This is a genomic window from Bradyrhizobium sp. 4 (assembly GCF_023100905.1).
Classification (GTDB): Bacteria; Pseudomonadota; Alphaproteobacteria; order Rhizobiales; family Xanthobacteraceae; genus Bradyrhizobium.
The window spans coordinates 4372629-5273594 of the sequence record NZ_CP064686.1; the positions used below are offsets into that span (position 1 = coordinate 4372629).

Annotated in this window: 915 protein-coding genes, 10 tRNA genes, 9 pseudogenes and 1 riboswitch; of the genes and pseudogenes, 417 read left to right on the forward strand and 517 right to left on the reverse strand. The window is 63.8% G+C overall.

What is annotated here, in order from left to right:
* Positions 1-136 precede the first annotated feature (136 nt).
* On the forward strand, positions 137-1546 hold the full coding sequence (gene glnA / locus IVB45_RS20490; RefSeq protein WP_007603494.1) for a type I glutamate--ammonia ligase: 1410 nt from the start codon (positions 137-139) through the stop codon (positions 1544-1546).
* A 318-nt stretch (positions 1547-1864) separates the two neighbouring features.
* Here glnA and IVB45_RS20495 read toward each other — a convergent pair whose 3' ends face one another.
* Both IVB45_RS20495 and IVB45_RS20500 read right to left on the reverse strand, forming a co-directional pair.
* The gene (locus IVB45_RS20495; RefSeq protein ID WP_027567222.1) at positions 1865-2638 is read right to left on the reverse strand and encodes a gamma-glutamyl-gamma-aminobutyrate hydrolase family protein; all 774 of its coding nucleotides are present in this window, start codon (positions 2636-2638) and stop codon (positions 1865-1867) included.
* A 91-nt stretch (positions 2639-2729) separates the two neighbouring features.
* Positions 2730-3434, reverse strand: a complete 705-nt coding sequence (locus IVB45_RS20500) for a hypothetical protein (protein WP_247356256.1) — start codon at positions 3432-3434, stop codon at positions 2730-2732.
* A 135-nt stretch (positions 3435-3569) separates the two neighbouring features.
* On the opposite strand from IVB45_RS20500, the gene IVB45_RS20505 reads away from it, so the two are divergent.
* Positions 3570-4706, forward strand: a complete 1137-nt coding sequence (locus tag IVB45_RS20505) for an AI-2E family transporter (RefSeq protein ID WP_247356394.1) — start codon at positions 3570-3572, stop codon at positions 4704-4706.
* 6 nt (positions 4707-4712) lie between these two features.
* On the opposite strand, the gene IVB45_RS20510 is transcribed toward IVB45_RS20505, so the two are convergent.
* From IVB45_RS20510 to IVB45_RS20535, 6 genes are all read right to left on the reverse strand, one after another.
* Positions 4713-5009: an antibiotic biosynthesis monooxygenase family protein gene (locus tag IVB45_RS20510; RefSeq protein ID WP_027518288.1), complete on the reverse strand. Its 297-nt coding sequence runs from the start codon at positions 5007-5009 to the stop codon at positions 4713-4715.
* 102 nt (positions 5010-5111) lie between these two features.
* On the reverse strand, positions 5112-5348 hold the full coding sequence (locus tag IVB45_RS20515) for a hypothetical protein (protein ID WP_027567226.1): 237 nt from the start codon (positions 5346-5348) through the stop codon (positions 5112-5114).
* A 57-nt stretch (positions 5349-5405) separates the two neighbouring features.
* Positions 5406-6638: a GGDEF domain-containing protein gene (locus IVB45_RS20520; protein ID WP_247356254.1), complete on the reverse strand. Its 1233-nt coding sequence runs from the start codon at positions 6636-6638 to the stop codon at positions 5406-5408.
* A gap of 229 nt (positions 6639-6867) precedes the next feature.
* Entirely contained in the window at positions 6868-7347 is a 480-nt protein-coding gene (rpsI, locus tag IVB45_RS20525) for a 30S ribosomal protein S9 (RefSeq protein ID WP_007603485.1), read from the reverse strand.
* A gap of 1 nt (position 7348) precedes the next feature.
* Positions 7349-7813 (reverse strand): 50S ribosomal protein L13, encoded by a 465-nt coding sequence (gene rplM, locus IVB45_RS20530; RefSeq protein WP_007603484.1) that lies wholly within the window; start codon positions 7811-7813, stop codon positions 7349-7351.
* Positions 7814-7971: 158 nt separating this feature from the next.
* Positions 7972-8400, reverse strand: a complete 429-nt coding sequence (locus IVB45_RS20535; RefSeq protein ID WP_007603483.1) for a PaaI family thioesterase — start codon at positions 8398-8400, stop codon at positions 7972-7974.
* An 86-nt stretch (positions 8401-8486) separates the two neighbouring features.
* On the opposite strand from IVB45_RS20535, the gene IVB45_RS20540 reads away from it, so the two are divergent.
* The 4 genes from IVB45_RS20540 to IVB45_RS20555 all read left to right on the forward strand — a co-directional run bounded on the left by IVB45_RS20540 (position 8487) and on the right by IVB45_RS20555 (position 11898).
* On the forward strand, positions 8487-9311 hold the full coding sequence (locus tag IVB45_RS20540) for an enoyl-CoA hydratase (protein WP_247356252.1): 825 nt from the start codon (positions 8487-8489) through the stop codon (positions 9309-9311).
* Between the two features lie 118 nt (positions 9312-9429).
* A complete protein-coding gene (locus IVB45_RS20545) occupies positions 9430-10014 on the forward strand; it encodes a CoA-binding protein (protein ID WP_247356251.1) in 585 nt (194 codons plus the stop codon).
* Between the two features lie 138 nt (positions 10015-10152).
* Complete coding sequence (locus IVB45_RS20550; RefSeq protein WP_027567230.1) at positions 10153-11433, forward strand: O-acetylhomoserine aminocarboxypropyltransferase; 1281 nt, start codon at positions 10153-10155, stop codon at positions 11431-11433.
* Positions 11434-11553: 120 nt separating this feature from the next.
* Positions 11554-11898: a hypothetical protein gene (locus IVB45_RS20555; RefSeq protein WP_247356249.1), complete on the forward strand. Its 345-nt coding sequence runs from the start codon at positions 11554-11556 to the stop codon at positions 11896-11898.
* A gap of 13 nt (positions 11899-11911) precedes the next feature.
* Here the strand turns inward: IVB45_RS20555 and IVB45_RS20560 are convergent, their stop codons facing one another.
* Entirely contained in the window at positions 11912-12994 is a 1083-nt protein-coding gene (locus IVB45_RS20560) for a COX15/CtaA family protein (protein ID WP_247356247.1), read from the reverse strand.
* A 93-nt stretch (positions 12995-13087) separates the two neighbouring features.
* Here IVB45_RS20560 and IVB45_RS20565 point away from each other — a divergent pair, with 93 nt between their 5' ends.
* Positions 13088-13309, forward strand: coding sequence for a DUF2842 domain-containing protein (locus IVB45_RS20565; RefSeq protein ID WP_247356245.1), 222 nt, complete (start codon positions 13088-13090; stop codon positions 13307-13309).
* A 21-nt stretch (positions 13310-13330) separates the two neighbouring features.
* On the opposite strand, the gene IVB45_RS20570 is transcribed toward IVB45_RS20565, so the two are convergent.
* Entirely contained in the window at positions 13331-14374 is a 1044-nt protein-coding gene (locus IVB45_RS20570; protein WP_247356243.1) for a polysaccharide deacetylase family protein, read from the reverse strand.
* A 126-nt stretch (positions 14375-14500) separates the two neighbouring features.
* On the opposite strand from IVB45_RS20570, the gene IVB45_RS20575 reads away from it, so the two are divergent.
* Positions 14501-15682 carry a GNAT family N-acetyltransferase gene (locus tag IVB45_RS20575; RefSeq protein ID WP_247356240.1) on the forward strand — a complete coding sequence of 394 codons (1182 nt, stop codon included), beginning with the start codon at positions 14501-14503 and terminating at the stop codon, positions 15680-15682.
* 182 nt (positions 15683-15864) lie between these two features.
* On the opposite strand, the gene IVB45_RS20580 is transcribed toward IVB45_RS20575, so the two are convergent.
* A complete protein-coding gene (locus tag IVB45_RS20580; protein WP_247356234.1) occupies positions 15865-18129 on the reverse strand; it encodes an exopolysaccharide transport family protein in 2265 nt (754 codons plus the stop codon).
* 203 nt (positions 18130-18332) lie between these two features.
* Between IVB45_RS20580 and IVB45_RS20585 the strand changes: the two genes are divergently transcribed.
* From IVB45_RS20585 to IVB45_RS20595, 3 genes are all read left to right on the forward strand, one after another.
* Positions 18333-19466 (forward strand): glycosyltransferase family 4 protein, encoded by a 1134-nt coding sequence (locus tag IVB45_RS20585; RefSeq protein ID WP_247289422.1) that lies wholly within the window; start codon positions 18333-18335, stop codon positions 19464-19466.
* A gap of 120 nt (positions 19467-19586) precedes the next feature.
* Complete coding sequence (locus IVB45_RS20590) at positions 19587-21137, forward strand: undecaprenyl-phosphate glucose phosphotransferase (protein ID WP_247356233.1); 1551 nt, start codon at positions 19587-19589, stop codon at positions 21135-21137.
* 86 nt (positions 21138-21223) lie between these two features.
* Positions 21224-22480: an O-antigen ligase family protein gene (locus IVB45_RS20595; protein ID WP_247356232.1), complete on the forward strand. Its 1257-nt coding sequence runs from the start codon at positions 21224-21226 to the stop codon at positions 22478-22480.
* Here IVB45_RS20595 and IVB45_RS20600 read toward each other — a convergent pair.
* The gene (locus IVB45_RS20600; protein WP_247356392.1) at positions 22449-22925 is read right to left on the reverse strand and encodes a MarR family transcriptional regulator; all 477 of its coding nucleotides are present in this window, start codon (positions 22923-22925) and stop codon (positions 22449-22451) included. The two genes, IVB45_RS20595 and IVB45_RS20600, sit on opposite strands and share 32 nt — an antisense overlap.
* 146 nt (positions 22926-23071) lie before the next feature.
* Here IVB45_RS20600 and IVB45_RS20605 point away from each other — a divergent pair, with 146 nt between their 5' ends.
* Positions 23072-24268 (forward strand): FAD-dependent monooxygenase, encoded by a 1197-nt coding sequence (locus tag IVB45_RS20605; protein ID WP_247356231.1) that lies wholly within the window; start codon positions 23072-23074, stop codon positions 24266-24268.
* 96 nt (positions 24269-24364) lie between these two features.
* Here the strand turns inward: IVB45_RS20605 and IVB45_RS20610 are convergent, their stop codons facing one another.
* From IVB45_RS20610 to IVB45_RS20620, 3 genes are read right to left on the reverse strand one after another with little or no spacing between them, the layout of a single operon-like run.
* The gene (locus IVB45_RS20610; RefSeq protein WP_247356230.1) at positions 24365-25549 is read right to left on the reverse strand and encodes a saccharopine dehydrogenase NADP-binding domain-containing protein; all 1185 of its coding nucleotides are present in this window, start codon (positions 25547-25549) and stop codon (positions 24365-24367) included.
* Positions 25550-25563: 14 nt separating this feature from the next.
* Positions 25564-26346 (reverse strand): DUF169 domain-containing protein, encoded by a 783-nt coding sequence (locus IVB45_RS20615; protein WP_027567242.1) that lies wholly within the window; start codon positions 26344-26346, stop codon positions 25564-25566.
* 57 nt (positions 26347-26403) lie between these two features.
* Positions 26404-27153 carry a YdcF family protein gene (locus IVB45_RS20620; RefSeq protein WP_247289414.1) on the reverse strand — a complete coding sequence of 250 codons (750 nt, stop codon included), beginning with the start codon at positions 27151-27153 and terminating at the stop codon, positions 26404-26406.
* A gap of 183 nt (positions 27154-27336) precedes the next feature.
* Between IVB45_RS20620 and IVB45_RS20625 the strand changes: the two genes are divergently transcribed.
* The 3 genes from IVB45_RS20625 (at position 27337) to IVB45_RS20635 (ending at position 29228) form a co-directional block, all read left to right on the forward strand.
* Positions 27337-28278, forward strand: coding sequence for an acetamidase/formamidase family protein (locus tag IVB45_RS20625; protein WP_247356229.1), 942 nt, complete (start codon positions 27337-27339; stop codon positions 28276-28278).
* A gap of 200 nt (positions 28279-28478) precedes the next feature.
* On the forward strand, positions 28479-28676 hold the full coding sequence (locus tag IVB45_RS20630; protein ID WP_007603456.1) for a hypothetical protein: 198 nt from the start codon (positions 28479-28481) through the stop codon (positions 28674-28676).
* Positions 28677-28748: 72 nt separating this feature from the next.
* The gene (locus tag IVB45_RS20635; RefSeq protein ID WP_027567245.1) at positions 28749-29228 is read left to right on the forward strand and encodes a GcrA family cell cycle regulator; all 480 of its coding nucleotides are present in this window, start codon (positions 28749-28751) and stop codon (positions 29226-29228) included.
* A gap of 330 nt (positions 29229-29558) precedes the next feature.
* Here the strand turns inward: IVB45_RS20635 and IVB45_RS20640 are convergent, their stop codons facing one another.
* On the reverse strand, positions 29559-31115 hold the full coding sequence (locus tag IVB45_RS20640) for a porin (protein ID WP_247289410.1): 1557 nt from the start codon (positions 31113-31115) through the stop codon (positions 29559-29561).
* Positions 31116-31518: 403 nt separating this feature from the next.
* On the opposite strand from IVB45_RS20640, the gene IVB45_RS20645 reads away from it, so the two are divergent.
* Positions 31519-32025 carry a MarR family transcriptional regulator gene (locus tag IVB45_RS20645; RefSeq protein ID WP_007603453.1) on the forward strand — a complete coding sequence of 169 codons (507 nt, stop codon included), beginning with the start codon at positions 31519-31521 and terminating at the stop codon, positions 32023-32025.
* Positions 32026-32035: 10 nt separating this feature from the next.
* On the opposite strand, the gene IVB45_RS20650 is transcribed toward IVB45_RS20645, so the two are convergent.
* From IVB45_RS20650 to IVB45_RS20660, 3 genes are all read right to left on the reverse strand, one after another.
* Positions 32036-33148, reverse strand: coding sequence for an alpha/beta hydrolase (locus IVB45_RS20650; RefSeq protein WP_247356228.1), 1113 nt, complete (start codon positions 33146-33148; stop codon positions 32036-32038).
* A gap of 264 nt (positions 33149-33412) precedes the next feature.
* Positions 33413-34384, reverse strand: coding sequence for an SDR family NAD(P)-dependent oxidoreductase (locus IVB45_RS20655; protein ID WP_027567249.1), 972 nt, complete (start codon positions 34382-34384; stop codon positions 33413-33415).
* Positions 34385-34530: 146 nt separating this feature from the next.
* The gene (locus IVB45_RS20660) at positions 34531-35439 is read right to left on the reverse strand and encodes a dihydrodipicolinate synthase family protein (RefSeq protein WP_247356226.1); all 909 of its coding nucleotides are present in this window, start codon (positions 35437-35439) and stop codon (positions 34531-34533) included.
* Between the two features lie 331 nt (positions 35440-35770).
* On the opposite strand from IVB45_RS20660, the gene IVB45_RS20665 reads away from it, so the two are divergent.
* Positions 35771-36010 (forward strand): hypothetical protein, encoded by a 240-nt coding sequence (locus IVB45_RS20665; RefSeq protein WP_007611067.1) that lies wholly within the window; start codon positions 35771-35773, stop codon positions 36008-36010.
* 330 nt (positions 36011-36340) lie between these two features.
* Positions 36341-37141, forward strand: coding sequence for a tetratricopeptide repeat protein (locus tag IVB45_RS20670; protein WP_249800018.1), 801 nt, complete (start codon positions 36341-36343; stop codon positions 37139-37141).
* A 6-nt stretch (positions 37142-37147) separates the two neighbouring features.
* Here the strand turns inward: IVB45_RS20670 and IVB45_RS20675 are convergent, their stop codons facing one another.
* Together IVB45_RS20675 and IVB45_RS20680 are read right to left on the reverse strand one after the other, a co-directional pair.
* Positions 37148-37840, reverse strand: coding sequence for a hypothetical protein (locus IVB45_RS20675; protein ID WP_247356390.1), 693 nt, complete (start codon positions 37838-37840; stop codon positions 37148-37150).
* Between the two features lie 122 nt (positions 37841-37962).
* Positions 37963-38066: transfer RNA gene (locus IVB45_RS20680), tRNA-Leu, on the reverse strand.
* 947 nt (positions 38067-39013) lie between these two features.
* Between IVB45_RS20680 and IVB45_RS20685 the strand changes: the two genes are divergently transcribed.
* The 6 genes from IVB45_RS20685 (at position 39014) to IVB45_RS20710 (ending at position 41421) form a co-directional block, all read left to right on the forward strand.
* A complete protein-coding gene (locus IVB45_RS20685; protein WP_247356224.1) occupies positions 39014-39244 on the forward strand; it encodes a hypothetical protein in 231 nt (76 codons plus the stop codon).
* 546 nt (positions 39245-39790) lie between these two features.
* Positions 39791-39922 carry a hypothetical protein gene (locus IVB45_RS39085; RefSeq protein ID WP_346015281.1) on the forward strand — a complete coding sequence of 44 codons (132 nt, stop codon included), beginning with the start codon at positions 39791-39793 and terminating at the stop codon, positions 39920-39922.
* A 220-nt stretch (positions 39923-40142) separates the two neighbouring features.
* Positions 40143-40295 carry a hypothetical protein gene (locus tag IVB45_RS20695; protein WP_247356223.1) on the forward strand — a complete coding sequence of 51 codons (153 nt, stop codon included), beginning with the start codon at positions 40143-40145 and terminating at the stop codon, positions 40293-40295.
* Positions 40296-40423: 128 nt separating this feature from the next.
* Positions 40424-40603 carry a hypothetical protein gene (locus IVB45_RS20700; protein ID WP_247356222.1) on the forward strand — a complete coding sequence of 60 codons (180 nt, stop codon included), beginning with the start codon at positions 40424-40426 and terminating at the stop codon, positions 40601-40603.
* A gap of 84 nt (positions 40604-40687) precedes the next feature.
* Positions 40688-40852 carry a hypothetical protein gene (locus IVB45_RS20705; protein WP_247356221.1) on the forward strand — a complete coding sequence of 55 codons (165 nt, stop codon included), beginning with the start codon at positions 40688-40690 and terminating at the stop codon, positions 40850-40852.
* A 344-nt stretch (positions 40853-41196) separates the two neighbouring features.
* Positions 41197-41421 (forward strand): hypothetical protein, encoded by a 225-nt coding sequence (locus tag IVB45_RS20710; RefSeq protein WP_247356220.1) that lies wholly within the window; start codon positions 41197-41199, stop codon positions 41419-41421.
* A gap of 353 nt (positions 41422-41774) precedes the next feature.
* Here the strand turns inward: IVB45_RS20710 and IVB45_RS20715 are convergent.
* The 7 genes and pseudogenes from IVB45_RS20715 to IVB45_RS20745 form a co-directional block, all read right to left on the reverse strand.
* A pseudogene (locus IVB45_RS20715) lies at positions 41775-43022 on the reverse strand (caspase family protein); the annotation flags it as partial.
* A 501-nt stretch (positions 43023-43523) separates the two neighbouring features.
* Positions 43524-46667, reverse strand: coding sequence for a multidrug efflux RND transporter permease subunit (locus IVB45_RS20720; RefSeq protein ID WP_247356219.1), 3144 nt, complete (start codon positions 46665-46667; stop codon positions 43524-43526).
* A gap of 1 nt (position 46668) precedes the next feature.
* The gene (locus IVB45_RS20725; RefSeq protein WP_247356389.1) at positions 46669-47946 is read right to left on the reverse strand and encodes an efflux RND transporter periplasmic adaptor subunit; all 1278 of its coding nucleotides are present in this window, start codon (positions 47944-47946) and stop codon (positions 46669-46671) included.
* A gap of 801 nt (positions 47947-48747) precedes the next feature.
* The gene (locus IVB45_RS20730) at positions 48748-49113 is read right to left on the reverse strand and encodes a hypothetical protein (protein ID WP_247356218.1); all 366 of its coding nucleotides are present in this window, start codon (positions 49111-49113) and stop codon (positions 48748-48750) included.
* 219 nt (positions 49114-49332) lie between these two features.
* On the reverse strand, positions 49333-49572 hold the full coding sequence (locus IVB45_RS20735; protein ID WP_247356217.1) for a hypothetical protein: 240 nt from the start codon (positions 49570-49572) through the stop codon (positions 49333-49335).
* A 90-nt stretch (positions 49573-49662) separates the two neighbouring features.
* Positions 49663-50049 carry a hypothetical protein gene (locus IVB45_RS20740; protein WP_247356215.1) on the reverse strand — a complete coding sequence of 129 codons (387 nt, stop codon included), beginning with the start codon at positions 50047-50049 and terminating at the stop codon, positions 49663-49665.
* Between the two features lie 141 nt (positions 50050-50190).
* Positions 50191-51444 carry a sodium:proton antiporter gene (locus IVB45_RS20745; protein WP_247356213.1) on the reverse strand — a complete coding sequence of 418 codons (1254 nt, stop codon included), beginning with the start codon at positions 51442-51444 and terminating at the stop codon, positions 50191-50193.
* Between IVB45_RS20745 and IVB45_RS20750 the strand changes: the two genes are divergently transcribed.
* Together IVB45_RS20750 and IVB45_RS39090 are read left to right on the forward strand one after the other, a co-directional pair.
* Positions 51443-51709, forward strand: coding sequence for a hypothetical protein (locus IVB45_RS20750; RefSeq protein WP_247356211.1), 267 nt, complete (start codon positions 51443-51445; stop codon positions 51707-51709). The two genes, IVB45_RS20745 and IVB45_RS20750, sit on opposite strands and share 2 nt — an antisense overlap.
* Positions 51710-52089: 380 nt before the next feature.
* Positions 52090-52188: pseudogene (locus IVB45_RS39090) on the forward strand (hypothetical protein); the annotation flags it as partial.
* An 82-nt stretch (positions 52189-52270) separates the two neighbouring features.
* On the opposite strand, the gene IVB45_RS20755 reads toward IVB45_RS39090, so the two are convergent.
* The 10 genes from IVB45_RS20755 to IVB45_RS20800 all read right to left on the reverse strand — a co-directional run bounded on the left by IVB45_RS20755 (position 52271) and on the right by IVB45_RS20800 (position 66896).
* Positions 52271-54448, reverse strand: a complete 2178-nt coding sequence (locus IVB45_RS20755) for an adenylate/guanylate cyclase domain-containing protein (RefSeq protein WP_247356209.1) — start codon at positions 54446-54448, stop codon at positions 52271-52273.
* Positions 54449-54793: 345 nt separating this feature from the next.
* Positions 54794-55429, reverse strand: a complete 636-nt coding sequence (locus tag IVB45_RS20760; RefSeq protein ID WP_247356206.1) for a response regulator transcription factor — start codon at positions 55427-55429, stop codon at positions 54794-54796.
* A gap of 153 nt (positions 55430-55582) precedes the next feature.
* Entirely contained in the window at positions 55583-56200 is a 618-nt protein-coding gene (locus tag IVB45_RS20765) for a response regulator transcription factor (protein WP_247356205.1), read from the reverse strand.
* A 109-nt stretch (positions 56201-56309) separates the two neighbouring features.
* Positions 56310-57452: an ATP-binding protein gene (locus IVB45_RS20770; RefSeq protein ID WP_247356204.1), complete on the reverse strand. Its 1143-nt coding sequence runs from the start codon at positions 57450-57452 to the stop codon at positions 56310-56312.
* Between the two features lie 662 nt (positions 57453-58114).
* Positions 58115-58927: an outer membrane beta-barrel protein gene (locus IVB45_RS20775; protein WP_247356203.1), complete on the reverse strand. Its 813-nt coding sequence runs from the start codon at positions 58925-58927 to the stop codon at positions 58115-58117.
* A 212-nt stretch (positions 58928-59139) separates the two neighbouring features.
* Positions 59140-59706, reverse strand: coding sequence for a hypothetical protein (locus IVB45_RS20780; protein WP_247356202.1), 567 nt, complete (start codon positions 59704-59706; stop codon positions 59140-59142).
* Between the two features lie 98 nt (positions 59707-59804).
* A complete protein-coding gene (locus IVB45_RS20785) occupies positions 59805-61052 on the reverse strand; it encodes an arginine deiminase (RefSeq protein WP_247356201.1) in 1248 nt (415 codons plus the stop codon).
* A gap of 23 nt (positions 61053-61075) precedes the next feature.
* Entirely contained in the window at positions 61076-62509 is a 1434-nt protein-coding gene (locus IVB45_RS20790) for a basic amino acid/polyamine antiporter (RefSeq protein ID WP_247356200.1), read from the reverse strand.
* Positions 62510-62676: 167 nt separating this feature from the next.
* Positions 62677-65790 (reverse strand): efflux RND transporter permease subunit, encoded by a 3114-nt coding sequence (locus tag IVB45_RS20795; protein ID WP_247356199.1) that lies wholly within the window; start codon positions 65788-65790, stop codon positions 62677-62679.
* The gene (locus tag IVB45_RS20800) at positions 65787-66896 is read right to left on the reverse strand and encodes an efflux RND transporter periplasmic adaptor subunit (RefSeq protein WP_247356198.1); all 1110 of its coding nucleotides are present in this window, start codon (positions 66894-66896) and stop codon (positions 65787-65789) included. Before IVB45_RS20800 ends, IVB45_RS20795 begins: the two co-directional genes overlap by 4 nt.
* A gap of 384 nt (positions 66897-67280) precedes the next feature.
* Here IVB45_RS20800 and IVB45_RS20805 point away from each other — a divergent pair, with 384 nt between their 5' ends.
* The 8 genes from IVB45_RS20805 to IVB45_RS20840 all read left to right on the forward strand — a co-directional run bounded on the left by IVB45_RS20805 (position 67281) and on the right by IVB45_RS20840 (position 72579).
* Entirely contained in the window at positions 67281-67475 is a 195-nt protein-coding gene (locus IVB45_RS20805; protein WP_247356387.1) for a DUF3551 domain-containing protein, read from the forward strand.
* A gap of 134 nt (positions 67476-67609) precedes the next feature.
* On the forward strand, positions 67610-68263 hold the full coding sequence (locus tag IVB45_RS20810; RefSeq protein ID WP_247356197.1) for a Na+/H+ antiporter subunit E: 654 nt from the start codon (positions 67610-67612) through the stop codon (positions 68261-68263).
* A complete protein-coding gene (locus IVB45_RS20815; RefSeq protein ID WP_247356195.1) occupies positions 68256-68546 on the forward strand; it encodes a monovalent cation/H+ antiporter complex subunit F in 291 nt (96 codons plus the stop codon). The genes IVB45_RS20810 and IVB45_RS20815 overlap by 8 nt, the downstream gene beginning before the upstream one ends.
* Complete coding sequence (locus IVB45_RS20820) at positions 68543-68833, forward strand: monovalent cation/H(+) antiporter subunit G (protein WP_247356193.1); 291 nt, start codon at positions 68543-68545, stop codon at positions 68831-68833. The genes IVB45_RS20815 and IVB45_RS20820 overlap by 4 nt, the downstream gene beginning before the upstream one ends.
* Positions 68830-69771 carry a hydrogenase subunit MbhD domain-containing protein gene (locus IVB45_RS20825; protein ID WP_247356192.1) on the forward strand — a complete coding sequence of 314 codons (942 nt, stop codon included), beginning with the start codon at positions 68830-68832 and terminating at the stop codon, positions 69769-69771. The genes IVB45_RS20820 and IVB45_RS20825 overlap by 4 nt, the downstream gene beginning before the upstream one ends.
* The gene (locus IVB45_RS20830; RefSeq protein WP_247356385.1) at positions 69771-70112 is read left to right on the forward strand and encodes an NADH-quinone oxidoreductase subunit K; all 342 of its coding nucleotides are present in this window, start codon (positions 69771-69773) and stop codon (positions 70110-70112) included. Before IVB45_RS20825 ends, IVB45_RS20830 begins: the two co-directional genes overlap by 1 nt.
* The gene (locus IVB45_RS20835; RefSeq protein ID WP_247356191.1) at positions 70112-71884 is read left to right on the forward strand and encodes a proton-conducting transporter membrane subunit; all 1773 of its coding nucleotides are present in this window, start codon (positions 70112-70114) and stop codon (positions 71882-71884) included. Before IVB45_RS20830 ends, IVB45_RS20835 begins: the two co-directional genes overlap by 1 nt.
* Positions 71885-72075: 191 nt before the next feature.
* Positions 72076-72579 carry a DUF1269 domain-containing protein gene (locus IVB45_RS20840; RefSeq protein ID WP_247356190.1) on the forward strand — a complete coding sequence of 168 codons (504 nt, stop codon included), beginning with the start codon at positions 72076-72078 and terminating at the stop codon, positions 72577-72579.
* A gap of 5 nt (positions 72580-72584) precedes the next feature.
* Here the strand turns inward: IVB45_RS20840 and IVB45_RS20845 are convergent, their stop codons facing one another.
* Positions 72585-73295: a Bax inhibitor-1/YccA family protein gene (locus IVB45_RS20845; RefSeq protein WP_247356189.1), complete on the reverse strand. Its 711-nt coding sequence runs from the start codon at positions 73293-73295 to the stop codon at positions 72585-72587.
* A 601-nt stretch (positions 73296-73896) separates the two neighbouring features.
* On the opposite strand from IVB45_RS20845, the gene IVB45_RS20850 reads away from it, so the two are divergent.
* The 8 genes from IVB45_RS20850 (at position 73897) to IVB45_RS20885 (ending at position 80751) form a co-directional block, all read left to right on the forward strand.
* Positions 73897-75336, forward strand: coding sequence for a basic amino acid/polyamine antiporter (locus IVB45_RS20850; RefSeq protein WP_247356383.1), 1440 nt, complete (start codon positions 73897-73899; stop codon positions 75334-75336).
* 304 nt (positions 75337-75640) lie between these two features.
* The gene (locus IVB45_RS20855) at positions 75641-76777 is read left to right on the forward strand and encodes an AI-2E family transporter (RefSeq protein WP_247356188.1); all 1137 of its coding nucleotides are present in this window, start codon (positions 75641-75643) and stop codon (positions 76775-76777) included.
* Entirely contained in the window at positions 76764-77366 is a 603-nt protein-coding gene (locus tag IVB45_RS20860; protein WP_247356187.1) for a hypothetical protein, read from the forward strand. The genes IVB45_RS20855 and IVB45_RS20860 overlap by 14 nt, the downstream gene beginning before the upstream one ends.
* A gap of 45 nt (positions 77367-77411) precedes the next feature.
* Positions 77412-77852 carry a DUF992 domain-containing protein gene (locus IVB45_RS20865; protein ID WP_247356185.1) on the forward strand — a complete coding sequence of 147 codons (441 nt, stop codon included), beginning with the start codon at positions 77412-77414 and terminating at the stop codon, positions 77850-77852.
* Positions 77853-77910: 58 nt separating this feature from the next.
* Positions 77911-78402, forward strand: a complete 492-nt coding sequence (locus tag IVB45_RS20870; RefSeq protein WP_247356184.1) for a hypothetical protein — start codon at positions 77911-77913, stop codon at positions 78400-78402.
* Between the two features lie 894 nt (positions 78403-79296).
* Entirely contained in the window at positions 79297-79869 is a 573-nt protein-coding gene (locus tag IVB45_RS20875; RefSeq protein ID WP_256468852.1) for an HdeD family acid-resistance protein, read from the forward strand.
* Positions 79870-80239: 370 nt separating this feature from the next.
* Entirely contained in the window at positions 80240-80482 is a 243-nt protein-coding gene (locus IVB45_RS20880; protein ID WP_247356182.1) for an alkaline shock response membrane anchor protein AmaP, read from the forward strand.
* Positions 80483-80583: 101 nt separating this feature from the next.
* A complete protein-coding gene (locus IVB45_RS20885) occupies positions 80584-80751 on the forward strand; it encodes a hypothetical protein (protein ID WP_247356181.1) in 168 nt (55 codons plus the stop codon).
* Here IVB45_RS20885 and IVB45_RS20890 read toward each other — a convergent pair.
* On the reverse strand, positions 80748-80906 hold the full coding sequence (locus IVB45_RS20890) for a hypothetical protein (RefSeq protein ID WP_247356180.1): 159 nt from the start codon (positions 80904-80906) through the stop codon (positions 80748-80750). The two genes, IVB45_RS20885 and IVB45_RS20890, sit on opposite strands and share 4 nt — an antisense overlap.
* A 171-nt stretch (positions 80907-81077) precedes the next feature.
* On the opposite strand from IVB45_RS20890, the gene IVB45_RS20895 reads away from it, so the two are divergent.
* The 4 genes from IVB45_RS20895 to IVB45_RS20910 all read left to right on the forward strand — a co-directional run bounded on the left by IVB45_RS20895 (position 81078) and on the right by IVB45_RS20910 (position 85018).
* Positions 81078-82442, forward strand: a complete 1365-nt coding sequence (locus tag IVB45_RS20895; RefSeq protein WP_247356179.1) for an amidohydrolase family protein — start codon at positions 81078-81080, stop codon at positions 82440-82442.
* A 106-nt stretch (positions 82443-82548) separates the two neighbouring features.
* Complete coding sequence (locus IVB45_RS20900) at positions 82549-82893, forward strand: transposase (RefSeq protein WP_188106852.1); 345 nt, start codon at positions 82549-82551, stop codon at positions 82891-82893.
* Entirely contained in the window at positions 82890-83237 is a 348-nt protein-coding gene (gene tnpB, locus IVB45_RS20905; RefSeq protein ID WP_082758020.1) for an IS66 family insertion sequence element accessory protein TnpB, read from the forward strand. The genes IVB45_RS20900 and tnpB overlap by 4 nt, the downstream gene beginning before the upstream one ends.
* Positions 83238-83281: 44 nt before the next feature.
* A complete protein-coding gene (locus tag IVB45_RS20910) occupies positions 83282-85018 on the forward strand; it encodes an IS66 family transposase (protein ID WP_247360894.1) in 1737 nt (578 codons plus the stop codon).
* Between the two features lie 238 nt (positions 85019-85256).
* Here IVB45_RS20910 and IVB45_RS20915 read toward each other — a convergent pair whose 3' ends face one another.
* Positions 85257-85910: a hypothetical protein gene (locus tag IVB45_RS20915; protein WP_247362818.1), complete on the reverse strand. Its 654-nt coding sequence runs from the start codon at positions 85908-85910 to the stop codon at positions 85257-85259.
* Positions 85911-86119: 209 nt separating this feature from the next.
* Here IVB45_RS20915 and IVB45_RS20920 point away from each other — a divergent pair, with 209 nt between their 5' ends.
* The 11 genes from IVB45_RS20920 to IVB45_RS20970 all read left to right on the forward strand — a co-directional run bounded on the left by IVB45_RS20920 (position 86120) and on the right by IVB45_RS20970 (position 91753).
* Positions 86120-87541, forward strand: a complete 1422-nt coding sequence (locus IVB45_RS20920) for a site-specific integrase (RefSeq protein WP_247361469.1) — start codon at positions 86120-86122, stop codon at positions 87539-87541.
* Positions 87538-88026: a hypothetical protein gene (locus IVB45_RS20925; RefSeq protein WP_247361472.1), complete on the forward strand. Its 489-nt coding sequence runs from the start codon at positions 87538-87540 to the stop codon at positions 88024-88026. Before IVB45_RS20920 ends, IVB45_RS20925 begins: the two co-directional genes overlap by 4 nt.
* 68 nt (positions 88027-88094) lie before the next feature.
* Positions 88095-88307, forward strand: coding sequence for a hypothetical protein (locus tag IVB45_RS20930; RefSeq protein ID WP_247361474.1), 213 nt, complete (start codon positions 88095-88097; stop codon positions 88305-88307).
* A gap of 49 nt (positions 88308-88356) precedes the next feature.
* Positions 88357-89049 carry a hypothetical protein gene (locus IVB45_RS20935; RefSeq protein WP_247361476.1) on the forward strand — a complete coding sequence of 231 codons (693 nt, stop codon included), beginning with the start codon at positions 88357-88359 and terminating at the stop codon, positions 89047-89049.
* Between the two features lie 17 nt (positions 89050-89066).
* Entirely contained in the window at positions 89067-89228 is a 162-nt protein-coding gene (locus tag IVB45_RS20940; protein ID WP_247361478.1) for a hypothetical protein, read from the forward strand.
* Positions 89228-89569: a hypothetical protein gene (locus IVB45_RS20945; RefSeq protein WP_247361480.1), complete on the forward strand. Its 342-nt coding sequence runs from the start codon at positions 89228-89230 to the stop codon at positions 89567-89569. The genes IVB45_RS20940 and IVB45_RS20945 overlap by 1 nt, the downstream gene beginning before the upstream one ends.
* On the forward strand, positions 89566-89793 hold the full coding sequence (locus IVB45_RS20950) for a hypothetical protein (protein ID WP_247361483.1): 228 nt from the start codon (positions 89566-89568) through the stop codon (positions 89791-89793). The genes IVB45_RS20945 and IVB45_RS20950 overlap by 4 nt, the downstream gene beginning before the upstream one ends.
* Positions 89790-90443, forward strand: coding sequence for a hypothetical protein (locus tag IVB45_RS20955; protein WP_247361484.1), 654 nt, complete (start codon positions 89790-89792; stop codon positions 90441-90443). The genes IVB45_RS20950 and IVB45_RS20955 overlap by 4 nt, the downstream gene beginning before the upstream one ends.
* Before the next feature lie 2 nt (positions 90444-90445).
* Positions 90446-91342 (forward strand): hypothetical protein, encoded by an 897-nt coding sequence (locus IVB45_RS20960; protein WP_247361487.1) that lies wholly within the window; start codon positions 90446-90448, stop codon positions 91340-91342.
* Positions 91339-91497, forward strand: a complete 159-nt coding sequence (locus IVB45_RS20965; protein WP_247361489.1) for a hypothetical protein — start codon at positions 91339-91341, stop codon at positions 91495-91497. The genes IVB45_RS20960 and IVB45_RS20965 overlap by 4 nt, the downstream gene beginning before the upstream one ends.
* The gene (locus tag IVB45_RS20970) at positions 91490-91753 is read left to right on the forward strand and encodes a hypothetical protein (RefSeq protein ID WP_247361491.1); all 264 of its coding nucleotides are present in this window, start codon (positions 91490-91492) and stop codon (positions 91751-91753) included. The genes IVB45_RS20965 and IVB45_RS20970 overlap by 8 nt, the downstream gene beginning before the upstream one ends.
* A 26-nt stretch (positions 91754-91779) precedes the next feature.
* Here the strand turns inward: IVB45_RS20970 and IVB45_RS20975 are convergent, their stop codons facing one another.
* The 3 genes from IVB45_RS20975 to IVB45_RS20985 form a co-directional block, all read right to left on the reverse strand.
* Positions 91780-92793, reverse strand: coding sequence for a DUF4062 domain-containing protein (locus IVB45_RS20975; protein ID WP_247361493.1), 1014 nt, complete (start codon positions 92791-92793; stop codon positions 91780-91782).
* Between the two features lie 554 nt (positions 92794-93347).
* Positions 93348-93617, reverse strand: a complete 270-nt coding sequence (locus IVB45_RS20980) for a hypothetical protein (protein WP_247361496.1) — start codon at positions 93615-93617, stop codon at positions 93348-93350.
* 39 nt (positions 93618-93656) lie between these two features.
* Positions 93657-94166: a hypothetical protein gene (locus IVB45_RS20985; RefSeq protein ID WP_247361497.1), complete on the reverse strand. Its 510-nt coding sequence runs from the start codon at positions 94164-94166 to the stop codon at positions 93657-93659.
* A 421-nt stretch (positions 94167-94587) separates the two neighbouring features.
* Between IVB45_RS20985 and IVB45_RS20990 the strand changes: the two genes are divergently transcribed.
* Complete coding sequence (locus IVB45_RS20990) at positions 94588-94920, forward strand: hypothetical protein (RefSeq protein ID WP_247361499.1); 333 nt, start codon at positions 94588-94590, stop codon at positions 94918-94920.
* A gap of 1 nt (position 94921) precedes the next feature.
* Here the strand turns inward: IVB45_RS20990 and IVB45_RS20995 are convergent, their stop codons facing one another.
* Positions 94922-95074, reverse strand: coding sequence for a hypothetical protein (locus IVB45_RS20995; RefSeq protein WP_247361501.1), 153 nt, complete (start codon positions 95072-95074; stop codon positions 94922-94924).
* Positions 95075-95171: 97 nt separating this feature from the next.
* Between IVB45_RS20995 and IVB45_RS21000 the strand changes: the two genes are divergently transcribed.
* The 6 genes from IVB45_RS21000 to IVB45_RS21025 all read left to right on the forward strand — a co-directional run bounded on the left by IVB45_RS21000 (position 95172) and on the right by IVB45_RS21025 (position 100287).
* On the forward strand, positions 95172-95744 hold the full coding sequence (locus IVB45_RS21000; RefSeq protein ID WP_247361504.1) for a hypothetical protein: 573 nt from the start codon (positions 95172-95174) through the stop codon (positions 95742-95744).
* Entirely contained in the window at positions 95741-97471 is a 1731-nt protein-coding gene (locus IVB45_RS21005; protein WP_247361507.1) for an AAA family ATPase, read from the forward strand. Before IVB45_RS21000 ends, IVB45_RS21005 begins: the two co-directional genes overlap by 4 nt.
* A gap of 255 nt (positions 97472-97726) precedes the next feature.
* Positions 97727-98011 (forward strand): hypothetical protein, encoded by a 285-nt coding sequence (locus IVB45_RS21010; RefSeq protein WP_247361509.1) that lies wholly within the window; start codon positions 97727-97729, stop codon positions 98009-98011.
* A gap of 220 nt (positions 98012-98231) precedes the next feature.
* Complete coding sequence (locus IVB45_RS21015) at positions 98232-98858, forward strand: hypothetical protein (protein WP_247361511.1); 627 nt, start codon at positions 98232-98234, stop codon at positions 98856-98858.
* Positions 98852-99610, forward strand: coding sequence for a terminase family protein (locus IVB45_RS21020; protein WP_247361514.1), 759 nt, complete (start codon positions 98852-98854; stop codon positions 99608-99610). The genes IVB45_RS21015 and IVB45_RS21020 overlap by 7 nt, the downstream gene beginning before the upstream one ends.
* A 116-nt stretch (positions 99611-99726) precedes the next feature.
* On the forward strand, positions 99727-100287 hold the full coding sequence (locus IVB45_RS21025) for a hypothetical protein (protein ID WP_247807523.1): 561 nt from the start codon (positions 99727-99729) through the stop codon (positions 100285-100287).
* Here IVB45_RS21025 and IVB45_RS21030 read toward each other — a convergent pair.
* The 9 genes from IVB45_RS21030 to IVB45_RS21070 all read right to left on the reverse strand — a co-directional run bounded on the left by IVB45_RS21030 (position 100284) and on the right by IVB45_RS21070 (position 106787).
* On the reverse strand, positions 100284-101084 hold the full coding sequence (locus IVB45_RS21030) for a hypothetical protein (protein WP_247361521.1): 801 nt from the start codon (positions 101082-101084) through the stop codon (positions 100284-100286). The genes IVB45_RS21025 and IVB45_RS21030 overlap by 4 nt on opposite strands.
* Positions 101050-101982 carry a HipA domain-containing protein gene (locus IVB45_RS21035; RefSeq protein WP_247361523.1) on the reverse strand — a complete coding sequence of 311 codons (933 nt, stop codon included), beginning with the start codon at positions 101980-101982 and terminating at the stop codon, positions 101050-101052. Before IVB45_RS21035 ends, IVB45_RS21030 begins: the two co-directional genes overlap by 35 nt.
* Positions 101983-102062: 80 nt before the next feature.
* Positions 102063-102140: transfer RNA gene (locus IVB45_RS21040), tRNA-Pro, on the reverse strand.
* A gap of 117 nt (positions 102141-102257) precedes the next feature.
* Positions 102258-102836: a MerR family transcriptional regulator gene (locus tag IVB45_RS21045; RefSeq protein ID WP_007611070.1), complete on the reverse strand. Its 579-nt coding sequence runs from the start codon at positions 102834-102836 to the stop codon at positions 102258-102260.
* Between the two features lie 27 nt (positions 102837-102863).
* Positions 102864-103205 carry an integration host factor subunit alpha gene (locus IVB45_RS21050; RefSeq protein ID WP_018456841.1) on the reverse strand — a complete coding sequence of 114 codons (342 nt, stop codon included), beginning with the start codon at positions 103203-103205 and terminating at the stop codon, positions 102864-102866.
* 133 nt (positions 103206-103338) lie between these two features.
* Complete coding sequence (locus IVB45_RS21055; protein WP_247361525.1) at positions 103339-104319, reverse strand: beta-ketoacyl-ACP synthase III; 981 nt, start codon at positions 104317-104319, stop codon at positions 103339-103341.
* The gene (gene plsX / locus IVB45_RS21060) at positions 104316-105377 is read right to left on the reverse strand and encodes a phosphate acyltransferase PlsX (RefSeq protein ID WP_247289367.1); all 1062 of its coding nucleotides are present in this window, start codon (positions 105375-105377) and stop codon (positions 104316-104318) included. Before plsX ends, IVB45_RS21055 begins: the two co-directional genes overlap by 4 nt.
* A 298-nt stretch (positions 105378-105675) precedes the next feature.
* The gene (locus IVB45_RS21065) at positions 105676-106239 is read right to left on the reverse strand and encodes a DUF177 domain-containing protein (protein ID WP_247361527.1); all 564 of its coding nucleotides are present in this window, start codon (positions 106237-106239) and stop codon (positions 105676-105678) included.
* Positions 106236-106787, reverse strand: coding sequence for a ubiquinol-cytochrome C chaperone family protein (locus tag IVB45_RS21070; RefSeq protein ID WP_247361529.1), 552 nt, complete (start codon positions 106785-106787; stop codon positions 106236-106238). The genes IVB45_RS21065 and IVB45_RS21070 overlap by 4 nt, the downstream gene beginning before the upstream one ends.
* A 98-nt stretch (positions 106788-106885) precedes the next feature.
* On the opposite strand from IVB45_RS21070, the gene IVB45_RS21075 reads away from it, so the two are divergent.
* Entirely contained in the window at positions 106886-107371 is a 486-nt protein-coding gene (locus tag IVB45_RS21075) for an outer membrane protein assembly factor BamE (RefSeq protein ID WP_027567256.1), read from the forward strand.
* Between the two features lie 86 nt (positions 107372-107457).
* Complete coding sequence (locus IVB45_RS21080) at positions 107458-108459, forward strand: tripartite tricarboxylate transporter substrate binding protein (protein ID WP_247361531.1); 1002 nt, start codon at positions 107458-107460, stop codon at positions 108457-108459.
* A gap of 270 nt (positions 108460-108729) precedes the next feature.
* On the opposite strand, the gene IVB45_RS21085 is transcribed toward IVB45_RS21080, so the two are convergent.
* The 12 genes from IVB45_RS21085 to IVB45_RS21140 all read right to left on the reverse strand — a co-directional run bounded on the left by IVB45_RS21085 (position 108730) and on the right by IVB45_RS21140 (position 119241).
* A complete protein-coding gene (locus IVB45_RS21085) occupies positions 108730-110850 on the reverse strand; it encodes a sodium-translocating pyrophosphatase (RefSeq protein WP_027567258.1) in 2121 nt (706 codons plus the stop codon).
* A 235-nt stretch (positions 110851-111085) separates the two neighbouring features.
* Complete coding sequence (gene thiL, locus IVB45_RS21090; protein WP_247361533.1) at positions 111086-112084, reverse strand: thiamine-phosphate kinase; 999 nt, start codon at positions 112082-112084, stop codon at positions 111086-111088.
* Between the two features lie 119 nt (positions 112085-112203).
* Positions 112204-112701, reverse strand: coding sequence for a transcription antitermination factor NusB (nusB, locus tag IVB45_RS21095; RefSeq protein WP_027567260.1), 498 nt, complete (start codon positions 112699-112701; stop codon positions 112204-112206).
* A 2-nt stretch (positions 112702-112703) separates the two neighbouring features.
* On the reverse strand, positions 112704-113195 hold the full coding sequence (gene ribH / locus IVB45_RS21100) for a 6,7-dimethyl-8-ribityllumazine synthase (protein WP_007611095.1): 492 nt from the start codon (positions 113193-113195) through the stop codon (positions 112704-112706).
* A 72-nt stretch (positions 113196-113267) separates the two neighbouring features.
* The gene (locus tag IVB45_RS21105) at positions 113268-113891 is read right to left on the reverse strand and encodes a riboflavin synthase (RefSeq protein ID WP_247361538.1); all 624 of its coding nucleotides are present in this window, start codon (positions 113889-113891) and stop codon (positions 113268-113270) included.
* Positions 113891-115039, reverse strand: coding sequence for a bifunctional diaminohydroxyphosphoribosylaminopyrimidine deaminase/5-amino-6-(5-phosphoribosylamino)uracil reductase RibD (gene ribD / locus IVB45_RS21110; protein ID WP_247361541.1), 1149 nt, complete (start codon positions 115037-115039; stop codon positions 113891-113893). The genes IVB45_RS21105 and ribD overlap by 1 nt, the downstream gene beginning before the upstream one ends.
* Positions 115036-115518 (reverse strand): transcriptional regulator NrdR, encoded by a 483-nt coding sequence (nrdR, locus tag IVB45_RS21115; protein ID WP_007603426.1) that lies wholly within the window; start codon positions 115516-115518, stop codon positions 115036-115038. Before nrdR ends, ribD begins: the two co-directional genes overlap by 4 nt.
* A gap of 29 nt (positions 115519-115547) precedes the next feature.
* Complete coding sequence (gene glyA / locus IVB45_RS21120; RefSeq protein ID WP_247361542.1) at positions 115548-116846, reverse strand: serine hydroxymethyltransferase; 1299 nt, start codon at positions 116844-116846, stop codon at positions 115548-115550.
* A 262-nt stretch (positions 116847-117108) separates the two neighbouring features.
* Positions 117109-117330 carry a hypothetical protein gene (locus tag IVB45_RS21125; RefSeq protein ID WP_106944108.1) on the reverse strand — a complete coding sequence of 74 codons (222 nt, stop codon included), beginning with the start codon at positions 117328-117330 and terminating at the stop codon, positions 117109-117111.
* 49 nt (positions 117331-117379) lie between these two features.
* Positions 117380-117616, reverse strand: a complete 237-nt coding sequence (locus IVB45_RS21130; RefSeq protein WP_247361544.1) for a hypothetical protein — start codon at positions 117614-117616, stop codon at positions 117380-117382.
* Positions 117617-117818: 202 nt separating this feature from the next.
* Positions 117819-118337, reverse strand: coding sequence for a MarR family winged helix-turn-helix transcriptional regulator (locus IVB45_RS21135; RefSeq protein ID WP_007603420.1), 519 nt, complete (start codon positions 118335-118337; stop codon positions 117819-117821).
* 406 nt (positions 118338-118743) lie between these two features.
* Positions 118744-119241: a DUF6163 family protein gene (locus IVB45_RS21140; protein ID WP_027518332.1), complete on the reverse strand. Its 498-nt coding sequence runs from the start codon at positions 119239-119241 to the stop codon at positions 118744-118746.
* Between the two features lie 122 nt (positions 119242-119363).
* Here IVB45_RS21140 and hemB point away from each other — a divergent pair, with 122 nt between their 5' ends.
* The 4 genes from hemB to IVB45_RS21160 all read left to right on the forward strand — a co-directional run bounded on the left by hemB (position 119364) and on the right by IVB45_RS21160 (position 122646).
* Entirely contained in the window at positions 119364-120425 is a 1062-nt protein-coding gene (gene hemB, locus IVB45_RS21145) for a porphobilinogen synthase (RefSeq protein ID WP_247361546.1), read from the forward strand.
* 322 nt (positions 120426-120747) lie between these two features.
* Positions 120748-121287 (forward strand): RDD family protein, encoded by a 540-nt coding sequence (locus tag IVB45_RS21150; protein WP_007611123.1) that lies wholly within the window; start codon positions 120748-120750, stop codon positions 121285-121287.
* Between the two features lie 163 nt (positions 121288-121450).
* A complete protein-coding gene (locus tag IVB45_RS21155) occupies positions 121451-122227 on the forward strand; it encodes an arginyltransferase (RefSeq protein ID WP_247361548.1) in 777 nt (258 codons plus the stop codon).
* 71 nt (positions 122228-122298) lie between these two features.
* Positions 122299-122646, forward strand: a complete 348-nt coding sequence (locus tag IVB45_RS21160; RefSeq protein WP_247361549.1) for a hypothetical protein — start codon at positions 122299-122301, stop codon at positions 122644-122646.
* Here the strand turns inward: IVB45_RS21160 and IVB45_RS21165 are convergent, their stop codons facing one another.
* Positions 122647-123999 carry an Nramp family divalent metal transporter gene (locus IVB45_RS21165; protein WP_247361551.1) on the reverse strand — a complete coding sequence of 451 codons (1353 nt, stop codon included), beginning with the start codon at positions 123997-123999 and terminating at the stop codon, positions 122647-122649. It lies immediately after the preceding gene.
* Between the two features lie 167 nt (positions 124000-124166).
* Here IVB45_RS21165 and IVB45_RS21170 point away from each other — a divergent pair, with 167 nt between their 5' ends.
* Positions 124167-125411 carry an MFS transporter gene (locus tag IVB45_RS21170; RefSeq protein ID WP_247361553.1) on the forward strand — a complete coding sequence of 415 codons (1245 nt, stop codon included), beginning with the start codon at positions 124167-124169 and terminating at the stop codon, positions 125409-125411.
* Positions 125412-125525: 114 nt separating this feature from the next.
* Here the strand turns inward: IVB45_RS21170 and IVB45_RS21175 are convergent, their stop codons facing one another.
* Entirely contained in the window at positions 125526-126785 is a 1260-nt protein-coding gene (locus tag IVB45_RS21175; RefSeq protein ID WP_027567270.1) for an adenylate/guanylate cyclase domain-containing protein, read from the reverse strand.
* Between the two features lie 184 nt (positions 126786-126969).
* On the opposite strand from IVB45_RS21175, the gene IVB45_RS21180 reads away from it, so the two are divergent.
* Both IVB45_RS21180 and IVB45_RS21185 read left to right on the forward strand, forming a co-directional pair.
* Positions 126970-128127, forward strand: a complete 1158-nt coding sequence (locus IVB45_RS21180) for an MFS transporter (protein WP_247361555.1) — start codon at positions 126970-126972, stop codon at positions 128125-128127.
* 31 nt (positions 128128-128158) lie between these two features.
* Positions 128159-128350 carry a hypothetical protein gene (locus IVB45_RS21185; RefSeq protein WP_247361557.1) on the forward strand — a complete coding sequence of 64 codons (192 nt, stop codon included), beginning with the start codon at positions 128159-128161 and terminating at the stop codon, positions 128348-128350.
* Here the strand turns inward: IVB45_RS21185 and IVB45_RS21190 are convergent.
* The 3 genes from IVB45_RS21190 to dmeF all read right to left on the reverse strand — a co-directional run bounded on the left by IVB45_RS21190 (position 128347) and on the right by dmeF (position 131168).
* Entirely contained in the window at positions 128347-129225 is an 879-nt protein-coding gene (locus IVB45_RS21190) for a DMT family transporter (protein WP_027567273.1), read from the reverse strand. The two genes, IVB45_RS21185 and IVB45_RS21190, sit on opposite strands and share 4 nt — an antisense overlap.
* Positions 129226-129308: 83 nt before the next feature.
* Complete coding sequence (locus IVB45_RS21195) at positions 129309-130139, reverse strand: N-acyl homoserine lactonase family protein (protein ID WP_247361559.1); 831 nt, start codon at positions 130137-130139, stop codon at positions 129309-129311.
* A gap of 78 nt (positions 130140-130217) precedes the next feature.
* Positions 130218-131168 carry a CDF family Co(II)/Ni(II) efflux transporter DmeF gene (gene dmeF, locus IVB45_RS21200; RefSeq protein WP_247361561.1) on the reverse strand — a complete coding sequence of 317 codons (951 nt, stop codon included), beginning with the start codon at positions 131166-131168 and terminating at the stop codon, positions 130218-130220.
* A 195-nt stretch (positions 131169-131363) separates the two neighbouring features.
* Here dmeF and IVB45_RS21205 point away from each other — a divergent pair, with 195 nt between their 5' ends.
* Positions 131364-132182: a chromate resistance protein ChrB domain-containing protein gene (locus IVB45_RS21205; protein WP_027567276.1), complete on the forward strand. Its 819-nt coding sequence runs from the start codon at positions 131364-131366 to the stop codon at positions 132180-132182.
* Complete coding sequence (chrA, locus tag IVB45_RS21210) at positions 132182-133567, forward strand: chromate efflux transporter (protein ID WP_247361563.1); 1386 nt, start codon at positions 132182-132184, stop codon at positions 133565-133567. Before IVB45_RS21205 ends, chrA begins: the two co-directional genes overlap by 1 nt.
* A 194-nt stretch (positions 133568-133761) precedes the next feature.
* Here the strand turns inward: chrA and IVB45_RS21215 are convergent, their stop codons facing one another.
* Complete coding sequence (locus IVB45_RS21215; protein WP_081747822.1) at positions 133762-133950, reverse strand: hypothetical protein; 189 nt, start codon at positions 133948-133950, stop codon at positions 133762-133764.
* 1136 nt (positions 133951-135086) lie between these two features.
* On the opposite strand from IVB45_RS21215, the gene IVB45_RS21220 reads away from it, so the two are divergent.
* Positions 135087-136301 (forward strand): YeeE/YedE family protein, encoded by a 1215-nt coding sequence (locus tag IVB45_RS21220; RefSeq protein WP_247361565.1) that lies wholly within the window; start codon positions 135087-135089, stop codon positions 136299-136301.
* Positions 136302-136336: 35 nt separating this feature from the next.
* Here the strand turns inward: IVB45_RS21220 and IVB45_RS21225 are convergent, their stop codons facing one another.
* The 13 genes from IVB45_RS21225 to rpoZ all read right to left on the reverse strand — a co-directional run bounded on the left by IVB45_RS21225 (position 136337) and on the right by rpoZ (position 150509).
* Positions 136337-137881, reverse strand: a complete 1545-nt coding sequence (locus IVB45_RS21225; RefSeq protein ID WP_247361567.1) for a GMC family oxidoreductase N-terminal domain-containing protein — start codon at positions 137879-137881, stop codon at positions 136337-136339.
* Between the two features lie 4 nt (positions 137882-137885).
* Complete coding sequence (locus IVB45_RS21230) at positions 137886-139436, reverse strand: ABC transporter substrate-binding protein (protein WP_247289327.1); 1551 nt, start codon at positions 139434-139436, stop codon at positions 137886-137888.
* Positions 139437-139694: 258 nt separating this feature from the next.
* The gene (parC, locus tag IVB45_RS21235) at positions 139695-141953 is read right to left on the reverse strand and encodes a DNA topoisomerase IV subunit A (RefSeq protein WP_027567281.1); all 2259 of its coding nucleotides are present in this window, start codon (positions 141951-141953) and stop codon (positions 139695-139697) included.
* Between the two features lie 61 nt (positions 141954-142014).
* Entirely contained in the window at positions 142015-142299 is a 285-nt protein-coding gene (locus tag IVB45_RS21240; RefSeq protein ID WP_027567282.1) for a hypothetical protein, read from the reverse strand.
* A 100-nt stretch (positions 142300-142399) separates the two neighbouring features.
* Positions 142400-143152, reverse strand: a complete 753-nt coding sequence (gene recO / locus IVB45_RS21245; RefSeq protein ID WP_247361569.1) for a DNA repair protein RecO — start codon at positions 143150-143152, stop codon at positions 142400-142402.
* 78 nt (positions 143153-143230) lie between these two features.
* Positions 143231-143611: a hypothetical protein gene (locus IVB45_RS21250; protein WP_247361571.1), complete on the reverse strand. Its 381-nt coding sequence runs from the start codon at positions 143609-143611 to the stop codon at positions 143231-143233.
* Positions 143612-143632: 21 nt separating this feature from the next.
* Positions 143633-144559: a GTPase Era gene (era, locus tag IVB45_RS21255; RefSeq protein ID WP_007611165.1), complete on the reverse strand. Its 927-nt coding sequence runs from the start codon at positions 144557-144559 to the stop codon at positions 143633-143635.
* Positions 144549-145400, reverse strand: a complete 852-nt coding sequence (gene rnc, locus IVB45_RS21260) for a ribonuclease III (RefSeq protein WP_247361574.1) — start codon at positions 145398-145400, stop codon at positions 144549-144551. Before rnc ends, era begins: the two co-directional genes overlap by 11 nt.
* A complete protein-coding gene (gene lepB / locus IVB45_RS21265; RefSeq protein WP_007603395.1) occupies positions 145397-146161 on the reverse strand; it encodes a signal peptidase I in 765 nt (254 codons plus the stop codon). The genes rnc and lepB (IVB45_RS21265) overlap by 4 nt, the downstream gene beginning before the upstream one ends.
* Positions 146162-146407: 246 nt before the next feature.
* The gene (gene acpS / locus IVB45_RS21270; protein ID WP_007611179.1) at positions 146408-146827 is read right to left on the reverse strand and encodes a holo-ACP synthase; all 420 of its coding nucleotides are present in this window, start codon (positions 146825-146827) and stop codon (positions 146408-146410) included.
* Entirely contained in the window at positions 146824-147576 is a 753-nt protein-coding gene (locus IVB45_RS21275) for a pyridoxine 5'-phosphate synthase (RefSeq protein WP_247289317.1), read from the reverse strand. The genes acpS and IVB45_RS21275 overlap by 4 nt, the downstream gene beginning before the upstream one ends.
* Positions 147577-147621: 45 nt before the next feature.
* Entirely contained in the window at positions 147622-149907 is a 2286-nt protein-coding gene (locus tag IVB45_RS21280) for a bifunctional (p)ppGpp synthetase/guanosine-3',5'-bis(diphosphate) 3'-pyrophosphohydrolase (RefSeq protein ID WP_247289315.1), read from the reverse strand.
* 209 nt (positions 149908-150116) lie between these two features.
* Complete coding sequence (rpoZ, locus tag IVB45_RS21285) at positions 150117-150509, reverse strand: DNA-directed RNA polymerase subunit omega (RefSeq protein ID WP_007603391.1); 393 nt, start codon at positions 150507-150509, stop codon at positions 150117-150119.
* Positions 150510-150838: 329 nt separating this feature from the next.
* Between rpoZ and IVB45_RS21290 the strand changes: the two genes are divergently transcribed.
* Entirely contained in the window at positions 150839-151486 is a 648-nt protein-coding gene (locus IVB45_RS21290) for an NYN domain-containing protein (protein ID WP_106944133.1), read from the forward strand.
* Entirely contained in the window at positions 151467-152141 is a 675-nt protein-coding gene (locus IVB45_RS21295) for a uracil-DNA glycosylase (RefSeq protein ID WP_247361577.1), read from the forward strand. The genes IVB45_RS21290 and IVB45_RS21295 overlap by 20 nt, the downstream gene beginning before the upstream one ends.
* Here the strand turns inward: IVB45_RS21295 and IVB45_RS21300 are convergent.
* From IVB45_RS21300 to dapA, 4 genes are read right to left on the reverse strand one after another with little or no spacing between them, the layout of a single operon-like run.
* The gene (locus tag IVB45_RS21300; RefSeq protein ID WP_247361579.1) at positions 152138-152731 is read right to left on the reverse strand and encodes a peroxiredoxin; all 594 of its coding nucleotides are present in this window, start codon (positions 152729-152731) and stop codon (positions 152138-152140) included. The genes IVB45_RS21295 and IVB45_RS21300 overlap by 4 nt on opposite strands.
* A gap of 4 nt (positions 152732-152735) precedes the next feature.
* The gene (smpB, locus tag IVB45_RS21305) at positions 152736-153209 is read right to left on the reverse strand and encodes an SsrA-binding protein SmpB (RefSeq protein ID WP_247361581.1); all 474 of its coding nucleotides are present in this window, start codon (positions 153207-153209) and stop codon (positions 152736-152738) included.
* Positions 153210-153268: 59 nt separating this feature from the next.
* Entirely contained in the window at positions 153269-153712 is a 444-nt protein-coding gene (gene mscL, locus IVB45_RS21310) for a large conductance mechanosensitive channel protein MscL (RefSeq protein ID WP_155809647.1), read from the reverse strand.
* Positions 153713-153738: 26 nt separating this feature from the next.
* Complete coding sequence (gene dapA, locus IVB45_RS21315; protein WP_007603384.1) at positions 153739-154629, reverse strand: 4-hydroxy-tetrahydrodipicolinate synthase; 891 nt, start codon at positions 154627-154629, stop codon at positions 153739-153741.
* 295 nt (positions 154630-154924) lie between these two features.
* Here dapA and IVB45_RS21320 point away from each other — a divergent pair, with 295 nt between their 5' ends.
* The gene (locus IVB45_RS21320) at positions 154925-157330 is read left to right on the forward strand and encodes a lytic transglycosylase domain-containing protein (RefSeq protein ID WP_247362752.1); all 2406 of its coding nucleotides are present in this window, start codon (positions 154925-154927) and stop codon (positions 157328-157330) included.
* A gap of 538 nt (positions 157331-157868) precedes the next feature.
* On the opposite strand, the gene IVB45_RS21325 is transcribed toward IVB45_RS21320, so the two are convergent.
* From IVB45_RS21325 to IVB45_RS21335, 3 genes are all read right to left on the reverse strand, one after another.
* Positions 157869-159443, reverse strand: coding sequence for a porin (locus IVB45_RS21325; protein WP_027567295.1), 1575 nt, complete (start codon positions 159441-159443; stop codon positions 157869-157871).
* A gap of 234 nt (positions 159444-159677) precedes the next feature.
* Entirely contained in the window at positions 159678-161174 is a 1497-nt protein-coding gene (locus IVB45_RS21330) for a UDP-N-acetylglucosamine-peptide N-acetylglucosaminyltransferase (RefSeq protein WP_247361583.1), read from the reverse strand.
* Positions 161143-161652 (reverse strand): tetratricopeptide repeat protein, encoded by a 510-nt coding sequence (locus IVB45_RS21335; RefSeq protein WP_051462698.1) that lies wholly within the window; start codon positions 161650-161652, stop codon positions 161143-161145. Before IVB45_RS21335 ends, IVB45_RS21330 begins: the two co-directional genes overlap by 32 nt.
* A 233-nt stretch (positions 161653-161885) precedes the next feature.
* Here IVB45_RS21335 and IVB45_RS21340 point away from each other — a divergent pair, with 233 nt between their 5' ends.
* The gene (locus IVB45_RS21340) at positions 161886-162623 is read left to right on the forward strand and encodes a hypothetical protein (protein ID WP_247361585.1); all 738 of its coding nucleotides are present in this window, start codon (positions 161886-161888) and stop codon (positions 162621-162623) included.
* A gap of 589 nt (positions 162624-163212) precedes the next feature.
* Positions 163213-163305, forward strand: a tRNA-Ser gene (locus tag IVB45_RS21345).
* A gap of 141 nt (positions 163306-163446) precedes the next feature.
* On the opposite strand, the gene IVB45_RS21350 is transcribed toward IVB45_RS21345, so the two are convergent.
* The 9 genes from IVB45_RS21350 to IVB45_RS21390 all read right to left on the reverse strand — a co-directional run bounded on the left by IVB45_RS21350 (position 163447) and on the right by IVB45_RS21390 (position 172282).
* Complete coding sequence (locus IVB45_RS21350; protein ID WP_027567298.1) at positions 163447-163713, reverse strand: hypothetical protein; 267 nt, start codon at positions 163711-163713, stop codon at positions 163447-163449.
* 1702 nt (positions 163714-165415) lie between these two features.
* Complete coding sequence (gene gatB, locus IVB45_RS21355) at positions 165416-166900, reverse strand: Asp-tRNA(Asn)/Glu-tRNA(Gln) amidotransferase subunit GatB (RefSeq protein ID WP_247361587.1); 1485 nt, start codon at positions 166898-166900, stop codon at positions 165416-165418.
* Positions 166897-167793, reverse strand: a complete 897-nt coding sequence (locus IVB45_RS21360; RefSeq protein WP_247361589.1) for an FkbM family methyltransferase — start codon at positions 167791-167793, stop codon at positions 166897-166899. Before IVB45_RS21360 ends, gatB begins: the two co-directional genes overlap by 4 nt.
* On the reverse strand, positions 167790-168095 hold the full coding sequence (locus IVB45_RS21365) for a hypothetical protein (protein WP_247361591.1): 306 nt from the start codon (positions 168093-168095) through the stop codon (positions 167790-167792). Before IVB45_RS21365 ends, IVB45_RS21360 begins: the two co-directional genes overlap by 4 nt.
* A complete protein-coding gene (gene gatA, locus IVB45_RS21370; protein WP_247361593.1) occupies positions 168086-169561 on the reverse strand; it encodes an Asp-tRNA(Asn)/Glu-tRNA(Gln) amidotransferase subunit GatA in 1476 nt (491 codons plus the stop codon). Before gatA ends, IVB45_RS21365 begins: the two co-directional genes overlap by 10 nt.
* Positions 169558-169770 carry a hypothetical protein gene (locus IVB45_RS21375; protein ID WP_007611210.1) on the reverse strand — a complete coding sequence of 71 codons (213 nt, stop codon included), beginning with the start codon at positions 169768-169770 and terminating at the stop codon, positions 169558-169560. The genes gatA and IVB45_RS21375 overlap by 4 nt, the downstream gene beginning before the upstream one ends.
* 79 nt (positions 169771-169849) lie before the next feature.
* On the reverse strand, positions 169850-170137 hold the full coding sequence (gatC, locus tag IVB45_RS21380) for an Asp-tRNA(Asn)/Glu-tRNA(Gln) amidotransferase subunit GatC (RefSeq protein WP_007603335.1): 288 nt from the start codon (positions 170135-170137) through the stop codon (positions 169850-169852).
* Positions 170138-170213: 76 nt separating this feature from the next.
* On the reverse strand, positions 170214-171290 hold the full coding sequence (locus IVB45_RS21385) for a nitronate monooxygenase family protein (protein ID WP_247361595.1): 1077 nt from the start codon (positions 171288-171290) through the stop codon (positions 170214-170216).
* Between the two features lie 17 nt (positions 171291-171307).
* A complete protein-coding gene (locus IVB45_RS21390) occupies positions 171308-172282 on the reverse strand; it encodes a nitronate monooxygenase (protein ID WP_247361598.1) in 975 nt (324 codons plus the stop codon).
* A 95-nt stretch (positions 172283-172377) separates the two neighbouring features.
* Between IVB45_RS21390 and IVB45_RS21395 the strand changes: the two genes are divergently transcribed.
* Entirely contained in the window at positions 172378-173268 is an 891-nt protein-coding gene (locus IVB45_RS21395) for a LysR family transcriptional regulator (RefSeq protein ID WP_027567305.1), read from the forward strand.
* On the opposite strand, the gene IVB45_RS21400 is transcribed toward IVB45_RS21395, so the two are convergent.
* Positions 173255-173470 (reverse strand): hypothetical protein, encoded by a 216-nt coding sequence (locus tag IVB45_RS21400; RefSeq protein WP_247361601.1) that lies wholly within the window; start codon positions 173468-173470, stop codon positions 173255-173257. The genes IVB45_RS21395 and IVB45_RS21400 overlap by 14 nt on opposite strands.
* 47 nt (positions 173471-173517) lie before the next feature.
* Between IVB45_RS21400 and ruvX the strand changes: the two genes are divergently transcribed.
* Positions 173518-174009: a Holliday junction resolvase RuvX gene (ruvX, locus tag IVB45_RS21405; RefSeq protein ID WP_247286801.1), complete on the forward strand. Its 492-nt coding sequence runs from the start codon at positions 173518-173520 to the stop codon at positions 174007-174009.
* Between the two features lie 3 nt (positions 174010-174012).
* The gene (locus IVB45_RS21410) at positions 174013-174936 is read left to right on the forward strand and encodes an AEC family transporter (protein ID WP_247361603.1); all 924 of its coding nucleotides are present in this window, start codon (positions 174013-174015) and stop codon (positions 174934-174936) included.
* A gap of 138 nt (positions 174937-175074) precedes the next feature.
* On the opposite strand, the gene IVB45_RS21415 is transcribed toward IVB45_RS21410, so the two are convergent.
* Together IVB45_RS21415 and IVB45_RS21420 are read right to left on the reverse strand one after the other, a co-directional pair.
* Complete coding sequence (locus tag IVB45_RS21415; RefSeq protein WP_247361606.1) at positions 175075-175845, reverse strand: type II CAAX endopeptidase family protein; 771 nt, start codon at positions 175843-175845, stop codon at positions 175075-175077.
* A 45-nt stretch (positions 175846-175890) separates the two neighbouring features.
* The gene (locus IVB45_RS21420) at positions 175891-176649 is read right to left on the reverse strand and encodes a M15 family metallopeptidase (protein WP_247362753.1); all 759 of its coding nucleotides are present in this window, start codon (positions 176647-176649) and stop codon (positions 175891-175893) included.
* A 212-nt stretch (positions 176650-176861) separates the two neighbouring features.
* Between IVB45_RS21420 and IVB45_RS21425 the strand changes: the two genes are divergently transcribed.
* The 4 genes from IVB45_RS21425 (at position 176862) to IVB45_RS21440 (ending at position 181097) form a co-directional block, all read left to right on the forward strand.
* On the forward strand, positions 176862-177809 hold the full coding sequence (locus tag IVB45_RS21425; protein WP_007603315.1) for an aspartate carbamoyltransferase catalytic subunit: 948 nt from the start codon (positions 176862-176864) through the stop codon (positions 177807-177809).
* A gap of 5 nt (positions 177810-177814) precedes the next feature.
* Positions 177815-179116, forward strand: coding sequence for a dihydroorotase (locus tag IVB45_RS21430; RefSeq protein WP_247362754.1), 1302 nt, complete (start codon positions 177815-177817; stop codon positions 179114-179116).
* 32 nt (positions 179117-179148) lie between these two features.
* Positions 179149-179745, forward strand: a complete 597-nt coding sequence (gene plsY, locus IVB45_RS21435; protein ID WP_027567312.1) for a glycerol-3-phosphate 1-O-acyltransferase PlsY — start codon at positions 179149-179151, stop codon at positions 179743-179745.
* 146 nt (positions 179746-179891) lie between these two features.
* Positions 179892-181097 (forward strand): patatin-like phospholipase family protein, encoded by a 1206-nt coding sequence (locus IVB45_RS21440; protein ID WP_247361610.1) that lies wholly within the window; start codon positions 179892-179894, stop codon positions 181095-181097.
* On the opposite strand, the gene IVB45_RS21445 is transcribed toward IVB45_RS21440, so the two are convergent.
* The gene (locus tag IVB45_RS21445; RefSeq protein ID WP_247361612.1) at positions 181089-182333 is read right to left on the reverse strand and encodes an amidase; all 1245 of its coding nucleotides are present in this window, start codon (positions 182331-182333) and stop codon (positions 181089-181091) included. The two genes, IVB45_RS21440 and IVB45_RS21445, sit on opposite strands and share 9 nt — an antisense overlap.
* Positions 182334-182423: 90 nt before the next feature.
* On the opposite strand from IVB45_RS21445, the gene dprA reads away from it, so the two are divergent.
* Entirely contained in the window at positions 182424-183566 is a 1143-nt protein-coding gene (gene dprA / locus IVB45_RS21450) for a DNA-processing protein DprA (RefSeq protein WP_247361614.1), read from the forward strand.
* Here the strand turns inward: dprA and IVB45_RS21455 are convergent.
* A complete protein-coding gene (locus IVB45_RS21455) occupies positions 183563-183973 on the reverse strand; it encodes a helix-turn-helix domain-containing protein (RefSeq protein ID WP_027567316.1) in 411 nt (136 codons plus the stop codon). The two genes, dprA and IVB45_RS21455, sit on opposite strands and share 4 nt — an antisense overlap.
* Before the next feature lie 83 nt (positions 183974-184056).
* Between IVB45_RS21455 and IVB45_RS21460 the strand changes: the two genes are divergently transcribed.
* Positions 184057-184665 (forward strand): FMN-dependent NADH-azoreductase, encoded by a 609-nt coding sequence (locus IVB45_RS21460; protein WP_247361617.1) that lies wholly within the window; start codon positions 184057-184059, stop codon positions 184663-184665.
* Positions 184666-184737: 72 nt separating this feature from the next.
* On the opposite strand, the gene IVB45_RS21465 is transcribed toward IVB45_RS21460, so the two are convergent.
* A complete protein-coding gene (locus tag IVB45_RS21465; RefSeq protein ID WP_247286816.1) occupies positions 184738-184920 on the reverse strand; it encodes a hypothetical protein in 183 nt (60 codons plus the stop codon).
* Positions 184921-185097: 177 nt separating this feature from the next.
* On the reverse strand, positions 185098-185871 hold the full coding sequence (locus IVB45_RS21470) for an SDR family oxidoreductase (RefSeq protein WP_027567319.1): 774 nt from the start codon (positions 185869-185871) through the stop codon (positions 185098-185100).
* A 121-nt stretch (positions 185872-185992) separates the two neighbouring features.
* On the opposite strand from IVB45_RS21470, the gene IVB45_RS21475 reads away from it, so the two are divergent.
* On the forward strand, positions 185993-186460 hold the full coding sequence (locus IVB45_RS21475) for a helix-turn-helix domain-containing protein (protein WP_247361619.1): 468 nt from the start codon (positions 185993-185995) through the stop codon (positions 186458-186460).
* A gap of 167 nt (positions 186461-186627) precedes the next feature.
* The gene (locus IVB45_RS21480) at positions 186628-187182 is read left to right on the forward strand and encodes a flavodoxin family protein (protein WP_247361622.1); all 555 of its coding nucleotides are present in this window, start codon (positions 186628-186630) and stop codon (positions 187180-187182) included.
* A gap of 191 nt (positions 187183-187373) precedes the next feature.
* On the opposite strand, the gene IVB45_RS21485 is transcribed toward IVB45_RS21480, so the two are convergent.
* The gene (locus IVB45_RS21485; protein ID WP_247361625.1) at positions 187374-187613 is read right to left on the reverse strand and encodes a hypothetical protein; all 240 of its coding nucleotides are present in this window, start codon (positions 187611-187613) and stop codon (positions 187374-187376) included.
* Positions 187614-187840: 227 nt separating this feature from the next.
* On the opposite strand from IVB45_RS21485, the gene topA reads away from it, so the two are divergent.
* From topA to IVB45_RS21505, 4 genes are read left to right on the forward strand one after another with little or no spacing between them, the layout of a single operon-like run.
* Entirely contained in the window at positions 187841-190600 is a 2760-nt protein-coding gene (topA, locus tag IVB45_RS21490) for a type I DNA topoisomerase (RefSeq protein WP_247361628.1), read from the forward strand.
* A gap of 7 nt (positions 190601-190607) precedes the next feature.
* Complete coding sequence (rnr, locus tag IVB45_RS21495; protein WP_247361631.1) at positions 190608-192959, forward strand: ribonuclease R; 2352 nt, start codon at positions 190608-190610, stop codon at positions 192957-192959.
* Positions 192953-193387 carry a DUF983 domain-containing protein gene (locus IVB45_RS21500; protein ID WP_247361636.1) on the forward strand — a complete coding sequence of 145 codons (435 nt, stop codon included), beginning with the start codon at positions 192953-192955 and terminating at the stop codon, positions 193385-193387. The genes rnr and IVB45_RS21500 overlap by 7 nt, the downstream gene beginning before the upstream one ends.
* A gap of 33 nt (positions 193388-193420) precedes the next feature.
* Positions 193421-194170, forward strand: a complete 750-nt coding sequence (locus IVB45_RS21505) for an NUDIX domain-containing protein (RefSeq protein ID WP_027567325.1) — start codon at positions 193421-193423, stop codon at positions 194168-194170.
* Here IVB45_RS21505 and IVB45_RS21510 read toward each other — a convergent pair whose 3' ends face one another.
* The gene (locus IVB45_RS21510; RefSeq protein WP_247361639.1) at positions 194171-194722 is read right to left on the reverse strand and encodes a hypothetical protein; all 552 of its coding nucleotides are present in this window, start codon (positions 194720-194722) and stop codon (positions 194171-194173) included. It lies immediately after the preceding gene.
* 215 nt (positions 194723-194937) lie between these two features.
* On the opposite strand from IVB45_RS21510, the gene IVB45_RS21515 reads away from it, so the two are divergent.
* The 3 genes from IVB45_RS21515 (at position 194938) to IVB45_RS21525 (ending at position 198831) form a co-directional block, all read left to right on the forward strand.
* Positions 194938-196263: an LLM class flavin-dependent oxidoreductase gene (locus IVB45_RS21515; protein ID WP_247361643.1), complete on the forward strand. Its 1326-nt coding sequence runs from the start codon at positions 194938-194940 to the stop codon at positions 196261-196263.
* Positions 196264-196387: 124 nt separating this feature from the next.
* Positions 196388-196555, forward strand: a complete 168-nt coding sequence (rpmG, locus tag IVB45_RS21520; RefSeq protein WP_007603295.1) for a 50S ribosomal protein L33 — start codon at positions 196388-196390, stop codon at positions 196553-196555.
* 1034 nt (positions 196556-197589) lie between these two features.
* A complete protein-coding gene (locus tag IVB45_RS21525) occupies positions 197590-198831 on the forward strand; it encodes an acyltransferase (protein WP_247361645.1) in 1242 nt (413 codons plus the stop codon).
* Between the two features lie 52 nt (positions 198832-198883).
* Here the strand turns inward: IVB45_RS21525 and IVB45_RS21530 are convergent, their stop codons facing one another.
* Positions 198884-199318: a nuclear transport factor 2 family protein gene (locus IVB45_RS21530; protein ID WP_247361647.1), complete on the reverse strand. Its 435-nt coding sequence runs from the start codon at positions 199316-199318 to the stop codon at positions 198884-198886.
* A 96-nt stretch (positions 199319-199414) separates the two neighbouring features.
* On the reverse strand, positions 199415-200098 hold the full coding sequence (plsY, locus tag IVB45_RS21535) for a glycerol-3-phosphate 1-O-acyltransferase PlsY (RefSeq protein ID WP_247361650.1): 684 nt from the start codon (positions 200096-200098) through the stop codon (positions 199415-199417).
* 266 nt (positions 200099-200364) lie between these two features.
* Between plsY (IVB45_RS21535) and IVB45_RS21540 the strand changes: the two genes are divergently transcribed.
* Both IVB45_RS21540 and IVB45_RS21545 read left to right on the forward strand, forming a co-directional pair.
* Complete coding sequence (locus IVB45_RS21540) at positions 200365-201177, forward strand: aminoglycoside phosphotransferase family protein (protein WP_247286832.1); 813 nt, start codon at positions 200365-200367, stop codon at positions 201175-201177.
* 370 nt (positions 201178-201547) lie between these two features.
* Positions 201548-202465 carry an NADP-dependent oxidoreductase gene (locus IVB45_RS21545; protein ID WP_247361653.1) on the forward strand — a complete coding sequence of 306 codons (918 nt, stop codon included), beginning with the start codon at positions 201548-201550 and terminating at the stop codon, positions 202463-202465.
* A 104-nt stretch (positions 202466-202569) separates the two neighbouring features.
* On the opposite strand, the gene IVB45_RS21550 is transcribed toward IVB45_RS21545, so the two are convergent.
* The gene (locus IVB45_RS21550) at positions 202570-203808 is read right to left on the reverse strand and encodes an MFS transporter (protein ID WP_247361655.1); all 1239 of its coding nucleotides are present in this window, start codon (positions 203806-203808) and stop codon (positions 202570-202572) included.
* Between the two features lie 129 nt (positions 203809-203937).
* On the opposite strand from IVB45_RS21550, the gene IVB45_RS21555 reads away from it, so the two are divergent.
* A complete protein-coding gene (locus IVB45_RS21555; protein ID WP_247361657.1) occupies positions 203938-204546 on the forward strand; it encodes a TetR/AcrR family transcriptional regulator in 609 nt (202 codons plus the stop codon).
* Between the two features lie 358 nt (positions 204547-204904).
* Here the strand turns inward: IVB45_RS21555 and IVB45_RS21560 are convergent, their stop codons facing one another.
* Positions 204905-205675, reverse strand: a complete 771-nt coding sequence (locus tag IVB45_RS21560) for an outer membrane beta-barrel protein (RefSeq protein ID WP_247286836.1) — start codon at positions 205673-205675, stop codon at positions 204905-204907.
* A gap of 221 nt (positions 205676-205896) precedes the next feature.
* Between IVB45_RS21560 and IVB45_RS21565 the strand changes: the two genes are divergently transcribed.
* From IVB45_RS21565 to IVB45_RS21575, 3 genes are all read left to right on the forward strand, one after another.
* Positions 205897-206169 carry a hypothetical protein gene (locus tag IVB45_RS21565; protein ID WP_247361659.1) on the forward strand — a complete coding sequence of 91 codons (273 nt, stop codon included), beginning with the start codon at positions 205897-205899 and terminating at the stop codon, positions 206167-206169.
* 49 nt (positions 206170-206218) lie between these two features.
* Positions 206219-206878, forward strand: coding sequence for a hypothetical protein (locus tag IVB45_RS21570; protein WP_247361662.1), 660 nt, complete (start codon positions 206219-206221; stop codon positions 206876-206878).
* Positions 206879-207173: 295 nt separating this feature from the next.
* Positions 207174-207407, forward strand: coding sequence for a hypothetical protein (locus tag IVB45_RS21575; protein WP_245287767.1), 234 nt, complete (start codon positions 207174-207176; stop codon positions 207405-207407).
* Positions 207408-207694: 287 nt separating this feature from the next.
* On the opposite strand, the gene IVB45_RS21580 is transcribed toward IVB45_RS21575, so the two are convergent.
* Both IVB45_RS21580 and IVB45_RS21585 read right to left on the reverse strand, forming a co-directional pair.
* The gene (locus IVB45_RS21580) at positions 207695-209068 is read right to left on the reverse strand and encodes a PleD family two-component system response regulator (protein ID WP_027567334.1); all 1374 of its coding nucleotides are present in this window, start codon (positions 209066-209068) and stop codon (positions 207695-207697) included.
* A gap of 14 nt (positions 209069-209082) precedes the next feature.
* Positions 209083-209448, reverse strand: coding sequence for a response regulator (locus IVB45_RS21585; RefSeq protein WP_007611272.1), 366 nt, complete (start codon positions 209446-209448; stop codon positions 209083-209085).
* Positions 209449-209702: 254 nt separating this feature from the next.
* Between IVB45_RS21585 and IVB45_RS21590 the strand changes: the two genes are divergently transcribed.
* The 3 genes from IVB45_RS21590 to IVB45_RS21600 are packed head-to-tail and all read left to right on the forward strand — an operon-like array spanning position 209703 to position 211707.
* Entirely contained in the window at positions 209703-210014 is a 312-nt protein-coding gene (locus IVB45_RS21590) for a DUF3572 domain-containing protein (RefSeq protein ID WP_247361663.1), read from the forward strand.
* Positions 210011-211300 (forward strand): DNA polymerase IV, encoded by a 1290-nt coding sequence (locus tag IVB45_RS21595; RefSeq protein WP_247361665.1) that lies wholly within the window; start codon positions 210011-210013, stop codon positions 211298-211300. Before IVB45_RS21590 ends, IVB45_RS21595 begins: the two co-directional genes overlap by 4 nt.
* Positions 211300-211707, forward strand: coding sequence for an ACT domain-containing protein (locus IVB45_RS21600; protein ID WP_247361667.1), 408 nt, complete (start codon positions 211300-211302; stop codon positions 211705-211707). The genes IVB45_RS21595 and IVB45_RS21600 overlap by 1 nt, the downstream gene beginning before the upstream one ends.
* Positions 211708-211748: 41 nt before the next feature.
* On the opposite strand, the gene IVB45_RS21605 is transcribed toward IVB45_RS21600, so the two are convergent.
* Both IVB45_RS21605 and IVB45_RS21610 read right to left on the reverse strand, forming a co-directional pair.
* Complete coding sequence (locus IVB45_RS21605) at positions 211749-212150, reverse strand: RidA family protein (protein WP_085351382.1); 402 nt, start codon at positions 212148-212150, stop codon at positions 211749-211751.
* A gap of 65 nt (positions 212151-212215) precedes the next feature.
* On the reverse strand, positions 212216-213061 hold the full coding sequence (locus IVB45_RS21610; protein WP_007611285.1) for a cell envelope integrity EipB family protein: 846 nt from the start codon (positions 213059-213061) through the stop codon (positions 212216-212218).
* A 235-nt stretch (positions 213062-213296) separates the two neighbouring features.
* Between IVB45_RS21610 and IVB45_RS21615 the strand changes: the two genes are divergently transcribed.
* Genes IVB45_RS21615 through IVB45_RS21630 form a run of 4 tightly spaced genes read left to right on the forward strand, consistent with a single transcriptional unit; the run spans position 213297 to position 216293 of the window.
* Positions 213297-213764: a RidA family protein gene (locus IVB45_RS21615; RefSeq protein ID WP_007611287.1), complete on the forward strand. Its 468-nt coding sequence runs from the start codon at positions 213297-213299 to the stop codon at positions 213762-213764.
* Positions 213765-213769: 5 nt separating this feature from the next.
* Entirely contained in the window at positions 213770-214516 is a 747-nt protein-coding gene (locus IVB45_RS21620; RefSeq protein WP_247361669.1) for a glycerophosphodiester phosphodiesterase, read from the forward strand.
* A 54-nt stretch (positions 214517-214570) separates the two neighbouring features.
* Positions 214571-215812 (forward strand): GNAT family N-acetyltransferase, encoded by a 1242-nt coding sequence (locus IVB45_RS21625; RefSeq protein ID WP_247361671.1) that lies wholly within the window; start codon positions 214571-214573, stop codon positions 215810-215812.
* A 52-nt stretch (positions 215813-215864) separates the two neighbouring features.
* Positions 215865-216293, forward strand: a complete 429-nt coding sequence (locus tag IVB45_RS21630) for an HIT family protein (RefSeq protein ID WP_247361672.1) — start codon at positions 215865-215867, stop codon at positions 216291-216293.
* A 109-nt stretch (positions 216294-216402) separates the two neighbouring features.
* Here the strand turns inward: IVB45_RS21630 and tsaA are convergent, their stop codons facing one another.
* The 4 genes from tsaA to IVB45_RS21650 form a co-directional block, all read right to left on the reverse strand.
* On the reverse strand, positions 216403-216894 hold the full coding sequence (tsaA, locus tag IVB45_RS21635) for a tRNA (N6-threonylcarbamoyladenosine(37)-N6)-methyltransferase TrmO (RefSeq protein WP_247361675.1): 492 nt from the start codon (positions 216892-216894) through the stop codon (positions 216403-216405).
* A 31-nt stretch (positions 216895-216925) separates the two neighbouring features.
* On the reverse strand, positions 216926-217276 hold the full coding sequence (locus tag IVB45_RS21640; protein ID WP_007603256.1) for an AzlD domain-containing protein: 351 nt from the start codon (positions 217274-217276) through the stop codon (positions 216926-216928).
* Positions 217273-218013, reverse strand: coding sequence for an AzlC family ABC transporter permease (locus IVB45_RS21645; RefSeq protein WP_027567343.1), 741 nt, complete (start codon positions 218011-218013; stop codon positions 217273-217275). Before IVB45_RS21645 ends, IVB45_RS21640 begins: the two co-directional genes overlap by 4 nt.
* 105 nt (positions 218014-218118) lie before the next feature.
* Positions 218119-219066, reverse strand: coding sequence for a transglycosylase SLT domain-containing protein (locus tag IVB45_RS21650; protein ID WP_247362756.1), 948 nt, complete (start codon positions 219064-219066; stop codon positions 218119-218121).
* 114 nt (positions 219067-219180) lie between these two features.
* Here IVB45_RS21650 and IVB45_RS21655 point away from each other — a divergent pair, with 114 nt between their 5' ends.
* Positions 219181-220221 carry a TRAP transporter substrate-binding protein gene (locus IVB45_RS21655; RefSeq protein ID WP_346015317.1) on the forward strand — a complete coding sequence of 347 codons (1041 nt, stop codon included), beginning with the start codon at positions 219181-219183 and terminating at the stop codon, positions 220219-220221.
* Positions 220222-220276: 55 nt separating this feature from the next.
* On the opposite strand, the gene IVB45_RS21660 is transcribed toward IVB45_RS21655, so the two are convergent.
* Positions 220277-220477: a hypothetical protein gene (locus IVB45_RS21660; protein ID WP_027567346.1), complete on the reverse strand. Its 201-nt coding sequence runs from the start codon at positions 220475-220477 to the stop codon at positions 220277-220279.
* A gap of 606 nt (positions 220478-221083) precedes the next feature.
* Between IVB45_RS21660 and IVB45_RS21665 the strand changes: the two genes are divergently transcribed.
* Positions 221084-221722 carry an HAD family hydrolase gene (locus IVB45_RS21665; RefSeq protein ID WP_027567348.1) on the forward strand — a complete coding sequence of 213 codons (639 nt, stop codon included), beginning with the start codon at positions 221084-221086 and terminating at the stop codon, positions 221720-221722.
* 4 nt (positions 221723-221726) lie between these two features.
* Here the strand turns inward: IVB45_RS21665 and IVB45_RS21670 are convergent, their stop codons facing one another.
* On the reverse strand, positions 221727-222767 hold the full coding sequence (locus IVB45_RS21670) for a phenylacetaldoxime dehydratase family protein (protein ID WP_247361680.1): 1041 nt from the start codon (positions 222765-222767) through the stop codon (positions 221727-221729).
* A 27-nt stretch (positions 222768-222794) separates the two neighbouring features.
* The gene (locus tag IVB45_RS21675; protein WP_027567350.1) at positions 222795-223811 is read right to left on the reverse strand and encodes a carbon-nitrogen hydrolase family protein; all 1017 of its coding nucleotides are present in this window, start codon (positions 223809-223811) and stop codon (positions 222795-222797) included.
* Between the two features lie 196 nt (positions 223812-224007).
* On the opposite strand from IVB45_RS21675, the gene IVB45_RS21680 reads away from it, so the two are divergent.
* From IVB45_RS21680 to IVB45_RS21700, 5 genes are all read left to right on the forward strand, one after another.
* The gene (locus IVB45_RS21680) at positions 224008-224964 is read left to right on the forward strand and encodes a helix-turn-helix domain-containing protein (RefSeq protein ID WP_247361683.1); all 957 of its coding nucleotides are present in this window, start codon (positions 224008-224010) and stop codon (positions 224962-224964) included.
* A 98-nt stretch (positions 224965-225062) separates the two neighbouring features.
* Positions 225063-225299, forward strand: a complete 237-nt coding sequence (locus tag IVB45_RS21685) for a hypothetical protein (protein ID WP_247286866.1) — start codon at positions 225063-225065, stop codon at positions 225297-225299.
* Positions 225300-225415: 116 nt separating this feature from the next.
* The gene (locus tag IVB45_RS21690; RefSeq protein ID WP_247361685.1) at positions 225416-226441 is read left to right on the forward strand and encodes an aldo/keto reductase; all 1026 of its coding nucleotides are present in this window, start codon (positions 225416-225418) and stop codon (positions 226439-226441) included.
* A gap of 88 nt (positions 226442-226529) precedes the next feature.
* Positions 226530-226691 (forward strand): hypothetical protein, encoded by a 162-nt coding sequence (locus IVB45_RS21695; protein ID WP_247361687.1) that lies wholly within the window; start codon positions 226530-226532, stop codon positions 226689-226691.
* A gap of 148 nt (positions 226692-226839) precedes the next feature.
* Positions 226840-228261 carry an MFS transporter gene (locus IVB45_RS21700; protein WP_051462700.1) on the forward strand — a complete coding sequence of 474 codons (1422 nt, stop codon included), beginning with the start codon at positions 226840-226842 and terminating at the stop codon, positions 228259-228261.
* A 46-nt stretch (positions 228262-228307) separates the two neighbouring features.
* Here IVB45_RS21700 and IVB45_RS21705 read toward each other — a convergent pair whose 3' ends face one another.
* The 3 genes from IVB45_RS21705 to clpS form a co-directional block, all read right to left on the reverse strand.
* A complete protein-coding gene (locus tag IVB45_RS21705; protein WP_027567353.1) occupies positions 228308-228853 on the reverse strand; it encodes a cupin domain-containing protein in 546 nt (181 codons plus the stop codon).
* Between the two features lie 81 nt (positions 228854-228934).
* Positions 228935-231340 carry an ATP-dependent Clp protease ATP-binding subunit ClpA gene (gene clpA, locus IVB45_RS21710; protein ID WP_018455181.1) on the reverse strand — a complete coding sequence of 802 codons (2406 nt, stop codon included), beginning with the start codon at positions 231338-231340 and terminating at the stop codon, positions 228935-228937.
* 293 nt (positions 231341-231633) lie between these two features.
* Entirely contained in the window at positions 231634-231966 is a 333-nt protein-coding gene (gene clpS / locus IVB45_RS21715) for an ATP-dependent Clp protease adapter ClpS (protein WP_018455182.1), read from the reverse strand.
* Positions 231967-232453: 487 nt separating this feature from the next.
* Between clpS and IVB45_RS21720 the strand changes: the two genes are divergently transcribed.
* Positions 232454-233752 (forward strand): pilus assembly protein, encoded by a 1299-nt coding sequence (locus IVB45_RS21720; RefSeq protein ID WP_247361689.1) that lies wholly within the window; start codon positions 232454-232456, stop codon positions 233750-233752.
* A gap of 74 nt (positions 233753-233826) precedes the next feature.
* Here the strand turns inward: IVB45_RS21720 and IVB45_RS21725 are convergent, their stop codons facing one another.
* Positions 233827-234165, reverse strand: coding sequence for a phasin family protein (locus tag IVB45_RS21725; protein WP_007603238.1), 339 nt, complete (start codon positions 234163-234165; stop codon positions 233827-233829).
* Positions 234166-234552: 387 nt separating this feature from the next.
* Here IVB45_RS21725 and IVB45_RS21730 point away from each other — a divergent pair, with 387 nt between their 5' ends.
* The gene (locus IVB45_RS21730) at positions 234553-236397 is read left to right on the forward strand and encodes a D-alanyl-D-alanine carboxypeptidase (protein WP_247361691.1); all 1845 of its coding nucleotides are present in this window, start codon (positions 234553-234555) and stop codon (positions 236395-236397) included.
* A 225-nt stretch (positions 236398-236622) separates the two neighbouring features.
* Here the strand turns inward: IVB45_RS21730 and IVB45_RS21735 are convergent, their stop codons facing one another.
* From IVB45_RS21735 to IVB45_RS21750, 4 genes are all read right to left on the reverse strand, one after another.
* Entirely contained in the window at positions 236623-237348 is a 726-nt protein-coding gene (locus IVB45_RS21735; protein ID WP_027567356.1) for a DnaJ domain-containing protein, read from the reverse strand.
* Positions 237349-237414: 66 nt separating this feature from the next.
* A complete protein-coding gene (locus IVB45_RS21740; protein WP_247361693.1) occupies positions 237415-238164 on the reverse strand; it encodes a VWA domain-containing protein in 750 nt (249 codons plus the stop codon).
* 122 nt (positions 238165-238286) lie between these two features.
* Complete coding sequence (locus IVB45_RS21745; protein WP_007603233.1) at positions 238287-239147, reverse strand: alpha/beta fold hydrolase; 861 nt, start codon at positions 239145-239147, stop codon at positions 238287-238289.
* A gap of 345 nt (positions 239148-239492) precedes the next feature.
* The gene (locus tag IVB45_RS21750) at positions 239493-240416 is read right to left on the reverse strand and encodes a division plane positioning ATPase MipZ (RefSeq protein WP_027567358.1); all 924 of its coding nucleotides are present in this window, start codon (positions 240414-240416) and stop codon (positions 239493-239495) included.
* A 283-nt stretch (positions 240417-240699) separates the two neighbouring features.
* Here IVB45_RS21750 and panC point away from each other — a divergent pair, with 283 nt between their 5' ends.
* Both panC and IVB45_RS21760 read left to right on the forward strand, forming a co-directional pair.
* The gene (gene panC / locus IVB45_RS21755) at positions 240700-241551 is read left to right on the forward strand and encodes a pantoate--beta-alanine ligase (protein ID WP_247361696.1); all 852 of its coding nucleotides are present in this window, start codon (positions 240700-240702) and stop codon (positions 241549-241551) included.
* A 75-nt stretch (positions 241552-241626) separates the two neighbouring features.
* A complete protein-coding gene (locus IVB45_RS21760) occupies positions 241627-242379 on the forward strand; it encodes a hypothetical protein (protein WP_247361698.1) in 753 nt (250 codons plus the stop codon).
* Positions 242380-242410: 31 nt separating this feature from the next.
* Here IVB45_RS21760 and IVB45_RS21765 read toward each other — a convergent pair whose 3' ends face one another.
* From IVB45_RS21765 to IVB45_RS21785, 5 genes are all read right to left on the reverse strand, one after another.
* Positions 242411-242851 carry a DUF1489 domain-containing protein gene (locus tag IVB45_RS21765; protein WP_027567361.1) on the reverse strand — a complete coding sequence of 147 codons (441 nt, stop codon included), beginning with the start codon at positions 242849-242851 and terminating at the stop codon, positions 242411-242413.
* Positions 242852-242894: 43 nt separating this feature from the next.
* Positions 242895-243869: a hypothetical protein gene (locus tag IVB45_RS21770; protein WP_247361700.1), complete on the reverse strand. Its 975-nt coding sequence runs from the start codon at positions 243867-243869 to the stop codon at positions 242895-242897.
* Positions 243870-244027: 158 nt separating this feature from the next.
* Positions 244028-244231, reverse strand: coding sequence for a hypothetical protein (locus IVB45_RS21775; RefSeq protein ID WP_007611353.1), 204 nt, complete (start codon positions 244229-244231; stop codon positions 244028-244030).
* Between the two features lie 178 nt (positions 244232-244409).
* Positions 244410-244778, reverse strand: a complete 369-nt coding sequence (locus tag IVB45_RS21780; protein ID WP_247361701.1) for a YidB family protein — start codon at positions 244776-244778, stop codon at positions 244410-244412.
* An 84-nt stretch (positions 244779-244862) separates the two neighbouring features.
* Positions 244863-245525 carry a glutathione S-transferase family protein gene (locus tag IVB45_RS21785; RefSeq protein ID WP_247361703.1) on the reverse strand — a complete coding sequence of 221 codons (663 nt, stop codon included), beginning with the start codon at positions 245523-245525 and terminating at the stop codon, positions 244863-244865.
* A gap of 123 nt (positions 245526-245648) precedes the next feature.
* Here IVB45_RS21785 and IVB45_RS21790 point away from each other — a divergent pair, with 123 nt between their 5' ends.
* The 4 genes from IVB45_RS21790 to IVB45_RS21800 all read left to right on the forward strand — a co-directional run bounded on the left by IVB45_RS21790 (position 245649) and on the right by IVB45_RS21800 (position 249715).
* A complete protein-coding gene (locus IVB45_RS21790; RefSeq protein WP_247286889.1) occupies positions 245649-246362 on the forward strand; it encodes a DUF599 domain-containing protein in 714 nt (237 codons plus the stop codon).
* 1039 nt (positions 246363-247401) lie between these two features.
* The gene (locus IVB45_RS38815) at positions 247402-247965 is read left to right on the forward strand and encodes a glycosyltransferase family 2 protein (protein WP_253075389.1); all 564 of its coding nucleotides are present in this window, start codon (positions 247402-247404) and stop codon (positions 247963-247965) included.
* Positions 247965-248666, forward strand: coding sequence for a glycosyltransferase family 2 protein (locus tag IVB45_RS38820; protein WP_253075390.1), 702 nt, complete (start codon positions 247965-247967; stop codon positions 248664-248666). Before IVB45_RS38815 ends, IVB45_RS38820 begins: the two co-directional genes overlap by 1 nt.
* The gene (locus IVB45_RS21800; RefSeq protein WP_027567366.1) at positions 248663-249715 is read left to right on the forward strand and encodes an HlyD family efflux transporter periplasmic adaptor subunit; all 1053 of its coding nucleotides are present in this window, start codon (positions 248663-248665) and stop codon (positions 249713-249715) included. The genes IVB45_RS38820 and IVB45_RS21800 overlap by 4 nt, the downstream gene beginning before the upstream one ends.
* Before the next feature lie 495 nt (positions 249716-250210).
* Here the strand turns inward: IVB45_RS21800 and IVB45_RS21805 are convergent, their stop codons facing one another.
* The 4 genes from IVB45_RS21805 to mgtE all read right to left on the reverse strand — a co-directional run bounded on the left by IVB45_RS21805 (position 250211) and on the right by mgtE (position 254152).
* The gene (locus IVB45_RS21805) at positions 250211-251212 is read right to left on the reverse strand and encodes a hypothetical protein (RefSeq protein ID WP_247361705.1); all 1002 of its coding nucleotides are present in this window, start codon (positions 251210-251212) and stop codon (positions 250211-250213) included.
* 49 nt (positions 251213-251261) lie between these two features.
* Positions 251262-252080 (reverse strand): aldo/keto reductase, encoded by an 819-nt coding sequence (locus tag IVB45_RS21810; protein WP_247361707.1) that lies wholly within the window; start codon positions 252078-252080, stop codon positions 251262-251264.
* Positions 252081-252251: 171 nt separating this feature from the next.
* A complete protein-coding gene (locus IVB45_RS21815; RefSeq protein ID WP_027567369.1) occupies positions 252252-252569 on the reverse strand; it encodes a helix-turn-helix domain-containing protein in 318 nt (105 codons plus the stop codon).
* A 161-nt stretch (positions 252570-252730) separates the two neighbouring features.
* Positions 252731-254152, reverse strand: a complete 1422-nt coding sequence (gene mgtE / locus IVB45_RS21820; protein ID WP_027567370.1) for a magnesium transporter — start codon at positions 254150-254152, stop codon at positions 252731-252733.
* A gap of 116 nt (positions 254153-254268) precedes the next feature.
* On the opposite strand from mgtE, the gene IVB45_RS21825 reads away from it, so the two are divergent.
* Positions 254269-255042, forward strand: coding sequence for a polysaccharide deacetylase family protein (locus IVB45_RS21825; RefSeq protein ID WP_247362757.1), 774 nt, complete (start codon positions 254269-254271; stop codon positions 255040-255042).
* Between the two features lie 177 nt (positions 255043-255219).
* A complete protein-coding gene (locus IVB45_RS21830; protein ID WP_247361709.1) occupies positions 255220-256524 on the forward strand; it encodes a polysaccharide deacetylase family protein in 1305 nt (434 codons plus the stop codon).
* Between the two features lie 3 nt (positions 256525-256527).
* Here IVB45_RS21830 and IVB45_RS21835 read toward each other — a convergent pair whose 3' ends face one another.
* Positions 256528-256902 carry a hypothetical protein gene (locus IVB45_RS21835; RefSeq protein WP_027567373.1) on the reverse strand — a complete coding sequence of 125 codons (375 nt, stop codon included), beginning with the start codon at positions 256900-256902 and terminating at the stop codon, positions 256528-256530.
* Between the two features lie 288 nt (positions 256903-257190).
* On the opposite strand from IVB45_RS21835, the gene IVB45_RS21840 reads away from it, so the two are divergent.
* Positions 257191-257448: a hypothetical protein gene (locus tag IVB45_RS21840; RefSeq protein WP_007603214.1), complete on the forward strand. Its 258-nt coding sequence runs from the start codon at positions 257191-257193 to the stop codon at positions 257446-257448.
* A gap of 22 nt (positions 257449-257470) precedes the next feature.
* On the opposite strand, the gene IVB45_RS21845 is transcribed toward IVB45_RS21840, so the two are convergent.
* The 12 genes from IVB45_RS21845 to IVB45_RS21900 form a co-directional block, all read right to left on the reverse strand.
* A complete protein-coding gene (locus tag IVB45_RS21845) occupies positions 257471-257659 on the reverse strand; it encodes a hypothetical protein (protein WP_247286900.1) in 189 nt (62 codons plus the stop codon).
* A gap of 10 nt (positions 257660-257669) precedes the next feature.
* Positions 257670-257999, reverse strand: a complete 330-nt coding sequence (locus IVB45_RS21850) for a four-helix bundle copper-binding protein (protein WP_027567375.1) — start codon at positions 257997-257999, stop codon at positions 257670-257672.
* 101 nt (positions 258000-258100) lie between these two features.
* Positions 258101-259045, reverse strand: a complete 945-nt coding sequence (locus IVB45_RS21855) for a cation diffusion facilitator family transporter (protein WP_247361711.1) — start codon at positions 259043-259045, stop codon at positions 258101-258103.
* A gap of 18 nt (positions 259046-259063) precedes the next feature.
* Positions 259064-259969 (reverse strand): NAD(P)/FAD-dependent oxidoreductase, encoded by a 906-nt coding sequence (locus IVB45_RS21860; RefSeq protein ID WP_247361714.1) that lies wholly within the window; start codon positions 259967-259969, stop codon positions 259064-259066.
* Complete coding sequence (locus IVB45_RS21865; RefSeq protein ID WP_247286903.1) at positions 259966-261042, reverse strand: flavodoxin family protein; 1077 nt, start codon at positions 261040-261042, stop codon at positions 259966-259968. The genes IVB45_RS21860 and IVB45_RS21865 overlap by 4 nt, the downstream gene beginning before the upstream one ends.
* A gap of 79 nt (positions 261043-261121) precedes the next feature.
* Positions 261122-261331 (reverse strand): hypothetical protein, encoded by a 210-nt coding sequence (locus IVB45_RS21870; RefSeq protein ID WP_247361717.1) that lies wholly within the window; start codon positions 261329-261331, stop codon positions 261122-261124.
* On the reverse strand, positions 261328-261531 hold the full coding sequence (locus tag IVB45_RS21875; RefSeq protein ID WP_247286906.1) for a hypothetical protein: 204 nt from the start codon (positions 261529-261531) through the stop codon (positions 261328-261330). The genes IVB45_RS21870 and IVB45_RS21875 overlap by 4 nt, the downstream gene beginning before the upstream one ends.
* A gap of 254 nt (positions 261532-261785) precedes the next feature.
* Positions 261786-261998 carry a hypothetical protein gene (locus IVB45_RS21880; RefSeq protein WP_247807524.1) on the reverse strand — a complete coding sequence of 71 codons (213 nt, stop codon included), beginning with the start codon at positions 261996-261998 and terminating at the stop codon, positions 261786-261788.
* 169 nt (positions 261999-262167) lie between these two features.
* Complete coding sequence (locus IVB45_RS21885; protein WP_247361720.1) at positions 262168-262914, reverse strand: Crp/Fnr family transcriptional regulator; 747 nt, start codon at positions 262912-262914, stop codon at positions 262168-262170.
* Positions 262914-266081 (reverse strand): CheR family methyltransferase, encoded by a 3168-nt coding sequence (locus IVB45_RS21890; protein WP_247361723.1) that lies wholly within the window; start codon positions 266079-266081, stop codon positions 262914-262916. Before IVB45_RS21890 ends, IVB45_RS21885 begins: the two co-directional genes overlap by 1 nt.
* 340 nt (positions 266082-266421) lie before the next feature.
* The gene (locus tag IVB45_RS21895) at positions 266422-266688 is read right to left on the reverse strand and encodes a hypothetical protein (RefSeq protein ID WP_247286912.1); all 267 of its coding nucleotides are present in this window, start codon (positions 266686-266688) and stop codon (positions 266422-266424) included.
* 8 nt (positions 266689-266696) lie between these two features.
* The gene (locus tag IVB45_RS21900) at positions 266697-267704 is read right to left on the reverse strand and encodes a chemotaxis protein CheB (RefSeq protein WP_247286913.1); all 1008 of its coding nucleotides are present in this window, start codon (positions 267702-267704) and stop codon (positions 266697-266699) included.
* An 88-nt stretch (positions 267705-267792) separates the two neighbouring features.
* Here IVB45_RS21900 and IVB45_RS21905 point away from each other — a divergent pair, with 88 nt between their 5' ends.
* Positions 267793-268197, forward strand: a complete 405-nt coding sequence (locus tag IVB45_RS21905) for a response regulator (RefSeq protein WP_247362761.1) — start codon at positions 267793-267795, stop codon at positions 268195-268197.
* A gap of 343 nt (positions 268198-268540) precedes the next feature.
* Here the strand turns inward: IVB45_RS21905 and IVB45_RS21910 are convergent, their stop codons facing one another.
* The gene (locus IVB45_RS21910; protein WP_247361726.1) at positions 268541-269323 is read right to left on the reverse strand and encodes an SDR family NAD(P)-dependent oxidoreductase; all 783 of its coding nucleotides are present in this window, start codon (positions 269321-269323) and stop codon (positions 268541-268543) included.
* Between the two features lie 173 nt (positions 269324-269496).
* On the opposite strand from IVB45_RS21910, the gene IVB45_RS21915 reads away from it, so the two are divergent.
* From IVB45_RS21915 to IVB45_RS21935, 5 genes are all read left to right on the forward strand, one after another.
* On the forward strand, positions 269497-270672 hold the full coding sequence (locus IVB45_RS21915; RefSeq protein WP_247361728.1) for a zinc-dependent alcohol dehydrogenase: 1176 nt from the start codon (positions 269497-269499) through the stop codon (positions 270670-270672).
* Positions 270673-270684: 12 nt separating this feature from the next.
* Positions 270685-271227 (forward strand): hypothetical protein, encoded by a 543-nt coding sequence (locus IVB45_RS21920; RefSeq protein ID WP_247361731.1) that lies wholly within the window; start codon positions 270685-270687, stop codon positions 271225-271227.
* 27 nt (positions 271228-271254) lie between these two features.
* A complete protein-coding gene (locus tag IVB45_RS21925) occupies positions 271255-272859 on the forward strand; it encodes an alpha-amylase family glycosyl hydrolase (RefSeq protein ID WP_247361733.1) in 1605 nt (534 codons plus the stop codon).
* A 145-nt stretch (positions 272860-273004) separates the two neighbouring features.
* A complete protein-coding gene (locus IVB45_RS21930; RefSeq protein ID WP_247286918.1) occupies positions 273005-273184 on the forward strand; it encodes a CsbD family protein in 180 nt (59 codons plus the stop codon).
* Complete coding sequence (locus tag IVB45_RS21935) at positions 273181-274341, forward strand: DUF305 domain-containing protein (protein ID WP_247361736.1); 1161 nt, start codon at positions 273181-273183, stop codon at positions 274339-274341. The genes IVB45_RS21930 and IVB45_RS21935 overlap by 4 nt, the downstream gene beginning before the upstream one ends.
* Before the next feature lie 12 nt (positions 274342-274353).
* On the opposite strand, the gene IVB45_RS21940 is transcribed toward IVB45_RS21935, so the two are convergent.
* On the reverse strand, positions 274354-274962 hold the full coding sequence (locus IVB45_RS21940) for an isochorismatase family cysteine hydrolase (RefSeq protein WP_247361738.1): 609 nt from the start codon (positions 274960-274962) through the stop codon (positions 274354-274356).
* Positions 274963-274996: 34 nt separating this feature from the next.
* Positions 274997-277318, reverse strand: a complete 2322-nt coding sequence (locus IVB45_RS21945; RefSeq protein ID WP_247361741.1) for an FdhF/YdeP family oxidoreductase — start codon at positions 277316-277318, stop codon at positions 274997-274999.
* 216 nt (positions 277319-277534) lie between these two features.
* Between IVB45_RS21945 and fdhD the strand changes: the two genes are divergently transcribed.
* The 3 genes from fdhD to IVB45_RS21960 all read left to right on the forward strand — a co-directional run bounded on the left by fdhD (position 277535) and on the right by IVB45_RS21960 (position 279987).
* Entirely contained in the window at positions 277535-278308 is a 774-nt protein-coding gene (fdhD, locus tag IVB45_RS21950; protein ID WP_249800351.1) for a formate dehydrogenase accessory sulfurtransferase FdhD, read from the forward strand.
* Between the two features lie 162 nt (positions 278309-278470).
* Positions 278471-279100: a DUF1326 domain-containing protein gene (locus IVB45_RS21955; protein WP_247361745.1), complete on the forward strand. Its 630-nt coding sequence runs from the start codon at positions 278471-278473 to the stop codon at positions 279098-279100.
* 65 nt (positions 279101-279165) lie between these two features.
* Positions 279166-279987, forward strand: coding sequence for a DUF2182 domain-containing protein (locus IVB45_RS21960; protein WP_247361747.1), 822 nt, complete (start codon positions 279166-279168; stop codon positions 279985-279987).
* Positions 279988-280130: 143 nt separating this feature from the next.
* On the opposite strand, the gene IVB45_RS21965 is transcribed toward IVB45_RS21960, so the two are convergent.
* Both IVB45_RS21965 and IVB45_RS21970 read right to left on the reverse strand, forming a co-directional pair.
* Positions 280131-280215 (reverse strand) — tRNA-Leu (locus tag IVB45_RS21965).
* A gap of 184 nt (positions 280216-280399) precedes the next feature.
* Positions 280400-280642, reverse strand: coding sequence for a FliM/FliN family flagellar motor switch protein (locus IVB45_RS21970; RefSeq protein ID WP_007603171.1), 243 nt, complete (start codon positions 280640-280642; stop codon positions 280400-280402).
* An 80-nt stretch (positions 280643-280722) separates the two neighbouring features.
* Between IVB45_RS21970 and lipB the strand changes: the two genes are divergently transcribed.
* Both lipB and IVB45_RS21980 read left to right on the forward strand, forming a co-directional pair.
* Entirely contained in the window at positions 280723-281460 is a 738-nt protein-coding gene (gene lipB, locus IVB45_RS21975) for a lipoyl(octanoyl) transferase LipB (RefSeq protein ID WP_247361749.1), read from the forward strand.
* Between the two features lie 184 nt (positions 281461-281644).
* The gene (locus IVB45_RS21980) at positions 281645-282358 is read left to right on the forward strand and encodes a DNA helicase (protein WP_247361751.1); all 714 of its coding nucleotides are present in this window, start codon (positions 281645-281647) and stop codon (positions 282356-282358) included.
* Between the two features lie 61 nt (positions 282359-282419).
* Here the strand turns inward: IVB45_RS21980 and IVB45_RS21985 are convergent, their stop codons facing one another.
* Entirely contained in the window at positions 282420-282842 is a 423-nt protein-coding gene (locus tag IVB45_RS21985) for a 4-oxalocrotonate tautomerase family protein (RefSeq protein ID WP_027567400.1), read from the reverse strand.
* Positions 282843-282954: 112 nt separating this feature from the next.
* Here IVB45_RS21985 and IVB45_RS21990 point away from each other — a divergent pair, with 112 nt between their 5' ends.
* Entirely contained in the window at positions 282955-283809 is an 855-nt protein-coding gene (locus tag IVB45_RS21990; RefSeq protein WP_247286933.1) for a LysR substrate-binding domain-containing protein, read from the forward strand.
* 12 nt (positions 283810-283821) lie between these two features.
* Here IVB45_RS21990 and IVB45_RS21995 read toward each other — a convergent pair whose 3' ends face one another.
* The 3 genes from IVB45_RS21995 to IVB45_RS22005 are packed head-to-tail and all read right to left on the reverse strand — an operon-like array spanning position 283822 to position 286494.
* Positions 283822-285258, reverse strand: a complete 1437-nt coding sequence (locus tag IVB45_RS21995) for a TIGR01777 family oxidoreductase (RefSeq protein ID WP_247361753.1) — start codon at positions 285256-285258, stop codon at positions 283822-283824.
* On the reverse strand, positions 285255-285920 hold the full coding sequence (locus IVB45_RS22000) for a DUF4166 domain-containing protein (protein WP_247361754.1): 666 nt from the start codon (positions 285918-285920) through the stop codon (positions 285255-285257). The genes IVB45_RS21995 and IVB45_RS22000 overlap by 4 nt, the downstream gene beginning before the upstream one ends.
* Before the next feature lie 16 nt (positions 285921-285936).
* Positions 285937-286494, reverse strand: a complete 558-nt coding sequence (locus IVB45_RS22005) for a MarR family transcriptional regulator (protein ID WP_247361756.1) — start codon at positions 286492-286494, stop codon at positions 285937-285939.
* Between the two features lie 152 nt (positions 286495-286646).
* On the opposite strand from IVB45_RS22005, the gene IVB45_RS22010 reads away from it, so the two are divergent.
* A complete protein-coding gene (locus tag IVB45_RS22010) occupies positions 286647-288167 on the forward strand; it encodes a PAS domain-containing sensor histidine kinase (protein WP_027567405.1) in 1521 nt (506 codons plus the stop codon).
* An 8-nt stretch (positions 288168-288175) separates the two neighbouring features.
* Here the strand turns inward: IVB45_RS22010 and IVB45_RS22015 are convergent, their stop codons facing one another.
* The 4 genes from IVB45_RS22015 to IVB45_RS22030 all read right to left on the reverse strand — a co-directional run bounded on the left by IVB45_RS22015 (position 288176) and on the right by IVB45_RS22030 (position 292784).
* Entirely contained in the window at positions 288176-288475 is a 300-nt protein-coding gene (locus tag IVB45_RS22015; protein ID WP_247361758.1) for an acylphosphatase, read from the reverse strand.
* Complete coding sequence (locus IVB45_RS22020; protein WP_247361760.1) at positions 288472-289338, reverse strand: isocitrate lyase/PEP mutase family protein; 867 nt, start codon at positions 289336-289338, stop codon at positions 288472-288474. The genes IVB45_RS22015 and IVB45_RS22020 overlap by 4 nt, the downstream gene beginning before the upstream one ends.
* Positions 289339-289501: 163 nt before the next feature.
* The gene (locus IVB45_RS22025; protein ID WP_247361763.1) at positions 289502-291517 is read right to left on the reverse strand and encodes an acetyl/propionyl/methylcrotonyl-CoA carboxylase subunit alpha; all 2016 of its coding nucleotides are present in this window, start codon (positions 291515-291517) and stop codon (positions 289502-289504) included.
* A gap of 184 nt (positions 291518-291701) precedes the next feature.
* Positions 291702-292784, reverse strand: a complete 1083-nt coding sequence (locus IVB45_RS22030) for a putative zinc-binding peptidase (protein ID WP_247361766.1) — start codon at positions 292782-292784, stop codon at positions 291702-291704.
* Positions 292785-292997: 213 nt separating this feature from the next.
* Between IVB45_RS22030 and IVB45_RS22035 the strand changes: the two genes are divergently transcribed.
* The 3 genes from IVB45_RS22035 to IVB45_RS22045 all read left to right on the forward strand — a co-directional run bounded on the left by IVB45_RS22035 (position 292998) and on the right by IVB45_RS22045 (position 298300).
* Positions 292998-295475, forward strand: coding sequence for a PAS domain S-box protein (locus IVB45_RS22035; RefSeq protein WP_247361768.1), 2478 nt, complete (start codon positions 292998-293000; stop codon positions 295473-295475).
* 254 nt (positions 295476-295729) lie between these two features.
* Positions 295730-297025, forward strand: a complete 1296-nt coding sequence (locus IVB45_RS22040) for an MFS transporter (protein WP_247361770.1) — start codon at positions 295730-295732, stop codon at positions 297023-297025.
* A gap of 24 nt (positions 297026-297049) precedes the next feature.
* A complete protein-coding gene (locus tag IVB45_RS22045; RefSeq protein ID WP_247361773.1) occupies positions 297050-298300 on the forward strand; it encodes an arsenic transporter in 1251 nt (416 codons plus the stop codon).
* 8 nt (positions 298301-298308) lie between these two features.
* On the opposite strand, the gene IVB45_RS22050 is transcribed toward IVB45_RS22045, so the two are convergent.
* Both IVB45_RS22050 and IVB45_RS22055 read right to left on the reverse strand, forming a co-directional pair.
* Complete coding sequence (locus IVB45_RS22050; RefSeq protein ID WP_027567411.1) at positions 298309-299673, reverse strand: MFS transporter; 1365 nt, start codon at positions 299671-299673, stop codon at positions 298309-298311.
* A gap of 25 nt (positions 299674-299698) precedes the next feature.
* Positions 299699-300463: a GntR family transcriptional regulator gene (locus IVB45_RS22055; RefSeq protein WP_247361776.1), complete on the reverse strand. Its 765-nt coding sequence runs from the start codon at positions 300461-300463 to the stop codon at positions 299699-299701.
* 180 nt (positions 300464-300643) lie between these two features.
* Between IVB45_RS22055 and IVB45_RS22060 the strand changes: the two genes are divergently transcribed.
* Genes IVB45_RS22060 through IVB45_RS22070 form a run of 3 tightly spaced genes read left to right on the forward strand, consistent with a single transcriptional unit; the run spans position 300644 to position 303681 of the window.
* Positions 300644-301843: a mandelate racemase/muconate lactonizing enzyme family protein gene (locus IVB45_RS22060; protein ID WP_247361779.1), complete on the forward strand. Its 1200-nt coding sequence runs from the start codon at positions 300644-300646 to the stop codon at positions 301841-301843.
* Between the two features lie 12 nt (positions 301844-301855).
* Positions 301856-302623: an SDR family oxidoreductase gene (locus IVB45_RS22065; protein ID WP_247286955.1), complete on the forward strand. Its 768-nt coding sequence runs from the start codon at positions 301856-301858 to the stop codon at positions 302621-302623.
* 26 nt (positions 302624-302649) lie between these two features.
* The gene (locus tag IVB45_RS22070; RefSeq protein ID WP_247361782.1) at positions 302650-303681 is read left to right on the forward strand and encodes an L-idonate 5-dehydrogenase; all 1032 of its coding nucleotides are present in this window, start codon (positions 302650-302652) and stop codon (positions 303679-303681) included.
* A 13-nt stretch (positions 303682-303694) separates the two neighbouring features.
* Here IVB45_RS22070 and IVB45_RS22075 read toward each other — a convergent pair whose 3' ends face one another.
* On the reverse strand, positions 303695-304561 hold the full coding sequence (locus IVB45_RS22075; RefSeq protein ID WP_247361784.1) for a DUF3280 domain-containing protein: 867 nt from the start codon (positions 304559-304561) through the stop codon (positions 303695-303697).
* A 191-nt stretch (positions 304562-304752) separates the two neighbouring features.
* Here IVB45_RS22075 and IVB45_RS22080 point away from each other — a divergent pair, with 191 nt between their 5' ends.
* Entirely contained in the window at positions 304753-306138 is a 1386-nt protein-coding gene (locus tag IVB45_RS22080) for a HAMP domain-containing sensor histidine kinase (protein ID WP_247361786.1), read from the forward strand.
* Positions 306135-306797: a response regulator transcription factor gene (locus IVB45_RS22085; RefSeq protein ID WP_027518509.1), complete on the forward strand. Its 663-nt coding sequence runs from the start codon at positions 306135-306137 to the stop codon at positions 306795-306797. The genes IVB45_RS22080 and IVB45_RS22085 overlap by 4 nt, the downstream gene beginning before the upstream one ends.
* A gap of 4 nt (positions 306798-306801) precedes the next feature.
* Here IVB45_RS22085 and IVB45_RS22090 read toward each other — a convergent pair whose 3' ends face one another.
* A complete protein-coding gene (locus IVB45_RS22090; RefSeq protein ID WP_247361788.1) occupies positions 306802-307644 on the reverse strand; it encodes a hypothetical protein in 843 nt (280 codons plus the stop codon).
* Between the two features lie 210 nt (positions 307645-307854).
* Between IVB45_RS22090 and IVB45_RS22095 the strand changes: the two genes are divergently transcribed.
* Genes IVB45_RS22095 through IVB45_RS22105 form a run of 3 tightly spaced genes read left to right on the forward strand, consistent with a single transcriptional unit; the run spans position 307855 to position 310987 of the window.
* Positions 307855-308733 (forward strand): IclR family transcriptional regulator, encoded by an 879-nt coding sequence (locus IVB45_RS22095; protein WP_247361790.1) that lies wholly within the window; start codon positions 307855-307857, stop codon positions 308731-308733.
* A 36-nt stretch (positions 308734-308769) separates the two neighbouring features.
* On the forward strand, positions 308770-309744 hold the full coding sequence (locus IVB45_RS22100; RefSeq protein ID WP_247361792.1) for a tripartite tricarboxylate transporter substrate binding protein: 975 nt from the start codon (positions 308770-308772) through the stop codon (positions 309742-309744).
* 22 nt (positions 309745-309766) lie between these two features.
* A complete protein-coding gene (locus tag IVB45_RS22105) occupies positions 309767-310987 on the forward strand; it encodes an ABC transporter substrate-binding protein (protein ID WP_247361794.1) in 1221 nt (406 codons plus the stop codon).
* 121 nt (positions 310988-311108) lie between these two features.
* On the opposite strand, the gene IVB45_RS22110 is transcribed toward IVB45_RS22105, so the two are convergent.
* Together IVB45_RS22110 and IVB45_RS22115 are read right to left on the reverse strand one after the other, a co-directional pair.
* The gene (locus IVB45_RS22110) at positions 311109-311600 is read right to left on the reverse strand and encodes an SRPBCC family protein (RefSeq protein WP_247361796.1); all 492 of its coding nucleotides are present in this window, start codon (positions 311598-311600) and stop codon (positions 311109-311111) included.
* A gap of 2 nt (positions 311601-311602) precedes the next feature.
* Positions 311603-312007 (reverse strand): metalloregulator ArsR/SmtB family transcription factor, encoded by a 405-nt coding sequence (locus IVB45_RS22115; protein WP_247361798.1) that lies wholly within the window; start codon positions 312005-312007, stop codon positions 311603-311605.
* Positions 312008-312388: 381 nt separating this feature from the next.
* Here IVB45_RS22115 and IVB45_RS22120 point away from each other — a divergent pair, with 381 nt between their 5' ends.
* Entirely contained in the window at positions 312389-313444 is a 1056-nt protein-coding gene (locus tag IVB45_RS22120; protein ID WP_247362763.1) for a serine hydrolase, read from the forward strand.
* Positions 313445-313515: 71 nt separating this feature from the next.
* Here IVB45_RS22120 and IVB45_RS22125 read toward each other — a convergent pair whose 3' ends face one another.
* A complete protein-coding gene (locus IVB45_RS22125; protein ID WP_247361801.1) occupies positions 313516-314337 on the reverse strand; it encodes an outer membrane beta-barrel protein in 822 nt (273 codons plus the stop codon).
* A 271-nt stretch (positions 314338-314608) separates the two neighbouring features.
* Positions 314609-315313, reverse strand: a complete 705-nt coding sequence (locus IVB45_RS22130; protein ID WP_247362765.1) for an SDR family oxidoreductase — start codon at positions 315311-315313, stop codon at positions 314609-314611.
* 122 nt (positions 315314-315435) lie between these two features.
* On the opposite strand from IVB45_RS22130, the gene IVB45_RS22135 reads away from it, so the two are divergent.
* Positions 315436-316278, forward strand: coding sequence for a GNAT family N-acetyltransferase (locus IVB45_RS22135; protein ID WP_247361804.1), 843 nt, complete (start codon positions 315436-315438; stop codon positions 316276-316278).
* A gap of 1 nt (position 316279) precedes the next feature.
* Here the strand turns inward: IVB45_RS22135 and IVB45_RS22140 are convergent, their stop codons facing one another.
* Positions 316280-316720, reverse strand: a complete 441-nt coding sequence (locus IVB45_RS22140) for a hypothetical protein (RefSeq protein ID WP_247361806.1) — start codon at positions 316718-316720, stop codon at positions 316280-316282.
* A 281-nt stretch (positions 316721-317001) separates the two neighbouring features.
* On the opposite strand from IVB45_RS22140, the gene IVB45_RS22145 reads away from it, so the two are divergent.
* Positions 317002-317286, forward strand: coding sequence for a hypothetical protein (locus tag IVB45_RS22145; RefSeq protein WP_027567428.1), 285 nt, complete (start codon positions 317002-317004; stop codon positions 317284-317286).
* 53 nt (positions 317287-317339) lie between these two features.
* Here the strand turns inward: IVB45_RS22145 and IVB45_RS22150 are convergent, their stop codons facing one another.
* The 6 genes from IVB45_RS22150 to IVB45_RS22175 all read right to left on the reverse strand — a co-directional run bounded on the left by IVB45_RS22150 (position 317340) and on the right by IVB45_RS22175 (position 320289).
* Complete coding sequence (locus IVB45_RS22150) at positions 317340-317630, reverse strand: hypothetical protein (protein ID WP_247361809.1); 291 nt, start codon at positions 317628-317630, stop codon at positions 317340-317342.
* Between the two features lie 20 nt (positions 317631-317650).
* Positions 317651-317992: a curlin gene (locus tag IVB45_RS22155; protein WP_247361812.1), complete on the reverse strand. Its 342-nt coding sequence runs from the start codon at positions 317990-317992 to the stop codon at positions 317651-317653.
* 148 nt (positions 317993-318140) lie between these two features.
* A complete protein-coding gene (locus IVB45_RS22160; RefSeq protein WP_027567431.1) occupies positions 318141-318518 on the reverse strand; it encodes a curlin in 378 nt (125 codons plus the stop codon).
* A 32-nt stretch (positions 318519-318550) separates the two neighbouring features.
* Positions 318551-318943: a curlin gene (locus IVB45_RS22165; protein ID WP_247361814.1), complete on the reverse strand. Its 393-nt coding sequence runs from the start codon at positions 318941-318943 to the stop codon at positions 318551-318553.
* Positions 318944-319062: 119 nt separating this feature from the next.
* Positions 319063-319464, reverse strand: coding sequence for a curlin subunit CsgB (locus IVB45_RS22170; RefSeq protein ID WP_247286972.1), 402 nt, complete (start codon positions 319462-319464; stop codon positions 319063-319065).
* Between the two features lie 165 nt (positions 319465-319629).
* Complete coding sequence (locus IVB45_RS22175) at positions 319630-320289, reverse strand: response regulator (protein ID WP_027567434.1); 660 nt, start codon at positions 320287-320289, stop codon at positions 319630-319632.
* 599 nt (positions 320290-320888) lie between these two features.
* Between IVB45_RS22175 and IVB45_RS22180 the strand changes: the two genes are divergently transcribed.
* The 5 genes from IVB45_RS22180 (at position 320889) to IVB45_RS22200 (ending at position 327442) form a co-directional block, all read left to right on the forward strand.
* A complete protein-coding gene (locus tag IVB45_RS22180; protein WP_346015318.1) occupies positions 320889-322316 on the forward strand; it encodes an efflux RND transporter periplasmic adaptor subunit in 1428 nt (475 codons plus the stop codon).
* Positions 322313-323038, forward strand: a complete 726-nt coding sequence (locus IVB45_RS22185) for an ABC transporter ATP-binding protein (protein WP_247361819.1) — start codon at positions 322313-322315, stop codon at positions 323036-323038. The genes IVB45_RS22180 and IVB45_RS22185 overlap by 4 nt, the downstream gene beginning before the upstream one ends.
* Positions 323035-324258 (forward strand): ABC transporter permease, encoded by a 1224-nt coding sequence (locus IVB45_RS22190; protein WP_027518531.1) that lies wholly within the window; start codon positions 323035-323037, stop codon positions 324256-324258. Before IVB45_RS22185 ends, IVB45_RS22190 begins: the two co-directional genes overlap by 4 nt.
* Positions 324259-324306: 48 nt before the next feature.
* Entirely contained in the window at positions 324307-324624 is a 318-nt protein-coding gene (locus IVB45_RS22195) for a LuxR C-terminal-related transcriptional regulator (protein WP_247286977.1), read from the forward strand.
* A 952-nt stretch (positions 324625-325576) separates the two neighbouring features.
* The gene (locus IVB45_RS22200) at positions 325577-327442 is read left to right on the forward strand and encodes an alkaline phosphatase family protein (RefSeq protein WP_247361821.1); all 1866 of its coding nucleotides are present in this window, start codon (positions 325577-325579) and stop codon (positions 327440-327442) included.
* A gap of 40 nt (positions 327443-327482) precedes the next feature.
* Here the strand turns inward: IVB45_RS22200 and IVB45_RS22205 are convergent, their stop codons facing one another.
* The gene (locus tag IVB45_RS22205) at positions 327483-328055 is read right to left on the reverse strand and encodes a hypothetical protein (RefSeq protein WP_247361822.1); all 573 of its coding nucleotides are present in this window, start codon (positions 328053-328055) and stop codon (positions 327483-327485) included.
* 392 nt (positions 328056-328447) lie between these two features.
* On the opposite strand from IVB45_RS22205, the gene IVB45_RS22210 reads away from it, so the two are divergent.
* Positions 328448-329107, forward strand: coding sequence for a peroxiredoxin (locus tag IVB45_RS22210; RefSeq protein WP_007603114.1), 660 nt, complete (start codon positions 328448-328450; stop codon positions 329105-329107).
* Between the two features lie 56 nt (positions 329108-329163).
* On the opposite strand, the gene IVB45_RS22215 is transcribed toward IVB45_RS22210, so the two are convergent.
* The gene (locus IVB45_RS22215) at positions 329164-330894 is read right to left on the reverse strand and encodes a Cache 3/Cache 2 fusion domain-containing protein (protein WP_247361825.1); all 1731 of its coding nucleotides are present in this window, start codon (positions 330892-330894) and stop codon (positions 329164-329166) included.
* Positions 330895-331087: 193 nt separating this feature from the next.
* Between IVB45_RS22215 and IVB45_RS22220 the strand changes: the two genes are divergently transcribed.
* Both IVB45_RS22220 and IVB45_RS22225 read left to right on the forward strand, forming a co-directional pair.
* On the forward strand, positions 331088-332491 hold the full coding sequence (locus IVB45_RS22220; protein ID WP_247362767.1) for a deoxyribodipyrimidine photo-lyase: 1404 nt from the start codon (positions 331088-331090) through the stop codon (positions 332489-332491).
* Between the two features lie 66 nt (positions 332492-332557).
* Positions 332558-332875: a hypothetical protein gene (locus IVB45_RS22225; RefSeq protein ID WP_027567443.1), complete on the forward strand. Its 318-nt coding sequence runs from the start codon at positions 332558-332560 to the stop codon at positions 332873-332875.
* Positions 332876-332931: 56 nt separating this feature from the next.
* On the opposite strand, the gene IVB45_RS22230 is transcribed toward IVB45_RS22225, so the two are convergent.
* The 3 genes from IVB45_RS22230 to IVB45_RS22240 form a co-directional block, all read right to left on the reverse strand.
* Positions 332932-333675 carry a hypothetical protein gene (locus IVB45_RS22230; RefSeq protein WP_247361827.1) on the reverse strand — a complete coding sequence of 248 codons (744 nt, stop codon included), beginning with the start codon at positions 333673-333675 and terminating at the stop codon, positions 332932-332934.
* A 97-nt stretch (positions 333676-333772) separates the two neighbouring features.
* Positions 333773-334645, reverse strand: coding sequence for a DMT family transporter (locus IVB45_RS22235; RefSeq protein WP_247361829.1), 873 nt, complete (start codon positions 334643-334645; stop codon positions 333773-333775).
* Positions 334646-334746: 101 nt separating this feature from the next.
* Positions 334747-335193, reverse strand: a complete 447-nt coding sequence (locus IVB45_RS22240) for a hypothetical protein (RefSeq protein WP_247361831.1) — start codon at positions 335191-335193, stop codon at positions 334747-334749.
* 301 nt (positions 335194-335494) lie between these two features.
* On the opposite strand from IVB45_RS22240, the gene IVB45_RS22245 reads away from it, so the two are divergent.
* Positions 335495-335758, forward strand: a complete 264-nt coding sequence (locus IVB45_RS22245) for a hypothetical protein (RefSeq protein WP_027567447.1) — start codon at positions 335495-335497, stop codon at positions 335756-335758.
* Between the two features lie 26 nt (positions 335759-335784).
* Here IVB45_RS22245 and IVB45_RS22250 read toward each other — a convergent pair whose 3' ends face one another.
* A complete protein-coding gene (locus IVB45_RS22250) occupies positions 335785-336246 on the reverse strand; it encodes a host attachment protein (RefSeq protein WP_247361832.1) in 462 nt (153 codons plus the stop codon).
* Between the two features lie 312 nt (positions 336247-336558).
* On the opposite strand from IVB45_RS22250, the gene IVB45_RS22255 reads away from it, so the two are divergent.
* The 3 genes from IVB45_RS22255 (at position 336559) to IVB45_RS22265 (ending at position 338548) form a co-directional block, all read left to right on the forward strand.
* On the forward strand, positions 336559-336831 hold the full coding sequence (locus tag IVB45_RS22255) for a hypothetical protein (RefSeq protein WP_081747828.1): 273 nt from the start codon (positions 336559-336561) through the stop codon (positions 336829-336831).
* A gap of 438 nt (positions 336832-337269) precedes the next feature.
* Complete coding sequence (locus IVB45_RS22260; protein WP_247361834.1) at positions 337270-338235, forward strand: helix-turn-helix domain-containing protein; 966 nt, start codon at positions 337270-337272, stop codon at positions 338233-338235.
* A gap of 160 nt (positions 338236-338395) precedes the next feature.
* A complete protein-coding gene (locus tag IVB45_RS22265) occupies positions 338396-338548 on the forward strand; it encodes a hypothetical protein (RefSeq protein ID WP_018455284.1) in 153 nt (50 codons plus the stop codon).
* Positions 338549-338596: 48 nt separating this feature from the next.
* Here the strand turns inward: IVB45_RS22265 and IVB45_RS22270 are convergent.
* From IVB45_RS22270 to IVB45_RS22280, 3 genes are all read right to left on the reverse strand, one after another.
* A tRNA-Arg gene (locus IVB45_RS22270) sits at positions 338597-338673 on the reverse strand.
* Positions 338674-338824: 151 nt separating this feature from the next.
* Positions 338825-339370: a hypothetical protein gene (locus tag IVB45_RS22275; RefSeq protein WP_247361837.1), complete on the reverse strand. Its 546-nt coding sequence runs from the start codon at positions 339368-339370 to the stop codon at positions 338825-338827.
* Positions 339371-339530: 160 nt separating this feature from the next.
* Positions 339531-340100 carry a hypothetical protein gene (locus tag IVB45_RS22280; RefSeq protein ID WP_247361840.1) on the reverse strand — a complete coding sequence of 190 codons (570 nt, stop codon included), beginning with the start codon at positions 340098-340100 and terminating at the stop codon, positions 339531-339533.
* Positions 340101-340279: 179 nt separating this feature from the next.
* On the opposite strand from IVB45_RS22280, the gene IVB45_RS22285 reads away from it, so the two are divergent.
* Positions 340280-340663 carry a VOC family protein gene (locus IVB45_RS22285; protein ID WP_018455287.1) on the forward strand — a complete coding sequence of 128 codons (384 nt, stop codon included), beginning with the start codon at positions 340280-340282 and terminating at the stop codon, positions 340661-340663.
* A gap of 51 nt (positions 340664-340714) precedes the next feature.
* Here IVB45_RS22285 and IVB45_RS22290 read toward each other — a convergent pair whose 3' ends face one another.
* A complete protein-coding gene (locus IVB45_RS22290) occupies positions 340715-341212 on the reverse strand; it encodes a hypothetical protein (RefSeq protein WP_247361843.1) in 498 nt (165 codons plus the stop codon).
* A gap of 257 nt (positions 341213-341469) precedes the next feature.
* On the opposite strand from IVB45_RS22290, the gene IVB45_RS22295 reads away from it, so the two are divergent.
* Entirely contained in the window at positions 341470-341820 is a 351-nt protein-coding gene (locus IVB45_RS22295; protein ID WP_007603093.1) for a GrlR family regulatory protein, read from the forward strand.
* A 101-nt stretch (positions 341821-341921) separates the two neighbouring features.
* Here IVB45_RS22295 and IVB45_RS22300 read toward each other — a convergent pair whose 3' ends face one another.
* The 9 genes from IVB45_RS22300 to IVB45_RS22340 form a co-directional block, all read right to left on the reverse strand.
* Positions 341922-344609, reverse strand: a complete 2688-nt coding sequence (locus IVB45_RS22300; RefSeq protein ID WP_247361846.1) for a PAS domain S-box protein — start codon at positions 344607-344609, stop codon at positions 341922-341924.
* A 125-nt stretch (positions 344610-344734) separates the two neighbouring features.
* On the reverse strand, positions 344735-345649 hold the full coding sequence (locus IVB45_RS22305) for a DMT family transporter (RefSeq protein ID WP_247361849.1): 915 nt from the start codon (positions 345647-345649) through the stop codon (positions 344735-344737).
* Positions 345650-345729: 80 nt separating this feature from the next.
* A complete protein-coding gene (locus IVB45_RS22310) occupies positions 345730-346545 on the reverse strand; it encodes an NUDIX hydrolase (RefSeq protein ID WP_247361853.1) in 816 nt (271 codons plus the stop codon).
* A gap of 4 nt (positions 346546-346549) precedes the next feature.
* Positions 346550-347503, reverse strand: coding sequence for a dihydrodipicolinate synthase family protein (locus tag IVB45_RS22315; RefSeq protein ID WP_247361855.1), 954 nt, complete (start codon positions 347501-347503; stop codon positions 346550-346552).
* Between the two features lie 28 nt (positions 347504-347531).
* Positions 347532-348410 (reverse strand): SDR family oxidoreductase, encoded by an 879-nt coding sequence (locus IVB45_RS22320; RefSeq protein ID WP_247361858.1) that lies wholly within the window; start codon positions 348408-348410, stop codon positions 347532-347534.
* 151 nt (positions 348411-348561) lie between these two features.
* Positions 348562-349422, reverse strand: a complete 861-nt coding sequence (locus IVB45_RS22325) for a MaoC family dehydratase (RefSeq protein ID WP_247286993.1) — start codon at positions 349420-349422, stop codon at positions 348562-348564.
* Between the two features lie 149 nt (positions 349423-349571).
* Positions 349572-349961 carry an OB-fold domain-containing protein gene (locus IVB45_RS22330; RefSeq protein WP_007611535.1) on the reverse strand — a complete coding sequence of 130 codons (390 nt, stop codon included), beginning with the start codon at positions 349959-349961 and terminating at the stop codon, positions 349572-349574.
* Complete coding sequence (locus tag IVB45_RS22335) at positions 349961-351118, reverse strand: thiolase domain-containing protein (protein ID WP_247361861.1); 1158 nt, start codon at positions 351116-351118, stop codon at positions 349961-349963. The genes IVB45_RS22330 and IVB45_RS22335 overlap by 1 nt, the downstream gene beginning before the upstream one ends.
* A gap of 392 nt (positions 351119-351510) precedes the next feature.
* Positions 351511-355002: an indolepyruvate ferredoxin oxidoreductase family protein gene (locus IVB45_RS22340; protein ID WP_247286995.1), complete on the reverse strand. Its 3492-nt coding sequence runs from the start codon at positions 355000-355002 to the stop codon at positions 351511-351513.
* 280 nt (positions 355003-355282) lie between these two features.
* On the opposite strand from IVB45_RS22340, the gene IVB45_RS22345 reads away from it, so the two are divergent.
* Positions 355283-356509 carry a c-type cytochrome gene (locus tag IVB45_RS22345; protein ID WP_247361864.1) on the forward strand — a complete coding sequence of 409 codons (1227 nt, stop codon included), beginning with the start codon at positions 355283-355285 and terminating at the stop codon, positions 356507-356509.
* A gap of 1 nt (position 356510) precedes the next feature.
* Here the strand turns inward: IVB45_RS22345 and IVB45_RS22350 are convergent, their stop codons facing one another.
* A complete protein-coding gene (locus tag IVB45_RS22350) occupies positions 356511-357161 on the reverse strand; it encodes a trimeric intracellular cation channel family protein (RefSeq protein WP_247361868.1) in 651 nt (216 codons plus the stop codon).
* A gap of 164 nt (positions 357162-357325) precedes the next feature.
* Here IVB45_RS22350 and IVB45_RS22355 point away from each other — a divergent pair, with 164 nt between their 5' ends.
* Positions 357326-357718 carry a hypothetical protein gene (locus tag IVB45_RS22355; RefSeq protein ID WP_027567464.1) on the forward strand — a complete coding sequence of 131 codons (393 nt, stop codon included), beginning with the start codon at positions 357326-357328 and terminating at the stop codon, positions 357716-357718.
* Between the two features lie 57 nt (positions 357719-357775).
* Here the strand turns inward: IVB45_RS22355 and IVB45_RS22360 are convergent, their stop codons facing one another.
* Genes IVB45_RS22360 through IVB45_RS22370 form a run of 3 tightly spaced genes read right to left on the reverse strand, consistent with a single transcriptional unit; the run spans position 357776 to position 359333 of the window.
* Positions 357776-358585 (reverse strand): isocitrate lyase/phosphoenolpyruvate mutase family protein, encoded by an 810-nt coding sequence (locus tag IVB45_RS22360; protein ID WP_247361870.1) that lies wholly within the window; start codon positions 358583-358585, stop codon positions 357776-357778.
* A gap of 51 nt (positions 358586-358636) precedes the next feature.
* Positions 358637-358987, reverse strand: a complete 351-nt coding sequence (locus IVB45_RS22365; RefSeq protein ID WP_007603077.1) for an antibiotic biosynthesis monooxygenase — start codon at positions 358985-358987, stop codon at positions 358637-358639.
* 37 nt (positions 358988-359024) lie between these two features.
* The gene (locus IVB45_RS22370; RefSeq protein WP_063995954.1) at positions 359025-359333 is read right to left on the reverse strand and encodes an NIPSNAP family protein; all 309 of its coding nucleotides are present in this window, start codon (positions 359331-359333) and stop codon (positions 359025-359027) included.
* Positions 359334-359527: 194 nt separating this feature from the next.
* Here IVB45_RS22370 and IVB45_RS22375 point away from each other — a divergent pair, with 194 nt between their 5' ends.
* The 3 genes from IVB45_RS22375 to IVB45_RS22385 all read left to right on the forward strand — a co-directional run bounded on the left by IVB45_RS22375 (position 359528) and on the right by IVB45_RS22385 (position 361786).
* Positions 359528-360226 (forward strand): winged helix-turn-helix domain-containing protein, encoded by a 699-nt coding sequence (locus IVB45_RS22375; protein ID WP_247361873.1) that lies wholly within the window; start codon positions 359528-359530, stop codon positions 360224-360226.
* An 85-nt stretch (positions 360227-360311) separates the two neighbouring features.
* Entirely contained in the window at positions 360312-361322 is a 1011-nt protein-coding gene (locus IVB45_RS22380; protein ID WP_275992249.1) for an alpha/beta hydrolase, read from the forward strand.
* 212 nt (positions 361323-361534) lie between these two features.
* On the forward strand, positions 361535-361786 hold the full coding sequence (locus tag IVB45_RS22385; RefSeq protein WP_247361876.1) for a hypothetical protein: 252 nt from the start codon (positions 361535-361537) through the stop codon (positions 361784-361786).
* A gap of 147 nt (positions 361787-361933) precedes the next feature.
* Here the strand turns inward: IVB45_RS22385 and IVB45_RS22390 are convergent, their stop codons facing one another.
* On the reverse strand, positions 361934-362212 hold the full coding sequence (locus IVB45_RS22390) for a twin-arginine translocation signal domain-containing protein (protein ID WP_247361878.1): 279 nt from the start codon (positions 362210-362212) through the stop codon (positions 361934-361936).
* 136 nt (positions 362213-362348) lie between these two features.
* Positions 362349-362663: a hypothetical protein gene (locus IVB45_RS22395; protein WP_247361881.1), complete on the reverse strand. Its 315-nt coding sequence runs from the start codon at positions 362661-362663 to the stop codon at positions 362349-362351.
* A gap of 130 nt (positions 362664-362793) precedes the next feature.
* On the opposite strand from IVB45_RS22395, the gene IVB45_RS22400 reads away from it, so the two are divergent.
* Both IVB45_RS22400 and IVB45_RS22405 read left to right on the forward strand, forming a co-directional pair.
* Positions 362794-363441: a glutathione S-transferase family protein gene (locus IVB45_RS22400; RefSeq protein WP_247361884.1), complete on the forward strand. Its 648-nt coding sequence runs from the start codon at positions 362794-362796 to the stop codon at positions 363439-363441.
* Positions 363442-363537: 96 nt separating this feature from the next.
* Positions 363538-363690, forward strand: a complete 153-nt coding sequence (locus tag IVB45_RS22405) for a hypothetical protein (RefSeq protein WP_018456483.1) — start codon at positions 363538-363540, stop codon at positions 363688-363690.
* A 10-nt stretch (positions 363691-363700) separates the two neighbouring features.
* Here the strand turns inward: IVB45_RS22405 and IVB45_RS22410 are convergent, their stop codons facing one another.
* The gene (locus IVB45_RS22410; RefSeq protein WP_027567472.1) at positions 363701-364048 is read right to left on the reverse strand and encodes a hypothetical protein; all 348 of its coding nucleotides are present in this window, start codon (positions 364046-364048) and stop codon (positions 363701-363703) included.
* 122 nt (positions 364049-364170) lie between these two features.
* Positions 364171-365703 (reverse strand): acyl-CoA carboxylase subunit beta, encoded by a 1533-nt coding sequence (locus IVB45_RS22415; protein ID WP_007603066.1) that lies wholly within the window; start codon positions 365701-365703, stop codon positions 364171-364173.
* 149 nt (positions 365704-365852) lie between these two features.
* Here IVB45_RS22415 and IVB45_RS22420 point away from each other — a divergent pair, with 149 nt between their 5' ends.
* The 3 genes from IVB45_RS22420 (at position 365853) to IVB45_RS22430 (ending at position 368066) form a co-directional block, all read left to right on the forward strand.
* Entirely contained in the window at positions 365853-366257 is a 405-nt protein-coding gene (locus IVB45_RS22420; RefSeq protein ID WP_027567473.1) for a DUF4260 domain-containing protein, read from the forward strand.
* Between the two features lie 140 nt (positions 366258-366397).
* Positions 366398-366991, forward strand: a complete 594-nt coding sequence (locus IVB45_RS22425; RefSeq protein WP_247362773.1) for a hypothetical protein — start codon at positions 366398-366400, stop codon at positions 366989-366991.
* 79 nt (positions 366992-367070) lie between these two features.
* The gene (locus IVB45_RS22430; RefSeq protein WP_247361887.1) at positions 367071-368066 is read left to right on the forward strand and encodes a dienelactone hydrolase family protein; all 996 of its coding nucleotides are present in this window, start codon (positions 367071-367073) and stop codon (positions 368064-368066) included.
* 140 nt (positions 368067-368206) lie between these two features.
* Here IVB45_RS22430 and IVB45_RS22435 read toward each other — a convergent pair whose 3' ends face one another.
* The 9 genes from IVB45_RS22435 to IVB45_RS22475 form a co-directional block, all read right to left on the reverse strand.
* Positions 368207-368863, reverse strand: a complete 657-nt coding sequence (locus IVB45_RS22435; protein WP_247361889.1) for a carboxymuconolactone decarboxylase family protein — start codon at positions 368861-368863, stop codon at positions 368207-368209.
* Between the two features lie 61 nt (positions 368864-368924).
* Positions 368925-369743 carry a penicillin-binding transpeptidase domain-containing protein gene (locus IVB45_RS22440; RefSeq protein WP_027567477.1) on the reverse strand — a complete coding sequence of 273 codons (819 nt, stop codon included), beginning with the start codon at positions 369741-369743 and terminating at the stop codon, positions 368925-368927.
* Between the two features lie 69 nt (positions 369744-369812).
* Positions 369813-370073 carry an EscU/YscU/HrcU family type III secretion system export apparatus switch protein gene (locus IVB45_RS22445; protein WP_247361892.1) on the reverse strand — a complete coding sequence of 87 codons (261 nt, stop codon included), beginning with the start codon at positions 370071-370073 and terminating at the stop codon, positions 369813-369815.
* A complete protein-coding gene (locus tag IVB45_RS22450; RefSeq protein ID WP_247361896.1) occupies positions 370070-371668 on the reverse strand; it encodes a flagellar hook-length control protein FliK in 1599 nt (532 codons plus the stop codon). The genes IVB45_RS22445 and IVB45_RS22450 overlap by 4 nt, the downstream gene beginning before the upstream one ends.
* Before the next feature lie 56 nt (positions 371669-371724).
* The gene (locus IVB45_RS22455) at positions 371725-372519 is read right to left on the reverse strand and encodes an ATP12 family protein (RefSeq protein WP_247361898.1); all 795 of its coding nucleotides are present in this window, start codon (positions 372517-372519) and stop codon (positions 371725-371727) included.
* Between the two features lie 39 nt (positions 372520-372558).
* Complete coding sequence (locus IVB45_RS22460) at positions 372559-373776, reverse strand: RluA family pseudouridine synthase (protein ID WP_247361901.1); 1218 nt, start codon at positions 373774-373776, stop codon at positions 372559-372561.
* Complete coding sequence (locus IVB45_RS22465; RefSeq protein ID WP_247361904.1) at positions 373773-374090, reverse strand: HigA family addiction module antitoxin; 318 nt, start codon at positions 374088-374090, stop codon at positions 373773-373775. Before IVB45_RS22465 ends, IVB45_RS22460 begins: the two co-directional genes overlap by 4 nt.
* Positions 374091-374168: 78 nt before the next feature.
* Positions 374169-375503: a replication-associated recombination protein A gene (locus IVB45_RS22470; RefSeq protein WP_027518575.1), complete on the reverse strand. Its 1335-nt coding sequence runs from the start codon at positions 375501-375503 to the stop codon at positions 374169-374171.
* Positions 375500-376906, reverse strand: coding sequence for a DegQ family serine endoprotease (locus IVB45_RS22475; RefSeq protein ID WP_027567482.1), 1407 nt, complete (start codon positions 376904-376906; stop codon positions 375500-375502). The genes IVB45_RS22470 and IVB45_RS22475 overlap by 4 nt, the downstream gene beginning before the upstream one ends.
* A 312-nt stretch (positions 376907-377218) precedes the next feature.
* Here IVB45_RS22475 and IVB45_RS22480 point away from each other — a divergent pair, with 312 nt between their 5' ends.
* Positions 377219-378832, forward strand: a complete 1614-nt coding sequence (locus IVB45_RS22480; RefSeq protein ID WP_247361906.1) for an OprO/OprP family phosphate-selective porin — start codon at positions 377219-377221, stop codon at positions 378830-378832.
* A gap of 80 nt (positions 378833-378912) precedes the next feature.
* Positions 378913-379926, forward strand: a complete 1014-nt coding sequence (locus tag IVB45_RS22485) for a zinc-binding alcohol dehydrogenase family protein (protein ID WP_247287023.1) — start codon at positions 378913-378915, stop codon at positions 379924-379926.
* Positions 379927-379929: 3 nt separating this feature from the next.
* Here the strand turns inward: IVB45_RS22485 and IVB45_RS22490 are convergent, their stop codons facing one another.
* The 35 genes from IVB45_RS22490 to rpsL form a co-directional block, all read right to left on the reverse strand.
* The gene (locus tag IVB45_RS22490; protein WP_027567485.1) at positions 379930-381258 is read right to left on the reverse strand and encodes a chloride channel protein; all 1329 of its coding nucleotides are present in this window, start codon (positions 381256-381258) and stop codon (positions 379930-379932) included.
* Positions 381259-381314: 56 nt separating this feature from the next.
* Positions 381315-381611: a DUF1330 domain-containing protein gene (locus tag IVB45_RS22495; RefSeq protein ID WP_027567486.1), complete on the reverse strand. Its 297-nt coding sequence runs from the start codon at positions 381609-381611 to the stop codon at positions 381315-381317.
* A 9-nt stretch (positions 381612-381620) separates the two neighbouring features.
* Positions 381621-382409 carry an SDR family oxidoreductase gene (locus IVB45_RS22500; RefSeq protein WP_247361909.1) on the reverse strand — a complete coding sequence of 263 codons (789 nt, stop codon included), beginning with the start codon at positions 382407-382409 and terminating at the stop codon, positions 381621-381623.
* 80 nt (positions 382410-382489) lie between these two features.
* Positions 382490-383329, reverse strand: coding sequence for a cytochrome c (locus IVB45_RS22505; protein WP_247361911.1), 840 nt, complete (start codon positions 383327-383329; stop codon positions 382490-382492).
* Between the two features lie 120 nt (positions 383330-383449).
* Positions 383450-383866 carry a 50S ribosomal protein L17 gene (gene rplQ / locus IVB45_RS22510; protein ID WP_007603047.1) on the reverse strand — a complete coding sequence of 139 codons (417 nt, stop codon included), beginning with the start codon at positions 383864-383866 and terminating at the stop codon, positions 383450-383452.
* A 131-nt stretch (positions 383867-383997) separates the two neighbouring features.
* Positions 383998-385029 (reverse strand): DNA-directed RNA polymerase subunit alpha, encoded by a 1032-nt coding sequence (locus IVB45_RS22515; RefSeq protein WP_035961343.1) that lies wholly within the window; start codon positions 385027-385029, stop codon positions 383998-384000.
* A 112-nt stretch (positions 385030-385141) separates the two neighbouring features.
* The gene (rpsK, locus tag IVB45_RS22520) at positions 385142-385531 is read right to left on the reverse strand and encodes a 30S ribosomal protein S11 (protein ID WP_007603045.1); all 390 of its coding nucleotides are present in this window, start codon (positions 385529-385531) and stop codon (positions 385142-385144) included.
* A gap of 123 nt (positions 385532-385654) precedes the next feature.
* Positions 385655-386023, reverse strand: a complete 369-nt coding sequence (gene rpsM, locus IVB45_RS22525) for a 30S ribosomal protein S13 (RefSeq protein WP_007611599.1) — start codon at positions 386021-386023, stop codon at positions 385655-385657.
* Between the two features lie 187 nt (positions 386024-386210).
* Complete coding sequence (locus IVB45_RS22530; protein ID WP_247361914.1) at positions 386211-387104, reverse strand: adenylate kinase; 894 nt, start codon at positions 387102-387104, stop codon at positions 386211-386213.
* 274 nt (positions 387105-387378) lie between these two features.
* A complete protein-coding gene (secY, locus tag IVB45_RS22535) occupies positions 387379-388710 on the reverse strand; it encodes a preprotein translocase subunit SecY (RefSeq protein ID WP_007611601.1) in 1332 nt (443 codons plus the stop codon).
* A 152-nt stretch (positions 388711-388862) separates the two neighbouring features.
* The gene (gene rplO / locus IVB45_RS22540) at positions 388863-389348 is read right to left on the reverse strand and encodes a 50S ribosomal protein L15 (protein ID WP_247361917.1); all 486 of its coding nucleotides are present in this window, start codon (positions 389346-389348) and stop codon (positions 388863-388865) included.
* A 75-nt stretch (positions 389349-389423) separates the two neighbouring features.
* Positions 389424-389630: a 50S ribosomal protein L30 gene (gene rpmD / locus IVB45_RS22545; RefSeq protein ID WP_007603038.1), complete on the reverse strand. Its 207-nt coding sequence runs from the start codon at positions 389628-389630 to the stop codon at positions 389424-389426.
* Between the two features lie 25 nt (positions 389631-389655).
* The gene (rpsE, locus tag IVB45_RS22550) at positions 389656-390243 is read right to left on the reverse strand and encodes a 30S ribosomal protein S5 (protein ID WP_007603037.1); all 588 of its coding nucleotides are present in this window, start codon (positions 390241-390243) and stop codon (positions 389656-389658) included.
* A gap of 47 nt (positions 390244-390290) precedes the next feature.
* Entirely contained in the window at positions 390291-390653 is a 363-nt protein-coding gene (gene rplR, locus IVB45_RS22555) for a 50S ribosomal protein L18 (protein ID WP_007603036.1), read from the reverse strand.
* Positions 390654-390664: 11 nt separating this feature from the next.
* Positions 390665-391198, reverse strand: coding sequence for a 50S ribosomal protein L6 (rplF, locus tag IVB45_RS22560; RefSeq protein ID WP_007611603.1), 534 nt, complete (start codon positions 391196-391198; stop codon positions 390665-390667).
* 16 nt (positions 391199-391214) lie between these two features.
* Positions 391215-391613 carry a 30S ribosomal protein S8 gene (gene rpsH, locus IVB45_RS22565; RefSeq protein WP_007603034.1) on the reverse strand — a complete coding sequence of 133 codons (399 nt, stop codon included), beginning with the start codon at positions 391611-391613 and terminating at the stop codon, positions 391215-391217.
* Positions 391614-391627: 14 nt separating this feature from the next.
* Positions 391628-391933, reverse strand: coding sequence for a 30S ribosomal protein S14 (rpsN, locus tag IVB45_RS22570; RefSeq protein ID WP_007611604.1), 306 nt, complete (start codon positions 391931-391933; stop codon positions 391628-391630).
* 46 nt (positions 391934-391979) lie between these two features.
* A complete protein-coding gene (gene rplE / locus IVB45_RS22575; protein ID WP_007603032.1) occupies positions 391980-392537 on the reverse strand; it encodes a 50S ribosomal protein L5 in 558 nt (185 codons plus the stop codon).
* The gene (gene rplX, locus IVB45_RS22580) at positions 392530-392844 is read right to left on the reverse strand and encodes a 50S ribosomal protein L24 (RefSeq protein WP_007603031.1); all 315 of its coding nucleotides are present in this window, start codon (positions 392842-392844) and stop codon (positions 392530-392532) included. The genes rplE and rplX overlap by 8 nt, the downstream gene beginning before the upstream one ends.
* Positions 392844-393212, reverse strand: coding sequence for a 50S ribosomal protein L14 (gene rplN / locus IVB45_RS22585; RefSeq protein WP_007603030.1), 369 nt, complete (start codon positions 393210-393212; stop codon positions 392844-392846). Before rplN ends, rplX begins: the two co-directional genes overlap by 1 nt.
* 83 nt (positions 393213-393295) lie before the next feature.
* Positions 393296-393544: a 30S ribosomal protein S17 gene (rpsQ, locus tag IVB45_RS22590; protein WP_007603028.1), complete on the reverse strand. Its 249-nt coding sequence runs from the start codon at positions 393542-393544 to the stop codon at positions 393296-393298.
* A 13-nt stretch (positions 393545-393557) separates the two neighbouring features.
* On the reverse strand, positions 393558-393764 hold the full coding sequence (rpmC, locus tag IVB45_RS22595) for a 50S ribosomal protein L29 (protein ID WP_007603026.1): 207 nt from the start codon (positions 393762-393764) through the stop codon (positions 393558-393560).
* Positions 393765-393769: 5 nt separating this feature from the next.
* Positions 393770-394183 (reverse strand): 50S ribosomal protein L16, encoded by a 414-nt coding sequence (gene rplP / locus IVB45_RS22600; RefSeq protein ID WP_007603024.1) that lies wholly within the window; start codon positions 394181-394183, stop codon positions 393770-393772.
* Between the two features lie 32 nt (positions 394184-394215).
* Positions 394216-394938, reverse strand: a complete 723-nt coding sequence (gene rpsC / locus IVB45_RS22605; RefSeq protein WP_247361921.1) for a 30S ribosomal protein S3 — start codon at positions 394936-394938, stop codon at positions 394216-394218.
* A gap of 18 nt (positions 394939-394956) precedes the next feature.
* Entirely contained in the window at positions 394957-395343 is a 387-nt protein-coding gene (gene rplV, locus IVB45_RS22610) for a 50S ribosomal protein L22 (protein WP_007603022.1), read from the reverse strand.
* Between the two features lie 10 nt (positions 395344-395353).
* A complete protein-coding gene (gene rpsS, locus IVB45_RS22615; RefSeq protein WP_007603021.1) occupies positions 395354-395632 on the reverse strand; it encodes a 30S ribosomal protein S19 in 279 nt (92 codons plus the stop codon).
* Positions 395633-395644: 12 nt separating this feature from the next.
* Positions 395645-396478 (reverse strand): 50S ribosomal protein L2, encoded by an 834-nt coding sequence (gene rplB / locus IVB45_RS22620; RefSeq protein WP_007603020.1) that lies wholly within the window; start codon positions 396476-396478, stop codon positions 395645-395647.
* Positions 396479-396490: 12 nt separating this feature from the next.
* The gene (locus IVB45_RS22625; protein WP_007603019.1) at positions 396491-396793 is read right to left on the reverse strand and encodes a 50S ribosomal protein L23; all 303 of its coding nucleotides are present in this window, start codon (positions 396791-396793) and stop codon (positions 396491-396493) included.
* Positions 396790-397410 (reverse strand): 50S ribosomal protein L4, encoded by a 621-nt coding sequence (gene rplD / locus IVB45_RS22630; RefSeq protein ID WP_007603018.1) that lies wholly within the window; start codon positions 397408-397410, stop codon positions 396790-396792. Before rplD ends, IVB45_RS22625 begins: the two co-directional genes overlap by 4 nt.
* A gap of 1 nt (position 397411) precedes the next feature.
* A complete protein-coding gene (rplC, locus tag IVB45_RS22635; protein ID WP_007603016.1) occupies positions 397412-398125 on the reverse strand; it encodes a 50S ribosomal protein L3 in 714 nt (237 codons plus the stop codon).
* A gap of 53 nt (positions 398126-398178) precedes the next feature.
* A complete protein-coding gene (gene rpsJ, locus IVB45_RS22640) occupies positions 398179-398487 on the reverse strand; it encodes a 30S ribosomal protein S10 (RefSeq protein WP_002712302.1) in 309 nt (102 codons plus the stop codon).
* Between the two features lie 82 nt (positions 398488-398569).
* Positions 398570-399760, reverse strand: a complete 1191-nt coding sequence (tuf, locus tag IVB45_RS22645; RefSeq protein WP_018456453.1) for an elongation factor Tu — start codon at positions 399758-399760, stop codon at positions 398570-398572.
* A gap of 40 nt (positions 399761-399800) precedes the next feature.
* On the reverse strand, positions 399801-401873 hold the full coding sequence (fusA, locus tag IVB45_RS22650) for an elongation factor G (RefSeq protein WP_027518591.1): 2073 nt from the start codon (positions 401871-401873) through the stop codon (positions 399801-399803).
* Positions 401874-401903: 30 nt separating this feature from the next.
* Entirely contained in the window at positions 401904-402374 is a 471-nt protein-coding gene (gene rpsG / locus IVB45_RS22655) for a 30S ribosomal protein S7 (RefSeq protein ID WP_007603009.1), read from the reverse strand.
* Between the two features lie 15 nt (positions 402375-402389).
* Positions 402390-402761, reverse strand: coding sequence for a 30S ribosomal protein S12 (gene rpsL / locus IVB45_RS22660; protein WP_007603006.1), 372 nt, complete (start codon positions 402759-402761; stop codon positions 402390-402392).
* Positions 402762-403401: 640 nt separating this feature from the next.
* On the opposite strand from rpsL, the gene IVB45_RS22665 reads away from it, so the two are divergent.
* On the forward strand, positions 403402-404640 hold the full coding sequence (locus IVB45_RS22665) for an NAD(P)/FAD-dependent oxidoreductase (protein ID WP_247361924.1): 1239 nt from the start codon (positions 403402-403404) through the stop codon (positions 404638-404640).
* Here the strand turns inward: IVB45_RS22665 and IVB45_RS22670 are convergent.
* From IVB45_RS22670 to IVB45_RS22730, 13 genes are all read right to left on the reverse strand, one after another.
* The gene (locus tag IVB45_RS22670; protein ID WP_027567492.1) at positions 404568-406589 is read right to left on the reverse strand and encodes an ABC transporter ATP-binding protein; all 2022 of its coding nucleotides are present in this window, start codon (positions 406587-406589) and stop codon (positions 404568-404570) included. The two genes, IVB45_RS22665 and IVB45_RS22670, sit on opposite strands and share 73 nt — an antisense overlap.
* A gap of 131 nt (positions 406590-406720) precedes the next feature.
* Positions 406721-408781, reverse strand: a complete 2061-nt coding sequence (locus tag IVB45_RS22675) for an FAD-dependent oxidoreductase (RefSeq protein ID WP_247361927.1) — start codon at positions 408779-408781, stop codon at positions 406721-406723.
* A gap of 191 nt (positions 408782-408972) precedes the next feature.
* The gene (gene rpoC / locus IVB45_RS22680) at positions 408973-413169 is read right to left on the reverse strand and encodes a DNA-directed RNA polymerase subunit beta' (RefSeq protein ID WP_247361929.1); all 4197 of its coding nucleotides are present in this window, start codon (positions 413167-413169) and stop codon (positions 408973-408975) included.
* A 129-nt stretch (positions 413170-413298) separates the two neighbouring features.
* Positions 413299-417414 (reverse strand): DNA-directed RNA polymerase subunit beta, encoded by a 4116-nt coding sequence (gene rpoB, locus IVB45_RS22685; protein WP_007602996.1) that lies wholly within the window; start codon positions 417412-417414, stop codon positions 413299-413301.
* A 482-nt stretch (positions 417415-417896) separates the two neighbouring features.
* Positions 417897-418274: a 50S ribosomal protein L7/L12 gene (gene rplL, locus IVB45_RS22690; RefSeq protein ID WP_007602994.1), complete on the reverse strand. Its 378-nt coding sequence runs from the start codon at positions 418272-418274 to the stop codon at positions 417897-417899.
* 54 nt (positions 418275-418328) lie between these two features.
* Positions 418329-418847, reverse strand: a complete 519-nt coding sequence (gene rplJ / locus IVB45_RS22695) for a 50S ribosomal protein L10 (RefSeq protein WP_027567495.1) — start codon at positions 418845-418847, stop codon at positions 418329-418331.
* A gap of 580 nt (positions 418848-419427) precedes the next feature.
* Positions 419428-420381, reverse strand: a complete 954-nt coding sequence (locus IVB45_RS22700) for a 2-hydroxyacid dehydrogenase (RefSeq protein WP_247361931.1) — start codon at positions 420379-420381, stop codon at positions 419428-419430.
* A 90-nt stretch (positions 420382-420471) separates the two neighbouring features.
* The gene (gene rplA / locus IVB45_RS22705; protein WP_007602988.1) at positions 420472-421164 is read right to left on the reverse strand and encodes a 50S ribosomal protein L1; all 693 of its coding nucleotides are present in this window, start codon (positions 421162-421164) and stop codon (positions 420472-420474) included.
* Between the two features lie 6 nt (positions 421165-421170).
* Positions 421171-421599 carry a 50S ribosomal protein L11 gene (rplK, locus tag IVB45_RS22710; RefSeq protein ID WP_007602986.1) on the reverse strand — a complete coding sequence of 143 codons (429 nt, stop codon included), beginning with the start codon at positions 421597-421599 and terminating at the stop codon, positions 421171-421173.
* Between the two features lie 130 nt (positions 421600-421729).
* Positions 421730-422284, reverse strand: a complete 555-nt coding sequence (nusG, locus tag IVB45_RS22715; RefSeq protein ID WP_007602985.1) for a transcription termination/antitermination protein NusG — start codon at positions 422282-422284, stop codon at positions 421730-421732.
* Positions 422284-422475 (reverse strand): preprotein translocase subunit SecE, encoded by a 192-nt coding sequence (secE, locus tag IVB45_RS22720; protein ID WP_007602984.1) that lies wholly within the window; start codon positions 422473-422475, stop codon positions 422284-422286. The genes nusG and secE overlap by 1 nt, the downstream gene beginning before the upstream one ends.
* A 379-nt stretch (positions 422476-422854) precedes the next feature.
* A complete protein-coding gene (locus IVB45_RS22725; RefSeq protein ID WP_247361933.1) occupies positions 422855-424123 on the reverse strand; it encodes a class I SAM-dependent methyltransferase in 1269 nt (422 codons plus the stop codon).
* Positions 424124-424198: 75 nt separating this feature from the next.
* Entirely contained in the window at positions 424199-424786 is a 588-nt protein-coding gene (locus IVB45_RS22730; protein WP_245287774.1) for an SIS domain-containing protein, read from the reverse strand.
* 161 nt (positions 424787-424947) lie between these two features.
* Between IVB45_RS22730 and IVB45_RS22735 the strand changes: the two genes are divergently transcribed.
* The 22 genes and pseudogenes from IVB45_RS22735 (at position 424948) to IVB45_RS22840 (ending at position 447521) form a co-directional block, all read left to right on the forward strand.
* A complete protein-coding gene (locus IVB45_RS22735; protein ID WP_247361934.1) occupies positions 424948-425976 on the forward strand; it encodes an SDR family oxidoreductase in 1029 nt (342 codons plus the stop codon).
* Positions 425977-426059: 83 nt separating this feature from the next.
* Positions 426060-427631, forward strand: a complete 1572-nt coding sequence (locus IVB45_RS22740) for a PfkB family carbohydrate kinase (RefSeq protein ID WP_247361936.1) — start codon at positions 426060-426062, stop codon at positions 427629-427631.
* A 27-nt stretch (positions 427632-427658) separates the two neighbouring features.
* On the forward strand, positions 427659-428660 hold the full coding sequence (locus tag IVB45_RS22745; RefSeq protein ID WP_247361938.1) for an SDR family oxidoreductase: 1002 nt from the start codon (positions 427659-427661) through the stop codon (positions 428658-428660).
* A 5-nt stretch (positions 428661-428665) separates the two neighbouring features.
* Positions 428666-429277 carry a hypothetical protein gene (locus tag IVB45_RS22750; RefSeq protein WP_247361940.1) on the forward strand — a complete coding sequence of 204 codons (612 nt, stop codon included), beginning with the start codon at positions 428666-428668 and terminating at the stop codon, positions 429275-429277.
* Positions 429274-430302, forward strand: a complete 1029-nt coding sequence (locus IVB45_RS22755) for an aminoglycoside phosphotransferase family protein (protein ID WP_247361941.1) — start codon at positions 429274-429276, stop codon at positions 430300-430302. The genes IVB45_RS22750 and IVB45_RS22755 overlap by 4 nt, the downstream gene beginning before the upstream one ends.
* Positions 430299-431147 (forward strand): transketolase, encoded by an 849-nt coding sequence (locus tag IVB45_RS22760; protein ID WP_247361944.1) that lies wholly within the window; start codon positions 430299-430301, stop codon positions 431145-431147. Before IVB45_RS22755 ends, IVB45_RS22760 begins: the two co-directional genes overlap by 4 nt.
* 10 nt (positions 431148-431157) lie before the next feature.
* On the forward strand, positions 431158-432117 hold the full coding sequence (locus tag IVB45_RS22765; protein WP_247361947.1) for a transketolase C-terminal domain-containing protein: 960 nt from the start codon (positions 431158-431160) through the stop codon (positions 432115-432117).
* 8 nt (positions 432118-432125) lie between these two features.
* Complete coding sequence (locus IVB45_RS22770) at positions 432126-433232, forward strand: DegT/DnrJ/EryC1/StrS family aminotransferase (RefSeq protein ID WP_247361950.1); 1107 nt, start codon at positions 432126-432128, stop codon at positions 433230-433232.
* The gene (locus IVB45_RS22775) at positions 433222-434340 is read left to right on the forward strand and encodes a DegT/DnrJ/EryC1/StrS family aminotransferase (protein ID WP_247361953.1); all 1119 of its coding nucleotides are present in this window, start codon (positions 433222-433224) and stop codon (positions 434338-434340) included. Before IVB45_RS22770 ends, IVB45_RS22775 begins: the two co-directional genes overlap by 11 nt.
* Positions 434337-435143 carry a sporadic carbohydrate cluster 2OG-Fe(II) oxygenase gene (locus tag IVB45_RS22780; protein ID WP_027567508.1) on the forward strand — a complete coding sequence of 269 codons (807 nt, stop codon included), beginning with the start codon at positions 434337-434339 and terminating at the stop codon, positions 435141-435143. The genes IVB45_RS22775 and IVB45_RS22780 overlap by 4 nt, the downstream gene beginning before the upstream one ends.
* Positions 435136-435528: an LIC12192 family sporadic carbohydrate cluster protein gene (locus tag IVB45_RS22785; RefSeq protein ID WP_247361956.1), complete on the forward strand. Its 393-nt coding sequence runs from the start codon at positions 435136-435138 to the stop codon at positions 435526-435528. The genes IVB45_RS22780 and IVB45_RS22785 overlap by 8 nt, the downstream gene beginning before the upstream one ends.
* Before the next feature lie 25 nt (positions 435529-435553).
* On the forward strand, positions 435554-436219 hold the full coding sequence (locus tag IVB45_RS22790; protein WP_247361958.1) for a class I SAM-dependent methyltransferase: 666 nt from the start codon (positions 435554-435556) through the stop codon (positions 436217-436219).
* Positions 436197-436814 (forward strand): WbuC family cupin fold metalloprotein, encoded by a 618-nt coding sequence (locus IVB45_RS22795; RefSeq protein WP_247361960.1) that lies wholly within the window; start codon positions 436197-436199, stop codon positions 436812-436814. Before IVB45_RS22790 ends, IVB45_RS22795 begins: the two co-directional genes overlap by 23 nt.
* A complete protein-coding gene (locus IVB45_RS22800; protein WP_247361962.1) occupies positions 436811-438028 on the forward strand; it encodes a class I SAM-dependent methyltransferase in 1218 nt (405 codons plus the stop codon). Before IVB45_RS22795 ends, IVB45_RS22800 begins: the two co-directional genes overlap by 4 nt.
* Positions 438021-439226: a class I SAM-dependent methyltransferase gene (locus IVB45_RS22805; RefSeq protein ID WP_247361964.1), complete on the forward strand. Its 1206-nt coding sequence runs from the start codon at positions 438021-438023 to the stop codon at positions 439224-439226. Before IVB45_RS22800 ends, IVB45_RS22805 begins: the two co-directional genes overlap by 8 nt.
* A 3-nt stretch (positions 439227-439229) precedes the next feature.
* Positions 439230-440264: a Gfo/Idh/MocA family oxidoreductase gene (locus IVB45_RS22810; RefSeq protein WP_247361965.1), complete on the forward strand. Its 1035-nt coding sequence runs from the start codon at positions 439230-439232 to the stop codon at positions 440262-440264.
* A gap of 366 nt (positions 440265-440630) precedes the next feature.
* Complete coding sequence (locus tag IVB45_RS22815; protein WP_247361967.1) at positions 440631-441635, forward strand: nucleotidyltransferase; 1005 nt, start codon at positions 440631-440633, stop codon at positions 441633-441635.
* On the forward strand, positions 441632-443323 hold the full coding sequence (locus tag IVB45_RS22820) for a ThiF family adenylyltransferase (RefSeq protein ID WP_247361968.1): 1692 nt from the start codon (positions 441632-441634) through the stop codon (positions 443321-443323). The genes IVB45_RS22815 and IVB45_RS22820 overlap by 4 nt, the downstream gene beginning before the upstream one ends.
* Complete coding sequence (locus tag IVB45_RS22825; RefSeq protein ID WP_256469445.1) at positions 443301-443768, forward strand: Mov34/MPN/PAD-1 family protein; 468 nt, start codon at positions 443301-443303, stop codon at positions 443766-443768. Before IVB45_RS22820 ends, IVB45_RS22825 begins: the two co-directional genes overlap by 23 nt.
* 28 nt (positions 443769-443796) lie before the next feature.
* On the forward strand, positions 443797-445173 hold the full coding sequence (locus IVB45_RS22830; RefSeq protein ID WP_247361975.1) for an SAVED domain-containing protein: 1377 nt from the start codon (positions 443797-443799) through the stop codon (positions 445171-445173).
* 85 nt (positions 445174-445258) lie between these two features.
* Positions 445259-445489, forward strand: a pseudogene (locus IVB45_RS22835) (transposase); the annotation flags it as partial.
* Positions 445490-446738: 1249 nt separating this feature from the next.
* Entirely contained in the window at positions 446739-447521 is a 783-nt protein-coding gene (locus tag IVB45_RS22840) for a hypothetical protein (protein WP_247361978.1), read from the forward strand.
* Between the two features lie 544 nt (positions 447522-448065).
* Here IVB45_RS22840 and IVB45_RS22845 read toward each other — a convergent pair.
* From IVB45_RS22845 to IVB45_RS22895, 11 genes and pseudogenes are all read right to left on the reverse strand, one after another.
* Positions 448066-451248 carry a CusA/CzcA family heavy metal efflux RND transporter gene (locus IVB45_RS22845; RefSeq protein WP_247361981.1) on the reverse strand — a complete coding sequence of 1061 codons (3183 nt, stop codon included), beginning with the start codon at positions 451246-451248 and terminating at the stop codon, positions 448066-448068.
* Positions 451245-452654 (reverse strand): efflux RND transporter periplasmic adaptor subunit, encoded by a 1410-nt coding sequence (locus IVB45_RS22850; protein WP_247361983.1) that lies wholly within the window; start codon positions 452652-452654, stop codon positions 451245-451247. The genes IVB45_RS22845 and IVB45_RS22850 overlap by 4 nt, the downstream gene beginning before the upstream one ends.
* On the reverse strand, positions 452651-453058 hold the full coding sequence (locus tag IVB45_RS22855; protein WP_247361985.1) for a FixH family protein: 408 nt from the start codon (positions 453056-453058) through the stop codon (positions 452651-452653). The genes IVB45_RS22850 and IVB45_RS22855 overlap by 4 nt, the downstream gene beginning before the upstream one ends.
* A gap of 95 nt (positions 453059-453153) precedes the next feature.
* A complete protein-coding gene (locus IVB45_RS22860; RefSeq protein ID WP_247361987.1) occupies positions 453154-453507 on the reverse strand; it encodes a hypothetical protein in 354 nt (117 codons plus the stop codon).
* Positions 453508-453740: 233 nt separating this feature from the next.
* Positions 453741-454184: pseudogene (locus IVB45_RS22865) on the reverse strand (MFS transporter); the annotation flags it as partial.
* 44 nt (positions 454185-454228) lie between these two features.
* Positions 454229-456103 carry an alpha-amylase family glycosyl hydrolase gene (locus IVB45_RS22870; protein ID WP_247361989.1) on the reverse strand — a complete coding sequence of 625 codons (1875 nt, stop codon included), beginning with the start codon at positions 456101-456103 and terminating at the stop codon, positions 454229-454231.
* Positions 456100-458418, reverse strand: coding sequence for a family 16 glycoside hydrolase (locus IVB45_RS22875; protein WP_247361990.1), 2319 nt, complete (start codon positions 458416-458418; stop codon positions 456100-456102). The genes IVB45_RS22870 and IVB45_RS22875 overlap by 4 nt, the downstream gene beginning before the upstream one ends.
* Positions 458419-458751: 333 nt before the next feature.
* A pseudogene (locus IVB45_RS22880) lies at positions 458752-459119 on the reverse strand (heme-binding protein); the annotation flags it as partial.
* Between the two features lie 14 nt (positions 459120-459133).
* The gene (locus tag IVB45_RS22885) at positions 459134-459793 is read right to left on the reverse strand and encodes a hypothetical protein (protein ID WP_247361992.1); all 660 of its coding nucleotides are present in this window, start codon (positions 459791-459793) and stop codon (positions 459134-459136) included.
* A gap of 15 nt (positions 459794-459808) precedes the next feature.
* On the reverse strand, positions 459809-460717 hold the full coding sequence (locus IVB45_RS22890) for a DUF1259 domain-containing protein (protein WP_247361994.1): 909 nt from the start codon (positions 460715-460717) through the stop codon (positions 459809-459811).
* Between the two features lie 17 nt (positions 460718-460734).
* Positions 460735-460968, reverse strand: coding sequence for a hypothetical protein (locus IVB45_RS22895; RefSeq protein ID WP_007593473.1), 234 nt, complete (start codon positions 460966-460968; stop codon positions 460735-460737).
* 411 nt (positions 460969-461379) lie between these two features.
* Here IVB45_RS22895 and IVB45_RS22900 point away from each other — a divergent pair, with 411 nt between their 5' ends.
* The gene (locus IVB45_RS22900) at positions 461380-461691 is read left to right on the forward strand and encodes a hypothetical protein (RefSeq protein ID WP_247361996.1); all 312 of its coding nucleotides are present in this window, start codon (positions 461380-461382) and stop codon (positions 461689-461691) included.
* 150 nt (positions 461692-461841) lie between these two features.
* Here IVB45_RS22900 and IVB45_RS22905 read toward each other — a convergent pair whose 3' ends face one another.
* The 5 genes from IVB45_RS22905 to IVB45_RS22925 are packed head-to-tail and all read right to left on the reverse strand — an operon-like array spanning position 461842 to position 468662.
* Entirely contained in the window at positions 461842-462900 is a 1059-nt protein-coding gene (locus tag IVB45_RS22905; RefSeq protein ID WP_247361999.1) for a DMT family transporter, read from the reverse strand.
* Positions 462901-462924: 24 nt separating this feature from the next.
* Entirely contained in the window at positions 462925-463296 is a 372-nt protein-coding gene (locus tag IVB45_RS22910) for a hypothetical protein (protein WP_247362001.1), read from the reverse strand.
* A gap of 28 nt (positions 463297-463324) precedes the next feature.
* Positions 463325-466444: an efflux RND transporter permease subunit gene (locus tag IVB45_RS22915; protein WP_247362003.1), complete on the reverse strand. Its 3120-nt coding sequence runs from the start codon at positions 466442-466444 to the stop codon at positions 463325-463327.
* Positions 466445-466453: 9 nt separating this feature from the next.
* Complete coding sequence (locus tag IVB45_RS22920; RefSeq protein ID WP_247362005.1) at positions 466454-468175, reverse strand: HlyD family efflux transporter periplasmic adaptor subunit; 1722 nt, start codon at positions 468173-468175, stop codon at positions 466454-466456.
* 52 nt (positions 468176-468227) lie between these two features.
* Positions 468228-468662: a hypothetical protein gene (locus IVB45_RS22925; RefSeq protein WP_247362007.1), complete on the reverse strand. Its 435-nt coding sequence runs from the start codon at positions 468660-468662 to the stop codon at positions 468228-468230.
* A gap of 54 nt (positions 468663-468716) precedes the next feature.
* Here IVB45_RS22925 and IVB45_RS22930 point away from each other — a divergent pair, with 54 nt between their 5' ends.
* Together IVB45_RS22930 and IVB45_RS22935 are read left to right on the forward strand one after the other, a co-directional pair.
* On the forward strand, positions 468717-468926 hold the full coding sequence (locus IVB45_RS22930; protein ID WP_247362776.1) for an ABC transporter permease: 210 nt from the start codon (positions 468717-468719) through the stop codon (positions 468924-468926).
* 599 nt (positions 468927-469525) lie between these two features.
* The gene (locus tag IVB45_RS22935; RefSeq protein WP_247362009.1) at positions 469526-469669 is read left to right on the forward strand and encodes a hypothetical protein; all 144 of its coding nucleotides are present in this window, start codon (positions 469526-469528) and stop codon (positions 469667-469669) included.
* Between the two features lie 744 nt (positions 469670-470413).
* Here the strand turns inward: IVB45_RS22935 and IVB45_RS22940 are convergent.
* Positions 470414-470608, reverse strand: a complete 195-nt coding sequence (locus tag IVB45_RS22940) for a helix-turn-helix domain-containing protein (protein WP_247362011.1) — start codon at positions 470606-470608, stop codon at positions 470414-470416.
* A gap of 372 nt (positions 470609-470980) precedes the next feature.
* Here IVB45_RS22940 and IVB45_RS22945 point away from each other — a divergent pair, with 372 nt between their 5' ends.
* Together IVB45_RS22945 and IVB45_RS22950 are read left to right on the forward strand one after the other, a co-directional pair.
* Positions 470981-471340: a hypothetical protein gene (locus tag IVB45_RS22945; protein WP_247362013.1), complete on the forward strand. Its 360-nt coding sequence runs from the start codon at positions 470981-470983 to the stop codon at positions 471338-471340.
* A gap of 46 nt (positions 471341-471386) precedes the next feature.
* Entirely contained in the window at positions 471387-472607 is a 1221-nt protein-coding gene (locus tag IVB45_RS22950) for a site-specific integrase (RefSeq protein ID WP_247362014.1), read from the forward strand.
* A gap of 74 nt (positions 472608-472681) precedes the next feature.
* Here the strand turns inward: IVB45_RS22950 and IVB45_RS22955 are convergent.
* Positions 472682-472757 (reverse strand) — tRNA-Trp (locus IVB45_RS22955).
* A 162-nt stretch (positions 472758-472919) separates the two neighbouring features.
* Between IVB45_RS22955 and IVB45_RS22960 the strand changes: the two genes are divergently transcribed.
* Entirely contained in the window at positions 472920-474170 is a 1251-nt protein-coding gene (locus IVB45_RS22960) for a serine hydrolase domain-containing protein (protein WP_247362016.1), read from the forward strand.
* A 166-nt stretch (positions 474171-474336) separates the two neighbouring features.
* Here IVB45_RS22960 and IVB45_RS22965 read toward each other — a convergent pair whose 3' ends face one another.
* Together IVB45_RS22965 and IVB45_RS22970 are read right to left on the reverse strand one after the other, a co-directional pair.
* Positions 474337-475104 (reverse strand): SDR family oxidoreductase, encoded by a 768-nt coding sequence (locus IVB45_RS22965; RefSeq protein WP_247362018.1) that lies wholly within the window; start codon positions 475102-475104, stop codon positions 474337-474339.
* A gap of 67 nt (positions 475105-475171) precedes the next feature.
* Complete coding sequence (locus IVB45_RS22970; protein WP_247287052.1) at positions 475172-475870, reverse strand: histidine phosphatase family protein; 699 nt, start codon at positions 475868-475870, stop codon at positions 475172-475174.
* 133 nt (positions 475871-476003) lie between these two features.
* Between IVB45_RS22970 and IVB45_RS22975 the strand changes: the two genes are divergently transcribed.
* Together IVB45_RS22975 and argE are read left to right on the forward strand one after the other, a co-directional pair.
* The gene (locus IVB45_RS22975) at positions 476004-476789 is read left to right on the forward strand and encodes an SDR family oxidoreductase (RefSeq protein ID WP_247362021.1); all 786 of its coding nucleotides are present in this window, start codon (positions 476004-476006) and stop codon (positions 476787-476789) included.
* Positions 476790-477184: 395 nt separating this feature from the next.
* Complete coding sequence (gene argE / locus IVB45_RS22980; RefSeq protein ID WP_027567519.1) at positions 477185-478357, forward strand: acetylornithine deacetylase; 1173 nt, start codon at positions 477185-477187, stop codon at positions 478355-478357.
* A 139-nt stretch (positions 478358-478496) separates the two neighbouring features.
* On the opposite strand, the gene IVB45_RS22985 is transcribed toward argE, so the two are convergent.
* The 3 genes from IVB45_RS22985 to IVB45_RS22995 form a co-directional block, all read right to left on the reverse strand.
* Positions 478497-479123, reverse strand: coding sequence for a LysE family translocator (locus tag IVB45_RS22985; protein ID WP_247362024.1), 627 nt, complete (start codon positions 479121-479123; stop codon positions 478497-478499).
* A gap of 90 nt (positions 479124-479213) precedes the next feature.
* Positions 479214-480272: a phosphotransferase family protein gene (locus IVB45_RS22990; RefSeq protein ID WP_247362027.1), complete on the reverse strand. Its 1059-nt coding sequence runs from the start codon at positions 480270-480272 to the stop codon at positions 479214-479216.
* A 132-nt stretch (positions 480273-480404) separates the two neighbouring features.
* Entirely contained in the window at positions 480405-481640 is a 1236-nt protein-coding gene (locus IVB45_RS22995) for an acyl-CoA dehydrogenase family protein (protein ID WP_247362030.1), read from the reverse strand.
* Between the two features lie 237 nt (positions 481641-481877).
* On the opposite strand from IVB45_RS22995, the gene IVB45_RS23000 reads away from it, so the two are divergent.
* Positions 481878-482540: a TetR/AcrR family transcriptional regulator gene (locus IVB45_RS23000; RefSeq protein ID WP_027567521.1), complete on the forward strand. Its 663-nt coding sequence runs from the start codon at positions 481878-481880 to the stop codon at positions 482538-482540.
* A 2-nt stretch (positions 482541-482542) separates the two neighbouring features.
* Here IVB45_RS23000 and IVB45_RS23005 read toward each other — a convergent pair whose 3' ends face one another.
* The 7 genes from IVB45_RS23005 to IVB45_RS23035 all read right to left on the reverse strand — a co-directional run bounded on the left by IVB45_RS23005 (position 482543) and on the right by IVB45_RS23035 (position 489521).
* Entirely contained in the window at positions 482543-482935 is a 393-nt protein-coding gene (locus tag IVB45_RS23005; RefSeq protein ID WP_247362779.1) for a RidA family protein, read from the reverse strand.
* 108 nt (positions 482936-483043) lie between these two features.
* On the reverse strand, positions 483044-483259 hold the full coding sequence (locus tag IVB45_RS23010; RefSeq protein ID WP_247362032.1) for a hypothetical protein: 216 nt from the start codon (positions 483257-483259) through the stop codon (positions 483044-483046).
* Positions 483260-483362: 103 nt separating this feature from the next.
* Positions 483363-484241 (reverse strand): 3-keto-5-aminohexanoate cleavage protein, encoded by an 879-nt coding sequence (locus IVB45_RS23015; RefSeq protein WP_247362035.1) that lies wholly within the window; start codon positions 484239-484241, stop codon positions 483363-483365.
* A gap of 200 nt (positions 484242-484441) precedes the next feature.
* Positions 484442-485671, reverse strand: coding sequence for a CaiB/BaiF CoA-transferase family protein (locus IVB45_RS23020; RefSeq protein WP_247362038.1), 1230 nt, complete (start codon positions 485669-485671; stop codon positions 484442-484444).
* Between the two features lie 167 nt (positions 485672-485838).
* Entirely contained in the window at positions 485839-487044 is a 1206-nt protein-coding gene (locus IVB45_RS23025; protein WP_247362041.1) for an MFS transporter, read from the reverse strand.
* Positions 487045-487158: 114 nt separating this feature from the next.
* Positions 487159-488007: a 3-keto-5-aminohexanoate cleavage protein gene (locus IVB45_RS23030; RefSeq protein WP_247362044.1), complete on the reverse strand. Its 849-nt coding sequence runs from the start codon at positions 488005-488007 to the stop codon at positions 487159-487161.
* A 122-nt stretch (positions 488008-488129) separates the two neighbouring features.
* Positions 488130-489521, reverse strand: coding sequence for an MFS transporter (locus IVB45_RS23035; RefSeq protein WP_247362047.1), 1392 nt, complete (start codon positions 489519-489521; stop codon positions 488130-488132).
* A gap of 359 nt (positions 489522-489880) precedes the next feature.
* Between IVB45_RS23035 and IVB45_RS23040 the strand changes: the two genes are divergently transcribed.
* Both IVB45_RS23040 and IVB45_RS23045 read left to right on the forward strand, forming a co-directional pair.
* A complete protein-coding gene (locus IVB45_RS23040; protein WP_027567528.1) occupies positions 489881-490138 on the forward strand; it encodes a type II toxin-antitoxin system prevent-host-death family antitoxin in 258 nt (85 codons plus the stop codon).
* Positions 490135-490518 carry a type II toxin-antitoxin system VapC family toxin gene (locus IVB45_RS23045; RefSeq protein ID WP_085351261.1) on the forward strand — a complete coding sequence of 128 codons (384 nt, stop codon included), beginning with the start codon at positions 490135-490137 and terminating at the stop codon, positions 490516-490518. The genes IVB45_RS23040 and IVB45_RS23045 overlap by 4 nt, the downstream gene beginning before the upstream one ends.
* Positions 490519-490574: 56 nt before the next feature.
* Here the strand turns inward: IVB45_RS23045 and IVB45_RS23050 are convergent, their stop codons facing one another.
* From IVB45_RS23050 to IVB45_RS23065, 4 genes are read right to left on the reverse strand one after another with little or no spacing between them, the layout of a single operon-like run.
* Positions 490575-490745, reverse strand: a complete 171-nt coding sequence (locus tag IVB45_RS23050) for a hypothetical protein (protein ID WP_247362049.1) — start codon at positions 490743-490745, stop codon at positions 490575-490577.
* A gap of 35 nt (positions 490746-490780) precedes the next feature.
* Complete coding sequence (locus IVB45_RS23055; protein ID WP_007611681.1) at positions 490781-490984, reverse strand: hypothetical protein; 204 nt, start codon at positions 490982-490984, stop codon at positions 490781-490783.
* Positions 490985-491002: 18 nt separating this feature from the next.
* Positions 491003-492337 carry a sorbosone dehydrogenase family protein gene (locus tag IVB45_RS23060; protein WP_247362052.1) on the reverse strand — a complete coding sequence of 445 codons (1335 nt, stop codon included), beginning with the start codon at positions 492335-492337 and terminating at the stop codon, positions 491003-491005.
* Complete coding sequence (locus IVB45_RS23065; protein ID WP_027567532.1) at positions 492334-492786, reverse strand: DUF2231 domain-containing protein; 453 nt, start codon at positions 492784-492786, stop codon at positions 492334-492336. Before IVB45_RS23065 ends, IVB45_RS23060 begins: the two co-directional genes overlap by 4 nt.
* A 193-nt stretch (positions 492787-492979) precedes the next feature.
* Between IVB45_RS23065 and IVB45_RS23070 the strand changes: the two genes are divergently transcribed.
* From IVB45_RS23070 to IVB45_RS23090, 5 genes are all read left to right on the forward strand, one after another.
* Positions 492980-493843, forward strand: a complete 864-nt coding sequence (locus IVB45_RS23070; RefSeq protein ID WP_247287068.1) for a formate/nitrite transporter family protein — start codon at positions 492980-492982, stop codon at positions 493841-493843.
* A gap of 88 nt (positions 493844-493931) precedes the next feature.
* Entirely contained in the window at positions 493932-494138 is a 207-nt protein-coding gene (locus IVB45_RS23075; RefSeq protein ID WP_247362055.1) for a hypothetical protein, read from the forward strand.
* A gap of 226 nt (positions 494139-494364) precedes the next feature.
* On the forward strand, positions 494365-494823 hold the full coding sequence (locus IVB45_RS23080) for a YidB family protein (protein WP_247362783.1): 459 nt from the start codon (positions 494365-494367) through the stop codon (positions 494821-494823).
* Between the two features lie 25 nt (positions 494824-494848).
* Positions 494849-495112, forward strand: a complete 264-nt coding sequence (locus IVB45_RS23085) for a GlsB/YeaQ/YmgE family stress response membrane protein (protein WP_018459399.1) — start codon at positions 494849-494851, stop codon at positions 495110-495112.
* Between the two features lie 64 nt (positions 495113-495176).
* Positions 495177-495509: a hypothetical protein gene (locus tag IVB45_RS23090; protein ID WP_247287070.1), complete on the forward strand. Its 333-nt coding sequence runs from the start codon at positions 495177-495179 to the stop codon at positions 495507-495509.
* 895 nt (positions 495510-496404) lie between these two features.
* Here IVB45_RS23090 and IVB45_RS23095 read toward each other — a convergent pair.
* Positions 496405-496478 (reverse strand) — tRNA-Gly (locus IVB45_RS23095).
* Between the two features lie 345 nt (positions 496479-496823).
* The gene (locus IVB45_RS23100; protein WP_247362058.1) at positions 496824-499235 is read right to left on the reverse strand and encodes an ATP-binding protein; all 2412 of its coding nucleotides are present in this window, start codon (positions 499233-499235) and stop codon (positions 496824-496826) included.
* Positions 499236-499596: 361 nt separating this feature from the next.
* Here IVB45_RS23100 and IVB45_RS23105 point away from each other — a divergent pair, with 361 nt between their 5' ends.
* Complete coding sequence (locus tag IVB45_RS23105) at positions 499597-500310, forward strand: transporter substrate-binding domain-containing protein (protein WP_027567539.1); 714 nt, start codon at positions 499597-499599, stop codon at positions 500308-500310.
* A gap of 7 nt (positions 500311-500317) precedes the next feature.
* Here IVB45_RS23105 and IVB45_RS23110 read toward each other — a convergent pair whose 3' ends face one another.
* Together IVB45_RS23110 and IVB45_RS23115 are read right to left on the reverse strand one after the other, a co-directional pair.
* Positions 500318-500521: a hypothetical protein gene (locus IVB45_RS23110; RefSeq protein WP_027567540.1), complete on the reverse strand. Its 204-nt coding sequence runs from the start codon at positions 500519-500521 to the stop codon at positions 500318-500320.
* 29 nt (positions 500522-500550) lie between these two features.
* Complete coding sequence (locus IVB45_RS23115; protein WP_247287073.1) at positions 500551-500730, reverse strand: hypothetical protein; 180 nt, start codon at positions 500728-500730, stop codon at positions 500551-500553.
* A 195-nt stretch (positions 500731-500925) separates the two neighbouring features.
* Here IVB45_RS23115 and IVB45_RS23120 point away from each other — a divergent pair, with 195 nt between their 5' ends.
* Entirely contained in the window at positions 500926-501312 is a 387-nt protein-coding gene (locus IVB45_RS23120; RefSeq protein WP_247287075.1) for a YciI family protein, read from the forward strand.
* A 9-nt stretch (positions 501313-501321) separates the two neighbouring features.
* On the opposite strand, the gene IVB45_RS23125 is transcribed toward IVB45_RS23120, so the two are convergent.
* On the reverse strand, positions 501322-501912 hold the full coding sequence (locus IVB45_RS23125; RefSeq protein ID WP_247362061.1) for a TMEM175 family protein: 591 nt from the start codon (positions 501910-501912) through the stop codon (positions 501322-501324).
* A 127-nt stretch (positions 501913-502039) separates the two neighbouring features.
* On the opposite strand from IVB45_RS23125, the gene IVB45_RS23130 reads away from it, so the two are divergent.
* Positions 502040-504097 carry an ATP-dependent helicase gene (locus IVB45_RS23130; protein WP_247362064.1) on the forward strand — a complete coding sequence of 686 codons (2058 nt, stop codon included), beginning with the start codon at positions 502040-502042 and terminating at the stop codon, positions 504095-504097.
* Here IVB45_RS23130 and IVB45_RS23135 read toward each other — a convergent pair.
* From IVB45_RS23135 to IVB45_RS23145, 3 genes are read right to left on the reverse strand one after another with little or no spacing between them, the layout of a single operon-like run.
* On the reverse strand, positions 504094-505341 hold the full coding sequence (locus tag IVB45_RS23135) for an amidohydrolase family protein (RefSeq protein ID WP_247362067.1): 1248 nt from the start codon (positions 505339-505341) through the stop codon (positions 504094-504096). The genes IVB45_RS23130 and IVB45_RS23135 overlap by 4 nt on opposite strands.
* A 17-nt stretch (positions 505342-505358) precedes the next feature.
* Positions 505359-505856 (reverse strand): GAF domain-containing protein, encoded by a 498-nt coding sequence (locus IVB45_RS23140; protein ID WP_247362070.1) that lies wholly within the window; start codon positions 505854-505856, stop codon positions 505359-505361.
* A complete protein-coding gene (locus IVB45_RS23145; protein ID WP_247362072.1) occupies positions 505853-507211 on the reverse strand; it encodes an MFS transporter in 1359 nt (452 codons plus the stop codon). The genes IVB45_RS23140 and IVB45_RS23145 overlap by 4 nt, the downstream gene beginning before the upstream one ends.
* A gap of 107 nt (positions 507212-507318) precedes the next feature.
* Between IVB45_RS23145 and IVB45_RS23150 the strand changes: the two genes are divergently transcribed.
* Both IVB45_RS23150 and IVB45_RS23155 read left to right on the forward strand, forming a co-directional pair.
* Positions 507319-508248, forward strand: coding sequence for a LysR family transcriptional regulator (locus IVB45_RS23150; protein WP_346015319.1), 930 nt, complete (start codon positions 507319-507321; stop codon positions 508246-508248).
* Between the two features lie 154 nt (positions 508249-508402).
* Positions 508403-509434, forward strand: a complete 1032-nt coding sequence (locus tag IVB45_RS23155) for an LLM class flavin-dependent oxidoreductase (protein ID WP_247362077.1) — start codon at positions 508403-508405, stop codon at positions 509432-509434.
* Between the two features lie 109 nt (positions 509435-509543).
* On the opposite strand, the gene IVB45_RS23160 is transcribed toward IVB45_RS23155, so the two are convergent.
* Positions 509544-509629, reverse strand: a tRNA-Tyr gene (locus IVB45_RS23160).
* A gap of 206 nt (positions 509630-509835) precedes the next feature.
* Between IVB45_RS23160 and rlmB the strand changes: the two genes are divergently transcribed.
* Positions 509836-510666: a 23S rRNA (guanosine(2251)-2'-O)-methyltransferase RlmB gene (gene rlmB / locus IVB45_RS23165; RefSeq protein ID WP_247362080.1), complete on the forward strand. Its 831-nt coding sequence runs from the start codon at positions 509836-509838 to the stop codon at positions 510664-510666.
* A 61-nt stretch (positions 510667-510727) separates the two neighbouring features.
* On the opposite strand, the gene IVB45_RS23170 is transcribed toward rlmB, so the two are convergent.
* On the reverse strand, positions 510728-511255 hold the full coding sequence (locus tag IVB45_RS23170) for a hypothetical protein (RefSeq protein ID WP_247287089.1): 528 nt from the start codon (positions 511253-511255) through the stop codon (positions 510728-510730).
* Between the two features lie 39 nt (positions 511256-511294).
* Positions 511295-511780 (reverse strand): hypothetical protein, encoded by a 486-nt coding sequence (locus IVB45_RS23175; RefSeq protein WP_027567569.1) that lies wholly within the window; start codon positions 511778-511780, stop codon positions 511295-511297.
* A gap of 282 nt (positions 511781-512062) precedes the next feature.
* Here IVB45_RS23175 and IVB45_RS23180 point away from each other — a divergent pair, with 282 nt between their 5' ends.
* From IVB45_RS23180 to IVB45_RS23200, 5 genes are all read left to right on the forward strand, one after another.
* On the forward strand, positions 512063-512572 hold the full coding sequence (locus IVB45_RS23180; RefSeq protein WP_035961364.1) for a hypothetical protein: 510 nt from the start codon (positions 512063-512065) through the stop codon (positions 512570-512572).
* A 167-nt stretch (positions 512573-512739) separates the two neighbouring features.
* Positions 512740-512814 (forward strand) — tRNA-Thr (locus IVB45_RS23185).
* 86 nt (positions 512815-512900) lie between these two features.
* Entirely contained in the window at positions 512901-513191 is a 291-nt protein-coding gene (locus IVB45_RS23190; RefSeq protein ID WP_247362083.1) for a hypothetical protein, read from the forward strand.
* Positions 513192-513260: 69 nt separating this feature from the next.
* The gene (locus tag IVB45_RS23195) at positions 513261-513524 is read left to right on the forward strand and encodes a hypothetical protein (RefSeq protein ID WP_247362086.1); all 264 of its coding nucleotides are present in this window, start codon (positions 513261-513263) and stop codon (positions 513522-513524) included.
* A gap of 79 nt (positions 513525-513603) precedes the next feature.
* Positions 513604-514053, forward strand: coding sequence for a hypothetical protein (locus tag IVB45_RS23200; protein ID WP_247362089.1), 450 nt, complete (start codon positions 513604-513606; stop codon positions 514051-514053).
* A 45-nt stretch (positions 514054-514098) separates the two neighbouring features.
* Here IVB45_RS23200 and IVB45_RS23205 read toward each other — a convergent pair whose 3' ends face one another.
* Positions 514099-514617, reverse strand: coding sequence for a hypothetical protein (locus tag IVB45_RS23205; protein ID WP_247362091.1), 519 nt, complete (start codon positions 514615-514617; stop codon positions 514099-514101).
* Positions 514618-515160: 543 nt separating this feature from the next.
* Between IVB45_RS23205 and IVB45_RS23210 the strand changes: the two genes are divergently transcribed.
* Together IVB45_RS23210 and IVB45_RS23215 are read left to right on the forward strand one after the other, a co-directional pair.
* Positions 515161-515331: a hypothetical protein gene (locus IVB45_RS23210; RefSeq protein WP_247362094.1), complete on the forward strand. Its 171-nt coding sequence runs from the start codon at positions 515161-515163 to the stop codon at positions 515329-515331.
* Positions 515332-515475: 144 nt separating this feature from the next.
* A complete protein-coding gene (locus tag IVB45_RS23215) occupies positions 515476-515949 on the forward strand; it encodes a hypothetical protein (RefSeq protein WP_247362097.1) in 474 nt (157 codons plus the stop codon).
* A gap of 44 nt (positions 515950-515993) precedes the next feature.
* On the opposite strand, the gene IVB45_RS23220 is transcribed toward IVB45_RS23215, so the two are convergent.
* From IVB45_RS23220 to IVB45_RS23285, 15 genes are all read right to left on the reverse strand, one after another.
* The gene (locus IVB45_RS23220; RefSeq protein ID WP_247362099.1) at positions 515994-517733 is read right to left on the reverse strand and encodes a hypothetical protein; all 1740 of its coding nucleotides are present in this window, start codon (positions 517731-517733) and stop codon (positions 515994-515996) included.
* Positions 517734-517910: 177 nt separating this feature from the next.
* Positions 517911-518195: a hypothetical protein gene (locus tag IVB45_RS23225; RefSeq protein WP_247362102.1), complete on the reverse strand. Its 285-nt coding sequence runs from the start codon at positions 518193-518195 to the stop codon at positions 517911-517913.
* Positions 518192-518881 (reverse strand): hypothetical protein, encoded by a 690-nt coding sequence (locus tag IVB45_RS23230; RefSeq protein WP_247362104.1) that lies wholly within the window; start codon positions 518879-518881, stop codon positions 518192-518194. Before IVB45_RS23230 ends, IVB45_RS23225 begins: the two co-directional genes overlap by 4 nt.
* Positions 518878-520335: a hypothetical protein gene (locus tag IVB45_RS23235; protein ID WP_247362106.1), complete on the reverse strand. Its 1458-nt coding sequence runs from the start codon at positions 520333-520335 to the stop codon at positions 518878-518880. Before IVB45_RS23235 ends, IVB45_RS23230 begins: the two co-directional genes overlap by 4 nt.
* Positions 520332-520583: a hypothetical protein gene (locus IVB45_RS23240; RefSeq protein WP_247362108.1), complete on the reverse strand. Its 252-nt coding sequence runs from the start codon at positions 520581-520583 to the stop codon at positions 520332-520334. The genes IVB45_RS23235 and IVB45_RS23240 overlap by 4 nt, the downstream gene beginning before the upstream one ends.
* The gene (locus IVB45_RS38940) at positions 520580-520711 is read right to left on the reverse strand and encodes a hypothetical protein (protein WP_256469446.1); all 132 of its coding nucleotides are present in this window, start codon (positions 520709-520711) and stop codon (positions 520580-520582) included. Before IVB45_RS38940 ends, IVB45_RS23240 begins: the two co-directional genes overlap by 4 nt.
* Entirely contained in the window at positions 520708-521133 is a 426-nt protein-coding gene (locus IVB45_RS23245; protein WP_247362110.1) for a hypothetical protein, read from the reverse strand. Before IVB45_RS23245 ends, IVB45_RS38940 begins: the two co-directional genes overlap by 4 nt.
* Before the next feature lie 449 nt (positions 521134-521582).
* A complete protein-coding gene (locus IVB45_RS23250) occupies positions 521583-522983 on the reverse strand; it encodes an AAA family ATPase (protein ID WP_247362112.1) in 1401 nt (466 codons plus the stop codon).
* Between the two features lie 203 nt (positions 522984-523186).
* Positions 523187-523393 (reverse strand): DNA-binding protein, encoded by a 207-nt coding sequence (locus IVB45_RS23255; RefSeq protein WP_247362114.1) that lies wholly within the window; start codon positions 523391-523393, stop codon positions 523187-523189.
* A 248-nt stretch (positions 523394-523641) separates the two neighbouring features.
* Positions 523642-524886 (reverse strand): site-specific integrase, encoded by a 1245-nt coding sequence (locus IVB45_RS23260; RefSeq protein WP_247362116.1) that lies wholly within the window; start codon positions 524884-524886, stop codon positions 523642-523644.
* Positions 524887-525175: 289 nt separating this feature from the next.
* Entirely contained in the window at positions 525176-525403 is a 228-nt protein-coding gene (locus IVB45_RS23265; RefSeq protein WP_027568432.1) for a hypothetical protein, read from the reverse strand.
* 3 nt (positions 525404-525406) lie between these two features.
* On the reverse strand, positions 525407-526138 hold the full coding sequence (locus tag IVB45_RS23270; protein ID WP_247362120.1) for a Crp/Fnr family transcriptional regulator: 732 nt from the start codon (positions 526136-526138) through the stop codon (positions 525407-525409).
* A gap of 177 nt (positions 526139-526315) precedes the next feature.
* Complete coding sequence (locus tag IVB45_RS23275) at positions 526316-526729, reverse strand: GFA family protein (RefSeq protein WP_247362123.1); 414 nt, start codon at positions 526727-526729, stop codon at positions 526316-526318.
* Positions 526730-526788: 59 nt separating this feature from the next.
* Positions 526789-527472: a class I SAM-dependent methyltransferase gene (locus IVB45_RS23280; protein WP_247362126.1), complete on the reverse strand. Its 684-nt coding sequence runs from the start codon at positions 527470-527472 to the stop codon at positions 526789-526791.
* A gap of 256 nt (positions 527473-527728) precedes the next feature.
* Positions 527729-529426 carry a HAMP domain-containing methyl-accepting chemotaxis protein gene (locus tag IVB45_RS23285; protein ID WP_247362130.1) on the reverse strand — a complete coding sequence of 566 codons (1698 nt, stop codon included), beginning with the start codon at positions 529424-529426 and terminating at the stop codon, positions 527729-527731.
* A 239-nt stretch (positions 529427-529665) separates the two neighbouring features.
* Here IVB45_RS23285 and IVB45_RS23290 point away from each other — a divergent pair, with 239 nt between their 5' ends.
* The gene (locus IVB45_RS23290; RefSeq protein WP_027568437.1) at positions 529666-529845 is read left to right on the forward strand and encodes a hypothetical protein; all 180 of its coding nucleotides are present in this window, start codon (positions 529666-529668) and stop codon (positions 529843-529845) included.
* Between the two features lie 3 nt (positions 529846-529848).
* Here the strand turns inward: IVB45_RS23290 and IVB45_RS23295 are convergent, their stop codons facing one another.
* A complete protein-coding gene (locus IVB45_RS23295; protein WP_197031174.1) occupies positions 529849-530013 on the reverse strand; it encodes a hypothetical protein in 165 nt (54 codons plus the stop codon).
* 102 nt (positions 530014-530115) lie between these two features.
* On the opposite strand from IVB45_RS23295, the gene IVB45_RS23300 reads away from it, so the two are divergent.
* Positions 530116-530481, forward strand: a complete 366-nt coding sequence (locus IVB45_RS23300) for a hypothetical protein (protein ID WP_247362133.1) — start codon at positions 530116-530118, stop codon at positions 530479-530481.
* A gap of 302 nt (positions 530482-530783) precedes the next feature.
* Positions 530784-531038 carry a hypothetical protein gene (locus IVB45_RS23305; protein WP_247362136.1) on the forward strand — a complete coding sequence of 85 codons (255 nt, stop codon included), beginning with the start codon at positions 530784-530786 and terminating at the stop codon, positions 531036-531038.
* A 39-nt stretch (positions 531039-531077) separates the two neighbouring features.
* Here IVB45_RS23305 and IVB45_RS39095 read toward each other — a convergent pair whose 3' ends face one another.
* The 3 genes from IVB45_RS39095 to IVB45_RS23320 form a co-directional block, all read right to left on the reverse strand.
* A complete protein-coding gene (locus IVB45_RS39095) occupies positions 531078-531320 on the reverse strand; it encodes a hypothetical protein (RefSeq protein WP_018455389.1) in 243 nt (80 codons plus the stop codon).
* A gap of 249 nt (positions 531321-531569) precedes the next feature.
* Complete coding sequence (locus tag IVB45_RS23315) at positions 531570-532277, reverse strand: outer membrane protein (protein WP_247287101.1); 708 nt, start codon at positions 532275-532277, stop codon at positions 531570-531572.
* A 290-nt stretch (positions 532278-532567) separates the two neighbouring features.
* Entirely contained in the window at positions 532568-532963 is a 396-nt protein-coding gene (locus tag IVB45_RS23320; protein WP_035961651.1) for a hypothetical protein, read from the reverse strand.
* Between the two features lie 100 nt (positions 532964-533063).
* Here IVB45_RS23320 and IVB45_RS23325 point away from each other — a divergent pair, with 100 nt between their 5' ends.
* Positions 533064-533279, forward strand: coding sequence for a hypothetical protein (locus IVB45_RS23325; protein ID WP_247362141.1), 216 nt, complete (start codon positions 533064-533066; stop codon positions 533277-533279).
* 72 nt (positions 533280-533351) lie between these two features.
* Here the strand turns inward: IVB45_RS23325 and IVB45_RS23330 are convergent, their stop codons facing one another.
* Positions 533352-533735: a hypothetical protein gene (locus tag IVB45_RS23330; RefSeq protein ID WP_247362144.1), complete on the reverse strand. Its 384-nt coding sequence runs from the start codon at positions 533733-533735 to the stop codon at positions 533352-533354.
* 252 nt (positions 533736-533987) lie between these two features.
* On the opposite strand from IVB45_RS23330, the gene IVB45_RS23335 reads away from it, so the two are divergent.
* Both IVB45_RS23335 and IVB45_RS23340 read left to right on the forward strand, forming a co-directional pair.
* Entirely contained in the window at positions 533988-534530 is a 543-nt protein-coding gene (locus IVB45_RS23335) for a tetratricopeptide repeat protein (RefSeq protein ID WP_027568442.1), read from the forward strand.
* A 108-nt stretch (positions 534531-534638) separates the two neighbouring features.
* Entirely contained in the window at positions 534639-536027 is a 1389-nt protein-coding gene (locus IVB45_RS23340) for a serine hydrolase domain-containing protein (protein WP_247362147.1), read from the forward strand.
* Here the strand turns inward: IVB45_RS23340 and IVB45_RS23345 are convergent.
* Positions 536014-537579, reverse strand: a complete 1566-nt coding sequence (locus IVB45_RS23345) for a peptidase S10 (protein WP_247362150.1) — start codon at positions 537577-537579, stop codon at positions 536014-536016. The two genes, IVB45_RS23340 and IVB45_RS23345, sit on opposite strands and share 14 nt — an antisense overlap.
* Before the next feature lie 254 nt (positions 537580-537833).
* Between IVB45_RS23345 and IVB45_RS23350 the strand changes: the two genes are divergently transcribed.
* The 3 genes from IVB45_RS23350 (at position 537834) to IVB45_RS23360 (ending at position 539857) form a co-directional block, all read left to right on the forward strand.
* Positions 537834-538613 (forward strand): NAD kinase, encoded by a 780-nt coding sequence (locus IVB45_RS23350; protein ID WP_007602648.1) that lies wholly within the window; start codon positions 537834-537836, stop codon positions 538611-538613.
* Between the two features lie 88 nt (positions 538614-538701).
* Positions 538702-539247, forward strand: a complete 546-nt coding sequence (locus tag IVB45_RS23355) for a response regulator (protein ID WP_027567831.1) — start codon at positions 538702-538704, stop codon at positions 539245-539247.
* A gap of 31 nt (positions 539248-539278) precedes the next feature.
* Complete coding sequence (locus IVB45_RS23360) at positions 539279-539857, forward strand: Hpt domain-containing protein (protein ID WP_247362152.1); 579 nt, start codon at positions 539279-539281, stop codon at positions 539855-539857.
* A gap of 138 nt (positions 539858-539995) precedes the next feature.
* Here the strand turns inward: IVB45_RS23360 and IVB45_RS23365 are convergent, their stop codons facing one another.
* From IVB45_RS23365 to folE, 4 genes are all read right to left on the reverse strand, one after another.
* Entirely contained in the window at positions 539996-541171 is a 1176-nt protein-coding gene (locus IVB45_RS23365) for a DUF2336 domain-containing protein (RefSeq protein WP_247362154.1), read from the reverse strand.
* Positions 541172-541377: 206 nt separating this feature from the next.
* A complete protein-coding gene (locus IVB45_RS23370) occupies positions 541378-542457 on the reverse strand; it encodes a lytic transglycosylase domain-containing protein (RefSeq protein WP_247362785.1) in 1080 nt (359 codons plus the stop codon).
* 89 nt (positions 542458-542546) lie between these two features.
* A complete protein-coding gene (hisI, locus tag IVB45_RS23375) occupies positions 542547-542969 on the reverse strand; it encodes a phosphoribosyl-AMP cyclohydrolase (protein ID WP_247362157.1) in 423 nt (140 codons plus the stop codon).
* Positions 542970-542995: 26 nt separating this feature from the next.
* A complete protein-coding gene (folE, locus tag IVB45_RS23380) occupies positions 542996-543688 on the reverse strand; it encodes a GTP cyclohydrolase I FolE (protein WP_247362159.1) in 693 nt (230 codons plus the stop codon).
* A 229-nt stretch (positions 543689-543917) separates the two neighbouring features.
* Between folE and IVB45_RS23385 the strand changes: the two genes are divergently transcribed.
* Positions 543918-544373 carry an iron-sulfur cluster assembly scaffold protein gene (locus tag IVB45_RS23385; RefSeq protein ID WP_247362161.1) on the forward strand — a complete coding sequence of 152 codons (456 nt, stop codon included), beginning with the start codon at positions 543918-543920 and terminating at the stop codon, positions 544371-544373.
* 58 nt (positions 544374-544431) lie between these two features.
* Here IVB45_RS23385 and IVB45_RS23390 read toward each other — a convergent pair whose 3' ends face one another.
* The gene (locus IVB45_RS23390; RefSeq protein WP_247362163.1) at positions 544432-545331 is read right to left on the reverse strand and encodes a hypothetical protein; all 900 of its coding nucleotides are present in this window, start codon (positions 545329-545331) and stop codon (positions 544432-544434) included.
* A gap of 253 nt (positions 545332-545584) precedes the next feature.
* On the opposite strand from IVB45_RS23390, the gene yidD reads away from it, so the two are divergent.
* Both yidD and IVB45_RS23400 read left to right on the forward strand, forming a co-directional pair.
* Positions 545585-545923 carry a membrane protein insertion efficiency factor YidD gene (gene yidD, locus IVB45_RS23395; RefSeq protein WP_247362164.1) on the forward strand — a complete coding sequence of 113 codons (339 nt, stop codon included), beginning with the start codon at positions 545585-545587 and terminating at the stop codon, positions 545921-545923.
* A gap of 91 nt (positions 545924-546014) precedes the next feature.
* Positions 546015-546227, forward strand: coding sequence for a hypothetical protein (locus tag IVB45_RS23400; protein WP_247362168.1), 213 nt, complete (start codon positions 546015-546017; stop codon positions 546225-546227).
* Here IVB45_RS23400 and IVB45_RS23405 read toward each other — a convergent pair whose 3' ends face one another.
* Positions 546228-547442: a hypothetical protein gene (locus IVB45_RS23405; RefSeq protein ID WP_247362171.1), complete on the reverse strand. Its 1215-nt coding sequence runs from the start codon at positions 547440-547442 to the stop codon at positions 546228-546230. It abuts the gene before it with no gap.
* Positions 547443-547444: 2 nt separating this feature from the next.
* Positions 547445-548812, reverse strand: a complete 1368-nt coding sequence (locus tag IVB45_RS23410) for an amino acid permease (protein ID WP_027567821.1) — start codon at positions 548810-548812, stop codon at positions 547445-547447.
* Between the two features lie 329 nt (positions 548813-549141).
* On the opposite strand from IVB45_RS23410, the gene IVB45_RS23415 reads away from it, so the two are divergent.
* Entirely contained in the window at positions 549142-550485 is a 1344-nt protein-coding gene (locus IVB45_RS23415; protein ID WP_247362173.1) for an alpha/beta hydrolase, read from the forward strand.
* Between the two features lie 167 nt (positions 550486-550652).
* Positions 550653-550979 (forward strand): GrlR family regulatory protein, encoded by a 327-nt coding sequence (locus IVB45_RS23420; RefSeq protein ID WP_247287121.1) that lies wholly within the window; start codon positions 550653-550655, stop codon positions 550977-550979.
* A gap of 35 nt (positions 550980-551014) precedes the next feature.
* On the opposite strand, the gene IVB45_RS23425 is transcribed toward IVB45_RS23420, so the two are convergent.
* Positions 551015-551404, reverse strand: a complete 390-nt coding sequence (locus tag IVB45_RS23425; protein ID WP_247362176.1) for a hypothetical protein — start codon at positions 551402-551404, stop codon at positions 551015-551017.
* A 92-nt stretch (positions 551405-551496) separates the two neighbouring features.
* Positions 551497-552669: an MFS transporter gene (locus IVB45_RS23430; RefSeq protein ID WP_247362178.1), complete on the reverse strand. Its 1173-nt coding sequence runs from the start codon at positions 552667-552669 to the stop codon at positions 551497-551499.
* 186 nt (positions 552670-552855) lie between these two features.
* Between IVB45_RS23430 and thrS the strand changes: the two genes are divergently transcribed.
* From thrS to IVB45_RS23455, 5 genes are all read left to right on the forward strand, one after another.
* Positions 552856-554949, forward strand: coding sequence for a threonine--tRNA ligase (gene thrS / locus IVB45_RS23435; protein ID WP_247362181.1), 2094 nt, complete (start codon positions 552856-552858; stop codon positions 554947-554949).
* Positions 554950-555042: 93 nt separating this feature from the next.
* Positions 555043-555606 (forward strand): nitroreductase, encoded by a 564-nt coding sequence (locus tag IVB45_RS23440; RefSeq protein WP_027567815.1) that lies wholly within the window; start codon positions 555043-555045, stop codon positions 555604-555606.
* Between the two features lie 63 nt (positions 555607-555669).
* Positions 555670-556938, forward strand: coding sequence for a serine hydrolase domain-containing protein (locus IVB45_RS23445; RefSeq protein ID WP_247362182.1), 1269 nt, complete (start codon positions 555670-555672; stop codon positions 556936-556938).
* A gap of 702 nt (positions 556939-557640) precedes the next feature.
* On the forward strand, positions 557641-558267 hold the full coding sequence (locus tag IVB45_RS23450; protein ID WP_247362788.1) for a response regulator: 627 nt from the start codon (positions 557641-557643) through the stop codon (positions 558265-558267).
* Between the two features lie 137 nt (positions 558268-558404).
* Positions 558405-558782, forward strand: a complete 378-nt coding sequence (locus IVB45_RS23455) for a response regulator (RefSeq protein ID WP_247362184.1) — start codon at positions 558405-558407, stop codon at positions 558780-558782.
* An 18-nt stretch (positions 558783-558800) separates the two neighbouring features.
* Here IVB45_RS23455 and IVB45_RS23460 read toward each other — a convergent pair whose 3' ends face one another.
* Positions 558801-559031: a hypothetical protein gene (locus IVB45_RS23460; protein WP_247362186.1), complete on the reverse strand. Its 231-nt coding sequence runs from the start codon at positions 559029-559031 to the stop codon at positions 558801-558803.
* Between the two features lie 558 nt (positions 559032-559589).
* Here IVB45_RS23460 and IVB45_RS23465 point away from each other — a divergent pair.
* On the forward strand, positions 559590-560378 hold the full coding sequence (locus tag IVB45_RS23465) for a hypothetical protein (RefSeq protein ID WP_247362188.1): 789 nt from the start codon (positions 559590-559592) through the stop codon (positions 560376-560378).
* Positions 560379-561145: 767 nt separating this feature from the next.
* Here IVB45_RS23465 and IVB45_RS23470 read toward each other — a convergent pair.
* Complete coding sequence (locus IVB45_RS23470) at positions 561146-561997, reverse strand: LysR family transcriptional regulator (RefSeq protein WP_247362191.1); 852 nt, start codon at positions 561995-561997, stop codon at positions 561146-561148.
* Between the two features lie 104 nt (positions 561998-562101).
* Between IVB45_RS23470 and IVB45_RS23475 the strand changes: the two genes are divergently transcribed.
* Positions 562102-563094 (forward strand): zinc-dependent alcohol dehydrogenase family protein, encoded by a 993-nt coding sequence (locus IVB45_RS23475; RefSeq protein ID WP_247362193.1) that lies wholly within the window; start codon positions 562102-562104, stop codon positions 563092-563094.
* A 79-nt stretch (positions 563095-563173) separates the two neighbouring features.
* Here the strand turns inward: IVB45_RS23475 and IVB45_RS23480 are convergent, their stop codons facing one another.
* Positions 563174-563755: a hypothetical protein gene (locus IVB45_RS23480; protein WP_247362195.1), complete on the reverse strand. Its 582-nt coding sequence runs from the start codon at positions 563753-563755 to the stop codon at positions 563174-563176.
* Between the two features lie 3 nt (positions 563756-563758).
* Entirely contained in the window at positions 563759-564832 is a 1074-nt protein-coding gene (locus tag IVB45_RS23485; RefSeq protein ID WP_247362197.1) for a hypothetical protein, read from the reverse strand.
* Between the two features lie 242 nt (positions 564833-565074).
* Here IVB45_RS23485 and IVB45_RS23490 point away from each other — a divergent pair, with 242 nt between their 5' ends.
* A complete protein-coding gene (locus IVB45_RS23490; RefSeq protein ID WP_027567809.1) occupies positions 565075-566115 on the forward strand; it encodes a patatin-like phospholipase family protein in 1041 nt (346 codons plus the stop codon).
* Here the strand turns inward: IVB45_RS23490 and IVB45_RS23495 are convergent, their stop codons facing one another.
* Positions 566116-566544 carry a CBS domain-containing protein gene (locus IVB45_RS23495; RefSeq protein WP_007611784.1) on the reverse strand — a complete coding sequence of 143 codons (429 nt, stop codon included), beginning with the start codon at positions 566542-566544 and terminating at the stop codon, positions 566116-566118.
* A gap of 189 nt (positions 566545-566733) precedes the next feature.
* Positions 566734-567510: a rhomboid family intramembrane serine protease gene (locus tag IVB45_RS23500; protein ID WP_247362199.1), complete on the reverse strand. Its 777-nt coding sequence runs from the start codon at positions 567508-567510 to the stop codon at positions 566734-566736.
* Positions 567511-568035: 525 nt separating this feature from the next.
* Here IVB45_RS23500 and IVB45_RS23505 point away from each other — a divergent pair.
* The gene (locus tag IVB45_RS23505; protein ID WP_247362200.1) at positions 568036-568590 is read left to right on the forward strand and encodes a PAS domain-containing protein; all 555 of its coding nucleotides are present in this window, start codon (positions 568036-568038) and stop codon (positions 568588-568590) included.
* 13 nt (positions 568591-568603) lie between these two features.
* Here the strand turns inward: IVB45_RS23505 and IVB45_RS23510 are convergent, their stop codons facing one another.
* Positions 568604-568993: a hypothetical protein gene (locus tag IVB45_RS23510; protein ID WP_027567806.1), complete on the reverse strand. Its 390-nt coding sequence runs from the start codon at positions 568991-568993 to the stop codon at positions 568604-568606.
* Between the two features lie 146 nt (positions 568994-569139).
* On the opposite strand from IVB45_RS23510, the gene IVB45_RS23515 reads away from it, so the two are divergent.
* Positions 569140-569646: a GNAT family N-acetyltransferase gene (locus tag IVB45_RS23515; RefSeq protein ID WP_247362202.1), complete on the forward strand. Its 507-nt coding sequence runs from the start codon at positions 569140-569142 to the stop codon at positions 569644-569646.
* A 32-nt stretch (positions 569647-569678) separates the two neighbouring features.
* On the opposite strand, the gene IVB45_RS23520 is transcribed toward IVB45_RS23515, so the two are convergent.
* A complete protein-coding gene (locus tag IVB45_RS23520) occupies positions 569679-571664 on the reverse strand; it encodes a DEAD/DEAH box helicase (protein ID WP_247362791.1) in 1986 nt (661 codons plus the stop codon).
* A gap of 464 nt (positions 571665-572128) precedes the next feature.
* On the opposite strand from IVB45_RS23520, the gene IVB45_RS23525 reads away from it, so the two are divergent.
* Positions 572129-572482: a cupin domain-containing protein gene (locus IVB45_RS23525; protein ID WP_247362204.1), complete on the forward strand. Its 354-nt coding sequence runs from the start codon at positions 572129-572131 to the stop codon at positions 572480-572482.
* A 17-nt stretch (positions 572483-572499) separates the two neighbouring features.
* On the opposite strand, the gene IVB45_RS23530 is transcribed toward IVB45_RS23525, so the two are convergent.
* The 5 genes from IVB45_RS23530 to IVB45_RS23550 form a co-directional block, all read right to left on the reverse strand.
* Positions 572500-573012 carry a hypothetical protein gene (locus tag IVB45_RS23530; RefSeq protein ID WP_247362206.1) on the reverse strand — a complete coding sequence of 171 codons (513 nt, stop codon included), beginning with the start codon at positions 573010-573012 and terminating at the stop codon, positions 572500-572502.
* A 114-nt stretch (positions 573013-573126) separates the two neighbouring features.
* The gene (locus tag IVB45_RS23535) at positions 573127-573555 is read right to left on the reverse strand and encodes a VOC family protein (RefSeq protein ID WP_247362208.1); all 429 of its coding nucleotides are present in this window, start codon (positions 573553-573555) and stop codon (positions 573127-573129) included.
* A gap of 109 nt (positions 573556-573664) precedes the next feature.
* Positions 573665-573925 (reverse strand): DUF5680 domain-containing protein, encoded by a 261-nt coding sequence (locus tag IVB45_RS23540; RefSeq protein WP_247362210.1) that lies wholly within the window; start codon positions 573923-573925, stop codon positions 573665-573667.
* The gene (locus IVB45_RS23545; protein WP_247362212.1) at positions 573922-574146 is read right to left on the reverse strand and encodes a hypothetical protein; all 225 of its coding nucleotides are present in this window, start codon (positions 574144-574146) and stop codon (positions 573922-573924) included. Before IVB45_RS23545 ends, IVB45_RS23540 begins: the two co-directional genes overlap by 4 nt.
* Before the next feature lie 3 nt (positions 574147-574149).
* On the reverse strand, positions 574150-575301 hold the full coding sequence (locus IVB45_RS23550; RefSeq protein WP_247362215.1) for a zinc-binding dehydrogenase: 1152 nt from the start codon (positions 575299-575301) through the stop codon (positions 574150-574152).
* A 254-nt stretch (positions 575302-575555) separates the two neighbouring features.
* Between IVB45_RS23550 and IVB45_RS23555 the strand changes: the two genes are divergently transcribed.
* The 4 genes from IVB45_RS23555 to IVB45_RS23570 all read left to right on the forward strand — a co-directional run bounded on the left by IVB45_RS23555 (position 575556) and on the right by IVB45_RS23570 (position 579660).
* Positions 575556-576803 (forward strand): MFS transporter, encoded by a 1248-nt coding sequence (locus tag IVB45_RS23555; protein WP_256469447.1) that lies wholly within the window; start codon positions 575556-575558, stop codon positions 576801-576803.
* A 52-nt stretch (positions 576804-576855) separates the two neighbouring features.
* On the forward strand, positions 576856-578022 hold the full coding sequence (locus IVB45_RS23560; protein WP_247362216.1) for an MFS transporter: 1167 nt from the start codon (positions 576856-576858) through the stop codon (positions 578020-578022).
* A gap of 68 nt (positions 578023-578090) precedes the next feature.
* A complete protein-coding gene (locus tag IVB45_RS23565; RefSeq protein ID WP_007602573.1) occupies positions 578091-578702 on the forward strand; it encodes a PilZ domain-containing protein in 612 nt (203 codons plus the stop codon).
* Between the two features lie 331 nt (positions 578703-579033).
* On the forward strand, positions 579034-579660 hold the full coding sequence (locus IVB45_RS23570) for a transglutaminase-like cysteine peptidase (protein ID WP_247362218.1): 627 nt from the start codon (positions 579034-579036) through the stop codon (positions 579658-579660).
* 122 nt (positions 579661-579782) lie between these two features.
* Here IVB45_RS23570 and IVB45_RS23575 read toward each other — a convergent pair.
* Positions 579783-581520 (reverse strand): annotated as a pseudogene (locus IVB45_RS23575) (CHAD domain-containing protein).
* A 310-nt stretch (positions 581521-581830) separates the two neighbouring features.
* Between IVB45_RS23575 and IVB45_RS23580 the strand changes: the two are divergent.
* Positions 581831-582643, forward strand: a complete 813-nt coding sequence (locus IVB45_RS23580) for a helix-turn-helix domain-containing protein (protein WP_247362220.1) — start codon at positions 581831-581833, stop codon at positions 582641-582643.
* A gap of 117 nt (positions 582644-582760) precedes the next feature.
* A complete protein-coding gene (locus IVB45_RS23585; protein ID WP_247362222.1) occupies positions 582761-583738 on the forward strand; it encodes a tripartite tricarboxylate transporter substrate binding protein in 978 nt (325 codons plus the stop codon).
* A 42-nt stretch (positions 583739-583780) separates the two neighbouring features.
* On the opposite strand, the gene IVB45_RS23590 is transcribed toward IVB45_RS23585, so the two are convergent.
* Positions 583781-584488, reverse strand: coding sequence for a GntR family transcriptional regulator (locus tag IVB45_RS23590; protein ID WP_247362224.1), 708 nt, complete (start codon positions 584486-584488; stop codon positions 583781-583783).
* Between the two features lie 265 nt (positions 584489-584753).
* On the opposite strand from IVB45_RS23590, the gene IVB45_RS23595 reads away from it, so the two are divergent.
* From IVB45_RS23595 to IVB45_RS23620, 6 genes are all read left to right on the forward strand, one after another.
* On the forward strand, positions 584754-585740 hold the full coding sequence (locus IVB45_RS23595; RefSeq protein WP_247362227.1) for an ABC transporter ATP-binding protein: 987 nt from the start codon (positions 584754-584756) through the stop codon (positions 585738-585740).
* A 42-nt stretch (positions 585741-585782) separates the two neighbouring features.
* Positions 585783-587072: a PotD/PotF family extracellular solute-binding protein gene (locus IVB45_RS23600; protein ID WP_247287150.1), complete on the forward strand. Its 1290-nt coding sequence runs from the start codon at positions 585783-585785 to the stop codon at positions 587070-587072.
* 4 nt (positions 587073-587076) lie between these two features.
* On the forward strand, positions 587077-588036 hold the full coding sequence (locus IVB45_RS23605; protein ID WP_247287152.1) for an ABC transporter permease: 960 nt from the start codon (positions 587077-587079) through the stop codon (positions 588034-588036).
* 3 nt (positions 588037-588039) lie between these two features.
* Positions 588040-588918, forward strand: coding sequence for an ABC transporter permease (locus IVB45_RS23610; RefSeq protein WP_027567789.1), 879 nt, complete (start codon positions 588040-588042; stop codon positions 588916-588918).
* Between the two features lie 4 nt (positions 588919-588922).
* Positions 588923-589654, forward strand: a complete 732-nt coding sequence (locus IVB45_RS23615) for an aspartate/glutamate racemase family protein (protein ID WP_247362796.1) — start codon at positions 588923-588925, stop codon at positions 589652-589654.
* 176 nt (positions 589655-589830) lie between these two features.
* Positions 589831-590325 carry a hypothetical protein gene (locus IVB45_RS23620; protein WP_247362229.1) on the forward strand — a complete coding sequence of 165 codons (495 nt, stop codon included), beginning with the start codon at positions 589831-589833 and terminating at the stop codon, positions 590323-590325.
* 174 nt (positions 590326-590499) lie between these two features.
* On the opposite strand, the gene IVB45_RS23625 is transcribed toward IVB45_RS23620, so the two are convergent.
* The 4 genes from IVB45_RS23625 to IVB45_RS23640 all read right to left on the reverse strand — a co-directional run bounded on the left by IVB45_RS23625 (position 590500) and on the right by IVB45_RS23640 (position 592527).
* Positions 590500-590862, reverse strand: a complete 363-nt coding sequence (locus IVB45_RS23625) for a hypothetical protein (protein ID WP_247362231.1) — start codon at positions 590860-590862, stop codon at positions 590500-590502.
* Positions 590863-590965: 103 nt separating this feature from the next.
* The gene (locus tag IVB45_RS23630) at positions 590966-591268 is read right to left on the reverse strand and encodes a hypothetical protein (protein WP_247362233.1); all 303 of its coding nucleotides are present in this window, start codon (positions 591266-591268) and stop codon (positions 590966-590968) included.
* Between the two features lie 308 nt (positions 591269-591576).
* Positions 591577-592107: a gamma carbonic anhydrase family protein gene (locus IVB45_RS23635; protein ID WP_027567784.1), complete on the reverse strand. Its 531-nt coding sequence runs from the start codon at positions 592105-592107 to the stop codon at positions 591577-591579.
* Positions 592108-592197: 90 nt separating this feature from the next.
* Positions 592198-592527, reverse strand: a complete 330-nt coding sequence (locus IVB45_RS23640; RefSeq protein ID WP_007611845.1) for a hypothetical protein — start codon at positions 592525-592527, stop codon at positions 592198-592200.
* Positions 592528-592748: 221 nt separating this feature from the next.
* Between IVB45_RS23640 and IVB45_RS23645 the strand changes: the two genes are divergently transcribed.
* On the forward strand, positions 592749-593456 hold the full coding sequence (locus IVB45_RS23645; RefSeq protein ID WP_247362236.1) for a hypothetical protein: 708 nt from the start codon (positions 592749-592751) through the stop codon (positions 593454-593456).
* 162 nt (positions 593457-593618) lie between these two features.
* Here IVB45_RS23645 and IVB45_RS23650 read toward each other — a convergent pair whose 3' ends face one another.
* From IVB45_RS23650 to cysE, 3 genes are all read right to left on the reverse strand, one after another.
* The gene (locus tag IVB45_RS23650; RefSeq protein WP_247362240.1) at positions 593619-594812 is read right to left on the reverse strand and encodes an FAD-binding domain; all 1194 of its coding nucleotides are present in this window, start codon (positions 594810-594812) and stop codon (positions 593619-593621) included.
* A 92-nt stretch (positions 594813-594904) separates the two neighbouring features.
* Entirely contained in the window at positions 594905-595123 is a 219-nt protein-coding gene (locus IVB45_RS23655; RefSeq protein ID WP_027567779.1) for a DUF3126 family protein, read from the reverse strand.
* A 163-nt stretch (positions 595124-595286) separates the two neighbouring features.
* Positions 595287-596111, reverse strand: a complete 825-nt coding sequence (gene cysE / locus IVB45_RS23660; protein WP_007602549.1) for a serine O-acetyltransferase — start codon at positions 596109-596111, stop codon at positions 595287-595289.
* Between the two features lie 275 nt (positions 596112-596386).
* Here cysE and IVB45_RS23665 point away from each other — a divergent pair, with 275 nt between their 5' ends.
* Entirely contained in the window at positions 596387-597754 is a 1368-nt protein-coding gene (locus IVB45_RS23665) for a hypothetical protein (RefSeq protein WP_247362243.1), read from the forward strand.
* A 122-nt stretch (positions 597755-597876) separates the two neighbouring features.
* Here the strand turns inward: IVB45_RS23665 and IVB45_RS23670 are convergent, their stop codons facing one another.
* Positions 597877-598107 (reverse strand): hypothetical protein, encoded by a 231-nt coding sequence (locus IVB45_RS23670; protein ID WP_247362246.1) that lies wholly within the window; start codon positions 598105-598107, stop codon positions 597877-597879.
* 836 nt (positions 598108-598943) lie between these two features.
* On the opposite strand from IVB45_RS23670, the gene IVB45_RS23675 reads away from it, so the two are divergent.
* Together IVB45_RS23675 and IVB45_RS23680 are read left to right on the forward strand one after the other, a co-directional pair.
* On the forward strand, positions 598944-599297 hold the full coding sequence (locus tag IVB45_RS23675) for a hypothetical protein (protein WP_247362249.1): 354 nt from the start codon (positions 598944-598946) through the stop codon (positions 599295-599297).
* Between the two features lie 465 nt (positions 599298-599762).
* The gene (locus IVB45_RS23680) at positions 599763-601112 is read left to right on the forward strand and encodes a CAP domain-containing protein (RefSeq protein ID WP_247807525.1); all 1350 of its coding nucleotides are present in this window, start codon (positions 599763-599765) and stop codon (positions 601110-601112) included.
* Between the two features lie 311 nt (positions 601113-601423).
* Here IVB45_RS23680 and IVB45_RS23685 read toward each other — a convergent pair whose 3' ends face one another.
* Positions 601424-602179: an alpha/beta hydrolase gene (locus IVB45_RS23685; protein ID WP_007611849.1), complete on the reverse strand. Its 756-nt coding sequence runs from the start codon at positions 602177-602179 to the stop codon at positions 601424-601426.
* 34 nt (positions 602180-602213) lie between these two features.
* Positions 602214-603350, reverse strand: coding sequence for a hypothetical protein (locus tag IVB45_RS23690; RefSeq protein WP_247287164.1), 1137 nt, complete (start codon positions 603348-603350; stop codon positions 602214-602216).
* 304 nt (positions 603351-603654) lie between these two features.
* On the opposite strand from IVB45_RS23690, the gene IVB45_RS23695 reads away from it, so the two are divergent.
* Positions 603655-603900: a zinc-finger domain-containing protein gene (locus IVB45_RS23695; protein WP_007602543.1), complete on the forward strand. Its 246-nt coding sequence runs from the start codon at positions 603655-603657 to the stop codon at positions 603898-603900.
* A 19-nt stretch (positions 603901-603919) separates the two neighbouring features.
* Positions 603920-605122, forward strand: a complete 1203-nt coding sequence (locus IVB45_RS23700) for an FAD-dependent monooxygenase (protein ID WP_247362255.1) — start codon at positions 603920-603922, stop codon at positions 605120-605122.
* A 15-nt stretch (positions 605123-605137) separates the two neighbouring features.
* Here the strand turns inward: IVB45_RS23700 and IVB45_RS23705 are convergent, their stop codons facing one another.
* Positions 605138-605572, reverse strand: coding sequence for a twin-arginine translocation pathway signal (locus IVB45_RS23705; protein WP_247362257.1), 435 nt, complete (start codon positions 605570-605572; stop codon positions 605138-605140).
* 189 nt (positions 605573-605761) lie between these two features.
* On the opposite strand from IVB45_RS23705, the gene IVB45_RS23710 reads away from it, so the two are divergent.
* Positions 605762-605850 (forward strand) — tRNA-Leu (locus tag IVB45_RS23710).
* Between the two features lie 160 nt (positions 605851-606010).
* Positions 606011-607261: a multidrug effflux MFS transporter gene (locus IVB45_RS23715; protein WP_247362259.1), complete on the forward strand. Its 1251-nt coding sequence runs from the start codon at positions 606011-606013 to the stop codon at positions 607259-607261.
* 204 nt (positions 607262-607465) lie between these two features.
* Here IVB45_RS23715 and IVB45_RS23720 read toward each other — a convergent pair whose 3' ends face one another.
* Together IVB45_RS23720 and IVB45_RS23725 are read right to left on the reverse strand one after the other, a co-directional pair.
* Positions 607466-609061 carry a glycosyltransferase family 39 protein gene (locus IVB45_RS23720; protein ID WP_346015320.1) on the reverse strand — a complete coding sequence of 532 codons (1596 nt, stop codon included), beginning with the start codon at positions 609059-609061 and terminating at the stop codon, positions 607466-607468.
* A gap of 243 nt (positions 609062-609304) precedes the next feature.
* A complete protein-coding gene (locus tag IVB45_RS23725) occupies positions 609305-610912 on the reverse strand; it encodes an ABC transporter substrate-binding protein (protein WP_247362264.1) in 1608 nt (535 codons plus the stop codon).
* A 279-nt stretch (positions 610913-611191) separates the two neighbouring features.
* On the opposite strand from IVB45_RS23725, the gene IVB45_RS23730 reads away from it, so the two are divergent.
* The 8 genes from IVB45_RS23730 to IVB45_RS23765 all read left to right on the forward strand — a co-directional run bounded on the left by IVB45_RS23730 (position 611192) and on the right by IVB45_RS23765 (position 621311).
* A complete protein-coding gene (locus IVB45_RS23730; RefSeq protein ID WP_247362266.1) occupies positions 611192-612322 on the forward strand; it encodes a M20/M25/M40 family metallo-hydrolase in 1131 nt (376 codons plus the stop codon).
* 168 nt (positions 612323-612490) lie between these two features.
* Positions 612491-613432: an ABC transporter permease gene (locus IVB45_RS23735; protein ID WP_007602533.1), complete on the forward strand. Its 942-nt coding sequence runs from the start codon at positions 612491-612493 to the stop codon at positions 613430-613432.
* A 20-nt stretch (positions 613433-613452) separates the two neighbouring features.
* Positions 613453-614340, forward strand: a complete 888-nt coding sequence (locus IVB45_RS23740; protein ID WP_007611875.1) for an ABC transporter permease — start codon at positions 613453-613455, stop codon at positions 614338-614340.
* Positions 614341-614354: 14 nt separating this feature from the next.
* Positions 614355-616004 carry an ABC transporter ATP-binding protein gene (locus IVB45_RS23745; RefSeq protein WP_247362799.1) on the forward strand — a complete coding sequence of 550 codons (1650 nt, stop codon included), beginning with the start codon at positions 614355-614357 and terminating at the stop codon, positions 616002-616004.
* Positions 616005-616216: 212 nt separating this feature from the next.
* Positions 616217-617722 carry a M81 family metallopeptidase gene (locus tag IVB45_RS23750; RefSeq protein WP_247287173.1) on the forward strand — a complete coding sequence of 502 codons (1506 nt, stop codon included), beginning with the start codon at positions 616217-616219 and terminating at the stop codon, positions 617720-617722.
* Between the two features lie 13 nt (positions 617723-617735).
* The gene (locus tag IVB45_RS23755; protein ID WP_247287174.1) at positions 617736-618908 is read left to right on the forward strand and encodes a M20 aminoacylase family protein; all 1173 of its coding nucleotides are present in this window, start codon (positions 617736-617738) and stop codon (positions 618906-618908) included.
* Positions 618901-620322 (forward strand): amidase, encoded by a 1422-nt coding sequence (locus tag IVB45_RS23760; protein ID WP_247287175.1) that lies wholly within the window; start codon positions 618901-618903, stop codon positions 620320-620322. Before IVB45_RS23755 ends, IVB45_RS23760 begins: the two co-directional genes overlap by 8 nt.
* Positions 620323-620420: 98 nt before the next feature.
* Positions 620421-621311 (forward strand): crotonase/enoyl-CoA hydratase family protein, encoded by an 891-nt coding sequence (locus IVB45_RS23765; RefSeq protein ID WP_247362268.1) that lies wholly within the window; start codon positions 620421-620423, stop codon positions 621309-621311.
* Between the two features lie 105 nt (positions 621312-621416).
* On the opposite strand, the gene IVB45_RS23770 is transcribed toward IVB45_RS23765, so the two are convergent.
* On the reverse strand, positions 621417-622394 hold the full coding sequence (locus IVB45_RS23770; RefSeq protein WP_247362272.1) for an NADPH:quinone oxidoreductase family protein: 978 nt from the start codon (positions 622392-622394) through the stop codon (positions 621417-621419).
* Positions 622394-623002, reverse strand: a complete 609-nt coding sequence (locus IVB45_RS23775) for a 2-hydroxychromene-2-carboxylate isomerase (RefSeq protein WP_247362275.1) — start codon at positions 623000-623002, stop codon at positions 622394-622396. Before IVB45_RS23775 ends, IVB45_RS23770 begins: the two co-directional genes overlap by 1 nt.
* 110 nt (positions 623003-623112) lie before the next feature.
* On the opposite strand from IVB45_RS23775, the gene IVB45_RS23780 reads away from it, so the two are divergent.
* Positions 623113-624135, forward strand: a complete 1023-nt coding sequence (locus IVB45_RS23780) for a methionine synthase (RefSeq protein ID WP_247362278.1) — start codon at positions 623113-623115, stop codon at positions 624133-624135.
* A 138-nt stretch (positions 624136-624273) separates the two neighbouring features.
* On the opposite strand, the gene IVB45_RS23785 is transcribed toward IVB45_RS23780, so the two are convergent.
* The 3 genes from IVB45_RS23785 to IVB45_RS23795 form a co-directional block, all read right to left on the reverse strand.
* Positions 624274-624891 carry a hypothetical protein gene (locus IVB45_RS23785; RefSeq protein WP_247362281.1) on the reverse strand — a complete coding sequence of 206 codons (618 nt, stop codon included), beginning with the start codon at positions 624889-624891 and terminating at the stop codon, positions 624274-624276.
* Positions 624892-624998: 107 nt separating this feature from the next.
* Entirely contained in the window at positions 624999-625526 is a 528-nt protein-coding gene (gpt, locus tag IVB45_RS23790; protein ID WP_007602504.1) for a xanthine phosphoribosyltransferase, read from the reverse strand.
* Between the two features lie 36 nt (positions 625527-625562).
* On the reverse strand, positions 625563-626300 hold the full coding sequence (locus tag IVB45_RS23795) for a molybdopterin-binding protein (RefSeq protein ID WP_027567758.1): 738 nt from the start codon (positions 626298-626300) through the stop codon (positions 625563-625565).
* Between the two features lie 277 nt (positions 626301-626577).
* On the opposite strand from IVB45_RS23795, the gene IVB45_RS23800 reads away from it, so the two are divergent.
* From IVB45_RS23800 to IVB45_RS23820, 5 genes are all read left to right on the forward strand, one after another.
* Positions 626578-627996, forward strand: coding sequence for a circularly permuted type 2 ATP-grasp protein (locus tag IVB45_RS23800; protein WP_027518749.1), 1419 nt, complete (start codon positions 626578-626580; stop codon positions 627994-627996).
* Between the two features lie 4 nt (positions 627997-628000).
* Entirely contained in the window at positions 628001-628945 is a 945-nt protein-coding gene (locus IVB45_RS23805) for an alpha-E domain-containing protein (RefSeq protein ID WP_027567757.1), read from the forward strand.
* A gap of 68 nt (positions 628946-629013) precedes the next feature.
* Positions 629014-629862, forward strand: a complete 849-nt coding sequence (locus IVB45_RS23810) for a transglutaminase family protein (protein ID WP_247362284.1) — start codon at positions 629014-629016, stop codon at positions 629860-629862.
* 122 nt (positions 629863-629984) lie between these two features.
* Entirely contained in the window at positions 629985-630743 is a 759-nt protein-coding gene (locus tag IVB45_RS23815) for a proteasome-type protease (protein WP_027567755.1), read from the forward strand.
* A gap of 26 nt (positions 630744-630769) precedes the next feature.
* Positions 630770-631528 (forward strand): SDR family oxidoreductase, encoded by a 759-nt coding sequence (locus IVB45_RS23820; protein ID WP_247287184.1) that lies wholly within the window; start codon positions 630770-630772, stop codon positions 631526-631528.
* Positions 631529-631749: 221 nt separating this feature from the next.
* Here IVB45_RS23820 and IVB45_RS23825 read toward each other — a convergent pair whose 3' ends face one another.
* Positions 631750-632988, reverse strand: coding sequence for an MFS transporter (locus IVB45_RS23825; protein ID WP_247362287.1), 1239 nt, complete (start codon positions 632986-632988; stop codon positions 631750-631752).
* Positions 632989-633146: 158 nt separating this feature from the next.
* On the opposite strand from IVB45_RS23825, the gene IVB45_RS23830 reads away from it, so the two are divergent.
* Positions 633147-634397, forward strand: a complete 1251-nt coding sequence (locus tag IVB45_RS23830) for a nucleoside transporter C-terminal domain-containing protein (RefSeq protein WP_247362290.1) — start codon at positions 633147-633149, stop codon at positions 634395-634397.
* A gap of 13 nt (positions 634398-634410) precedes the next feature.
* Here the strand turns inward: IVB45_RS23830 and IVB45_RS23835 are convergent, their stop codons facing one another.
* The 3 genes from IVB45_RS23835 to IVB45_RS23845 form a co-directional block, all read right to left on the reverse strand.
* Positions 634411-635502, reverse strand: a complete 1092-nt coding sequence (locus IVB45_RS23835) for a rhomboid family intramembrane serine protease (protein ID WP_247362292.1) — start codon at positions 635500-635502, stop codon at positions 634411-634413.
* 299 nt (positions 635503-635801) lie between these two features.
* On the reverse strand, positions 635802-636872 hold the full coding sequence (locus tag IVB45_RS23840) for a GntG family PLP-dependent aldolase (protein ID WP_247362295.1): 1071 nt from the start codon (positions 636870-636872) through the stop codon (positions 635802-635804).
* Positions 636873-636899: 27 nt separating this feature from the next.
* Positions 636900-637820 carry an amino acid ABC transporter substrate-binding protein gene (locus tag IVB45_RS23845; protein WP_197031141.1) on the reverse strand — a complete coding sequence of 307 codons (921 nt, stop codon included), beginning with the start codon at positions 637818-637820 and terminating at the stop codon, positions 636900-636902.
* A gap of 153 nt (positions 637821-637973) precedes the next feature.
* Here IVB45_RS23845 and IVB45_RS23850 point away from each other — a divergent pair, with 153 nt between their 5' ends.
* Together IVB45_RS23850 and IVB45_RS23855 are read left to right on the forward strand one after the other, a co-directional pair.
* Complete coding sequence (locus IVB45_RS23850; protein ID WP_081747843.1) at positions 637974-638894, forward strand: LysR substrate-binding domain-containing protein; 921 nt, start codon at positions 637974-637976, stop codon at positions 638892-638894.
* Positions 638895-639015: 121 nt separating this feature from the next.
* Positions 639016-641142 carry a tetratricopeptide repeat protein gene (locus IVB45_RS23855; RefSeq protein ID WP_247362298.1) on the forward strand — a complete coding sequence of 709 codons (2127 nt, stop codon included), beginning with the start codon at positions 639016-639018 and terminating at the stop codon, positions 641140-641142.
* Positions 641143-641154: 12 nt separating this feature from the next.
* Here the strand turns inward: IVB45_RS23855 and IVB45_RS23860 are convergent, their stop codons facing one another.
* The gene (locus tag IVB45_RS23860; RefSeq protein ID WP_247362301.1) at positions 641155-641694 is read right to left on the reverse strand and encodes a cupin domain-containing protein; all 540 of its coding nucleotides are present in this window, start codon (positions 641692-641694) and stop codon (positions 641155-641157) included.
* Positions 641695-641794: 100 nt separating this feature from the next.
* A complete protein-coding gene (locus tag IVB45_RS23865) occupies positions 641795-642082 on the reverse strand; it encodes an usg protein (RefSeq protein ID WP_007602477.1) in 288 nt (95 codons plus the stop codon).
* Positions 642083-642458: 376 nt separating this feature from the next.
* Here IVB45_RS23865 and IVB45_RS23870 point away from each other — a divergent pair, with 376 nt between their 5' ends.
* Both IVB45_RS23870 and groL read left to right on the forward strand, forming a co-directional pair.
* Positions 642459-642773, forward strand: a complete 315-nt coding sequence (locus tag IVB45_RS23870) for a co-chaperone GroES (RefSeq protein ID WP_027518760.1) — start codon at positions 642459-642461, stop codon at positions 642771-642773.
* Between the two features lie 44 nt (positions 642774-642817).
* Complete coding sequence (gene groL / locus IVB45_RS23875; protein ID WP_247287192.1) at positions 642818-644458, forward strand: chaperonin GroEL; 1641 nt, start codon at positions 642818-642820, stop codon at positions 644456-644458.
* A 239-nt stretch (positions 644459-644697) separates the two neighbouring features.
* On the opposite strand, the gene lepB (IVB45_RS23880) is transcribed toward groL, so the two are convergent.
* Together lepB (IVB45_RS23880) and IVB45_RS23885 are read right to left on the reverse strand one after the other, a co-directional pair.
* Positions 644698-645444: a signal peptidase I gene (lepB, locus tag IVB45_RS23880; protein ID WP_247362304.1), complete on the reverse strand. Its 747-nt coding sequence runs from the start codon at positions 645442-645444 to the stop codon at positions 644698-644700.
* A gap of 108 nt (positions 645445-645552) precedes the next feature.
* A complete protein-coding gene (locus IVB45_RS23885; RefSeq protein ID WP_007611916.1) occupies positions 645553-646386 on the reverse strand; it encodes a LysR family transcriptional regulator in 834 nt (277 codons plus the stop codon).
* 131 nt (positions 646387-646517) lie between these two features.
* On the opposite strand from IVB45_RS23885, the gene IVB45_RS23890 reads away from it, so the two are divergent.
* The 3 genes and pseudogenes from IVB45_RS23890 (at position 646518) to IVB45_RS23900 (ending at position 649222) form a co-directional block, all read left to right on the forward strand.
* Positions 646518-647111 (forward strand): cysteine hydrolase family protein, encoded by a 594-nt coding sequence (locus tag IVB45_RS23890; protein ID WP_247362307.1) that lies wholly within the window; start codon positions 646518-646520, stop codon positions 647109-647111.
* Between the two features lie 13 nt (positions 647112-647124).
* The gene (locus IVB45_RS23895) at positions 647125-647763 is read left to right on the forward strand and encodes a glutathione binding-like protein (RefSeq protein ID WP_247362310.1); all 639 of its coding nucleotides are present in this window, start codon (positions 647125-647127) and stop codon (positions 647761-647763) included.
* Positions 647764-647874: 111 nt separating this feature from the next.
* Positions 647875-649222 (forward strand): annotated as a pseudogene (locus IVB45_RS23900) (caspase family protein).
* An 18-nt stretch (positions 649223-649240) separates the two neighbouring features.
* Here IVB45_RS23900 and IVB45_RS23905 read toward each other — a convergent pair.
* The 7 genes from IVB45_RS23905 to IVB45_RS23935 form a co-directional block, all read right to left on the reverse strand.
* The gene (locus IVB45_RS23905; protein WP_247362312.1) at positions 649241-650677 is read right to left on the reverse strand and encodes an NAD-dependent succinate-semialdehyde dehydrogenase; all 1437 of its coding nucleotides are present in this window, start codon (positions 650675-650677) and stop codon (positions 649241-649243) included.
* A gap of 12 nt (positions 650678-650689) precedes the next feature.
* On the reverse strand, positions 650690-651349 hold the full coding sequence (locus IVB45_RS23910; RefSeq protein ID WP_247362315.1) for an ATP-binding cassette domain-containing protein: 660 nt from the start codon (positions 651347-651349) through the stop codon (positions 650690-650692).
* Complete coding sequence (locus tag IVB45_RS23915; RefSeq protein WP_247362317.1) at positions 651350-652051, reverse strand: ABC transporter ATP-binding protein; 702 nt, start codon at positions 652049-652051, stop codon at positions 651350-651352. It lies immediately after the preceding gene.
* A complete protein-coding gene (locus tag IVB45_RS23920) occupies positions 652048-652791 on the reverse strand; it encodes an ABC transporter ATP-binding protein (protein ID WP_247362319.1) in 744 nt (247 codons plus the stop codon). Before IVB45_RS23920 ends, IVB45_RS23915 begins: the two co-directional genes overlap by 4 nt.
* Positions 652788-653831 (reverse strand): branched-chain amino acid ABC transporter permease, encoded by a 1044-nt coding sequence (locus IVB45_RS23925; RefSeq protein ID WP_247287200.1) that lies wholly within the window; start codon positions 653829-653831, stop codon positions 652788-652790. Before IVB45_RS23925 ends, IVB45_RS23920 begins: the two co-directional genes overlap by 4 nt.
* Before the next feature lie 4 nt (positions 653832-653835).
* Positions 653836-654756: a branched-chain amino acid ABC transporter permease gene (locus tag IVB45_RS23930; RefSeq protein WP_247362321.1), complete on the reverse strand. Its 921-nt coding sequence runs from the start codon at positions 654754-654756 to the stop codon at positions 653836-653838.
* Positions 654757-654861: 105 nt separating this feature from the next.
* Positions 654862-656106, reverse strand: a complete 1245-nt coding sequence (locus tag IVB45_RS23935; RefSeq protein WP_063995819.1) for an ABC transporter substrate-binding protein — start codon at positions 656104-656106, stop codon at positions 654862-654864.
* Positions 656107-656290: 184 nt separating this feature from the next.
* Here IVB45_RS23935 and IVB45_RS23940 point away from each other — a divergent pair, with 184 nt between their 5' ends.
* Complete coding sequence (locus IVB45_RS23940) at positions 656291-657124, forward strand: MurR/RpiR family transcriptional regulator (RefSeq protein ID WP_247287203.1); 834 nt, start codon at positions 656291-656293, stop codon at positions 657122-657124.
* Positions 657125-657146: 22 nt separating this feature from the next.
* Entirely contained in the window at positions 657147-657971 is an 825-nt protein-coding gene (locus tag IVB45_RS23945) for an SDR family oxidoreductase (protein ID WP_247362324.1), read from the forward strand.
* Between the two features lie 73 nt (positions 657972-658044).
* On the opposite strand, the gene IVB45_RS23950 is transcribed toward IVB45_RS23945, so the two are convergent.
* The gene (locus IVB45_RS23950; RefSeq protein WP_247362326.1) at positions 658045-659118 is read right to left on the reverse strand and encodes a DUF2778 domain-containing protein; all 1074 of its coding nucleotides are present in this window, start codon (positions 659116-659118) and stop codon (positions 658045-658047) included.
* Between the two features lie 655 nt (positions 659119-659773).
* Between IVB45_RS23950 and IVB45_RS23955 the strand changes: the two genes are divergently transcribed.
* Positions 659774-660298, forward strand: coding sequence for a FecR domain-containing protein (locus IVB45_RS23955; RefSeq protein ID WP_247362328.1), 525 nt, complete (start codon positions 659774-659776; stop codon positions 660296-660298).
* 76 nt (positions 660299-660374) lie between these two features.
* A complete protein-coding gene (locus IVB45_RS23960; protein WP_247362330.1) occupies positions 660375-662264 on the forward strand; it encodes an adenylate/guanylate cyclase domain-containing protein in 1890 nt (629 codons plus the stop codon).
* A gap of 26 nt (positions 662265-662290) precedes the next feature.
* Here IVB45_RS23960 and IVB45_RS23965 read toward each other — a convergent pair whose 3' ends face one another.
* The 4 genes from IVB45_RS23965 to IVB45_RS23980 all read right to left on the reverse strand — a co-directional run bounded on the left by IVB45_RS23965 (position 662291) and on the right by IVB45_RS23980 (position 665912).
* Positions 662291-663793 (reverse strand): glycosyltransferase family 39 protein, encoded by a 1503-nt coding sequence (locus tag IVB45_RS23965; RefSeq protein WP_247362333.1) that lies wholly within the window; start codon positions 663791-663793, stop codon positions 662291-662293.
* A gap of 6 nt (positions 663794-663799) precedes the next feature.
* A complete protein-coding gene (locus tag IVB45_RS23970; protein WP_247362336.1) occupies positions 663800-664933 on the reverse strand; it encodes a glycosyltransferase family 2 protein in 1134 nt (377 codons plus the stop codon).
* A 306-nt stretch (positions 664934-665239) separates the two neighbouring features.
* Entirely contained in the window at positions 665240-665443 is a 204-nt protein-coding gene (locus tag IVB45_RS23975; protein ID WP_027518781.1) for a hypothetical protein, read from the reverse strand.
* Positions 665444-665531: 88 nt separating this feature from the next.
* Positions 665532-665912, reverse strand: a complete 381-nt coding sequence (locus IVB45_RS23980; protein ID WP_247362338.1) for a hypothetical protein — start codon at positions 665910-665912, stop codon at positions 665532-665534.
* Positions 665913-666029: 117 nt separating this feature from the next.
* Between IVB45_RS23980 and IVB45_RS23985 the strand changes: the two genes are divergently transcribed.
* Together IVB45_RS23985 and IVB45_RS23990 are read left to right on the forward strand one after the other, a co-directional pair.
* On the forward strand, positions 666030-666851 hold the full coding sequence (locus IVB45_RS23985) for a DUF72 domain-containing protein (protein WP_247287208.1): 822 nt from the start codon (positions 666030-666032) through the stop codon (positions 666849-666851).
* A gap of 22 nt (positions 666852-666873) precedes the next feature.
* Positions 666874-667335: a DUF488 domain-containing protein gene (locus tag IVB45_RS23990; protein WP_247362341.1), complete on the forward strand. Its 462-nt coding sequence runs from the start codon at positions 666874-666876 to the stop codon at positions 667333-667335.
* 33 nt (positions 667336-667368) lie between these two features.
* On the opposite strand, the gene IVB45_RS23995 is transcribed toward IVB45_RS23990, so the two are convergent.
* From IVB45_RS23995 to IVB45_RS24020, 6 genes are all read right to left on the reverse strand, one after another.
* Positions 667369-668283 (reverse strand): PhzF family phenazine biosynthesis protein, encoded by a 915-nt coding sequence (locus IVB45_RS23995; protein ID WP_247362345.1) that lies wholly within the window; start codon positions 668281-668283, stop codon positions 667369-667371.
* A 250-nt stretch (positions 668284-668533) separates the two neighbouring features.
* Complete coding sequence (locus tag IVB45_RS24000) at positions 668534-669841, reverse strand: adenylate/guanylate cyclase domain-containing protein (protein WP_247287212.1); 1308 nt, start codon at positions 669839-669841, stop codon at positions 668534-668536.
* Positions 669842-669871: 30 nt separating this feature from the next.
* Positions 669872-671035, reverse strand: a complete 1164-nt coding sequence (locus tag IVB45_RS24005; RefSeq protein ID WP_247362348.1) for an ABC transporter permease — start codon at positions 671033-671035, stop codon at positions 669872-669874.
* Positions 671032-671964 (reverse strand): ABC transporter ATP-binding protein, encoded by a 933-nt coding sequence (locus tag IVB45_RS24010; RefSeq protein ID WP_247362350.1) that lies wholly within the window; start codon positions 671962-671964, stop codon positions 671032-671034. The genes IVB45_RS24005 and IVB45_RS24010 overlap by 4 nt, the downstream gene beginning before the upstream one ends.
* Positions 671961-672749: an efflux RND transporter periplasmic adaptor subunit gene (locus tag IVB45_RS24015; protein WP_247362352.1), complete on the reverse strand. Its 789-nt coding sequence runs from the start codon at positions 672747-672749 to the stop codon at positions 671961-671963. Before IVB45_RS24015 ends, IVB45_RS24010 begins: the two co-directional genes overlap by 4 nt.
* The gene (locus tag IVB45_RS24020) at positions 672746-673414 is read right to left on the reverse strand and encodes a TetR/AcrR family transcriptional regulator (protein WP_247362354.1); all 669 of its coding nucleotides are present in this window, start codon (positions 673412-673414) and stop codon (positions 672746-672748) included. The genes IVB45_RS24015 and IVB45_RS24020 overlap by 4 nt, the downstream gene beginning before the upstream one ends.
* Before the next feature lie 109 nt (positions 673415-673523).
* Here IVB45_RS24020 and IVB45_RS24025 point away from each other — a divergent pair, with 109 nt between their 5' ends.
* The 3 genes from IVB45_RS24025 to IVB45_RS24035 are packed head-to-tail and all read left to right on the forward strand — an operon-like array spanning position 673524 to position 674745.
* A complete protein-coding gene (locus IVB45_RS24025) occupies positions 673524-673859 on the forward strand; it encodes a metalloregulator ArsR/SmtB family transcription factor (RefSeq protein ID WP_007611986.1) in 336 nt (111 codons plus the stop codon).
* A complete protein-coding gene (locus tag IVB45_RS24030) occupies positions 673856-674320 on the forward strand; it encodes an SRPBCC domain-containing protein (RefSeq protein WP_027567718.1) in 465 nt (154 codons plus the stop codon). Before IVB45_RS24025 ends, IVB45_RS24030 begins: the two co-directional genes overlap by 4 nt.
* Before the next feature lie 11 nt (positions 674321-674331).
* A complete protein-coding gene (locus tag IVB45_RS24035; protein ID WP_247362357.1) occupies positions 674332-674745 on the forward strand; it encodes a GFA family protein in 414 nt (137 codons plus the stop codon).
* Between the two features lie 43 nt (positions 674746-674788).
* On the opposite strand, the gene IVB45_RS24040 is transcribed toward IVB45_RS24035, so the two are convergent.
* The 10 genes from IVB45_RS24040 to IVB45_RS24085 all read right to left on the reverse strand — a co-directional run bounded on the left by IVB45_RS24040 (position 674789) and on the right by IVB45_RS24085 (position 682689).
* On the reverse strand, positions 674789-675199 hold the full coding sequence (locus IVB45_RS24040) for a DUF2000 family protein (protein ID WP_247362359.1): 411 nt from the start codon (positions 675197-675199) through the stop codon (positions 674789-674791).
* A 63-nt stretch (positions 675200-675262) separates the two neighbouring features.
* Complete coding sequence (locus IVB45_RS24045) at positions 675263-675652, reverse strand: DUF4189 domain-containing protein (RefSeq protein WP_007611990.1); 390 nt, start codon at positions 675650-675652, stop codon at positions 675263-675265.
* Positions 675653-675814: 162 nt separating this feature from the next.
* Positions 675815-677419, reverse strand: a complete 1605-nt coding sequence (locus IVB45_RS24050) for a molybdopterin-binding/glycosyltransferase family 2 protein (protein WP_247362360.1) — start codon at positions 677417-677419, stop codon at positions 675815-675817.
* Positions 677416-678117, reverse strand: coding sequence for an XdhC family protein (locus tag IVB45_RS24055; RefSeq protein WP_247362362.1), 702 nt, complete (start codon positions 678115-678117; stop codon positions 677416-677418). Before IVB45_RS24055 ends, IVB45_RS24050 begins: the two co-directional genes overlap by 4 nt.
* A gap of 2 nt (positions 678118-678119) precedes the next feature.
* Positions 678120-678443: an XdhC family protein gene (locus tag IVB45_RS24060; RefSeq protein WP_247362366.1), complete on the reverse strand. Its 324-nt coding sequence runs from the start codon at positions 678441-678443 to the stop codon at positions 678120-678122.
* Positions 678444-678452: 9 nt separating this feature from the next.
* Entirely contained in the window at positions 678453-679655 is a 1203-nt protein-coding gene (locus IVB45_RS24065) for a VWA domain-containing protein (RefSeq protein WP_247362369.1), read from the reverse strand.
* A gap of 128 nt (positions 679656-679783) precedes the next feature.
* Positions 679784-680719, reverse strand: coding sequence for a MoxR family ATPase (locus IVB45_RS24070; protein WP_247287225.1), 936 nt, complete (start codon positions 680717-680719; stop codon positions 679784-679786).
* Between the two features lie 62 nt (positions 680720-680781).
* Positions 680782-681588, reverse strand: coding sequence for a xanthine dehydrogenase family protein subunit M (locus IVB45_RS24075; protein ID WP_027567711.1), 807 nt, complete (start codon positions 681586-681588; stop codon positions 680782-680784).
* 33 nt (positions 681589-681621) lie between these two features.
* Positions 681622-682107 (reverse strand): (2Fe-2S)-binding protein, encoded by a 486-nt coding sequence (locus tag IVB45_RS24080; RefSeq protein ID WP_247362372.1) that lies wholly within the window; start codon positions 682105-682107, stop codon positions 681622-681624.
* Positions 682108-682242: 135 nt separating this feature from the next.
* A complete protein-coding gene (locus IVB45_RS24085; RefSeq protein ID WP_018455582.1) occupies positions 682243-682689 on the reverse strand; it encodes a carbon monoxide dehydrogenase subunit G in 447 nt (148 codons plus the stop codon).
* Between the two features lie 184 nt (positions 682690-682873).
* Here IVB45_RS24085 and IVB45_RS24090 point away from each other — a divergent pair, with 184 nt between their 5' ends.
* From IVB45_RS24090 to IVB45_RS24100, 3 genes are all read left to right on the forward strand, one after another.
* On the forward strand, positions 682874-684229 hold the full coding sequence (locus IVB45_RS24090) for a 3-carboxy-cis,cis-muconate cycloisomerase (protein ID WP_247362375.1): 1356 nt from the start codon (positions 682874-682876) through the stop codon (positions 684227-684229).
* A 36-nt stretch (positions 684230-684265) separates the two neighbouring features.
* A complete protein-coding gene (gene pcaD, locus IVB45_RS24095; protein ID WP_247362376.1) occupies positions 684266-685048 on the forward strand; it encodes a 3-oxoadipate enol-lactonase in 783 nt (260 codons plus the stop codon).
* A gap of 86 nt (positions 685049-685134) precedes the next feature.
* Positions 685135-685527 (forward strand): carboxymuconolactone decarboxylase family protein, encoded by a 393-nt coding sequence (locus IVB45_RS24100; RefSeq protein ID WP_027567707.1) that lies wholly within the window; start codon positions 685135-685137, stop codon positions 685525-685527.
* On the opposite strand, the gene IVB45_RS24105 is transcribed toward IVB45_RS24100, so the two are convergent.
* Positions 685489-686025, reverse strand: a complete 537-nt coding sequence (locus IVB45_RS24105; protein ID WP_027567706.1) for a hypothetical protein — start codon at positions 686023-686025, stop codon at positions 685489-685491. The two genes, IVB45_RS24100 and IVB45_RS24105, sit on opposite strands and share 39 nt — an antisense overlap.
* Before the next feature lie 343 nt (positions 686026-686368).
* Here IVB45_RS24105 and IVB45_RS24110 point away from each other — a divergent pair, with 343 nt between their 5' ends.
* The 5 genes from IVB45_RS24110 to IVB45_RS24130 all read left to right on the forward strand — a co-directional run bounded on the left by IVB45_RS24110 (position 686369) and on the right by IVB45_RS24130 (position 691462).
* On the forward strand, positions 686369-687286 hold the full coding sequence (locus IVB45_RS24110; RefSeq protein WP_007602412.1) for a branched-chain amino acid ABC transporter permease: 918 nt from the start codon (positions 686369-686371) through the stop codon (positions 687284-687286).
* Positions 687287-687297: 11 nt separating this feature from the next.
* Positions 687298-688617, forward strand: a complete 1320-nt coding sequence (gene livM, locus IVB45_RS24115) for a high-affinity branched-chain amino acid ABC transporter permease LivM (RefSeq protein ID WP_027567705.1) — start codon at positions 687298-687300, stop codon at positions 688615-688617.
* Positions 688614-689447, forward strand: coding sequence for an ATP-binding cassette domain-containing protein (locus IVB45_RS24120; protein ID WP_247362378.1), 834 nt, complete (start codon positions 688614-688616; stop codon positions 689445-689447). The genes livM and IVB45_RS24120 overlap by 4 nt, the downstream gene beginning before the upstream one ends.
* Positions 689444-690184 (forward strand): ABC transporter ATP-binding protein, encoded by a 741-nt coding sequence (locus tag IVB45_RS24125; protein WP_027518807.1) that lies wholly within the window; start codon positions 689444-689446, stop codon positions 690182-690184. Before IVB45_RS24120 ends, IVB45_RS24125 begins: the two co-directional genes overlap by 4 nt.
* A gap of 159 nt (positions 690185-690343) precedes the next feature.
* Positions 690344-691462, forward strand: coding sequence for a branched-chain amino acid ABC transporter substrate-binding protein (locus tag IVB45_RS24130; protein WP_007602405.1), 1119 nt, complete (start codon positions 690344-690346; stop codon positions 691460-691462).
* Positions 691463-691545: 83 nt separating this feature from the next.
* Here the strand turns inward: IVB45_RS24130 and IVB45_RS24135 are convergent, their stop codons facing one another.
* Complete coding sequence (locus IVB45_RS24135) at positions 691546-691932, reverse strand: response regulator (protein ID WP_027567703.1); 387 nt, start codon at positions 691930-691932, stop codon at positions 691546-691548.
* Positions 691933-692171: 239 nt separating this feature from the next.
* Here IVB45_RS24135 and IVB45_RS24140 point away from each other — a divergent pair, with 239 nt between their 5' ends.
* From IVB45_RS24140 to IVB45_RS24150, 3 genes and pseudogenes are all read left to right on the forward strand, one after another.
* A complete protein-coding gene (locus IVB45_RS24140) occupies positions 692172-694982 on the forward strand; it encodes a PAS domain S-box protein (RefSeq protein WP_247362382.1) in 2811 nt (936 codons plus the stop codon).
* Between the two features lie 59 nt (positions 694983-695041).
* Positions 695042-696037 (forward strand): P1 family peptidase, encoded by a 996-nt coding sequence (locus IVB45_RS24145; protein ID WP_247362384.1) that lies wholly within the window; start codon positions 695042-695044, stop codon positions 696035-696037.
* A gap of 50 nt (positions 696038-696087) precedes the next feature.
* Positions 696088-696299, forward strand: a pseudogene (locus IVB45_RS24150) (KTSC domain-containing protein).
* A gap of 12 nt (positions 696300-696311) precedes the next feature.
* On the opposite strand, the gene IVB45_RS24155 reads toward IVB45_RS24150, so the two are convergent.
* Positions 696312-697106, reverse strand: a complete 795-nt coding sequence (locus IVB45_RS24155) for an EF-hand domain-containing protein (protein ID WP_247362386.1) — start codon at positions 697104-697106, stop codon at positions 696312-696314.
* A 251-nt stretch (positions 697107-697357) separates the two neighbouring features.
* Here IVB45_RS24155 and rpe point away from each other — a divergent pair, with 251 nt between their 5' ends.
* From rpe to IVB45_RS24175, 4 genes are all read left to right on the forward strand, one after another.
* On the forward strand, positions 697358-698059 hold the full coding sequence (gene rpe, locus IVB45_RS24160; RefSeq protein WP_247362388.1) for a ribulose-phosphate 3-epimerase: 702 nt from the start codon (positions 697358-697360) through the stop codon (positions 698057-698059).
* A gap of 149 nt (positions 698060-698208) precedes the next feature.
* Entirely contained in the window at positions 698209-698349 is a 141-nt protein-coding gene (locus IVB45_RS24165) for a hypothetical protein (RefSeq protein WP_162847284.1), read from the forward strand.
* A gap of 4 nt (positions 698350-698353) precedes the next feature.
* Complete coding sequence (locus tag IVB45_RS24170; RefSeq protein WP_197031140.1) at positions 698354-698530, forward strand: hypothetical protein; 177 nt, start codon at positions 698354-698356, stop codon at positions 698528-698530.
* A gap of 21 nt (positions 698531-698551) precedes the next feature.
* Positions 698552-698743 carry a hypothetical protein gene (locus IVB45_RS24175; protein ID WP_007602380.1) on the forward strand — a complete coding sequence of 64 codons (192 nt, stop codon included), beginning with the start codon at positions 698552-698554 and terminating at the stop codon, positions 698741-698743.
* 24 nt (positions 698744-698767) lie between these two features.
* On the opposite strand, the gene IVB45_RS24180 is transcribed toward IVB45_RS24175, so the two are convergent.
* The 5 genes from IVB45_RS24180 to IVB45_RS24200 all read right to left on the reverse strand — a co-directional run bounded on the left by IVB45_RS24180 (position 698768) and on the right by IVB45_RS24200 (position 703136).
* Positions 698768-700192, reverse strand: a complete 1425-nt coding sequence (locus IVB45_RS24180; protein ID WP_247362391.1) for a bifunctional serine/threonine-protein kinase/universal stress protein — start codon at positions 700190-700192, stop codon at positions 698768-698770.
* Between the two features lie 5 nt (positions 700193-700197).
* Positions 700198-700938, reverse strand: coding sequence for a metallophosphoesterase family protein (locus IVB45_RS24185; RefSeq protein WP_247362393.1), 741 nt, complete (start codon positions 700936-700938; stop codon positions 700198-700200).
* A gap of 116 nt (positions 700939-701054) precedes the next feature.
* Complete coding sequence (locus IVB45_RS24190) at positions 701055-701660, reverse strand: hypothetical protein (protein ID WP_027567695.1); 606 nt, start codon at positions 701658-701660, stop codon at positions 701055-701057.
* Positions 701653-702339, reverse strand: a complete 687-nt coding sequence (locus tag IVB45_RS24195; RefSeq protein WP_027567694.1) for a hypothetical protein — start codon at positions 702337-702339, stop codon at positions 701653-701655. The genes IVB45_RS24190 and IVB45_RS24195 overlap by 8 nt, the downstream gene beginning before the upstream one ends.
* Positions 702336-703136: a MotA/TolQ/ExbB proton channel family protein gene (locus IVB45_RS24200; protein WP_247362802.1), complete on the reverse strand. Its 801-nt coding sequence runs from the start codon at positions 703134-703136 to the stop codon at positions 702336-702338. The genes IVB45_RS24195 and IVB45_RS24200 overlap by 4 nt, the downstream gene beginning before the upstream one ends.
* 179 nt (positions 703137-703315) lie before the next feature.
* On the opposite strand from IVB45_RS24200, the gene IVB45_RS24205 reads away from it, so the two are divergent.
* The 6 genes and pseudogenes from IVB45_RS24205 to IVB45_RS24230 all read left to right on the forward strand — a co-directional run bounded on the left by IVB45_RS24205 (position 703316) and on the right by IVB45_RS24230 (position 708600).
* Entirely contained in the window at positions 703316-704686 is a 1371-nt protein-coding gene (locus tag IVB45_RS24205) for a histidine kinase (protein ID WP_247287251.1), read from the forward strand.
* Between the two features lie 7 nt (positions 704687-704693).
* Positions 704694-705344: a response regulator transcription factor gene (locus IVB45_RS24210; RefSeq protein WP_247362395.1), complete on the forward strand. Its 651-nt coding sequence runs from the start codon at positions 704694-704696 to the stop codon at positions 705342-705344.
* 235 nt (positions 705345-705579) lie between these two features.
* Positions 705580-706617, forward strand: coding sequence for an MBL fold metallo-hydrolase (locus IVB45_RS24215; protein WP_247362805.1), 1038 nt, complete (start codon positions 705580-705582; stop codon positions 706615-706617).
* A gap of 101 nt (positions 706618-706718) precedes the next feature.
* Entirely contained in the window at positions 706719-707018 is a 300-nt protein-coding gene (locus tag IVB45_RS24220; protein WP_007612080.1) for a hypothetical protein, read from the forward strand.
* Between the two features lie 95 nt (positions 707019-707113).
* Positions 707114-707212 (forward strand): annotated as a pseudogene (locus IVB45_RS24225) (DNA-binding response regulator); the annotation flags it as partial.
* Between the two features lie 191 nt (positions 707213-707403).
* Positions 707404-708600 carry a hypothetical protein gene (locus tag IVB45_RS24230; RefSeq protein WP_247362398.1) on the forward strand — a complete coding sequence of 399 codons (1197 nt, stop codon included), beginning with the start codon at positions 707404-707406 and terminating at the stop codon, positions 708598-708600.
* Positions 708601-708732: 132 nt separating this feature from the next.
* Here the strand turns inward: IVB45_RS24230 and IVB45_RS24235 are convergent, their stop codons facing one another.
* Entirely contained in the window at positions 708733-709320 is a 588-nt protein-coding gene (locus IVB45_RS24235; RefSeq protein WP_027567688.1) for a TetR family transcriptional regulator, read from the reverse strand.
* A 579-nt stretch (positions 709321-709899) separates the two neighbouring features.
* On the opposite strand from IVB45_RS24235, the gene purB reads away from it, so the two are divergent.
* A complete protein-coding gene (gene purB / locus IVB45_RS24240) occupies positions 709900-711207 on the forward strand; it encodes an adenylosuccinate lyase (protein WP_247362401.1) in 1308 nt (435 codons plus the stop codon).
* Positions 711208-711315: 108 nt separating this feature from the next.
* Positions 711316-712488: a M20 aminoacylase family protein gene (locus IVB45_RS24245; RefSeq protein ID WP_247362404.1), complete on the forward strand. Its 1173-nt coding sequence runs from the start codon at positions 711316-711318 to the stop codon at positions 712486-712488.
* 106 nt (positions 712489-712594) lie between these two features.
* Here IVB45_RS24245 and IVB45_RS24250 read toward each other — a convergent pair whose 3' ends face one another.
* The 4 genes from IVB45_RS24250 to IVB45_RS24265 all read right to left on the reverse strand — a co-directional run bounded on the left by IVB45_RS24250 (position 712595) and on the right by IVB45_RS24265 (position 719864).
* Positions 712595-713920 carry a hypothetical protein gene (locus IVB45_RS24250; RefSeq protein ID WP_247362407.1) on the reverse strand — a complete coding sequence of 442 codons (1326 nt, stop codon included), beginning with the start codon at positions 713918-713920 and terminating at the stop codon, positions 712595-712597.
* A 179-nt stretch (positions 713921-714099) separates the two neighbouring features.
* Positions 714100-715908, reverse strand: coding sequence for a caspase family protein (locus tag IVB45_RS24255; RefSeq protein WP_247362409.1), 1809 nt, complete (start codon positions 715906-715908; stop codon positions 714100-714102).
* A 40-nt stretch (positions 715909-715948) separates the two neighbouring features.
* The gene (locus IVB45_RS24260) at positions 715949-717790 is read right to left on the reverse strand and encodes a caspase family protein (RefSeq protein ID WP_247362411.1); all 1842 of its coding nucleotides are present in this window, start codon (positions 717788-717790) and stop codon (positions 715949-715951) included.
* Positions 717791-717956: 166 nt separating this feature from the next.
* Complete coding sequence (locus IVB45_RS24265; protein WP_247362413.1) at positions 717957-719864, reverse strand: acyl-CoA synthetase; 1908 nt, start codon at positions 719862-719864, stop codon at positions 717957-717959.
* Between the two features lie 261 nt (positions 719865-720125).
* Here IVB45_RS24265 and IVB45_RS24270 point away from each other — a divergent pair, with 261 nt between their 5' ends.
* Positions 720126-721223 (forward strand): preprotein translocase subunit SecD, encoded by a 1098-nt coding sequence (locus IVB45_RS24270; protein ID WP_247362415.1) that lies wholly within the window; start codon positions 720126-720128, stop codon positions 721221-721223.
* Positions 721224-721501: 278 nt separating this feature from the next.
* Complete coding sequence (locus IVB45_RS24275) at positions 721502-722308, forward strand: cyclic nucleotide-binding domain-containing protein (protein ID WP_027567682.1); 807 nt, start codon at positions 721502-721504, stop codon at positions 722306-722308.
* A gap of 18 nt (positions 722309-722326) precedes the next feature.
* Here the strand turns inward: IVB45_RS24275 and IVB45_RS24280 are convergent, their stop codons facing one another.
* Positions 722327-722968 carry a glutathione S-transferase family protein gene (locus IVB45_RS24280; protein WP_247362417.1) on the reverse strand — a complete coding sequence of 214 codons (642 nt, stop codon included), beginning with the start codon at positions 722966-722968 and terminating at the stop codon, positions 722327-722329.
* A 170-nt stretch (positions 722969-723138) separates the two neighbouring features.
* Complete coding sequence (locus tag IVB45_RS24285) at positions 723139-723690, reverse strand: cytochrome b (protein WP_247362419.1); 552 nt, start codon at positions 723688-723690, stop codon at positions 723139-723141.
* 173 nt (positions 723691-723863) lie between these two features.
* Between IVB45_RS24285 and murI the strand changes: the two genes are divergently transcribed.
* From murI to IVB45_RS24320, 7 genes are all read left to right on the forward strand, one after another.
* Entirely contained in the window at positions 723864-724661 is a 798-nt protein-coding gene (gene murI, locus IVB45_RS24290) for a glutamate racemase (RefSeq protein ID WP_247362421.1), read from the forward strand.
* 61 nt (positions 724662-724722) lie between these two features.
* Positions 724723-725496 (forward strand): aldolase/citrate lyase family protein, encoded by a 774-nt coding sequence (locus tag IVB45_RS24295; RefSeq protein ID WP_247362423.1) that lies wholly within the window; start codon positions 724723-724725, stop codon positions 725494-725496.
* A gap of 86 nt (positions 725497-725582) precedes the next feature.
* The gene (locus tag IVB45_RS24300) at positions 725583-725966 is read left to right on the forward strand and encodes a cupin domain-containing protein (RefSeq protein WP_247362425.1); all 384 of its coding nucleotides are present in this window, start codon (positions 725583-725585) and stop codon (positions 725964-725966) included.
* A 104-nt stretch (positions 725967-726070) separates the two neighbouring features.
* Positions 726071-726838 carry an acyltransferase gene (locus IVB45_RS24305; protein WP_247362428.1) on the forward strand — a complete coding sequence of 256 codons (768 nt, stop codon included), beginning with the start codon at positions 726071-726073 and terminating at the stop codon, positions 726836-726838.
* A 197-nt stretch (positions 726839-727035) separates the two neighbouring features.
* On the forward strand, positions 727036-727653 hold the full coding sequence (gene rpsD, locus IVB45_RS24310; protein WP_007602315.1) for a 30S ribosomal protein S4: 618 nt from the start codon (positions 727036-727038) through the stop codon (positions 727651-727653).
* Positions 727654-727716: 63 nt separating this feature from the next.
* Positions 727717-727932, forward strand: a complete 216-nt coding sequence (locus IVB45_RS24315) for a hypothetical protein (RefSeq protein WP_247362430.1) — start codon at positions 727717-727719, stop codon at positions 727930-727932.
* 63 nt (positions 727933-727995) lie between these two features.
* The gene (locus tag IVB45_RS24320; RefSeq protein ID WP_247362431.1) at positions 727996-729063 is read left to right on the forward strand and encodes a threonine aldolase family protein; all 1068 of its coding nucleotides are present in this window, start codon (positions 727996-727998) and stop codon (positions 729061-729063) included.
* Here IVB45_RS24320 and IVB45_RS24325 read toward each other — a convergent pair whose 3' ends face one another.
* The 4 genes from IVB45_RS24325 to grxD are packed head-to-tail and all read right to left on the reverse strand — an operon-like array spanning position 729064 to position 732542.
* On the reverse strand, positions 729064-730326 hold the full coding sequence (locus IVB45_RS24325; RefSeq protein WP_247362433.1) for a serine hydrolase domain-containing protein: 1263 nt from the start codon (positions 730324-730326) through the stop codon (positions 729064-729066).
* A 1-nt stretch (position 730327) separates the two neighbouring features.
* Complete coding sequence (locus IVB45_RS24330) at positions 730328-731614, reverse strand: serine hydrolase domain-containing protein (RefSeq protein ID WP_247362435.1); 1287 nt, start codon at positions 731612-731614, stop codon at positions 730328-730330.
* Positions 731615-731660: 46 nt separating this feature from the next.
* Positions 731661-732212, reverse strand: a complete 552-nt coding sequence (locus tag IVB45_RS24335) for an O-acetyl-ADP-ribose deacetylase (protein WP_247362437.1) — start codon at positions 732210-732212, stop codon at positions 731661-731663.
* Between the two features lie 3 nt (positions 732213-732215).
* Complete coding sequence (gene grxD / locus IVB45_RS24340; protein WP_063995769.1) at positions 732216-732542, reverse strand: Grx4 family monothiol glutaredoxin; 327 nt, start codon at positions 732540-732542, stop codon at positions 732216-732218.
* Between the two features lie 241 nt (positions 732543-732783).
* On the opposite strand from grxD, the gene egtB reads away from it, so the two are divergent.
* Positions 732784-734076, forward strand: coding sequence for an ergothioneine biosynthesis protein EgtB (gene egtB / locus IVB45_RS24345; protein ID WP_247362439.1), 1293 nt, complete (start codon positions 732784-732786; stop codon positions 734074-734076).
* 52 nt (positions 734077-734128) lie between these two features.
* A complete protein-coding gene (gene egtD, locus IVB45_RS24350) occupies positions 734129-735100 on the forward strand; it encodes an L-histidine N(alpha)-methyltransferase (protein WP_247362441.1) in 972 nt (323 codons plus the stop codon).
* A gap of 25 nt (positions 735101-735125) precedes the next feature.
* Here the strand turns inward: egtD and IVB45_RS24355 are convergent, their stop codons facing one another.
* On the reverse strand, positions 735126-736319 hold the full coding sequence (locus IVB45_RS24355; protein WP_247362808.1) for a low temperature requirement protein A: 1194 nt from the start codon (positions 736317-736319) through the stop codon (positions 735126-735128).
* A gap of 24 nt (positions 736320-736343) precedes the next feature.
* Positions 736344-736580: a BolA family transcriptional regulator gene (locus tag IVB45_RS24360; RefSeq protein ID WP_007602284.1), complete on the reverse strand. Its 237-nt coding sequence runs from the start codon at positions 736578-736580 to the stop codon at positions 736344-736346.
* 211 nt (positions 736581-736791) lie between these two features.
* Between IVB45_RS24360 and IVB45_RS24365 the strand changes: the two genes are divergently transcribed.
* Positions 736792-737151, forward strand: coding sequence for a DUF427 domain-containing protein (locus tag IVB45_RS24365; RefSeq protein WP_027567668.1), 360 nt, complete (start codon positions 736792-736794; stop codon positions 737149-737151).
* Between the two features lie 196 nt (positions 737152-737347).
* On the opposite strand, the gene IVB45_RS24370 is transcribed toward IVB45_RS24365, so the two are convergent.
* Positions 737348-737521: a DUF1328 domain-containing protein gene (locus IVB45_RS24370; RefSeq protein ID WP_007602280.1), complete on the reverse strand. Its 174-nt coding sequence runs from the start codon at positions 737519-737521 to the stop codon at positions 737348-737350.
* Positions 737522-737711: 190 nt separating this feature from the next.
* On the opposite strand from IVB45_RS24370, the gene IVB45_RS24375 reads away from it, so the two are divergent.
* Positions 737712-738890, forward strand: coding sequence for an acyltransferase (locus IVB45_RS24375; protein ID WP_247287448.1), 1179 nt, complete (start codon positions 737712-737714; stop codon positions 738888-738890).
* Positions 738891-739014: 124 nt separating this feature from the next.
* Here the strand turns inward: IVB45_RS24375 and purL are convergent, their stop codons facing one another.
* A complete protein-coding gene (gene purL / locus IVB45_RS24380; RefSeq protein WP_247362442.1) occupies positions 739015-741225 on the reverse strand; it encodes a phosphoribosylformylglycinamidine synthase subunit PurL in 2211 nt (736 codons plus the stop codon).
* A 183-nt stretch (positions 741226-741408) separates the two neighbouring features.
* Here purL and IVB45_RS24385 point away from each other — a divergent pair, with 183 nt between their 5' ends.
* Both IVB45_RS24385 and IVB45_RS24390 read left to right on the forward strand, forming a co-directional pair.
* On the forward strand, positions 741409-741888 hold the full coding sequence (locus tag IVB45_RS24385) for a PaaI family thioesterase (protein ID WP_027518848.1): 480 nt from the start codon (positions 741409-741411) through the stop codon (positions 741886-741888).
* A 75-nt stretch (positions 741889-741963) separates the two neighbouring features.
* Positions 741964-742920: a DMT family transporter gene (locus IVB45_RS24390; RefSeq protein WP_247362445.1), complete on the forward strand. Its 957-nt coding sequence runs from the start codon at positions 741964-741966 to the stop codon at positions 742918-742920.
* Positions 742921-742923: 3 nt separating this feature from the next.
* Here the strand turns inward: IVB45_RS24390 and IVB45_RS24395 are convergent, their stop codons facing one another.
* On the reverse strand, positions 742924-743895 hold the full coding sequence (locus IVB45_RS24395; RefSeq protein ID WP_247362448.1) for a tripartite tricarboxylate transporter substrate binding protein BugD: 972 nt from the start codon (positions 743893-743895) through the stop codon (positions 742924-742926).
* On the reverse strand, positions 743892-744593 hold the full coding sequence (gene purQ, locus IVB45_RS24400; protein WP_247362452.1) for a phosphoribosylformylglycinamidine synthase subunit PurQ: 702 nt from the start codon (positions 744591-744593) through the stop codon (positions 743892-743894). The genes IVB45_RS24395 and purQ overlap by 4 nt, the downstream gene beginning before the upstream one ends.
* 165 nt (positions 744594-744758) lie before the next feature.
* Between purQ and IVB45_RS24405 the strand changes: the two genes are divergently transcribed.
* Complete coding sequence (locus IVB45_RS24405) at positions 744759-745775, forward strand: magnesium and cobalt transport protein CorA (protein WP_018455523.1); 1017 nt, start codon at positions 744759-744761, stop codon at positions 745773-745775.
* A gap of 10 nt (positions 745776-745785) precedes the next feature.
* Here the strand turns inward: IVB45_RS24405 and purS are convergent, their stop codons facing one another.
* Both purS and purC read right to left on the reverse strand, forming a co-directional pair.
* A complete protein-coding gene (purS, locus tag IVB45_RS24410; RefSeq protein WP_007602264.1) occupies positions 745786-746028 on the reverse strand; it encodes a phosphoribosylformylglycinamidine synthase subunit PurS in 243 nt (80 codons plus the stop codon).
* Positions 746029-746040: 12 nt separating this feature from the next.
* Positions 746041-746808 carry a phosphoribosylaminoimidazolesuccinocarboxamide synthase gene (gene purC, locus IVB45_RS24415; protein WP_171944915.1) on the reverse strand — a complete coding sequence of 256 codons (768 nt, stop codon included), beginning with the start codon at positions 746806-746808 and terminating at the stop codon, positions 746041-746043.
* A gap of 309 nt (positions 746809-747117) precedes the next feature.
* Here purC and IVB45_RS24420 point away from each other — a divergent pair, with 309 nt between their 5' ends.
* Positions 747118-747441: a DUF1476 domain-containing protein gene (locus tag IVB45_RS24420; RefSeq protein ID WP_247362456.1), complete on the forward strand. Its 324-nt coding sequence runs from the start codon at positions 747118-747120 to the stop codon at positions 747439-747441.
* A 53-nt stretch (positions 747442-747494) separates the two neighbouring features.
* Here IVB45_RS24420 and cynS read toward each other — a convergent pair whose 3' ends face one another.
* From cynS to IVB45_RS24440, 4 genes are all read right to left on the reverse strand, one after another.
* Positions 747495-747977, reverse strand: a complete 483-nt coding sequence (gene cynS, locus IVB45_RS24425) for a cyanase (protein WP_051462744.1) — start codon at positions 747975-747977, stop codon at positions 747495-747497.
* Positions 747978-748041: 64 nt separating this feature from the next.
* Positions 748042-748974, reverse strand: a complete 933-nt coding sequence (locus IVB45_RS24430; protein ID WP_247362459.1) for an ABC transporter ATP-binding protein — start codon at positions 748972-748974, stop codon at positions 748042-748044.
* A 4-nt stretch (positions 748975-748978) separates the two neighbouring features.
* Entirely contained in the window at positions 748979-749818 is an 840-nt protein-coding gene (gene ntrB, locus IVB45_RS24435; protein WP_247362462.1) for a nitrate ABC transporter permease, read from the reverse strand.
* Between the two features lie 181 nt (positions 749819-749999).
* The gene (locus IVB45_RS24440) at positions 750000-751379 is read right to left on the reverse strand and encodes a CmpA/NrtA family ABC transporter substrate-binding protein (RefSeq protein WP_247362466.1); all 1380 of its coding nucleotides are present in this window, start codon (positions 751377-751379) and stop codon (positions 750000-750002) included.
* A 159-nt stretch (positions 751380-751538) separates the two neighbouring features.
* Here IVB45_RS24440 and IVB45_RS24445 point away from each other — a divergent pair, with 159 nt between their 5' ends.
* Positions 751539-753494: a sigma 54-interacting transcriptional regulator gene (locus IVB45_RS24445; protein ID WP_247362468.1), complete on the forward strand. Its 1956-nt coding sequence runs from the start codon at positions 751539-751541 to the stop codon at positions 753492-753494.
* On the opposite strand, the gene IVB45_RS24450 is transcribed toward IVB45_RS24445, so the two are convergent.
* Genes IVB45_RS24450 through IVB45_RS24460 form a run of 3 tightly spaced genes read right to left on the reverse strand, consistent with a single transcriptional unit; the run spans position 753475 to position 756111 of the window.
* Entirely contained in the window at positions 753475-754353 is an 879-nt protein-coding gene (locus IVB45_RS24450) for a sulfurtransferase (protein ID WP_247362470.1), read from the reverse strand. The genes IVB45_RS24445 and IVB45_RS24450 overlap by 20 nt on opposite strands.
* A 46-nt stretch (positions 754354-754399) precedes the next feature.
* Positions 754400-755533: an acyl-CoA dehydrogenase family protein gene (locus tag IVB45_RS24455; RefSeq protein ID WP_247362472.1), complete on the reverse strand. Its 1134-nt coding sequence runs from the start codon at positions 755531-755533 to the stop codon at positions 754400-754402.
* 35 nt (positions 755534-755568) lie between these two features.
* Positions 755569-756111 carry an OsmC family protein gene (locus IVB45_RS24460; protein WP_007612153.1) on the reverse strand — a complete coding sequence of 181 codons (543 nt, stop codon included), beginning with the start codon at positions 756109-756111 and terminating at the stop codon, positions 755569-755571.
* Between the two features lie 245 nt (positions 756112-756356).
* Between IVB45_RS24460 and IVB45_RS24465 the strand changes: the two genes are divergently transcribed.
* Positions 756357-757022, forward strand: coding sequence for a TetR/AcrR family transcriptional regulator (locus IVB45_RS24465; RefSeq protein WP_247362474.1), 666 nt, complete (start codon positions 756357-756359; stop codon positions 757020-757022).
* 77 nt (positions 757023-757099) lie between these two features.
* Here IVB45_RS24465 and IVB45_RS24470 read toward each other — a convergent pair whose 3' ends face one another.
* The gene (locus IVB45_RS24470; protein ID WP_247362476.1) at positions 757100-758659 is read right to left on the reverse strand and encodes an alpha/beta fold hydrolase; all 1560 of its coding nucleotides are present in this window, start codon (positions 758657-758659) and stop codon (positions 757100-757102) included.
* 147 nt (positions 758660-758806) lie between these two features.
* Between IVB45_RS24470 and mddA the strand changes: the two genes are divergently transcribed.
* The 5 genes from mddA to IVB45_RS24495 all read left to right on the forward strand — a co-directional run bounded on the left by mddA (position 758807) and on the right by IVB45_RS24495 (position 763896).
* Positions 758807-759607, forward strand: a complete 801-nt coding sequence (gene mddA / locus IVB45_RS24475; protein ID WP_247362478.1) for a methanethiol S-methyltransferase — start codon at positions 758807-758809, stop codon at positions 759605-759607.
* A gap of 23 nt (positions 759608-759630) precedes the next feature.
* Positions 759631-760281 (forward strand): helix-turn-helix transcriptional regulator, encoded by a 651-nt coding sequence (locus IVB45_RS24480; protein WP_247501259.1) that lies wholly within the window; start codon positions 759631-759633, stop codon positions 760279-760281.
* On the forward strand, positions 760278-761255 hold the full coding sequence (locus tag IVB45_RS24485; RefSeq protein WP_247362482.1) for an NADPH:quinone oxidoreductase family protein: 978 nt from the start codon (positions 760278-760280) through the stop codon (positions 761253-761255). Before IVB45_RS24480 ends, IVB45_RS24485 begins: the two co-directional genes overlap by 4 nt.
* Before the next feature lie 28 nt (positions 761256-761283).
* Positions 761284-762033, forward strand: a complete 750-nt coding sequence (locus IVB45_RS24490; RefSeq protein ID WP_247362485.1) for a hypothetical protein — start codon at positions 761284-761286, stop codon at positions 762031-762033.
* 159 nt (positions 762034-762192) lie between these two features.
* Positions 762193-763896 carry an amidohydrolase gene (locus IVB45_RS24495; protein ID WP_247362488.1) on the forward strand — a complete coding sequence of 568 codons (1704 nt, stop codon included), beginning with the start codon at positions 762193-762195 and terminating at the stop codon, positions 763894-763896.
* A gap of 61 nt (positions 763897-763957) precedes the next feature.
* Here the strand turns inward: IVB45_RS24495 and IVB45_RS24500 are convergent, their stop codons facing one another.
* Positions 763958-765157: a TrmJ/YjtD family RNA methyltransferase gene (locus tag IVB45_RS24500; protein ID WP_247362491.1), complete on the reverse strand. Its 1200-nt coding sequence runs from the start codon at positions 765155-765157 to the stop codon at positions 763958-763960.
* A 369-nt stretch (positions 765158-765526) separates the two neighbouring features.
* On the opposite strand from IVB45_RS24500, the gene IVB45_RS24505 reads away from it, so the two are divergent.
* Together IVB45_RS24505 and IVB45_RS24510 are read left to right on the forward strand one after the other, a co-directional pair.
* A complete protein-coding gene (locus tag IVB45_RS24505) occupies positions 765527-766741 on the forward strand; it encodes an NADP-dependent isocitrate dehydrogenase (protein ID WP_027518867.1) in 1215 nt (404 codons plus the stop codon).
* A 99-nt stretch (positions 766742-766840) separates the two neighbouring features.
* On the forward strand, positions 766841-767335 hold the full coding sequence (locus tag IVB45_RS24510; RefSeq protein WP_247362493.1) for a DUF3455 domain-containing protein: 495 nt from the start codon (positions 766841-766843) through the stop codon (positions 767333-767335).
* Between the two features lie 4 nt (positions 767336-767339).
* Here IVB45_RS24510 and IVB45_RS24515 read toward each other — a convergent pair whose 3' ends face one another.
* Both IVB45_RS24515 and alaS read right to left on the reverse strand, forming a co-directional pair.
* A complete protein-coding gene (locus tag IVB45_RS24515; protein ID WP_247362496.1) occupies positions 767340-768566 on the reverse strand; it encodes a cyclic nucleotide-gated ion channel in 1227 nt (408 codons plus the stop codon).
* Positions 768567-768570: 4 nt separating this feature from the next.
* Positions 768571-771264: an alanine--tRNA ligase gene (gene alaS, locus IVB45_RS24520; protein ID WP_247362498.1), complete on the reverse strand. Its 2694-nt coding sequence runs from the start codon at positions 771262-771264 to the stop codon at positions 768571-768573.
* A gap of 222 nt (positions 771265-771486) precedes the next feature.
* A riboswitch (glycine riboswitch) is annotated at positions 771487-771575 on the forward strand.
* A gap of 143 nt (positions 771576-771718) precedes the next feature.
* Here alaS and gcvT point away from each other — a divergent pair.
* The 3 genes from gcvT to gcvP all read left to right on the forward strand — a co-directional run bounded on the left by gcvT (position 771719) and on the right by gcvP (position 776292).
* Positions 771719-772867, forward strand: coding sequence for a glycine cleavage system aminomethyltransferase GcvT (gene gcvT, locus IVB45_RS24525; protein WP_247362501.1), 1149 nt, complete (start codon positions 771719-771721; stop codon positions 772865-772867).
* A gap of 11 nt (positions 772868-772878) precedes the next feature.
* On the forward strand, positions 772879-773247 hold the full coding sequence (gene gcvH / locus IVB45_RS24530; protein WP_027567642.1) for a glycine cleavage system protein GcvH: 369 nt from the start codon (positions 772879-772881) through the stop codon (positions 773245-773247).
* A 180-nt stretch (positions 773248-773427) separates the two neighbouring features.
* A complete protein-coding gene (gene gcvP / locus IVB45_RS24535) occupies positions 773428-776292 on the forward strand; it encodes an aminomethyl-transferring glycine dehydrogenase (RefSeq protein WP_247362810.1) in 2865 nt (954 codons plus the stop codon).
* Positions 776293-776467: 175 nt separating this feature from the next.
* Here gcvP and IVB45_RS24540 read toward each other — a convergent pair whose 3' ends face one another.
* The 3 genes from IVB45_RS24540 to recA all read right to left on the reverse strand — a co-directional run bounded on the left by IVB45_RS24540 (position 776468) and on the right by recA (position 779644).
* Positions 776468-777463 (reverse strand): hypothetical protein, encoded by a 996-nt coding sequence (locus tag IVB45_RS24540; RefSeq protein WP_247362503.1) that lies wholly within the window; start codon positions 777461-777463, stop codon positions 776468-776470.
* 10 nt (positions 777464-777473) lie between these two features.
* On the reverse strand, positions 777474-778457 hold the full coding sequence (locus IVB45_RS24545; protein ID WP_247362505.1) for a hypothetical protein: 984 nt from the start codon (positions 778455-778457) through the stop codon (positions 777474-777476).
* A 98-nt stretch (positions 778458-778555) separates the two neighbouring features.
* The gene (gene recA, locus IVB45_RS24550) at positions 778556-779644 is read right to left on the reverse strand and encodes a recombinase RecA (RefSeq protein ID WP_027567639.1); all 1089 of its coding nucleotides are present in this window, start codon (positions 779642-779644) and stop codon (positions 778556-778558) included.
* Positions 779645-779896: 252 nt separating this feature from the next.
* On the opposite strand from recA, the gene IVB45_RS24555 reads away from it, so the two are divergent.
* Complete coding sequence (locus tag IVB45_RS24555) at positions 779897-780064, forward strand: hypothetical protein (RefSeq protein ID WP_247362507.1); 168 nt, start codon at positions 779897-779899, stop codon at positions 780062-780064.
* Between the two features lie 686 nt (positions 780065-780750).
* Here the strand turns inward: IVB45_RS24555 and IVB45_RS24560 are convergent.
* On the reverse strand, positions 780751-781032 hold the full coding sequence (locus tag IVB45_RS24560) for a DUF2798 domain-containing protein (protein ID WP_027567638.1): 282 nt from the start codon (positions 781030-781032) through the stop codon (positions 780751-780753).
* Between the two features lie 294 nt (positions 781033-781326).
* Here IVB45_RS24560 and IVB45_RS24565 point away from each other — a divergent pair, with 294 nt between their 5' ends.
* Positions 781327-781515 (forward strand): hypothetical protein, encoded by a 189-nt coding sequence (locus IVB45_RS24565; RefSeq protein ID WP_027567637.1) that lies wholly within the window; start codon positions 781327-781329, stop codon positions 781513-781515.
* A 203-nt stretch (positions 781516-781718) separates the two neighbouring features.
* On the forward strand, positions 781719-781952 hold the full coding sequence (locus IVB45_RS24570) for a hypothetical protein (protein ID WP_027518878.1): 234 nt from the start codon (positions 781719-781721) through the stop codon (positions 781950-781952).
* A 9-nt stretch (positions 781953-781961) separates the two neighbouring features.
* Here IVB45_RS24570 and IVB45_RS24575 read toward each other — a convergent pair whose 3' ends face one another.
* Positions 781962-782216 carry a hypothetical protein gene (locus IVB45_RS24575; RefSeq protein ID WP_027567636.1) on the reverse strand — a complete coding sequence of 85 codons (255 nt, stop codon included), beginning with the start codon at positions 782214-782216 and terminating at the stop codon, positions 781962-781964.
* 104 nt (positions 782217-782320) lie between these two features.
* On the reverse strand, positions 782321-782632 hold the full coding sequence (locus IVB45_RS24580) for a hypothetical protein (RefSeq protein WP_027567635.1): 312 nt from the start codon (positions 782630-782632) through the stop codon (positions 782321-782323).
* 360 nt (positions 782633-782992) lie between these two features.
* Between IVB45_RS24580 and IVB45_RS24585 the strand changes: the two genes are divergently transcribed.
* Positions 782993-783457: a PaaI family thioesterase gene (locus IVB45_RS24585; protein WP_247362510.1), complete on the forward strand. Its 465-nt coding sequence runs from the start codon at positions 782993-782995 to the stop codon at positions 783455-783457.
* 106 nt (positions 783458-783563) lie between these two features.
* Here the strand turns inward: IVB45_RS24585 and IVB45_RS24590 are convergent, their stop codons facing one another.
* The gene (locus tag IVB45_RS24590) at positions 783564-783857 is read right to left on the reverse strand and encodes an HdeA/HdeB family chaperone (RefSeq protein WP_027567633.1); all 294 of its coding nucleotides are present in this window, start codon (positions 783855-783857) and stop codon (positions 783564-783566) included.
* A gap of 180 nt (positions 783858-784037) precedes the next feature.
* Between IVB45_RS24590 and IVB45_RS24595 the strand changes: the two genes are divergently transcribed.
* Positions 784038-784280 carry a PilZ domain-containing protein gene (locus IVB45_RS24595; protein WP_247362512.1) on the forward strand — a complete coding sequence of 81 codons (243 nt, stop codon included), beginning with the start codon at positions 784038-784040 and terminating at the stop codon, positions 784278-784280.
* A gap of 252 nt (positions 784281-784532) precedes the next feature.
* On the opposite strand, the gene IVB45_RS24600 is transcribed toward IVB45_RS24595, so the two are convergent.
* Positions 784533-784766, reverse strand: a complete 234-nt coding sequence (locus IVB45_RS24600) for a hypothetical protein (protein WP_007602200.1) — start codon at positions 784764-784766, stop codon at positions 784533-784535.
* A gap of 182 nt (positions 784767-784948) precedes the next feature.
* On the opposite strand from IVB45_RS24600, the gene IVB45_RS24605 reads away from it, so the two are divergent.
* Both IVB45_RS24605 and IVB45_RS24610 read left to right on the forward strand, forming a co-directional pair.
* Positions 784949-785353 carry a hypothetical protein gene (locus IVB45_RS24605; protein ID WP_027567630.1) on the forward strand — a complete coding sequence of 135 codons (405 nt, stop codon included), beginning with the start codon at positions 784949-784951 and terminating at the stop codon, positions 785351-785353.
* A 109-nt stretch (positions 785354-785462) separates the two neighbouring features.
* The gene (locus IVB45_RS24610) at positions 785463-785792 is read left to right on the forward strand and encodes a hypothetical protein (protein ID WP_247362514.1); all 330 of its coding nucleotides are present in this window, start codon (positions 785463-785465) and stop codon (positions 785790-785792) included.
* Positions 785793-785849: 57 nt separating this feature from the next.
* Here the strand turns inward: IVB45_RS24610 and IVB45_RS24615 are convergent, their stop codons facing one another.
* Positions 785850-786317 carry a DUF6691 family protein gene (locus IVB45_RS24615; protein ID WP_247362516.1) on the reverse strand — a complete coding sequence of 156 codons (468 nt, stop codon included), beginning with the start codon at positions 786315-786317 and terminating at the stop codon, positions 785850-785852.
* A gap of 5 nt (positions 786318-786322) precedes the next feature.
* On the reverse strand, positions 786323-786751 hold the full coding sequence (locus tag IVB45_RS24620) for a YeeE/YedE family protein (RefSeq protein ID WP_247362813.1): 429 nt from the start codon (positions 786749-786751) through the stop codon (positions 786323-786325).
* 159 nt (positions 786752-786910) lie between these two features.
* On the opposite strand from IVB45_RS24620, the gene IVB45_RS24625 reads away from it, so the two are divergent.
* A complete protein-coding gene (locus IVB45_RS24625; protein ID WP_247362519.1) occupies positions 786911-788074 on the forward strand; it encodes a GNAT family N-acetyltransferase in 1164 nt (387 codons plus the stop codon).
* 8 nt (positions 788075-788082) lie between these two features.
* Here IVB45_RS24625 and IVB45_RS24630 read toward each other — a convergent pair whose 3' ends face one another.
* Both IVB45_RS24630 and IVB45_RS24635 read right to left on the reverse strand, forming a co-directional pair.
* The gene (locus tag IVB45_RS24630; RefSeq protein ID WP_247362520.1) at positions 788083-788748 is read right to left on the reverse strand and encodes a DsbA family oxidoreductase; all 666 of its coding nucleotides are present in this window, start codon (positions 788746-788748) and stop codon (positions 788083-788085) included.
* A gap of 67 nt (positions 788749-788815) precedes the next feature.
* On the reverse strand, positions 788816-789637 hold the full coding sequence (locus IVB45_RS24635) for a helix-turn-helix transcriptional regulator (protein WP_247362523.1): 822 nt from the start codon (positions 789635-789637) through the stop codon (positions 788816-788818).
* Between the two features lie 101 nt (positions 789638-789738).
* On the opposite strand from IVB45_RS24635, the gene IVB45_RS24640 reads away from it, so the two are divergent.
* Together IVB45_RS24640 and IVB45_RS24645 are read left to right on the forward strand one after the other, a co-directional pair.
* The gene (locus IVB45_RS24640; RefSeq protein WP_247362525.1) at positions 789739-789969 is read left to right on the forward strand and encodes a hypothetical protein; all 231 of its coding nucleotides are present in this window, start codon (positions 789739-789741) and stop codon (positions 789967-789969) included.
* Between the two features lie 38 nt (positions 789970-790007).
* Entirely contained in the window at positions 790008-790406 is a 399-nt protein-coding gene (locus IVB45_RS24645) for a hypothetical protein (RefSeq protein ID WP_247362528.1), read from the forward strand.
* A gap of 143 nt (positions 790407-790549) precedes the next feature.
* Here IVB45_RS24645 and IVB45_RS24650 read toward each other — a convergent pair whose 3' ends face one another.
* Complete coding sequence (locus IVB45_RS24650) at positions 790550-791110, reverse strand: SET domain-containing protein (RefSeq protein WP_247501260.1); 561 nt, start codon at positions 791108-791110, stop codon at positions 790550-790552.
* A gap of 165 nt (positions 791111-791275) precedes the next feature.
* On the opposite strand from IVB45_RS24650, the gene IVB45_RS24655 reads away from it, so the two are divergent.
* A complete protein-coding gene (locus IVB45_RS24655) occupies positions 791276-791896 on the forward strand; it encodes a hypothetical protein (protein ID WP_247362815.1) in 621 nt (206 codons plus the stop codon).
* On the opposite strand, the gene IVB45_RS24660 is transcribed toward IVB45_RS24655, so the two are convergent.
* Both IVB45_RS24660 and IVB45_RS24665 read right to left on the reverse strand, forming a co-directional pair.
* Positions 791893-792540 (reverse strand): DUF6321 domain-containing protein, encoded by a 648-nt coding sequence (locus tag IVB45_RS24660; RefSeq protein ID WP_247362534.1) that lies wholly within the window; start codon positions 792538-792540, stop codon positions 791893-791895. The two genes, IVB45_RS24655 and IVB45_RS24660, sit on opposite strands and share 4 nt — an antisense overlap.
* A 49-nt stretch (positions 792541-792589) precedes the next feature.
* Complete coding sequence (locus tag IVB45_RS24665; protein WP_247362816.1) at positions 792590-793315, reverse strand: TetR-like C-terminal domain-containing protein; 726 nt, start codon at positions 793313-793315, stop codon at positions 792590-792592.
* 106 nt (positions 793316-793421) lie between these two features.
* Here IVB45_RS24665 and IVB45_RS24670 point away from each other — a divergent pair, with 106 nt between their 5' ends.
* The 6 genes from IVB45_RS24670 (at position 793422) to IVB45_RS24695 (ending at position 797686) form a co-directional block, all read left to right on the forward strand.
* Positions 793422-794819, forward strand: coding sequence for a carotenoid oxygenase family protein (locus IVB45_RS24670; protein WP_247362537.1), 1398 nt, complete (start codon positions 793422-793424; stop codon positions 794817-794819).
* Positions 794820-794860: 41 nt separating this feature from the next.
* Entirely contained in the window at positions 794861-795130 is a 270-nt protein-coding gene (locus IVB45_RS24675; RefSeq protein WP_247287456.1) for a hypothetical protein, read from the forward strand.
* A gap of 77 nt (positions 795131-795207) precedes the next feature.
* Positions 795208-795783: a hypothetical protein gene (locus tag IVB45_RS24680; protein ID WP_247362539.1), complete on the forward strand. Its 576-nt coding sequence runs from the start codon at positions 795208-795210 to the stop codon at positions 795781-795783.
* A gap of 12 nt (positions 795784-795795) precedes the next feature.
* Positions 795796-796350 (forward strand): septation protein IspZ, encoded by a 555-nt coding sequence (locus IVB45_RS24685; RefSeq protein ID WP_247362541.1) that lies wholly within the window; start codon positions 795796-795798, stop codon positions 796348-796350.
* 104 nt (positions 796351-796454) lie between these two features.
* On the forward strand, positions 796455-796751 hold the full coding sequence (locus tag IVB45_RS24690; protein WP_247362543.1) for a hypothetical protein: 297 nt from the start codon (positions 796455-796457) through the stop codon (positions 796749-796751).
* Positions 796752-796765: 14 nt separating this feature from the next.
* Positions 796766-797686, forward strand: coding sequence for an SH3 domain-containing protein (locus IVB45_RS24695; RefSeq protein WP_247362545.1), 921 nt, complete (start codon positions 796766-796768; stop codon positions 797684-797686).
* A 156-nt stretch (positions 797687-797842) separates the two neighbouring features.
* Here IVB45_RS24695 and IVB45_RS24700 read toward each other — a convergent pair whose 3' ends face one another.
* Complete coding sequence (locus tag IVB45_RS24700) at positions 797843-799498, reverse strand: fumarate hydratase (RefSeq protein ID WP_027567613.1); 1656 nt, start codon at positions 799496-799498, stop codon at positions 797843-797845.
* A gap of 225 nt (positions 799499-799723) precedes the next feature.
* Between IVB45_RS24700 and IVB45_RS24705 the strand changes: the two genes are divergently transcribed.
* From IVB45_RS24705 to IVB45_RS24715, 3 genes are all read left to right on the forward strand, one after another.
* Positions 799724-800197 carry a hypothetical protein gene (locus IVB45_RS24705; protein ID WP_027567612.1) on the forward strand — a complete coding sequence of 158 codons (474 nt, stop codon included), beginning with the start codon at positions 799724-799726 and terminating at the stop codon, positions 800195-800197.
* A 251-nt stretch (positions 800198-800448) separates the two neighbouring features.
* Positions 800449-800622 carry a hypothetical protein gene (locus IVB45_RS24710; protein ID WP_197031138.1) on the forward strand — a complete coding sequence of 58 codons (174 nt, stop codon included), beginning with the start codon at positions 800449-800451 and terminating at the stop codon, positions 800620-800622.
* A 116-nt stretch (positions 800623-800738) separates the two neighbouring features.
* On the forward strand, positions 800739-801413 hold the full coding sequence (locus tag IVB45_RS24715; protein WP_247362546.1) for an isoprenylcysteine carboxylmethyltransferase family protein: 675 nt from the start codon (positions 800739-800741) through the stop codon (positions 801411-801413).
* 33 nt (positions 801414-801446) lie between these two features.
* Here IVB45_RS24715 and IVB45_RS24720 read toward each other — a convergent pair whose 3' ends face one another.
* From IVB45_RS24720 to flgB, 10 genes are all read right to left on the reverse strand, one after another.
* Positions 801447-802154: a glutathione S-transferase gene (locus IVB45_RS24720; RefSeq protein ID WP_247362547.1), complete on the reverse strand. Its 708-nt coding sequence runs from the start codon at positions 802152-802154 to the stop codon at positions 801447-801449.
* Between the two features lie 78 nt (positions 802155-802232).
* A complete protein-coding gene (locus IVB45_RS24725; RefSeq protein ID WP_247362549.1) occupies positions 802233-802913 on the reverse strand; it encodes a lectin in 681 nt (226 codons plus the stop codon).
* 143 nt (positions 802914-803056) lie between these two features.
* Positions 803057-804049 carry a Tim44 domain-containing protein gene (locus tag IVB45_RS24730; protein WP_027567609.1) on the reverse strand — a complete coding sequence of 331 codons (993 nt, stop codon included), beginning with the start codon at positions 804047-804049 and terminating at the stop codon, positions 803057-803059.
* A 292-nt stretch (positions 804050-804341) separates the two neighbouring features.
* A complete protein-coding gene (locus IVB45_RS24735; RefSeq protein ID WP_247362552.1) occupies positions 804342-806924 on the reverse strand; it encodes a PAS domain-containing protein in 2583 nt (860 codons plus the stop codon).
* 154 nt (positions 806925-807078) lie between these two features.
* Entirely contained in the window at positions 807079-808158 is a 1080-nt protein-coding gene (gene flhB, locus IVB45_RS24740; RefSeq protein ID WP_018456412.1) for a flagellar biosynthesis protein FlhB, read from the reverse strand.
* 11 nt (positions 808159-808169) lie between these two features.
* Positions 808170-808940 (reverse strand): flagellar biosynthetic protein FliR, encoded by a 771-nt coding sequence (gene fliR, locus IVB45_RS24745; RefSeq protein ID WP_007602155.1) that lies wholly within the window; start codon positions 808938-808940, stop codon positions 808170-808172.
* A gap of 17 nt (positions 808941-808957) precedes the next feature.
* Positions 808958-809221, reverse strand: coding sequence for a flagellar biosynthesis protein FliQ (gene fliQ, locus IVB45_RS24750; protein WP_007612284.1), 264 nt, complete (start codon positions 809219-809221; stop codon positions 808958-808960).
* A gap of 173 nt (positions 809222-809394) precedes the next feature.
* The gene (gene fliE / locus IVB45_RS24755; RefSeq protein WP_007612285.1) at positions 809395-809703 is read right to left on the reverse strand and encodes a flagellar hook-basal body complex protein FliE; all 309 of its coding nucleotides are present in this window, start codon (positions 809701-809703) and stop codon (positions 809395-809397) included.
* A gap of 16 nt (positions 809704-809719) precedes the next feature.
* Positions 809720-810145 (reverse strand): flagellar basal body rod protein FlgC, encoded by a 426-nt coding sequence (flgC, locus tag IVB45_RS24760; protein WP_027567607.1) that lies wholly within the window; start codon positions 810143-810145, stop codon positions 809720-809722.
* A gap of 18 nt (positions 810146-810163) precedes the next feature.
* Positions 810164-810568: a flagellar basal body rod protein FlgB gene (gene flgB, locus IVB45_RS24765; RefSeq protein WP_027518914.1), complete on the reverse strand. Its 405-nt coding sequence runs from the start codon at positions 810566-810568 to the stop codon at positions 810164-810166.
* 351 nt (positions 810569-810919) lie between these two features.
* On the opposite strand from flgB, the gene IVB45_RS24770 reads away from it, so the two are divergent.
* The 3 genes from IVB45_RS24770 (at position 810920) to IVB45_RS24780 (ending at position 814051) form a co-directional block, all read left to right on the forward strand.
* The gene (locus IVB45_RS24770) at positions 810920-811891 is read left to right on the forward strand and encodes a flagellar biosynthetic protein FliO (RefSeq protein WP_247362557.1); all 972 of its coding nucleotides are present in this window, start codon (positions 810920-810922) and stop codon (positions 811889-811891) included.
* A complete protein-coding gene (gene fliP, locus IVB45_RS24775) occupies positions 811888-812649 on the forward strand; it encodes a flagellar type III secretion system pore protein FliP (RefSeq protein ID WP_027567605.1) in 762 nt (253 codons plus the stop codon). The genes IVB45_RS24770 and fliP overlap by 4 nt, the downstream gene beginning before the upstream one ends.
* A gap of 196 nt (positions 812650-812845) precedes the next feature.
* Positions 812846-814051 carry a multidrug effflux MFS transporter gene (locus tag IVB45_RS24780; protein ID WP_247362560.1) on the forward strand — a complete coding sequence of 402 codons (1206 nt, stop codon included), beginning with the start codon at positions 812846-812848 and terminating at the stop codon, positions 814049-814051.
* A 92-nt stretch (positions 814052-814143) separates the two neighbouring features.
* Here the strand turns inward: IVB45_RS24780 and IVB45_RS24785 are convergent, their stop codons facing one another.
* The 5 genes from IVB45_RS24785 to fliL all read right to left on the reverse strand — a co-directional run bounded on the left by IVB45_RS24785 (position 814144) and on the right by fliL (position 820950).
* Positions 814144-817953 carry a tetratricopeptide repeat protein gene (locus IVB45_RS24785; protein WP_247362562.1) on the reverse strand — a complete coding sequence of 1270 codons (3810 nt, stop codon included), beginning with the start codon at positions 817951-817953 and terminating at the stop codon, positions 814144-814146.
* 63 nt (positions 817954-818016) lie between these two features.
* Entirely contained in the window at positions 818017-818775 is a 759-nt protein-coding gene (locus IVB45_RS24790; RefSeq protein WP_247362564.1) for a flagellar protein FlbB, read from the reverse strand.
* A 9-nt stretch (positions 818776-818784) separates the two neighbouring features.
* Positions 818785-819231 (reverse strand): DUF6468 domain-containing protein, encoded by a 447-nt coding sequence (locus tag IVB45_RS24795; protein WP_027567601.1) that lies wholly within the window; start codon positions 819229-819231, stop codon positions 818785-818787.
* Positions 819228-820430: a flagellar motor switch protein FliM gene (gene fliM, locus IVB45_RS24800; RefSeq protein WP_027567600.1), complete on the reverse strand. Its 1203-nt coding sequence runs from the start codon at positions 820428-820430 to the stop codon at positions 819228-819230. Before fliM ends, IVB45_RS24795 begins: the two co-directional genes overlap by 4 nt.
* 19 nt (positions 820431-820449) lie before the next feature.
* Positions 820450-820950 (reverse strand): flagellar basal body-associated protein FliL, encoded by a 501-nt coding sequence (gene fliL / locus IVB45_RS24805; RefSeq protein ID WP_247362566.1) that lies wholly within the window; start codon positions 820948-820950, stop codon positions 820450-820452.
* A 379-nt stretch (positions 820951-821329) separates the two neighbouring features.
* Between fliL and flgF the strand changes: the two genes are divergently transcribed.
* Genes flgF through flgH form a run of 4 tightly spaced genes read left to right on the forward strand, consistent with a single transcriptional unit; the run spans position 821330 to position 824817 of the window.
* Complete coding sequence (gene flgF, locus IVB45_RS24810; protein WP_247362568.1) at positions 821330-822091, forward strand: flagellar basal-body rod protein FlgF; 762 nt, start codon at positions 821330-821332, stop codon at positions 822089-822091.
* A gap of 16 nt (positions 822092-822107) precedes the next feature.
* Positions 822108-822896 carry a flagellar basal-body rod protein FlgG gene (gene flgG, locus IVB45_RS24815; RefSeq protein ID WP_007602131.1) on the forward strand — a complete coding sequence of 263 codons (789 nt, stop codon included), beginning with the start codon at positions 822108-822110 and terminating at the stop codon, positions 822894-822896.
* A 10-nt stretch (positions 822897-822906) separates the two neighbouring features.
* Entirely contained in the window at positions 822907-824046 is a 1140-nt protein-coding gene (flgA, locus tag IVB45_RS24820; protein WP_247362570.1) for a flagellar basal body P-ring formation chaperone FlgA, read from the forward strand.
* Between the two features lie 3 nt (positions 824047-824049).
* Entirely contained in the window at positions 824050-824817 is a 768-nt protein-coding gene (flgH, locus tag IVB45_RS24825) for a flagellar basal body L-ring protein FlgH (protein WP_027567596.1), read from the forward strand.
* Between the two features lie 255 nt (positions 824818-825072).
* Here the strand turns inward: flgH and IVB45_RS24830 are convergent, their stop codons facing one another.
* From IVB45_RS24830 to IVB45_RS24840, 3 genes are all read right to left on the reverse strand, one after another.
* On the reverse strand, positions 825073-825852 hold the full coding sequence (locus IVB45_RS24830; RefSeq protein ID WP_247287342.1) for a fumarylacetoacetate hydrolase family protein: 780 nt from the start codon (positions 825850-825852) through the stop codon (positions 825073-825075).
* Positions 825853-826371: 519 nt separating this feature from the next.
* The gene (gene dksA / locus IVB45_RS24835; protein WP_008554760.1) at positions 826372-826737 is read right to left on the reverse strand and encodes an RNA polymerase-binding protein DksA; all 366 of its coding nucleotides are present in this window, start codon (positions 826735-826737) and stop codon (positions 826372-826374) included.
* A 210-nt stretch (positions 826738-826947) separates the two neighbouring features.
* Positions 826948-827559 carry an NAD(P)-dependent oxidoreductase gene (locus IVB45_RS24840; RefSeq protein WP_247362572.1) on the reverse strand — a complete coding sequence of 204 codons (612 nt, stop codon included), beginning with the start codon at positions 827557-827559 and terminating at the stop codon, positions 826948-826950.
* Between the two features lie 149 nt (positions 827560-827708).
* On the opposite strand from IVB45_RS24840, the gene IVB45_RS24845 reads away from it, so the two are divergent.
* Entirely contained in the window at positions 827709-828080 is a 372-nt protein-coding gene (locus IVB45_RS24845) for a helix-turn-helix domain-containing protein (RefSeq protein WP_027518927.1), read from the forward strand.
* A gap of 4 nt (positions 828081-828084) precedes the next feature.
* Here the strand turns inward: IVB45_RS24845 and IVB45_RS24850 are convergent, their stop codons facing one another.
* Positions 828085-828498, reverse strand: coding sequence for a flagellar assembly protein FliX (locus IVB45_RS24850; protein WP_247362574.1), 414 nt, complete (start codon positions 828496-828498; stop codon positions 828085-828087).
* Between the two features lie 270 nt (positions 828499-828768).
* Here IVB45_RS24850 and IVB45_RS24855 point away from each other — a divergent pair, with 270 nt between their 5' ends.
* The 4 genes from IVB45_RS24855 (at position 828769) to IVB45_RS24870 (ending at position 831286) form a co-directional block, all read left to right on the forward strand.
* Positions 828769-829893 carry a flagellar basal body P-ring protein FlgI gene (locus IVB45_RS24855; protein WP_007602120.1) on the forward strand — a complete coding sequence of 375 codons (1125 nt, stop codon included), beginning with the start codon at positions 828769-828771 and terminating at the stop codon, positions 829891-829893.
* A complete protein-coding gene (flgJ, locus tag IVB45_RS24860; RefSeq protein ID WP_027567592.1) occupies positions 829893-830258 on the forward strand; it encodes a flagellar assembly peptidoglycan hydrolase FlgJ in 366 nt (121 codons plus the stop codon). Before IVB45_RS24855 ends, flgJ begins: the two co-directional genes overlap by 1 nt.
* 11 nt (positions 830259-830269) lie before the next feature.
* Positions 830270-830767, forward strand: coding sequence for a hypothetical protein (locus IVB45_RS24865; RefSeq protein ID WP_027518929.1), 498 nt, complete (start codon positions 830270-830272; stop codon positions 830765-830767).
* 159 nt (positions 830768-830926) lie between these two features.
* Positions 830927-831286 (forward strand): hypothetical protein, encoded by a 360-nt coding sequence (locus IVB45_RS24870; protein ID WP_027567591.1) that lies wholly within the window; start codon positions 830927-830929, stop codon positions 831284-831286.
* Between the two features lie 3 nt (positions 831287-831289).
* Here IVB45_RS24870 and IVB45_RS24875 read toward each other — a convergent pair whose 3' ends face one another.
* The 6 genes from IVB45_RS24875 to IVB45_RS24900 form a co-directional block, all read right to left on the reverse strand.
* On the reverse strand, positions 831290-831433 hold the full coding sequence (locus IVB45_RS24875; protein ID WP_155809706.1) for a hypothetical protein: 144 nt from the start codon (positions 831431-831433) through the stop codon (positions 831290-831292).
* Complete coding sequence (gene flaF, locus IVB45_RS24880) at positions 831430-831798, reverse strand: flagellar biosynthesis regulator FlaF (protein ID WP_007612319.1); 369 nt, start codon at positions 831796-831798, stop codon at positions 831430-831432. Before flaF ends, IVB45_RS24875 begins: the two co-directional genes overlap by 4 nt.
* Before the next feature lie 290 nt (positions 831799-832088).
* Positions 832089-834377: a DUF1522 domain-containing protein gene (locus tag IVB45_RS24885; RefSeq protein ID WP_247328448.1), complete on the reverse strand. Its 2289-nt coding sequence runs from the start codon at positions 834375-834377 to the stop codon at positions 832089-832091.
* A gap of 214 nt (positions 834378-834591) precedes the next feature.
* Positions 834592-836865: a DUF1522 domain-containing protein gene (locus IVB45_RS24890; protein WP_247501261.1), complete on the reverse strand. Its 2274-nt coding sequence runs from the start codon at positions 836863-836865 to the stop codon at positions 834592-834594.
* Positions 836866-837190: 325 nt separating this feature from the next.
* Positions 837191-839464, reverse strand: a complete 2274-nt coding sequence (locus IVB45_RS24895) for a DUF1522 domain-containing protein (RefSeq protein ID WP_247807526.1) — start codon at positions 839462-839464, stop codon at positions 837191-837193.
* 359 nt (positions 839465-839823) lie between these two features.
* On the reverse strand, positions 839824-842097 hold the full coding sequence (locus IVB45_RS24900) for a DUF1522 domain-containing protein (RefSeq protein ID WP_247807527.1): 2274 nt from the start codon (positions 842095-842097) through the stop codon (positions 839824-839826).
* A gap of 319 nt (positions 842098-842416) precedes the next feature.
* On the opposite strand from IVB45_RS24900, the gene flbT reads away from it, so the two are divergent.
* Entirely contained in the window at positions 842417-842857 is a 441-nt protein-coding gene (gene flbT / locus IVB45_RS24905; RefSeq protein ID WP_027566886.1) for a flagellar biosynthesis repressor FlbT, read from the forward strand.
* Positions 842858-842959: 102 nt separating this feature from the next.
* Here the strand turns inward: flbT and IVB45_RS24910 are convergent, their stop codons facing one another.
* The 9 genes from IVB45_RS24910 to IVB45_RS24950 form a co-directional block, all read right to left on the reverse strand.
* Positions 842960-844456 carry an aspartate aminotransferase family protein gene (locus IVB45_RS24910; protein WP_247362579.1) on the reverse strand — a complete coding sequence of 499 codons (1497 nt, stop codon included), beginning with the start codon at positions 844454-844456 and terminating at the stop codon, positions 842960-842962.
* Positions 844453-845706, reverse strand: a complete 1254-nt coding sequence (locus IVB45_RS24915; protein ID WP_247362582.1) for a hypothetical protein — start codon at positions 845704-845706, stop codon at positions 844453-844455. Before IVB45_RS24915 ends, IVB45_RS24910 begins: the two co-directional genes overlap by 4 nt.
* A gap of 1 nt (position 845707) precedes the next feature.
* Positions 845708-847357 carry a hypothetical protein gene (locus IVB45_RS24920; protein ID WP_247362585.1) on the reverse strand — a complete coding sequence of 550 codons (1650 nt, stop codon included), beginning with the start codon at positions 847355-847357 and terminating at the stop codon, positions 845708-845710.
* Entirely contained in the window at positions 847347-848129 is a 783-nt protein-coding gene (locus tag IVB45_RS24925) for a hypothetical protein (RefSeq protein WP_247362588.1), read from the reverse strand. Before IVB45_RS24925 ends, IVB45_RS24920 begins: the two co-directional genes overlap by 11 nt.
* Before the next feature lie 71 nt (positions 848130-848200).
* Positions 848201-850579 (reverse strand): flagellar hook associated protein, encoded by a 2379-nt coding sequence (locus tag IVB45_RS24930; protein WP_247287363.1) that lies wholly within the window; start codon positions 850577-850579, stop codon positions 848201-848203.
* A 21-nt stretch (positions 850580-850600) separates the two neighbouring features.
* Positions 850601-852484 (reverse strand): flagellar hook-associated protein FlgK, encoded by a 1884-nt coding sequence (flgK, locus tag IVB45_RS24935; protein WP_247362591.1) that lies wholly within the window; start codon positions 852482-852484, stop codon positions 850601-850603.
* A 35-nt stretch (positions 852485-852519) separates the two neighbouring features.
* Complete coding sequence (locus IVB45_RS24940; protein WP_027566879.1) at positions 852520-854772, reverse strand: flagellar hook-basal body complex protein; 2253 nt, start codon at positions 854770-854772, stop codon at positions 852520-852522.
* Positions 854773-854949: 177 nt separating this feature from the next.
* Entirely contained in the window at positions 854950-855462 is a 513-nt protein-coding gene (msrB, locus tag IVB45_RS24945; RefSeq protein ID WP_027566878.1) for a peptide-methionine (R)-S-oxide reductase MsrB, read from the reverse strand.
* 56 nt (positions 855463-855518) lie between these two features.
* Complete coding sequence (locus IVB45_RS24950; protein WP_247362593.1) at positions 855519-857042, reverse strand: FAD-binding oxidoreductase; 1524 nt, start codon at positions 857040-857042, stop codon at positions 855519-855521.
* A gap of 92 nt (positions 857043-857134) precedes the next feature.
* Here IVB45_RS24950 and IVB45_RS24955 point away from each other — a divergent pair, with 92 nt between their 5' ends.
* Positions 857135-857668, forward strand: a complete 534-nt coding sequence (locus tag IVB45_RS24955) for a histidine phosphatase family protein (protein WP_247362596.1) — start codon at positions 857135-857137, stop codon at positions 857666-857668.
* A 70-nt stretch (positions 857669-857738) separates the two neighbouring features.
* Positions 857739-858164 (forward strand): universal stress protein, encoded by a 426-nt coding sequence (locus IVB45_RS24960; protein WP_007602088.1) that lies wholly within the window; start codon positions 857739-857741, stop codon positions 858162-858164.
* A gap of 936 nt (positions 858165-859100) precedes the next feature.
* Here the strand turns inward: IVB45_RS24960 and IVB45_RS24965 are convergent.
* A complete protein-coding gene (locus tag IVB45_RS24965) occupies positions 859101-859337 on the reverse strand; it encodes a DUF1127 domain-containing protein (RefSeq protein ID WP_247362598.1) in 237 nt (78 codons plus the stop codon).
* A 183-nt stretch (positions 859338-859520) separates the two neighbouring features.
* Here IVB45_RS24965 and IVB45_RS24970 point away from each other — a divergent pair, with 183 nt between their 5' ends.
* Positions 859521-860864, forward strand: a complete 1344-nt coding sequence (locus IVB45_RS24970) for a PLP-dependent aminotransferase family protein (RefSeq protein ID WP_247287368.1) — start codon at positions 859521-859523, stop codon at positions 860862-860864.
* 80 nt (positions 860865-860944) lie between these two features.
* Here IVB45_RS24970 and IVB45_RS24975 read toward each other — a convergent pair whose 3' ends face one another.
* Together IVB45_RS24975 and IVB45_RS24980 are read right to left on the reverse strand one after the other, a co-directional pair.
* On the reverse strand, positions 860945-861544 hold the full coding sequence (locus tag IVB45_RS24975) for a YdcF family protein (protein ID WP_247362600.1): 600 nt from the start codon (positions 861542-861544) through the stop codon (positions 860945-860947).
* Positions 861545-861624: 80 nt separating this feature from the next.
* Entirely contained in the window at positions 861625-862212 is a 588-nt protein-coding gene (locus IVB45_RS24980; RefSeq protein WP_247362602.1) for a hypothetical protein, read from the reverse strand.
* 79 nt (positions 862213-862291) lie between these two features.
* On the opposite strand from IVB45_RS24980, the gene IVB45_RS24985 reads away from it, so the two are divergent.
* A complete protein-coding gene (locus tag IVB45_RS24985) occupies positions 862292-862726 on the forward strand; it encodes a hypothetical protein (protein ID WP_027566871.1) in 435 nt (144 codons plus the stop codon).
* A 2-nt stretch (positions 862727-862728) separates the two neighbouring features.
* Here IVB45_RS24985 and IVB45_RS24990 read toward each other — a convergent pair whose 3' ends face one another.
* From IVB45_RS24990 to IVB45_RS25000, 3 genes are all read right to left on the reverse strand, one after another.
* Positions 862729-865128 carry an EAL domain-containing protein gene (locus IVB45_RS24990; protein ID WP_247362604.1) on the reverse strand — a complete coding sequence of 800 codons (2400 nt, stop codon included), beginning with the start codon at positions 865126-865128 and terminating at the stop codon, positions 862729-862731.
* 112 nt (positions 865129-865240) lie between these two features.
* Positions 865241-866644, reverse strand: coding sequence for an MFS transporter (locus IVB45_RS24995; RefSeq protein ID WP_247362606.1), 1404 nt, complete (start codon positions 866642-866644; stop codon positions 865241-865243).
* Positions 866645-866803: 159 nt separating this feature from the next.
* A complete protein-coding gene (locus IVB45_RS25000) occupies positions 866804-867310 on the reverse strand; it encodes a ferritin-like domain-containing protein (protein WP_247362608.1) in 507 nt (168 codons plus the stop codon).
* Between the two features lie 426 nt (positions 867311-867736).
* Here IVB45_RS25000 and IVB45_RS25005 point away from each other — a divergent pair, with 426 nt between their 5' ends.
* The 10 genes from IVB45_RS25005 (at position 867737) to garD (ending at position 882244) form a co-directional block, all read left to right on the forward strand.
* Complete coding sequence (locus IVB45_RS25005) at positions 867737-868819, forward strand: YbhN family protein (RefSeq protein WP_027566867.1); 1083 nt, start codon at positions 867737-867739, stop codon at positions 868817-868819.
* Positions 868820-868973: 154 nt separating this feature from the next.
* Complete coding sequence (locus tag IVB45_RS25010) at positions 868974-870926, forward strand: hypothetical protein (protein WP_027566866.1); 1953 nt, start codon at positions 868974-868976, stop codon at positions 870924-870926.
* Between the two features lie 371 nt (positions 870927-871297).
* A complete protein-coding gene (locus IVB45_RS25015) occupies positions 871298-873040 on the forward strand; it encodes a S8 family serine peptidase (protein WP_247362610.1) in 1743 nt (580 codons plus the stop codon).
* Between the two features lie 118 nt (positions 873041-873158).
* Positions 873159-874166: a hypothetical protein gene (locus tag IVB45_RS25020; RefSeq protein ID WP_247362613.1), complete on the forward strand. Its 1008-nt coding sequence runs from the start codon at positions 873159-873161 to the stop codon at positions 874164-874166.
* Positions 874167-874292: 126 nt separating this feature from the next.
* The gene (locus IVB45_RS25025; RefSeq protein ID WP_247287384.1) at positions 874293-875645 is read left to right on the forward strand and encodes an MFS transporter; all 1353 of its coding nucleotides are present in this window, start codon (positions 874293-874295) and stop codon (positions 875643-875645) included.
* 122 nt (positions 875646-875767) lie between these two features.
* A complete protein-coding gene (locus tag IVB45_RS25030; protein WP_247362615.1) occupies positions 875768-876673 on the forward strand; it encodes a LysR substrate-binding domain-containing protein in 906 nt (301 codons plus the stop codon).
* 124 nt (positions 876674-876797) lie between these two features.
* Positions 876798-877742 carry a 5-dehydro-4-deoxyglucarate dehydratase gene (gene kdgD, locus IVB45_RS25035; RefSeq protein WP_247362616.1) on the forward strand — a complete coding sequence of 315 codons (945 nt, stop codon included), beginning with the start codon at positions 876798-876800 and terminating at the stop codon, positions 877740-877742.
* Between the two features lie 24 nt (positions 877743-877766).
* Positions 877767-879110 (forward strand): glucarate dehydratase, encoded by a 1344-nt coding sequence (gudD, locus tag IVB45_RS25040; RefSeq protein ID WP_247362618.1) that lies wholly within the window; start codon positions 877767-877769, stop codon positions 879108-879110.
* Between the two features lie 19 nt (positions 879111-879129).
* Positions 879130-880578, forward strand: coding sequence for an aldehyde dehydrogenase family protein (locus IVB45_RS25045; RefSeq protein WP_247362620.1), 1449 nt, complete (start codon positions 879130-879132; stop codon positions 880576-880578).
* A gap of 124 nt (positions 880579-880702) precedes the next feature.
* A complete protein-coding gene (gene garD / locus IVB45_RS25050) occupies positions 880703-882244 on the forward strand; it encodes a galactarate dehydratase (protein WP_247362622.1) in 1542 nt (513 codons plus the stop codon).
* A gap of 91 nt (positions 882245-882335) precedes the next feature.
* On the opposite strand, the gene IVB45_RS25055 is transcribed toward garD, so the two are convergent.
* From IVB45_RS25055 to IVB45_RS25065, 3 genes are all read right to left on the reverse strand, one after another.
* Positions 882336-882665, reverse strand: a complete 330-nt coding sequence (locus IVB45_RS25055) for a hypothetical protein (RefSeq protein ID WP_197031123.1) — start codon at positions 882663-882665, stop codon at positions 882336-882338.
* A 408-nt stretch (positions 882666-883073) separates the two neighbouring features.
* Positions 883074-883676 (reverse strand): DUF2147 domain-containing protein, encoded by a 603-nt coding sequence (locus IVB45_RS25060; RefSeq protein WP_247362624.1) that lies wholly within the window; start codon positions 883674-883676, stop codon positions 883074-883076.
* Between the two features lie 116 nt (positions 883677-883792).
* Complete coding sequence (locus tag IVB45_RS25065) at positions 883793-884821, reverse strand: NAD(P)/FAD-dependent oxidoreductase (RefSeq protein WP_247287394.1); 1029 nt, start codon at positions 884819-884821, stop codon at positions 883793-883795.
* A 182-nt stretch (positions 884822-885003) separates the two neighbouring features.
* Here IVB45_RS25065 and IVB45_RS25070 point away from each other — a divergent pair, with 182 nt between their 5' ends.
* Positions 885004-885471, forward strand: a complete 468-nt coding sequence (locus IVB45_RS25070) for a thioesterase family protein (RefSeq protein WP_007602045.1) — start codon at positions 885004-885006, stop codon at positions 885469-885471.
* Between the two features lie 13 nt (positions 885472-885484).
* Here IVB45_RS25070 and IVB45_RS25075 read toward each other — a convergent pair whose 3' ends face one another.
* Together IVB45_RS25075 and IVB45_RS25080 are read right to left on the reverse strand one after the other, a co-directional pair.
* Positions 885485-885805 carry a 2Fe-2S iron-sulfur cluster-binding protein gene (locus tag IVB45_RS25075; RefSeq protein ID WP_007602043.1) on the reverse strand — a complete coding sequence of 107 codons (321 nt, stop codon included), beginning with the start codon at positions 885803-885805 and terminating at the stop codon, positions 885485-885487.
* Positions 885806-885971: 166 nt separating this feature from the next.
* Positions 885972-886346, reverse strand: coding sequence for an Hpt domain-containing protein (locus IVB45_RS25080; protein WP_247362626.1), 375 nt, complete (start codon positions 886344-886346; stop codon positions 885972-885974).
* Here IVB45_RS25080 and IVB45_RS25085 point away from each other — a divergent pair.
* Both IVB45_RS25085 and IVB45_RS25090 read left to right on the forward strand, forming a co-directional pair.
* Positions 886345-886599: a hypothetical protein gene (locus tag IVB45_RS25085; protein WP_247362627.1), complete on the forward strand. Its 255-nt coding sequence runs from the start codon at positions 886345-886347 to the stop codon at positions 886597-886599. The two genes, IVB45_RS25080 and IVB45_RS25085, sit on opposite strands and share 2 nt — an antisense overlap.
* A gap of 143 nt (positions 886600-886742) precedes the next feature.
* Positions 886743-892385: a negative regulator of septation ring formation gene (locus IVB45_RS25090; RefSeq protein ID WP_247362628.1), complete on the forward strand. Its 5643-nt coding sequence runs from the start codon at positions 886743-886745 to the stop codon at positions 892383-892385.
* A gap of 199 nt (positions 892386-892584) precedes the next feature.
* Here IVB45_RS25090 and IVB45_RS25095 read toward each other — a convergent pair whose 3' ends face one another.
* From IVB45_RS25095 to IVB45_RS25105, 3 genes are read right to left on the reverse strand one after another with little or no spacing between them, the layout of a single operon-like run.
* A complete protein-coding gene (locus IVB45_RS25095; protein WP_247362629.1) occupies positions 892585-893463 on the reverse strand; it encodes an MlaD family protein in 879 nt (292 codons plus the stop codon).
* A gap of 16 nt (positions 893464-893479) precedes the next feature.
* Complete coding sequence (locus tag IVB45_RS25100; RefSeq protein WP_027518968.1) at positions 893480-894250, reverse strand: ABC transporter ATP-binding protein; 771 nt, start codon at positions 894248-894250, stop codon at positions 893480-893482.
* A 2-nt stretch (positions 894251-894252) separates the two neighbouring features.
* Positions 894253-895386, reverse strand: a complete 1134-nt coding sequence (locus IVB45_RS25105) for an ABC transporter permease (RefSeq protein ID WP_027566852.1) — start codon at positions 895384-895386, stop codon at positions 894253-894255.
* A gap of 143 nt (positions 895387-895529) precedes the next feature.
* On the opposite strand from IVB45_RS25105, the gene dgcA reads away from it, so the two are divergent.
* The gene (dgcA, locus tag IVB45_RS25110) at positions 895530-896525 is read left to right on the forward strand and encodes an N-acetyl-D-Glu racemase DgcA (RefSeq protein ID WP_027566851.1); all 996 of its coding nucleotides are present in this window, start codon (positions 895530-895532) and stop codon (positions 896523-896525) included.
* Here the strand turns inward: dgcA and IVB45_RS25115 are convergent.
* Entirely contained in the window at positions 896495-897691 is a 1197-nt protein-coding gene (locus tag IVB45_RS25115) for a major facilitator superfamily domain-containing protein 6 (RefSeq protein WP_247362630.1), read from the reverse strand. The genes dgcA and IVB45_RS25115 overlap by 31 nt on opposite strands.
* Before the next feature lie 75 nt (positions 897692-897766).
* Here IVB45_RS25115 and IVB45_RS25120 point away from each other — a divergent pair, with 75 nt between their 5' ends.
* Positions 897767-899149 carry a hypothetical protein gene (locus IVB45_RS25120; protein ID WP_247362631.1) on the forward strand — a complete coding sequence of 461 codons (1383 nt, stop codon included), beginning with the start codon at positions 897767-897769 and terminating at the stop codon, positions 899147-899149.
* A 70-nt stretch (positions 899150-899219) separates the two neighbouring features.
* Entirely contained in the window at positions 899220-899513 is a 294-nt protein-coding gene (locus IVB45_RS25125; protein WP_197031122.1) for a hypothetical protein, read from the forward strand.
* Between the two features lie 19 nt (positions 899514-899532).
* Here IVB45_RS25125 and IVB45_RS25130 read toward each other — a convergent pair whose 3' ends face one another.
* A complete protein-coding gene (locus IVB45_RS25130; protein ID WP_007612410.1) occupies positions 899533-899892 on the reverse strand; it encodes a hypothetical protein in 360 nt (119 codons plus the stop codon).
* Between the two features lie 122 nt (positions 899893-900014).
* Here IVB45_RS25130 and IVB45_RS25135 point away from each other — a divergent pair, with 122 nt between their 5' ends.
* Positions 900015-900332, forward strand: coding sequence for an antibiotic biosynthesis monooxygenase (locus IVB45_RS25135; RefSeq protein ID WP_247362632.1), 318 nt, complete (start codon positions 900015-900017; stop codon positions 900330-900332).
* Positions 900333-900362: 30 nt separating this feature from the next.
* Here IVB45_RS25135 and IVB45_RS25140 read toward each other — a convergent pair whose 3' ends face one another.
* Positions 900363-900806, reverse strand: coding sequence for an RbsD/FucU domain-containing protein (locus IVB45_RS25140; RefSeq protein ID WP_247287402.1), 444 nt, complete (start codon positions 900804-900806; stop codon positions 900363-900365).
* Positions 900807-900966: the final 160 nt, after the last annotated feature.

The following is a 900966-nucleotide window of genomic DNA, read 5'->3' on the forward strand; positions in this document are numbered from 1 at the left end:
CCGCATTTTGCGACATTCTGACAAGAAATAGGCTGCTTCGGCGGCCTCATTTTGTTTGTGCCTCGCGCGCCTCAAGAAGCGTGAACACGGTCGCTCGAAGTTTGGAAACCGACCCGCAGAGCCAAAAGGGGTATGCATGAAGACCGCCAAAGACGTCCTGAAATCGATCAAGGACAACGACGTCAAATACGTCGACCTGCGCTTCACCGATCCGCGCGGCAAGTGGCAGCACGTCACCTTCGACATCAGCATGATCGATGAGGACATTTTCGCCGAAGGGACGATGTTTGACGGCTCCTCGATCGCCGGCTGGAAGGCGATCAACGAGTCCGACATGTGCCTGATGCCCGATCCGGTGACCGCGACGATCGATCCGTTCTTCGCCGAGACCACCATGGTCATCACCTGCGACGTGCTCGAGCCGACCACCGGCGAGCCCTACAACCGGGATCCCCGCGGCATCGCCAAGAAGGCCGAGGCGATGGTCAAGTCGATGGGCGTTGGCGACACCGTGTTCGTCGGCCCCGAAGCCGAGTTCTTCGTGTTCGACGACGTGCGCTTCTCCGCCAACCCCTACAGCACCGGCTTCCGCCTCGACTCTTCCGAGCTGCCGACCAACTCCGACACCGAATATGAAGGCGGCAATCTCGGCCATCGTGTCCGTACCAAGGGCGGCTACTTCCCGGTGCCGCCGCAGGACTCCGTGCAGGACATGCGCTCGGAGATGCTCGGCGCCATGGCCAAGATGGGCGTGAAGGTCGAGAAGCACCATCACGAGGTCGCTTCCGCCCAGCACGAGCTCGGCATGAAGTTCGACACGCTGACCTTGATGGCCGACCACATGCAGATCTACAAATACTGCATCCACCAGGTTGCGCACATCTACGGCAAGACCGCCACCTTCATGCCGAAGCCGGTCTTCGGCGACAACGGCTCGGGCATGCACGTGCACCAGTCGATCTGGAAGGACGGCAAGCCGGTGTTCGCCGGCAACAAATACGCCGACCTGTCGGAGACCTGCCTCCATTACATCGGCGGCATCATCAAGCACGCCAAGGCGATCAACGCCTTCACCAACCCGTCGACCAACTCCTACAAGCGTCTGGTCCCGGGCTATGAGGCTCCCGTGCTGCTCGCCTATTCCGCCCGCAACCGCTCGGCGTCCTGCCGCATCCCCTACACCGCTTCGCCGAAGGCCAAGCGCGTCGAGGTGCGCTTCCCCGATCCGCTCGCCAATCCATATCTCGGCTTCGCCGCGATGCTGATGGCGGGCCTCGACGGCATCAAGAACAAGATCGATCCGGGTCCGGCGATGGACAAGGACCTCTACGATCTGCCGAAGGAAGAGCTGAAGCAGATCCCGACAGTGTGCGGCAGCTTGCGCGAGGCGCTGGAAAACCTCGACAAGGATCGCGGCTTCCTGAAGAACGGCGGCGTGTTCGACGACGACTTCATCGACGCTTATATCGAGCTGAAGATGACCGAAGTCGCCCGCTTCGAAATGACCCCGCACCCGGTCGAGTTCGAGATGTACTATTCGGGCTAAGCCGCCGGAACGACTACGACGCACGAAAGGCGCCCCTCGGGGCGCCTTTTTTTGTGGTCCTCGAGCTTTGTTCTGCGTCTGACTCCACTTCGTTCTCAAAGAACGAATCGGAATCGAGAAAACTGGCGCGCATCAATTCTTGATATCTGGTTTATTGCGCCCGAGAGATCGCGAGCGCTGTTGGTAATCGCAGGATGCGTTCAGCGCCGCGAAATCCATCCTGGAGACTAGTTCTCGTGCCTGTTTGCGAAAATCGCCAATCCTCCGCCGCCGGTCGCAACGATCGAGAGCCTTATCGGCCTCGGCGCAGCCCCGCAGCTACGCCGCCGCGCGCTGCTTCGCCACCATGGCCTGACCGAACGCCTCGAACAGTTTTCGGTTGATCGGATTGTGCTGCGGGTCGTATTCGGCGTGCCATTGCACCCCGAGCGCAAAAGCCCTGGCTTCCGCGATGCGGATTGCCTCGATGGTGCCGTCCTCGGCAATGCCCTCGATCAGCACGCGCTTGCCGGGATCGAGGATGCCCTGGCCGTGCAGCGAATTGACCCTGATCTTGTCACAGCCGAGCAATTCTGCGAACGCGCCGCCCGGCGTCAGATCGACGTCGTGGCGATCGGCGAACACCACTGTCGGATCGGGGTGGATCTCACCGTTCTCGAGCCTCGGCATGCGATGGTTCATGCGGCCCGGGATCTCGCGGATCTCGGGATGCAGCGAGCCGCCGAAGGCGACATTCATCTCCTGGAGGCCCCGGCAGATGCCGAACAGCGGGATACCGCGGGCAACGCAGGCGACCGAGAGCGCCAGCGCCACCTCGTCACGGTGGATGTCGTAGGGCTCGTGCGCCTCACACGGATCGACGTTGAAACGGGTCGGGTGGACGTTGGCCCGGGCGCCAGTCAGCACGATGCCGTCGACCGTATCGAGCAGCGCGCCGATATCGGTGATGTCAGGCGAGCCCGCGAACATCACCGGCAGGCCGCCTGAAACCTCGGCCACGGCGCGCAGATTACGCTCGCCGACCATCTGGACCTGAAATCGATTTTCAACGCGATGGGCATTCCCGATCACGCCGACGACCGGCTTTCTCATCTCCCGCTCAGACCTCCCCGCCGAAGAAGATTCTCCAAACATGCCCCCGGGATGGAACAAATTCAACAGAAGGGTACGCGGGACGGCAATGCTATTTTCGCGCAAATGCCTCCCGGGCCACGATCGCGCCGCCAAGGGGCAGGCCGGCGGTCTTCAGTGCGGTCGCCGCCGGGTCGCCCGGCGCAGCCAACCAGGGCAGTTTCGTTTCGATTCCGCGCGTCACGGACTCCCCGAGCGCGCCACCGAAATCGATCGGCCAAAGCCCGTTGGGCACCATTTCGGCGGTAAGGCCACGGAGTGCATAGCCGTCGCCCAGGACCGCCTCCGCATGGTCGCCGGCGACAAGGCGCGCCGTCGCAGGGTCCATGGGATCGCCAAAGCTCACCAGCACGGGCATTAGGTCCCCCTGCACCGCGACGACGCCGGTCTGCCGGCTGAGCTCGTTGAACGAGACACGGTTGCCTCGCGCGGCGCCATAAGCGCGGAGCGCGACATAGTTGATGTCGTCGAGATCGAGCTTCGCGCCCTGCTGATGCGCCAGCAATGCCACCACATTCTTTCCCCGGCCGAGGTCGACGAACACAGCCTCGCCGCGCATCGTGGTGCGGCCGCCCCGGCTATAGCCGCGATCGGGCACGACGGACAGAATACCGGAGCCGGACTTGACGCCTTCGGGCGTCGTCACCTCGACCGTGAGGCGATATTTGTGGCCGGGCCGGTTGATCCGGATCTGGTCGCCAATCACGAGCACGGCCAAAAGCCCGAGCAGACCCACCCATTTGCTGATGAAACTCAAGCGCGCCCCACCTGTTCTCTCCTCGTCGGTCTGCACCGTTCACACGGCAGCGTCAAACCAGCGCGTAACGCGGTCTTGATCAAAAGCGTGTTTGTCGAAAGACTGCCCCCCGGTCCACCTAAAGGACATTGCGTGATCACATTCCCGGATGAACGACCGCCGACCCGTTTTGATCTGGCTTGGGGCATTTCGGTCGGCGGCATCGGCGTGGTGCTGTTCGCCGTGCTGCTCGCGTTCTCCTGGTACTTCGCGACCACCCTGCTCCTGATCTTCGCCGGGGTGCTGCTGGGCCTTGGGCTCAACGCGCTGACCAACGCGCTTGGCCGGCATGCGCGTCTGCCGCATACGCTGCGGCTCGCGATCGTCTGCTTGGCCCTCGCGCTGATGCTCGCGGGCATCGCATATCTCGGCGGCGCCACCATCGCCGATCAGGCGGCGGGGCTCAGCAAAACCATCAAATCCCAGATCGGCAACGTCAAATCATTCCTGGACAATCACGGCATCGACACCAGCTTCTTCGATTTCGGGAGCTCCGGACCCGATTCGTCTCCCGACGCGCAACCGGAGCCGACGCCGTCGGCCGGCACGACGTCGCGCGGGGCAATACCCGGCGCAGGCGCCCTTGCCTCCAGCGGCGGGGCGATCGTGAGCCAGACGTTCAAGCTGCTGCTTGGCACCATCCACGGCGTGGGAAACATCTTCATCGTGCTGTTTCTGGGAGTCGCCTTCGCCGCCCAACCCAGCGTCTATCGCGAGGGATTGCTGTTCATCGCGCCTGCAAAACATCGCGCGCGCGCGGCCGTCATCATCGACCGCGTCAGCGAGACACTTGAACGATGGCTGATCGCACAGATGATCGTCATGCTCGCGGTCGGGGCGGTAACCTGGATCGGGCTTCTCATCATCGGCATCCCGGGCTCCTTCATCCTCGGGATTCAGGCGGGACTGCTCGGCTTCATTCCGACCGTCGGCGCCATCATTGCCGGCGTTGTGGTCGTGCTGGCGAGCCTCGCCTCAGGATGGATTCCGGCGCTGTCGGCCTTTCTCCTCTTCATGGGCGTCCACGCCATGGAGAGCTACGTGCTGACGCCCCTGCTGCAGCGGCAGGCACTGGACATCCCGCCGGCTACGCTGTTCGCGTTCCAAATCCTGCTCGGCGTCGTCTTCGGGATCTGGGGTCTGGCGCTGGCGCTGCCACTGGTCGCTATCGCCAAGGTCGTGATCGACCACTTCAAGACGTACGAAGCGCCGCCTCTGGCGGAGGCGGCCTGAGCCGCCTCAGGTGGTGAGCACGGTTTCGGTGTGCTCGACCTCAGGGGGTGCCGCAAAATACTGGCCGACGAGGCCGCGCCATTCGGTGAAATTCTCGGAGCCGCGGAAATCGACGGTATGGTTCTCGAGCGTTTCCCACTTCACCATCAGACGATAGCGCTGCGGCTTCTCGATCGACTTGTGCAGCTCGAAACCATGGAAACCCTTGGAGCGGCCGAAAGCGGCCTTGGCCTTGGCGACGGCGGCCTCAAAGTCCTTCTCGCTGCCCGGCTTGACGTCGATTTGCGCGATCTCGGTGATCATCTGTTTCCACCCATTTTTGTTCGATGGGAGTGTCTACCGCAGCCCGCGACAAAGAAAAAGGCGCCGAAACGGCGCCCTGCCCGGTCCAAAAATGCAGATCACTCAGGCAAGCAGCAGAGCGGTGCCCGCCACGATCAGCGCACAACCGGCGAACAGCGCAAGGGGCCAGTAATTGCGGCCTTGCGTGTAATGCCCCTGGGCGCGGCGCTCGGTGATCAGCGCGCTCTCATATTCGTCCGCGGTCGAGAACAGGCAGGCGAAGCCGCCGCGTGCCGAAGTCGCCGCGGCTTCGAGCGACATCAAGGCGGTCTGCGGGTTCTGTCGACGGATCGATTCCATGATCGCAATGGTAGGGATCGAATGGTAAACAGGGGATTACCGCAAGGCCTCCTTTGCCTAGGCTGTCGCCGTCTGCGCCTTGGACTGCGCGTTGGAGACGCCGATCCGTGCGGCGCTCTGGCGGCGCCAGTTCTCCAGCGACAATGGCAGCTCCTCCGCCGCCTCGACGCGGTTACGGCCGCCGCGCTTGGCCTGGTAAAGCGCGGTGTCAGCCGAGGCCAGCAGCACTTCGAGTTCGGTGCCGGCCGGACCGCCCGCGACGCCGATGCTGACGGTGGTGTCGACCGGGCCCTCATCGACGACGACCCCGGAGGTCTCGAAGGCCTCGCGCACGCGCTCGGCCACCAGCACGCCCTCCTCCAGCGAACACGGCAGGAGGGCGGCGAACTCCTCGCCGCCGATGCGACCCGACATGTCGCTGATGCGCAGGTTGCTGACGACGACGGTCGAGAACAGTTTCAGCATCTCGTCGCCGGCGGGATGGCCGAAGCGGTCGTTGATCGACTTGAAATGATCGATGTCGAAGATCATCACGGTCACGGGACGGCCGGCCTTGGCCTCGCGCTCGATCACGCGTCCGCAGGCTTCCGAGAAGCCGCGGCGGTTGAGCATGCCGGTCAGCGGATCGGTGGACGCGGCGGTCCGGTGCGCAGTGACCGTGCGCTCGGACACCAGCATGAAGATCACGAACACGGTGCCGACGGCATAGAGCACGAGCTCGACCGCGAACACGGTGACCCAGATGCTGTTGGAGAAGCCGGCATCGTTCGGGCGCAGGAAACTGCCGAGCAGGATCGGCAGCATCAAGACGCAGCCGTGCATCACCGGGACCACGAAGGCCGGCCAGCGCCGTTGCAGGCTCTTGCGCCGCTCGACCCAGAGCTCGCTCGCCGTCAGCGCCGCATAGACCGAGACGATGCCGGCGCCGACGATCATGCGCAGCATGGACGCCGCGGGATCGAGCAGCGTGGCGGCAGCGGTCCAGGCGAGCGCGCCGACCAGGAGACCCGGCCAGTTCGGCTTGCGGCCATGAAAGACGCGCGCCGCATTCCACACCATGCCGCAGGCGACGAAGCCGACTGCGTTCAGCGCAAGGTAAAGATGCGAGCCCAGCTTGTCGCCGGCCGCCGTCCAGAGCGCGACCGATGCGGCGCCAAGGAGATAGGCGGTGCCCCACCATTTCAGCGCAGGGCTGTTCTCCTGCCTTCCGAAAAATACCATCATGGCGCCGAGCAGTGCGGCGACCATGGTGGCGACCAAATAGAGCGTGATGCTATCGAGCGACATCATGTCGGCCCCCTTCTAGACATAGCAGTTACGCGATCGGCTCCACCGATTTGCGCGCCCTTCCAAATGCGACGCTATGTCTCGCGGGTTCCATTCAGGTTTTCATGCGAGCCCAAGTTTTCAGGAAACACGCCATCAATTTGCATACAAACGAACAGCAAAAAGGGCGCTGAAATCAGCGCCCTTTTGCATCTCATTGAAGCCGCTTTCGCAGCGAATGCGACCGAAGCGATTAACGCTTCGAGAACTGGAAGGACCGGCGGGCCTTGGCCTTGCCGTACTTCTTGCGCTCGACCACGCGGGAGTCGCGGGTGAGGAAGCCGCCCTTCTTGAGCACGGTGCGCAGCTCCGGCTCGAAATAGGTCAGCGCCTTCGAGATGCCGTGACGGACGGCACCGGCCTGGCCGGACAGACCGCCGCCGGCGACGGTGCAGATCACGTCATACTGGCCCGAGCGCGCGGCCACGGAGAACGGCTGCTCAATCATCATACGCAGCACCGGACGGGCGAAATAGACCTCGACCTCGCGCGCGTTGACCGTGACCTTGCCGGCGCCCGGCTTGATCCAGACGCGGGCGACCGCATCCTTTCGCTTGCCGGTGGCATAGGCGCGGTTGAACTTGTCGACCTTCTTCTCGTGCTTGGGCGCGTCGGGCGCGGCCGCCGTCTTGAGCTGCGAGAGCTGGTCGAGCGACTGGATGGATTCGGCCATGTTATGCGGCCCTCGTGTTCTTGCGGTTCAACTTGGCGATGTCGATCTTCTCGGGCGTCTGGGCCTCGTGCGGATGATCGGCGCCGCCATAGACGCGGAGGTTGCCCATCTGGACGCGACCGAGCGGACCACGCGGGATCATGCGCTCGACGGCCTTCTCGAGCACGCGCTCGGGATGCTTGCCCTCGAGGATCTGGCGCGCGGTGCGCTCCTTGATGTGGCCGACGTAACCGGTGTGCTTGTAATAGGTCTTCTGCTCGCGCTTGCGGCCGGTGAGAACCGCATACTGCGCGTTGATGATGATGATGTTGTCGCCGCAATCAACGTGCGGGGTGTAGGTCGGGAGGTGCTTGCCGCGCAGGCGCATGGCGACGATGGTGGCGAGACGGCCGACGACCAGACCCTTGGCGTCGATCAATACCCACTTCTTCGTCACCTCAGCCGGCTTTGCCGAAAAGGTTTTCATGTCAGAGTTTCCGTGGACGGGGAGCATCGGCGCGAACACCGCACCGGACTGGGCGGGTTTCTAGAGAACGGGGGCGCCGCGGTCAATGCCCGAAGGCGTAATTTACATGTGCAATATCAATTGTTTAGAAATATGGTACTAAAGTACCCTCAAAAAGCTCAAACATTTGGAATGGAATAGGTCGAGGTGACATGGGCAATCGGATCGGGCGAGGTACCGGACAACAGCTTCACCTCACCGACCGCGAGGCGCTTGCCGAGCTTGAGCAGCCGCGCCTCCGCCAGCACGTCCTGCCCGGGTTGCCCCTTGCGCAGGAAGTTGATGTTGAGATTGGTGGTGACGGCGAGCCCGATCGGCCCGATCGCGGACAACAGCACCACGTACATCGCGAAATCGGCGAGTGCCATCAGGGTCGGGCCGGACACGGTTCCGCCCGGCCGCAGCATCTTTTCGCTATAGCGCTGACGCAAAAGGCAGGCCTGACCGTCCGCGCTCTCGATCGTGATGTCGTCGCCGCTGAAGGCCTGGGGAAACTCGTTGCGGAGGAACTGCTCGAGCTCCGCCACGCTCATTTTCGCTAACGCCATGCTACCCCTCACCCTCGCTTCACGTCCCCTGTTACATTAAGTAATCTGCGTCATCCAATCGCAATAATCCAACCGGAAACGCTTTGATGTCCGTCCAGGCCGCCCGCGTCCCCTCCCCGCAACCACCGATCCTGCTGCGCGAGACCGTGGGCCCCATCGCGGTCCTGACCCTCAACCGCCCGGCCGCCCGCAACAGCCTGTCGGCGACGCTGATCGCAAGCCTGCATGCCGAGCTCAACGAGATCCGGGACGACAAGTCCGTCCGCGGGGTCGTGATCGCGGCCAACGGTCCCGCCTTCTCCGCCGGCCACGACATGAAGGAGCTGACCGCGCGCCGCACCGACCCGGACCGTGGCCGTGCCTTCTTCGCCGAGATGATGACCGCCTGCAGCGCGATGATGCAGGCGATCGTGCACCTGCCCAAGCCTGTGGTCGCATCGGTCCAGGGCATTGCGACCGCCGCGGGCTGCCAGCTCGTGGCAAGCTGCGATCTCGCCATCGCCTCGGAAGCAGCACACTTCGCCACGCCCGGCGTCGACATCGGCCTGTTCTGCTCGACGCCGATGGTGGCGCTGTCGCGCAACGTGCCGCGCAAGCAGGCGATGGAGATGCTGCTGACGGGCGAGCCGACCCCGGCCGCGCGCGCCCGCGAGATCGGACTGGTCAATCGTGTCGTCGCCGCCGGCACTGAGCGCGCTGCCGCCATTGCGCTCGCCGAACAGGTCGCGCTGAAATCCGCCTATACCGTCAAGCTCGGCAAGGAGGCGTTCTATCGCCAGGCCGAGATGAGCCTTGCAGACGCCTATCGCTATGCGGCAGAGGTGATGACCGACAACATGATGGCGCGAGACGCCGAGGAAGGCATCGGCGCTTTCATCGAGAAGCGCACTCCGATATGGCGGGATGAGTAATTCGTCATTGCGAGCGGAGCGAAGCAATCCAGAATCCCTCCTCGGAGACAGACTGGATTGCTTCGTCGCTTCGCTCCTCGCAATGACGGCGAAAAGATGAGCCCGAAAAGATAAGCCAATGAACCACGACGCCTATCCTGACAATTACATCCGGGGCATCCTCAACAACGTGAAGTCGATCGCGATGGTCGGCGCTTCGCCTGCCAACGTGCGGCCAAGCTATTTCGCGTTCAAATATCTGGCCCAGCGCGGCTACGACATGATTCCGGTCAACCCCGGCCATGTCGGCAAGGAGCTGCTCGGAAAACCCTTCGTCGCCTCGCTGTCCGACATCGGCCGCCCCGTCGACATGATCGACATTTTCCGCAACTCCAGCCACATCATGCCGGTGGTCGAGGAAGCCCTCACCCTCGATCCGCTGCCGATGGTGATCTGGATGCAGCTGGGGGCGCGGGACGATGCGGCGGCGCTGAAGGCGGAATCGGTCGGTATCAAGGTGGTGATGAACCGCTGTCCCAAGATCGAATATGGCCGCCTGTCGTCGGAGATCTCCTGGATGGGCGTCAATTCACGCACGCTGAGCTCCAAACGCGCCCCGGTGCCGACGCAGGGCATGCGCTTATCCCTCAATCGGATGAGTGTCGGCGGCGGCGACACCGCGGCATCGGACCGCGCCGCCAAGAACAAGAGCGAGCAAAGCTGACGCAATTGCGAAGGTTTCATTTCGCGAACGCGACAATGCGTAGCACGATCGTTCCGATGTGAAGCCGCGCCTTGACGGCAGCCGCGGCGCCAATCAGCATGCCGCGCGATTTCAGACCACGAGAACAGGACGCCCTCAATGAGCGATCGCCTTCCGGGATTTTCGACCCTCGCCGTGCATGCCGGTGCACAGCCCGATCCCACCACCGGTGCGCGCGCGACTCCGATCTATCAAACGACATCGTTCGTCTTCAACGACGCCGACCACGCCGCCTCGCTGTTCGGCCTGCAGGCGTTCGGCAACATCTATACCCGCATCGGCAATCCCACCAATGCGGTGCTGGAAGAGCGCGTCGCGGCGCTCGAAGGCGGCACGGCCGCGCTTGCGGTGGCCTCGGGCCATGCCGCGCAGGTCGTGGTGCTGCAGCAATTGCTCCAGCCCGGCGACGAGTTCATCGCCGCGCGAAAGCTCTATGGCGGCTCGATCAACCAGTTCACGCACGCGTTCAAGAGCTTCGGCTGGAACGTGGTGTGGGCCGATCCCGACGACATCGCGAGCTTCGAACGCGCGGTCACGCCGCGCACGAAAGCGATCTTCATCGAGTCCATCGCCAATCCCGCCGGCAGCATCACTGACATCGAGGCGATCTCGACGGTGGCGCGCAAGGCCGGCGTACCGCTGATCGTCGACAACACGCTGGCCTCGCCCTATCTGATCCGTCCCATCGACCACGGTGCCGACATCGTCGTGCACTCGCTGACGAAATTTCTCGGCGGCCATGGCAATTCGATCGGTGGCATCATCGTCGATGCCGGCACCTTCGACTGGTCGACCGGCGGCAAATATCCGATGCTCTCCGAGCCACGGCCCGAATATCACGGCATCCGGCTGCAGGAGACGTTCGGCAATTTCGCCTTCGCGATCGCCTGCCGCGTACTCGGCCTGCGCGACCTCGGACCCGCGCTGTCGCCGTTCAACGCCTTCATGATCCTCACCGGCATCGAGACATTGCCGCTGCGCATGCAGAAGCACTGCGACAATGCGAAAGCGGTCGCCGAATTCCTCGCCGGCCATCCGGCGGTGGCCGCGGTGAACTATGCGGGCCTTGCAAGCGACAAGTACAACCAGCTCGCGCGCAAATACGCGCCGAAGGGTGCCGGCGCCGTGTTCACTTTCAGCCTGAAGGGCGGCTACGATGCCGGCGTCAGCCTGGTGTCGAAGTTGCAGCTGTTCTCGCATCTTGCCAATGTCGGCGACACCCGCTCGCTGGTCATCCATCCGGCCTCGACCACGCACAGCCAGCTCGACGACGCCGCCAAGGTCAAGTCCGGCGCCGGCCCCGACGTGGTGCGGCTCTCGATCGGCATCGAGGACAAGGAAGATTTGATCGCCGATCTGGAACAGGCGCTGGGCGCGTAGCTGTTCTGGTCATTCCGGGGCGCCTGAGTGCGCCCCGGAAAATGGCTCCAGTTAACAGTCATTAACCATATCTGCCGCATACATCGTCACTGGATCACCCCTTTTGATTCGGAGCCGACGATGCTGCGCTGGATGGTGCCTGCCCTTGCGGGGATGCTAACGGTCTCAGCTGCGATTGCCGCCGATTTGCCGGCCACGCCGAGGCGGCGGGCTGCCGCTCCGCCACAGGAGCCGCCGCAGGTTTATGTCGAGACCGATCCGGATGCGCTAATCTCGCCGGCCTACGGCATCGGCAGCTACATCCGCAATTTGCCGGGTACGCCACTACTGCCGGGCTCGCATACGCTGCCGGGCTATTACGGCCGCCCCTGGGACTACGATTACCAAGGCGCGTATTACGGCGGGAAGCAGGTCGATTATTTCTGGCGCCTGCCCTATTCGTGCGGCATCTACGGCTATTGCTGAAGAGCAGATCCGATCAGCTGGCCTGACCGACGGGAACGGCGCGCGGCTGCGCTTCGGTTGCGCCACGCGTCGCGAGCCGTTCGGTCTGCATCACCGCAAGCGTCAGCACCACGATTGCGACCGCCTGATGCGCGAGCGCGAGATCAATCGGCACCTGGTTGAGCAGCGTGAGGATGCCGAGCACGCCTTGCAGGCTGACCGCGCCGAGCAGCAAAAGCGCGCCGCTCGCCGCAGACCCCGCGCGTGAACGCACCGCATCGAACCCGTGCAACGCCGCCAGCGCGAACAGCGCATAGGCCGTCATACGGTGCTCGAACTGCACCGTCAGCACATTGTCGAACATGTTGCGCCACCACGGCGTCTCGAACCACAGCCGCTCCCCTGACGGAATGAACGCGCCGTCGATCTGCGGCCAGGTGTTGTAGGCGCGGCCGGCGCGTAGGCCCGCAACCAGCGCACCGAAATAGATCTGGATGAAGGTCACGACCAGGAGCAAGGCGCTCGTGAAGCGCAGCCGCGAGGGTGCTGCGATCGGCGGACGCTCGGCAAGCCGCCGCACCGTCCAGACGATGCCGGCGAAGATCACGAGCGCGAGCACAAGATGCGTTGCCAGCCGATATTGCGACACCTCGACGCGTTCAGACAGCCCCGAGGCCACCATCCACCAGCCCACCGCGCCCTGGAGTCCGCCGAGCCCGAACAACAGCCACAACCGCCGCTTCAACTCGCCGGACAGGCCGCCGCGCCAGAGGAAGAACAGGAACGGCAAAAGATAAGCGACGCCGATGAAACGGCCGAGCAGCCGGTGGCTCCATTCCCACCAGAAGATCTCCTTGAACTCGGACAGGCTCATGCCGGCGTTGAGCTCGCGATATTGCGGGATCGTCTTGTAGGCCTCGAAGGCCGCCGTCCACTGCGCTTCCGAGAGTGGCGGAACGCTGCCCGCGACCGGCTTCCATTCGACGATCGAGAGTCCCGATTCCGTCAGCCGCGTCGCGCCGCCGACCAGCACCATCAGCGCGATCAGCGCAGCGACTGAGATCAGCCACCAGCGCACGGCGCGATGCGGCTCGGTGGGGGCGGAAATCGTCGTCATTCGAGGCAAAACCAGAGCTTGAACCGGACTGCGTGCCCCTTATAGTCCCCCGCTTCCGCAGCGCAAGTTACGTGAAAGCCGCGACATTCCGTCATGACGATCCGCACCCGCAAGTTCCTCGGCACCATCCTGCTCCTGGTGCTCGCCACCGTCTGGGCCCTACTCGGCATGGCGCTGGCGCAGATGCCCTGGATTGCCGAATCCGGCTGGCGGCAGGCAATCTATTACGTGGTGGTCGGCATGGGCTGGGTGCTGCCGGCCATGCCGATCATAAGCTGGATGCAGCGGCCCGACCGGGTCAAGTCGAGTTCGTAGCGCTTCCAGTTCGTAGCGCTTCTAGGTCGCGGCTGTGCCGGTCGGCTTCACCGGCGCAAAAGCAACCCCCGACACCAGCACCCGCATGATGCGCAGCGAGCGCACCCGGCCATCCCAGGAAATGCGCGGCAGCGCGCGCAGATTGGTGCGTCCCTCCGCGTCCACGACACCCGGGATCGTCGTCACCGCGCTGGCAAAGCCGGCCTCCTCCGCCATGATGACATGGCTGCGCCGGAACGAGGCGCGATCGCCGAACGGAAAGGCGAGATGCCGGATGTCGCGATCGAAGGCCGCTTCCGCGACTGCCTTGCCCATCGTCATCTCGCGCAGCGCGGCCGCATCCTTCATGTTGGTGAGAACGGGATAATTCACGGTCGCACTGCCGATCGTCACCAGCGGGTCGGCCGCAAGCCTCGCCAGATCCTCCCAATTCATCGATGCCTCGCGTGAGAGCGCGGCAAGGTCGACCCGGTAGCGCGTGCAGAGGTCTGCGATCGCAGCCGACACATCCGCCGGCGGCAGCGAGCGCAGCCAGGCCTCGACGAACGAAAACAGCGCCTGCTTCTCGGCGTTATCAGTAACCGTGAAGCGCTGCTCCTTGTCGCCCATCATCAGGCTGACACGGCTCTCGCGCGCGATCACCTGTTCGAGTCCGAGCCACCAGGCCTCACCGACGCCGTCGGGAAACGCCGTAGGCACATAGATCGTGAAGGGCACGGCATGGCGCGCCAGCACCGGATAGGCAAAGTCGATCAGGTCCTTGCCGGCGCCGTCGAAGGTGAGTGCCACGAAGCGCCGCTGTTCCGACAGTGTCACCGCGCGCCGGCAGACCTCGTCCATGCCGAGAAAATCGTACTTCCACCGCTTCAGCGCGCGAATGGCGCGATCGAGGAAATGCGGTGTGATCTCGTCCTCGCGCAGCGGCTGAAACCCGCCGCGCCGCCTCGGCCGCACATGCGCAAAGCGCAGGATGGCGCCGGCACCACGACTGCGCAGCGCAGCCTGCCCTGTGAACCAGGTCAGCTCAAGGCGCAGCCGTTCCAGCCATCTGTCGTCGGATGCCAATGTCCCACCTCGCGCCCGTCGGCGGCCGTTCCCCTCTTATAGTCATTACTCTTTGTTGACACTTCTTTGCAAAGGTCGGCCACAGGCCGAATTACGCATATTTTTGATTTCTCGACAGGTTCGCGAATGACCATGGCTGCGGCGATGCAAAGCCGGACGGCAGAATTGCCAGCGCGGTCGAAAGCGGGCCGCATCGTGCATGTCGATATCGTGACCGATCTCGGCGCGGCCGAGGCCGCCTGGCGCGCCTTCGAGCAGCCCGGCCGCCTCTTCACGCCCTATCAGCGATTTGATCTGCTCAGTCCCTGGCAGCGTCTGGTCGGCGAGCACGAACGCGCCCGCCCTTTCATCGTCGTGGCCCGCGATGCCGAGCATCAGCCACTGCTGCTGCTGCCGCTCTCGCTGCGCCAAAACCACGGCGTCCGTACGGCCTGCTTCATGGGCGGCAAGCACACGACCTTCAACATGGGCCTGTGGAACGCCGAATTTGCAGCGCAGGTCACCATCGGCGATCTCGACGCGCTGCTTGCGCCGCTCGGCGAGCATGCCGACGTTCTCGCACTGACGCAGCAGCCGCTGCACTGGAACGACCAGCAGAACCCGTTCGCGCATTTGCCGCGCCAGAGCGCGATCAACGGCTGCCCGCTGCTCACGATGGAACCGGGCGGTCCGCCGGCATCGCGGATCAGCAACTCCTTCCGCCGCCGCCTCAAGAGCAAGGAGAAGAAGCTCCAGGCGCTCGCCGGTTATCGCTATCACTTGGCGACCACCGATGCGGACATCACCCGCCTGCTCGACTGGTTCTTCCGCGTCAAGCCGGCGCGGATGGCCGAACAGAAGCTTCCCAACGTCTTCGCCGAGCCCGGCGTCGAGCCATTCGTCCGCAGCGCCTGCCTTGCGCCACGCGGTGACGGCCGCGCCATCGACATCCATGCGCTCGAATGCGACGACGAGGTGATCGCGATCTTCGCCGGCGTCGCCGACGGCCAGCGCTTCTCGATGATGTTCAACACCTACACGATGTCCGAGCACGCCCGCTACAGCCCCGGGCTGATCCTGATGCGTTACATCATCGACCGCTGCGCCGAGCGCGGCTACCGCTCGCTCGACCTCGGCATCGGCTCGGACGAGTACAAGCGGATGTTCTGCAAGGACGACCAGGACATCTTCGACAGTTTTGTTCCGCTGACGTCACGCGGAAAGCTCGCGGCCATGGCGATGTCCTCGCTGAGCCACGGCAAGCGGCTGGTGAAGCAGAACCAGATGTTGTTCGACCTGGCGCAGCGGCTACGGCGAGCGTTCGGGTAGCTCTCGCATTGCACGACTGCCCTCCTTCTCCCCTTGTGGGAGAAGGTGGCGCGAAGCGCCGGATGAGGGGCTGTATCAGCAAATCAAAATGCGAGAGGCATGCCCGGAGAGAGACCCCTCACCCGTCTCGCCGCTATCGCGGCGAGCCACCCTCTCCCACAGGGGGAGAGGGTAAGAAACGCCTACGCCGCCACGACGCGTGGCGCGTCCCTCGCATCCGACGGCTGCACGGACCTGCTCAGCATCGTCACTTCGCTGAAGCCGACGGCGCTGAGCTGCTCGCACATCAGCGCGCGCGCATCCGGCGTCATCGACGCCTCGGGCACCACGACGGCGCGGGCATTCGCCGTCAGGAGCTCGGCCGGAAGGTCGGAGGCACTGCCGGCATCGAGCAGCACGTGGTCGTAGGCGCGCAGCAGCGCGTCGATCGCGAGCGTCACGCGCGGCGACTGCAACAGGCTGCGATCGAAGCCGGAGCGGCCGGCCATGACCAGATGCAGCCGCGAGAGCTTGTCGCGGGTGATGATCTGCGCGAACGATGCCTCGCCCTGCATCAGCTCGGCAAGGCCGGGTGCCGAGGCATCGACGGACACGGCGGCCATGGTCGGCGAGGACGCGGCGAGATCGACTACGACGACCCGCGCGTCGCGCGCCAGGTGCCGGGCCAACGTCAGCGCCGACAGCGTGATGGCTTCGCCGCTCGCCGTGCCGAGCACCGTGACTTTCTTCGCCATGGTCCCGGCGGCGCGCAGGCTGTCGGCCAGCTGTTCGATCTCCGCGAATTCGGTGACATCGGCGTCAGCCGTCATCTCCGGCTGAAGCGGCGCGGGTTCTGCCATGACTGGATCGACGAAGGGCTCGACCACCACCGGTTGGACGATCTGTTCCTGGCGAGCCGACGCCCGCGTGAGCGCTGGCGCGAACACCGCTACCGCCCGGGGCGCGGTCTGGCGCAACAATTCTCCGGTGACGACGACGCCGGACGAGAGCAGCAGTGTCGCGATCGTTGCGATCAGCACGATCGGCAGCTTCTTCGGATAGGCTGGCGTGTTCGAGACGACGGCGCGCGAGATGATGCGGCCATCCGTCGGCGCGGTGTCGATGGTCTCGCGGGTGTTGGCTTCACGGTACTTCGCGAGATAGGTTTCGAGCAGGTCGCGCTGGGCCTTGGCCTCACGCTCGAGGGCGCGGAGCTGCACGTCCTGGCCGTTGGTGGCCGTCGCCTGCTTCTTGAGCTGCTCGAGGCTTGCGGACAATTCCTGAACGCGGCCGCTGGCGGCGCGCGCATCGTTTTCGAGCGTGCGGGCGAGCTTGGCGGCCTCGTCGCGGATCTGGGTGTCGAGGTCGGCGAGCTGCGCCTTCAATTCTTTGATGCGCGGATGGTTGCCAAGTAAGGTCGACGATTGCTCGGCCAACTGCGCCCGCAACGCCACGCGCTGCTGCGAAGGCGTACGCATCGATTCCGAGTTCAGCACTTCGGACGATTCGATCGGCTTGCCGCTCTGGATCATCTCGCGGATCAGGCGCGCCTTGGACTCGGCGTCGGCCTTGAGTGCGCGCGCATTGTTGAGCTGGGTGTTGACCTCGCCCATCTGCTGGTTCGACAGCGTCGTGTTGTTGGTGCCGACGAACAGGCTCGACTTGGAGCGGAAGTCCTCGGCCTTCGCTTCGGCCTCGGAGACATTCCGTCGCAGCTCGTCGATCCTGCCGGCATACCACTGGCTGGCGTTTCGGGCCTGATCCTGGCGCGCATCCTGCTGGAGCACGAGATAGCCGTCGGCGATCGAATTGGCGACGCGCACGGCGAGATCGGGATCGGCAGACTGGAATTCGATCACGATCACGCGTGACTTATCGACGGCGTAGGCCTGGAGGCGCTCGTAATAAGCGTCCAGCACGCGTTCTTCCGGCGTCATCGAGAACGGATCGCGGCCGATGCCGATCAGCGCCGCAAGCGACTTCAGCGGTGAAATGCCTTGCAGCACCGGATCGAACTCGGGCCGTTCCGCAAGCTTGTTCTTCTTGATGATCTCGCGCGCGAGATCGCGCGACAGCACGAGCTGCACCTGGCTGGTGACGGCCTCGGCGTCGAGCGCCTGCCGTTCCTCGGCGCGATCACTGTTGGGGCGCAGAAACACGTTCTCGCGGCCGTCGATCAGGATGCGGGATTCGGACTTGTAGCGCGGCGTGATGAGATTGACGATCGCGACTGATGCGACCAGCGCCAGCACCGTCGGCACGATGATCCAGCCGCGCTTGCGCGCCAATGCCGCACCGAGCGCGTGCAGGTCGATGTCGCCGGATTCGACTGGCGCCGGCCGCGGAGCAACGGACGCAGGCTTCGCTTCAATGCTAGGCTCGAGTTCGGCCCGCTTGGCTGCGACCTTCGAGACAGCCCGCTCGACCACCGCCTTGTCCTTGCCGGCACGCCAGAACGCTAAACGCATCGAACACTCCCGCAGGCGCAACGCCACGAACCTACCTCAACCGGCGCGATTACACTCCATTAAGGTTGCCGCTGGGTTAATCGTGGCGTGCGGCAGCTCGCGCGTGCACGTCCGTCACCGTTTGTTAACCACGGGGGCTCTTAATCCGTCTCGATATTTCGTGAGATTGTTCGAGCATTCGCCGTCGAGCGCTGGTTTTGATCATGCCCCCCTCTCCCGACCAGCCGCTTCGCATCCTGCACGCCGTGCGCGCTCCGGTCGGCGGCATCTTCCGCCACATCCTCGACGTCGCCAACGGCCAGGTCGATCGTGGCCATCATGTCGGCATCCTCGCCGACAGCCTCACCGGCGGTGAGCGCGCCGACAAGGCCCTTGCCGAGCTAGCACCGCGGCTGAAGCTTGGCGTGCACCGGATGGCGATCCGCCGCGAACCCTCGCCCGACGATGTCCTGGTCTGGTTCCGCTTGCGGCGCCTGATCGCCACGCTCAAGCCCGACGTGATGCACGGCCACGGCGCCAAGGCCGGCGCTTTCATCCGCATGCGGCGGCGATCCGACGACACCATCCGCATCTACACCCCGCATGGCGGCTCGTTGCATTATCCCCTCAACACCCTCAAGGGCGAATTTTACGCGCGGCTCGAGCGTGCGCTGATGGACGCGACCGACCTGTTCCTGTTCGAAAGCGCGTTTGCCCGCGACACCTATCAGCGCATCGTCGGCAAGCCGAAGGGCGTGGTGCATTGCGTCTTCAACGGCGTGACGCCGGAGGAATTCGAACCTGTCGTCATGGCCGACGACGCCACCGACCTCGCTTATGTGGGTGAGTTCAGGCACATCAAGGGCGCCGATCTGCTGGTCGACGCGGTGGCGCGCCTGCACGAGGGCGGCAAGAAGGTCACACTGACGCTCGGCGGTGACGGCGAGGAGACCGCGGCGCTGAAAGCGCAAGTCGAGAGGCTTGGCCTCTCCGGTGCCATCCGCTTCATCGGTCACGTCAAGGCACGCTACGGCTTCTCCAAGGGGCGGCTGCTGGTCGTCCCGTCGCGTGGCGATTCCATGCCCTATGTCGTGATCGAGGCCGGCGCCGCCGGCATTCCGATGATCGCGTCCAAGATCGGCGGCATCCCCGAGATTTTCGGCGCGGAGAACCCGGCGCTGTTTGCGCCGAGCAACGCGGAGGCCATGGCGGAAGCGATTGCGGCCGCGCTCGACAATCCGCAGGGAACAGCGCAGCGCGCCTCGTCTCTTCGCGAGCGCATCTCCGCGCATTTCTCCCAGCAGGCGATGGTCGACGGCGTGCTCGCGGGCTATCGCAACGCATTTGCCAATCATTAACCATCCTTAAGACCGCTTTAGAGAATCTTCCGATTTGTCCGATAATCCAAGCGCCAGGGGATGCTCGCCCGGGGCGCAAGGACGCGGCCCCGCGGGTTTTTGGAATGGACGTGGACGCCCGTGGAACCGCTCAACGCACGCTCGATGCTCGATGCCGCGACCAGCGCCGCGGCGAAGCCGGCTGACCGGCCCTTTGTGGAGCGGCGTCAACGGCTCTCGCCCGCCGCGCTCGACGTCGTCAACCAGAAAGTCGCCCGCGCCTATTCACCGATCGTGATCACCGGCTTCGTACGCCTCGCCGATTTCGCGCTGCTGAGCCTCGTCGGCATCGTCCTTTATCTCGGCTATGTCATGCCGCACGCCGGCTCCTTCAGCTGGATCTATCCCGCGCAGGTCATCGCCGTCGCGGTTTCCGCCGTGGTCTGCTTCCAGGCCGCCGACATCTATCAGGTGCAGCTGTTCCGCGGTCAGCTCCGGCAGATGACGCGGATGATCTCGTCCTGGTCGTTCGTCTTCCTGCTGTTCATCGGCATCTCCTTCTTCGCCAAGTTCGGCAGCGAAATATCGCGGTTGTGGCTTGCCGCCTTTTACGTCCTCGGGCTCGCCGCGCTCCTCTGCGAGCGTCTGGTGCTGCGCTCGCTGGTGCGCGCCTGGGGGCGCGAGGGCCGGCTCGACCGCCGCACCATCATCGTCGGCTCCGACCGCAACGGCGAACAATTGGTCGAGGCGCTGAAAGCGCAGGAGGATTCCGACATCCACGTGCTCGGCGTGTTCGACGACCGCAACGACAGCCGCGCGCTCGACACCTGTGCCGGCGCGCGCAAGCTCGGCAAGGTCGACGACATCGTCGAGTTCGCCCGCCGCACCCGCGTCGATCTCGTGCTGTTTGCTCTGCCGATCTCCGCCGAGACGCGCATCCTGGAGATGCTGAAGAAGCTTTGGGTGCTGCCGGTGGACATCCGCCTCTCCGCGCACACCAACAAGCTGCGCTTCCGCCCCCGCTCCTATTCCTATATCGGCGAGGTACCCACGCTGGACGTGTTCGAGGCGCCGATCACCGACTGGGACCTGGTGATGAAATGGCTGTTCGACCGCGTCGTCGGCACCCTCGCGCTGCTCGTGGCCTTGCCGGTGATGGGGTTGGTGGCGCTGGCCGTGAAGCTCGACAGCCCCGGCCCCGTGCTATTCCGCCAAAAGCGCTTCGGCTTCAACAACGAGCGCATCGACGTCTACAAGTTCCGCTCGATGTACCATCATCAGGCTGATCCGACGGCCTCGAAGGTCGTGACCAAGAACGACTCGCGCGTCACCCGGGTCGGCCGCTTCATCCGCAAGACCAGCCTCGACGAGCTGCCGCAGCTCTTCAATGTGGTCTTCTCCGGCGATCTCTCTCTGGTCGGCCCGCGTCCGCATGCGGTACAGGGCAAGCTGCAGAGCCGCCTGTTCGACGAAGCCGTCGACGGCTATTTCGCCCGCCACCGGGTCAAACCCGGCATCACCGGCTGGGCCCAGATCAACGGCTGGCGCGGCGAGATCGACAACGAAGAGAAGATTCAGAAACGCGTCGAGTTCGACCTCTATTACATTGAGAACTGGTCGGTGCTGTTCGATCTCGTGATTCTGCTGAAGACGCCGATCTCGCTGCTGACCAAGAACGAGAATGCGTATTGAGTTGTGGTCTTCCGTCGTGCCCCCGCGAAGGCGGGCACCTAGCGGTGTTTGTCGGCGTATGAGTTGCGTAAACGTATGAGCGTGTGATGGCGTATGCGGCAACAGCCGGGGAGATGAATGCAGCGGTTCGCGCTGCGCCCGGCGTGCTGGCTCTTCAGCGCGCGCTGATATGGCTGGTCGGCGCCTCCGGCGCGATCGTCTTCATCGAGCCGAGCCCCTACGAGATCGTGACGCTGCTGGCCACCGTCACCTTCTTCGCCACCGGCCTGCGTCTGCGGCTCGCTTTGATCCCACTGGTGCTGATGCTGGTCCTGCTCAATATCGGCTACACGATCAGCGCAATCCCGCTGTTCGAACAGTCGGAGGTGGTCAGCTGGATTGCGACCTCCTGGTACATGGCGGTGACCGTCGTGTTCTTCGCCATGGTCACGTCGGAGGACACCGCGGCCCGGCTCGACATGCTCCGCCGCGGGCTCGTGGTCGGTGCGATGGTCGCCTCGCTATTGGCGGTCGCCGGCTACTTCCACCTGGTTCCCGGCGGCGACGACCTCCTCACACTGTACGGACGCGCGCGCGGCACCTTCAAGGACCCGAACGTGCTCGGCGCCTTCCTGATCCTGCCGGCACTGTTGTCCCTGCAGAGCGTCGTCTCCGACAAGTTCGGCAAGGCGTTTCGCAACGTCATCGCCTTCGGCATTATGTCGCTGGCGATCCTGCTCGCGTTCTCCCGCGCCGCCTGGGGCGGGCTGGTGCTGACATCCGCCTTCATGCTGGCGCTGATGGTGCTGACCAGCCGCACCAACGCGCAACGCTCGCGTATCATCGTCATGGCGATCCTGGCCGCGGTGTTGGGCCTTGCGCTGATCGCGGTGTTGATGTCGTTCGATTCCACCGCCGAGATGTTCAAGCAGCGCGCGAGCTTCGACCAGAGCTATGACGAAGGCAGGTTCGGCCGGTTCGGCCGGCACATTCTGGGAGCGGAGATGGCGCTCGACCTGCCGTTCGGCATCGGCCCTCTGCAATTCCACCGCTTCTTCCCCGAGGACACCCACAACTCCTATCTCAACGCCTTCATGTCCGGCGGCTGGCTGTCCGGCATCTGCTATCCCGCGCTGGTCTTCACGACCGTCATCATGGGTATCAGGCACATCTTCGTGCCGGTGCCGTGGCAGCGCGCCTATCTCGCGGTGTTCTCCGCCTTCGTCGGCACCGTCGGCGAAAGTTTTGTGATCGACACCGACCACTGGCGGCATTTCTGGATGATGCTGGGCGCGATGTGGGGCATGATCGCGGCTGCGCAGATCTACAAGGCTAGGGCTGGCGACGAAGCTTCTTCAGCTTGAGATCGGGGCGTTTCTCCGGCGGCGTGTCGAGCAGGCCCTTCAGCGCCGCGGTCGCCGTGAGCACGCCCTTGTAGCCCTCATTGGCGAAGCGCAGCAGCAGGCGCAATTCCTGGTCGGAATAGCCGCCAAAAACCTTCTCCATCGCCTGCTGCATCGGCACGTAGAACTGGCCGAGCCTTTCTATCGCCTCCGGCACGACGACAATGAAGACCTTGCGACGATCGGCATCGTCGCGCTCACGACGCACCAGGCCCGCCTTTTCGAGCCGGTCGACCACGCCGGTGATGGCGCCGGTCGTGAGCCCCGTGACTTCGGCGAGCCGGCCGGCGGTGACACGGCCTTCGAGATACAGGATGTCCATGCATTCGAGGTCGGAATTGGCAATTCCGGCAACGTTCGCAACGGTCTGGCCATAAAGCACGCCCTGCGCGGACGACCTGCGCATCGCCTCCTCGAGCTCCTGCAGCAGCGCGGCGCGCGCCTTCGTCCTTGACAAGGCAGACCTCGTATCTTAGTGGGTAGATATCTTAGTAACTAAGAGATTTAGCAACCGTAATTCTCATAGCACCACGGAAACGTCGGGAGCAAGCCATGTCCTATCGTCCCCGCAAGGCCCTCATCATCGGCGCCGGCATCGCCGGCCCCGTGACGGCGATCCTGCTGCGCCGCGCCGGCATCGAGTCCGCGATCTACGAGGCCTGGCCCTATTCGAAAGGCATCGGCGGCGGCCTTCAGATCGCACCGAACGGCATGCAGGTCATGGACGAGATCGGCCTTTCGAACGAGCTGATCAGCCGCGGCTCGGTCGCGGAATCGTTCGACTTTTATTCGCAAGGCGGAGAGAGGCTCGGCTCGATCAACCGCGACATGGCACGGCGCTTCGGCCAGCCCGCGGTCAATGTCTGCCGCGCCACGCTGAACGAGATGCTGATCGACAAGGCCTGGTGCGCGTGCGTTTCACTCTTTTTCGAGAAGCGCCTGATCAAGATCGAGGATCGCGGCGACCAGCCGATCATCGCCTACTTCGCCGACGGCACCACGGCCGAAGGCGATTTCCTGATTGGCGCCGACGGCGTGCACTCGGTGACGCGGCGCCAGGTGGTGCCGGACGGGCCGCAACCGTTCGACACCGGACTGATCGGCTTCGGCGGCTTCGTGCCGCACGCCGTCCTCGACGGCCGGCCGATCGGCCGGCACGTCGAGACCACGTTCGGGCAAAGCGGCTTCTTCGGCTACGGCTATTGCAGTCCCGATCCGAACGACGGCGTGATGTGGTGGAGCACGCAGCCGGCGCACGGCATGGACGCGGCGATGTTCCGCGCGCTCGACCGTGCAACGCTGAAGCAGCACCTGCGCGGCTTCCACCGCGGCTGGCACGATCCGATCCCTGGCATCATCGAGGCAGCCGAGAACATCGTGATCACCGACACGCTCGACGTCGCCACCCTGCCGACCTGGTCGCGCAAGCGCTCGCTGCTGATCGGTGATGCCGCCCATGCGACCAGCCCCCATGCCGGCCAGGGCGCCTCGCTCGCGCTGGAGGATGCGATGCGCCTCGCCCGGTTGATGCAGCAAGGCCAGGAGCTCGGCGCCACCTTCCAGGCCTTCGAGGCCGAACGGCGCCCGCGCACGGAAAAAATTGTCGCCATGGCCCGCCGCAACGGCAACAGCAAGCGCGAGTTCAGCGCCACCGGCGCGTGGATCCGCAATCAGATGATGAAATGGCTGCTGCCGCTGGGCGCGAAAGGCATGGATTTCATGTACGCGTACGACGCGCGGGCGGTGTAGTGGCGAACGCTGTCATGCCCGCGAAGGGCCGTAGGATGGCAAAGGCGCAAAGCGCCGTGCCCATCATCTCTCCGCAATCGCGATAGACATGGTAAGCTAGGCCCGGGCTTCGACCTCGAACGTCAGCCCCGCATGCTCCTGCAGCCGCTTGATCAGCTTGTGCTGCATCGCCGCGCCCGGGGTCCAGAAGCCGGCTGCGACGTCGGTCGTGTCGCGCAGCATGCAGATCGCGCATTCGGAGATCATCTTCGAGGTCGAGCCGTAGCCGGGATCGCGGTCGCCGGTGACGCCGGCGCGGACCATGCGGCCATCAGGTGCGATCGCGACATAGAGCAGATCGAACAGGCCGTTTTCGCGCTCTTCCTTCGACGGCCCCTCGCCCGGCTTCGGTGCGTCGGGGCCGGTCTTGCCCGCATTGGCAGCCATCACGAGCTTGGCGTTGGCTTCGCCCTTCTCGCCGGGACCGGTCAGGACCATCTCGTCATAGACGAAGTCCTGGCCGTAGGGGAATCCCATCAGCATGTTGGAGCGGTGAACGTTGCGCGTGTTGATCAGCGCCATCATGAACGGCGCCGCCCAGGATTGCAGGTCCTCCTCGAAGGCGGCCCTGTTGCCTTTCGGCTGCTTCGGGCCGGTGAAGCCGGGCGTCAGCGCAAAATGATCGTTGAGAATGGCGACAAGGCTGAGATCCCTGGCCACCGCATCGAAGGTCGCCTTCGCGCTCGCGGCGGTGCCGCCCGAGAGCGTGCCCCGCATGTCGCGCACACGCCCTTTCACCCGCGGGGCCGGCGCGCCGAAGACACGTTTGGCCTCTTCCTGGACGAAGAGCGTACCGAGCTCGAACGGCACGGAATCGTAGCCGCACGAAAACACGATCCGCGCGCCGCTCTCTTTCGCAGCCGCCTCGTACTTGTCGATCATCTGGCGCATCCAGATCGGCTCGCCGCAGAGATCGAAATAATCCGTGCCGGTGGCGACGCAGGCGGCGAGCAGTTCCTCACCATAGAGCTGATACGGGCCGACGGTGGTGATCACCGACATCGTCCGTTCCGCCATCGCCTTCAGCGAGGCCGGGTCCGACGCATCCGCGACAATAAGCTCCGTATTCCCGGGTGCGCCGATCGCATCGCGCACCGATTTCAGCTTGCCGAGGCTGCGGCCCGCCATCGCCCATTTGAGCGAATGGTCGCTCTTGTAATGCTGGGTCAGATATTCGGCGACGAGCTGGCCGGTAAAACCGGTCGCGCCATAGACGACGATGTCGAATTTCGCAGAGCTCATGGTCGGCCTTTACTTTACTTCTTCGCGTAGCTCACGCCCATGCCGGCACGGACATCGCTTTGAATACCATAGGGCGGGATCGGATAACGCAGGCCGTTCTTCGCCAGCGCCTTCATGCCCACAACCGCCTTGGCGAGATGTTCCGGCTTCAGGGCCATCAGCATCTCCTCGTCCGGTACGCCGCCATAGCGCCGTTCGGCATAGCATGGCAAGGACAGGCTGGGCTCACCGCTCTTGAGCGCCCTGCCCCAGGAATCGGCGCAAGCGGTCTCGCCGACCACGCCCCATTCGAACTTCTTGTATCCGGTATATTGCAGCCCATTGATCAGGATGATCATCTGCCCCGGCGTCGCATAGACGAGACAGATGTCCGGCGGGTCGAGCCGGCCGCTCGACAGCGGGCTGACTGCGAGCGCCTGATATTGCCCGAACGGAACCACGTCCAGCGCCTCCTGACGCTTGCGTGCGTCCTCCGCGGTGCCATGCCAGACCCCGACATAGTTTTCGCCGGCGAGCCATTTCTCGTCCTGCGGTGCAAGGCCGATCACCGCGCGGCATTGCGCGCCGACGAGATCGTCGGCCGTGATGCCCACTGTCCAGCCCAGACGCGCCGCCATGCTGACGATCTGGTCGGTGGTGTGGACCGCGTTCGGCCGCCGGATTTTCGGAATTGCCTCCATGTCCGCGGTCCGCGCGAACAACTTCATGCCGATCACCGTGGTCTTCAGCCGCAGCAGGCTGTTGAGATCGGCGACGAGGCCGGCAAGATCGATGCTGTCTGCACTCTGCTGTTGCATGGCGTCCTCCCGGCCGGTCGTTCGCGCACCGGCGCTGTTATTGCTTCTTGAATGGTTCTAGTCCTTCGCCGGTCCCGGGAGCAACTCGCCAGTCCGGCCCATCAGGCGGTAGGCGACGAGCCCGATCCATTCGCGCACGGCGACCTCGGTTCGGCCGAGCCCGTCCGTGCCGACATTGGTGAAAGAGAAGAGATCGTCACGCCCGCCCATTCGCCAGTCCACGGGATAGGCTTCCACGTCAAATCCCGCCTTGCGAAAGATCCCCATCGAACGCGGCATGTGAAAGGCCGAGGTGACCAGGAGCCAGCGCTCGCCCGGCTTGGGCGCCACCAATTGTTTGGTGAAGATGGCATTCTCGTAGGTGTTGCGAGAGTCCCGCTCGAGGATCAGGCGCTGCTTCGCGATGCCCAAATTTTCCAGGATCGGCGCGGAGTAGTCGGCCTCCCGGGAGTCCGTCGAAACCAGGTTCGCGGTGCCCCCGGTGAAAACAACGCGCGTGTTCGGATAGCGGCGCGCGAGCTCGGCCGGCGCAAACAGGCGATCGGCCGCATGCGCGACGACCGGCGTGCGGTGCGCCGCCGACAGATCGGTGTCGACCGAGCCGCCGAGCACGATGATGCCGTCGGGCGCGCCGCGCGACGGATCCCACGGCGGGAAACGCGACTCCAGCGGATAGAGCAAAAGGTTGCCGAGCGGCGAAAACGCGGCGAGCGCCAGCAGGATCAGCGTGGCCGCGGCGAGCTTGCGGCCGAAGGCGGCAAAGCGCGTCGCCATCAGCACGACCGAGACGATCCCAAGCTCGATCATGAAGTTGATCGGCAGCACCGCGGCGCCGAGGGTCTTGGACAGGACAAAAAGCAGGGGGAGCCTCGCTGGAATGATCGTGCCTGGTGCGCGCGGGCTTGACCCGCCCGTCGATATTCAGAAAGCTTCTTGGAAGAGGATCGATTGCCTGGTCAAGCCCGGGCCTGTGAAATGGACGGATACCACATGACCCATCACCACCTGCATTCCAGCCCCGAGACCTGTCATTGGGGCTTCTTCGAAGCCGCGCTCAAGCCCGTCCTCACCATCGCAAGCGGCGACGAGGTCACGATCGACACCATCAGCGGCGGTCCGGACATGCTACCCGACCGTGGCAAGTTTCACATTCCGCCCGAGATGCACAAGGTTCACGCCGAAAACGAGCGCATGCTGCCCGGCCACATCCTCACCGGCCCGATCGCGGTCGAGGGGGCCGAGCCCGGCGACGTGCTCGCGGTCGAGATCCTCGACGTCCAGCTCCGGCAGGATTGGGGCTGGAACATGATCAAGCCGCTGTCCGGCACCTTGCCCGACGATTTCCACGAGACGCGCATCCTGAACATCCCGCTCGACCGGTCGCGGATGGTCGCCCGCATGCCGTGGGGGCTCGACCTGCCGCTCAAGCCGTTCTTCGGCGTGATGGGCGTTTCGCCGCCTCCGGCCTGGGGCCGCATCTCCTCGCTCGTTCCTCGCGCCATGGGCGGCAATCTCGACAACAAGGAGCTTGGCGCTGGTGCGACGCTGTACCTGCCCGTGTTCGTCCCGGGCGCGCTGTTCTCCTGCGGTGACGGCCACGGCGTGCAGGGCGACGGCGAGGTCTGCGTCACCGCGATCGAGACCGCACTCCAGGGCCGCTTCCGTCTGACGCTGCGCAAGGATCTCAGGCTCGACTATCCCCGCGGCGAGACGGAGACGCATTACATGACCATGGCGATGGATCCCGACCTCGACCAGTGCGTGGTGCGGGCGCTGCGCGACATGATCGTGCTGCTGGGCGAGAGGCGCAATTTGTCCCGCGAGGACGCCTATACGCTGTGCAGCCTGGCGGCCGATCTGCGGGTGACCCAGACCGTCAACGGCTCCAAGGGCATCCATTGCATGATCGAAAAGGCGATCGTGCACGGCTGAGCCGACCCGCCCTCTCCTGACCTCTCGAGGCCACGCCGCCGCCTGCCTTCTCGCGCGGCGTGTCCTGCCATGCCTGATTTCCCTCGCGATTCCAACGAGCTAACCGAGCGTCGCAGCCTGCATTTGACTTCCGCTGCCAAACCTAAATAGAGTCTTAATCGTAACTTTTATGTACCCGCGTATGAGGCTAGCGTTTAGGCATGGCCACCGAAAAAGCCGAGACTGACCGCATTCCCGTAACCTTGGCGCTCTCGACCATCACCTATCTGGAGAAGCTGGTGAGACAGGGCACCCACGGCACCAGCGTTCCCGGCGTCGCACGTACCTTGATCGAGGAAGGCATCCGTCTCGCCATCAAGGACGGGCTTTTGTCGATTCGCGACAATGGCAGAACGTGAGCGCGCGCCGAACGTGAGGCGGACGGATCTCGAGAGGCGGATGGCCGACATCTGCAACCTGGGACCGCACCAATGCCTGTTCTCTCACCCACCTGGACCGACGAACGAATTGAACTTTTGAAGCAGCATTTCGAGGCTGGCCTCTCCTGCCGCGAGATCGCCGCCGACATCGGCGTCAGTCGCAATGCCGTGATCGGCAAGCTGTCCCGCCTCAATCTGACGCGCGGCCGGACCGTCGACGATCGCAAGGTTCACGACAGGGGCCTGGCACCGGCGCGCGCGCCGCGGACCGTCCCGCGGCTGCAATACGAGATGCTCGCCACGATCTATGGGGAAACCGGTGTGCCGATGGTCGCCGGTCCGATCGACGACGCCAATCGCTGCTCGCTGCTGGAGCTTGCCGAGAACCGCTGCCGCTGGCCGATCTCGACGCCCGGCGCCGACGATTTCTGCTTCTGCGGCAACTCCGCACCCGACGGCCAGTCCTATTGCGCCGGCCACAGCCGCCTCGCCTACCGGCCGAATTCCCGCGCGCGCGTCATGCGCGGCTAGAGCCGAATTTTAGAGCCAAGTCCTGGAGCCATGGACCAAAACGAAAAACCTCCGGCAGGGCATTGCCGGAGGTTTCTGGAGGTTTAGCATCAAGTCAGAGCCGCAACTTTCGTCATCGGCTGAGAACTATATAGCTTAGTAACTCAGGTAAGTAAATAAATTTGTGCCGACCGAATCGCATGGCTCGTCTTCGTCGCCCGCACGGGCCGCCGGATTTTCCGAAAGCCCATCTCGCAAAAGGCCGCGCTCGTAAAAAGCCCCGGCGGTGTCCCGCCGGGGCTGCGTCATATCCGAAGACCCAGTCCGAAGACCAAGTCCGAAGATCAAGGCTTACCAGTTGCGCTGGGCGCGAACGAGCAGGCTGTAGGTGTCCTGGTCCTTCAGCTCATAGGTTGCGGCAGGCTTGGCAACGCTCGTGAGCGCCGGCGTCGTGATCACGCCCGAGTACTTCTGGTCAAGGTGGCTGTAGGTGAAGTCAGCCGAGAAGGTCAGGTTCTTGACCGGGGTCCAGCGGGTGATGACACCGATCTGGCCGATGTTGAAGTCCGGGTTGCAGGTGCCGGTCAGGGTCGCGAACGCGGCGCTGCCGCAGATCATGCCCTTGGCCGTGCCGCTGTAATTAACGGCAGCCCACGCACCATAGAGCGCCGAGTTCCAGTACGGGCTCCAGTTGTGGGTGTAGGCACCACGGAAGCCGTAGGTCTTGGTCAGCTCGAGGCCGCTGCCGGGTGCGAACACCGCGTCAGACACGCCGGCGAAGCCGATGCTCTGATACGCGCCGCCCGACCCGCCGAACATTGAGTAGTTCGTCGCCGCCAGCTCCTGGAAGTTGTACCGGCTTGCGCCGTCGGTGTAGACGCCCGAGATGTTGATCAGGTCGCCGGCACCGGTCGGGATGTTCTTGATTGACAGAGCCAGCTGGACCGCCCAGCCCCACTTGTCTTCAGGATGACCGGTAGTTTCGCTGGCGCCGTAATAGCCGACGTGGTTGTCGTGCGCGGCGACCGAGGCCTGGAACAGGCCCCAGGCCTGGTCAACGCGGAGCGTGCCGACGAGATCGGGGGCGCGGGTGCCGCCGAGATCGTTGGAGCCGTAGGCACCGCCGAGGACGCCGGTGGTGGACATGCCGGCCGTATTCCAGAGCGCGGTCTGGAACACCTGCGTCTGGTCCTGGGCCGAGACGATCGCCGTCACGCCTTGGCCGAGATCGGCGGTGTATGTGAACTGGGCAACACCGTTGGTGGTGCCGCTGCCGCCCACGAGCTGGTCGAAGTTGTTGCCGGGATAATTGATCCAGGGCGCGTCGAACTGCGACACGGCCTTACCCATGGTGAAGCCAGCGAACTGGATGAATGCGTAGTAGACGCCGAGCGCGCCGCCCGAAATGCCGCCGTCGGTGCCGTTGATGGCGCCGCCGCTGGACCCGATCAGGCCAGTGCCCGCGGCATTGAGGCCGAGCGTGCTGCTGTACTGGGTGGCACCCGTTCCTGAGCCGGCACCGACATAATTGCCGGTCGTCCAGGTGAAGACCGCATCGAAATAGGTGCGGACAACGCCGTACTCGGTCGCGGTGCGCGTGTCGATGTTGAGATCTTCACGAGCGCGCATCGAATAATAGTTCGTCAGGCGGTTGTTCGCCGCGAAAACGTTGTTGTACTGGGCGCTGTAATTGCCGCCGGCATTGAGCGCCACTTCGGCACGCAGATAGCCGCCCAGCTTGATGCAGGTGTCGCTGCCCGGGATGTAATAGAAACCCGCACCGTAGAGCGAGCAGACCTTCACGTACTCGACCGCCTTGGCCTTGACCGGAAGATCAGCCGCCTGAGCTCCACCGACGGCGATCAGACCCGCCGCCGTGCCGAGCAAAAGGCTCTTCACCACTTTCATATTAAAACCTCCAAGTTGCTCATGTTACGAAGACCGGACCGTGAGGCCCCCCAGATCCCCGTCTTTCAAATCCGCTCGGCCGCTTTGCGCTTCGGACACACCCTCTTTCGATGCGAGGGACGTGAGCAAACCACCTGCAACGGGACGATCGAGTACCCCCCACCGTCACAAGCAATATGCCTGCGCCGTTCACTAATCAAAATACCTTATTTGGTAAGCTTTGTGGTTTCGCTAAACCTGTACCTTGTGCGCAACACCCCGGCGAAGCGATTCCGTGAGCTGATCATCTTTGTAGTTTTAGTGACAAAATAACCCTGCTCTGCACTTGCGTCAGAGCAGGCTTGCGTGGACTATGGCTTGCACGACACCGGCCGCATACAAATCAGATCACTGGAGTGACGCTGTGTCAGCGACGAGGAAAGAAGGGGCGCGCCTCCGCTCCATCGGCAATCTGGATATCATCAGGCGCTTCACCTGGGAGATATCGTCGATCAACATGTATCTGGAGGAGCTGCGCCAGTTCTGGGCGAGAACGCTTGGCATCAGCGGCCCGCAATGGCTGATCCTGATGGCGATCTCCGACCTCGACAAGGACGACGGCATTCCGGTCAACGTCGTCTCGAAACTCCTCCACGTCGATCCGTCGTTCGTCACCACCCAGTCCAAGCTGCTCGAGAAGAAGGGCCTGTTGCGCCGTCGCCCGTCGCCGACCGACGCAAGGGTGGTCCGGCTGTCCCTGACCGAGAAGACGCAGAAGCACCTGGCGAGCCTCAACGAGCAGTACAAGACGATCAAGGAATTCGTCTTCCAGGAGTTCGACGAGAAAGAGCTGACGGAATTCACCACCAAACTCGCAATGCTGAAGACCCGTCTCGAAAAGGCCTGCGTCCGCCTGACCCTCGACTTCTGAGGCGACCTCCTCAGATGCGCCCCGCGGCGCCGAGCCGCGATTCGAGCCAATCGAAGATGTATTCATTGGCAAGGCTCGGATTGTCCGCATGGGCCTGCGCCGCGCCGGTTTCGGCCGCGGTGAATACCTTCAACATGACATCCGAACTGCCGAGCCGGGACGTCTGGACGATCTGACGCGCCCGATCGGCCTTGAGCCAGCCGTCCTCGCCGAGCGTGATCAGCACCGGACAGTCGGCGCTGGAGGCCATCAGCGGCGCATGCGGCACCGGAACGATGCTGACGTCGCTCATCGCGAATCGGCTGGCAAAGAACGCCCGTTCGTGCAGGTCCCACAGGCCGCCATCGCAGACGGCGGCGGCAAGCCGCGGCTCCTGCAACACCGCGCGCGCCACGAAGGAAGAGCCCCAGCCATCGGCGACGATCGCGACACGTGCGAAATCGACCTCGCTGCACGTCTCCAGATAGTCCATCACGCACGGAATCGCGCTCTCGAGATCGCGGCGCCGCAACAGCGCGTCGAGATGATCGTCGCGCTGGTCGCCGAACAGGTCCAGCGCTAGCAGCGAGAAGCCGCGCTCGCGCGCATGGGGCGCGAGCTTGAACAGAAATTCCTCCTTGCGGTGGCCGGGTTCGCCGATGCAGATCACGGTCGGAGCTCGCACGCGTCCCGACGGCGCGGGCAGGAAATAGCCCTGCAACGAATGGCCGTCGAGCCAGGGTATCGTCATGACTTCGCCGGCCGGATCGCGCGCGGCGAGGAAGCGGCGGGCGCAATCCTGCATCGCGAGGACCGCGACCCAGCGGCGCTCGTCCGCTTGATCGAGCGGCATCGCGGCCGCGCTGTAGTAATTCATGGCGCGGAGCCAGTTGCGCTGCGCGGTCGCCCTGTGACCTTCCGCGAACGCGGCCTCGGCACGAAGCCGATTGGCCTGCGCCAGATTCTTCCACTCGCGATGCCAGGACTGGTCTTCGCCCCGCTTCAGCTGCCGCGCGATCATCAGGCATTCGGCGATCGTGGCGCCGCCCTCCTGGGCCGCGGTGAGGAGCCGCGTGAACTCAGCGGAGATGTCCTCTCGCTCCGGGCAAAGGGTCCAGTCGTCGGAGAGGCATGCGGGTATCATCGGGAGCTACGCTCTGGTCATCGCCTTACACATGACTGACTAAACTATTTTGGTTCCCTGACCAAGCTGCCGTGCGCCGAATGAGAGCCGTTGGAGATCACCATCGCTTGAACGCAGGGACGTGTCGCATGCGTGACATTCCTGTTCGTCATGAGTGATCGAACACCCTCAAGAAGACTGGCAAGAGGTGGCACGCGAAATTGCCTGCGCGCCTCTTGCCATGATGCTCATCATACCTATATCCGCGCGCGCTCGGCGCCCGCTTCAGCCGAGCCGCCAACCGACCTCCTGCGTAAAACTTTCGTAGAAGGCGCGGTCGTAGGCCTGCTCCGGTGTGGCGCGCACGCGCTCGTCAAGGCGCCTTGCATCCTCGCCCACGAGAATGCGCCATTGCTCCGCCTTGACCCCGTCGAGGATGATCCTGGCGGCCTGCGCCGCCGTCGTCGGCGCATCCTCGAGGAAGCTGCGGGCGCGCTCGGTGAACACCGCCTGGATGTCCTCATCCGACATCTTGTCGGCATCCGGCACACCGGCCGCGACCATGCGCTTGCGGGTCAGCGCGACCTCGTCTGCATTGAGCCGCTCCGAACCATCGGCGCTCTGCACCTTGCGCGAATTGGAGACGATCGATGTGCCGATATGGCCGGGCATCACCACCGAGCATTTGACATGCGGCGCGTGCAGGCGGAGGTCGTTGATCAGCGCTTCGGTAAACCCCTTCACGGCGAACTTCGCCGAGCTGTAGGCGGTGTGCGACTGGTTCATGCCGATCGAGGCCCAGAAGCCGTTGACGCTCGCGGTGTTGACGATGTGGGCCTCGTCCGCTGCGACCAGCATCGGCAGGAAGGTGCGGACGCCGAGATAGACCCCGCCCCAGCAGATGTTGAAGGTGCGCTCCCACTGCTCGCGGGTGTTGGTGAACAGGCTGCCGCCGCCACCGATGCCGGCGTTGTTGAACAGAAGATGGATCCGGTCGGTCTTCTGCTGCTCGGCAAGCTCGTCGCGGAATCGCTTGAGATGATCCTCGATCGAGACGTCGGCGACATGGGTCGTGACGCGCAGGCCCTGCGGCAGCTTCTCGACCTCGCACAGCCGCTTGGTCTCGGCCATCGCGGCTTCCGAGACGTCGCACATCGCGACATTGCAGCCCTCGGCGACGAGCTGCCGCGCGAGCTCGCGTCCCATTCCCGTGCCACCGCCGGTGATGACGGCGATCTTTCCTGCAAAATCCTTCATGGGACTTTCGGCCCCTCCCCTTGTCGGTATGTTTCTTCACAGCTAGCGCCGCGCGTATCGGAGCGCGCACGAAATGTAGCAGCGCCGCATCCGCAGGTAAAAGCGGATCGGCGCTGCCATGTTCATCAGGAATTTCGACGCGCGGACTATTCGGCCGCCTCGACGCGCCGCCCGTTCAACGCGCCGAGCCCGTCCAGCGCCTTGCGGATCGCCGCCTGCTGCACGGGCGATGCCTCCGGCATCGGCGCGCGCGGATGAGTCCTGGGCAGGCCCTGCAGCGTCTGCGCATAGCGCGTGCAGGCCGGCAGATTGTCGGCGATCACAGCGTTCCACAGCGTCAGCAGCTTCTTGTGCAGGTCGAGCGCGCGCGGATGGTCACCCGCCTTCACCGCATCCCACAGCGCGACGGAGGCATGCGGCGCCGCGGTCAGGATCGCGGCGATCGAACCATGCGCCCCCAATGTGTAGGATGGATACATCAGCGCATCGACCGCGCTGTAGATCAGCTTGTCCGGTGCCATCATCATGAGGTCCGCGAACAGCTTCAGGTCGCCCGCGCTCTGCTTGACGCCGACCACCAGCGGCACCTCGGTCATGATCCGCGTCAGCAGCGCCGGCGACAGATACGACCACGGCACCACGTTGTAGATGATGATGGGCATGCCGGTCTCATCAGCCATGGCGCGGAAATGCGCCACCATCGCCTCGTCGTCCGGCTTGAACAGGTAATGCACCGGCGTGACCTGGAGCGCGGCGACATTCATGTCACGCACCAGCTTGCCGCGGCGGATCGCATCGCGCGTGGAATCGACGATGATGCCGGCGATCACGGGAATGCGCCCATTCACCGCCGCAACCGTCGCCTCCATCAGGTCGCGATATTCCTCATGATCGAGCGTGTGCCCCTCGCCGGTCGAGCCGCCGGCTGCGACGCCGTGCGCGCCGGCGCCGATCATCCAGTCGACCTGGGGCGCCACAAGAGTGTAGTCGATCTCGCCATCCTTCCGGAACGGCGTCGTCATCGGCGGAATCACGCCGGTCGGTCGTGCCTTCATGGTCTGCCCTCGCGTTTCCATATCCCTTGTGGCGGCCCCGCTCTTTTGGCGGGTGGCCACGGTCCCTCCGAGCCTACCGGCTGCGCGCGGCCTGTGAAGCGCCACCGGCGCGGCGCTGCCCCCACAATCGATCATCCCTGCGACTCGGCCCTGCCGGTTCCCCGTATTTGCCCGGCTTCGGTTTAAGGGCAATTTTTTTACAATCCGAATCGCTAAATGGAGTCCGGACGCTGGGTCGAGTCGGCCAGGCCAGCGTGTTGTTTGCGTCACAGGCTCTGGCACTCCGCTTGCATCCTCTTCGTGGTCAGAAACTACCGATGAGGTGACTGGAATGTTCGTGACCGTCGTTGCCGTGCTCTGCCGGCTGAGTGCAGCCAGCTCAGGCAGTTGCATCGAGGAAATCGTGACCGACAGCAACATGACGCCCGAGATGTCGATGATGCAGTGTGCGATCGGCGCACAGGCCCCCCTGGCGAAATGGATGGGCGAGCATCCGATCTACCACGCCAACTGGCGGCTCGATCGCTACAAATGCGTTCCGGGTCACTACGAGATCAAGGGCCACGCCTAAGGTCCCGCAAAACTACTGATACCAAGACGACGGACCAAGACTACCAACGAGGAAACGCCCCGGAGGCCGCATGGTCTTTCCGCGCGGGCATCGACAGCGCCGGCCCCATTGCGGCGGCGCGCTTTGTGACAATCACATCTTCCCTTAAGCCACTGCTCGCAAGATGATCGCACGCGCACGCCGCCCATCCGGCGACAGCGCGCGAACGCGAATAGCGGTTGCCCGACGTTGGGGCCGAGGCCATACTTGGCGCCTCGATTATCGTCGATTGCGAGCCCGGTGTCGAAGCGCCCTGTTCTTCCCCCCAGCCGCGGACCTCAACAGGCCGAATTGCGCGAGCGCGCCACACTCGCGCTGCGGATGCAGAATTTCGCCGAGGCTGAGCGGCTTGCAGCCGAAGTCTTGAAGACGAGCCGGAACGATATCGTCGCGACATGGGTTCTCGGCCGCGCCTTGCTCGCTCAGAACCGCGCAGCGGAGGCCATCCTGCCCTTGGACAAGGCGGCGCGCCGCACGAGCGATCCGGGCATTGAAACTCTGCTTGGCGCGGCCTTGGGCGAAGCCGGACGTCGCACGGAAGCCGTCGAACAATTGCGCCGGACCGCGGCGCGTCGCCCGCCTTTCCTGCCGGCGTTCCAGGAACTCGCCGGCCAGCTTGCCAAGGATCGGCGCCTCGATGAGTCTATCGCGGTGATCGGCAACGCTCTCGCGCTCGCGCCGGAAAGCATCGACTTGCAACTGGATCTTGCGCGCCTGTATCTCGAGGGCAATACGCGCGGTGAGGCGCGCGCGATTCTCGTCAAGGCTCACGGGGCCGCGCCTGGGCGTCCTGATATCTCGACCCTACTTGCACGCGTGCTGCGCCAGGACGGTGATTATGCCGCAGCCGCAGAGATGTACCGGCTCGCGCTGGCGCTGCGCCCTGACGATGCCATGGCACGGGCCAACCTCGCGGCTTGCCTATTCGAGTTGGGTGAGCGCGAAGCGGGCGAGGCGAGCCTTCGTTCGGCCTTACAAGGCCGCCCTCGAATGCTGGCACAAGCCGCCTACACGCTTGCCCATTCATCGCACGGCCGCTTCTTCTTCCGCCCGAGCTCGCTCAAGAAGTTTCTGCAAGGCGAGGTGCCGTAATACGGCTCACGCACGGAACTGCCGTCGATAGGCGCCAGGCTCCTGCGCGACCGACTTCGTCACCTCGAACACCCGTCGCATCTCCTCTGCAGTCAGTGGTGCGGTCTGGGCGACCCAGGTTTCCCGCTTCACCGCCATGCATTGCGCGATCGGCGTCCCTTTCTGCAGCACGCCGTTGAAATTCACGTCGTGCCAGTGCACCGGGAAATGGATCCAACTGTCACGATATCGATCGCAATCGACGAGGCCGGTGAGCGTCGTGAAGGGCAGATCGAACCGATTGATCGGATGCATGAACAGAACCGAATAGCCTTCCGGCGCTTCGATCAGCCATGGGTTACGAAACTTGATGAGAAGCCGGTCCGGCTCGAACAACGGCGATCCCGTGACCTGACTCGAGTCGTGAAATCCCACGGGAGAGCGCGGGAAATCGAGCTCACCACCGGCTGGCAGCTCATTGTCCCAGGAAATTTCCCCGTTCTCAAACCTGACATCGCACATCAATGGGATCAGGAAGCCGCTCGTCATGGCATCGACGACCGGAGGACACCGCTTGACCGTATCCTCCTCGCGCTGATTGATCGCGTTGAAGGCCTGCGTCGGCATCGCCTTCAGCCAGGCTGGCAGGCCTAAACTCGCAGGGACCGGTGGCGGCAATTTGTCTTCAAGACCCGGCGGACAGCGGAACTTGAGGGTCATCGGCTCGTCGGGCACTTCTGTGCTCCCATTGTCGCCGGGCGAGCCCTAGGCCAGATGGCCAACAGACAATGCATCCGTTGCGATGCTTTTCGCGCGTGTGCTCAGCCAAGCCTACGAACAATTGGTCGGAGCGAGAGGATTTGAACCTCCGACCCCTAATCTCCCAGACTAAGGTAGAAAATTGATTTCACAAGCTATTTTTGCAAACGGCCTGATTTACCCCCCGTTGAGATCGCAGTGTTTTTCATATCCTTTGGCAACTGCTGTTCGGCAATCCGGCCGACCGGTACTTGTGGAAATGTGCATGCGGCCCGGTGCTGCCCCTCACACCTGCCTTAGGCTCCAATCGCGGCCACGCGAACAACTCGGACGTCTACCGGGGTCTCTGGAGCAGTTGAGATGTCGCCGGGTTCGAGCCCGTCACTGCCCACCACGCCGGCCTCTCGCAACCCTTCGTGCCCAAGTGGGGTTCTGTTCTCATAAGTCGGGGGCTGGCCTGTTTCCATCCTCGGTGGCTTAGTCTGATTTTGGGAGTGACCTAGTTTGTTTTGTATCCCGAGGCCCGCCAGCGCCGGGGTGTGAGTTTGGCAGCTTAACGCACGATGTCGTGGATGCTCTGCCGTCCGGAGACCGAACCACGCGGATAACGAAACCCGGACCGCACGCTGGCTGGGCAAAGCTGCCTTCTGACGGAAGAATTGCTCCCAAGAGGCAGACGACCAATTTGATCGAAGCTTTTTTCAATGCTGGCGCTCCCGTGTAACGCCGCCTCAGTCGGCGGCCTCTCTCAGTTCACCAACCGGCGTCAAATTCCGATAGTTCTCGGTAGTCCGCCGGAGATGCGCCCCGGAACCGCCAAAGCTATGTCGCTGCGATCCAACCGGCTTGGGAATGAGACGCGGACCCGACAAGGACAGCCACCCCATCTTGATCTGCATGAAGTGCAGACGGCCGATGGATTACCGTGCCTTGCTGCCAGAGATTGTGAACCTACCCGCCGTCTATGCCTACAGGTGTTTCCCGTGTCGGCGGGTCGATGTTGTCGCTCTCGATTGAGACCGCCTCCGTTCACGGCCCTTATCCACACCCACCACACGCAGTAGCTCGACACCGTTCCGACCTCCTACCAATCGGTCATTTGCCAGCGGTGCCTCGCGGCGCTTTGATGCCGGCATGGTCTCGGTCCGCATCCGCAAACACGAAGCTGTGCCTCAAACCGGCAGCTACGAAGTCTATTTCGACGAGGGCCGGCCGCGCGTTTATTTTTACTGGGACGACGTCGCCGGACGGCGGCTCGGGCCTGACCGGCTGACCGGCGCTGAAGCACTTGAGCAGGCCCGCGCGTTCGCCCGTTATCGAGAGACAGCGGCCAGACGTCCTGGGGCTAAGTTCTTGGGAAACTAAACGGCCCCTGTCGGTTCAGACAGGGGCCGCGCGGATGGATGGCATGAGGCTAAGGAGGAGGCTCTTAGGTGTCACGCCAAGGACCCGCCAGAACTGAAACGACCAATCAGACCTTCAGGATCACTGGGACTGCGACTAAAGTTTGCGCCCTCTTGGTGGACCAGCGGAGCCTCTACGCCGCCGCTTGGTAACGAGCCGGTGAACGAAACCATCTGTTGATTGCGCGAAGCACGCCAGAAACAGGCCGAGCGTACATTGCCTCGTGTTTGAAGATGTGGATTTCAAAATGATCATACTTAAATTGGTTGCAGTCGCTCTCGGTGCAGGATTTCTGTTCTCAATGTACTCTGGCGACCTCGGCGCGGATGTCGTGCTGGCTATTGTTTCCTGCCTTGCATAAAGCGCTCAAAAATAGGCCCGCCGACCTGGGAGCCGGCGGGAGTTCGTAAGTGATGTTATTGGCGGTCGGCGGGCACCGATCACCTAAGTTACTTATCCGAGTCGCGGTCGTGTGCGGCCCTTCTGGTCAGATGCCGGTACCGCAACTTGCCTGACGGCCGCCCCGTCAAGATCACGCTGGGCGAGATGCGCGCGGCCGGCGTTCGTGGTCTCATCGTCTTCTGCCTGCACAACGACAGCCACAACGTGATCCTCGGCCGCGAGGTCGTCGACCAGTGAGCAGATGAGGTCAGGTTCTCCGATCTTGAACCCCGCTTCGTCTGCAAGGCGTGTGGAAAGCGTGGTGCCGACGTCAGGCCGGGCAGCGAGCCCACCATAGCCGCTGTCGTCCTGCCCGCATGAAGATGCGGGGTGCCGTTCTCGCGCATCGCAGGGTTGTTCCCTACGCCGGAACCGAAATGAACCTGTGTCACTTGATGGTGCAGCAGGAGGGGCAGCCATGTGCGACAAGTGCATTGAGCTGGACGGCAAGATCGAACACCTCCAGGCGCTCTCGAAATGGGTCACCGACCAGGCGACCATGGAGGCGATCACCCAATTGGTGCAGGAGCACCAAGCGCAAAAGCTCGAACTGCACCCGGAGGATCAATAGTAAGGCCAGCTCAATTGGTGCTGGTTGCATCTGAGATATTTATTTCGTCTGGAGTCTCAAATGAGATTGCGGGGTCAGAAACGGTAAGGTGATAAGCGATCCCGAGTGACACGTCGGATACGGGGGCTATGGCTGAATATCGCCTTTATCGGGTGGACAAAGAGGGACACATTCTGGGACCGCCCGAGGTAATCTTGGGCGACGATGACCAAGCCGCCATTGCCGAGGCGCAACGATACGTGGACGGCGTGGCGGTTGAATTGTGGGATCGCGCCCGCCGTGTAGCGTTCCTCCCTCCCGTGGAGTGAGGCCGTTGCAGGGAGCCGCCTCCACCTCGCGGAGCGTACGGTCGGCCCATTAGGCCTCTAGATCGATTGTCTGCGGAGCGAGTCGTGCTTGGGATGATCCTCATGGCGGCCATCGGCCTGACGATGTTCGGATCGATTATCGCCCTGTTCGAGACCACGCGGCACTGGATCGCAGGCGGTCGGAGAGGCGAGCGCAAGAGTAAGCCCAGCCTGACTGCTGCGCCAGGACACCGCCGACTGCTCGCCTGAGCTGCGCCGCTTCTGGGTCACTAGCCGCAGTGGAATGTTATGCAGATGTGCGCGGACTCGTACGGCCGGTTCTGTCCTGCCCAGCGCGCGGGCGATTTCGTCCGGTCGGCTCCCCGCTGCCGCCAGTTCCAGGAGGCGTGCGTGCTCTTGCGGCGTCCACCGTCTCACAAGCGGGTAACGCGACTGATCCATTGCCCCAGCGGCCTCCAACCGGTTGCCAGCCTGTTACACTCCGTCGAGTCGCACATTCACATATGAGGTCCGACGATCCTTGATCGCGTCCTGGACTGGTTGGTAGCCAAGAACTCGGAACGATAATGCGAGCCGCCGCTTGGGGCAAAGCGATGTCGGACAGCTCCATCATTCTCTTTCCTGGCATGATCAAGCCGCTGCGTTTAGCGCGGGTCTACGGCTATCTGATCCAGCGCAGCGACGGCCTGTATCACCCAGGCGGCAGTCAGCCGGTATGCACAATGTCGCTGGCGCGGAAGATGGTCGAAGGCGGCTGGCTCGAACAGCATGGCCAGCGCTACGAGCCCACTCAGCAAGGTCTGCGGGCGGCCGAATGAAGCACCAGTTCAGACGAGAACGCCGCCTCTATCAGCCAGCGGCGGGGTGCTCTCCTGAAAAGAAACGGCCCCAGCACTTGGAGGCCTTGGGTGGCAATCTCTGCTGGGGCCGCTCACCGCGCCGGGTCGGGAGCGGAGTTCCAGACTGACGATCTTCCTGGCTCGCTGCGTTTGCATAAGTTTTCGGGCCGTTGGGGCTAACGGCTCTCCAAGGCTGCCGCAGCGTCTCGATCGCGAGGCCCGCACAAGCGGGCGCCTTAGCATTCCACTCGCCACCGCATCGCGGACCTGAGCCAGGGGGCCCACATCATCTCCGAGAAGAGCCGGCGGGCAGCATCTCACTAGCTGAGTTCTCAATTGCAGATTTCTGCGTTGCCGCCACCTGTTCCTCCACCGGCCCAGCCTGAACGAATTTCAAGCCTGCACCCCTTTCTAACCGCTCGGCAGTTGCCTTGGTCTCCGCAAATGATTTGGCCTGTAGCTTGCGGCTTTGGCGGCGTGGTGTCGCTCTTGGCACGCTCTGTTCGATCCCGCTCTTGTTCCTGGCGTTTCGCGACCGGCTTCTTGTCTTGTACTTTCTCGCATTCGTTGTCGTCGTTGACGCGAAAGCCGGCCCGACAGGCAATCTTTGCGCAGGTGTCGCCGTCAGCCTTGAAACCGTGGTCGCAGACTAGCGGGCAGACTCGACCGGCCTTGGCCTTGATGGCTTCGAGGGCGTCGAAGCTCGCGAGCTTGGCGTCGAACTTTGTGCCAGCGTACTTGTTGAACGTCGAGAGCGACCGCTGCGACGATGCACTCCAGTCGCCATCCGCAGCGGCGGAGAGGCAACCGACGCGACGTAGCTCCGATTGCACCAGCTTTACTGTCTCCTGAGGGGAGAAACTCGGCTCTGGGGAGGTCGGCGCGATTGCCGCGACCTTCTGCTCGCTCTCGACCTGCGCCTTCTTATCGGCCTTCTGCTTCGCGGCTAGTTCGGCCGCGGTCTTGTTGCTGGCGACTTTGTCGGCAAGGGCTTTCTCGGCGGCCTGCTTGTCGGCGACCGCCTTGGCGACGGCGGCCTCCGCATCCTTTCTCCGCTGCTCGGAGGCGGCTGCTTTCGCCTCCTCGATCTGCTTGGCCTCCTCGGCGGCCAGACGAGTATCCTCCGCGACCTTGGCGGCGGCTGCCGCTTTGTCCTGCTCGGTCTTTTTCGCTCGGTCGGCCGCGAGCCGGGCCTTCTCGTCCTCGGCCTGGCGAGCTTTGTCCGCTGCTGCCGCACGCGCCTCCTCCGCCGCAATCCGGTTGAGCTGGGCCTTTGCCAGATCGGTGTAAAACCCGCTCGGGTAACGATTGAGAAAGGCCGTCCAGACATCCCGGGTGCCAAGCTGAAGCGCCAGCTCGTAGTCGCGCCGGATTTCACTATCCGGGCTCGCCTGCGGTCCCGTGGCGGCAGGCTTCGCCGGCACAAGCGGGACATCGTCGCCGCCGAGAGAGCCATAGACGTAAGGCTCCTGCTTGTAGCCGGTGTTCTTCAAGACGTCGTCGCGGACGAAGCCGAACGCTTTGCGCAGATCGAGTCCCGGCGTCGGCAGTCGCTCGACCAGTGCCGTCGAGAACGGACTGGTCAGGACGTGGACATTGCCCTGCTCCGCCTGAACTACCGATGGGGCGGCCCGGTCATCGCGAAGTACTGATCGAGGATCAATCGTAGAGGTCAAAGCCCTGGGATGGACCGGGGCGTTTCTGCGTCGAGCGTGCGGTGCATCGGTCCATTTCCCGATAGCGAGCGAACGCGAGAACGCGTCTTAAGCACCTGGCGCTCTCCTGAAGCAGGCGGTCCCAGGCCGGGCGAAGCTACTTAGGCTGGGCCGCTCCGGGACTGAGGGGTGGACTGCGCCCCGTGCCCTGAAACGCATGCACAGCCAATTTGGAGAGTGCATGCTTGCTGTCCGAGCAGGACCTACCAGCGCGACATGGCGCACGAGGGCTCGCAATGTTTGATCATGAAATCGCTGCGCTGCTCCGCACCATCGCCCGAGACCGAGATTGGCTTGCACTCTCGCTGTTGCACCTGGTGCATGAAGAAACTGCGCGACCAACAAGGTGGTCACGCGGATCTCCGCCTATTCGGCTGCCTGCGGCCTACTCCGGTTCCCGCTCAGTCGGGCCTTTGCCCACTCCCGCATGTGCTGAAAGGACACGTAAAGCATTGGGATCAGGAAGATGCCGATCGAACTCGCGGCGAGCATCCCACCGAACACCGCCGTTCCCACGGCGCGGCGACTCAGCTCGGCAGCCCCCGTCGCAAAGACGAGTGGAACCAGCCCGAGAATGAAGGCGATCGAAGTCATCATGACTGCGCGGAAGCGCATGCGCGCGCCGAGAACAGCCGCGTCCACGACCGATACGCCAGCCTCGCGTTGCTCCTTGGCGAATTCGACAATCAGGATGCCGTTCTTGGCTGCCAGCGCAATCAGGACCACAAGGCCGATTTGGGCATAAAGGTCGACATTGAGCCGTGCCACGATGAGGGCCACATAGGATCCGAGCACGCCCACCACGACCGACAGCAGCACTGGCACCGCGATCGTCCAACTTTCGTAAAGCGCCACCAGGAAGAGATAAGCGAACAGGACGGCCAAGCTCAGGACAACGCCGGTCTGCCCAGACGCCTGCTGCTCCTGGAACGCCGTGCCGGTCCATTCGTAAGAATAGCCCGCGGGCAAGGTCCTGCTCGATATATCCTGCATCGCCGTAATCGCTGTGCCGGTCGAGACGCCTCCCGCGGGAGAACCGTTGATCGTGATCGAACGATAGTTGTTGTAGCGGCTGATAACCTGCGGCCCCTGTACGATCTTGGCACTCGCGATCGAGCGCAGCGGGACCATCTCGTTGCGTGCATTGCGGATGTAGATCTGCCAGAGCGCGGAAATGTCGGCCCGGTCCTTCGCCTCGCCTTGCACGTTCACCTGCCAAGTCCGGCCGAACAGGTTGAAGTTATTCACATAGACCCCTCCGAGCGTCGACTGCAGAGCGGTAAATATGTCGCTCATGCTAAGCCCGAGGACCTCGGCCTTGGCGCGGTCGATCTCGAGATAGATCGAGGGATTATTCGCCGAAAAGGTCGAGAACACATGGGTCAGACGCGGGTCCTGGTTCGCTGCGGCAATCAGACCGTTCATGACGCCGTTCATGGCCGTGGGATCCTGGCCCTCCAGCGCTTGCAGCTGGTATTCGAAGCCGCCACTGGTCGATAGTCCGATGATCGGCGGCAGATTGAAGGCGAGCACGTTGGCCTGCCGTATCTGGCTGCCTGCCGCAAAGGTCTTCGCGATCAGCGCTTGGGCAGATTGGGCGACGCCTTCCCTCTCCGCAAACGGCTTCAGGCGCACCACGAGCAGCGCAGCATTCGGCTCCGCGCCGCCATCAAGCAGGGAGAAGCCGATGATCGACAGGACATGATCGACTCCTTCGAGCTGGCGCAGCTTGTTCTCGACTTCGCCCGTGACCTCGCTGGTCCGGGGCACTGAGGCGCCATCCGGCAGCTGCACCATCACGAAGAACGCTCCCTGGTCCTCCTCGGGCAGAAAGCCTGTCGGCGTGACCAACGAGAGACCGAATACGCCCGCGCCGCCGAGTGCGACAAGGAGGACAGAGACAATGGCCATACGCAGGAGCCACCGCACTCCACCCGCGTATCGGTCCCTCACCCAATCAATTCTGCTGAGCACGCGCCCCATAATCCCGCGGCGTGGCCCGGTATGGCGCAGAAACAGCGCGCAGAGTGCCGGAGACAACGTCAGGGCATTGATCGCGGAGATGGTCATCGCAGCGCTGATCGTCACCGCGAATTGGCGGAATAGCGTCCCTGAAATACCGGGAATGAATGCGATGGGCACGAAGACCGAAAGGAGTACCAGACTGATCGCGATGATGGGCGCGGTGATCTGGTCCATAGCTTTCTTCGTTGCCTCGGCCGGCGAAAGCTCCGGCTCGTCCGCCATCACGCGCTCGACGTTTTCGACGACGACGATCGCATCATCGACGACGATCCCGATCGCTAGCACAAGTGCAAGCAGCGACACTGTGTTTGCCGAGTAACCGAGAACGAGAAGAACGGCAAAAGCACCGATCAGACTGACGGGTACCGCGACGGCCGGAATGATGGTCGCACGGAGATTGCCGAGAAACAGGAAGACAACGATGACGACCAGAACGAAAGCCTCCGCCAACGTCCGCAGCACTTCACCAATCGTGTCGCGAACGAAGGTCGTCGAATCGTGCACCACCTGATATCTCAGCCCTTCAGGGAACCGGGCTGACAGCCGGTCCAGGGTAGCCTGCACCGCATTCGCAGTCGTAACAGCGTTGGCTCCAGGCGCCAGATAAATCCCGATCGGCACACCGGGCTTGCCATCGATCCTGGCCTCGCTGTCGAGATTCTGCGCACCTATCTCGACGCGCGCGACGTCCCGTATCCGCAGCACCGAACCGTCTGGATTGGCCCGCAGCACGATATCGCCGAATTGCTCGGCGGAGGCGAGACGTCCCTGCGTTTGAACGTTGAACTGGAATTGCTGCTGGTCGCTGATGGGACGTGCGCCGATACGCCCCACCGGCGCTTGCACGCTTTGTGCGCGTATCGCACTGATCACATCGCTCGGCGCGAGGTTCAGGCTGGTCAGCCGTTGGGTGTCGAACCAGATCCGCATCGAATAATTCATGCGAGCGAACAGATTGGCCTGGCCGACGCCCGGCGTTCTTGAAATGGCATCGAGCAGGTTGATGATCGCGTAATTGGTGATGAACAGCGGGTCCTGCTGGCCGTTCTCGCTGTAAAGGACCATGAACTGCAGAACCGCGGATGAGCGCTTCTGAACCGTCAATCCCTGCGCCTGCACCTCGGAGGGCAGCTGGGACAGCGCCGTCTGCACGCGATTGTTGACATTTACGGTGTCGATGTTCGGGTCGGTTCCCAGTGCGAACGATACCGTAAGGCTGTAGCTGCCGTCGCTGCCGCTGGTCGACCTCATATAGAGCATCTGGTCGACCCCGACGATCTGGGCTTCGAGCGGCTGAGCAACGCTCGACTCGACTACCGCGGCGGAAGCACCGGGAAAGACGCCGGATACGGTCACCTGCGGCGGCACGATGTCGGGGAATTGTGCAACCGGGATGCGCGAGAGGGCCAACGCCCCGGCAATCGTGATGACGAACGCAATCACGATGGCAAGTCGTGGGCGGTCGATGAAGACGGCGGAGATCATGTCAGCGTCCGCCATCCGGATTGCGCGATGGACCGGCGCTGTCCTTTTGCGCCGGGTTGGCCGCAGTGCCGACCGTCGTCGAACTTCCTACAGCAGGTCCGGCTCCCGGCGAGTTCCCGCTAGCTGCGCTACTGCCCTCGACTGCCGCCGGTTCAGTTCCTTTCATCAGAGCCTGAAGCTGCGCGCTGGGCGCTCCTGGCGCCACTTTCGCTCCCGCCCGAACGCGCTGCAAGCCTTCGACGATGACGCTGTCGCCTTGCTGCAGACCGGTGATGACGCCGGCCAGCGTCGGGGTGGACTGGCCGAGCTGGATTCGGCGCTGCTCTGCCGTGTCGTCTTTGCCGACAACAAAAACGTAGCTGCCTTGTTGGTCGGATAGCACAGCTGCGCGCGGCACCGCGAGCACCTCGATCGGCTGCACGCCTTCGAGCAGAACCGTGACGAACTCACCATCGAACAGCTCGCGGATGGGCGTTCCGCTGCCCTTGACCTCCTGGTTCGGCGGATTGGCGATCTCACCCCGCAGGACAATCGTGTCGGTATTGGCTGTGACGGTGTTGTTGGCGAAATTGAGCTGGCCGGTGGTGCCGTACATCCGCCCGTTCGGCAATTGCAAGCGAATGACGACGGCATTGAAGCCGCCTCGCGGCGCATAGCGGTCTCGGAGGATCAGCGCTTCCCGCACCGACACCGGAAAGGTGACGTACATGGGGTCTTGGCTGACGATGGTCGTGAGCACGCCGGACGAAGGGCTCACCACATTTCCTTCGGTCACCGCGCTGCGCCCGATCTTTCCCTCGATCGGCGAGCTGATATCCGTATAGCCGAGATTGATCTGGGACGCCTCCACTTGTGCCTGTGCCGCTTGCACCTGGGCTTCCAGGCTGCGCTGGTTTGCAATCGCTGCGTCATAGTTGGACTGCAAGCCAGCGGGGCCGCTGAGCAAGGTGCGGGCCCGTTCGGTGGTGAGCTTCGCATTCTCCAATGTCGCTTGCAGCTGCGCGACTGCCGCTTGCTTCGAAGCAAGGTCTGCCTGAAACAGCCCTTTCTCCAGTTCATACAGCTTGTCACCGCTCTTGACCTCGTCGCCCTCCGTAAACAGCCGCTTTTGGAGGAAGGCTGTTACGCGGGCGACGACGTCAACGTGGCGAACCGCTTCGACCCTGCCCAGAAATTGTTCAGTCTCCGTCATCGGGCGTCGCGTGGCTTGGACGACGCCGACCGCAACGGGACCGGGCGCCGGGCTCTGTGCACATGCAGGCGGAGCAAGAACAGCGATTGCGAAGCCGAGGGCCCACGCTCTGAACTCGGGTTGAACCAACATGTGGTCCTCAACGGTTGGCAGCTGTCAGACTTGATCAGCCGGGGCGAACCAATCCGCGATCGCCCTGCAGATATTCTCGTGAGCTTCTTCTAAGGAGCGCGGTTCCCGTGCCAACGCGAATTAGTCACGAAGGTTCAATTCGCGAACACGTCCGGACCGACAGAAGCTCCGACCGCTAACCGCTCCAAAGCAAAACCCTAACTTAAGTTGAAGACCGCTGTCAGCGTGCCATGCACGTGATGTCCGAAAGGAACGACCATGCGCCGCGAAGATTTTTGTTAATCGCGCCGGTCGCGTGCGCAAGGGCACTGGCGAGCACACCCACTCAATGGATTCCAACGGAGCCGCAGCATGAAAAACACGGGAACCGAGCCTACAGGCTCGTCGGGCATTAGCTCGGGCTGCAGCCGGGAGGTACGGCGCCCGCCAATCGGACCCGGTGTCACCCAAGGCGCTATCGGAACGGGAGGCGGAAGCACAAACGATCGCGCAACCGGGAATGCCAGAGCAGATGAACCGAAGCCCTCCAATCTGGAGCAGAATAGCAAGCCCTAGCGGCCGTTACTTACGGTGCGCCTAACCGGCCGCTCGCCGACGACAATCACTCTTGGCACCCAAAACAACAGCTTGGACGGCGCGGATGTTATTGGCGGCTTCGCTGAGCAGGTCGGGTTCGGCAGGTCTTTTAGCGGCTGGATATTGCCGAGGCAAAGATCCGGGAGCCTTCTCGGGCGGGATGCCCTCCGTCCTCCTGCATCAGGTCAAGTTTGTCGGGGCTCGTTCGCCTCCATTTCTTCTGGTCGAGACGACGACCAGGAAGGAGAGCACACCGAGGCCGCCGACCACAAGCCGGCTATTCTGCGGAAAAGGGATGAGCACACTGCCAACAAGCATGAGGGCCGCGAACAGCTTGTCGAGAGCGAGGTGGATTCGAAACGGAATGACAGGCAGGAGGCCGAGCTCGTACTCGGTCAGCAGACTGTAAAACAGCGCCGCCGCCCCAAGTACCAGAAGGAACGCCTTGGACGTGCCATGCATGCCATAGATGTATGGCAACCCGAGCACGACGAGCGCGACCACGTAGTCGGCAACACCGTGCATTACCGTCGGAAGGAAGCGCATTGCGTATACTCCGGCTTGCGTGGTCGAGATCATCTTGCCGGGCTGCACCCCAGACGTTTTCCCGATCGTATGATCGAACACACCGGATCGGAAAACGCTGTCGCGACTTGCCGGAGCGATACAGGAACGTGGCGCTGGCGCTCAGTCGGAGCCGCTTCCTGCGACGCTAGGCCAAGCCGACTGCGGCTCGACCTGCACCGCCTTGATTGCCCACGCTTGCTACTTCTGGCCCGACGGGGCTTGAGCGTTCGAGTTGTTGGGATTCGTGTTGTTGGAGTTCTGTTTGTTCGCTTCATGGTGTCCGATCGCGCATCCCGCGGCGGCGCCGAGTTTGCCGTGCCCCGCCATATGGCCCGCAACACCGCCCGCGATGGCGCCCTTGATGCATCCCTTGGCATTGGCCGGCGGGACCTGGAGAAACGCGAACAACAGAAAAGCGATGGCTAACTTAGCTTTCATGACGTCCTCCGAGTTGGAATGAACGGAAATAACGCACTTCATCTTTAGGGCCGTGCCCTGGCCTCGTCGAAGCCAGGGCACTTAACGCGCTCACCAATGGTGATGCCAGTGTCGATGACCCCACGGCCGGCCGTAGTAGGCATAGCCAGGACGGAACGCACGACGGTATCCATAGTAGGCAGGTCCGTAGCCGTAGCCGACGGTCGTGTATCCATCGCCAGGGGCAAAGCCGTCATCGTAGCCCCAGCCGCCATACGCCGGCGCGTAGCCGACCGCGGCGTACGGGCCATAATCGCCGTAGTAGCCATAAGGACTTGCGCCATATGCGGCGGTTGCAAGTCCCCCGATGACTGCACCGGCTGCAAAACCTCCGATCGCCGGACCGAAGCCGCCCCGCGCCTCTGCCGGACTTGGCGCCGCCAGTGATCCCAGACCCAGAGCGCCAATCGCGGCCAAAGCAAAAGCCGTCTTCCTCATTCAAACCTCCTTGGTGGTGTGTGCCAACCCAACGACGCTCCGAAAACAAGGTTGCTATTTGCGCGACGCGCAGGGGCGGCGGCGTCCCTGCAATGGCTCGGCTCGGCGGGAGCTCGACCCAACCGCCATCGAGCGGAAACTTCACCGAACCTGGTCCTTGAAATGCGTCAGCCCGACGACCCGCTGCAACGTCAGGCCCTGTACAACGATCGAGAACACGACAACCGCGTAGCAGATCGCCAGAAGCTCGCTCTTCCATTCGCTCGAGCCAGTACTCAGGGCCAACGCCACCGACACGCCTCCTCGCAGCCCGCCCCAGGTCAGGATGACAATTGCGGGCCAGCGGTTCGGATTCCTGGCATGAAGCCAAAGCGCAGTGCCCACGATGCTGGCAGCGCGAACGGCAAGGCTGAGGGGAATCGCGAGTGCCATCACCAACAAGGTCGAGCTTCCAAGACGGGCCAGCCCGAGCATTTCGAAACCGATCAGCAGGAACAGCAGAGAGTTCAGGATCTCGTCGATAACCGACCAGAACAGGGCAAGGTTGCGGCGCGTTTGTTCACTCATGGCTTTGCGCCGTCCGCGACTGCCGATCAGAAGGCCGGCAAGGACCACGGCGATCGGACCCGAGGCGCCGAGCGCATTGGCAAGCGCATAAGAACCACTCGCCAGAGCCAGGGAGATCGTGATTTCGAGCGGGTATTCATCGATCCGCTTCATTGCCAGATAAGCGATCCAGCCGCTCGCGGCGCCGACGATGACGCCGCCGCCCATCTCACGCAGCAAATCGAGGCCAATAGAGCCGAATGTTGGTTGCTTCCCAGTCGCGTAGGCCAGTGCGGCCTGAAACAGGACCACCGCCACACCGTCGTTGAAGAGGCTCTCTCCTGCCATGATGGCCTGCAACTGCTTGGACAATCCGACGCGTGCGAGGATGGCACTGACGGCAACAGGATCGGTTGGCGCAAGGATGGCCCCGAGCACCAGTGCCCAGGAGAATGGCATCCGCACCCCCGTCAGGGCGAAAGCGGCGTAGATTCCTGATCCGAACAGCACCGTCGCAATCACTACGGCGGCGGTCGCCAGAAGGAACACGGTGATCTTGCGGGACCACAGCGCGGAAACGTCGACCTGCAAAGTGCCCGCAAAAAGCAGGAAGCACAGCACGCCGTTCAAAAGCGTGTCCGGTAGCTCTCGAATCCCCAGAATGTCCTGAAGGGCGAGGCGTAGGTTCAACCAAGGAAATAGATCACCTAAGCCGATCGCGAAAAGCGAGGCAACAAGCGCAACGACCGTCAATCCGATCGTGCCGGGCAAGCGTAGAAAACGCCGGTTCAGAAGCCCGAACACTGACGCGAGGCACAACAGCACGGCTAAGAAAGAGAGTGGCGACATGCCCGCGCCCGTTCATCCGCTCGTGCTGGGCTTCGCCCGCCTCGTGACTCCGCAGTTCCGACGGCGCCAAACCTTCTGCGGCGCGTTGCGACTGCCCGGTGGCTTCGAAGTCTGGGCCGTCCGCAAACAGAAAAGCAGTACGCCGACCGATCGTTCCTGGCCGTGCCGGGTTGCCGATGTGAACCTTCGAGAACCGTCGTTGCCCCACCCTCCGTTTCTTTCCAGCCGGACGAGCGCTCTTGCCGGCAAAGGTCTTCAGGCCTGACCGTCTCGAGTAGCAGGTGCACGCATGTCAAACGATTCGCGCGAGGGGAATGAACCAGCCCCTGTTCTTCTCATCGCTGTCGCAGTGGTTCCGGTGATCGCTGTCGCAGCTTGGTTCCTCTTTGGCTGATCTCGCGGCTGTCTTCACGACCCGGTTAGCGAACTGCAGCAGGGTTTCTTGACGGCCCGCTTCGCGATTTCGCCTCGCCTGTGCGCAAGGGTGTCGATGTCTAGGACCCGCTTGCTCTTCGCCCCGGGCGCTGAGATTATTTGTCTGGATCGGCCATTCGCCCGGTGCGCGCTGTTCGCCCTGGTCCGTGAGCGTCGGACCCCACCTGCCGCGCGAAACCTAGCCCTCCTCGCCGGCGCCAGAACGGCAACCTGCTCTACGCCGGCAAGGTGCGTACCGGTTACACCGAGACGACGGCGCGCGAATTGCGCGAGCGGCTCGATCCATTGATCCGCAAGACTTCTCCGCTAGATGGGACACGAGCGCACATCATCGGCTTGATACGCGGTCTGCTCGGCATCGTAGAGCGTGCAGTTATCACAGCGTGGATGTTCATTCGTGTCTCTCAGTCTCTCGAAAATCATTTTGCCAACCATTCAGCTGGAATGATGTCGAGCGGGGCGTTGTCGACTGAGCCATCGAGAAGGCTTCCATCCACTCTTTATCCTTTCGCTTCCTTGTACCAGCCGATGACGCGTATGCGCGCTCCCAATCCGCGACCAACGCCAGTTGCTGGTCCGTCCCGTCCGTTCTTGCACATAAGAGCTCGTACACCTGAAAATTCGCGGAAAATCCCTTGGGGCTGATCCGATCGATGCTGCGGAAGAGAAACTCTTCCTCTACCCGCGCTTTGATGGTCTCGCTAACCAGTATCGTGGTCCCGTAGTCCCTGTTCAACCCTTCCAGGCGCGCAGCGAGGTTCACGGAAGCACCTACAGCTGTGTAGTTCATGCGGTCGCGCGAGCCGATGTTGCCGACTACAACGTCGCCGACGTGCAGACCGAAACGGGTCCGAAACGGAGGCAGACCTTCGGCCGCGAATTCGGCATTCAGCCGGCCGTTAGCTTTGACGCAGGCAAGCGCCGCGTAACATGCGTTGGAGACGTGCCGCTCGTCGTCAGTCGGCGCGTTCCAGAAGGCCATGACGGCATCGCCGATGAACTTGTCGACGGTGCCTTGTCTTGCCATGATTTCCTCGGAGAGCACGGAGAAGTAGCGCGAGGTCGTCCGCATCACGCCGGTGGGCTCGGCCGTTTCCGTGAGACCCGTGAAGTTCTCGACGTCCGTGAACATTACGGTCAGTTCCCGGCGTTCGCCGCCGAGCTCGATGGGAACTTCGCTTTCGACCAGTTGGCGGACCAGGCGCTTCGGAATGAAACTCGAGAATGTGCGGACCAAATTCTTCATGGCGGCAACAGAGTGGCCGAGATCGTCGATCTCGCGCACCACCGATCGGATGCGCGGACTCTCTGCGACGTCAAAGTGCCGAATGCGATCGGTTTCGATGGCAAGCGCCCTCATCCGCTTCGACATCATCGCGCCCATCCAGAGCACCATCGGCAGAACCGCCAAGACGAAGCCGAGCGCCGCCACGAACAGGCGCCGCCGTTCGCCTTCGATCTCCGAGTAGAATTCGTCGATCGGCGCGGACACCGCAAGTCGAAGATTGGCCGCCCCGGCCGAAGCGATGGTGCGGAATGCGGCGGCATGAGCCCGCCCACCTGAATCCTGGAATATCTGCTGGGTGATGCCCGTCGTCCTCCAAGCATCTACCGCTTTCGCGATCCCGATCCGATCGATGTCCGCGAGATGCGGCAGCAAGAGCGCACCGGCCGTCCCGCCAGTGCGCCCTATGAGTTCCGAGATCTGCGGGTGGGCCAGCACGCGGTTCTCGTCATCGAACAGGATGACCGTGCCGGATTGCCCCAGTTGCTGTCTCCGGAGCAGCGCTTCGGCCTCGCCTGTCAGGACGTCGCCGGCGACTACACCGCGCGGCGAGCCCGCAATCGGCATCCGAAGCGTGTAGCCAGGCTGGCCGATAGCGAAAAAGATGTAGGGCTCCGTCAGCGGCCGCAGGTCCTTCTCGAACGCTCCGGCGTACCAGGGCCGCCGGCGGGGATCGTAGTCGGTAGGGCCTGGCCGCTGTGACATCGTCGTCAAATCCTCCCGCAGGAAATCGATGGTCGAGTCTGCGCCGTCCGGACCCGAGATCACGACCAGGCGGAATTTTGCCCCTTCTGGCGCCTCGCTCCGCAGGCGCGCGGCCTCTCCTCCCCGCTCGAGGTAGTCCATCTGCACAAATCTGCCGTCGTCGTAGCCGGCGTACAGACTGTAAAGGTGAAGGTTATTCCGGAGCATCGAAGCGAGCAGCGCGTAGAGCCTGGGGTTGTCACGGACAGCGGCCGATCGGACCGAAGGCAGATCATGCAGGATGTCCAGGCCGTTGCGGACCGCCATGAACTGAGCATCGATCCTGTCGGCCGATAACTGCGCGACGGTGTCCAAGAAGGATGCGGCAGCCGCCCGGGCGATGGCATCGATCCGGTCGAAACTGAGGTAGACCAATGACAGTCCGACGAACAGTACGGTTCCAACGAAGATCGCGCTGATCGACGTTCTGAATCCGATTCTGAGGTTGCGATCGGGCATGCTTTGCCCCCGATGATGTCTGCCGCCGAGGATGAACCGTTCCGACGAGATGGTCTCGCGGCTCGGCGCCTGCGCGGTCAATCAGGCCTGGATAACCTCGTACGTCAGATCGAAATGCTGGCCGTGCTCACTTCTCCGGTGGGCGCAGCGGCCCGTCCGCCCAGTTGCGCGCCGTAGGATCGCGCAACGGGTCGTCGTCGCATTTTGCGCAGGTGTAGCGCAGCGGCCCCCTCGCCGGTTCGTCGGGCAAAACCCTCATCGGCCTGCCGCACTCGGGGCAAGCCTGTCGTATCGAATACAGCCCTGCCAATTTATCTCCCCGCGTCAGGCCCTGCTTCACTGTTCGGACGTCGCGCCTGAAAGCTAGTTTCGAACGACGAGATGCGCGTCGGTTGTCGATGACGAACAAGACGACTCCCTCGACACTCATGGCTCGACTAGTTTCTTGCGGATCGCGTAGCGAACAAGTTCCGCCGTAGAGGACATCCCAAGCTTGCGCATCGCCGCAGCACGGTGCGTCTCGACGGTCTTTACGCTCAGCTTCAAGATGCAACCGATCGATTTGTTCGTATGTCCCTCCGCGATGAGCTGGACCACACTCTGTTCCCGCGATGTGAGCAGTACGCTCGATCTATTTTGCTTGTTGATCTGATAGTTGCGTAGAAGTTTCTCAAGCAACACGCCCGTGAAGTAAGGCCTGCGTTCGAGCAAAGCGTCGATGGCGGACAACAGGTGCTCCTTCGCGTCGGATTTGAACAGAAAGCCACGCACGCCAGCCAGAATAGCCTCCGTCAACAGCTCCTCGCTCTCATGCATCGTCAGAATTAACACTTCGACGCGCATGTGCATTGCACCCAGGCGGCGGCTGACTTCTAGCCCATTCATGACGGGCATAGAGTAGTCGGCGATCAGGATGTCCGGACGCGTCTCAACCGCCATAGCTAGTGCCTGCTCCCCGTCACACGCCTCGCCGCAAACGATCCAATCAGAGCGCAGTTGGACGATCGCGCGCAGTCCCGACCGTACAACCTCATGATCATCCGCAATAACGATGCGCTTCACGGCGGCGCTCCCGCATGTTGACCCAGATCCTATCGGGCGATCAACGGAGATGACCGGCAGCCAAGTCGGCCGACTGTATCGGCCATCTTTCGGAAAGTTATCCGACAAAACCCTGAAACAGGGTCGCGGATGTCCCCACCGCATGGTGGTCGATCAGTCGGCAACCAGTTTGGCGCGAACCGCGTAGCGAACTAGGCCGGCAGTCGAATTCACGCCGAGCTTACGCATCGCGGCGGCGCGGTGAGCCTCTGTCGTCTTCACGCTGAGGTTCAGGATAGCGCTGATGCCCTTGTTGCTATAGCCATCCGCAACCAGCTTGACGACCAGCTGCTCGCGGGGGGTCAGCCTAGTTCCGCCACCCGGTTGGCCATCGAGAACGTCCAACCCGCTCCCGATACCGAATGATTTGTGGACCAGGAGCGACTCGACAGCAGCAACCAGCAGCTTGCTCGCATCCGACTTCGACAAGAACGCGCGGGCGCCGGCCAGATAGGCCTGCTGCGCCAACAGGCCAGAGTTGTGAACGGTAAATATCAGAACCTCGATGGGAAGCGAGAATTCCCTGATCCGCCGGGTTACCTCCACTCCGGTCATGCGCGGCATGGAAAAATCGAGGATAGCGACGTGCGGCTTGCTCTCGATCGCGGCAGCAATCGCCTTTTTGCCGTCGCTCGCCTCCGCCACAACCTCCCAATCAGCACGTTGCGCAAGCACCGCGCGGATACCGGAACGGACGGCCTCATGATCATCCGCGATCAAGATTCGCTTCATAGCACGCGCTCCTGCTTCGAACGCCGCCGTATCGAGTGCCAGACCCGAAGGTCGCATCTGAGGGCGACGATCGTCAATAAACCTGTTCAAGCGCTTGCGTTGGTTTATATCATTGCAAGGGCAAGCGCCGCCTGCGCCGCTTTGCCTCACTCGGCAGCGGGAATACCGCGTACAACATCGTCCCGGAGCTTTCAGGATTGGATCGGATCTCGAGACTGCCGCCAAGATGCGCAAGCCTTGATCTCATGGCGGGAATGCCGACACCCATCATGGTCGTTCCGAACCGATTGGCACGGTGAGCCGGAAAGCCGCTTCCATTGTCGCTTATTGTCAGCTGAAACTGCTCGCCTGTCACTTTGGCGAGCAGTTTGACCTCTGTCGCCTTTGCGTGCCTGAATATGTTCGAGAGCCCTTCTTGAATGACCCGCAGCAACGACCTTTGTATCTCGTATGACAACCGATCCACGCCGGCGTCGACGTCAGTCTGGACACGCAACGCCGTCCGCGCCGCAAAGCCGCAGGCGTAGCACTCGATGGTCGCCTTCAATCCCTCTGCCACCACGTCCTGGGGATGCATTAAATACGTCAGGGAGCGGATCTCCCTCAGAGCACGGTCAATCGATGCATCGACAAGCTCGCAAAGTCTGTCCACACCATTTGCCGGGCCGACGCAGGTGCGAATACGCACCAGCCCAAGACTCGCGGCGACAAGATGCTGGCATGTCGAATCGTGAAGCTCGGAGGCTATCCGCTGCTGTATATCCTCCCGAATGGCAGCCAAATCGTCACCCAGCCCGGCCGGTTCATCTGAATCGCATTCATCGGATTCCTCAGGAAGAATGCGATGTCGACCAACGAGCAGAGCGATCACTCCCTCGGATTCAACAACGGGGAACACGGTCGTTTCGACCTGGCGTCGAAGCCCGCCAAGCGCAAGGCGGTGATGAGTTCGAATCTCAACCTTCTCTTCCAGGCACGTCCGCAACACCTCGCAAATGCTTTCAGAATCTTCGCTCGACCAACATTGAGAGATAGCGAGCCCAGACACTTTGCCCGACGGCAGTCGCAGAAGCGACGCGCAGGCACGCTCCATCCCATCGTATGCGAATTTACCCCCCCGCACGGGGCGCACTACAAAAAGAAGATCTTTCCAAGGGCCTCGATCAGCGCGATTGCGGGCTTCCCCAAAAGGCAGGCGCTGCGGAGCGCCATGTGAATTCAACAAGCTCGCACGCGGGCTGTACGGCTTCATTCCAGGCACCCTTTTTTGGCCTGCCTTGAAAGCCAACTTTGGGCGAGTGATGATCGACCTAGCTAATCACCAGCTCAGCGCTCCCAAGACGACGCGACCTACACAACATCCCTAAGGGATGATCTGCATCATGCTCCTCGTTTTTCATACAACCAAGGGGTTAATTCCGAATACTTCGAAACCTGCGCATGACTGGCATGAGCTAACGGCGTACCAGTTTGTCCCGCTTGTTTTCGAGTTATTGTTAAAAGAAGAGACAATGATGACGAGATCATTCGTCGTTCGGACATGCGAACAACGTCGCATACTGGCTCAAGCTGCAAACGACGGGACGAGAGATGAGGAAAGGCAGCCGGCATCAGGTCGCACAGCTGCCGACCTGCAGCGCAACAAGGATTATCCACCACTACCGGCGGCAGGACCGGACTTCTTCTTCGGCCGAGAGATCGGAGGATTCTGTGGCGGCGGCGCAATCACCAGGGGATGCGCTGGCACCCGAAGTCGGTTTTCCCCAAGGTCATCCCTCAGTGCGTCGGTGTCCATACGCTGGCTTCGGTCGACGGAGTCACGAGGATCCGCCGCTGCGGCGCTCGCCGCCATGATCCCGAAACTCATTCCCAGCAGGACGGACAGGCGTCTCGCAAGCATTCTCAGATACCCTCTCAAAAGGCAAAATCGAGCCGCGGCCCGATCCGCAGATCTCTGTAGTTCCGCAGCGGAACGTTGGACGTCCGCGCTTCGTAGAGCACGGTGGTGGTGAGCGACAGATTGCTGGCAAAATTATACTTCAACCCTAAGTCGGCCGAATAGAGCTGGTCCCGTCGCCCGGAATTCAATCCATCGGTGAACCAGTAGGCTTCGAACAAAGGCGCGCTCACAATCGACCATTTCGGATCGAGTTTGACCTCAATGCCAAGAACGGCATCAAAGCGCCAGCGGCGGGCCTCGGCCAAATCAGAAAAGCGGTAAGTCAGCAGCCACAATGGCGACAGCGTTACATTCGCAACCTGGAAGTCACGAGCCACGGAACCCATCACGTCATGCGAGGTGAACGCGAGGTCGCGATAGACGCCGTCGAAGTCGTAGCGGTTCTCGTAGATCGCGGAGAATCTCCAGCCGTTCCAATTTTGGGTCAACCGCCCACCCAAGCGCGCGATCCCAAAATTGCTGTCCTTCTCCGTCGCGTAAGCTTCGTATTGCGCACGCGCATAGAGTCTATACGACAGGTCTGCTGTCAAATAGCCGTCCAGCCTGGCGCTGATATCGGGCTCATAATAGGCATCTGATCTGCGATTGTTGCGGCTGAACAGGGCGTTGTCAGTAAAGGTTGGTGAGACCGAGCCAACGATACTCCAAGAAGGCGGAGCGAGCGGCGGCGGATCCGCCTTGAAGTCCCTCAGATCCACGTCAGCTGCAAGCGCGGCAGTCGAACCCAAGAGTCCAATCATCTGCAAAAGAAATCCAGATACACGCATCCGAATCCTCGAGATTGTCGGCCCTGCCCCAACAAGCGAGCACGATAGGCTTGGCCTATCGATTGTCAATCCGCACAAACAATGCTCGCAGAGATTGCGGCCGCCTGTGACAGAGAGAGCACGCGAATGGGTGCGCAATTGTTCAAGGGCACGCAGAAAAGATCGACAGGCAGTCCTCATAGCGGTGCTTCCTTGATCGGCGTGCCGCGTCACTAAGCGGGCTCCGAAACGGCAGCCACGACAACTACGGCAGCCGAGAGCCGTTCGAAAATCCGCCGCTGCTCCACGATCGCGGGCCAACCGTAGAGAAAAATTTCTGACGGCTTCCAGATCGCCACCCAGCCCAGAATCAAGAAGCTTTCCCTCAGAATGTCCGGGAGAGGTCCATCTCCAAGGACCAGGCCCGCCAGCCATCCAACCGCAAGACAGCTAGAGAGGATCGCAACGCCTACGATCAGCGAGCGGCGCCCTGACTTGAATAGAACTTGCAGCTCTCTCGATTTTTCGTGAGCGCGCAGCAGGAAATGCTGCGCCACGGCCGGAGCCAAATCCGGCACGATCGCATCCAAGGAGCCCGCCCAGGCTAGATGAATCACGATTTGGATGGGAGCGGCTTTCGCGATATCCTCAGCCTGGTCGGCGATGTATCGCTCTGCCTCGGTTGCGAGCTCCTTCTCGCGAAATGGCGCCGGATCAAGTGTGTTGAACAGTTGCAGCGGATTGGAAAGTCTGATGACGATCCTGCCGAGACCTGCGTTGCTCAAAGCGTGCACTTGCATGTGTGTCACTTCCGGCAGTCGCCGAGGAGGCGGCTGCCCCGGAGTTCCAGGTCCGCGAAGCTTGTCGTCGCACCAGAGCAGTCCCTACCCCTACCTTGCTAGTAGTCCACGGCGTCCCGGATTATCGGACAGGTCATGCAGTGACCACCGCCTCGACCCCGGCCCAGCTCCGCCCCCACGATGGTGATAACTTCGATACCTTCCTTGCGCAGTAGGGTGTTTGTGTAGGTGTTGCGGTCGTAGGCATACACCACGCCCGGCGACGCACAGACAAGGTTGGCGCCGCTGTCCCATTGTGTGCGCTCGCGCTGATAGTCGCTTCCACCAGCCTCGACTACGCGAAGTTTCTTGAGGCCGAGCGCTTCCTCGACGACGCTGACAAATGGCTCGTTCTCGGGGTGCAACTCAAGCCCGCTCGGGTGATCGCTCGGGCGATAGGAATAGGTGCGCGTCTGGTTGATGAAGTCGGGCGCGGTCAGGACGCAATCGCGGTCCGCGAACGTGAATACGGTGTCGAGATGCATGGCGGCGCGGATCTTGGGCATCGCCGCGACGATCACGCGTTCCGCCGCCTTCTTCTGAAACAGCGTCGCCGCGAGTTGGCTGATCGCCTGGCGAGACGTGCGTTCGCTCATCCCGATCAGCACAACTCCTTTGCCGATCGGCATCACGTCACCACCCTCCAGCGTAGCCAGCCCATGGTCGTGCGTGGGGTCGCCCCACCACACATTGACCTTGCCAGCAAAGTCGGGGTGGAACTTGTAGATCGCCGTCGCGAGGATCGTTTCCTCGTGCCTTGCCGGCCAAAAAAGGGAATTGAGCGTCACGCCGCCGTAGATCCAGCAGGTGGTGTCGCGCGTGTAGAGCGTGTTCGGCAGTGGCGGCAGCAGGTACTCGGTGGCGCCAGCCGCCTCCTTGACTATCTTGATCGCCTGGCCGCCATGCTCCTCGGGAAAGTCATGGATGGACAAGCCACCGATCAACGTTTCCGCCAGCTTGCGATTGTCCAAGCCTGCAAGGTAGCTTCTCAGTTCGTCGATGAAGCCGAGCCCGACCTGATCCGGCACAACCTGGTTGTCGAGAATCCACTTCTTGCCTTCGGGTACCGACATCGTTTCGGCCAGCAAGTTGTGCATTTCAACCACATCGACGCCTCGGTCGCGCATCTTGGTGACGAAGTCGAAATGGTCACGCTTGGCGTTCTCCACCCAGAGAACATCGTCGAACAGCAGCTGATCGCAGTTCGACGGTGTGAGCCGCTGATGCGCGCGACCGGGCGCGCAGACCATCACCTTGCGGAGCTGACCGACTTCCGAATGAACGCCGAAAGCTGGGGAATTCGCCATTGCTGGATCCTTTCGTACCGGGGCTAGATGCTGATGTAGCCGGTGGCGAGGCCATGGATACCGACGACGCATCCGATCACCGCTACCGCGAACAAGACCCACTCGGCCGGCGTGAACAGTTGTTTGCCCTGCTCATTCCGCGTGATGTAGTACAGGATGGTGCCGGGTGCGTAGATGATGAAGCCGAGCAGCAGGAATTTGGTCCCGCCGGCGAACAATAGGAATATCGTGTAGATCGTCGCCAAAACCGCGATGATGGTATCCTTGCGGAGGTCGCGTGAATCCTTCTCGTAGGTTTCCCTGCGATAGACCAGCATCAACGCGAACGCAGCGGACAAGAAATAGGGAATCAACGAAAGATGACTACATAGCGACAGCGCGAACGTGAAGGCGTCGTCGGAGAACAGCGTCGCGACGAGCACCGCCTGAATCAGCAGCGTGGTCATCAGCAGCGCCGCCGATGGCACTTGATTAACGTTCTCTCGCGCCAGGAAGGTGGGCATATCCCGCTTCTTCGCTGCAACGGAAAGCACCTCGGCAGCCATCATCGTCCACGCCAGATAGGCTCCAAGAACCGAGACAATTACGCCGGCACCAATGAAAACCGCACCCCATTGCCCGACCGCAGCCTCGAGCACGCCACCGACGGAGGGCTGACGAAGCTGCGCGATCTCCGCGCGTGGCAGGACGCCGTAAGCGAGTATCGACACCGATGCAAACAGCGCCAGCACTCCAAGGAATCCCGTGACGGTGGCGACACCCACGTCTTCGCGCTTCTCCGCGAACCGCGAATAGTTGCTGGCCCCCTCGATCCCTAAGAATACGAAGACGGTCACCAGCATCGTCGCCTTGACCTGCTCGAACAGGTTGCCGTAGTCACCCGCGGTGCCGCCCCACAGGTTGTCTGCGAACACCGATGGCTTGAGGAAGAAGATTGATAACACCACGAACAACAACAGCGGGATGATCTTGGCGACCGTGACGATCGCGTTGATTCCGGCTGCTTCCTTCACGCCGCGCAGCACCAGAAAATGGAACGCCCATATACCGACCGAGGAGATGAGCACCGCGGGCAACGTATTGCCCTGCCCCAGAACCGGAAAGAACGCGCCGAGCGTCGACTTGATCAGGATCCAGTACGAGACGTTGCCGACGCAGGCGCTGGCCCAATAGCCGAACGCGGAAAAGAAGCCGACGTAGGGCCCAAACCCCGCCCGCGCGTATGCGTAGACACCGGCATCCAGATCGGGCTTGCGGTTGGCCAAGGTCTGGAAGACGAAACACAGCATGAGCATCCCCGCTCCGGCGATGGCCCAAGCGATGAGCGCCCCGTAGATGCCGGTCGCCTGCGCGAAGTTGCGCGGTATCGAGAACACGCCGGCGCCGACCATGCCGCCCACCACCATGGCGGTCAGGGTCCGCAGCGGCAGCCTCTGGACGTCCGTTTTTGTGCTCATGGAGGCGTCCCAATCCTATGCATTTATCCACGACGAACGACGCGCGACGCCCGACGGGACACGATTTTTGCGTCGCACATGGCAACCACCAGGCGGTCGGTGCGAACGGCGACTGGAATAGCTTCTCCGATCATCACAGACGCACGACGGCCGGCACATCAGGTTGACTACCTAGCCGAAGGTGAGGATTCCCCTATCCGGCTTTGCTTTCCCGATTCCGGAGTCTTGCTCAGCGCCGGGTCGATTGCCGAGTCGGTCGCGCCGAACCAGGCAACATAAATCGTCGGCAAGAAGACGAGGGTGAGAACCGTCGCAACCAGCAAGCCACCCATGATGGCGAATGCCATCGGTCCCCAAAACACTGTCGGCGCAATCGGAATCATCCCAAGGACAGTCGATATCGCTGTCAACATGATCGGCCGGAACCGGGAGCTGCTAGCGTCTACCGCGGCTTCCCAAGGCGACTTGCCGATCGCGCGCTCCGCGTCGATCTGACCGATCAGAATGACCGCGTTCTTGCTGATCATACCCAAGAGCGCAAGGACACCCAGGATGGCAACGAAGCCGAGCGGCCTCCCGGAAAGCATCAGCGCGGCGACGACCCCGATCAGTCCGAGCGGCGCCACGCTGAGGACCATGAACAGCCTCGGGAAGCTCTGGAGCTGGACCATGAGGACCGTAAACATGACGAACAGCATCACTGGAACGACCGCCAGCACGGATGCCTGCGACTTTTGGCTCTCCTCTACCGTGCCGCCGACGACCACTCTGTACGATGGCGGAAGGGTCTTCTGGAACTTCTCGATGGCCGGCAACAGCGAGGCGACAACGCCTTCCGGCAATTTGTCACCGTCGATGGCAGCCTGGACCGTCAGAGTCGGAACGCGGTCCCGACGCCAGACGAGCGGGAATTCCTGGTCATATTCGAAGGAAGCAAATTGACTGAGAGGAACGGTCTGTCCGCCGCCCAGCGCTACTTGCAGGTTGCGCAGACTGTCCAGCGAGACCCTCTGCTCGTCAGTCGCGCGCGCCACCACGTTGACGAGATAGATATCATCGCGGACCTGAGTGACAGGCGTGCCCGTGATGACGGCGTTCAAAACGGTCGCAATCGCCTGTGAGCTCAGACCGAGTTGCCGCGCCTCGTTCTGGTCCACGCGAATACGGACCTGCCGGTCGGGCTGCATCCAATCGAAATTCGTTTGCTTGGTGTCCGGACTGGACGCGACGATCTGCCCGACCTGAAGCGCGATCTCGCGCACCCGTTCGACGTCTGGCCCGCTGACCCGGTACTGAATCGGCCAACCGACCGGCGGCCCGAGCTCGAGCGGCGAGACGAACGCGATCGCCTTGGGGAATTCTTCGGCCAGCGTTTTTTCTAGCTTCACATGCAGGCGATCCCGAGCGGCGACGTCCTTCGCGATCACCACGATCTGCGTGAAGAAATCGTTCGGGAGCTGGACGTTGAGGGGCAAGTAGAAGCGGATGGCGCCCCGTCCGACATAAGTGCTCCACCGAGCCACGTCGGGGTCGGTCGCAAGCGCCGCATCCAGGCGCTTCGCCGCTGCTTCGCTCGCGTAGATCGAAGCGTTCTGCGGCAGGCTGATATCGACCAGCAGCTCCGGACGATCCGATGACGGAAAAAACTGCCGCGGGATCAGCGGCATTGCAAGGACCGACGCGACGAAGAGCGCCAGGGAAATTGCGATCGTGAGCCATTTCGCGCGCATCGCCAAGGTCAGAAAATGCCGGTATATCCGGAAAATCCTGCCCGGGTCCGCCGACTTGCCCCGCTCGGGCGGGACAAGGATGGCGGCGCCCAATAGCGGCGTGAAAATGACCGCGACCATCCAGGACACCAGCAGCGCGATGGTGACGACCGCGAAGAGCGAGAACGTGTATTCTCCAGCGGAGCTCGCCGCAAAGCCGACAGGAATGAAGCCCGCGATGGTCACCAGCGTGCCAGCGAGCATCGCCATCGCATGGGTCCGGTAGGCGAAAGTAGCCGCCTCGATCTTGCTCGCACCTTCCGCCAATTTGGTCAGGGTCGCGTCCGTCGTGGTCATGGCATCGTCGACCAGCAGCGCGAGCGCTATGATCAGGGCACCGAGCGATATACGCTGCATATCGATGCTGAGCAGTCCCATGATCGGCATAACGATAGCCAGCGTCAACGGTATCGCCAGCGCGATGATCAGGCCCGGACGCACGCCCAGGCTGATGAAACTGACGACCATGATGATGGCGACGGCCTGCAGCAGCGAAACCATGAATTCTCGAATTGCGTGGTTGACCACGACGGGCTGGTCCGCGACCAGGCTGGGCTCGATGCCTATCGGGAGTCCCGCGGTAATCTGCGCCATCGCCTTGGTGATGTTCGCACCCAGCGCAAGAATATCCCCGCCATCTCTCATGGCGATTGCGAGTCCTATGGCCGGCTTTCCATTGACTCGAAACATCGGGTGGGGCGGGTCTGTGTAACCGCGACGCACCCGCGCGATGTCGCTCAGGCGGAGCATGCGCCCGCCCGCGGAAAAATTGATGCCGGCGATGTCCTGCTCGGACTGAAAGCCGCCGGACACTCGTAGCGAGATACTCTCGGCGCTCGTCTGTACCGTTCCGGCCGGGCGGACGATGTTTTGCGACTGAAGGGCCGCAATAAGGGCGGACCGATCGACTCCGAGTGCCGCGAGCTCCTTAGTGGAGAACTCGACGAAGATCGCTTCGTCCTGCTCGCCAAGGAGCTCGATTTTCGACACGTCGGGAACCATCAGCAACTTTGAGCGGATCTCCTCGACTTGGTCACGCAGCTCGCGCTGGGTAAAACCGTCGCTCGTGAAGCCGTAGATGATCCCGAAAGTATCGCCGAATTCGTCGTTGAACCCCGGACCGATGACTCCGGCGGGCAGCGTATGGCGCATGTCACCGATCGACTTGCGCACGTGGTACCAAGTGTCCGTGACCTCTCTCGCGCTGGCACTACCTTTTAGATTTACGAATACGGTCGAGACACCTGCCCTCGTGAAGCTGCGAAGGAAGTCGAGATGCGGTGTTTCCTGCAGGCGACGTTCGAGGCGCTCCGTCACCTGCTTCATCGTCTCCTCTACGGAGGCCCCCGGCCAAGCGGCTTGAACGACCATCGTCTTGATGATGAAGGCCGGATCTTCGTTCCGACCCAGGCGGAAATAGAACAGACCGCCCGCGACCACCGCAATGATCATCATGTAGACGACGAGCGAGCGGTGTTTCAGCGCCCAATCGGAAAGATTGACCCCACTCATTGCTCTGATCCGAGAACCCGGACCTTCTGGCCAGGATGAAGTGCCTGCACCCCCGCGGTGACAATGACCTCGCCGGTATCCAGTCCTTGCGCAATCACCGCTTGGGCTTCATCGAACCGCAGAACGTCCACATTGCGCACCGAGACCGTACCGAGGGTGGGGTCGACGATCCACACCGCGGGACGTTGGTTCATCCTCGTCAGGGCGGAGGCCGGTATATCGATCATCGGCCCTGCGCTCGTGCTCACCCGCCCCACGACCGTCGCCCCAAGGCGCATCGCCGCCGGAGGATCGGTCAGGCCGACCCTGACCTCGAAGGTCCGAGTCACGGCACTGGCTTGCGCCGCAACCTCGCGCACGCGCCCCTTGGCGTTAATCGCCGGATCATCCGCAAGGCTGACATCGACCTCCGGCTCGGCTGAAGCTGACCGGACCAACTGGGAAGGCACGTCGAAGACAGCATCGCGACCATCTTGACGCGCGATTCTCGCGATCATCTGTCCCGCCTGCACCACTTCGCCAGCTCCCGGGCCGGTCGCAGTAATCACCCCGGGCGCGTCGGCCTTCAGTTCCGTGAACCCGACCAAGTCATGCGCGGAACTGAGTGCCGCTTCGGCGGCATCGACCTGCGATCGGGCCGTTTGCTGCGCTTGGGTCGCGGCATCGTAATTGACACGTGTGGTCCAACCCTGCGCCAGCAACGTCTCCTGACGATCAAAGTGATTGCGCGCCTGCGTCAATTGTCCCTGGGCCGCGGCGAGAGCCGCCTGCGCCTGGCGCAGCGCATTCAGCTCGTTCTGGGACTCCAATCGCGCTAGAACCTGGCCGGCCTTGACCCGGTCGCCGACCTTGCTGTCATTGCTCAAAAGCCGCCCGGATATCCGGAACGCAACATTGACTTCATCTTCTGCTTCGATCCGCCCGGAGAACGTCAGGGGTGTGGTGATCTTGCGCTTTTCAACGGTCGCTGTGCGCACAATTCGTGGCGTCGGCGGGTCATCCGCTGCGGTCTCTCTTCCGCAGCCTGCCAGCACTGGCGAGAGCGCCGCCACGAGCGCAAAAGTAATGACGTGCCGAGGTGTGGAATGGCTGCCGCGCGTGGACATGAGCTCTTCGTTCCGGAAGTGAGTGTCGCCGAGTAGAGCGGCCTTCACGAGGTCGCGGTGTCCCGGTCTCGCCGGCGGCATTTTCGGCTAAGGGGTCCGCCGCAAACATCGGGAAATCTACCTGTTCATCCGGATGTAATCATGTGCGCGAGCATTCGTGCCTTGGGAGATTCCCGACAACCCGGTCAGGCAATCACCCGATATCGCCTGTTCGACTGGCGACACATGATGGGATTGTCAGGTGAAGCAGTAGCACCCTGCAATAGAGCCGTCCGCTACTCGTACTTCGCATGACCGGCAAGTAGCCGGGCTGATGCGAAACCGACTTGAACGATGACGCTTGAACGTGCCTCAAACCGCCGGATCAGGAGAATTCAAATGCGAATGTTTATCCTAGCCACAGCCGCAATTCTGGGAACGTTGGCGATTCTGCCAACGGCTACTCCGGCCAACGCGGCTGGATCATGGTGTTCGAAGAAACAGGGCATGACGCACTGTGGTTACTCAACTGAGGAGCAATGCCGGGCATCCAGGAGCGGACGAGGCGGAAGCTGCTTCCGGCGCCAGGCGTCACGCTAGTCTTGCGCGGGCTGCGCGGCACGATTGCGAAATCTCATCCAAGAAGGTGGCGCCGGACGAACGACTCGGCGGCACCTTCTGAACCATTCTGGATGACGATGTACCGCTACTCGCGGTCACGCCGAAGGCCGAAGATGGATCTCAAACTGCAGATCCCCAATGCGACGCTGCCGTCTGGGTCCGTCCTCATCAAACAGGCCGAGCCGGTCCCTCCGGACGCCCCGAAGCTCGGCAATGCCATGCGACGCCGATCGAGGGCTTCGAGCATGAGCGAATACTCGGGAAGACCAGACGAGCCGGCGCGAAACGCCTCCAGGGGCCGATGGTCGAGCGCGGCTTTGCGAGCGGCCGGGTTCGGCTGCCTCTGGCTGGTGCTCGCGGGCGCTCAGGTCGGAGACATTCCCGCGGCAGTAGCCGCAGTTGTCGCAGCGACCTGGACAAGCCTTTACTTTCTGGAGCCGAGCAGCGCGCGGCGTTCTCTTCCCGCCGTTGCCCGCCTGGTTCTGCTTTTCCTGTATCACTCGGTCGTAGCTGGGTTGGACGTTGCTGGCCGCGCGTTGAATCCGCGTTTGCCGCTTCATCCGGGCTTTCTAGCCTATCCGACCCAGCTATCCCGTGGCGTACGGCAGAACGTGTTCACGACGCTCACGAGCCTGTTGCCCGGGACGGTGCCAGCCGGAGAGGAGAGCGGCCATATCATCTATCACTGTCTCGACATCACTCAGCCGGTCCTCGCCGATCTCGCCGCCGAGGAAGCGGCGCTGGTCCGGGCGCTCTACAATGACTGAGTTCCTGACCGCAGCAGTCGGCCTGATCCTGGCGCTGCTGGCGCTCGGCCTGGTGTCGATCTTGCGCGGCCCCACGGACGCGGAACGCATGATGGCCGCGCAATTGATCGGCACCGGGGGCATTGCCGTGCTGCTGCTGCTCGGCACTGTGACAGGCGTTCCCGCGTCGGTCGACGTGGCATTGATTCTGGCGCTGCTCGCCACTTTCGCGTCCATCGCATTCGTCAAGAAGGGGCTGTCCCGCCTCAACAGCGACGGGGCCGTTTCAACGGAGGACAAGTGAACCTCGTACGAGACATCGTGACGATTGCGTGCGTGTCGGCGGGCGTGTTCTTCTTCTTGGCTGGCACGGTCGGCCTCCTTCGGTTTCCCGACACTCTGACCCGGCTGCACGCCCTGACCAAAGCCGACAATCTCGGCCTGGGCTTCGTCGTGCTCGGGCTGCTTCCCCAAGCAGGAAACCTGCGGGAAGGGTTGAAGTTGATCAGCATCTGGGTGTTCGCGCTTCTTGCTGGCGCCACGGTGTCGCAATTGATCGCACGTACGGTACGTCGGAGCGGTGCCAGATGAGCATCGCAACGGCCTTCGAGATCGTCCTCGCCGCCGTGGTGCTGGGTCTCGCCACATGGACCATCGCTGTCCGCGAGACCTATCCTGCAACGGTGGGATTTGTCGCCTACGGACTCCTGGTTGCGCTGATCTGGGTTCGCCTCGACGCGGTCGATGTCGCACTGACCGAGGCCGCGATCGGCGGAGGTCTGGGCGGAGTCGTTCTGTTGGGGGCGGCTGCCCGATTGCGCGATGCCGAGGCGGTTGCGTCTGAACGACCCGTCCAGGTCGTTCGTCTGAGCGCGGCCATATTGTGTTCCTTGACCGCGGCGGCGCTGGGCATCGCAATCCTGCTTCTGCCTGATCCGGCCCCCTCCCTTGCGCTGGCCGTCGTCTCGAATGCCGGCGCAACCGGACTGGCTAACCCTGTCACTAACGTGCTCATGGCGTTCCGCGGGATGGACACCATGCTCGAGAAGGTCGTGCTCCTGCTGGCCATCGTTGGCGTCTGGTCGCTTGCATCGGACAGGGCTTGGGGTGGCCGTCCGGGACCTCGGCACGAAGCCGATCCAGATGGCGTGCTCGCCTTCCTCGCCCGACTGCTGCCCCCCGCCGGCATTGTCGTTGGCGTCTACATGTTGTGGACAGGGGCCGATCACCCCGGCGGAGCATTCCAGGGCGGCGCTGTTCTCGCGTCGATGTGGCTGCTGGCGATCATGGCCGGAATGACGGACACACCACCAGTGAGCAGCCGAGGGCTGCGGGTTGTCCTGACGGCCGGGCCCGGCCTGTTTCTTCTCGTCGGCCTTGGGGGATTGTTTTTCGCGTCGGCGTTCCTGGCCTTTCCGGATGAGTTCGCAAAGCCCCTGATACTCGGCATCGAGATCGCGATGATTTCGACAATCGCGGCGACTCTCGCCCTGTTGCTCGCAGGCCCACCGGAAAGGAGTCCACGATGATGAGCAGCGCAACAGTGTTTGGAATGTGTGCCGCCGCGTTGATTGGGCTTGGGCTTTACGGCCTGATTACGAACCCGCAACCGCTCCGCAAGATCCTCGCATTCAACCTGATCGGCAGCGGCGTGTTTCTTCTGTTCGGCATCGTCGGACGCAGGGGCGCTGGGGCGAGCGTTGGCAACGACCCGGTGCCACAGGCACTGGTGATCACGGGCGTCGTGGTCGCCTTTTCCGCAACTGCCCTGGCGATCGCCTTGTTGCTCCGGTTGTTCGACACCGCGGGCTCCACTACGCTCGGCAATCCCGCACCGACGTGCCTGCACTCCGATTCACCCGGTGACTGATGCTGCCCTCTGCCCCCGCACCGGCAACGACCGCGTCTGGCTTCTTGCTGGTGCTGTCAATCGTCGTACCCGTCGCGGCCGTGCTGCTTGCGTTCGCTCTCGGCGACCGCCGCGTCCGGCAAGTCGCCTTTGCCGTCGTACCGATCGGGTCGGCAATCGTCGTAGCAGTCGGCCTGGCCTTGCCGGCAGGCGACGGCGTCCTCGTCTATCTGCTCGGCGCATGGCCAGCCCCCCTGGGCGTGGCGCTGCGCGCGGACGGTTTCTCGGTCGTGATGCTCGCCACGACGGCAATCGTGATCTGCGCAGTTGCCCTCTTTGCTGCGACAGAGTTTCGTCCTTCGGCAGCGGACGCGCGCGCGCCCTTCGCATTCTGGGTTCTGTTGCTGGCGATCTGGGCGGCGCTGAACACGATCTTCGTGGGCAGCGATCTCTTTACGCTCTATGTGGCGCTGGAATTGCTAACATTCGCCGCCGTGCCGCTGGTCTCCCTCAGGGGCGGGGCAGAAACGCTTCAGGCTGCGTTGCGCTATCTTCTCTTCGCATTGCTTGGTTCGATCCTCTACCTGATGGGTACGGCCCTGCTCTATGGCGTGTACGGCACGCTGGATATCGAACTGCTGTCTCGGCGCCTTTCTGGAGGGGTCGTCACGCTCCTCGCGGCGGCATTGATGACGACCGGCCTTCTCGCCAAGACCGCGCTCTTTCCGCTGCATCTCTGGCTACCACCCGCTCACGCTGGCGCGCCGGCCGCAGCGAGCGCGATCCTGTCCGGCCTGGTCGTGAAGGGTTCGTTCTTCATCCTCCTCCGGCTTTGGTTCAACGTTCTGCCGGACCTGCCCGGGTATGCCGCCGCACAATTTCTCGCAGCGTTGGGAGCCGGCGCGATTCTGGTCGGAAGCATCGTGGCCTTGCGGCAGGAGCGCCTCAAGCTCCTCGTGGCATATTCGACACTGGCTCAAATCGGATATCTCTTCCTGATGTTTCCGCTCGCCCTCGACAGCTCGGGCCGGCTCGAGAGCGGACAGGCCCTAGCAGGCGGGGTGCTTCAGGCGGCCTCCCACGCCACAGCCAAGGCGGCCATGTTCCTGGCAGTCGGTTCGATCTATGTCGGGCTGGGTCATGACCGCATCACCGGGATACGGGGCGTCGCCCGAGCCCTGCCCTTGAGCGTCACGGCCTTCGGATTAGGCGGCATCGCACTGATGGGCGTTCAGCCGAGCGGAGCGTCGCTTGCGAAGGAGCTCTTGCTTGAGGAAACGGCGAGGACGGGACAGTGGTGGTGGGCCGTCGTGCTCCACACTGGCGGAATGTTTACGACCGCGTATGTTCTGGTCGTCCTCTCGCATGCGCTTGCGCGTCCAGATCAATCCATCGTCCTTGTCCGCACTCCACGCCGCAGCAGCGGTCTGACGGCGCTTGCCTTGGCGCTCTGTTCGCTTCTGCTTGGACTCGTGCCTTGGGATACCTTTCTGCCGATCCCACCTGGTGCGGCATCGAACCTGTTCGGATTCGGCGGGCTCGTCAAACTGGGCGTAACGATGCTCGGAGGTGGGGCGCTCGTCATCCTGCTCAGTCCATGGCCCCGTCCCGGCGGCCTTTCGGCGGGCTGGAAGACGCTGATGAGCATCATCGGTCCGTTCCGGCGCGTCTGTCTTGGATTTGGCAGCCTCGTTGAATGGGGCGACGACGTTCTCCGACAATGGTCGAGCGCCGGCATATCCCTCCTGCTTTGCACATTGCTGCTCGCCGCGTTGATGTTCGGCGCCAATTAGACCAGGGCCGGGTCAGGCGGCACGATCAAAGGAACTCGCTGCGAGGCAAGGTCCGGGACATTCTCCCCGCGCCTGAGGGTTTTCTCGGATGCCGCGCCGGCAGCTCGCCGCTTATTCTCGACCTCGCACCGTGCGGTGGGCATCGGTCTTCCCCCGGACGGTGCCCCAGTTGAAACTCTCAGGAGGTCTCCATGTCTGATTTGGTTGCCATCGTGTACCCGAACGAAGCAAAGGCTGAAGACGTCCGGCAACGGCTGCTCAAATTGCAAAAAGAGTATCTGATCAGCATCAGCGACGCCGTCATTGCAGTGAAGACCGATGCCGGGACTGTGAAGCTCAACCAGCTCGTCAATACAACCGCGACCGGCGCGATCTCCGGAAGCTTTTGGGGGCTCCTGATCGGAGTACTCTTTCTCAACCCGATCATCGGCGTGGCACTCGGTGCGGCCTCAGGCGCGCTGGGAGGTGCTTTGTCGGATTTCGGCATCAACGACTCGTTCGTGAAGGAGCTCTCGGCTTCGCTCTCTCCCGGCAACGCTGCCCTCTTCGTTCTGATCAAGAACATGACCGCCGACAAGGTGCTCAACGAGATCAAGGACGCTGGCGGGGTCGTGCTGAAAACGTCTCTCGACGAGACCAAGGAGAAGATCCTGCGCGACGCGCTCGCCAGCACAGCGGAGCGACCGGCGGCCTGAGCCGCCTAGCGTCGCCCGCCCATCAGCCGCAAGAGCATCATGAATAGATTAATGAAGTTGAGATAGAGCGACAGCGCCGCGACCACCGACTTGCGGCCTGTCGCTGTCTCGTCGTCCCTAATGTCGTACATCGCCTTGATCCGTTGCGTATCGTAGGCGGTGAGGCCCGCAAACACTCCGACGCCGACGATCGAAATCAACCATTCGAGGCCTGTCGATCTCATGAAGAGGTTGACGACGCTGGCGATGACGACGCCGATCAGGCCCATGAACAGGAAGCTGCCCATCCCGGACAGATCGCGCCTGGTGGTGTAGCCGAAGACACTAAGTGCCCCAAACATTGCGGCTGCGATGAAGAAGACGCGCGTGATCGAAGCGCTGGTGTAAACGTGCAGGAGCGTTGACAGCGAGACGCCAACCAAAGCGGCATACACGAAGAACAGCAGCCGTGCCGTTCCCGCCGACAGTGTATTGATGCGCGCTCCGATGAAAAACACCAACCCCAGCGGGGCCAGGATGAAAACCCACATTAGCGGGCTCTGAAGCAGTGCAGGGCCCGTGAGCTGATAGGTCAACCATGCCGCGACGGCCGTGAGACCTACACCTGCGGCCATGTAGTTGTAGATGCGCAGCATGTACGTGCGCAATCCAGCGTCCATCGCGATCGAGCCGCCAACGGCTTCCGATATGGTCGCATTAGGATCATAGTTTGACATGGCTTCCTCCTCGCGTCTGATCGCCGAAACAAGCCAAGCTACTGGTCCGGCACTGTCGGGAACATCGGATGATCACCCTACTGCTGGGGGATACACTACCTATCTCGATGGCCGCCGGCCCGCAGTTTTGTCGAAACGGGAAGCGCCCATCCCGCGCTCCTCATCCCTTTTGTCTAGATTCTTACACGTTTGTCACTGGAAGCAGGCGCCGCGCCAGCTTACTCGGTCTGGAATGCGCTACTTCTTTCACATCGTCGACAAATACGGCCTCTCCCCGGACGGGACAGGACATGAGCACGCGGACCAGGACGCAGCCGTCCTGCATGCCAGGTGTATTGCGGCAGAACTCGCAAAGGCTGGGGAGTTCTTCCGCGAAAGCCTGATACTGGTCGCTGCCGCGCCGGGATCGGCGGACACGGCAGTTCCAAACTGATGTCAACGCGGCGGTACGCTCGTCCGCAGATTCCATGCCTTCTCTTCTACAGAGAATCCCGGATGTCCGGAGGTGAGCGTCGGTTCTAAGGTCGGGGCAAAGGGGCCGCCTATCTCGCTCGAGTCCGACGGCGCGCCACTCCATCTCCGGCGGAAAGCCATTCTCGTCATGGCTCCTTCATCGAAAGAAGTCGACACCAAGCTTTCGCGAAGTGCGCTCGTCGCGCTTGTGGTCGGATCGATGGTTGGCTCCGGCATCTTCGCGCTGCCCGCATCTTTCGGACGTGCCACGGGCGTCCTCGGAACGTTGATCGCTTGGGTCATCGCGGGCTCCGGCATGCTGATGCTCGCCCTTGTTTTTCAGACACTCTCCCGCCGCAAGCCGGATTTGGACGCCGGCATCTACGCTTACGCCAAGGCCGGGTTCGGAGAATACGTCGGATTTGCTTCGGCAGCCGGCTACTGGATTGGATGCTGCATCGCGGACGTGGCCTGTCTCATTCTGATCAAGGCGACGATCGGCCAATTTTTCCCGGTCTTTGGCGACGGCACGACCCTCGTAGCCATCGCATCGGCATCCGTCCTGCTGTGGAGCGTCCATTTTCTGGTGCTGCGAGGCATCAAAGAGGCCGCTACCCTCAATGCGATTGCGACTTACGCCAAAATCATTCCCATCCTGCTTTTCATCGCCGTAGCGTTCATCGTTCTCGATCCCGACCTGATCTCGCGGAATTTCTGGGGGACCGAACAGCCGGGCGTGGCCGCGGTTTCCTCACAGGTTCGAAGCACGATGCTGCTCACCGTATTCGTCTTCGTCGGGATCGAGGGCGCCAGTGTGTACTCGCGTTACGCCCGTGATCGCTCCGACATCGGGTTCGCGACGGTCACCGGCTTCCTGTCCGTTCTCTGCCTTCTCGTACTCGTGACGCTATTGTCCTATGGGGTGCTTCCACAGCAGGAGCTCGCGGCTCTGTCGACACCGTCGATGGCCGGTGTGATGGAAGCGATGGTCGGACGGTGGGGCACGATCTTCATCAGCGTGGCGCTGCTGGTCTCGATCCTGGGCAATTACCTGTCGTGGTCGCTGCTTGCGGCCGAGGTGCTGCATTCCGCAGCCATCAACCGCACCATGCCCTCCTTCCTCGCAGTTGTGAACAAACACAAAGTTCCTGTCGGAGCACTGTGGCTCACCAATTGCGTCATCCAGGCCTTCGTTCTTGTTACATGGTTCGCAGAGTATGCGTTCACGCTCGCTTTGAAGATGACAAGCGCGATGACGCTGATCCCCTATTTTCTGGTGGCCGCCTACGGCCTCAAGCTGGCGTATCTCGGCGACTCCTACCATTCCAGGGAACGCGCCCGCACAGTCGATGGGATCCGCTCGGCCTTTGCGACGCTCTACGCAATCGGCATGATTTACGCGGGTGGTCCAACGTTTCTTTTGCTGTCATCGATACTCTACGCGCCGGGAACGATTTTGTTCGTTCTGGCTAAGCGCGAGCGCAAGGAAACCGTCTTCAAGCCTTTAGAGGCGATCATCTTTACTGCGCTCGCGCTCGCCGCTTGTACCGGCGTCTATGCACTGGCGACCGGAGCCATCTCGATCTGAAGTCTTGGTCAAGTGGAGGCGAACATGAATGTCCGAGCCGTCTACGGCGCTTTGGCCCTGGCCGCGTCGGTTGCTACCGCGCAGCTGACCCTCGCCCGGGCAGAAACGACCGCCCCCGCCATATCCGCGCCCAAGCCTGCCGCTGCGACACTTGGGCCCGGCGCAGCGACCCCAAACACCAACACCAACTCGACAAAGCATCGCTACTGGCGGCATCGCGGCGGCTCTCATCCCCATTATGGCAGTCGCCGTATCCGTACTTAGGCTTGGCACACCGACCGCTTCGCGACCCGCGAGTTACCCCATGAGCGAGCTGAGGATTGGACCGGACCAACTACGCGACAACGCGCCGCACGAGGCTGCAGTCGTGGCACACGGGCAGCGCAGTCTTCTCGCTACCGGCCTGGCCCTGCTCGGGACCTGCGTGGCTCTCTTCCTGACCTGGAAAACCGTCTCCAGCCTCCTCATCATTTTCGCAGGCGTCCTCTTCGCGGCTCTCCTGGATGCGGCCGCCAGGGCAACGGCTCCTGTCGTTCGACTCAATCGCATTTGGCGGCTGACCGTCGTGCTGCTGCTGCTCACGGCAGCCGTCGGACTCGCGCTGGTCTGGGGGGCAGGAAAACTTCCGGAACAAACGCGCATTCTGCTGAAGGTCATGGACACCCAGTTAGACGTGCTGCAGCAGCATCTCTTGACCTACGGCGTCGATCTGCTCGGTCCGGAGTGGGGCCGCGATTTTGCGCAATGGTTGGTCTCTGATCAAGGCCGCTTCTTCAGCCACGCCCAGCGCGTCCTTGGCGGAGCATCCAGCTTTCTGGCTGGCGCGCTGGTTATCCTGTTCCTCGGCATTCTCTTTGCTTTCGATCCTACCAGCCACCGCGAGAGCATCGTTCTGCTCGCGAAGCCATCGTGTCGCGCTCGGACGCGCGAAGTGATGGATCAGATGGGTAGTGTCCTGCGACTGTGGTTCGTGGGGCAACTGATCCGCGTTGTCCTAATGACCCTGTGCGTCTGGGCAGCGCTCTATTTGATCGGCCTGCCTGGCCCTTTTGTGCTTGGCTTGCAGGCGGGCTTCTCGAACTTCGTCCCGTATCTCGGACCAATCCTTGCCGCAATTCCGATCGCGCTCGTCGCGATGCCGCTCGGCGCATCGCTGCTGATCTGGGCCGTCGCCGTCTATACCATCATCCAGTCAATCGAGGGCTACGTAGTCGGCCCGCTGATCCAGCGCCAGGCCGTCGAAATCCCTCCCGCTTGGACATTGGTGGCAATCGTGCTGCTGGGTGCCATGTTTGGCGTGATGGGCATCGCGCTCGCCATGCCGCTAGTCGCTGTCGGCCGGGTGGCGATCATCAGGTTCTACGTCGAGGATTACCTCGGGGACGCCCCCCGGCGGATGGTCGACCAGCGCAATCTCGAGGTGACGCATGATCAAGCTTGAGGCTGAACGTATCGCCGGAACGATCACGCCGTCAACACCGTCGGGGATGACGCGCTTTTTATGGCAGCAGCTTCCTTACGTCGTCGCACTAGTTCTGGCTGTTGCGGGTGTCGCCTACACCAATGCGTCGCACCAGCCCCTGGTCGGCTATTGGGAGTTCCTCGCGCTTGCGATCGGCGTGGTGTGTGTCATCGACAAATGGCCCGACCTCGGTGGCAGGGAGGAGCGCTGGCGGCTAATCTGGACTCAGGCCCTGCACTGGGTCGCCGTTCTCGTCGCGATGAACATCATGCTAGTGTCCGGTGTTCAGCAGTTGCTGCCAACGCCCGCGACAAGCCTCGTTCTCCTCACATTGCTTGCCCTCGGGACATTCCTCGCGGGCGTCAGTCTGATGTCGATGCAAATAGCCTTTCTCGGCGTCGCCATGGGCATCGCGGTCCCAGCAATCTCCTGGCTTCAGCAATCCGTGATCTTCTTCCTGCTGGGCGCCGTTTTGCTAATCGGCCTCGGCATCACCTTTTGGCTTCGCCGCCAGGATCAAGACACAAGCGGGTCCCCCATCAACACGAACACGGCAACGGAGGGTTGAATGCGAATTAGCTCGCTTGCCGCGGCCATCTGCGGATCCGCTGTCATGTACGTGCTTGCCACGCCCGCCGTAGCTGAGCCGTTCAGGGTGGGCAGACTCATCTGCGTCAGTTCACCGCGTGTGGGGCTCGTCCTGGGCTCGACGCAGGAGCTTCGTTGCGTGTTCACCGCGACGCGGCCACGCCAGCAGTTCATCTATGAGGGCCGGATTAGGCGCGTCGGTCTCGACGTGGGCGTTACCAGCGCAGGATCTCTGTCCTGGACCGTCCTAGCACGAAATTCGCGGGTCGGACCGGGCACCTTGCGGGGAAATTATGTCGGCGCGAGCGGCAACGTCGCGATGGGTCCCGGCCTCGGAGCAAATGTGCTCATCGGAGGCTCTCGCCGCTCAATCATGCTGCAGCCCCTGTCCATCGAGCGGTCGATCGGACTTAACCTTGCGGCGGGGATCACAAATCTGACACTCGGCCCGCGCGGGCGCCGATAGATCGCAGCCGACGAAGGAGACCTCCATGGCTATATCATGCAAATTCGAGCGGAGTTTGGTGAGCCACGAAGAGTACGGTGCGATCCGGGCTTCCCATCATCCGGATATCTACGCTCTCGATCCGCCAGGTCTGGAGAAGCTCCGTATCCGCCTGCGGCAGATGCGCGACAAGGAGCAGACTCTGGTGAGACAGAAGCAACGTGAACGGAGAGGCAAGGCCGAACCACGCGGCTCAAGCTTTCCGGCAACCACCGAACTCCCACTGCAGCGGATGCAGGTCTTCGCGGGCGCGCTCAAACGCCTGAACAAGGAGATAAGTCGCGTCCGGAAACTGGAAGCGCGTTCGGCGAATATTGATGCCGCTCGTCGCGCTCTCGCGATGCGGCGCAACGCCAACTTCACATCTTACCCGGCGGCAGGCGACGCGGCGAATCATGGGATGAATCTTCAGCCCAGCCGACGCCGCATGACTAGGATGTCCGGAAAGCGAATTGGCAGTATCTCACAGGCAACGAAAGCCTCTCAGGCTCGGCGCGATTCAAGACATTGATCTCTGCGAGCGCCCGTCAGCGGCAAGGCGCTCCGCGCCGCCGATGCAGTGAGCACAATAGGTTTTGGCGTTCGCAGAGCCGACGCTACACAAAACGAAGGTGAAGGCCAGAACGGGCGCCATTTTCGAAATGATCATGATTATCCTCCCTGTTGTTCGAGCGGCTCGACGGGCCGAAAGCATAATGCGGAGCCGCTTCACCTAGCGGCAGTATCGACTCGACACGCGATGCGACCTTCCACTATGCGAGCGATACCAGCAGCTGCCGTTTCGCCAATAATAGCGATGCCAATGTTGATGTCGCCGGTGGGCACCGGCTATCGCTCCGGCCGTAGCTCCTATGGCAGCGCCGCGACGACCGCCGACGGCACCGCCAATAACGGCACCCCGAATTGCGCTCTGGCCAAAGGATTCACTCGAAGGGAGCATTCCTGCAAGTGAAAGGAGAATCACCAATAGCGAAAGCTTCCGCATCTCGCAGGCCCTTTCATTTATCAAGCGCCGGTGCAAGTGTGCGCTTTATTTGCTGATCGCAGCGCATGGCATATCACCGAGCGGTCAACGGATAAATCCGCACATTGCCATTCAAATCTGAGGGTTTTTGTGGATTACCTTCGTGGTCATTCATGCAACGGGCTCTCTCTACTCAGAGCCGAGCGACGCAGCGCTTGCTCGCAGAGTCGCCCATCTGACCTCCGCCTCGAGCGCTCCCTTCCCACACGATCTGTTCCGGCGCGAACCACCTGGACCCGCATCTGCGGCGCCAGGGAAGCACTTCTAGCAGGCTTCGGGACACCGCGCATATTCCTCCTGACACATTCAGGGTTTCATCGGATGTCAGCATTGCGCGGCCGCGACTAGCGTTCCGTGGCGCTAACTGGATTAGTCGCCGGAATGCGGGAGGATGGCGTGGCCACATACGACAGCAGCCCCCACGTTAGAACCTTTGGTCCTCGCTCCCGGTGGACATGCGCGCTCCTTGGTGTCGTGATGATCGCGGCCGGCGTCTTGGCGCTGGGCGACATCGTGTTCGCGACGATCATCAGCGTCAAGCTGATCGGGCTTGCCGCAATTCTTGTCGGCGCGTTCGAGATCATCCACGCGTTTTGGACAAAGGGATGGGGCGGATTCCTTTGGCAGATCCTGCTCGGCATACTTTATCTTGCGTTCGGGTTGCTGCTGCTTATGCAGCCGGCGGCCGGTGCCCTCATCCTGACCTCGCTGCTTGGGGCGGTTCTGCTGGCATCGGGGATCATCCGGTGCGTGCTCAGCTTTGCACATTGGCAACAGGGTGGCTGGCTGATGCTGGTTTCCGGCGTCATCGGGCTGGTCGCCGGCTTCCTAATCGTGTTCGGCTTCCCGGCCATCAGCGTCTGGGCGCTCGGATTCCTGCTGGGAGTCGATTTGATTTCGCACGGAGTGGCTTGGCTGCTCTACGCCCTTCAGACAGCGCGGCGAACCGCCTGACAAAGGAGACGAAAGATGATGGACACACCGAGCCGTCGGGCTTTTCTTGGCTTTGCTAAAAATACCGTTGCTGCCGTGGCGATCGGTGCCGTCGGGGTTCGTTTCATTGAGGCCGCGGAAGCGATGCCGATCGCTCACGATCTCGGCCGGCCCAGCGCGCCACCAGACCTCCCGACGCAAACACAATGGGGACCACCGTCTCGTCGTCGGGGATGGGGCCGGCCGCGCCGGCGCCGCTGGGTTTGCTGGTGGCATCGCGGTCGTCGCCGCTGCGGATGGCGATGGCACTAGGATCGCAACGCGCGCAATCCGCCGACAGCAGATTTGTCACGAAGCCCGCGCCAGTCCTAATCAGACGAAGGAGGCAGCTTTGCGCATCACGAGTCGATGGGTCGTTGGGACCATTCTGGCAGCTCTTCTCGTCGCGGCAATCTGGTACTGCGTGGCCGTATGGCAGGCAACGCCATCCATGCCGCTTTACCGCAACGTCATCCTGGGAGGCGCTGCAATCCTGATGCTGGTGACCGGCTACGGCCTGATCGCGCTCATGTTCTACAGCCGCCGCAAGGGCTACGACGAACCCGCACACAGCAATCGCATGCGGCGGGAGTAGCGAGGAACCGGGGAAGCACTGACCCGGCCCCACGTCCGGTGCAAGGAGCGGATGATGATCCTTGCTGGCGTCTCGATCAGGCTCCTGGGGCAACTCTCCTGATGGTCGTCGCCGGCGGAGCGGCCCAAGCCGAGTCGACTCCGGCCACGCCACCCGAGGTCGGCATCGTGGAGGCGGTCAAGCGGCCGATCACCGAGAGCAGTGAATTTCTCGGGCGGATCGAGGCGATCAATCGGGTCAACCTTGTTGCCCGCGTCATGCATTACTAGAACGGCGCCTGATCGAGGAAGGCGCCGAAATCAGCAAAGGCGATGAGCTCTATCGGCTTGAGCGTGGTCCCTTCGAAGCGGATCTCGCGTCGAAACAGGCATAGGTGGCCCAGCTTGAGGCCACACTCGAGCAGGCGGCCATCCACGGCGCACATTTGCGTTTCCGCGCGGTGATGATGACCTCGGTTGCCTTCATCCTAGGCCACGTGCCGCTTGTAATCGCGACTGGCGGATAGCTCGCTCCCAGCCGCTGTCCGTTGAGCGATCAATAAGGCTGAATTCGAGGCCAGAGTGACCGTTAGGCCCACAAAGCAGGAGGTAACGACATGCTCTCCGAAGTCGTTGTGCGGATGCAAAAAGCCGCGTGTGCGGCGACCATTCTTTGGTCATGCGCCGCTCTCAGTCCTGGGCTGGCGCAGGAGCGCTCTGCCCTGACAGTTTTCGAGAATGTGCGCATTTTCGATGGGAAGAGTCAGGCGCTCTCCGCTCCGTCGAATGTCCTCATCCGGGGCAACACCATCGAGCGTATTGCGATCGCTTCCAATCCGGTCGATCGATCCCCGGACACCCGCACTATAGCAAGCGGTGGACGCGTGCTGATGCCCGGGCTCAGCGACATGCATTGGCATGCGACGATGGTTCGTCCGACCCCTGCTCAAATGCTTTCGAGCGACTTGGGCTACACGATGCTGCTCGCGGGCGCGGAAGCCACTGCTACGCTGATGCGCGGGTTCACCACCGTCAGGGACATGGGCGGCCCTGCCTTCGCGCTGAAGCGCGCCATCGATGAGGGAATCGTGGTAGGCCCTCGCATCTATCCGTCGGGTGCCGTCATCACAGTCACGGGAGGGCATGGCGACTTCCGTGAGCTCTGGGAGCTGCCGCAAAGTCTTGGCGGAACGAGCCGCGTCGAGCAGCTCGGTGGAAGCATGATCGCCGACAGCCCCGACGAGGTTCGCAAGCGAACGCGCGAACAGCTCATGCAGGGCGCATCGCAAATCAAGCTGACCGCAGGCGGCGGCGTCGCTTCGCCTTTCAGCCCACTGGATGTGACCACCTTCAGTGAGGCTGAATTGCGGGCGGCGGTCGAAGCAGCTACCGATTGGGGAACCTATGTGGCGACCCACGCCTATACGCCAAACGCCATCCGACGCTCTGTTGCTGCAGGCGTCAAGGTGATTGAGCATGGTCATTTGATGGATGAGCCGACCGCACGTCTCCTCGCGGAGGAGAATATCTGGCTGAGCACACAGCCATTCGTAGACCTCGGCGGCGCAGCCATGCTTCCTCCCGTGCAACAAGCGCAGATGCGCCAAGTGGTTGCTGGCACCGACACCACGTACGGGTTTGTCAAAAAATACAAGATCAAGACGGCCTTCGGGACTGATATTCTCTTCTCCAAGGCGTTGGCTGAGCATCAGGGTCAGGGCATCGTGGATCTCACACGTTGGTTCACCCCGGCGGAAGCATTGGCAATGGCGACTTCAGCAAACGGAGAGTTGCTTGCCCTCTCCGGTGCGCGCAATCCATATCCCGGCAAGCTCGGAGTGGTCGAAGAAGGCGCGTTGGCGGATCTCCTGCTCGTCGACGGCAATCCCTTGGAGGACATTCGCCTCATCGCCGACCCGGAGAACAAATTCGTCGTGATCATGAAGGACGGCATCATCTACAAGGACATTCGTCCGAAATGATCCCTGGGCGGGATGCTTCGTACGCCCACGATGAAGGCCGCCTTGTTCTGAGAGGCGGATTGAGCACTCATAAGCACGTGTTTAAGAGCGAGCTTAAGAGCGATTGATGGGTCAGATTTCGGTGCTGACGGGGCCGGAACGCCGGCGGCGTTGGAGCGAGGATGAGCGGTGCCGGATCGTTGCGGAGGCCTTTGCGCCGGGATCGTGTGTGGCGCAGGTTGCGCGGGATCACGATATTTCAACGGGGCTGATTTACACCTGGCGGCGTCGGCTTCGCCAGGACCTTGCTGACCAGGGCTTTGTGGAAGCGGCGATGGAAGCGGAGCCGATCAAGGAAGCGGCACCGTCCGGTGAAGTGATCGTGGTGGAATTGACGGGGAGCGGACGGATCAGGATTTGCGGGTCGGCGCCGCCCTTGCTGGTGTCGGCGGTGTTGAAGGCGCTGCGATGATTCCGATCCCCTCTGGCGTGCGGGTATGGCTGGCGACGGGCCATACCGATATGCGGCGCGGCTTTCCGAGCCTGGCTTTGCAGGTGCAGGAGGTCTTGAAGCATGACCCACTGGGGGGTCATTTGTTTTGCTTCAGGGGGCGCCGTTCAGATCTGATAAAAATCATCTGGCACGATTCTCAGGGAGCGTGCCTGTTTACAAAAAGACTCGAAAGAGGAAGATTCATCTGGCCTTCGGCTGCCGGTGAAGCCGTGACGATCTCTCCGGCGCAGCTTTCTTACCTGCTATCTGGGATCGACTGGCGGAATCCTCAAGAAACTTTGCGTCCAACGCGAGTTGGATAGCATTCTGCGATTGAACCTACCGGGAAATCTGATTCACTGGCTTCATGAGTTTGAAGCCGGATGACCTTCCTTCGGATCTCGCCAGCGCCCAGGCGGCGCTGTTGATCGAACGTGAGGCGTTGCGGGCTGAACGCGACGCGCGGCTGAGGGTCGAGGTCGAACGCGATGCGGCCGCGGCGAAGGTCAGCCGGATACAGGCCGAAGCCATCAATTGGCAAGCCGAAGCGGCGAACGCGCGGGCGAAGCTGTCGGACAATGAGGCGCTGATCGCGCATCTCGAGCTGCGGATCGAGAAGCTCAAACGCGAACTGTACGGGCCGCGTTCCGAGCGCACGGCGCGGCTGATCGAGCAGTTGGAATTGGAACTTGAAGAACTCGTCACCACGGCGAGCGAGGATGAGCTCGCCGCGCAGGCCGCGGCGGCAAAGGCGCAGAGCGTACGCGCCTTCACGCGCAAGCGGCCGGTGCGCAAGCCATGGCCGGATGACATCGAACGCGAGCGCGTCGTCATTGAGGCTCCAACGACCTGCGCCTGCTGCGGTGGATCGCGGCTGGCGAAGATCGGTGAGGATGTGACCAAGACGCTGGAGGAGATCCCGCGCCGCTTCAAGCTGATCGAGACGGTACGCGAGAAGTTCACCTGCCGCGATTGCGAGAAGATCAGCCAGCCGCCCGCGCCGTTCCATGCCACGCCGCGCGGCTTCATCGGCCCACAATTGCTGGCGACGATCCTGTTCGACAAGTTCGGCATGCATATCCCGCTCAACCGCCAGAGCGCGCGCTTTAAGGCCGAGGGGATCGACCTGCCGTTGTCGACACTGGCCGACCAGGTCGGCCACGGGACCTTTGCCGTCATGGCGCTCTTCCACCTGATCGAACGCCATGTACTCGCGGCCGAGCGCCTGCATGGCGACGACACCACCATCCGTATCCTGGCGAAGGGCAAGTGCACGACCGGGCGGATCTGGACTTATGTGCGGGATGACCGGCCCTTTGCCGGGCCTGCGCCGCCGGCGGCGGTCTATTACGCCTCGAGCGACCGACGAGGCGAGCACCCCCAGAAGCATCTGGCCGCCTTCGCCGGTATCCTGCAAGCCGATTGCTACAACGGCTTCGAGCCGCTGTTCGACCCGCAAAAGAAAGCGATGCCGATCACACCGGCGTTTTGCCTGGCCCATGCGCGGCGGGGCTTCTTCGAGCTGGCTGACATCGAGAAAAATGCTCGGGAAGGTAAGAAGGGCAAACCGGTCTCTCCGATCGCGCTGGAGGCGGTCAGACGCCTCGATGCGTTGTTCGAGATCGAGCGCGCTATCAATGGCTGCGGCGCCGACGAGCGGCGCGCCGTGCGCCAGGAAAAGAGCAAGCCGCTTCTCGAGGACATGCACGCCTGGTTGCTGCGTGAGCGCGAAACCCTCTCGCGCTCCTCCGAGGTCCTGAAGCCTATGAACTACATGCTCAGGCGCTGGGACGACTTCGCCCGCTTCCTCGACGATGGCAGGATCTGCTTGACCAACAATTGCGCTGAGCGCGCATTGAGGGGCATCGCATTGGGAAGGCGCAACTGGACCTTCGCCGGCAGCCAGCGTGGCGCCGACCGTGCCGCCATCATGCTGACGATGATCACGACCTGTCGCCTCAACGACGTCGATCCCAAGGCCTGGCTCGCCGACGTCCTCGCCCGTATCGCCGATCTTCCCGCGTCGCGTCTGCACGAACTGCTGCCCTGGGAATGGAAGCTCCTGCGCCAAGCCGACAAGCCCGCCGGTCAGCAGGCCGCCTGACCTTCACGCAACGCCATCATAGAGCTCGCCGTGCCCGCGCGCATGCGTCAATCAGGCGGTCCTCGTCGTATGCGTACGATGCTTCGCGCGCTGCCGGTCTTGCTCGCACGCAATTCACGTCTGCGCAGGTTCATTGCCGCCGTGGGCTTCCCGATCACAAGCCAGCATCGGAGACAGTGGCGGAATGAACATCGTCAAAAGTCTCGCGCAGATCGTCTGGCGGTACGCGGTATCTCTATCAGGCGTCGGATTGGCGTTGGGAGCATTGTTCTTCGCGGCGGCACTTACGCCGACGCTCGTCCCAAAAAGCTATTTGATCCAGGGAGTCCTTGCCGGCACCTGCTTTGCGATCGTCTACGAATGCAATATAGTGTTCTAAATTCAAAGCATCGATAAGTATTCTCTGCTCTGGGAGCAAGTTCTGCATCACATCGTCGTCAATATTTACAAGAACATCCACGTCTCCGGGATCTGGTTTTTCTGAAAGAAAACTGCCGTCAACGAACGCTATGCAGGAAAGCTTTACGCGAAGCAGCTCCTGGGCAAGCTCTTCCAAGGCATAGGAGAGCTTTTCTCTTCTCTGCCGTGCTTGGCCATGAAATCGATGAACGCAAAGGGACTCGATCTCACGGAGCGTCATAAAGTGACGCCCCGGCGCCAGTAGCGGCGGGTGATCGAACTTGTGCGCTGCTATTGCAGCCGTAGCCCCCAGCGCTTCCACCATCAGCAATTGCGGTGTGGCGCTGACTCGCCTTAACAGATCGTGGCTGGGTACGGTAGGTGCAATATTCCCTGCCGAGTGCCCAGAACGCTTGCTGAACGGAATTTTGTAAACCGGCTGTAAACAGGCGATGCGCCGTAGGCCGACGGCGCCGAACTGACCTTGATGCAATTTAGAAAAATGGTCGGAGCGAGAGGATTTGAACCTCCGACCCCTAGTCTCCCAGACTAAGGCGGTACCATAACGAGACTGAATGTCCAGCGCCCCAGACTAGCTTGTTATACATAGCTTTTTTAAGTAATTGCACGCATGTTACTCACGTGGGGTAACGGGCTCTAACAGCTTCCAAACGTTACCCCACCGCACCTTGGGGTAACGGCATGGCTAAGACTAGGGCGCTATCTAGCCTGGCGATCGAGCAGCTTAAGCCGCGAGCAGTTCGCTACGAGAAATCGGACGGCGGCGCCGCCGGGCTCTTTCTGGTGGTGCATCCCTCCGGGGTCAAATCATGGGTGTTCCGCTTCCGCTCGCCGGTCGAACGTGATGAGGTTGGTCAGCGCGCGCCCAAGAAGCTGACATTGGGATCGCTGGCGCTCACGGCCTCGCAAGTCGAACCGCAAATCGGGCACCCGTTGACCCCGGGGCAGGCGCGCATGCTCGCGACCGCTGCAGCGGAGGACGTTCGGCGCGGCATCGACCCAACGCACGTGCGGCGCCAGGAGAAGGCCGAGACCAAACGCGAGGCCATGCGGGACGACACGATCGACGCGGCCATGATTGAGTTCCTAAAGCGCTACAAAGGCCGGAAGCGCCAAGGGCTGCGCGAGTCCACCCGGCTCCTGACTGCCCACTATTTTGGGCTGAAGCCGGATCCCGAGCAGCCCGGGGAATGGCAAACCACCAAAAACGGGGTACTTGGCAAGTGGTCCGGCCGCCCCCTCGCCTCCATCGCCAAGCACGACGCGATCGTTCTGCTCGACGGACTGGTCGACTCCGGCCGCGGGGTGACCGCCAATCGGACCCTGACCACGCTCAAAACCTTTTTCGACTGGTGCGTCGACCGGGACATGCGGGAATCGTCCCCCGTCGCCTCGCTCGACGCCTTCGCTAATGAGATCAGCCGCGAACGTGTCCTGTCCGCCGCCGAACTGGTCGCGGCGTGGAAAGTGGCGGACCGCGAAGGCTATCCCTTCGGCCGCCTTGTTCAATCTCTGATTCTGCTCGGGCAGCGGCGTGACGAGCTGCGCGAACTGCCCCGCTCCGAACTAGATATGAACGGCACATCGGTTCTGCTCGACGACGGCACCCGATGGAAAGAGCCCTTGTGGACGATCCCAAAGAACCGCACCAAGAACGGTCGCGAGCACCTTGTGCCTCTCTGTTCCCAAGTGGTGGCACTGTTCAAATCCCTTCCCATCATCAAGGGAAAAAGTCTGCTGTTCACCACGACGGGTCAGACGCCGATTAGCGGGCTGTCCAAGGCAAAGAAGCGCTTCGATGACGCAATGCTTGCCGAACTGCGGAAGGCCGATCCGGCGGCACAAATGGAACCTTGGACGCTGCACGACCTGCGTCGGACGTTCTATTCCGGCCTGCAGGCGCTCGGGTTCTCAATCGAGACCGCCGAGGCGTGTGTTAATCACTCGTCCGGCGCAATCCGCGGGGTGGCTAGGGTTTACGCGCGTCACAAGTATCTGCGCGAAAAAGCCCAAGCCTTCGCCGCGTGGGGTCGATATGTCGAGGATCTGGTGAACAAGCGCCCGGCCAGCAATGTCCACGCGTTCCAGAAGGAGCCTGCATGAGCACGGCCCCTAAACCACCTCCGCCTAGCGTGCCGCTGTCGGATGAGGAGGAAGCCGCCCGCGATCGAGACGCGGCCGCCGCTCAATTATCTATCGCCTGGCAAGATGCGCTCGATTGGGCGAAGCGCGGCGACCGTCGTTCGCTCGTCGCAATGCTTCGCGGGGAATATTCACTGGATGATGTGGATGTCCGCGCCTTTCTCGCCGACGTGCTCGAAGAAAAAGAGAGACGGCCAAGAGGAAAACCGGCACGCCGGCCGATGCACACATTCTTCGTGGATGCCAAGGGCCGTGTTTCATGGATCGACAAGCGGGACGGTCAGCATTTCACAATCAAAAAGTGGCTGCAGGAGAACAAAAAAGCGCATCGTGGTCACAGCGCCCTGTTGGAGGCTGCCGCGAAGCACTTCAAGTTGGATCCGGAAGTGATTGAGAACATCGCGCGCCGCTCGTCTAAAGCCCGGCCAGATCCCGCACCGAAATAGCACAATTAGCTGCTGAATTAATCTAGCTCGGAACGTGGCACCTTGTGCGTAACATACGCGAGGTCACGATGTCCGCTGACGATCCGAACGCCCTGATCCCCACGTCGCAAGTGCGCGCTCGCTACGGCGGCGTGAGTCACATGTGGGTTGAGCGCCGTCTGAAAGACGATCCTGACTTCCCTCGCCCGCTGTACATCGCCAAGCGTCGCTTCTGGCGCCTGGCAGAGCTTGCCACCTGGGAGCGCTCAGTTGCCGCGCGCAGGCAGCCCATCGCGGCGTGATGTTGACAATCAACATTCGACGTAAATTGCCAACATCAGGAAACTACCAATGAACCAGCCCTATTTCCGTCACATCGAGCAGGCCGCCGCGGCGATCTCGAACGCAGCAATCCGCAGCGCGCTCACCAGCACGATCGAACTGCATCGCAAACTGGACGACGTGACGAGATCGTCCGTTGCCAACATTCGCGACGACAAGGACCTGAGCCCGGCCGGCAAGACCAAGAAGGCCCGCGACGTCATCGGTTCGCGTGCATGGGAAGTGATCAAGGCCAAGATGCTGGCGCGCCGCCTGGCCGAAAACATCGAAGAAAAACGCGCCGCGCTGAAGCTGCCGGAAATCGACAAGACCGACGCCGCCGGCGCCATTCTTCGCAATCGTGTCCGTGACCTACTCGCCGGCAAGACCAATCAGGAATTGCGCGGCCTGATCCCGACCATGTCGTCGCTCTATCTGCAGGCGATCCTCGAAGCGCCCGACCTGATCGGCGCCGACGCGCAGACTGCGGACGTGGCGCGGAGCGCCGCCATCGAACTGGCGCACCCTGGCATGACCGCCAAGCTCGAAGCCGAGCGCGATGCGGCCAACCTGCTCGCGAACGCTACCGAGGCGGCCGCCAACACCTTTGGCGAACTCGGCGAGTTGCCGAACAAGACGGCGATCGAAGGCTTTCTAAACGAGCGCGTGGCCGATCAGCGGCACATCGCCGCCGACGTCGAACGCCAGATCACCGAAGCGTAACCCACAGGAGCACACCCATGGTCAAGAAACTCAACGCCACGTCCGCCGCCCGCGAAGTCATCGCCGCCGGTCAGCCGGTCGTGGACGTCAAGTTCACGCCGACGCCGGATCCGCGCCAAGCCGCGCCGGCCAAGAAGCCGCTTCCGGCCGATCTCGCTCGCGCGCTGGGACAGTCGTAATGAGCTACAATTACGCCACCGATCGCGGATTGATCGTTCCGTTCACCGGCAATCTCACAATCACTCGCAATGACGAAGGCAAGATTTTCCGTTGCGACGACACCAACAACGTGACGGTCACGATCATGAACGACCTGCACACGGGGTTCAATTGCGGGTTCGTGATGTACGGCACCGGCACGATCACGCTCGCAGCGAGCCCGCATGTCGTCAACAAGTCCGCCAAGACCACGTTGTCCACGCAGTATCAGGCCGGATCGCTCATGGTGCTCAATCGCACCGGTGGCAATTTCGGCGTCGTCGCGGATATCGAGATCCTCGTCGGCGGCGACTTCGCATGACCCACGCCATCAGCGCGATCGTCCTCGATTTCGAAGCTGCGGCACTTGCTGCCGTGGCGAACGGCGGCAGTGTGTCCGACGTCGAGGCGGCGCGAGACGATGCGGACGACAAGCTGCGCGTGATGAAGGCCGGGGCCGATGCGGATTTGCTCGACGCAATCTTCGCCGCGGCGTTGGAGATCGGCACGAAAGCAAACATGGCCCTCAAGGCGGCCCGCAAATGACCGCTAACAACCTTGTCGCCTCCAAGAAACACAATGGCATCTGGATCACCACGGACGCGGCGAGCTACGACGACGCCGGCTTCGTTTGCAGCTTCGGGTCGAAGATCCGCCCTATTCCAGAGTGGTCCGCCGTGGTCACAGGTCGCGGCAACACCTTCGGCCTGGACACAGCAGCGCGCGAACTGACCCGCCGCGCTTCAAGCTTCGACGAACTGGTCGCCATCGCTTCGCGGGAGCTGCCGTTAATCGTCGACGAATTCCGGCTGTATCGGCCGTTCGAACTAAACCTGGCAGGCTTCTTTCGTGGTCGTCCGATGATCTTTTTCATTCGGACGCCCGGCGACCACGACAGCAGCGGCATGGGCATGCGGCCGTACCTCGTTTGCCCAATGGGGTCGACGCTGTTCGGCCCCGATCCTTCCGCGGTGGCCAGCTTCGTCGAGCCCGATCCGGACGATTTGCCAAAGAACATCGTGAGCAGCCTTTGCGACCTGATCAAGCTGCAGCGCCACGTTCCGGCGGAGGATGGCTATTCGCGCGTCGGCGGTTATGCCGAGCTGACCACCATCCGCGCCGACAACATCGAGACGCAGATTTTCCATCACTGGCCGGATGATCGGATCGGCCAACGCATGACCACGGAGCACTGAACATGGCGGCGATGGGCATTTTCCGGACCAAGGACGCTGCGAAGGCGATGGGTGATCAGTTCCAGTCGTGGATTGATCGTGGGCTCGTGGATCCAAAGAATTTGGAGGAATTCTCTGCCGCGCTGAATGTCTCCAGCAAGCAGATGGAAGACCTCGCCGATCAGGCCAAGGTTGCCGGCGCGGCGCTGCCCCAATTCCAGCAAGCATTGAACGACGTCGCGAACGGTCGCAAGCAACTCGACAGCTTGGCGACCGAAGCCATGAGCGTCAATCGCGGGTTCTTCACGACGTTTGGGCAACAGATCCGCCAGGGCGCGAACGCGTGGGACGCTTTCAAATCGTCCGGTCTCGATGCACTCGGCAAGATCGCGGATAAATTATCGTCAATGGCAGCGGACAAACTGTTCGCCTCGGCGTTCGGTGGCTCGTCTGGTGGGATCGCATCGCTGTTCGGGCTCGGTGGCGGCGGTGCTGGCTCCGGCAGCGTGCCGTCATGGTCGGGTGCCGATCTCGGCGCCGGCACGGGCGGCCTTTCCATCCCCATGTTCGCGGGCGGTGGCTATACCGGTTCCGGTGGCAAGTATCAGCCCGCCGGCGTCGTCCACAAGGGCGAATATGTGATGGACGCCGTGACCGTGCGGCGCGTCGGCGTGGCCAATCTGGACAGCCTGCGCGGCTATGCCGATGGCGGCATGGTGGGCAACATGGCGCGCGCCGCGCGTGGTCAGGGCGGCGGCCCCGCAGTGGTCATGCAGGACAACAGGCAAATCAGCATTGGTCAAGGTGCGTCCGCTGAAACCGTGTTGCAACTCCGCGAGGAATTGGCCCGCGATCGCGCCGCCAGATATTCGGACACGGTCAAAATCGTGCAGAGCGCGAAGAAAAGGCGGGATCTATGACCGCGCCAAAGCACAAGCAGCAACGCGATCAGCGCACCGAAAAGCGGCCCGAGCCCTCCGGCGATACGCTGACGTTGGACCCTGATTTCGACGAGCTGCACGCGGCGAACGAGGAATGGTGCCGGTGGAGATTCCCCGAGCGCGACCATGACTGAGATCGACAACCGCGCGCTCCGTCGAGCCCTGCAGATCGAACGCTGCACGCGCAAGTTACTTGCCAAGCGCTTGCGCGGCTTCATGCCGCCTGCGGAGTACGCCAGATTTATAGAGGTTTGCCGGGATGAAGCGTTCGAGATGAGCGCCCACCTGGCAAATGTGACTGCTCCATCGACTGGTGACGACCAGTTGGCGAAGCAGTCGGCGGCCGAACCGGTGTCGACGGGCGTTGGTTCGGTCGTTTCGGGTGCTTGATGCGGACGCGTGTTAAGCATTCCGCCTTAAGGTCCTGGCTTTGCTTGGGCGAGTCTTGCTGCCGCGTAGGCCTTGCCCTTCTTCGTTGCGATCCAATTGTATTTCGGAGTGATAATAAAACCATCGTTTGTGATTGCGACTTCGATCAGGTTGAGCGCTTCCAATTGTCGACGAAGCATGATCCTGCAGTCGTCCGTTAGGTGATAGGTGGCGCCTTCAACTGTCATTCGCTCATTGAGGGCAGCAAAGTATGCGATATATGCACAGATTGACGACTCTCTTGGATCTTCTCGCATCTCATCAAAGATCGAGGTGTAGACCTGCCCAAGACCGATTTCGACCGCGTGCCGAATTGTTTTGGGAGTCTTGCTGCCTTCTATTGGCACTAAGATTTGGAAATCCACCACAATTCCGTCATCAGGCCCTATCAAAGCGGGATTGAAGAAGGAGTCATCTTGATAAGTTGCTAGTCTCGTCCGCAATTCTTCGTTTTCAATCCGAAGGCGTTCCAGATCCTGCAATACCTTTGGATCTATTGCTTGGTCGCCGCGCACCCAGCCCGCTCGAGGCGTAAGGTTCATTGCGTGCGCCACTGCGGTGACAACTTTAAGGCACAGGTCATCAACAGTGCTCCAATGCTCGACAAGACGTCCGGTCTTCAGCTTTGCCTTGAATGCCTCTAGCTTCTCTCGCTTATCAGGATCAGTCTCCACCTTGCCGAAGGGTATGGATTCAGGGGCAGCGGGCAGAAACGCCAGCACAGGTATCCCCTTCGATCGAGCGAAATCGAATTCGTTCTCAGTAAAGCTGCGACCATTGTCCGCGAGTGAACCGTACCGAGCGCCTACCAAGACCACATAGTAGTCACTACGATTGATGATGCGCTGGATAAATTCAAGCTGCTGCTGATCCGAGGCAGGAAACAATTCCATGCCCGCAGCGATGTAGCCGGCCTTGGCGAGCGCGTTTGAAACCTGGGATCGCTCGTCTTTGAGATCCTCGAAGGTCGAGCTGACAAAGACTTGGAAAATTCGGTCCACGATGTTGCACCTCGGAGAAGACTCTAATTTCGCTTTTGCGAGCTAACCGGATAGAGCGTTACGGCCAAGGACTTCGCCCAAGGCGATCGTCCCAATCCACCTCCGTTATTGCGATCGGCGTGCCTTCGTGGTCCCGTTTGTCGAAGAAAGCTTTCGCTTTTTCGTAGGTTTCGTGAATGACGGCACTCGGGTACCGAGGGGTCTTATCGCTTTCGAAGATGACTATCCAACCGCGCTTGATCATCGCTCTGCCTCCTAAAACCCCGGCAGGGGTCCGGACACTTTGATCGTGGCGTCTTCCCCGGTTACTTCGCTCAAGATGATATCGATTACCTGACCATCGCGGAGACGAAGCTGCGATTTCCCGGCCGTGAACCCCTCGAACAAGACGCCCATGTCGCCTTCTATCGAACCGGACGCACTCTTCGAAGATGCAGATTGAAATACGCTAATGTCGTACGACACTTCGCCCTTAGCGGCCCCGTCGACCATGAGAATCCCTTTGCCGCTTAGGTGCCCTAGCATTTGCATGTTTTTTCCTTGAGATTAGATGGTCAAACGTTGTCGCCAAGCTTGCGGCGAAACTCTGCCCGTTCATATGCACCTAAAATGAATTCCCGCAGGCCGCCCTTGAAACTGAGACTCAGCCGTCTAACCTCAACAGGAAAGCCAGCGGCTTCGGCATCTTCTTTCAATCGATCTGCGCGAACACCAGCGAGATATTTATGATCGCTAGGATCTGTTTGGTCACCTAGGCTCCCTAGGTTCTTCGATGTCCAGTCAGACAGGAAGGCTTCAAATTTCGGATTGCGGTCGTCGGTCATTTGATTTTCCTATCTAGTACCCGGGCGGCGTGCCTACGCCTACGTTGCCGGCTTCGCCTGCTTACGGGCGCTGGCAACAGGAGCGACCGGAGCCGGCGCAGGCGTCTCCATGCTCGCCTTTAGCTCGTCGAGCGTCTGCTGTGTCCGCGTTGCACCTTCACCTCCGTTTACCGGGGTGATGCGCTCGAAAGCCGAACCAGGGTTCGTAACGAACATCCCGGCCGCAACGACGCGAGTTGTGTCACCGATAGGCGCGAAGGTGAACACGATCCGCTCGGCGGGGATGCCGTCATATTTGGATCCCATCAACAGCACGGCCCCGAAGTTTTCGGACGGCTTCTCGACCTGCAAAAGATACTCGGTGTCTTTCGTCACGTTGAATCGCTTGTCCATGGCAAGAGATAGTAGCCGCGCCTTGATGGCCGCCGTCGTGGCGCGGATCGTGACTTCGGGCTTACCGCTAGCGGTGTTAGGTGCTTCCGCTGCGGTTTGACAACCGGCGAGAGCAAGGACCAAGACGGCAGCCATTGTGCAATTGCGAATGAACATAGATTGCCCCCTAATCAGGACATTTAAACGCAACTTTGGCGAGAACGCAACGAAAACTCTGTGGAAATAGGGGTTTATGGAAACTGTCAACATTAGACGAGCCAGTATCGTGTTAGCGAACGGTTGTGACCACGCCAGCGCCCCGCCTCATGTCTGGATCCGACGCCGCCACGTACTGCAACGTGACGATGGCCACGTGGGCGAAGTGGGTAGCCGCAGGCTCGATGCCTAAACCGGTAATCGGGCGTCGATGGGACCGTAAAGCGATCGACCTGGCCCTAGACAAGTTGTCAGGTATCCAAATGCCAGCCCCGCACCCACAAGATGACGAATACACCACATGGAAACACGGCTACGAGGCTCAAAAGGAGGCCCGCGCGGAGGCGGAATGGGTGCGGAAATATGAGGCGCGAAAGACGCGATGACCGATGACGACGCACTGATCACGCTCGATGAAGCCGCCAAGCTCATCCCTGGCGCCGATGCGGACACGCTGAAGCGCATGCACAGGGCCGGAAAGCTGGTCTGCTACAAGCCCGGCAAGAAGCTTCTCACGACCGCAGCGAACGTTGGCGAGGCGGTGCGGACGAACTATCGCGCGACTCCCCTGCGGGCTCCGTCGGGTCAACCGGACGCGGCATCTATGGAGCGATCGCGCGCGGCGCTCGACTTGGTGCTGTCTCGTCTGCCGACGAAACCCAAAAAGGCGGCGCGAGCAAAAGCCCGGCCGCCCCGCAGGCCCGAAAGCAAGTGATTTAATCCGCCTTTGGCATTTTAACGCCGTGCTCTTTGGCGAGTGCCTTAAAGGCGGCGAAGGAGCGGTCGACCGCGCTCTTTGCGTTGACCATCTCCTGCGCCATCGCAATGACCGTGCGCTTCGTGAAGTCCATGTCGGTTTTCTTAGCCATCAGGTCGTCCCCTCAGGTGTTGTTGATTTTTTAAGAATAGCAGGTATAGAACATAATTCAATAGTAAAAACTACCGGTAAAGTACGGAGCCGCGTAAATGGCCACATCAGGCGACCTCGCAAAGGCGCTTTCTGAACTTCTCAAAGAGCCGTTCTCAACCGTCGACCTGTACGGCCGACATCTTCGAGCGGCGGGCCTTCTCAATGTCAAAGGACAAGGTCGCGGGGCCGCCGAAATGACCGCGCGAGATGCCGCAGCCTGGCTGACCGCCCTTGCGATCGATCACGAGCGCGGAGGTGACTTCGCCCGCGAGGTAAAACGTGTACTCGACCTGCCGATGCACGAATATCTGCTCAGCCCAAAGGAATACGCCGACGGCTTGGCGCACCGGGCCGCCAAAACGGCGGGACATGGGCTTGCTCTGCTTATTGGTGACACGTTGGTGCCGCGGATTCGAGACCGTCTTGAGCGCGGGGACGACCTTGTTACGGCGAATTTCGATGCCGACGGCGTGTTCGTGTCCCTATCGATCTCCGAGCGAGCGCCCGGGGAAGTCGCTCAATTCGTGGATACCCTCTATCAGCGCGGCGAGCGAAAACGCCGCGATGTGGAGCGTTTGACGGTGATCCACGGCCGCGTGCTGTTGGAGATTGCGAAGTTGCTCGCATGACGTCGCTGCTTGAAATCGACGAGGCCGAACGCCTTTCCGCCAGCCTTAGCATCGATGCGTTTCACGATCTCACCTACTGGTGGTGCGGTGGCAAGTACGAGCCGGAAATGTCGCCTCCACTAGCTCTTGGATGGGACATCCATCGCCAGTGGCCCAACTCGGAAGGCTTCGAGATCTGGCGTGATCTCATGCACGAGTACGAATCGCCTCTTCTCGCCGAGCATCTGCTAGGCCCCGGCGACCCGCGCCAGCCCGTGACCATAGAGCAATACGAAGCGGCCCTGGTCGACGAGTGGGCAGCCTACGACCGCCCCAAGCATTGGTTAGATCAACTCATTATCGACGTGATGCACTACGAACGCGAGCGTGGTTACGAGCCATGCGGCGACGCGTGGGAGCGCACGGAGAAAATTCTGAACGACTTGGCCGCCAAGGTGGGGGCGAAGCGCGCGGCGGATCAAGCAGAACGAGATGCCCGAGTTGAGCGCCACCGGAAGCGGGTTCAGAAATTTTTCGATCTCGACGACGCCGGCTATGCCCAGTGGCAAGCGGACACGCGCCCTTGGGGCGATGGGCTGAAATTCGAACGTTGGCGGGATCGCCACTTCCGCGAACTGCTGGAGAAAACCAAAGCGATGCCCGTGATCCCGTTTCCGAAGCCGGCTGCACCCACCAACCTGATTCAGTCGTCGGGTCAGTTCGTTCGCGATTTCGTGCCGCCAGACTACGTTGTCGACCGGATCTTCCAGCGGCGCTTTTGCTACTCGATGACCGCCAAAACCGGCGGCGGCAAGACCGCGGCAGCTATGCGCCTCGCTGCACACGTGGCGATAGGTCGTTCGATCGGGGGCATCGAGGTCGAGAAAGGGACCGTGATTTACGCGGCCGGCGAAAATCCCACCGACGTCCAAGCGCGATGGCTGGGGGTGACCCAAGAGATGGGCATCGACCCCGACGCCGTGGACGTCCATTTCATCAACGGCGTAGTGAAGATTTCGGAGAACGTCGCGAACATCGAAACTGAAGTGGTTGCCAAGGGCCTAAAGCCAACCCTGATCATCGTCGACACCGTAGCCGCGTATTTCGAGGGCGACGACGACAATGACAACGTCCAAATGGGCAACTACGCCCGCCTACTGCGCTCTATGACAAACCTCCCTGGTGGGCCATGCGTGCTCGCCCTAGCGCATCCGACTAAGCGCGCGGCCGACGACGACCTGATCCCGAAGGGCGGCGGGGCGTTCTTGAACGAGGTGGACGGCAACGTGGCGCTGCGTAGGAACGGCCAAGTGATCGCCTTTGAGGCACTTGGCAAGTTCCGCGGCCCATCATTCGAGCCGGTCCATTTCGAGCTGGTGACTGTTCAGCACCCCAAGTTGCGGGACACGAAGGGGCGGCCCATTCCGACGGTTGTGGCACGGCCGGTATCGGATATGGGTATCGTGCAGCGCGAGTTGGCGAACGAGCGGGACGAGGACACCTTGCTCCGCGCAATTGATCAGCACCCGCGCAAGAGCCGCCGCGACGTGGGCAAGCTGATTGGAATGAGCGACAGCCGCGTTTACCGGCTCGCGCAGAAGCTGGAAGCCCAGAAGCTGATCCGCAATGAGCGCAACGGCTGGACGTTGACCGCCACGGGCCAGAGAGAGCTAAACGTCATGGATTCGCGTGGTTCAGGGGTGAACCAACCACCGCTGCCGCCAGCACGTTTTCCAGGTGCAAATTGAGCGAACCAACGGGCGAACCAAAACCGAACCAACTGGGCCAAAAACCCTTTGGATTCAAACTGGTTCGCCTGAACCATTCCGTAAACCACGGACGATACGATGGGGGGCATTTCTGCCCCATCATCGTCTGGTTCGGTTCGGTCATATCCCTATAGGTGAACCAGTGAACCAACGGACGGAGAGTCAACGTGATAGTGAACTGGAAAACGGTACTAAAATCGCGTGTTGCTGAGGTGGAAACTTAGGAGACCGATAATGCGCACGTTGCTCATCTTGGCTATCGCCCTGGCCTGCCCTCCCGCGCTCGCAGACGACATAGTGCAATGCAAGTTTTTCACTAAGACCATCCCGCTTCCTCATGAAGTATGCGTGGCACTGGTCGGCACGTCGTTCAATATGCGTGACCAGGCAGACCGCGTTCATCTGGACCATGAGAAGCTGCAGAACCTGTGCATAGCCGACGTGGGAAGAAAGCTTCCCGGCAAGTCTCTCGCCGAATATCGAGCCACGTGCGAGGACATTTACAAGCTGACTTTCTGATGTCGACGCCGTTCTTGAATCCGCGCGCTCTTTCGAACCGTATCGCGCCGCTTCGCTCGCTCAGATCCTCGCGCTTTAGTTCTACTGACTAGTGCTCCGTTACGTTGCGTTACGCTAATTGCAGCACTTTAGGTGATTCACGGATTCTTTGGTATGATGGGGTAAACATCGGGGTATCGAAACGCGAATTCGCGCAGCCAAATCGCAGGTGAGTTGAGTAATGGGCAAGACCGGCCCGAAGTGTAGTATTTGCTCGCACAAGTCCCGGCATCAGATCGAGATTGGACTCGCGCACGGCATTGCGCACAACGCCCTCGCCCGCCGCTTCAACGTCAGCGCCGACGCCGTCGGGCGGCACGCAGCGAACCATGTCAGCCCCGCGATGCGCGCGGCGATCCTAACCGCTCAGAAGCCCACCGAGATCGACCTTGAGGCGTTGCAGGCCAGCGAGCAGGAAGGCTTGTTGTCACAGCTCGTGCACCAGCGCGCCCGGCTACAACAGCACGTGGGCACAGCTATCGACTTCGGCGACATCAAAGCTGCCATCAGCGCCGAAAGTGCCATCACCGGCAACCTGGCCCTGGTCGGCAAGCTCTTGGGCATGATCGTGCAGCGGCACGACGTGCGGTCGACGTCGCTCCTGATCAGCGCCGATTACCTGGCACTGCGCCATGCCATCACGGCGGCGCTGCGTCCCTTCCCTGAGGCTGCCCGCGCCGTGGGTGCGGCCCTGCACCGGATGGAAACGGACGCCGCGGCCGCGATCACGCAGAGTGCAGGCAAGCCGCCCCTGCTCATTGAGGCCAAGCCCGTCCCCAACCCCTGCCCGGTGCCGCCCCCATGCTGATGGCCATGGACATGGCGCGCGCCCTCGATCCGGCGCTTCTGGCAGCCGACGCGGAAATTACTCTCGATCCGTGGCAAGCGGATTTCGTGCGCTCCGACGCGCCGCAGACGGCCATGCTGATCCCTAGGCAGCACGGCAAGACGGAGGCTGCGACGATCAAGGCCCTATCGGTCGGTACGACGGAGCCGGACAGCCTGATCCTCATCGCCTCGCCGGCACAGCGGCTCTCCGACGAGTTCGTGCGCCGATCGCGCAAGACCTATGGTAGGCTCGCCGACGTGCCATCGCTTTCAGGCGACAACGCCCGACGGCTGGAGTTCGCTAACGGCAGCCGCATCCTGGCGCTGCCCGGCGACAACGACGGCGACACGCTGCGCGGTCTGGCAAACGTACGCTTGGCCATCATCGATGAGGCGTCCCGCTGCAGCGACGAGCTGCTGGCGGCCATCCGCCCCATGCTGGCGACGAACCCGCGCGCGCAGCTCGTCTACCTCAGCACCCCAGCCGGCAAGCGGGGCGCGTTCTACGAGACTTGGTTCGCTAACGATCCGGACTGGCACCGCATCCACGTAGAGTTGGGGTCGTGCTCGCGCATCACGCCGGAATTCCTGGCTCGCGAACGAAAGAACCTTGGCGAGACGAAGTTTCGGCAGGAGTACCTTTGCGAATTCCTCGATACCGAGGACGCCGCGTTCGCGACAACGATCATCGACGCCATGTTCACCCATGAGGTTCGCCCGCTATGGATGTAATCCGCACTCCTGACGGCTGGCGTAGCCTTTACGCGCGCGCTGTTGACCGCTGGTTCGTCGGCGTCGACCTTGGCCAAAGCACGGACCCAACCGCCATCAGCGTCATGAACCATCGAGTGGTGCCGCTCGACGGATGGGATCTGAACGAAAAGACGCAAACGCGAAAGCAGAAGCGGACGACGCATTTCGACGTTCGGCATTTGGAGCGCCTACCGCTCGGCATGTCCTACCCGCAGCAGATCCAGCGCGTTGCTAACCTGCTCGCGCGCCCGCCCCTGAACGTTTTGAAGCCGCACCTGGTCATTGACGAAACCGGCGTTGGTCGGCCTGTGGGCGACATGTTCGATGTGGCCGGCCTATGGCCAAGCCGGATCACGATCACCGCAGGCCTGGAAGCGACCCAGCACGGCAAGAGCTGGCACGTGCCCAAGGGATTGCTGATCTCGAACCTCGAAGCGCACTCCCACAGCGGAGAACTGCGCATCGCAGCCGCCGCCAACGATGCCGAGGCTCTCAAGGAAGAACTGAAGGATTTCAAGCGGAAGATTTCGGAGGCCGGCCGCACGACCTACGCGGCGCGCGTCGGCGCCCATGACGACTTGGTGCTGTCGGTCGCGATCACGCTATGGATGGCGACGCAGGGCGGGACGTTCACTCGCGAGGAGTTGCGGGTTTAGGCAGAAAGCGGAACTAGCGTTGATCGGGGAGCGTGATCAACGTCGTCAAGCGGACGGAAATTTGGCTCGACATCCGCCTCAAAACGACAAAGCATCCTGAACTGTAAGGGGGCATCGTCATTATTTTTCAAGACTTCGAACTTGGATTTAGCTGCCCTCTCAGGGGAGCTTAGGATTGCCTTCAAATCGCTTGAATAGAAGCGAGGCACGTAGCCCACGATAACAGTTCCCTCGCCAGCTCTAAGACCGATGCAGTTTGGGTCGTGTTGATTGCCGACGTCCAAGAGCGGGAATAGTTGCTCGCCGCCCATCACGGTCTCGCACCATCTCAACACGTCCCCATGAAGATGGCGGTCTTCCAGACTTCCATGAGCATGCCGGATCCCGTGCAAAAAGAATTCGATTGAGTATTTGCCTTCATCGACGACCGGCTCAGGGTAAACAAGCAATCCGTCAGATCCGGGAATTAGTCCAAATTTGCCCAACATCTCAAATTCTGTTTCGTCGCCGGTTAGATCCAACCAGCGAGACAGCTTTTTGAAATCCGAACGCGATTTTGATGGAATTTTGTTCTTGAATAAAGAGATCAAGCCCGATGAAATGTAATGTTCATCGAGACCCGAATTGAAAAGATGTTGAACTACGCGCGCGACCTTAGTCGCGCCTTGAGTGAAACTGAATTCGTACTCGTCGCCCCGACGAGCAAGGCGGGCAATGGTGTACCACTGACGGGTCGTAGGATTTTGCCAGGCGACAAAAACCCTACGCAGCGCGTCTGATCGTTTCGCAGTTGGCATCTAGCATCCTCAATGCGAACTTTGTCGCTTCATCGCTGATGAGTGTAGGGTCGATTCGAGCAAAGATGTCCTCGAATACTTTGCGAGGTATTGATGAAAATATCCTTGCCCAACGGGTAGTTGCAGCGGGCGCTACGCGAATCAACGTATCGAGGACCTCTGATTGCAGGAGAGGCCTTTCATTGGCCGTCGGTCCGTACAGCGCCGAGCGGGCACGAGAAGTGTACGCCTCTACCGTGTCTCGCCTGTCAATCGTATTTAGGCGGCGCCTTCTTGCATCATCCGATTCATTTCTCCCCAGCGAAGACGCATGGTCAAAGGTCGGTGCCAGACGAAAGGTCGGATTGTATTGATTCGAATGATCGATCACGACGCCCCAGTTTTCGTGATGGCGATCCGTGTTGCTCACAAGGATGTCGAAGACAAGGTAGCCAACGAAAATGTCGGCAGCCGTCATGTCACCGACAGTGCTAGGGGTCCAAAGCGGCGGCTCGATTGCGCGCTGTCGGATAACATTCAGGCACGTAGTCACTTGGTACCGTCGCTGTCGAAACCGGAGTTGACCGTCGTACTCTTTCACCACCGCCTGAAGAATCATATTGGCCGGAACGAATGTTCCATTAACCGGCACAAACTGCTGCGAAACGACACCTTGATCCGTTCCGTGCACAGCAAACTCATAGCTGGCACAAGGCATTTCGGCGGCCCTTAGAATTTCGCAGCAGACTTTCTCAGCCCAGTTTTCGCCCGTGGATGGTCGGCCAATCTTAAACAGGTAACCTGCAATTGTGAGCCCAACGTCCGAATGAGGAACGAGCCAGAATTTTTCCTTCGTGCCGAGCGCTTCCGGCCTGTCTGTGGTCGAACCGGTAACATCATAAACCGGAAAGAAGGCCATCAGGTTCCTGATTGATCGAGGGCGTTACCCTATCCGTTACCTTCGGGAAAAACCGGACGCCCTGAAATCCGGCTAAGTATTGGTCGGAGCGAGAGGATTTGAACCTCCGACCCCTAGTCTCCCAGACTAGTGCGCTAACCGGGCTGCGCCACGCTCCGAACGTCGTTCCATTAGCTAGGATCGCCGGTTTGCGCAAGGCGAGGTCACACCATTTTGGATTTTGGTGCCTCTGCCGAAAGGCACCGGAACTGCCCCAAAGCCGAGGAGATCCGGCGTCAGGCGTCCTTCAGCGCCTGATCCAGCATTTCGCGGCAGGCGATGAGTTCGGCGAGCACCCGTCCGAGGCGCTCCCGGTCGATGGCGCTGGGGCCTGCGGGCGCGGCGGGGGTGCCGCCCTTGCGGAAGGTGGTGAGGATTTCCTCGTCGTCGGTCTCGGAGAAGCGGAAGTCGATGCCCTCCTCCTCCTCACCCTGGTAATCGTCGTCGTCACTATCGCGGGCGCCGCGGACGCCGGTCTCCTCCTCGGGCTCCATCAGGCTGGCGCCGACGGCGTCCTCGATAGCCCCGAACGAGACCGCGGCCGCGCTGTCGGCTAGGCCCTGCACCGATTTGACGCCGTGCTCCTTGAGGATCCGCTGCACGCCTCGGATGGTGTAGCCCTCGCCGTAGAGGAGACGGCGGATACCCTTGAGCAGGTCGACGTCGTCGGGGCGGTAATAGCGGCGGCCGCCGCTGCGCTTCATCGGCTTGATCTGGGAGAAACGCGTCTCCCAGAACCGCAGCACGTGCTGCGGAATGTCGAGTTCCTGCGCTACTTCGCTGATGGTTCGGAACGCATCCGGCGCCTTGTCCAAATGCCAAATCCTTATCCGGAAGGCGGATTACGCCTCGGGTTGCGCCTTGCTGGCGTCGCCATTGGTGCGGTGCTGGGCGTTGATCCGCTGCTTCAGGATCGCGGACGGCTTGAACACCATGACCCGGCGCGGCGAGATCGGCACCTCGGTGCCGGTCTTCGGGTTGCGACCGATGCGCTGACCCTTCTTGCGGACCATGAAGGAGCCGAACGAGGACAGCTTCACCGTCTCGCCTTTCTCAAGGCAATCGGTGATCTCCTTCAGCACGAGTTCCACGAAGGCAGACGATTCCGTGCGCGACAGCCCCACCTTCTGGTAGACGGCCTCGCACAGATCGACACGCGTTACGGTTTTACTTTGATCGGTCATCGCCCTGCCCCACATCACGGCGAACAATTGTTGTCTGAAATTATGAGCTTACGATACGGCGGTCAACAGCGCTCATCAATGCAGGCGCATCGATAATCCGCGCTGATTCGGGCAAAATTTTATCGACTGTGGCTTACCAGCGCACCAGCGCGGAGCCCCAGGTGAAGCCGCCGCCCATGGCTTCGAGCAGAACCAGGTCGCCGCGCTTGATGCGGCCGTCCTTGCGCGCCGCCGACAGCGCCAGCGGGATCGAGGCCGCCGAGGTGTTGCCGTGAAGGTCCACCGTCAGCACCACCTTCTCCGGCGCGATGTGGAGCTTGTGCGCGGACGCGTCGATGATTCGCTTGTTGGCCTGGTGCGGCACGAACCAGTCGATGCTGTCGGCATTGAGCCCGGTCGCCTTGAAGGCATCGACGATCACATCGGTGATCATGCCGACCGCGTGCTTGAAGACCTCGCGGCCCTCCATGCGCAGATGGCCGACGGTCTGGGTCGAGGACGGGCCGCCGTCGACGAACAGCTTCGCCTTGTGGCGGCCGTCGGAGCGCAAATGCGTGGTCACGATCCCCCGGTCGGTCGCCGCATTGCCCGGCTGCTCCTGCGCCTCCAGCACCACCGCGCCGGCGCCGTCGCCGAACAGCACGCAGGTGCCGCGATCGGTCCAGTCGAGGATGCGCGAGAAGGTTTCCGCGCCGATCACCAGCGCGCGCTTGAAGGCGCCCGTGCGCAGGAAATTATCGGCGGTGGCGAGCCCGAACACGAAGCCCGAGCACACCGCCTGAAGGTCGAAGGCCGCGCCATGGTTGATGCCGAGCCCATGCTGCACGGCGACCGCGCTGGCGGGGAAAGTGTTGTCAGGGGTCGAGGTCGCGAGCACGATCAGGTCGATCGACTGCGCGTCCACGCCGGCATCGGCGAGCGCAGCCTGCGCTGCCTTGAGCGCCAGATGCGAGGTGAACTCGCCCTCGGCCGCGATGTGCCGCTCGCGAATGCCGGTGCGCTGCACGATCCACTCGTCGGACGTGTCAATGCGCGCCGCCAATTGGGCGTTGGTCACCACCTGCTCCGGCAAATAAGAGCCGCAGCCCAGCACGACCGAACGAATTTGAGTCACGAAACAGCCTCCTGCGCGGCTTGCACGGAATTGAGTGCACCACCTTCGCGGTTGAGCATCTGATTGATCTTGTTGAGGAGATCGAATTTGACCATCTCATAGCCAACATCAATCGCATAGGCAAAGCCTTCGGCAGCGATTCCGCCATGGCTCTTGACCACGATCCCGTTCAACCCCAGCAACACGCCGCCGTTGGATTTGTTCGGGTCCATCTTGTTCCGCAGGGCCTGGAAGGCGTTGCGCGCAAAGAGATAGCCGAGCTTTGACAGCCAGCCCCGTTTCATCTCGTCCCGGAGCAATTCCGCCATCTGTCGCGCGGTTCCCTCCGCGGCCTTCAGCGCGATGTTGCCGCTGTAGCCCTCGGTGACGATGACGTCCGCCACCCCCTTGCCGATGCCGTCGCCCTCGACGAAGCCGAGATAGTCGAGCTCGGGGAGGTTCCTGGCGCGCAGGATTTCGCCGGCCTCGCGAATCTCCTCGTGCCCCTTGATCTCCTCGACCCCGATATTGAGCAGGCCGACCGTGGGACGCTTCTTGTTGAACAACACGCTGGCCATCGCTGCGCCCATGATGGCGAGCGACACCAGATGGTGGGTATCGCCGCCGATGCTGGCGCCGAGGTCGAGGACCACGGAATCGCCGCGCCTGGTCGGCCACATGCCGGCGATTGCCGGACGATCGACGCCCGGCAGCGTGCGCAGGTGGAAGCGCGACATCGCCATCAGCGCGCCGGTATTCCCGGCGGAGACCGCGACATCCGCCTCGCCCTTTTTCACAGCATCGATGGCAAGCCACATGGAGGAGGTCCTGCGGCCGCGCCGCAGCGCCTGGCTCGGCTTGTCCTCGCCGCTGACCGCGACATCGGTATGGATGATCTTCGAGGCGGCCTTCAGCGCGGGGTGGCGGTCGAGCTCGGGCTCGATCTTGGCGCGGTCCCCGATCAGCAGGAATTCGATCTCGCGATGCCTGGCAAGCGAGATGGCGGCGCCTGGGATGACCACCGCGGCGCCGGCGTCGCCCCCCATGGCGTCAAGCGCGATGCGAACCTTGCTTGGCATAAAAGTCCTGGAAACCTGGTCTGGTGCGGTCTTGAACGAGCGGGGCCGCAAATGGGTTCGCCACGAACATGGCGGTCGGTCAAGCGCCACGCCGCACCCGGACCGGGGCGCGACAATAGCGTTTTGTTATCCCGAAACAACCTCTTGCCCCCAGCCTTTTGCATTCGGGACGATCCGGCCGCAGACGGCCGAATTCACAAGAAGTACATCAAAATCAAACAGATAATTCGACCTTTCAAACCACGATCGCAAACACCTCGCGCCCCGTAGCAAAGCGGTCCTCTGGGAAAGACGGCACCTATTGGTCTTTCTTTTTGTCCTGGAGCGCCTTCAGCACCGCAAAGGGATGATCCTCCGGATCGGGGGCGGTGACGTCGGGCTCAAACACCACCCCCGGCTTCCGCGGATAGGGATCCACCGCCAGGAATAGGGCGTCGGTGGCGAGCCGGCCGAGGTCGATGATGCCATTGACGATCGCCTCCGGGGGGTCGGCGACCTGCTCCTGATCGTCGTGCACCTCCTCCATCAGCTCGGCCAGGCGGCGGACTTCGGCCTCGGGGGCAAATATCAGGTCCACCTCCTCGTCGATCTCGCTCTCCATCGGGTCAAGCGTGACCACACAGGTCTGGCCGATCCGGGCGCGGACGTGCCCCGTGACCTGGATCTGGTTGCCGCTTTTCGGCACGACATCGAAATCAGCCCGGACCGAAACAACCTCGCGCAAGCCTGCCGTCTCAGCCATGGCCTGCCGCTCGGCGGCCGAGGCCTCGAGCTTGCGATGCAGGCCGGTGTCCGGGATCTGTGCAACGATGACGGGCACCTGCCAGGGATCGGGCCCGGATGCGGTAATCGGTCGGCTCATGGCGTGACATCCTCAGGGAGCGCTGGGGGAAACTTGAAAGACGCGGCCAACAATGCGGTCTCGCCGGTCCGGGCGAGGTCGGTCTCGGCAGCCCTGGCATAGGCCGCGAGCCGCTGCGCCTGGTCCATGCCGGCCCCATTCAAGATATTCTTGCAGATCGCCGACGCCAGCGCCTCGCCGCCGCTTTCCATGGCCTGATCGTAGGCCTGGACCCGGCCGTAAAACGCCTCGCCGAAGGCCCGCATCCGCTTCGGCACGGTCTGGTCGCCTATCCCCATCTCGCGCAGATTGTCGTCCATATCCTCGCAGAAGCGGTCGAACAGCGCCTGCGACAGCTCGGTGGCGCCCTGAACCGTGCGCAGACGGCGCAGCAGCAGCCAGAGGTGCAGCAGCAACAGATCGAAACGCCCGTTAACGGTATCCGGCACGCCCAAGTCTCGGTAAAATATGGGTTCTCGCGCCTGCGTCACGATCATGCCATAGATGGCTTCAATGGTGCCCGGCGAGGCTAGGCGGGGTTTCCTGAAGTGATTGAACGGCCAAAGCATTGTGGTTTCCGCAAGCGGGCGCGCGCGTGTTGCATTCAGAGCCTCCGCCCGGTACTTCAGCGCCTCGCGCGACGCAAGGGGACGGAATCAGTTCCGCTATGACGATAACGAACCAGACCAGCCTGCGTGCAGACAAGCGGCGCGGCCTTCAAGCACGTTGGCGCGGCTTGCGCCTGTTCGCGGCCGCGGCCCTGGTTGGGGCTGCGCTTGCGGGCTGTACCGGCGAGCAGTTCCAGAAGGGTTACATCCTGCCGCCCAACGCGCTGGAGCAGATCCCGATTGGCGCGAGCCAGGATCAGGTGCTGATCGTGATGGGCACCCCCTCCACCGTCGCAACCCTCGACGGCGAGGTGTTCTATTACATCTCGCAGCGCTCGGAGCGTATGGTCGCCTTCATGAATCAGAAGGTGGTCGATCAGCGCGTCATCGCGGTCTATTTCGACAAGAACCGGCGCGTGCGCCGACTTGCGAATTACGGCCTGCAGGACGGCAAGATCTTCGACTTCATCAGCCGCACCACGCCCACGTCGGGCCAGGAGATGAGCTACCTCACGCCGATCTTCAAGCTGCTCAGCTTTAACTGAGCCTTCAGCCTGCGGCTTCGTGCGGCTTGCTGTTGCGCGTCCTGTTCCATACGCTCCCTGCAAAACAAGATGCAGGGAGTGGATTCGTGCCCAAACAATTGCTGTCCCGCCGTCGCGTGCTCACCGGTGCTGCCGCCCTCTCGGCCGCAGCGATCCTGCCGCGATCGAGCCTGGCGGACTGGAAACCCACCGAAAACGTCCGCCTCGTCGTGCCGGCTGCCGCCGGCGGCTCGACCGACGTGATGGGTCGGCTCCTTGCCGCGCATCTGCAGACGGCCTGGGGCCAATCGGCCGTGGTGGAAAACCGTTCCGGCGGCGGCGGCACGATCGGCACGGCCGAGGTGGTCCGCGCCAAGCCGGACGGCCACACCATCCTGATCGGCAATCCCGGTCCGAACGCGATCGCCTACAGCATCTTCAAGAACCTCACCTACAAGCCGGACCAGCTCCAGCCGGTCTCCAACATGATCCGGATCCCGAACATCGTCTCGGCTCATCCCAAGACCGGCATCAAGTCGATCGCCGAGCTGGTCGCCTATCTCAAGGCCAATCCGGACAAGCTCAGCTACGCCTCCTCCGGCGTCGGCCAGAGCCCTCACCTCACAGGCGCCTGGTTCCTGCAGCTCACCGGCCTGAAGATGACGCATATCCCGTTCCGCGGCGCCGGTCCCGCGCTCCAGGCGGCGCTCGCCGGCGACATCCAGATCCTGTTCGACAATCTCTATCCGAGCCTGCCGCAGGTGCAGAACGGCACCCTCACCGGCCTCTGCGTCACCACGACCGAGCGTAGCGACCTTGCGCCGAACCTGCCAACCATGCGCGAGAGCGCGCCGGAGCTTGCGGCTTTCGACGTCTCGTCGTGGTTCTCGGTGTTCCTGCCGAAGGGTGTGCAGCCCGCCATTGTCGAAGCGCTCAACCTTCAAGTGAAGGCGATGCTCGAGCGCGACGACATCAAGAAGAACATCGTGGCCATGGGCGCCCGCGCCGACTACGGCACGCCCGACCAGTTTGCCGCCTTCGTGGACGCCGAGACCAAGAAGTTCGCCGGCATCATCCAGAAGGAAGGGCTGCAGATGGACGTGCAGTAGGCCCCGCTTGTGGCGCTGGGGATTTGAACCAGTTGAAGGCTAAGAGGACGGCCGCCGCCAGCGCGACTGCCAACATTGTGCGAGGCCCGGATTGCCGGGCGCCCCTTTGCGTCTTGCCGCAAGTTGGACAAACACTGTCGGCCGCCAACATGTCGCAGCCGCACCGGATACATCTGGTCGTCTCGAACTTCATGGCGACGCTCCCGCAAAGCGGATAACAAAAACCCGCGGTTTGCACCGCGGGTTTGTCGCAGGAAAGCTGCCTCTGGTTCAGTGCGCGAGGATCGCCAGCAGCAGCAGCGCCACGATGTTCGTGATCTTGATCATCGGGTTCACCGCGGGACCTGCCGTGTCCTTGTAGGGATCGCCGACGGTGTCACCGGTCACGGCCGCCTTGTGGGCATCACTGCCCTTGCCGCCGTAATGGCCGTCCTCGATGTACTTCTTGGCGTTGTCCCAGGCACCGCCGCCCGAGGTCATGGAGATTGCGACGAACAGGCCCGTCACAATCACGCCGAGCAGCATGGCGCCGACGGCGGAGAACGCGGCCGACTTGCCGACGGCACCGCCACCTGCGATCGCGTAGATCACGAAATAGACGAAGATCGGCGACAGCACCGGCAGCAGCGACGGAATGATCATTTCTTTGATCGCCGCCTTGGTCAGCAGGTCGACGGCCCTGCCGTAGTCCGGCTTGTCCGTGCCCTGCATGATGCCGGGCTTCTCGCGGAACTGGCGCCGCACTTCCTCGACGATCGCGCTGGCCGCACGGCCCACGGCGGTCATGCCCATCGCGCCGAACAGATACGGCAGCAGGCCGCCGAACAAGAGGCCGACGACGACGTAAGGATTGTTGAGCGAGAAGTCGGGCAGTACGCCCTGGAAGTACGGATACTTCGCGGCGTTGGCGATGAAGAATTTGAGGTCTTCATTGTAAGCCGCGAACAGCACCAGCGCGCCGAGACCGGCGGAGCCGATCGCATAGCCCTTGGTGACCGCCTTGGTGGTGTTGCCGACCGCGTCGAGCGCGTCGGTGGACTTGCGGACTTCCTTCGGAAGACCGGCCATTTCGGCTATGCCGCCGGCATTGTCGGTGACGGGGCCGAAAGCGTCGAGCGCCACGACCATGCCAGCCAGCGCCAGCATGGTGGCGGTCGCAATCGCAATGCCGAACAAGCCGGCAAGGCTGTAAGTGACGAGAATGCCGGCGATGATCACCAGCGCCGGACCAGCGGTGGATTCCATCGAGATCGCCAGGCCCTGGATCACGTTGGTGCCGTGACCGGTAACCGACGACGCCGCGATCGACTTGACCGGGCGATAATCGGTGCCGGTATAGTATTCGGTGATCACGATGATCAGCCCGGTAACGACGAGGCCGACGACGCCGCACTCGAACAGCGCCATGCCGGTATACTTCACGCCTTCCAGCGGGCCGAAACCGATCAGCCAGTAGATGACGCCGGCAACGCCCACGATCGACAGCACGCCGGTCGCGATCAGGCCCTTGTAGAGCGCACCCATGATCGACTGGCTGGCGCCGAGCTTGACGAAGAAGGTGCCGATGATCGAGGTGATGATGCAGACGCCGCCAATGGCGAGCGGCAGGGTCATCATGTTCACCAGCAGCGGCGAGGTCGCGAAGAAGATCGCGGCGAGCACCATGGTGGCGACCGCAGTCACCGCATAGGTCTCAAACAGGTCGGCCGCCATGCCGGCGCAGTCACCGACATTGTCACCGACGTTGTCGGCGATGGTCGCCGGGTTGCGCGGATCGTCCTCAGGAATGCCGGCCTCGACCTTTCCGACGAGATCGCCGCCGACGTCAGCACCCTTGGTGAAGATGCCGCCGCCGAGACGGGCGAAGATCGAGATCAGCGAGGCGCCGAAGCCGAGCGCCACCAGCGCATCGACGACGACACGGTCGTTGGCCTTCAGCCCCATGCCGTGCGTGAGATAGGCGAAATAGATGGTAACGCCGAGCAGTGCGAGACCCGCGACTAGCATGCCGGTGATGGCGCCCGCCTTGAAGGCGAGCTCGAGGCCGCCGGCAAGCGATGTCGTCGCCGCCTGCGCGGTGCGCACATTGGCGCGAACCGAGACGTTCATACCGATGAAGCCCGCCGCGCCCGACAACACCGCACCGATCAGGAAGCCGATCGCAACCAGCATGCCGAGGAAGTAGGCCAGCAGGGCGAAAATCACGACGCCGACCATGCCGATCGTCATGTACTGTCGCTTGAGATAGGCCTGCGCGCCCTCGGCCACCGCAGCCGCGATTTCCTGCATGCGCGGAGACCCCGCATCCGCACTCAAAACCGAAGACGTCGCCCAGATCGCGTAGACGACGGAAAGCACTCCGCAGAGCACAATCAACCATAATGCTGTCATGTGATTTTTTGCCTCAGATCCTTGATGAACGTACCCCCGGCGCCTTTTGTTTTTCCGTCGTGCGGTGCGGCGCCTTGATTTGAAAAGGGCCGCCCCTTGCCCGAAGGCGCGGCCCTAGTCGGTCACGACCTTGCCAAAATCAAATTGAGGGTGCAACGCCAGATAAGCCCGAAAAGCCGATCTCGGCAGGTATTTAGCCGGTCTTGGCAGCCCGGACGCCGGTTTGGCGCAATTCCTAGAAGTGGCTGTAGGACAGTCGCTTCAAGACCAGCTCCTGGCCCTGCCCGTCCAGGAAGCGCGGCCGCTCATCGCCCGCGACGATCGTGCCGATGGCCGTGATGGCAAGGCCGGCCGCCCGCCCCAAGGCGATCAGTGCGTCGCCTTGCGCCGGCGGAACGGTGCACAGCACCTCGTAATCGTCCCCCCCGGCCAGCAGCGTCTCAACGGAAACGACCTTGCCCGCGATCAGGCCGGCGGCAGCGACCGAGAGCGGCACGCTGGTCACCTCGATCGTGGCCGAGACGCCTGACGCCGCACAGAGCTTGGTCAGGTCTCCTGCAAGCCCGTCGGAGACATCCATCGCAGCCGTTGCATAGTCACGCACGCCGTGCGCGAGAGCATTGCGCGGCTGCGGCACGCGATAGCGCGAGATCAGCGTCTCGCGCGCGTGCGGATCGGAGGCCAGCGCATTCGCCACCGCGCCGCCCTTGAGCACATCGAGGCCAAGCGCGGCGTCGCCGATCGTCCCCGTCACCAGAATACGGTCGCCCGGCTGGGCGCCGGCGCGGCCGACCATCCGCCCCTGCGGCACGCGGCCAAAGGCGGTGATCGAGATCATCTGCGGCCCCGGCGTCGACACCGTATCGCCGCCGAGCAGTGGACAAGCGAAGGTTTTCGCATCCTCGCCGAGCGCGTCCGCGAACGGCCTGAGCCAGCCGTCTTCCCTGCTGCGCAGCGCCAGTGTCAGCACGAAGCCGGCCGGCACGGCCCCCTTGGCAGCGAGATCGGACAGGTTCACCCGCAGCGCCTTGCGCGCGATGGTGTCGGGCGGATCGGTGGCAAGATAATGCACACCCTCGACCACCGCGTCTGTGGTGACGACGATGTCGCTGCCGAGCGCCTGCAGGATGGCGGCATCGTCGACCAGCCCCAACGCGCCGGGATCAGTCGCCAGCGGCTTGAAATAGCGCGCGATGAGGGAGTCTTCGGCGGAGGGATTGTGCGGGCTGGTCATTAGCTCGATCCGTAATTTCCCCGCCGTCATTGCGAGCGAAGCGAAGCAATCCAGACTGCCTCCGGAGATACAGTCTGGACTGCTTCGTCGCTACGCTCCTCGCAATGACGATCCCATGGCTATCCCCGTCCGAACTCGTCACCGCGAAACTGACGGCCGATCTGGTCGAGCACAGCGTTGACCATGCCGGTCTCCTCGCGGTCGACGAAGGCATTGGCGACGTCGACATATTCGGACACGACGACGCGGCCCGGCACGTCCTTTCGATGTTCCAATTCGTAGGCCCCTGCCCGCAGCACCGCGCGCAGGATCGCTTCGATGCGCTTCAACGGCCAGCCCTTCGACAGCGCCTCGTCGATCAGCGGATCGAGCTTCTTCTGGTCGCGCACGACGCCGGAAACGACGTCGCGGAAGAACGCCGCTTCCGCCGGGAGATATGTATCGCCCTCGACCTCGTTGCCGAGCCAGTGGCTCTCGAACTCCGCAAAAATGTCGTTGATGCCGGCACCACCGATATCCATCTGGTACAGCGCCTGCACGGCTGCGAGCCGCGCCGCACCGCGCCGGTTCGCTTTCTTCTCCGTGCCAGCCGGCGGCTTCTTGCTGTTGTCAGCCATGATCAAGCCCGCGCCAGCCGGCGCTTTATGCGCAGCATCGCAATCGCGGCCCGCGCGGCATCGCCGCCCTTGTTCAACTCGCTGGCACGCGCCCGCGCCCAGGCCTGCGCCTCGGTGTTGACGGTGAGGATGCCGTTGCCGAGCGGCAGCTTGCGCGCCACCGCCAGGTCCATCAGCGCGCGGGAAGATTCCTGCGAGACGATCTCGAAATGGATGGTGTCGCCACGGATCACGCAGCCGAGCGCGATCGCGGCGTCGTAAGGCTTGCCATTGGCGGCCGCGGCATCAACCGCGATGGCGATCGCCGCAGGAATCTCCAGTGCGCCGGGAACCGTGATGACGTCGTGGGTCAGACCGGCCGCCTTCAGCTCGGCCACCGCGCCTTCGAGCATCGCGTCCTGGAGATCGTCATAGAACCGCGCCTCGACAATCAGCGCGCGTGCGCCGGAAATGTCGGTCTGGTCCTTCAGGGGTGCGCGCCGCGCGTCTGCCATCGTCAAATCCGTTCCACAGGGGTTCGCGCTATGTAGTCGCCACCAGCGGGTAAGCCAAGTTCAAAGACGCCGTCACTTCATTTCCGTCAGCCGCGCCGCGTAGCGGGCCATCAGATCGACCTCGATATTGACCTCATTCCCCGCCTTCCAGCCGCCGATCGTCGTGACCGTCAGGGTGTGCGGGATGATCAGCACCGAAAAGCTCACGTCCTTCACCGTATTAACCGTCAGCGAGACGCCGTCGAGCGTGATCGAGCCCTTGGTCGCGATGAACCGCGCCAGCTCCCGCGTCGTGGAGAGCTCGAACCGCGCCATCTCGGGCAGGTCCTCGCGGCCGACGAGGGTCGCGATGCCATCGGCATGGCCGGCGACGATATGCCCGCCAAGCTCGTCGCCGATCTTGAGCGCACGCTCGAGATTGAGCCTGGTGCCGACCCTCCAGTGCTTTGCGGTCGTCAGCGCCAGCGTCTCGGCCGCGGCATCGACGTCGAACCAGGTCCTTTGAGCAGAGTCCTTGCCGCTTTCGACGCCGGAAGCAACCACCGTTAGGCAGACGCCGTTGCAGGCGATCGAGGCGCCGTCGGCAATGGTGGTCTGGTCGTAGCGGCAGGCGATGCGCAGCCGATGCAGCTGGCCGTGCGCCGTCGGCGTGAAGCCGACGATCTCGCCGATATCGGTGACAATGCCGGTGAACATTACGCGCGCTCGTAGATGGTGAGAGTATCCTTGTCGAAGGTCTCGCTAGCATGAACCTTGTAGGCCTGCGACTGCGTGATTTTCGACAGCGGCAATGCAGCGAGCGCATCCACCCCGTCGGCGCCCACCGCCTCTGCGCCGCGGAACAGCCAGATCTCGTCAACGAGGTCGGCGGCGATGAAGGACGCCGCAACGCGGCTGCCGCCCTCGACCATCAGCCGCGTGATGCCCTTCCCGGCCAATGCATGCAGCACTGCCGCAAGATCGAGTCCCGCGGCGTTGCCGGGCGGCACGCGGATCACCTGCGCGCCTGCAGCACCGAGCCGCGTGGCGGCCGCGGCCTCCGCGAGTTCAGAACCCACCACCCACAGCGGAATCTCGCGCGCGGAGCCCACGAGCTTGCTTGCGCCGGGAATGCGCAGGCTCTGATCGAGCACCACGCGCACCGGTGAGCGCGCTGCCATGCCCGGCAGGCGGCAGTCGAGCTGCGGATCGTCCGCCAGCACCGTGCCGATGCCGACCAGGATGGCGTCGCTTTGCGCGCGCAGGAGATGCACCCGGTTGCGCGCCGCCTCGCCGGTGATCGCGACCGGCTTGCCCCCGGCCGCGCCGATCTTGCCGTCGGGCGAGACCGCGAGCTTCAGGATCACATGCGGGCGATGATCCCTGACGCGGCGGAAATGCCCGGCGTGGTCGAAGGCGGCTTCGCGCCCGCACAGACCCACATCCACCATGATGCCGGCGGCGCGCAGGCGCGCATAACCTTGACCGGCGACTTCCGGATTGGGATCCTCGATCGCGGCCACCGCACGCTTGATGCCGGCGGCAATCACGGCGTCGGCGCACGGTGGCGATTTGCCGAAATGCGAACACGGCTCCAGCGTGACGTAGAGCGTGGCGCCGCGCGCGGCCTCGCCTGCGCGCCGCAGCGCCTCAGGCTCGCCATGCGGTCGTCCGCCTGGTTGGGTCCAGCCGCGGCCGACGATCACGCCGTCCTTGACGATGACGGCACCGACGGCGGGATTGGGCCAGGTACGTCCCTGCCCGCGCCTGCCGAGCGCCAGCGCAAGCTCCATGAAGCGCCGGTCGGCATCCCTGGACTCGCGCGCCTTCTGCGCGAATTGATCCTCCAGGATGCGGAAGATCATTTGCGGATCGCGGCGAGCCGCGCTTCCTCCTCACCGGAGAGCTCGCCGAGCACGTCGGCGAAATCCTTGGCCTCGCGGAAATTGCGGTAGACCGAGGCGAAGCGGACATAGGCAACATCGTCGAGCGTGCGCAGATGCTCCATCACGGTCTCGCCGATCACTTCGGAGGAGATTTCAGCCTCGCCCCCGGTCTCGAGCTCGCGCACGATGGTGGAGACCATCTTCTCCACCCGCTCCGGCTCGACCTGCCGCTTGCGCAAGCTGATCGACACCGAGCGCATCAGCTTGTCGCGGTCGAACGGCACGCGGCGGCCGTTGCGCTTGATCACTGTGAGCTCGCGCAGCTGCACGCGCTCGAAGGTGGTGAAGCGGAAATTGCAGGCGACGCACACGCGTCGCCTGCGGATCACGGAAGAGTCCTCGGTCGGACGCGAGTCTTTCACCTGCGTATCGAGACTGTTGCAGTTCGGGCAGCGCATCCGTTGACCTTGACCGGTTTTCTTGGACCTTACTGATAGATCGGGAAACGGTCGGTGAGCGCCTTGACCCGTTCCTTGATCGCGGCTTCCACCAGCGGCGCCTTGCCGTCGGAGGACTGCGCGATCGCGTTGAGGACTTCGGCGATCATACCGGCGACCTGCTGGAATTCAGCGACTCCGAAGCCGCGGGTGGTTGCCGCAGGCGTGCCCAGCCGAATACCGGAGGTGACAAACGGCGACTCGGGGTCGAAAGGAATACCGTTCTTGTTGCAGGTGATGGCAGCGCGAACCAGCGCCTTCTCCGAGGCGTTGCCCTTTAGGCCCTTCGGCCGGAGGTCAACCAGCATCAGATGGTTATCGGTGCCACCGGAGACAATATCGAACCCGTGGCCCTTCATCGCCTCGGCCAGCGCCTTGGCGTTCTCGACGACGTTCTTGGCATAGACCTTGAAGTCCGGCCGCAGTGCCTCGGCAAAGGCGACTGCCTTCGCCGCGATCACATGCATCAGGGGGCCGCCCTGCAGGCCCGGGAAGATCGCCGAGTTGAATTTCTTGGTCAGCGCCTCGTCATTCCACAGCATCAGGCCGCCGCGCGGACCGCGCAGCGATTTGTGGGTCGTGGTGGTGGTAATATGGGCATACGGCACCGGCGAGGCATGCACGCCGCCGGCGACAAGACCGGCGAAGTGCGCCATGTCGACCAGGAGATACGCGCCGACGCTGTCCGCGATCTCACGGAAGCGCTTGAAGTCCCAGGCGCGCGAATAAGCCGAGCCGCCGGCCACGATCAGCTTCGGCTTGACCTCCTCGGCCTGCTTGGCGACGGCGTCCATGTCGATGATCTGGTCCTCGCGGCGCACGGTGTAGTGCGCGGCCTTGAACCACTTGCCGCTCATGTTGACGGGGGAGCCGTGGGTGAGATGGCCGCCGGCCGCGAGATCGAGGCCCATGAAGGTGTCGCCGGGCTGAAGCAGCGCCAGAAACACCGCCTGGTTCATCTGGCTGCCGGAGTTCGGCTGCACGTTGGCGAAGTTGGCGCCGAACAGCTTCTTGGCGCGATCGATCGCGAGGTTCTCGGCGACGTCGACCCACTCACAACCGCCGTAGTAGCGCGCGCCCGGATAGCCTTCCGCATATTTGTTGGTCATCACCGAACCCTGCGCTTCCAGCACGGCACGGCTGACGATGTTCTCGGAGGCGATCAGCTCGACCTCGTGACGCTGGCGGCCGAGCTCGCCCTTGATGGCGGCTGCGATTTCCGGGTCAGCCTGCTCGAGCGAGGCGGTGAAAAACGAATCGGGCGCGGAGGCGGTTTTGGCGAAGGTCATCTTGCGAATATCTCCACCGCCGCAGCCTTTTGGCGGGCTACGGGCGGGTCTGGTGTGGCGATCGGAAGCGGCGAGCGCGATCTACCACATCGCCCGCAACAGGCCAAGTAGTTGCGGGTCGGACGTGAGATTTATGCAAGATATGGTGGGATTGGAGGATTTGGACGACCGAGCGGCACCCGGTCGTCCAATGTCCGGGAAGGCGCGGGAAAAGGTCCGCTTTGGGCTCGAAACCGCGCGGGCGCGACCGGCCGGCCGCCCTCTAAAGTCCCGTATACCCCGCCTTCACGGGATCCACGCTGCCGTCGAGCTGCCGCAGATAGGTCAGGCCGCAAACCGTCAACCTATGGGTGTCCTTCTCGCCGGCTTCCATCAGGGTGTTGAGATAGTTCGTCACCTTGGCCCTCGCCTCGGCACTCGCAGCCGACGTGCGGTTGGCGAGCAGGTCATAGGTATGCATGATCCGGTCGATGGCAGCTTCCATGGCACCCTCTGGTTCTTGGCGATTTTCTTGCCGCGTTTGGGAGTTGAGATCAGGCAACCGCTTTGGCCTCGGACTGCGCCTCGAACTTGACGATGGCCTTGTTGGCCAGCCTGATCTTGTTGAATTCGCCGTGCTGGAGCAGCTTGATGACGATCTCGAGCAGGCGTTCGTCGGTGACGAGGGTGTCCCGGATCGCGCCGGAGCGGCGAAGATAGTTCGCGGCGATGGCATAGGCCTCGCTCACGAGTTCCACGTTCATCACCCCCACGCCACGCTCGACCAGCATCGTCAGCCTCCGATCCGGAGGAGATAAGCGGCGAACCGGGAACTCGTTCCCTGCGGTTAGGGATTTTTTTCGCAACCGCGAAATGGAAAAAACGCACCGGTCCGGACACAGCCGGGCCGGCGCGCTTGGGGAAGCTCAGGCACGTTAGGGAGGCTTGCCGGTCTTGTTGTGGGCCGGCTTGGCCAAGTCCCGTCGAAAGAGCTCAGAGACGATACAGGATCTGGTCGGTCCAGAACCGCTCGAGGCGGTGCAGCGACTTGTTGAGGGTCGAGAACTCCTCGCCCGAGATGCCACCGACCTGCTCCACCGTCTTGACGTGCTTCTGGTAGAGCGAGTCGACGATACGGCGAACTTCCTGGCCCTGCGGCGTCAGGCGGATGCGCACCGAGCGGCGATCGACGCGCGAGCGCTGATGATCGAGGAAGCCGAGCTCGACGAGCTTCTTCAGATTGTAGGAGACGTTGGAGCCGAGATAATAACCGCGCGTGCGCAGTTCGCCCGCGGTCAGCTCCTTGTCGCCGATGTTGTAGAGCAGCAGCGCCTGCACCGAGTTGATGTCCGCACGGCCGCGGCGATCAAACTCGTCCTTGATCACGTCGAGCAGCCGGCGATGCAGCCGCTCCACCAGAGTCAAAGCTTCCAGATAGAGCGTCTGCACCGAACCCTGCTGGCCGGAGACGCGCTCTGCGGTATCTGCCGCAGTTGCGACGGCTTTCATCATGACACTTCCCCTGTTGTCGTTTTTATCGACACTCATTCGACGAAACTTGTGTCCCGTCTGATAGGTGCAACTTAAGGGGCTCGTTTGAAGATCGGCTTAAATAAGAGAATAAAGAGATCATGAATTTAAGACAGTGAATTGCGGATTAAGCCTGTGCCACAAGCACTTTTCGCAACTCTCTGTTGACTCTCGCAAGGTCCTGTTCACCCTCCGTCCGCCCCGATTGTCGCATTCCAGAACAGCCCCGCCCCGTTTCGAAACGGCCGCGTAAGAGCTGTGGCGGAACACGCTGGTTAGCGAAAACTTACGTCGAATTTTACGCAACCAACCGTCAACCAAGCGCGACATTCTCCTGTCCCGGACCAGCACAGCGAAGCGGAGCGCAGAGCCGGGACACGAGAGTTTGCTATGGCGGCCGTTCGCGTGCGGCCATCCAGGCGAGTGCGAGATAGGCCGCCAGCATGAAGGCTTCGACGCCGACCACAATCAGGCTGCCGCCGTAGATGCCCGGGAACATCAGTTCGATCACCGCCATCGACACCACGGTCGTCAGCCACACCACGGCGCCCCAGGGCGTCGCCAGCCACAGCCCGACCGCAGCAACGAGTTCGATCACGGCGAAGTAGATGGTCGAGGCCTGCCAGGCCATCGACTGGTTCTCGAACGCCTCGTCCTCACCGCCGACGAAGCCCGTCACCTGCGCCCAATGGTAGAGGCCCTTGAGGATCGAGAGCAGCGCCATCACCCGCAGGAACAGCACGAGCCGGCGCGTCCAGACATTGTCGTCGGACTCAGCTCGCTCCGACGAGATCGCCGCCACCGACATTGCGCTGTCTCTGGCATTGTCTCGGACGGCGTCCCTGGCACTGTCGCGGGCCGCATCGCGGGTGGAGATCTCGGACATGCCCCCTTCTGGCTGCTTTGCCCCGCAAAATCAATCGGCTGCCATCTTTTGCGACAGGTCAAGCCGCGGTGACGGGAACCATGCGAGCTGGTATAAGAATAATTCCAGCCGGAGGAAGAGTGATGGCGATCAAATACGGGCGTCCGATCGAATTGCGCGAGGTCTCGCGCCGGGATGGCACTGGGGCCTCCCCTGCCCTCGATCTGACCGTCCGCCCGCGCCGCAACCGCAAGGCCGAATGGGCCCGGCGCTTGGTGCGCGAGAACGTGCTCACGACGGACGATCTGATCTGGCCGCTGTTTCTGATCGACGGCAACAACAAGCGCGAGCAGATCGCCTCGATGCCGGGCGTCGAGCGTCTCAGCGTCGACCAGGCCGTGCGCGACGCCGAACGCGCGATGAAGCTCACCATTCCCTGTCTCGCGCTGTTTCCCTACACCGACCCGTCCCTGCGCGACGAGGAGGGCTCGGAAGCCACCAACCCGAACAATCTGGTCTGCCAGGCGGTGCGCGCGATCAAGAAGGAGTTTCCGGAGATCGGCATTCTCTGCGACGTCGCGCTCGATCCCTTCACCAGTCACGGCCATGACGGCCTGATCTCCGACGGCAAGATCCTGAACGACGAGACGGTCGCCGTGCTGGTGCGTCAGGCCCTGGTGCAGGCCGAAGCCGGCTGCGACATCATCGCGCCCTCCGACATGATGGACGGCCGCGTCGCCGCGATCCGCGAGGGTCTGGATCGCACCGGCCTGCTTGACGTGCAGATCATGGCCTATGCCGCAAAATACGCCTCCGCCTTCTACGGCCCGTTCCGCGACGCCATCGGCTCGGCCAAGACGCTCACTGGCGACAAGCGCACCTACCAGATGGACAGCGCCAACACCGACGAGGCGTTGCGCGAGGTCGAGCTCGACATCGCCGAGGGCGCCGACATGGTGATGGTCAAGCCCGGCATGCCCTATCTCGACGTCGTCCGCCGCGTGAAGGACACGTTCGCAATGCCGACCTTCGCCTACCAGGTGTCCGGCGAATACGCGATGATCGCGGCCGCCGCCAACAACGGCTGGCTCGACGGCGACCGCGCCATGATGGAGAGCCTGCTCGCCTTCAAGCGCGCCGGCGCCGACGGTGTGCTGAGTTATTTCGCACCGAAGGCGGCGGAGAAGCTGCGGGCACAGGGGTAGACCCCAAGGTCGTCCCGGCGAAGGCCGGGCACATGTGTCTCTTCATCGTCGTCCTGGCGAAAGCCAGGACCCACACCGCGTGATCTCTCGATTCCGATCGGTCGCAGTACCGACGATCAATCTTCGCCAAACATCTCCTTGGGGTAATGGCTCCTGGCTTTCGCCAGGACGACACCGAGGGCGTGCCACCACGACTTCCGCCGCCCCCGAATCGCCGGAATATTTCGGCTTGTTAATCCCGGCGCCCTTGGCACGCGGACGGCCTGTTCCCATGTCCTGCCACGGGAGTCCTGCCACGGGAGTTTCCCTCGGGAGAACGGTTATGTCGTATTCGGACTCGGGCAATGCCTGGCGCAATGACGGTGGGGCGCAGCCGCACGCCTACGATCCCTATCTGCACCCGGAACTGTTCCGCGGCGTTGCGACGCGGCGGGTGTTCGCCTTCCTGATCGACATGGTCGTGATCTCGGTGCCGGTGATCCTCGGCTACCTCTTCATTGCGGTGTTCGGCGTGGTCACGCTCGGCATCGGCTGGGCGCTTTTCTGGCTGGCTTGGCCGGCCTCCGTGATCTGGGCCATCGTCTATTACGGCGCCTGCATCGGCGGTCCGTCGTCCGCGACCATCGGCATGCGCGTGATGGATCTTGAATTGCGCACCTGGTACGGCGCGCCCGGCTATTTCGTGCTCGGGGCCACCCACGCCGTGCTGTTCTGGGTGACCGTCTCGTTCCTGTCGCCTTTCGTCGTCCTGGTCGGCCTCTTCAACGGCCGCAGGCGCTTGCTGCAGGATTTCGTGTTGGGAACGGTCGTGATCAACAATTCCGTTCGTGCGCCGGTGCCTCAAGGCGCCAGGACCTACTGATCAGCGACCTTTCGATCAAGGACCTACTGATCAACCAACCTGGATCAAGAACCTATCAACCTGGACCCGCTATGCTGTCCGATCTGACCTGCCGAGTAGACCGATTGACCGGGGGCTTTCGTAGCGCGATGCTGATGCACATTTTGGAGGCCCACGACGTCCCTTGACCCAGCACTCGCGCGACACCCCACAATTTTACCTCACGGCGCCCTCCCCCTGCCCCTATCTGCCGGGCCGGCACGAGCGCAAGGTGTTTACGCACCTCGTAGGTGAGCGCGCCGGTGACCTCAACGACCTCCTGACCCACGGCGGCTTCCGTCGCAGCCAGTCGATCGCCTACCGTCCCGCCTGCGACCAGTGTCGCGCCTGCGTCTCGGTCCGGGTGATCGCCAACGAGTTCCGCCCCTCCCGCAACTTCCGCAAGGTGATCGCGCGCAACGCCGACATCATCGGCGAGCAGCGCAGCGCGGTGCCGACATCCGAGCAATATTCGGTGTTCCGCGCCTATCTCGATTCCCGTCACCGCCATGGCGGCATGGCCGACATGACCGTGCTCGACTACGCCATGATGGTCGAGGACAGCCACGTCGAGACCCGTATCATCGAGTACCGCAAGCGCGGTCCCGACAGCGGCATCACCGGCCGGGGCGACGAGCTGATCGCGGTCGCGCTGACCGACGTGCTCAGCGACGGCCTGTCGATGGTCTATTCGTTCTTCGAGCCGGGCGAGGTCAGCCGCTCGATGGGCACCTTCATGATCCTCGACCACATCGCCCGCGCCCGCCGGCAGGGATTGCCTTACGTCTATCTCGGCTACTGGATCGAAGGCTCCAAGAAGATGGACTACAAGGCCCGCTTCCTGCCGCAGCAGCGCCTCGCGCCGTCAGGCTGGCTGCGCATCGACGCGCAAGGCGATGCGACGTCCGAGCCGCAGGATTGATCGGCATAGCCGTTCGCCTGCGGGCGACCAATATGCAAGGGCCGTAAGCAGAAGAGACTACGGAGGCATCCTTGTCCCGGACTTACGATTTAATCGCACAGGCCATTATCGAACGACTTCAGGTGCACTGCTCGTATCAGGGTCACTCGCGCGCCGTTTGTCCCGCGTTGCTTGGCCATACGAACGGCGAGGAATACACACTTGCCTTCCAATTCTCTGGCGGCTCCAGCAAAGGACTTCCTCGCGCAGGCGACTGGAAGTGCCTAAAGATCGCCGAGATGAGGAAGGTCGAGCTTCGTTCAGGCAAGTGGCACGCCGGCTCGAGTCATCGCGAAAGTCAGCAATGCGTGAAAGAGGTCGACCTCGACGTCAATCCGCTCAGCCCATACAAGCCGAAACGCCGTCACGGCCCTGATTGATCACCCGAACAGCGTATCCGCGAGCAGCTTCAGGTTCAAAACCACGATGATGCCGGCAACGATCCAAGCGATCGCCGCGACCCACGCCGGGATTACGAACTTGCCCATCTTGCGGCGGTCCGAGACGAACCGCACCAGCGGGATCACGGCGAAAGGCAGCTGCATCGACAACACGACCTGGCTGAATACCAGCAGATCGGCCGTGCCGCGTTCGCCATAGATCGCGGTGACGACGATCACGGGAATGATCGCGATGCCGCGCGTCAGCAACCGGCGCGCCCAGCTCGGCAGGCGCAAATCGAGAAAGCCTTCCATCACGATCTGGCCGGCAAGCGTCGCCGTCACCGTTGAATTCAGGCCCGAGGCAAGCAGCGCCACTGCGAACAGTGTCGAGGCGATGCCGAGCCCGAGCAGCGGCGACAGCAGCTCGAACGCCTGGCCGATCTCGGCAACGTCAGAATGGCCGCTCTTGTGGAAGGTTGCCGCGGCGACGACGAGGATCGCGGCGTTGATGAACAGCGCCAGCATCAGGGCGATGGTGGAATCCGTCGTCGCCCATTTGATCGCTTCGCGCCGGCCGGTGTCGTTGCGCTCATAGGCGCGCGTCTGCACGATCGAGGAATGCAGATAGAGATTATGCGGCATCACGGTGGCGCCGATGATGCCGATCGCGATGTAGAGCATCTCGGGGTTGGTGAAGATCTCGGTCTTCGGCACAAATCCCCTCAGCATCTCGGCCACCGGTGGTGCGGCCGCGGCAAGCTGGACCGTGAAGCAGACTGCGATCACAACGAGCAGTGCGATAACGAAAGCTTCGAGGAAACGGAAGCCACGATTCATCAGGATGAGCAGCAAAAAGGCATCCAGCGCTGCGATCAGCGCGCCGCCGATCAGGGGAATGCCGAACAGCAGCTTCAGGGCGATCGCCGTGCCGATGACCTCGGCGAGATCGCAGGCGATGATCGCCGCCTCGCAGGCGAGCCACAGCAGAAAGTTCACCGCCGGCGAATAGGTCGCGCGGCAGGCCTGCGCGAGGTCGCGGTCGGTGACGATGCCGAGCCGTGCCGCCAGCGACTGCAGCAGGATCGCCATCAAATTCGAGAGCAGGATGACGGAGAGCAGCGTGTAGCCGAACTTGGACCCACCGGCGAGGTCGGTGGCCCAATTGCCGGGGTCCATGTAGCCCACCGAGACCAGATAGCCCGGGCCGACAAAGGCGAGCAGGCGCCGCCACCACACCCCCGCGATGGGGAGGGCGACCGAGGCATTCACCTCGGCAAGGCTCTTGGTCGCAGGCGCATCATTGCGCCAGCCGGCGGCGTCTCGGGTCAGATCGGGAGAGCGAGCATCCATGCGGCGAGAATACCGAACTCGAGCCTTATTGCAACTCATTTGCAACTGCATCTAGCCGCATCGGTCTCTGGGCGGTCGCTATGTGTCGCCCCTGTCGGGAAGCGGGTGGGTTTGGCCGTCATCAGAGGCGGATACTGGCGCCAACCCGACTTTGCAGGAAATGAGCCATGTCAATTCCCCCGCGCCTCCCCGAGACATTCAACCGCCTCGCCTGGTCGAACCTGGCGGCACAGTCGGCCGAACAGATCGCGCTGGCCGCGGCCCCCATCGTCGCGGTGCTGACGCTCGGCGTCGCCGAGGGCCAGACCGGCCTGCTCCAGACCGCGCTGACGCTGCCCTTCGTCCTCTTCGCCATCCCCGCCGGCCTGCTGGCCGACCGCATCTCCCGCCGTTCGCTGATGGCGGGCGCCGAGGCGCTGCGGGCCGCGGCCCTTGCAGCGATCGTGCTGCTGCTCGCGCTCGGCGCGCTCAATCTGCCGCTGCTGGCGCTGCTCGGCTTTGCCGCCGTGTGCGGCACCGTCGTCTACAGCGTGGCCGCGCCGGCGCTGGTGCCCTCCCTGGTGAGTTCGGACCTGTTGCCGGCGGCCAATGCGCGGATCGAGCTCGCACGCACCATCGCCTTCGCCAGCGGCCCTGCGCTCGGCGGCGTGCTGGTCGGGTGGTGGGGCGCGAGCCCGGCCTTCGGCTTCGCGGCCGCGCTCTCGGCTATCGCCGTCGTGCTGCTCTCCGGCATCTACGAGCCCGCCCGCACGCCGGCGCCACGGCGGCATCCGTTCCAGGACATCCGCGAGGGCGCGGCCTTCGTGTTTCATCATCCGCTGCTGCGGCCGGTGTTCATCACCCAGTTCATCTTCAACACCGGATGGTTCCTGCAGATCGCGGTGTTCGTGCCTTACGCCGTGCGTCACCTCGGCCTGACCGCTGCCGGCATCGGCACCGTGCTGACGATGTACGGTGTCGGCATGGTGATCGGCGCGCTGTTGGCCACGCGCGTGATGAAGCGCATCGCGTTCGGCACGGTCGTCGGCCTCGGCCCCGTTACCGGCTTCGTCGCGGCGGTGGTGATGGCGCTGACGGTGCTGGTCCCCTCGCCCTGGCTTGCGGCCTTGAGCTTCTTCCTGCTCGGCGTCGGGCCGATCCTGTGGGTGATCTCGACCACGACGTTGCGCCAGTCGGTGACCCCGCCACGCCTGCTCGGCCGCGTCTCCGCCATCAACATCATGAGCTACGGCGCCCGCCCGATCGGCTCGGCGCTAGGTGCGATCGTCGGCGGCCTCTGGAGCGCGGAAGCGTGCCTCTATCTCGCCGCGGCCGTGTTCGGCGTGCAGGCGCTGGTGATCTGGCTCTCGCCCGCCGTGGCGCTGGACCGGCAGCCGGACATGGTGGGCGATGAGGCGGTGGCGCGGTGTTAGCTGCACCGTCATTGCGGGCGAAGCGAAGCAATCCAGAATCCGTCCGCGGAGACAGTCTGGATTGCTTCGTCGCAAGAGCTCCTCGCAATGACGGAGTAGGTTGTAGCAGCCAGCCTAGCCCGCCAGATACCGCTCGTAGCTCCCCGTCACCGGCTCGCTCGCGTCCACCTCCGGATCGAGCGTGTAGAGATCCTGCGCGCGGCCAATGCCACGCAGCGCATAGCGGCCGGTGGAGACGAGGTAGCGGCGGCCGGTGGCGTCGAGGCCCTTGTAGAATTCCGCCGAGGCCAGCAGCTCGCGATCGACCGAACGGCTCATCGAGGCGATGCGACTGACCTCGTTCACGGTCGGACCGACCACGGTGAAGTCGAGTCGGTCCTCGCTGCCGATATTGCCGTAGAAGACCTCGCCGACATGCAGGCCGATATAGGCGGACGTGGTGGGACGGCCCTCGGCCCCCCGCCTCAGGTTCAGCGCAGCGACGTTCTTGCGGAATAAATGCTCGGCGCGCAGCGCCGCGCGCCGGGCATGCGCCATGTCCTCGCCAGTGAACATCGCGAGCACGCCGTCGCCGATCAGCTTCAAGACGTCGCCACCGGCATCGTGGATCGCGTCGATCACGGCCTGCGCATAATCGTTAAGGAACGGGATGATCTCGTCGGGGCCAATGCTCTCGCTGATTCCGGTCGAGCCGCGCAGATCCGAATACCACAGCACGGCGTTGATGCGCTCGGTGACGCCGCGCGAGATACGTCCGCTCAAGACCTGCTCTGACGCATCGCGTCCGAGATAGACGCGGCCGAGCGTGCGCGCGATGTCGACCTGCTGCGCCGACTTGATCGCGAGCCCCAGCACCGGCACGAGATCGCGCAGCGCCGCGAGCTCGCCTTCGGCGAAGCCGCTGTCGCGTCGCGTTGTCCAGGAGGAGTAGAGGCAGTCCATCTGCCCGAGCGCTCCAGTCTCCCCGAAGCGGTGCACAAAGGCCAGGAAATGGCGGTGCCCCGTTTCAGCGAGCTCGCCGATTTGCGAGAAATCAAGCGTGGGCGCGTCGGCGAGATCGATCACCATCTCGTCGTGACCATGCTCGAGCAAATGATAGAACACCGACCGGCGCCAATTGTTGGCCGCGTCGCCCTCAGCCGTCGAGCCGTATTCGACGACGTCGCTCTCGTTGGTCGGCGTATCGCTCCAGCGGAAGGCGCGCCCCTCGTAGATCGGGTGCAGCGTATCGATGACGACAAGCCCACGCGAGAGTTCCAGCCCCTCGGCGCGGCAGCGCTCGCAGAAGCCGCGCAGCAGTTCGGGTTCGGGCAGGCCGGTGAGCCCCTGGCCGGCCAACCAGTTCATCAGCGCAACGCGCGAGGTCAATTGCATGCGCCATTATGCCGTGCATTCGTGACGAGCGAAAGGCGGCGCGCGGACCTTGCGTCGCCAAGGCTCCCGCTCACGGCCAGGCTCCCGCCCGCGGCGGGTCGCATATGTCGCGGACGCTGTTGACGCGCTGCCGCCTCGGGCCGCAAATGCGAATGATGACACCGCCGATCAGAAATTCGGGGATATGAGCCAGCGCCAGCTTCCGATCATTCTGGCGCTCGGTACCACGCAGACCCTGGCCTGGGCCTCGAGCTACTATCTGCCGGCGCTGCTGGCCGATCCCATGGCGCGCGATCTCGGCATCTCCTCCAACTGGGTCTTTGGCGCGTTCTCGGCCTCGCTGGTGATTTCGGCGCTGCTCGGGCCACGCATCGGGCGACAGATCGATCTGGTCGGCGGCCGGCAGGTCCTCTCGGTGTCGAACCTGACGATCGCCGCCGGCCTCGTTCTGCTCGGCCTCTCGCAATCGGTGGCGGTGATGGCAATCGCCTGGCTCGTGCTCGGCGTCGGCATGGCGATGGGGCTTTACGACGCCGCCTTCGCCGCGCTCGGCCGCATCTACGGCACCGAGGCGCGCAGGCCGATCACCGGCATCACGCTGATGGCGGGCTTTGCATCAACCGTCGGCTGGCCGCTCACCGCCTGGGGCCTCGCCCATATCGGCTGGCGCGACACCTGCTTTGCCTGGGCCGCGGCCAATATCCTGATCGGCCTGCCGCTCAACTTCTTCTTGCTGCCGACGATCAAGGGCGCCAGGCAGGCTGCGGCGACAGCGGTGAAGCCGCATCTGCCGGTCGACCGCACCATGGTGCTGCTCGCCTTCATCTTTGCGGCAGTCTGGACCGTCACCGGCGCGATGGCCGCGCATTTCCCGCGCATCCTGGAGACCACAGGCGCGACGCCGGTCGAGGCGATCGCGGCCGGTGCGCTGATCGGCCCCGCACAAGTCGCCGCGCGGGTTCTGGAGGCAGGCTTCCTCAGCCGCTTTCATCCGCTGTGGTCGACGCGGCTCGCCTGCCTCACCCACCCGATCGGCGCCGTGGTCGTTGCGATCTTCGGCGGCGCCGCGGCCAGTGCGTTTGCGCTGTTCCACGGCTCCGGCAACGGCATCCTGACCATCGCGCGCGGCACGCTGCCGCTGTCGATCTTCGGCCCCAAGGATTTCGGCTATCGCCTCGGCATCATCGGCGCGCCGGCACGGATGGCGCAAGCCGTGGCGCCGCTGGCCTTTGGCCTGCTCATCGACGTCATGGGCGCCAAGGTGCTGATCGTCTCATCCGCGCTCAGCCTCTCGGCGCTGGCCGCGCTGTTCATGATCCGCGCGCAACCACGGCCGGATTGACCGGGCCGGAGCTTTCGCGCACAAGCGAAGCATGACCGAAGACACGCGCCCGCCCCGCACATTCAAAGGCCTCCTGCGCTGGGCGACCACGCCGCCACAGGCCTGGGGTGTCTATCTCCTCGCCATCATCCTGGTCTGGCTGATCTCCTTCTACGCCGGCTCGCTGAAGCCGGAGAAGGCGCCGGAAGCGAGCCCGCCCGCCGTGACCGCACCGCGCAACTAGGCCGGCTTCGTTTCGCCGGTCGCGATCCAGATGCCGGCGAACACGGCGACCAGCCCGATCAGAAGGTTGGGCGTGATCGGCTCGCCGATCAGCAGCGCGGCCAGCAAGGTGGCGGCGATCGGGTTGACCGTCATCGTATTGGCGACCCGGGTCGGCGTTGCCCGCGCCAGCGCCATGACCCAGAGGATGAAGGCGAGCGCACCGCCGCCGATGCCGAGATAGACGCCGGCAATCCACTGCCCCATCGTGAAATGATCAAGCGCTGCAAAGCTGCCCTTCACGAAACCCGCGAGCACCAGCACGGCGGCGCCCGCACCCATGCCGACCGTGAGAAAACCGAGCGGGCTGGAGCGCTGCATCAGCGGCCGCGACAGCACGTTGTAGAACGCCATGCAGAACACGGCACCGCTCATGATCAGCTCGCCGCGCCAGGCGCCCGGCGGGCTTTGCGCCAGGCCCGCCGCCAGCGCCGCCGCCACGCCGAGCACGGCGATGCCGACACCAATGATCTTGCGCGCCGTCAGCCGCTCGACGCCGAGCATGGCGCCGACCACCATGGTGTGGAGCGGCAGCGTCGCAAGCGCGAGACTGGCGCGCGCGGCGGTCGTGTAGGAGACCGCGATGTTGTAGAGGATGAAGAAAAGGCCGAAAAAGCAGATGCCGAGCAGCGCCACGGCCGGCCAATCGGACCGCTGCGGCCAGCGCACGCCGAACAGAACCGCGCACGGCAGGAGGCAGAGAAAGCCGATCCCCCAGCGCAGGATCGCGAGCAGGATCGGATCGGCGCCGCCGACCAGATAGCGGGTGATCGCCGCGGCAGTGCCGCCAAGGCTGCTCGACGCCAGCGCGATCGCAACCCCGGCCCACTCACCCACAATCGTCTCCCGTTGCGGAGCTTGTTGAGGGCGCTAGCACGCCCCTGCTGCCACCGTAGTGGCAACAGGGGCGTCGCGGGAAGCTAGTCGTAAAACTCAGGCGCCATCTTCTGGCTGTCGCGCTGGACCTTGTCGTGGTTGATCCAGAGCTGCGCCTTCTCCTTACTGAGCGTGTCGGCGATCTTCTGCATCGAGGCCGCGCTCTGGTCCTTGTTGGCGTTCATGCTGGGCACGCGGCGGTTGTCCCAATTGTCCTTGAAATGCACGGCGTCGCCCGACAGTACGACGGCGCCGGTCTTCGGCAGCTTCACCACCAGCGATTGATGTCCCGGCGTATGGCCGGGCGTCGACAGGATGGTCACGCTGCCGTCGCCGAACACATCCTTGTCGCCCGCAAGCAGCTCGACCGGGTGCGAGGGCTTGAATCGCGGCTCGTTGTTGGCGCCGGGCCAGTCATACTCGGCCTTCTGCACGTAGAGCGTGGCCTGCGGGAATAGCTCGACATTGCCGGTGTGGTCGGGATGCGTGTGCGAGACGGCCATCATCTTGACGTCACCGGGCTTGAGGCCGAGCTGTTCGAGCTGGGCGGCAAGCGTCTTCGGCCGGCGCCAGGTCACGGCCTTGGGATCGGCGGGCGTAAGGCCGTTCGGCATCGCGGCAACTGCGTCGGCGATGCCGGTGTCCCACAGGAACCAGCCCTTGGCGTGCTTGATGAGATAGCAGCTGTCGACGAAGTCCATCGTCTTGCCTTCGTTGAGGCCGGGCGTCCAGCGCGAGATGTCGCCGGCGGTGCCCTCGCCGCAATTGAGGACGTAGAGCTTTTCGACACCGGTCTTTTCCGATTGCGCCAGCGCCGCATGGCCGCACAGAGCAAGCGCAGCGACGGCGAGAGCGAGCGTGATCCTTGACGTCATTCGTTCCTCCCTTGCAGCCATTGTCGGCTGTGACCGAGGGTCAACCCCGGCCAATTCGCAGAATTCCCGCAGACCACTTTAATGCGGGCAAGTCTCGACCTCGACCGTGACGTGGCTCAGCCCCTTCAACCCGGCGAGCCGCTTTTTGTAGACCGCCGGCTGCTTCGGCTTGTCCGACACCACCGAGACCAGCACGGCGCAATGGCCGGGGCCGACCTGCCACAGATGCAGATCGGTGACGCGGTCATCGCCGATCTCCATGCGCGCCCGGATCACGCGCTCCAGCTTCTCGTCGGCGCGGACGTCGAGCAGCACCGCGCCTGATGTCTTTATCAGGCCGAACGCCCAGCTTGCGATCACGGCACTGCCGATCAGGCCGACCGCCGGATCGGCCCAGGCCCATCCCGAATACATGGCGACCACGAGCGCGGCGATCGCCAGCACCGAGGTCGCCGCGTCCGCCATGACGTGGACATAGGCCGCGCGGAGATTGTTGTCGTGATGATGGTGGTGGTGATCATGGTCATGATCGTCGTGATCATCATGCGCATGGCCGTGATGGTGATGACCATGGTTATCGCGGAGCAGCCAGGCACTGGCGAGATTGACGCACAGGCCGAGAGCAGCGACTACGATGGCCTCGCCATAGACGATCGGCACCGGATTGATCAGCCGCAGCACGCTCTCATAGGCGATCTCGACCGCGATCAGGCCGAGGATGATCGCGCTGGCGAAGGCGGCAAGATCGCCGAACTTGCCGGTCCCGAAGCTGAAATGCGAGCTCCCCAGATGTCGTCGCGCAAAGCGATACGCGAACGCGGCAATCCCCAGCGCCGCCGCATGCGTTCCCATGTGCCAGCCGTCGGCGAGCAGCGCCATCGAGCCGAACAGCGTGCCCGCGACGATCTCGCCGACCATCATGACCAGCGTCAGGATGACGACGAGCCAGGTGCGCCGCTCGTTCTCGTCGTGCTTGTCGCCCAGAAAGGCGTGGTCATGGGTCCATTGTTCGATGGAATGGGAATGCATCGCGAACTCTCCGAAAGGCCCGGGCCGTTAACCCCTAATATAGACCTGCGAGTCTTCTGGGCAAAATCCCCGGAATGAGCCGATTGACAGGTAGGTGCCGTTTCGGTGTAATGAAGGTCATGGGGATTTGAGCGATCTCCCCACGAGGCGACATGCCCAAGTATCGCGTCCCGTTGTTTTTCACGAGGGCGCATCATGTCTTCCTACACGACGATATCATCTGACAAACTGGCACGGTTGATCGGCACGGCAAACGCCCCTGCCCTGATCGACGTGCGCACCGACGAGGATTTTGCCGCCGACCGGCGGCTGATCCCAGGTTCGATCAAGCTCAGCCACGACAATGTTCCGGAATGGGGTGCCGAATTCGCCGGCCGCACCGCCATCGTCTCCTGCCTGCGCGGCGCAAAGCTGGCGCAGGGCACGGCGGCCTGGCTCAGGCAGCTTGGGGTCCAGGCCGAGACGCTGGAAGGCGGATTCGAGGGCTGGAAGGACGCAAAGCTGCCGCTGCTCGATACCCGCAAGCTGCCGCCGCGCGACGCCAAGGGACGCACCGTCTGGGTGACGCGGGCGCGGCCCAAGGTCGACCGCATTGCCTGCCCCTGGCTGATCCGCCGCTTCGTCGATCCCAATGCGGTGTTCCTGTTCGTGGCGCCTTCGGAAGTGGTGGCGGTCGGGCAACGCTTCAACGCAGCCCCCTTCGACATCGAGAACGTGTTCTGGAGCCACCGTGGTGAGCTCTGCACCTTCGACGTGATGATCGAGGAGTTCGGGATTGCCGCGCCAGCGCTGCTCCGGCTCGCAACGCTGGTGCGCGGCGCCGACACCGGGCGGCCCGACCTCGCGCCGGAGGCGCCCGGCCTGCTCGCAGCTTCGCTCGGGCTGTCGCGGATGTATGATGACGACCTCGAACAGCTCGAGGCCGGCATGCTGCTCTACGACGCCTTCTATCGCTGGTGCCGTGACGCCACGTCCGAGACCCACAACTGGCCGACCAACAAGGCGAAGGCTTGATGGATACCCGTACGATCGAAGCAGGAGCTGATGCCGGTCACGGCGTCAGCTTCAGCGAAGCCTTTCGCGTCTGGCTCCGCGTCGCCTGCCTGAGTTTTGGCGGGCCCGCGGGCCAGATCGCGGTCATGCACCGCATCCTGGTCGAGGAGAAGAACTGGATCTCGGAAGCCCGTTTCCTCCACGCGCTCAATTACTGCATGCTGCTGCCGGGCCCGGAGGCGCAGCAGCTCGCGACTTATGTCGGCTGGCTGATGCATCGCACCGCCGGCGGGCTGATGGCGGGCGGGCTGTTCATTCTGCCCGGCATCATTGCCATCATGGGCCTGAGTTACGTCTACGCCGCCTACGGCAATGTCAGCTTCGTCGAGGCTCTGTTCTTCGGCTTGAAGGCCGCCGTGCTCGCCATCGTCGTCGAGGCCGTGGTGCGCGTCGGCAAGCGCGCATTGAAGAACCGCATCATGATCGCGCTTGCCGCGATCGCCTTCGTCGCGATTTTCTTCTTCGCGATCCCCTTCCCGGTCATCATCATCGCCGCCGGAATCATCGGATATATCGGCGCCAAACAGGGCCGTCCGGAATTCGCGCCGGCCGGTCACGGCCCTGCCGGCAGCAGCGCCGTGATCGACAGCATGCTCGGCGACGCCGTGCCCGAGCATGTCCGCCCCAACACCGTCCGCACGATTCGCGTGGGCGTGTTGTGGCTTGCGCTGTGGCTGGTGCCGGTGATCGCGCTGTTGCTCGCTGTTGGACAAGACAATGTCTTCAGTCACATCGCGCTGTTCTTCTCGAAAATGGCGATGGTCACCTTCGGCGGCGCCTATGCGGTGCTGGCCTATGTCGCCCAGCAGGCGGTCGAGCACTATCACTGGCTCAAGCCGCACGAGATGCTCGACGGTCTCGGTATGGCCGAGACCACGCCCGGCCCTTTGATCATGGTGCTCCAGTTCGTGGGCTTCATGGCCGCCTACCGCGACGCCAGCGGGCTGTCGCCGATGCTCGCGGCCACGCTCGGCGGGCTGCTCGCGACCTGGGTCACCTTCACGCCCTGCTTCCTCTGGATTTTCGTCGGTGCCCCCTACGTCGAACGGCTGCGCGGCAACAAGGGTCTCGGCGGTGCGCTCAGTGCGATCACGGCTGCCGTCGTCGGCGTGATCCTCAACCTCTCGATCTGGTTCGCGCTGCACACGCTGTTCCGCGACACCGTGCCGGTGCACGCGTTTCCGCTGAACTTCGACATGCCGGTCCTGACGAGCGTCGATATCCCCGCGCTCATGCTGTCGATCGCGGCAGCAACCGCGATCTTCCGGTTCAAGCTCGGCATGCTCACGGTGCTCGCGGGCAGTTGCGCGGCGGGCGTGGCGCTAAGGTTGGCGGGGGTGATTTAGTACATGGACTAATTGGTTCGTCACGTCCGGTTTGCCAATGGAAGGCGTCACTAAGCCGTCAGGGTTGCATGGCGAACCTCAGACATCCTCGCCCGAGCCAGTGGGCCAGTTGGTCATCTCAGCTAGCTATGGGGTCCCGGTTCGCCCGCTTGAGGTCATCCACGGAAACGCAGCGCCGGATCTGCCGCATACATTCACCCTTTTTGCTTCTCTTTTGCGCTTCTTCCATCGGAGCTTTCAGAACGTTCTTCGAAGCGATCAGCGCCCTTAGCTAAATCGTGTCCCGTCTTGCTCTCGTTTTTCGCTTCTTCCTTAGCAGTCGCCTCGCGCAAGCCTTCAGCGGCCCGTTCCCCAGCTTTTGATGATTTTCGTTTGTCATCCATGTGAAGCACCTTCCCTGATAAACAACACGCTTCTCCAGGAATACTCCGTGTCTATCCCAGCTAAGCCGTAACAAACTTCAATCAGATCGCTTCGAGATTGTTCCAGTTCGGTTGAAGCTAGTGCGTCAACTGGCGTAAGCCGACGTCAGACGAGCCGCGCGATCCATGCCGAGTGGATCAGGAGCTTCTTTTCGCTTTCGGTCATAACTTTGTCCTATCAGGTGCCGGGTCGCCGAAGTTGCGCTGAAAAGCCTACGCCACACCGCCTCTCAAGCCCTCGCAAAACATTCTGCTTTACCGAAATTCGGATTCGACGTACCAACGACACACCCCGGCCCGAGACAAGGGGCGGATCGCGATCGTCACGACCGCGGGCTGGGCAGCGATGGACGCGACGGCGTCGGGCATGACAGGCATTGCAGGGCGCTTCGGCTGTGAGCAATGCCTTCGTGCCTACGACACGATGCCGCCAGCGCCTTGGCATGCTTCGGGTGTGAGCACACGCCAGCACTCGAAGTCCCAGCGAGGACGTGCGCGGACGAACAAGTCGTGTGGTCCTGACGCCCGGGGTCTGTGCGTCAAGTCCTGCGGTGATGTGGCGGCCCGACCGGGCGCGCGCATCAGTCATCTGCAAGGCGACGGGGGCAATAGTGCATCGCTCCCCGGGGGGAGCACGAAGGACACGTTAAAACCATTGCGCCGGGAAGGCCGGGCGATCCGGCGAACCTGTGATCCACCCCGTGTGCATTTCTATCGCCCACGGATCTGCGGTGCCAGCCGGCGCCCGGCCTTCCCTGCGCCCTTGTCTCAACGAGGGCAATGCGACGACGCAAAACTCGGGCAGAACGCGCCGCGAGATCGCGAAGGCGTGTCCGCTGTTCGACACGTATAACCGAGCGGTGGCTGGGTGAACCTCACCCTCGATGTCCTCGCCCGGCTTGACCGGGCGACCCAGTACTCCGAGACGATCGTGATTGAGAAGAGAAGCCGCGGCGTACTGGATGCCCCGGTCGAGCCGGGGCATGACAGCCGTTTCCTAGCGCTATCGCATCAGTTCCAAGGTGGAAAGATTGGAACGGGGAGAATTCGCCCCGGTTAGCTCTCACTGCGAGGAAATCCGCTTTTTTGGATGAGCCATGACCGATCTATCTATCGATGCGCGGCTGCTTGCCCCTGACAATGACCGGCACGGCGCCAATCTCACGGTCGTTGCTGTCGCGGCGGCGATTCTTCTGGCGGGCGCCGCGGCCTTGTCGGGCACGATTTCCTGGCAGCAGGGATTGTTGTTTCTTCTCGGAGGTGCACTTGGCCTGACGCTTTACCATGCGCTGTTCGGGTTCACCTCGGCCTGGCGCGTCTTCATTGTCGCGCGACGGGGCGCCGGCCTCCGTGCGCAAATGGTCATGCTGGCGCTGGCAACCGCCCTCTTCTTTCCGGCCCTGGCGCAAGGCACGCTGTTCGGCGTTGCCGTGCATGGCGAGCTCGGCGCGGTGGGCGTGGGCATGCTGACCGGGGCGTTTCTGTTCGGCCTTGGAATGCAGCTTGGCGGCGGCTGCGCGTCGGGAACGCTTTATACCGCCGGCGGCGGCAACACCCGCATGCTGGTGACACTGGCGGCCTTCATCGCCGGATCGACGCTCGGTGCATTGCATCTGCCGTGGTGGAGCGCGCTGCCGAACATCGGCGCGGTCTCGTTGATCGAACGGCTCGGCTGGCTGCCGGCGCTCGGGCTCTGCTGGGCCGTCATGGCTGCGATCTACCTCATCACGCTCAGGGCCGAGATCGGCCGGCACGGCCAACTTGAGCCGGGAGCGCGGACGAAGCTGCGCGGCGCGCGCCGCTTCATGCAGGGGCCGTGGCCGCTCCTGTGGGGCGCGATCCTGCTCGCGATCGGAAATTTCGCCACGCTGTATCTCGCGGGACGTCCCTGGGGCATCACCTCCGCTTTCGCGCTCTGGGGATCGAAGATCCTGATGAGCCTCGGCGTCGACGTCGCGTCTTGGCCCTATTGGCAGGGCGCTCGGGCGGCCTCGCTGCACCAAAGTATCTTCGCCGACATCACCTCCGTCATGGATTTCGGCATCATCCTGGGAGCGTTGCTGGCCGCAGGCCTCGCCGGCAAATTCCATCCGACATGGCGCATCTCCGCATCCTCGCTCCTCGCCGCCATCATCGGCGGCCTGCTTCTCGGCTATGGCGCCCGGCTCGCCTATGGCTGCAATATCGGCGCTTATTTCAGCGGGATCGCATCGGGCAGCCTGCACGGCTGGTGCTGGCTGGTCGCGGCTTTCGTCGGCAACATTCTAGGAACACAGCTCCGACCGCTGTTCGGCCTGGCCGTGGAGCGGTAGGTCTTCGTCCGCACGCCGGCGATCGATGCTGCCCTCTAACGCATCATCATTCGCGCGATCGCCTCGCCGATCACCACCGTCGTGAAGTGGGTGTTGGCCCGGCAATCCGATGGCATGATCGAGGCGTCGGCAACGCGCAGGCCCGCGATACCCTTCACCGTGCCGTCAAGGTTGACCACACCGTCGGCGTCGTTGACACCAGTCATCCGGCAACTGCCGGCGGCGTGCTGGATATCGCCGGTCTCACGGCGCAGCAGCGCGTCGAGCTCGTGATCGGGCAAGGCCGCAGCCTGCGGCAGCGTCAAATCCGTGTCGGCGAGCCGGATCCAGTCCGTGGTGCCCGATAGCGCCGGCTGGGCGGTGATCACGGCCAGCCGTTTCACCGCATCCTTCATACGCAGCATGTCGCGGGGATCGGCCAGCATGTTCTCCTCGACCACAGGATCGATCGCGGGGTCGGTCGAGGCCAGCTTGAGCGTGCCACGCGAATAGGCATTGAACAGCCCGGCGCCGATCGCGCCCGGCACGCCGATGCCGCGGTGGTTGAAGGCGATCAGGATCATGTCGCGCTTGCCGCCGTCGGCGAGGCCCGACGAATAGGTCACGCAGCAATTGGTGTGGCGGGTGTCGGGATCTGTGGGCCGCAGATTTTCCTGGAGCTGGATCGTGGCGCGAAATAGCGGGTGGTCGAAGAAGTGCTTGCCGACCGGCAGGTCGCGCTCGACCGCGATCCCCATCGCCTTCAGCTCATCCGCAGGTCCAATGCCCGAGCGCAGCAGGATTGCCGGACTGTGGATGGCGCCGGCGCACAGCACGATCTGGCGCGCGCTGATCTCGCTGGTGCCCTGCCCCTCGATGTGAACGCGAAGGCCGGTCGCCCGTCCATCACTGATCAGCACGCGGTCGACCAGCGCATGCCCGCGAATTTCCAGATTGGCGCGGCCCCGCGCGGGCTCCAGATAACCCTCGTTGGTGGTGATGCGGCGGCTGTCGCGGCTGTTGATGGGATAGCAGGCGACCCCCTCGCCGTCCGGGCCGTTGACGTCGGCGCACCAGGGATAGCCGCTCGCCAGCGCCGCATCGCGCAAGCCGCGATCGATCGGTCCCCATTTGTCCGGCGGCGCGCGATAGACCGGCAGCGGTCCACCGCGTCCGTGGCAGGCCTCGTCGCCGAATTCCAGATCATCCTCGATCACAGAGAACAGCGGCATCACGTCCTTGGCCGACCAGCCGGTGCAGCCATTGGCGGCCCATTCGTCGAACGCGTCCGCAACGCCCCGGATCGCGATCTGACCGTTCATCATCGAGGAGCCGCCGAGCCCCTTGCCGCGCCAGTAGAAGCGCGGCTCCTGGCCGGCCACACGGCGCGTCAGAAGATCCGGCCATTGCCATTTCTCCTGGTACTCGCGCTTGTGGATGATCGGGATGGGATTTGGCGTCATCACTTCCCAAGGCGCCTCGTCGGCGCGCCAATCGAGGCCCGCCTCGAGCAGCAGGACGCGCCGCGCGGGATCTTCCGAGAGCCGTGCCGCAACAGCGGCGCCGGCTGAGCCGCCGCCGACAACAATGACATCGTACATCGCGCTACTTCTCGACGTTCCAGAACACCGGGATGGCGGACGGTATCAGACCGCGCAAGGTGGCGCGAGAGGCGGCGGGCTGGGCGAACTGGCCCCACGGTATCGCGGGTGCCTGATCGTACATGACGGTCTGGATCTCGCCTGCGATCTTCTTGCGATCCTCCTCGGCGGGCGCCTTGGCAAAGGCCTCCATCAGCGGTGTGATGCGCGCATCGCATTGCCAGCCGGTGAAATCGGCGCAGTTGAAGGCGACCATGACGTTGGTCAAGGGCGAGCCGAGGTCAAAACCGCCGGCGTGGACGCCATAGACGCTCCAGCCCTCCTTCTTGGCGCGACGCGCCAGCACGCTCGCCCAGTCCATCACCTGGAGGTCGACGTTGAAGCCGGCCTGCTTCAGCCGCTCGGCCAGCACCTGCGCCGAGACGCGCGGGGCTTCGAGGTCATTGGCCTCCATGACGACGACCGGCTCGCCGGCATATTTCGTTGCCTTCAGCGCGGCCTTCGCTGCTTCGATCGACGGCTTGGCGGCAGCCTCGGTACCGGCCTTGCTGTCATAGGTGGTGCCGCAGGTGAAGTACGTCGCGCAAGGCGCCGCGTATTTGGCGTCCAGGCCGAGCGCATCCAGCACCTCACGCTGATCGACCAGCTTCCACAGCACGCGCCTGATGGCGGGATCGTCGAACGGCTTGGATGCGGCGTTGAGGCGATAGGCGCCCGCGAACATGTTGCCGCCGGTGAAATTGACGAGTTTGACCCGTGAGTTCTTTTCCATGGTCGGCAGCAGATCGAACGGCGCGTATTGCATGAAATCGACCTCGCCGGCCTGCAGCGCGGAGGCTGCGGTCGCGCCATCCGGGATGACACGGATCTCGAGCGTGTCGATGTTGACGCGCTTGCCGCCGGCGAGGAAGTCGGCAGGCTCGGGCCGCGGCACGTAGTCGGCGAACTTCTTCAGGATCATGCGATCGCCGGTGCGGTGATCGGCCTTGCTGTAGACGAACGGGCCGGAGCCGACGATCTCGGTGATGCGCTGGTCGCCGGGCGTTTTGGCAATGCGCTCGGGCATCATGAAAGCGACCGGACTGACGGGATTGCCGAGCGCGTCGATGACGAGACCAGACGGCTCCTTCAGCGTCAGCACGAAGGTTTTTACGTCGGTCGGTTCGAGCGAGGCCGTGATCGCGAAGATGCGGCGGCCGAGCGCACTGCGGGTGCCCCAGCGGCGCAGCGAGGCGACGCAATCGGCGGCCGTGACCGGCTGGCCGTCATGCCATCTCAGGCCCTCGCGCAGCGTGAAACTGTAGATCAGGCCATCGGCCGAGACCTTCCAGTCCTGCACCATCTGCGGCTTGATCTCGCCTTTGGAATCCTTCGCAAACAGCGTGTCGAACACCATGTAGCCGAACGTGCGCGTAATATAGGCTGTGGAGAAATGCGGATCGAGCGTGACGATCTCGGCCTCGAGCACCGCGACGAGGTTGCCTGCGGCATGCGCGGGCGGCGCGGTCAGCGCCAAGGCGAACAGCGCCGGAATGAAAGCCTTCAGTTTGGACATGGAATGGATTTGCCTTTTAACGGAGACGTTAAAGTCGCCAAGACAAAAAGCAATGTTCATGCCCGGAGGGCCGAAGCACTCATGCGCTCACGGCTATCTGCCGCGCGTTTGCGCGCCACACCCTCGCTGTCGTCGCCCGGCTTGACCGGGCGATCCAGTATTCCAGAGAAAGCTATGATTGAGCCGAGAGGTCTCCGGCGTACTGGATGCCCCGCCTACGCGGGGCATGACACCGTCGATATGGCGACGGCCCGCGGACTACCCGATCACCCTGCCGAACTTGTTCGACTTCGGGAATCCCTTCGGCGGGAGACGACCGGCGTCGGCGCGGGAGCCTTTCCACTCGGCGAGCTCCTTCATGGTCGCGGAGAATTCGCGGCCCGCGGAGTCTTTCCAGGTCAGGCCAGCCTTGGCGTCGAACACGGCAATGTCGGAGAGGCCGCCGTCCTTGTACTTCTGCAGACGCACACCGCGGCCGCGGGCCATCTCCGGCACCTGGTCGAGCGGGAAGATCAGCATCTTGCGGTTCTCGCCGATGACCGCGACGGTGTCGCCGAGCACCTCGGTGACCGTGCGCGCCTCGTTCGGCATATCGACGTTGAGGACCTGCTTGCCCTTCTTGGTGGTGCCGACGCAATCGTCCTCGTTGACGACGAAGCCCTGGCCCTCGTGGCTCGCGACCAGGAATTTGCGTCCGCCCTTGTTGACGAACAGCGTGACCGGCGCGGCCTCCGGCTCGAGATCGATGAATTGGCGGATCGGCTCGCCATGACCGCGGCCGCCCGGAAGTTTTGCGACATCGAGCGAGTAGAATTTTCCGTTGGTGGCGAACAGCAGCAGCTTCGAGGTCGTTTCCGCGAAGAACGCGAACCCGAGCTTGTCGTCCTGCTTGAAAGCCAGCCCCGAGAGATCCTCGACATGGCCCTTGAGGGTGCGGATCCAGCCCTTGTCGGAGACGACAACCGTCACCGGCTCGCGCTCGACCAGGGCTTCCTCGATCGCGGCCAGATCGTGCTCGGGCGCGTCGGCGAAGGTGGTGCGGCGCTTGCCGAGCGGGGTCTTCGGTCCGAACATGTCGCGGACCTTGCCGACCTGCTCGCCGACCTTCTTCCACTGCTCGGGTTCGGAGGCGAGGATCGCGTTGATGCCCTTGAGCTCGTTGCGGAGATTCTTGTCTTCGGTGCGGATTTCCATCTCTTCGAGCTTGCGCAAGCGACGCAGCCGCATGTCGAGGATGGCCTCGGCCTGTACCTCGGTCAGCTTGAATGTCTTCATCAGAACCGGCTTCGGTTCGTCTTCAGTGCGGATGATCCTGATCACCTCGTCGATGTTCAGGAACGCAATCAGATAGCCGCCGAGGACCTCGAGCCGGTTCTCGATTTGCGTCTTGCGGTAGTTGCTGCGACGGATCAGCACGTCGCGCAGATGGTCGAGCCATTCGCGCAGGCACTCCGCGAGTCCCACCACCTTGGGGACGCGGCCCTTGATCAGCACGTTCAGGTTCAGCGGAATCTTGTTTTCGAGCTCGGTCAGCCGGAACAGCGATTCCATCATCAGCGCGGGATCGACGTTCTTCGACTTCGGCTCGATCACGATGCGAACGTCTTCGGCCGATTCGTCCCTGATATCGCCGACCAGCGGCAGCTTCTTCTGGTCCAGCAGCTCGGCGATCTTCTCGATCAGCCGCGACTTCTGCACCAGAAAGGGAATCTCGGTGACGACGACTACCCAGGTGCCGCGCGCGCCCTCTTCCTGCTCCCATCGGGAGCGGACGCGAAACGAGCCGCGGCCGGTGGTGTAGGCTTCAGCGATCGCCTGCTTGGAATCGACGCAGATGCCGCCGGTGGGGAAATCCGGACCCTTGACCCATTTCAGCAGCGCCCTGGATTTCGCGTCGGGCTTCTCGATCAGATGCAGCGCGGCGTCGCAGAGCTCGGCCGCGTTGTGCGGCGGGATCGAGGTCGCCATGCCGACCGCGATACCCTGCGCACCGTTGGCGAGCAGGTTCGGGAAGCCGCCGGGCAGCACGATCGGCTCTTTCGACTGGCCGTCGTAATTGGGGCGGAATTCGACCCCGTCCTCGTCGATGCCGTCGAGCAGAAGCCGCGCGACGTCGGTCATGCGCGCTTCGGTGTAGCGATAGGCGGCCGGATTATCGCCGTCGATATTGCCGAAATTGCCCTGGCCGTCGACCAGCGGGTAGCGCGAGGAGAAATCCTGCGCCAGACGCACCATGGCGTCGTAGATCGCCTGGTCGCCATGCGGATGGAACGAGCCCATCACGTCGCCGACGATTTTGGCGGACTTCTTGAATGCCGTGCCCGGATCAAGCCGTAGCAGGCGCATGCCATAGAGGATGCGCCGGTGTACCGGCTTCAGGCCGTCGCGGGCATCCGGCAGCGCGCGGTGCATGATGGTGGACAGCGCATAGGCGAGATAGCGCTCTTCCAGCGCCTCACGCAGCGGCACCTCGTGAATTTCGGCCGGTTCCTCCGGCGGAATCAATCGTTTTCCCATGCCGCCCGGTTAAACCGTGGAAGCGAATCGGGCAAGGATCGATTGGTTCCCTGTGCGCGGCCTACTGGCCGGCCCAGCCTGCGGTGAAGGTCTGGGTGGGTTGGGCGTTTTTGGCCTGCGTGGTGGCCGGGGCATTGGGCAGGCACCGCCGCGCCGTCTCGATCTCGGCCTCCGTCGCGCCCTTGGACCTTGCCCATGCCTCTGCGGCCGCAGCGGAATATTTGGCTACATAGAATCTGACGACGGTACAGGAGGCACGGCGAAAGACGCCCGGCTGCTCACCCGCGAGGGCGTCCGGCGCCAGCGCGATCAGCGCTGCCGATATCACAAGTCCCTTGATCAGCATGAGCCTATCCCCGGTTGGAACCCAAAATGGCAAGTCCGGGGAACCCCGTTTTGTTCCAGCAGTGGCCGGCCCACTGAGGCAACGCAGAGCCGCGCCAGGCTCATGGCGCGGGCATCACGGCCTTTGCCTGTTGTCGCGTCAGCGCGTTGATGAAGCCTGCCCGCGCGTCGGAATGGCTCTGCCCGCGCGGCTCCAGCACGTGGCGCAGCAGGAACAAGCCGGTCAATCGAAAGCCATCCTGGAGATCCTCGTCGGTGAGGTCGCCCTGCACCTCGCCTTGGCGCAGGAACGGCGGCAGTCGCAACAGGCGGTCGCGCCACGGTTCGCCCGCCCCGCGTGACACCGCGCCGCCGGATTTGGGCGAGACGTAGATCAGGTCGTTGGTTTCTCCGGTCACCGCGCAGTTTTCCAGCGCCAGCCCGAAGCCGAGCTCGGTGAGCATCGCCAGCTCGAAATGGATCACGTGTACGGCGGCGCTGCCGATGTCGTCGAAATCGTCGAGCGAATGTTCGAGCAGCGCCAGGAGGTTTTCGTGCGGATCGCGTTCCGGCAGCAACCGCGCGATCGAGGCGAGATGGGTGATGCCGTAGACGCCGTGGGATGATCCCAGCAGCGTCGCCGCCCGCAGCTTGAGGCCCTCAATGGCATAGGTGCCGAGATGCTCGTCGAGCCGCGCCCGCCATACCACGCTGAGGCTGTTACCGGGCTGCAGCAAGGGCCGCATCCGCGAGCCGGCGCCGCCGCGGACGAGACCGAGATGGCGGCCGTGCGCACGGGTCAGCAGCTCGACGATGGCGCTGCTCTCGCCATGCCGCCGCACCCCCAGGACGATGCCTTCGTCGGTCCATTCCATGGGTGAAGTCTAGCGGATTCCGGTCTTCAATCGTAGGGCGGATTGGCGGGATTGCGCGCCGCCAATCCGCCCGACGCCTTACGCATTGAACCAGCCCTGCGCGTCGCCGCGGAACGAGAAGTACAATCCCATCGCCGTCAGCACGCAGGAGACGATCTCAATGGCGCTGTCGAGTTCCATGCCTTTCTCGCCGATGATCTGGCCGAGCGAGATCACCGACAGTACGAGCGCTGCCGCCAGCACCCAGCGCGGCCAGTTCTTGCGCCCGTGCGCGGCCAGCTTGACGAAATACACCAGCAGCAGGATCATGCCGCCGGCAAGCAGCGTCGACGTCATGATCATCTGCTCGGTCATCTCGGCATTGGGCGTGCGGTCCTGCACCGCCACCGACAAGGCATCCAGCATCAACGATGCATAGAGCAACGCTTCGAAGCGCCGTACGTTGCTGGGTACGCTCATCGCTGACCGATCTTTTCTTGGTTATTCTTTGGGAAATTCCAGGCCCATCTCGCGGTAGCGATCGGGATCGTCGCTCCAGTTCTCGCGCACCTTGACGAACAGGAACAGGTGCACCGGCACGCCCAGGATCTCGCCGATCTCCTTGCGCGAGTCCGCGCCGATCGACTTGATGGTGGCGCCGCCCGCGCCGAGCACGATCTTGCGCTGGCTTTCGCGCTCGACGAAAATCGTCTGCTCAATGCGCACCGATTTGTCCTTGCGCTCCTCCCACTTGTCGGTCTCGACCGTGGACTGGTAGGGCAATTCCTGGTGCAGCTTGCGAAAGATCTTCTCGCGCGTGATCTCGGCCGCAAGCTGCCGCATCGGCGCGTCCGACATCTGGTCTTCGGGATAGAGGAACGGCCCCGGCGGCACGATCTCGGCCAGTGTATGCCTGAGGTCGTCGACGCCGTCGCCGGAGATCGCCGCGATCATGAAGGTCTTTGCGAAGGCCATGCGCTCGTTGGCGGCCTGCGCCAGCGCCAGCAGCTTCTCGCGCTGGACCAGGTCGACCTTGTTGATGACCAAAATCTTCTCGTGCTTGACGCTGGCGACCTTGGTGAGGATCGCCTCGGCTTCCTCGTCGATGCCGGCCTTGGCATCCAGCAGCACGCAGACGAGGTCGGCGTCATGCGCGCCGCTCCAGGCGGTCGAGACCATGGCGCGGTCGAGCCGGCGCTTGGGCAGGAAGATGCCCGGCGTATCGACCAGGATGATCTGCGCGTTGTTCTCAATCACGATGCCGCGGATCAGCGCGCGCGTGGTCTGCACCTTGCGCGAGACGATCGTGACCTTGGCCCCGACCAGCGCATTGACCAGCGTGGATTTGCCGACGTTCGGCGCGCCGATCAGCGCAACGAAGCCGCAGCGCGTGGCAGTGGGCGCCTCGCCGCTTGCTTCAACCGTCATTGCCGCCGCCAACGCCTTCACGTTCGATCATCACTGAAGCTGCTACCTTCTCTGCCGCGCGCTTGCTGCCGCCGATGCCTTCCGCCGAAGCGAGCCCCGGAAGATCGACCGCCACGCGGAATTGCGGATCATGATGCGGGCCGGTGCGCTCGACCTCGCGATAAACGGGCGTCGGCAATCCCTTGCCCTGCGCCCATTCCTGAAGAACTGTCTTGGGATCGCGCAACGGACGCCGCGGCTTGTGCATGCGCTCGGTCCAGTTGCGCTTGACGAAGTCGGCCGCCGCCGCGTAGCCGCCATCGAGGAAAACGGCGCCGATCACGGCCTCGCAGATGTCGCCGAGCACGCTCTTGCGGAGGCGCGCGTCGGCGCTGGGGCCGACCGAGCCGAGCTTGATGTCGTCGAGCAGACCGAGCGACTTGGCGACATCGGCGCAGCTCTCCTTGCGTACCAGTTCGGCAAGTCGCTTGGACATCTCGCCTTCATCGGCGTTCGGGAAGGCGTGATAGAGCATATCGGAGACGACGAGCCCGAGCACGTGGTCGCCGAGGAATTCCAGCCGCTGATAGCTGTCGCCGCGCTTGCGCCCGGACTTCAGCGCGGAGACATGCGTGATGCCTTGCATCAAGAGATTCGGATCGGCAAAGCTGTAGCCGATGCGTGCCTCGAGCCCCGCATTCGCATCCGAGCTCCTGGCCTTGCTGCTCCGCACCCGCTTCTTCTTTGCAGGCGCCTTGATCTCGAGCGCCTTGCTCTCAAGAGTCTTGGTCGCAGCTTCGCCGTCGGGGCCCGCTTGCGCCTCGGTCGGTAGGGTCGCGATGTCCTTGGCTTCGTCTTTCATCGGACGATTTTGAAGAAGCGATTCCAGCGCACCGCCCACGGCCAGCGCCAGAACATCCAGGCATGCTCGCCTTCCGCGATCGAGAAGAAGATCATCTGGGCGCGCCCGATCAAATTCTCCTGCGGCACGTAGCCGACCTGGCCGAGGAAGCGGCTGTCGGTGGAATTGTCCCGGTTGTCGCCCATCATGAAGAAGTGGCCGGTCGGCACGGTGTAGACGTTGGTGTTGTCGACGTAGCCGTTGTCGGCGCAGTCCAGCGTTTCGTAGGACACGCCATTCGGCAGCGTCTCCTTCCAGCGCTTCACCCGGGAGACGCCGCTGCCTTCGGCGCCGCAGGGGTCCTCGCCGACAAATTCGCTCATGCGCTGCCGCTCGACCGGCGTGTCGTTGATGTAGAGCAGCCCGTCCCGCATCTGGATGCGGTCGCCGGGCAGGCCGATCACGCGCTTGATGTAGTCGGTGGAATCGTCCTTCGGCAGGCGGAATACGACGATGTCGCCTCGGTTCGGGTCCGAGCCCCAGATCCGCCCCGAGAACAGCGGCGGCGAGAACGGGATCGAATAGTGACTGTAGCCGTACGAATATTTCGAGACGAACAGATAGTCGCCGACCAGCAGTGTCGCCTTCATCGAGCCGGATGGGATGTTGAACGGCTGGAACAGGAAGGTGCGGATCACCAGCGCGATCAGGAGAGCGTGGATCACGACCCGGATCGTTTCGCCGACGCCGCTCTCAGTTTTCGTTCCTGAAGTCACGCTCATTGCTCTCTCAATTCGGCCGGCGGTCACAGAGCGCCCTCCTCGCGCGAGCAGCCCATCGCTCGCGGCCAAGGAGATTGTCCTGATTCTGATAATGAGGGCCAATTCCGGCGTAAAGCCGAATTCGCCCAGCCTGATTTGCGTCCGCGGACTTTTAGACGGTTGTCGGAGGCCACGCAATCAAGGATCGCATCAAAACTGCATAAGCGTTTGATTTTGAATGCGAATTATAAAATGATCAGAGTACCGTCAGGGTTTGGCCAGCGGCACGGCGGAAATGATGACGAAGGCCTGTGCCAACGGCCAGTCATCGGTGATCGACAGGTCGATCTGCGCCGCGAACCCCTCCGGCGTCAGGGCCTGGAGCCGGGCCAGCGCCCCGCCCGTCAATTGCATGGTTGGCCGCCCTCCCGGCAGGTTGACCACACCCATGTCGCGCCACCACACGCCGCGCCTGATGCCGGTGCCGAGCGCCTTGGAGCAGGCCTCCTTGGCGGCGAAGCGCTTGGCGTAGGTCGCGACCACCATCTTCTCGTTCTTGGCGCGCCGCTCCGCCTTGGCCCGCTCGGCCGCGGTGAAGATGCGATCGAGGAAGCGCTCGCCATGGCGGTCGATCACCTTGCCGACACGGGTGATATCGATCAGATCGGAGCCGATGCCGATGATCATGCCCGGCTCCGGCCGCGGTCCATCGCTGCGCGCATGCTGCGAACCGTCTCGGCGAGACCCACGAACAGGGCTTCGCCGATCATGTAATAGCCGATGTTGAGCTCCATGATGTCCGGCAAGCCTGCGATCGTCTCCGCCGTCGCATAGTCCAGCCCGTGTCCGGCGTGAACCTCCAGCCCCGCTTCCTTCGCGAGCTTCGCCCCCGCCACGATCCGCCGCCATTCGGCCTCGGCCTTATCAGTGTGACCGTCGACGACGGCGTCGCACCAGGCGCCGGTGTGGATCTCGATCACGGGGGCGCGCAGCCGCGCCGCCATCTCGATCTGGGCGGGATCTGCCGCGATGAACAGCGACACCCGGATGCCGGCATCGTTCAGCCGCGCGATATAGGGCGCCAGCGCATTGTGCTGGCCGACGACGTCGAGCCCGCCTTCGGTCGTCACCTCCTGGCGCCGCTCCGGCACGAGGCACACCGCGTGCGGCCTGGTGGCGAGCGAAATGCGCATCATGTCGTCGGTCGCCGCCATCTCGAAATTGAGCGGCTTGGAGATCTCGGCTTTCAGCCGCGCCATGTCCTCGTCGCGGATGTGCCGGCGATCCTCGCGCAAATGGGCGGTGATGCCGTCGGCACCGGCCTCGATCGCCAGCAGCGCCGCGCGCACCGGATCGGGATTGCGGCCGCCGCGCGCGTTACGCAGGGTCGCGACATGGTCAACATTAACGCCGAGGCGGAGCGGAGGTGCAGGCATTTCGGGACTCACGGAATCACACGGATAGACCAGGACGGAAGGCGTCTATCCATTAACACGTTCGGCGCGGGCGACGACCGCCTTCGCGCGCAGCTGGGCCAGGATCGCGCTCAAATGCTTGAGATCGTAGACTTCGAGATCGATCGTCGTCTCCGTGAAATCCGGTGAGCGGCGCTGCATGCTGATGTTGTCGATGTTGCCGTCGTGCTCGGCGATCACGGTCGCGATCTGCGCCAGCGCGCCAGGCTCGTTGACATTCTCGACCTTGATGCGGGCCGGGAAGCGCTGTGGCGTGGAGTCCTCGATGTCCCAGCGCACATCGAGCCAGCGCTCCGGCTCCTCCTCGAAATCCTTCAGGGCCGGGGCCTGGATCGGGTAGATGGTGATGCCCTCGCCCGGCGTGACAATGCCGATGATGCGGTCACCAGGCACTGCGCCGCCGTTCGGCGCGAACTTCACTGGCAGGTCGGAATTGATGCCGCGGATCGGGATCGCGACCGGGCTGCGCGGCGGTTCGGACGACTTCTCCTTGAGCTTGCCGGCAAGCCCCTTCTTGACGCCGTACCGCGCGATGCGCTCCTCCTTGTAGTCGGGATACATCGCACGCGCGACGTGGGAGGCCTTGATCTCGCCGCGTCCCACAGCCGCCATGACGTCCTCGATCGAGGTCCGCGCCAGTCGCGGCAGCGCGCCCTTGAGCTTGTCGTCGGCGTATTCGATCTTGGCGCGCTCGAACAGGCGCTCGACGATGCGCCGGCCGAGACCGACATATTGATCGCGCACTGCAGTCCTGGTCGCGCGGCGGATCGCGGCACGCGCCTTGCCGGTGACCGCGAGCGTTTCCCAGGCCGACGGGGGCGCAGCTTGCGCTTCCGAGGTCAACACCTCGACTTCGTCGCCGTTCTGAAGCTCCGAGGACAGCGGCGCAAACTGGCCGTTGATCTTGCAGCCCACCGCGCTGTTGCCGACGTCGGTATGCACGGCATAGGCGAAATCGATCACGTTGGCATGGCGCGGCAGCGCGATCAGCTTGCCCTTCGGAGTGAAGCAGAACACCTGGTCGTGGAACAGCTCGAGCTTGGTGTGCTCGAGGAATTCCTCGGGGTTGGCGCTCTCCGAGAGGATGCCGATGGTGTGGCGCAACCAGGCGAACGCATTGGACTCGCGCTTGAGAAATTCGGTCGGCGAGCCCACGCCTTCCTTGTAGAACACGTGCGCGGCGATGCCGCGCTCGGCGATCTGGTCCATCGCCTCGGTGCGGATCTGCAACTCGACGCGCTGATTGCCGGGGCCGATCACGGTGGTGTGGATCGAGCGGTAGTCGTTCTGCTTCGGCGTCGAGATGTAGTCCTTGAACCGCCCGGGCACGACCGGCCAGTTCGTGTGGACGATGCCGAGCGCGCGGTAGCAGGCCTCGATGTCGTTGACGACGACGCGGAAACCGAAGATGTCGGACAATTGCTCGAAGCCGACCGACTTGCGCTCCATCTTGGTCCAGATCGAGAATGGCTTCTTGCGGCGGCCATAGACCCGCGCCCCCAGGCCCCGGTGCCGCAGATTGTTGGAGAGCTGGTCCTCGATTTCGCCGATCAGATTGCGGTTGCGCTCGGCCAGCGCATCGAGCCGCTGCATCACCACCGAATAGGCTTCCGGATCGAGGGTCCGGAACGACAGGTCCTCCAGCTCCTCGCGCATTTCCTGCATGCCCATGCGCCCCGCCAGCGGCGCATAGATATCGAGCGTCTCCTCGGCAATACGCCGTCGCGATTCCGTCGGCACGAAGTCCAGCGTGCGCATGTTGTGCAGGCGGTCGGCGAGCTTCACCAGGAGCACGCGAACGTCGTCGGCAATGGCCAGCAACAATTTGCGCAGATTTTCGGCCTGCTTGGCCTCCCGCGACACCAGCTCCAGCCGCTTCAGCTTGGTCAGGCCCTCGACCAGCGCTCCGATCTCGGGCCCGAAGATCTGGTCGATCTCGGCCCGCGTCGCTTCGGTGTCCTCGATCGTGTCGTGGAGCAGCGCAGCCACGATGGTGGCGTCGTCGAGCTTCAGGTCGGTCAGAATCGCCGCCACTTCGAGCGGATGGGAGAAGTACGGGTCGCCCGAGGCGCGGGTCTGCGAGCCGTGCGCCTTCATGGCGTAGACATAGGCGCGGTTCAGCAAATCTTCGTCGGTGTTGGGATTGTAGGACCTGACGCGCTCGACGAGGTCATATTGACGCATCATGCGTGCGCGAGGCTTCGCCGGGCGCGCCACCGGCGCAGTCGGGGCCACGGCAACCGATTCGGTTGCGGCCTGCATCTGCGCTGGTGTGCGGCGTCGATATACCATGCCGTCCTGCCTTCAAACGGGCCACGACACAGCCCGTTGTATACATCTTAGCTCCGATCGCGCGCGTGTCCGATCAATTCAGTGACAGGAACAGGCGCGAACCGACCACGCTATGGTAACCACGAAAACGCCAACAAAAGCAAAGGCCCGAACAACGGTTCGGGCCTTTGATAAGATCACAAAGAAGTCGACGAGCGCGATGGGACGATTTACTCGTCCTCCTCGGGCTGCTCCTCGGGCGGCGCCAGGCCTTCGAGACCCTTCAGGAGCTCTTCTTCCGTCATGCGCTCAACGGCGACTTCGGTATCGTCTGCATCCACGCTTGCACCGGCGGAACCGATCAGCGGTACGGTGTCCGGCTCGGGCTCGTCGACCTCGACGAACTTCTGCAGCGAGTGCACCAGCTCCTCACGGAGGTCCTCCGGCGAAATGGTGGTCTCAGCAATTTCGCGCAAAGACACAACAGGGTTCTTGTCGTTATCGCGGTCAACCGTTAGTTGTGAACCAGACGAAATCATGCGGGCGCGGTGGGCGGCCAGCAGGACCAGGTCAAACCGGTTGTCGACCTTGTCGATACAATCTTCTACGGTGACGCGAGCCATCGACTGTCGCTCCGTTGTGGGTGGGACGAAATATGTGGATGAATGGCGGTAGTTATAGGGGCCGGCAGGGTTTCGCAAGGCCAATTTGTGATTTGGCCTCGCCAAACGGCTCTGTTACCCCCACATTGGGGCTGGGATGGGTGGTTTCCCGGGCTGCCGGCGACGGCGGCGCCGGGAGTGTGCAAGTTGGCCATAACTATACCTTGATTGCCCCGACTTCTCCGGATTTGCGGTTTCGACGGGTTTCGGCGGGACTTTAGAAGTGCGCGGCTTGCTGTCGCCGCGCCAACAATAAACGATCAATCACGAACTCTACGCGAGCAAACTGAATGTCACCTTCCTCTTCCGACAAGATCGCGCTCTTCATCGATGGAGCCAATCTCTACGCGACGGCGAAAACTCTGGGCTTCGACATCGATTACAAGCGCCTGCTGAAGGAGTTTCAGAGTCGCGGGACGCTGCTGAGGGCGTTCTACTACACCGCCATCATCGAGGATCAGGAGTACTCCTCGATCCGCCCGCTGATCGACTGGCTCGACTACAACGGCTACACCGTCGTCACCAAGGCGACCAAGGAGTTCATCGACGCCTCCGGCCGCCGCAAGGTCAAGGGCAACATGGACATCGAGCTCGCCGTGAACGCCATGGAGCTCGCCGAGCACATCGATCAGATGGTGCTGTTCTCCGGTGACGGCGACTTCCGCTCCCTGGTCGAGGCCGTTCAGCGCCGCGGCGTGCGGGTCACCGTGATTTCCACGATCGCGAGCCAGCCGCCGATGATCGCCGACGAGCTGCGCCGGCAGGCCGACGTCTTCACCGACCTCGTCGAGCTGCAGTCCAAGCTCGGCCGCGACCCGTCCGAGCGCCCCGCCCCGCGTGACCGCGGCGACCGCGAGGCGCGCCACCACGCTCCGCAGTTCCTCCAGCGCGCGACCACGATGGCGCCGGCGAGGGGCGATGACGACTTCGAGGAGTGAGGCGACCCGGTCAAGCCGCCAGCCTCTCAGCCTCGTCCCCGACCGTGACTGTCCGCTCTGTCCGCGCCTGGTCGCCTTTCGCGAGGCGAACCGCGCGCGCGAGCCATTGTGGCACAATGCACCGGTTGCGCCTTTCGGCGACATCAAGGCGCGCCTGCTGATCGTCGGCCTCGCGCCGGGGATGCAGGGCGCCAACCGTACCGGCCGTCCCTTCACCGGCGATTATGCCGGCGACCTGCTCTACGCGACGCTGCTCGAATACGGCTTCGCCAAGGGCAAATATCAGGCGCGTCCCGACGACGGCCTGAAGCTGGTCGACTGTCGGATCGCCAATGCGGTGCATTGCGTGCCGCCGCAGAACAAGCCGCTGCCGGTCGAGATCAACACCTGCCGGCAGTTCCTCGCGGCGAATCTCGCAACGATGCCGAACCTGCGCGCGATCGTCGCCCTCGGGCGTATTGCGCACGACACCGTGCTCAAGCCGCTGAACCTGAAGGGATCACAGGCCCCCTTCGGCCACGGCGCCGTGCATCAGGCCGGCGCATTCAGGCTCTACGACAGCTATCACTGCTCCCGCTACAACACGAACACCCGCGTGCTGACGCCGGACATGTTCCGCTCCGTGTTCGCGAAGGTGAAGGCCGACCTCGACTAGTCCTTGGACGAGCCCGTGGCGGCATTGCCCTTCAGCCAGTCCAGGACATCGCCGGCGTTTCGGTCGGGCGGAAACACCGGATAGAACACATGCGTGATCCTGGCGTCGTCAACGATCAGCGCGAGGCGCTTGATCAGCGTCAGGCCCGCGACCTCCATGGTCGGCAAGTTCAGGGCGCGCGTAAGCGCCAGCTTGTCGTCCGAGAGCACCGGGAACGGCAGATGCAGCCGCGAGGCCATCTCGGTCTGGTACGCGTTGCTCTGGGTCGAGAGGCCGAACACCTGCGCGGCGCCGGCGGCCTTCAGTTCGGCGAACAGATCGCGAAATGCGCAAGTCTGCGGCGTGCAGCCGCGCGCGCCCGGGATCATGTCCCAATCGTCGACCAGCGCGATCTTGCCGGGCTCGCCGGTGCGCGGATAGGCGAACACCACGGTTCGGCCACGCAGCGCCGACAGCGCGACCGACGTGTCGTCAGTCGCGAGCAGGCTGACCGGCGGCAATGTCATGCCTTTCAGGTGCGCGGCACCACCGTCGTCCGCGGGTGCGGGAATCCGGCTCCAATCGACCTCGAGCAGGTTTCTCTGAGTCATCCCGCTATCCCCTCGCACGCATCAGGCGGCCCTTCTCCCGGCTCCAGTCGCGCTTCTTCTCGGACTCGCGCTTGTCGTGCAGCTTCTTGCCCTTTGCAACCGCTAGCTGCAATTTCGCGCGGCCACGCTCGTTGAAGTAAAGCTTGAGCGGGATCAGCGTCATGCCTTCGCGGTCGACCGCCCCCATCAGCTTGTTGATCTGCTTGCGATGCAGCAGCAGTTTTCGCGGCCGCTTGGGCTCGTGATTGAAGCGATTGCCCTGGAGATATTCCGGAATGGTGGCGTTGATCAGCCAGATCTCGCCGTTCTTGGAATCGGCGTAGGATTCCGCGATCGTGCTTTTGCCGCTGCGGATCGACTTGACCTCGGTGCCGGTCAACGCAATGCCGACCTCGATCGTATCCTCGATCGCATAGTTGAAGCGGGCCTTGCGATTTTCCGCCATGACCTTGATCGGACGTTCGTTCTTGTCGGCCATGGAAGACAAACCTGATCGAGATGCGCGAGGACGCTAACAGTTTGGATGAAGCGCGCGCGTCAAGACTTCTTGAGGAGATCGCGGATCTCGGTCAGCAGCTCGACCTCGGCCGACGGCTTTGGCGGAGCGGCAGGCTCTGCCTCGTCCTTGCGCTTCAGCTTGTTCATGGCACGGATCACCAGGAACAGCACGAAGGCAATGATGATGAAGTTGATCGTCAGCGTGAGGAAGTTGCCCCAAGCCAAGACGGCGCCCTGCTTTTTCGCGTCCGCGAGATTTGCCGCGGTGACCTTGCCCGAAAGCGGCGTGAAGTAGTTCGAGAAGTCGAGACCGCCGGTGGCCGCACCGATGATCGGCATGATCACGTCGCCGACCAGCGACGTCACGATGGCGCCGAAGGCCGCGCCGATGATGACGCCGACCGCGAGGTCGACGACGTTGCCCTTCATGGCGAACTCGCGGAACTCCGTGAGCATCCGCGTGCCTCTTTCCTCGATCGCCATGAAAAATTCCCCAATCGGCTAGCGCGTCAGTTGATGAGGCCAGCATGAACCATCGCGCTGCGCACGGCAACGCGGGTCGGTTCGGTGACCGGCACCATCGGCAGCCGCAGCGTCTCGTCGAGCTTGCCGAGCAGCGACAGCGCGTACTTGATCGGCGCCGGATTGCTCTCGATGAAGAGGTTGTTGTGCAGCGGCATCAGCTTGTCATGCAGCTTCAACGCGGTGGCATGGTCGCCCTTCGCCCAGGCGGCCTGGAACTCGGAGCACAGCCGCGGCGCGACGTTCGAGGTCACCGAGATACAACCATGGCCGCCATGCGCCATGTAACCGAGGATGGTCGCATCCTCGCCCGAGAGCTGGTTGAAGTCCTCGCCCATTGCCGCGCGCTGCTGCGAGACGCGGACCATGCTGGCCGTGGCGTCCTTGACGCCGGCGATGTTCTTGAGCTCCCAGAGCCGCGCCATGGTGTCGACCGACATGTCGATCACCGAGCGCGGCGGGATGTTGTAGATGATGATCGGAATCCCGATCGCGTCGTTGATCGCCTTGAAGTGCTGGTACATGCCTTCCTGGGTCGGCTTGTTGTAGTAGGGCGTCACGACCAGAACCGCATTGGCGCCCGCCTTCTCGGCGTGCTGGGCGAGCTCGATCGCCTCCTTGGTCGAGTTGGAGCCGGCGCCGGCGACGACAGGCACGCGGCCTTTCGCTTCCTCGATGCACCATTCGACGACCTTCTTGTGCTCGTCATGGCTCAGCGTCGGGCTCTCTCCGGTGGTGCCGACGGGAACCAGGCCATTGGTACCCTCTGAAATCTGCCAGTTGACCAGGGAGCGAAACGCCGCCTCGTCCAGCGAGCCGTTCTTGAACGGCGTGACCAAGGCGGTGAACGATCCCCGGAATTTTGTCTTGGCTGCCATGGACTTCCTCCGTACGCGGCAATCTTGAGCGCAGGCCGCATTCATATCGGGTCTATCCCGTCGGTAAAAGACCCGCTCCCGTCTGACGCACCGTTTAGGCCGCGATTTTGCCGCGGTGGTGGTGCAAACCGGGCGAAGGTAAGCGGCTGTTGGTAATTTGTCCGCATATTCAATCAAATACAGCCAGATCTTGTACAGCTAGGTCTTGAGCCAATTGACTGATTCGGGGCGACGAAACGCCGTGTCCTCATTTCCGCGCGCCGCATGGCGATCCACCGGCCTGATCGTGTGCCTGATGGCAGGGCTGTCGGCCGGCTGCGCCGCCTGGGCCAAATCCAATGAGACAACCGCGGAAACGGCCAAGGATACCGCGAAGGAAACCGCGAAACCCGCAGCCAAGCCAGCCGCCAAGGACACTGCGAAAGGTGCGTCCAAGGGAGCCGGCAAGGTAACTCCGAAGGACGCCGCCAAGGGGGCAAGCAAGGGCGCGACCAGTGCCCCCGCCAAGGATGCCGCGAAGAAGCCTGCCAAGGATGCGGGCAAGGATGCTGGCAAGAACGCAGACAAGGAACCTGCGAAGGACAAGCTGAAGCCTACGGCTGCCGCGCCAAAGTCAACGCCGACCGTTGGCGGCTCGGTCCCGAAGACCGCCCCCGCGCCGGCTGCGACGGCCATCGTCAGACCGACCGCCCCGGCCCCCGCCAAGCCCGTCGCGGCTCCTGTCCTGGCTCCTGCGACCCGCCAACATGCCGCCCCGCGCAAGCCGGTCACACCGGCTGCGGTTGCTGCGACCTCCTCGACGTCGCAAGCCGACAAGGACACGCTGGAGACCGTGATCGAGCTCGTGCGCAAGCGCAAGGCGGGCGACGCCACCAATGCCGCGGCCGCGATCTCGGATCCCGTCGCGCGAAAACTCGCGGAATGGATCATCCTGCGCAGCGAGGACAATGGCGCGACTGTGGAGCGCTACCGCGCCTTCCTCTCCGCCAATCCGAGCTGGCCGTCACAGACCTTCCTGCGCCGGCGACTGGAGGCCGCGATGTGGGACGACAGGCGCGACGACCAGGTCGCGTGGTCGTGGTTCGAGAACGAATCGCCCGTGTCCGCCAAGGGCCGCTTCACGCTCGCGAAGGCGATGCTGGCGCGCGGCGACCGCGCCAACGCCGAACGTCTGGTGCGCGATGCCTGGCGCAGCGACCCGATGTCGGAAGACACCGAGAACAACGCACTCGACCAGTTCGGCGCGCTGCTGACGCCCGGCGATCAGAAGGCGCGGATGGACACGCTGCTCTACGGCAGCGAGAACGAGGCTGCACTGCGTGCTGCGAAGCGCCTCGGCGCCGGCTATGTCGCACTCGCCAAGGCCCGCATCGCCTCGCTCAAGAAAGCGCCGAATGCCCGAGCGCTGCTCGAAGCCGTGCCGCGCGAGCTGCACGGCGATCCCGGCTTCATCTTCAGCAAGATCCAACTGCTGCGCCGTGATGAGAAATTTGCGGAAGCCGCCCAGCTCATGCTGTCGGCACCGAAGGATCCGGGCCGGCTCTACAATCTCGACGAATGGTGGATCGAGCGGCGCCTCCTGGCGCGCAAGATGATCGACACCGAGGAGTTCCGCAGCGCCTATCTGATCGCGCGCGATGCCGCCCTGCCCTCGCGCGACATCTACAAGACCGAGCAGGAGTTCACCGCCGGCTGGATCGCATTGCGCTTCCTCAACGATCCCGCGGCTGCCACCCAGCATTTTGGCCGAATCGGGACCGGCAGCGTCAATCCGACCACGCTGGCGCGCGCCGGCTATTGGCAGGGCCGCGCTGCGGAAGCTGCAGGCCGCCAGCAGGAGGCGCGCAACGCCTACGCGCGGGCAGCCGAGCAATCGACCAGCTATTACGGCCAGCTCGCACGCGCCAAGCTCGGCCTGCCGCAGATCGAGCTCAACGCTCAGCCGCGCAGCCGCGGTGCCGAACGGCTGGAGATCGTGCGCGCCGCGCAGCTGCTCTACGAGCTCGACGAGCGCGAGATGGCGATACCTGTTCTCGCCGACATGGGCGAGAACGGCGATCCCGAAGCGCTGGCCGGCCTCGGCGAGCTCACCCAGCGCCACAGCGACGCGCGCGGCATGCTGCTGCTCGGCAAGGCCGCGCTCAATCGCGGGCTGCCGTTCGATTTCTATGCCTATCCCATAAACGGCATTCCGCAGTTCACGCCGATCGGCCCCGAGGTCGAGCGCAGCATCATCTACGCCATCGCGCGGCAGGAGAGCGCCTTCAATCCCTCGGTCGTCTCGCCGGCCCAGGCCTATGGGCTGATGCAGGTGACGCCGGACGCCGCGCGCTATGTCTGCAAGCGGCACGGCGGGACCTACGATCTGGGACGTCTGAAGAACGATTCGGCCTACAACGCCACGCTCGGCTCGGCCGAGCTCGGTGGGCTGCTCGAGGACTATCGCGGCTCCTACATCATGACCTTCGCCGCCTACAATGCCGGCCGCGGCAGTGTGAAGAAGTGGGTCGATCGTTACGGCGATCCGCGCGATCCCAAGGTCGACGCGGTCGACTGGGTCGAGCTGATTCCGTTCTCCGAGACACGCAACTACGTGCAGCGGATCATGGAGAACCTTCAGGTCTACCGCGCCCGCTTCGGCGGTGGCACGCGGTTGCAGATCGAAGCCGATTTGCGCCGCGGCGCCGGCAGCGTGGAGTAGCGGCATCTTCCCTCGACTCGCTGCCGGGAAGCCCTTTGGTGGCGGCCGCCAATGTCGCCGGGACTTGAGCCACCGAAGAAGAACTGACGTGTGATCGTCAGCCGGGGCTTTCTCGACACGCGCCTCGTGAGTGCTAGAATCTTCGAGACTGCCAGAACCCTTGGAACTGCCAGAACCTTGTGGAGCTGCCAAGCTCTTCGGGCCTGCAGGGTCGTGGTCAGATCGGTGAGCTCTCCGTTGCCCTGCGGCTCCAAGAAGGCATCGATCCCTTCCGGCTGAACACCTGATAAGCGGGGGTTCGCAGGTCCGCGATGGTTCAACGACGGCCAGAACCCGCGCCTCGGTCGGGGCTGGCGTGCAGCGCAGAGATCCCCTCTCCCCGACGCAGCTTCGATCAGGTCACGACGAACGATCGAGCAATGGACAGCGACGCTCCAACGCGGTCGCCATGGGCGGAGGCAAAAACAAGCATCACCGGCAAAAGAAAAAGCCCCGGCGGTTTCCCGCCGGGGCTTTCTATCAGGTCGTTAGACCGAACTTACCAGTTGCGCTGAGCGCGGAGGAGCAGGGTAACGGTGTCCTGATCCTTCAGCTCGTAGGCTGCAAGCGGCTTGCCCGTCGTACCGGACGGAGTAACGGTGCCAATGACACCAGAATACTTCTGGTCGATACGGGTCCAGGCAACGTCAGCCGAGAACGTCAAGTTCTTGACCGGGGTCCAGCGGGTGATGAGACCCACCGAGCCGACGGCGAAGTCCGGGTTACAACCCGTCACACCGGCAATGCCGCCGAACACGCCACCAGCACCACCGGCGCCGCAGATCGTGGTCTTGGCCAAGGAACCGAACTGGGCCTGGGCGTAAGCACCGTAGATCGCGGTGTTCCAGTAGGGGTCCCAGTTGTGGGTGTACGCACCGCGGAAGCCCCAAGTCTTGACCGTTTCCTGCTGGCTGCCCGTGACGAACACGGTGTCCGGAGCATTGGCGAAGCCGACGCTCTGGTAGGCAACGCCGGAGCTGCCAAACATCGAGTAGCTGCTGCCCGCGAGGTTCTGGAAGTTGTAGCGGGTCGCACCGTCGGTGTAGACGCCCTGGATGTTGATCACGTCACCCGCACCGGTCGGGATGTTCTTGATCGACAGAGCGAGCTGAACCGCCCAACCCCACTTGTCATCGGGATGACCGGTGGGTTCGGTCGCGCCGTAGTAGGCAACGTGGTTGTCATGTGCAGCCACCGACGCCTGGAAGAGACCCCAGGCCTGGTCGACGCGGACCATACCAACGAGGTTCGGCGAACGCGTGCCGCCGATGGCGTTGGAGCCATACGAGCCACCAAGAATGCCAGCCGCAGACGCGCCGGTCATGTTCAGGTTGCCGGCGTCATAGTAGGCCGCCCTATCTTCAGCCGAGAACGCTGCCGTCACGCCCTGACCGAAGTCAGCGGTGTAGGAGAACTGGTTGACACCAGTGACCGTGCCGCTGCCGCCGACGAGACCGTCGTAGTTGTTGCCCGGGTAGTTGGTCCAGGGCGCGTCGAACTGCGACACGGCCTTACCCATCGTGAAGCCAGCGAACTGGATGAAGGCGTAGTACACGCCGAGCGAGCCGCCCGAGGTGCCGCCGTCGTTTCCGTTGATCGAGGAACCGACGAGAGCCGGGGCCGCACCCGAGGTGTTGAGGGCCAGCGTGCTGCTGTAGGCGGTCGTGCCGGTCGCGCTGCCGGTGCCGTTGTAGTTGCCGGTCGTCCAGGAGAACACGCCGTCGAAGAAGGTACGGACAACGCCGTACTCGGTCGCGGTGCGCGTGTCGATGTTGAGATCTTCACGAGCGCGCATGGTGTAGTAGTTCGTCAGACGGTTGCGGGCACCGTTATTGCCGGTGAACTGACCGCTGTAGTCCGAGTTGGTGTTCAGCGCGACTTCAGCGCGCAGATAACCACCCAGCTTGATGCAGGTGTCCGTGCCGGGGATGTAGTAGAAACCCGCACCGTACAGGGAGCAGATCTTCACGTATTCGACCGCTTTGGCCTTCACGGGGAGATCGGCTGCCTGCGCTCCGCCGACAGCGATCAGACCCGCTGCGGAACCGAGCAAAAGGCTCTTAACCAACTTCATGTTAAACCTCCAAGTTTGCCATAGGGAAGGTTCCGGATCCGCTGGGTGAAGACACCCTAAGGTTGGTTCCCTTGTCCCTTAAATTCACCGCTTAGTCGCTTCGCGCCTTCGGACACACCCGCTGAACGCGAGGGACTTAAGCGAACCACCTAAGACGGGACGACCTCGGGATGCCCCCCTCCGTCGCTCAGTCACAATTACCGAACGCCCTTGCACACACAACAACAGAACGCTTCAGAACGAGCCGATGGAGCGTGTTTTCCGGCAGGTGTTGCACAAATAACACGCAGATGTGATCGGGGCGACTTTGTAACGGCTTGAATTTGTTGGATTTTTTCGACGGGTTTCATTTGCCGTCAAAAGTTCCGGCACCGGCCCCTCACACCCGTGGAGACGCTCTGCTGTGGATCTGAGCCGGTCGAATCGTGGAATCAACCTAAGGACTCGGCGCGGGCCACCCCTTCGGGAACTGGCTGGCCTGACCATTAAGCGGCTGCGATCGTCATCCCCATCCGCGCGCTGGAACTTCGATATGATCCGGCGCCAAGCCGTCTGATATCGTTGATACATAGCCTCGAAAGCTGTCTCCAGCCGCTTGGCGTAGAGCGCGGCATCAAACAGTGATGCGGTCAGGTGGTTCCCTTGCAGCCGTCCGCGAATATCCGCCAGCTTCTGTTTATCAAGCGCCAGCTCGATCGCGAGTGCTTCATAATCCGCACGCGTTCGCGTGATCAGCTCAGGCAGGCCGACAGCGCTCAGCAAGCTTGCCGCCACGCGGCCGGCGAAACTGTTCCCGATGTGGGTCACCACCGGCAGACCAGCCCACAGCGCGTCGCTGGCCGTCGTATGTGCGTTGTAGGGCAGCGTATCCAGGAAGAGGTCGGCGAGGCGATGGCGCCCCAAATGTTCGGATGAAGACGCAACGCGCCTTGCAAACACCAGGCGATCCGGGTCGACGCCCCTGCCCTTGGCTTCCTTCCGCAGATTCGATTTTGCGATCTCGCCGACGTCGGACAGCCACAAGACCGACTGGTCCACGCTCTTCAAGATATTCATCCAGGAGCCAAAGACAGCCGGATTGATCTTGTAGGCGTTGTTGAAGCAGCAAAACACAGTCCATTCCTGCCGCAAATAGTGGTCGGCCCGATCGGGCGCAGCATCGTCGATTGTCCCGACGCGATTATCACGCGGCATGAAGCTGCCGGGCAAACGAACGACCTTCTCGTCGAAGAATTCGCTGTTTTGATCTGGCAGCACGATCGGATCGGCAATGATGTAGTCGACTAGCTCCCCGCTCCCCAACGTCCCCGCGAACCCAAGATAGTTGACGACGATCGGAGCCGGACTGGCCGCGAACAACGACAGCCTGGCATTGTGCGTATGGCCAGCAAGATCGACTAGAATATCGATCTGCGCATCGTCGATCGCTTTCAGGACTTCACCGTCGAGCTTGTGCTCGCAATCGACAAAGCGATGAAATGACTTTTCGAGCCGCTTGCGGAGATCGCTGTTGTCGTCAGGACCGATTGAAAACGCATACGTCTCGAAGCGGTCGGGATCGTGACTCTCGAATATCTCGGCGGTGAGGTACCCGACCGGATGCTTGCGAAAATCAGGCGAAACATATCCGACCCGGATCTTGTCGTGGCGACGGATTTCACCCCCCCTCTCGTTTTGGAGGCATGCGGGAGCTTTGCCCTCACCAACTCCTGGCGCAGCTGAGCTGATCATCGGGAGAATCCGTCAGGGACAGCAAAGCAAAGGGAGAGCTATTGGCCTTCCCGAGCCGTATTGCTGCCGTCAACCGGCCGATCTCTTCGTCCAGATTGTCCCAATTGCACAGGTTCATCTTCGCAAGGAGACGCAAACCCTCGATGCCCTCCAGGTCGGGCCTGATCGACACCGCCTTGTCGAAGGCGATGAAGGCTTCGTCATGGCGCCCGAGCTCGGTAAAGACGTTGCCACGGCCAATCCAGGCCCCCTCGATGTCGGCCTTGATCGCGAGCGCCTTGTCATACGCGGCAAGAGCCTCCTCGTAGCGCTTGAGCCCCCACGCAACATTGCCGCGACCAAGCCACGCCTCGGCGAGATCAGGCTTGATCGACAGCGCCCGGTCGTACGCAGCGAGTGCATCGTCACGGCGCTTGAGCTCGGTGAGAACATTGCCGCGGCCAAGCCAGGCTTCCGCCAGATCAGGGCGGATCGACAACGCCTGTCATAGGCAGCCAACGCCTCGTCAAGGCGCTTGAGATCGAAGGACACGTTGCCCCGACCAAGCCACGCGTTCTCCAGGTCGGACTTGATCGAGAGCGCCCTGTCATAGGCTGTCGAGGCTTCGTCGTAGCGCTTCAGGCTCCAGAAAACATGCCCCCGGGCAACCCACGCGCTCTCGAGGTCGGGCTTGATCGAGATCGCCTTGTCGTACGCAGCCAGCGCCTCGTCGTGGCGCTTGAGATCGGTGAGAACTTCACCTCGGCCAACCCATGCACTCGGGACATCCGGCCTGGCCGACAGCGCCTGGTCGTACGTGGCAAATGCGTCGTCGTACCGCCTGAGATTCCGGAGTGCGTTGCCTCGACCAAGCCATGCAGTCTCCAGGTCAGGCCTGATCGACAACGCCTTGTCGTAGGCGACGAGAGCATCCTCGAAACGTCTGAGCTTTTCAAGGCAGCCGCCCTTGCTTGCGTAGGCATCGGCAAAGTTCGGATTGTAGAATGTCGCCTTGTCGAATTGCTCAATCGCTTCGCCATAGCTTCTCGCGAACTCGGCCAGGATCGTACCTCTGTTGTGATACGAAAGGGAATTGCGCGGATTCACCGCCAATGCGCGCGTGAAATAGGCCAGGGCTTCCTGAGGCCGATTCAGCGCTTTGAGCGCATATCCATAATTGCTGAGGGCCTCGTCGCTGCTTCCGTTCAGGGCCACGGCCGCCCTGAGATGCATCTCGGCCTCCGCAAATCGACCTTGTACGAGCTTCACCACGCCCAGGAGATGTTCGACTTCGAAGATGTTCCTGGCGGATTTTGCGATCTGCTGCAGTATTCTTTCCGCTTTGACCAAATCATGGGCGTGAAAGGCTTCGACAGCACGTCGAAATTTGGTCTGCAGTTCACCCGCCAAGTCCATTCCTCCCTCGGGACGTCGGTCAATCATACCATCGGTCCCGACATTGCAAGATGAGACCGTAGCGGCATGAGAACGTAGCGGCGTAGCCCGGCAGCCCTTCCCCGCTTTGGTCTCGAGGGCGCGGTTCCAACCGAAAGAGCAATCGCGCCAAGACAGGCTCTCCTTGATTGCGGCGACCTCCGGCGCGACGGGGTAGCCCCTCAGCCGGCGAGCGAGTTATCCCGACTAATAGTAAGAGCGCCCTTCCCGCAGCCTGACACGGGACCCCGTCGGCCGATCTGAGGGCAATCACCGCTCCATAGCTTGTGGCGAATGGCGGAGAGAGACAATCAAATCAATCACTTGCAACTGAATCACTTGATAGAGGCGGTCGGCGACGAAGGCAATCGTCCCACGCGCGGGCCATCCGATCCAATTTGAAAGCAAAATCAATCGTTTATGTGGATGAAGGGAGCCTTTGTCCGCGCCAGAACCGCTCTAAATACGGGCGCCAGAACCTCCAGCTTTGTGTCCGTTATCGCGGCGTTACGTTCTCGCGCGGAGAGCAAACCGCTTGGTTTCGGAATTCGCTGGGAATATTCGAGCAAAAACACACGCTTCCAAATTGACCAGCCCGAGTAATTAGATGCATAAGGCTCGCACCGGAGAGGTGGCCGAGTGGCTGAAGGCAACGCTTTGCTAAAGCGTCATACGGTCTCAAGCTGTATCGAGGGTTCGAATCCCTCCCTCTCCGCCACCCCGCCGCGGAATCCGAGATCTGTGCGTTCCTTCACCTGACACGCGACGGTGGCCTCATGCCGCTCCGAATCCGGTTGGCGGACCACGAGGGAACCTGATTCAGCACAAATCAGGTGAAACCAAGAACGAGATTCTCCGCTCAGTGGGCGGCGACCCACGCCCTCGCCTCGCGCTGCGCGGCCGAGATGTCCGCGTCCGACATCTGCCCGGCAACTTCCTGGCGCAGCGTCACGGCGTCCTTGCGGCCCTTCAGCGCGGCGAGGTTGAACCATTTGTGCGCGGCGACGAGATCGACGAGACCGGAGCGTCCGCTCGCCCAATACAGGCCGCGCTCGAACAGCACGTCCGACAGCGCGCCTGCGTCGATCGGCGTCGCGGTCTCCAGATCAAAAGTACCCTGAAACATAACGCATCCCCTTTTTTCTTATGCCGCCTCGTCCCCCGAGCGCGGCTCCCGTCCAATCAACTGTTCAACTCATCCCCGAGGCTTGTTGCCCGTGCCGTTTGCCGGCTTGTTGGAGGTAATGTGGCGGGCAAATTTGAATGGCAGTTTAAGTATCGCGATGAAGCAGACGTAAACGCGCCCGCCCCAGGCGCGCACGACAAATGCAAGAAGTCCCGGTTTTGCAGGCACTTCTGCAATTCGTCAGATTCGGTTTACCTTGGGATTTTGGGAGAACGATAACCATCGCGCACGGTGACGGGCGTGCAGTGATGTCCCCTCCGCTCTCGTCACCGGTATTCCAGAGACAGCAATGGTCCCACGAGAAGCTGCGGCGTACTGGATCCCGGTCGGAGCCGGGCGATGACACCGCGAATGAGAAGCGGCGCGCGAACAGCGTGCAATTGCGCCGCAGCCTCCCTGTTCAAGCAGGGCGCGCCTATGAAGAAACATATGGCGGGAAGCTCGACTGCGGCCATCTCTCGATATGCCCGCCTGCGGCGGCCCTCAGGATGAGGGACGAGTATGCGGCAACATCAACGCAGATGGATGCAGCTGAGGCTCATCCCGAGGAGGCCGCGAAGCAGTCGTCTCGAAGGACGAGGCGCTCGCTCAGGCATCGCTGAGACGTCATATGCGATAGCCCTGCCTGCTCAAGGCAGCACAGCCACGCCGCGATCAGATCAACAATGTGGGATATGGGAATGCCGGCAATACCCCGGCCTCATGAGAACGAGGGCGTCGGCGAACACGTCAGGACCAGCTTCCACGTTGGCCCGAAGGCCACTTGTGAAATTGCGGAGCCCCTTACGGAGAACCGCACGAACGAAGAAAACTTGTTTCTTCTGCCGGACCGGCCTTTGGCGAGCGAACCCGCGAAAGAGAACGATCCGACCGTTGACCTGATGTCTCGCCGACACCCTCTATCGTCGACCAGAACCTTCGAGAAGGCGCTGATGACGTGCCGGCTCTCTAGGAGCCGGCAACTTCAAAAAGCGAAGTTACTTCTTCTTGGCGACCTTGCGGGTCTTCTTCGCAGTCTTCTTCACTGCGCTCTTCGCCTTCTTCGCCTTCTTTGCCTTCTTAGCTTTCTTGGCCATGTTGCCCTCCGATGTGTGAGATGGCTTAATCGCTGCATGCAGTCGGGGATCGAGTGCACACTCATCCCGAATACACCAACACAACGAAAAAAACAGCGTCTCGCTTAAAGAAGTGTTGACGGCGAAACGCGCCTGCGCTGGCGAACACGATGCAAACGGACTGCACGATGTGTGCATGCGAGCGCAGAGAGTCCCCGCGGCATCGACGTTCGCAAAAGATGCGACTGCAGAAAAACACTATGCAGCAAGTATTTTTCTGCACGCGCGCATCGCGCACGATCGATGTAATGACCTATCGCGCCAATCGCGCGAGCGCCCCTCGAGGGCGCTTCGCGGACTCTGAGTCGCGACTTTTGGCAACGAAAATATTTTCATGATTAACGGCGCGAGCGCTCGTCGGAGCGTGTGCAAGTCGCCGTTTTGCGCGAATCGCGTGACGGCGATTCGGTCGGCGTATCGCGTTCGATCGGGATGAAGTTCGTCGCCGAGGATGCGCGCGAGCGTCGCATCGCGAACCGAAAGCGAGGTGACGATGCCTGTCCGTCACCTCGTTCGAACGTGCGAGGTCAGATGCCGAGCTTGGACTTGAGCAGCTCGTTGACGCTCTGCGGGTTGGCCTTGCCGCCGGATGCCTTCATCACCTGGCCGACGAACCAGCCGAGTGACTGCGGCTTGTCCTTGACCTGCGCCGCCTTGTCGGGATTGGCCGCGATGATGTCGTCGACAACCTTTTCGATCGCCGAAAGATCCGTGACCTGCTTCATGCCGCGGCTTTCGACCAGCGCGCGGGGATCGCCGCCCTCCTGCCAGACGATCTCGAACAGATCCTTGGCGATCTTGCCGGAGATCGTACCCTCGCCGATCAGGTCGATGATCCCTGAGAGCTGTGCGGCATCGACCGGAGAGTCCGTAATATCCCGGCCTTCCTTGTTGAGCCGACCGAACAGCTCGTTGATCACCCAGTTGGCGGCGACCTTGCCGTCGCGCGCGCGGTTGGCGAGCTTTTCCAGCACGGTCTCGTAGAACACCGCGCTCTCGCGCTCGGCGACCAGCACGCTGGCGTCGTAGGACGACAGGCCGAGATCCGCGACGAAGCGCGTCTTCTTCTGGTCCGGCAACTCGGGCAGCTCAGCCTTCAGCTCGTCGACGAAGCTTTGCGAGAACTCCAGCGGCAGCAGGTCGGGATCGGGGAAGTAGCGATAGTCGTGCGCCTCCTCCTTGGACCGCATCGACCGCGTCTCGCCCTTGTTGGGGTCATAGAGCCGGGTCTCCTGGTCGATCGCGCCGCCGTCCTCGAGGATTTCGATCTGGCGCCTGGCCTCGTACTCGATCGCCTGGCCGATGAAATTGATCGAGTTCATGTTCTTGATCTCGCAGCGGGTGCCGAGCGGCGCGCCCGGCTTGCGCACGGAGACGTTGACGTCGGCGCGCAGGGATCCCTTCTCCATGTCGCCGTCGCAGGTGCCGAGATAGCGCAGGATCGAGCGCAGCTTGGTCACATAGGCCTTGGCCTGCTCGGCATCGCGGATGTCGGGTTTGGAGACGATCTCCATCAGCGCCACGCCGCATCGGTTGAGGTCGACATAGGACATGGTCGGCGACTGATCGTGCAGCAACTTGCCGGCATCCTGTTCCAGATGCAGCCGCTCGATGCCGATCGTGGCGGTCTTGCCGCCGTCCAGTTCGACCACGACCTCGCCTTCGCCGACGATCGGCGACTTGTACTGGCTGATCTGGTAGCCCTGCGGCGAGTCCGGATAGAAATAGTTCTTGCGGTCGAACACCGAGCGCAGATTGATCTGCGCGTTCAGCCCGAGCCCGGTCCGGACAGCCTGTCTGACGCATTCCTCGTTGATGACCGGCAGCATGCCCGGCATCGCCGCGTCCACCAGCGACACATGCGTATTCGGTTCGCCGCCGAACGCGGTGGAGGCGCCGGAGAACAGCTTCGCGTTCGACGTCACCTGAGCGTGGACCTCCAGGCCGATGACCATCTCCCAGTCACCGGTTGAGCCCTTGAGAAGCTTGTGGGGTGCGGCAGGTGCGTTCATGGCTTCACTGGTTCCTTCATTGGTCCCTTGGCCGCGCGCGCTTCACCGGCTTCGAGAAGTCCGTTGAGCGACCGAAGCACCTCGGCCGGTTGGCGCAGCGCGATCTCGCGGCGGCCCATCACCTCGATCGCTCCGAACAGCGCGTCGACTTCCGGCGAGGAGGCGAACACGAAGCCGTCGAACGACGTGCTCTGCTCCTCGAAATCGCTGGAGATCTCGACGCGGTAGCCGTGCGCCTTGAGACGATCGACGACTTCGTAATGGAGGGCCTGCGAATGGGTTGCGATGAAGAGATAATCGACGCGGCGCTTGGCGAGCACGCTCTCCGCGCCCTGCAGCATCTCGACCTCGAAGGCCTGGATATCGGCATGCAATATGTCGAGATGCTTGATCTTCCTGTCCCTGAAGAAGGCATCGACCTCGAATTTGCCCTTGCCGACGAAGGCTTTCACGAATTCGGCCCGCAGTCCGTTGCGCGCGAAATTATCCTGACCGGTCTTCAGGCATGCGGGATCCGGCTCGACCAGGATGACCTCTGCCTTGGGCCGCGCCTTCTTGAGCCACATCGAATAGTGGCCCCAATAGGCGCCGAGCTCGATCATGGAGGGAGCCTCGCCGAGCCGCTTCAGCAATTCCTGGAAGACATATTCTTCCAGCGGCTCGTGGACGCCGCGATTGATGATGAGCACACTGCTGAAAGGGCCGTAATAGGCTTCGGGCCCGATGCCCGGAACCTTCCGGCCGTTATGCAGATAGACTTGGTCGCCTCCGACGAGGCCTGCCATTGGGACGCGTTCGATCAGGAGGTTGAGCGGATCGGAAACGATCTCGCGAAAGCGGCCGAATAAATCCTCCGGCTTCGCTTTCGGACTCGTGAAACCAGGCTCGCTCATGTGGATGCACTCTCACCCAGCGCATCGACGATGCGCTGCCATTCTGCTTCAAGCGAATCCGTTGCCACGGGCCGGCCGGCCTGGCGGTACCAATAGCCGGCATTGCCGAGGTCGCCCTCGACCCGGTGCAGATAGGCGTGCACCCAGGCGGCCTCGCGGCTGCTCTCGTCCTGGACGATTCTGTGCGCCTGATCCCAGTCGCCCTTGGCGGCCCACCACAGTGCGGCGAGCGGCGCGCTGAGATCCGGGGGCGGCGCGGCGCCGACGAGGCTGCCGATATACGCCGCCATGTTCACCACCATTTCGCCGGCGTGAAGCGGCCGGCGGCCTGCTCGATCACCTCGCCGAGCGAGAACAGCGTCTCCTCGTCGAAAGGCCGGCCGATCAACTGCAGGCCGAGCGGCAGGCCCTGCGCGTCCTTGCCGGCCGGCACGGCGATGCCCGGCAGGCCCGCCATGTTCACGGTCACCGTGAAGATGTCGTTGAGGTACATCTCGACGGGGTCCGCCCCACCCTTTTCGCCGATGCCGAAGGCCGCCGACGGCGTCGCCGGCGTCAGGATCGCGTCCACGCCCTTGGCGAAGCAGTCCTCAAAGTCCTTCTTGATCAGCGTACGCACCTTCTGGGCGCGCAAATAATAGGCGTCGTAATAGCCGGCCGAGAGCACGTAGGTGCCGATCATGACGCGGCGCTTCACCTCCGCGCCAAACCCTTCGGCGCGGGTGTTCTCGTAGAGTTCGTTAATGTTCCGGCCCTGCTCGCGCAGGCCGTAGCGCACGCCGTCGTAGCGCGCGAGGTTGGAGGACGCCTCCGCCGGCGCAACGATGTAATAGGCCGGCAAGGCGTATTTGGTGTGCGGCAGTGACACTTCAACGAGTTCGGCGCCGGCCGCTTTCAGCCAGGCCGCACCCGCTTCCCAAAGCTTTTCGATCTCGGCCGGCATCCCGTCGAGACGGTATTCCCTGGGAATGCCGATCTTCATGCCCTTCACGGACTTGCCGATCGCAGCCTCGTAGTCCGGCACGGCCATGTCGACCGAGGTGGTGTCCTTCGGATCGTGACCGGCCATCGAGCGCAGCAGCATTGCGGCATCACGCGTGCTGCGCGCGATCGGACCGGCCTGGTCGAGCGAGGAGGCAAAGGCGACGATGCCCCAGCGCGAGCAGCGGCCATAGGTCGGCTTGATGCCGACGGTTGCGGTGAACGCCGCCGGCTGGCGGATCGAGCCGCCGGTGTCGGTCGCGGTCGCGCCCATGCACAGCAGCGCCGCCACGGCGGAGGCCGAGCCGCCGGACGAGCCGCCCGGCACCAGCGTCGTGTTGCTTCCGTCGCGCCGCCAGGGATTTCCCACCGGGCCGAAGCACGAGGTCTCGTTCGACGAGCCCATCGCGAACTCGTCATTGTTGAGCTTGCCCAGCATCACCGCGCCGTCGCGCCACAGCTGCGAAGTGATGGTGGACTCGTAAGTCGGCACGAAATTGCCGAGGATTTTGGAGCACGCCGTGGTGCGCACGCCCTTGGTCGCGAACAGGTCTTTGATGCCGAGCGGAATGCCGGCGAGCGGCCCCGCATCGCCCTTCCCGATCCTGGCGTCCGCTTCGCGCGCCATGGTTCGCGCCTGATCCGGCGTCTCCATGACGAAAGCATTGAGCACGCGCGCGGCTTCGATCGCGTTCAGATGCGCGTCGGTCAGCTCAAGGGACGTGAAAGTCTTGGCCGCGAGGCCCTTGCGGGCCTCCGCGAGCGTCAGCGATGTCAAATCGGTCATTTATTGATCGGGCTGCAGAAGAACGGAGACAGGGACTTGTCGTTGGCCGGGTCGTCTTTTTTGGCGGCCGCTTTCGCAGCCGCTTCGATCTCGTCGAGCACGGCATTCACGGCGACGTTGGGGTCGGCAGCCTTGCCCTGCCGCTCCATCTTGTCGAGATAGTTCATGTAAGCCTGATAGGCCTTCTCGTCGTCGCAAAGCATGCACATCGGACTTCGTCCTGAGACTCTTTTGACGCGTTTTCTTTACGCGAACCGGCTTCCACTTCGCTCGAAAACGCTACGTAAATTACTCAACAACCTTCGGCACCAGGAAGAAGTGACCTTCGGTCGCGGGCGCGTTGGCAACGATATCGTCGGCGATCTCGCCGTCATTGACCAAATCCTGCCGCTTCTTCATCTGCATCGGGGTGACCGAGGTCATGGGCTCCACACCCTCGACATTGACCTCCGAGAGCTGCTCGACAAAGGCGAGCATGGCGTTGAGCTCGCCCTGCAGATGCGGAACCTCGCCCTCGGAAACCGCAATGCGCGCCAGATGCGCGATGCGGCGGACGGTAGCGGCGTCGACGGACATTATATAAGGCCTCTCACGGCAAAACCTATGTGCCGTATAGCAGAGGCCGCTTTTGCGCCGCAACCGGCGGCGGGATCTATCCGGCGAGAGCTTTCAGGCGGGCCAGGGCCGATTTGGCGAGATCGCGGGTCAGTTCAGCCGCCGGGACCTCGCGGCCCAGGGCGATGGCCTGCCCGGCCCAGAGGTTGGTGAAATCCACCGTGCCCTGCTTTTCGGCAGCCGCCTTCAGCGGTCCCAGCGCCGTTGCGGCATGAGGAAATGGCGGTGCGTCCGGCGAAATCGGGCCGGCCTCGCGCATCAGGCGGTTCTGGACGCCGCGCGCCGGGCGCCCCGTCATGACATTGGTGATGACGGTGGAATCATCCCGCCCTTCGGCGAGCGCCGCGCGGGCCGCCGCACTGACCTTGGATTCCGGACAGCGCAGATAGGCACTTCCGATCTGCACGCCTGCCGCGCCGAGCGCGAACGCCGCCGCGATGCCGCGGCCATCCGCAACGCCGCCAGCCGCAATCACCGGGACCTTCACCGCATCGACCACCTGCGGCACCAGCGCAAAGGTGCCGGGCTGTTCCGAGATCTTGTCGGTCAGGAACATGCCGCGATGGCCGCCGGCCTCCGCACCTTGTGCGATCACCGCGTCAGCGCCGTGCTGCTCGAGCCAGATCGCTTCCCTCACCGTGGTCGCCGAGGAGATGACGAGACATCCTGCCGCTTTGACCCGCTTGAGCAGCGCGGCCTCCGGCAGGCCGAAATGGAAGCTGACGATCTCCGGCTTCAGCTCCTCCACCACCGCGCAGAAGCCGGCGTCGAACGGCGCGCGGTTCGCGGCATTGATGGGTGCGGCGGGATCGAGGCCATGCTCACGGTAGTAGCCCGCGAGGCGCTGCTTCCAGCGCGCCTCCGCCTCGGCCGTGAGCTCGACCGGTGTGTGGCAGAAGAAATTCATGTTCACCGGCGCGGAGACCCGCTGCCGGATGATGTTGACCTGCTCGCGCGCCTTGTCCGGCGACAGCATCGCGCTCGGCAGCGAGCCGAGCCCCCCGCCTTGCGCAACGGCGATCACCAGCTCCGCGTCCATCACGCCAGCCATCGGCGCCAGCACGATCGGGAATTCGGTCTTGAAGAGGTCAATCAGTCGACGGTTCGGCCACATGGTTGTTCTCTCGCAGTTTAGGCGGACACGCTGGAATTACGCCGACCGGCTAGCAATTGCTCGGCCTCGGTCGCGATCCGTTCGACGATTTCGGCGGCGGACGGAATATCATGGATCAGGCCGACAGCCTCACCGGCAAAGACCGCGGCGACCTCAAAATTGCCCGCTGCCCTTGCCGCGGCATAGTCGACGGTCACCTCGGCGGCGCGCTGCAGCAGCTCGACCTCGCGGCCGGTCCAGCGCCTGATATGATTGTTGACCAGCGTTCGCGCGGTGAACGGCGCCGGCCAGAACAGGCTGCGCGACCAGTCGACGATGACGCCGCGCGCCGTGTCATTGGGATCAGCGTCGCGAATGCGCTGCTTGGCTTCCTCCGCACCATTGGCCTCCACGCTCGCATAGAAGCGCGTGCCGATCAGCACCCCGGAGGCGCCCAGCATCATCATCGCCGCGAGCCCGCGACCATCGGCAATTCCGCCGGCGGCAACCACCGGCACGCGGCCGGCCGCGAAATCGACGATCGCAGGCACGATGTCGACGGTGGTGCGCGATGCGCCATGGCCCCCGGCTTCGGTCCCCTGCGCGATCAGGATGTCCGCACCGGCGTCGAGCGCCTGCTTCGCCATGTCCTCGCTCTGCACCTGGCAGATCAAGCGCGCCCCGCACGCCTTGATGCGCGCTGCAAATGGTGCGGGATCGCCGAATGACAGCATGATCGCTTGCGGATTGGCAGCGAGCGCGATGTCGAGAAGTTTTGGTTGTTTTGCCAGGCTCCAGGTGATGAAGCCGATACCGAACGACGCAAAGCCGATCAGCTGACTGGTCTCGGCCTCGAGCCGCTCCTGATCGCCGTAGCCACCACCCAGGATCCCGAAGCCGCCGGCCTCGCTGACAGCCCGCGTCAGCCGGCTGCCGGCGATCGTGTCCATCGGAGCCAGCAGGATCGGATGCTTGATCCCCAGGAGCTGGGTCAGCGGCGTGGTGATCGGCATGGCTCCTCCGCTCTCGACACGAACATTAGTCCAGAATACCATTCTCTAAAATTGAATTCTAACGAACGCTACCATCACAAAAGCGAAACGATGCCATGGAACTCAGCGACATCCAGACCTTCGCCGCCGTCGCCCGCACCGGGGGCATCACCCGCGCGGCCGAAGAGCTCAACACGGTGCAGTCGAACGTCACCCAGCGCGTGAAGGCGCTGGAGGCGGAGATCGGTACGCCGCTGTTCGAACGGCATAGCCGCGGCATGACCCTGACCGGCGCGGGCAAGCGCCTTTTGCCCTACGCGCAACGGATGTCCGCATTAGCGCGCGAGGCCGTGCTCGCTGCCTGCGACGACGGCGAGCCCAAGGGACCGCTTGCGATCGGCTCGATGGAAACGACCGCGGCCGTGCGGCTGCCGCCGCTGCTGGCTGATTTTCATCGCCGCTTTCCCGCCGTGCGGCTGAGCCTGCGCACCGCGCCCACAGCCGACCTCGTCGCTTGCGTGCTCGAAGGCACGCTCGACGGCGCCTTCGTCGCAGGTCCGATCGCGCATGCAGATCTCACCACGACAAGCGCGTTCCGCGAAGAGCTGGTGCTGGTGAGCGCGCGGCGCTGGGCCACGCTCGCCGAGCTGCGCGCCGGGACGCCGGAATCCGGCCCGACCGCGCTGACGTTCCGCACCGGCTGCACCTACCGGCAGCGGCTGGAACAGATCTTTGTCGAGTTCGGCTGGCCGTCGGCCGCACGCTTCGAGCTCGGCACGCTCGACGGCATGATCGGCTGTGTCGCCGCCGACATGGGCGTGACGCTGCTGCCGCGCGCCGTGGTCGAACGCAGTGCGATCAACGGCAGCGTATCGATCCACGCGCTGAGCCATTCGCACGCGCACGTCGAGACGCTCTTCATCCAGCGTCGTGCCGGACATCAAACCAGTGCGCTGAACGGATTTGCCGCTTGCCTGAAGCAAGACGACGATGTCATCGCGGCCTGAGATGCCAGCGCCGCAACGCAACCAAAGCCCAGATCGCCTCGACCACGCCGAACGGCCAGGCCCCTTGCAGGAAGCCGTAAGCCGAACCGAGCACGCAGGACATTGCGAACAGCAGCACGAACCAGTAGCTGCGGTCTTCCAGGGCGTAAGTGACCAGCATCGCTGTCACGGCGACCAAGCCGAATAATGTCAGCACATCCATAGTTACAGGTTCACTCCGCAGCCTGACGCGTGATATGCGCTGATCCCATGCCGGCTCTTATCCTGCCTCTCATCGATGCTGCAACCCACTGGCCCGAACGGGGCGGGTTGGTCGGCCTTGATCTCGGTACCAAGACCATTGGCGTTGCCGTCTCCAATCCGGACCGTCGGTTAGCGACCGGCGTCGAGACGATCCAGCGCAAGGCGTTCAAGCAGGATGCCGCCCGGCTGCTCGCGATTGCCAGTGAACGCAAGGCCGTCGGCTTCGTGCTCGGCCTGCCCATCAACATGGACGGCAGCGAAGGCCCGCGCGCGCAATCGACCCGGGCGTTTGCCCGCAACCTCGCCGGCCTGACCGCGCTGCCCATCGGCCTCTGGGACGAGCGTCTGTCGACCGCCGCGGTCGAGCGCGAGCTGATCGGCATGGACGTCAGCCGCGCCAAGCGCGCCGAAGTGATCGACGAGCACGCCGCGATCTTCATCCTGCAAGGCGCGCTCGACCGCCTCGCCAATCTGCGCGCAGCCCCGGGGCCCGGCTGATCCATGGCCGTCGTGATCGCGGCGCTCCTTCCCGTCTTTATCCTCATCGTGCTCGGCGTGGTGCTGAAGCGCACCCTGATGCGGCTCGACACGCAATGGAACGGGCTGGAGCGGCTGACTTATTTCGTGCTGTTTCCGATGCTGCTGATCCAGACGCTGGTGAAGGCCGACCTGTCCAGAGTGCCGGTCGCCGGCGTCGGCGGCGCGCTGCTGCTCTCCGCGCTCGCGATGTCGCTGCTCTGCCTCGCGCTCCGCCCGGCCCTGTCGCGTCTCGATATCGACGGCCCCGCCTTCACCTCGATCTTCCAGGGCGCGATCCGCTGGCAGACCTATGTGGCGCTGTCCGTCTCCGCCAATATGTTCGGCGAGGTCGGGCTGGCGCTCGCCTCCGTCGCGATGGTGGCGATCATTCCGCTGGTCAACGTCCTCAGCGTGGCGGTGCTCGCGCACTACGCCGCTCCGGAGAAGCAATCCGCGCGCGCGATCGTCATGACGGTTGTCCGCAATCCCCTGATCTGGGCCTGCGGGATCGGTCTCGTCATCAATGTCATCCACCTGCCGCTGCCCAGGATCTGGCATGAGGTGGCAGACGCACTCGGCCGCTCCTCCCTCGCAATCGGCCTGCTCGTCACCGGCGCCGGCCTGCATCTTGAAGGCCTGCTCCGCCCCAGCGCAGGCGCCGCTATCGGCGTGGTGTTCAAGCTGGTGCTGATGCCCGTGGTCGCCCTGGTGCTCGCCGTCTGGTTCGGACTGTCCGGCGACAGCCTCGCCATCGTCGCGATCTGCGCCGCGGTGCCGACTTCCACCAGCGCCTATGTGCTGGCCCGCCAGATGGGCGGCGATGCCCCGCTACTGGCGCAGATCATCACGCTGCAGACGATCCTGGCGGCGATCACGATGCCGATCGTGATCGCGCTGGTGGCCTAGAATTCGTCATTGCGAGCGAAGCTCTCCTTCTCGTCATTGCGAGGAACCCTTGCGACGAAGCAATCCAGAGTCTCTCCGCGGACAGATTCTGGATTGCTTCGCTTCGCTCGCAATGACGGAACGTGGGCGACCGTCGGGCTAGCTCCCCAGCCACATCGTCAGCACCACCGCCGTCAGATTGTTCAGCGCGTGCAGCACGATCGTGAGCCAGAGCGAGCTGCTGCGGTAGCGCATATAGCCGAACCAGAGGCCGATGGAGAAGACCTCGGCGAGGAAGTACAGGTCGTATTGCAGGTGCACGACCGTCCACAGCAGCGATGACAGGATGATCGCGCCGGGCACGCGCAGGAAGCTCGCCGACCAGCCGCGATAGAGGAAGCCGCGCGCCAAAACCTCTTCCGACATCGGCGCTGCCACGCTGAAGGCGAACAGCAGGAAGAAGGCTGCGCCCTTGTCGCGACCAGATTTCAACAGATCGGTCATGAAGCCCGGCGTGGCCTCGCGGCCGAGGCTCCGCGACATCGTCTCCCACGCCACGACGATCAGGACAAGCCCGACCGCGCCGAACAGGAGTTGCTTCCAGGACGGCCAGCGTAGCGCGAGATAGTCGACGAAGGAGGCCTTCTTGATGCGGATGGCAAGCCACACCGCAGCCAGTGTCGCCGGCAAGCCCAGTATCACCGACAGCGCGAGCGCCTGCGGCTCGCCGCCGACGAGCTGAAGCGAGGCGAGGTCCATCGGCAGGCCACGCTGCACCGCCAGCAGAACGATGGCGCCGATCTGCCCGACGAACATTGCAGCGAAGATAACGATCCCCCACAGCGCCGTGCCCCAGAATTTCCAGACGCGCGGCGCCTCGTGCGCAGGTGTCACGGTCGGCGGCGGACGATCGGGATTGAGCGAATCCATCAAAGCGCTTTCATTGAGAGGCATTCCGGGCGGGTCGGTTGCGATCTACTTCATCCGCGGCGGAATCGGAAAATCATAGGCCGCCCCGCCCGCCCCCGGCAGTGAAAAGTGCCACCACTCCTTCGCATAGTTCACAAACCCTTGCCTCGCCATCGCAGCCACGAGCCGCTTGCGCCAGGCGCGCTGGTCCGGACTGACCGTTGGCGCGGCGGTATGCCCTTTCGCGTCCGTGCAGTCGTAACCCGTGCCCATGTCGACACTGCCCTCGGGCGGGCGCGCCTCGACCGGCGCGGTACAGTCGGCGTAGGCCTTTGACGGGTCGTATTTGCCTGAATTGTCCGCCTTGAGATCGACCAGCGTGAGATCGAGCGCGGCGCCCGTCGAATGCTGCGAGCGGCTTGCGATGTAGCCGAGGCGGAACAGCTCGGTCTTGGGAATTTTGGGATTGTAGCGCCGCTCGGCAACCGTCTCCTGGCCGTTCTGCGACCACCTGACCATGTCGAGCGAGGCCCGCGCCGGCCGGTAGCAGTCGAACATTTTCAGCGAGAGATTTTGCGCCACCAGTTCCTGCTGCACCGCCTTCAACCGCAGCCCAATCTCCCGCTTCACCACGCATTCGCCGACGCCGTAGCCGGCGAGCGGACGGCCGACGAAATTGTTCGAGGTGGCGTAGCGGATGTCCTGGATGATGCTGGGGTCGATGTCGCGCAAATAGACGAAACCGCCGGGAAGCGATTGGGTGTGGGCGGTGCTGATCGTCATGAGCGCCAGGAACGCTGCCAGAATTGATTTCACGAAATGCATCCCAGTCGTCATGGCCGGGCTTGTCCCGGCCATCCTCGCCTTTTCTGCGACAGCACCTTAAGAACGTGGATGCCCGGGACAAGCCCGGGCATGACGGAGAAGACGGGGACAGCTCACGCCACAGCGATAAGACCGACAGATCGGGGGATAACTCCCCGCCCGGGCTTTGGCCCTTGCCCCCCCGGCCATCCCCGCCTATAGCTCTCGCTTTAATGACATCGAAATCGACCTTCGTCCTCGGCCACCGGCATTTGCTGGGCATCGAGGGCCTTTCCGCGGCCGACATCACCGGCCTCCTCGACCTGTCCGAAGAATATGTCGAGCTCAACCGCCAGGTTGACAAGAAGCGCACCGTCCTGCGTGGACGGACGCAGGTAAACCTCTTCTTCGAGGCTTCCACCCGGACCCAATCCTCGTTCGAGCTCGCCGGCAAACGGCTGGGCGCCGACGTCATGAACATGTCGGTGTCCTCATCGTCCATCAAAAAGGGCGAGACGCTGGTCGACACCGCCATGACGCTCAACGCCATGCACCCGGATATCCTGGTGGTGCGCCATCACGCCTCCGGCGCGGTGGAACTGCTGGCCCGCAAGGTCGACGGTTCCGTGATCAATGCCGGCGACGGCGCGCATGAGCATCCGACACAGGCCCTGCTCGACGCGCTGACCATCCGCCGCAACAAGGGCCGGCTCGAAGGCCTCGTGGTCGCGATCTGCGGCGACGTGCTGCATTCGCGCGTCGCCCGCTCCAACATCATCCTGCTCAACGCGATGGGCGCCCGCGTCCGCGTCGTGGGCCCCTCCACGCTGCTGCCGCCCGGCATCGAGCGGATGGGCGTCGAGGTCGCGCGCGACATGCGCGAGGGGCTCAACGGCGCCGATATCGTCATGATGTTGCGGCTCCAGCGCGAGCGCATGAACGGCTCCTTCGTGCCGTCGACCTCCGAGTATTTCCATTATTTCGGGCTGGATCAGAAGAAACTCGCCTACGCCAAGCCAGACGCCCTTGTCATGCATCCCGGCCCCATGAACCGCGGCGTCGAGATCGACACTGCGGTTGCTGACGGCGCGCAGTCCCTGATCCGCGAACAGGTGGAAATGGGCGTGGCCGTGCGCATGGCGGTGCTGGAAGCGCTCGCCCGCAACCTGCCGAACGCGTGATGCTCATGTTGACCGACCGCCGACCCATTCTGCTTGCCAACGCCCGCGTCGTCGACCCCTCCCGGGATTTCGATGGTCCCGGCGATGTCCTGATTGCCGACGGCATCATCCGGGAGACCCGCCGCGGCATTGGCGCTGCCGGCGTCCCCGAGGGCACCGACGTCGTCAACTGCGCCGGCAAGATCGTCGCACCCGGCCTGATCGACATGCGCGCCTTTGTCGGCGAGCCCGGCTTCAGCCATCGCGAGACCTTTGCGTCTGCGAGCCAGGCGGCTGCGACCGGCGGCATCACCACCATCATCTGCCAGCCCGATACCTTGCCGGTGATCGACAACTCGGCGACCGTCGACTTCGTGATGCGTCGCGCCCGCGACACCGCGATCGTCAACATCCAGCCGATGGCGGCGCTCACCAAGGGCATGCACGGCGAGGAGATGACCGAGTTCGGCCTGCTCAAGGCGGCCGGCGCGATCGCCTTCAGCGACTGTGACAAGAGCGTGATCAACGCGCAGGTGATGCGCCGCGCCTTGACCTACGCGCGCGATTTCGACGCGCTGATCGTGCACTACACCGAGGATCGCGATCTCGTCGGCGAAGGCGTGATGAACGAGGGCGAATTCGCGTCGCGGCTCGGCCTGATGGGCATCCCGAACGCGGCGGAGGCCGTGATGCTGGAGCGCGACATGCGCCTGGTCGCGCTCACCGGCGGGCGCTATCACGCGGCCTCGCTGACCTGCATCGAGTCGCTCGACGTGCTCAAGCGCGCCCGCGACGCCGGCCTTGCCGTGACCGCCTCGGCCTCGATCAACCACCTTGCGCTGAACGAGAACGACATCGGCCCTTACCGTTCGTTCCTGAAGTTGTCGCCGCCGCTGCGCACCGAGGACGACCGCCGCGCGCTGGTCGCCGCCGTCGCCTCCGGCCTCGTCGACGTCATCATGTCCGACCACAATCCGCAGGACGTCGAGGTCAAGCGCCTGCCGTTCGCGGAAGCGGCCCCCGGCGCCATCGGGCTGGAGACCATGCTCCCGGCGGGCCTTCGCCTCGTGCACAATGACGAGCTGGATCTCAAGACGCTGATCCGGGCGATGTCGACCCGGCCGGCCGAGATTTTGGGATTGCCCGGCGGAACCCTGCGCACAGGTGCCCCCGCCGATGTCATCGTGATCGACCCAGATGTGCCCTGGGTGGTCGATCCCGCCGACCTCAAATCGCCCTGCAAGAACACTCCGTTCGACGAGGCCCGCTTTACAGGTCGCGTGGTGCGCACCATTGTCGGCGGACGGACGGTGTACGAGCATGTCTGACGTGCGGAGCTGCAGCCAGGGAATTTGCAGACATGGCGCTTGAATTGTTCCTGCCGGTGGCTTTTGTCATCGGCTACCTGCTCGGTTCGATTCCCTTCGGACTGATCCTGACGAAACTCGGCGGCACGCAGGACATCCGCTCGATCGGCTCCGGCAGCATCGGCGCCACCAATGTGCTGCGCACGGGGCGCAAGGGCCTTGCCGCCGCAACCCTGCTGTTCGACGCGCTCAAGGGCACCGTGGCGGTGGTGATCGCGGGCTACATCGCCGGTCCCAATGCCGCGATGCTGGCCGGGCTTGGCGCCTTCCTCGGCCATCTCTTCCCGGTCTGGCTCAAATTCAAAGGCGGCAAGGGTGTCGCCGTCTATATCGGCATCATGCTCGGGCTGTTCTGGCCGGCGGCGGTGGTGTTCTGCCTGCTCTGGTTGGCGACCGCCTTCACCGCCCGCTATTCCTCGCTCTCGGCCCTGGTGGCCTCGTTCATCACCCCGCTGTTCCTGTTGTGGTTCGGCCAGCCCGCACTCGCGACGCTGGCGGCGGTGCTGACGCTGCTGTTGTTCTACGCTCATCGCGAGAACATCAAGCGGCTGCAATCGGGCAAGGAAAGCCGGATCGGCGAGAAGGCATAAGCCGGGAATCCACGGATACCGCGGCACCCCTTCTGCATTATATCGCAAATGGTGTTCGCAACTTGCAGCCGAATCACGGCTGTATGGACGAATGGGTTCCAGGCCTTGGCCCTGATCATGGGCATGGCTCTAGGCGGTTGCTCAGAATGAGCGAGAAGATTGTCAGCGCGCATGTTGAAGGTGGCTTGCAGGGCACTGCGGCAAGCCGGATGCTCTCGACCACGGATATCTGGTCCGGTGCGCCCTCGCCGGTTCCTGCTCCAGAGCCTGTGCGCGTTTCGCCACCAGCGCCGCAGCCTGCTCGCATCGCGCAAGCTCCTCTGACAGTTGAGGCCGTGATCGCTGCGGCACCAGTCGCACCAGCGCAACCCGAAGCCAACCAATGGCCGCCGCAAAGATTGTCGCTGGCGCTTCAGGGCGGCGGCACCTTCGCCGCTTTCACCTGGGGCGTGCTGGAGCGGCTGCTGGAAGAGCCATCCATCGCGATCGACACCATCAGCGGCGCCAGCGCTGGCGCCATCAACGCGCTTCTGCTCGCCTCCGGTTTCGCTGAGGGCGGCCGTGAAGGCGCCCGCGCGCGGCTGAACCGGTTCTGGATTCGGCTGATGCACGAGGCCTCGTTCCGATCGCTGATGCTGATCGGCGGCTTCTCGCCGGCGGGAAGCTCGGTCGCGTTCGGTCCGACGCTGCGCTCCGGCCAGTTCGATCCGTTCGATCTCGATCCGCTGCGGCAGGCGCTGTCGCGCGACATCAACTTTTCCGCCTTGCGCGACCCGCGCTGCCCGAAGCTGCTGATCGCCGCGACCCGGATCCGCGACGGGCAGCAGCAGATATTCCGCAACGACGTGATCACCGCCGACGTCGCGCTGGCCTCGACCTGTCCGCCGCTGGTTCATTGCGCGGTGGAAATCGACGGCGAGGCTTATTGGGACGGCGGCCTCGGCGGCAACCCGCCCCTGCTGCGGCTCGTGCAGGACACGACGAGCACCGAAATCCTGCTGGTCCAGGTCACGCCGGCGCGCGACAGCTACGTGCCGATCACGCTCGCCGCGATCGACCGCAGGCTGGATCAGATCGCGGCCAACGCCGTCCTCAATGCCGAGATCGCGGCGATGGAATGGGCGCAATCGCAGGCCGCATCGTCGCTGCGGCTCTCCAGGATCGCCGCGGAAGATTTCGTCGACGGCCTGGCGCAGCGCTCGTCCACCGATCTCGGCCGCGGCTTCATTCGCGCGCTTCACCGCAGCGGCCGCGAGGCCGCCGGGCGCTGGCTCAAGCAAGCCGCCGATCACAGCGCAGCGCCGGCCGCATCTGGCCAGCGCATCGTCGCTCTCGAACCTGCGCTAGCTTGATTTCGCCAGCGCCTGCTCCAGGAACCACGCCGTCGCCAGCGCATGCGCGTCGTTGCCGAAGCGTGCGATCACCTGCACTCCGATCGGCAGGCCATTAGCCTTGAGCACCGGCACGTTGACGCAAGGATTGCCCATCAGTGTCCAGAGCCTGTTGTAGCGGGGGTCGCCGGTGCTCGCGAGTTCCTTGGCCGGCGGCGCGCCCGGTGCCGAATAGGTCAGCAGCACGTCGAACCCCTCGAACAATTCGCCGATCTCGCGGCGTCCGCGGCGGCTGATCCGCCGCGCGTCGTCATAGTCCTTAGGTGTGAGACCGACCGTCGCATCGAGACTGGCGCGCAGCATCGGCGCGATCTCATCGTGGCGTTCGGAAAATTCCCAGGCGAGCGCGCGATGCGCCTCGAAGTCCTGAATGATCGGGTGGATACGCCAGGCCTCCTGCACCGCCTCCGGCAGATCGATAGTCTTCACGCTGGCGCCAGCCTTCTCGGCGGCCTTGATCGCGGCTTGCAGCCCCTCTTCGGCGGCCGGCTCCACGGCACCGGCAAACTCCTGCCTGACCACGCCGATGCGCGGCGCCTTCGCCGGGACGATGCCGGCGAATTCGGTGCGGCCGGTCATCGCGAGCAATCCGCGCGCGAGATCTTCCGCGCGCGCGCCGAACAGGCCGACCGTGTCGAGCGCCCACGAATAGCATTTGACGCCGACCGTCGGCAGCATCCGGAACGACGGCTTGATCGCGGCGGTGCCGCAATAGGCAGCGGGGCGGATCACCGAGCCGCCGGTCTGGGTGCCCAGAGCCAGCGGGATCATGCCGGCACCGACGGCCGCGGCCGAGCCCGAGGACGAGCCGCCCGGCGTATGGCCAAGGTTATGCGGATTGAGCGTCGGGGTTGGATCGCGTGAGGCGAACGCCGTGGTCGTGGTCTTGCCGATGATGGTGGCGCCCGCCCGCTTCAGCATCATCACGACAGGCGCGTCCGCGCGCGGCTGCCAGCCGCGATAGATCTCCGAGCCCATCTCGGTCGGCATATTGGCAGTGTCGATGATGTCCTTGATCCCGACCGCGATGCCGCGGAGCGGCCCGGCGCCTTGCGCCTTCGCGGAGGTGTCGTGACGGACGAAGGCGTGGACGTCCTTCTCCCGCGCCTCGATCGCCGCATGCGATTGCGCTATGGCGGACTCGGGCGAAAGCTCGCCCGCTTCGATGCGGCGCTGGAGGTCGGCGAGTGAGATCATGGCAATACCCTTCTTATTGGGATCGCTTTTAGCATCGCGACGAAGCCGCGCAAGCGCACGCCGCTGTTGCCCACGCCCTCAGGTTGTTCCATGCTGTGCCTGCAAGGAGCTGCCGTGGACGCCATCAATCCAAGTGTAGAGCTGACCGAGGCCGACAGGATTGACCGCCTGCGGCTGATCCGGTCCGACAATGTCGGGCCACGTACGTTCCGGTCGCTGGTCGATCATTTCGGCACGGCGCGCGCGGCGCTGGAGCGGCTGCCGGATCTGGCACGTCGCGGCGGTGCGCAGCGATCGGCGCGCATCTGCAGCGCTGACGATGCGAAAGCCGAGCTTGCCGCGAGCCGCAAGTTCGGAATTGCCTGGCTCGCGCCCGGCGAGGACGGTTATCCGGCGCGGCTGGCAACGCTTGACGATGCGCCGCCGCTGCTCGCCGTGCGCGGCGACACTGCAACGCTGATGCGGCCGATGATCGCGATCGTCGGTTCGCGCAATGCCTCCGGTGCGGGCTTGAAATTCGCCGGTCAGCTCGCCCGCGAGCTCGGCGAAGCCGGCTTTGTCGTCATCTCGGGGCTCGCCCGCGGCGTCGACCAGGCCGCGCACCGCGCCAGCGTGGAGAGCGGCACCATCGCCGTGCTTGCCGGCGGCCATGACTGCATCTATCCGCCGGAGCACGGCGATTTGCTGGCCTCGATCCTCGACCGCAAGGGTGCCGCGATCTCCGAGATGCCGCTCGGCCACGAGCCGCGCGCCCGCGACTTCCCCCGCCGCAACCGGCTGATCTCGGGCGCCGCGCTCGGCGTCGTCGTGGTGGAGGCGGCGCACCGTTCGGGCTCGCTGATCACCGCACGCATGGCGGCCGAACAGGGGCGCGAGGTGTTCGCGGTGCCCGGCTCGCCGCTCGACCCGCGCGCGGCCGGCACCAATGATCTGATCAAGCAGGGTGCGACACTCGTCACCGAAGCCGCCGACGTCGTCAACGCGGTCGCACCGATCATGGAGCGGCCGCTGATGCGCACCGCGAACGAGCCCGACAGCGAGCCGTTCGAAAGCGATCCGCAAGGACACGACCGCGATCAGATCACCGGCCTGCTCGGCCCCGCCCCTGTCACGATCGACGATCTCGTGCGGATGTCCGGCGCCTCGCCGGCCATCGTGCGCACCGTGCTCTTGGAGCTCGAGCTCGCCGGCCGGCTCGAACGCCACGGCGGTGGCTTGGTCTCGCTGCTTTAAGGAGTGTTCCGCTCGTCGAAGCGCGTGCGCGCCGAGGCGATCTGCTCCTGATGCGTGATCGCCCATTCGCCGAGTGCCCTCACCGGCTGCTGCAGTCCGCGGCCGAGATCGGTCAGCTCGTAATCCACCCGCGGCGGAATGGTCGGGAAGATCGTGCGTGTGACCAGCCCGTCGCGCTCGAGCCCGCGCAACGTCAGGGTCAACATCCGCTGCGAGATGCCGTTGATCATGCGCTTGAGCTCGTTGAAGCGCTTGGGCCCGTCGCTCAGCATCATGATCACGAACACGCTCCATTTGTCGCCGACGCGCGCGAGGATCGAGGCGACGCCGCGGCAGTCCGCGTGGTCGCGATCCGGCATCGGCGGGGCGGTCAAATCGATGTGCGCAGGTTTCAAGGATGTGCCCATGGCTCAAAAAGGTGCGTTCTTGCGGGGATTTCGATAGTCACTCATGTAGCTCTGGTTACAAACATATACCAGGGTGATCCCGAATGAAACTCCTCCACATCGACTCCAGCGTGCTCGGCCCCCACTCCGTTTCCCGGCAGGTCTCCGCCGCCATCGTCGACCGTCTCAGGCAGGCGACACCGTCGCTCGACATCGTCTACCGCGACCTGACGCAGAGCCCGCTCGCCCATCTCTCCGGTTCGCATCTGGCGGCCGCGCAAGGCGCGCCTGCGCCGGCGGATCTCGGCCCCGACCTCGCCGCCAGCAAGGCCGCGCTGGACGAGTTCCTTGCCGCTGACATCGTCGTGATCGGCGCGCCGATGTACAATTTCACCGTTCCGAGCCAGCTCAAGGCCTGGATCGACCGGGTCCTCGTGGCGGGGAAGACGTTCAGCTACGGCGCGAACGGACCGCAGGGCCTTGCCGGCGGCAAGCGCGTGATCTTCGCGATCTCGCGCGGGGGCTATTACGGCGCGGGCACGCCCGCCGCGTCGCTGGAGCACCTCGAAAGCTATCTGCGTGGCGTGTTCGGCTTCATGGGCATCCATCATCCCGAATTCATCAGCGCCGATGGCATCCAGGTCGGGCCGGAGCATCGCGAGAAGTCGCTCGCAAGCGCGCTTGAGGCGGCAACCAGCCTCCGCGCGGCCTGACGCAACGCGCACATCGTCAGCCGCCGCAACATCGCTTGCGGCGGCTGATCGACCGGTGCGCGGTCGGCGAAGCTAAAACCAGGCGCCCTGAATGCCGAGGATGACGGCGACGAGCGAAACGAACAGGCCGATGCCGGAGAAAAGAGCGACCCCGATGAATTCGGAGGTGTCGGAACGCTTGGCGGGAATGGTGGAGTTTTCGGTGTAAATACGCGGTGCTGAAATCGGGGAAATAATACGAGCTGCCTTTGGCATATCGGGCTCCCTTGAAAATGAGTCTTCGTGACCCCCTGCCCGTAAAAGTGTCTTGGCAGCGCAAGCGAAGGTTCAACGCCTCACGCAAGGTTCAGAAAATACAGCTCGCGAGACGTGGGAACCGGTCGGCGCAACCGGTTTGCGTGCGCCGACCGATTCAATTTTCACTTCAATTGATCAGCCGCGATAGATCGGCGCGCCGCTCGGCGAGGCGACTGCGCCGCCGTCGACGAAGATTTCCTGGCCCTGCACATGCGCGGAATCGTCGGAGGCGAGGAACAGCACCGTCTTCGCGACGTGATCTGTTTCACCAATGCGCCCCAGCGGCGTCGTCAGCGCGATCCGCTTCTCGAACGCCTTCTCGGCTTCGGGCGTCGCGGTCGCAGGTCCCCAGATCGGCGTGCGGATCGCACCTGGCGCGACCACGTTGACGCGAATGCCGCGCGGCGACAGTTCTGATGCCATGATCCGCGCCATCGCGCGCACGCCGGCCTTGGCGGCGCCATACGCCGAATAGCCGGGAATGCCGAGCACGGAGATCACCGAGCCGCTGAGGATGATCGAGGCGTTGTCGTTCAGATAAGGCAGCGCGGAATGCACGGTGAAGAACACGCCGGTCAGATTGGTGCTGATGACCTTCTCGAAGACCTCCAGCGTGGCCGACCCCAGCGGCGTGCCACCGGCGATGCCGGCATTGGCGAACACGATGTCGAACTTGCCGAACTTTTCGGCGCCCTTCTTGATCGCAGCTTCGGTCGCCGCAATGTCGGTGGCGTCCGCGGCGAGCGCGAGCGCGTTCGGCCCGAGCTCCTTCGCGGCCGCCTCGAGCGTCTCCTTGTTGCGCCCGGTGATCACCACCTTGGCGCCCTCGGCCACGAACAGCTTTGCCGTTGCCAGCCCAATGCCGCTATTGCCGCCGGTGATCAGGGCCGTCTTGTTCTTCAGTCTCACGTTCGCCTCCAGTGGTTGCATCATAAAACTATGATTGCCATCTAGGCTATCTGGTTTTAAGATGCAACCACACGAGCGCGTGAACGGCGACTGGACCGTGCGATCGCGAAAGGACTGGACCATGGTGAAACGAACGAGCTTCGAGGGCGATGCCTGTCCGATCGCGCGCTCGCTGGAAGCGATCGGCGACTGGTGGTCGCTGCTGATCATCCGTGAGGCGCTGTTCGGCCTGCGCCGCTTCGGCGAGTTTCAGAACAAGCTCGGCATGGCCAAGAACATCTTGTCGGCCCGGCTGCGCGCGCTGGTCGACCACGGCATCCTGACCACGGCCCCCGCCTCCGACGGCAGCGCCTACCAGGAATATGTGTTGACGGAAAAGGGCCGCGGCACTTTCCCGATCCTGGTAGCCCTGCGGCAATGGAGCGAGGAATTCGACGATCGGCCGTCGGAGATCGCGACCATCCTGGTCGATCGCGAGAAAGGCCGCCCGGTGAAAAAGCTCGAGCTACGCGCCGAGGACGGGCGGCTGCTTACGCAAGCCGATACCACGCTGAAGCCGCGGCCAGCGCCGCGACGGCGGTCGGCCTAGTAACGTCGAACTGCCACCACCCGTCATTGCGAGCGCAGCGAAGCAATCCAGACTGCCACCGTGGAAAGACTCTGGATTGCTTCGCCGCGCTCGCAATGACTGCGTGGGGGACTTGTACAAAACATCGACGGCGTCAAAGATGGCTAGACACAGCAAGTGGCACCACGATGCCCCTCCTCGCCATCGTCTATTTTTCCATCTCAGGCACCACCGAGAAGCTGGCGCACGCGGTCGCGCGCGGTGCGGATGGCATGGCGGATGTCACGCTCTGTCGCATCACCGGCGGCGACATCGTATCAGGCCGGTTTAAGAATGAGAGCTTACTGGAGACGATTGACGGCGCTAGCGCAGTTGCGTTTGGCAGCCCGACCTACATGGGCGGACCGGCCGCTCAATTCAAAGCGTTTGCCGACGCTTCAAGCGATCGATGGAGCCAGCAACAATGGGCCAACAAGATCGCAGCAGGATTCACGACGGGCGCCTGCGCTGGCGGCGACCAACTCCACACACTGTCCTACTTTTCCATTCTGGCCGCGCAGCACGGCATGCTCTGGTGCGGACTGGATATTCCGGGTGGCGAGGATCCGCGTGGTCGGAATCGTTTAGGCAGCCAGCTTGGCTTGGCAACACACTTGATTGACGGATCGTTGCCTCAGAGCGACCTCAGCACGGCCGAATATCTCGGCCAGCGATTGGCCAAGTTGGCAAGCCGCAACGGCTAACCTCACCCGTCATTGCGAGCGCAGCGAAGCAATCCAGAGTCTTTCTGCGGTGGATTCTGGATTGCTTCGCTGCGCTCGCATGACGACTTTGGTGCAGCGTGCTCCAATCTCTCGCCGTCATCCTGAGGTGCTCGTCCCGCAAAGCAGGGCGAGCACCTCAGGATGACGGGTCTGATACTCGCCGGGTGCCCTCACGACAGCCTGCGCTTGCTCCGCAGCCGCAGGTGCTCGTCGGCCTCCAGCTTGGTCATTCCCAGGAGATAATGCAGCACGTCGAGCTTGTGCCGCTCGGCGAGCTTGCGCAGTACCCCGACCTGCTCGGCGATGAAAGCGACCGCCTCCTCGACGCCGCCCTCCCCCGGTTCCTCGTGACGCGAGCCTCCCGCCGCGCGCGATGCGGCGCCCGCCCGTTTCTTTCCTGGCTTAGTCACCAGCCCCCACCCGAATCCATGCCCCGCAGAAACATTACGCCGACATCGGCCGCAACTCAAAGGTGGTATTTTGCAACTTTCTCGATATGAAACTTTTCCCATCGAGATGGCTTTCAACACCCCTCGATTTGACAGCGACGGCCTCACCACCCATGTTCGGGACGAAAGGGCCGACCCGAATCTCATCGAATTCGGCCCCAAATTTCCCCATAAGTTACTGGAACTACATGAATATCGTCATTGTGGAGTCGCCGGCGAAAGCCAAGACGATCAACAAGTATTTGGGCTCGTCCTACGAGGTTCTGGCCTCGTTTGGCCATGTCCGCGACTTGCCGGCGAAGAACGGCTCCGTCGATCCCGACGCCAATTTCAAGATGATCTGGGAGATCGACCCCAAGGCGGCCGGCCGGCTCAACGACATTGCCAAGTCCCTCAAGAACGCTGACCGCCTGATTCTCGCCACCGACCCTGATCGCGAGGGCGAGGCCATCTCCTGGCACGTGCTGGAGGTTCTGAAAGAGAAGCGTGCGCTCAAGGACCACAAGATCGAGCGCGTGGTGTTCAACGCCATCACCAAGCAGGCGGTCACGGACGCCATGAAGCATCCGCGCCAGATCGACGGCGCGCTGGTTGACGCCTATATGGCGCGCCGCGCGCTGGACTATCTCGTCGGCTTCACCCTCTCCCCCGTGCTGTGGCGCAAGCTGCCGGGCGCCCGCTCGGCGGGCCGCGTGCAGTCGGTGGCGCTGCGGCTGGTCTGCGACCGCGAGCTCGAGATCGAAAAGTTCGTTGCACGCGAATACTGGTCGCTGATCGCGACCCTGCTGACGCCGCGCGGCGACGCCTTCGAGGCACGTCTGGTCGGCGCCGACGGCAAGAAGATCCAGCGCCTCGACATCGGCACCGGCGCGGAAGCCGAAGACTTCAAGAAGGCGCTGGAAGCAGCCGCCTACGCGGTGACCACGGTCGATGCCAAGCCGGCCCGGCGCAATCCGCAGGCGCCCTTCACCACCTCGACGCTGCAGCAGGAAGCCAGCCGCAAATACGGCTTTGCGCCGGCGCACACCATGCGCATCGCGCAGCGGCTCTATGAGGGCATCGACATCGGCGGCGAGACCACCGGACTCATTACTTATATGCGTACCGACGGCGTGCAGATCGATCCGTCCGCGATCACCCAGGCCCGCAAAGTGATCGGCGAGGATTACGGCAACGCTTACGTTCCGGACGCGCCGCGCCAGTACCAGGCCAAGGCCAAGAACGCCCAGGAAGCCCACGAGGCGATCCGGCCGACCGACATGTCGCGCCGTCCCGACAGCATGAGCCGCAAGCTCGAGTCGGACCAGGCGAGACTCTATGAACTGATCTGGAAGCGCACCATCGCGAGCCAGATGGAATCGGCCGAACTGGAACGCACCACGGTCGACATCACGGCGAAGGTTGGCGGCCGCACGCTGGACCTGCGCGCCACCGGCCAGGTCGTCAAGTTCGACGGCTTCCTCGCACTTTATCAGGAAGGCCGCGACGACGAGGAGGACGAGGACTCCCGCCGCCTGCCCGCGATGAGCCCGAATGACGCGCTGAAGCGGCAGTCGCTCGCCGTCACCCAGCATTTCACCGAGCCGCCGCCGCGCTTCTCCGAAGCCTCGCTGGTCAAGCGCATGGAAGAGCTCGGCATCGGCCGGCCCTCGACCTATGCCTCGATCCTCCAGGTCCTCAAAGACCGCGGCTACGTCAAGCTCGAAAAGAAGCGCCTGCACGGCGAGGACAAGGGCCGGGTCGTGGTCGCGTTCCTCGAAAGCTTCTTTGCCCGATACGTCGAATACGATTTCACCGCCAATCTGGAAGAGCAGCTCGACCGCATCTCCAACAACGAGATCTCCTGGCAGCAGGTGCTGAAGGATTTCTGGACCGGCTTCATCGGCGCGGTCGACGAGATCAAGGATCTGCGCGTAGCCCAGGTGCTCGACGTGCTCGACGACATGCTGGGGCAGCACATCTATCCTCCCCGCACCGATGGCGGCGACATCCGGCAGTGCCCGAGCTGCGGCAACGGCCGGCTCAATCTGAAGGCCGGCAAATTCGGCGCCTTCGTCGGCTGCTCGAACTATCCGGAATGCCGCTACACCCGTCAGCTCGCCGCCGACGGCGAGGCCACCGCCGATCGTTCGCTCGGCCAGGACCCCGATACGGGTCGCGATGTCTGGGTCAAGGCCGGCCGGTTCGGCCCCTACATCCAGCTCGGCGAGCAGAAGGATTATGCGGAGGGCGAGAAGCCGAAGCGCGCAGGCATTCCGAAGGGGACTTCTCCTGGAGATGTCGAGCTCGAGCTTGCGCTCAAGCTGCTGTCGCTGCCGCGCGAGATCGGCAAGCACCCGGAAACCGGTGAGCCGATCACCGCAGGTCTCGGCCGCTTCGGGCCGTTCGTGAAGCACGAGAAGACCTATGCCAGCCTCGAGGCCGGCGACGAAGTGTTCGACATCGGCATCAACCGGGCCGTGACGCTGATCGCGGAGAAAATCGCCAAGGGCCCGAGCCGCCGCTTCGGCGCCGATCCCGGCAAGGCGATCGGCGACCATCCCACCCTCGGCACCGTCACGGTGAAGGGCGGTCGCTACGGCGCCTACGTCACAGCCGGCGGCGTCAACGCGACGATCCCGAGCGACATCGAGAAAGACGCCATCACGCTGCCGCAGGCGATCGCGCTGATCGACGAGCGCGCGGCCAAGGGCGGCGGCAAGAAACCGAAGAAGGCGGCGAAGCCGGCCAAGGCCAAGAAGGCTGCTGCCAAGGCCGCCGACGGCGACGACGCCGCGCCAAAAACCAAAAAGCCGGCCGCGAAGAAGGCGGCCAAACCCAAATCCGAATCCACCAGCAAGGCGCGCGCCGCCGTGTCGTCGACGGCCAAGACTTCGGCCATCAAGACGTCGCCGACCAAGGCAGCTGGCGCCAAAGCTCCGGCCAAGAAAAGTGCCGGCACCAAATAGAGGCTAAGTGAAACGCAAGAATGACCGTGGCTTTCCCGACAGGGCAGCCATCGTCGCCTTCATCAAGGCAAATCCCGGAAAGGTCGGAACCCGCGAAATTGCGCGCGAGTTCGGCCTGAAGAACGCCGACCGCATCGAGCTCAAGCGCATGCTGCGCGAGCTCGCCGACGACGGGCTCGTCAAGAAAAAGCGCCATACGATTTCAGAGCCGGACAGCCTGCCGCCGACGCTGGTCGCCGACATCACCGGCCGCGACGCCGACGGCGAGCTGGTCGCCTCCCCCACCGAATGGGACGAGGTCGAAAGCGGCGAACCGCCAAAGATCCTGATCACGATGCCGCGCCGGCCAAAACCCGGCACCGCGGCCGGCGTTGGCGATCGCGCGCTGCTGCGGGTCGAGCGCTCCGACGAGACCGAAGGCCCGGCCTATCGCGGCCACATCATCAAGGTCTTCGACAAGACCAAGAGCCGCATCCTCGGCGTCTTCCGCAGCCTGCCCGAGGGCGGCGGACGGATCATCCCCGTCGACAAGAAGTCCGCCGACCGCGAGCTGAACATCGCGCCGACCGAGACGCACGGCGCGCAGGACGGCGATCTCGTCAGCGTCGACATCATCCGCTCGCGCGGCTTTGGGCTGGCGTCAGGCCGCGTCAAGGAGAAGCTCGGCTCGGTCAAGTCGGAGAAGGCGATCAGCCTGATCGCGATCTACGCGCACGACATCCCGCTGCAATTCCGTCCCGCGGCAGAGCGCGAAGCCGAAGCGGCGGAGCCGGCCAATCTGAAGGGGCGCGAGGACTGGCGCGACGTCCCGCTGGTCACCATCGATCCGCCGGATGCCAAGGATCACGACGACGCGGTGCACGCGCAGCCGGATCCTGATCCCAACAACAGAGGCGGCTTCATCGTCGATGTCGCCATCGCCGACGTGAGCTTCTACGTGCGGCCGGGCACCGCGCTCGACCGCGACGCGCTCGATCGCGGCAACTCGGTCTATTTCCCCGACCGCGTCGTGCCGATGCTGCCCGAGCGCATCTCCAACGATCTGTGCTCGCTGGTGCCGGGCGAGCCGCGTGGCGCGCTCGCGGTGCGGATGATCATCGCCCCGGACGGGCGAAAACGCTCGCACAGCTTCCATCGCATCCTGATGCGCTCCGCAGCCAAGCTGAACTACGCCCAGGCGCAGGCCGCGATCGACGGCCGACCGGACGACACCACCGGCCCCCTGCTCGATCCGATCCTGCGGCCGCTCTATGCGGCCTATGCTTGCGTCAAGCGCGCGCGGGACGAGCGCGATCCGCTCAATCTCGATCTGCCCGAGCGCAAGATCCTGTTGAAGAGCGACGGCACGGTCGACCGCGTCGTCGTGCCCGACAGGCTCGACGCGCACAAGCTGATCGAGGAGTTCATGATCCTCGCCAATGTCGCGGCAGCCGAAATGCTCGAGAAGAAGTCGCTGCCGCTGATCTACCGCGTGCATGACGAGCCGACCCTGGAAAAGGTCCACGCGCTCGCGGAATTCCTGGCGACGCTGGACGTTCCGTTCGCGAAAGGCGGCGCGCTGCGGCCCGCTCTGTTCAACCGCGTGCTGGCGCAGCTCGAAGGCCACGACCACTTTCCGCTGGTGAGCGAGGTCGTGTTGCGCGCCCAGGCGCAGGCCGAATATTCCTCGGAGAATTACGGTCATTTCGGCCTGAACCTGCGCCGCTACGCGCATTTCACCTCGCCGATCCGCCGCTATGCCGACCTCGTCGTGCACCGCGCGCTGGTTCGCGCGCTCGGGCTTGGCGAAGGCGCGCTGCCCGACACCGAGACGCCGGAAACGTTGAGCGAGGTCGCAGCCCACATCTCGGTGACCGAGCGGCGGGCGATGAAGGCGGAGCGCGAGACCGTCGACCGCCTGATCGCCCATCACCTCGCCGACCGCATCGGTTCGAGCTTCCAGGGCCGCGTCTCCGGCGTCACGCGCGCCGGCCTGTTCGTCAAGCTCGCTGAGACCGGCGCCGACGGCTTGATCCCGATCCGATCCCTCGGCACGGAATATTTCAACTATGACGAGGGCCGGCACGCCCTGGTCGGCACGCGCAGCGGCACCATGCATCAGCTCGGTGATGTCGTCGACGTCCGCCTGATCGAGGCAGCTCCGATCGCGGGCGCGCTACGATTCGAGCTGCTGTCATCGTCCGGTGAGTCCGCGCCGCGGAGCCGCAGGGGATCCGGTCCGCAACGCCGCCCCTCGTTCAAGGCGCATCCCGGGCGCAGTCCCGACAAGAAGCGCAAGCCGGACAAGCCGAAGCCCGGCAAGGGCAAAAAGGCGAAGGGAAAAAGCAAAGGCAAGGGTCAGAAGGGTAAGGCATGGTGAGCACAACCCCGAAGATCTGGACCCGCGAGACCGGCCTCGTCGAGAAGCGCGACGTCTTTGCTGCCATGAAGCGCGGCTTTCGCGGCCGCTGCCCCCGCTGCGGCGACGGAAGACTGTTCCGCGCCTTCCTGAAGACCGCGGACAATTGCGCGGTCTGCGGCCTCGATTTCACCCCGCATCGGGCCGACGATCTACCCGCCTATCTCGTCATCGTCATCGTCGGCCATATCGTGGTGCCCAGCATCCTCTGGATCGAGACCAACTACACCACGCCGGTCTGGATCAGCTTCGCGGCCTATCTGCCCTTCACCTTCGTCGCCTCGCTCGCACTGCTGCAGCCGGTGAAGGGAGCCGTGGTCGGATTGCAATGGGCTCTGCGCATGCACGGGTTTGACGAGAACCCGACGGATGGTATTCCGCCGGTGTAGGCAAAATAAACAAGAAGCAGTTTGGGTGAGGACATGACGGATACGTCGCAGGCAGCCGACAAGGCCAAGATCCACGAGGGCAAGGAAGCCGACCATCATCCCTATTTCCGCCCGCGGGATGCGGCGACACTGATCTTGGTCGATCGCAGCGGCGCCATTCCAAAAGTCCTGGTCGGCAAGCGCCACGACAACGTGGTGTTCATGCCCGGAAAGTTCGTCTTCCCCGGCGGCCGCGTCGACAAGGACGATTATCGCGTGCCGTGCGCGGCGCCTGTAACCGCCGAGCTGGAAGCCAATCTCGCCAAGGGCAGTCCGAAGACGCCGGCCTCTCGCGCGAAGTCGCTGGCGATTGCCGCGATCCGCGAGGCCTGCGAGGAAACCGGTCTCTGCTTGGGACGCAAGGCCGAAGGCAAGGCCAAACTCGAAGGCGCCTGGAAACCGTTCGCCGATGCGGGCCTGTTGCCCGACCCCTCCAGCCTGTTCCTGATCGCGCGCGCGATCACGCCTCCCGGCCGCGTCAAGCGGTTCGACACGCGCTTCTTCACGGCGGACGCCTCCGCGATCACCCATCGCGTCGACGGCGTGATCCATGCCGATGCCGAGCTTGTCGAGCTGGTCTGGGTCGAGCTCGGCTCGAAGCCGCTCGCCGATCTCCATCCGATGACGCGCAACGTGCTCAACGAGCTCGACGCGCGCCTCGCCACCGGCCCGCTCCGCCATGATGCACCGGTGCCGTTCTTCCATTTCTACGGCGGCAAGATGCAGAAGGACATTTTGAGCTGATCAGTTTGTGACGTCCGCATCAGGCTCGGTGCCGACATAGTCGCGCGCGGGAACGTTCAGCACTCGCCCGAGCTCGCTGGCGAACCGACTGGCTTCCTCGCGCTTGGTGAAGCTCATCAGCGTGATCGGCTCGGTCCCTTTGTTGCCGCAGAGATTGACATCGTATGTCGTCAGCGCCGGATCGTCCTCGTCGGTAATGCTGATGGAATGATAATCGGCGAGATCGCGATGGTTGCGAAAATTCAGCGGGCCGAACTGCCTGGTGATGACGATCTGGCGCAGCGTCTCGTTCAGCACGACGAAGGTGCGGAAGGTGAGCAGGATGATTCCGGGGATGCCGACGAGCAACCCGAGTCCCGTGAACACCAGCACCGGCATGAGATCATCGGCGAGCCGGCCAAAACCGGAGAAATCCTGCCGCAGGCCGAGCGCGACATTCCACAGCAGATAGAAGCTCGCCGCCAGCAGCGGCAATGACAGCAGCCGCCCGACCCAGGGCATGGGCCGGTCGATGCGGACGATGCGCCCGTCCACGGTCATTGCACCTGCCATCGAAAGTCTCCTCGGGAGCGAAAGTCATGGCTTGGTCGGAGTGAGCCGTGGATCGGTTCGATGGGACTCCTCCGTCGTTCCGGGCGTGGCCCGGGATGACGCGAATGTGCTGAGCTGACATCGAAAAACAAAATAATCTTCCCGCCTCCCCCGATGGCGGAGTTCCGCGGCGTGCCTATGTCTTCCGGAACGACACCAAAAACGGATACCGGGCGATGGCACAACGGCAACTCAAGCTTGGCGCGTTCATGCGCCCGATCAGCATCCACACCGGCGCCTGGCGCTATCCCGGGGCCTGGCCCGACGCCAATTTCAACTTCAGCCACATCAAGACGCTGATCCAGAAGCTCGAGGCCGGCAAGTTCGACGCCTTCTTCATGGCCGATCACCTCGCCGTGCTGAACATGCCGGTCAATGCGCTCAAGCGCAGCCACACGGTCACCTCGTTCGAGCCGTTCACGCTGTTGTCGGCGCTCTCGGCCGTCACCGAGCGGATCGGCCTGATCGCGACGGGCTCGACCACGTTCGACGAGCCCTATCACGTCGCGCGGCGCTTCGCCTCGCTCGACCATCTCAGCGGCGGCCGTGCGGGCTGGAACATCGTCACGACCTCGAACCCGGATGCAGCGCTGAATTTCGGCCTCGACGACCACATGGAGCACGGCGAGCGCTACAAGCGCGCCCGCGAGTTCTACGACGTCGTCACGGGCCTGTGGGATTCCTTTGCCGATGACGCCTTCGTGCGCGATGTCGAAAGCGGCGTGTTCGTCGATCCCGCCAAGATGCATGTGCTCGACCATCAGGGCAAATATCTGAAGGTGCGCGGTCCCCTCAACATCGCACGCCCGGTTCAGGGCTGGCCGGTGATCGTGCAGGCCGGCGCCTCCGACGACGGCAGGCAGCTTGCGGCAGAGACCGCGGAGGCCGTCTTCACCGGCGGTGGCAGCCTTGCCGACAGCCAGAAACTCTATGCCGACATCAAGGGCCGCATGGAGAAGGTCGGCCGCGATCCCGAACACCTCAAGATCCTCCCCGGCGCCTTTGTCGTGGTCGGCGACAGCGTCGACGAGGCCAAGGAGAAGCGCGCGCTGCTCGACAGCCGCGTGCATTACGACAGCGCCATCGCCTCGCTCTCGGTCATCCTAGGCACGGATGCCTCAGGCTTCGACCCGGATGGACCGCTTCCCGAAATCCCCGAGACCAATGCCAGCAAGAGCGGTCGCCAGCGCATGGTCGACCTCGCCGCCCGCGACAAGCTCACGGTGCGCCAGCTCGCTCAACGCGTTGGCGGCTATGGCGGGCTATCCTTCGTCGGCACGGCCAAAACCATTTCCGATCAGATGGAGGAATGGCTGGTCGGGCGCGGCTCCGACGGCTTCAACATCATGTTCCCGTTCTTGCCCGCCGGCCTAGACGATTTCGTCGACAAGGTGGTGCCGGAGCTGCAGCGCCGCGGGATTTTCCGCAAAGAGTATGAAGGGCCCACTTTGAGAGAGAATCTGGGCCTGCCGCGGCCCAAAAACCGGTTCTTCGAGGCGTAATCGGGCCGATTTGGGCGGTTTTCGACCCCTAAAATCTTGACATCAGGCCGTTTCTGGCTAGGTTGCCGGCCAACGCGGGCCATTTGGCCGGCTCCAGATTCCCTTCATTCCTGAGGTTCTGAACATGGCCAAAGCGGTCACCATCAAGGTCAAGCTCGTGTCCTCGGCCGACACCGGCTTCTACTACGTCGCCAAGAAGAATTCGCGCACCATGACCGACAAGCTGGTCAAGAAGAAGTACGACCCCGTCGCGCGCAAGCACGTCGAATTCCGCGAAGCCAAGATCAAGTAAGATCGCGGAACGTAGAAGACTTTCGCGGGGCCCCTTCGGGCCCCGTTTTATTTTGGCCCCTCTCGCGTGTCCCGGATGCGCAGCAGCGCCCCGTGGACGTGACGCTGCGCTGCGTCCGGGGCACGAGGGCTGAGCTCGGCACAGCGAGTCATCGCCAGATTTTGTTCAACCCTCGGTTGCTCGCTTCCGAATGTATGTTAGCGTGCACTTGCCGGGCGGGAATGTCCGTCCGGCTTTGGAAGGACATGGTCATGAGATTCTCATCAAGCCTTGTCGTGCCTTCAACCATCGCTGCCTTGTCAACAATCTTGCTGTGCGCGCCGGCAGCGTCGCAAATCCCAACCGGCTCCGCCGCCACGATTCCCCCCGTCACGGTCGACGCGCCGAAACGGGTGGCAAGGCCGCACGTGTCGGAGCGGGGAGCAAACACAATTGCGCCGCGTCGGACTGTATCAACAGCTCGAACCTCAACCGCCCGCACGCCTTCGTATGCGCCGGGTTCTGTGATGGGGAGGATTGCCGGCCTGGAGAAAGTCGCCAGCAGCTGCAACGGTGGCTGTGCGTCAAGCTTCCCAAGCGGCAAGGATCCGTGGGTTGGATGCAGCGAGTCAGGCGGCAACATAGACTACGGTCCTTTCTCGCCAACCTGCCGCGACACCATCACCCACAAATCCTACCTGGATTGCGTCGACACCAGGACGTTCCTGGGCGACAACCGAAACAAGGCCCACTGGTTGTGCAGCAGCCTGGCCGCCGGCAACAGGTTTAAGGTCGCCGATCTCAAGCGATCAGCACGCACGCGTTAGTCCATCCTCTCCGCAGTCCTTCTGTTGCGATCGAGCTTCAGCTCACTCGTGTCCAGACCCGGACGCAGCGCGTGGCGTTGCGTCCGGGCATGAGAGCAGGGTTACGTGACTAACCCAAAGATCCTGCGCATTTCGACCACGACGGACCAAGTGTGACGCACCTCGCAGAGCGCCTTCACCACCTCCGATATCTCCAGCGGGATCGTTGCATGAACCTGGTCCATTCCCGTGAAGAGCCATTTGCCGTTGCTGGATCCGCTGCGCTTCGCCGCCGCCCTCGGCGTCGCCATGTTTCACCAGATGTTCTGGTCCTGGGCCTGGACCTCGATCGGCGTCCCCGGTTTCGAGCGCACTGTCGCCGCCGATGTTCTCTACCCGTCCGCCGCGCCCTACACGTGGTTCGGCTGGGTCGGCGTCGAAATCTTCTTCGTCATTTCCGGTTTCGTCATCGCGAATTCCGCGAGCACGTCGTCGCCGGGCGGATTTCTTCTTGGTCGCGCCCTCAGGATTTATCCGGCGGTCTGGGTTTGCGCCACCGCGACCTTCCTCATTCTGCTCCTCTTCGGGAGCGGACCGGCATCCGAACTCATTCTGCCCTACGTCCACGCCATGCTGATGGTCCCCAAGGGAGTCACAGGTCAGTGGCTTGACGAGGTCTACTGGACCCTGGCAGCCGAGACGGCATTTTATGGTCTCGTGTTCTGCGCGATGCTCACCAAGAAGGTCACCCTGCGGCACCTCGCCTGGGGTCTCACCATCTACAGCGCAATCTTCAATGCCGTCGCGCTACTCGTGCTGTCATGCACGACGCCATCCGACTTGCCTTATCTCGTCATTCTGATGTTCCGGGTGCCATGCGCGGCATTCCTGCTGACGCATGGCTGCTTCTTTGCGCTGGGGATCTGGCTGTTCATCTCCGCGAACAGACAATTGACGGCGCTCGAACAGGTCGCAATTGCCATCACGTGTCTATCAGGCGCGGCGGAAATCTACTTCTTCGCCTCGTTCTTCTTGACGTCCATCCCCGCCATCTCGGATCAATCGGCTCTCGTGCCGATCATGGTCTGGGCTGCTGCAGTGCTCCTCATTGCCATCGCCGCGAAGCGGAGCAGGCGCTCTGCGGGCAAAGCTTCTCCTGAAACACCAGCCTATTTGAGAACGCTCGGACTGATCACCTATCCGCTCTATCTCACGCATAACGTCATCGGCACCGCGATCATTCGTGCCCTGGTCGATGCCGGCTGGGATGCCACCTCGGCCGTCTGGATCGCGCTGGGCCTGCTTGTCCTGGTCTGCTGGGTCATCTGCGCGAAGGTCGAGCCCCCCGTCAGATCCGCGCTGATGCAAACCCTTTCCCATTTCGGAAAGCTGCCGGAAAGACAGCCGACCTCGAGGCGCCCGGCATTCGCTCGAGGGCTGCGCCTGCGTCCCGCACGTTCCCTCTCGTATCACGGACGCGCTGCAGCGTGAAACGCTGCTGCGCAGAGTTGGGATGCAGACAGCAACACAGCACGAACCGCGATCAGGGCGCTGCGACCGCCACCGTTTCTTCGATGATCCTCAGTTGTCCATTTTCGCTGGTGAGTATGGATGAGTAATAACCGTGAAACGGACGGTCTCCCATCTTGGCCTCCCATGTCCCGGCGTTGAAGACGAAGGCGCCCTCGGGGCGAGAGACGGTTCGTTGAACCGAATAGTCATGCAGTCCGAGCTTGAGTGCGTCGCTGAAACTCCGGCGAATGGCATCCCTGCCCTGAAAGATACCGCTGGGTGTCACCCGCACAGCGTTCTCCGTAAATGTTGCGGCCATACTGTTGAGGTCACCGCGATTATACGCTTCTGAAAAATGCTTGTGCATCTCGTCCATGGCGGCAGCGTCAAGCGTCTCTCCCGCAATCGTCATGCGCGGAATGGCGAACAGCAGGCAGAGGATAAAACTCGCTGATCTGAAGGCCATGTTCCCTCCGTTGGGTTCACTATTGTGAATTGAAATCGCTCAGCTCTATTCGACAACCGAGTGTTGCGGCACCTCAACAGGTGGCCCAGTCCCGTGCTAAACTTGCGCCTCCGCTTTCGCACTCTGGCCATTTCGAATCAGGCGCGGCTCCGTTCCCGCCAAAAGTCTTTGGATGTTCGCACGATGGCGGATGATCACGTAGAGGCCGCCTCCGATCACCAGCAACCGGTACGGCAATGGGTGCTCGACCGCGCAGACAAGAACGATTGCCGTCAACGCCGCGAGCATCGAGCTCAAGGAAACGATCCGGGTGATAGCCAGCACGAAGCCAAAGGCGGCTGCAGCCCCCAATCCAACGGGCCAGGACATCGCCAGCAACACACCGAGTCCGGCGGCAGCCGACTTGCCGCCCGTGAAGTTCAGCCAGATCGATCGGCTATGTCCCAACAGCACGGCACTTCCAGCCAGACAAACAGCCCATGGCACCCACAGCTGCAGATCAGAAGCTGTCGGCGACGAGGATAATTCTGCATAGAGCCAGGGACAGAACGAGCGCGCAACAATGATGGCACCCACGCCCTTCAGCACATCGCCGACGAGCACGAACAAGGCAGGCCATTTGCCGAGAGTGCGCAAGACATTCGTTGCCCCGGTGGACTTGGAGCCATGCCTTCGGATGTCGATGCCCCTGAGCAGTTTCCCCGCCAGATACCCCGTGGGGATCGAGCCGAGCAGATAGGCGATCAACAACCCAACCGCGCCCGCTGTCCAAAACGCCATGGGTTTATGTCTCGTTTCCTGAACGCTGTTTTATCCCCGACTTCGTCTGACCGCTATGGGTCTGAAGCGCCGCGGACGCTCGTGAGCACCCGCTTCCCTACGCCGTCCGCAACATTGGCACCGGCGGCTGCAACGGCCGGATCAGCGCGAACGCGATCGAAGGTATCTACAGGTCGAAACGCGATCATAATGTCCGGCTGCCCTCGCGACAGGATGGTTCCTTTTTTCTCGCCGCCGGTGTTTCATCTGCACGGTGGAGAACGGGCATGCAGGGATCGCTGGGGGAAAAGATCGGTGAAGGCGCCTTCTCCGAAGCCTACGCCTGGGCGCCCGGTCAGGTCGTGAAGCTATTCAAGGCCGGCGTCTCTCATCTGCTCGGCCGGCATGAGGTACGCATGATCCGCGCCGTGCGGGCCGCCGGCGTCCCGGTGCCGGCGGTGTTCGGCGAGGTGACGCTGGACGGGCGCTTCGGCATCGTGCTGGAGCGCCTCGACGGACCAACCCTGTGGCATCTCTCGCGGACCGGCGCGGTGACTTTCGAACAGGCGGGCGCGATCGTCGCGGCTCTGGCCATGACTCTTCACAAGACGTCCGCGCCGCCGGAGCTCCTCTCCGTGCGCGCGTATATGGAGAGCGAGTTGCGGCACGACGACGGCAAGGTCCCGAAGCACATCGCCGCCGATATCCTCGCCCTGATCGATCGCCTGCCGACCGGCGACGGGCTTTGCCATTGCGACCTTAGCCCCGGCAACGTGATCATGACGGCGGAAGGCCCAAAGCTTGTCGACTGGACCTTCGCGATGCGCGGGCCCGCCGCCCTCGATCTTGGGTTCTTGCATGTCATCCTGTCCGAGCTCGCACCGGAACTAGCCGACAATCCGGAGCGGCCGCGCGCGACCAATGCGGCGGCGCAATCCGAATATGCGCGGCTGGCCGGCATGTCTCTGGCGGAGCTGACGGCGGCAATGGAGCCGTATTTGCCTATCGTCCGCACCTTCGTCGTCCTCGGAAACGTGGTGCCTGCGCTGCGGGAGCAACTGATCCAGCGCATCGAAGCGGGGCTGCGCGCGAAAGACTGAACCGTCCGCAACCTGGATTCCTGCTCGCCCTCTCAAGGCGCTCTCGATCACCGAGCAAATCTCGGCAGCCAATGGAGCCCGTTTGGCACAATCGAGTTGCATCGGGAGGCGGCCGTCGCGCTTGGTACAGCCAAAATCGACATTCTTGGTACTGTTTTATAGCCGGGCGCAACGCATCTATTCGCTGACACCAGCGATCGGAGCGATCCCGATCCATCAGGATGAGTGGGAGCCCCGGTCAATGCGGACAGCGGAGATTGCGGACACGGAGACAGGAGTTCCACACGGCCTGGCATTCTGTGGATAGCCGGTGCGTCCACGCTCTCTGCATTATTCGACCAAGAGACAAATGACAGAGGAGATAATTCCCATGAAGGCGATCGTCGTGACGGACCAGGCCGCAGGAACGGCCGGGATGAAGCTCATGGACAGACCCGAGCCGCAGGCAGCGATAAACGACGTCGTCGTTCAGGTTCATGCGTCGGGATTTGTACCGACTGAGCTGGCGTGGCCCTCGACCTGGACCGATCGCCTCGAACGTGACCGAACACCATCGATCCCTGGGCACGAGCTGGCCGGAGTGGTCTCCGCCCTCGGATATGGCACGACGGGGCTATCAGTCGGACAGCGGGTGTTCGGCCTCGCGGACTGGTATCGCGACGGCACACTGGCCGAGTGTGTGGCGATCGAGGCACGCAACCTTGCACCGCTGCCGGGCGACGTCGAATTTACGGTGGGTGCGAGTCTGCCGATCTCGGGCCTGACGGCCTGGCAAGGGCTGTTCCAACACGGCCGTCTTCAGGCGGGGCAAAGCGTCCTCGCACACGGCGCGGCCGGCGCAGTCGGGTCGATGGTGACGCAACTCGCACGAGAAGCCGGCGCCTACGTCATCGGCTCTGGACGCGCCGCCGACCGTCAGACAGTGCTCGACTTCGGCGCGAAGGAGTTCGTCGACCTCAACAACGACACCCTGAAGGACGTGGGCAAAGTCGATCTGGTGTTCGATGTCATCGGCGGTGATATCCAGAAGCGATCCGCAGCACTGATCCGGGCCGGAGGAACACTGGTGACGATCGTGGGGCCGGCCGAGACGCGGCCCTCCGATGGCCTGGCGGTCGACTTCGTCGTCGAGTCCGATCGTGCCCAACTGAGTGAGATCGTCCAGCGGGTGCGGGACGGACGACTGCGGACGAATATCGGCAACGTCTCGACCCTCGACGATGCCGTCGCCGCATTAAATCCGACCAAGCGACGCAAGAGGAACACGATTATCCACATTCGTCCCTGAGAGACGCGCGCCCATCGATGCACGCAGCCGCCCGGCGGTCACGGCCAAGCAGCGCGGCGTCCGCTGTAAACTTCAAAGCGGACACCCATGAGGACACGCCCAGCCTACGCCGTCCGCAACACCGTCGCCGGCGGCTGCGACGGCCGGATCAGCGCGAACGCCACCTGCACGATGCCGCCGGCCAACCCCAGCGCGACGCCGATGCGCCAGGCCATGGTGTAGGAGCCGAGCGCGTCGTAGAGCACCCCGCCTCCGTAGGCGCCGAGGAAGCTGCCGATCTGGTGGCTCATGAAGGCGAGGCCTTGGATCATCGCCTGCCAGCGCAGGCCGAACATCTCGGCCACCGCGCCCGCGACGAGCGGTCCCACGCCCATCCACAAGAAGCCCATGATCGCGCCGAACAGCAGCGTCGAGGCAGGCGTTGCCGGCAGCATGAAATACCAGGCCAGCGCCAGCGAGCGCAGGACGTAGATGCCGCCGAGAAGCGCGAGCTTGTTCCAGCGCTGGCCAGCCCAGCCGAAGAACAGCGAGCCGAGCACGTTGAAGCCGCCGATCATGCCGAGCGTCTGCGCGCTCAGCATCGGATCGAGGCCGCAGATCGCGAGATAGGACGGCAGGTGCGTGGTGAGGAACACAAGCTGCATGCCGCAGACGAGATAGGCGCAGGTCATCACCACGAACGACGCATTGCCGAAGGCGGTCTTCGCCGCGATCATGGCCGTGGCATCGACGATCTCGTCAGTCGCGGGCTTCGGCAGCGGGACCGCGTCAACGCGCCCGGCATACCAGGCCGCCGGGATCATCAGCACCGACATCACGACGAAGCCGGCGAGCCCGACCCGCCAGCCAAAGCCCTCGTTGAGCATCTGCCCGAGCGGCGCCGATAACAACGCGCCGAGCGAGCCCGCGCCGGAGACGATGCCAAGCACGGTGGAACGCACCGTTGCGGGTACCGCGCGCGCCGCCACCGACATCGCGATCGCCGCCGCGGTGCAGGCGAGCGAAGTGCCGATCAGCACGCCTGCGCCGATCATGATGGCGACGAGACCGTTCGCGGTTGCCATCAGCACCAAGCCCGCGATGTACATGAATGAGCCTGCAATCATGATGGGACGGAAGCCGTAGCGCGTGGTCATCGCGCCGGCGAGCGGCTGGAGAAAGCCCCAGGCGAGGTTTTGCACGGCCAGCGCCAGCGTGAAGTCGGAGATCGACAGATGGATGTCGTGGGTCAGCGGCTGCATGAAGATGCCGAGGCTCTGGCGCAGCCCCATGCTCAGCGTCAGCATGATCGAGGCGCCGATCAGGATGGGCAATGTCGGACGCAGGACCTGCAGCAGCGGCATTTTCGTCTCCCTCACCGGCGCGACGCGAGCGCCGTCGTCTGCAATATCGGTTGATTTTGGTTACACAGACCTGTGTACTTAGGCTATGGTTAGCGTGCGCTGTCAAGCGATCAGGACATTCACCGCCGCATGGCTCCCCCGCCCGCCCCACAGACGATGAAAGAGCGGATCCTCGAGACCGCCGACAAGCTGTTCTATCTGCAGGGCATTCGCGCCATCGGGGTCGACACCATCGCGGCCGAGATCGGCATCTCCAAGCGCACGCTCTACAACCACTTCCCCTCCAAGGACGCGTTGATCGCGGCCTATCTGGAGCGCCGCTTCGTGCAGCCCCGCCCCTCCGACAAGCCCCCGGCCGAGCAAATCCTCGCCACCTTCGATTCGCTGGAGCGCCGCTTCGCCGCAAAAGATTTTCGCGGCTGTCCGTTCGTGAATGCGGTCGCCGAGCTCGGCCCGGCGGACCGCGCCGTGAAGAAGATCGCCATCGCCTTCAAGGAAAGCCGCCGCGTCTGGTTTCGCGACCGCCTCAACGAGCTCGGCGTTGCGAACGCGGAGGCGCTCGCAACCCAGCTCGTGCTGCTGGTCGACGGCTCCATCGCGCAGGACCTCGTCCGCGACGACCCCGCAATGGCCCGCGCCGCGAAGGAAGCGGCGACAGTGTTGCTGCGGAATGCCGGGGTGGATGTGGGAGATGAGGCTGCGGTGAAGCCAGGCAGGCGGCCGGCTCGGCATCCCTGAAGCAGCTGCAAGATCATAACCCGGTTCGCTCGCCGCAAGAAGTCTGATCAGGCAAGCACGTACCCCAACGTCCGTTTGCCGTGCTTCACCTTCGATCCCTTGAAGAGAGCGAACTCTTAGTCCGCTTTTGAACCAGAAGCTGACTTCGCTCAGCCCTTCTCTCGTAGGTCCAGAAACCGCCAGGGGGACCTCCGCCAGAAAACCTCTCCGGGGTGTCTCTCGACCAACGCGGGTGTGTTGAGTTTGAGGGTCTTCACTCTTGCGTCGGGGTAAAGCGGTGTTAGTGAACAACAGAACACGCAAAGAAGCCGGCGCAAGGCCGGCTTCTGCGTATTCTAGTGCTGAAAGAAAGCGAAGCTCAATACCTCGCGGCGGCCGGGCCACCGAAGCGGTAGTTGAGGCGCGCCGTGACCACGTCGACGTCTTGGCTGATGCGATCAACCCGGACGAGGGTCCCCGCCGGAACCAGCAGACCTGTCGACGACATCGTTACATCGCGGTCACCCATGAACATGTGATTGTACTCCACGCCGACTGACCAGTTCGATGCGAAGCCGTACTCCAAACCAACGCCGACGGTGCCGCCCCAGCGGGTCTCCGTAGCTGAATCGAAGGCCAGGTCGCCGGGAATGGTTCGACCTGTGTACTTGTCGCGGGTGACGGCCGCGCCGCCCTTCACGTAAAGCAGCGCATTGTTCCAGGAATAACCGACTTGTCCGGTGAAGAGGCCGAAAGCGTCGATCTTGGATTGGTTCCGGGCGATGATGAAGGTGCTGGAGTTCGATCCGTTGAAGTCTGCCCAGTTTCCCTGTGCTTCAAGGCCGAAAACGTAAGGTCCGGTCTGCCAACGGTAGCCGATTTGACCGCCGACCGTGCCGCCAGATGCATCGTGGCAGCCTTCCGCCCCGGCAGGAACAACCGCAAATGCACCGAACTGGGTCATATCCCAGCACTTGCGGCTCGTACCCCAACCGCCGTTAGCGCCAATGTAAAAGCCGCTCCAGTCATACATCGCAACCGCCATCGGAGGCGCCTTGGTGTACGGACGGGCCGCCAGATCGGCCGCGCTCGCCGGAGCTGACAGACCCAGAACGAGTATCCCGGCCGCCGCCGCTAGAAGCCTTTTCATACGAGTGTCTCCCCAGGAAAATGAGTTCAATGAATCGGTGCGTTCGCCCACCTGCCGATTGCAAGCTACGGCATTCGCTCCTCGGTTGCTGTAGTCGGCTTGCAACACCGGCTTCCAAAAAAGGGCCAGAAACCTCCCACTTGGTCAGCAATCGCGGGAACCAAAACCCCGCTTGGGTGCATACCGGCTGGTCTAGTGCATCCGAAACGGAGATTGCCACGATGACGACCATCCACATGGACTCCTCCGTCAGCCAGACCGCCACCCGCGCCGTTATGAACGGAGGAGTTCTGGCCTGCACAAAGACCAGCGACAAGGACGTTTATTCTCATTCAATTTGGGCGACCGAAAGCAACATCCGGCAGTTCACGATGCATGAAGGGGACAGCATCGTCATCCCGCCCGGTTCGAGCGTGACGATATGGATATTCCGCACGCAGCCGGGAAAATCGACCTGGACCATGGACTTCGAACTCAAGGAAAAGGCTGCCTGACAAGCCATACGAAACAGCCGCTCTCGGAAAACCGGGAGCGGTCACCTGCATGACCGAACTGAAAGGAACCATCGTCATTTCGGCGTCGTTGACCTTCTTTACACCGGAGAAGGTCATGAACCGAAAATCGCTTCTTCTTACAGCCGCGCTGTCCTTCGCTGTTGCCGCTCCCGTCTTCGCCCAAGGCGGCGGCGGAGGTGGTGGTGGCGGAGGCGCGGGTGGCGCGGCCGCGAGCGGCGGCGCCTCCGGATCATCCGCGAGCTCAGGCGCAGGTACTGGCACGTCTGGCGCCGCCAACGGAGGCCCCTCGGCGCCATCCGGCATGGGCACAAACGGAACTTCCACCGGCGCTCACACCAACAACTCTCCAACCAACCCGAACGTTCAGCCCCCCACGCCGAACGGAAATACCGCGAGCACACCGGCCGCACCGGCCAGCTCGGGCACGAGCGGCACCGCGTCCGGGTCGACACAGACGGGCACGCCAAACGGGACCGACAGGTCTGGCATCACGGCAACCAACGGTGCCAATAGCGACAACAAGGCTCAGATCAGCCCCGCGGAGCAAGCAAGGACGGGGATCAAGACGCTTCCACAGGATCAAACTCCAGGAGCCGTCAGTGCGCCCGGCGTTGGTGTCGGTCATGCGGCGAACGGCTTGCCGATCGGCACGCCCGGGTCGGGGACCAGCAACGTCGATCAGAAGTAACCCGGAGTTTCTCCATCTCCACAGGGCCCGCTACGGCGGGCCTTTTCTGTGACGTCCTGAAGGGAGTGGAAGGCCTAGGGCTGCGAGGGCGAGACATGGCGTAAACTTGGCATCAGGCGGCCCTGCCGATACACTGGTTTCTTTTTGGGGCGCGCCCATGATTAGATTTTCGTCGTTGCTGCCATTTCCACTTCTGATCATCTGTAGTCCGGCCGCGGCTGACGAGATGAAGATCCAATTCGCGTTTGCACCTCCCCGGCCCTGCACCACCGTCTTTCCGAATCCCGAAATCAAGATGAAAAGTGTTCCCCCCGGCACGCGCACGATCGTCGTCAGGTTTCGCAGAGAGAAGAACTACGAGATGGGCGGCCAGGAGATCCCATTCCCCTCAGATAACATCGTGAAGCCGGAGAGCTTACGAACCTGGGGCCCCTGCAATTCCGGCCTGTACACTTACGAGATCATCGCAAAGTCCAGCACGGGCGCGGCTCTGGCCAAGGCAGAATGGTCGGAGCCGTATCCTCCCTGACTTGAAGGGTGGACGCCCGCTTGTCCGGACGCGGCGTGCCGAATTCCCCGCCGGAGCCTGTCATCGGGCTCGCCGAAGGCGAGACCCGGTGGCGGGGAATGACGGCTGAGTTCGTGGGGCGTTCGGGATGTTAGCAGCATGCTCCTGTTTTGCCCGACGAGTCAAACGGCGTTGGCGGCTGCAACAACCCGTTTTGCAGCTGACGTAAGCCATTGATCCGACTGGCGTCGGCTACTGTGCATGGGGTTGTTTTCGCGTTTTTTTTGCGCCGGCCGGCGCGAGCGGCCTCACGCCGCGTGCGAGACCACGCGATTGCGGCCGTCGTGCTTGGCGCGATACAGCGCGGTGTCGGCGCGTTTGAGCACGTCGCCAACCGCCTCGCCCTTCTGCTCCAGCGTGGTCAGGCCGATCGAGATCGTGACCTCGATGCGCTTGGTGCCCTTGTGGATCGCAAAGGGCTCGCCGGCGATCGAGCGGCGCAGCCGCTCGGCGACCATGCCGGCGACATGGAGATCGGTCTCCGGCATCACGATGACGAATTCCTCGCCGCCGTAGCGGCAGGCAAGGTCAATGCCGCGGATCGACTTGCGGACCCGCACGGCGAATTCGCGCAGCACGTCGTCGCCGGCGTCGTGGCCGTAATTGTCGTTGATCGACTTGAAGTAGTCGATGTCCAGGATCATCAGCGCCAGCGGCTTGCCGCGCGTTGCGGCCTGCTCGGCCAGCGTCGCGAGATGGCTCTCCATGTAGCGGCGATTGTGCAGCCCGGTGAGCGCGTCCGTGATCGCCATCTCGATCGAGTTCTGCACGTTGTCGCGCAGATGGTCGGTGTAGCGGCGCCGCCGGATCTGGGTGCGGGCACGCGCCAGCAGCTCGATCTTGTCGATCGGACGCAGCAGGTAGTCGTTGACGCCGATCTCGAGCCCACGCAGCAGCCGCGTCGAGTTCTCGGGGTCGGCGATCGCCAGGATCGGCACATGCCGCGTGCGCTCCAGCGAGCGCGCCTGGCTGCACAGCCGAAGCCCGTCGAAATTGTTGAGGTCGAGCGAGACGATCAGCAGATCGTAATTGCCCTCGGCGGCGTGGAACAGCGCCTCCGTCGGGTTCGGCTCGACATCGATGGTGTGCTCGGCGGCGAGGATCGTCGCCAGCCGCTCATAGGAAGACTGGCGGTCGTCGACCAGCAGAATGCGGCCGCCCTTGCCGGTGTCGGAGATTGCACTGCGCTCGGGTGCCTGCATGCCGATCTCGAGCGAGGTGATGGCGCGCATGCGCAGCTCGTCCGTCATCATCTTCAGCCGCGTCAGCGAGCGCACGCGCGCGATCAGCACGACATCGGAGACGGGTTTTGTCAGGAAATCGTCGGCGCCGGCCTCCAGCCCGCGGTTGCGGTCGGCCGGGCTGTCGAGCGCGGTGACCATCACGACGGGAATGTGATGCGTGGCCGGATCGGTCTTGAGGCGGCGGCAGACCTCGAAACCGTCGATGTCCGGCATCATGACGTCGAGCAGGATGATGTCGCATTCGGCGCGGGCGCAGATCGCCAGCGCCTCGGTACCGTTGGCGGCGGTCATCACGTCGAAATATTCGGCGGACAGGCGGGCTTCGAGCAGCTTGACGTTGGCAGGGACGTCGTCGACGACGAGAATACGCGCGGACACTGTGAACTCACTTCCTATCCGATGAAACGTCGGACCGTCTCAATGAATTTGCCGACCGAGATCGGCTTGGACAAATAGGCCTCGCAGCCGCCCTCGCGGATGCGCTCTTCGTCGCCCTTCATCGCGAACGCCGTGACGGCGACGACGGGAATATTGCGCAGTTCCGGATCGTCCTTGATCCAGCGCGTCACCTCCAGGCCCGAGACCTGCGGCAATTGGATATCCATCAGCACGAGGTCGGGCCGCATCTTGCGAACGAGGTCGAGCGCCTCGTAGCCGTTGCTGGTGCCGGTGGTCTGGTAGCCGTGCGCCTCCAACAGGTCGCGGAAGAGCTTCATGTTGAGCTCGTTGTCTTCCACGATCAGGACGGTCTTAGCCATCCCGCCCTCCTGATTGGTCCGCAGACCGATGCATGTGACGCCTCAGGCGCCGGTCGCCGGCGCTTCGAAAACTGGATTCAAACTAGCCTCGAATTCGCTTGAGTTTCGTTAAACCCGAGGGCCGACTTTCTGCGATGTGGTTTCCAGTTGCTTGTCGGGGGTCGCAAGACTTGGGCAAGAGACTTGGAAACGAGACTCGGGCATGGTGGCCCCAAAGTAGACACCTAAAGTTAACGGAAAGGCAAACCGGCCACGTGAAAAAGCCTGTTCACAACCCGCGCGAAGTCGCTGAAATCGTTGCGCTTCAGGCGCTGTCTTTCGTCGCGGGCGAGCCGGAGCGGCTGGGCCTGTTCCTGGCCGAGACAGGGGTCGGCCCGGAGATGCTGCGCAATGCGGCCTCGGACCCCAATTTCCTGCTCAGCGTGCTCGATTTCGTGATGCGCGACGACGCCACCGTGAAGGCCTTTGCCAGCACTGCGGAACTGCATCCGACCAACGTTGCCGCGGCGCGGCAGGTTCTCGGCGGCGCGCTCGGCGACCCCAATTGGGAGCGCGACGTGCCGTGACCTCCCTGGAGACGGCCGGACCCCGCTGCTTCTGCCGGGATTGTTCGGCCGATCTGGATATGGGCGTGCGGCGCTGTTCCGCCTGCGGTTCCCCCCGCCTCGCCCGCCACCGCGCGCTCGCAAGCCTGACCATCGCCCATATCGACTGCGACGCCTTCTACGCGACCGTCGAGAAGCGCGACAATCCCGACATCGCCGACAAGCCCGTCATCATCGGCGGGGGCAAGCGCGGCGTGGTGTCGGCCGCCTGCTACATCGCCCGCACCTACGGCGTGCGCTCGGCCATGCCGATGTACAAGGCGCTGGAAGCCTGCCCGCATGCGGCCGTGATCCCGCCGAACATGACGAAATATGTCCGGGTTGGGCGCGAGGTGCGCCAGGCCATGCAGGCGCTGACGCCGCTGGTCGAGCCGCTCTCGATCGACGAGGCCTTCCTCGATCTCTCCGGCACCGAGCGGGTGCACGGCATGATTCCGGCCAAGGTGCTGGCGCGGTTCGCACGCAACATCGAGCGCGACATCGGCATCAGCGTCTCGGTCGGCCTCTCCTGCAACAAGTTCCTGGCGAAGATCGCCTCCGACCTCGACAAGCCGCGCGGGTTTGCCGCGCTCGACCAGGAGGAAGCGCGCGAGATGCTGGCCGACAAGCCGGTCGGTTTCATTTTCGGCGTTGGACCCGCAACGCAGGAGCGTCTGGTGCAGCGCGGCTTCCGCATCATCGCCGACCTGCAGAAGGCCGACGAGATCGAGATGATGCGGCAGTTTCCGAGCGACGGCCGCAGGCTGTGGCGGCTCGCGCGCGGCATCGACGACCGCCGCGTCGAGCCCGATCGGGGCGCCAAGACGATTTCGAGCGAGACGACGTTCGAGACCGACATCCGGGATTTCGCGACGCTGGAAAAGATCCTGTGGCGGCTGTGCGAGAAGACGTCGTCTCGCCTGAAGAGCAGCGAGCTCGCCGGCTTGACCGTCACGCTGAAGCTGAAGACCGCCGATTTCCGCCAGCGCACCCGCTCGCAGTCGATCACGGCCCCGACGCAGCTTGCCGCAAAGATCTTTTCGATCTGCCGCGAGATGCTGGCGAAAGAGATCGACGGCACCGCCTTTCGCCTGATGGGCGCCGGCGTCAGCGCCCTGCGCGAGGGCTCGGTGGCCGACGACACCGACATGCTCGACCGCCGTGCCGCCCACGCCGAGCGCGCGGTGGACAGCTTGCGCAAGAAATTCGGCAGCGCCGCAGTGATCCGCGGCATCGCCTACGAGGGGCCGGAAAAGGCGCAGGAGTGATGACAGGCGAACGCGATCTCGACGCGCTGCTGAAACACATGAAGCCGGAGATGCGGCCGGGCATTTTCGTGTTCTGCACGATCCCGACAGACCAGCCGATCCCCGCGGCGCTCAGCCCTTTGCTGACGTTCCGCGAGCAGGAAGGAACGACGCTCGTGATCACTCGCGAACAGGCCGAAGCGGCGGGACTACGCTACGCGTTTGCATCGTGCCTGATCACCCTGACGGTTCACTCCGCACTCGATGCGGTGGGCTTTCTGGCCGCAATCACGGCACGCCTCGCCACAGCCGGCATCAGCGTGAACGCCGTTTCGGCGTTCCACCACGATCATTTGTTTGTGCCGGCTGACGGGGCGGACGACGCGATGGTTCTTCTGCAAGAGATGTCCAAGGCTACGCGCTCGTAGCCCGGACTACGCTTCGCTCCATCCGGGCTACGGGAAAGATCTCAATCCGCGACCGCCACCGCCTCGATCTCGATCATCCATTCCGGCGCGGCGAGCGCCGAGACGCCGACGAGGGTGCTGGCCGGCGGCTCCATGCCTTCGAAGAAGGCCGAGCGGGCCTTGCCGATGATCGGGCGCAGCTCCGGCTTGTAGTTCACGACGAAGGTCGTGATCTTCACGATGTTGGCGTAGCTCGCGCCGGCTGCTTTCAGCGCGTGCCCGAGATTCTGCATCACCTGTGTGGTCTGCGCGGCGATGTCGCCCTCGCCGACGATCCGCCCCTCCTCGTCCACCGACACCTGGCCGGAGATGTAGATCGTCCGCGCCCCCGTGGCGGTGACGACATGCGAATAGGCGGGATTGTGATGCAGGCCGCTGGGGCGGAGATGATCGAGCTTGGGCATGGTGAGCCTCCCGGATGTTTGTGGTTGGGAGGAGCGTAGCCAGAGACCGCGTTGCAGGCCAGCCCTCAATTGCAGGGCTTGCTGTCCTTCGCGTCGAACTTTCCCATCGCGCCCGAAATCACAAAATCGTTGTAATCGAGCACAAGCTGGCGCGAGACGCCGTTCTCGTAGAGCTCGAACGCCATCGCGTAGACCGGCGTCTGCTCGCCTTCCTTCTGCTGGGCCTCGCGGTCGAAATAGCTGACGGTGACGGGCCAGCGCTTGAGCGACTTCATGTGCTCGTCTGACGTCGACGGATCGGGCGAACCTTCGCGTTCGGCCGGGATCGGCTGGCCGATCACGGTCAGCGTGTTGTAGACCTTCTGGCCATCGTCGGAGCCGTCATAGACGGAGAGTTCGAGCAGCGACTTGCCGTCCTTCGCGGCGGCAATGATGCGCTGGATCTGTTCGGTCGGGAATACGATCTTGCCGTCGAGCGTAAAGCTCTTCGGTGCCGGCAGCTTCAGCTTGACATTGATGTGGTCGCCGTCGCGCTCCGCCGAACCGTCGACCCGGCCGGCGTCAGCCTCGTTCATCCGCGTCTCGATCTTGAAGCGGTAGCTTTTACCGCCAGCGTCCTCCCAGGAATTGGAGCGGAGGTCGCTGAGCGTGACCTTACCCTCGCCGCTGTCGAGCTCGGAGACCTGGCGGAATTCGGAGGTGTAGCCCTCGCACGAACTTCCCGTGAAATTGTAGAGGATGCGACCGCGCGCACTGTTGATCGAATTGGAGCGCGATTTCACCAGGCTCAAATCATAGAGCGCCTGATGCGCGAGGAACGGACCGTTCGCGGCCAGCGCCCCGCCTCCGGGGCCGAGAGCGGCCGCCGCGAGCGCCGTCACACCGAGCGAAGTCCGGAAAAGGTGCAGCATGTCTGGTCCCTTGGGGAAAGCGCAGATTCGACATTTTAATGAACGTTCCATTGCGTCGCAACTGAGGCCGTTTCACGTAAAGTTGCGGCCCCCGCGTTGAACCTCCTGCCCTGCCTCAACAAAATCCCACCCCGAGGGTTGCTTGCATGTGGCGGCACGATGGGCGAAACAGGTCCCGCCCCGGGCTGCATCGGATGCGCCGGGGCTGATGGATTTTTGGACAACGAGGTCGGACATGGCGGGAACGGTCGAGCAGAAGCTGGCGGAACAAGGCATCAAGCTGCACGAGGCCCCCACCCCCGTGGCCAATTACGTGCCGTTCGTGCGCACCGGTAATCTGCTGTTCGTCTCGGGCCAGGTCTGCTTCGATCCCGCCGGCAAGCTGATCGCCAAGGGCAAGCTCGGCGCCGGCGTGACCATCGAAGACGGCGCCGCCGCCGCCCGCGGCTGCGCCGTCAACCTGCTGGCCCAGGTCAAGGCGGCGCTCGGCGACCTCGACAAGGTCGTGCGCGTGGTGCGCCTCGGCGGCTTCATCAACTCGGCGCCGGACTTTCTGGACGGGCCGAAGGTCCTCAATGGCGCCTCCGACCTGATGGTCGCCGCCTTCGGTGACAAGGGCCGTCATGCCCGCACCACCGTCGGCGTCGCCTCCCTGCCCGCGGATGCGGCGGTCGAGGTCGAAGGCGTGTTCGAGGTCGCCTGAGGCGAATGCGCGCTCCTGATTGGCTGACAGCCCGCCCGGTCGCCCATCGCGGCCTGCACGACATTTCCCGCGGCATCGTCGAGAACATGCCGGGCGCGGTGCAGGCTGCGATTGCGGGCAATTTCTCGATCGAGGTCGACATCCAGCTCTCCGCCGACGGCGAGGCCATGGTGCATCACGACCATGCGCTCGGCCGCCTTACCGAGGCCACCGGCCCGCTGGTCGAGAAAACCGCCACTGAACTGAAGGCGCTCACGTTCAAGGACACGGCCGAGCGGATGATGTCGCTCAGCGACCTCTGCGGCTTGGTCGCCGGCCGCGTGCCACTAGTGATCGAGATCAAGAGCCATTTTGACGGCGACCGCAAGCTGGTGAAGCGGATGGCCGAGGTCCTGGCGTCCTATGACGGCCCCGCCGTCGGAATGTCCTTCGACCCGGACCAGGTGCTGGCGCTGCGCGAGCTGCTGCCTTCCCGTCCCCGCGGCGTCGTCGCGCAGCGGAGCTATCAGGACGAATACTGGGCCTACCTGACCCAGGAGCAGCGCGATAGCATGCTGTACCTGCGCCACGGCTTCCAGACCCAGCCGCACTTCGTCGCCTTCAGGGTCGACGACCTGCCCGCCCCGGCCCCCTGGATGGCCCGCAATTTGTTCGGCTGCGCTCTGCTCGGGTGGACCGTGCGTACGACCGAGCAGCGGACGCGGGTCGCGCAACATGCGGACCAGATGATCTTCGAGGGCTTCGTGCCGTAGGCTTGATGTTTCCCACTCTTGAAGTCGCTGCTGCAATGCACGATCTTGGGCACGATGGCACCATCCGAAATCACCCTTGAGGCCGTACCTTCCATTGGCGAATTATCGCCGGACGACTGGGATGCCTGCGCCAATCCCGGCAAGTCTTGCAACGGGCATGACAAGGGAACCTCATCCGGGCTTCCAGGCGATTCTCTCGGCCTCTCAAAGCCTGCCTATAACCCCTTCGTCTCTTACGCGTTTTTATCGGCCGTTGAGAAATCGGGTTCGGCCACGATCCGCACCGGCTGGGGACCGCGGCATCTCGTGGCTAAGATCGACGGCCGCGTCGCCGGTGTCGTGCCTTGCTACCTGAAATCGCACTCGCAAGGCGAATATGTCTTCGACCGCGGCTGGGCCGATGCCTATGAGCGCGCCGGCGGGCGCTACTACCCGAAGCTGCAGGTTTCGGTTCCCTTCACGCCGGCCACGGGACCGCGGCTGCTGGTCCGCGACGGCGTCGACCACGCGCGTATCACGGAGGCACTGGCGAGCGGGCTGGTGGCGCTGTGCGGCGTCAGCAAGGCTTCCTCGGTCCACGTCACCTTCGCCCGCGAGGCGGAGTGGAAGCTGCTGGCCGAGCACGGCTTCCTCCAGCGCACCGACCAGCAGTTCCATTGGCGCAACGAGGGTTTTGCGAGTTTCGACGATTTCCTGGCGACGCTGAACTCCCGTCACCGCAAATCAATCAAGCGCGAGCGGCGCGATGCACTGGCTGCCGGGATCACCATCCACTGCCTCACGGGCAAGGACATCACCGAAGATGCCTGGGACGCCTTCTTTCAATTCTACATGGAGACCGGCTCACGCAAATGGGGCCGGCCTTATCTGACGCGGGAATTCTTTTCGCTGATCGGCGAGACCATGAGCGATGACGTGCTGCTGGTGATGGCGCGCCGCAACGATCGCTGGATCGCGGGCGCGATCAACTTCATCGGATCGGACACGCTGTTCGGCCGCAACTGGGGTGCGGTAGAGCATCATCCCTTCCTGCATTTCGAGGTCTGCTACTATCAGGCGATCGACTTCGCCATCAAACGCAGCTTGGCGTATGTCGAGGCGGGCGCACAGGGCGAGCACAAGATCGCACGCGGCTACCTGCCACGGACCACCCACTCCGCTCACTTCATCGCCGATCCGGGCTTGCGCCGCGCCATCGACGATTACCTCAAGCGCGAGCGCGCCTATGTCGCGGAAGCCGGACGTGAGCTGGCCGAGCTCGGCCCGTTCCGCAAAGGCGCCGACGAGGTGCCTTGACGGTTCGCTGCGGCTGGTGACAGTAATCGCAAAATTCCAGGGAGCCGCCGCCATGACCGCCTACGACCCCAACAATATCTTCGCAAAGATCCTGCGCGGTGAATTCTCCTGCCACAAGGTTTACGAGGATGAGCACGTGCTCGCCTTCCTCGATATCATGCCGCGGGTACCTGGCCACACCCTGGTGATTCCAAAAGCCCCTGCCCGCAACATCCTCGACATCAAGCCGGACGACTACGCGCATGTCGCCCGCGGCGCGCACAAGATCGCAGCCGCGGCGATGACGGCATTCAAGGCCGACGGCATCACCGTGCAGCAGTTCAACGAGGCGGCCGGCGGACAGGTGGTGTTTCATCTCCACATGCACGTGATGCCGCGCCACGACGGCGTGGCGATGCTTCCGCCCGCCAGCCGCAAGGAAGACATCAAGGTCCTGGAAGAGAACGCGACCAAGTTGATCGCGGCGTTGAAAGCGGGCTGACGCTCTCCACGCGTCATTGCGAGCGCAGCGAAGCAATCCAGACTGTGTCCGTGGTGGCGGTCTGGATTGCTTCGTCGCAAGAGCTCCTCGCAATGACGGAGGAGAGACTTCACTCCGTCTGGAAATCCCCCGGCTGCGGCGCGGCCAGCGGCGTGAACTCGCAACGATCCGGCTTGATGTCGATCAGTGGCGTGTTGTCGAGGCAATCGAGCCCGCGCACCAGAATCGCGTTGCCCTCGATACCGACGAGCTTCACTATCGACGTGCCGATCGGATTGGGGCGCACCGGCGAGCGCAGCGAAAACGTGCCGCGGGTCTTCTCGTTGTTCTTCGGGCTTTGCAGGACAATGTCGCGGCGCGACTTGTCGAGCCAGTAGAGCACTTCGAGATTGCCGTAGAAATCGACGCCCTTGATCGCCGGCACGAACGGCTCGAAGATCTCGAGGCGGCATATCGGGCCGTCATGCCGGCCCTGTCGCGGGGTCTCCAGCCGCGAGCTCCAGGGCGTACGGATGCGGCCGATGAAGACGAGGCCGGCATCCTGCGTCGGCGGCAGCTCGATGGAGACTTCACCCTCGCGGAGCTCGTTTTCGCGAACCATATTTCCGATTCCCTGCTGTTCGCCGGCGGTTTTAGCCCAACCACCACTTGCCGGCCAGCATGAAGACTTCGCCCGCGACCACGCCCGCGAAGATCGAGCGGCGGGTCAATAGGAAGACGACGAGGCCGGCGCCGACCGCACCGTAGCGCAAGGCATCCGGCACGCTCGCAAGCGCCCCGGGCGGCTCGACCACGATCTGGGCGATGACGCCGGCCAGGATCGCGGTGGCGACCGCCCGTACCCAGACCAGAAGCTCGGAGCCCTCGTCGATGCCGCCGCCGAACCACAGGCCCAGCATACGCCATATCTGGTTGGGAACGACGCCGGCCACGAACAGCACCGCCAGCGCGTGCCAGTCGCCAATGAGCTGCGCAAAGCTCATGCGCGCACCTCCCGCCACCAATGCACGCCATAAGCGATGGTGCCGGCGACGAGGCCGCTGACGAGGATGTCGAGGCCGGAATTCATCTTCGCGGCCAATGGATAGAGCAGAACCCCCATCGCGAGCGCGACGACGTCGGCGACCTCGCGGCTGTTGCGCGCGGTCGAGAACAGGAAGGACAGCGGCGTCAGCAAAAGGATCGCCGCCCCAAGCGTCTGGGTCAGATTCGCGGCAAGGAAATAGCCGACCGTGTTGGCGGTGAGACACACCGAGACAAGTCCGAAGCCAAGTCCGTTGACGAATGCGATCCGGCGTTCACGCGGCACCTGCGGCAGGAAGCGATGGCATTCGACCCACAGTGTCACCGCGGTGAGATGCGCCGCGAAAAACAGCTCGCGCCGCTTCGTCGTCGGCGTGCGCATCAGCGGCAGCACCGAGACCACCATCGGAAACAGGCGGACGGCGCTGACCGTGACTGCGATCGCCGACTGGATGATCGTCGCGCCTGAGCCGAGCGTGGTGATCAGGATGATCTGCGCCGGCCCCGCCCAGACGAACAGTGTCGAGCAGAGCGCCCATAGCAGGCTAAAATGGGTGTCGTGGGCGAGCGCGCCAATGCCGAGATAGGTCGCGAACAGGACGAGGGTGAGGATCGTCTGCGTGATCGAGCGCAGTCCCCACGCAAAGGCGCGCCAGGGACTTTGCCATTGAGGTGAATCGAGCGGAGGAAGCGCCACGGGAGTCTTGGCCGGGTGAGGAATCGTGCCTGCATAACGGGCAATGCGGCGCCTCGCGTCAAGGAAGCGCGCGGCGGGGCTGGCATGCACGCTGGGACAGATGCCCTATCCGCTCACACCGCGATTCTTCAGCACGAAGCATGCCCCGCCAGCCTTGCGGATGCGACCGCAGAGTTCATCCGCCTCGCTCCGCGTATCGGCGCCGATGCGCACCTGGTATAAGGCGCGCGTGCCACGGCTGCGCATCACTGAGCTCAGCAGGCTCGGATCACGTTCGCCGATCACGGCGCCCAGCCGCGTGACCGCGCGGGAATACATCGCCAACGCCCGGTTGCGGTCGAAGCCCGCGGCGAGCTGCACACCCCAGATCTTTGCAGCCGCAAGCTCCACATGCTGCTCGAGCTCGGCGACGAAGGCATTCGGCGCGCGCTTCAACAGCGCCATCAGATCCCGGCAGCTTGTCGGCGGCGCGCTGGGCGGCCCTTTGCCGGTCGCGCCAGCCTTGGCCCAGGCATCGACGCTCGTGCCAGTGATGGCAAGAACGTAATTGCGGGTCTGCTCCGGCATGCCGCCGGTGCCGGCGAGCCATTCCTGCACTCGGCGCGGTCCGGCATTGTAGGCGGCGGCGGCCAGCCCGAGATTGCCAAACTGGTTGCGCAGCTCGTTCAGGAATTCCGCCGACTTCGGCAGCGCCTGCACCGGATTGAAGGGATTGAGCAGCCCGCGCTCGCTCGCGGTGCCCGGCATGAACTGCGCGATCCCCTGCGCGTGTTCGCCGCTGCGCGTCATGGGCCCCACTGCATCGGCCTGGAAGCGGCTCTCCTGCCAGATCACGCGGGCGAAGAACTCCAGCGGCAGATTGGCATCGCGCGCTGCCGCCTCGACGATCAGGCAGATCGATTCCCGCGTGTCGCTCTCGCGCGCTTCCGCGGGCTTCGCCGGCGGCGTCGCGAGCTCTTCGACGCTGGGGACAGCGACATCGGTCTTGGCGGGCGAACTGTCCCACGCCGCGGCCTGGGTCGCCGAGACGAGCAGCGCGGGGATAATGCACATCGCCGTCTGCACCCATCCTGTGCAGGCATGGCGGTGGCGCGCCTCGGCGCGGCATGCGACAATGTGATCTGCCATGTTGTGGCATCGTGCCATGGTTCGACGAGTTGCCAATATATGTTGCCTGACCTCCTTCTCCCAATGCGTTACCCCGCCAAACGGATCCGCACGATCCTTGTCCTCGCCGCGCTCATCCTGAGCGTCGCGCCAGCCGCCGCGCAGCTGGCGTCTCAGGACGCGTCTCAAGTCAATTGGCGGATGACCACGGAATACCCCGAGAATAACATCTCCGGGATTGGACTCTCGACTTTCGCCAGCCGCGTCTCCGACCGTACCCACGGTTTCGTGACCGTGACCAACGCCTTCGACAATCAGCTCAAGATCAACTCGGGCGAGATGCCGCGCGCGGCGCTGGACGGCCGGATCGCCGGCGGCGATGCCTTCGCGGGCGCGCTCTCGGGCCTCGATCCCGTGCTCGGATTGTCCACCCTGCCCTTCCTGGTGCAATCGGTGGATCTTGCCCGCGCCACCAATCTGCGGGCGCGCCCGCTCTATGAGAAGGCGCTCGCGGCGCGCGGCCTCAAGCTGCTGTATGTGACGATTTGGCCGGCCACGGGCCTCTGGTCGGAGCGGCCGCTCGAAGGCGCCGACGATTTGCCGAAACTGAACTTGCGAACCTACGATGCCAACTCCACCGAGGTCATGCGCGCGGCCGGCGCGAACGCGCAATTCCTGCCGATGGACGCGGCGCTCGCCGGACTGAGGGAACACCGGCTGAATGCCTTCCTCACCTCCGGCGACGGCGGCGCGGGGCGCAAATTGTGGGACTTCCTGCCGCGTTTCACGGCCATCAACTACGCGATGCCAATCTCGATTGCCTTCGTCCGCAGCGACGCCTTTGCCGAACTCTCCGAGCCGATGCAGCGCGAGGTGCTGGCCGCGGCGGCCGAGACAGAACAGAGCCAGCTCGCGCTACTGACCCACCGCACCATCGAGAACTATGCGCGCATGCGCGACAATGGCGTCCATATCGCCGAGCCGGCGCCTGCGTTCCTTGTCACGGAGCTTCGGAAGGCAGCAACGAACGCCATCGCCGCCTGGGAAACCCGGGCAGGCGCGGAGGCGACCGCCATCGTCGAATGGGCGAGACAGCAATGAGGGAGCGCTAGCGGCATCAGCAATGAACGCTCCGCTGGTGTCGCTGCCTACTGCCTTAGTCTTTGACCGGAACCGGGATTTCGCCCCGGATGGCGCGGTCGAGGGCATCGATCAGCGCCTGGATCTCGATGAACTTGTTGCGCGCGCGCTCGGCCGTGTCGCGCACAAAGGGAGCGGCCAGCACTTTCGCATGCGCGTCCCTGTCCTCGATCATGCGATCACGGGCCTTCTTCAGGGTTTCAAGTCGCTCGCTCATCCGGCCTCTCCTGGAAAATTGTCTCGACCTCTCGTCCGGGTTCGCCGATCAACGAGAACGCGGCGAACGAGCACCTCTCAACAGCCGCGACAGATGTTCTTCAGCTTCGCTGCGGTTCTGGCCTCTTCCGCCACGAACGGGTCCTTGTAGGCAGCACGCGATCCATCGTTCTCCGCAGCAGCGGGCTTTTTTTCCTTCGGAGGAAACGCAGCATCGTAGCAGGCGAGACGTCCGCTCGTGCTTTCGATCGCGCGGCAGTCCGGTCCTGCCGCGACAGCGCCTTGCGGCAGTGTCCCAAGTATCAATGTGCCAAGCATCGACGCGACAAGAAGCGCTCTCCGGCGGATCCGGTAAACCAGACGAAAACGAGTCATGCACGCTCCTGCTTAGTCGGCGGGAGCGCTGGTGACCCTCAGTCACCGGTTGATGCCAAGGAAGGGCGGTGATGGCACGACTCTACGCTTCCCTCCCGCGAATAGCGAGCTTTAAGGGATATGCGGTATCGGGAAGGCGAATTTCGGCGTGATGATGGTTACGCGTTTGCCTTGGTCCCCGGCCTCGTTTAGGTCTGGCAATAGGCGGCGGTATCAACACAGGCGCGGCAATATGGTGACAATCTATTTCGATCTCGACGGCACGCTGACCGACCCGAAGCCCGGGATCACGCGCTCGATCCAGTACGCCCTGGAGCGGCTCAACGTCGCGGTGCCGAGCGAGGACGAGCTGACCTGGTGCATCGGCCCGCCGCTGCATGCCAGCCTGCAAAAGCTCACGGGCAGCGCGGAACTCGCCGATCGGGCGCTGCTGCTCTATCGCGAGCGCTTCAGCGAGGTCGGCCTGTTCGAGAACGAGGCCTATGCCGGCATCATGGACACGCTGACAACGCTTGCCGCGACAACACCGCGCATGTTCGTGGCGACCAGCAAGCCCGCGGTCTACGCCACCCGTATCGTCGAGCATTTCGGCCTGAAACCGTATTTCGAGCGCGTGTTCGGCTCCGAGCTCGACGGCACGCGCGTCGACAAGCGTGACCTGCTGCGTTACGCGCTCGACGAAGCCAAGGTCGATCCTGCCAGCGCGATCATGATCGGCGACCGCAGCCATGACGTGGTCGGCGCCCGCACCAACGGCATGACCGCGATCGGCGTGCTCTATGGCTACGGCAGCGAGGCCGAGCTGCGGGACGCCGGCGCGCATCACATCTGCGCCGCGCATCCCGAGTTGCTCGGTCACTGCGTGATCTAATCGATCAAGCGCTGACGGTCTCCACCGCCGCCAGCATGCCGGTCCTGGGGTGACAGTTCAGATATTCGAAGAACTGCTCGTCGGCAGCCGCCACGGTGACCTCGTGGTAGAGCCGCAGTTTTGCCGAGGGGCCGAGCGTCGAGAGGTACTTCATCGCTGCGCCGAATATCCTGACGTGGGTCGGATGCGATTCCGCCCACCGCTCCAGCGCAGCCAGGCTCTTCCACCAGCTTTGACCGTAGGACTTTTCACTCGCGTCCCCACCGGCTGCAAGCACGCGCATGTAACGGTTGGCGTAGCAGCCGATGCCGAGGCCGTCATTGCGCAGGAAATCCATGCCCTCGCGCAACACCGGTTCGACGTCGTCGAGATAGAGCTTTCGCTCCGAGGTCTCGGTATCGCTCCAATCCTGGCCTGATCGGATCAGGCACAGATTGTCGTGCGCCTGCACGCGCAGCCGCGCGCCGTCGCGGATCAATTCGGGATTGCCGCCCGGCAACATTGGATCGGTCTGCGACAGCGGGATGCGGTCGCGCATGCCGCCCCAATAGGCGTGCTCCTGCACCTCGCCGCTCATGCCGCCGGCAATAGCGGCGACGCCCTCCGGCCGGCCGAGCGAGGAAAATAGCGTCTCGTGCCGCGCCACAATGGGGCGCAGCACCTCGATGAAAGTGCCGATGCCCCCGCGCTGCGTTCCGGTCCAGGCCTCGCGCGCCGGTGCAAACCATTTGTCGAACCGCGCAATGTCGTCCCAATAGGCCACCGAGACGACGTTCTCGTAGCCGGCCTGATCAACATATTGCGCGCGGTCCCAATGCGAAGGACCGCCTTCCGCGGCAAACCGCGCCGCGATGTCGGCGAGCGCGTCCGTTGCAGCCGCCGACGCCGTGCCGCGATACTGAAGGCCGAAATAGGCCATCACGACCCGGTTCACTCCAGGCTTATAGCGCGCCACGAAGGACGGGTATGGCGGCTGGTAATCGTCCGGCACGCGCTTGTGGCGCGTGCGTGGAGTCTCGAGATGCAGAGGAATTGCGGATTCCATGATCGTGCCTCCCCTTGATTCCGGCGATCAGCTCGCCGCCGCGGCAATGTCCGTGGGCTCGACGGTGTCGACCGGCAGCGCAAACTGCTCGACGCGCTGGTATCGCTTCTTGTTGAGCAGGAGCCGCGTCACATCAGGGCGCGAATAGTGCCCGGCTGGATCAGCGGCGTTCTTGGCGACACCGATGGCGCCAAGATCGATCTCGGCAATCAAGAGGCCCTCCTGGTCCGGCGCGAGCTTGTCGCCGATCTGGCTGCCATCGGGGCCGTAGATCGCAGCGAAGCCACCGCCGGCATGCAGCAGCGCGTGCTTGTCCGGCCGATCGCAGAGCTCGTCGATCATCGCTTGCGAGACCGTCGCGCAAGGGGCGAGCACGAAGCAGGAGCCCTCCACGGCATAGACGCGCGAGGCGGCGTTATTCACCTCGGCGCCGAGCGCCGGCGCGAAGGGATCGTAGAGCGAAAAGCTCGGCCAGGCCGCGACATGGACCTGCTCGTTCTGGGCATACATCGCGTATTTCGACAGCGGCTGCAGATGCTCCCAGCAGCACAATGCGCCGATGCGGCCGATGTCGGACCGCGCGTGCACGGCGAGATCGCTGCCGTCGCCCTCACCATAGACAGTGCGCTCGGCATGGGTCGGCCGCAGCTTGCGGCGCTTTGCGATGGTCTCGCCGTCCGGCCCGATCAGCCATTGCGCCAGATAGAGACTGCCGCCGTCGCGCTCGGACAGACCGAGCACGGCAGTGAGCTTGGCCTTGCGCACGGCATCACGCAGCCGCTCGGCCTGCGGATTGTCGTAGGACAGCGAATTGTCGAAATAGCGCTGCACGAAGCCGCGGCCGATCGCCCAGGCCGGCGAATCCATCCAGATGTGCCAGGGGTAGCCGGGGATGAAGGCTTCCGGAAAGGCGATCAGCTTGGCGCCCTTCTCGGCGGCGTCCCTGATCAGGGCGATCGACTTGTCGATCGAGGCATCGAGATCGAGCCAGGCGGGCGCCGCCTGCACCACCGCGACCTTGTATTTCGGATGTTCGATGCCCATTCCCACCTCCCTTGCCGGTTGATCGGAAGCCAGGTCCGATGCAGTCTATTTGACCAAGCCGGGCGGCGGGCGCTCGACCACGGCGGAACAAAAACTCGACCGGACGGAATCGTCGGCCCGGTACGGGATTTGCCTCCGTCAGTGGGGACCTGCGCCGACACGCGATTTTGCGGGATGTGAAAGGGAGGCTCTGCAGATGCCAATCCAGTTCACCACGGACGACAGCCCAGGCCACCGCCGCCTTGCGCTCTGGCAGGATATCGTCTGCGACGTTTTCGTCGGACTCGACTGCAAGTCCGATCTTGGCAGCGCCTTTCGCGGCTCGGTCACCCGGGCGCCACTGGGCAAGGCGGAATGCTCCGAGGTCTGCTCCGACCGTCAGCACGTGTTGCGCACGCCCTCGCGCATCGCGCGCTCGGATCAGGATTTCATCCTGATCGCGCTCGGCAATCGCGGCGCCGGCGCTGTGGTGCAGGACGGCCGCGAGGCCGTGGTGCATCCGGGAGAATTTGCGCTCTATGACACCACCCGTCCCTACGAGCTGAAATTCGACGGCATCTTCACGCAGACCATCTTCAAGGTGCCGCGCGAGATGCTGCAGCGCCGGCTCGGCGCGACCGAAACCCTTACTGCCAGCGCTTTCGGACCAGACTCGCCGCTGCAGCGGATCGCCTACGATTTCATCTACCGGCTCTGCCAGAGTGCGGATCAGATCGATCCGCACCACGCCGCCGCTCTGTCGGAACAGGCCGTCGATGTCCTGGCGATGGCACTTGGCGAGCGGCTGGGCAAGACGCCGCTGCCGTCCTCGACCCATCGCTCCGCCCTGCTCTACCGGCTGAAGGCGCATATCCGGGCTCATCTTGCCGATCCCGATCTCTCGCTCTCCGAGACCGCAGCGGCGCTCGGCATCTCGTCCCGCTACGTCAACGATCTCCTCGCCGACGAGGATACCTCGTTCCAGCGCTACGTCCTCGGTGAGCGCCTCGCCCAATGCAGGCGCGACCTCGCCTCCCCCGTGCTCGCTCACCGCCACATCAGCGAGATCGCCTTCGCCTGGGGCTTCAACGACCTCTCGCATTTCGGCCGCGTCTTCCGCGAGCATTTCGGGATGTCACCGCGTGACTTCCGGCAGAGCCAGTCGCGGCATTGAGGTCCGGTTAGCCACTGGCCCGAGCCTTCGCTTCAGGCGAAGGCGGTGCTCGTGAATTCCGGATTGTCAGGTGCAGCTGCCGGGATCAGGCTCTGCACATGAGAAACAACGCGACGATAAGCGGATCGGAAGTCTTGCTCGGCGTGATCGCGATCCGGCTCGCGTTCCTGGTCGTGGTGGGCTGGAGCCTGACGCTCCTGCCGCAGCAGGCGCGCGAGAGCGAGGTCGCCTGCCTTCGATCGCCACTAGCGAGGAGCGCGGCTCGGCTTCCCGCGACGACGGTCGGTCCGCGCGTGATCGACGCAGCATTCGATGACATGCGTCTGCACGACTAGGCCTCTCCCAAGCAAGGCCGGTATGTGAGCGCGGCGTAGGACACGGCGCGTGCTTGCACTACCATCCGGCACAGAGGTCGCGGGGATCAATCAGCGGCCAGCCGAGGAGCAAATCGATGGAATACCGACGCTTGGGCCGCTCGGGCCTCATGGTGCCCGCCTTGAGTCTTGGGACCGGCACCTTCGGCGGCGTTGGCCGCCTCGCTGCGTGGGGCGCGACTGACGCGACCGAAGCGCGGCGCCTTCTGGATATCTGCCTCGATGCCGGCGTGTCGATGTTCGACACCGCGAACGTCTATTCGCTCGGCGAATCCGAGCGCGTTCTCGGCGAGGCCATCAAGGGCCGCCGCGACAAGGTTTTGGTCTCGACCAAGGCGACGTTCCGTTTTGGCGACGGCCCCAACGAGATCGGGTCGTCGCGCCAGCATCTGCTCGCGGCCATCGATGCTTCGCTGAGCCGGCTCGGTACCGATTACATCGACCTGTTCCAGCTCCACGGCTTCGACGCCTTCACCCCGCCTGAAGAGGTGCTCGCCACTCTCGATGTGCTCGTGCGTGCCGGCAAGATCCGCTACGTCGGCGTGTCGAATTTTTCGGGCTGGCACCTGATGAAATCGCTTGGCGTTGCCGACAAACATGGCTTCCCGCGCTACGTCGCCAACCAGACCTATTATTCACTGATCGGACGCGACTACGAATGGGAGCTGATGCCGCTCGGCCTCGACCAGGGCCTCGGCGCAGTGGTCTGGTCGCCGCTCGGATGGGGGCGCCTCACCGGAAAGATCCGCCGCGGCCAGCCAAAGCCTGACGTAAGCCGCTTGCCCAAGACGGCTGAGTTCGGCCCGCCCGTGCCGGACGAGCACGTCTATCGCGTCGTCGAGGCAATCGACGAGGTCGCCAAGGAAACCGGCAAGAGCGTCTCGCAGATCGCGCTGAACTGGCTGCTGCAGCGTCCGACCGTTTCGACGCTGATCATCGGCGCGCGCAACGAGACGCAGCTGCGCGAAAATCTCGGCGCGGTCGGCTGGTCATTGACCAAGGACCACATCGCAAAGCTCGATGCGGCGAGCAAGGTGACGCTGCCCTATCCCTACTGGCACCAGCGCACGACTTTCACCGACCGCAATCCACCGGCGGTGTAGCGGCCGGGGCGCCGGCGCAGTCCGGCTTGAGCTGCATCAAGCCGGTCCGCGCCGACAGTGGCATCGTGCGCACCCGCGAGGCAGCCCGATGCGCCGATTTGCCACGAAGGTCCTGTTCACCGCTCTCAATCTCAACCGCGCCGAGCGGAGCGGAATCGATTGGGACCGCGCCATCCGGATCGTCTCGACCGCGGTGACGGTTGGGCTCGTCGCGCTCTATGTGTTCGGGAAGTCGACCTCGCGCTGGTGAGCCCGCGAACGCCGTTCCGACCCATGCCCGCGGTGCCGGGAGACCCGCTCCCGGCGCAGGAACCGCCCGTATCCTGCCGGGTTGCGATGCATCTCGCAATTTCCTAATCCGGAGACGAACCACGGCTCGAATCAAGCACGCCGCCCTCATGTCGCCAGCCCCCATGGAGCACGCCGACGGCCTGCCGCAGCCGCAGCGGGGCCAAGCGGTCCTGACCATTGCGCTCGGCATCATCATGGCAGTGGTCGACAGCGCCATCGCCAACGTCGCGCTGCCGACGATCGCGGCCGACCTCGACGCGAGCCCGGCGTTCTCGATCTGGATCGTCAACGGCTACCAGCTCGCGATCACGATCTCGCTGCTGCCGCTGGCTTCGCTCGGCGAGATCGTCGGTTATCGCCGCGTCTATCTGGTCGGGCTGGTGCTGTTCACGCTTGCCTCCGCATTCTGCGCGCTGGCGCACACGCTGCCGCTGCTCACGATTGCACGCATCGTGCAGGGCTTCGGCGCGGCCGGAATCATGAGCGTCAACGCAGCGCTGGTGCGTTTCACTTACCCCCGCAGCCAGCTCGGCCGCGGCATCGGGCTCAACGCTCTCGTCGTCGCCTTCTCGGCCGCGGTCGGCCCGACGCTCGCAGCCGGTATCCTGGCGTTCGGCAGCTGGCCCTGGCTGTTCGCCATCAACGTCCCGCTCGGCGTGGTGACATTGGTGCTGGGCCTGCGCAGCCTGCCGCACACCAGGCCTGCGAGCCATTCCTTCGACTGGCAGAGCGCGGGGCTGTCCGCGATCACTTTCGGCGTCGGCATCGCGGCCGTCGATAGCGTCGGTCATGGCGAAGCGGCGATCACCTGCCTCGTGCAGTTCGCCGTAGCGCTCGTCGCCGGCGCATTGCTGATCTACCGCGAGACCCACATGGCCTCGCCGCTGCTGCCGATCGACCTATTGCGTATCCCGGTGTTCGCGCTGTCGATTGCAACCTCGATCGCCTCGTTCTGCGGGCAGATGCTGGCCTTCGTTGCGATCCCCTTCTACCTCCAGAGCCGCTTCGGCTATTCGGCGGTCCATATGGGCCTCTTGATCACGCCATGGCCGATCGCGGTGGCGTTCGCAGCCCCCCTCGCCGGCCGCCTGGTCGAGCATTATCCGGCCGGCCTGCTCGGCGGCATTGGCCTCACGCTGTTCGCCTGCGGCCTCGCTGCGCTCGCTTTGCTGCCGGCGGCGCCGACGCCGCTCGACGTGATCTGGCGGATGGCGCTGGCCGGCGCCGGCTTTGGCCTGTTCCAGACCCCCAACAACCGGACCATGATCGCGGCGGCCCCGCGCGAGCGTGCCGGCGGCGCCAGCGGCATGCTGGGCACGGCGCGGCTGCTTGGGCAGACCACCGGCGCAGCGCTGGTCGCGCTGTTCCTCGGCCGCTATCCGATCGAGGGAACCAGGATCGCGTTGCTGACAGGCGTCGGCTTTGCGCTCTGCGGCGCGGCGCTGAGCATGTTGCGGCTGTCGCCCGCGGGCGCGCGCGGCGCCGAGCATGTTCGGGTGCAGGACGACCAGCGCCTGCGCGGCGAATAGCGCGTGACCATTTGGGAAGGCCGATTTCGGCTGGGTCCGCCCCTCCTCACATCTTCACCATCTCGGTGCGATATTTCGGCAGCAGTGCTGCGATCAGCTTGCCTTTCTCGGCCATCTCTTCCGGAGTCGGCTTCGGCGGTGGCGACGTGCGGCCTTCGACGGGAAAGCCAACCGCCAGGAAGAATTCGTCCTGTCCCGCTGGCGTGCACATGCAGAGCATACGGGCCATCTTGCCGGACACGTTCTTGAACGCGTGCGGCGCGTTGGCCGGAACGTTGACGGTCGACCCCGCACTTACGGTGTGGGACTTACCGCGAAAGGTGAATTCAAGTTCGCCTTCGAGCAGCGTGAACATTTCCTCGAAATCGTGGCGGTGCGGCGGGGGCCCGCCGCCGGCGGGCACCAGCATGTCGACCAGGCAATAGCGTCCTGCGGTCTGCGCGCCTGACACCAGGACCGTGTAGGTGCCGCCGGCCACGGAGATATGCGGCACGTCAGCGCCGTCGGGATTGGCGACCCTCAGGGCGCGTGCGGGATCGTCGGCGGGGATCGAGGAAGCTGACGACGAGTTTGCAGAAGGCGTGTTGGTCATGTCGGATCTTCTTGCTTATATTTGACTGCCAATAAGAAAGGCCGGCTTCTCAGCCGGCCTTTTCAATTCATCGCGTGCGGATCAAGCCTTGACCAGCGGGCTCTTGGTCGGCCCCTTCGAGCCGCCGGGGCCACCTGGCTTGGACTTGCCCGGCGGGCGCTTGCGGGCTCCCGGGAGCTTCTCCTGCTTCGGCGTGACCGGCCCCTCGACGAACTCGAAGCCGATCTTGTCCTTGGTCTCGTCGGCCTCGTCCTTGACCAGGACGACGCGGACATGGCCACCACCCTTGAGTTTGCCGAACAGCACCTCGTCGGCCAACGGCTTCTTGATGTGCTCCTGGATCACGCGAGCCATCGGACGTGCGCCCATCTGCTCGTCGTAACCATGCTTCACCAGCCAGGTCTTGGCGGGGTCGGACAGTTCGATGGTGACATCGCGATCGCCGAGTTGCGCTTCGAGCTGAAGCACGAACTTCTCGACCACCGTACCGATCACCTCGACACTGAGATGGCCGAACGACACGACGGCATCGAGACGGTTGCGGAATTCCGGCGCGAACTGCCGGTTGATCGCCTCGTGGTCGTCGCCTTCCCGCTTCGAGCGCGTGAAGCCGAACGCCTGCTTGGCGAGATCGGACGCGCCCGCATTCGTGGTCATGATCAGGATCACGTTGCGGAAGTTGACCTGCTTGCCGTTGTGGTCGGTGAGCCGGCCGTGATCCATGATCTGGAGCAGCACGTTGTAGAGATCGGGATGCGCCTTCTCGATCTCGTCCAGCAGCACCACGCAATGCGGATGCTGGTCGACGCCGTCAGTGAGCAAGCCGCCCTGATCGAAGCCGACATAGCCGGGGGGCGCGCCGATCAGGCGCGACACCGTGTGCCGCTCCATGTATTCGGACATGTCGAAGCGCAACAGCTCGACGCCGAGCGACGCCGCGAGCTGTTTCGCGACCTCGGTCTTGCCGACGCCGGTCGGACCAGAGAACAGATAGCAGCCGATCGGCTTCTCCGGCTCGCGCAGGCCGGCACGCGCCAGCTTGATCGAAGCGGCGAGCGACTCGATCGCCTTGTCCTGACCAAACACGGTGCGCTTCAGGGTCTGCTCGAGATGCTTGAGCACCTCGGCATCGTCCTTCGACACGCTCTTCGGCGGGATCCGCGCCATCGAGGCGATCGTCGTCTCGATCTCCTTGATGCCGATGGTCTTCTTGCGCTTGTTCTCGGCGACCAGCATCTGCGCCGCGCCGGATTCGTCGATCACGTCGATCGCCTTATCCGGCAGCTTGCGGTCGTGGATGTAGCGCGAAGAGAGCTGCACCGCAGCCTCGATCGCCTCGTTGGTGTATTTCAGCCGGTGGTAGTCTTCGAAGTACGGCTTGAGGCCCTTGAGGATCGCGATCGCGTCCTCGACCGTCGGCTCGTTGACGTCGATCTTCTGGAAGCGCCGCACCAGCGCGCGGTCCTTCTCGAAGTGCTGGCGGTATTCCTTGTAGGTGGTCGAGCCCATGCAGCGGATGGTGCCGGAAGCGAGCGCGGGCTTGAGCAGATTCGAGGCATCCATCGCCCCGCCCGACGTCGCGCCCGCACCGATCACGGTGTGGATCTCGTCGATGAACAGGATGGCATTGGGATGCGCCTCGAGCTCCTTCAGCACCTGCTTCAGGCGTTCCTCGAAGTCGCCGCGATAGCGCGTACCGGCGAGCAGCGTGCCCATGTCGAGCGAGAACACGGTCGCAGCCGCCAGCACCTCCGGCACCTCGCTGTCGACGATGCGCTTAGCCAGGCCCTCCGCGATCGCGGTCTTGCCGACGCCGGCCTCGCCCACGAACAGCGGATTGTTCTTCTGCCGGCGGCACAGCACCTGGATCGCGCGGTTGATCTCGGAATTGCGTCCGATCACCGGATCGATCTTGCCATCCCGCGCCTTCTTGTTGAGGTTGACGCAATAGGTCTCGAGCGCCTCGCCCTTCTTCTTGGCGTCCTCGCTGCCCTTGGTCTCCGTCTCCTCGTCGACGCCGCGCACCGGCCGCGCCTCGGAGACGCCCGGCCGCTTGGCGATGCCGTGGCTAATGTAGTTGACGGCGTCGTAGCGCGTCATGTCCTGCTCCTGCAGGAAATACGCGGCATGACTCTCGCGCTCGGCAAAGATCGCGATCAGCACGTTGGCGCCGGTCACCTCTTCGCGACCGGACGACTGCACGTGGATCACCGCGCGCTGGATCACGCGCTGGAAGCCTGCGGTCGGCTTGGCGTCGTCGGCGCCGTCCGTCACCAGGTTCTCGAATTCGGTCTCGAGATAATTGACGAGGCTCGTACGGAGCTTGTCGAGGTCGACGCTACAGGCGCGCATGACGGCGGCTGCATCGGAGTCGTCGATCAGGGAGAGCAAAAGATGCTCGAGCGTCGCGTATTGGTGATGACGCTCGTTTGCGATCGCCAGTGCACGATGCAGGGATTGTTCAAGGCTTTGGGAAAAAGTCGGCATTCGCGTCCTCTATGGCCCCCACCATCATGATCGCCATCGCCCGGTCAGGCAACAACAACCTTTGTCACATATAGTTATACAAGATCGCGGCGAAAGACCGGTTCCGCGACTCAGGCGGCTGCACAGCTGAGGTATTTTTCGATGCAAAACCCGTTCCGGTTTGGGCACGATCGGCACCGGTCCGAAATTCCGTAGTTTTGCCGTCTGCAACGAACATCGCGCGCAGACATCACGCGGCAATCACACTGCGGCATGCACAAGCCGGCTTCGAACGCGCCGTAACGTGTCGAGACTTACTTCTTTTCCATCACGCATTGCAGCGGATGCTGGTGCTTGCGAGCGAAATCCATCACCTGCGTCACCTTGGTCTCGGCGATCTCGTAGGTGAACACGCCGCACTCCCCGATCCCGTGATGATGAACGTGCAGCATGATCTTGGTTGCAGCCTCGGCGTCCTTCTGGAAGAATTTCTCCAGCACATGAACGACGAATTCCATCGGCGTGTAGTCGTCGTTCAGGATCAGCACACGGTACAGGTTCGGCCGTTTGGTCTTCGGCTTGACCTTGGTGATGACGGACGTGTTTGGCGCGGAGGGACCGCCGGAACGGTTCTCGTCGTTGCTCATCAGGGCAGCGTGGGCGGCGGCGGCCGCGGACGGATCTGGTCTGGAAGACAGTTGCGGCATGGCTCAGGCGTTCAAATTCCCCACGGAAGCGTATGACGGTTTGCCGCGCAGCCCCGGCTTTTGGAGCTTCGCACAGGCGCACCGCCTTGTTGGATCGCCGCTTCCAGCCGGTCCGGTCCAAGCCGGATCGGCCTCACCGAATATGGGCCTGCCCCCGGCTCGCCGCAAGCGTACGACAGCTCGGCCGATGCGGCCATGGCGGTCCCGATTCCCGGTCCGGGCGATCCTTGCCAAGGTTAATCAATCCGGACTGATTTGACAAAAGCTTCCGCCCCGCCCGTTTAGAAGATGTTGACCAGGAACCCGGCCGGCAACGTGGCTGCGGCTGTTTCGCGCGGGCTATCTCCGGTTTTCTACGGACCGATTTACCCTGCGTTCAACGGCGTGGCGCGAAAACGGGCAAAGTCACAGATTTCCGGGAATCGTCATGTCTCGCCTGCCATTCGTCAGCCGTATTGGTCGACACCTCGCCCGGTTTGCAGCGGCCGAACAAGGCAATATCGCCGTGATCTTCGCCATCGCGCTGCTCCCGGTTTTAGGCTTCGTCGGAGCTGCAATCGATTACAGCCGCGCGGCCCAAGCTCGTTCCGCAATGCAGGCGGCCCTCGATTCGACCTCGCTGATGGTCTCCAAGGATCTGTCGTCCGGCACCATCACGACGTCGCAGATCAGCATCAAGGCGCAGGCTTATTTCAACGCCCTGTTCACCGCCACCAACGCCCTGCCGTCGGTCAGCATCGCGGCCACTTACAACGCAAGCACCAGCATGGGCTCCACCATCCAGGTCACCGGCGCCGGCACCTACACGACCACCTTCATGAAGGTCGCGGGCTTCCCGACACTCGACGTCGGCGCCAATTCCACCAGCGCCTGGGGCCTGGTGCGCATGCGCGTGGCCTTGGTGCTCGACAACACGGGGTCGATGGCCGACGACGGCAAGATGGCGGCGATGCAGACCGCCGCGAAGAGCCTGGTCGACCAGCTCAGCCCGCTCTCCAAGACCGATGGCGACGTCTACATCTCGATTGTTCCGTTTGCCAAGGACGTCAACGTCGGCGCCAGCAACTACAGCAAGTACTGGGTCGATTTCAGCGATTGGGACGCGGCCCGCGCCACCAGGTTCGCCAACCACAACGCATGGACGGGATGCGTGGTCGACCGCGACCAGGACTACGACACGAAGAACACGACGCCCACGAGCGGCAACGCGGGAACACAGTTCCCGGCCGAACAGTACTCCTACTGCGACCCCGGCAGTTCGTCCTATCTGCAGCCAATCATGCCGCTGAGCTACGACTGGAGCTTACTCAAGAGCCGGATCGACGCCATGAAGCCCACCGGCAACACCAACCAGGGCATTGGCCTCGCCTGGGGCTGGATGACGCTGTCGGCTGGCGATCCCATGAACGCGCCGGCCAAGGACCCCAACTACACCTACAAGGATGCGATCGTGCTGCTCTCCGACGGTCTCAATACGCAGAACCGCTGGTACAGCAACGCCTGGCAAATCGACGCGCGGCAGAAGAAGCTGTGCGACAACGCCAAGGCGGCGAACATCACGATCTATACGGTGCAGGTGAACACCGGCAGCGATCCGGCGTCCAGCGTGCTGCAATATTGCGCGAGCGGCACCGACAAGTTTTATCTGGTGACGAAGGCAGATCAGACCGTCTCGGTGTTCAAGGACATCGGCACGTCGTTGTCCAAGCTGCGCGTCGCGCGCTGAGATCGACACGCCACGACAAACAAAAAAGCCCGACTGCTTCAGCCGGGCTTTTGATTCCAGGACGTCAGGAAACGTTAGCTGGCGGCCGGAGTGAACTTCGACACGATGGTCTCGACCGGCTTGAAGGCCTGCTTGGCGAGGTCGCTGTAAAGGCCGGCGATCTTCTGCGATTCCGCGACGAAGGACTCGTAGGCGGAACGGGCGAATTCGGTCTGCGCTTCGACGGCCTTGTCCAGCGACTTCACGCCGGAAAGCTTCTCGACGAAGGACTTGGTGTCTTCGAACGACTTCTTGGTGTAGTCGCCATAGGCGCTGGCGATCGCCTGAAGGCCGTGCTGCATCGAGGTCGCGGAGGCGACGTACTGCTCGAAGTGCTCTTTCCCGTAGCCTTGAAAGTCTTCAACCTTGAACATTCGGAATCCTTTTCCCTAGCTCTCGTCGGGAAGCCCCGGCTCCCTGACCCTGCTTACAATTAGTGCAGCGCACAAAAAAGTCAAGAATTTTGTGCGACGCACAAAAATAAGGACAAGTTCGCACCAATTCCCGGGTTTTCCCGCAAGGGTTCCTTAAGCTTTTGGAAACCGCAGCGCCCTACTTTGATTCCCTGGACGTGTTCAGCTTCCACAAACGGCCAAAAGCCGTTGGAGAACATCACCTTAGCCAGAATAGCGGCTCAGGCCCAACGTCCCCGCAGCGAACACCTGCGGAAGGACAGCCTGAGCAGGTAATGATCCCGGGTCCCATGGGCACAATTTCGCCTCACGAGCCGGTGATCAAGTCAGAAACGGGGACGGGGTTTCATGCTTCGTAAAAACTTGTCTTCCTCGCGCTTGGCGCGGGTTGGCGTTTTTGGGCTTCTTGCGGTCACCAGTGCGGTCATCTTCACCACAGATGCTGCCGAGGCGCGGCGCCACCGTCGTCACTACGCGCACCACCGCGTGCAGCGCGATGTGTCCGAGAGTTCCAGCCCGAAATTCGCGTCGATCATCGTCGACGGCAATTCCGGGTCCGTGCTTCAGGCAACGAGTCCCGACGGGATCCGCCACCCGGCCTCGCTGACCAAGATCATGACGCTCTATCTGCTGTTCGAGCGCCTCGAGTCCGGGAAGTTGAAGCTCGACACCGAGATGCCGGTGTCGCAGCACGCCGCCGATCAGGATCCGACCAAGTTGAACCTGCGTGCCGGCCAGACCATTCGCGTCGAGGACGCAATCAAGGGTCTCGTCACCCGCTCCGCCAACGACGCAGCCGTTGTGATCGCGGAAGCGATTGGCGGCGACGAGGACGACTTCGCCCAGATGATGACGCGCAAGGCGCGTTCGCTCGGTATGTCCAGGACGGTTTACCGCAACGCCAACGGTCTTCCCAACGACGAGCAGGTCACGACCGCGCGCGACCAGGCCACGCTCGGCCGCGCCATCCAGGAGCGCTTCCCACGCTACTATCGCTATTTCGCGACCTCGACGTTCAACTGGCGCGGACAGTCGATCCGGAACCACAATCATCTGCTCGGGAATGTCGAGGGCGTGGACGGCATCAAGACCGGCTACACCCGCGCCTCCGGCTTCAATCTCGTGACCTCGATGCGCCGCGGCAACCGCCACCTGATCGGCGTCGTGCTGGGCGGCCGCAGCGGCGGCTCGCGCGACGCCATCATGCGCAACCTGCTCGCGGAGAACCTCGATAAGGCCGCGACCACCCATACCGTCGCCGCGGTCACCGAGCGCAACGGCTCCGACGCCGCTGCCGAAGTCGCTGATGCGTCGGATACCCCGGCACGCTCCGCTCCGCAGGTTCAGGCTGCCCCTGCTCCCGAAGCAGCCCCGTCGCGTCTCGCCGCGCGCCTGTCGACGCTTGCGGCTGCGACTGCCGCGGTGCCGCCGGCTCAGCCCAGATCTGAAGCCAACAAGCCTGAAGTTCGGTCGACTGAATCCAAGATCGAGCCTGCGCCGCTCACCAATGGCGTGATCTCGAGCCAGCCCCTCTCGATCATCCCCGGCTCGTCCGAGCCGATGAAGCCGGTCCGGGTCAAGACCGTGCAGGTCAAGGCCGGCACCGTGAAGGTCGCCTCTGCCGCCCCGGCTCAGATCGCACCGCAGGTCACGAGCACGATCGCGTCCCGCTCCGACGTCGCCGAAACCTCCGGCGCCGTCGTGGCCCGGGCAGACCTCATCAACAAGCCCGAGGTTGCCAGCCAACCGGAGGCGCCGAAGGCCGAGATCGCCCGTACCGAGCTGCCGCGTCAGCCGGCGGGCTTCGGCACCGGCAATGGCATCCTCGGCGTATTGCCGGCCGCCGCCGCCGCCGCACCCGCCCCGGCTGCTACGAAGCTTGCGTCAGCCGACCCGGCGCTGCAGCCGGTCCAGATGAGCACCACCGCGAAGCCGGTCGTCACCCACAGCGGCTGGATCGTCCAGGTCGGCGCGCTCGAGAGCGAGAACGAAGCCCAGCAGCGAATCGACGCGGCGCGCAGCTCGGCTCGCGGCCTGCTCAGCAAGGCCGATCCGTTCACCGAGCCAGTCGTCGCGAAAGACAATCGCAAGCTCTACCGCGCCCGCTTCGCCGGGCTCGACCGCGAGCAGGCGGAAGCCGTCTGCCGCACCCTGAAGCGTGCCGATATCTCCTGCATGACCGTCCGCAACTGATCTTTTCGCGCCGTTCCAATCAAAATGCCCGCGCCTTGCGCGGGCATTTTCATTTTCGGGATACGGTGGCCGACGAGGCTGTTCCACGACAACCTCTCGTCAAGGATTTACGGTTAAAACTTTACGCAAGGGATCGACCACGCCGACAATGGCGGGCATCGGGGCGACGGCAAACAGAGCAAGCGGGGCTCACACGGGACGAGCGTTTGTAGCGTGGTGCCGGAGTTAGCCGTTATGCGTGCGAAGCAGAGTATCCTTGGCCTCGTTTACCCGGGCAGCGAGATACGTCGAGCCCCCCTGGTCGGGATGCAGTTTCTTCATCAGGGACTTGTGAGCCCGGCTGATGTCGTCACGGCCCGCCCCCGGCTGCAGGCCAAGGATCTGATAGGCCTCCTCCGTCGTCATTTTGCCGGTCGCCACCGTGCGGCGCTGCCCCCCTGCCGCGTCGCCCTGCGCGTTCTGACGCCAAGCGGGAAACCGGCGGTCCAGATAGCTTTCAAGTAGGGCCACGCTCTCGGCGTCGAACGCCGGGACCATTGCCAGCAGGGCCGCGAGATCGAACTCATCGAGATCGCGCCCGGCGTGAGGCCCGGCGACGATCCGGCCTCCGAGCTGGCCGGAATCGTGATCGAGCCGCATATCCAGAAATTGCGAGCGCACGCGCGACGCCTGACCGGCCGGGCGCGTCGCGCCGGCGCCGAACAGCCCGCCGATATTGCCGAAGCCGGCGTTTGCCATCGGTGTCCAGCCCAGGAGCCCGGCGCCGAATATCCCGAGCGGGATCGCCACCACCAGTTCGCCCTTCAATCCCGTGAACGCTGCGACAGCCAGCGCGACCACGCCGCCACCGAACCTGATCGCGCGTGCCAGCACGGCCGGATTGGCCGAACGGAACATCTGGAGCAGCAGATAAAGGGTGATAACAGCGATAGCACCGGCAATCAGGGTCATGGCCTGAATATAGTCGGCCTATCGCCAAAAAGCATCGAGTCCTTGGCCCCGCAGACCGCTGCAGCGCTACTTCATCTGGCCGATCAGCCTGGCCGCGCCACTGGCGGTCTTCGCCAACTGCAACAGCGCCTCGCGTCCGCCGGCCGCGTAGGCGGCGGCTGCGCGCAACAGCTCGCGCAACTGCGCCGCCGCGCCCGGATCGAACCGGCACCAGGCGCCGCCGGTCAGGCGCGCGATCTCGCGAAAGGCCTGCTCGGCCACCGCGTCATGGCCTTCCTGAAATACGAACACAGGCACCTTGAGCATGCCGAGCTCGCCGGCCTTGGCGCAGAGTTCGTCGACGTTCTCTTCCATGGCGTCGCCGACGAAGACGACGGCGCGCACGCCGGATGCGACCGCCTCGCGCCGCGCCTCGCTCAGCACCTTGCCGATCTGGGTGTCGCCGCCACGGCAATCGATCTTGCCCATCAGCGTCGCCAGCCTGGCGCTGTCGGAGATCCATCCCGTGGCGCGGCACTCGTTGAAGCCGCGATAGTAGACGAGCCGGATGTCGAGACTGCCGAGCGCGGCGGTCTCACGGAACATGTCAGCCTGAAGCGCACAGGCCATGTCCCAAGTCGGCTGCCGGCTCATCGTCGCATCCAGCGCGAAGATCAGCCGCCCTTTCGCACCGGGCGCATGCGGTGACAGCGCGCGTGCGTTGGCGACGAAGGCGGCGATGTCCTCCGAGGTCGAGGTCCCCGCCTGCGGCACAGCCCTGCCTGGTTGCGTCGAGACGGCATCGCGGCCGCGCGGTTTGATGGGTTCGCCCGACATTTCTTGACCTTAGCGTGAACGGCTAATGTGGTCAGCGCATGCCGCCCGGTCAATGTGCAAAGCCCCCGCAGGCGGAAGCCGGCGGAGGGCTTTGATAATCGGTATCGACGACCAGGACGGCGTCAGCTCTTGGCAGGCGCCATCAAAGCGACCGGCCCGGGCTCGAGAATCTTGGGCGGGGACGATTGGGTGTCGACCGGCGCCACTTCGCTGTCGGTCGCGCTCAGGAACTTGTCGAGCATGCCCTGGATCGAATTCTTGGCCGCGTCCGGACCGGTGTCGCGCATATCGTTGTGCTGGAATTCGGTCTTCACGACCTGGATACCGGCCTTCTCGCATTCCTCGTCGGTCGGGATCACGCCCGCATCGGCCTTGAACTGCGGATCGGTGGAGCGGAACGACAGGATCTTGAACTTGCCGGCAGTGACGAAGGGCACGCGAAGATTGTCGAGCGTGACGACCTTCTTGACCTCATCCGGATACTGCTTGGCGAAATACATCGTGATGTCGCCGCCCATGGAGTGGCCGACCATCGTCACCTTTTCGTAGTCGGCGTTGGGCTGAACCTTCTTCATCTCCTGCATGGCGAGATGGATGTTGGCGACGCCGCGCAGGATCTGCGGCAGCCGGCCGACATAGATCTCACCGGGCTTGGTCACCATCGGAGGATCGGTCGGCAAATCATGCTGCGGGCTGACGACGAGATAGCCGCGCGCGGCGAAAATATTGGCGAGGAAGCCGTACTCGGTGTTCTTGACAGTGTTGCCGTGGTTGATCACGGCGACCGGCATCGTGATCATGCCGGCGTTGGCCTGCATTTCCTTGTCACGACGGATCGCGATATCGACGGGCACCGCACGGTTGTCGCGCGAGGCATCGTAGAAGGTGATGGTCTCGTGCCTGATTGCCCACTTGCTCGCCGTGAAATAGGCGACGCCGCAGAGGGCACTGACCGAAACCAGAACGGCAATTCCACGCTTCATTTTCGTCCTCAGCCTCAGGCTCTTGCGGCCTGAATCCCTGTTGAAAATCGTGTTCTTCCGGAGCTCTTCGGCCCCTGGTCGCCTATTCCCTAATATATGTCACAGCCGCGTGACAGGAAGGCTAAATATTGTGAACTGGCAGCCCTTTCATTGTGCGGCGCACACGTTTGTTGGGCACCTCGCTCTCATACGGCTACGTCAGGGTGCACGTCACCTTCCGACGCAACCTGTCTCGATCGGGTTCAATTTTGCAGTAAACGCGGGGTGAAAACTGTTGAGCGCGGGCTGGGTTCCCACGGGAGACCGGCCGCTTTGATCGACCGGAAGTAGCGATATACCGCCGCCTCAGGCGCCGAGGATGTCGTGGACCTCGAGCGGCTTGTCTACCTGGTTGAACCACTCGGCACGGTTGGCGGCGCGGCGGCGTCCGCGCTCATCGAGCGGAAGCTTGAGCTGGCGGAGCAGGCTCGTCACCTCCTCCCGCGCGGTGAGATGGCCGAGATTGGGTCGCATGCCGAGGGTGGCCTCGTCGATCTCGTCCAGCGCGGTCAGGCCGCGCGGGAAGAACTCGCGATAGACGACGCGTTCGGCGAAGCCGTCGACGTAGCGGAAGCCCAGCCGCATCGACAAATCCTTCAACCCCTCGGCAACCAGCTGCTTGTTGCGGGAGCCGAGCATCGACAGGCGGTTGCGCACGACGATCCAGTCGGTGGTCGCGCCGTCGAGCTGGCGGCGCTTGCGCCTGACATCCCGCACCATCTCGGCGTAGTGGCTCTCGCCCGTCACCGCGTAATTGGCGGGGTCAACGGTGCCGAGCACATCGAAATCGAGGAAGCTGTCGTTGATCGGGGTCACCAGCGTGTCGGCCATCGAGTGCGCAAGCCGCATCAGGTAGCTGTCGGTGCCGGGCGTATCGATGACGATGAAGTCGAAGCTGCTCTCGACCGCCGAGACCGCCTCCATGAACTGAAGGAACTCCGAATTCTCGTTCTCGGCGACCTGCATGGTCTCGCCGAGCTTGATGCAGCGATGCAGCGGCAGTTCGAGGTCGAGCTTGGTGCGGCGCGCCCAGGCGGAACGGTTGTTGATGTAGTGAGTAAAGCTCTGCTGACGGCAGTCGAGGTCGATGGTGGCGACGCGCTGGCCGGCTTTCAGAAGCGCGACTGCGATGTGCAGGGCGGTCGTCGACTTGCCGGAGCCGCCCTTCTCATTGCCGAGCACGACCACATGCGCCGAGCCGGACTGGCCTTGGCTAGCTTGCACAAGCATCGCGATCCTCAACACCCCTGACGAATATCTTCGAGTTGGCCGCGTCTGCGGTCAAGTGAAATGCGTGACAGGCAATACAAATCGCGGCGCGCCGACCTTCATCATGAATCGCCGCGCCGCTTCGCGTCTGTGATCCAACCCACAATGTCGCGACCTCTTACGCGGCTTTGCGCGGGATGCTGTGCCGCATCCGGATGCGTGGCGTCCATGGTCGCCGCTTGTTAAGGTTAGCCCGCCGGGCGCCGGGACGCGCCCGCCGATTCCCCAACTCCGTCGAGTTCTGATGTCACGCAGCCCCTTGATCGCCCGCACGGTCCCCACCTTGCGACGCGCCGTCGACAATCTTCGCAAGCGAAAGGCCACGATCGCGCTGGTCCCGACCATGGGAGCGCTCCATGACGGCCATGTGTCGCTGGTGCGCCTGGCCAGGCGGCGCGCGAGCCGCGTCGTGGTGTCGATCTTCGTCAACCCGACCCAGTTCGCTCCGACCGAGGATTTTGGCGCCTATCCGCGAACCTGGAAGGCCGATCTCGCCAAGCTGGCCGCCGAGGACGTCGATATCGTCTGGCATCCCGGCGCCGAGGCCATGTATCCGGAGGGCTTTGCCACCCGCATCGTGCCGGAGGGACCAGCGCTGGCCGGCCTCGAGGACCGCTTCCGCCCGCATTTCTTCGGCGGCGTCGCCACCGTCGTCGGCAAGCTGTTCACGCAGTGCCGGCCGGATGTCGCGATCTTCGGCGAGAAGGATTTTCAGCAGTTGCGGGTGGTGGCGCAGATGGCCCGCGACCTCGACCTCGGCGTCAAGGTGATCGGTTCCCGCACCGTGCGCGAGCGCGACGGGCTCGCGATGTCCTCGCGCAACGTCTACCTGTCACCACAGGAGCGGCAGACCGCGACCACGCTGTACCGCGCCATGAAGGACAGCGCCGGGCGCATCCGCGTCGGCGAAGAGGTCGCAGCCGCAATGGCACGCGGTGCCGCGATGATCACGGCGGCCGGCTTTGAGCTCGACTATTTCGAGGTGCGCCATGCAGCGACCCTGGCGCCTGTCATCTCGCGCAAGGACGGCCCCTTGCGCATCCTGGTCGCGGCCAAGCTCGGCACGACCCGGCTGATCGACAATATCGCGGTGTAACCGCCAAGGTTGATCTTGCACCTTTGCTCGCCCGGAGGGATGATCGGCACGAGGAAGCGAGCCGACTGGCGGGGCATGTCATCCATCAGCGCGAGGATCGTGAGCTGCGTGCTGGCGCTCGTTGCAGCAGGCGCCGTACAGGCCCAGCAGCGTCCGCCGATCGGCGCCTTCGGCTCGCCGCCCGACGCCATGATCTTCTACGTCGCCCATGGCCCGGCCGATGCCTGCGGGCCCGGGTGTTCCGACTGGATTGCCGCGGAAGGGGCTGTGCAGTGGGATAGCTACAAGCGGCTGATCGCGATCCTCGACCGTCAGGCCGGGCGCAAGCTACCTGTCGTGATCCATAGCTGGGGCGTATCCAATCTCAAGGTCGCAAGCAGCCTCGGCCGCATCCTGCGCGACCGCGGCCTCGACGCCACTGCCGGTACGACCGAGGTCACAGCCTGCGCCGGGAAGCCGGACGCCGAATGCTTTACGCTGAAGCGGCCGGGCGGACCGCTCGATGCAAGATTGTCGGCGTCGAATCTGATTTGCGATTTTGCCTGCGTGCTCGCGCTGGCGGGCGGCGTGCATCGCAGCCTGCCGCCGGGCACGAAGGTTGTGCTGGGCAGCCGCTCCGTCCGTAACCGGCTCGCGCCCAACATCCCGGCTGAGCAGCGCGAGAGCCTCACGGAGTATTTTGGCGAGCAACACCGGAAATATCTGAACGAGATGGGCATTGCGCCCGATCTCGTCGACATCGTGGATGGCATCGGCGAAGGCGGGCGCCCCGTCGTCATACCGCCGTCCGACTGGGCGCGGCTGCACATCGTGACGCCGTCGCAGTGACGCCTCGCAGTGACGCCTTGGGAGTAGCGGACTACAACAACCCGAGATCGCGCAGCTCGCGCCGCATCGGCTCCGGCATCGCCGCGATCGAGCCGGCCGCGGACTTACCGAGATCGGGCGGCACCGAATCGTCGGCGAGATAGCGCCAGCCCTGGAACGGGCGCATCGGCCGCGGCGACACCGCGATCACCTTCGGCTGCATCACGATCCGGCAGCGCCCGATGCCGTCCTTGTCGCGGAACGGCTCGATGCCGATGATCTTTTCGCGCGCGGCGACCTCGCCCTTGATCACCCAATAGAGCGACCCGCCCGACAGGATCTCGGCGTCGCGCTTGGGCACCATGCGGGTGATGTGGATGTGATGCTGCGGCAGACCCTTCTTCTTGGCGGTCTGCATCCGTTCGGCAGTCCACTCCTTCAATTCCTTGACGGATTCGCAGCCGACGGCGAGCTTGATCAGATGTAGTGGCATGCCCCCAGCATTAGCCGGGCAGCCACGCATTTGGAATGCCGATCTACTCGTTATCCGCAGCCGGGGGAGCCGCGGGCGGCGGCGTGAGCGGAACCGGTGCTGCCGCCGGCGCCCGCGCAGCCTTCGGCGCAGGCGGCTTCTTCGCGGCGGGAGCCGCGGTCTGTGCCGAGGCCGCTGCCGGGACGCGCGGAGCCGGCGCGGCCGCTGCGTTCGCTGTGGGCGACGCCTGGCGCGTCGGCGGCTCCGGATTCATGATGCTGACCGGCGGCGTCGACGAGGCACTCGGGAACTCCGCATTGGTCGGCTTGCCCGTCGGCATCGACGGCGGCAGTCCGGCAAGCGCGGCAGTGGCCGGCAACGATTGCGCCGTTGCAGGCGCATTCCAGGTCGGCGCGTAGCGCGCGACCAGCGTGTCGTAGAGATGGGAATCCATGTTGGCGGCGACCTGCTGCTGGTCGGTCAGCGAGCGGAATGCTGCGCAGTCGAACTGCGTGCAGCCGTCGCGCGCGACCAGCACCTGCGCGACCAGGCCGTAGCGATCACGCTCCAGCGATTTGCGCAGCACCTTGATGTCGGGCGTCAGGCTCCTCTCCGCGGTCGCGGCATCGCCGAGCGCCGTCAGCCGGTCGATCCTGGCCGCGGTCGTGGAGACGGCCGCAGCCGCCGCGTCAGGCGCGCCGAACAGCGCCTTCTCGCAGCCAATGGCCACGGCTTCGCCGGCGAGCTCGTCGAGACAGGACAGCGCCGGCAGGCTCGCAGTCATCGCGGCCTGCGCGCGCGCCTCGGTCGGCGTGGTCTGCCCCGCCGGTCCATCGACGCGCACCACGGCAGCCAAGGCGATGGCAATGGCGAGTAGTGCAACAACGGTCAGCGCACCGTTGGCGACCGATCGCTCGGCGCGCAGCAGCGTGACCAGGAGGATCAGTCCGAAGAAGCCGGCAGCCGCCAGCATCATCCACATTGGAAACGCCGGCGAGCGCCAGATTTGGTCGAGCGACGAGGCCCATGCCCAGTTCATGCGCGACGTCCCCTCACGCGAGCAGAGAGCGAATGGTCAAAGCGAGCACCGAGAGTCGGCTGCTGCCCCCGGCCCACCTTTTGAAGGTGAAGCGGGCCTTTTGACGGCGGCAGAATACAATTCCCCGGGACGCGCCAATGCGCGGATAGCGGCGGCCTTCAGGACAGCGCGAGCTGGCTTTCCTTGGCGACGCGTTCGAAGGCTTCGGTCGAGCTCTTGATCCGGTACTGACAGTCGTCACCATCGGTCGGCAGGAGGCGGATGACCTCATACGAGCCGCTGGCAGCGGGGCGTGCGACATTGCTGGCGGTGAACAATACGCGCGCGCCAATAGGGAATTTGTGCTTCAACACCCTCTCCATCACTCAAACAACGCCTGCCACGCCCATGGTCCCACTGCGTCGGCCGGCCGGAAACCCGGCCGTGGTATAGCATGCGGCGGGCGTTTTTGGCCAGCAGTATGCAACATGGCAAACGTGCGAATTTTGCAGTTATTTCAGAGTGATGCCGCCAGCCGATGATACCGCTGGAACCGGTTTTTCAGGCGGTATGGGGCAAACGGCCGTCGGGGCTGGCGTGATCCACCGCCTTGGGCAGTTCCTGGGCCAGAATCTGGCCCAGCTGGTCGACCGGGATGTTGTAGCGGGCAGCCAATTGGCGGACGATATCGCTGCCGAGAACGCCGCGGAGCTGGTCGGCCGAGATCGGCAGGTTCTGGCCTTTGCCGAGCCAGGATTTGACCTGGTCACCGAACCCCGCCTGCTGGAGCTTTGCGACGATCGCGCCGAGACCGCCTTGATTGTTGCTGCCGAGCACCTCGCTCAGCACGTCGGGCAACACGGCTGCGCCGAGCTGGCCGAGCGCGCTACGCAGCGCCGGATTGTTCTCCAGCGAGTCCAGGATTCCCATGATGTCCCCTCTCCTTGCCCCTAGCTCCACGATTGAGCGCCGCCATGCACCATGCCGTCAAGCCGCGCTCAATCACATTCGCGACTACACGTTCTCGAACTTTTCGATGATGAGCGTTTCGGCGAGCGCGTCCCGGGTCCATTCCTGGAACGCCGGCAGCGCCAGCATCGTGTCCATGTAGGCCCGGGTCTCCGGCGTGACCTCGATTGCGTAGGTGCGGAAGCGGTGCACGACCGGGGCATACATTGCATCCGCTGCGCCGAAGCGCCCGAACAGGAACGGTCCATTGGCGCCATACCGGGTCCGGCATTCGCGCCAGATCTCCTGCACGCGCGCGATATTGGCCTCGGCGTCTGCCGACAGCGTCATGGGGCGCACCGGGCGGTGCAGGTTCATGCCGCATTCGTTGCGAAGGGCCATGAAGCCGGAATGCATCTCGGCGCACACCGAACGGGCATGGGCGCGGGCGGCGGCGGCGTCCGGCCACAACTTCACTTCCGGGTAGCGCTCGGCAAGGTATTCGATGATGCTGAGCGAATCCCACACCGTGATGTCGCCGTCGACCAGCACCGGCACCTTGCCGGCGCGGCTGAACGAGATGATCTGCTCCTTGTCCGCGGGATTGTCGGTGTAGAGCGGGATGAGGGTCTCAACGAACGGGATGTCGTTGGCGCGGAGCGCGAGCCAGGGCCGCATCGACCATGACGAGTAATTCTTGTTGCCGATTGCGAGTTTCAGCGCAGCCATGTCATCAGTCCTTCCCGATACGCTTGAAGCGAGCCGCTTTTAACGCCATCGCCTGCCGCCAATCAATCGTTGCTGCACCTCGCCATGCGTGGCAAGCGTTGCGATCCTCGCCAGGAGACAGACATGAGCAGGCATTGGGTCGACATCACCGCCGTCGGCTTCTTCATCATCGAGTGGCTGGTCTACGCGCTGACGCTGGAGCATTCGGCCTATGGCCGGGACAGCCTGTCGGCGCGCATGAACCGCTACCGCGAAGTGTGGGTGCGCCGGCTGCTCGACCGCGACGCGCGCATGGTCGACATGCAGATCATGGCCTCGCTGCAGAACGGCACCGCCTTCTTCGCCTCCACCAGCCTGATCGCGCTCGGCGGCGCGTTGGCGCTGCTGCACGCGACCAACGACGCGATCACGATCTTGAGCAAGCTGCCGATCGATCTCAGCACCTCGCCGGCGATGTGGGAGCTGAAATGCGTCGGCCTTGTCCTGATCTGCGTCTACGCCTTCTTCAAATTCGCCTGGTCGTACCGCCTGTTCAACTATGTCGCGATCCTGTTCGGCGGCATGCCGGCGGCCTCGCAGCGTGACACGCCGGAGGCCGAAGCCCATGTGATCCGCACCTCGCGCCTGTTCGAATCCGCCGGCCGCCACTTCAACCGCGGCCAGCGCGCCTTCTTCTTCGCACTCGGCTATCTCGGCTGGTTCGTCAGCCCCTGGCTGTTGTTCGTGACCACGGCCGCCGTGGTGATCGTGACCTGGCGGCGGCAATTCGCCTCGAGCGCGTGGGAGGCCATGGCGCCGGAGGTGGTGGATGGCGAGGAGACGAGGCGCGGTCGTTGACGCGCTTGTGTCCCGGACGCGCTGCAGCGCTCTTGCGCTGCGTCCGGGGTACGAGGGCGGAGTGTGGCGGACAAGTCGCTGCGCTCGCATTGACGCAGTATGAGGCGGCAGCGCCACTTTTCCAGCTCGCATTTTGAATTGCAGACATAGCTTCGCACTCTCGCGGCGCATTTCGCCCGTATCTTTGCCTGGTCACCTCCCCCTCTTATCCAAGGGCACAGGGAAGCCTGCGATCATAATCCTAAGCCGGCGTCTCGGCCTGTGCAGCGATTGCCTCATGGGAACTCCTGAAGTCGCTTTGATCTATCTCAATTCTCTGACTTGAGCGGGCATCAGCTTGAGGGAGTCGCGTCCATCGCTTCGCCGCGCCGGCCGGGCGCTTGGGCGCTTCCAGGGAGCTCGATATGATCAAGTCGCTCGGAATTGCCACGTCCGCCTTCTTCTTCGCAGTATCGGCTCAGGCGATGACACCTGCCCCGATTTCACAGCCCGAAAGCCTGATTACGGAAGTCGCTGCTGCCTGCGGCGTCGGTAGGACACGTATCAACGGCGTGTGCGTGGCACGGACCACCGTCCGGCATACCCGTCGGGCGGTTCGCAGATGTGTGAGAGGGACGACGTGCTGATTGGTTGTCCTCAAGGACAATACGCAGATTGGTGCGTCGCGATTAGAGTTCTGGAGTACCGACCCCAACGGTACATCGACGCCCCCACCGGCCTCAGTCTTTCCAGACTGAGGCCGTCTTGCGCCTGAAAGGTTGGACGGACCTGGTCACCTTGTGGGATTTATCGACGCGGGGAACAACTCCAACTGCAACGCTGATGCCGGCACGCCAACAATCAGCCTTCGAGAGCCGGTCATCGTCAACTGACGAAGCCGACGCTGCAGGTGAATAGCGCAAACACAAAAAGCAAATGTTTACGCAATTTACCACTCGACCATCAACGCGATGGTCTTCATTTTCTGGTCTGATAATTGCCTTGCGCACCTTGTTTGGTCGGATGCTCGGAGTGGTCCTGTCGTAGTGGAGGTGGCGGCATGTCCGAAATGGTCGAAGTGCTCGCCGGAACGAGTTTATTTCTACTCGCCTTCTCGCTGCTGATATTCGACATCCCCCGCTACACCTTATCGTTGGTGTCTCTTGCTCTGTTCAGCTCGAAGCGGCGAAGCGCCAGTGGGACGGTTTGCCAAGCGAGGGTAAGCGTGATTATCCCGACGTTCAACGGCGGCTCCGGGCTTGCTCCTTCGATCAGTTCGCTGCGCCGGCAAACCCTCCGACCTGTCGAAATCATCGTCGTCGACGACGGCTCCACCGACGAAACACGTGCGGTCGCGGAGCGGGCGAGAGCGCAGGGGCAGGTTGACATGGTCATCTGCCATGGGACGCGCTGCGGCCGCAGCGCCGCCATCAACGCTGCAGCACGGTTTGCCCGCGGCGATCTTCTCTTGACCGTAGATGCCGACACTGTCTTCGAACCGAACGCGGTTGAGCGCCTCGCGGCTGCGTTCAGCGATCCGCTCGTCGCCGGCGCAAGTTGCTGCATCGCGATCAGCAACGAGCGCGACTCGATATGGACAGGACTCAAAGCGTCGAATACCTGATGTCGATCACCGCGGGGCGGTCGATCCTAGACGTGGTGGATGCGATCGCGTGTCTGTCCGGCGCCTGTTCCATGTATCGCCGGGATATTTTCGCGCAGCAGGGCGGGCTCGACGTCGGCCCGGGAGAGGATATGGAATACACCTTGCGGCTCCGCAGGCTCGGCTATGTCATTCGCTTCGTGTCCGACGCCTGGGCGGAAACAGCCGCCCCCGCAAGCGGCATAAGTCTGCTGCGCCAGCGCGCGCGCTGGGATCGCGATGCTCTGCGCATCCGTTTCATGATGTATGGCGAGCTGAGTTTTCGCCACCCGCTAGAGCGTTTACCGGACACAATCCAACGGCTGGACTTCATCGTCTTCGATCTCGTTCCGACGCTCAGCCTGCCATTCTACTTGGCCTACATTGTGCTGTTGTTCGGCTCGGATGCCGTGTTGTTTCTTTCGGCGATATACGTGCTGCTGCTCTGGATCTCGGTCTTCAATATGGCACTTGTGTTCGCCCTATTCCATCGATCCGTCGGAACCTTCGGCTGGAAGATGGCGCTGATCTTTCCGCTTTACCAAGGCGTCTATCTGAAGTGCGCGCGGTTCTTTTCCTACTCTTCGGAAATCATCTTTGCCTCGTCGCGGAACGATGATTTCGTGCCGCCGCGCGTTCGCCGTGCACTATTCGGCGATCGGACGAAGGAAGTGGCCAAATGACCATCACGCTAACACGACTCGATCCCCATATCCCCGACCCCATCGAGAGCCGTCGGCGCGCGGCGGGACGGGCTGTCCGCGCCGCCTATGCGACAATCGTATTCGGCATACTCGCATTCTTTGTCGTCTATTTCGGGAGGCCAATTCTCTATCTCGGCGGGCCGGGCAGCGTGTCCTCACCAAGATATTTGATTTCACTGCCTTACATCGTGCAGATCAACAGCATCACCGTGCTGAGAGGTGCATCGGTCAAGGCCGGCGAAGAAATCGGAAGGGTTCGGTCTCCGCAGCACGATGAAATTGTCGCCACCTATATGCGCTCGCTCGCGGACATCGCCGGCCGCAGAGCGGAACTGCGTGTCAAGGCCCGGGTTGCGCGCGAATCTCTCGACGCGGCGCGCTCACATCTGCGGCTTGCTGAGGAAGCCGTCGAACTTATCGCAAACTCATCAGCCGCGAGCCTGAATTACCGTATAGACATGTCCCGGGAGCGCGCCTTGGCGAACAAAGCCGTGGTCTCGCAGGAGGCGGAAGCCGCCGAAGCCAGCACTCAATTGGCCGCTCTCGACGAATTCAGCCGGCAACTCGGTGATCGCCTCGAAAAGGTTGAAAGCAGCTTTGCAGATGGGAGAGTCTTCGCGCCCATAGCTGGCATAGTCGCGAACAATCCTGCGCGCGCCGGCCAATCGCTGGTGGCGGGCACTCCGATTGCAGAAATTCTCGACCCCACTGATGTCTTCGTCGACTGGTACGTTCCTAACGAACGTCTGTCCGATCCAAAAGTCGGCAACGAAGTGTTTGTCCTGTTCGGCAACCGGCGAATTCTGGGCGAGATCATTGAAATCCTGCCGGTGTCAGATGTGTACCCGGGACCGGGCTCGTCAGTGGCGCGCGAGCGTACCGCCTCGCAAATCGCGCGAATTAGGTTCAGCCCAGGCGCGCATCTCCCGGCGCTGAACTCGGCCGTCGACGTCCACATGCACTATACGCAACTCAGCGCGCGGATCGCTTCCGTGCTGGTGGGACTATTCGGGCTCGACGAGCTGTGAGAGGGAGCGAGGTGCAGCATGCAGATCGAAGGGACTCAAACGAATTGCCCGGCTTGCGGCTCATCCGCTCTGATCTCGTTTCCGGTATTCCACCACATGATCTGCGCCTACGTTGGTCCGGAGTATGACTTCGCACCAAGCATCGCGGGATATACGTGCCCGAAGTGCTGCCGCGACATTGTGTCGGCTGACCCAGCATGCGAGATCCTGGGCACTAGCGCGCGGTGCACAAGGTGTTGGGTTGAGATGGTGGTGTCCCCAGCGTGTGCTCCGGCTGGCTTGTAAGGACTAGCGGCGATCTCGGGCTTGTCCGTCGCCAGACGCAAAGTTGGACGTACGGTCATTCTATGCGCTGAGCAGCAAGTCCGGATGGAGCGCAGCGGCGTAATCCGGGAAGGTGCCGAATGCCGGGCGAGCGGCCCCGGATTACGCTTCGCTTCCGCCTTCGCTCTTAGAGCTACGGCGGACAAGCCATCCGGGCTACATGATGACCTGCTATCCGCCGAAATCCCGTGGGCTGAACGGCAGGTCCATCACCTTCCATTCCCCGTATTTGTCGGCCGGCAGCATCTTGTAGGGCTGGCAGGCCTGAAGCGCGCTCATGGCCGACTTCACAAGCGCCACGCCCTTCGCGGACGGCGGGGCTTCGATCAGGATCGGCTCGCGCGCCAGCGTGCCGTCGGTGGCGAGCACCGTGCGCAGCTTGATGTTGACGTTGTCGGTCGGCGCGACCCCCGCCGGCAGCTTGGCGCAGCTTCGCAAGTGACGGCGCAGCTCGGCGATGATTTCGGCCGGCAGCTTGGCCGCGATTGAATCCTTGGCATCGCCGCCATCGTCCTTGGGGGCGTCCTTCGGCAGCTCCGTCGGCAATTCCGGCGGCAGGCCCAGCATGACACCGTACTTGACGGTGACGTCGGGCTCCGGCGCCTGATAGGACGGGGGCGGCGCGGCCTCTGGCTGCGGCATCGCTTGCGGCCGGAGTTGCGGCGCCGGGGGCTGCGGCGTCGGGGGCTGCGGCATGGCCTGAGGCGGCGGCGACTGCGATGGCTGAGGCTGTGGCTGTTGAGGCTGCGGTTGCGTCTGCGTGTTTGCCTCGCGCTGCTGCTGAGGCGTCTGTGAAGGCTGTGGCTGCGGCTGTTTTTGCTGCGGCTGTTCGGGCGAGGCCTGCTGCTTCGAGGACGGTGCTGCGGCCTGCTGCTTCGCCTCGGGCTTCGGCGCGGCGGCCGCCTTGTCCTTGTCGGTGAAATCCAGCTTCGGCAGTTTCAGGTCAGGGGTCGGCTCCGGCGGCTTCGCCTTGAGTTTTTCCTCGGCCTTCTCCTCGGCCTTGGCCTCCTCCTGCTTCACCTGCTCCGGCGTCACGATGCTGACGGAAACCGATTCGGGCGGGCTGGCGTGAAACGGATGGACTTCGCTGATCACGATGATCAGCGCGACCAGCGTCAGATGGGCGATTGCCGACGCTGCAATGTCCGTCCGTATGATCTTCCGCAGTTCCATCGCCTGACTTCAGGTTGCCAAGCTGGTCCTAGCATACGGTAGCCCCCTCTCAATCCCATTTTGGCGCGAAGCCGAAATCGGTCAGGCGGCCCTTGGGACTGGCCAGCGCGGCGATTTGGGCCATCTCGTCGTCCGAAAGCTCGAAATCGAAGATCTCGATGTTTTCCGACAGGCGTTCGACGCGCGAGGTGCGCGGGATCGCAGCGACATTCTGTTGCAGCAGCCAGCGCAGGCAGATCTGCGCCGGCGTCTTGTGATGCAGACGCCCGATCTCGGCGAGCGTCTGGTCGCTCTTGATCCGCCCCCTGGCGATCGGGCTGTAGGCGACCAGGGCGAGCCCGTGCTGATCGCAGGCCGTCCTCACCTTCGCCTGGTCGAGATAAGGGTGGTATTCGACCTGGTTGCAGGCCAGCGGCTCCGGCGACAACGCCACCGCCTGTTCGATCAGCGCGACGGTGAAATTGGAGACGCCGATGTGGCGGGTCAGGCCCATGCGCCTGGCATGCGACAGTGCGCCCAACGTCTCCTCCAGCGGCACGTGCGAATTGGGCCAGTGCAGCAGCAAGAGATCGACGGAGGGAAGCCGCATGCGCACCAGACTCTCCTTGACCGAGCGTTCGAGATCGTGGGGCGCGAAATGATTGGTCCAGACCTTCGTCGTCAGGAAGACGTCGTCGCGGCGCACGCCGGAGGCGCGCAGGCCGTCGCCGACCTCGCGCTCATTGTCGTAGACCTGTGCGGTATCGATGTGGCGATAGCCGAGCCGCAGTGCCTGCTCGACCACACGCGCGCACATGCGCCCGCTCAGCTCCCAGGTTCCCAGCCCGATCGCCGGTATCCTTGCGCCATTGGTCTCGACGAACAGCATGAGGAATTCTCTCTGTCGCGGTCGCCCCAAATCATCATCCAGGCGCCATTATGAACCCGGCTGGCGACACTGCCAACGGGCGACGTCGGCGGCCGAGCCGGATCTTCGGCGCAATGCTAACGGGAGGTTCGCGCCAAGCCCTGACTCAAGCTATGACGTCAGGCTTTGAGCTCAGGCTTTGGCGAGCGCCTGGAACACGGTGTCGGGCGCATGCGCGATCACGGCGAGCAGCGCGCGGGCGGGTCCCCGCGGGGCCCGCTTGCCCTGCTCCCAGTTGCGGATGGTCTCGACGGGAACGCCGAGCTTGGCCGCGAACTCCATCTGCGTCAGGCAGGCGCGGCGCCGCAAATCGCGCACGGCGAGCGAGCTGGCTTCGGCCGGCGCTGCGTTGGGTACCGGCTGGATTGGAAATGGCTGGACCGGAAACTCCTGCCCGTCCCGCAACTCGACAATCCGTCCGTCCGCCTTCAGCCGCACACGCATGCTCATTCCCCCAAGCAAGGCGATGATGCGGCAGGCCGCTTAAGTTCGAATTAAAGATGATGGCCAGTAGCCCGGATGGAGCGCAGCGCAATCCGGGGCGTCTCTGGAGCCGACCCGGCGGCCCGGATGACGCTTCGCTCCATCCAGGCTACGGATTTCAATAGCTCCTACCTGAGCCCGAACCACAAGGTCGCAATTCCCAGGAAGGAGAAGAAGCCGACGACGTCGGTGACCGTTGTCACGAACGTGCCTGACGCCACCGCCGGATCGGCTCGCACACGTTCGAGTGCCATCGGGATCAGGATGCCGCCGAGCGCGCCGGCGAAGAGGTTCACGATGATGGCGAGCCCGATGACGATGCCGAGGCCCGGGATCCTGAACCAGGCCACCGCGGCAACGCCCGTGATCACGGCAAAGGCGAGACCGTTGACGAGGCCGACCAGGCCCTCGCGCACCACGACGCGCCATGCATTGGAGGAGCCGAGCTCGCGCGTCGCCAGCGCCCGCACCGCGACCGTCATGGTCTGGGTCGCGGCATTGCCGCCCTGGCTTGCGACGATCGGCGCCAGCACGGCAAGCGCCACCATCTTCTCGAGCTGGCCCTCGAACAGGCCAAGCACGGAGGACGCCAGAAAGGCGGTGGCGAGATTGACCAGCAGCCAGTTGAACCGCGCGCGTGCAATGGTGAACACCGTGTCGGACAGCTCTTCGTCGCTGTTGACGCCGCCGAGCGCCTTGAGGTCCTCGTCCGCCTCTTCCTCGATGACGTCGACAACGTCGTCGACGGTGATCACGCCGACGAGGCGGTCCTGGGTGTCGAGCACCGGGGCCGCGACGAGATTGTACTTGCCGAACATGCGCGCCACCTCCTCCTGGTCCTCCAGGACGGAGACGCGGCGGCGATCCTCGTCGGTCAGCTCGGCAAGCGCCACCGGGCGGCGGGCACGCAGCAGCACGTCGAGCGAGACCGCGCCCTGCCAGTGCTGCTCCTTGTCGACGACGTAGATCTCGTAGAAGCGGTCGGGCAGATCCGGCGTCTCGCGCATGTAGTCGATCGCCTGTCCCACGGTGAAATCCTGGGGCACGGCAATGAACTCGGTCTGCATCCGGCGGCCGGCGGAGTTTTCCGGATAAAGCAGGCTGCGCTCGAGCACGACGCGCTCCTTGAGCGGCAGCTTCTCGAGAATCTCCTCCTGATCGGCCTGATCGAGCGTTTCCAGCAGCTCGACCGCGTCATCGGATTCGAGCTCGCGCACACCTTCCGCGACCGTCTGCGGCGGCAGTTCCTCGAGGATCTCCTCGCGCACGCCCTCGTCGAGCTCGTTCAGCGCGGAGAAGTCGAAATCGCGCCCTGTCAGCTCGACCAGGCGGACCCGATCGTCTGGCTCGAGAGCCCCGATGAGATCGCCGAGATCGGCCTCGTGCAGCTCAGCAACGCAGGCGCGCAGCGCGGCGCTGTCGCCGGCCTCGATCGCATGGGCAATTTCCGCGACGAATTCGTGACGAATTTCGCCGTCTTCATTGCGCATCGGCACGTGGTCGAGTACCGATTCCGCGGCAGACGCGGCACCGTCCAGATGTTCATCCATGGCGCGCCTCGCCGTCCGACAGGTTGGAACGAGTGGTCTGAGCTGTTGGTTCAGGCAATACCCACAAGGCAACTCCGAGCGCAATGACAAAGATGCTTCGACTGAGGCGGACCTCGATGGCGGCCGGCGCAGCCCTCGCGGCCCTCACCGGCATCGCCTCGACTGAAGCCGCCGAGTGCCCGCGCAAGGACGCGCTCGGCACCTCCCGCATTCTGAGCGTCGACGCCAAGACCACGCCGCGCGTGGGCCTGAAGAGCTTTCCGCAGACGTTGGCCCTCGCCGATCACGAGGTCGTGCTGACCTTCGACGACGGACCGCATCCGCCGACGACCTCGAAGGTATTGGCGGCGCTGGCGCAGGAATGCGTGCGCGCGACTTTTTTCCTGATCGGCCTGCACGCCTCGGAACACCCCGACATGGTCAAGCGCATCGCCCACGAGGGCCACAGCATCGGCCACCACACCTTCTCGCATCCGTTCATGGCGCGGATCCCGCTCGACAAGGCGAAGAGCGAGATCGACCGCGGCATTGCCGCCGACGAGATGGCGCTGCACGGCACGCCGACGACGACACCCTCGACGCCGTTCTTCCGGTTTCCCTATTTCGAGGCCACCCAAGCCGAGCTCGACCTGCTGCAGTCCCGCGGCATCGTCGTGTTTGGGGCTGACCTGTGGGCCAGCGACTGGAACGAGATGACGCCGGAGCAGGAATTGAAGCTCGTCACCGAGCGGCTCGCCGCCGCCGGCAAGGGGATCATCCTGTTCCACGATCCCAAAGCGCGCACGGCCGCGATCATGCCGGCCTTCCTGCGGTATCTGAGGGAGAACGGCTATCGGGTGGTGCACGTCGTGCCGGCGGGCACATCGCAGAAGAGTGCCGACGCGCATTGATGCCGGAATGTCACGCCGGCGCAAAATGGGGTGATTTGGGCCCTATTAACAGTCTGTTCATGCTACGCCATGCAAGTATTGAGGGGACTTGCAACGGCAAAGGCTCTTGCGCCTGAACCGTTTGCTGATGTCTCCGACCTACTATGGCGGCAATCGCTTAAGAGGCAGACGGGGTTCATGATCGGAAGTAGCGTTGTTGCTCGGACGCGATCGTGGATCGTCCTTTGCTTTGGCGGATTCCTCGGCGGATTTTTGGGTGTCCTGACCATCGGCTCGCCGGCCATTGCGGCCGACTGCCCCGGCCATCCGGACGCACTCGGGACCTCCCGCACGCTCGTGGTCGATCCGCACGAGCATCCCCGCATCGGCACCATGCAGTACCGCGAGACGCTGCCGCTGAAGGACCATGAAGTCGTCCTGACCTTCGACGACGGTCCGTTGCCGAAATATTCCAACCAGGTGCTGCAGATCCTCGCCGACGAGTGCATCAAGGCGACCTTCTTCATCATTGGCGAACAGGCCAAGGCGAACCCGGAAGGCGTGCGCAAGCTGGTCGCAGCGGGCCATACCGTCGGCACGCACAGCATGAACCATCCGCTCACAATGGACCGGATGCCGCTCGACAAGGCCGAGGCGCAGATCAATGGCGGCATCGAGTGGACATCGGCCGCAATGACCGATCCGTCCAAGCTCGCGCCGTTCTTCCGCATTCCCGGCCTGATGCGCGCCGACGGCGTCGAGAACGTGCTGATCTCGCGCGGGATCCAGGTCTGGAGCGCCGATTTCCCGGCCGACGACTGGCGCCATGTGTCGTCCGATCGCGTCTATCAGCTCGCAATCCAGCGGCTTGAGGCCAAGGGCAAGGGGATCCTGCTGCTGCACGACATCCAGGCCCGCACAGTGGCGGCGCTGCCGAAGATCATCCGCGACCTCAAGGCGCGCGGCTATCGCATCGTGCATGTGGTGCCCGCGACCCCCGAGCAGCCGGCGACGCCGACAACGCCGGTCGAATGGCTGCTGCATCCGCCGACCGAGACCACACCGATCGCGCGCTGGCCGGCCGTGCCGAACTTCGTGTTCGCGCAGACCAAGATGCTTCCGGCGCCCTCGCTGGCCGACCTCAACGCACAGGCCGCGCACCAACCGCTGCTGCCGCACAAGACCATGGCGCTCGCCAATGTCGCGGCCACCCTGCCCGTGCCTGGCCGCGATCTCTTTGCGATCCCGGAAGGCTCGGTCGAGGTGCTGCTGTCGACGACCTTGTCGCGGCGCGCCGCGACGCGCCTGGCGATGGCAGCCGAGACGCCCCGCGCGGCCAAGAGCAAAGCGGGCAAGTCGCGCGCTCCCCGCACCGCGCACGCTGTTCATGGCACACCGAAGCATGCCGCAGAGGCCGAGGGCGCTGCCCCCAAGAGCACTGCGCCCAAGAGCGCCGCGCCGCGCCCGACCCGTGTGGCGAGCCTGAAGAAGCGCGCGCAGTAGTGCTTACTGTCGCATGATGTTGGCGACGCAGAGCAAGACGATCAGCGCCAGGAAGAACAGGTCCATATAGGACTTGACCTCGCCGTCGCGCCGCAGCCGGGCGACGTCAACCACGACCTGCCTGCGCGCGTTCGTTCCGCCCGCGCCGTCATTGATCGGCCCTTGCAGCCGCTTGGTCTCAGCCTCCAGCCGCTCGATCTTCTGGTAGAAGTAGAACGCCCGCAGCGTCGAAGCTGCGCGCATGCCGGTATAGACCAGCACCAGGATCGCGATGATCGCCCGGTTCTGGTACTTCTCCATGAAATTCAGGCTGAAATAGACCATCGCCATGAATGCGAAGTTGGTCACGAAGCGATAGACGAAGCTTAAAAAGACCATGCGGGCTCAAGCCTTGGAGGGTGGCGCAACCGGACCGTGTTGCAAATGCGGGGATCAGGAGCCCAGACCGGAACAGCCGGCCTGAATGCCATGCAGGCCCGTCTACGCCAACTTTGTTTCAACAAAGATACTATTGCCCCTGCAATGCCGCCTTTTAGCCACGGCCGGCCATAATGCAAGCCGGAGCAAGGCCGCCGGTGCCTTCCGCGCGCCTGTTGGCTGCAACGGCTCCTTGGAGATTTGGCGGAAGTCCCGATAGACTGGGGCCGCCACATGTGGGGTCTGCCGATGCCGAAGAAGGGAATCACCGGCCACGACGACTGGGTTCTGACCGAGGCGCTGGCGACTGCCTTAGTCGCGCTGGAACAGCTCGACACCAAGCACCAGCCGAGCGCGCATATGGACGACATCCGCAAGATGCTCTCGAACGGCAAGGAGCCGGCGGCGGTGAGCCTGCATCTCGCCCAGGCCAAATGCCGGCTGTTTCCCGACCTCGATCCGCTGGAGATCTACCGGGAATACGGCATCGGCGAAGAGTATGGCTGAGAGCGCCGTTGACCGGCCGGACCTAAGGTCCGCCGGCGACAGATCCGGCGATCACCATGACCAGCGCGGCCAAGTCGATCTTGCCGTTGACGATCAGCTCCTCCGAGGCTTTCGCGTCGTCCGCGCGTTCGACCTTCAGCGATTGCGGCCGGTTCGCCGCCTGCCGCTTCAGCTCCTCGACGATGGCTTCCGTGAGTTTCTCTTCCAGCATGGGCTTGTCCTCAGGCCGCCATCGCACGGCAGGATTGTGCGCAGGAGCGGCACATGGCGACGCACTCCTCCATGCCGCCGACCCGCTCGCAATCCTCGGCGCATTCGCTGCAGATTTCGGCGCATTCGCCGCATGTGTGCCGGTGATGCGGCGTGTTGATCAGCATGAAATGCGCCGCCGTCCGGCACATTTCGGCGCACGCCATCATCAGGCGGAAATGCTTGGGCTCGACGTGCTTACCGCCGGTTTCGAGGCAATGGTTCATCGCAGTGCCGAGGCAGGTCTGATAGCAGCTCATGCAGAGCGCGATGCAGCGCGTCATGTCTTCGGATTGAGCCATCCGGTGTCTCCAATGCTCGCCCCCTGCACCGATCAACCAGTGGAACGTTGTGATCGTTCCTGCCGTCCTGCCGATTGTGGCTTAGGGGGAACCTCGCAAGACTAGCCGTAACGCCTTGCGCGCACCGCCCGGTAGCGAGCATCGGTCTGAGGCTTGATGAACAGCGCCGCCACGCTTGGATGGCGTTTGCGTATCTCGGCCTCGATCGAAACGACGCATCGCTCGATGTCGTCGGCGCGCTTGTCATCCGCAAATTCGATGCTGAGGGCCGCAACGACCTCGACCGGCGACAGTTGCACCGTCAGAAGACCGTTGGCCCTGAGAACGCCGGGCGAACGTCTTGCGATGTCGAGGACCGATCGCGCAAGCTCCGGATCGGCAGGCTCGCCGATCAGCAGGCTCTTGCTCTCGCGCGCGAGACCGATCGACACGATCGCCAGCAATATCCCGATCAGGATCGAGCCGATCCCATCCCAGACCGGCTGGCGCAGCCATACGGCCGCCGCGGTGGCCGCAGCGGCGATAGCGATGCCGACCAGCGCCGCGCTGTCCTCGAGCAGCACCATGAATGCCGGAGGATCCTTGCTGCGAACGAAGGCCTGATAATATCCGAACCGCTGGCCGTCCGAACTGAAGCGCCGCAGGGCAACCAGCCAGGAGCCGCCTTCAAACAGGAACGACAGCCCGAGCACCACGAAGCTGACGATCGGACTTTCGATCGGCTCGGGTGCGGCGACATGCAGAATGCCCTGATACAGCGAGACACCGGCGCCCAGGGCGAAGATCAGCAGCGCAACGATGAAGCTCCAGAAATACAGCTCGCGCCCATAGCCGAGCGGATGGGATTCGTCGGGCGAACGGCTCGCGCGCCGGTAGCCGTAGAGCAGCAGGATCTCGTTGGTCGTGTCGACGAGCGAATGCACCGCTTCGCTCGTCATGGCCGAACTTCCCGTCCAGGCGGCGGCGCCGATCTTCGTGACCGCGACCAGGACATTGCCGAAGAGTGCCGCATAGACCGCGGTCTTCGAGGATGATTCTGTTGCCAATGTCCGATACCCCGTTCCTCATGCCAGCCGCCGCGGCAGGCTGTGGTGGATGGTGCAGGCGGCGAGCGCGGCGTGGCCGAACGCGACCGAGATCTGGTGCAGGTCGGTGACGACGTCGCCGATCCCGTAGAGCCCATCGACCGAGCTGCGCTGATGGTCGTCGACTTTCAGGTAACCCTCCCCGGTATGTTCGGCCCCCAGCTTCATCGCAAGATGCGAGCGCACCTCCGCACCCATCACCGGGTAGACCATCTCGAATTGCGCCGTCCGGCCGTCGGCGAAGACGGCTTCGACTCCGTGGTCTCTCCGCCTCAGGCGCAGGCCGGGGGCGACGACGATCTCGACACCCGCGTCATTCAGCTCCGGTGCGGCGGCCTTCCCGTCATCCTCGCCCGTTGCCAGCAACGTTACGTCGCGCGAGTAGCCGCGCATGAAGAGCGCCTTGCCGGCGGCGCGGTGAAGCGGACCGACGATGCCGATGCGACGGCCGATCGCCTCGTAGGCGTCGCAAACGGGGCAGTAGCGCAACAGCCCGTCCGCGACCGCCGCGCGCCATTCGTCGAACGGCGGATGGACGTCGACGATGCCGCTGGCAAGGATGACGGTGGCGGCCGTATGCGCGCCGCCGTTCCAGATCGCCTGAAAACCGTGATCGTGTCGTCGCAAGCCGGTGACCTCGGCATCAACGCGCGTGACCGCGAGCTCGCCGAGTTGCGCGGACATGCGCGCGAGCAGGTCGGTGCCGGACAGGCCGTGGACGAAGCCCGGCACATTGTGACTGCGCGGGATCAGCGCCGCCCGGCTCGCGCCTGCGTCCACAACACAGACGCGGCGCCGAAATCGCGCGAGGTAGATCGCAGCCATCAGCCCGGCGGGGCCGCCGCCGACGATCAGGCAATCATACGGCTGATCATTCGCCGTCATTTTGGGTTTGGATCGGACAGGCCCGCACCGGGCTCGCGAAGCTGTCCACTCCGCGCCAGGCGGACCGCATTGCCGAGTGCGCGCGCGACGTTCTGCACCTCTGTCTGGAATGCCCTGTCGTCGTCGAGGTCGCAATGCGAGGTGGCGTATGGCTCCATGTAGCCGACATAGCCATCGAGCTCGGCGAAGCGGCCCGCCGAGATCAGCTGCATGTCGGTCAGCCAATCCGACAAGGCCCGGCGCACACCCTCGGCACCGACCGCATCGCCGTGAACGACGAGGCCGAAATGACGGCCGGCGAGATGGCGCGGATAGGACCAGCCCTTCAGCTCCAGCGCCTTGGCTTCGTCCGCCTTCTTGCCGTGAGTCGAGGTTGGATCGGGATTGCCGCCGTCGGCGCAGACCATGCGATCCATCATCGCCTTCAGTCCGGCGGGGACATGATACCAGTTCACCGGCGTCACGATCAGGATGCCGTGGGCCGCGACCCAGAGCGGATAGATATCGTTCATCCAGTCGTCGGTCTGGCCCAGCGAATAGTTCGGATAGCAGCTGCACGGCCAGTGGCAGAGCGGCATCGCGGTTCCGACGCAGGATTTACAGGGATGGATCGTCTTGCCGAACTCCGAAGCCAGGCGCGACAGATCGAGGATGTCGACGGCAAAGCCAAGCTCGGCAAAGACCGGCTCGGCGAGCTCGACCAGACGCCAGGTCTTGGACATCTCGCCGGGACAGGTGTGCTCGCTGCGGGCCGAGCCGTTGATGATCAGGATGCGCGGCGTCTCGTCCGCATCGTCATGGCGTCGCTGCGCCGCCAGGATCTTCGCGCGCGCATCAAGCCAGTCGACGGCGATGTCGTAACCGGGATCGGCGAATCCCGCGCCCGCCTTTCGCGTCAGCGGGGCCTTGCGTGAACCGCTGTAGGCATCCCAGGCCGCGCCGACGATCGCGTCGAGCTCGCGCTGGAGCGGCGCAAAGGCGGGATCGACGAACCGGCTCCGGTAGCGGCGCTCGAAGGCCTCGCGCGAGAGCTTGACGGGCGGCATCCCCTTGCGAATGTCGGCTTCCGTCATGCTGGCTCCTCGCGAGGTCGGTACAGTCGACCAACCCGGGGCGCAGCGCGCGGTTCCTCGTCGCTCTCCTCTCGTCGCTCTACTGGCGAACAACTTCCAGCGGCACATCGAATTGCGCGATGCGCTGGTCCAGCCGCCACAGTTCGATGCGGTGCACCAGCACGAGCGAGGCGGCCTCGCGCTTGGCCTGCTCATCATTGTCGCAGACCAGGTTGATGCATCCAAACACATGCCCGTCTGGATCGATCTGGAAAGCGCGGTAGTGCTTGATGCTCCGCATCATCATCATCCTCGTCTCGGGTAGACGGGTTCGCTCAACCAGTCCGTCAGGTTCGAGGTCACTTCGTTCTGCATGGCGCGCCGAAGCAGCATGTCGCGCTCCTTGCCGGGCGGCAGGCTGCGCGCGCGCTCGCGGGCGGTTTCGGCGAATGCCGCTAATCGCTCCTGGAGCGATTGGGTTTGTTTCCTGCGGTTGCGTTTGGCGGTCATTGTACTTTCACAAAACCCTTTGGATGGAAGGAAATTGGCCCCGGCGGGAGGTCGGCGCCGGGGCCGGAGTTTCGTGCCGGTTGGGGCGGCCCAGACCGGCAGTGTTCGGAGCTTCGGCCGCAACCGCAGGTTCCTGCATTTCAGTAAGTTAACGGTGCGTGATTTTGCGGTGCGAAGGACAGCGGCCGAGCAGCGCCGGACGCGCGCAGCGGGGCGCCATCCGGGCGCGTGCTGCACGTTCACTTCGTCGGCTCCTATTCCGGCGGCACAAGGTGTTGGGCGGGCTGCTCTTCGCGATCGTCGCGAAGAGCCTTGAGCTCGGCACGCAACATCGCACTTTCCATCACCACGCGGCGCACCTCGCGCTTCGCATTTTCAAGCTGATCCGCGACCGCTCTGTGCTGCGCCCGAAGGACGCGGCTTGCTTCGATCGCGCGCTCAGCGCGGGAAAGGAGGACGTCGTTCATGGAGCGAGAGTATAAAAGCTTCGCGACGAAGGCGCCTTTACGTAAGTTACGTAAGTTGCTCAAAACCAGCCGTCCGCTCAAAAACAGCCGCGAACACTAACCTGGATCAAGTACCTCGGAACACCCGATCGGATACGGGACCAACGACCGTTCCCAGGCGAGAAAGCGCTTAGGCCCGTCGATAGAGTTGCAGATAGCTCGGCGAGAACAGCGCCGCGTCCTTGAGCGCATCGAGATCGGTGATGGTCAGCGTGCGATCGCGCAGCACGATCAAGCCGGAGGCACGCAACTCCTGAACCGTGCGGTTGAGATGGACCACCGACAGGCCGGTGGCGTCCGCAAGATCCATTTGCGTCACCGGCATCACGCAGGAATTGCCCTCGACCATGCCGACAGGACGCAGCCGCTCGATGATTTCGCAGAACAGATGGGCCACGCGTTCAAAGGCCACCCGGCGGCCGAGGTTGATGGCCCATTCGCGCTGGATCGCGTTGTTGACGAGCGTCTCGCACCAGAACGCTTCCGCGAGCCCACGGTCGCCCGCCACCAGACTCTCGAACCGCGCGCGCTTGATTTCGGTGTAGACGACCGGCGTCATCGCCGCGATGGAATGATCCATCACCGACAGCAGGAACGCGTGCGCGTCGCAACTCTCGCCGGGAAAGAGAAAATTGACGATCTGGCGCCGACCATCCTCGAGCGTCTTGTAGCGGCAGAGCCAGCCCGACAGCACCAGGCGCACGCTGTCGACCGGATCGCCCTCCGAGATCAGATCCTCGCCCGCCCCTGCGCGCTGGATTCCCTCGAGCATTGCGTATTCAAGCGAGGTGCGGGCCTCGGCCGACAACGATCTCAGCACGTTCAGCCGGCGAATGACCGGATCCAGCAGGCTGCGATCTAGCGTCGACAAGGGCATCAGTTGGCTACCGCCGGTGTATGAAACGCGCGCTTGCTGAGGGGAATGGCGATCGTGCATTCCAGTCCCCTCGGATTGAATGCCATCGTGGTCTGCCCCTTGAACTCGAACGCGAGTGTGCGCTCCAGGAGCTCGGTCCCAAATCCCTTGTGCGGCGGCGGCGCAACCGGCGGCCCACCGCGCTCCCGCCACTCGAATACCAGCTCCGCCGGCTCGGTGCCCTGCTCAATGCGCCAGGAAATCTCGATGCGACCCGTCGGCCGGCTCAGGGCGCCATATTTCAGCGCGTTGGTCGCGAGCTCGTGAATGGCAAGCGCGAAGGTTTCCGCGGCCTTGGAGTGAAAACGCACCGTGGGCCCGCTGACACGCACCTGCTCGCCTTCTCTCGCATTATAGGCCAGCAGCTCCTCGACCGCGAGGTATTCGAGATCAACGCCGCCCTCGGGGTCGCGGGTCACCAGCGCCTGGGTACGGGCGAATGCGTTCAGCCGGCCGTCGAGGTGGGAAGCAAACTCCTCGACCGTCGAGCTCGTATCGGCCGTGCGACGCGCGATCGAGCGCACCACGCCGAGCGTGTTGCGGACGCGGTGCTGGAGCTCGGCCAGCAGCAGGCGCTGCCGCTCCTCGGCGCGGGTAATGGCGGTGATGTCGACGAAAGTGATGACGACCCCGGCGATGAAATTGTCGATACTGCGATAGGGCAGGATGCGCACGATGTAGCGCGTGCCGCCGTCGGGGTCCCTCAGCTCGCGCTCGGCGATGGCGAGCGTGCGCAGCACGCCCCGAATGTCGTCATAGAGCTCCTCGATCGGGATGCGCGCCTTGATATGCGCGATGGGACGGCCCGTGTCGGTTTCGACGAGATGCAGAATTTGCGTGATCGCCGGCGTGAAGTTCATCACCCGCAAATCGTTGTCGAGGAACACGGTCGCAATCTGGGTGCTCTCCAGGAAATTCTCGAGGTCGCTGGTGGCGCGCGTCAATTCCTGGACGCGGTGGGCCAGCTCGCCGTTCACGGTGGTCAGCTCCTCGTTGACCGACTGCAGTTCCTCGCGCGAGGTTTCGAGCTCTTCGTTTGCGGACTGAAGCTCTTCGTTGAGCGACTGGTATTCCTCGTTCGAGGACTTCAGCTCCTCGTTGGTGCTTTCGAGTTCTTCGATGGTCGCCTGAAGGCGCTCCCGCGTCGCCCGCAGCTCGCCTTCGATACGCTCCACATGCTCGGTCTGCACCAGCGCATTGGGCTGGCCCTCTTCGGGATCAATGGCGCGGACCGGGCCTTCCTTGAACAGGACGACGAAATTGCGGTGGCCACTGCCGCCATCCTGAATCGGCTCCACCGTGATGTCGACGAGAATGCGATGGCCGTTGGCGCCGAGTTGCACCTGCACGACATGGGCGGCCTCGTTGGTCTCCGTCGCGCGACTGAGCACCGCGCGCAGTTCCAGGCGGAGATCGCGGTGGACGAGTTGGAGCAGGTCTAGCGTAGCGACCCCTGCCGTCGGTTCGATGAAGCGGCCGGTGCGCCCGGAAAAATGCAGGACCTGAAAATTGCCGTCGATGATGACATAGGCCGGCGAGTAGCGTTCCGCGACCCGCTGCGCGCGGCGCTCCAGCCCGACGTCGGGGCGGAACGAGCGCGCCGGCACCACCTCGAGGGTTGCCCTCCCCGCAGCGGTCGTGATTGGAAATTCCGGCGGCAGCCGCGTTCCGGTCTCGAGCTTCTTGAAGATGCGGGCGCGGCGGTCGATCGGCACGAACAATTTTGGATGCCGCGTCACGTTCTCGGAATTGCCGAGGAACAGGTAGCGATCCGGCAGAAGTGCGAAATGGAATAGCGGGATCACCCGGTTCTGCAGTTCGGCATTGAGATAGATCAGCAGGTTGCGGCAGGAGACGAGATCGAGCTTGGAGAACGGTGCGTCCTTGATCACGTTATGCTGCGAGAAGATGCACATTTCGCGCAGCTCCTTGACCACGCAATAGGTGTCACCTTCGCGCACGAACCAGCGCGCCAGCCGCTCGCTGGTCATGTCCGCCTCGATCTTGGTGCGGTAGCGTCCGACGCGAGCGGTCGCCAGCGCCCGCCCGTCGATATCGGTAGCGAAGATCTGAACCTGCGGCGCGGAGTCCATTTTTGCCATGTGCTCGCGCAGGAGGATACCGATCGAATAGGCCTCCTCTCCAGTGGCGCAGCCGAGCACCCAGACGCGAACCTGCTGGCCCGCGGTCTTGCCTTCGAAGATCTTCGGGACGATCTGGCTCTCCAGCACCTCGAATTCGCGCTTGTCGCGGAAGAATTCGGTGACGCCGATCAAGAGATCGTTGAAGAGGTGCTGCACCTCGTCCTGGTCGTTGCGCAGGAAATCGACATAGGCGGAAATATCGGCGATCTGAACCACCTGCATGCGTCGCTGCACGCGGCGCAGAAAGGTATTCTGCTTGTAGCCGTGGAAATCATTGCCGGTCTTGCTGCGCAGGACGTCGGCAATGCGCGACAGCGAGGTCGCCGCAGCGGCCAAGACCTCGTCGAACCCCTGCTTCTCTTCCAGCCGCCGCAGATGACGGGCATAGACCTGGATGTGCTCGGCGATGTCTTCGGCGGTCAGCACGTAGTCGGCGATCGCGGCCGGCGTATCGGCGTCCTTCAGATGATCCGCCTCGTCGCTCGCGCCTTTTTCGGCGATCGCGAGACCACCGTGATCCTTCAGCGTCGCAGTACCCAGCGTGCCATCGCCGCCGATGCCTGACAGGATCACACCGATCGATTGCTCGGCGCGTTCTTCAGCCAGCGACACCAGGAAGCTGTCGATGGTGGCCCGCTCACCCGGCGCCTGCTCGGCCTCTCGGACTGCGAAGCGCCCGCCACGGATGGTGGTGATCATCGCCGGCGGGCATAGGTAGATCGTGCCGCCCTCGATGGTCTGGCCGTCGCTGATGTCGGCGACCTTGCCGCCGCTGGAATTCTGCACGATCCGGCGCAGCCGGGGTTCATCGAGCGCCTCATGATGTTGAAGCGCCAGCACGACGGCCTGGTCGGCCCCAAGGGTCAACTTGCCAAAGAAGCGTTCGATGCTGCCCAGAGCGGTCGGCGGGGCACCCACCCCGATGATCAGCGGGGAGTTGATCTGGCGCTCTCTTTCGACCGACTGGTCGCCGACTTCATGCATGGTCTTCGGTGGCTCTCATTCAGTGCCGGGACCGGATGCCCGCTCGCCGCAATAGCAGAATTGACGTTATCTCAACAGGTGAAAGGCGGAAATGTCACGCTGCGTTCCATACAGCGAGCGTCGTTGTCAATTCCCGACCACGGGCCCATAGTTGCGTGCGGCAGGAGTCCTATGATGCAAACGTCCGACGAACTCGCGGCCCTGATCAGGCGGGCCGAGGATGCCACCGCGACCGCCCGCCGGCTGCTCCGCGAGAACGATCGTTTGCGCCGCAACGCCGAGCGGCAACTCGACTTCATGTATGAGCTCGGTGCAGATTTCGGGCAGCCTGCCGCCCTGATCACTCCGGACCGACTTGCTGCCGAAGATAGGCAATCCGCTGCTCGATCAGGACACGATGGCGCAGCCATTCGGTCAGGGTCTGCTTCAGGGCCTCCGCCAACCGCTCCGCCAGGGCCGCCTCATGGCTGCCGGCACTGAGTGCACGAATCCGATCCTCCTGGTCTCGGATGCGCTGCCAACCCTCATCGATATCACGATCGGCCTTGATCAGATGGCGGCGCTCGGTATCGAGCTGCTCGGTCCATTCGGCGAGGGAAATGTTCATGGCGACCCTCAAGCCTCCCGGTTGCGAACCGGAGGATCGAGCGACTTTAGCACAACCCGCCGGATCATGTCGGCATATTCGCGATATTCGGCAGCCCGCGCCTGGTACATCTCGGCAACCGCGGGCCGGCCACTGCGCCGGCCGTCGGCGGCCATGCGCTGCACTAGCTCCGCCCGCTCCTCGATGATACGCAGCGCGACCCGCAGGGCTTCATCCACTTGCCCTTCCTGCTCCTTGGCGAGGATGTCGGCGGTGTAGGCGTGACCGACCTGGCAACGGAAGCGCATCGGGTGCGCTTCCTTAATCTCGGACAGCACCCCCCCGCATGCCGGACAGGTCAGCGCAACCGGATCAGCCACCGAGATGAGCTTGTCACTGCCGATCCGCTCGCCGGCCGCGATCTCGACCTCGAGCCGGATCTCCGGCGGGATCGGCAGCGCGGCGCCGGCAACTTCCCTGGTGAGATCGGACAGGACATCACCCATTCCGGCGCCTGGGACGCAAAGATCGATGATGGAGGCCTCCAGGGCGCTCCTTGGCATCTCATCGGCGATGGCGTCCGAGGGGTCCTGAACCACGGATATCCCGCCGCAACGCTTGATCGCGTTGAGACCGGCCGCACCGTCGGACAACAGGCCGCTGAGCAGCACGCCGATCACGCGCGGGCCGTAATTGATGGCGGCCGAGCGAAACAAGGCGTCGATGGCCGGCCGCACCATGTTCTCGCGCGGACCCCGCCCGAGGAACACGCGATCCTCTGACAGCAGCAGATGATGGTCGGGTGCGGCCAGATAAACCTGGCCCGGCTCGATCTTCATGCCGTTTTCGGCCTGCCGGACCGGGAGCGGGCCGGCGCTGCTGGCGACCGTCGAGAGAATGCCGATGCCTTGCGCCGGGATGTGCAGCACGATGAACACCGCCGCGGGCAGATCCGGCGGCAGGCGGCCCAGGATCTGCTTCAGCGGTGCGGTCGCGCCGGCCGAGCCACCTATGACGATGATGTCGCGGTTGCTCATGGAACCCACTTTCGGTTGTAACGTTTGTACCAAGGCGGGTCACCGCCCTATGTTCCTACGGACCGGAAAGGAAGGCATGGGAGGCGTCATGGTGATATCGCCCACGTCGTCAGATCCGCTGCCGCCGCTCAGCGGGCGGCGGATCTTCGTTGTCGAGGACGAATATTTTCTCGCCGATGACATTGGCAAGGCATGTCGCGCGCTCGGCGCAGACGTGGCGGGCCCCGTCGGCGATCTCGCGGACGCACTCAGGATCCTGCACGACGGCAGCATCCTGGATGCCGCCGTGCTCGACGTGAACATCCGCAGCGAGATGATCTTTCCTGTCGCGCGCGAACTGAAGGCACGGAACATACCGTTCCTCTTCACGACCGGATACGACAAGGTCACGATCAGTCCGGAATTCCACGACGTGTTGATCCTGGAGAAACCGATCGATCTGCCGGCGATGGCCCACAGGCTGGCCGCACTGATCGCCGACCCGCAGCGGTGAGCCGAACGGCGATCAGAACAGATGCGCGAAAGCGAGCCAAGCGGTCACCGCCAGGCACAGGAGCACCGCAGCATAGGGCAACGCGATCCGCAAATCAGCAGCCCTCCCCGCCATTAGCCCATCATCATCCAGACGATCGCCGCCATCATCACCAGAAAACCCGTGATTGCCGTTGCGATAAAGGCCTGTTCGACGCGATCCATCGGCATCACAGCCCCCTTCTCCAGCCCAACCAATCTGGCGGACTGGGAAGCCAGGCGCATTAGGCTATGTGAATCGGATTCCTCCTTTGTCGATCCGCGGGAGCGGCGGGGCCCTCAGCCTAGATTGCGACGGCATCGTTCTACGACTTCGCCGTGCCCGGCTCCGCCATCTTGCGATGCTGCTTGGCCAACATCTCGTTGGGCGTGACGTTGGCGATTGTGGTCTGGATCTTGTTCTTCATTCCGGTCACGACGTCGGACTCGCCGCGCAACATGGCGTCGAAGCCGGCCTTCGCGACGTCGTAGGCGCTGTCCTTCGGCTCGGTGCCGACCTTCGTGTCCATCATGTCGGCGCGGCGAAAGAACTCGGTTTCCGTGGCGCCCGGCATCAGGCAGGTGACGGTGACGCCGCTGTCGCGCAGCTCCTCGCGGAGCGCGAACGAGAATGAATCGAGGAATGCCTTGCTGGCGTTGTAGACCGCCTGGAAGCTGCCCGGCGTGAATCCAGCGATCGAGCCCGTGATCAGGATACGGCCCGAATTGCGGCGAAGCATCTCGTTGCCGGCGCGATGGATCAGATACAGCGTGCCGGTGATGTTGGTGTCGACAAGGTGCTTGATCCTGGCAAAATCCTGGTCAAGGAAGGCCTTACCGAGGCCGACGCCGGCATTGGCCAGCAGCGCGTCGATCGGCCGGTCGCCGACCGCGGCGCAGAGCTTGTCGACGCCTTCGGTGGTGGCGAGATCGGCCTCGACCGCCTCGACGCTGGTGCCGAGCCTGCGGAGATCCACGGCTACCCTCTCGATCTCGGGCTCATCGGCAGCGATGACAAGGTTGAAGCCTCCTTGGGCACAACATCTGGCGAGTTCCAGGCCGATGCCGGTGGAGGCGCCGGTAACGACTGCAAGTTGGTTCGCGGCCATGAGCGTATCCTTCGCTAGTCCTTGAGTGGGATTGATGACGCTCCAATCACCGCGGTGGCCGCTCGTTCCTATCGGGGACGCACTCTGGTGCGGCGCAAAGATTCTGCACCGTGCGATAGCAACCATCGTCCGCTGTTCGACTTGGATGCCTCGTAGCTCGCGGGAGGACAGAGATGAAGGCGCTGGTTTGGCACGGCAAGGAAGACATTCGCTGCGACACCGTCACCGATCCCGAGATTCAGGATCCGCGCGACGCGATCATTAAAGTCACGAGCTGTGCCATCTGCGGTTCGGACCTGCACCTCTTTCACAACTACATACCGGGCATGCTGCCCGGCGACATCATGGGCCACGAGACCATGGGCGAAGTGGTCGAGGTCGGCTCGGGGGTTGATGGCAAGCTGAAGAAGGGCGACCGCATCGTCGTGCCCTTCACGATCATTTGCGGCGAATGCGACCAGTGCAAGCGCGGCAATTTCTCCGTCTGCGAGACCACCAACCGCAAGCGCCATCTCGCTGAAAAGGTGTTCGGTCATTCCGGCGCTGGCCTGTTCGGCTATACGCATCTGACCGGCGGCTATCCCGGCGGCCAAGCCGAATATCTGCGCGTGCCCTTTGCCGACGCCACCCACATCAAGGTGCCCGCCGGAATTCCCGACGAGCAATTGCTGTTCCTCAGCGACATCTTCCCGACCGGCTGGCAGGCCGCCGTGCAATGCGACATCGAGCCGACCGATACGGTCGCGATCTGGGGCTGCGGTCCGGTGGGGCAGATGGCGATCCGCAGCGCCATCCTGCTCGGCGCCAACCAGGTTATCGCGATCGACTGCCTGCCTGAACGGCTCAGCATGGCCGAAGCCGGCGGCGCGACCACCATCAATTTCGAGAACGAAAGCGTCCTGGAGCGGCTCGAGGAGCTCACGGACGGCAGAGGCCCCGAGAAATGCATCGATTGCGTCGGGATGGAGTCGCATGTGATGGCCTCCCTGCCCGACACGCTGCTCGACCGCGCCAAGCAGATGGTGATGGTGGAGAGCGACCGGCCGCATGTGCTGCGCGAGATGATCTATGTCTGCCGTCCCGGCGGCATCCTTTCGGTGGCGGGCGTGTACAGCGGATTCTCCGACATGCTTCCGATGGGCGCCTTCATGAACAAGGGCCTGACGATGCGCACCGGCCAGACCCACGTCAACCGTTGGACCGACGACCTGCTCCATCGCATCGAGGAAGGCCAGATCGATCCGTCCTTCGTCATCACCCACACCGTCCCGCTCAGCCAAGGCCCCGATATGTATCAGGTGTTTCGCGACAAGCGCGACTCCTGCGTCAAGGTCGTGCTGAAGCCCTGAGGAGCAAGATCCATGTTTCATTTCTCCAACATCGTTCGCACCAAGGGCGATCCGAAGATCGTCGAGGGCGGCCCGAGCCTGAAGCGCCCCGAAGACCAGCTCGCCCGCGCGCTCGGCTGGTTCAGCATCGGCCTCGGCGTCGTCGAATTCTTCGCGCCACGGCGGGTCACGGAAACGCTGGGCATGGAAGGCCATGAGACGCTGGTCCGCGCCTTCGGCGTGCGCGAGATCCTGGCCGGGATCACGACGCTCTCGGTCGAGAAGAACGCCGGCCTGTGGGCCCGCGTCGGCGGCGACGGCCTCGATGCCGCCGCGCTGCTTTCCGGGTTGACCGCGGATAATCCCAAAAAGGGCAATATCGCTCTGGCGCTGCTGATGGTCGGCGGAATCGCGATGCTCGACTACCGCGCCGCGCAGGACACCAAGCCGCGGCGGCCGCCGCGCGACGCCCGGCGCAAGCTGTATCCGAACCGCAGCGGCTTTCCCAAAGGCATCGAGAGCGCCCGAACCGCGGCCAAGCAGATCGCAGCGAACGCCACCGCGGGACGGACTTGAGGAAGCACGACGAGGTAATGCAAAGCAATGAACGAGGCGTCCCGTAACGAAGGTGCGTGGTGGGAATCCGCCGTCATCTACGAAATCGCACTGATCTCGTTCCAGGACTCGGACGGCGACGGCAAGGGTGACCTCGCCGGCCTGACATCACGGATCGACTATCTGAAATGGCTCGGCGTCGACGCGGTGTGGCTGACGCCGATCTACAAGAGTCCGTTCCGCGACCTCGGCTACGACATCTCCGACTACTGCTCCATCGACCCTGCGTTCGGCAGCCTCGAGGCGTTCGACCGCCTGCTCAAGGCCCTGCACGCGGCGGGGATCCGCGTGATCCTCGATCTCGTGCCCAACCATACTGCGAACGATCACGCATGGTTCGTCGAGAGCAGCAGCTCACGGAATAGCGCGAAGGCCGATTGGTACATCTGGGCCGACGCAGCCGAGAATGGCGGTCCGCCCAACAACTGGCTGAGCCGCTTCGGCGGCAGCGGCTGGGAATGGTGCGAGGCGCGGCGGCAATATTACTACCATTCCTTCCTGGTCGAGCAGCCCGATCTGAACTGGCGCAACCCGCAGCTGCGCGCCGCGATCGCCGATGTCATGCGCTTCTGGCTCGATCGCGGCGTCGACGGCTTTCGCGTCGATGCCAGCGCCGTCCTGATCAAGGACGCGCTGCTGCGCGACAATCCGCATAACCCGCAAGCCAAAGGCAAGCCGCCGCCGCAGCGCCAGACGCCTGTCTTTACCGACGATCGGCCGGAGACGATGGATTGCATCGAATTCATCCGCGAGGTGATCGACGGCTATCCGGGGCGGATGTTGTGCGGTGAGGTCCAGGGCAAGACCGACCGCATCGGCCACTTCTACGGCAACGACCGACCGCGCCTGCATCTGCCGCTCAATTTCGCGCTGCTGGACGCCCCCTGGGACGCACTGTCGCTGCAAGCGACGATCGACGCGTATTACAACGCCATCCCGGATCATGCATGGCCAGTCTGGGTGATCGGTGGTCACGACAAGCAGCGGATTGCGAGCAAAATCGGCGACGCGCAGATGCGGGTACTGGAGATGCTGCTGATGACGCTGCGGGGAACGCCGTTCTTCTTCATGGGCGACGAGATCGGCCGCAAGCGCGTTCCCATTCCGTCCGACCGCGTTCGGGATCCCTTCGAGAAGCTCGTGCCGGGCTACGGCCTTTGCCGCGATCCGGAACGCGCGCCGATGCGTTGGGACGACAGCACCAACGGCGGCTTCACCACCGGCGACCCATGGCTGCCGCTGGAGCCGCCTGACGGCGCCGCCAACGTGGCCGGGCAGCGGCGCGATGCGCGTTCGATCCTGGCGCTGTTTCGCGCGCTGATGACGCTGCGGCACGAGCAGGCGTGCCTGCGTCACGGCGGCTACGAGCCGCTGCGCTCGCAGAACGATGTTCTTGCCTACACGCGGACGGACGGCGGCAACGACATTCTGGTCGCGCTCAACATTGCCGCCGAGCCGCGGAAATGTCACTGGCAAGGTCGCGGCCGCTTGCTGATGTCGACGCATCTGGACCTGCCGTCCGAGCCGCTGCCGGGCGCCACCATCCTGCTCCGCGGCAATGAAGGCGTGATCATCGAACTCGAGCCAAGATGACGCCCGAGGAACCATCCACGTGTCAGCGAGTCTCATTCAACGCTTCCGACGTCCCCCCTGCCGGAGGCTGAATAGACGAAACCGCGGCCCCGGCGCTCATCCCCCTTCAAGCGCCGGGGTCACGGCGTGAGCCTGGAGGCAGACCATGAGCAAGACCAAGGGCCTCGGTCAGCGGATCGCTGGCAAGGCGAAACAGGCCGTCGGCGAGATCGTCGGCGATCAGGATCTCCATGAGGAAGGCAAGGAGCAAGCGGGGCGCGGCCGGGACGAACAGAGCAAGCCGAGCGAGCTCAATCCGTTGAAGAAACTCAATCAGCTGACGTGAACGCCGCCGCGCCGTCCGCCATTTCCAGTTCAATTCGCCCCGGTGATGAAGCCGCCTCACGGCGGCGCTCCCGCTGGATCGCCGCGGCCCAACTCGGCCTGATCAGCAGCACCTTCTCGACCATCGTCAGCCAGCTCTTCGCCGCGCGCATCGGACGCGATGCCGCCGTCGACTGGATGACGGTCGCCGCCATTCCCGCGCGCGATTGGGCGATCAGCGCAGAGCCGTCGTGGAGCGCGATCCTTGCCGGGATCGCCTTCCACCAATGGGCGGACTTCTCGTGGGCGCTGGTGTTCTTCGGTGTGCTCGGACGCTTGACCGCCGACCTGCGGCCGCTCACGATCCTGCTGCTCGCCCTGCCATGGGCCGTGTTCTCGTCAAGCATGGAATGGTTCGTGCTGGTGCCCCTGTTTCCGTTCTGGCAGCCGCTGTTCACGCTGCAGCAGCCGTACTGGATCGGCCTGCTCGTCCACGGCTCCTCGGCCGTGATGTACCCCCTGTTCGCCCGGCTGCGCTGGAGGCGAGGCGCGGCACCCGCGCGCGATGTTCGCTTCACCAATGCCTGGATCACCGGCGCGCTGGCCTTGATCGCGCTGCTCGGCGCGACCGCGTTGTTCGGCAGCCATGGTTACGAGCCGCCGTGGATGGGCCACGACAGAGATGCGGACCAGACTTACATCCGTCACATGACCGCGCATCACGCCCAGGGCATCGCGCTGGCGCGGATCGCCGCGGAGCGCGCGCAGGACCCGCATCTGCGAAAGCTGGCGATGCTGATGGTCGCGAGCCAGACCGGCGAGAACCAGATTTTCGAGACCTGGTGGCTGAGCTGGTTCGACACCGAGATGCCCGATTGCAGCACGGACGAACGTGCCGCGATGCCGGGCTTCCTTACACAGGCCGAGATGCGACAGGTCAAGACCGCGCCGGCGTACCAATTCGACACGGTGTTCGTCGAGACGATGAGCAAGCATCACGCCGGCGCGGTCAGGATGGCCGACCAGATGTGGCATAGCGGCGGCGATCTGCGCCTGCGTGTTATGGCCCACGCCATCCGCCACGAGCAGCAGGGGGAGATCGCGCTCATGCACCGCGCGAGCGGCATTGCTGCCGTCACCACGGCGTTCCGCAACATGCTCGGCGACAACGTCAATTGAGTAGATTGCACCCTACTCGCGCCAGAACTCCGCCAATTCCTCGGCGGTCATCAGATCGACCTGTCCATGAAAGCGGGTGCGGTACATCGTCATGAGCGCATCGTGGCCGACATCGGACGAGCTGCACAGCGCATCCTCGACGATGACGACCCTGAAGCCGAGATCGACGGCGCTCAGGACCGTCGAGAGCACGCAGACGTCAGTCTCTGCGCCCGTGATCACGACTGTGCCGACGTTCTTGTCGATCAGCAGGCTGGCGAGGCCGGGATTGCTGAACGCCGAATAGGCCGGCTTGTCGATGACGGCAGCCGGCGGAACGAACCGGCTCAGGGCCGGCACGAGTTCGAGGCCGGATGGCGGCAGATGTTTACGGGTCGCTTCGCGCCAGCGACGAAAATAGCTCTGCCACTGTCCGGGCCGATCCTCCGGGTTCTCGGGCGTGATGAATCGCGTGAAGATCGTTCTGGCCTGATGGCGCGAAACGATCGAGGCGATCGTCGGCAATACTCTCGCCATCCATGGCGTCGCCCAGAGACCGCCGGGAGCGAAGATGTTCTGCATGTCGATGCACAAGTGAACGGCGTCGCTGATGCCGGTCACTTCCGACGCGCTGTCTCTCATCGTCCTTCACTCCTGTGGGCGCGATCGACGGCGTTCACGACGCCGAGATCGGAGCCTCTCCGCCCTCGACGATCTCTGGAAGGATGTCCTTGAACAGACGCACCGGAATGGATTTCGCAGCAGGGACCTTGCTGCCCTCCGCCTGATGCCAGAGCGGAATGAGCACGTTGCATTCGGGATAATAGGCCGCAATGCTCCTGCGCGGGATGCCATAGGGGACGATTTGGAGCTCGCTCAAGCTGCGCGTGACGCCATCGCCCGCCTCCGTCACCAGCGTGACGGTATCTCCCGATTTTAGCCCGTCTTCCTCCATGTCAGCGGGATTCATGAACACGACGTAGCGGCCGCCCTCGATGCCGCGAAAGCGATCGCCTTCGGCGTAGATCGTCGTATTGAACTGCCCGTCCGCGCGCAGTGTCATCAGCTCATAGATGCCGTCGGTCTCGCGGGGTGGCGCGAAGGCCGACTTTGGAACGGTGAAGTTCGCCTTGCCGTTCGGGGTCTTCCACTTCCGCTCGCGCGCCGCGAGCGGCCGCGCAAAACCGCCGGGTTCGAACATGCGCGCATTGAAGTCCTTGAACTGGTCGGGATAAGTGCGCTCGATGGCGTCCCGAACCCGCGAATAGTCGGCGACCCAGGCGTCCCAATCGATCTTGGGGTTGGGCTTCAACGTTGCCTTTGCCAGGGCGGCGACGATCGCCGGCTCCGACAGGAGATGGTCGGCCACCGGCTTGCGCTGGCCGCGCGATCCGTGAATGCAGGTGGTGGAATCCTCCATCGACACCGCTTGTGCGCCGCTGGCCTGCCGGTCGATCTCGATCCGGCCGAGGCACGGCAGCAGATAAGTGACCTCGCCCGGCACGAGGTGGGTCCGGTTGAGCTTGGTCGCGATCTGCACCGATAGGCGCAGGCCGGACCAGGCGGGCTCCATCAGGGACCGCTCGGGAACGGCGCGCAGGAAATTGCCGCCGAGGCTGACGAAGCCGCGAACGTCGCCTTTCAGAATGCCCTGGCAGGCGTCGACGGTGGACAGTCCCTCCCACCGCGGCGGCTCGAAACCGTAGAGCTCCGCAAGCTTGTCCAGCGGCACCAGCTTGGTCTTCTCGGAGATCCCGACGGTGCGCTGGCCCTGCACGTTGGAGTGGCCCCGGATCGGCGAAATGCCCGCGCCGGGCTTGCCGATATTGCCGCGGAGCAGCAGCAGGTTGACGATCATCTTGTTCGTCTCGACGCCGTGCTTGTGCTGGGTGATGCCCATGCCGTAATTGGCGATCACGGCCTTGGCCTCCATATAAGTGTTCGCGGCCTCGCGCAGGGCACCGCGCGAAAGCCCGGAGGCCCGTTCGATCTCCTCCCAATCCTGTGCACGGCAGAATTCGGCGAACTCCTCGAAGCCGACCGTGTGCTGCCGGATGAATTCGGCATCCACCACGCGCGCAGTTTCATTTTCCCGAGCGAGGTCGTCCGCCTCGATCACCCATTTGCAAATCCCGACGATCGCCGCCGCGTCGCCGCCGACACGCACCTGATAATATTGCGAGCTGATGCGCGTGCCGCCTGCGATCATCTGGACGGGATTTTGCGGATTGACGAAACGCTCCAGGCCGCGCTCGCGCAGCGGATTGAACGTTATGATCGGCACGCCGCGCTGCGCCGCCTCCTGGAGCGGATGCAGCATGCGCGGCGCATTGGTGGTGGTGTTATGGCCGAAGAAGAAGATGCAATCGGTGATCTCGAAATCCTCCAGCAGCACCGTGCCGACCGGAACTCCGATCACCTCCGGCAGCGCCACCGACGTCGTCTCGTGGCACATGTTCGAGCTGTCGGGGAAATTGTTGGTGCCGTACATGCGGCCGAACAATTGGTACATGTAGCTGGTTTCGAGCGAGGCACGTCCGGACGTGTACATCACGACGGAACGGGGATCGAGCCGGTTCAGCTCGGCGCCGATATCCGCAAAGGCCTCGTCCCAGTCGACCGCTAGATATTTGTCGCTTGCCCGGTCGTAACGCATCGGCGTCGTCAGGCGCCCCTGCTCCTCCAGTTGATGATCGGACCAGGTTCGTAGTGCAGTCAGCGTATGTTGCGCAAAGAACTCCGGTCTCGCGGTCTTGCGAGTAATCTCCCAGGCGGTCGCCTTGGCACCGTTCTCGCAGAACTCGAATGGACGTGGCTTGGCCGGCTTGGCCCAGGAGCAGCTCACGCACATGAATCCGTCGGGCTTGTTCTGCTTGAGCAGGATCTCGCTGCCGAGAATGGCGACCTCTTCCTGCGTCAGGATGCTTGCAACGGCTTTAAGTGAGCCCCAGCCGCCTGCCGGCGCATCATTGTTCTCGACCTTTGCCTTTTGCCGCATGGCGTTTCCTTCAATCGCAAGCCCTGCACGCAGAACCCGAGATGGGATGGCAAGTTCCAACCGTTCGGAACCTTGCTCCGGTTCGTGCGTCGATGAATTGACGTAGGACGAACACCCATGCACGGCTCTCGATCCGGCGCACACGATCGCGCATCCATGCCCACGCCATCCGTGAGAATGCCCCGGCTCACGTCGAGCGGGACGCACGATGAGCGGATGCTGGCCGAGGAATGTCCCGTGGCACTCGTCTACGACGGAACGACCGTCGCCGTCGTGATGGCAACTCCCGCCGATCTGACCGACCTTGCTGTGGGATTCAGTCTGACCGAAGGGATCATCGGCGACATCGGCGAGATCGAGGAGCTCACGGTCGTTCCCGGTCCCGACGGGATCGAACTGCGGCTATGGCTGCGACCGAATGCCGGGCGACGGCTGAAGGAGCGACGGCGACATCTGGTCGGGCCGACGGGTTGCGGCCTGTGCGGCATCGACAGCCTGCGCGAAGCCGGCCGTATCGCTCAGTGCGTCGAGCAACCGGCGGGCCTCACGCCGGAGCAGATCAGCACGGCCATCGCGGCCCTCACCGAGTCACAGATCCTCAACCACAAGACACGCGCCGCTCACGCCGCGGGTTTTTTCCGGCCAGGCAGCAAGACCATGATGGTGCGCGAGGACGTGGGGCGCCACAACGCCCTCGACAAGCTTGCCGGCGCTCTCGCCATCGAAGGTGCATCCGGCGGCGCCGGCGCCGTCATCCTCACCAGCCGGCTATCGGTCGAGATGGTGCAAAAAACCGCCGCGATGGGCGCCGGCATCGTCGTCGCCATGTCTGCACCGACTGCGCTTGCGGTCCGAACGGCGGAGGCCAGTGGCATTACGCTTGTCGGGATCGCACGGGGCGACGAATTCGAAATCTTCAGCCATCCGGCGCGGGTGTTCATGCCCGCGGCCACCCAGATCGAGCCGGAGTTTCGACCGCAGGCAAACTAAGGGAACCCGGGCATGAGGGATAGCGAACTTCGTCGCGCTCACCTTGCTCGACATATGTCGATGGTGGAATCGGCTTGCGGTGCTTCCTCACGAAGCGTAATTTTCAACTCTACGTAGCTCATTCGAAAGCATCTATCGGGTTCGGCCAAGCGGGAGACAGCAATGGCGGATGTCCCATGGCACCTTTCCGGTGACTATTTCGAGAATTGCAATTGCAGCATCGTGTGCCCCTGCCTGGTGTCGGCGGCGCCGCCGTTGACCGCGCGACCGACCGAGGGCTTCTGCAACGTACCGCTGATCTTCCACATCGAGACCGGCCGCTATGGCGAGATCGCGCTCGATGACCTGAATGTGCTCGTCATCCTCCATGCACCTGGGGTCATGGCAGACGGAGACTGGTCGGTGGCCGCCTATATCGATCAGCGCGCCAACGATGACCAGACCCAGGCCCTGGCTGCAATCTTCACCGGCGGTGCCGGCGGTCCCATGGCCGCGTTCGCGCCACTGATCAGCAAGAACCTGGGGGTGCGCAAGGTCCCGATCACGTTCCAAATCGACGGCAAGACGCGGTCCGCGGAAATCCCCGGCGTCCTGCACATGTCCGTCGATCCGCTACCGACCATGCATCCGAGCGGCGAGATGTGGGTGAACATCGGCCATCCGGTCAGCCCCGACGCCATGGTGATGGCGGTCGGTGCTGCCGGCAATACCTTCAGCGATCATGGCATGCGCTGGGATAATTCCGGCAGGAACGGCCTCTATGCGCCGATCCGCTGGTCGAACCAGGCGTGATGTAAACTCCAGATACCGGCCTGCATCGGTGGCCGGCAACATCGATCGCACAACATCGATCGCAAATGACGGACAGCCCCTTGGAAGCCGTGCTGCGGCGCGATCGCTGGATCGTCGGCGGCGCGATCGTCCTCATGGTCGCGCTGGCGTGGAGCTATGTGCTCTGGCTCGCCAACGACATGGACATGGGCGGCATGGACATGACCGAGTTCCGCATGATCCCCGCTGGGATCGGAATCATGCTGCCAGCCGAAGAGCCGTGGCGAACAATCGAGTTCGCCTATGTGTTCCTGATGTGGGCGGTGATGATGGTCGGAATGATGGCCCCCTCGGCCGCGCCCATGATCCTGATGTACGCCCGTGTAGGTCGACAGGGCAAAGCGCAAGGCAAACTATTCGCAGCGACCGGCTGGTTTGCCGCCGGCTATCTCCTGGCCTGGTGCGGCTTTTCGCTGGCAGCCACCCTGCTCCAATGGGCGATCGAGCGGGCTGCCCTGCTGGATTCCCGGATGGCGATCGCGAGCAACCTGCTCGGCGGCATCGTGCTGATCGCGGCGGGCGCCTATCAATGGACACGGCTCAAAGACATCTGCCTCGCCCAATGCCAGTCGCCGTTTCTGTTCCTGATGCGCCACGGCGGCTTTCGCAGCGACCTGCGGGGTTGCGTGCTGCTGGGCTTTCGGCATGGAGGTTATTGTGTCGGCTGCTGCTGGGTATTGATGGCGCTGTTGTTCGTGGGCGGCGTGATGAACGTGCTCTGGATTGCGCTTTTGTCGTTGCTTGTACTTTTGGAGAAAGTCACGCCGGTGGGACGCTGGATCGCGCGCGCTGCCGGCATTGCCTGTGTGGCCGCGGGCGCGTGGCTCCTGCTGACCTTGCCGAAGTGATTGCGAGGCGCGGACGACGATCGCGCCGACTCTCGGCCGCGAGATCGAACATCGAAACTGGGGGAGGCCCCGTTCCAGGATTCGCAGCGCGAACACGGCGGGCACCGCAAATCGCGAAACAATCTTTCGCGTGTCTGTTTGCTTGGTGCGCTCGGAGGGACTCGAACCCCCACGATTTTACTCACTGCCACCTCAAGGCAGCGCGTCTACCAATTCCGCCACGAGCGCTTTTGGGGATGCCGGCTAGAGGCTTGAAGGCCAACCGGATCAACGGCGCCGATCTAACAAATCCATCAGAGGGGTACAAGCCTCCAAAGGCCCTGAATTCCACAAGCTTGGCAGGAAAGTTCCGGCTCTTCGCGCCGGCATCGGCCTTTTCCGCCTGCCCAGGCGGCTGCGCGTGCCCGGGCCGCTACCGCGTGCCCGGGATACGGGGCAGCATCTGCTTGACCTCGACCGCGATCCGGTTGCGGTCGACCAGCACGACGCCGGAGGCGACGGGCAAATTATTGGCCAAAACCTTGACCTCGTCGGCCTCGGTTGCGTCCAGCTCGATGATGGCGCCGCGGGAAAGACGTAATACTTGATGGATCGGCATGGTTGTCGTCCCGAGGACGACCATGAGATCCACGGTGACTTTGTCGAGAGTAGGCACTTCAGCACCACCGCAACTTGGGACTAGGACTAGGGACTTGGTATTTGCGCCTGGGATCATCACCCGGTTATGGTTAGCCAATGGTTAATTCACCCCAAAACCCCCGCCAAGAGCTCGATTTGACGGCGTTTTCCGCCTCCTCCGGCGAGCCCGTGGAGTGGCGGATTTCGGACGCGCCCGTGCCCTATCCGGAGGCCGTGGCCGAAATGGAAGCGCGCGTCGCGGCGATTGCGGCGGGTGAAGCTCCGGAGCTGGTCTGGCTGCTGGAGCACCCTCCGCTCTACACGTCCGGCACCTCGGGCAAGGAATCAGACCTGCTCGAGGCCCGATTCCCGACCTTTGCCACCGGGCGGGGCGGCCAGCTCACCTATCACGGGCCCGGCCAGCGCGTGGCCTATGTCATGCTCGACCTGAAGCGCCGCCGGCCGGATGTCCGGGCCTATGTCGCGAGCCTGGAAGAGTTGATTCTGCGGACGCTCGCCGCCTTCAACATCCGTGGCGAGCGGCGCGAGGACCGGGTCGGCGTCTGGGTCAAGCGGCCCGACAAGGGACCCGAGCATGAGGACAAGATCGCGGCGATCGGCGTCCGGCTGAAGCGCTGGGTCTCGTTCCATGGCATCGCCATCAATGTCGAGCCGGAGCTGTCGCATTTCGACGGCATCGTGCCCTGCGGCGTCGCCGATCCCCGCTACGGCGTCACCTCGCTGGTCGACCTCGGCCAGCTCGTGACGATGAGCGATGTCGACGTGGCGCTTCGGCAAGCCTTCGAGGAGCTGTTCGGGCCGACCCAGGCGCTGATGCCGGAAGCGGCGGCCTAACTTCCGGTCTCCCTTATTCTCCGCAAACCCGGAATCAGCTACGCTTGATCTCGGTGTCGCCCCCGCCTCCCCCCTCCGCCGGGAAAGTACATTTCATACCGGGCGAATTGATCATCGGACCGACTGTTCGAGCGCCAGGCATAAGGAGGGGTTGCGTTTCAGCTCGCAATGGGAGGTTTTTGCGATGAGACTGTCTGCACCCATTTATCATCTGAAGCGAAGAGCGAAGCGCCTGTCCCGCGAGGAAGGCATTCCGCTGCACGATGCGCTCGACCGCATCGCCGCGACGGAAGGCTTTTCCGCATGGAGCATGCTCGCGGCGAAAGCTGCCGCAGCGACGCCGGCCAACCGGCTTTTCCCGCAATTCCAACCGGGTGATCTGGTGCTGGTTGGCGCGCGTCCCGGCCAGGGCAAGACCCTGATGAGCCTCGAGCTTGCCGTGGAGGCGATGCGGTCGGGCCATCGCGCCGCGTTCTTCTCGCTGGAATACACCGAGAAAGACGTCTTCGATCGCTTTCGGGCGATCGGCGTGGACCTGGCGCAATTCGAAAAACTCTTCGAGGTCGATTGCTCCGACGCCATCAGTGCCGACCACGTTGTCAAGCAGATGGCCGCAGCACCGCGCGGCACCGTCGTGGTGATCGACTATCTGCAACTGCTCGACCAGCGGCGGGAAAATCCCGACCTTTCCGTTCAGGTGCGCGCGTTGAAATCATTCGCGCGCGACAAGGGATTGATTGTCGTCTTCATCTCGCAGATCGACCGTTCCTATGATCCCTCGCTCAAGCCCTGCCCTGACCTGGACGATGTCAGGCTGCCGAACCCGCTCGACCTGAAGCTGTTCGACAAGACCTGTTTCCTGAACAAGGACGAAGTTCAGTTTCGCATAGCGAGCTGACGATCAGGAGGCTCAACCGGTTCACGCCGCGGGTGAGATCGTTCACCCGCGGTCCGCGGTTTCACGCCTTCTCCGGCGAAACCTCGAGCTTGCCGGCGACGTAGCGCCGCTCCTGGGTCAGGCCGCCAAAGCCGTAGGCATCGCCCTTGACCTCGTCGACATGCAGATAGGTCTCGTGATGCAGCGGGCCCAGGATCCCGGCCATGCGCTGGAACATCGCGGCGAGATAGGCGGCCTTCTCGTCCTTGGTGTTGGTGCCTTCGCTGACGTGGATGTCGATCCAGTAGCTCGCGAGCTTTTGCTCTGCGAGCGACTTGCCGCCGGCGAACCAGTCGGCCGCCTCCACCGACTTCACGATGATGGCCGTGACCTCAGGATCCTTGTGCAGGATTTTTGCGGTGAGCTCGGACACGGCGCTCGCGATGTCGGCCTTCAGCGAGGGCGACTGGCGGGAGGTGGTGTAGGACACGGTGATCAGCGGCATGGTCGTTCTCCTCGGATGTCGCGCAGGTGTTGCGCGGCGTTGGTGAGAAGCTAGACCCGCCCTCGACATTTTGGTATCTTATCTCTGTTGATACCAGTGATAAGAGATAATAATGACAGCAACGCTCGACATCGCCACCGTCCAGGCCTTCCTGCTGGTTGCCGACCTCCAGAGCTTTACGCGGACCGCCGAAGCGCTTGGCACGACCCAGGCGGCCGTCAGCCTCAAGCTGCAACGGCTGGAGACGCTGCTGGGAAAACGTCTCGTCGAGCGCTCGCCGCGCGCGGTCCGTCTTACCGCGGATGGCGCAGCGTTCCTCGAGCGCGCCCGCGCGCTCATCGCGGCGCATGATTGCGCGCTGTCGGGCGAGGGGTCAGTCGCGCAGTCGCTCTCGCTCGGCATCTCGGACCATGCCGCGGGCCCGGAGTTGGTACCGCTGCTCGAACGCCTGCATGCGATGTCCTCGAACCTCACGCTCGCCGTCACCATCGGCTTCTCCCGCGAGATGCAGGAGGCCTATGATTCGGGCCAACTGGATGCGGTGATCGTGCGCCAGGAAGGCAGCCGGCGCGGCGGCGAGAAGCTGGCCGAGGACGAGTTCGGCTGGTTCGCGTCACGACGCTTCACAGTGCCAAAGGGGCAGCCTTTGCCGCTCGCGACGCTCGCCCCGCCCTGTGGGGTCCGCGCCATCGCCGTGCGCGCGCTCGATAAGGCTGGCCTGAAATGGCGTGAGCGCTTCGTCGGCGGCGGCGTCACCGCCGTGGTTGCAGCCGCGCTCGCCGGACTTGCAATCGCGCCGCTGGCGCGACGGATCGCGCCCCCCGGGCTGGTCGACATCGGGCCGACCCACAAGCTGCCGAAACTCGGCAGCTCGAAGGTGATGCTACATTCCAAGGTCAGCGATCCCGCCAAGCTGGCGGCGCTGCGCGCAGTCGCGGCAACATTCCGGAGCGTGGCGGCGATCTGACGCCGCACGGCTTTACAAGATTGCTTCGAACGCACTGCGCAGCGTCTCGTGCCGGAACACAAAACCGCGGCTCAGCGCCTTGTTGGGCAGCACGCGCTGACCGCCGAGCAGGAGCTCGTCGGCGAAACCGCCGCCGATCCGGCGCAGCAGGCCGCCGGGAATCCGGAACACCGCGGGCCGATGCAGACGGCGGCCTAGCTCCTCGCTGAACTTTGCGTTGGTGACAGGGATCGGCGCGGTGGCGTTGACGGGGCCGGCGAGATCGGGCGTCGCCATCACATAGGCGATCAGCCGGATCAGATCGTCGCGCTCGATCCAGGACATCCACTGCCGCCCGTTGCCGATGGGACCGCCGAGCCCGAACTCGAACGGCGTCAGCAAGCGCGTGACGAAGCCGCCTTCGGTGCCGAGCACGAGGCCGATGCGCAAATTGACCACGCGGACGCCGAGATCCTCCGCCGGCCGCGCCGCCGCCTCCCAGGCCGCACACAGCTCGTGGCTGAAGCAGGCGTGCGACTTCGCCGATTCCGTCAGCACCTGGTCGGCCCACAGGCCATACCAGCCGATCGCAGAGCCGCTGACGAGCACCTCGGGCTTGCGTTCGAGCCGCGCGATCAGCTTGACGATCTCGCCGGTCATGTCGATGCGCGAGCCGAGAATCTTCGCGCGCTTCGCCTCGGTCCACAGGCCGTTGCCAATCGGCTCGCCGGCGAGATTGACGACAGCGTCGATAGGCGCGTCCGAGGCGAGCTGATCGAGGCTCGTGATCAGCGTGACCGGCGGCGGCAGCATCTCGGCCTTGGCGGGATTGCGGATCAGGGCAATGACGTGATGCCCTGCTCCGCTGAGGCTCGCTGCGAGGCGGCTGCCGATGAAGCCGGTGGCACCTGATATCAGCACCGTCTTGCGGCCGGACAGCTTTTCGACGAGCCCGTGCGCGGGAGCGCTTCTCATGCGGCTGAGCCGGCGCATCGCCGCAAAATCCCTGACACCGCACAGCGCGGCGCCGACCGCACACGCCGTCGCGGCAATGCTGAGCAGGCCCTGATACACGACCATCACGCCGAGGGGCTGCGTGGCCCAATCGATCAGCACCGGCAACAGCAACACCAGGATGGCGCCGTAATTAATCGCGAGCAGCGTGTGATTGATCCGCTCGCTCGGCGGCAATTTTCGGCTGAGATCCTCCTCGACGAAATCCGTCAGCGTGATGACGATCTCGGCGACCAGCACCGCGACGATCAGCAGCGCCAGCGCGCCATGGACTTCGAGCCAGCCGAGCACGAGGAACAGCAGCGCATAAAGCATGTTGCGAATGCCGTGCAGCTTCAATTCGAAACGCTGCGACGGACGCCAGGCCAGGCGCTCGGTGAATTCGTGGTGATAGAAGGTGTCGAACACGCCCATCACGATCTGGATGGCGATGAGCGTCCACATGAGCTGTGTCATGACACGGCCTCCCTGAACATTGCGGACTGGTGGATCAGCGCGCCGTAACGCGGATGAATGACGTCGAGGGTAAAGCGGAAGGCGCCCTCGCCGAGATCGCTGTGTGTCACCGTGAGATCGCCCGGCGTCAGCCATCGCGGCAGGGGAATCCACAGGCGTCCAAACTGGAGACCGTAGCCGGCGCTGCGAAACGTCAGCGCTTGGTCCTCGACCGCGATGCGGAGCGCCATCGAGACGCCGAAGCCGACATATTCTTCCAGCCCGGTCGGGCCGGCAAAACGTTTGGCGGAATGGATCACTTGCGGAAAGCCGCGCTTGCGCGCGCAGATGCGGGTCCAGGTCTGGCCGCCGCCGCCGGCGTCTTCGGTCACCGTGACGATGATGGGGACGCCGGTGTCGCGCCCGGTCGGCAGCGGACCGCCGATCAGGCGCGCGGCTTGCGCGAACCACCAGCCGATGTCGCTGAAGCCGATCTCGTCGACTACACCGACATAGACGACGCTGTCGCCGTCGGCGACGCGTTTCGAAAAACGTCGCCAGGTCGCCAGCGGCAGCCGGCCCCAATCCTCATCCGACAGCAGCGCGCGGAAGCGGCGATCATCGAGCAGTTTCGTGTGAGCGAAGGTCGACGCGTTGGAGCCTGATAATCTTGCCGACGTCATCGCACCCTCCTCAAACCTATTTGGCCTTGCCCAGCGGCAGCAGATTGACGATCCTCTCACCAAGCCGCATCAAGGCGGCCAGCCGCGGCCGCGGTACCTTCAGCATCTGCATGAACCAGTGGTCGGCGAGTTCGGTGAAGGCGAGCATCTCCTTCAGCCGTTTGCTCGCGACCGGATTGATGGTCGGATCGTCGGCGGCATCGGACACGCAGGCTCTGAGCGCTGTGATCGCCGGATCAAGCTCCCGCTCCTTGCGCCGCGCCGCGATCCTGGCCGCAACCTCCCAAATGTCGGTCTCGGCCTCGTAATGGTCGCGGCGATCGCCGAGAATCGGGACGCGCCGGATCAAGTTCCAGGCAAGCAGCTCCTTGAGCGAGTTGGAGACGTTGGAGCGGGCCATGCCGAGGGTGTCGGCGATGTCCTCGGCCGTCATCGGCGCCTCGGCCAGATAGAGCAGCCCGTGGATCTGGCTGACCGAGCGATTGACGCCCCACTCGTCTCCCATGTCACCCCAATGCAGGATGAAGCGCTCGACGGCGGCTGGGAGTTTCTTTCTTCCGGTTGTTTCTGTCATAACAGAAATGTCTGACGGATAGGATCGGCTGTCAAGAGCATCCGCTGGCTTGCGCGGTGCATACGGGCTCGCAATATTGCTTAAAAAAGTTCCAAACTCGGGGAACAATCCGCCATCTGCGGCGTTTGCTCCCGTTAAGGCAGGGTCCGGGAATGGTCGAGAAGTTCAGTCAGCAGAGAGACTTGTTCGAGAGTGAACGCAGTTTCCGCCTGTTGGTTGAAGGGGTCGCGGACTACGCCCTCTACATGCTGGATCCCACCGGGATCATCACCAGCTGGAACATCGGCGGCGAGCGCATCAAGGGCTATTCGCCCGGGGAGATCCTCGGCCAGCACTTTTCCCGTTTTTACACCGAGACCGACCGCGCCAACGGCAAGCCCGCCCGTGCGCTTGGCATCGCGCGGGACAAGGGCCGCTACGAGGAGGAAGGCTGGCGCGTCCGCAAGGACGGCACCTTCTTCTGGGCGAGCGTCGTGATCGATCCCATCTACGAGGACGGCAAGCTCGTCGGCTTCGCCAAGATCACACGCGACATCACCGAGCGCCGCAATACCCAGATCAAGCTCGAGGCGATGCAGAAGCAGCTCGCCGAATCCCAGAAATTCGATGCGCTCGGCCAACTCACCGGCGGGGTCGCCCACGACTTCAACAATCTCCTGATGATCATCAGCGGCAGCCTCCACATGCTGAAGCGAGGGGCCGACGACGAAGCCAAGCTTCAGCGCGCGATCTCGGCCATCGAGACCGCCACCAGGCGTGGCGCCGCGCTGACCAACCAGCTCCTCACCTTCGCACGGCGGCAGAGCGTCAATCCGCAGGCAATCGACTTCGCCGATCGCATCGCGGCGATCCGCGAGGTGCTCGATGCCGGCGTCGGCAGCTCCGTGCGCCTGGCTTTCGACGTCAGCGGCGACGTCTGGCCGATCAGGACCGACGTTTCCGAGCTCGAGACCGCGCTGCTCAACCTCGTCATCAATGCCCGCGACGCGATGCCCGACGGCGGCACGGTGACGATCGCAGCGCGCAATCTCGTGCTCGACGAGGACCCCCTCGTGGGCGAATTCATCGCGATCGACGTCAGCGATACCGGCCTCGGCATTCCCTCCGACGTTCTCGACAAGATCTTCGAGCCGTTCTTCACCACCAAGCCGATCGGAAAGGGCACCGGCCTCGGTCTCTCCCAGGTGCACGGCTTCGCCCATCAGGCCGGCGGCACGATCCGGGTCGCGAGCGCGCTCGGCAAGGGCACGACCTTCACCATCCTCCTGCCGCGCGGAGAAGACGAGCCATCGCGCGAGGCGGCGGGAGAACCGGCGTTCCAAGGCAGCGGCACGGTGCTGCTGGTCGAGGACAATCCGGACGTCGCCGCCGTCAGCATCGGTCTTCTGGAGCAGCTTGGCTATCAGGTGCGTCGCGTCGCGGACGCCGAAGCCGCCTTGAGCGAGATCGAGAAGAACGGCGTCGACTTCGTGTTCTCGGATATCGTCATGCCCGGCAAGATGGACGGGCTCAGCCTCGCCCATCACCTCCGCCAGATCCGTCCCGGCCTGCCGATCCTGCTCGCCACCGGCTACAGCGAAGTCGCCGCAGGCGTGCGCGGCGATTTCCCGATCCTGCGCAAGCCCTACGAGATCCACGAATTGAGCGAAGCGATCGCCAAGCTGCCGCGGTAATTCTTCAGCTACACCGTCGGCAACACCGAGAACGCCTCGCCTGCCCGGCGCAAGTTCAGCTCATCGACGTCGGCCGTCTCGCTGGTGACGCTGTCGACGCGCGAGGACGGCGGGCCGTGGCGGCACAGCGCCACCATGTCGGCGACGTGCTTCGGCGGCCCCGCGAACAGCGCTTCGACGCTGCCGTCACGGCGGTTGCGGACCCAGCCCTCGAGACCGCAGGTCGTCGCCTGATGCTCGAGCCAGGCCCGGTAGCCGACGCCCTGTACGCGGCCGCGGATCATGACCTGGAGGATCGCCCGGTTCATTGTTTCAGTCCGAGGACATCGGCGCTGCGCGCCTTGACGTCGGCCTCGCGCGTGAGCCGGCTGGTCAAGTCCGACGACGGGAGGCCTTTGAGAGTCTTGGGCGCAGTGCCGTCGCGCAGCGCCTTCTGCGTCTCGTAGACCGCCTGCGTTGCGGCCGCGATCGGCGCGTGGCCCTGAAGCGCGATGCGCACGCGCTGGCCAGCGAGGTATTCGAGCACGTTCAACTCCTCCGGCGCGCCGCCGAGCACGATCGGCAGGCGCGTGGCGGATGCGATCGCCTCGAGCTCGGCGCGCGACTTGATGCCGGTGAAGAACAGCGCATCGACGCCGGCGGCCTCAAAAGCCCTGGCGCGGCGGATCGCATCCTCGATCGAGGTGATCGAGGCCGCACCGGTGCGACCCATGATGACGAGCGAGGGGTCGCCGCGGCCGTCGATTGCCGCCTTCATCTTGCCGACGCCCTCCTCCAGCGAGATCAGCTGCGTCTTCGCTTCGCCGAAGCCGGCCGGCAACAGCGTGTCCTCGATGGTGAGGCCGGCGGCGCCCGCCGTCTCCAGCTCCTGCACCGTGCGGCGCACGTTGAGCGCGTTGCCATAGCCGTGATCGGCATCGACCAGCACCGGAAGTGCCGCCGCACGCGACATCCGCCGCATCTGCTCGGCAAGCTCGGTGAGCGTGATCAGCGTGATGTCGGGGTCGCCGAGCACCGCGAGCGAAGCCACCGAGCCGCCGAACATGCCAAGCGGAAAACCGAGATCCTCTGCGATGCGGATCGAGATGGCGTCGTAGACCGAGCCGGGATGGACGCAAATCCCGCCCGACAGGATCGAGCGCAGTTTTTCGCGGCGGGAACGAAAGGCCATGGTGATGTCTCTGTTAGGTCACGGAGGCCGCAGCATACTCCGTCATTGCGAGCGAAGCGAAGCAATCCAGAAATGCATCCGCAGAGACAGACTGGATTGCTTCGTCGCGGAGCCTGTCATCGGGCCGCGCTTCGCGCGGACCCGGTGGCTCCTCGCAATGACGTTACGCAAATTCCAAAATCAGCGCGTCCACCGCGAGCGTCGCGCCGGCGCTGGCGTGGATCTTCTTCACCGTGCCGTCCTGCTCGGCGCGCAGAACGTTCTGCATCTTCATGGCTTCGACCACCGCGAGCGTCTCGCCGGCCTTGACCTCCTGCCCTTCGATCACCGCGATCGAGACCACGAGGCCGGGCATCGGACAAAGCAGCTTCTTGCCGGTGTCGGCAGCCGTGGTCACCGGCATCAGCCGCGCCGAGGCAGCTTCCGCTTCGGTCCAGACATAGACCGGCACCTCGACGCCCTGATGCGCGAGGCGGATGCCGTTCGCGATCGGGCGCACCTGCACCGCCACGACGTGCCCGTCGATGGTGCCCTGCCAGACCGGATCGCCCGGCTTCCACGCCGACTGCAACAGATGCGGATTGCCGGCCTTGCCGTCGGCATCGACGAAACGCACCGCGACCGCCTCGCCCTCGCGCGCGACTTCCAGCAGGATCTCCTGGCGGTCGAGCCAGACCGCACGGCGACGCTCGCGTTGCACGATGCGGCCGCCCATCTGACCCGAGATCTGCCGCTTGCGCTCGCCCAGCACGTGATCGATGGCGGCGCCGACCGCGGCAAGCCGCCGTGCGACCTCGCCCTCCGGCACGCGCATGGCAAAGCCCTTGGGGAATTCCTCGGCGATGAAGCCGGTGGAGAGCCGGCCTTCGCGCCAGCGCGGATGATGCATCAGCGCCGACAGGAACGGGATGTTGTGTCGGATGCCGTCCACATAGAACGAGTCCAGCGCGGTGGCCTGCGCCTCGATCGCGGCCGCGCGCGACGGCGCGTGGGTGACGAGCTTGGCGATCATCGGATCGTAATGGATCGAGATCTCGCCGCCCTCCTGCACGCCGGTGTCGTTGCGCACGGTGATGCCGTCCTGGCTCGCTTCCGCCGGCGGACGGTATTTCACGAGGCGACCGATCGAGGGCAGGAAGTTGCGGAACGGGTCCTCGGCGTAGAGGCGCGACTCCACTGCCCAGCCCGTCAGCGTGACGTCCTTCTGCGTGATCGCGAGCTTCTCGCCGGCGGCGACGCGGAGCATCTGCTCGACGAGGTCGACGCCGGTGACGAGCTCGGTGACGGGATGCTCGACCTGGAGGCGCGTGTTCATCTCCAGGAAGTAGAAGCTCTTGTCCTGCCCCGCGACGAATTCGACGGTGCCGGCGGAGTCGTAATTCACCGCCTTGGCGAGTGCGACCGCCTGCTCGCCCATCTTGCGGCGGGTGGCTTCGTCGAGCAGCGGCGACGGCGCTTCCTCGATGACCTTCTGGTTGCGGCGCTGGATCGAGCATTCGCGCTCGCCGAGATAGATCACGTTGCCGTGCTTGTCGCCCAGCAGCTGGATCTCGATATGGCGGGGGTCGACGATGAACTTCTCGATGAAGACCCGGTCGTCGCCGAACGAGGCCTTGGCCTCGGCCTTGGCGAGGTTGAAACCCTCTGCGACCTCGGAGGTCGAATGCGCGATGCGCATGCCCTTGCCGCCGCCGCCGGCGGAGGCCTTGATCATCACGGGATAACCGATCTCGTCGGCGATCTTGACCGCGTGCGTGGCGTCCTCGATGACGCCGAGATAGCCGGGCACGGTCGAGACTTTCGCCTTCGCGGCGGCCTTCTTGGATTCGATCTTGTCGCCCATCGCCGCGATCGCGCCCGGGTTGGGGCCGATGAAGACGATGCCGGCCGCCTCCAGCGCGCGCGGAAACGCCTCACGCTCGGACAGGAAGCCGTAACCGGGATGCACGGCCTCGGCGCCGGTCTTGCGGCAGGCCTCCACGATCTTCTCGATCACCAGATAGCTCTCGGCCGCAGCCGGCGGGCCGATCAGCACGGCCTCGTCGGCCATCTCGACATGGAGGGCGTCGCGGTCGGCCTCGGAATAGACCGCGACCGTCTGAACTCCCATGCGGCGAGCGGTCTTGATGACCCGGCAGGCGATTTCGCCGCGATTGGCGATCAGAATGCGTTTGAACATGCTTTTCTTGAGTCTCGACCTTGGGCGGGACCCTTCCCTGGCCGTTCGAGCCTATGGGACGGGCCGTGTGGCTCCCGTGGTACATCAAAATAGGCCGGAGGCAACGGTCAAAATCCGGGTCCTCTGGCGTACCAGCGCAAGACCAAAGCTAGACCGAAACGGGCCTGGCGGGCCCCTGGGCGGCCTACGGCTTCTCGGCCTTGCCCACATTCCGGACCAGGCCGTGAATGAAGCCGAGCTTCTCGACGACGACCGGCGAGAGGATGAACGGATAGAGGTCGCGCATGCCCATGGCGCGGTTGACGCTGTTCATGGCGAAGGTGAAGGGCAGCCATGCGTTGACGATCGCCTCGACGTCCCTTGCTTCGTAAGGGTTGAAGCGGATGCGCGTCGTCAACTCCCCGTCGCGATCGACCTTGGGGCGCACCTCCATGCCGAACTCGCTGGCCATCTCCAGGGTGTCGACGATGTGAAGATAGTGCGCCCAGGTCTCGGCGAAATCCTCCCACGGATGCGTCGTCGCGTAGGCAGAAACGTAGTTCTGCTGCCAGTCCGGCGGGGCGCCTTCGGCATAGTGGCGCTGCAAGGCCTGGCCGTAATCGGCGGAATCGTCGCCGAACACGGCACGGCATTCGTCCAGCTTGCCGCCGTCGCGCACCAGCACGTCCCAGAAATAGTGCCCGACCTCGTGGCGGAAATGCCCGAGCAGCGTCCGGTAGGGCTCGCCCATCTCCAGCCTGCGCCGCTCGCGCTCGATGTCGTCGGCCTCGGTCAGCGCGATCGTGATCAGGCCGTTGTCGTGACCGGTCAGGACCTTCTGCCCGCTCTGCGGATCGTCGGCGAGGAAATTGAAGATCAGGCCATGTTCGGGATTGTCCTGCCGGGTCTGGAGCGGCAGCTTCCAGCGGATCAGGGAATAGAACAGCCGGTGCTTCGCCATCTCCAGCTCGCGCCAGCCGGCGAGTTGCGCCGGATCCGACAAGTCCGGCACGACGCCGTTATGGCGGCAGGCGCGGCAGTAGCCGGTAATGTCGCCCGCGTCCGTCAGCCAGTTGCAGGCATCATGCTCGGCATTGCTGCACAGCATGCGACTTTCGCCCTCGGTGGCCAACGTCCGCCAGGTCCCGCCTTGAGCCTCTCCGTCGGTTTCGATCGCCGACATGGTCTCCTTCTCGGGCAGGAACGCGACACGATGGCCGCAGCGTTCGCAGGCGCGGTTCTCGAAATAGATGACGTTGCCGCAGGCCTGGCAGACAAAAAGCTTCAAGATTTAGCCTCTTCGGAAAGCAAGTTTTTATGAATGAAAGTTGCGGCGCCTCGCGGATACGCGCGCGGAGGGCTCATCGTTCCAAGGTTCGGAACAAATAGCCAGACCCGGCGTTCTTTCATGCCCACCACACTGCATTCGGCCGTCTTTCTTTCCATATACCCTTTGGGCAATGGCCATCACGCTTCGTCTGTGTGAATATCCGTCCGCCACGTGCGCTCTCGCATCACCCCGGCCAACGCCTTGAACGATCCTTTGCCCGAGACCATCGCCGCCGAAAGGCTGCGCCAGCACCTGCAAGACGTCGCGCGCGAGCGCGACAACGCCTATCGCGCGCTCCAGGAACGCGAAGCTGAGCTTGCGCGCATCCAGCGCATCGGCAAGGTCGGCGGTCTCGAAGTCGACTTCCGCGAAGGCTTCAAGAACCGACGTTCGCCGGAATATCTGATGCTCCACGGCCTGCCGCCGGAAGCCGCCGACGAGTCGCACGAGGACTGGATCAATCGCATTCATCCGGACGACCGGGACGCTACGGTGAAGCACTTCATCGATGCGCTGTCCGGCAGCAGCGAGGACTACACCGCCGAATACCGCATCATCCGTCCCAGCGACAGCGAGACCCGCTGGATCCGAGTCGTCGCCAAGATCGAGCGCGATCGTGACGGCCACGCCCTCCGCCTCGTGGGCGCCCATATCGACGTCACCGACCAGATGCTGGTGCGCGAGACCCTGCGCGAGAGCGAGGAGCGCTTCCGGCTGATCGCCGACAGCGCGCCGGTGCCGATCTGGGTCACCAAGCTCGACCGCACGCGGTCCTTCGCCAACCAGGCCTATGTCGATTTCGTCGGCCTGCCCTATGACCAGGCCATCTCCTTCGACTGGCGCAAGGTGCTGCATCCGGACGACCTGCCGCATGTGCTGCAGCAGTCCGTCCAGGGTGAAGCATCGCTCAAGCCGTTCGTGCTGGAAGCCCGCTACAAGAACGCCGACGGCGAATGGCGCTGGCTGCGTTCGGAATCGCAGCCGCGCAGGGACCCGACCGGCAGGCATATCGGCTTCATCGGCGTGGCCCATGACATCACGGTGGCCAAGCAGGCCGAAATCGAGCTGCGGCAGCTCAACGAGACGCTGGAAGAGCGCATCGTCGAGCGCACCGCCGAGCTCGAATCCAACGAGGCGCGGCTGCGCGCGATCCTGGAGACCAGCAACCAATACCAGGGCCTCGTCAATCTCAGGGGCGAGCTGCTTTACGCCAACACGACCGTGCTCGACGCCATCAAGGCGAGCCCTGCGGACGTGATTGGAAAGCCGTTGTGGCAGACGCCCTGGTTCAGCACGACGGAGGGCATGAGCGCGCGGGTGCGCGAGGCCTTCGACACCGTGCTCAAGGGCGAAGCCGTGCGGCTGGAGATGCGCCTGCGCCTTCCCATCGGCGAGCGCGATTTCGAATTCGGCATGCGCCCGGTGCTCGACCGCCACGGCAACATCACCGGCGCAGTGCCCGAGGCAGTCGACATCACCGAGCGCCGCCGCGGCGAGGAAGCGTTGCGGCAATCGCAAAAGATGGAGGCGATCGGCCAGCTCACCGGCGGCGTCGCGCACGACTTCAACAATCTGCTCACCATCATCCGCTCGGCCACCGATTTCCTGCGCCGCCGCGAGCTGCCGGAGGAGCGCCGCCGCCGCTATGTCGATGCCATCTCCGACACCGTCGAACGTGCCTCCAAGCTGACCGCCCAGTTGCTGGCGTTTGCGCGCCGGCAGCCGCTGAAACCGCAGATCTTCAACGTCGGCAGCCAGGTTGAAGGCGTCGCGCAACTGGTCCGGCCGCTGGTCGGTGGCCGCATTGAAATCGCGGTGGAGGTTCACGATGGCGACTGCTTCACGGTCGCCGATATCGCGCAATTCGAGACCGCGCTGATCAACCTCGCCATCAACGCCCGCGACGCGATGGACGGCGAAGGCCGTCTCACCATTGCGGTCCGGAAAGTCCAGGGCATCCCTAACCTGCGCGCGCAATCGGCGCGCGGCGGCGACTATGTCGCGATCTCGGTCGCCGACACCGGCAGCGGTATCGCGCCCGAAAACATCGAGGCGATCTTCGAGCCGTTCTTCACCACCAAGGAGGTCGGCAAGGGCACCGGCCTCGGCCTGAGCCAGGCCTTCGGTTTCGCAAAGCAGTCCGAGGGCGACATCGCCGTGACGAGCACGCATGGTGAAGGCGCTACCTTCACCATCTATCTGCCGCGGGCGCAAAGCCCCGCGACAGCTCAGGAAGCCGCGGCGCTGACCTATGAGGCCGCGGCCACCGGGCGCGGCTATCGCGTGCTCGTGGTGGAAGACGACGACGAGGTCGGCCGCTTCTCCACGGAGCTGCTGGAAGACCTCGGCTATGTCGTCCGCCGCGCCGCCAACGCCAATGCGGCGCTCGCCATCCTCGGCGAGAACGAGTTCGCCGTCGACCTCGTCTTCTCGGACGTCATCATGCCCGGCATGAACGGCGTCGAGCTCGCCGGCATCATCCGAGAACGCTATCCAGGCCTGCCCGTCGTGCTCACCTCTGGTTACAGCAACGTTCTCGCCGAGAACGCCGATCGCGGATTCGAGCTGATCCAGAAGCCGTATTCGGTGGAATTGCTGTCGCGCATCCTGCGCAAGGCGATCACGGCAAAGCCATCGGTGACGCGGTGAGTGTAAATCCAAGAACGCTACGTCATCCCGGCGCAGGCCGGGACGATGGCTGGATGTTAGGGTGCGGTTGCCCGCATAACGACCGCTGAACGGCATCCCATCGGATATTGATCGGCTGAAACTCGGCCCCACCACGCTGGCGCCGGCGCTGTGCTGCCGGCAATTGACTTTTGAGGAGCCCTCCGATGCGCGGAACCAGGGCGGCATCACAACGGTTGCTGCCGGGGTGAATTTGAGCCTTGATCGAGAGACCGATGTCGAGCCAGAATCGCGATCAAGGCCCCGATCAGGCGAGGCGTGCCGGCCGCGCGTTGGATGCAGCGAATTTTTTCCTCGCCGACGTCCGCGACGGGCTCGGGCCTTATCTCGCCGTCTATCTCTTCACCGAGCAGCGGTGGGACGAGGCGCGCATCGGCCTCGTCATGTCGATTGCGACGATCGCGGGCATCGTGGCGCAGACGCCGGCCGGCGCGCTGCTCGATGCGACGCGGTCCAAGCGGCTGGTGATGGTGATCGCCGCGATTATGGTCACGATCGCCTCGCTGTCGCTGCCGTTGTTTCCCGGCTTCATGCCGGTCGCGATCTCCCAAGGCATCGCGCAGGCCGCCGCCGTGGTGTTTCCGCCGGCGATCGCCGCGGTCTCGCTCGGCATCTTCGGCCATGCCGCCTTCACCCGGCGGATCGGCCGCAACGAGACGTTCAATCACGCCGGCAATGCTGTCGCGGCCGGGCTCGCAGGTCTCTCCGCCTATTGGTTCGGACCGACTGTCGTGTTCTACCTTCTCGGCGCCATGGCGATCGCGAGCCTCGTCAGCATCCTCGCAATCCCCGCCCGCGCCATCGATGACGATCTTGCCCGCGGGCTCGACGACGTCGATGCGGACGAGCAGCCCGAACGTGCCTCCGCTCTCAGCGTACTGCTGACCTGCCCTCCTCTGCTGGTGTTTGCGATCTGCGTCCTGCTCTTCCATCTCGCCAACGCCGCGATGCTGCCGCTGGTCGGCCAAAAGCTCGCCTTGCAAGACAAGAACATGGGTACCAGCCTGATGTCCGCCTGCATCGTCGCGGCGCAATTGGTGATGGTGCCGTTCGCGACGCTGGTCGGCGCGAAGGCCGACCGCTGGGGCCACAAGCGCTTCTTCCTCGCCGCGCTTCTGATCCTGCCGCTTCGGGGGGCGCTCTATACGCTTTCGGACAATCCGTTCTGGCTGGTCGGCGTGCAGCTTCTCGACGGCGTCGGCGCCGGCATTTTTGGCGCGATCTTCCCCGTCATCGTCGCCGACCTCATGCGGAACACTGGCCGCTTCAACATTGCGCAAGGCGCCGTCATCACCGCCCAGAGCATTGGCGCGGCGCTGTCGACGACGCTCGCCGGCTTCGTCGTCGTTGGCGCGGGTTACAGCGCGGCCTTCATCACGCTCGGCGCGGTGGCCGCAATCGGCGCCGCCGTCTGTTTTGTCGCGCTGCCCGAAACGCGGCAAATCGCAGACGGCGATCCGCTCCCCCGGGGGAAGACAGCGACGGCGGCTTCCGCTATCGCTGCCGAATGAACCGACACATCTCAAGGATCGACCGTGCCGTCTGACGCCATCCTGGCCTGGAGCATCATCGTCGCCGCGACCGCAGGCGTCATCATCCGGCCCTTTCGCTTGCCGGAGGCGATCTGGGCTGTCATTGGCGCCAGCGCACTGGTGCTGCTCGGCTTGCTGCCGTGGCGGGATGCGCTCACGGGCATCGAGAAAGGCGTCGATGTCTATCTCTTCCTGATCGGCATGATGCTGATCGCCGAGCTGGCGCGGCTCGAAGGCCTGTTCGACTATCTCGCGGCGCTCGCCGTGGAATATGCCGGCGGTTCGCCGCAGCGGCTGTTCCTGCTGATCTATATCGTCGGCACGCTCGTCACCGTCCTGCTCTCGAACGACGCCACCGCGATCGTGCTGACGCCCGCCGTCTATGCCGCGACGCGCGCCGCCGGCGCCAAGCCGCTGCCTTATCTCTTCGTCTGCGCATTCATCGCCAACGCCGCAAGCTTCGTGCTGCCGATCTCCAACCCGGCCAATCTCGTCGTGTTCGGGGCGCATATGCCCGAGCTCACCGAATGGCTGCGCCTGTTCGCCCTGCCCTCGGCGGCCTCGATCCTGCTGACCTATGTCGTGCTGCGGCTGACCCAGCACCGCGCCCTGAAGGAAGAGACGATCGCGCGCAGCGTGCCGCATCCAAAGCTCGGCCGCGGCGGCAAGCTGACGGCCATCGGCATCGTGGCGATCGGCATCGTGCTGGTCACGGCCTCCGCGCTGGACAAGCAATTGGGCCTGCCGACCTTCGTCTGCGGCGTGGCGACGGCCGCCATCGTGCTGCTGCTCAGCCGGCAATCGCCGCTACCCGTGCTGCGCGGCGTCTCCTGGAGCGTGCTACCGCTGGTCGGCGGGCTGTTCGTGATGGTGGAAGCGCTGATCAAGACCGGCGTGATCGGGCAGCTCAGCGCGCTGCTGCATGAAGCTGTCGGGCAATCCGTGACGAATGCGGCCTGGAGCGTCGGCATCGCCACCGCGATCGCCGACAACATCGCCAACAATCTTCCCGTCGGCCTCGTTGCAGGCTCGGTCGCCGCCGGCGATCATTTGCCCGCGCCGGTCGTGAGCGCCATCCTGATCGGCGTCGATCTCGGGCCTAATTTGTCGGTGACCGGTTCGCTCGCGACCATCCTGTGGCTGGTGGCGCTGCGGCGGGAGAAGATCGAAGTCGGCGCCTGGCCGTTCCTGAAGCTCGGACTACTGGTGACGCCGCCCGCTCTGATCGCGGCATTGGCTGCCGCGATCAGGTAGTTGCGAGATCAATCGTTCTCGTAGCCGTAGACTTCCGGCAGGATGAAGATCGCGGCGAGCAATCCGATCAGGGGGAAGATCGCGACCATCAGCGTGGCGTTCGCCTGCCCGATCGCAGCAAACACCGTCGGGAACAGGAAGATCGCCAAGAACGACGGCAGCTTCACGAACATGTAGGCGAAGCCGCTGGCGGTACCGCGATATTTCGGCTTGGCGACCATAGTCGGGATCGTCATGCAGTTCGACGCATCCCAATAATGGCCCCACAGCATCGCGGCAGCCGCGAACGGCAGCAGGATCTTGTTATCGGTGTAGAGCGCGAAGGCTGCGACCAGCAGCGAGACCAGCACGATCGAGAAGCCCGCGATCGAAATACCGCGATGGCCGATCTTCGGCGTCAGCAGCGGGCCGACCCAGCCCGATACGGCGGCGAAGGAGAACAGCGCCATCGTCACCAGATTGATGCCGAGCACGCTCGACACGCCGACCATCACAAAGAGCACCGGCAGATAGAACGCGAAGGTCGAGAACTCGCTAGCTTGCGCGAAGCAGGCGATCCAGCCGTAGATCGTGGCGCGCCAGCGGATCGGATCCTTCTTGAGGTCGGCGAGGAAGGCGCGGGTGGAGACCTTGGGCACTTCCACGTCATGGTCCGGCAGCATGGCGAGATCGTCGTTGAACATCTCGCGCGCGACCTGCTTGGCCTCGCGGTAGCGTCCCTTCTGCACCAGCCACACCGCCGTCTCGGGCACGTCGTGCCGCATGATCAGGATGATCAGCGCCGGCAGCGCGCCGAGGCCGAGCGTCACCCGCCACAGCGTCTCGTGGTGAATGTCGAGCAGCAGGAAGATCACGATGACGCCGATCGTCAGGACTTCGCCGACCGCGAACATGAACTGCCAGCGGTTGCCCATCACTTCGCGCTCACCCTTGGCCATGGATTCCATGATGTAGGTGTAGCCGGTCGAGATGTCCGAACCGAGCGGAATGCCGAGCAGGAAGCGGATCACGACGAGCCAGCCGACGCTGGGCACGAAGGCCTGCGCCAGCGCCAGCACGATGAACAACACCATCGTCACCAGGAACATGACGCGGCGGCCGATCTTGTCGGAGAGCCAGCCGCCGAGCAGTGCGCCGATCATGGCGCCGCCTTGCGTACCAGCCGCGGCCAGGCCCAGCATCAGCGGATCGGGATTGAACTGCTCCTTGATGAAGATCAGCACGAAGGCGATCGAATAGAGGTCCCACGCTTCGACCAGGATCGAGGCCATCATCAGCCAGCCGACCTTGTTGCCCTTGGGACTGTAGTTCGTGATGAGGTAGCGGACCGCGGCTTCGCTCGCGGTCGGTTGTGGCATCGCCATCGTCGACATCTTTGGTCCTCTCTTCAAAACTCTCTTACGTGCCAAGCAGCGGCTCGATGCTGCAATCGAGCAGGCGCGGGTCGATCCCGACCTCCATGCCGGTGAACATTTCGCCCATGTAGTCGATCAGTGCATCGCTCGCCTTCACCGCGTCCTCGACACGACGATTGGCAACCGCACTAAGAATAGCCAGATGATGATCGATTGTTCCTGACAGCTCGGCCTGTCCCGGCATGAACCGGTGGTGGATGTAGCCGATGCGCCGGTACAGCGTGTGCAAAGGGCGCAGCGTGTGCACCAGAAACGGTTCGCCTGCCGCCTCCAGCACCAGCGCGTCGATGCGACGGTCGATATGATTGAACTCGTCGAGGGTCAGACTGGCGCGGCGCTCGCGCAAAAGTCGCTCGATGTGCAGCGCCTGATTGCGGTGCGAGAGGCTGGCGCGATCGGCCGCAAGCCGGATCACGAAGCGCTCCATGTCGCGGCGCAAGGCCAGCAGCATGCGTTCGCGTGCCAGATCGATCGGCGCAATGCGCAGACCGTGCCGCGGACGGATGATGATCAACGTATCGGCGGAGAGACGATTGACGGCGTGATGCACCGGCGTACGGCCGAACCCGGTGATGTGTTGCAATTCCAGCATCGTCATGAACTGGCCGGGCTTGAGCTCGCAATGGACGAGCAGCTCTTCGATCCTCTGATAAGCGAGCTCGAAGAAGTTGAGACGGTTGCGCCGGGAGGGCTTGGCCTCGCCGTCGTCATTCCTCACCACCTCGAGCGCGCGCTTACGCGTTGCCATGTCGTTTCTCCCCTCGGCCCGCGCCGTCGTTGCAGAGCGGCGCCTAGTTGGTGATATCCCTAAAACATGTTGTGATATATTACAAGCGAGCGTAAGACTCCGCGCGTGTCCGCACCATGCTGCGGTGCAGAATGACAACAAGACGGCGCTGCGCGCGCCTGCGATGGGAGGAGTATTGCCGTGAAGATCACGTCGATCGAGACGCTGCGCACCGAAGAATTCTCCAACGTCATCTGGGTGCGCGTCTACACCGACACGGGCATGATCGGTCTCGGCGAAACCTTTTACGGCGCCGGCGCAGTTGAAGCCCAGATCCACGACACCTTTGCCGGCCGCCTGCTCGGCCGCAATCCGCTGCATATCGAGGCGATCCATCGCGACATGCTGAATCTGCCGATGGCGCAGTCGTCCACCGGCGTCGAATATCGCGCGGCTTCGGCAATCGACATCGCGCTGTGGGACCTGTTCGGCAAGGTCTGCAATCAGCCGGTACACCAGATGCTCGGCGGCCTCTGCCGCGACAAGCAGCGCATCTACAACACCTGCGCCGGCACTCAATATGTCCGCTCCACCAATATCAGCCCGGTCGCGAATTGGAATCTCGGTGGCTCCAAGGGGCCCTACGAAGACCTCGACGGCTTCATGAACAACGCCGATGCGCTCGCCGAAAACCTGCTGGAGAGCGGCATCTCCGCCATGAAGATCTGGCCGTTCGATCCCGCGGCGCAGGAGAACAAGGGTCTCTACATCTCCGCCGCGCAGATGAAGCAGGCGATCGAGCCGTTCGAGAAGATCCGAAAAGCGGTCGGCGACAAGATGGAGATCATGGTCGAGCTTCACTCGCTCTGGAACCTGCCGACCGCCAAACAGATCGCGCGCGCGCTCGAGCCCTACAAGCCAACCTGGTACGAGGACCCGATCCGGATGAACTCGCCGCAGGCGCTGGCCGAATACGCCCGCTGCACCGACGTCTGGGTCTGCGCCAGCGAGACGCTCGGCTCGCGCTTTCCCTACAAGGACATGCTCGACCGCGACGCCATGCACGTGGTGATGGCGGATCTGTGCTGGACCGGCGGCCTCACCGAAGGCCGCAAGATCGCGGCGATGGCCGAGACCTATCACCGGCCCTTCGCGCCGCACGACTGCATCGGCCCGATCGGCTTCATCGCCGCCATCCACATGTCGTTCAGCCAGCCCAACACGCTGATCCAGGAATCGGTGCGCGCCTTCTACAAGGGCTGGTACAATGAGCTCGTGACCACCATGCCCACGATCAAGGACGGTTTTGTCTATCCGATGGAAGGCCCCGGCCTGGGCGTCGACCTTCTGCCCGCCGTATTCGACCGCTCCGATCTGACCGTGCGCCGTTCCAACGTCTGAGGATCTTTTGAGATGAGCACCGCCCTCTTCGACCTTTCCGGCCGCACCGCGCTCGTGACCGGCTCCTCCCGCGGCCTCGGCCGCGCCATCGCCGAAGGCATGGCCAAGGCCGGCGCCAGGCTGATCATCAACGGCGTCGATCCCAAGCGCGTCGAGCAGGCCGTCGCCGAGTTTCGCGCCGCCGGCCACCAGGCCGAAGGCGCCGCTTTCAACGTCACCGACGAGCCCGCGATCGTCGCCGCCTTCAACGACTTCGACAACAAGGGCATCGCCGTCGACATCCTCGTCAACAATGCCGGCATCCAGCACCGCAAGCCGCTGGTGGAGTTCACCACCGACGAGTGGCGCAAGGTGATCGAGACCAACCTCACCAGCGCCTTCGTGATCGGCCGCGAGGCGGCCAAGCGCATGATCCCGCGCAAGCACGGCAAGATCATCAATATCGGCTCGCTCGGCAGCGAGCTCGCGCGTCCCACGATTGCGCCCTACACCGCTGCCAAGGGCGGTATCAAGAACCTGACCCGCTCGATGGCGGTGGAATGGGCCCAGCACGGCATCCAGGCCAACGCGATCGGCCCCGGCTACATGTTGACCGACATGAACGAGGCGCTGGTCAACAACACCGATTTCAACAATTGGCTGATGGGCCGCGTCCCCTCCAAGCGCTGGGGCCGACCGGACGAGCTGGTGGGCGCAGCGATCTTCCTGGCGTCGGATGCCTCGACCTATGTCAACGGCCAGATCATCTATGTCGATGGCGGCATGATCGCTGCGATGTGAGCCGCGAAACGCTGAGGGAGCCAACCATGCGCGCCGTCGTCATTCACGCACCGAAAGATCTGCGGATCGATAGCTATCCGGATGCAGCGCCCGGTCCGGGTGAAGTCCGCGTCAAGATCGCGAACGGCGGCATCTGCGGGTCCGATCTGCACTACTATCATCACGGCGGCTTCGGTGTCGTGCGCATCCAGCAGCCGATGGCCCTCGGGCACGAGATCGCCGGCGTGGTCGCAGCCATCGGTGACGGCGTCGCGAACGTGAAGCCGGGCACCCGCGTCGCGGTCAATCCGAGCAAGCCGTGCGGCCAGTGCCTGCATTGCCAGGAGGGTATGCGCAACCAGTGCCTCGACATGCGCTTCCTCGGCAGCGCGATGCGCTTTCCCCATGTGCAGGGCGGCTTTCGCGAATTCATCACGGTCGATGCGGCGCAGGCCGTTCCGATCGCCGACAAGCTGTCGCTGGCGGAAGCCGCGGTCGCCGAACCGCTCGCGGTGTGCCTGCATGCCGGCAAGCAGGCCGGGCCCCTGCTCGGCAAGCGCGTGCTGATCACCGGCTGCGGCCCGATCGGCGCGCTGATGATTTTGGTCTCACGCTTCGGCGGCGCCGCCGAGATCGTCGTGACAGATGTTGCCGACGCGCCGCTTGCCGTCGCCAGGAAGCTTGGCGCCACTCACGCCATCAATGTCGCGGCCGATGCCACGGCGCTCGATCCCTGGCGGACCGGTAAAGGTGTGTTCGATACTCTGTTCGAAGCCTCGGGCAACCAGGCCGCACTGCGCACCGCGCTCGACGTGCTCAGGCCCGGTGCCATACTGGTGCAGCTCGGTCTCGGCGGCGAGATGACGCTGCCGATCAACTCCATCGTCGCCAAGGAATTGCAGCTGCGCGGCACCTTCCGCTTCGATCCCGAGTTCGAGCTGGCGGTGCGGCTGATGGGTGACGGCCTGATCGACGTGAAGCCGCTGATCACGGCGACCATGCCGTTCGAGAACGCGGTCGCAGCGTTCGAGCTCGCCAGCGATCGCTCGCAGTCGATGAAGGTGCAGCTGACGTTCTGAGCGAGGACCGCTGCTATTGGTTCTCGATCAACCGGTCGCTGACCAGCCGCACCGCGCCCCGTTTCCACGAATAGTCCGCGCCCAGGCGCAGGCCGCTGTCGCCGCGTGCGAGCACCGCGCCGGTCCTGGCGTCGCGCACCTGGAAACCCAGCGTGTATTCGGTGCGGCTGACCCGCCGCACCACGCCGATCAGCGACTGGTCCGCGCCGAGCTTCTGCGCAATCGCCGCCTCGCAGCCGTCGCAGTCGCGCAACGCACGCGCCTTCAGCGCCTCGCCGCCGACATCGACGATGCGGTAACGGCCGGATTGACCCAGCGCCTCGCGCACGCTGCCGGTGACCTCGGCCAGATATGACGCATCCGATGTGGCCGGCGCGCCAGCCGAAGCGGCGGTCGTATCCTCTAGCTCGAAATCGAAGACGGCCATGGCAATCGGCGCAGGCGTGGCGAGTGCGGCCATGATCTCGCGCGACACGAAGATCTCGGCGCGCTCCCATGATTCATCATTGTCGCCCCGGAAGGTGTAGAGCTTGTCCATCACGACCTTCCTGCCGCCGACGTCGATCACGGCGATCTTGGCCCATTGCACCAGCGTGCTCGTCTTCTGGATGCCGCCGATCACCTTGAACGCCGCGCCGTCCTGGGCCGACGACACGAGCCGGTAGCGCCGATCTCCGCCGATATCTTGCCGGAGCGCGGCCATGAAGGCCGCCAGCCGTCGCTCGTGGGCGGCGGTCTGGTTGGCGGGCTCTGCTGACGTATCGGTATAACTGAAATCGTCCATGGCGATGCCGATGGCGGTCTCGGCGCCGGCCAGCGCATAAGACACCGGAAGGACGACGAGGAGACAGACTGAGAGGATCAACCGGCGCAGGTGCATAATGTGCCTCGTATGACGGAGCGGCGCGCCAATCTGGACGGCGCAATCAGGACATGCAGCGGTGCCGGTCCCGGCGATGGCCGGGAAAATTTCACGACGGTGCACCGCACTGGCGCCTGGCGGCTTTGCGCCGGATGCGTTCTGCCGTTTAATGCGGACGCGACAAACCCGTTCGCACCAGGTGCCTGCCGATGTGGAACCGCCCGAGGTTCGATCTCAAAGTCCGTCTGACGTTGCGCGTGGCCGCGATATCGGCCGCCTGCTTCGCCGCCATCTCCGCTTATTTCCTGATTACGGCCGACCGCGCGGCGCATGCGCGCCTCGACGATATCGCCGCCATCGTGGCCAAGACGCTGGAGCTGCAGCAGGGCAAGATCCAGTGGGTCGCGAGCCCGCGCTCGGACTTTCCCAACCTCGACCCCGTTTCGGCTTATGTGATGACGCCCGGCCTGTGCCTGGCGTTCCGCGGCACCAGCGGCGACGTCCTCCAGCGCTTCTGCAGCGGCGCGCCCGTTCCGGCGAACCCGCCGCCGCAAGCCTTCACGGCCTTCTATCGCGGCTTGTTCGACCCCGGCCGAGAAGCCGCACGGCCGGTAATCGTGCGCGGGACGAAGCTCGGCGAGGCCGTGGTCTCGGTCGAGCCGGCCGTGCAGACCGCGGAGGCCTGGCACGAGGCCGGCCGCCTGATGCTCGCGCTGGCGATCGCGCTGCCGCTGCTCTGCGCGCTGGTCTACGCCGCGCTGGCACGCGCGCTGCGCCCCACCCGCATGATCCGCACCGGCCTCGAGCGGATTGCCGCCAACGACCTCACCACGCGGCTGCCGCCGTTCGACCTTGCCGAGCTCTCCGCGATCCGCGACGGCTTCAACCATCTCGCCGAAAGCCTCGAGACCGCGCTTGCCGAACGCAGCGAGCTGACGCGGAAGCTGATCGCGCTCCAGGACGAGGAGCGCCGCCATCTCGCGCGCGAGCTGCATGACGAGTTCGGCCAGTCGCTCGCCGCCATCCGCGCGCTCGCCTCCTCCGCCCGCCAGACCGCCGCGCAGGACTGCCCTTCCCTGCTTGGCGAATGCGACGGCATCGCGCGGACCGCAACCGGCATGATGGAGACGTTGCGCGGCACGCTGTTCCGGCTGCGGCCGCCCGATGTCGAGGAGCTCGGGCTCGTCGCCAGCCTCGAGGGCCTGGTCGCGGGCTGGAACGGGCGCAGCCGCGGCGAGACGCGTTTCTCGATCCGGTTCGACGGCGCATTCGAGACCCTGCCGGCCACAATCAGCGCCAGCCTCTACCGGATCGTGCAGGAGGCGCTCACCAATGCCGCCAAGCATGCCGTCGCCACGCGAGTCAGCCTGGAATTGAAGATGGGGGCGAGCGATATCGCGCTTGCGATCGACGATGACGGACGCGCGACCGATTCCGTCGCGAAATCGGGAATGGGCCTGCTCGGCATGCGCGAGCGCGTCGCAGCTTTGCGCGGCCAATTGAGCTTCGAGGCCTCGCCGAACGGCGGCTCCGCACTGCGCGTGGTCATTCCGCTCGCAGCCGCCGATCGGCCGCCGCTGGAGCACGCCGCATGAGCGCGGCCGACGCCACCATTCTGCTGGTCGACGACCATTCCGTCGTCCGCGAGGGCTACCGCTCCGTGCTCCAGAAGCAGCCGGGACTACGCGTCATCGCCGAAGCCGCTGACGGCGCGGAGGCCTACCGTCTCTACAAATCGGAGGCGCCCGACCTCGTCATCATGGATCTGAGCATGCCCGGCATCGGCGGCATCGAGGCGGTCCGGCGCATCAGGCAGTGGGACAAGGGCGCGAGAATCCTCGTCTTCACCATGCATGAAAACGCCGGGTTTGCCGTGCAGGCGATCCGCGCCGGTGCCAGGGGCTACGTCACCAAGACCAGTCCGCCAGAGACGCTGGTGCGCGCCGTGATGGACGTGCTCGCCGGCAAGATCGCGATCAGCCCCGACATCGACCATGAGCTCGCGCTGAGCCGGCTGGCCGGGGAAAGTTCTGCCGCCGACGTCCTCACGCCGCGTGAGTTCGAGGTGCTGCGGCTGCTGCTCGCCGAGAACACGACAGAGGAGATCGCGGAGACACTCCATGTCAGCCCCAAGACGGTGGCGAACCTGCATTCTCTGATCAAGGACAAGCTCGGTGTCGGCTCCGACATCGAGCTGGTCCGGCTGGCGCTGCGCCAAGGCATCTTGACGGAGGTCGATCTCGGCGAGGCCTGATCGCTCAGGCCAGATAGCGCGTGAGATAGCCTTCCATCGCGTAGAGCGCACAGAGCGCGAGGCTCGACCACACGGCGACGGTGAAATACAGGAACATCCAGGTCAGCTCGCCCTTCCAGTGCGCGATGTCGTGGGTCACGACCCAGCGGGTCGAAACGTCATGCAAGCCTTCGAGGAAGCCGAGCAACCTGTTGCCCTCTTCATGCCCTGCCCGCCAGCGGCTGAGATACATCGGCACGTCGACGGTGACGAGGAAGGCCAGGAAGCAGGCGATGCCGACGATGCCGGCAATCAGCGCCCACCGCACCGGCCCCTGGAATTCCGGCATCAGCCGGCACAGCGCGATGCCCGCGAGGAAGAATGTCACGGCCCAAAGCGAGTTCTCGATTGCGTTGAAGAGGAAGTTGGTCGTCACCACCGCATACCAGGAGAAGCACTCCGCGATGATGATGATCGGCACGATCACCCACGCGATGTTCACGACCGTCTCGGCGCCCGTCATGGTCCCGAGTTGATGCAGGATGACCGCCCATTGCGCGGCGAAGCACAGCTCGGCCACGGTCGCGACCGTGCGGCCGACGAAGACGCTGGAGAGCCAGGTGTCGAACAGGCAGATGCGCTGCACGTCGGCGCGCGGCAGGAAGGAACGGAAGGCGCAGCCGAAGACATAGCCGGCGCAGAGCAGGAACATCAGCCCGATGTCGGAGCCACTACTGAGGCTGCCGGAGGGCGTCGGCCAGAACGCGCGGTACAGCATGAACCAGACGAGAATGTTGGCAGCACTGACCAGCGTCAGGGACCCCCACCACCACGCGAGGGGATTCGTCCGCGCCTGCCACTGCAACATGAATCGCTCCGATGTAATCGATATGACATTCAGTCGTAATAAACCTGTCACAACAAGCCACGGAATCGCGACGAAAATCTGTGCGCGGCGGAGCCCTTCGCGCACATTTTATCCCCGCCGGCAAAGCCGCTCCGTGTCCGTATAGTGGACATAACGGCACATTTTCTGAATCTATTGGACAACGGGCGAGACCGGGTTCATTAAGCCCGCATGGCCAGAACCGCGTCCAAACCGATCCGCGCCTCCTCGTCCGCCGCCGCCGTGCTGGCGGACAGCGTCGATGACGCTGCGTTCGCGATGACGCTGGCAAAAGGTCTCGTGGTGCTCGAAGCGTTCAAGGCGGGGGCGACGCAGCTCGGCAACATGGAGCTGTCGACGCTGACCGGGATTCCGCGCCCGACGGTGGCGCGACTGACTCATACGCTCGCCGAGCTCGGCTACCTCCGCTACGATGCCGAACGCGCCAAATATCGCGTCGGCGCGCGTGCACTTCGCATGGCGCATCCGCTGCTCGCTGACATGCAGTTCCGCCAGGTCGCGCGTCCGATGATGCAGGAGCTGGCACAAAGCGTGCGCGGCACGGTCTCGATCGGCCTGCTCGATGCGACCTCCATGATCTATGTCGAGACCGCGCGCTCCGGCGACGTCGGCCCGCACGTCCCCGACATCGGCATGCCCATTTCCGTGGTGATGACGGCAATGGGCCGTGCCGCGGCGGCGACCTTGCCGCAGGCCGATGCCGCGCAGCTCGAAGAGCGCATTGCAAGCGAGGATACTGAGCTGTGGTCGGCCTTCCGCGAGACCTACCGCGCCGGCCTCGCACAATGCGCCAGCCGCGGGTTTTGCACGTGCTTCGGCGAGTACATCGCCTCGATCCATGCGGTCGCGGCGCCGCTGTTTCATGCGCGTGAGGCGAAGCAGGCCTTTTCGATCAATTGCGGCATTCCCGCATTCCGGCTCCAGCCCGGCCAGCTGGAGGGCGAGATCGGCCCGCGCATTGCCGCCCTTGCCGACAGCATCCGCACCATGATTGGGGCGGCGCCGCCCACCGAAACACAAAAGCAAAACAAGAAGAGCGCCAAGCGATGAACAAGGCAATCGGCGCTCCGCCACCGGGAGGCCACCATGACCGTCACACGGCGAACATTTTTGGGCACCCTCGCCCTTTCGCTATCCGGACTTCCATTTACTGCACGCGCTGAGGACGCCTGGCCGTCGCGTATGGTGCGGCTGATCTCGCCTTACGGGCCCGGCGGCTCCAACGACATCTCGCTGCGGCTGCTGGCCGAAGAGTTCGGCCGCAACCTGCACCAGCAGTTTATCGTCGAAAACAAGCCGGGCGCCGGCACGCGCATCGCCAACGACACGGTCGCGCATGCGCCGGGCGATGGCTACACACTTCTCTATGTCGCGGCCCCCTACGCCACCGCCGAAGCGCTGTTCGGCAAGCTGACCTATGAGCGTAAGGATCTGCAGCCGGTCGCGATGGCGGTGATCGCGCCGCTGTTCCTGATCATCAGCGCGGACGCGCCGTTCAAGACGCTTCCCGAATTGATCGCCTACGGCAAATCGAAGCCGGATGGCCTGACCTTCGCCTCGCCCGGTGCCGGCTCGCAGCCACATCTTGCCGGCGAACTCCTGTTCAGGGATGCCGGTGTCAAGGGGCTCAACATCCCATTCCGTGGCGATGCCGCGTCCTACACCGAGCTGCTCGCCGGCCGCGTCGATGCCACGCTGACGGCGCTGCCGACCGCACTGCCTTACATCCAGAGCGGCAAGTTCATTGTGCTCGGCGTTGCATCGGCCGAACGCAGCGCGCTCTATCCGCAGGCGCCGACCTTGCGCGAGCAGGGTTTTCCCAACGTGGCTGCGGCCGGCTGGTACGGCTTCATGGCGCCTTCGACGACGCCGCGCGCCATCGTCGACAAGCTGCAGGCCGAAGTGCTGCGCGCGCTGGCCGAGCCGGCGATCAAGGACAAGCTGACCGCCCAGGGCCTCGAAGTGCGCGCCGGCACCGCGGCCGAATTCGGCCAGTTCATCGACAACGAAACAAAAAAGTGGACCGGGCTGATCCGCGAGGCCGGCCTCAAGGGCGAGTGACAGTCACGAACGGGGAATGGGAATGAAAAAACTACTTCTCAAACATGTCGCGGCAGCCGCGATCGCTCTCGCGCTATCGATCCCGGGAGCACAGGCGCAGAAGAAATACGATCCCGGCGCTTCCGACACCGAGATCAAGGTCGGCCAGACCGTCCCGCTCAGCGGGCCGGCCTCGGCCTATGCCGTCATCGGCAAGACCCAGGCCGCCTACATGAAGATGATCAACGACCAGGGCGGCGTCAACGGCCGCAAGGTCAATCTGATCCAGTATGACGATGCCTATTCGCCTCCGAAGACGGTTGAGCAGACCCGCAAGCTGGTCGAAAGCGACGAGGTGCTGCTGACCTTCCAGATCATCGGCACGGCGCCTAATGTCGCCGTGCAAAAATATCTTAACGCCAAGAAGGTCCCGCAGCTCTTCGCGGCAACGGGCGCGGCGCGTTTCACCGATCCGAAGAACTTCCCCTGGACCATGGGCTTCAACCCCTCCTACCTCGTCGAAGGCCGGATCTACGCGCAATATATTCTGAAGAACCATCCGAACGCCAAGGTCGGCGTGCTCTATCAGAACGACGATCTCGGCAAGGACTACCTCGCCGGCTTCAAAGCAGGTCTCGGTGACAAGTCGAAGATGATCGTCGCCGAGACGTCCTACGAGATCACCGAGCCGACCATCGATTCGCAGATCCTGCGGTTGAAGGATGCAGGTGCCGACGTGCTGTTCAGCGCCACAACGCCGAAACAGGCCGCGCAGGCGATCAAGAAGGTTGCCGAGATCGGCTGGAAGCCGCTGCACATCATCGACATCAACGCCTCCTCGGTCAGCGCGGTGCTGAAACCCGCCGGACTCGACAACGCCAAGGGCGTCGTCAGCGTCGGTTATGTCAAGGATTCGGCCGACCCCGAATGGAAGGACGATCCCGGCATGAAGCGATATCTCGCCTTCATGGCCAAATACTACCCGGAGGGCGACAGGGATTCGAACCTGAACGTCTACGGCTATATCACCGCGCAGCTGCTGGTGCAGGTGCTGAAGCAATGCGGCGACGATCTCACGCGCGAGAACGTGATGCGCCAGGCCGCCAGCCTGAACAACATCACACTCGACCTGACGCTGCCGGGCATCTCGGTGACGACGACGCCGACCGACTACCGCGTCAACAAGCAGTTCCAGATGGTGCAGTTCGACGGCCAGCGCTGGCAGAAACTCGGCGACATCGTCACGGACGAGGCGAAGGAATGAAGCGCCCCTCATCCTGAGGGGCGCGCGCCTTGAAGAATGAAGGCCTCACCGATGGTCCTCGTGCTTCGAGGCGGCCGCTCCGCGGCCTCCTCGGCATGAAGGAGGAAGGTGGCTGCTCGCCCTATCTCTTCATCCCGCCCACATAGGCCGCGAGCTTGTCGAGCGTCTGGTAGCCGTATTCGACGGCACCGAAGCTGATCATGCCGTCGCGCCGCGCCGTGCTCGACGCCAGCTGCCGCATCATCAGAACCGTCTTGCCGTTGCTCTGTTCGGCGAAGGTGACGGTGAAACGGAACATTCCGGGATCCTCGTCCTGGTCGTCGCCGTGATCCATCTCCAACAGCGACGGTCGCTCGATGCGGCGGAAGCGCATGCGGTTCGGGTAGACCGTGCCGTCCGGGCCGATCATGTTGAAGCGCCAGACGCCGCCGACCCGCACGTCGATCTCGAAGGTCTCGAGCTTAAAACCCTTCGGCCCGAACCATTGCGGCAGGTGCTTTGGGTCGGACCACGCTTCGAACACCAGATCGCGCGGCGCGTCGATCACGCGCGACATCACGATCTCGCGGTCGAGCGACCATAGCGACAGGGCGGGATTGGCAGAATTCGTCATCGTCAGGAACCTTTCCGTTTGGTTGTCTTGCCGGTCGTCTTGTTACTTGTCTTGGACGGCCGCTTGGCAGCGGCCCTGTCTTTCTTCAGCTTCATCACGTAGGCGTCGAAGCGATCAAGCCGCGCCTCCCAGATCGCGCGCTGATGCTGGAACCAGTCCTCCGCAGTGAGGAGCGCGTCAGGACTGAGGCGGCAGGTGCGCACGCGCCCCGATTTCTCCGACAGGATGAGACCGCTCATCTCCAGCACGTGGATGTGTTTCATGAAGCTCGGCAGCGCCATCTCGAAGGGATCGGCAAGCTCGCCGACCGACGCCTCACCTGCGCAGAGCCGCATCACGATCGCCCGCCGGGTGGGATCGGCAAGGGCCGCGAAAACCTGATCGAGTTGGAATAGTTGGTTAGCCATGAGGCTAACTATAGGACTGTCGCCATCCGGCGTCAACATTGTTAGCCAATTAGCTAAGTTAATTTTGCCGACTGGTAGCCTGGATGAAGCGAAGCGTAATCGGGGGCCGCTCGCTCGGCTGCGGCACTTTCCCGGATTGCGCTTCGCTCCATCCAGGCTACGGACTGTCGCAAGGCTCCGCAGACGGAACCCACCACGCGCGATCGTGAATAGGGGGGCACGGTCCTTCCCGCTACAAGAGACCGGGGGCGCATCGAATCCTGCGCCAGAGTCGTGCCGTCTGTTGTCACCTCATCGTACCTCACCCGACGGGCGCTGGCCCGGGCTGCGCTCGTTCCGCTCGCGCTTGCCTGGCCGCGCGGCGCCGCCGCGGATTCCGACATGATCGCGCAGATGCGCGACATCGTCGCGAACGAGCTGGCGCCGACCGCAACGCCGGACCAGCCGGGCGGTCTGGCCGCCGCGCTTTATGCCGGCAACCATGTCGAGTTCTTCAACTACGGCTTTGCCGACGACGCCACGCGAAGGCCGGTCACGCCGGACACGCTGTTCAACCTCGGTTCCCTGCGCAAGCCGTTCGAGGCGACACTGGTCGCGCTCGGCACCCTACGCGGCGAGCTGCGGCTCGACGATCGTCTGGTGAAATATCTCCCGGAGCTCACCGGCGACTATATCCGCCGCGTCACCGTCGGCGAGCTCGTCACGCACACGTCAGGCATGCTGCTGCCGACCGACCATCCGCCCTGGCCGAGCGACACGTTTTCCCGCGCGCAGCTCATCGACATGTTCAACAGCTGGAGACCGCAAGCCGGCGAAGCGCCCGGCAAGCAGCGCGTCTACAGCCACGCCGGCTACGTCCTGCTTCAGCTCGTGCTCGAGCGCTGTTACGGCGCTCCGATCTCGACCCTGTTCGAACAACGCATCCTCAGGCCGATCGGCATGAATGCGACCTCATTGCCTGAACGCGGCGAAGACAGCCGTGCCGTCATGGACGAGGCCTGGATGCAGCGCGCGGTCCAGGGCTACTCGGATCAGGGCATGGCGATCGGCTCCATCGGCAACCAGCAGAGCTATTTTGATTTCCCCGGCACGGGCCAGATGTTTTCCTCACCGCGGGATCTCTCGATCTTCGTTGCCGCCTGCGTCGACGGCCGATCGATCGATCCGCATTTGCGCGAGGCATTGCGGATGACACAGCACGAGATTTTCCGCGTCGACGAGAGGTTCGGACAGGGAATGGCCTGGGAGACGGTGCATCTTCCAGGCGTCACCGTCGTCGACAAGCCGGGTGGGCTCAACAACGCCTCCGGCTATATCGGCATCGTGCCCGCACAGCGGATCGGCATCGTGTTGCTGGCAAATCGCGGCGAATACCCGCACGAGATCGCCCGCTACAAGATCCTGCCCGCGCTGGCGAAGCTCATGGGCCCGCACTGAACACATCCCTTAAAACAGAAAGCCCCGGCTGAGCCGGGGCTTTCCACGCCAGATCAGAAACGGGATGAAGCTCAGTACCTGGCGACGACGGGTCCGCCAAACTTGTAGTTCACGCCGACGCGCGCGATGTTCGATTTGAGACCGACCGAATGGGTGAAGACGTTGGCCGGAAACGCGCCGCCAAGCAGATTGGTGCTGGTCACGGTGCTGCGTCCGAGATCGACGTAGAGATATTCTGCCTTGAGCGACCAGCCGCCGCCGACGGCATATTCGGTGCCCACACCTGCGGTCCAGCCGACCCGCGTGTCGCGGATCGCGGCCGACTCGGTCGCGGCGGCGAACGTGTCGGTGAAGTTGAAATTGCCCTTCACCTCGGCGATGGCCGCGCCGCCGGTGGCGTAGAGCAGCCAGGTCGGAGCCGCGAGGAAGCCGATGCGGCCGCGGATGGTGGCAAGCCAATCGGCCGAGACTGACGACGACACGGTGAAGCCGGTCGGCGCGCAGCAGGGATAGAACGCCGAACCCGTCGCACTGCCCTTGAAGCCGAAATAGTTGATGTCACCTTCGAGGCCCAACACGGCGGTGTTGACCTGCCAGTTGTGGCCGGCGGTAAAACCGCCGGTGACGCTGGAGCTGTTGACCCGCTGGGCGCCGACTGCCGCAATCGCAGTAACACTGGTGTCCGCGAAATAGCCGGCGGGAGCGAACGCGGTCGAGGTGGCCGGATCGGCGCTGCCCCACTGCCCGCCGACATTGGCGCCGACGTAAAAGCCGGTCCAGTTGTAGGCCGTCGCCATCATCGGCGCCTTGGTGTAGTGCGCCGCGAGGTCGGCCGCCTGCACCGATGCGGAGCCCAAGACAACCGCGGCAACCGCCAGCAAAAACTTCTTCATTCCGGTCTCCTTACCCCACGCGATTGATCTCGCGTTTCGAACGCGCGCGGGCGGAAGTTGTCCGGCGCAGTTCGGGCATAGGCTGCCGGTCCCTCGCCGTCTTGGGCTGCGGCGAAGTTCATAGAGACTGTGACGTAGTGTGAGCCGTGCGGCGCGCGAACGCGTGACGGGTGTGACTCGAGAGCCACGCATCACCCTGCGGCAGCGGCGGGCCACGCACACCACTGTCGCATCGCGACACCCCGCGCGACGCGATTCGAATCCCCGCCTCTCAGACCGAACGCGTCAGTCCGCCGTCAACGCGGATGTTCTGTCCCGTGATGTAGGCCGCGCCGTCGGACGCCAGGAACGAGATCGTCGCGGCGATCTCCTCGACCTTGCCGTAGCGCCGCATCGGCACGCTGTCGCGGCGTGCATCTAGCTCTGGCAGGCTGTCGATCCAGCCCGGCAGCACATTGTTCATGCGGATGTTGTCGGCGGCGTGGGTGTCGGTGAAGATCTTGGTGAAGGCGGCAAGGCCGGCGCGGAACACCGCAGACGTCGGAAACATCGCGCTCGGCTCGAACGCCCAGGCGGTCGAGATGTTGATGATGGCGCCGCCCTTTTGCGTTTGCATGATTGGCATCACCAGCCGGGTCGGACGGATCACGTTGAGCAGATAGGTGTCGAGGCCGGTGTGCCATTGCTCGTCGGTGATCTCCGTGATCGGCGCCCGGGGCCCGTGGCCCGCGCTGTTGACGAGCACGTCGATGCGTCCCCATTTGGCCATCGCGCCGTCGACAAGCCGCTTCAGATCGTCGTTCGACTTGTTGGAACCGGTGACCCCCAATCCGCCGAGCTCGGCTGCCAGCGCCTCGCCCTTGCCGGAGGAGGACAGGATCGCGACGCGAAAGCCGTCGGCTGCGAGCCGGCGCGCAGCCCCTGCCCCCATGCCGCTGCCGCCGGCGGTCACGAGTGCGACCTTCTCTGCTGCCATCTCTGCTGCCATGACCGATCATCCTCTGTGATATCGTGGAGGCGAGCCGCAGGCCCGGCCTATCATGAGGCCTTCTACCGCCGGACCAGCCGGAAGGTCCACCGTCGAAAGCGACTTGAAAGATGAGCGATTTGCAGATCCGCAATTTGCGCCCCGAGGAGATCGCCATCGCGGTCGACTGGGCCGCGGCGGAAGGCTGGAATCCGGGCTTCTCCGACGCCGCCTGTTTCGCGATCCCGGACACGCATGGCTTCTTTGTCGGCGAGATCGACGGCGAGCCGGTCGCGACCATCTGCTGCGTCAACTACGACGATCACTTCGCATTTCTCGGCCTCTACATCGTGCGATCAGATTTTCGCGATAGAGGCCACGGCCTGCGCATCTGGAACGCGGCGATCGTGCATGCGGGCGCTCGCGTGATCGGCCTCGACGGCGTCGTGGCGCAGCAGGATAATTACAGAAAGTCCGGCTTCCAGCTTGCGTACGCCAATATCCGCTATGGCGGCATCGCCGCCGCACCATCGGGGCCGCCCGCCGATGTCGTTGCGCTCGACACGGTCCCGTTCGCACTTGTCGAAGCCGACGATGCGACGGTGTTTCCGGCACCGCGCAGTGCCTTCCTGCGGGCCTGGATCGGCACGTCAGGACATGTCGGTCGCGCATTGCTGCGCGATGGCAAGCTCGCGGCATGGGGTGTGATCCGGCCCTGCCGGACCGGCCGCAAGATCGGCCCGCTCGTCGCCGACGACCGCGCGGCGACGGAGGCGATCGTGCAGGCCTTGCTGGCGAGCGCGAACGGCGGCGAGATATTCCTCGACGTCCCCGCCGTCAATCGCGAGGCGATTGCACTTGCGGAATCGCTGGGGCTGAAGCCGGTGTTCGAGACGGCGCGGATGTACACGGGACCCATCGCGCCGCTGCGGATCGACCGCGTCTTCGGCGTGACCAGTTTCGAGCTGGGCTAGCTCAGTAGCAGCGCATGATGTTGACGGTGTGCTCGCCGCCGCCGCGGCCGGGCACAGTCACCTGCTCCGTCGGACAGCTCGGCACGTAGGGCCGGTCGGACGGCACCACGTTCGGCGGGAAGCGATGCGTCCAATCCCAGGGAACGTCATACGTATAGGTGTAGCGCACGTCGCTGGAGACGGGTTGGGCGGTCTCGGCGAAAGGCTGGCCGTAGCCTGCATTGTCATAGTAGAACCCGCCGCCGCCTGGCCAGTAGATCCAAGGCGTGTTGCGGCCACGGAACCTGGCGCCCGGCGCAATCGGCGGACGCGCCGCCGGACCGGAAGGCGTGGCGGCATGTCCGACGGTGCCGCCGGGTCGGGCAAAGCTGTCGCTGGGGGCAAGGAGCAGCGCGGCTGCGCTGAGCGAGGCGAGCAACGCCCCAAATGATCTGGACATCATGATACGCACCAACTCGTTTGGCTTCGCGGATAGCGGCTCCCCACGACACGCTAGGCCGGGCTGTCGCCCACCCGCAAACGTATAATTAATTATTGGTTAAGGCACGGGATTAACAGGGAACAGACTGCGGCAAGACGCCCGGGATTGCGGCTGATGTCGCACGTGTTCCGGAAAACGGACTTCATAACCAGTTGATCGGAGTTGATCGGTTCGATCGACGACACCCGGAACGCTCCCGCACTGCGGTCGTTGGCTCCCGACACAAGCAAGGAGCATCTCCAATGCAGAACAAGTCGAAACTCCTCTGCCTGATCACGGCTTCACTCGTCGCGGGCACGTCGGCCGCCTCGGCCCAGGGCTATGATTGGAACGGATCGCGCGCGGGATGGGACCGCACCGCCCCGGCCTATCAGCCGGTTCAGCCCCGCGCCTACTATCCGGATGTCGCTGGACCATACGGTGCGCTCAACGGCACCAATCATCCGGCGCCGAGCTCGACGCAGGGCGATGTCGGCCCGGAGGGCAATAACAACGGTACACTGACCGGCGTCTATCGCAGCTGGTAACGCCCGCTCACGATCTGGCCCATCGTCTATCGCGGACGGTGGGCCTTCGTGCGTCAGCGGCCCTGCTGCTTGCGCAGCCAGTCCAGCATATCCTGCGCATTTCCGGTGCCCTGCGTCACGATGGCGGTGTTGCCACCGCTGCGGCGATAGACCGTGGTGCGCCCGGGCTCCTTCTCGATCTTGACCTCGGCCTGCGCCGGATCGCCGCTCTGGGTGATGACGGACGTGCCGTTCTCGTCCTGAACTACGGTCGTGTGGCCGTCACCTGACTCGCCGGCTCCGGCCGGCCCCGCTGCCATTGCCATCATGATGCTCGTTCCTGCTGCAAGTGCGATGAACCTCATATTGCACCTCGCCTTCTCGATCACCGGCTGAACTGAAATATCGACAGCCAGTTGAAGCGCCCGAATTGTCGCACCGTTCCCGTGTTCATGTCTCCGATCTGGAGCAGAAGGGCGTTGGTGGAATTGCCGACCTGGGTGATATCGGCAATGTTGCTCACGCCCGACTGACCGATCGCCAAATTGGTCGTGCCACCCACCTGGATCACGTCGACATAATTTCGCGTGCCGTTCTGGATGATCGTCGCATCGACCGTTCCCGTGCCACCGATCTGGATGACACGCGCGATATTGATGCGGCTGTTCTCTTCGATCGTGACCGGCTGGACATTGTTGCCGAACTGCACGACCGTTTCGATGCTCACGTTCCGGTTCGTTACGCCGCGCTGGACGGATCCGGCGGATGCCTCGGACGCGACGCTGACGGCGAACAATGCCGCCAATGCCAGGAGTAGCCTAGCGCATTTCATCGCTTGCCCCCATTACATTTCTGACGACGAGGTCGCGCCCGGCTCAATGGCTATTCTGGACAACAGTCGCCGAGTTGAACGCACCGAACTGGGCCAGGAAACTGCTGGTGGACTGGCCGGCCTGGCCGACAAACGCGACATTGTTCACGCCCGCCTGCCCGACCGATGCCGATGTCGTCCCGCCGAATTGCAGGATTCCGGTCGCGTTGTTCGTGCCGTTTTGAGTGACGGTCGCGCTGGTGCTGCCGCCGATCATGAACACGCCGGCCATGTTGAGCTGGCTGTTCTGGTTCAGCACGACCGGCGGGCCGCCGAGCGATACGATGGTCTTGATGTCGGCGGTCTGCGCACCGGCCGATCCGGCGCCCACGCAACACAAGGTGAGAAATGCGCCACAGGCGGCGCCTGAAAAATGCCTCATGACATGCCTCGCGACTGAAAATTGATTTGCGATCAAGGAGTCTGCTGCAAAATTGTCGAGCCGTTCAGGATTCCGAGCTGTCCGACGGCCGCCGCGTTGTTCGCGCCGATCTGGCCGATCAGGCTCGAGTTGGAGCCACCGGCCTGGCCGAGTAACGCGGTGTTGGACGCCGTCGCAGTCGTGCCGCCCTGCCCGATCACCGAGGTGTTGAAGGTGAGGAGCGAACCCGTCTGCAACGTAGTCGCAGCATTGGTGGCGCCGAATTGCATCGTGGTGGCGCTGTTGTTGGTGCCGCCACTCTGCGAAATGAAGGAGTTGTTGGTAGTGCCGAATTGCAGCACGCTGGCCGAGTTGCCGGCCTGGGCATCGACGGCGGTCAGCAAGCTGAACGCGACGATCGTGGCAACGAGATATTTTTGATGCATGACATTTCCTCCGCGAAAGTCGGCGGACAAGCTCTCACCGAGTCGTCCGGCCCGAGGCGGTGCTTTCAAGGATGGCGCGGACGCGCCGCAGTTGACGCGTCCGGCCAAACGGGGCTGGCTTAGTGCGCCGTCTGCGAGACGGTGCTGCCGTTGACGCCGAACACGCTGAGCTGTCCGACGGCAGCGGCGTTGTTCTGGAGCGCGGCAGGCCCGAACGAGTTCTGGGTGATCGCGCTGCCGTTGTTGCCGAACGCCACCTGGCCGGTCGTCGCCGAGTTCTGCACGCCGACCTGGTTGACCGTGCTGCCGTTGTTGAGCGAGGCCGCGCTGGTGCCCTGCATCGTGGTCGCGCTATTGATGATGCCGAGCTGGCTGGTCGACGAACTGTCGTTGGTGAGGCCCTGCTGCGAGACGCTGGAACCGTTCACGACGCCCACTTGCACGGTGGTCGAGGTGTTGGCGGCCTGCGCGGCGGAGGACAGGGCGAGCACGGCAACGGAAGCAAAAAACAATTTGCGCATGGAATATCCTTTCTGGCTAAGATCTCTGACTGGGTTCGGATGCCGTCTTGGAGGAGGCCGACATCGCAGGACAGACTTTGAACCGATCGTGCTGCGTGCGACAGACTGCAGTTCATGCTAATCGGTACGGACTAGACGTTGCGCGGCGCCTTAGGTGTCCGCGCACTAGCTGTACGGTTGTCCCGTGCCGGTTCGTGTTGTCTCGTCTTCGCGTCCCATGCTGTCGACCAACCGCACCACCTCGATCGGCGAGCGAAGCTCCAGCTTCCGCATCATCCTGGTGCGATGGACCTTGGCCGTCACTTCGCTCACCCCGAGCCTCGCCGCGATCTGCTTGGCGACGAGACCTTCGGCCATCAACAGCATGATCTCGCGCTCCCTCGCCGTGAGCGTCTCGACGCGCTGGCGCGCTTCGCGCACGCTATCTTCGCGTTCGAGCCGCCTGCGGTCGCGCTCGATGCCGTGCCTGATAGCGTCGAGGATCTCCTGCTCGCGGAAGGGTTTTGGAAGAAACTCGACTGCGCCGCGCTTCATCGCCTCGACCGAGACGCGGACGTCGGAATGGCCACTGATGAAGACGATCGGGATCAGCACGCCCGTCTCGGCGAGCCGGCGCTGAAGCTCGAGGCCGGTCGGCGCGGTGCCGGGAAAGCGGACGTCGAGCACGAGGCATGAAGGCCCGCCGGAAATAATCTCCCCGAGAAACTCGTCGGTCGATGCAAACAATTTTACCTGATGCCCGGTCTCCTCGCAGAGACTTCCGATCGCGGTTCGAATCTGGATCTCGTCGTCAATGACATAAACTGTGGCTTGACCTGAACTCATGGCAACGGGCTCCCCGGCTTGGGGCTCGATGAACAAGCAACGAGCCATCCATTCTTCTTGCAAGCGAGATCAAGGTGCTTGGATGAATTCGCGGGGATCGAGCGAGTCGCTCCGGTCCGCCGCTTCGACGTCTTAGGGCCAACACCCGTTCAAGACGAGTGAAGGCGTTCACATATCGGGTTTCGTGATTGGGGGGATTCGCCCTGGCGACCTGCGGCATCATGGCGATGCGCGATATCGACAATGCGACGATCTGGCGTCGGAACTTCGGTATCGCCGACTGCGTCATGGCGTCGCCACCCACGTGCCGACTTGAAACGCCGGGCGCTGGCCGCTTCGGCCAGAGCAGACGGGAGGTTCAGTCAGCTTGTTGAGTTCGATACCGCGCGCGTCATATCGATACGCTCCGTATGCATTTCCGGCAAGTCACGAAAGATAGCACCCCGCAGACTTTACTTCTGGATCATCAAGCGCGCCCGACCGTCGCCCCGGCAACAGCGACACACTGACGATCGACTGCGTTTTCTTGGATTTACAACCATAGCGCGACCTTTGTCTGTGCCGCCAACGATGCCATTTCAAGAGGCGGGGTTTTTGATATGCGATTTGTGCCAGTTATTGCCTTGCTCGGAACTGCATGCGGCCTCGCCACGGTCTACGCCGCGGGGCCGGCCGTCATCGGCGACGCGGCCGGGGCCGCGGCGGAGAAAGCGGCCCGCGCCTATGAATCGACCCAACTGCTGCTCAAACCCGTCGGGCCGGAAGCACGGAGCTTCGGATCGGATGCCCCCGTGTTCCGCTTTGCCTCAATCCAGCGCGGCAGCATCGAGCAGACCATCACCGTCACCGGCGCCCTGCAGCCGGTCAAGACGATCGAGGTGGGTTCCCAGTTATCCGGGCAGCTCGCCCGGGTCTATGTCGATTTCAACGACACTGTCAGCAAGGATCAGCCGCTCGCCCTGATCGATCCGCGCAGCTTTGCGGCCAAGGTCGACGAAGCTAGGGCGGCGGTGGCGGTGGCGAACTCCTTTGTCGACATCGAGCGGGCCAAGCTCGACCGCGCCAGGATCGATCTGCAAAACGCCAGGGGCAGCAGAGACGTACTCGTGGCCAAGCTCGACAGCGCGCAGGCTGTCAAGGCGTCGGCGCAGAAGACCTTGCAGCGCAAGCTGGCTCTACAGTCACAAAACGTCGTGGCGATAACGGCGGTGGATGACGCCCAGACGGAGTTCACCGCGAGGCTTGCCCAAGAGCGCGAAGCCGAAGTCCTCATGTCCCTGAACGCCTACTCAGTCGACGGCGCGCAGGCCGATATCCGCCGGATCGAGGCGGAATTGCAGCAGGCACGAATGGCCGTGCCGGAGAAGGCGGCCGTTCTCGCTGCGGCCCAGGCCGATCTCGACCGCACCGTGATCCGCTCGCCGATCGATGGCGTCGTCGTCGGCAGGTTCGTCAACGAGGGCCAGACGCTCGCGGTCGGACTGGAATCGCGGACCACGTTCGTGGTCGCGCACCGGCTGGAGGACATGGAAATCCACGCGCAGGTCGACGAAGCCGATATCGGGCGCATCGCCCCCGATCAGCGCGCCCATTTCACGGTGGACGCCTACCCGGACCGCCGCTTCGAGGCGGTGGTGCGGCAGGTGCGCAAGGCACCGCAGAACCAGCAGCACGTCGTGACCTACACCGTCGTCCTGGCGACCTCCAACCTTGACGGCGCGTTGCTGCCCGGCATGACGGCCCTCGTGAAGATCGTGATCGAGCGGCAGGACGACGTGCTGAAAGTGCCGCTTGCCGCGTTGCGCTTCCAGCCCTCCGGCACGCAGCCGGATGCCGCGGCGCGCAGCGGGGTGTGGGCACGCACCGCAAGCGGCTCACTCCGGCGCATTCCCGTCACCGTCGGCGCGGCCGGCACCGAACAGGTCGCGCTCAGGAGCGGAGACCTCGTCGAGGGCAGTCAGGTCGCTGTGGGCCAGGTCATCCGGCCGGCCGGCATGGAGTTTCTCGGCATCAGGTTCGGATCATGACGGCCCACCCGCCCCTCATCAGCCTGCAGTCGGTCTCCAGGACCTATCGCGCCGACGGTGTGGCGGTGGCTGCGGTGCGCAATGTCAGCTTCGACATTGAACGAGGCGAGATCGTCGCGGTGATGGGACCGTCCGGCTCGGGAAAATCGACGCTGATGAACATGCTAGGGCTGCTCGACCTGCCGAGCGAGGGCGCGCTCTATCTCGAGGGAACCGACGTTGCCGATCTCTCGGAAGACCACCGGTCGTCCCTGCGCGCCCGCAGCATCGGCTTCGTATTCCAGTCCTACAATCTGCTCGCGCGCCACAATGCGATCGAGAACGTCGCGCTGCCGCTGGTCTATTGCGGCATCGGCCGCAAGGAACGTCTGGCCCGCGCCGAGCAGAGCCTGGAGGCCGTCGGCATGGTGCACCGGGCCCACCACTTCCCGCGGCAGCTCTCGGGCGGCGAGCAGCAGCGCGTCGCGATCGCGCGCGCCCTGATCGCCTCTCCGCTGATCGTGCTCGCCGACGAGCCGACCGGCGCGCTCGACAGCCGTACCGGCGCCGAGATACTGGCCCTGTTCGCCGCGCTCAACCGGACCGGCCAGACCATCGTGATGATCACGCATGATCCAGGGATCGCGACCCAGTGCGGGCGCACGATCCGCCTGCATGACGGCGAGCTCGTCGCTGACGAAACGCTGGTCCCGATCCTGCCGAAACGGAGCGCTGCGCCATGACGATGCTCCAGGGCTTCCAGATCGCGTTGCACGCCTTGCGCCTCAATCCGTTGCGCAGCATCCTCACCATGCTCGGCATCGTGATCGGCGTTGCCTCCATCGTGACCGTGTTTGCGATCGGGTCCGGCGCGCAGCTTCGGCTCCAGGAGCAGATCCGCTCGATCGGCGCCAACGTGCTGATGATCAACCCCGGCGCGGTCTACCAGGGCGGCGTACGTCTCAAGGATGGCAGCAAGCTCACCATGACCGAGAGTGACGTGCAGGCGATCCTCGAGCAGATCCCCGAGATCCAGGCTGCGGCCGGCTCGATTGCAGGAACGGCCCAAATCATTCACGAGAGCAAGAACTGGAACACGACCATCAACGGGACGACGACCGGGCACTTCATGGTGCGCGACTGGCAGCTTGCGACCGGGCGCTATTTTTCCGGAAGCGAGGAGGCAGGCGCCGGCAAGGTCGTGATCCTCGGCAGCACGGTGGCGCATGAGCTGTTCGCGCCCGGCGAGGACCCGATCGGCGCCCAGATCAGGATCATGAAGGTGCCGCTCGAAGTGGTCGGTGTTCTCGATCGCAAGGGACCAGCGCAGGACGACGTCGCCTTCGTGCCGCTCACCACGGCCAAGTTGCGCTTCCTCGGCAGCGCAAGCAACATCAACCGGGATTCGGTCGCCTACATCATCGCCAAGGTGGCCGCCGACGGACAGATGGCGGGCGCGCGAACGGAGATCGAAAACCTGCTGCGGCAGCGCCACCGTATTCCCGCCGGCCAGGAGGACGACTTCAAGGTCCAGGATCCGGCCGCCGCCATGGAAGCGCAGCAGGGAGCGATCCGCACCGTTGCGCTCCTGCTCGTCGCCATCGCCTCGGTCTCGCTGCTCGTTGGCGGCATCAGCATCATGAACGTCATGATCGTGTCGGTCACCGAGCGCACGCGTGAGATCGGAATCCGCCGCGCGCTTGGCGGGCGGATGCGGGACATCCGTCTTCAGTTTCTCTGCGAGGCCCTCGTGCTCTGCCTGCTCGGCGGCGCGATCGGCGTCGGTGCCGGCGTCACGCTCTCGATGACGGTCGCTCGCATGGCAGGATGGATCACCTCGATCGACGGCCAGGCGATCGGCCTTGCCCTCGCCTTCTCGATCGCGACCGGCCTGATCTTCGGTTTTTATCCCGCCCACAAGGCATCCAAGCTCAGCCCGATCGAGGCACTCAAGACGGAGTGAGAATATGCTGGGGTGTTCGCATCGACCAAAGGCCACGGAGGAGCAGTCATGAGTCCGGATCCGAAACATTCGATCACACCAACGCCACGCGAGCGGGACCTGATGATGCTGATCGCACGCGGCTTGCAGAACAAGAACATCGCGTACGAGCTCAAGATCTCGGAGAACACGGTGCGCGCGCATATCGGCAACATCATGCGCAAATACCGCCTCCAGAACCGGACCCAGATCGCGATCATCTTCGCCCTGCAGGCGGCGCCGCCATCGCTTCGCCGCAACCTGGCCAATGGCGGCCGCAATTCGGCGACGGCAACGCCGGCCAAGGCGGTCGCGCAGAATACGCCGGTGCCGACGGCGCCGGATTGAACGCTCCGGCCACAATTCCTTGCGTCATTTCAGACGAAACACCCAAGTCCGGGGTCAACGGACCGGCGGTAAAATATTTCTCTTTATTAGAATTCGGATTTTTGTTAGACATTTCTCACTCCGGCCCAAGGAAGAGGGGCGTATCGCGATCGTCACGAACGCGGGCCGGACGGCGGTGGACGTTAGTCACATCGGCGCGAACGGCTTTGCAGGGCGGGTAACCGTGAGTGAAGGCCTCGCGCACACGACCGGTGTGATCGGCGTACGGCAAAATCGTGTGGTCCTGGCGCCCGGGGTCTGTGCGCCAAGCGTTGCGGTGATGTGGTGGCTCAACCGGGCACACGCATCAGCCATCCGCAAGGCGACGGGGGCAATAGTGCATCGCTCCCCGGGGAGAGCGCGACATAAGCCGTAAAGCCACTGCGCAGGGAAGGCCGGATGTTGGGCGACACCTGTATGCCGCTGTGCAATCTTGTTCACGACAATCTCGCACAGTGGACCGCGGGTGCCAGCCGGCACCCGGTCTTCCCTGCGCCCTCTTTCAATTGAGGGTGAGGCGACGAAGCAAAGCTCGGGCAAAACAATCCGCGAGAGGGCGAAGGTGTGTCTGCCACTCGGAATGCGAATCGAAGCGCGACGCTGCCAGCCACTCACTCCGTCATTGCGAGCGCAGCGAAGCAATCCAGTCTGCCGCCGCGGAAAGACTCTGGATTGCATCGCTGCGCTCGCAATGATGATGCTGAAGCAGCTGCCCGCCAAAATTCCTGTCTCGTACCCCGGACGCTGCGCAACGCCTCTTGGCCGTGCGCTGCAGCGCGTCCGGGACACGCGGACCGTCCCTGCCCTTCTTTACATGCCGCTCCGCTCTTGTAACAAAACCGTCATGCAGCGAAACTAAACGAAGCCGGGGGCCGCGGTTGGCGGCCAAGCCGCCTCGCAGGGAGAGATTTTGATGCGCCGTTCACTGGTGTTGCTGTCAGCCGGACTGACAGTGTTGTCCGCCGGACTTTCGACCGGACCTGCCTCCGCAGAGAACAACACGCCCCGCAACCTGATCCTGTTCATTCCCGACGGTCTGCGGGCGCTGAAGGTAACACCCGAGACCGCCCCGGCAATGGCCGAAATCCGCGACAAGGGCGTCAATTTCAAGAATTCGCACTCGCTATTCCCGACCTTCACCATGGCCAACGGCTCGGCGATGTCGACCGGCCATTATCTCGGCGACACCGGCGTGTTCTCCAACACGATCTGGACCAACTATACCTCGGTGCCCGCAGGCGACACCGTCGTCCCGTTCATCGAGAACGACGCCGTGCTCGGCGACATCGACGAGCATTTCAAGGGCGACTACCTCAACGAGGACACGATCCTGAAGCTGGCCCGCGACAAGGGCTACAGCACCGCCGCGCTCGGCAAGCATGGTCCGACCTATCAGTTCGACCACACCGACAAGCCCGAAAAGGCCGGCCTGCATTCGGTCGTGTTCGACGACGCCACAGGCGGCAAGAACGGCGTGGCGCTGTCGGACGAGATCAAGGCCGCTCTCACCAAGGCCGGCCTGCCCCTCGCCACGCCGCCGCGCGGCGACAACTCCAAGGCGGGCGATGCCAAGACGCCCGGCACCACGGCGGCCAACGTTGCGCAGCAGGCCTATTTCGCCGACGTCGCGGCCAAGGTCGTGCTGCCGATGTTCAAGGCGCGCAACAAGCCGTTCGTGCTGGTGTTCTGGTCGCGTGATCCCGACGGCAGTCAGCACAACACCGGCGACAGCCTCAACCAGATCATGCCCGGCATCAACGGGCCGACCTCGATGGCCGGCATCAAGAATGCCGACAACAATCTCGCCCAGCTCCGCAAGGCGCTGGACGAGCTCGGCCTTGCCGCAAACACCAACATCATGGTCCAAGCCGACCACGGCTTCTCGACCATCTCCAAGGAAAGCAAGACCAGCCCCTCGGCCAAGGTCAGCTATGACGACACGCCGAAGGACTTTTTGCCGATGGGCTTTCTGGCGCTCGACCTTGCCAAGGCGCTCGACCTGCCGCTGTTCGATCCCAACGACAAGAACGCCAAGGTCGAGGGCAACAAGCACCCCAAGGCCGGCAACGGCGTGCTCGGCAAGGATCCGGAAAGGCCCGATCTCATCATCGCCACCAATGGCGGCTCCGACCTGATCTATTTGCCGAACAAGGACAAGAAGCTGGCGGCCAAGACCGTCAAGGTCCTGCTCGAGCAGGATTACGTCTCCGGCCTGTTCGTCGACGACTCGCTCGGCCGCTTCCCCGGCACGCTGCCGCTGTCGAGCGTCAACCTGCGCGGCAAGGCGGCGACGCCGACGCCGGCGATCGTCGTCAACTTCCGCTCCTATGCCAGCGATTGCGGCGAGGCGCCGACCAACTGCTCGGTGCACGTCGCCGACACCGTGCTGCGCCAGGGCCAGGGCATGCATGGCAGCTTCAGCCGCGGCGACACCATGAACTTCATGGCCGCGATCGGTCCGGACTTCAAAACCGGCTATGTCAGCGAGATCCCGGTCAGCAATGCCGACGTCGGCATGACGGCCGCCCAGCTCCTCGGCCTGCGCGCATCGCAGAACGGCGGCCTCGTCGGCCGCGTGATGTCGGAGGCCATGCCCAACGGCATCGTGCCGAAGGCGTACAAGGGGGTCGAGAAGTCGAAGAAGTCAGAGAACGGCCTTCAGACCGTGCTGAACTTCCAGCGCGTCGGCAGCCAGCGCTATTTCGACACTGCCGGTTTCCCGGGCCGCACGCTCGGCCTCGAGTTGGACACCGGCAAACAAAAAACGGCGGGGAAATAACCCCGCCGTTCAAATGCGTCCTCGTGAGAGGCGCAGAATTTCACATGCCGATGTCGAACACGTTCGGCAATTGGCCCGCCAGAGGCAGCGCGGTGGCGCCCAGGAAGGTCGCCACCATCGCCATCAGGCGACGGTTGTTCTGGCGCTTGCCGCGCATCTGGCCGGCGATCCACTCGAGCATTTCGCTGTTGACCTTGGAGGCATAGGACGGCGCCCACCCCTCGATATCGGACTCGGCCGACAGCGCGACGCTACGCGGCGGCACCTTCAGGCCGGAGGCGCTCGCCGCATAATGGGCGACCGCCTTGGCCAGCAAATCGTCGAACCGGCCACCATCGGTGCGCTCGGTCGCAGCTTCGTTGATCTCGAACAGCGCTTCGGCTTCAGCACGGCTGACCGGCTGGTCGTTGACAGCCGAGGCGGTGAGAATGCGGACGCACCAGGCGGTGTCATCGGCATCGAGCGAGCGGGAGAAGTGCACCCTTCCCTTGGTGGTCGGGCCTTCGCCCGTGATCACGCCGTCGCGCACGATGGTCAGTGCATGGGCCGAGGTATCGCGGCAGGACGGTTCGAGGGACGGCGACTCAACAGACTTATGCGCAGCGGCAGACATAGTTCACTTCCAGATTTCTTCTGATCGGCCAGCATTTTCATGCCGGCGTAAAGGGGTGGTTAATGATTCGGTACGGGGATCGCGACTTTTCGAGATAGTTGCCAATTGGTCGCTGTCAGGACCATTTTGGTTCTGGGAAGCGACGGGCGAGCGTGATGGAAGTCATAAAAGGCTTTCTCGGGGCAATCACGCCCGTATAGCCCCGGTGGAGATGTTTCGCCGCAGGCGCCGCTGTAACAAAAAGGTGCTAGGAAATCAGGCCTTCAAAGAAGGAATTCACATTTTACTTGAAGCGGTTCAGTTAGCGTTCACTTGGGATCGCGAAGACCTTATAATGGTCATGACGGTCAAAGATGAATTCTCAAGTAAATTCAATAGCATGAGGTAGAACCATGACACTTCCGATCGGCGCCACCGCCCCCGATTTCGAAGCCGAGACCACCGAAGGGAAGATCAAGTTCCACGACTGGATCGGCAATAGCTGGGCGCTGCTGTTCTCGCACCCGAAGGACTTCACGCCGGTTTGCACGACCGAGCTCGGCGCGCTCGCCAAGCTCAAGCCGGAATTCGACAAGCGCGGCGTCAAGCTGATGGGCCTCTCGGTCGATCCGGTCGATCGCCACGCCAAATGGTCGGAGGACATCAAGGAGACGCAAGGTGCGGCCCCGAACTATCCGATGATCGGCGACACCGATTACAACGTCTCCAAGCTGTACGGCATGCTGCCGGCCGCGATCTCGGGCGATCCCCTCACCCGCACCGCCGCTGACAACCAGACCGTCCGCAACGTCTTCATCATCGGGCCGGACAAGAAGATCAAGTTGGTGCTGGTCTATCCGATGACGACGGGCCGGAACTTCCAGGAGATCCTCCGCGTCATCGACTCGCTCCAGCTCACCGCCAAGCATCGCGTCGCGACCCCGGCCGACTGGTCGCAGGGCGACGACGTCATCATCGCGGGCTCGGTCTCCAATGACGAGGCCAAGACGATCTACCCGCAGGGCTGGAAGGAGCCGAAGCCCTACATCCGGATCGTGCCGCAGCCGAAATAACCCAACTGTCATTCCGGGCGATGCGTCAGCATCACCCGGGATGACGATGTCAGCTCTTACGCCGCGCGCACGCGTTCGAGGAAGCCCTCGACCTCAGCTTTCAGATGCAGGCTCTCGCCCGACAACGCCTGGGCGGAGGCAAACATCCGGCTGGACGTCTCACCCGTCTCGTTCGCACCCTCGGCGGCCTGACGGACGTTGACGGCGACATCGGCCGTGCCCGATACCGCCGCGCGAACGCTGGCGACGATGTTCTGGGTCGCGCTCTTCTGCTGCTCGACCGCCGCCGAGATCGAGCCGGCGATGCCGCTGATGCGCTCGATGGTCTGGCTGATCGCCTTGATGGCGACAACCGATTCCTCGGTCGCAAGCTGCATGCTGGCGATCTGGTTCGAGATCTCGTCGGTCGCCTTCGCGGTCTGGCCGGCGAGCGTCTTGACCTCCTGGGCCACCACGGCAAAACCGCGGCCGGCATCGCCCGCGCGCGCGGCCTCGATGGTCGCGTTCAGCGCCAGCAGATTGGTCTGCTCGGCGATCGAGGTGATCAACTTGACAACATCGCCGATGCGCGCGCCTGCCTCGGAGAGCTGCGCGATGCGGTGATCGGTTGCCTCGGCCTGCCGCACGGCCTCAGCGGAAATGACGTTCGATTCCTGCACCCGCCGGGTGATTTCGGAGATCGATTGAGACAGCTCGTCCGAGGCCGACGCCGCCGAACGCACGTGCTCGGAGGCATTTTCGGAAGCTCCGGCCGAGCGCGCCGACAGATCGGCGGTGGAGCGCGCGGTGTCGGTGAGCTGCCGCGCCGTCCGCTCGAATTCCCCTGACGATGTCAGCACCTTGTCGAGAATGCCGCCGACCCCGCCACGGAACTCCTCGACGAAATTGCGCAGCTCGGATTTGCGCTGCTCGGCGGCTGCGGCCGAAGCCGCCGCCTGCTCGCTGCGCATCCGCGCCCGCTCCTGCGAATTGCTCCTGAACACCGCGACCGTGCGGGCGATCTCGCCGATCTCGTCGGCGCGATTTTCGCAATCGATCTCGACATCGCTCTGGCCTTCGGCGAGCGCGGTCAGCGAGCGCGTGACCGAGGTGAGCGGCTTGGTGACACGGCGGACGACCAGCAAGGTCAGGACCAGCACCAGCAACGCGGCGAGGCCGGCGGCAGCCGCCATGCTCTCGATCGTCTGGGCCAGCATGCTCTCGAACTGGGCCATCGGGATGCCGACATAGAGGATGCCGGCGACCTTGCCGCTGGCGTCGGCGACCGGGAAATAGGCGGTCATGAAGGACTTGCCGAACAGGGTGGCCGGGCCCTTGTAGGCCTCGCCACGACGCAGCAGCGCCTGCGCCGGGTGATCGGCGGCAAGCTGGGTCCCGACGGCACGGTCGCCATTTTCCTTTTTCACGTTGGTCGAGCGCCGCACGAACTGCCCGCTCGCATCGTCGAACACGAACAGGGTCGCGTTGCCGCCGACATAGGACACCGCGCGATCGACGATGGCGTGATCCTTGAAGTCCGGCATCTTGGGAATCTCGGCGCGCGCGACCGCGCCATCCCGCATCGTGATCTTCGCATCGGGAACGATTTCGGCAAAGGCCAGCGCCAGCGTGCGCAAACTCACCCCGATGTCGCGGAGCGCGCGATCGTTGAAAGCGGAGCTGAGCGACCAATAGCCGGCGCCGACCACGAGCGCCGTATTCATAGCGATCAGCAGCACGGCGCACAGGAGCGCCTTGGTGCCAAGCTTGAATTGCGGCAGAAACTTCGCCGTTGCTCGTCCGTACATGAATGAAATTACCTCCGTAATTCCTGCATATTCGTGCAATCGGCTTACGGTCACATTAACGGCGGTTCCAATCGCCGCCGCGCGACATGCTTTCCAAATCGTTAACGAGGCCACCCTGACCACGCCCAGAACTACGCCAAGGACCACGCCAAGTGCTCCGCCCATCATCGTCTGGTTTCGCGACGACCTCCGCCTGTCCGACCACCCGGCCCTCCACGCTGCCGCCAAGGCCGCTGCGACGACCAGGGCGCCGGTGATCTGCCTCTATGTGCTGGACGACGCGGCCGGGCGAGCGCCGGGCGCCGCGGCGCGCTGGTGGCTGGCGCAGTCGCTGAGGGCGCTCGGCGCCGACATTGCCACGCGCGGCGGATCGCTGATCCTGCGCAAGGGGCCGGCGGCCAGGGTGATCGCGGAGGTGGTCCGCGAGAGCGGAGCCCGCACTGTCTACTGGAATGAGATCGCACAGGCGTCGCATCAGGCGATCGAGCGGCAGCTCGAAGCAGCGCTGGCAAAGATCGGCGTGGACTCGCAAAGTTTCCCGGGCGACTTGCTCGTTCCGCCCACGGCGATCCGCAACAAGGAAGGCCGCGGCCTGCGCGTGTTCACGCCATTCTGGCGGCGCGTGCTGGCGCTCGGCGATCCGCCGAAGCCCCTGCCGGCACCGAAGGAGCTGCGTCCTGCGCCGACGGTCGCCAGCGACGCGCTGGAGGCCTGGAAGCTCGAGCCCCGCAAGCCCGATTGGGCCGGCGGCCTGCGCGAGACATGGACCCCCGGCGAAGCCTCCGCCCGCGCCCGCCTGCGCAATTTCCTCAAGCACACTGCACAAGGCTATGTCGGCGATCGCGACCGCCCGGACCGCGAGGGCACCTCACATCTGTCACCGCATTTGAGGTTTGGCGAGCTCAGCCCGCGCCAGGTCTGGCACGCCGCGCGGTTCGCCGCGGCGGAGAACCCTGCGATCGGACCCGGTGTCGACAAGTTCCTGAGCGAGCTTGGCTGGCGTGAGTTCTGCCGGCACCTGCTCCACGACCACCCCAACCTTGCCACCAAAAACCTGCAAGCGAATTTCGACGGCTTCCCATGGAAGCCCGACGCCAAGGCGCTCGCCGCCTGGCAGCGCGGACGCACCGGCTATCCCATCGTTGACGCCGGCCTACGCGAGCTCTGGCACACCGGCGTGATGCACAACCGGGTGCGAATGGTGGTCGCCTCATTTCTGGTCAAGCACCTCCTGATCGACTGGCGCGACGGCGAAAGCTGGTTCTGGGACACGCTGGTCGATGCGGATGCCAGCAGCAATCCCGCCAACTGGCAGTGGGTCGCCGGCTGCGGCGCCGACGCGGCGCCCTATTTCCGCGTGTTCAATCCGGTGCTCCAGGGTGAGAAATTCGACCCGGATGGAGCCTATGTCCGGCGCTGGGTGCCCGAATTGAAAGACGTGCCGGCCAAGTTGATCCACAAGCCCTGGGAGGCCACGCCGATCGAGCTTGCGAGCGCCGGCGTCACGCTCGGCAAGACCTATCCGCAGCCGATCGTCGATCATGCCAAGGGACGAGAGCGCGCGCTCGCCGCCTACGCCAAGATCCGCAAAGGTTGAGCGTTGCTTTGACACAATTATGAAACGCGCTATCGTCATCGCTCCATGCAAACCGTGGGGGACACTATGGACGACGACAAGCCGATCACCGAACAGGCGATGGACACGATCACCGCCGCCGTGGAAGCGACCAAGGACGCAGCTGTCACTGCGGTGAAGAAGGTCAGGAAGGCCGCCAAGAAGGCTGCGAAGAAAGTAGCGCCGAAGAAGGCTTCCAAGAAGAAAGCCAAGAAGGCTGCGAAGAAAACTTCGAAGAAGGCCACCAAGAAGGCTTCGAAGAAAGCTGCAAAGAAGTCGTCGAAGAAGGCCGCCAAGAAAACGGCAAAGAAGACTGCCAAGAAGGCGACCAAGTCGAAAAAGAAGGCCAAGAAGGCCAAGCGCTGATCGCAACGCCGAGGTCTCCGGGGGCGGACGCGCCCGGAGACGGCTCCAGCGATGCCCTACCCTCGCCGCTTGGCTGCACGCCGGCCCGGGTGATGCTCGCCCTGCGGATCGCGGAATTCGCTGCGATGACCGCGCCTGTCCTCGGCGTTGAAGCGCCGACGCTTCTCGGGCGAGCCGAACGCCTTGATCACCTTCCTGCCGTTGACCTTCTTGATGACGTAGCCACCCTCGGTCATCGAGAACGGCTCTTTCAGCGTTCCCTTGTGGTCGAACTTGGTGCCCCGGGGATGCTTGAACGGTTCGAACCAGGACGGATAGACGAAGTTCGACATCTCGAAGCCGGCGACGAAGAAGGTGTCCTCTTCCACGGCGTCACAGACCTCATAGGCATATTGGGTGTTCGGGTTTTTGTCGGCCCAGAGATTGGCCATGGGATCGAGCACCATCTCGAACAGCTCGTGCGAGGCCGCCACGCTGACCGGCTCATCGCCCAGCGCCTTGACGAAGATCTTTGAGATCGGCTGGCGGCGATGCGTCAGCTCATGGCGGCCGAGCATGTTCTTGTGGGAGGCCTCGTCAAAATAGACCAGCTGCCACTCGCCCGGCTTCGGCTTTTCGCTGACATAGAGGTCGACCGGATAGCCCCACACCGGCAGGAAGTGCTTGTCGTAGCATTTCTGGAGCGCCGCTGTGAGCCTGGCCATCTTGCGGCCGCTGATCGTCGGCTCCGCGTAGTTGATGCAGGCAATCCGGACCGGCTTCAGGGACCTGCCAAGCAATGCGCGTCTCGCCTTCTTCATGGAAATCACCTGTGAAAGGGCCACTGAAATGCGCCGACCCTAGCACGATCTTGCCGCGCACGTCAGGGATGTATTCCGGCGGCCCGGCCCGCCGGTCCTAGAAGCGTCGGTTGACCACGAACACCGCAGCCGCGCACATCACCATGCCGGCGATCGCCAGCGCATCGAGCTTTTCTCCAAACAGCAGATAAGCCATCAGCGCCGTCACGGCGGGCACCAGATAGAACAGGCTTGCAACAGACGTGGCGGCGGCATGGCGGATCAGCCAGTACAGCAGCCCGATCGACCCGATCGAGAGGGCCACGGCGAGCCAGGCCAGCGCCAGCATGAACTCGCGCGTCCAGTGCACCACGCGGTCCTCGAACAGGAAGGCGCCGATCGCGAAGAAGATCGTGACGGAGACGTACTGCACGAGATTGCCGGCGCGCCAGTCGATGTGGTTGCAATAGCGGCGCTGATAGAGCGTGCCGAGCGTGATGCTGATCAGCGAGACGACGGAGGCGAGCCAGCCGAGCCCGGCTTCGCCGGTCATGGGACGGCCGTGCAGGATCAGCACGACGCCGCCGAGGCCAAGGACGAGCCCCGCCCATTGCACCGGCGTCACCTTCTCCCCGAGCCAGCGGTTGGCGATGGTCGAGGTCAGGATCGGCTGAAGGCCCGGAATGAGCGCGGAAAGCCCGGCCGGAATCGAATGCGCGATCGCGATTGCGGTGCCGCCGAGATAGAAGCCATGGACGAGAATGCCCGCGACGGCGCTGTGCGCGATACCGATACGGTCCGGCCATTTCGGTCGCGCAATCGCGACGATGATCGCCATCAGACCGACCACGAACGCCATGCGGATGGCGAGGTAGGTCAAGGGATCGGCATTGTTGACGACGTATTTGGTGCCGATGAAGCCCGTGCTCCAGAGCAGGACGAACAGGATCGGCGCGGCGCGGGCGGTCAGGGCTTCTTGATTATGATTCATTGCCGCCTCATTGCCCCACCGGGGGCCAATGCGGCAATGCGAATTTCGGCCAATTTCGTCCGGACGATGCTGCGCTGCGACGGACCGGACGGCTTAGCCGCTCACCATTCGTCCGGACAGGGATCGATGATCTTCCAGAGCTCGACGCCGTTCTTGATCTTTTTCATGTCGGTGGTGAGCCCGCCATTGCGGCGGATCCAGTCCTTCACCGCGTCGGGGTAATAGGCCATCAGGTCGGACGTCCCCTCCGCGCTGGTGACCTTGATGCCGAAGGTGAAGGCCTTGTCGTAGTAGGCTTGGTGGAAGCCGAGGCTGGCGCGCGGCGTCACGCAGATCTTATTCATCGGCACGATGCCGAGCACCAGGGTGCAGGCCGAATTGCAGATGCCGTCGATGATGACGCGCTCACCCTTCTCGCGGACGCGCTTGTACTTGGCCTTGTACTCCTCGACATAGCCGCCGTGGTCGCGGGTAATGTGCAGCTCGGCCCGCGCCGGCGTGGCGGCGACGACCGAGAGCAACAGCAGGCTCAGAGGCGTGATACGCATGGCGAGGTGACGGCGAAAGCCTTCAGGAATGGACCGGCCTCGAAGGACCCCCAAGATGATCCTCGGGCCGGCAACAGGATATTTAACCGAATTCTCTTTGGTCATACTTGTGTGGGGAATTCGTTAAGCATCTCGAAAAGGCCAAAAATGGGCAAGTTCGGACCACAGAACCGGCAATTCTGTCACACCCACCCGGAAATCTGCGGGATTGGCCCCGATTTCCGGGCTGCAGACGGGTGTTCCGGCCGCCCGAACTGGCTATAAACGGCTGACCTATTCGTGCGGGTTCCGGAGATTCGAGATGAGCAAGTTGAAGCTTGTAGCCGCGATTGCTGCCCTGTCGGCCGCAATCCTTGCCCCTGGCCTCGCAGAGGCACGGGGACATCACCGGTACCACCGCTATACCACGAACCCGCTGCCCTACCCCATCAGCTATCTCCACAATTACGGGCCCGGCATGACTCCCGGGACGTTCGCCTTTTACGACGGCCCGTCGACCAACCATTGCTACCAGAGCGCAGCCGCCTATGTCGGCCAGGACCGCCGCCGGCACCCCTGCTACTGAGGGGCGCAGGCGCGTCGCGGGGGCCGCTATTTGGCGGCGCCCGACAGCAGCAATTGCTTCTCGATTTCGTAGACCGGCAGTTTGACGAGGTCCTTGCCGACCTCGCCCTGGAGTGCCTTGCGCACCACATCCGAATAGACGGCGCGGATCATCCCAAGCGCACGCGGCGAGGCCACCATGGTCAAGGCCGAGGTCTCGCCTGAGCTGACGGCAGCATCGAGCCGTCCGGCCAGGCTGCGCAGGAAGGTGCGCTCGGCCTCGTCGTGCCAATCAGTCTGCTCCACCGAGCTGCGCGCGCTGCCGGCCGCGCCATGGAGCCTGCCCGGCGCGTGGGTCCCTTGCGCGCTGGTCGAGGAATTGGGCTGCTCGTGCACCTCCCTGGTGTGGAGGTTCGGAAACATCTCGTCGCCGAGGTTTTCCAAAATGAGCGCCTTGCGCCCGTCGCACACGACCAGCCAGTCACCCTTGTCGATTCTCATTTTGTCCATTGCACAGCTCCAAAGCGACCTCGCGAGCCTGCTCTTCGAATTGCTCGAAAGGCTGGCCACGACGCCAGCTTACGGACGAAGCCGCACCAGTGAATTGCGCGGGATCAAGGATGGTGGCGATGTCCTGCGGAGCGCAAACGCAAGCGCAGCATTGGTCAAGAGCGCGAACCTGGGATAGTCTGGCGGAGCTAAAGGTCAGGCCTGCGGCGGGCTGGCTGAAGACCTGTTCATCAGCATTACATTTCGCCCCCGCCACAATTTGATCAGAACAAACTTCGATATCCCTGTATTGCGTAAGCGGAGAAAGACATCATGAAGCTTAGAATTGGCCTCGTCGCTGCGACCCTGCTGGGTGCGTTGGTCGCATCATCGGCGGCGTCCGCCATGCCCATCGCGCCTGCTCCTGCGACGCCGCAGGTTTCCGACGTCGAGCAGGTCCGCATGGTCTGTGACGCCTGGGGACGCTGTTTCTGGCGCCCGAACTACTATGGATACTACGCGCCGCGGCCCTACTACGGTCCCCGATATGCACCGCGCTTTTACGGTGGGCCTCGCTATTACGGACCACGCTATCGCCGCTGGTAATTCTAAAGGGGCCCTCTGGGGCCCCTTCGCTTTTGCGAGATCAAGGATGTTGGTCTGGAGTCATTCCAAAACTGATCTAGATCAAAGACGAAATCCGCCACGCCGTCATTCTCCGACGATGGTCGATTTGATCGTTTTTCGATGTCCCCAGACGGGCATGAACGTGCAGACACATCTTGAGAAGCAACAGAGACAGGAGGCACAGAGCTTTGCCTCCTTCGCCTGTCCCGCCTGCACGCGGCTGCATTTCATCGACCTCGCCTCCGGCCAGCCGATGACTCGAGATCGTTGACGACGACACCGATCCGCCAAGCTTCATGCCATGATGTCCGCAATACTACGGCCCGGAATCCAGTTTACTGAAGCGCGATGTTTCGCCATTGATGGCGATGTTCCGACGTTCATTTGATTGTCATATTGCAGCAGCCGGCCGCACGCATGTTGTTCGACGCCCTCGCCCCATCCTCGGCGCTTCAATTGATCGGCTTTGCCGACGTCGATGCATTTCGGCCGATCGAGTCGATGGAGGATGCGAGAAGCATTCCGCTCGACGTCCGGAATTTCGCGGCGGCTCGCGCTGTCGTCTCCCTGCCCGGCTGCCGCATCGTCATGATGCGCTCGTTCGCGCGCATCCTCGACGCCGCCTATCGGATGCCCGGGGGGATGGTGATCCTGCCCATGACGGACGACCTTCAGGTCAATTCCAAGGGCATGCATCTGGACGCGCGTTTCTTCATCGCGCTCCGCGGCAGCGATGAATGCCATTTCGTCGAGCGCCGGACCAATCATCATGCGATGATCATCTTCTCACCCGGCTTGAGCGACCGGGGCTGGTTCGATCAGGCGGACGATTTGCGGGCCTATGTCGCGAACCGCCCCGCTTTGCTCCACATACGGCAGCTCCTGCTCGACATTCTGCGAACCGCGTCGGTGCAGCCGGCCCTGTTCGAAACGACCGAGGTCGCCGCCCATCTCCAGGAAGGCCTGCTGCTCGCGCTCGACGATCTGTTTCGCATCGATTCGCTCTCGGACCGGAGTGCCTCCGTCCAGGGCGAGCGGTCGATCAAACTCGTGCAGCGGATCGACGATTACGTCGCGGCACATCCGACTGCTCCGATCTATACCGCCGATCTCGCCGGCGAGTTCGGCGTCTCGATCCGGACGCTCGGCGGCGCCGTCAGCAAGGTGCGTGGCATGAGCCTGCATCAATACATTCGCTTGAAAAAATTGTGGGCGACGCGGTCTCGCCTTCTCAAAGGCGGGGGCGCCAACGTCGCCACATGCGCGCGCGCCCAAGGCTTTCACCATTTGGGGGAGTTTGCCGCAGCTTACCGTGCGACCTTCCACGAAGCGCCGTCCGACACGCTGGCCCGGGGCCGGCAAGCCGGTCCGACGGCTGGTTGATCAGGCCCGGCTCCAGTCTTTCCAGTGCGACGCGCGCCTCAAGGGAACCAGTTCCCTCGAACTGCATTATCCGAGCGGTGCGCTGGCAGCGCACTGAAGCACCCCGCGCGACCTACGTGCGGGGTTTTTCTCGCCGTCAACCAAGTGGTTCAGGAAGAAAATGTCTATTAGCCGCAACGTATTGTTTCTGATCATCGGTGCTCTGGTCGTCACGGCGGCCGTGCTCGGCTACAATCTCTACCAGACGAAGAAGCAGCCCGATGGCCTGCAAATCAATGTCGGTCCCAACGGGCTGAAGATCCAAGGCAAATAGAGGCGGCTCACGGCCTCGCGCCCTATCCGAATACTGTGGCCTGACAATTGGCGCGCTCGGAGAGATTCGAACTCCCGACCCTCGGAATCGAAATCCGATGCTCTATCCAGCTGAGCTACGAGCGCCCTGGCCCAGATCTGGGCCGTAACCGAGACGCCCCAGATCGCTGCTGGCGAGCCAGCAGGCCGGATGACGTTCGGATGGGTTCGAATTAGCAGAGAGGCCGGCCAATAAAAAGCCCTTCCCACCTCGATTCGAGGCGGGTCAGACCCGCCCTTACCAGGTGCTGTTGAAGAAGCCGAAATGCGGCTGCTGCGCCATCACCATCATCGGCCGCCCTTGCTGCGGCACCGGATGCGTTCTGGCGACCTTGCGCTTGGGCTGCTGCGCCGAGAGCTGAGAGGATTGGGTCTGAGCGGGCTGGGCCTGCGCCTGAACTTGCGGCTGAATTTGCGTCCTGGCTTCGGTCTTCTTGGCCGCAGCGGTATCGGCCTTCGCGGCCGGCGTGAATTGGGCGAACGTCTCGCGGACCCGCGCCTTGGCTGATATCTCTGCCAAAGCGGGTGACATGCTCTCCACGGGCGGCTGGGGAGCCGCGACGGCGGCGATCTTCACCGCAGGGGCGGCAAGCGTCGGCTGACTGGTGTCGAGTACGACACGCTCCGGGAGGTGGCGATCGGACCGGATCCGAATCAACGGCTGTTCGTTGCTTGCGGTTGCGATAGCCTGCGTCACAGGCGAAGTCGGCAGAACGTAGTTCGCCGCGAACAGCAGTGCGAGCAAGGCTCCACCGACAAAGAAGAAATACCGAAAGATGGGCATTGGCCACGCTCCGCCCGCCGCATCCCCGCGTGGGCTCTCCGCCTTAACAGGCGATAATTTAATTGGTTCCTGGCCCAGCCGTTCGGTTCAAATGGCGACGCCAAGTTTTTCGGCCAAGCCCCCGGGACAGTAACTTTTCCGCTACCCGGCACTGCCGGCCTTATGTCCGGCGTGCTGCCAGAAGCGAACACTTCGCCTGATCGGCATTCACGTTGACGAAGCCGACAGGAATGCGCGCAAAAGTCTTGCGGCTCTTCATGCTGACCGGATCCGCCAGAACGCGGGTGCGGTCGGTGAGATGACTGCCATCGCGCCGCGCAAAAGCGCAGACGATCTCGACATCCTTTACGGCATAGTCGTTGTCGTTGCGCAGCGTGAGCGTCACCAGCGCCTTCGAGCCAAGGCCACCGCGGCGCCAAGTCTGAGATGAAATCCTGATCCGGCCGAGTTCTGCCATTGTCGGAATCGGAGCTTCGGAAGGCGGCGACGCGGCGGCCGCATCGCCCGAAGGCGCCGTCGCGACCGCTGCCATCTCAGACGTCACCGGCTCTGCACTGTTGCCTCTGGAGAGGGGGAGCAGCATCCAGATGCCGCAACCGACGATGATTGCCGCCAACAGCCACATCAGGCCTCGTCCAAATGAAACGCTCGCGATCGTCACCGCCCGCGCCAGTCGTTCGCCGGTCCCGGCGAAACGCCCTAACCCGATGCGGTCAAACCCAGCGTTCATGGTTGCTTCACCGATCACGGCGGGATCACGTTCGACAACGGATTCGGCCACTGCTTACCTTAATCGGGAAGGCGAACTAAGGTTCCCGCGCAGCTGCCGAGTCGGCAAGAGCGGTGGCGGTCACGGGCCGAGGCCGCTAACATGCGCTGCAACATCAAGATCCGTCGGGAGAACACGAAATGCCAGTCGTCACTTGGGATCACGTCCATCTGCGCAGCCCCGATCCGGAGGCCACGGCGGCCTGGCTGCGGGACATCCTCGGTGGCGAGATCGTGCAAGCGCCCGGACGGATCGACGTGAATCTCGGCGGCGCAAGGATCTTCATTGCGCCGCTCGAGGGCGACAATGCGGTCAACCCGCCGCCGCCGCACCCGCATCAAGGCCTCGACCATTTCGGTCTCACGGTGAAGGACATCGACGCCGTCGCCGCCGAGCTCAAGGCCAAGGGCGTCACTTTCACGCGCGAACCGACCACGATCCGCCCCGGCGTGCGCATCTGCTTCATCCGCGGCCCCGAAGGCATCTCCATCGAGCTGCTCGAGCGCGACAAGAAATATACCTGACACGGCGCGCGCCGCATCGGCTCTCCGGGCGACGTTGCCGCCCGGCGTGCCTCAAGTCATGCTGCCGGGCATGAAGCAGCGGACGGCGACGCCCATGTAGCCGTAGATCGGCCAGACCATGGTGCGCCCCACCCGGTTCGGCTCCGAGATCACGGCCTCCTCGGGCACCTCGACCCAGACGAGCTCCTGCGGTCGGCCGTCGATCACGTAGCCATAACGCGGGACGCGGACCCGATAGTGCCCGTCCTTGCTGTCCCAGTCGGTGTCCGAGAGCGCCGAGCCGTCGGCATCGGAGCAACAAGGCCCCTTGCCGCTTCGCAGTCCGTCGAACCAGGCCTTCAATTCGGCCTTGGTGTTGACGAACTGGCCGCGGTCGCGCGCGTGCCCGAAGGGGGCCGCGAGTGCGATCAGGGCCAGGACGCATGCTAGGCTCGCCACGGTTCGCCAGCGTGCCGCGTCGCCGATCCGCCGTTCTCGTGTTTCGCAAATCGTGGGACGCACACTGTACAGACGCGGCTTCTCGCCGCCGGAATCGATCCAGTTGCTCACTTTTGTCTTGCTCCAGCACCCCGCGGCCAGTGCAACGATGGTTATGCATTTCGCGGGCCAACTTGATTCGTAACGACTGGCCTCGCTTCATGATCAGACCGTCATGGCAGTGTCATAGACAAGCCGGGACAATTACGGCTCACGGGCAAGCTCGCAAGGTCGGCAGCCAAACTGCCGCGTTGCGTGGCTGCATGCCCTTTGGCATAAATGCACTACCGGTTACGCCATTGGGCGATGGCGGCCGGCCTTGGGACGTTATGAAGAACGGCCTCTATTCGATTCACGTGAACCTGCTCGATGGTCGGGTCGGCAAGGGCAGCGGCGTGATTCTGTTTCGCGACGGCAAGATTCTTGGCGGCGATGCCTACCTCTATTACACCGGCAGCTACACGGTGAAGGACAACACCTTCAAGGGCGAGGTGCTGGTCCAGCGTCACACCTCGCCGCGGGGTGACGACAATCCGCTGTTCGGCGGACCTGCCGCGGTTGGCATCGGCGTCAGCGGCACGTTCACGGAGACGCGCGGGGACATGACGGGCACCGCGTTGGTCGGAAAGGCCAGCCAGATTTTCGGCGCGACGTTGCACAAGCTTGCAGAGGCCGACTAGAGCTTCGGTTCTGATTGAATCAGAACTGAAGCTCTCAATTGTTGTTTCGACGCGTTTTCTTCACGCGAAGCCGGCATCCACTTCGCTCGAAAACGCGTGTGCTATTCCGCGGCCTGCTCGAGCGGCGCCACGCGCGGCAGGATGATCTGGATACGTGTGCCGCTGCCCGGTTCGGAATCCAGATCGAGCCGTCCGCCGAGCCTGTTCGTGACGATGCTGTAGACGATGTGCAGCCCGAGACCGGTGCCGCCTTGGTTGCGCCGCGTCGTGAAGAACGGATCGAAGGCACGGCGGCGGACATCGAGCGACATGCCGCAGCCATTGTCGGAGAAGATGATCTCGACATTGTCCTTGCCGGACTCGCGCACCTGGATGTCGATGGTCCCCGGCCGGCCGTCCGGGAAGGCGTGCGCCACCGCGTTGAGAAACAGATTGGTCAGCACCTGGCCGTACGGTCCGGGATAGCTGTTCATGGTCAGATCGGGCTGGCACTCGACATTGAGCGTCAGATTGTGCTTGCGAAGGCCCGGCCGCAGACTCATCACCACCTGCTCGGTGAGGTCACCGAGATCGAAGCTGCGCTGGTCCGAATAGTTGCGGTCGGCGGCGACCTGCTTGAACGACTGGATCAGCTCGGCGGCGCGATTGAGATTGGAGACGAGCTGCGAGGACGCATCGCGGCTGGTGTGGAGAAAGTCGTTTAGCGCAGAGCGGCGCAGCTCGCCGCGCTCGACCTCGGCGGTGAACATCGCGGTCTTGCGCTCCAGCGCGGAGGCGACCGTGAGGCTGATGCCGACGGGATTGTTGACTTCGTGCGCGACGCCAGCGACGAGGCGTCCGAGCGCCGCCAGCTTCTCCGCCTCGATCAGCGAGGCCTGGGTCTCGCGCAGATTGCGCAGCGCCGTCTCGGCGGATTCCTTGGCTTTCCGCATCTCCTGCTCGCCGCGCTTGCGCTCGCCGATGTCGAGCGCCACGGTCACGATCCGCTCGATCTCGCCTTCGGCATCGAGCAGCGGCAGCTTGTTGACGAGCCATTGCCGCATGTGGCCGGACGAATCAATGTACTCTTCTTCGTAGAAGCCGAGACCTTTTCGCAGCGTCAGCACACGCTTGTCGCTCTCGTCGGACTTGGCCGCGCCGTAGCGCGACATCAGGTCGGCCGTGGTGCGGCCGAGCGCATCGCCCGGCTCGATTCCGAAGATGCCGGCCATGTAACGGTTCATCAGCACGTAGCGCAGGTCGCGGTCCTTGACGTTGATGACCGCGGGCACGGTGTCGATGACCTGCTGGAGCAGGCGCCGGCCTTCGGCGATGGCGTCTTCCGCGCGCTTCTGGTCGGTGATGTCGCGCAGCGTGCCCTCGTAGCGAACGATGTTGCCCGCCTCGTCGCGGACGCCGGTGGCACTGTCGGACAGCCACAGGATGTCGCCGCCGCGCTGGCGCACCTGGTATTCGAACTCGCGCACCATGCCGTCGCGGGCCATCAGCCGCTGATATTCGACGCGCGCCTCGGGATTGAGATAGATGGTGTGGGCGATGTCGTTGATGCTGTCGATCAGCTGCTGCGGACTGTCATAGCCCATCATCCGCGCCAACGCCGGATTGGCGTTGAGGAGGTCGCCGGCAGGCGTCGTGACATAGATGCCATCGACCGAACCCTCGAACAGTTTCCGGTAGCTCTCTTCGGCGAGGCGCTGCTCGGTCAGTGCGCGCACCGCCGCCTCGCGCGCCGTGTCCGCCTCCTCCAGCGCGCGGCGGAACACTTCGGCCGCCCGCGCGATGTCGCCGATCTCATTGTCGAGATCGGCGGACGGGATCGAGGTGTTCTTCTCGCCGGCTGCGAGCGCGCGGATCGACCGCGCGATCTGGGCGAGCGGACGGACTGTCCGCCGCACCACGAAGCCGGCCGCGAGAATGCCGATCAGCACGCCGATAGTACCGAGCACGATGCTCTGCCAGCGCGCCTCCGTCAGCGTGCGGGCGAAGTCGCGCGACAGCACGTGGCCGCGCCGCGCGCTGACCTCGCGCAGCAATTCGGTGACGCGGCCGATCAGCCGGCCCTCGGTTCCCAGCACCTCGCGATCGATGTCGGCGATCTGCCGTTCACGGACAGCGACCGCGATGATCGCCTCGGCGTAGTCGTTGACGGCCGATCTGAGCTTGGGATCAGCGACTCCCATCGCCCGCATGCTCTGCGCCGCCTGCTCGGCCGCGGACGGGTTGCGCGCAAGCAAACCGAGCGCGATCCGACTCTGCGCTTCCGACAGGCGGGACGCCAGCTCTCGGTCCCCGGTGCCGGAGACAGCCGCGTCGAAGTGGTCGCGGAGCGGCGGCAGGCCGGCGAGCAGCTGGGCGCGGCGGTCGATCAAGGTCGAGATCCGCTCCAGGCCGCTTCGATAGGTAGCAAGCCGCTCGCTGACCCCGTCGATCATGTCCTGCTGCTCGGGCACGAGCTCGATCCGGGTCTTCTTCAGGATGTCACTGAGCGTCGAGGCCGCCTCGCCCACCTGCTTGAACTGGATGCCGGCGCCGGGATCGGTGACGAAGTCGCGCGCGGCGAGCCGCAGCTCGTTCATGCGGCGGTCGATGTCCTCGGCGAGGTCGCCGACGCTCTGGAGCCGCTGCAGCTCGGCAAAAGTCGTGTCGATGTGCCGGATCGCGATCACGCTCGCGGTCGAGGTGACGATGATCACCGCCAGCACCAGAAGGAAGCTGCCGAAGGTGAGCTGGCCGATGGAGAGCGAGAATGTTCGCTTTTTCTCAGGGGTCGGCGTCAATTCGGCGGACATTGGTGATGTGAGGACCCGGCTATTGGAGCTCCAATATACGACGTATTGCGGTCCCGGGGGAACATGCGTCTAGCCGCCGAATATCCTTAATATTGCAGCCGTGCCGGACCCCCTCCGCCCCGGCTTTATGACGTTTTGACGTCGGCCGGCCGGCGGGCCGGGATGGTCATGGCGGCGACGCCGAGGACGACGCAGGCAAGGCCGATCCAGGCGGTCCGGCTCAGGCTCTCGCCGAGGAAGGCGACGCTGATGGCAACCCCGATCGGCACGCGCAGATAGGCCTGCGCGGTGGTGCCGACCGAGCCCAGGGTCTGGATCAGGCGGAAATAGATCACGAAGGCTGCGGCGGTCGAGAAGGTCGCCAGCGCGAGCAGCGCCAGCACGGAACTCAGCGAGGGCGACAGCGTCCAGGGCTGCTCGAGGATGAGCGAGGCCGGGATCAGCGCCGCCGCCCCGGCCAGCAGCGAGCCGGCCGCGGGCGCCATGGGATCGAGGCCCTTGAAGCCGCGACCGAAGATGGCGGCGCAGGCGTAGCAGATGGTGGCGGCAACGATGGCGGCCTCCGCGACGAGGCCGCTTCCGAAATCATGGAAGGCATCGACGCCGACGATCAGCAGGATGCCGGCCATGCCGGCAACCACGCCGACCAGCTTGCGCGGTGTCGTCGCCTCGTGACGCGTCACGACCGCCGTGAGCAGGAAGGTGAAGATCGGGCCTGCCGAGTTGAGGATGGTCGCGAGCGCGGCATCGACGTGGCGCTCGCCCCAGGCAATCAGCGTCCAGGGGATCACGCTGTTGAGCACGGCCTGGAAGGCGAAGCGTTGCCAGGTCGCGGCAGCCGTCGGCAGCCTGATGCCCCGCACCCACATGATCGCGAGCAGCAGCAGGCCCGCAATCGTGGTGCGCGCCGCGATCAGCGTGATCGGCGGAATGGTGGCGACGCCGAGCTTGATGAAGGTGTAGGAGCCGCCCCAGAGCGTCGCGAGCGCGAGCAGCAGCGCCAGCTCGACGACAATGTTGTTGTCCTGCCGGTTGTCCATATCGCGCGCCTCGTCCTGTTGTCAGGAACGGAACGTAGCGCGTCTGCCCTCGCGGATACTTCGTTGTGTGTCGAAGTGTCCTAGCCGAGCGCCCCGACCTCGAACACCTCGCCGTCATAGCCGGCCTCGCGGGGAATGCGGAGCTGACGGCCGGTTTCGGTCTTGGTCATGACAGGCATCACCGTGACGACTGACATGCCGCGGGCGTGCTCGAGCGCGGCGCTGACGCTCGACTGCTTGGCGAGCCGGATCAGATTGCGCGTGGTCGGGAACGGCAGCTTGAAGCGGCCGCTCTCGCCGCCCTCCACCGCCTCGCGCGGCGAGACCCAGATCGAATCGGTCGATTCGCGGCCGTCATGTGCGCCGAGCTGGTCGGGCGGTGCTGCCGCAAGGAAGAACCAGGTGTCGAAACGTTTTGGCATCCCCTCGGGCGTGATCCAGTGCGCGTAAGGCACCAGCGTATCGAGCGCGAGCTGGAGGCCGTTGTCGGCCAGAATGCTCAGGAAGCTGACCTTGTGCTCGTTGAGCGCGACGCGATGCGCATCGGCGATCTCGCCGGCGCGCCTGGCATCGACCGGCGTGCCCGATCCTTTCGACCGCGCCAGCAGGATGCCGCTTTCCTCAAAGGTCTCGCGGATCGCGGCGATCCGAAAACCGCGTTCCGCTTCACTCAGGCCCTCGCCGCCCGAATACAGGTCGGAGCGCTTGACGATCTCCTGATCGCCGGCATCGACGCTGCCGCCGGGAAACACCAGCGCGCCCGAATTGAACTCGATCTGATGATGGCGCACCATCATGAAGACTTCGATTTCGTCGCGGCTTTTGCCGTCGACCTTCACGCCGTCGCGCAGCAGGAGGATCGTCGACGCGGGGCGCGATGCTGATGCCTCGGCCATTCGACTAACCTGCGGCGCTGGATTGCGGGCCGAGATTGGCGCGCTTGTCGACGCGGGCGACGCGCGACAGCAGGTAATCGACCTCTGCCTTCGCCGTCGGGGTGATGGTGGCGCCGGGCTTACGCTGGGCGCTGGAGGCGATGATGCCGCGCTTCTGCAGCACGTATTTGCGCACGGCAAGGCCAGCGCCGGGCTGCTGCTCGTAGCGGATCAGCGGCAGATGCGCGTCGAACAGATCATGGGCGGCGTCGCGCTTGCCTTCCTTCGAAAGCCGCACGACGTCGATCAGGAGTTCGGGGAAGGCATAGCCGGTCATGGCGCCGTCGGCGCCGCGCTCCATCTCGAAGTCCAGAAAGAGTCCGCCATTGCCGCAGAGGATCGACAGCGGCCGCAGCGAGCCGTCCTTCTGGAAATTGCGCAGCGTCGAGATCTTTTCCAGCCCCGGCCAGTCCTCGTGCTTGAGCATCACGCAATTGGGATTGTCGGTGACGACCTTGCGGATCACGGCGGGAGTGAACACCACCGACAAGGTCAGCGGATAGTCCTGGAGCACCCAGGGCACGTCGGGGCCGATCGCCTCGGCCGCCTGCTTGTAATAGCCGATGATCTGGTCGTCGGTCCGCAACGACGGCGGCGGTGCGATCATCACACCGGCCGCACCGGCCTCCATGGAGGCCTTCGCCAGCGAGCGCATGGTGGCAAAGCCCGGCGCGGAGACGCCGACGATCACCTGCATTGTCTTGGCGCGCTTGACGAAGCGTACCGCCACCTGCTCGGCCTCGGCGGCATCGAGCTTCGGCGCCTCGCCAAGAATGCCCAGAACCGTGACGCCGTCGCAGCCGACCTCCTCGTAGAAATCGGTCAGGCGGTCGATCGAGCGCTCGTCGATCCGGCCGTCATCGTGGAACGGCGTCGGCGCGATTGCGAAGGTGCCCTTGGCGTCGGCGGTAAGTTTCATCGTTGTCCTTGTTTCTCTCTGTCGATGGCTAAAACCGCCGCGCCCCCATCTTGATCTGCTCTTCGGAGAAGAAGATCTCCTTGGCATGATCGGCGATGTCCTGGGCCTTCCAGCCCGTGTGCGGCGGCTTCCAGCCGTCCATTTCCATCATCCGCATTTCGCGCACGCCGCGGGGCCCGGACACGCCCAGCACCTTGCCGGTCTGGTCGCCGGACAAGTCGCTGACCATGTATAGCACGGCCGGCGCGATGCCGTCCGGCCCCAGCGCCGCACGGGGGTTCTCCTTATAGCGGGGCAGGTCTGCGGTCATGCGGGTCAGCGCGCCCGGCGCAAGCGTCCAGATCCGGATGTTGTATTTGCGGCCCTCGATCGCCAGCACGTTGGACAGGCCCCAGATGCCGCCCTTGGCCGCGCCGTAATTGCTCTGGCCAAAGTTGCCGATCAGGCCCGAGGTCGAGGAGGTGTTGACGATGACGCCACCGCCATTTTCCCGCATCCAGCGAAACACCGGCATGGTGCAACAAAAGGTGCCCTTCAGATGCACCTTGATGACCTTGTCCCAGTCGGACTCGCTAGCCTTGGCGAAGGTCTGGTCGCGCAGGATGCCGGCATTGTTGACGAGGATGTCGGCGCGGCCGAAGTGCTTGATGGCGTCGTCGAACACCGATTGGCCGCCTTCCATGGTGGAGATGTCGGCGCCGTTGGCGACCGCCTTGCCGCCTTCGGCCTTGATCGCATCCACCACGAGCTGCGCCATCGATGTGTCGGCGCCGGAGCCGTCGCGGGGGCCACCGAGGTCGTTGACAACGACGGAGGCCCCTTCCCGCGCGAACAGCTTTGCGTAGGCCTCACCAAGCCCGCCGCCCGCGCCGGTGACCAGCGCAACCTTGCCATCGAGTAGTCCCATGGTGGCGTCTCCCTGTTTTGTTCTTTTGCTCCGTTATGGCCGGGCTTGCCCCGGCCATCCACAAACTTGATCGCCAACCGCGCGAAGAACGTGGATGCCCGGGGCAAGCCCGGGCATGACGAGATAACTCAGAGCGCGTCGAGCGGCATCATCACCCCAGCACCGTCTTGCCGTTCTTGATTACGGTGACGCCGCGCGACTTCACCTTGGCTTCGAACGAGATCACGCTGCCGTCCTTCCAGAGGTCCATGGTCACGGTCTCGCCGGGATAGACAGGCGAGGAGAACCGCGCGACGTGCTGGCGGAATGCGGAGGCGTCGTAGTCGGCATAGGTCTGCAGCACGCCACGGCAGGTGATGCCGTAGGTGCACATGCCGTGCAGGATCGGACGCGGAAACCCGGCCTTCTTCGCGAACTCAGGGTCGGAGTGCAGCGGGTTGCGGTCGCCGCAGAGGCGATAGACCAGCGCCTGGTCGGGGCGCGTGACGATGTCGATGGTCGTGTCGGGGGCGCGGGACGGGATCTTGTGCGGATCCGGCTGGGTCAGGTTCGGCCCGCCAAAGCCGCCGTCGCCGCGGGCGAAGCGTGAGGCGACCAGAGTTGCCAGCTTCTCGCCCTTCTCGTTCTTGAGCACGGTCTGGTGGCTGATGACGACGCCCTTGTCCTTGCCCTTGTCGTAGACTTCAACGACGGAGGAATCGGCGGTGATGTGCGCGGCGACCGGCAGCAGCTGGTGGAAGGTGATGTCGCGCTCGCCGTCGACCACCATCACGCGGTTGAGATTCATCTCGCCCGGACCCGCGCCCCACGCCGCAACGGACGCGAAGGTCGGCACCACCTTGAGCGGCCGCGGCGTCAACGTGCCCTCGTTGACAAAGGCAAGCTCGTTCTCGTCCATCGGATCGGCGCCGAGGCCGATACCGTAGGCATAGAGCATCGCTTCGCGGTCGGTGTAGGAATATTTCTGGCCGAGGTTTTTGAGGCCTTTGAGTTCGTCGTATCTGGCTGACATTTTTGTTGTTTCCTCCCCGTGGTGTTCATCCTCATGGTGAGGAGGCGCTCTTGCGCCGTCTCGAACCATGAGGATGCCCGAAACGCTTTCTTTATTGTGGCCATCCTTCGAGACGCTTGCTTCGCAAGCTCCTCAGGATAAGGACCGCCCTAAGCCGGCGTGAAGAACGGCAGCGGTGCGCCATCGGTCGGCTTGAACACCACCTTCACCTTCTGGCCGATCTTCAACGTCGTCAAATCGCAATCGACGAAATTGGTCTGGAGCGACGGCCCCTCCTTCAGCGTGACGTAGCCGATCGCGTAAGGGCCGGTCGGCGACTTCCGCATCAAGCTGTAAGTGTAGATCGTGCCTTCGCCCGAAGACTCCTCCCACACCGTCTTGTCGGAGTAGCAGAACGGGCAGATCGCGCGCGGGAAGTAATGCGCTTCGCCGCAGGCGGTGCAGCGCTTGATCATGAACTTGCCCTGCTTGGCCGCGTCCCAGAACGCGGCTGTCTCGGGGTTGGTCACCGGGGCCGGATATTTCTTGGCTTCGCTCATCACACGCGCTCCAGAATCGCAGTCGAGGCGGCGTGGCGAACACCCAAAAGCCCGCCGGTGCCGTGGGCGATGGCGAGATCGCAATCCTTAACCTGCACCTTCGGATGCGCCTCGCCGCGCAGCTGCCGCACGGCCTCGAGGATCTTGGTCATGCCGCCGCGGTTGACGGGATGGTTGCTGCAGAGGCCACCGCCATCGGTGTTGAACGGCAGCTTGCCGACGCCCGAGATCAGATTGCCATCAGCGACGAACTTGCCGCCGTCGCCTTTCTTGCAGAAGCCGAGGTCTTCGAGCTGCATCAAGACGGTGATGGTGAAGCTGTCGTAGATCGAGGCGTATTTGATGTCCTTCGGCGTGATGCCGGCTTCCTCGAACGCACGCGGGCCGGACCAGATGCCGGCGGAGTATGTGAGGTCGAGATCCTTGCCGCCGCGCGGGCCTTTCATGGCCTCGCCGTGGCCGATCAGCTTGACCAGCGGCTTCTTCAGGCTTTTTGCGATCTCGGGTGTCGTCACGATCAGCGCGCCGCCACCGTCGGAGACGACGCAGCAATCCATGCGATGCAAGGGATCGGAGATCATCGGCGAGTTCAGGACGTCCTCGACGGTGACGACATCCTTGAGCATCGCATGCGGATTGTATTGCGCGTGGTGCGAGGCCGCGACCTTGATCCAGGCGAGCTGCTGGCTGGTGGTGCCATAGTCGTGCATGTGGCGCATGGCACACATGCCGTAGGCATTGTGCGTGGTCGCGCCGTAAGCCGTCTCGAAATCGGCCTCGGCGCCGGCCGCACGCGGCGGCATCGCCCCGGTGCGCGGCTTGCCGGCCAGCGTGATCAGCGCGATCGAGCACTTGCCCGCGGCGATGGCTTCAGCGGCGTGGCCGAGATGGATGATGTAGGAGCAGCCGCCGGTCTCGGTTGAATCGACATGGCGGAGTTTCTTGGTGTTGAGGCCGAGATAATCGACCATCGGCCAGGCGCCGCCCGGGGCATCGCCCGCGCAGAAATAGCCGTCGACATCGTCCTTGCTGAGCCCGGCATCCTCGATCGCGCCCTTGGCGACCTCGGCATGGAGCTGCGCGGTGGATTTGTCCGGCGCGTGCCGGGTCGGGTGTTCGTAGATCCCCGCAATGTAGGCCTTGCCCTTGATGGTCAAATAAGGTCTCCGCTGGCGTTTCTCGCTTCCGTTTTTTTCTGAACCGCTGCCGCCCTGTTGGCAAGCGCGGAAATATTCCGCCGGGCGAGAGGGCAGCGGGTTCGCGCAAATCGCCGAGGTGCGGTCGGAACGCCTCTGCTTCCGGAAACGTCATTGCGAGCGCAGCGAAGCAATCCAGGAATCTCTCCGCGGACGCATTTCTGGATTGCTTCGCTGCGCTCGCAATGATGGGGGCGACGGGCAGAACCCTAAAGGTGTTTTGCCCGACGGCACAAGCGGTTTCGTTTTATCGGAACACCCTTTTCTGCGAAAACAACCCCATGCACAGTAGACCTGTGGTTGATTTCAAACAGGAATTTGGTGGGTGGATCAGCGCCCCCACCCCACAAATTCTACTCCGCCGCGATCTGCCGCGGAGCCGGCGGCGGGTTCGCGAGGTCGGCGGCGAGCTGGGCGTAGCGGGCCTTGGCGTCCGCGACGGCCTTCTCCTTCACCGGGCCATAGCCGCGGATGCGGTCGGGCAACGACAGCAGCTCCACCGCGGTGTCGATCGTGAGCGGCGACAGCAGGCCGAGCACGGTGGCGACGTCCTTCTCGTAGCCGGCGATCAGATCGCGTTCGAGCTTGCGGTCGGCGCTGCGACCGAAGATGTCGAGCGGCGTGCCGCGCAGGACCTTGAACTTCGCCAGCACGCGAAACACCGGAAGCATCCACGGGCCGAACGCGCGCTTCTTCGGGCGGCCGAGCGCATCGACGCCCCTGCTGAGAATAGGCGGGGCCAGGTTGAAGTTGAACTTGAAGTCGCCCTCGAACTGGTCGCGGAGCTGTTTTTCGAACGCGCCGTCGGTGTAAAGGCGTGCGACTTCGTATTCGTCCTTGTAGGCCAGCAGTTTTGCGTAGTTGACCGCAACGGTGCGTGTCAGCGCCTCGTCATAGCCGCCCTGCCTGGCGGCGTCGCTGACCTGGTCCACCAGCTTCCGGTAGCGCTTGGCCAGCCGGCCGTTCTGATAGGCCGTAAGATGCTTGGCGCGGTGCTCGATGAGTTCGTCGAGCGTCATCGCCTCCAGCGTCTTCGGTGCGACGACGTCGTCAGTCCCCTTCAGCATGTCTACCAGGCGCTGGGGGTCGGCGACCGCGAGCCGGCCGAGGCGGAAGGCTTCCTTGTTCATCTTGATCGAGACGCCGTTGACCTCGATCGCCTGCTCGATCGCTTCCGCCGACAACGGCAAGAGGCCCTTCTGATAGGCGTAGCCCATCATCATCATGTTGGTCGCGATGCTGTCGCCGAGCAGCTGCTCGGCCGGCTTGGTGAAGTCGAAGAACACCGAATCCTTGTGCAGCGCGGTTTCCAGCAACCCGTTCAGCTTGCGGGTCTGGAAGTTGAAATCGCGGTTGAGAACGAAGTCGGCGGTGGGAATGACGTGGCTGTTGATGATGCCGCGGGTGCGGCTGCTGTCGCAGAGCGAGATGGTGTCCTTGGCAACCGCGACCACCTCATCGGCTGCGAGCACCACATCGGCCGTGCCGGTGACGATGCGCGAGCAGGTCACCTCGGCTGGATGGTCGGACAGGCGGACGTGGCTCAGCACCGCCCCACCCTTTTGCGCCAGGCCCGACATGTCGAGGATCATCGAGGCCTTGCCCTCGATATGGGCGGCCATGCCCAGCAGCGCGCCGATGGTCAGCACGCCGGTCCCGCCGACGCCGCCGACCGCGATATTGTAGGGCTTGTCCAGGTTCGGGCGTGATGCCGGCTCAGGCAGCGCGCCGATATCGCCGACGCCCGCCGGCGCACGCTTGCGCATCTTGCCGCCGTCGACGGTGACGAAGGACGGGCAAAAGCCTTTGACGCAGGAATAATCCTTGTTGCAGGTCGACTGGTTGATGGCGCGCTTGCGGCCGAACTCGGTCTCCAGCGGCTCGACCGAAATGCAGTTCGATTGCACCGAGCAATCGCCGCAGCCTTCACACACCGAAGGATTGATGAGCACACGGCGCGCCGGATCCTCCATCGTGCCGCGCTTGCGGCGGCGGCGCTTCTCGGCGGCGCAAGTCTGCACGAACACGATCGCGGACGCACCCTTGACCTTGCGCAGCGTTTTCTGAACCGCGTCGAGCTCGTCACGATGCGCTGTCTTGACGCCGGGCGCGATCTCGTTCGCCGGATAGGCGTCGGGATTTTCCGAGACCAGATAGATCTCGCGGATGCCTTCGCTGTGAAGCTGGAAGGTGATCTGCTGCGGCGACAATTCGCCGTCGACATGCTGGCCGCCGGTCATCGCGGTCGCGTCGTTATAGAGGATCTTGTAGGTGATGTTGGCGCCGGAGGCGATCGCCTGGCGGATCGCGAGGCTGCCGGAGTGGAAATACGTGCCGTCGCCGAGATTGGCGAACACGTGCTCTTCCTTGGTGAAAGGGGCAACGCCGACCCACGGCACACCCTCTCCGCCCATGTGTGTGAAGGTCTCGGTCGAGCGGTCCATCCACAGCGCCATGAAGTGGCAACCGATGCCGGCAAAGGCGCGACTGCCTTCGGGCACCTTGGTCGATGTGTTGTGCGGGCAGCCGGAGCAGAAATAGGGGGTGCGGGCGACAGGCGCGGTCGCCTGCATTTGCGACGCCTGGCGGCCGTTGAACCAATCGGCCTTCGCGCGCAGCATCGTTGCAATTTCGGGATTGAGATCAAGTCGAAGCAGCCGCTCGGTGAGCGAGCTGGCCAGCGAGGCGACGCTGAGTTCTTCGGCAAAGGGGAGGAAGCGCTTGTCGTGGTCGTCCATCTTGCCGATGATGCGGGGACGGACGTCGTCCCGCCAGTTGAACAGCTCCTGCTTCACTTGATTTTCGACGATCTCGCGGCGCTCTTCGATGATGAAGATTTCCTCGAGGCCCACGGCGAATTGCCGGACGCCTTCCGGCTCCAGAGGCCACGGCATACCGATCTTGTACAATCGAAGTCCGATCTTGGCGGCGACCTCGGGTGTGATACCGAGCTCGCGCAGCGCCTGCCGGATATCCTCGTAACTCTTGCCGGACGCCATGATGCCGTAGCGCGCGTTCGGCGAGTCCATGGTGATGCGATTGACCTTGTTGGCGCGCGCAAAGGCGATCGCGGCAAAGCCCTTGTAGTCCTGCAGGCGGCGGTCCTGGGCGAAGCGGTCGTCGGGCCAGCGCAGATTGAGGCCGCCTTCGGGCATCTCGAAATCGGTCGGGATCACGAACGGCGTCATCTCGTCGGTGAGATCGATCTCGGCAGTAGTCTCCACGGTCTCCGTGATCACCTTCATGCCGACCCAGCAGCCCGAGTAGCGCGACATCGCGATACCGAGAAGACCCATCTCGATCATCTCGTGGACGCTCGAGGGGTAGAGATAGGGCATCAGCGCCGACATGAAGGCGTGGTCGGACTGATGCGGGACCGTCGAGGATTTTGCGCCGTGGTCGTCGCCAGCGAGACACAAGACGCCGCCGTTTTTGGCGGAGCCCGCGGCATTGCCGTGGCGGAAGACGTCGCCGCAGCGATCGACGCCGGGCCCCTTGCCGTACCAGATGCCGACCACGCCGTCATACTTGGCGCCGGGCGAGAGGTTGAGCTGCTGCGAGCCCCAGACCGCGGTCGCGGCCAGGTCCTCGTTCACGCCGGGCTGGAACTTGATATTGTACTGCTCGAGATGTTTTCGCGCGGCGAACAGCTGCTGGTCATAGCCGCCGAGGGGCGAGCCGCGATAGCCGGAGATGAAGCCCGCGGTGTTCAATCCCGCGGCACGGTCGCGCCGGATCTGGGCCATCGGCAGCCGGACCAGGGCCTGAATGCCCGTCGTGAAAATATGTCCGGTGTCCTGGGTGTATTTCTGATCGAGACTGATCGGACCCTGGTTGATGCCCATTATGTCCTCTTCCGCCCTTTTGAGCGCTTGGCTGCTTAAGCCGTTGCCTGCCCGTTGTTTTTAGCTAGGGCGCGCCGACCATTTCCGCCACTCTATGTCGGATATTTCACGCTCCGCATCACAATTCTGGACCAAAGGCAGCGCCGGGTAAAAATCGCAATTTCGTGGCTGCATTGGCATCCGCGATTTTCATTTTGTGTCACCATACCCCCGCCGTCGCGCAACGAATTGACGCCTGGTCATCCGGGACGGCGTCGATGGGTCGCAGGAGAGGCTTTCGATGCGGACGATTCTGGCTGGCCTGGCTCTCGTGGTTCTGGCGTTGTGCAGTGCGGTTGCGAACGCGGCCGTCGCTGCCGAGCCGTCACCGGAGCTGATCGCCACTGGCAAGGCGCTGGTGGAAGCCGGCGACTGTGCCGGCTGCCACACCGCCGATCCCGCCCAACCGTTCGCGGGCGGAAAGCGCATCGACACGCCGTTCGGCGCGATCTACGCGCCGAACCTGACGCCGGACCGCGACACCGGCATCGGCGCCTGGACCGATGCCGACTTCACCCGCGCCGTGCGCACCGGTGTCGCGCCCGACGGCTCCAATTATTACCCGGCGTTTCCCTACCCCTATTTCACGCGGATGACGAAGGACGACACGCTGGCGATCCGCGCCTATCTCGGAACGCTCGCGGCCGTCACGAGCCGCAACAAGCCGCCGGAACTGCGCTGGCCGTTTAGCTATCGCGCCCTGATGCGGATCTGGAACATTGTGTATTTCAAGCCCGGGCTGTTCGAGCCGGACCAGAGCCAGAGCGCGGCGTGGAATCGGGGCGGCTATCTCGTCACCGGGCTCGGTCATTGCGGCGCCTGCCATACACCGAAGAACTATTTTGGCGCGGACAAGCAGGCGCAGGCCCTCGCGGGCAACGAGGTCGGCGGCTGGTACGCGCCACGGCTCGATGGCGCCGCCCGCACGGGGCTGAAATCGTGGAGCGTCGAGGACGTCACCGAATATCTTCAGAGCGGGCGCAACGCCAGGAGCCATGCCAGCGGGCTGATGGCGGAGGTGGTCGTCAACTCGACCTCGAAGATGAGCGATGCCGACGTGCGCGCAATCGCGGTTTACTTGAAGAACCTGCCGCCAGCGCGGCGTGAGACGATTGTGACGCCGCCTGACGATGCCGAGATGAAGGCCGGCCAGGCCGTCTACGCCAAGCTCTGCATCGCCTGCCATGAGGCCGACGGCACAGGCGCACCGCGCATCTATCCGCCGCTGCCCGCCAATGCGCTGCTGCAATCGGTCAATCCGTCCTCGACCTTGCGCATCATCCTCGACGGCGCCCACACCGTGACGACCCCGCGCGCGCCTAACACCGGGGAGATGCCGGCCTATTCCAACCGGCTCTCCGACGAAGAGGTCGCAGCAGTGACGAACTACATCCGCAATTCCTGGGGCAATGCCGCGCCGCTGGTGACGCCGGCGCAGGTGGCGAGGGCGCGGAAGCAGGAGCCGTAGCTCAAGGCTCCCGCTCCTCCTCCTCCGTGAACACGAATTTCGGCATCTCCCATTTGTAGCGCACCGCCAGCAGGCGGAAGCTGATGCCGAAGACGAACGTCAAAATGGTCCAGAGCTCGGCGTTCAGCTTGAGACCGAACGCGGTGGCATAGAACAATCCCGTCACCACCGAGACGCTGGCATAGAGTTCGGAGCGGAACAGCAGCGGCACGTCGTTGCAGAGCACGTCGCGCAACACGCCGCCGGCGCAACCGGTCACCATGCCGGAGACGATGACGATCGGCAGCGTGGCGTCCATCTGCCAGGCGATGTCGCAGCCGGTCATGGTGAAGACGACGAGGCCGATGGCATCGAGCACGATGAAGGCCAGTTTCAGCCGGTGCACCAGCCGCGCCATCAGGATGGTGAGGAAGGCAGCGCCTCCGGCCAGTGCGAGGTAGATGGGGTTCTGCACCCAGGCCAGCGGATAATGCCCCAGGAAGAGATCGCGCAAAGTGCCGCCGCCGAGCGCCGTGATGCAGCCGAGAAAGCAGACGCCGAGCCAATCCATGCTGCGGCGGCCGGCTGCGAGCGCAGCGGTCATGCCTTGCGCCGCGACCGCAACCAGCGACAACAGATGCAGCACGCTATCGCTCGGCGGCGAGCTCCACATCGCTTTGTTCCCTTCCGTCAGCGGAGCTTACGCTTCAGGTTCCCCAGCGAACAGGTTCCCGATTCCCGCCGCGGGCGCAACATGCGACGAAAGCATTAAGAGGGGCGGAACAGAATCTCGCATCCACGGGTTGTCCCGCCGCAATAATCGAGGAGAACCAATCGATGGCTGACGACCGTTTTATCAACGATCCGTACCGCCCGAATCTCGCCGATGATGAGTATCGCAATGCGGCGCGACGGGATGCCCAGCTTCAAGTCGACCCGGAGCTTGGCGAAGGCCCCGCCTCCAGCGGCAAAGTAGCCCTGTTCGCAGTGGCAATCGCCTTGGTGCTGGGTGCCGTATTCTACGGCCTGAACAACACCGGCACCAGCAACCAGGCCAGCACCACGCCGGCGACGCAGACAGCGCAGCAGGCACCGGCGACCAACCCGGCCGCACCTCCCGGCATGCGCGACGTGACGCCGCGCACCAACACCGGGCCGGGCGTGACCACGGGCGCCGCACCGAGCAAGCCGGCCCCGGATACGCCGGCACCGGCTGACGGCGCGAAGTAACGAATTGCAACAATATGCGACAGCGGCGGGACTCACATCCCGCCGCTTTCGTTTGTCTTAGCTGAACATCTTGTTGAGCTCGCCGCCGGGATAGCCGCCCGCGAGTTCCGCGAAGGTCCCCTTCTCCGCCATTTCCTTCGCGGCCCGCATGAAGCCGCCCCAGGCGGCGCGAGCGAGTGAACCGCCGACGCTGATCCGGCGCACGCCAAGATCGGCAGCTTCCTGCAATGACAGCCCGGAGCCGCCGATCAACAGGTTGAACGGTTTGGGTGCGACAGCCTTCACCACCGCGGCGATGTCCTCGCGGCTCTTGAGGCCCGGCGCGTAAAGGCAATCGGCGCCGGCATCGGCGTAAGCGGTGAGCCGGTCGATGACGAGCTTGAGGTCGGTCACGCCCCAAAGGTAGGCCTCGCAGCGGCCGACCAGGAGCACGCCGCTATCGCCGATCGCCTTGCGCGACGCCTTGATGCGCTCGACCGCGAGCGCGCGCTCGTAGATCGGCTTGTCCTTGTCGCCGGTGGAATCCTCGATCGACAGGCCGGCAACGCCGGTGCGCACACAGCGCTCGACATTGTCCGCGACCTTGTCCGGCTCGACCGCAAAGCCGCCCTCGAAATCCGCGTTCACCGGGATATCGACGGACGTGCTCAATGCCGCCAGGTGCTGACAGACGTCCTCGACGGAGACGTGGTTGTCGGCCTTGCCGATGGTCCAGGCAAAGCCCGCACTCGACGACGCGAGTGCCTTGAAACCGAGATGCTGCAACGCTTTCGCGCTGCCGACGTCGACCGGATTGGGCAGGATGAAGCAGCCGCTCTCGTGCAGCTTCCTGAAGGTCGCGCGCTTGTCAGCAGTTGTCACGTGCATGTTTCTCTCCCTTGTTGGCCGCGCAGAGATGGGGACGTGCCGCCGCGCGCGCTAGTGCGCGTCGTGCACCGCGCGGCTGTCCTTTGGCGCCTGCTCGCGATCATTCATGCTGTAGTCGCGGATGACGCTGGCGATACGCAGATGATAATCGGCGAAGATTTTTGCGCGGCCCTTGGCCTGGGTGCGGCGGTGCTCCATCGTGTTGCGCCAGGCCTGCACGGCCGCCTCGTCCCGCCAGAACGACACCGACAAGATCTTGCCCTTGTCGGTCAGGCTCTCGAAACGCTCGACCGAGATGAAGCCGTCGATGGTTTGCAGGATCGGCTTGAGGTCGGCCGCGAGGTCGAAATAATCCTGGCGGTGTTCCGGCTTCGGCCAGACCTCGAAGATCACGGCGATCATGGGCATCTCTCCTGTCGTTGATGGCCTACGATACCACTTACAAAACCACTTGGCGCAGAAACGTGCGCTCTTCCGCGAGGATGAATTTGTGCTCCTCGGCGAAGTGGAAGTTCGCCATGCCTTCCGTATCCTGACGCAGCCGGGCGCGATAGGCCTCATACGCAGCCAGACTCTCGAAGGTGATCAGCGCAAACGCGATATTGTTGGTGCCCTCGTGCGGCATGAAATAGCCGATCAGATCGCCGCCGCATTTCGGGATGATGGTGAGCCAGCGCTTCGAATACTCCTCGAACTGCGCGCGTTTGAAGGGATCGAGCTGGTAGCGGATGAAGACGGTGATGGACATGATGGGCTCCTCTGGTTCCACACCGTCATTGCGAGCGCAGCGAAGCAATCCAGGAATCCCTCTGCAGAGGGAGCCTGGATTGTTTCGTCGCCAGTGCAAAATTGCTTCGCAATTTTGTCAGGGGCTCCTCGCAATGACGAGCAACCCCACGCTACGCGCTTGCCTCACCGCAATGCTTCGGCTACCATCGAAGCATGAAATCAGGTCCAGACATCGCCATGATCGCTTCGCTCGTCGGCGATCCCGCACGCGCCAACATGCTCACGGCGCTGATGAACGGCCGCGCGCTCACCGCGAGCGAGCTGGCGCAGGAGGCCGGCATCACCCCGCAGACCGCGAGCTCGCATCTTTCCAAGCTCGAGGCCGGCGGCCTGATCGAGCCGGAGAAGCAAGGCCGCCATCGCTACTACCGCCTCACCGACGACGACGTCGCCGGTGTGCTGGAGGGCCTTGCGGGGCTTGCCGCGCGGACCGGCCATATGCGCGTGCGCACCGGGCCGAAGGATCCGGCGCTGCGGCGCGCGCGGATCTGCTACGATCATCTCGCCGGCGATCTCGGCGTGCAGATGCTCGACACCCTGCGCGCGCAAAACCTTGTCAGGCAGAAGAAGCAGGAGATCGAGCTGACCACCGAGGGCGAGCGCTTCCTGGCGAAGCATTTGCAGATCTCGCCCGACATGCTTGCCCATCCGCGCCGCCCCGTGTGCAAGGCCTGCCTCGACTGGAGCGAGCGGCGCCACCATCTCGCCGGCACGCTGGGCGCCGCCATGATGCAGCGTTTCGCCGAGCTGAAATGGGCCGCCCGCGACGCCACGCCCGGCAGCCGCGTGGTGAATTTTACGCGCACCGGCGAGAAGCAGTTTGCCGCGTTGTTCGGTGACGGGCGGGACTAAACACAACTCCGTGTGAACGACGTCTCTCGCTTGACCCGGCCATCCACGTGTTTATGGCCACGGTTGTCACACACAGAGATCCCCCATGATCCGCTTCGCTTCGGCCGCGCTCGTCGCCGTCCTCATCGTCTCTCCGCTCACCTCCACCCACGCCGCCGACACCGTCCCGCGCGAATCTTACGGCATCGCGCTCGAAGGCTTTGCCTATCCTTACCCCGTGCACCTGCTGCCTGTTGTCAATGACGGCGAGCAGCTCAGCATGGCCTATATGGATGTGCCGCCTGCGCAGCCGAACGGCCGCACCGTGGTGCTGCTGCACGGGCGCAATTTCCCGTCGAGCTACTGGGCGCCTGTTATCAAGATGCTGAGCGAGGCCGGCTTCCGCGTCGTGGTGCCGGACCAGATCGGCTTCGGCAAATCCTCCAAGCCGGCGGGCGAATTGCATTTCGACAATCTGGCGCGCAACACCATCGCACTGCTCGATCACCTCAAGATCGACAAGGCCGAGATCGTCGCCCATTCGCTCGGCGGCATGCTGGGCGTCCGCATCGCCCGCGCCTTTCCCGACCGCGTCGCCCACCTTGTTCTGACGGCCCCGATCGGGCTGGAAGATTACCGCCTCTATGTGCCGCCGACGCCGACCGAGAAGATGATCGAGACCGAGGACAAGCTCACGGCCGAAGGCTATCGCAAGCAGCTTCAGACCAATTATGCGATCAAGCTGCCGCCGGGCGCGATCACGCCGTTCATCGACGCCCGCTTCAACATCAAGGGCAGCCCTGATTATTCGCGCTGGCTGCGCGCCTTCGTCAGTTCCGGCCAGATGATCTATCGCGAGCCGGTGGCGCACGAGATCGCACTGATCACCGAGCCGACGCTGTTCATCATGGGCGCCGACGACCACAACGCACCGGGCCGACCGAACGCGCCCGAGGCGCTGCGCGCGAAAATGGGAGAGAACGCCGAGCTGGCGAAGGCACTCGCCGCGAAGATGCCGAATGCGCGAGCCGAGGTGATCCCGGACACCGGCCATCTCGTCTTCCTGGAGGCGCCTGAGAAGTACAAGGAGCTGGTGCTGATTTTTCTCGGCCGGTAGCGTCATTGCTGTCGTCCGGAGCCGCGTGCGGGGAATGTTCATGCCGCATTCAGGTCATGATTGGCAGATTTGGCTGGCGTCGTTTCGGCATGTTGCGATTTTAACGTGTCGAATCGTGTCTTTTGATTCATGGTGCGCCGAAAGCGCCAAGCCCTCCTACCTGCCCCAATCCTGCCCCCAAAACCTACCCCAAGGACGAGAAGGAAGATCAAATGAAATACCTGTTTGCCGCCGTGATGCTCGCCAGCGCGGTCGCTGGTTTCAGCGAGGCGGCCAGCGCCGCCGGCGGTTGCGGCCCCGGCTGGTATCGCGGCGCCTATGGCGGCTGCCGCCCGATGCGCGGTCCGGTCGTTGTCCGCCCGGGTCCGATCGTGGTTGCGCCGGCCCCTGTCGTGGTCGTGCCGCGCGCGCGCGTGTGCCCCTACGGCTTCCGCTGGTATGCCGGCCGCTGCCGTCCGTTCTGATCTCGTTTTTCGCATTGCGAAATGGCCGCGCGGCGAAAGCCTGCGCGGCCATTTTCTTTTTGAGCGCCTGACGTCGCACCGGGATGTTTCGAATCAGAACGGGGACCGCGATCGCGGTCCCCGTTCAAGCCTCGCTTAGCGCGACGCTTACCAATGGCGGCGGTGCCAGCGCCGGCGATGCCAGCCCCAGTGACGGCGGCGCCAACCCCAATGACGGTGGTGGCCGTGCCAGTGCACCTGCTCCGGTTTCAACTGCGAGGCTTCATCGCTGCTCGTGACTGCGGGATGAGCGTCGGGATTGCCTTGCGGCTTGCTGGGATCACCGAGCGGCTGCGGCGCCAGCGGCGCGGCCTGTGCGGCGGTCGTGAACGCGGCAGCTCCGGCCGCGATACCGATTGCAAATTTCAAAAAGTTCCGGCGCTCCATGACTTCTTTCCTCTTGGATGGTCGTGCCAGTGATGCAGAGGAAGTGTCGCGGTGATGACATGAACCGAAGCTGAATCGCGCGTTCAGCTTCGTTGCGCAGGTGACAGGAGAATTCGCAGCGCCGTAGCCCGGTGCTCTATTTCCCAAACTCCTGCGCCAGCACCAGCAACTCGCGCGTGCGCGTCACGTCGGGCCAATCGCGGTTGAAATCAGCCACCAGCTGCGTCAGCGCACCGCCCTTCAGCATGGCCTGTAGCGCAGCCTCGCTCTCGAACTGATACAACGCCTGATGCAGGGAGGGATCGTCGAGGCTCCAGAACCGCCAGGCCTTAGCCACACCGAACACCTTCACCGCGTCGGGCAGATGTTCCGTCTCGTACCATCTGTCGAAGGCGGCGCGCTTGCCGGCATCGGTGACGGTGGCGCGGACGACGAAGAAGGCTGACGGCATCGGATTTTCCTCCTGTTGTTTGGGGTGAGACTAGCCGATGACGTCGGCGACGACAAAAAAAGGACGGCACCGGTGTCGGAACGCGCATCGCTCGCCCGTCCTATGCCCGAACAGCAGACGGAGACACCACATGCCCGACCTCACGCTCACCACCTTCGACTGGGTTCCCCCGCCCCCGCGCGGTTTCGTGCGCGACCTTCGGGTGCGCTGGGCGCTCGAAGAGGCCGCATTGCCCTATCGCGTCGCGAGCGCGCCGTTCGACCGGCGCGGCGCCGAGCATCTTGCGCACCAGCCGTTCGGGCAGGTGCCGTGGCTGACCGACGGCGATCTCTCGATCTTCGAGAGCGGCGCGATCCTGCTGCATCTCGGCGGCCTCAGCGCAAAGCTGATGCCATCAGATCCGCGCGGCCGCAACGAGGCCACGGAATGGCTGTTCGCCGCACTCAATTCGGTGGAGATGGCGAGCCTGCCCTGGACGATGTCGAAGTTCATGGGCCATCCGAGCGATACGGCCGCGTGGAAATTCGTCGACGACTTCCTAAAACTCCGCCTCAAGCACATGGAGGCGGTGCTGGCCAACCGCGAATGGCTGGCAGGCACGTTCTCCGTCGCCGACATCCTGATGTCAGACGTGCTGCGCGTCGTCGATCAGTTTGAAGGGCTCGCGGACAGTCCCGCCAGCCGCGCCTACGTCGCGCGCGCCACCGCCCGCCCGGCTTTCGCCAAGGCCCACGCCGACCAGATGGCGCATTTCGCTGCGGCGGACGCGACCCGCTGACGCCGCGCCCGCGTGAGGTGTGACGCGCCTCACATAATGAATCCGGCGATGGCCGTAGGGTCACGGCCATCAAATCAACCCTGCGGAAGGTGACACATGGCCCGCATCGCATATCTCAGAGACCAGCTTGCCCGCGCCGAACGGCTGGCAAAGGCGATCCTCGACCGCCAAACCGCGGAGCAGCTTCAGGCGTTCGCAGCCGAATGCCGCGAGGAGTTGCAGGTGCTGTCGCGCAGGGCTGCGGCGTAAGGCTGCTCGGTTACACGAGCTTCATCGGCGTATCGGCGACCACGCGAAGGTCGATGCGGCTGATCAGTTGAGACCGAAGCGCCTCTGCATCACCGATCGCGCTCTCCGTCTGCCGCAACGTGCTGACGTTCGAGCCAAGCGAGACAATTCCGCCGAGCACCAGAGCGATCGAGCCGAGCGCGGCGGTCTGGCCCATCCCGAGCAAGCCGAGGATCGTGATCAGCAACAGCGCAGCGCCGCCGCCGATGGCGAGCTTTGATGCCAGGATGTACTTCCGGCATCGCTCGGCGATCTCGGCCAAAGCCTCGATACGCGCTTCGATGTCGGATATCTCGTCGGTCGGATCGCTGTCGGTCATTGGATTTGGATCGAGGATGCCAACTCAGAAGCAGAATCGGTAGCCCGCATGAGCGAAGCGACATGCGGGACTTGGATAGAAAACCCGGATGTCGCTACGCTCATCCGGGCTACGCCTCGCGCTCACAACGGCAAATTGTCGTGCTTCTTCGCCGGCGTTTCCACCTTCTTGTCCTTCAGCATCGACAGCGCCCGCGCGATCCGCTTCCGCGTCGAGTGCGGCATGATGACGTCGTCGATGTAGCCGCGCTCGGCCGCGATGAAGGGCGACAGGAAGCGGTCTTCGTATTCCTTGGTACGCGCGGCGATCTTGTCGGGGTCGCCGATGTCGGCGCGGAAGATGATTTCGACCGCGCCCTTGGCGCCCATCACCGCGATCTGGGCGGTCGGCCAGGCATAGTTCATGTCGGCACCGATCTCCTTGGAGGCCATGACGTCGAAGGCGCCGCCATAGGCCTTGCGGGTGATGATGGTGACCAGCGGCACGGTGCACTGCGAATAGGCGAACAGCAGTTTCGCGCCGTGCTTGATCAGGCCGCCATATTCCTGCGCGGTGCCCGGCAGGAAGCCCGGCACGTCGACGAAGGTGACGATCGGGATGTTGAAGGCATCGCAGAAGCGGACGAAGCGCGCCGCCTTCCGAGAAGCGTCGCTGTCGAGCACGCCGGCGAGCACCATCGGCTGGTTGGCGACGAAGCCGACGGTGCGGCCGGCGATGCGGCCGAAGCCGGTGACGATGTTCTTGGCAAAGGCGTCCGCGATCTCGAAGAAGTCGCCCTCGTCCACGACCTTCAGGATCAGCTCCTTCATGTCGTAGGGCTTGTTCGGATTGTCGGGGATCAGCGTGTCGAGCGACATGTCGACCCGGCCGATGTCGTCGAAACTCGGCCATTCCGGCACGCCGTCCGTGTTGTTGGATGGCAGGAAGTCGATCAGGCGCCGCATCTGCAACAGCGTCTCGACGTCGTTCTCGAAGGCGCCGTCGGCGATCGAGGAGCGCGTGGCATGCACCGAGGCGCCGCCGAGCTCTTCCGCCGTGACGACCTCATTGGTGACGGTCTTCACCACGTCCGGGCCGGTGACAAACATGTAGCTGGTGTTCTTCACCATGAAGATGAAGTCGGTCATCGCCGGCGAATAGACGTCGCCGCCGGCGCAGGGGCCCATGATGACGGAGATCTGCGGGATCACGCCGGAGGCAAGCACGTTGCGACGGAACACGTAGGAATAGCCGGCGAGCGCCGCGACGCCCTCCTGGATGCGGGCGCCACCGGCGTCATAAAGGCCGATGATGGGCGCCCGCGCCTTCATCGCCATGTCCTGGAGCTTTGTGATCTTCAGCGCGTGCGTTTCCGACAGCGATCCGCCGAACACGGTGAAGTCCTTGGCGAAGACAAACGTCTTGCGGCCGTTGACGGTGCCCCAGCCGGTGACGACGCCGTCGCCGGGCACCTTGTTCTTCTCCATGCCGAACTCGGTGGAGCGGTGCTCGACGAACATGTCGAATTCCTCGAACGATCCCTTGTCGAGCAAGAGCTCGATGCGCTCGCGCGCGGTCAGCTTGCCGCGGGCGTGCTGCGCCTCGATGCGCTTCTCGCCGCCGCCGAGCTTTGCGCCGGCGCGACGGTCTTCAAGGGCGTCCAGGATATTCTTCATTTGCTCCCGCCAGTTCTTAGCCTAAATGCGATTGCCGGGGGTTCTAACACGGCATTTTGCGGGCCGGGAAGCGGCTTTCGGTCCCGCAGGGCTGCCTTGCCGCAGCGGGAAAGCGCAAGGAATTTCAAAGTTTTGCCTGGGAGACGAGCATGACCGAAGGAGCGGCCGAGACCGGCGCGGCGACGGGCGGCGTCAACATCCTGCTGCGGCTGGAGGGCCTGACCCTGTTTGTGGGGATGGTGATGCTCTACTGGGCCTGGGACGGCTCATGGCTGGTGTTCGCACTGCTGTTCTTCGTCCCCGATCTCAGCTTCTTGGCATACCTGTCGGACGCCAAACTCGGCGCGATGGTCTACAACGCCGCCCACAGCTACATGGCGCCAGTCGCGCTGCTGACGCTCGGCTTCGGCCTCGCCTCGCCGCTCACCCTGTCCATCGCCTTGATCTGGCTCGCCCATATCGGCATCGACCGGGCGCTGGGCTATGGCCTGAAATATTCGGCCGGGTTCGGCTTCACCCATCTCGGCCGGATCGGCCGGCAGAAGGATACCTGACGCAGTTGCAAATCTGGCCCTGCCCGGTTGACCGGGCGCGGCGATTCAGGCTTGCTCCAGGCTTGCGATCAGGCGCCGAATGTTGCGTGAGCTCAGTCGGTACGGCGGCGGTCATCATTTCCGGCTGCAAGCATCACCTCATGTCCGCGACGGTCGTTCCACTGCCGCCGAACCCATCGTCCGAAACCACCGACTTCCTGCGCCGCATGGCCAGCATGGTGTCGGGGCGGAACGGCGAGATGCTGTTGCGCGCGGCCGCGCTGATCGAGTCGCTGACGCAACGGGCGATGTCGGCGGAACGCCTCTATCACCGGGAGCACGAAGAGAACTCGCGCAACCGCGAGCTGCGCGAGGCCGGTGAGATGGCGTCCGACGCCATGGTCAAGCAAATCGACGGGCTGCGCAGCCAGCTTGCCGAGGTCACCGCGGCCGCGGCGGCCGAGCGCGCAACATTCGATGCCGAGCGCGGCAACCTGCTCGGCCTGATGCAGCAGGCCGAGAGCCATATCGGCCAGCTCACAAGCGAGCTGGAGACGCTGCACGCCTCGGTCGACAGCTTCAACGAGACCGCAATCTCCGTGCCGATCGAGGTGCTGCGGCTGGCGCGCACCCAGTTCGATTTCCTCTCCGCCGGCTTTGCCCGCAAGGGCGACGTCATCTCGCAGGCGATGAGCGAGATTGGCGGTTTTGCGATCGACCAGGCGCTGACGGTGAAGAAGGCCGATCCCGCCTGAGGCGAACCGCCGGCTTGCGTCAATTTGACAGCGCGCAGGCCTGTTGTTCTACTCACTGAAAATCACGGGGGAGGATCCGATGCCGACGGCATTCCGCGTCGCCATGGCGCTCTGCATTTCAACGCTGTTCGTCGGCATCGGCGCCAACGCGCAATCGCTTCCCAGGGAAGTCGCCACCCGCGCCGAGATCTACCCGATCCCCTCGCTCACCCTCTCCGACCAGCAATTCCTCAGCGGTGATGCTGCGGCCGGAAAGCCGGTGACGGTCGCCGGCGAATTCCGCGTGGCGCAAGGCAGCGGAAAACTCCCCGTCGTGGTGCTGATGCACGGCTCGAGCGGCGTCGGCGCCACCACCGAGGCCTGGGTGCACGCGTTCAACGCCATGGGCATCTCGACTTTCGTGATCGACGGCTTTACCGGCCGCGGGCTGACGGTGGTGGGGCCGAACCAGGCCCTGCTCGGCCGGCTCAACCTCGTCATCGACATCTACCGCTCGCTGGAGATCCTCGCAAAACATCCCCGCGTCGATCCTGATCGCATCGTGCTGATGGGCTTCTCACGCGGCGGACAGGCGACGCTCTATGCGAGCCTCAACCGCTTCCACAAGCTCTGGAACAAGTCCGGCATCCAGTTCGCCGCCTACATTCCGTTCTATCCCGACTGCTCGACGACCTATCAGAACGACACGGACATCGCCGCGCGCCCGATCCGCATCTTCCACGGCACGCCCGACGACTACAATCCCGTGAAGAGCTGCAAGGCTTTCGTCGAGCGACTCAAGACGGCTGGCCGCGACGTGGTGCTGACGGAATACCCCGACAGCGCGCACGGCTTCGACAGCGGGCTGCTCGGCGTCAATACGGTTGCCGTATCAACAGGTGCGCAGACCGTGCGCAACTGCCAGATCCGCGAAGGCGACGGCGGAGTCTTGATGAATGGCGATACGAAAGCGCCGTTCACCTACCAGGACGCTTGCGTCGAGCTCAATCCGCATGTCGGCGGCAATCCAACGACTGCTGCCGAGTCGCGCAAGGCCGTGGTGGAGTTTTTGCAGGCGCTGTTCAAGTTGGGTTAGCGCTGGGAAGCAGCTCGGCCTTGGGAGCCGGCGTCGGCGCCCCATACTCCGTCATTGCGAGCGAAGCGAAGCAATCCAGAATCTCGCCGCGGAGGCAATCTGGATTGCGTCGTCGCAAGGGCTCCTCGCAATGACGGAGGCTACGGCTCGCCCGGCTTGAACGGCTCCTGCTTGTCCGGCGGCACGGTCTCCTCCGCCGTTGTCAGCAGCATCGCGACCATCACGTAATTGCCGGCGACTGCGGTGAGGTCGACAATCTGCTGGTCGTTGAAGACCTTCTTCGCGCGCGCATAGGTTTCGTCGCCGATCTTCTTCGTCGTGGTGAGCTCGGTGACGAAGTCGTACACGACGGCCTCGTCCTCGGCCATGTTCGCAGGCCGCTTATTCGCCTTGAGCTCCGCGATGATCTCGGGCGACAGACCCGCCTTCGCCGCGAGCGGCGCATGGGCGTACCACTCCACCTGGGAACGCCATTGCCGCCCGATGATCAGGATCGCGAACTCGTTGAGTTTTGTCGGGACCGAGGTCTCCCAGCGCAGATAGTGGAACAGGTCGAACAGGCGCTGGCCGAGCACCGGGCTGCGGATCATCGGATTGTAGGGACCGCCGATGCCGACGCTCGAGACCTTCATGATCTGCTCGCCGAGCGGTTTCTGCTTGGCGTCGAGCTGGTCCATGGTGAGCTGCGGAAAGCGCGGCTCCTTGCTGGTGGCGGGCGCTGCAAACATCGTGGCGGCGAGCCAGCCGCCCGCCGCGGCGAGTGTGAGCGACGACAGCCAGAGTGGCGTTGAGTTCATGTTGTCCTCCCGGTTTTTCTTGACCGGGGGATGCTAGTCGAGCAACACCAGCGTGATAGCGCTAGATCGCGCCGATCTCGGCAAGGCAGGCTTGCGTCAGGGGCATGCGCTCGCCGACCAGACGCGGCTCCTTGCAGTCCATATTGAGCGCGAACACGGTGTGCGCTTCGCCCTTCTCGGCCCAGCCCACCATCCAGCCCAGCGACGGCTCGCCGCGCTCGGCGCCAAGCAGCCCGGACTTGGCGCGAATGACGCTATCGCCGACCTTGGTCACCGGCAGGATGTCAGCGACAAGATCCTGACTGCGCTTCGAAATCGGCAGCGCGCGGCGGCGCAGCCTGTCGACGAAATCGACCTGCTCGACCGGATCGATGCGCAAGGCGCCGGTGAGCCAGAACTGGTCGATGCCGCCGCCGATGTCGCGATTGCCGTAGTCGAACAGATCGACATACTTCTGCATGCGCTCTTGTCCGATCCGGCGTGCGATCTCCTGATAGACCGGCACCGCGCTGACGAGAATCGCGCTGCGCAGCGTGTGGTCCTTGTTCCAGGCCTCGATCGGACGCTTCACGCCGTCCCAAGGAAATACGTCCTTGTCGGGGTCAGTGACGACGCCAGTTTCGAGCGCGATCAGCGAGTTCGGAATCTTGAAGGTCGAAGCCGGCAGCTTCGCCTCGCCCGAACGCTCCTTGTCGCTGGCGACGACCAGATAGTCCTCGACCTTGTAGCCGACAAACGTCCCGGCCGTGCCGAGGTCGGTGAAGCGCTTTGCGAGGCTGTCACGGATCTCGTTGCGCGGCGGCGCGACATGGGCGAATGCACGCGCTGGCAAAGCGGCAGCTGCGGCGAGAAGGCCGAGGGTGGAACGGCGGGTGAGCACTGGCGGTGTCCGTTACGCGATGACGATGGCCGCGACCATGCAGCCGCTATCGTGGTGAAACGATGACGGCTACCGCTTGCCCGACAGCCGCAGCACGAACACCAGCACTTCGGCGACGGCCTTGTAGAGGTCGGGTGGGATCTCCTCGCCGAGTTCGACCTTGGACAGCGCGCCGGCCAGGATCTCGTTCTCCTCGATCGGGATGTCGTTGGCCTTGGCGATCTCGACGATCTTTTCGCCGATGGTGCCCTTGCCCTTGGCGACGACGACAGGCGCGTTGCTGCCCTTCTCGTAATGGAGCGCAATCGCAAGCTTCGACGGATCGCTCATGTGGCGCGATCCAGGAAGTGGCCGGCGCGGGCCGGAGTGGGCTGCGGCGGGGTGCCATCGCGAACCAGGATGTCGCCGGGCTTGAGCTCGGCCCTGGTCAGGGCCTGGTTGAGCTCGCCGATTCCGGCGCGAAGCTGCTGTGCGGTCGTCGGCCGCTCCGCCCACATCCGCACGAAGGTCTTGTCACCGTTCAGCGTAATCAAAGCGTGCACGGGGCCGGCTGGCTCGACATTGAGTGTAAAGCGCGCACGCCAGGCGCGCCTGGCGGGATCGGCGGATTCATTGCCGCCGTCGCGCGAGATCTCGAACTGCGCCATTGCAGTGCCCTGCGGCGTTGCGAACGGAATCTCGAAATTCCACTGCGGCACAGTCGGATCGATCCTGTGACCGCTGGCGTCGGTGCGATCGGGGAGCGAAGCGACCTGGAGCAAGGTCTGCCGCGCGAGGGCGGCATCGGTGTCGTCGAGCAGGCGATGCACGGTCGCGGCAAGCGGCGTATCCGGTGCGAGTGACGGCGAGGCAATGGATTGCGGCGACGGCAATGCGCCGCGAACCGGCGGGGGCGTTGCGCGCGCGGCGGCTTCAAAAACATGTCCGTCGGGCACGGCCTTGTTCGAGCCCGGCAAGTTACCCGTCATGCGCGGCAGATCTTGCGTGATCTCTTGCAGGAGGCTCGCGACAAGGCCTGCGGTCATGGTCCGCGGCATCGCGGCCTGCGGCGCGCCGCCAGCGGCGTCCGCCAACACAGAGGCTGCGAGATTGGCGCTACGCGGCGGTTGGGCGATCCCGGGTTCGGTTGACGGCGTTGCGGCCTGTGCAGCCTGCGTCTGCGCGGCAGCGACCCGCGGTGTCGCCACGGTGCCAGCTGGAAGGGCGGCACCTTGCGCCTGTGGCGCGGTGGCCTCGAGCGTCGTCAGCGTCTGGCGCAGCACCAGCAGCGCGGCTTTCAAATCCGGCATCGTTCCGGAGGACGGAGTCGCGCCTGCGGCGAGCGAGGCTTCGAGGAGCAGCCCGGACTTCTGGAAAGCGGACTCGATGTCGCCGCCTTCGAGTCCGGTGTTGAGCGGCGTCTGCTGCGCCAGCACGCCCAGCATCGCCTGCTTCAGCCCCGCCGGAAGATCGCTGCCGGTGACGACCGCGGCCAGATTGGCGAACAGCGGCGCCTGGCTGCCTTGCTTCGTCACGGCCTCGGTCGAGGCTTCTGTGACGGCGACCTGCTCGGTCGGTGTGAGGGCATTGCGGGCCGCGCCCGCTGACGGCACTAGCGGCGGGCTGTCCACCAGCGAGGCCGCAGCCGGCGTCAACGTGACCTGATCGGCGGCCGCCTCGCCTGCCCCGCCCATGACGGCGAGCCGGATGGTGCCGCCGTTCTGCGACACCGCAAGCTGGAGATTTTGGCCTGGTGTCAGCGCCACCTCTGACATCACATCCATCGAGAGGTTGGCGATCGCGATCCGCACCAGATTATCGGCGAGCACGTTGACCACTCGGGCGTGGACCACGCTGCCGGCCTGCAGCACAAGATCGGGCGTCGCCGCGTCAGCAACAGGGCTGGCGGCACTGACGGGAAGAATCGAGCTTATCGGCGTCGGCATCGTGGGGCCCAGGGAACGCTGGCCCCCACCCTAAGGCCGCCCTCGTAAACCTCTCGTTAAGGACCTTTGGCCGCAGGCGGCTTCACAGCGGCCAAAACCGCCACGGCAGCCTCGAAATCCCGCAGGCGGGCGGCGCGGCGGCCGGCCGCTTCTTCGTCCACGCCCCATTTCTCGGCGTTCCAGTCCTCATCAACATAGGCTGCCGCCCAAACCTGGTCGGCGTCGCGCACGCCATGGGCAAGCGCCAGCGCCAGCAGCGCCGAGCCGGTCAGGGTGGTGATCACGTGGAGGGCGGCGACCGACCAGGCGTCCCCTGGCAAGGCCCCACGCGCGGCCCGAAGCGCCTCATCCGGCTGCGTCACATACATGACGCCTTCGGACAGGATGAAGTGCGCCCCCAGCGTCTCCGCGGCCCAGAACAGCACGGGATCCCAATGCGCGGCTTCGCGGGCGACAAGCCCCTCGGGATGGCCGGCGCGATAGAACAGCAGATCGGACTGGAGGTATTTTGCAAGGTCGTCCGTGACGAGATCGACGCGGTCGACGACGCCCTCGACGACGCTGTTGGCGATCCGCGTCAGCGGCATGGTCATGGGCTTGATCGTCTCGTCCTGATCCGCCCACTCCGCAGCCACTGCGTCGGCCAGCGCGCGCGAAGGGATGATCACCTGGCGGCCGGACGGCGTGCGGATCGGCTTGCCATCGAGGGTGATGGCAAAGCCGCCCTCAGCCTCAGAGACCCCCACCTCCTTGTAGAAGCGCTTGCGCAACGGCACGCGCGCGGCCTGGCGGACCAACTCCTGCGGATCAAGCGGGGATCGCCCCGCAGCTTCATCAAACAATTCGCGCATCTCGTTCCGGTCCCTGCCCTTCCGCTGCCGCCCTTTCAACTACTCTTCAGGCGCATTCTCGATCGGATCAAATCTGCTTGCATCGAGCCCGAGCAGGTTCCACGACTGCTGCATGTGCTGCGGCAGCGGCGCGGTGGCATCGATGAAGCCGCCGCGCGGATGCGGAATGACGATACGGCGCGCGAGCAGATGCAGCCGGTTTTGCAGGCCGCCCGGCAATTGCCAGTTCTCGATGTTGAAATATTTGGGATCGCCGACGATGGGGTGGCCGATATGTTCCATGTGGGCGCGCAGCTGGTGGGTGCGCCCGGTCACCGGCTTCAGCGACACCCAGGTCAGCTTGTTGCCGGCGGTCTCGACCACCGCATAGTAGGTCACCGCGTGGCTTGCGCCCTCGTCGCCATGCTGGGCGATGCGCATGATGGTGTCGTCCTCGCTCTCCTCCTTGGCGAGAAATGTCGAGATGCGGCCCTGCTTCGGCTTCGGCAGGCCCGGCACCAGCGCCCAATAGGTTTTTCGCGCCGACCGCGAACGGAATGCGCCGGTGAGATGCGAGGCGGCAAAGCGGGTCTTGGCGACCAGGAGACAGCCCGACGTCTCCCTGTCGATGCGGTGCACGAGGCGCGGCTTCTGGCCCTTGGAATCGCGCATCACCTCCAGCATCTGGTCGATGTGTCGCGTCATGCCCGAGCCGCCCTGCACGGCCAGTCCGGCCGGCTTGTTCAGCACGAGAACGTCGTCATCCTCGTAAATCGTCATCTCCTTCAGCGCGGCAAGCGTCTTTTGCGCCGCCTCTGACTCGGGGTTGGGTGCCTTCGGCGTGTCGAGCTTCAGCGGCGGAATGCGGACGCTCTGGCCCTCCTCCAGCCGGTCCTTGCTGTCGACGCGCTTGCCGTCGACGCGCAGCTCGCCTTTGCGAACGACGCGCTGGATGTGGGAGAACGACAGGCCGGGAAAGTGCGCTTCAAGGAAGCGATCGACGCGCATGTTGTTCTCGTCGGCCGTCACCTTGACGGTCTGCACCTTGGTCGGCAGCAATGCCTCGACGGGGGGCTTTGCCGGCGCAGCCTTTTCCGGTTCGGCTTTGGGCGCGCGCCGCTCGACCCGCTCACTCGCGAAGCGCGGCGGCTTCGTGCCCGGCTTGCCGCCCGGCCGAGGCCCAGCCGCCTTCGCGCTGCGCGCCTTGAACGGGCGCGCCTCCTTGCGCTCATCGCGCTCGCGAGGTTTTGGGTTCATTCTCTTGATGCGGCGGCTCATGTGGCTTTTCCAAACGTTCGTGTCGACTGCACCGTCGCGCGGCGCGGCAGCGACGCAACCTGCGCCCCCACCTCTTTTTCCGCGAGGCGCAGCTCATATTGCTGCTGCAGGTTCATCCAGAACTGCGGGCTGGTGTCGAACCAGTGACCAAGACGCAACGCCGTATCGGCCGTGATGCCGCGCTGTCCATTGATGATGCCGGTGATCCGGTTCACGGGTACATCGACCTGACGCGCGAGTTCTGCGGCGGAGATGCCGAGTTGTCGCAGTTCTTCGGCAAGATGTTCACCGGGATGTATGGGCGTGCGGGGCATGGCGATTTCTTGGCCGGACTAGCGTGAATTACGCGTTACGTAAACCGTAAATCGAACCCTACAGCAAGCCCGAAAGGGTTAGGCCCCACCCCGCTCCTTCCGCAACTTCGCCCAATAATCCAGCCGCTTCCTGATCTCCCGCTCGAACCCGCGGTCGGGCGGGTCGTAGAAGGTCTGGCGACCCAGCGCTTCCGGGAAATAATCCTGTCCGGAGAAGGCGTCGGGGGCGTCATGGTCGTATTCGTAAGATGCGCCGTAGCCTTCCGATTTCATCAGCTTGGTCGGCGAATTGAGGATATGTTTCGGCGGCAGCAGCGAGCCGGCCTGCTTGGCGACCTGCATCGCCTTGCCGAAGGCGGTGTAGACGGCATTCGATTTCGGCGCGGTGGCGAGATAGACCACGGCTTGCGCGATCGCGAGCTCGCCCTCGGGATGACCGAGGAAGTCGAAGGTGTCCTTGGCTGCGTTGGCGATGACCAGCGCCTGCGGATCGGCAAGCCCGATATCCTCGACCGCCATGCGCACGACACGACGGGCCAGAAACAGCGGGTCCTCGCCGGCATCGAGCATGCGCGCGAGATAATACAGCGCGGCATCGGGATCGGAGCCTCGCACCGACTTATGCAGCGCCGAGATCAAATTGTAATGGCCGTCGGCCGACTTGTCGTAGATGGGCGCGCGACGCTGCAATATTTCCTGCAACTGCGCGGCGTCGAAAATCTCGTCCTTGCGCGCGGCGCGCCAGACTTCCTCGACGAGCGTCAGCGACGCGCGGCCGTCGCCATCGGCCATGCGCACCAGCACGGCGCGCGCTTCCTCGTCGAGCGGCAGCTTGCGGCCCTCGACCTCCTCGGCATGCGCAAACAGCTTTTCGATCGCGGCCGCGTCGAGCGAGCGAAACACCAGCACGCGCGCCCGGGACAGAAGCGCCGCGTTGAGTTCGAAGGACGGATTTTCGGTGGTGGCGCCGACCATCACCACCGTGCCGTCTTCCATGACGGGCAGAAACGAATCCTGCTGGGCCCGGTTGAAGCGATGCACCTCGTCGACGAACAGCAGCGTGCCCTTGCCCATCTCGCGGCGTGCACGCGCCGCCTCAAAGGCCTTCTTCAAATCGGCGACGCCGGAGAACACCGCGGAGATCTGCTCGAAATGCAGATCGGTGGCGTCCGCGAGCAGCCGCGCCACCGTGGTCTTGCCGGTGCCGGGTGGGCCCCAGAACACCAGCGAGCCCAGCGTGCGCGTCTCCAGCATGCGCGTCAGCGCGCCGTCTGGACCCAGGATGTGATCCTGGCCGACGACCTCCGAGAGCGCGCGCGGCCGCAGCCGATCCGGCAGCGGATGCGGAGCCTCGTGATCGAGCCCCGCCGCGGCGAAGAGAGTTGGCGTCTCCTGTGGTCGCTTCGGACTCATCCGCCCAGCGTGACGTTGATCTGCTGGCCGCCACGCACCAGCGTGATGCGCCAGATGCGCTGGCGCTCGGCCGCCGCCTTTTCGAGATCGCTGGTCTTGCTGATCTTCTGGTTGTTGACCGCCAGGATGACGTCGCCCTTCTGGAAGCCGACATTCGCGGCCGCGCTGTCGCCGCCGAGATCGGTGACCACGACGCCTTCGGTATCGGCGTCCAGATGCAGCTCGTCGGCAAGCGCCGGGGTGATGGTCGAGACCTTCGCGCCCTGGAGAGGCGAGCGCGCGGTGATGACGAGCTCGTTGCGGCCGGCATCGGGCGCGGCGTCCAGCGCCACCGTCAGCTTGACCGGCTTGCCGCCGCGCTGCACGTCGATCTGCGCCGTGCCGCCGAGCGGCCGTGTGGCGAAGCGATAGTCGAAAGCGTTGGGATCATCCACGGTCTGGCCGTCGATCGAGACGATCAGGTCGGAGGATTTCAGCCCGGCCTTGGCCGCCGGCCCGTTCGGGACGACGCTTGCGACCAGCGCACCGGTCGGCGAACGCAGGCCGAGACTCTCGGCGATCTCCGGCGTCACCGCCTGCAATTTCGCCCCTAACCAGGGCCGCTTGACCGCCTTGCCGCCACCCTTGGCGGAGGCGACGACGACGCGCACCATGTTGGCGGGGATCGCGAAGCCGATGCCCTGCGAGCCGCCGGAGCGCGAATAGATCGCGGTGTTGATGCCCGCGAGCCTGCCGTTCATGTCGACCAACGCGCCGCCGGAATTGCCAGGATTGATCGCCGCGTCGGTCTGGATGAAGAACTGGTAGTCGGTGATACCGACCTGCGTGCGCGCCAAGGCCGAGATGATGCCGTGAGTCACGGTCTGGCCGACGCCGAAGGGATTGCCGATCGCCATCACGACGTCGCCTACCAGCAGTTCGTCCGAATTGGTGAATTCGAGAGCCGGAAACTTCTCCTTGGTGTCCTTCAAACGCAGCACGGCCAGATCGCTGCGAGAGTCCTTCAGCACGATCTCGGCCTCGAACTCACGCTTGTCCGACAGCGACACCTTGACCTGGTCGGCGCCTTCGATGACGTGGACGTTGGTGACAACGAGCCCCGACGCATCGACGATCACGCCCGAACCGAGCGAGCGCTGCACCTGCTCCTGCTGCTGGCCGGGCACGCCGAAGAAGCGGCGGAATATGGGGTCGTCGAGCAGCGGGTTGCGGTTCTGCACCACCTTGGCGGCATAGACGTTGACAACCGCCGGCTGCACCCGCTGCACGATCGGCGCATAGGACAGCCGCAGTTCGGCGGGCGAGGACGGCACACGGCGGTCCTGCGCGGCGGCCGGATTGAAGTTGGCCGAAAAGGCTATGCACAGTGCCGTGACGACGGCGGTCCAGGTCGATCGAAACATTCCTACCTCTTGGAAAAGACGCCGGAATATAGGCGCGTTCGCCCCCCATTAGAAGGGCGCCCGGCGGCATATTCAGGGGCCTTTTTGGTGTGGCCGGCCTGCAAGCTCTGCGTGCGAAATCGCAATTTGCCGGGGCTGCCGATTGGCACGATGTGCGTCATCTTGCATGGTGGCGCAAGGCGGATTCGGTTGCGGCGAATTTACACCAGTGGGAACCGCGCAACCGGCCGCAGCGTCGCGGGGTAGTCATCGATCCCACCTAGGCTCTCCGCCAGCGACTTGGGGAAGTTCGTCAAACGATGGAGTCATGACGTGAGCAGGACAAGAATTGCAGCCACGGCGATGGGTCTCGCCGCCGCACTGGCAGCCTCGCAGGCCCAGGCCCAATCGGCGAGCAGCAGCGACCAGGAGATCGCGCTCCTGAAGCAGCAGCTGAAGATGCTGGAGCAGAAGCTCGACAAGCTCCAGAGCCAGACCGCCGCGAATACTGCGGCCACAGCGAAGGCCAAGCTTGAGGCGAAGGCGGAGGCGAAAGCCGAAGCGCGTTCCGAAGCGAAGGCCGCCGTCGCCAACGCCAACGCGGCGATCCCGCTCAAGGGACCGGCGCCCGCATCCGGCGTCGTCGTGACAATGCCGAACAACCGACCGACCATCTGCACTGCCGATGGGGCTAACTGCGTCGGGATCACAAGCCGCGTGCATTGGGATGTCGGCGGCTATGACTATCGGCCCAACACGGCGGCAACCGTGCCGCAAAAGCTCGACAGCGGCGAGAACGTCCGCCGCGCGCGCATCGGTGTCGCCGGCAAGTTCTTCCACGACTGGAGTTTCGCGCTGGTCTACGACTTCGGCGGCTCCTCCGACGGGTTTGGCGGCGCAGCTCCGGGTTCGCTGCCCGGCGGCGGCGTCTCTGGCGTCGAGAACGCCTATCTCAGCTATACCGGCCTGAAACCGTTCGGCGGCAAGATGGCCATCGAAGGCGGCATCATGGACCTGCCCTACACTCTCGATGAGGCCACGAGCTCCAACGACATCATGTTCATGGAGCGCGCCTCGGCGGGGATCGTCGCCACGAGCATCGCCGCGGGCGACTTCCGTTCGGCGGTCGGCACGCGCTGGTACAACGACGAGTTCTGGGTCGGCGCCTATGTCACCGGCCCCGCCACCGGTGCGATCCACTCAGCGTCGAGCGTTGCGCCGAACGGCACCACGGAACAATACGGCGCGGTCGCGCGTGTCGCCGGCCAGGTCGTCAGCGGCAAAGACTACTCGGTCCATCTCGGGGGCAATGCCGAATGGCTGATCCAGCCGACGCGCAATCTGGTGACGGGTGCACAGACGGTGACGCTGACCGATCGTCCGGAACTGCGCATCGATCCCACGGCGCTGGCTACGACCGGCGCAATCGCCAATGCCTCCGGCGCGCAGGTCTACAGCGTCGAAGCGGCCGCCACCTATGGACCGCTGATCCTGCAAGGCGAGTATTTCTGGTACAACATCGATCGCAGCGCCAATACCGGCCTGCCGCCGCTGGGTGCGCCGAGCCTCAAATTCCAGGGCGGCTACGCGCAGGCCGGCTACGTGCTGACTGGCGAGGGTCGCAGCTATAATGCAGCGAACGCGGCCTATGGCGGCGTCAAGCCGGCGCACCCGTTCTCGCTCGAGGGCGGCGGCTGGGGCGCGTGGGAAGTCGCGGGACGCTTCTCCACGATCGACCTCAACGATCAGCTCGGGACCGCCACCGGCATCGCAGGCGGCCGGCAGACGGTCTACACGGCGGCGCTGAACTGGTATGTCAACGGCAACGTCCGTTTCATGCTGGACTATCTGCATGGCACGGTGTCGAGGCAGGCCTCGCCGGTCTCGACCGCCGATGTCGGCTCGAAGTTCGATGCGGTCGCCATGCGGACGCAGTTCGCGTTCTAGGTATCGCCTGTCGTCCCGGGGTACGCGAAAACGCGAACCCGGGACCCAGCATCTGCAACGCTATCTGAAGGAGACAAGCCATGAAGGCCGTCGGCTACAAGAAATCGCTTCCGATCGAGGATCAGGACGCGCTGATCGATTTCGAGACCGCAAAACCCGAGCCCGGCGGCCGCGACATCCGCGTCGCCGTGAAGGCGATCTCGGCCAATCCGGTCGATTACAAGGTGCGCAAGCGCGCCGCTCCGCCCGAGGGCGAGACGAAGATACTGGGCTATGACGCGGCCGGCGTGGTCGACGCCGTCGGTCCCGACGTCACGCTGTTCAAGCCGGGCGACGAAGTATTTTACGCCGGCTCGATCCTGCGCCAGGGCACCAATTCCGAATTCCATCTCGTTGACGAGCGCATCGTCGGCAACAAGCCGAAGAGCCTGTCGTTCGCACAGGCAGCCGCCCTTCCCCTCACCTCCATCACCGCCTGGGAGCTGTTGTTCGACCGGCTGGGTGCGGTGCCCGGCAAGAGTGTCGATCCACGTACGCTGCTGATCACGGGCGGCGCCGGCGGCGTCGGCTCGATCCTGATCCAGCTCGCTCGCCGCCTCACCGGGCTGACCGTGGTTGCAACCGCAACGCGGCCGGAATCGCAAAAATGGTGCCTCGATCTCGGCGCGCATGCAGTAATCGACCACGGCCAACCGATGAAGGAGCAGATCGAGAAGCTCAAGCTGCCGCCAGTCGCGCTGGTGGCGAGCCTCACCTTCACCGACCAGCACTACAAGAGCATCGCCGATTCGATGGCGCCGCAGGGCAAGTTCGGCCTGATCGACGATCCGCCGGAATTCACCATGAGTGCGTTCAAGGGCAAGGCAATCTCGGTGCATTGGGAATCGATGTTCACGCGCTCCTCGTTCCAGACCGCCGATATGATCGCGCAACATCATCTGCTGAACGACGTCGCCGACCTCATCGACAAGGGCGTCTTGCGTACCACGCTCGACCAGACCTTCGGCACGATCAACGCGGCCAATCTCAAGCGCGCGCACGCGCTTTTGGAGAGCGGCAAGTCGCGCGGCAAGATCGTGCTGGAGGGGTGGTAGGTCTTAGCTCGAAGCGGGCGCCGCTTTCGTCTCCGGCGGACGCGTCGCCCGCTCGATAAAGCCCTTGGCGAGCGCGTGGTAGATCCCTTCTTCGCAGATCAGCCGTGAGGTGGCGTGTGCGATCAGGGCAGCGGCCATTAACGGCACCACCATGGCGTGGTTGTCGGTCATCTCGGTCACGATGACGAAAGCGGTGATCGGCGCCTGCACCACCCCTGCAAAATACGACACCATGCCGAGCAACATGATCGCACCGAGCGGAGCGTCGTGGAAGAAGGACGCGATATTGCTGCCGAGGCCGGCTCCAACGGCGAGTGACGGCGAAAAAATTCCGCCGGGTATGCCACTGATCGCCGCGAAGGTGGTGGCGAGAAGCTTGAGGATGCCGAAGTCCTGCGGCAGCGGTGCGCCCTGCTCCAGGGCCGTCTTTACCTGCTGGTAGCCTGTGCCATAGACCGTATCGCCGGAGACGATGCCGCAGATCGCGACCGCCAATCCGCACGCGAGCGCGAACCACAAAGGGTGGCCCTTGACCGCACGCCCGAACGGATGGGCCGAGCCCCGCGCCATGGTGATGACGATGCGGCTGAAGACGCCGCCGGCCACGCCGCCAACCACGCCGCACACCGGAACCGCGAGCCAGTCGGCGCCGGGGGCCAGCGACATCGCACTGCTGCCGAAATAGGCGTAGTTGCCCATCAGCGCGAGCGAGGTCAGGCCGGCCGCGATCACCGCCGCGATGATCAGGCTGCTGGTACGCGTCTCGAAAGCACGGCTCATCTCCTCGATGCCGAAGACGATCCCCGCCAGCGGCGTGTTGAAGGCGGCCGCGACGCCAGCAGCCGCGCCGGCCAGGATCAATCCGGGCTGGCGGCGTGGCGAGACGCGGCCGAGCGCGAACATGATGGAAGCGCCGACTTGAACGCTCGGTCCTTCCCGGCCGACGGAGCCACCGCACAGCAGACCGAACAAGGTGAGGATCACCTTTCCGATCGCGATTCGGATCGAGACCAGGCTCTCGCGCGCCGTCTGGTCGGTCAGATGCCGTGCGGCGATCGCCTGAGGAATGCCGCTGCCCTGTGCGTTCGGGAACAACCGGGTGGTCAGATAGGCCGAGAGCATGAAGCCGAGAGGTGTCACCGCGAGCACGGCGTAGCGCGATTTGGCTAGCAGCAGCGCAAAGGCGTGCTGGGCGAGATCGGCAAGCTGCGCCAGCGCCACCGCCGCGGCGCCAACCCCGATTCCACCGAGCACGAAGATCGCCCGCCGCTGCCATCGCGCGGATGTCAGCCTGAACAGGCGTTTATGGCGGGTCGAGAGGGGCCAGAGCATAAAACCGAGGTTTAGCCGGTCCCGCCGCGAATTGAAGAGGCAAGCGAGCAGACCAGCTAGACCGGAACCATGCCCTCGACGAACATCAACCGCCGCTCCAGCGCGGTCTGCCGAAGCTTTAGCGCCTCCGCATATTCCGGCGACGCGTACCATTCGCGCGCGCGTTCCATCGAGGTAAACTCCACGATGATGATGGTCTTGGGCGGCGGGCCGCCCTCCACCAATTCGGCGGCGCCGCCGCGGACGAGATAGCGGCCGCCATATTGCGCGATGGTAGCAGCAGCCAGCGTACGATAAGCCTCCATCGCGGCCTGATCACGCGCCTCGACCTCCGAGATCACATAGGCCGGCATGAGACGGCCTCAGGCAATCGTGTTGACGATGCCGCCTTCCGCGCGCAGCGCCGCACCGTTGGTCGCGGAGGCTTCCTTCGAAGCCGCATACACCACCATGTTGGCGATCTCGTCGACGCTGGCGAAGCGTTGGAGCAGCGAGCTTGGGCGATGCTGTTTGACGAAATTGGCCGCGGCCTCATCGACCGACTGCCCGTTCTGCTTAGCGAGATCCTTCACGAAGGTCTCGACGCCTTCCGACATGGTCGGGCCCGGCAGCACGGAATTGACGGTGACGCCGGTGCCGCGTGTGAGCTGCGCCAGGCCGCGCGCGACCGAGAGCTGCGCCGTCTTGCTCATGCCGTAGTGGATCATCTCGACGGGAATGTTGAGCCCTGATTCCGAGGAGATGAAGATGATTCGGCCCCAGTTGCGCTTGAGCATGCCCTTCATATACGCGCGTGACAGACGCACGCCGCTCATCACGTTGACCTCGAAAAAGCGACTCCAGTCTTCGTCCGGAATGTCGAAGAAGTCTTTCGGCTCGAAGATGCCGGCATTGTTGATAAGGATGTCGACGTCTGGCAGCGCCGCCGCCAACGCCTTGCAGCCCGCCGCGGTCGAGACGTCGGCGGCGATGCCGCGGACCTTTCCGCCCGCCCCTTCCAGCTTGCGCACGGCCGCATCGACCTTGCCCTGGCCGCGTCCGTTGATCACGACGCTCGCACCGGAGCCGGCAAGGCCCTTGGCGATGGCGTGGCCGATGCCGGCGGTCGAGCCGGTGACGAGGGCGGTCTTTCCGGAAAGGTCGATCTTCATGCGATGTCTCCATTGAAACTGACGGAGATATCGTGCGCTGCGCGGGCGGGTGCAATCGCCCCTCACCGACGCGTGAGGATTTAGTTGCGAGGCGGAAGCGTCCGGAGAAACGCGATGATGGCATCGAGATCCTGGGCCGTCATGCTGGCATAGCCAGCATAGGCCATCGGCGGCTTCAGTTTGTGGCCGTCGCGTGCGATGCCTTGCGCAATCGCACGTTTGATTTCGTCGTCGCTCCACCCGCCGATGCCCGCGGCTATATCCGCGGTGATGTTGGCGGAGACGGATTCGCCCCACGGCCCCTTGAATGTCCGGCCGCCCTTGCCGCTCGCTCCGGCGAAATCGTGCACGACGGACGGGCCGTCCGGCGTGTGGCATTCCAGGCAATGGGCGATGGTCAGGAGATAGCGGCCGCGCGCAAGCCTGTCGGAAAGCTCAGCCTCGTTCGCCTGCTTGCCGGCGTAGATCGGCGTCTCCGGCTTCGGCGCGCTTCTGTATTCCGGCGGCGGCGTCTCGTGGCGTACGGCCGGCACTGAGCGCAAATAAGCTGCGAGCGCGTCGAGATCGCGGGCCGTGAGCACGGTGTAGAACGCGGTCGGCATGATCGGCGCGACCCTGGTTCCGTTCGGCCTGACGCCGCTGACGAGAAACCGCTTCAGCTCGGCGTCGGTCCAGTTGCCGATGCCGGTGTCCTTGTCCGGTGTGATGTTGGAGCCAGAGACCTTGAAGGCGGGCTCGTCAAAAACCTGGCTGCCCCCGGAGAGCGCGCGAGAGAGATCGAGCCCTTGCGGCCCTCGCGGCGTGTGGCAGTTGTGGCAAACCATCACGCTGTTGACGAGATAGGCGCCGCGCTCGACGAGCGTCTCGCCAGAGGCCGGCGACATCAGCAGCGCCAGCGCAATCCCTGACACAATCCTCATCGAGAGCCCCCCGGTCGGAATCGCGTTCAACGAAACGATGCGCGGTATGAGATGCAGCCGCGCCATACAAAAAAGCGGCGCCCGAAGGCGCCGCTTTCTGAAAACTCTCTACCGGTCGGCTTACGCCGCCTCGGCTTCCTTTTCCTGCACCGGACCGGAGTCCTGGCCCTTGGCATCGACGTCGCGATCGACGAACTCGATCACGGCCATCGGGGCGTTGTCGCCGTAGCGGAAGCCGGCCTTGATGATGCGGGTGTAGCCACCCTGGCGATCCTTGTAGCGGGGCGCGAGCGTGTCGAACAGCTTCCTGACCTGATCCTTGTCGCGCATCTCGGAGATGGCCTGGCGGCGCATGGCCAGCCCGCCCTTCTTGCCGAGGGTGATAAGCTTCTCGACGATCGGACGCAATTCCTTCGCCTTCGGCAGCGTGGTGACGATCTGCTCGTGCTTGATCAACGCGGCGCACATGTTGGCGAACATCGCGCGGCGATGCTCGGCGGTGCGGTTGAGCTTCCGATGAACCTTGCCGTGACGCATTTTTCTATTCCTTGAATTTCATTCGTCGCGACGGTTCGTCCGACTTATTGCTCAGGTGGGCTGCCTGCGTTCGCCCGCAAAGGCGCGAGGAATTCGCGCCTTTGCCTGTTCTTGGCCTGTTGTAGTTCGGATCAGTAGTGATCCTCGAAGCGCTTGGCGAGCTCGTCGATGTTCTCCGGCGGCCAGCCCGGCACTTCCATGCCGAGATGCAGACCCATCTGGGCCAGCACTTCCTTGATCTCGTTCAGCGACTTGCGGCCGAAGTTCGGAGTGCGGAGCATTTCGGCTTCCGACTTCTGCACGAGGTCGCCGATGTAGACGATATTGTCGTTCTTCAAGCAGTTGGCCGAACGCACCGACAGCTCGAGCTCGTCCACCTTCTTGAGGAAGGCCGGGTTGAAGGCGAGGTCCGGGATGATCTCCTGGGCGACTTCCTTGCGCGGCTCTTCGAAGTTGACGAACACGTTGAGCTGGTCCTGCAGGATGCGCGCAGCGTAGGCCACGGAATCATCCGGCGTCAGCGCGCCGTTGGTCTCGATCGTCATGGTCAGCTTATCGTAGTCGAGGATCTGGCCCTCGCGGGTGTTCTCGACCTTGTAGGAGACCTTGCGGACCGGCGAGTACAGGCTGTCGACCGGGATCAGGCCGATCGGCGCGTCCTCGGGACGATTGCGCTCGGCGGGCACGTAGCCCTTGCCGGTGGCGACCGTGAACTCCATGCGAATCTCCGCGCCCTCGTCGAGCGTGCAGATCTGCAGGTCCGGATTGAGCACGACGACGTCGCCGACGGTCTGAATGTCGCCGGCGGTGACGACGCCCGGGCCGGACTTCTTCACGACCATGCGCTTGGGGCCTTCGCCCTGCATCTTGATCGAGATGTCCTTGATGTTGAGCACGATGTCGGTGACGTCCTCACGGACGCCCGCGATCGAGGAGAACTCGTGCAGCACGCCGTCGATGTGCACCGACTGCACAGCCGCGCCCTGGAGCGACGACAGCAGGATGCGGCGCAGCGCGTTGCCGAGCGTCTGGCCGAAGCCGCGCTCGAGCGGCTCGGCGACGATGGTCGCGAAACGGTTCGAATCGCTGCCGGGCTGCACCTGGAGCTTGTTCGGTCGAATCAGTTCTTGCCAATTTTTCTGGATCGTCACTGTTTCACCCATACAGGCCAGTCAAACTGCCGTTGCAGATACTGGCGTTGGAGAAAGGCCACAGGTCGCACCTGCGGCTTCTTAAAAAAGTCATCGCGGGCGACGATGCGCCCGCAACTTCGTATCAAACGCGCCGACGCTTGCGGGGACGGCAACCGTTGTGCGGGATCGTGGTCACGTCGCGGATCGAGGTGACGGTGAAGCCCGCGGCCTGGAGCGCCCGGAGCGCCGATTCGCGGCCCGAACCGGGACCGGCGACTTCGACTTCCAGCGTGCGCATGCCGTGTTCCTGCGCCTTCTTCGACACGTCCTCGGCCGCAACCTGTGCGGCATACGGGGTCGACTTGCGCGAGCCCTTGAAGCCCATCGTGCCGGCGGAGGACCAGGCGATCGTGTTGCCCTGCGCATCGGTGATGGTGATGGTCGTGTTGTTGAACGACGAGTTCACGTGCGCGACGCCGGAGGCGATGTTCTTGCGCTCACGACGACGAACGCGGGTGGCTTCCTTGCCCATAGACTACCTTTCCTGAAGATCTCAAACGCCGCCGTAATGCCAGCGGCTACACCTGTAGAACGAAAGGCGTGTGGCGAACGGGTCATCCCCGGGTCGCCACACGCCGTAATTGGATGCGAAAACTTACTTCTTCTTGCCGGCGATGGCCTTGGCCGGACCCTTGCGCGTGCGCGCATTGGTGTGGGTACGCTGGCCACGCACCGGCAGACCGCGACGATGGCGCAGGCCGCGGTAGCAGCCGAGATCCATCAGACGCTTGATGTTGATGCCGACCTCACGACGCAAATCGCCCTCGACGAGATAGTCGCGGTCGATCACTTCGCGGATCTGAAGCACTTCGGCGTCGCTGAGCTGATTGACCCGACGATCGTCCGGGATTTTGACCTTCTCCATGATCTCACCGGCGATCTTCTGACCGATGCCATGGATGTACTGGAGCGCGATCAGCACGCGCTTGTTGGTCGGGATGTTCACGCCGGCAATACGGGCCACGGCCTTCTCTCCTGTCGCCGATCCCTCGTCAGGAATCGGGCTTTAAGTGCTTGGTTTCTCGGGCAGGTGTTCACAAACGCGAACACGACGCCCACCCCTGGTCTTCCTGGGGCCCGGCATCGTTTGAAACTATCCGACTTGGATGCGGGGCTTATTAGGGGATTCAGGGGGCTTTCGTCAACCGCTGCTAGCGCTTAGCTCGCCTTTTCGTGACCTTTTTTGCGGCCTTTTTGGCACCTTTCTTGACAGCCTTCCTGGCGGTCTTTTTGGCTGCCTTTTTCTTCACGGTTTTCTTGACGGCTTTCTTGGCCGCCTTCTTAGGACCCTTCACGGCCTTCTTGGCCGCTTTCCTGGATTTGGCGGCCTTTTTGGCCGCCTTCGCCGGCTTTTTGGCCGATTTCTTCGCCGCCTTGGCCTTTTTGGCCGGGGCCGCCTTGGCCGCGCGCCGGGCGGAGGCCTTGCCGGGCGTCTTGCCATGCGTCTTGGGCTCGACCGCCCCAAGCGCCAGGAGCAGGCGATGGATGGCGCGGGTGACCTCGTCGATCGCCATCATGCCGTCGATGGTCGAGAGCTTCCGCCGCTCGGAATAGTAGTGAATCAGCGGTTCCGTCTGGTTGCGGTAGCTGGCCAACCGCTTGGTCAGGACCTCCGGGGTGTCGTCGAGTCGGACCTCCTCCCCGCGCTCGCGCATCTGGGCGACGCGGGTCTCGACACGGTTCAGGAGTGCACTCTCGTTGACGCGGAGCTCGATCACGGCGTCGAGCTTGAGGTGCTTGTGCTTGAGCAGCTCATCCAGCGCCTCGGCCTGCGGCACAGTGCGCGGGAAACCGTCGAGGATGAAACCGTTTTTGGCATCCGGCTGATCGATTCGATCGGAGATGATTCCGACCACGACATCGTCGGGCACAAGACCGCCGCTGGCCATGATCTCCTTGGCCTTGAGACCGACCGGCGTTCCGGCCGCCACCGCGGCACGCAACATCTCGCCGGTCGAGAGTTGGACGATGCCATAGCGCTGCACCAGCAGCTGCGCCTGGGTGCCCTTGCCCGATCCCGGCGGCCCCAGAAGTATAATTCTCATCGGCGTACGCCCCCCGATTGGTGCGCGATACGTCGCGCACCTGTGTTTTAAAGTCCAGTTACAGTGCAAATCATAATCAGCGCCGCACCGCTACCCATATCATAGGGGAGCAAATGGCCGGACGCCAAGAAGCCTTTGAGATCAGTGATTGCGCTTCAGTGCGAGTGGCTCTGCCGATGCCACCGGATGGCTGGCTGGCCGCTCCCGCAGGCGCCGCGCGTTACTCGCGCGGCGAATCGGCGGCGCAATTGCGCCGCCTGAGAGGACTCCGCGCTTAACGGCGCCGGCCGCGCAGCTTCGATTTCCGGATCAGACCTTCGTACTGATGCGCCAGGAGATAGCCCTGCACCTGCGCCACCGTGTCCATGGTGACGCTGACGACGATCAGCAGCGAAGTGCCGCCAAAGTAGAACGGCACCGAGGCGTAGGAGATCAGGATTTCCGGAATCAAGCAGACGATCGCCAGGTAGACCGCGCCGAGCACGGTAATGCGCGACAGCACGTAGTCGATATATTCCGCGGTACGCTCGCCCGGACGGATACCCGGAATGAAGCCGCCGTGCTTCTTCAGATTGTCTGCGGTCTCGGTCGGATTGAACACGATCGCGGTGTAGAAGAAGGCGAAGAACACAATCAGCGCCAGATACATGATCAGGAACAGCGGACGGCCGTGGCCGAGCTGGGTGTTGATCCACTGGAACCATTCCGGCCCGCTGCCCGCGTTGAAGTTCGCAACCGTGGTCGGCAGCAGCAGCAACGAGGACGCGAAGATCGGCGGGATCACGCCCGAAGTGTTGAGCTTGAGCGGCAGATGCGAGGACTGCCCCTCGAACATCTTGTTGCCGACCTGGCGCTTCGGATACTGGATCAAGAGCCGGCGCTGGGCGCGCTCCACGAACACGATGAAGGCGATCACGGCCACCGCCATGATGATGACGACGAGAATCAGGCCGGTCGACATCGCACCCTGACGGCCGAGCTCGAGCATGTTGGCGAGAGCGGCGGGCAGCTCGGCGACGATGCCGGAGAGAATGATCAGGGAAATGCCGTTGCCGATGCCGCGCGAGGTGATCTGCTCGCCCAGCCACATCAGGAACATGGTGCCGCCGGTCAGCGTGATCGCGGTGGACAGACGGAAGAACATGCCGGGGTCGCTGACGACGTTGCCGGCGCCTTCGAGGCCCACCGCGATGCCGTAGGACTGGAACGCGGCCAGGATCACCGTGAGATAGCGGGTGTACTGGTTCAGCAGCTTGCGGCCGGACTCGCCTTCCTTCTTCAGCGCCTCGAGCTGCGGCGAGACGGTGGTCAGGAGCTGGATGATGATGGAGGCCGAGATGTACGGCATGATGTTCAGCGCAAAGATCGCCATGCGGTGAATGCCGCCGCCGGCGAACATGTTGAACATGCCGAGGATGCCGCCCGCCTGGGAGCGGAAGACCTGCTCCCAGATGTTGGGATCGATGCCGGGCAGCGGGATGTAGGTCCCGAGCCGATAAACGAGCAGCGCGCCCAGGGTGAACCAGATGCGCTTCTTCAGTTCGTCGGCCTTGGCAAACGCACCGAAATTGAGATTGGCTGCCAGTTGTTCCGCTGCAGAGGCCATCTTGGACTTTCTCCCGCCGCTTTTTGCGCCGTTATGCCCGCGGCCGGGCTACATTATACCGGACACCGGACATTATCTGGGGCTACGGCTTCGATAAGTCCATCGTCCCGCATGCGTAAAGGCCCGCGAGCCGCGGGCCAATGACGCAGTTGTTACGCCGCCTCGCCTTCTTCCTTGGCAGGCGCGAGGATCTTCACCGAGCCGCCGGCCTTCTCGACCGCCGCGATCGCGGTCTTTGAGGCGCCGTGCACTTCGATGTTGAGCTTGGCCTTGAACTCGCCGCGGCCGAGCAGCCGCAGGCCACCCTTGGCGCGGCGCAGCACGCCAGCCTTGACCAGGGATTCGACGTTAACGATGCTGCCGGCATCGATCTTCTTGGCATCGACCGCGTCCTGAAGCCGGTCGAGATTGATCTCGGCGAACTCGATGCGGAAGATGTTGTTGAAGCCGCGCTTGGGCAGACGGCGATGCAAGGGCATCTGACCGCCTTCGAAACCCTTGATGCGCACGCCCGAACGCGCGGTCTGGCCCTTGCCACCGCGGCCGGCCTGCTTGCCCTTGCCCGAACCAATGCCGCGGCCGACGCGCATACGCTTCTTGCGTGAGCCGGCATTGTCGGCGATATCGCTGAGCTTCATCGCCCTGCTCCTTGTTTCTTGCGCATGACCTTCACCGAAAACGGGTCCCCGCTTTTCGGGATCGTGCGCCTTTGCTTACTTCTCGTCGACGATGCGAACGAGATGGTGAACCTTCAAGATCATGCCGCGCACCGCCGGGGTGTCCGGCAGTTCGCTGGTGCGGCCGATCTTGTTGAGCTTGAGCCCGATCAGCGTCGAGCGCTGCGAGTGATGGCGGCGGATCGCGCTGCCGGTCTGCTCGATCTTGATCGTCTTTGCGGTCGTAACGGCACTCTTGGCCATGGGCGTCTACTCCGAAAAGCTTCCGTTATTCGGCAACCGCCTCGGCGTCGCCACCGATACGGCGGGACTGGAGGGTGGACACCTTGATGTTGCGGCGGGCAGCGACCGAGCGCGGCGAATCCTGATGCTTCAGCGCATCGAAGGTCGCGCGAACCATGTTGTACGGGTTCGACGAACCGATCGACTTCGCAACCACGTCCTGGACGCCGAGCGTCTCGAACACGGCGCGCATCGGACCGCCGGCGATGATCCCGGTACCGGCCGGAGCGGCGCGCAGGTAAACACGGCCCGCGCCATGACGGCCGGCGATATCGTGATGCAGCGTGCGGCCCTCGCGCAACGACACGCGGGTCAGGTTGCGCTTGGCGGATTCGGTTGCCTTGCGGATCGCCTCAGGCACTTCGCGCGCCTTGCCGTGACCGAAGCCGGCGCGGCCCTTCTGGTCGCCGATCACGACCAGCGCTGCGAAACCGAAGCGCTTGCCACCCTTGACGACTTTGGCGACGCGATTGATGTGGACGAGCTTGTCGACGAACTCGCTGTCGCGCTCTTCCCTGCGTTCACGTCCGCCGCCGCGTTGATCGCGTCCACCACGTTGTTCGCGTTCTGCCATGGTTTTTCCAGTCCTTCAGAGGCTTACGCCTCAATCCTCAAATTCTGTTAGAAGCTCAGCCCGCTCTCACGCGCCGCGTCGGCAAGAGCCTTGACGCGCCCGTGATAGAGATAGCTGCCGCGATCGAACACGACTTCCTTGACACCCTTCTCGGCGGCGCGCTCGGCCAGCAGCTTGCCGACCGCCTTCGCCGCATCGATGTCGGCGCCGGTCTTGCCGCCATCGCGCATCGACTTCTCGAGCGACGAGGCAGAGGCCAGCGTCTCGCCCTTCAGGTCGTCGATGACCTGGGCGTAGATGTGCTTGGACGAGCGGAACACCGACAGGCGCGGACGGCCGCCACCCGAGCGGCGCAGCTTCAGACGTACACTGCGCTTGCGCCGGGCATTCGTAACCTTGGCTTTCGACATGACCGGCTCCGTTACTTCTTCTTGCCTTCCTTGCGGAAGATGAATTCGCCAACATACTTCACGCCCTTGCCCTTGTAGGGCTCCGGCGGACGATAGGAGCGAATCTCGGCGGCGACCTGGCCGACGCGCTGAATGTCGCTGCCGGTCACCGTGATCTCGGTCGGCTTCGGCACGGTGATCGTGATCCCTTCCGGGATCGCGTAGACCACATCGTGGCTGTAGCCGAGCGCGAGCTGCAGGTTCTTGCCCTGCAGCGCGGCGCGGTAACCGACGCCGGTGATTTCGAGCTTCTTCTCGAAACCCTTGGTGACGCCTTCGACCAGATTCGCGACCTGGGCGCGAGCGGTCCCGTAAAGGGCCCGCGCGCGGTTGGTCTCGACCCGCGGGTTCACCTTGACCTGGCCGTTGTCGAGCTTCACCTCGACGTCGCTATGGACGACGAACTGAAGCTGGCCCTTCGGCCCCTTCATCTTGACGGTCTGCCCGTCGACGGTCGCGGTCACACCCGACGGCACCGCTACCGGCCTTTTGCCAACACGTGACATGGATCAAAAATCCTTCTCAGAACACCGTGAAGAGAACTTCGCCGCCCACGTTCGCTTCACGCGCACTGTGGTCAGCCATGATTCCCTTCGGTGTCGACAACACCGAAATGCCGAGTCCGTTATTGACCCGCGGCAGGTTCTTCACCGAAGCGTAAACGCGACGCCCGGGTTTGGAGACACGCTCGATCTCGCGGATAACGGGCTCGCCGTCGAAATACTTCAGCTCGATCTCGATCTCGCTGCGGCCCGAGGAGTGCTCGAGCGTGGCGTAACCGCGGATGTAACCTTCGCTCTTCAGCACCTCGAGCACGTTCTCGCGCATCTTCGAGCCAGGCGTGGAGACCTTGTTCTTGGAGCGCATCTGCGCGTTGCGGATGCGGGTGATCAGATCGCTGATTGGATCGTGCGTAGACATCTAAACGACCCTCCTTACCAGCTGGACTTCACGAGGCCCGGGACCATGCCCTTGGAGCCAAGGTCCCGCATTGCGATGCGGGACAGTTTGGTCAAGCGATAGTTCGAGCGCGAACGGCCCGACAGCTCGCAACGCAGACGGATGCGGGTCGCCGACGAGTTGCGCGGCATTTCCGCCAGCTTCAGGGTCGCGGCGAACCGCTCCTCCATCGGCAACGTCTTGTCGGCGATGATCGCCTTCAACCGCTCGCGCTTCGGAGCGGCGTTCTTCGTCATCCGCTTGCGCCGGTTGTTCTTCTCGATTGAACTCTTCTTTGCCATGTTTGGCTCCTGGGTATCCGCGTTTGAGAGGCTTTAGGTCAGCGTCTCACTGCCGGAACGGGAAATTGAAAGCGGTCAACAAGGCCCTCGCCTCGTCGTCGGTCTTGGCCGTGGTGCAGACGGTGATGTCCATACCGCGGGATTCCGTGACCTTGTCGAAGTCGATCTCGGGGAAAATGATGTGTTCCTTGAGGCCGAGCGAGTAGTTGCCGCGGCCATCGAAGCTCTTCGGGTTCAAGCCGCGGAAGTCGCGGACGCGCGGCAGCGCGACCGTCACCAGGCGATCGATGAACTCGTACATGCGGGCCTTGCGCAGCGTGACCTTGCAGCCGATCGGCTGGTTCTCACGCAACTTGAAGGTCGCGATCGCGATCCGCGAATATGTCACGATCGCCTTCTGGCCGGCGATCTGGGTCAATTCCGCAGCGGCGTTCTCGGCCTTCTTGCGGTCGTTGACGGAATCGCCAACGCCCATGTTCAGCACGACCTTGTCCAGGCGCGGAACCTGCATGACGTTCTCATAACCGAACTTCTCGGTCATTTCCGTCCGGATCTTCGCGTCGTATTCCGCGCGCAGGCGCGGCGTGTAAGCGGCCTCAGCCATCGATCTCAGCTCCCGAGCTCTTGGCGATGCGGACCTTCTTGCCGTCCGCCAGAATCTTGAATCCGACGCGGGTCGGCTTCCCGTCCTTGCCGACATACGCGATGTTGGACAGTTGGATCGGCGACTCTTTCGAGATGATGCCGCCCTCCTGGGCCTGCGTCTGCTTCTGGTGACGCTTGACCATGTTGATGCCGCGCACCAGCGCCGTACCGGCGTCGGGACGCACTTCGAACACCTCGCCGGTGCGGCCCTTGTCGCGGCCGGTCAGCACGACGACCTTGTCGCCCTTGCGGATCTTCGCAGCCATCACAGCACCTCCGGCGCGAGCGAGATGATCTTCATGTGGTTCTTGGCGCGCAGCTCGCGCGGCACGGGCCCGAAGATACGGGTACCGACCGGCTCGGACTGATTGTTGATCAGAACGGCGGCGTTGCGGTCGAAGCGGATGACCGAACCGTCGGCGCGGCGGATGTCCTTGCGGACGCGCACCACGACGGCCTTCATCACATCGCCCTTCTTCACCTTGCCACGCGGAATCGCTTCCTTGATCGAGACAACGATGATGTCGCCGATCGTGGCGTAGCGGCGCTTGGAGCCCCCGAGCACCTTGATACACATGACACGGCGTGCGCCAGAATTATCGGCCACGTCGAGGTTGGTCTGCATCTGAATCATTGATGCACCTCGTCCTCTTCTCTTTGCGCCAGCCCAGCCGGCGCTCAACATTTACCTGAAGTCAGTCGGCTAAAGCCAACAGATCAGGCGCTTTTCTTGTGCTCGCCCCGGATCACGACCCAGCGCTTCAACTTCGAAATCGGCTTCGATTCCTCGATCCACACCATGTCGCCCGGCTTGAACTCGTTGCTCTCGTCGTGCGCGTGGTAGTTCTTCGAACGGCGGATCGTCTTCTTGTAGATCGGGTGCGTGAAGCGGCGATCGACGCGCACCACGATGGTCTTGGCTTGCTTGTCGCTGACGACCACGCCCTGCAAAGTACGTTTCGGCATCTTCGTAAGCCTCTTACTTCTTCTTCGCGCGCGTCTGCGCGGCGACGGTCTTGATCCGGGCGATGTCACGGCGGGCCTCGCGCAGACGCGAGGTGTTCTCGAGCTGCCCGGTGGCGCGCTGGAAGCGCAGGTTGAAGCGCTCCTTCTTCAGGTTCAGGATGGCGTCATCCTGCTGATCGGGGCTCAACGCGCGGATGTCTTCGATTTTCATCTGGGCCATGGCCATTACTCCGCAATGCGCTCGACGAAGCGCGTCTTGATCGGCAGCTTGGCTGCCGCCAGGGTCAGCGCTTCACGCGCCGTCTGGGTGTTGACGCCGTCGATCTCGAACAGCACCCGGCCCGGCTTGACGCGCGCGACCCACAATTCCGGCGCGCCCTTGCCGGAGCCCATGCGGACTTCGGCAGGCTTCTTCGACACGGGAACGTCGGGGAATATGCGGATCCAGACGCGGCCGGCGCGCTTCATGTGGCGGGTCAGCGCGCGGCGAGCGGCTTCGATCTGGCGCGCAGTGACGCGCTCAGGCTCGGTCGCCTTCAGACCGAACTGGCCGAAGGCCAACGTCGCGCCCGAAGACGCAACGCCGTGGATACGGCCCTTATGCGCCTTCCGGAACTTCGTTTTCTTAGGTTGCATCATGGCTTCAAGCCCTCAAATTCTCTGTGCTGGCGTCAGGCTGCAGCGTTGTCCCGGCGCTGCCGGCCGCCGCGATCGCCGCCACCAGTCTCACCTTCGGCCATTCTCTTGTCCTGGGCCATCGGATCGTGCTCGAGGATCTCGCCCTTGAAGATCCAGACCTTGACACCGCAGGTGCCGAAGGTCGTGAACGCGGTCGCGACGCCGTAGTCGATGTCTGCGCGCAGCGTGTGCAGCGGCACGCGACCTTCGCGGTACCACTCCATGCGCGCGATTTCCGCGCCGCCCAGACGTCCCGAGCAGTTGATGCGGATGCCTTCCGCGCCGAGACGCATCGCCGACTGCACGGCGCGCTTCATGGCGCGGCGGAACGCCACGCGGCGCTCCAGCTGCTGCGCGATCGACTCGGCCACCAGCGTCGCATCGAGCTCCGGCTTGCGGATTTCGACGATGTTGATGACGACGTCGGACGCGGTGATGTCCGCGACCTTCTTGCGCAGCTTGTCGATGTCGGCACCCTTTTTGCCGATCACCACGCCCGGACGAGCCGAGTGGATGGTGACGCGGCACTTCTTGTGCGGACGCTCGATCACGATGCGGGCGACGGCCGCCTGCTTGAGCTCCTTGTGCAGGATCTCGCGGATCTTGACGTCCTCGTGCAGCAGCTTGCCGTATTCCTGCTTGCCCGCGTACCAGCGGGAATCCCAGGTCCGGTTGATGCCGAGACGCAGACCGATCGGATTGATCTTTTGACCCATCGTGTTCTCCTGCGTCCCTTAAGCCGCTGCTGCGGCTTCGACCTGACGAACGATGATCGTCAGCTGTGAAAATGGTTTGTAGACACGGCCCGAACGGCCACGACCGCGGGCGGCAAAGCGCTTCATCACGAGGCCGTTGCCGACGAAGGCCTGCGCCACGACGAGATCGTCGACGTCGAGGTCGTGGTTGTTCTCGGCGTTGGCAATAGCCGATTCCAGGCACTTCTTCACGTCAACCGCGATCCGCTTGCGCGAAAACTGCAGGTCGGCGAGCGCAGCAGCCGCCTTCCGGCCGCGAATGAGCTGGGCGACCAGGTTGAGCTTCTGCGGGCTCACCCGCAGCATCCGGGCGACCGCCTTGGCCTCGTTCTCGGCGAGGCTCCGTTCGCGCTTAGGTTTGCTCATCGTTTAATCCTCAAGCCTTCTTGGCTTTCTTGTCCCCGGAGTGGCCATGGAAGGTCCGGGTCGGAGAGAACTCGCCGAACTTGTGACCGACCATTTCCTCGTTGACGGCCACCGGCACGTGCTTCTGACCGTTGTAGACGCCGAAAGTCAGACCGACGAACTGCGGCAGGATCGTCGAGCGACGGCTCCAGATCTTGATGACGTCGTGACGGCCGGACGAGCGCGCGGCATCTGCCTTCTTGAGCAGAGAACCCTCGACGAACGGGCCTTTCCAGACTGAACGAACCATGTCCGGCGTTCCTTACTTCTTCCGCTTGTGGCGGCTTAGGAGAATGAATTTGTTGGTCGACTTGTTGGAGCGGGTCTTCTTGCCCTTGGTCGGCTTGCCCCACGGAGTAACCGGGTGGCGGCCGCCCGAGGTACGACCTTCACCACCGCCGTGCGGATGGTCGATCGGGTTCATCGAGACGCCGCGGTTATGCGGCTTGCGGCCCAGCCAACGGTTGCGGCCGGCCTTGCCGATCGACGTGTTCATGTGATCCGGGTTCGACACCGCGCCAATCGTGGCGCGGCAACGGCCATGCACCAGGCGCTGTTCACCCGAGTTCAGGCGGACGATCACGTAGTCCTGGTCGCGACCGACGAGCTGGGCGTAGGTGCCAGCGGAACGGGCGAGCTGGCCGCCCTTCCCGATCTTGACCTCGATGTTGTGGATGATCGTGCCGACCGGCATGTTGCCGAGCGGCATGACATTGCCCGGCTTCACGTCGACGTAGTTGCCGGCGACGACGGAATCACCGACGGCCAGGCGCTGCGGCGCCAGGATATAGGCCTGGGTGCCGTCTTCGTACTTGACCAGCGCGATGAACGCGGTGCGGTTCGGATCATATTCCAACCGCTCGACCGTCGCGGGCGCATCGACCTTGTCGCGCTTGAAATCGACGGTACGCAACGTCCGCTTATGACCGCCGCCGCGGAAGCGCACCGTGATGCGACCGGTGTTGTTGCGGCCGCCAGAGGAGTGCTTGCCTTCGGTGAGCGCCTTGACCGGCTTGCCCTTGTAGAGGGCCGAACGATCGACCATGACCAGCTGGCGCTGGCCCGGCGTCGTGGGATTGAATGTCTTCAGTGCCATCGTCGTACGACCTTACAGACCGGTGGTCACGTCGATCCGGTGACCCTCTTCGAGAGTCACGATCGCGCGCTTGGAGTTCGACTGCGAGCCGAGGTTGCCGCGGAAGATCTTGGTCTTGCCCTTGCGGACCAGCGTGTTGACACTCTTGACCTTGACGTCGAACAGCTTCTCGATCGCTTCCTTGATCTGCGGCTTGGTCGCCTTCGCGGCCACCTTGAACAGCACCTTGTTGTGCTCCGAGGCGATCGTGGCCTTCTCGGTCACGACCGGCGACAGGATCACGTCGTAGTGGCGAGGCTCGATGTTCTTCGTCATTTGAAGCGCGCCTCCAGCGCATCGATGGCGGCCTTGGTCAGAACAAGTTTCCGACGGCGCAGGATGTCATAGACGTTGATGCCCTGGATCGGCAGCACGTCCATGTTCGGGATGTTGCGGGCTGCAGCGGCGAAGCCATTGTTGAGCTCGGCGCCGTCGATGATCAGCGCGTTGGTCAAACCCAGACCGGAGAAATGACCGAGCAGCGCCTTGGTCTTGGCGGCTTCCAGCGCGGCCTTGTCGATCACGATGAGATCGCCGTCCTTGGCCTTGGCCGAGAGCGCATGCTTGAGCGCGAGCGCACGGACCTTCTTCGGCAGGTCGGTGGCGTGCGAACGCACCACCGGACCGAAGGCACGGCCACCGCCGCGGAACTGCGGCACGCGAGCCGAGCCGTGACGAGCACCACCGGTGCCCTTCTGCTTGTACATCTTCTTGCCGGTGCGCCAGATCTCGGCGCGGCCCTTGGCCTTGTGCGTGCCGGCCTGGCGCTTGTTGAGCTGCCACTGCACGCAACGTGCAATGATGTCCTGGCGCGGCTCGAGGCCGAAAATGGTGTCGGAAAGCTGGACCGAGCCGGCTTCCTTACCTTCGAGGGTGGTGACCTTCAATTCCATCTCACGCCTCCTGCGCAGCCGGAGCAGCGTCCGCTTCGCCAGCAACCTTGAACTTGCCGGGCTTCGGAGCTTCCTTAGGCAGCGGCTTCTTGACGGCGTCGCGCACGCGGATCCAGCCGCCCTTGGAACCGGGAACGGCGCCTTCGACGAGGATCAGGCCGCGCTCGACATCGAGCTGAACGACCCGAAGGTTGAGCGTGGTGATGCGATCGACGCCCATGTGACCGGGCATCTTCTTGTTCTTCCAGGTCTTGCCCGGGTCCTGACGGCCACCGGTCGAACCGATCGAACGGTGCGAGACCGAGACGCCGTGGGTGGCGCGCAGACCGCCGAAGTTCCAGCGCTTCATGCCGCCGGCAAAACCCTTACCGACCGAAGTACCGGTGACGTCGACGAACTGACCGACGACAAAGTGGTCGGCCAGGATCTCGGCACCGACGGGGATCATCTGATCCGCGGAGACGCGGAATTCCTCGACCTGCCGCTTCGGCTCGACCTTGGCGACCGCGAACTGGCCGCGCTCCGCCTTGGGCATGTACACGGTCTTGCGGCTGCCAGAACCAAGCTGGAGCGCGACATAACCGTTTTTCTCTTCGGTGCGGTGGCCTACGACCTGGCAATTGCCGAGCTTCAGCACGGTCACGGGGATATGTTCGCCGGCCTCTGTAAAGACCCGCGTCATCCCGACCTTTTGTGCGATCACTCCGGAGCGCATCGGCGTGCTTCCTGTTCTTTCTGTCCGCTAGTGGCGAACGTGATCCAAAAATCTTAGAGCTTGATCTCGACGTCGACACCGGCGGCCAAGTCGAGCTTCATCAAAGCATCGACGGTCTGCGGGGTCGGATCGACGATGTCGAGCAGGCGCTTGTGAGTGCGCATCTCGAACTGCTCGCGGCTCTTCTTGTCCACGTGCGGCGAACGGTTGACGGTGAACTTCTCGATGCGGGTGGGCAGCGGAATGGGTCCGCGAACCTGTGCGCCGGTGCGCTTCGCCGTGTTCACGATCTCGCGGGTCGACGTATCGAGGATACGATGGTCGAATGCCTTGAGACGGATACGAATGTTTTGGCCGTTCATTGCCGTGGTCTTTCTTCAGTGGGGTGGCGAATAGCGAATAGCGAATGTCACATTCGCTATTCGCCGATCCCTATTCTCGTAATTACTCGATGATCGAGGCGACGACGCCGGCGCCGACGGTGCGACCACCTTCGCGGATCGCGAAGCGGAGCTTCTCTTCCATCGCGATCGGCACGATCAGGTGCACTTCCATCGCGATGTTGTCGCCCGGCATCACCATCTCGGTGCCTTCCGGCAGATGCACGACACCGGTCACGTCGGTGGTGCGGAAGTAGAACTGCGGACGGTAGTTGGTGAAGAACGGGGTGTGGCGGCCGCCCTCTTCCTTGGTGAGGATGTAAGCCTCAGCCTTGAACTTGGTGTGCGGCTTGACCGAACCCGGCTTGCACAGCACCTGGCCGCGCTCGACGTCCTCGCGCTTGGTACCGCGAAGCAGCGCACCGATGTTGTCGCCGGCCTGGCCCTGATCGAGCAGCTTGCGGAACATTTCGACGCCAGTGACCGTGGTCTTCTGCGTGGCGCGCAGACCGACGATCTCGATTTCCTCGCCGACCTTGACGATACCGCGCTCGACACGGCCGGTCACGACGGTGCCGCGGCCCGAGATCGAGAACACGTCTTCAACCGGCATCAGGAACGGAAGGTCGACCGGACGCTCCGGCTGCGGAATGTAAGCGTCGACCTGCTTCATCAGCTCGAGGATCGCGTCATGGCCGAGCGTCTTGTCGGAATCTTCGAGGGCGGCGAGCGCCGAGCCCTTGATGATCGGGATGGTGTCGCCCGGGAATTCGTACTTCGAGAGCAGCTCGCGAACCTCGAGCTCGACGAGCTCGAGCAGTTCCGGATCGTCGACCATATCGCACTTGTTGAGGAACACGACGAGCGCGGGAACGCCGACCTGGCGGGCGAGCAGGATGTGCTCGCGGGTCTGCGGCATCGGACCGTCAGCGGCCGACACGACCAGGATCGCACCGTCCATCTGGGCGGCGCCGGTGATCATGTTCTTCACGTAGTCGGCGTGGCCGGGGCAGTCGACATGCGCGTAGTGGCGGTTCTTGGTCTCGTATTCGACGTGCGCCGTCGAGATCGTGATACCGCGCGCCTTCTCTTCCGGCGCCTTGTCGATCTGGTCGTACGCCGTGAACGTCGCGCCGCCGGCTTCGGCGAGGACCTTGGTGATCGCCGCGGTCAGCGACGTCTTGCCATGGTCGACGTGACCGATGGTGCCGATGTTGCAGTGCGGCTTGTTACGTTCAAACTTTGCTTTGGCCATTTGACTCTCCGTTCAATCGTCAGTTCGAGACCGACGACAATCAGGCAAACTTCTTCTGGACTTCTGCCGACACGTTGGCCGGCGCTTCTGCGTAGTGGTCGAACTGCATGGTAAAGGTCGCGCGACCCTGGCTCATCGAGCGCAGGTTATTCACGTAACCGAACATGTTCATGAGCGGCACCATCGCGTTGATGACGTTGGCGTTGCCGCGCATGTCCTGGCCCTGGATCTGACCGCGCCGGGAATTCAGGTCGCCGATGACCGAGCCGGTGTAATCTTCCGGGGTCACCACTTCGACCTTCATGATCGGCTCGAGCAGGACGGACTTGCCCTTCTGCAAGGCTTCGCGGAATGCAGCACGCGATGCGATTTCGAAGGCGAGCGCCGACGAGTCGACGTCGTGATACTTGCCGTCGACGAGCTGAACCTTGACGTCGACTACGGGGAAGCCCGCGACGACACCAGAGCCCATCACGCTGTTGAGGCCCTTTTCGACGCCGGGGATGTATTCCTTCGGAACCGCACCGCCGACGATCTTGGACTCGAACTCGTAACCCTTGCCGGGCTCGTTCGGTTCGACCACGATCGACACTTCCGCGAACTGACCGGTACCGCCGGTCTGCTTCTTGTGGGTGTACTTGACTTCGGCCCTCTTGGTGACGCGCTCACGGAACGCCACCTGCGGCGCGCCGATGTTGGCATCGACCTTGTAGGTGCGGCGGAGAATATCGACCTTGATGTCGAGATGGAGTTCGCCCATTCCCTTGAGGATGGTCTGGCCGGACTCCTGGTCGGTCGACACGCGGAAGGACGGATCCTCCGCAGCGAGCTTCGCCAGCGCCACGCCGAGCTTTTCCTGGTCGGCCTTGGACTTGGGTTCGATCGCGATCTCGATGACCGGCTCGGGGAATTCCATCTTTTCGAGGATCACCGCCTTGTCGGGATCGCACAACGTGTCACCGGTGCGCGCTTCCTTCAGGCCAGCCAGTGCGACGATGTCGCCGGCATAGGCTTCCTTGATGTCTTCGCGGTTGTTCGCATGCATCAGCAACATGCGGCCGATGCGCTCCTTGCGGTCGCGCGTCGAATTGATGACGCCGGTGCCCGACAGCAGCGTGCCGGAATAGATGCGGCAGAAGGTGATGGTGCCGACGAACGGGTCGTCCATGATCTTGAAGGCCAACAGAGCCAGCGGCTCCTTGTCGTCCGGCAGGCGAACGACCTCGTTGCCGTCTTCGTCGACGCCCTTGATGGCGGGCACGTCAACCGGCGACGGCAGATAATCCACGACCGCGTCGAGCAAAGGCTGCACGCCCTTGTTCTTGAACGCCGAGCCGCACAATACCGGGAAGAATGCGCCAGTCAGCACGGCCTTGCGGATCAAGCGCTTCAACGTCGCCTCGTCCGGCTCCTTGCCGTCGAGGTAAGCGGCGAGAACTTCGTCGTCGAGCTCGACGGCGGCTTCCAACAGCTTCTCGCGATATTCCTTGGCCTTCTCGACCATGTCCTCGGGAATATCGATGTCGACGAACTTGGCGTCGAGCTTCTCTTCTTCCCAGACCACGCCCTTCATACGAACGAGATCGACCAGGCCCTTGAAGTTGTTCTCGGAGCCGATCGGAAGCTGGATCGCGATCGGCTTCGCGCCGAGACGATCGACGATATCCTGCATGCACTTGTAGAAGTCGGCGCCGGTCTTATCCATCTTGTTGGCGAAGACGATGCGCGGAACCTTGTACTTGTCGCCCTGGCGCCAGACCGTCTCGGTCTGGGGCTCGACGCCCTGGTTCGAGTCGAGCACGCACACGGCGCCGTCGAGCACGCGCAAGCTGCGCTCGACTTCGATGGTGAAGTCGACGTGGCCGGGAGTGTCGATGATGTTGAGACGCTTGCCTTCCCAGAACGCGGTGGTCGCGGCCGACGTAATCGTAATGCCGCGCTCCTGCTCCTGCTCCATCCAGTCCATCGTCGCGGCACCTTCGTGCACTTCGCCGATCTTGTGGCTCTTGCCGGTGTAATAGAGGATGCGCTCGGTGGTCGTGGTCTTGCCGGCATCGATATGCGCCATGATACCGAAGTTACGGTAGTTCTCTATGGCATGAACGCGGGGCATGGAGTGTTCCTTAGATTCCGTGTGTCGCCGTTACCAGCGATAGTGCGAGAAGGCGCGGTTGGCTTCCGCCATCCGGTGCACGTCTTCGCGCTTCTTGACGGCGTTACCCCGGTTGTTCGACGCGTCCAGGAGCTCCGCAGAGAGCCGCTCGGTCATCGTCTTCTCGTTGCGATCGCGCGCAGCCGAAATCAGCCAGCGAATGCCCAGCGCCTGACGGCGCACCGAGCGAACTTCGACCGGAACCTGATAGGTCGCGCCACCGACGCGGCGGGAGCGCACTTCGATCGTCGGCATGACGTTCTCGAGTGCCTGCTCGAACACGCCGAGCGGGTTCTGCTTGGTCTTGCTTTCGATGAGGCCGAACGCGCCGTAGACGATGCCTTCGGCGACAGACTTCTTTCCGGCGTACATCACCGAATTCATGAACTTCGTGACGATGATGTTCCCGAACTTCGGATCGGGAAGGACTTCGCGCTTTTCGGCAGAATGGCGACGAGACATGGACCTGGTTCCCGCTTACTTCGGACGCTTGGCGCCGTACTTCGAACGGCGCTGCTTACGGTTCTTGACGCCCTGGGTATCCAGAACGCCGCGGAGGATGTGGTAGCGCACGCCGGGCAAGTCCTTGACGCGACCGCCGCGGATCATGACCACCGAGTGCTCCTGGAGGTTATGGCCCTCACCGGGGATGTAGCCGATCACCTCGAAGCCGTTGGTCAGGCGCACCTTGGCAACCTTACGAAGCGCCGAGTTCGGCTTCTTCGGGGTCGTGGTGTAAACGCGCGTGCAAACACCGCGCTTCTGCGGCGACTGCTGCAGTGCCGGCACCTTCTTGCGCGACTTCTGCACTTCCCGCGGTTGAGCGATCAGCTGGTTGATCGTCGGCATCCTGGCATTACCCTTTGTGTTCTGCCGCGGCCCGTCACCGGGTCCGCAAATTCTTTCGAGCTACCCGCCCGACGAGGCCGCCTTGCGCGGAACAATCCGCACAAAGCGAAATCGCGCCAACCACCCATCAACGGGCGGAAAGCGCTTCGACGCCACAGAGGACCGCAGTAGTTGAACCGGCCAGCTTGAAGCTGCGGCCCGCGCACCGAGGTCATGCATCCGAATTCGATCTCGAGAGAACATGCTCAAGAGAACTAAAATCGCACTGGCATTGCCTAGCTATGATCGACAGCGTTTGAGCGGCATTCGTCGAGGTTGGTGCCTGTCTTGGCGATCCCAGGGGATCAAACAGGTGGCCCGTTCCGACGTTGGCGATGCTCACCGCCTGTCGTTAAGTGAGGGGGTTCTATAAGTGGGAGTCGGTCAAGTCAAGGCGAAACGTCAGTCAGAAGCGCTTCCCGCGCCTGCTGAAATCGCTTCACGGGCCGCTCGCTGCACGTTCGCGAGATGGAAACGAAGAGCGCGTTCCGCCACCTCGAAACCAATTTATACCCGGGTTAAATATACTTTTGTAACCTTTGGCTAAGGCTTTCTTTCCGGTTGGAGCGCCAATGTGCCGCCTTGGGCAGAGATTAGCACCATGCGGTACACCGACATTGCCATTATCGGCGGGGGATTGTCCGGCTCAACCGCCGCCGCGATGCTCGGCCGTAGCGGCATTTCGACCATTCTGATCGATCCGCATGAGAGCTATTCGGCGGACTTTCGTGTCGAAAAACTCAGCGGTCACGTGCAGGTCGGGCGATTCCTGCAGACGGGAATCGCCGAATCGGTGCTGCGCCGCGCGACCTTTGTGGGTGAGAACTGGATCGCCCGCTTCGGCCACCTTCTCGACAAGGCGCCAAGCCGGCAGTTCAACATCCTCTACGATTCCCTCGTCAACGCTGTTCGCGACGAAATTCCTGCCGGCGTCGAGCGCATCTGCGCCAAGGCCATCTTGGTCGAGACAAGCGCGGAGCGGCAGAGGGTCACCCTCTCCAACGACGAGATGATCTCCGCCCGGTTGGTCGTGCTCGCCAACGGCCTCAATGTCGGCCTGCGCCACCAGCTGGGAATCGCCCGAAAGATCGTCAGTGCCTGCCATTCGATTTCGATCGGGTTCGACGTGGTGCCCGCGGGACGGGACTCCTTCGACTTCCCGGCGTTGACCTATTTCTCGGAACGGCCGAGCGACCGCATCCCCTACCTCACGCTTTTCCCGATCGAGACGCGGATGCGCGCCAATCTGTTCGTCTACCGCAGCTTCGACGATCCCTGGCTGCTTGAGCTGCGCCGCGCGCCCGCCGAGACGCTGAACGCCGCGCTGCCACGACTCAAGCGCATCACCGGACCATTCGACATTCCCGGTGAACTGAAAATCCGCCCGGTCGATCTCTATGTGAACGATGCCAGCGGCCTACCCGGCCTCGTGCTGGTGGGCGATGCCTTCTCGACCTCCTGCCCTGCCGCCGGCACCGGCTGCGACAAGGTCTTCACCGACGTCGAGCGGCTCTGCAACCTCTACATCCCGCGATGGCTGGCCTCCGACGGGATGGATACAAGCAAGATCGCCACCTTCTACGCAGATCCGGTCAAGCGGGCGTGCGACGATTGGTCGGCGGCGAAGGCCTTCGACTTCCGCTCAGTCTCGATTGCGACGAGCCCCTATTGGACGGCGCAGCGCTGGGCACGCTTCATTGCCTGGTCGGTTCAGGGGCTATTGCGGCCGCTTGGAGGAGCCTTCGATCTGGAGCCGAACTTCCTCGGTCACTCCTCCTCATCGTCCTCGTCGAGATCGTCTTCATCCTCGTCGTCATCGTCGCTGTCCTCGTCGACGTGAGCCGGCGCGCCATGAGGTTGGTGGATCTGGTCGTTCCACAGCTTGCGATAGGTGCCGTTCCTGGCGAGCAGTTCCGCATGCGAGCCGCGCTCGATCGCCCTGCCTCCTGAAATCACGATGATCTCGTCCATCTCGACCACCGAGGTCAGGCGGTGGGTCGACCAGATCATGGTGCGGCCCTTGGCAACCTTCAGCAGCGTGCGGTTGATCGCAGCTTCCGTGGTCTGGTCGAGCGCCGACGTGGCTTCGTCCAGCAGTAGCACGGAAGGATTACGGATGACCGCGCGCGCGATCGCGATGCGCTGGCGCTGGCCGCCCGACAAGGTATCGCCGCGCTCGCCCACCGGCGTATCGTATCGCTGCGGCAGGCTCATGATGTAGCGGTGGATCTCGGCCTTCTTGGCCGCCTCCTCCACTTCCTCGTCGGTCGCGCCCTCCTTGCCGAGCCGGATGTTCTCTCGGATCGACATGTTGAACAGCATGTTCTCCTGGAACACCACCGCCATGCTCCGGCGCAGCGAATCCAGCGTCACCTTGCGGACGTCGACGCCGTCGATGGTGACGCGCCCCTCGTCAGGCACATAGAGCCGCAGGATCAGATTCAGCAGCGTGCTCTTGCCGGAGCCCGAGGGACCGACGATGGCAATGCGCTTGCCGACACTGAGCTTGAGACTGAGATTGTCCAGCACCGGCGTCTGGCTGCCTTCGTACTGGAAGGTCACGTGGTCGAAGGTGATGTCGTTGGTGATGCGCGGCAGATCGGGCGCGCCGGCACGATCGGCGCTGCGCGTGGGCTCGTCGAGCAGCTCCTGCATGTGACGAATCGCGGCTGCCGAGGAGATCGACACGGGGATGAAATGCATCACATGGGCGATGTTGTAGGACACCTCCCAGAACGCACTCTCGAAGGTGACGAAGGTGCCGATGGTGATCTGCCCCTTGGTCGCCAGATATGCGCCGATCGCGAGCACGACGAGATGCAGGAGCAGCACCGAGATGGTGACCGTCCGCTCCACCATGGTCGACAGGAACGCCGCCGAGGCCATCTTGTTTCGCGTCTCGTCGTTGCGGAATTTGAAGAACCCGAACATCCGGCGTTGCAGGCTGAACGCCTTGATCACGGCCTGCGCCGCCACGTTCTCCTGCACCATGCCGAGCAGCGCGGACTCATTGAGCTTCTGCTCGTAATTCGCCTGAACAGCCTTCGGTGTGAGCATGCGGGGACCGATCAGCGTGATCGGGAACACCAGCAGCGCAACCGCCGCGAGCTGCCAGTTCAGGAACACCATCAGGATGATGCCCGCGATCAATTCCAGGAACGGCAACGCCGCGCTGTTGGCGAAGGTCTTGACCGAGCCCTCGAAGGCCGCGAGGTCGACGGAGAAGCGCGACAGGATCTCGCCGCGCTTGGTGCGACCGAAATAGGCCGCCGGCAGGTCCTGGACGTGCTCGAACAGCCGTTTGCGGACGTCGGAGATGATGCACGCCGCGAGCCTCGCATCCCAGCGCTCGTACCAGACCGCGACGATCGAGGTGAAGATGCCCGCGACCGCGAGCACGCCGAGGATCTTGTACAGCGCCTGGAAATCCTCCTCGCCGAGCGCGTCGTCGATCAGGTACTTCAGGCTGAGCGGCATGATGACGTTGAAGAGCGTCTCGACGAAGACGCCGAACGCCACGAACGACAGCATCTGCTTGTAGTTGACCAGGAACGGCTTGACGAAGCCCAGGATGGTCGCGAGCGCGCCGGCGGCCTCGCGCGCGGTAAAGACGACGAGGTCCTCGTCCTCATCATCGTCATCGAGCTCCAGTCCGTCATCCTCCTCGTCCTCATCGTCCTCGTCGTCTTCGAGGTCCGGCTTGGCGGTAGGGACGAGCTTCTCGTCGAGCTCGGCCGCCTCTTCCGCGGCGAGCTTCTGTTTGTCGGGCGGGAGGGGCTTGGACGCCATGAAACCAACCGATGCTGACGGCCGGCATGACCGCGGAGAAAGCAGGAAATAGCGGAAACCGCTATTGCATCGATTCTATGCGATCAGGATGAATTCGGCAAAACAATTGGCGAAGGCGCCCGTTCAGGCGGCTAGTCGTCTTCCTCGTCCTCGACCTTGTCGAAAAAGGAATAGCGCAGGGAATCGGCGTCGGCGTACCACTGGCCCGGCCCCTTGTTGGCGGCGAGCGTCGTCTCCCAGAGCGCGTCCGTGCAGTCCTTACGGTGCATCGACAGCTCGAAGCCGTTGCCGAAGAACAGTTCGGACCATTCCCACCAGGTGCCGAGCTTCTTGACCCCACGCAGGAGGTCGTAGCGGTCGATCAGTGCCGGCGCCATGTCCGAGGTGACCGAGCCGAACACGAGCCCGGTCTTGACCACACGGTTCAACTCCCTGATCGCACGGACCACCTGTCTTGGGGAAATGTGGCAGAGGCTGGTCTCGAACACGAAGTCGAACGCACCGTCCTTGAATGGCATGTCGGTGATCGAACCGAGCTTGTTGTACTTCTTCAGCGCCTTCGGCGTTCTGGCGTGAATGGTGCGGTTGTTCTCGATGCCCCAGGCATCGATGCCGCGATCGCGCAACGCGCCGACAAGCTCGCCGCTGGCCGAGCCCGCGATCAAGAGCTTCGTGCCTTTGGCCTTGCCCCAGACAATGCCGATCAGTTTTGTGAGATAGTCGGGATCGGTGAAGTGTTGCCACGCTTCGCTGTAGGGACCCTGGCCGCGGTAATTGTCGAAATAGTCGCGATCGATCTTGTTCGAGAGCGGCTTGTCGTCCTGCGAACGCTCGCGGCGCAGGCGCATCATTTCGGTCAAGATGATGTCGGTCGCCGCGTCCGAGGAATCGAGCAGGCCGTTCAGCGTCGAGTCGAACAGATAGTCGCCGACCACCACGATTCCGGGATGTTCCTTCGGCTCCGGCCGGTGATTGGTCATGACATCGCGCACGGGCAAGCCGCCCGGAATCGCGTTCACCGACGACAGCCAGCGGTGGATCTTGCCTTCCATGAAATGGGCGCGCGCATCGCCGAGCGATGCCGGCAGCGATTTCAGCGCGGCATCGATCAGCTCCTGGTCGGAGAGATTCGCAAAGGCCAGCGCGTCGGAGCCCGGAATCAGCCAGTTCAGTACGCCGTGCTTGCCCACATCATGGCGCGCGCCCTCGTTGTAGACGCAGCAACCGCCAAAGGCTTCCGACATGAACCAGGCGCCGGCGATCTTGTCGCCCCAGAACGGCCTGTCGAACAGGATCGAGACGCGCAAATAGTGCGCGGGACGGTCGAAGTACGAGACGTGCTTGACCATCGACTTGCGGAGCTGTTCGCCCTCCCAGCCGACGGTCCCGAGCCAGGAATGCGGCAAGCAGACCAGCACAAGGTCGAAGTCGCGCGTCTCCGGCCCCTTACCGTTCATCATCTTGAGCTGATAGCGGCCGGTCGGCGCCTTGCCGACCGTGAGGACGCGGTGATTGAGCTGGATGTCGGCATTGACCTCGGACTGGAGGCACTCGATGAGCTGCTCGTTGCCGTTCTGGATGGAATAGAGGCCGATATAGCCGTCGACATCCATCAGGTAGTTCTTGAGCGCGTTGAGCCCGTTGGTGTTGTGGCTCTCGGTCGCGAGGTCCGAGCGCGCCATCACCTTGAAGAATCGCTTTGCGGTCTCGTCCTCGACCTCCTCGTCGAGCACCTGTTCGGCGGTCTTGTAGGCCCAGGGGTTCTCGTTGTCGTGCGCGCCGACGCCCTCGTAATACTCGATCGGCGTCATCGTCTCGGCGCAGCGCTTACGGAACGCCTCGATCGCGGCCGCGGTCTTGGCGCCGTATTTACGGCGCATGCCAGCGACGTCGTTGAGGAGCTCGCCGCCGAACTGCACCTGCTCGGCATCCATCGGAATGGTCTGCAGGCCGAAATGCTGGATCAACTCGCGCAACGGATCCGGCCCGGTCATCGAGTAGTCGTAGATCTCGGCAACGCCGGCCTCGTACATCGCGGGCGCGGAATCGAATTTGCGCGTGACGATCTTGCCTCCGAGCCGGTCGGATGCCTCGTAGATGGTGACACGGCAGAGATCGCCGAGCTTGCGCTTCAAATACCAAGCGCTCATCAGGCCGCCGGGGCCGCCGCCTACGATTGCGAGATCAAGCATGAGAATTCCGTGGTCTCCGGCCCGCCCCCTTCACGGGACCACCGGTCTAAGCTCTCCTAGCAGAAGCGCTTTTGCGCCTGAAGGAAAGATGAACAAAGGTTGATCCTGCACCGCAACAGGGAAACAAAGCAGCAAAAAGGCCGGCTTTCGCCGGCCTTTTCAGTGTCCTCGGTATTCCTACGGATGAACGATCATTCCGCAGGTGGCAGCGCCATCGGCTCCACTTCCGGCGCCGGCGGCACGACCGCCGCCTGCTTCTCGCGCTCGTCGAGGATCATCTTGTCGCGCTTCACGGCGACTTCGCGGATCTTCGCCATGGAGGCGCCGGTGCCTGCCGGAATCAGCCGGCCCACGATGACGTTCTCCTTGAGGCCTTCGAGCGGATCGACCTTGCCGTTGACCGCCGCTTCCGTAAGGACGCGGGTGGTCTCCTGGAACGAGGCCGCCGAGAAGAAGGAGCGGGTCTGAAGGCTCGCCTTGGTGATGCCGAGCAGAACCGGCGTCCCCGTGGCGATCTTCTTGCCCTCTTCCTTGGCCTTCGCGTTGATCTGGTCGAACTCGATCTTGTCGATCTGCTCGCCCGAGATCATGTCCGTGTCGCCCTGGTCGGTGACTTCCACCTTCTGGAGCATCTGACGAACGATCACCTCGATATGCTTGTCGTTGATGAGCACGCCCTGGAGCCGGTAGACCTCCTGGATCTCGTTGACCAGATAGGCTGCGAGTTCCTCGATGCCCTTGACCGCCAGAATGTCGTGCGGCGCCGGGTTGCCTTCTACGATGAAGTCGCCCTTTTCGACGATGTCGCCGTCCTGAAGGTGGATGTGCTTGCCCTTCGGGATCAGGTACTCGCGCGCCTCGTCGGTCTTGTCCATCGGCTCGATCGAGATGCGACGCTTGTTCTTGTAGTCGCGCCCAAACCGGATGGTGCCCGCGATTTCGGCGATGATCGCCGCATCCTTCGGACGCCGAGCCTCGAACAGTTCCGCCACCCGCGGCAGACCGCCGGTGATGTCGCGCGTCTTGGCGCTTTCGGTCGAGACACGGGCGAGAATGTCGCCCGCCTGGACCTTGGCGCCGACATCGACCGACAGAATGGCATCGACCGACAGCATGTAGCGGGCATCGCCGCCACGGGCGAGCTTGAGCACCTTGCCGTCCTTGCCCTTGATCACGATGGCGGGACGCAGGTCCCCGCCGCCGCGCATCGAGCGCCAGTCGATGACCACGCGCTTGGCAATACCGGTGGCCTCGTCGAGCGTTTCCGAGATCGACTGCCCCTCGACCAGATCCTCGAAGCCGATGGTACCTTCGACCTCGGTGAGGAGCGGACGGGAGTAGGGATCCCACTCTACGATGCGCTGGCCGCGCTTGACCGTATCGCCTTCGTCGACGTGCAGGCGCGAACCGTACTGAATACGGTGCGTCGCACGCTCGGTGCCGTCGGCATCGACGATCGCGATCACCATGTTGCGAACCATCGCGACCAGGTGGCCGTCGCTGTTGCGGGCGATGGCCTTGTTCCTGATCACGATCTTGCCGTCGAAGTTGGATTCGACGAAAGATTGCTCGTTCAGCTGCGCCGCACCGCCGATGTGGAAGGTGCGCATGGTGAGCTGGGTGCCAGGCTCGCCGATCGACTGCGCCGCGATGACGCCGACCGCTTCGCCGTGGTTGACCGGCGTGCCGCGAGCGAGATCGCGGCCGTAGCACTTGCCGCAGATGCCGTTGACGAGCTCGCAGGTCAGCGCCGAGCGGATCTTCACCTCCTGGACGCCGCCCTGATGGATGGCATCCAGATGGCTCTCTTCCATCAGCGTACCGCGCTTGAAGATCACCTTGCCCGTGCTGTCACGCACGTCTTCGCAGGCCGTGCGTCCGAGGATGCGCGAGCCGAGCGAAGCGACCACGGTGCCGGCATCGACGATGGCGCGCATCTTGATGCCGAGCTTGGTGCCGCAATCGTCCTGCGTGATGATGCAATCCTGCGCGACGTCGACCAGACGACGGGTCAGGTAGCCGGAGTTCGCGGTCTTCAACGCGGTGTCCGCGAGGCCCTTGCGGGCGCCGTGGGTCGAGTTGAAGTACTCGAGCACCGAGAGGCCTTCCTTGAAGTTCGAGATGATCGGCGTCTCGATGATCTCGCCAGACGGCTTGGCCATCAGGCCGCGCATGCCGGCGAGCTGGCGCATCTGGGCCGGCGAACCGCGGGCACCGGAGTGAGCCATCATGTAGATCGAGTTGATGTCGGCATCCGCCCCGCTCGCCGTCTTCTTGGTCGAGGAGATCTCCTTCATCATCGCCTTGGCGATTTCTTCCGTGGCCTTCGACCAGGCGTCGACGACCTTGTTGTACTTCTCGCCATGGGTGATCAGACCGTCGTTGTACTGCTGCTCGAAATCCTTCGCCAGCGTACGGGTGGTGTCGACGATCTTCCACTTGGAGTGCGGCACGACCATGTCGTCCTTGCCGAACGAGATGCCGGCCTTGAACGCGTTGTAGAAGCCGAGCGCCATGATGCGGTCGCAGAAGATCACCGTCTCCTTCTGACCGCAGTGGCGGTAGACCTGGTCGATGACGCCGGAGATCTCGCGCTTGGTCATCAGCTTGTTGATGATCTCGTACGGAACACGCGGGTTCTTCGGCAGCAAATTGCCCAGCATGACACGGCCAGCGGTGGTCTCGATCCAGCGCTTGGAGATCTTGCCGGTATCGTCGATGCCTTCCCACCGGTACTTGATCTTGGTGTGGAGGTGGATGACCTTCGCGTGCAGCGCGTGCTCGAGCTCCGCCATCTCGCCGAAGATCTTGCCCTCGCCGGGCAGGCCTTCGCGCATGATGGAGACGTAGTAGAGACCGAGCACGATGTCCTGCGACGGCACGATGATCGGCTGGCCGTTCGCCGGATGCAGGATGTTGTTGGTCGACATCATCAGGACGCGCGCTTCCAGCTGCGCTTCCAGCGACAGCGGGACGTGCACGGCCATCTGGTCGCCGTCGAAGTCGGCGTTGAACGCGGCGCAGACCAGCGGGTGGAGCTGGATCGCCTTGCCCTCGATCAGCACGGGCTCGAACGCCTGGATGCCGAGGCGATGCAGCGTCGGTGCGCGGTTGAGCAGCACGGGATGCTCGCGGATGACCTCGTCCAGGATGTCCCAGACCTCGGGCCGCTCCTTCTCGACCAGCTTCTTCGCCTGCTTCACGGTGGTGGACAGGCCCTTGGCGTCAAGCCGCGAGTAGATGAACGGCTTGAACAGCTCGAGCGCCATCTTCTTCGGCAGGCCGCACTGATGCAGGCGCAGCTCGGGACCGACCACGATCACGGAACGGCCCGAATAGTCGACGCGCTTGCCGAGCAGGTTCTGACGGAACCGGCCCTGCTTGCCCTTGAGCATGTCGGCGAGCGACTTCAGCGGACGCTTGTTGGCACCGGTGATGACGCGGCCACGGCGGCCGTTGTCGAACAGCGCGTCGACGGCCTCCTGAAGCATGCGCTTCTCGTTGCGGATGATGATGTCCGGCGCGCGCAGCTCCATCAGCCGCTTCAAGCGGTTGTTGCGGTTGATGACGCGGCGGTAGAGATCGTTGAGGTCCGAGGTCGCGAAGCGGCCGCCGTCCAGCGGCACCAGCGGACGCAGGTCCGGCGGAATCACCGGGACCACGGTCATGATCATCCATTCCGGCTTGTTGCCGGAGTGGCGGAACGCTTCCACGATCTTCAGGCGCTTGGCGAGCTTCTTGTGCTTGATGTCGGAGTCGGTCTCCTGCATCTCCGCGCGCAAGGTCAGCTCGAGCTTCTCGAGATCCATGCCCTTGAGCAGCTCGCGGATCGCTTCCGCGCCGATCATGGCGGTGAAGGAATCCTGGCCGTATTCGTCCTGCGCCTTCAGATACTCGTCTTCCGACAAGAGCTGACGGTCCTTCAGCGCGGTGAGGCCCGGCTCGAGCACGACGTAATATTCGAAGTAGAGGATCCGCTCGAGATCCTTCAGCGTCATGTCGAGCAGGAGGCCGATGCGCGAGGGCAGCGACTTCAGGAACCAGATGTGGGCGACGGGGGCCGCGAGCTCGATATGGCCCATGCGCTCGCGCCGAACGCGCGACAGCGTGACCTCGACCGAGCACTTCTCGCAGATGATGCCCTTGTACTTCATGCGCTTGTACTTGCCGCACAAGCACTCGTAGTCCTTGATCGGCCCGAAGATGCGGGCGCAGAACAGGCCGTCGCGCTCGGGCTTGAAGGTACGGTAGTTGATGGTTTCCGGCTTCTTGATCTCGCCGTACGACCAGGACAGAATCTTCTCGGGGCTCGCGATCGAGATCCGGATCTGGTCGAAGACCTGAGCCGGCGTCGTCGGATTAAAGAGATTCATAATTTCTTGGTTCATCGTCTTCTCCTCGCGTGCCGGTCGCCTCCGGCAGCAAATTCGAAAATCACTATGCGGGGCGCCCTGCCCTCGCGATTCGAGGACTGGGCGCCGATGCCCGGCCATTCAGGCCGGGCATGAAGGGTCGTATTACTCGGCCGCTTCCGCCGTCCCCGGTCCGACCTTGGAATTGTGCAGGTCGACGTTGAGGCCGAGCGAGCGCATTTCCTTGACCAGCACGTTGAACGATTCCGGAATACCGGCCTCGAAGGTGTCGTCGCCACGCACGATCGCCTCGTACACCTTGGTACGGCCGGCGACGTCGTCCGACTTCACGGTCAGCATCTCCTGGAGCGTGTACGCCGCGCCGTAAGCCTCGAGCGCCCACACTTCCATTTCACCGAAGCGCTGGCCGCCGAACTGCGCCTTGCCGCCCAGCGGCTGCTGGGTAACGAGCGAGTACGGACCGATCGAACGCGCGTGGATCTTGTCGTCGACGAGATGGTGCAGCTTGAGCATGTAGATGTAGCCCACCGTCACCTTGCGGTCGAAGGCGTCGCCGGTGCGGCCGTCATAGACGGTCGACTGGCCCGAAGCGTCCAGACCGGCAAGCTTCAGCATCTCCTCGATGTCGGCTTCCTTGGCGCCGTCGAACACCGGCGTCGCGATCGGAACGCCGCGGCTCAGATTGTGGCCGAGCTCGATCAACTCGTTGTCGTTGAGCGACTTGATCGTCTCGTCCTCGCCGTAGACCTTCTTCAAGGTTTCCTTCAGCGGCCTGATGTCCTGCTTCGACAAATAGGCATCGACCGTCTGGCCGATACGCTTGCCGAGGCCGGCACAGGCCCAGCCGAGATGGGTCTCGAGGATCTGTCCGACGTTCATGCGCGAGGGCACGCCGAGCGGATTGAGCACGATGTCGGCATGCGTACCGTCTTCGAGGAACGGCATGTCCTCGATCGGCACGATCTTCGACACCACGCCCTTGTTGCCGTGGCGGCCGGCCATCTTGTCGCCGGGCTGGATCTTGCGCTTCACTGCGACGAAGACCTTGACCATCTTCATCACGCCGGGCGGCAATTCGTCACCGCGCTGAAGCTTTTCGACCTTGTCGAGGAAGCGCTGTTCCAGCCCCTTCTTCGACTCGTCGTACTGCTTCCGCATGGCCTCGATCTCGGCCATCAGCTTGTCGTTCGGCGAAGCAAACAGCCACCACTGCGACTTCGGGTACTCCTCGAGCACCGCACGGGTGATCTTGGTGTCCTTCTTGAAGCCCTTCGGACCGGCGATGCCCTGCCGTCCTTCGAGCAGCTCGGCAAGACGGTTGTAGACGTTGCGGTCCAGGATCGCCTGCTCGTCGTCGCGGTCCTTGGCCAGACGCTCGATCTCTTCCCGCTCGATTGCCAGCGCACGCTCGTCCTTGTCGACGCCGTGCCGGTTGAACACGCGCACTTCGACGATGGTGCCCTGCACGCCCGGAGGAACGCGCAGCGAGGTATCGCGGACGTCGGAAGCCTTTTCGCCGAAGATGGCGCGCAGGAGCTTTTCTTCCGGCGTCATCGGGCTTTCGCCCTTCGGCGTGATCTTGCCGACCAGGATGTCGCCGGCGCGCACTTCCGCGCCGATGTACACGATGCCGGCTTCGTCGAGGTTCTTCAGCGCTTCTTCCGAGACGTTCGGAATGTCGCGGGTGATTTCTTCGGGTCCGAGCTTGGTGTCGCGGGCCATCACCTCGAATTCTTCGATATGAATTGAGGTAAACACGTCTTCCTTCACGATCCGCTCGGAGAGCAGGATCGAGTCTTCGAAGTTGTAGCCGTTCCACGGCATGAACGCGACGAGCACGTTCCGGCCGAGCGCGAGCTCGCCGAGATCGGTCGACGGACCGTCGGCGATGATGTCGCCCTTCTTGACGATGTCGCCGACCTTCACCAGCGGACGCTGGTTGATGCAGGTCGACTGGTTGGAGCGCTGGTACTTCATCAGCCGGTAGATATCGACGCCCGACTTGGTCGGATCGAGATCTTCCGTGGCGCGGATGACGACGCGGGTGGCGTCGATCTGGTCGATCACGCCCGAACGGCGCGCCGCGATCGCAGCACCCGAGTCACGCGCAACCACGCCTTCCATGCCGGTGCCGACGAACGGCGCTTCGGCGCGAACCAGCGGCACCGCCTGGCGCTGCATGTTCGAGCCCATCAGCGCGCGGTTGGCGTCGTCGTTCTCGAGGAACGGGATCAGCGCGGCTGCGACCGAAACGAGCTGCTTCGGCGACACGTCCATGTAGTCGACCTTGTCCGGGGTCACCGGCAAGACTTCGCCGGCGTGACGGCAGACCACGAGATCTTCGGTGAAGCGGCCCTTCGGATCGAGCGGCACGTTGGCCTGGGCGACCGTGTAGCGGCCCTCTTCCATCGCCGAGAGGTACACGACCTCGTCGGTGACGCGGCCGTCCTTGACCTTGCGGTAAGGGGTCTCGACGAAGCCGTACTTGTTCACGCGCGCGAAGGTCGCGAGCGAGTTGATCAGGCCGATGTTCGGACCTTCCGGCGTCTCGATCGGGCAGATGCGGCCGTAATGCGTCGGATGCACGTCGCGCACCTCGAAGCCGGCGCGCTCGCGGGTCAGACCGCCCGGTCCAAGCGCCGAGAGACGGCGCTTGTGGGTGATCTCCGACAGCGGGTTGGTCTGGTCCATGAACTGCGAGAGCTGCGAGGAGCCGAAGAACTCGCGCACGGCGGCGGCCGCCGGCTTGGCGTTGATCAGGTCCTGCGGCATGACCGTGTCGATGTCGACCGAAGACATGCGCTCCTTGATCGCGCGCTCCATGCGGAGCAAGCCGATGCGGTACTGGTTCTCCATGAGCTCGCCGACCGAACGCACACGGCGGTTGCCGAGATGGTCGATGTCGTCGATCTCGCCCTTGCCGTCGCGCAAATCCACCAGCGTCTTGATGACGGAGAGGATGTCTTCCTTGCGCAGCGTGCGCTGGGTGTCGGGCGCATCGAGGTCGAGGCGCATGTTCATCTTGACGCGGCCGACCGCCGAGAGGTCGTAGCGCTCGGCGTCGAAGAACAGCGACTGGAACATCGCCTGCGCCGAATCCAGCGTCGGCGGCTCGCCGGGACGCATCACGCGGTAGATGTCGAACAGCGCGTCCTCGCGCGTCATGTTCTTGTCGGCCGAGAGCGTGTTGCGGATGTAGGCGCCGACGTTGACGTGGTCGATGTCGAGCAGCGGCAACTCCTTGTAGCCCTGCTCGTTGAGAGCCTTCATCGACTTGTCGGTGATCTCTTCACCGGCTTCCGCGTGGATCTCGCCGGTCTTGGGATTGACGAGGTCCTCGGCGATGTAGTTGCCGACGAGCTCCGCATCCGACAGGCGCAGCGCCTTCAGCCCCTTCTCCTGCATCTGACGCGCACCGCGCACGGTGAGCTTCTTGCCGGCTTCGAGCACGACCTTGCCGGTATCGGCGTCGATCAGGTCGTTGATGGTCGAGTAGCCGCGGAAACGATTGGCGTCGAACGGAACGCGCCAGCCTTCCTTGATCCGCTTGTACTGGATCTTCTTGTAGAAGGTGCTGAGGATCGCCTCGCCGTCGAGGCCGAGCGCGAACATCAGCGACGTCACCGGAAGCTTGCGGCGACGGTCGATACGCGCATAGACGATGTCCTTGGCGTCGAACTCGATGTCGAGCCAGGAGCCGCGATACGGGATCACGCGGGCGGCGAACAGCAGCTTGCCCGACGAATGGGTCTTGCCCTTGTCGTGGTCGAAGAACACGCCCGGCGAACGGTGCATCTGCGAGACGATGACGCGCTCGGTACCGTTGACGATGAAGGTGCCGTTCATCGTCATGAGCGGGATGTCGCCCATGTAGACGTCCTGCTCCTTGATGTCCTTGACCGACTTCGCGCCGGTTTCCTCGTCGATATCGAACACGATGAGGCGCAGCGTCACCTTGAGGGGGGCCGCGAAGGTCATGCCGCGCTGGCGGCACTCGTCGACGTCGTATTTCGGCGGCTCGAACTCGTAGCGGACGAATTCCAGCATCGAGGTGCCCGAGAAGTCCGAGATCGGGAACACCGAGCGGAACACCGCCTGCAAGCCCTCGTCCGACCGACCGCCCTGGGGCTCGTCGACCATCAGGAACTGGTCATAGGACGCCTTCTGAACCTCGATGAGGTTCGGCATCTCGGCCACTTCCTTGATGTGTCCGAAGAACTTGCGAACGCGTTTGCGACCGGTGAATGTCTGCTGCGCCATCGTGGCCTCTCATTTTCGTCGCCCGATTTGGGCGCGCCCTCCGGAACGCGGCGACCGCCGCTCCCCGGGTTGAATTTTTCGAACCCGTCTTGGGGGCCGGAGACTCAGTTTCAGGCAGGAATGTCCTGAATCTGTTCTTCAGACCTTCAAAACGCAAAACGACGCGCGGGGCGCAGGAGCGCGCCCGCCCGTCACAACCAACCTCTTCACGGACTGCAAAAGCCCGAAATAGCTTGCTCTCCCAACGGCTTACAGGGAATCCGGCATCCCTGCCCACCGCGCTTTCGTGCTGCCGACCCGATATGGGGCGACATTAGTGCAGATTCGAGGGGTAAACCCTCAAATCCCCACACTTTTTCGTGTTCGGCCTGCGTCGTGTCGTTCCGTCGCACGCCTTTTGCATCCGGCCCACCCTTTCAGGGAGTGGACCGAGATCCCGGTTGCGATGATGCTGACCGGGATCTCGTGCCAGTAAGCGCTGCTTACTTGAGCTCGACCTTCGCGCCAGCCTTCTCGAGCTGGGCCTTGAGCTTCTCGGCTTCGTCCTTGTTCACGCCTTCCTTGACAGGCTTCGGCGCGCCCTCGACGAGGTCCTTTGCTTCCTTGAGGCCCAGGCCGGTGATGGCGCGGACTTCCTTGATGACCTCGATCTTCTTGTCGCCGGCGGCGGCAAGAACGACGGTGAACTCGGTCTTCTCTTCGGCCGGAGCGGCGGCGGCGCCACCACCAGCCGGGCCAGCCACGGCGACAGCCGCGGCAGCCGAAACGCCCCACTTCTCTTCGAGGAGCTTCGCGAGTTCGGCAGCTTCGAGCACGGTGAGGCTCGAGAGGTCGTCAACGATCTTCTGCAGGTCAGCCATTGTTCAGTTTCCTTGAATGTAAGTCTGGTTCGGGTTTGAGTTTTGCGAAGGGCGTCAGGCCGCTTCGCCCTTTGAGGCATAAGCCTGGATGACGCGCGCGAGCTTGCCCGCGGGCGCGTTGGCGAGCTGAGCGATCTTGGTCGCCGGGGCCACAAGCAGGCCGACGATCTTGGCGCGCAGTTCGTCAAGCGACGGCAGCGAGGCAAGAGCCTTCACGCCGTCGACATTCAGGACGGTCGTTCCCATCGAGCCACCAATGATGACGAACTTTTCGTTCGCCTTGGCGAATTCGACGGCGACCTTTGGCGCCGCTACCGGATCGTCCGAAGTGGCGATCACGGTCGGTCCCTTCAGCATGGGGCCGATGGCAACGACGTCAGTGCCTTCAAGAGCAATTTTGGCGAGACGGTTCTTCGAGACCTTCACCGAGGCGCCAGCCTGCTTCATCTGCGAGCGCAGCTTCTGCATCTGGGCAACGGTCAGGCCGGAATATTGGGCAACGACCGCGACGCTCGTGGTCTTGAAGACCCCATTGAGCTGTTCGACCGCTTCCTTTTTTGCCGCTCGTTCCACAGCAAGCTCTTTCCGGTTGGCGGTCATCGCGAAAGCGGGACCGCCGGGTTGCACCCATCGTCCCGCCCAAACCTGAACCTCAGGGCCAAACCCATCGGACACGCCGGGCAAGACGACAATTCAAAGCCTGCCCTCCGGGAGCCCGTTGAAGCCCACGGCGTGTCGAGGTCCGAACCAAACCCATTCCGCAACCGACCCTAAGGCGGTCACGACGTGAAATCCGGTCTTCACCCGTCTATGCAGGCCATGCGATTAAGCCGTTGAGAAATCGAAATTCCCCGCGGGCGCCTGCAGTCTTGGACAGGACAAGGTCAGCCGGCTACCGCCCGACCTCTGCCCGCATCCCACACCCGACGGGTTTCCCTCCTTTTCCGGCAAATCCTCACGGACGCCCTGAAAAGGAATGATCTCCATCGCTTGTTTTCGGAATGCGTGCACGAACGCGCCAGCCGAGGCCGGCACGTCCGGAAGCGGTTCTTTAACCGCTCGGCGCCGGCTTGCCAAGAGCAAAATTCACACCAGTTCCAATCCGTTGCCGCTGGCGCTTGACCCGGGCCGACAAGGGCCGACAAGGGCCGATTCAAGCTCCTTTGACCGCGTAAGGCAGCGGCTGGCCCTCGAAAAATGCGGTCAGGTTCGCCAGCACGCAGTTCTGCATGGCGACGTGCGATTCGAGGGTGTGGCCGCCGACATGGGGGGCGAACACGACGTTGGGCAGCGCCGTCAGCGCGTCCGGGGCGTGCGGCTCCTTGTCGTAGACGTCGAGACCGGCTCCGGCGATGGTCTTTTCGGTGAGCGCCACCACCAGGGCTTTCTCATCGATCACCGAGCCGCGGGAGATGTTGACGACATAGCCGTCCGCCCCGAGGCGCTTGAGGATATCGGCGCCGACGGCATGCTGGGTCTCGGCCCCTGCCCGGACCGCGATCATCAGCACGCTGCACCAGTCGGCGAGCGCCTCCAGCGTCGGGAAATATTGATAGGGCAGATCGTATTTGCTGCGGCTGAAATAGCCGATTTCGCTCTCGAAGGCGGCGCAGCGCGCTGCGATCTTGCGGCCGATTTCGCCCATGCCGTAGACGCCGATGCGGCGGCCCGGCATCCCGGCCTGCGGGCGCATCATCGGCGAGGGCTTTGACGCGGCCCAATCGCCGCTTCGGACGTACTGGTCGGCAACCAGGATTCGCCGCGTCGTCGCGAGCATCAGCGTCATCGCGATGTCGGCGACCGAGGCCGCATTGGCGCCCGGGCTATGTCCGACCGCGATGTTGCGGGCAGCAGTGGCCTTCAGGTCAACACCGTCATAGCCAGTGCCGTAGCAGACGATGGCACCGAGCTTCGGAAACAGGTCCATCGCCTCCGCGCCCAGCGGCGTGCCGCCGGCGGTGAGCACTGCAAGGATATCGCCGAGCGCGTCGGCCGAAAACATCTCCCGCGCCGGCTTGCCGCCGGTGTCGAGCAGCTCGAACCGCTCGGCGAAGCGCGCCATCATCGTCTTGGGAAAGCGCGAGTAGATCAGGACCTTGTCAGTCATTGTTCTTGTTTCCGGTGAACGCCGTGACAAACGACGAGGGGCGGAATCGGTTGCCCAATTCCGCCCCTCGCCTCATGTCGTTTCCAAACCTTAGCCGAGAATGGTGCCCGGCTCGACCTTCACGCCGGGACCCATCGACGAGGACACCGCAACGCGCTGGATGTAGGTGCCCTTGGAACCGGCCGGCTTGGCCTTGGAGACAGCGTCAGCCAGAGCCTTGATGTTCTCGACCAGTTTTTCCTCGGTGAACGAGGCCTTGCCGACGCCAGCCTGCAGGATGCCGGCCTTCTCGACGCGGAACTCGACCGAGCCGCCCTTGGCGCCCTTCACAGCGCCGGTGACGTCCATGGTCACGGTGCCGATCTTCGGGTTCGGCATCAGGCCGCGCGGGCCGAGCACCTTACCGAGGCGGCCGACCAGCGGCATCATGTCGGGGGTTGCGATACAGCGATCGAAATCGATCGTGCCGTTCTGCACCTTCTCGACAAGGTCCTCGGCGCCGACGACATCGGCACCCGCAGCCTTGGCCTCGTCGGCCTTGGCGCCGCGGGCGAACACGCCGACGCGGAGCGTACGGCCGGTGCCGTTCGGCAGGGTCACGACACCGCGGACCATCTGGTCGGCGTGACGCGGATCGACGCCGAGATTGATCGCGACCTCGATGGTCTCGTCGAACTTCGCTTTCGCGCGTTCCTTGACCATCTTGATGGCGTCCGCGAGCGGGTAAAGCTTTTCGCGATCAATACCTTCGCGGGCTTTGTTCAAACGCTTTCCGATTGCCATGAGCCCTTACCCCGCCACTTCCAGACCCATCGAACGGGCAGAGCCCTCGACCATCTTCATGGCCGACTCGATCGAGTCGCAATTGAGATCCTTCATCTTCTTCTCGGCGATCTCGCGCACCTGCGCTTTGGTCACCGCACCCGCCTTGTCACGGCCCGGCGCCTTGGAGCCGGACTGGATCTTGGCAGCCTGCTTGAGGAAGAAGGACATCGGCGGCGTCTTCATCTCGAACGTGAACGAACGATCGGCGTAGATCGTGATCACGACGGGAATCGGGGTATTCTTCTCTTCCTTCTGGGTCTGGGCGTTGAACGCCTTGCAGAACTCCATGATGTTGAGACCGCGCTGACCGAGCGCGGGACCGATCGGGGGCGAAGGATTCGCCGCACCGGCCGGGACCTGAAGCTTCAGGTATCCGGTCACTTTCTTTGCCATGTATCACTCCTGTTGGGCCGGCCTGGGCCGGCGGTTTCAGGTTCGTGGTCTGGGTCGGATGCGGCTGGCAACCGCCCTCTCCCTCCCACGGCCTCTTGCTGCGCGAGACCGAAGCCTCACGCCTACCCGATCAGACCTTCTCGACCTGACCGAATTCCAGTTCGACCGGCGTGGCGCGGCCGAAGATCGACACCGCGACCTTCACGCGCGAGCGCGCCTCGTCGATTTCCTCGACCACACCCGAGAACGAGGCAAACGGGCCGTCGGCCACGCGCACGTTCTCGCCGATTTCGAACGACACCGACGCCTTCGGCCGCTCCACGCCCTCTTGCACCTGGTGCAGAATGCGCATGGCCTCGGCTTCCGAGATCGGCATCGGCTTGTTTTCCGCGCCGAGGAAGCCGGTCACCTTCGGCGTATTCTTGATCAGATGAAACGCCTCGTCGGTCAGCTTCATCTTCACCAGCACGTAGCCCGGGAAGAACTTGCGCTCGGCGTCGATCTTGCGGCCGCGGCGCACTTCCGTGACCTTCTCGGTCGGAACCAGCACCAGCTCGAACAGCTCCTCGAGCCCGCGCTGCTTGGCCTGCTCGCGGATCGATTCGGCGACCTTCTTCTCGAAGTTCGAATAGGCGTGGACGATGTACCAGCGCTTGTCAGACAATTGAGCCGTTGCTGTTGCCATCAGTGAATGCCCAGAAGGAAGGTGATGAGGACGCGGATGATCTGGTCGGCGGCGAAGAAGAAGATCGAGGCCACGGCGACCATCACGAACACCATGATGGTGGTGATCGTGGTCTCGCGGCGGGTCGGCCAGGTGACCTTGGCGGTCTCCGAGCGCACTTCCTGCAAGAACTTGAACGGGCTGACTGCCATCGTTTGATGTCCAACGTCCGTCGACAGACGCGAATGAATTTCAGGGATCCGAACAGCCGCCGTTGGCCCAGCCCTCTGTCGAAGGATGAGCCGGAAATCGGGCTCGATTGTTCGGGGATTTCAAAGCCGCGCCGGAAATCCGCGTCTAACGGGCCGGCTGCGAGTGCGCGGTATCTACTGCGGATGGGACCAAAGGTCAAGATAGAGAGGGCCCGCGCGAGTAAACCGACCTCCGCGGGCGACCGACTAGAGATCAGGCCGATCAAGGGCTTATCTGCCGCCTGCAAAGCGCCTTCCCAGGGCCTCAGCCGGTTCCTCGCAGAACGAGACCACCGGGCCCGTCCCCCTCACCTGCAGCCTCTTTGGCGACCCCTCAAGGTCAGACGGCCCGATCGATCGTCGAAATACCCGGCAACGGCACGACGAACTTTCCGCCCTCGGCGAAATAGCCGGCATGCTTGGCCCGGATCGGATCCACATAGCGCCAGGCGAAGACGACGACGAACGCCGGCTTGCGCTCGTAAAGGGCGGCGGGCGGCAGGATCGGGATGTCATACCCCGGGCCGGCCATAACGCTCCCCTTCTTGGGGTCGTCGTCCACCAGGAAGTCGATCCTGTTCTCCAGGCCGAACTGCGGCAGCAGCGTCGTGGTCCCGACCGAGACGCCGTAGCCGGCCACGAGCTGGCCGCGCGCATGGGCGGCATCGGCCATCGCGACCAGCTCGTCGCGGATGGCGGCGATTCTCTTCGCATAGGGCACATAGTAGGCCGGCCGGTCGACGCCGAGCCGGTCTTCCTCGGCGATGAAGCGCGCGACCTCCGCGGACGGCCTCTTCGCGCCACCGGCACGCTGCACCGTCACCCGGATCGAGCCGCCCTTGGTCTCGATGTGCTGGGCGTCGATCACTTCCATGCCGAGTCGCGCGAAGAAGCGCGTCAGCGGCTTGATGTTAAAATACGACAGATGCTCGTGATAGACGGTGTCGAGAAGGTTCTTCTCGGTGACGTCGACGCCATACTGCGTTTCGAAAACGAACAGCCCGTCCGGCGCAAGCACGTCGCGAACCCCGATCACCAGCGGGTCGAGATTGTCGACATTGGCGATCATGTTGTTGGCGATCACGACACTGGCCGCGCCGTGGCTTTGCAGGATGCGGCGACCGATGGCATCGGTGAAGAAATCGCCGATGGTCTCGATCCCCGCTTCCGTCGCACGCCGCGCGATGTCGACGGCGGGATCGACACCGAGCACCCGCATGCCGCGCTCCCTGAAGAAACCGAGCAGCGATCCGTCGTTGCTGCCGAGCTCGACGACCAGCGAGCCCGGCGCGATGACGAATCGGCTGACGACGTCCATGGCATAGCCCGCGAAGTGCTCCCGCAGGCCAAGCGAGAGCGAGGTGGTATAGACGTAGTTTCGGTATTGGATCTCTGGATTGCCGACGTGGAGAATCTGCAGATGGCCGCAGTCTGCGCACAGGTGCAGCGCCATCGGCACCGCGGCCCGAAAGACGGGATCGTCGACGCTTGCGTCCGGCACCTGAAAGTTCGGCGTGCCGATGGGCATGCCTGCCATCGGCACGACGAGCTCTTGCTTGTCCGAATGACAGAGGCGGCAGGTATGGCGGACGTAGAACAGGTTTTTCATCGTAGGACCGTAAGACGGAGACATGCGAACAGGCGAGGCAATCTCACCCGTGGTGATCAGATAGAGGGCACCGCCTCAGGAGGCCGGATATTCCGCGCGACCGATGATGAGGTCGATCGCGGCCATCATCCAGAACTGATGCGTGGTCTCGACAATATTGTAGCTGCGGCTGTCGACGTAATAATTGACGTCGCCGAGATTGCGCAGCGGATTCTCCGCGGTCATGCCCGACAGCGTGATCACATCGAGCTTCATCGTCCGCGCCTGCGCGACCGCATTGAGAATGTTCTTCGAGCGTCCCGACGAGCTGATCGCGACGAGGCAGTCGCCGGCGCGGGCGCTCAACCTCACGGCATGCGCAAGCCAGTCCTCGAAACCATAGTCATTGGCGAGGCACGACATCATGCTGGCATCGCTGAAGCAGAGTGCCGGCACCGATGCGTTCTTCGCCAGATCGATCGCGAGATGGGAGGCGATGCCGGCCGAGCCTCCATTGCCGATGAAGATGACGCGGCCGCCCTGCTCGCGCGCGCACAACCAGGCCGTGCGGGTGGCGGAAATCCTGGCGAAAACCCCGTCGTCAATCGCCGTCGCGCGATGGAGGCGTCCTACGTAGTCGTCAAGGAAAGCCTTGTGATCGGGATCGACGGACTCGGCAGGCATGGGCTCGCAGCTCGACGGCGACATGACGCCCTGATACCGGCTATCACCAGTGATTGCAAAGGTATATTACCTTCGAAGTTGACCAGCAGCCGATTCGGTTTCCACCTTCACTCAACATTGGCGGGCCTGTTTCGCTGGGCATTCGCATCACGGATGTTCCTATGAAATGCATCGTTACCGGTGGCGCCGGCTTCATCGGCAGTCACCTCGTCGACCGCCTCCTCGACGACGGCCACGAGGTCGTCGCGCTCGACAATTTTGTGATCGGACGTCCCGAAAATCTGGCCTCGCGCGTCGATTCTGATCGACTGAAGATCGTGCGGGCCGACGTCACCGAGCTCGAATCGATCAAGCCGCATTTCGACGGCATCGACTGGGTATTCCATCTCGCAGCGCTGGCAGACATCGTTCCCTCGATCGAGTCCCCGATCCCGTATCACCGCGCCAACGTCGACGGCACCGTCAACGTTCTCGAGGCTGCACGGCAGGCGGGCGTCAGTCGCTTCGTTTATGCCGCATCGTCGTCCTGCTACGGAATTCCCGACGTCTATCCGACGCCGGAGAGCGCCGAGATCCGGCCGATGTATCCCTATGCCCTCACCAAGAATCTCGGCGAGCAGTGCGTCATGCACTGGTGCCAGGTCTACAAGCTGCCCGCGGTCGCGCTGCGCCTGTTCAACGTGTACGGGCCGCGCCACCGCACCACGGGCACCTACGGCGCCGTGTTCGGCGTGTTCATGGCGCAGAAGCTCGCCGGCAAGCCCTTCACGGTGGTCGGCGACGGCGAGCAGACCCGCGACTTCACGTTCGTCAGCGATGTCGCCGACGCTTTCGTGACCGCCGCGCGCTCCGAGGTCTCGAACGAAATTTTCAACGTAGGCTCGGACAACACCTACAGTGTCAACCGGCTGATCGAGCTTCTCGGCGGCGACAAGGTCCACATTCCCAAGCGTCCCGGCGAGCCCGATTGCACCTATGCCGACATCACCAAGATCAAGCGGATCCTGAAATGGACGCCGAAGGTAAAATTTGAGGACGGGGTCGCGACGATGCTGAAGTCGATGGATCAGTACAAGGACGCCCCCCTGTGGACGGTGGACAAGATCGCGGACGCCACGAAGGACTGGTTCAAATATCTCGGGGACAACAACGACGCGGCGCCCGGCGTGCCGCAGAAGGCAAGCCAGTGAACAGGTTCGCCGGGTATCGTTGCCGCGAATCGATCAATTCCGGGCCGCCCGGCTGAGGCCGGCTGGCGCTTTAGGTTATTCACATGGGCAATATTCCGACCGGCAATCCCGCGTTGAACGACCAACTGGCGGCGCACGAAAAGATCAAGACGATCGAGGAACTGGGCGAGATCGCGCGGTCCGCGCAAGCGCGAGGCCGGAAGGTTGCGCTCTGCCACGGCGTCTTCGACCTCGTGCATCTCGGCCATATCAGACACATCCAGGCGGCGCGCAACGAGGGCGACGTCGTCATGGTGACGATCACCGCCGACCGTTATGTCAACAAGGGACCGGGTCGGCCGATTTTCCCCGAAAACATGCGGGCCGAGATGCTGGCCTCGCTCGCGACCGTCGATTGGGTCGGCATCAATCACACCTCCAGCGCCGAGCCGATCCTGGATACGGTGCGGCCGGACATCTACGTGAAGGGATCCGACTACGAGAATCCCGAAGACGACGTGACCGGCAAGATCCGGAGCGAGCGCGACGCCGTCGAGCGTCACGGCGGACGCATCGTGTTCACCCGGGACGTGACATTCAGCTCCTCGTCGCTAGTGAACCGGTATTTCGACATCTACGATCCGCCGCTTCGCGACTACCTGCAAAAAGTCCGTGAAGGTGGCGGCGCCGATCGCCTGCTGAAACTGATCGACAAGGTGCAGGACATGCACGTCGTGCTGGTCGGCGACACCATCATCGACGAATACCAGTACGTCACGGCGCTCGGAAAGGCATCGAAGGAAAACATCGTCGCCACGCTGTTCAAGAGTGGCGAGCAATTTGCCGGCGGCGTCATTGCCGCGGCGAACCATGTCGCGAGCTTCTGCAAGTCGGTGGAGGTCGTCACGACGCTGGGTGGCAACGACTACCCTGAGGAGTTCATTCGGGCGCATGTCCGCCCAAACGTCACGTTGACGCCGATCCGCCTTCAGGGCCGTCCGACGACCCGCAAATCGCGGTACGTCGAGCTGGGATATCTGCACAAGCTCTTCGAAGTCTACACCATGGACGACACGCCGCTCGACGAGGCCGATCGGAAGGAAATCGACCGTATCACGACGGAGCGTGTGCGTAGCGCGGATGTGGTGATCGCCACTGATTTCGGTCACGGCATGATCGCGTCGAGTACGATCGACACCCTGATCGCCAACTCCAAGTTCCTGGCGGTCAATGCCCAGAGCAACAGCGGCAATCACGGCTACAACCTGATCACGAGGTATCCGCGGGCCGACTACATCTGCATCGACGCGCCGGAGGCGCGTCTGGCTGCAACCGACAAGTTCAGCGACATCGCGTCCGTGATCGAGGTCGGCCTGCACGGCAAGATCGACTGCGACAACATGATCATCACGCACGGCTCCTTCGGCTGTTACCCTTTCTCGTCGAAAACCGGCGTCACGCGCGTCCCCGCCTTCACCAAGACCGTCGTCGACACCGTCGGCGCGGGGGACGCCTTCCTGACGATCACCGCGCCGCTGGTCGCCGCCGGCGGCAATATCGAGGACGTCGCCTTCATCGGCAACGCGGCCGGCGCAATCAAGGTCGGGATCGTCGGCCACCGCAGCTCGGTCGAAAAGGTGCCGCTGGTCAAGTTCGTCACCGCGTTGCTGAAGTAGCGCGACGGCAGATACTGGAGAACGACAGTGATTGGTCGAAAATGGAATGTGATGGTCACCGGTGGTGCCGGCTATGTCGGTAGCGTGCTGGTTCCCCAGTTGCTCGCTGCGGGCCACAAGGTCACCGTGCTCGACCTGTTCATGTATGGCGAGGACGTGTTCGATGCCGTCCGCAACAATCCCGATTTGCGCCTGATCAAGGGCGACATCCGTGACGAAGCCGCGATCAACGAGGCCCTGCGCGGCAACAACGCCGTGATCCACCTCGCCTGCATCTCCAACGACCCGTCGTTCGAGCTGGACCCGGGGCTCGGCAAGTCCATCAATTACGACTGCTTCCGGCCGATGGTGCGCGCCGCCAAGAAGGCGGGCATCAAGCGCTTCATCTATGCCTCCTCGTCCAGCGTCTATGGCATCAAGGACGAAGCCGAGGTGACCGAGGACCTGTCCTGCGAGCCGCTCACGGACTACTCGAAGTTCAAGGCGATGTGCGAGACCGACCTTGCCGACGAGGCCGCGTCCGGTTTCGTCACCTGCACGGTTCGTCCCGCCACCGTCTGCGGCTACGCACCGCGGCAGCGGCTCGACGTCGTCGTCAACATCCTGACAAATCTCGCGGTCAACACCGGCCGCATCCGCGTGTTCGGCGGAACGCAGCGCCGGCCCAATTTGCACATCGAGGATATGTCAGCCGCCTATCTGTTCCTGCTCCAGCAGGATGACGCAAAGATCGACGGCAAGACCTACAATATCGGTTACGAAAACCACTCGCTGATGAAGATCGCCGACATCGTCAAGTCGGTGGTCGGCAGCAATGTCGACGTCGTCGTCGAGCCGACCGACGATCTCCGCTCCTACCACGTCTCATCGGAGAAGATCCGCCGCGAGCTCGGCTTTGCGCCAACCCACACGATCGAGCAGGCCGTGTCCGGCCTCGTCAACGCCTTCAGGGGCGGCCGCCTGCCGAACTCGCTCAACGACCCCCGGTACTTCAACATCAAGATGATGCAGAACATCAGCCTGAAGTGAGCGGCGTGCGGATCGGCATCGATTTCGACAACACGATCATCTGCTACGACAAGGTCTTTGCCGCCGTCGCACGTGAGCGTGGGCTGGTGCCGGAAGGGTGGGAGGGGCTTAAGACCGACCTACGGGATCATCTCCGGTCCCGCGCGGGCGGCGAGCTCGCCTGGCAAGGACTGCAAGGCTTCGTCTACGGCAAGGGAATTGGCGGCGCCGAAATCTATCCAGGGGTGCGGGAATTCCTGGCGGCGTGCAAGCAGGCCGGCTCGAAGGTTTGCATCGTCAGCCACAAGACCCGATTCGGTCATCAGGACCCCGACCGCACTGACCTGCGTGACGCCGCGCGCAGCTGGCTGCGGGGGGCGGGCCTAGTCGACGCTGCGGATGCGGCGCTGGCTATCGGCGATATCTATTTCGAGGACACACTGCCCGCCAAGGTCGAGAGGCTCGTGATCCTGAAGCTCGACGTCTTCATCGATGACCTCGTCGACGTCTTCGAGCAACCGCATTTTCCGAAGGCCACGCGATCGATCCTGTTCACGCAGTCGCAGCCGCCCCACCCCGAACACTGCAAGCCAATCGCGACATGGGCCGATATCCGCCGCGAGGTGTTTGCGGCATGAGCGAGACCGACATCACCGCGCCGGATGCGATGGCGATCGGCAGCCGCCTGGCCGGTGCGCGTGTTGCGTCCGCCCAGCCGGCACGATCCGGCGGCAACAACAGGGTGTTTCGGCTGGAGATGGCGGATGGACCGCCCCTCGCCCTCAAGCATTATCCGTCCGACGGACGCGATCGCCTGGGACAGGAGTATGATGCACTCTCGTTCCTGGCGCGCCACGGCATCACGTCGACACCGCAGCCAGTCGCGAAGGACGCAGATGCATTCTGCGCGCTGTACCAATGGTTCGACGGCGAGGCCGCGGCGCTGCGTCCCCAGGGCGACGACGCCGACCAACTCGCCGATTTCCTCATAGAGCTACAGAAGCTGCGCAAAGCCGAAGGCGCGCAGATTTTGCGCAACGCCTCAGCCAGCATCTTTTCGCCGGAGGCGGCCATCGCCCAGTACGAACAGCGTCTGGACGCATTGAGGCGAGCCTCGGATAGTCATTCCGACCTGCGTGCGTTCCTCGAAGGCAGCCTGGTTCCCAGCATTGACGTCGCGATTCGGCAGCTCCGCCGGCGTTACGCGGAACTGGGTCGGAATCCCGCAGCGGACCTTGCGCCCACCCATCGCGCGCTGAGTCCGTCCGATTTCGGACTGCACAACGCACTGCGCGCCGAAGACGGGCGTTTGCGATTCATCGACTTCGAATATTTCGGCTGGGACGATCCGGTCAAGCTCGTGTCCGACACCGCCATTCACCCCGGCAGTGATCTGCCGGAAGCGAGCGCGAATCGCTTGATTGAACGGCTGTCGCGCGCCTTCGAGGCGAACGATGACGCGTTTGCGGTCCGACGTGACGTACTGTATCCTGTGTTCAAGGGAATCTGGTGCCTGATTGTCCTGAACGCCTATTTGCCGGACAGCCGCTCCCGGCGCGCAATCGCTGCGCAAGGTGGCGATGTTAGGATCCGCCTCGCCGGTCAGCTCGACAAAGCCCGCCGGCTTCACCAGACGATTCGCCCAACCGATTTACCGAAGTGACCCAGATCTCGCCCCACGCTGAAGCCGCCCTCACCTGCACGCTGGACGAGCGTAGCCTTTATCTGCGCCGACTGGTGCTCGGTTCTGTCCGCTCCGCGGGACGCGGACATGTCGGTCCGGCATTGTCGCTGATCGAGATGGTCCGCGTACTCTACGACGACGTGCTGCGGATCGATCCGAACAACCCGCGCGATCCGGCCCGCGACCGCGCGATCCTCAGCAAGGGACACGGGTGTCTGGCGCTCTATGCGCTGCTGGCCGATCGCGGCTTCTTTCCTTTGTCGGAGCTGGACGGTTTCTGCGGCCCCGACAGCATTTTGGGCGGACATCCCGAATACGGAATGGTGCCGGGGGTCGAGGCCTCGACGGGCGCGCTCGGACACGGCCTGTCGATCGGTGTCGGCCTCGCGCTCGCCGCGCGCATGCGCGAGCGCACCTACCGCACCTTCGTCCTGCTCGGAGACGGCGAGATCAACGAGGGATCAGTGTGGGAAGCCGCCATGGGCGCGGCCAAGCACGGGCTCGACAATCTGATCGCGCTGATCGACTACAACAAGCTGCAGAGTTACGGGCCCACCGATTACGTCCTGCCGCTGGAGCCGCTCGCGGACAAGTGGCGCAGCTTCGGCTTTGCCGTCCAGGAGCTCAACGGCCACGACGTCGGCGCCCTGCGCACAGTCCTGAAGCAGGTCCCAGCCGTTCCGGGAAAACCCGCCGCGATCATTTGCCATACCGTCAAGGGCAAGGGTCTGCCGGCCGCGGAATCCAACGCCGATTGGCATCACAAGAACAAGCTCACCGACAGCGAGCTCGACGCCATCCGCGTCGCCGTCGGGGATTTTTGATCGGGTCCTCATGCGCAACACCGCGATGAACATGGTCCACAAGCTCGCCGCACGCGACGAGCGTGTGCTCTACATCGGCTCCGATCCCGGCGCAGGTACCTTGCGCGCGATGAGCAAGGAGTTTCCCAAGCGCCACCTGATCGAAGGCATTTCGGAAGCACACATCATCGGCATGTCCGCCGGCCTCGCGATGGAAGGCTTCGTGCCCTATGTCAACACCATCGCCACATTCCTCACCCGCCGCTGCTACGAGCAAGTCGCGGTCGATCTGTGCCTGCACAATCTGCCAGTGCGGCTGATCGCCAATGGCGGCGGGCTGGTTTACGCGCCGCTCGGCCCCACCCACCAGGCGATCGAGGACATCGCCATCATGCGGGCGCTGCCGAACATGACGGTGGTCTGCCCGTGCGATGCCGACGAGGCGTCGCGGCTGATGGAGCAAACGCTCGACTGGACCGGGCCGATCTACATCCGGCTCGGCAAAGGTGGCGACGCCGTGGTCTCGAAGGCCGAGCACGGCTTTGAGATCGGCAAGGCCATCCTGATGCGCCCGCCCGGCGACGTCGTCATGGTCACGACAGGCATCATGCTCCAGCGCGCACTCGCTGCGGCCGACCTGCTGGCAGCGCAAGGCATTCGCGCCGGCATCCTGCACATGCACACCGTCAAGCCGCTCGACACCGAGGCGCTGCTGCAAGCGATCCGGGGCACCAGGCTGGTAGCGACGCTGGAGGAGCACGTGCCCTCCGGCGGCCTCGGCAGCGCGGTCGCGGAGGCGCTGATCGACAAGCTCGGCTCTGGCCTGCCCGCGATGCTGCGGTTGTCGCTGCCGGACCGGTTCATGCACAATTACGGATCGCAGGACTCGCTGCTGAAGAAGCACGGACTTTCCGCCGACGCCATTGCGACCTCGGTCGCGCGCGCGCTCCCCGCTTCGCACACCTCCTCTCCTCAACTTCATTCCACCTGACGGGCCCCATGCACGACGTTCGATATTCCTATCTGCTCGAGCAATTCTCCGACCCGGCACCGATCCTGGCCGAGATCGGCCGACTGGTGGCGACCGGTGACTTCACCCTGGGCAAGCCGGTCGCTGAATTCGAACGGCGCTTTTCCGAGCTGATCGGCGTGCGTCACGCCATCGGCGTCGGATCGGGCACTGATGCGCTCAAATTGCCGCTCAAGGCGCTCGGCATCGGCCATGGCGACGAGGTCATCACGGCTGCCAACACCTTCATTGCCACGGTCGGTGCCATCGCCGAGACCGGCGCGACGCCGGTGCTGGTCGACTGCGACGACTCCTTCTGCATGAACGTCGACTACGTCGAAGCCGCGATCACCGAGAAGACCAAAGCGATCATGCCGGTTCAGTTGACCGGCGAGGTCACCGACATGGGCAAGCTGATGGCGATCGCCCAGCGCCACAACATCCCCGTGGTCGAGGATTCCTGCCAGGGCATCCTGTCGGAGTTCGCGGGAAAACGGTCCGGCACCCACGGTATCGCGGCCGGCTTCTCGCTGCATCCGCTCAAGAACCTCAACGTCTGGGGCGATGCCGGTGTCGTCGTCACCAATGACGACCGGATGAACGAGCGGCTTCGCCTGATCCGCAACCACGGCATGAAGAATCGCGACGAGATCGCGATCCTCGGCTGCAATTCGCGGCTCGATTCCCTCCAGGCGGTCGTCGGCAACTGGCTGATCGGCCAGACCAGCGAGATCACGCGCCGCCGGATCGAGAACGCGGCCTATTACGATTCGGGCCTTGCCGGCCTGCCCGGCCTGCGCATTCCGCCGCGCCGGCCCAACGTCAAGCACGTCTACCATCTCTACATGGTGTTCGCCGAGCGCCGCGACGAGCTCTACAAATACTGCCTGGACAACGGCATCGAAGCGAAGATCCACTATCCCATCCCGCTGTATCAGCAGGAAGGCCTCAAGCACCTCGGCTACGCGCCGGGCACCTTCCCGGTCACCGACCGCCACGCCCAGGAAGTCATCAGCTTCCCCGTCGACCAGCATCTGACGCGGGCGCAACAGGACCGCGTCATCGAGATCGTTCGGAAGTTCTGCCATGGACGCTGACACCGGCCGCCGGCGCATCGGTTACGTCAATCTTCCCGCGCAATTCGAGGAAGAGCGCGTTGAGATCATGCAGGCGGTCGAGGGCGTGTTCCGGCGCGGCGATTTCATCGGCGGCGCGGCCGTTGCGAAGCTCGAAGAGGAGCTCGCCACCTATCTTGGCTCGCCGCATGTGGTGACGCTGAATTCCGGCACCGATGCGCTGATCCTGTCGTTGCGGGCGCTCAACATCGGTCCCGGAGACGAGGTGATCACCCCGCCGAATTCGTTCGTGGCGTCGACCGCCGCCATCATCGCCGTCGGCGCCACGCCAGTATTTGCGGACGTGCTGCCGGACCAGAATATCGATCCGGCCGCGGTCGAGGCCGCCGTCACCCCGCGGACTAGGGCAATCATGCCGGTGCACCTGACCGGGCGGATGGCCGACATGAACCCGCTGATGGCGATTGCGGCCAAGCACGCTCTTGCCGTGATCGAGGACAGCGCACAGGCCGTCGGCTCGACCTATGACGGGCGGATGAGCGGGACCATCGGAACGTTCGGCTGCTTCTCCGCCCACCCGCTGAAGAACCTCAATGCCGCGGGCGACGCCGGCTTCGTCGTCACCGCCGACGCCGAGCTTGCCGCGAGAATTCGCCGCCTGCGCAATCATGGCCTGATCAATCGCAGTGACGTCCAGGAATGGGGCATCGTGTCACGCCTCGACACGGTCCAGGCCGAGGTGCTCCGGATTCGCTTGCGTCACCTGCCCTCTGTCATTGAACGCCGGCGCCGCAACGCCGCGCAATATCGCGCCGAGCTCGGCGGCCTTCCCCTGTTCATTCCGGTTTGCCGCAACATCGAGTTCAACACCTTCCACACCTTCGTCGTGCAGACGGACCGTCGCGACGACCTCCAGAAATATCTTGCCGACAAGGGTATCGAGACCGCGATCCACTATCCGGTACCGATCCACCTCCAGGAAGCGGCGGCGCATCTTGGCCACGGTCGCGGCGCGTTCCCGGTGACCGAGCGGCAGGCGGATCAGATCCTCACGCTTCCCATCAACCAGTTCCTCTCGACCTCGGACATCAGCTATATTTGCGCGACGGCCCGGGAGTATTTTGCATGACGGACACGGCTTTCCTCGAGGCCGATGAGCAGGCATTGGCGCAACGCTTCATCGACGACGGCTTCGTCACCACGCCGGCCGACGATCGCGCCGGGCTCGATCGGATCCAACGGCGCGCCGCCGAGCTCGCGGCGGATTATCTGAAGCTGCCACACGGCAACGACCCCTACGCGATGCTCGACACCATCCACACGCGGGTGAGCGTAGATGATCTCAACGGCCTGCGGCTGCACGTCTTCAACGGTCTCAACGCCGAGCCCTGGTTCCGGCCGACCTATTTCCGTCTGGCGCGCTCGACGATCGAGACCATCGTCGGCAACGAGCTCTGCATGCAGCGCCGCGTCAATCTCAGCATCCAGCTACCGGGAGACGATTCGTCGCTGCTCGCCACCCATTCCGACGTCTGGTCGGGCGACTCGCCGTTCGAGGTCGTGGTGTGGGTACCGCTGGTCGACGTCCACCGCACCAAATCGATGTATCTGCTGCCGCCATCCCTGAACGGCAACATGCAGGACCGGATGGCCAGCCTGCGCAGCGCCGAGGAACTCTACCAGACCATCAAGCCGCACGCGACTTTCATCGAGATTCCCTACGGTCACGTGATGCTGTTCAACCAGACCCTGATGCACGGCAATCGCATCAACGAGGAAGCCGGCTCGCGCTGGAGCATGAACTGCCGTTTCAAGAGCATCATGTCGCCCTATGCGGACAAGCGATTCGGCGAATTCTTCGAACCGATCCTGTTGCGCCCGGCGACACGTGTCGGCATGCAATACAAGCTCCCGGGAGGCTTCCATGGCTGAGCGAGCCGGCCATCGCGGCTATATCGGCGCCCGGCCATTGAACGGCAGCCGTACCCCGCAGCACGTCCAGAACATCGTGATCCGCGACTATGCGCGACGGAAGAATCTGCATTATCTGCTCAGCGCCGCCGAGCACACCATGCCCGGCAGCTACATGGTGCTTGAGGACATCCTGGACGAGCTGCCGCGGTTGCGCGGCCTGATTCTCTACAGCATCTTCATGCTGCCGCCCGACGAGGCACGGCGGCGGGAGATCTATGGCCGGGTGCTGAGCGAGGGCTGCGATCTGCACGCGGCCGTCGAGGAGATCACGCTGTCCTCGCGCGACAACATCCAGGCCGTCGAGGACATCCTGCTCGTCAACAAATTCGCGACCATCCTGTGACGATGCTGCGGACCGGTTGAGGACAATGGCCGAGATCAACCTGCTCCAGCCGATGCACGCATCGACCAAGCGGAACTACGTTCAGCGGGTCGTCGAGCACGACAAGGCGGAATCCGCCACTGTCGCTCGGCAATGGGGACACGACTACTGGGACGGCGACCGCCGTTATGGCTACGGCGGCTACCGCTACGACGGACGCTGGCGCCCGCTCGCCCAGACCCTGATCGACCGCTATGGCATCAAGCCCGGGATGAGCGTGCTCGATGTCGGCTGCGGCAAGGGCTATTTGCTCTACGAACTCACCCAGCTCGTCCCCGACCTCACCATCGCCGGCATCGACATCTCCGACTATGGCATCGCCAACGCCAAGGAGGAGGTGCGGCCGCAATTAAAGGTCGGCAGCGCCGTCGAGCTCCCCTACCCCGACCACAGCTTCGATCTCGTGGTGTCGCTCGGCGTGCTCCACAATCTTCCGCTCGAGGACGTCTTCCGCGCCGTGTCGGAGATCGAGCGCGTGGGGCGCGGCGCCTCGAAATATCTGATGGTGGAATCGTTCCGCGACGAGCGCGAGAAGGCGAACCTGCTCTACTGGCAGCTCACCTGCCTGAGTTTCCATGGTCCGGAGACGTGGGCCTGGATCTACGACAAATGCGGCTACCGGGGCGACCATGGGTTCATCTTCTTCGAATGAAGCAACGGGCCTGCGCCGGCCGGCCTCGTTGCGGGCGCAAAATCCCGAAGTGTATTATTCGGACGACGCCATCGTCACGGCGGACGACGCCACGATCGCGGAGCTGAAGCGCATCGCCGCAGGCAATCCGCGTCTGCGCAGCCGGCTGTGCACGCATCCCGATCCTTCGTCCGGCCTGCACGAGATGCTGATCGTGCATCACCGCGAGGCCTATGTGCGGCCTCACAAGCATTTTGGCAAACCTGAATCGTTTCACCTGATCGAGGGCACTGCGCAGGTCGTGATCTTCGAGGACGACGGCCGCATTCGCGACGTGCTCGAGATGGCGCCGTACGGCCGGGGCGTGCTTTGCTATTACCGGATGCCCGAGCAGGTTTTTCACTCGATCCTGATCACCTCGGAGTGGCTGGTGTTTCACGAAACCACCGCCGGTCCGTTCGATCCCTCCCGCACGGCGTTTCCCGACTGGGCACCGGATGGCGGCGATGCCGCGGAAGTGCAGGTCTATGTCACTAGGACCGGTGCGCTCGCCGCGGAGCATCTGGCCCATCGCCATGCTTCACGAGCCAATCCAGCAGAGGTTCCTATTCGATGACTGATCATTGCCGCCTCTGCCACTCGACCAATTTGCGCCCGGTCATCGACCTCGGACAGATGCCGATTGCGCATCGGCTTCGGCACAGCCGCGACGAACAGGAGGAACGGTATCCGTTCGAGGTGTTCGCCTGCGGCGAATGCGGCCTCCCCCAGATCGTCAAGCCAATCGATCCCGACATTCTGTACCGGCAGTTCAACTACAATTTCAGCAGCTGGAAGCCGGAGCCGCACCAGGTCGACGAACTCGATACCATCGCCAAATTCTCGGCCCACCAATCCGTGTTCGAGATCGGATGCAATGACGGCCTGTTCATGGACAGGCTTCGCGAACGCGGTGCGAAGATTTTGGTGGGCGTCGAGCCCAACCCGGTGTCGGGCAAGATCGCCCGCGAGCGCGGCATCAAGGTCTATGCCGACATGATCAGCCCGGCGCTGTGTCACGACGCGGTCGCGGAGGCCGGCAAGTTCGACCTCGTCGTCTCGCGACAGGTGCTCGAACACATCGTCGATTTCGAGAATTTTTTTGACTGCGTGAAAATCGCGCTGCGCGACGACGGTCTGCTGTTCATCGACGTGCCTGATTTCGCGCCCGGCTCGACCGCGGGCGACCTCTCGGTCCTGTGGGAGGAGCACGTCAGCTACTTCACCGAGCCGACGCTGCTCGCGCTGCTGGCGCGCCACGGCTTCGAAGCGGTCTCGGTGAAGAAGTACAACTTCAGCGGCGGCAGCCTCGCGATCGCAGCGCGACGTACGACGCGCGACGTTACGGCCCCGCCCGCGCCGTCTGGCGTCGGCGAGAGGTTCGGCCAGCGCGCAAGGGAGTACGGCGCGCGTCTTCGCCCGATCCTCGCCAAGGCCCGCGCCAACGGCGCCGAGATCGCCATCTACGGCGCGGGCTGCCGCGCCTGCACCTTCACCAATGCCCATGAACTCGCGGATCTCGTCGACCTCTCGGTCGACGACCAGAAGGAGCGCCAGGGCTTGTTCCTGCCCGGCACCGGGATTCCGATCCGCCCGCCGGAGGACCTCGCCGGCAAGTCGGAACCGCTCGTCTGTCTTCTGGCCGTGAACCAGGAGAACGAAGACAAGGTCGGCAGCCGGCTGCGCGAAAACGTGAAGCGTCCACTCCACATCGTTTCGATCTTCGCGCCATCGGACATCTGGAGCGAGCTCGATCGCCTCGAGGCCGCCGCAGGGTCGCGGCATGGCTGAGGACAAGCTCTTCAACTATTACGAACGTCAGGACGTCCTGCCGACGTTCGGCAATTTCAAATCCGCCGCCGAACTCGAAGCCTATGCCGGCCTGCGGCGTGAGTTGTTTTCCGACAAGCTGGTGCTGCCGCCGCGGTTGTTCCGCGACGCAGACGTGCTCGAATTCGGCCCCGATTCCGGCGAGAACGCGCTGGTGTTTGCCGGCTGGGGCGCAAACATGACGCTCGCCGAGCCGAACCGGCATGCGCACGCGAAAATCCAGGCTTACTTCGCGCATTTCAACCAGGCCCAACGTCTCCGCGAACTCCTATCGTTCGACGTCGAAGGATTTCACAGCGATCGCCGTTTCGACATCATCGATGCCGAGGGATTCATCTACACGGTGCAGCCGACTGAAAATTGGCTCGGCATCTTTCATCGGCTGCTCAATCCGGACGGTTACGCCGTCGTTTCCTACTACGAGCGCTACGGCGGCTTCTTCGAGCTCGCGCTCAAGGCGATTCATGCGGCCGGCAAGGTGCTGACGGGCCGTCCCGGACTCGAAGCGGCGAAGCTGCTGTTCGACGCGAAATGGAACAGCATTCCGCACACGCGCAGCTTCGAATCCTGGCTGATGGACGTGCTCGAAAATCCGTTCGTCCGGCACCGCTACTTCCTCGACGCGGGCGCCTTGTGCACGGCTGCGCACGAACAGGGATTCGATATCCATTCGGCGTGGCCCGCCTATCGCGACGGCCTGGACGTCTACTGGCACAAGAAGATCCTGTCCGACGATGAGAAGCTGCGGCGCGCGACGCGCCACCTCGGCCGCAGTCGTCTGAGCTTTCTCGGCGGACGGAAGCTCTATCTGGCCGGCAAGACCGAAGCGGTCGACGCGATTTCGGCTTCGATCGAGACACTGGTTGCCGATGTCGATGCGATGATCGACGATCCCTTCGGCGACAGCCTGCCCCGTGCGATCGCGAGCCTCGCGTCACTGCGCGAGACGATTCCGGCGACAGATGTTCTCGCCGACGATGCGTCCGACATCGACGCCATCATTGCGACCCTCGACAGTTTCCACCGTATCTTTGGCGCGATCGGGCGACAGGATGCGTCCACAGTCATAGCCCTCACCCAGTCCGACCAGGCGTTCATCAACACCTGGGGACAGCCGGCGCATTTCCTCGTTCTGCGGAAACGCTTCGAGGGGTCCTAGCAAGTGAGGCCAGGCATTGGCATCGTCGGAACGGGCATGGTCGGTCAGATGTGCCACCTCGCCAATTTCGCCGCCAACCCCACCTGCCGCGTTGTCGCGATTGCGGATCTGCGGCCTGATCTCGCCGCCGCAGCGGCGCAGAAATTCGACATCGCCCGGGTTTACGGTACGCACCGGGAATTGCTGGCGGATAGCGAGGTGTCGGCCATCGTCGTCGTGACGAAGCGTCGCGCCACCGGCCCGATCGTGCTGGATGCATTGAACAGCGGTCGCCATGTGCTCTCGGAAAAGCCGATGGCCTACACCACGGCTCAGGCCGTTTCACTGACCGAGGCGGCGCGGCGGCACAACCTCGTCTACAGCATCGGCTACATGAAGCGTCATGATGCCGGGGTGGCGCGCGCGATTGCCGAGTTGGCGCGCCTGCGAGCGGATCAATCGCTTGGACGGATTGTTGGCGCGCGAGGCTGGTGCTTCGGTGGCAGCACGGGCCGGTCGCAGGACAATTTCGTCATGACCGGCGAAGTGCGGCCGGACGGGCTCGAGCTCTGGCAGGATGGCCCCGACTGGATGCCGGGCGCGATGCGACCCGGCTACGACAATTTTCTGAACGTGTTCAGCCATATCATTAATCTCGCGCGCTACGTGCTCGGATCGTCACCGACAGTTGCGGAAAGCACCGTCGAGACCTCGGGCGCGGCGACCGTGACACTCGACTTCGACGGCGTCGCCTGCGCGCTGCAGCTCGCGAATGGATCCGAAGGCGTCTGGCGCGAGGGGCTGAGCATCGAATTCGAGCGGGGCAAGCTGACCATCGAATTGCCCCCGCCTTTTGCCGAGCAGGAGGCGGAGGTCATCCTCGATCAGCAAGGACAACGCACGCAATTGCCGCGCGACACGAGCTGGGCGTTTCGGCGTCAGGCCGATGCATTCGTCGCCGATATCGTGGAACAGAGGACGCCGCTGGCGTCCGGCGAGGATTCCGTGGCCGACATCGCCCTTGCGGAGGCGATCTGGAAAGCGCGGGTCGGTGGCTAGGTTTCACGCCGTCCGGCGGCAATATCCGGAGGATGGCTGACCGCCCGCGTCCTGGGTTAAGTGTTTGATTTCGCTGGCAGGAGTGGCAGGGCTCGAACCTGCGACCCCCGGTTTTGGAGTACGGGCCGCCGTTTGTCGGCCCGTACTACCCAGTACCGCCCCGTAATGATTTCAAAGCGATATGGCCCCGGGGTTGGCTTGCTGGATAAGGCTAGTACCTGGCCGTCCCCGCCAGTTTGGGTCCAGCGTTGGGTCCGGGACAAAAGCCTGTGGAACGGGACAACCATTCGCATGGAAGACGTATCGTTACACGCAGCGCTTGAACTACATTAGCTGGAACTTATGTGATGCCTCACGAGGAGACGCATGGTTCCTGCAGCACGTTTCACAGAGCTTCTGGCCGACATCGAGCCCAGCCCGACAACGGTATCCCGGGCGTCAGGAGGCCACAACGGCGTCCGCAACCACCTCAGGGCCCAGGCTCGGTTCAAGGACCGCTATGTCACGAGCTTCCTCTCCGGTAGCTACGCGCGCGACACCTCGATCCGTCCCCACAGCTCGGAGAATGGCCAGGAACGTCCCGACGTCGACATCATCGTGGTCACCAACCACGAAACTTCCGACCAGCCCGAAGCCGTCCTCAAGGAGCTGTGCCAGGCGCTCGAAGACGGCGGCCAGGGATACGCGGTCGAGCGTATCAATAAGAGGTCGGTGCGGGTCGAAACCTGGCAGGCGGAGATGGATGTTGTGCCGGTGATCAAGACCTGGAACGGCTACATGATCCCGGACCGCGAGAATGACACCTGGAAGTTCACGAACCCACCGGTCCACACCCAATGGAGCTTGGAACGCAACACCGCCTTCGACGGCCGGTTCAAGCCGCTGGTGAAGCTCTTTAAGTGGTGGCGACGCGTCAACTGGAGCGGACGGCGTCCGAAGGGGTTCGTGCTAGAGGTGCTGGTCGGTCGCCACGCGCCGGTTGACGAGACCCATTATGGTGAAGCCTTCGCGCAGACCCTGGCGAACATTCACGCCGCCTACGGCGCGCTCGCCATCGCCGGCGGGAAGCCCTTCATCGCCGATCCAGCGGTTCCTTCGAACGACATCATCTCCAAAGTCTCGCTCGCGCAGTGGACAGACTTCGTCGAGAAGGTGCGCGTTTACGCCGACATCGCGCGACGGGCGCAAAACGCATCTGACATGGAGGAGGCTACATGGCAATGGCGGCGCGTCTTCGGCGACCGCTTCCGCCGGACGGCCAACGTGGCGAAGGCCTCGACCCTAGCCAGTGTCGCGGCGGCACCCGCCCAGCCCGGATACACTTTTCCGAACGCCATGGCTGCGCCCAAGACCCCGCGCGGCTTCGCTTGAAGTTCTGGTGGCTCGTCAATTCTCCAAGGCTGGCCGCCGAGCGGGCTGCCGTTGAGGCGAGCGCGCGCGACGAACGCTGGTTCACGCTGTCCCGCTGGCTGTTTCATGAAGGACGGCTGTCTGCCGAAGGCGATTTGGTCGTCCACGGCAGGCCCTACCATGTCAGGCTCGTCTATCCCGACCAGTTTCCTGAAGTGCCCGCGTGGATCGAGCCGCGCGAGGAGGCAAAATGGAGCACGCACCAGTACGGCAAGGGTACGTTGTGCTTGCAGCTCAGACCGGACAACTGGGTCGCGGGTGCGACTGGCGCAGACGTTCTGCGTAGCGCCTATGACCTGCTGGTGCTGGAGGACCCGCTCGGCGAAGGAGACCTCCGCGCGCGGTCTGACCATCACGTCGGCGAACTACAGGCCTATGACTGGGGTGCGCATCCGGTGCTGATCAGCGCAGAGTGCGCCGTGCGCTTGCGCGCAGGAACGGCGATCGAGGTGAAGGCGCTGCGCTGGATGGCGGCCGACGACGTCTGGCCGATCCTGGTCCACGACGCCACCGATCGAGCCTCTCCGCGCAGGCCTCCCGGCGCTGACTTAAACACGTGGAGGTTCGAAATACCGGTGTTCATCTCGCGCGCGGAGATGCCCGCCGAAATTTCCGATCGGGCCGCGCTCGCGCGCCTCGGCGGCTTCGACGGCGATCAAGCGGAGGCGCTCGTCGCCTCGGAGGCGGCCCTTGCGATATTTGCAGGCAAAGACGCAGCCGGCGCTGTCCACCTAACGGCCGAAGGCGCCCTTAATCGCCGACGCGTATTCGTGCTGCCCGACGACGGCGGTGCGCGATCGGCTCGGCCGGCCGAAGCGGCGGCGAAGAGCGTCGCTGTAGTTGGCGTAGGATCCATCGGCTCGAAGCTCGCCGAGACGCTGGTCAGAGCTGGCCTCGGTCGTCTCACCCTCGTCGACGGCGACGTGATGCTTCCCGGCAATCTGGAACGGCACGTCCTTGACTGGAGCGCCGTTGGATTTCGCAAGGTTGGCGGCCTGAAGCGCCGCCTGCTCGCGATCGCGCCCGGAGCCGAAGTGGAGACCATCGACGCCAACCTAAATTGGCAGCGGTCGGCGAAGACACATGCGTGGCAGATCGAGGCAATCGCAAACTGCGATCTGGTCGTGGATGCGACGGGCGATCCGGCGACCGCGCTCTTTCTAGCGGCGGTGGCCGAAGCGAATAAGCGCGCGTTCGTCTCGGTCCAGGTATTCGAGGGCGGACTGGGTGGACTGGTCGCCGCTTGCATTCCGGAGCGCGATCCACCCTTCGTTGAAGGTCGCGCCAGCTATCTCGCCTGGTGCGCGGCGCAGGACGCGGCTCCGCCCGAACCCGGCCCGCGGAACTATGAGATGCTGGCCGAGGACGGCACGCCGGTCTCGGCCGACGACGCTGCTGTGGCGGCGACCGCGGCCCACGCGGCGCGCGTCGTGCTCGATATTCTGGACGGCGCACCGCCGCCGCCGGAGGCGGCGTGGTTGCTGCTCGGCTATCGCAAGGCCTGGCTGTTCGAGGGTCACGGTCACAATATCCGCCTGGACGTTGGCGCGCGGCGCGAGCGTGCGCCACCCACGAACAACCAGGAGGCCGCGGCTTTCGCTACGGCGCTGTTCATGGAGTGGCTGGATGCGGATAAGACTGTCGGCTGACCAGACCCAGAAGCTGCTCGCCACGCTTGGACCTGCGGGAGCAAGGGAGACCGGCGGCCAGTTGTTCGGCGAGCAGCTCGCGCCGTCCGACTTCCGCGTGACGCACTTGACGGTGCAGGCTCGGCCCGGCACGGTATCGCGCTTCGTCGTCGATCTTATGCAAGCCGCCCGCGACGCAATCGTCTTCTTCCACCGCACACGCCATACCTATCGGCGCTACAACTACATCGGTGAGTGGCACAGTCATCCGAGTTTCGCGGTGCGGCCGAGCGGGATCGACATGGCCACGATGCGGCATTTGGTTCGCGATCCGCGGTTCGCAGGCAACTTCGCCGTCCTGATGATCGCAAAACTCGACGGCGCAGCGCTGTCGGCCGCGGCTTGGGTTTTCGATCCGCGCGGCGAGGCCACGGCGACGCTGGAGGTGGAAGTTGAAAGACGCTAGGCCGCCGGCTCTGACCGATGCGAGAGGAATGGGTGGCATCATCGCCCAGGACGGATTTGACTATCAGCTTTGGGACGGGCTGATCCGCCTGCCAGCATGGCTCGCCGATCCCGCATTCGAGGAGCTGATCTTCGAAGGATTGGAGGATCTTGAAGCGCGCTTCTTCGCGCCTCAGGCGCCGCGCGGACGCCTACTCGAACGCTACCAAGCGAAAGGCGGGACACTCTCGCCCGCAGAGGTGCGCGAAGTCTTAGAGGGCTTCTTAGCGTTCGAGACGGTGTACCCGGAGGCGGCGCGCGTCCACGCACTTGTAACGCCGAGAATGCCGCCGACCGTTTCTTGGCTAGCACGCGACCCCAACCGCGTGCGCAACGCACGCCCGTTCTATGCTCCGTTTGCAGACATAGCCGCCGCAAGCGACAACGAGCTGCGACAGCGGCTCCTGACGAGTTACGGGGGCGAGCTCGGCGCGTTCGTCGCCGCAGCGGTCGAAGTGAGCGAGCGCAACCTCCCTGAGCTTGATGCGGCAGTGGCTCAATTCGACACCAAACTAACGCGGACATTTCCGTCTCTCGACGCAAGCCGACGCCGCGTCGCGGACGCTTTCGCGGCACTGAGCGAGCTGGCCCGCCGCTCAATCGGCGTGCCGCTCTCGGCGAACCTGTTGACGCGAACGATCGAACAAGCTCTTGGCACGAACCTCGGCCTTCCGACCGTCTTTCCCCTGCACATCAGGTCGGACAAGAACGAAGAGGATGCGCATGCCCTTCAAATCGATGCTGCCGCGTTCTCCGGCGGTTCTGGGGAATTTCCGGATCGATCAGGATGGTCCGCACTCACCGCAGCATTAGATACGACCTCGCGCTGGCTCCAATCACGCGGCACATCACGGATACGGCTTTCCGGATCTTACCGATTGACCACTGCGTTCCTTATAGGATGGAAATTTCGGTCTGCGATCGGTTTTGAACTCGACATCCCAATGAGGAGCGGAAACTGGTCCACAGATCAGCACCCCCTTCCGGGCCCCGGACTTCCCTGGAAGATCAAGAGCCCCAGCGCCTTAGTCGCCGGTCGGTTGGTCGTCGGGATCGGCATCCTACGCGATCCCGCGTCCGAAATTGTAAGACAACTGCAATTGGCGGACGAGCAGAACGTTTTGCTCGCTCAGCTACCTCAGGCATTGTCAAACGGTATTGAGGTGCAATCGTCCCTCCAGATCGTCAAGAGCGCAATCACCGAGGCCGTTGGCCGTCTACATCCGCAAGCTATCGACATCTACTACGTAGGGCCGGCGGCATTCGCGGTGGCCCTGGGCCATAGGTGGAACGGCTTTCCCGTGACGCAGCTGAATGAGTTTCTACAAGCTCACCGGAAGTACGTAGCCACGGCTAGCACCGATTGAAGAAGGGTACCAATCCTGAGGGACGGATGAACAAGACGACGTACTTTCATGGCGGCGACAGAGGTCTCCAAGTAGGAGATTACATATTGCTACGGAAGAACAGATCATCGGGATTTTGAAGGAGCACGAAGCCGGGGTTCCGGTCGCCGATCTCTGCCGCAAGCATGGTGTCAGCGACGCCAGCATCTACAAATGGAAGACCAGGTTCGGCGGGATGGACGTCTCGCAGCCCAAGCGACTGCGGTCGCTAGAAGACGAGAACACGAACCTGAAGGGGCTTCTGGCAGACGCCATGCTGGACAATGCGGCGCTGAAACGAGCTCCTGGGAGCCGGTCTCTGTCATGGAGGTCGCGCCCAGAAGACACAACTTCTATGGATAGTCCACCGGGGCAATCCACACTATCATGCAAGTCGGCGCTGCTCGTGAAGCTCTTGAGCAACGGACGGATTGGAAAGAAGAGCGGGCAAGGAGATTAAGTTGGCGCGCTCTCGCACACGTGTATGTTTGCAGGACGGATTGTTTCTCGATTTGCCTTGGCTGGTGCGCAATAAAATGATTCAGCTCGCGCACGCTCCCAGCCATGCCCGTACGATAAACTGGAACCGATCAAAGGGCGGCATCATAGCTTCGGCCTCGCTTATTGCAGAGATTACAAGAGAGACAGAAGGCCGCCTGCAAATAAGGATCGCACATTCGCTGCAAGAAGTTGCGCTTTCCTCGCAGCAGAGAAATTTTGGTGGGCGACAGTGGTATTTTGTCTGTCCACTTACTGGACGGCTCGCATCGGTGATTTGGAGGCCCCCGGGAGCGAGCCTTTTTGCAAGTCGACATGCGTGGCCTTCCAAAGTCGCCTACCAGTCTCAATTCGGAACCTGGATCGATCGTGCTCATTCTGGCAAGGCGAAAATCAGCGCGCGTCTGGCTAGCAAGTCTTCGCCAGAAAGCTGCGCCCCGCCTGCTCGGCCGAAAGGAATGAGGTTGCGAACTTACAATCGGTTGGTAGCGCGCTTCGCCGACTACCAGGCAAAACTGGATAGTGGTTTGGTAAGCTTTGTGTCGAAATGGTCCTCAAGATACGCAACAGATTTCGAATAGATGAACAAGCAGCGTACGTTTCGTTTTGCGCCCTTTTTGATGCCCTCGAACCAGTCATCTCTGACCGGGATCGTCCGGGGGCTGCCGCAGCGGCCGACCTAGGAACCTTATCCAAAGGGAGGTGGGCCGCAGTGAGCAGGCCCGTTTGCTTAGAGTGGTGTTCGCCGAACGGCGAAGGATCGTTTAGCGGCGCCTGGTAGTCCCTGAAGAGCGCAGGGCCTAGTTGGCATTCTTAGGCCACGCAGGCAGGTTCTGGCTCTTAAGGTGAGCTTAGAACACCCAGTTATGAGAGGTGGCTCCACGTGCCCTCCTACCTCGCGTTTGGACCAGTACCCGATCCGAACCGGTCGCCATGGGAGAACGTTCGAAGCTGAGAGCACAAGGAGGACTCAGATGAGCCCCCACTCCCAATTGCCCCCCAGGTAGCGGATAGTGCAAATTGCTGCTCGGGAGAATTGGGGAAGCAGCATGACGGTCATAAAGAGTAAGGTGGAGCGCGGCTTCTGGAGGAACGCGGCGCTTTCGGCGATTCCCGACCTCCTCCTCGCCTGGGCCATGATGAAGTACATGGACGGCGGTGCCGAGACATTCTTCTTCACGCTCCTCGCCCTACAAGCCGCATACCTCGCGCTATGGGCTAAGCGCAGCATCTGGAGCTGGACGCTGTTCGTGCTCACCAACCGCGCATTCATGAGCAACCATGTCGAGGAAGTGCTTGCCAGCCAGCGCTTTCCCAAGCCGCCCGATTTCCTTTCAGGCCCGGACGCCTACTATCAGGAGATCGTGGACGGCAAAGATGAAAACTGCGAGATGAGGATAAAGTCATCCTTCGAGCTGGGCACGCTTGCCGGAATATCAGTCGCCGGCCAGCATCAGCTTGCGATGCAGATTCGCATGGCGACAGAGGATGCGCTGCAACGATACTCCAAGCGTGCCGCCGCGACACCTAAGCCGCTCATTCATCGACCTCAGGGAGCTTCGCTGTCGCTTTCAAGGGATGAGCTGGCAACGATCGCATGGCTAGCGGATTACGGCTTCCGCGTAGTGACGGCGTCAGACGAGACGTATCGCCGAAGCATCGAGCAGGTTTCCCATCAACAAGCCGCTGCGTACGCCTCGGCCATTGATAGGTTCGAGCGCGAGTGCGTGCCCGACCTACTGGCGGAGGACGAGGACGACAAGGAGCTCCGTTTCGAGAGCCAACAGAACAGATATCACACCATTTGGTCCAACTACCCAAACAAGGAGTAGGAAAGTCGCGCAATCGAACGAGGCCTAAAGGGCGACTTTCTGCAACAATCCCCCTTGCGCCCGTTAGACCACGGGAGCCTACACGCTAGCATCGTGGGGCCCCTCAGTACTGCCGGCTGGGCGCGGTTGAGCAGCTGTTGCTGTCCGAAAGAGAGAGCAACCTGCGTCTTCAAACTAAACTCCGGTTCCGCAAACCGGTGCCGCATCTTGCTAACCCATTCCAGGTAAATCGACTTGCCGTTGAACTGCTTCGAGTGGACCCACATCTGGACCTAACAATGCCGGAAGCCCTCCAGTTTGCTGCGAGTCTATCGGCGACACTTGCCGGAACCCGCCGAGGGCTGCGATTCTTCGGGGACGCATCGCCCCTTCGGGAAGACCGGTCACTTCTGTTGTGAAGGTGGCTAACCATTGGCGTTGGCACGACCCGAGAGACGGCCGGCTGTTAGCTAGTAATTCCTGGCTCTGCATGATCCTGCTCCTCTCGGCACTCGATCGCTGGGGTGCAGCTTCTCCGGCATCATGTCTTGCATCATGGTTCAGCTCATTCGGCTGGCTCCGGAATTGGTTCGAGACGGTTGATGGGCTTGCTTGCCGGCGGAGGTCGGCGGTCGTCACGCCGCAATCCGAAGCCCTTCACCAGGCCGAAGATCGCCGGGATCACGATCAGCGTCAGCAGCGTGGATGAGATCATCCCGCCGATCATCGGCACGGCGATGCGCTGCATGATCTCGGAACCTGTCCCGGTGCTCCACATGATCGGCAGCAGGCCCGCCATGATCGCGACGACTGTCATCATCTTGGGCCGTACGCGCTCCACCGCGCCCTCCATGATGGCGTCATAGAGGTCGCCGCGGGTCAGGGCGCGCCCCTCGGCGGCACGCCTGGCCGCGGTCTGCGCCAGCGCCTGATTGAGATAGATCAGCATGACGACGCCGGTCTCGGCCGCGACGCCGGCGAGGGCGATGAAGCCGACCGCGACGGCCACCGAGAGGTTGAATCCCAGCCACCACATCAGCCAAAGGCCGCCGACCAGCGCGAACGGCAGCGACAGCATCACGATCATCGTCTCGGTGATCGAGCGGAAGTTCAGGTACAGCAGCAGGAAGATGATCAGCAGCGTCACGGGCACGACGATCTTCAGCCGCGCGGTGGCCCGCTCCATGTATTCGTACTGGCCGCTCCACATCACGTAGTACCCGGGTGGGAACTGGATGCTGGCCTGCACGGCGGCTTTGGCGTCGGCGACGTAGCCGCCGAGATCGCGGTCGCGGATGTCGACGTAGATGTAGGTCGCGAGCTGCCCGTTCTCGGTCCGGATCGAGGTCGGACCCCGCGCCGGCGCGACCTTGGCGACTTCGCCGAGCGGCACCGCGCCGCCGGCGGGCATCGGCACCAGCACGTCGTTGGCGATGGCCTGCGGGTTGTCGCGCAGATCGCGCGGGTAGCGCATGTTGACCGTGAAGCGCTGCCGGCCTTCGACAGTCGTGGTCACGGTTTGGCCGCCGAGCGCGGTCGCGATCGTGTCCTGAACGTCCTGGACCATGATGCCGTAGCGCGCCAGCGCGCTGCGGTCCGGCGTGACCTCCAGATAGTAGCCGCCGATGCCGCGCTCAGCGTACGCCGAGGAGGTGCCCGGCACGGCTTTGAGGACCTGCTCGATCTGCTTGGCGAGTTTATCGATCTCGACCAGGTCGGTCCCGATGACCTTGACCCCGATCGGCGTGCGGATCCCTGTGGACAACATGTCGATGCGCGCCTTGATCGGCATGGTCCAGGCGTTCGAGACGCCGGGAAACTGCAGCGCCTTGTCCATCTCTGCGATCAGGGCGTCGATGGTCATGCCGGCTCGCCACTCGTCCTTCGGCTTGAGGTTGACGATCGTCTCGAACATCTCGGAAGGAGCCGGGTCGGTGGCGGTCGCCGCGCGCCCTGCCTTGCCGTAGACCGAGGCGACTTCCGGAAACGACCGGATGATCCGGTCCTGGGTCTGCATCAGTTCGGCGGCCTTCGTCACCGAGATGCCCGGGAGCGTGGTCGGCATGTAGAGCAGCGTGCCTTCGTTGAGGTTCGGCATGAACTCGGTGCCGAGCTGGCGCGCCGGCCAGATGCTGACGGCCAGCACGGCGAGCGCGAGCACGACCACCAGCGTCTTGGCGCGCATGACGCCGTTAATCACGGGGCGATAGATCCAGATCAGGAACCGGTTGATCGGATTTCGGTGCTCCGGAACGATCCGCCCGCGCACGAAGATCACCATTAGCGCCGGCACCAAGGTGACCGACAGCAGCGCGGCGGCCGCCATCGAAAAGGTCTTCGTGAACGCCAGCGGGCTGAACAGCCGCCCCTCCTGCGATTCCAGCGTGAAGATCGGCATGAACGAGACCGTGATGATCAGCAGGCTGAAGAACAGCGCCGGTCCGACCTCGGCCGCGGCCGCGATCAGGACGTCGATCCTGGACTTTCCCGGCTCTGCCCGTTCGAGGTGCTTATGGGCGTTCTCGATCATGACGATGGCCGCATCCACCATGGCGCCGATCGCGATCGCGATCCCGCCGAGGCTCATGATGTTGGAGCCGAGCCCGAGCAGCTTCATGGCGCCGAACGCCATCAAGACGCCGATGGGCAGCATCAGGATCGCGACAAGGGCGCTACGGACGTGCAGCAGGAACACGATGCAGACCAGTGCGACCACGATGCTTTCCTCGAACAGCGTGTGCTTGAGCGTGTCGATGGCCGCGTAGATCAGGTTGGAGCGATCGTAGACCGGCACGATCTCGACCGACTTCGGAAGGCTGGAGGCGATCTCCCGGAAGCGCTTCTTGACGTTCTCAATCACCTCCAGCGCATTGACGCCGAAGCGCTGTAGCACGATGCCGCTGGCGACCTCGCCCTCGCCGTTCAGCTCCGTGATGCCGCGCCGCTCGTCGGGGCCCAGTTCGACACGCGCGACGTCGCGCAGCAGCACCGGCGTGCCGCCGGAGGTCTTCAGGACGATGTCGCCGAGGTCGTTGATCGACTTGATGTAGCCCTTGCCGCGGATGACGTACTCGAATTCCGACAGTTCGACGGTCCGCCCGCCGACGTCGGCGTTGCTGGCGCGGATGGCATCGCGCATCTTCTGCATGGTGATGCCGCGGTCGCGCATGCGTTGCGGATCGAGGATCACGTTGTACTGCTTGACGAAGCCGCCGACGCTCGCGACCTCGGCGACCCCCTCGGCCTTGGCCAGCGCGAACTTCAGATTCCAGTCTTGGATGGTCCGGGTGTCGGCGAGGTTCAGTTCCTTCGACATCACGGCGTACTGGTACACCCAGCCGACTCCGGTGGCGTCGGGACCGATCGTGGGAGTGACGCCGGCAGGCAGGCGCGAGGTCGCGCCATTAAGAAATTCCAACACCCGCGAGCGCGCCCAGTAGATGTCGGTGCCATCCTCGAAGATGACGTAGACGAACGAGACGCCGAAGAACGAGAAACCACGGACGACCTTCGATTTGGGCACGGTCAGCATCGCCGTGGTCAGTGGATAGGTGACTTGGTCCTCGATCACCTGCGGTGCTTGGCCGGGGTACTCGGTGTAGACGATGACCTGGGTGTCCGAGAGGTCCGGGATGGCATCGAGCGGCAGATGCAGAAGAGCGTAGAGCCCCGCCGCCGCGGCGAAGCCGGTCCCGAACAGGACCAGCAGCAGGTTGCGGGCGGACCAGGCGATGAGGCGCGCGATCATTGCTGCGCCCCCTCGGCAAAGCCTTTCAGCGCGGCCTTCAGGTTGCTTTCGGCATCGATCAGGAAGTTCGCCGAGACCACGACGGCGTCGCCCTCCGCGAGGCCCTGCCGGACCTCCACGAACCCGCCGCCCCGGTGGCCGAGCTTGACATCGCGCGGCTCCAGCCGACCCTGCCCCTTGTCGACGAAAACGGCCTGCCGGCTGCCGGTGTCCATCACCGCGCTCTCCGGCACCGCGAGGACGGCCTCGCCACTGCCGGTGTCGATGTCGGCGTCGACGTACATGTCGTGCAGCAAGATCAGGTCCGGATTCTGCAGTTCGATCCGGGCGCGCGCGGTCCGGGTCTCCTTGTTGATCTCCGGGTAGATCACCTGGACCTTCCCCGTGAACTCCCGTCCGGGGAAGCTCCGCGCCCTCACCGTGACCGGCTGGCCCTTGGCAATCATGCCGAGATCTCGTTCGGCGACGTCGATCAGGGCCCAGACCATCGAGTGGTCGGCGATCCGGAACAGGACCCCGCCGGGCTCGACGCGCATGCCCTCGATGGCGTTTCGCTCCAGCACGATGCCGTCCCGCGGAGAGGTCCATCCGATCGAGGTCGGCACTGTCCGGCTCTTCTCGATCGCCGAGATCGCAGCGTCGGGCACATCCAGGTTTATCAGGCGCTGGCGCGATCCACGGCCATACTGAACGTCGCCGCTGGTCGTCTTCGATGTGATGGTGGTGAGGTACTCGGCTGCAGCAGAGGAGACGGACGGGCTGTAGACCTCCATCAGCGGCTGCCCCTTGACGACGTGAGATCCGGTCGTCACGTCGGCCACCTTCAGGATGAAGCTTTCCGCCCGCAGGGCGACGACGGAGATCCGCCGCTCGTCCAGCGCAATCGTGCCCGGCGCCGTGACGGCGGTCCGGACCACGCGCATCGCTGCGGGCTCCGACTTGACGCCGGTCCGCTGGATCTTCCCGGGTGAAAGTTTGATCGACCCGTCGTCGCTGTCATCGCCCTCATAGACCGGGATGTAGTCCATCCCCATGGAATCCTTCTTCGGCGTCGGCGAGGTGTCCGGCAGGCCCATGGGATTGCGGTAGTATTTGATCCTGCGCTCTCCGGACGCGCCGGCCGTCGCCGGCGGGGAGCTTCGCGCCTGCTCGTCGTCGAAGCTGACCTCGGCGCCGGCGGGCACGGGCCGGTAGTCCCGGCCGTCCGGGGTCTTTCTCGGCACCAGCGAGTACGACGGCTTGCCGTCCGGATCCTGATAGTAGATCGCGGCGCCGCTCTCATCCGCGGCAGCGGGGCCGATCACAGCGACGGTTCGCGCCGCCGGCCGCTGCGGGCCGGCGACGACGAAGGTGATGCCCGCCGCGGTCAACGCGGCGGCGAGGCTTGCTGCGAGGGAGCGGGTCACTTCTGCGCCGTGATGACGAGCTTGTTCTCGACGGTGCCGGTCTCGCCCTGGACCTTGGCACCGAGGGATAGCTGCCACCGTCCAGCCATGCCAAAGCTTGCCTTGAAGCGGTAGGTGCCCGGCTCGGTGCCCGGCATGGCCGTGACCTTGGTCGCCATCTCCTGCATGCCGTCCGGAGCCATGTCCAAACGGCTGGCGAAGATGACGGCGTCGGGCACCGGCTTGCCGGTCTTAGTGTTCACGAGCCTGACGGTGACGATCTTGTCGGGCCCGGCCTGGACCGACTGGTCGACGAGCTCGAACTTGTAGTCCTTGATGTCGGCCAGCGCGGCCGTGCTTGTGCCGGCGACAGCGACGGCGATCAGCGCGGCCTGGACGGCGCGCACGAAAGTAGACGTCTTCATTTTCTGGTCCTCGAAATGTCCTGGATTCACCACCGAGGCGGCGTGCGTCATCCGCGCGCGAGAGGCGCACGGACGCAATCGGCGTCAAGCGCCGGTCAGGCCAGGATTCGAGGGGGTTGGTCGGGAGGTGGGCGGATCAAATCATCGCCGACCAGGTCGTCCGCGACGAAGTGCGCGGTCCGAATCGCGTGCCGCAGCGGGAGGGCGACGGCCTCGGCGGGCCCCGCCTGAGCCGTCTTCAGGACGCACATCGCAACCAGCGGGCAGTCCTGGCAGTCATTGCTCTTCTGGTCGTCGGGGCAACAGGGCATGTCGGCCGACATCGACATGTCGGTCATGCCGTCCGGACGGGCTTGCGCCGCGGCCGCCGGCGCCGCCAAGGGCGCCAACGTCAAGCTGGCGGTCACGAAGACCGCGAATGCTACTCTGAGCAGTCGCCGCAGGTTCATGACCCGAGCATCCCATGGGCGGCGGTGCTTTGGAAGCCGGCAGCCTTCACATGTTCGCCAACCCGCATCCGCAGCGACGTACCTGAGCCGGTCATTTTGGCCCCGCCAGCGAGCATTCGAAGCTCCGGACGGCCCAGATATCTCATTTTGGCTCCCAGGTGCTCCTGGCCCGCCCAGTTCGGGGCAGCCGCGCGCGCCTGCACTCGAGCGACCGTGAGGCCTACATCTCATGCTCACCGGTGCAGGCCAGGCGCTCGGTCATCGAGCCGGCATACTCTCGCTTGGCCTGCACGGGCCCACATCAGCGCCAGCGGGCCCAGCGAAATGCCAGCGGCAAGGACGACGAACACCAGCAGCCATCCTGCCGGGCTTTGGGGCCCTCCGGCAGAATCGAGCGCGACCCCCGTCCCCCATGCGCCGGCGGCCGACAGTCCGAAACCGACCGTGGAGTGAAGCGCGAGCGTCGCGCCCCGGTGCTCACGTGGAGCGGCCGCCGACATCCCAGATGTCAGCGCACCGGAATCGGCGGGAACGGTCAGACCATAGACGAGTAGTAGGACGGCGAGCGCCCATGAAGGTGCGCTGACGTTCAAGCCGATAGTCACCGCGACCGCGGCGGAGGCGATCATCGCGAACGTGATGGCCCGATGGCGGCTGAACTCGACTGCGGCTTTCGAACGGCTTTCCGATCAGTACCGCCGCGACCGCATTGATCGCAATCCTACGTCAGCGTCCAGATCCGTCCATAATGCGATGGGATACTTAGATCTACTTGCTTAAGCGAAAGCACGTTCCTCAGGTCGAGAGCGCCGCCATGCAGCTCTTCGACATAGTCTCCAGCCATCGGAAACCAGAACGGGACGGTCCGGTCAGTGTCTCCAAAATTCACGGCGATCAAGGTGTAGTGACCGCCGTCGTAGCGGGCGAACAGAAGCACTCCGAACTGCTGATACCGGTCCCAGTCATTGAAGAAGAAGTACGTGCCCTGACGAATGTGATCGCGCTGCCGCCGGATCCGCAGCAGCTTGCGGACCAGGCTCACAATCGGCCGGCCGGAATCATCGTAGAAGAAATCCCAGCGCAATGGCCGCAGGAGCGAGACGCGGCCCTTTCCAAAATCGGGCAGAAAATAGTTTTCGGCGAATTCCTCGCCTTGCCAGAGCATCGGAATCCCCTTGCTCATCAGCAGGCCGATTAAATAGGGCTGCAGCATGTACCAGCGCGCCCGGTCGCCCTCGGCGAACAGAGGATTGCCAGCTTCGTCGGGATTGGAGGTGCCGAAATTGCACAGAAAGCGCTCGTGATCGTGATTCTCGATGTACTGGAGCGCGGCCTTGGGGATGTCGTCGCCGTTGACGGTCTCCCGGTCGGGGTAGCCGAAGAGACCAAGCTGCAGGCCGAGGTCGGCGAGCCGGCCGCGATCCCCCTGGGCTACCGCGCGTGCCGCGCCATAGGTGCCGTTCTGCCACGTGCAGTTGGAATAGGTCGAGCGCAGCACGTCTTCCGGAGCTTCGAGCTGTTCGGCCATCTGCACGAGGGTCAGCGGCCTGCCGGCCGCTCCGTCGAAGCGGCTCCAGTACGGGCGACCTGCCGCGATGTTCGCCTTGGTCAGCTGGTGCGTCTCATAGACCAGGCTCGCATAGCCCACGCCCATCGGCCCGTCCCAGTAGTTCGGGACGCAATCGTAACGGAAGCCGTCGACGTGATAGACCTCCAACCAATGGTGATTTGCCGTGTAAAAGAAGTCCCGCGTGATCGCCCGATTGAAATCCGTGCTCTTGCCGAAGTTGCTGAAGTAGTCCTTGGCAAACGGCCCCATGAATGGATTATCGCGGTACCGCAACCGCGTGTACGCGTCATAGTACGGGAAATCCACGCCGGTATGGCCATAGACGACGTCCACGATCACCGCGATCCCGTGCTGGTGGCAGATGTCGACCAGCTGCTGGAAATCCGACCGTTTGCCGAAGCGCTCGTCGACGCCGAAATAGCCGATCGGCAGATAGCCCCAGTCGACCGAGCTGCCGACGTTGGACAGCGGCATGATCTCGATGGCGTTGATCCCAAGGTCGGCGAGGTAGGCCACGAGCCCGCGGGCGCGGTCAAGATCGTTGCCGAACTCGGCGATGTTCACCTCATAGAGGATCAAGTCTGCCAGCGCCGGCGTTCGCCATTGCGCCTCGCCGGCGCTCCAGAGGTAGGGCTGATAGCCCAGGGTAAAGGCGGATTGCTTGCCGACGCCGAACTCGCGCGCGAAGGGATCGATGATCCAGTCGAGCGTTCCGACGTTCGGGTTGGTGATGGTGTAGCGATAGACATAGCGACCCGGACTGCCCCAGGCCGAGCCCGGCACCGCGGGCGGCGTCCCGGCGACGGGGACCGTGACCGACCAGAAGTCGCCATATGGAGCACGAACGCTGTGCGCCAGCCCAAACTCCCGGGCCGGCATCTCCTGCAGGAACTGGTCCGCCTCATGGATGATCTTCACGGTGACGACGTTGCCGTCGGCCGCCGACACCCAGGGCATCCAGAGTCCGAACGTCACCGCGCCGTTGCTTTCCACGGCGCCCAACGATCCGAGTGGCATCAGGTTCATGCCACGAGACCCTCCAACGACTTCCACTGAATGTTGCGAAAGAGCACGCGACCCGTATGAGTTTGCAGGCCGATGAAGCGCGGGTCCTGAGCGGTGGACGGCAGCCCGCGGCGCGGGGACTGCGGATCGCCCGCGAAATGGAAAATGTTCACCGTCTGCTCGTTCAGCGCGACGGTGATGTCCGCACCATCGACGGTGATCTCATAGCTGTTCCATTCTCCCACCGGATGGACCGTCAGCGGACCGTCGGTCGGCCCCTTGAAGGAGTAGACCGCACCCGTCCTGTGGATGGGCGCATTGTCCGGCCGGGCCAGTTCGTCGATCTGAATCTCGAAGCCGAAGTTGACGCCGACATAGGCCGTGTTGTCGTAGCCCTCGTTCCGGGGGTCCGGGAAGCCGATGAAGACGCCCGAATTGTCGTCCGGCGCCGTCATCATCCATTGCAGCCGCAAAACGTAGCGAGATGGCGTCGGGCGCTTCAGCCAGAGCAGCCCCAGATCGGTCCCCGTTCGTGCCTCCAGAACGCCGCGCCGTACCCGGAACGAGCCAGGGTCGTCCCGACCCGGCTGGTTGCTGATCGTCGACATTGTCCAGTCCCCCAGAGAGGTGCCATCGAACAGCGTCTCGAAACCCGCCTCGGCCACGAAGGCTGGAGGCGTCATGATCATGTCGCCGGTGCGGCGCGATAGCGCTATCCCGGTCAGCATCGGGTTGGGCGAACCGATGCTCGGGAATAGCGCCGGGCCGGCCGCATACAGGTTTTCGGTGTGATGGAAGCGTCCGTCGCCGTCCGTGACGCTCGCGGTCGGATCGGTGCCCATCCAGAGCGTCCCGGCTTCATGATGCGTCGTCCCGAGCCCGTCCTGGTTGCTCTGGAGCACCTGCATGGGCTGACCGTTGGCGAAGGCGGTGGCGACCTTCTGCATCGCCGCATCCATGGCGGCCCAGAGATCCTGATCGCGCTGCGTCGGTGTCAGCGCAACCGATGCGCGACGAACGCCGTATTCGTCGGCCCGCGAGCTCAGATCAACGCGGCTTGGATGAGCGGCGGAATTGGCCGGATCGGCGGGCTCCATTTCTCCGAGCCCTCTGATTGCAATTGCGACATGCGTGTCGGTCGAGGTCTTCAGCTGATCGAAAAAGTCGACATCGGGCACCTTGCGGTAGAGCTCGTCCTCGGCGCCGATGGTGTTGCCGCCGCCGCTTGCGGAGATCTGAAGGTGGAAGTGGCCGATCAGATCACCATTCGAGCGCGTGGCTCGTCCCTTCAAAAATAGGGCCGCGGTCTGCAGCTCGTTCACCGCCGGCGAAAGCCCGGAAATCGCCGACCGTGGTACGCGGATGACAAGGTTCGAGCGAAGGTGCGCAATCAGATTCTTGCCGATGAGCGACAGGGTCGGAAGTCCGGTGGCATCGAACGATGCGAGAGCCAGCCGCGCGTTCTCGATCGTGCCGAGCGCGATGACGACGGCACCACCGGGTGCCAGATCTATCGGACCTCGAGTGGTGTCGATGCCCGAGATGCGCCAGGTCCCTGCCGAGGTAGGAACGCTGCGCAGCGTCAACACATGCGTGTCCGGCAGTACCATGAATTCTTTGACGGAATCACTGCCGTTGGAGTCGCTCGCCGCGGTCCGGGCCGCCTTCATCAGCAGCGGAACGACGCTGAACTTGTTCAGCGGGAAGAATCCCGCGTGTGGTGGGCGCGCCTGCACAGCGAGCGGCGCTTCCAGCTTCAGCAGGTTTAGGAGGTCGTTTTGCGAAAGTCCGCCGCTTGTCGTCAGACCCAGCAACTGTGCGGGGTCGGCGCCGGGCTTCAGCAGCGGAGATGGCGGGAGCGCGTCGAGCGCGAACGCTCCGGGCACGCTCGACAAACTGTCGAAGAGCCGGCGACGCAGCGCATTCTGCAATTCGCCGAAAATGAAGTCGTTCGCCTCGTCGACACCGATCTGGCGAGAACTCTCATCGAAATAGCGGCTGTTCAGATCGGCTACGGTGTTTGCGGGCCAACCCAACATCTCCTCGTCCAGCAGACGAGGCGACCAACCGCCCCAATAGAGCGATCTGCCCCCGAGCGTGTACGCTAGTCCTTTGAAGGGAATAGTCGACTTCCATGGAATTCCCCAGACCTCGTTGCGTGGGGGCTCCGGCTGCGGCAGGCTTTCGTTCAAAAGGAACGGATTAGCCGGATCGGCAAACCCTTGGATCCCCGTGTTCTGAACGTGCTCAGGGACCGTGAACATGCCGGCATCGACGACCAGCGTCCTCAATCCGCCACCCGTCTGTTTCTGCCGGAACCACAAATGCTCAGCCATCGCAGAACCGAACGTCCCGCCTCCCACGATGATGAAATCGAACGGACGCCCGCCTGCGGATTTCCAGGAATCGACCTCCGCGAGATTGTTGCAGAGATAGCGGCCTTGGATGTCTTTGGTGAACGAGGTCGTTTCCGCTGTGATTGGCATTGCCCGTCTCCTGGTGCAATCCTCGGACTCGCCAGCGTGTTAAGACACTGTCTCCTTCAACCCCAAATGAGCTAGTTCACACATTGCCCTTCTTTCAGTGCCGGACCGAGAAGGAGCGCTGCGGCGGCGGGTCTCAGACCATCAAGTTCCAATCCTCGCTCAAGGTTCGGAAACTCGTTTGGGTCAGAAATCCAGCCTGCCCCGGGTCGCTACGGGCGCACAAGCCTCGTTAGCCTTGCCACCCGGAATTCCGGAGACGCCTGCCGCTACAGCCCGCGAACCGGTGGCTTCGACCACCAGTCCTCCGCCTGTGTGACCACTCCAGGAAGGTCGCGAATGCCCGACATCATCATGCCGGGTTGACTGATCGGATTGAGCTCTGTCGTGTTCTTCCTAAACGACGCCGCCGTCCACGCTACCTGTGGCCGTTGGCGGCGTGTGAGGACCTGCAAAGCGATTACGCAGCATAACTTGCTTCACGCCGAAGCGATCGACCGCAGCGACTGCGACTTGAATCCCCGGGAGCGGCAGCTGTTCAACCCAGCGCGCGCCGTCGGACAAAGACCTATTTCACGCCATGATATGTCAGATCATCGAACAGGGTGACGCTATCTGCCTTGGTCCACAGGCCGATCATGCCGGCGTCCGGAATGGTGGCGTCTTCCACCTCGAACAATTGCTTGCCGTCATAGCTCACCTTGAACCGGCGTCCTGCGAAGTCGCAGCGCAGCACGTGCCATTGTCCGGACGACACCGGCGCGCTGACGCCATAGCCGCCTTTGCGACCCGCGATCTCAAGTGATGTTCGAACGCCGTTGATCGTCTTGTACAGCACGACGTTGTCCTCCAGCGCGTTGGCCCGGACCACATAGTAATTGTCGGCATCCTTCGCGCGCCAGATGACTCCCGCGGCGCGATCCTCTGAGCCTGCGACGGCTTTGAATTTCACCTCGACGAAGCCGTCGCGGATGGCGGTGTCACGCTTGATGGCGAGGGGAAAAGTCGCCCGTCCGGATTGCTTGAGAACGTTCGGCTGGCTTGGCGCCGTGGTCTCGGCCTCGACGGTCCATTTCGGCTGTCCCTTGCCGGTCATCGTCAAAATCCACCCCTCGGGCGACGTTCCGGCAGCAGCGTTGTCGAAATTCAGGGCCTCTGCCACGGCGTTCCCTCCCACTAACAAAGCCAGCATGGATGCCAGCGCAAGCTTGCCCACGAGCTTGTCCATGAGCTTGTCCATGCATCAGCCCTTCGTGCTCGCCGTCTTGTCGAGCGCCGCACGAAGGCCCTCGGCGAGCTTGACGGCATCGTCGTTGGCCCAGAAATGCATGAAGAAGAGCCGCGGCTGTTCATCCAGCATGTGGCTGTGCAGCGCGGTTACCTCGATGCCGTGCGTTCGCAGCGCGGCGATGACCGGGTTTACCTCGTCGCTGGTCAGCACGAAGTCGCCGGTGATGGCCGCCTTACCCGCGCCCGTCGGCTGGAAATTGATGGCGATCGCGACGCCCATCGCGGCAACCGGGGTCAGCAACATGCCGTCTTCCGTGATGGGGGCGCGGCGCTTCACGTTGAAGTGGTAGACGCCACCATTCGCCTGCCCCTTGACGCCGATGATCTGATCGAGCTTCGCGGTATCGAGGTCAATGGCGGGCGGCGGGTTCGCCGGGGCCGCGACCGTCAGCGGGGTCTTGCTTTCGGCCAGAGCATCATGGATCGCCGCGGCCAACTTGAGCGGATCGCCATGGCCGGCGACATGCATGTAGAACGTGGCCGGGCTCGCACGCAGCAGATGATTGTGCACGGCGGTGATCTCCAGCCCGCTCGCGATCATCTTCGCCATGACGGGGTTGATCTCGGTCTCGAGCAGCACGAGGTCGCCCATGACCATGGCACCGCCATGCGCCGGCTTGAACGCAATCCAGCCGCCCAGCGCCAGCGCCGGCTTGATCGTGACTCCGTCCAGAGTCACAGAGAGATCGGTGCGGGGAAAGCCGTAACGGCGGACGTCGTCCGAGACGGCGGGCTTGCGGCCCAAGGTCTCGTCAACCTTCTGCCAGTTAGCATTTTGGGCATATGCCGGGATGAAGGGTCCAAAGCGAAATGCAAGAAGGCAGACGCTAATGGTCGCCGCGGCCCAGATGGTTTTTTTCATCGTGCTACTCCTCAGGCTTAGTTTCGCTCTTTGACCTGGCCGCTGCTGTCGACGACCAGCGTCACCGCCTTCCCGTTTTTCACCGCCTTGGCGGTGATGCCTTCGGCCGTCGACTTGATATCGCTGACTTGCGCGTAGCCGGCCGCCTGGATCCTGGCGACGAGTTCCTCCTGCGTCAGAGCGTGCACGCTCGACAGCCCGCCCGCGACCGCAAGCAACAGAACCGTGCGGAAGATTGTTCGGGTTCGCATGATCATTCTCCTGGTTTTGTCCTGCCCCAGGTGAAGCCGTTTCGCGACCTTCCCTACGCGATGCCCACAAGGCGCAAGAGGCCATGGGCACCATGCGCACAGCGATGCGACCGGCGCGGACGCCGCGCCGAAAAGGCGAGCCAGTCTGACGGATGAAATCGGGCAGATATGATGACATGCTGCGCCCTTGGTGATCAGGACGCGATGCTTGGGCATGTCGCCTCACGGGGAGATCGCAGGTCCCCGAGCCCTAGGTAAAAACCCGAGGGCGGCAGCTGTCAACGGGCGTAGGCTTCGGATGGCCCACCAAAGTCGCCGGCGAGCGTCACGAAGAATTCACTGCTCCGCGGAACCGCGCTATGGCAAGCGATCGCTTTGCCGGCTTCGGCTATCACAAGGTCAAAGCCCTGGTTGATTCGCCGGCCCGCACGCGCCGAGGCCGGACCACGGCTCTATTCGTCCAACGCAGACCCGCGCTTCCAGCGGCTGCGTCGGCTGATGGAGGAAGAGTGGACGCCCCAGCTGGCGTCGTTGCTGGATATTCCGCGACATGAGCTGCCAATGATCTGGGATGCCGACTTCATGCTTGGCCCGGTCCGTCCCGACGGTACCGACAGCTATGTACTCGGCGAGATCAATGTCAGCTCGGTGCATCCTTATCCGGACGAGGCGCCGGCGGAGATCGCCAGGCGGGTTGCCGATCAGCTGCAGCGCAAGCTCTGACACATGCTGACGATCCGCATGTCGGCCGTCTCCACTGACCTCTGAGCACAGTGATTGCTCTGATCGTGACGTGCTTGGCGAACGTCGCCGCCCGCAGTCCGAACCAAACCCAAGCGCCCACATTGACGCCATACGGTTCAACCACGACGCTCAATGCGAATGACGATGGTGCAGATCCGGATAATGCGGGTGCTTGTGTCGCAACGGCTTGTGCTCGTGCCAGTGCGAGTGGGGTTCATCGACAGCTCCCGCGTGATCATGCTGGTGATGCTCGTCGTGAACATGCTTGTGTTCGTGCGCCATGGCTTCATGAACGTGCGGATGTTCGTGCCGTTCGGTGAGATGGAGCCAAAGGCCAAATCCCATCAGCAGCGCGGCGAGAACAAGCTTCGGCGTCAAGGGGTCGCCGAGACTTACGGCGATCAACGCGCCGATGAAAGGAGCGAGCGAGAAGTAAGCGCCGCTACGGGCAGTGCCGAGATGACGAAGAGCGAGTACAAACAGGACAAGGCTCACCCCGATCGCAAAGAAACCCAAAATTGCCGCGAGTATCGCAACGCCCGTGGGCGGTAAGCTGTTGCCGAGCCAAAAACCGCCGGCGATATTCGACGCACCGGCAAACAGGCCTTTGATCATTGCGATGACGACAGGATCGGCAGACGACAGTTTCCGCGTGAGATTGTTGTCGATGCCCCAACACAAGGAAGCCCCCGCAATCAGCGCCGCGCCCGCATCCAATGAAGGGCCCTGGCCTTCCCAGGACAGGGCTATTGCGCCAAGGACGATCGCCAAGGCCCCCAACAACAATCGCCGATCGACGTTTTCGCGAAATACCAGCCACGCAATTCCCATTGTTGCGAGACTTTCGAGATTCAGCATCAACGACCCGGACGACGCCGACGTCCGGCCAAGTCCGAGCATCAGCAATGCGGGACCCAGAATTCCCCCGAAGATAACGATGGCTATCAGCCAGGGCACGTCGTGGCGTCTTGGCGGAGCCTCCGGAACCGATAGACCGATCGCGCTTCGTGCGGCGTGGACCGCGGCAAGGCCAAGACCGGCACCGAGATAAAGCAGGCCCGCCAGCATCTGGGGATCGATGCTGGCGAGCAGTAGTTTTGAAAGCGGCGTTGCAGCACCGAACAGGAGAGCCGAACCAAGCGCCAACGGGACGCCAGGCAGTTGAACGGATGATCGATCTCGCCGCATGTGCTTCGCCCTTCGCAACCGCGTTTATTCCGCAGTGTATCTCGCCGTCAGGGAATGACCGTGCAAGCTCGCGGAAAACACCACGATAGCCTTGGGCGACAGCTCCGTCTGAAGCTTTCCCGACATCAAGTTGGGGGCGGCCGGACTGAGCGGCACGGTGACGGTCTTGCCGCCGTCCTGAATGGTTGCCCGTCCCCGCATGTCCTTCGTCGGGAGCGGAGAGCCATCGTCGTCCCCCACATAAAACACGATATCCGTGCCCTTGCGGACAAACTCGATCGGGTGTCCCTGCGATTTTACGACGGGGCCGCCGTTGCTACCTTTCGTCTGTGCCGCGGCAAGGTCGGGCATAGCGCCGATCACGGCCATCATGGCCAGGAAAATGTACTTTCTCATTGGTAGCTCCTCGGTGTTTGTGCGGAGATCAATAGGCTTCCGCGGGGGTGAACGTTGCGCCGTGTCCGGCGGCCAGCCGCTCAAGCGGCTGCTTGCCGAACATCAGAAACAGGATCGGGGTCACGACGGTATCGAGGATCGTGGCGCTGAGCAGACCGCCGAAGATCGTCACGGCCACGGGGTGCAGGATTTCCCGGCCCGGCTCGTCGGCCCCGATCAAGAGCGGGGTGAGCGCCAGTCCTGCGCAAAGTGCCGTCATCAGAACCGGGCTAAGGCGCTCCATGCTGCCCCGAACGATCAGTCCGGTCCCGAAACGCTCGCCTTCATGAATGGCGAGATTGATGTAATGGGAGATCTTCAAGATGCCGTTGCGTGCCGAGATGCCGGCAAGCGTGATGAATCCGATCATCGACGCCACCGACAAGGGTTGACCGGCAATTTTCAAAGCGGCCACGCTGCCGATCACGGCGAGCGGGATACCGCCCATGATGATCAGCGCCAGCGCGGTCGACCGATAGCGGCTGTAGAGAACGATGAAGATCATCGCCAAGGACGCCAGCGAGAGAATGCCGATGCGCCAGGACGCCTCCTGCTGCGCCTGAAATGCGCCTTCGAGGTTGGTCGTGTAGCCCTGCGGAAAATCCAGCTCCCGAACGGCCTTCTGAATGTCGGCAGCGATATCCGCGATGTCGCGGCGTCCGTCGCCGTTGCCGTAGACCACGATTCTGCGCTGGGTTCCCTCGCGCTGAATCTGGTTCGGCCCGTCGGTCTCGATGATTTCAGCCAAAGCGCTCAGCGGAACGAACTCCAACCCGGTCGGAATCAGCAGATTTTGCAGCCCCGTGGTCGAGCGGTCCTGCTCCGAAAGGCGCATCACGACGTCGAAACGGCGGTTGCCGTCGACGATCTGGGAGACATTCCGGCCGTTGGACAGTGTATCGAGCGCCTGTGTGATCGCAGCCGGCGTCAGGCCATGGAGTGCGGCACGGGCATGATCAACCTGAACCCGAACCTGGGGAATTAGCACCTGCTTCTCGACCTGGAGATCGACGAGGCCCCGGATCGTCGAAAGGCGCTGGCGCGAGGTTTCGGCAAGGCGCCGCAACATCTCGATATCCTGCCCGTAAATCTTGAGCACGATCTGGGCACGAATACCCGACTGCAAATGATCCAGGCGGTGGCTGATCGGCTGTCCGATTGCAACCGACGCCGGCAACGCGGACAGGGCTTCCCGGATGCTGGCGTAGATGTCCGCCTTCTGGCGTTTGGACGGAACGAGATCGACATCGATCTCGCTGAAGTGCACGCCTTCGGCGTGCTCATCGAGCTCCGCGCGGCCGGTGCGGCGTCCGACCGACTTCACCTCGGGCACCTTTGCAAGCGATTGTTCCGCCAGCAGGCCAAGCCGGTGCGATTCCGCGAGCGAAATGCCCGGATTGTATTGCAGCGAAAGCACGAGCGTCCCTTCGTTGAACGGCGGAAGGAAACTTCGCGGCATCTGGCTTGCGGCATACCCGGCCACCACGATCGCCGCCGCGACGGAGCCCAGCACCAGGCCGCGCCGTCTGAAAGCCCATCCGAGCACCTGCCGATTAGCCTGCTTCAGCCTGGCGACGACAAAACTTTCGCGATCACCCGAATGGGTCCGTCCTGAAAGCAAATAGTAGGACAGCACCGGCGTTACCGTGATCGACGTCAGCAGCGACGCAAGGATCGAGACCACATAAGCCACGCCCAGCGGGGTGAACAGCCGCCCTTCGATTCCCGGAAGTGCGAACAGCGGCACGAAGACGAGAACGATGATCATCGTTGCGTAGACGATGCTGGAACGAACCTCCTGGCTTGCCGCGGAGATCACATCCAGGACGGCACGCGGCGCGCTCAACGCGGCGTTCTCCCGGAGGCGCCGCAGGATGTTTTCAACGTCCACCACCGCATCGTCGACCAATTCACCGATAGCAATGGCAAGGCCGCCCAACGTCATGGTGTTGATCGTGAGACCGAAGGCATGGAACACCAGGACCGTCACCAGGATCGAAATGGGAATGGCGGTCAGCGAAACGAACGCGGCGCGTCCGTTCATCAGGAAGACGACCAGGACCAATGCGACGACGACGGCGGCCTCGGCCAGAACGCGCTCGACATTGCTTATCGAGGTCTCGATGAACGTGGCCTGACGGAATTGCACGTTGGTGACGTTGATCCCCGAACGCATGGTGCGTTGCAGGTCCTTGAGCGTGGTCTCGATATTGCGCGTCAATGCCACGGTATCCGCGGCCGGCTGCTTCATGACGCTGACGATGACCGCCGGCTTGCCGTTATAGCCGGCGTCCCCGCGCTTGGTGCGCGCTGCAAAATCCACGGAAGCGACCTGCTTGAGCAGGAGCGGCTGCTCGTCGCGGCTGGCAACGACGGTGTTGCCGAGGTCCTCGATCCGCCTGGTGAGGCCAACATTGCGGATCAAATATTCGCGGCCATGCTGGTCGACGAAGCCGCCGCCGCTGTTGGTGCCGAACTTTGCTACCGCTTGCTCGATCTGATCGTGGGTGATGCCAAGCGCCTGCATCGTCGCGATATTCGGCGTCACCCGGTATTGGCGGACCTCGCCGCCGATGGGTATCACCTGGGCGACGCCGGGAATCGCGAGGAGCTGCGGCCTGACGACGAAATCCGCGATCTCGCGCACTTCCATCGGGGAAGCCCTGCCGTCGCTGGTCAGGGCAATCAGCATGATCTCGCCCATGATCGACGTCACCGGACCCATCTGGGGGTTGACCGAAGAGGGCAATTGCTCGCGGATCAGCGCCAGCCGTTCCGAGACAAACTGCCGGGCGCGATAGACGTCGACGCCCCAGTCGAATTCGACATAAACGACCGACAGACCAACGCCCGACACCGAGCGCACCCTGATCACGCCGGGCATGCCATTCATCGACGTCTCGATCGGAAACGTCACGAGTTGTTCGACTTCCTGGGGTGCCAGCCCCTCCGCCTCGGTCAGGACGTTGACGGTCGGCCGGTTGATGTCCGGCAAGACGTCAACGGAAACCGTCGGCAGGACGAACAGGCCGTAGCCGACGAGCACGGCGGCAACCGCCAGCACGAACAGGCGATTGCGCAGACTTGCCTGGACAATGAGCTTGAACATGGGCCGGCCCTACCGGATCTGGTTGATGAGGTCGGTACCGCGAACGACGATGCGTTCGCCCTCATTGATACCGGCCGCCACGATCACGCGCGTCGCATCGACCGGCAGCACGCGAACCGGTCTCGGCTCGAAGCGTTCGGGCTCCTGGTGCAGCCAGACAATATTCTCGCCGCTGCCGCTGCGAACGATCGCATTGCGTGGAAAGATCAGACCGGCCACCGGTGCGCCGCTCTGGACCATCACGTTGAGCGGCTGACCGATGTTGAGACCTGTCGAAGGCTCCGGCATGGCAAACTGAACGACGGATGCATGCTGTCGCAATGCTCGGCTCGTTCCCACAAACGAGAGCGCGATCGGCTCGCCATTCGGCGCCATCGCCGTCGCAGCTTCAGGTTCCTTCAAACCCAAATCGTCATAGGCCAACGCTTCGACCCACAGGCTATTGGGATCGGCGATCTGGAACAGGACGTCCTGCGGCTGAATGACCTGGCCCGGCATGACCTTGGCCGACGTGATGACGCCATCCGTCGATGCGCGCAATTCCTCGAAGCCCGTGCGGGAATTTCGCACGGTTTCGCGGCGCGCCCGCAGGCCCTCCAATTCGCTTTCGAGGTCGTTGACCTGCCCTTGCGGCACAGCGCCCCGCTCGGCAAGCGGCCGCAGACGCCGCAGCTTGTTTTCGGTGATCGCCGTCAACTGTTCGATCTCGCCGACCTTCTCGAGGATAGTGGTGCGGTCCGCAATCGGCAGATGCGGCTCGATTTGGATCAACAGATCGCCCTTGCTAACGGTTTGTCCGATCCGGGGTATGCCGCCGTTGCCCGGAACAACGCGCCCGCCATAGACGCTTTGCACGATGCTGCTGCGGTTGGGGTCGGCGATCACGCGGCCGATCAGCGTGATGGCGGGACGAATGGTCTGCGGCTCGGCGGCGGCGGTCCGCACATCAAGCAGCCGCTGCGTCGGTTTGGCCGCGAAGACCGTGCCGTCTTGCAGGCGTCGCGGGGCATCGCTTAGGGCCGGGACATCCGGCGGATTGGCCTGCCTCGCGTTGGTTCGGCCTTCGCCGAACGCGATGGCGGCCAGGATGACAAATGCGCCTGCCATCGTCGCCGAGACGGTAGCGGCCATGCTGCGACCACGTCGCCTCCAATAGCCGAAGAGAAGGCCAAACCCCACAGCAGCAAGTGCGGAGGCCACCACGACGGTTCGGCTCGATAACAGCCAGCCCTGCTCTTGCTTCTGCTCTGGGGGCGGCAGATTGCCGGCACGCGTAGGCACCAGCGAGTCCACCAGCAGATCGTTTCCCTTCTTGCCGCTGATCGAGAATATGACTTCCACCGATTCCGCCGGCGTGCCAATCGGAACGGCCGCCGCGTAAGTGCCCTCATCGGTCTTGGCGGCCTCGATCGGGGCGGAATCGCCGATCGTGACCTCCAAGGCTGCATCCGACACCGGTTCGTTCGTGACGGGATCGTCGATGAAGACGGAAAGCTTGCCGTCTTTCAGGATGCCCACGATCTCGTAGAGTTCGGACCGCGCCGTAACCCTTGGATAGACTGACGACACAACGGCCGCCTTTTCGGCGTCGCCATGATCGTGCCCTTCATGCGCAAGGGCGTCCGACAGGCCAAAGAACAGACTTGCCAGCCAACCGAGACTGGCCAGCCCAAGACGGGCCAGGCCAGTTGTTGCGAGCCACCCTTTCGGGCAGCGCTGATTCATCAACATGGAAAATTCCTTCAGACATGCGAAAGGTCGGCGGCCAAAGGGGCCGCCGGAATTACGCGATGCTGAAGGTACTTGGCGGTCGGGTGAGTTCGTCTGGCCTTACGCCGACAACGACCGGCGCAACCGGCAGTTCAACCGGGATCAGCAACCCAAAGGGGCTGAGCAGGGTTATTAATTGCGGTGACGCAATCGATGTGCCGAATATGCTCCAAGCCAGGCTTGGAGCACCTTCGTCGTCATCGTGATCCGGCCCGTCATGAACGTGGCCTTCGGCGCCATCGCCCCCATGGGAGTGCACGTGACCTGCCAACTGGTCGTGGAAATGCAGGGAACCGCTCAACGTGACGGAAGGCGCCGGCATGGCACCAACGGTCGCCTTCGCCTCCGAGATCGAAATCAGAGTGGCTTGAAGCAAAAACGCCGATATCGCCACGAACATGGCTGTTCTGGCGAGCTGACGAAGGGGTTGGACAAAGCCGTGCTGCACGGCACAGACCTAGTTGATCCCGACCACGATTTCAAGGATGCGATCATGAACAGCATGGCGGCGATCGGCCTCGTTTTCTTGCCGGGGATGACTGGCGAGATCCTCGCGGGCATCGAGGCCGTCGATGCAGTGAAACGAACTACTGATCGCGCTCCTGATCGCCAGAGGGACGGTGCTGGGAATCCCTGCTGCGGTCTAGGGAGGGGCTCGCCTACTCTCCGAGCCTTGCGCCAGCGAAGCCGCGTAGAGCAGATATCTTGTTAGCCGGTAGGTTAATGGTGCTCTGAGATCAAATCAGCTCTGCGCGGCCTTCTAGCCTGTTGGGAATGCCTTGGAGCCCGACCTTTTCTAATTTCCGCGACGGCGCGGACGGGGCCGTGCCGTCTGTCATCGAAGGATCAAGACGGTGTCCGCCTGATTTCTGGCGGACATAACGTCGGTAAAGCCGTAGACGCCAGCGCAAGTTCATGTTGGCGAATGCCAAGAACCTAACCGCCGCGGTTACCCCTCCCGGAGATATCGATAGTAGTGTGGTTTTCCCGACCGATGCATGTGGTTGGGGATTCCCCACCATGGATTCGAGGATTTCGGGTGTGTTTATCCGTACCGAAAGTCGAGCTTTTCCCACACTGGACGCGCGATTTTCTGGCTTTTGCATGTCGAGCTGACCGAGCGCAAATCGTTGCTTGCTCAATCGACACGAAACGTCGCCACTCATTGGTGCCCGCGTAGCCACCTTTTCCATCTCTGAACGTGAGGCGGAACCTATTGGGCTTTCGGAATTCAGCGTTTCCAGCCCTCCCCCTTTCGGTCAACTCAATGAAGCCAAGCGCTTCCGCTTCCCGAATTGCAGGTGCAATGGCTTGACGATCAATCCCGTACTCTACGAAATCCTCGTAGGTAACAGGGAGACGACCGTTATCTTTACCACCGTGGTGCGCAAGCTCAACTTCGATGCGGCTGATCACTCGGTGGGCGGACAGGCTGAGAACTCGATAGGCGTATGACTCTAGCATCTCTATGGTTCGAGCTGCCCACTGCCCCTGAATGGAATTCTTGCGCCTGGTCATTACGCGCCTGATCTTTCCGGCTTCTGAAGCAACGTCCTTTGAAGAGCATGCTTCAGCTCATTCACCTCACGGTCGATGATGCCGCCTGCAACCCCCCTCCGTTGCAGTACCTCAGCCTGAATCTTTAGTTGGCGCTCAAACAGCCTCTCAGCGGCCGCAGGCTTCATTGCTGATGCGTGCCGTGCCAAGCGATCAATCATGACTTTGCGCCGCACCAATGGAAACGGAATCACAGTGCAATCACTCAAGGCACTCATCTCCAATTCGCGGCCTTCGGTGCGCCAACCTCGTCGGCAAGTAACGTAGTGCCGGAAGCTGCCTCGCCATTGCTCGGACTACTATAGTCGGCCCCCGCCCTCGTCAGCGGCGAAGACGTCGACAGCGAGGTCAGATGTCTTTGTGATGTCGGCGTGCTGACGACCTTGGCAATGCGATCAGGAAGAGCGACCAGCTCCTGCATTGCGCTGGTGTTCACCGAACCCGCATGACGACGCGTACAGCGAAGCAGGGCTTCGGACGTTCGACAGTACGAGCGACCGCGCCAATCATCCTTGCGCGACCTAGTTGGTGAACCGCGGCACTGTAAAATCCACTGGATTTGATCCGGGCACTCGATTACGCGCCAATTTTCGTTGAGAACGGCAACGACGCGATCGTAGTCGTCCGCTGTTTCCCGCCCGCTCATTTGGCGCCAACTCGCGCGAGCATCTGGTCGAACGCAGCCTTCGGGACACGGATCAACTTCCCAATGCGGATCGTGGGAATATCCCCGCGCTTTGCAGCCTCGTAACTGGCGTTACGCCCCAATCCGAGCAAGGCGCCCGCCTCCGGCACCTCGTAAACCAATCTTTTGTCATCGTTCGATCCGTTTTCCATTGAGGGCTCCAAAGTAGTGTAGGTATACACCATTTGACACGCTTCAAGCCGGTCCGCAAGCGAATAGTGGTGGACACCACCTTTAATTCGAGATAGTATCAAGCAGTCATGTTCAGTTTGAAATCATACATACCGACGCTCGCGCAGTATCTGAGCCTTTCCCCGGATGCGCTTTACGAACGACAAAGAGCACTCATTCGTTCAGGGCTTCTTGTTGCGGTCCAAGGACGGGGACCGGGGAGCGGCGTGAAAGTCTCAGTACCGGCGGTGGCTCTCCTCATATTGTCCGTCCTAGCGACTGACAGTTTGGCCGAGATCGACTCCGTCGTTCGGCAGCTGGGAAGGGCGCGGTCTGACAGGAAATCCTGCCCCTTGACCGGCTCGATTGAGTTTGGCCAGGCTCTAGAAATAATTCTCGCTCAAACGAGCACTGCCAGGAGACTTGCGAGCATCAAGGTAGTTCGCCCCGCTCAGGAGGCCAGACTGGTTTTTGATTCTTCGAACCGGAAAAAAATCGGATTAAGTGACTTCGGTGAGGCGGGTGAGACCCGCAACTTTCAGATGAGGATTGAGGCTGAACTTCCTGGCTTTGCCGTGTGGTGCATCGCGGATGATCTAAACGAAATAGCCGACGGCAAGCCCATAAGCGCTATCGAGCAACGCATGGCGCAGATGCGAGCTGATCCCGGAGACCGGTGGTTACGTTTTTTCAGAGGTGAGCGGCGCAGCTAACGGAAACGGCTACTTGGCCCATAACGCAATATGCTTGGAGAAGAATGTGAAAGATCAGCCGAGATCCAGACGCCCATTTGGGGAGGGTGGCATCGATCAGCGCGGCGCCAATGTTTTCAGGCTCCGATGGCGGGCGAACGGAAAACGGTTCACGAAAGTATTCCATGGAACCAAGGCCGCAGCCCAAAAGGAAATAAGGGCGCTCGTCACCGCAGTCGATACCGGGGAACACGTTGACCCTAGCAAGATCACGGTTGCGCAATGGATCGATCAGTGGATCGCCGCCGGCGCGCCAGGGCGGAAAAAAACGAAGGTCGGTCAGCGCACCCTGGAACGTTACGAGGAACTGTTGCGCGTCCACGTCAAGCCCAAGCTCGGCCAAAAGGTACTGCAGAAACTCAAGGCCACCGACATCGACGAGCTCTATGGTGAGCTCGAGACGAAGCTGGCGCCGATGACGGTCAATCACGTTCACCGCTGCTTCAACTCTTCCTTATCGACGGCCGAGCGGAAGGGCATGATCACGAGCAATCCGATGAATCGGATCGAGCAGCTGCCGTCTGCGGGAGAGAGCGATCACGGTCTTGCTTTGGACGAGACGGACCTGAAGACCCTGGTAACCGGCTTCAGGCCATCGGCCGCATTGTATACGCCTGTCGCCGTCACTGCTTCAACCGGAGTCCGCCGCAACGAACTACTGGCCTTCCGCTGGACCGACTTTAACTGCGAGGCAAAGACCCTCAGAGTGGAACGCGCGCTGGAGGTCACCAAGAAGTTCGGCGTGCGATGCAAGCCGCCTAAGACTTGGCGAGGCAAGCGAACGATCGCCCTGGACGACGGCGTCCTCGCCCTGCTGGTCGCCGAGCGGGAGAAACACCAGCGGATCGTTGCTGGGATCCCCGACGGCGCGGACGTGGACCTGAGCCTCGTCAGGCTTCCTGAGGACGCCCTGATCTTTCCGGCGATGCCGCCGGCTGGTCAGGATTTCGACTTCGCCCGCCCGCGCGACCCCAGCGGCTTCTCGAAGCACTTCCGCCGGGCTGCTGACGCCTTGGGGTTCGTCGGCTTCGAATTTCATCATCTCCGGGGCACCCACGCGACCCTGCTCTTGGACAAGGGCGTACCGGTGCACACGGTGGCCGAGCGCATCGGCGACGACCCCGCGGTCTTATTGAGGAACTACGCGAAGCGGAAGCGGAAGCAGACCGCCGACACGTCAGTCGCCACTGTGATCAATACGCTATCCGCCGGGATTTTCGGGTCCTGAGCCGGTTGGGTCCAGCTTAGGTCCACGTTCAAGGTCTGTTCGGGGGGCTTAGGCCGTTAACCCATTGAATTATGTGGCAGGAGTGGCAGGGCTCGAACCTGCGACCCCCGGTTTTGGAGACCGGTGCTCTACCAATTGAGCTACACTCCTACGGACCCTGCGTTGCCGCCCGGATCAGGCCGCTTTGAAGCACAGGGGGCGGCCGGATTGCAAGGCCGGATTGCAAGGGTGAAGCGCGCTGGCTTCGCTTGTTTGTGCCGCGCCTTATGGGCCACAGTCCGCTCCGAACAACAATAAGCACCGGGAGTGCCAATGACTGCCCAAGCCTTTGCGACTGCCCAAGCGTCCGCGACAGCCCCTCGCCCCTCGACCGCGCCGAAGACCCCGCCTCTGCCGGAATCCCGCCCCGAGACGCTCGGGCTGTCGCGCCCGCGCCTCCAGGCCATGTCGGACGCCTTCAAGCGCGAGATCGACAAGGGAACCGTGCCCGGCGTCACCGTGCTGGTGGCACGGCACGGTCAGGTCGGCTGGTTCGAGGCGCTCGGCAGACAGAGCCCGACAGGCGCAGCGCCGATGGCGCATGATTCGATCTTCCGTATCTTCTCGATGACCAAGCCGATCGTGTCGGTCGGCATCATGACGCTGGTCGAGGACGGCCACCTGCTCCTTGCCGACCCCGTCGCGAAATTCATCCCGGAGTTCGCCAACCAAAAGGTCGGCGTGGTCAGCGGCGGCAAGCTGGAACTGGTTCCGCCGATGCGCCCGATGACGGTGCAGGACCTGCTCCGCCACACCTCCGGCCTGACCTACGAGCACCAGGGCGACGGCCCCGTGCACAAAATCTACCAGGACTCGCGGGTGCGCAGCCGCAAGATCACCAATGCCGAGCACGCCGCCTTGGTGGCGAGCTTCCCCCTGGTCTGCCATCCCGGCGACGAGTTCAACTACAGCCGCTCCACCGACATCCTCGGTCGCATCATCGAGGTTGTCAGCGGCAAGTCGCTCGGCGCGTACCTCGCTGAGCGCATTCTTACGCCCTTGCAGATGGCCGAGACCGGCTTTGCGACAGCGGAGGCCAATGCCGGCCGGCTCGCCGAGCCGTTCGCAGCCGATCCCTGGACCGGCGACAAGGTCGCGCTGTTCAACATGCTCGAGCAGCCAATCATGGAGTCCGGCGGCGGCGGCCTCGTCTCGACCACCATGGACTATGCCCGTTTCGCGCTGATGCTGCGCAATGGCGGCACGCTCGACGGCAACAGGATCATCGGCCGCAAGACGCTGGAGCTGATGGCCTCCGATCATCTCGGACCTCACGTCGTGACCAACGGCACTCTGCTGTCACCCGGCCATGGTTTCGGCCTCGGCTTCGCGGTGCGCCGCGATGCCGGCATCGCGCCCTTCCCCGGCAGCGTCGGCCAGTTTTTCTGGAGCGGCATTGCGGGGACGTTCTTCTGGATCGATCCGAAGGAGGATCTGTTCGTCGTGTTCATGAGCCAGGGCCCGGGACAGCGCGATTTTACGCGAACGCTGGTGCGGGATCTGGTGTACGCGGCGGTGGATTGAGACGGCGCCGCTATGCGCGGCGCTGCATCCACATTTTCGCTGTCATGCCCCGGCTTGACCGGGGCATCCAGTACGCCGCGGCGGATCTCGTGGGAGCGAGCTCTGCAACGAAGGCCGCGGAGTACTGGATCGCCCGCCTTCGCGGGCGATGACACCTACTGGTGCTTCAACTGATTGTCGCGCCGCCGTCGATCACCATGGTCTGGCCGGTCATGAAGTCGCCGGCCTTCGAGCCCAGGAACACCGCGGCGCCCGCGATCTCGTCGGGGATGCCGATGCGCAGCAGCGGCGAACGCGCGGTCGAGGCTTTCAAATTCTCCGGATTGTCCCACAACGCTTTCGCAAAATCGGTCTTGATCAGGCCCGGCGCGATGCAGTTCACGCGGATGTTGTGCGGGCCATATTCGCAGGCCAAATTGCGCGCGAGCTGCATGTCTGCGGCTTTCGAGATCGCGTAGGCGCCGAGGATGGTCGAGCCTTTCAGACCGCCGATCGAGGAGACGATGATGATCGAGCCGTCCTTGCGCTCGATCATCTGCGGCACCACCATCGAGATCAGCCAGTTGTTGGCGACGATGTTGTTGTCCAGGATCTTCCTGAACTGATCGTCGGAGATGCCGGCGAGCGGGCCGTAATACGGGTTCGACGCGGCGTTGCAGACCAGCACGTCGATCTTGCCAAAGGCGCGGTTGCTCTCGTCGATGAGGTTTTGCAGGTTTTCCTTCGACGAGATGTTGGCGGCGATCGCCACCGCGGTACCTTTGCCGAACTTGTCGTTGATGCTCTTGGCGACCTGGTCGCAAACGTCGGCCTTGCGCGAGGAGATCACCACCTTGGCGCCGTGCTCGGCCATGCGCTCGGCGATCGAAAGCCCGATGCCGCGCGTCGAGCCGGTGATGACGGCGACTTTCCCCTTCATGTCGAACAAGGTCATGTTTCTCTCCCAGAGTACGTTTTGATTGCTTGAAGCTTACGCCGCATCCGCGCGACCGGGCAATTGCTCAGGCGAGCTTCTTGACTTCCGGTCCCGCGGGTTGATGCATCGCCGCATGCGCGTCGTCCGCGATCCACGGCTGCTGGTTCACCATCGGCAGCCGCCAGACATCGCGCTCGGGGCTTGCGAAATAGTCGAGCCGCGTCACCGAGCAATTGTCGATATCGAACGCGAGCCCCCGCTCCGGCTGATTGTCGAGCGCCAAGCCCAGCGCCGCCTTGATGGTGCCGCCATGTGCAACCGCGATCACGTCCTGCCCGGCGGCCTCATTGTTGATCCGCTCGATGGTGCGGCGGGCACGGTTGTAGAGATCCATGAAGCTTTCGCCGCCGGGCGCAGGCTCGTTGATATCGGCAAACCAGCTCGAGCCGACGGGACGGCTGGCGATGAACTCGGCGCGGTTCATGCCCTGCCAGCGGCCGAGATTTTGTTCGGCGAGGTCGGCTTCCCATTTCATCGATGCAGGCCTCGGGAAGCCGGCCGCCCAGATCGCTTCGGCGGTCTGATGCGTGCGCATCAGATTGCTCGAATACCAGACCGCCTTGCGTGGCAGCACCTTGGCAACAGCATTGAAGACGTAGGTATCGCTGGTGTCGCAGGCGAGATCAGACTGACCGTAGATGTTGCCGCCGTCATTGCGCACGGGCGCGTGACGGACCCACCACCAGCGTGTCGTGACCACTTTGGGCTTGTCTGCACCTGCCATCGAAACCCTTCCATCCCGTTTGATGTCGCTGTACGTCAGTAGTGAACGTGTCTCAAGACACTTTACCGTTTGAAATCTTGTTTGAAATTCCGTCGCGCGGCAAGCGTCGCGTGCGAACCAAGGGAGAAACCGCATGGGCCGTCTGCAAGGCAAATCCGTCATCATCACCGGTGCCGGCAGCGGCATCGGCCGCGCGGCCGCGCTGCTGTTCACCAGAGAAGGCGCCAAGCTGATCGCGGTCGATCGCACCGAGGCGGTGAAGGAGACGGTCGACGAGGTAAAGAAGGCCGGCGGTATCGCCGAAGCCATGATGGCGGACGCGGGCTCCGAACAGGACGTCATGGCCGTGATCGACAAGGCGGTGAAGACGCACGGCCGCCTCGACGTGATCTGGGCCAATGCCGGCGTCTCCGGCGGACTCGTTCCGCTCGGCGAGCAGACCGTCGAGCAGTGGCAGGAGGTTTTGCGCATCAATCTGATCGGGCCGTTTCTCGCGGTGAAGCATGCGATGCCGCACATGGTGAAGCAGCAGTCCGGCGCGATCGTGCTGACCGCGTCCGTCGCTGGCCTCAAGGCCGGCGCCAGCGGACATCCCTATGCCGCAAGCAAGGCCGGCGTCATCTCCCTGGTGCAGACCACGGCGTATTCGCTCACCGGCACCGGTGTGCGCATCAACGCGGTGTGCCCCGGCCTGATCGAGACCGGCATGACCAAACCGATCTTCGACCGCGCCAAGGAGCGCGGCACCGCCGACAAGATCGGCCAGCTCAATCCACTCAAGCGTCCCGGCCAGCCGCACGAGCTCGCCGCGATGGGACTGTTTCTGGCCAGCGACGAGGCGTCGTATGTCAACGGCCAGGCGTTCCCGGTGGACGGTGGGCTGACGGCGTCGATGCCGTATACGGGGAAACCGGTTTAGCGCAACTGCTTCAGCACCGTCATTGCGAGCGCAGCGAAGCAATCCAGAATCTTTCCGCGGCGGCAGACTGGATTGCTTCGCTGCGCTCGCAATGACGGAGTCTTTGGATGGCAGCGTCACGCTTCCATTCACATTCTCGATCGCAGATGCACCTTCGCATCCTCGCGGCTTGTTCGCCCGGGCTTTGCTTTGGTCGTCTCACCCAGACGGCATACGCCGCTTCCGAATTTCGGCAAAGTTTCGCCGCCGCGCGTTGGGCCACGGCTCGCGTGTTTTGCTCGAGGCAACGCAAGGCGTTGCAGGCTCGGATTTGTGCTGGTTTGCCCTACCACCCGCAACATTGGTATGGTTCGTGCAAGCACTTCAGCTTCCATCCCCCTGACAAGAACGTGAAAATGCCAAGCTCAAGACCCGACCGTATTCGCAAGCTGCTCGCCGACCTCGTCGGCTTCGACACGATCAGCGATCGCTCCAACCTGCCCCTGATCGCGCATATCGAGAGCTATCTCGCCACGCTCGACGTCAAGGGTGAGCGCATCGTCGACGAGACCGGACAGAAAGCCTCACTATGGGTCACCATTGGACCTGAGGACTGCCCGGGCCTGGTGCTGTCGGGGCATACCGACGTGGTGCCCGTGGTCGGCCAGGACTGGAGCCACGATCCGTTCAAGCTGATCGAGCGCGACGGCAGGCTCTATGGCCGCGGCACCACCGACATGAAGGGCTTCGTCGCGGTGTGCCTCGCCATGGTGCCAGAGATGCTGGAAGCGAAGCTCGCGACACCGATCCATCTGGCGATCTCCTATGACGAGGAGATCGGCTGCGTCGGCGTGCGGCCGATGCTGCGCGAGGTCGCGAAGAAACGGATCAAGCCACTCGGCGCCTTCATCGGCGAGCCGACCGAGATGAAGGTCATCATCGGCCACAAGGGCAAGCACGGCGTGCGCGCGACCTTCAAGGGGCTCGCCCGCCACTCCTCGATCGCGCCCGAGGGTGTCAACGCCATCGAATACGCCGCCGAGCTGATCGTCGAAATCCGCCGTCGCGCCGTGGCGCTCGCAGCCGTGCGAGCGGCCGACAGCCTCTACGACGTTCCGCACTCGACGCTGCTCACCAGCATCGTCCATGGCGGCGCCGCGCTGAACATCGTCCCTGATACTTGTACGGTGGATTTCGAATGCCGCGGCATCGGAATTACGGAGTCGCGCGAGGTGACGGATGCGATCGTCGCCTGGGCCAAGGCGAAGATCGAGCCAGCGATGAAGAAGCAGCATCCGGACTGCGGCATCGATTTCGAAGAGATCCTCGACTACCCTGCGCTTGACACGGCGGCCGATGCGACAATCGTCACGCTGGCCAAGAGCCTGGCTGGCCGCAACGACCACGCCAAAGTCGCGTTCGGCACCGAGGCAAGCCTGTTCGCCAGCATGGCCGATATCCCGTCCGTCGTGATTGGCCCCGGCTCGATCGCGCAGGCGCATACACCGGACGAATTCGTGGAAATGGCGGAGCTGGAGAAATGCGCCGGCTTCGTGGAGAAGCTGATCGCGCATTGCGTGAAGGGGTAAGGCTTCTCCTCGTCATTGCGAGCGAAGCGAAGCAATCCAGAATGGTTCCGCGGGGGCAGTCTGGATTGCTTCGTCGCAAGAGCTCCTCGCAATGACGGGAGTATGTGGGGCAGCGCGTATCCCACGTGAGCGGTGCGCCTCATCGCTCCTGCAAGGCCAGCCGCACACCGACGGCGCAGTAGATCGTCCCGACCACCTTGTCCTGCCATTTCACGACGGCCGGATGGCGGCGTAGCAAATTGCCGAGGCGGCCGGCGCCGACGGCGAACACCACCGTACTGAGGAGGCCGAGCAACACGAACACAGCGCCGAAGAGCGCGAGCTGTAGCGTCGTCGAGCCGTGTTCTGGACGGACGAACTGCGGCAGGAACGCGAGGAAGAACAGCGCGGTCTTGGGATTGAGCACTTCGGTCAGCACGGCCTGCCGGAAGGCCCGCGCTGCGCTGATCGCGGGCGCACCGCCATTCACCTCGATCGGCGTCTTGTCGAGCATGGCGCGAATGCCGAGATAGATCAGGAAGCCCGCGCCCGCGTATTTGACGACGCTGAACAGCAGCGCCGACGTTGCAATGATCGCAGAGAGGCCGACGATTGCCATGGTGGTGTGGACCACGTCACCAGCCGCAATTCCCGCGCCCGTCGCGATGCCGACCCTGGTTCCCGAGCTCGCGGCGCGCGCCATGGTGAGGAGCGTCGCCGGACCGGGAATGAAGACGAAGCCGAGGACGATGAGGATGTAGGTGATGAGCGTGGTGTGGTCGATCATGCGGGTATCTCTCTCGTCATTCTGTCCCGTGTCCCGGACACGAGAGGAACGCAAGCAAAGGCGCGGCCGCCGGCAGCGCCTTCGGAGTCCTTAAACCGCGCCGGCCTTCTGCGCATACTCCCAAGACGCTTTCGACAGCGGTACGGTGCGCTTGGCTGACTCCAGCGCCTTGGCATTCGCCGCGGTGCCGTCGCGGACGCGGCCAGCGATGCCTTGCGTGATGCCGGCGAGGCGGAACAGGTTGTAAGCAAAATACCAGTTGAGGTCAGGCACCGTCATCTTGGTGACGTTGCAATAGATCTGCGCGGCTTCCTCCACGCTCGGGATGTTGAGCGCCTTGAGGTCGGCGCCGTCCAGGCCGGGCATCACCCACTGCATCAGCAGATAGGTGAAGTCGGCCATGGGATCGCCGAGCGTCGACAATTCCCAATCGAGCACGGCCTGCACGCGCGGTTCCGTCGCATGGAAAATCATGTTGTCGAGGCGATAGTCGCCGTGGACGATCGAGACGCGCGCCTGCTCCGGCACGGTCTTCGGCAGCCATTCGGCGACCTTCTCGAACTCCGGAATGGTCTGGGTCTCGGACGCGCGGTATTGCTTGGTCCAGCGGTCGATCTGGCGCGCGAAATAATTGCCGGGCTTGCCGAAGTCGCCAAGACCGATCGCGACGGGATCGAACATATGGAGCTTGGCCAGGGTCTCGATCTTGCTGGTGAAGATCTTTCGGCGATCTTCCGGCGTCTGGCTCGGCAGCGTCGGCTCCCAGAACACCCGGCCGTCTTCCATCGACATGATGTAAAACGCTGAACCGATGATGCTGTCGTCCTGGCACAGCGCATAGGCCTTCGCGACCGGAAAGCCCTGCTTTCCCAGCGCTGCGATTACCCGGTATTCGCGATCGACCGCATGCGCCGACGGCAGCAATTTGCCGAACGGCTTTCGGCGCATCACGTAGGAGCGGTTCGGCGTGTCGAGCCGGTAGGTCGGGTTGGACTGGCCGCCCTTGAACTGGAGCACGACCAGCGGTCCCTCATAGCCTTCGACGTTGTCGCGCATCCAGGCTTCGAGCCGCATCTCGTCGATACGATGACGCTCCTCGACGGGCTTGGTGCCCGAGAATTCTTCGTCTTTCCTGACGCCGTCAGCCACGATGACGCTCCCTCTTCAGTCCGAACATGATCCTAATCGGTAACCCCCAGCGCACTTGCGTCAAGCGGTCATCCGATCACGGATCATGCCCTGTCGTTTCTTCAAATCGGGAGCGCCAGCATGCTCTCCCGCTTAATGACTGGAAGAGTTTGCATACTTCCGAACCTCGAGCCTGGCAATGGCGCGATTGTGCACCTCGTCCGGGCCGTCGGCGAGACGGAGCGTGCGGATGTGGGCGTAGTCCTTGGCAAGGCCGGCTTCGTCCGAGACGCCTGCACCGCCGAAGGCCTGGATCGCCTCGTCGATGATCTTCAGCGCCATGTTGGGGGCTGCGACCTTGATCATGGCGATCTCGGCCTGCGCGGTCTTGTTGCCGACCTTGTCCATCATGTCGGCGGCCTTGAGGCACAACAGCCGCGTCATCTCGATATTGGTGCGGGCCTCGCCGATGCGCTGCTCCCACACCGAATGCTCGACGATCCGCTTGCCGAAGGCGGTGCGCGAGGTGAGCCGCTTCACCATTTTCTCCAGCGCCTCCTCGGCCTTGCCGATGGTGCGCATGCAGTGATGGATACGGCCGGGACCGAGACGGCCCTGCGCGATCTCGAAGCCGCGGCCTTCGCCGAGCAGGATGTTTTCCTTCGGCACCCGCACATTCTCGAGCAGCACCTGGGCGTGGCCATGCGGCGCGTCGTCGAAGCCGAACACCGGCAGCATCTTCTCGACCTTGATGCCGGGGGTGTCGAGCGGAACCAGGATCTGCGACTGCTGCTGGTGCTTGGCCGCCTTGAAGTCGGTCTTGCCCATCAGGATCGCGATCTTGCAGCGGGGATCGCCGACGCCGGACGACCACCATTTGCGGCCGTTGATGACGTAGTGATCGCCGTCCTTCACGATGCTGGTCTCGATGTTGGTGGCATCGGACGAGGCCACCGCCGGCTCCGTCATCAGGAAGGCGGAGCGGATCTCGCCGTCCATCAGCGGACGCAGCCATTTGCGCTTCTGCTCCTTGGAGCCGTAGCGCATGAACACTTCCATGTTGCCGGTGTCGGGCGCGGAACAATTGAAGACTTCCGAAGCCCAGGAGATGTGGCCCATCTGCTCGGAGAGCAGCGCGTATTCCAGATTGGTCAGTCCCGCGCCGCGGAATTCGTCGTCCTCATGCTCGTTCGGCGGCATGAACATGTTCCAGAGGCCTTCGGCCTTCGCCTTCTTCTTGAGATCCTCGAGCACCGGGATCACCTTCCAGCGTTCGCCGGCGCGATCCTGCTCATCATAGACCGGCACTGCCGGACGCACATGCTTGGCCATGAAGGACTGCACGCGGTCGAGCCATTCCTTCTGCTTCGGCGACAGATCGAAATCCATGGGACGCTCCTCGTCTTTGCCAACTCGTTTTGGCGAATTTGTTTTGGCGAACTTGTTTTGCGCCGGACTGTCCACCCGCATTGTGCGACCCGCAAGTGCGAATGCGCGGCTTGCGGACGCTCCGGAACCCATTCGCACGTTTGCGAACGACTCCTGATTGCGGATTGACTTTCCCGGCGTTCAAACGATAGTTTCATACAACTGTTTGAATTGCAACTCCCTCCCCGAGGGGCTCCCATGGCCAGCGATCATACCCGAACTGCCATTCTCGCCGCCGCCGAACGGCTCTATGCCGATCGCGGGTTCGGCGACGTGACGCTGCGCGACATCGTCGCGGAGGCCAATGTCAACCTCGCGGCGGTGAACTATCATTTCGGCTCGAAGGACGAGTTGATCGCGGAGCTGTTCGTGACACGCTCGATCGCCACCAACCGCGAGCGCTTGCGCGAATTGAAGGCGGCGGAAGAACAAGGCGACGGCCGCGCGCCGATCGAGGTGATCCTGCATGCGCTGGTCGGTCCGACGCTGCGCGGCTGCCTCGGTCCCGAGAACCAACGCTCGAGCGCGGCGCGCTTCATGATCCGCGCCTCGATCGAATCCGTGCCGCCGATCCGCCGCATCAAGAACCGCGAGATCGACCATTTGCGGAAATTCGCCGGCGCGATGCGAAGGTCCCTGCCCGATCGCAGCGACGTCGATATCTACTGGGGCCTGAATTTCGCGCTCGCCATGGCGCACCACACCATCCGCGAGAGCGAGCGGCTGACGAAATTATCGGAAGGCAAATGCGATCTCGACGACGTCGAGGACGTGGTCGCGCGCGTCGTCAGCGTGGCGACGATGGCGCTGACGGCGGGACGGACAGAGGCGAAGGCGCCGCCAAAGGTAGCGGCGCGCTAACCTCACATCATCGCGATGCAGTCGATCTCGACGTCGAAGGGGCCGAACCATTCCGGCGTGCAGACGAAGATCCGCGCCGGCGGATCGTGCGGGAAATAGCGCGCATAGACGGCGTTGAACGCGGCGAAGTGTTTTGTCGAAGTGCAGTAGACGTTGCACTTCATGACGTTGTCGAGGCTCGCGCCTGCCGTCTCAAGGCACAGCTTCATCTGCTCCATGACGAGTTCGCTCTGCCGTTCGATCGGCACGTCCGCGATCTCGCCCGTGTCGGGGTCGAACGGCGGCAGCCCTGCGACGAAGATCATGTTGCCGGCGCGCGTGACCGGCGAGACCGGGGCGTTCCGGCGGTCAAGGAATGTCGAGATCGGTTCGACGCGGAGCGCTTCGCGTTTCATTGCGGGTTTCATGGGCGGCCACCTTCGGTTCAAGCGAGATGACGGCTTGCTACATCATAGCGCAGCCGTCATGCTTCGCTTTCCACCGAAGTGTGTCGCCGAGCCCGCCTAGGCGTGCTGCGGCATCTCCTCGGCCTCTTCCTTGGCGAGCAGCAGCAGCATCTCGATGCCCATGTCGCCTTCCTGCGGCGAGCGGATGAACTTTATTTCGTCGGCGCTTTGCCGCAACGCGGTAACGATCGCGACGGCCTGGTTGGCCGTTGCCGCCTCGGTCGCCAGAATTGCCTTCTGGTTCTTGGCCTGAAACCCGATCGTGTAGGACATGCGTTCCCTCCCGGACTGAGTGGAAGGATCGAATCTGAGTCGCGCGCGGAGCGGAAGCCTGTGTGAGTACGGACCGGGATTATCTGGGGATGGCCCGCAAGCCTCAGGCAAGCCCGAGCATCGCGCGCGCCTCGTTGGCGGTCGCGACGCTCGCACCCAGGCCCTTGACGATGCCGGCGGCACGCGCGACCAGCTCGGCATTAGTCTTCGCCAGCACGCCCTTTGACATATAGAGATTGTCCTCCATGCCGACGCGGACGTGGCCGCCGAGCAAATAGGCTTGCGCCACCATCGGGAATTCAGCGCGGCCGATACCGAAGCCGGACCAGATCGCGCCCGGCGGCAACAGGCTGCGGGCATAGAACATCGTCTCGGGCGTTGCGGAGAAGCCGTATTTAACGCCGAGCACGAGCGAAAACAGGCCCGGTCCTTTCAGCGTGCCGTCGGCAAGGAGATCGCGGGCCAGATGGCAGTCGCCGGAATCGAACAGCTCGATCTCCGGCAGCACGCCGGCGGCCTTCATCCGCTCGGCCATGATGCGGACGTTGCGCGGAGTGTTGATCACCACCTCGCCACCCGAGTTCATGGTGTTGAGATCGAGCGTGCAGATGTCGGGCTTGAGCAGCTCGATATGCTCGACGCGCTTTTCGGGCTGGAGCAGCGTGGTGCCTGCAGCGGCGACGCGAGGGTCTTCGACCGAAGGCACGAAGCGCCCGCCGGGACCGGTCGTGAGGTTGATGACGAGAGACGTGTTGCGGGCGCGAATGCGATCCACCACATCGCGATAGAGATCGATCTCCATCGAAGGCCGCCCCGTCGCGGGATCGCGGACGTGGATATGGGCAATCGCGGCGCCGGCTTCGGCCGCTTCCAGCGCCGACGTCGCGATCTGCTCGGGCGTGATCGGCAGATGCGGCGATTGCTCGGGCTTTGTCAGATTGCCCGTGATCGCGCAGGTGATGATGGTCTTGGTCGGGGTCATGCGTACTGTCCCTTTTCGTAAAACGCGCCACGAGCACCGGACCTCTTCCTTCTCCCTTTGCGGGAGAAGGTGGCGCAAAGCCGGATTAGGGGTTCTCTCCACGAACTCAACTCACAACGGCGCGCGCGGACAGAACCTCACCCGTCTCGCCGCTATGCGGCGAGCCACCCTCTCCCACAAGGAGCGAGGGTAAGAAATCGCTAGATGATGCCCTGCTGCTTCAGCGTCTCGATCTTGCCGGCATCATAGCCGAGCTTGCCGGCGAGCACCTCCTGGGTGTGCTCACCGAGCAGCGGCGGGGCACGGTAGTCCTTGATCGGGGTTTCCGAGAGCGTCAGCGCGTTGCGGATCAGCGAGAGATCGGGCTGGAAGGGATGGTCGACCTTCACCCGCATGCCGCGCGACTGGACGTGCGGATCGGAAAACACCTGCTCGAAATTGTTGATCGGGCCCGAGGGCACGCCGGCCTCCTCCAGCTTGTCCAGCCAATAGGCCACCGGCTGCTTCAGGAACAGGCCGGCGAAGATCGCCATGATCTCCTTGCCGTGCACGACGCGGTCGTTGTTCTTGACGAAGCGCTTGTCGTTCGCGAGCTCGGGCTCGCCGAGCACGGCGCAGGTGCGCTGGAACTGGCCGTCATTGCCGACCACCAGCATCAGCTCGCCGTCGGTGCAGCGGAACACGCCGGCCGGCATGCCGCCATTGCCCCAGGTGCCGCGGCGCGGCGGCGTCTTGCCGTTGACGAGATAGATCTGCAGCCAGTGCGACAACGACGCGATGACGGTGTCGAACAGGCAGACGTCGATGTGCTGTCCCACGCCATCATTGGCGTCGCGATGATAGAGCGCCGAGAGAATCCCGATCGAGGTGTTCATGCCGGTCATGTAGTCGACGATCGAGGGGCCGACCTTCATCGGCCCCTCGCCGGGCTCGCCGTCGATATGGCCGGTGACGCTCATCAGGCCGCCCATTGCCTGCAGGATGGCGTCATAGCCGGCGCGCGGCGCATAAGGGCCGGTCTGGCCGAAGCCGGTCACCGAGCAATAGATAATCCCGGGATTGATCGCCTTGATGGTCTCGTAGTCGAGGCCGTAGCGCTTGAGATCGCCGACCTTGTAGTTCTCCATGAAGACGTCGACGTCCTTGGCGAGCTCGCGGATGATCGCCTGTCCTTCGGGCTTGGCGATGTTGACCGTGACCGACTTCTTGTTGCGGTTGGCGCAGAGGTAAAACGAGTTGTTGTTGTTGGCTTTGCCATCAGGGTCGGTCAGATAAGGCGGGCCGAAGGCGCGCGCGTCGTCACCGGTGCCCGGCCGCTCGATCTTGATCACCTCCGCGCCCAAATCGCCCAGCATCTGGGCCGACAAGGGCCCGGCAAGCACGCGGGTGAGGTCAAGGATCTTGATGCCTGAGAGCGGCAGGGCCGACATGTCGAATTCCTCCGGGAACTGAATATTGGCGCGGCGGCGAGATCGCGGGACGCGCTCCCTGCGGATACACTATTTTGGCGGTCCGAGCACTGCGCTGGCGGCATACAGCTATCCGCCCGCCCGCCCGGCCCAGGTCACCGCGGCGAATTTCCGCAGCGCGAATATTCTCAGGTCGCGGCCGCTGCAGCCACATGCGGCCGCCGCCGGCCGAGCAGGACCAGGATCAGCACCGTGGCGCAGGAGCAGACGAAGGTGAGACCGAGCGCGCCGCGGCTGCCGAACTGGGTGAGCAGGCCGACAAGGAGCGGCGGCGAGACCGCGGATGCGAGATTGAGCGGCAGCGCGATCATCGACATCGCCTTGGCGAACTCGGTCTGATCGTAGAACACGAGCGGGATCGTTGCCCGCGCCACCGCCATCGCGCCGCTGCCGGCGCCGTAGAGCAGGATGAAGGCCGCAACCGCCCAAGTCGCGCCCTCGCTCGTCATCAGCAGCAGCATGGCAATCGGCAGCGCCGTGCCGGCGACGAGCCCGGTCGTGATTCCGTCCCACCGCCCTCCGCCGAGAAAATCGAGCCCGCGCGCGCTGACCTGGATCACGCCCAGCATTGAGCCGAACGCGAGCGCCTGCGCCGGGGGAAGCCCCTCCGCCCGGAGCAACTCGATCATGATGGCGCCGATGCCGAAATTGACGAAGGCATTGAGCGTGATCGCGGCAACGACGAGGCTGAAGGTGCTCCTGGGAATCGCCGGCGGCTGCGAAGGCTTTACCGACTCACCACCACGACCCGCGGCGATTTTCCGGCGCGGGGCCAGGAACGCGTAGAGCGGAAGGTTGATGACGACCATCATGGCCGCATAGACCAGGCACGTCCCGCGCCAGCCGAGCAGACCGCTGAGGAACGACGTCGTCGGCCAGAAGATGCTGCTCGACAGGCCCGTCACCAGCATGAGCGCGCCGATCGCGTTCTTGGCCTGCCGCCCGGCGACCTCGTTCAGCATGATATAGGCGCCGGTCGAAAGCGTGGCGCTGCCGGCGATGCCGAGGACGATCCAGGCGGCGAAATACAGCATCGGCTCGCGCGCGAGGGACAGCAGTATGAAGCCCGGCACGGTCAGGACCGTGCCTGAGATCATCACCTTTCGTGCACCGTGCCGTGCAAACGACTTGGCGAGCCAGGGCGCGCACAGTCCCATCGACACATAGAGCACGGACGTCCCGGCGAACACCGCCGGCAAGCTCATGCCGAGATCGGCCGCGAGATCACGTCCGACGATGGCGGGAAGACCTATCGTACCCCACCCAACAAGCTGGGAGACCGCGAGCACCAGCAGGACCCCGATGAGCCTGCTGTCAGATTTCAAAAACCGCATTCCAATCGTCGCCTGCCCGCCAGGCGCAGATCACGCCTGTGACGGCAGTCTTACCCGGAGACTCGGCGCACGGAAACGCCGGCTGTCGAATGGCAGCAGGCGGCCGGGAGCATGTCAGGAGGCGGCAGGAGCTCCCTGCCCCGCGATCCCGAGCAGGGATCGCGCCTCGGCCGCAGTCGCCACGCGCCGGCCGTGGCGCGCGACAGCCTCACCGGCGACGGCCACGAGTTCGGCGTTGCTGGCGGCGAGGCGCGCCTTGTCGATCCTGATATTGTCCTCGAGTCCGGTGCGGACCGCATCGGCGCCCCGCGCGAGCGCCCAGCCCATGACCTCGGCCTGGTGGCGTCCGATCCCGGCGGCCGTCCACGTCGCCTTCGGGATCAGCCGCCTGAGCTCGCCCAGCAGGATCTCGAGGACATGCTCGTCCGCGGGCATGGCGTTCTTGACGCCCATGACGAACTGCACGTGCGGACGCGCGTCGATCAGCCCAGCCTCCATCAAGCGGCGGGCCCCGTGCAGATGCGACAGATCGAAGATCTCAATTTCCGGCCGGATGCCATTCGCCTTCATGCCGGTGGCGAGAGTCTCCACCAGCGCGGCGCTGTTCTCGTAGACGATGGTCGGAAAGTTCACCGATCCCGTGGACAGCGAGGCCATGTCGGGCTTCAGGTAGAGCGACGATCCGCGCGCCGAGGGATCGCGGCCCCGCCCGCCGGTCGAGAACTGAACGATCATGTCAGGACAGTGCTTCCTGATCCCCTCCTGCACCACGGCGAAACGCTCGGGATCGGAGGACGGCGTCTCGTCGTCGTTGCGAACATGGATGTGGGCGAGCGTGGCACCGGCTTCGAAGGCCTGGTGCGTCGACTCGATCTGTTCGGACGGCAGGATCGGGACCGCCGGATTGTCCTTCTTGCGCGGAACGGAGCCGGTGATGGCGACAGCGACGACGACGGGGTTCATCTTGCAACCTCATATTGATTGCGCTCACGCGCACCAAATTCGAATCGGCAGCCTGACTATGCAGTGAGGCCCTGCCGCCGCGAACATCGTCGATCGCGGCGGCAGTTGCCTCTACCATACCGTCAGGTCCGAACCGTGGCAGCCCCGCTCACTGCATCGCCGGACCGCTGGCGGTCATAATCTGCCCGCGGCATCGGAACGGCATTGGGATTGCCGAGATCGTCGATCCTGATCCGATAGGTTTCCCGCGCGGTCAGGGCCGCCAGCGCGGCGATGACCGTGATAGCGAAGGCAATCGCCCCCACCGTTAACGGGATGTTTGTCGAGCCGGGAGGCGCGACGGTCGCAAACAGGGCGGGAAGCAATGCGGTGATGGTGGTTCCGATGTTCTGCGATATCGCCATCGCCGAGACGCGGGTGCGGGTCGGAAACAGCTCCGGGTAAAAGCTCGGGAAGATCGCGTTGTAGCCCTGATAAACTACGCCCCACATCAGCAGCGACACCAAGATTGCCAGCGGCACATTCCTGATGCTGATGGCATAGAGATAGCAAAAGGCGAGCAGGCCGGAGAGAAGCGCGCCTACGATGATCGGAGGCTTGCGGCCGACCTTGTCGGAGAGATTGCCGACGAAGGGAATGACGAAAACCGCCAGCATGTTTCCGAGCACGGGGATCCAGAGATAGACGTCCTTGGCAAAACCGATCCCGTAGGCCGGCTGCACCGCATAGGCCGCGCCAAAGATGGTCGCAACGACAGGAATGACATTCATCAGCGCCATGCAGATGACCCTGAGCATGTCGCGCCAGCTCAGCTTGATGGCCTGGACGATGGGCGCGCGCGGCGTTTCTCCCCGTTCGCCCTCGCGGGCAAAGGCAGGGGTCTCGTCGACTTCGCGACGGATGATGTAGCCCGCGACGATGACGAAGAAGCTGAGCAGGAAGGGAATCCGCCAGCCCCAGCTGTTGAAGGCCTCGGTCGGCATATAGGCCGCCAAGGGCAGGAAGATTGCTGCGGCGAGGATCTGTCCGGCCTGCACCCCCTGAAGGGCGAAGCTGGCATAGAAGCCCCGCCGACCGAACGGCGCGTGCTCCAAGATCATCGAGCTTGCGCCTGAGATTTCGCCGGCAACGGCAAATCCCTGCACGAGGCGCAGAATGACGAGCAGAATTGGCGCCAGGATGCCAACCTGCTGATAGGTCGGCAGGATACCCACGGCCATCGTCGAGATGCCCATCAGAAACATGCAGACGATGAGAACCGTCTTGCGGCCATGGGTGTCGCCCCAGTGTCCGAGCACGAAGGCACCGATCGGACGAGCCACATAGCCGACGCCATAGGTCGCCAGCGAGGCGACGATCGCGACGGTGGGATTCTCCGACGGGAAGAAGATTTGCGGGAAGATCAGTGACGCGGCGGTCGCGTAGATGAAGAAGTCATAATATTCGAGAGCCGACCCGATCCAGCCGCTGGCAGCGGCTTTCCTGGACTGACTCATCTGATGGATCGCGGTCATCTCAAGATTCCTCCCTTGGGCCTCGGGTTTTGCTGACGTCCCGTTGACGGGCTTCGCTCAAAATTGGGCAGCACTCTCCGGCCGCTCTGCGGAGTTTCGCGAGCGCTTGTCACTGCCGATGGGTGTCTGCTTGGTGGCGACGATAGGCTATCGCCGGGCTAACACAATTACCCAGTTATCCGACAAACCTAACATGATGTTATTTGCTCGGGAGAGCCCACGTCCCGGCGAACACCGCCGGCAGGCTCATGCCGAGACGAGATCGGCCGCGAGATCGCGTACGACGATGGCTGGTGGGAGGTGGTTGACATTGGACCATTGCATGGTCCATTTTATGGAAATTGAGGAAGGACAATGAGATGCGGGTCTCCGTTACCGACGCAAAAGGACAATTGACCGATCTTGTCCGCCGCGCAGAGGCCGGCGACGAGGTGATCCTGACGCGGCATGGACATCCCGCGGTGCGGCTCGTCCCGGTCAAGCTTCCGCCGGACCGCGCCGCCCGCCGGACCCTGCTCGAGGCGGCACGAAGGACCGGCGGGGCCAAGGCTATTCCCGGACCGAGCGCCGCACGCAGTCAGGACTTTCTTTTCGGCGATGACGGACTGCCGGAATGATCGCGGTCGATACCTCCGCACTGATGGCGATTGTGCTTGACGAACCGCAAGCCGATGCTTGCATCACCGCGCTGGACACCGCCGACGAAATCCTGATCTCGGCGGCCTCCGTTGCAGAAAGCCTGATCGTCGCGGCACGGCGGGGCGTCGACGAAGAGATGAACAAGCTGATCAACGATCTCGGTTTGAACGTGATCTCGGTGACCCAAGCTTCGGCCGAACGCGTGGCGCAAATCTACTCGCGTTGGGGCAAAGGCATTCGTCCTGCCGGTCTCAACTTTGGTGACTGCTTCGCCTACGATGTCGCCAAGGAGCATGGCTGCGCACTTCTTTATGTCGGCGACGACTTTGCCAAGACGGATATCGTTGCGGCGGCGTAGTCGACGACCGCCGGTGCGGCGACTTACCGGCCGAACAGAAAAGCCGCCGGCAGCCGTCAGGCTGTATGGCCGGGATCGACCTGCTTCGGCGTTTTCTTGTCTCGTTGAGGTGTCATCTTGGCCGGATCCGGCGCATTCGGCACGCCGCGCGTCCCGAGCTGGTCGCGTTGGATGTCGTCTTCGGAGCGGGAGGGCTCAATGCCGTTCGGCTCACGGGGCTTGGTCATCGCAGGCTCCTGAAGTGTGTCGCTCGGAGTGTCCATCAAATTCCCAGCGCGTTTTCGCCGGCTTCGCGGCCGGGCACGCTGACATGAACTTCGTGCCCCTCGCGAAGCGCCAACGATGCTGCGGCAACCGCCGACTCGAAGGCCGCTTCCTTGGTGGAGTATCTGTTCTTGACATCGCCGTCGTGTAGCACGCCCCATTCGTCCTGCACGGGGACGATCGTGTATTGAGCAAGGCCCATCATTTAACTCCTCGAGATCTATCGCTGCGTGAGCTGCGGGTGCGCGGCGGTCACGCGCCACACCGTGTTGCCGCTATCATCGGCGACCAGCAGCGCGCCGGTCTTGTCGATGGCGACGCCGACGGGCCGCCCGCGCGCCTGATTGTCGCTGTTGAGGAAGCCGGTGACGACGTCCTGCGGCGGGCCGCTGGGCTTGCCGTCCGTGAACGGCACGAAGACCACTTTGTAGCCGTTCAAGACCTGCCTGTTCCAACTGCCGTGCTCGCCGACGAAGGCGCCGCCGCGATAGGCCGCCGGCAAACTCGCGCTTGTGTTGAAAGCCATTCCAAGCGGCGCCACATGCGAGCTCAGCGCATAGTCAGGCACGATCGCCTTGGCGACGAGGTCGGGACGCTCCGGCTTGACGCGAGGATCGACGTGCTGGCCGTAGTAGCTGTAGGGCCAGCCATAGAAGCCGCCGTCCTTCACCGATGTCATGTAGTCGGGCACGAGATCGGGGCCGAGTTCGTCGCGCTCGTTCACGACTGTCCACAGCACGCCGGTCTGCGGCTCGAAACTGAGGCCGTTGGGATTGCGCAAGCCGCTTGCGAAGATGCGCCAGCGGCCGCTGGCACGGTCGATCTCGAGGATGGCGGCGCGATTGTGCTCGGCCTCCATGCCGTTCTCGGTGATGTTGCTGTTGGAGCCGACGCCTGCATAGAGTTTCGAGCCGTCTGGGCTCGCGACCAGGCTCTTGGTCCAGTGATGGTCGATCGGTCCGCCCGGCAGCTGCGTCAGCACCGTGCCCGGCGCGGTGATCTTGGTATCGCCTTCGGCGTAGGGATATTTGACGATCGCATCGGTGTTGGCGACGTAGAGATCGTTGCCGACCAGCGCGACGCCGAACGGCGAGTTGAGATGGTCGAGGAAGACGCTTTGCGTGTCCGGGACGCCGTCGCCGTTGCTGTCGCGCAGCAGCGTGATGCGGTTGCTCTCGCCGGTGTCGCCGCCGGATGTCGCCCAGGACTCGATGTATCCCATCACGATTTCCTTGGGCCGCTTGATCGGAGCGCCCATCGGCGCCTTGGATTCCACCACCAGCACGTCGCCGTTGGGCAGCACGTAGAGGAATCGGGGATGCTGCAAGCCGGTCGCGAAGGCCTTGGCCTGCAAGCCCTGCGCAACGGCCGGGGTCTCGTCCTTTTTCCAGCCGACGATGCGCGCGATGTGCATCGGCGGCAGCAGATATTGCTGGATGTCGGGAAGCGTCGGGTTGGCGCCGGTTTGCGCCTTCGGATCGCCACTGCCGTCGTTGCAGCCGGCCAGACACAGCAGCGAGGCACACAACAGCACCCGAGCGATTGCGGAGTTCATCGCGCAACTCCTACGCCGTGGCGGTACACCATGGCCCAGCCGAGCCAGCCGGTGACCGGCAGGATCAATACGGTGATGGCTGAAAGAAGGAGCCCGGTCGGCCACACCGAGGTCCAGGCATCGCGCGTGTGGATCAACGCATTGATGGTCGCCAGGACCAGCGCCAGCGCGTTGCCGATCAGATGCGGCCAGGCCGGCGGCTGCGCCCGCACCAGGCGGTTGCCGAGAAAATCGGTCAGGCCGGCGATGGCGGCCAGCACGCCGAAGATGACGCCGACAACCAGAAGCCAGGCGGAAAAATCCGCCCACATGATCTCGGCAGTGATGACATAGGCGATGTCGGTCAGCAGCGCCCCGATGAAGCACGCGATCGGGATCGGCACCAGCATCGGATGAATCGGATGGCCTGCGATTTGCGCGGTCGAGCGCACACGCAAATTGTCTTGCACGGTTGGCCTCTTGTCAGGTCGCCACCCCTCCCCGGTGGAAAACACCCGCTTCCAGCGAAGGTTCCTGATGGTCGGCCTCAGCGCCGCCGTGCCTCAACAGCGCCGCGGCGTCGAAGCACTCACGAGGAACCCCTTGCCGGTGCGGGCCTTGATCCAGGCATTGAGATGAACCAGCCCTTCGGGAGACCACGGAGTGGACCAGCCTGGCGACGGCGCCTCCTTCAATCCAGCTTCGAAGCTCGACGGCGTCTCGCGGCGGCAGACGAAACAGATCGAATCCCAGAGCCGGCCCAGCGCAGCGCTGATCCATGAGACGATCCGCGCCGAGGGTGAGCAGGAACTGGAACGGCGATGGTGGGCCATCGTACTGTCCGGTCTTGCCGCCGGCCTTTCGATGGGATTGTCCCTGATCGTCCAGGGCGAGTTTCACGCGCTGATTTCCGACGAGGCCACCCGGCGCCTGGTGGCTCCGCTCGGCTACACGGTCGGTTTCCTGGTTGTGGTGCTGGGACGGCAGCAGCTCTTCACCGAGAACACGCTGACGCCGATCCTGCCGCTGTTGCACAACAGGGATCTCGGCACGCTGGCAAGCGTGATCAAGCTGTGGGGCCTGGTCCTCGCCTCCAACATCGCGGGAACGTGGGCGGTCGGATCCGTGCTCGCGCACACCAGCATCTTCGAACCACGCATCGTGGACGCCTTCGTCGATCTCAGCCGCCACACCATCGAGGGCACGTTCGCGACGACCCTTGTCCGGGCGATCTTTGCCGGCTGGTTGATCGCCTTGATGGCGTGGCTTCTTCCGGCGACCAAGGGATCGCGCGCACACATCATCGTCGTGATGACCTACGTGGTCGCGCTCGGCCAGTTCGCGCACATCATCGCGGGCTCGGTCGAGTGCGCCTTTCTGGTACAGAGCGGCCGGGCATCGCTGTCGCAATATGCCTCGGACTTCTTCGTACCGACACTTCTCGGCAATATTCTGGGCGGAACGACCCTCGTGGCCCTGCTGAACTACGGACAGGTCGCCCCCGAAATCGACGACCACAGGGAATAAAGAGCCTGCACAAAAGCAGCCGGCTCGACAGGAACGATGAACCGAGCTTGCATCAGCAATCAACGTGCGGCGACAAGCAGGAACAGTCATGAGCACCGATACCAAGAGCCCATTCGACAAGGAACCGGCCGAAGGATCACGCGACATCATCGATCGCGAATTGCAGCGCGCCGAAGACGCCGCCAACAACAAGGTCGATCATCTCCCCGGCGTGAAGGTCAGCGGGCAGCCGCAGGGCGGCGCAGTCGATCGTGCCCGCAAGCAGCGCGAGGAGAAGGATAGCGAACAGGAATAGAATCGCTCTGCCGACCCGAAACGCCAAGTCGGTCAAGCGAGACGCATCAATTTGTTCGGGACTGGCAATGACTGACAGCCCATCGTTCCGAGGAAACGTGGTTCTGAGAAAACGTGGAACTTCCCAGCCCCGCATATGTTGTGGGCGATGAGTGATGCGGCGGCCAGTACAAGGCGGGCGCCATTTCTTGCACACGATTGCCCATCATCGAACTCAGGAGCCCGAAATGAGCCGCGGAATGCCATCGATGACCGCCCTCTTGGGTATGCTCGCAATCGCCGGTTATCAAAATCGGGACAAGCTCGCCGACATGTTTCGCAATGCTACCTCCGGTCAGCCGTCGGGTACCAAGGATTCCCTGGGCGGCATGCTCGGCAATCTTGGCGGCCTTGTGGGAGGCGGCGGTGTCGGTTCGCTGCTGAACGGCGGGATCGGCGAGTTGCTCGAACACTTCAGGCAGAACGGGCAAGGCGATGCGGCTCAATCCTGGATCAATCAGGGGCCAAACCGCGAAGTCACCCCGCCCGAACTCCAGCAGGCGATCGGTCCGGACGTTCTTCAAAAACTGGAGCAGCAGACCGGCCTGTCTCAGCAGGAGATCCTCGACCGATTGTCGCGCGAGCTCCCGGCAGCGGTGGACAAATACACGCCGGACGGACGTCTTCCGGCGCAATCCGCGGGATAACACTCCTCAAGACTCGAGAAAAAATATGAGCATCATTTGGACGATCATCATCGGTTTCATCGCAGGCGTCATCGCGAAGTTCATCATGCCCGGCGACAACGAGCCCTCGGGTTTCATCCTGACCACGATCCTGGGAATAGTGGGCGCATTCGTTGCGACCTATCTTGGCCAATCCCTCGGCTGGTACCGGCCAGGAGAAGGCGCAGGACTAGTGGGGGCAGTGGTAGGCGCCATCATCGTGCTTTTCGTCTACGGTTTTGTAGCTGGTCGCAGCCGTCGGGCCATCTAACCACAGTGGACGGAATTCCGCGCGTTAGCGGAGAATTCGCCCGGCGCGAAAGGCGATCGGCAAGATGAAATGGATGCTCGTTGTCTTGGTAGGAGGCATGACCCCGGTCAACACCGACCTGGTTTTCGACAAGTTTGCCGATTGCCTTGCCGCCGAGGAGCAGATGCGAAAGCACTATACGGACGCTTTCGAGGCTTGGGACCGATGGGCCGCGGCCAATATCGAGCGACGACGCGAATACTCAAAGGTGCGCGACCTCCAGGCCAAACGGCTGCTCAGCAACATCGGTACCTGCGTTCCTCACGCAGGCGGCGAGGCCGCAGCGCCTCAGCAACTGAGCAATCCGGCACCTTCTCCGCAAGCCACACCTGCGCCGCAGCCAAGTCCGAAAACGTGACGTTTGAGCCCTAAAAGCCCCTTGGCACGCCGCTAACCCGAGACATTTTAAGGAGATCAGCATTGAGCGACAGGACCGGCAATGAACCTGCACCCTTGGTGCTTTTCGGCGTGGCAATCATTCCGATCATTGCGGTGTTGGCGTGGTTCGCCTTTTAGGCTTTGAACCTTTTCGCTATCGCGCGTCATACAGTCGAAGCGTCCCTAAGCTTCACTCCTACCAGAAAGCCCCGCTTCCCCCAGCGGGGTTTTCGCTGTCGGCGCTGCATCAACGCACCGATTTTTTCAAGCGCCCTTTTTGGCTTGACCACTTTTTCCCGATGCAGCAGCCTAGATATGGGCAGGGTTTTGAGGAGGCACAATTGCCGAAAACCCTAGTGGAATTCAGAGCGCAGAACCTTCGTTTGCTTGAACAGCTTTGTCCGGACGATCCGGGCTACATTCAATCGTGGATCAGGAAGTTCGACCAGCAGAATGGGATCGAACCTGAAGCTCCTGCGAAGTCCCGCCGGGAGCGAGGTGTTGCTTCACCCAAGAAGGCCAGGTCCGGCGACCGAACCAATTGAGCGCGTGGTTGCCTTCGCTCGGCGCCGGACACTACGGCCAAGAGGCGTTGGGCTGGGCAGCTCGCCGCTTTTTCCGGGGAGCGCTCGCCTTGGCCTTCAACTTACCGCTCCCGGTATTCGACACACGAGTCACGCCTCCGAGTGCAGCTGCAAGAACCCTCGCGCTGAGCGAGGGCATTTGGCTCGTCAGCTTCATGCATTCTGATCTGAGATACTTCGACCTGGAGCAGAAAACCCTGCAACCTCTCGACAACCCATTCGGCACGAGGCTGTCACCCACGTCTTAGGTACGTACCGTGAGCCCTGTCTTCGGGCTGGCATTGAAAGCCTTGGAGCGGGTGAAGGGAATCGAACCCTCGTATTCAGCTTGGAAGGCTGCTGCTCTACCATTGAGCTACACCCGCGACAGGGGCTCCCTAACACGGCCGGGCGGCGGTCTCAACTGCCCATCAACTGCCCAATCGACTGCTTTCCGGCGCCTTCCCGGACTTGCGAACAGCCGCTGGTTCCTCCGACCCGCCTCCCCTTAACAACACCGGAATTGCCGCCTATATTGATGTCTTCCGCAACCAACGAAAGGAGGTGATCCAGTGTCTCTTACCAAGCGCTGTCACCTCGCTGGGATCGCCCGCTAAGCTTTGAACAAAGGCTTGGCATCGGGGCGCTCTCAGCCCTGGACCAGCGAGCAAGAAATCGGGCGCGACGGGGCCTCCCCGCCGCGCCTTTTTCGTAGGTCACGCGCCTGCTGTTCAGGCGGGCGGCTCGCCGGCGAGCACCTCGCGGATCCTCAATGACAGGTCCGCCTTCCGGTACGGCTTCCTCAGCAAGGCAACGCCGGGACCGAGATGACCCTCGTGGTCGAGGGCGTTGTCGGTATAGCCGGACGTATAGAGCACCCTCACCCCTGGGCGGAGGCGGCGCACGGCCTCGGCCAGTTCCTGCCCGTTCATGCCACCGGGCATGATGATGTCGGTGAACAGCAGATCAAATTGGGCGCCCTGCCGCACCAGCGCAAGCGCGGTTGCGCCGTCGCCGGCTGCGAGGGTGCGATAGCCGAGGCTGCCGAGCTGGGCAATGACATAGCCCTGCACCAGCGGATCGTCCTCGACGACGAGAATCGTCTCGTGCCCGCGTGCCGCCGCGGGCGCCTGCAGTGGCCCGGTCCTCGCCTGCGCTCCGCCCGCAGAGCGCGGCAGAAACAGCCGAATCACGGTGCCGCGGCCTTCCTCACTCTCGATCGCAACGCTGCCGCCGCTCTGCTTGGCGAAGCCGTAGACCATGCTGAGGCCGAGCCCGGTGCCGCGACCGACCCCTTTGGTGGTAAAGAACGGCTCGAACACGCGGTCGCGGAGGTCGGCGGGGATGCCATGGCCGGTGTCGGCCACCGCGACCATGATGAAGGCGCCGCGCCCGGCGTCACCGTCGCCAGCGCCATCCGCGCCATCGAATTCGCGGTTCGCGGTCTCGAGCGTCAGCGTGCCGCCGCCAGGCATCGCATCGCGCGCATTGACCGCGAGATTGATGATCGCCGACGACAGCTGCGACGGATCGGCCATCGCCGGCCAGGCGTCGTCCGCGAGGCGGGTCACGATCTCGATGTTTCCGCCCAGGATCGGCTTCAACAGCTTCGCCGTCTCGAGCACGAGGCCGTTGACGTCGATCTCGCGCGGCTCCAGCGGCTGCCGACGCGCAAAGGTCAAGAGCTGCGAGGTGATCTCCGCGCCTCGCGCCGCCGCATCGTCGATGAGCTGGGCGATCGCGGCGAGGTCGGGCTTGTCCGCCAGCCCCTCCCGGATGATCTCGATGGTGCCGATGATGACTGTGAGCACGTTGTTGAAGTCATGCGCGACGCCGCCGGTGAGCTGACCGATCGCATCCATCTTCTGCGATTGGCGAAGCCGCTCCTCCGTCTCGTGCTGCTCGGTCAGATCGGTGGCCGACCCACGATACCCCATGAAGCGCCCGTCGGCGCCGAACACCGGCTGGCCGTTGACGCTGAAATGGCGCGCGCGCCCAGCCGCATCGCGGCCGCGATACTCGAACTTCCGGAACGGCTCGTGGCGATCCAGCGTCGCCAGGTGACCGCGCCATTTCTGCGGCTCGGCATCGCGGTCGAAGGCGGCATCTGAACGGCGCCTCCCGATCAGCGCCGTGTGGTCCATGCCGAAAGCATCGGCCCGATCTGAAATGTAGGTGAACACGTGATCCGGCCCGGTCTCCCAGAACCAGTCGGATGCGGTCTCGGCATAATCACGGAAGCGCTGCTCGCTCGCGTGGGCGTTCTCCTCGGCGCGCTGCCGGATCTTCAGGTCACGCTCGAGATTGCCATTGGCCTCACGCAGCTCGCCATAGGCATGTTCGAGGTTGGCGCACATGGCGTTGAAAGCAACGACCACCTTGTCCAGCTCGTCGGCCTCGTAAGGCGGCCGGCGCTCCAGGCGCAGCGGCGGCGGCGGCCGTCCGAGGCTGTACTTGCCGACGTACTCGGCGATGGCGACGAGATGCCGCGTCACCAGCAGATGAAACATGTAGATGATGAACAACGAGACCAGGAACGTCTTTGCCGCCTGGCTTGCCAGAATGACGAGGGCCCTGTTCAGCAATTGCTGATAGACGTCGGTCAGCGTCGCCTCGACCCGGAGCGTGCCGATGGCGCGCGAGGTCCCCTGCACCTTGGTGCTCAGCGGGAATTCCCGGGTCATGATCGAACGGGTGTTTCGCTCGCCGACTTCGACACGGATCGGATTAGGCCGATCGGCGATCTCGCGGACCTCCGCCGCACGGATGTCAGGCAGCCGCAGAATGCCATCGAGCTGGAGCTTGAGCTGGTTCTGGTCGAGATTCCACAAGCTCTCTCCGAGGCTGCCCGTGGTGCTGCGGCCGATCTCGTCCAGCCGCGTCTCGATCAGTCCGACCTCACGATTGTAATCCAGATAGAGCTGGAGCGCGGTCAGGGTCAGCGTCACGACCGATGAGAACAGCAGCACGGCGGCCAGCAGACGGGGCCCGACGCCGCTGCGCGACCAGTTGAAGATCCGCGACAGGAGCGCCGCGAACATCGCAGGCGCGAGCGCGGCGCCGATGCCGGTCAAATCCTGCTTCGCAGCCGCCGGCGCAATGGCGTGGCCACGCTTGGTCTCATCGTCACCTGCGTTGCCCATGCACCATGTCCTCGAAAATGGCGGCACCTGCTCAGCTTGCCGATCGCAGCCGCGAGCAAGGTGAACGGTTGAGGCCCTGCCTCAGCACGCGTACACGTGGCGATCCTGTCGGCCTTTGATCCTGTCGGCCCTTGGGCGCCTTGAGCTCGACGGGGTCATATCTTGCGCCCAGCAACAGGATTCCAGGCAAACTACCACCTCGCGTGCTAGAATAACATCGGTGAAAGTCCGGAGCCGCCGCACAACGAGAACGCGCTGTCAACGTTGCGGACCGGCACAGCTGCCATCTGAGATAGATCGCGCGGCACCGGAATCCGATGGTAGCAGAGCACGCCCAAAGGCATGGCCAGGGAGATGCGTCATGAGGCGGATAGTCGTGGTCTGCCTGTTGCTGCTCGCGGCAGGCCCGTCGCAGGGGCAAGAGGTCATCCGGCTGGCACGCATCGCCGATATCCCCGATCAATATGTCGGCGGCGAGATGCTCCGCGCGGTCTATGCCCGGCTGAACATCAAGCTCGAATTCGAGGATGTCCCCGGCAAGCGCGCGCTCACGCTGTCGAGTACCGGCGAGGTCGACGGCGAGGTCCAGCGGATCGGAACGCTCTCTCGCGACTATCCGACGCTGATCCAGGTGACACCTGCGATCAATTACATCGAGCCCACTGTCTTCACCACGAAACTGCAGTTCGACGTCGCCGGCTGGAATTCAATCAGGGACTACAGCATCGGCATCGTACGCGGCGTCGGCTCGTCGGAAGCCGGCACGCGCGGCATGACCCGGGTCACGGCGACCACAAGCCTCGACAACATGGTCAAGATGCTCGATGCCGACCGCTTCGACGTGATGGTCACCGACCTCTTCAGCGGGTTGGCTGCGGTGAAGAAACTCAATCTCCAGGCCAGGATCCGTCCGCTCTCACCACCACTCGAGCGCATCAGCATCTACCACCATCTGCATGAACGGCACCGCGATCTCGTGCCGAAGGTCGGAAGGATGATCGCGCAGATGGAGGCGAGCGGCGACCTCGCCCAGTTGCGGGAAACCCTGGTCAAGCAGGTGCTGAGCGGGATGTGACACGCAGTCAGGTCGTGCGAGGCCGCTCCCGCACCGCTACCGCCGCGATCAGCAGCCCGACGCACCAGGCCATGGCCGCCCGCGGCGGCGCGTCGCCGAGAAGCACGGTGAAGATGCCCGCAAGCAGGCATGGCGCGATCGCCTTGCCGGACCTGCTCGCGAGCGAGAGCAGGAACGGCATCGCGGCGATCGATATCTGCACGACGTTCATGGTCACAGGCTGTTTCGCAGTCGTCGGGCTTAGAAGCCGCAAACGCTCATTGCGGGCGGGCGCTTGCCGCGCCGGCTTTCGACGATGCGCTCGCCGCCGCTCTCGGCCGAGCTGCCGTAATAGCGGTGGTGGCCGCTCTGGTCGTGCAGATCCGCAGCGTCCGACTTTCCCGCCCGACGCGCGTCGCAGATGATCTTGATGGTCGACATGGCCGCCTCCGAAGTGTTCTTGGTGGCAATCAGTCGCGCCGCATTCGGGCGGCGTTCACATTTTTCGGCCGCAATCGGGTTTCGGGAAGGTTTCGTCGCCGCACCCCGACGCAATATTTTCCACAGCCCCATTGTCGGCCGCGGCGGTGGTGATACGTCCTTCGGACGCGCGCAGCGAAAATCAACGAGGTGACGATGCTTTACGCTATCCTGGCTTATCACGTGGAAGACGAGATCTTGTCCTGGACGCCCGAGAAGGACGCCGCGGTCGTGGCCAAAGTGATCGAGGTTCAGGCGCCCCTCCGGGCAAGCGGGCATTTCGGCCCGGCCGCCCGCCTGGATGAGACCCGCAAGGCCCGCACCCTGCGTGGCCCCGGCGCGGGCGTCGTGCTGGACGGCCCGTTTGCCGAGACCAAGGAGCAGCTTCTGGGCTTCCATCTCGTCGAATACGACACGGACGAGGAGGCGATCGCGGCCGCGCGGACGCTGCGCCAGGTCAATCCGTCAGCGGTCTACGAAATCCGCCCGGTCAAGCTTTACGTGCCGGCCGACGGGTTCGGCACGACGCCCTCCGGCGAATGAGCGGCAGGCCTATTTGTCCGTCCCGGTCGGCCCGACATAGAAGCGCTGGATCAGCAGGCCGCCGAAGGCGATGAACCACACGAACGGCGCGACTCGCGGCGCGAACGCCGCAACGACCGTGCCCGGGATAAACACCAGCAGCGGAAACAGCGAAGCCATGATCTCCTGGCGCCAGCCGCCCAGGATCCTCCACCACAGCCAGGCATTGAGGCCGGCGATCGCGGTCAGGTGCAGGCCGTAGAGCACGGCGACCGCACTGCTCGTGGGGTAGTTGGTATAGAGGCCGTTGGTCACCGGCAGCAGCACGATCGACAGCAGGAAGAACAGATTGAGGATCACCGCGCCGCGGCTGCCGACGGGCTGGCGCGCCAGCCGCCGGTGATGGCTGATCCAGAACACGCCGGCGATGATGAAGCTGAGCGCAAGACCCGCGAGCTTGCCGGAATAGACCCGGGCGAGATCGTTCCAGTCGGGCGCGCTGGTGAACACCGCGGCCTTGGGCAGGTCGTAGGCGAGCAGCGTCATGGCGACGCCAAAGATGGTGTTGCTGAGCGATTCCAGCCGTCGCATCTCGAACTGGTCGGATTTGAGCTCGGTCATGCCGGGAGACGCTTTTCGGAATGGAACCTTGGGCCGTCTTGTCCCTAGGTCTTAACATCGGTCTCGTCCAGACGCATTGCGATTCGCAGCGGGATCGCCGACTCTGGCTGTTTCACCGGGGCGATTCGTGGCGACATATCTGGACACGCTCAATGCGGAGCAACGCCGCGCCGTGGAGCATGGCGTGGCCGAGGGTGCGACCGTGGGCGCGCCCCTGCTCGTCATCGCCGGTGCAGGCTCCGGCAAGACCAATACGCTGGCCCACCGCGTCGCGCATTTGATCGTCGCGGGCAGCGATCCGCGCCGCATCCTCTTGATGACGTTCTCGCGCCGCGCCGCGGCCGAGATGTCCGGCCGGGTCGAGCGCATCGCCCGGAAAGTGCTCGGCGAAAACAATGCCGCGATCATGCGCGACGCGCTCACCTGGGCCGGCACGTTCCACGGCATCGGCGCACGGTTGCTGCGCGAATATGCCGAGCGGATCGGTGTCGATCCCGCCTTCACCATCCACGACCGCGAGGATTCCGCCGACCTGATGAACCTAGTCCGGCACGAGCGCGGATTGTCGAAGACCGAGAGCCGCTTTCCCGCCAAAGGCACCTGCCTGTCGATCTACTCGCGCTGCGTCAATGCCGAGATGGAGATCGAGAAGGTGTTGGGGGCGCACTATCCCTGGTGCGCAGGCTGGGCGGCCGAGCTGAAGGGCCTGTTCGCGGCCTATGTCGAGGCCAAGCAGGCCCAGCACGTACTCGATTACGACGACCTGCTGCTCTACTGGTCGCAGATGATGAGCGATGCGCTGATCGCGGAAGAAATCGGCGGCCGCTTCGATCACGTACTGGTCGACGAATATCAGGACACCAACCGCCTGCAATCCTCGATCCTGCTCGCGCTGAAGCCGGACGGACGCGGCCTCACCGTCGTCGGCGACGACGCGCAGTCGATCTATTCGTTCCGCGCGGCCACTGTCCGCAACATCCTGGATTTTCCGCAGAGCTTCTCGCCCCGCGCCGAGATGATCACGCTCGACCGCAATTACCGCTCGACGCAACCCGTGCTGGCGGCGGCCAACGGCGTCATCGGCCTGGCGCGCGAGCGCTTCACCAAGAACCTCTGGACCGACCGCAGTTCCGCGCGAAAACCACAGCTCGTCACCGTGCATGACGAGGCCGACCAGGCCCGTTACATCGTCGAGGAAGTGCTAGCCAACCGCGAGCAAGGCGCGCTCTTGAAGCACCAGGCGGTGCTGTTCCGGACGTCCTCGCATTCGGGCCCGCTGGAGATCGAGCTCACCCGCCGCAACATTCCCTTCGTCAAGTTCGGCGGGCTCAAGTTTCTCGACGCCGCGCATGTCAAGGACGTGCTGGCGCTGCTGCGCTTCACCGAAAATCCGCGCGACCGCGTCGCTGGCTTCCGCATCCTGCATCTGTTGCCGGGCATTGGACCCGCGACGGCGCAGCGTGTGCTCGACCAGATGGCCGAGAGCACCGATCCGCTCGCCGCGCTCGGCCAGCTCCCGGTGCCGGCGCGCACCGGCGCGGACTGGACCGACTTCGTCCGCACGATCGAAAATCTGCGCTATTCGGAATGGCCGGCCGATCTCGAACGCGTGCGGCTGTGGTACGAACCGCATCTCGATCGCCTCCACGAGGATTCGGAGACGCGCCGCGCCGATCTGATGCAGCTCGAACAGATCGCGAGCGGCTATGCCTCGCGGGAGAAATTCCTGACCGAGCTCACGCTCGACCCGCCGGATGCGACCAGCGACAAATCCGGGCCACCATTGCGCGACGAGGACTATCTGATCCTCTCCACCATCCACTCCGCCAAGGGCCAGGAGTGGAAATCGGTGTTCGTGCTCAACGTCGTCGACGGCTGCATGCCGTCGGATCTCGGCGCCGGCACCAGCGCCGAACTCGAGGAGGAACGCCGCCTGCTCTATGTCGCGATGACGCGCGCCAAGGACGATCTGCACCTCGTGGTGCCGCAGCGCTTCTTCACCCACGGCCAGGCCGCCAAGGGCGACCGCCACGTCTATGCCTCGCGCACCCGCTTCATTCCGGAGCAGCTCGTCTATCTGTTCGAGCGGACCGCCTGGCCGAAGGCCGGCGCAGGCTCAGCGCGCACTGCCGCGCAAGGGCCAAAGGTCGACATCGGCGCGCGGATGCGCGGGATGTGGCGCTAGGCGCCCAGCCGATCGAACTGGACCTTGCCTGCCTTCATCACCAGCGGAATGTGCTCGCCTTGGCCGAGCAGGCAGACCACGTCGCGCAGCGGGTTGCCGTCGACCACCAGCAGGTCCGCGATGGCTTCGGGCATGATGCGGCCGAGCTTGCCTTCCATGCCGAGCACCTCGGCGCCGACCAATGTCGCGCTGGCAATGACGGCGCGCGGCCCGAGAATTTCGGCGCGGATGCGGAATTCGTCGCTCTGCAGACGCTGCGACGGCCCAAGCAGATCGCTGCCGAACCCCATCTTCACGCCGGCATCGCGATAGATCGTGAGCGAACGCAGCCCGGCGTCGCGGACATCGGCGATCTTGGCCACGCTCTCCGGCGGCAGGCCATACTGAGCGCCCTCGTTAGCCAGCGCCTCGTAGGTGACCAGCGTCGGCACCACATAGGCGCCCTTCTCGGCCATCAGCTGCGCGGTCGGAGCATCGACCAGATTGCCATGCTCGATGGTGCGCACGCCGCAGCGCACCGCGCGTTCGATCGCGGCAGCGGTGTAGGCGTGGGCGAGCACATAAGTCTGACGCCCGCGCGCCTCCTCGACGATGGCGCGGATCTCGTCCTCGGAGTAGCCGAAGGCGCCGACCGGGTCAGTCGGTGAAGCGACGCCGCCGGAGGCCATGATCTTGATCTGGTCGGCGCCCATCTGGAGCTCCTCGCGCGCCGCCCTGCGCACGCCGTCGACACCATCGGCAACGCGCGCCAGCGCGCCGACACGCACGCAGCAGGGGCACGGTGCGTCGCTGGCGAGGTAGTCCGAGCGGGCACGCATGTCGCCGTGCCCGCCGGTCTGGCTGAGCGCACGTCCCGAGACGAACAGGCGCGGACCGTCGGTGAGACCGGTCTCGATCGCCTGCTTCAGCGCATGGCCGGCGCCCCCGGCGTCGCGCACGGTGGTGAAGCCCCGCCGCAGCATGCCGCGCAGCAGCAGCGTCGAGCGCAGCGTCACCAGCACGTTCGGCATATGCACCTGCTGCGCCAAATTGAGCTCGACGGCGATCGCATGGACATGCAGGTCGATCAGGCCGGGCATTAGCGTCTTGCCCTTCAGATCGACGGTGCGGTCGGCTTCCACCTGGAGCGGCCGATCGGAGACCTCCTTGATCAGATTGTCCTCGACCAGCACGTGATGTCCCTCCAGGAGGTCCGGCTGAAGCGGATCGAGCAGAGCGGCGTTCTTGAAGAGCACACGGGACATGACGACTTCCTGTCTGATCAGGACTGGATGAGCAGCGCGGGCAAGGCGAGCTGGGCGAATGGAAGACACGCGGCGCTATCGTCCTCGACGTACCAGCCTGCCTCATGGAGCAGATTGAGCGAGCCGAGCGTGCGCCCGCGCCAGCGCACGGGCATGTTGAGCACGCTTTCGCAGCCGAGCGAAGCGATCAGCTCGTGATCGGAGAACACCTCGCGCAGATCGTCCCGGGTCCGGCCGATATACGCCTCGCCGCGGTCGAGCACGGCCTCGGTCCACGGCCCCGGCGCCAGGCGTTTGCGTCCGCCCGCCGGGTAAGGTCCGGGAAGATTGGAATACACCCGCGCTGCTTCCCTCGTGTCGGCGTCATAGGTAAGGATCGTGAACAGCTTGTGCCCGATCGCCGATTTCAAGGCGTCGTCCAGCGCCGAGTACAGGGCATCCGGCTGATCCGCCCTGCCCTGCGCGGCCGCCACGGCGCAGAGCAGCGGATCGGATCGGTGTTTCGTCTCCCTCATGCGACTTCGCCCGCGGCGATCTCTTCCAGAGAACGGCCGCGCGTCGGCACCCCCATCAGCACCACGGTGAGCGCGCCTAGCAGCAGCACGCTCGTGGTGAGGCCGAACACGCCGGCAAAGCCAAAATTGGGATAGAGGTAGCCGACCAGGATCGGCGAGACGATCGCACCGATGCGGCCGATCGCGGAGGCGAGCCCGGCGCCGGTGGTTCTCACCGCCGTCGGAAAGACCTCGGCGGTATAGGCATAGACACCCGCATAGGTTCCGTTCATGAAGAAGGACAGCAAGATTCCGGCGACCATGATGTGCTGGTCGCTCCGCGCGAATGCGAGTCCGAGGGCGCTGGCGCCGCCGAGCACCATGTAGGAGGCAATCGTCGCCTGCCGGCCGATGCGCTCGTTGAAGTACGCGGCGCTGAAATAGCCGGGGATCTGCGCGCAATAGATCGCGATCGAATAGGCGAAGCTCTTGGTGATGCTCATGCCGTTCTGGACCAGAAGGCCGGGGATCCAGACGAAGAAGGAATAATAGCTGAACGTGATCGTAAGCCACATGATCCAGGTCATGATGGTGATGCGCGCCTGGCGGCCGGCGAGGAGCGCGGCGAAATTGGCAAGCAGCGTCCCACCCGTCACGGCAGGCGCCGTGATTTCGACGACCGGTTGCGGCAGGACGTGGCCTTGGCTCACAAATCCGGCCTCGATCCTGTCCAGCACGGCTGCGGCTTCCTTCTCCCGGCCCCGGCTTTCCAGCCAGCGCGGCGATTCCGGCAGCGCCCTGCGCCACCACAGCAGCATGACGACCGGCACCGCGGTGATCACCAGAACGATGCGCCAGCCGTTCTCATAGGCGGGCACGATGAAATAGCCGAGCAAGGCCGCCGCGACGAAACCGAAGGAGAAGAAGCCGGCGAGCGCGCCTGTAAAGCTGCCGCGGTAACGCCGTGCGACGAATTCCGCCAGATAGGGCGCAATGATTGCGCTCTCCGCGCCGGTGCCCATGCCCGCGACCACGCGGGCGGCGAAGAAGGACGACCAGTCGTTCACCGCCGCGCTGACGATGGATGCGACGCAATAGAGCGCCAGCGCCGACATCATCACCGCACGACGGCCGATCAGGTCACCCAGCGTGCCCGCCAGCAGCGCGCCGAACAGGAAGCCGATATAGGTGCTGCTGCCGAGCACGCCGATCTGCACGCTCGACAGATTCCAGGTCGTGCGCAGCACCGGCAGGATGAACGCCAGCACGGCTGCGTCCATCGCGTCGAACATGTAGCCGAGCCCGCCCATCAGCAGCAGATGCCCGTGGAAGCGCGCAAATGGAAGGCGCTCGATGCGCGCCGAGATCATCGACATGAAAGTCCCCTCTGTCTGGCGGCCCGGCACTCCGCTCATTCCCTGGGGGAACCATAGACAAGGAGATATTATCGTCATAATTTATAATCATGATCTAGTACATCACTGTGGTGAATGTTCTGTCCTTTCGAACGCTCGACCTCAACCTGCTGAAAGTGTTCGAGGCCCTCATGACCGAGGGCAGCGTCACGCGCGCTGCTAACGCGCTTCTGATGACACAGCCGGCGGTCAGCAACGCGCTCGCACGACTGCGGGACGCGCTCGGCGATCCCCTGTTCGTCAGGTCCGGCACCGGCATCCGTCCGACCCAGCGCGCCGTGGTGTTGTGGGAGCCGATCGGCGAAGCGCTCGAAACCGTCCGCGGCGCGCTCGACGAGCAGGTGTTCGATCCGCGCCGTGCGCAGACCGAATTCAGCCTGTCGATGTCGGATTACGTCGCCTCGCTGGTGATGCCGAACCTGCTGAACCATTTCGGCAGTGTCGCGCCGAAGGCGCGGATCCATACCGTCCCCAACACGGTCGTGGAGATCGCCGACCAGCTCGAGGACAATCGCGTTGATTGTGTGTTGAGCGTCTATGTCAACGAAGCACAGCAGCCGGCCGCCATCCGCTCGCGTTCGCTGTGGACCGTCGACTACGCCTGCTTCATGCGGCGCGGCCATCCGCTCGCGGCGATGAAGCGGCTGAGCACGCGCAGCTTCCTCAACGCGGGGCATGTCGATGTGAGCCTCGCCGGCAAGACATTGCCGTCCTACGACCTCTTCCTCGCCTCGCGCGGGCTGTCGCGCAACCTGGTCGCGACCGTCAATCACTACGGCGCCGCCTACGAAATCGTGCGCCAGTCCGACCTGATCGCGGTGCTGCCGAGCGATTTGCGCTCGCAATCCCGGCACGCGCCGTTCCTGCACGCCATGCCGCTTCCGCTCAGGGCGCCGCCACGCATCGTCAGCCTGTTCTGGCACCAGCGCAACGACACCGTACCGGCGCAGCGCTGGCTGCGCGACACCCTGGTCGAGATGTTCGCCAGGTCCGACTGAGCCGCGGGCGGCGGGCCCCCGACACCATGAAAAAAGAGAAACAATGGGTTTCTCGAAGCAGCATTGTGCACCAGTCCCCGCTGCTTAGCTCCAACCAAAGCAATCCCCTCCCCCAGTGACAGGCGCGCAAGCCGCGCCCGCAGAGACCGCATCAATGACCGCACCGCTCGAATTCGGACTGGACACCTTTGGCGACGTCACCAGGGACGCCGCCGGCGCGATGGTTCCGCACGCGCAAGCGATCCGCAACGTCGTCGACGAGGCGGTGCTCGCCGACGAGCTCGGCCTCGACTTCATCGGCCTCGGCGAACATCACCGCGCCGACTTCGCGATCTCCTCCCCTGAGACCGTGCTGGCCGCCATCGCGTCGCGGACCAGGCGCATCCATCTCGGCTCGGCCGTGACGGTGCTGAGCTCGGACGATCCGATTCGCGTCTTCCAGCGCTTTGCCACCCTGGATGCACTCTCGAACGGGCGGGCCGAGGTAATCCTCGGCCGCGGCTCGTTCACGGAATCCTTCCCGCTGTTTGGCTTTGATTTGCGCAAGTACGAAGAGCTGTTCGAGGAGAAGCTCGACCTGTTCGCGGCACTGCTGTCGCAGAAGCCGGTGACCTGGGAAGGCAAGCTGCGTCCGCCGCTGAAGGATCAACTGGTCTATCCCCCGGTCGAGAACGGCACGCTCAAGACCTGGATCGGGGTCGGCGGCAGCCCGCAATCGGTGGTGCGCGCAGCGCATTACGACCTGCCCTTGATGCTCGCGATCATCGGCGGCGATCCCGCGCGCTTCGCGCCTTTCGTCGATCTCTATCATCGCGCGTTCAGGGAGTTCGGCCGCCCGGCACAGCCGATCGGCGTGCACTCGCCAGGCTATCTCGCCGAGACCGACGAACAGGCGCGCGAGGAGCTGTGGCCCGACTACAAGGCGATGCGCGACCGCATCGGCAAGGAACGCGGCTGGCCACCGATGGGCCGCGACGAGTTCGCGAACGAGGCCGAGCACGGCTCGCTCTATGTCGGCTCGCCGGAGACGGTCGCGCGCAAGATCGCCAAGACGGCAAAGACACTCGGCATTTCGCGGTTTCAGCTGAAGTATTCGGCCGGCCCGCTGCCGCATGGCAAACTGATGAAGAGCATCGAGCTCTACGGGCGGAAGGTGGTGCCGATGGTGCGGGAGATGATGGGGTAAGCCAGTCCGCCTGCGCCCTCCGGGCTACGGCGCGACAGCCCTCGCTCACTTCGCGCCATGACCATAAGTGCCGGCTTGCCGAGCCGTAGCTCGCGAAGCGAGCGAAGGCTGGTGGGGGAGGCAGGACTCGAACCTGCGAAGCCATAAGGCGGCTGATTTACAGTCAGCTCCCTTTGCCACTCGGGACACTCCCCCGCTCGATGGCAGCACAATCGGGCCGGACCTTGCCGGCGACCGAAGACGGCCATGGAACGTGAAGGCCGCGACAGCCCGGATGGGGGCGCGACCGGGCGCGGTTATCGGCGAAGCGATGGGGTAAAGTCAACCGAGGCGAACAGCTAAAATCGCCCCTGAAGCCACCCAAATTGCCATATTCCGGGACCCGTGACACAAGCGAGCCCATGAAGGATCGAAAATTCAACCCGAGGGGCCCCCGCGGCGGGTCTAAGCCCTTCAACAGGCCCGGAAAATCCGCCGGGCGCCCGGCCCGGCGCGATCGCGATTCGGACACCGACGGTCCCGTCATCCTCTATGGCTGGCACACCGTCACCATGGCGCTCGCCAACCCCCTGCGGCAGATCCGCAAGCTGACGCTGACCGAGAACGCCGCAAGGCGTCTGGCGGACGAGAACATCGCGATCCCGGTCACGCCCGAGATCGTCCGGCCCCAGGAGATCGACCGGCTGCTGTCGCCGGACGCGGTGCACCAGGGCCTGCTCGCCGAGGCCGACCCTCTGCCCTCGCCCGACATCGCGGATTTGAAGCAGGACGGCATCGTGCTGGTGCTCGATCAGATCACCGATCCGCACAATGTCGGCGCCATCCTGCGCTCGGCGGCGGCGTTTGCAGTGAAGGCGATCGTCACCACCGCGCGCCACAGTCCGGAAGCGACCGGCGTGCTGGCCAAGGCCGCCTCCGGCGCGCTGGAGCTGGTCCCGATGGTGACGGTGCAAAACCTCGCCCGCGCACTGACCACGCTGAACGAGCTCGGCTTCCAGACCGTCGGGCTGGACAGTGAAGGCAGCGCCGATCTTTCCGAGGTCACCCTGCGCGAGCCGCTCGCGCTGGTGCTGGGCGCGGAAGGCAAGGGCCTGCGGCAATTGACGCGCGAGACCTGCAGCGTCGTGGCGCGGCTCGACATGCCCGGCGAGATCAAGAGCCTCAACGTCTCCAATGCCGCCGTGCTCTCGCTCTATGTCGGCGCCAGCCGGCTCGGGCTGATGAAGCGGTAACAAAACAAAACGCCCGCCCGCATCGCGGACGGGCGTCTCGTTGGTTCAACCGATCAAGCGATCAGTAATAGCGGCGCAGCACGCGGTGGCCGCCATAGTACGGCGCATGGCGCGGAGCGTAGCCGTAGCGCGGACCGTAGCCATAGTGCGTGCGCGGCAGATAGCCGGCGCGCGGGCCGTAGCCGTAGCGATACGGACGGTAATACGGGCGGCGGTAGGGATAGGCGGCCGGGGCTTCCACCGCGGCGGCGCGATAGCCATAGCCGTGCCCATAGCCATAACCACGGCCGTAGCCGTAATTGGCGGGCGCAACCACCGCGTCCTCACGGTAGGTCGGATACGGCGCGAAGGCGCCCGGGCCGGTGTAGGTCGGGCCCTGGTTGACGTGATAATATTGCGTGGTGGGCTCGGCGAGACGCTCATAGGCGCCGTAACCGTAGCCGGCCCCGTAACCGCCGCAACCGGTGTTGCAGCCGGAATAGACCGGCGCGACCGGCTGGCACGGATTGAAGCCGCAGGCCGCGGCGGGCGCGGTGGCAGCGAACATCACGGCAGCCGCCGCGACCAGTCCCGAAATCATCTGACGCATTACTCTCTCCTGTTGATTTTCGTTTGTTGTTTTCGTTTCTTAACCCGGCGGCCTGCCGGGTATCTCTGCACGCGGCCGCGGCCGAGGACGCCGCGGATAGTCGTTGATCTCAGGCGCGAGGATCACCGGCGGCGGATTGACGGGCACGTCCATCTGCGGCGGCAGCGGCGCCGATTGGGCGCCCCAGCTCTGGTGATAGCTCTCGGGCGGCTTGGGCAATTTGCGGTTCGCGGGCGGCTCGACCTCGAGCCGGCCGTAGCCGGGCCGCAGGCCCAGCGTCGGGTAGTAGTGGCCGACGTCCGTGGGCTGGCGCTCGGCGACATAGCGTCCGCCATAGATGGTGGGCTGCACCTGGACATTCTTCCCCAAGCCCCAGGTCCCCTCGACCACGGCATAGGACGCGTCGATGTTGTTGATGATGATGGGCACGCCCGGCCGACCGGGAACGACGATATCGAAGCCGCCGCCGGCAAACGCCGTCGCGGGCAGTCCGATCAGAAAGGCAGCGAGCGCCACAACGCGCATAAGGGGATCCCATTTATCCGTCGACAACCTACCCGATGGCGACGCAGAGAGGGTTAAGGCCCTCTCACCAATTGCTGGTAAGCCTAATGTGTAAGGATTACGCGCCGCTCAAATGCTGCAAGGCGAACTAGCGAAGCATTAACGCCGCCGGACCCAGCAGTCCGGAACCATGGGGCGTGCTCACTTCCGTTTGACTGTGGCTGACGAAAATCCGCCGGTTTCAGCGGAACGTCCGGCGTCTTCGGCGTTTAGCCCCCGTCAACAAAATGGGAGCCAACAATCATGAATATCAAACTTCTCGGAGCCACGGCGATTGCGGCGACCCTGGTGACGGGCTCTGCCATGGCGCAGGCCGTGATCACCAATCCCGGCCGCTGCGCGGCGCAATTCCCCAACGCCAACTGCCAGAACGTCGGACCGGGAAATCCGTACACAGATAGCGGCTATCGGCATCGTCGCGTGTCCTATCGCCAGACCAACAACGGCGATTGGAATAACGACTGGAACAGGAGCCGCACCGGCTTCTGGCCGACCGACGTCGCCGCCGGCGCGGTCGGAGCAGCCGCTGGCGTGGCCGGCGCGGCCATCGGGACTGCGGGCGCGATCGCAACCGCCCCGTTCCGTGCCACGAACGACGCCTACGCCTACGACAATGGCTGGGATAATTCGTGGAATAATTCTTGGGACAACCGCGGCTGGGACACCCGCACCTACGCCCAGCGCAACGGCTTCGTCTGCACGCCCGGCACCTGGTTCAAGGGCCAAGACGGCCGTCGCCACATCTGCCAGTAAGGCGCTTTGAACCGAACGCGATAGATCAGGCGGCCTTCGGGCCGCCTGATTCATGTCTGGATCGGGGGATCGCGGGTTCTGGCACTTTCCGGTCAAGTCTGGTATTGCGGCGCGCACGGGCGGACAGCCCCGGCAAACGCCGGCCCTGCCCCGCTTCTCCAGGCGTCGCCGGCTTAGCTCAGCGGTAGAGCAGCGGTTTTGTAAACCGAAGGTCGGGGGTTCAATCCCCTCAGCCGGCACCATAAAACCTTGCAATTGCTTGATTTTTAGCAACAATCGTTTCGAAGCATTGGGCTCCCTCACCTTGGGGTAGCCGCTGGGGTATCAATTGATTGTGATTGAGAAGAAACCCGTAGCATGGGTGCTCACGGCAGTCAGCGCGATCTACTTCGTCCGCAACCTCTTCGAAGCAGACGGGCCGACAAACACCCCGCTCGGCACATTCACGCTCGCCGGTTTCATCGGCGGATGCGTGTGGCTCTGGGAGATGCGGAAGGAAGACCAGCGGGAGTTGCGGCGGTTCATCGAAGAGACCCGGCGGCGGGATGAAGCAGCTAGAGAGAACAAAGACCCGCCAGCGCGAGGCCGGCGGGGCATCCACACCCACGACAGGCAGTAGCTAGCACTTGCATCGCTACGCTAGGAATCGACGATTTGACTCTCGACGGCACGGCGCTTTGATCGCGGAATGCCTCGCCCGAAACGCCATACGCCTACCCACTCAGACGGCCGCCCGCTCAAGATCACTTTCGGCGAGATGCGGGAAATGGGCCTGCGCGGCGTCCTGGTCTACTGCCACTGCGGGCATCACATTGCTCTGAATGCAGACGGTTGGTCGGACAAGATGCGGCTGTCCGATATTGAGGCGCGCTTTGTCTGTCAGGGCTGCGGTAGTCGCGGGGCCGATGTGCGCCCCGACTTCGCCCCTCCCAAGATGGGCACCGGTGTATAAGGCCCGCTAGGGTCTTAACAAGCACGTTCGGCGTGTGCTTAATCCCCGCCACAACATAAGTGGCGGGAGCGAGGACCCAATGAGGGACGACCTAAAGAAGGAATTCGAAAAAGCGATAACTGATAAGAACCGGCGGGACGAAGAGCAGCACATAACCGCTGAACGGAAAAGGACTGAGGCTGAGCAATTCCAAGCCGATTGGGTGGACAAGATTTCTACCGTAGTCCGCCCGGCCCTGCAGGAGGTGGTGGATCAATTGCTAAGCCCCGCCGGTTGGCAGACACGTTTTGTAGATACACCCCCCGCCGCTGGGCTGGAGGTCTACAAAGGCAACATGACAACGGCAGGTGGCGGGCGTACGCGGCCGAACATTACATTCGCGCCGACCCCCAGTGGGAACAAGATCACCGTCTATATCGCCACTCCAAATCTTGGACAGTCCACCGCTTCGCTGACAGTTGATGAAGTCACACATGATAAAATCCAAGAAGAAGCACTTGGGTTCTTCAAGAAACTCACATCAACTTGATCTAACTAGGGTGGCCCGCCAGCGTGAACCGGCGGGCCTCTGTAGTCAGTGCCTCGGGTGCGTAGGATCAAGGAGCCTTGCGGTGTCCCACGTTGCCGAGACCGAGATTACTTGGCAGCCCTCCATCGCTCGCCGCAGGTACTCTTGCTTGCCATCCTCATAGATTGCCGCAACGGCGCACTTAAGTACGAGCTCACGTTGGTCTCTTGCTTCTATGTTAGCGACCGCAACCCTCGCCAGATTGAAGGCTCTCTTGGCATCATCGTATTCGTGATAGCGCACGTATACGCCCAACCTTTCGGAGACCCGCTCATCCCATCGCTCCCACTTGCGATAGGCGCGGCCGGCGGGGGCGGGATGCTTCTTCATCCATTCTTTGCGTCGAGCGGCGGCCTCGCCTAGGGCCTCGCTGGTCCGCTTCATTTCATCATGGGTTTCGCAGAGGCGTAGGACGGCTAAGCGCAATTCTGAGCTAGCATCCTCGGCGCCGATCGGAGCGCCATTTGCTTCGACTGGAATTGCACTGGACCCGGCAAACGTGGCGGCGCCAACGAAAACGTTCATAACTGACCTCCTGCTGATCTGCGCCCCGAACGAGGGAATCGCCTCGATGTGTGTTGGTTCGGCTACGTTTTTGACTCCCTGACCCGCGCTAGCGGAATTTGTCAGAATCAATGGATGTGACGAGAATTGACCGGCGCCCGGGGCGCTGGTGCTTTGGCTGGTCATGGCTGGTTCTCACTAGATTGGCTTATCAAGGCCATGCCGGGTCGGCCGGCAGCCGGGAGTTGATAACCCGCTAGTGAGACGGGCCGGCGGCATTTAAGCTTTCGCTCTGGACATGGCGCACCGCTCCCGGCCATAATGGCCAGGTCGGCGCACCCGCCAAGGTGCAGCCAGCGCTATCGAGCCCGCCAAGGCTCACTTGCGCAGACGGCGTTTCCGGCGCCAACCGGATTGCCGCATCACTAGTCCGGGTTATCAAGCCCACGGACACTCCACCACTGATTTGGTTAAAAATCCACCCCTTTCGGGGCGCTCCGGCGCGCATACCGCTTGCTGACTACCGCCGGTTGAGCTTTTATGGCGAAGCGGGGGGTGGAGAGTATGGCTAACATTATTGGCTTACTATTAGGCTTGGGTGCTTTCGCAGGCTGGTGCCAGCATCTGTACACCTGCTTTAACGAGAAGCTTTGGGGCTTCCTGATTGCCGGGGCCCTCTTCTTTCCGGTGGCGGTGATACACGGCTGGGGAATCTGGCTCGGCTGGTGGCATTAGCGACCGTCCCATCATGAACCGCATCAACCAAACGGGGCGGTTTACGCTGATAGCAATGGCCGCCCTGATAATGGCGGCGATCATCGCATACCGGCACTGATCCAGGCAGAATTGCGCAGTACAACACGCGGGGGACAACCGTAAATGGTCATTGCTGAAACAATCAGTGGACTGGGGGCGCTCAAGACCGCTCTAGACATGACTAGGGCCCTCAAAGATATCAACGACGCGACCATTCGCAACTCGGTCGCGATCGATCTTCAAGAGAAGATCTTATCGGCCCGCGAGGCACAGACGGCGCTGCTGGAGCGAATAAGCGAGCTGGAAAAACAGGTGGCTCAGTTTGAAAAATGGGATGCTGAGAAGGAGAATTATCAGCTTACCGCCATCTACGCAGACACCTTGGCCTATGCGCGCAAGTCTGATGCTATCGGAGCCGTTCCGCTCCATTACATCTGTGCAAATTGCTATGAGGATCGAAAGAAGAGAATTTTGCAGCGAGCCGATGCAGCGCATCTCATGTGTCCAGATTGCAAAATCCGATTGAGGTTCGATTCTGAAGAGGCGAAGCAATTCAACCGTCCGAATTTTCGCCCACGCTCTGATGGTTGGACTTAATAACCACCCAACCCTGATCATCTCCACCCGCCGCTCTCGCTCAGTCAGTTGATTGCGCGTGAGCCGGTCCAGTTCGAGCCCACGGCCCCGAGGCATCTCATCACCGTCGTGGAACTGACGTTCGCAGTGTTGTCTACGTTACCGGTGACGACGCTGTTGAAGGACGCGCGCGAGGTGCGGTCCAAACTCAGCGAGCCACCGATAATACCTGTCCAATAGATATCATCGTTAGGCGCGTTAGCGCTTCCTGCACAGTTGAGAGTATAGCCAGAGGCCGTTGATCCGCCCGTAGGGTCCGAGTAAACGTTCGAGGCAAAGCAATGCTGCACGCTTAACAGAAGCACAGAGTACTGAGCGGCCCCGAAAAAATGGCAATTTTCGAAGAAAGCGCTGCGATAGCTCTTGCCGCCGGTCCCACCGACACCACCAGTGTTGTTCGTTCCGTTGATGTTCAAGCTGTTAGCGACGCCATTGCCGCATGACACATAGAAATTTCGCACGCGCAAAATTCCGATGTTTGCAGCGTTGTTCGGCAAAATGGCCGAGAGACCGGAGCCACCCGATGCGCTGCTCCCCGCCGCGATCTGAATATCTGTGATCGTGGCACCCCACGCACCGAGAGAAATGACGCCCTTGTTTGCGTTCACTTCGACATATCGCTTGTAGAGAATCGTCGGCTGACCGCCCCCCTGGCACCCGCTTATTTCAATGATGAACGTCGGCGACGTGATCGCCGAATCAAGAGCCCACTGACCTGATGGTATGGTCATGTTGGTGTGTTTCAGATTGCAATAGGCCATGCAGAGATTGATCGCTGCCGCGCTGTCCGGATCGGTGTCGAGGTTTGACACCACCGGCACGGCGCCGAATTGACGAACGCTGACGCGAGATCCTGTCAATTCCCAATAGGCACCGTCTGCCGAATGAATATAGCCGGCATGCGCGGGAAGGCTTCCGACGCGCTTGTAGATAGCATTCGTCGCGATGCTGCCGCCCCCATCGCCAGCGGCAAAATAACCGGCCGTGATGATGTAAGTCGCAGTGGAGGGAATGGTCGCCGCCGCTGCAAGCGCATAAGTTTCATAGAAGACCCGCTCGGCCTTCGCTGTAATTGCCTGGGCGGTACGTAGTGGCGTCATGAGAACGTCGCTCAGTGCCCCTGCCTCTGCCTCGGCCTGCGAGGCGAGAGTCGACGTGACGTACTGCGACGTGCGCAGCGGCGTCATCAGAACGACGTTCTGCGCTCCGGCCTCGGCCTCCGACTGCGTTGCGATCGGATAGCTATTCGGGGGAAACGTAACGTCAGAGGTGTTTTCAAGCCCGGAATCGTCTGCCTTCCACTTAAGATATTTCCCAGCTTCGGGATCTGGCAGCGTCAGTCCGGTGAAGGTGGACGACTCCGGTAAGGTAAGCGCCCGACCAAGCCTATCCTTGAGGCGCTGGCAAAGCGTCGTAAGCTTATCGAGTGCACCCTCATGGCTCTTGGCAGCGAACGGATCGTTGTTGTTGTACGAAGCGGTCTGTGTGGCCGGGGGATCACGATAAATCGTGACCCTGTATCCGCTTGCCGGCGCCGTCACAAATGTGCAAGCGCCTCCCGTGCTAACGGTTGCGCCTGTGAGGGTGTAGTCGCTGCCGAGAACCTGAAGCGTCGAGAAATTGGTCGGGCTCAGCTGATTGACGACGATATCAACATTGGCCTGAAAATAGAACGGGATCGGGAACACGGTGGTGGACCCGTCTCCGTTGTAGCTGATCCGAGATAGTTGTGATGCGATGGTCAAACTGATGTGCTCCTATAGTCCCGAATGTGCGCGAATTGTTTGCGCGCCGGCTTCTGCGGCTTGGGCTTCATTGCCTCCTCCACGCGCTGCAACTCCGCAGCGACAGCGGCGCTCAGCCTCGCCGCTCTCGCTTCTATCTTCCCACCTTCGCCTGGTATGCGGATGCGATGCCCCATATCAGCGCCGCTCCAGCTTGGAGACGACGACCGACTTCCCGCCCTTGAGCGTCACAGAGCGCACCACGAGCGTGGCCGCCTCGGGGACGCCCTCAGCGTTCGCCGTGATCTCAATCCGGTCGTTCCGCCGGAGGTTCTCGCCAACCGCCTCGAAATATCCGGGGCTCTCCAGAATGTCGTCGATGGTGTGAGTGGTTTTGTAGAAGAACGTATTCCAGGGCATGGCCTGGATCGCGAGCGAGAAGCCGTAAATGTCTACAGCCACGAGATCATGAATATCGCTCACGCTGTGCGCCCCCCATGGCCAATTGCGGGGCCGGTGCCGTGGATCATTTCCTGAAGCTGCTGGATGCGGGATTGGACAGCACGGTCCCGATAGCCCTCAGTGCCAGGTGGAGTTTTCTTGTAAATTGAATCAAGCTCCCGCTGGGCCGCGCTGTTGCCGCTCGGAAGGGGTTGGCGGGGTTCATCGAACTGCGAACGCCTGCTGCTCACTGTGTTGTCTGCGTAGGTGTGGGCCTTCTGCCGGCCAAGCTCAGACAGGATCTTCAACACCGCAGGATCGTTTCCGAGCCCGCTGGCATCGACCTTGGCGATCAAGTCCGGCCGGTTCTTCGCAACGTCCTCAAACGCCGCTTTGGCGTAGGCGAGATTTTCCTTGAAATCGGCCGAGGTGTGGCCGCCCCATTCCTGCACGAGCGAAGCGCCCTCCGGCCCAATCTCGCTGAGCTTGCTGGCCGCGTTCGAGATCATAGCGGTTTCGGCCGCTGCCTGGTCGGCCGCTACGTTTGGCCGCGCGTTGTCTCGTAGCGCTTCAGCCGCCAAGTGGTTCTTCAACCAGGGCTGCACGTCGGCGGGCGGCGTGCCAGTCACCTCATCAGGGATCGGCTGAGAAAGCTCTTGCGCGCGCTGCATGTCACCGGCCATCCAGGCTTCGGCCGCCGGGCTGGTTGTTTCGGCTGTATCGCTCAATGTCGTACTCCGTAAGTGATAGGGTTGAATTTCGAGGCTGACTCGTGGGCAACGGCTCCGCCCGGGCCGCCCCGCCGCCTCTTAGTCGTGGTCGCAAGGACGAGCGCCCCGGCGGCCGCATTTGCAACGTCGTCATGCGCACCGGGCGCATGGTCGATGGCATCCTTGCCGCCGCGCGTGGCGCGCCGCTCAAGCAGCGCGAGCTGTGTGATAAGACGGTCATTGTCGAGGAGATCGGCCGCCCGCGAGTTAATCAAAGGCAATAGAGCCACGTAGAGATCCGATCGCGAACGATCCGCAATCTCGTAGTGAACCCCGAACCTTCGAAAACTCTCGAGCGGCCAGTCCCCCCCGAAGCGGTCCCCGACTACCCGAGACACCCGGTAGGACCGCAGTAAGTCACAGAACTCTTGAACGATGGCCTCCGGTGAGAACGGCGGCCGCACCTCGCGGATAGCGTCCAGGATGACCGTGGCGCTTTCGTCCGCGCCTTCCTTGTGCGCAATCGCGAGCGTCATCGAGTCCTTGCCGGAGCCGCCTGCAACGTCGGTGAACGCGACGTAATGATTGGTTCGCTCCGGCTTTCGCTCCATCACGCCATTTGCGACGCAGGCGCGCACCGCTTCAATGGGGATGTAGCTGGAGATGTCGTTGCGGAATTCCGCCATCCACTCCGCACTCGCCACGGCCGGGTCATCGCGCATCGCGTCCGCAATGATCTCTGGGTCGAGCGTCGGATTGAGAACCGTCGAAGGTGCCTTGATCACCAGCACCTTGCTATCCTTGCCGAAATGCTCCTCGTATTTCTTGTACAGAAGCCCCGACTTTCGATAGGGCGAGGAGATGCCGATAATGATTGAATTCGGCAGCGTAGCCGTTCCCGGCTTGATGGCGTCGTAGGTTTCCACATCGGGGGAAGCGGAGCTGTCGTCGCGATAGAACGCACACTCATCGAGCACGGCAGCCAGCACAGGCCGACCGCGCAGGCTGCGGAAGCTGTTGGTCGCGATCGTCACGTCAACGCGGTTGTTGAGCTCCAGTCCGCTGGCCGTCTCGCGCTGCACGAGACCGGCGAGCAAGGGGATGTCCTGGAAGTAGGATTGAGTGTAGCCAAAGATAATCTTGGCCTGGTCGCGGTCGGTCGCGAGACACAGCACCACCGGGCGCTCGCCGGGGCGCAGCTTGGAAGCGCCGTCGAACATGGCGGCGAGATGGGCCACGAGCACGGATGCAACGCTGTCCTTGCCGGCGCGACGACCGGCAACGATCCAGACTTCTTTGACGGGCTCGGTCGGCGGATCGCGCTCGGCAATGGAGTGGAAGAAGACTTTCTCCCCCTCGGTCATCGGGATGGCGAAGATAGCCTTCAGCACGACCTTCCACGGATTCCAGCTCTCGCCGGGGAACCACGGCGCATACAGGTGCGGATCGTCGATGGCGTCGATGATGTTCAAGCGTTGAGCGCTTTCCTGAGCGTGTTGGCGCTGAGCATGGCGCGGCCGTCCTCGAACCGAACGACGAGCGCCGTGTCATCCCTCACGCCATCTTCGATGAGGCGACGCGCCGATGCCTTGAGCGGATCTCGGCCAATAGCGAGCAAACGCCCGCATGCCGTAAGACGCATGTGATACGAGCCCTCGAACGCGGGATCGTGGTGAGCCATCACAACGATGGCCTCGCTCGGATTGCGGTCGATGCTCACTTGGTTTTCACCTGCGGCTTCCCGCTCTCACGATGGGTGCTGCCGGCACCAGCAGCACTGGGCTTGCCGCCCTCGCGGCCGGGAATGAGATAGTTGGGGTTAGCTGGCGTGGATGACGACTTGCTCATAGTGACTCCTGTGAGGCGCTAGGAAGCCCGCTGGTGCGTTCAGCTTGCGCGGGCTCATTGGTGAGGGGTGACGACGCAAACGAATCCTTGGCGCGCTCTGTGGCCCTCAAGGCCACGTAGGACGCGAGGGACGGAGTGACATCGCGGGCGACCCGCTGAATGCCTAAATCGGATAGCAAGCGACGCATGGCGTTGGAGGCGGTGGTGTACTCGGCGATGTTGACACCGCCGCCCGCGAGGTATCGTGCCTCACTCTGCTCAAGCACCACGCACAGCTGAGCCGCGCGGCGCGCGATGGCGTCTTGCGCGGCGCTCGGAGCGCCCCCGATGTCGCCCACGAACTGCTGATAGAGATCCTTGTAACGACGCACGGGCGCCGTGCGCGCGTCGAGGCCGGCAAGCAGCGCGCTTCCGTTGGTCACGCGGCTGCGAGTTTTTGACGGAGGCTTTTCGAGGTGGCTTCGATCACACATCAAGTTTGCTACCCCAATGGATACCCGAGCGCGGCAAATCATTCATAAAGCCCAATGTAAACAGTGGTTTCATTGGTGTAAAGCACCTGACTGTATATCAGATGCTATCACTATCTAACGCGATGAAAGTATTTTTGCAGAGAGCGACCAATCGACACCGCCGCTGCGTCGCGCGAGAAAAAAACGCGGCGCGCTTGCGGAAGTGCAGCGAGGATCGCCGACCGGCTTTGCGCCCCAACCATCGAACGGCAGTGAGAACCGGCCGGCGTCCAGCTCTTCATAGGGCTAGGCGTCGAGCCCGCCCCAAGCGGGCGTTCAGACGCCCATGGGGGTTATAGGGGGAGAGTGTGGCTAGGTGTCTGAAGGCCGTCTGAAGGGTCGTCTGAAGGCGTCTGAAGCTACTCGGCATACGCGCTCAACCGAGTAGTCTGGCGTGACGCGGGTCCGATTGTCTCGATGCGGATCTTCCTGGAGCTAAGCAATCGTTCCATGGCTCGCGTGAAAGCGCGCTTCGTGACACCGTCTGCGTCGCTGTGTCGAGCGAACACGGCCGGCGCATACGACGTGGACGGCTTTGGGCTCACATTCATGCCGTGCTGCTCATGCCAGCGAAGAAGCGACATGAAGACCAACTCGGCCCGCATGTCACGGTCGGCGGTCTGGAGCCCCTGCCTATCGGGCTGCCGCTCAAAGACACCATCGGCCCACTTCAACCGAATCGGCTGGCCCTTCTGAGCGTAGTTCGCTTTCTTGACCGAGAGCTCGCGCAGAGTCTCGTCGGGCTCTGCAAGCCGGGTCTTCTCGCCTGCGTCACTCACCAGAATGCGTTCGAGATACAACCGAGACCGGACGCTATTTGACCAGCCCGTGTTGCCTGATGATCCAGAGCCCGAAGCCATGCCAGACAGGCTGGGATGTGCCAGAACAACGGGCGTAGTGCGATGCCGGATCGCCAAGCCTCGCAGCAACCCAATGAACTGCCGAGCTTGTGCGCGCTGGTTCTCATCGCCCCCAAAGAGATCGGCGAGGGTGTCGAGCACGATCAGGCCCGGCTTGATGTCCCCGACAACCTGATCAAGCGCTTTCCATAAGCCTGTGGTTTCGATCATGTTCGATCGCCCATTGGGCGCGGCTAACACCGCATCCTCGCCGGCCAGCGGCATCACGCTCAAATCGTCGAGGTCGGCGAATGTCGCCCCGTATGAGTGCGTAATGCGAGAGAACCGGCGGTGGAGCTCGTCCTCGTCGTCTTCCGCCGAGAAGTAGACAACCCGCCCTTGCGGGATCTCATCGAACCCGACCCAGGGCTTCCCGAGCGCAGTAGCAATCGCCAGCTGCTGTGCCAGGAGGCTCTTGCCCGTTGCGCCATCGCCGCCGAGCAGCGTCACGGTGTGCGCGGGAATGAGGCCAGGCACGTGCCACAGAGGATCTGGGACAGGTTCACCGTCCCATATAGAAGCGGGGAAAAGCTTCAACCGGTCTCGCGCAAACTCCAGCTCGGTTGCGGCAGCATCCCCCAGCCCGGCCTTGATGATCTCGTCGATCTCGGCCGGTCCATAGTGATCCACCAGCCCCAGGTTAAAGGCATGGGCGAACAAGCTGTCTTCTATGTCGGAATCCTGCGGCAGCAAGCCCTCGCGCTGCATTTCGACGAAACGCCCCGCCCACATCCGCAACAGCTTCGCTGTGGTGTCTGGGTCGTGCCCCCGAAGCTGCCGATAAAGGAACGAGTATTCGTAGCGCGCCTCTGCAGCCGTGAGGTCGGCAACACTCGTCTGGTTTTTGATCTTTAAGGTCATCGCGCCACCCCATAAGCGAGCTGGGCCATGGTCGTGGCGGTGGCGTATGTCAGCGCATAGAGTCGGCACAATCGGCGCGCTTGAATTAGCGTCGTGTCACGTGTATCTAAGTGAACGAGCCTGCCGCCAAGCTGCTCGAAATTTGAAGCCGGTTCACCGAACAACGCGGTGGCCGGCTTCGCCGTATCTGAGGTCGGCATGGTTCATGCCGCCTCGTGCTTGGATGCACGAGCGCTGTCATATGCTTCGAGCGCATGCAGTCGCCAAAACCGCCGGCCCCGAATGTATTCCGGCTGGGGGAAAGCAAGCTCCGGGTCGCGCAACCAGCGAAATAGCGTCATGTCGCTAATATCGCCGTAGCGAGTCCGAACCTGCGTGCTTTTCAGATAGATGTCGTCGGGAGAGTACATGGGTCATCCACGGTTGGCGCACCACGCGATGGTGGGCGCGAATTCGTGAATGACTTCGCCGGGTAGCTCGGTGGTGGCTTCTTCGAGATCAGAGCCGTTGCTCTATCGACCTCACTGCCTACCGCCCAGGGCCGGGAAACATCCTATGTGAACACTCCGCAAGGGCCATTGAACAACGGCTCGCCGGGTAGCTCTTGGAGTGCACGTTCAATGTAGGTGCTTCGTGATAACGTGTCAAGACTTGGTGGCTAGGCGCGGATGGGCACCACATTGGTGGTGGTTTGCCCATCGATCACCCCGGCGACATATCGCCCCCATGCATCGAGTGCCGCTCGCTTCTCATCGGCGAAAGAGTGCCGCTGATAAATCCCCACAATGCCACGGAAGCTGCCAGAGGAATGGTTCAGCACCTTCTCAATGACCGGAAGGTTTATCCCAAGGCGGGCCATGCCGGACGCCAACGTGCGCCGCAGGTCATGGAACGTCCAATCAGTGACGCCCGACTGCTCGTCAATGGTTGCCTTGGTTTTTGAAAACCCGCTGATCGGCGAGTCTCCAGTGGTGGTGAAAAGCATATCGGTCCCAGCGACCTTGGGAACGCTCCTGATGACCTTGATGGCTTGGGCGCTCAATGGCACCTCGTGGCCCTTGTCGTTCTTCACGCGCCCCCTGGGCAGCGTCCAAAGCTTCTTCTCTAGGTCGAGCTCGGACCACGCCATGCCAGCCACCTCATTCAACCGCTGTCCGGTCAGGGCGAGAAGTTGAACGAACGGTCCGAAGGGCCATTCAAGTTCGCCGGCCGCAACCCATACGCTTTTAAGTTCGTCGTCGGTCAGGATGCGGTCTCGCGATACCTCGGCGCTCGGACGCTCTACCCGGTCGCACGGATTGGCCTTAAGCGCGTAGCGGGTTTCCGCCCAGCCGAACATTTTGCGGAGCGCTGCAAACACGCGGTTGGCAGCGATCGGCGATCCCCGGTCAACGATACCGTCAAGGTGCCGGTTGATGTCCGCCCGGGTGAGATCGGCGATCTTCCGATGGCCCCATTTCTTCACAGCACCATCCTTGTGCGCCACGAAAGTCGCCGGGTCGTCAGACGGATTGGTGGGATCGGGGATGAGGCCGATCAATCGAGCGGTCTCCTTCCACCCCCGGTTCTTGGGCTTTGCATATCGCTGAAGGAACTGCACAGCGACGGTGGCGAAGTCGTCCGCAGCGGTAGAGGCCACCATGTGCTCCGTCGCGGGATCGGCTCCGCCCTGCACCCTCACATGCTCCGCCGCCGCGCGTGCACGCGCATGAGCTAGGTCAGTCGACGGATAACCGCCGATTGTCAGCTTGCGGGACTTGCCGGCGAAGCGATAGCGGAAGGCCCAGCTCTTGGCGCCGGAGGGCTGAATGACGAGGTACAGCCCGCCAGCATCATGGATCTCAATTCGCTTGTTCGGATCGGGCCGCTTCTTCAATACCGCCGCGTCGGTGAGCTTTGCCATGTTGCGTCCTCGGGTAGCTGCCGGGGTAGCCACAAAGCGCCGTTATGCTCTGTTACCCCGTGCGGGTAACAATGCGTAACAAAGGCCTTTTTGTAAAGGGAAACGCTGCTTTTATGGGGATCAAACGTGATCCAAAGTAACCCTTAGAGAGGTAAGATTGACTGTTTTGTAAACCGAAGGTCGGGGGTTCAATCCCCTCAGCCGGCACCACCGATTTAGCCGACACCGCGGCCTTATAGATCGGGGCACTCCTCAGTCGGACGACGGCTACAATCGATTTCCAAGGCAATCACGTCAGAGTTTTCCGAGCGACCGTTACACTCAACTCGAGCAGCGGGTGCTTCTCGTTCCTGACTGTAATGAGGACCTGCGCCCCCTTTGCCGATGCGACGTCTCTGGCAATCGAGGTCGCCATTGCGATCGCCTCTTTTTCGGCGGCTTCCGGGCCGGGCAAATCCACCCCATCCTCGTCGACCGCAGCGAAAAAGTCGTCCTTGATGTCGAAGTAGAACTTCATGGCTCAGAGCGACGGATTGAGATGCAGATAAAGCACGTCGAAGTCTGCTATTTCGCGCAACCTGGCTTCGTCAAGGATCGATATTCTTCCCCGCTCCAGGTCCAACACGCGCTGAGCACGCAACTGCTGAACGACGCGATTCATGTGAACCACACTGGTGCCGACGGCGTCGGCGAGGAGTGCCTGAGAGGCCGGAAAATCGAAGGACAAGCCGTCCGCTCGGCCGATCGCCTTCAATCTGGTGTAAAGCTCAAGCACGAGATGCGCCACGCGGCTTGTGGCTTCGCGTTGACCAACGTTGCAAATCCACTCCCGGAAGACCGCGGCGTCGGTCAGTGTATCGCGCCAAAGCGCTTCGGCCACGTTGGGCCGCTTTCTTATAAGTGAGCGCACCGCTGCATGCGGAATGAAGCCGAGAACGCTATCGCCAAGCGTGCTGACGTCATGGTCCATCACATGCAGAAAGAGCCCCTGCAGATCGGGAATGTCGCCGGGTTGGTGAAAGGCCATGATTTGGCGGTGGCCATTGCCGACGATCTTTGATCTCAGGATAAAGCCATCAACGACAAGGCAGCATGCGGAAGGTCGATCTCCGAGAGAAACGACCGGTTGACCACCAGCCATCCGCTTCACCGTGATTGGCAGATGACGGATAGCGACCTCGTCCTCTTCGTCAATTTCGGTGCTGACCCGCAACCGCGCCAAGAAAGGTTCGAAAATTTCCGCGTTATTCATCGTTAGCTCCGGTCGGCAAACGAGTTTTTGTCACGTTCGTTCCAACCCGGGATCGCCAGCTATTGTCTCACGCGAAGCAGAGGGACTGCCGCAAATTCCAACCTCGGCGGAACCAGACGGGAACGGCGTCAATTCATCTCGCCGCGAAGCCTTGGCGCGAAATTTGACGCGCAACTCTCACTTCGAATGCTTCGGTGCGCTGCTTTGCTGGAAGTGCTCAGCGCCTGATATCTCCACCCAGGCATGTTTCGACTGTTCGAAAACCGAGCGGATGGGTGCCGGGTAGTTCGGAACCGAGATCGCGCCCACGGCAACGCCGATCATCGCAGGCAGATTGTCCGCCTTCCAATAGACCGTCGAACCGCACGTGGGGCAAAAATAGCTGCGGACCTTGCCGCCACTTCCGGCTGTCCGGACGTACTCCTTCGACGTCCCTGAGATCGTGACGCCCTCCGCCGGATAGAACGCACCGACCCCGAACGGCGCGCCGGTCCGACGCTGGCAGTCAATGCAGTGGCAGGCGACCACGAGGCTGGAAGGTCCTGGAAGCGACAGCGCGAGAGCGCCGCAGCGGCATTGGGCATCGATCATCGGGATTCACTCCACTCTCGTTGGTCCTGTAGTTCGGATGGAGCGCAGTGCGATCCGGGCTACAATTGATCGAGCCGCCACAGCCCGAGGCTCTTGTCGCGCCAGCCGCCACCGCCCTCCTCGCAACGCTCGTTGATCAGCTCGCGCGGTGCCGGCCAGTCGAACGGCACCTTCTCCATGTTCAGTGCGCGCCAGTCCCCGTCCTCGCAATCTCGATTGCCGCCCCATTCGGGAAACGTCGTGACCAGCAGGAAATGCGCGCCGGTGGCGCGAAAGTTCGCGACGGCGCGAACGATGTTGTCGAAGCTCAAATGCACCAGGCAGTCCCGGCACAGAACGATATCCGCGCGCGGCAGTGCATCGCGCGTGATGTCGGCAACGAGAAACCGGCCTGACAACTCGCCGGCCGCGACGCGCTGGCGATTGGCTTCGATCAATGACGGCACGATGTCGATGCCGGTGTAGTCGAGATCCAGCTTCATGCGGCCGATCCAGCCCGCGTCCCCGCAGGGCGCGTCGAGCAGCGAGCGCGCGCCGAGCCGTTGCAACAGCGGAGGAAGCACCTCACGGATCGCGGCGGTCGCGTGATCCTCCGAGCCGAGGCCGGACACCGAGGTCGCCGCACCCCACAGGTTCGTCTTTTCGATGCGCTCGAACCGCGCGGCCAGATCGAGGCCCGCGAATTTATCGCGGTCGGCGACGAACCGCTCATGGGCGAGCACGGGTGGACGCTTGGAGATCATGGACGGGATGTGAATTCCGACGCAGCCACAGTATACAGGCAAAGCGAGCGGTCCGAAACGGTCCGTAAGCGAACCTGCTTACGTCATCGGTCGCGTCTCGCCCCATGCGCCCCACCACAGCCAAAGAGAAGGCCAGGATCGCCGCCGGCGCGGCGGCGGCCGTCGTCATGACGGCCGTGCTGTTCGCGATCGCAATGGGATTTCTGCTGGCGCTGTAATCGCTAACCGCGCGATCGACGAAAGCCGCCGCGCTGACTTAGGCGGTGCGCACCGTTCGGAGGAATTTTCCGACTTCGTCCTTCAGCCGGTTGCTGTCGGTCGCCAGCATCTTGGCGGTGGAAAGCACCTGCGAGGAGGCCGAGCCGGTCTCGGCCGCACCGCGCTGTACGTCGGCGATGTTGGTGGAGACCTGCTGGGTGCCGTGGGCGGCCTGCTGCACGTTGCGCGAGATCTCCTGGGTCGCGGCGCCCTGCTCCTCGACGGCTGCGGCAATGGTCGACGACACCTCCGAGAGCCGCTCGATCGTCGTGGAGATGTCGCGGATCGCGTTGACGGATTCCTGGGTCGCGGTCTGGATGCCGGAAATCTGCTGGCTGATCTCGCCGGTCGCCTTGGCCGTCTGCTCGGCCAGCGTCTTCACCTCGGCGGCGACGACCGCGAAGCCGCGGCCGGCCTCGCCGGCACGTGCCGCCTCGATCGTGGCGTTGAGCGCCAGGAGGTTGGTCTGGCCGGCAATGGTGTTGATCAGCTCGACGACGTCGCCGATGCGCGTCGCCGCAACCGAGAGCTCGCTGACGCGCACCGTCGTGGTGCGGGCCTGGGTGACGGCCTCGCCAGCCATCCGTGCGGATTCCTGCACCTGGCGGCTGATCTCGTTGACCGAGGAGGACAGCTCCTCCGTGGCGGTCGCAACCGACTGCACGTTGCTGGTGGCTTCACCCGAGGCGACCGCGACGACCGAGGTGAGCTCCTGCGCACGCTGCGCGGTGGTGGCCAACGTCGAGGACGACGCTTCGAGCTCGGTGGACGCCGAGCCTACTGTCTCGATGATCTCGCCGACCGCGCGCTCAAAGCCGTCGGCAAGGTTGACCATATCGCGCTTGCGCTGATCGGAGGCCTGCTTCTCCACTTCGACCTGCGAAGCCTTGAGGCGCTCGACCTCGATCCCGTTGGTTTTGAAGATTTCGACCGTCCTGGCCATGTCGCCGATCTCGTCGCGCCGGTCCGTCTCAGGCACCTCGGTCTTGAGATCGTTGCGGGCAAGGCCCTCCATGGCGAGCTTGAGGCGGGCAATCGGCCGTGACATCGCATTAAGGCCGATGAACAGCGCAATCGCGATCCCCAGGATCAGGCCGCCGGCGCTGACGCCGATCACGGTCCAGGTCGCGGATCTGGCATCGCGGTTGATGGCGTCCTTGCGCTTGGCGACCGCCTGTGCGGTCTCGCCCACGAACTGGGCAATGCGCCCCAGGGCCGCATCCATCACCGGGTCGCACTCCTTGTGCGCGCGTTCGGATGCCTTGGCGTTCTCTTCCGGGCTGCTTGCGAGTGAGCCTGCCTTCAGCACCGGATCGCAGCCGGCGAACACGGCTTTCAACTGGTCGCCGATGCTCTTGATCTGGCTCGCGCGCGCGGGATCGTCCTGCTCGGCTGCCTCGAGGTATTGGCGGATTTCATCGCGGTTCTGGGTCGCGGTCTTGAGACGGTTGGCGTTGCCCGCCTCCGTCGCCTCTGTGAAGACCGCATAGAGCGCGGCATGATAGGTCTCTGCGCGGCGCTGGGCTCGCGTCAGGTTGAGCGCTGAGGATTGTGCTGCGGAAAGCTCGGCGAAGCCGTCGACCGTTGCCGAGAGCTCGCGCGTGCCGAAGCCCGCGACGGCGACCATGGCAAAGCCCATCACGGCGACGATCAGCGCGACCTTCCACACGATTTTCAGATTGTTCAAAACGCTCATTGCAGCCGCCCCAGTGATTTTCTGCCGATGCATATTCCCAGCACCGTGCATTGGAACCAGCTGACGTTAAGATTTGATGTTCCGGGTAGTCTTACGGAAAACTAACTATTTGGGCTTCGGCCGTAAGCTTGGTGTAAGCTTCAGCCTATTCCGGGGTGTGAGCCGGGCTTAGAAGACCGGAACCGGTCGGTGACGTGGTCCGTTGTCGGTCCATGCGGATCAGGGAAGAAAACCGAAACATGTTTCTGCTGGCGACGGTGACGCTGTGCTGTAGCGCCTTGGCTGGAGCAATTGCGCTGTTCGAACCGGCTCCGGCAAAGCAGCAGGCCCAACGGGCAATGATCGATGTGACCGCTCCGACGCCGGTTCGGGTGGTCGGGGCTCCGTTCGAGCCCAACCTCAATCCGCGGGAGCGCTAGCCCTCACCCCGGCGAGACGTCGGCGCCCTCCTCGGGACGGCGTTTGGCGCGGGCCAACTCCTCAACGAACGCGATCACCTCCGCCCGTTTGTCGGGCGGCAGCGACAGGAACGCGCGGACGAGCCTCAAGCCCTCGGCTTCGGCTGAATGGTCTGCTTTGACATCCATTCCCCACTGTCGGGCGGCCGGGAAAAATATGCAATCCCCCACCCAACACCTTCTTGATTCGGCCGGCCAGCTTTGCTGGAATGACCCCGACAGGGGTGCACCATGAAGTGGATCACGGAACGCGACGCGCTGATCGCGCAGACAATGGCCTTCGTCCAATCGGTAACCGGCAAAAAGGATGACTTGCATCCACCGGAGATCCCGATGGCGACAGCGGCCGCGTCGGTGCAGATCGTCCCCGTCAACACCGTCGTCGAGAGCAAGCCACTTCCGCCCCAACCCTTGCCTCTCCCGCCGCAGCGCGCGGCGAGCCACGACGTCCGCACCGAGATGCAGGCCCGCATCGCCAATTTCCGCAAGCATCAGGAGCGGTTCGAGCGCGAGCGCGAGGAGTATTGCGCGGCCACCCTGACCAAACTGCGCGCCGCCATTTGGGACGCCTCCCCCCGGCCACCGGCTGAAAAGTAGAGCCGAGGCCTCCCGTCGCGGCTACAGCCAGGACCACACCAGCCAGAGATTGGCCGCGCAGGCGCCGAACAGGGCCAGCGTGAGGGGCAGCAGCATGTGCCCGCAAGAGGTTTTCAGGTCGGTCGTCATGGCCGAAAACATCCCCTGATTCCGCCAAATGAGTCCCGGGGATTCTTTTTTTCGGGATTCAGGACTCGTTAAGGACTCAGGCCCCGGCGACCCCTATCACGGCCGCGTGATCGACTCGCAATCGGAACCCCTCCCCCGCAAAGTCGTTAACGCGCTTTCCGGGAGCGGGAAGAATGCCCTACGCCCTGTTCTGCAACGACGCCCAGATCAGCAAGGCCTATCCTGATGAGTCCGACGTCTGGAGGCTCGCGCAGCGAAGTGGCCTCGTCGTGGATGTAACCGCGGATGACAACCGCCCCGGGCCACGCCGGGTGCTCGACAACGAATACGAGATCAAGCCGTGCCGGGCCGCACAGGGCGAGGACCCGGCCCGGAACAAGGCCGAGGCCGATCGCCAGGCGAGGATGGAGCTCGAGCTGAATTCCTAAGGACGGATCAAAGGTGGGAAGCCGGAGCTCAGGAAAAGCTCAGGGCGTCGCGGTCGCGAGCGAGGCCTGCTCGCCCGCCAGAGCCACGCAGGCCTTCCGGCGATGCAGCCCACGGATCGCGCCGGTGACCTTCAGCACCTTGCCGGAAGAGCACGAGGCATCCTTGACGAAGGCCACCTCGTAGGGTGCCAGCATCAGAGGCTCGGATTTGAGGATTGTTTGGGCAGCGCACGGCAAACTGACGAAGCACGAGAGCACCACAGCCGACACCAAGATACGCATGTCCGTCGTCCCACCAGCCCGGTAATTCTCATATAACGCGTTCCGGCGCGCGAGTTCCCTAAGCTGCAAAAATTATTTTTGCTTTACCCGAGCTCCATGACGCGCGTGAGAAGGCGCGCGCCAAAACGTTTGCCTGCAAATGACGCGCCAGATGGTTGACGCAATGCAAACAGAAGGCTGGCAACCAGGACCCGGCAAACGAAAAGCCGGCGGGAGCCGGCCTTTGTCAGATCGTGATGGTTGGTGGCGTCAGTAGCGCGAGGCTGCCGGACCGCCCCAGCCGAAGCGATAGTTCACGCCGACCTTGACGGTATGCTCGTCCTCCCGGCCGCGGACGCCCACGACGTCAGCCGGACCGGAGGTGATCGTCGTGCTGCCGAAGTTGTAGTACTGGTACTCGGCCTTGGCCGACCAGTTCGGCGCGAACATATATTCGAGGCCAGCGCCGACAGTGTAGCCGTCCTTGCTGTTCCCGGTCGCGGTGAAGGGCTGCGGCACGCCGGCGACATTCACGCCAAGACCGCCATTGCGCCAGGCATAACCGCCCTTGGCGTAAAGCAGCGCCGGTCCCCAGGTGTAGCCGATGCGACCGGTCACCGAGCCGAGCTGGTCGGTATTGGAGGTCACCTGCGTGCCCAGCGGGAACGTGGCACCGCCGTTGTTGGTCGGCAGCCAGGAATACTGCGCCTCGATACCCATGACCCAATTGGGCGCGAACTGGTAGTCGAAGCCGCCCTGGACACCGCCGAGGAAGCGCGCGTCGCTCGACTGGAAGCTGCTGTCGCCGGCAAAGGCGCCGCCGACATGGCCGCCGATGTAGAAGCCGGTCCAGTTGTAGATCACCTGCGGCGGCGTGTAGGCCGGAGCCTTGGTGTAGGTGCGCGCCTGCATGTCGGCTGCGGCAGCCGGCGCGGCCAGCGCAAGCAGGGCAACCGCACCCAGCAAAATCCTTTTCATGATCATCCCCGTTCTTTCAAATTCGACACTCAGGAAACAACGTGGCGTGAATTGGGTTGCTTCGCGGCGATGCCGGAACGTTGATCGTTCGTTACTGTGACGGAGCGGCAACAGCGCGATTTTGTTCCGTCCCGCAGGCTCATACCGACGGTTTTTTTCCGCTGGAAAACAGAACCTGCCGTAGCGATTAGTCGCAACGCAAAACCACTCCGTTCAAGGCTCCCCGAAATGTGATCCGGCAGCTCCGGTTGGCTCTGTCCTATCACCAAGCGATGAAGGTGGGCTTTGCGCTACCGCGTCATCTTTTCAAGTTCCGGAAAGGGTACGTAAACCGCGCCCGCGCACAGCTCGCTGGCGCGATCGACGACGCGGTCCGCCCGGCCGTTGACGAAAATCACGGCGCGTTCCCTCATGGCCTTGTAGGTGCCGTCGGTCTCGCGTGGGGTGAAGTGCAGGCAGCTGACGTAGAACTGCCGACCGCCGACCTCGCGCTGCACCGGCTCGGCCATGCTGGCGTCACGCACGCCGACGGGGTTGTTCAGATAGCTGCGCATCAAGGCCAGCGTGTCGCCGCGGAAATTATCCGGGAACGGTTGTGGACCTCCGGCCTGGGTCCCGTCCATCAGGGTCGGACGGTCACCGTCGCTGCCGAAGCATCCCGTGAGCGCCAGCGGCAGTGCCAGCATCAACGCCAAGCTCACTGCGCGTTCCGCTAGTCGCCGCACCGCTTACGCTCTCCGCTCGATCAGTCTCGGAGACGTTCCAGCCCCAAGGTTGCAATGATGCATGTCTACAGGTGTTTTGTCCGACGAGTCAAACGGCTTCGTAAAATCCGCAGATGAGCCACCGATCAAACCATTGATTTATCTACCACCGGCTACTGTGCATGGGGTTGTTTTCGAGGTTTTGTTTGCGGCCGCCAAACGTGGGACGTTGCTCGCGGGCTTCAGCATGGCCGTACCGGCCCGCCGCCAGCACCTCGAGCTTTCGCGCAAGGCGTGACGAACGGGCCGGGCCTGAATTCCTCACGCGGCGGCTGGGCAATGCTAGAACGCCGCCGCGCAGGATCAGTCGTTAGCTGCGCTTCTCCATCGTCGCCGGCTTGGTCACGTCCGGCTGCGTCGTCAGCGACTTCTTCGCTGAGAGATGCTTGTGGTGGTGGCGATGCGTGCGCACGGTCTTGTGCGCGTCCGGCGTGACCGCGGCGTTGGCGTTCATCGCCTTCGACTTGGCATCCACCTTGGCGTCGGCCTTGACGTCCGAAGCCTTGACATCCGAAGTCTTGGCATCGGCCTTGAGGCCGGCGTCGGGTTTCGCGGCGGTGGTGGACACCTTGGTCTGGGCCTGGTCCGCCTTGATCACCGGCGTGGTCGTGGTGGTCTTGCCGGTCTCGCCTGCGAAGGCCGGGGCTGCGATCACGGAAGCTGCAAGCAAGGCTGCGGAAATGGTCTTCAACATGGTTGGTCTCCTCTTGGAAGGATCTTGAGGCGGGCGCCCTCTCGCCAACCCTTTGATCGTAGGTTGGAGCCTAGGGGACGCGCACTGAACCCAATCTGAAGCCCGCCGCAGGCTCCCGTTCATCTGGATGACAAGTTTGTCATCTGCCCGCAGGGCGAATAGACCAGGATGCCGGGAATGTTTTTGCCTGATGGGTGTTCCGGTCTTTGGGCAATCGTGTAGGATCGCCACGTTCCATACGGGAGAACTTAGATGCGAAAACTCTCAACGCTTCTTGTGCCGGGACTTGTCGCCATGACATTGGCGGCCGGGCCGGCTCTGACCAGCGCCTATGCCGCAGGTGGCGACACCCCCTCGTCGCCGCCGGCCTCGGACACCTCGACCAAAAAGGGCAAGAAGAAGAGCTCCTCCGTCAACGATCCGAAATTCCTTGCTGCCTATCGCACCGCCTACACCACGATCTACGACAATCACGACTACACTGGCGCGATCGGCCAGCTGAAGTCGCTCAAGCGCGACGACGTCGCCGACGTCGCCAATCTGATCGGCTACTCCTATCGCAAGCTCGGCGACTACCAGTCGTCGAAGGTCTATTACGAGCTGGCGCTGAAGGACGATCCGAACCACGTCCGCACCTGGCAGTATTACGGCCTCTGGCAGCTCGAGCAGGGCAACCGCGAGCAGGCGCAGTATCACCTGAACAAGCTCGCCTCGCTCGCCGGCACCGACAGCTCCGAATATCGTTCGCTCGCCACCGCGCTCGACAAGCCGACCGGAGCGACTCTCGTCTATTAAGAACATCGCATCTCCGAATGGGACGAACGGGCACAACCTCAGGGTTGTGCCCGTTCTGCGTTCTCGGCTAGCTTTCCCACCAATCTTCCCCTCGCAAATCGGTGCGCAATGGACAATTGGCTGCGATCCGCAATCGAGTACATCGGCTCCTGGATCGAATTCCAGCACACCACAATCCAGCAGCCGGGCGTGATCGTCGCATTCGCCCATCGCGGCGAAATCGTCGCCGAGCACGCGTTCGGCCTCGCCAATCTCGACACCGGCGAGAAGCTCACCCCGCGCCACCGCTTCCGCATCGCCTCGCATTCGAAGAGCTTTACCTCGGCCGGCATCATGAAGCTGCGCGAGCAGCGCAAGCTCCGGCTCGACGATCCCATCGGCCAATATGTCGCCGGCCTGCATCCGCGCGTCGCCGGAACGACGATTGCGCAAGTGCTCTCGCACAGCGCAGGACTGACGCGCGACGGCGCCGATTCCGGCCAGTTCATCGACAGCCGTCCCTATCTCGACGCTAGCGAGCTGCTCGCGGAATTGAAGCTGCCGACCGCGATCGAGCCGGGCACACGCTTCAAATATTCCAACCACGGCTTTGGGCTGATCGGTCTCGTCATCGAAGCCGTGACCAAGGAGCCTTACCGCACCTGGATCAAGCGCGAGATCATCGAACCTGCGGACCTGCGCGAGACCGAGCCGGACGCGCCGCTTCCCAAGGGCGCATCGTTCGCGCGCGGCCACACCCGCAAGCTGCCGTATGGGGAGCGATGCGTGATCCCCGGCGACAATCCCGCGCACGCGATGGCCTCCGCCGCCGGCTTCATCGCGACCGCCGCCGATACCGCCCGCTTCTACGCACAGCTCGCGCCCAATGCGAAAAAGAGCATGCTATCGGTCGCGAGCCGCCGCGAGATGACGCGAAACCATTGGCGCGTGCCGCAAAGCTTCGAGGCCTATTACGGCCTCGGCGTCAACGCCGGCAAAACCGACGGCTGGGATTGGTTCGGCCATGGCGGCGGCTTTCAAGGTTACATCTCGCGGACCTGCTGCATCCCCGCTTGCGAACTCGCGATCAGCATCCTCAGCAACTCCATCGACGGCGCGGCGCCGTTCTGGATGGACGGCGCGATGCAGATCCTGCGCGTCTTCCAGACCCGTGGCGCACCCGACCGGCGCGTGCGCGACTGGACCGGTCGCTGGTGGACGATCTGGGGCGCGAACGACCTCGTGCCGCTCGGCAACCGCGTGCTGGTCGCCAATCCCCAGTTCAACAACCCGTTCATGGACGCCGCCGAGATCGAGGTCACCGGCCGCGACACCGGCAAGCTCGCCTGGGCCGCCGGCTACTCCAGCCATGGCGAGCCGGTGCGCCGCGTCCGCAACAAGCGTGGCAAGGTCAGCGACGTCTGGATCGCGGGCGCCAACATCAAGCCTGCGGCCGTCGTAGCCCGCGAGATCGCGCGGAGATACAAGCCGCGCAAGCGACGGCCTACTCCCGAATGAGCGTCTCGACCTCGCTCCGAAGCGCCTGTCGCGAGCCGTCGCGCGAATAGAACATGTGGCCGCCGGGATAGACCACGAACTTGACACGCTGTGTTGCGAAGGCCGGCAACTGGTCGAGCACCCGCTTCGATCCGAAATAGGGCGTGGCGAGATCGAACAGGCCGTGCGCGACCAGCACGTTCAGCTTCGCATCCGTGGCGAGGATCTGGCGCAGCTCGGAGACCGACTGCGGCGGGTTGATGCCGCGGCCGAAATCCCAGTGACCCTCGACGGCGCCGTTCAACACCTCGTAGGAGCCATCGGGCCGCCAATTGAGCTTGTGTGTCAACAGGTCAACCGCGGCACTCGTCAGCGGCGCCTGCAGCGCATCGCCGGAGGGATCACCGAACCGCGAGCTGCTCGAATCCGGATAGGGATCGAAGCCGCGGACCGAGCCATCGTAGCGTCCCGTGATCTTGCCGTTCTTGCGGTCGAATTCTCGGCGGAATTCGCCGACGTCGAAGCGGCCGGCAAGCCGGCGGCTCACCGCCTGGTCGATGCCGGTGAGCTCGGCGACCTTGTCGGCAAGACGATTGGTCGCCTCCTTGTCCGCCTCGCCCTTGACGAGGTCGGCCAGGAATTCGCCGCGCGCGTAAGCCTCGACGTCGGCGAGATCGGCGCGCTTGACCGGGCCTTTCGCCTCGCGCGTCACCGCGACATAGCTCGGCAGCGTCGCGACATATTGCAGGAGGCTGGTGCCGGTGAACTCGCGGAAGTCCAGGAGCGGCGACACCAGGATCAATCCCCTGACGCCGACGCCGTGCTGGAGCTGCAACTGGCGCACCACCTTCGGCCCGCGAATGCCGCCATAGCTTTCGCCGGCGACGTATTTCGGCGAGGTCAGCCGGTCGTGCTTCTCGAGCCAGCGGCGGATCACGAGCGCGATCGAATTGACGTCACCGTCAACGGAGTAGAACGATTTGCGCGCGTCATCGCCGGTCGCGACAAAGCGGCTATAGCCCGTGCTGACGGGGTCGATGAAGACGAGATCGGTGAAATCGAGCCAGGTCTCCGCGTTAGGCTTCACCTCGGGCGAGGCGGACGGCGACAGGGCTTCGCCATCGAGCGGCAGCCGCCACGGCCCCGCCGCGCCGAACTGGAGCCATGCCGAGGACGCACCGGGCCCGCCATTGAACAGGAACGTCACAGGGCGCGTGGCACGGTCGGCGCCGTCGAGCTCATAGGATGTATAGGCGATGTCGGCCAGCGGCTCGCCCTTGCCGTCGAACACGCGGATCGATCCGGCGGTCGCTGCGAAATTGAGGGTGCGGCCGGGAAGATCGATCGTCTGCTTCGTGGTCGAATCCGACGGAAGACGGTGCAGCTCGGCGGATGACGATGCATTCTGCGACGCGCTTTGTGCGCCGCCGCGCCCGCCCTTCTGTCCGGCCGCTGCCGCCGCCTCGGCGCGCGGCTGCGGCGGATCGTCGGCGCGCGCAAATCCTGCGAGCGCGAATGCCGACACCACCAGCACCAGGGTCGCGCGGCGGAGCGCCGGCATATTCGTGGCCATGATCGTTCTCCCTGCCCGGCGTCGACCGCCGGTGCGGACCGCAAGGCTAGCGCGGAATTGCGACGGTTTGGGGGATCATGGCTCCAGCGGCGCCTGAAGAGCCCGGTTGGGCACAAATCGAGCCGGTTTCGTCCTCAAATCGGAATGGGCAGTTGCCGGTCTGGTGTGAAGGGCGGTCATCCTCGACAATCGGGGTCGAGATCGTTAGACGAGCCCGGCGGAACTTTCTCCAGCCAGCGGCCCTGCCCGAAGCCATGACCAAGCCAGCGCGATACGACCGGATCGCCTTCGTCGCCAGCCCGAGCAGCGAGGCGCAAGCCGCCTTCGGCCAGCTCACCAGAGACTTCGGCAATTGCGATCCGAAGGACGCCGACATCGTGGTCGCGCTCGGCGGCGACGGGCTCATGCTCCAGACGCTGCATCAGCACATGCATACGGGCAAGCCGATCTACGGCATGCACCGCGGCACCGTCGGCTTCCTGATGAACGAGTACTCGACCGTCGATCTTCGGGCCCGTCTCGAGGCCGCGCAGGAATCCGAGATCCACCCGCTCCTGATGCGCGCGACCGACGCCAACGACCGCGTTCACCTGCATCACGCCATCAACGAGGTCGCCCTGTTCCGGCAGACCTACCAGGCCGCGCGCCTGCGGATCCTGATCGACGAGCGCGAGCGCATGTCCGAGCTGATCGCCGACGGCATCATGGTGGCAACGCCGGCCGGCTCGACCGCCTACAATCTGTCCGCCCAGGGACCGATCCTGCCGATCAACGCTGCGCTGCTGGCGCTGACACCGATCAGCGCCTTCCGCCCGCGACGCTGGCGCGGCGCGCTGCTACCGAACACGGCTTATGTCGTGATCGAGGTGCTGGAGGGCGACAAGCGCCCCGTGGCGGCGGTCGCCGACCACGACGAGGTGCGCGACGTCCGCCGCGTCGAGGTGCTGTCCGACAGGACCATCTCAATGCGCATGCTGTTCGACCCCGGTCACAGCCTGGAAGAGCGCATTCTGCGCGAACAGTTCGGTTCCTGAGCCGCCTCGCCGGACTGCCGATCGCAACCCTTCATTAACCCCCGGCGAGATATGGTTAACGAAAGTTGACCGCTCCGGCCCGGGCTCCATGTTCCGCATCGATTTCAACAAGCTGCGTTTCCTCGTCTGCGACGACAATCCGCACATGCGCCGCATCCTGCGGACGCTGCTGCATTCCTTTGGCGCGCGTGAAGTCTACGAGGCCGAGGACGGCGCCACGGCGCTGGAAATGTACAGCCATTACGTGCCCGACATCGTCATCACCGACTGGGCGATGCCGATCTTCGACGGGCTCGAGCTGGCGCAGATGATCCGGCAGCCGGAATCCAAGGGCAATCCCTACGCGCCGATCATCATGCTGACCGGCCATTCCGAGAAGCGCCGCGTCACGGTGGCGCGCGATGCCGGCGTCACCGAATTCCTGGCCAAACCGATCTCGGCCAAGGGGCTCTACCAGCGCATCCTCAACGTGGTCGCCAGCCCCCGTCCCTTCATCAAGACCAAGACCTATTTCGGCCCAGACCGGCGCCGCAACATCACCTCCGCCTATATGGGTCCCGAGCGCCGCGTCGGCGAAAAGCACGAGGTGCTGCAGCAGCCCTCGCTGCTCGACAAGGCCCGCTCCTCCATCTAGCGCAACGTCTCTCACGATCAAGGCCGATATCATGGCGAAGAACAGCGCAAGAGACATCGAGATCACGGCCTTCGCCACGCATCAAATCATCACGCAGCCCAACCCGCTGCGGTCGGTCCTGCGCCGTGTCGAAGAGAAGGACATGGACGATCCGGTCGGCCGGGCCGAGCAGGCGCTCGCGAGCCTCGCCGGCGAGTTCAAGGACTGGATGGCGACCGAAATCAACCGGCTGTCGGCCGCCTACGTCGCCATCCGGCACGACGGCTTCACCAAGGAAAGGCGCGACGAGTTGTTTCGCGCCGCGCACGACATCAAGGGCGATGCCGCGACCTTCGGCTATCCGGCGGCGGCGGGCGTAGCCGAGAGCCTGTGCCGCGTCATCGAGCACGCGCCCGATCTGGAAAAGGTGCCGGCCGAGCTATTCACGCACCACATCAACGCCATCCTCGCCATCGTGCACGAGAACACCAAGCTCGACAGCATCAGCGTCTCCGCCGAGCTCAGCCGGCGCCTGCGCAAGGTCGCCGACGACTATCTCGCCGACGCCAACCGCGATCGCCCTGAGCATCTCGAGGTGATCCTGGCGCCAAGCATCGCGCCGGCGGGTTAAGGGCTCGCCTCTCTCCTCTCGTCATTGCGAGCGCAGCGAAGCAATCCAGACTGTCCCCGCGGTGGGATTCTGGATTGCTTCGCTGCGCTCGCAATGACGGAGTTTGCGGTTTCGACCTGCCCTATCTCGGATATCGAATTAGGCCGCAATCAGATCGTCGTAGACAGGATCAACCATCTCCTCCGCGACCAGCTCGTCGCAGAACAGCCGTGCCTCTTCACGCGCGGATTCCGTGGCGAAGCGGCGCAGCAGGACCATCAGCGGCTCGGTCGCGCCGCGGTCGGTCTCGCAATGGGTGAGCACGCGCTCGACCATGCGGCGGCGCAGCCGCGCCGCATTGTCGTCGCTGTCGACGAAGCCTTGCTCGTGGCAGGCATCGAGCGCGACCTGGAAGGCTGCAAACGTCGCCTCGGGAAGCCCTGCGCGGCGGAGCAGCGCGTGCAGGCTATTGCCACCCCGATCGTGCAGCAGCGCGGACACGCGCGCCAGCGGCAGCTCGGCGAGCTCAGCCAGTGCCGCATCGAACAGGTCGAGATTGCTCGACAACAGCGCGCGCAGAATGAGACCCGCGGTGAGCTGGCCGGTGACGCGCAGGTGCCGAACAAGACCTTCCATGTCCTCGCCCCGCGAGCGTGCCGCGATGTTCATGGTGGAGCGGTCGCGGGCCTCGGTCGCGATCCGCTCGGCGCGGTCGGCACTCAGCCAATTCCGGGCCACGACGAATTGAGCCAGCGTCTCCGAGAGTTTTGCCACCAGCGCGGCGCGCGTGGCGGACGGCAGATCCTCCAGCACCAGCATCGCCTCGCGGATCGCAGCCAGATGGCCGTGACGCTCGACGATGCGATCCCATGAGAACGGCGCAAGCTCGGCATGAGGATTTTCGATCAGCTCGAGCGCTGCCGCCGCGCAGCCGACTTCGGCAATAGCGGCGCAGACCGATACCGGCAGCGCGATGCGGCGCGCGACCGCGCACTGCACCTCGTCGTTGCCGGTCGCGACGATGTCGACGAGATCGGCGTCGATCAGCAGCGGAGAATGTTCGAGCACGGGCAGCGCGACGGTCGGCTGGTCCGCCGACAGCGCCCGCACGATCGACGCCGGCGCCTCGGTGCTGCGCGCAAACGCCTCGGCCATCGCCTGCCGCACCAGCGGCGAGGGATCGTCGAGCAGCATCAGAAGCGCGCCTTCAGCGGCAATACGGTCGTCATGGGAAAGGTCTGAGATCAGCCAGGCCCGGGCCAGCGCCCGCGTCGCCTCGGCCCGCTCGCCAGCGGGCGCCGTCCTGATCCAATTGATGAACTGCCGAACAATCATGGTGCTTCCGGCTTACGCAACGAAGACGAAGCGGTGACGGCTTGTCACCTGCAACACAAAATAAACCACGACGCTTAACAAAGCGTTCACCATAACTGGCTGGTTTTATTGACGTTTTGTTAAGGGAACAAAGGCGGCCCGTTCACGCGCGGGGACCTGCGCAGCAGCGTTCACGCTGCGACGTGTCCGAGACACGGGCGTGCGTATTAGCTTGAGAACGTTCCGCTGCGATCGCTGAAGAGATCAAGCGGCTGCGGCGGCCGGACGTCGGGCGTTGCCGATGCGACCGAGGTCGCTGGTGCGACCGAGGTGAGCGAGGCATTGTTGCCCCACAATTTCTGCACGGTCGTCGAGACCGGCTGGGTGGTGTCGCCAGGCTGATAGATCGAGCGAAACACCGGCGTGCTCGGTGCATTGTCCGCGACCGTCATTGGCGCTGTCGCGCTGACCGGCGTCACCGCGCGTGTGTTCGGAAAGGTCTGGAGATACGCAGCATTGTCGATCAGCGGCGCGGCAGGCTGTACGCCGTTCGCGCTCGCGACCTGCGTGGTCGATGGCGTGCCGCCATACATCGCCATCGCGCTGCGGGTGGTTTTCGAATTTGCCGCGCCGGCGTAGCGCGCATCCAGCACCGAATAGACCTCGGAGACGCTGCGCGCGCGGCCGTCCTTGGCATAGAAGATCGAGCGATTGGCGGACGCAGCGTTAGGAAACAACCGCGCGCCGACCGCTTGCGGATTGTCCTCGGCATTCGCGATCAGTTTCGCGGCGCCGCCGACGCCCATGAAATGCGCCATGTAGAGTTCGCTGTCGGACGGCCTGCGGCCGAGCAGGCCGGTGAGCTTGAAGCTGTTCGACTGCGTCAGCGCGGCCGCCATGCTGGAGGCGGCCTCCGGATCGTCACGCAGCTTCATGATCGACCGCTTCATCGCGGGATCATCGACGGTGTAGGAGCCTGACGACGTCCTGGTGATGGCGTCGGAATAATTGCCATAGCCGAGCTGGGTGCCCGCTTCCTTCACCGTGCCGAGCCAGGTCTGGTCGATGAACTGGTAGAGCCCGTGCGCCGATGACGTCGTCGCCCCGGCCGTGGGATCGAAATCAGATTCCATCTTGGCGGTGGTCAGCATGTATTGGAAGCTGACGCCAGCGACGTTCGAGGCCTGCTTGATCGCACCGGCGACGCGTGCCCGCGACGGATCGAGAACCGCCGTCTGAGAGGCACTGGAATTGTCGACCGACATGATGAAGTGCCCGCACCGCACGGCGTTGAGTGCGCCGGCAATTCAGCGCCCTGTCGTCTCACCGTGGGACAGGTATGGTTAATGCGGGGTTAATTCGGATCGCCAGCTCCGCCCTGCGCGTGACGGCAGGACTACTTCTTGTACACCGCGTCCGGATCGAACAGCCTGTCCGCATCGACGAAGACGAGCATAGCGCCGCCGTCTTGGGCCTCGACCTTGCGGTAGAAGCAGGACCGGCGGCCAGTGTGACACGCCGCGCCGATCTGCTCGACGCGGAGCCAGATTGCATCCTGATCGCAATCGGTGCGGATCTCGACCACGCGCTGGGTCTGACCCGAGGTCTCACCTTTTCGCCACAAGGCCTTGCGCGAGCGGCTGAAGTACCAGGCCTCGCCGGTCGCAATGGTCTTGCGCAGCGCCTCGTCGTTCATGTGCGCGACCATCAGCACGTCGCCGGTGGCGACGTCGGTCGCGACGACGGTCACGAGCCCGGCCGCGTCGAACCTGGGAAGGAAGGCGAGACCTTCCTCGGTTTCATGGGAGTGAGCGGACACAATGCCCTCGCCGGTCTATCGCGAGGTCAGCGCTGCAGGCCTCGCACCAGGGACAGAAAACGAGCCTGCTCCGCCGGATTGTCGCGGAACATGCCGGTGAAGCGGCTGGTGAAGGTGGAGGCGCCATGCTTGGCGACGCCGCGCACCGACATGCAGGTATGCTCGGCCTCGATCAGCACGGCAACGCCGCGCGGCTTGAGGATCTCGTCGATCGCCGCCGCGATCTGCGCGGTCATGTGCTCCTGGGTCTGGAGCCGGCGGGCGAAGATGTCGGTGAGGCGCGCAAGCTTCGACAGGCCGACCACGCGTTCCACCGGCGTATAGGCGATGTGCGCCTTGCCGTAGAACGGCATCATGTGATGCTCGCATTGCGAGGTGAACTCGATGTCGCGCACAAGGACGAAATCATCATAGCCGGCGGTCTCGCCGAAGGTGCGATCGAGTACCTCGGCCGGGCACTGGTGGTAGCCCTGATAGAGTTCGTCGAAAGCCTCGACCACGCGGCGCGGCGTGTCGAGCAAGCCCTCGCGGTTGGTGTTCTCGCCGATATAGGCGAGCAGCGTCTTCACCGCCTGCTCGGCCTCGGCGCGCGCAGGGCGCGGCTGGTCGGCGCGGACGGCGGCGGCGAGGAATTCGGAAGGATCAAGCTCCGCCGGACGGCCATCGGGCTGCCGGTCGGAGGGCTTGTTGGGGCGGATGGATTTGATGCTAGCGTCCATGTCTACTCCGTTCGACGGCCTTGCGGCCGGAGTGTCACCGGCAGACGGGGCGGCGAGCCGCCGGACGCCTGAGAGAACAGTTTCGGCGAAAAGGTCTTCAAATTAACGCCGGCAGCACGGTTCTGGATCACACCACTGCTGCAGCGCTGGACTGTTTTTCCGCCAGTTCCGACCCTATATAGGGCCGTGGACGGCGCACGCCAAGGCCGATCCTGCTGGACTCCATCACATGCTGAACGACATTTATAACAAGCGGATCATCGAACTGGCCGGGAATATTCCGCGGCTCGGACGGTTGTCGGATCCCGATGCCACCGCCACCGCCCACTCCAAGCTGTGCGGCTCGACCGTCAAGATCGACCTCAAGATGGAGGGCGACAAGGTCACCGACTTCGCCCACGACGTGAAGGCCTGCGCGCTGGGACAAGCTTCTTCATCCATCATGGCAAGTCAGATCGTCGGATCGACTGCGAGCGAACTCCGTGAGTTACGCGAAACTGTTCGCAAGATGCTGAAGGAGAACGGCTCGCCTCCTGAAGGCAAATGGGCAGAGATCAAGTTCCTCGAGCCGGTCCGCGACTACAAGGCGCGCCACGCCTCGACGCTCCTGACCTTCGATGCCGTGGTCGATGCCATCGGCCAGATCGAGGCGAAAGCGAAGCAGCCGGCTGCGGCGCAAGGCTGAGTCCGGATGCCGATCCGGGCTCGTCGGTGGGCCCGGGAAATGAAACAGAAATTCGAGGCTACTTCTGCGCCGCCGCAACCGGCGTGGCGACGCCGCCCGTCGGCACCAGGGCTTCCGCCGTCTTGGTCGACTTGGCGGGCTGCGCCGGTTCTGCACCGAACCTTGCCTGGGTCTTCGGTGCAAGCTCCGCCATTGCCGGCGCGGAGATGTCGACATGCGGCAGCACGTCGGCCACGAGATCCGTCGTCACAAGATTGGTGAGCTGGAGCTCGCCTGCATCGAGCTCGTGCAAATCTTCCCAGGGCGGGACGCTAAGCGCGAGCGACAGCAGATCGCCGGCACCGCCCATGTCGAACGTGTATTTGGCGAGCCGGCCGATGTCGCGCTCCACGATCATCAGGTCCTGCGCGCTGTAGCTCGCTGCCTTGGCATCGTCGGCGCGATCGCCCATCCAGATCTGGTGGACCCGGACATGGGCCGCTTCCGGCACGTAGCGCTTCTTGCCGGCCAGCAACAGGAACACGCACATGGATTCGCAATAGGCCTCAGGCGCGACCGCCGGACGGGCCGACTGCCCACTACGGTTCTGAAGGCTGATGCCGACCGTGGTCAGAAGTCCGAGATTGCGGAAGCGCCGGCCGAGCGTGATCGCGTCGTTGACGGAACCACCGCTGGAATCGAGCACCACGGTGGCGCCGCCGAGCTGGCGTCCGCGGGAAAAATCTTCGAAGTCCCTCGGCGTATCGGCCGTGATGATGCCGACCGCACTGACCCACCCGCGACAATTCGGCTCGCAGGCGACCCAATTGAACTTCATCGGCAGCTTGCGCTCTTCGAGGGCAACACCGGCCCGAGCCGACGACCCGAGCGTCGCGACGGCGCCAGCCAACACGACTCCACAAGCAGCGGTTCCCACCAGCAACCAGCCGCGAAGTTTGAGCGCCTTCAGAAGTTTCAAACTGGTCCCTTCCCCAAGTCCCAAGCTTTAGCCCAAGCCTTACGGCGAGCCGACTCAGCCAAGCCCCGTTCTGACGTTCCAATGAGTCTCACATGAACGTCACAAAAATGGTATCCGGGGGAATACAGCTCGTCCATAGGCACTTGCTGCACTGCTCCCAAAAAGCATGCAAAATATGACGCACAAACAACAGGTTACAGTTCCCTGCGTCGGAACCGCGCAGAACCTCGCCCACGATCTCAGCAAAGCGCCCATGAAGCAATCAACTTGCGAGCACTGTTTCAATCCCGTCGTGGGCGCGCGCCGGCTTCCACGCAGATTCGGCCGCGCGCTGATCTGGCTCTACCGCCACACGCTCTCGCCGCTGGTTGGCTACAATTGCCGGCACCTGCCGACCTGCTCGGTCTATGGCGACGAGGCGATCGAAAGATTCGGGCTGTGGGCCGGCGGCTGGATGACGCTGGCGCGCCTGCTCCGTTGCAACCCGTTCGGCACCTCGGGAATCGACAACGTGCCCCTCACCACACCGCAAGCTTCGCGCTGGTATCTGCCTTGGCGCTACGGCCGCTGGCGCGGCGTCAACGCACCCTGAGCATGATGCGGCGCCTCACCCGTCGCTGCCTTGAGTGGAACCGAAACTCTTTCCTCGCATTGAGGTGATGCTCCTGCGGGAGGAAACAACAATGCGCTGGAAAATCAGCCCTCATTTTCACTTCAGGTCTGGACGGGATTCGCGAGCTGGTTCGCGAGGTCACGATCCCAGAACCCTCGACATGCTCGCTATCATCGGCCTGCTTGTGCTTGTCGTCGGCTCGGGCTGGTATCTAGCGACGAGCACTGCCACGCCGCCCAGTACGACGGCGTTCATCGTGCCGAGCCAGAGCGTGCACTGGTAATCAGCGGGACCAGAAAAAGCGTCCGGGCGGCGGCGGGACCAGCTCGGGCGGACGTGGCCGCTTCGGACGCGGCGGTTTCGGCGGCGGCTCGGCGGACGAGGTGGTCTCCGCGCCCGGCGCCGTCTCGCTTCCCGGCACCTTCACCGACAGCAGCAAGTTCGACTCGTGCATCCGCCAGCGGTAACCGACGCCGAAGTCGATCGGCTGGGCGCGCGTGAACAATGCGGCGTAGCGCTCCTGATAGCGGCCGGGAAATTCGCCGATGGGTCCGAGATAGCGACCGAACGGGAAGAACCGCCATTGCCGCGAATTGTAGCTCGAAAGCGGAATGCCGGAATCGTCCTGGACGATGGTCGCGCTGTTGGCCAGCAACCAATCGCGCGCGACGGTAAAGTTGCCGGAGTGCAGCAGATAGGACGCACTCTTGATCAGGCTGTTGCCGGGGCCGAGCGTCTCGCAGAACTTCAGGAAGCCTGCCGCGCGTGCACCCGAATTGGAGAGATCGGTCGAGAAATAGTACAGCGTGCGCGCCTCGCCGTCGGGGCCTGCAAAGGTGATGCGGGCGCCGCGCGTCGCGTTCGGCCCTGGATTGTCGTTGCCGACATGCACGCCGCCCTTGTCGTCGAGTGCGACCATCTCGACATTGCGGATGGTCTTGCCGGAGCGGACGAGGAAAACATAGAGGATCGGCAAGGTGCCGTTGACCTGGTTGGTGTGCAGGTCGACCTTCATTTGCTTGGTGATGAAGAAGGAAAAACTCAGGATCGAGCCGAGTGAGCGCTCGACATTGTAGAGCGCGGCGCCGACCGAGCCGCGCGGCAATCGCGTCAGGTCAGCGACCGCACCGACCGGCTCCAGCGCGCCAAGCACGTAAGTGCTGGCCTTGGGATAGAAGGCGTTGGCATAGAGGAAGTCGGGACCGCTGAACAAATAAAACATGGTCGGCCTGGGCGCCGCCAGATTGACGTCGGCCCAGTTGCGGATCTTCGAGAGCTGGCGCTGCTCGAGCTGGGCGAAGGCGCCGTCGAAGAACTTTGCGTGGCGCTGCCAACCCGGGTCCTTGGTGAGCGGCACCAGCGGCGAATCCGCCGAAGGCTGCATGCCCGCGAGGAAGCGCGCGGTGTCGTCGAAGGTCGCCTCGGCGGCACGTGCGGACGAGACGGCCGCAGCCAGCAAGGCGATAGCGACGGCCGCAATTCTCATGGGTCGAAACATGTCTATTCGCAATGTGATGAGGTGCCAGCGGCGACCGGCCGCCTGCGGAAAACAGCATAAATCAACAGGCCCGAGAGCATGACGAGCATCCCCGACAGCGATTGCACGGGCCGCTCGGTCAACAAATAGTACATCATGAAGGCGGTCACGAGCAGGAAAACGAGCGGCGTGAACGGGTATCCCCAGGCACGATAGGGCCGCGGCAAATCGGGATCGGTGATACGCAGCTTGATGACGCCGGCGACCGTGAAGAACGAGCAGAACAAGAGCGCGAACTGGATGAAGTCGAGCACGGCCTCGAAACTGCGGGTGAACAGCAGCAGATTGGCGACGGCGAGCTGAAACAGGATGGCATAGGCCGGCGCGCCGCGGACCGATCTCTGCGAGAACACGCGCAGTGCCGGAATGTCCTCCCCCATCGTCATCATCACGCGCGGGCCGATCCACATCATCGCGCTGATCGATGAGATCAGGCCGAAGCAGATCATCGCGCCTACGATCCGGCCCCCGAGATTACCGAAGATCGCGCTGCCGGCGACGCTGGCGACGTCGAGCTGACCCGCGAGTGCGCCGACCGGGGTCGAATGGAGAAACACCGCATTCAGCGCGACGTACAGCACGAGCACGATCAGCGTGCCCGCGAGCAGCGCGCGCGGCAGGTCCCGCTGCGGCATGTTCATCTCGCCGATGATGTAGGTCGCGGCATTCCAGCCCGAGAACGAATACATCACGAACACGAGCCCGATCGCGAAAGGCGCGCTGACGATGTGCGCGAGATCGCCGGTCTGCGGCGTGAAGGCGATCGGCTGCGGCACGCCGACGATGAAGCCGGCAACCAGGAAGGCAACGATCAGCACGACCTTCAGGATGGTCGAGATCAATTGGAAGGTCGAGGAGTGCCTGACGCCGGTCAGTTGCACGAGCGAGACCAGCCACACGACGGCGATGGCAAGCGGGATCGGCGGCACACCGGGGACGACCGATTTGGCGTATTCGCCAAACGCCATCGCGGCGAGCGCGACGGGTGCTGCAAAACCAACCGTTGCCGACACCCAGCCGGCGAGAAAGCCGAAGGCGGGATGATAGGCACGGCCGAGAAAATTGTATTCGCCGCTCGAGCGCGGAAACATCGCGCCGAGCTCGCTGTAGGAGAATACCCCGCACAGCGCGACGATGCCGCCGACGGTCCACAGCAGGAGGATCGAGAAGCCCGAGGGGATGTCCTTGACCTGGAAGCCGAGGCTGGTGAAGACGCCGACCCCGATCATGTCGGCCACGACGATGGCGGTCGCGACCAGAACGGAGACCCCCGACCCGCTTCCGGTCAGCCGGCCGGTCCAGGGTGCAGTACCCGCATCTGATGCCGTCATCGCCGTCCTCAACCTCAGGCGTCACGCCTCGTTGGAAGCATCGTGCAGCTCGGTCCAGTCAATTCAAGCAGGGTTAACAAGGGTTAAATGAGGCGGGGCCACTTCGGTACTCTAGCACCATTAATCCACGATCCGGGCAATAAAGCTTCGTAAACACCGGGACATCCCGCTCCCGTCCCCCACAATCAGGACACGATTGCGTGGTCCCCTTGAGCGTTCCGGATGTGGGGAAGTTTCTCCGGACACTTAACGTCGCCTAAACGCCCATCGGCTCAATTGCCTTAATGATTGCCGATGGACTTGTGGTCATGACTTGGGGTCATGGGTGAATGGTCGGGGCCGTTCCGAAATCGAAAGCTGACATCCGCGCCGACCGGGCCAGGTCCGGCGCGCGCGGTCGTGCGCTCCGGCTTGCCCTGATCTCAGCCTTGGTGCCGTTGTCGCTGACCCTGGTTCAATGCGGCAAGGCGCCCAATCCGGCGGCGCTCGCGGCGAACTCGCAAGCCAACGTCCAAGGCAACGTCCCCGCCAACGTGCAGGTCGTTGCGAAGACAAACCAGCAAGTCGCAAGCAGCGACTCGTTCGAGGATCGCTTCCCGGCCCCCCAGTTCAGGGAGCGCTTCCCATCCGCGAGCGAGGGTTTTCTGCAACGGCAGATGTCGGACTTCTCACCCAAGCGCGCCGTGCAGCAGCAGCCGGAGCAGGCTCCCTACAAGGTCGCTTCGCTCGCGCCGCAGGCCCCCTACCAGCGTCCGCCGCGCGAGGACCTGACGACGCTCGTCAGCATGAAGTCGTCAGCCTTCCCCTATTTCGGCAACAACCCCGCCTCCGACGCGCCGTTCCTCAACATCTCCAAGGGCGACCGCCGCGGCCACCGCAGCTATTCCGGGCGCGTATTCTGGCAGGACGAGACTTACAACGATAATCGCGTCCTGATGCACGTGCCCGAACATTTCGACGTGCGGAAGCCAGGCGTGATCGTGGTGTTCTTCCACGGCAATGGCGCGACACTCGAGCGCGACGTGCGCGACCGCCAGCTGGTGCCGCAGCAGGTCACCGATTCCGGCGCCAATGCCATCCTGCTCGCACCGCAGATGGCGGTTGATGCCGCCGATTCCAGCGCAGGAAAATTCTGGCAGGCCGGCGGCCTCAAGCGCTTCATTGACGAGTCGGCAAACCATCTCGCCCGCCTCACCGGCGATCCCAACAGCGCCCGCGCCTTCGCCAACATGCCGATCGTGATCGTCGGCTACAGCGGCGGCTTCCTGCCGACAGCCTGGAGCCTCGAGGTTGGCGGCATCAGCGACCGTGTCCGCGGCGTCGTGTTGCTCGACGCCGTCTATGGCGAGATGGACAAGTTCGCCTCATGGATCGAGAGCCACCGCTCCGGCTTCTTCGTCAGCTCCTACACCCACTACACCGCGCGGCGCGACCGCGAACTGATGAGCACGCTGCGGCAGAAGGGCATCACCGTCTCCGAAGACATGGACGGCCCCTTGCGTCCGGGCAGCGTGGTGTTCGTCGAAACCGGGGACGGCATTACCCATCGCGACTATGTGACGCGAGCGTGGACGCGGGACCCGCTCAAGGACGTCCTGGTGAAGATGTCGGCGACGCCATCACTCGCGCTCACGCGCGTGGCCTCCACCAATCCATCCGCATCGAGCCGGTAGCGATATTGCGCCCGTCGGCATTTGGCTGCACGGCCCGCAACTCTCTCAAGCCTTGATCAAAATGTGATGTTGATGGCCGACGGTCCCGGGGCCGACCGGATTGCTTCCACTGGCAACAATCATACTTTGCCGGCCAAGTCGTATTTGGGATTCTGCGGGGACATGCTGTGCGTCAGGGACTCTACAAGGTCGACTTCCACACGGTTCACGGCACGGGTTGCGGCGTCGTCTATGTGACCGAGGGCAAGATGCGCGGCGGCAATTCCGTTTTCGCGTTCATCGGCACCTGCACGGGCGAAGGCGACAGCATCAGAGTCAAGATCTCGACCGAGCGCCACAATGACGACCCTTGCTTCAAGGCCTTGTTCGGTCTTGACCGGATCACGCTGACGCTCGCCGGCCGGGAGGATGGCGATAGTGCGGAATTCGAAGGTACCGCACTGCAACTGCCGGGCGTTGCCTTTAGGGCCGTGCTGAGCCGGATCAGCGACTAACCGTCCGGCTCCTGATCCTTCGGGTTTTAACTGCCTCAGGTTTTTGGCAGCTTCGGAATGCTCTCGGCAAAGCCGTTGAAGCAGGCCAGCCGCTCGTCCTCTTCCTTGAAGAAACGGCAATCGGCGTACCCCTTAGCCTTCGCCGGCTTGGGCTTCGGCATCGGCGCGATCACGGCGTCGTAGCAATTGAGCCGGTCTTTCGTGCCATCATCGAGGTCGAGGCAGGCCTGGAGCCGCGCCGCGATCGATTGCGGCTTGCCCTTCGGCGCCGCAGCCGGCTTGGCCGCAGCCTCCTTGGTCCCTGCCTTGGTGCCCTTGGGCTTGACCTGCACCAACGGCTTGTCCCCGATCATTGGTGGCTTGTCGGCTTGCGCGAAAGCGGAAGCTGAATAGAGCACCGCGGCAACCGCCAGAATCATCCTCATCTCAGTCAACCCTCTTTGGTCCCCATGACCGGCCTTCTAGCCTCCCGGCGCGCGGTTTGCCAAGCACCTTGCGCGCACGGACACGCTTCCGTTCAGGCCGGGGCGACAGTTGCCGGCCGGGGCCGGGTCAGGACCACCAGGATCAGCGCCAGCACGACGAAGCCGACCGCGACGAAGCCGAGCGTATGCAGGAGCTCGCGGGCGAACAGCAGTCCGCCGACGGCAGAGCCGACCGCCTGGCCGATATAGAGGACGGAGGTGTTGAGTGCGACGGTCGCCGATGCCAGCGACGGTGCGGCCGAGACCAGCCGCACCTGCTGCATCGAATTGGTCGAGGCAAAGCCGAGGCCCCAGATCGCGACCGCACCCGCCATCAACGCGAGCGTGCCGGCGCCGAGCGCCCAGCCGGTGATCCCCGCAAGCAGCAGGCACGTGAACAGCAGCGAGGTACGATAGGGTCCCGAGGTGTCGACGATGCGGGTCGCAATGACAACGCCGAGGAAGCCGCAGACCCCATAGAGAGCGAACACCATGCCGATCGCATCGGGCCCTGCGCCGGTCAGCTTGTTGAGCAACGGCCCCATGAAGGTGAACACCACGAACTGCCCGGACATCTGCAACATCGTGATCGCAAGCAGCAGCAGGATCGTCCTGTTGCGACCGACCGCGCTCCAGGTCTTCAGATCCACGGGCGTGCCCTTCAAGCCCGCCGGCAGTCGCATCAGCAACAGCAGGAAGCTGACGCAGCCGAGCGCGCCGATCCCGCCATAGGCCGCGCGCCAGCCATAGCGGCTGGCGATGAAGGTGATCAGCGGCAGGCCGACGGCGGCAGCGAGCGACCAGCCGAGAAAGATGTAGGCAATCGTGCTGCCGCGACGCTCCACCGGCACGATCAACGCCGCCGTACCGGCGGCCTGCGGCGTGTAGAGCGCGCCGACCGCGAGCATCACCAGGCGGATGACGAGGAGGCCTGCATAATCGGGCGCAAAGGCAGAGGCGAGATTGCCAAAAGCGAGCACCGCGAGCGTCGTGGTGAGCAGCGTCCGGCGTTCGATCCGGCTGGTGAGCCAGGCCGTCAGCGGCGAGCCGATGCACAGGATGACAGCCCCGAAGGTGATCAGGAGCGCGGCCGCATGGATGCTGACGTCGAGCCCCGTCGCCAATTCCGGCAGCATGCCCGCCGGTGCCAAGACCGAGCAGCCGGTGACGAGATTGCCGAGCATCAGGGCGGTTGGCGCGAAACGGCCGGCGCGTGCATTTTCCATGCAAACGCATGTAGAGCGGGCTTGCGACCAGTTAAAGGGCGTTGCCCGGAATAGTTCGTGCAGCGCCCCCGCTTTTGCGCGCCGGTTTCTTGGAAATGCCGGATTGCGCAGGCCGAATCGCCTGATATATCGCTCGTTCCCGCTTACCTGCGCTCGTTCGCAGGAGTGAGCCTCAGGAGACACGCCATGACCGACCAGCCCAACGACCAATCCAAGGACCTGTCCAAGGACCAGTCCAAGTCCGAGCAGCCCAAATCCGAATCCGGCTTCCAGTACAGCCTGAGCAATTTGAGACCCGTGACCCCGCCGGAAAAAATCACCCTCACCTTCCCCGACGGCGCCCGGCGCGAATACGCCAAGAGCATCACCGGCCTCGAACTCGCCAAAGGCATTTCGCCGTCGCTGGCCAAGCGCACGGTCGCGATGGCGCTCGACGGCGTGGTCTCCGACCTCGACGACGCAATCGAAGCCGATGCCAGGATCGAGCTGATCAACCGCGACGATCCGCGCGCGCTCGAGCTGATCCGCCATGACTGCGCCCACGTGCTTGCCGAAGCCGTGCAGACGCTGTGGCCGGGCACCCAGGTCACCATCGGCCCCGTGATCGAGAACGGCTTCTATTACGATTTCTTCCGCAACGAGCCGTTCACGCCGGAAGACTTTGCCGCGATCGAGAAAAAGATGCGCGAGCTCATCGCGCGCGACAAACCCTTTACGAAGGAGGTTTGGGATCGCGAAAAGACCAAACAGGTGTTTCGCGACAAGGGCGAGGCGTTCAAGGTCGAGCTGGTCGACGCCATTCCCGGCAACGAGCCGATCAAGATCTATTACCAGGGCGACTGGTTCGATCTCTGCCGCGGCCCGCACATGACCTCGACCGGCAAGGTCGGCAACGCCTTCAAGCTGATGAAGGTGGCCGGCGCCTATTGGCGCGGCGACAGCAACAACCCGATGCTGACCCGCATCTACGGTACGGCGTTCGCCAAGCAGGAGGACCTCGACGCTTATCTGAAGCAGATCGAGGAAGCGGAGAAGCGCGACCATCGCAAGCTCGGGCGCGAGCTCGACCTCTTCCATTTCCAGGAGGAAGGCCCGGGCGTCGTGTTCTGGCACGCCAAGGGCTGGACCATCTTCCAGCAGCTGATCGCCTATATGCGCCGGCGCCTGGCCGGCGACTATAGCGAGGTCAACGCCCCGCAGATCCTCGACAAGTCGCTGTGGGAGACCTCCGGCCATTGGGGCTGGTACCGCGAGAACATGTTCGCGGCGCAGTCGGCCGGCGAGGAGGCCGAGGACAAGCGCTGGTTCGCGCTGAAGCCGATGAACTGCCCGGGCCACGTGCAGATCTTCAAGCATGGCCTGAAGAGCTACCGCGACCTGCCGCTGCGGCTCGCCGAGTTCGGCGTGGTGCACCGCTACGAGCCGTCCGGCGCGATGCATGGATTGATGCGCGTGCGCGGCTTCACCCAGGACGACGCGCACATCTTCTGCATGGAGGATCAGCTCGCCGACGAGTGCCTGAAGATCAACGAGCTGATCCTGTCGACCTACGCCGATTTCGGGTTCACCGGCGATCTCACCGTCAAACTGTCGACCCGGCCGGAAAAACGCGTCGGCACCGACGCGATGTGGGATCACGCCGAGCGCGTGATGGCGACGGTGTTGCGTGAGATCCAGTCGCAGAACAATCACATCAAGACCGAGATCAATCCGGGCGAAGGCGCCTTCTACGGGCCGAAGTTCGAATATGTGCTGCGCGACGCCATCGGCCGCGACTGGCAGTGCGGCACCACGCAGGTCGACTTCAACCTGCCGGAACGGTTCGGTGCGTTCTACATCGACCACGACAGCGGCAAGAAGCCGCCGGTCATGGTGCACCGCGCGATCTGCGGTTCGATGGAGCGCTTCATCGGCATCCTGATCGAGCACTACGCCGGCAACTTCCCGCTCTGGCTGTCTCCGGTGCAGGTGGTGGTCACCACCATCACGTCGGAAGCCGACGAGTATGCCAAGCAGGTGCTGGAGCAGGTCCGGCGTGCGGGACTTCGGGCCGAGATCGACCTGCGCAACGAAAAGATCAACTACAAGGTCCGCGAGCATTCGCTGGCCAAGATTCCGGCACTGCTCGTGGTCGGCAAGAAAGAGGCCGAGACGCAGTCGGTCTCGATCCGCCGGCTCGGCAGCGACGGTCAGCAAGTGACGACGACGGTGGAGGCCATCGCCGCCCTCGTCGACGAGGCGACCCCGCCGGATGTGAAGCGGGCGCGCGGCGCGGCCTGACATCTGAAATCGGTCTAAACTCGCTTTCGGTTGCGGGCGTGCATTCCTATGTGGGGATTGCACGCCCGACGACCAGCCGAAGAGGAAACCGCAGTGCCCGACGCCATCGAACTCCTGAAGACCCGCCGCTCGGTCAAGCCGCGCGAGATGTCCGGGCCCGGCCCCTCCCCGGCCGAGCTCGAGACCATCCTCACCATCGGCGCGCGCGTGCCCGACCATGGCAAGCTCGCGCCCTGGCGCTTCATCATCTTCGAGGGCGATGCGCGCGAGCGCGCCGGCGAGGTGATCGCGAAGGTGTTTGCCCGGAAGAATCCCGGCGCGGCAGCGGCCGATGTCGAGACCGAGCGCAAACGCCTCACGGATGCGCCGCTGGTGATCGGCATCGTCAGCTTCACCAAGCCGCATCCGAAAGTGCCGGCCTTCGAGCAGGAATTGTCGGCCGGCGCCAGCGTCATGAACATTGTCACGGCCGCGACCGCGCTCGGCTACGGCGCCTGCTGGCTGACCGGCTGGTTCTCGTTCGATCGCGACGTGCTGGACGGCCTCGGCCTCAAGCCGGACGAGAAACTTGCCGGCTTCGTCCATATCGGCAAGCCGACCAGGCCGAGCGAGGATCGTCCGCGACCGGTCCTTTCTGAAATCGTGACGCGGTTTTAACCGAAGGCGTGTTGACGCCTTCGACGTCTTGCGGCTTTGATCCCGGCAAGGGAGGAAGCCCGGATGAAGCGTCGTGAATTTCTGGTCGGAGCCGCGCTGCTGGCCGGCACGATGGCGCGAAGCCGCGCCGCCGACATCCCCGCGCCGTCGTCCGACGGGCTCGACCGTATCACCGCGTATTTTGACAACGAGGTGACGAGCGGCCGGCTGCCGGGCGTAGTGGTGCTGGTCCAGCAGCACGGCAAGCCGGTCTATCTGAAGACTTTTGGCGTGCGCGACACTAGGACGGGCCTCGCGATGACGTCCGATACGATCTTCGCCATCCACTCGATGACCAAGCCGGTCACGTGCCTCGGCGCGATGATGCTGATCGACCAGGGCAAGCTTGCGCTCACCGACTCCGTGTCGAAATACATTCCCCTCTTTGCCGACACTAAGGTGGGCCTCGAGGTCACCAATCCCGACGGCACGCTGAAGGTGGATCTCGTGGCCCCGGTCCGTCCCGTCAACATTGAGGATCTGCTGCGGCACACTTCGGGCATCAGCTACGACTATATCGGCGGCAAATGGGTTGAGCAGGCCTACAAGGCCGCCAACATCTTCGAAGGTCAATTCGACAACAGGGAGTTCGCCCAACGAATCGCGAGGCTGCCGCTGGCACGGCAACCGGGAACGCTGTGGCGCTACGGTCATTCCACCGACGTGCTCGGCAGCGTCATCGAGATCATCTCGGGCCAGACGCTGTACGCATTCCTCAAGCAGCGCATCTTCGATCCGCTCGGCATGAGCAGCACAAAATTCGCGCTGGCGACCGAGGACGAGCTCGCGCGGATGGCGCGGCCCCTGCCGAACGATAACATCCTGCTCGCCGCCGAGCGCGAGCGCCTCGACCATCCCGAATGGCAGTCCGGCGGCGGCGGCCTGCTCTCGACCATCACCGACTATCAGCGCTTCTCGCAGATGCTGCTCAATGGCGGCGAGTTCGACGGCAAGCGCTATCTCAGTCCTGCGGCGTTCAAGGCCATGACGACCGATCACGTCGGGCCGGGCTCGGGCGTCGGACGCGACTATTTCTATTTTCCGGGCGACGGTTTCGGCTATGGCTATGGCCTTGCGGTGCGGACCGATCCCGGCAACGCCAAACCGCCGCCGCCGGGCTCGCTCGGCGAGTTGAAATGGGACAGTGGCAGCGGCACCTATTTCGGCGTCGATCCCAAGCTCGATATGGTCTACCTGCTGATGCAGCAGACCCAGAACGAGCGCAGCCGCATCACGCCCGCCTTCAAGGCGCTGGTCTATGACTGTTATCCGTCCGAGTTACGCCGCCCGTGAAGCGCGCTGGCCGAAATCAGTGAGCAGCTTTGCGATCTCGGCGCCGGGCACTTCCATCATCCTCGTCATTGCGAGCGCAGCACAGCAATCCAGAATCTTTCCGCGGCGGCAGACTGGATTGCTTCGCTCCGCTCGCAATGACGGAGTCTTTGGGTGGCAGGGTCGCGCGTCCATTCGCATTCCGGATCGCAGACACACCTTCGCATCCTCGCGGCGTGTTCGCCCGAGCTTTGCTTCGTCGTCTCACCCTCAATTGAAAGAGGGCGCAGGGAAGACCGGGTGCCGGCTGGCACCCGCGGTCCACTGTGCGAAATTGTCGTAACAAGATTGCACAGCGGCATACAGGTGAAGCCCAACATCCGGCCTTCCCTGCGCAGGGGAAAAATAATGATCCATATGGAATTGTAGAGATGCCCATGGAAGTCGTAAGACGTTGATTTTGCTCGTAATATCCCCATATAATGCCATACACCTGCATTGGCATTCCCACACGCCATTGGGACAAAACCGGGGACACAAACATGGCGCGCAAGCTCCGTCATTCGAGCCTTGAAAGCCGCAATAAGCGAGCGCGCTCTCAAGTCTGCAATGGGTCGGTTCATTCAGCATTCCGCAGACCAGCCATGACCCAAGAACGCCTAAAGTGAACATACTGGACCCTGAATTGTGCGGTACCCTTTTTGCAAGGAAAGCGGGGAATGGGTGCCGGGGTGCGTTCATATCGTTGACGACGATGCCTCCTTCCGCACGGCGATGGAACGTCGGTTGAAGCTGGCCGGTTACGAGGTCGCGACCTATGCTTCGGCAGAGCACCTGCTGGATCGCTTGCCGGGCGAAGGTCGATCAAGCTGCATTCTTCTCGATGTGCGGATGCCCGGACTAAGCGGCCCGGAACTCCAGTCGCGGCTCAGTGAACTCGGCTCGACGGTGCCCATCATCTTCCTCACCGGCAATCCCGACACTCGGACCACGGTGCTGGCCATCAAGGCCGGTGCGGAGGACTTTCTGATCAAGCCCGTCACGTCGGACACGCTTGTTGAGGCAGTTGAACGTGCGATCACGCAACACGAAGTGTCGCGTGGGCTGAAGATCAAGCTGGATTTGGATCGCGCTCATCTGGCGGCGTTAACGCCGCGCGAGCGTCAGGTTTTCGACTGTGTCGTTCGCGGTGACACGAACAAGCACGCCGCCCGTTCGTTAGGTTGCACCGAGCGCACCATCAAAGCCCATCGCCATATGGTGATGGAGAAGATGCAAATTCAGTCTCTGGCTGAACTTGTATCCATCGCCGAGCGGATCGGCGCTCTTGCTTCCGAACAGACGACCTAAGCCATTCTCATATTGTTAGCGTTGCCAACGCACGTCTCTTCCGCGCGAGCGGCTGGAGATGGGGTTCCACCGTCCGGAATTGCAACTAACGTCTATCGACCAAGTTGCCAGTTTGGAGTGTCGGTGACGGGTCAGAGATGTCGAAAGATCGCAACCACGTTTTAGTTGTCGATGATGACCTCGCGATGCTGAGGGCAATAAAAAGACTGCTTCAGCAGCACGACTACGAACCCATCCTGTTCTCGTCCGCGCAGGCTTTCAAAAGCCATACCGAATTCAAGAAAGTGGCTTGCGTTATTCTCGACATCCACCTGAACGACGGGTCAGGAATCGAACTGAGACATGATCTTAGAGCCGCAGGTGTTTCAGTGCCGGTGATCTACATGACTGGAAATGACACCCCATCCGTTCGAGAGGCTGCCCTGAATTCTGGATGCATCGCGTTTTTAAAGAAACCATTCTCAGTGGAGGAACTGATTGAGCCGCTCAAGAAAGCATCGGCAGCGCGTTCGTAGGTAGCCAACGTCTCGACATCAGAAAAATCCATCGGCCAGCGCGAACAGCGCAGCCGAACCGGCGGCAATCGCGGCCCACGCGCTCCATCGGCTTTGCTGATAAACCAAGAGCAAGACCTGCCTTGGCTCGTCAATGCCGCTCGCGAGCCCACGCTTGATCTTGCTTCCCTTGCTCAGCCTCATCCGCGCGGAGATGAACCAAAGGATCGCTGCAATCGCAGCACCGCTCTCCGCCCCGATCTCGCACAATCGCTTCATGCTATACCGCCCGGGCAGACCTTTTGCGACAGCCGGTTCCCGCGTTTGATCTACCTCAAGGGACGGCAGAGAACTTACACCGACAGCGGCACAGGCGTCCGGCAGGCATCAGCCCCAAGGTCGCAGGAAGGTCCCACAGCGCCAGAGCAGGGCTACAGGACACGGGCCAAGCCGCGCCAGCGCAAAGGCCTGTGGGGGGCGGGTTCGGCGAGGCTCTTGTTCTTTCAGAAACAAATCGAAAAAGCCGCTAATTTTCCAGCACGTCCGACGTTTTCAAACCGGGCGAAAAAGCCGCTGGACTTCAAATCGTGTGGGCGTTGATCCATGTCAAAGCGCCGATTCTGCAAAGAACCGTGAATATTCGAACGCGCGGCGGTTCGGCGCGCCGACTTCCCCAACTGCGACAAGGAATAGTTGGCTGACACCATTCCGCCATCGCTAAGGTCGCGCCGATTGCGGCGTCGATATGCCGGAAATCAATCTCGGCGACGGATCGTCAGCGGCTGCATCAAAGGTGCCCAACATCGGGAATTAGCAAAAGGAGAATTCATGAAATATTTTCAACTCTCCTTCGCCGTCGCAGCATCGATGACGACTGCCGCGGCTCTAGCGCCGATGATGACGACGACTGCCAAGGCGGACAGCCCCTTCAATGTGGGCCAGACGATCACATTTCGCAATCCTTTCAAAACTGGCTGCCCTACGCCTGAGATTGCCAACAAGGTCCGGCAGGGAGCGGTAAACATGGAAGGAGAAGCGCAAAGTTGCTACAAGCTCGTCTCGGGTAGGCCCTATCAAGTTGCGGAGGTCAGGCGGTACGAAGGCGCAGAATTCTACCGAATCCCGCTGAGCAACGGCAACTTTGTCTGGACCTACATCTTGGGCGGAGACGCTGAGTCAGCGGACATTAAATTGGACCAGCAGAACCGCGCCATCGCGAATGCCACCTTGGTCCTGAAAATGACGGCGATGGTTAGGAATGGGGAGTTATACGTTTACGGTCCCAACAAAGCGACGCTGTCCGGTAGCGAACCTATCGCGACAGTTACCCGTCCCAACCCGGACGATGCGCCTTGCGTGTACGAGATCGAGGATGGTCGCGGCAATATCACACGCGTCGATTTCAATCGCATCTCGGAAGAGTACCGGCTGGACCAATTTGGGTTCACTCTTTTCGGCGCACCCAACGTTGCGTGCCAAAACGGGCAATGTCGGGACAACCTCCCACTAATAGGTCGGCTTGACGATCAGTTTATCGCGACGCTGCGATTCGTGTGGAACGATAGCAACGGCAAGTGCAGTCCGGCAAACCGCGTGCCTGCCTCACCAAAGTTCTAATCATTCTATCGTGGCAAACAGGCCTTTAGCGACTCGCATCGAGTGCATACGCCCGCACCTTGGGATGATCTTGGTGATGGGATCCGTCATTCGCGGTTCGTACCGCGACATTGCGCGAGCCGCCAGCCTTCACCGCCATGCACAGGCCTTGATAGGCATCATATTTTTTCCAACCGGACCATCGTTGGATCGCGACACAAATGTAAACACAACATCCATACTGTGTTGATTTTACTGTGATTTTTTCCCTTCAACCTTCCCTGCGCAGTGGCTTTACAGCTTATGTCGCGCTCTCCCCGGGGAGCGATGCACTATTGCCCCCGTCGCCTTGCGGATGGCTGACGCGTGCGCCCGGTTGGGCAACCCACATCACCGCAAGGCTTGGCGCACAGACCCCGGGCGCCAGGACCACACGATTTTGCCGTACGCGGATCACACCCGTCGTGTGCGCGAGGCCTTCACTCACGGTTGCCCGCCCTGCGAAGCCGTGCGCGCCGATGTCACCCACGTCCGCCGCCGTCCGGCCCGCGTTCGTGACGATCGCGATGCGCCCCTCTTCCTTGGGCCGGGTTACGGCGAGACATACGCCGTTTCCGAATTTCGGTAAAGCGGAATATTTTTGAGGGCAGGAATTGACCGACAGCTTGGGTGTTTTGCCTGACGGGCACCGCAAGGTCTTGTAACCCGGATGAGCCCATCCGGCTCGCGCCGCACCTGTCCCGGGTATCGCTGCGCACACCCTGGCCACGGCAGCGTGTCAAGAGCCATCACCCTGCCAATCGATCGATCACGAGATCGAGCAGCGCGCGCAGGCGAGCGAGGCGCCTGAGATCGCGGTGGTAGCCAACATAGGTGTCGCGGCCGGGTGGCGTCGCGCCGATGTCGAGCGCGACCAGCCGGCGGTCGCGGTCGCCGAGGGGACGCGGCAGCACTGCCAGCCCGCCGCCGCTCGCGCAAAGCTCCGCCTGCGCCTGCCTATTATTGCTGCGCGAGGCGATTTGCATATTCGGCAGCGTGCGCTTCAACCAGAGGGCATCGGGCATGTCGGCGAATTCGGCGTTCATGGTCACAACACGGATACCGCTTCCGTCGCCGGCGCGTGGCGGCTTGCTGCCTTTCTTGCCGTAGAGAGCGTAGGGAATGTGGAGCAGCTTTCGGGAGATCACTTCAGGCTCGTCGAACGGTTTGATGCGGAAGACGAGATCAGCCTCGCGGCGCGGCAGACTGTAGAGGCGCGCATCGGTCAGAAGCTCGACGGTCACCTTGGGATGGCGCTCGCCGAACGCGGCAATCAACGGCGAGAGTATCACCGTCCCGAACCAGTCCGACGACGACAGACGCAGCAAGCCATCGAGCTGCGTCTCCGCGCCGGATGCACGCCGCTCCAAGGCGAGCGCCTCCTCTTCAATCCGCTCGGCATGGCGCAGCACAGCTGTGCCCTCGTCGGTCAGCACGAAGCCATCCGCCGTGCGCTGGAACAGCGTTTGTCCGAGCGACTTTTCGAGCGCGCGAAGTCTCCGTCCCATCGTCGGCTGGGTCTGGCCGATCTTCCGTGCGGCCGCGCCGAGAGTGCCTTCGCGCGCAACCGCCAGGAAGATGCGCAGATCGCTCCAGTCCACCGGAAGCCTCCTCATACAAAAACGCACGACAATCGTACATTCTCATTCCTTCCCATGCAAAAAATCATGGGCATATTGGAGGCCGACAACGGAGCAAGACGATCATGACGAGACAATCGACGATGCGCGCGGCCGTCCTGGAGACCCACAACGCGCCGCTGCGCCCCTCAACCGTCCCCACGCCCGAGATCGGTCCGCGCGAGGTGCTGGTGCAAATCCGCGCGAGCGGGGTCAATCCGCTCGACACCAAGATCCATGCGGGCGCGGCGGCGCATGCGCGCCATCCGCTGCCTGCAATCCTCGGGCTGGATCTCGCCGGTGTGATCGAACAGACCGGGCGTGACGTCTCGCGGTTCAAGCGGGGCGACGAGGTCTATGGCATGACGGGAGGCGTCGGCGGTGTGCAGGGATCGCTCGCCGAATTCGCCGCTGTCGACGCCGACCTGCTGGCGTTGAAGCCTGCCAATCTCAGCATGCGGGAGGCAGCCGCCCTGCCCCTCATCTTCATCACGGCCTGGGAAGGACTGATCGACCGCGCGGCGCTGAAGGCCGGACAAAAGGTGTTGATCCATGGCGGCGCAGGCGGCGTTGGGCACATGGCGATCCAGATCGCGCGCGCGTTCGGAGCAGAAATGTTCGCGACCGGCTCGGCATCGCAGCGCGCCACCATCGAAGGCTTTGGCGCGACCTTCATCGATCGCGATACCGCCATCGCGACTTATGTTGCAGAGCATACGGGCGGCCGCGGCTTTGACGTCGTCTACGACACCGTGGGCGGCCAGGTACTCGACGCTTCCTTCGAAGCCGTGCGCCGCTTCGGCCATGTCGTGAGCGCGCTCGGATGGGGTTCGCACGCGCTTGCGCCGCTCTCGTTCCGCGCAGCCACCTATTCCGGCGTGTTCACGCTGCTGCCGCTGCTCTCAGGGGAAGGCCGCGCGCATCACGGAGAGATCATGGCGGAGGCCACGCGCCTGGTTGAGGCCGGCAAGCTCTTGCCGATGCTCGATGCCCGGCACTTCACACTGGAGAACGTCGATGACGCCTATGCGCTGATCCGCGATCACGCGACGCAGGGCAAGCTCGTTGTGGACATCTGACGGCGGTCGCAGAGAAGTCTCGTCGCCGGATGAAGCGAAGCGTAAGCCGGGCTGCGGAGACCCGCACGCGCAGTCGCGACTAGTCCTCGCTGGACGTCGCCAAGCGATTGCGCAGATGGGCCTGCGACAACAGAAAGAACAATGCGCGCTCGCCATGATATTTCGCGGACGGCCGGGTGCGCTCGAAGCCATCGGCGAATTTCTTGCCGGATTGGTCGCACACCTGCCACCGCCAGCCGAACCGCTTACGCCTGGTGAGGATCACTTCGAACATGCCGACGAGCTTGGTCCCCTGCTCCTTGCCGGTCTCGCAGACGCACGAGCCCGCTCCGGCCTCCTCCGTTGGAGGGATGCCCGACATATAACGCAGCAGGATGGAAAGCGAATAAAATTGATTATCGGAAATAGGTATCTTGCACTGGCTGTGAGGAAGTCGCGGCGCCGCTGGAATAAGCCGGCGATGCCGGTGTTTGTCGGTCCTGCTTGGTAGCGCTGACAAAGCTATTCGAATCGCAACACCAAACGGAGCAGCGGAGAGCATCCGCTTTCGCACACGTGACGAGACTGGCGGTAATAAGATATGGGAGATCCGTGCGCTGAATGAGACGTGTTCGCCAGACACGAAGACCAGCGTCAGGCCGCATGCGGTATCACCGCTCAAGCACTACCGCGCGACGACTTCCACTTCGCCGTCGACGCCGTTGACGACGTTGAAGCCGCGCTCGTAGACCTTGCCCTCGTTCTTGGCGATGGCGCGGTATTCGCCTTCGGAAAGCACGACGCGCGGGAAGGCGCCGATCGATTCCTTGATGACGTCGCCGCCCGGGGTCAGCACCGACCAGGCGGTGTTGGCGAGCGCCTCGCCGCCCCTGTCGCTGACCAGCTTGAGCGTGATGACGGCGGCGCGGTGGGTGATGGTGACGTCGGTGAGCTTGCTGGCCTGGACGCGGATGTCCGAGCGCACCACCGAATTGGCATCGCCGTAGTTCGAGATGATGTAGTAGGTGCCTTCCGGCAGCAGCACGACGTCACCGGCGGCGACGTTCGGCACCAAGGAGGCGCGCTCGCCGGATTCGAACTGGCTGCCCTTGTAGATCGCGAACGAGATCTGGTTCTGCGGAATGCGGCTGGTGCCGACGCGGCCCTCGATGCGCAAGCCGCCGGCGGGCAGCACGAAGGACTCGCGGTCGGTCTCGGCCTTCAGGCTGACGGTGCGCACCGCGCTGACGAGGCCAAAGGCGACATGCACGACGTAATTGCCGGGCGGTAGCACGATGTTCGGCGTGGCATTGCGGTCCTCGCGGATCAGCTTGAAGGTGCCGTTCTCGTCGGGACGATCGGCAAATACGCGCCAGACCAGGCCGCTGGTAATCGGCGGGGTGTCCTTGCCGTATTTCGCCGTCAGCGACAGCACGCCCTGTCCGGGCACGGCCGCGTTGAGCGGCGCGGCGGACGGCACGGTCGTGACCGCGGGCGGCGGCATGCTGGGCGTGGTCGGCTGCAACAGGGTCGGCGGCAGGCTCGGCGGTCCGGCACCCGGGCCGGAGGGCGGCGCCAGACTGACCGCGCCGCCGGGATCGGGCACCGATGCGGGCGGCACCGGCGGTGGACGATCGGAGAAAAGCTGCGCCTGCGCAGCATTTTGGCCAAGGGCATAGAGGCAGGCAGCAAGGACCAGCGCCGGCAGCAGCGATGCGCTGCGCCGCCATCCGATGATGCCGTCACCCCCGAGAGTCATGCCATCTGCTTTTCACCGAAAACGCGGCAAATTCAAGCCTCCGAAACCCCGAGAAATACGGCCCGATACAGCTTTTGGAACCCGGTTGACGCCTGCGTGATTACCCCAGGGGCAACCGCGCCTCGCCATACTCCTGCCCCGTGCCCTTCCCAAACCGGCATAAACCATGCTTCGGCCCGGTTCTGGCGGAGCGCGACTGCGGTGCCTAGTCTGATGGCGAGTCCCGGCGTAGGAGAGTTTCGGTGCTGGACATATTGAAGGGTCGGGGTTCGAACAGCGATAAGGTCGCCGAGAAAGTCGGCCTGGGCAGCATCCGCCGGCCGGTCATCGGCCTTGCGCTTGGCGGCGGCGCGGCGCGCGGCTTCGCTCATATCGGCATTATCCGGACCCTGCTCGCCAACGGAATAGTGCCTGACGTCGTGGTCGGCACCTCGATTGGCGCCGTGGTCGGCGGCCTCTATGCGGCCGGCCGGCTCGATACGCTGGAAGAATGGGGCCGCAGCCTGCAAGGGATGCGCAACATCCTCGGCTATCTCGACATCCGCCTCAACGGCTCCGGCCTGATCGGCGGCGAGAAGCTGGCGACGCGGCTCGAGGCTGCCTGCGGCCAGAGCCAGATCGAGGATCTCCCGGTCAAGTTCGCCGCCGTCGCGACCGAGGTCCGCACCGGCCACGAGATCTGGCTGACGCGCGGCCGCGTGGTCGACGCGATGCGCGCCTCCTATGCGCTGCCCGGCATCTTTTCTCCGGTCCTGATCGGCGATCGCTGGCTGGTCGACGGCGCATTGGTGAACCCGGTGCCGGTCTCGGCCGCACGCGCGCTCGGCGCAGAAATCGTCATCGCCGCAAATCTTTCCAGCGACATCTTCACCTATTCGACGACGGTCTATTCGCACGGCGCGATACCCGAGCCGGTGATCCCCGCGGCGGAAGAGCAGACGTCAAAGCGGCGCTTCCCGAGATTCTTCTCGCCTGAGAAGACGGTGAAGCGCGAGTTCTTCGGCGGCGGCAGCGCCCGGCCCGGCCTCTCTTCGGTGATGGTCGACGCCTTCAACATCATGCAGGACCGCATCACCCGTGCCCGCCTCGCCGGCGATCCGCCCGATATGCTGATCACGCCGCGGATCGGTCAATTCGGCTGGTTCGATTTCCACCGCTCCGAGGACCTCATCGCCCTGGGCACGCGCGCGGCCGAGCGTGCGCTGGAGTCTATCCAGGAGGCAATCCACGAACTGGCGCCCGCGCCGGAGGGCGCCGCGCCCAAAGCCGACCAGCAGGCCTGATCAGGCGGTCTTGATGTAATCGCGCAGAGCTTCCTGCTCGGACTCGTATTCCTGCACCCGACGCTTGACGATGTCGCCGATCGAGATCAGGCCGACCACCTTGCCGTTGTCGACGACGGGCAGATGGCGGAACTTGCCGGTGGTCATCATCTCCATGAGCTCGGCGACCGTGTCGGTCTCCTTGCAGGTGACGACCTTGCGGGTCATGACCTGCGAGACCGGCTCCTCCAGTGCGCCGGCGCCGCGTTCGCCGATCACCCGCACGATGTCGCGCTCCGACAGGATGCCTTCCAGCCGGCTCTGGTTCATCACCAGCACCGCGCCGATCTTCTTCTCACCGAGCAATTTGACCGCGACCGCCAGCTTGGCGTCCGGCTCGACGCTCATGATCTGGTGGCCCTTGGTGTTGAGAATCGAACGTACCGTCATTGTCGCCTCCCTGAATCGAAACCGTCCGCTGTTCGCGGTCCGGACTTGTTCTTCGAGTCTTCAACTAACAGTTTCAGCGCCGGTTTCACGCTCAGGCGCTTTGCGAAGCATCGCCGCTAGCGGCCTGTCGCTTCGGAACATTCTTCTAGGGAATGATGGATGAATTCGGGCGGCGCCGCAAGCGCCGCTTCAAATACGGTCTGAAATGTCCTGTGATGACGCATCCGCAGCATCGCTTCGCGCGCGCGGCACGGGATCGAACAGCGTGAACAGCAAGAGGCCGGCAAGGAAGCCGCCGATATGCGCCTGCCAGGCAACGCTCGTGGTCTCGCTGTCGACGCCGATCGCGCCGACGCCGAAGACGATGTTGACGCCAAACCAAACCGCGAGGAAACCGAGCACTCGCCCGTCGCGTAACGCGCGCGACAGCGGCAGCGCCGGAACTCTTGCGGCGGTATCGGCATCCGATCGGCTGAAAGACAGGAAGCTGCCGCGAACGAAGGCGAAGCGGATCGCCGCCGCCATCGCGCCGGACACCGAGGCCGAGGCGCCGATCATCGGCGCCACCGCGTGCTCATGGGTGACGAGATGGGCGAGCGCGCCGGCCGCCGCCGTCACCGCCAGGAACAGGAAGAACCTGATGGCGCCAAAGCGCCGCGCCAGCGCGCTGCCGAACGGCAACAGCCACAGCACGTTGAAGCCGAGATGGGTGAGATTGGCGTGCAGCAGCGAATAAGTGACGAAGGTCCAGACCTTGGCGCCGGCTCCACCGGGAATCTCCAGATTGAGCAGCGAGGAATCGTAGCGCTTGGGGATGAAGCCGAAGACGTCGATGGTCCAGTTCTCGAGCTCCGGCGGCAGCAGCACCCGCAGATGGATCACCGCGAGCAAGAGGATATAGGCCGTCAGCGCGAACGGCAGCGTCAGGATCGGCTCGCGCGGAGCCTCCTCAACGACGGCCGGCACCTCCAGCGAAGCATCTTGCGACGGAGGATCTTGCGGCGGAGAATTTGGCGGGGAATCCAAGGCGGCTTCGCTTTCAGGCGCGATCGGAGCGACAGGCGTAACGACAGGCCTTGGAGATAGTCGCCTTTGCCCGCCCTGCGCAAGTGCACAAAAGGAAAAGGCAGGGCCCTGGGAAAGCCCTGCCTATCCGTGTCGGACTTCCGGTACCCAGAGAGACGGGAGTATCCCCACCCCTCCCCGCGGCCGGTGACCAAACTGTTTGACGCCTGTGTACAGGCCTCGCCGAGAACCTGGAGAAAAGCGGCGAAGCTTGCGACCGCGATCACCATAGCAGCGGGGCGGCGCACGGAAAGGGCATAGTTAATTTAACGTTAACGACGCAAAGGCAGCGCCAGGGACGCCGAAAACGCCGCTGCGGCATGGACGCTGCAAAGCCCCTCCTGCACAACAACACAGGGATCGCGGCTGCACTGAAGCGGGACAGGTTTGTCCCGCAAGGTTGCGCCCCGGGGTAAGCGTTCAGTCATGAAACATCCGTCGAGCCGCGAGTTCTTCGCATATTGGAACGAGAAGCGCGGCACTGCGCGGGCGCCAGACCGGGCCGATATCGATCCGGCCGCCGTGCGCGGCCTGCTCGGTGACATCTTCGTGCTGTCCTGCGAGCCCAATCTCGGCTTCCCGTTCCGCGTCGCGGGCACGCGCGTCTGCGCGCTCGCCGGGTGCGACCTCAAGGATTCGAGCTTTGCGGCGCTGTTCGACGAAGCCAGCCGCCGCGAGATCGAGGAGATCACGACCATCGTCGCCGACGAGAGCCTCGGCGCAATCGCCGGCGTCACCGCCACACGCGAGGACGGCAGCAAGGCGCATCTCGAGCTGCTGCTGCTGCCGTTCAACGCCCGCCCGCATACACCAGTGAGCGTGACAGGCGTGCTCGCGCCGTTCGACGACGAATGCGGCGCGCTGGGCCCGTTCGCCCTCACCTCCTGGCGCTATCTGCACCAGCCGGAAAAACTGCTGCCGCGCGCGATCCGCAAGCTGCAGATCGCACGCGGGCTGATGGTGTATGAGGGACTGCGCTAGCAGTGCACCCTGCTCACGGCATCGCCAGATGCCAGGCGCCGTTCAGAAAGCCGTCGCCAGTGACGTCGCCGGGCTTGGTGTCCTTGGCGAAGGTGTAGAGCGGCTTGCCCTTGTAGGCCCACTGCTTCGAGCCGTCGTCGCGCGTGATGACGGTGTAGCCGTCGGCGGCGGCATCGCTCGCCTCGGCCTTCAGCACCGGCCAGTTGGTCGCGCACGGACCATTGCAGGCCGACTTGCCGTCCGCATCCTTGTCGAAAGTGTAGAGCGACATGCCCTTTGCGTCGGTGAGCACGTTGCCTTTGTCGGTCTTGCCGGTCTTGGTCGGCGGTGCCGCGAAAGCGGCGGGAATCATCGCCAGCGATATTGCGAGCGTGAGCGCGAGGCGGATCGAGGATGTCGTCATGGTCTCTCCTGTCATGCAATGGGCTTGCATGGGTAGGACGCCGCGCGAGCCGCCGTATTCCTGAGATGGCGGCAAGGATATTTTTCGCTGCACGCATCGTCACATCGGAATAAACTGGGATGATCGAGACGGAGCGACGGGTCGACATGAGCAAGCCGCATTGGCGTCCCGCGCACGCCTCCGACCTGCCGGCGATCAGCACGATCGCAGCGCGGATCCATCCGGATCTGCCTGAACGCCCCGAAGTGTTCGCGGAAAAGATGCGGCTCTATCCCGATGGCTGCCGCGTGCTTGCCACGGACGACGGGATCGTCGGCTACGGTCTCGCGCATCCCTGGATGCAGCACCGGATTCCGCCGCTCGACGGCTTGCTCGAGCAATTGCCCGGCGATGCGGACTGCCTCTATTTGCACGACGTCGCGGTGCTGCCGGACTTTCGCGGCGGCGTCGCGCGCGACTATGTCATCGCGATCGAACAGCTCGCGCGCGCATTAGGAATCGCGACGCTCGCATTGGTGTCGGTCTACGCCACGCGGCCGCTGTGGGAGCGTCTCGGCTTTCGGCCCGTCACGGCTGATGCGGAGCTGCGGGCAAAGCTTGCGACCTACGGCGACAGCGCAACCTACATGCTGCGCGACCTCGCTGCGACGTAACGCCCCTCCCCGTCGACGCCGGAAGGCGGCCGTCAGGTGCGATGCTTCTTTTTCGTCTTCGGCTTCTTTCCGGCGGCGCCCTTCTCAGACCACGACGTGACCGAGGGCTCGGCGTGGCCCGGCTTGTTCTTGTGCTTTTTCTTCTTTGCGAAGGAAGGAGCATCGTCGAATTTCGGTGTGCGCTCGCCGTACGGCTTTTCGTGCGGCTTGCCATGTGGCTTGCCTTGAGGTTTGCCTTGCGGCTTGAACCCGCTCGGCTCGCGCGCGCGGTCGCGATGATCGCTGTCGCCGCTGTCGCGCCGCGGCGCGTGGGACCGCTCTTCCGAAGCCGTTTGCCGCTGCGGCGCATCCGCCATCGGCTCGAGGCGGATATTGTCTTCCTTGTCCGGACGCTTGATCTTCACGGCGAAGGATTCCGCGACCCGCTCGGAAATTTCGAACTCGGTCGTGGTGTCCATGATCTTGATTGCGCCGATATCGTTCTTGTCGATGCCGCCACGACGGCAGATCATCGGCAACAGCCAGCGCGCTTCCGCATTCTTTTTTCGTCCGATGTTGGCCCGGAACCAGACGCTGCCATCCGCCATGCCATGCTTCGACGACGATTTTCCCGCTTTGGGTCGAGCCCTTTCGGGCCGATCGTCGCCACGCGAAGCGCGGACATCGTCGCGCGGTGCGCGCGTATCATTGCGGCCGCGATCCTCGCGCGGCCGGCTGCTCCGCTCGCCGGGATCCATAATGTCTTCGGGCGACGGCAGCCGCGCGCGATAAAGCCGTGCGAGTGAAGCGGCAATATCCTCAGCGGACCGCTCGGCCAATAGGGCCTGCGCCAGCGCCAGATCGTCGGCGGTGGTCTCTTCCGTGAACAGCACGTCCTTCATGCGCTCGTGATCGAGTTTGCGGATCTCATCCGGCTGCGGCGCCGTCCCCCAGACCGCGTCGATGCCCGAGACGTTGAGCAGCATTTCCGCACGCCGCCGCCGCACGGGCGGCACCAGCAGGATACTCGTCCCCTTGCGGCCCGCGCGGCCGGTGCGGCCGGAGCGATGCTGCATGACCTCGGCATCGTTGGGCAGGTCCGCATGAATGACGAGATCGAGGCTCGGCAGATCGATGCCACGGGCGGCGACGTCGGTCGCCACGCAGACGCGCGAACGTCCGTCCCGCAGCGACTGCAGCGCCGTGGTCCGCTCGTTCTGCGTCAATTCACCGGACAGAGCGACCACGGAGAAGCCGCGCTCCAGCAGCGCCGCCTGCAAATGCCGGACGCCATCGCGCGTGCTGCAGAACACCAGCGCGCTCGGCGCCTCGTAGAAGCGCAACACGTTGACGACCGCGTGCTCGGCATCGCCGGGCGCGATCCGGATCGCGCGGTACTCGATATCGGCGTGACCGCCTTCGTCGCCAGCGACCTCGATCCGGAACGCCCGCTGCTGATACTGCTTGGCCAGCGCGACGATGCCGCGCGGGAACGTGGCCGAGAACATCAGGGTGCGGCGCGTGTCGGGCGTGGTCTTGAGGATGAACTCCATGTCCTCGCGAAAGCCGAGATTGAGCATCTCGTCGGCCTCGTCGAGCACGACCACCTTCAATTCAGAGATGTCGAGACGGCCGCGCCGCAAATGATCGCACAGCCGGCCGGGCGTGCCGACGACGATGTGAGCGCCGGCCGCAAGCTCGCGCTGCTCGCGCCTGGGATCCATGCCGCCGACGCAGGAGACGACGCGACCGCTCGCATGCTCGTACAGCCACGCCAGCTCGCGATGAACCTGCAAGGCAAGCTCGCGGGTCGGCGCCACGATCAGGGCAAGCGGTGCACCCGCCCGCTCGAACCGCTCGGCGTCGCCCAGCAGGTCCTTGGCCATCGCCAGCCCATAGGCCAGGGTCTTGCCGGAGCCGGTCTGGGCCGAAACCAAGAGGTCGCGGTCTGCGGCCTCGTCCGTGAGCACGGCGAGCTGAACGGGGGTCGGACGGTCGTAGTTGCGCTCGGCCAAAGCTCGGGCGAGCGGCGCACTCATGGTCGGAAAAGACACGGGATAAACCTTGGTTGGTCCAGGCGCGGAACGTCGAGCCGCGCGACCTGAAGCTGCGTAGGCGGCAAATGGTCCAGCCGCACGCGTGGTGATTTGATTTGGACGCTCTTTACGCCAAGTGCGGGCAAATCACCATGCCTATGACGCATGGCTTTGGTGATGCCGACAATAAGCTTACTGGCCAGCTCGACCCACTACATGCAGCGTTTTCGGGCCGTTTCGCTGCATATAGCGGGATTTTGCGCCGAAGTAGAGGGTTTTCGCGGCCACCCGGCTCACATTGTGCGCCATTGGCCTGCCGGGATGCGCAGATGACCTCTCTCGGTCGAACGGCTTGTGTGGCGACTGCACGCCTTGCGACGAGACCACAGCCGTCGAGACGCAAGTCTTGTCGCCCAAGCGCGTCGCCCCCAAATCGTGCCTAACGAGGAAGCAAAGAAGGGTGACACATGGCCGACGGCATATCGCTTGCCGATAAACTCGCGACTTTTGGGGATTTCTGGTCTCCGCGCACGATCACGACCTTCAACGACTGCGACGTGATGGTGGTGAAGGTGAAGGGAGAGTTCACCTGGCACAAGCACGACGACACCGACGATTTCTTTCTCGTCGTGAAAGGCAGCTTGGACATCGAATTGCGGGATTGCACGGTGACGCTCGGTCCGGGCGAACTCTATGTCGTGCCCAAAGGTGTTGAGCATCGCCCGGTCGCGCGCGAGGAAGTTCATCTCCTGCTGATCGAGCCAACCGGCACGCCGAACACGGGCGACAAGGCCACCGCCGCGGCCCGCACGCTCGCATAGAGAGCGACGCGCGGGCCCTAATCCCTGGAGGTCACCAGCCTGCCGAATCCGCCGGCCAGCCTGGCTCTGGCCCGCGCAACAGTGTCCCTCGCCGCGCGGCCCAAGGCGCGGACCGCGCGCCAGGCTTCGGTCGCCTGCAGCCATGCCCTTACCTCGGTGACCTTCCCATAGGCCCAGGCGAAGGCTGGAATCCTCATCAGCTTGTCACGGGTGAGATGGAACAGGCGCTCGACCAGCACCAGCTTGAGCAGCTCGCCGATGATGAACGTCACCGCCCCACTCACGACCTGGCCGGTCGCCGCGAGATAGGCCGCCACGGGCTTGACCGGCTCCAGGATAATGACGGGCACGGAAAACAGGGCGAGCGAGCAATAAGGCGACAGCGATCTGATCCAGCCGCGCAATCGCTTCAACTGGAGGTGCCGCCCGATCCAGCGCGAGATTGGCCTCGCCACAGCCATGAAGACCGCATCCACCAGGAAGTAGATGGCGGCCAGGATGTAAGTGACGGGTTTCAGGATTCGCTTCACGATGAACTCTCCCGTGAACTGAAAGCCGAAACCCGGGCCTAAGTTTCACCCCGGCGTGAATAACTCGGGGATTTTCGATGGAACTTTTCGTGCACGGCCGCCCGCTCCCGGGGTTCAGATCTCCGCATAGACCTCCAAAAGATTGCCGTCGGGATCACGGAAGAACAGCGTCCGATGCCCGAACGACTGGTTCGTCGGCGGCGACAGCAGCGCCACGCCGTGGCGTGCAAGTTCGTCGGCACACGCATCGACTTCGGCCGCGCAGACCTTAAAAGCCAGTTGCAGCGAGGCACTGCCCGCCGGCGTCGGTGTGTCAGTCGCGGTCCGGCCCGGTGTAGCGAGAGCCAGCGTGTTGGGGCCCAACCCGTACTCGATCCAGTTCGCCGACAGCTCCCGCAGCAGCGGAAACGCGAGGACGTCTTCATAGAAGCGGCGCATCGCCGCCATGTCGCGCACGAAGACGACGGTGTAGTCGATCGCACGGATGGCGCGGAAGGGCGAGCGGGTGCGTTGGATCGGTTCGGTTGTCATCTCGTCCTTCATTCCAAACGCCGGCTCGTAGCCCGGATAGAGCGTAGCAGAATAGGAGGAGCCACAGGCGAGAATCCCGGATTACGCTGCGCTCCATCCGGGCTACAGGGCTCGCGAGACTTTATCGCAACAAACCGCCACTGTAACGGACCGCATAGAGCGGCACGCCATCCTGCCGCGCGATCGTCTCGACACCGTGGAAACGATCGAGCGCGCCCTCGACCTCGTTCCGATAAATCATGCCTGCCTGCTCGAACAGATGCGGGCCCCGAAACGGATACTCGACGCTGACGTCCAGCAACGCCTGGCGCAGGAATTTGTAGACCGCGAGGAAGGTGTCTCGATCCGTGATCTCCGCGCGGACGCCACCGCTGTAGCTCATCGACCAAATGACGCGCTCATCCCGAGACACGGTCTCCTGCCGACAAAGAACCCTATTCCGAAATAGATATCGCGATAGGCATAGGGTGCCGCGCGATGCTCGAGCTGCTTTGAGCCTCTGAGCGGCGGAGCGGCCACGGTGGCGTCGTCGTCGAGGCCCGCATAGGTCCGCCGCTTGGCTTCGACCAGAAACGCCGCGAGCTCGTGCGGAATCGATACCATCGCCTACTCCACCAGTTCCGGCCACGGCACGATCGTCGATTTCACCGTCTTCATCGCCATCGCGTCCCTCACCGCCTGCGCGACGCCGTCTTCCGTGAACGGATAGATCGTCTGCATCTTCAGCCAGGGATATTTGCCCGCCGTGCGATGGAGCATGTCGACGCCGAGCGGCAGATCGTTGGCGCTAAAACCCCAGGAGCCCAGCACGTTGATATCCTTGGTGCAGATGCGGTGCCAGGAGGTCTCGATCGAGCCGGCGTCGGTGAACTGGCCCATCTCGACATAGGTGCCGCCGTCACGCAGCATCTCGATGCCTTCGGGGCCGGCGGTCGGATGACCCGAACAATCCATCACCAGATCGGCGCCGAACCCACCGACGATGTCGCGCACGCGGGCGATGCGTGCCTCGGGCGATTTGATCTCCTCGATGTTCACCGTCGCCTCCGCGCCGAACTCGCGCGCGAGCTTGAGCCGGGGCTCCTCCGGTGCGCCGACACAGATCACGCGCCCTGCCCCCATCTCCTGGGCAGCAGCGACCGCGAGAATGCCGATCGGGCCCGAGCCCTGGATCACCACGGTGTCGCCCCAGGTGAAACCACCGGCGCGGCTCGCGCGATTGAAGGCACGGATGCAGGAGGTCAGCGGCTCCGACAGCGCACCCAGACGCAGCGACATGTCGTCCGGCAATTTGTAGATCTTGGTGCCCGGCAGCATGTCGAGATCGACATAGACATATTCGGCCCAGCCGCCCCACATGTGAGGCGCCTTGTCGAAGCCGAGATAGCGGCCGTAATAGACCGGCGTCAGGCACTTGTTGGCGGTCAGGGGATAATGGATGCAGTAATAACAGCGGCCGCAGGGCATCAGCGGCGGGATCATCACTTTTGATCCGACCTTGAGCGGCTTGCTCATGAAGTCCTCGGTGAATTCGTCGCCGCATTCGACGATGATGCCGCCGAGCTCATGGCCGAGCGTGAACGGCCATGGCAGCGGCTTCGGCCAATGCCCTTTCAGGATGTGCAGGTCGGTGCCGCAGACGCCGCAGGCGCCGACCTTGATCAGCGCGGCCTTTTTGCCGACCTTCGGCCACGGCACGCTGCGGATGACGGGCTCGCTGCCCGGCCCTGCGTGGGTGCAGACGCGGATCTGGTCCATGGCGTGTCCTCGATGCCCGCTTGTTGTGTAGTCAGTGGTTGCGAGCTTGGGATGAAGCGTATGTGAGATGCGCGGTCGTGCCAAGCCGTGGGCTCGTAGCCTGCACGGAGCGAAGCGGAATGCGGGACCAGCGGCCCCGGATTACGCTTCGCTCCACCCGGGCTACGGGACTGTCCTTACGCACCCAAGTGTCTTGAGCGGCTGGCGGCGAACGTGTAGGCACGGCGCGAAAAGTCCCACCCCCAGGTGCCCGCTTGAACCCCCTCCCCCAAAATCCCGTGGTCGCGTCCGGCTCGTTCGCGGCGATGAAGTCGGTGCCCTACCGGCTCCAGTTCATCGCTTACGTGCTGGCGATGATGGCCGACAATATCGAGCATGTGATCAGCTATTGGGTGGTGTTCCAGAAATTCCATTCGCCGGCGCTGGCAGGCTTTGCGGTGCTCTCGCACTGGCTGCCGTTCCTGCTGTTCTCGGTCGCGGTTGGAGGGCTGGCCGACCGGGTCGATCCGCGCCGCATCATTCAATGCGGCATGCTGCTGTTCATTGTTGCCTCGGCTGGATGGGGTTTCTTCTTCATCACCGACGCCATCGAGATGTGGCACGCCATGCTGCTGCTGGTGATCCATGGCTGCGCCGGCGTGTTGTGGCAGACGCCCAACCAGCTGCTGCTCTATGATCTCGTCGGTCCGGCCGATCTTCCGAGCGCAGTGCGGCTGAATGCGATGGCGCGCTATCTCGGCATTCTGGTCGGCCCCGCCGTCGGCGGAATCATCATGCTCACGCTCGGCACCTCGCACGGCATCATCTTCAACACGCTATTCTATCTGCCGATGCTGCTGTGGCTGTTCTGGGCGCCGGTGCGGGACAAGAGTGTCGCGGTGCGGCGCTTCGCCGTGCGGGGCTTCGCCGACATCATACTGACGATCCGCGCCATCGGCACCCAGCCGGTGCTGACGGCGATGACATGGCTTGCCGGCCTCACCTCCTTCATGATCGGCAATGCCTATCACGCCCAGATGCCGGGCTTTGCCGGCGATCTCGGCCATGGCGATCCCGGAATCTCCTACAGCGTGCTGCTCGCGGCCGATGCGGCCGGCGCGCTGCTCGCCGGCATCGCGCTGGAATCCTGGGGGCGGCTCAAGGGCACGCCGCGCACCGCGATCATGCTCGCCATGCTGTGGAGCGTGGCGCTGCTCGGCTTCGCCTCGGTGCGGATCTATCCGGTCGCGATCGTGCTGTTGTTCTTTGCAGGATTCTTCGAGCTGTCGTTCAACACCATGGCGCAGGCGCTGGTGCAGTTGAACGCGCCGTCCGACATTCGCGGCCGCGTCGTCGGCCTCTACAACATGGCGGGGCTCGGCATGCGGGCGTTCAGCGGCATTACCGTCGGCTTGTTCGGTGCGGCGATCGGCATTCACTGGTCGCTCGGGCTCTCGGCCGCGGTGCTGCTGGCGCTGCTATGTTTTCTCTATGGGCGCGCGGCGAGGAAGACGCCCGGTTGACTCCGGCGTCTCCCCACCGCACGCTCGATGTAGGGTTTGGGGAGATGAGGCGTTGCGCAATCGCTGGGGCATACTTGCGATCCTGTTCGTCGTTCGCCTCACCATCGCATTCCAGTTCCAGAGCGTGGCCGCGGTCGCGCCGCTGCTGCAGCAGAGCTTCGGCGTCGGACTCGCCGATATCGGCATCCTGATCGGACTCTATTTCACACCGGGCATCGTGCTGGCGCTGCCGGGCGGCGCGATTGGCCGCACCCTCGGCGACAAGCCCACCACGATCGTGGCGCTGCTGCTGATGACGGCGGGCAGTCTCGTCATGGCCACCACCGACGTCTGGGGCTGGCAGATGGCGGGCCGGCTCGCCTCGGGCGCCGGTGGCGTGTTGCTGACCGTGCAACTCACCAAGATGGGCACCGACTGGTTTGCGGGCAAGGAGATCGCCACCGCGATGGCCATCTTCGTCAACTCCTGGCCGGCGGGCGTTGCGATCTCGCTGCTGGTGCTGCCGGCGATCGGCACGGCCTACGGCGCAGGCGCCGTGTTTCTCGTAGCCGGCGCGCTGACCGCGATCGGCATTGTGCTGATCACGTTCTACCAATCGCCGCCGGGAGCAACCGCCAGCGCGACCGGCTCCGGGCGGCTTGATCCGCTCGCGCTTCTGGCGGTGATCGTCGCGGGTGCGATCTGGGGCCTCTATAATGTCGGCTTCGCCATGATCTTCTCGTTCGGCCCCTCGCTGCTCGCCGAGCGCGGCTGGAGCATTGCCGCGGCGGGATCGGCGATCAGCCTCGTGATGTGGCTGTCGGTGATCTCAGTGCCGGCAGGCGGCTATCTCGCCGATCGCTTCAAGCGGCCGTTCGTACTGGCGATCGCGGCCAGCCTGGTGGTCGCCGCCCTGCTGGCCTGGCTGACCCGGTCCGACGCCGTGATCACGATCCTCGTCCTGATCGGCCTGTTCGGGGGCCTTCCGGCCGGCCCGATCATGAGCCTCACCGCCCGCGTGCTTGCCCTTGAAACCAGGGCGATCGGGATGGGCGTGTTCTACACTCTGTTCTATGCCGCGATGATGCTGGGACCGGCCATTGCCGGCCGGCTCGCCAAATCGGCCGGCACTGCCGCGGTCGCGCTCGACCTCGGCGCGCTGACGGTGCTGGCCTGCCCGCCCCTGATGTGGCTTTTCGAACGCATTGTTTCTGTTCGTCATCGCCGCGCCCGATCCTAACGCGGCATTAACCCTGTGCACCTTAGGGTCGTCCCGGACTCCGCCAGGCGGGGGGTCGGGTTGTGAAAATGGCGTTGGCGCACAAAAAATTTCTTCCGGCCGCCGAGGAACGTCGGCGTTTCCAGCGGGTGAAGGTTCACCTGCTCGGCCGCTACATGCTGCCGGACCGCCGTGAATTCCCTTGCCAGGTGATCAACATGTCGCCGGGCGGGCTGGCACTGCTGGCCCCCGGCATCGGCAATGTCGGCGACCGCGTGGTCGCCTATCTCGACCATATCGGCCGCGTCGAGGGCAAGATCACCCGCATCATCGACAATGGCTTCGCCATGACGGTCGGTGCGACACCGCGAAAGCGCGACAAGCTCGCGGCACAGCTGACCTGGCTCGCCAACCGCGACATCCTCAATTTGCCGGAAGACCGCCGCCACGATCGTATCGTACCGCGCAACCCGATCGCGGTGCTGACGCTCGAGGACGGCACCAAGATGACCTGCCGCATCATCGACCTTTCGCTCTCGGGCGCCGCCATCGCCGCCGAGAACCGTCCCCCGCTGAAATCGACGGTTCTGCTCGGCCGGGTGCAGGGCCGCGTGGTCCGAAATCTCGAAGACGGCTTCGCGCTTGAGTTCATGCATTCGCAGCCGATAGAAACTCTCGAAGAGAGCGTTACCGCGCGGTAAAGCGCCAAGGCACCAAAACCACTGCGTTTCCAGTACTGAAGGCGGCCTCCGCGATGCGGACGCCGCCTTTTTCATGGGTTGTGACGAGGCTCGCGCGGGTTAACGCGGAGGCTGCGGGTGCGTGCAAACAACGGTTCCGCCAGCGTTTCCGCGTTACTCGATAAAATTTGAATCAATTGCAGTCATATCGAATTTTATTCAAGTTTGATTCAAGTATAGATCGAATTCGCCGCGTGTTTTACTTGCATTCGTCTCGACTTGACTTGACTGACTTAGCGGCAACTCAAAAGCTCCCTGCGCAATGTGGTCCCAACAAGAAACGGGGGCCGCAATGTTTGATTTCATGGGACAGGGGAAGGGAATGGCGCTGGCCGCCATGCTCTTCGGAATGAGCGCGGCAGCGCAGGCCGGCGAAGGCCGTCTGCTCTACGCAAGCCTCGGCGACACCACGCGTGCGCCGATCGGCTGGGTCGAGTTCTGTGCGGATAATGCTGCCCAGTGCCAAGGCGCACCGACGCAACCGCGCGACATCGTGATGTCGCAGGCTGCATGGCGCGACCTCGTCAAGGTCAATCGCTGGGTCAACGAGACCGTCAAGCCTTTGACCGACCAGGAGCACTGGGGCGTGATCGAAAAATGGTCGCTGCCGTCGGACGGTTACGGCGACTGTGAAGACTACGTGCTGTTGAAGCGCAAGATGCTGATCGATGCCGGATGGCCCCGCGAGGCCCTGCTCATCACCGTTGTGCGCGACAAGAAGGGCGAAGGACACGCGGTGCTGACGGTGAAAACCGACAAGGGCGAGTTCGTTCTCGACAATCAGAACGAGAACGTCGTTGCCTGGACGGAGACCGGCTACCGCTTCGTCAAGCGCCAGTCGCAGAGCGATCCAAACGTCTGGGTCTCGCTCGGCGACACCAAGCCGGCGGTCTCCACCGCCAGCGCGAGAGATCAGTAGAGACAAACGAAAGAGATACGCGACCCGGTCACATCCCCACCCCTCCCCGTCCCAGACCGGTTCGCGCGCGCCCAGCCATCCCCCAATGGCTGGGCGCAACTTTTTTGGGGAACGTCCTTTGCTCAGTCCTGCGGCGTCTGCCGCGACCAGGGCACGCGCGCGGCGGTGAAATCGCGCCATGTGCTTTGCAGGGCGGGCTGCACCCCGACCGACGCGCGCGCCTGCCAGCCGGCGATCGCCGCCGCGGCGATGGCGCAGTCGGGCTCGGCATCAAGCCCGTCGAGCAATGATGCCGTGACTGCCATATCGTTGAAGGCGCCAAGCTGCTCCTGCAGGCCGGCCAGCCTGCGCGAGAATTTTCGCGCGGATTTGCGATCTGCGAACAGCGGCAGCAGAAACTCGCTGAGATAGCGCAGCCGCTTGGTCGCGAGCCGCAGGCGGTGCAGACCTTCGGCGGAAAGCGACTTGAAGCGGCGGCCGCGCCTGAGCACCTTCGCATATTGCTCCGACAGAATGCGCTGCGCGAAGTTGACGGCGGGCTCGGCAAGCTGGCCGAGATCCTGCGCGGCGACGTCGTTGCGCCAGCCCCGCGTCTCGATCCAGCTGCCGAGGCCGAGCAGGAACACGGCGCAGCGGCGATCTTCGAGCGCGCCATGCGCCCTGCGATAGGCGTCGGACTGACGCCCGGCCGCCGCCCGGCCCAGCGCATCGAAGCCCGCGACCGACGGACAGGCTGTTGCGATCGTCGGCAAGATGTCGAGCCGGAACACATCCCAGTCGCGCGCGGCGGAGAGGTCTTGCGCCAGCCATCTGGCTTCCGACCGCAGCGCATCGAGATTGAGCGCGCCGACCGACCGCATCAGACCCAGCGCAGATCGAAGCCGGCGCAGCGAGACGCGCAGCTGATGGACGCCTTCCGGATTACGGCCGTCCTCGGCCGCCGGCAGCGACTGAAGCAAATGGAGGAAGCAGGAGCGCAGGATTGTCGCGAACGCCTCGTCCAATGTCACCGACGGATCGAGACGAAGTTTTCGCGGACGCCGCGCCGAGGGCGGCTTGTCGGCGGCAAGATCGAACCCGCGCGCCGATTTGGAGCGGATCGACGGCATTACGTCGCCGTGCTCCGCGAGCCGCAGCGCGATCTCGTAGATCGCGCTCGCGCTGCCGCTCTTGAGCTCCAGCTCGATCTCGCTCACGGGCAGTGAACGATTGCCGGCCGTCAACTCGCCCCGGTCGAAGGCGATCTCGACCGTGCCCGACGGCAGATCGATCATCCGCGCATGACGACGGACATCGGCGGTGACGACCGCTTCGAGCGGCTGCGCTTCCACTTGGCCACGAAGCTTCTCCGGAATGAAGGGCATCGCGAGAGCCAGATCGGGCGCAAGCGATGGTACGCTCGCCTCCCACTCACTACGGCGGAGCGGATCGTCCGCCGCATCAGTCTTCACGGTTTGGACGAAGCGCGCGCCGCTCTGACGAACGCGCAAGCTCAAGCCGTTGCGACGCAACGTCCGCTCCGGCGTGTCGTAATAGACGGACTTGAGATGTTTGCGCGTGCCCTTGTTGCGCGCGTTCGCCGCGATGACGGGCGCAGCGTTGAAATGCGCCATGCGATCGGCATCGACGAGAAGCTTGAGCTCGATCTCACCGGCACCATGCGCGGCAGCGCTCGACCGGAGTGGTTCCGTTGCCGGTTCCACGTCTTGCGAAGGCGTCTGATCGATCACAGGTTCAGCGACTACCACGCTGCCTGAAGAAGCCGGCGACAACTTGCGTTCTCTTGTTGTCCTTCGCAACAGGATTCCCATCCCGCGCGCTCGGATGCTTGCGAACCGGCGTTGCATCTGACTTCAGCATTTACAGGTACATGACAGTTCGATGACAGAGCGTCATCCTATAGCCGGTGCGCCTCGCCAGGACTAGTCACGTGACGTCGCAGCGCCCGACCATCGACACAGCTTGACCGCAGGAACTAAATTGCCGCCGGGCGCAGCAAGCGGTCGAATTGACTGCGAACCCCGCCCTTCTCGAAACCGAGATGAACGCGTCAGCGAGCTTGACTCATGCCAGCCTTCCCGCAATCGGTGACGATGGCATCGAGCGCGCTGCCCTGTCCCCCGGCGGTTGCTTCATCGGCTAGCGGCACAGGCAATCACAAGGAGCTGCCATGACGTCGTTCCGTCCTGTCATCGCGTTGTCCAGGGGCCTCGAAGTCCTGCGGGTGATCAATCAGGAACGGCAGTCGACCGTCGGCTCGCTGCACAAGGCGACGGGGCTCAACAAGGCAACAATCGTCCGCATGCTCGAGACGCTGGAGCACGAAGGCTATGTGGTGCGCCGTACCGAGCCCACCAGCTACGCGCCGACGGGACGCGCGCTGCTGCTCAGCGCAGGCTATGACGAGCCGACCTGGATTGGCGGCATCGCCGAACCCATCCTCAACAAATTCCGCAAGCAGATCCACTGGCCGTCAGACATCGCGGTGCTCGATCAGGAGTCCATGGTCATCGCCCACACGACGCGCGTGGATGGCTCGCTGCTGTTCAGCCGCCCGCCGGGTTTTCGCTTTCCCGTCCTCGGCACCTCGATGGGACGCGCCTATCTCGCCTTCTGCGAGCCCGCCGAGCAGGAGCGCATTGCCGCGCGGCTTGCCCTCGGTCCCGAGCCCTGGAACGATCTGGCGCGCAATCCCGTCAGGCTTGCCAAAGTGCTGCGCACGATCCACGGCGCCGGCTTCGCAGTCATGGACGAGACCTACAGCCGCCGCGTGTTCGGCGGCGCAGTGTGGGCGATTGGCGTACCCGTCGTTTTGCGGAATCGGCTGTTCGGCAGCATGAACGTGATGATGCTTCGCGAGGCGGTCGGTCTGGAGGACGGCGTGCGGCGCTTCGTACCTTCGATGAAGAAAGTCGCTTCCGCACTTGCGGAGGCGCTCGGCGCCAAGCTTGCCGCGCCGGGTTCTCCTGCAGGTCGGCGATGATCATTTCACACAGTGAAACGATATTTTGATTTCTTGACCCTCCTCATTGCCCGTGTGACACCTCGTTGCGGTGGCTGCCGGCTGCCCAATGACACACTGGGAAAGGGGGAGGCCGAAGTGCGGACATCCGCGAAAATTTGGGCTGCCGCGATTGCATGCCTGACGATAGCCGCTTCTGAAACGGCTTGGGCCGAAGCGTGGCCGACCCGGGCAATCAAGATCGTCGTCTCCACGCCGGCAGGCGGCATCACCGATGCCTTCGCCCGCGCCTATGGCGACTATATCTCGCAGAAGCTTGGCCAGCCGGTCATCGTCGAAAACAAGACCGGAGCCAGCGGCGCGCTGGCGGCACAGTCGGTGAAGGATTCCCCGGCCGACGGTTACACGCTGATGTACACGATCTCGTCCACCCTGCTCGGTAACCGGCTGCTGCTGAAATCGCTGGCCTATGATCCGGACAAGGATTTCACGATCGTCGCGGTGACGCCTTCGGGGCATCTGCCGCTGGTGGTCCATTCCGCCACCAATGCAAAGACGATCGAAGAGTTCGTCGCGTACGCACGTGGCAACAAGGTCACGGCCGGCTCGTACGGGATAGGCTCGTTCGCGCATATTGCGATCGCCGAACTCAACCGCCAATTCGGTCTCGACATTTCCATCGTGCATTACCGCGGCGAAGCGCCGATGTGGCAGGATCTGGCCGCCGGGGTGATCCAGGCGGCGGTCGGCAGCTATCAGGCTGCGCTTCCGGTGCTCGATACCGGCATCGGCCGCCCGATTGCCGTGCCGACACCGGTGCGCATGAAGAAGCTGCCCGAGACCAAGACATTTGCCGAGCAAGGGGTCACCGGCAATGTCTTCCAGCTCATCAGTTTTACCGCGCTGGTGGCGCCCGCTGCGATGCCGGCAGACCGGATCGACATGCTCGCCAAGCTGATGGTCGAAGGCGGCAAGACCGAGCGCGTGCAGAAGCTGCTCGATGCCTTCGGCGTCGATTCGCCGGCCATGGATCGCGCATCCTCGATTGCGCTCTACGAAAAGGAAGGGCCGGTCTGGCTCGAGTCGATCAAGACTCTCGGGTTGGAGCCGCAATAGCCGTCGCCGTGCCCACCCGGGTGCGGACGCGCCTCGTTGAGCTCAGACCCCGAGCACGTCCGCGAGCCGCAACTCGTCGGCGGCGGGATCCTTCAGGAACAGCTCGGCCTCGATCTCGTTCAGATGCGACAACATCTGCGCGCGCGCGGCCTCCCTGTCGCATTTGCGGATCGCGGCGACGATCCCGGCGTGATGATCGGTGCCGCAGGCCGGCGTGTCGTGCCGGCGGTAGAGCAGGATGATCAGCGAGGAGCGCGCAATCAGCTCCCTGAGAAATCCGAGATAGATGCTGTGGCCACTCATCTCGGCGACGAGTCGATGGAAGTCACCGGAGAGGCGGACCGAAGCACGAGCATCGCCACGCAGCTCCGCCTCGCGTTCTTCGGTAAGATGCCGCTGGAGACGCCCGATCCAGGCCGGCGACACCGCGTCAACGGCGTGATCGACGATCGTCGGCTCGATCAGGCGGCGCGCCTCGAACACTTCGCGCGCGTCCGCAGGCGTCGGCCGCGCGACGAAGGCGCCGCGGTTCTTCTCGATGTTGACGATGCCCTCATGCGCGAGCTGTTGAAGCGCGGTGCGAACCAACGTTCGGCTTGCGCCGTAGATCTCGCCGATCTCGTCCTCGCCGAGTTTCGTGCCGGGCAGCAGGCGATGCTCGAGGATCGCCGCGGTCACGCCTTCCCGGATGCGGCTGACGCGATCGCTCGCATCTGGCGCGTCGGATTTCGGTCGGGACTTGACGGCCATGGAGGTGAGGACTCGATCGTCGAAGATGGCGTCGAATCCTAATCGACCAGCTGTATCCAATCACAGGCGAAACTTTATACAATCTGCGCCTGTTTTGTGTGCACGCAACTGCGAAAGCGGCGAGCCGCCCACGCCCGTGGGATTCGATCTAACGATCTGACTCCGCTGCACTGTTTTGGAATTCGGCCGGCCGGGAACGATTCAAGGGCGATTGGCATGGACCTTGCGGAGAGAGGCGCAGCATCGCCCTCGCCCCGGACACGCCATGGCCACTCCTGCCGCCCTCGAACTGGTCGCCGTCACCAAGCGCTACGACACGACGCTGGCGGTCGACACCGTCAATTTGAAGATCCCGGCCGGCACCTATTGCTGCCTGCTCGGCCCCTCCGGCTGCGGCAAAACCTCGACCTTGCGCATGATCGCCGGTCACGAGGCGGTCAGTGAAGGCGACATCATCCTGGGTCCGCAGAACGTCACCGATCTCGAACCCGCCAAGCGCGGCACGGCGATGATGTTCCAGTCTTACGCGCTGTTTCCGCACCTCACCGTGATCGACAACGTGGCGTTTGCCTTGAAAATGCGCGGCATCGACCGGGCGACGCGGCACAAGCGCGCCGGCGAGTTGCTCGAACTGGTCGCGATGACGCCCTACGCGGCCCGCCTCCCCGCACAGCTCTCCGGCGGCCAGCAGCAGCGCGTCGCGCTCGCCCGCGCGCTGATCACCGAGCCGCAGATCCTGTTGCTCGACGAGCCGCTCTCTGCGCTCGATCCGTTCCTGCGGGTGAAGATGCGGGGCGAACTGAAGCGGCTGCAGCGCGAGCTTGGCATCAGCTTCGTTCAGGTCACGCACGGCCAGGAAGAGGCGATGGCGCTCGCCGACCACATCGTGGTGATGAACCAGGGCAGGATCGAACAGCAGGGAAGCGCCCGCGACATCTTCCATCATCCCCGCACCGAATTCGTGGCGCGCTTCATCGGCGGCCACAACGTTCTCAGCGACGCAGGCAAACTCATCGCCGTGCGCGCCGATCAGCTCGGCATCGCGCCGTTCACTGACGGTGCCTTCGGCGCGCCGGCGCTGCTGACCCAGACCGAGTACCAGGGCTCTTACATCGCCGTCTCGCTCACGCTGGAAGACGGGACCGCCCTGTTCTCGCACCTTCCCGAGGCCGCCTTCGACGTCCACCAGTTCCGGCCGGGCGATCGCGTGGTGGCCATTTGGGATCCCGCCAAGGCGCAACGTCTGCAATAGCGCCGATCAATCACCGGAATGCGCAACAGAGGAGTGAGTGATATGACCGAAACGACCAGGAACAAGGGCCTTAGCCGCCGCACGCTACTGAAGAGCACCGCGGGGCTCGCCGGCCTCGCCGCCGGCTCCGGCGCGATCACCGGCTTCCCCTATGTGATGTCCGCCGAGCCGAAGGTGCTGCGCTATCTCGGCACCGCCGTGAACGAGGGCGACGAGATCTCCAAGCAGTGCCTGAAGGACACCGGCATCAAGATCGAATACATCACCGCGACCACCGACGACGTCACCAAGCGCGTGATGACTCAGCCGAATTCCTTCGACGTGCTGGACACCGAATATTTCGCGCTGAAGAAGATCGTGCCCTCGGGCAACATCCTTGCCCTCGACGCCAGGAAGATCAAGGAATTCGACAACATCACGCCCGTCTTCACCAAGGGCCAGACGCCCGGCGGCAAGAAGATCGGCGGCCAGGGTACCGCGCCCTGGAAGGTGCTCTATCTCGAAGGCAAGGACTCCAAGAAGTTCGCGACGTCCGCGACCGAATTCGTCACCTTGATCCCGACCGTCTACAACGCCGACACGCTCGGCATCCGTCCTGATATCATCAAGCGTCCGATCAGCTCGTGGGCCGAGCTGCTCAATCCCGAATTCAAGGGCAAGGCCTCGATCCTCAACATCCCCTCGATCGGCATCATGGATGCCGCGATGGTCGTGGAAGCCACCGGCAAGTACAAATATGCCGACAAGGGCAACATGACCAAGGAAGAGATCGATCTCACCATGAAGGTGATGACCGAGGCCAAGAAGGCCGGTCAGTTCCGCGCCTTCTGGAAAGACTTCAACGAGAGCGTCAACCTGATGGCCTCGGGCGAGACCGTCATCCAGTCGATGTGGTCGCCGGCGGTGACGAAGGTCCGCTCGATGGGGATTGCCTGCACCTTCCAGCCGCTCAAGGAAGGCTATCGCTCCTGGGCCTCGGGCTTCTGCGTTTCCAAGGGCGTCTCGGGTGCGAAACTCGAATGGGCCTATGAGTTCGTCAACTGGTTCCTGTCCGGCTACGCCGGCGCCTATCTCAACCGCCAGGGCTACTACTCCGCCGTGCTCTCCACCGCAAAGGCGCATATGGAGCCTTACGAGTGGGCCTATTGGATGGAAGGCAAGGCGGCCGAAAAGGACATCAAGGCGCCCGACGGCTTGCTGCTCGAAAAGGCCGGCGCCGTGCGCGACGGCGGCTCCTACGAGGACCGCATGGGTGGCGTCGCATGCTGGAACGCTGTGATGGACGAGAACGACTACATGGTCCGCAAGTGGAACGAGTTCATCGCGGCGTAATCTGATGGACACGTCGGAGGACATTTTGCAACAGGCATCCCCGGACCTGGTCCGGGGATCGGAGACGGCGCGCCGCAGCAAAGCGGTGCGGCTGTCGCCCTCCTTCATCTCCTGGCTTCAGGCCGGGCCGATGATGCTGGTGTTCCTCGCCTTCTTCCTGATCCCGCTCGTCTTCGTCGTCATCGTCTCGTTCTGGGACTACAACGAATATCAGTTGCTGCCGGCTTTCTCGGGCCGCGGCTACACCGACACGTTCGAGGGCTGCATCGCGCAGCTCCCCGATCTCTGCACGATCGCCAAGACTTATCTGAAGACGCTGAAGCTCTGCTTCCTCGTGTGGGTCATTACCCTCTTCATCGGCTTCTGGGTCGCCTACTTCCTCGCCTTCCACGTCAAGTCGAAAACCTGGCAGATGGGACTGTCGCTGCTGTGCACGATCCCGTTCTGGACCTCCAACGTGATCCGCATGATCGCCTGGATTCCGCTGCTCGGGCGCAATGGCCTTGTCAACTCAGGCTTGGTCAAGACGGGGCTGATCAACCATCCCGTTGAATGGCTGCTGTTCTCCGAGTTCTCCGTGGTGCTGGCGCTGGTTCACCTCTTCACCTTCTTCATGGTGGTGCCGATCTTCAACTCGATGGTGCGCATCGATAAATCGCTGATCGAGGCCGCCTATGACGCCGGCGCCACCGGCTTCCAGACGCTCGTCAACGTGATTATCCCGCTCGCCAAGCCCGGCATCGTGATCGGCTCGATCTTCGTCATCACCATCGTGATGGGCGACTTCATCACCATCGGCGTGATGGGCGGGCAGCAGATCGCGGCCGCCGGCAAGATCATCGAGACGCGGGTGAACGCGCTGCAATTCCCGGCCGCCGCCGCGAACGCCGTGATCCTGCTCGTCATCACGTTCCTGATCATCACCATGATGTCGCGCATCGTCGACATCAAGAAGGAGCTCTAGAGCATGAAGGAAGGACGTCCGCGCTCTTTCTACGTGCTTGCGATCTTCTTCGCAGCCTACACGCTGTTTCTCTACGGCCCGATGATCGCGATCTACGTGCTGTCGTTCCAGGGGCCGCAGGGTGGCCTCACCTTCCCGATGAACGGTGTGTCGACTTTCTGGATCGCAAAACTGTTCCAGGGCACCGGCATCGTCGATCTCGGCGCGGCCTTTCGCCGTTCGCTGCTGCTCGGCATTATCGTGATGATCGTCACCGTCGTGCTGTCGGTCGCGGCTGGCATGGCGTTTCGCCGCAAGTTCAAGGCGCAGAGCATTTTGTTTTATTCGGCGATCGCGAGCCTGATCGTGCCCTCGATCATCACCTCGCTCGGCATCTCGCTCGAATTCCGCATCATCGACGATTTGATCAAAGCGCACTGGAACGAGAATTTCGAGACCTCGATGGGCCTGCTCACCTCGGGCCTCGGTGCACATTTGACATGGACGCTGCCGTTCGGCCTGCTCATCATGTTCGCGATCTTCAACCGCTTCGATCCCAGGCTCGAGGAAGCCGCGCGCGATCTCGGTGCGACGCCGTGGCAGGCCTTCCGTCATGTCGTGCTGCCGATCATCCTGCCTTCGGTGATCGGTATCGGCCTGTTCGGCTTCACCCTCTCCTGGGACGAGCTCGCACGCTCCAGCCAGGCGATCGGTGCAGTGAACACGTTGCCGCTCGATCTCCAGGGCCTCACCACCACCGTGACCAACCCCGACATCTATGCGCTCGGCACCGTGATCTCCGCCGTCTCGTTCACGGTGATCAGCCTTGCGCTCGGCACCATCCACGTGTTGAACAGGCGGCAGGCGGCCAAAGGCTCGGACGCCGGCAAAGGGCTTGTCTGATCTGATGCGACTCCACGTCGTCAACCCCAACACCACGGCGTCGATGACGGCGAAGATCGCCGCCGCGGCGCGCAGCATCGCCCTGCCCGACACATTGATCGACGCGCGCCAGCCGGCGATGGGTCCGGTTTCGATCGAGGGATTTTACGACGAGGCCTTCGCCGTCCCCGGCATGCTCGGCTGCATCCGCGAGGCCGATCGCGACGGCGCGGACGCGCATATCATCGCCTGCTTCGACGACACCGGTCTCGACGCCGCGCGCGCCGCGGCAAAGGCACCCGTGATCGGCATTGGCGAGGCGGGCTTTCACATGGCGAGCCTGATCGCCGCGCGCTTCGCCGTGGTGACGACGCTCGGTGTCTCCGTCGTGCCGATCGAGCATAATTTGCGAAAATACGGCCTTGCCGAACGCTGCGCCCGCGTCCGCGCCGCCGAGGTGCCGGTGCTCGCGTTGGAGGAGCGCAACACCGACGCGCTCGCAAAAATCTCCATGGAAATCACGGCCACGATCCGCGACGACCGCGCGGAGGCCATCGTGCTCGGTTGCGCGGGCATGGCCGATCTCGCCAATGAACTCGCCGCCATGCACGGCCTGCCCGTGATCGACGGCGTCGCCGCCGCGGTGACCTTGGCGGAATCACTGGTGCGACTGGGACTGAAAACCTCCCGGCTCGGGCCCTATGCGGCGCCGCGCTCGAAGACCTATTCAGGTCCGTTTTCGCCGTTTCAGCCCTGATCTCTGCCCCTGACGGACGTTCGGAGGCCTCAAGGCCTCATGATTGTTGGTTTTTTTGCTCTTAGCCTCTTTTTGGTCCCATTCCTTGCCGAAACGTAACGCTTTCGGGACACCCGGCGGCCTCAGGGTTGCCGGTCTTCGCCACTCACCAAGTTTCAATTTGGGTTTTGTCAGCGATGATCGATCTCGCAGAGGACGCACCGTCCAACCCGCTTCTTCGCCTCGGCGCCCAGCCCATCGCGCTGACCGCCGCCGCCCTCCTCCTGCTGATCGCCGGTGTGACCTCGATCGCGATCTGGCGCGCCTATACCGGCTCAGCCCCCGAGACCGACCGGGTGGTGGCATCGCGGCAGCTTCAGGCACGTACCGCACAGGCGTCCGAGCAGCTGGTCGAGAAGACAAAGGGGCTGGAAGCAACCCAGCAGGAATCGATTGACCAGCTTCAGGTCGTGCAGGACCAGCTTCAGAGTGTGAAGCGCTTGCTCGCATTCCAGCAGGCCGACACCAAGCGTCTGTCCGAGCAGGTCACGACACTGAACGAATCCATCGACGGCCTGCGGCAATCCTTTGCCAGCGCCCGGGCGAGTGAGGCGGAGACTCCCTCGGTTACCCGCAGGAAACCTGCACGGCATCGTGTCCATGCCAGTGCACGCAAGCGCTCGCGCGGCTGAGCAGCCGGCGCCGCCTAAATTTTTGGACTTGTGAACTGGATCACATTCGCCCGTGTGATTCCAAGCGATGCTCGCCATTACCGGATGGCGTGAGCCGATTTCAATGTCCGGGGCTGGCAAGGTCGTTGACGGTATATTGCGTCAGCGACCTTGTTTTTTGACGGGTACCGCCGCCTATTCGCAGACATCTACGGGGCGGATGCGCCAGCCCGACGGCGTCATGACGCGCTTGCGCACGACGTAGCAGCTGCCATAGCCACCATCGTCGTAGCCGGTACCATAGTAATAGGGATCGCCGTAATACGGCTGGCCATAGCCGTAATAGCTGCCGTAATAACCCGCGCCAGCGATACCCGCCCCGATGGCGACTCCCGGCCAGAAGCCGCCGCCGCGCCAGCCGCCTCCGTGGCCCCAGCCTCCGCCATGGCCCCAACCGCCGCCACCGTGGCCGAAACCGCCCCGCGCCTGGGCCGCCTGTGGGGCCGACAGCGCGACTGCCGCGACGGCGAGCGCCGCCATCATCATCTTGCGTAACATCACTCGATCCTCCGCGTGGAGACGCTCCACGCTTCAAAGCAGGACCAAGCTAATCGGCTTGAGGCGTTCCTGACAGCTTCACTGTCTCACTTCCGCGCGAGCATCAGCAGCCGCGGCAGATGCTCTTGAGCTTCCTGTCGAGCAGCCGGTTCTCCGCGTTGACGGCGGCGTCGGTGGATCCGCCTGCACCGGTCCCGGTGGTGGTTCCGGAGGAGGCATTCGCTCCCGATGACTGCGCCGTACCCAGACTGTTGGTGCCAGGCGCGGGAGCCGGAGAATTGGCGACACCTCCGGTCGATCCTGCGGAGCCGCCGGTGGCTTGCGCAAACGATACGGCCGGCATCGCGGCGAGGGCGAAGATCACGATCACGGTCTTGATTGAACGGGCTGTAGGCAAGCTGGCCATCGAAATTCTCCTTCGCCCGTCAACCGCCGCAGCCAACACCGGTTCCGGAACAAATGCCGTCGCATCAGCTTGAAACCGGGAGGCGGGCACGATCACGCTCAAGCTGATCTTCTGCTCCAGAAACAGAAAGGCGCAGTCACGATGAACGATCGCGATGCTTTTGCAGAAGGCGAACGCGCGGCGCGTCAAAACATTCCGGCGGAAGCCAATCCGTACCAGGACGGCAGCGACGAGCATGCTCTATGGTCCGCGGGGCACGAGAAGGTCGCAAGCGCACTAGAAGCGCGCGAGTCCGAAGGAAGCTGAGCTCACCCGATCCGCTTGAGGCCCTTCGTGAAGCGCGGGCCGTTCGCGACGTAGAACTTCGCCGCGCTGCCCATCTTCTGCACCTGGGCGTCGTCGAGCGTGCGGATGACCCGCGCCGGCGAGCCGATGATCAGGGACCGTTCAGGGAATTCCTTGCCCTCGGTGATGACGGAGCCGGCGCCAACGATGCTGTTGCGGCCGATCCTGGCGCCGTTCATCACGATGGAGCCCATGCCGACGAGTGCGCCCTCCTCGATGGTGCAGCCGTGCAGGATGACGTTATGGCCGACCGTACAGTTCCTGCCGATGTGAAGCGGAAAACCGAGATCTGTGTGGCAGGTCGATCCGTCCTGCACGTTGGCGCCCTCGCCAATCTCGATCCACTCATTGTCGCCGCGCAGCACCGCGCCGAACCAGACACTCGCGCCCGGCTTCAGGCGCACGCGGCCGATCACGGTGGCGGTCTCGGCGATGAAGTAGTTGCCGTCGGCGGGAAGGTCGGGCGCCTGCCCGTCGAGCTCGTAGATCGCCATGAGGGTCTCCTGTCGGGTCAACCCCAGCCATAGCGAAACGGCAGCCTTGACGCAAAGGGCTGCCGCGCAGGCAGCCCTACAGCGCGCGCATCAGACCAGAACGCCGGCCGCGCGGAGCGTCATCAGGAAGAAGGTGCCGCTCATCATGCTCCAGAAGCCGGCGATGACGGTGGCCATCATCACGAATTCGACGCGACGGCTCTCCAGCTGCCTGCCGCGCAGGGTGTTGCGCATGATGATGAAAGGCGCCGCGAACACCAGGAACGGAACCGCCGCGAAGGTCTTCGGCGCCACGCCGTCCTGCAACAGACCGAAGCCGGCGGGCCGCTGTGCGACCGTCTGGTATCCGCTCACGAGCGCGCCTGCGAGCGCGAAACCGATGCCGATCGAGAAGAATGTATTGAGAGCTTCAGGTGTCATCGGAACGGTCCGCCCTTACGCAACGCCAGAGCCTTCCTGTGACAAAGAGTGCCGGTTAACGCTACATTATCCTTAAGGGAAGGTTAACGCCGCCGGCCGTCCCACGCAGGCCTCTCTCCCTTCCCTGCAGCCGGTGAACGCTCCGCGAAATCGCCACCACGTGGCATATTCGCCGCTGATTCGTCGGCCATCCGCCGACTTCCGGCTCATTCGCGCGGCTCATGACGGTGTTTTCGGCAACCTCCCCTCAGTCTCCCCGGGCGCGCACCCGGGGCCACGTGATCCCGATCGTGCTCGGCGGCATTGCCGCGGTGTGCGCCGTCGCGCTCGTCGCCTATCTGTTGTGGCCGACCTGGGGTCCGAGCGGCGCGAGCGGCCCGGACAAGCTGCCGGTGAGCGTTGGCGGCACGCTGTTCAACCTGCCCACCACTGCGATCCGGATGAAGATCCAGCGCCACTCCGGGCCGCAGGAGCGGATCGATCTCGACTTCCTGTATCCCTCGCTGGAGCCGCCGGGCGCGCCGAAGCACGTCACCGCCGATAGCGTGGATGCGGCGATGCAGCCGATCGACCGCATCTTCCTGTCGATCGCCGCGCATCGCGATGCGCTCTCGCCCGAGCAGCGCACCGCCACGATCTATCTGCGCTATCTCGACCAGGCCGCGGCAATGCCCCAGGACGGGCTGACGATGCGGATGTTCCGCGCCGATACGCCGTACGGCAGCGAGGATCTCTATTCTGCCGCAAGTCCGGCGCTGACCGCGCGCTGCACGCGCGATGGGGCGACGCCCGGCATGTGCCTCGCCGAACGCCGCGTCGGCGGCGCCGACCTCACCTTCCGCTTTCCGCGCAGCTGGCTATCGCAGTGGCGCGATGCGGCGGAAGCGATGGAGAAGCTGACGGCGCAGTTGCGGGGACCGAAGGGGTAAGCGGCCGCGCGGCCCCAAGCCTCCAAAACAAAAACTGCGAAAACAACCCCATGCACAGTAGCCAAGTGCCTGGCATGACTTCGTATTTTCGAAGCCAGCCTGCGAAAATTCGCCCCCTCCGACAATTCGTCGTTTTCGAAAAAATTCAAAGCCCCGGGCCATTCAAACGCCGATCACCTTGCGATCGCTCCAGCGATAAGTCGGCAGATCCAGCTTGTCGGCAAGGTCTCGGCCGATGGCGAATTTCGCCGCGCCTGGCAACGAGAACGCCTTCACGACCTGATTGCGAAACCACAATCCCCATGACGTCCGCGGCGCAAATGCCGCGGCGAAGCGCTCCGCTCCGCGCTGCTTGGCGCCGATATAGCTGCGAAGGCGGGTCTCATAGGTGCTGAATGCTTCCTCGTGGCGCCCGTCGGCGCGTACGAGCTCTCCCGCAAGCACATAGGCAGAGATCATGGCCAAAGCCGAGCCCTGCCCGGCGACGAGCGAGACGCAGAACGCAGCGTCTCCAATCAGCACGACGCGGCCCCGCGACCAGCCGTCCATCCTGATCTGGCTGACCTGGTCGCAATACAAATCATCGGTGCGCTCGAGTTCGTTCAGAATGTCTGGGCATTCCCAGCGGTTGTCGCGATAGAGATCACGCAGCTGTGTCTTCTGTGCGGCAGGCTCGCCTGCATCACCGCGAAACACGAAGAGGAACAAGGTGCGATCATCGCGCAGCGCGAAACGGCCAACCATACGGCCCGGCCGGTTGTGCATCAGGTACACATTCTCGTCGCGATGGCGATAGCCGCGGGTCTCGAATGCCGCGACGCCATAGCCGAGATTTCTTTCGAACGTCCCGATCGAGCCGAACGCAAGGCGGCGCACCTGCGAATGCAGGCCGTCAGCACCGACGACGAGATCGAAACGTCGGCTCCCGCCCCGCCGCAACTGGACGTCGACCCCTTCAGGCTGCTGCTCCAGGCCAACGATCTCCTCATCGAAGATCGTTTCAACACCATCGCGGACCGTACCGTACAGCAGGCGCGACAGATCGCTTCGTGCCAGAGTGACGTAACGCCCGCCTGTGAGATCGTCGAGGACGTTCGTACCAAATCCGGCGACTCGCCGGCCGCGACCGTCGACGATCCGCATTTCCCTGACGCGGTAGCCGGCGCTTTCGATCGCCGGCAACAGCCCCATCCGTTCGGCGATGTCGTAGCCCAGTCCCCAGAAATCGATCACGTAGCCGCCACGACGAAGCGCGGGCGCGCGTTCAACCAGCGTCGGCTCGTAGCCTCCGGCACGCAGCCAATACGCGAGCGTAGGCCCGGCAATCCCCGCCCCGGAGATCAGCACTGTTCGCATGGACGGAATGTGGGAAAAGCGTCGGCGATCGCACCGCCGCGTCAGACACTAAATGGTGAGGGCGAGAAGTTCCGTCTCACCAATCGGTCGCATCACTCCTGATCGACGAGATCGTCCTCGAGGATCGCCATCTGGAACTGGAACGAGCGATCGTCGTCCTCATCATCGACGAAGAGCACACCGATGAATTCCTCGCCGATATAGACCTCGGCGGAATCATCCTTCTTCGGCCGCGGCACGACGCGGATCTTGGAATTGCCGAATACGCGCTTCAGGTACGCGTCGAGCTTCCTAACTTCCTTCACGTCCACGGCAAGTCTCCAATCGAAATCTGGGTTGGCGCGGGTTTTAGGACGAGACGCGACCAACCGCCAGCATGAATTGCCAAAGAATTTTGGGGCGAAGGGGGCGGAAAATCCGCCCCTTCCGACAAGCTCGACGTCCCCTCTCAAAGTCCCATCTCAAAGTCCCATCTCAAAGTCCCATGGCGTTGATCATCTGATCCATGGTGCGCGACGGCTCGGCGCAGCCGGCTTCGCCGACGACCTTGGCGGGCACGCCTGCGACCGTGACGTTGTGCGGCACGGGTTTGACCACGACCGAGCCCGCCGCGATGCGCGCGCAATGGCCGATCTCGATATTGCCGAGGATCTTCGCGCCGGCCCCGATCAGGACGCCGTGGCGGATCTTCGGATGGCGGTCCTCGTTCTCCTTGCCGGTGCCGCCGAGCGTGACGCCATGCAGGATCGAGACGTCGTCCTCGATCAGCGCCGTCTCACCGCAGACGAAACCGGTGGCGTGATCGAGGAAGATGCCGCGGCCGATGCGCGCGGCGGGATTGATGTCGGTCTGGAATACCGCAGACGCGCGGCTCTGCAGATAATACGCAAAGTCCTTGCGGCCCTTCAGATAAAGCCAATGCGCGAGGCGGTGGGTCTGGATGGCGTGGAAGCCCTTGAAATAGAGCAACGGGTCGATGAAGCGCGAGGTAGCGGGGTCACGGTCGTAGACGGCGACGAGATCGGCGCGGAAGGCGTTGCCGAGATCGGGATCGTCGCGTAGCGCCTCGTCATAGGTCTGGCGCACGAGATCGCCCGACAGCGCGGAGTGATCGAGCCGATCGGCGACGCGATGGATCACCGCATCTTCCAGGCGACTGTGATGCAGCACCGTCGAATAGATGAAGGTCGCAAGCTCTGGCTCGCGATGGACGATGTCCTCCGCTTCGCCGCGGATCCGATCCCAGATCGGATCGAGCGTTGCGAGCTTTCCTCCCGGATTGACCTGATGCACTGCCATGAGATCTGCTCTTTCGAATTGGCTCGTTTCACTGGTTCTATAACACAGTCTAGGCGACAAAGTCCTGACGGGCTTGCCTGAGAGTGAACAGTGCGTTGCCCAGCGAGGCCATGCCAACGCGTTGAATCACAACAGTTTCTTCCGACGCCCCCGGCGGCAAGGTCGGCTCAAAATGGTCAGGGTTTCGCCAAATTCAAGCCGGGCGGCGTCAAACTATTGGTGAATTCCGCCTCAACCGTGATTGCGGGCATGGTCCGAGTGAGGACGGAGCGGATTTGACCATCACCACCGATCATGCGCGCGCGGGCGCCGCGGGCTCACTCTGGCTGCGGCTGGCTGCGATCGCCCTGCCGCTGCTGATGATCGCGCCGGCGTTCTGGAACGGCTATCCGCTGTTGCAATGGGATACCGGAGGCTATCTGGCGCGCTGGTACGAGGGCTATCTCGTCCCGAGCCGCTCCACCGTGTTCGGCATCTATCTGCACTATGGCGAGAGTTCTGGTTTCTGGATCAACCTCGCGGTCCAGTCGCTGGCGACGCTGTGGCTGTTGCAGCTCACCTTGCGCGTGCTCTCGATGATGCAAACGTTCCGCTTCGCCGCGATCAGCCTGCTCCTGATCCTGTCGACCGCGCTGCCCTGGCTTGCGAGCATGTTGCTCACCGATATTTTTGCAGGCCTGTCGGTGCTGTCGCTATTCCTGCTGGTCATCGGTGGGCCGCGGACCTCGGCGCTCGAAAAAATCTCGCTGTTCGTCTTCACCGCCTTTGCCGCCGCGACCCACAGCGCCACGCTCGGCGTGCTGCTCGGGCTCTGCGTCGCGGGCTGGATGGCGCGGCCGTTGCTGGGGCCCCGGCTTCCGATCGCGGGATTGGCTCAGGCGAGCCTCACCATCGTCGCTGGCGGCCTGATGCTGGTGTCGGCGAACCACGCGCTGTCGGGCAAATGGACATGGACGCCCGGCGGCACCGGCGTCGCCTTTGGCCGCATGATGCAGGACGGCATCGTCGCGCGTTATCTCAATGACCATTGCCCTCGCGAAAAACTCAAACTCTGCCCCTATCGCGACCAATTGCCGGCGACCGCCGACGAATTCCTGTGGGGCAAGAGCATGTTCAACACGCTCGGCCGCTTCGAAGGCATGAACGACGAGATGGGCACCATCGTCGTGGGTTCGCTCGCCGACTATCCGGCGTGGCAGGCCGGCGCAGCCTTGCGCGCCATGGGCCAGCAATTGCTGCATGTAGCGACCGGCGAAGGCACCAATGGCTGGATCCCCCACACCCGCGGCATCATCGAGCGCTACATCCACTCCCAGGTCACGCCGATGCGCGCGGCGCGCCAGCAGAATTGGGCTCTCGACTTCGACTACGTCAACTGGCTGCATGTGCCCGTCGCGCTCGCCTCGATGCTGGGGCTGGTCGCGCTGCTCGGCCACGCGCTCAGGAGGCGCCGGCTCGACGATCTGAGGCTGCTGGCCGCAACCGTCGTGCTGGCGCTGCTCGGCAACGCCTTCATCTGCGGCGTGATTTCCGGACCACACGACCGCTATGGCGCGCGAATCGTGTGGGTTGCCACCTTCGTGGTGTTGATGGCGGCGGGAAGGCGTTTTGGCGACGACAATAAAGCGACGAAATTGGAATGAAGGGCCATCGCGCTTGGTTTCTTGTTCAAGCATGATTTCCGCATCGACGCGTTCTCCGCCCATTCGACGACGGTCATGTTGGGCGGAGCCTCAGCCCCGCGCGCCACGACGTCGCGAGATCCTCAGCCTGGCGGAGCGAGCTCGGGAGCAGCGGGCTCGCCGAGCTCGTCGAGATGCTGGCGGACATACTTCGTCAGGACCTCGACCAGCTTGCGATCGTCGACCTCGAGATCCGACGCCATCAGGGTGACCACGCGGACCGGCCACGCCAGCCAAGCATCTCGCAGCTCGCGCGCCTGGTCGAAGAACGACTTGTTGGCTGCGGCCCGATCGACCAGCCGGCCGCATTCCACCTCGAACTCGCGCGCGCTGACGCGCCAGGAAGTTCTCTTTGACCCGCTGGGCCCCGGCGAATGGGAGCATTTTGCCGTCGGCAATGAGCTGCTCGAGGTCTGCTTCGGGCAGATCAGGCTCCGGCGTTGCGTCCGGGCGGCCCGGCGTTGCATCAGCTGATGCAACGGTGCGGGGCTTTGCGGCCGCCTTCCCGTGCTTCGGCTTGGCCGGACGGCGCGGCGACTGGGCCAAATTGACGTTGTTCTGCCGGTCCTCAAGGACCTGAGACAACACGACTTTTCCATCGTGCGACCGGACGGCTCCGCTCTCGACCTGGCGGCTCAGCGTGGACTTGTTGACCCCGATGTTCCGGGCCGCCTCGCTGATTGAAATCAGCTCCAAAGGCATTGCATTAGGGGATCGTTGCATCAGATTTGATCCCCGCAGCTAGCGACTTTTTGGGGCCGGGCCACCGGTTTGCGTTTCCCTTGGAGAGGACCCGCCCGCGTTGCGCGCTGCCCCTTGCACTCGCCCGCCGGTTGCGGAAACATTCAGCATCGATGTGAACGCAGCAAGTACTTGGGTCGGTTTTGCGCTCGGTTTTTTGATCGGCGCCTCGCTAGTAGCTTTGACCAGGTTGCCCGTGGGGCACATCGTATCGATTTTGGAGCAAAATCCCGCTGCAGCGGTCGCAGCCGTGGTGGCCCTCTTTGCGTTCGTTGCCGGCGTGCTCGGCCCATTTGTACAGTGGCGCGTTGGACGAAGATCGGCGCTAGCCAGTCAATATCCGCACGTGCAGCCTTGTTGACGGCGAGACTGCCGGCGCACGCGAGATCGGAAGGCTACGCATGCTTGGATGGAAACACTTCGCCAAACACTGGCCGCCTACCATTCCATTCTAATGAATCTTCCTGATCGGCCGGACGCTGCCGAGGAACAAGTGGCGAAGGACGACCGAGAGGTATATCGCCTCGGTACTGAACTGGACCTTCTTCTCAACCGCGACGATGTGCTCCAGCGCAGGCTCTGGGAAATCGCTGACAAGATTTACCAGACCGACAGCCTAGCCCAACGACAAGCTCTCGATCCGGATCTCGTTACGGCGGGCCGCGCGGTACTCAAAGGCGAATGGGAGAAGGTGAAGCGCGAGATGCGGGGCAGCGAATTTCAAACCGGTGAACCAGAGCCCGATGGTTCTGGAGTCCGATAAGAGCCCTTAGCGGCTCCGGCCGTCCTGCGGCCCCTTTGCTCCCCCGCTAATGATCCTACTCGCCTCGAGCTTGCGAACATGGGTTGGGCTTCCGTTCGCAGTGCTTGGCCATTACCGGTGAATTCCTATCGGCCGCGGCCTGTGAAGGGCTTCACATCCTGCGCCAGATTTCGGCCTTATGATCGGGCAGTGCTTTCGCGCCAATTGTCTCGTATCATTCACGCATGCTCCCCCATCACCTTCCACGGCTTGTTGCGTAGTGCGCAACAGGCCAGCTCGATTGAGAGCGCCCCGATAGATCGGTGCTTCTCGATAATTGCTTTGATCTCACTCATAGCCACGCCAGCCGTGGCAGACTGCGGCAACCAGCCAGGTACACGTCAAGTCGGGCGTGCAGGGCGCCATATGCGATTTTGTTGCAAACCACGCTGCCAGGAATGTCCAAGTTCAGCTGAGGAGACCTTTATGTGTAGATTGAGCCTAAATTTTTTGCTCGCCACGCTTTTATCGGCAGCCGCTTTTATGACGTTTCTGTCACCAGCGTTCTCGCAGAACATCGGGCAGGCCTTCAAGTTTGCGGGTTCTAATGTCGCATACAACGGCGATGCAGATAGGTTCGTCGTGACGATGGGCAACCGCATCATCGTCATCAGACGGGACGGCGGCGTCTTCGGCCACGACGTTACCGGAAACACGGTCGGTCAGGCCTTCAAGTTTGCGGGTTCTAATGTCGCGTACAACGGCGATGCAGATAGGTTCGTCGTGACGATGGGCAACCGCATCATTGTCATCAGGCGCGACGGCGGCGTCTTCGGCCACGACGTTACCGGAAACACGGTCGGTCAGGCCTTCAAGTTCGCGGGTTCTAATGTCGCGTACAACGGCGATGCAGATAGGTTCGTCGTGACGATGGGCAGCCGCATCATTGTCATCAGGCGAGACGGCGGCGTCTTCGGCCACGACGTTACCGGAAACACGATCGGTCAGGCCTTCAAGTTTGCGGGTTCTAATGTCGCGTACAACGGCGATGCAGATAGGTTCGTCGTAATGATGGGCAACCGCATCATTGTCACCAGGCGAGACGGCGGGGTCTTCGGCCACGACGTTGCCGGAAACACGATCGGTCAGGCCTTCAAGTTTGCGGGTTCTGATGTCGCATACAACGGCGATGCAGATAGGTTTGTCGCGACGATCGGCAACCGCATTATCGTCATAAGGCGGGACGGCGGCGTCTTTGGCCACGACCTAGGTGCTGGCGGAGGAACACAAGTTCCGGCCGACTGGAACGAGATGCTCAGGGCGCACAACGATTTCAGGAGGCAGCATTGCTCCCCGCCGCTGCAATGGGACGCGACTTTGGCCGCAGCGGCGCAGACCTACGCGGAAACCGGCCCGCTTGGCCAGCACGGGACATCCAATGAGAACCTGGCGAACGCGTTGTCGTTCAGAACGAACAACGGCGTGTCGACGGACGTCCTCCCCGCGAAGACAGATACGGCGGCTTTCACCGAGACGTGGGCGTGTGAGGGAAAATACTACAAGTACGACGATCCGCGGATCTGCGGCGGCTTCAAGAGTGCCTGCGACGAGCCCAAGCCCGAATGCAAGAACAACAATCCAGTGACGGGCCACTTCACCCAAGTCGTCTGGAAGTCAGCTACGAAGGTCGGCTGCGGACGCGCGACCCGCAAGATGCAGGCCAATGACGGTAAAACGCACGACGGCACTAATTGGGTCTGCCGCTATGATAGCGGCAACACCAATGATCCGGCCGTGCTACGCCAAAACGTGTTGCCGGTGGGCTGCACACCGTAAGGCCGTTGCGGAGCGCAACCGTACGCGATGCCGATATGGCCTTGATCGGATCAATCGCTACCCCCGAAACCGTTGAGGGAGGCCGCCTTCGTTGGCGGCCTCCTCTTTCATGCGATGTCTGTGCGAACGTCCTCTGTTGGCTCTTAGCCGACGTTCCTTGCCGCTTTGAGCTGACCTCTCATCCCTTATCGGACCTTCATATCTCTGCGTATGAAGGAGTGGACGGTTGCACCCGAAGGGAGTGCATGGCGCCTTGCGATGGACATTTCAGGATAGCTGGGCAAGAACCTCGTCGCCCAGACAGGATCACCTCAGCCGCGGCGTGAGAGGAAATCGAGCACGCCGGTCTTGTAGACCTTGTCGCCGACCGCCCGCATGTGATCGCGGTTCGGAATGTCGAGCACTTCCGAACCCGGGATGATGGCACCGAGTGCGCTGGCCGAGCCCGCGACGTCGTCGGTCGAGCCGACCGCAATCAGCACGGGCACGTCGATGCGCGCGGCTTCGTCCTTCGTCATGAGATCGCGCGTGCCGCGGAGGCAGGCGGCCAGCGCCTTGCGGTCGGAACGGGTCTGGTCTGCAAAAGCACGAAACGTGCGGCCGACGGGATCGGAGACGTCGTCGAGCGAGGGCGCTTCCAGCGCCTTCGCGACGTTCTCGCCGGGCCCGGTGCCCTCGATCAGGCCTCCTATGCCGATGCCGCCGAGGATTGCCGAACGCAGGCGCTGCGGCTCGTTGAGGGAGAGCCAGGCCGTCATCCGGCCGCCCATCGAATAGCCCATGAGATCGGCCTGCGGGATGGCGAGATGATCCATCAGTGCCAGCACGTCGCCGGCCATGGTCGGGATCGAGTACTGCGCGGGCTCGTAGAGCTTGGCGCTTTCGCCATGGCCGCGATTGTCGAGCGCAATGACGCGGCGGCCGTTCTTGCGCAGCTCCGAGACCCAGGTCGGATAGACCCAGTTCACGTTCTTGCTGGAGGCAAAGCCGTGCACCAGGATGATCGGATCGCCCTCGCCTTCGTCGAGATAGGCAATTTCAACGGCGCCGTTGTGAAAGCTCGGCATCATCAGTTCCGCAATCTTGAGGGGAAGAGGTATCTTAGGCCGTGACGGCAGCGCTTGCCAGAACGGCTTCGGCGGCGATCCGGGCCTGGCGAAGTCGCCGCGCCCGTCTGCGATCGCACCAGGCCTGGGTCAGGCGCTCCGTCGTCGCCTTGATCGAGGACAACAGGCCGAACAGCGTCAAGGCCGCACCGAACAGCCAGAGTGCGAGATTGAACGCCCCGCCGATCAGCAGCAGCGCGCCGCGGCCGAGCAGCTTCAGGATCGCGCGCGTCTTGCCGCCCTGCGCTTCCGCGAGCCGCGCCGCGCGTGCGACGTCCTTGGGGCCTTCGGCGATGCGCAAGCTATCCATCGCGCCGCGCGTGCCGGTCTTCTCGACGACGCGCGTGACATCCTTGCCGAGCCGAACCAGCGCGCCGGCCTTTTCCGCGCGGAACGCGGCCTTGATCGCGCTCAAGGTCTGGCCCGGCCGCAGCACCGAGCCGGAGGCAACCGCGTTCTGGAGCATCGGCGTATCGACGACCTCGCGCGCGGACCGGCCGGCCCATGCCGCCAGTCCCTCGCCGAGCCGGCCCACCTTGCGCGCGTCCTTCACCAGCGTCAGCCCCGCGCGAACCGGCGCGGCACCGCCGACGGAGACGTAGGTCACGGCCGTAACCGCGAGACCCGCGGCCGCGAGGCCCAGCACCAGGCGATCGGTCTCCTCGCCCATCGCGAGGTGCTTGCCCTCCCGGACGACGTCCCGGATGTCGCCGATGACAAAGAGATCGCCGGCCACGGTCCCCGACAGGCTCGCAACATCGTCCGCGTTGCCGGTGACGAGACCGGTGGCAAACCGTTTTGCGAAATGCGAGGTGGAATTTTCGGCTTTGACCGCATCGCCGACACGGCTCAGGAGGTCGTCAGGCAGCGCGATGTTGCGGTCGCGCGCCAACGCGACAAAACTGTCGGCAAGATCGGCATCGCCCGATGCGAGCGCGATCTCGATGTTGTCCTGAATCAGGCGGTCGTTGTGCCGCAGCAGCGCGTCGAGCTTGATCTCGGAGAGCGCGGCGGGATCGTCCTGGGCGGCCAGAATCGCGCCGGCCTCGCGGGCATGGGGTGCTACCTGCGCGAGCATGAAGCCGCACGCCACGATACCGGTCAACGCTGTGCTGATTCGCAACCACTTCATGCGGAGAGCCTGGACGGTCCTGAGATCGTTGACGCCTGACGGTTCGTCTTTCGTCGCAATTACGCTCGTCCACAGACATAGTATGCCAAAATTGCGACACAACGTCCCCGACGAAAGAAGGGCTTCTCTCAGGCCGCAAGATTGTGTCGAATTTGCATGAGCAAATGAGCATGGGGCATTGCGGGGCTTTCGGTTCCACTGGGCTAGCAATCATCCACACCCACCAGTATGGTCCGCGGCGCCTTAATAATGCCGCGTCAGTCGTGATTGTGTCTGCCGCCATTGCCACTCCAGGATGAGTACGATGTCCGACCATGTCGTCCCGCACTTCCACAACGATGCCGGTGTCCCCGTCATCGAAATCGGCTCGCAAGAGTTCATGTGCGTGGGCGCCAACCCTCCGTTCGATCATCCGCACGTCTTCCTCGACCTCGGCAACGACAACGAGATCATCTGCCCCTACTGCTCGACGCTGTACCGTTTCGCCGCCGACCTGAAGGCGGGCGAAGCCCGTCCGCCGGAATGCGTCCTGAAGGACAAGGTCGCCTGATCGCTTCCATCGGTCAGGGGTGGCGCTCTCCCGAACAATTGTCATCGCCGGTGCCGGCATAGGTGGACTGACGGCTGCGCTTGCGCTCGCGGCCCGCGGCTTCCGCATCGTCGTACTGGAAAAGGCCGAGCGGCTCGAGGAAGTCGGCGCCGGTCTGCAACTCTCTCCCAATGCCAGCCGCGTGCTGGTCGAGCTCGGCCTCACCGAGCGCCTCAAGCTGCGTGCCGTGATCCCGGAGGCGGTCTCGATCATGAGTGCGCGGGCCGGCGGCGAACTCTTGCGCATGCCGCTGGGAGAAGCCGCCGCCGCGCGCGCCGGCGCCCCCTATTGGGTGGTGCACCGCGCCGACCTGCAATCCGCACTCGCCGGCGCAGTCTCCGACCATCCCGATATCGATCTGAAACTCGGCGCGACCTTCGAAGACGTCGCGCCTCACGCCAAGGGGCTGACGGTCGTCCATCGCAGCGGCACGATCCGGCGCAGCGATCTCGCCAGTGCGCTGATCGGCGCGGACGGCATCTGGTCGACGGTGCGCCAGCATCTCTTTCCCGAGGTGCAGCCGCGCTTCTCCGGGCTGATTGCCTGGCGCGGCACGCTCGATGCCACGCAGCTGCCGAAGGACTACACCGCGCGCCGGGTCCAGCTCTGGATGGGCCCGAATGCCCATCTCGTCGCCTACCCGATCGCGGGCGGACGCCAGATCAACGTGGTCGCGGTGCTGCCGGGCACCTGGAACAGACCGGGCTGGAGCACGCCCGGCGATCCCCTCGAGGTGATGGATGCCTTCGCCGCGCCGCGCTGGCCGCCCGCGGCGCGCATGATGCTCGCCACGGTCGATAGCTGGCGGAAATGGGCGCTGTTCGACGTGCCCGACGACTGCCCCTGGAGCAAAGGCCCGGTCGCGCTGCTCGGCGACGCCGTGCATGCGATGCTGCCGTTTGCGGCGCAGGGCGCCGGCATGGCGATCGAGGACGCCGCGGTGCTCGCGCAGCATTTGAGCCTTGAGATCGCCGAGAGCACCGCGGGCATCACAGCTGCGCTGAGACAATACGGGCGTACGCGCCAGACGCGCGTGCGGCGGGTGCAGCGGACCGCGCGGCAGCAAGGCCGCATCTACCATTTCGGTGGGCCGCTCGCATACGCGCGCGATCTTGCGGTCCGCGCCCTCGGCCCGGAACGCATGCTGGCACGGCAGGACTGGATTTACGGCTGGCGCCCCTGATGCGAGGCGCTGGTTTCAGCGCACTGCTCTTGTCGATTTCGGGCCAGGCTTGATCGGGCCAGGATTGGCCGCGGGCGCCGGCGCAGCGGCCGGCTTCTCTTCGGGCGGCGTTTCCCGGCACTTGTTGCGGCGCCAAGCGTCCTCGGCCATCTGCGCCCGCCCGCGGACCGCGACGTAGTCGTTGCGATAGGCAAGCTCCGACACGACGGCGCCGCCCGCGCCGGTCTGTGCCTTGTCCATCAGCCTCTGCAACTCCATGGTGCGGCTAGCGAGCGACTTGCGCTCGCCTTCGAGCTGCTTGCAATCGTACAATTCGTACTTGCCGGGATCGGCAAACGCCGGAGCGACCGTCTCGCTCATGCCGGCGCAGCCGGACTGCGCGAAGCCGGTCGCGAGCAGCGCGGCGGCCACGCAGCACGTGCGCAGGCGATATTGGGTCAAAGCAGACATCGAATCAAAGCTGACATGTCGGATGAATAGTCCCCGTCGATTGAGAATGCCTAAAGCAACAACACATGTCCGGATTGAGGCTTTGCCTTGTGCCGCCGGCTCGCCTAAGGAAGAACCGCCCCTCCGGCCTGCAAACGCCAATTCCAGACCGCCGGCAAGGGACTTAAGTGATTGATCTCGTTGGATCAAGCGGGCATGGCGGAATTGGTAGACGCAAGGGACTTAAAATCCCTCGGCGCGCAAGCGCTGTGCCGGTTCGACCCCGGCTGCCCGCACCACGAAAGCTGCGCGGAGGATCCCGCCGCGCGCCGCGACCGCGAGCGCTGATACCTCATCAATTCCTGTCTGCTCCTGCACCGCCTGCCAGCCATCCCGAATCATCGCTTGTGCAACGCAGCATCGGGGTTAGACAAGGGCCTCAAATCAGAGGTGAGCTACTTGTCCGACGTCAATGCCGACGATTGGGTGTCCTCGGGACACCGCCCCATGGGTTTTCCCGAATTCGTCATCGTGATCGCGTCGATCATGGCGCTGAATCCGCTTGCCATGGACATGATGCTCCCGGCGCTGCCCAATATCGGGGCGGCCTTCAACATCCCCGTCGCCAATCATCTTCAGCTGGTGCTGTCGACCTTCCTGATCGGCTTTGGCGCGGGCCAGTTCGTCATGGGACCGCTGTCGGATCGCTTCGGCCGCCGCCCGGTGCTGCTCGGCGGGATGGCGGTCTATGCGATGGCGAGCGTGCTGGCGATTGCCGCGCCGTCGTTCGAGACACTGCTGCTGGCGCGCGCACTGCAGGGCTTCGGCACCTCGGCGACGCGCGTGATCGCGACCTCGATCGTGCGCGACTGTTACGTCGGCCGCCGCATGGCGAGCGTGATGTCGCTTGCGATGATGATCTTCATCGCCGTCCCCGTAATCGCCCCCTCGTTCGGACAGGCGGTGCTGCTGGTGACGCAATGGCGCGGCATCTTCGTCGTGCTGATGCTCTATGGCCTGCTCGCGCTCGCATGGTCGGTGCTGCGGCTTCCGGAGACCCTGCCTGAGAGCGAACGCAGGTCGCTCGCGCCGGTCGACGTGCTCACGGCCTACTGGCAGACCGTGACCCATCGCCAAACTCTCGGCTACGCGCTCGCCGCCGGCAGCGTCATGGGTGCGCTGTTCGCTTTCGTATTTTCGGCCCAGCAAGTGTTTGTCGGCATCTATCACCTCGGCCATTATTTTCCGCTCGCCTTCGCCGCGATCGCGGCCGGCACCGCCATTGCCGGCTTCCTCAACGCAAGATTCGTCGGAACCCTCGGCATGCGCGTGATCTCGCACGGCGCGCTGACGCTCTACACCGCCGTGGCGGGTGTGATGCTGCTGACGGAAAGCCTCGGCGCGTTGCCGCTTCCCCTGTTCATGGTGCTCTCGGCGCTGATGATGTTCTCGTTCGGCATGATGGTCGCCAATTTCACCGCACTTGCCATGGAGCCGCAGGGCCACATCGCCGGCACGGCGTCCTCGCTCTACGGCTCGATCACCACGCTGATCGGCATCGCCGTCGGCATGGCGATCGGACAAAGCTTCGACGGCACGCTGCTGCCGTTCTCGGTCGGCTTCTTCGTGTCGTCACTCGCCGCGCTCGCGATCGTGCTGGTGGTGGAGAGGGGACGGCTGTTCAAGCCGCATCAGCGCGCCATCGGGTGAGGAACTTCGCGGCGCTCACGATGTTGTACTGCAACAATTTGAAAAGGCGCTTCAATGGAACCGAAACACCGTAAAGACCACGACGCCGCGGAGCGGGCGAAAACGGAACGCACGCCGTCGAACGCCGAAACGACCGCCTTCACCGTGCCATTCGCGAGTGAAGGGCTCGAGCGGGTCCGCGACAGCCACTGTTGAGCAAGACGTCTATTCCGTTGCGCGCCTGCTGGCGCTGAAATCGTCGGCGACGCCCTCGGGTGCCGCGCCGCTTCCACGGGGCGGCACCATCAGCACAACCACTTCCCGCGTGAGACCGGGCCGGCCCCATAGCTGCGCCTGGACCATAAATTCCCGTTTGACGAAGTGCCCGGCACGCCCGGCCACCCCGTCCATCCACCGGCTGCAATCATCCTGATCGCGGAAGCAGAGCGCGGCCCAGCCGCGGTCCAGCGTCGTCTTGCCCGGCAAGCCCCCGGGATATTGATTCTCGAACGGCTGCACGTAGTGCGGGTGGTCCGGGCTGTAGAAGGCTAACGCGAAGGCCAGCGCATCGTCGCCGCTGACGGCGGCGAGCGGCTCGCCTGTCAGCTCGCGCCACTCGCGTGTCAATTCGCTGGCCGCCTCCGCATAGAAATTGCGCCCCTCCTCGTAACCGTGATCGTTGCGGTAGACGGCATGGATCGGCGCGGCGACGAGGACGGCCGTGAGCGCAACGCCGGCCACGATCAAGGTGAGGTTGACGGTGTAAAAGCGCTCGATCGGATAATTTGTGCCGCAGACCACGAGAATGGCGAACAGAAACAATCCCTGCAACGCCCAGAGCGACGGCAGATCGGTGCCTATCGCGAGCGAGACCAGGACCGGCAGCGCGATCGTGCCGACGGCAACGTAAAAGAGGAGCCGCAGGCCCGGATTCATCGCCGCGAAATCGTCCGGAAACTGCTTCAGCCGCGTGCCAGCGATCAGCATCCAGCTGACGGCTGACACACTGATGGCCGCCAACAGCCCCAGAAGGAAGTTCCTGGCCTCACCGAGCGAGCTCACCGCAGTGCCGTTGGCATGGTTCAGCGCGTAGGTGAAGGTCGGTGCCCCCGTCGTGGCGAGCCAATGAACATGCGGTGACAGCGCCGCAAGCCCGACGACGACCGAAATCCAGGGCGAGGCGGACGTGAAATAGACGCGTCGCGCCGGATGCGCCAGCGCGGCAAACGTGAAGCTCGCGACAAGGAAGATCGAATAATATTTGCCGGCCATGGCCAGCGCCGTCGTGACCCCCACGGCGATCGCCCACGACGCCGAGCGGGTCTCGAACGCGCGCAGGAAGCACCACGTCGCCAGCGGCCAGACGGCTAGCAGCACCGCATTGGCATTGAAGCGCTGGGCATGGAATTGATAGGCCGGCGTCAGCATCAGGAGCAACAGCACCAGGACGCGCTTGTGCCCCGTCACGAATTGCCGCGCGATCCGGTCGACAAAGACCAGCGCAAGCCCGGCATTGGTCATCGCCATCAATTGCAGCGACCACTCGCTGAGCGGAAAGATGGCGCTCCAGCTCGCGGCAACCCAGCCGGTCAATGGCGGATGCTTGGGGTAGCCCCACGCGAAATGCCGCCCCAGCGTCCAGGCCTCCAGCGTATCGGGGTGCAGACCGCCGCCGGCATAGGCGACCGCCAGATAGAGTGTCCAGATCGCGACGAAGCAGGCGATGAGAAGCGGCACGGCCCAGCCCGTCTCGACGCCATCGAGCCAACGCAGGAATGGGCGGCGCCATCGCGCCGGCGCGCGATCGGACCGTTCGGCCATCGCTTGGAATGCAAAATCGATCGGCACTGGAATCAAATGGAGGAAGGAAGGTGATGCGCAAGAACGGCACATCTAGTTCAGTACGGAAACAAATAGCAATGATTGGAAACTGGAAAAGATTGAAAACGTCCGCCTTCTCAGCCGGCGCAAGGTCGACAAAAGACTAAGATCGACAAACGACAACGGCGCCGCTGATGACAGCGGCGCCGCATGATGATTCGGACGAAAGAAAGAGCCTTCGCCCTACTCCGACTTGTCGACGTTCCAGAACAGCGGGGTCGCGGGACCGTCGAGCACGCCGGTCAGCGATTTACGCCAGCCGCTCGGCAGGAGATACTGCCCCAGCGGGATGTAAATCACCTGCTCATAGGCTTCCTTCTGGATGTCAGCGGCGATCTTCTTCTGATCGTCGAGCGAGGCGGCGCGAACGAAGTCGTCCTTGAGCTTTTCGATCTTGGCGTTCTCGGCCCAGCCGAACCAGCCCTTCTTGCCCTGGCCGCCGATCGAGAGATTGGCGATCGGGTTGGAAACGTCGGCCGCGACCCAGTTGGTGAAGAACATGTTCCAGCCGCCCTCCTTCGGAGGCTTCTGGCTGGCGCGGCGGCTCACCACCGTCTGCCAATCGGTCGCTTGCAGGTCGACCTTGAAGCCGGCCTCGCGCAGCAACTGAGCCGCAACGATCGGCTGCGCCTTCAGCGTCGTGACATCGCCGGGGGCCATGATCACGATCGGGGTGCCGTCATAGCCGGACTCGGCGAGCGCCTTTTTGGCTTCTGCCATGCCGTTGCCCTTCACCAGGGTCTCGCCACCGACCTCGGTCGCGAATGGCGTATCGCACACGAAGAAGGCGCCGCAGATCTTCTGATATTTGGCGTTGCCGACCAGCGCGTCGAGAACGTCCTTCTGGTTTATCGCCAGAAAGGCCGCACGGCGCACTTTGACATTATCGAACGGCGGATAAAGGAAGTTCATCCGGCCGAGCGTCTGGAAGCCGAACGTGTTCGAGACCTCGATCGTGATCTCCTTGTTCGCCTCCAGCAGCGGCAGCATGTCGTAAGGCAGATTTTCCACGAAGTCGATGTCGCCCGACTGCAACGCGTTCACCGCGGTCTGCGAGTCCGGCATGGTGATCCACTCGACGCGGTCGACCTTCACCACCTTGCCGCCGGAGGTCCAGCTCGAAGGCTCCTTGCGCGGCACGTAATCGGTGTTCTTGACGTAGACCGCCTTCACGCCCGGCTGGAATTCCGACTGCACGAACTTGAAAGGACCCGAGCCGATCTGCTCGGGGATCTGCTTGTCCGGCGGCGTCTCGGCCAAGCGCTTCGGCATCATGAAGGCAACGCGGGAGGACGGCTTGCCGATCGAGTCGAGCACGAGGCCGTAGGGCTCCTTCAGCTTCAGCGTGATGCTCTTGGCATCGGTCGCCTCGATGCTCGCGGTGAAGTCGAGCAGTTTCTGGCCCATGCCATCGACTGCGGCCCAGCGCTTGAGCGAGGCAACGCAGTCCTCCGCCGTCACCGGCGCACCGTCATGCCACTTCAGGCCGTCGCGCAGCGTGAACGTGTAGGTGAGCTTGTCGTCGGAGATCTTCCAGTCCGCCATCTGCGGCTGGATCTTGAAGTTCGAATCGGGCGCCAAGAGCGTGTCGTAGATCATGTAGCCATGATCGCGCGTGATGTAGGCGGTGGTGAAGATCGGATCGATGATGCGCAGATCCGAATGCATCACCGCGGTGATGGTCTTGCCGGCCGCAAGCACCGGCGAGGCCAGTGCCGTCGAAAGCGCGACGACCGACAGCGCAAGTTTGGAGGCGAACGCGCGAGGCCCCCGGCGCATCAACTTAAACATAAAAATTCTCCTGACGTGAAACTGTTCAAAGGCAGGTTATTGATTGAGCATCCGGTTCGTTCTTTAGGCGAACTAACCTCATGCAATGCCTTTATCTTTTCGAGAGTTGCAGACAGTGCCGAGCGCGTCAATCCGGTTTCGCTGCAAGCCCAAGCGGCGCGCGCACGGGCTCCACAACGATCGGTTTGGCTCTACAACGCTCTCCGCCTGTCCTGCCCCGCGCCGATGCAATGCGCGTTCCATGTTCGGAAGCCCAAGAGACATTGGAGAGACTTCGAGATGAATCCAGCCAATCTTCCCTTCGATTCCGAAGCGATGCTCCAGGGCCTGCGCGGCTGGGTGGAATGCGAAAGCCCGACCTGGGACGCGAGCGCCGTGAACCGCATGCTCGATATCGCAGCGCGGGAGATGGCGATCATGGGTGCGACGATCGAGCGCATCGCCGGTCGCCAGGGCTTCGGCGGCGTGATCCGCGCACGCTTTCCGCATCCGAAGCAAGGCGAGCCCGGCATCCTGATCGCCGGACACATGGATACCGTCCACCCCACCGGCACCATCGAGAAGCTGAAATGGCGGCGCGAGGGCAGCAAGTGCTACGGACCCGGCATCTATGACATGAAGGGCGGCAATTATCTTTCGCTGGAAGCGATCCGCCAACTGGCCCGCGCCTCGTTCACGACGCCGCTGCCGATTACCGTGCTGTTCACGCCCGACGAGGAAGTCGGCACACCCTCCACGCGCGATATCATCGAGGCGGAAGCCGCGCGCAACAAATACGTGCTGGTGCCCGAGCCCGGCCGCGCTGACAATGGCGTCACTACCGGACGTTATGCCATCGCGCGTTTCAATCTCGAGGCGACCGGCCGGCCCAGCCACGCCGGCGCGACCTTGTCGGCGGGCCGCTCTGCTATCCGCGAGATGGCGCGGCAAATCCTCGCCATCGACGCGATGACGGGCGAGGACTGCACGTTCTCCGTCGGAGTCGTGCACGGGGGTCAATGGGTCAATTGCGTTGCCACGACCGCCACCGGCGAAGCGCTCTCGATGGCCAAGCGCCAGGCCGACCTCGATCGCGGCGTCGAGAGGATGCTGGCGCTCTCCGGTACAACCAATGACGTCACCTTCAAGGTGACGCGCGGCGTGACACGTCCGGTCTGGGAGCCCGATGCCGGCACCATGGCCCTGTATGAAAAGGCGCGCGGGATCGCCAAGTCGCTCGGCGCAGAACTGCCGCATGCGAGCGCCGGCGGCGGCTCCGACGGCAATTTCACTGGGGCATTGGGCATCCCGACTCTCGACGGCCTGGGCGTGCGTGGCGGCAACGGCCACACGCTCGAAGAGTATATCGAGGTTGAAAGTCTGGTCGAACGCGGCCGGCTGATGGCGGGGCTGCTCGCGACTCTGGAGTAACGGCGCGAGCCACATCGCCAAAACCGGGCCAGATCACCGAAACAAGTTGACCGCACTGCAAAAACGGTGGCCCGGATGGCATGGGAATTGCTGAAATGTTAGGCTGGTGGCAGAACCCCAGGCTCCAGCCGCTGTCTCCGATTTGACTCTAATCTGACGGGATCCAACTTGCTCGGATATCTCCTTCGCCGAATTCTCGCCGCCGTGCCCGTGATGGGCGTGGTGGCGCTGTTCGTCTTCCTCCTGCTCCGCCTCACCCCGGGCGATCCCGCCGCGATTCTTGCCGGCGACAACGCCACGCCGGAGCGGCTCGAGCGCATCCGGACCTCGCTCGGCCTCAACGAGCCGCTGATCGTGCAGTTCATCACCTGGCTGAACAAGCTGCTGCATGGCGATCTCGGAACTTCACTCATCTCCAACCTTCCGGTGATGAAGATGATCGGCCAGCGGGTCGAGCCGTCGATCTCGATTGCGCTGTCGACCATCATCCTTGCCGTCATCGTCGCTGTTCCCCTGGGCGTGATCGCGGCCTGGAAGCACGGCACCTGGATCGACCGCTTCGTGATGGGCCTGTCCGTGCTCGGCTTCTCGGTGCCGGTGTTCGTGGTCGGCTACATCCTGATCGAGGTCTTCGCGATCGACCTGCGCTGGGTGCCGGTGCAGGGCTTCCGCAGCATCTCGAACGGTTTTGGCCCGTTCTTCGAGCGCATCATCCTGCCCACCTGCGCACTGTCCTTTATCTACATCGCGTTGATCGCGCGCATGACGCGCGCGGCGATGCTCGACGTGCTCGGCGAGGACTACGTCCGCACCGCGCGCGCAAAAGGCATCAACGAAGTCGCCGTGATGATGCGCCATGCGCTGCGCAACGCCGCCGTGCCCGTGATCACCGTGATCGGGACCGGCTTTGCGCTTCTGATCTCCGGGGTCGTCGTCACCGAGAGCGTGTTCAACATTCCCGGCATCGGCCGCCTCACGGTGGATGCGGTGCTGGCGCGCGACTATCCGGTGATCCAGGCGATGATCCTGCTGACGTCGCTGATCTATGTCGTCGTGAATCTCCTGATCGACGTCGCCTACACGCTGCTCGATCCCCGGATCCGGTACTAGGGCTAAGGATAACAACAAGAATGTCTGTCGATACCCTTCCCCAGTCCTCCATCCCGATCACGTCGCCGCTGCGGCCGCGCTTCGGATTCCTGACCTCGACGCCGATCATCGCGGCAGCAACCATCTGTTTGGCGTTGGTCGTGCTGATCTCGATCCTGGCGCCGTTGATCGCGCCGTATGATCCGATCCAGCTTGCGCCCTCGCAGCGGCTGAAGCCCTCTTCGGCGCAATTCCTGCTCGGCACCGACGCCTATGGCCGCGACCTGCTGTCGCGCGTCATGTATGGCGGACGCATTTCGCTTCTGATCGGCATCGGCTCGGCGATCATGTCGATCGTCATTGGGTTGGCGATCGGCCTCGTCTCCGGCTTCTTCAAGCTGGTCGATTCCGTCATGATGCGGATCATGGACGGCCTGATGGCAATGCCGAGCATCCTGCTGGCAATCGCCGTGGTGTCGCTGTCCGGCGCCAGCCTCTGGACCGTACTGATCGCGATCACGATCCCAGAAGTTCCGCGCGTGGCACGCCTGGTGCGCTCGGTCGTGCTGTCGGCGCGCGAAGAGCCCTATGTTGAGGCGGCGATCTCGGTCGGCACATCCCTGCCGAAGATCATGTGGCGACATTTGATGCCGAACACGATCGCACCTCTGATCGTGCAGGGCAGTTACGTCTGCGCGTCCGCGATCCTCACCGAGGCCATCCTCTCCTTCCTCGGCGCCGGCATCTCGCCGGAAACGCCGACCTGGGGGAACATCATGGCCGAGGGCCGTCAGTACTTCCAGCTCAAGCCGACGCTGATCTTCTGGCCGGGCCTGCTGCTCTCGATCGCCATCCTCAGCATCAATTTGATCGGCGACGCCGCCCGCGACGCACTCGATCCGCGCATGAAGCAGCGGGAAGGCAAATGATGACCGATCAAGTGATGACCAGCCCGATCCTCGACATCAACAACCTCGTCGTCTCCGTCGGCAAGAAGCCGAATGCTGCAAACATCATCGAGGGCATCTCGATCCAGGTGCATGAGCGCGAGACGCTGTGCCTCGTCGGCGAAAGCGGCTCGGGCAAGTCCGTGACCTCGCTGACCACGATGGGTCTGCTGCCGAAGGGCACGCTGATTCCGACCGGCGGCAGCGTCAAGCTGGTCGGCGAGGAGATTCTCACCGCGACCGACCGCCGCCTGCGGCAGCTCCGCGCGACGCGGATGGCGATGATCTTCCAGGAGCCAATGACGGCACTCAATCCGGTGATGCCGGTCGGTCGCCAGATCGACGAGGTTCTCCGCGCGCACACCAAACTCGATGCGAAGGCGCGCAAGAAGCGCATCCTCGACATGATGGAGCAGGTGCGCCTGCCCCAGGTCGAGCGTATCTTTGCCTCCTACCCTCACCGACTCTCCGGCGGTCAACGCCAGCGCATCATGATCGCGATGGCGCTCGTGCTCGAACCGAAGCTTCTCATCGCCGACGAGCCGACCACCGCGCTCGACGTCACGACGCAGAAGCAGATTTTGACCCTGATCCGCGACCTCCAGCGGGATCACGGAACCGCCGTGCTGTTCATTACCCATGACATGGGCGTGGTCGCCGAGATCGCCGACCGAGTCGCGGTGATGCGGCAGGGCCGATTGGTCGAGACCGGAACGCTGGATTCCATCCTGCGCAATCCGACCATGGAGTACACCCGCAACCTGCTCTCCGCAGTGCCGAGCCTGGTGCCGCGCGCGGCGCGGCCCGAGACCAAGGAACCGGTGGTGCTGGAGGCCAACGAGCTTGGGAAGGTCTATCGCGAGCGCGCGTTCTTCGGTAAAGGCCGCGAAGTCGTCGCCGCCGACAAGGTCACGCTGACGCTGCGCAAGGGCCGCACGCTCGGCATCGTCGGCGAGAGCGGCTCAGGCAAATCGACCGTAGCGCGCTGCATCGTTCGCCTGATCGACCCGACCTCCGGCGGCGTGCGCCTCTCCGGCCGCGAGATCTCGGACATCTCGCGGCGGCTGTTGCAGCCGCATCGCAAGAAGATCCAGATCGTATTCCAGGACCCTTACCGCTCGCTCAACCCGCGCGTCAACGTCGGCGAAAGCATCGCGGAAGGCCCGATCAATTACGGCGCGTCGCATACCGACGCAATGAAGCGCGCCCGCGAATTGCTCGAGCTGGTCGGCCTGCCCGCCGATGCGGTCGCGCGCTATCCGCACCAGTTCTCCGGCGGCCAGCGTCAGCGCATTGCGATCGCCCGCGCGCTCGCGCTCGATCCCGACGTGCTGGTCGCGGACGAGGCGGTCTCCGCCCTCGACGTCTCCGTGCAGGCGCAGGTGCTAGAACTGTTCGACGAGATCCAGCAGCGGCTCGGCATCGCCATCCTGTTCATCACTCACGATCTGCGCGTCGCAGCGCAGATCTGCGACGAGGTCGTGGTGATGCAGCACGGCCGCGTCGTCGAGCAGGGCCCGGCCGCTGAAGTGCTGACGCATCCGAAGGAGGCGTACACCAGAGCCCTGCTCGAGGCAGCGCCGGGCCGCGGCTGGGATTTTGCGAACTTCCGGCCGGTGTCGGAGGGTGTGGCGGCCAGCGCCTAGTCTCTCTCCTCGTCATTGCGAGCGCAGCGAAGCAATCCAGAATCCCTCCGCGGGGACAACCTGGATTGCTTCGCCGCGTTCGCAATGACGGCGGTTGCGACAAGCATTCCCAAAACGGCTTGACGCCATGCATGGCGCGATTGCTTCCCGGCTTGCTCTCGCCGCAAGCACAGGGCTAACGTCGCGCACTTTCAATTGCTGGACTTGAGTTGATGACACGTATCGCCGTCGGCGGCTTCCTGCACGAGACCAACACCTTCGCTCCGACGAAGGCGACGTTCGCGGACTTCCAGCACGGCGGCGGCTGGCCGGCGATGACGCAAGGACCTGACGTGCTGAAGGTGATGCGCCGCATCAATGTCGGCCTCGCCGGTTTCGTCGACAGCGCCGAGGCCCTCGGCTGGGAACTCATCCCGACCATCGCTTGCGGCGCCAGCCCCTCGGCGCATGTCACCAGGGACGCCTTCGAGCGTATCGTCAAGACGATGGTCGACGGCATCGCAGCCGCCGGCCCGATCGACGCCGTCTATCTCGATCTGCACGGCGCGATGGTCACGGAACATCTCGACGATGGCGAAGGCGAGATTCTGGCCCGCGTGCGCCGCGTCATCGGCAAGGACATTCCGCTGGTCGCGAGCCTCGACCTGCACGCCAACGTCACGCCCGAGATGATGGAGCATGCGGACGCGCTGATCGCCTACCGCACCTATCCCCATGTCGACATGGCCGAGACCGGACGCGCCTCGGCCAAACATCTCGCGCTCCTCCTGAACACCAGGCAGCGTTTCGCAAAGGCCTTCCGGCAATTGCCGTTCCTGATTCCGATCAGCTGGCAGTGCACCAACGACCAGCCGACCAAGGGCATCTACGAAAAGCTTGCCGCGCTGGAGAGCGACGCGGTTCCGACGCTGTCCTTCGCGCCCGGCTTCCCCGCCGCCGATTTCCGCGATTGCGGGCCGAGCGTGTTTGCCTATGGCAAGACCCAAGCCGATGCCGACCGCGCGGCCGATGCGATCGTCAAGCTGATCGAAAGCCACGAGGACGATTTCGACGGCAAGATCTGGTCGCCCGATGACGGCGTCCGCCACGCCATGGAGCTTTCCAAGAGCGCGAGCAAGCCGATCATCATCGCCGACACCCAGGACAATCCCGGCGCCGGCGGCGATTCCGACACCACCGGCATGCTACGCGCGCTGGTACGCAACAAGGCGAGTGCTGCGACGGGCGCGATCTACGATCCGGCATCGGCGAAAGCCGCGCATGAAGCCGGCGTCGGCGCCACCGTGACGCTGTCGCTCGGCGGCAAGTCGGGCATTCCCGGCGACGAGCCCTATCGTGAGACCTTCGTCGTCGAAAAACTTTCCGACGGCCGCTTCATCGCGCCCGGGCCCTACTATGGCGGCCGCGAGATGGAGATGGGCCCGTCCGCCTGCCTTCGCATCGGCGACGTCCGAATCGTCGTGAGCTCACACAAGGCGCAGCTCGCCGACCAGGCCATGTACCGCTATGTCGGCATCGAGCCGACCGAACAGAAGATTTTGGTCAACAAGAGCTCGGTGCACTTCCGCGCCGACTTCGAGCCGATCGCGGAAAAGCTGATGATCTGCGCTGCCCCCGGCGCGATGCCCGCTGACACGGCTACGCTGCCGTGGACGCGCCTGCGGCCGGGCATCCGCATCAAGCCGAACGGCCCGGTTTTCACTCCCTCCTCACGCTAACTGGACAGAACACATGCCCACGATCGACCGCATCGACGGCTATGCCGACGAACTCACAGCCATCAGGCGCGACCTCCACGCCCATCCGGAAATCGGCTTCGAGGAAGTGCGCACCTCCGGCATCGTTGCCGACAAGCTGAAGAGCTGGGGCATCGAGGTGCATCGCGGTCTCGGCGGCACCGGCGTAATCGGCGTCATCAAGGGCAAGGGTTCGAGCGGCAAGCGGATCGGGCTTCGCGCCGACATGGACGCGCTGCCGATGGAGGAGAACACCAATCTGAAATGGAGTTCGAAAATCCCGGGCCGCTTCCACGGCTGTGGCCATGACGGCCACACCACCATGCTGCTCGGCACCGCGCGCTACCTCGCCGAAACCAAGAACTTCGACGGCACAGTGCACCTGATCTTCCAGCCGGCAGAGGAAGGCCTCGGCGGCGCCCGCGCGATGATCAAGGACGGGCTGTTCGAGAAGTTTCCCTGCGACGAGCTCTACGGCCTGCACAACGCGCCCGACCTGAACCATGGCGAGATCGCGATCCTGCCCGGCCCCGCGATGGCCAGCGCCGACTTCTTCGATCTCCGCATCACTGGCTATGGCGCGCATGGCGCGATGCCCGAACGCTCCAAGGACGCTGTGATCATCGCGACCACGCTGGCGCAGGCGATCCAGACCATCGTCAGCCGCAACGTCGAGCCGCTGCAGGCCGCAGTCGTTTCGATCACGCAGATTCACGCCGGTTCCGCGTACAACGTCATCCCCGGCGAGGCGCATCTTTGTGGCACCATCCGCACTTTCTCGAAAGAAGTCCGCACCCTGATCAGCGAACGCATTCGCACGATCTGCGCTGGCATCGCGAGCGCCTATCAGTGCGTGATCGACGTCGACATCCGCGACACGTTCGATGTGCTGGTCAACCAGCTCGAGCAGTCCAAGGTGGTCGAAGACGTCGCGCGCACCATCGTCGACCCCGCCAACGTGATCACCCGTGCCCAGCCGAAGATGGGCAGCGAGGATTTCGCCGACATGCTGCAAACCATTCCGGGCGCCTATTTCTGGGTCGGCCACGACGGCTCGGTGCCCGTGCACAATCCCGGCTTCGTGCTCGACGACAAGATCCTGCCGATCGGTGCCAGCATGTTCGCCCGGATCATCGAGACCCGGATGCCGGTGGGTGCCCATGCATAAAAAGGGTGTCGAAGAGGAAGTCACCTCGCTGCACGATCTCTCCGCGGTCGATCTGATCGCGGGCTATCGCGCCAAGCAGTTCTCGCCGAGCGAGGTGCTGGAAGACGTGCTCGCGCACGTCGCCGCGTGGGAGCCGCACCTCAAGGCGCTCTATGCATGCGATCCCGACGGAGCGCGCGAGGCCGCGAAGGCCTCGACCGCACGCTGGTCCGGGGGCGAGCCGTCCGGAGCGCTCGACGGCGTGCCGGTGACTGTGAAGGACAACATCGCAACCAAAGGCGTGCCGGTGCCGCTGGGCGCGGCCAGCGTCAAGCTCGTGCCGGCGGAGAAGGACGCACCACCCGCGGCGCGCCTGCGCGAAGCCGGTGCGATCATCTTCGCCAAGACCACCATGCCCGACTACGGCATGCTGTCCTCGGGGCTGTCCTCTTTCCACGCGCTGGCGCGTAATCCCTGGGACCTCTCCAAAAATCCAGGCGGCTCCAGCGCCGGCGCGGGCGCCGCGGCCGCGGCCGGCTATGGCCCGCTGCATCTCGGGACTGATATCGGCGGCTCGGTCCGTCTGCCCGCCGGCTGGTGCGGCCTCGTCGGACTGAAGCCGAGCTTTGGCCGTGTGCCGATCGATCCCGCCTATGTCGGCCGCGTTGCCGGTCCCATGACCCGCACCGTCGACGATTGCGCGCTGATGATGAGCGCGATCGCGAAACCCGACCGGCGCGACGGCACGAGCCTGCCCGCGGAGCCCCTCAACTGGAAGGGGCTGGAGAAATCCCCGCGCAAACTCCGCATCGGATTGATGCTCGATCCCGGCGTTGGCATGGCGCTGGAGAAACCGGTGCGCGAGGTCGCTGTGAAGGCGGCGAAAGCGTTCGAATCCGCAGGGGCCGTCGTCACCGAAGTCGACGGCATCCTCACGCGCGAGATGCTCGACGGCCTCGACAACTTTTGGCGCGCACGGATGTGGGATGATCTGTCGAAGCTGACGCCCGCCGAACAGGCAAAGGTGCTGCCCTACATTTTCAAGTGGGGCGAGTCCGGCGCAAAGCTCTCGGGCGTCGACGTCATCCGTGGTTTCAACCAGACCATGGCAATCCGCGCGGCGGCATCAAAGCTGTTCTGCGAGCTCGACTATGTGATCTCGCCGACCGCGCCGAACGTGAACTATCCGGCGGAGTGGGCCTCGCCGACCAACGATCCCATGAAGCCGTTCGAGCACATCGCCTATACCGTCCCGTGGAATATGTCGGAGAACCCGGCGATCTCCATCAACGGCGGCTTCGACGCCAAGGGTTTTCCCATCGGGGTGCAGATCGTCGGCCGCCGCTTCGACGATATCGGCGTGCTCGGCATGGCCAAGGCTTTTGAGAGCCTGCGCGGGCCACAGAAGCCCTGGCCTAGCCCGCCGGCGAAGTAGAGCCTGGCCACCAAACGCCCAGTCCGCACAAGACGGAAGCTGGCGTTCATGCATGACGTCTCTTAGAGACAGAATTCAGGACAGGGAAGGGAACCACCATGGCGTATGAGACGATCAAATACGAAATCGCCGAGCAGATCCTCACCATCACGCTGAACCGGCCCGACAAGCTCAACGCCTTCAACGCGCAGATGCAAGGAGAGCTGATCGACGCGTTCGACGCAGCCGACAAGGACGACGACGTCCGCGCCATCATCGTCACAGGCGCCGGCCGCGGCTTTTGCGCGGGCGCGGATCTTTCGTCGGGCGCGGATACGTTCGATCGCGATGCCCGGCGCGGGCCAGTGAAGCGCTTTGCCGATGGCAAGGTCGACTACAGCGATTCCCAGGTGCGCGACGGTGGCGGCCAGGTGACATTGCGCATCTTCAAATGCCTCAAGCCTGTGATTGCTGCGGTGAACGGTCCCGCGGTCGGCATCGGCGTCACCATGCAGCTCGCGATGGACATCCGCATCGCCTCCGACGCCGCGCGCTTCGGCTTCGTGTTCTCCCAGCGCGGCATCGTGCCGGAGGCCGCCTCGAGCTGGTTCCTGCCGCGCATCGTCGGCATCTCGCAGGCGCTGGAATGGTGCTATTCGGGCCGCGTCTTCCCGGCGCAGGAAGCCCTCGCCGGACGCCTCGTCAGCAAGGTCGTAGCCCCCGATGATCTGCTGCCGACCGCCCGCGCGCTCGCCAAGGAATTCGCGGCGAAGACGGCACCGGTGTCGGTGGCACTGATCCGCCAGATGATGTGGCGCATGATGGGCGCCGACGATCCGATGGAGGCCCACAAGGTCGACAGCCGTGGCATCTACGCCCGCGGCCGCTCGGACGATGTGAAGGAAGGCGTGGTGTCGTTCCTGCAGAAGCGCCCGGCTCAGTTCAAGAACAAGGTGTCGAGCGACATGCCGGATTATTTCCCGTGGTGGACGGAGCGGGAGTACAAGTAAGGCATCGTAGGGTGGGCAAAGCGAAGCGTGCCCACCCTTCTTGTCACGGCTGCCGATAAATGGTGGGCACGGCGCTCACGCGCCTTTGCCCACCCTACGACACCGTCACTCCATCAACAACGCCACGCGCCCGATCGCCTTGCGGTCGAGCAACAGCCGCATCGCCTTCGCAACCTCCTCCAGCGGCAGGCGGTGCGAGACGTTGGGCCGGAGCTTGCCCTCTTCGGCCCATTGGAGCAACGCCTTCAGCCTGCTCTCGCCGAGCGCGGGATTTTTCCGTACCGCTTCGCCCGCTCGCACGCCGAGCACGCTGGCACCCTTGATCAGCAGGAGATTGGTTTTCGCCGAGCCGATGCCGCCGGTGAAGCCGATCACCAGCAGCCGTGCGCCCCAGGCGATGCAACGCATCGAATTCTCGAACACTTCGCCGCCGACGGGATCGAACACGATGTCGGCACCGCGACCGTCGGTGATCCGTTTGACGGCATCACGAAACGGCTCGCGGTCGTAGCGCACGAGATGATCGGCGCCCCGCGCCTTGGCGATCGCGAGCTTTTCGTCGCTGGACGCCGTCGCGATCACGGTCGCGCCCAGCATCTTGCCGATCTCGACGGCAGCAAGGCCCACGCCGCCGCCGGCGCCATGCACCAGCAGCACCTCGCCCGGCTCGAGCCGGCCGCGGTCGATCAGCGCGTGATAGGCGGTGCCGTGCCCGGCGAGATAGGTCGCAGCCTCCGCATAGTCGAACGTCGATGGCATCGGCGTGAGCTGCGACGGGATCACCACGGCTTCATCCGTGAAAGCGCCGTGCCGCATCTTGACGATGACCTTGTCGCCGACGGCGACGCCGCTCGCGCCCGCGCCGACCTCGGTCACGTCGCCGGCTGCCTCCACGCCCGGCGTGAACGGCAGCTCCGGCTTGAGCTGGTATTCGCCGGCCGCCATCAGCACGTCGGGAAAATTCAGGCCGGCGGCACGGATCGCGACGCGCACTTCGTCCGGCTTCAGGTCGCGCGACGGAAACTCTTCAAGCTGCAATTTTTCGGGCGCGCCGAGCGCGCGGCAGACGACAGCCCGCACCATCAGGCCGCGCTCGCCTTGCCGCGCAGCAGCGCCTCGCGGATCAACGGCAGGCGGTCATTGCCGAAATACATGTCGGTCTTGCCGACGAAGATCGTCGGCGAGCCAAAGCCGCCGCGGGCGACGACTTCTTCGGTGTTGGCCTTGAGCTGATCCTTGATCCCCTGCCCCGAAATGCCCGCGAAGAATTTCTGCTCGTCGACGCCCACCTTCCTGCAGATCTCGGCGAGCACCGCGTCCTGCGAGATGTCCTTGTCCTCGCCCCAGTAGGTCTCGAACACCGCCGTGGCGAAAGGCACCGAGTCCTGCCCGAGCCAGATGCAGCCACGCATCGCTTTCACGCTGTTCACCGGAAATACCGTCGGCGGCATCTTGATCGCGAGGCCGGCCGAGCGCGACCAGTCGGCAAGGTCCTTTTTCATGTAGCGCGCCTTCAGCGGCACCGGTGTCTCACGCTGCGCGTAGACACTTGGATTGACCGTATTGAAGATGCCGCCCACCAGGATCGGCCGCCAGACGATCTCCGCGCCAACCTCCCTGGCCAGCGGCTGAATGTTGTGGAAGGCGAGATAGGTCCAGGGGCTGGAACAGTCGAAGAAAAATTCGATCATGGCGTTTCCGGGCCGGCGCCGCCGGTTTCAAGGCGACTTTTGTTGTTCTGTACCTCGACGTTAAGACATGGCAGGAAGGGGCGCAATCATAACCCGCCGTGAGGGCCGCCATGCTGTTTCCAACCACGATCGCCGGCTCCTTGCCGAAGCCGGAATGGCTCGCCGAACCCAACATGCTCTGGGCGCCCTGGAAGTCGCAGGGCGACGAGCTCGCCCGCGCCAAGCGCGATGCGACGATGCTTGCCGTCAAAGTCCAGGAGGATGCCGGCATCGACATCGTCACCGAGGGCGAGCAGGCCCGGCAACATTTCGTCCACGGTTTCCTGGAGAAGATCGAGGGCATCGATTTCGCCCACAAGGTCGAGATGGGAATCCGCAAGGATCGCTACAAGGCGATGGTGCCGCAGGTTGTCGCCCCGCTCCGGCTGAAGAGCCGCGTCCACGCCGACGAGGCGCGCGTCGCCCGCGCTCACACGAGGAAGAAGCTCAAGTTCACCCTGCCCGGCCCGATGACCATCATCGACACCATTGCCGATCGCTACTATGGCGACCGCGTCAAGATGGCATTTGCGTTCGCCGAACTCCTGAACGAGGAAGCCAAGGCGCTGCAGGCCGACGGCGTCGATCTCGTGCAGTTCGACGAGCCCGCGTTCAACGTCTACATGGACGAGGTCAACGACTGGGGCATCAAGGCGCTGGAGCGCGCCGCGCAGGGCCTGACCTGCGCCACCGCCGTGCACATCTGCTACGGCTACGGCATCAAGGCCAACACCGACTGGAAGGAAACGCTCGGCGCGCAATGGCGGCAGTACGAGCAGATCTTTCCCGCGATCGACGCCAGCCCGATCCAGCAGGTCGCGATCGAGTGCCGCAACTCGAAGGTACCGCTCGACCTGCTCGCGCTGCTCAAGTCCAAGATCGTGCAGGCCGGCGTGATCGACGTCGCCAGCGACACGGTCGAGACCGCCGAGGATGTCGTGCAGGTGATCGACGCAGTGTCGAAATTCGTGCCCAAGAGCAACATCATCGCCACCACCAACTGCGGCATGGCGCCGATGCGGCGCGAGATCGCCGAAGCCAAGCTGATGGCGCTCGGGGCCGGTGCCGCGCTGGCACGCGAGAAGCTGGGTTAAGGCTGTGACCGATCCGCTTTCGTTATTGCGACGCTTGCGGCGATCGCGCTGCCGGCGTGCGGTGAGGATCGTTCCGTGCTTCGCAATTGCGAGGCGATGGTGGAGCACGACAGTCGATGAAAACGGTAAGCCGCTGCGCTAGGGGCGTGCGGTCGGATGCAGCACAGGTTGATATCCAGCGATGATCGCGCGCAAGGTGGAAGGCGGCGTCAGCAACAGCGGGTGATCGAGGGCGCTGCTATGCGGGGCGTAGCCCGCGGGTGACCACAGCAGCGTCCTGCCCTGCGCGACGAGGAAGCAATCATCGCCCTGTTGGACCATCGCGCCGTCCGGCAATTCCACGAGCGGCCTCGGCAGCGCATGCAGCCGTTTCTTGCCGCGATCGAGCCGTTCCCGATGCAGTACGGCATCCATCGCCTTGGCGCTGATGCCGCTTGCACTGTTGCCCGTCTCCCATGCAACGCGAAAGCGCCTGGCATCATCGCGGCGGCAGAAGAAGCAGGGACGATGGCCTGCGGCAAAGGCCGTGGCTTCGTCAAGAAAGAACAGCTCGGTCCAGCTCCGTCGCGCCATCACCGGCCGCCGCCAGCCGCGGAATTCACACAGGCAAACGATCCAAGCCGGCGACGACCAGCGCTTTTTCAATAGCGTCTTGGTCGCGGGATCATGGATGATGCCGCGGTTACCGGTGAACAGGCCGCGGTGCGGTGTCGCGATAATCTCGCCGGTCGGCGTGACGCGGTTTTGCAGGGGCATGGTCGCCTCCGCCCGTCATTGCGAGGAGCGAAGCGACGAAGCAATCCAGACTATTTCCGCGGACACATTTCTGGATTGCTTCGCTGCGCTCGCAATGACGGCGATAATCACGCCGCTCCGTCGCGAAGCGGCGGGTGATAGGACAGCGCGGTGTCCCAGGGGAAGAAGATCCAGGTGTCCTGCGAGACTTCCGTGATGAAGGTATCGACCAGCGGACGTCCCTTCGGCTTGGCGTAGACGGTGGCGAAATGCGCGTCGGGGAGCATCGCGCGCACCAGCTTGCCGGTCTTGCCGGTATCCACGAGGTCGTCGACGATCAAAAGCCCCTTGCCGGTGCCGCCGCCGAGCTTCATCACGTCTTCGGAAATGCCCTTCAGCACTTTGAGGTCGCCCTGCTTGTCGTGGTCGTAGCTGGCGATGCAGACCGTATCGATCACGCGCACGCCAAGCTCGCGCGCCACGATAGCGGCCGGCACAAGGCCGCCGCGGGTGATCGCGATCACCGCATGAAACGGACCAACCTCATTGAGCCGCCAGGTCAGTGCCCGGCAATCTCGGTGGAACTGGTCCCACGAGACCGGAAAGGGGCGGCCCGCCCGTTCCTCCGCACTTAATTCCGGTGCTTCACCAGCCATCGTCGTCTCCTGCTTCGTCTGCCGGCAGCTAGGTTGCTAGCGGGTGATGTTCAATCCCGCCAGCATTTCCTTCACCGCCGCCATTGCGGCTGCGAGCTTGTCCGCATCGCGCGAGCGCACCACCAGATTGGTGTTCGGCTTCTGCTCTTCATCCATGAAGGGATAGCTGCCGATGATGGTGTCGGGATGTTGGGCGGCAATCGCCCGCAGCGGGCTGCCGATGTCACCTTCCCGCGCATTGGCGCGGACCGATTCGGAGAGCATGCGCACGCCCGATTTCAGCTTGGGCGAGACGATGTCCATCATCGCCTGCATGATCGAGGGCACGCCCGCCATCACGATGACATTGCCGATCTTGAACCCGGGGGCGAGGATGGTGGCGCTCTGGATCAGCTCGGCACCATCGGGAATGCGGGCCATGCGCAGGCGGGCCTCGTTGAGGTCCTGCTCGCTCCAGCGCTCGCGGAAACGGGCGACCACCTCCGGATGATGGTCGATCCCGACGCCGAACGCCTTGGCGACGCTATCAGCGGTGATGTCGTCATGGGTCGGCCCGATGCCACCGGTGGTGAAGACATAGGTGTAGCGATGCCGCAGTGCATCCAACGCGGCAATGATGTCGGGCTCGTCGTCGGAGACGACCCGGACCTCCTTCAGGTCGATGCCGATATTGGTCAGGTATTCGGCGATGAAGCCGATGTTCTTGTCCTTGGTCCGGCCGGACAGGATTTCGTCCCCAATGACCAGAATACCCGCCGTGACGATCTCGCTCATACCTCAAGTCCCTCACCTATCGGCCCGACTTTGCCGAGGTAACGCGTTGAAGTCACGCGCTTTTGCTGCCGAAATAAGCAGTCCTCAGCCATTTTTTCAGGCAAGCCGCCGGCCGTCCCCGGCAAATGTCCTCTCCCCATGCTTATCGCGCTGGCCCGGCCCTTGCTACCGCATGAAAGTCATGCACTCTTGCCGCATGGCCAGGACGTTGCGGTCTTCACCAAGGCCTCGCGGCCTGTCGAATGGCGCAACGCCTTGCGGAGACAAGTCGGGATCTATGGCAGTCGCGTTTGATGAAATGAACATTCCCGGTGGGGACCTTCGCCCTGCCTATCAGGAGCTGGCGCGCTGGCTCAAGGAGACGCCTCCCGAGGCGCTCGAATATCGCCGCCAGGAGGCCGAGCTCCTGTTCCGCCGCATCGGCATTACCTTCGCGGTCTATGGGGACTCCGAGTCGACGGAGCGCCTGATCCCCTTCGACGTGATCCCGCGGATCATGTCCGGCAAGGAATGGTCGCTGCTGGAGAAGGGCCTGAAGCAGCGCGTGCGCGCGCTCAACATGTTCCTGCGCGACATCTATCACGGCCGCGACATCCTCCGCGCAGAGATCGTGCCCGACGACCTCATCTTTCAGAACCCGGTCTTCCGCCCGGAGATGAACGGTCAGCAGGTGCCGCACGACGTCTACGTGCACATCGCCGGCATCGACATCGTCCGGGTCGATGCCGAGGACTTCATCGTGCTGGAGGACAATGCACGCACGCCCTCGGGCGTGTCCTACATGCTGGAAAACCGCGAGATCATGATGCGGCTGTTTCCGGACCTGTTCGCCCGCCACAGGGTGGCGCCGGTCGAACGCTATCCGGACGAGCTGCTATCCGCCTTGCGCTCGGTGGCGCCGCAAAGCGCCTCCGGCGAGCCGACCGTCGCGCTGCTGACGCCGGGCGTCTACAACTCGGCCTATTACGAGCACTCCTTCCTCGCTGACAAGCTCGGTATCGAGCTGGTCGAGGGCCGCGACCTCATCGTCAAGAACAACGAAGTGTTCATGCGGACGACCGAGGGCGTGAAACGGGTCGACGTGATCTACCGCCGCGTCGACGACGACTACCTCGATCCCCTCACCTTCCGGCCGGACTCCGCGCTCGGGGTGCCCGGGCTGATGTCGGCCTATGCGGCCGGCAACATCACGCTCGCCAACGCCGTCGGCACCGGCATCGCCGACGACAAGGCGATCTACTCCTACATGCCGGACATCGTAAAATTCTATCTCGGCGAGGAGCCGATTCTGAAAAACGTGCAGACCTGGCGCTGCCGCGAGCCGAAGGACCTCGCCTATGTGCTGGACCATCTGAGCGAACTCGTCGTGAAGGAGGTGCACGGCTCCGGCGGCTACGGCATGCTGATTGGTCCTGCCGCGACCAAGGCGACGATCGAAGCCTTCCGCGAAAAGCTCAAGCGCGAGCCCGAAGGCTTCATTGCGCAGCCGACGCTAGCGCTCTCGACCTGCCCGACCTGCACGGCATCCGGCCTTGCGCCGCGCCACGTCGACCTGCGGCCGTTCGTGCTCACCGGCAGCAAGAGCACCACGATCGTGCCCGGCGGGTTGACACGCGTTGCCCTGAAGGAAGGCTCCCTGGTGGTGAATTCGAGCCAGGGCGGCGGTACCAAAGATACCTGGATCCTGGACGAGTAGAGAGATGCTGTCGCGTACCGCCGAAAACCTCTATTGGCTCGCCCGTTACGTCGAACGGGCCGAGTATCTCGCGCGCACCATCGATGCGACGCTGCGCGTCACCGCGCTTCCCGCCGCCTATATCGGCAAGACCAACGAATGGGACTCAGCGCTTTTGACTGCCGGCGTCGCCGCAAGCTTCTATCAGCAGTACGAAGAAGCCAACGAGCACAACGTCGTCGATTATCTCTCGTTCTCGGCGGACAATCCGTCGTCGATCAGGAATTGCATCGAGGCGGCGCGGCTGAATTCGCGCTCGGTGCGCACAGCGCTGACGAGCGAGATGTGGGACACCATCAACTCGGCCTGGATCGAATTGCAGGAGGTCTGGAGCAGAGGGACCTCCACGCGCGAGGACCTCGCAAAATTCCTGCGCTTCGTGCAGGAGACCTCGCTGCGCTTCGACGGCTCGGCCTACCGGACCATGTTGCGCAACGACGCGTACTGGTTCTCGCGGATGGGCCTGCATCTCGAACGCGCCGACAACACCGCGCGCATTCTCGACGTGAAATACCATGTGCTGCTGCCCGAGGAGGAGCATGTCGGCGGCCCGCTCGATTTCTACCAGTGGACCTCGATCCTGCGCTCGGTTTCGGCACTGACGGCCTATCACTGGGTCTATCGCGAAACACTGAAACCCTGGCTGATCGCGGATTTGCTCATCCTCAACGATTCGCTGCCGCGTTCGCTCGCAAGCTGCTACGGCAATCTGGTGCGCAATCTCGATCAGATCGGGGTCGCCTATGGCCGCCAGGGCCCGGCCCAGCGCCATGCCCGCGGCATCCGCAACCGGCTGGAACACAGCAATATGAACGACATTTTCCAGCATGGCGTGCATGAATTCATTCAGGAATTCATCTCGGACAATTCCAGACTGGGCGAAATCATCACGAAGCAGTATTTGATCTGATACTGCTGTCATTCCGGGGACGCCCGCAGGGCTAGCCCGGATCGATGACGCGACAACAACGGTCCACCATGCGCCTGCGAATCCTGCACACCACGACCTATCGCTACGAGCCGCAGGCCACGAGCGTGATCCAGATCCTGCGCATGACGCCCGGCAGCCATGACGGGCAATATGTGGCGGAGTGGCAGATCGACGTGTCGACCGACACCAAGCTCGACACCCACGAGGATGCGTTCGGCAACGTCACCCATGTCCTGTCCTGCGGACCCGTCGGCGACATCAAGATCACCGCCGAGGGCCTGATCGAGACCCACGACACCGGCGGCGTTCTCCGCGGCGCCGATGAGCGCTTTCCGGCCGGCATGTTCTTGCGCGCCACCGACCTCACCACGGTCAATCCGGCGATGCATGCGGTCGCGCGCCAGCTGCGCAGCGAGGCCGAGAGCGACACGCTCGGCTTCCTGCACACGCTGATGACGCAAATCAGCGATCACATGACGTTCGACGAGGACCCGACCAACAGCGGCACGTCGGCGGCGGAAGCGTTCACGCTCAAGCGCGGCGTCTGTCAGGACTACGCGCACATCTTCATCGCCTGCGCCCGCAGCGGCGGCGTGCCGGCGCGCTTCGTCTCCGGCCATTTCCTGCGCTCCGACGGCACGGTGCATCAGGACGCGGGCCATGCCTGGGCGGAGGCCTATGTCGACGGTCTCGGCTGGGTCGGCTTCGATCCCGCCAACAGCATCTGCGCCACCGACGCCCATGTCCGCGTCGCGATCGGGCTCGATTATCTCGGCGCAGCCCCCGTGCGCGGCACCCGCTATGGCGGCGGCGCGGAGACGCTGTCGGTGACGGTCAAGGTCGAGCAGGCCGGCCGCGGCGGCCAGTCGCAATCGCAGTCCCAGCGGCAGAGCTGAACCGCGCCAAGCAAGCCCCTCGCCCGCGCACAGCTCCACCCTGCCGCCCCTCGGCAATCGGGGGTTGGAGCGGCCCTTGAAATTGGCTAGTAATTCCGCGCAAACGCGTTCGGGGACTGGAAATGACCTATTGTTGCGGAATTCTGGTTCGGGACGGTCTGGTGATGATCGCCGACACCCGCACCAATGCCGGCCTCGACAACGTCTCGACCTTCCGCAAGCTCCACATCTTCTCCAAGCCCGGCGACCGCATCATGGCGATCGCCAGCGCCGGCAACCTCGCGATCAGCCAATCGGTGCTCTCGACGCTGACCGAGGGCCTCGAAGACCCCAACACGGGTGAGATCGAGACGCTGATGAACGCGCCGACCATGTTCCAGGCCGCCCAGCGCATCGGCCGGGCGATCCGGGCCGTGCACGCGACCGAAGGCCCGGCGCTCAAATCAGAGGACGTGTCGTTCGATGTGTCCTTCCTGTTCGGCGGCCAGATCAACGGCGCGCGCATGCGACTGTTCATGGTCTACACCGCCGGCAATTTCATCGAATGCACCACCGACACGCCCTATTTGCAGATCGGCGAGCACAAATACGGCAAGCCGGTGCTCGACCGCGCCATGCATTACGACGTCGAACTCTACGAGGCGCTGAAGACCGGGCTGATCTCGATGGATTCGACCATGCGCTCGAATCTCGGCGTCGGCCTGCCGATCGACGTGCTGGTGGTGCGCGCCGACGCCTGCGAGGCCGATCTCAATCACCGCATCGAGGCGGGCGAACCCTATTTCCACGATTTGCGCTCGCGCTGGTCGGCGGCCTTGCGCGCCGCGCATCAGAACATTCCACGGCCGCCCTACAAGAACGAAAAAGAATCCAAAACCTGACAGCTCAAGAGAAAAGGCAGGAAACGATGAGTGAAGCGAAAAAGATCGCAGTGGTGACGGGCGCCGGCACCGGAGTCGGGCGCGCTGCGTCATTGGCCCTGATGAACACAGGCTTCACCGTGGTGCTGGTCGGGCGCCGGCCCGACATGCTCGAGGAGACGGCCAAGCTCGGCCCCGCGGGAAAAAGCCTCTGCGTCACCGCCGACATGACCAAGCCGGACTCGATTGCCGCGCTGTTCGACAAGGTGAAGGCCACCTTCGGCCGGCTCGACGTGCTCTTCAACAATGCCGGCATGGGCGCGCCGCCGGTGAACTTCGAGGATCTCAGCCTCGAGCAGTGGCAGGCGGTGGTGAACACCAACCTCACCGGCCCGTTCCTGTGCACCCAGCACGCCTTCCGCATCATGAAGGACCAGAGCCCGCGCGGCGGCCGCATCATCAACAACGGCTCGATCTCGGCGCATGCGCCGCGGCCGTTCTCGGCCGCCTACACCTCGACCAAGCACGCCATCACCGGCCTGACCAAGGCCTCCAACCTCGATGGCCGCATGTACGACATCGCGGTCGGGCAGGTCGACATCGGCAACGCCGCAACGCCCATGACCGACCGCATGGTCAACGGCCCGGGCGTGCTGCAGCCCGATGGCACGTCGAAGCAGGAGCCGCGCATGGATGCGAAAGCGGTCGGCGACGCCGTCGCCTACATGGCCGGCCTGCCGCTCGATGCCAACGTGCTGACCATGACCGTCATGGCAACCAAGATGCCGTTCGTGGGACGGGGCTGAATAAAAAACGCGAAAACAACCCCATGCACAGTAGGCGGCATGGGGTTGCGGCCTCGCTCCGCAAGCGGACGTGAAGTCGGCTAAATCTCCGCACTGCTTCAACAATCGTCATTGCGAGCGCAGCGAAGCAATCCAGACTACCGCTGTGGCAAGATTCTGGATTGCTTCGTCGCACCAGCGCAAAATTGCTTCGCAATGACGGGGAGAGAACGAGCGAGCTCCTACTCCAAGCTTTCCACCTGCCGCAGGCTCGGAAACAGCTTCATCCACAACAGCGCCACCGCGACCGTGCAGACGCCGCCCAGCACGGCTGCCGGCATGGCGCCAAACAATGCGGCGGCGACCCCGCTCTCGAACTGGCCGAGCTGGTTCGAGGCGTTGATGAAGAGGAAGTTCACCGCACCGACCCGACCGCGCATCTCGTCGGGGGTCGCGAGCTGCACCAGCGAGAAGCGGATCACGACGCTGATCGTATCGGCCGCGCCGAGAACGGCGAGCGCGAGCACCGACAGCCACATCCAGGACGACAAAGCGAACACGATTGTTGCGACGCCGAACACGATCACGGCCTGAAACATGCGCAGGCCCACGTGCCGCGAAATGGCGTGACGGGCCAGCACCATGGTCATCAGCAACGCGCCGACCGCAGGCGCGGCGCGCAGGATCCCGAGCCCCATCGGACCGGTCTGGAGGATGTCGCGGGCATAGATCGGCAGAAGCGCGGTGACGCCGCCGAACAGCACCGCGAACAGATCGAGCGAGATGGTGCCGAGGATCGCAGGATTGCTGCGGATGAAGCGGACGCCGGCGAAGATATTGTCGGCGCCCGCGATATCCTTGGCGATCGCCTGCGGGCGCGGCCGGATGAAGCCGGTCAGGATCATCCCGAAGATCCAGAACAGCACCATCACGGTGTAGGCGAGATGCGGCGCGACCGCGTAGGCAAAACCGCCGAGCGCCGGCCCCGTAATAGTCGCGACCTGCGCCGCTCCGCTGGAGACGGCGGTGGCGCGCTGGAGCGAGCCCTGCGGCGCGATCGCCGGCAGCAGCGCAGCAGTGGTCGGACTTTCGAAGGCCCCGGCAATGCCCAGCACGAAGGTCGCCACGAAAATCTGAACTTCGCTGACCAGGCCGAGATAGGTGATGACGCCGAGATAGAGCGCGGTCGCGGCTTCCACGAGCTGGCAGAGCTGGACCACGCGCTTGCGCTCGTAGCGGTCGGCGGCATGGCCGGCGACGAACACCAACAGCGCCGTGGGCAGGAATTGCACGAGGCCGACCATGCCGAGGTCGAAGGCCGAGCCGGTGAGATCGTAGATCTGCCAGCCGATCGCGACCGCCGCAATCTGGCTGGAGAAACGCGACAGGCTGCGCGAGAGCAGAAAGAACAGGAAGGCGCGATGGGAGAGGAGCGCGCGGGCACTGACCGGCGGGTTTCCCGATATTGGCTGGTCTGGCATCGCCTGTTCGGTCACCCTCGGACTATCCGGCTCCTGATGTCGACGTGCTCCGCGTGGCTGACGCGGACCTGCTTGTCAACAGCGGGACGCTCCGACAATCTCCCGGCATTGCGTTTGCAACGCAGGGGTGGCCATAATCATCGGGGTTTGGGGACATCATGCTGCGGCTGCAATCGGCACTCGGCGTTTTCGCATTGCTGTTGATCGCCTTGGTCCTAAGCGAGAACCGCCGCGCGGCCTCGCTGCGCCAGGCGGCGATCGGCCTCGTCGCCACCTTCGTCACCGCGATCGTTCTCCTGAAGGTGCCTGTCGTCGCGCGCGCCTTCGGTGCTATCAACGACGCCGTGGGCGCGATCTCGGCGGCCTCGCGCGCCGGCTCCTCTTTCGTGTTCGGCTATGTCGGCGGCGGTCCCCTGCCCTTCGATCTGAAAGCACCGGGTGCCGATTTCGTCCTGGCATTCCAGGCGCTGCCGATCGTACTGGTCATGAGCGTGCTGACGACGCTCTTGTTCTATTGGCGCATGCTGCCGCCGGTCGTGCGCGGCATGGCCTGGCTGCTGGAGCGGACGCTCGGCGTCGGCGGCGCAGTCGGGCTCTCGACCGCCGCCAACATCTTTCTCGGCATGGTCGAGGCGCCGCTGTTCGTGCGGCCTTATCTCGCGCAGATGACCCGCAGCGAGTTGTTCCTGGTGATGACCGGCGGCATGGCCGGCATCGCCGGCACGGTGCTGGTGCTGTATGCGACGCTGCTTGCTCCCCTCATTCCCGACGCAGCCGCGCATTTCGTCATCGCGTCGGTGCTGGGCGCGCCGGCCGCGATCCTGGTCAGCCTAATCATGGTGCCGGAGACATCCGACAAGCGCACCGGCGGCGCACTGGAAGATCCCGAGACGGAAGTCTCCGGCACGATGGACGCGATCGTGAAAGGGACCGGCGCGGGGATCGAGCTGCTGATCAACATCGTCGCGATGTTGCTGGTGCTGGTGGCGCTGGTCTATCTCGTCAATGCGATCCTCGGCCTGCTGCCTGATATCGGCGGCGCCGCGATCTCGTTGCAGCGCCTGCTCGGCCTCGTGATGGCGCCGGTGTGCTGGCTGATGGGATTGCCGTGGGACCAGGCGATCACCGCCGGCAGCCTGATGGGCACGAAAACCGTGCTGAACGAGCTGATCGCCTATGTCGACTTCTCGAAGCTGCCGCCCGGCACGCTCGATCCGCGCTCGCGCCTGATCATGCTGTATGCGATGTGCGGCTTCGCCAATTTCGCCAGCCTCGGCATCATGATCGGCGGTCTCGGCGTGATGGCGCCGGAACGGCGCGAGGAAATCAACGCGCTGGGGCTGAAGTCGATCGTGTCGGGAACGCTGACGACGTGTCTGATGGGAGCAGTGGTGGGGGTGTTGAGCTAGCTCTCTCCACTCGTCACTCCGGTCGACCGCACAACTTCGACTTCTGCAATATACGCCGCACCTCAGGTAGCTTGGCACGGCACGGCTCGACCGCCATGGCCTTCGCCTCACTGTTTCGTCCCTGCGCCCACAGCAACACCGCCATCAAGCCCTGCGCCCCGATGCGCACCGGTCCACCCGCCACATCCGAAGCGGCGAGCGACATGGCAGTTCGCGCTTCTGTTTCAGCGGCACTGAGGTTCGCTTTTTCAAGGAAGAAGACCGCACGGAACAGATGAGCCCGCGGGTCTTTCGGATAGCGGATGACGATATCTGAAGACCGGCTCGTCATCTCGCCAGCGTTCGGCGGCACTTCCGATGCGCGGATATACTGCACGGCATCAGCCATGTAGGACGAATAATGAGCGGCGGCGAAGCCGGCGCAGATCACAGATCCGACGAATCCTCCGAGCAACACCATGCCGGTGCTCCGCGGCAGGCTGTCATAGGACCAGAAGGCGAGCCACGGCACGATGGCAAGCGCACCGCCGGCCAGCGCACCACCTGCATGGGCAAAATAGTTGACATTGCCGGAGGCTCCAAAGGCAAGCGGCAGCAGAGCGGGAACACCAAAGAAGAGCGACGTCTTCAGTCTCGACATTGTTTGCTCGGCGTCCGCCTCTGACTCGAAGCTCGCGACGAACAGCGCCGCGATGAGCCCGGTAATGGCGCCGGACGCACCGACGCTCACCGTGCCGGGGCCATTGCCCAGAAGCGAGCCGGCCTCCCCGGCCAGTGCACTGGCGACGAAGATCAGCGAAAACCAGCCACGACCGATCAGGCTCTCCAGCCTGACGCCGACGATGAACAGCGCAACGCAGTTGCCTATGAGATGCCCATTGCTGCCATGCAGAAGCGGCGCAAGGCCGATCCGCCACCACTCGTTCCTTCCGACAACCAGATCGTAGCCGGACGCGCCCTGAGCGATCAGCGAACGGACATCGAGTGAACCGTCCGGCCCAATGTCCATGGCGAGACTGCGTTGCAGAGCGTAGATCAGGAGCAGACAGAAAATCAGGCCGATGGTGAGGAAAGGGATATCGGCCAGAAGCTTGTTGTCGCCCAAAAGCGTCCCCTCACCGGGCAGGGGCCGGGGAGCGATCGGTGCGGCGTCGGGTTGAAGCGGTGCGGGTTGAAATGATCCTCTTGGAGAAGGCGCTACGACGCCGCGTCGGCCAAAAGGGTTTGTCGCCATGAAAACATTTCCCGCATTTTCACAGCCTTGAGTTGACGCGAGAGGTATTTTCGACTGGTTACCGCCCGTCCTGCGGACGGCTGAAACCATCCGATTGGTAACTGCCCGGTTTCACGGATCGGACGCCTTCTAACGATCGGCTGATCGTGGAAGTACTGAGTAAGCCCTCTCTAAGCCAAAGCTCCAGCCACGGTGCGAAATGCCATGACCGCGCGATCAATATCCGCATCATCGATATGGCGATGGGTCACGCAGCGCAATCGACGCCTGCCCCAGGGCCTCGCCCTCAGGCCCTCCCTCTCCAGAGCCCCCGACCACGCGGCGCTGTCGCGCCCGGAGAGAGAGACATCGACCTGCACGATATTCGTCTGTGGGATTGTCGCGCTGATCTTTGGATGCATCCCGTTCAACGCATCACTCAGGGCTCGCGCACGCCGGTGATCCTGCGCCAGACGCGTCCCCATGACCTGAACCGCCTCCAGGCCGGCCGCGGCCAGGACGCCGATCTGGCGCTGCGTGCCTCCGAGCATGCGGCGAAACCTGCGGCTGCTGTCGATCACCGCGCGTGGCCCGGCGAGCACGGCACCGGCGGGTGCGCTCAGGCCCTTCGACAAACACAGAGAAACCGTGTCGCAATGTCTGGCAATTTCGGCCGGCGCCGTTTCAAGGGCGACGGCGGCGTTGAACAGCCGCGCGCCGTCGAGATGCACCGGGACACCGCGGGCCGAGGCCATGGCGTGCACGGCCTGCATATGATCCAGCGGCAATACGGCGCCGCTCGCGTTGTTGTGCGAGGTTTCCATTGCGACAAGAGCGGTCCCGAGCTTGAGCCCCTCGCCCTGCAGGGCGTCCTCCAGCAAATTCAGATCCATGGCGCCGGCGGTGCCGGCAATGGCGAGGTAGAACTGCCCCGTAAACGTCGCCGCCCCTCGTTCCGAGGTGTACATATGGGCATTCGATTCCAGCACGATCTGTTCGCTGCGCTGCGACTGCGCCAGCGTCGCCAGCAGATTGGCCATGGTGCAGCTCGGCACAAACAGGCCGGCATCCTTGCCCAACGCCGCAGCCGCGACGGCCTCCAGCTCCTGCACCGTGGGATCACCGTCCAGCCCGTCATCGCCGAGCGGCGCAGAGACCATGCGGGCATACATCGCCTCGGTCGGCTTGGTGACGGTATCGCTGCGCAGGTCGATGGGTGGCAACCCGGCGCCCGCCGGACTCGTGTCGTGTTGATGTGCCATTGCGAGACCTCTAGAGCGCTTGTCGCATCATTCGTAGACTGCCGGATCGCCGGAATCGGTCGGGTTGGCCAGCGCCCGCTTGAGGGCGGCGCTCATCGGGAATTTCAGGTTGAGGCCATGCGGTGGAATCGGTGAATTGAAATATTTGTCGTAGAGCGCCGCAATCTGCCCGCTCTTCATCAGGTCGATCACGGCATCGTCGACCATCTTCTTGAAAGCAGGATCATCCTTGGGTTGGACGATACCATAGGGCGCCGTCTCGAGGCTCTTGCTACCGATCAGGAAGTCATCCGGCGTTCTGGACGAGGCGACCGTGGCATAGGCAAGACCGTCATCGTTGGCGGTGCCGGCCACACGGCCCGTCGATACCAACAAGAAGGTCTCGGCGGTGTCCTTGGCCGGCACTACCGTGATGCTGAGATTTTCCCTGGCATTGATCAGCGTAATCACCTTGAACGTCTGGCCGCCGGCTTGGGCGGCGATGGCCTTGCCGCGAAACGAAGCCGGGTCGTTGACATCGACCCCGCCATCCTTGCGCGCGACGAGGACGACCTGCGCAACGAAGGTGGTGGGAGCAAAGGCAACGAGTTTATGCCGCTCGACATTGTTGGTCGTGTTGCCGCATTCGAGATCGATCGTACCGTTGGCGAGCAGCTGAATACGTGTCGCCGAGGTTATCGGGTTGTAGCGAACCTCGAGCTTGGGGAGCTTGAGGGCCGTCTTGATCGCCTGCACCACCTGCTCACAGATTTCCACGGTGTAACCGATCGGCTTCTGGTTGCCGTCGAGATAGGCGAAGGGCACCGAGGTCTCGGGGTACCCCAATGTGATCGAGCCGCTCTCACGGATCTTGTCGAGCCTGCCCGCACCCTGGGCCATGGCCTCGCTGGAAAGAAGAACAGTAGCGACGGTCGCCGCGGCCAGTGCCTTGATCATCGTCGCTTTCATATGTCCCCTCTTGTCGCAAATGCCGGTGACGCCGTCCACGGTGGGTGAGCAACCCCAGGACAGCTCCGTGCGAACAGCTCCGTGCTCTGGACTATCGTCCAAAAGCCCGATCTGATGAAATTCCAGTTTCATACTCTCCTATACGGATTTGATATGGCCACCAGACGAATGGGCCTGAAGCATGTGGAGGCTTTTCGGGCGGTCTTCGTGACGGGATCGATGACGCAGGCGGCTCAGCGCATGCATACCTCGCAGCCCCAGATCAGCCGCCTGATCGGACAGCTGGAAGCGATCACACAATTCCCGCTGTTCGACCGCAGTGGCGGCCGCCTCCGCCCGACGGTAGATGGATCGCGCTTTTTCCAGGAGGTCGAGAAGACTTTCATCGGCCTGGCGGGACTGGAGGCCAGCGCAGCCAGCATCCGCTCGTTCGGTATGGGTCGGTTAAGTGTTGCGGCGATGCCGCGCCTGGCCGGCGGCCTGCTGACACGCATCGCGGCACGCTTCAAGGCGGACTATCCGCATGTGATGATCTCGATCCGATCCGGCACGGCGAGCGCCGTGCACGACTGGGTCAGTTCCGGGCTTTGCGACACCGGATTGGCAATGCTCTACGGCGAGGTTGCGGGGGTGCATGTCGAGCCGGTGCTCAAGACGCGTTGCGTCGCGATCATGCCGAAGACGCATCGTCTTGCACAGAAGAAGACGCTGCGCCCTGCCGATTTCGCCGACGAGGCCTTCATTTCCTTCGCCACGGGGAGTCCACTCTACGATCGCATCGATACGATCTTCGCGCAGGCGGGCGTCACGCGCCGCATTGTTGCGGAGACCGATCTGGGCGCATCGGTCTGCGCCCTGGTCGCGGCGGGACTTGGCATCAGCATTATCAACCCGATTGCCGCGCATGACGAAAGCTCTGGCGCGGCTCTGACCACGCGCCCCTTCAACCCGGCGGTCCCCGTTACGATCGCACTGCTCTATCCACCTTATGCCGCTCGCGCCCGGTTGATCGATGCCTTCAGCGAATATGCTCGCAAGGTCATGAGCACGGAATTGGGCTATCTCGAGCGGTAGCGGGTCGATCCGCGGCGAGGCTTGTGCGAGGCTGGCGCCCTCGTAGCTCCGATGGAGCGCAGCGCAATCGCGACAATCCTTCCATGTTAATCTCTTCAGGAGATTCGGGTGGAATTGATTCATGAGCGACAGCGTCGGCCAGCGTGCATTTCAAAATTCCCGGCTTCAGAAACGGCAAAAAGCCGACGTAGGGCCGTTGCTCGCGCGCGCCCTCCAGCTGCACAAAGCGGGACTTCTGCGCGAGGCAAAGACGGCCTATCGCGAACTCCTGGAGCTCGCACCCAACCAATTCATCGCGCTTCATTTGCTGGGCGCTTTGGAGGCTGAAGCCAAAAACTATCAGCAAGCGCAAGTTCTGCTGAGCCGAGCGGTGGCCGTGGATCCGCGATCTGCCGAAGCTCATATGAGCCTGGGTGTCGCGCTCAACGGGCTAAAACGTCACAATGAGGCCCGCGAGAGCTATCGAAAAGCCCTCGCCCTCCGACCCAACTACGCCTTGGCCCTGTCGAATCTCGGTAACGCGAGCGCGGCCCTTGAACTTTACCAGGAAGCGCTCGAGAGCTACGACAAGGCGCTCGCAATCGACGGAAAACTTTCCGAAGCCCATAACGGTCGGGGTTGGGCGCTCTGCCGTCTGCGCGCCTATGACGAGGCTGTCGCAAGCTTAAACCGCGCGTTATCGATCAAGCCTGACTATGCCTCGGCGCTGTCGAGCCGCGCCGTTGCCTTGCGGGAGCTTCAGCGATTCGACGAAGCCATGGCGGATTGCAATCGCGCAATCGCCCTGGCACCCGATGACGCGAATGGATGGCTCTGGCGGGCCAGCATCTTGCTCCTGACCCGGCAAGTTGCCGAAGTATTGTCCGATTGCGAGAAGGCTCTCGCGATCGATCCCGGCTTCTCTCAGGCCCACAGCCTGCTCGGCCAATGTCTCGCGGCACTTGGCCGGGTCGACGAAGCGCTCGCCAGTTTCGACAGAGCTCTCGACATCGAGCCGGATCAGAGCACGATCTCCAGCAAGATATTCACCCTCGATTTTATGGCCGACGCCAGCGTTGCGCAGCATCAGCAAGCGCGACGTGTATGGTGGGAGCAGATCGGTGCGAAGATCGCCTCAGGAGCGGCGGGACCGCATGACAACAGCCGCGCTCCGGATCGCCGTCTGGTGCTGGGTTATGTCTCGTCGGATTTTCACGCACATTCGGCGGCGTTCATTTTCAAGCCGGTCCTGCAGCACCATGATCGGGCACAGTTCGAGATCGTGTGCTACGCTTGTTCATCGAAAACGGATGCGACGACCCGCGAATTTCAGGGGATCGCCGATCGCTGGCGCGACGCCTCGCAATGGTCCGACGATCGCCTCGCCGCCCAGATCCGCGCCGATGGTGTCGATATCCTGATCGATCTGTCCGGCCATACCAGCGGAAACCGCCTCGGTGTGTTTGCGCGCAAGCCGGCACCAGTTCAGGTGCATGGCTGGGGCCACGGCACCGGCACCGGGCTGCCGACGATCGATTATCTGCTCTCGGACCCGGTCGCGATTCCTGTCGCGGTTCGGCATCTGTTTGCGGAGACCATCGTTGACTTGCCGTGCTTTGTGACGCTGGCGCCACTGCCGGCCGGGATTGCGCGGGCGCCGACGCCGGCGATTGCGAACGGCTTCATCACATTCGGTGTCTTTAACCGCATCAGCAAGATTTCGAACGAGGCGGTGGACGTCTGGTCCAGGATTCTCGCGCGGGTGCCGGGTTCGCGACTGCTGATCAAGGATACTGCGCTGGACGCTCAGCTGGTCCGCGACAATCTGCTGGCGCGGTTTGCAGCTTGCCGGTTGCCGTCCGAACGCGTCGACCTGCTCGGAGCCACGTCGCGAGACGAACATCTGGCAGCGTTCAATCGCGTCGATATTGGCCTCGACCCATTCCCGCAGAATGGCGGCGTCAGCACGTGGGAAGCCTTGCAGATGGGCGTGCCGGTAGTGGCGAAGCTCGGTCACAGTCTGCCGAGCCGTGCTGCCGGCTCCATCCTCGCCGCGCTGGGCCTGCCGGACTGGGTCGCGGAAAGCGATGAGGCCTATGTCGAGATCGCAGCGAGCCGTGGGGCGCAGATCGGCGACCTCGATAAGTTGCGCCGCGAACTGCCCGGACAGATCAGGGCTGCCGCCGCCGGCAACCCCGTCTCATACGCGCAAGCGGTGGACGATGCCTATCGCGCGATGTGGAAACGCTATTGTAACGGTGATGGCTGATCTCCGCTTCACCTACGCCTTCAACTCCACCGTCCTGAACTCCGCCGGCAGGATCACCTCCAGCAGCTCGACGTCGTCCGAATAGTCCAGGATCATGTGCTTGATCTTCGGCGGCTGGGTCCAGGCGCTGCCTTCTTTCATCAGCGTCTCGCCCTCTCCGTCCATATAGGTCTTCACCCAGCCCTTGAGCACGTAGACCATCTGGAATTCGACGTCGTGGAAGTGCAGCTTCGACACCTCGTCCGGATTGCAGGGGCCTTGCAGCCGGATCACGTGCGCTTGCGCCAGCCCGTGGCTCGCAGCGGCGATGCCGAGATCGCGATACTTCGCGTAGGTGCGCAGACCGTCGGCCTTGAAGTCTTCCTCACGGTGATGGCTGATCGCGATGCGCTGCTTGGGCCGCGCCGGTTTCTTGATGGATGACTTGGCCGGAGTCGCGCGAGCTTTCGCCTTCACCGCCTGGCGGGCCGTCGATCGTGCGGCGGGTTTGGCCCCGCTTCGCTTCTTCACCGCCGCCTGCGATGCGCTACGCGATTTTGCTTTCTTGGCCATGGCGGTCTCCCCTGTTGTTATAGGGGAGAGGTTAGCACGGAATGCGAAATCGTAGGATGGGTTAGCGTCAGCGTAACCCACCCTACAGCCACGCTCGCCTTCAATGCAGCCGGAACACGCCGTCCACCGCGCGCAGCTCGGCTGGCTTGATCAGCTTGGAATGCGCGACCGTGACCGAGAATAGCGGACCGTCGAGCTTCTTCTGCCAGAACGCCAGGAAATCCGTCAGCGCGGGAAATTTCGGAAACATGTCGTAGTTCTGCCAGACATAGGTTTGGAGCAGCGAGCGATGATCCGGCATCCGGTAGAGAATTTCGGCTGTCGTCAGCCCGTAACCCAGCACCTGTTTCCGGAAGTCGTCGGAAACAACCCCAACTCGCGAGACCATGCCAACCTCCTTTGCAGGAGCGCATATTCAAGGGGTGGCTTTCCGGTACGCCCTACGAGCCACCCGGTGGAGATGCGCTCACATGAGTGAAATGTGACGCAAACTGACAATCCATCTCAAGCCCAAAAGTTTAACAAGCTGTTGAAATTCAATGCGTTAGCAGCAGATGCGGCTCCGTGCTAATACGGGCGCGGAGCGCGATTAACGATGGAAAGAGATTTTGGCAGGCGGCGCTTCCGAGTGCTATTTTTCTGCTACAAGCCCTTGCTCCCGCCAAAATCCTGCCTTATCTCAGCTGTGCCTGTGCTAGCACTCGCGGGCGCAGACTGCTAACAACCCAAAATTCCCAACTTGTGCAAAAGCTTAGGAGAACTGCATGAAATTCCGTCCGCTTCACGACCGCGTCGTGGTCAAGCGCATCGACGCAGAAGAGAAGACCGCTGGCGGCATCATCATTCCCGACACGGCCAAGGAAAAGCCCTCGCAGGGCGAGATCGTCGCCGTGGGCCCGGGTGGCCGCGACGAAGCAGGCAAGCTGATCCCGATCGACCTGAAGGTCGGCGACCGCGTGCTGTTCGGCAAGTGGTCTGGCACTGAGGTCAAGATCGACAACGTCGATCTGCTGATCATGAAGGAAAGCGACATCATGGGCGTCCTCGACGTCCCCGCTTCCAAGAAGAAGGCGGCCTAAGAGCCCCTCTCTCCCCCAGCTAAACCTCTCAAGGAAAAATTCAGATGGCAGCTAAAGAAGTCAAATTCGGCGTCGATGCACGCGACAAGATGCTTCGCGGCGTCGACATCCTCGCCAACGCGGTGAAGGTCACTCTCGGCCCCAAGGGCCGCAACGTCGTGCTCGACAAGTCGTTCGGCGCTCCCCGCATCACCAAGGACGGCGTCACCGTCGCCAAGGAGATCGAGCTCGACGACAAGTTCGAGAACATGGGCGCGCAAATGGTGCGCGAAGTCGCCTCCAAGTCCGCTGACGCGGCCGGCGACGGCACCACCACCGCCACCGTGCTGGCCCAGGCGATCGTGCGCGAAGGCGCCAAGTCGGTTGCCGCCGGCATGAACCCGATGGACCTCAAGCGCGGTATCGACATGGCGGTGGAAGCCGTGGTCGCCGACCTCGTCAAGAACTCCAAGAAGGTCACCTCGAACGAGGAAATCGCCCAGGTCGGCACCATCTCCGCCAACGGCGACGCCGAAATCGGCAAGTTCCTCTCCGACGCCATGAAGAAGGTCGGCAACGAGGGCGTCATCACGGTCGAGGAAGCCAAGTCGCTCGAGACCGAACTCGACGTCGTCGAAGGCATGCAGTTCGACCGTGGCTACATCTCGCCCTACTTCGTCACCAACGCCGACAAGATGCGCGTTGAATTCGACGACGCCTACATCCTGATCAACGAGAAGAAGCTCTCCAACCTGAACGAACTGCTGCCGCTGCTCGAAGCCGTGGTGCAGACCGGCAAGCCGCTGGTCATCGTCGCCGAAGACGTCGAAGGCGAGGCTTTGGCCACGCTTGTCGTGAACCGTCTGCGCGGTGGTCTGAAGGTCGCGGCCGTCAAGGCTCCGGGCTTCGGCGATCGCCGCAAGGCCATGCTGCAGGACATCGCGGTTCTGACCGGTGGTCAGGCGATCTCTGAAGATCTCGGCATCAAGATGGAGAACGTCACGCTCGCCATGCTCGGTCGCGCCAAGAAGGTGATGATCGACAAGGAGAACACCACGATCGTCAATGGCGCCGGCAAGAAGGCCGACATCGAGGCGCGCGTGTCCCAGATCAAGGCGCAGATCGAGGAAACCACCTCGGACTACGACCGCGAGAAGCTCCAGGAGCGTCTTGCCAAGCTCGCGGGCGGCGTCGCGGTGATCCGCGTCGGCGGCGCGACCGAGGTCGAGGTGAAGGAGCGCAAGGATCGCGTCGATGACGCGATGCATGCGACCCGCGCCGCGGTCGAGGAAGGCATCGTCCCGGGCGGCGGCGTCGCCCTGCTCCGTGCCTCCGAGCAGCTCAAGGGCCTGCGCACCAAGAACGACGACCAGAAGACCGGCGTCGAGATCGTGCGCAAGGCGCTCTCCGCGCCGGCTCGGCAGATCGCGATCAACGCCGGTGAAGACGGCTCCGTGATCGTCGGCAAGATCCTCGAGAACAAGTCATACGCTTACGGCTTCGACTCGCAGACCGGCGAATACGGCGATCTCGTCAAGAAGGGCATCATCGACCCGACCAAGGTGGTTCGCGCGGCGATCCAGAACGCGGCCTCGGTTGCGGCTCTCTTGATCACCACGGAAGCCATGGTCGCCGAGCTGCCCAAGAAGGGCGGCGCCGGTCCGGCGATGCCTCCGGGCGGCGGCATGGGCGGCATGGATTTCTGATCCAGCCATTCCGGCAAACGACAAAATGCGAAACCCCGGCAGCGATGCCGGGGTTTTTGTTTTTGGATCGCTTCGCGCCCCCAACGATCACCGCCCGTAGCCCGGGATGGAGCGGAAGCGAAATCCGGGGCACCGTATCCGGCGCGAGCAGTTCTCCTGGATTAAGCTACCGCTCCATACAGGCTACGAACTCGCGTCATGCAGGCGCCGCGCACTGCCTCCGGAATGACGGGACGGCCTCACCACACCTTCCCCAGCCGCTCCATGTGCGGCTCGCCGTGCTGGTCGAGCGACCAGAATATCCGCGTCACCTTGCCGACCAGATTGTCCATCGGCACGAATCCGATCGACGACATCACGCGGCTGTCGCTCGAGTTGTCGCGATTGTCGCCGAGCACGAAGAAATGGCCCGGCGGCACGGTGTAGACGTCGGTGTTGTCGTAGTAGCCGTTGTCGACGCAGTCCTGCGTGACGTAGGACGCGCCGTTCGGCAGCGTCTCGCGCCAGCGCTTGGCCTTCGCAGCGTCATCCGCGCCGCAAGTGGAGCCGGCAACCACCGCCTTCAGGGCAACGCGCGTCACCGGGCGATCGTTGAGGATGAGCTGGCCCTGCCGCATCTGGATGCGATCACCGGGCAGCCCGACCACGCGCTTGACATAGTCGACCGAGGTGTCCTTTGGCGTCCGGAACACGACGACGTCGCCATGCTCGGGCTCGGCGGCCCGGAAACGCCCAGAGATCCATGACGGCGCGAACGGAAAGGAATAGCGGTCATAGCCATAGGCATATTTTGCGGCAAAGACGTAGTCGCCGACGACCAGCGTCGGCGTCATCGAGCCGGACGGGATGTTGAACGGCTGGAACAGGAAGATGCGAAACAGGAACGGCGGCGACCACAGCACCGGGATCAGGAGGATCAGGATGACGATCGCCTTCCATTCCCGCACCTTGGCCTGCGGGTGGATGGTTTCCTGAAGAGTGGTCATGCGCCTGCCCTGATCAAGCCCGTGATCTTCGCGAGATTACGCAACCTTCGCGCGCGCGCAATCCCATTACTTGGTCGCACCGCGCGCGGATCGCGTTCACGCCCGCAATCAGCCGCGCGCGAGATCGCTGAAGCAACGGCGGATCCATTCGATGGTGAGCCGCGTCGCCGGATCTCGCTTGAGATGGTTCTGCACCAGCAACCAGACGTCGCGGCGCCCAGGCAGCAGTGTGGCGCGCAGGCGGCGATCGCCGAGCAAATCCGCGCAGACATGCTCCGGCAACACGCCGGCGGCCTGATGCGCGCGGATCAGGTTACGGATGACGCGAACGTTGTCGGTGACGCAGCGCGCGTGGGCTTGCTTCATGCGCAGGAATTGCATCTCGGGAATGGCACCGAGTTCGTCCGGATAGGCGCACAGCACCGGCTCGCCCTCTGTCGCAACAGGCTCGAAATAATAGAGCTTGACGTCACCGAGCCTGGAGATCGCGAAGTCGCCCTTGTCGGGCTTGCGCAGACGGATAGCGAGATCGGCTTCCCAGCGCGAGAACTTGACGTTCTCGCTCGAGGTGAGGAATTGCAGCGTCAGGCCGGGATTGGCGCGCAGGAAGTCGCTCGCGCGCGGCGACAGAACCTCCTCGGCGACCGTGTTGGTGGAGGCGATACGCAGGCGTCCCACCGGGCCCGCCAGACTCTCGCCGACGCGACCGATTTCGGCGGCATGTGCGGCCATCGCCTCGACATGCGCCAGCACCGCCTCGCAACTCCGCGTCGGCCGACGCTGGCCGTCCACCGCATCGAACAGCGGCACGCCGAGATCGCGCTGGATGCGTGCAAGCCTGCGGCCGACGGTGGTCTCGTCGATGCGCAGCCGTGCGCTTGCGCCGGCATAGGTGCCCTCGTCCCTGACCGCGGCGATGATGCGCAGATCGTCCCAGTTCATGGCGATGAACCTATCAGGCACGACCAGCTCCTGCAAATTTGCAGCCATATGCTGCAATAGTCCTGCACATTAGCAGGCCGCCGCCGCGCTACTGTCGCGCCATCCGATACCGCCAGGAAAGCCCGACCCTCATGACCGCTCCTAAAACCCTGCTTGAATTGTCCGGCGCAGATCTCATTCCGCCCAGGCTCGCCGATTCCTGCCTCGTGCTGATCGACATCCAGAATGAATATTGCGCCGGCCCGCTTGCCTTGCCGGATGCGGAGCCCGCGATCGCCGCCGCCGCGCGCCTGCTCGCCCGGGCGAGGGCGAGCGGCGCTGCGATCTTCCATATCGCGCACAAGGGACGTGCCGGCAGCCTGTTCGACCGCGAGGCCGCGCGCGGCGCGATCGTCAGGAACGTGGCGCCGCTCGCCAGCGAAGCCGTGATCGAAAAGGCGCTGCCGAATGCTTTTGCCGGCACCGACCTTCAGGTCCGGCTGGCCGCAACCGGACGCACGAACATCGTGTTGGCCGGTTTCATGACCCATATGTGCATCAGTTCGACCGCCCGCGCCGCGCTCGACCTCGGCCTGCGCACGACGATCGCAGCCGATGCCTGTGCAACACGCGATCTTCCCGACGGCCGCGGCGGAGCGCTCTCCGCAAGGACCATCCACGCAGTCGCCTTGGCCGAATTGTCGGACCGGTTTGCGATCATTGCGCAAACCGAGGCGCTGACCTGAAGGAGCGTAGGCGATGCTGCAACTCTATTTCTCTCCGATGGCCTGCTCGCTTGCGAGCCGCATCGCGCTGATGGAAGCGGGCCTCGAGGCCCGCTATCATCCGGTCCATCTCCAGACCAAGCAGGTCGTGGACGACGGCAGCGATTTCTTCGGCGTTTCGCCGAAGGGCGCGGTGCCGGTCCTGGTGCTGGAGAATGGCGAACGGCTGACCGAAAGCGCGGCGGTGCTGCAATACATCGCCGATTTGAAGCCCGAGACAGGCCTTGCACCCGCGTTCGGAGATCCCGACCGCTATCGGCTCCAGGAATGGCTCAGCTTCGTCGGGGCGGAGATCCACAAGGCGTTCCTGTTTCCAACCTTCTGGTACAAGGACGACTCCTCGCTCGCCAAGCCGCGTGCAAGGATCGCGCAGACATTGTCGATGCCTGCCACGCATCTGGCGGGCCGCGAATTCCTCGTCGGCAACAGCTTCACCGTCGCGGATGCCCACCTCACCTGGGCTTTGCTGCTGCTTCGTCCGGCAGGCGTCGACATCGCGCAATGGCCATCGTTGTCGGCCTATCTCGCGCGCATGCAGGCCCGACCGGCCGTGCGGGACGCGATTGCGACCGAAATGGCCGTGCGCAAGACGATGGCGGCGAGCCCGGCGTGACAGGATGTCACGGCCGGGAAATCCGAGCGTTTTCTCTGGCAGGGCATTGATGTCGGCGCGGCATGCGCTAATCTGGAGGGATATTTTTCGACATTTCATTGGAAGGCATTCATGCGTGCTCTTTCCAGGTTTTGCCCGGCCGGACTTTGCCTCGCCCTCCTCGCCTGCTGGCTTTCCGTCGCGCCGGCATCGGCGGAAACGCGGGTCGCGCTGGTGATCGGCAACGGCGCCTATGCCAGTACGGCGAAGCTTCCCAATCCGTCTCACGATGCCGAAGACGTCGCCGCCTCGCTCAAGCGCAGCGGCTTCGAAGTGCTCCAGGGCACTGACCTGCGCCAGGCCGACATGCAGGACCTGACCATCCGCTTCGCGCGCGCCGCGAGCAAAGCCGACGTCGCCATGTTCTACTACAGCGGCCATGCGATGCAGTACAACGGCGTGAACTATCTGATGCCTGTCGACGCCGTGCTGAGCGACGAAGCGGATCTGAAGCGCTTCGTGCGGGTCGACGATATCGTGAACGATCTGCAGCAGGCCAAGAACCTGCGCATCCTCATCCTCGATTCCTGCCGCGACAATCCGCTGGCCGAAACCTTGAAACGCTCCGCCGGCATGACGCGCGCTGCCTCGATCGGGCGGGGCTTGTCGAAAGTCGAAGCACCACGCGGCACGATCGTATCGTTCTCGACCCAGTCCGGGCAGACCGCGGCCGACGGCAGCGGCCGCAACAGCCCCTATACGACGGCGTTCCTGAAGCACATCGAGGAGCCCCAGGAGATCGGCGAGGTCTTTCGCGACATCAGCAGCGACGTCTACGATTCCAGCGGCAAGACCCAGCTCCCGGAGCTGTCGCTGTCGATCATCGGCAAGTTCTACCTGAACGGGCCGGTGTCGGTCACGATACCGCCGGCGGCGCCGCAAGCCGCACCCCGGGCTGATCCCTGCGCGGCAGCAGAAGCGCACTGGAAGGCCGCGGACGGCATCGGCACGCTTGGCGCCTACGAGGACCATATCACGAGATTCCCGAATTGCATCTTCGCCACGCTTGCCAAGGCCCGAATTGAAGGTCTGAAGCAGAAGGTGGCGCTCGCGCCGGCAAGCGGCAACGCCCGTACCGCGAAGGACTTCGACGGCAATTGGGACGTGACGTTGAACTGCCCGCCTACCGGCAAGGCGCAGGGCTTCACCCGGGCCCTGTCTGCCACGGTTGCGAACGGCGTCTTTCATGCCGACGCCCAGAGGCGCCGTCAACCGCCTGGAGATCGATGGCCAGATCCCCGCGGACGGCAAGACGACTTTGAGCGCGCGCGGCACGACGGGGGCGAGCACCTACACTCTCAACAACCTCGCGCCCGGCTCGCCCTACGCCTTTACGGTGGATGCGCAGTTCGATCGCACCCGCGGCACCGGCAAGCGCAACGAGGCACGCGCCTGCGGCCTGGTCTTCGTCAAACGCTGATCGTGCATCGTCCAGCGTTCACACGCCGGTCTGACTGATGAACTTGGTGTTGAAATAGCCCTCCATCGCCTCCGTGCCGCCTTCCGAGCCGTAGCCGGAATCCTTGATGCCGCCGAACGGCACTTCGGGCAGCGCGAGACCAAAACTGTTGATCGACATCATGCCGGCTTCGATCGCCGAACCGATCGCGGCCGCCGTCTTGGCCGAGCTGGTGAAGGCGTAGGACGCCAGCCCAAAAGGCAGCCGGTTGGCCTCCTCGACCACCTCGTCGAAGGATGAGAAGCGCGAAATCAGCGCGAGCGGGCCGAACGGCTCCTCGTTCATGGCGCGCGCATCTTTCGGCACGTCGCTCACCACGGTCGGCTCGAAGAAATGCCCCTTGTTGCCGACGCGTTTGCCGCCGGTCTCGAGCTTTGCGCCTTTGCCGACGGCATCCTGCACCATACCTTCGATGGCGGTGACGCGGCGTGGGTTGGCGAGCGAACCCATTTTGGAGTCGGGATCGAGGCCGTTGCCGACCTTGAATGTCTTGGCGCTGTCGACAAAGGTGTCGACGAATTCACGGAACACGTCATCCTGCACCAGCATCCGCGTCGGCGAGATGCAAACCTGACCGGCATTGCGATATTTTGCTGCCGCCAGAATCTTGGCCGCCGATGCGACGTCGGCGTCCTTGAAAACGATCGCCGGCGCATGACCGCCGAGCTCCATGGTGGCGCGCTTCATGTGCAAGCCGGCGAGCGCATTGAGCTGCTTGCCGACATGGGTCGAGCCCGTGAACGAGATCTTGCGGATCACCGGATGCGGAATGAGATATTCGGAGATCTCGGCAGGAACGCCGTAGACCAGGTTGATGACGCCATCGGGCACGCCGGCATCCGCAAATGCACGGATCAGTTGTGCGGGCGAGGCCGGCGTCTCCTCCGGGGCCTTGACGATGATCGAGCAGCCGGCGCCGAGTGCGGCGGAGAGCTTGCGCACGACCTGATTGATCGGAAAATTCCAGGGCGTGAACGCCGCGACCGGGCCGACCGGCTCCTTGATCGCGAGCTGGTAGATGCCCGGCCCCCGTGCGGGGATCAGCCGGCCATAGGCGCGCTTGGCTTCTTCCGCAAACCACTCGATCACATCGGCGGCGGCCATCGCCTCCATTTTGGCCTCGCCGAGAGTCTTGCCCTGCTCCATCGTGAGCAGCGGCGCGATCTCGTCATTGCGCTCGCGCATGATCGCGGCGGCCTTGCGCATGATGCGGCAACGCTCGAAGGGGGCAATGTTTCGCCAGATCCTGAAGCCGGCGCTGGCTGCGGCGAGTGCCTCGTCGAGGTCGGACCGTCCGGCATGGGCGACGGTGCCGATCACCTCTTCGGTCGCGGGATTGCGCACCTCGATCACCTTGCCCGAATGGGCCGGTCGCCATTTGCCGCCAATGAAAAGCTGCGTGTTCGAATAGGCCAATGGATTCTCCTTTTAGGTCGAGCTGTGAATGGCACCGCGACAAATCGCGTCCGCCGCCCTTGTCATTTCCGGCCCGAGATAAGCGCGACAGCGCGGATCTGCGACGAGCGCGCCGAAATTCGCCATGGGTGTTACGCCGCCGCCGGCCACGAACAGGAATCGTCCGGCGATCTCGGCGAGGATCTCGAGGTGCCAGGCGGCCGTCGGGTGCATGCAGAGCACGACCAGCCGGCCCTCGTCGCGCAGCTTGCGGAAGAAATCGAGCATAAAGCCGATATAACCGTCCTGCAGGTTGAACTGCGGTTCGTCGAACAGGTGCACCAGCGGCGTCGGGGTCGGCGACGGCCCCAGGAAGGCGGACGGAATGCGCTTGCGAAAGCGCCTGACCTGATACGATTGGTGATAGTGGATCGCGAGCCGGTCGCGCTCACGATATTTGACGCCATGGATATCGGTGCCCGCGACCAGCACGCGCCCCGAGGTCGGCGCATTCGAGCCCGTCATCATCTCGAACAAAGTCGTCTTGCCGGCCCCATTCGGGCCGACGACACCGATGATGTCAGGTTCGTCCAGCGACAGGCTTGCCTGTAGCGTAAATGTCGGTCGGCGGATCACGCGGCCCCTTGTATAGATCTTGCGAACGTCGTCGAGAACGAGCAGCGGTGCGGCCACTTATTGTACTCCCAGCAGGCGCTGACGAAGCCCGCGATCATCGCGCAAGGCCGCGGCCTCCCCGGTCCAGACGATCCGGCCGCGATCGATCACCGCGGCATGGTCCGCGACCGAGAGCGCGATCTCGGCGTTCTGCTCCACGACCAGCGAGGCAATACCCTCGTCCTTCATGCGCAGGATCGTCGCAAGCACGTCGCCGACGATTTTCGGCGCCAATCCCTGGCTCGGCTCGTCGAACAGCACCAGTCCCGGCGAGCCGACCAGCGCGCGGGCGATCGCCACCATCTGCATTTCGCCGCCCGACAGGTTTTCGCAGTCGCGCTCCATGAGATATTCGAGCGGTGAGAAGATCGCAGCGGCCTCCCTGAGGCTCCAGTGGCGAAAGCGTGTGCGCTTTTGCGCGATCGACAGGTTGCGTGCGACCGTCAATGTCGGGCACAGCCGGCGGTCGTCGGGCACCCAGGCGATGCCGGCGCGCGCAATCTCGTGGGTTGGATCGCGCGTGACATCGTGACCGTCGAAACAAACGGAGCCGCGGCGTGGACGCGTCAGCCCGAGAATCGAGCGGAGCATTGTCGTCTTGCCGGCGCCGTTGGGGCCGAGCAGCGCAAATACCTTGGCGTGCTCGATCGCGAGCGAGGCGCCGAACAGCGCCTGGGTCTCGCCGTAGAAGGTATCGACCGCGTCCACTTCGAGGATCATGCGAACTTCCCGAGATTGGAGCGCCGCACCCATTCGTTCTGCTGCAGTTCGTGTGGCGTTCCGCGCGCCACCACCTGGCCCCAATGGATGACCGAGATGCGGTCAGCCAACGAGAACAGGAACTCCATATCGTGCTCGATGGCGACGATGGTCAGCCGCCCCTTCAGGCGAGCAATCAGGGTTGCGAGCCGTTGCACCCCATCGGAGCCGAGACCGGAGGTCGGCTCGTCCAGGCACAGCACGCGGGGCGCCTGCGCCAGGGCGACCGCGATCTCCAGCGCGCGCCGGTCGCCATAGGACAGGTCCTTCGCTCGGATGCCGCCCTTGTCGGCAAGCCCGACCGCTGCGAGCGCTTCGGTAGACTTCGCCGCAAACCGGCTGTCGCCTGCCGCTGCGCGCGCGACGTCGTGGCCACGGGCGCGAAACTCGGGCAATCCCATCATGACGTTGTCACGCGCGGAGAACTCGTCGAACAGCGTCATGATCTGAAATGAGCGGGCGATGCCCTTGGCGGCGATGCGGTGCGGGCTGAGGCCCGTGACATCCTCGCCGCCGAGCAGGACTCGGCCCCGGTTCGGCTTCACTCGGCCGGTGAGGACATTGAAGAATGTGGTCTTGCCGGCGCCGTTCGGACCCATCACACCGTGAAACTCGCCCTCCGCGACCGCGAGATCGACGCTCTCCAGCACGACGCGATCGCCGAAGCGGACATGAACGGCCGCGGCTTCGATCATGTTCATCGCCCGCTCCCGAACAGCAGCCGCATCGCCGAGGTACCGCGCTGCCGTAAGGCGCCGAGAGAGTGCTGCTGCACGGCAGCGGAGATCGCGCCGGCAATGCCTTCGGGGCGGAACAGCACGATCGCGATGAAAAGCAGACCAAAATAGAGCATCCAGGCATTGGTCAGCGCGCCGATCACGTCGCGGGCGGTGAGGAAGAGAAACACGCCGATCACCGGGCCCCAGAAGCTGACAAGCCCACCGCCGACGAGCGTCATCATCACGACGTAGCCGGATTGATGCAGGCTCATGACGTCAGGGAATGCGGCGAGCTGAGCCATAGCGAACAATCCGCCGGCAAAGCCCGATACGGCGGCCGACAGCGCAAAGACCGCGACCTTGTAGAGCCAAACATTATAGCCGAGATGGCTTGCACGAACTTCGCTCTGCCTGATCGCAGCGACCACGCGGCCATAGGGAGAGTGCACCAGCCGCCACAATGCAGCGGTGCCGACCGCAAAGACGGCGAGCACGAAATAGTAGAACGCGACATTGTCGGTGAGATCGAAAGACACCAGCCCGAAATCGGCTGGCAACCGTTTGATCTTGAGTAGGCCGTCTTCGCCGCCGGTGACCCGGTGCGATTTGATCGCCAGTGTCCAGAAGATCTGGCCGAAGGCAATCGTCATGAAGGCATAATAGATGCCGCGCCTGTGCGAGATGAACAGCGCCACCAGCACGCCGGCGAGGCCCGCGACCGCGGCCGCGGCCATCAGACATATCCAGAGATTTGCAACGATTTCGAGCTGGCAGAGACCGAACGCATAAGCGCCGATGCCGAAATAGGCGCCATGACCGAACGACGGAAGTCCGGCGGTGCCCAGCACCAGGTTGAACGCGAGCGCGTAGAGCGACCAGATCAGGATTTCGATGCCGAGGTAGGGATAGAGCCCGATCCGCGTGATCCAGAGCGGCACTGTTGCAAGCACGAGCCAGAGCACCAGCATCGTCGGCGTCACGAGGCGCGCGGCGTCCGGTGAAGATTTTGATTCCACAATCATTCCTTTAGGCTTCGAGCACGCTCTTCTTGCCCCACAAGCCGCGCGCGCGGAACGTCACGACGGCAACGAGCAAGATGTACATCGACAACAGCGACCATTCGGACGCGTAGGCACCGGCGAGGCCGACACACAGTCCGACCAAAAGACCCGCCACGACCGCACCCCAAAAACTACCGACGCCACCGAGCACGATCACCAGGAACGCAGGAATGACGGCATCGACGCCCATATGCGGGCGAATGCCCCAGATCGGTGCGACGATGATGCCCGCGATCGCGGCCAGCATCGTGCCGAACACGAACACCACGAGCCGCAATCGGGACAGGTTGATCCCGAGCGCGCGAACGATCTCGCTGTCATGAGCGCCGGCCTTGACCGTCGCGCCGAACGAGGTCTTTTCGATCAACAGCCAGACCAGGCCGATAACCCCGGCGGCGATACCCGCTGCGTAGAAGCGATAGGTCGACCAGATCAGGTCGCCGAACAGGAAGCCGCCATTGATGGCGGACGGCACCTGCAGCACGTAGTCGCGCGTGCCCCAGACCAGGCGGATCATCTCCTCGATCACCATCGCGGCGCCGAAGGTCAAGAGGAGCCCGTACAGCGGATCCTTGCCGTAAGTCCGCCGCATGCAGAGCTCGATCAGCATGCCGACCAGACTCACGATCACGGGCGCGATGATCAACGTGGCGGCATAGCGCCAGCCGAGCGGCAGCGCGAGCCACGGTTTCGCAAGTTCCGTCGGCAATGGCGGGCGCGGCCCCGTGAGTTGCATGGCGACATAAGCCCCGAGCGCGAACAGGGATCCGTGCGCGAGGTTGATCTGCTCCATCAGCCCGACGATGAGCATGAAGCCGAGTGCGATCAGCGCGAACAACAGGCCGAGCGTCAGGCCGTTGAGGAGATGCGGAAGAAGGTCGAACAAGGTTTTTGGCTCTCGCAACTGGCATGTGTCACCCGGGACGCTGATGGTCCCGGTGCGCGGCGCGCGAGATGCGCGCCGCTCGTTCTGCGACGTGACGCGCCGTCTTCAGGAGTCGACGGTCGGCACCTGCTCGTAGGGCGTGAGCTTGCACTTGCCGGCCGCCGCATCGTCAGCGGCGGATTTCGGCTCTGTCCAGCTGATGATCTCGAACAGATCGGTATTGTCGGCCGGCTTGGCGTTGCGTCGCGCCAGGTAGATCGTCTGCTGCATCTGGTGCGTCATCGGATCCATGTAGGCGTCGAAATGCTGCATGCGGTCGGTCGCCGAGACCTTCAGGTTCTCAAGCTCCTTGATGATCTTGACGTTGTTGGTCGACCCAGCCCGCTCGATCGCGCGGAGCAGCTCGCGCGTGGACATGTAGCCGTTGTAGGAGACATTGCCTGGCACCGGGATCGGGCCGTCCTTGTTGGCGGCCTGCCACTTCTTGACGAATTCGGCGACGCCGGGCAGCGGCAGCTTGTGATACCAGGTCGTGCCGAACACGCCGAACAGGCTGTCGGGCGCACCCCACACGTCGGGCCAATCCTGCTGGTTGTTGATCCAGGCCGGCTTGCCGTCGAGCTTGAGCTGCGCCACCTGCTCGCGCAATGCCTTGATGTCGTCGCCGCCAACCGCGGTCGCCACAACGTCGGGCTTGGCCTGCTGGATCTTCAGCAGATAGGCGGTGAAGTCGCGCGTGTTCTGCGGCACCAGCAGATTGTCGAGGATCTTGCCACCAGCGCTCTCGACCTGCGTTCTTGTCGCGGCAGACGTCGTGTGACCCCAGACATAGTCGTTGGTCAGCAGCATCCAGTTCTTGCCGATGGAGTCCACCGCATTCTTGACCGACGCCTTGGAAAAATTGGTGCCGTTGCCGTCCCAGACGAATTTCACGCGTGAGCAGTTCTCCCCGGCTTCGCTCGGCGCCGAGGAATTGGTGTTCATGTAGATCACACCGTATTTGCTGGCGACCTGCGTGATGGCGTTGGCGACGCCCGAATGCAGCGCGCCGATCAGGATGGTGCAGTCCTCGCGGGTGATGAAGCGTTCGGCGACGCGGCTGCCGGTGGCTGGCGTCGTCTCGGTGTCCGCGGTGATGAACGTGACCTGGCGCCCGAGTACGCCACCTTTGGCGTTGATCTCGTCGATCGCCATTTTGATGCCGCGGAAATCATCCTGGCCGCTGTTGCCGTATTGACCGCTGGCATCGCAGGTCAGGCCAAGCTTGATCGGTTTCGCGCCTTGCGCCCAGGCATGATTCTGCCGCCACGGCCCAAAGAAGCTGCCGGTGCCGCCGATGACACTCGCCATCAAGCTGCCCTTCAGAACGCTTCGCCGTGAGATCTGACGCCCTCTCATCGTGTCCTCCCGTTTTCGAAGTCTTTTGCTTTTTTGTGAGATTAGAATATTCATTCCATCCGTTATGTAAAGTAGAATATTTGATCCAAACGATGAAATGCCGTTAAACAAGCGACTGATCCGGAGATCCGACTCGATGAACAAGGCGGCTGGCGCCATGAGTTATGACGAACTGCGCGGCGCGATTGCGCAGCGGCACCGGGCGCTGTCCGGCCGGCTGCAGCAGATCGCGGAGTTCGTGCTCGATCACCCGACCGATGTCGCGCTCGGCACCGTGGCGGAGGTGGCGCAGCGCTCAGGGGTGCCGCCGTCGGCGATCGTTCGGTTCGCGCATGCGCTCGGGTTCGGCGGCTTCACCGAGATGCAGCAGGTGTTCCGCTCACGCCTCGTTGCCGGCGTCGCGCCAAGCTACAAGGCGCGCCTCGCGCGCATGAAGAGCCAGGAGAAGTCAGTGCTCGGCCGCCAGCCGGCCGCGGTATTGTCGCGCTTCGTGTCCGAAGCGCAATCATCGCTGGTCGCGCTCAGCCAATCCGTCCATGCGCGCGAACTCGACGCCGCAACCGCGATCCTTGCCAAGGCACGTGACATCTATCTGCTCGGCCTGGGCGGCTCGTTTCCGGTTGCGATCCACCTCGCCTACGTGCTGCGCAAGCTCGGACGGCGCGTCGTCCTGCTCGACGGTCTTGGCGGCAGCATCCACGAGCAGTCGCACGCGGCGACATCAGACGACGCGCTGGTCGCGATCAGCTTCCGAAATTACTATCCGGATACGGCGCGGTTGTTTCCTGAACTCGTCGCGCGGGGCGTGCCCACGATTTCCATCACCGACAGCCTTTTGAGCCCGATCGTCGAGGGCGCGAGCGTCGTGTTCGAGATCCAGGATATGCCTGAGCCCGCGCTGCGTACGCTTGTCGCACCGATGTGCCTCGTGCAGGCGTTGGCGATCGGCCTCGACCTCGCAGCAGACTGACATTCACAACAGGAACAAGATCATGACATCGCATGACACCAACAAGCTTCTGGCAGGCAAAGTTGCGCTGGTGACCGGCGCGGGACGCGGGCTCGGCCGCGCTTTTGCAGAGAAGCTTGCCGCGCTTGGCGCTGACGTCGCCATCCACGGCATGCGTGAGAACGGGCCGGCCGAGTATGGCGAGGGCACCACCCTCACCGCGGTCGCCGTCGAGATCGGCCGCGAATTCGGCGTCCGCAGCCAGCGCGTGCTCGGCGATCTCACCAAGGGCGAGGACATCGCACGCGTCATCGCGGAGACCGAAGCGGCACTCGGCCCGATCGACATTCTCGTGCACAATGCCGGCGGCGATATCGCGGCCGGCGGCGGCAAGCCCGATCCGAACGATGCGGTGAATATCAAGGAGGTCGATGTGCGCGCGGTGCTGGAGCGCAATCTGCTCTCCACCATCCTGACATGCCAGGCGGTCGCGCGCGGCATGATGGAGCGCCGACGCGGCCGCATCGTCACGCTTGGCTCGGTCGCCGCTTTCAAGGGACGTACCCAGGGCTCGATCTATGCGGTGTCGAAGGCCGGTGTGACCCACTACACGCGATGCCTGGCCGACCAGCTCCGCCCCTACGATGTCGCCGTCAACTGCATCGCGCCCGGAGATACCCGCACCGGCCGCTTCCTCGGAACGCGCGCAGTCGACCCCGACAGAATGGTCGAGACCGGCACGCTCGACCGGATCGCTACCGTCGACGAGGTCGCGCGCGTGGTCGAATTCTTCGCAGGGCCCATGGGCGCCTTCGTTTCCGGTCAGGTGCTGCGGATCGACGGCGGCGGGCAGTGCTGGCCGGGCTAAAACGCCCTCGCGAAGCGAAACAGAAAAGGGCCGCTGCAAGCGGCCCTTTTGCGTGATCTCGAATTGACGGAAGTTAGTCCACCCGCGCCAGCACCGCGAGCTTGCGGATGCCTTTGTTGCGGTAGGCGTCGAGGAACGCGTAATAATCCTTGAACGACACGCAGCCGTTGGAATCGCCGTTGGGCCCGAGCATGAAGGTGTGCGCGAGCAGGCCGTCGCGGCCGTAGATCGCACTCTCACCGCCAATCGGGGTCAGGCGCAGCGCAGGCACGCCGTGAAACAGTGCCTCGCGCGGCTTCAGCGTGTAGATGTGCGGCGGCGTCACGCCGCGCATGCGGACGCGCGAGGAGCGTGGGTCGTCGAGGTTGGAGCCGAGGCCGGAATGCGCCTCGAGCTTGGTGCCGTCGGGCAAGTAAACGGTTTTAGCGGAGATGTCGTAGACCGCGGTGTCACGCTCATAGGGCGCCGAACCGCCGAGCATGGGGTTCTGCTCCCTCGGCGCGATGGACGCGGTCACGCTGGCGTCGGCCGAGGCATAGGCGAGCAGCCCACCGGACGGCTCGCGCTTGCCCCAGAGCTTTTCCACCATCGACTGGCGCGGTCCGGTGATCGACATCACCGCAGCCTTTGCGCGATCGGCAATCGATTTTGGCTTCGCCTCAGGCGCCGGCACGATCTCGGCCGGATCTGCCGAGGCAAGCTGCACCGGCGCGTCAGCGCCGCGCTTGGACTTCGCAGCGTCAGCGATCTTGGCCGGACCCGGCTTCAGGACTTCCGCGACCCTCGCGATCACGCTCGGCTTCGGCGCGTCCTTGGCTTCGGCGACCTTGGTTGCGGGCGCGGCGCTGGCCGCATTCGATGTCACGCCTTGGGTCGCAGCCGCGGCAAAGCGATCGTTGAACATCTCGCGCGAGATCGGCGCTGCGACCTGCAAGCGGTCGGGCAAGAGCGCAAAGGCGTCCTTGACGGCCTCCCCGGCCTCGCGCAACGCGACCCTGGGCGCCCGCTTGATCACGGGCTCGTCGTAGCCGTTGCTGCCAACGGTCGGATATACGCTCGCGGCAAAGATGTTGCTGTAGATGGTCCAGCCGGCGCCAAGCACGACGCAGCCGATTACGGCGGCGCCAAGCACGTTTTGCGTGGTCATTTTCCGGGAAGGCTTCCGATAAGAAGTGCTCGAGAATCCTTTGGACTTTCGTGCCGCGATGCCTTGCGCAGCGATACTCGTACTCATTCGCCTTGCGTCCAGAACGGTGTCACTCAGTCCCCCTTCGAAGCGCCGCTGGTCACGATCCGGGAACAGCATCTCGCAGAGGGTCGGAGCGTCATTAAGGCCACTTTTAGTTAAATGCGGATTAAGTTCGGGCGGATGTGGGGCAACCCGTTCGGGTGTCCCATTTCGAGAAAAAAGCCCGCAGAATTACGGACTTAAGCGCGTCTGTTAACTATGATTCTCGGCGGGATTTAGCGTTGCCGGCAACCGTCTCCGGCCGCATCTCTAAGGCCATCCAACCAAGTCGTTTTCGTGGTCTTCAATACCCGGAAGATAACGGGGAAACGTTGCGCGAGGCTGGTGCGCACAGCCCCCTCTCGTCCGTAGCCGCAGCGCGGTTATCAGCAGCCACATCACAGACCGCGCGCGCGAGCCGGTGCCCTGACCGAAAGTTGATTGCACCGCACTGGAAAAGGCCGCAGCGAGAAAATAGCTACGGCAACCGGCACTTTTCAGCAGCCTCTGCGTGTGATACGGTACCGTATCAAGATCGCCTTGAACTGTGCCGAGCACGCAAACGGAGGCTGGCATGAGAGAGTTCGTGCGCGCAGGGTTTTTCGCTCTGACGGGGTCGTTTCTGTTGATCGGACATGCGATTGCACAGCCTGCTGCCAATGTGGGCTGCACGGCGGCGCCGTCTGCTGCCGGTACGCAGACCTGGCGCTGCGACAACGGCATCACGATCGTTGCCGAAAGCGGTGCCAGATTTGAACTTAAGGACGCTAACCGCGACGGACATATAGACTCCGTGGAGTTGAGCAGCAAAGCGCTGCTGGTCGAGGTGCCCAAGAAGCCCGGCGGCAATCCCTTCAAGGTCCTGACGCCGCAGGCGATCGCCGCGGTGCGCGGCACGAAATGGGCGGTCGATGTGGCGGAGGCCAAGACCTCCGTCTTCGTGGCTGACGGCCGTGTCGGCGTGAGCCGCAGGAGCGGCGGGCGCGGCGTGGTATTGGGCCGCGGCCAAGGCGTCGACGTGGAAGCGACAGGCCCATTGACGGTCAAGACATGGGGCCAGCCGCGCGTCGACGCATTGATGGCAAGACTTGGTCAATAGGGCCAGGCCAATAAGTTCGAGTCAGCTGGGCTCGGCCAACAGCATTTGGACGATAGAGAAATTGCAACACGACCACATGAGTAGCCGACGCGTTCAGATCCTGGTGGCACTCGTCCTCACCGCACTGTGGGGCGCGGGCATCTATGCCGGGCACGCCAACGGTCATCTGCGCTTTCTCGACCGCCTCGAGGCGACGCTGACGGACTGGCGGACGCAGGTCCGTGGCGTGCGGGTTCCGCCCGATCTCATCACCATCGTAGCGATCGACGACACCGTCGTGAAGCGCGGCGGCAGCTACCCGCTGCCGCGCGCCGATCTCGCCCGCGTCGTCGACACCATCGTGCAGTTCAAGCCGAAGGTCGTCGCGATCGACCTGCTGCTGGTCGACCGCAGCGCTGCGATCGGCGACGCCACGCTGGCAAATACGCTGGCTACCGGTCCCATCGTTCTTGCCGCCGCGGCGATCTTCCCGTCCGCCAGCGAGACCGTGGAGACCAGCGGCCAAGGCCCCCTCGCCGCCCTGCCGCAGGCCGAGCGCTTCCTGCTGCCCTTGCCGGCGTTCGCCGATCATGCCGAGGTCGGCGTCGTCAATGTTGCGACCGGCCAGTCTGGCTCACCGCTCTCGGTGCCGATGCTATTTCGGACCAGCGACAAGGTCGAGCTGTCCTTTCCGTTGCGGGTCGCGGCGCGCGCGCTCGACAAGTCGCTGACGATCGCGCCGGACCATCTGATGCTCGGCGACCGCGCGGTGCCCACCGATACCGACTTCGCGCTACCGATCACCTATTACGGCCCGCGCCGGACCATCCGCACCGTCAGCGCACAGAGCATCTTCGACGGCACGTTAAGTCGCGCGGCGATCGAGAACCGGATCGTCGTGATCGGGGCCTCGGTCGCCGGCGGTGGTGATTTTTACCCAACACCGTTCGATTCCCTGATGCCCGGCGTCGAAGTGGTCTCCACCGCGATCACCCATCTCGTCGCCGGCGACAGCATCGTGCGCGACCGCAAGGTCCACATCGCCGACGCGCTCATCGCGATCCTGTTGCCGATGCTGCTGGTGGGTCTGCTCGCCTGGCGGCGCAGCGCGCTTGGCATCGTCGCCGCGGCCGCGGTGATGATCGCCTGGGCCGGCTTCAATTTGTTCGCGTTCACACATGGCGTCTGGCTGAACGCCGCGACCACGCTCGCCGCAGCAGTGCCGCCGGTTGCGATCTTTGCCGGCGTGCAATTGTGGGCGGGAGGCCGCCGCACGCAATATTTCGCCGCCAAGAGCCGGTCGCTCGCGCAATTCCAGGCGCCGGCCGTGCAGGAGTGGCTGGCGCGCGATCCGAATTTCCTGTCGACACCCGTCCGGCAGGACGCAGCAATGGTCTTCATCGATCTCTCCGGCTTCACGGCGCTGAGCGAGCGGATCGATCCGGGCGAACTCCAGGACATTCTGAAGGCGTTTCACGCGCTGATCGAGAAGACCGCGGTCGATAGCGGTGGCATGATCAGCGGCTTTCTCGGCGACGGCGCCATGATCCTGTTCGGCCTGCCCGGCGCAATGCCCGACGACGCCGCACGCGCACTGAAATGCGCGATCGACTTGCATCGCGGCGTCGAACGCTGGATCGCGTCACTGCCGTCTGCGATCGGGCACCAGCTCGGCTTCAAGATCGGCGCGCATTTCGGCCCGATCGTCGCCTCGCGCCTCGGCGAGAGCCATCAGCACATCACGGCGACGGGCGACACCGTCAACGTCGCGAGCCGGTTGATGGAGGTTGCCGCCCAGAACGGCGCGCGGCTCGCGCTCAGCGATACGCTGCTGGATGCGGCCGACTTCCAGGGCGCTCCCAACGGCGTTCTGTCGGGCCCCCTGCTCACGCAGGTCCGCGGCCGCTCCGGCGTCGTGACCGTCTGGTTCTGGCGCGACCAGGACAGGCCGAACCAGGCCGCGACCAAGGCCGAGATGATCGACTGAACCTTCGCCATCATCCCGACGAAGAGCTACCGCGCTTCCGGCGGCGGCGAGCGATCCAGCACGTCGCCCTTGGCGCCTTCGAGCAGATCGATGCTGTAAGTCTCGATCACGAGCGGGCCGCGCTTGCGCTGCAATTGCGCGACCTGCGTCACCTTGGCAAAGAGGTCGTGGACCGCCGGATGGCCGTCAGCTCGCAGCTCGTCGACATAGATCAGCTTGCCCGCAAGCAGCTTTGGATCCGGCTCGGGCATGTTGGCCCAGCGGATGCGCTGGTTCTGCTGCGCCACGCAGCTGCCGCGCGGCAGATAGAAGGCGAGCCAGCCCGTCGTGCCGTAGTCCGGGGCAAGTACGCAGGTCGCACCATTGCGGGCGCGCACCGCTTCGATTTCGGCAGCGAGCTCGCGCCAGCCGACGCCGACGCTGCGCACGGTCGCATCGCGGCGATAGCCGGACAGCCAGCCGGTATTGGCCTGCACGATCAACGCGGCAAACATCGCGATGCCGGTCGGTGCGGCCCAGCGCAGGCAAAAATCCACCAAGCGGCGCTGGCGGGGCTTCCACTGCACGAGATTGGCGGCGGCGGCCGCCGCGATGACGAAAGGCGGATAGACCGGCGCGAACCAGTTGGCCTCGACGCGGGCATGCAGCGAATGCCAGACGAAATAGGCAACGATGGTCCAGAACATCGTCTCGATCAGCACGCGCGAGGCCAGCGCGCCGGCCCGACGCCAGGTCAGCGCGTGCAGCCCCATCGCGCCGAGGATGAACACCAGCGGGGTTGCGAACGCGATCTGGGTCGGGATCAGCTCGGCAATGAAGACCGGACGAAAATCCTCGATCCTGGCGCGCCCGAGCTGCTTTGCGAACGAGACCCATTGATGATCGGCATTCCAGAGGATCACCGGCGAGAACAGCGCGAGCGCAACGAAACCGCCGAGATACGGCCAGGGCGAGAGAAACCAGTGCCGCAGTTTCGGCACGGCCGCGATCCAGATCAGGATCGCCAGCCCAAAGAACATCGCGGTGTATTTCGACAGGAGCGCCGCGCCGACGGCTGCGCCGACCGCGAGCCACCAGACGCCGCGGCCGCTCTCCAGCACTTTGGCGAGAAAGAACAGCACGAAGCTGGAGGCAACCAGAAGTGGCGCATCGGGCGTGACGATCAGCGTGCCGACCGAGGCCAGCAGCGTCACGTTGAGCAGGATGGCGCTGGTCGCCGCCACCCGCGCGCCGCCGAACAGGATCGCGGCGGAGCGATAGATCGCGTAGCTCATCGGCAGCGCGAGCAGGATCGAGACCAGGCGGACGCCGAGTTCGGTGTCGCCGGCGATCAGGGTGCCGGCGCGGATGACGTAGGCAACCATCGGCGGGTGGTCGTAGTACCCTCCGGCGAGGTTCTTCGACCACATCCAGTAGTAGGCTTCGTCGAAGGTGATCGGCGTGAACGCGGCTGCGACGAGCCGCATGCCGACCAGCGCAAGGATCACCAGCGCCGTATTGCGGACGATCCGCGCGTCAGCCCCGCCCATCGTGAGCTATTTCTTGCGCCAGACGAACAGTCCGGACATCGCGTAGTTCCACACCACGCCCATCAGCGCCCCGGCCGCACCCGCAAGCCACCAGATCGGCTCCTGGTCGTAGACCGAGAAGGCGACGCCGACATTGGCGAGCAGGCCGACGCTGCACACGATGTAGAACGCGATCAGGCCGCGCAGCAGCGCAAAGCCCTTCAGCCGCTGGTCGCGATAGGTGAGGAAGTTGTTGAGGACGAAATTGCTGGTCATCGCGACGATGGCGCCGGAGGCCTGCGCTTCCGCGAACGGCTCCTTGAATAGTTCGAGCGATATGAACAGGGTCGTGAGATGCACCACGAGGCCGATCCCGCCGACCATCGCGAACAGCAGGAAGCGCAAGGAGACAGCGTCGTTGGTGAACTTTGCCAGCACCAGGCCGAGAAAATCCAGCGCGACCATGGAATCGAGCTTGCTTTCGCCGTGCTGGCGCTCACCGAACGTGTAGGGAATTTCGATGGCGCGCAAGCTGCCGTTAGCGCTTGCGACGAGGTCGAGCAGGATCTTGAAGCCGTGCACGGAAAGTTTCGGCGCCAGCTGCTCGAAGCGGTCGCGGCGAACCATGAAGAAGCCGCTCATGGGATCGGCGATCTCGACCCGCAGCGCTTTCCTGGCGAGTTCCGTTGCCAGCGCGCTGGCGCCGGCGCGCTGCTTGTTGAAGCCTTCGCTCTTGTAGCCCTCGATGTAGCGGCTGCCGACCACGAGCTCGGCCTGCCCGCTCGCGAGCAGCGACAGCATCTTCGGCAGCTGCGTCTCGTCGTGTTGAAGATCGGCGTCGATTACGGCCGCATAGGGCGCGCTGGAGGCCAGGATGCCCTCGATGCAGGCCCCCGACAGGCCGCGGCGGCCGATGCGGCGGACACAGCGCACGCGGCTGTCGCGCTGGGCCAGCGCGCGCACGACGTCCCAGGTGCCATCAGGCGAATTGTCGTCGACGAACACGACTTCCCAGGCGATGCCGGCCAGCGCGGCCTCCAGCCGCCGGTAAAGCACCGCGACATTGTCGCGTTCGTTGAAGGTCGGGACGACGACCGACAATTCCGGCGCCGGCGAAGCCGCCTTTTGGGTGTCGGAGCCCGGTCTGATCGCTTCATTCATGACGGCAGCGTATATCCGCCGCGTCCCGTGCTGCCAAGAACTTGTGCTGCCAAGAACTTGTGCTGCCAAGAACTTGTGCTGCCAAGAACTTGCGCTCGCAAGCCGGGGTTTCTCTGGGGAGCGGCCCAAAAGGGGCCCAAAAATGCCAACGACCCCGGAACGGCGGGCCGCGCGTACATCCGGCGCAGCCTGTGCTATTCCAAGGTCGTTCCAGCGCCGGAGTTTTTCGCTCAACGTCGCCGTTATAAGCTAAATGGGAACGGCAACGCCGCTTTACAAGGGGCGAAAGAGACCCTTTTCACGCCCTTATTGGTTCGGGACTTCCTTGATCACCGGCCCTCGCGGCACGGGCGCGGCAGGGGCCGCCGGCGCCGTAACGGCGGCCGGGTCGACTTTCGCGGGCCTGGGCGGCTTGCCGTATTGGCCGATCGGCCCGAAGACGACGGCCACCGCAAGCACGATCGCCGCGACGATCGCGCCCAAAATGCCCCCCACCGACTCAGACGACATGGAAACTCATCCCTGTTCCAGATGCGCTCAATAATACCATGGATGAGCGCGCCGCCGGAAGGGCTTGCCGGAGGCACCGGTCCATGGGCTATTTCTGCGGCGGCTTGTGCTTGACGAAGGCCGTCACGATGTCCTTTTGCGCCGCCTCCACCGCCCTGTTCGCGGTCGCGAGATGCGCGCCGGCATCAATTTCGGGATATTGCGTGGTGAGATAATCGAGCAGTGCCACCCGGTAGTATTGTCGCTCCGACGGACAGGCTCCGGCGACGGAGCGGCCAAAATCCTGTTCCGACAGGCCCTGATTGCCGTCGCGCGAATATTCCCGCGCCAGGCAATGCCAATAATCGTCGCGGCCCTGCATGGCGAGCTTCTGCGCACCCTTGGCATCGTCATCGTCGGCCATAACTGAAGATATCATGGCAGCAGATGTCATCATAACGAGCGCCGCTCCCACCATCAGCATCCGCATCTTGTTCTCCTTTTTTCGCAGATCCCGTCGCGAGCTTAGACGGGACGTCGCAACTGGCCAATCACAACTCGTTTGATTAGGATGGAGGCCCCTCCTCCCGTCATCCGAGATCCTCCCGTGGCCAAAGCAAAAACCGCGTCTAAAAAATCAGGCAACATCTTTATCGGCATCGGCGGCTGGACCTTCGAGCCTTGGCGCGGCGTGTTCTATCCGGAGAAGCTGACGCAAGCCAAGGAGCTGTCCTACGCCGCCTCGAAACTGACCTCGATCGAGATCAACGGCACCTATTACGGCTCGCAGAAACCGGAGAGCTTTCGCAAATGGGCGAGCGAGGTGCCTGATGGTTTCGTGTTCTCGGTCAAGGGGCCGCGCTTCGCCACCAACCGGCGCGTGCTGGCCGAGGCTGGGGATTCCATCAAACGTTTCTATGATTCCGGCGTGCTGGAACTCGGCGATCATCTTGGGCCGGTGCTGTGGCAGTTCGCGCCGACCAAAAAATTCGACGGCGCCGATTTCGGCAAATTCCTCGAGCTGTTGCCGCGCAAGCTCGACGGACGCGCCCTGCGCCACGTCGTCGAGGTCCGTCACGACAGTTTCTGCGCGCCGGACTTCGTCGCGCTGATCCGCGAATTCGAGACGCCCGTCGTCTTCGCCGAGCACGGCAAATATCCCGCGATCGCCGACGTCGCCGGCGATTTCGTCTATGCCCGGCTGCAGAAGGGCAATGACGAGATCAAGACATGCTATCCGCCGAAGCAGCTCGATGCCTGGGCAAAGCGCTTTCAGCACTGGGCCGAGGGAAGTGAACCCGACGACCTGCCGAAGGTCGACAAGGCCAAGCCGAAGAAGGAGCCGCGCGACGTGTTCGCCTATGTCATCCACGAGGGCAAGGTGCGCGCGCCGGCCGGCGCCATGGAGCTGATCGCGCGGGTGAGCTGACGTGTTTCGCTAAAGGTGTCTCATGGCAAAGGCAAAAAAGCTCTTCACCATCGGCTATGAGCAGACGCCGCCCAAGGCAGTGCTCGACGAGCTGGAGCAATCCGGCGTCAAGCTCGTCGTCGACGTGCGCGCGGTGACGTCATCGCGCCGGCCCGGCTTTTCCAAGAGGCAGCTCGCCGCAGGCCTCGATGAACGCGGCATCGCCTATGTCCATCTGGCAGCGCTCGGAACGCCCAAGGAAGGCCGCCTCGCCGCCCGCAGCGGGCAATACGATGTGCTGGAGAAGGTTTTCTCAAAGCACCTGAAGACGCCGGAGGCCAGGGAGCAGATGGACGAGCTCTCGGCGCTGGTGAAGAAAGCAGGTCCCGTCTGTCTGCTTTGCTACGAGCGCGATCACACCCACTGCCACCGCCAGATGATCGCTGAGATCATCGAAGAGCGCGATGGAGTGGCAGTGAAGAATCTGGCGGGACGGCAGGCCTGAACGACTCTCTCCGTCATGGCCGGGAATAGAGAGCTACCCCTCCCCCGCGAGCCGGAACGTGCCTTCCATCATCTGCACACAGCTGCCGCCGACATGAGCGGAGACGATGTTGCCGTCCTGCTTGCGCACGCGCGTCAGCAAGAGGCTCGGCCGCCCCATGTCAAAACCCTGGCCGACCGTGAGCTTCAACTCGCCGTCGCGGACAGGATCGAGATCGGCGAACAGCGCGGCGGCCGCGACCGTTGCGCTGCCGGTGGCGGGGTCTTCGGCGAGGCCGCCGGCGCCGCGCATGAACATCCGCGCCTGCCGCTCGCAAGGCGCCTCCGCCGCGGGCACATCGCGCGTATAGAACCACGCCGCGAACGCGCCGTCGCACGGAAATACCTTGCCGAAGGCCGCCGCGTCGGACCTCGCCCGTTTGAGCGCATCGCGCGAGTGCACCTCAATCACCAGAAACGGCGTTCCAACGCTGACGACCTGTGGAGCGTGACGGTCGACCCTAATGTCGTCTGCACTGAGTGAGATGCAGCTCGCGGCATCAGCGGCAGACAACTGCGACAGGCGGGTCAGAGGCTGCGGCGCGGTGAGCTCGGTGCTGATTACCCGCCCCTGCTCTCGCGAGATATCGACCGGCACCAGCCCCGCCTTCTCCTCGAACCGCAGACGCGGTTTCGGCTCCTTCGCGATCGAGGCCAGCACGAAGGCGGTGCCGACATTGGGATGGCCAGCGAAAGGAAGCTCCCTGACAGGCGTGAAGATGCGCACCTCTGCATCATTCGCCTTGTCACGCGGCGGCAACACGAAGGTCGTCTCGGAATAGTTGAACTCGGTCGCGATCGCCTGCATTTGCGTGGTCGACAACCCGCCGGCATCGAGCACCACGGCGAGCTGGTTGCCGCCGAAGGCGCGGTCGGTGAACACGTCGACGGTGATGTAGCGGCGCTGCATCTTCATTTCCCTTACGCAATCGCAGCCGCAATCGGCCGCGTCGCCGGCACTCTACAAGCCGGCAACATCGTCCGTCATTCCCCAAAATTGAGTGCAATCGGAGCAATCGCGGTGACGCGTTGGAGGCCGAGAAGCGGCTTCCACAATGCAAGCCCCAAAAGCTAGCAGAGATATTTCATCACGCGCCTTCAACGAACCCGACCCGCTTCAGCGAAGCGCGACTCACATTTGAAAGCGCAGGAAGCGGCCCTCACCCCAGTTGAAACACCGCCACCTTCTGTTCGTAACCGCGCACCTCGACCTCCCCAAGCGAGACCGCATCGTCGCAGTCCTTGCCAAGTGCCTCGCGAACGGCCGCCGAGATCAAGAGCTGCGAGCCGAACTCCTTGTTCAGCGCCTCCAGCCGTGAGGCGAAGTTCACGGTGTCTCCGATGACGGTGTATTCCTTGCGCCGGGGCGAGCCGATATTGCCGGCGACGACCTCGCCGAAATGGATACCGATGCCGATCTTGAGCGGCCAGCTCGTCTGCGCGTTGATGCGCTCCATCGCGGTTAGCATCTCGCGGCCCGCGGCGACCGCGCGGTGCGCGGCGTCGGAAGTCTCCAGCGGCGCACCGAACAGGGCGAGAAAGCCGTCGCCCAAAAACTTGTTCACGATGCCACCCTCGCGGTCGAGAATGTCGACCAGAACGGCGAAGGCGCCGTCGAGCCGGTCGACCACCTCCTGCGGGGTTCGCGACTGCGCGCCCGCGGTGAAGCCGCGAAAATCGACGAACATCACGGCAACGCGGCGGAGGTCGCCGGCGGCGCTCGTCCCCGCCGCCATCAGCCGCTCCACCACCTGCGGCGAAACGTGCTGGCCGAACAGGTTGGTCACCCGGTCGCGCGCGGTCGCTGCGGCAATGCTCGCGGCGAACTGGCGGCGGAGCTGCGCACCGACCGCGCCGGCAAGCACGCCGCAGATCAGGATGATGGTGCTTCGTACCGCGTGGAAATAGATCTGCGGCTCGCCGCTCCCGCTGGCGGGATCGAAGATCAGCGCCACAGTGAGCAACTCACCCGCAGCGACGAAGCCGGTGAAGGTGGACAGCCAGAAGTCCAGCCGCAGGGTCGAAAGGATGACGAAAATGAAATAGATCAGCGGCACGACGAAGCCGAGCGCCTGGCTCGCGCCCATGCTGCGAATCTGCAGGATCAGGATGACGGTCGGCAGCGAGGTCTCGATCAGCGCACCGATATAGCGCCGGATCACCGGCAGATCGCGGTCGAGCTTGAGGTTTCGCCTGATCTGGCTGTGGACCCAGACCTCGAACAGGATGAAGCCGGTCAGGAGACCATAGACCTCGGCAAGCCCCTCGGTGCCCCGCCAGACCCGCTGCACCACGGAGGAATCGACAAGATAGATCGCAGTGAGAAACACGACGATGACGCAGCCCGTCGTGATCAGCGCCCTCACCCGCACGAGCTCGGTGCGCAGCACTTCGCGCGTCAGCTCGCGCTCGAAGTCTTCGGAGACCACGGCATGCTGCCGGGCCTTCCTGCTCGCAAAACTGACCATTCCACCCCCTTGATTCCGGGGCATCTTGCCTCAATCCAGCGTGCGGCGGAAGCGCGTCACGGCGATGGTCATGGCGAGCAGCATCAGGACCGCCAGCGCCAGCGCGTCGAAATGCAAATTTTGCATGCTCGCGCCCTTCAGCATGATGGCGCGGACGATGCGCAAATAATGCGTCAGCGGCAAGCACTCGCCGACATATTGCGCCCAGGCCGGCATCCCGGCAAACGGGAACATGAAGCCGGACAGCAAGATGCTCGGCAGGAAGAACATCATCGACATCTGCATCGCCTGGAGCTGGTTCTGCACCAGCGTCGAGATCGTATACCCGATCGCCAGGTTGGTCGTGATGAACAGCGTCGAGAGCAGCGCCAGCAGGAACAGATTGCCGAGCACCGGCACGCCGAACAGGCCGACCCCGATGCCGATGATGAGGAACGCCTGCACGAACCCGACCAGCACGTAAGGGATGATCTTGCCGAACATCACCTCGACCGGCCTGATCGGCATCGACAGCAGGCTCTCCATCGTGCCGCGCTCGACCTCGCGCGTGACCGAGAGCGCGGTGAAGATCAGCATGGTCATGGTGAGGATGGTGCCGACGAGGCCCGGCACGATGTTGAGGCTCGACGCGGCGGCGGGGTTGTAGCGGGCATGCGCGCGGATCTCGAACGGCATCTCCGGGGGATCTCCGATGTAGAGATCGTGCTTGAGTGCGGTCTGCACGACCATGCCGAGCGAGCCGATCGCCGCGCTCGCCGCCACTGGATCGGTGGCGTCGGCCGCGACCAGCAGCGCCGGCTTATCGCCGCGCCGCACTGCCCGCTCGAAGCCGCGCGGGATCTCGACGCCGAACAGAACCTTGCCGGATTTCAGGAGATTGTCGAAGTCGTCGACGTCGTGCACTTCGTAGAGAAAGCGGAAATAGGCGGTGTTCTCCAGCGCCTTCAGGATCGAGCGGGCGAGATCGGAGTCCTCCTGGAGCAGCACCGCGCTCGGCAGATTGTGCGGCGTGGTGTTGATGGCATAGCCGAACAGGAGCAGCTGCATCACCGGCAGCATCACGATCATTGCAAACGACACCCGGTCGCGCCTGAGCTGGATGAACTCCTTGATCAGCATCGCATAGGAGCGCCTCCAGAAGCCGAATCGCTCCCGGATCGCGTGCTGGGGTTCGGGACGATCGACCGCGCTCATTGGAAATTGTCCTTGGAACGACTCATCAATTCGATGAACACGTCTTCCAGTGAAGGCGATGATTTGTGCCAATGCAGCCCGCTTTTCTCGCGCCACGGCGCGATGCTGGCCTCGAGCGCGGCGACGTCGCGGCCGGAGACGTGCAACGACGTGCCGAACGGCGCCACCATGTCGATTCCAGGCTTGCCGGTGAGCGCAGCGGTGAGCCCGTTCAGGTCCTCGCCCGTCACGGTGTAGGTCGTCAACGCGGATTTCGCGATCACCTCGTCCACGGTGCCGTGCACGAGCAGATGGCCATAGGCGATATAAGCGATCTCGTGACAGCGCTCGGCCTCGTCCATGTAGTGTGTCGAGACCAGCACGGTGAGACCGTCGGCCGCCAGTGCATGAATCTCGTTCCAGAAATCGCGCCGCGCCTTCGGGTCGACGCCGGCGGTCGGCTCGTCCAGCAACAGCAGTTTCGGACTGGGCAATGTGCAGGCGCCCAACGCCAGCCGCTGCTTCCAGCCGCCGGAGAGCTCGCCCGCGAGCTGTTCCTCGCGCCCCGAGAGCCCGATCCGCTTGATCATGTCGCGCGCGGCGCCGCGTGCATCGCGAAGGCCGTATAGGCGCGCGACGAATTCGAGGTTTTCGCGGACAGAGAGATCCTGATAGAGGCTGAAGCGCTGGGTCATGTAACCGACCTGGCGCTTGATCTTTTCGGCATCGCGCCTAATGTCGTAGCCGAGGCAGGTGCCCTCGCCGCTGTCGGGCGTGAGCAGGCCGCAGAGGATGCGAATCGTCGTCGTCTTGCCCGAGCCGTTCGGGCCGAGGAAGCCGTAGATCGAACCCCGCTTCACCTGCATCGACAAATCGTGCACGACCTCGCGGCCGCCGAACGACTTGCTCAGGCCCTTGACGTCGATCGCAATGCCATTGCCGCCGTTCATCGCTTGTCCGCCACGGGGGTTTTTGGATTGAGATGGACGTCGATGGGTTGTCCGACACGCAGCGCATCGGGGCGCGACGGCCGCGCCTGGATCAGGTAGACGAGTTTGTTGCGCTCCTCGAGGCTGTAGATGACAGGCGGGGTGTATTCGGCCGAAGTCGCGATGAAGTAGATCTTTGCTGTGAGATCGGCGGCGCAATTGTCGCACGCGATCCGCACCGTGTCGCCGATCGCAAGCTTCGGCAGCTCGGTCTCCGGCACGAAGAAACGCAGCTTCATGTTGCCGGGAGGCATGATCGAGAGCACGGGCCGCTGCGCTGCCACCATCTCGCCCTCGCGAAAATAGATCTGCTGGATGGCACCGGCCACGGGCGCAAAGCCCTTGCGCCGCGCCATCCGCGTCTCCGAGGTCGCCACCCGCGCCTCGGCGACGCGCAAGGCAGAGACGGCCGAGTCGAGATTGGCCTGCGTGCCCGAGCCGGTCTTGCTCAGCGAGGCCGCGCGGTCATAGGTCTGCTGCGCGTTGGCAAGCGTCGCCTTGTTCTGGTTGAGATCGGCAAGCTGGAGATCGTCGTCGACTGAATAGAGGTGATCTCCGACCTTGACCTCGTCGCCCTCGCGGATGTTCAGCTTCGTCACGCGGCCCGCCTCGTCCGGGCTGACGAAGATCATGTCGGCCTCGACCCAGCCCTGGAAGCCGGGCTCACGCTTGTCCTTGCAGCCAGCAAGCCCGGTTGCGAGGACCGCGACTAATGCGAATATAAAAATTGCTCGCAACGACCTCATGTCGAGCTCCGTTCGCCAAAAATCAAATCGAGATGGACGCGCAGCATGTCCTGCGCGTTGAGCGGCGCGTGCCGCGCAAACAGGCTCTGCCAGATCACCGCGATCATAGCGGGTGCGACCAGGATCTGCGGGTAATGCGCCAGGTTCTTCTGGCGGATCTCGCCGCGGGCAATGCCGAGTTCGATCAGGGCGCGCATGGCGGCCATCCCGCGCGAGACGACCTCGCGGTAGTAGAAATCGGCCACGGACGGAAAGCGCGGTCCCTCGGCCACGATCAGGCGCACGAGATCACCGCGTCTGGTGCCGATCACCTCCTTGAGGAAGTTGCTGGCAAACGTCTCGACGAGATCACGCACCGAGCCCGCCGGCGGCGGCAATGCTGTCAACCGCGTCACCACAGGGACGATCACGGTCCGCACCAGTTCCTCGAACATGGATTCCTTGTCCTTGAAGTGCAGGTAGATGGTGCCCTTGGCGACACCCGCGCGCTTCGCGATGTCGTCGAGCCGCGTCGCGGCAAAGCCGCGCGCGATGAATTCCTCCATCGCGGCCTCCACGATCGCGGCACGCCGTTCCGCCGCGCGCGTGGCGCGGCTCGACGCGGGTGCCGCGTCGCTGGCGCGATCTGTGGACGGAGCGGCGGGTTTGGTCGGCTTCTTGGTCATCCCGATTACATGACTGACCGGTCAGTCATGGTCAAGGCAGGATTACAGACCCAACCAGGCCAATAAATTAGCTTTTACTAATTCATTAGTGGATGCTGATCTAATTCCCATGATCGAAGCCGCCCCAAATCCCGTCACCACCGTGATGCGCGCCCTCGCCGATCCGACCCGGCGCGCGGTGTTCGAGCGCGTCTTCGAGAGCAAGGAGATCAGCGTCGCCGAGCTCACGCGCGGAAGCGGCGTGACGCAAGGCGCGATCTCGCAACACTTGAAGTCCCTCAAGCAGGCCGGCCTCGTCGCCGAGCGTGCCGAGGGCCGCAACGTCTATTACCGTGCCGCGCCGCAAGGCCTCGAACCGTTGGTCTCCTGGATGGACCATTACGGCGTGTTCTGGCGCGAGCGCTTCCAGAACCTGCGTGACCTCTTGAAGGAGATCGATCCGTGAGTGCTCTTGAATTGAAAGCCGAGACAAAAGACATCGTCCTCGACGAGGTGCTCCCTCACGCGCCGGAGACGATCTGGAAGGCGCTGACCAGCGCCCAGCTCATCGCGCGCTGGCTGATGCCGCCGACCGGTTTCGAGGCCGTCGAAGGCAACACTTTCACCTACCAGACCACGCCGGGCGGCGCCTGGGATGGCGTCATCCATTGTCGCGTCCTTGAAGTCATGCCGAACCGGCGCCTCGTCTACGCCTGGAAGGGCGGCGATGAGCGCAACACCGGCTACGGCGCGCCGCTCGACACTGTCGTGACGTGGTCCCTCACCCCGGTCGAGGCCGGCACGCGGATCCGTCTGGTTCATGCGGGCTTCGTCATACCCAGGAACCAGTCGGCCTACACGGGCATGAGCGGCGGCTGGAAGAAGGTCGTCCGCCAGCTCGACGAGATCAGCGGCGAAGACAAGTAAGGAGTTATCGCATGACCAAGCCCTTTACCGGCGGCTGCGCCTGCGGCGCGATCCGCTATTCGATCGCCAGTGAGCCCCTGTTCGCCAATCACTGCCAATGCCGGGACTGCCAGCGCGAAAGCGGCAGCGGGCACGGCTCCTACATAACCTTCGCGCGCGCCGGCGTCACGCTTACCGGCGAGGCGAAGCATTGGGACATGGTCGCCAACAGCGGCAACGTGAAGACGCGCGGTTTCTGCACGCAGTGCGGCGTGCCTGTTTACATGACCTTCGCGGCACAGCCCGACGTCTTTACGATCCGCGCCACAAGTCTCGACGAGCCCGCCCGCTACAAGCCGCAGGCGGTCACTTTCGCCGCGCGCGGACATGACTGGGATCGTCTTGACCCGGACCTGCCGAAATTCGCTGGCATGCCGCCGGGGTAAGGCATCGCAAGTGGAAGCGCGCGCAAGACCGCGCGCATTCACGTCAACTATGAAACTTCAGCCCATCAACGATCTTGTCGATCACCTTGCGCTCGGCGCGCATCGCAAGTCCAACGAGGTTGAGGTCAGGGCGCGCCACTGCCCTCACCGCCTCGCGATTGGCGGCATCATGCGTGGTCTTGAACATGTCCTCGGTGTAGACCGCCGGCTTGACGCTGCGCGTCAGGGCCCGATCGAGCGCGCGCGTCAATGCGGGACCGTCGGCGCCATAGATCAGGATCGGCTGTCCGATTAGCGCGTGATATTTCGTGCCCGACGCGTCCTCATAGGGCTCGCCGATGCAGTCGGGAAACGCAGCCGCGATGCCGCTGGTCAGGAACGAGGCAACGTTGAGCTTCTGCCAGGGCTGAAGATCAGTGCGGATCACAACGGCGATTTTAGTGTCGAATTGCATTGAATTCCCCAACTGTCATTCCGGACTCGATGCTACGCAACATCGGAATGACGGCAACAGGAATCAACCCTTTGCGTCGCAGGCCCAGGCGCGGATCACGCATTCCTTGCCGCCGTATTTGTAACATTCGCGCGTCGCGGCATTGAGCGTGGCCGAGATCTTCGGCTTGACGGCATAGCCATAGGCGCCGCAGGGATTGGACAGATCGACCGACATCGCGGCGCAAGCGCGCTTCATCGTCACGGTCGTGCAATCGCCCTTGCACTGCTTCTGCGCCGCCGCACGCGCTTCGTGCTCGGCGCCATAATCAAACGCTTGGCCATAGGCGCCGCACTTGCCGACCGCAAATGCACCGGCGGCGTGCGCATCGGTGATATGGCGAGCGCCCGCGACGCAGACGGACAGCGCAAAGAAAAACATCGCGCAACGGCGCGCGACGACGTTCGAAGCCATGGAAAAACCCCTCCCCCCAAGGCAGGTGAAGTGGACTGTAAGCGCCGGTCGTTTCCAGATGGTGAACGGGGCGTTGAAATTGAGGCGTGCCACCAATTTCAGATCGCAGTCTGGGGAATGGTGGGCATGGCGCTACGCGCCTTTGCCCATCATACCGCAGCGTCACCCGCGTCTTGCCGCTTCCAACGCCTGCGGCGTGTCGATGTCGAGGAAGGCGCTCTCGCCGTCGACCGGCACTTCGGCGACCGCCTCGGTGTGCTTGGCGATCAGATGGCGCGCGCCGACATCGCCATCGAGCGTCATCAACTCCGTGAAGAAGCGGCGCGACCACAGCACGGGATTGCCGCGGCGGCCTTCGCTGACGGGCACGACGATGAGATTGCCGCGGTCCGGTGCGAACGCGTCGATGAGACGGTCGATCAGGCCGGCATCGATCAGCGGCATGTCGCCGAGGCAGACCACAGCGCCGTCGCAAGCTTCTGGAACGGCCGCGATACCGGCCTTGACCGAGCTTGCGATGCCGCCGGCAAAATCCGGATTTTTGACGAAACGCACCTTCAGGCCTCGCAAGGCTTGCTCGATCAGCTCGGTCTGATGGCCGGTGACCACGATGACCTCCGATGCTTTCGAGGCCAGCGCCTGCTCGGTCGCAATCCGCACCAGCTTCTTGCCGTCGAGCTCGGCCAGTAGCTTGTTCGGCCCACCCATCCGGGTCGAACGGCCCGCCGCGAGCACGATGACCGCGACGTGGTTGTTGCTCTCGATCTCCGGTTTTGCGCGCGGCTGCGGACGCGTGACGATCTCCATCAGGAGGCCGCCGACGCCCATGCCCATCAGCTCGGACCGTGTCACCTTGATGCCAGCCAGCAGCCGCATCAGCACCCAGTCAAAGCCGTTCTCGACCGGCGAGCGCGCGCAGCCGGGCGCTCCCAGCACAGGAACGGTGCCGGTCCGGGCAATCAGCAAAAGATTGCCGGGATCGACCGGCATGCCGAAATGCTCGATCTCGCCGCCGATTCCGGTCACGGCCGCAGGGATCACGTCGCGGCGATCGGCGATCGCGGATGCCCCGAACACGATCACGAGCTCGGCGCCAAGTCCCAGCAGTTCGTTGATCGCAGCCGACAGCGCCTGCTCCTCATGGGGGACCCGCCGCTCGGCGATGATGCCAGCGCCGGCTGGCGCAAGCCGCTCGGCGGTGACGCGCAACGTCTTGTCGATCACCTTGGAGGACAGGCCGGGCAACAGCGTCGAGACCACGCCGACACGCTTGATGACGTAAGGCGCGATCTTCAGAACGTCGCGACCCGCGGCCTTCACCGCGGCATCACGCAAGTTTCCTTCGACGCCGAACGGAATGATCTTGACGGTGCCGACCATCTCGCCCTCGACCACCGGCTTGAAGGCGGAGAGCGTGGCAAAGGTAATGGCCTCGTCGATATTGTTGATGCGGTCCACTGCGGCGCGATCGATCACCAGCACGCCCGGGCGCCCGGCGAACAGATTGGCTCGACCGGTAAAGGCACGCTCGACATGAATGCCATCGCCACCGACGGCGAGCGCGATGCTGGCGGCAGCGACGTCCTCGGAGACATCGCCCGCCTCCATCCGCACCACCACAATGTCCTTGATGCCGGCGCGCTCCAGCGCCTCGACCTCGGCAGGGCCGATCGTCGTGCCCTTCTTCAGCACCAGCGGTCCCTGGCGCAGGGTGTGGACGGTCACCCCGCCGATCGCATCCCTGGGACTCGCCGGGCCGAATTTCATGCGGCTTCTTCTTTTTCTTTGGGCGGCAGGCGAAGCACCGCCGTGATCTCGGCCATGATCGACACCGCGATCTCGGACGGCGAGACCGCGCCGATCGCAAGCCCGATGGGCGCATGGATGCGCGCGATGTCGTTGTCCTTGGCGCCCTGCGCCCGCAGCCGGTCGCCGCGTTTGGCATGCGTCTTCCGCGAGCCGAGCGCGCCGATATAGAAGCAGTTGCGCTCGAAAGCGTGCAGCAGCGCGGGATCGTCGATCTTTGGATCGTGCGTCACCGCGACGAAAGCGGTGTAGGCATCGACGTTGAGTGGCGGCAGCGCCGTGTCGGGCCATTCCGCGACCAAGGGAACGTCTGGGAAGCGCTCGGGGCTCGCAAAGGCCGTGCGCGGATCGACCACGGTGACGTCGTAGCCGAGCGAGCGCGCCAGCGGCGCCAGCGCCTGACTGATATGGACAGCGCCGACGATGACGAGCTTTGCGGTCGGCGCATAAACGTTGAGGAAGAGCTTCTTGCCGCCGGCCTCGACACTGGCGCTTTTGCCCATGCGAAGCTGCTTGTCGAGTTCAGCGCCCAAGGGATCCTTGGCGAAATCCTTGGCTTTCACAAGGCGCTGCTCGCCGCTCTCGGTGTCCGTCACCAGGATCACCGGGCGGCGCGCGGCGCGCTCGGCATTGAGTTCGTGCAGGATTGCGAGCTTCACGGCTAGCCGACCTTCTCGACGAAGACGCGGATGGTGCCGCCGCAGGACAGCCCGACATTCCAGGCAGCCTCGTCGGCAACGCCAAACTCCAGCATCCTGGGCTTGCCGCTCTGGATCACATCCATGGCCTCGGTGACCACGGCGCCCTCGACGCAACCGCCGGAGACGGACCCCAGGAACGTGCCCTCGTCGTTGATGACGAGGCTCGAGCCCGCCGGGCGCGGTGCCGAGCCCCAGGTCTCCACCACGGTGGCGAGCGCGACGCCACGGCCGGCCTTCTGCCAGTCCTCCGCCGCCTTCAGAATATCCTCGTCGCGATCGAGCATGGCTACCTCTCAGGCTGCGGAGCGGATCAAGCTGCGGTGATGCGGCGGCAGCGGCCGGGAGAGCGTGGTGATCAGCTCCTGGATCGAGCTCAAATTATGTACCGGACGGAATTCGTCAACGTGCGGCAGCATCATTTTGATGCCCTGGGCCTTGGCCTCGAATCCGCCAAACCGCAGCAGCGGGTTGAGCCAGATCAGCCGCCGGCAGGAGCGGTGCAGCCGGTCCATCTCGAAGGCGAGCTTGGAATCGGCCTCCCGCTCCAGGCCGTCGGAGATCAGCAGCACGATGGCGCCCTGGCTCAGCACGCGCCGCGCCCACAATTTGTTGAAATTGTGCAGGGAGGCCGAGATCCGCGTGCCGCCGGCCCAGTCCTCCACCGAGGCCGAGCAGCTCGCCAGCGCCTCGTCGGGATCGCGCTGGCGCAGCGCCCGGGTCACGTTGGTGAGGCGAGTGCCGAACAGGAAGACCGAGACACGTTTTCGCGCGTCCCCTATGGCATGCAGGAAATGCAGGAACAGGCGGGTGTACTCGCTCATCGAACCCGAGATGTCGAGCAGCGCGACGATCGGCGCCGGTTTCTCGATCCGCCCGAGGCGATGGATATCGATGATGTCGCCGCCCGTGCGTAACGAGGCGCGCAGCGTTCGGCGGAGATCGAGGCGCAGGCCCCGGGGATCGGGCCGGTGCCGGCGCGTCAGAAGCTCGGCCTGCGGCAACCGCATCCGCTCGACGGCGCGGAGCGCTTCGGTGATCTCGGCCGCGCTCATCTGCGCAAAATCCTTTTTCTGAAGGATTTCCTTGTCCGAGACCGACAGGCGCAAATCCTGCTCCTGGTGCTGCGACGTCTCCGTCATGCGCGGCTGCGACATCGCCTCCTGCACACGGCGCGAGCCGGCCTGCGGCTTCTTCTTGGCCTGCTCCGGCAACGGCACCGAATCCAGCATGTGCTTCCACTCTTCCGACGCGCGGAAGAACAGGTTGAAGGCCTGTTTGAAGATCAGCGCATGCTCGTGGCGCTTGACGAAGATCGCCTCCAACGTGGTGAAGACGTCGGCGCGGTTGCCGATGTCGATCACCTGGAGCGCGCTCATGGCATCGATGACCGCACCCGGCCCGACCGGCATGCCCGCCAAACGCAGCGCGCGGGCAAAGCCGACGATGTTGTCGGCGAACTGCTCGGTCTGCTCAGGCGCAAGGTGGTTGATGGCCATGGTTCATCACTCTCAGCCGTCATTCCGGGGCGCGCCCTCATGGGCGCGAGCCGGGAATCCATTCAATCTACTCACTCTGCGGCCCAATGGATTTCGGGTTCGCGCTTCGCGCGCCCCGGAATGACAAGCTAGTCGCTCGTCGCGTCCTTCAGTACCTTCTGCAAGGTGTCGCCCTGCATCCGCGTGATGTCGTCCTGGTATTTGAGCAGCGCGCCCAGCGTGTCGCCGACCACTTGCGGGGTCAGCGAGCGGGCGTCGAGCTCCGACAGCGCGGTGGCCCAATCGATGGTCTCGGCGACGCCCGGCGACTTGTAGAAATCCTGATTGCGCAGTGCCTGGACGAAGCGCACGACCTGCTGCGACAATTTTGCGGAGATGCCGGGCACGCGCGACTTGACGATCGCGAGCTCGCGGTCGGCGTCGGGATAATCGACCCAGTGGTAGAGACAACGCCGCTTCAGCGCGTCGTGGATCTCGCGGGTGCGGTTGGAGGTGATGATGACGATCGGCGGGCTCGGCGCCTTCACGGTGCCGAATTCGGGGATCGTCACCTGGAAGTCGCTGAGGATTTCGAGCAGATACGCCTCGAACGCCTCGTCGGCGCGGTCGAGCTCGTCGATCAGCAGCACCGGCGGCCCGGCGACGTCAGGCTCCAGCGCCTGGAGCAGCGGTCGCTTGATCATGTAGCGATCGGCGAAAATGTCGGACGACAATTGATCGCGATCGGTATCTCCGGCGGCCTCGGCCATCCGGATCGCGATCATCTGCGCGGCGCTATTCCACTCGTAGACCGCCGAGGAGACGTCGAGGCCTTCGTAACACTGCAGGCGGATCAGCTTCCGCCCCAGTGCCGCCGACAGCACTTTTGCGATCTCGGTCTTGCCGACGCCGGCCTCACCTTCGAGAAACAGCGGCCGGCCCATGCGCAGCGACAGATAGGTCACCGTCGCCAGCGATCGCTCGGCGAGATAGCCGCGCGACGTCAGGAGTTCGAGCATCGAATCGACCGATGCCGGCAATACAACTGAAGTATTGGCACCGGACGTATTGGCCGCTGAGGTCATGAAAAAGCCAGTCTCGCTACGCCCTCACCGGGGACAAGTTTGGGCCGAGGCGTGAGGATCACTCACTCCTTGGCGTTGGCGGCGTCGAGGGCACGCCGCGTCAGCACACCGATGAGGTGCGCGCGGTATTCGGCACTGCCATGGATGTCGCTGTTGAGGCCGTCCGCCGGCACCTCGATGCCATCAAGCGCTTTCGCGGCGAAGCGCTTCTTCAGGGCTTCCTCGAACGCGGTGACACGGAATACGCCTTCGGAGCCGGCGCCGGTGACCGCGACCCGCACGTCGGAGGGACGCCGCGCCACGAACACGCCGACCAGCGCGTAACGCGAGGCCTGGTTGCGGAATTTGATATAGGCCGCCTTCTTCGGCAGCGGGAACATCACCTTGGTGATGATCTCGTCGGCTTCGAGCGCCGTCGTGAACAGGCCCTGGAAAAACTCTTCCGCCTTAAGGCGGCGCTTGTTCGTGACGATGGTGGCGCCGAGCGCGAGCACTGCAGCCGGATAGTCCGCCGTCGGGTCGTTGTTGGCGAGTGAGCCGCCGATCGTGCCCTTGTGGCGCACGGCGGGATCGCCGATCTGGCTGGCAAGATTCGCGAGCGCCGGGATCGCCTCGCCGACGATGGCCGAGCTTGCGACCTCGGCATGCCTGGCGGTGGCGCCGATCACAAGCGCGCGGCCCTTCATCTCGATCGTGTTGAGCCCATCGATATGGGAGAGGTCGACCAGATGCGGCGGGCTGGCGAGGCGCTGCTTCATGACGGGAATCAGCGTATGGCCGCCGGCGATCACCTTGGCGTCTTCGTTCTTGACCAGGATGTTGGCGGCCTGCCGAACGGTCCCGGGGCGATGATATTTGAAGTCGTACATCTGAATGTCCTGATCGCAGAGTGCGCGCGAAGTTTACGCGAGATCGGATTTCGCCATCGCCTTGGCGCCGGCGGAGATCGAGGTGACGATGTTCTGGTAGCCGGTGCACCGGCAGAGATTGCCTTCCAGCTCCTCGCGGATGATGTGGTCGTCGAGCTCGTTGCCCTTGCGATGGACGATGTCGATCGCGGTCATGATCATGCCGGGCGTGCAGAAGCCGCACTGCAGGCCATGGTGTTCGCGGAAGGCCTCCTGCATCGGATGCAGCGGCGCGCCGTCGGCGGCCAGCCCCTCGATCGTCTTGACCTCGTGGCCATCGGCCATGACGGCGAGCGTGGTACAGGACTTCACGGCCTTGCCGTCCAGATGCACGACGCAGGCGCCGCACTGCGAGGTGTCGCAGCCGACATGGGTGCCGGTGAGCCGCAGATTCTCGCGCAGGAACTGCACCAGCAGGGTGCGGGGATCGACATTGGCCGTAAAAGGATTGCCGTTCACGATGAGGGAGATTTTTGCCATAAGCACTCTCTATCAGCGCCCCGACGGGTCCCGTCGAAGCGGTTCTTATAATTATTCCAACCCATCATATGGGCCATTATGCCCCGGGGCAACATCACCGGGAATGCAAGGCGCCATGCCGAAAGGCGATAGCGTTCAGCCCTGTACCGCCTTGGCGAAGTTCGCGAAAAATTCGTCGGCCAGTTTCTTGGCGGCGCCGTTGATCAGGCGCTGGCCGAGCTGCGCCAACTTGCCGCCGATCTGTGCCTCGACCTCGTAGGACAAAAGCGTGCCGCCGTCCTTCTCCGCAAGCTTGACCACGGCGCCACCCTTGGCGAAGCCGGCCACCCCGCCCTCGCCTTCGCCGGAGATCTTGTAGCCGTTCGGCGGGTCGAGATCGGACAGCGTGACCTTGCCCTTGAAGCGCGCCGACACCGGACCGACCTTCATTTTCGCCGTCGCACGAAAGCCGCCATCGTCGGTCTTCTCCAGCTCCTCGCAGCCGGGGATGCAGGCCTTCAGCACCTCGGCATCGTTGAGCTTGGCCCACACGGCCTCGCGCGGCGCCGCAAGCTGGACTTCGCCGTTCATCGTCATGGCCATTGGGTGCCTCCCCGGATACCGAACTTGGATCGTGCAACTTTAATGCTGCTCAAGTACCGCACGGAGGCGGCAAAAGAAAGGGTGGCCTCCGGTCACGGGCAATGCATATTCGCAACTGCAAAAAGCTTGCGCCGCCGGTTTGGGATTGGCACAGGCGGGCCATGGTGGTTAGGTCCCGCATAATATGAGCACATCCCTCTCCCCCCTGCTCGCGCCGATGCTGTCGAGCGTGGCCATGCGCGCGGTCTGCGACGACCGGTCGACCCTCCAGAACATGCTCGATTTCGAGGCAGCCCTGGCCCGAGCCGAGGCCGCCACCGGTGTGATTCCCGCGTCCGCGGTGGGCCCGATCGAAGCCGCATGCAAGGCCGATACCTTTGACATGGCTGCGCTGGCCGAGGCCGCGACGCGATCCGGCAATCTCGCGATCCCCCTGGTCAAGACGCTGACCGCCAATGTCGGCAGGGCCGACGCAGAGGCCGCCCGCTACGTGCATTGGGGCGCGACCAGCCAGGACGTCATCGACACCGCGACCATGCTCACGCTTCGCGCCGGCATCGATGCGTTGGACGCCGATCTCAGCCGCGCCATCAAGGGCTTTGCCGCACTGGCGCGCACTCATCGCAACACGGCGATGGTGGCGCGGACCTGGCTCCAGCACGCGCTGCCGATGCCGTTCGGCCTGAAGGCCGCCGAATACGCCGCAAGCCTCGCCCGCGCCCGCTGCCGCTTGAGGCGGCTCTCCCGCGAGGGCCTCGCACTGCAATTCGGCGGCGCGGCCGGCACGCTTGCAGCACTCGGCGACAAGGGGCTCGTGGTCTCCGAACGGCTGGCGCGGGAGCTGAACCTGCTGCTGCCCGAAGCGCCCTGGCACACCCATCGCGACCGCATCGCGGAAGCCGCATCGAGCTTTGCGATTCTCGCCGGCAGCTGCGGCAAGATCGCGCGCGACGTCTCGCTGCTGATGCAGACCGATGTCGGCGAAGCGTTCGAGCCTGCCGGCGAAGGCCGCGGCGGCTCCTCGACCATGCCGCACAAGCGGAACCCGGTCGCGGCCGCAAGTGCGCTGGGCTGCGCGACCATGGCGCCTCAGCTCGCAGCGACGATTTTTGCCGCACAGGTGCAGGACCACGAACGCAGCGCCGGTCCCTGGCACGCGGAATGGCCGACGCTGCCGCAATTAATGCTGGTCACCTCCGGCGCGCTTGCCGCCATCGTCGACATCGCCGAGGGTCTCGATGTCGATGCCGCGCGCATGCGCAGCAATCTCGATGCGACGCACGGGCTGATCATGGCGGAAGCGGTCACCTTTGCGCTGGCCGACAAGATCGGCAAGAGCGATGCGCATCATCTGATCGAGGCCGCGAGCAAGCGCGCGGTCGCCGAGAAGAAGCATCTGCGCGAGGTGCTCGCAGCCGATTCGCAGGTCACTGCGCATCTTTCGCCGGAAAAAATTGCGGCGTTGTTCGAGCCGATGGCCTATCAAGGCGCTTCCCAAGCCCTGATCGACCGCCTGCTCGACAGCCTCGAACGCGAATAGAGCAGCCTTGAGCGGACATAAAACGGAGACGCCAGCATGCCCATGATCGATGCCGACGGTTGCCTGATCAACGTCTCCGTCGAGGGCCGCGACGGCGGGCCGACGCTGATGCTGTCGAACTCGCTCGGCTGCACGCTGCAGATGTGGGAGCCGCAGATGAAGGCGCTGACGCAGATATTCCGCGTCATCCGCTACGACCGCCGCGGCCACGGCAAGTCCAACGTTCCGCCCGGCCCCTATACGATGGAGCGCTTCGGCCGCGACGTGCTCGCGATCCTCGACGATCTCAATATCGAGAAAGTGCACTGGTGCGGCCTGTCGATGGGCGGCATGGTCGGGCAATGGCTGGGCGCGAACGCGCCGGAGCGCTTCGGCAAGCTCATCCTCGCCAACACCTCCTGCTACTATGCCGAGCCGACCAAATGGCTCGAGCGCATCGATGCCGTGAAGAAGGGCGGCATCGGCGCCGTCGCCGATGCCGTTATTGCCGGCTGGCTCACCCAGGATTTCCGCGAGCGCGCACCCGACATCAGCGCCAGGATGAAGACGATGCTGCTGGCCTCGCCGGTCGAAGGCTATCTCGCCTGCTGCGAAGCGCTGTCGACGCTCGACCAGCGCGCGCTGCTGCCGAAGATCAAAAGCCCGACGCTGGTGATCGCCGGCCGCCACGACATGGCGACGCCGATTTCGGCGGGTGAATTGATCCGCTCAAACATTCCCGGCGCAAGCATGACCATCATCGACGCCGCCCATATTTCCAATGTCGAGCAGCCGCACGCGTTCACCGACGCAGTGGTGGGCTTCTTGACGCAGCGTTAGTCGCAACCGTCATTGCGAGCGCAGCGAAGCAATCCAGAAAATGCCTCCGCGGCGACAGACTGGCAATGACGAAGGAGGAGAACAGCATGGACGACCAGAAACGCCGCGATGCCGGCATGAACGTGCGCCGAAAAGTGCTGGGCAATGCCTGGGTCGACAAGTCGATCGCGGGCCGCAATGCATTCAACACCGATTTCCAGGACATGATCACACGCTACGCCTGGGGCGAGATCTGGACGCGGCCGCATTTCGACGAGCGCACGCGGCGGGTGCTGGTGATCGGCACCATGGTTGCGCTCGGCCAATGGGACGAATTCCGCCTGCATGTGCGCGCAGCCCTCGCCGAGGGCGGATTCACGCCCGACGACATCAAGGAAATCCTGCTGCAGCAGGCGATTTATTGCGGCGTGCCGGCGGCGAACCACGCCGTCAAGGAAGCCTCAGCGATTGTGCAGGAGCTCGGCCTGCTCAAGACCTAGCGGCGGGGTGGCCTCGACGGTCCTCTGAACGATCTTGGGCGCCGCCGCGGGCCGTTCGATCACCACCACGATGGCGGCACCGAGCAGGAGCAGGAGCTCGGTGGCGTGCAGCCGCAGCGCGGCCATCTCGCCGACCTTCGAGGCCATGATCATGCTCGCAAACGAGATCAGGCTGCCGATCGCAAGCGCAATGCCGAGCGCTTCGTCGCTGCCGCCGTTCTTGCGGATGCGGGGGATGCAGAGCAGCGCAAGGTAGATCGCAAAGAACGCCACCACCGTCAGTCGCCCCAGTGCCAGCAGCCAGGCGGCGCGCACCGTGTCCATCCCCGCCATCTGGAGATGGTCGCTGAGGAAAAGCGCCACTGCGACGCTCGGCCGCTCATAGAGGCCGTGCACCGGCGCCACCATGATGTTGAAGGCAACGAGGGTCCAGGCCGGGATGAAATAGGCCGCCAGAAGTGCGCCGTTGACCGAACCGATCCGCCAGTTTCCGAACATGCCGCTTCCCGCTTCGTTTGGCCCGCGCCTTCGATGGAAGGCTTTGCCGGGAGCTAACTCGCATCAGACTGTGGCGGCAATTTAAACCCTTTGTTTACCTTAACTGCCTCCCGCCAGGCATCCAATTAGGCGCCGGCGGCGCCGGTTCCGGCCATTGCGGGGAACCGGAGCGCCCAAATGATCTCTGTAAAAGCCTTGATGCGGAGGCAGGGCCGGTTGCAGCCGCCAGTTCCCTCCTGTTACAAAACGAGAATGCTTAAGGGCTGCCGGGGCCCGAGAAGAAACCAGCACTCTCTCTCGAAGAGCTCCCTTTGAGCCGCGTCAGATTTGGGTACGGCAGCCTATGGATTATTTCGCCCAGCAGCTCATCAACGGCCTCGTGCTCGGCTCGATCTACGGGCTGATCGCGATCGGCTACACGATGGTCTACGGCATCGTCGGCATGATCAACTTCGCCCATGGCGATGTCTTCATGATCGGCGGCTTCATCGCGCTGATCACCTTCCTTCTCCTGGTCTCGACCGGCCTGACTGCGGTCCCGGTGATCCTTTTGATCGTGATCCTGGTCTCGATGGCGGTCACCGCCCTGTATGGCTGGACCATCGAGCGCATCGCCTACCGTCCGCTGCGCCACTCCTTCCGCCTGGCGCCGATGCTGTCGGCGATCGGCATGTCGTTCGTGCTGACCAACTATTCGCAGGTGGCGCAAGGCGCACGGGTGAAGCCAGTGCCGCCAGTGATCACCGGCGGATATACGCTGCACGAGAGCGCCGATGGATTCGTCATCCAGCTCTCCAACATCCAGATCGTGGTGGTCATCACCACCATCGTGCTGCTGGCGATCTTCACCTGGCTGGTGTCGCGCACCCGGCTCGGGCGCGACATGCGCGCCTGCGAGCAGGACCAGACCATGGCGGCGCTGCTGGGCGTCAACGTCGACCGCACCATCTCCATGACCTTCGTGATCGGCGCTGCGCTGGCCGCGGTGGCCGGCCTGATGTACCTGCTCTATTACGGCCTGGTCGATTTCTTCATGGGCTTCGTCGCCGGCATCAAGGCGTTTACCGCGGCCGTACTCGGCGGCATCGGCTCGCTGCCCGGCGCCATGCTCGGGGGGCTCGCGATCGGGCTGATCGAGACGTTCTGGTCGGCCTATTTCTCGGTCGAGTACAAGGACGTCGCCGCGTTCTCGATCCTGATCGTCGTGCTGATCTTCATGCCGACCGGCCTGCTCGGCCGCCCCGAAGTCGAAAAAGTCTGACGGTCGCGCGCGTGAAAACTCCTTCGAGCAATACGGCCAAAGCTGCATCGGGCATCCCCGCTCTCCTGAAGACCGCCTGCGTCAACGCACTGATCGCGCTGGTGCTGTTCTCGCTGATGGTCGGCGTCCGCACCGAAGCCGGTTCCGACGGCCAGCTCACCTATTGGACGCGCTTCGGCGAGGTCGCCTCCCTCGTCGCCGCGGTATTCGGCGGCTCGATCGTGCTCGAGCTGCTCAAGCAATGGATCGGTCCGACCGGCGCTGAGAAGCTGGTGCCGCCCGCGGTGCAGAGCGGAATGTCGTTCCTCGGCCGCTATCTCGCACCGGCGCTCCTGATCTTCACGCTGCTGGTGCCCGTGATCTTCTATGACCAGCGGTACATCCTCGACCTCGCAATCCTCGTGCTCACCTATGTCATGCTGGGTTGGGGATTGAATGTCGTGGTTGGCCTCGCCGGCCTGCTCGATCTCGGCTACGTCGCCTTCTATGCGGTGGGCGCCTATTCCTACGCGCTGCTTGCGACCAATTTCGGCTGGTCATTCTGGATCTGCCTGCCGCTCGCCGGCGTCCTCGCCGCATTCTGGGGCGTGCTGCTCGGCTTTCCCGTGCTGCGCCTGCGCGGCGACTACCTCGCCATCGTGACGCTCGCCTTCGGCGAGATCATCCGCCTCGTCATCATCAATTGGCAGGATCTGACCGGCGGCCCCAACGGCGTCTCCAGCATTCCCCGCCCCTCCTTCTTCGGCATCCCGCTCGACAACAGCGACAACGGGCTCGCCGCCAGACTCGGCATCGAATATTCGCCGACCCACCGCATCGTCTTCCTGTTCTACCTGATCCTGGCGCTCGCGCTGCTCACCAACTGGGTGACGATCCGGCTGCGCCGCCTGCCGATCGGCCGCGCCTGGGAAGCTTTGCGCGAGGATGAAGTCGCCTGCCGCGCGCTCGGTATCAACACCACGACGACCAAGCTCACGGCATTCGCGACCGGTGCGATGTTCGGCGGCTTTGCCGGCGCGTTCTTCGCGACTCGCCAGGGCTTCATCAGCCCGGAATCCTTCACCTTCCAGGAATCGGCGCTGGTGCTCGCCATCGTCGTGCTCGGCGGCATGGGCTCGCAGCTTGGGGTTGCGCTCTCCGCGCTCGCCATGATCGGCGGTTTCGAGCTGTTCCGCAGCCTCGAGAGCTATCGCATGCTGGTGTTCGGCATGGCCATGGTGCTGATCATGATCTGGCGGCCGCGCGGCCTGATCGGCCATCGCGCGCCGACCGTGTATCTGACCAAGGCCCACGCGATCTCATCCGACCTCGTCAAGGAGGGACACGGATGAGCCGCGACCAGATTCTCGAGGTCGACCGGCTCACCATGCGCTTCGGCGGCATCGTCGCGGTGCAGGACTTGTCGTTTGCTGCCGAGCGGAACAAGATCACCGCGCTGATCGGACCCAACGGCGCCGGTAAGACGACGGTGTTCAACTGCATCACCGGGTTCTACAAGCCGAGCGGCGGCGCCATCCGCCTCAACCATGACGACGGCAAGGTGATCGCGCTGGAGCGGCTGAACGATTTCCGCATCGCCAAGCAGGCCAAGGTCGCCCGCACCTTCCAGAACATCCGCCTGTTCCCCGGCATGACCGCGCTGGAAAACCTGATGGTGGCGCAGCACAACGCGCTGATGCGCGCCTCCGGATTCACCCTGCTCGGGCTCATTGGCGCGCCTGTCTACCGCGACGCCGAGAAGCGCGCGATCGATCTCGCCACCGACTGGCTCAAGCGGGTCAATTTGCTCGATCGCGCCGACGATGCCGCCGGTAATTTTGCCTATGGCGACCAGCGACGGCTCGAGATCGCACGTGCGATGTGCACCGAGCCCGCGCTCTTGTGCCTGGACGAACCCGCAGCCGGCCTCAACGCGCGCGAGAGTGCCGCCCTGAGCGAACTGCTGCTGTCGATCCGCAACGAGCTCGGCACCTCGATCCTGCTGATCGAGCACGACATGTCTGTGGTGATGGAGATCTCCGACCACATCGTTGTGATGGACCACGGTGTGAAGATCTCTGAAGGCTCCCCGCGCGAGGTTCGCGACGATCCAAAGGTGATCGCCGCCTATCTCGGCACCGATGAGGAAGAGGCGGCGGCCGTGATGGAGAGCGGGTCGTGACGTCGCCCACTGCCTTGCTCGCGATCCGCGGCCTTCGCGCCGCCTACGGCAAGATCGAGGCGCTGAAGGGCGTCGACCTCGAAATCACTGCCGGCGAGATCGTGGCGCTGATCGGCGCCAACGGTGCCGGCAAGTCGACGCTGATGATGACGATCTTCGGCAAGCCGCGCGCCCGCGCCGGCCAGATCCTGTACGAAGGCCGTGACATCACCGAAGTGCCCACCCACGAGATCGCGCATTTGCGCATCGCGCAATCGCCGGAAGGCCGCCGCATCTTCCCGCGCATGAGCGTGGCGGAAAATCTCCAGATGGGGGCGGACGCCACCGAGTGCACTGACGCCGAACGCGAGGCGACGCTACAACGCGTGTTCACGCTGTTTCCGCGGCTGAAGGAACGCTACGCGCAGCGTGGCGGAACCCTGTCCGGCGGCGAGCAGCAGATGCTGGCCATCGGCCGCGCCTTGATGAGCCGTCCTCGCCTGCTCCTGCTCGACGAGCCCTCGCTCGGTCTGGCGCCGCTGATCGCGCGCCAGATTTTCGATGCGATCCGCACCCTGAACCGCCAGGACGGCCTCACCGTGCTGATCGTCGAGCAAAACGCCAACCATGCGCTCAAGCTCGCCCATCGTGGCTATGTCATGGTCAATGGCCTGATCACGCTGGCCGGGACCGGCGCCGAGTTGTTGCAGCGCCCCGAGATTCGCGCCGCCTACCTGGAAGGCGGCCGGCACGGTTGAGGCCGCTCAGGGCGAACCCGCGCTGCCGAATGTGGCGAGATATCTCTGCCCATGCCCGTATTTTGCCGGTGACTTCTCCTCGAATTCATTCAAGAATAGCGCCGGTTTGAACCGGGCATGCCCGGTAACTCCCACAGGCGACCACCCTCGAGGTATCTCATGAAATCACTGAAGCTCATCGGTCTGGCATTCGGCGCGTCGATCGCGCTGTCGAGCGCGGCATTCGCGCAGGATGTCACCGTCGCAGTCGCAGGTCCGATGACCGGCGGCGAGTCCGCTTTCGGCCGCCAGATGAAGAACGGCGCCGAGATGGCCGTAGCCGACATCAACGCCGCCGGCGGCCTCAACGGCAAGAAGCTGGCGCTGTCCGTCGAGGACGACGCCTGCGACCCGAAGCAGGCGCGCTCGATCGCCGAGAAGATCGCCGGCGCGAAGATCCCCTTCGTGGCCGGGCATTATTGCTCGTCGTCGTCGATCCCCGCGTCGGAAGCCTATGCCGACGGCAACGTGCTCCAGATTACTCCCGCCTCCACCAATCCGAAGTTCACCGATAGCGGACTGTGGAACGTGGCGCGCGTCTGCGGCCGTGACGACCAGCAGGGCCTGGTCGCCGCCCAGTACATCGCCAAGAACTACAAGGGCAAGAATATCGCCATCCTCAACGACAAGACCACCTACGGCAAGGGTCTTGCGGACGAGACCAAGAAGGCGCTCAACAAGGCCGGCGTCACCGAGAAGATGTACGAGTCCTACAACAAGGGCGACAAGGACTTCAACGCGATCGTCTCGCGGCTGAAGCGCGACAACATCGATCTCGTCTATGTCGGGGGCTACCATCAGGAGAGCGGCCTGATCCTGCGCCAGATGCGCGACCAAGGCCTCAAGACCGTGCTGATGGCCGGCGACGCGCTCGCCGATAAGGAATATGCCTCCATCACCGGCCCTGCCGGCGAAGGCACGCTGTTCACCTTCGGCCCCGATCCGCGCAATAAGCCGACCGCGAAGAAGATCGTCGAGGCCTTCAAGGCCAAGAACATCGACCCCGAGGGCTACACGCTCTACACCTACGCGGCGATGCAGGTCTGGTCGCAGGCGGCCAAGAAGGCCGGCACCACCGATGCCAAGAAGGTCATGGCGGCCATCAAGGCCGGCAAGTGGGACACCGTGATCGGGCCGATCGAGTATGACGCCAAGGGCGACATCAAGCAGCTCGACTACGTCGTCTACAAATGGGACGCCAAGGGCGGCTACGCCGCGATCAGCGGCAACGGCACCTAAGCACGCTTGCCGGGGGCCTGAACGCCTCATTCAATCATCATAGCGCCCCGGCTTGCCCCGGGGCGTTTCTTCCTGCGTCAGAATCAGACGGCTGCAGGCAGCGCGCCGTCCGCCGCAGCTTGGGCGTTCCTTAGTGCCTGAAGAAGATCGTTCGGCCGAAACGGCTTTTGCAGGCAGACCACGTTGGCGAGGTGGGGCGATTGTTCCATGAAGTCCAGTGCCATCATCCCCGACACCGCAACGACCGGGAGACTCGGTGCAAGCTCGCGCAGCGTCGTGATGACCTCGACGCCGCTGGTATCGCCAAGGAAAATGTCCACGATTGCCGCGTCGAAGCAGGTCTCGGTGAAGGCTTTCACCCCGGCTGCGCCGCTATCGGCCTCAACGACGTCGTAACGGTTGACGCGCAGCACGATCGCGACCATCGCACGGACGTCCTTCTGGTCGTCGATGATGAGAACGCGGGGCATAGGGAACAACTCCCGGATCCTGATTCAAAATGCCTGATTCAAACCTGGAACCCGTAGCAGCGGGAGAGCATTATGGCACCGTCCAGTAAAGCGCATCTTACCCGATCCCCCGTGCGCGTTCCCCATAAAATTAAGTAAACTGTAACCTTCGGTTGAGTCGCGGTGGGTTTTGTCATGATGCGTGCCCAGAACCCGCTACCATGGACCAAAATTGATTGGGCCAAATGAGATTGGCGAAGATGCTCAAGACCGATCTGCGAGAGCTTCACGTGTCCGCGCCGACCGATCGGAGCACATTCCTTTCGACGTTGCCGGCCACCCCGAAAGACCGCACCGCAGCATTGGCGATCGTGGGCGTCTCGTCGATCCTGTTCGCAATGGCCGTGCCCTTCGCAGGTATCCCGCTGCTGCCCGTGCCAGCCTTCGTCGCGAGCTATCAATCCGCGCTCGTCGTCGCGGACATCGTCACCGCGGTCCTGCTGTTGTCGCAGTTTGCGGTGCTCAGGACCCGCGCGCTGCTCGTGCTGGCGACGGGCTATCTGTTCACCGCTGCCGCGGCCGTGGTCCATGCCCTCACCTTCCCCGGACTTTTTTCGCCGACCGGGCTGCTGGGAGCCAACCAGCAGACCACGGTCTGGCTCTACATGATCTGGCACGGTGGCTTCCCGCTCTGCGTGCTGGCCTATGCCTGGCTGAAGGAGGCCGACGGCGGCGCCCGGATCGCGGGCTCGGCAAGCAAGGCGATCTACGCCAGCGTGGTCGGCGTCGCCGCGGTCATGGTCGTCTTGACCTGGATCGTCACTGCCCAGCACGACCTGCTTCCGGTCCTGCTGCGCGACGGCCGTTACACGCAGATCATGATCGGCGTGGTGGCCTTTGTCTGGTCCTTGAGCTTTGCCGCGCTGGTCTCGCTGTGGTTCCGCCGTCCGCATTCGGTCATCGACGTCTGGCTCATGGTGGTGATGTGCGCGTGGCTGTTCGACATCGCGCTGTCGGCGATCGTCAACGTCGCGCGCTTCGATCTCGGCTTCTACGCCGGCCGCGTCTACGGCCTCTGCGCGGCGACCTTCGTGCTCGCAGTGCTTTTGATCGAAAATGTCCGCCTCCAGGCGCACACGCTGGGGCTCGTCGGCAGGTTGCGCCAGCAGTCAGCATTGGATCGCGACTATTATGGCAAGCGCCTTGCGCTGTACGGGGCCGTCGTCGAATCCGCCAATGATGCCATCATTACGAAGACCCTCGACGGTGTCATCACGGGCTGGAACAAGGCCGCCGAACATCTGTTCGGCTATGCCGCCGCGGAGGCCATCGGCCAGCCGATCGACATCATCGTGCCGGAGGACCGCAAGGCCGAGGTCAGGGGTATCCTGAACAGGGTCGGCGGCAATGAAACGATCGCCCAGCATGAAACGGTCCGGATCCGAAAGGACGGTCGGCCGCTCGACGTCGTTCTCAATGTTTCTCCGCTCAAATCAGCCAACGGACAGATCATCGGCGCTTCCAAGATCGCCCACGACATCACGGAAGAGAAGCAGGCAAGAGAAAAACTGCGCCGCGAGGTCGAGGAGCGGCAGCGGATCTTCGAGACCTCGCAGGACCTGATCCTGGTCACCGACGGTTTTGGCAATTTCATCCAGGTCAGCCCCAGCGTGAAGACCATTCTGGGCTTGAGTCCGGAGGACATGATCGGGCACAGCGCCACCGAGTTCATTCATCCCGATGACCTCCAGAAGACGCGCGACGAGATGCGCGCGGCGCGGCGTGGCGCGGTCAAGCGCAGCTTCGAGGCGCGCTACTACCACTACGATGGTCACGAGGTCACGCTGAACTGGATGGGCACCTGGTCCGATCCGGTCAAGCGCCATTTCTTCATCGGTCGCGACCTCACCGAGAAGCAGGCCGCCGAGGCGCAGTTCAGGCACGTCCAGAAGATGGACTCCATCGGTCAATTGACCGGCGGTGTCGCGCACGACTTCAACAATGTGCTGACCGTCATCACCGGCACGATCGGCATCCTGGCGGACGCGGTCGCTGACCGTCCCGAGCTCGCTGCCATCACCAAGCTGATCGATGACGCCGCCGAACGCGGCGCGCAACTGACCAAGCATCTGCTCGCCTTCGCCCGCAAGCAGCCGCTCCAACCGCGCGAAATCGACGTCAACGCATTGACGCTCGAGGCCGCAAAGCTCCTGCATCCCACGCTCGGCGAGCAGATCACCATCATGCCGCAACTCACCGAGGATGCGTGGCCGGCACTGATCGACCCGGGCCAGCTTTCCACCGCGATCCTCAATCTCGCGCTGAACGCGCGAGATGCCATGCCCAACGGCGGCACGCTGGTGCTGGAGACCCGCAACATCTTTCTTGACGACGGCTATGCCAGCATGAACCCCGACGTGGTGGCTGGCAATTACGTCATGATCGCCGTCAGCGACACCGGCTCCGGAATCCCGCCGGAGTTGATGGACCGGGTGTTCGATCCCTTCTTCACCACCAAGGAGGTCGGCAAGGGCACCGGCCTCGGGCTCAGCATGGTGTTCGGCTTCGTCAAGCAGTCCGGCGGACACATCAAGATCTACAGCGAGGAAGGCCACGGCACGAGCGTGAAGATCTACCTGCCGCGCTCGAGCGGCGTGCAGGAGACCGAGTTCGAGGCGCTCCAGAACGCGCCCGTCACCGGCGGCCACGAAAAGATCCTGATCGTCGAGGACGACGCGCTGGTGCGCCAATATGTCGTGACCCAGATCAAGAGCCTCGGCTATGTCACCCTCGAAGCCGGCAACGCGGCCGAGGCCCTCGTCATTATCGACGCCGACAAGAACATCGACCTGCTGTTCACGGACGTCATAATGCCGGGCAACATGAACGGACGCCAGCTCGCCGACGAGGCGGCTCGCCGCCGCCCCGACTTGAAGACGCTGTTCACCTCGGGCTACACCGAGAACGCCATCGTCCATCACGGACGGCTCGATTCCGGCGTGCTGCTGCTGGCAAAGCCCTACCGCAAGTCCGAGCTCGCCAAGATGCTGAGGACCGCGCTCGCGGGTTGAGCCTGCGGCATCCCTGCGATATCGCTGAAGCGGACGCCCTTCAGCCCTGCGGAGCCGCCTTGAAAAACCTTCTCACCGATATCGCCGGCGTCCGCGTCGGCCATGCCGAGGATGCGAAAATTGCCACTGGCACGACCGCGATCATCTTCGACGCCCCCGCTGTTACGGCCATCGATGTTCGCGGCGGCGGACCCGGCACGCGCGAAGACGCGTTGCTCGACCTCGCCAGCACCGTCGATCGCGTTGACGCCATTGCGCTGTCCGGCGGCTCAGCCTTTGGAATCGACGCCGGCGGCGGCATCCAGGCCTGGCTCGCCGAACAAGGCCGCGGCTTGCGGATTCGCGAGGCTGTGATTCCGATCGTCCCCGGCGCGATCGTTTTCGACCTGCTCAACGGTGGCGACAAGAGCTGGGGACGCTTCGCGCCCTATCGCGATCTCGGCTACGCCGCAGCGTTGGCCGCCAGCGACGATTTCGCGCTGGGCAGCGTCGGGGCCGGCCTCGGAGCCACCACCGCAACCTTCAAGGGCGGACTGGGATCGGCCTCCGCGGTCCTGGCCAATGGCATCAAGGTCGCTGCGATCATCGTCGTCAACGCGGTCGGCAGCACAACGGTTGGCGAGGGGCCTTGGTTCTGGGCTGCACCGTTCGAGGAGAACGGCGAGTTCGGCGGGCGCGGCCTGCCGTCCGCGTTCACGCCGGACATGCTGGCGATGCGCATCAAGGGCGGACCCGCCGCGAGCGCACGTGAGAACACCACGATCGGCCTCGTCGTTACCGATGCCATGCTGACCAAGGCCCAGGCCAAGCGGCTTGCGATGATCGCGCATACCGGGTTCGCCCGTGCGATTTATCCTGTGCATGCCCCAACCGATGGCGACGTGCTGTTCGCCGCCGCAACGGGCGAGAAGCCGATCGAGCCGCTGGTCGGCCTCACCGAACTGGGAACCGTCGCCGCCAACGTGGTCGCACGCGCGATCGCTCGCGGCGTCTACAATGCGACGGCCCTGCCGTTTGCCGGCGCGCTGCCGGCGTGGAAGGATCGGTTCGGCTAGAAACGAAACGGCTGACACGGCGTTACCCTGACGGGCCAAGGTGCACCGCCATGCCGTCTTCCGTGATCCGGTTTTTCCGTTATGCGCCCGAGACTCGCGAGCTGAAAGTGACTTTCGTGAGCGGACGCCTCTATGTCTACGAGGACGTTCCGCCCGAGGTCGCCGCGGCGTTCAGGAATGCGCGCTCAAAGGGTACATTCTTCAACCGCGAATCCGCGACCGTTATGTCTACCGTGACATCACTCACGAATATGCAGGCTAGCCGTGAGCAAGGTTACACGCTCATCGACATCGATGAACCGACAGCCGCTGAGGCACCTTGTCCCTGCCCGCCCTGCCGCTGCATCAACTGCGCGAACAGATCGTACGCCGAATTACGGGGGCTGGAGGCGCCCGGGACCGTCGTCGACATCTTGAAGCCGTCGGCGTAGGTGACCGTGGTGGTGGTCGAGCCGTCGGCGCCGGTCGTCGAGGTCGAGGCCGAGCCGCCGCTGGAGGGCGAGGAGGAATTCGAACCGCTGCCGGACGCATCGCCCGCACCTTGCGCATGATGGTGGCCGCGATGGCCGCTCTTCAGTGCCTTCGACATCTCATCGAGGCTGACGCTGCCGTCGGTATTCGAATCCAGCTTCGAGAAAACGTCGTCGGCCTGCGCGAGGTTGGTGCCGCCGGCGCCGAGCGCATTCTCGAATTCCGACTTGGTGATCTTGCCGTCGCCGTCGCCATCGATCTGCGAGAACAGGTCCTTCAGGGCGGCGTCGCGGCGCGTCGAGGACGAGGATGTTGAACTGGACGAGGTCGAACTCGCTGCGCTGCTCGTACTGTCCGAGGATTGGCTCTGCGCGGCGAACAGCGCGTTCATCGTCTCCGGCGAGATCTGCGGGGTTTTGCCCGCATTGACCGACGAGGTCGCGCCGGTCGTGCTGTTGCTGCCGCTGTCGACCGCGAACGGATTGGTCGCAGGCTTTTGCGAGGACCCCGTCTTCTGCGTCGAAGAGGACGATTTCGAATTCGTCAGCGACTGGATCGCGTCGAGCGCGCTCGATACGGCCCCAAGAGCGAACAACATTGCACAACTCCAACCGATGCGGCATGCCGCGGCCAATGTTCTGTTCAGGTGAAGTCAGCAAGCGCCGTGCCAGCGCAAAAAGCTCAATGAAATCCGCTTTCACCGCGCTTTGCACGGCCCGGGAACACCGGCAATTCATGCCGATCGCGGCAGAAATTTCCGCCCACAGGAAGCACGCCGCCCCTGCATTGCCCGGCTGAGAGGCCCATGTTAGGCGAGTCCATCTTTCACGGCCGCCACGGGAAACCGCCATGACCCAAGCCTTCGCTCCCCGCCCCCTGGCAATCGCGCCCTCGATCCTGGCCTCGGACTTCTCCAGGCTCGGCGAGGAGGTGCGCGCCGTGGACGCCGCCGGAGCCGACTGGATCCATCTCGACGTCATGGACGGGCACTTCGTTCCCAACATCTCGTATGGCCCCGACGTCATCAAGGCGATGCGCCCGCACACCAAGAAGATCTTCGACGCGCATCTGATGATCTCGCCCTGCGACCCCTACCTGGAAGCCTTTGCGAAAGCCGGCTGCGACCACATCACCGTGCATGCCGAGGCCGGTCCCCATCTGCACCGCTCGCTTCAGGCGATCCGCGCGCTCGGCAAGAAGGCCGGCGTTTCGCTCAATCCGGGCACGCCGATCAGCGCGCTCGAATACGTTCTGGACCTGGTCGACCTCGTGCTGGTGATGTCGGTCAATCCCGGCTTCGGCGGCCAAGCCTTCATCCCCGCCTCGATCGGCAAGATCCGCGACATCCGCGCGATGACGGCGGGCCGTCCGATCGACATCGAAGTCGACGGCGGCGTCGGCTCCGACGTCGCAGGTCCCCTCGCCGCAGCCGGCGCCAACGCCTTCGTCGCCGGCACGTCCGTGTTCAGGGGCGGCACGCAGGACGCCTACAAGACCAACATCGCGGCGATCCGCAACGCCGCCGCGGGCGCGCGTGGCGAGGCGATCTGAGGGCCCGCTCGGCTCCGCAGACGTGCGGCTTCTACGGGTGTTGCGGCGCGCAATGCCTAAATTTGCAACCTTGATCCGTACTCCTCCGGGCTTCCCTGATTCGCGCAAATCACCGCTAGTGATTCTTGCCTGTTTCGCGGGAGCACATCATGACGACGACCCTGGTTTGGACTGGCGTGGCGTTGTGGCTTGGTTTTTGTGCGTTTGTTGTGTTTGGTCCATCAGCCGGGCCGGTGAAGGTCTCGGTACGCTCGGCCCGCATCGCCCGTCGCGACTGGTATCGGGCCTGACCCCATGCAGATCGCGCTCGTAAAGCGTCAGCCGAAGCGCCGGTGCCGCATCCCGCGGCGCCCGCATCCTGACCTCGATTTTTTCTTCGGTCGGCTCGAACGCACCGAAGGCGAGATGCGCGACGACACCGGGCCCGACATGGACCTGGATCATCCGCTCCGGTCACCGCGCCGGCATTGAATTCTTTTCTGGACCAAGCTCATGAAGCCGCATTGCCCGAACTGCCTGAAAGAAATGACCAAGGCGTCCGCGTCGCGTAACCTGTTCAACTGCGAGCCCTGCCGCGAGATCATCCAGTTCTTCGGCGGTAGCGCGGATCACGGCGAGCCCGGCCCGCAATTCTCCTGGCCGATCCGCCGCAAGCGCTCCGTCCACACCGCTCACGCGGCCTGAATCTCCAGGATCCAGAGCGCCGCCCTATCCGGCCTCTTCGCCCACATCCGCAGCCATTCGCGGCGGCCGCACCACGGTAACGGTGCAGGCCGCTTCCGAGGCCACCTTGGCCGAGACGCTGCCGAGCAGCGTGCGCCTGAACGAGCCCTGCCGCGCGCCGATGATGACGTGGTCGACGTGGTTCACCTCGCAAAACTCCAGGATGGCCGCCGCGGGATCGACGGCTTCCAGCACGTGAGCCGACAGCCGGCTCTCATCGAGCTTGAGCGGAGTGGCCCAGTGCCTGAGCGCCACCAACCGGTCGATATGCTTGTTGGAGCCCTGCTCATCCAGCGTCCTGTCAATCGCGATGCGGTTGAGCTTCAGCACGTTGAGACATGCGAGCCGCGCCGACGGCAGCGTGGCGAGAATGCGTTCCGTCGTCATGCGCAGAGCCTCGTTCAACTCCGGCTCGCCTTCCGCCGTATCGAGCGCGACCGCAACGATCGGGCTTGATGCGAGCTGGGCTGCGACATCCGATTTCGCGCGGGGCGCCATGACACCCTGGTTGAACCGGCGGCGCCAGGCGACGCTGAGCGGATCGCGCTTCATTCGCTCCGAGCGCATCGTGAGCCTGATCTGGTCCGGATGGGTCAGATCGAAGGCGAGTTGCGACGCCGTCGGATAGCGCCGCACCGGCTCGATCTCGAGGCACCGCAGCACCACCTCCTGGAGCCAGGGCGGATATTCGGCGCGCAAGCCGCGCGGCGGGTGCGGATCGCGCCACAACCGGCGCCGCATCGCACGCAGCGTCTCGCCCTCGCCGAACGGCCGCTCGCCGGTCGTGAAGAAATAGAGCAGCACGCCAAGCGAGAACAAATCGCTGCGCGGATCGTCGCGCACCCCTGACAGCCGTTCAGGCGCCATGTAGGGCGCGGTGCCGTAAGGCAGGCGGAATTCCTCCTGCAACAGGTCCGGCAGGTGGTTGTGGTGCGACAGGCCATAGTCGATCAGCACCGCCTCGCCGCTCTCGCGGAACATGATGCTGCTCGGCTTGATGTCGTGATGGATCACGTTCTGCCGGTGCAAATCCGCCAGCCCCGTCGCGATCCTGGCGACGAGTTGCCGCGCCTCGTCATACGGCAGCGGCAGGTCGGGCAGCCGCTTGTAGAGCGTTGTCCCGGTGATGCGCTCGATTACGACATAGGCTTGGTGGGCAAAATCGCCGGTGCCGAAGCTTGAGGGCACGTGCGGCCCGGCCAGCCGCGGCAGGATCATCATTTCCATTTCGAAGGAGACGATCGCCGCGGGATCCTCGCCCTCCGACACCCGCGGAATCTTCATCAGCAGCGGCACCTCGATGCCGGGATGGGTGACCGTCCACAGCGTCGCCATGCCGCCGGCATGGACGCATTCGCCAATGGTGTAGCCGTCGATCTCTGCGCCTGATTTGACGAGGGGTTTCGGCATCGCCTCTAGCGCCCCTGCGACAATCGGTCGGCGAGCCAGTGCGGCAGGCCGTTCTCACGGATCCGGTTCGCGGCCGTCTCGACATCGTAGGGCGCGCGGCAATAGGTGATCAGGCAGGTGACCGTATCGAACAGCACGAAAGCCGCGGATGGATCGCCATCGCGGGGCTGGCCGACCGAGCCGAGCACCGCTAGCCATTGCCGCCCGCGCAGCAGCGGTACGGAGACGTCGGTCTTGGGCACGAGTCCCGACATCTTCGCCGTCACCGACATCGAATAGATCGCCGGGCGGTGGATGTGGCCGCAGAACGTGACATGAGCGGGCGTCGCGATCAGGCTTTTGGCGGCGTCCGCCGTCGATCGGACATAGTGCCAGCTCAGGGGGCTGGAGGCTTCCGAATGCACGAACAGACGATCGCTGTCCTCCACCAGCATCGGCAATTCCGCCAGGAACCGCCGCTGCGCGGTGTCGAGCCGGCCGCGGGTCCATTCGATCGCGACTTGCGCCTCGGCATTCATGGTCTCGGCCGAGGAATTCACCGCCTGGTCATGATTGCCGCGCACAGCGACGGCGCCCTGGGCGACCAGCTCCATCGCGGTATCCACTACCCATTCCGGGTCGGCGCCATAGCCCACGAAGTCGCCAAGCAGGATGAACCGCTCGGCGCCCCGCGCCCGCGCGACTTTCAGGCACGCCTCGAACGCCTGCCGGTTGCCGTGGATATCCGAGAAGACAGCGAGAAGCACGCACCCTCCACCCTCGAACCTTATTGGGAGCCGATAAGGCCAAATTGAGGGAGGTCAAGAACATGCGCCAGCGGCGCGCGGTTTGCCAGCGCTGCCCTGTCGCGATGGTGAAGAGCCTATTGCTCGTCCTTCGGCGGCATCCGGGGCGGCGGAATCGGGGTGAACACGGCGCCCTGCGCGCCGGCCGGTGGCGCTAGGAATTCGCCGGTCGAGGAATCGCCTCCGCTCGTCTCCAGGATCGTCTTGGGCGTCACATATTCCCTGACCATGTCGATGAGGCTGCCATCGCCGCCGCCGAAATCGGCGGCCCGGCCGCCTTGCGGATGTCCCAGCGCGATCTCGTTCTCCGCCGCATGGGTCTTGTCGGCCAGCCTGTCATTGTAGGGCACACGAAAGGCGCGCGGTATGCCGCTTGGGCGATTGTCCTCGTCGAGCTGCTCGACCCAGAGATAGATCGAGCCGGGATCGCCTTCCAGCGAATGCGGCTCGACGATGCGGGCCTTCAGCAGCTTGAAGGAGGCCGGCAGCCGGTCGGCGCTGGCCCAGCCGAGCAGCCCGCGCATTTCCGTGAAGCTGACGACATAGAAGGCGCTGGTCACGACCACCGCAACGGCCTTGATCGACCAGTGCAGCCGCGCATAGACCAACACGACCAGCAGCAGCGCGCCGATGACGGCGTAAGCTATCGATAGCGTGAGGATGACCGTCTGCAGGCTAGTCACGGCGCACCCTCACAGCGTTCTTGCTCACGCCAGTGCTCGGGTCGAGATCGGCGCCGTTGCGCCAGCCGCTGCGAAACGTCTCCAGCAGCGATTTCGGCCGCTGATCCACATTGACGACCTTGCCCTCGGCATCGAGCCGGAACCGCACCGCGGTCTTCTCGTCGCCGGTGTGATCGACCGTGAACTTGTTGTCGAAGACCACTTGCGCCGTGGGATTGAGCTTCTGCACCTTCACATTGGCTGTGACGGGTTCGCCTGTCGTCGCCACGAAATGTGAGACATTGACGGTGTATTCGCCGGGAACGATGCCCCGTACCGTGACGATCTCCTCGCGGATCGGCGAGGCAATCTTCTTGCCGTTGACCACGATGAAGTCGTTGGCTCCGCCGCGGTCGTCGCGGTCGAGCGTGAGGAAGCCGGCCTCGCGGTGGCGATACCAGGCGATGTTGCCCACGGGATCCTGCACGAACAGGTCGAGATCGTCGGGATGGCTGTCGGGCCAGTCCAGCGTGATCATGAACTCGGCCTTGGAATCGATCTTGCCGTCCTTGGCGTCCGGTGAGACCGCGAGCAGCGCGAGGAAGAACAGGAAAGCGATCACCTGGAGTGCCTTGAACAGCATCACGCCCAAGGGATCGAACGGCTCCTCGCGCGGATAGAGACCGAAATCATCCATCATGTCGCGATTCCAGCGCCCTTGATTCCAGAACCCGTGATTCCGAAACCCTTGCGCTCCAGCACCGGCGTCACATAAGTCTCGGTCAGCACCACGGCATCCGAGAACACCCGCTGGGTCGCGGCATCCAGCATGTAGTACTGGATGCGGACCAGGATCGAACCGACCAGGCCCGCCAGCGTCGTGTACATCGCGACCGCCATGCCGTCGCTCATCAGCCCCATCGAGGACCGCATCGCGACCTTGTCGGCAGCATCCAGCCCGGCGATTGGCGCCAGCATGATGATGAAACCGACGATGGTGCCGAGCAGGCCGAGCTTCATCAGCGTATCCGAGACGAAGGCCCCGAAGCCGTTGGAGCCGCGCAGCCGGTCGGCAAGCGTCCGCAGCAATAGGGTCTGGTCGACCGGGCGGTAGTCCTGCGCCGCGGCCTTGGTCACGAGGCTCTCGATGTGATCACGCACCAGCCCGCGCGGCAGCGCAGCCGCGCCGGCGTCGAGCAACCTCCCGCCCTCGGGCGCCGCGAGCACCGCGCGGCAGCGCCGGGCCGCCGCGCCCTCACGGGCGATGGCCCGCGTGCGCAGGAAGCAGTGACCGCAGGTGAGCACATAGAGCAGTGCGATCACGCTGGAAATGTAGGTCCGGTCCGAGGTCAGCATCAGACGGATCAGGCCGAACCGCCCCAGCAGCACGACGGCGAAGATCGAAAGCCCGGTGAAGATCATCCAGAACAGGAGCGCGCTGCGCTCGGATGGGTCGGCAGCAGGCCCCGCGATCGGCCCAATCGTCATCGAACTCATGCTGCACTGCTCCTGGCCGTGAATTCCGCCCATTAGATCAAAGCCGCCGCGCCCGGTCCAAAGAGCCATGCCCAATCCGGCTTGGGAAATTTGCCCGAGCTGCCATCTTGCCGTGCCTCGCAATTGGCAAGGCGCGGCGGCGTTGTTAGGCTGACCTTACCAAATTTTGGGGTGATCGCATGCGCCTTGTGCTTCAGCTTGTCGCCCGTCTGCTTCTCATCGTCGCGCTTTGCCTCGGGGCGGCGACCATCTGGGCCACGTTCGACGCCTATCGCAGCGTCGACCGGGCGACTGCGGCCTCGGCGCAGCGGGTCGCCCAGGCTCTGCAAGCCCTGTACTGGCGCGAATTCTTGTTGCGCAGCAGCAGAACACGCGAGCAGCTTCTGCCGGTTCCGGAGTGGCGCACGCTGGAGACGATGAAGCTGATCTCACCCGGCGTCTGCGTCGAATTCCAACCGGCCATCGCATTCGAAAAGCCGCTCTGCGGCCAGAGCGAGGGGCTCGGCAAGGCGCCGCCGCGCTGGTTTGCATCGATTGTGCCGACCTTCCTCGGCAGCCATGCCGAAGCGATACGGCCCGTCAGTCCCCGCGCGGCGACCGCCGGAACGGTGGTCGCGACGCCGGATGAAACGGCCGCCATCTCGCTCGCCTGGGAATACATCCTCAACGTGATCGACGTCGCGCTCTTGATGGCGGCGGCGATCGCGCTCCTGGCTTCGCTCGCGATCGCGCATGCGCTGGCGCCGGCGCGCACGATCGTGATCGCCTTGCAGCGCATGGCCCGCGGTCAGTATCGCACGAAACTGCCGCGCTTCCGCTCGATGGAGCTGGCGATGATCGGCAGCGCCGTCGGCGAGCTCGGCGGCCGGTTGGAGGAAGCGACCGAGCAACGCGCGGCGCTGACGCGGCGCCTGATCGAGATCCGTGATGACGAACGCCGCGCGCTCGCCCGCGAGTTGCACGACGAGTTCGGACAAAATCTCTCGGCCATCCTCGCCTTCGCCAACACCATCGAGACGGCGAGCACGAAGGCAGACAAGCACAACGATATCGTGCAGGACGCGCGGATGATCTCGCAGGCCACGCATCATCTGATGGCCTCGCTACGCGACGCGCTGAAGCGCCTGCGCAATCCCCTGCCCGCCGAGCTTGGGCTGGAGGCGAGCCTCGTGAATTTGGTGGATAGCTGGCGCTCGCAGAGCGCGGCGCGGCCGACGATCCAGCTCGATCTTAAGGGCGACCTCACCGACATTAGCGGCCTGGCTGCCACCACCGCCTATCGCGTCGCGCAGGAATGCCTGACCAACGCGCTGCGCCACGGCGCGGCACGCGAGATTTCGCTCAGCGTCGAACGGCGCGCGGGCGACGACGATGCATTGCTGATCCGTGTCGAGGACGATGGCGGCGGCGACGCAGCACGCGTAAAGCAGTCGGCCGGCTTTGGCCTCACGGGCATCCGCGAGCGCGTCGCAGCGGCCGGCGGCTCATTCTCGATCCTGCCCGCCCGAGGCGGACTCAGCGTCGCCGCCACCATCCCGCTCGCCGCGTGAGGCCGGCATGAACGAGATTACGGCAACAGGCATCTCCGTGCTGCTGGTCGACGACCATCCGATCGTGCGGCAAGGCTATCGGCGCGTGCTGGAGAGCCAGGGCGATCTGCATGTCGTGGCGGAAGCCGACAACGCCGCGGATGCCTACAGCGCCTTCAAGGCGCGCGATCCTGATGTGGTCTTGCTGGATATCTCGATGCCCGGCGCGAGCGGGCTGGAAGCCATCCGCAACATTCGCGCGCGCAGCCCGCGGGCCCGGATCCTCGTTTTCACCATGCACAACGAAGCCGTGCTGGTGAAGGCAGCCTTCAGTGCCGGCGCCAGCGGCTTCGTCACCAAGAGCAGCGAGCCGTCCGCGGTCGTGTCCGCGATCCGCAGCGTGGCGCGCGGCGAACGCGCCATGAGCGACGACATCGCGCACATCCTGGCCGAGGACAGCCTGTCGGCGGGCTCGGCGCTGGATCAACTGGGCGAACGCGAGATCGAGATCCTGCGCCAGTTCGCCGGCGGCGCCACGACCGAACAGATCGCCGCGCATCTCAATCTCAGCGTCAAGACGGTGCAGAACTATCACTATCTGATCAAGACCAAGACCGGAGCGCGTACGGATGCGCAGCTCGTGCGGTTGGCGGCCAATTGTGGGCTGACCAGAATCTAAAGCCTGACGCGAGCGCTTGCTGCGACCAGAATCTGGTTCCCGACTGGCCATCCCAACGAAGGTCTCCAAATCTCTCTTAGATTGTGCTAGGCTTCACCACAGGCACGGCATTCAGCACCAAGCCGCCAGTGGATGTGTGTCCAACTCCGATCTTTCGTCGAGAGCCAGTTTGGACGGCTCTCGAGGCCGCCCTCCTTCCCGTTGTATGTCTTGCACGACAACAGGAGACGCTTTCATGAACATCAGGAACAGTCTTCTTACAGCACTGATCGCCTTCGGCGTTCTTGCGACCGGGCTTACGGAAAGCGCGGCAACGGAGGCGAAAAACCAGATCACGATTCTCTATGACGCCTTCGGCACAGATGAGGCGATGACGAAGGACTGGGGTTTCTCCGCCCTTGTCGAGATCGCGGGAAAACGCATCCTGTTCGATACGGGTAACGATCCCGAAATCTTCGCGGCGAACGTGAAAGCCAAGGGAGTTGATCTCTCGGACCTCGACTTTGTCGTTCTTTCACACCGCCACTCCGATCATATGGCCGGCTTGTCCTACCTCCTGAGCATCAATCCGACGGTCAAGATCTACGCGCCAAAGGAAGGATTTGGCATCTACGGCTCGTCTCTGCCGTCCGGCTTCTACCGCAAGGACGAGGCTTTGCCGCCGGAGATGCGATACTATGCAGGCAAGCCGCCCGCGGTGATGAAGTTCGGCACGGCATGGGCCCACGCGAACTTCGAACTGATCGATCAGACCACCGAGATCGCTCCCGGTATCACACTTATCTCGCTGATTTCCGACGCGCCGGGCACGAGAGAACTCAAGGAGCTGTCCTTGGCCGTCAACACGGCCGACGGCATGGTCCTTCTGGTCGGTTGTTCGCACCCCGGCATAGAGCGCATCGTCGAAGCGGCGACGGGTATCAATCCCAGGATTCATCTCATCGCGGGGGGATTTCATCTGGTCGTCGCACCTGACGAAGCTATCGCGAAAGTCGTTACCGCCCTCAAGGACAGGTTCAAGGTCGACAGCGTAGCCCCGGGACATTGCACCGGTGAGCCGACTTTTGCCGCGCTCAAGAAGGCGTTCGGCGACAACTATCTCTACGCAGGCCTCGGCACGTCGATTCCGGTTGCAACGGTTGCGGGCGTGAATGTCAGGCGCGGGGAAGGTCCGACGCTCGACGACCTTGCGACCTATCGCAAACTCGCTGGGCGCGAAGACCCGTTCGGCATATTGCGCTTGCGCAGCTCGCATTTGGCGGCCGCGCTTTAGGGCGCTGGCCCGCGGCTCGCACTTTAGATCATGCTGTGACCGGTAGGATTGGAACTGACACCGTCGCGCCGTGGTTAGTAGCGGAGTGAGGGAGTTGCGCCATGAGTAAGGCTATTCGCGAAGCCATCCATCATCCCCCGATCATCACTGTCGGCGAGCTCATCGATGAACTCTGCCGTCTGCCAGACACAGCGACGATCCAATTCCACTGCCCCATTCTCGAACAGGAACTTGCGTTCTACCGCCTTCGAAAGCGGTCAAAGGATGTGGTCGAAATCGAAGTCAATACCTATCCGGAAAGCCCGTCGGTCGTGCCATCGGCCAACGCCGCCTTACGTGCGCGAAAAAAGACCCATCATCCGCGCTCGCTCGGCAATGGCAGCGTTGCCCATAAGGTCTGAGATAGAAACCGACAGGTCCCGTCAGGTGTCGCGGCTTCGGACCGCGCGAAGGCAGTCCGGCCGACGCCTTCAGCCCGCGCAATACCAGCGCGAGAGTCAAGACGCTGCAGAACTATCATTATCTGATCAAGACGAAGACCGGGGCGCGCACGGATGCGCAGCTCGCGCGGCTCGCAGCGGCTTGCGGGCTGACGAATTTCTGGCGTCGCTCGAGTTCCGTTACCCCGCGCGCCGAAGTTCCTCCGGCCGCAATGAAATCCAACCCAAAGCAAATCTCCGCCATCAACTCCGAGCAAATTCAACGTTAAGCGCGGCCACAGCGCGTCTCGCAAAGAGCTCCGCTGCTTTCAGGCCCCGCGACTGAAATGAATCGGAGTGAAGCGACATGCACCAACTGCCAAACGACACTATCGCAGTCACCCTGCCGGACTTCGGTCAATCCATGACCGTGCTCGGAGATCCCGGGTTGGCAACCGATGACTGGGGCGGAAACGATGCGTTGACGGCAGCCATATCGAGTCTCAACTCGAACGTGACGCTCGTTGGGGAAGACCTGGTGGCCATGCATGGCAATTCTCACGGAGGAAACGACAGTCTCGTGGTGAGCGTAGATGGCGGCTGGGATAGTGCCGTCACCGTTGGTGATGCCCAATCCATGGCGGACAATACCCAGGGCGGGAACGACACCCTCAATGTCGATGCCCACAACTCGCTCTACACCAATGTTTATCTCTATGGCGACGTCCAGGGCGACATGTCGGGCAACGCGGGAGGCGGAAATGACACGCTGACGGCGTCGACCGGATGGAGATCGTTCGGGTCGCTCAGCGGAGACGCTGGGGGTGCCATGAGCGGCAATGCGCATGGCGGGAACGATACGCTGAGCGCCACGGATTACGGGATAAATGGCGGCGGCGACGCACTCAGCGGCGATGCCACGGGTGCCATGACCGACAACGCGGTCGGCGGAAACGACATCCTGACCTTTGCGGCGAGCAGCGACGCCCAGCTGGGAGGAGGAAGCCTGTCGGGCGATTCCGGAACGTCCATGTCCGACAATACCCAGGGCGGGAACGATATCCTCACTGCCGTCGTCGATGGCGAGCGAGCTGCTTTCAGCACGACGTTGTATGGCGACGCTCCCACGATGTCGGGCAATGCTCACGGCGGGAACGACATCCTCACCGGCGGATCGAGCCCCGATCGCCTGGCGGGCGATGCGATGAGCTACGCTCCTTCCTCACCCGGCTCGATCACCGGAGGCACGGATACCCTCAACGGTGGTGGCGGCAATGATCTCTTGTGGGGCGGGCCGAACAACGACACGTTCGTGTTCAACACGGGCTCCGGCCAGGACATCATCAACGACTTCAATCAAGGCAACCAGGCTGTCGGCAGCACCACCAGCGAACATGACCTGATCAACCTGGATGACTACGGCTTCGCAGACTGGGCAGCCCTCTCCAGCCTCATTGGCGACAATAGCGCCGGCGATGCCGTGATCCACCTCACCGCCAACGATACCATCACGTTGGACGGCGTGCACACGGCGGCCCTGCATCCAACGGACTTCGTCATCTGACGGCTCACAGCCACGCAGGATGATGGGATGGTGGTCACGAGACAATCGTCGAGGCCAAGCCCGTCATCCTGCCAAAGGCACAAGCAGGAGCGGATCAAACCCCAAGCTGCGATGCGCGCAGGCTCCGCAACCTCACGCCGCCTTCAGCCCGCGCAATACCAGCGCCAGCGTGGCATCGACGCGCGCCGCGAGATCGGCGTCCTTCCATTCGTCGGCATGAGCCGGATGGTGAAAGCGGACGGTGGCATCGAAGATCGCGCGTGCGGTGGCCTTGACGTCGTCCACGGCGAACACGCCCTGCGTCACGCCGTCGGTCAGGATCGCCGCGATCTGGTCGATCATGGTGTCCTTGTGACATTTGACGGCTGCACAGGCCTCGCGCGCCAGAGTCAGATAGGTGTCGAACATCTCGGGGTCGTCGAGCACGCGCGAACGCTTGGCGGCGAACAGGGTGCGCAGCCAGCGGTCGAGCCGCGCCGGGGCCGGGCCCTGCTCTTCGGCGAGCTGGCGTAAGGGCGCGTCGATGCGGTCCAGCCAGCGTTTTGCGACGGCCTCGCGCAACGAGGCCTTGCTCGGGAAATGGCGGTAGACGCTGCCGTGGCTCACATCGAGCGCACGGGCCACGTCGACCACGGTGGCCTTGGCGAGTCCGTAACGCCGCAGCACGTCCTCGGTGACTTCGAGGATCCGCTCCGGCGTCAAGATAACGGCTTCGTTCATGCCAGCACCATGTTCCCGTTGAGGGCTCAGTTACCCGGCGATGGGGCTGCTTCCGAAGCGCCCGTGCCGGTCGTTTCGGAAAGCTCTCGCCTTAATGAGGCAGTTTTGCAGCCTGCGCCGCGATCTGGCGCGCCACCAGTAAATTGAGCCAGTGCCCAATCGTCCCGGTCAAATTGATGATTTCGGTCGTCATTGTCGTAAGTCTCCAATCAATTGGCGGTCCCCGTTGTTCAATTGCGACCCTCAATCCCCCATTTGCTTGGGACGTCGGGCTCCCGGGACGCCGCCAGACGCCCAATCGGAGCGTCCGAGAATCGATATACACGTCTCGCTGACAGATTTCAATATCTGTCAGTCAATGATCCGTGATTGACAGTTAATATCTGCGAGCTTCCCCTGAGGCCGGCTGCCCATCGCCCCGCCGCCGCCGGGCCGATGATCCTGTCCAGCCCAATCATCCCCCGCTACGTTGCCGGCGCCGTTTGTTTCGCCCTCCCCGCTCTGCTAGATCACGGCGTAAAAAGCATTTTGGCAGGTCGCCCCTTCCGGGTCGCCCGCCCACCTTCCTGGAGCAGTCCAATGATCCCCCGCTATACCCGCCCGGAAATGGCCTCGATCTGGGAGCCGCAGACCCGGTTCAAGATCTGGTTCGAGATCGAGGCGCATGCGGCGGACGCCCTTGCCGAGCTCGGCACGATCCCCAAGGAGGCCGCCAAAACGGTCTGGGCCAAGGCCAAGGACGCCAGTTTCGACGTCGCCCGCATCGACGAGATCGAGCGCGAGACCAAGCACGACGTCATCGCCTTCCTCACCCACCTCGCCGAGATCGTCGGCCCCGAGGCGCGCTTCGTCCATCAGGGCATGACCTCCTCCGACGTGCTCGACACCTGCCTCAACGTCCAGCTCACCCGCGCCGCCGACCTGCTGCTCGCCGACCTCGACAAGGTGCTGGCGGCGCTGAAGAGGCGCGCCCTCGAGCACAAGATGACGCCGACCATCGGCCGCAGCCACGGCATCCACGCCGAACCCGTGACCTTCGGTCTCAAGCTCGCCTATGCCTATGCGGAATTCTCGCGCGCCAGGGAGCGCCTGATTGCGGCGCGGAAGGAAGTCGCCACCTGCGCCATCTCCGGTGCGGTCGGCACTTTTGCCCAGATCGATCCGCGCGTCGAACAGCATGTTGCCAAGGCCATGGGCCTCGTCCCCGAGCCGATCTCGACGCAGGTCATCCCCCGCGACCGCCACGCGATGTATTTCTCGACGCTCGGTGTGATCGCTTCCTCGGTCGAGCGTTTCGCGGTGGAGATCCGCCACATGCAGCGCACCGAAGTGCTGGAGGCCGAAGAGTTCTTCTCCGAAGGGCAGAAGGGTTCGTCCGCGATGCCGCACAAGCGCAATCCGGTGCTCTCGGAAAACCTCACCGGCCTGTCGCGCATGGTGCGCGCCTATGTGACGCCGGCGCTGGAGAACGTCGTGCTCTGGCACGAGCGCGACATTTCGCACTCCTCCGCCGAGCGCATGATGGGCCCCGACGCCACCGTGACGCTCGACTTCGCGCTGGTGCGCCTCGCCGGCCTGATCGACAAGCTGCTGGTGTACCCCGCTAACATGCAGAAGAACCTCGACCGCCTCGGCGGCCTCGTGCATTCGCAGCGCGTTCTGCTGGCGCTGACCCAGAAGGGCGCAAGCCGCGAGGACGCCTACAACCTCGTGCAGCGCAACGCCATGCCGGTCTGGCGCGGCGAAGGCGACTTCCTCCAGCTTCTGAAGAAGGACGCTGACGTGAAGAAGTATCTCACCGACGCCGAGATCGAGGAGCAGTTCGACCTCGGTTATCACTTCAAGCACGTCGACACGATCTTCAAGCGCGTGTTCGGCGAGAGCTGAACGTCCTTCGTAGCCCGGGTGAGCGCAGCGATACCCGGGACTTCCCTCACAAAGATCCCGGATGTCGCTTCGCTCATCCGGGGCTACAAATCAAGGCGGACCTTCCTCATGCCCATCGTCAACCGCGTTGCCGCCCTCTCCGACGAAATGGCCGCCTGGCGCCATGACCTCCACGAGAACCCGGAGCTGCAATATGACGTCCACCGCACCGCCGGCATCGTCGCCGACCGCTTGCGCGAGTTCGGCTGCGACGAGGTGGTGACGGGGATCGGCCGCACCGGCGTCGTCGGTGTGATCCGCGGCCGCAAATCCGCCTCGGGCAAGACCATTGGCCTGCGCGCCGACATGGACGCGCTGCCGATCATGGAGACGTCGGGCGTCGCCTACGCCTCCAAGGTCCCCGGCAAGATGCACGCCTGCGGCCATGACGGTCACACCGCCATGTTGCTCGGCGCCGCCAAATATCTCGCCGAGACCCGCAACTTCGATGGCACCGCGGTCGTGATCTTCCAGCCCGCGGAAGAAGGCGGCGGCGGCGGCAAGGCGATGGTCGAGGACGGGCTGATGACGCGCTGGAACATCCAGGAGGTCTATGGCATGCACAACATGCCGGGCCTGCCTGAAGGACATTTCGCGACCACGCCGGGTGCGATGCTCGCCTCCTCAGACAACATCCAGATCACCGTCCACGGCAAGGGCGGCCATGCCGGCGCGGGTCCGCACAAGTCGATCGATAGCGTGCTGATCGGCGCGCAGATCGTCAACGCGCTGCAATCGATCGTCGCGCGCAACGTCGATCCGCTGAAGTCCGCCGTCATCTCGATCACGCAATTCCACTCCGGTACGGCCTTCAACATCATCCCAGAGATCGCCGAGCTCGGCGGCACCGTGCGCACGCTCGACCCTGAAGTGCGCGATCTCGTCGAGCGCCGCATCGGCGAAGTCGCCGACAGCGTCGCGCGCGCCTATGGCGGTTCGGCGGAAACCAAATACACGCGCATGTATCCGGTGACGATGAACCATGCGCGCGAGGCTGGCCTTGCCGCCGACGTCGCCCGCGACATCGTCGGCGCCGAGCGCGTCAACGACAAGTTCATTCCGATGATGGGCGCCGAAGATTTTTCCTTCATGCTTGAAGCGCGCCCCGGCGCGATGATCCTGGTCGGCATGGGCGACGGCAACGAGTGCCACCACCCGGCCTACGTCTTCAACGACAACATCTTGGGCCACGGCGCGTCCTATTGGGCGCGACTCGTCGAAACGCGGATGCCGGCGGGTTAGCGCAGGTCTCGTAGGGTGGGCAAAGCGAAAGCGTGCCCACCAGAGCCTTCTCCGCTGCGAATGGTGGGCACGGCGCTTTGCGCCTTTGCCTACCCTACAACACCACTCATCCCTGATATTGCAGCACGTGCATGCCGGCGTTCCAGTCGGAGACGAACATCAGCCCGTCCGGCCGGACATAGGCGTCGCAGGTCTTGGCCGCGAGCGCGACGTTCGGGCGGGGGTCGATGAGCTTTTTCGGTGTCGGCGGCACCCAATACGCGATCTCCTTCGGTGCGAAGGCGTCCCTGACGTCGAATACCCTGACGCCGGCATTGTTGTAGGTCGCGAAGATTGTCTCCTCGCTCTGGAACGAGCCCGGGCGGTTCTCGTGCAGATTATGCGGCCCGAAGGTGCCGTTCGTGCAGAAGTCGCGGTCGCGCGGGGTCGGCAGGGTCGCGATCGGCACCGGGTTTCCTGGCGCGCGCACGTCAAGAACGAATGTATGGAACAGGCCCTTGGCGCAATTGTCCGCGTTCGCTTCGTCCGCGACGATTGCGAGCTGTCGCTTGGGCAGCGGCAGCGGCGTATGCGTGCCGCCGGCGAAGGGCGGCGACCAGTTGATGTGGGACAACAGCTTTGGATTCGTGGGATCGCTGATGTCATGAATGGTGAAGCCGCCATCGCGCCAGGCGGCATAGCCACGATCACCCGCCGTGATCATGTGATGGAGCGCAAAGCGCTTGCCCTTTGGCGTCGCCGGCTCGCCGGCCGCGCGGTTCATGCCCGGCAGCCACCATTTCGCGACGATCTCCGGCTTCGTGATGGTCTTGAGATCGACCACGCAAAGGATGTGGTCGGTGAACCCGTCGAGATGCGCCGACACATAGGCATAGCGCCCGCCCGGCCACCACAGCCGGTTGATGCCGAAGCCGGGCATTTCGAGGAACGCGATCTCGCGCATCTCGTTCGGCTTCGATATGTCGTGGATCGAGAGGCCGCAGCGGAATTTCTTGGCCTTGGTGATGCTGTCGACCAGCGTGTTCTCGAAATAGCCGCGCATGTTGTCGTAGGACTGCATCGCGACGATATTGGCACCGTTCGCAAGCAGCAGCAGGTCTTCCGCCACCTGTAAATGGTGGGTGCGGGTGTATTGTCCTGCGGTGAAGAAATTGACCGGCTTCAGCGCACGCGGATCGGATGCGTCCAGGATCGTCACACCGTCGCTGAACATGTGTCCGACATAGACGTGCTGCCGGTTGAACATCACCTGCACGCTGTCGGGCCGTCCGCCGATGTCGCTATAGGAGATGTGCTTGATGCCCTCGCCGATGCCTTCCGGCGGAATGTCCGCCTCTGAAGCCGATGCCGGCGTCGACCACCCGGACAGCGCGGCGGATCCGAGCACGGCCGACAATTGCTGAAGGTGATGGCGGCGAGAAAGTTGTGACATCGGTTTCCCCCATTTTTTTTGGGGATGATGCTCGTTTGCGCTAAGGCATGCAAGCCGTACGTCGCCCGCTCTCACCTTACGCCTGCACTCCCTGGTGCTGCATCGCAAAGTCTACCAGCAGTGTGAAGCCCAAGCTCTGAGCCCGATGGCTGGCTGAAGTCCGAAGTTATGCTTCATTATTAATTGCAGATTTCGGCCGGTATTTTCGCGGCGGGATTCGAAGGATGATTGGCCGTCCCGAGCCGGCATCCCTTGGCGATCGGCCTGCATCCGGCGTTGTTGCAGATCATTTGCCCCGAGGCTTGCGGCGTCGACGGCGCAGCCTCCGTTTGCTTCCGGTCCTGATCTCGCCTTCTTGAATCTTCGCGCGTCGCCACCGGCTTCTTCTCCGGCACCTTCTCGCATTCGTTGTCATCGCCGACATGATAGCCGGCCCGGCAGGTGATCTTTGCGCATTGATCGCCGTCGGCTTTGAAGCCGAAATTGCATACGAGCGGGCAGACGCGTCCCGGCTTTGCCTTCAGCGCATCGAGTGCGTCGACACTCGCGAGCTTCGCGTCGAACTGGGTGCCGGCATATTTGTTGAACAACGTCAGAGAGCGCTGCGTTGCGGCGTTCCAGTCGCCGTCGGGGGCGGCCGAAAGACAGCCGACGCGGCGCAGTTCGCTCTGAACCGATTTCGCGAGATCGCCGGGCAGCGGGGAGCTTGGCGGCGACGCCAGCGCGGCCACCTTCCTGCTCTCGGCATCAGCCGCCTGCTTTTCCGCCGCCTGCTTCACTGCGGCATCGGTCGCCGCCTTCTCGAGCGCCCGCTTCTCCGCGAGCGACTTGGCCGCGGCGGCTTCCGCCGCCTTGCGATCTCGTTCGGCCGCTTCCGCTTTGGCCTGCTCGATCTGCTTGGCCTTCTCGGCCGCGATCCTCGCCTCTTCCGCGGCTTTCGCCGCGGCGGTGGCTTTCTCCTGCTCGGCCTTCTGGGCTCGTTCGCTTGCGAGCCTCGCCTTTTCCTGTTCGGCCAGACGCGCCTTCTCCGTCGCCACCGTGCGATCCTCCTCGGCGGCAATCTTCTTCAACTGCACGCGGGCGAGATTGGCGTAAAAGCCGTCCGGATAGGTCTGGAGGAATGCTTCCCAGGCCTCGCGCAGGCCGGCCTGGAGGGCAAGCTCGTAGTCTTTGCGCACACTGTCCTGCGGATTTGCCTGCGGACCGGCTGCGGCGGGCCTTGCCGGCACCAGCGGCACGTCGCTGCCGCCCAGGGAGCCATAGACATACGGCTCCTGCTTGTTGCCGGTCTTCTTCAGGACGTCGTCACGGACAAACCCGAACGCCTTGCGCAGGTCGAGCCCGGGCTTCGGCAGATGATCGGTCAACGCGACCGCGAACGGGCTGTTCCGGGAGTCGCCATCCGACGCCGTCGATCCCGCCTTGGCCGCAAAGGCGATCATCGTGTTCGGACTGGTCGGCTCGACCTTGGCAAGCCCGCCACCAATCGCGCGCGAGGCCAGGGTGCGCTTCATCGTCTTGGCGAATGGGTTGTCGCGGCACGCATCGAGGATGACAAGACGAAGTTGTTTGGCCGGTTCGACCGCATACAGCGCCCGATCGAGTGCGATCGTCTCGTCGAGGACGTCGCCGTCGGTTTCCAGCATGGCATCGGTCGGAACGAGATAGTTGCTTCCGTCCAGCTCGATGCCGTGGCCCGCATAGTAGATCACGGCCATGTCGGCATCGCGCGTCCTGGCCGCGAACTCGCGGAGCGATCGCCGCATTTCGCTGGCGTTGAGGTCCAGCCTGATCTCGACCGTATCGAAGCCTGCGTTCCTGAACATGCCGCCGACCAGCCCGGCGTCGTTCACCGGGTTCGCGAGCCGCGGCGCGTTCTTGTAGGCGGAATTGCCGATCACGAGCGCGACCCGTCTGTCGGCGAGCGCAGATCCGCTAGCGAGCCAGACGGCGAAGACAGATATCAAAAGAACTCGAAAGACGTTCATACGATCGCCCAGTCCAGGTCATCCCATTTTCGTCTCGACACTAATTGCACACCTCATAGTTGCCGCCGGTCGCGCCATTTGGGCTCATTCTTCCGGGAATGGCCCCACTCACCAGCCTGCACCCCTTCTGCACCGGCCTGCATCCGGCAGAGCTGCAATAAATCTGTCCCGTTGCCTGCGGCGTCGATGGCGCAGCCTCCGTTTGTTTTCGATCCGTATCCCGCCTCCGCGAATCCTCGCGCGTCGCAACTGGCTTTTTCTCCTGCACCTTCTCGCACTCATTGTCGTCACCGACGCGATAGCCGGCCCGGCAGGTGATCTTCACGCATTGATCGCCGTCAGCCTTGAAGCCGAAATTGCAGACAAGCGGGCAGACCCGCCCCGGCTTTGCCTTCAGCGCTTCGAGGGCGTCGACGCTTGCAAGCTTGGCATCGAACTGGGTGCCGGCATATTTGTTGAACAGTGTCAATGAGCGCTGCGAGGCTGAATTCCAGTCGCCGTCCGCAGCCGAGGCAAAGCAGCCGACACGGCGCAGTTCGCTCTGCACGGATTTTGTCAGATCAGCCGCCGACAATGTGGATGCCGGCGCCGGCGCAAGAGCTGCAACTTTTTGCTCGACCTCAGGCATCTGCCGATCGGCCGTCGGCTTTGCCACCTGCTCCGCCTTCTCGGCGGCAAGCTCGGCCTTGGCCCTCTCCGCAGCCTGCTTCTCGGCCTGCGCTTTCGCCGCAGCGGCTTCGGCCAGCTTGCGCTGCTGCTCGGCTGCATCAGTCCGCGCCTGCTCGATCTGCTTCTGCTTCTCCGCCGCGATCCGGGCCTCTTCGGCGGCTTTAGCTGCCGCCGCCGCCTTGTCCTGCTCGGCCTTCTGGGCGCGTTCGGCAATAAGCCTTGCCTTCTGCTGTTCGGCCGCATTAGCTTTTTGCTCGGCCGACGCGCGCGTCTCCTCGGCGCCGATCTTGTTCAATTGGCCCTTGGCCAGATTGGCATAGAACCCCTCGGGATATTGCGCCAGGAAGGCTTCCCAGCCGTCGCGCGTGGCAAGCTGCAGCGCGAGCTCGTAATCCCTGCGAATAGAATCCTGCGGATTGGCCTGCGGACCGGTCGCGGCCGGCTTGGTCGCGACCAGCGGTACGTCGTCGCCACCGAGCGAGCCATAGACATAGGGCTCCTGCTTGTAGCCGGTGCTCTTGAGCACGTCGTCGCGCACGAAGCCGAACGCCTTGCGCAGGTCGAGGCCCGGCTTGGGAAGGTGCTCGACCAAAGCGACGGCGAACGGGCTGTTCCTGGAGTCACCGTCAGACGCGGTCGAACCGGCCTTCGCGGCGAAGGCGATCATGGTGTTGGGGCTGGTCGGCTCGACCTTGGCAAGCCCGCGTCCGATCGCGCGCGAGGCCAGCGTCCGCTTCATGGTCTTGGAAAACGGATTGTCGCGGCACGCGTCCAGGATGATCAGGCGCAGCTGCTTGGCCGGCTCGACCGCGAACAGCGCACGCTCCACCGGGATGGTCTCGTCGAGCACGTCGCCATCCGTCTCCAGCGTCGCGTCGATCGGAATGAGATAGTTTGTGCCTTCCAGCTCGATGCCGTGGCCGGCGTAATAGATCACGGCCATGTCGGCATCGCGGGTCCTGCCGGCGAACTCACGCAACATGCGCCGCATCTCGCTCGCGCTGAGATCCAACCTGACGTCGACGGAATCAAAGCCGGCCTTCTTGAACATGCCGCCGACCAGAGTGGCATCGTTGACGGGATTGCCGAGCTTGGGCGCACTCTTGTAGGCGGAATTGCCAATGACAAGCGCCACCCGCCGGTCCGCATGGGCCGGTCCGCAGGCGAGGCCAATGGCCAAAATCAACAAAGCAAATATCCGAAACGGAATCACTTGCGTCCCCCCGGATGCAATTCCATGAGACTATTCGGTAGCATCGCCGATTGCCAATTCTTCCTATGTGATACTTGTCACATAGGGGGCTCTATCGGGGGTATGGCTAATGCAGCGAAGCGTCGCCCTGCTTTCGAGCTGACACCGAAGCCGTCCGTTGGTTCCGTTACATCTGCACCACCTCGTGGCGCATCACGAACGGTGCAAGCAGTGCGTGCACCTCGCGCGCAACCGCTTCGCGCTTATCCGCCGGCAGGCCCGCCAGCGTCACGGTGGCGATCGAGCCGTGGCTGCCGTGAGCGCCGACCCTGACCTTGCAGTCGATGCCGCGCTCAGTGAGGGGTGTCAGCACCTTCGTGAACACGCGCTGGGCTGCGTCCCAGCGCAGCTGCGGCTTGAACACTTTGCCGACGCCGGTCACCGGCATCGGATCGATCGGGATGACCTGCACCGGGACAGCCGCGCGCTCCGGAGTACGCTCGCGCACCCACGTCTCCAGCTCCCCCGGCTCGACGGTCGCGCCCTGCTTCAGCTGCACATATCCCACCGGCAGTTCGCCGGCATAGGCGTCGGGTTGGCCGACCACCGCCGCAAAGCCGACGGCGGGATGGCGGAACATGATCTCCTCGATCGGTGCCGGATCGATGTTGTGGCCGCCGCGGATCACGAGATCCTTGGCGCGGCCGGTGATCCAGAGATAACCGTCAGCATCGAGCCGGCCAAGATCGCCGGAATTGACCCAGACCTCGTCGACGAAAGCACCCTTGTTGTGCTCGTCGTTGAGATAGCCGCCGAACACGCCGGGCCCGGCCATGATGACGACGCCGATCTCGTCCGGCGCGCAGTCGCGGATCAGCTTGCCGTCAGCATCGAGCTGGACGATGCGGACCCGCGCGTAAGGCATGGGAAGGCCGACCGAACCGAGTCGGATCGGCCGTGACGGATAGGCCAACGTGTGAACGCTCGAGGTCTCGGTCATGCCGTAGACCTCGACGACAGGCAGCTTGAGCTTGTCCTGGATCGCAGACCCCACCGCGACCGGGATCGCGGAGCCGCCACCGGCTGCATATTTCAGGCTGGAGATGTCGGCATCGCCAGGCGGCACCGCGAGCGTTGCGGCGAGCACCGTCGGCACGCTCGACAGCGCTTCTGGCTTGAAGCGCTCGACCAGTTGCCAGATGTTCTTGACCGCATTCGGATTGCGCCATCCGCTCGGCGACAGCACGACCAGCGAACCGCCGGCCGAGAGCGTCGTCAGCACCTGCGTCAATGAGCCCCCGACGTGAAACAGCGGCATGCCGAACAGCATGTTGGCGCCCGGCTTCGACTTCAGCAGCAGATTGAGCGCCCAGGCTTGATACACTTGGTTGGCATGCGTGTGCCGCACCAGCTTTGGCGTGCCGGTGGTGCCGCCGGTGTGGAAATAGGCGGCGATGTCGCTGCCCAGAATCTTGCGCCCACTGATAAGGCGGTCTGAAGGCTGCTGCCTGATCAGGTCGTTGAACGTAAGGATTCCCCTCGCCGGATCGCCAGCACCGAACACCTGCACGATCGCCTTGAGGTGCTTGAGTTGCGGCCTGATCTGCTCGACTTTCTGCCAGATGTCGGTGCCCGGCATCGGCCCGAGCGCCACCAGGACTTTTGTGTTCGCGGCCTCAAGGATCTCCGCGATCTGGTGCGGCTCCAGCAGGGGATTGACGGGATTGGCGATGCCGGCGGCCTCCGCGCCGAACAGCGTCACGAAGGCGTCCGGCACCAGCGGCAGCATGAAGCTGACGACGTCGCCCTTCTCGACGCCGAGCGCGTGAAACATGTTGGCGGCCTGTGTGACGCGCGCGATGAAATCACGGTACGTCACCACGACCGGCGTGTCGGCGGGATCGGCGTTTTGCAGGAACTGGAGCGCCGGCCCGTCGGGGTTACGGGCCGCACCCAGCCTGATGGCCTCGTAAGTGCTCTCGGCCGCGACGCGATCGGCGTAAGGGACCTGCTCGAACGCCCGAACCTCTGCGTCCGTCGCCAGGTCTGGATAGTCGCTGCCGATGAGCCGATCGAGCGCGTGGATGCCCGCCATGGAATTCCGTCCTCCCTCAGATGCATATCCCCGCGCCCTGTCTTTTGACTTTTTGGGTTGGCGAGACCTCGACCGATGGCCGGCCGAGCACGGGCAGAATGATGGATGATTTGGCCTTCGTCCATGACCTAACGGCCGCCGTAATCGGGGCTCTGGTGAGAGGCTTTTGAACCTGCGCGCCAGATCCGGGGACCAAGAACTGGCATTGGACTCACATGCCGGTGTCCTTGCCAGCGCCCTGGCGCAAGACTTGAGGTGATCATGACTACGCTCCCGCGGGATTGCGCTACCCGGCTGTTCATCGCGCTCGCCGTGACAGCAGGGATCATGACATCGGTGCTCGCCCTGCCCCGCGCGGCACACGCCGAGGACGGCCAGATCGACAAGATGCGCGCCAAGATCTCGGCCTTCATCAGCGACAAGATGGAGAAGCTCGGCGGGTCACGCATCGTCTACAAGGTGGACACCGATGGCCTGCGCGAGAGCGTCGTCACGGATTTGCGCGACGACGTCTACAAGAACCTGCGCGACGGCAAGATCGCCTTCTCCGGCCTTGCCATCCGTGACGGCGGCGTCGAGTTGAAGATCGCGGACGCCAAAGGCCGCGAACAACTCGCGCGCAAGCTCGCGTCGGCCGCGGAGGGATTGCCGTCGCATGCACTCGCCGTGACCGACGGCGGCGACGGAATGGTCAGGCTTGCCCCGACCAATGCGGCATCCGCCGCGCGGCTGCACGAGCTCGTCGAAGATGCCATCGCCATGATCGAGCAGCGTCTGAAGGAGGCCGGCGTCCAGCTCGCCAGCGTCCAGCCCGATGGGACCGAGCGCATCCGTATCTTCCTGCCCGGTGTGATGGAGCCCGAGCGCGTCACCGCGGTGTTCGCCCGAAGGGTCAAGGTCGGCTTCCGCCTGATCGACCTCTCGATGCCGCCGGACCAAGCGCAATCCGGCACGCCGCCGGCTGGCACGGAAGTCCTGCCCGGCTTCAAGGACAAGAGCCTTTATCTGGTCGCCAAGGACAGCGTGCTCGACGGCGACGACATCAGCTATGCGGGCCCGGGGTTTGCAAGCGCCACGAAAGAGCCGATTGCCTCGTTCCGCTTCAACGGCCGCGGCACGCGGCGCTTTGCCCACATCACCGAAGAGAATATTGCAAAGCCCTTTGCCATCGTGCTCGACGGCAAGGTGATCTCCGCCCCCGTGATCCGCGAGCCCATCACCGGCGGCTCGGGCCAGATCTCCGGCAATTTCACCCTGGAGGAAGCAAATGGCGTCGCCATGCTGCTGCGCGCCGGTTCGCTGCCCGGGCACCTCAGCCTGGTCGAGCAGCAGGTCGTGCAGCCCGCCGCCAAACCCTAAGAGCGGGGATCGCCCCACGCCCACGCCTGGTCCCGCCCCGCCCTATCCGGCGCCGAGGTCCACCACGCCGAGGCTCGTACCCGGTGAGCCCCGAATCGCGGGCGCACCACGGCCATACCCACCGCCAAACAGGCAATTGCCGAAACGCCCGATCAGGCTAAAATTTGCCTCTTGCGGCACGGCGGCCCAAAGCTTCATTCAAGCGGTCGTCGTTCGATTTCGGCTATAGGTGTCGAGAAGACCGACCGTGACTGAAGGCCTTACGCGGGGATAGTACCATGCCGTCCGGCAGCGCAGACATTTCGTCGATCCTCGACCGCATTCTCGAGGCGGCGACGGATAACCTCAGGATCGCGAAGATCCTGGTCCAGATGGGCCTCGATCCGAACAACGTCACCTATGACTCGATCTTCAATCGGATGCTGGAGATCTTCGTCCAGAACATCACGCTGGCCAATATGTTTGCCGCGGTCGGCGCCGGCTTCTTCGTCGCCACCCTCCTGATGCGGACGATGGTTCCGCTGCGCGTCGCCAACATGGTCGGCTGCGCGTTCTTCGCCGTCTTCGGTGCGCTCTCTGCCAACGTCTCGACCTTCCTGCTCTATCTCCTGCTGCTACCGATCAACGCCTTGCGCCTGCGGCAGATGCTCAAGCTCGTCAAGAAGGCGCGCCATGCGGCCGAAGGCGACATGTCGATCGAATGGCTCAAGCCGTTCATGACCGAACGCAAATATCGCCGCGGCGACACGCTGTTCAAACTGGGCGATCCAGCCAAGGAGATGCTCCTCACGGTCACCGGCAAGTTCCTGGTCAAGGAGATCAATATCGAGATCATGCCGGGCGCGCTGATGGGCGAGCTCGGCTTCCTCACGCCGGGCAACCGGCGCACCGGAACGATCGAATGCATCGAAGACGGGCAGGTGTTGACGATTACCTATGACCGGTTGCTCGAGATCTACTTCCAGGATCCGCAATTCGGCTACTACTTCCTGGTGCTGACCAGCCAGCGCCTGCTGCAGAACATCGAGCGCCTCCAGAAGCAGCTGGCGTCGGAGCGCGCGGCCACCACGAACAGGATCGCGTGATCGATTGCCCCTCGCCGCTCAGTTCAACAGCAGCGCCATGCCCGGGTCGCCCTTCTCCATCGCACGCCGATAGCCCGCCCGCGCGCTGATGCGGCCGAGATATTTGACCACGTTGGGACAGCGCGACACGTCATAGGGCTGGAAGTAGCGCATGGTGGTGAGCGAGAATACCGTCATGATGTCGGCGGTCGTGAAGGCGCTGCCCGCAAGGTATTCGGCCTCGCGAAGCCTTGCGTCGAGAAGATCGAAGGCTCGATCGAGACGCCCCTTCATCGCGAGCAGGGTCGGATTGTCCTTGGCGAGATCGAGCCGGCTCAGGATCATCATCCGCCCCATGCCGGGTTGCAGGGTGCCATTGGCGAAGTGAAGCCAATACAGAAACTGCGCAAAGGCGGGATCAGTGGGCTCGAGCACGAGTCGGCCGTTGCCATATTTTGCAACGACGTAGTCGACGACCGCGCCGGATTCCGCGAGCACCAGTTCGCCGTCGGTGATCACCGGCGCCGCCCCAATCGGATGCAGCGCCTTGTACTCGGCCGGAGCCAGCATGGTGACGGGATCGCGCGCATAGCGCTTCAGCTCGTAGGGAATCGCCAGCTCCTCGCACAGCCAGACGATTCGCTCGGACTGCGACTTGCCGAGATGATGGACGGTGAGCATGAGGCCTCCTGCGATCGCAATTGGATAGTTCGTGACCCACATCTTACTCCGTCATTGCGAGCGCAGCGAAGCAATCCAGACTGCCACCTAGGAAAGATCCTGGATTGCTTCGCTGCGCTCGCAATGACGATGCGGAGGCAGCAGGCCCGATGCTTCCTCCCATGCCCGCCCTACCCCGCCTCGTCTGTCACCATCCGCGCCACGACGCGGTCGCGGCGGATGAAGTGGTGCCAGAGGGCGGCGATCACGTGAACCGCGATCAAGGCGAGCAGCACATAGGCAAAGAGGATGTGGCGGTCTTCATAGGCGGCCGCCACCGCGCGGTCGGGAGCGGTGAATTGCGGCACGTGAAACAGGCCGAAGAAGTCCGAATAATCAGGTGCGTGCGCACCGGAATGCGCCCAGCCGAGCATGGTGACGACGATGACTGCGAGGTAGAGCGCGCCGTGGCTGACATGGGCGGCGACCTTCTGCCACCGCGAGGTCTCGGCCGGCATGGCGGGCGTCGGGTTAAGGAGGCGCCAGACCAGGCGCAGCACCGTGAGCAGCAGAATCACATAGCCGATATCGGCGTGGATCGAGCGGTAGAAGAAGCGGTCGGGACGCGCCGGGATGTGGTTCATCCACCACCCGAAGCCGATCATGCCGATGATGGTCAGCGCCAGAACCCAGTGCAGCCATCGGGAAATGCTGCCCCAGCCGTGACTGGTATTTCTGATCATGTCGGCTCTCCGGAGTTTTGCGGGCCTGTCCCTATCCGCGCCGCAGTCCGGCAGCTGATATCGGGTCTATGCGGCAATCGCGAAATCGAATCGGTCCAAATTAGCCCTAAGCGCCCCTGCCGCAAAACCGCCCCAAAAACCGAATGGTAACCATGTCCGGCTAGAGTGATCACGTGACCAATTCCCCGACGATTCTGGTGTTCGATTCCGGCCTTGGCGGGCTCACGGTCCTGCGTGAGGTCGTGGCCGCGCGCTCCGACGCGCATTACGTCTACGTCGCGGACGACGCCTTCTTTCCCTACGGCCACCACAGCGAGGACGAGATCATCGCCCGCGTGGTGCCGCTGATAGGGGAATTGGTCGGCACGCATGATCCTGACCTCGTCGTCATCGCCTGCAACACGGCGTCCACCCTGGTCCTATCGCATCTGCGCGCCGCTTATTCCCTGCCCTTCGTCGGCACGGTACCGGCGATCAAGCCGGCTTGCGCGCAGTCGAGGAGCCGGCGCGTGTCGGTGCTCGGCACCAAGGGCACGGTGAAGCGCGAATACACCAAGGCGCTGATCCGGGATTTCGCGCAAGGCTGCGAGGTGACACTGGTCGGTTCGCCCGAGCTGGCTGCGCTGGCTGAAGCAGAGCTCAGCGGTTCTCCCGTCAGCGACGACGCCATCCTCGCCGAGCTCGCCCCGTGTTTCGTCGGCGATGCCGGGGACGCAGGCGCACGCACCGACACCGTGGTGCTCGCCTGCACGCATTATCCACTGCTGCTCGACCGGCTGAAAAAGCTCGCGCCCTGGCCGGTCGACTGGATCGATCCGGCGCCCGCGATCGCCCGCCGCGTCTCGGATCTGCTCGGCGCGCAGATCAGTGGCATCGCGCAGTCCGGCGCCGAGATGATCTTCACCTCGAACCGCGTCCATGGCCTTTCGGCCACGCTGATGCCGTTCTTCGGCGGCCGGATTCCAGCCTGAGCTTGCGCCTCGACGGCGCGCTGCTAGGCTCCGCCCTCGTCGTTTCCTGCAGGTTCTTCCCATGTCGGTCCCCGCAACGCCGCTCAACCGTCTCCGCCAGCTCTGGCGCGAGGATCGTCCCGCCTTCGGCGCGATCGCGACGATCCCGAGCGTGCAGACCGTGCAGATCATGGCGCGCTCACTCGACTGGATCATCGTCGATCTCGAGCATGGGCCGATTGGACTGACCGAAGCACATGCGATGATCGCGGCCACGACCGGCACACCGTGCACGCCGCTGGTGCGGATCGCGGCGAACGAACCGTGGCTTGCGAAGGCACCGATGGACATCGGCGCCTTCGGCATCAATTTCCCGATGATCACCAATCGCGCGGAGGCCGAGAAAGCGGTGCGCTGCGTGCGCTATCCACCACGCGGCGATCGGCTCTGGGGTCCGTTCCATGCACCATTCCGCTGGGGCCAGTCGATGCCGGACTACATGGCCAGCGCCGACGACGAGATGATCTGCATGATCACCATCGAGCACGTCGACGCCGTCAACCGCATCGACGAGATCATGGCCACGCCCGGCATCGACGTCGCTGTGATCGGCCCCGGCGATCTCGCCACCTCCATCAACAAGCGCGGCCAGATGGACGATCCGGAATTGCTGGAGCTGGTGGCGCGGGCCGAGGCCGGCATCCTCAGGAGCGGCGTACCGATCGGCGGCGTGGCGCGTACCGCGGACCAGGCCAATGCCCTGGTCGATCGCGGCTACCGCGCGATCGCGCTCGGCTTTGACTGGTCCCTATTCCAGCGCGGCATCATGGCAGCGTTCGAGGGGATCAAGCGCTAGCCTTGAGCCTTTGCCGGGAGTTTTGCCGGGAGTCTTGCCGGGAACCACGGCGCTGCTAGGGTCAGTCGTTCCAGGGAGGAAAAACCATGCTCAAAAAGACTTTGCTCGCTCTCGCCTTCACCGGCCTCGCTGTTGCGGCCTTCGCCCAGCAGCCCGGCATCAAGCGCACCCCGCTCCAGAAGGTCGAATTTCCCGATGGCTACAACACCATCACCGCCATCGCGGAGGTCCCGGCGGGCGGCGCGGCCGGTCGCCATACCCATCCGGGCATCGAGACCGGTTACGTGCTCGAAGGCGAGCTCAATCTCCTCATCGACGGGCAGCCGGAAAAGACGCTGAAAGCCGGCGATTCCTACCAGATCCCGGCGGGCGTCGTGCATGACGCCAAAGCCCACGGTGACAAGGCTATGAAAGTGCTTGGGGTTTACATCGTCGACAAGACCAAGCCGTTGGCCTCGCCGGCGCCCTGATGCGGCGAACCGACCGGCCCCATGCGGGTTGGTTCGTGCTAGAGCAGGCGGCGAGCGGGAACCCGCTCGCTGCACAAACTTTAATCAGGGGAAACCAAAGAGCGATGCGCGGGACGCCCAAGACCATTTCGCTGCCGCGTCGCCTGATTATCGACCTCATGCACGCATCGATGGGCGTGCCCTTCGTGTCCCTGTCCCGTTCGCTCGATATCGGCCCCCTGCAGGAGGCCCGCGCGGGCGCGATGGCACCAGCCGGCTGGGCGGCGATGTTCGTCAAGGCTTTTGCCCTGGTCGCCAGGAACGAGCCGGTCCTGCGTACCGTCTATGCCAAATGGCCCTGGCCGTCGCTTTACGAGCTCCCGAAGAGCGTGGCGTCGGTGGCCATTGCCCGGGTCGAGGGCGGTGAGGAATGCGTGATCCCGCAGCGAATCGTGGCTCCCGAGGCCATGACCCTGGCTGAGGTCGACGCCGAGATCCGGCGCGCCAAGACCGCCCCGATCGATGAAATTCCCATGTTCCGCAAGATCATGCGGGTGACCCGTCTGCCGCTGCCGCTGCGGCGGCTGTCCTGGGCGATAGGACTGAATTTCGGCCGGCAGCGCGGCAACTGGTTCGGCAGCTTCGCGGTGAGCTCGGTGGCCGCCTATGGTGGCGGCGAGCTTCACCCGATCACGCCCGGCCCCTTCATCGTCAGCTATGGGATGGTCGGGCCTGACCAGACCATCCATGTCGTGATCCGCTGGGATCACCGGATCACCGATGCCGCCCCGATCGCCCGGGTCCTGACCCGGCTGGAACAGGTCCTGAACACTGAAATCGCTGCCGAATTGCGGGCGGCCGGGTCGAAGCCGATCCGGGCGGTCGGGACGTGAGTCCGGGCCATTCGCATTGACAGCGAGCCCCAAATCCCCCTAAAAGCCGCTTGCTCGCGGGCCGATTTCGGCCCGCGAAGCGTTTCGCGACCCGTGGTCCTGTCCCTTAAGCTTTGGGGATCGGACCTGTCAGTGCCGGGCTAGCCCGTCACACAGGAGGGCGCGTTTCCTCAAACCAAGTACCTGAAGAGGACGCGATGACTAAGCGCAGTGAGGCGAAGTACAAACTCGATCGCCGTATGGGCCAGAACATCTGGGGCCGCCCGAAGAGCCCCGTGAACCGCCGCGAATACGGCCCCGGCCAGCACGGCCAGCGCCGCAAGGGCAAGCTCTCCGACTTCGGCGTGCAGCTGCGCGCCAAGCAGAAGCTGAAGGGCTATTACGCCAACATCTCCGAGCGTCAGTTCCACAGCATCTATGTCGAGGCCAGCCGTCTCAAGGGCGATACCGGCGAGAACCTGATCGGCCTGCTCGAGCGCCGTCTGGACGCGGTCGTGTACCGTGCCAAGTTCGTCTCGACGATCTTCGCCGCGCGCCAGTTCATCAACCACGGCCACGTCAAGGTGAACGGCCGCAAGGTCAACATCTCGAGCTATCTGGTCAAGCTCGGCGACGTTATCGAGGTCAAGGAATCCTCCAAGCAGCTCGCTCACGTCCTCGAAGCCAGCCAGCTCTCCGAGCGTGACACCCCCGACTATCTCGAAGTCGACCATGGCAAGATGACCGCGAAATACATTCGCATCCCGCACCTCTCCGACGTGCCGTTCCCGGTGCAGATGGAGCCGCATCTGGTCGTCGAATTCTATTCGCGCTGATAATTGCAGCATCGACAAAGGCCCCGGTTTTCCGGGGCCTTTTTGGTTGTTAGCATGCCATTGATGTCTCGCACGGCCGACCAACTCGTCAACACTCATCCTTCGGCAACGCCGACTGAAGCGGCGCTCGGAGCGTGGGAGGCCCTCTCCCGCGACGAGCAGATCTGCCGATATCAGGGGCTGTTCGCTCAGCCCGATTGCAATATCTTCGCTGCCGACACGCCAGATGACATCCTGCTCGCCGCGCGACAGCGCGTCGCTCAACGTTCTCGTGGCTAGTTCAGGTCATTGGGACACGCACGCAACACGTTGCCATTGTTCGACTAGAGAATGAGACCAGCCATGCTCTACACCCCTCCCCCGATCGATCCCAAAGCGCCGCCAGTGCGCATCAATCTGCTCTCTGACACGCAGACAAAGCCGACACCCGCAATGCGCGAGGCGATGGCGCGGGCGGAGGTCGGCGACGAGCAGGTCGGCGACGATCCGACCGTGAATGCGCTGTGCGAGCGCGTCGCCGAGCTGCTCGGCAAGGAAGCCGCCGTGTACATGCCGTCAGGCACGATGTGCAACGTCACCGCAACGCTGGTGCATTGCCGCCCCGGCGACGAGATCCTCGCCCATGAGAGCGCCCATATCATCGCGCGCGAAGGCGGCGCGCATGCCGCGATCGGCGGCTTCCAGGTCACGCAGTTGAAGGGACCCGACGGCCAGTTCACGCCGGAGACCTTTCGCAGAGCGCTGCATCCGCGCACGCGCTACCAACCGCCACAGACGGTGGTCAGCGTCGAGCAGACCGCCAATATCGGCGGCGGTACGGTCTGGAAGAAGGCCGCGCTCGACGAGATCGTCGCGATCGCGAAACAACATGGTCTCGTCACCCACATGGACGGCGCGCGCCTGCTCAACGCCACTGTCGCGAGCGGCATCTCCCCGCGCGACATGACCGCGGGCTGGGATTCGGCCTGGATCGACTTCTCGAAGGGCTTGGGCGCGCCGATCGGCGGCGTGCTGGCGGGCTCGCGCGCCTTCATCAATGCGGTCTGGCAGTGGAAGCAGCGGCTCGGCGGCTCAATGCGACAGGCCGGAATCTGCGCGGCGGCTTGCATCTACGCGCTCGACCATCATGTCGAGCGGCTCGCCGACGATCACGCCAATGCGCGCGCGCTCGCCCGCGGACTGTCGCAGATCGCAGGCGTCGAGGTGCAGGAGCCCGAAACCAACCTGGTGTTCTTCAAGCCCGATGGTGCCGGCATTCCCGGCGACAAGATGGTCGCGGCGCTGCGCCAGCGCGGCGTGACGCTTGCGATGATGGATGGCCGCATCCGTGCCTGCACCCATCTCGACGTCAATGCGAGCCAGATCGAAGAGACGATCGGATATATCCGCGAGATCGTGCGCGGAGCGTAATCACCGCCCCATCGCCTGGTAGATCAACGTCTTCAGCGCCAGCTGAATCCGGCCGCGCTGCGTCGGAGTCTGCACCATGAAGATCCCGAACAGATGGTCCTCGGGATCGATGAAGAAGAACGTGCCGCCGACGCCGTCCCAGCGATATTCGCCGAGCGGCCACGCCGTTCCGGGGGGCACCGAGGTGCGCACGGCGAAGCCGAGACCGAAGCCGGAAGATCCGCCCGGATAATAGTTCTGGTCGCGCGCGATCTTCGTCTCCGGCCCGATATGATCCGAGGCCATCAGCGCGATGGTCTCCGGTTTGAGATAGCGCCGGCCGTCATAAGTGCCGCCGTTGAGCAGCATCTGGGCGAAACGGGCGTAGTCGCCGACCGTTCCGACCATACCGCCGCCGCCCGATTCCCATGTCGCGGGCTGCCTGATGTCGCGGACCTGCGTCGTCGGATTGATATTGCGATCCCCCGGCATCGGCTCGGCGATGCGCGGGAATTTGGCGGGATCGGCGACGAAGAAGGCCGTCTCGGTCATGCCGAGCGGATCAAGCAGCCGCTCCTTCTCGAACTGCAGCAGCGTCTTTCCCGCGATGATTTCGATGACGCGGCCGAGCACGTCGGTGGAATAGCCATAGTCCCACACCGTGCCGGGCTGCTCGACCAGCGGCAGCGTGGCGATCTTGGCGGCGAATTCGGCGTTGGTCAGATTGCTGTTGAAGAGATTGGCGTCCGCGTAGAGCTCGCGCACCATACCGCCGCCGTAATAGCCGTAAGGCAGCCCGGAGGTGTGGCGCAGCAGATCCTTGACCGTGATGGGTCGCTCCAGCGGCTCCAGCGCCAGGGCGACTTTGCCGTCCTCGGCCTTCTTTTCGATGCCGACCTTCATGCCGGCGAAGGCGGGAATGTATTTCGAGACGGGATCGTCGAGCGACAGCTTGCCCTCCTCAACCAGCATCATCGCCATGACTGAGGTGACCGGCTTCGACATCGAGTAGAGGCGGAAGATCGTGTCCGCGCTCATCGATAACTCGGTCGCGACGTCGCGGACGCCGAAATCCTGGTAATACACCGGCTTGCCGTGCTGCTGAAGCAGCAGGATGGCGCCGGGAATCTTGCCGGTGGCGACCTCGTTGCGGATGTAATCGGAAACCTTCGCCAGCCCCGCAGGCGAGAGCGTGCGGGCCGCAGGTCTCTCCGAGCCTGCCTTCGTAACGATGCCGCCGGCGAGAAGGACGAGCGCCGCGATCAATGCGCGGCGCCCGAACATGTCAGTTCTCCATCGCTTCATAAACCAGCTGCTTCAATGTTCGCTGCACGCGCTGGCGCTCGGTCGGGGTCTGCTCCAGCAGCACGAAGAACATGTCCTGCTTGGGATCGATCACGAAATAACAGCCGGAGGCGCCGTCCCATTTTAGTTCGCCGAGATCGCCGGGCGGCGGCGGTTTTGCGTTGCCGGGGTCGGTGCGCACCGCAAGTCCAAGACCGAAGCCGAAACCATCGCCGGGGAAATAGAAATAATCGCGATCGACGCCCGACTTGGGGCCGATCTGGTCGGTCACCATCAGCTTGAACGTCTCGGGCTTGAGAATCGTCTTGCCGTTGAGACTGCCGCCCTTGAGCAGCATCTGCGTAAAGCGCTCATAATCGGCCATGGTCGTCACCATACCGCCGCTGGCGAACTGGATCTTCTTGATCACCGTCGGATCGTTGATCCGCCCGACCCGGAAATCGCTGTCGTTCGGCACCGGCTGCGCCAGCAGCTTCTGCTTCTCGGGATCGGTGACGAAGAAGCCGGTATCGACCATGCCGAGCGGGTCGAGCAGCTTCTCCCGCTCGATCTCGATGAGCGGCTTGCCGGCCGCGACTTCCATGACCCGCGCCAGGATGTCGGTGGAATGGCCGTATTGCCACAGCGCGCCCGGCTGGTTGTGCAGCGGAAGTTTTGCGATTCGCTCGGCGAACTCCGCGAGGTCGAAATCGCCGGCATAGATGTTGGCATCGCGATAGGCCTTGCGGACCAGGCTGTCGCCATAGAAGCCGTAGGTGACGCCCGAAGTGTGCGTCATCAAATCGTGCACCGTCATCGGCCGGCTCGGCGGCACGAGATCGAGCGACTTGGTGCCGTCCTCGGCCTTCTTCTCGACGCCGACTTTCATGTTGGCGAAGGACGGAATGTATTTCGAGACGGGATCGTCGAGCTTGATCGTACCTTCCTCGATCAACTTCACTGCGACGACGGAAGTGATCGCCTTGCTCATCGAGAACAGGCGGAAGATCGTCTTGTCCGTGATCGGCGCCTTGCTGACCGCGTCCTGCACGCCGAAGACTTCGTGGTAGACCGGTTTGCCATGTTGCTTGATGAGGACGTTTGCCCCTGCGATCTTGCCGGTCGCGACCTCGTTCTTGAAGAACTCGGTGATCCTTGCGAGCTTGTCCGGATTGAAATGCGCGCCGGCCGGAATCTCGTAGGTGCCCTCCGCCCGCGCGAGCGACATCGTACCCAACGACACAAGCGCGGCGCAGACCAGCGCGCGCAGTCCAGACTGTAAAATCATATCCCCTCCCCGGAACATGGCCCGGCGGAGTGTACCGACCGCGTCATCAGGCACAAGGGCCGCCGTACCGCGCCAAAACGTCCGCGTGCAGAGTCGAGCTCTTTTCCGAGAAACAACAAAATATGACGTCGACGACCAGCGGCGCGGCGGGAAGGGCTTCAATTGTCGCATGGACCGCAATCTTCGCCGCCTGGTCGGCCGGAAAGCCGTAAACCCCGGTCGAAATCGCGGAGAACGCCACGGAGGTCAGCCGATTGGCCCCGCAGAGCTCAAGCGTACGGCGATAGCATGAGCCCAGCGCCGGCGCCTCACCGCGAGTGCCGCCGTGCCAGACCGGGCCGACCGCATGGATCACATGGGGTGCAGGAAGAAGGTAACCCTTCGTGATCTTGGCATCGCCGGTCGGGCATCCTCCGAGCTTCCGACACTCGGCCAGAAGCTCGGGCCCGGCCGCCCGATGGATCGCACCATCGACGCCGCCCCCACCCAGCAGCGACGTGTCGGCCGCGTTGACGATGGCGTCAGCGCTCAGCGTGGTGATGTCAGCGACGATGACCTTGAGCTCCGCGCCGCCGATCCGGCGCGTTAGCTGGGTCACCTATCAGGCCGCGACAGCGACGCCCTTTTCGGAGAAGAGCTGCTGCAATTCACCGGCCTGGAACATCTCGCGGACAATGTCGCAGCCGCCGACGAACTCGCCCTTCACATAGAGCTGCGGGATGGTCGGCCAGTTCGAAAAGTCCTTGATGCCGTTGCGCAGTTCGGCGGATTCGAGAACGTTGAGGCCCTTATAGCCGACGCCGATGTGGTCGAGAATCTGGACGACCTGGCCGGAGAAGCCGCACTGCGGAAATTGCGGTGTGCCCTTCATGAACAGAACCACGTCGTTCGACTTCACTTCGTTGGCGATGAATTCCTCGATGCTCATATCCGTGTCCTTCTGGGGCGGAGCCCACTCCAATTGCTTCGGGCTGGCTCAGCCGATCTAACCCGATCCCTGCCTATATATGTAGCCCAAACCGTTGTGCATCCAAAGTAAAATGGCGGCGAGCGGTCCCTGGGCGGACCGCTCTCGGCAGCAGCGGCCCATTGCATGATGGCACGAATATCATAGCCGAGGAGGACTTTCATACCGTCACGGAGCCCCTATCTAGGACGAACCCGGCGTTTTGGAACCCGACAACGCCAACAACGTTCTCTTGTCCTGTCTGGAGAAAAACGTGACGAAACCAGCCTCCGTTACGGCCCCCGCCCCGTCACCGTCGGCCGATTTGGGCGGCCTTGCCCAGAGGCTGGAAGACGCGTTTCTCAACGTCCGCGACGAGACCGAGCGCCGGGCCGCACCGCTGTCGCCGGAGGATCAGCAGATCCAGTCCATGCCGGACGCGAGCCCGACGAAATGGCACCGGGCGCACACCACCTGGTTCTGGGAGCAATTCGTGCTCGGCGAGCACTGTGCGGGCTACCGGCCCTTTCACCCTGACTTCGCCTTCCTGTTCAATTCCTATTACGTCAGCGCCGGCCCACGCCATTCCCGCAATCACCGCGGCGATATCACCCGTCCGAGCGCCGATCAGGTCGGCGCCTATCGAAAACATGTCGACGCTGCCGTCGTGACATTCTTCCGCGACGCCGGCGAGGACAAGCTGCGCGAGATCGCGCCGCTGGTCGAGGTCGGCCTCAACCACGAGCAGCAGCATCAGGAATTGATGTTCACCGACATCCTGCACGCCTTCGCGCAGAACCCGATCCCGCCGGCCTATGATCCGGACTGGCGCTTCCCGGCCGCAACGCCGGCCAGCGAGGATTGGCTGACGCTGAACGAAGGCATCCACACCGTCGGTCATGTCGACGAGAGTTTTCATTTCGACAACGAGAAGCCGGCGCATCGCGCCCTCGTCGGCCCGGTCAAGCTCGCACGCAATCTCGTCACCAATGGCGAATGGCTCGCCTTCATGCGCGACGGTGGCTACCGGACCGCAACGCTGTGGCTGATGGACGGTTTTGCGGCCGTGAACAACGAGGGCTGGGACGCCCCCGGCCATTGGCGCGAGATCGACGGCCAGTGGCACGTCATGACGCTGGCCGCCCTCAAGCCGGTCGATCCCGACGCGCCCGTCTGCCACGTCAGCTATTACGAGGCTGACGCCTTTGCGCGCTGGGCCGGAAAACATCTGCCCACCGAGATGGAATGGGAGGTCGCGGCCCGCGCGGGCCAGCTCAACGATGCGTTCGGCATCGTCTGGCAGTGGACGCGATCGTCCTACTCGCCGTACCCCGGCTATCGCGCCATCGAAGGCGCGCTCGGCGAATACAACGGCAAGTTCATGGTCAACCAGCTGGTGCTGCGCGGCTCTTCGCTTGCAACCCCGGAGGGGCACAGCCGTATCACCTATCGTAACTTCTTTTATCCGCACCACCGCTGGCAATTCACGGGACTGCGGCTCGCCGACTACGAGTAAAATTCTCATCCGACGACAAATGCGCGCCGGACAGCGCGTTCAGGAGAGTATCATGAATGTGCACGCCAGCGCTTTGGCCGAAGCCCATCTTCCCGACGAACAAACCACCGCTTTTGCCCGCGAGGCCATCGAGGACCTCTCGCAGCAGCCCAAAAAGCTGTCGCCGAAATATTTCTACGATGCGGCCGGATCGGAATTGTTCGAAGCGATCACACGGCTGCCGGAATATTACCCGACGCGCACGGAGCTGGCGATCCTGAAGGAGCGTGGCAGCGAGATCGCAAAGATCATTCCGGAGCACGCGGCGCTGGTCGAATTCGGCGCGGGCGCGACCACAAAGGTTCGCCTGCTGCTCAACCATTGCAAGTTCGCGGCCTATGTGCCCGTCGACATCTCGGGCGACTTCCTGACGGCGCAGGCGAACGGCCTGAAGCGGGATTTTCCGTCACTCGGCATCTACCCGGTGGCGGCCGACTTCACCACACCGTTCGAGCTGCCCAAGGCGGTGGCGACCATGCCCAAGGTCGGGTTCTTCCCGGGCTCGACCATCGGCAATTTCGAGCCGCATGAAGCGCAGGCCTTCCTGAAGAGCGCACGCGCTATCCTGGGCCGCGGCGCGCAGATGATCATCGGCGCCGATCTCGAGAAGGAGGAGCGCCTGCTCCACGACGCCTATAACGATGCCGCCGGCGTCACCGCGCGTTTCAACCTCAATGTGCTGGTACGGATCAATCGCGAACTCGGCGGCAATTTCGACCTCTCCGCCTTCACCCATCGCGCGATCTACAATCGCGAGCGGCACCGCATCGAGATGCACCTGATCAGCAAGAAGAGCCAGACCGTGCGCCTGCTCGGCACCAGCTTTTCGTTCCGCGCGGGCGAGAGCATCCACACCGAGAACAGCTACAAATACAGCATCGAGCGCTTCGCCGCGCTGGCGCAGGGCGCAGGGTGGCGGGTGCGCGAGAGCTGGACGGATGCCGCGAAGATGTTCTCGGTGCATGCGCTGGAGGCGGCAGAGTAAGCGCTCCGGCGCCAATGGCGCCGGCTCAATGCTCCTCGGCTTGTTCCGGCGTCGATCCCAGCGAGACCGACTCCCACACCGCGACGACGATCATGATCACCGTCGCGGCGACCGACAGCCATAGTGGGGACAGTTCGGCGGCGAACCACGACAGCGCCAGAAGCAGAATGATTCCGATGCCGTGCGAGAGCTGGAGGAAGCCGCGGATCGCATGCTTGAACAGGATGGTGCCGACCAGGAACAGCAAGGGACCGCCGATCGTGCTCACGATGATCCTGATATCGGAATGCCCGACCGGATGCTTCAGCACCAGCTCGTCGGAGACCGCGGTCAGGATGATGCCGGCGACGATCGGCATGTGCAGATAGGTGTAGGCGAGCCGCGCCAAACGGCCGGATTCGGCGGATTTCGAGATGCGCTCGGCGCCGGCCTCGGCGCCCTTGTGGAAATAGACCCACCACATCGCGATGCTGCCGACCAGCGCGGAGACGAAGGCCAAAATGTTGTCCGCGGTCCAGTCCAGTTCGGCAAAGGTGGCGCCGTTGACGACGACGGCCTCGCCAAGCGCGATGATGACGAAGAGCGAGCAGCGCTCGGCCATGTGGCCGCCTTCGACCGCCCAGGCCTCGACCGACGAGAAGCCCAGCTTGGGGACCCAGAAGCGCACTGCCGGCGAGATGTATTCGATCGTCAGCGCCACGATCCAGAACCATAGCCGCACCTCGTCATGGGCGAGGCCGCCGAGGATCCAGAAGATCGCGGAAACCGAGAGCCATGTCAGGATGCGGATCGCATTGTGCCGGACCGCCGTTCGGTGGCGCGGAGTCGCAAACATCCAGAAGGCGGTGCGCCCGACCTGCATCGTTGCGTAGGCGATCGCAAACCACAGGCCCCGCCCCTCGAACGCGGTCGGAATCGTCGTGGACAGCACGAGGCCACCCAGCATCATCAGGAAGATCAGGATGCGGACCGGCGTCAGTTCGGGATCGAGCCAGTTGGTGACCCAGGCGGTGTAGACCCACACCCACCATACCGCGAGAAACAGCACCGCGACGTGCACCGCACCGAGCGGCGTGAAATGGTGCAGCAGTGTGTGCGAGACCTGCGTGATCGCGAAAACGAAGACCAGGTCGAAGAACAGCTCGGCATTGGTGACGCGGCTGTGCTGGTTCGGCAGGATGACGCGAAACATCGCGCCGCGAGGATTGTCCGCAGCCATCGTCATGCCCCCGTCACGATCGGATCAGGCGCCCGGCACCCCGGTTTGCAGCGCCAGCGCATGCAGCACGCCGCCCATCTGGCCGCGCAGGGACTGATAGACGATCTGGTGCTGCTGGACGCGGGACTTGCCGCGGAAGGTCTCCGAGATCACGGTCGCGGCATAGTGATCGCCGTCCCCGGCGAGGTCACGGATGGTCACCTCGGCATCGGGGATCGCCGCCTTGATCATCGCCTCGATATCGTGGGCGTCCATTGGCATTCGGGTCGTGCTCCTGTCTCGGCTGCAATCAGCCTTGTCGTCGAATCGCTGCCGGGGTCCGGATCTGCAAAGCCAAACTTGCCGGCGGGGCCAAACTTAGCGTGAACGGCCTTCTACGTCACGCCTTCCGGCACTATATCGGTGATCCGATCTGGATAAAGCCACGACAAAGTGCCGCGCGCGGCAGAGTGATCGAAAAAGGCGTGAAATCATGAAACTTCCAGGGCCCGACCACCCCATCACCATCACCCCAAATCCCCGGCGCGTCCGGGTCACGGCCGGCGATATCGTGATCGCCGAGACCACCAAGGCGCTGACGCTGAAAGAGGCGAAATATCCGGCGGTGCAATATGTGCCGCGACAGGACGCCAACATGGCGCTGCTGGAGCGCACCGACCGCGTCACCCACTGCCCCTACAAGGGAGATGCGAGCTACTACAGCGTCAAGGCCGACGGCAAGACGCTGGACAACGCGATCTGGACTTATGAGGCGCCCTTCCCCGCGATGACCGAGATTTCCGGTCATCTCGCCTTCTACCCGGACAAGGTGAAGATCGAGGAAGTGGGGTAAGCCCACATAGGGCCCGCCGTCATGGCCGGGCTCGTCCTGGCCATCCACGCCCTTGGCTGCCGCGGATACAAAAAACGTGGATGCCCGGGACCCGGCTCCGCCAAGGCGTCGCCGGGCTACGGGTGTTGGGCCGGCGAAGCTTCAGCGAAGACGGCAAGCCCGGGCACGACGACTGGGAATGCCGACGCGAACCCCGCTACGCCCTGAAGATCGTGAGCCCCAGGATCAGCAGCACCAGGAAAATCGCGACGAACACATAGAACAGGAAGCGGGCGATGTCGGCGGAGGCGGCCGAGATGCCGGTGAAGCCGAGCACGCCGGCCACGATCGAGACAAGTAAGAAGATCAGCGCCCATTTCAGGATCGTCATCGCCAGCTCCGAAATTGGACCGCCTGTCGCGGCCCTCAAGCCCTTTTGGCGAACGCTAACTGCGTTGCAGGGAACTGGTTCCTAGCGGCAACGGGCCCTGCGGGCGTCCCAAACGACCCTTGCTGAATCCGGTTCCCGGCGGCAAAGTCCCGCAGGGACGGAAAGCGCGACCGGGGCGGCCACGATGACGATGTCACATTCAGCGACGATCGGAGCAGAGGCGCATGCGGCGCCGAAGGCCAAGGCGCGCAATCTGTCGCTCGATCGCGCCCGCACCTTCCTCACGCTGGTGGTGCTGCTGCACCACGCCGTCATTCCCTACACCTATTTCGGGCACACCGATCCGGCGTCCTGGGCCGGTTTCGACGTGGTCGTGCTGGCCACCGACAGCTTCTTCATGGCGATGTTCTTCTTTCTGTCGGGACTGTTCACCTGGCCCGGCATCGCGCGCAAGGCGCCGTCGGTCTTTCTCCGCGACCGCCTGTTGCGGCTCGGACTGCCGTTCGCGATCGCGGCGTTCACCGTCATCCCGCTCGCCTATTACGCGATCGCGCTGCGGCACGATCCCGGGCTGAGCTTCACCGCATTCTGGTGGAAGACGATCACGGTTGGCCCGTGGCCGAGCGGCCCGATCTGGTTCGTGTGGGTGCTGCTGGCATTCGACCTGACCGCAAGCCTGCTCTACCGGGTCTCCGCGCATCTGGTCGATCCGGGCAACCGCGTGTCGCTGCGCGGATTCGACCAGCCGGCCGTATTCTGGCTGCTGCTCGTCGTCGTCACGACAATCGCCTACGTGCCGGCGCTGCTCTATTTCGGCGGCAGCAAATGGTTCGAGCTTGGGCCGTTCTCGGTGCAGGCCAGCCGCATCCTGCTCTACTTCGCGTATTTCTTCATCGGCGTCAGCGTTGGAGCCGCGAATTTCGAGCGCGGCATCCTCAGCGCCGGCGGCCAGTTGCCGAAACAGCGCTGGCTGTGGGTGATCGCCACGCTGATCCCCTACTGCCTGATGTGGGTCATGATCTACATCAAGCGCGAAGTTCTCGGTAATCCCGACCCACAGCCGCACTGGTACCAGGCGATCTACGGCACGTTCTTCGTGCTGTTCTCAGGCTCGATCCTGCTCGCGATCCTCGCCTTCTTCCTGCACCAGAAGTCGCCGGGACCGAACCTGCTCGACCGCATGCAGGCGGATGCCTACGGCATCTTCCTGGTGCACTACCCGATCGCGCTGTGGATTCAGTACGCGCTGTTCGATTACAGCTGGCCTGCGATCGTGAAAGCCGCGATCGGCTTCGTGCTCACGGTGATCCTGAGCTGGGGACTGACGGCGGGCTTACGGAAAATTCCGGGGGCCTCGCACGTGTTGTGAGGCCGAGCTCTTTCCATTCGTCATTGCGAGGAGCTCTTGCGACGAAGCAATCCAGAGTGCCTCGGCGGTGAGGCTCTGGATTGCTTCGCTGCGCTCGCAATGACGGAGTTTGCGGAAGCGCGTCCTACGCCGCCTTGCCGCCCATATACTCCGGCAGCCAGCGCTCGAACGAGGTCCGCAGCGCCTCTATCGTCACAGGCGCCTCGCCCGCGATCGCGATCGCGTCGCCGCCGGTGGTGCCGATCCGCACGCAGGGCACCTCGCAGCCGCGCATCTTGGCGAGCACGCGGCCGGCCTCGGTTTCAGGCACGATGACGAGATACCGCGCCTGGTCCTCGCCGAACCAATAGGCCTGAGGCACCAACGAGGTTGGCGCCGCGAGCAGTTTGGCGCCGATACCGCTCGCCATCGCCATCTCGGCAAGAGCGATCAGCAGGCCGCCGTCGGAGAGATCGTGCACGGCGGTCGCGGTGCCCGCATGGATCATGCCGCGCACGCAGTCGCCGTTGCGCTTCTCGGCGGCGAGATCGACCGGCGGCGGCGCGCCCTCCTCGCGACCGCAGATGTCGCGCAGGTAAACCGACTGGCCGAGCCAGCCGTGAGTTTCGCCGATCAGGAGGATCGCCTCGCCTTCGGCCTTGAACGCGAGCGAGGCTGATTTGGTGAAGTCATCGAGCAAACCGACGCCGCCGATCGAAGGCGTCGGCAGGATCGCGCGGCCATTGGTCTCGTTGTAGAGCGAGACATTGCCTGAGACGACCGGGAAGTCGAGCGTGCGGCAGGCTTCCGAGATGCCCTTCAGGCAGCCGACGAACTGGCCCATGATCTCGGGCCGCTCGGGGTTGCCGAAATTGAGATTGTCGGTGATCGCGAGCGGCTTGCCGCCGACCGCAGTGATGTTGCGCCAGGCTTCCGCCACGGCCTGCATGCCGCCCTGATAGGGATCGGCCTCGCAATAGCGCGGCGTCACGTCGACGGTCAGCGCCAAGCCCTTCGGGCCGTCCTGCACGCGGACCACGGCGGCATCGCCGCCGGGACGCTGCATGGTGTTGCCGAGAATGACGTGGTCGTACTGCTCCCAGACCCAGCGCTTGCTGCACATATCGGGCGTGCCGATCAGCTTTTCGAGCGCGGCACCGAGCCCCATCGGGGCCGCCACTTCGCGCGCGTGCACGACCGGCAGCGCGGCCGAGGGGACATGCGGGCGGTCATAGAGCGGCGCCTCGTCGCCGAGCTCCTTGATCGGCAAATCGGCCATGACATCACCGCCATGCTTGACCACAAAGCGCTTGCTCGGCGTGGTGTAGCCGACCACGGCGAAATCGAGGCCCCACTTCTTGAAGATCGCCTCGGCCTCTTTCTCCTTCTCGGGCTTGAGCACCATGAGCATGCGCTCCTGGCTCTCCGAGAGCATCATTTCGTAGGCGCTCATGCCGATCTCGCGCGTCGGCACAGAGTCGAGATCGAGGTCGACGCCGAGGTCGCCCTTGGCGCCCATCTCGACCGCCGAGCAGGTCAGGCCAGCCGCGCCCATGTCCTGGATCGCGATGACGCAGCCCTTCTCCATGATCTCGAGACAAGCCTCTAACAGCAGCTTTTCGGCGAAGGGATCGCCGACCTGCACGGTCGGACGCTTCTCTTCGGACTTGTCGTCGAACTCGGCCGAAGCCATCGAGGCGCCGTGGATGCCGTCGCGGCCGGTCTTGGAGCCGAGATAGACGATCGGCATATTCACGCCGGAGGCGGCCGCATAGAAGATCTTGTCGGTATCGGCGAGGCCGACCGCCATCGCGTTGACGAGAATGTTGCCGTCATAGCGGGTATGGAAACGGACCTGGCCGCCGACCGTCGGAACGCCGAAGGAATTGCCGTAGCCGCCGACCCCGGCGACGACGCCGGAGACGAGATGCCTGGTTCTGGCATGTTCGGGCGCGCCAAAACTCAGCGCGTTGAGGCAGGCGATCGGACGCGCGCCCATGGTGAAGACGTCGCGCAAGATGCCGCCGACACCGGTGGTGGCGCCCTGGTACGGCTCGATGTAGCTCGGGTGGTTGTGGCTCTCCATCTTGAAGACCACGGCCTGGCCGTCGCCAATGTCGATCACGCCGGCGTTCTCGCCAGGACCCTGGATCACCCAGGGCGCCTTGGTCGGCAGACCCTTCAGATGGAGGCGCGAGGATTTGTACGAGCAGTGCTCGTTCCACATCGCCGAGAAGATGCCGAGCTCGGTGAAGGTCGGCTCCCGCCCGATCAGCTTCAGAATGCGCTCATACTCGTCGGGCTTGAGCCCGTGGGCGGCAATCAGCTCGGGGGTGATCTTGGGTTCGTTCTTCATGGATTAGAGGCTTTCGACGGCGGTGGGCCGTTCTTAGGAACATCGGACGGCTTGGAAAAGCCCTTTATGGCGCATTTTCCCGCTGTCCCACGTTTTGCGGCCGGGGGCTGCGGGAACAGGAATTGCACAGCGCGGACAGATCGGATTTAAGGGCAAACGACCCGCAATTGAAGGCCCATTTCCTTGCACGAATTGACCAAAGCGCCCCCGCCTCGCCGCCCCGACCTCCACGTCGCCACCGATGGGGAATTCCAGGGCTGGCGAACCTGGATTCGCGACAGTTTTGAGAGCCATATCGGCCCTTTCTGGCACAAGATCGAGGACGACGGCAGCGTCCGCTCGGCGTTCCGGGTCGAGAAAAAGCACCTCAACGGCTCCGGAAACGTCCATGGCGGCTGCTTCATGGCGTTTGCCGACTACTGCCTGTTCGCGATCGCCACCCACGAGCTGGATGGGCCGGCGGTGACCACCAATTTCGCCTGCGACTTCCTCGACGCGGCGCGCGAAGGCGAGCTGATCGAATGCGTCGGCGAGGTCTCCCGCGCCGGCGGCTCGTTGATCTTCCTGCGCGGCAAGCTGACATCGGGCGGGCGGCCGCTGTTCACCTTCTCCGGCACGATCAAGCGGGTGAAGCGGAAGCCGGCACCGCAGCCAAACGCATAGCTCGCCGCCTTCCCTTTTGGCGTCCCCTCGCCCAGACTTGTGTCCAGCGCTGTCGCGCCGGGGAGCGATATCAAGGTGCCGCAGAGCACACCGCCGACGGCTCGCGCCACGGCCTCGCAATTGCCGTCCATGCCCGCCACAGGCGCGCGCAACTGGCGCGACTATGCGCTGCTGGTCGCGCTCGCCTGTTGCTGGAGTTCAACCTATCCGCTGGCCAAGCTCGCGCTGGATACGATCCCGCCCGTGACCTTCATCTCGGCGCGCTCGCTGATCGCGGCTGCCTTCCTGTTCGCGATCCTGTGGATGCGCGGCGTCAGGATCCCGACCGATGCGAAGGCCTGGAAGCTGTTCGCGGTCCAGCAATTGATCAACTCGACCTTCCCGTTCCTGATCATCACGTGGTCGCAGCTCTATGTGCCGGCCTCGAACACGGTGGTGCTGGCCTCGACCACGCCGATCTTCGCCTTCCTGATCACCTCGTTGATCACGCGCCACGAGCCGGCAACGCTGCTGAAGCTCTTGGGCGCGCTCCTCGGCCTTGCCGGCACCATCGTCATCGTCGGCCTCGATGCGCTGCGCGGCTTCGGTAGCGAGATCGTGGCGGAGATCGCCATCCTGCTCGCCACCATCTCCTTTGCCTGTGCCACGATCTTCGGCCTGCGGCTGTCCGAATACGACCCGATGGTGGTGGCGGCCGGTTCGCTGCTGTTCGGCGGGCTGGTGCTGCTGCCGCCTTCGCTGATCATCGACCAGCCCTGGACGCTGCACCCGACGCCGACGGCGATCATAGCCACCATCATCATGGGGATCGTCTCCAGCGCCTTGGGGCTGATGCTGTTCTACATGTGCCTGGGACGGCTCGGCACGCTGACGACGAACGCGCAAGGCTATCTGCGCATCCCGATCGGCGTCGGCCTCTCCGTGCTGCTGCTCGGCGAGAGCGTGCCGTCGAACCTGGCGCTGGGCCTGGTGCTGGTCATGGCGGGCGTCGCCGCGATGACGGTGCCGACGGAACGGCTGAAACGACGCTAGCTATTACTTGGCGTCGTCAGCCAGCATCTTGCGGTACTTCTCGACGTCGCGCGTCACGAGCTTTTGCAGCACCTCGGGCGTGTGCTCGTCGGCATCGGGTGCCACGGTCGAGAGGTCGGCGAACCGCTTCTTCACCGCGTCGGTTTCGACCGCCGTGCGTGCAGCTGCATTCAGCCTGGCGATGACCGCCGGCGGGGTCCCCTTGGGCGCGAACAGGCCGTTCCAGCCCTGCGCCTCGAATTCGGGCAGGCCGGCTTCGGCCGACGTCGGCAGGTCCGGCAATGTCGCGAGCCGCACGGTCGAGCCGACCACGAGCCCGCGCGCCAGCTTCTCGTTGATCGACTGCGACACGGAGGCTGCCGCATCGCAGACGCCGTCGATCTGGCCGCCGATCGCATCGGTGAGCGCGGGCGCGGCGCCGCGATAGCCGACCAGCGTCGCGTCGATGCCGGCGGCCGTGACGAAGCTCTTGCAGATCAGGTAATTCGAAGAGCCGACGCCGGCATGGCCGAGATTGATCTTGCCGGGATTGGCCTTGGCGTAGGCGATGAACTCCTTCAGGTCCTTCGCCGGAAAATCCTTGCGCACGGCGATGATGCCGAACGTCTTCGCCACCATGGCGATCGGCACGAAGGAGTCCGGGGTAAACGGCAGTTTGGGATAGATGGTATAAGTCGCGGCGTTGGTGCCGGCATTGCCGATCGCAATGGTGTAGCCGTCGGGCTCGGCGCGGGAGGCGCGCGCCAGCGCGGTCGATCCGCCGGCGCCGGCAACGTTCTCGATCACGATGGTCTGGCCGAGCGCGATGCCCATCTGCTCGGCAACGGTGCGCGCGATCACGTCGGACGTGCCGCCGGCCGCGAACGGCACGATCATGGTGACGGGACGCTTGGGGAAGTCCTGCGCGAACGCGGCCGTCGCGAATGCAACGACGGCGACAGCGGCCGCCAGCCGCTTCAGCACGAACGCAATCACGCGGCCTTTTCCAGATGCGCGGTGAGGCCGGCGAACAGTCCGCGGCCGTCGGTGCAGCCCATGATGTCTTCGACGTGGTTTTCCGGATGCGGCATCATGCCGAGCACGTTGCCCTTGTCGTTGACGATGCCGGCGATGGATTGCGCGGCGCCATTGATGTTGCTGATGTCGTCGATCGCGCCGTCGGCCGAGCAATAGCGGTACAGCACGCGACCGTCGCCTTCGAGCCGCTTGATGGTCTCCGCGTCCGCCGCATAATTGCCCTCGCCATGCGCGATGGGCACGCGGATCACCTGCCCCGCATTGTAGCCGCGCGTGAACGGCGTGTCGGAGCGCTCGACGCGGAGATGCACGTCGTGGCAGATGAATTTCAGCCGCGCATTGCGCATCAGGACGCCGGGCAAGAGCCCGGATTCGCAGAGGATCTGAAAGCCGTTGCAGACGCCGAGCACGAGGCCGCCCTTGGCCGCATAGTCGCGCACCGCGTCCATCACCGGCGCCCGCGCCGCAATCGCGCCGCAGCGCAGATAATCGCCGTAGGAGAACCCGCCGGGCACCACCACGAGGTCGGTGCCATCAGGTAGCGACGTCTCGGCGTGCCAGACCATCGCGGGCTCGCTGCCCGAGATCAGCCTCAAGGCACGCGCCATGTCGCGCTCGCGGTTGATTCCGGGAAAGACGAGGATGGCGGCTTTCATGGCAGAGGTTCCGAACGAGGATTAAAATGGGGCTGGCACGGCTGCCAAATCGGCAGCAGACATAACCATTTGACGGGGATTTTACCAGTGCTAGCCTTGCCCGCGAGCGTTGTGCACAGGCCATAGCCCGCCATTCGGCCGATCGATTCGCCCGGGATTAAAGCCATGAATGTCCCCTCGCTGCCCGCATCCCTCTCCGAGCCGGTGTCCACCGAGGGCGTCATCGCCGCCGGTGCCTATGTCGACGGCCGGCGCGTCGCCAATATCGCCATCAGCGAGGCTTCGAGCTGGCGGGCGAAACCCGGCCACGTGGTCTGGATCGGGCTGCACGAGCCCGACATGGCGCTGCTCAGCGCGGTGCAGAAGCAGTTCGACCTGCACGAGCTCGCCATCGAGGACGCCAACCACGCCCATCAGCGACCGAAGATCGAGCAATATGGCGAGGCCCTGTTCATCGTGGCGCGCACGGCGCAACTGATCGAGGGCCGGATCGCCTTCGGCGAGACGCACATCTTCGTCGGCGAAGGCTATCTGGTCTCGGTGCGCCACGGCGCGTCGACGTCCTACACGCCGGTGCGCGAACGCTGCGAAAGCTGCCCGCGCGCGCTCGCGCGCGGCGAGGACTACATCCTCTACGCCATCCTCGATTTCATCGTCGACAACTACTCGCCCGTGCTCGAGAGCATTCACGAAGAGGTCGAGAGCATCGAGGACGACGTGCTCTCCAAGGCGATCAGCAAGGCGCAGATCGAGCGGCTCTACATGCTGCGCCGCGACCTGCTGCGGCTCAGGACTGCGATCGGACCGCTGGTGGAGGTCTGCCGCCGGCTCGAGCATGACGAACTGGCGATGGTGCGCGCTACGATGCAGCCGCTGTTCCGCGACGTCACCGACCACGTCAGGAACATCCAGGAGCGGATCGATTCAATGCGCGAGGTGCTGGCCTTCGCCTTCGAAGCAAGCCTGCTGGTCGGCCAGGCCCAGGAGACGGCGGTCTCCAAGAAACTTGCCTCCTGGCTCGCGATCATCGCGATCCCGACCGCGCTTGCCGGCATCTACGGCATGAACTTCAAGCACATGCCGGAGCTGGACTGGGAGTACGGCTATTACACGCTGCTCGGCGTGATGCTGACGGCCTGCGGCGCGCTGTACTGGCGTTTTCGTCGGGTCGGATGGCTGTGAGCCATCCTGTTCACCCGATCAGCTCAACCCGATAATTCTCGATCACGGTGTTTGCCAGGAGCTTGTCGGCGGCGTCCTTCAACGCCGCCTCTGCCTTGGCCTTGTCCGCGCCGGCGAGCTCGATGTCGAACACCTTGCCTTGGCGAACGCTGGCGACGCCGTCGACGCCGAGCGACTTCAACGCACCCTCGATCGCCTTACCCTGCGGATCGAGGATGCCCGTTTTCAACGTAACGGTGACACGTGCCTTCACGTCAGATCCCTCTTAGCTCTTCACCAGCACCGGGCCGGAACCGGCCGGACGCTCGTTCTCCATGAGAATGCCGAGACGCTTGGCGACTTCGGTATAGGCCTCGAGCAGCCCACCGAGATCCCTGCGGAAACGGTCCTTGTCGAGCTTCTCGTTCGACTTGATGTCCCACAGACGGCAGCTATCCGGCGAGATCTCGTCGGCGACGATGATCCGCATCATGTCGTTTTCGAACAGCCGGCCGCACTCCATCTTGAAGTCGACGAGGCGGATGCCGATGCCGAGGAAGAGACCGGTGAGGAAGTCGTTGACACGGATGGCAAGCGCCATGATGTCGTCGATCTCCTGCGGTGTCGCCCACCCGAAAGCGGTGATGTGCTCTTCCGACACCATGGGGTCGTTGAGCTGGTCGTTCTTGTAGTAGAACTCGATGATCGAGCGGGGCAGCTGCGTGCCCTCCTCGATGCCGAGGCGCTGCGACAGCGAACCGGCGGCAACGTTCCGCACCACCACTTCCAGCGGCACGATCTCGACTTCGCGAATCAACTGCTCGCGCATGTTGAGGCGGCGGATGAAATGGGTCGGCACCCCGATGTCATTGAGGTGCTGAAACAGGTACTCCGAGATCCGGTTGTTGAGGACACCCTTGCCCTCGATCACCTGATGCTTTTTCGCATTGAACGCGGTGGCGTCATCCTTGAAGTGCTGGATCAGGGTACCGGGCTCCGGGCCTTCGTAAAGAACCTTTGCCTTGCCTTCATAAATGCGACGCCGACGGCTCATGGGGATGTACCGTGTTTTGTTGAAATCCATGTATCTGGTGTGCTCCGGTTGACGAGACTACGACCCACAGCGGAGCTGCCGTGAACGGCCCGGAACCCCTGGAAACAGAACGGGAACCCAGCCTTAGGCAACCTATCCGATTGGCCGTCTCAGCACAATCGATCCGGCCGTCCGGCATCAAACTTATACCGTCTTGCCTGCGGCTTAACGGCTCGTTGTTTTGCCGATTCGTGCCCCCTATCTAGGCATGCACCGGGGCTCTCGCAACGAGGGCCAGCCGGGTCCATTCAGCAGGGAATTGGAAAAGGCATGAGCACGTTGGACAAGCGCGAGGAAGGCTTCGAGAAGAAGTTTGCCCTCGACGAGGAGCAGAAATTCAAGGCGGAAGCCCGCCGCAACCGGCTGCTCGGTCTGTGGGCGGCCGAAAAGCTCGGCATCACCGGCGATGCCGCCACGGCCTATGCCAAGGAGGTGGTCGCGGCCGATTTCGAGGAAGCCGGCGACGCCGACGTCCTGCGCAAGGTCATGGCCGATTTCGCCGCCAAGAACGTCGCCGTCACCGAACAGGTGATTCGCGCCAAGATGAACGAGCTGATCGCGGTGGCGGCGGCCGAGGTGAAAGCCGGGAAGTAAGGCGAAGCGTCATTCCGGGGCACGTCTGCGACGCACCCCGGAATGCCAACCAGCTATCCCTCCTTGAACCCATACTCCGGCACATTGCCGCTGGCGCCGTAATATTTGTACGGCAGGAATTTGCCGCTCATGGTGATCTTGACGCGGTCGCCCTTCGGGTTGGGCAGGCGCTCCATCACCATGTCGAAATCGATCGCCGACATGATGCCGTCGCCGTACTCCTCCTCGATCAGCGCCTTCCACGCCGGACCGTTGACCATGACCAGCTCGTAGAAACGATAGATCAAGGGATCGGTCGGCGGCATCGGCATGCCGCGCATCGGCGTCTCGTTCAGCATCGCGGTCTCGGCCTTCGTCAGGCCGAAAAGTTCAGCGGCGTTTGCGGCCTGCGGCTTGGTCAGTTTCATTTGGCCGAGGATCGCGCCTGTTATCAGCACCTCGGAATAGCCGCCGATCTTTTCGCAGATGTGTTTCCAGCTCCAGCCCTTCTCGCGCTTGATGTCGAGCAGCTTCTCGGTGAGGTCTTCGCGTTTCATGTCAAGGTCTCCTTGGTTGTCGTCATGCCCGGGCCTTGTCCCGGGCATCCACGTTCTGGCTGCACTAGAAGGACGTGGATGGCCGGGCCAAGCCCGACCATGACGTCTCGTTGAGTGGCTCCGACTTGGCATCAGAGGCGACCGTCAGTCCGGGCTTGCCGATATGCACCACCGGCACATTCCGCGGATCGTGACCGGGCGTCTCGGCCGTGAAAGTCTTGCTGCGCGTTACCAGGAAATCAACGATGTGGTTGCGCAGCGCGTAGTACAGCGGATGGCGGTGCAAATCGGTGCGGCCGCGATCCCGCGGCAGCGGGTTCTCGACGACCTCGGCCAGCACCGCGCCGGGACCGTTGGTCATCAGGAAGATCTTGTCGGCGAGGTAGATCGCCTCGTCGACGTCGTGGGTGATCATGAACGCGGTCTGCCCGGTCTCCAGACAGATGCGCCGCACCTCGTCCTGCAGCGTGCCGCGCGTCAGCGCATCGAGTGCCGAGAACGGCTCGTCCATCAGCATCATCTTTGGCGTTATCGACAGTGCACGCGCGATGCCGACGCGCTGTTTCATGCCGCCGGAGAGCTCGGAAGGTCGCTTGTGTTCCGACCCCGTCAGGCCGACGAGATCGATAAATTTCTGCGCATGCGCCTTCACTTTGGCGCGATCCCAGCTCCGCCATTTCGAGCTGACGGCGTAGGCAACGTTACCGAGCACGGTGCGCCAGGGCAGCAGCGCATGGCTCTGGAAGATCACGGCGCGATCGAGGCTCGTCCCTGAAATGGCCTGCCCGTCGACGATCACCGCGCCCTCGCTCGGCGCATCGAGGCCGGCGAGGATGTTGAGCACCGTGGTCTTCCCGCAGCCGGAATGGCCGATCACGCAGCAGAACTCGCCGCGCGCCATAGACAGCCAGAGATTCTCGAAGACCGCCGTTGTCGCGCCGCCTGCGCCCGGATAGCGCTTTGCGATGGCTTCGATCGAGATGAATTTTTCGGTCACGGCCCTACTCCGGAAACGTGACCATGCGCGTGAAGCGCGCGAGGATCTGGTCGAGCAGCATGCCGACAACCCCGATCAGCAGGATCGCGATGATCACGTTGGTGATCGAGAGATTGTTCCACTCGTTCCAGACGAAATAGCCGATGCCGGTGCCGCCGACGAGCATTTCGGCCGCGACGATCACGAGCCAGGCGATGCCGATCGAGATGCGCATACCGGTCAGGATCGTCGGCGCCGCAGCCGGCAGGATCACGGTGAAGGCGCGCCTGATCGTTCCGACCTCGAGCGTTCGCGCGACGTTGATCCATTCCTTGCGTACGCTCGCGACCCCGAACACGGTATTGAGCAGCATCGGCCAGATCGAGCAGATGAAGATGACGAAGATCGCGGAGATCGAGGAATCCTTGATGGTGTAGAGCGCGAGCGGCATCCACGCCAGCGGCGAGATCGGCTTCAGCAGCTGGATGAAGGGATCGAGCGCCTGGCTGAGCAGCGGCGACATGCCGATCAGGAAGCCGAGCGGGATGGCGACCAGCACGGCGAGCAGATAGCCGGTGCCGACGCGCGCGATCGAGTAGCCGAGCTGGATGCCGAGCCCCTTGTCGTTCGGCCCGTTGTCGTAGAACGGCCTCCTCACATGCTCCCAGAGTTTTGCGCCGACATCGACCGGCCCCGGCATGGCGGATTTGCCCTGCGTCGCGGTCAGGCCCATCAGCTTGGCGTATTCCGGGCTCATCGTGGCCACCGGTGCCGTCGAGCGCACGGCGAGATGCCAGACGCCGAGGAACGCGACGAGCAGCACGATCGAGACGAGGCCGGCGCGGAGACGGAGAGAGGATGTCATCTCCCTCTCCCCCCGTCGTCCCGGCGAAGGCCGGGACCCATACCGCGTGATCTAGCGGAGTCGAAAGGTCGTGGTACCGAACAACGTGTCTTCGCCAAACTCCGCCCTGGGGTTATGGGTCCCGGCCCCCGTGCGCAGCGCGCACTAGGCCGGGACGACAGCGGAGGCACATCGCGGCCCATCACGACGCCTTCCTGATCTTGAAGCCCGCCAGATAATCCTCGGGCTTGGCCGGATCGAAAGTCTTTCCCATCACGGCGAACGATTTGTAGCTGCTGGCCGGCGGCGCCAGGCCCATCTCGGTCATCAGCTTCCTGGTGTCGGTGGCGAGATACACCTGCTCGGCGACCGCCTTGTAGTCGACATCGCCCTTGATCTGGCCCCAGCGCTTCATCTGCGTCAGCATCCACACCGCAAAGGACTGCCAGGGGAACGGGTCGAAATCGACGCGCTTTTCATCCGTCTTCACGCCGCCGAGGCCATCGGCATAGGTGCCGGTCAAGACCTGTTCCAGTACCGTGACCGGCGCGTTGATGTAGTTCGCCGGCGCGATCGCCTCGGCGATCTGCTTGCGATTCTCCGCCTTCGACGCATAGGCGGTGGCATCGACGATCGCGCGCGTCAGCGCGGCAAAGCTGTTCGGCGCCGTGGTGATGAACTCGCGGCTGGCGGCGAAGCTGCAGCAGGGATGGCCGTCCCAGATTTCCTTGGACAAAAGATGCATGAAGCCGACGCCGTCATAGATCGCGCGCTGGCAGATGTTGTCGGGCGCGAGAAAGCCGTCGATGTTGTCGGCGCGCAGGTTTGCCACCATTTCCGGCGGCGGTACCGAACGCAGCTGCACGTCGGTATCGGGGTCGATGCCGTGTTCGGCGAGATAGTAGCGCAGCAGATAATTGTGCATGGAATAGTCGAAGGGGATGGCGAACTTCATGCCCTTCCAGTCCTTCGGGTCGCGCTTGTCCTTGTGCTTGCTCGCCAGCACGATGCCCTGCCCGTTGATGTTCTCGATCGCGGGCACGGCGAATGGAATGGCGTTGGCACCTAAGCCAAGCGAAATCGCGAGCGGCATCGGCGCCAGCATGTGCGCGGCATCGTATTCCTTGTTGATGGTCTTGTCGCGGATCACGGCCCAGCCGGCAGTCTTGACCACGTCGACGTTGAGGCCGTGCTTGGCATAGAAGCCCAGCGGCGCGGCCATGATGATCGGCGTGGCGCAGGTGATCGGGATGAAGCCGACCTTGAGATCCTTCTTTTCCGGCGCGCCGGCCTGCGCAAAGACTTCGGTTGCGGTCTGAAGCGGGAAGAACTGCGACAGCGCGGCCAGCGCGGTGGACGCACCGACCGACTTCAGGAATGCGCGCCGCGCAATGTCCTGCGGAAACATCGCGCGCATCACGGCAGAGGCGACCACGCCCTCGTAGAGCTTCTCTTCGCTCTCGACGGGATCACAGCGCAACCCGGTGGCCTGCTCATGCTCCGCCGCGGATTGATGCTGACCACAGGCACAGCCGGCTCGCAGGTTGCGATCGGGATCAAACGGATTGTCGAAAGTGGACATCGGACCTCCTGCGCGTCGTTGCGAGGAGAATTACGCAAGGAGCATGCCAGCACCTTCAGGCCGGCCAGTGCCTTGATGACGCGGCACTTTCGCTTGCACTTGGTCATTACGAAAATTCGTGATAAACGATATTTCGTAGTTGAATAACGAGATTTCGTAATGGCAACGACGCCACTACTCGCCCACGACGATGTGGTCCCGACCATCGATCCGCGCGTCGCGGCTTTCGAATCCTCGGTCGAGGCGACCCTGCTGATCGACCCCTTCGGCGACCAGATCGTCGATGCCAATCCCGCCGCCTGCGCCCTGCTCGGCTACGACCGCGCGCTGCTGCGCCAGACCAGGGCGAGCACGCTGCATGCCGGCGAACTTCCGGCGCTGACCGTGTTCACCCAGGCCGTGCTGCACAAGGGCGCCTACTGGACCACGGCGCTCAACCCACGCCATGCCACCGGGCAAAATCTCCGGCTCGAATATGCCGGCTGCGTCCTGCCCCATGACGGGCGCACGCTGGTCCAGCTCACCCTGACCGATCTCGACGCGCGCCGCCGCCGCAATGTCGACGCCGCCGCCGAAGACCATATGCGCAGCGGCATCTCGACCTGGCAGCGGGTCGAGCGCGTGTTCCAGGACATCGAGCGCGAGAACCAGCTGATCCTGCGCGCCGCCGGCGAAGGCATTTACGGCGTCAACGCGGAAGGAAAGACCACCTTCGTGAACCCCGCCGCCGAGCGGATGCTGGGCTGGACGGCCGAGGAGCTGGTCGGCAAGGAAATCCATCCCATCATGCACCACACCCACCATGACGGGCGGCACTATCACAACCATGACTGCCCGATCTACGCGGCGTTCCGCGACGGCGCGGTGCACCAGGTCGACGGCGAAGTGTTCTGGCGCAAGGACGGCTCGCCGGCCTGGGTCGAATACACCTCCACGCCGATCCGCGACCGCGGCGTGGTGGTCGGTGCCGTCGTGGTGTTTCGCGACGTCAGCCAGCGCCGCGAGGCCGACGAGAAGCTGCACGCCGCGCTCGCCGAGGTCGATCGCCTGCGCGAACGGCTCGAGCTCGAAAACGCCTACCTCCAGGAAGAAATCCGCATCGAGACCAATCCGCGCGGCATCATCGGTGGTAGCGAGGCGATCCAGACGACGCTGCGCCAGGTCAAGCTGGTGGCGCCGACCAGCGCCGCGGTGATGATCACCGGGGAATCTGGCACCGGCAAGGAGCTGATCGCGCGCGCCATCCACGAGGATTCCACCCGCAGCGACCGGCCGCTGATCCGCGTCAACTGCGCCGCGATCCCGCGCGAATTGTTCGAGAGCGAATTCTTCGGCCATGTCCGCGGCGCCTTCACCGGCGCGACGCGCGACCGCATCGGCCGGTTCGAACTCGCCGATGGCGGCACGCTGTTCCTCGACGAGGTCGGCGAGATCCCGCTCGAATTGCAAGGCAAGCTGCTGCGCGTGTTGCAGGAGGGCAATTTCGAGCGCGTCGGCCAGGAGCGCACGCGCGCGGTCGACGTCCGCGTCATCGCCGCGACCAATCGCGACCTCAAGCAGGAGGTGCAGCGCGGGCGTTTTCGCGAGGACCTCTATTTCCGGCTCAACGTGTTTCCGATCGAGACGGTGCCCCTGCGCGAACGACGCGAGGATATTGCGCTGCTCGCCCAGCATTTCCTCACGCGCGAGAGCAAGGCGCTGAAATCGAATCTGCGCTTGTCGGAAGGCGATGCGCGTCGGCTGACGCGCTATGACTGGCCCGGCAATGTCCGCGAACTCCAGAACGTGATCGAGCGCGCCGCGATCCTGTCGCAGAACGGCCGTTTGCGGATCGATCTGCCCGACCCCTCCGGCACGCAGGCCCCAGCCGGCCCCGCGCGGCAGAAGGCTGACGCACGGCCCGCTGTGATGACGTCATCCGAAATGCGCGACCACGAGCGCGCCAACATCCTGGCCGCGCTCGAGGGCTGCGCCGGAAAAGTGTTCGGCCCCGGTGGCGCGGCCGAGATGCTGGACATCAAGCCGACCACGCTGGCCTCGCGGATCAAGGCGCTGGGAATCGCGCCCCGTCCGCGGGGCCGGCGGCTAGCGGCGATCACGCCGCCTTGGTCGTGACCTCCGATGCGATCGGCAATCCCTGCTCGATCGGCAGCGACGGATCGCGCGACCATTCGTTCCAGGAGCCGAAATACATCCGCACGTCATTCACGCCGGCGTTCTTGAGCGCCAGGAACGTGTTCGAGGCGCGCGCCCCCTTGAAGCAGTAGAGATAGACCGGCGTCGACGGCGAGATGCCGACCGTGGCGCATTCCGCCAGGATCTCGTCCTTGGATTTGAAGCGCGGTCCCTCGGCGGTCGGTTTCATCATGCGATACCATTCCAGCCACACCGCGCCGGGAATGCGGCCCTTGCGCGGGCAGAAATCCTTCCCGTAGGGCGACGAGCTGTCGCCGATCCATTCGTCGACGTCGCGTACGTCGAGAATGGCGACGCCCGGCTTGCCGACCGCCGCCAACATAGTCTTGGCGTCGATCAGAATATCGCCCGCTTCGGGCACGATTCCGAACGACGCCTTCGCAGGCGCCGGCACGTCTTTCGTCACCGGAAGACCTGCGGCCGCCCAGGCATCGAAGCCGCCATGCAGCACCTTGATCTTGGGATAGCCGAGCATGGTGAGCAGGTAGTAGCCGCGGCAGGACTGGCCGAAGCCGGAGTTCATCGACTGCTCGTAGATCACGGCCGTCTCCTTGCCGGACAGACCCGCGCCGCCGAAGGCATCGGCGAACTTGGTCTTCAGCTCGCTCATGCCTTCCGGCGTCGAGGTCGCAAGAAACGTGAATATCTCATGCACGTTCACGGCGTTGGGAAGGTGCCCGGCGCCATAGGCGTCGGGGTTGCGGGTGTCGATCACGACACAGGGCTCGGTTTTCAAGAGATCGGCAAGTTCGCTGGCAGAGATCAGAACGTCCGTCATTGGCAGCCTCTCCGTTGAGGTTAGATGGTGGGTGGGCTCGTAAAACTCAGGAATCGGCAAGCATCTTGCGCAGCTGCTTGGTGGCAGGCGTGACGATCGCGACGAAATAGGCCTCGCGCAGGCGGCGCTGGGCGCGGTGGGACTTGAGGTAGCCGCGCGCGCCACAATGCAGCATCGCCGCATGCGCCGCCGCGACGCTGGCCTCGCCGGCGCGAAGCCTGAGCGCGATCACCTTGCGCCAGTAGGTCTCCTCTTCATTGTAGGGATCGCGCGCCAGCGCCATGGTCTCGACCTCGAGCTCGGCGGCGAGATCACGGAAGTGCACGGGCTGTTGCGGCAAATAGCGGTTGATGTGACCGAGGGGATTATCGACCTCGTCCATGATGCTGATGCAGTCCTTGATGAGCCCGAGCGCCATGCCGGCCTGCAGCAGGATGAAGCCGGCGCGGATCTTCTTCACGAAAGGCGCGGCGGGATCGGCCAGGATCAGCTCGTCAGGCACGAAGGCGTCCCGGAACTGCACGCCATAGGTGCCGGTGCCGTCCATGGCGAGGAACGGCTTGCATGGCGTCAGTGTGATCGCGGGATCGGAGCAGTCCGCCAAAAACATCACTTGGCCGGACTCGCCACTTGCGATGCCCGGCTCGTCCTCGCGTTCGAAGATGGTGCCGAAATAATGATCCGGTCCGAGATTGGACACCCAGGGCAGCGCGCCGCGCACGATGTAGCCGCCTTCGACCTTGCGCCCCTTCAGCTTGAGCTTTTCGATGCCGAAAAAGCTCTTCATCGGATTGGAGAGTCCGGTGCCGCCGAGCACGCGACCGGTCGAGAACGCATCGCCGAAGCGCTTTGCCAGCTTCATGTTGGTCGAGTTGGCCGCGTACCAGACCAGCGTGTTCTGGCACCACGCCATGAAGGCAGTGCTGCCGCAGACCTCACCGATTGCCGCCATCGCCTGAATGGCACAGCGCAGATCGGCAGGCCCTTCGTGCGGCACGTGACTGCCCCAGGCACCGACCGCGCCGAGCTTGTGCAGCACATCGGCCGGATAAATGGTGCCGGCATCGATGCCGGCGGCGAGCGGCGCGAGCTGCTCCCGCGCGATCCGCGCCACCTCGCCTGCGATGGACGGTGCGGGCTGATCCAAAACTTCGGCCCGTGATAAAGCCAGTGAACCCATGATCGTCTCCCGCACCTTGTCCTGTTGCCGTCAGCTCAGATGCCGACCTCGAGATTGACCGGGCGGGTGAAGGTGTTGGCGACCGGCGACCATTGCTTCACATGGGCGACCAGCGCATTGATTTCGTCCGGCGAGATCCCCTCACATTCCATGTCGACCTTGACGCGCACGTCCGTAAATCCAACGGGCTTGTCCGAGACGTCGCCGGTGCCCCAGACGGCGGTAATGTTGAGATCGCCCTCGAGCTCGAGCTCGAGCTTGTTGACGATCCAGCCGCGATGCACGGCGTTGGCGTGCAGGCCGACGGCGAGGCAGGAGCCCAGCGCGGCGAGCGAAGCTTCGGACGGATTGGGCGCAGTGTCGTCGCCGAGCAGACCGGGCGGCTCGTCGACGATGTAGGGCTGCAAATTGCGGATGTAGTTGGCGTGGCGGAATTTTCCTTCCGCGACCGTCTTGCACTTCAAGGTCTTGATGACCTTCGGATTGGCCTTGCCGTTGGCGATCAGTTGCTCGAGGCCATTCTTGTCGATGGGCGCGAGGCAACCCGTCAGCACTGTCTTTTGAACGACGGCAGTCATCATCTTCTCCCTGGCAGAAGTGGAAATCGGTAGGATACCGAACGGTCTGTTTCCTTGCATGGAGCGTGCCAGAGCCGACCAAAATCAAAAGGCGAAGTATTGGAGCCGCTTAGCGAACGCTGCCTGCGAATTGATCAGCCGCCGTTTGCTCAAAGGCGATGCAGACGGGCTTTCCCGTGCGAATCTTTTTAGCGCGGACAGATGCGGCTTGCTGATGCGGCGCGGCTGCGGGTAAGTTTGGACTCATGGCCAAGCCCTCACTGAACAAGACGTCAAAGAAGAAGTCTCATTCGCCGCACGGCGGCGCCAGTGACGACGAGTCCGCGCGCGGACGCCTGCTCAGCGCGGCGACGCATCTGTTCTGCAAGAACGGCATCAACGCCACCGGCATCGACGCGATCATCGCGGAAGCCGGCACCGCGAAGACCACGCTCTATAAATTGTTCGGCTCCAAGACCAATCTCGTCAACGCGGTGCTGGAGAGCGAAGGCAAGCAGTGGCGCGAATGGTTCATCGGCGCCATGGAAGAAGGCGGCGGCGACGCGCAGGCCAAGCTCACGCGCATCTTCCCGGCCCTGAAGAGCTGGTTCGCGGAGGAGCGCTTCTACGGCTGCCCCTTCATCAATGCGGTCGGCGAGCACGACAAGGACGCCAAGCAGTTCCGCAACATCGCGATGAAGCACAAGAAGATCGTGCTCGGCCACATCGAGAAGCTCGCTGGCGAGCTCGGTTCGAACGAGCCCCTCGTGCTCGCACATCAGCTCGGGCTGTTGATCGACGGCGCCATCGTCGCGGCGATGGTGTCGCGCGATCCGGGCGTGGCCGATACGGCGGCGCTGACGGCGGGCCCCCTGCTCAGCCAGTCCAAGGCAAAGAAGAAGCGCGCGGCGGATCAGCTCGAGGCAGTGTGATCGCTCCATCCCGTAGCCCGCACGAGCGCAGCGACATGCGGGACGACCGTCCCCGGATGTCGCTGCGCTCATCCGGGCTACGGCACTCGCAGCCGCTCCCTCGGTAACGCAGCGATGAACCGCCCGATCGCACCGAGTACCGGTCCCTGATCACCCGCAAAGAACCAGTGATCGTTGCCGTCGAGCTCGACGAATTGCGCACCTTTGATCCGGCTCGCCACATCGCGGCCGGCCTCGATCCGTACGGCCTTGTCGTCACGACGATGCAGCACCAGTGTCGGCATGGCAATCTGCTGCAAAAGCTGCCGCACGTCGGCGTCGCGAAACGCCTCGAGCACCGCCGAGATGCCGCCGGGACTGGAGGCCGCGCGCAATAGCCCCGCCCACCAGGCGCGTGCCTGGGGATCGCTCGCAAGGCTGGGCGCGAACGTCTCAATCTCCACCGGACCTCCCCATTGCGCGATGAGGTGCTTGCTCCAGGCGTCGTACTGGCTGGCGCGCAGCGCGTGCGGATAATCCTGCGACCAGCAGCCCTTGGCCAATGCACCGAACAGGATGAGTCCGGCCACGAGACGCGGTTCATCGACCGCAAATTTGATGCAGGCTGGTCCACACTCGGATGCGCCGAACAGCACGACGCGGCGCGAGCCGGTCGCGCGGAGCACCGTGCCGATATCCTCCGCGGTGACGTCGATACCGGGGGCCGATCCAACCCGGTCGGACAACCCGATGCCGCGACGATCGAACACGATCAGGCGCCCAAGCTTCATCAGCGAGGCCAGAAACGCCCGGCTCGCGGGGTGCTCCCAAGCGCGCTCCACATGCGACACGAAGCCGGGCATGACCAGGATGTCGAGCGGGCCGCTGCCGTAGGTCTGATACGCCAGATGCACACCAGCGCCCTTGACGTAGCGCGTCGCTGGAACGTCGGCTGCCGCCGCAGGACTCATCAACGCCTCGGTCTCGGCTTCGGGCGTAACACCAAGCTCGTCACGCAGCCGCTGCCTCAGTGCCGCGTGGTGCCGCTCTGCCGCACTGCGGTCACCCGCCAGCAGCAGACTGCGGATCAGATGCCGGCCGTAGACCTCGCTCAAAGGATCGAGCTCGACCAGACGGGTCGCATGCGTGGCCGCGGAAAAGTAGTCGCCGGCGGCGGTCTTGTCCTGCACCAGGCGCTCCAGCGCGTGCATCAGCCGTCCCCGCAGCGCCTCGCGGCGGAAGAACGCCCAGTCGTCGAATTCCGGACAGTCCTCCGGGGAGAACCCTGCGAGGAAATCTCCCCGATAAATCTGGCAGGCCTCGTCAAAGTCAGCGCGATCGCAAGCGCCCTCGAACAGATGCGCATCGACCTTCAACGCGACCGCCGGAGACCATCGCACGCTGGTGCGGTCGGTCTCGAAAACCTGCTGACCGAGCGTCAGCTCGATGCGGTGAAGCAGCCGCCGCAATCGCGCTAGCCCGGTCTCGCGGTCAGTTTCAGGCCACAGCAGCGTCGCCACGATTTCGCGGGCCACGGCGCCCTTGGCCTCCGCGAGATAGACCAGCAGCGCGAGGCCCTTGCGCAAGGCCAACTTGATCGGGCGGCCGTCGGCGTAGACCTCAGGGAACCCGAATGTCCCCAGCGAGAAAACCGTCATGAAAGTCCTCCCTCCCCTCGCGGCGCCCCCGGGGACGCACAGGGGACGGTCCAGCAATAGCAGTCGGGGCAGATCGAGCCTGCTCGCCGGCGAGCAATTCAGGCTCCTGCATGCGGCACGGCTGCATCAGGCACAATAGGAAAAAACATGATCTCGCGCCTCCTGATCCTGCTCTACGCCATCGTGAGCTACGTGATCTTCACGGTCTCATTTCTCTATGCGCTCGGTTTCGTCGGCAATTATGTCGTGCCCAAGTCGATCGACATGTCGATCGATAGGTCGATCGACGTCGGCAACCCGATGGACCTGAGCGTGGCTATCGTCGTCAACCTGCTGCTGATGGGCCTGTTTGCGATCCAGCACAGCGTCATGGCGCGCCCGATCTTCAAGCGATGGTCGGCCAAATTCCTTCCCCCCGCCTGCCAGCGCAGCACCTATGTGCTGCTCTCCAGCCTGATCCTGCTGTTGCTGTTCTGGCAGTGGCGCCCGATTCCGACGCCGGTCTGGCAAGCGAGCGGAATAGCGGCCTGGTTGCTGATCGGCGTGCATTGGCTTGGCTGGCGTGTCGCGTTCGCCTCGACCCACATGATCGATCATTTCGATCTGTTCGGCCTGCGCCAGGCCTTCGTCGCGTTCCGCGGGAGCGAGATACCAGGTCAATCGTTCAGAACACCGCTGCTCTACAAGATCGTGCGCCATCCCATCATGCTCGGCTTTCTGCTCGCGTTCTGGGCCACGCCCGAGATGACCGTCGGCCACCTTCTGTTTGCGCTCGCAAACACCGCCTACATCCTGGCCGCGCTTCAGTTCGAGGAGCGCGACCTGATCGCCGAGTTCGGCGCGACGTACCAGGATTATCGCCGACGCGTTCCCATGCTGCTGCCGCGTCTTTTCGGTCGTCGGACGGAAGATCGCCAGCCGCCTCGGCCTGCTGGAGCGTCGCAATGAATGCAATATCAGCTATTCCCCGGATGTCGGCGGAGGCCGCCACGTTTGCAGATACGCTGGATGGGCTTGACATCGGTCTTTGTCTCGTTGACGCGGAGGCGCGTCTCATTCACGCCAATACTGCCGGGTGGGACATGATCGAAGCGCGCGACATCCTGCACGAAATCCGCGGGCACCTCGCGGCTTGCGATCCGACGGTCAACCGGACCCTGCAGCATTTTTTCGCAGCCGCCGGGCAGGAAAACGCGTTCCTCGGCGCCGACGGGATCGCGGTGCCGATGATCGGGCGGGATGGGAAGCGCCACGTCGCCCATGCTCTGCCGTTGACTTCCGGCGCGCGCCGACTTGGGGGCGTCGCCTACAGCGCCGTCGCAGCGTTGTTCGTCCGCAGGGCGGCGCTCACGATACCGCCTCGTTCCGAAGTGATCGGCAAGGCATTCAAACTGACGCCGACCGAGTTGCGTGTGATGCTCGCGATCGTCGAACTCGGCGGCGTTCCCGAAGTGGCGGCGGCGCTCGGCGTCGCCAATACGACGATCAAGACGCATGTCCGGCGCCTGTTCGAAAAAACCGGTGCAGCGCGACAGGCAGATTTCGTCAAGCTTGTCGCGGGATATGCGACGCCATTACGCAAACCTGCCGAATGCAGACAATCCGTTGGAGCGACACGATGAGAGCAATTCTATGCAGCTCATTCACTGGCCCCGCCGATTTGCGCCTCAGTGAAATCGACGAGCCGAAGCCCTCCGGCGACGAGATCCTGATCGACGTCCATGCGGCCTCCGTCAGTTTCATGGACCAGTTGATGGTCTCGGGACTCTACCAGATGCGGCCGCCGACGCCCTTCGTGCCCGGCACGGAAGCATCCGGTGTCGTCATCGCGGTCGGCGGCGAGGTCACGGCATTCGCTCCCGGCGACCGCGTGGCATGCAGCGCCTGGACCGGCGGCTACGCCGAACGGATGATAGCGAAGGACTCAAAGTGCGTGCTTCTGCCGGAAGGCGTCGCGTTCGAGGCAGCGGCGACGGTCCTGCACAATTACGGCACGGCCTATTATGCGCTGGTCGAGCGGGCCAGGGCGCAGCGCGGCGAAACGCTGTTCGTCACCGGCGCTGCCGGCGGACTTGGCCTTGCCGCCGTCGATCTCGGCCGCTATTTGGGTCTGCGCGTCGTCGCCGGGATCGGCTCCGATGACAAGGCCGCCCTGGTTCGCAATTATGGGGCCAGCGACATCGTCAATTATCGTAGCGAGCATCTGCGCGACCGGATCAAGGCGATCACCGGCGGCGAAGGGATCGATATCGGCTTCGACAATGTCGGCGGCGCGATATTCCAGCAGATGGCCCGGTCGATGAAGTGGGGCGGAAGGCTGATGCCGATCGGCTTCACCAGCGGCGAGATTCCCCAGCTCCCAATGAACCTTCCGCTGCTGAAGAACTATTCCATCCTCGGGGTCTTCGTCGGCGCCTGGGCGGAGAAATTCTCGCTCGAAGCGGCGCGCATGAACGCCACGCTGATGCAATTGCTGGCCGGCGGAAAAATCCGCCCGCACATCGATCGCATCCTCCCTTTGGAGGAGGCCGGCGAAGCCATGCGTGCCGTGGCCAACCGAACGGTTCAGGGGCGAATTGTCCTCAAGATCAGGTAAAGTGCACGGGGAAGAGAGAACAAAACCGATGACAAAGATCATCATCGACAAACGCTTTTGCGGTCCTCCGAACTCCGGCAACGGCGGCTATGTCTGCGGCCGGCTGGCCCGCCACATTCCCGGCGCCGCGGAGATAACGCTACGCGCACCACCGCCGCTGGACACGCCGCTCGACGCGGTCGCAACGGACGACGGCACATGGGAGCTTCGCGAGGACGACAAGATCGTCGCGACCGGGCGGCCGGCAAGCGTCGAGCTTGCGCGCGTGGAAACAGCCAGCTTCGAGGAGGCCTGCGCGGCCGAATTGTTGACGCCGGTGAAGCCGCACGAGCATCCGCTGCCGACATGTTTCGTGTGCGGCCCCGCAAGGGCCAAGGGAGACGGCCTGCGCATTTTTGCCGGCTCGCTCCGTGGTCACAACGCCGTTCTGGCAGCGAGCTGGACACCGGATAAGAATCTCGCCGCCGACGACGGCCTCGTCGCGCCGGAATTCCTCTGGTCGGCGCTCGACTGCCCCACCGGCTTTGCCTGCAATTGCGATCAGCAGACCGGCAGCTTCGACAAGGCACCGTTGCTGCTGGGGCGGATGTCGGCGCGGATCGAGGCCCGCCCGCACCCCGGCGAGCCCTGCATCATCACGGCCTGGCCGACGGGCCGCGATGGCCGCAAGCGCACGGCCGAGGCTGCGGTGCATGATGGAGCCGGGAAGTTGCTGGCGGTGGCGCGCACGACATGGATTGCGGTGGCGCGCGAGGTGCAGCTCGGGCGTCCTTCGTAGAGGGACATGGGCGGCCGGCCAGCTTTCCGGCTAACCACGGGAGCACTCCACTTTGCCATCCGTGCGACGCTGCCAACCGTCGAGAAGCGTTGAACCCACGTTTAATCAAAGATACTCTTGCAGCTGTCGCCAAGCAAAAAAGATCCAAGAGGGTACGCGATGGTCCGCAAGTTAAAGGCATTTGCAATCCTTGCTACGGGCATGTTCGTCGCTGGCGTCGCAAATGCCGAGGCGCAGCAGCCGGAGCTTAATGCGCCTGACCTCGTCCTCGTTAATGGCAAGGTTCTGACCTTAGACGACCGATCGACCGTCACGGAGGCAGTCGCCGTCGCGGATGGAAAGATCATCGCGACCGGAACCAGTGCTTCGATCAAGGCGCTTGCAGGCGCCCGGACCCGCGTGCTCGACGTGTCCGGCAAGACCGTCATCCCCGGATTGATCGATACACACGCTCACTTCAAGGCCGCTGGTCTGGGCGACTATGTCGTAAGCCTTGGCCGAGCCAAGACCGTCGCGGACGCGCTCGAGGCCATCAAATCATTCGCCACCAAGAAGAAGCCGGGTGAGTGGATTGTAGGTGGCGCGTGGCATCCGCCCTCACAATTGGCCGAGAAGCGCTATCTCACGAGGCAGGAGATCGATAGTGTTGCTCCGAACAACCCGGTCTATCTTCGCACCGTCGGGCATTTCTCGATGGCGAACACCATGGCTCTACAAGTGGTCGGTGTCGACAAGACCACCGCGGACCCGAGTGGTGGTAAGTTTGAACGCGACGCAGCCGGTGACTTGACCGGCGTGCTCGTGGAGACGGCAATCGATCGGGTCGAGAAGGCCGTACCACCTTGGACAGAAGACGACGAAATGCGGCAATTCACCATTGCCGAAGGTGTGCTGAACAGCTTCGGCATCACCAGTGTGATCGAAGGCGCAACAGAGCCACGTGACGTCCGAACGCTGCAGAAGCTTGTCGCAGCGGGGAAAGCCACTTTGCGCACCGGCGTGATGTTTCGGCCGGAGCCCCCCACCGATCTGACCGCATGGGAAGCGATCATGTCAGGCAATGGCGCCTCCTCAGGGTTCGGTGACGATTGGCTCAAGTTCGCCGGCATCAAGATCTTTTACGACGGCGGCATGACGCTGAAGACGGCGCTCATGCGTGACGTGTACCCCGATTCACACGACAACTATCACGGCATCACGCAGCAGACACCTGAGCGGCTGAAGCAACTCATCTCCGTCTGCAACCGTTATGACTGGCGTGTCGGAGTCCACGTCGTGGGCGACCTGGGTGTTGACCAGGTGCTCGATGCCTTCGAGGCAGCGGATAAAGAAAAATCGATCCGCGACCGTCGCTTCGTCCTCATCCACGCCAGCCTGATCCGGCCAGAACAGATGGAGCGTGCGCAAAGACTAGGAGTCCGCATCGATTTCCAGAACGTTTTCATGTGGGATAAGGGAGCGACCGTCGAACGATTTCTCGGGAAAGCGAGCGCTGACCGCGCCGTGCCGACCAGGACGTTGATCGAAAAAATGGGACTCAACAGCCTCGGCGCCGGGACGGATTTTCCGGTCAACCCGATCAACCCCTTCCTCAACATGTACATCATGGTGACCAGGAAGGATCCCAACGGAAACATCTACGGCTCGGCAGAAGCTATTACGCGCGAGCAGGCCCTACGGCTCTACAGCAGCGCGGCTTCGCGCTACAACTTCGATGAAGCCCGCAAAGGGACCATTGAGCCCGGAAAGCTGGCGGACATCGTGGTGCTCTCCGCTGACTACGCGGCCGTGCCCGAGGAGCAGATCAAGGACATCAAGGCGGACCTGACGCTGGTCGGCGGCATGGTTGTCTTTCAGCGCTGAACCGGCGCTGATCGGCCAAGGTGTGCGAGAGCGACAATTCGCTCTGCTTCCCGACGAAAATCTACACGCCCTCCGCGATCATCCCCTGCAACCGCACCAGCTCCGCCTCGATATCCCGCTCGACATCCGCCGCCCGCATCTCGATCACCCGATAGTCCCTTGCCTCGAGCCACGCCCGCCGCGACGCGCGATCCGCGACGATCGTCTCGTTCTCACCCGTGTTCACCAGCTCGATCGCGATCCGATGCGGGAACGAGACGAAGTCCGGGATGTGCCGCCCCACAGGGGTCTGGCGCTTGAACCCGCCTGCGAAGCGGCGGTCGCGGGTGAGGGCCTGCCAGAGCAGGCGTTCGGCATCGGTCGGATTGCGGCGGAGCAGGCGGGCGAGGCCGCGCACGGTGGAGCCGCTGTCGGGAACGCCGCCGCCCTGACCGTGCTCGGCCAAAAGCGCACGCAGCCGCGTTGCCTGCTCGCCGTCGAGCACGCCGCCCTTGGCCGGGCCCTTGCGCCCTTCCGCGATCGCCATCACCACCCCATGCAGGGTGTGCATGTCCTGCTTGGTCGGCTCCATCCGGGTGAAGATGTTGCGCAGGTTCACCAGCATGGTGTCGCGCTTCTCGGCCGGGCGCAAAAATTCGACCCGGTCGAGTTCGCGGATAAGATTGTCGAAGAAGGCCTGCATCTGATGCTGCGAGGCGCGCTCGGAGCGCTCCGGCATGCTGTGCGGCAGCTCGCCGGAGGTCGCCCGCTTGAACCATTCGTAGCCGACCAGCAGCACCGCCTGGGCGAGGTTGAGCGAGGCAAAGCCCGGATTGACCGGGAAGGTAATGATGCGGTTGGCGAGCCCGACCTCCTCGTTGGTCAGCCCCCAGCGCTCCCGGCCGAACAGGATACCGGCCTTGCCGCCGGCCGCGACGTGCCCGGAAATCTCGCTAGCTGCGGCTTCCGGCCCCACCACCGGCTTGGCCTGGTCGTGAGGGCGCGCGGTGGTGGCGAACAGCAGGTCGAGATCGGCGACGGCCTCACCTACCGTGTCGAACAATTCGACCTTGTCCAGAATATAGTCGGCCCCGGCCGCGGCGCGCTGGGCGGCGATGTTGGGCCAGCCGTCGCGAGGATTGACGATGCGCAATCGGCTCAGCGCGAAGTTGCCCATGGCGCGCGCGGCCATGCCGATGTTTTCGCCAAGCTGCGGCTCGACCAGGATGACAATGGGACCGTCGAGGGAAAGGCCCGCCTTGCTCTTGTCAGTCCCCGACATCTCGCTTCGCTTTCACACTGGTTCTCAAGGCCTTGGAGAGGCGCTCTTCATGAATTGATTCAAGGCCGGTCCTGACCTGGTCTCGACCCGGATTTGACCCAGTCTTGGGCCGGCTGCCCGTCCGCCTGTCGTTTGCCTGTCCTGACGAAATTCTCAAGGGAAATAATGGGTTGGATTCGACTTTTGAATCTCGCCTGAAACCTCAGCCCGGTCCCCGCGGCAGGGCTGCTCCCGCCCCCCATCTGCGGAGGCTGGATGAGCTAAAAGTGCATAATCCCTTGGCTTTCGCCCGCTGCTATCAGGTGCTAAGAGGCGGCGGATATTCCCGTGGCGCGCCACAAGCGCCGTTCCGAAGAGGCTTCCCCGATCATGGCAAAAATCAAGGTGTCCAACCCCGTCGTCGAACTCGATGGCGACGAGATGACCCGGATCATCTGGCAGTACATCAAGGACAAGCTGATCAACCCGTTCCTCGATGTCGAGCTGCTCTATTTCGACCTGGGCATGGAGTACCGTGACGAGACCAACGATCAGGTGACGATCGACGCCGCCGAGGCCATCAAGAAGGTCGGCGTCGGCGTCAAGTGCGCCACCATCACCCCGGACGAAGCGCGGGTGAAGGAGTTCAACCTCAAGCAGATGTGGAAGTCGCCGAACGGCACCATCCGCAACATCCTCGGCGGCGTGATCTTCCGCGAGCCGATCATCTGCAAGAACGTGCCGCGCCTGGTTCCCGGCTGGACCAAGCCGATCATCATCGGCCGCCACGCCTATGGCGACCAGTATCGCGCCACCGACATCAAGTTCCCGGGCAAGGGTACGCTGACGATGAAGTTCGTCGGCGAGGACGGCACGGTGATCGAGAAGGAAGTGTTCAAGACCCCGGGCGCCGGCGTCGCCATGCAGATGTACAATCTCGACGACTCCATCATCGACTTCGCCCGCGCGTCGTTGAATTACGGCCTGCTGCGCAACTACCCGGTCTATCTCTCGACCAAGAATACGATCATGAAGATCTATGACGGTCGGTTCAAGGACATCTTCCAGGACATCTACGAGCGCGAGTTCAAGAAGGAATTCGACGCCAAGGGCCTGACCTACGAGCACCGCCTGATCGACGACATGGTCGCCTCCGCGCTGAAATGGTCCGGCGGTTATGTCTGGGCCTGCAAGAACTACGACGGCGACGTGCAGTCCGACACCGTGGCGCAGGGCTACGGCTCGCTCGGCCTGATGACCTCGGTTCTCCTCACCCCCGACGGCAAGACGGTGGAAGCCGAAGCCGCCCACGGCACGGTGACCCGCCACTATCGCGAGCACCAGAAGGGCAAGGAGACCTCGACCAACTCGATCGCGTCGATCTTCGCCTGGACCCGCGGCCTGTCGCACCGCGCCAAGCTCGACAACAATGCCGAGCTCGCCAAGTTCGCCAACACCTTGGAGAAGGTCTGCGTCGACACCGTCGAGGAAGGCTACATGACCAAGGACCTCGCGCTCCTGGTCGGCGCCGACCAGCGCTGGCTCTCGACCACCGGCTTCCTCGACAAGGTCGCCGAGAACCTCGGGAAGGCGCTGGCGGCGTAAGCCGTCCGCAATTTCGCCCGACTAGGCCGGACATCATCACGGGCCGCGTCGCAAGCGCGGCCCGTTCGCTTATTTGGACCTTTGCGTGGAGATGCGACCATGTCGATCAAGCTTGCCGTCCCCTGCCTGTTGCTGCTCGCTGGACCGGCTGCGGCCGCCGACCCGCTCCCCGACGCCATCGCGGCGCCCGGCGAGAGCGTCGTGCTCAGCGTCCACGCCGAGGGCGCGCAGGTCTATGAGTGCAAGGCCGGCACCGACGGCAAGCTCGCCTGGGCTTTTCGCGAACCGATCGCCACCCTGCTGTCTGAGGGCAAGACGATCGGCCGTCACTATGCCGGACCGAACTGGGAGCATGCCGACGGCAGCGCCGTGGCCGCCAAGGCCGCCGGCAATGCCCCGGGTACCACCGCGGCCGACATTCCCTGGCTGAAGCTGGAAGTGACGACCCACCGGGGCAGCGGCATCCTCACGCCGGTTACGACGGTTCAGCGCATCAACACCCATGGCGGCAAGCTCGAGGGTTCTTGCGACAAGGCCGGCGATTTCAAAAGCGCGCCGTATTCGGCCGACTACGTCTTCCTGAAGAAGGGCTGAGCCCTCAGCGGTCGGTGCCTTCGCGCTCCGCCTGCGCCAGCTCCGCCACCGCAAGGTCGCCGCTGCCCTCCAGCCGCGCCTTTGCCGTCTTGTGGACATGCGCGGCGAGCGTCGGCATACGTTCGATCAGGGCGTGAAAGTCCTGGGCGTCGAGCACGAGCAGCCGGGTCTTGCGCGTCGCCGTCACCGTGCCGCTGCGTTTTGTCTTATGCAGCAGCGCGATCTCGCCGAAGAAAGTGCCATCCGCGAGCCGCACCTGCTGGTTCGGCAGCGCGATCTCAACCTCGCCGGCGGTGATGAAATACATCGACGAGGCCGCATCGCCCCGCCGCACCAATATCTCGCCCTGCTCGATCGTGCGCGCCCGCAGCAGCCGCATGATGTCGGCGATCTCGGACGCGCTGAGATGCGAGAACAGCGGCACCCGCGCCAGCATGCCCCAGGTGACCACGAAGTCGCGCCGCTTCACCTCTTCCGCAAAGGCCGTCGAGATGATCGCGACCGGCAGCGCGATCATGGCAAATCCGCTGATGATGGTGAAGACGGAGATGAACTTTCCGAGCGCCGTCACCGGCACGACGTCGCCGTAACCGACGGTGCCGAGCGTCACGATCGCCCACCACATCGCCTGCGGAATGGTGCCGAGCTTGTCCGGCTGCACGTCGCGCTCGATGGCGTAGAGCAGCGAGGCAAACGTCAGAACCGCGCCGGTCAGGATGACGATGCAGCCGATCAGCGCCCGTCGCTCCGCGTGCACGGCCGCGAGCAGCGAACGCATCGCCGGCGAGTAGCGCACCAGCTTGAAGAACGGCAGCACGCCGAGGGCTGCCAGCGTCGCATGCCGGCCCGTGGCGAGCACGATCGCGGCCGGCAGGAACGCGAGCAGATCGATGATGCCGAGTGCGGAGAAGACATAACTGAGCCGATCCGACAACGCGGACGCCGCGCGCTGGGTATGGCCCGCCACCGTCCACAGCCGCGCCGCATATTCCAGCGCAAACACGATCACGGACAGGATGGTGATGCCTGCGAACAGCGTACCGAACTGCGCATCCAGCTCCGGCACCGAGGCAAGGATCATCGCGACCACGTCGAGCACGATGACGCCGATGATCAGCTGGATGAAGCGCGACCCGACCGAGTAGGCCAGCGGATCGTGCTCCAGCAATTCGTAGAGGCGATCCCTCAGATCGGGATCGGCTGAGCCACGTCCTCGCGGAACGGGGCGCACCTGCCTACGCGCCGGCCGATTTTTGTTCGATCATGGCTTTTTCGATCGCCGTGAGCGCCGCGGCCGCATTGGCGCCGTCGGGGCCACCGGCCTGCGCCATGTCGGGACGGCCGCCGCCGCCCTTGCCGCCAAGCGCCTCGGAGGCGACCTTCACCAGATTGACCGCATTGAAACGCGAGGTGAGGTCCGCGGTGACGCCAACGACGACGCCGGCCTTGCCATCCTCGGTGACGCCGACGATGGCGACGACGCCGGAGCCGATCTGCTTCTTGCCGTCGTCGGCAAGGCTCTTGAGATCCTTCATCTCGATGCCCTCGACCGCGCGCGCCATCAGCTTGACGTCGCCGACTTCGCGCACGCCGGAGGCCGCGCCGTTGCTCGAAGCTGCACCGCCGCCCAGCGCCAGCTTCTTGCGGGCGTCGGAGAGTTCGCGCTCGAGCTTCTTGCGCTCCTCCATCAGCGCGGCAATGCGCGCCGGGACGTCGTCGATCGAGGTGCGCAGCTCGTGAGCCGCGGTCTTCGCCAGCGCCATGGTGTCGTTGGCGTGTTTTCGCGCGTAGTTGCCGGTCAGCGCCTCGATGCGGCGCACGCCGGAGGCGACCGCGCTCTCGCCCGTCAGCGTGATCAGCCCGATGTCGCCGGTGCGCTTCACATGCGTGCCGCCGCACAGTTCGACCGACCAGCCGAGTGCGTTGGCGCCGCGCTCGCGCGCGGTCCGGCCCATAGAGACGACGCGAACCTCGTCGCCATATTTCTCGCCGAACAGGGCGCGTGCGCCGGCTTCGCGGGCTTCGTCCACGCCCATGACGCGGGTCGAGACTTCGTCATTCTCCAGCACCACGTCGTTCGCGATGTCCTCGACCCGCGCGAGCTCTTCCGCCGTGATCGGCTTCGGATGCACGAAGTCGAAGCGCAGCCGATCCGGCGCAACCATCGAGCCGCGCTGGGCGATGTGGTCGCCGAGCACCTGGCGCAGCGCCTCGTGGATTAGATGCGTGGCCGAGTGATGCGCGCGGATCGAAAAGCGCCTGCCGTGATCCACTTCGAGCTGCAGCGCGGTGCCGAGCTTCAGCTCGCCGCTCTCGACCATGCCGACGTGAACGAAGAAATCGCCGAGCTTCTTCTGCGTGTCGGTGACGCGGAATTTGATGCCGCCCTCGCCGGTCAATACGCCGGTGTCGCCGACCTGGCCGCCGGACTCCGCGTAGAACGGCGTCTGGTTCAGCACGATCGCGCCGGTGTCGCCGGCCTTGAGGCTCGTGGCTTCCTTGCCGTCCTTGACCAGCGCGGTCACCACGCCTTCAGCGCTCTCGGTCTCGTAACCCAGGAATTCGGTTGCGCCCAGCTTCTCACGCAGCGGGAACCAGATCGCCTCGGAAGCAGCTTCGCCAGACCCCTTCCAGGATTCGCGCGCCTTGGCCTTCTGACGCTCCATCGCATCGGTGAACGAAGCCTGGTCGACGCTGATGCCGCGCGACTTCAGCGCGTCCTGCGTCAAATCGAGCGGGAAGCCGTAGGTGTCGTACAGCGTGAAGGCGACGTCGCCGTCGAACATGTCGCCCTTCTTCAAGGACGCGCTCTTCTCGTCGAGAATGGCGAGGCCGCGCGTCAGCGTCTTGCGGAAGCGGGTCTCTTCCAGCCGCAGCGTTTCCTCGATCAAATTTTCCGCGCGCATCAGATCCGGATAGGCCTGGCCCATCTCGCGCACCAGCGCCCAGACCAGCCGATGCATCAGCGGCTCTTGCGCACCGAGCAGCTGCGCATGGCGCATCGCGCGGCGCATGATCCGGCGCAGCACATAGCCGCGGCCCTCGTTCGAGGGCAGCACGCCGTCGGCGACGAGGAAGGCCGACGAACGCAGATGGTCGGCGATGACGCGGAACGAGGCCACGGTCTTCTCGTCCGGCCCGCTTCCCAAGGCAGACGCCGTCGCGTCGATCAAATGACGGAACAGGTCGGTCTCGAACACGCTGTCGACGCCCTGCATGATGCAGGCCATGCGCTCCAGTCCCATGCCGGTGTCGATCGAGGGACGCGGCAGCGCCACGCGCTCCTCCTTCGTCACCTGCTCGTACTGCATGAACACCAGGTTCCAGAATTCGAGGAAGCGATCGCCGTCCTCCTCCGGGGAGCCCGGAGGCCCGCCCCAGATGTGCTCGCCGCGATCGATGAAGATTTCCGAGCACGGGCCGCACGGGCCGGTGTCGCCCATCGCCCAGAAATTGTCCGAGGTCGGGATGCGGATGATGCGGTCCTCGGAGAAGCCAGCGATCTTCTTCCACAGTCCGGCCGCCTCGTCGTCGGTGTGGTAGACCGTGACGAGCAGCTTGTCCTTCTTGAGCCCGTATTCCTTCGTGATCAGCTTCCACGCCAGCTCGATCGCGCGCTCCTTGAAATAGTCGCCGAACGAGAAGTTGCCGAGCATCTCGAAGAAGGTGAGATGGCGCGCGGTGTAGCCGACATTGTCGAGGTCATTGTGCTTGCCGCCGGCGCGCACGCATTTTTGCGAGGTGGTGGCGCGCTGGTAGGGCCGCTTCTCGACGCCGGTGAAGACGTTCTTGAACTGCACCATGCCGGCATTGGTGAACATCAATGTCGGGTCGTTGCGCGGCACCAATGGCGAGGACGACACGATCTCGTGGCCGTTCTCGGCAAAGAAGTTCAGAAAGGTCGACCTGATCTCGTTGACGCCGCTCATGTTCATCCAATCGGGTGTGCTTGCACCCGCCTTCCAGCCATCCAAACCGCCAGTTTGGGCTGATATCTGCGGGTCAAAGCGCTTTTAGACAAGGCCAGCTTCGCTGTCCAGAAACTGTGCAGCCAGATCAAGGCGTTGCCGCAGTCGCGTAATCCGTTGGAAAGCCGCCGATGCCGCGTTGACAGGCTTGGCCGGCCTGTGGTCTTTACCCGTCTGTATCGTACGGCCACGTCGGGAGAGACCGGCACTGGTGCCGGCGCCGAAGGAGCAACCGCCCCGGAAACTCTCAGGCAAAAGGACCGCGTGGCTTTGACAGCATCTGGAAAGAGGCGCCGACGGGTTTAGGTCCGGACAGCGTCCGCCGACGGGATAATACTCTCAGGCACAGCGACAGATGGGGCTTCGACTGGTGTCCACGGGAAATCGTTCCCGGGGAACCGCCGAGGGCCCCCCGATGCTTGCGCGTGACGACAAAGACTCCCTGAAACGTACCCCCCTTTACGATCTTCATGTCTCGCTCGGCGGCAAGATGGTGCCGTTCGCGGGCTATGACATGCCGGTGCAATATCCGGCCGGAGTCCTGAAGGAGCACCTTCACACCCGCAACGCAGCCGGCCTGTTCGACGTCTCCCACATGGGCCAGATCGCGCTCCGGCCGAAATCGGGCAAGGTCGAGGACGCCGCCCGCGCGCTGGAACGGCTGGTGCCGCAGGATATCATGGCGATCGCGCCTGGCCGGCAGCGCTACGCCCAGTTCACCAATGCCGAGGGCGGAATTCTGGACGATCTGATGGTCGCCAATTTCGGCGATCACTTCTTCCTGGTCGTCAATGCCGCCTGCAAGGCCGAGGACGAGGCGCATCTGCGCGCGAATCTCTCGGACGACTGCGTCATCGAGCAGCTGGCCGACCGCGCGCTGATTGCGCTGCAGGGGCCGAAGGCGGAATCGGCGCTGGCGAAATTATGTGCAGAGGCGCCCGACATGAAATTCATGGATACCGGCCCGCACAAGGTCGCCGGCCTCGACTGCTTCGTCTCGCGCTCCGGCTATACCGGCGAGGACGGCTTCGAGATTTCGGTTCCTGCCGGCGATGCCGAACGGCTCGCCAAGGCCCTGCTGGACAATCCGGACGTCATGCCGATCGGGCTCGGCGCCCGTGACAGCCTGCGGCTCGAAGGCGGGCTTTGTCTTTACGGCCACGACATCGACACCGCGACCACGCCGGTCGAGGCCGCACTGGAATGGTCGGTGCAGAAGAGCCGCCGCACCGGCGGTGCGCGTGCCGGCGGCTTCCCCGGCGCGGCACAGATTCTCGCCCATTTCGACCATGGCGCGTCCCGCCGCCGCGTCGGCCTGCGCACCGAGGGCCGCGCGCCGGTGCGCGAGGGCGCGCTGCTGTTTGCGGACGCGACCTCCGCCGAGCCGATCGGAAAGGTCACCTCGGGCGGTTTCGGCCCGAGCCTGAATGCGCCGGTCGCGATGGGCTATGTGCCCACGGCATCGAGCGCGATCGACACAAAACTCTTCGCCGAGGTGCGCGGCCAACGCCTGGCCGTGCAAATCGCCGCCATGCCCTTCGTGAAAAACACCTACAAACGCTGAGGACCGAGAAAATGACCACGACGCTCTACACCTCCGACCACGAATGGCTCGCGATCGACGGCGATGTCGCCACCGTCGGCATCACCGACTACGCGCAATCGCAGCTCGGCGACGTCGTGTTCGTCGAATTGCCCAAGCTCGGCCGCACGCTGAAGAAGGCCGAACCCGCCGCCGTCGTGGAATCCGTGAAGGCCGCATCGGACGTCTACGCGCCTGTGACCGGCGAAGTGCTCGAGACCAACGCTGCGCTCGCCGCCGAGCCCGCACTGGTGAACTCGGATGCGCAAGGCGCGGCCTGGTTCTTCAAGATCAAGATTGCCGACAAGAGCGAGCTCGGCGGTCTGATGGACGAAGCGGCGTACAAGGCCCACACGGCGTGAGATGATGCGAACTCCGACCTCATATTCGGTGTCATCGTCCGCCTTGTGCGCACTGCGCACTGGGGCGGACGATCCAGTACGCCGCGGCCCATCGGCCCCAGCCGAAGCGGCTGCGTTTACTGGATGCCCCGCCTTCGCGGGGCATGACGGCGACAAGAACATCTGAAGCGAGGACCCATGATGACCGCGCACCGCAAATCCAACGGCGACACCACCAGCTTCGTCCGCCGCCACATCGGCCCCTCCGCGCGCGACGTCACCGCGATGCTCGAGGCCGTCGGCGCGAACAGCGTCGATACGCTGATGGCGCAGACGCTGCCGGCCTCGATCCGGCAGGCCGCCCCGCTCGATCTCGGCAAGCCGCTCAGCGAGACCGAGGCGATCGCGCATATGGGCGAGCTCGCCGCCCAGAACCAGGTCTTCACCTCGCTGATCGGCCAGGGCTATTCCGGCACGATCCTGCCTGCGGTGATCCAACGCAACATTTTGGAGAACCCGGCCTGGTACACGGCGTACACGCCCTACCAGCCCGAAATCAGCCAAGGCCGGCTCGAGGCGCTGCTCAACTTCCAGACCATGATCTGCGACCTCACCGGGCTCGACGTCGCCAACGCCTCGCTGCTCGACGAGGCCACCGCTGCCGCCGAAGCGATGGCGCTCGCGGAGCGGCACTCACGGGTCGAAGCAAAGGCCTTCTTCGTCGACAAGGACGTGCATCCGCAGACGCTCGCGGTGATGCGCACCCGCGCGGAGCCCCTGGGCTGGACCCTGGTCGTCGGCGATCCCCTCACCGATCTCGACAAGACGGACGTGCTTGGCGCGCTGCTGCAATATCCGGGCAGTTCAGGCGCTGTGCGCGACCTCAGGCCCGCGATCGCCAGCCTGAAGGCCAAGGGCGCGCTCGCGATCATCGCCGCCGATCTGCTGGCGCTGACACTGCTCGCCTCGCCCGGCGAGCTCGGCGCGGACATCGCCATCGGCTCGGCGCAACGTTTTGGCGTGCCGATGGGCTATGGCGGACCGCACGCGGCCTATATGGCGGTGCGCGATGCGCTCAAGCGCTCGCTGCCTGGCCGCATCGTCGGCCTCTCCGTGGATTCGCGCGGAATGCCGGCCTATCGCCTCGCGCTGCAGACCCGCGAGCAGCACATCCGTCGCGAGAAGGCGACCTCCAACATCTGCACCGCGCAGGTGCTGCTCGCCGTGATCGCCTCGATGTATGCGGTCTATCACGGCCCCGAAGGCCTTTCGCAGATCGCGCGCAACGTGCATCGCCGCGCCGCCGTGCTGGCGGCCGGCCTGCGCAAGCTCGGCTTTACGCTTCAGTCCGACAATTTCTTCGACACGCTCAGCGTGGATGCAGGTGGCAAACGCGCCGAGATCGTCGCGCGCGCCGCTGCCGACAAGATCAACCTTGGCGTCGGCGAAACCGCATTGCGGATCGCGCTCGACGAGACCACCACGCCCGCGACGGTCGAAGCGGTCTGGCGCGCCTTCGGCGGCCAGCTTGCCTATGCCGAGATTGACGCCACCACGCGCGAGGCGCTGCCGGAGACGCTCAAGCGCGCGACCTCTTTCCTCACCCACCCCGTCTTCCACGCGCATCGCTCGGAAACCGAGATGCTGCGCTACATGCGCAAGCTCAGCGATCGCGACCTCGCGCTCGACCGCGCGATGATCCCGCTTGGCTCGTGCACCATGAAGCTGAACGCGACCACCGAGATGATGCCGCTGACCTGGCCCGAGTTCGGCTCGCTGCATCCGTTCGCCCCGCGCGAGCAGGCACGCGGCTATCACGCGCTGTTCGCGCGCCTGGAGAAGTGGCTGTGCGACATCACCGGCTATGACGCGATCTCGCTGCAGCCGAACTCGGGCGCGCAAGGCGAATATGCCGGGCTTCTGGCCATCCGCGGCTATCACGCGGCGCGTGGCGAGACGCATCGCAAGATCTGCCTGATCCCCTCCTCCGCCCACGGCACCAACCCGGCTTCGGCCGCGATGGTTGGCATGGACGTGGTGGTGGTCGCCTGCGAAAAGAACGGCGATGTCGACGTCAACGATCTCCGCGCCAAGGCCGAGAAGCATTCGAACGACCTCGCCGCTGTCATGATCACCTATCCCTCGACCCATGGCGTGTTCGAGGAGCACATTCGCGAGATCTGCGACATCGTGCATGGCCATGGCGGCCAGGTTTATCTCGACGGCGCCAACCTCAACGCGCAGGTCGGCTTGTCCCGGCCCGGCGACTACGGCGCCGATGTCAGCCATCTCAATCTGCACAAGACCTTCTGCATTCCGCATGGCGGCGGCGGCCCGGGCATGGGCCCGATCGGCGTCAAGGCGCACCTTAAGCCGTTCCTGCCCGGTCATCCCGCGACGGATGGGAAAGCGCCCGTGGGGCCGGTCTCGGCCGCGCCGTTCGGCTCGGCTTCGATCCTCACCATCTCCTACATCTACATCCTGATGATGGGCGGCGAAGGCCTCAAGCGCGCCACCGAGATCGCGATCCTCAACGCCAACTACGTCGCAGCAAGGCTCGATGCGCACTTCCCGGTTCTCTACAAGAACGAAAAGGGCTGCGTCGCGCACGAGTGTATCGTCGATCCCCGCGCGCTGAAGACGACCTCAGGCGTCACCGTCGACGACATCGCCAAGCGCCTGATCGACTACGGCTTCCACGCGCCCACCATGAGCTTCCCTGTGCCGGGCACTCTGATGATCGAGCCGACCGAGTCGGAATCCAAGGCGGAGCTGGATCGCTTCTGCGATGCCATGATCGCGATCCGGAAGGAAATCGCCGAGGTCGAAGCCGGCCGCTTCAAGATCGAGGCGTCGCCGCTGCGTCATGCCCCACACACCGTGCATGACATCGCGGATGACGATTGGAAGCGCGCCTACACCCGCGCCGAGGGCTGCTTCCCCGCAGGCACCTCGCGCACCGACAAATACTGGAGCCCGGTGGGGCGCGTCGACAACGTCTATGGCGACCGCAATCTGGTGTGCTCGTGCCCGCCGGTGAGCGATTACGCGGAGGCGGCGGAGTAAGACGCGACGGAGGTTTCGTAGGGTGGGTTAGCTGGCGGTGGCGCGAAGGCGCAGACCGCCGGCGTAACCCACCGCTTTAGCTTCCGCGGCGACGAACAGTGGTGGGTTACGCCGTGCGAACTGCGCTGCGCGCAGTCGCAGGGCTAACCCACCCCCTACGGCACTGAACGCGCATCTAGGGCGCAACCAACGATCGGCTTTCGCGATCCCACCGCCACAGCCGTTCATTGGTCAGCTCAGTCCCACCCCACCATCGGTGGATCGGGTTATGACGGAGGAAATCGTCTTCTCCTGCCAGCACCGCCTTCCCAAAATCGGTGAGCGACAAACGGGACTGCTTGTATCGCGCGTGACGGAGAGGATCGTTGTGCATGTCGAGCGTAAACGGCCCCTCGTCGAGCCCCGATATCGCCGGCTCCGGACATCGCACGAGGCCATCGAGCAGCGCTCCGACTTCCCAGTAGTCGAAAACGCGCCGCTCATTGCGTTTCTGCTCACCCGGGAAAACGTCAAAGGGATGCACGTCGCCCGGTGCGATCAACTCCAGCATTCGCGTTTCAGTCGCTCCAAGACCGATGGCGACACTCGGAAGCTCGTCGAGGAGGTCCGCCACACACTGACCGAGTTGCGGCAGCAGGCCTAAATCCGCCTTGAGGAGATCAAACCAGTCCTGCGGCGTCGGCGCGCGATAGGCGCGCCACGCACGGCCGGTCAGATCAAGGTGATCTTTCGTGGGGTTGACGGTCGGCGGGTTGAGCGCTGCAAGTCGCTCGGCATCGGCGCCGCCAACGGAGATGTCCAGCTGACGCATGACGAGCTTGGGAACCGCCGATTTCTCGCGCCAGCAGTAGTCGAGCAACCGGAGCAGAATCAATTGCGCATTCGGCTCTGACTCCATCCACAATTCGACCGAGTCGCATTCAGCGAACAATTCGATCAATCCGCGATCCTTCGCACCCGATCCTTCGAGACGCCAGCGCGGCGTATCATCCAGCCAATGAAGGCCATGTGGCTGCTTGGTGCGTGGCGCAAAAAACGCATCGAGCTCGACATCGGACGGCAACGGTCCCCAGACCAGCCGGCGCTCGATCGCAATCACGAGATCAGCAAGGCCGGCGCGTTGGATCGCGCCGGCGGTGGACGAGTCCGTTGTCACAATGAGCCGCATCATGCCGGTGGCCTCAAGGCTTCGTCAAAGAAGGGCCGTAGCGCCACAGCCGATCGTTGGTCAGCCGCGTGCCGCCCCACCAGCGATCGATTGGATTGTGGCGGCTGAAATCTTCCCTGCCCGCCAGCACCGACCTCCCAAACTCCGTTATCGACAATCTGCTCCGCAGATAAGCCTCATCACGGTCCCTCAGATTCTCTCGGCGGGTATTCCGCAGTTCATCGTCGAGTCCGGCAATCGCGGGTCTCGGACCTAGCGCAAGTCCGTGCAGCAACCACCCCAGCTCAAACTCGCTAAAAACACGCGTACGGCGAAGACTACGCAGATGGAACAATGCATTCGTCCGTTCGTAACCCCGTGCAATGAGTTCGAGGAATCGCATTTCCGTCGCGCCGAGCCCCGTCGAAATTGACGGAAGCTCCGCCAGCAAGTCGATCAAGGCCGGCTTTAGCATCGGCAGGGCACTCAGATCGTTGTCAACGAGGCCGACACAGGCCTCGGGCGTCGGCGCGGCGTAGGCCAGCCAAGCCTTCCTTGCCGTTGCGAGTTCATCCGAGGTGATGTCGACAGCCGGAATGTAGGACAGCGACTTACTAATGTTCGCCGCCTCCTGTGAGATGAGATCGAAGGCAGTCAGTCGGAGCTTTGACTTGGCCACGGTCTCTGGGTGGGAGCGGAGATATTCGAGCAGCCAGATCAGCTGGAGCTGATCATTTGGGGTCCGATCGAACCACAATTCGACGACGTCGTAGGATTGGCAGAACTCGACCAGCGAGAGATGTCTGCGGTCTTCGGCAGCCGACGGCCGGCGTCCAACGAAGTCCGACCAGTGCGTCCCCGGACCCGCTCCCCCCGAGCGAGCGGCGACATAGACTGCAAGTTCGTTAAGAGGCGGAGGCCCATCGACAAAGCGGAACGTGAAGGGGATGACGATTTCGGCAAGGCCCGAGCGCATGAGGTCGAAGCCGGACGAACTCGTCAGAAACGCACGCTTCATCGCCTAAATACTCCAGGCAAAACGAAACGGGCACTGACGACGTCGGCAACTCAACGTCCTCAGCGCCCGCTCCTCGCGAAAAACTTTACTGTTGAAGCTTACTCGTCCGCCGGCTCCTCGCCGTCGGCGTCACGCTCGGGGCTCCCGGCGAGAATCTGCTCGGCGATCAGGCCGGAGTTCTGGCGGATCGAGGTCTCGATCTTGGCGGTGATGTCGGGGTTGGCCTTCAGGAACGCCTTCGAATTCTCGCGGCCCTGGCCGAGGCGCTGGCTGTCATAGGAGAACCAGGCGCCGGACTTTTCGACGATGCCGGCCTTGACGCCGAGATCGAGGATCTCGCCCATCTTGGAGACGCCCTCGCCGTACATGATGTCGAACTCGACCTGCTTGAAGGGCGGCGCCAGCTTGTTCTTGACGACCTTGACGCGGGTGGTGTTGCCGACAACCTCGTCGCGCTCCTTGATCGCGCCGATGCGGCGGATGTCGAGACGGATGGAGGCGTAGAATTTCAGCGCGTTGCCGCCGGTGGTGGTCTCCGGCGAGCCGTACATCACACCGATCTTCATGCGGATCTGATTGATGAAGATCACCATGGTATTGGACTTGTTGATGGACGCCGTCAGCTTGCGCAGCGCCTGGCTCATCAGACGGGCCTGCAGGCCCGGCAGCGCGTCGCCCATCTCGCCCTCGAGCTCGGCTTTCGGCACCAGGGCCGCGACCGAATCGATCACCAGCACGTCGACCGCGCCGGAGCGCACCAGCGTGTCGCAGATTTCCAGCGCCTGCTCGCCGGTGTCCGGCTGGGAGATCAGGAGCTCGTCGATGTTGACGCCCAGCTTGCGCGCATAGACCGGGTCGAGCGCGTGCTCGGCGTCGATGAAGGCGCAGATGCCGCCCTTCTTCTGCCCTTCCGCAACCGTGTGCAGCGCCAGCGTGGTCTTGCCCGAGGATTCCGGCCCGTAGATCTCCACGACGCGCCCCTTCGGCAGGCCGCCGATCCCGAGCGCGATATCGAGCCCCAACGAGCCCGACGAGATCGCCTCGACATCCATCGAACGGTCGTTCTTGCCCAGCTTCATCACCGAGCCCTTGCCGAACTGCCGCTCGATCTGGGAGAGCGCGGCGGCGAGAGCTTTACTCTTGTCCATGGAGGATCCTTCGACGATACGCAGGGCAGTGGTGGACATCGGGTCGTGCTCCTTATGACGAGGATTCGCGTGAGGGACAAACGATTGGCGAGGCGGCGCGGCGATAAAAGCAATGTACCCTATTTGTTCTAGGTTCGCAATATGTTCTTTTGGGAATTTGCACGCTCTGGCTGACGCGCATCAAAGACGGATGACCCGCACGCCGCCAGAATTCGGTAATCCTGCGGCACCGAACCTTTCGCGGTCTGCGGCCTTCTCTTGGATGAGACTGCAACTCTGGGACTTCCAATCATGACGGAAAATACGCATCACGATACGAGCCGGCGCACTCCGCTGCTGGAGGCCGCGCGGGAGGAACTGAGGAAGTTCGAGCGCAAGGAAAACGAGTTCCGCAAGAAGGATCGCGAAGAGCGTGCCGCCGAACTCCATCTGCCGCTGGACGCGATCAAGGTTCACTAAGGCCGCGGGGACGAGGGCTTAGGAGCTGACAGGCCGGCTGGCTGGGCAGGCGGCGGCGGTGTTCGCCAGCGGCAACGCGCCAGCGACGAGGCCGGAGCGGCGCCATTGATCTCAAAAAGATCGGCACGGGAATCGGGATTCGGATGGCCGTGGAGGCGAGTCCGAGTCGATATGGTATCCAATTACTACCAGTAAACTATTGATTGAACGAGAGAATTTTCCGGCGGGCTACTGTGCATGGGGTTGTTTTCGTGTTTTTGAAAGGCGCGCATGGGCCTTTCCAGTCATGGAGCCATATCCCGGCACCCAACGCCGCCTATAGCAGAACCAGCAACCCGATGCCGATCACCAGCACGACGAAGCCAGCCGCCGTCGCGGCGGCGAATGACCGCTCTACGTTGTCCATGATGCCACCCCGTTGCCGGTGCGCCACGTTTCCCCCATGGCAGCACCGTCGCTGCGAAATCTCGCCTGCGGTTGTGTCCTGAGTTGTGCGAACGGATGTCGAAATTGGGACCGGTGCGGGGCCAGTCTGCGGCCCGCCGCGCTCCGGCTTTCGCTGCCACCGTCAGCCTTGTCAGGCTGTCGTAAGCTGAGCCGGCTAGGTTCGCCTGGCTATGGTGTTGCAGCCCAGCACCTCAGCCTCCAATAACCTTTCCCCGCTTGGTTCTTCCAAGCGGGGTTTTTCATTCCGATTTTGATGCCGATTTCCATGCCGGCCGGCCGGTTTGCGAACCGCCCTCCTCCTGCGTCAGCCGCAGCGAGAAGGCGCGGATCGCCGGCGCCGCGAGCAGCACGATCGGCAGCATCGCCGCCCATGCGATCAGCCACGACACCATCCAGTGCGCGAGGAAGTCCAGTGCGTTCCCTGCCGGAAAGCTGGCGATGCCCGCGGCGATCAGCGAGGTCAGTCCGGACTGGATGATTCCGAACACGAAATGAGAATAGCGGCGGGGGATGCCCGGCATGACGCGCCCATGTTGCTTAGCCTCATCGGGCCAAGCAAGGCACATGCCGCGTTCCGGAAGGCGCCCTTACCCATCCCAGGAACTCTGTTCTTGGTCGGAGAACCACGGGCATGAGGTCTCGCGCCGCCGCGCGTGGCCGGCGTCTTTCGACATCCGATTTCGAATGTTTCGGAGCGCCTGCGTTTGCGAGATAGCCGTGAGCTATCCGGGGCTTACCGACAGATTCAACTTCCCCCGGAATATTATGCCGCCCAGCATGTTCTCAGTGATGGAAGTGAATCGTGGGAGAAGGCCATGAATCACAGGGGCGTCGAGTTCACCGTCGCCAAGACGGCACTTCCCGGCATCTGGCAGTGGCAGTTCCGGATCGGCGAGCAGATCAAGACCGGCCGAACCGAGACCAAGATCGATCTGTTGGCGATCCGGCGGGTGCAGCTGCGCATCGATCGGGAGCTGAAGGCCATCGGGCGCAAAACCGCCTGAGCGGCAGGCCTAAACGGCAGGACCGAGATCGGCGGCGGGCTGGCGCGCCCCGGCGCGCCGCAGCCGTCATGGCCTATAGGACGCAGCGGCTCCCATGGGGCTATTCCGTAGCCGACCGGAATTGATCTGCCGACGGTTTGGGATTGGACTGCCCGCGATTATGGCCGTGGGGACGGAGCCATCAGGCGCGATCGGTGCGAACCATGCCGCTCTACTTCTTTCGAATCCGGAACGGCAGCTATTCCGGCTGTGCCGACCAGGCGTCGGAATTTGCCGATCGCGATCTGGCCTGGAAGGAGATGACCAGCGTCTGCGCCGACATGGCTGCCGGCATCGCCCGCAAGCTCCAGGAAAATTCCGAATGGAATATGGAGCTGCTGGACGAGGCCAAAGAGCCCGTGTTCCGGATCCGCATCACATCGGAAACCTTCGAATAGGGGCCAAGCCTAATCCGCGCTGGGCAGCCGCCGCATCGTGAATTCGATGTCGCCGCCGGGCAGCTCGCGCCAGGTCTCGACCGCGCTCATATAGCCGGCCTTGGGGTAGCGGGTGAAGAAGGCCTGCGCCCTCTCCCGTGCCGCCGCGCGTGGCAGCGTGAAGGTTTCGCGCAGATAGCCGTCGCCGGCCCTCGCGCCGGGCTTGCCGCCCATCTTGCGCCGGCGCGCCATCCGCTCGGCGAGATCTCGCGGACGATCGGCCATATCCCGCCTCCTTTACGCAATACGCTCTCGCGCAATGTAGGAAGCGGGCCGGCCGAAATGGAGTCCCGGCCGGAGGCATCAGCCGCCTCCGATCGGACAGAGGGTCAATTGGCAGTCGTGCCGGACTTCTTCTTCGGCGCACCGGTCGCGGCCGACGCCTTTGGCGCCGCCGCCTGCTTCGGCGGGTCGGAGCGCATGCCGCCCCAGGGATCGTTGGAGGCCTTGGAATCCGGAATCTTCTTCAGCGTTTCCTTGTAGGCCTTGTCACGCTCGGCTTCCGCGGCCTTCTCCTCAGGGGTCTTGCCCGGACCGTCCTGCAGCAAATTGAGATTGGGCATTTGCGCAGAGGCCGGTCCCGCCAGCACGGTCGGTCCCGCCAGAACAGCCAGCACCGCGGCCATACGGAAAAGCTTCATCATCGACTCCTTGATCATCCATGGCGGCGCGGGTCGCCCGCGCCTTGTCACCCCTGGCACAACCGCAGGGGCTGCTCGGCCCGCTAGAGCCGGTCCGATTTGCACGATTTCGGCGCGTGGAGCCAGTCGTCCCAGATCGGGCCGCACTTGGTGCACCCGTTCAGCAACAGGCCGAGCCCGGCCAGACAAAACACGAGGACATACCGACGCAACATCACCCACCCATACCCACTCCGTGGCATCATACCGGGCGAAGTCAGGCATTTTCAAGCCGACGGGACCCGCGGCAGTCCGGGTGACTTTGCCGCGCCGGTCCGCTCGGAATGCCGAACATCCGGCAACACGGAGGAAACGACAGCAATGCCATCGCAGCCAGAAGCCGAGTTCGGCATCACTGAAGCCAGACGCATCCTCGGCGAGGTCTTTGCGCCCTGGGTCCAGGATCTCAACCTGTCGGTCGAGCGCATCGAGCATCTGCCGCCGTCGGACGTGCCGGACTGGCAGCCGGCAGCGCTCCTGCGCATGCCTTTCTCGGAGCGCCTGTGCCGCAACGGCGGCGTGGTCTGCGGCCAGGCGCTGATGGCACTCGCCGATACCGCCATGGTGATTGCGAACCTCGCCGCCAACCGCGGTTATCGTCCGATGACGACGGTCGACCAGACCACGCATTTCATGCGCGCAGTCTCCTCGTCGGACGTGCTGGCCGACGCCCGCGTGGTCCGACTCGGGCGCACCATGAGCTTTGGCCGGGTCACGCTGCTCTCGGCCACCGACAACAAGCCGGTGGCGATGGTGTCGAGCGCGTTCGCGATGCTGCCGGGGTGAGCATCAAAGAAGAAAGCCGCGTGAGCGCACAGCGCACCGCGGCTCTCGATAGCGTCATGTCGAGGCAGGAAATGCGATCGCGCGTCGCGCCGTCACGCGGGAGAAGTCACTTGCCGAGCACTTCGTCAGCCGCCGTGACGATGCTGACGTTCGGATTCTTTCCGCAATAGCTGCCGAACTGCTTGGCGTTCTCGACGAACACGTCGGTGTCGATGATCGCGTTCTCTTCATCTCCCTTGTACCAGCCGTCCATCCAGGTCAGCACCATCTTGATGGTGTCGTCGCCGCTCTCCAGGAACTGTTTGCAGCTCATGGTCGCGAGATCGAGCTTGGTGGCATGGGCGGGCATGGACGACAGCGAGAGCGCTGCGGCGAACAGAAGCGAAAGCGTGGTCTTCATCAATATCTCCATCGGCGCGTAGCGCCACAAAGAAACGGCTTGGGGGAAAATCCGCGGAGTGACTTCCGCTTCGACGTCGTAAACGAAATCTGAAGCGCTGTGCAAGTAGCGCCAGTATTGAGTTTAGTTCAACGTAATTTCTATGCACTACTTCACAAATATCATTATGGATTAACGCGGATGATCGAGAAGCGTGCAGCGCAGCGTTACCGTGTTTTCAAGGGTGGAACGATCACCTTTGAAAATTGCGGCATCACGTGCACGGTGCGAAACATGTCGGCGGACGGCGCCGCAATCGACCTCGATACCCTCGTCGCAGTGCCGCAATCGTTCACGCTCGCGATCGCGCGCGACAATTTCGTGCGGAAATGCCGCCCCGTCTGGCGCAGCGAGAGGCGCATCGGCCTCGCTTTCGTACAGTAGTGCATACCGTGTGAATGATCATTCGCATCACATCCACAACACGATGATCATTGCTTGATGCGACGGCGACGGCTCACGCAGATTCACATGGGTTGCCGGTGTCGCGGGCGAGCACGACGACGAAACCTCGCCTGGCCAGCAGGCTCGCTATGGGCCAGCCGTTTGCCGCCCGATGCTTGGCTGCGGTGACGATGCGAGGAGCGTGATGAGAGCGGCCAAATAGCAGGAGCGGGTCGCCAGCGCCCGCCTCACCTATTTCGGCTTCTTGGCAGGTTCAGGCGGACGCGCCCCGCTCCACGGATCGTACTTCTCCTTGGACTCGGGAATGCGCTCGAGTGCGGCCTTGTAGGCCTTCTCGTCGACCTTGGGCTTGTTGTCCGCCTTCTGGCCGCCCTCGTTAGGCTGACGCCTGCCGCCGCCCATCTGCGCCTGCGCGGAGGCAACCGCCAGCGCTAGCACCGCGGCCGCTATGACCAAAATCCTCATGGACGCAATCCCCCTCGTCTGGCGCACAAACTAGCCGGCAATTATGGAATAGCCAATGCTGCGGGCTCCAAGGGCCTGAGGAAATCTTGGCTTCGGGAATACTGGCTTCAGCAAATCTTGATCGGCCGGGTCTTCGTCGGATCGCATTCGTGCCTATTTTGGCCCGCAGGGGACCTTCACGGATGTTGCGGATCATTATTCATGCCGCGCTGCTAGCCAGCGCGCTCGCGCTCGGGGCCTGCGGCTTTGCGGACAGCCGCGCACCGGTGCCCGAGTTCATGCGCATGAAGGAGGCCGAGCAGCCTCCGCCCGAAGCGCCCCCTGACGTCAAACGCGTCGTGCGCGAGCAGATCGAATTCGTCTTCCTCAGCACGTCCTATCCGCGTGAGGTGCATGTCGCCACGCCTCATCGTGAGGTGCGGGGACCGGGCTGGACAGCTTGCGTCCGCGCCCAGCTCACCTCGGCGACCGGCTCGCCGCTCGGCCCACAGACCTACATCGTGACCATATCGGGCGGAAAGGTAATCGATCGCCGCCGCGCCGAAGCGGACGACATCTGCGGATCGGAAAGCTACGAACCGATCTAGGAACAAATCACGCCGACAAGCGATCCGGTTCCGGGAAAAACCTGCAGTTCTGCCGGAACGATCGCCGCCTCCCCTTCTTGTTACCGCCGAGGGCAGTTTCGAGGAGGACATGATGAGGACATTCACGATTGCATTGCTGGCTGGCGTCGGAGCCTTGGCAGCGGTGAGCGGCGCGAAGGCCGCCGACATCTACACGACCAGCGAATACACCAGCCCCGATCTCGTCCAGGAAGTGCGGCTGGTCTGCGACGATTCCGGCAATTGCTATCGCACCCGCGGCGGCTCGCGCGTGATTGTGCGCGACTCCTACGCGACCATGCCGCGCGACCGTTACTACGAGCGCCGCACCTATCGTGACTGGGACGATGGTCCGCGCGGCGGCGTCGGCATCCGCGCGCCCGGCGTCAGTGTTGGCGTCGGTGTCGGCGATCGCTGGTAGTCGATGAAGCCATGACAGGCAGGACCGGACGAGACAACTCGCCCGGTCCTGTCCATGTCAGGTTTCGAGCGGATCTGCCGGCGTGACGACACGCGTTGCCGACGGAAGCTGCGCGATGAAGCGGGCGAGCACCATGCCAGCACACATCGCGGCGACGAAGATGAATGCGGACGCCGAGCCAAATCCGAGCGCGGTCAACGCCGGGCCTGGACAAAAGCCTACAAGGCCCCAGCCGATACCGAAGATGGCGGGACCGGCGATAATTCTCGGATCGATATCTTTTCGCGTTGGGACATGGAAGCGATCGGCGAAGACAGGCCGCGCCAGTTTCAAGACGCGACTGAAGCCGATGAAGGTCACCGCGACCGCGCCGGCCATCACGAAAGCGAGGCTTGCATCCCACGTTCCCGCCGGGATGCCGCCAACGTCCAGGAAATTCAGGACCTTCGCCGGGTTCGACATACCTGAGACGATGAGGCCAAGGCCAAAGACCACACCGATTCCGAATTGAATGAGGATTGTCATCGCGGTCAGGTCCAGTGCCGCATCACGAAGACGGTCGCCATGCCGGCCGCCATGAAGGTCATGGTCGCGACCAGCGATCGCACCGACAACCGCGACAAGCCACAGACGCCGTGGCCGGAGGTGCAACCGCTACCCCACACCGCGCCAAAACCGGTGAGCAGTCCCGCGACAATCAGAAGCGGCGTTCCGGCGGCGATCGTTTGCGCCGGCAGGCTTCCGGTGACAAGGCGCACCAGGACGGGCGCGATGACGAGGCCCGCGACGAAGGCGAGCCGGCCGGCGAATTGCCGACCCTCGTAAGGCGGAAACAGCCGCGCCGCGATTCCGCTGACTCCCGCGATTCGCCCCGTCGTCCACATCAGCAGCACGGCGGACAGGCCGATCAACGCGCCGCCAAAGAGCGACGCAATCGGCGTAAAAGGTGTGACGACCATGATGATCCTCCGGGTCGAGAGCAATTCTGTCGTATCCATCGGAACATCCGGCGGATGCTCAACGAGACGTTAATATTACCACTCGAATTGAAGCGGCGTCCCAACGGTATTTTCCAATCTTTGCGCTAAGCATGGCCTCCTGAACGGGGACGACGGGACGTGGTCGACATCGCGCACCAGGCTGCGATCAATCCGGCATCGGCAAAGCCTGCCGCGACGGCGCGCGCGCGCGTCCCGCTTACGGCGATCGAAGCCGGCCAATGGCGCGCACTCGCGCAGCGCGCGATCGAGCCGAACGGATATTACCTGCCGGGCTGGGAGCTCGCTGTCAGTGCAACCGCGCGCGGCCGCACCGATGCCTCGGCGCTTCCCGCATACGATGGATCGCGGCTGATCGGGCTTATGCCGGTGATCTCGCTCTGGCGGGCATGGAAGATCCCCCTGCCCGCGCTGGTGAGCGCCCATCCCTACGGCACGCTGTGCAGCCCGCTGATCGACCGCGATGCCCCGACCGAGGCAGCGACGCGCCTGTTGCAGCAGGCCCGCGCGACAGGAGCGCATGCGCTCGTGCTGAACGATGTCGCGCTCGATGGGGCCGCAATGACCGCCCTCAACCAGGTTCTGAATCGCGACGGCCTGAAGCCGCGCCTCCTGAGCTCCTACATCCGCGCCAGCCTGGACGCGACGGTGGATGGTGAGACGCTGCTACGCAACGCGCTCGGTACCAAAAAGCTCAAGGAGCTGCGCCGCCAACGGCATCGTCTCGAAGACCACGGCACCGTCGTGTTCGAGGTCGCGCACAGCCCCGACGAGATCGGACCGGCGCTCGAAACATTCCTGCAGCTCGAAGCCAGTGGCTGGAAGGGCAAGCGCGGAACCGCGCTGGTCCAGCATGCCGGCGATGCAACCTTCATCCGCCGCGCCGTTCCCGCGCTGGCAGAAACCGCGCAATGCGAGATCATCACCCTTCGCGCCGGCGCCACGCCGGTGGCCGCCGGCATCGTGCTGCGCCATCAGGATCGCGCTTTCTTCTTCAAGCTCGGTATCGACGAGCGCTTTGCCAGATATTCGCCGGGCGTGCAGCTCACGCTCGAGCTCACCCGCCGCCTTTGCGCCGATCCGGCCATCGCCAGCGCGGATTCCACGGCGAGCGCCGATCACCCCATGATCAACCCGATCTGGCGCGGGCGCTTCGCCGTCGGCGACGTGCTCATACCGTTGCGGCGGAACGACCCCATCGTGGCGCTCGTTCACGGAGCGCTCGCGGCGCACGGCATCGCCTACGCGGCGGCGCGCCGCGCAGTTCGCCTGCTTCGTAAATAGGATAGCTCCTACTCCGCCGCCTGCGCGTTGATCTCCGCCGAGACCTCGCGGATGGCGCGCGCGAGCATGTTGGGATCCTGCGCGCCGGAGACGGCGTATTTTTGCGCAAACACGTAGGTCGGCACGCCGGAGATGCCCTTCTCGGCGGCTTCCTGCGCGTCCGCCGATACGCGGGCGACGTCCTCGTCGGTGGCGAGGCGCTTGCGCACGTCGTCGGCATCGAGGCCGACATCGGCAGCCGCCTTTACAAGCACGTTCAAATCGGTGAGGTCGCCGCCGTCGCGGAAATACAGCTCCATCAGGCGCTGCTTCATCTCGGGCGCCTTGCCGATCGCCTCGGCCCAGAGGATCAGGCGGTGGCAGTCGGTGGTGTTGGGCTGACGCGCGACAAGCTCCGGCCGGTAGACGAGCCCCTCTTCGCCCGCGGCCGCAACGACGCGTCCCGCAATGCCCTTATAGGCCTCGACCGAGCCGAACTTCTTGGTGAGATACTCCTCCCGGCTGATGCCCTCGGACGGCACCCAGGGATTGAGGAAGAAGGGACGGAAATTGAGCTTGACCGGAACGTCGGGCACCAGCGCCAGCGCACTCTCGATCCGGTGCTTGCCGATATAGCACCAGGGGCACACCACGTCGGAAACGACGTCGATCTGGAGCGGCTTTAGGGTGCTCATGAGCGCCTCCTTCGGGCGTTGCGGGTTGCGCCCAAAGATAAGCCGAACCCGTTCCGAGGCAAGGCCGCTAGCTCATGGCTGCTGCCATTTGTCGGAGCCGCTCGGCAGTGCGCTCGTCGGCCGGGAAGAAGGTTTCCAGAGCCAGCTCCGACAGCGTGATGTCGACGGGCGTACCGAACACCATGGTGGTGGAGAAGAAACTGAGTATCTCCCCGTCGTGGCGCAGCTTGAAGGGGATCGCGACATTGTCGCTCGACAGCGGCGCCGCGCGCGCCGGGATCCGATAACTCTTCAGGTCGTTGTACAGCTTGATCAGCTCGGGATCGGCCGTCGCCTCGCATTGCCGGTGCAACCGCTCCAGGAGATGCCCGCACCATTCCGCGAGATTGACCGTGCGCGGCGCCAGCGCCTCGGGATGGAAGGCGAGCCGCAGCACGTTCAAGGGCTGGCCGAGCAGTCGCTGCGGAATGCCGGCGAGCAGCGGCGCCAGCATGCGGTTGGCGGAGACCAGATTCCAGTGCCGGTCATAAGCCAGCGCCGGATTCGGCTCGTGCGCCCTGAGGACGAGGTCGATCGCCTGGCGGGCTGATTTCAAGGCGGGATCCTCCAGCGGGCGCTGCGGAAAGGCCGGGGCATAGCCGGCGGCGACCAGCAGCACGTTGCGTTCGCGCAAGGGCACGTCGAGACGTTCGGCGAGTCTGAGCACCATGTCGCGCGAGGGTGCGGCGCGGCCGGTCTCGACGAAGCTCAAATGCCGCGCCGAGATTTCGGCCTCGCCGGCGAGATCGAGCTGGCTCATGCGGCGGCGCTGCCGCCATTCGCGCAAATGGTCGCCGATATGGATTGGCTGGCTGCGTTCGGCCTGTGCCGTGGATGCATGTGCGTTCATGGTCGAAAACCTAGCACGCAGATTTCGGCCCTTCCATTACGTCGGAGGTAATCGAATTGGCCCGCGGGCCGGCGCATCTTGGGTCGCAACAGGAGACGACCATGATCGCACTGCTGCTCTACCGGACCGTCACAGACCAGCTAGTTCCCTGGGCCATGGCGCTCGCAACCCGGATGCTGGCGCGCAGCCTCAACATGCCCGAGCCGCTGGTGCATTCGACTGGCGACTACGTCGTCGCGCAGGTCACGGCCTTCGAGCACAGTGTCGGCGGGAGCCTCTGCCCGTTCCGCCTCGCCCGCCTGCTTCGGGCCTGGTGGCGCGGATTGCACTGAGTTTCACCTCGAGCCCACCCCAACCATGGAGACCCACGATGATCGACGCATCCACCTTCCTTCGCCGCGCGCTCCTTGCCGACGCGATCTTCAGCGGCGTCGCCGCTCTCGGCTTCAGGTTCGGCGCCAGCGCGTTCGCGTCGCTGTTCAACCTGCCTGAAGCGCTGCTGCGCGAGACCGGCCTGTTCCTGATCGCCTACACGGCACTCGTCGGCTGGCTCGCCTCACGTGCCTCCGTGGCAAAGCCGCTCGTGCTGCTGGTCGTCGTCGGCAACGCGGCCTGGACGGTCGGCAGCATTGCGCTGCTGCTCTCGGGCGCGGTGTCGCCGAACCTTGCCGGCGAGCTCATGGTCGTGGCACAGGCGATCGCGACCGGCGTGTTTGCCGAACTGCAATATGTGGGATTGCGCAGGAGCGGGAGTGTGCTGGCTGCCTGAGGCCACATCACTCGCTGTCGTCGCCCGGCTTGATCGGGCGACCCAGTATTCCAGAGGCAGTCGTCGCATACGGAAAGGCCGCGGCGTACTGGATGCCTCGCTTTCGCGGGGCAGGACAGTTGTGCGAGAAGCTCGAACTCAGGCTACGCCCGCGCGCGGCCGTTCGCCTTGCCAACAGCGACGCCGTTGAGCTTCTTCTTTTTGGCGGCCTTCGCACCCGCCTTCTGCGCTTTGCGCTCCGTGCGCGCCTTCACCTTGGCACGGTCGGCCCGCGCCTCGGCGCGCAGCTTCTTGCGCTTCTTCTCGCAAGATTCACACTTGCAGCCGATCGGCTTCAGGTAGGCTTTGAAATAATCGGTGCCGTAGTCGTAATTGATCTCGTCGCCCGGCTCGATGTTCTTGATGGCGCGGATGAAGACCTTGCGCTCGCGCGGCCGAACGTCGGATTCGGCGTTGGGCCGGCACGAATGGTTGATATAGCGCGCGAGGTTCTTGCGCACCGAGCCGTCGATGGTCCAGCGGCCGTTGAGCTCGAACAGGTATTTGTTCTCGATGTCGTCGTGCTCGGGAATCCGGGAGTCCAGGATCGGTCCGTAATAACGGATGATCCGGGTGCCCTTCTTGATCGGCTTGGTGGCGAAGAGGCCGAGCCCGGTTTTCGAGCGGCCGACGCGATAAGGTTTGTTGGACGAGGTGGCTGGCATGATCACGAAAAACGAGGACGCGAACGAGGCTGAAAGAGCCCAAGCGAAGCCGCTCTTCTAGAACGATTCCGCGCCGCTGTCAGGTGTCTGTCGACCCTGTTTGAACCTTGCCCACAATCAAGACGTCTGATGGTACGGAGTTCCCGCTCGACCAAAGGCATCGTCATGTTCCGCATCACCACCGCAGCTCTGGCCATATTGCTCCTGGCCACGTTGCTGATGTGCAGCGGTCTCGGCCGCGCCGACGCCCAATCCGTGGGCAGCCAATATACCTCAACGGCCCCGAAGGATTGCCGCCAGATCGGCAAGCCCAGCGAGCTCGACGGCAGCACCACGCGGGTCTGCAAGGGCAAGGATGGCCTCGTGGTCCTGATCGCCGAGGATGATCTTCGCGAGGTCGTCTCCGTCGGCCGCAATCGCAAGGCCGCGGCCGAGGAACCGGCGGCAAAAGTCTGGTTCGCTCCGTTCAACTCGTCCGAAACCACCGTCGAATGGCTCACCACGGGGGCCAAGCCGTTTGCGATGATCCAGCGCTGGCACATCGCCGATGGCACCGATCCCGACAAGCAGGGGCGGCCGAACACCAAGGCCATGCTCATCGTGACCCGGCTGCCACCCGGCCCCGTCTGCCACGTTGCCTATGTCGACGCGATCGCCAACCGGAACGCCAATGAGCTGGCGCGCAAGGCGGCGGACGAATTGGCCCGCAGCTTCACGTGCAGCAAGGACAGGGTGAAGATCGTTGGTGCCAGCGGCCGCGCGGTCGAGCTGGCGACGATGCGCTAGGCTTTCGTCTTCGCCCGCGTCTTGGCGCGGCGGTAGCGCGCCAGCAGGCGCTCACCTTTTGCGGCGATGCGCCGCGCCGCCGCCACCGTTCTCGGAACCGGCTCGCCCCAGGCATGCGCCGACAAGGCGTGCCGGGTCGGCCGGCCGTTGGCATCGACGAGGGGCGGCAACTTGGCGCGACCATAGAAACGGACGGCCCAGCTTCCCTTGCGCCGCATCTCCTGCGGTGTCATCTCGGATGCCGTCTTGGTGACGCCCGGCCGCAGATGTGCGCCTTGCTTGCGCGCGAAAGCCTTGCGGCCCGCGGCGGTCAAGCCGCCCCGCGGATCCTTTTCGGGTGGGGATGCGCGGCGCTTGCGCGACGTCGTTGCAGTTTTCTTCTTTGCAGACTTTTTCCTCGCGGCCTTCTTTGTAACCTTGCGCTTGGGCGTCTTCTTGGCGGATTTTTTCTTCGAAGCTTTTGCCTTGGACGGTTTCTTCGCTGCCATGCGCATGTTGTCTACGAGGTTGGGATAGCTGCGCCCGGCGCGGCGAGCACGCGCCTTGGCCGCCGATTTCTGCGCAGGCGTGAGATGCTTGGACGCCTTGCCGGCGCGCTTGCGCGGGTTTGATCGTTTCCAGGGGGCACGGGATGATTTTGCCATGCGGCGTCAACGCCTCATCACGGCTGCGGTTGCGCTCGTCCCGACCGAATTAGGGGCCCGGCAACTTCCCCGTCACCGGCGACATCAGCATCGCCTCGAGCAGGCGTTCGGGCGTCGTGCCCTCGGGCAGGCGCCCCAGAATATCCTCAAGCCGCCCATCGAGCAGCAGCATGGTAAAACCGTGCACCATCGACCAGGCGCGCGCGATCGCGGCGCCCTGATTGAGCGTCAGCGCGTCGCCGCGGATCTGTTCCTGCCGCATCATGCCGACGGCATTGGCAAGCCCCGCGAAGGACGCCTCGGCGGCCTCGTGCAGCGACGGCCTGGAATAGTCGAGGCGCTCGGTGCGGAACATGATGCCGTACATGCCAGGATGAGCCTGGGCATAGACGACATAGGCTTTCGGCCGCGCCAGCGCGCGCTCGAGCGGGGTGGTGGCGCTGTCAGAGGACGAGGCCATCGCCGCATTGAACTGGCGGAAGCCGACTGCCGCGAGCTCACTGAGAAGCCCGGTGAGGTCGCCGAAATGATGAGTGGGCGCCGCATGCGAGACCCCCGCTTCGCGCGCCACCGCGCGCAATGTCAGGCCGGCGAGCCCGTCCCGCTCCAGCACCCGTTCGGCGGCCTGGAGCAGCGCCTCGCGCAGCGCGCCGTGATGATAGGGCGCCTCGGACTTGACGCTCGCCGGTTGTCGCGCGGGACGCGCCGGCGCGCTCGCCTTTTTTGAGGTGCGCGCGCCGCGCGCGGTTTCTGTCCTGATTTCGCTCTTGCCCATCGGCCAGCTATAGGACGCCATATTGACAGTGTAAAGATTTCGCTTGACCAAGCCCCCTCACACGGCTATTTCATCTTTACGATGTAAAGATAAGGAGGGATACGCCGTGCAGCAGGACGCCGTTGCCGAACGCCGCCACAACCTCGGTCCGATCCCGTTCGAGGCCGACGCGCCCTTCCTGAAAATCATCGGTGAATTGCCGCGCGACCTGAACGGCACGCTCTATCGCAACGGCCCCAATCCGCAGTTCGACTCGCCCGGCGCGCACTGGTTCGTCGGCGACGGCATGCTGCACGCCTTTCACCTCGAGAACGGCCGCGCCAGCTATCGCAACCGCTGGATCCGTACGCCGAAATGGCTGGCCGAGCACGATGCCGGCCGCACGCTGTTCGGCGGCTTTGGCCGCAAGCTGCCGGATGCGCCGGCGAACCTGACCGATAGCGGTGTCGCCAACACCAACATCATCTTCCATGCCGGCAAGCTGCTTGCGCTGGAAGAAGCGCATCTGCCCACCGAGATCGAGCCGGGCACGCTCGCAACGCGCGGCTATCACAATTATCACGCCCGCGTTGCCGGCAGCTTCACGGCGCATCCCAAGATCGATCCCGTCACGGGCGAGCTGGTGTTCTTCGGCTACAACGCCGCGGGACCGCTGACGCCCACCCTCTCCTACGGCTCGATCGATGCGTCCGGCAAGGCGACGCGCTTCGAACGCTTCGAGGCGCCCTATGCCAGCATGGTGCACGACTTCATCGTCACCGAGAACCACGCGCTGTTTCCGATCCTGCCCCTCACCGGCAGCATGGAGCGCGCGATGAGCGGACGGCCTCCCTACGCCTGGGAGCCGGACAAGGGCGCCTATGTTGGCGTGATCAAGCGCAAGGGCAGCGCGAAGGACATCGTCTGGTTCCGCGCTGAAGCCTGCTACGTCTTCCACGTCATGAATGCGTGGGAGGACGGTGACCGCATCATCGCCGACGTCATGCAATTCGAGGAAGCGCCGCTGTTTCCGCATCCCGATGGTCGGCCGACCGACCCGGAGAAGTCGCGCGCGCGGCATTGCCGCTGGACGTTCGATCTCTCAGGCGACACCGACCGCTTCCAGCAGACCTATCTCGACGATCTCACCGGCGAGTTCCCGCGCATCGACGACCGCCGCGCCGGATTGAAGAGCCGTCACGGCTGGTACGCCTGCGCCAATCCGAAGCTGCCGATGTTCGGCGCGCTATCCGGCGTCGTCCATGTCGACGGCAATGGAACGCGCCTCGGCCATTATCTGCTGCCGGCCAGCGACTCCATTTCCGAACCGGTGTTCGTGGAGCGGTCGAAAGATGCTGCGGAAGGCGATGGCTGGCTGCTGGCGGTGGTCTGGCGCGCGCGGGAGAACCGCAGCGACCTCGCCGTGTTCAACGCCGGAGATGTCGAGGCCGGCCCCGTCGCGCTGGTGCAGCTCGGCCATCGCGTGCCCGACGGTTTTCACGGCAATTGGGTCGGCGCGACCTAGTTCTCCTCTCGACATCGCTGATGTCACCAAAAGGCCTCTTCATGCACATGCCCTCGATCGCCGCGGACCGCCTCGCTGTCCTGATCCTGTTCCTGATCTGCGCCGGGATCACGCTCCAGATGATCCGACCGCGGCGGAGCGGCCAAATCGTCTTCGACGGCGGCATCCTGCTCGCCTTCGTCCTCTCAACCGCCTGTGCGTTACCTCTGCTGTCGCACCTGCCCTGGGCCGGCTTCGTCGACGAAATGGCCGACCAAGCCGTTGCAGCAATTCAATTTTTGGAAGTCGCTTACGTCATCTTGACATTGTAAAGATTTTGCTTGACCCCGACTCGCTCCTGACCTATTGATCTTTACATCGTAAAGATAAGGACTGACCGAGGCGAACCATGGCGATCTTCCTGATCCTCGCGCCCTCCGGCGCCTTTACTTTCCTGATGCTGGTGACCTCGGCTACGATCAGCGTCTTCGTAGCCTCGGCAATCTGTCTCGCGACCGTCGCGATCGATGTCATGCGCGGCCGCTCGGTGAAGATCCTGGCTATGGGCTCGGCGCTGCTGTTCGCCGCAATCGGCCTCCACCTCGTGCTGTTCAACCCGGCGCTCGGCACACTCGGTGTCAAGCTGTCGGTCGACATCGGCATCTTCGTCATCTCGCTCGGCTCGATGCTGGTCCGCCGTCCCTTCACGCTGCAATACGCGCTCGAATCCGTGCCGGCCGAGATCGCGGCAATGCCCGGCTTCCACTATGCCAACTACGTCATCACCGGCGCATGGACCGCGGCTGCACTGCTGATGGCGGCCGCCAATCTCGTGCTGCTCTACGTCCCTGGCCTGCCGCTCTGGTCGAGCCTTGCGGTCGCCTTCGCCGCCCGCAACAGCGCAATCTATTTCACAAAATGGTATCCCGAATATCGGCAGATCAAGTACGGTGCGCCGGCCAGCGCACTGCCCCACACTCGCTGAACAGGATCGACGATGAAGGACGTATTCGCCCGCCTCGCCTCCGACCTCTTCTCCGCCATCGTCTTCCTGGTCATCTATCTCGTTACCGACAACATCGTCCTGGCAACGTCGGTGGCGATTGCCGGGGCGATCGCGCAGGTGATCTACGCGCGCGTCAAGGGCCAGCAGCTCAATTACATGACCTATGCGAGCGTCGCGCTCGTCGTCGTGCTGGGCACGGTCACGCTGCTGACCAACGACCCTCGCTTCATGCTCGCAAAGCCTTCGATCGCACATTTCGCGATCGGTGCCATCATGCTCAAGCGCGGCTGGATGCTGCGCTACATGCCATCGATCGTCGTCGAGACCGTTCCGGAGTACGTGACGGCAGCGGGTTATGCCTGGGCCGCGCTGATGTTCGTGATCGGTGCCGGCATGATCGCCGTCGCCTCCACAGGCGATCTGAAGCTGTGGGCGTTCTACATCACCGTGGTCGCGGGCGGCGCCAAGATCGTCGCCTTCGCCGTGCAATATGTCGTGCTCCGTCTCATCGTCACAAGCCGACGGCGCGCCGCCGCCCGCGCCTAAATGCCTCCAACGGAGCGTTAGGCGCGGGCGGCGAGTTGCGCTATACGCTCGGCCGGGACTGGTCCGCGGATCGTCGCGGTCAGCCGGGATCTTGGGAGACGCGAATGGCCGTCGACGGCAACTGGACTCTGACCCTGACGACCCCCATGGGCGAGCGCAAAGCGACGCTGAGCCTGACGGCTGCCGGCGGCACGCTCACGGGGACGCAGGGTGCGGAAGGCGATACAGCCGAGATTTTCGACGGCACCGTCAGCGGCGATGCCGTCAACTGGAAGGTCTCGATCACCAATCCGATGCCGTTGACGCTCGAATTCATCGGAACCGTCTCCGGCGACAACATGAGCGGTGAGATGGGCATCGGCCCGATGGGCAGCTTCCCGTTCACCGGCACGCGGGCGTAAGCCGCGCGGCAACCGTGCGCGCGCTCGGTTTCATCGCGGCGACGATCCTGTGTGTCGCGACCCAAGCGGCGCGCGCGGACGATGCCGAACCGGCGTGGCGGGCAAGCGCGCTCGCCATGCTACCGGCGGGCCATGTCGCCGGCACGGCCTATCGAACCGAAGGTTCGGCGGGCTACCTCGCCCTCTATCCGACCTCGTCGAACGATCCGAAGTCACCTGCAAGCGTGTTCGTCGCGCGCCAGGCTCTCGTGGTCGCGCTGACGCCGGATGCGACGCGCGCAGTCTCGGCCGAATTGAAGCCGCGTAGCGGGCCGGATCCTGACAACGACGACACTGAGTTCGCAAAGCTGCACGCCGATCTCGCCGCCAGGCGCTCAACGCTTCCCGACGGCACCGAGCCCTGTGATTTCGGCGCATGGTCCGTCGACAAGGATCCTGACGGCCTCAACGTGCGTGCTGAACCATCGATCAAGGCGCGTGTGCTCGGCACGCTTCCGCCGCCTTACCGGCTCAAGCTCGGCGGCAGCGAGAACACGCCCGATGGCGGCTGGCTCACTGAATTCCGCATCATCGGCTTCAAGAACGGCTGGTTTCTGATCGAAGGCGCCAAGCCGCCGGGCAAGGACTACGAGGACGACAAGAAATATCCGCGCAGCGCGCCAAAGCCCTATGCCGGACGCGGCTGGGTCGCCTCCAACAAGGTCGGCGCGTCCTACGCCAATGGCGCGACACGCATGGGCGGTCTGTTCCAGGCGCCCTTCGTCGATGCGAAATGGATGCCGGCCCAGCGCGAGCTCGGCGGCCCGATCGACACCGACGGCGGACCGAAGCACATCTTTGCTTGCAGCGGTCTCTGGGGCCTTGTCGAGAGCCAGGACGGCGTCCGCGGCTGGTGGCGCGGGCTGTGCTCCAACCAAGTCACGAATTGCAGCTAGCACGCTGAGGCATCCGCATCGTCATGGCCGGGCTTGTCCCGGCCATCCACGTCTTCCTCGCCGCACCAAGAACGTGGATGCCCGGGACAAGCCCGGGCATGACGGTCGTGATGGGGGGCATGCACAATTACTCGCACGCAGGTGCGAGCGAGGCAGCTAACCCAGATTCAACTCCTTGAAGAAGTCGTTGCCCTTGTCGTCGATGATGATGAACGCCGGGAAGTCGACGACCTCGATGCGCCAGATCGCTTCCATGCCGAGCTCGGGATATTCGAGCACCTCGACCTTCTTGATGCAGTGCTCGGCAAGGTTCGCCGCGGCACCGCCGATCGAGCCGAGATAGAAGCCGCCATATTTCTTGCAAGCCTCACGCACGGCCGCCGCCCGGTTGCCCTTAGCCACCATCACCATCGAGCCGCCGGCGGCCTGGAACTGATCGACGAAGGAATCCATACGGCCCGCAGTGGTGGGGCCGAACGCACCGGAGGCGTAGCCCTCGGGCGTCTTGGCCGGGCCCGCGTAATAGACCGGATGGTTCTTGAAATAGTCCGGCAGCGGCTCGCCCTGGTCGAGCCGCTCGCGCAGCTTGGCATGCGCGGAATCGCGCGCGACGATCATGGTGCCGGTCATCGAGACCCGCGTCTTGGTCGGGTACTTCGAGAACGTGGCAAGGATATCCTTCATCGGCTGATTAAGGTCGATCTTGACGACCTCGCCGCCGAGCGACTGCTCGACCTCAGGCAGATACTGCGCCGGGTTGTGCTCGAGCTCTTCGAGATAGACGCCGTCCTTGGTGATCTTGCCGAGCACCTGGCGATCGGCCGAGCAGGACACGCCCAGCCCGATCGGCAGCGAGGCACCGTGACGCGGCATGCGGATCACGCGCACGTCGTGGCAGAAATATTTTCCGCCGAACTGCGCGCCGACGCCGAGCGACTGCGTCATCTTCAGGATTTCCTGCTCCATCTCGAGATCGCGAAACGCGTTGCCGTCGGGCGAGCCGTGGGTCGGCAGCGCGTCCAGATAGCGAGCCGACGCCAGCTTCACCGTCTTCATGCAGAGCTCGGCCGAGGTGCCGCCGATCACGATCGCGAGGTGATAAGGCGGGCACGCCGCAGTGCCCAGCGTCAACACTTTCTCCTTCAGGAAGGCGAGCAGCCGGTCCTTGGTCAGCACCGAAGGCGTCGCCTGGAACAGAAAACTCTTGTTGGCGCTGCCGCCGCCCTTCGCCATGAACATGAACTTGTAGGCGTCATCGCCCTCGGCGTAGATCTCGCACTGCGCCGGCATGTTGTTGGCGGTGTTCTTCTCCTCGTACATCGACAAGGGCGCGACCTGCGAGTAGCGCAGATTGCGGCGCAGGTAAGCATCGCGCGCGCCTTCCGACAGCGCCGCCTCGTCGTCACCGTCGGTGATGACGTTGCAGCCCTTCTTGCCCATGATGATCGCGGTGCCGGTGTCCTGGCACATCGGCAGCACGCCGCCGGCGGCGATGTTGGCGTTCTTGAGAAAGTCCAGCGCGACGAACTTGTCGTTCGGGCTCGCCTCGCCGTCCTCCAGGATCGCGCGGAGCTGCTTCAGATGACCGGGCCGCAGATAGTGGTTGATGTCGCCAAAGGCGGCTTCCGACAGGTCCCGCAGCGCCTCGCGCGACACCACCAGCATGTCTTTCCCCAGGACCTTCTCGACCCGCACGCCCTCGGCCGTGATCTTCTTGTAGGGCGTCTCGTCCTTGCCCAGCGGAAACAGCGGCGTGTGCTTGTAGGGCGGAACGGGCTTTGCGGGGTCGGGGAAGGCGGTGGGAGCGTTCATGGGCTGGAATCTCGGGGTTTTGGAGCCCTCGCATGGGCCCCTTTCATAGAAGCGTTCTAAGCTTTTTTGCCGCAAAGGGAAGGCGCTCTGGTGCGGTCGGGGCATCCGGATTCGGCGGCTGGCCGCGGACACCAGGCCCTCATGATGCCAGTGAAGACCCTGGGTGCACCCCTTGCGCTACGCGCGGGACGACGATTGAATGCGCCCGCTAAGGGGCTTTTCATCATGACATTGAACTTGCACGTCCGCGGCGCGATCCTGGTTGCCGCCGCCATCACCGGCCTTGTGACCCTCGTCTCGCCCGCTCGCGCGGACCGCTGCGATGACAGCGCCAAGGAGCTGGCGAACCAGGTCGATCGCCTCAAGGTGAATTTCCGCGCCGCGAATGTCGTCTATCTGACTCATCCCGCGGCCAAGGAATTGTCCGTGGCTTGCCGTGGCGACAAATATTCGATCGAGCTCTATGCCAAGGGCGATCGCAAGCCGAAACCGGAGTTCTTTACGCTGGTAGGGTCGATGGCGGCGATCGTCTTCACCGTGACCAAGGACGATACGACGACGGGCGCGACACGCTGCCTGAAACGGATGGGGCTCTTGCGCGGCGACAAGATCAGCATGCGTTACCGGCGTCTCAACATGGAATGCACCCGCACCAAGACGGATGCGTCCATCGCGATCACGCGCGGCAAGGACGAATAGGCGGTCCCCCGCGCGGTGTGCGTCCGACAGCACACCGCCCACTACAGACTCCGTCATTCCGAGCGAAGCGAAGCAATCCAGAATCCCTCCGCGGAGACAGACTGGATTGCTTCGCTGCGCTCGCAATGACGAGGAGAGGTCCGAGAACACATCCCACCGCACCAGATCCCTCGCATTTTAACGATTGGCTTGAAGGAAATTTCGGGTCTCGCGGCGCAGGATCAATTGTTTCCATATGTGAGGATTTGTGGATGAGCGTTTCTACCGTTTCGCCGCCGCCGATCGCGATCGTGGTGCCGAGCTACGACACGAACAAGCAGCAGGACGACCAGATCAAGACCAAGGACAACGACCCGACCTATAAGCCGCCGCCGCCCGCGCCGCTGCCGCCGGGTCAGGGTACGCGGATCGATCAGCTCGCCTGATCAGCCGCGTCGAAGATGAAATGCCCGATCCGGTCGATCGGGCTTTTCGCGTGTCCGGCCGTATCTTCGCCGGATAGCGGGACCAATATCGTGCGCGGCTACCCTGAGACCTGCGCATGATCGCAAGACTCCTGTTGCAGAGCACGATCACCACCGCCGCCATGGGCGCGCTGCTGTTCGCGTGCGCCGGAACCCTGCACTGGCCGTCGGCTTGGGTGTTCCTCGCGATCTCCGCCCTGCTCGGCCCGCTCTGCGGCTGGTGGCTTTACCGGGTCGACCCCGAACTGCTCGCCGAACGCCTGCGGCCGGTCCTGCAAAAGGACCAGCCCGCTGCCGACAAGGCGTTCATGGCCATCTTCGTCGTCGCGATGCTGGTCTGGCTGGCGGCGATGGGGCTCGACCGGCGTACGCTAGCCTCCGATATGCCGATGGCGGCGCAGATACTCGGCCTCGCCCTGTTCCTGCTCTCGACACTGTTCATCCTCTGGGTCTTCCGCGAGAACTCGTTCGCGGCGCCCGTGGTGAAACTGCAAGCCGAGCGCGCGCAGCGCGTGATCTCGACGGGGCCTTATGCCCATGTGCGCCATCCCATGTATAGCGGCATGATCCTGTTCTTCGCCGGCGTGCCGCTGCTTTTGGGCTCATGGTGGGGACTTATGATGGTGCCGCTGTTCCTCCTGTTGTTTGCGATCCGCACTCGCATCGAGGAGCGCACGCTGCGCGAGGGCCTGCCAGGCTATGCCGACTATGTGACGCGCGTGCGCTATCGCCTGTTTCCTGGCGTATGGTGAGCGCGCAACACCCCCTCGGCACCTCCGGACCGGCTAACCATCCAATTCGCGGTAGCGGCGGAAGATGCCCTGCTCGTTGAAGGCAATGCGGCGGCGGCTTTCGAGATAGGCCTTGATGTTCGGCCGCGCCGCGACGCGGTCGTGCAGACCGACGAGGCCTGGGATATCTGTCTCGAACGCCTTCATCCGCTTCGGAAACGCATAGCGCAGCCCCGCGACGATCTGGAACAGCGAGAGATCGACATAGGACAGCTTGCGGCCGGTGAGATAGGCGCCGCCATTGTTTTGAAGCAGCTGCTCGAAATAGCCGAGATATTTCGGCACGCGCTCGCCCCAGAAGTCGGCCGTGCGCTTCTTCGCCGGCGGCTTCTGATCTTCGTAGTAGAGCGAGGGCCCGAGCGGATGATGGGTATCGTGAATCTCGACCACGAAATCGGTGATCGTGAGCTGGAGCTGATGCACCCAGAGTTGACCCGCTTCCGATTTCGGGGCGAGAGCGTGGCGGGCGCCGAGATAGAGCAGGATGTTCGCGGTCTGGCCGATGACGAGCTTGCCGGCTTTGAGGAACGGCGGCGCAAAGGGCGGCGTGCCCTTGTGCGCGTCTATCATCTTCATCATCGCAGCTGTGCCGCGTGGGCCACGCGCCACGTCGATGTAAGCCGCGCCCGCCTCCTCCAGCGCCAGCCGCACATATTCACCGCGGCCCTGGATCTCGGGCCAATAATAGAGCTCGTATTTCATGAAAGGGGTCCGTGATTGCGTGGCGGCGAGTGTAGCACGCAACCACGAACTCCATGAGGGCGGAGCGAGTTCCGCGTCTCAATTCGACGCGAAGCAATACAGCAGGCCGTCGCCGCCGGTGCTCTTCAGATCGGCCTGCGAGCAGCCGCCATCGGGGCCGCGCGAGGGATGCGAGCTGTTCCACGATTTCGACGGCTCGTCATCGCGCAGGCCTTGACGATCGGCATGGCCGACGACCGCCGCGCCTTGCGTGCTCGACGTCCAGTTCTTGCAGGTCTTGTCGTCACCCGCGGGAAATGCGCTGCCGTCGGCTTGCGAACCCGTGAGGATGTCGTGCCGGTTCGGCGTGTCGCCGCGGCCGTTGATGACCTCGCCCTTCTCGCTGAGCGCGGTCTGCTTGGTGAGGTTGTTGGCCGCCCCGTGCAGATCGGCAACGTCCTTGGCGATCACAGCGCCCTTGGCGTTCTGCCACGGTCCCTTGCCGATGCGGTCGCGCGCGTTGACGGCCGGCTTGCCGTCGGCGGCCTGCGTGGAGAGATAAGCGCGCCAGGTCTTGCTGCCGGCGCCGCCGGCCTGGGCCAACTTCTGGCACTGCGCATCGGCCCCCTCCAGGCCGCCGAGATCGGCGCCCTTGCCAGGACCATTGGAAGTCACGAAGAACGTCATGTCGGCCGACTGCGCCTGCGCAGATGGTGCTGCAAACAAGGCCGCGGCGAGCGCGAGGCCTGAAATCGTCACGGATCTCTCAATGCGGATCATCCTGTCCTCCCTTTGTGTTTTCGTTGGCCGCCAGATTTCAACCCGACGCAGGCCCGCTTATTCCGGTGCCGCGATGCGAGAGGCCCAAAAGAAAAGGCGCCGTGCAAGAAGCACGACGCCTTTGTTATTCATGTCGCCTGCGATCAGTTGGTCTGCTGGATCGCCGACAATTCCCAGGCGCCGCCCGGACGTCGGGCAAAGGTCCAGACTTCGGTGGCCTCGCCCGGCTGCTCGCTGCCGGCGACAATTGCGCCGGTATTGCGGTCGAGCGTCTTGTCGGTGAGCGCGAAGCGCAGCGCCACCGTCGCGTAATCGGTCTCGCCTTCGCGCCAGGATTCCGCGAGGTCGCCCTGCAACAGCTTCACATCGCTGACCTTGTTGACGACATTGCGCGCGCGGTTCTGGCCGAGGTCCTGCTCGAAATAGGAGACCATTTCCGGCGTCGCGAGCGTGTGCAGCTTGGCCACGTCCTCGTTCGACCAGGCGGACTGGACGTCGCCGAGCAGACGCTCGAACGCCTCATAGTCGTCCGGCTTGATCTCGAGCGGCGCGTTGTTGGCGCCGAAGCCGAAGCCGCCACCAAGACCACTACGATTGTTCGCCTGCGGTCCCGGACCGGCACCGGCGTCAGCGTTGGCATAGGCCGCCTGCGGGGTGTGGCGGCGCTGCCACCACGACATCGCCAGCCGAACCACGAGCACCACGAGCACGATCTGGATGATCAGACCGATGATCGACGATAGGCCGCCGAGACCGCCGAACAGGCCACCGCCGAACAGCATGCCGAGCAGGCCTGCGCCGAGGAAGCCGGCCGCAAGGCCGCCCATGAAGCCGCCGGCCCGGCCGAACAGGCCGCCGCGCGCGGGTGCGGCGGCAGCCGAATTCATGCCTGCGCCCGGCTGGGTGTAGGTCCGATTGAACTGCGAGGTCGAGCCCGGCGCGGTCGTGGTCGATGGCGGGGCCGAATAGGTGCGCGAACCGCGCGAGCCCGACGACATGCCGCCACCGACGCGCGCGTCGGCGGACGAGATCGCCAGCGCAGTCGGCAGCGCAAGCGCCAGCACGACGGCAATCGTCTTGAAGAGACTGCGGGAGCGTTGCGAGAAATTCATGTTGGTTTCCCAGATCCCCGGCATGGGGACGTGCCCCTAAGATGGGCAGCCTTCCGTAAAAAGGAAGCCACTATCGGAACTTATGGCTGCGGCCCTCAGTCGCGGGGATGTGGCAAAAGCCCATCTTTGGCGGCAGCTTGGCTGCGTGTGCGAAGGGGCCGCGGTCGCGGGTTACCGGTGGCTTTGGTGCCGGCAGTTCAGCTTTTTTCTCGTCATTGCGAGCGAAGCGAAGCAATCCAGACTGTTTCCGTGGAGGCAACTGGATTGCTTCGTCGCTTCGCTCCTCGCAATGACGGAGAACGCAGAGCCCGCGCCCTCACCCCGCCTTCGCCATCGTCTCCTTCACGGCCGCCACGAGCTGGCTCAGCGTGAACGGCTTGGGCAGGAAGTCGAACTGCTGGCCTTCGGGCAGGCTCTTCTCGAATGCGTCTTCCGCGTAGCCGGAGACGAAGATGAACTTGATGTCGGGGTTCTTCTCGCGCATCGCCTTGAGCAGCGTCGGGCCGTCCATCTCCGGCATCACGACGTCGGACACGACGAGATCGATTCCGCCGCTCTGCTCTTCCAGTACCTCCAGCGCCTCGACGCCGTTCTCGGCCTCGACCACGGTGTAGCCGCGCGAGCGCAGACCGCGTGCGTTTAGCGCGCGCAGGCCCTCTTCGTCCTCGACCAGGAGGATGGTGCCCTGTCCGGTGAGATCGGTGCGGGGCTTGGCGTCCGCCGTGGACCCAGCTTCCTTCGCGGCACCATTGCTGGCGCCAACGACCGGCGCCGGCTGCTCGACCTGCACCTCCGGCTCGGCATGATGGCGCGGCAGGAAGATCTGGAACGAGGTGCCCTGCCCCGGCTCGGAGTCCACGTAAATGAAGCCACCGGTCTGCTTGACGATGCCGTAGACGGTCGAGAGCCCGAGGCCGGTGCCCTTGCCGACTTCCTTGGTCGAGAAGAACGGCTCGAAGATCTTGTCGCGGATATCGGCGGGGATGCCGGTACCGGTGTCGGCGACCTCGATCCGCACGTAGTCCGCGGCCGGCATGCCCTTGTAGGCCAACCTGGCCGCCTCCTCGGCGGTGACGTTGGCGGTGCGGATGATCAGCTTGCCGCCGTCGGGCATGGCGTCGCGCGCGTTGACCGCGAGATTGACGATGACCTGCTCGAACTGGGAGACGTCGACCTTGACCGGCCAGAGATCGCGGCCGTGGATGGTCTCGTGCTTGACCTTCTCGCCGATCAGGCGGCGCAGCAGCATGGCGAGGTCGGAGAGCGCATCGCCGAGGTCGAGCACCTGCGGCCGCAGCGTCTGCCGCCGCGAGAACGCCAGCAACTGCCGCACCAGCGTGGCGGCCCGCGTCGCGTTCTGCTTGATCTGCATGATGTCCTGGAACGACGGATCAGTCGGCTTGTGCGCGTTCAGCAGGAAGTCGTTCGCCATCATGATGGCGGAGAGCACGTTGTTGAAGTCGTGGGCGATGCCGCCGGCGAGCTGGCCGACAGTCTCCATCTTCTGCGACTGGTTGATCTGGTTCTCCAGCGCGCGCCGCTCGGTGGTCTCGAGCATGTGCACGATGGCGGCTTCCGCGTCGTTCTCACCCCCGTCGACCGGCGTGACGAAGAACTGGCCCCAGCGCTCCTTGGAGCCTTCCAGCGCGACCTCGACCGGCGCGATGTCGGCCTGATTCTCGGCGGCCTGGTTGATGGCCGCGATCAGCAAATGACGGTCGCGCGAATTGACCGCGCGGAAGATCGACTTGCTGGCGCTGTCGAGCCCCAACGCCTGCCCGAGCTTGGCGTAGCGCGCATTGGCGCGCACGACGTTACCGCCGCGGTCGACGGTGGCGATCGCCATCGGCGTATGGTCGAAGAAGCGCATGAAGCGCACTTCGGCGGCGCGGTCCGGATCGCTGCGCTCGTCGCGGGCGCGGCTGATCACTAGCGTGCGCGAAGGGCCTGGCGCGCCGTCGGCGCCGAAGGCGAGCTTGTGATAGAGCCGCACCGGCATGGTCTTGCCGGTGCGCATGCGCAGGTCGATGTCGAAGACTTCCGTCTTGACCTCGCCCGGCACCGCCACGATCGCGGTAAGCAGCGAAGCGCCGTCGCCGGAGACGATGTCGGTGAGCTTCAGCCCGCCCGAGCCGATCTCGGCAAGGTCGTAGTCGAGCCAGTTCGCCAGCGTCGCGTTGACGTAAGCGAGCTCGCCGGCCGGATTGACCGAGAAGAAACCGCAAGGCGCGTGATCGAGATATTCGATCGCGTGCTGGAGTTCCTGGAATACGTCCTCCTGGCGCTCGCGGTCGCGGGTGATGTCGGCGATCGACCACACCGCGTATCTCGTCTCGCGCTTGCCGGTGCCGAGGGGCCGCACCCGCATGCGCAGCCAGCGGCCCTGGCTGCCGTCATGGCCGGAGATGCGCACCTCTTCCTGCTGCCGCTTGCCTTCGCGCGCGGCTTTCAACAGGCGGAACACCGCTTCGGAGACGTCGGGGTTGCCGATGAAGACGCGCTCCACGGGACGCACGTCCTGTGGGCCGGCAGCGCCGGTCAGCGTCAGATAGGCCGCATTGGAATAGACCACATGGCCGCGCGGGTCGGTCACGGCGAGGCCATCGAAGGCGTGATCGGCGATGCGGCCCATCACGGGATCGTCGAGATTGCGATCGACGAAGCGGATGATGCCGGCGGCGAAGGCGAACAGGTTGAACAGGCCGACCATCGCCAGCACGGCGAGAATGCCGAGGATATAGGGTTGGGCCTGCGCGCGCCCGAGCGTCATCAGCCCGACGGCAACGGCGACGAGCCCGGCGGCCACCAGCAGCACCAGGGCAATGCTGCCCGAGCGCGGCGACGGCTCGTGCGCCGCAACGGGCTCGCGTGTGAGGTCGTGGTCGGTCTCGGCAGTCATCTCAAGCTGGCACAGCCTGTCGGCAGAGAATCAACGCGCTACAGGGCGCGCAGGGTCCTCCCTGCCTGAATCGGACCCGCAGGCGCAAGGGCAGCAGGGGCGAAAGGTACGCTGATTCCCAGATTACGGCCATTTCCAGTACTTTTCAGGGGTTTTATTGCCGGCTGGCACCGAATCCGCTCTTCAGACGCATGACGTAGCCGATGACTTCGGCGACCGCATGGTAGTGCTCGGTCGGGATTTCCTCGTCGATCTCGACGGTGGCGTAGAGCGCGCGGGCGAGCGGCACGTTCTCGACGATCGGGATGTCGTGCTCGCGCGCGATCTCCCGGATCTTGAAAGCGAGGTTGTCGACGCCCTTGGCGACGCAGATCGGCGCCGACATGCCGCGCTCGTAGGACAGCGCGATCGAATAGTGGGTCGGGTTGGTGATGATCACGGAGGCCTTGGGAACCGCCGCCATCATGCGCTTCTTGGAGCGCTGCTGGCGCAGCTGCCTCAGCTTGCCCTTGATGTGTGGGTCGCCTTCGGACTGCTTGTACTCTTCCTTGATCTCCTGGAGCGACATCTTCTGCCGCTGGAACCAGCTGCGATACTGGAAGAAATAGTCGCCGATGGCGATGATGGCGAGCGCCGCGACCACCGCGCCGAGCAGGTGAATGGTCAGGCTGGTGGAGGCACCGAGCAGGGCGGCCGGATCGAGCCTGACCATCGCCTCCATGCGATGCCGCTCCGGCCACAGGATCACGGTCATGACCGCGCCGAGCACGATCAGCTTGCCGAGACCCTTGAGGAAGTTCGCCGCCGCTTGCTTGCCGAAGATGCGCTTGAGGCCCTCGGCAGGCGACAGCTTGCTGAACTTGGGCTTGAGGGATTCGGCCGACCAGACCAGGCGGTGCTGCAGCACGTTGCCGGCAATTGCCGCGAGTACCAGCATCAGCAGCGGCACGCCCACCGCCGCGAGCACCGCGACTTCGATCTGCTGCATCAGGGCAAGCAGAGCCCTGCCGTCGGTCTTGATCATCCAGGAATTGGCGAGCAGGTTGCGCATCGGCGCCAACAGCCCGCTGCCGACCGATCCCGAGAAGCTCGAGACCACGAGCGTGGCGCCCGCGATCATGAACCAGGTGTTGATCTCCTGGCTCTTGGCGACGTCACCGCGTTCGAGCGCCTCTTCGAGACGTTTTTGCGTCGGGTCTTCTGTTTGACTCTCTGGATCGTTGTCTTCCGCCATCGATCACCCGATCACTTGAGTGGCATCATCTGGTGCATGACACCGATGAAATAGTCGAGATAGGTGCCCATCATCGCCGTGAGCACGACGGCGAGCACCAGGAAGCCGGCGAAGATCGAGAGCGGCACTCCGACGAAATAGACCTGCATCTGCGGCATCAGCCGCGCCAGCACGCCGAGCCCGATGTTGAAGACGAGGCCGAACACCAGGAATGGGCCGGAGAGTTGCAAGCCCAGGCGGAACGCGGCGGCGAAGGCGCGCGTCGCCAGCGCGGCGACATCGCCGCTCGACACCGTCTCGCCCGGCGCGAAGATCGTGTAGCTGTCGTTCAGTGCCGCGATCACCAGATGATGGCTGTCGGTGGCGAACAGCAGCGTGACCCCCAGTATCGTCAGGAAGTTGCCGACCAGCACGCCCTGCTGTCCCTGCGTCGGATCGACCGACGTGACGAAGCCGAGCCCCATCTGCTGTGCGATCACGGCGCCGGCAACCTGCAGCGCCGACAACGTCACCCGCGCGGTCGCCCCCAGCACGATGCCGATGACGATCTCATGCAGCATCAGGACCAGCAGCGGCGCGATCGAGCCCATGTCGACCTGATAGGCGTTGCGATGCAGCGGCAGGATAATCAGCGTGAGCAGCAGCGCGATCGACAGTTTGATCCGTGTCGGGATATTGGTCTCGCCGAGGCCCGGCAACAGCATCACCATCGCGCCGACCCGGGCAAAGGCGAGCATGAAGGAGGCGGCAAGCGCCGGCAGCAGCGAGACGTCGATGCGCATGACGGGCGCATAGTGCCTCAGCCGCCGATGATTCGCGACGATATCCGCAGCATGTGGGAATGCAGCGCGTCGGCCATGAACGGCAAGGCCAACAGCATTGTGGCAAAGATGGCCAGGATCTTCGGCACGTAGATCAGCGTCTGCTCCTGGATCTGCGTCAGTGCCTGGAACAGCGACACGACGACGCCGACCACGAGGCCGACCACCATCAGGGGCGACGACACGATCACGATGGTCCAGATCGCATCACGCGCGACGTCGAGGGTTTCCGGTCCGGTCATTTCGCAGTTCCTTTGTCTTATTCCTCGCCTCCCACCGCTCTTGTGAGCGATGCGAAGGCCTATCCCCGGTCATTGCGAGCGCAGCGAAGCAATCCAGACTGCCGCTTCGGAAAGACTCTGGATTGCTTCGCTGCACTCGCAATGACGATTGGGGCGGGCGCGAGCGCCAAAAATCAGATCGGCATCTTCATGATGTCTTCATAGGCCGCGATCACGCGGTCGCGGACCGAGACCAGCGTGGACACGGCGACGTCGGTGTCTGCGACCGCCGTCACCACGTCCATCACGTTGGCCTTGCCGGCGGCCATCGCCACCGTCTGCGCATCGGATTTGCGGCCGGACTCCAGGACGCTGCCGACAGTGTCTTTCAGAAGAGAGGCGAAGGACTGCCCGCTCGGCTCGCTGCCCTTGCCGGCACCGCTGTTCTCCAGCACGCGGGCAAGGTTTGCATAGGCGTTGGCGGCAATTGTCGGTGTTGCCATGGTTCAAATGTCCTGTTCAGCTCTTGAGGATGTCGAGGGTGCGCTGGATCATCCGGCGCGTCGCGCTGATGATGTTGAGATTGGCCTCGTAGGACCGCTGCGCGTCGCGCATGTCGGTCATCTCGACCACCGAGTTCACGTTGGGATATTTGACGTTGCCGGTTGCATCCGCCGCCGGATTGTTCGGCTCGTATTTGGTGCGGAAATTGGACTGGTCGGGTTTGATCCTGCCGAGGGTGACGACCTGCGCGTCGAGTGTACGGTCGAGCGCGGAGGAGAAGGTCGGCACCTTGCGCCGGTAAGGATCGCCGCCGGCGCTCTGCGAGGTCGAATCCGCATTTGCGATGTTCTCCGAGATCACCCGCATGCGCCCGGCCTGCGCCCGCAGACCGGAGGTCGCGATCGCCATCGAGCGGGCAAAGTCGCTGCTGTCATTCGCCATGATGCGCTTCCTCTAGCTCTAGCCTTTGCCGATCGCGGTCTTGAGCAGGTGCAGGCTCTTCGAATAGAGCGAGGTTGCCGCCGCATAATCCATCTGGTTGCTGGCGGCCTTCATCATCTCCTCTTCGAGATTGACGGCGTTGCCCGCGGGGCGGGTCTCAAAACCGGCATTCTTGTTCTGGTCGAATCCGGAGGCCGCGCCTGACGGCGCCATGTGGGAACCGCTGGTGCGGGTAAGCGCCAAGGGGCCCATCGAACCCGTGACGGCGCCAGCCTTGTCCAGCTTCGGCTCGACCAGGTCGCGCGGCCGGAATTTGGGCGTGTCTGAATTGGAGACGTTCTCGGACAGGACGCGCTGGCGCTCCTGGTGCCATTGCATCTTGGTGCGAAGCGCCGATAGCACCGGAAGATCGTTGATGGACATCGTTGCGGCTCCTTCCGCCTCGCAGGACCCGTGGTCCGAAGCTAGGCAGAATTTGCCGCCTGTATGGTTAACAGCTGGTTAAGGAGGTCGCAGGGAGTTGTCCCCCGCCGGGACACCAATGCGCGTGCCCCGTGATTCTACGCCTCCAAAAGCGGCATTAACCCAACCGCTTGGCGGCGCATGCATAGGCCAAGAAGTCGTTTTGGATCGAGCGATTCATGGGTTATTAAGAGTTGGGGACGGCAAAACTTGCCGTGGGACGTTAAGAAATCGCAGTTTGGGGCAACGTAAGCCGGTGGTTGGCGCATCTGACCACGGGCCCGAGACAAGCGCCATTTGTCGGGGACAAGTATGCAAGGCAGCCCTATCACCTTCATCGTCGCGTTCATCGTCGTTCTGGCGTTGATCGGCGTCGCTGCATGGCTGGTTCGCCGATTCGCCACCAGCCGGCTCGGCGCCAACACCCAGCGCGGCCGGATGCCCCGGCTCGCCGTGATCGATGCCGCCGCGGTCGACGGCCGCCGCCGCCTGGTGCTGGTCCGGCGTGACAATGTCGAGCATCTTCTGATGATCGGCGGCCCCACCGACATCGTCGTCGAACCCAACATCGTGCGCGCGGCGCCCGGCCGCGACCAGCTCCCGCAGCGCCCCAACGCGGCCGAGCCGCCGCGTCTTGCGCCGATGCATGATAGCAGCAGCTGGGCCGACGAAGCACCGCGGCCCGAACTGCTCGATCATCCCGAGCCGCACATGCCCGAGCCGCCACCGCGACCCACGCGCCCCTCCTTCGCCGACGAAGTGCGCCGGCCGGCTCCCGCGATGGCCGAACGCCGCAACGAGCCGCCATTGGGCGGCTTCACCTCCGAGCCGATCGCGCCGCGCCCTGAGCGCGAGCTGCGTCCCGAACCTGTTCCGCCGCGCGTTGCGCGCAACGAACCCCCTCTGATGCCGCGTCCGCCGCGCCAGAGCGAGCCGGTGAAGGCGCCTCCGGTGCGCGCCGAGCGCGTCGCCGCGCCTCCTCCGCCTGTGCCGCAGGCTCCGCCCGTTCCGCCGGCGGCGCCCGCTCCCGCGGCGCCATCGAGCGCCGAGCAGAATCTCGCCGAGATGGCGCAGCGGCTCGAAGCTGCGCTGCGCCGCCCCGCCGGCGAGACGCTTGCCCCTCCGGTCGCGCCGGAGCCCCCGACCGCTCCCCCGCGTGTGGCCCGCAGCGAGCCGCCGGCACCGCCGGCCCCTCCCGCAAAGCCGGCCCCGGAAAAGACCAGCTTTGAAAATCTCGAAGACGAGATGGCCTCGTTGCTCGGCCGTCCGAAGCCGTCTTCGTGAGGCTGCCGGCCCTCCCGCGTAGAGTTTTTTTTCTTTCTGTCCTGATCGGCGCGGCTTCGCTCGCGATGCCGGCGCATGCGCAGGACATCAGCATCAATCTCGGCGGCGGAGGCGCTGGCGGTGGCGGCGTCACCGAGCGCGCGATCCAGCTGATCGCGCTGCTCACCGTGCTGTCGATCGCCCCGTCGATCCTGATCATGATGACCTCGTTCACGCGCATCGTGGTCGTGCTGTCGCTGCTGCGCACCGCGATGGGCACCGCGACCGCCCCGCCGAACTCGGTGATCATCGCGCTGGCGATGTTTCTCACCTTCTTCGTGATGGGACCCGTCCTGCAAAAATCCTACGACGAAGGCATCCGTCCGCTCGTCGCCAATCAGCTCGGCGTCGAGGACGCGCTTCAGCGCGCCTCCGTCCCTCTGCGCGGCTTCATGCAAAAGAACGTGCGCGAGAAGGACCTCAAGCTGTTCCTGGATCTCTCCGGCGAGCCGCCGCCCGCCACTCCCGACGACCTCGGCTTACGCATCCTCGTCCCCGCCTTCATGATCTCGGAGCTGAAGCGCGCCTTCGAGATCGGTTTTCTGCTGTTCCTTCCGTTCCTGATCATCGACCTCGTCGTCGCCTCCGTGCTGATGTCGATGGGCATGATGATGCTGCCACCGGCAACCATCTCGCTGCCGTTCAAGCTGATCTTCTTCGTGCTCGTCGACGGCTGGTCGCTGGTGGCAGGGAGCCTGGTGCAGAGTTACGGGGGGTAGCGGGGCCCGGGGAGCGGTCACCGCCCCTATCCTCTGGCCCAAGGCTTGTAGGCGTACACTTCAGCTTATCAGCGCAAGGCGGAAGCCTGCCACCGTGAGCGCGTTCGGCGGCTCGTGACATACCGGAATATGCTCAGGTTGCGCATTCAATGGGTGGTTGATATGATGATTATCATCCATTGATCCGAAGCGGCTTATGACCAGCAACGTCGAAGACCGTCCGCTCGCTCGAGCCGTGCCGCTTGGTCTTCAGGTCGCCGTTCTTGCTGCGTTGTCTGCGAGTGGCACGTTGGCCACCAACATTCTGTTGCCTTCGCTACCGAGCATCGCCGTCGCGGTAGGCGTCTCCAGCGCTCAGGTAACCTCAGCTATCACCATATTCCTCGCCATGTTCGCGGTCGGACAACTCGTTGTCGGTCCGTTGTCGGATCGTTTCGGCCGGCGCATACCCGTGATGATCGGATTTGCTGTATTTTTCGCAGGTAGCATATGGTGCGCGTTAGCCAATGATTTGGCGGCACTATTGATTGGTCGCGTCGTGCAGGCCGGTGGCGCATGTGCCACGTCTGTCCTTTCGCGAGCTATCGCAAGAGATCTTTTTCAGGGCGAAAAGCTAGCGCGCGTGCTCACGTTTGTTATGGTTGCGATGGCAGCGGCGCCCGGATTCTCGCCGCTGGTCGGTGGCGCGCTGGATCATTTTTTTGGCTGGCGTTCAGCATTTGTGTTCGTCGGAATCTTCGCCGTCGTCGCCGCCTCAGCATTTCTTGCGGCTTTCGGAGAAACGCACCACGCGCCACGCGCCGAGTTCGATTTCTCGACAATCGCCAAGAATTACTGGTCGCTATCGACTGACCGCCGTTTCTTGGTTCCTGCCGCAACCGTTAGCCTCATCTTAGGTGCGCTGTTTGCAATGTTTTCGGCGTTACCGCGTGTCTTGATAGAAGGCCTCGACTTCACACCCATGCAACTCGGCCTGTTCTTCGCAGGCACTGTCATGATCGTCTTTAGCGCTGGCATTACCGCTACAAAAATCGTTCCGCACCTTGGTCTCGACCGATCGATTTGCATCGGCCTCGCGCTGGCCTGTGTCGGTGGCGGTATGGTGTTGCTATTCGCGCTTCTCGACGGGCGCTTTTTGCCATTTCTTGTCGGCGCATGCGTATTCCTGCTAGGCATGGGCATGGTCAATCCGCTCTGCAGTGCGCAAGCTCTTTCGCCATTCGGCGATCGCGCCGGTGCTGCCTCGGCCCTGTTGGGTTTCTGGCAGATGTTGGCCGCGGCGCTGGGGGTATCGCTTGCGGCGGTGATCGCAAGGAATCCCATGATCGGGCTTGGTCTCGTGCTAGTGCTTGCCTCGACCTTGGCCTCGGCAATTTATCAGGTCCGGGTAAAGCTCAATTAAGCCCCCGCCCCGGGCGATAGGATTCGGCGCTGCCCGTCACTTCGAGAGCTTGCTCACGAGACCTGTCGCGAGGCCCGGAAGGAGCAGCGATCCTACCGCGTCATCTTGACCTGCCGCACCACCGGGATCGTGGGCAGCGAGCCGGTGTGGTCGGATTCGTCCTTGGCCTGCGGCGAGGCCGGCGCGCGGGCGGTGGCGTCGGGGAAGCGCTGCTTCATCTCGCGCAGGAAGCCGTCGAGCGTGTCGACGCTGGCAGCCAGCTTGGCGATATCGGCAAATTCGGCGCTGGAGGCGCCGGTCGGTTTGCTCGCGATGTCGAACGCGAGCCGATCGGCGCTCTCGCTCATCAGCGGCGCATATTTCTCGCGAAAGCGCGACATGCCAATCGAGTCGTCGGCGAGCGCATAACCGACGGCGGCGCGGATGATGTCGCTTTTCTCCACCGCGTTGAGCGGCTTGAAGTCGCGGAAGCGCTCGCCGTAATAAAGCTCGATCTGCTCGGCGGATTCACGCCAGCGCCGCGCCGCCCAGAAGATGTCGGAGCGTAGGCGCAGCACTTCGCGCCCTGTCACGTTGGAGACGATGTCGAGCGCGAGATCGTGGCGGCCGACGTCGCTCTGGGCACGCGCCTCCAGCAGCAGGCGTTGCTGCCTGAGCTCGCCTGAGAGGTCGCTGATACGGCTCGCGCGCAACGCCGTGATCGCCATGTCGGGTCTGCGGTTGGCGAGATAGATCATGGACAGGCGTGCGGCGACTTGTGCACGCGCCGCGCCTTCGAGGCGGTGGTCGACCTGGTATTGCAGGAGCTCGGCGGCCTGATCGAGCAGATCGATCGAGGCGAGACGGTCGGAGAGGCGTCGGATCAGTTCGTCGCCGCGGCGGCCGATCGGCGTCAGCTCGCGGAACTCGTAGAACATCCCCAGCGCTTCGATCGGCGGCAGCTCGTCGCCCTTGGGCCCCAGGAAGATCTGCGTGAACAGGTCGGAGGCGAGGTCCTGCGCCTGGCGCGAGGCTTCCGCGTTCGGCTGCAGCTTTGTCGCGGTACGCGCCGCGGTGAGCGCGTCCCGGTAGCGCCCGTTCTCGGCAAACATCTGCGACAGCATCTGGAGCGTCTTGACCTCGATCGAGTCGCCGCGCCAGGTCATCGAGAGCGTTTCGAGCTCGCGCAGCGCGTCTTCCTTGCCGATCTCGTCGCGCTTCTGCCGCAGCGCGACCTCGAGCTGCTTGGCCTCGGCCGCAGCCGGCCGGTCGGACGAGCCGACCGCGAACTTGTAGTCGTCGAGCGCGTCCTTGTCGTGTCCGAGCGCCTCGGCGAGCCGGCCGCGCAGCACGGCGAAGCCGGGCGCGGCCTCGGGCGAGACGCCGACCACCTCGAGTTCGCTGCGGCGCTTGGAGGCGCCGGCATAGTCCTTCACCTCGAGCGAAGCGCGCATCGCCTCCATCGTCACGATGCGCTGGATGTCGAGCGGCAGCGAGGCGATGGCGAACTCGACGTTCTTGAACTTCTCGCGCGCGTCCGCCCATTTGCCCTGGCGCGCATAGGCGAGCGCCTTCCAAAGCTGGGAATCGTGGCTGTTGCCGATCACGGGGTTGGCGAGGTCCTTCAGGCCCTGCGCCGGCCGGCCGATCAGGATGCTCGCGATCGCATGCATGATCAGCGCGCCGCTTTCCTCCTTGTTGAGAGGATCGGCCAGCATCAATTCGGTGACGGCCTTGGCCTCGTGATACATCGCGCGCGACATGTAGAATTGCGCAAGGTCGAGCCGCGGCAGCGATCGCATCGCCGGTTCGACGTTGGAGATCGCCGTGATCAGCTCGTTCTGGCGCGCTATGAAATTTTCCGACTGGCCCTTGCGCCAGCCTTCGGGGCTGAAGACCGGCCGCACCGCGGTCGGCGCGCGCTCGGCCGAGATGTCGACCGGCGACAGCGTCAGCCCGCCCTTCTTGCCGAGGATGACCTTGTCGGCCCCCACCTCGACGCCGACCTCGTCGGAATTTGGCCGGATCGCGATGCCATGCGCGGATTCCAGCAGCGCGAGATCAACGAGATCCTGCCGCTTGATGAAGCCGCGCACCGGCCGCTGCGCGGTGATGACATAGAGCGTGTCGCCGGCATCGGGATCGGTGAGCTTGTGCAGGAGCCCCGGATTGGCGAAGGGGATCGCGATGTTGGCAAGCGCCGGGTCGGTGATGTTGCGCGAGATCATCAACGGCAGCGGCGTCGCCTGGATCTTGTCGGCGAGGGTCAAGAGCCAGTTGGTCTGCTTGCCGACCTCCTCGCTCGTCAGCGAATAGACCAGCGGCCGGGTGAGACGGATGCGCACCGCCTGTCCCTTCTCGAGCGGGACGCGGCCGACTTCCCCGATCATCGCACCGCCCTTGGTGCGGATCGCCTCGACGTCGATCGGCTTCGCCGTATCGAACACCAGCCAGACGGTATCGCCACGGCGGAACGCCGCCGCAGGCGTTGCGACCTGAAGCGGAAAGGTCACGCGCAGGCCGTCGCTGTCGCGGCGGACATCGACGCTGGCACCACTCGGCTGCGGAGCTGCGGGCGCCTCTGCTGGAGCAGCCTTGAGGGCCTCCGTGGCCGGCTCCTTGACGGGTTCCTTGGCAGCTTCCTTCACGACCTCTTGAGGCGCTTCGGCCATGACCGGCTTGGCGGGCGCGACCGCAGTTTCTGCAACTGGCGCGACCGTCTTTGAAACTTCCTTGACCGCTTCCTTGACCGCTTCCTTGGGCGCTTGCGCAGCGTGCGCAGCTTCGACCGCAGGAGCTGGCAGCGATTTCGGCGCTTCAGCGGGCGGCATGGCGGAGGGTGCTTCCGGCTTCACCTCGGGCTTGACGTCGATCCTGGCTTCGCGCGCGATCGTCTCGGACGTCGGCGGCGCGATCTCGCGATGCGCGTCCTTCGGCTTCTCGGCCGCCGGCTTTTCAGGCGCAGGCGCCGGTCCATGGGCGGCGGGCTTGGCCTGCGCGATCGCAGCCTCGGCCGAATTGGCCATCTTGCCCTTGTCCGGCTGGAAGGAGATGTCGACGACGTAGTTCTTCTCGTCGCGGAACGAATGCACGTCGGAATCGCCGATCAGCGCGATCTCGACACTGGTCTGGTCGATGTCGGCCTTCTGCTTGATCGAGGCGACGTTCGGCGGCGCTGCGACGACCGCGTCCGCCAGATCGAAATTGAGGTTGGCGTTGAAGGCGAGCGTGAGCTTCTGCTCGTTGAGCACGGAGGACACCCCGACGCCGTCGGGCATCTCGAACACGAAGCGGACGAAGGTCGGCTGGACCGAGGCGCGCACGCGGATCTGCGGACGCTTCTTGCTCTCCGCCGCGGCGCGCTGGGCGCGTAACGCGCGTTCGGCGACGCGCGCGCGCTCGGCGAGTTCCTTGACGACGTCCATCGGCAGGCTCGGCGGCGGCCCCTTCCAACCCTCCGGCAAGAGGTCGATGAAGGTTCGCTCGCCGGCATTCATGGTGTTGACGGTGACGCGCCGCGCCAGCGACAGCCGGATGGCGCCGCCGTCGGGATCGCGGCGGGCGGAGTTGACGTACTCGGGCGCGCCTTCCGGGACGCGGTCGACGGGCACGTCGACCGCCCGGTCGAAGCGGATGACGAGAATGGAACCGGCCGTCGTCACCTCGGAGGGGACGTCCTCTCCGAGCTTGATCACGAGACGGGCAAAGCCGCCGCCGGCCGAGAAAGTCGCCTCGCCCCGGATCGCATCGGCCGCCCGGACAGGCGTCGTGAAGCCGATCAGCAGGCTCGCTGCCAGCAGCGGCGCCGTGCGGACATGACGCGACAGCCTCCGCGCCAGGGCGCGGGCTCGCGACACAAATCCAGCGGCAGCCTCTCGCGCCATTGGCGGCATTACTTCCGGTTCGACGGTCCACGCCGGCATTGGTGCCGGCCCCTGCCCCAGACTGTAGATTTTGGCAATTAAGGACTTCTTAAGTATGAGCCCTCAATTCGGCTTTTGCGTCGGCTTGCCGTCGATCTTGGGCAGCTCGCCGGCCGAAGCGGACTGATCGCCGCCGCCATTGGCCCGGCGGGCCATCTCGACCGTCAGCCGCTCGGCGGCCTCCGGGGACATCAATCCCATGATGTCCGACATTTTTCGTGGCGCGATCTGCGAGGCGATCTCGATCAGCACGCCCATCTCGAGCCGGTCAAAGACCCGCGCGGCATCCTTGGGTTTCATGCCCTCATACATGGTCACGAGGCCCTTCATGCGCTGGGCTTCGGCGGCCTTCTGCTCGGCCTGCGTCGCGGAGATACGGGTTTCTACCGCCTTCATCTCCTCGACCTTGTTTTCGATGCGCTTCTCGGCGGATTTCAACAGGCTCTCGCGGATGTCGATCTCGCGCTGGCGGGCCTCGATTTCCTGGCGGCGCGACTGCAGGCGTTCCAGGATCGCGCGCTCCGAGGCGGAGATCTGCGGCTGGGCTTCCTCCTTGACCGCCGCGCCTTCGGACTTGGTGTCGGGTGCGGCCGGCTTCGGCGCCTCCTTCGGCGCGCCATGGGTCGAGCCGGTGATATCGGGATCTTCGCGGCTGGCCGGGAAGTTCAGATTCTCCTGCGCCCAGGACTTCTTGGTCGGGCTCGGCTTGTAGTCGAAGACATAGCCGCCATTGATCACAAGACCCGTGACCTTCAGCGTGGCGAGGCCAGCGACGGCAACCAGCACGATCGGAATGACGCGGATGTTGCGAAAAGACTTCATACCCTGACTTTATGCGGCAAGACCGTTGGATCGTCGGCGTTCGGAGAAGGCTTCGGCCGCAGCCGCCACCGCCTTCGCCGACGAGGGCTTGGCTGCGGGCGCGGCGAGCATTTCCGGGTTCGTGACGGGGCGCGCGGCGATTGCGATCTTGGACAGCCGCCGCACCACATTGTCGGCTTCGCCGAGCTGCTTGTAGAGCTGCTCGGACATCTGGGTCGCCGACGCAAGCTGGCTGCCGAGGTTCTCGTTGACGTCGCGCACGGCGAGCTTCAGCCCGCCGATCGCGCGCTCGGCGATCTCGGTTGCGGTGATCAGCTCACCGATGACCGCCTTCAGCGAATGCTCGTCCGCCTTCAGCCGCGTCAGTCGCTTGTTGAGCGTGACGCAGTAGACGATGGTCAGCATCAGCAGGATAGCCACCAGCGTCTCGATCGCCATTCCTAGGGAGTGGTTCATGGGGCCTCCATCATCTTGTTCTGCTCGTCGACCTTTTCGAACATCGCAAGTGTCGTACTTGGCTTGCGCAAGGGTTTCGTCACCCGGATCGCGACGCGGTCGCCGACCCGGCCCATGCGTCCTTCGGTGATGGTGACGTCGCCGCAGCGAACGGTGACGTTGGCATCCGCGCGCATGTCCAGCGGCAGCGTGTCGCCGACCTTGAGCCGCATCAGCTGCTTGAGTGGGATGTCGGCTTCGTAGAGCACGGCGTCGACGGAGATCTCGGCCTGGACGATCTCGGTTGCGAAATGACCTTCCCAGATCTGGTCGCGGCCGAACTTTTCGCCCATGAACATCTGGAGCAGGACGCCCCGGATCGGCTCGATGGTCGCGTAAGGCAGCAGGAGCTCGATGTTGCCGCCGCGATCTTCCATGTCGATGCGCAGGCGCACCAGGATCGCGGCGTTGGCAGGACGGCTGATCGCGGCGAAACGCGGGTTTGTCTCGAGCCGGTCGATGGTGAAGGTCACCGGCGACAGCGGCCGGAACGCCTGTTCGGCATCGGCCATGACGACTTCGACCAACCGCTTGACCAACTCAGTCTCGATCGTGGTGTAGGGCCGGCCCTCGATGCGCAGCTGGCTCGAGCCGCGGCGGCCGCCGAGCAGCACGTCGATCATCGAGTAGATCAGGCTGGAATCGACCACGGCCATGCCGAAATTGTCCCACTCTTCGGCCTTGAAGACAGTGAGGACGGCGGGCAGCGGGATCGAGTTCATGTAGTCGCCGAAGCGCACCGAGGTGATGCGGTCGAGCGAGACTTCGACGTTGTCGGAGGTGAAATTGCGCAAGGAGGTCGTCAGCAACCGCACCAGGCGGTCGAAGACGATTTCGAGCATCGGCAGACGCTCGTAGGAGACCATCGCCGAATCGATGATGGCGCGAATGCCGGAATGATCGTCGAGCGTGACGTCGCCGACCGCGAAGCCGAGGAGGTTGTCGATCTCCTCCTGCGACAGAACCCGTTCGCCGGAATTCTTGCCGGCGCCGAGATCGCGGCTGCCATCCTCGACCATGGCCGCCCATTGCAGGGCCATGGTCTCCGATAGTTCGTTCTCGGCAGCAGCTTTCGCGGCCTCGGCGGGATCCTCGGAATCGAGCGAGGCCTCCCATTGGGCGGCAATTGCATCCTGGTCTGGTTGGTCGGTGCCTGCCATGATCCCTAGCCCGTCATGCTCACTGGATCACGACTTCCTTGAACAGCACCGCGCTGACCTGGACCGGAGCGACCGCCGCGTTGACGCGCTTCGTCAGCTCTTCCTTGAGACGGAAGATGCCGGCGGAACCGTTGAGGTCGGAGGAGCGCAGCTCGCGCGCATAGGTCTGGAAGATGTCGGTGATGCGCGGCATCGTCGGCTTGATCGCCTCGACCTGCTTCTCTTCCTTCAGCTCCAGCACGATCTTGAGCTTCAGATATTGCACGCGCTCGCCCGGCGCGCCGGCGAGGTTCACCATGATGTCGGGGACCTCGACGAAAGACGGCGGCTTCGGCGGAGGCGCCGCCTCGGCGTGATGCTCGTCGTCGCCGTGACGGAAAAAGAAGAACCAGGTCGCGGCGCCGCCGCCGAGAACGGCGAGCAGGCCTACCGCCATGATCATCAGCTTGAACTTGTTCTTGGGCGGAGCGACTTGCGCGCCCTCAGCGGCTGCGCCGCCTTCCGCTTCATTCTCTGCCATGATCGCCGCGCTCGCTCATCTCTCAAAGGGGTCGAAAGAGCGAAGCTCCTGGCAGACAGTGACGCGATACAAATGCCCCAGCGCAGTGCTCCTCTTACGCCCAAACGCTACGGTAATAATGGTTAACGGAACCTTTCGATTGGGCCTTCGCTAGGAAAAATCTGCCGGGCAAACATGGCTAACAGACCGTTTCTGCCGCCTCCCCGCGCCCTCGAAAAATAGACAAGTCGCTGAAATTACAATATTTTTAGGCTTGGCACGAGTTTCGCTGAGAAAGGATCGAGACCCAGGGTTTGGGAGAACCCGAGGTCTCGTTCACGGGATCGGCCAATGCGCTTGGGAGAGCGAGCTGGCGGATCTCACTCAGGGGAGATTTCCGATGCAGAACGCGCTTCTGATCGGCTTGTCACGACAGATGACGTTGGAACGGCAGATGGATGTCATCGCCAACAACGTCGCCAACGCCAACACCAACGGCTTCAAGGCCGACCATTCGTTGTTCGAGGAGTACCTCAACTCGAACGCGCGTGAGGACAATTTCGTCGGCTCCGACCGCCGGGTCTCCTATGTGCAGGACCGCGGCACCTTCCGCGACGTCGGCCAGGGGCCGATGGAGCCGACCAAGAATCCGCTCGACATGGCGATCAGCGGCAACGCCTATTTCGCCGTGCAGGCCAATGGCGCCGAGCGCTACACCCGCGACGGCAAATTCTCGCTCAACAGCACCGGCCAGCTCGTCACCTCCGACGGCAACCTCGTGCTGGGCACCGGCGGCCCGATCACCTTCCAGCCGACCGATCACGACATCAACGTCGCGCCGGACGGCACCGTCACCGTGCTCGAGGGCACGGCCAAGAACGACTCGATCCGCGGCAAGATCCGCATGGCCTCGTTCGACGATCCGGCCAAGCTTACGAAGCTCGGCGCCAACCTTTACAACATCGGCTCCGCGGTCCCGCAGGCCGACACCAAGTCGACCGTGCAGCAGGGCCATGTCGAGAAGTCGAACGTGAACTCGGTCGGTGAGATGAGCCGCATGGTCGAAGTCATGCGCAGCTACACCGCCATCGCCAACCTGCTCCAGCAGCAGAGTGACATGCACAAATCAGCGATCGAGAAGCTCGCCGACGTTCCGGCCTGATTGAGGGAGAACTGACATGCAGGCGCTTCACACCGCAGCAACCGGAATGGCGGCACAGGAACTCAACGTTCAGGTGATCTCCAACAACATCGCGAACCTGCGCACCACCGGCTTCAAGAAGCAGACCGCGGCGTTCCAGGACCTGATCTACGAACACGTCCGCCGGGTCGGCGCCCAGTCATCCGACCAGGGCACGATTCTGCCGGTCGGCGTCGATATTGGCGGCGGCGTCAAGACCGTCGGCACCCCGCGCAGCATGACCCAGGGCACGCTGTCGCAGACCGGCAACGACCTCGACATGGCCATCACGGGCGAAGGCTTCTTCAAGATCCTGATGCCCGACGGCAGCTACCAGTACACCCGCGACGGCACCTTCCAGATGGACAATCAGGGGCGCATCGTCACCGCGCAGGGTAACCCGGTGCAACCGACGATCACGATCCCGAACAACGCCTCGGGCCTCACCATCAACGTGCAGGGGCAGGTCTCGGTGACGCTGCCGGGTTCGTCGACCTCGGCCGTCCAGGGCCAGATCGGCCTGACCCGATTCATCAACAAGGCGGGCCTCCAGCCGGTCGGAAACAATCAGTTCACCGAGACGCCCTCCTCCGGCCCACCGCAGGACGGTACCGCGAGCTCCGAAGGTTTCGGCAATATCACCCAGAGCAGCCTCGAGCAGGCCAATGTCGACGTCGTCTCGGAAATGAGCGACCTGATCGCCGCCCAGCGCGCCTACGAGATGAACGCCAAGGTGATCAGCGCCGCCGACCAGATGATGCAGTCGACCACGGCGTTGTTCCGCTGAGGTGATGACGATGATCCGGACCACCCTCGCCACCATCTCCGCTCTCCTCGTACTGGCGCTGCCCGCACGGGCCGCCGACGATTTCATCGCGACGCCGACGCTGCGCGCGAGCATCACCGTGACCTCGGACGTGGTGCGGGTCGGCGATCTCATCGACAATGCCGGCTCGGCCGCGCTGATCCCGCTCTACCGCTCGCCCGATCTCGGCACCACCGGTGCGCTGCCAGTCGCCCAGGTGCTGGCGGTGTTGCGCGCAAAACAGGTGATCGGCGTGATGACCGGCGACATCAAGGAGGTCCAGGTCACCCGTCTCGCCCGCACGCTCGTGAACAAGGACCTCGAAACCGCGGTCGCCTCGGCGCTCGAGCACCGCTTCGGACTTGGCGACGCCGCCAACATCACCGTCACGTTCGACCGCGGCATTGCCGACATGCGGTTGGATGCCTCCAACACCGGCGTGCTGCAGCCGGTCGCAACCCGCTACGACGCCCGCAGCGGCCGTTTCGACATCGCCTTCGAGATCAATAACGACAACACTTCGGCACCGACCAAGCTGCGTTTCACCGGCAACGCGATCGAAACTGTGGAAGTGGCCGTGCTGACGCGCGACATCGATCGTGTCGATCTCCTGAAGGCCTCCGACGTCGCCATGGAACGCCGGCCGAAGGCCGAGGTCACGGGTGAGGCCGCCTCGCGAGATCGCACGCTCGGCATGCAGCTCCGCAGGCCGATGCGGGCGGGGACGCCGATCCGCGTCGCCGACATCGTCAAGCCCGACTTCGTGCAGCGCGACCAGAACGTCACCGTCATCTACCAGGTCCCCGGAATCTACCTCACCACGCGCGGCAAGGCGATCGAGAGCGGCGCCGAGGGCGACACCATCAGCGTGCTCAACCTGCAGACCAAGCGCACGCTGAGCGGCGTCGTCACCGGCCGCGGCCAGGTGACGGTCCAGGGCGCCAGCCAAGCCGCGCCGATGCCGGCTGCGGTCGAACAGACCTCGTCGCTCAAGCGTGACGAGGCGCCCGCCCCGGTCGATACCGCAGCCCTCGTCCGGAACCTGGTCCAGACCCCGGCATCCCCGGCCCAGATCGCGCAAGCCCAGATCCCGCAAGTTCGCGTCTCGCAAGCTCCAGCCAAGTCAGAGTAAGTCATGTCCAGGTTCAGTTCGGCTTTTCGTCCCCGTCGCATCGCGATCTCTGCCCTGCTGCTGGCGACTTGCGCGCTGGCGAGCGGCTGCTCATCGATCGACCGTTTGTCGCAGATCGGCGAGCAGCCGAAATTGTCGGCGATCGACAATCCGACGACGCAGCCCGGTTACAAGCCGGTGCAGATGCCGATGCCGAAGCCGGAAGTCGCCTCCTACAATCCGAACTCGCTGTGGCGGAACGGCAGCCGTGCCTTCTTCAAGGACCAGCGCGCCCATCAGGTCGGCGATCTCCTGACGGTGGCCGTGAACATCACCGACAAGGCCAATATCGAAAACGACACCCAGCGCAGCCGCACCAACAAGGAAGATTCCGGAATCACCGACTTCATCGGCGCCAAGACATTGGGCGCCCAAGCGCAGAAGGTGTTGCCCGGCCGTATCCTAACCGCCGACTCGACCGCGTCCAGCGAGGGCAAAGGAAGCGTGGACCGCAAGGAAGCGTTGCAGACCAACGTCGCGGCCGTCGTCACCCAGGTCCTGCCCAACGGCAACCTCGTGGTCGAAGGCAAGCAGGAAATCCGCGTCAACTACGAAATCCGCGAGCTCATCGTCGCCGGCATCGTCCGTCCCGAAGACATCCAGAGCGACAACACCATCGATTCCACCAAGATCGCGCAGGCCCGCATCGCCTACGGCGGCCGCGGCCAGATCATGGACGTGCAGCAACCGCGCTACGGCCAGCAAGTCATGGACGTGCTGCTGCCCTTCTAAGCTTCTCCCGAGCTCCCACATCGTGTTCGCGAACCTAGGCGCGGACGACGATGTACGACGCGGCCCTCGTTAGCTCCCCTGGCGAGGGCCGCATGTATTTTGGCGATGGTGCCGCTGCGTACAGCCGGCCAGATGCGCGATCGTAGCGGCACCGCTGCCCCAACCTCCGTCATTGCGAGCGCAGCGAAGCAATCCAGGCTGCCGCCGCGGAGGGACTCTGGATTGCTTCGCTTCGCTCGCAAGGACGCGGAGAGATCACGTAAACTCCGCCTCCACCGTCCCCAGCCCGTCCAGTTCCATCCGCACCTTGTCGCCGGCTTTCAGCCACAGCGTCTTCACCAGGCTCCCGGTGAGAACGAGCTGGCCCGCGTGCAGACCCTTGCCCTCGGCGGCGAGATGGTTGGCGAGCCAGGCGAGTGCGTTGTGCGGATGGCCGAGCACGTCGGCGCCGGTGCCGTGGCTCACCTCTTCGCCGTTGACGATGGCGCGGCCTTTGACCGCCTTCAGGTCCGGCACCGACGAGCGCGGCACGACCTCGCCCAGCACGCAGCCGGCGGCGAAGAAATCGTCGGCGATCAGCGTCGGCGCGCCCATTGTTTCCCACTTCACATAGCGGTCGTCGACGATCTCGATCGCGGGATGATAGGCCTCGACGGCTTCGCCGACCCATTCGGCCGTGAATGGCGCCTCGCCGGCGGCGAGATTGCGCTTCAGCCGCACCGCGATCTCGCATTCAACGCCGACGCGGACAAAATCGGCAGCCGCGAGCCGCACGCCGCTGTCGTGCACGCCCTTCTGGAACACGCCGCCGCCGCAGGGGTGTGGAATGCCGATGTAATCCTGCATCACCTGGCTGGTGCAGCCGATCTTGTAGCCGACGAGCGGGCCGGCATGCGGCAGCAGCAGATCGTGCAGCGCGCGCTGGACCTGATAGCCCTCGGCTTCATCGGCGGGAGGAACTTCGAGCGCCGCGAGCGGCGCATGGTTGCGGCGCGCCAGCGCGATCGCCTTTGCGGCTGCGAGAATTCTGTCCATCGGCGCCCGCTCCTACACACCACAATCGAGGGCGGCACTTCAGCATCCCCGCCGGGGCGTGACAAGCGCAGGGGGCCGCGCGGCAGCACGTCATTGCCGGCCCAAGCTGGATGAGACGCGGACGCTGGCCGGCCACATCACGGCAAGCCTCACGGGCGGCGCCGGCGTTTAAGGAAATATTGAGCTGGTCCGGGCTTTATGGGGATGCGCACCCTGCAGCGTCGCACCAGGCCTGATTGCAGCAACGCGTGAAGCTGCTGGATCAGTGCCTCAGCATTCGAGTCGATGTCCTTGATGCGACTCGCAAAACCTCCCGCACCTGAAGTGAAGGCTGTTTCTCATCCGAACTCACGTGAGCTCGGAGGAGTTGAGTCTAGCCCATTGATCGCGATTCACTTTTCGTGATTGCGCTCGCGCGTCGAACGCGCGGTTGCAAGCGACAGGCAAAATGCTGATCACGGCGCGAAAAGGCGCACCTTGCGTTCAAAAACAAAGAGCCGCATCGCTGCGGCTCGGACTCTATTCGTCGCGATAGACCTTCTCGCGTTTCTCGTGACGCTCCTGCGCCTCCACCGAGAGCGTCGCGATGGGACGGGCCTCGAGCCGCTTCAACGAGATCGGCTCGCCGGTGTCCTCGCAATAGCCGTAGGTGTTGTCCTCGATACGCTGGAGCGCGGCGTCGATCTTGGCGATCAACTTGCGCTGGCGGTCGCGGGCACGGAGTTCGATGGCGCGGTCGGTTTCGGACGATGCCCGATCGGCGAGATCGGGGTGGTTCACGTTCTCCTCCTGCAGGGCTTGCAGGGTGAGCTTGGACTCCTTGAGGATCTCATCCTTCCAGGCGAGGAGCTTCAAGCGGAAGTACTCCTTCTGCCTGTCGTTCATGAAAGGCTCTTTTTCGGTCGGTCGGTAGTTTTTCAACTTTTCCAAGGGCGGCCTATCTGTCTAAGCAACGACTCGTACGCGGAACGGGGTCCGCTGAGCGGGGCGTTATATAGCGGCCTCCTGTGACAGACAATGTTTCCCTGATAGCCCGACCGGCGCCCCCAAGCCCTTGCACAGGAAAGGTTTATCCTGAAGGGAGCGGCCGTAGGCCTAGTAGCCGACCGTGAAACGTTGCCTCTCATGGGCCGGCCGCTCGATCTCGTCGGCGAGCGCGATGGCGTAATCCGCGAAGGTGATCCAGCTTTTGCCGTTCGCATCTGCGAGAAGCTGATCGGTGCCAAGCCGGAACTTGCCGGTGCGCTCCCCCTCGATGAACAGGGCCGACGGCGAGATAAAAGTCCAGTTCAGCGCCTTTTCCTGCCGCAGCAGGTCGAGAAAGGCCGAACCCGCCTCCGCCTCAGCCTTGTACTGAGCCGGAAAAGCGGGAGTTGTCACCAATTTGACGCCCGGAGCGACCTCTAGGCTACCGGCTCCGCCGACGACGAGGTAATGACCAACCTTCGAGTCCTTGGCCGCGCCGATCAGCTTGAGCGCGTCGCTGGCCAGGAAGTGTACGGAACTCACGGCGACGTCGTGCCCGGCCCACAACTTGGCAAGGTCTGACTGCTCGAGCACGTCCCCCTTGGTGGGCGTGACGTTCGGCAGGGTCGCGATCTTCTCGGGGTTGCGGGCGATGGCCGTAACCGTGTGGCCGCGGCGGGACAGTTCTTTGGTGATCTCCGACCCGGCCCGGCCCGAGGCGCCGGCAACTGCGATTTTCATGGAAGGCTCCTTTGCTTCTGTAGTAACCAATGGTGACTAGATATCGCAAAGAGCGCTGGTGTTAAGAGAGCACTTTGTGCTTACCTGATTACGCAGGAGTAACCGGCGGCGGCCGGCAAATGAGCGGAATGGATCGTGAGGACCCGACGATGAAGCCAGACGTCTATGCAGCGAACTGCCCCACGCGACAGATCCTCGACCGCGTCGGTGACAAATGGGCGGTGCTGATCCTGCTGCTGCTGCGCGAGGAGCCGATGCGCTTCAATCAGTTGCGCCGCACGATCGAAGGCATTTCGCAGAAGATGCTGAGCCAGGTTCTCAAGTCGCTCGAGCGCGACGGATTGATCAAGCGTCACGCCATCGCAACCGTGCCGGTGACCGTGGAATACTCGATCACGCAGCTCGGCGTGACGCTCGCCGCAGCCGTCGATCCGCTGCGCGATTGGGCCGAACAGAATCTGAAAGACGTGCTCGCCGCCCAGCGCCGCTACGACGCGCAGTTGAAGGATGAAGCGGCGTAGGACGCTATGCCTGCCCGGCCTTGGCGAGCTCGACCTCGACTCGCAGCTCGATCTCCGACAGCACCGAATCCAGGCCGGAGTCGCCGGAGGACGATTTCAGGTTCGCCGCAGCGTCACGCAGCCGCATCACGGTCGAGGCGTCGAGCTTGCCGGAGAGAAGTCCCATTTTGAGATCGTCGAGCACGTCGAGCGCGGTCTTTCCGCGCACGACCGAGCGCTTGCGACGCTCGATCGGATCCTCTTCGATGCCTTGCAGCGCCAGCAGCCCGTCGATGTTGGCGGCCGCCTTCGGTGCGGCGGCGCCTCGCGTCTCCGGCGCCGACGAGGTGTCGGGTAGCACGAAGCCGCCGGAGCTCGTCCGCCTGGCCTGGTTGGCCGGCGTTGCAAGCATGGTGCCGTTCGGTCCGTAGATGCGCATCGGAAGCAATCCGGGTGATTGATGCGCCACATTCGCCGTTTTATGGTTAACGGCCCGTAAACAGCCCGGCAAAATCTGCCGACGGGCGGCAGTTTCGCTCCTCAGGGACAACACCGGCTGAGGTCGCTCGAAACAGATTTATTCAACCTATTCAGCGACCTACCCCCGCTGCCCCGAGTTGGCACAGCGCTCGCAAGGACAGCGTCGGACCAGCTCGTCATGGGAGTGTCGTGATGGTCCTTTGATTTGAGGAGCCTCGGGGAGCAGAGGATGCCAAGCGTTCGTTGGGTGAGACTTGTGGGGGTGGCCTGCGCCGCGCTGTCAGCGCTGGTGCTCTCGGTCAATTCTGCAAGCGCGACATCGCGCATCAAGGATCTCGCCAACATCGAAGGCGTGCGGCAGAACCAGCTCATCGGCTACGGCCTCGTCGTCGGTCTCAACGGCACCGGCGACACCCTCAACAACATCCCCTTCACCAAGCAGTCGCTGCAAGCGATGCTCGAGCGCATGGGCGTCAACATCCGGGGCGCCACCATCCGCACCGGCAACGTCGCCGCCGTGATGGTGACGGGCAATCTGCCGGCCTTCGCCACCCAGGGCACGCGCATGGACGTCACCGTCTCCGCGCTCGGCGACGCCAAGAATCTCCAGGGCGGCACCCTGCTCGTCACCCCACTCCTCGGCGCCGACGGCAACGTCTATTCGGTCGCACAGGGCTCACTCGCGATCTCCGGCTTCCAGGCCGAGGGCGAGGCGGCGAAAATCGTGCGTGGCGTGCCAACGGTCGGACGCATTGTCAACGGCGCCATCATCGAGCGCGAGATCGAGTTCGCGCTCAATCGCCTGCCGAACGTTCGACTTGCACTGCGCAATGCCGACTTCACCACGGCCAAGCGGATCGCCGCCGCGATCAACGACTATCTCGGCGTCAAGACCGCCGAGCCGATCGACCCATCGACCGTGCAGCTTGCGATCCCGCCGGAGTTCAAGGGCAACGTCGTCGCGTTTCTCACAGAGATCGAGCAGCTCCAGGTCGATCCGGATCTCGCCGCCAAGATCATCATCGACGAACGCAGCGGCATCATCGTGATGGGCCGCGACGTCCGCGTCGCCACCGTTGCGGTCGCACAGGGCAACCTCACCGTCACGATCTCCGAGAGCCCGCAGGTCAGCCAGCCCAACCCGCTGTCCCGGGGCCGGACCGTGGTCGCGCCGCGCAGCAGCGTCAGCGTCACCGAGGACGGCAAGAAGTTCGCCGTCGTCAAGGACGGCGTCTCGCTTCAGCAGCTCGTCGACGGCCTCAACGGTCTCGGCATCGGCCCGCGCGATCTCATCAGCATCCTGCAGGCGATCAAGGCCGCCGGTGCGATCGAAGCCGACATCGAGGTGATGTGATGCAGACCGGCATGGTCAACACCGCACGGGTCGCAAGCTCCGCCTTCTCGGTGGAGAGCCGCAATGGCCGCCCGGACTTCGATCTCGCCGCGGCACTGCAAAAGGTCCCGCCGAAGCAGCAGGCCAAGGCGCAGAAGATCGCCACCGACTTCGAGGCGATGTTCCTCAACAGCATGTTCTCGCAGATGACCTCGGGTTTGAAGGGCGAAGGCCCATTCGGCGACACCCCCGGCACCGGCGTATGGCGCTCGATGCTGACCGAACAATATTCCAAGAATTTCGCCAACGCCGGCGGCGTCGGCATCGCCACCGACGTCTATCGCACCCTGATCATGCAGCAGGCAAAAACGATCCGCACGGCATAAGGTCAAACGAGATGAACCACTTCAACGCCTCGCGTCAGCCGGTGCAAGCGCAGCGCCCGAACACCGCACCCGGCAGCGCCGAGGCGCGCAAGATCGCCGAGCAGTTGATGGATGCGATGAGTGCGCTGCTCGGCCTGATCGAGCGCGAGACCGAGCTGGTACGTGCCGGCCAGGTCCGCGAGGCGATGACCCTCGAGAGCAAGAAGCAGGAGCTGTCGCGAAACTATGTCGGCGCCGTCACCCAGTTGAAGGCGAACCAGGCGCAGCTCGCCAAATCCGCGCCCGAGCTGCTCTCGACGCTGCATCGGCACCACGATGCATTCCGCGCGATGCTCCAGGTCAATCTCACCGTGCTCGCAACCGCTCACGCCGTTTCGGAGAGCGTCGTGCGCGGCGTCAACGCCGAGATCCAGAAGCGCAACGTGCCGAACACCTACACGGCCGCGGGACGCCGCGCCACGCCGGGCCCACGCCACATCACGCCGCTCGCGGTCAGCCGCTCGCTCTGAGCGCGCGCAACAACAAACGACAATTTTACGAAAAACCGCGCGGCAACATCGTCGCGCGGTTAGGCACGTTTCCTTACCGGGTGTTCAATCCTGGTGTTCCATGGTTGCGTATTGAGAGGGGTTGGGATTTGACTCACGTGAGGCAACCAGGAGGCTGCCATGAGTACAGATTTCAGCATCAGGCCGGTGGGGATACCGGTCGCCGTGCAGATCGTAACGACGTCCAATGCGGCGGCGAACGAGGCCGTGCAAACCGATCTGCCCGTGAGCCAGACAGTGGCCGCTGGCGAGGCGAGCGCGCCTGCACGTAATGATTTGCGAAGCAGCGAGAACGTCTCACGCCAGGTCGTGTTCGACCAGGCGGCGGCGTCGTTCGTCTTCCAGGTCGTCAACGACAGGACCGACGCGGTGGTCAACCAGTTCCCCGACGAAGCAATGCTGCGCCGGCGGGCCTATTTCCATGCGCAGGATTTGAAATCCGAGCCCTCCCGTCCGGCCAGCACGGACCGCAGCGCCTGACCATCAGGCGTCGAGCCTCGCAACGGCAACATCGAGATCGCTCGAACCGGTCGCGGGACCGGTGACGACGTTCCTGATCTGCGTCTTGCCGGTATCCGTCAGCGTGGATTTGGTGTTGCCGAAGCGGAACGAGCCGTGCTCGATCACGGACGGCCGGAGAGACCAGCGGCGATATTGCGGTTGATCTCGATCAGCGGACGGAAGTGATCGAACTGCGGGCTCATCTGCAGCGCGGCGGTCTGGCTCAGCACGAACACGCTGATGTTGGCGATCTTCTGCCGGACGTCGATCGGCTGCGGATTGTTCTCGCGCATGGCCTCGCTCAGGAAAATCGTCCAGAGCTTGCGATTGAACATCAGGGCCTGCGTGGTCTGCTCGCTGAACGGCTCGGCGCTGTTGATCGCATCCTGAAGCTTGTTCGCGGCCTTGAGCAGGGTCTGCGCTTCGATGTCGCGAGGAGATGCGGTGGTCGTTGCAACACGCGCGTAGGCCGAGGCAGCGGAATTCGACATCAATCACACCCTGGAGGTTACCTAGCGCGTTGAACGCGCTTAAGGATTTCTTTCCTGACCCTAGGCAGCACCGCTTAAGATTTGCTTACATGTGTGCTTGGAAGCACTCCGGATTATTACGGGTCTCGGAGTTCTTCGTCATCGTGAAGCTAGACGCGCATGTGCACGCTGTAAACACGTCGCGCGTGGTGCGCGTCGATCTCAGCTAATCCTGCCTTAGCGATCTCAGTAAAATGAACGGCGGAGCGTTAGCCCCGCCGCGAAATCGATGAGCGACCTGCGCCGCGAAATTAGCGGAGCAGCTGCAGCACGCTCTGTTGCGACTGGTTGGCCAGCGACAGCGCGGACACCGCGATCGACTGGCGGGTCGACAGCGCCTGGCTGTTCGCCGCTTCCTCGTTGGTATCGGCCAGCGTCAGGTTGGCCGAGCCGGTCTGCAGAACGTTGATCAGGTTCTTGGAGAAGTCCTGACGCACCTGCACGATCGACAGATTCGAACCGAGCGAAGAACCCTCGGAGCGCAACGTGCTCGAGGCGGCATTCAGGCTGGCCAGCACCTTGTTGGTGGCACCGTTGTCGATGAAGTCCGTGCCCGGAACGAGATTGCTGAGACCCAGGCCGGCCGCGTTGAACACCACGCCGTTGATGCCGAGCGTCGAGCTGCCGTTCTCGTTGAAGACCAGCTTCAGCGTGTCGCCGTTGAGCAGGTTGACGCCGTTGAAGGACGAGTCCTGCGAGGTCGTGTCGATCTGCGCCAGGATGTTGTTGAACTGACTGACCAGGCCGGAGCGCGCGGTCTGCGCGACGGGATCCTGAATCGGGGGCTGCGCGGTGGTAAAGGCCAGCACGCCGGTGAGCGTACCGCCGACCGTGCCGCCGGCAGTACTCGAGCCGAGGGTCGAGGATGCGTACTCGTTGACGGTGGTGACCGTCAGCACGCCATTGGCGTCGATGGTCGCCGTCAGGTGGTTGGCTTGAAGCTGCACATTGAGCTGGTCGAGCGTCTTGACGGTGCCGTTGGTGCCGTCGCCGAAGGTGACGTTGACGGCCGTGCCGCCGTTGAAGGAGGTGAAGGTCAGCGTCTTGCCGCTGACCCCGCCGACACCGGAGTTACGTGCTGCGGCGAAAGCGGTCGCCGTCCCCGTATTGCCGCTGAGACCGAATGCGTTGAGCGCGTTGCCGGTGCCGGTGATCGACAGGTCGGCGTTGATGCCGGTAGAGAGCGCAAGCTGACCGCTGCTGTTGACCGACGAGGGGATCTGGCCCGCGGTGGTCGACAGCGTCGCCGCGCCGTTGAAGATGCTGGCGGTCTTGACGCCGGTGGCGAGGTCGATCGAGTTGAGCAGATCGGTGAGCGTCGCGCTCTGGAGGTAGACGGTCGAATTGCCGTTGCCGTCGGTGACGATATTGTTGTTGACGCCGCCGGAGGTCACGCTCAACGCCGACTGGGGCGACTGGGCGTTTTTGAAAGTGATGGTGTGGCCGTCGATGTTCAGCGTCGAGCCGTCCTGAACGAGCGAGCCGAGCGAGCCCGCGGTGGTCGATCGGTCCGCGCTCACGCTCGCATTGCCTGCGCCGGTCGCCGCGGTCAGACCGAGCTTGTTGAGGAAATCGGCCTTGCCCGTCAAGCTCAGATCGGCGCCGGTCGAACTCTTCAGCGTGACTTGGCCGCCCGTGACGGACGATGCCACCTGCAGCGTGCCGATCGGACCGGTCGAGCCGCTGACCGTAATGGTTGCCGCGCCTGCACTGATTGCCGCGGTCTTGACGCCGCTGGCGAGGTCGATCGCGCTGAGGACGTCGTTGACAGTCGCGCCGGGCGCAGCCGGCGTTCCCTCGTAGACGATCGAATTGCCGTTACCGTCGGTGGCGATGTGCCCACTGGGGTTGAGGCCCCAGCCGGTCGGCTGCGTCGTCGGCGCGATACCGGTGCGGAAGGTGATGGTCTTGCCGTTGACCGTGATCGTGTCGCCGTCAGCGGGCGGCGCGCCGAAGGTGGTGGATGTCGTGGTGCCGACCAGCGTGGTGGTACCGGACAGTGCAGTCGTGCCGTCGGCCGCGGTCGCGGCGAACCCGACATTCGTGCCCGCGTTCGAGCCCAGCGAGGCGCCGAGCGCGGCGGTTCCCGTGACCGGGGTCACGCCACCGGCTGCGCCGGTATAGAGCACGTTGCTCTTGGCGGTCGCGCTCGCATAGGAGGTCGTGCCGCGCAGGTCGGCGGGCGTCGCACCGGGAATCGTGGTGGAGACGTTCGATTTCGTGGAATAGCCGACCGTGGTCTGCAACGCCTGGTTGGCGATCGACTTGGCGCTGTCGATCAGCTTCTGCAGCGAGGTGATGCCGGTGTTCGCGGCCTGGAGCACCTGCACACCGTTGTTGATGCCATCCAGCAGGTTGCCGATGTCGCTCGCCCGGTTGTCCAACCCCTGGGCCGTGAAGAAGTTGGTGGGATTGTCGAGCGCTGTGTTGACCTTCTTACCGGTCGACAGCCGCTCCTGCGTCGTGGCCAGCAAGTCGGCCGTCGACTGCAGCGACAACAGGTTCTGGCGAACGGACGCCGAGAGAACGATGTTGGACATTGGCGAGTCTTCCTCTTGAACCGGGTACGAATCGGCCGCGCGGTCTTGAAAGCGGGCTTTTGTCCAGTCTTAGAGGCTGTCCTTTAAAGTATGGTTAACGCCGGTTTAAGGGATAGGGTTAATGGGCGGTGAACGTCCCTGCCCCCTCCAGACGCAAAAAAGCGGCGGGGCAAATGACCCCGCCGCTCTTATTTTATTTAATGATACCAGTTACTTATCGGAGCAATTGGAGCACACTCTGCTGCGAAGTGTTGGCCAGCGACAGCGCGGAGACCGCGATCGACTGGCGGGTCGACAGCGCCTGGCTGTTGGCCGCCTCGACGTTGGTATCGGACAGCGTGAGGTTCGAAGAACCGGTCTGCAGCACGTTGATCAGGTTCTTGTTGAAGTCCTGACGCACCTGCACCACCGAGAGGTTCGAACCGAGCGCTGAGGCTTCCGAGCGCAGCGTGCTCGACGCGGCGTTCAGGTTGGTCAGCACGCGATTGGACGCGGCGTTGTCGATGAAGTCGACACCGACGGTCAGGGCAGCGAGGCCCAGACCCTTGGAGTTGTAGGTCACGCCGGTGATGTTGAGGCTCGACTTGCCGGTCTCGTCGAACACCAGCTTGAGTTGATCGCCGTTCAGCAAATTGACGCCGTTGAACGAGGAGTCCTGCGAGGTCGTGTCGATCTGGTTCAGGATGTTGTTGTACTGAGACACCAGGTTCGCACGGGCCGTCTGTGCAACCGCATCCTGGACGGGGCTGGAAGCCGTCGAGAAGGTCAGCGCCGAAGTCAGCGTGCCGCCGATGCCACCGCCTGCGACGGTCGAACCGATCGTCGAGGACGCGTAGTCGTTGGACGCCGTGATGGTCAGCCGGCCGTTGGCGTCGATCGTTGCAGCCAGATTGTTGGCCAGAAGCGCCGTGTTGAGCTGATCGAGCGTCTTGACCGTGCCGTTGGTGCCGTCGCCGAAGGTGACATTGACCGCCGTGCCGCCGTTGAACGCGGAGAAGGTCAAGGTCTTGCCGGCAATGCCGCCGACCCCGGAGGTGCGCGCCGCGGTGAATGCCGACGCACTGCCGGTGTTGCCGGCCAGCCCGAATACATTCAGTGCATTGCCGCTGCCCGTGATCGTCAGATCGGCATTGATGCCGGTCGAGAGCTTGAGCTGACCGGACGTATTGATCGTCGAGTTCGACTGGCCTGTGGCGGTCGCAAGCGTCGCGGTGCCGTTGGCGTTGATCGTCGCGGTCTGCACGCCGGTGGCAAGGTCAATCGCCTTGAGCACGTCGGCAACCGTGCCGGCCTGCAGGTAGACGGTCGAGTTGCCGTTGCCGTCGGTGAGGATGTTACCGCTGGCACCGAAGCCGCTCGGAACGCTCGGAGCACCGGTCGAGCCCGGGATCGGCGCGTTCTTGAAGGTGATGGTATGACCATCGACGTTCAGCGACGAACCGTCCGTAAGGGTTGCACCCAGCGAGGCGGCGCTCGTGGTCCGTGCGACGTTGACGGTGGCGTTGCCCGCACCGGTAGACGTCGTCAGGCCGAGAGCCTTGAGCAGGTCAGCCTTGCCGGTGACGCTGAGATCCGCACCCGTCGAGCTCTTCAGCGTGACGGCGCCACCTGCAGCGGTCGAGACGGCAGCACCTGGCTGGCTGGCGCTCGTGGAGATCGTCGCAGCGCCGGAGGTGATGGAGACGGTCTTGACGCCGCTTGCCAGATCGATCGCGGACAAGAGATCGTTGACGGTCGCGGTGGCGAGATAGACGGTGGTGTTGCCGCTGCCGTCGGTGACGAGGTTGCCGCTGACGCCGGAACCGCTCGGAACGGCGGTCGACGCCGGAGCCGCGCCGCTGCGGAACGTGATGGTCTTGCCGTTCACGGTCACCGTGTCGCCATCGGCAGGCTGGGCGTTGCCGGCCAGGCCGGTCGCGGTCGTGCCGTTGGTGGCGATCAGGGTGATGGCGCCGGTCAGGGCCGTGGTGCCATCACCGGCCGTCGCGCCCGTGCTTGCAAAGGAGCCGATGGTGGCGCCGAGGGTCGTGGTGCCGGTTGCGGCCGTGGTACCGCCGGCCGTGCCGTTATAGAGCACGTTGCTGCTCGCAGTCGCGCTGGCAAAGGAGGTCGTGCCGCGCAGGTCCGCCGCCGTCGCACCAGCGATCGTGGTGGAGACGTTGGACTTGGTGGAGTAGCCGACGGTGGTCTGCAGCGCCTGGTTGGCGATCGACTTCGCAGAGTCGATCAGCTTCTGCAACGAGGTCAGGCCGGTGTTGGCAGCCTGCAGCACCTGCACGCCGTTGGCGATGCCGTCGAGCAGATTGTTGATGTCGCTGGCGCGGTTGTCGAGCGACTGTGCAGTGAAGAAGTTGGTGGGATTGTCCAGGGCCGAGTTGACGCTCTTGCCGGTCGACAGACGGTTCTGTGTGGTGGCGAGAAGATCAGCGGTGGACTGGAGAGACAGCAGGTTCTGACGAACCGACGCAGAGAGAACAATACCGGACATGACTCTTACCCTTCTGGTTTACGCGTCTTCGTTCGATCGCTTCAGATCGAGTGACGGGGACAGCGTGCCCCGACATGGCTAACAAAGGGTGAAACGACGCGCGTCCGCATTAAGCGCGGGTTCACCATAAGCGCGCGGAAGGCGTGGTCCCGGCCGGCAATCAGGTTGAAATCATTGGCATTTATCCACGCTTACTCTCCATTAACCATAACCGCTGGTTACTTTTCAGAGCGTCGCAAGGCTACTCGAATGACAGCTGACGCGCAAAAAAAGCGGCGGGGCCGAAGCCCCGCCGCCAGATCTTGCTTGCGATGTCGTCCGCTAGTTAGCGGAGCAGCTGCAGCACGCTCTGCTGCGACTGGTTGGCCAGCGACAGCGCGGAGACCGCGATCGACTGGCGGGTCGACAGCGCCTGGCTGTTGGCCGCCTCGACGTTGGTGTCGGCCAGGGTCAGGTTGGACGAACCGGTCTGCAGCACGTTGATCAGGTTCTTGTTGAAGTCCTGACGCACCTGCACGATCGTGAGGTTCGAACCAAGGCTCGACGCTTCCGAACGCAGCGTGCTCGACGCCGAGTTCAGGTTGGTCAGCACCTTGTTGGTGGCAGCGTTGTCGATGAAGTCGACACCGCTGGTCAGCGAGGCGAGGCCGAGACCCTTGGAGTTGTAGGTCACGCCGGTGATGCTCAGGTTCGACTTGCCGGTCTCGTCAAACACCAGCTTGAGCTGGTCGCCGTTCAAGAGGTTGACGCCGTTGAACGAGGAGTCCTGCGAGGTCGAGTCGATCTGCGCAAGGATGTTGTTGTACTGGCCGACCAGGTTCGAACGCGAGGTCTGGGCAACCGTGTCCTGGACGGGGCTGGAAGCCGTCGAGAACGTCAGGGACGAGGTCAGCGTGCCGCCGATCGCACCACCCGCGGCGCTCGAACCGATGGTCGAGGACGCGTAGTCGTTGGTGGTCGAGACCGTCAGCAGGCCGTTGGCGTCGATCGTCGCCGTCAGGTTGTTGGCCTGAAGCTTCGTGTTGAGCTGATCGAGCGTCTTGACCGTGCCGTTGGTACCGTCGCCGAAGGTGACGTTGACCGCCGTGCCGCCGTTGAAGGAGGAGAAGGTCAAGGTCTTGCCGGTGAGGCCGCCGACGCCGGAGGTGCGCGCGGCGGTGAAGGCGCTCGAGGTCCCGGTGTTGCCGGCGAAGCCAAGCGCGTTCAGCGCGTTGCCGGTGCCGGTGATCGACAGGTCGGCATTGACGCCGGTCGAGATCTTGAGCTGACCCGAGGCATTGATCGACGAGTTGGTCTGGCCGGCCGCAGTCGCAACCGTCGCGGTGCCGTTGGCATTGACCGTCGCGGTCTGCACGCCACTGGCAAGGTCGATCGCCTTGAGCACGTCGTTGATCGTGCCGGCCTGCAGATAGACCGTCGAGTTGCCATTGCCGTCGGTGAGGACGTTACCGCTCGTACCATAACCGCTCGGAACGCTCGGAGCACCGGTCGAGCCCGGGATCGGCGCGTTCTTGAAGGTAATGACGTGACCGTCGACATTCAGCGTCGAACCGTCGGCGATCGTCGCCCCCAGCGAGCCCGAGCTCGTGGTCCGGTTGACGTTGACGGTGGCGTTGCCGCCACCCACAGCCGTCGTCAGGCCGAGAGCCTTGAGCAGGTCAGCCTTGCCGGTGACGCTCAGATCCGCACCTGTCGAACTCTTCAGCGTGACGGCACCACCTGCGGCGGTCGAGACGGCAGCACCTGGCTGACTGTTGCTCACCGCGATCGTCGCAGCACCCGCGGTGATGGATACGGTCTTGACGCCGCTGGCCAGATCGATCGCGGACAAGAGATCGTTGACGGTCGCGGTGGCGAGATAGACGGTGGTGTTGCCGCTGCCGTCGGTGACGAGGTTGCCGCTGACGCCCGAACCGCTCGGAACGGCGGTCGACGCCGGAGCCGCGCCGCTGCGGAACGTGATGGTCTTGCCGTTCACGGTCACCGTGTCGCCATCGGCAGGCTGGGCGTTGCCGGACAGGCCGGTCGCGGTCGTGCCGTTGGTGGCGATCAGGGTGATGGCGCCGGTCAGGGCCGTGGTGCCGTCACCGGCCGTCGCGCCCGTGCTTGCAAAGGAGCCGATGGTGGCGCCGAGCGTCGTGGTGCCGGTCGCCGCCGTGGTACCGCCGGCCGTGCCGTTATACACGACGTTGCTGCTCGCGGTCGCGCTGGCGAAGCTGGTCGTGCCGCGCAGGTCGGCCGATGTCGCACCGGCGATGGTGGTGGAGACGTTGGACTTGGTGGAGTAGCCGACGGTGGTCTGCAGCGCCTGGTTGGCGATCGACTTCGCAGAGTCGATCAGCTTCTGCAGCGAGGTGATGCCGGTGTTGGCGGCCTGCAGCACCTGCACGCCGTTGGCGATGCCGTCGAGCAGATTGTTGATGTCGCTGGCGCGGTTGTCGAGCGACTGTGCGGTGAAGAAGTTGGTGGGATTGTCCAGGGCCGAATTGACGCTCTTGCCGGTCGACAGACGGCTCTGAGTGGTGGCGAGAAGATCAGCGGTGGACTGGAGGGAGAGCAGGTTCTGACGAACCGACGAGGAGAGAACAATACCGGACATTGAGTGTTACCCTTCTGGTACGCAACGCAACAAACTTCGATTAGGATTAATCGATGTCCGGGACGGTGAACACAGACGGCTAACAAAGCATGAAGCGTGTCGCGCCAGTCCTTGCGCGGATTCACCATATGAGCAATCGGAGCCATCTCAGGCTCGTCCATATCGTCATGATAGCATGATGCTTTTTCGCGCAACGACCCGGCGTTTGCGACTTGTCAACCATAACTCAGAGTAAGCAATCGGCTGCATCCGAATGCATCGTTGCACTTCGTCGAGCGGCACTCTGATGCCGTTGCAAAAAGAAAGCGGCGGAGCCGAAGCCCCGCCGCAATAGTCGTCTTACGATGTTCGTCCGCTTGTTAGCGGAGCAGCTGGAGCACGCTCTGCTGCGACTGGTTGGCCAGCGACAGCGCGGAGACCGCGATCGACTGGCGGGTCGACAGCGCCTGGCTGTTGGCCGCTTCGGTGTTGGTGTCGGCCAGGGTCAGGTTGGACGAACCGGTCTGCAGCACGTTGATCAGGCTCTTGTTGAAGTCCTGACGAACCTGCACCACCGAGAGGTTCGAGCCGAGGCTCGAAGCTTCCGAGCGCAGCGTGCTCGACGCGGCGTTCAGGTTCGACAGCACCTTGTTGGTCGCGGAGTTGTCGATGAAGTCGACACCGCTGGTCAGCGCCGCGAGGCCGAGACCCTTGGAGTTGTAGGTCACGCCGGTGATGCTGAGGTTCGACTTGCCGGTCTCGTCGAACACCAGCTTGAGCTGGTCGCCGTTCAAGAGGTTGACGCCGTTGAACGAGGAGTCCTGCGAGGTCGTGTCGATCTGGTTCAGGATGTTGTTGTACTGAGACACCAGGTTCGAACGCGAGGTCTGGGCAACCGTGTCCTGGACGGGGCTGGAAGCCGTCGAGAACGTCAGCGCCGAAGTCAGCGTGCCGCCGATCGCACCACCCGCGGCGCTCGAACCGATGGTCGAGGACGCGTAGTCGTTGGTGGTCGAGACCGTCAGCAGGCCGTTGGCGTCGATCGTCGCCGTCAGGTTGTTGGCCTGAAGCTTCGTGTTGAGCTGATCGAGCGTCTTGACCGTGCCGCTGGTGCCGTCGCCGAAGGTGACATTGACCGCCGTGCCGCCGTTGAAGGAGGAGAAGGTCAAGGTCTTGCCGCTGAGGCCACCGACGCCGGAGGTGCGGGCCGCGGTGAACGCGCTCGAGGTCCCGGTGTTGCCGGCGAAGCCAAGCGCATTCAGCGCATTGCCTGTACCGGTGATCGAGAGGTCGGCATTGACGCCGGTCGAGAGCTTGAGCTGACCCGAGGCATTGATCGACGAGTTGGTCTGGCCCGTGGCGGTCGCAAGCGTCGCGGTGCCGTTGGCATTGACCGTCGCGGTCTGCACGCCGGTGGCAAGGTCGATCGCCTTCAGCACGTCGTTGACCGTGCCGGCCTGCAGATAAACCGTCGAGTTGCCATTGCCGTCGGTGAGGACGTTACCGCTCGTACCATAACCGCTCGGAACGCTCGGAGCACCGGTCGAACCCGGGATCGGCGCGTTCTTGAAGGTGATGACGTGGCCGTCGACGTTCAGCGTCGAACCGTCGGCGATCGTCGCACCCAGTGAGGCCGAGCTCGTGGTCCGGTTGACGTTGACGGTGGCGTTGCCGCCGCCCACAGCAGTCGTCAGGCCGAGAGCCTTGAGCAGGTCGGCCTTGCCGGTGACGCTGAGATCCGCACCCGTCGAGCTCTTCAGCGTGACGGCGCCACCTGCAGCGGTCGAGACGGCAGCACCTGGCTGGCTGGCGCTCGTGGAGATCGTCGCAGCGCCGGAGGTGATGGAGACGGTCTTGACGCCGCTGGCCAGATCGATCGCGGACAAGAGATCGTTGACGGTCGCGGTGGCGAGATAGACGGTGGTGTTGCCGCTGCCGTCGGTGACGAGGTTGCCGCTGACGCCCGAACCGCTCGGAACGGCGGTCGACGCCGGAGCCGCGCCGCTGCGGAACGTGATGGTCTTGCCGTTCACGGTCACCGTGTCGCCATCGGCAGGCTGGGCGTTGCCGGCCAGGCCGGTCGCGGTCGTGCCGTTGGTGGCGATCAGGGTGATGGCGCCGGTCAGGGCCGTGGTGCCGTCACCGGCCGTCGCGCCCGTGCTTGCAAAGGAGCCGATGGTGGCGCCGAGCGTCGTGGTGCCGGTCGCCGCCGTGGTGCCGCCCGCCGCGCCGCTAAACACGACGTTGCTGCTTGCGGTCGCACTGGCGAAGCTCGTGGTGCCGCGCAAATCGGCCGCCGTCGCACCCGCGATCGTGGCGGAGACGTTGGACTTGGTGGAGTAGCCGACGGTGGTCTGCAGCGCCTGGTTGGCGATCGACTTCGCAGAGTCGATCAGCTTCTGCAGCGAGGTGATGCCGGTGTTGGCGGCCTGCAGCACCTGCACGCCGTTGGCGATGCCATCGAGCAGATTGTTGATGTCGCTGGCGCGGTTGTCGAGCGACTGTGCCGTGAAGAAGTTGGTGGGATTGTCCAGAGCCGAATTGACGCTCTTGCCGGTCGACAGACGGTTCTGCGTGGTGGCGAGAAGATCAGCGGTGGACTGGAGGGAGAGGAGGTTCTGACGAACCGAGGAGGAGAGAACGATACCGGACATTGGGTGTTACCTTTCTGGTAAACGACGCTTACTGTTACGCGTCTGCATGGATCGAGTGACCCAGCGACCGGCGGACCGTGGGGCGGAGTCCTCTAACGAAACATGAAATGAAATCGGCGCTTTTGCTGAGTCGGCGCGCGATTCGGCCCATTCGCACACTCGCGACGCCACGCAGCCGGGCGTTTTTGGCCTTGATATGATTGAGTTTTTCCGCGGCATCGGCCGGGATTTACAACTCGTTAACTAGTCTTGATGGAGTATTGCGCCCTGATCCGCCGCAACACACGCTCGGTTACGAAAGCGTTGATGGAGAACAGGCATGGCCCTCAAGGTCGAGCTCAGACCGCACGAACGCATCATCGTCGGTAACTGCGTAATAACCAACACCGACCAGCGCGCCCGCCTTCTGATCGACGGCGACAACGTGCCGATCCTGCGCGAGCGCGACATCCTCACGCCGGAGACCGCCGACTCGCCCGCCAAGCTCGTCTATCTGGCGGTCCAGCTCATGTACATCTCGCCGGATCCACAGACCCAGCACGGCACCTATTTCAACCTGGTGCGCGACATCGTCACCGCGGTGCCGAGTTCCTGGCCGATCATCGAGGGCATCAACAACAACATCCTCAACGGCGACCTCTATCGCGCGCTGAAGGATGCCCGCAAGCTGATCGCCTATGAAGAGAAGTTGCGGGGCCAGTTCGAGGCCACGCATCCCAAGGCCGAAGCGGACAAGGACGACGTCAGCACCGCCGCATGATCCCACGCGTTCGCGCGGCCACGCTGCGCGAACGACCGGCCTGAAACGACAACGGCCCCGGATCGCCTCCGGGGCCGTTGTCGTTTCAGGCCAGCATCAAGGCTACTGTGCCGCGAGCGGCGGCGCCTCGACTTCGATCACTCCCCCGCTCCGGCGTCCGCCGAATTCCAGCACGGCCGCGACAAGCGCGTCGATGTCGGACTCGTCGGTACGGTGATTGACGATCGCGGCGCGGATCGCAAACCTGCCGTCCAGCGTCGTGCTCGAGGGCGCCGCGATACCGGACTCCTGGATGTCGGCGACGATCTCGCGATTGACCTCGTCGGCAGCGCGGTAACGGAAGCAGACGATGTTGAGATTGACCGGCGCCAGCAATTCCAGCCGCGGCTCAGCGAGAATGCGCGTCTCCAGATATTTCGCCAGCGCACAGCTTCGCGCGATCACCGCACCAAGCCGATCGGTGCCAAACGTCTTCAGCGTGAACCACGTCTTCAGCGCACGGAAGCCGCGCGACAGATCGGGACCGAGATCGCAGGGCCAGATCGCGCCGGCCGCAAGTCCCCTCGCCTCGCGGCGCAGATAGGCCGCGGGCTGCGCAAAGGCCTGCCGATGCTGCTCGCCGTCGCGCACCAGCAGGAAGCCGGCGTCATAAGGCACCTGTCCCCATTTGTGGAAGTCGAGCGCAATGGAATCCGCAAGCTCGATGCCACCGAGCAGCGGCGCAAGCTCGGGCGACAGGATCGCGAGCGCACCGAAGGCGCCGTCGACGTGAAACCAGATCCCCTCCTCGCGGCACAGCTCCGCGATCGCCTTGAGATCGTCGACCGCGCCGATGTCGACCGTACCGGCGGATGCGACGACGAGGAACGGCTTGAAGCCAACCTCGCGATCGATCGCAATCTGCGCACGGAGCGCGGCAACGTCGATGCGATGATCGGCATCGACGCCGATCTTGCGCAGCGCATCGGTGCCAAGCCCGGCGATGTCCATCGCCCTCGAGACGCAGCCATGCGCGGCCTGCGATGTATAGGCGGTGAGAAGCGCACCGTCATTGCCGATGCCGTACTGCCGCGCCAGCGTGCCGAGCGCGCTCGTACGTGCCACCAGCACCGCCATCAGATTGGCCATCGACGTGCCCGTGACGAAGATGCCGCTCGCGCTTTCCGGGAAGGCGAACAGGCTGCGCATCCAGTGGACGATCTGGCGCTCGACCTCGATCGGCATGTGGTCGCGGCCGCCGAGATTGGCGTTGAGACCCGCCGCGAGCATTTCCGCGACCATGCCGACCGCTGTGCCGCCGCCATGCACCCAGCCCATGAAACCGGGATGAACGTTCCCGGTCGCATAGGGCGCGACATGTTCGGAGAAGTCGCGATAGACGTCGGCGAGATCGCTCGCCTCGCGCGGCACGTCGGCCTTGAATGCCGCGCGGACGCCGTCGGGGATTGGCTGCCACACCGGGCGCGCGCGAACGTTGGCGATGCCGTCGATCGTTTCGTCAAGCATGCGATGGGCGAGCGCGCGAAACTCGCTCCAGTCCTGCGGATCGAGCGAGGTGTGCGTGACGGAGCTTTGCGTGTTGCGGATGATCTCGTTCATGCTGCACTCTCCTCGCCCGCTCGCGCATGCCGCGACAACATCGCCGTGAATGCCGCAAAGATCTTGCGCATCTGCGGCGGTTTGTACGGAAACACGGCCGGCGGATCCATGTTGTGCACGACGGCGGTGTTGTCGGCTTCGAAGACCAGGAGTTCGCCGTTCTGGTTCTCGGCGCAATCGACGATGAAGTAGTCGAGGCCGACGCGCCTGCTCATCTCGTCGAGCGCGATTTTGTGGCGCGCCGCGAACGCATGATCGAAGTCGAGCATGAAGACGGCTTCCTCGGCCCGCTTCTCCTCGCTGAACGCCATGAAGGCGTTGAGATACCAGATGTCCCAGCGATCGGCGATCGCCATGTGGCAGGCATAGGGTTTGCCGTCGACCATGGCGAGACGATATTTGCGATAGAGCCCGTCCGGACTCGCATAGTCGACGAAGCGAGCGACGAAAAAATCCTGCTCTTGCCGATCGGCGAGATAGGTCGCGAGCGCCGCCGCGTCATCGAGCTTGGCAAGCCCGACGCCGGCATGCGAGCCGCGCGGCCGCGCGATCATCGGAAAGTGCGGTTCGCCCGCAATGTCCTCGCAGGCGATATTCCCCGTGGAGAGATCCGACAATTGCGCGCGCGTCGCGTGGATGGTCGCGGGAATGTCCAGGCCGGGCACGCCCGCCAGCAGACGATAGAGCTTGTCGCGATCGAGATTGCCGATGAGATCCGGACGATTGAGCAGCGGCCTCGGCCAACGCGGCGCGGCCTTCTCGATCAACGCGAGCGCCTCCCGGCACTCCTCGGAATCGGATGCGATCACGATAGCGACGTCGTGCTCGGGCAAAGTCTCCGGCAGGCCGATGCCCTTGACCACGTAAAGCGTCAACAGCTCGATGTCGGAGTCTTCAAGCAGGAAGTCGATCGGCGTGTTGCCACCCATGTCGATATCGGCGGCGAGCGCGAGCACGCGCAGGCGGGGTTTTGGAGCAGCGCAAGGCGTACGAAACAATTGGTGGAAGGAGAGCACCTCGGTCTGGATCACCAGCCCGGCCTCCTTCTCGCCGAGAAGCTGGGCAATCAGCGAGAGGTCGAGGCCTTCGCCCGCCTCGGCCGTCCCCTCCTCGATCCGCGACAGCAGCCGGTCGCGCAACGGATGCAGGTCGCCCCCCTCGAAGGCGCGGCGCGTCAGTTGCGCAAAGCCGATGCGGTCGGCATGGTTCGGCGCGGTCACGCCGCTCGGCGCGGAAACTGGATGTTGCATCTCACACCTCGAACGCGGGCTTTATCGGCACGGCCGCGACCGCGCCACGATCAAGCAGCAGCTCGATCTTCACCAGCACATGTGCGATGCGATCGAGAACCTGCTGCACATTGCGTTGCGTCTGCATTGCATCCGGCGACCACGCCTCGGTCACCAATCGTGCGCCGACGCAGAGGCGCAACACGGCCTGCGGCGCGCTGTCCTGCCGCTCCAGTCGGACCGGCTGGCCGACGAGACAGCGCTGGGCGGCCACTTGCCGGTCCGCCGCGCTGCCGCTGATCTCCTCGGCCATGTCGCACGCCAGCGCCCGATGCACGGCGCTGGTCTCGGCGATCGAGACCGGCTTGCCGCCGCGCAGCAGCGTGAACGGAAAGATCGTGGCTTGTGCGAATTCCTCGTCGTCCGCGCCTGACTTCTCGATCGCGGTGGGAACGGCGCGAAGCGACGGCGACAACGCGATCATGCTGTCGATGCCGGCTGCAAGCTCGGCCAGCATCCTGGCGCGGAAAGCCCCGGGCACGGCGTAGTAGCTGCCGATCTCGGCCAGCGCCGCCTCCCAGCGCAGCCATTGACCGAAATTCGGCCGGCGCTCGAAGCGCGAGCGTAGCGTCGTCCACGCCACCGGCCAGTCGCAGCGGCCGGCATAATCGAAGATGCCAGGCGCGATCGCGCCCATCCGGTCGATCGACCGCGACAGGCCTTTCGGCAGCAGCAGCGCACCGCTGAAGGCGGGTCCGCCGAAGAATTTCGAACCGGTGATCAGCACCATGTAACCGCGGTCGAGATAGCCGCGCAGCCGCCGGCGGCCGAGCCGCGCCTGACAAGCATCGACGACGAATTGAACCTTGCGCGGCCAGCGCCGCGCGATCTCATCGAGACAGGCCTCGCTTGGAGCGCGCCAACCGAGTTTTGACGAATCCATGATCTGCAACAAAACGCGGCGGCCTTGCGCGAGGCTGGTCTCGACCGCGCGCAGCACGGCGGCATCGGCATCGGTGCGCATCGCAATGCCGGCCGCCATGTCGATCAGCGGCACAGCAATGCTGTCGCCGGCGAGCCCCGTCACCGCGCCGTCCTTGCGCACGGCCATGCCGCCTGCGGTCATCGTGCTGAAATGGTGGCCGCGTGCAGTATGCGGCGTTCCGCTTCCGGTCTGGTCGGCGCCGACCACGATCGTCACCGGCGCCGCGCCGAGCACTGCGCGCGCCGCGAACAGGGCGAGAAGCTGGGAGTCCGTGCCGGACGGCGAGAACACGACGTCGATGCGCGACGAGAGCGCAAGGTGGCCGCGCAGCTCCTCGCGCATATCTTCGCAGCGGGCGTCAAAGGCGATTTCGACCTCGTCGAACAGGCACTTGTGCATCAGCTCTTCGCGCGCCAACGCGGCACGGTCATAGGCCATCTGCGAGATCGTCGACGCGGTTGCGGAGGCGAAATTCCAGAGCTCCGGCTCCGGCGAAGCCGCGCAGCCATAGGCGTTGACACGGTCGTTCGGATCGAGCGCCAGCCGCGGGTCTCCGCCGGAGGCGAGCAGCGTATCCAGCGGTGTGAAGAGATCGCGCAGGCGATAGCGCGAGCCGCCGTCGGACGCGCGCTCGCTGGCTGACAGACGGGATGCGCCGGCGCTCATCCCGAAAGGCTCACGCCGCATCGGCCGCCGCCGCGGGCGCCGCTGCGAATTGCGAGGTGATGTCGCCGTGGAACACCGACGGTCCGACGTGATCGAGCGAGCTCTGGATGTCGGCCCAGATCTCGCCGCCGATGTCGGTCCAGCGCTTGCAGAAGGCGAAGTCCTCGGACAGATAGGTGCCGGTCGCCGCATCGATCATGCATTCGAACAAGGCAAACCGGTTCTGGCTCGCCGCCAGCGTATCGTGCGAATGCTCGCGGAAGAATTGCAAAGCCGCGTAGTCCGGATGGCGGCACATCGCCTCGAGCACGGAGCGCCGGATCATCAGGAAGCCGGTGCCGGCGTAGCGCACACGGGTGAATCCGTTCACTACCACGATGCGGTCGGGGTCCCCGATCTCGAGCACGTAGTCGAGCGATGCGGCCGGCACGTCGGCGCGGCCGGACTGGATCGCCCGCGCGGCCTTGTCCCAGTTGATCCGCTTGATCGGATAGCAGCCGGCGACGACGTCCGCGCCGCACTCGATCAGCCGGAACACCTGCTCCGGCTTGAAGCCGATGTCGGCATCGATGAACAGGAAATGCGTCGCTTCGGGATCGTCCAGGAACATCGCGGCCAAATTGGCCCGCGCGCGCGTGATCAGCGCATCGCCGTCGCGCAGCAGCACCTTGAGCTCGAGATTGGCCATACCGTGCACCGCGCGCTGGAGCGCGAAGATCGAGCTCGCATAGATGCTCGTCACCTGCCCGCCGAAACATGGCGTGGCCACCACCAGTTTCATCTTCTCCGACATCGTCAGCTCCGCCCCGCTGCAATCCTCACCAAGAGGTAAAGAGGCATGGTTAACGGCGCCTTAACGCCCGCCTACAGGAACTTGACGAGCGAGAGCTGCGCGAGGTTCGAGGTCACCTGGTAGGACGCCTGGAGTGCATTCTGGAGCGACAGGATCTCGCTCGCAACTTGGTCCGGCGGCGCCGATTCCGCCTGGTCGATGATAGTCTGGAGCTGCGCCTTGGCCTGGGTCTGGCGCGTACCCGCGTCCTTCATGGTGTTCTGGGCCATCGCGATGTCGGTCTGGATGTCCTCGATGCGCTGCTGGCCGGGCTGCTTGGTCAGGGCCTGCGTCACCCGCAGGCTCAGTGCGGCGACCTGCCCGCCCGAATACTGCCCGGTCGGCGAGGTCGAGAACGTCCCGAACACGGCGACTGCCTGCAGCTCCTTGCGGATCGCGTCCTCGTTCGCCTGCGCGCCATACTGCACCGTGACGGAATCGTCGACCCGGGCCATCGCGGTGGAGCGCGGCGAGCCGGGGCCGTCATTGCCCAGGTACCATTGCACGGTGGTGGCCGAGCCGTTCACCAGCGTCGTCGCCGAGCCGAGGGGCGACGAGCCGACGCGCAGCGGAGCCTTTGCCGCCGTGACCGGGGAGGTCGTGAAGCCGAGCGCCGCGAACGCCGTGCTGTTCGAGCTCGTGATGTTGAGGCTCCCGGGATCGTCCGTGTTGATCGTGATCACGCCGCCATGGATGGTCGACGGCTTCGTGGTGCCGGTGATCTGATCGATCTTGCCAAGCAGAGTTGTGATGTTGTCGGTGATGTTGATCTGGTTTGGGCCGCTGGCGCCCGAGGCGACAAAAGTCAGCGTCTGACCGTTCACCGTGATCGTATCGGGATTAACGGCAGGCGGACCCGCCGACCCCGCCTGGAACGCCGCCGAGAGGACTTCCGGGCCGCCCGTGGTCGCAGTGCCGCTCAGCACAGTTGAACCGGTGATCTGAGGCGTCGACGCCACGCTGCCGCGCGTCACGCTGCTGAGACCGAGCGCCGTGGCCGCCGCGCCGCCGGTGACCGCCACGTCCGTGCCGGTGCCGGTCGCGATCTGGATATTGCCGCCGGCGCTCAGAGTCACGTTGGCGGCGGGGATGCCGGCGGCAGTCGCGATTGCATTCAAGATATCAGACACCTTCGCGGCGCTGCCCGAAGCCAATCCGATCGTGGTATTGCCGCTAGCCGTCGTGACAGTGGTGACGTTAGGGTCGAAGGTAATGGTATGGGCGCCGCTCGCGCCGGTGATGGTCAGGGTGGTACCGGTCGGAGCGTTGGCGAGCGCGTTGAGAATGGTCCCGTTGAGATGGGGTGTCGCCGAAGAATCGAGCGACGTGGTCGTAGACGCAATCGCCAATGCGCTGTCCTGCAACGCGACCGAGCCCGTCCCGGTCGTCGAGGTATAGGAGCGCAGATTGCCGGTGGCCGCCACATTCGCGGTGGCTGATCCCGCCGTATTGAAGAAATTGTCGCCGGCGGTGACGGCGGAGGCCGCCACCAGCGAGGTGCCGGCGAGCTTCTTGATCGCGGTGTTCAGCGCGGTGTTGAGGTTCGTCGCCGTGTTGTTCGGGTTGACCGGGACGCTTGCATCGATGGCAAAGCTGCCGACAGGCGTCGGCGTCGCGGTGGACGCCGTCAGGTCAATCTGCTCGGTCGAGCCATCGGGCAGCGTGAACTGCACGCTGAGCTTGTCGCCATTTTTCGGATTGACGCCGTTGAGGTCGACCGAGAACGACACCGGCGAGCCGCTCGGGCCGGTGACCGTCGCGCCGGTCAGCGTCGAGGAGACTGCAGCGATCTTCAGGCCGAATGGCGATACGGCCGCGTCCTCCGAGACCATCACAGAGCTCGGCGTCGGCTGTGGCGTCGCCAGCACCAGCCGGCCCATGCCATTGGCGCCGAGGTCGGCGGCCTGGCGCTCCGCCATGACGGTCTTGAAGCCCGCCTGCGTCGTGGTGCCGTTGATGATGTCGCCGGCATTCGCGACCGACGGCGTGTTGAAGGCGGTGCCGGAGAACAGATAGCGGTTGCCGGATTGCGTATTGAGAACGCCGACCATCGAGCCGAATTGCGCAGCTGCGGTGTTTTGCGCAACCGTCTGGCCGTTGACGTTGAGATCCTGCGCGGTGTTGGCCGAACCCGTCTGCACCGTGTTGCGGATCGTGGTCAGCGACTGCAACGCGGTATTGGCGAGGTTGATGCTGACGTTGACGTTGGTCATCGTGTCGGTATAGGCGGCGATGTTGGAGAGTTGCGCGCGCCCGGCGATCGCAAAGCCCTCGTTGGTGCCCATGCCGGAATAGTTCTGCGACAGCTTGCCGGTCGAGAGCTGCGTCGACAGGTCGGTGAGCTGCTGGTTGATGTTGCGGATCTGCGAGCCGAGAACCGACGAGGAGTAGTTGATGCTGCTGATCGACATGTTTCAGAGCCCTGTTACTTGTTACACTTGAGCCTGGAGCAGCGTGTTCATCATGCTCTGCACCACCGACATGACATGAGCGTTGGCGGCATAGGCATTCTGGAGCTGGATCAGGTTCGACATCTCCGAGTCCAGGTTGACGCTGGCGGTCGAGTTGAACTTGGCCTGCAGCGTCGAGACCACGACGCTCTGGCCCTGCTGGAGCTGGGTCGCCTGGGTCGCGGCATTGCCCTGAACGCTCAGGAACTGCTGGAGGTAGTTCGAGACGCTGCCGGTGAAGGGCTGGCTCGCCGAGCCCAGACCGGATTGCGGCGAATAGGAGAACACCGCCGAGGTGAGCTGCGAATAGAGATAGTCCGAGCGCGCGGTGTCGCCGGTGGGCGTCACCGGCGAGGTGTTGTAGATCGACAGCCTGGTCGGGTCGGTCACGAGCTGCGTGTTCACGGCGATGCGCCCGGCAAGGCCGGTCATCTGCGAACCCGATGCCGTGATCGCGCCGGTGTAGAGCGCCTGGCCGCCATCGGTGAACAGCGGCAGTTGCGGATTGCCCGAGGTCAGCGACGAGATCGTCTTGGTGATCGAGGCCGAATTGACCTTGGCGAGGCCGCTGTTGTCGTCGGTCACCCGCAATGTGGTGGCCGTCGCCGGCGACGGGGCGGCGGCGAACGACAGATGCGAGCCGGAAAGTGCAGTGTTGAGTGCCGAGGCGATCGCGCTCATGCCGCCGGAGAAGTTCACCCCGATCTGCATCGGATTGGCGTTGGTGGGGTTCTGCAGCGGCAGCGCCGCCGGATCAGTTACGTTGACCAGCGTGACCTGTCGCTTCGTGTTGGTGGTCGTGTCGGTGTAGCTGAAGTTGACGCTGTTGCCCGGCGCCGCCCCGGCAAGGTCGAGATCGAAGCCGGCCGGCGGGCCGGTGACCGTGCCGCCGGCCGTGGTCTTGTCCGACAACGCGCTCGACATCGTTGCGGCGAACTGGTCGATCTGGTTCTGCGCCTGCACCAGCGTCTGGTCGCGCAGCTTCAGATCGGCCGCGATCTGGCCCGAAGACACCACGTTGTTGGCGATGACGTCGACCGACGATCCGTTCGGGAGCTTGATGTTGAACGCGCCAACGCCGGATTTGGCCGGATCGATATTGTAGAGCGAAGTCGCCGACAGCGCACCGGCGGACGCAAAGGTGAATTGCGAGGCCAGCCCGGCGCCGACCAGCTGGATGCCGGTGGTGGTGTAGATGTTGGCCTGATTGGACCCGTCGACGGTGACGTGGACGTCGACATATTTCGACAGCGTGTTGATGGCCTGGTCGCGCTGGTCCATCAGCGTCGCAGCCGAGGGGTCGTGTTCCGACAGGCCCTGGAGCCGGGAGTTGATGTCGGCGACTTGCTGCATCGCCGCGTTGGCCTGCTGCGCCGAGGTGCTGAGATCCTGCTCGACGTTGGAGCGCAGCGACTGGATGCCCTTGGTGGTGAGGTTGAGCTGCTGCGCCAGCGTCTGCGCGGCGCCGAGCGCAACCGTTTGCGCCGACGACGAGCCCGCGTTGGTCGACAGCGCCTGCAGCGCCGTGGTGAAACTGTTCAGCGCGGTTTCGAGCGTACCGCTGTTGCCGGGCGTGCCATAGACATTCTGAAGCTGCTTCAGAATGTTGGCCATCTGGTCGGCGTAGCCGCCGCCGCCGGTCTCGGTGCGCAGCTGCTTCTGCACATAGGTGTCGAGCTCGCGGCTGACGCCGGTCGTCGTCACCGTCGAGCCGAAGTCGCCGGTGGTGACCTCGATCTGGTTCGGCGTCTGGACGACGTAACCCGGCGTCTGCGAGTTGGCGACGTTCGAGGAAACGATCGAGAGCGCAGCCTGATTGGCACGCAGACCGCTCATCGCACTGGCGAGGGCTGAACTCAAACCCATGTTGACTTGCCGCCTTTGGTTACGTCACGCCTCAATCAGCGCAACACGTTCAAGAGGTCCTGCACCATCGTATTCGCCGTCGTGATCACCTTGGTGTTGGCCGAATAGGCCTGCTGGGTCACGATCAGCTTGGTGAATTCGTCGGCGATGTCGGTGTTCGAGCCTTCCAGCGACGAGCCGCTGATCGAACCGGAAGCGCCATCGATCGCTGCGCCCGACTGTTCGGTCGCTGAGTATGCGCCGCCGTCCTGCGCCTTCAGGTAGTTGGTGCCGTTGAAGTGCGACAACGAGACCTGTGCGAGGTCGAGGTTCTGGCCGTTGGAGAAAGTCCCGACCACGAGGCCGTTGTTGTTGACGGCAACCGAGCGAAGCTGACCGGCGGCATAGCCGTTCTGGGTGATGGTGTTGATGGTGACCGCGCCGCTGGTGCTGGCATATTGCGTCAGTCCGCCCGAGGAGATGTTGAAAGAGACCGAGCCCAGCGATTGGCCGCTGACGCTGACGTTGTTGATGGTGATCCCCGAGCCGCTCGGCGAGGTCAGCGAGCCGTCGGCGGCAAAGGTGAAGGCCTGGCCGGTATTGACCCAGCCGACGGTCGTGCCGGTCGCATTCGGGTCGGTCTGGTAGAACATGTTCCAGCTATCGGCATGGCCCGCGCCCAGCGAGGCGCTGTCGGTCTTGGCCCAGCGCAATTGCAGGTTCACCGGCGTGCCGGCCGCGTTGTAGGCGGTCACCGCGCCACCGCTGATCGATTCCTTGGTGAAGGTGGCGATGTCATTGCCGATCACGCCGCCGGTACCGGCAACGCCACCACCGTCACGATTCTTGGTGATGGTCGAGGTGAAGCCGAGCGCGGCGAAGGCTGCGCTGTTGGAGCTCGCCACCGACAGGTTGGAAGCTGTGCCGGTGTTCAGCGTGATCACGCCGCCACTGCTGACCGACGACCCCGTTGCACCGGAGAGCGCGTCGATCTTGCCGAGCAGCATCGTGATGTTGTCGGTGACGTTGATTTGGTTCGGGCCTGACGCGCCGGCCGCCATGAAGGTCAGCGGCTGACCATTGACCGTGATGACGTCGCCGGCGGAGAAGCCCGATGTGATCACCTCGGCGCCGCCGGCCGCCGCCGCGCCGCTCAGCACCGTGGCGCCCGAGATTGCTGGGGAGGACAGCACGTTGCCGCCGCGCGTTACGCTGCTGATGCCGAGCGCCGTGGCTGCCTGGCCGCTACCAACCGGTACGTCGGTGCTGGTGCCGCTGGAGATCACGATGTTGCCGCTGGGGTTGAGCGATGCGGTAACGCCGGCGCCGCCGGCCAACTGGATGGCGGAGATGATGCTGGCCACCGTGGCCGTCGTGCCTGCGCCGAGACCGATCGTGGTATTGCTGCCGGCCGTCACGACAGTGGTGCCGCCGTTGAACGTGATCGTGTTGCCGTTGACGGTCAGCACCTGGCCGCTGAGCGCGGTGAGGGTGGTGGAGGCGAGATGCGTACCCAGGGCGTTGTCGAGCGAAGTTGTGGTCGATGCGACCGCCGCAGAGTTGTTCTGGAGCGCCGCTGTGCCGGTCGCCGTGGTCGACGAGTATGGTGAGCGAATATTGCCGGTCGCGGCAGCGCCGGACGTTGTGGCGTTTGCATACGGCGGAGGCGGCGTGCCGACCGGCAGCGGGTTGGCCGCGAAGTCCGATGGGTTCAGTCCGCCGGCCGCCAGCAGCGTCTTGGTCGCCGCCGTCGTGCTCGCCACGGTGTTCGGCTGGGTCGGCAGGTTGGCCGCGTACTGGATCGATGTGGTCGCCTGCGCCGGGATGAAGTTGTTCTGGAATTTCAGGACTGTCGCGACGTTGCCTTGCGGGTTGCCGGTCTTCGGGTCGACCGTGACACCCATCAAATAGTAGCCGGCGCCATTGACCAGATTGCCGTTGGCATTGAGCTGGAAGTCGCCACGCCGCGTGTAATAGGTGACGCCGCTGAACACCGGCGCGTTGTCGACCACGCCCGTCGCCTTCTGAATCGAGAAGAAGCCGTCACCGGTGATCGCCATGTTGGTGGCGACGCTGGAGCCCGAGATCGTACCCTGCGTGGTGATGGTGGCCTTGGCGTTGGCCGTCACGCCGCCCGCGACCTGCTTGCTCGGGACCGATGAGTCGGGAATGAGATCGACGAAGCTGGTGCCGATGCCCTTGTAAGCGGTGGTGGATGAGTTCGCGATGTTGCCGGAAATGTTCTGCAGGGCGTAGGACTGCGCCTGCAGGCCACCCACCGAGGTGTTCATTGCATCGAAGATACCCATAACTTTGTCTCCAGATCCGATCTCGGCGGCCGGTCGACCATGGCCGCAGTCGGAGGAGACTGTCGCAAGGGCTATGCCAATGCGGGTACTTTCACGAAATCAATGACTTAATGAAAAAGCCCCGGTCTGACGACCGGGGCACAATTGCCGGGACCGGCAACAATTGCCGGACGAAACCTAGGTTGCGGACGCCGCCGCGGGATGGAAGACCAGCCCGAAACCGTCGATGCAGTAGCGCAGTCCGGTCGGCTTGGGACCGTCGTCGAAGACGTGGCCGAGATGGCCGCCGCAGCGCCGGCAATGCACCTCGGTCCGGAGCATGCCAAAGGTGCGATCCTCGGTCTTGCCGACATTGCCCTCGATCGGCTGGTAGAAGCTCGGCCAGCCCGTGCCGCTCTCGAATTTGGTGTCGGAGGCGAACAGCGGCAGGTCGCAGCCGGCGCAGGCGAAGATGCCCTTGCGGTGCTCCTTGAGCAGCGGGCTGGAGCCCGGCCGCTCGGTGCCCTCCTTGCGCAGGATCTCATATTGCTGCGGGGTGAGCTGGGCACGCCATTCGGCGTCCGTCTTCTCGATCTCGAATTTTTGCGCGGCTTTCTCTCCAGCCTCCGCGGGCGATGCTCTGAGCCAGCGGAAGGCCGCAAGGCCGAACAGGCCGGCGACGGTCGTCAACAGGATGCGGCGGTCAAACATCTCATTCTCCATGCGGGAGCGTCTACGCCCTGAGATACGGGCTCTCACGGCAGACGTTACACTTCCGGGCGGGATTTTTCTCGGGTCTCTTGCGGGACGCTGTCGTCGCGCGAGACCGGTTCCGGGGCTGGTTCCGAGGCTGGTTCCGAGGCTGGTTCAATGGCTTCTGCCGCAGTTTTGGGCGGCTGGGCAAGCCGCGGCCTGACGCCTGACGGAGGCCGGCGCGGACCGGTGCCGGCGGCCCGGTTGGCTTCGGCGAGGCGTGTCTCGCGTTCTCTGTCCCTGACCCTGGCACGTTCACGATAGCGCGCAAGCGAGCCTGCGGCAGCGGAACTCGCCCTACCCCAGATTCCGACCAGTTGGCCGGCAACCCGCCCCGTCGTTCCCCCCGCCCAGACCAGCTCGAACGGCGAGAACAGCTTCCAGCGCTCGTCGCCCCACAGGATGCTGCGCGCGATCATCTGCCCGGCCATGGCCGAGGTGTTCATGCCCTGGCGGCCGAACCCGCTGGCCACCCACAGGCCTTTGCGCAACTGGCCGATCTGCGGCATGCCATGCACGGTCTGGCCGGTGGCGCCGCCGAAGGTCTCGGTGATTTCGACATTGCCGAGTTGGGGGAAGATGGACCAGATCCGCCGCCTGACGGCGCCCGCAAAGCGTTGTGGTCGCGCCGCCCAGGTGGTCTCCGGGCTCTCCCACATCAGGCGGTCGCCATCGACGATCCGGAAATGATCGACGCCGTCGGAATCCATCACCGATCCCTTGAAGGCGATGATCTCGTGCACGCGCTCGCCGAGCGGCGCGGTGATGCCGGCATAGCGCCAGACCGGCAGCAGCGTCTCCGACAGGCGCCGCAACGGCGCACCGAGATGGATGTTGCCGGCGAGCACGATATGGGTGGCGCGCAGCCGCGCCGAGGGCGTGACGATGCGCTTGCGGATGCCGGAATGATCGATGCTGACGACCGGCGTATCCTCGAAGATGCGCGCCCCCGCCCGCCGCGCCAGCGCCGCGAGGCCGTGCACATATTTGCGCCCGTCGACCTGGAACGCCTTCGGATAATACACGCCATGGAAGTAGTGATCGGTCTTGAGCACCTCGCGGACGCGATCGACCTGCCAGCCCTCGGCCTCGGTGTCGAAATCCTCGTTCAGCATCTGCAAGCGGCTGATCAGCCGGTCGCCGGCATCGACGTTGGAGACCTCGAGCACGCCGGCGGTCGGGCCGATCCCCGGCATGTTCTCTTCCGTGGCGTTGGCCCGGACGAACTCGGCGCCCGCTTTCGACAGCGTCCACAATTCCCGCGCGTCCTCGAATCCGATCCGCTCGATCAGTTCGGCTAGCGGCAGCGCGAAGCCCGGCATCACGGTGCCGAGTTGATTGCCGGAAGCGTTCCAGCCGATGTGGCGGCCCTCGAGCACCGCGACGCTGGCCCCCAGCCGGGCCGCCTCGAGCGCGATGGACAGTCCGGCAAGCCCGGCCCCGATGACGCAAATGTCCGCATCGAGGTCGAACGACAGCCGCGCCCGGTCGCGAAAGCCGGCTTCTTCCTGGGACACGCTTGTGAAAGTCTCGCTCATGTCGTTTCTTAAAGGACTGAGCGGCCGCTTGTCACCTTGTCCTCGACCAGCGCCTGTAGATTATCCTGGTTGTGTAACGATTCGAGAATGCCATGCGCCGTTTGCTGCTGCTGCGTCACGCCAAGACCGAGACCGACGCGCCGAGCGGCCGTGATCAGGACCGCCGGCTCGACGACCGCGGCCACAAGGATGCCGCCGAGATCGGCGACTGGATGGCCTCCCATCCCCCCTTTCCCGAGGCCGTGCTGGTGTCGCATGCGGTCCGGGCCCGGCAGACCTGGGACATCGCCTGGGAGACCATGAAGGACCGCGTCGCCGCGCCGCAGGTGGAGGTCCTGCCGGAACTCTACGCCGCCGATCCCGCCCAGATCCTGGAATCCATTCGCACTGCAACCGTCCCGGCCGACCCGAAGCAGTTGCTGGTGGTCGGCCACAATCCGGGCATGCACGAGATCGCCCTGATGCTGACGGGCGGCGGCGATCCCGCCGCCGCCAAGGCGCTCGCCGACAACCTGCCCACGTCGGGGCTTGCGATCTTCGACTTTGACGTCAAGGATTGGGGCGACGTGGCTTACCGCCGCGGCAAGCTGGTGCAGTTCGTCAGTCCGAGGTTGCTTCGAAGTTAAGGCTGCTTCGATCGGGTTGATCGCGCGACGTGCCGGCAAGACGTCCTGACTGGAAGATTTGGAGGCGCAGATGTTCAAGTCCATCCTCGTGCCCATCGACCTCGCCGACACCGACCTCGCCAAGCCGGCGATCGCGACCGCGGCAACGCTGTCGCAGACCTGGAGCGGCGTGGTGCGCCTGCTCAACGTGCTGCCGATGACGCCGGTGATGCTGGCCGAATACGTGCCGGCCGATTTCGACGAACAGCAGCGCCAGACCTCGGAAGAAGCCCTCGCCATCGTCGCACGCGAGTCCGGCATCGAGCCTTCCCGCATCTCCAGCGTGGTGCGCCAGGGCGGCATCTATCACGAGATCCTGGAGGAAGCCGTGCACATGAAGGCCGAGCTGATCGTGATGACCTCGCACCGACCGGCGATGCGCACCTATTTCCTCGGCTCCAATGCCGGGCATGTCGTGCGCTACGCAAAATGCTCGGTGCTGGTGGTGAGGCACTGAGGGTTGCGGCAAAACTCAGCATTGCAAGCAGCCAGGCCGTAGCCCGAATGAGCGAAGCGATACCCGGGGCAGCTCGTGTCACGATTTCCGGATGTCGCTTCGCTCATCCGGGCTACAAGCCCTTGCATTGCCCGTCGGGCAAAACACCCAAGCTGTCGGTCAACGCCCGCCGCTAAAATATTCCACTTTACCGAAATTCGGAAACGGCGTATGTGTCGCGGCAACCCGGCCCAAGGAAGAGGGGCGTATCGCGATCGTCACGAACGCGGGCCGGACAGCGGCGGACGCGGGCCACACCGGCGCGAATGGCTTCGCAGGGCGGGCAACCGTGAGCGAAAGCGTCGCGCACACGACCGGTGTGATCAGCGTACGGCAAAACCGTGTCGTCCTGACGCCCGGGGTCTGTGCGTCAAGTCTTGTGGTGATGTGGCGGCCCGACCGGGTTCGCAGCATCAGCCATCCGCAAGGCGACGGGGGCAATAGTGCATCGCTCCCCGGGGAGAGCACGGCATAAGCCGTAAAACCACTGCGCAGGGAAGGCCGGACGTTTTGGCTCCGCCTGTATGCCGCTGTGCAAATTTCCTACTGCAACATCGCACAGTGGACCGCGGGTGCCAGCCGGCGCCCGGTCTTCCCTGCGCCCTCTTTCAACTGAGGGCAAGGCGATGAAGCAAAGCTCGGGCAAAACAAGCCGCGAGAAGGCGAAGGTGTGTCTGCGATGAAGGCGCGAGCTAAAGGAGCGACAGTGCTACCCCCAAACGCCGTCATTGCGAGCGCAGCGAAGCAATCCAGAGTCATTCCGCGGTGGGGAATCTGCATTGCTTCGCTGCGCTCGCAATGACGATGTTGAAGCAGGTGTGCCCGAAGCTCCAGTCCCGGCTCTGCGCAGCAACGCGAAGAGGCGTTGCAGCGCGTCCTGGACACGAGCGAAAGCGCTTACAGATACCGCGTCAGCTCTGCTTTGGCCTGGCCGTAGACCGCGTCCTCGATCTGGCTGCGCGTGATCCCGATGTCGCGCAAGGCCCGGTCATCGAGGTCGTTCAGCGTCTTGACGGCGGAGCGTTGCTCCAGGCGGTCGAACAGCGCATAGGCGCCGTTGGCCAGCTTGCGGAAAAATCCGTCCGACGAGGATGAGCGTAAACTCCGCCCGGCGGGCTGCGAGATCGTGGTCATGGTCCTTCTCCGGCCTGTTGTCCACGCGGCGAAGCGGATGCCGTTGGCGCAAGCGCCCGAGCGCCTGCACCTCATTTGCCTCGGATTGCACTCGCTCTCCTCGGCCCAATCGTGAAGCTTGATGGAACTTAAATGCTCCAGTACACTCCTCGGAGCAAGTGAAACATTGATCTCGGTGCAATAATGTCCAAGTTCGAATACGTGAAGCTTGCCGATGCCATTGCTCTCGATATCTCTAACGGCACGTTAAGACCGGGCGATCGGCTGCCGCCGCAGCGCAATTTTGCCTATGACCGTGGCATCGCGGTCTCGACCGCGAGCCGGGTTTATACGGAGTTGCTCCGCCGCGGCCTCGTCGTCGGCGAAGTCGGCCGCGGCACCTTCATCTCCGGCGCCATCAGGCGCGAGGTCGAGGCGCTGAGCGAGCCGCGCGACGCGCGGATCGATTTCGAGGTCAATTATCCGCTGCTGCCGCAGCAATGGGCGATGATCGCCAAGAGCCTTGCGGGCCTCGAACGCGTCGACGCGCTCGAATCCGCACTGCGCGTCTCCACCAGCACCGGCACCAAGAGCGCGCGCAATGCAGCCGCCGCCTATCTCGCGCGCAAGGATTTCGCGCCGCAGGCCGAGCAGATCGTCTTCACCGCCAACGGCAAGCAGTCGCTCGCGGCCGCCCTCGCAGCCCTCGTTCCCACCGGCGGCCGCTGCGGCGTCGAGGCGCTGACCTATCCTTACGTCAAGAGCATCGCCGCACGGCTCGGCGTGACGCTGGTCCCGATACCGATCGACGAATTTGGCGCGCGCCCCGACGCCATCCAGAAGGCGCATCGCGAGGCGCATCTATCGGCGCTGTATCTCCAGCCCATCATCCAGAACCCGCTCGGCGTCACCATGAACGCGACACGGCGCGCGGACATCATGCGCGTCGCCGAGAAACTCGATCTCACCATCATCGAGGACGCCGTCTACGGCTTCCTGGCCGACGACACGCCGCTGGCCGCGCTCGGACCCGACCGCTGCATCGTGATTGACAGCCTGTCCAAGAAGGTCGCGCCGGGCCTCGCGCTCGGCATCCTGGTCGCGCCGCCACGATTGCGTGAGAGCGTGATGAGCGCGGTCCGCACCGGCGGCTGGATCGCGTCCGGCCATGCGCTGGCGTCCGGGCAGCGGCTGATGGCAGACGGCACCGTCGCCGAGCTGACGCGGCTGAAACGCGTCGACGCCGCGCGCCGCCAGCAGGCTGCGGCAAGGCTGCTCGCCGGCTACCAGCTCGCCGCCGATCCGCGCTCCTATCACCTCTGGCTCACGCTGCCGGCACACTGGCGCTCGCAGACCTTCGTCGCCGCAGCAGCCCGGCGCGGCATCGCGCTGACACCGTCCTCGACCTTCGCGATCGCCCATGGCCACGCGCCGAACGCGGTGCGGCTCGCGCTCGCCCCGCCCTCGTTCGAGCAGCTCGATTCCGGCCTGCGCACGATCGCATCGCTGCTCGGCACCAAGGAAGAGGATTTCGACTCGACGGAGTAGCTAAAGCGTTCTCGAGCGAAGTGGGTACCGGTTCGCGTCAAGAAAACGCGTCAAGCAATAATCTGATGCCGTTCCTCCGCTCAGGCCTCGGGCCATTCCGCGATGAAGCCCCTCGCCTTGTAAGGCTCGATCTTGTCCCATTCGTGCAGCATGCGGCGGCGAAATTCGGGATCGGTGTGCCAGAGCGCGCGCGGCGTCGCAAAGCTGTCGACCGTGAGCAGCATTTTCTCGACCTCCAGCCAGTGCCGGTGCAGCGTCATCGGATAGCGCCGCGCGGTCCAGGTGTTGCCGAGACAGATCACGCTGCGGACATTGTGCAGCCCGAGCGCCGCGTCAATGATCGGCAGCGAGAGGATCACGTTCTCGCCGGTGTTTCGGGCACGATGTTCCTCGAGAATTCGGTCGGCCGGAATGCCCGCCGCGACCATCGCCGCCTTGATGATCATGCACTCGGATTGCTCCGAGCCCGCCGTCACGCCGCCGCTGACAATCGACCAGCGGAAATAGCCCTGGCGCCATAGTCGCGCCGCCGTATCGGCCCGCAGCGTGACGTCCTCTCGGGTGCCGAACATGAACAGGAGGTCCGCCGGCTGCAGCGGCGTATCGATCAGATGTGCGCGGTTGATCTCGGAGATCTCATCCGCCGAAGGCCTACGCGTGCCGCGGTCCATGGTTGACATGGCAGCACGATGCGACACCGCCGCAACGGCGCGAAGTCACGTTTGGTTGCGGCCCATTGCACCCAAGGCAGCAAGGCTATTTAGGGCAGCAAGGCGCTCGGCACGCGATCGAAGCTGTAGCTCCGCGGCTGGTTGCGCCGGACGAACCGGCCGATCTGCCAGGCGAACAGCGCGGCAAAGCCGATGATGAACAGCGCCCCGGCGAATTCGCCGATCGCGAGCGCGCGGATCAGGAGCCCCGTCATCGCCACTGCAAGCACCGCAAGAAAAGCCAGCATTGTCGCGTAGGTCCTGCGGCCGAGGCCCGCGGTCAATTCGGCGCGGCTGCCGGCCTGCGCCATGCGCGCGTGCAACGCGACGATGAAGTCGCGAAAACCATTGTCCTGCGGCGCCATCAGGGCCGCGGTTTGCCAGCTCGTCGAGAGGATCGCGATACGGCCGCCACCGGTGTGGCTGACATCGGCGCGAAAGCGGTGCTGCTGCATCGACACCGGGCGGAACGACAGCCGGATTGCACTGATCTCGTCATAACGCCACAGGGCCGAACGGCCGCCGATGTGCCAGGACAGCCCCTCCTCCGTCAGTTCGAAGCGATGCGCCGAGCCGATCAGCGACGCCTTGTAGGCGTAGCTCGCGCCCGCAGCCGCCTCAGCTCCCGAATCCTGCATCTTCACAATCGATCCAATCCGGGCGATCCCATCTGCGATCCGCTTGCGTGAGCGCCCTGCCCCATCCTACAAGCGGGACATGGCTGAGACGATTTTTTTTCCGCGCCGCCTGATTCTCGGCGCCGCCGTGATCTCGGGCGTGCTGCTCGCGCTCGCCGTGCACATGCTGGGCGCGCGCTACGGGCTCGACCTCGGCGGCCTCTGGCACTCGGATACGCACGAGTTCATACCGGCGGGCGCGGCGATCGCCTGGTGGCTGATCGCCTCCGTCGGCTTCTCCGGCGGCTATTTCACGGCGACATTGATGCAGAGCGCCGTCTCGGGCCAGATCCCGCAACGGATGCGGCAATTCCTGATCGCGGTCGGCGTGCTGCTGCTTGCGGGCGCAGGCCAGGTGGCCTCGGCGCCGAGCCCGGTGCCGACGGTCTCGGGCGTGCTGGCGGGGATTGCCGCGCTAGGCCTCGGTGCCGTGATGGCGTTCTGCGGCGCGCATTTCGCACTGCGCCGCGGCTAACCTCAGGCGGTCGCGCGCAACGGCGGTCGGTCCAGCATGATCGCGACATCGGCAGCGGGCCGCGGCTTGCTGAACAGATAGCCCTGCGCCTGGGTGCAGCCTTCGCGCCGGAGCAGCTCGAGCTGCGCGTCGTTCTCCACCCCCTCAGCCGTGGTGACGATGCCGAGGCTCCGGCCCAGCCCGGTCACGGCGCGGATGATCGCCATGGAATCCTCACGCGTCGCGAGTTCCGACACGAAGGAGCGGTCGATCTTGATCTTGTCGAAGGGGAAGCTGCGCAGATAACTCAGCGATGAATAGCCGGTGCCGAAATCGTCGAGCGAGATGCGTACGCCCATGGCGCGGAGGTCGTGCAGCGTGGCCAGCGTCGCCTCGCTGTTCTGGAGCAGCACGGATTCGGTGATCTCGAGCTCGAGACGGCGCGCGTCGAGTCCGGACGCGACCAGCGCCTCGGTCACGGATGCGATCAGGTTCGGATTCTTGAACTGCACCGGCGACAGGTTGACGGCGACGTCGACATCGTCGGGCCAGGTGGCCGCGTCCGTGCAGGCGGAGCGCAGCACGAATTCGCCGAGCTGGATGATCAGTCCGGTCTCTTCGGCCAGCGGAATGAAGTTCATCGGCGCGATCAGGCCGCGCTCTGGATGGTTCCAGCGCAGCAGCGCCTCGAACGCGACGACGCGACCGCTGACGACGTCGCGGATCGGCTGATAGTAAGCCTCGAACTCGTCGCGTTGCAGGGCGGCGCGCAGGTCCATCTCCAGCAGACGCCGCGCCTGCGCGCGCGCATCCATGCCGGTCTCGAAGAACCGATAGGTGCCGCGGCCGTCAGCCTTGGCGCGATACAGCGCGAGGTCGGCGTTCTTCAACAGCTCGTCGGGATTGCTGCCGTCCTGCGGCGACAGCGAGATGCCGATCGAGACGCCGATGATGATCTGATGGTCGTCGATCTCATAGGGCGCCGAGATCACCTCGACCAGGCGGCCGGCAAGGGATCTTGCCGCGGTTTCCTCCGAACGTCCGATCTGAACCACGGCGAACTCGTCGCCCCCGAGCCGCGCCACCGTGTCGCTCTCGCCGACGGTGGCCTTCAGCCTGCGCCCGACCTCCTTGAGCAGCGCGTCGCCGATGGGATGGCCGAGCGAGTCGTTGATGTCCTTGAAGTGATCGAGATCGAGACAAAGCACCGCGAGCTGGTCGCCCGATCTGGTCCGGCGCAGTCCCTGCACGAGCTGCTCGTGGAACAGCACACGGTTCGGCAGGCTGGTCAGCGCGTCATGGCGGGCCATGTGCGAGATCTTGGCCTGGGCCTCCAGCCATTCGGTGATGTCCTCGAAGGTCGCGACCCATCCGCCGCCCTGCATCGGCTGGTTCACGACCCGGATGGAGCGGCCGAACCTGGTCACGACGTCCGTCGTGGTGCGGCTCTCGCGCGCGTCGGCGACGAGGCGGGCGAAGAATTCGCCGGCATCGCCCTGCCACTGACCCTTCGCCTGCTCCTCTCGCAGCACGTCGACGAGCAGCCGGCCGGTGAGCAGGATGTCGGTGCGGCCGAGCATCGCGGCATAGCGCTCGTTGAACAGGATGATCTTGCCGTCCGCATCGAACATGCACAGTCCCTGCGACATGTTCTCGAGCGCCGTGTCCAGCACGATCCGCTGGCGGCCCAATTCGCCCTTGGCGCGGCGGTCGAGCAGCGCGGCCACGAGCGCAATCGCGATGATCGCGACCGCGGCACCCGCTGTGAAGAAGGACAACGAGGCCGCCGGGATCGATAACCCGCTGGTCGCGAGCGTCGGATCCGGCGTCAGAACGACGGCGCCCATTGCGGTGAAATGATGTGCGACGATGGCGACCGTCAGCAGGGTGCTCGCGGTTAGCGCATGGAACAGGTCGTCGCGCCGCGCAGCGACAAACAGCGCGAGCGCCGCAAAGACAATTCCGAACAGCACCGAGGCGGCAACCGTGCTCCCGATCCAGTCGACGCGTGCCGGCATCTCCAGCGCCGCCATGCCGGTATAATGCATCGTCGCGACCGCGGTGCCGACGATGGCGCCGCCGAGCACGATCCACGGCGCGCGCGCGGAGGATGCCGCCAGACTCAGCCCCACGAAGGTTAAGGAGATCGCGAGGATCAGCGAAAGGATCGTCACCGGGATGTTGTAGGCGCCGGCGCCGCCCGGCCCGTAGGCGAGCATCGCAATGAAATGCGTCGCCCAGATGCCGCATCCGCTGACGGCGGCATCCAGGGCGATCCAGACCAGGCGCCCGGAGCCGTGCGTCGCGCGCGCCCGGTGAAACAGGCTGATCGCCGCCGCGCTTGCGAGAAGGCACACCGCGCCGCCAAGCGCGACGAGCCGCCAGTCGTGCTCCTCGGTGAGACAGTAGAGAACTTGATACATTGCGGGCCCCTATCGACCCGCACTTGAACCGACAGAGATGGACAGTCGGTAACCGGCTACACGCCCGTTTCGGGGATGGTGAACGGAAGCTGTGTGCATTCGCTCGGATTGTTCATCCGCGCGCCGGCGCGCCGAGGCCGATCACGGCGGCGGCGAGCAGCAGCACGGCCGCCGACACGACCAGCGACAGGTGCAGGCCCATCATGAACGCGCCCTCCGAGGCCACCAGCGAGCCGAACAGCGCGACGCCGAGCACGCTCCCGGTTTGTCGCGTCGCGTTCAGCACGCCCGCAGCGATACCGGAGCGTGCCTTCTCGACGCTGCCCAACAAGGTCGAGGTCAGCGGCGGCACCAGCAGCCCAAGTCCGCTGCTGATCGCGATCATCTGCGCAAAGATCGCCCAATAGCTCGTGCCGGCTTCGATCCAGAGCAGGCCGACGCAACCGAGCGCCGAGACGCAGGCGCCGACGACGATGGTCGGGCACGGGCCGATCCGCTCGGCGAGGCGCGGCGCCAGCAGATTGACCGGCAGCACCACGCCCATCATCGGCACGAAGGCGAGACCGGTCCACCATGCCGACAGCCCGTTGATCCTCTGGAAATACAGGCTGAGCACGAAGATCAGGCCGTAGATCGCGATGTTGACGAGCAGGCCGACGAGCGAGGTCAGCGCGAACAGCCGGTGGCTGAACAGCGACAGCGGCAACATCGGCTGTGCCGCACGGCTCTCGCGCCAGACGAAGAGCACGGCGAGAATTGCGGCTGCGACGAAGGCCGCGATCACAGCTGGATGGTCCCAGCCAAGCGCGCCACCTTCGATGATCGCGCCGGCGAGCGCCCCCAGCGCACCAATTGCCGCGAGCTGGCCCGGCAGATCGATCTCGCGCGAGCGAGCCCGCGTGGTTTCGCTGGCGTATCGCCAGCTCAGCCACATGCCAATGAGTCCGACCGGCAGATTGACCAGGAAGATCGCGCGCCAGCCGACCAGCGTGATCAGCGCGCCGCCGACGAAGGGGCCGGCAGTGAGCGCGAGGCTCGCACCGGCGGCCCAGATTGCAACGGCGCGGCCGCGCTCGCGGTCGTCCGGATAGGCATGATTGAGCAGGGCAAGAGAGTTCGGCACCAGGATCGCCGCCGCCAGGCCCTGGACCAGCCGCGCCCCAATCAGCACGGTCGCATTGGGCGACAACGCGCAGGCGAGCGAGGCCACGGTGAAGATGGCGAATCCCGCCATGAAGACGCGCTTGGCGCCGATGCGGTCGCCGAGCGCGCCGGCCGTCAGGATGAATGCGGCAAACGCAATGGTGTAGGCGCTGACCACCCATTGCAGCTCGGCGACGCCGCCTCCGAGCGTCCTGCCCATTGCATCGAGCGCGGTGTTGACGATGGTGACGTCAAGCTGCACCACGCCATAACCAAGGCTCATCGCGGCAAGGGTGAGGGATGTCGCAAGGCGCGAGCCGGCATGCGGCGCGCCGGTTCCGAAGGCTTCGTATTTGACGGTGCTTACTCGCATGCTGCCATCTCGGTTGCAGCCCCATGCGAACGATACGCTTCCAACCCGCCGTCATGTTACGACAACGATCGAATGATGAATGCATGATGGATATGTGATGCGCGAGCGTCGCGCGAACGGCCGCGCGACGCTCTGTCCTGATCCAGGCCGCGCCTTGCCCTAGCTCGCCGCGCGCAGGTTCACCTTGCTCTCGGCGAGCGTGGTCAGCTTCTTGTCGGTCGCTTTCTCTTCTTCCAACGTCTTGGCGAGCACGTTGGCGCAGTCGTTGCGGCCGAGTTGCTTCGCCCAGGCGATCAGACTGCCGTAGCGGACGATCTCATAATGCTCCGCCGCCTGTGCCGCGTTGATCAGCGCGGCGTCGAGCACCGCCTTGTCGGCGACTTCGCCGGCGGTCTCGTCGGCTTCCTCGATGATGCCGTCGATCGCCGGGCAATCGACCGCCTTCACCTGCGCACCGTGCATCTTGAACACTTCCTCAAGGCGCTTCACGTGCTCTTTGGTTTCTTCGAGGTGCGTCAAAAAGCCCTGCTTCAGCTGCGGATCGGTCGCTTTATCCGCCATTTTCGGCAGAGCCTTGGTGAGCTGCTGCTCGGCGTAATAGATGTCCTGGAGCTGATGCACGAACAGGTCGTTCATGGTTTTGATGTCTTTTGTGAACAATCCCATCGGTCCGATCCTCTCGGGTTGTGGGAACACGGAGGCACCGGCTTGCAGGAGAAGCCGGTTATTCCGCCATGTTCGATTGCTGATGCGGCACTAACCAGCGCGCGGCACCGTCGTTCCAAAAAAGCCCGCATCCCTTGCGCTGGAACAATGCTGGCCGTGCAGGATCTGAGACCATGTCACGGACGGACGCGACCGATCCCACGACTCATATGCTTAACGCGCGTCCGATGTGAACCGCGTATGACAAAGTGGCTGGTCCAAGCTGGTCCAAGGCAGAACCTATCCTTGTCAAGGGCTGCACAAGTCACTGTTTTTGCCTTAAATGAGCTACATCATGCCTAGCGATCCAAGCCCACATCGGGCACTGATCGCATCCGACCAGCCAATGTCTGGCCTGGTCGGTCTTGCCCCCCGCCGGGAGGATGAATGCACGGACTGCTGACCGCGCTGAAGCGCGGCTTCAAGAGATGGATCGGCTGGCGGCGACTCGGCGTTGCGGCGAGCGTCTTCATCATTGCGTTCGCGATCACCACGCTGGTACGGACGCTCAAGGGCATCGACACCGGGGTCATCCTGACCGCGTTGACCGAGATCCCCCGCGGTAACATCGGGCTGGCGGCGATCTGCGTATGCTTCGCGTTCTGTACGCTGACCTTCTACGATTTTTTTGCACTGCGAACGATCGGCAAGAAGCACGTGCCCTATCGCATCGCAGCGCTCTCCAGCTTCACATCGTATTCGATCGGCCACAATATCGGCGCCACCGTCTTCACCGGCGGCGCGATCCGCTTCCGGATCTATTCGGATTACGGGCTGAATGCGATCGATGTCGCAAAAATCTGCTTCCTGTCGGGCCTGACCTTCTGGCTCGGTAACATCTTCGTGCTCTCGATCGGCATGGCCATCCATCCGGATGCCGCCTCCTACATGGATCAGCTGCCGTCGTCGATCAACCGGCTGATTGCGCTCGGCGGCCTCGCCTCGATCGGCGCGTATCTGGTCTGGCTGTGCATGGGCGAGAAGCGCCGCGAGCTGGGTCAGAAGGGCTGGAAGGTGGTGCTGCCGTCAGCGCCGCTGACGCTGGTGCAGATCCTGATCGGCGTCGTCGATCTCGGATTCTGCGCGCTGGCGATGTACCTTCTGGTGCCGGCCACGCCGCAGATCGACTTCCTGTCGCTCTCGGTGGTGTTCATTTTGGCGACATTGCTCGGCTTTGCCAGCCACGCCCCCGGTTCGCTCGGCGTGTTCGACGCCGCCATGCTGGTGGCGCTGCCGGAGTTCGGCCGCGAGCAGCTTCTGGCCACGCTCCTTGTCTTCCGCATTCTCTATTTCGTGATCCCGTTCGGACTGGCCATCTCCATCATGGGCACACGCGAGCTCTGGATGAATGTGGTGGAGCCCTGGCAGGAGCGCCGAAGGCTGGCGGAGGCCTGCGCGCAGGCCAACCTGCCCAAGCAGGTGGCAGCGATTGAGCGCGAGCGGTCGCTGCGGCAGGCCAGCAAGCGCTGAGCATGATGCGGAAAAGTGCGAAGCGGTTTTCCGGAAAGATCATGCTCCAACGATAGTCCGCTAGACGCCGGCCAGCAAAACCGTCAGACCGATGTTGCACGCGGAGAGCAACTCTCTTATTTCCGCCTCAACTTTGCCGTTGAAAATGCGGGCCATGATCCCTGTATCCCTTCGCCGTTTCCTCGCTGGTGCCCTGCTGCTCGCCGGGCTCCTCACCGCCCTGCCGCTGGAGCGGGCGGCCGCGCAGGACGCAGGCGCCATGCAGATCAGCTGGGAGGTGCGCAACCGCTTCCGGCTGTTCCGCGAAGAGCGCGACTTCCTGCTCCATGTCGAGAACGCACGTAACCGCAGCATCCTCGCCGCCGAGCAATCGCTGGAGCTCCAGAGCGAGGGCCGCGGCTGGGCCCGGAACATGGTCAACCGGCTCTGCATCGACCTCCAGGGCCGGGTCAACCAGCCCTGCACCCGCGACAACACGAAGGAAAACTACCTCACCCCCCTCGACCATCCCGTCACCGTGCGTCTCGCCGGCGCGGTGCCGGTCGGCGCCACCTGCGCTTGGTCGTTCGACGACGGCGACGGGCCGCAACAATCCACCTTCGACTGCGCCGAGCCGATCAATCTGCGGGTCCGCTACGGCAAGCAGACGGTCGCGACCGTCGACGTCTCCTCCGGCTCCGATCCAACCCAGCGGGTCCAGACCGAGATCCAGGTCCGCGACATCTTCGTCGCTGGCCTCGGAGACAGCATCGCCTCGGGCGAAGGCAATCCGGACCGGCCGCTGGCGCTGTCGGACGAAGGTTTTTGCTTCCGCTCCTATCTCGGCACCGCCGGCGCGCAGTATTACCGGCCGAGCCGCGCCGGCTTCAAGGGCGGCCGCGCCTGCGAAGCGCCGGATACGCTTGCCAACTGGCAGCGCTACAGCGCGCTCTGGTTCAACTCGCCCTGCCATCGATCGCTCTACAGCTACCAGGCCCGCACCGCGCTGGCGCTCGCGGTACGCTACACCCACGTCGCGGTGACGTTTCTGCCGCTCGCCTGCACTGGCGCCAGCATCAGCGACGGGCTGCTCGGCTCGCAGCGTGCCCGTGAATGCCCGCCCGGCAAGACCGGCGTCTGCAACATCAGCGTGAACGCGCAGGTCGCCGAGCTGCGCGAGGCGCTCACCGCCGCCAGGAAACGCCAGCCCGAGCGCACGCTCGACCTCGTGCTGCTCTCGGTCGGCGCCAACGACGTCTATTTCTCGGGCCTCGTCGCCGACGTTATCGTGGAGACCGCAACCGAGCGCGCGATATTCCGGCGCTCCGGCGTGATGGCGAGCGTCGATGATTCCCGCGATGCGCTGGCGCGCGAACTGCCGCAGAATTTCGTCAAGCTGCGCGAGGCGCTGAAGCCGCTGGTCGGCGGCGACCTCTCGCATGTGGTCTACGTCTCCTACGCCAACCCGGCGCTCGCCGATGGCGGCGTGCCTTGCCGCGGCGGCCGCGCCGGGTTCGACATTCATCCGTCCTTCAACGCCGATCCGCAGCGCCTCGCCCGCGTTTCGACCTTCGTCGACACCGAATTCCTGCCGCAACTGAAGGGGCTCGCCACCTGCACCCGCGGCGCGCTGTGCCGCGATCCCGAGGCCGACCGCATGACCTTCGTGGATTCGCATCAGGCGGCGTTCGCCGATCACGGCTTCTGCGCGCATTCGGGCAACGATCCCGAATTCGACCGCACCTGCTTTGCCGAGAACGGCCAGAGCTTCAATCCTGACATCGTGAGCGCGGCGAGCCAGCCGATGCTGTGCGGCCGCGGCGCCTCCGAATTCCGCGCCTATCTGCCGCGCGCGCGCTGGATCCGCGACGCCAATGACAGCTATTTCGCCGCGATGACCTATCCGCAAGGCTTGCCGGCAGCAAGCCAGCCGACTGACATCCACGACGCGACCTGGGGCGTGCTCTCCGCCGTCTATGGCGGCGCCGTGCATCCGAGCGCCGAAGGCCACGCCGCGATGGCGGACGCGGCACTGCCGGCCGCAAGCGCCGTGCTGGGGCTGGATGCGGCACCGCCGGGCGTGACACGCGGGCTGCTCGCGCCGCTGCTGCCGGCGGCGCAGCAGTAGGCACCTGCGCCAAAATGGCGCAGGCGACCTCTCCGGCCTAAATTGAATGCACGACTTCGCCAATGCACGCTAAAGTTGGGCGCAGGGGCTTGGGTCAGACCAAATGCTCGCACGCCCGCCTACGTCACACGGAGGAGGCTGCCTTGGCGAAGCGATCAGCGAGAGGTCCGGCCAAGAAGCGACCGCGAGGTCCCACGCAGCGTAGCAGATCGGCGACCCAAGCTTCGCGAGGCCGGGACCAGGAATCACCGCGTCTGTCGGAGGACACTTGGCGAAGCCTCATTTTCAGGACATTTGGTCACCAGCGCTTCACGCAAGATAGCCCCATCCTGCCGGACGTTTGGCTGGCCTACGCCAAGGCCGACAAGGGGGTGCGCGTCGACATCATCCTAACTCCCAAGACGGGACACGCGCCCGGTGCCATTGCGCAGTCGCTTGAGCAGCGATTGCTGCGCTATCACAGGAACTCCGGCAGAACGACCAGCACGCTCAAAAGCGAGACGATGATCGCGTACAGCAGGTCCTCGGTTGTAGCCAAGCTGACATTTGCAGAGCTGATGCGCGTCGTCATTCCCATGACGAACTGGTGGCGTGACCTTCCCATGCAATTGCGTTCTTTCCAGGAGGTCGAAGAGCGGCTGTCGCAACTGGAAACGCAGCGAACGAAGTTCAAGACCGTCGTCAATACCAGCCAACAATGGGATTACTTCCGCTTCATTGTCTTGGCTGGGTTCATCGACAGTTGGCGCGAGCGTCCCGATCCCGAAGACCTGGCCGAAGTTCTGCAAACCGACGCCAATAATTTTCGGGATATCAGGAGCATCACGGAAGGATTTCTGAGCCAATTCCGCCGGTTCAAGCAAATTCCCGGCGACGAGGACGGAAAGCTGATTTGGAGCATATCACTCAATCGCCGCACGACTGTGTCGCTGTTTCAGTCCCGGCAAGCCGTGAAGGCGGACGCGGCACACAACTTGTTCAAGATCAATACGAAGGGGATCGCCTGGGCCGTCATCGACTGCGGCATCGACGCCACCCATGTTGCTTTTCTTGACCGCGCTAGGAGCAAGTATTCAGAGCCCGGAGAGGGCATTCTGCCCGAGCACTCGAGGATCAAGAAAACATATGACTTCACATACTTGCGAACGTTGCTCGCGCTTCAAAGTGGCCGCTTCAAGACCTCGGGCGGGCGACAAGTCGTCGTCACCCAACAGCAACAGCAGGAGCTTGTGGATCTTACGCGCCGGGTCAACCTTGGCCGGGAAGTTGATTGGGACATGTTGCTGCCACTGATTACGGTCCCTTACGACAGGTACGAGCCACCCTCGCAAGAGCACGGCACACACGTTGCCGGCATTCTGGCGGGAAACTGGCCCGAGCAGGACAATGACGATAACGGCCCTCTCTTCGGAATCTGCCCCGACCTTACCCTTTACGATTTTCGTGTCTTTGACCAGAACGGTGAGGCGGAAGAGTTCGTGATCATGGCGGCGCTGCAGGTCGTTGCGCATCTCAATCGTTTTCGCGCAAATCCGGTCATCCATGGCGTCAACCTAAGCCTCTCTATACGGCACGAGGTCATGAGTTACGCCTGTGGACGTACTCCGATCTGCGACGAATGCTCCAGACTTGTCGGCGACGGGGTGGTGGTGGTCGCGGCGGCCGGGAATCAGGGATTCAACCAGCATCCCGAAACAGGCGGCGGCGACTTTGGAAGCTACCGCGTCGCGAGCATCACGGATCCGGGGAATGCAGACGCCGTGATTACGGTAGGTTCAACTCATCGCAGCGAGCCCCACACATACGGCGTGAGCTACTTCTCGAGTAGAGGGCCGACCGGAGACGGACGGCGCAAGCCGGATCTGGTCGCTCCTGGAGAGAAGATCACGGCTCCCATACCGAATCTCGGTTCAAAGCGCATGGATGGGACAAGCATGGCAGCGCCGCATGTGAGCGGCGCAGCGGCATTGCTGATGGCGCGCCACCGCGAGCTGATCGGCAGGCCAACCATGATCAAGCAAATCCTCTGCAAGACGGCCACTGATCTCGGCCGCGAAGCTAGCTTCCAGGGGGCAGGCATGCTCGACGTGCTACGCGCGCTGCAATCCGTCTAGGAGCCGTCATGATTCGATTTGAGGCCTTGAATGCAAAGCACGGCGATGCCCTGCTTATTCAATACTCCTGGAAGAACAGGAAGCGTCTCTGGATCATCGACGGCGGGCCGAAGGGAGTTTGGAAACAGACATTGAACCGCGATTGGAAGAGTTGCGAGGCGACGATTCCGAACTGGCGGTCGATCTTGCCATGCTGAGCCATGTCGACGAAGACCACGTCACGGGAATCTTGCAGATGACCAAAGGGCTCGCCGAACAGGAGGACGGTGCCGCGGACTTTCTCGAAATCAAGCGATTTTGGCACAACAGCTTCCGTGACATCGTCGGCAGTTCCGCCAGCTTGCAGGCAGGCATGACGTCTCTCGCCGGCACGCAAGCGAAGGCTCAGGTGGCGATGGCCAGTGCCGATCCCCAACTCAATATAGGCAACGGCTCGCTCGACCAGCGCGCGGTTGCCGTTCTTGCCAGCATCGGCCAGGGCCGTGAGCTGCGGGACTATCTGACTAAACTTCAGCTCAGCGGAAACGAGCCGTTCGGTGGCACCTTATCCTCGAAGAGCGGGAGCAAAGTCGTGGACGGCGCCAAGGTCACGCTCGTCGGACCGATTAAATCGCGGCTGGACGCATTTCGACAAAAATGGAAGAGCGAATCCGGCAACGCCGCAGCGCTCGCTGCGTTGTTCCGCGACGATCTTGACGAGTCCCCAACAAACCTGTCGAGCCTCGTGATGCTGGTCGAAATCGCCAAACGTAAGATCTTGCTGACCGGCGACGCGCGCGGGGACGAGATCGTCGATGGCTTCAAGGACGCAGGTCTAGATCTGCCTTCGAAGCTCGACATCTTGAAGATGCCGCACCATGGTAGCGACCGCAACATCACCGAGAAGTTCCTCAGGTCGTTTCCCGCAAAGCACTACGTGATATCGGCTGACGGCAAGTACGGGAACCCGGATAGCGATACGATAGAGAACATCGTGAGTGTCCGAGGCGACGGCGACTATACGCTGCACTTCACAAATGATGTGAAGGGCCTCAAGACGCAACTGACGAAGTTGCAGAAAACGCGGTCATTCGAGTTCGAAATCCGCGCAAAGAGCGCTCCATCCCTCGTTATAGAACTCGGATGACGTCGACTCCCGTTCCATCAATCCAAAATCGGCATCGATCGATACTGCCTTGAACTTGGACACTTTGCCGCGCGCACCTCTAGGAGTCGCAGTGGGGAAACGTTTCGAGTTCTAAGGAGGCGCGCAATGAGCGCAGTGATGTCCGCAGCGGACGTGAGAAGGTCTCGCGTCAGGCTGTTCATCGTGACCATGTTGTTCCTGGTCACGACCGTCAATTATGCCGACCGCGCCACGCTGTCGATCGCGGGCCCCGCGCTCTCCAAGGAGCTGCATCTCGATCCGGTCGCGATGGGCTACATCTTCTCGGCGTTCGGATGGTCCTATGTGATCGCACAGGTGCCGGGCGGCTGGCTGCTCGACCGCTACGGCTCCCGCCTCGTCTATGCGTTCAGCATCATCGTCTGGTCGCTGTTCACGACGCTGCAGGGCTGGGTCGGATTCTTCAGCGCCGGCACCGCGATCGTCGTGCTGTTCGGCTTGCGCTTCCTTGTCGGTATCGCCGAAGCGCCCTCGTTCCCCGCCAATGCTCGCATCGTCGCGGCCTGGTTTCCGAGCAACGAGCGCGGGACCGCGTCGGCGTTCTTCAATTCCGGGCAGTATTTCGCCACCGTGATCTTCGCGCCGCTGATGGGTTGGATCGCACACGGCTACGGCTGGCGCTACGTGTTCTTCGTGATGGGTGCGCTCGGAATCATCATGGGGATGGTCTGGATCAAGACCGTCTACGGGCCGAAAGAGCACCCCGGCGTCAACGAGGCCGAATTCGACTACATCAAGGCAGGTGGTGCGCTGGTCGACCTCGACGCTCCCAAAGACGACCTGAAGCATGAACGCGCGGCCGCTTCCGGTCCGGGATGGGACCATATCCGCCAGCTGCTCTCCAACCGCATGATGCTCGGCGTCTATCTCGGCCAGTACTGCATCAACACGCTGACCTATTTCTTCCTGACCTGGTTCCCGGTCTATCTCGTCAAGGAGCGCGGCCTCTCGATCCTGCAAGCCGGCTTCGTCGCGACGCTGCCGGCGCTGTGCGGCTTCATCGGCGGCGTGCTCGGCGGCGTCATCTCCGACGCGATCCTGCGCAAGACCGGCTCGTTGACGATGGCGCGCAAGATCCCGATCGTCGGCGGCATGCTGCTGTCGATGTCGATCATCGCCTGCAACTATGTCGACGGCCAGGCGCTGGTGGTCGGCTTCATGGCGCTCGCCTTCTTCGGCAAGGGCATCGGCGCGCTCGGCTGGGCTGTCGTCTCCGACACCTCGCCGAAGGAAGCCGGCGGCGTCTCGGGCGGCCTGTTCAACACCTTCGGCAATCTCTCCTCGATCAGCACTCCGATCGTGATCGGCTACATCCTGGCCGCGACCGGCTCCTTCAACGGAGCGCTGATATTCGTCGGCGCCAATGCGCTGGTGGCCGCATTCGCCTATCTCGTGGTCGTCGGCAAGATCGAGCGCGTGGTGCTCAAACGTTCCTCCTGAGGGCTCCCATGGGAGCTTGACCAGGCAACTTAACGGCGGCTTCACGGCCGCCGTCTTTGTTTTGGGAGTAATCGATGCTAGAAGCGCCGGGGAAACGCCTTATCCATCTAAGGCATGTATCGATGTTCGACCTCAACCAGCTCCGCTGTTTCGTCACGGTGGCAGAGGAATTGCATTTCGGCCGCGCCGCCGCGCGGCTGAACATGACCCAGCCGCCGCTGTCCCGGCAGATCCAGGTGCTCGAGCACATCATCGATGCGCCGCTGCTGGAGCGTACCAGCCGCTCGGTGCGCCTGACGCCGGCCGGGCGCAGCTTCCTGCCGGAAGCGCGGCGCATCCTGAAGCTTGCGGAAAGCGCCTCGCAGGTCGCCCGCCGTATCGCGCTCGGCAAGTCCGGCTCGCTGAAGATCGGCTTCACCGCGGCCGCCGCCTACGGCTTCCTCCCCGAGCTCGTCGCCGCCTGCCGCGCCAAGCTGCCCGAGGTGGACTTCTCACTGAAGGAGATGGTGTCGGGCGACCAGTTCGAGGCGCTGACCTCGGGCCAGATCGATGCCGGCCTGCTCAGGCCCCCGATCGCGCGCCCCGAAATCGCCAGCCGCCGCGTCGTCGCCGAGCCCTTGCTCGCCGCGATCCCGAAAAAGCATCCGCTGGCGAATGCCGAGACCATCACAATCAAGGATTTCGACAACCAGCCTTTCGTGATGTATTCGCCCTATGAGAGCCGCTACTTCCACGACGTACTGGTGGCGCTGTTCACCCGCGCCGACATCCTGCCGCGCTATGTCCAGCACCTGAGCCAGATCCACTCGATCCTCGCCATGGTGCGCGCCGGCCTCGGCCTTGCCATCGTGCCCGCGGCGGCGGCGAGCTTGAAGATCGCGGACGTCCGCCTGCGGCCGCTGAAGCTGCGCACCCGCGTCCCCGTCGAACTGTTCATGGTCTGGCGCCGCGAAGACGAGAACCCGCTGCTGTCGGCCCTCGTCAAGATCGCGAGCGAATTGTCCTCCGCGGAGGTGATGGAAGATTGATGCTGAATTCGCATCGGTCGATATAGGCTTTGGCTTGGACCCGCATCGAACGGTCTCCTAAACCACGGCGCATGGACGCGCAGCCTTGGCGTCCTCCACAACATGAGACCAGGGAGCAGCGCCCATGAGCAAGATGACCCCGCAGGAAATGGCCCAGAAGATCGGATCCGGCCTGCTGTCTTTCCCCGTCACGCCGTTCAAGGCGGACTACTCCTTCGACGAGACGACCTACCGCGCCAACATGGACTGGCTCTGCGGCTATGACGTCGCAGGCCTGTTCGCCGCCGGCGGCACCGGCGAGTTCTTCTCGCTGACGGCGGCCGAGGTTCCGCAGGTGGTCAAGATCGCCGTGGACGAGACCAAGGGCCGCGTCCCCGTGCTCGCCGGCACCGGCTACGGCACCGCCACCGCGCGCGAGATCGCGATCGGCGCGGAGAAGGCCGGCGCCGACGGCTTGTTGCTGCTGCCGCCCTATCTCACCCATGCGGAGCAGGATGGCCTTGCTGCCCACGTGGAAGCGATATGCGCCTCCGTGAAGATCGGCGTCATCGTCTACAATCGCGACAACGCCATCCTCCAGCCCGATACGCTCGCCCGCCTCGCCGAACGCTGCCCCAACCTCGTCGGCTACAAGGACGGCATCGGCGACATCGAGCTGATGACCCGGGTCTACACCAAGCTCGGCGACCGCCTGACCTATATCGGCGGCCTGCCGACCGCGGAGACCTTCGCGCTGCCCTATCTCGACATGGGCGTGACCACCTACTCCTCGGCGGTGTTCAACTTCGTTCCGGAATTCGCCACCAACTTCTATGCCGCCGTGCGCAAGCGCGATCACGCGACGATCCACGCCGGCTTGAAGGACTTCATCCTGCCGCTGATCGCGATCCGCAACCGCAAGAAGGGCTATGCGGTCTCGATCATCAAGGCCGGCATGAAGGTGATCGGCCGTGATTCCGGCCCGGTCCGCCCGCCGCTGACCGACCTCACCGAGCAGGAGATCGCGGAAGTCACGGAGCTGGTGAAGAATCTGCCCGCCATCCGATCGTCACAACAGGCTGCAGAATAACGAACGACACAGGGAGGAGCCTGCATGGCCAAGACCGAGATCACTGGCGCACCGGTCGTCACCGCGATGCAGGTGATCCCGGTCGCAGGCCGTGACAGCATGCTCCTCAATCTGAGCGGCGCGCATGCGCCGTTCTTCACCCGCAACATCGTCATCCTCACCGACAATGCCGGTCACACCGGCGTCGGCGAGGTGCCTGGCGGGCAGAAGATCTGGCAGACGCTGCAGGACGCCCGTGATCTCGTGATCGGCAAGACCGTCGGCGCGATGAACAACATCCTCGCCGATATCAGGACCGCATTCGCCGATCGCGATGCCGGCGGCCGCGGCAAGCAGACTTTCGATCTCCGCGTCATGATCCACGCCGTCACTGCCGTGGAGTCGGCGCTGCTCGATCTGCTCGGTCAGCATCTCAACCTGCCCGTCGCAGCCCTGCTCGGCGAGGGCCAGCAGCGCAACAGCGTCGAGACTCTCGGCTATCTCTTCTTCGTCGGCGACATCAGTAAAACCAAGTTCGACTATGTCAGCGGCGAGACCGGCAAGGCCGAATGGTTCAACCTCCGCCATCAGGAGGCGATGACGCCGGAAACCGTGGTGCGGCTCGCGGAAGCCACCCACGACCATTACGGCTTCGCCGATTTCAAGCTCAAGGGCGGCGTGCTGCGCGGCGAGCAGGAGATCGAGGCCGTCACCGCGATCGCCAAGCGCTTTCCGAATGCGCGCGTGACCCTGGATCCGAACGGCGCATGGTCGCTCGACGAGGCTGTCGGCCTCTGCAAGGACATGCACGGCATCCTTGCCTATGCCGAGGACCCCTGCGGCGCCGAAGGTGGCTTCTCCGGCCGTGAGATCATGGCCGAGTTCCGCCGTGCGACCGGCCTGCCGACCGCGACCAACATGATCGCGACCGACTGGCGGCAATTGTCCCATGCGCTGCGCCTCGGCGCGGTGGACATTCCGCTGGCCGATCCCCATTTCTGGACCATGCAAGGCTCGGTGCGCGTGGCCCAGACCTGCCGCGACAACGGCTTGACCTGGGGTTCGCACTCCAACAACCATTTCGACATCTCGCTCGCCATGTTCACCCATGTCGGTGCCGCCGCCCCCGGCAAGGTCACCGCGATCGACACGCACTGGATCTGGCAGGACGGCCAGGCCCTGACCAAGGAGCCACTCCAGATCAAGTGCGGCAAGATCGCCGTGCCTGAGAGGCCGGGCCTGGGTATCGAAATCGACAGGGCCGCCATCGACGCCGCGCATGACCTCTACAAGCAGCATGGACTCGGCGCCCGCGATGACGCTATTGCCATGCAGGACCTGATCCCCGGCTGGACCTTCGACGACAAGCGTCCCTGCCTCGTGCGTTAGAAAATTCGGAGGAAGAGATATGACTGCGATCCTGAAGAACTTCATCGGCGGCGAATGGGTCGATGGCGCCGCCGTCACCAAGAACATCAACCCCTCCAACACCAACGACGTCGTCGGCGAATACGCCAAGGCCGACAAGGCGCAGACCGAGAAGGCCATCGCAGCCGCCAAGGCCGCCTTCCCCGCCTGGGCGCAGTCGACGCCGCAGGCGCGCTACGACGCGCTGAACAAGATTTCGCTCGAGATCATCGCCCGCAAGGAAGAACTCGGCCGCCTGCTCGCCCGCGAGGAAGGCAAGACGCTGCCGGAAGGTATCGGCGAGGTCGCGCGCGCCGGCCAGATCTTCGCATTCTTCGCCGGCGAGGCGCTGCGCATGATCGGCGAGAAGGGTGCCTCGGTGCGTCCCGGCATCGACGTCGAGCTCACCCGTGAGCCGATGGGCGTCGTCGGCATGATCACGCCCTGGAATTTCCCGATCGCGATCCCCGCCTGGAAGATCGCCCCGGCGCTCTGCTACGGCAACACCGTGGTGTTCAAGCCTGCCGAGCTGGTGCCAGGCTCGGCGCATGCGCTGTCCGAGATCATCACCCGCTCCGGCATCCCGTCCGGCGTGTTCAACCTCGTGGTCGGCTCGGGCTCCGTGGTCGGCCAGACCCTGATCGAGCATCCCGACGTCGCCGCGATCACCTTCACCGGATCGGTGCAGACCGGCCGCAAGATCGCGCAGGCCTGCGTGACCTCGAGCAACATGAAGAAATTCCAGCTCGAGATGGGCGGCAAGAACCCGCTGGTGGTGCTCGACGACGCCGACCTCAAGACCGCCGTCGAAGTCGCCGTTAACGGCGCCTATTTCTCCACAGGCCAGCGCTGCACGGCGTCCTCACGCCTGATCGTCACCGAAGGCATCCATGATCGCTTCGTTGCGGCGATGACCGAGCGCCTGAAGGGTCTGACGGTGGACGACGCGCTCAAGGCCGGCGTGCATATCGGCCCCGTGGTCGACCAGAGCCAGCTCGACCAGGACCTGCGCTACATCAAGATCGGCCAGGACGAGGGTGCCAAGCTCGCCTGGGGTGGCGAGTTGCTCAAGCGCGAAACGCCCGGCCACTACCTGCAGCCGGCGCTGTTCACCGAGGCCAACAACAACATGCGCATTTCGCGCGAGGAGGTCTTCGGCCCGGTCGCCGCCGTCATTCGCGCCAAGAACTACGAGGAGGCGCTGGCGATCTCCAACGACACCGAGTTCGGCCTTGCCTCCGGCATCTGCACCACCAGCCTGAAATACGCCTCGCACTACAAGCGCAACAGCGAGTCCGGCATGGTGATGGTCAATCTGCCGACCGCCGGCGTCGACTATCACGTGCCGTTCGGCGGCCGGAAGGGTTCGAGCTACGGCGCCCGCGAACAGGGCTCCTATGCCCGCGAGTTCTACACGACGGTGAAGACCGCCTATACCTTTCCCGGCTAACCACGGGCAAGATATCGTAGGGTGGGCAAAGCGAAGTGTGCCCACCGCCTTACGTTCGGTGTGAAGATGGTGGGCACGGCGCGTTGCGCCTTTGCCCACCCTACGGCTTCGGAGGCAAGCGCAGATGGACCAGTCAGTCGCAGCGAAAGAACAGCCTCGCTACATCAAGCTCAACGAGCGCGACAACGTCGCGATCGTGGTCAATGATTTCGGGCTTCCCGCCGGCTCCCGCTTCGCCAGCGGGCTGACGCTGCGTACCTTCGTGCCGCAAGGCCACAAGACGGCGCTGGTCGACATCCCGCAGGACGCCCCGATCATCCGCTACGGCGAGGTGATCGGCCATGCGCTCGCGCCGATCCTGGCCGGGGAATGGGTGGACGAAGCGCGCATCCGCATGCCGGAGGCCCCTGCCCTCGACAAGCTGGAAATCTCGACCGCTGTGCCCGCGCCGCTGCCGCCGCTCGATGGTTTCACGTTCGAAGGCTTTCGCAACTCCGACGGCTCGGTCGGCACCAAGAACATCCTCGGCATCTCCTCATCCGTGCAATGCGTCAAGGGCACGATGGAATATGCGGTGAAGCGCATCCGCGCCGAGCTGCTGCCGAAATACCCGAATGTCGACGACGTCGTGCCGCTGACGCATGCGTATGGCTGTGGCGTCGCCATCAACGCGCCCGACGCCGTGATTCCGATCCGCACGCTGCAAAACATCGCGCAGAACCCGAACTTCGGCGGCGAGATCCTGGTCATCAGCCTCGGTTGCGAGAAGCTCGCGCCCGAGCGTTTGGTGCCGGAAGGCGTCAGCAACGCCATCGTGCGCATGCAGGACGAAGCCTTCGACGGTTTTGGCGCCATCGTCGATGCGATCATGACCCAGGCCGAAGCCCGCCTGAAGATCCTCAACAAGCGCACCCGCGAGACCTGCCCGGCCGCCGATCTCGTCATCGGCCTGCAATGCGGTGGCAGCGACGCCTTCTCCGGCGTCACCGCGAATCCTGCCGTCGGATTCGCCGCCGACCTGCTGGTGCGCGCCGGCGCCACCGTGATGTTCTCGGAAGTCACCGAAGTGCGCGACGCGATCCAGTTGCTCACCCGCCGCGCCATCAACGAGGACGTCGGCCGCGCGCTGGTCCGCGAGATGGCCTGGTACGATTCCTATCTGGCCCGCGGCGGAGCGGACCGCAGCGCCAACACCACGCCGGGCAACAAGAAGGGCGGCTTGGCGAATATCGTCGAGAAGTCATTGGGCTCGATCGTCAAGTCCGGATCGTCCGCAATCACCGGCGTACTCTCGCCCGGCGAGAAGGCGACGCAGAAGGGCATGCTGTTTGCGGCAACGCCGGCGTCCGACTTCATCTGCGGCACGCTCCAGCTCGCCTCCGGCATGACGCTGCAGGTGTTCACCACAGGCCGCGGTACGCCCTATGGCCTTGCGGCTGCGCCCGTCATCAAGGTCGCGACCCGCACCGAGCTGGCCCGACGCTGGAAGGACCTGATCGATTTCGATGCCGGCGGCATCGCCACCGGCGACAAGACCATCGAGGAGACCGGCTGGGACCTGTTCCGCTTGATCCTCGACGTCGCCAGCGGCCGCACGCAACCCTGGTCGGATCGCTGGGGCATCCACAACGATTTGACGCTGTTCAATCCGGCGCCGGTGACCTGAGCGCTGGGCGCGGACGCTGTCTCGCCGCGCGGATGCGTTAGTGCGAGAGCCTCGTTTCGGCGCTACGCATCGCCTGGGATGACGCTTTCGTTTACGTCATGCTGCCCGGCATGAAGCAGCGCACGCGTGGATGGCCGTCGATGTAGTGCTTCCACACCATGGTGCGGCCGATCTTGTTCGGCTCGGTGATGACGGCGCCTTCGGGCACGACGACCCATTCGCCCTCGAGATGCACGCGATAGCGGCCCCTGTCGGATTCCCAGTCGACATCCGCGACCACATAGCCGTCGGCATCCGAGCAGCATTGGCCGTATTCACTGTGCAGGCTCTCGAACCAGGGCTTTAACGGCGAGTTGGCGTAGCGGCCGTCGTCACGCGCCATCGTCGGGGCGGTCAGCAGCACCGTCAGAACCAGCAGCATGGCGGCACGCGGTATTGCACGTCTCATGTCGTCTCCGCGGATCGAGGTCATCGCCGCGGGGCGATAGTTGCCGTCCGCCTCCGCGACTCGGCGAAGGCGTCAAGGATGGCGACTCATTCCCCCAACAGCTTTGCGGATAGCTATGCAAATCCGGCGCCACCGCGCATTCCGGGGAACTACTGGCGCGCGTCCGGCACGCATTGGTCTTTCGACGGGTATGACCGCTGCTCGCGCGCCAAGGTCTCCGCTGTCTCAGCCGGCCGCAACCGCGATTGCGCACGGGGGCCACGGACACCGCGCAAGAACACGGAGAGGCTGCGGCGTGCTGGAGTCCCCCGCCTTCGCGAGCAATGACGGCGGTGTTGTGGAGCTACGGAAGTCCAGACGGCACAGTGCGCGACGTAGACCCTACTGCTTCGGCGCCGGCGCCATCATCGCGCCGCCCTTCTTCGCCGGCGCCGCAGGCATCGGCTTGGTCGCGGCGGTCGCTTGCGCCGGGAGATATTTCGCGACGATGGCGGGATCGACCTGCGCGATGTTGGTGTCGGGAAGACGCGTCCAGGTTTCGTCCTTGCCGAACAGGGAAATGCCGAGGAAGCCGCGCATCGTCAGGGTCTGCCCATCCGGGCTGACCGTCATCTTGGCCTTCCAGATGTTGCCGTCGCGCGGATTGACCACGTTGCCGCCGTCATACTTCAAGCCGTCGCGCTTCATGTCGCGGATAAAGGAGAGCCCGAGCACCGGCGCGTTCTTGCGATCGTCCGTGCATTTCGCGCAGATCTCGTTCGGGTCGTCGCCGGGACGCGGGAAGGTTTTTGCGATGACACCTTCGAAGATGCCGTTGTGGTCGATGAAGAGGAACCATCCCACCGTCTTGCCGTCTTCGACCTTCTGCCAGAGACCCGCGGCGGTCGGCTGCTGCACTTGCGCCGCAACGGGGCTCACCGCACCGAGCGACATCGCGAGCGCGAGGAGCGAGAACAGCCGAAAGCTGGAAAAGAGAGTCCACATTATCATCACCTTGCTGAGCCAATCGCCTTGCCAAGCCGCCTACCGCAATGGCCGCAGACTACGGCGATTTCGCGAACTGTTCCAGCACCAGAAACATGGGGCATCGCCCGCCGCCGTCAGTTGACGCCGAGCTTCTTTTGCAGGCTGGAGGACGAGGTCGTGTACTGGAACACGAGCCGCTTCTCCGGATAGACGTAGCGATGGGCTTTTTGCGACATCAGCGCGCCCTCGTGGAAGCCGCACAGGATCAGCTTGATCTTGCCGGGATAGGTGTTGATGTCGCCGATCGCGAAGATGCCTGGCACGTTGGTCTCGAACGCGGACGTCTCGACCGGCACCAGATTGTTCTCCAGCGCGATGCCCCAGTTCGCCACCGGCCCGAGCTTCATGGTCAAGCCGAAGAACGGCAGCATGGTGTCGCAGGTGATTTCGGTCACGCTGTTGTCGTTGCCCTTGACGGTGGCGCCGCTCAGCTTCCCCTCGCTGCCCGACAGCGCGGTGACCTGGCCGAGGCGCAGATCCATCTTGCCGGCCGCGACCAGCGCGCGCATCTGCTCGACGCTGTGGGGCGCGGCGCGAAAATCGTCGCGACGGTGCAAGAGCGTGATGCGCTTGGCAATCGGATGCAGATTAAGTGTCCAGTCGAGCGCGGAATCGCCGCCGCCCACGATCAGCACGTTCTTGTCGCGGAACGTCTCCATCTTGCGCACGGCGTAGTGCACCGAGCTTCCTTCATAGGCTTCGATACCCGGCACCGGTGGACGCTTGGGCTGAAAGGAGCCGCCGCCGGCCGCGATCACCAGCACCTTGCATTCGAACACCTTGCCGGCGTCCGTGGTGCAGCGGAACAGGGGATCGCCGATCTTCTCCACGGTCTCGATCATCTCGCCGAGATGGAAAGTCGGATGGAACGGCTTGATCTGCTCCATCAGCGCGTCGGTGAGGCCCTGCCCCGAAACCTGCGGAATGCCGGGAATGTCGTAGATCGGCTTTTCCGGATAGAGTTCTGCGCACTGGCCGCCGACCTTGTCGAGGATGTCGACGAAATGCGTCTTCATGTCGAGAAGGCCCAGCTCGAAAGCGGCGAACAGACCGCAGGGGCCGGCGCCAATAATCAACACATCGGTTTTGATCGCGTCGCTCATGTCGTCTCTTTGTCGATCGATATCGGTGGGACGGCGCCCTGTGGGCCGAGGTGACCCTGCCTGTCTAGCCAACGGGGATGGATCAGGGAAGGCATAAAAGCGGGAGCGCCCCGCAGCCGGCCCCACTTGCCGGGTCAGGATAACTGGGCTGTAACCAGCAACGATATGACGGAGATCAATCGGTGAACGCACCAAGCCGCCTCGATACGACGCCGCGCCTGGAGGACTATCCTTTTCGCCTCAGCGACAACGTCCGCTTCGGCGATCTCGACCCCAATCAGCACGTCAACAACGCGGTCTACGCCACCTATTTCGAGACCGGCCGCGTCACGCTGATGAAGCTCCCGGAATACGGCCTGACGCCGCCCGGACTTGCCTGGATCATGGTGCGGCTCGACATCCATTTTCGCGCGGAGCTGCACTGGCCGAACACGATCGAGCTCGGCCTCGGCGTCGCGAAGCTGGGACGAACGTCGGTGACGTTCGAGCAGGTGGTGTTTTCGGAAGGGAAGTGCATTGCATCGGCGACATCGGTCGCCGTGATGATCGACGAGGCGTCGCGCCGGCCAACGCCACTGATCGCGGAAGTGCTCGAGAAGCTCAGGCCCTGGCACAAGCGCGGCATCGAGGTCGCGCCGCCGAGCACATGAATAGCTAAGAGAGTTAGGCCTGGCGTTCCGGCGTCGCCACCACGAGGCCGTCGAGATCGTCGGAGACCTTGATCTGGCAGGACAGGCGCGAGTTCGGGCGCACGTCGAAGCCGAAGTCGAGCATGTCCTCTTCCATCGGCGTCGGGCTGCCGACCTTCTCGCGCCACGCTTCGTCGACATAGACATGGCAGGTGGCGCAGGCGCAGGCGCCGCCGCATTCGGCCTCGATGCCGGGAATGCTGTTGCGGATGGCGGCTTCCATCACAGTCGCGCCGTTCTCGACGTCCACCGTACGGGTTTCGCCCTTGTGATCGACAAAGTGAATTTTGGCCATGTGTGCTCGTGCTGCCGCGATCTAGGGAATGAAGGAGGGTCCGGGCTGTCCTATAACGGGTCGGTCAGCCCGGCGCCATAGCGTTTTGTTGAAGTCGAGAATACCGCTTCGCGGGAAGAAAACCCGTCAAAACAAAAGACTAGAGCAGGGGTCTGGCCCTGACGCCCTAAGGGTTGAGGATTGCCTCGATGGCGACGCGCGCCTCGGTCACCGCCTCTTTCAGCGCGGCGAAGGCGTGAGGCCGGCCCTGGCCGGTCTGAATCGCAGTCTCCAGGCTGGCTGCGGCATCCGCCACCGCAAAGGCGCCGATCCCGCGCGCCGAGCCCTTGAGCTTGTGGGCGAGTGCGCCAGCCTCGGCCGGCAGCGCTGCCATTGCCGCGATCAAGCGCACCGCCTGCTCGGCAAACATCGTCAGCACTTCCTGTTCCAGCTCGGAATCACCGAGGGTCATGCGGGAGAGATGATCGAGGTCGAGCGGGCTGTCGATGGGTGCAAGCGGGGGCGAGGGCATCCAGTCCATCCGTCGCAGTTCAGGCATCATGGCGCAGGCCCCGGCATCGCGCGATGTCCGCCGGTCCGGCGGTCAAGTTCCCTCCACCCAAGCACGGAAATGGTTAACGAAATGTTCCGGCCGTTTTGCGCAAATCTGCCTGTTTATTGACGAAAAGTTGCCGCAATCCGCCGAGTTCGGTGGAGAATTGTATTTATTGCTAAGGCCTTACGGCGCGTTCCTGTTAACGATGATTAAGAATGTCTTAATCGCGGGCATTTCATTCGCGACGCTCTGCCAATAGGATGTTGGAGAAATTGGCGGACAAGCCGTCCGGGTGGGGATGGCTCGGAGATCCGCGCAAGCGGCATGATCCGGACTGTGGGCTTGCGTAGCGCGCAGAGCTCGCGGGGGGACGCGTACAAGTAACGAGGGCTCGGACTGAACATGGCAAACACTCCGAAAAAGGTCAAAGACCCCACAGAAGATGCGCTTTCTGCAATCCAGGAAGCCCTGAACATCAGCGACACGGCCGCGGACACCAGCCGCAACGCATCGATGCGCAGCGAAACGTCGCCCCCCGTCGCGCCACCGGCTCCCCCGATGTTCGACGAACCGAGCTTCGACGCGCGCCCCGCCGCGAACGAACGCGCGATGTTCGACCAGGTCGAGGAGCCGCGCTCCTCGCGCCGCGCCGCCAATGACGACCGTGCGACGATCGGCCAGCTCTTGCAGACGTTGCAGACGGGACGCCCGACCCGCAACATCTACACCGGCGCGACAATCTTCACCGTCATCTGGCTGGCGGCCTGCGCCGCGCTGACGGTCGGCTTCCTGCCTTCGATCCAGGCGGCGATGGGCCAGAGCGGCGGCGTGTTGGCCATTGCCGGCCTTGTCACGATGTTCTTCGCGCCGATCATGCTGTTCTTCTTCCTGGCGAGCCTCGTCTGGCGCGGCCAGCAAATGAGCTCGGTCGCGCAGGCTATGGCCCAGGTTGCGATCCGCTTCTCCGAGCCGGAAGGCTCGGCTTCGGATTCCATGGTGACCGTCGGCCAGGCGATCCGCCGCGAGGTTGCGGCGATGGGCGACGGCATCGAGCGCGCCATCGCGCGCGCCGGCGAACTCGAGACGCTGGTCGCCAACGAGGTCGCGGCGCTCGAACGCGCCTATTCCGACAACGAAGTGCGCATCCGCGCCCTGCTCCAGGACATCGCACATCAGCGCGACAATCTGGTCGGCCAGGCCGAGCAGGTCCGCAGCGCCATCTCCGGCGTGCAGATCGATTTGCGCCATGACATCGCGCTGATCTCGGACGCGATCGCCTCGCGCGTCGACGAGGTCGCCAAGTCCATCACCGGCGCGCTCGAAGAGCGCGGCGCCCACATCACCGGTGCGCTCAGCAACGCCGGCGACAACATGATCCTCGCGCTCGGCGAGCGCGGCGGCGACCTGCTCGACCGTCTCGAGGAGGCCAGCAACGAGACCACGCGCGCCGTGCTCGACGCCAGCGAGCGGCTGACCACCAGCCTCAATTTCAAGACCGGCCACGTTCACGACGAGTTCGTCGATCTCGCCGACCGCGTCCACGAAATGCTCAACGAGCGCATCGACCGCATCACCGGCGAGTTCGAGCAGCGCTCCGCCGCGATCGTTGACGGCATCTCCGAGCGCACCGAGCAGGTGCACGACAGCCTGAAGAATTCGTCGGACTCGCTGCTGCTCGAGCTCGAGCTGCGCTCCAACGACCTCTCCGCCAAGATCGACGACGCTGGCAACCGCCTCGCCGGCCACATCATGACCTCCGGCGACAAGGCGAGCGAAGCGCTCGACGCCACCGTCAACACGCTGGTCGCCAAGGTCGTCAGCCAGACCGAGACCGCGCACGACTCGCTGTCGCTGCAGATGAGCGCCTTCGACGAGCTGGTGAAGAACCAGGGCACCGAGCTGGTCGAGAAGTTCGCCCGCGACTCCGGCACGCTGGGCGCGCTGATCACCCGCCACATCTCCGAGTTCGACCGCACCGTGAAGACCTTCGGCGGCGAGATCGTCGATCGGATGGGCCAGCGCACGCAGGACATCCATGAGTCGCTGAAGACCTATGTCGACAATTTCGACACCCGCTTCACCTCCAACGGCGGCGCGATCACGGCTGTGCTCGACCAGCGCCTGGTGCAGTTCGAGACCACGATCGGCGAACGTGTCAGCAACCTCGACGCCTCGCTGAACGGCAAGATCTCCAGCCTCGATTCTACGATCGACGGTCACATCAAGACCTTCGACGAGCAGCTCGTCGGCCGCGTCGCCGCGCTCGAACAGTCGTTCGATACCCGCGCGAAGTCGGTCACCGAGACCATCGACGGACGGCTCAACACCCTCGCCTCGTCGCTGACCGACGGTGCCGCGCAGGCGATCCAGTCGATCGACTCCCGCCTCACCCACCTCACGACCTCGCTGACCGATGGCGCATCGCAGACCATCCAGTCGATCGACACGCGCCTCACGCATCTGACGACGACCCTCACCGGCGGCGCGTCGCAGGCGCTCGAATCCATCGACACGCGCCTCACCTACCTGACCACCGCGGTGACGAACGGCGCCTCGCAGGCCGTGCAGTCGATCGATACCCGCCTCACCCTCCTGACCTCGACGCTCACGGACGGCACCGCGCAGGCGATCGAGGCGGTCGACCGCCGCATCACCGGCGTCACCGAGATCATCGACGGCCGCAGCATGCACCTGACCGACACCGTCACGGCGCGGTTCCAGGAGATCCAGCAGGCCATCGAGACCAAGGTCGGCTCGGTCGCGAGCGACATCGACGTGCGCGTGGCGCAGTTCGAGGACCTGCTCGGCTCGCGCGTCGAGGCCGTCGCCGGCCGCATCGAGAGCAGCGGACGCCAGGCCAGCGAGGACATGATGTCCCGCGCCGAGATGATCTCGACCGCGATCCGCTCGCATGTCGAGGACGCCGAGCGCTCGCTCACCAATCTCGTGGTCAACACCAGCGAGACCATCCAGACCGGTGCGCGCACCGCGCAGCAGTCGCTGATGACAGTTTCCTCCGACGTCAACGCCCAGCTCAAAATGACCTCCGCCGAGGTCGAGCGCGCGCTGACCGCTGTCGGCACCGGTGCCGCGAACTCGATCCTGACCAGCGCCCGCGAAGCGCAGTCGACGCTGGTCGCCGCGTCGGGCGATGCCTCCAACCAGATCAAGGGGCTCGCGGCCGACGTCGAACGGACGCTGTCGTCGGCAGGCTCGGCGACCGCCGCCTCGATCCTGGCCGGTGCCCGCGAGGTGCAGACCACGCTCGTCACGGCGTCCTCGGACGCGGCCAATCACGTCAAGACCCTCACCGCCGACGTGCAGCGCTCGCTGTCCATGGCCGGCACCACCACGGCGGAATCGATCACCGCCGGCGCCCGCGATGCGCAGAGCACGCTGATCGCGGCCTCGAGTGAGACCGCCAACCAGATCAAGGCGCTGTCCTCGGACGTGCAGCGCTCGCTCTCGATGGCTGGCACCGCGACGGCAGAGACCATCATGACCGGCGCCCGCGAAGCCCAGAGCACGCTCGTCAACGCGTCCTCGGATGCGGCGAGCCAGGTCAAGTCTCTCGCCGCCGAAGTTCATCGCTCGCTCTCGCAGGTCGGTCAGTCGACCGCCGAGACGATCACGACCAGCGCCCGCGATGCCCAGAGCACCCTGCTGGCGGTCTCCGCCGAACAGACCGGCCAGGTTCGTTCGCTGGCGGCCGAGATGCAGCGCGCGCTGGCGACCGCCGGCGGCGCGACCATCGAGGCGCTCACGAGCGGCGTACGCGAAGCCCAGGGCACGCTGATCTCCGCCTCGACGGACGCTGCAAGCCAGATCAAGTCGCTGACCATCGACATCGAGCGCACGCTGACCTCGGTCGGCGCCGACACCGCCTCGACCATCCTCAACAGCGCGCGTGAGGCGCAGACCTCGCTGACCTCGACCTCGGCGGATGCCGCAAGCCAGATCCGCACGATCTCGAGCGAGATCGAGCGTACGCTGAGCACGGCCACCGCGAACGCGACCAACGACATCCAGACCAGCGCACTCAACGCCCAGAACGCGTTGATCAACGCTTCCAACGAGGCGAGCTCGCGCGTCAAGTCGAGCTCGGCCGATGTCGAGCGCTCGGTGCTCGCCGCCAGCAGCAGCTTCGGCCAGGCCATGACCGGCAAGACCGACGAGATCGTCACCTACGTGCAGCAGCAGTCCGACCGTCTCGCCAACATGATCGACGCCAAGCGCGGCTCGCTCGTGGACGCGATCGGCTCGAAGACCAGCCAGCTCACGCTCGACATCGACCGCGTCACGTCCGACGCGCTGAAGTCGATCGAGACGCGCGGCCACGCGTTCTCCCAGACCATGATGGGCAACGGCTCCGAGGTGGCGCGGACCATCAACTCGGCGAGCGAGATGGCGACCGGTGCCGTCAACAAGTCGCTCAAGGATCTCGAGCAGGCCTCCCGCGCGGCGATCGACCAGTCGCGCCAGGTCTCGATCGCGGCCGTCACCGAGATGCAGGAGACCAGCAAGATCCTGCGCACCGACACGGTCGCCCTGTTCGAGCGCCTGCGCGAAGGCAACATCCTGCTCCAGGAGGTGCTGACCGGTGCGCACGACAACCTCAACTCGCTCGAGCGGGCGCTGGTGACGCGCGTCGCCGACTTCGTCTCGGCGATGAACGACGTCACCTCGCGCAACGGCGCTGCGACGCAGAACCTGGAAGACCAGCTCAACGTCTTCAACAGCAAGACCACGCGGGCACTCCAGGATCTCGGCGAGTTGTCGACCCAGTTCGACGCGCACGGCAAGGCACTGGTCGAGGCCGCGCAGGTCGTCGAGCAGAGCAACAAGAACACCACCGCCTCGCTCGCCGAACGCAAGGAGGCGCTGGAATCGCTCGTCACCACGATCGACCTGCGCACCGCCGATCTCGACCAGCGCCTGTCGCGCTTCACCGGCCTGCTCGATGAATCGCTGGCGGCCGCCGAAGAGCGTGCCCGCGACATCGCCCGCGTCGTCGCCGAGACCGCCGGCGCCGGTTCCGCCGCGATCACCCGCCAGTTCGAGGCGGTGCGGTCGGCCTCCGAAGAGGAGCACCGGCAGACCGTCGAGGCCATGCACGACATCTACCGCCAGACCACCGACGAGGCGGATGCGATGTTCAAGCAGTCGACGGAGAAGTTCACCAACCTCGTCTCCAGCATGAAGCAGATGGCGTTCGAGATGCACAACGAGCTCGAAGCCACCCGCAACGAGCTGCGCCGCGGCGTGCTCGAGATGCCGCAGGAGGCCGCCGAGAGCACTGCGCAGATGCGCAAGGTGATCGTCGACCAGATCGAGGCCCTCGCCGAGCTCAACCGCATCGTGGCCCAGCACGGACGTGGTCTCGACGTCTCCACGACGGGCCGCGCCAGCGTGCAGCGGCAGGAAGAGCCGATGCTGGCGGCCGTCGGCGCGCGCAGCACCGAGACGCGCATGCGCGAGAGCGCCAGCGCCTCGACGCTGCCGCCGCCGGACCTCGGCATGCCGGCCTCCTCGCGCCGCACCGAAGCGCCGCCGGTGGCGCCGGCCGGCAACGACCAGGGCCGTGACGGCTGGCTGTCGGACCTCTTGAGCCGCACGGACGCCAACCAGAGTGCGCCTACCGGACGTGAGCCGCAGCGCGGCCGCCAGGCTGCACCGGCTCCGCAGCCGCAGGCTCCGCAAGCTGGCGGCAATCCGCTGGAATCCTTGTCGCTCGACATCGGCCGGCTGATGGACCGCAACCTCGCCTCCGAGATGTGGGACCGCTACCAGCGCGGCGAGAACAAGGCCTTCACCAAGCGCCTCTACACGCCCGCCGGCCAGAAGGCCTTTGACGAGGTCGCCCGCAAGTATCGCTCCGACCGCAACTTCAAGGCCACGGTCGACCGCTATGTCGCCGAGTTCGAACGCCTGCTCGACGAAGTCGCCCGCGACGGCCGCGGCCCGCAGGAGCTGCGCAACCACCTGACCTCCGAGACCGGACTGGTGTACACACTGCTCGCGCACGCAGCGGGCCGGCTGGGGTAAGCGGTTCGCAGCGATAGCGAACAGCGAATGAAAAACGGAGCCCTCGCGGGCTCCGTTTTGTTTTGGGAATCGTTGCGCCTCTACTCGTCATTGCGAGGAGCTCTTGCGACGAAGCAATCCAGACTGCTTCTGCGAGGCAGTCTGGATTGCTTCGCTTCGCTCGCAATGACGAAGGAGAGGGTCGAATGCAACGCGCCTACTACCGCCTGCGCTCCGGCACGGCGGGCTTCGGCGGCTCGGGCGGCGGTGGCGGCGCGGCTGGCGGCGCGTTGTTGCTGGCGCCGAACAGGACGCGGGTCGGGTTGCGGTCGAAATTGTTGACGGCGCGGCTGATGTCGCCGAGCGTGCGGCGGCCGTCGGTCATCAATGCGCCGGAGCGCTTGTCGAAATCGTCGGCCAGTTCGCGGATCGACTTCACCGCCTGGAACAGCTCGCCGCCGTCCTTGCCGCCGGCCAGCGTGTTGAGGCCGAGCATGAGGCTGTCGGCCTTGAGCATGACGCCGTCGACCTTGGCCATCACGCCGTCGATCTTCTCCGAGTTGCGGGCGAGCGAGTTGGTGAAGGTCTCGAGATTCTTCAGCGAGTTCTTCACCGACTCCTGATTGTCGGCGACGATCTTGTTGATGTTCTGGAGCGTGCCGCGGATCGCCTCGGTGACGTCCTGAAGCTTGTTGGGATCGGCCGTCAGCGTCGGGATGCCGTCCTCGTCGAGCGGCGGCGACGGCGCGGCCTCCTCGCCGCCCTTGAGCGAGATCGCGGCGACGCCGGTCAGGCCCTGGAATTCGAGGCCGACCAGGGTGTCCTTGCGGATCGGAGCGTTGTTCTCGACCATGGCGAGTGCGACAACCCGCCGCGGGTTGTCGAGCTTCACCGAGACCACCTCGCCCACCCTGATACCGTTGAAATTGACACTGCCGCCGTTGCGCAGGCCCGCGGCCGGGCCCTCGAACACGACGCGCAGGGGGCTGCGCTGCTTGGTCGTGTGCAACGACTGAAACCACAGCACGAAGCCGATCGCGGCGGCGATCACCGCCAGCGTGAACGACCCGATCAGCACGTAATTTGCGCGCGTTTCCATCAGCTACTCCGGCACCTCAGCCCATCACCGCGCGAGCGCGCTTGCCATGGAAATATTGCCTCAGCCAGGGATGCTGCGAGGCCTGCATGTCGGCGATCGACCCTGCCGCAATGATCTTACCGTTGCCTAAAACGGCGATGCGGTCACATGCTGTGTAAAGGCTATCGAGGTCGTGGGTTACCATGAAAACGGTCAGCCCCAAAGTCCGCTGCAGCGTCCTGACCAGCTCATCGAAGTCGCCGGCGCCGATCGGGTCCAGGCCCGAAGTCGGCTCGTCCAGGAAGACGAGATCCGGGTCGAGCGACAGCGCGCGCGCCAGGGCCACGCGCTTGATCATGCCGCCCGACAGTTCCGAGGGAAAGCGATCGGCCACTTCGGGCTTGAGACCCACCATGGTGAGCTTGGCGATGGTGATCTCGTCCATCAGCCGTTGCGACACTCGCAGATATTCGCGCATCGGAAACTGGATGTTCTGCCGCACCGTGAGCGAGGAGAACAGCGCGCCCTGCTGAAACAGCACGCCCCAGCGCCGCTCCACGTTGCGACGCTGCGAGGTATTGGAGGCATCCAGGTCGACGCCGAACACCTCGATGCTGCCTGCGACCTTGGGCACGAGGCCGATGATCGTGCGTGTCAGCACGGACTTGCCCGCGCCGGAAGGGCCGACGAAGCCAAGAATCTCGCCGCGCCTGACGTCGAGGTCCAGCCCGTCGAGCACGCGCGTCGCGCCGAATTGCACGGTGATGTCGCGGACGCGAATGATCGGGTTCTGAATTTCGGGAGCCATCGTCACATCCCGATCGCGGCGAAGAAGATGGCGAACACGCCGTCCATGACAATGACGAAAAAAATGCCTTTCACGACAGACGACGTCGTGTGCTGCCCGAGCGATTCCGCGCTGCCCTGCACCGCGAGCCCCTCGACGCAGGCGACGATGCCGATCACCGCGGCCATGACAGGTGCCTTGACGATGCCAACGATGAAATGGTCGATCGAGATAGCGTCGCGCAGCCGCAGCAGGAAAGCTTCCGGCTGCACGCCCCCATAGAGCCAGGCGACCAGGCCGCCGCCATAGAGCGCGGCCATCGCGCCGAGGAAGGCCAGGATCGGCAGCGCGAGAACGAGCGCCAGCATGCGCGGCAGCACCAGCACCTCGATCGGATCGAAACCCATGGTGCGCAGCGCGTCGATCTCCTCGCGCATCTTCATCGAGCCGAGTTCGGCGGTGTAGGCGCTGCCCGAGCGGCCCGCGACCATGATCGCGACCAGCAGCACGCCGATCTCGCGCAGCACCAGCACGCCGAGCATGTCGACGACGAACAGGTCGGCGCCGAACCTGCGGAAATGGAAGATGCCCTGCTGGGCGATGATGCAGCCGATCAGGAAGGTGATCAGCACCACGATCGGCACGGCGCGCCAGCAGACCTGCTCGAGATGATGCACGGTCGAGGTCAGGCGGAACGAGCGCGGATGAATCAGGGTGCGCGCGACCGCCGCGAGCACCGCGCCGAGCATGTCGATCAGGCCTGCGACCGTGCCGGCAACACCGGCCACGGTCTGGCCGATCTGCTCCAGCATGCCGGTGATGGTGATCGTGCTGGTGTCGATGACGGGCGTCGCCCTGACCCGCCGCACCTCGTCCACGAGGCTCGAATAATTGGCGGAGAGGCCGGCGATCTGCGCCTCGACGGCGCCCTGCGTCAGGCTGCGGCGCAGCCGCTCGATCAGCCAGGCGCCGAAGGTGTCGAGCTTGGAGACCTCGGAAACGTCGATGAAGATGCTTTGCGGGCCGCCGGCGAGCTTCTCGGCGTCAGCCACCATCCGCTCCAGAACCGGCGCGAAGCTCGCGGTCCAGGTTCCGGTGGCGCAGAGTGCCAGCGCATTGCCCTTCGCAATCCGTTCCAGCTTCGGATCGCCGTTCAAGATGTCCGCTCCCGTGCCGGGGCGCGAGAAACGGATGAAATCAGATGGTTGCGCACGCGCCCTTACCCAGAGAAGGTATCCCCAACTGGTTAACCTTAGTTGCTAGAGGTAACCAGCAGGTTCAGATTTCGCCAGAGTTCAAAATGACTTCCAGCAAAGTTCCTGCCCTCGCCGCGCGAATCGAGCGCTTTCCCATCGCGGGCAGTTTCACCATCAGCCGGGGCGCCAAGACCGAGGCCGTGACGGTCGTGGCAGAGGTCAGCCGGGACGGCCTGACCGGCCGCGGCGAATGCGTGCCCTATTCCCGCTATGGCGAGACGCCCGAGGCGACCCTTGCCGCCATCCAGGCCATGCAGGCGGCCGTGGCCCGCGGCCTCACCCGTCAGGCCCTGCAAGCCGCGATGCCGCCCGGGGCCGCCCGAAATGCCCTGGATTGTGCCCTGATCGATCTGGAAGCCAAGACGGCCGGCTTGCGGGCCTGGAGCCTGCTCGACCGCCCGGCGCCGGGCGAGCGCACCACGGCCTACACGATCTCGCTGGGCACGCCCGAGGCCATGGCGGCGGCGACCGCCAAAGCGGCGCACCGGCCGCTGCTCAAGATCAAGCTCGGCGGCGACGGCGATCCGGAGCGGATCACGGCGGTGCGCGAGGCGGCGCCCGAATCCGAGTTGATCGTGGATGCCAACGAGGCCTGGACCGAGGCCAATCTGGAGCACAATCTTGCCGCCTGCGAGGCCGTCGGCGTCACCTTGGTCGAGCAACCGTTACCCGCCGGCAAAGACGACGCGCTGGCGCGGATCAAGCGGCCGCTCGTGGTCTGCGCCGACGAAAGCGTGCACGACCGCAACTCGCTCGCAGCCTTGCGCGAGCGCTACGACGCCGTGAACATCAAGCTCGACAAGACCGGCGGCCTCACCGAAGCGCTGGCGATGGCCGATGCCGCTCAGGCGCTCGGCTTCGAGATCATGATCGGCTGCATGGTCGCGACCTCGCTGTCGATGGCGCCTGCGATGCTGGTGACGCCGCAAGCGCGCTTCGTCGATCTCGACGGCCCGCTGCTGCTGGCGCACGACCGCGATCATGGCCTGCGTTATGATGACAGCCTGGTCTACCCGCCGGACTCGTCGCTCTGGGGATGAGCTTTCAGCCGGTGCCGCGCCGACCAGATCAGAAGCGCGCCGCCGGCGGCCATCGCCGCCATGACGTAATACAGGCCGTCGCCGATGTGGGCGTAGATCGCGCCTGACGCGATCGAGGTGGTCGCACCCAGCAGCCCGTTGCACGCGGCGTAATAGCCCTGCCCCCGCGCGATCTGATGCGACGGCACGCGCTGCACCAACAGGCTCATGGTGCCGAGAATGGTCATCCCGAAGGTCAGGCCGTGGCCGAGTTGCACGACCGCCAGCAGCGCAAGCGGCGGATCATGCGCGGTGACGACCCAGCGCACGACCGCGCTCGCGCCTCCGATCGCCATGAGCGCGGACGGATGCAGCGAGAAGCGCGGCGACAGCGCGAACACGATGATCTCGGCGATCACCCCCAACGTCCAGAGGCCCGCGATCGTCAGCCCGCCGAGGCCCTGGGCCTGCCAGTTGATGGCCGAGAACGTATAATACGCGACGTGACTGCCCTGGATCAGCGCGGCCGAAACGATGATGGCCCAGAAGCCGGCATCGCGCAGCAGCGCCTTGCCGGCATGCGCCACTGTCGTTCTTCGCCTGACATCGTCGAGCGGCTGAAGCAGCATGCCGGCGGCGACCGCAACAACAGCCCAGGCGACGATGATCCAGATCAGATCGCGCGCCGCGATATGGTCCACGAGATAGCCGCAGGCGAGCGAGCCGGCCGCGAAGGCTGCCGAACCCCACAGCCGCACCGGCCCGTAATCGAGCCCGTAGCGGGCGACGCCACGCAGCGCATAGGCGTCGGTCAGCGGCATGGTCGGCGTCCACATCATGCAGGTCAGCGCATAGATCAGGAACAGCGCCAGCGGCTGCTGCTGCAAGCCGACCGCCGTGAACCCGATCGCCGTGGCCAGCACGGACACCATCATGCCGGCGCGAATCGCATGTCGCTTTTCGGCAATGGCGGTGACCTGCGGCAGCGTGGTGAAGCGCGTGATCGCGGGCAGCGCGTTGATGAGGCCGATCCAGGCCGCGTCGATGCCGATTGCCTTCAGCCAGACCGGAAAGAACGGCAGATGCGTACCCGACACCGCGAACACCGCCGAATAGAACAGCGCGAGGCTGACGGCGAATCGCCGCTTCCGAGATGCTGCGATGGGGATTTGTGATTCGCCTGCCATCAAACCAATTGCGATTCGGCCGATATCGTGGTGATCGTTACAGTAACGCGTACTGATTTGCGCGACGAGATTGACATGGCCAACGAAGCATTCGCCCTCTCGCCTATGTCTGCCCGTGCGGCCGAGCCGAACGAGCAGGATTACGACGCGATCCGCGAAGCCTTCATGGAGACCGCGCGCGGCCGCTGGTTCCTTGGCGAATATGCCAAGCGCAACCGCAATGCGGATACCCGCATGGTGCTCGAGGCGGTCGCGAAAATCGAAGAAACCCTTGCGGCACAGCGCCAACCCGTCGTCGAGGACCGCCTGCCCGAGGCGCTGGTCGCGATCCGGCACGCGATCCGCGAAGCCGAGACGATCGCGATCGCGGCGTTCGATCCCGGGGCGATCGAGGCGAGCCTCGCGCCGATCCCGCGCGGCCTGCGCATCATCAAGGAGATCTCCTGGCGCTGGCGCGAGATTGGCGCCGACGGACGAATCTGCGACCTGATTGATTCGCAGCTCGCCTCCATCGAGGCGGCCTGCGCGCAGGTTTCGACCATCGACCCCCGCGCCGACCTCAAGGCCGCATTCGATCTGCTCAAGGACCGGATCGACCAGACCGACGCTGACGCAACGCCGCAGGCGGCGCGCCCCTCGCCGGCTCCGGTGCAGGACGCACCCTCGCCCGCTGCGGAAGCTCCGCCTGCGGAGTCCGTGCCTGTGGCGATGGCCAGCGAAGCAGCCGTGGCTTTTACGGAGGCGCCGCAGGACATCGCAGAGGCGATCGAGCCCGAAGCAGCCGTGGAGACGGTCGACGTCGTCGCCGAGGCCTTCTCTGTTGCCGAGCAGGCGACGGACGCCGCCCTGGAGCAGGCGCCCGTCGCCGAGAGCCGGATCGCGCCTGAAGACATCGCTTTTGAAGAGCCGGCCACTGAGGCCTTCGCGGAAGTGACGGACGAATTTTCGCTCGAGGCCGCCGCCGAAGCCGAGGACGAAGCCATCCTCGAGGCCATCGCGCTGGAGATGGCCGCGCCAGATCCGGAATTCGACGAGATCATCGAACCGGTCGAGATGGAAGCGACGGTTCCGGAGCCGGTCGTTGCGGAGGCCGCAGCGCCCATCGCAGCCGAGATACCAGAGCCCATCGCACCCGAGCCAGTCGCCGCCGCAGCGATCGTGGAGGAGCCTGTAGTGGAAGCGCCGATCGCGATGGAATCGCTGGCGCGCCTCACCAACGCCATTGCGGAAGCCGCCGCCGAAGTGATGGAGCAGTCGGCGCCGGTGATGGCCGCCACCGCGACATTCGGCGCGGCGCAGGCCACGACGCTGCCGATGCCCTCGCCGGTTCCGGAAGCCTCGCTCGGCGCCACCATCCTCGCCAGCGGCATCCTGCAAAAACCCCGCGCCGCCGCAAACGACCCCATGGCGCCCATCCGCCGCATGACCCAGGCTGAGAAGATCGCGTTCTTCTCGTAAGGGGGCAACCATCTTCTCAACCGCAGACACCCTCACCCTCTGGCGTCCCGTCGGTCCGAAAGAGCTGGAACTGATCCAGCAAACGGGCATGCGCGCGTTTCCGCCGCGCTTGCCCGACCAGCCGATCTTCTATCCAGTCTTGACCGAAGACTACGCCATCAAGATCGCGCGCGACTGGAATGTGCCAGCGAGCGGCGCGGGCTTCGTGACGCGCTTTGCTGTCGAGCGCAGCTTTATCGCGAAGTACGACGTGCAGGAGGCGGGCGGCCGCTCACATCTGGAGTACTGGATTCCGGCCGAAGACATGGATGCCTTCAATGCCGCAATCGTCGGCCTGATCGAGGTCGTCCGTAGCTTCCCCTAGCCGCCGCGCGCTCAGCCCATCATCCGCAATTCCACACCGCACCGATCGGCGTCCGCGTCCAGCATGGCCCAAAACTGCCGCCATTGTAGCGGCCGCCGCCGAAGCCGGGCCGGCCGAAATAGCGCCACTCACCATCCCAGCCGTAATATTGCGGGACCGGATCGATGTACCAATGGCGCCGGTCGCTGGGCGACATCCGCCGCATCGCTTCCTTCTGCTTGTAGAGCGGAATGCTGTTGCTCAGCGGCTGGCGATAGCCGGGCAGGAAGCCATAGCCATGCCAGGCTTGCTTGGGACGCTTTTGGATCGAAGCAGCCGGCGCGACAGCCGGCAGCAGCGACAGGACAATAGCGACAGATAGACACATAAGGCGCGACATGGACTGACCATAAACAGTCGGATGCCGGCAGGCCATTCAAATTCGGGTGGGCGATGTAACAAAGCCCATCCCGAAACCGAAGAGATCGAGAACGGAAATCCACCACCGAGGGTCAAGGAAACATGATTGGTGAAGTGATTGTCATTGGCGATCTGCAATTGCGTGACGGTGCCTCTGTCGACGAACACGACCGACTCGGCGAGCGCATGTACGACATCGTCAGCCGTCTTCCCGGCTTTCTGTCGGTCAAGTCGTTCAAGGCCGAGGACGGCGAGGAGCTCACCGTGTTCCGTTTTGCCTCGGAGGAAGCGCTCGAAGCCTGGCGCACCCACCCCGAACATGTCGAGACGATGAAGCGGGGACATGCCGAGTTCTACGCCAGCGGCTTCCTGCAGATCTGCAAGGTGATCCGCGAGGTCGGACCGTTCGAGCACGCGTGACGCAGTCTCGCATCGTTCGATCGTGCGCTTCTAGCTGATCACACCCTTCCTGATCAGGAAGCATCCGTAACTGCTGCTGTCGCCGACCTGCACGACGCCAAAGCTCGCCGCCGCCGCGCGATAAAAATCCGGCCGGGAGAGTTTTCCGGGCGTGACCGGCCGGCCGGCGGCGCGTTCGATCTCGGCGAGCACCGCGCGCTGCACGTCGGGGACGCGATCGGGATCGTCGACCGGCATCATCACGCGCACCGGATCGGGATCGAAATCGTCGAGCGGATAGACCGACATGATGGCGCGGATCGCGGTCTCCATGCTCATGCCCGGCAACTGGATCAGGCGCCGCGAGTGCGTGCTCTGCGCGATGCGTGCCGCCGGGTGATTGGCATCGACGAAAACGAGGTCGTCGCCATGGCCCATCGAAGCCAGCAGCCAGAGCAGGTCGGGCGTGAGGATCGGATCGATCGATTTCAGCATGTGACGGACTTTCCTCCCATCGTGCATCCACCCCGGCGGGTTCCAAGCGTGATTCAGATCACGCAGCCTACCATGGTGATGGTGATCACGGACCTCAAACTCGAACGCGGCCAAGCTCCCCGGCAACCAATCTCGTATCGAGATCAGTGCCAAAGGAGCA

Coding starts and splice junctions, on each gene's coding strand:
- glnA (WP_007603494.1), top strand. CDS start 137: ATGAAGACCGCCAAAGACGTCCTGAAATCGATCAAGGACAACGACGTC.
- IVB45_RS20495 (WP_027567222.1), bottom strand. CDS start 2,638: ATGAGAAAGCCGGTCGTCGGCGTGATCGGGAATGCCCATCGCGTTGAA.
- IVB45_RS20510 (WP_027518288.1), bottom strand. CDS start 5,009: ATGATCACCGAGATCGCGCAAATCGACGTCAAGCCGGGCAGCGAGAAG.
- IVB45_RS20515 (WP_027567226.1), bottom strand. CDS start 5,348: ATGGAATCGATCCGTCGACAGAACCCGCAGACCGCCTTGATGTCGCTC.
- IVB45_RS20520 (WP_247356254.1), bottom strand. CDS start 6,638: ATGATGTCGCTCGATAGCATCACGCTCTATTTGGTCGCCACCATGGTC.
- rpsI (WP_007603485.1), bottom strand. CDS start 7,347: ATGGCCGAATCCATCCAGTCGCTCGACCAGCTCTCGCAGCTCAAGACG.
- rplM (WP_007603484.1), bottom strand. CDS start 7,813: ATGAAAACCTTTTCGGCAAAGCCGGCTGAGGTGACGAAGAAGTGGGTA.
- IVB45_RS20535 (WP_007603483.1), bottom strand. CDS start 8,400: ATGGCGTTAGCGAAAATGAGCGTGGCGGAGCTCGAGCAGTTCCTCCGC.
- IVB45_RS20540 (WP_247356252.1), top strand. CDS start 8,487: ATGTCCGTCCAGGCCGCCCGCGTCCCCTCCCCGCAACCACCGATCCTG.
- IVB45_RS20545 (WP_247356251.1), top strand. CDS start 9,430: ATGAACCACGACGCCTATCCTGACAATTACATCCGGGGCATCCTCAAC.
- IVB45_RS20550 (WP_027567230.1), top strand. CDS start 10,153: ATGAGCGATCGCCTTCCGGGATTTTCGACCCTCGCCGTGCATGCCGGT.
- IVB45_RS20555 (WP_247356249.1), top strand. CDS start 11,554: ATGCTGCGCTGGATGGTGCCTGCCCTTGCGGGGATGCTAACGGTCTCA.
- IVB45_RS20560 (WP_247356247.1), bottom strand. CDS start 12,994: ATGACGACGATTTCCGCCCCCACCGAGCCGCATCGCGCCGTGCGCTGG.
- IVB45_RS20565 (WP_247356245.1), top strand. CDS start 13,088: ATGACGATCCGCACCCGCAAGTTCCTCGGCACCATCCTGCTCCTGGTG.
- IVB45_RS20575 (WP_247356240.1), top strand. CDS start 14,501: ATGACCATGGCTGCGGCGATGCAAAGCCGGACGGCAGAATTGCCAGCG.
- IVB45_RS20580 (WP_247356234.1), bottom strand. CDS start 18,129: ATGCGTTTAGCGTTCTGGCGTGCCGGCAAGGACAAGGCGGTGGTCGAG.
- IVB45_RS20585 (WP_247289422.1), top strand. CDS start 18,333: ATGCCCCCCTCTCCCGACCAGCCGCTTCGCATCCTGCACGCCGTGCGC.
- IVB45_RS20595 (WP_247356232.1), top strand. CDS start 21,224: ATGGCGTATGCGGCAACAGCCGGGGAGATGAATGCAGCGGTTCGCGCT.
- IVB45_RS20600 (WP_247356392.1), bottom strand. CDS start 22,925: ATGCGCAGGTCGTCCGCGCAGGGCGTGCTTTATGGCCAGACCGTTGCG.
- IVB45_RS20605 (WP_247356231.1), top strand. CDS start 23,072: ATGTCCTATCGTCCCCGCAAGGCCCTCATCATCGGCGCCGGCATCGCC.
- IVB45_RS20610 (WP_247356230.1), bottom strand. CDS start 25,549: ATGAGCTCTGCGAAATTCGACATCGTCGTCTATGGCGCGACCGGTTTT.
- IVB45_RS20615 (WP_027567242.1), bottom strand. CDS start 26,346: ATGCAACAGCAGAGTGCAGACAGCATCGATCTTGCCGGCCTCGTCGCC.
- IVB45_RS20620 (WP_247289414.1), bottom strand. CDS start 27,153: ATGATCGAGCTTGGGATCGTCTCGGTCGTGCTGATGGCGACGCGCTTT.
- IVB45_RS20625 (WP_247356229.1), top strand. CDS start 27,337: ATGACCCATCACCACCTGCATTCCAGCCCCGAGACCTGTCATTGGGGC.
- IVB45_RS20630 (WP_007603456.1), top strand. CDS start 28,479: ATGGCCACCGAAAAAGCCGAGACTGACCGCATTCCCGTAACCTTGGCG.
- IVB45_RS20635 (WP_027567245.1), top strand. CDS start 28,749: ATGCCTGTTCTCTCACCCACCTGGACCGACGAACGAATTGAACTTTTG.
- IVB45_RS20640 (WP_247289410.1), bottom strand. CDS start 31,115: ATGAAAGTGGTGAAGAGCCTTTTGCTCGGCACGGCGGCGGGTCTGATC.
- IVB45_RS20650 (WP_247356228.1), bottom strand. CDS start 33,148: ATGATACCCGCATGCCTCTCCGACGACTGGACCCTTTGCCCGGAGCGA.
- IVB45_RS20655 (WP_027567249.1), bottom strand. CDS start 34,384: ATGAAGGATTTTGCAGGAAAGATCGCCGTCATCACCGGCGGTGGCACG.
- IVB45_RS20660 (WP_247356226.1), bottom strand. CDS start 35,439: ATGAAGGCACGACCGACCGGCGTGATTCCGCCGATGACGACGCCGTTC.
- IVB45_RS20665 (WP_007611067.1), top strand. CDS start 35,771: ATGTTCGTGACCGTCGTTGCCGTGCTCTGCCGGCTGAGTGCAGCCAGC.
- IVB45_RS20675 (WP_247356390.1), bottom strand. CDS start 37,840: ATGACCCTCAAGTTCCGCTGTCCGCCGGGTCTTGAAGACAAATTGCCG.
- IVB45_RS20685 (WP_247356224.1), top strand. CDS start 39,014: ATGGTCTCGGTCCGCATCCGCAAACACGAAGCTGTGCCTCAAACCGGC.
- IVB45_RS20695 (WP_247356223.1), top strand. CDS start 40,143: ATGTGCGACAAGTGCATTGAGCTGGACGGCAAGATCGAACACCTCCAG.
- IVB45_RS20700 (WP_247356222.1), top strand. CDS start 40,424: ATGGCTGAATATCGCCTTTATCGGGTGGACAAAGAGGGACACATTCTG.
- IVB45_RS20710 (WP_247356220.1), top strand. CDS start 41,197: ATGTCGGACAGCTCCATCATTCTCTTTCCTGGCATGATCAAGCCGCTG.
- IVB45_RS20720 (WP_247356219.1), bottom strand. CDS start 46,667: ATGATCTCCGCCGTCTTCATCGACCGCCCACGACTTGCCATCGTGATT.
- IVB45_RS20730 (WP_247356218.1), bottom strand. CDS start 49,113: ATGCGCTTCCTTCCGACGGTAATGCACGGTGTTGCCGACTACGTGGTC.
- IVB45_RS20735 (WP_247356217.1), bottom strand. CDS start 49,572: ATGAAAGCTAAGTTAGCCATCGCTTTTCTGTTGTTCGCGTTTCTCCAG.
- IVB45_RS20740 (WP_247356215.1), bottom strand. CDS start 50,049: ATGAGGAAGACGGCTTTTGCTTTGGCCGCGATTGGCGCTCTGGGTCTG.
- IVB45_RS20750 (WP_247356211.1), top strand. CDS start 51,443: ATGCCCGCGCCCGTTCATCCGCTCGTGCTGGGCTTCGCCCGCCTCGTG.
- IVB45_RS20745 (WP_247356213.1), bottom strand. CDS start 51,444: ATGTCGCCACTCTCTTTCTTAGCCGTGCTGTTGTGCCTCGCGTCAGTG.
- IVB45_RS20765 (WP_247356205.1), bottom strand. CDS start 56,200: ATGAAGCGAATCTTGATCGCGGATGATCATGAGGCCGTCCGTTCCGGT.
- IVB45_RS20770 (WP_247356204.1), bottom strand. CDS start 57,452: ATGAAGCCGTACAGCCCGCGTGCGAGCTTGTTGAATTCACATGGCGCT.
- IVB45_RS20775 (WP_247356203.1), bottom strand. CDS start 58,927: ATGCGTGTATCTGGATTTCTTTTGCAGATGATTGGACTCTTGGGTTCG.
- IVB45_RS20780 (WP_247356202.1), bottom strand. CDS start 59,706: ATGCAAGTGCACGCTTTGAGCAACGCAGGTCTCGGCAGGATCGTCATC.
- IVB45_RS20785 (WP_247356201.1), bottom strand. CDS start 61,052: ATGGCGAATTCCCCAGCTTTCGGCGTTCATTCGGAAGTCGGTCAGCTC.
- IVB45_RS20790 (WP_247356200.1), bottom strand. CDS start 62,509: ATGAGCACAAAAACGGACGTCCAGAGGCTGCCGCTGCGGACCCTGACC.
- IVB45_RS20795 (WP_247356199.1), bottom strand. CDS start 65,790: ATGAGTGGGGTCAATCTTTCCGATTGGGCGCTGAAACACCGCTCGCTC.
- IVB45_RS20800 (WP_247356198.1), bottom strand. CDS start 66,896: ATGTCCACGCGCGGCAGCCATTCCACACCTCGGCACGTCATTACTTTT.
- IVB45_RS20805 (WP_247356387.1), top strand. CDS start 67,281: ATGTTTATCCTAGCCACAGCCGCAATTCTGGGAACGTTGGCGATTCTG.
- IVB45_RS20810 (WP_247356197.1), top strand. CDS start 67,610: ATGGATCTCAAACTGCAGATCCCCAATGCGACGCTGCCGTCTGGGTCC.
- IVB45_RS20815 (WP_247356195.1), top strand. CDS start 68,256: ATGACTGAGTTCCTGACCGCAGCAGTCGGCCTGATCCTGGCGCTGCTG.
- IVB45_RS20825 (WP_247356192.1), top strand. CDS start 68,830: ATGAGCATCGCAACGGCCTTCGAGATCGTCCTCGCCGCCGTGGTGCTG.
- IVB45_RS20830 (WP_247356385.1), top strand. CDS start 69,771: ATGAGCAGCGCAACAGTGTTTGGAATGTGTGCCGCCGCGTTGATTGGG.
- IVB45_RS20835 (WP_247356191.1), top strand. CDS start 70,112: ATGCTGCCCTCTGCCCCCGCACCGGCAACGACCGCGTCTGGCTTCTTG.
- IVB45_RS20840 (WP_247356190.1), top strand. CDS start 72,076: ATGTCTGATTTGGTTGCCATCGTGTACCCGAACGAAGCAAAGGCTGAA.
- IVB45_RS20845 (WP_247356189.1), bottom strand. CDS start 73,295: ATGTCAAACTATGATCCTAATGCGACCATATCGGAAGCCGTTGGCGGC.
- IVB45_RS20850 (WP_247356383.1), top strand. CDS start 73,897: ATGGCTCCTTCATCGAAAGAAGTCGACACCAAGCTTTCGCGAAGTGCG.
- IVB45_RS20855 (WP_247356188.1), top strand. CDS start 75,641: ATGAGCGAGCTGAGGATTGGACCGGACCAACTACGCGACAACGCGCCG.
- IVB45_RS20860 (WP_247356187.1), top strand. CDS start 76,764: ATGATCAAGCTTGAGGCTGAACGTATCGCCGGAACGATCACGCCGTCA.
- IVB45_RS20865 (WP_247356185.1), top strand. CDS start 77,412: ATGTACGTGCTTGCCACGCCCGCCGTAGCTGAGCCGTTCAGGGTGGGC.
- IVB45_RS20875 (WP_256468852.1), top strand. CDS start 79,297: ATGCGGGAGGATGGCGTGGCCACATACGACAGCAGCCCCCACGTTAGA.
- IVB45_RS20885 (WP_247356181.1), top strand. CDS start 80,584: ATGGTCGTCGCCGGCGGAGCGGCCCAAGCCGAGTCGACTCCGGCCACG.
- IVB45_RS20890 (WP_247356180.1), bottom strand. CDS start 80,906: ATGTGCGCCGTGGATGGCCGCCTGCTCGAGTGTGGCCTCAAGCTGGGC.
- IVB45_RS20895 (WP_247356179.1), top strand. CDS start 81,078: ATGCTCTCCGAAGTCGTTGTGCGGATGCAAAAAGCCGCGTGTGCGGCG.
- IVB45_RS20900 (WP_188106852.1), top strand. CDS start 82,549: ATGGGTCAGATTTCGGTGCTGACGGGGCCGGAACGCCGGCGGCGTTGG.
- tnpB (WP_082758020.1), top strand. CDS start 82,890: ATGATTCCGATCCCCTCTGGCGTGCGGGTATGGCTGGCGACGGGCCAT.
- IVB45_RS20910 (WP_247360894.1), top strand. CDS start 83,282: ATGAGTTTGAAGCCGGATGACCTTCCTTCGGATCTCGCCAGCGCCCAG.
- IVB45_RS20920 (WP_247361469.1), top strand. CDS start 86,120: ATGGCTAAGACTAGGGCGCTATCTAGCCTGGCGATCGAGCAGCTTAAG.
- IVB45_RS20925 (WP_247361472.1), top strand. CDS start 87,538: ATGAGCACGGCCCCTAAACCACCTCCGCCTAGCGTGCCGCTGTCGGAT.
- IVB45_RS20930 (WP_247361474.1), top strand. CDS start 88,095: ATGTCCGCTGACGATCCGAACGCCCTGATCCCCACGTCGCAAGTGCGC.
- IVB45_RS20935 (WP_247361476.1), top strand. CDS start 88,357: ATGAACCAGCCCTATTTCCGTCACATCGAGCAGGCCGCCGCGGCGATC.
- IVB45_RS20940 (WP_247361478.1), top strand. CDS start 89,067: ATGGTCAAGAAACTCAACGCCACGTCCGCCGCCCGCGAAGTCATCGCC.
- IVB45_RS20945 (WP_247361480.1), top strand. CDS start 89,228: ATGAGCTACAATTACGCCACCGATCGCGGATTGATCGTTCCGTTCACC.
- IVB45_RS20950 (WP_247361483.1), top strand. CDS start 89,566: ATGACCCACGCCATCAGCGCGATCGTCCTCGATTTCGAAGCTGCGGCA.
- IVB45_RS20955 (WP_247361484.1), top strand. CDS start 89,790: ATGACCGCTAACAACCTTGTCGCCTCCAAGAAACACAATGGCATCTGG.
- IVB45_RS20960 (WP_247361487.1), top strand. CDS start 90,446: ATGGCGGCGATGGGCATTTTCCGGACCAAGGACGCTGCGAAGGCGATG.
- IVB45_RS20965 (WP_247361489.1), top strand. CDS start 91,339: ATGACCGCGCCAAAGCACAAGCAGCAACGCGATCAGCGCACCGAAAAG.
- IVB45_RS20970 (WP_247361491.1), top strand. CDS start 91,490: ATGACTGAGATCGACAACCGCGCGCTCCGTCGAGCCCTGCAGATCGAA.
- IVB45_RS20980 (WP_247361496.1), bottom strand. CDS start 93,617: ATGACCGACGACCGCAATCCGAAATTTGAAGCCTTCCTGTCTGACTGG.
- IVB45_RS20985 (WP_247361497.1), bottom strand. CDS start 94,166: ATGTTCATTCGCAATTGCACAATGGCTGCCGTCTTGGTCCTTGCTCTC.
- IVB45_RS20990 (WP_247361499.1), top strand. CDS start 94,588: ATGACCGATGACGACGCACTGATCACGCTCGATGAAGCCGCCAAGCTC.
- IVB45_RS20995 (WP_247361501.1), bottom strand. CDS start 95,074: ATGGCTAAGAAAACCGACATGGACTTCACGAAGCGCACGGTCATTGCG.
- IVB45_RS21000 (WP_247361504.1), top strand. CDS start 95,172: ATGGCCACATCAGGCGACCTCGCAAAGGCGCTTTCTGAACTTCTCAAA.
- IVB45_RS21005 (WP_247361507.1), top strand. CDS start 95,741: ATGACGTCGCTGCTTGAAATCGACGAGGCCGAACGCCTTTCCGCCAGC.
- IVB45_RS21010 (WP_247361509.1), top strand. CDS start 97,727: ATGCGCACGTTGCTCATCTTGGCTATCGCCCTGGCCTGCCCTCCCGCG.
- IVB45_RS21015 (WP_247361511.1), top strand. CDS start 98,232: ATGGGCAAGACCGGCCCGAAGTGTAGTATTTGCTCGCACAAGTCCCGG.
- IVB45_RS21020 (WP_247361514.1), top strand. CDS start 98,852: ATGCTGATGGCCATGGACATGGCGCGCGCCCTCGATCCGGCGCTTCTG.
- IVB45_RS21030 (WP_247361521.1), bottom strand. CDS start 101,084: ATGCCAACTGCGAAACGATCAGACGCGCTGCGTAGGGTTTTTGTCGCC.
- IVB45_RS21035 (WP_247361523.1), bottom strand. CDS start 101,982: ATGGCCTTCTTTCCGGTTTATGATGTTACCGGTTCGACCACAGACAGG.
- IVB45_RS21050 (WP_018456841.1), bottom strand. CDS start 103,205: ATGACCGATCAAAGTAAAACCGTAACGCGTGTCGATCTGTGCGAGGCC.
- plsX (WP_247289367.1), bottom strand. CDS start 105,377: ATGCCAAGCAAGGTTCGCATCGCGCTTGACGCCATGGGGGGCGACGCC.
- IVB45_RS21065 (WP_247361527.1), bottom strand. CDS start 106,239: ATGAGCCGACCGATTACCGCATCCGGGCCCGATCCCTGGCAGGTGCCC.
- IVB45_RS21070 (WP_247361529.1), bottom strand. CDS start 106,787: ATGCTTTGGCCGTTCAATCACTTCAGGAAACCCCGCCTAGCCTCGCCG.
- IVB45_RS21075 (WP_027567256.1), top strand. CDS start 106,886: ATGACGATAACGAACCAGACCAGCCTGCGTGCAGACAAGCGGCGCGGC.
- IVB45_RS21085 (WP_027567258.1), bottom strand. CDS start 110,850: ATGACAGCATTATGGTTGATTGTGCTCTGCGGAGTGCTTTCCGTCGTC.
- thiL (WP_247361533.1), bottom strand. CDS start 112,084: ATGACCAGCCCGCACAATCCCTCCGCCGAAGACTCCCTCATCGCGCGC.
- nusB (WP_027567260.1), bottom strand. CDS start 112,701: ATGGCTGACAACAGCAAGAAGCCGCCGGCTGGCACGGAGAAGAAAGCG.
- ribH (WP_007611095.1), bottom strand. CDS start 113,195: ATGGCAGACGCGCGGCGCGCACCCCTGAAGGACCAGACCGACATTTCC.
- IVB45_RS21105 (WP_247361538.1), bottom strand. CDS start 113,891: ATGTTCACCGGCATTGTCACCGATATCGGCGAGATCGTCGGCTTCACG.
- ribD (WP_247361541.1), bottom strand. CDS start 115,039: ATGATCTTCCGCATCCTGGAGGATCAATTCGCGCAGAAGGCGCGCGAG.
- nrdR (WP_007603426.1), bottom strand. CDS start 115,518: ATGCGCTGCCCGAACTGCAACAGTCTCGATACGCAGGTGAAAGACTCG.
- glyA (WP_247361542.1), bottom strand. CDS start 116,846: ATGACCTTCGCCAAAACCGCCTCCGCGCCCGATTCGTTTTTCACCGCC.
- IVB45_RS21125 (WP_106944108.1), bottom strand. CDS start 117,330: ATGGAAGCTGCCATCGACCGGATCATGCATACCTATGACCTGCTCGCC.
- IVB45_RS21130 (WP_247361544.1), bottom strand. CDS start 117,616: ATGCTGGTCGAGCGTGGCGTGGGGGTGATGAACGTGGAACTCGTGAGC.
- IVB45_RS21135 (WP_007603420.1), bottom strand. CDS start 118,337: ATGATGAAAGCCGTCGCAACTGCGGCAGATACCGCAGAGCGCGTCTCC.
- IVB45_RS21140 (WP_027518332.1), bottom strand. CDS start 119,241: ATGTCCGAGATCTCCACCCGCGATGCGGCCCGCGACAGTGCCAGGGAC.
- hemB (WP_247361546.1), top strand. CDS start 119,364: ATGGCGATCAAATACGGGCGTCCGATCGAATTGCGCGAGGTCTCGCGC.
- IVB45_RS21150 (WP_007611123.1), top strand. CDS start 120,748: ATGTCGTATTCGGACTCGGGCAATGCCTGGCGCAATGACGGTGGGGCG.
- IVB45_RS21165 (WP_247361551.1), bottom strand. CDS start 123,999: ATGGATGCTCGCTCTCCCGATCTGACCCGAGACGCCGCCGGCTGGCGC.
- IVB45_RS21170 (WP_247361553.1), top strand. CDS start 124,167: ATGTCAATTCCCCCGCGCCTCCCCGAGACATTCAACCGCCTCGCCTGG.
- IVB45_RS21175 (WP_027567270.1), bottom strand. CDS start 126,785: ATGCAATTGACCTCGCGCGTTGCGCTGATGAACTGGTTGGCCGGCCAG.
- IVB45_RS21180 (WP_247361555.1), top strand. CDS start 126,970: ATGAGCCAGCGCCAGCTTCCGATCATTCTGGCGCTCGGTACCACGCAG.
- IVB45_RS21185 (WP_247361557.1), top strand. CDS start 128,159: ATGACCGAAGACACGCGCCCGCCCCGCACATTCAAAGGCCTCCTGCGC.
- IVB45_RS21195 (WP_247361559.1), bottom strand. CDS start 130,139: ATGACGTCAAGGATCACGCTCGCTCTCGCCGTCGCTGCGCTTGCTCTG.
- dmeF (WP_247361561.1), bottom strand. CDS start 131,168: ATGCATTCCCATTCCATCGAACAATGGACCCATGACCACGCCTTTCTG.
- IVB45_RS21205 (WP_027567276.1), top strand. CDS start 131,364: ATGTCTTCCTACACGACGATATCATCTGACAAACTGGCACGGTTGATC.
- chrA (WP_247361563.1), top strand. CDS start 132,182: ATGGATACCCGTACGATCGAAGCAGGAGCTGATGCCGGTCACGGCGTC.
- IVB45_RS21215 (WP_081747822.1), bottom strand. CDS start 133,950: ATGGATGACAAACGAAAATCATCAAAAGCTGGGGAACGGGCCGCTGAA.
- IVB45_RS21220 (WP_247361565.1), top strand. CDS start 135,087: ATGACCGATCTATCTATCGATGCGCGGCTGCTTGCCCCTGACAATGAC.
- IVB45_RS21225 (WP_247361567.1), bottom strand. CDS start 137,881: ATGTACGATGTCATTGTTGTCGGCGGCGGCTCAGCCGGCGCCGCTGTT.
- IVB45_RS21230 (WP_247289327.1), bottom strand. CDS start 139,436: ATGTCCAAACTGAAGGCTTTCATTCCGGCGCTGTTCGCCTTGGCGCTG.
- parC (WP_027567281.1), bottom strand. CDS start 141,953: ATGGGAAAACGATTGATTCCGCCGGAGGAACCGGCCGAAATTCACGAG.
- IVB45_RS21240 (WP_027567282.1), bottom strand. CDS start 142,299: ATGCTGATCAAGGGACTTGTGATATCGGCAGCGCTGATCGCGCTGGCG.
- recO (WP_247361569.1), bottom strand. CDS start 143,152: ATGGAATGGACCGACGAAGGCATCGTCCTGGGGGTGCGGCGGCATGGC.
- IVB45_RS21250 (WP_247361571.1), bottom strand. CDS start 143,611: ATGAGCGTACCCAGCAACGTACGGCGCTTCGAAGCGTTGCTCTATGCA.
- era (WP_007611165.1), bottom strand. CDS start 144,559: ATGACGGTTGAAGCAAGCGGCGAGGCGCCCACTGCCACGCGCTGCGGC.
- rnc (WP_247361574.1), bottom strand. CDS start 145,400: ATGAAAGACGAAGCCAAGGACATCGCGACCCTACCGACCGAGGCGCAA.
- lepB (WP_007603395.1), bottom strand. CDS start 146,161: ATGAGCGTGACTTCAGGAACGAAAACTGAGAGCGGCGTCGGCGAAACG.
- acpS (WP_007611179.1), bottom strand. CDS start 146,827: ATGATCATCGGCATCGGCTCCGATCTGATCGATATCACCCGTGTCGGC.
- IVB45_RS21275 (WP_247289317.1), bottom strand. CDS start 147,576: ATGCCTGCACCTCCGCTCCGCCTCGGCGTTAATGTTGACCATGTCGCG.
- IVB45_RS21280 (WP_247289315.1), bottom strand. CDS start 149,907: ATGGTATATCGACGCCGCACACCAGCGCAGATGCAGGCCGCAACCGAA.
- rpoZ (WP_007603391.1), bottom strand. CDS start 150,509: ATGGCTCGCGTCACCGTAGAAGATTGTATCGACAAGGTCGACAACCGG.
- IVB45_RS21290 (WP_106944133.1), top strand. CDS start 150,839: ATGTCACCTTCCTCTTCCGACAAGATCGCGCTCTTCATCGATGGAGCC.
- IVB45_RS21295 (WP_247361577.1), top strand. CDS start 151,467: ATGACGACTTCGAGGAGTGAGGCGACCCGGTCAAGCCGCCAGCCTCTC.
- IVB45_RS21300 (WP_247361579.1), bottom strand. CDS start 152,731: ATGACTCAGAGAAACCTGCTCGAGGTCGATTGGAGCCGGATTCCCGCA.
- smpB (WP_247361581.1), bottom strand. CDS start 153,209: ATGGCCGACAAGAACGAACGTCCGATCAAGGTCATGGCGGAAAATCGC.
- mscL (WP_155809647.1), bottom strand. CDS start 153,712: ATGGCGATCGAGGAAAGAGGCACGCGGATGCTCACGGAGTTCCGCGAG.
- dapA (WP_007603384.1), bottom strand. CDS start 154,629: ATGGCAGCCAAGACAAAATTCCGGGGATCGTTCACCGCCTTGGTCACG.
- IVB45_RS21320 (WP_247362752.1), top strand. CDS start 154,925: ATGGCAGGGCTGTCGGCCGGCTGCGCCGCCTGGGCCAAATCCAATGAG.
- IVB45_RS21325 (WP_027567295.1), bottom strand. CDS start 159,443: ATGAAGTTGGTTAAGAGCCTTTTGCTCGGTTCCGCAGCGGGTCTGATC.
- IVB45_RS21330 (WP_247361583.1), bottom strand. CDS start 161,174: ATGATCAGCTCAGCTGCGCCAGGAGTTGGTGAGGGCAAAGCTCCCGCA.
- IVB45_RS21350 (WP_027567298.1), bottom strand. CDS start 163,713: ATGTTTCAGGGTACTTTTGATCTGGAGACCGCGACGCCGATCGACGCA.
- gatB (WP_247361587.1), bottom strand. CDS start 166,900: ATGAACGCACCTGCCGCACCCCACAAGCTTCTCAAGGGCTCAACCGGT.
- IVB45_RS21360 (WP_247361589.1), bottom strand. CDS start 167,793: ATGAGCGAGCCTGGTTTCACGAGTCCGAAAGCGAAGCCGGAGGATTTA.
- IVB45_RS21365 (WP_247361591.1), bottom strand. CDS start 168,095: ATGGTGGTGAACATGGCGGCGTATATCGGCAGCCTCGTCGGCGCCGCG.
- gatA (WP_247361593.1), bottom strand. CDS start 169,561: ATGACCGATTTGACATCGCTGACGCTCGCGGAGGCCCGCAAGGGCCTC.
- IVB45_RS21375 (WP_007611210.1), bottom strand. CDS start 169,770: ATGTGCATGCTTTGCGACGACGAGAAGGCCTATCAGGCTTACATGAAC.
- gatC (WP_007603335.1), bottom strand. CDS start 170,137: ATGTCCGTCGACGCCGCTACCGTCCGCCGCATCGCGCATCTGGCGCGC.
- IVB45_RS21385 (WP_247361595.1), bottom strand. CDS start 171,290: ATGTGGCCGAACCGTCGACTGATTGACCTCTTCAAGACCGAATTCCCG.
- IVB45_RS21390 (WP_247361598.1), bottom strand. CDS start 172,282: ATGCCGATCACCACGCCGCTGACCCAGCTCCTGGGGATCAAGCATCCG.
- IVB45_RS21395 (WP_027567305.1), top strand. CDS start 172,378: ATGGAACTCAGCGACATCCAGACCTTCGCCGCCGTCGCCCGCACCGGG.
- IVB45_RS21400 (WP_247361601.1), bottom strand. CDS start 173,470: ATGGATGTGCTGACATTATTCGGCTTGGTCGCCGTGACAGCGATGCTG.
- ruvX (WP_247286801.1), top strand. CDS start 173,518: ATGCCGGCTCTTATCCTGCCTCTCATCGATGCTGCAACCCACTGGCCC.
- IVB45_RS21410 (WP_247361603.1), top strand. CDS start 174,013: ATGGCCGTCGTGATCGCGGCGCTCCTTCCCGTCTTTATCCTCATCGTG.
- IVB45_RS21415 (WP_247361606.1), bottom strand. CDS start 175,845: ATGGATTCGCTCAATCCCGATCGTCCGCCGCCGACCGTGACACCTGCG.
- IVB45_RS21420 (WP_247362753.1), bottom strand. CDS start 176,649: ATGCATTTCGTGAAATCAATTCTGGCAGCGTTCCTGGCGCTCATGACG.
- IVB45_RS21425 (WP_007603315.1), top strand. CDS start 176,862: ATGACATCGAAATCGACCTTCGTCCTCGGCCACCGGCATTTGCTGGGC.
- IVB45_RS21430 (WP_247362754.1), top strand. CDS start 177,815: ATGTTGACCGACCGCCGACCCATTCTGCTTGCCAACGCCCGCGTCGTC.
- plsY (WP_027567312.1), top strand. CDS start 179,149: ATGGCGCTTGAATTGTTCCTGCCGGTGGCTTTTGTCATCGGCTACCTG.
- IVB45_RS21440 (WP_247361610.1), top strand. CDS start 179,892: ATGAGCGAGAAGATTGTCAGCGCGCATGTTGAAGGTGGCTTGCAGGGC.
- IVB45_RS21445 (WP_247361612.1), bottom strand. CDS start 182,333: ATGATCTCACTCGCCGACCTCCAGCGCCGCATCGAAGCGGGCGAGCTT.
- dprA (WP_247361614.1), top strand. CDS start 182,424: ATGCTGTGCCTGCAAGGAGCTGCCGTGGACGCCATCAATCCAAGTGTA.
- IVB45_RS21455 (WP_027567316.1), bottom strand. CDS start 183,973: ATGGGCACATCCTTGAAACCTGCGCACATCGATTTGACCGCCCCGCCG.
- IVB45_RS21460 (WP_247361617.1), top strand. CDS start 184,057: ATGAAACTCCTCCACATCGACTCCAGCGTGCTCGGCCCCCACTCCGTT.
- IVB45_RS21465 (WP_247286816.1), bottom strand. CDS start 184,920: ATGCCAAAGGCAGCTCGTATTATTTCCCCGATTTCAGCACCGCGTATT.
- IVB45_RS21475 (WP_247361619.1), top strand. CDS start 185,993: ATGGTGAAACGAACGAGCTTCGAGGGCGATGCCTGTCCGATCGCGCGC.
- IVB45_RS21480 (WP_247361622.1), top strand. CDS start 186,628: ATGCCCCTCCTCGCCATCGTCTATTTTTCCATCTCAGGCACCACCGAG.
- topA (WP_247361628.1), top strand. CDS start 187,841: ATGAATATCGTCATTGTGGAGTCGCCGGCGAAAGCCAAGACGATCAAC.
- IVB45_RS21500 (WP_247361636.1), top strand. CDS start 192,953: ATGGTGAGCACAACCCCGAAGATCTGGACCCGCGAGACCGGCCTCGTC.
- IVB45_RS21505 (WP_027567325.1), top strand. CDS start 193,421: ATGACGGATACGTCGCAGGCAGCCGACAAGGCCAAGATCCACGAGGGC.
- IVB45_RS21510 (WP_247361639.1), bottom strand. CDS start 194,722: ATGGCAGGTGCAATGACCGTGGACGGGCGCATCGTCCGCATCGACCGG.
- IVB45_RS21515 (WP_247361643.1), top strand. CDS start 194,938: ATGGCACAACGGCAACTCAAGCTTGGCGCGTTCATGCGCCCGATCAGC.
- rpmG (WP_007603295.1), top strand. CDS start 196,388: ATGGCCAAAGCGGTCACCATCAAGGTCAAGCTCGTGTCCTCGGCCGAC.
- IVB45_RS21530 (WP_247361647.1), bottom strand. CDS start 199,318: ATGGCCTTCAGATCAGCGAGTTTTATCCTCTGCCTGCTGTTCGCCATT.
- plsY (WP_247361650.1), bottom strand. CDS start 200,098: ATGGCGTTTTGGACAGCGGGCGCGGTTGGGTTGTTGATCGCCTATCTG.
- IVB45_RS21540 (WP_247286832.1), top strand. CDS start 200,365: ATGCAGGGATCGCTGGGGGAAAAGATCGGTGAAGGCGCCTTCTCCGAA.
- IVB45_RS21545 (WP_247361653.1), top strand. CDS start 201,548: ATGAAGGCGATCGTCGTGACGGACCAGGCCGCAGGAACGGCCGGGATG.
- IVB45_RS21550 (WP_247361655.1), bottom strand. CDS start 203,808: ATGCCGCTGCTGCAGGTCCTGCGTCCGACATTGCCCATCCTGATCGGC.
- IVB45_RS21555 (WP_247361657.1), top strand. CDS start 203,938: ATGGCTCCCCCGCCCGCCCCACAGACGATGAAAGAGCGGATCCTCGAG.
- IVB45_RS21560 (WP_247286836.1), bottom strand. CDS start 205,675: ATGAAAAGGCTTCTAGCGGCGGCGGCCGGGATACTCGTTCTGGGTCTG.
- IVB45_RS21565 (WP_247361659.1), top strand. CDS start 205,897: ATGACGACCATCCACATGGACTCCTCCGTCAGCCAGACCGCCACCCGC.
- IVB45_RS21570 (WP_247361662.1), top strand. CDS start 206,219: ATGACCGAACTGAAAGGAACCATCGTCATTTCGGCGTCGTTGACCTTC.
- IVB45_RS21575 (WP_245287767.1), top strand. CDS start 207,174: ATGAAAAGTGTTCCCCCCGGCACGCGCACGATCGTCGTCAGGTTTCGC.
- IVB45_RS21585 (WP_007611272.1), bottom strand. CDS start 209,448: ATGGCTAAGACCGTCCTGATCGTGGAAGACAACGAGCTCAACATGAAG.
- IVB45_RS21600 (WP_247361667.1), top strand. CDS start 211,300: ATGACAGGCGAACGCGATCTCGACGCGCTGCTGAAACACATGAAGCCG.
- IVB45_RS21605 (WP_085351382.1), bottom strand. CDS start 212,150: ATGCCCAAGCTCGATCATCTCCGCCCCAGCGGCCTGCATCACAATCCC.
- IVB45_RS21610 (WP_007611285.1), bottom strand. CDS start 213,061: ATGCTGCACCTTTTCCGGACTTCGCTCGGTGTGACGGCGCTCGCGGCG.
- IVB45_RS21615 (WP_007611287.1), top strand. CDS start 213,297: ATGGCGGGAACGGTCGAGCAGAAGCTGGCGGAACAAGGCATCAAGCTG.
- IVB45_RS21620 (WP_247361669.1), top strand. CDS start 213,770: ATGCGCGCTCCTGATTGGCTGACAGCCCGCCCGGTCGCCCATCGCGGC.
- IVB45_RS21625 (WP_247361671.1), top strand. CDS start 214,571: ATGGCACCATCCGAAATCACCCTTGAGGCCGTACCTTCCATTGGCGAA.
- IVB45_RS21630 (WP_247361672.1), top strand. CDS start 215,865: ATGACCGCCTACGACCCCAACAATATCTTCGCAAAGATCCTGCGCGGT.
- tsaA (WP_247361675.1), bottom strand. CDS start 216,894: ATGGTTCGCGAAAACGAGCTCCGCGAGGGTGAAGTCTCCATCGAGCTG.
- IVB45_RS21640 (WP_007603256.1), bottom strand. CDS start 217,276: ATGAGCTTTGCGCAGCTCATTGGCGACTGGCACGCGCTGGCGGTGCTG.
- IVB45_RS21650 (WP_247362756.1), bottom strand. CDS start 219,066: ATGTGCATTATCCCCGCGCTGCTCGTCTCGGCGACCCAGGCCGCGGCG.
- IVB45_RS21655 (WP_346015317.1), top strand. CDS start 219,181: ATGTTGCCTGACCTCCTTCTCCCAATGCGTTACCCCGCCAAACGGATC.
- IVB45_RS21660 (WP_027567346.1), bottom strand. CDS start 220,477: ATGAGCGAGCGACTTGAAACCCTGAAGAAGGCCCGTGATCGCATGATC.
- IVB45_RS21665 (WP_027567348.1), top strand. CDS start 221,084: ATGGTGACAATCTATTTCGATCTCGACGGCACGCTGACCGACCCGAAG.
- IVB45_RS21670 (WP_247361680.1), bottom strand. CDS start 222,767: ATGGAATCCGCAATTCCTCTGCATCTCGAGACTCCACGCACGCGCCAC.
- IVB45_RS21675 (WP_027567350.1), bottom strand. CDS start 223,811: ATGGGCATCGAACATCCGAAATACAAGGTCGCGGTGGTGCAGGCGGCG.
- IVB45_RS21680 (WP_247361683.1), top strand. CDS start 224,008: ATGCCAATCCAGTTCACCACGGACGACAGCCCAGGCCACCGCCGCCTT.
- IVB45_RS21685 (WP_247286866.1), top strand. CDS start 225,063: ATGAGAAACAACGCGACGATAAGCGGATCGGAAGTCTTGCTCGGCGTG.
- IVB45_RS21690 (WP_247361685.1), top strand. CDS start 225,416: ATGGAATACCGACGCTTGGGCCGCTCGGGCCTCATGGTGCCCGCCTTG.
- IVB45_RS21695 (WP_247361687.1), top strand. CDS start 226,530: ATGCGCCGATTTGCCACGAAGGTCCTGTTCACCGCTCTCAATCTCAAC.
- IVB45_RS21700 (WP_051462700.1), top strand. CDS start 226,840: ATGTCGCCAGCCCCCATGGAGCACGCCGACGGCCTGCCGCAGCCGCAG.
- IVB45_RS21705 (WP_027567353.1), bottom strand. CDS start 228,853: ATGACCAACACGCCTTCTGCAAACTCGTCGTCAGCTTCCTCGATCCCC.
- clpA (WP_018455181.1), bottom strand. CDS start 231,340: ATGCCGACTTTTTCCCAAAGCCTTGAACAATCCCTGCATCGTGCACTG.
- clpS (WP_018455182.1), bottom strand. CDS start 231,966: ATGAGCAACGACGAGAACCGTTCCGGCGGTCCCTCCGCGCCAAACACG.
- IVB45_RS21720 (WP_247361689.1), top strand. CDS start 232,454: ATGTCTCGCCTGCCATTCGTCAGCCGTATTGGTCGACACCTCGCCCGG.
- IVB45_RS21725 (WP_007603238.1), bottom strand. CDS start 234,165: ATGTTCAAGGTTGAAGACTTTCAAGGCTACGGGAAAGAGCACTTCGAG.
- IVB45_RS21730 (WP_247361691.1), top strand. CDS start 234,553: ATGCTTCGTAAAAACTTGTCTTCCTCGCGCTTGGCGCGGGTTGGCGTT.
- IVB45_RS21735 (WP_027567356.1), bottom strand. CDS start 237,348: ATGACCCTGATTGCCGGTGCTATCGCTGTTATCACCCTTTATCTGCTG.
- IVB45_RS21740 (WP_247361693.1), bottom strand. CDS start 238,164: ATGTCGGGCGAACCCATCAAACCGCGCGGCCGCGATGCCGTCTCGACG.
- IVB45_RS21745 (WP_007603233.1), bottom strand. CDS start 239,147: ATGAAGCGTGGAATTGCCGTTCTGGTTTCGGTCAGTGCCCTCTGCGGC.
- IVB45_RS21750 (WP_027567358.1), bottom strand. CDS start 240,416: ATGCTTGTGCAAGCTAGCCAAGGCCAGTCCGGCTCGGCGCATGTGGTC.
- panC (WP_247361696.1), top strand. CDS start 240,700: ATGTCACGCAGCCCCTTGATCGCCCGCACGGTCCCCACCTTGCGACGC.
- IVB45_RS21760 (WP_247361698.1), top strand. CDS start 241,627: ATGTCATCCATCAGCGCGAGGATCGTGAGCTGCGTGCTGGCGCTCGTT.
- IVB45_RS21765 (WP_027567361.1), bottom strand. CDS start 242,851: ATGCCACTACATCTGATCAAGCTCGCCGTCGGCTGCGAATCCGTCAAG.
- IVB45_RS21770 (WP_247361700.1), bottom strand. CDS start 243,869: ATGAACTGGGCATGGGCCTCGTCGCTCGACCAAATCTGGCGCTCGCCG.
- IVB45_RS21775 (WP_007611353.1), bottom strand. CDS start 244,231: ATGGAGAGGGTGTTGAAGCACAAATTCCCTATTGGCGCGCGCGTATTG.
- IVB45_RS21780 (WP_247361701.1), bottom strand. CDS start 244,778: ATGGGAATCCTGGACTCGCTGGAGAACAATCCGGCGCTGCGTAGCGCG.
- IVB45_RS21785 (WP_247361703.1), bottom strand. CDS start 245,525: ATGGCTGCGCTGAAACTCGCAATCGGCAACAAGAATTACTCGTCATGG.
- IVB45_RS21790 (WP_247286889.1), top strand. CDS start 245,649: ATGAGCAGGCATTGGGTCGACATCACCGCCGTCGGCTTCTTCATCATC.
- IVB45_RS38815 (WP_253075389.1), top strand. CDS start 247,402: ATGTCCGAAATGGTCGAAGTGCTCGCCGGAACGAGTTTATTTCTACTC.
- IVB45_RS38820 (WP_253075390.1), top strand. CDS start 247,965: ATGTCGATCACCGCGGGGCGGTCGATCCTAGACGTGGTGGATGCGATC.
- IVB45_RS21800 (WP_027567366.1), top strand. CDS start 248,663: ATGACCATCACGCTAACACGACTCGATCCCCATATCCCCGACCCCATC.
- IVB45_RS21805 (WP_247361705.1), bottom strand. CDS start 251,212: ATGGAACTGCGGAAGATCATACGGACGGACATTGCAGCGTCGGCAATC.
- IVB45_RS21810 (WP_247361707.1), bottom strand. CDS start 252,080: ATGCTGTTCGTCGAGACCAATGGCGCAAGGATACCGGCGATCGGGCTG.
- IVB45_RS21815 (WP_027567369.1), bottom strand. CDS start 252,569: ATGAGCATGCGTGTGCGGCTGAAGGCGGACGGACGGATTGTCGAGTTG.
- mgtE (WP_027567370.1), bottom strand. CDS start 254,152: ATGGATGAACATCTGGACGGTGCCGCGTCTGCCGCGGAATCGGTACTC.
- IVB45_RS21825 (WP_247362757.1), top strand. CDS start 254,269: ATGGCGGCCGGCGCAGCCCTCGCGGCCCTCACCGGCATCGCCTCGACT.
- IVB45_RS21830 (WP_247361709.1), top strand. CDS start 255,220: ATGATCGGAAGTAGCGTTGTTGCTCGGACGCGATCGTGGATCGTCCTT.
- IVB45_RS21835 (WP_027567373.1), bottom strand. CDS start 256,902: ATGGTCTTTTTAAGCTTCGTCTATCGCTTCGTGACCAACTTCGCATTC.
- IVB45_RS21840 (WP_007603214.1), top strand. CDS start 257,191: ATGCCGAAGAAGGGAATCACCGGCCACGACGACTGGGTTCTGACCGAG.
- IVB45_RS21845 (WP_247286900.1), bottom strand. CDS start 257,659: ATGCTGGAAGAGAAACTCACGGAAGCCATCGTCGAGGAGCTGAAGCGG.
- IVB45_RS21850 (WP_027567375.1), bottom strand. CDS start 257,999: ATGGCTCAATCCGAAGACATGACGCGCTGCATCGCGCTCTGCATGAGC.
- IVB45_RS21860 (WP_247361714.1), bottom strand. CDS start 259,969: ATGACGGCGAATGATCAGCCGTATGATTGCCTGATCGTCGGCGGCGGC.
- IVB45_RS21865 (WP_247286903.1), bottom strand. CDS start 261,042: ATGACGGAAGCCGACATTCGCAAGGGGATGCCGCCCGTCAAGCTCTCG.
- IVB45_RS21870 (WP_247361717.1), bottom strand. CDS start 261,331: ATGATGATGATGCGGAGCATCAAGCACTACCGCGCTTTCCAGATCGAT.
- IVB45_RS21875 (WP_247286906.1), bottom strand. CDS start 261,531: ATGACCGCCAAACGCAACCGCAGGAAACAAACCCAATCGCTCCAGGAG.
- IVB45_RS21880 (WP_247807524.1), bottom strand. CDS start 261,998: ATGAACGACGTCCTCCTTTCCCGCGCTGAGCGCGCGATCGAAGCAAGC.
- IVB45_RS21885 (WP_247361720.1), bottom strand. CDS start 262,914: ATGCCCTTGTCGACGCTAGATCGCAGCCTGCTGGATCCGGTCATTCGC.
- IVB45_RS21890 (WP_247361723.1), bottom strand. CDS start 266,081: ATGCATGAAGTCGGCGACCAGTCGGTCGAAAGAGAGCGCCAGATCAAC.
- IVB45_RS21895 (WP_247286912.1), bottom strand. CDS start 266,688: ATGAACATTTCCCTCGCCGAATGGACCGAGCAGCTCGATACCGAGCGC.
- IVB45_RS21900 (WP_247286913.1), bottom strand. CDS start 267,704: ATGAGCAACCGCGACATCATCGTCATAGGTGGCTCGGCCGGCGCGACC.
- IVB45_RS21905 (WP_247362761.1), top strand. CDS start 267,793: ATGGTGATATCGCCCACGTCGTCAGATCCGCTGCCGCCGCTCAGCGGG.
- IVB45_RS21910 (WP_247361726.1), bottom strand. CDS start 269,323: ATGGCCGCGAACCAACTTGCAGTCGTTACCGGCGCCTCCACCGGCATC.
- IVB45_RS21915 (WP_247361728.1), top strand. CDS start 269,497: ATGAAGGCGCTGGTTTGGCACGGCAAGGAAGACATTCGCTGCGACACC.
- IVB45_RS21920 (WP_247361731.1), top strand. CDS start 270,685: ATGTTTCATTTCTCCAACATCGTTCGCACCAAGGGCGATCCGAAGATC.
- IVB45_RS21925 (WP_247361733.1), top strand. CDS start 271,255: ATGAACGAGGCGTCCCGTAACGAAGGTGCGTGGTGGGAATCCGCCGTC.
- IVB45_RS21930 (WP_247286918.1), top strand. CDS start 273,005: ATGAGCAAGACCAAGGGCCTCGGTCAGCGGATCGCTGGCAAGGCGAAA.
- IVB45_RS21940 (WP_247361738.1), bottom strand. CDS start 274,962: ATGAGAGACAGCGCGTCGGAAGTGACCGGCATCAGCGACGCCGTTCAC.
- IVB45_RS21945 (WP_247361741.1), bottom strand. CDS start 277,318: ATGCGGCAAAAGGCAAAGGTCGAGAACAATGATGCGCCGGCAGGCGGC.
- fdhD (WP_249800351.1), top strand. CDS start 277,535: ATGCTGGCCGAGGAATGTCCCGTGGCACTCGTCTACGACGGAACGACC.
- IVB45_RS21955 (WP_247361745.1), top strand. CDS start 278,471: ATGGCGGATGTCCCATGGCACCTTTCCGGTGACTATTTCGAGAATTGC.
- IVB45_RS21960 (WP_247361747.1), top strand. CDS start 279,166: ATGACGGACAGCCCCTTGGAAGCCGTGCTGCGGCGCGATCGCTGGATC.
- lipB (WP_247361749.1), top strand. CDS start 280,723: ATGGTTAATTCACCCCAAAACCCCCGCCAAGAGCTCGATTTGACGGCG.
- IVB45_RS21980 (WP_247361751.1), top strand. CDS start 281,645: ATGAGACTGTCTGCACCCATTTATCATCTGAAGCGAAGAGCGAAGCGC.
- IVB45_RS21985 (WP_027567400.1), bottom strand. CDS start 282,842: ATGCCGCTGATCACCGTGTCCTACACCACCTCCCGCCAGTCGCCCTCG.
- IVB45_RS21990 (WP_247286933.1), top strand. CDS start 282,955: ATGACAGCAACGCTCGACATCGCCACCGTCCAGGCCTTCCTGCTGGTT.
- IVB45_RS21995 (WP_247361753.1), bottom strand. CDS start 285,258: ATGACACAGCTCATGTGGACGCTCATCGCCATCCAGATCGTGATGGGC.
- IVB45_RS22000 (WP_247361754.1), bottom strand. CDS start 285,920: ATGACGTCGGCAAGATTATCAGGCTCCAACGCGTCGACCTTCGCTCAC.
- IVB45_RS22005 (WP_247361756.1), bottom strand. CDS start 286,494: ATGACAGAAACAACCGGAAGAAAGAAACTCCCAGCCGCCGTCGAGCGC.
- IVB45_RS22010 (WP_027567405.1), top strand. CDS start 286,647: ATGGTCGAGAAGTTCAGTCAGCAGAGAGACTTGTTCGAGAGTGAACGC.
- IVB45_RS22015 (WP_247361758.1), bottom strand. CDS start 288,475: ATGAACCGGGCGATCCTCCAGGTCATGATCCGCGGCCGCGTACAGGGC.
- IVB45_RS22020 (WP_247361760.1), bottom strand. CDS start 289,338: ATGGCCTTTCGTTCCCGCCGCGAAAAACTGCGCTCGATCCTGTCGGGC.
- IVB45_RS22025 (WP_247361763.1), bottom strand. CDS start 291,517: ATGTTCAAACGCATTCTGATCGCCAATCGCGGCGAAATCGCCTGCCGG.
- IVB45_RS22040 (WP_247361770.1), top strand. CDS start 295,730: ATGTCGAGCCAGAATCGCGATCAAGGCCCCGATCAGGCGAGGCGTGCC.
- IVB45_RS22050 (WP_027567411.1), bottom strand. CDS start 299,673: ATGTCGACGATGGCGATGCCACAACCGACCGCGAGCGAAGCCGCGGTC.
- IVB45_RS22055 (WP_247361776.1), bottom strand. CDS start 300,463: ATGGCAACGCGTAAGCGCGCGCTCGAGGTGGTGAGGAATGACGACGGC.
- IVB45_RS22065 (WP_247286955.1), top strand. CDS start 301,856: ATGAGCACCGCCCTCTTCGACCTTTCCGGCCGCACCGCGCTCGTGACC.
- IVB45_RS22070 (WP_247361782.1), top strand. CDS start 302,650: ATGCGCGCCGTCGTCATTCACGCACCGAAAGATCTGCGGATCGATAGC.
- IVB45_RS22075 (WP_247361784.1), bottom strand. CDS start 304,561: ATGCACCTGCGCCGGTTGATCCTCTCAGTCTGTCTCCTCGTCGTCCTT.
- IVB45_RS22080 (WP_247361786.1), top strand. CDS start 304,753: ATGTGGAACCGCCCGAGGTTCGATCTCAAAGTCCGTCTGACGTTGCGC.
- IVB45_RS22085 (WP_027518509.1), top strand. CDS start 306,135: ATGAGCGCGGCCGACGCCACCATTCTGCTGGTCGACGACCATTCCGTC.
- IVB45_RS22090 (WP_247361788.1), bottom strand. CDS start 307,644: ATGTTGCAGTGGCAGGCGCGGACGAATCCCCTCGCGTGGTGGTGGGGG.
- IVB45_RS22095 (WP_247361790.1), top strand. CDS start 307,855: ATGGCCAGAACCGCGTCCAAACCGATCCGCGCCTCCTCGTCCGCCGCC.
- IVB45_RS22100 (WP_247361792.1), top strand. CDS start 308,770: ATGACCGTCACACGGCGAACATTTTTGGGCACCCTCGCCCTTTCGCTA.
- IVB45_RS22105 (WP_247361794.1), top strand. CDS start 309,767: ATGAAAAAACTACTTCTCAAACATGTCGCGGCAGCCGCGATCGCTCTC.
- IVB45_RS22110 (WP_247361796.1), bottom strand. CDS start 311,600: ATGACGAATTCTGCCAATCCCGCCCTGTCGCTATGGTCGCTCGACCGC.
- IVB45_RS22115 (WP_247361798.1), bottom strand. CDS start 312,007: ATGGCTAACCAACTATTCCAACTCGATCAGGTTTTCGCGGCCCTTGCC.
- IVB45_RS22120 (WP_247362763.1), top strand. CDS start 312,389: ATGATCGCGCAGATGCGCGACATCGTCGCGAACGAGCTGGCGCCGACC.
- IVB45_RS22125 (WP_247361801.1), bottom strand. CDS start 314,337: ATGAAGAAGTTTTTGCTGGCGGTTGCCGCGGTTGTCTTGGGCTCCGCA.
- IVB45_RS22130 (WP_247362765.1), bottom strand. CDS start 315,313: ATGGCAGCAGAGAAGGTCGCACTCGTGACCGCCGGCGGCAGCGGCATG.
- IVB45_RS22135 (WP_247361804.1), top strand. CDS start 315,436: ATGAGCGATTTGCAGATCCGCAATTTGCGCCCCGAGGAGATCGCCATC.
- IVB45_RS22140 (WP_247361806.1), bottom strand. CDS start 316,720: ATGATGTCCAGATCATTTGGGGCGTTGCTCGCCTCGCTCAGCGCAGCC.
- IVB45_RS22145 (WP_027567428.1), top strand. CDS start 317,002: ATGCAGAACAAGTCGAAACTCCTCTGCCTGATCACGGCTTCACTCGTC.
- IVB45_RS22150 (WP_247361809.1), bottom strand. CDS start 317,630: ATGAGGTTCATCGCACTTGCAGCAGGAACGAGCATCATGATGGCAATG.
- IVB45_RS22160 (WP_027567431.1), bottom strand. CDS start 318,518: ATGAGGCATTTTTCAGGCGCCGCCTGTGGCGCATTTCTCACCTTGTGT.
- IVB45_RS22165 (WP_247361814.1), bottom strand. CDS start 318,943: ATGCATCAAAAATATCTCGTTGCCACGATCGTCGCGTTCAGCTTGCTG.
- IVB45_RS22170 (WP_247286972.1), bottom strand. CDS start 319,464: ATGCGCAAATTGTTTTTTGCTTCCGTTGCCGTGCTCGCCCTGTCCTCC.
- IVB45_RS22175 (WP_027567434.1), bottom strand. CDS start 320,289: ATGAGTTCAGGTCAAGCCACAGTTTATGTCATTGACGACGAGATCCAG.
- IVB45_RS22180 (WP_346015318.1), top strand. CDS start 320,889: ATGCGATTTGTGCCAGTTATTGCCTTGCTCGGAACTGCATGCGGCCTC.
- IVB45_RS22185 (WP_247361819.1), top strand. CDS start 322,313: ATGACGGCCCACCCGCCCCTCATCAGCCTGCAGTCGGTCTCCAGGACC.
- IVB45_RS22190 (WP_027518531.1), top strand. CDS start 323,035: ATGACGATGCTCCAGGGCTTCCAGATCGCGTTGCACGCCTTGCGCCTC.
- IVB45_RS22195 (WP_247286977.1), top strand. CDS start 324,307: ATGAGTCCGGATCCGAAACATTCGATCACACCAACGCCACGCGAGCGG.
- IVB45_RS22200 (WP_247361821.1), top strand. CDS start 325,577: ATGCGCCGTTCACTGGTGTTGCTGTCAGCCGGACTGACAGTGTTGTCC.
- IVB45_RS22205 (WP_247361822.1), bottom strand. CDS start 328,055: ATGTCTGCCGCTGCGCATAAGTCTGTTGAGTCGCCGTCCCTCGAACCG.
- IVB45_RS22210 (WP_007603114.1), top strand. CDS start 328,448: ATGACACTTCCGATCGGCGCCACCGCCCCCGATTTCGAAGCCGAGACC.
- IVB45_RS22215 (WP_247361825.1), bottom strand. CDS start 330,894: ATGTACGGACGAGCAACGGCGAAGTTTCTGCCGCAATTCAAGCTTGGC.
- IVB45_RS22225 (WP_027567443.1), top strand. CDS start 332,558: ATGGACGACGACAAGCCGATCACCGAACAGGCGATGGACACGATCACC.
- IVB45_RS22230 (WP_247361827.1), bottom strand. CDS start 333,675: ATGAAGAAGGCGAGACGCGCATTGCTTGGCAGGTCCCTGAAGCCGGTC.
- IVB45_RS22235 (WP_247361829.1), bottom strand. CDS start 334,645: ATGAATCATAATCAAGAAGCCCTGACCGCCCGCGCCGCGCCGATCCTG.
- IVB45_RS22240 (WP_247361831.1), bottom strand. CDS start 335,193: ATGCGTATCACGCCTCTGAGCCTGCTGTTGCTCTCGGTCGTCGCCGCC.
- IVB45_RS22245 (WP_027567447.1), top strand. CDS start 335,495: ATGAGCAAGTTGAAGCTTGTAGCCGCGATTGCTGCCCTGTCGGCCGCA.
- IVB45_RS22250 (WP_247361832.1), bottom strand. CDS start 336,246: ATGGACAAAATGAGAATCGACAAGGGTGACTGGCTGGTCGTGTGCGAC.
- IVB45_RS22255 (WP_081747828.1), top strand. CDS start 336,559: ATGAAGCTTAGAATTGGCCTCGTCGCTGCGACCCTGCTGGGTGCGTTG.
- IVB45_RS22260 (WP_247361834.1), top strand. CDS start 337,270: ATGTTGTTCGACGCCCTCGCCCCATCCTCGGCGCTTCAATTGATCGGC.
- IVB45_RS22265 (WP_018455284.1), top strand. CDS start 338,396: ATGTCTATTAGCCGCAACGTATTGTTTCTGATCATCGGTGCTCTGGTC.
- IVB45_RS22275 (WP_247361837.1), bottom strand. CDS start 339,370: ATGCCCATCTTTCGGTATTTCTTCTTTGTCGGTGGAGCCTTGCTCGCA.
- IVB45_RS22280 (WP_247361840.1), bottom strand. CDS start 340,100: ATGAACGCTGGGTTTGACCGCATCGGGTTAGGGCGTTTCGCCGGGACC.
- IVB45_RS22285 (WP_018455287.1), top strand. CDS start 340,280: ATGCCAGTCGTCACTTGGGATCACGTCCATCTGCGCAGCCCCGATCCG.
- IVB45_RS22295 (WP_007603093.1), top strand. CDS start 341,470: ATGAAGAACGGCCTCTATTCGATTCACGTGAACCTGCTCGATGGTCGG.
- IVB45_RS22300 (WP_247361846.1), bottom strand. CDS start 344,609: ATGTCCGCCGAATTGACGCCGACCCCTGAGAAAAAGCGAACATTCTCG.
- IVB45_RS22305 (WP_247361849.1), bottom strand. CDS start 345,649: ATGGACAACCGGCAGGACAACAACATTGTCGTCGAGCTGGCGCTGCTG.
- IVB45_RS22310 (WP_247361853.1), bottom strand. CDS start 346,545: ATGGCCGAGGCATCAGCATCGCGCCCCGCGTCGACGATCCTCCTGCTG.
- IVB45_RS22315 (WP_247361855.1), bottom strand. CDS start 347,503: ATGAAACTTACCGCCGACGCCAAGGGCACCTTCGCAATCGCGCCGACG.
- IVB45_RS22320 (WP_247361858.1), bottom strand. CDS start 348,410: ATGGGACTACTCGATGGCAAGGTTGCGCTGGTCACCGGCGCGGGCGGC.
- IVB45_RS22325 (WP_247286993.1), bottom strand. CDS start 349,422: ATGTCAGCCAGATACGACGAACTCAAAGGCCTCAAAAACCTCGGCCAG.
- IVB45_RS22330 (WP_007611535.1), bottom strand. CDS start 349,961: ATGAGCGAAGCCAAGAAATATCCGGCCCCGGTGACCAACCCCGAGACA.
- IVB45_RS22340 (WP_247286995.1), bottom strand. CDS start 355,002: ATGGGCATCAACCAGGGTCCGATCAGTCTCGATCAGAAATACACCCAG.
- IVB45_RS22345 (WP_247361864.1), top strand. CDS start 355,283: ATGCGGACGATTCTGGCTGGCCTGGCTCTCGTGGTTCTGGCGTTGTGC.
- IVB45_RS22350 (WP_247361868.1), bottom strand. CDS start 357,161: ATGTGGAGCTCGCCGCCGAGCGATAGCGTGCTGCATCTGTTGTCGCTG.
- IVB45_RS22355 (WP_027567464.1), top strand. CDS start 357,326: ATGGCTGACGACCGTTTTATCAACGATCCGTACCGCCCGAATCTCGCC.
- IVB45_RS22360 (WP_247361870.1), bottom strand. CDS start 358,585: ATGCACGTGACAACTGCTGACAAGCGCGCGACCTTCAGGAAGCTGCAC.
- IVB45_RS22365 (WP_007603077.1), bottom strand. CDS start 358,987: ATGATCGCCGTGATCTTCGAGGTCTGGCCGAAGCCGGAACACCGCCAG.
- IVB45_RS22370 (WP_063995954.1), bottom strand. CDS start 359,333: ATGTCCATCACCGTCTTCATCCGCTACCAGCTCGATCCCTTCAAACGC.
- IVB45_RS22375 (WP_247361873.1), top strand. CDS start 359,528: ATGAAATCAGGTCCAGACATCGCCATGATCGCTTCGCTCGTCGGCGAT.
- IVB45_RS22380 (WP_275992249.1), top strand. CDS start 360,312: ATGATCCGCTTCGCTTCGGCCGCGCTCGTCGCCGTCCTCATCGTCTCT.
- IVB45_RS22385 (WP_247361876.1), top strand. CDS start 361,535: ATGAAATACCTGTTTGCCGCCGTGATGCTCGCCAGCGCGGTCGCTGGT.
- IVB45_RS22390 (WP_247361878.1), bottom strand. CDS start 362,212: ATGGAGCGCCGGAACTTTTTGAAATTTGCAATCGGTATCGCGGCCGGA.
- IVB45_RS22395 (WP_247361881.1), bottom strand. CDS start 362,663: ATGCCGTCAGCCTTCTTCGTCGTCCGCGCCACCGTCACCGATGCCGGC.
- IVB45_RS22400 (WP_247361884.1), top strand. CDS start 362,794: ATGCCCGACCTCACGCTCACCACCTTCGACTGGGTTCCCCCGCCCCCG.
- IVB45_RS22405 (WP_018456483.1), top strand. CDS start 363,538: ATGGCCCGCATCGCATATCTCAGAGACCAGCTTGCCCGCGCCGAACGG.
- IVB45_RS22410 (WP_027567472.1), bottom strand. CDS start 364,048: ATGACCGACAGCGATCCGACCGACGAGATATCCGACATCGAAGCGCGT.
- IVB45_RS22415 (WP_007603066.1), bottom strand. CDS start 365,703: ATGAAGAATATCCTGGACGCCCTTGAAGACCGTCGCGCCGGCGCAAAG.
- IVB45_RS22420 (WP_027567473.1), top strand. CDS start 365,853: ATGACCGAAGGAGCGGCCGAGACCGGCGCGGCGACGGGCGGCGTCAAC.
- IVB45_RS22425 (WP_247362773.1), top strand. CDS start 366,398: ATGTCCGCGACGGTCGTTCCACTGCCGCCGAACCCATCGTCCGAAACC.
- IVB45_RS22430 (WP_247361887.1), top strand. CDS start 367,071: ATGCCGACGGCATTCCGCGTCGCCATGGCGCTCTGCATTTCAACGCTG.
- IVB45_RS22435 (WP_247361889.1), bottom strand. CDS start 368,863: ATGAACTCAACGCCACTCTGGCTGTCGTCGCTCACACTCGCCGCGGCG.
- IVB45_RS22445 (WP_247361892.1), bottom strand. CDS start 370,073: ATGAGCGATCCGTCGAAGCTTGCGATTGCGCTCCATTACGAGAAGGGC.
- IVB45_RS22450 (WP_247361896.1), bottom strand. CDS start 371,668: ATGCCGACGCCGATAAGCTCGATTCTTCCCGTCAGTGCCGCCAGCCCT.
- IVB45_RS22455 (WP_247361898.1), bottom strand. CDS start 372,519: ATGCGCGAATTGTTTGATGAAGCTGCGGGGCGATCCCCGCTTGATCCG.
- IVB45_RS22460 (WP_247361901.1), bottom strand. CDS start 373,776: ATGAGCCGCCGCATCAAGAGAATGAACCCAAAACCTCGCGAGCGCGAT.
- IVB45_RS22465 (WP_247361904.1), bottom strand. CDS start 374,090: ATGCCCCGCACGCCCATACATCCCGGTGAACATCTTGCCGAAGAACTG.
- IVB45_RS22470 (WP_027518575.1), bottom strand. CDS start 375,503: ATGAGTCCGAAGCGACCACAGGAGACGCCAACTCTCTTCGCCGCGGCG.
- IVB45_RS22475 (WP_027567482.1), bottom strand. CDS start 376,906: ATGTTTCGATCGACCTGGACCGCCGTCGTCACGGCACTGTGCATAGCC.
- IVB45_RS22485 (WP_247287023.1), top strand. CDS start 378,913: ATGAAGGCCGTCGGCTACAAGAAATCGCTTCCGATCGAGGATCAGGAC.
- IVB45_RS22490 (WP_027567485.1), bottom strand. CDS start 381,258: ATGCTCTGGCCCCTCTCGACCCGCCATAAACGCCTGTTCAGGCTGACA.
- IVB45_RS22495 (WP_027567486.1), bottom strand. CDS start 381,611: ATGCCGGCCTATGTGATCTCGGAGGTCGAGGCGCGTGATCAGGCCGCG.
- IVB45_RS22500 (WP_247361909.1), bottom strand. CDS start 382,409: ATGAAGATCGACCTTTCCGGAAAGACCGCCCTCGTCACCGGCTCGACC.
- IVB45_RS22505 (WP_247361911.1), bottom strand. CDS start 383,329: ATGAGGATTGTGTCAGGGATTGCGCTGGCGCTGCTGATGTCGCCGGCC.
- rplQ (WP_007603047.1), bottom strand. CDS start 383,866: ATGCGTCACGGCAAGGTTCATCGGAAGCTCAACCGCACCGCCGAGCAT.
- IVB45_RS22515 (WP_035961343.1), bottom strand. CDS start 385,029: ATGGGTGAAACAGTGACGATCCAGAAAAATTGGCAAGAACTGATTCGA.
- rpsK (WP_007603045.1), bottom strand. CDS start 385,531: ATGGGCAAGGAAGCCACCCGCGTTCGTCGTCGTGAGCGCAAGAACATC.
- IVB45_RS22530 (WP_247361914.1), bottom strand. CDS start 387,104: ATGAGAATTATACTTCTGGGGCCGCCGGGATCGGGCAAGGGCACCCAG.
- secY (WP_007611601.1), bottom strand. CDS start 388,710: ATGGCCTCTGCAGCGGAACAACTGGCAGCCAATCTCAATTTCGGTGCG.
- rplO (WP_247361917.1), bottom strand. CDS start 389,348: ATGAAGCTCAGCGATATCGCCGACAATGCCGGCTCACGCAAGAAGCGT.
- rpmD (WP_007603038.1), bottom strand. CDS start 389,630: ATGGCCAAGAGTGCCGTTACGACCGCAAAGACGATCAAGATCGAGCAG.
- rpsE (WP_007603037.1), bottom strand. CDS start 390,243: ATGGCAGAACGCGAACAACGTGGTGGACGCGATCAACGCGGCGGCGGA.
- rplR (WP_007603036.1), bottom strand. CDS start 390,653: ATGTCGAAAGCCAAGGTTACGAATGCCCGGCGCAAGCGCAGTGTACGT.
- rplF (WP_007611603.1), bottom strand. CDS start 391,198: ATGTCACGTGTTGGCAAAAGGCCGGTAGCGGTGCCGTCGGGTGTGACC.
- rpsH (WP_007603034.1), bottom strand. CDS start 391,613: ATGTCTACGCACGATCCAATCAGCGATCTGATCACCCGCATCCGCAAC.
- rpsN (WP_007611604.1), bottom strand. CDS start 391,933: ATGGCAAAGAAGAGTTCAATCGAGAAGAACAACCGGCGCAAGCGGATG.
- rplE (WP_007603032.1), bottom strand. CDS start 392,537: ATGGCTGAGGCCGCTTACACGCCGCGCCTGCGCGCGGAATACGACGCG.
- rplX (WP_007603031.1), bottom strand. CDS start 392,844: ATGGCTGCGAAGATCCGCAAGGGCGACAAGGTCGTCGTGCTGACCGGC.
- rplN (WP_007603030.1), bottom strand. CDS start 393,212: ATGATTCAGATGCAGACCAACCTCGACGTGGCCGATAATTCTGGCGCA.
- rpsQ (WP_007603028.1), bottom strand. CDS start 393,544: ATGCCGAAACGTACTTTGCAGGGCGTGGTCGTCAGCGACAAGCAAGCC.
- rpmC (WP_007603026.1), bottom strand. CDS start 393,764: ATGGCCCAGATGAAAATCGAAGACATCCGCGCGTTGAGCCCCGATCAG.
- rplP (WP_007603024.1), bottom strand. CDS start 394,183: ATGATGCAACCTAAGAAAACGAAGTTCCGGAAGGCGCATAAGGGCCGT.
- rpsC (WP_247361921.1), bottom strand. CDS start 394,938: ATGGGTCAAAAGATCAATCCGATCGGTCTGCGTCTCGGCATCAACCGG.
- rplV (WP_007603022.1), bottom strand. CDS start 395,343: ATGAGCAAACCTAAGCGCGAACGGAGCCTCGCCGAGAACGAGGCCAAG.
- rpsS (WP_007603021.1), bottom strand. CDS start 395,632: ATGGTTCGTTCAGTCTGGAAAGGCCCGTTCGTCGAGGGTTCTCTGCTC.
- rplB (WP_007603020.1), bottom strand. CDS start 396,478: ATGGCACTGAAGACATTCAATCCCACGACGCCGGGCCAGCGCCAGCTG.
- IVB45_RS22625 (WP_007603019.1), bottom strand. CDS start 396,793: ATGACGAAGAACATCGAGCCTCGCCACTACGACGTGATCCTGTCGCCG.
- rplD (WP_007603018.1), bottom strand. CDS start 397,410: ATGGAATTGAAGGTCACCACCCTCGAAGGTAAGGAAGCCGGCTCGGTC.
- rplC (WP_007603016.1), bottom strand. CDS start 398,125: ATGCGCTCCGGAGTGATCGCACAAAAGGTCGGGATGACGCGGGTCTTT.
- rpsJ (WP_002712302.1), bottom strand. CDS start 398,487: ATGAACGGCCAAAACATTCGTATCCGTCTCAAGGCATTCGACCATCGT.
- tuf (WP_018456453.1), bottom strand. CDS start 399,760: ATGGCCAAAGCAAAGTTTGAACGTAACAAGCCGCACTGCAACATCGGC.
- fusA (WP_027518591.1), bottom strand. CDS start 401,873: ATGCCCCGCGTTCATGCCATAGAGAACTACCGTAACTTCGGTATCATG.
- rpsG (WP_007603009.1), bottom strand. CDS start 402,374: ATGTCTCGTCGCCATTCTGCCGAAAAGCGCGAAGTCCTTCCCGATCCG.
- rpsL (WP_007603006.1), bottom strand. CDS start 402,761: ATGCCGACGATCAACCAGCTGATCGCTCAACCGCGGGAAGTGCAGAAG.
- IVB45_RS22665 (WP_247361924.1), top strand. CDS start 403,402: ATGCGGTACACCGACATTGCCATTATCGGCGGGGGATTGTCCGGCTCA.
- IVB45_RS22670 (WP_027567492.1), bottom strand. CDS start 406,589: ATGGCGTCCAAGCCCCTCCCGCCCGACAAACAGAAGCTCGCCGCGGAA.
- IVB45_RS22675 (WP_247361927.1), bottom strand. CDS start 408,781: ATGCTTGATCTCGCAATCGTAGGCGGCGGCCCCGGCGGCCTGATGAGC.
- rpoC (WP_247361929.1), bottom strand. CDS start 413,169: ATGAACCAAGAAATTATGAATCTCTTTAATCCGACGACGCCGGCTCAG.
- rpoB (WP_007602996.1), bottom strand. CDS start 417,414: ATGGCGCAGCAGACATTCACCGGTCGCAAACGCGTTCGCAAGTTCTTC.
- rplL (WP_007602994.1), bottom strand. CDS start 418,274: ATGGCTGACCTGCAGAAGATCGTTGACGACCTCTCGAGCCTCACCGTG.
- IVB45_RS22700 (WP_247361931.1), bottom strand. CDS start 420,381: ATGACTGACAAGGTCCTGATCTACTCGCGCTTTCCCAAGACGATGATG.
- rplA (WP_007602988.1), bottom strand. CDS start 421,164: ATGGCAATCGGAAAGCGTTTGAACAAAGCCCGCGAAGGTATTGATCGC.
- rplK (WP_007602986.1), bottom strand. CDS start 421,599: ATGGCAAAGAAAGTGACCGGATACCTGAAGCTTCAGGTCCCGGCCGGT.
- nusG (WP_007602985.1), bottom strand. CDS start 422,284: ATGGCAACAGCAACGGCTCAATTGTCTGACAAGCGCTGGTACATCGTC.
- secE (WP_007602984.1), bottom strand. CDS start 422,475: ATGGCAGTCAGCCCGTTCAAGTTCTTGCAGGAAGTGCGCTCGGAGACC.
- IVB45_RS22725 (WP_247361933.1), bottom strand. CDS start 424,123: ATGAAAAACCTGTTCTACGTCCGCCATACCTGCCGCCTCTGTCATTCG.
- IVB45_RS22730 (WP_245287774.1), bottom strand. CDS start 424,786: ATGCCTGCCGAGTCCGTCGATCCCGATCACAAGGCTTTCCTTGACGAC.
- IVB45_RS22735 (WP_247361934.1), top strand. CDS start 424,948: ATGAAATGCATCGTTACCGGTGGCGCCGGCTTCATCGGCAGTCACCTC.
- IVB45_RS22740 (WP_247361936.1), top strand. CDS start 426,060: ATGGGCAATATTCCGACCGGCAATCCCGCGTTGAACGACCAACTGGCG.
- IVB45_RS22755 (WP_247361941.1), top strand. CDS start 429,274: ATGAGCGAGACCGACATCACCGCGCCGGATGCGATGGCGATCGGCAGC.
- IVB45_RS22765 (WP_247361947.1), top strand. CDS start 431,158: ATGCGCAACACCGCGATGAACATGGTCCACAAGCTCGCCGCACGCGAC.
- IVB45_RS22770 (WP_247361950.1), top strand. CDS start 432,126: ATGCACGACGTTCGATATTCCTATCTGCTCGAGCAATTCTCCGACCCG.
- IVB45_RS22775 (WP_247361953.1), top strand. CDS start 433,222: ATGGACGCTGACACCGGCCGCCGGCGCATCGGTTACGTCAATCTTCCC.
- IVB45_RS22780 (WP_027567508.1), top strand. CDS start 434,337: ATGACGGACACGGCTTTCCTCGAGGCCGATGAGCAGGCATTGGCGCAA.
- IVB45_RS22785 (WP_247361956.1), top strand. CDS start 435,136: ATGGCTGAGCGAGCCGGCCATCGCGGCTATATCGGCGCCCGGCCATTG.
- IVB45_RS22790 (WP_247361958.1), top strand. CDS start 435,554: ATGGCCGAGATCAACCTGCTCCAGCCGATGCACGCATCGACCAAGCGG.
- IVB45_RS22795 (WP_247361960.1), top strand. CDS start 436,197: ATGGGTTCATCTTCTTCGAATGAAGCAACGGGCCTGCGCCGGCCGGCC.
- IVB45_RS22800 (WP_247361962.1), top strand. CDS start 436,811: ATGACTGATCATTGCCGCCTCTGCCACTCGACCAATTTGCGCCCGGTC.
- IVB45_RS22805 (WP_247361964.1), top strand. CDS start 438,021: ATGGCTGAGGACAAGCTCTTCAACTATTACGAACGTCAGGACGTCCTG.
- IVB45_RS22815 (WP_247361967.1), top strand. CDS start 440,631: ATGGTTCCTGCAGCACGTTTCACAGAGCTTCTGGCCGACATCGAGCCC.
- IVB45_RS22825 (WP_256469445.1), top strand. CDS start 443,301: ATGCGGATAAGACTGTCGGCTGACCAGACCCAGAAGCTGCTCGCCACG.
- IVB45_RS22830 (WP_247361975.1), top strand. CDS start 443,797: ATGGGTGGCATCATCGCCCAGGACGGATTTGACTATCAGCTTTGGGAC.
- IVB45_RS22840 (WP_247361978.1), top strand. CDS start 446,739: ATGACGGTCATAAAGAGTAAGGTGGAGCGCGGCTTCTGGAGGAACGCG.
- IVB45_RS22845 (WP_247361981.1), bottom strand. CDS start 451,248: ATGATCGCGCGCCTCATCGCCTGGTCCGCCCGCAACCTGCTGCTGGTC.
- IVB45_RS22855 (WP_247361985.1), bottom strand. CDS start 453,058: ATGAAGACGTCTACTTTCGTGCGCGCCGTCCAGGCCGCGCTGATCGCC.
- IVB45_RS22860 (WP_247361987.1), bottom strand. CDS start 453,507: ATGAACCTGCGGCGACTGCTCAGAGTAGCATTCGCGGTCTTCGTGACC.
- IVB45_RS22870 (WP_247361989.1), bottom strand. CDS start 456,103: ATGAACCTGATGCCACTCGGATCGTTGGGCGCCGTGGAAAGCAACGGC.
- IVB45_RS22875 (WP_247361990.1), bottom strand. CDS start 458,418: ATGGCTGAGCATTTGTGGTTCCGGCAGAAACAGACGGGTGGCGGATTG.
- IVB45_RS22885 (WP_247361992.1), bottom strand. CDS start 459,793: ATGGACAAGCTCGTGGGCAAGCTTGCGCTGGCATCCATGCTGGCTTTG.
- IVB45_RS22890 (WP_247361994.1), bottom strand. CDS start 460,717: ATGAAAAAAACCATCTGGGCCGCGGCGACCATTAGCGTCTGCCTTCTT.
- IVB45_RS22895 (WP_007593473.1), bottom strand. CDS start 460,968: ATGCGAACCCGAACAATCTTCCGCACGGTTCTGTTGCTTGCGGTCGCG.
- IVB45_RS22905 (WP_247361999.1), bottom strand. CDS start 462,900: ATGCGGCGAGATCGATCATCCGTTCAACTGCCTGGCGTCCCGTTGGCG.
- IVB45_RS22910 (WP_247362001.1), bottom strand. CDS start 463,296: ATGAGAAAGTACATTTTCCTGGCCATGATGGCCGTGATCGGCGCTATG.
- IVB45_RS22915 (WP_247362003.1), bottom strand. CDS start 466,444: ATGTTCAAGCTCATTGTCCAGGCAAGTCTGCGCAATCGCCTGTTCGTG.
- IVB45_RS22920 (WP_247362005.1), bottom strand. CDS start 468,175: ATGTTGATGAATCAGCGCTGCCCGAAAGGGTGGCTCGCAACAACTGGC.
- IVB45_RS22930 (WP_247362776.1), top strand. CDS start 468,717: ATGGCGGCGATCGGCCTCGTTTTCTTGCCGGGGATGACTGGCGAGATC.
- IVB45_RS22940 (WP_247362011.1), bottom strand. CDS start 470,608: ATGGAAAACGGATCGAACGATGACAAAAGATTGGTTTACGAGGTGCCG.
- IVB45_RS22960 (WP_247362016.1), top strand. CDS start 472,920: ATGACTGCCCAAGCCTTTGCGACTGCCCAAGCGTCCGCGACAGCCCCT.
- IVB45_RS22965 (WP_247362018.1), bottom strand. CDS start 475,104: ATGACCTTGTTCGACATGAAGGGGAAAGTCGCCGTCATCACCGGCTCG.
- IVB45_RS22970 (WP_247287052.1), bottom strand. CDS start 475,870: ATGGCAGGTGCAGACAAGCCCAAAGTGGTCACGACACGCTGGTGGTGG.
- IVB45_RS22975 (WP_247362021.1), top strand. CDS start 476,004: ATGGGCCGTCTGCAAGGCAAATCCGTCATCATCACCGGTGCCGGCAGC.
- argE (WP_027567519.1), top strand. CDS start 477,185: ATGCCAAGCTCAAGACCCGACCGTATTCGCAAGCTGCTCGCCGACCTC.
- IVB45_RS22985 (WP_247362024.1), bottom strand. CDS start 479,123: ATGATCGACCACACCACGCTCATCACCTACATCCTCATCGTCCTCGGC.
- IVB45_RS22995 (WP_247362030.1), bottom strand. CDS start 481,640: ATGGATTTCGATCTGTCGCCGAAGCAGAAGGAATGGCTCGACCGCGTG.
- IVB45_RS23000 (WP_027567521.1), top strand. CDS start 481,878: ATGGCCAGCGATCATACCCGAACTGCCATTCTCGCCGCCGCCGAACGG.
- IVB45_RS23005 (WP_247362779.1), bottom strand. CDS start 482,935: ATGAAACGCGAAGCGCTCCGCGTCGAACCGATCTCGACATTCCTTGAC.
- IVB45_RS23010 (WP_247362032.1), bottom strand. CDS start 483,259: ATGTCCTACACGATCGGGTTTCAGGCCAAGAACCAGAAGGCAATTCTG.
- IVB45_RS23015 (WP_247362035.1), bottom strand. CDS start 484,241: ATGACCCCGACCAAGACCATCATCACCTGCGCGATCACGGGCAATCTG.
- IVB45_RS23020 (WP_247362038.1), bottom strand. CDS start 485,671: ATGTCGGCCCTGCCGCTCTCAGGCATCAAGATCCTTGACCTCACCCGC.
- IVB45_RS23025 (WP_247362041.1), bottom strand. CDS start 487,044: ATGCGGTTTTTGAAATCTGACAGCAGGCTCATCGGGGTCCTGCTGGTG.
- IVB45_RS23030 (WP_247362044.1), bottom strand. CDS start 488,007: ATGAACCCCGTCGTCGTCGCTGTCGCCATCACCGGCTCCGTTCCGCGC.
- IVB45_RS23035 (WP_247362047.1), bottom strand. CDS start 489,521: ATGACCGCGATCCATCAGATGAGTCAGTCCAGGAAAGCCGCTGCCAGC.
- IVB45_RS23040 (WP_027567528.1), top strand. CDS start 489,881: ATGCGGGTCTCCGTTACCGACGCAAAAGGACAATTGACCGATCTTGTC.
- IVB45_RS23045 (WP_085351261.1), top strand. CDS start 490,135: ATGATCGCGGTCGATACCTCCGCACTGATGGCGATTGTGCTTGACGAA.
- IVB45_RS23050 (WP_247362049.1), bottom strand. CDS start 490,745: ATGACCAAGCCCCGTGAGCCGAACGGCATTGAGCCCTCCCGCTCCGAA.
- IVB45_RS23055 (WP_007611681.1), bottom strand. CDS start 490,984: ATGGGCCTTGCTCAATACACGATCGTCCCCGTGCAGGACGAATGGGGC.
- IVB45_RS23060 (WP_247362052.1), bottom strand. CDS start 492,337: ATGAACTCCGCAATCGCTCGGGTGCTGTTGTGTGCCTCGCTGCTGTGT.
- IVB45_RS23075 (WP_247362055.1), top strand. CDS start 493,932: ATGAGCACCGATACCAAGAGCCCATTCGACAAGGAACCGGCCGAAGGA.
- IVB45_RS23080 (WP_247362783.1), top strand. CDS start 494,365: ATGAGCCGCGGAATGCCATCGATGACCGCCCTCTTGGGTATGCTCGCA.
- IVB45_RS23085 (WP_018459399.1), top strand. CDS start 494,849: ATGAGCATCATTTGGACGATCATCATCGGTTTCATCGCAGGCGTCATC.
- IVB45_RS23090 (WP_247287070.1), top strand. CDS start 495,177: ATGAAATGGATGCTCGTTGTCTTGGTAGGAGGCATGACCCCGGTCAAC.
- IVB45_RS23100 (WP_247362058.1), bottom strand. CDS start 499,235: ATGGGCAACGCAGGTGACGATGAGACCAAGCGTGGCCACGCCATTGCG.
- IVB45_RS23105 (WP_027567539.1), top strand. CDS start 499,597: ATGAGGCGGATAGTCGTGGTCTGCCTGTTGCTGCTCGCGGCAGGCCCG.
- IVB45_RS23110 (WP_027567540.1), bottom strand. CDS start 500,521: ATGAACGTCGTGCAGATATCGATCGCCGCGATGCCGTTCCTGCTCTCG.
- IVB45_RS23115 (WP_247287073.1), bottom strand. CDS start 500,730: ATGTCGACCATCAAGATCATCTGCGACGCGCGTCGGGCGGGAAAGTCG.
- IVB45_RS23120 (WP_247287075.1), top strand. CDS start 500,926: ATGCTTTACGCTATCCTGGCTTATCACGTGGAAGACGAGATCTTGTCC.
- IVB45_RS23125 (WP_247362061.1), bottom strand. CDS start 501,912: ATGACCGAGCTCAAATCCGACCAGTTCGAGATGCGACGGCTGGAATCG.
- IVB45_RS23135 (WP_247362067.1), bottom strand. CDS start 505,341: ATGTCCCGTGTGCTCTTCAAGAACGCCGCTCTGCTCGATCCGCTTCAG.
- IVB45_RS23140 (WP_247362070.1), bottom strand. CDS start 505,856: ATGAGGGAGACGAAACACCGATCCGATCCGCTGCTCTGCGCCGTGGCG.
- IVB45_RS23145 (WP_247362072.1), bottom strand. CDS start 507,211: ATGTCGATGATCTCGGCGCGCATCGAGCGCCTTCCATTTGCGCGCTTC.
- IVB45_RS23155 (WP_247362077.1), top strand. CDS start 508,403: ATGACCGCACCGCTCGAATTCGGACTGGACACCTTTGGCGACGTCACC.
- rlmB (WP_247362080.1), top strand. CDS start 509,836: ATGAAGGATCGAAAATTCAACCCGAGGGGCCCCCGCGGCGGGTCTAAG.
- IVB45_RS23170 (WP_247287089.1), bottom strand. CDS start 511,255: ATGCGTCAGATGATTTCGGGACTGGTCGCGGCGGCTGCCGTGATGTTC.
- IVB45_RS23175 (WP_027567569.1), bottom strand. CDS start 511,780: ATGCGCGTTGTGGCGCTCGCTGCCTTTCTGATCGGACTGCCCGCGACG.
- IVB45_RS23180 (WP_035961364.1), top strand. CDS start 512,063: ATGAATATCAAACTTCTCGGAGCCACGGCGATTGCGGCGACCCTGGTG.
- IVB45_RS23195 (WP_247362086.1), top strand. CDS start 513,261: ATGCCTCGCCCGAAACGCCATACGCCTACCCACTCAGACGGCCGCCCG.
- IVB45_RS23200 (WP_247362089.1), top strand. CDS start 513,604: ATGAGGGACGACCTAAAGAAGGAATTCGAAAAAGCGATAACTGATAAG.
- IVB45_RS23205 (WP_247362091.1), bottom strand. CDS start 514,617: ATGAACGTTTTCGTTGGCGCCGCCACGTTTGCCGGGTCCAGTGCAATT.
- IVB45_RS23210 (WP_247362094.1), top strand. CDS start 515,161: ATGGCTAACATTATTGGCTTACTATTAGGCTTGGGTGCTTTCGCAGGC.
- IVB45_RS23215 (WP_247362097.1), top strand. CDS start 515,476: ATGGTCATTGCTGAAACAATCAGTGGACTGGGGGCGCTCAAGACCGCT.
- IVB45_RS38940 (WP_256469446.1), bottom strand. CDS start 520,711: ATGAGCAAGTCGTCATCCACGCCAGCTAACCCCAACTATCTCATTCCC.
- IVB45_RS23250 (WP_247362112.1), bottom strand. CDS start 522,983: ATGACCTTAAAGATCAAAAACCAGACGAGTGTTGCCGACCTCACGGCT.
- IVB45_RS23255 (WP_247362114.1), bottom strand. CDS start 523,393: ATGTACTCTCCCGACGACATCTATCTGAAAAGCACGCAGGTTCGGACT.
- IVB45_RS23260 (WP_247362116.1), bottom strand. CDS start 524,886: ATGGCAAAGCTCACCGACGCGGCGGTATTGAAGAAGCGGCCCGATCCG.
- IVB45_RS23265 (WP_027568432.1), bottom strand. CDS start 525,403: ATGAAGTTCTACTTCGACATCAAGGACGACTTTTTCGCTGCGGTCGAC.
- IVB45_RS23270 (WP_247362120.1), bottom strand. CDS start 526,138: ATGAATAACGCGGAAATTTTCGAACCTTTCTTGGCGCGGTTGCGGGTC.
- IVB45_RS23275 (WP_247362123.1), bottom strand. CDS start 526,729: ATGATCGATGCCCAATGCCGCTGCGGCGCTCTCGCGCTGTCGCTTCCA.
- IVB45_RS23280 (WP_247362126.1), bottom strand. CDS start 527,472: ATGATCTCCAAGCGTCCACCCGTGCTCGCCCATGAGCGGTTCGTCGCC.
- IVB45_RS23285 (WP_247362130.1), bottom strand. CDS start 529,426: ATGAGCGTTTTGAACAATCTGAAAATCGTGTGGAAGGTCGCGCTGATC.
- IVB45_RS23290 (WP_027568437.1), top strand. CDS start 529,666: ATGTTTCTGCTGGCGACGGTGACGCTGTGCTGTAGCGCCTTGGCTGGA.
- IVB45_RS23295 (WP_197031174.1), bottom strand. CDS start 530,013: ATGGATGTCAAAGCAGACCATTCAGCCGAAGCCGAGGGCTTGAGGCTC.
- IVB45_RS23300 (WP_247362133.1), top strand. CDS start 530,116: ATGAAGTGGATCACGGAACGCGACGCGCTGATCGCGCAGACAATGGCC.
- IVB45_RS23305 (WP_247362136.1), top strand. CDS start 530,784: ATGCCCTACGCCCTGTTCTGCAACGACGCCCAGATCAGCAAGGCCTAT.
- IVB45_RS39095 (WP_018455389.1), bottom strand. CDS start 531,320: ATGCGTATCTTGGTGTCGGCTGTGGTGCTCTCGTGCTTCGTCAGTTTG.
- IVB45_RS23315 (WP_247287101.1), bottom strand. CDS start 532,277: ATGAAAAGGATTTTGCTGGGTGCGGTTGCCCTGCTTGCGCTGGCCGCG.
- IVB45_RS23320 (WP_035961651.1), bottom strand. CDS start 532,963: ATGCTGGCACTGCCGCTGGCGCTCACGGGATGCTTCGGCAGCGACGGT.
- IVB45_RS23325 (WP_247362141.1), top strand. CDS start 533,064: ATGTCTACAGGTGTTTTGTCCGACGAGTCAAACGGCTTCGTAAAATCC.
- IVB45_RS23330 (WP_247362144.1), bottom strand. CDS start 533,735: ATGTTGAAGACCATTTCCGCAGCCTTGCTTGCAGCTTCCGTGATCGCA.
- IVB45_RS23335 (WP_027568442.1), top strand. CDS start 533,988: ATGCGAAAACTCTCAACGCTTCTTGTGCCGGGACTTGTCGCCATGACA.
- IVB45_RS23340 (WP_247362147.1), top strand. CDS start 534,639: ATGGACAATTGGCTGCGATCCGCAATCGAGTACATCGGCTCCTGGATC.
- IVB45_RS23345 (WP_247362150.1), bottom strand. CDS start 537,579: ATGGCCACGAATATGCCGGCGCTCCGCCGCGCGACCCTGGTGCTGGTG.
- IVB45_RS23350 (WP_007602648.1), top strand. CDS start 537,834: ATGACCAAGCCAGCGCGATACGACCGGATCGCCTTCGTCGCCAGCCCG.
- IVB45_RS23355 (WP_027567831.1), top strand. CDS start 538,702: ATGTTCCGCATCGATTTCAACAAGCTGCGTTTCCTCGTCTGCGACGAC.
- IVB45_RS23360 (WP_247362152.1), top strand. CDS start 539,279: ATGGCGAAGAACAGCGCAAGAGACATCGAGATCACGGCCTTCGCCACG.
- IVB45_RS23365 (WP_247362154.1), bottom strand. CDS start 541,171: ATGATTGTTCGGCAGTTCATCAATTGGATCAGGACGGCGCCCGCTGGC.
- folE (WP_247362159.1), bottom strand. CDS start 543,688: ATGGACGCTAGCATCAAATCCATCCGCCCCAACAAGCCCTCCGACCGG.
- IVB45_RS23385 (WP_247362161.1), top strand. CDS start 543,918: ATGCTGAACGACATTTATAACAAGCGGATCATCGAACTGGCCGGGAAT.
- yidD (WP_247362164.1), top strand. CDS start 545,585: ATGAAGCAATCAACTTGCGAGCACTGTTTCAATCCCGTCGTGGGCGCG.
- IVB45_RS23400 (WP_247362168.1), top strand. CDS start 546,015: ATGCGCTGGAAAATCAGCCCTCATTTTCACTTCAGGTCTGGACGGGAT.
- IVB45_RS23405 (WP_247362171.1), bottom strand. CDS start 547,442: ATGTTTCGACCCATGAGAATTGCGGCCGTCGCTATCGCCTTGCTGGCT.
- IVB45_RS23410 (WP_027567821.1), bottom strand. CDS start 548,812: ATGACGGCATCAGATGCGGGTACTGCACCCTGGACCGGCCGGCTGACC.
- IVB45_RS23415 (WP_247362173.1), top strand. CDS start 549,142: ATGGTCGGGGCCGTTCCGAAATCGAAAGCTGACATCCGCGCCGACCGG.
- IVB45_RS23425 (WP_247362176.1), bottom strand. CDS start 551,404: ATGAGGATGATTCTGGCGGTTGCCGCGGTGCTCTATTCAGCTTCCGCT.
- IVB45_RS23430 (WP_247362178.1), bottom strand. CDS start 552,669: ATGGAAAATGCACGCGCCGGCCGTTTCGCGCCAACCGCCCTGATGCTC.
- thrS (WP_247362181.1), top strand. CDS start 552,856: ATGACCGACCAGCCCAACGACCAATCCAAGGACCTGTCCAAGGACCAG.
- IVB45_RS23445 (WP_247362182.1), top strand. CDS start 555,670: ATGAAGCGTCGTGAATTTCTGGTCGGAGCCGCGCTGCTGGCCGGCACG.
- IVB45_RS23455 (WP_247362184.1), top strand. CDS start 558,405: ATGTCGAAAGATCGCAACCACGTTTTAGTTGTCGATGATGACCTCGCG.
- IVB45_RS23465 (WP_247362188.1), top strand. CDS start 559,590: ATGAAATATTTTCAACTCTCCTTCGCCGTCGCAGCATCGATGACGACT.
- IVB45_RS23475 (WP_247362193.1), top strand. CDS start 562,102: ATGACGAGACAATCGACGATGCGCGCGGCCGTCCTGGAGACCCACAAC.
- IVB45_RS23485 (WP_247362197.1), bottom strand. CDS start 564,832: ATGACTCTCGGGGGTGACGGCATCATCGGATGGCGGCGCAGCGCATCG.
- IVB45_RS23495 (WP_007611784.1), bottom strand. CDS start 566,544: ATGACGGTACGTTCGATTCTCAACACCAAGGGCCACCAGATCATGAGC.
- IVB45_RS23505 (WP_247362200.1), top strand. CDS start 568,036: ATGAAACATCCGTCGAGCCGCGAGTTCTTCGCATATTGGAACGAGAAG.
- IVB45_RS23510 (WP_027567806.1), bottom strand. CDS start 568,993: ATGACGACATCCTCGATCCGCCTCGCGCTCACGCTCGCAATATCGCTG.
- IVB45_RS23515 (WP_247362202.1), top strand. CDS start 569,140: ATGAGCAAGCCGCATTGGCGTCCCGCGCACGCCTCCGACCTGCCGGCG.
- IVB45_RS23520 (WP_247362791.1), bottom strand. CDS start 571,664: ATGAGTGCGCCGCTCGCCCGAGCTTTGGCCGAGCGCAACTACGACCGT.
- IVB45_RS23525 (WP_247362204.1), top strand. CDS start 572,129: ATGGCCGACGGCATATCGCTTGCCGATAAACTCGCGACTTTTGGGGAT.
- IVB45_RS23535 (WP_247362208.1), bottom strand. CDS start 573,555: ATGAAGGACGAGATGACAACCGAACCGATCCAACGCACCCGCTCGCCC.
- IVB45_RS23540 (WP_247362210.1), bottom strand. CDS start 573,925: ATGAGCTACAGCGGTGGCGTCCGCGCGGAGATCACGGATCGAGACACC.
- IVB45_RS23545 (WP_247362212.1), bottom strand. CDS start 574,146: ATGGTATCGATTCCGCACGAGCTCGCGGCGTTTCTGGTCGAAGCCAAG.
- IVB45_RS23550 (WP_247362215.1), bottom strand. CDS start 575,301: ATGGACCAGATCCGCGTCTGCACCCACGCAGGGCCGGGCAGCGAGCCC.
- IVB45_RS23565 (WP_007602573.1), top strand. CDS start 578,091: ATGGCGTTGGCGCACAAAAAATTTCTTCCGGCCGCCGAGGAACGTCGG.
- IVB45_RS23570 (WP_247362218.1), top strand. CDS start 579,034: ATGTTTGATTTCATGGGACAGGGGAAGGGAATGGCGCTGGCCGCCATG.
- IVB45_RS23580 (WP_247362220.1), top strand. CDS start 581,831: ATGACGTCGTTCCGTCCTGTCATCGCGTTGTCCAGGGGCCTCGAAGTC.
- IVB45_RS23590 (WP_247362224.1), bottom strand. CDS start 584,488: ATGGCCGTCAAGTCCCGACCGAAATCCGACGCGCCAGATGCGAGCGAT.
- IVB45_RS23595 (WP_247362227.1), top strand. CDS start 584,754: ATGGCCACTCCTGCCGCCCTCGAACTGGTCGCCGTCACCAAGCGCTAC.
- IVB45_RS23600 (WP_247287150.1), top strand. CDS start 585,783: ATGACCGAAACGACCAGGAACAAGGGCCTTAGCCGCCGCACGCTACTG.
- IVB45_RS23605 (WP_247287152.1), top strand. CDS start 587,077: ATGGACACGTCGGAGGACATTTTGCAACAGGCATCCCCGGACCTGGTC.
- IVB45_RS23610 (WP_027567789.1), top strand. CDS start 588,040: ATGAAGGAAGGACGTCCGCGCTCTTTCTACGTGCTTGCGATCTTCTTC.
- IVB45_RS23615 (WP_247362796.1), top strand. CDS start 588,923: ATGCGACTCCACGTCGTCAACCCCAACACCACGGCGTCGATGACGGCG.
- IVB45_RS23620 (WP_247362229.1), top strand. CDS start 589,831: ATGATCGATCTCGCAGAGGACGCACCGTCCAACCCGCTTCTTCGCCTC.
- IVB45_RS23625 (WP_247362231.1), bottom strand. CDS start 590,862: ATGTTACGCAAGATGATGATGGCGGCGCTCGCCGTCGCGGCAGTCGCG.
- IVB45_RS23630 (WP_247362233.1), bottom strand. CDS start 591,268: ATGGCCAGCTTGCCTACAGCCCGTTCAATCAAGACCGTGATCGTGATC.
- IVB45_RS23635 (WP_027567784.1), bottom strand. CDS start 592,107: ATGGCGATCTACGAGCTCGACGGGCAGGCGCCCGACCTTCCCGCCGAC.
- IVB45_RS23640 (WP_007611845.1), bottom strand. CDS start 592,527: ATGACACCTGAAGCTCTCAATACATTCTTCTCGATCGGCATCGGTTTC.
- IVB45_RS23645 (WP_247362236.1), top strand. CDS start 592,749: ATGACGGTGTTTTCGGCAACCTCCCCTCAGTCTCCCCGGGCGCGCACC.
- IVB45_RS23650 (WP_247362240.1), bottom strand. CDS start 594,812: ATGCGAACAGTGCTGATCTCCGGGGCGGGGATTGCCGGGCCTACGCTC.
- cysE (WP_007602549.1), bottom strand. CDS start 596,111: ATGGCAGTGCATCAGGTCAATCCGGGAGGAAAGCTCGCAACGCTCGAT.
- IVB45_RS23675 (WP_247362249.1), top strand. CDS start 598,944: ATGGAAACACTTCGCCAAACACTGGCCGCCTACCATTCCATTCTAATG.
- IVB45_RS23680 (WP_247807525.1), top strand. CDS start 599,763: ATGTGTAGATTGAGCCTAAATTTTTTGCTCGCCACGCTTTTATCGGCA.
- IVB45_RS23685 (WP_007611849.1), bottom strand. CDS start 602,179: ATGCCGAGCTTTCACAACGGCGCCGTTGAAATTGCCTATCTCGACGAA.
- IVB45_RS23690 (WP_247287164.1), bottom strand. CDS start 603,350: ATGAAGTGGTTGCGAATCAGCACAGCGTTGACCGGTATCGTGGCGTGC.
- IVB45_RS23695 (WP_007602543.1), top strand. CDS start 603,655: ATGTCCGACCATGTCGTCCCGCACTTCCACAACGATGCCGGTGTCCCC.
- IVB45_RS23705 (WP_247362257.1), bottom strand. CDS start 605,572: ATGTCTGCTTTGACCCAATATCGCCTGCGCACGTGCTGCGTGGCCGCC.
- IVB45_RS23720 (WP_346015320.1), bottom strand. CDS start 609,061: ATGGCCGAACGGTCCGATCGCGCGCCGGCGCGATGGCGCCGCCCATTC.
- IVB45_RS23725 (WP_247362264.1), bottom strand. CDS start 610,912: ATGTTTAAGTTGATGCGCCGGGGGCCTCGCGCGTTCGCCTCCAAACTT.
- IVB45_RS23730 (WP_247362266.1), top strand. CDS start 611,192: ATGAATCCAGCCAATCTTCCCTTCGATTCCGAAGCGATGCTCCAGGGC.
- IVB45_RS23740 (WP_007611875.1), top strand. CDS start 613,453: ATGTCTGTCGATACCCTTCCCCAGTCCTCCATCCCGATCACGTCGCCG.
- IVB45_RS23745 (WP_247362799.1), top strand. CDS start 614,355: ATGACCAGCCCGATCCTCGACATCAACAACCTCGTCGTCTCCGTCGGC.
- IVB45_RS23750 (WP_247287173.1), top strand. CDS start 616,217: ATGACACGTATCGCCGTCGGCGGCTTCCTGCACGAGACCAACACCTTC.
- IVB45_RS23755 (WP_247287174.1), top strand. CDS start 617,736: ATGCCCACGATCGACCGCATCGACGGCTATGCCGACGAACTCACAGCC.
- IVB45_RS23760 (WP_247287175.1), top strand. CDS start 618,901: ATGCATAAAAAGGGTGTCGAAGAGGAAGTCACCTCGCTGCACGATCTC.
- IVB45_RS23765 (WP_247362268.1), top strand. CDS start 620,421: ATGGCGTATGAGACGATCAAATACGAAATCGCCGAGCAGATCCTCACC.
- IVB45_RS23770 (WP_247362272.1), bottom strand. CDS start 622,394: ATGGTGCGGGCTGTCGTCTGCCGCGCGCTCGGCGCGCCCGAAAAATTG.
- IVB45_RS23775 (WP_247362275.1), bottom strand. CDS start 623,002: ATGATCGAATTTTTCTTCGACTGTTCCAGCCCCTGGACCTATCTCGCC.
- IVB45_RS23780 (WP_247362278.1), top strand. CDS start 623,113: ATGCTGTTTCCAACCACGATCGCCGGCTCCTTGCCGAAGCCGGAATGG.
- IVB45_RS23785 (WP_247362281.1), bottom strand. CDS start 624,891: ATGCCCCTGCAAAACCGCGTCACGCCGACCGGCGAGATTATCGCGACA.
- gpt (WP_007602504.1), bottom strand. CDS start 625,526: ATGGCTGGTGAAGCACCGGAATTAAGTGCGGAGGAACGGGCGGGCCGC.
- IVB45_RS23795 (WP_027567758.1), bottom strand. CDS start 626,300: ATGAGCGAGATCGTCACGGCGGGTATTCTGGTCATTGGGGACGAAATC.
- IVB45_RS23800 (WP_027518749.1), top strand. CDS start 626,578: ATGGCAGTCGCGTTTGATGAAATGAACATTCCCGGTGGGGACCTTCGC.
- IVB45_RS23805 (WP_027567757.1), top strand. CDS start 628,001: ATGCTGTCGCGTACCGCCGAAAACCTCTATTGGCTCGCCCGTTACGTC.
- IVB45_RS23810 (WP_247362284.1), top strand. CDS start 629,014: ATGCGCCTGCGAATCCTGCACACCACGACCTATCGCTACGAGCCGCAG.
- IVB45_RS23815 (WP_027567755.1), top strand. CDS start 629,985: ATGACCTATTGTTGCGGAATTCTGGTTCGGGACGGTCTGGTGATGATC.
- IVB45_RS23820 (WP_247287184.1), top strand. CDS start 630,770: ATGAGTGAAGCGAAAAAGATCGCAGTGGTGACGGGCGCCGGCACCGGA.
- IVB45_RS23825 (WP_247362287.1), bottom strand. CDS start 632,988: ATGCCAGACCAGCCAATATCGGGAAACCCGCCGGTCAGTGCCCGCGCG.
- IVB45_RS23830 (WP_247362290.1), top strand. CDS start 633,147: ATGCTGCGGCTGCAATCGGCACTCGGCGTTTTCGCATTGCTGTTGATC.
- IVB45_RS23840 (WP_247362295.1), bottom strand. CDS start 636,872: ATGGCACATCAACACGACACGAGTCCGGCGGGCGCCGGGTTGCCACCC.
- IVB45_RS23845 (WP_197031141.1), bottom strand. CDS start 637,820: ATGAAAGCGACGATGATCAAGGCACTGGCCGCGGCGACCGTCGCTACT.
- IVB45_RS23850 (WP_081747843.1), top strand. CDS start 637,974: ATGGCCACCAGACGAATGGGCCTGAAGCATGTGGAGGCTTTTCGGGCG.
- IVB45_RS23855 (WP_247362298.1), top strand. CDS start 639,016: ATGAGCGACAGCGTCGGCCAGCGTGCATTTCAAAATTCCCGGCTTCAG.
- IVB45_RS23860 (WP_247362301.1), bottom strand. CDS start 641,694: ATGGCCAAGAAAGCAAAATCGCGTAGCGCATCGCAGGCGGCGGTGAAG.
- IVB45_RS23865 (WP_007602477.1), bottom strand. CDS start 642,082: ATGGTCTCGCGAGTTGGGGTTGTTTCCGACGACTTCCGGAAACAGGTG.
- IVB45_RS23870 (WP_027518760.1), top strand. CDS start 642,459: ATGAAATTCCGTCCGCTTCACGACCGCGTCGTGGTCAAGCGCATCGAC.
- groL (WP_247287192.1), top strand. CDS start 642,818: ATGGCAGCTAAAGAAGTCAAATTCGGCGTCGATGCACGCGACAAGATG.
- lepB (WP_247362304.1), bottom strand. CDS start 645,444: ATGACCACTCTTCAGGAAACCATCCACCCGCAGGCCAAGGTGCGGGAA.
- IVB45_RS23885 (WP_007611916.1), bottom strand. CDS start 646,386: ATGAACTGGGACGATCTGCGCATCATCGCCGCGGTCAGGGACGAGGGC.
- IVB45_RS23890 (WP_247362307.1), top strand. CDS start 646,518: ATGACCGCTCCTAAAACCCTGCTTGAATTGTCCGGCGCAGATCTCATT.
- IVB45_RS23895 (WP_247362310.1), top strand. CDS start 647,125: ATGCTGCAACTCTATTTCTCTCCGATGGCCTGCTCGCTTGCGAGCCGC.
- IVB45_RS23915 (WP_247362317.1), bottom strand. CDS start 652,051: ATGATCCTCGAAGTGGACGCGGTCGATACCTTCTACGGCGAGACCCAG.
- IVB45_RS23920 (WP_247362319.1), bottom strand. CDS start 652,791: ATGAACATGATCGAAGCCGCGGCCGTTCATGTCCGCTTCGGCGATCGC.
- IVB45_RS23925 (WP_247287200.1), bottom strand. CDS start 653,831: ATGATTGTGGAATCAAAATCTTCACCGGACGCCGCGCGCCTCGTGACG.
- IVB45_RS23935 (WP_063995819.1), bottom strand. CDS start 656,106: ATGGCGAGTGTCATCGGCGGCACCGGCAGCTTCTTTGGGCCGTGGCGG.
- IVB45_RS23940 (WP_247287203.1), top strand. CDS start 656,291: ATGAACAAGGCGGCTGGCGCCATGAGTTATGACGAACTGCGCGGCGCG.
- IVB45_RS23945 (WP_247362324.1), top strand. CDS start 657,147: ATGACATCGCATGACACCAACAAGCTTCTGGCAGGCAAAGTTGCGCTG.
- IVB45_RS23950 (WP_247362326.1), bottom strand. CDS start 659,118: ATGACCACGCAAAACGTGCTTGGCGCCGCCGTAATCGGCTGCGTCGTG.
- IVB45_RS23955 (WP_247362328.1), top strand. CDS start 659,774: ATGAGAGAGTTCGTGCGCGCAGGGTTTTTCGCTCTGACGGGGTCGTTT.
- IVB45_RS23960 (WP_247362330.1), top strand. CDS start 660,375: ATGAGTAGCCGACGCGTTCAGATCCTGGTGGCACTCGTCCTCACCGCA.
- IVB45_RS23965 (WP_247362333.1), bottom strand. CDS start 663,793: ATGGGCGGGGCTGACGCGCGGATCGTCCGCAATACGGCGCTGGTGATC.
- IVB45_RS23970 (WP_247362336.1), bottom strand. CDS start 664,933: ATGAATGAAGCGATCAGACCGGGCTCCGACACCCAAAAGGCGGCTTCG.
- IVB45_RS23975 (WP_027518781.1), bottom strand. CDS start 665,443: ATGTCGTCTGAGTCGGTGGGGGGCATTTTGGGCGCGATCGTCGCGGCG.
- IVB45_RS23980 (WP_247362338.1), bottom strand. CDS start 665,912: ATGCGGATGCTGATGGTGGGAGCGGCGCTCGTTATGATGACATCTGCT.
- IVB45_RS23990 (WP_247362341.1), top strand. CDS start 666,874: ATGGCAAAGGCAAAAAAGCTCTTCACCATCGGCTATGAGCAGACGCCG.
- IVB45_RS23995 (WP_247362345.1), bottom strand. CDS start 668,283: ATGCAGCGCCGCTACATCACCGTCGACGTGTTCACCGACCGCGCCTTC.
- IVB45_RS24000 (WP_247287212.1), bottom strand. CDS start 669,841: ATGGTCAGTTTTGCGAGCAGGAAGGCCCGGCAGCATGCCGTGGTCTCC.
- IVB45_RS24005 (WP_247362348.1), bottom strand. CDS start 671,035: ATGAGCGCGGTCGATCGTCCCGAACCCCAGCACGCGATCCGGGAGCGA.
- IVB45_RS24010 (WP_247362350.1), bottom strand. CDS start 671,964: ATGAACGGCGGCAATGGCATTGCGATCGACGTCAAGGGCCTGAGCAAG.
- IVB45_RS24015 (WP_247362352.1), bottom strand. CDS start 672,749: ATGAGGTCGTTGCGAGCAATTTTTATATTCGCATTAGTCGCGGTCCTC.
- IVB45_RS24020 (WP_247362354.1), bottom strand. CDS start 673,414: ATGACCAAGAAGCCGACCAAACCCGCCGCTCCGTCCACAGATCGCGCC.
- IVB45_RS24025 (WP_007611986.1), top strand. CDS start 673,524: ATGATCGAAGCCGCCCCAAATCCCGTCACCACCGTGATGCGCGCCCTC.
- IVB45_RS24035 (WP_247362357.1), top strand. CDS start 674,332: ATGACCAAGCCCTTTACCGGCGGCTGCGCCTGCGGCGCGATCCGCTAT.
- IVB45_RS24040 (WP_247362359.1), bottom strand. CDS start 675,199: ATGCAATTCGACACTAAAATCGCCGTTGTGATCCGCACTGATCTTCAG.
- IVB45_RS24045 (WP_007611990.1), bottom strand. CDS start 675,652: ATGGCTTCGAACGTCGTCGCGCGCCGTTGCGCGATGTTTTTCTTTGCG.
- IVB45_RS24050 (WP_247362360.1), bottom strand. CDS start 677,419: ATGAAATTCGGCCCGGCGAGTCCCAGGGATGCGATCGGCGGGGTGACC.
- IVB45_RS24060 (WP_247362366.1), bottom strand. CDS start 678,443: ATGCTCGATCGCGACGAGGATATTCTGAAGGCGGCGGAGGACTGGCAG.
- IVB45_RS24065 (WP_247362369.1), bottom strand. CDS start 679,655: ATGGCCATCAACCACCTTGCGCCTGAGCAGACCGAGCAGTTCGCCGAC.
- IVB45_RS24070 (WP_247287225.1), bottom strand. CDS start 680,719: ATGACCTCAGCGGCCAATACGTCCGGTGCCAATACTTCAGTTGTATTG.
- IVB45_RS24075 (WP_027567711.1), bottom strand. CDS start 681,588: ATGTACGACTTCAAATATCATCGCCCCGGGACCGTTCGGCAGGCCGCC.
- IVB45_RS24080 (WP_247362372.1), bottom strand. CDS start 682,107: ATGGCAAAAATCTCCCTCATCGTGAACGGCAATCCTTTTACGGCCAAT.
- IVB45_RS24085 (WP_018455582.1), bottom strand. CDS start 682,689: ATGGCCATGACGATGAACGGCGAAGTCCAGCTTGCGGCGCCGCGCGAG.
- IVB45_RS24090 (WP_247362375.1), top strand. CDS start 682,874: ATGAGCACATCCCTCTCCCCCCTGCTCGCGCCGATGCTGTCGAGCGTG.
- pcaD (WP_247362376.1), top strand. CDS start 684,266: ATGCCCATGATCGATGCCGACGGTTGCCTGATCAACGTCTCCGTCGAG.
- IVB45_RS24100 (WP_027567707.1), top strand. CDS start 685,135: ATGGACGACCAGAAACGCCGCGATGCCGGCATGAACGTGCGCCGAAAA.
- IVB45_RS24105 (WP_027567706.1), bottom strand. CDS start 686,025: ATGTTCGGAAACTGGCGGATCGGTTCGGTCAACGGCGCACTTCTGGCG.
- IVB45_RS24110 (WP_007602412.1), top strand. CDS start 686,369: ATGGATTATTTCGCCCAGCAGCTCATCAACGGCCTCGTGCTCGGCTCG.
- IVB45_RS24120 (WP_247362378.1), top strand. CDS start 688,614: ATGAGCCGCGACCAGATTCTCGAGGTCGACCGGCTCACCATGCGCTTC.
- IVB45_RS24130 (WP_007602405.1), top strand. CDS start 690,344: ATGAAATCACTGAAGCTCATCGGTCTGGCATTCGGCGCGTCGATCGCG.
- IVB45_RS24135 (WP_027567703.1), bottom strand. CDS start 691,932: ATGCCCCGCGTTCTCATCATCGACGACCAGAAGGACGTCCGTGCGATG.
- IVB45_RS24140 (WP_247362382.1), top strand. CDS start 692,172: ATGCTCAAGACCGATCTGCGAGAGCTTCACGTGTCCGCGCCGACCGAT.
- IVB45_RS24155 (WP_247362386.1), bottom strand. CDS start 697,106: ATGTTGTTCGCTCTTGGGGCCGTATCGAGCGCGCTCGACGCGATCCAG.
- rpe (WP_247362388.1), top strand. CDS start 697,358: ATGACCCAAGCCTTCGCTCCCCGCCCCCTGGCAATCGCGCCCTCGATC.
- IVB45_RS24165 (WP_162847284.1), top strand. CDS start 698,209: ATGACGACGACCCTGGTTTGGACTGGCGTGGCGTTGTGGCTTGGTTTT.
- IVB45_RS24170 (WP_197031140.1), top strand. CDS start 698,354: ATGCAGATCGCGCTCGTAAAGCGTCAGCCGAAGCGCCGGTGCCGCATC.
- IVB45_RS24175 (WP_007602380.1), top strand. CDS start 698,552: ATGAAGCCGCATTGCCCGAACTGCCTGAAAGAAATGACCAAGGCGTCC.
- IVB45_RS24180 (WP_247362391.1), bottom strand. CDS start 700,192: ATGCCGAAACCCCTCGTCAAATCAGGCGCAGAGATCGACGGCTACACC.
- IVB45_RS24195 (WP_027567694.1), bottom strand. CDS start 702,339: ATGATGGATGATTTCGGTCTCTATCCGCGCGAGGAGCCGTTCGATCCC.
- IVB45_RS24200 (WP_247362802.1), bottom strand. CDS start 703,136: ATGAGTTCGATGACGATTGGGCCGATCGCGGGGCCTGCTGCCGACCCA.
- IVB45_RS24205 (WP_247287251.1), top strand. CDS start 703,316: ATGCGCCTTGTGCTTCAGCTTGTCGCCCGTCTGCTTCTCATCGTCGCG.
- IVB45_RS24210 (WP_247362395.1), top strand. CDS start 704,694: ATGAACGAGATTACGGCAACAGGCATCTCCGTGCTGCTGGTCGACGAC.
- IVB45_RS24215 (WP_247362805.1), top strand. CDS start 705,580: ATGAACATCAGGAACAGTCTTCTTACAGCACTGATCGCCTTCGGCGTT.
- IVB45_RS24220 (WP_007612080.1), top strand. CDS start 706,719: ATGAGTAAGGCTATTCGCGAAGCCATCCATCATCCCCCGATCATCACT.
- IVB45_RS24230 (WP_247362398.1), top strand. CDS start 707,404: ATGCACCAACTGCCAAACGACACTATCGCAGTCACCCTGCCGGACTTC.
- IVB45_RS24235 (WP_027567688.1), bottom strand. CDS start 709,320: ATGAACGAAGCCGTTATCTTGACGCCGGAGCGGATCCTCGAAGTCACC.
- purB (WP_247362401.1), top strand. CDS start 709,900: ATGATCCCCCGCTATACCCGCCCGGAAATGGCCTCGATCTGGGAGCCG.
- IVB45_RS24245 (WP_247362404.1), top strand. CDS start 711,316: ATGCCCATCGTCAACCGCGTTGCCGCCCTCTCCGACGAAATGGCCGCC.
- IVB45_RS24250 (WP_247362407.1), bottom strand. CDS start 713,920: ATGTCACAACTTTCTCGCCGCCATCACCTTCAGCAATTGTCGGCCGTG.
- IVB45_RS24255 (WP_247362409.1), bottom strand. CDS start 715,908: ATGAACGTCTTTCGAGTTCTTTTGATATCTGTCTTCGCCGTCTGGCTC.
- IVB45_RS24265 (WP_247362413.1), bottom strand. CDS start 719,864: ATGGCGGGCATCCACGCGCTCGATCGGCTCATCGGCAGCGACTATCCA.
- IVB45_RS24270 (WP_247362415.1), top strand. CDS start 720,126: ATGACTACGCTCCCGCGGGATTGCGCTACCCGGCTGTTCATCGCGCTC.
- IVB45_RS24275 (WP_027567682.1), top strand. CDS start 721,502: ATGCCGTCCGGCAGCGCAGACATTTCGTCGATCCTCGACCGCATTCTC.
- IVB45_RS24280 (WP_247362417.1), bottom strand. CDS start 722,968: ATGCTCACCGTCCATCATCTCGGCAAGTCGCAGTCCGAGCGAATCGTC.
- IVB45_RS24285 (WP_247362419.1), bottom strand. CDS start 723,690: ATGATCAGAAATACCAGTCACGGCTGGGGCAGCATTTCCCGATGGCTG.
- IVB45_RS24295 (WP_247362423.1), top strand. CDS start 724,723: ATGTCGGTCCCCGCAACGCCGCTCAACCGTCTCCGCCAGCTCTGGCGC.
- IVB45_RS24300 (WP_247362425.1), top strand. CDS start 725,583: ATGCTCAAAAAGACTTTGCTCGCTCTCGCCTTCACCGGCCTCGCTGTT.
- IVB45_RS24305 (WP_247362428.1), top strand. CDS start 726,071: ATGCGCGGGACGCCCAAGACCATTTCGCTGCCGCGTCGCCTGATTATC.
- rpsD (WP_007602315.1), top strand. CDS start 727,036: ATGACTAAGCGCAGTGAGGCGAAGTACAAACTCGATCGCCGTATGGGC.
- IVB45_RS24315 (WP_247362430.1), top strand. CDS start 727,717: ATGTCTCGCACGGCCGACCAACTCGTCAACACTCATCCTTCGGCAACG.
- IVB45_RS24320 (WP_247362431.1), top strand. CDS start 727,996: ATGCTCTACACCCCTCCCCCGATCGATCCCAAAGCGCCGCCAGTGCGC.
- IVB45_RS24325 (WP_247362433.1), bottom strand. CDS start 730,326: ATGTTCGGGCGCCGCGCATTGATCGCGGCGCTCGTCCTTCTCGCCGGC.
- IVB45_RS24330 (WP_247362435.1), bottom strand. CDS start 731,614: ATGATTTTACAGTCTGGACTGCGCGCGCTGGTCTGCGCCGCGCTTGTG.
- grxD (WP_063995769.1), bottom strand. CDS start 732,542: ATGAGCATCGAGGAATTCATCGCCAACGAAGTGAAGTCGAACGACGTG.
- egtD (WP_247362441.1), top strand. CDS start 734,129: ATGAATGTGCACGCCAGCGCTTTGGCCGAAGCCCATCTTCCCGACGAA.
- IVB45_RS24355 (WP_247362808.1), bottom strand. CDS start 736,319: ATGGCTGCGGACAATCCTCGCGGCGCGATGTTTCGCGTCATCCTGCCG.
- IVB45_RS24360 (WP_007602284.1), bottom strand. CDS start 736,580: ATGCCAATGGACGCCCACGATATCGAGGCGATGATCAAGGCGGCGATC.
- IVB45_RS24365 (WP_027567668.1), top strand. CDS start 736,792: ATGAAACTTCCAGGGCCCGACCACCCCATCACCATCACCCCAAATCCC.
- IVB45_RS24370 (WP_007602280.1), bottom strand. CDS start 737,521: ATGACGATCCTGAAATGGGCGCTGATCTTCTTACTTGTCTCGATCGTG.
- IVB45_RS24375 (WP_247287448.1), top strand. CDS start 737,712: ATGTCACATTCAGCGACGATCGGAGCAGAGGCGCATGCGGCGCCGAAG.
- purL (WP_247362442.1), bottom strand. CDS start 741,225: ATGAAGAACGAACCCAAGATCACCCCCGAGCTGATTGCCGCCCACGGG.
- purQ (WP_247362452.1), bottom strand. CDS start 744,593: ATGAAAGCCGCCATCCTCGTCTTTCCCGGAATCAACCGCGAGCGCGAC.
- IVB45_RS24405 (WP_018455523.1), top strand. CDS start 744,759: ATGAATGTCCCCTCGCTGCCCGCATCCCTCTCCGAGCCGGTGTCCACC.
- purC (WP_171944915.1), bottom strand. CDS start 746,808: ATGAGCCGTCGGCGTCGCATTTATGAAGGCAAGGCAAAGGTTCTTTAC.
- IVB45_RS24420 (WP_247362456.1), top strand. CDS start 747,118: ATGAGCACGTTGGACAAGCGCGAGGAAGGCTTCGAGAAGAAGTTTGCC.
- cynS (WP_051462744.1), bottom strand. CDS start 747,977: ATGAAACGCGAAGACCTCACCGAGAAGCTGCTCGACATCAAGCGCGAG.
- ntrB (WP_247362462.1), bottom strand. CDS start 749,818: ATGACATCCTCTCTCCGTCTCCGCGCCGGCCTCGTCTCGATCGTGCTG.
- IVB45_RS24440 (WP_247362466.1), bottom strand. CDS start 751,379: ATGTCCACTTTCGACAATCCGTTTGATCCCGATCGCAACCTGCGAGCC.
- IVB45_RS24445 (WP_247362468.1), top strand. CDS start 751,539: ATGGCAACGACGCCACTACTCGCCCACGACGATGTGGTCCCGACCATC.
- IVB45_RS24450 (WP_247362470.1), bottom strand. CDS start 754,353: ATGACGGACGTTCTGATCTCTGCCAGCGAACTTGCCGATCTCTTGAAA.
- IVB45_RS24455 (WP_247362472.1), bottom strand. CDS start 755,533: ATGGGTTCACTGGCTTTATCACGGGCCGAAGTTTTGGATCAGCCCGCA.
- IVB45_RS24460 (WP_007612153.1), bottom strand. CDS start 756,111: ATGACTGCCGTCGTTCAAAAGACAGTGCTGACGGGTTGCCTCGCGCCC.
- IVB45_RS24465 (WP_247362474.1), top strand. CDS start 756,357: ATGGCCAAGCCCTCACTGAACAAGACGTCAAAGAAGAAGTCTCATTCG.
- IVB45_RS24470 (WP_247362476.1), bottom strand. CDS start 758,659: ATGACGGTTTTCTCGCTGGGGACATTCGGGTTCCCTGAGGTCTACGCC.
- mddA (WP_247362478.1), top strand. CDS start 758,807: ATGATCTCGCGCCTCCTGATCCTGCTCTACGCCATCGTGAGCTACGTG.
- IVB45_RS24480 (WP_247501259.1), top strand. CDS start 759,631: ATGTCGGCGGAGGCCGCCACGTTTGCAGATACGCTGGATGGGCTTGAC.
- IVB45_RS24485 (WP_247362482.1), top strand. CDS start 760,278: ATGAGAGCAATTCTATGCAGCTCATTCACTGGCCCCGCCGATTTGCGC.
- IVB45_RS24490 (WP_247362485.1), top strand. CDS start 761,284: ATGACAAAGATCATCATCGACAAACGCTTTTGCGGTCCTCCGAACTCC.
- IVB45_RS24495 (WP_247362488.1), top strand. CDS start 762,193: ATGGTCCGCAAGTTAAAGGCATTTGCAATCCTTGCTACGGGCATGTTC.
- IVB45_RS24500 (WP_247362491.1), bottom strand. CDS start 765,157: ATGTCGGGGACTGACAAGAGCAAGGCGGGCCTTTCCCTCGACGGTCCC.
- IVB45_RS24505 (WP_027518867.1), top strand. CDS start 765,527: ATGGCAAAAATCAAGGTGTCCAACCCCGTCGTCGAACTCGATGGCGAC.
- IVB45_RS24510 (WP_247362493.1), top strand. CDS start 766,841: ATGTCGATCAAGCTTGCCGTCCCCTGCCTGTTGCTGCTCGCTGGACCG.
- alaS (WP_247362498.1), bottom strand. CDS start 771,264: ATGAGCGGCGTCAACGAGATCAGGTCGACCTTTCTGAACTTCTTTGCC.
- gcvT (WP_247362501.1), top strand. CDS start 771,719: ATGCTTGCGCGTGACGACAAAGACTCCCTGAAACGTACCCCCCTTTAC.
- gcvH (WP_027567642.1), top strand. CDS start 772,879: ATGACCACGACGCTCTACACCTCCGACCACGAATGGCTCGCGATCGAC.
- gcvP (WP_247362810.1), top strand. CDS start 773,428: ATGACCGCGCACCGCAAATCCAACGGCGACACCACCAGCTTCGTCCGC.
- IVB45_RS24540 (WP_247362503.1), bottom strand. CDS start 777,463: ATGATGCGGCTCATTGTGACAACGGACTCGTCCACCGCCGGCGCGATC.
- IVB45_RS24545 (WP_247362505.1), bottom strand. CDS start 778,457: ATGAAGCGTGCGTTTCTGACGAGTTCGTCCGGCTTCGACCTCATGCGC.
- recA (WP_027567639.1), bottom strand. CDS start 779,644: ATGTCCACCACTGCCCTGCGTATCGTCGAAGGATCCTCCATGGACAAG.
- IVB45_RS24555 (WP_247362507.1), top strand. CDS start 779,897: ATGACGGAAAATACGCATCACGATACGAGCCGGCGCACTCCGCTGCTG.
- IVB45_RS24560 (WP_027567638.1), bottom strand. CDS start 781,032: ATGCCGGGCATCCCCCGCCGCTATTCTCATTTCGTGTTCGGAATCATC.
- IVB45_RS24565 (WP_027567637.1), top strand. CDS start 781,327: ATGAATCACAGGGGCGTCGAGTTCACCGTCGCCAAGACGGCACTTCCC.
- IVB45_RS24570 (WP_027518878.1), top strand. CDS start 781,719: ATGCCGCTCTACTTCTTTCGAATCCGGAACGGCAGCTATTCCGGCTGT.
- IVB45_RS24575 (WP_027567636.1), bottom strand. CDS start 782,216: ATGGCCGATCGTCCGCGAGATCTCGCCGAGCGGATGGCGCGCCGGCGC.
- IVB45_RS24580 (WP_027567635.1), bottom strand. CDS start 782,632: ATGAAGCTTTTCCGTATGGCCGCGGTGCTGGCTGTTCTGGCGGGACCG.
- IVB45_RS24585 (WP_247362510.1), top strand. CDS start 782,993: ATGCCATCGCAGCCAGAAGCCGAGTTCGGCATCACTGAAGCCAGACGC.
- IVB45_RS24590 (WP_027567633.1), bottom strand. CDS start 783,857: ATGAAGACCACGCTTTCGCTTCTGTTCGCCGCAGCGCTCTCGCTGTCG.
- IVB45_RS24595 (WP_247362512.1), top strand. CDS start 784,038: ATGATCGAGAAGCGTGCAGCGCAGCGTTACCGTGTTTTCAAGGGTGGA.
- IVB45_RS24600 (WP_007602200.1), bottom strand. CDS start 784,766: ATGAGGATTTTGGTCATAGCGGCCGCGGTGCTAGCGCTGGCGGTTGCC.
- IVB45_RS24605 (WP_027567630.1), top strand. CDS start 784,949: ATGTTGCGGATCATTATTCATGCCGCGCTGCTAGCCAGCGCGCTCGCG.
- IVB45_RS24610 (WP_247362514.1), top strand. CDS start 785,463: ATGATGAGGACATTCACGATTGCATTGCTGGCTGGCGTCGGAGCCTTG.
- IVB45_RS24615 (WP_247362516.1), bottom strand. CDS start 786,317: ATGACAATCCTCATTCAATTCGGAATCGGTGTGGTCTTTGGCCTTGGC.
- IVB45_RS24620 (WP_247362813.1), bottom strand. CDS start 786,751: ATGGTCGTCACACCTTTTACGCCGATTGCGTCGCTCTTTGGCGGCGCG.
- IVB45_RS24630 (WP_247362520.1), bottom strand. CDS start 788,748: ATGAGCACCCTAAAGCCGCTCCAGATCGACGTCGTTTCCGACGTGGTG.
- IVB45_RS24635 (WP_247362523.1), bottom strand. CDS start 789,637: ATGAACGCACATGCATCCACGGCACAGGCCGAACGCAGCCAGCCAATC.
- IVB45_RS24640 (WP_247362525.1), top strand. CDS start 789,739: ATGATCGCACTGCTGCTCTACCGGACCGTCACAGACCAGCTAGTTCCC.
- IVB45_RS24645 (WP_247362528.1), top strand. CDS start 790,008: ATGATCGACGCATCCACCTTCCTTCGCCGCGCGCTCCTTGCCGACGCG.
- IVB45_RS24650 (WP_247501260.1), bottom strand. CDS start 791,110: ATGCCAGCCACCTCGTCCAACAAACCTTATCGCGTCGGCCGCTCGAAA.
- IVB45_RS24655 (WP_247362815.1), top strand. CDS start 791,276: ATGTTCCGCATCACCACCGCAGCTCTGGCCATATTGCTCCTGGCCACG.
- IVB45_RS24660 (WP_247362534.1), bottom strand. CDS start 792,540: ATGGCAAAATCATCCCGTGCCCCCTGGAAACGATCAAACCCGCGCAAG.
- IVB45_RS24665 (WP_247362816.1), bottom strand. CDS start 793,315: ATGGGCAAGAGCGAAATCAGGACAGAAACCGCGCGCGGCGCGCGCACC.
- IVB45_RS24675 (WP_247287456.1), top strand. CDS start 794,861: ATGCACATGCCCTCGATCGCCGCGGACCGCCTCGCTGTCCTGATCCTG.
- IVB45_RS24680 (WP_247362539.1), top strand. CDS start 795,208: ATGGCGATCTTCCTGATCCTCGCGCCCTCCGGCGCCTTTACTTTCCTG.
- IVB45_RS24685 (WP_247362541.1), top strand. CDS start 795,796: ATGAAGGACGTATTCGCCCGCCTCGCCTCCGACCTCTTCTCCGCCATC.
- IVB45_RS24690 (WP_247362543.1), top strand. CDS start 796,455: ATGGCCGTCGACGGCAACTGGACTCTGACCCTGACGACCCCCATGGGC.
- IVB45_RS24700 (WP_027567613.1), bottom strand. CDS start 799,498: ATGAACGCTCCCACCGCCTTCCCCGACCCCGCAAAGCCCGTTCCGCCC.
- IVB45_RS24705 (WP_027567612.1), top strand. CDS start 799,724: ATGACATTGAACTTGCACGTCCGCGGCGCGATCCTGGTTGCCGCCGCC.
- IVB45_RS24710 (WP_197031138.1), top strand. CDS start 800,449: ATGAGCGTTTCTACCGTTTCGCCGCCGCCGATCGCGATCGTGGTGCCG.
- IVB45_RS24715 (WP_247362546.1), top strand. CDS start 800,739: ATGATCGCAAGACTCCTGTTGCAGAGCACGATCACCACCGCCGCCATG.
- IVB45_RS24720 (WP_247362547.1), bottom strand. CDS start 802,154: ATGAAATACGAGCTCTATTATTGGCCCGAGATCCAGGGCCGCGGTGAA.
- IVB45_RS24725 (WP_247362549.1), bottom strand. CDS start 802,913: ATGATCCGCATTGAGAGATCCGTGACGATTTCAGGCCTCGCGCTCGCC.
- IVB45_RS24730 (WP_027567609.1), bottom strand. CDS start 804,049: ATGCCGGGGATCTGGGAAACCAACATGAATTTCTCGCAACGCTCCCGC.
- IVB45_RS24735 (WP_247362552.1), bottom strand. CDS start 806,924: ATGACTGCCGAGACCGACCACGACCTCACACGCGAGCCCGTTGCGGCG.
- flhB (WP_018456412.1), bottom strand. CDS start 808,158: ATGGCGGAAGACAACGATCCAGAGAGTCAAACAGAAGACCCGACGCAA.
- fliR (WP_007602155.1), bottom strand. CDS start 808,940: ATGCGCATCGACGTCTCGCTGCTGCCGGCGCTTGCCGCCTCCTTCATG.
- fliQ (WP_007612284.1), bottom strand. CDS start 809,221: ATGACCGGACCGGAAACCCTCGACGTCGCGCGTGATGCGATCTGGACC.
- fliE (WP_007612285.1), bottom strand. CDS start 809,703: ATGGCAACACCGACAATTGCCGCCAACGCCTATGCAAACCTTGCCCGC.
- flgC (WP_027567607.1), bottom strand. CDS start 810,145: ATGGCGAATGACAGCAGCGACTTTGCCCGCTCGATGGCGATCGCGACC.
- flgB (WP_027518914.1), bottom strand. CDS start 810,568: ATGTCCATCAACGATCTTCCGGTGCTATCGGCGCTTCGCACCAAGATG.
- IVB45_RS24770 (WP_247362557.1), top strand. CDS start 810,920: ATGCAAGGCAGCCCTATCACCTTCATCGTCGCGTTCATCGTCGTTCTG.
- IVB45_RS24780 (WP_247362560.1), top strand. CDS start 812,846: ATGACCAGCAACGTCGAAGACCGTCCGCTCGCTCGAGCCGTGCCGCTT.
- IVB45_RS24785 (WP_247362562.1), bottom strand. CDS start 817,953: ATGCCGGCGTGGACCGTCGAACCGGAAGTAATGCCGCCAATGGCGCGA.
- IVB45_RS24790 (WP_247362564.1), bottom strand. CDS start 818,775: ATGAAGTCTTTTCGCAACATCCGCGTCATTCCGATCGTGCTGGTTGCC.
- IVB45_RS24795 (WP_027567601.1), bottom strand. CDS start 819,231: ATGAACCACTCCCTAGGAATGGCGATCGAGACGCTGGTGGCTATCCTG.
- fliM (WP_027567600.1), bottom strand. CDS start 820,430: ATGGCAGGCACCGACCAACCAGACCAGGATGCAATTGCCGCCCAATGG.
- fliL (WP_247362566.1), bottom strand. CDS start 820,950: ATGGCAGAGAATGAAGCGGAAGGCGGCGCAGCCGCTGAGGGCGCGCAA.
- flgF (WP_247362568.1), top strand. CDS start 821,330: ATGCAGAACGCGCTTCTGATCGGCTTGTCACGACAGATGACGTTGGAA.
- flgG (WP_007602131.1), top strand. CDS start 822,108: ATGCAGGCGCTTCACACCGCAGCAACCGGAATGGCGGCACAGGAACTC.
- flgA (WP_247362570.1), top strand. CDS start 822,907: ATGATCCGGACCACCCTCGCCACCATCTCCGCTCTCCTCGTACTGGCG.
- flgH (WP_027567596.1), top strand. CDS start 824,050: ATGTCCAGGTTCAGTTCGGCTTTTCGTCCCCGTCGCATCGCGATCTCT.
- IVB45_RS24830 (WP_247287342.1), bottom strand. CDS start 825,852: ATGGACAGAATTCTCGCAGCCGCAAAGGCGATCGCGCTGGCGCGCCGC.
- dksA (WP_008554760.1), bottom strand. CDS start 826,737: ATGAACGACAGGCAGAAGGAGTACTTCCGCTTGAAGCTCCTCGCCTGG.
- IVB45_RS24840 (WP_247362572.1), bottom strand. CDS start 827,559: ATGAAAATCGCAGTTGCCGGCGCCTCGGGCCGGGCCGGGTCGGAGATC.
- IVB45_RS24845 (WP_027518927.1), top strand. CDS start 827,709: ATGAAGCCAGACGTCTATGCAGCGAACTGCCCCACGCGACAGATCCTC.
- IVB45_RS24850 (WP_247362574.1), bottom strand. CDS start 828,498: ATGCGCATCTACGGACCGAACGGCACCATGCTTGCAACGCCGGCCAAC.
- IVB45_RS24855 (WP_007602120.1), top strand. CDS start 828,769: ATGCCAAGCGTTCGTTGGGTGAGACTTGTGGGGGTGGCCTGCGCCGCG.
- flgJ (WP_027567592.1), top strand. CDS start 829,893: ATGCAGACCGGCATGGTCAACACCGCACGGGTCGCAAGCTCCGCCTTC.
- IVB45_RS24865 (WP_027518929.1), top strand. CDS start 830,270: ATGAACCACTTCAACGCCTCGCGTCAGCCGGTGCAAGCGCAGCGCCCG.
- IVB45_RS24870 (WP_027567591.1), top strand. CDS start 830,927: ATGAGTACAGATTTCAGCATCAGGCCGGTGGGGATACCGGTCGCCGTG.
- flaF (WP_007612319.1), bottom strand. CDS start 831,798: ATGTCGAATTCCGCTGCCTCGGCCTACGCGCGTGTTGCAACGACCACC.
- IVB45_RS24885 (WP_247328448.1), bottom strand. CDS start 834,377: ATGTCCAACATCGTTCTCTCGGCGTCCGTTCGCCAGAACCTGTTGTCG.
- IVB45_RS24890 (WP_247501261.1), bottom strand. CDS start 836,865: ATGTCCGGTATTGTTCTCTCTGCGTCGGTTCGTCAGAACCTGCTGTCT.
- IVB45_RS24895 (WP_247807526.1), bottom strand. CDS start 839,464: ATGTCCGGTATTGTTCTCTCCTCGTCGGTTCGTCAGAACCTGCTCTCC.
- IVB45_RS24900 (WP_247807527.1), bottom strand. CDS start 842,097: ATGTCCGGTATCGTTCTCTCCTCCTCGGTTCGTCAGAACCTCCTCTCC.
- flbT (WP_027566886.1), top strand. CDS start 842,417: ATGGCCCTCAAGGTCGAGCTCAGACCGCACGAACGCATCATCGTCGGT.
- IVB45_RS24910 (WP_247362579.1), bottom strand. CDS start 844,456: ATGAACGAGATCATCCGCAACACGCAAAGCTCCGTCACGCACACCTCG.
- IVB45_RS24915 (WP_247362582.1), bottom strand. CDS start 845,706: ATGCAACATCCAGTTTCCGCGCCGAGCGGCGTGACCGCGCCGAACCAT.
- IVB45_RS24920 (WP_247362585.1), bottom strand. CDS start 847,357: ATGCGGCGTGAGCCTTTCGGGATGAGCGCCGGCGCATCCCGTCTGTCA.
- IVB45_RS24925 (WP_247362588.1), bottom strand. CDS start 848,129: ATGTCGGAGAAGATGAAACTGGTGGTGGCCACGCCATGTTTCGGCGGG.
- IVB45_RS24930 (WP_247287363.1), bottom strand. CDS start 850,579: ATGTCGATCAGCAGCATCAACTACTCCTCGTCGGTTCTCGGCTCGCAG.
- flgK (WP_247362591.1), bottom strand. CDS start 852,484: ATGGGTTTGAGTTCAGCCCTCGCCAGTGCGATGAGCGGTCTGCGTGCC.
- IVB45_RS24940 (WP_027566879.1), bottom strand. CDS start 854,772: ATGGGTATCTTCGATGCAATGAACACCTCGGTGGGTGGCCTGCAGGCG.
- msrB (WP_027566878.1), bottom strand. CDS start 855,462: ATGTTTGACCGCCGCATCCTGTTGACGACCGTCGCCGGCCTGTTCGGC.
- IVB45_RS24950 (WP_247362593.1), bottom strand. CDS start 857,042: ATGAGCGAGACTTTCACAAGCGTGTCCCAGGAAGAAGCCGGCTTTCGC.
- IVB45_RS24955 (WP_247362596.1), top strand. CDS start 857,135: ATGCGCCGTTTGCTGCTGCTGCGTCACGCCAAGACCGAGACCGACGCG.
- IVB45_RS24960 (WP_007602088.1), top strand. CDS start 857,739: ATGTTCAAGTCCATCCTCGTGCCCATCGACCTCGCCGACACCGACCTC.
- IVB45_RS24965 (WP_247362598.1), bottom strand. CDS start 859,337: ATGACCACGATCTCGCAGCCCGCCGGGCGGAGTTTACGCTCATCCTCG.
- IVB45_RS24970 (WP_247287368.1), top strand. CDS start 859,521: ATGTCCAAGTTCGAATACGTGAAGCTTGCCGATGCCATTGCTCTCGAT.
- IVB45_RS24975 (WP_247362600.1), bottom strand. CDS start 861,544: ATGTCAACCATGGACCGCGGCACGCGTAGGCCTTCGGCGGATGAGATC.
- IVB45_RS24980 (WP_247362602.1), bottom strand. CDS start 862,212: ATGCAGGATTCGGGAGCTGAGGCGGCTGCGGGCGCGAGCTACGCCTAC.
- IVB45_RS24985 (WP_027566871.1), top strand. CDS start 862,292: ATGGCTGAGACGATTTTTTTTCCGCGCCGCCTGATTCTCGGCGCCGCC.
- IVB45_RS24990 (WP_247362604.1), bottom strand. CDS start 865,128: ATGTATCAAGTTCTCTACTGTCTCACCGAGGAGCACGACTGGCGGCTC.
- IVB45_RS24995 (WP_247362606.1), bottom strand. CDS start 866,644: ATGCGAGTAAGCACCGTCAAATACGAAGCCTTCGGAACCGGCGCGCCG.
- IVB45_RS25000 (WP_247362608.1), bottom strand. CDS start 867,310: ATGGGATTGTTCACAAAAGACATCAAAACCATGAACGACCTGTTCGTG.
- IVB45_RS25005 (WP_027566867.1), top strand. CDS start 867,737: ATGCACGGACTGCTGACCGCGCTGAAGCGCGGCTTCAAGAGATGGATC.
- IVB45_RS25010 (WP_027566866.1), top strand. CDS start 868,974: ATGATCCCTGTATCCCTTCGCCGTTTCCTCGCTGGTGCCCTGCTGCTC.
- IVB45_RS25025 (WP_247287384.1), top strand. CDS start 874,293: ATGAGCGCAGTGATGTCCGCAGCGGACGTGAGAAGGTCTCGCGTCAGG.
- IVB45_RS25030 (WP_247362615.1), top strand. CDS start 875,768: ATGTTCGACCTCAACCAGCTCCGCTGTTTCGTCACGGTGGCAGAGGAA.
- kdgD (WP_247362616.1), top strand. CDS start 876,798: ATGAGCAAGATGACCCCGCAGGAAATGGCCCAGAAGATCGGATCCGGC.
- gudD (WP_247362618.1), top strand. CDS start 877,767: ATGGCCAAGACCGAGATCACTGGCGCACCGGTCGTCACCGCGATGCAG.
- IVB45_RS25045 (WP_247362620.1), top strand. CDS start 879,130: ATGACTGCGATCCTGAAGAACTTCATCGGCGGCGAATGGGTCGATGGC.
- garD (WP_247362622.1), top strand. CDS start 880,703: ATGGACCAGTCAGTCGCAGCGAAAGAACAGCCTCGCTACATCAAGCTC.
- IVB45_RS25055 (WP_197031123.1), bottom strand. CDS start 882,665: ATGCTGCTGGTTCTGACGGTGCTGCTGACCGCCCCGACGATGGCGCGT.
- IVB45_RS25060 (WP_247362624.1), bottom strand. CDS start 883,676: ATGTGGACTCTCTTTTCCAGCTTTCGGCTGTTCTCGCTCCTCGCGCTC.
- IVB45_RS25065 (WP_247287394.1), bottom strand. CDS start 884,821: ATGAGCGACGCGATCAAAACCGATGTGTTGATTATTGGCGCCGGCCCC.
- IVB45_RS25075 (WP_007602043.1), bottom strand. CDS start 885,805: ATGGCCAAAATTCACTTTGTCGATCACAAGGGCGAAACCCGTACGGTG.
- IVB45_RS25085 (WP_247362627.1), top strand. CDS start 886,345: ATGGCGCAGGCCCCGGCATCGCGCGATGTCCGCCGGTCCGGCGGTCAA.
- IVB45_RS25080 (WP_247362626.1), bottom strand. CDS start 886,346: ATGATGCCTGAACTGCGACGGATGGACTGGATGCCCTCGCCCCCGCTT.
- IVB45_RS25090 (WP_247362628.1), top strand. CDS start 886,743: ATGGCAAACACTCCGAAAAAGGTCAAAGACCCCACAGAAGATGCGCTT.
- IVB45_RS25095 (WP_247362629.1), bottom strand. CDS start 893,463: ATGGAAACGCGCGCAAATTACGTGCTGATCGGGTCGTTCACGCTGGCG.
- IVB45_RS25100 (WP_027518968.1), bottom strand. CDS start 894,250: ATGGCTCCCGAAATTCAGAACCCGATCATTCGCGTCCGCGACATCACC.
- dgcA (WP_027566851.1), top strand. CDS start 895,530: ATGACTTCCAGCAAAGTTCCTGCCCTCGCCGCGCGAATCGAGCGCTTT.
- IVB45_RS25115 (WP_247362630.1), bottom strand. CDS start 897,691: ATGGCAGGCGAATCACAAATCCCCATCGCAGCATCTCGGAAGCGGCGA.
- IVB45_RS25120 (WP_247362631.1), top strand. CDS start 897,767: ATGGCCAACGAAGCATTCGCCCTCTCGCCTATGTCTGCCCGTGCGGCC.
- IVB45_RS25130 (WP_007612410.1), bottom strand. CDS start 899,892: ATGTCGCGCCTTATGTGTCTATCTGTCGCTATTGTCCTGTCGCTGCTG.
- IVB45_RS25135 (WP_247362632.1), top strand. CDS start 900,015: ATGATTGGTGAAGTGATTGTCATTGGCGATCTGCAATTGCGTGACGGT.
- IVB45_RS25140 (WP_247287402.1), bottom strand. CDS start 900,806: ATGCTGAAATCGATCGATCCGATCCTCACGCCCGACCTGCTCTGGCTG.